Annotated in this window: 778 protein-coding genes, 9 tRNA genes, 3 rRNA genes, 1 other RNA gene, 62 pseudogenes and 3 riboswitches (1 of these 856 running past the window's edge); of the genes and pseudogenes, 466 read left to right on the top strand and 387 right to left on the bottom strand. The window is 70.7% G+C overall.

The window, feature by feature from the left end; genetic code table 11:
- A pseudogene (locus ACQEV8_RS20480) lies at positions 1–400 on the bottom strand (ABC transporter permease); it reaches 379 nt to the left of the window's first position.
- Positions 397–1,317, bottom strand: coding sequence for an ATP-binding cassette domain-containing protein (locus tag ACQEV8_RS20475; RefSeq protein WP_432962265.1), 921 nt, complete (start codon positions 1,315–1,317; stop codon positions 397–399). Before ACQEV8_RS20475 ends, ACQEV8_RS20480 begins: the two are co-directional and overlap by 4 nt.
- 94 nt (positions 1,318–1,411) lie before the next feature.
- Here ACQEV8_RS20475 and ACQEV8_RS20470 point away from each other — a divergent pair, with 94 nt between their 5' ends.
- Positions 1,412–1,954: a GNAT family N-acetyltransferase gene (locus ACQEV8_RS20470; protein WP_432962263.1), complete on the top strand. Its 543-nt coding sequence runs from the start codon at positions 1,412–1,414 to the stop codon at positions 1,952–1,954.
- Between the two features lie 7 nt (positions 1,955–1,961).
- Here ACQEV8_RS20470 and ACQEV8_RS20465 read toward each other — a convergent pair whose 3' ends face one another.
- From ACQEV8_RS20465 to ACQEV8_RS20430, 8 genes are all read right to left on the bottom strand, one after another.
- Entirely contained in the window at positions 1,962–3,326 is a 1,365-nt protein-coding gene (locus tag ACQEV8_RS20465; RefSeq protein WP_432962261.1) for a type IV secretory system conjugative DNA transfer family protein, read from the bottom strand.
- A gap of 196 nt (positions 3,327–3,522) precedes the next feature.
- Positions 3,523–4,935, bottom strand: a complete 1,413-nt coding sequence (locus ACQEV8_RS20460; RefSeq protein WP_391114941.1) for an ATP-binding protein — start codon at positions 4,933–4,935, stop codon at positions 3,523–3,525.
- Between the two features lie 6 nt (positions 4,936–4,941).
- On the bottom strand, positions 4,942–6,498 hold the full coding sequence (locus ACQEV8_RS20455) for an SCO6880 family protein (RefSeq protein WP_432962259.1): 1,557 nt from the start codon (positions 6,496–6,498) through the stop codon (positions 4,942–4,944).
- Positions 6,495–7,832, bottom strand: a complete 1,338-nt coding sequence (locus ACQEV8_RS20450) for a hypothetical protein (RefSeq protein WP_432962257.1) — start codon at positions 7,830–7,832, stop codon at positions 6,495–6,497. Before ACQEV8_RS20450 ends, ACQEV8_RS20455 begins: the two co-directional genes overlap by 4 nt.
- Positions 7,822–8,655: a hypothetical protein gene (locus ACQEV8_RS20445; protein WP_432962255.1), complete on the bottom strand. Its 834-nt coding sequence runs from the start codon at positions 8,653–8,655 to the stop codon at positions 7,822–7,824. Before ACQEV8_RS20445 ends, ACQEV8_RS20450 begins: the two co-directional genes overlap by 11 nt.
- 209 nt (positions 8,656–8,864) lie before the next feature.
- Entirely contained in the window at positions 8,865–9,173 is a 309-nt protein-coding gene (locus ACQEV8_RS20440) for a hypothetical protein (RefSeq protein ID WP_210876544.1), read from the bottom strand.
- Between the two features lie 435 nt (positions 9,174–9,608).
- Complete coding sequence (locus ACQEV8_RS20435) at positions 9,609–10,907, bottom strand: S53 family peptidase (RefSeq protein WP_432962253.1); 1,299 nt, start codon at positions 10,905–10,907, stop codon at positions 9,609–9,611.
- A gap of 261 nt (positions 10,908–11,168) precedes the next feature.
- Positions 11,169–11,771, bottom strand: coding sequence for a TetR/AcrR family transcriptional regulator (locus tag ACQEV8_RS20430; RefSeq protein WP_432962251.1), 603 nt, complete (start codon positions 11,769–11,771; stop codon positions 11,169–11,171).
- A 72-nt stretch (positions 11,772–11,843) separates the two neighbouring features.
- Between ACQEV8_RS20430 and ACQEV8_RS20425 the strand changes: the two genes are divergently transcribed.
- From ACQEV8_RS20425 to ACQEV8_RS20415, 3 genes are all read left to right on the top strand, one after another.
- Positions 11,844–12,767 (top strand): oxidoreductase, encoded by a 924-nt coding sequence (locus ACQEV8_RS20425; RefSeq protein ID WP_432962249.1) that lies wholly within the window; start codon positions 11,844–11,846, stop codon positions 12,765–12,767.
- A 187-nt stretch (positions 12,768–12,954) separates the two neighbouring features.
- Positions 12,955–13,962, top strand: coding sequence for an NlpC/P60 family protein (locus ACQEV8_RS20420; protein WP_432962247.1), 1,008 nt, complete (start codon positions 12,955–12,957; stop codon positions 13,960–13,962).
- A gap of 221 nt (positions 13,963–14,183) precedes the next feature.
- The gene (locus ACQEV8_RS20415; protein ID WP_432962245.1) at positions 14,184–14,888 is read left to right on the top strand and encodes a phosphatase PAP2 family protein; all 705 of its coding nucleotides are present in this window, start codon (positions 14,184–14,186) and stop codon (positions 14,886–14,888) included.
- A gap of 110 nt (positions 14,889–14,998) precedes the next feature.
- Here ACQEV8_RS20415 and ACQEV8_RS20410 read toward each other — a convergent pair.
- Positions 14,999–16,551: pseudogene (locus ACQEV8_RS20410) on the bottom strand (FAD-binding oxidoreductase).
- Between the two features lie 70 nt (positions 16,552–16,621).
- A complete protein-coding gene (locus tag ACQEV8_RS20405) occupies positions 16,622–16,771 on the bottom strand; it encodes a hypothetical protein (RefSeq protein ID WP_432962243.1) in 150 nt (49 codons plus the stop codon).
- A gap of 140 nt (positions 16,772–16,911) precedes the next feature.
- Between ACQEV8_RS20405 and ACQEV8_RS20400 the strand changes: the two genes are divergently transcribed.
- Positions 16,912–17,763 (top strand): hypothetical protein, encoded by an 852-nt coding sequence (locus tag ACQEV8_RS20400; RefSeq protein ID WP_432962241.1) that lies wholly within the window; start codon positions 16,912–16,914, stop codon positions 17,761–17,763.
- An 85-nt stretch (positions 17,764–17,848) separates the two neighbouring features.
- On the top strand, positions 17,849–18,031 hold the full coding sequence (locus ACQEV8_RS20395; protein WP_432962239.1) for a hypothetical protein: 183 nt from the start codon (positions 17,849–17,851) through the stop codon (positions 18,029–18,031).
- A gap of 5 nt (positions 18,032–18,036) precedes the next feature.
- Here ACQEV8_RS20395 and ACQEV8_RS20390 read toward each other — a convergent pair whose 3' ends face one another.
- Positions 18,037–18,369: a metal-sensitive transcriptional regulator gene (locus ACQEV8_RS20390; RefSeq protein WP_376393397.1), complete on the bottom strand. Its 333-nt coding sequence runs from the start codon at positions 18,367–18,369 to the stop codon at positions 18,037–18,039.
- 203 nt (positions 18,370–18,572) lie between these two features.
- On the opposite strand from ACQEV8_RS20390, the gene ACQEV8_RS20385 reads away from it, so the two are divergent.
- Positions 18,573–19,193, top strand: a complete 621-nt coding sequence (locus tag ACQEV8_RS20385; RefSeq protein WP_059418711.1) for a DUF47 domain-containing protein — start codon at positions 18,573–18,575, stop codon at positions 19,191–19,193.
- A gap of 7 nt (positions 19,194–19,200) precedes the next feature.
- Positions 19,201–20,199, top strand: coding sequence for an anion permease (locus ACQEV8_RS20380; RefSeq protein ID WP_432962236.1), 999 nt, complete (start codon positions 19,201–19,203; stop codon positions 20,197–20,199).
- Between the two features lie 126 nt (positions 20,200–20,325).
- Here the strand turns inward: ACQEV8_RS20380 and pstB are convergent, their stop codons facing one another.
- From pstB to ACQEV8_RS20345, 7 genes are all read right to left on the bottom strand, one after another.
- Entirely contained in the window at positions 20,326–21,102 is a 777-nt protein-coding gene (pstB, locus tag ACQEV8_RS20375) for a phosphate ABC transporter ATP-binding protein PstB (RefSeq protein ID WP_215120530.1), read from the bottom strand.
- A 69-nt stretch (positions 21,103–21,171) separates the two neighbouring features.
- On the bottom strand, positions 21,172–22,233 hold the full coding sequence (gene pstA, locus ACQEV8_RS20370; RefSeq protein ID WP_432962234.1) for a phosphate ABC transporter permease PstA: 1,062 nt from the start codon (positions 22,231–22,233) through the stop codon (positions 21,172–21,174).
- The gene (gene pstC, locus ACQEV8_RS20365; RefSeq protein WP_432962232.1) at positions 22,230–23,231 is read right to left on the bottom strand and encodes a phosphate ABC transporter permease subunit PstC; all 1,002 of its coding nucleotides are present in this window, start codon (positions 23,229–23,231) and stop codon (positions 22,230–22,232) included. The genes pstA and pstC overlap by 4 nt, the downstream gene beginning before the upstream one ends.
- Positions 23,232–23,364: 133 nt before the next feature.
- Positions 23,365–24,489 (bottom strand): phosphate ABC transporter substrate-binding protein PstS, encoded by a 1,125-nt coding sequence (pstS, locus tag ACQEV8_RS20360; RefSeq protein WP_432962230.1) that lies wholly within the window; start codon positions 24,487–24,489, stop codon positions 23,365–23,367.
- A 226-nt stretch (positions 24,490–24,715) separates the two neighbouring features.
- Positions 24,716–25,132: an NUDIX hydrolase gene (locus tag ACQEV8_RS20355; RefSeq protein WP_432962228.1), complete on the bottom strand. Its 417-nt coding sequence runs from the start codon at positions 25,130–25,132 to the stop codon at positions 24,716–24,718.
- Between the two features lie 28 nt (positions 25,133–25,160).
- Positions 25,161–26,318, bottom strand: a complete 1,158-nt coding sequence (locus ACQEV8_RS20350) for a CHAD domain-containing protein (RefSeq protein ID WP_432962226.1) — start codon at positions 26,316–26,318, stop codon at positions 25,161–25,163.
- Entirely contained in the window at positions 26,299–28,665 is a 2,367-nt protein-coding gene (locus tag ACQEV8_RS20345) for an RNA degradosome polyphosphate kinase (protein ID WP_432962224.1), read from the bottom strand. The genes ACQEV8_RS20350 and ACQEV8_RS20345 overlap by 20 nt, the downstream gene beginning before the upstream one ends.
- 214 nt (positions 28,666–28,879) lie before the next feature.
- On the opposite strand from ACQEV8_RS20345, the gene ACQEV8_RS20340 reads away from it, so the two are divergent.
- The 6 genes from ACQEV8_RS20340 to ACQEV8_RS20315 all read left to right on the top strand — a co-directional run bounded on the left by ACQEV8_RS20340 (position 28,880) and on the right by ACQEV8_RS20315 (position 34,564).
- A complete protein-coding gene (locus ACQEV8_RS20340) occupies positions 28,880–29,431 on the top strand; it encodes an RNA polymerase sigma factor (protein ID WP_432962222.1) in 552 nt (183 codons plus the stop codon).
- Entirely contained in the window at positions 29,428–30,264 is an 837-nt protein-coding gene (locus ACQEV8_RS20335; RefSeq protein WP_432962220.1) for a zf-HC2 domain-containing protein, read from the top strand. Before ACQEV8_RS20340 ends, ACQEV8_RS20335 begins: the two co-directional genes overlap by 4 nt.
- Positions 30,261–31,121, top strand: coding sequence for an ABC transporter ATP-binding protein (locus ACQEV8_RS20330; RefSeq protein ID WP_432962218.1), 861 nt, complete (start codon positions 30,261–30,263; stop codon positions 31,119–31,121). The genes ACQEV8_RS20335 and ACQEV8_RS20330 overlap by 4 nt, the downstream gene beginning before the upstream one ends.
- Positions 31,118–32,632 (top strand): ABC transporter permease, encoded by a 1,515-nt coding sequence (locus ACQEV8_RS20325; protein WP_432962216.1) that lies wholly within the window; start codon positions 31,118–31,120, stop codon positions 32,630–32,632. Before ACQEV8_RS20330 ends, ACQEV8_RS20325 begins: the two co-directional genes overlap by 4 nt.
- Positions 32,620–33,267: an ABC transporter gene (locus tag ACQEV8_RS20320; protein WP_432962214.1), complete on the top strand. Its 648-nt coding sequence runs from the start codon at positions 32,620–32,622 to the stop codon at positions 33,265–33,267. The genes ACQEV8_RS20325 and ACQEV8_RS20320 overlap by 13 nt, the downstream gene beginning before the upstream one ends.
- A gap of 358 nt (positions 33,268–33,625) precedes the next feature.
- Positions 33,626–34,564 (top strand): LysR family transcriptional regulator, encoded by a 939-nt coding sequence (locus tag ACQEV8_RS20315; RefSeq protein WP_432962212.1) that lies wholly within the window; start codon positions 33,626–33,628, stop codon positions 34,562–34,564.
- A 7-nt stretch (positions 34,565–34,571) separates the two neighbouring features.
- Here the strand turns inward: ACQEV8_RS20315 and ACQEV8_RS20310 are convergent, their stop codons facing one another.
- On the bottom strand, positions 34,572–35,426 hold the full coding sequence (locus ACQEV8_RS20310) for a helix-turn-helix transcriptional regulator (RefSeq protein ID WP_432962209.1): 855 nt from the start codon (positions 35,424–35,426) through the stop codon (positions 34,572–34,574).
- A gap of 165 nt (positions 35,427–35,591) precedes the next feature.
- Here ACQEV8_RS20310 and ACQEV8_RS20305 point away from each other — a divergent pair, with 165 nt between their 5' ends.
- On the top strand, positions 35,592–36,347 hold the full coding sequence (locus ACQEV8_RS20305; protein ID WP_432962206.1) for an SDR family NAD(P)-dependent oxidoreductase: 756 nt from the start codon (positions 35,592–35,594) through the stop codon (positions 36,345–36,347).
- Between the two features lie 37 nt (positions 36,348–36,384).
- On the opposite strand, the gene mshD is transcribed toward ACQEV8_RS20305, so the two are convergent.
- Positions 36,385–37,365 carry a mycothiol synthase gene (mshD, locus tag ACQEV8_RS20300; protein WP_432962204.1) on the bottom strand — a complete coding sequence of 327 codons (981 nt, stop codon included), beginning with the start codon at positions 37,363–37,365 and terminating at the stop codon, positions 36,385–36,387.
- A gap of 192 nt (positions 37,366–37,557) precedes the next feature.
- On the opposite strand from mshD, the gene ACQEV8_RS20295 reads away from it, so the two are divergent.
- From ACQEV8_RS20295 to ACQEV8_RS20280, 4 genes are all read left to right on the top strand, one after another.
- Complete coding sequence (locus tag ACQEV8_RS20295) at positions 37,558–39,381, top strand: bifunctional metallophosphatase/5'-nucleotidase (protein ID WP_432962202.1); 1,824 nt, start codon at positions 37,558–37,560, stop codon at positions 39,379–39,381.
- A 58-nt stretch (positions 39,382–39,439) separates the two neighbouring features.
- A complete protein-coding gene (locus tag ACQEV8_RS20290; RefSeq protein WP_432962199.1) occupies positions 39,440–40,675 on the top strand; it encodes an LmeA family phospholipid-binding protein in 1,236 nt (411 codons plus the stop codon).
- A 296-nt stretch (positions 40,676–40,971) separates the two neighbouring features.
- Positions 40,972–41,364, top strand: coding sequence for a hypothetical protein (locus tag ACQEV8_RS20285; RefSeq protein ID WP_432962197.1), 393 nt, complete (start codon positions 40,972–40,974; stop codon positions 41,362–41,364).
- 297 nt (positions 41,365–41,661) lie between these two features.
- Complete coding sequence (locus tag ACQEV8_RS20280; protein ID WP_432962194.1) at positions 41,662–42,696, top strand: glycoside hydrolase family 5 protein; 1,035 nt, start codon at positions 41,662–41,664, stop codon at positions 42,694–42,696.
- Between the two features lie 72 nt (positions 42,697–42,768).
- Here the strand turns inward: ACQEV8_RS20280 and ACQEV8_RS20275 are convergent, their stop codons facing one another.
- The 4 genes from ACQEV8_RS20275 to ACQEV8_RS20260 form a co-directional block, all read right to left on the bottom strand.
- Positions 42,769–44,832 carry a pectinesterase family protein gene (locus tag ACQEV8_RS20275; RefSeq protein ID WP_432962192.1) on the bottom strand — a complete coding sequence of 688 codons (2,064 nt, stop codon included), beginning with the start codon at positions 44,830–44,832 and terminating at the stop codon, positions 42,769–42,771.
- A gap of 78 nt (positions 44,833–44,910) precedes the next feature.
- Positions 44,911–45,759 (bottom strand): hypothetical protein, encoded by an 849-nt coding sequence (locus tag ACQEV8_RS20270; protein WP_432962189.1) that lies wholly within the window; start codon positions 45,757–45,759, stop codon positions 44,911–44,913.
- A gap of 124 nt (positions 45,760–45,883) precedes the next feature.
- Positions 45,884–46,147 (bottom strand): hypothetical protein, encoded by a 264-nt coding sequence (locus ACQEV8_RS20265; protein WP_432962186.1) that lies wholly within the window; start codon positions 46,145–46,147, stop codon positions 45,884–45,886.
- Positions 46,144–46,356 (bottom strand): hypothetical protein, encoded by a 213-nt coding sequence (locus ACQEV8_RS20260; protein WP_432962184.1) that lies wholly within the window; start codon positions 46,354–46,356, stop codon positions 46,144–46,146. Before ACQEV8_RS20260 ends, ACQEV8_RS20265 begins: the two co-directional genes overlap by 4 nt.
- A gap of 142 nt (positions 46,357–46,498) precedes the next feature.
- Here ACQEV8_RS20260 and ACQEV8_RS20255 point away from each other — a divergent pair, with 142 nt between their 5' ends.
- From ACQEV8_RS20255 to ACQEV8_RS20245, 3 genes are read left to right on the top strand one after another with little or no spacing between them, the layout of a single operon-like run.
- Positions 46,499–47,332, top strand: a complete 834-nt coding sequence (locus ACQEV8_RS20255; protein ID WP_432962181.1) for a helix-turn-helix domain-containing protein — start codon at positions 46,499–46,501, stop codon at positions 47,330–47,332.
- Positions 47,329–47,550 carry a DUF397 domain-containing protein gene (locus ACQEV8_RS20250; protein ID WP_432962179.1) on the top strand — a complete coding sequence of 74 codons (222 nt, stop codon included), beginning with the start codon at positions 47,329–47,331 and terminating at the stop codon, positions 47,548–47,550. The genes ACQEV8_RS20255 and ACQEV8_RS20250 overlap by 4 nt, the downstream gene beginning before the upstream one ends.
- Positions 47,551–47,601: 51 nt before the next feature.
- The gene (locus ACQEV8_RS20245) at positions 47,602–47,763 is read left to right on the top strand and encodes a hypothetical protein (RefSeq protein ID WP_432962176.1); all 162 of its coding nucleotides are present in this window, start codon (positions 47,602–47,604) and stop codon (positions 47,761–47,763) included.
- Between the two features lie 440 nt (positions 47,764–48,203).
- Here the strand turns inward: ACQEV8_RS20245 and ACQEV8_RS20240 are convergent, their stop codons facing one another.
- The 6 genes from ACQEV8_RS20240 to ACQEV8_RS20215 all read right to left on the bottom strand — a co-directional run bounded on the left by ACQEV8_RS20240 (position 48,204) and on the right by ACQEV8_RS20215 (position 54,096).
- Positions 48,204–49,997, bottom strand: coding sequence for a sensor histidine kinase (locus ACQEV8_RS20240; RefSeq protein ID WP_432962174.1), 1,794 nt, complete (start codon positions 49,995–49,997; stop codon positions 48,204–48,206).
- Positions 49,994–50,722: a response regulator transcription factor gene (locus tag ACQEV8_RS20235; RefSeq protein ID WP_432962171.1), complete on the bottom strand. Its 729-nt coding sequence runs from the start codon at positions 50,720–50,722 to the stop codon at positions 49,994–49,996. Before ACQEV8_RS20235 ends, ACQEV8_RS20240 begins: the two co-directional genes overlap by 4 nt.
- 86 nt (positions 50,723–50,808) lie before the next feature.
- Complete coding sequence (locus ACQEV8_RS20230; RefSeq protein ID WP_432962169.1) at positions 50,809–50,973, bottom strand: hypothetical protein; 165 nt, start codon at positions 50,971–50,973, stop codon at positions 50,809–50,811.
- 41 nt (positions 50,974–51,014) lie between these two features.
- Positions 51,015–52,025 (bottom strand): S1C family serine protease, encoded by a 1,011-nt coding sequence (locus ACQEV8_RS20225; RefSeq protein ID WP_432962166.1) that lies wholly within the window; start codon positions 52,023–52,025, stop codon positions 51,015–51,017.
- A gap of 122 nt (positions 52,026–52,147) precedes the next feature.
- Complete coding sequence (locus ACQEV8_RS20220) at positions 52,148–53,170, bottom strand: LacI family DNA-binding transcriptional regulator (protein WP_432962163.1); 1,023 nt, start codon at positions 53,168–53,170, stop codon at positions 52,148–52,150.
- Between the two features lie 137 nt (positions 53,171–53,307).
- Complete coding sequence (locus ACQEV8_RS20215; protein WP_432962160.1) at positions 53,308–54,096, bottom strand: response regulator transcription factor; 789 nt, start codon at positions 54,094–54,096, stop codon at positions 53,308–53,310.
- Positions 54,097–54,269: 173 nt separating this feature from the next.
- Here ACQEV8_RS20215 and ACQEV8_RS20210 point away from each other — a divergent pair, with 173 nt between their 5' ends.
- The 9 genes from ACQEV8_RS20210 (at position 54,270) to ACQEV8_RS20170 (ending at position 59,797) form a co-directional block, all read left to right on the top strand.
- Positions 54,270–55,121, top strand: coding sequence for an alpha/beta hydrolase (locus tag ACQEV8_RS20210; protein WP_432962157.1), 852 nt, complete (start codon positions 54,270–54,272; stop codon positions 55,119–55,121).
- Between the two features lie 38 nt (positions 55,122–55,159).
- Positions 55,160–55,414, top strand: a complete 255-nt coding sequence (locus tag ACQEV8_RS20205; RefSeq protein WP_234845559.1) for a MoaD/ThiS family protein — start codon at positions 55,160–55,162, stop codon at positions 55,412–55,414.
- A gap of 2 nt (positions 55,415–55,416) precedes the next feature.
- Positions 55,417–56,556 carry a hypothetical protein gene (locus ACQEV8_RS20200; RefSeq protein WP_432962153.1) on the top strand — a complete coding sequence of 380 codons (1,140 nt, stop codon included), beginning with the start codon at positions 55,417–55,419 and terminating at the stop codon, positions 56,554–56,556.
- A gap of 143 nt (positions 56,557–56,699) precedes the next feature.
- Positions 56,700–57,437 (top strand): LmeA family phospholipid-binding protein, encoded by a 738-nt coding sequence (locus ACQEV8_RS20195; RefSeq protein WP_432962150.1) that lies wholly within the window; start codon positions 56,700–56,702, stop codon positions 57,435–57,437.
- A 204-nt stretch (positions 57,438–57,641) separates the two neighbouring features.
- Positions 57,642–57,722: a putative leader peptide gene (locus tag ACQEV8_RS20190; RefSeq protein WP_350310325.1), complete on the top strand. Its 81-nt coding sequence runs from the start codon at positions 57,642–57,644 to the stop codon at positions 57,720–57,722.
- A gap of 137 nt (positions 57,723–57,859) precedes the next feature.
- Positions 57,860–58,705, top strand: a complete 846-nt coding sequence (locus tag ACQEV8_RS20185; RefSeq protein ID WP_432962148.1) for a sulfurtransferase — start codon at positions 57,860–57,862, stop codon at positions 58,703–58,705.
- A 42-nt stretch (positions 58,706–58,747) separates the two neighbouring features.
- A complete protein-coding gene (locus ACQEV8_RS20180) occupies positions 58,748–59,035 on the top strand; it encodes a DUF1416 domain-containing protein (RefSeq protein WP_003991226.1) in 288 nt (95 codons plus the stop codon).
- 85 nt (positions 59,036–59,120) lie between these two features.
- Positions 59,121–59,381, top strand: coding sequence for a DUF3099 domain-containing protein (locus ACQEV8_RS20175; protein WP_432962146.1), 261 nt, complete (start codon positions 59,121–59,123; stop codon positions 59,379–59,381).
- Positions 59,382–59,401: 20 nt separating this feature from the next.
- Complete coding sequence (locus ACQEV8_RS20170) at positions 59,402–59,797, top strand: VOC family protein (RefSeq protein ID WP_432962144.1); 396 nt, start codon at positions 59,402–59,404, stop codon at positions 59,795–59,797.
- On the opposite strand, the gene ACQEV8_RS20165 is transcribed toward ACQEV8_RS20170, so the two are convergent.
- The gene (locus ACQEV8_RS20165; RefSeq protein WP_432962142.1) at positions 59,791–60,153 is read right to left on the bottom strand and encodes a DsrE family protein; all 363 of its coding nucleotides are present in this window, start codon (positions 60,151–60,153) and stop codon (positions 59,791–59,793) included. The genes ACQEV8_RS20170 and ACQEV8_RS20165 overlap by 7 nt on opposite strands.
- Positions 60,154–60,369: 216 nt before the next feature.
- On the opposite strand from ACQEV8_RS20165, the gene ACQEV8_RS20160 reads away from it, so the two are divergent.
- The 3 genes from ACQEV8_RS20160 to ACQEV8_RS20150 are packed head-to-tail and all read left to right on the top strand — an operon-like array spanning position 60,370 to position 62,374.
- Positions 60,370–60,945, top strand: a complete 576-nt coding sequence (locus ACQEV8_RS20160; RefSeq protein ID WP_432962140.1) for an FABP family protein — start codon at positions 60,370–60,372, stop codon at positions 60,943–60,945.
- A 15-nt stretch (positions 60,946–60,960) separates the two neighbouring features.
- Positions 60,961–61,398: a Fur family transcriptional regulator gene (locus ACQEV8_RS20155; RefSeq protein WP_432962137.1), complete on the top strand. Its 438-nt coding sequence runs from the start codon at positions 60,961–60,963 to the stop codon at positions 61,396–61,398.
- A gap of 10 nt (positions 61,399–61,408) precedes the next feature.
- Positions 61,409–62,374 (top strand): YgfZ/GcvT domain-containing protein, encoded by a 966-nt coding sequence (locus ACQEV8_RS20150; protein WP_432962134.1) that lies wholly within the window; start codon positions 61,409–61,411, stop codon positions 62,372–62,374.
- 52 nt (positions 62,375–62,426) lie between these two features.
- Here the strand turns inward: ACQEV8_RS20150 and dtd are convergent, their stop codons facing one another.
- On the bottom strand, positions 62,427–62,852 hold the full coding sequence (dtd, locus tag ACQEV8_RS20145) for a D-aminoacyl-tRNA deacylase (RefSeq protein WP_030242984.1): 426 nt from the start codon (positions 62,850–62,852) through the stop codon (positions 62,427–62,429).
- A gap of 212 nt (positions 62,853–63,064) precedes the next feature.
- On the opposite strand from dtd, the gene ACQEV8_RS20140 reads away from it, so the two are divergent.
- From ACQEV8_RS20140 to ACQEV8_RS20130, 3 genes are all read left to right on the top strand, one after another.
- Positions 63,065–63,697 (top strand): RsiG family protein, encoded by a 633-nt coding sequence (locus ACQEV8_RS20140; RefSeq protein WP_432962131.1) that lies wholly within the window; start codon positions 63,065–63,067, stop codon positions 63,695–63,697.
- A 77-nt stretch (positions 63,698–63,774) separates the two neighbouring features.
- Positions 63,775–65,028, top strand: coding sequence for a GNAT family N-acetyltransferase (locus ACQEV8_RS20135; RefSeq protein ID WP_432962129.1), 1,254 nt, complete (start codon positions 63,775–63,777; stop codon positions 65,026–65,028).
- Positions 65,029–65,264: 236 nt separating this feature from the next.
- A complete protein-coding gene (locus ACQEV8_RS20130) occupies positions 65,265–66,176 on the top strand; it encodes a FadR/GntR family transcriptional regulator (protein WP_432962126.1) in 912 nt (303 codons plus the stop codon).
- Here the strand turns inward: ACQEV8_RS20130 and ACQEV8_RS20125 are convergent.
- On the bottom strand, positions 66,171–66,359 hold the full coding sequence (locus ACQEV8_RS20125; RefSeq protein WP_432962123.1) for a hypothetical protein: 189 nt from the start codon (positions 66,357–66,359) through the stop codon (positions 66,171–66,173). The genes ACQEV8_RS20130 and ACQEV8_RS20125 overlap by 6 nt on opposite strands.
- Before the next feature lie 168 nt (positions 66,360–66,527).
- Here ACQEV8_RS20125 and ACQEV8_RS20120 point away from each other — a divergent pair, with 168 nt between their 5' ends.
- The 7 genes from ACQEV8_RS20120 to ACQEV8_RS20090 all read left to right on the top strand — a co-directional run bounded on the left by ACQEV8_RS20120 (position 66,528) and on the right by ACQEV8_RS20090 (position 75,062).
- The gene (locus tag ACQEV8_RS20120; protein ID WP_432972839.1) at positions 66,528–67,409 is read left to right on the top strand and encodes a GntR family transcriptional regulator; all 882 of its coding nucleotides are present in this window, start codon (positions 66,528–66,530) and stop codon (positions 67,407–67,409) included.
- A complete protein-coding gene (locus ACQEV8_RS20115) occupies positions 67,358–68,152 on the top strand; it encodes an HAD family hydrolase (RefSeq protein ID WP_432962121.1) in 795 nt (264 codons plus the stop codon). Before ACQEV8_RS20120 ends, ACQEV8_RS20115 begins: the two co-directional genes overlap by 52 nt.
- A gap of 202 nt (positions 68,153–68,354) precedes the next feature.
- Positions 68,355–69,254, top strand: coding sequence for a winged helix-turn-helix domain-containing protein (locus ACQEV8_RS20110; protein WP_432962118.1), 900 nt, complete (start codon positions 68,355–68,357; stop codon positions 69,252–69,254).
- 232 nt (positions 69,255–69,486) lie between these two features.
- Positions 69,487–71,676, top strand: coding sequence for a phosphotransferase family protein (locus ACQEV8_RS20105; RefSeq protein WP_432962116.1), 2,190 nt, complete (start codon positions 69,487–69,489; stop codon positions 71,674–71,676).
- A 27-nt stretch (positions 71,677–71,703) separates the two neighbouring features.
- Positions 71,704–72,327: a TetR/AcrR family transcriptional regulator gene (locus ACQEV8_RS20100; protein WP_432962114.1), complete on the top strand. Its 624-nt coding sequence runs from the start codon at positions 71,704–71,706 to the stop codon at positions 72,325–72,327.
- A 41-nt stretch (positions 72,328–72,368) separates the two neighbouring features.
- Positions 72,369–74,390, top strand: a complete 2,022-nt coding sequence (locus ACQEV8_RS20095) for a HelD family protein (RefSeq protein ID WP_432962111.1) — start codon at positions 72,369–72,371, stop codon at positions 74,388–74,390.
- A 30-nt stretch (positions 74,391–74,420) separates the two neighbouring features.
- A complete protein-coding gene (locus tag ACQEV8_RS20090) occupies positions 74,421–75,062 on the top strand; it encodes an RraA family protein (protein ID WP_432962108.1) in 642 nt (213 codons plus the stop codon).
- Between the two features lie 6 nt (positions 75,063–75,068).
- Here ACQEV8_RS20090 and ACQEV8_RS20085 read toward each other — a convergent pair whose 3' ends face one another.
- The 3 genes from ACQEV8_RS20085 to ACQEV8_RS20075 form a co-directional block, all read right to left on the bottom strand.
- Positions 75,069–76,247: a GDSL-type esterase/lipase family protein gene (locus ACQEV8_RS20085; RefSeq protein WP_432962106.1), complete on the bottom strand. Its 1,179-nt coding sequence runs from the start codon at positions 76,245–76,247 to the stop codon at positions 75,069–75,071.
- Positions 76,248–76,251: 4 nt separating this feature from the next.
- Entirely contained in the window at positions 76,252–76,839 is a 588-nt protein-coding gene (locus ACQEV8_RS20080) for a TetR/AcrR family transcriptional regulator (protein WP_432962104.1), read from the bottom strand.
- Positions 76,840–76,908: 69 nt separating this feature from the next.
- Entirely contained in the window at positions 76,909–77,433 is a 525-nt protein-coding gene (locus ACQEV8_RS20075; RefSeq protein WP_432962101.1) for a DUF2269 family protein, read from the bottom strand.
- A 112-nt stretch (positions 77,434–77,545) separates the two neighbouring features.
- Between ACQEV8_RS20075 and ACQEV8_RS20070 the strand changes: the two genes are divergently transcribed.
- A complete protein-coding gene (locus ACQEV8_RS20070) occupies positions 77,546–78,193 on the top strand; it encodes a class I SAM-dependent methyltransferase (RefSeq protein WP_432962099.1) in 648 nt (215 codons plus the stop codon).
- Positions 78,194–78,210: 17 nt separating this feature from the next.
- On the opposite strand, the gene ACQEV8_RS20065 is transcribed toward ACQEV8_RS20070, so the two are convergent.
- The gene (locus ACQEV8_RS20065; RefSeq protein ID WP_432962097.1) at positions 78,211–78,498 is read right to left on the bottom strand and encodes a GntR family transcriptional regulator; all 288 of its coding nucleotides are present in this window, start codon (positions 78,496–78,498) and stop codon (positions 78,211–78,213) included.
- A 158-nt stretch (positions 78,499–78,656) separates the two neighbouring features.
- Between ACQEV8_RS20065 and ACQEV8_RS20060 the strand changes: the two genes are divergently transcribed.
- Both ACQEV8_RS20060 and ACQEV8_RS20055 read left to right on the top strand, forming a co-directional pair.
- Positions 78,657–78,953 (top strand): hypothetical protein, encoded by a 297-nt coding sequence (locus tag ACQEV8_RS20060; protein WP_432962095.1) that lies wholly within the window; start codon positions 78,657–78,659, stop codon positions 78,951–78,953.
- Positions 78,953–79,195, top strand: coding sequence for a hypothetical protein (locus tag ACQEV8_RS20055; protein ID WP_432962093.1), 243 nt, complete (start codon positions 78,953–78,955; stop codon positions 79,193–79,195). The genes ACQEV8_RS20060 and ACQEV8_RS20055 overlap by 1 nt, the downstream gene beginning before the upstream one ends.
- Before the next feature lie 203 nt (positions 79,196–79,398).
- Here the strand turns inward: ACQEV8_RS20055 and ACQEV8_RS20050 are convergent, their stop codons facing one another.
- Positions 79,399–80,046, bottom strand: coding sequence for a hypothetical protein (locus ACQEV8_RS20050; protein ID WP_432972836.1), 648 nt, complete (start codon positions 80,044–80,046; stop codon positions 79,399–79,401).
- Positions 80,047–80,223: 177 nt separating this feature from the next.
- On the opposite strand from ACQEV8_RS20050, the pseudogene ACQEV8_RS20045 reads away from it, so the two are divergent.
- A pseudogene (locus tag ACQEV8_RS20045) lies at positions 80,224–80,403 on the top strand (VOC family protein); the annotation flags it as partial.
- A gap of 28 nt (positions 80,404–80,431) precedes the next feature.
- On the opposite strand, the gene ACQEV8_RS20040 reads toward ACQEV8_RS20045, so the two are convergent.
- On the bottom strand, positions 80,432–81,379 hold the full coding sequence (locus ACQEV8_RS20040; RefSeq protein ID WP_432962090.1) for a helix-turn-helix transcriptional regulator: 948 nt from the start codon (positions 81,377–81,379) through the stop codon (positions 80,432–80,434).
- Between the two features lie 91 nt (positions 81,380–81,470).
- Between ACQEV8_RS20040 and ACQEV8_RS20035 the strand changes: the two genes are divergently transcribed.
- On the top strand, positions 81,471–81,836 hold the full coding sequence (locus tag ACQEV8_RS20035; RefSeq protein WP_432962088.1) for a VOC family protein: 366 nt from the start codon (positions 81,471–81,473) through the stop codon (positions 81,834–81,836).
- A 433-nt stretch (positions 81,837–82,269) separates the two neighbouring features.
- On the opposite strand, the gene ACQEV8_RS20030 is transcribed toward ACQEV8_RS20035, so the two are convergent.
- Positions 82,270–82,962, bottom strand: a complete 693-nt coding sequence (locus tag ACQEV8_RS20030) for a TetR/AcrR family transcriptional regulator (RefSeq protein ID WP_432962086.1) — start codon at positions 82,960–82,962, stop codon at positions 82,270–82,272.
- A 53-nt stretch (positions 82,963–83,015) separates the two neighbouring features.
- On the opposite strand from ACQEV8_RS20030, the pseudogene ACQEV8_RS20025 reads away from it, so the two are divergent.
- Together ACQEV8_RS20025 and ACQEV8_RS20020 are read left to right on the top strand one after the other, a co-directional pair.
- Positions 83,016–83,468: pseudogene (locus tag ACQEV8_RS20025) on the top strand (FAD-dependent oxidoreductase); the annotation flags it as partial.
- 664 nt (positions 83,469–84,132) lie between these two features.
- Entirely contained in the window at positions 84,133–84,750 is a 618-nt protein-coding gene (locus tag ACQEV8_RS20020; RefSeq protein WP_432962084.1) for a TetR/AcrR family transcriptional regulator, read from the top strand.
- 411 nt (positions 84,751–85,161) lie between these two features.
- On the opposite strand, the gene ACQEV8_RS20015 is transcribed toward ACQEV8_RS20020, so the two are convergent.
- Positions 85,162–85,935, bottom strand: coding sequence for a hypothetical protein (locus ACQEV8_RS20015; protein ID WP_432962082.1), 774 nt, complete (start codon positions 85,933–85,935; stop codon positions 85,162–85,164).
- A gap of 180 nt (positions 85,936–86,115) precedes the next feature.
- Positions 86,116–86,772 carry an ATP-binding protein gene (locus tag ACQEV8_RS20010; RefSeq protein ID WP_432962080.1) on the bottom strand — a complete coding sequence of 219 codons (657 nt, stop codon included), beginning with the start codon at positions 86,770–86,772 and terminating at the stop codon, positions 86,116–86,118.
- 128 nt (positions 86,773–86,900) lie between these two features.
- On the opposite strand from ACQEV8_RS20010, the gene ACQEV8_RS20005 reads away from it, so the two are divergent.
- From ACQEV8_RS20005 to ACQEV8_RS19995, 3 genes are all read left to right on the top strand, one after another.
- Positions 86,901–87,581 carry a helix-turn-helix domain-containing protein gene (locus tag ACQEV8_RS20005; protein WP_432962078.1) on the top strand — a complete coding sequence of 227 codons (681 nt, stop codon included), beginning with the start codon at positions 86,901–86,903 and terminating at the stop codon, positions 87,579–87,581.
- A gap of 88 nt (positions 87,582–87,669) precedes the next feature.
- A complete protein-coding gene (locus tag ACQEV8_RS20000) occupies positions 87,670–88,338 on the top strand; it encodes a hypothetical protein (protein WP_432962076.1) in 669 nt (222 codons plus the stop codon).
- Positions 88,339–88,442: 104 nt separating this feature from the next.
- Complete coding sequence (locus ACQEV8_RS19995) at positions 88,443–88,775, top strand: DUF2516 family protein (protein ID WP_432972833.1); 333 nt, start codon at positions 88,443–88,445, stop codon at positions 88,773–88,775.
- A 125-nt stretch (positions 88,776–88,900) separates the two neighbouring features.
- Here ACQEV8_RS19995 and ACQEV8_RS19990 read toward each other — a convergent pair whose 3' ends face one another.
- The 5 genes and pseudogenes from ACQEV8_RS19990 to ACQEV8_RS19970 all read right to left on the bottom strand — a co-directional run bounded on the left by ACQEV8_RS19990 (position 88,901) and on the right by ACQEV8_RS19970 (position 94,173).
- Positions 88,901–90,250, bottom strand: coding sequence for a PP2C family protein-serine/threonine phosphatase (locus ACQEV8_RS19990; protein ID WP_432962074.1), 1,350 nt, complete (start codon positions 90,248–90,250; stop codon positions 88,901–88,903).
- Positions 90,251–90,527: 277 nt separating this feature from the next.
- Positions 90,528–91,616: an NlpC/P60 family protein gene (locus ACQEV8_RS19985; protein ID WP_432962072.1), complete on the bottom strand. Its 1,089-nt coding sequence runs from the start codon at positions 91,614–91,616 to the stop codon at positions 90,528–90,530.
- 262 nt (positions 91,617–91,878) lie between these two features.
- Complete coding sequence (locus tag ACQEV8_RS19980) at positions 91,879–92,706, bottom strand: class I SAM-dependent methyltransferase (protein ID WP_432962070.1); 828 nt, start codon at positions 92,704–92,706, stop codon at positions 91,879–91,881.
- A gap of 44 nt (positions 92,707–92,750) precedes the next feature.
- A pseudogene (locus ACQEV8_RS19975) lies at positions 92,751–93,361 on the bottom strand (dihydrofolate reductase family protein).
- Between the two features lie 137 nt (positions 93,362–93,498).
- Positions 93,499–94,173 carry a calcium-binding protein gene (locus ACQEV8_RS19970; protein WP_432962068.1) on the bottom strand — a complete coding sequence of 225 codons (675 nt, stop codon included), beginning with the start codon at positions 94,171–94,173 and terminating at the stop codon, positions 93,499–93,501.
- 547 nt (positions 94,174–94,720) lie between these two features.
- Here ACQEV8_RS19970 and mshA point away from each other — a divergent pair.
- Positions 94,721–96,058, top strand: a complete 1,338-nt coding sequence (gene mshA, locus ACQEV8_RS19965; RefSeq protein ID WP_432962066.1) for a D-inositol-3-phosphate glycosyltransferase — start codon at positions 94,721–94,723, stop codon at positions 96,056–96,058.
- A complete protein-coding gene (locus tag ACQEV8_RS19960) occupies positions 96,051–96,560 on the top strand; it encodes a YbjN domain-containing protein (protein ID WP_432962064.1) in 510 nt (169 codons plus the stop codon). Before mshA ends, ACQEV8_RS19960 begins: the two co-directional genes overlap by 8 nt.
- 5 nt (positions 96,561–96,565) lie before the next feature.
- Here the strand turns inward: ACQEV8_RS19960 and ACQEV8_RS19955 are convergent, their stop codons facing one another.
- The gene (locus ACQEV8_RS19955; RefSeq protein ID WP_432962061.1) at positions 96,566–97,363 is read right to left on the bottom strand and encodes an AraC family transcriptional regulator; all 798 of its coding nucleotides are present in this window, start codon (positions 97,361–97,363) and stop codon (positions 96,566–96,568) included.
- A gap of 49 nt (positions 97,364–97,412) precedes the next feature.
- On the opposite strand from ACQEV8_RS19955, the gene ACQEV8_RS19950 reads away from it, so the two are divergent.
- The 3 genes from ACQEV8_RS19950 (at position 97,413) to ACQEV8_RS19940 (ending at position 99,674) form a co-directional block, all read left to right on the top strand.
- Positions 97,413–97,850, top strand: a complete 438-nt coding sequence (locus ACQEV8_RS19950; RefSeq protein ID WP_432962058.1) for a DUF2000 family protein — start codon at positions 97,413–97,415, stop codon at positions 97,848–97,850.
- A 70-nt stretch (positions 97,851–97,920) separates the two neighbouring features.
- Complete coding sequence (locus ACQEV8_RS19945) at positions 97,921–98,613, top strand: YqeB family protein (RefSeq protein WP_432962056.1); 693 nt, start codon at positions 97,921–97,923, stop codon at positions 98,611–98,613.
- Between the two features lie 56 nt (positions 98,614–98,669).
- Entirely contained in the window at positions 98,670–99,674 is a 1,005-nt protein-coding gene (locus ACQEV8_RS19940; RefSeq protein ID WP_432962054.1) for a hypothetical protein, read from the top strand.
- A 21-nt stretch (positions 99,675–99,695) separates the two neighbouring features.
- On the opposite strand, the gene ACQEV8_RS19935 is transcribed toward ACQEV8_RS19940, so the two are convergent.
- On the bottom strand, positions 99,696–100,133 hold the full coding sequence (locus tag ACQEV8_RS19935) for a nuclear transport factor 2 family protein (RefSeq protein WP_432962052.1): 438 nt from the start codon (positions 100,131–100,133) through the stop codon (positions 99,696–99,698).
- Positions 100,134–100,233: 100 nt separating this feature from the next.
- Positions 100,234–100,575, bottom strand: coding sequence for a helix-turn-helix domain-containing protein (locus ACQEV8_RS19930; protein WP_432962049.1), 342 nt, complete (start codon positions 100,573–100,575; stop codon positions 100,234–100,236).
- Positions 100,576–100,709: 134 nt separating this feature from the next.
- Between ACQEV8_RS19930 and ACQEV8_RS19925 the strand changes: the two genes are divergently transcribed.
- The 3 genes and pseudogenes from ACQEV8_RS19925 (at position 100,710) to ACQEV8_RS19915 (ending at position 101,771) form a co-directional block, all read left to right on the top strand.
- Positions 100,710–101,243, top strand: coding sequence for a hypothetical protein (locus ACQEV8_RS19925; protein ID WP_432962047.1), 534 nt, complete (start codon positions 100,710–100,712; stop codon positions 101,241–101,243).
- Positions 101,240–101,386, top strand: a pseudogene (locus ACQEV8_RS19920) (hypothetical protein); the annotation flags it as partial. The gene ACQEV8_RS19925 and the pseudogene ACQEV8_RS19920, both read left to right, overlap by 4 nt.
- A gap of 52 nt (positions 101,387–101,438) precedes the next feature.
- Positions 101,439–101,771: a DUF6415 family natural product biosynthesis protein gene (locus ACQEV8_RS19915; protein WP_432962044.1), complete on the top strand. Its 333-nt coding sequence runs from the start codon at positions 101,439–101,441 to the stop codon at positions 101,769–101,771.
- A 93-nt stretch (positions 101,772–101,864) separates the two neighbouring features.
- Here ACQEV8_RS19915 and ACQEV8_RS19910 read toward each other — a convergent pair.
- Positions 101,865–102,625, bottom strand: a pseudogene (locus ACQEV8_RS19910) (phosphoglyceromutase).
- A gap of 162 nt (positions 102,626–102,787) precedes the next feature.
- Here ACQEV8_RS19910 and ACQEV8_RS19905 point away from each other — a divergent pair.
- Both ACQEV8_RS19905 and ACQEV8_RS19900 read left to right on the top strand, forming a co-directional pair.
- Positions 102,788–104,098: an MDR family MFS transporter gene (locus ACQEV8_RS19905; protein ID WP_432962041.1), complete on the top strand. Its 1,311-nt coding sequence runs from the start codon at positions 102,788–102,790 to the stop codon at positions 104,096–104,098.
- Positions 104,099–104,155: 57 nt separating this feature from the next.
- Positions 104,156–105,445, top strand: a complete 1,290-nt coding sequence (locus tag ACQEV8_RS19900) for a serine hydrolase domain-containing protein (protein WP_432962038.1) — start codon at positions 104,156–104,158, stop codon at positions 105,443–105,445.
- 21 nt (positions 105,446–105,466) lie between these two features.
- Here ACQEV8_RS19900 and ACQEV8_RS19895 read toward each other — a convergent pair whose 3' ends face one another.
- The 3 genes from ACQEV8_RS19895 to phoU all read right to left on the bottom strand — a co-directional run bounded on the left by ACQEV8_RS19895 (position 105,467) and on the right by phoU (position 106,905).
- On the bottom strand, positions 105,467–105,718 hold the full coding sequence (locus tag ACQEV8_RS19895; RefSeq protein WP_432962035.1) for an SCO4226 family nickel-binding protein: 252 nt from the start codon (positions 105,716–105,718) through the stop codon (positions 105,467–105,469).
- A gap of 171 nt (positions 105,719–105,889) precedes the next feature.
- On the bottom strand, positions 105,890–106,045 hold the full coding sequence (locus ACQEV8_RS19890; RefSeq protein ID WP_184599362.1) for a hypothetical protein: 156 nt from the start codon (positions 106,043–106,045) through the stop codon (positions 105,890–105,892).
- 152 nt (positions 106,046–106,197) lie between these two features.
- Positions 106,198–106,905, bottom strand: coding sequence for a phosphate signaling complex protein PhoU (phoU, locus tag ACQEV8_RS19885; protein WP_432962032.1), 708 nt, complete (start codon positions 106,903–106,905; stop codon positions 106,198–106,200).
- Between the two features lie 287 nt (positions 106,906–107,192).
- On the opposite strand from phoU, the gene ACQEV8_RS19880 reads away from it, so the two are divergent.
- Both ACQEV8_RS19880 and ACQEV8_RS19875 read left to right on the top strand, forming a co-directional pair.
- Positions 107,193–108,485: a sensor histidine kinase gene (locus ACQEV8_RS19880; protein ID WP_432962029.1), complete on the top strand. Its 1,293-nt coding sequence runs from the start codon at positions 107,193–107,195 to the stop codon at positions 108,483–108,485.
- Complete coding sequence (locus ACQEV8_RS19875; protein ID WP_030243122.1) at positions 108,482–109,162, top strand: response regulator transcription factor; 681 nt, start codon at positions 108,482–108,484, stop codon at positions 109,160–109,162. Before ACQEV8_RS19880 ends, ACQEV8_RS19875 begins: the two co-directional genes overlap by 4 nt.
- A 72-nt stretch (positions 109,163–109,234) precedes the next feature.
- Here the strand turns inward: ACQEV8_RS19875 and ACQEV8_RS19870 are convergent, their stop codons facing one another.
- A complete protein-coding gene (locus ACQEV8_RS19870; RefSeq protein WP_432962027.1) occupies positions 109,235–109,939 on the bottom strand; it encodes a DUF461 domain-containing protein in 705 nt (234 codons plus the stop codon).
- A gap of 599 nt (positions 109,940–110,538) precedes the next feature.
- Between ACQEV8_RS19870 and ACQEV8_RS19865 the strand changes: the two genes are divergently transcribed.
- The 6 genes and pseudogenes from ACQEV8_RS19865 to ACQEV8_RS19840 all read left to right on the top strand — a co-directional run bounded on the left by ACQEV8_RS19865 (position 110,539) and on the right by ACQEV8_RS19840 (position 116,986).
- Positions 110,539–111,021 (top strand): CarD family transcriptional regulator, encoded by a 483-nt coding sequence (locus ACQEV8_RS19865; RefSeq protein WP_003953493.1) that lies wholly within the window; start codon positions 110,539–110,541, stop codon positions 111,019–111,021.
- 294 nt (positions 111,022–111,315) lie between these two features.
- On the top strand, positions 111,316–112,080 hold the full coding sequence (ispD, locus tag ACQEV8_RS19860) for a 2-C-methyl-D-erythritol 4-phosphate cytidylyltransferase (protein WP_432962024.1): 765 nt from the start codon (positions 111,316–111,318) through the stop codon (positions 112,078–112,080).
- Entirely contained in the window at positions 112,070–112,576 is a 507-nt protein-coding gene (gene ispF, locus ACQEV8_RS19855) for a 2-C-methyl-D-erythritol 2,4-cyclodiphosphate synthase (protein ID WP_432962022.1), read from the top strand. Before ispD ends, ispF begins: the two co-directional genes overlap by 11 nt.
- Positions 112,577–112,679: 103 nt before the next feature.
- Complete coding sequence (cysS, locus tag ACQEV8_RS19850; protein ID WP_432962019.1) at positions 112,680–114,074, top strand: cysteine--tRNA ligase; 1,395 nt, start codon at positions 112,680–112,682, stop codon at positions 114,072–114,074.
- 130 nt (positions 114,075–114,204) lie between these two features.
- Positions 114,205–115,139, top strand: a pseudogene (rlmB, locus tag ACQEV8_RS19845) (23S rRNA (guanosine(2251)-2'-O)-methyltransferase RlmB).
- Between the two features lie 128 nt (positions 115,140–115,267).
- Entirely contained in the window at positions 115,268–116,986 is a 1,719-nt protein-coding gene (locus ACQEV8_RS19840; RefSeq protein WP_432962017.1) for a DoxX family membrane protein, read from the top strand.
- Between the two features lie 82 nt (positions 116,987–117,068).
- Here ACQEV8_RS19840 and ACQEV8_RS19835 read toward each other — a convergent pair whose 3' ends face one another.
- From ACQEV8_RS19835 to ACQEV8_RS19825, 3 genes are all read right to left on the bottom strand, one after another.
- Entirely contained in the window at positions 117,069–117,800 is a 732-nt protein-coding gene (locus ACQEV8_RS19835) for a nucleotidyltransferase family protein (protein WP_432962014.1), read from the bottom strand.
- Positions 117,801–117,901: 101 nt separating this feature from the next.
- Positions 117,902–118,357 carry a hypothetical protein gene (locus ACQEV8_RS19830; protein ID WP_432962011.1) on the bottom strand — a complete coding sequence of 152 codons (456 nt, stop codon included), beginning with the start codon at positions 118,355–118,357 and terminating at the stop codon, positions 117,902–117,904.
- 226 nt (positions 118,358–118,583) lie between these two features.
- Complete coding sequence (locus ACQEV8_RS19825) at positions 118,584–119,666, bottom strand: ABC transporter ATP-binding protein (protein WP_432962009.1); 1,083 nt, start codon at positions 119,664–119,666, stop codon at positions 118,584–118,586.
- A gap of 237 nt (positions 119,667–119,903) precedes the next feature.
- Between ACQEV8_RS19825 and ACQEV8_RS19820 the strand changes: the two genes are divergently transcribed.
- A tRNA-Thr gene (locus ACQEV8_RS19820) sits at positions 119,904–119,977 on the top strand.
- 40 nt (positions 119,978–120,017) lie between these two features.
- Here ACQEV8_RS19820 and ACQEV8_RS19815 read toward each other — a convergent pair.
- The gene (locus tag ACQEV8_RS19815; RefSeq protein ID WP_432962006.1) at positions 120,018–120,917 is read right to left on the bottom strand and encodes an aminoglycoside phosphotransferase family protein; all 900 of its coding nucleotides are present in this window, start codon (positions 120,915–120,917) and stop codon (positions 120,018–120,020) included.
- A 137-nt stretch (positions 120,918–121,054) separates the two neighbouring features.
- On the opposite strand from ACQEV8_RS19815, the gene ACQEV8_RS19810 reads away from it, so the two are divergent.
- Positions 121,055–124,339: a Tat pathway signal protein gene (locus ACQEV8_RS19810; protein ID WP_432962003.1), complete on the top strand. Its 3,285-nt coding sequence runs from the start codon at positions 121,055–121,057 to the stop codon at positions 124,337–124,339.
- A gap of 75 nt (positions 124,340–124,414) precedes the next feature.
- Here the strand turns inward: ACQEV8_RS19810 and ACQEV8_RS19805 are convergent, their stop codons facing one another.
- The gene (locus ACQEV8_RS19805; RefSeq protein ID WP_432962000.1) at positions 124,415–125,398 is read right to left on the bottom strand and encodes a zinc-binding dehydrogenase; all 984 of its coding nucleotides are present in this window, start codon (positions 125,396–125,398) and stop codon (positions 124,415–124,417) included.
- 44 nt (positions 125,399–125,442) lie between these two features.
- Positions 125,443–126,603, bottom strand: coding sequence for an NAD(P)-binding protein (locus ACQEV8_RS19800; RefSeq protein ID WP_432961998.1), 1,161 nt, complete (start codon positions 126,601–126,603; stop codon positions 125,443–125,445).
- 134 nt (positions 126,604–126,737) lie between these two features.
- Here ACQEV8_RS19800 and ACQEV8_RS19795 point away from each other — a divergent pair, with 134 nt between their 5' ends.
- Positions 126,738–127,415 (top strand): pentapeptide repeat-containing protein, encoded by a 678-nt coding sequence (locus tag ACQEV8_RS19795; RefSeq protein WP_432961996.1) that lies wholly within the window; start codon positions 126,738–126,740, stop codon positions 127,413–127,415.
- A 30-nt stretch (positions 127,416–127,445) separates the two neighbouring features.
- Here the strand turns inward: ACQEV8_RS19795 and ACQEV8_RS19790 are convergent, their stop codons facing one another.
- Positions 127,446–127,946, bottom strand: a complete 501-nt coding sequence (locus ACQEV8_RS19790; RefSeq protein ID WP_432961994.1) for a hypothetical protein — start codon at positions 127,944–127,946, stop codon at positions 127,446–127,448.
- A 38-nt stretch (positions 127,947–127,984) separates the two neighbouring features.
- On the opposite strand from ACQEV8_RS19790, the gene ACQEV8_RS19785 reads away from it, so the two are divergent.
- Positions 127,985–129,376 (top strand): M1 family metallopeptidase, encoded by a 1,392-nt coding sequence (locus tag ACQEV8_RS19785; protein WP_432961992.1) that lies wholly within the window; start codon positions 127,985–127,987, stop codon positions 129,374–129,376.
- 152 nt (positions 129,377–129,528) lie between these two features.
- On the opposite strand, the gene ACQEV8_RS19780 is transcribed toward ACQEV8_RS19785, so the two are convergent.
- Positions 129,529–130,104: a TerD family protein gene (locus ACQEV8_RS19780; RefSeq protein ID WP_382495033.1), complete on the bottom strand. Its 576-nt coding sequence runs from the start codon at positions 130,102–130,104 to the stop codon at positions 129,529–129,531.
- Positions 130,105–130,280: 176 nt separating this feature from the next.
- On the opposite strand from ACQEV8_RS19780, the gene arfB reads away from it, so the two are divergent.
- The gene (gene arfB, locus ACQEV8_RS19775; RefSeq protein ID WP_432961990.1) at positions 130,281–130,709 is read left to right on the top strand and encodes an alternative ribosome rescue aminoacyl-tRNA hydrolase ArfB; all 429 of its coding nucleotides are present in this window, start codon (positions 130,281–130,283) and stop codon (positions 130,707–130,709) included.
- Here arfB and ACQEV8_RS19770 read toward each other — a convergent pair.
- The 3 genes from ACQEV8_RS19770 to ACQEV8_RS19760 form a co-directional block, all read right to left on the bottom strand.
- The gene (locus tag ACQEV8_RS19770) at positions 130,706–131,170 is read right to left on the bottom strand and encodes a GNAT family N-acetyltransferase (protein ID WP_432961989.1); all 465 of its coding nucleotides are present in this window, start codon (positions 131,168–131,170) and stop codon (positions 130,706–130,708) included. The two genes, arfB and ACQEV8_RS19770, sit on opposite strands and share 4 nt — an antisense overlap.
- Before the next feature lie 45 nt (positions 131,171–131,215).
- The gene (locus ACQEV8_RS19765; protein WP_432961987.1) at positions 131,216–131,824 is read right to left on the bottom strand and encodes a flavin reductase family protein; all 609 of its coding nucleotides are present in this window, start codon (positions 131,822–131,824) and stop codon (positions 131,216–131,218) included.
- Positions 131,825–131,920: 96 nt separating this feature from the next.
- Positions 131,921–132,382: an ester cyclase gene (locus tag ACQEV8_RS19760; protein ID WP_432961985.1), complete on the bottom strand. Its 462-nt coding sequence runs from the start codon at positions 132,380–132,382 to the stop codon at positions 131,921–131,923.
- 122 nt (positions 132,383–132,504) lie between these two features.
- On the opposite strand from ACQEV8_RS19760, the gene ACQEV8_RS19755 reads away from it, so the two are divergent.
- The 3 genes from ACQEV8_RS19755 to ACQEV8_RS19745 all read left to right on the top strand — a co-directional run bounded on the left by ACQEV8_RS19755 (position 132,505) and on the right by ACQEV8_RS19745 (position 135,912).
- Positions 132,505–132,972, top strand: a complete 468-nt coding sequence (locus ACQEV8_RS19755) for a MarR family winged helix-turn-helix transcriptional regulator (protein WP_432961983.1) — start codon at positions 132,505–132,507, stop codon at positions 132,970–132,972.
- A gap of 187 nt (positions 132,973–133,159) precedes the next feature.
- Complete coding sequence (gene cdgB, locus ACQEV8_RS19750) at positions 133,160–134,821, top strand: diguanylate cyclase CdgB (protein WP_432961981.1); 1,662 nt, start codon at positions 133,160–133,162, stop codon at positions 134,819–134,821.
- Positions 134,822–134,940: 119 nt separating this feature from the next.
- Positions 134,941–135,912: a carbohydrate-binding protein gene (locus ACQEV8_RS19745; RefSeq protein WP_432961979.1), complete on the top strand. Its 972-nt coding sequence runs from the start codon at positions 134,941–134,943 to the stop codon at positions 135,910–135,912.
- A gap of 37 nt (positions 135,913–135,949) precedes the next feature.
- Here ACQEV8_RS19745 and ACQEV8_RS19740 read toward each other — a convergent pair whose 3' ends face one another.
- From ACQEV8_RS19740 to ACQEV8_RS19730, 3 genes are all read right to left on the bottom strand, one after another.
- Positions 135,950–136,879 (bottom strand): 1-phosphofructokinase family hexose kinase, encoded by a 930-nt coding sequence (locus ACQEV8_RS19740; protein ID WP_432961977.1) that lies wholly within the window; start codon positions 136,877–136,879, stop codon positions 135,950–135,952.
- 114 nt (positions 136,880–136,993) lie between these two features.
- The gene (gene nagA, locus ACQEV8_RS19735; RefSeq protein ID WP_432961975.1) at positions 136,994–138,205 is read right to left on the bottom strand and encodes an N-acetylglucosamine-6-phosphate deacetylase; all 1,212 of its coding nucleotides are present in this window, start codon (positions 138,203–138,205) and stop codon (positions 136,994–136,996) included.
- A complete protein-coding gene (locus tag ACQEV8_RS19730; RefSeq protein ID WP_432961973.1) occupies positions 138,205–139,146 on the bottom strand; it encodes an ROK family protein in 942 nt (313 codons plus the stop codon). The genes nagA and ACQEV8_RS19730 overlap by 1 nt, the downstream gene beginning before the upstream one ends.
- A gap of 154 nt (positions 139,147–139,300) precedes the next feature.
- Here ACQEV8_RS19730 and ACQEV8_RS19725 point away from each other — a divergent pair, with 154 nt between their 5' ends.
- Together ACQEV8_RS19725 and ACQEV8_RS19720 are read left to right on the top strand one after the other, a co-directional pair.
- Positions 139,301–140,554: an ABC transporter substrate-binding protein gene (locus ACQEV8_RS19725; RefSeq protein ID WP_432961971.1), complete on the top strand. Its 1,254-nt coding sequence runs from the start codon at positions 139,301–139,303 to the stop codon at positions 140,552–140,554.
- A 35-nt stretch (positions 140,555–140,589) separates the two neighbouring features.
- Positions 140,590–140,844, top strand: a complete 255-nt coding sequence (locus ACQEV8_RS19720) for a DUF3263 domain-containing protein (protein WP_432961969.1) — start codon at positions 140,590–140,592, stop codon at positions 140,842–140,844.
- Between the two features lie 94 nt (positions 140,845–140,938).
- On the opposite strand, the gene otsB is transcribed toward ACQEV8_RS19720, so the two are convergent.
- From otsB to ACQEV8_RS19705, 3 genes are all read right to left on the bottom strand, one after another.
- The gene (gene otsB / locus ACQEV8_RS19715) at positions 140,939–141,802 is read right to left on the bottom strand and encodes a trehalose-phosphatase (RefSeq protein ID WP_432961967.1); all 864 of its coding nucleotides are present in this window, start codon (positions 141,800–141,802) and stop codon (positions 140,939–140,941) included.
- Positions 141,803–141,808: 6 nt separating this feature from the next.
- A complete protein-coding gene (locus ACQEV8_RS19710) occupies positions 141,809–143,197 on the bottom strand; it encodes an alpha,alpha-trehalose-phosphate synthase (UDP-forming) (RefSeq protein ID WP_432961965.1) in 1,389 nt (462 codons plus the stop codon).
- 85 nt (positions 143,198–143,282) lie between these two features.
- A complete protein-coding gene (locus tag ACQEV8_RS19705) occupies positions 143,283–144,227 on the bottom strand; it encodes a glucosyl-3-phosphoglycerate synthase (protein ID WP_432961963.1) in 945 nt (314 codons plus the stop codon).
- A gap of 155 nt (positions 144,228–144,382) precedes the next feature.
- Positions 144,383–144,539: riboswitch (SAM riboswitch) on the top strand.
- A gap of 18 nt (positions 144,540–144,557) precedes the next feature.
- Here ACQEV8_RS19705 and thrC point away from each other — a divergent pair.
- The 6 genes and pseudogenes from thrC (at position 144,558) to ACQEV8_RS19675 (ending at position 151,838) form a co-directional block, all read left to right on the top strand.
- The gene (gene thrC, locus ACQEV8_RS19700) at positions 144,558–145,844 is read left to right on the top strand and encodes a threonine synthase (RefSeq protein WP_432961961.1); all 1,287 of its coding nucleotides are present in this window, start codon (positions 144,558–144,560) and stop codon (positions 145,842–145,844) included.
- A gap of 119 nt (positions 145,845–145,963) precedes the next feature.
- Positions 145,964–146,239: a MoaD/ThiS family protein gene (locus ACQEV8_RS19695; RefSeq protein WP_432961959.1), complete on the top strand. Its 276-nt coding sequence runs from the start codon at positions 145,964–145,966 to the stop codon at positions 146,237–146,239.
- Positions 146,240–146,687: 448 nt separating this feature from the next.
- Positions 146,688–146,891, top strand: a complete 204-nt coding sequence (locus ACQEV8_RS19690) for a cold-shock protein (protein ID WP_003949956.1) — start codon at positions 146,688–146,690, stop codon at positions 146,889–146,891.
- Between the two features lie 333 nt (positions 146,892–147,224).
- On the top strand, positions 147,225–148,847 hold the full coding sequence (gene groL, locus ACQEV8_RS19685) for a chaperonin GroEL (RefSeq protein ID WP_382576853.1): 1,623 nt from the start codon (positions 147,225–147,227) through the stop codon (positions 148,845–148,847).
- 219 nt (positions 148,848–149,066) lie between these two features.
- Positions 149,067–150,188 (top strand): NADH:flavin oxidoreductase, encoded by a 1,122-nt coding sequence (locus ACQEV8_RS19680; protein ID WP_432961955.1) that lies wholly within the window; start codon positions 149,067–149,069, stop codon positions 150,186–150,188.
- A 100-nt stretch (positions 150,189–150,288) separates the two neighbouring features.
- Positions 150,289–151,838 (top strand): annotated as a pseudogene (locus tag ACQEV8_RS19675) (carboxylesterase/lipase family protein).
- A 4-nt stretch (positions 151,839–151,842) separates the two neighbouring features.
- On the opposite strand, the gene ACQEV8_RS19670 reads toward ACQEV8_RS19675, so the two are convergent.
- The 5 genes and pseudogenes from ACQEV8_RS19670 to ACQEV8_RS19650 form a co-directional block, all read right to left on the bottom strand.
- Positions 151,843–152,412, bottom strand: coding sequence for a hypothetical protein (locus ACQEV8_RS19670; protein ID WP_432961953.1), 570 nt, complete (start codon positions 152,410–152,412; stop codon positions 151,843–151,845).
- 13 nt (positions 152,413–152,425) lie between these two features.
- Positions 152,426–153,096: pseudogene (locus tag ACQEV8_RS19665) on the bottom strand (Uma2 family endonuclease).
- 59 nt (positions 153,097–153,155) lie between these two features.
- The gene (locus ACQEV8_RS19660) at positions 153,156–153,962 is read right to left on the bottom strand and encodes a hypothetical protein (RefSeq protein ID WP_432961951.1); all 807 of its coding nucleotides are present in this window, start codon (positions 153,960–153,962) and stop codon (positions 153,156–153,158) included.
- A 248-nt stretch (positions 153,963–154,210) separates the two neighbouring features.
- Positions 154,211–154,402 (bottom strand): DUF397 domain-containing protein, encoded by a 192-nt coding sequence (locus ACQEV8_RS19655; RefSeq protein ID WP_432961949.1) that lies wholly within the window; start codon positions 154,400–154,402, stop codon positions 154,211–154,213.
- Positions 154,386–155,225 carry a helix-turn-helix domain-containing protein gene (locus tag ACQEV8_RS19650; RefSeq protein WP_432972830.1) on the bottom strand — a complete coding sequence of 280 codons (840 nt, stop codon included), beginning with the start codon at positions 155,223–155,225 and terminating at the stop codon, positions 154,386–154,388. The genes ACQEV8_RS19655 and ACQEV8_RS19650 overlap by 17 nt, the downstream gene beginning before the upstream one ends.
- 114 nt (positions 155,226–155,339) lie before the next feature.
- On the opposite strand from ACQEV8_RS19650, the gene ACQEV8_RS19645 reads away from it, so the two are divergent.
- Positions 155,340–155,585: a hypothetical protein gene (locus ACQEV8_RS19645; protein ID WP_432973436.1), complete on the top strand. Its 246-nt coding sequence runs from the start codon at positions 155,340–155,342 to the stop codon at positions 155,583–155,585.
- A gap of 72 nt (positions 155,586–155,657) precedes the next feature.
- Here the strand turns inward: ACQEV8_RS19645 and murQ are convergent, their stop codons facing one another.
- Positions 155,658–156,590 carry an N-acetylmuramic acid 6-phosphate etherase gene (gene murQ, locus ACQEV8_RS19640; protein ID WP_432961947.1) on the bottom strand — a complete coding sequence of 311 codons (933 nt, stop codon included), beginning with the start codon at positions 156,588–156,590 and terminating at the stop codon, positions 155,658–155,660.
- Between the two features lie 53 nt (positions 156,591–156,643).
- Positions 156,644–157,591: a MurR/RpiR family transcriptional regulator gene (locus ACQEV8_RS19635; RefSeq protein WP_432961945.1), complete on the bottom strand. Its 948-nt coding sequence runs from the start codon at positions 157,589–157,591 to the stop codon at positions 156,644–156,646.
- A 56-nt stretch (positions 157,592–157,647) separates the two neighbouring features.
- Here ACQEV8_RS19635 and ACQEV8_RS19630 point away from each other — a divergent pair, with 56 nt between their 5' ends.
- Both ACQEV8_RS19630 and ACQEV8_RS19625 read left to right on the top strand, forming a co-directional pair.
- Complete coding sequence (locus ACQEV8_RS19630; RefSeq protein ID WP_432961943.1) at positions 157,648–158,028, top strand: hypothetical protein; 381 nt, start codon at positions 157,648–157,650, stop codon at positions 158,026–158,028.
- 7 nt (positions 158,029–158,035) lie between these two features.
- A complete protein-coding gene (locus ACQEV8_RS19625) occupies positions 158,036–158,323 on the top strand; it encodes a DUF4031 domain-containing protein (protein WP_215120673.1) in 288 nt (95 codons plus the stop codon).
- Position 158,324: 1 nt separating this feature from the next.
- Here the strand turns inward: ACQEV8_RS19625 and ACQEV8_RS19620 are convergent, their stop codons facing one another.
- Together ACQEV8_RS19620 and ACQEV8_RS19615 are read right to left on the bottom strand one after the other, a co-directional pair.
- Complete coding sequence (locus ACQEV8_RS19620; protein WP_432972827.1) at positions 158,325–159,383, bottom strand: GNAT family N-acetyltransferase; 1,059 nt, start codon at positions 159,381–159,383, stop codon at positions 158,325–158,327.
- Between the two features lie 54 nt (positions 159,384–159,437).
- Positions 159,438–160,079 (bottom strand): annotated as a pseudogene (locus tag ACQEV8_RS19615) (HD domain-containing protein); the annotation flags it as partial.
- A gap of 47 nt (positions 160,080–160,126) precedes the next feature.
- On the opposite strand from ACQEV8_RS19615, the gene ACQEV8_RS19610 reads away from it, so the two are divergent.
- From ACQEV8_RS19610 to ACQEV8_RS19595, 4 genes are all read left to right on the top strand, one after another.
- Positions 160,127–160,807 carry a maleylpyruvate isomerase family mycothiol-dependent enzyme gene (locus ACQEV8_RS19610; protein WP_432961941.1) on the top strand — a complete coding sequence of 227 codons (681 nt, stop codon included), beginning with the start codon at positions 160,127–160,129 and terminating at the stop codon, positions 160,805–160,807.
- Between the two features lie 118 nt (positions 160,808–160,925).
- Positions 160,926–161,624 carry a copper homeostasis protein CutC gene (locus tag ACQEV8_RS19605; RefSeq protein WP_432961939.1) on the top strand — a complete coding sequence of 233 codons (699 nt, stop codon included), beginning with the start codon at positions 160,926–160,928 and terminating at the stop codon, positions 161,622–161,624.
- Between the two features lie 96 nt (positions 161,625–161,720).
- Positions 161,721–163,307, top strand: a complete 1,587-nt coding sequence (locus ACQEV8_RS19600) for a BTAD domain-containing putative transcriptional regulator (protein ID WP_432961937.1) — start codon at positions 161,721–161,723, stop codon at positions 163,305–163,307.
- Between the two features lie 27 nt (positions 163,308–163,334).
- On the top strand, positions 163,335–164,075 hold the full coding sequence (locus ACQEV8_RS19595) for an SDR family NAD(P)-dependent oxidoreductase (protein ID WP_432961935.1): 741 nt from the start codon (positions 163,335–163,337) through the stop codon (positions 164,073–164,075).
- Positions 164,076–164,114: 39 nt separating this feature from the next.
- Here the strand turns inward: ACQEV8_RS19595 and ACQEV8_RS19590 are convergent, their stop codons facing one another.
- Positions 164,115–166,196 (bottom strand): HelD family protein, encoded by a 2,082-nt coding sequence (locus tag ACQEV8_RS19590; RefSeq protein ID WP_432961933.1) that lies wholly within the window; start codon positions 166,194–166,196, stop codon positions 164,115–164,117.
- Positions 166,197–166,478: 282 nt separating this feature from the next.
- Between ACQEV8_RS19590 and ACQEV8_RS19585 the strand changes: the two genes are divergently transcribed.
- A complete protein-coding gene (locus ACQEV8_RS19585) occupies positions 166,479–166,667 on the top strand; it encodes a hypothetical protein (protein ID WP_432961931.1) in 189 nt (62 codons plus the stop codon).
- Between the two features lie 36 nt (positions 166,668–166,703).
- Here ACQEV8_RS19585 and ACQEV8_RS19580 read toward each other — a convergent pair whose 3' ends face one another.
- Positions 166,704–168,347 (bottom strand): DNA repair helicase XPB, encoded by a 1,644-nt coding sequence (locus ACQEV8_RS19580; RefSeq protein ID WP_432961929.1) that lies wholly within the window; start codon positions 168,345–168,347, stop codon positions 166,704–166,706.
- Between the two features lie 164 nt (positions 168,348–168,511).
- Here ACQEV8_RS19580 and istB point away from each other — a divergent pair, with 164 nt between their 5' ends.
- Positions 168,512–169,756 carry an IS21-like element helper ATPase IstB gene (gene istB, locus ACQEV8_RS19575; protein WP_432961927.1) on the top strand — a complete coding sequence of 415 codons (1,245 nt, stop codon included), beginning with the start codon at positions 168,512–168,514 and terminating at the stop codon, positions 169,754–169,756.
- Here the strand turns inward: istB and ACQEV8_RS19570 are convergent.
- From ACQEV8_RS19570 to ACQEV8_RS19560, 3 genes are all read right to left on the bottom strand, one after another.
- Positions 169,734–169,931, bottom strand: a complete 198-nt coding sequence (locus ACQEV8_RS19570; protein ID WP_432961925.1) for a hypothetical protein — start codon at positions 169,929–169,931, stop codon at positions 169,734–169,736. The two genes, istB and ACQEV8_RS19570, sit on opposite strands and share 23 nt — an antisense overlap.
- A 95-nt stretch (positions 169,932–170,026) precedes the next feature.
- Positions 170,027–170,158, bottom strand: a complete 132-nt coding sequence (locus ACQEV8_RS19565) for a hypothetical protein (RefSeq protein ID WP_267944178.1) — start codon at positions 170,156–170,158, stop codon at positions 170,027–170,029.
- Between the two features lie 173 nt (positions 170,159–170,331).
- Positions 170,332–172,881, bottom strand: a complete 2,550-nt coding sequence (locus tag ACQEV8_RS19560; RefSeq protein WP_432961923.1) for a helicase-associated domain-containing protein — start codon at positions 172,879–172,881, stop codon at positions 170,332–170,334.
- Positions 172,882–173,022: 141 nt separating this feature from the next.
- On the opposite strand from ACQEV8_RS19560, the gene ACQEV8_RS19555 reads away from it, so the two are divergent.
- Complete coding sequence (locus ACQEV8_RS19555) at positions 173,023–174,018, top strand: hypothetical protein (RefSeq protein ID WP_432961921.1); 996 nt, start codon at positions 173,023–173,025, stop codon at positions 174,016–174,018.
- Positions 174,019–174,059: 41 nt separating this feature from the next.
- Positions 174,060–174,683 (top strand): HAD family hydrolase, encoded by a 624-nt coding sequence (locus tag ACQEV8_RS19550; RefSeq protein WP_432961919.1) that lies wholly within the window; start codon positions 174,060–174,062, stop codon positions 174,681–174,683.
- Here the strand turns inward: ACQEV8_RS19550 and ACQEV8_RS19545 are convergent.
- The gene (locus ACQEV8_RS19545) at positions 174,662–174,910 is read right to left on the bottom strand and encodes a hypothetical protein (RefSeq protein WP_184599437.1); all 249 of its coding nucleotides are present in this window, start codon (positions 174,908–174,910) and stop codon (positions 174,662–174,664) included. The genes ACQEV8_RS19550 and ACQEV8_RS19545 overlap by 22 nt on opposite strands.
- 164 nt (positions 174,911–175,074) lie before the next feature.
- Between ACQEV8_RS19545 and ACQEV8_RS19540 the strand changes: the two genes are divergently transcribed.
- On the top strand, positions 175,075–175,458 hold the full coding sequence (locus ACQEV8_RS19540; RefSeq protein ID WP_189729237.1) for a cold-shock protein: 384 nt from the start codon (positions 175,075–175,077) through the stop codon (positions 175,456–175,458).
- Between the two features lie 15 nt (positions 175,459–175,473).
- Here ACQEV8_RS19540 and ACQEV8_RS19535 read toward each other — a convergent pair whose 3' ends face one another.
- From ACQEV8_RS19535 to ACQEV8_RS19520, 4 genes are all read right to left on the bottom strand, one after another.
- Positions 175,474–176,322, bottom strand: a complete 849-nt coding sequence (locus ACQEV8_RS19535) for a 1,4-dihydroxy-6-naphthoate synthase (protein WP_215120688.1) — start codon at positions 176,320–176,322, stop codon at positions 175,474–175,476.
- Complete coding sequence (locus tag ACQEV8_RS19530) at positions 176,312–177,037, bottom strand: futalosine hydrolase (protein ID WP_432961916.1); 726 nt, start codon at positions 177,035–177,037, stop codon at positions 176,312–176,314. Before ACQEV8_RS19530 ends, ACQEV8_RS19535 begins: the two co-directional genes overlap by 11 nt.
- Positions 177,007–177,480 (bottom strand): DUF2771 domain-containing protein, encoded by a 474-nt coding sequence (locus ACQEV8_RS19525; RefSeq protein WP_251057882.1) that lies wholly within the window; start codon positions 177,478–177,480, stop codon positions 177,007–177,009. Before ACQEV8_RS19525 ends, ACQEV8_RS19530 begins: the two co-directional genes overlap by 31 nt.
- A gap of 62 nt (positions 177,481–177,542) precedes the next feature.
- A complete protein-coding gene (locus tag ACQEV8_RS19520; RefSeq protein ID WP_432961914.1) occupies positions 177,543–178,943 on the bottom strand; it encodes an MFS transporter in 1,401 nt (466 codons plus the stop codon).
- Between the two features lie 262 nt (positions 178,944–179,205).
- Between ACQEV8_RS19520 and ACQEV8_RS19515 the strand changes: the two genes are divergently transcribed.
- From ACQEV8_RS19515 to ACQEV8_RS19505, 3 genes are all read left to right on the top strand, one after another.
- The gene (locus ACQEV8_RS19515; RefSeq protein WP_432961912.1) at positions 179,206–180,135 is read left to right on the top strand and encodes a DUF3027 domain-containing protein; all 930 of its coding nucleotides are present in this window, start codon (positions 179,206–179,208) and stop codon (positions 180,133–180,135) included.
- Between the two features lie 269 nt (positions 180,136–180,404).
- A complete protein-coding gene (locus tag ACQEV8_RS19510; protein ID WP_432961910.1) occupies positions 180,405–183,539 on the top strand; it encodes a sacsin N-terminal ATP-binding-like domain-containing protein in 3,135 nt (1,044 codons plus the stop codon).
- Positions 183,540–183,715: 176 nt separating this feature from the next.
- Positions 183,716–184,573 (top strand): hypothetical protein, encoded by an 858-nt coding sequence (locus ACQEV8_RS19505; protein ID WP_432961908.1) that lies wholly within the window; start codon positions 183,716–183,718, stop codon positions 184,571–184,573.
- A gap of 62 nt (positions 184,574–184,635) precedes the next feature.
- Here ACQEV8_RS19505 and ACQEV8_RS19500 read toward each other — a convergent pair.
- From ACQEV8_RS19500 to ACQEV8_RS19485, 4 genes are all read right to left on the bottom strand, one after another.
- Positions 184,636–185,426, bottom strand: a protein-coding gene (locus tag ACQEV8_RS19500) for an IS5 family transposase (RefSeq protein WP_432972824.1) whose coding sequence is annotated in 2 segments (ribosomal slippage) — positions 184,636–185,096 and positions 185,096–185,426 — 792 coding nt in all. Because the reading frame shifts where the segments join, the coding sequence is not laid out codon by codon here.
- A gap of 87 nt (positions 185,427–185,513) precedes the next feature.
- Complete coding sequence (locus ACQEV8_RS19495) at positions 185,514–187,907, bottom strand: HAD-IC family P-type ATPase (protein ID WP_432961906.1); 2,394 nt, start codon at positions 187,905–187,907, stop codon at positions 185,514–185,516.
- Positions 187,908–188,051: 144 nt separating this feature from the next.
- Positions 188,052–188,897: a class I SAM-dependent methyltransferase gene (locus ACQEV8_RS19490; protein ID WP_432961904.1), complete on the bottom strand. Its 846-nt coding sequence runs from the start codon at positions 188,895–188,897 to the stop codon at positions 188,052–188,054.
- Between the two features lie 136 nt (positions 188,898–189,033).
- A complete protein-coding gene (locus tag ACQEV8_RS19485; protein WP_432961902.1) occupies positions 189,034–189,327 on the bottom strand; it encodes a DUF2530 domain-containing protein in 294 nt (97 codons plus the stop codon).
- 116 nt (positions 189,328–189,443) lie between these two features.
- Between ACQEV8_RS19485 and ACQEV8_RS19480 the strand changes: the two genes are divergently transcribed.
- The 3 genes from ACQEV8_RS19480 (at position 189,444) to ACQEV8_RS19470 (ending at position 193,116) form a co-directional block, all read left to right on the top strand.
- Positions 189,444–190,895: an NCS2 family permease gene (locus ACQEV8_RS19480; protein ID WP_432961900.1), complete on the top strand. Its 1,452-nt coding sequence runs from the start codon at positions 189,444–189,446 to the stop codon at positions 190,893–190,895.
- 376 nt (positions 190,896–191,271) lie between these two features.
- On the top strand, positions 191,272–191,709 hold the full coding sequence (locus tag ACQEV8_RS19475) for a MarR family winged helix-turn-helix transcriptional regulator (RefSeq protein ID WP_215120700.1): 438 nt from the start codon (positions 191,272–191,274) through the stop codon (positions 191,707–191,709).
- Between the two features lie 24 nt (positions 191,710–191,733).
- Positions 191,734–193,116 carry an MFS transporter gene (locus tag ACQEV8_RS19470; protein WP_432961898.1) on the top strand — a complete coding sequence of 461 codons (1,383 nt, stop codon included), beginning with the start codon at positions 191,734–191,736 and terminating at the stop codon, positions 193,114–193,116.
- A gap of 41 nt (positions 193,117–193,157) precedes the next feature.
- Here ACQEV8_RS19470 and ACQEV8_RS19465 read toward each other — a convergent pair whose 3' ends face one another.
- Positions 193,158–193,310 carry a hypothetical protein gene (locus ACQEV8_RS19465; protein WP_432961896.1) on the bottom strand — a complete coding sequence of 51 codons (153 nt, stop codon included), beginning with the start codon at positions 193,308–193,310 and terminating at the stop codon, positions 193,158–193,160.
- A gap of 275 nt (positions 193,311–193,585) precedes the next feature.
- Between ACQEV8_RS19465 and ACQEV8_RS19460 the strand changes: the two are divergent.
- Together ACQEV8_RS19460 and ACQEV8_RS19455 are read left to right on the top strand one after the other, a co-directional pair.
- A pseudogene (locus ACQEV8_RS19460) lies at positions 193,586–194,449 on the top strand (RNA-guided endonuclease InsQ/TnpB family protein); the annotation flags it as partial.
- Between the two features lie 136 nt (positions 194,450–194,585).
- Positions 194,586–194,918, top strand: coding sequence for a zinc ribbon domain-containing protein (locus ACQEV8_RS19455; protein WP_432972821.1), 333 nt, complete (start codon positions 194,586–194,588; stop codon positions 194,916–194,918).
- 14 nt (positions 194,919–194,932) lie between these two features.
- Here ACQEV8_RS19455 and ACQEV8_RS19450 read toward each other — a convergent pair.
- Both ACQEV8_RS19450 and ACQEV8_RS19445 read right to left on the bottom strand, forming a co-directional pair.
- Positions 194,933–195,370: pseudogene (locus tag ACQEV8_RS19450) on the bottom strand (Uma2 family endonuclease); the annotation flags it as partial.
- Positions 195,371–195,466: 96 nt separating this feature from the next.
- Positions 195,467–195,987: pseudogene (locus tag ACQEV8_RS19445) on the bottom strand (GNAT family N-acetyltransferase).
- A 26-nt stretch (positions 195,988–196,013) separates the two neighbouring features.
- Between ACQEV8_RS19445 and thpR the strand changes: the two are divergent.
- Positions 196,014–196,586 (top strand): RNA 2',3'-cyclic phosphodiesterase, encoded by a 573-nt coding sequence (thpR, locus tag ACQEV8_RS19440; protein WP_432961894.1) that lies wholly within the window; start codon positions 196,014–196,016, stop codon positions 196,584–196,586.
- A gap of 209 nt (positions 196,587–196,795) precedes the next feature.
- Here the strand turns inward: thpR and ACQEV8_RS19435 are convergent, their stop codons facing one another.
- Positions 196,796–197,788 (bottom strand): aldo/keto reductase, encoded by a 993-nt coding sequence (locus tag ACQEV8_RS19435; protein ID WP_432961892.1) that lies wholly within the window; start codon positions 197,786–197,788, stop codon positions 196,796–196,798.
- Between the two features lie 273 nt (positions 197,789–198,061).
- Here ACQEV8_RS19435 and ACQEV8_RS19430 point away from each other — a divergent pair, with 273 nt between their 5' ends.
- Complete coding sequence (locus tag ACQEV8_RS19430; protein ID WP_432961890.1) at positions 198,062–198,973, top strand: DUF6185 family protein; 912 nt, start codon at positions 198,062–198,064, stop codon at positions 198,971–198,973.
- Between the two features lie 145 nt (positions 198,974–199,118).
- Positions 199,119–199,868, top strand: coding sequence for an aminoglycoside adenylyltransferase family protein (locus ACQEV8_RS19425; RefSeq protein WP_432961889.1), 750 nt, complete (start codon positions 199,119–199,121; stop codon positions 199,866–199,868).
- On the opposite strand, the gene ACQEV8_RS19420 is transcribed toward ACQEV8_RS19425, so the two are convergent.
- Complete coding sequence (locus ACQEV8_RS19420) at positions 199,856–200,530, bottom strand: SGNH/GDSL hydrolase family protein (protein WP_432961887.1); 675 nt, start codon at positions 200,528–200,530, stop codon at positions 199,856–199,858. The genes ACQEV8_RS19425 and ACQEV8_RS19420 overlap by 13 nt on opposite strands.
- 145 nt (positions 200,531–200,675) lie before the next feature.
- Here ACQEV8_RS19420 and ACQEV8_RS19415 point away from each other — a divergent pair, with 145 nt between their 5' ends.
- Positions 200,676–201,656 carry a WD40 repeat domain-containing protein gene (locus ACQEV8_RS19415; protein ID WP_432961885.1) on the top strand — a complete coding sequence of 327 codons (981 nt, stop codon included), beginning with the start codon at positions 200,676–200,678 and terminating at the stop codon, positions 201,654–201,656.
- Positions 201,657–201,672: 16 nt separating this feature from the next.
- Here ACQEV8_RS19415 and ACQEV8_RS19410 read toward each other — a convergent pair whose 3' ends face one another.
- Entirely contained in the window at positions 201,673–202,455 is a 783-nt protein-coding gene (locus tag ACQEV8_RS19410) for a TetR/AcrR family transcriptional regulator (RefSeq protein WP_432961883.1), read from the bottom strand.
- 103 nt (positions 202,456–202,558) lie between these two features.
- Between ACQEV8_RS19410 and ACQEV8_RS19405 the strand changes: the two genes are divergently transcribed.
- The 7 genes and pseudogenes from ACQEV8_RS19405 (at position 202,559) to ACQEV8_RS19375 (ending at position 211,445) form a co-directional block, all read left to right on the top strand.
- Positions 202,559–203,518 carry an ATP-binding cassette domain-containing protein gene (locus ACQEV8_RS19405; protein WP_432961881.1) on the top strand — a complete coding sequence of 320 codons (960 nt, stop codon included), beginning with the start codon at positions 202,559–202,561 and terminating at the stop codon, positions 203,516–203,518.
- Positions 203,515–204,333, top strand: a complete 819-nt coding sequence (locus ACQEV8_RS19400; RefSeq protein WP_432961879.1) for an ABC transporter permease — start codon at positions 203,515–203,517, stop codon at positions 204,331–204,333. The genes ACQEV8_RS19405 and ACQEV8_RS19400 overlap by 4 nt, the downstream gene beginning before the upstream one ends.
- A 318-nt stretch (positions 204,334–204,651) precedes the next feature.
- Positions 204,652–206,172 carry a cellulase family glycosylhydrolase gene (locus ACQEV8_RS19395; RefSeq protein WP_432961877.1) on the top strand — a complete coding sequence of 507 codons (1,521 nt, stop codon included), beginning with the start codon at positions 204,652–204,654 and terminating at the stop codon, positions 206,170–206,172.
- Positions 206,173–206,345: 173 nt separating this feature from the next.
- The gene (locus tag ACQEV8_RS19390; protein WP_432961876.1) at positions 206,346–207,011 is read left to right on the top strand and encodes a hypothetical protein; all 666 of its coding nucleotides are present in this window, start codon (positions 206,346–206,348) and stop codon (positions 207,009–207,011) included.
- Positions 207,011–209,194: pseudogene (locus tag ACQEV8_RS19385) on the top strand (bifunctional polysaccharide deacetylase/glycosyltransferase family 2 protein). Before ACQEV8_RS19390 ends, ACQEV8_RS19385 begins: the two are co-directional and overlap by 1 nt.
- A 127-nt stretch (positions 209,195–209,321) precedes the next feature.
- The gene (locus ACQEV8_RS19380) at positions 209,322–209,630 is read left to right on the top strand and encodes a hypothetical protein (RefSeq protein ID WP_432961874.1); all 309 of its coding nucleotides are present in this window, start codon (positions 209,322–209,324) and stop codon (positions 209,628–209,630) included.
- Between the two features lie 216 nt (positions 209,631–209,846).
- Positions 209,847–211,445 carry an alpha/beta hydrolase gene (locus tag ACQEV8_RS19375; protein ID WP_432961871.1) on the top strand — a complete coding sequence of 533 codons (1,599 nt, stop codon included), beginning with the start codon at positions 209,847–209,849 and terminating at the stop codon, positions 211,443–211,445.
- An 83-nt stretch (positions 211,446–211,528) separates the two neighbouring features.
- Here ACQEV8_RS19375 and serC read toward each other — a convergent pair whose 3' ends face one another.
- Positions 211,529–212,647: a phosphoserine transaminase gene (gene serC, locus ACQEV8_RS19370; RefSeq protein WP_432961869.1), complete on the bottom strand. Its 1,119-nt coding sequence runs from the start codon at positions 212,645–212,647 to the stop codon at positions 211,529–211,531.
- Between the two features lie 86 nt (positions 212,648–212,733).
- Here serC and ACQEV8_RS19365 point away from each other — a divergent pair, with 86 nt between their 5' ends.
- The 3 genes from ACQEV8_RS19365 to ACQEV8_RS19355 all read left to right on the top strand — a co-directional run bounded on the left by ACQEV8_RS19365 (position 212,734) and on the right by ACQEV8_RS19355 (position 217,998).
- Complete coding sequence (locus tag ACQEV8_RS19365; protein WP_432961867.1) at positions 212,734–215,652, top strand: FAD-binding and (Fe-S)-binding domain-containing protein; 2,919 nt, start codon at positions 212,734–212,736, stop codon at positions 215,650–215,652.
- Positions 215,653–215,752: 100 nt separating this feature from the next.
- On the top strand, positions 215,753–216,889 hold the full coding sequence (locus ACQEV8_RS19360; protein ID WP_432961865.1) for a lipid II:glycine glycyltransferase FemX: 1,137 nt from the start codon (positions 215,753–215,755) through the stop codon (positions 216,887–216,889).
- Positions 216,890–217,038: 149 nt separating this feature from the next.
- On the top strand, positions 217,039–217,998 hold the full coding sequence (locus ACQEV8_RS19355; protein WP_432961863.1) for an EamA family transporter: 960 nt from the start codon (positions 217,039–217,041) through the stop codon (positions 217,996–217,998).
- A 21-nt stretch (positions 217,999–218,019) separates the two neighbouring features.
- Here ACQEV8_RS19355 and ACQEV8_RS19350 read toward each other — a convergent pair whose 3' ends face one another.
- The 3 genes and pseudogenes from ACQEV8_RS19350 to ACQEV8_RS19340 form a co-directional block, all read right to left on the bottom strand.
- Entirely contained in the window at positions 218,020–218,856 is an 837-nt protein-coding gene (locus ACQEV8_RS19350; RefSeq protein ID WP_432961861.1) for a phosphotransferase enzyme family protein, read from the bottom strand.
- Positions 218,857–218,878: 22 nt separating this feature from the next.
- Positions 218,879–219,429, bottom strand: a pseudogene (locus ACQEV8_RS19345) (GNAT family N-acetyltransferase).
- 9 nt (positions 219,430–219,438) lie between these two features.
- Positions 219,439–220,103 (bottom strand): annotated as a pseudogene (locus ACQEV8_RS19340) (formylglycine-generating enzyme family protein).
- A 135-nt stretch (positions 220,104–220,238) separates the two neighbouring features.
- Between ACQEV8_RS19340 and ACQEV8_RS19335 the strand changes: the two are divergent.
- Together ACQEV8_RS19335 and ACQEV8_RS19330 are read left to right on the top strand one after the other, a co-directional pair.
- Positions 220,239–220,826, top strand: coding sequence for a hypothetical protein (locus ACQEV8_RS19335; protein WP_432961859.1), 588 nt, complete (start codon positions 220,239–220,241; stop codon positions 220,824–220,826).
- 138 nt (positions 220,827–220,964) lie between these two features.
- Positions 220,965–221,423 carry a PPOX class F420-dependent oxidoreductase gene (locus tag ACQEV8_RS19330; protein ID WP_432961857.1) on the top strand — a complete coding sequence of 153 codons (459 nt, stop codon included), beginning with the start codon at positions 220,965–220,967 and terminating at the stop codon, positions 221,421–221,423.
- Positions 221,424–221,472: 49 nt separating this feature from the next.
- Here the strand turns inward: ACQEV8_RS19330 and ACQEV8_RS19325 are convergent, their stop codons facing one another.
- Both ACQEV8_RS19325 and ACQEV8_RS19320 read right to left on the bottom strand, forming a co-directional pair.
- Positions 221,473–222,213 carry a class I SAM-dependent methyltransferase gene (locus ACQEV8_RS19325; protein WP_432961855.1) on the bottom strand — a complete coding sequence of 247 codons (741 nt, stop codon included), beginning with the start codon at positions 222,211–222,213 and terminating at the stop codon, positions 221,473–221,475.
- Between the two features lie 131 nt (positions 222,214–222,344).
- Positions 222,345–223,127, bottom strand: a complete 783-nt coding sequence (locus ACQEV8_RS19320; protein ID WP_432961854.1) for a hypothetical protein — start codon at positions 223,125–223,127, stop codon at positions 222,345–222,347.
- A gap of 388 nt (positions 223,128–223,515) precedes the next feature.
- Here ACQEV8_RS19320 and ACQEV8_RS19315 point away from each other — a divergent pair, with 388 nt between their 5' ends.
- The 9 genes and pseudogenes from ACQEV8_RS19315 (at position 223,516) to ACQEV8_RS19275 (ending at position 234,119) form a co-directional block, all read left to right on the top strand.
- Positions 223,516–224,322 carry a TIGR03084 family metal-binding protein gene (locus ACQEV8_RS19315; RefSeq protein ID WP_432961852.1) on the top strand — a complete coding sequence of 269 codons (807 nt, stop codon included), beginning with the start codon at positions 223,516–223,518 and terminating at the stop codon, positions 224,320–224,322.
- Positions 224,319–225,986, top strand: a complete 1,668-nt coding sequence (locus ACQEV8_RS19310; protein WP_432961850.1) for an acyclic terpene utilization AtuA family protein — start codon at positions 224,319–224,321, stop codon at positions 225,984–225,986. Before ACQEV8_RS19315 ends, ACQEV8_RS19310 begins: the two co-directional genes overlap by 4 nt.
- Positions 225,983–227,581, top strand: coding sequence for an acyl-CoA carboxylase subunit beta (locus ACQEV8_RS19305; protein ID WP_432961848.1), 1,599 nt, complete (start codon positions 225,983–225,985; stop codon positions 227,579–227,581). The genes ACQEV8_RS19310 and ACQEV8_RS19305 overlap by 4 nt, the downstream gene beginning before the upstream one ends.
- 8 nt (positions 227,582–227,589) lie before the next feature.
- Positions 227,590–229,439: pseudogene (locus ACQEV8_RS19300) on the top strand (acetyl/propionyl/methylcrotonyl-CoA carboxylase subunit alpha).
- Between the two features lie 56 nt (positions 229,440–229,495).
- Positions 229,496–230,623: an acyl-CoA dehydrogenase family protein gene (locus tag ACQEV8_RS19295; protein ID WP_432961846.1), complete on the top strand. Its 1,128-nt coding sequence runs from the start codon at positions 229,496–229,498 to the stop codon at positions 230,621–230,623.
- A 35-nt stretch (positions 230,624–230,658) separates the two neighbouring features.
- A complete protein-coding gene (locus tag ACQEV8_RS19290) occupies positions 230,659–232,227 on the top strand; it encodes a 4-coumarate--CoA ligase family protein (protein WP_432961844.1) in 1,569 nt (522 codons plus the stop codon).
- Positions 232,224–232,960: pseudogene (locus tag ACQEV8_RS19285) on the top strand (enoyl-CoA hydratase family protein). Before ACQEV8_RS19290 ends, ACQEV8_RS19285 begins: the two are co-directional and overlap by 4 nt.
- On the top strand, positions 232,948–233,559 hold the full coding sequence (locus ACQEV8_RS19280; protein ID WP_432961842.1) for a TetR/AcrR family transcriptional regulator: 612 nt from the start codon (positions 232,948–232,950) through the stop codon (positions 233,557–233,559). Before ACQEV8_RS19285 ends, ACQEV8_RS19280 begins: the two are co-directional and overlap by 13 nt.
- 2 nt (positions 233,560–233,561) lie before the next feature.
- Positions 233,562–234,119 (top strand): hypothetical protein, encoded by a 558-nt coding sequence (locus ACQEV8_RS19275; RefSeq protein WP_432961840.1) that lies wholly within the window; start codon positions 233,562–233,564, stop codon positions 234,117–234,119.
- A gap of 4 nt (positions 234,120–234,123) precedes the next feature.
- Here the strand turns inward: ACQEV8_RS19275 and pdxH are convergent, their stop codons facing one another.
- On the bottom strand, positions 234,124–234,792 hold the full coding sequence (gene pdxH, locus ACQEV8_RS19270; protein ID WP_432961838.1) for a pyridoxamine 5'-phosphate oxidase: 669 nt from the start codon (positions 234,790–234,792) through the stop codon (positions 234,124–234,126).
- Between the two features lie 284 nt (positions 234,793–235,076).
- Between pdxH and ACQEV8_RS19265 the strand changes: the two genes are divergently transcribed.
- The gene (locus ACQEV8_RS19265) at positions 235,077–236,177 is read left to right on the top strand and encodes a citrate synthase 2 (protein WP_432961836.1); all 1,101 of its coding nucleotides are present in this window, start codon (positions 235,077–235,079) and stop codon (positions 236,175–236,177) included.
- An 81-nt stretch (positions 236,178–236,258) separates the two neighbouring features.
- On the opposite strand, the gene ACQEV8_RS19260 is transcribed toward ACQEV8_RS19265, so the two are convergent.
- Positions 236,259–236,732 (bottom strand): diadenosine tetraphosphate hydrolase, encoded by a 474-nt coding sequence (locus ACQEV8_RS19260; protein WP_432961834.1) that lies wholly within the window; start codon positions 236,730–236,732, stop codon positions 236,259–236,261.
- 461 nt (positions 236,733–237,193) lie between these two features.
- Here ACQEV8_RS19260 and ACQEV8_RS19255 point away from each other — a divergent pair.
- Positions 237,194–238,593: pseudogene (locus ACQEV8_RS19255) on the top strand (PAS domain-containing protein).
- Positions 238,594–238,617: 24 nt separating this feature from the next.
- On the opposite strand, the gene ACQEV8_RS19250 reads toward ACQEV8_RS19255, so the two are convergent.
- A complete protein-coding gene (locus ACQEV8_RS19250) occupies positions 238,618–239,373 on the bottom strand; it encodes an SIS domain-containing protein (protein WP_432961832.1) in 756 nt (251 codons plus the stop codon).
- Positions 239,374–239,697: 324 nt separating this feature from the next.
- On the opposite strand from ACQEV8_RS19250, the gene ACQEV8_RS19245 reads away from it, so the two are divergent.
- Both ACQEV8_RS19245 and ACQEV8_RS19240 read left to right on the top strand, forming a co-directional pair.
- Positions 239,698–240,390, top strand: a complete 693-nt coding sequence (locus ACQEV8_RS19245) for a metal-dependent transcriptional regulator (RefSeq protein WP_432961830.1) — start codon at positions 239,698–239,700, stop codon at positions 240,388–240,390.
- Between the two features lie 550 nt (positions 240,391–240,940).
- The gene (locus ACQEV8_RS19240; RefSeq protein ID WP_432961828.1) at positions 240,941–241,870 is read left to right on the top strand and encodes an alpha/beta fold hydrolase; all 930 of its coding nucleotides are present in this window, start codon (positions 240,941–240,943) and stop codon (positions 241,868–241,870) included.
- A 19-nt stretch (positions 241,871–241,889) separates the two neighbouring features.
- Here ACQEV8_RS19240 and ACQEV8_RS19235 read toward each other — a convergent pair.
- The 3 genes and pseudogenes from ACQEV8_RS19235 to ACQEV8_RS19225 form a co-directional block, all read right to left on the bottom strand.
- Positions 241,890–243,481: pseudogene (locus ACQEV8_RS19235) on the bottom strand (transporter).
- On the bottom strand, positions 243,478–244,269 hold the full coding sequence (locus tag ACQEV8_RS19230) for an ABC transporter ATP-binding protein (RefSeq protein ID WP_432961826.1): 792 nt from the start codon (positions 244,267–244,269) through the stop codon (positions 243,478–243,480). Before ACQEV8_RS19230 ends, ACQEV8_RS19235 begins: the two are co-directional and overlap by 4 nt.
- Before the next feature lie 103 nt (positions 244,270–244,372).
- The gene (locus tag ACQEV8_RS19225; RefSeq protein ID WP_432972818.1) at positions 244,373–245,035 is read right to left on the bottom strand and encodes a bifunctional DNA primase/polymerase; all 663 of its coding nucleotides are present in this window, start codon (positions 245,033–245,035) and stop codon (positions 244,373–244,375) included.
- Between the two features lie 306 nt (positions 245,036–245,341).
- Here ACQEV8_RS19225 and ACQEV8_RS19220 point away from each other — a divergent pair, with 306 nt between their 5' ends.
- Both ACQEV8_RS19220 and ACQEV8_RS19215 read left to right on the top strand, forming a co-directional pair.
- The gene (locus ACQEV8_RS19220) at positions 245,342–246,727 is read left to right on the top strand and encodes a transcriptional regulator (protein WP_432961824.1); all 1,386 of its coding nucleotides are present in this window, start codon (positions 245,342–245,344) and stop codon (positions 246,725–246,727) included.
- 671 nt (positions 246,728–247,398) lie between these two features.
- Positions 247,399–248,910 carry a hypothetical protein gene (locus ACQEV8_RS19215; RefSeq protein ID WP_432972815.1) on the top strand — a complete coding sequence of 504 codons (1,512 nt, stop codon included), beginning with the start codon at positions 247,399–247,401 and terminating at the stop codon, positions 248,908–248,910.
- Positions 248,911–248,967: 57 nt separating this feature from the next.
- Here ACQEV8_RS19215 and ACQEV8_RS19210 read toward each other — a convergent pair whose 3' ends face one another.
- Positions 248,968–250,275: an ABC transporter substrate-binding protein gene (locus ACQEV8_RS19210; protein ID WP_432961822.1), complete on the bottom strand. Its 1,308-nt coding sequence runs from the start codon at positions 250,273–250,275 to the stop codon at positions 248,968–248,970.
- Positions 250,276–250,392: 117 nt separating this feature from the next.
- Between ACQEV8_RS19210 and ACQEV8_RS19205 the strand changes: the two genes are divergently transcribed.
- Positions 250,393–250,893 (top strand): SCO4402 family protein, encoded by a 501-nt coding sequence (locus ACQEV8_RS19205; RefSeq protein WP_399017670.1) that lies wholly within the window; start codon positions 250,393–250,395, stop codon positions 250,891–250,893.
- Positions 250,894–250,939: 46 nt separating this feature from the next.
- A complete protein-coding gene (gene purU / locus ACQEV8_RS19200; protein ID WP_432961820.1) occupies positions 250,940–251,821 on the top strand; it encodes a formyltetrahydrofolate deformylase in 882 nt (293 codons plus the stop codon).
- Between the two features lie 78 nt (positions 251,822–251,899).
- On the opposite strand, the gene ACQEV8_RS19195 is transcribed toward purU, so the two are convergent.
- Together ACQEV8_RS19195 and ACQEV8_RS19190 are read right to left on the bottom strand one after the other, a co-directional pair.
- On the bottom strand, positions 251,900–253,174 hold the full coding sequence (locus ACQEV8_RS19195; RefSeq protein WP_432972812.1) for a maleylpyruvate isomerase N-terminal domain-containing protein: 1,275 nt from the start codon (positions 253,172–253,174) through the stop codon (positions 251,900–251,902).
- An 11-nt stretch (positions 253,175–253,185) separates the two neighbouring features.
- On the bottom strand, positions 253,186–253,767 hold the full coding sequence (locus ACQEV8_RS19190; RefSeq protein WP_432961818.1) for a sigma-70 family RNA polymerase sigma factor: 582 nt from the start codon (positions 253,765–253,767) through the stop codon (positions 253,186–253,188).
- A 327-nt stretch (positions 253,768–254,094) separates the two neighbouring features.
- On the opposite strand from ACQEV8_RS19190, the gene ACQEV8_RS19185 reads away from it, so the two are divergent.
- On the top strand, positions 254,095–254,475 hold the full coding sequence (locus ACQEV8_RS19185; RefSeq protein ID WP_030849533.1) for an STAS domain-containing protein: 381 nt from the start codon (positions 254,095–254,097) through the stop codon (positions 254,473–254,475).
- Positions 254,476–254,642: 167 nt separating this feature from the next.
- A complete protein-coding gene (locus ACQEV8_RS19180) occupies positions 254,643–255,155 on the top strand; it encodes an EF-hand domain-containing protein (RefSeq protein ID WP_432961815.1) in 513 nt (170 codons plus the stop codon).
- A gap of 88 nt (positions 255,156–255,243) precedes the next feature.
- Here the strand turns inward: ACQEV8_RS19180 and ACQEV8_RS19175 are convergent, their stop codons facing one another.
- Positions 255,244–256,746: a class I adenylate-forming enzyme family protein gene (locus ACQEV8_RS19175; RefSeq protein WP_432961813.1), complete on the bottom strand. Its 1,503-nt coding sequence runs from the start codon at positions 256,744–256,746 to the stop codon at positions 255,244–255,246.
- A 91-nt stretch (positions 256,747–256,837) separates the two neighbouring features.
- Between ACQEV8_RS19175 and ACQEV8_RS19170 the strand changes: the two genes are divergently transcribed.
- The 4 genes from ACQEV8_RS19170 to ACQEV8_RS19155 all read left to right on the top strand — a co-directional run bounded on the left by ACQEV8_RS19170 (position 256,838) and on the right by ACQEV8_RS19155 (position 260,993).
- The gene (locus ACQEV8_RS19170; protein WP_432961811.1) at positions 256,838–258,040 is read left to right on the top strand and encodes an amidohydrolase family protein; all 1,203 of its coding nucleotides are present in this window, start codon (positions 256,838–256,840) and stop codon (positions 258,038–258,040) included.
- A 9-nt stretch (positions 258,041–258,049) separates the two neighbouring features.
- Positions 258,050–259,183 (top strand): acyl-CoA dehydrogenase family protein, encoded by a 1,134-nt coding sequence (locus ACQEV8_RS19165; protein WP_432961810.1) that lies wholly within the window; start codon positions 258,050–258,052, stop codon positions 259,181–259,183.
- Positions 259,184–259,185: 2 nt separating this feature from the next.
- On the top strand, positions 259,186–260,067 hold the full coding sequence (locus tag ACQEV8_RS19160; RefSeq protein ID WP_432972809.1) for an acyl-CoA dehydrogenase family protein: 882 nt from the start codon (positions 259,186–259,188) through the stop codon (positions 260,065–260,067).
- Positions 260,068–260,510: 443 nt separating this feature from the next.
- Entirely contained in the window at positions 260,511–260,993 is a 483-nt protein-coding gene (locus ACQEV8_RS19155; protein WP_432972806.1) for an ATP-binding protein, read from the top strand.
- A gap of 496 nt (positions 260,994–261,489) precedes the next feature.
- On the opposite strand, the gene ACQEV8_RS19150 is transcribed toward ACQEV8_RS19155, so the two are convergent.
- Positions 261,490–262,416 (bottom strand): cyclase family protein, encoded by a 927-nt coding sequence (locus tag ACQEV8_RS19150; protein ID WP_432961808.1) that lies wholly within the window; start codon positions 262,414–262,416, stop codon positions 261,490–261,492.
- Positions 262,417–262,520: 104 nt separating this feature from the next.
- Here ACQEV8_RS19150 and ACQEV8_RS19145 point away from each other — a divergent pair, with 104 nt between their 5' ends.
- From ACQEV8_RS19145 to ACQEV8_RS19135, 3 genes and pseudogenes are all read left to right on the top strand, one after another.
- Positions 262,521–263,432, top strand: a complete 912-nt coding sequence (locus ACQEV8_RS19145) for an SDR family oxidoreductase (protein ID WP_432961806.1) — start codon at positions 262,521–262,523, stop codon at positions 263,430–263,432.
- Positions 263,433–263,547: 115 nt separating this feature from the next.
- Positions 263,548–264,695: pseudogene (locus ACQEV8_RS19140) on the top strand (acyl-CoA dehydrogenase family protein).
- Positions 264,695–265,744 carry a Zn-dependent alcohol dehydrogenase gene (locus tag ACQEV8_RS19135; protein ID WP_432961804.1) on the top strand — a complete coding sequence of 350 codons (1,050 nt, stop codon included), beginning with the start codon at positions 264,695–264,697 and terminating at the stop codon, positions 265,742–265,744. The pseudogene ACQEV8_RS19140 and the gene ACQEV8_RS19135 overlap by 1 nt, the downstream one beginning before the upstream one ends.
- Here ACQEV8_RS19135 and ACQEV8_RS19130 read toward each other — a convergent pair.
- Positions 265,734–266,777 carry a GlxA family transcriptional regulator gene (locus ACQEV8_RS19130; RefSeq protein ID WP_432961802.1) on the bottom strand — a complete coding sequence of 348 codons (1,044 nt, stop codon included), beginning with the start codon at positions 266,775–266,777 and terminating at the stop codon, positions 265,734–265,736. The two genes, ACQEV8_RS19135 and ACQEV8_RS19130, sit on opposite strands and share 11 nt — an antisense overlap.
- A 72-nt stretch (positions 266,778–266,849) precedes the next feature.
- On the opposite strand from ACQEV8_RS19130, the gene ACQEV8_RS19125 reads away from it, so the two are divergent.
- The 5 genes from ACQEV8_RS19125 (at position 266,850) to ACQEV8_RS19105 (ending at position 272,504) form a co-directional block, all read left to right on the top strand.
- Positions 266,850–268,160, top strand: a complete 1,311-nt coding sequence (locus ACQEV8_RS19125; protein ID WP_432961800.1) for an MFS transporter — start codon at positions 266,850–266,852, stop codon at positions 268,158–268,160.
- A 144-nt stretch (positions 268,161–268,304) separates the two neighbouring features.
- A complete protein-coding gene (locus ACQEV8_RS19120) occupies positions 268,305–268,712 on the top strand; it encodes a YciI family protein (protein WP_432961798.1) in 408 nt (135 codons plus the stop codon).
- Between the two features lie 17 nt (positions 268,713–268,729).
- On the top strand, positions 268,730–269,875 hold the full coding sequence (locus tag ACQEV8_RS19115; RefSeq protein WP_432972803.1) for an RNA polymerase sigma factor: 1,146 nt from the start codon (positions 268,730–268,732) through the stop codon (positions 269,873–269,875).
- A 492-nt stretch (positions 269,876–270,367) separates the two neighbouring features.
- Positions 270,368–271,222, top strand: coding sequence for an alpha/beta fold hydrolase (locus ACQEV8_RS19110; protein ID WP_432961796.1), 855 nt, complete (start codon positions 270,368–270,370; stop codon positions 271,220–271,222).
- 133 nt (positions 271,223–271,355) lie between these two features.
- Positions 271,356–272,504, top strand: coding sequence for a methyltransferase (locus tag ACQEV8_RS19105; RefSeq protein ID WP_432961794.1), 1,149 nt, complete (start codon positions 271,356–271,358; stop codon positions 272,502–272,504).
- Here the strand turns inward: ACQEV8_RS19105 and ACQEV8_RS19100 are convergent.
- From ACQEV8_RS19100 to ACQEV8_RS19085, 4 genes and pseudogenes are all read right to left on the bottom strand, one after another.
- Positions 272,501–273,121, bottom strand: coding sequence for a flavin reductase family protein (locus ACQEV8_RS19100; protein WP_432961792.1), 621 nt, complete (start codon positions 273,119–273,121; stop codon positions 272,501–272,503). The two genes, ACQEV8_RS19105 and ACQEV8_RS19100, sit on opposite strands and share 4 nt — an antisense overlap.
- Positions 273,122–273,165: 44 nt before the next feature.
- Positions 273,166–273,951, bottom strand: a complete 786-nt coding sequence (locus ACQEV8_RS19095; RefSeq protein WP_432961790.1) for an enoyl-CoA hydratase/isomerase family protein — start codon at positions 273,949–273,951, stop codon at positions 273,166–273,168.
- Positions 273,951–276,178, bottom strand: a pseudogene (locus tag ACQEV8_RS19090) (acetate--CoA ligase family protein). Before ACQEV8_RS19090 ends, ACQEV8_RS19095 begins: the two are co-directional and overlap by 1 nt.
- Positions 276,179–276,317: 139 nt before the next feature.
- Positions 276,318–277,523, bottom strand: a complete 1,206-nt coding sequence (locus ACQEV8_RS19085; protein WP_432961788.1) for a flavin-containing monooxygenase — start codon at positions 277,521–277,523, stop codon at positions 276,318–276,320.
- Between the two features lie 258 nt (positions 277,524–277,781).
- Between ACQEV8_RS19085 and ACQEV8_RS19080 the strand changes: the two genes are divergently transcribed.
- The 4 genes from ACQEV8_RS19080 (at position 277,782) to ACQEV8_RS19065 (ending at position 280,244) form a co-directional block, all read left to right on the top strand.
- A complete protein-coding gene (locus ACQEV8_RS19080) occupies positions 277,782–278,231 on the top strand; it encodes a DoxX family protein (RefSeq protein ID WP_432961786.1) in 450 nt (149 codons plus the stop codon).
- Positions 278,231–278,632, top strand: a complete 402-nt coding sequence (locus ACQEV8_RS19075; RefSeq protein ID WP_432961784.1) for a Zn-ribbon domain-containing OB-fold protein — start codon at positions 278,231–278,233, stop codon at positions 278,630–278,632. The genes ACQEV8_RS19080 and ACQEV8_RS19075 overlap by 1 nt, the downstream gene beginning before the upstream one ends.
- Before the next feature lie 93 nt (positions 278,633–278,725).
- The gene (locus ACQEV8_RS19070; RefSeq protein WP_432961782.1) at positions 278,726–279,340 is read left to right on the top strand and encodes a GNAT family N-acetyltransferase; all 615 of its coding nucleotides are present in this window, start codon (positions 278,726–278,728) and stop codon (positions 279,338–279,340) included.
- A gap of 40 nt (positions 279,341–279,380) precedes the next feature.
- On the top strand, positions 279,381–280,244 hold the full coding sequence (locus tag ACQEV8_RS19065; protein WP_432961780.1) for a GNAT family N-acetyltransferase: 864 nt from the start codon (positions 279,381–279,383) through the stop codon (positions 280,242–280,244).
- Positions 280,245–280,263: 19 nt separating this feature from the next.
- Here ACQEV8_RS19065 and ACQEV8_RS19060 read toward each other — a convergent pair whose 3' ends face one another.
- A complete protein-coding gene (locus ACQEV8_RS19060) occupies positions 280,264–280,932 on the bottom strand; it encodes a pyridoxine/pyridoxamine 5'-phosphate oxidase (RefSeq protein WP_432961778.1) in 669 nt (222 codons plus the stop codon).
- Between the two features lie 56 nt (positions 280,933–280,988).
- Here ACQEV8_RS19060 and ACQEV8_RS19055 point away from each other — a divergent pair, with 56 nt between their 5' ends.
- Complete coding sequence (locus tag ACQEV8_RS19055; protein ID WP_432972800.1) at positions 280,989–281,972, top strand: RNA-guided endonuclease InsQ/TnpB family protein; 984 nt, start codon at positions 280,989–280,991, stop codon at positions 281,970–281,972.
- Between the two features lie 34 nt (positions 281,973–282,006).
- Here the strand turns inward: ACQEV8_RS19055 and ACQEV8_RS19050 are convergent, their stop codons facing one another.
- Together ACQEV8_RS19050 and ACQEV8_RS19045 are read right to left on the bottom strand one after the other, a co-directional pair.
- A complete protein-coding gene (locus ACQEV8_RS19050; RefSeq protein WP_432961776.1) occupies positions 282,007–282,432 on the bottom strand; it encodes a pyridoxamine 5'-phosphate oxidase family protein in 426 nt (141 codons plus the stop codon).
- Positions 282,433–282,510: 78 nt separating this feature from the next.
- Positions 282,511–283,680 (bottom strand): thiolase C-terminal domain-containing protein, encoded by a 1,170-nt coding sequence (locus ACQEV8_RS19045; RefSeq protein WP_432961774.1) that lies wholly within the window; start codon positions 283,678–283,680, stop codon positions 282,511–282,513.
- A gap of 109 nt (positions 283,681–283,789) precedes the next feature.
- On the opposite strand from ACQEV8_RS19045, the gene ACQEV8_RS19040 reads away from it, so the two are divergent.
- From ACQEV8_RS19040 to ACQEV8_RS19030, 3 genes and pseudogenes are all read left to right on the top strand, one after another.
- On the top strand, positions 283,790–284,977 hold the full coding sequence (locus ACQEV8_RS19040) for an acyl-CoA dehydrogenase family protein (RefSeq protein WP_432961772.1): 1,188 nt from the start codon (positions 283,790–283,792) through the stop codon (positions 284,975–284,977).
- A complete protein-coding gene (locus tag ACQEV8_RS19035) occupies positions 284,974–285,465 on the top strand; it encodes a nitroreductase family deazaflavin-dependent oxidoreductase (protein ID WP_432961770.1) in 492 nt (163 codons plus the stop codon). The genes ACQEV8_RS19040 and ACQEV8_RS19035 overlap by 4 nt, the downstream gene beginning before the upstream one ends.
- Before the next feature lie 95 nt (positions 285,466–285,560).
- Positions 285,561–285,928: pseudogene (locus ACQEV8_RS19030) on the top strand (zinc ribbon domain-containing protein); the annotation flags it as partial.
- A 149-nt stretch (positions 285,929–286,077) separates the two neighbouring features.
- On the opposite strand, the gene ACQEV8_RS19025 reads toward ACQEV8_RS19030, so the two are convergent.
- Complete coding sequence (locus tag ACQEV8_RS19025; protein WP_376390461.1) at positions 286,078–286,725, bottom strand: TetR family transcriptional regulator; 648 nt, start codon at positions 286,723–286,725, stop codon at positions 286,078–286,080.
- Between the two features lie 122 nt (positions 286,726–286,847).
- On the opposite strand from ACQEV8_RS19025, the gene ACQEV8_RS19020 reads away from it, so the two are divergent.
- The 3 genes from ACQEV8_RS19020 (at position 286,848) to ACQEV8_RS19010 (ending at position 291,055) form a co-directional block, all read left to right on the top strand.
- Positions 286,848–287,573, top strand: coding sequence for a VOC family protein (locus ACQEV8_RS19020; RefSeq protein WP_432961768.1), 726 nt, complete (start codon positions 286,848–286,850; stop codon positions 287,571–287,573).
- A gap of 204 nt (positions 287,574–287,777) precedes the next feature.
- Positions 287,778–290,180 carry a PQQ-binding-like beta-propeller repeat protein gene (locus ACQEV8_RS19015; protein ID WP_432961766.1) on the top strand — a complete coding sequence of 801 codons (2,403 nt, stop codon included), beginning with the start codon at positions 287,778–287,780 and terminating at the stop codon, positions 290,178–290,180.
- Positions 290,181–290,455: 275 nt separating this feature from the next.
- Positions 290,456–291,055 (top strand): hypothetical protein, encoded by a 600-nt coding sequence (locus ACQEV8_RS19010; RefSeq protein ID WP_432961764.1) that lies wholly within the window; start codon positions 290,456–290,458, stop codon positions 291,053–291,055.
- 21 nt (positions 291,056–291,076) lie between these two features.
- Here the strand turns inward: ACQEV8_RS19010 and ACQEV8_RS19005 are convergent, their stop codons facing one another.
- Genes ACQEV8_RS19005 through ACQEV8_RS18990 form a run of 4 tightly spaced genes read right to left on the bottom strand, consistent with a single transcriptional unit; the run spans position 291,077 to position 294,428 of the window.
- A complete protein-coding gene (locus ACQEV8_RS19005; RefSeq protein WP_432972797.1) occupies positions 291,077–292,030 on the bottom strand; it encodes an alpha/beta fold hydrolase in 954 nt (317 codons plus the stop codon).
- Positions 292,031–292,082: 52 nt separating this feature from the next.
- Positions 292,083–292,856 carry an enoyl-CoA hydratase/isomerase family protein gene (locus ACQEV8_RS19000; RefSeq protein WP_432961762.1) on the bottom strand — a complete coding sequence of 258 codons (774 nt, stop codon included), beginning with the start codon at positions 292,854–292,856 and terminating at the stop codon, positions 292,083–292,085.
- Complete coding sequence (locus tag ACQEV8_RS18995; protein ID WP_432961760.1) at positions 292,853–293,266, bottom strand: Zn-ribbon domain-containing OB-fold protein; 414 nt, start codon at positions 293,264–293,266, stop codon at positions 292,853–292,855. Before ACQEV8_RS18995 ends, ACQEV8_RS19000 begins: the two co-directional genes overlap by 4 nt.
- 1 nt (position 293,267) lies before the next feature.
- Positions 293,268–294,428: a lipid-transfer protein gene (locus ACQEV8_RS18990; protein ID WP_432961758.1), complete on the bottom strand. Its 1,161-nt coding sequence runs from the start codon at positions 294,426–294,428 to the stop codon at positions 293,268–293,270.
- Between the two features lie 131 nt (positions 294,429–294,559).
- Between ACQEV8_RS18990 and ACQEV8_RS18985 the strand changes: the two genes are divergently transcribed.
- Complete coding sequence (locus ACQEV8_RS18985) at positions 294,560–296,209, top strand: FadD3 family acyl-CoA ligase (RefSeq protein ID WP_432961756.1); 1,650 nt, start codon at positions 294,560–294,562, stop codon at positions 296,207–296,209.
- Here ACQEV8_RS18985 and ACQEV8_RS18980 read toward each other — a convergent pair.
- Positions 296,152–297,081, bottom strand: a complete 930-nt coding sequence (locus tag ACQEV8_RS18980) for an SMP-30/gluconolactonase/LRE family protein (RefSeq protein ID WP_432961754.1) — start codon at positions 297,079–297,081, stop codon at positions 296,152–296,154. The genes ACQEV8_RS18985 and ACQEV8_RS18980 overlap by 58 nt on opposite strands.
- Positions 297,082–297,230: 149 nt before the next feature.
- Between ACQEV8_RS18980 and ACQEV8_RS18975 the strand changes: the two genes are divergently transcribed.
- Positions 297,231–297,509, top strand: coding sequence for a hypothetical protein (locus tag ACQEV8_RS18975; protein ID WP_432961752.1), 279 nt, complete (start codon positions 297,231–297,233; stop codon positions 297,507–297,509).
- Positions 297,509–297,904 carry a PIN domain-containing protein gene (locus tag ACQEV8_RS18970; protein WP_432972794.1) on the top strand — a complete coding sequence of 132 codons (396 nt, stop codon included), beginning with the start codon at positions 297,509–297,511 and terminating at the stop codon, positions 297,902–297,904. The genes ACQEV8_RS18975 and ACQEV8_RS18970 overlap by 1 nt, the downstream gene beginning before the upstream one ends.
- A 99-nt stretch (positions 297,905–298,003) precedes the next feature.
- On the opposite strand, the gene ACQEV8_RS18965 is transcribed toward ACQEV8_RS18970, so the two are convergent.
- Together ACQEV8_RS18965 and ACQEV8_RS18960 are read right to left on the bottom strand one after the other, a co-directional pair.
- On the bottom strand, positions 298,004–298,189 hold the full coding sequence (locus ACQEV8_RS18965) for a hypothetical protein (protein WP_189726957.1): 186 nt from the start codon (positions 298,187–298,189) through the stop codon (positions 298,004–298,006).
- Between the two features lie 230 nt (positions 298,190–298,419).
- Entirely contained in the window at positions 298,420–301,458 is a 3,039-nt protein-coding gene (locus ACQEV8_RS18960; protein ID WP_432961750.1) for a BTAD domain-containing putative transcriptional regulator, read from the bottom strand.
- Positions 301,459–301,684: 226 nt separating this feature from the next.
- Between ACQEV8_RS18960 and ACQEV8_RS18955 the strand changes: the two genes are divergently transcribed.
- The 6 genes from ACQEV8_RS18955 to ACQEV8_RS18930 all read left to right on the top strand — a co-directional run bounded on the left by ACQEV8_RS18955 (position 301,685) and on the right by ACQEV8_RS18930 (position 309,200).
- A complete protein-coding gene (locus tag ACQEV8_RS18955) occupies positions 301,685–302,938 on the top strand; it encodes an amidohydrolase family protein (protein WP_432961748.1) in 1,254 nt (417 codons plus the stop codon).
- Between the two features lie 14 nt (positions 302,939–302,952).
- A complete protein-coding gene (locus tag ACQEV8_RS18950) occupies positions 302,953–303,855 on the top strand; it encodes an LLM class F420-dependent oxidoreductase (protein ID WP_432961746.1) in 903 nt (300 codons plus the stop codon).
- Positions 303,856–303,863: 8 nt separating this feature from the next.
- Positions 303,864–304,634, top strand: coding sequence for an SDR family NAD(P)-dependent oxidoreductase (locus ACQEV8_RS18945; protein WP_432961744.1), 771 nt, complete (start codon positions 303,864–303,866; stop codon positions 304,632–304,634).
- A 117-nt stretch (positions 304,635–304,751) separates the two neighbouring features.
- Positions 304,752–305,870: an LLM class flavin-dependent oxidoreductase gene (locus ACQEV8_RS18940; protein ID WP_432961742.1), complete on the top strand. Its 1,119-nt coding sequence runs from the start codon at positions 304,752–304,754 to the stop codon at positions 305,868–305,870.
- Between the two features lie 115 nt (positions 305,871–305,985).
- Positions 305,986–307,716, top strand: a complete 1,731-nt coding sequence (locus ACQEV8_RS18935) for an N-acyl-D-amino-acid deacylase family protein (RefSeq protein WP_432961740.1) — start codon at positions 305,986–305,988, stop codon at positions 307,714–307,716.
- Positions 307,713–309,200 (top strand): aldehyde dehydrogenase family protein, encoded by a 1,488-nt coding sequence (locus ACQEV8_RS18930; protein ID WP_432961738.1) that lies wholly within the window; start codon positions 307,713–307,715, stop codon positions 309,198–309,200. Before ACQEV8_RS18935 ends, ACQEV8_RS18930 begins: the two co-directional genes overlap by 4 nt.
- Before the next feature lie 6 nt (positions 309,201–309,206).
- Here ACQEV8_RS18930 and ACQEV8_RS18925 read toward each other — a convergent pair whose 3' ends face one another.
- Positions 309,207–309,599: a nitroreductase/quinone reductase family protein gene (locus tag ACQEV8_RS18925; RefSeq protein WP_432961736.1), complete on the bottom strand. Its 393-nt coding sequence runs from the start codon at positions 309,597–309,599 to the stop codon at positions 309,207–309,209.
- Positions 309,600–309,647: 48 nt separating this feature from the next.
- Entirely contained in the window at positions 309,648–311,165 is a 1,518-nt protein-coding gene (locus ACQEV8_RS18920) for a CehA/McbA family metallohydrolase (RefSeq protein WP_432961734.1), read from the bottom strand.
- Between the two features lie 188 nt (positions 311,166–311,353).
- On the opposite strand from ACQEV8_RS18920, the gene ACQEV8_RS18915 reads away from it, so the two are divergent.
- The 4 genes from ACQEV8_RS18915 (at position 311,354) to ACQEV8_RS18900 (ending at position 315,744) form a co-directional block, all read left to right on the top strand.
- Positions 311,354–312,199: an LLM class F420-dependent oxidoreductase gene (locus ACQEV8_RS18915; protein WP_432961732.1), complete on the top strand. Its 846-nt coding sequence runs from the start codon at positions 311,354–311,356 to the stop codon at positions 312,197–312,199.
- Between the two features lie 126 nt (positions 312,200–312,325).
- Entirely contained in the window at positions 312,326–312,784 is a 459-nt protein-coding gene (locus tag ACQEV8_RS18910) for an RICIN domain-containing protein (RefSeq protein WP_432961730.1), read from the top strand.
- Positions 312,785–312,908: 124 nt separating this feature from the next.
- A complete protein-coding gene (locus ACQEV8_RS18905; RefSeq protein WP_432961728.1) occupies positions 312,909–313,115 on the top strand; it encodes a hypothetical protein in 207 nt (68 codons plus the stop codon).
- Between the two features lie 43 nt (positions 313,116–313,158).
- A complete protein-coding gene (locus ACQEV8_RS18900; RefSeq protein ID WP_432961726.1) occupies positions 313,159–315,744 on the top strand; it encodes a bifunctional FO biosynthesis protein CofGH in 2,586 nt (861 codons plus the stop codon).
- Between the two features lie 17 nt (positions 315,745–315,761).
- Here ACQEV8_RS18900 and ACQEV8_RS18895 read toward each other — a convergent pair whose 3' ends face one another.
- Positions 315,762–317,198, bottom strand: a complete 1,437-nt coding sequence (locus ACQEV8_RS18895) for a hypothetical protein (protein WP_432961724.1) — start codon at positions 317,196–317,198, stop codon at positions 315,762–315,764.
- A gap of 48 nt (positions 317,199–317,246) precedes the next feature.
- Entirely contained in the window at positions 317,247–317,717 is a 471-nt protein-coding gene (locus ACQEV8_RS18890) for a GtrA family protein (protein WP_432961722.1), read from the bottom strand.
- 96 nt (positions 317,718–317,813) lie between these two features.
- On the opposite strand from ACQEV8_RS18890, the gene ACQEV8_RS18885 reads away from it, so the two are divergent.
- Entirely contained in the window at positions 317,814–318,797 is a 984-nt protein-coding gene (locus ACQEV8_RS18885; RefSeq protein ID WP_432961720.1) for a glycosyltransferase family 2 protein, read from the top strand.
- An 87-nt stretch (positions 318,798–318,884) separates the two neighbouring features.
- Positions 318,885–319,445 carry a hypothetical protein gene (locus ACQEV8_RS18880; protein WP_432961718.1) on the top strand — a complete coding sequence of 187 codons (561 nt, stop codon included), beginning with the start codon at positions 318,885–318,887 and terminating at the stop codon, positions 319,443–319,445.
- On the opposite strand, the gene ACQEV8_RS18875 is transcribed toward ACQEV8_RS18880, so the two are convergent.
- On the bottom strand, positions 319,438–319,950 hold the full coding sequence (locus ACQEV8_RS18875) for a DUF2165 domain-containing protein (protein ID WP_432961716.1): 513 nt from the start codon (positions 319,948–319,950) through the stop codon (positions 319,438–319,440). The two genes, ACQEV8_RS18880 and ACQEV8_RS18875, sit on opposite strands and share 8 nt — an antisense overlap.
- Here ACQEV8_RS18875 and ACQEV8_RS18870 point away from each other — a divergent pair.
- From ACQEV8_RS18870 to ACQEV8_RS18860, 3 genes are all read left to right on the top strand, one after another.
- Positions 319,949–320,149 (top strand): hypothetical protein, encoded by a 201-nt coding sequence (locus ACQEV8_RS18870; protein WP_432961714.1) that lies wholly within the window; start codon positions 319,949–319,951, stop codon positions 320,147–320,149. The genes ACQEV8_RS18875 and ACQEV8_RS18870 overlap by 2 nt on opposite strands.
- 104 nt (positions 320,150–320,253) lie before the next feature.
- Positions 320,254–320,409: a hypothetical protein gene (locus tag ACQEV8_RS18865; protein ID WP_432961712.1), complete on the top strand. Its 156-nt coding sequence runs from the start codon at positions 320,254–320,256 to the stop codon at positions 320,407–320,409.
- A gap of 11 nt (positions 320,410–320,420) precedes the next feature.
- A complete protein-coding gene (locus ACQEV8_RS18860; RefSeq protein ID WP_432961710.1) occupies positions 320,421–321,590 on the top strand; it encodes a serine hydrolase domain-containing protein in 1,170 nt (389 codons plus the stop codon).
- Here ACQEV8_RS18860 and ACQEV8_RS18855 read toward each other — a convergent pair.
- Positions 321,565–322,455 (bottom strand): NAD(P)-dependent oxidoreductase, encoded by an 891-nt coding sequence (locus tag ACQEV8_RS18855; protein WP_432961708.1) that lies wholly within the window; start codon positions 322,453–322,455, stop codon positions 321,565–321,567. The genes ACQEV8_RS18860 and ACQEV8_RS18855 overlap by 26 nt on opposite strands.
- Before the next feature lie 177 nt (positions 322,456–322,632).
- Between ACQEV8_RS18855 and ACQEV8_RS18850 the strand changes: the two genes are divergently transcribed.
- Both ACQEV8_RS18850 and ACQEV8_RS18845 read left to right on the top strand, forming a co-directional pair.
- On the top strand, positions 322,633–322,965 hold the full coding sequence (locus ACQEV8_RS18850; protein ID WP_432961706.1) for a winged helix-turn-helix transcriptional regulator: 333 nt from the start codon (positions 322,633–322,635) through the stop codon (positions 322,963–322,965).
- 398 nt (positions 322,966–323,363) lie between these two features.
- Positions 323,364–323,651, top strand: a complete 288-nt coding sequence (locus ACQEV8_RS18845) for a hypothetical protein (protein WP_432961704.1) — start codon at positions 323,364–323,366, stop codon at positions 323,649–323,651.
- 651 nt (positions 323,652–324,302) lie between these two features.
- Here the strand turns inward: ACQEV8_RS18845 and ACQEV8_RS18840 are convergent.
- Positions 324,303–324,818, bottom strand: a complete 516-nt coding sequence (locus ACQEV8_RS18840; protein ID WP_432961702.1) for an N-acetyltransferase family protein — start codon at positions 324,816–324,818, stop codon at positions 324,303–324,305.
- Between the two features lie 160 nt (positions 324,819–324,978).
- Between ACQEV8_RS18840 and ACQEV8_RS18835 the strand changes: the two genes are divergently transcribed.
- Positions 324,979–326,094 carry an ADP-ribosylglycohydrolase family protein gene (locus ACQEV8_RS18835; protein WP_432961700.1) on the top strand — a complete coding sequence of 372 codons (1,116 nt, stop codon included), beginning with the start codon at positions 324,979–324,981 and terminating at the stop codon, positions 326,092–326,094.
- An 11-nt stretch (positions 326,095–326,105) separates the two neighbouring features.
- Here the strand turns inward: ACQEV8_RS18835 and ACQEV8_RS18830 are convergent, their stop codons facing one another.
- On the bottom strand, positions 326,106–327,671 hold the full coding sequence (locus ACQEV8_RS18830; RefSeq protein ID WP_432961698.1) for a sodium:solute symporter family protein: 1,566 nt from the start codon (positions 327,669–327,671) through the stop codon (positions 326,106–326,108).
- Positions 327,672–327,797: 126 nt separating this feature from the next.
- Positions 327,798–328,586 carry an SDR family oxidoreductase gene (locus ACQEV8_RS18825; protein WP_432961696.1) on the bottom strand — a complete coding sequence of 263 codons (789 nt, stop codon included), beginning with the start codon at positions 328,584–328,586 and terminating at the stop codon, positions 327,798–327,800.
- Positions 328,587–328,678: 92 nt separating this feature from the next.
- On the opposite strand from ACQEV8_RS18825, the gene ACQEV8_RS18820 reads away from it, so the two are divergent.
- Positions 328,679–329,518, top strand: coding sequence for a hypothetical protein (locus ACQEV8_RS18820; RefSeq protein ID WP_432961694.1), 840 nt, complete (start codon positions 328,679–328,681; stop codon positions 329,516–329,518).
- A gap of 19 nt (positions 329,519–329,537) precedes the next feature.
- Here ACQEV8_RS18820 and ACQEV8_RS18815 read toward each other — a convergent pair whose 3' ends face one another.
- On the bottom strand, positions 329,538–331,433 hold the full coding sequence (locus ACQEV8_RS18815) for an MFS transporter (RefSeq protein ID WP_432961692.1): 1,896 nt from the start codon (positions 331,431–331,433) through the stop codon (positions 329,538–329,540).
- A 196-nt stretch (positions 331,434–331,629) separates the two neighbouring features.
- A pseudogene (locus ACQEV8_RS18810) lies at positions 331,630–334,463 on the bottom strand (D-alanyl-D-alanine carboxypeptidase).
- A 237-nt stretch (positions 334,464–334,700) separates the two neighbouring features.
- Between ACQEV8_RS18810 and ACQEV8_RS18805 the strand changes: the two are divergent.
- The 3 genes from ACQEV8_RS18805 (at position 334,701) to ACQEV8_RS18795 (ending at position 336,934) form a co-directional block, all read left to right on the top strand.
- Positions 334,701–335,456: a GOLPH3/VPS74 family protein gene (locus ACQEV8_RS18805; RefSeq protein WP_432961690.1), complete on the top strand. Its 756-nt coding sequence runs from the start codon at positions 334,701–334,703 to the stop codon at positions 335,454–335,456.
- A gap of 231 nt (positions 335,457–335,687) precedes the next feature.
- Positions 335,688–336,545 (top strand): helix-turn-helix domain-containing protein, encoded by an 858-nt coding sequence (locus ACQEV8_RS18800; protein ID WP_432961688.1) that lies wholly within the window; start codon positions 335,688–335,690, stop codon positions 336,543–336,545.
- Positions 336,546–336,742: 197 nt separating this feature from the next.
- Positions 336,743–336,934, top strand: coding sequence for a DUF397 domain-containing protein (locus ACQEV8_RS18795; protein ID WP_432961687.1), 192 nt, complete (start codon positions 336,743–336,745; stop codon positions 336,932–336,934).
- 109 nt (positions 336,935–337,043) lie between these two features.
- Here the strand turns inward: ACQEV8_RS18795 and ACQEV8_RS18790 are convergent, their stop codons facing one another.
- The 3 genes from ACQEV8_RS18790 to ACQEV8_RS18780 all read right to left on the bottom strand — a co-directional run bounded on the left by ACQEV8_RS18790 (position 337,044) and on the right by ACQEV8_RS18780 (position 339,516).
- Complete coding sequence (locus tag ACQEV8_RS18790) at positions 337,044–337,922, bottom strand: MerR family transcriptional regulator (RefSeq protein WP_432961685.1); 879 nt, start codon at positions 337,920–337,922, stop codon at positions 337,044–337,046.
- Positions 337,923–338,010: 88 nt separating this feature from the next.
- Complete coding sequence (locus ACQEV8_RS18785) at positions 338,011–338,514, bottom strand: glutathione peroxidase (protein WP_432961683.1); 504 nt, start codon at positions 338,512–338,514, stop codon at positions 338,011–338,013.
- 9 nt (positions 338,515–338,523) lie between these two features.
- Positions 338,524–339,516: an ArsR family transcriptional regulator gene (locus ACQEV8_RS18780; protein WP_432961681.1), complete on the bottom strand. Its 993-nt coding sequence runs from the start codon at positions 339,514–339,516 to the stop codon at positions 338,524–338,526.
- Positions 339,517–339,586: 70 nt separating this feature from the next.
- Here ACQEV8_RS18780 and ACQEV8_RS18775 point away from each other — a divergent pair, with 70 nt between their 5' ends.
- Positions 339,587–340,777 (top strand): MFS transporter, encoded by a 1,191-nt coding sequence (locus ACQEV8_RS18775; RefSeq protein WP_432961679.1) that lies wholly within the window; start codon positions 339,587–339,589, stop codon positions 340,775–340,777.
- Positions 340,778–340,806: 29 nt separating this feature from the next.
- Here ACQEV8_RS18775 and ACQEV8_RS18770 read toward each other — a convergent pair whose 3' ends face one another.
- From ACQEV8_RS18770 to ACQEV8_RS18745, 6 genes are all read right to left on the bottom strand, one after another.
- Positions 340,807–341,280, bottom strand: a complete 474-nt coding sequence (locus tag ACQEV8_RS18770) for a MarR family winged helix-turn-helix transcriptional regulator (protein ID WP_432961677.1) — start codon at positions 341,278–341,280, stop codon at positions 340,807–340,809.
- A gap of 55 nt (positions 341,281–341,335) precedes the next feature.
- Positions 341,336–342,019 (bottom strand): nucleotidyl transferase AbiEii/AbiGii toxin family protein, encoded by a 684-nt coding sequence (locus ACQEV8_RS18765; RefSeq protein ID WP_432961675.1) that lies wholly within the window; start codon positions 342,017–342,019, stop codon positions 341,336–341,338.
- A 157-nt stretch (positions 342,020–342,176) separates the two neighbouring features.
- A complete protein-coding gene (locus ACQEV8_RS18760) occupies positions 342,177–342,977 on the bottom strand; it encodes an SAM-dependent methyltransferase (protein ID WP_432961673.1) in 801 nt (266 codons plus the stop codon).
- A gap of 130 nt (positions 342,978–343,107) precedes the next feature.
- Entirely contained in the window at positions 343,108–343,599 is a 492-nt protein-coding gene (locus ACQEV8_RS18755; protein WP_432961671.1) for a hypothetical protein, read from the bottom strand.
- A gap of 120 nt (positions 343,600–343,719) precedes the next feature.
- A complete protein-coding gene (locus ACQEV8_RS18750) occupies positions 343,720–344,388 on the bottom strand; it encodes a polysaccharide deacetylase family protein (protein ID WP_432961669.1) in 669 nt (222 codons plus the stop codon).
- Positions 344,389–344,390: 2 nt separating this feature from the next.
- Positions 344,391–345,065: a glycoside hydrolase family 11 protein gene (locus ACQEV8_RS18745; RefSeq protein ID WP_432961667.1), complete on the bottom strand. Its 675-nt coding sequence runs from the start codon at positions 345,063–345,065 to the stop codon at positions 344,391–344,393.
- 338 nt (positions 345,066–345,403) lie between these two features.
- Here ACQEV8_RS18745 and ACQEV8_RS18740 point away from each other — a divergent pair, with 338 nt between their 5' ends.
- Together ACQEV8_RS18740 and ACQEV8_RS18735 are read left to right on the top strand one after the other, a co-directional pair.
- Positions 345,404–345,988: a DUF7010 family protein gene (locus ACQEV8_RS18740; protein ID WP_432961665.1), complete on the top strand. Its 585-nt coding sequence runs from the start codon at positions 345,404–345,406 to the stop codon at positions 345,986–345,988.
- 308 nt (positions 345,989–346,296) lie between these two features.
- On the top strand, positions 346,297–347,433 hold the full coding sequence (locus ACQEV8_RS18735) for a M20 metallopeptidase family protein (RefSeq protein WP_432961663.1): 1,137 nt from the start codon (positions 346,297–346,299) through the stop codon (positions 347,431–347,433).
- Positions 347,434–347,448: 15 nt separating this feature from the next.
- Here ACQEV8_RS18735 and ACQEV8_RS18730 read toward each other — a convergent pair whose 3' ends face one another.
- Positions 347,449–348,066: a LysE family translocator gene (locus ACQEV8_RS18730; protein WP_432961661.1), complete on the bottom strand. Its 618-nt coding sequence runs from the start codon at positions 348,064–348,066 to the stop codon at positions 347,449–347,451.
- Positions 348,067–348,121: 55 nt separating this feature from the next.
- Positions 348,122–349,837 carry a CocE/NonD family hydrolase gene (locus tag ACQEV8_RS18725; protein WP_432961659.1) on the bottom strand — a complete coding sequence of 572 codons (1,716 nt, stop codon included), beginning with the start codon at positions 349,835–349,837 and terminating at the stop codon, positions 348,122–348,124.
- A gap of 99 nt (positions 349,838–349,936) precedes the next feature.
- On the opposite strand from ACQEV8_RS18725, the gene ACQEV8_RS18720 reads away from it, so the two are divergent.
- The 4 genes from ACQEV8_RS18720 (at position 349,937) to ACQEV8_RS18705 (ending at position 352,306) form a co-directional block, all read left to right on the top strand.
- Complete coding sequence (locus ACQEV8_RS18720; RefSeq protein ID WP_432961657.1) at positions 349,937–350,713, top strand: TetR/AcrR family transcriptional regulator; 777 nt, start codon at positions 349,937–349,939, stop codon at positions 350,711–350,713.
- A 184-nt stretch (positions 350,714–350,897) separates the two neighbouring features.
- Positions 350,898–351,491, top strand: a complete 594-nt coding sequence (locus ACQEV8_RS18715; RefSeq protein WP_432961655.1) for a hypothetical protein — start codon at positions 350,898–350,900, stop codon at positions 351,489–351,491.
- A 33-nt stretch (positions 351,492–351,524) separates the two neighbouring features.
- The gene (locus ACQEV8_RS18710) at positions 351,525–351,893 is read left to right on the top strand and encodes a nuclear transport factor 2 family protein (RefSeq protein ID WP_432961653.1); all 369 of its coding nucleotides are present in this window, start codon (positions 351,525–351,527) and stop codon (positions 351,891–351,893) included.
- A 77-nt stretch (positions 351,894–351,970) separates the two neighbouring features.
- Positions 351,971–352,306, top strand: coding sequence for an amphi-Trp domain-containing protein (locus tag ACQEV8_RS18705; protein WP_432961651.1), 336 nt, complete (start codon positions 351,971–351,973; stop codon positions 352,304–352,306).
- 81 nt (positions 352,307–352,387) lie between these two features.
- On the opposite strand, the gene ACQEV8_RS18700 is transcribed toward ACQEV8_RS18705, so the two are convergent.
- On the bottom strand, positions 352,388–353,440 hold the full coding sequence (locus ACQEV8_RS18700; protein WP_432961649.1) for a helix-turn-helix transcriptional regulator: 1,053 nt from the start codon (positions 353,438–353,440) through the stop codon (positions 352,388–352,390).
- Positions 353,441–353,575: 135 nt separating this feature from the next.
- On the opposite strand from ACQEV8_RS18700, the gene ACQEV8_RS18695 reads away from it, so the two are divergent.
- On the top strand, positions 353,576–353,971 hold the full coding sequence (locus tag ACQEV8_RS18695; protein WP_432972791.1) for a RidA family protein: 396 nt from the start codon (positions 353,576–353,578) through the stop codon (positions 353,969–353,971).
- A gap of 465 nt (positions 353,972–354,436) precedes the next feature.
- On the opposite strand, the gene ACQEV8_RS18690 is transcribed toward ACQEV8_RS18695, so the two are convergent.
- Positions 354,437–355,303 carry a helix-turn-helix domain-containing protein gene (locus ACQEV8_RS18690; RefSeq protein WP_432961647.1) on the bottom strand — a complete coding sequence of 289 codons (867 nt, stop codon included), beginning with the start codon at positions 355,301–355,303 and terminating at the stop codon, positions 354,437–354,439.
- Between the two features lie 76 nt (positions 355,304–355,379).
- On the opposite strand from ACQEV8_RS18690, the gene ACQEV8_RS18685 reads away from it, so the two are divergent.
- Both ACQEV8_RS18685 and ACQEV8_RS18680 read left to right on the top strand, forming a co-directional pair.
- Entirely contained in the window at positions 355,380–357,176 is a 1,797-nt protein-coding gene (locus ACQEV8_RS18685) for an ABC transporter ATP-binding protein (protein ID WP_432961645.1), read from the top strand.
- Positions 357,176–358,894, top strand: coding sequence for an ABC transporter ATP-binding protein (locus tag ACQEV8_RS18680; RefSeq protein ID WP_432961643.1), 1,719 nt, complete (start codon positions 357,176–357,178; stop codon positions 358,892–358,894). Before ACQEV8_RS18685 ends, ACQEV8_RS18680 begins: the two co-directional genes overlap by 1 nt.
- A 40-nt stretch (positions 358,895–358,934) precedes the next feature.
- Here ACQEV8_RS18680 and ACQEV8_RS18675 read toward each other — a convergent pair whose 3' ends face one another.
- The 4 genes from ACQEV8_RS18675 to ACQEV8_RS18660 all read right to left on the bottom strand — a co-directional run bounded on the left by ACQEV8_RS18675 (position 358,935) and on the right by ACQEV8_RS18660 (position 363,039).
- Positions 358,935–359,957, bottom strand: a complete 1,023-nt coding sequence (locus ACQEV8_RS18675) for a LacI family DNA-binding transcriptional regulator (protein WP_432961641.1) — start codon at positions 359,955–359,957, stop codon at positions 358,935–358,937.
- A 76-nt stretch (positions 359,958–360,033) separates the two neighbouring features.
- Complete coding sequence (locus ACQEV8_RS18670; RefSeq protein ID WP_432961639.1) at positions 360,034–360,867, bottom strand: ATP-binding cassette domain-containing protein; 834 nt, start codon at positions 360,865–360,867, stop codon at positions 360,034–360,036.
- Positions 360,864–361,877 carry an ABC transporter permease gene (locus tag ACQEV8_RS18665; protein WP_432961637.1) on the bottom strand — a complete coding sequence of 338 codons (1,014 nt, stop codon included), beginning with the start codon at positions 361,875–361,877 and terminating at the stop codon, positions 360,864–360,866. Before ACQEV8_RS18665 ends, ACQEV8_RS18670 begins: the two co-directional genes overlap by 4 nt.
- Positions 361,878–362,022: 145 nt before the next feature.
- A complete protein-coding gene (locus ACQEV8_RS18660; RefSeq protein WP_432961635.1) occupies positions 362,023–363,039 on the bottom strand; it encodes a sugar ABC transporter substrate-binding protein in 1,017 nt (338 codons plus the stop codon).
- A 273-nt stretch (positions 363,040–363,312) separates the two neighbouring features.
- Here ACQEV8_RS18660 and ACQEV8_RS18655 point away from each other — a divergent pair.
- The 5 genes and pseudogenes from ACQEV8_RS18655 (at position 363,313) to ACQEV8_RS18635 (ending at position 368,313) form a co-directional block, all read left to right on the top strand.
- Positions 363,313–364,298 (top strand): annotated as a pseudogene (locus ACQEV8_RS18655) (carbohydrate kinase family protein).
- Positions 364,299–364,323: 25 nt separating this feature from the next.
- Entirely contained in the window at positions 364,324–364,623 is a 300-nt protein-coding gene (locus ACQEV8_RS18650) for a putative quinol monooxygenase (protein ID WP_432961633.1), read from the top strand.
- A gap of 217 nt (positions 364,624–364,840) precedes the next feature.
- Positions 364,841–365,518, top strand: coding sequence for a hypothetical protein (locus tag ACQEV8_RS18645; protein WP_432961631.1), 678 nt, complete (start codon positions 364,841–364,843; stop codon positions 365,516–365,518).
- Positions 365,479–366,495, top strand: a complete 1,017-nt coding sequence (locus ACQEV8_RS18640) for a PucR family transcriptional regulator (protein ID WP_432961629.1) — start codon at positions 365,479–365,481, stop codon at positions 366,493–366,495. Before ACQEV8_RS18645 ends, ACQEV8_RS18640 begins: the two co-directional genes overlap by 40 nt.
- 357 nt (positions 366,496–366,852) lie before the next feature.
- A complete protein-coding gene (locus tag ACQEV8_RS18635; RefSeq protein WP_432961627.1) occupies positions 366,853–368,313 on the top strand; it encodes an amino acid permease in 1,461 nt (486 codons plus the stop codon).
- A 138-nt stretch (positions 368,314–368,451) separates the two neighbouring features.
- Here ACQEV8_RS18635 and ACQEV8_RS18630 read toward each other — a convergent pair whose 3' ends face one another.
- The 3 genes from ACQEV8_RS18630 to ACQEV8_RS18620 form a co-directional block, all read right to left on the bottom strand.
- On the bottom strand, positions 368,452–368,823 hold the full coding sequence (locus ACQEV8_RS18630) for a hypothetical protein (protein ID WP_432961625.1): 372 nt from the start codon (positions 368,821–368,823) through the stop codon (positions 368,452–368,454).
- Between the two features lie 236 nt (positions 368,824–369,059).
- Complete coding sequence (locus ACQEV8_RS18625; protein WP_432961623.1) at positions 369,060–369,779, bottom strand: hypothetical protein; 720 nt, start codon at positions 369,777–369,779, stop codon at positions 369,060–369,062.
- Between the two features lie 523 nt (positions 369,780–370,302).
- Positions 370,303–371,121, bottom strand: a complete 819-nt coding sequence (locus ACQEV8_RS18620) for a S1 RNA-binding domain-containing protein (RefSeq protein WP_432961621.1) — start codon at positions 371,119–371,121, stop codon at positions 370,303–370,305.
- Positions 371,122–371,650: 529 nt separating this feature from the next.
- Here ACQEV8_RS18620 and ACQEV8_RS18615 point away from each other — a divergent pair.
- Together ACQEV8_RS18615 and ACQEV8_RS18610 are read left to right on the top strand one after the other, a co-directional pair.
- Positions 371,651–372,274 (top strand): DUF6000 family protein, encoded by a 624-nt coding sequence (locus ACQEV8_RS18615; protein ID WP_432961619.1) that lies wholly within the window; start codon positions 371,651–371,653, stop codon positions 372,272–372,274.
- A gap of 359 nt (positions 372,275–372,633) precedes the next feature.
- Positions 372,634–373,005 (top strand): annotated as a pseudogene (locus ACQEV8_RS18610) (ATP-binding cassette domain-containing protein); the annotation flags it as partial.
- Between the two features lie 222 nt (positions 373,006–373,227).
- Here the strand turns inward: ACQEV8_RS18610 and ACQEV8_RS18605 are convergent.
- The 5 genes from ACQEV8_RS18605 to ACQEV8_RS18585 all read right to left on the bottom strand — a co-directional run bounded on the left by ACQEV8_RS18605 (position 373,228) and on the right by ACQEV8_RS18585 (position 376,813).
- On the bottom strand, positions 373,228–373,617 hold the full coding sequence (locus tag ACQEV8_RS18605; RefSeq protein WP_432961617.1) for a hypothetical protein: 390 nt from the start codon (positions 373,615–373,617) through the stop codon (positions 373,228–373,230).
- Positions 373,618–373,644: 27 nt separating this feature from the next.
- The gene (locus ACQEV8_RS18600) at positions 373,645–374,271 is read right to left on the bottom strand and encodes a hypothetical protein (RefSeq protein WP_432961615.1); all 627 of its coding nucleotides are present in this window, start codon (positions 374,269–374,271) and stop codon (positions 373,645–373,647) included.
- Between the two features lie 368 nt (positions 374,272–374,639).
- The gene (locus ACQEV8_RS18595) at positions 374,640–374,978 is read right to left on the bottom strand and encodes a glycoside hydrolase family 6 protein (RefSeq protein ID WP_432972788.1); all 339 of its coding nucleotides are present in this window, start codon (positions 374,976–374,978) and stop codon (positions 374,640–374,642) included.
- A gap of 129 nt (positions 374,979–375,107) precedes the next feature.
- Positions 375,108–375,650: a flavoprotein gene (locus ACQEV8_RS18590; protein WP_432961613.1), complete on the bottom strand. Its 543-nt coding sequence runs from the start codon at positions 375,648–375,650 to the stop codon at positions 375,108–375,110.
- The gene (locus ACQEV8_RS18585; protein ID WP_432961611.1) at positions 375,647–376,813 is read right to left on the bottom strand and encodes a helix-turn-helix domain-containing protein; all 1,167 of its coding nucleotides are present in this window, start codon (positions 376,811–376,813) and stop codon (positions 375,647–375,649) included. Before ACQEV8_RS18585 ends, ACQEV8_RS18590 begins: the two co-directional genes overlap by 4 nt.
- Before the next feature lie 107 nt (positions 376,814–376,920).
- On the opposite strand from ACQEV8_RS18585, the gene ACQEV8_RS18580 reads away from it, so the two are divergent.
- The 6 genes from ACQEV8_RS18580 to ACQEV8_RS18555 all read left to right on the top strand — a co-directional run bounded on the left by ACQEV8_RS18580 (position 376,921) and on the right by ACQEV8_RS18555 (position 380,160).
- The gene (locus ACQEV8_RS18580) at positions 376,921–377,502 is read left to right on the top strand and encodes a hypothetical protein (protein WP_432961610.1); all 582 of its coding nucleotides are present in this window, start codon (positions 376,921–376,923) and stop codon (positions 377,500–377,502) included.
- Positions 377,499–377,687: a hypothetical protein gene (locus ACQEV8_RS18575; protein ID WP_432961609.1), complete on the top strand. Its 189-nt coding sequence runs from the start codon at positions 377,499–377,501 to the stop codon at positions 377,685–377,687. The genes ACQEV8_RS18580 and ACQEV8_RS18575 overlap by 4 nt, the downstream gene beginning before the upstream one ends.
- 91 nt (positions 377,688–377,778) lie before the next feature.
- Positions 377,779–378,090 (top strand): putative ATP-grasp-modified RiPP, encoded by a 312-nt coding sequence (gene tgmA / locus ACQEV8_RS18570; protein WP_432961607.1) that lies wholly within the window; start codon positions 377,779–377,781, stop codon positions 378,088–378,090.
- A complete protein-coding gene (tgmB, locus tag ACQEV8_RS18565) occupies positions 378,087–379,037 on the top strand; it encodes an ATP-grasp ribosomal peptide maturase (protein WP_432961605.1) in 951 nt (316 codons plus the stop codon). The genes tgmA and tgmB overlap by 4 nt, the downstream gene beginning before the upstream one ends.
- Positions 379,034–379,876: a hypothetical protein gene (locus tag ACQEV8_RS18560; RefSeq protein WP_432961603.1), complete on the top strand. Its 843-nt coding sequence runs from the start codon at positions 379,034–379,036 to the stop codon at positions 379,874–379,876. The genes tgmB and ACQEV8_RS18560 overlap by 4 nt, the downstream gene beginning before the upstream one ends.
- Positions 379,816–380,160, top strand: coding sequence for a hypothetical protein (locus ACQEV8_RS18555; protein WP_432961601.1), 345 nt, complete (start codon positions 379,816–379,818; stop codon positions 380,158–380,160). Before ACQEV8_RS18560 ends, ACQEV8_RS18555 begins: the two co-directional genes overlap by 61 nt.
- Positions 380,161–380,527: 367 nt before the next feature.
- Here the strand turns inward: ACQEV8_RS18555 and ACQEV8_RS18550 are convergent, their stop codons facing one another.
- The 10 genes from ACQEV8_RS18550 to ACQEV8_RS18505 all read right to left on the bottom strand — a co-directional run bounded on the left by ACQEV8_RS18550 (position 380,528) and on the right by ACQEV8_RS18505 (position 390,743).
- Entirely contained in the window at positions 380,528–381,475 is a 948-nt protein-coding gene (locus ACQEV8_RS18550) for a hypothetical protein (protein ID WP_432961599.1), read from the bottom strand.
- Positions 381,476–382,328: 853 nt separating this feature from the next.
- A complete protein-coding gene (locus tag ACQEV8_RS18545; RefSeq protein ID WP_432961597.1) occupies positions 382,329–383,003 on the bottom strand; it encodes a CoA transferase subunit B in 675 nt (224 codons plus the stop codon).
- Positions 383,000–383,755 (bottom strand): CoA transferase subunit A, encoded by a 756-nt coding sequence (locus ACQEV8_RS18540; RefSeq protein WP_432961595.1) that lies wholly within the window; start codon positions 383,753–383,755, stop codon positions 383,000–383,002. Before ACQEV8_RS18540 ends, ACQEV8_RS18545 begins: the two co-directional genes overlap by 4 nt.
- 25 nt (positions 383,756–383,780) lie before the next feature.
- Positions 383,781–384,524 carry an SDR family NAD(P)-dependent oxidoreductase gene (locus ACQEV8_RS18535; RefSeq protein WP_432961593.1) on the bottom strand — a complete coding sequence of 248 codons (744 nt, stop codon included), beginning with the start codon at positions 384,522–384,524 and terminating at the stop codon, positions 383,781–383,783.
- Positions 384,521–385,492: a fumarylacetoacetate hydrolase family protein gene (locus ACQEV8_RS18530; protein ID WP_432961591.1), complete on the bottom strand. Its 972-nt coding sequence runs from the start codon at positions 385,490–385,492 to the stop codon at positions 384,521–384,523. Before ACQEV8_RS18530 ends, ACQEV8_RS18535 begins: the two co-directional genes overlap by 4 nt.
- 105 nt (positions 385,493–385,597) lie before the next feature.
- Positions 385,598–386,536: a VOC family protein gene (locus tag ACQEV8_RS18525; protein ID WP_432961590.1), complete on the bottom strand. Its 939-nt coding sequence runs from the start codon at positions 386,534–386,536 to the stop codon at positions 385,598–385,600.
- Positions 386,537–386,558: 22 nt separating this feature from the next.
- Positions 386,559–387,635: an amidohydrolase family protein gene (locus tag ACQEV8_RS18520; RefSeq protein WP_432961588.1), complete on the bottom strand. Its 1,077-nt coding sequence runs from the start codon at positions 387,633–387,635 to the stop codon at positions 386,559–386,561.
- On the bottom strand, positions 387,632–388,753 hold the full coding sequence (locus tag ACQEV8_RS18515) for an FAD-dependent oxidoreductase (RefSeq protein WP_432961586.1): 1,122 nt from the start codon (positions 388,751–388,753) through the stop codon (positions 387,632–387,634). The genes ACQEV8_RS18520 and ACQEV8_RS18515 overlap by 4 nt, the downstream gene beginning before the upstream one ends.
- 23 nt (positions 388,754–388,776) lie before the next feature.
- Positions 388,777–389,748 (bottom strand): cyclase family protein, encoded by a 972-nt coding sequence (locus ACQEV8_RS18510; RefSeq protein ID WP_432961585.1) that lies wholly within the window; start codon positions 389,746–389,748, stop codon positions 388,777–388,779.
- Positions 389,745–390,743 carry a fumarylacetoacetate hydrolase family protein gene (locus ACQEV8_RS18505; RefSeq protein ID WP_432961584.1) on the bottom strand — a complete coding sequence of 333 codons (999 nt, stop codon included), beginning with the start codon at positions 390,741–390,743 and terminating at the stop codon, positions 389,745–389,747. The genes ACQEV8_RS18510 and ACQEV8_RS18505 overlap by 4 nt, the downstream gene beginning before the upstream one ends.
- A gap of 130 nt (positions 390,744–390,873) precedes the next feature.
- Here ACQEV8_RS18505 and ACQEV8_RS18500 point away from each other — a divergent pair, with 130 nt between their 5' ends.
- The 3 genes and pseudogenes from ACQEV8_RS18500 (at position 390,874) to ACQEV8_RS18490 (ending at position 393,629) form a co-directional block, all read left to right on the top strand.
- Positions 390,874–391,815, top strand: coding sequence for a LysR family transcriptional regulator (locus ACQEV8_RS18500; RefSeq protein WP_432961576.1), 942 nt, complete (start codon positions 390,874–390,876; stop codon positions 391,813–391,815).
- Positions 391,816–392,105: 290 nt separating this feature from the next.
- Positions 392,106–393,394: pseudogene (locus ACQEV8_RS18495) on the top strand (MFS transporter).
- A gap of 106 nt (positions 393,395–393,500) precedes the next feature.
- Positions 393,501–393,629, top strand: a complete 129-nt coding sequence (locus ACQEV8_RS18490; RefSeq protein WP_432961551.1) for a hypothetical protein — start codon at positions 393,501–393,503, stop codon at positions 393,627–393,629.
- A 617-nt stretch (positions 393,630–394,246) separates the two neighbouring features.
- Here ACQEV8_RS18490 and ACQEV8_RS18485 read toward each other — a convergent pair.
- Genes ACQEV8_RS18485 through ACQEV8_RS18475 form a run of 3 tightly spaced genes read right to left on the bottom strand, consistent with a single transcriptional unit; the run spans position 394,247 to position 396,433 of the window.
- Positions 394,247–394,951, bottom strand: a complete 705-nt coding sequence (locus ACQEV8_RS18485) for a PaaI family thioesterase (RefSeq protein ID WP_432961509.1) — start codon at positions 394,949–394,951, stop codon at positions 394,247–394,249.
- A 50-nt stretch (positions 394,952–395,001) separates the two neighbouring features.
- Positions 395,002–396,009 (bottom strand): zinc-dependent alcohol dehydrogenase, encoded by a 1,008-nt coding sequence (locus tag ACQEV8_RS18480; protein WP_432961507.1) that lies wholly within the window; start codon positions 396,007–396,009, stop codon positions 395,002–395,004.
- Entirely contained in the window at positions 396,002–396,433 is a 432-nt protein-coding gene (locus ACQEV8_RS18475; protein ID WP_432961505.1) for a tautomerase family protein, read from the bottom strand. Before ACQEV8_RS18475 ends, ACQEV8_RS18480 begins: the two co-directional genes overlap by 8 nt.
- A 128-nt stretch (positions 396,434–396,561) precedes the next feature.
- Between ACQEV8_RS18475 and ACQEV8_RS18470 the strand changes: the two genes are divergently transcribed.
- Positions 396,562–397,146: a TetR/AcrR family transcriptional regulator gene (locus ACQEV8_RS18470; protein ID WP_432961503.1), complete on the top strand. Its 585-nt coding sequence runs from the start codon at positions 396,562–396,564 to the stop codon at positions 397,144–397,146.
- Positions 397,147–397,173: 27 nt separating this feature from the next.
- Here the strand turns inward: ACQEV8_RS18470 and ACQEV8_RS18465 are convergent, their stop codons facing one another.
- The 3 genes from ACQEV8_RS18465 to ACQEV8_RS18455 form a co-directional block, all read right to left on the bottom strand.
- Positions 397,174–397,650: a tautomerase family protein gene (locus ACQEV8_RS18465; protein ID WP_432961501.1), complete on the bottom strand. Its 477-nt coding sequence runs from the start codon at positions 397,648–397,650 to the stop codon at positions 397,174–397,176.
- Between the two features lie 82 nt (positions 397,651–397,732).
- Complete coding sequence (locus ACQEV8_RS18460) at positions 397,733–398,359, bottom strand: NAD(P)-dependent oxidoreductase (protein WP_432961499.1); 627 nt, start codon at positions 398,357–398,359, stop codon at positions 397,733–397,735.
- Between the two features lie 26 nt (positions 398,360–398,385).
- Positions 398,386–399,228: an aldo/keto reductase gene (locus ACQEV8_RS18455; RefSeq protein WP_432961497.1), complete on the bottom strand. Its 843-nt coding sequence runs from the start codon at positions 399,226–399,228 to the stop codon at positions 398,386–398,388.
- Positions 399,229–399,313: 85 nt separating this feature from the next.
- Between ACQEV8_RS18455 and ACQEV8_RS18450 the strand changes: the two genes are divergently transcribed.
- A complete protein-coding gene (locus ACQEV8_RS18450) occupies positions 399,314–399,967 on the top strand; it encodes a DNA-binding response regulator (RefSeq protein WP_432961495.1) in 654 nt (217 codons plus the stop codon).
- Positions 399,968–400,328: 361 nt separating this feature from the next.
- Here ACQEV8_RS18450 and ACQEV8_RS18445 read toward each other — a convergent pair whose 3' ends face one another.
- From ACQEV8_RS18445 to ACQEV8_RS18425, 5 genes are all read right to left on the bottom strand, one after another.
- On the bottom strand, positions 400,329–401,387 hold the full coding sequence (locus ACQEV8_RS18445; protein WP_432961494.1) for a hypothetical protein: 1,059 nt from the start codon (positions 401,385–401,387) through the stop codon (positions 400,329–400,331).
- A gap of 562 nt (positions 401,388–401,949) precedes the next feature.
- Positions 401,950–404,661, bottom strand: a complete 2,712-nt coding sequence (locus ACQEV8_RS18440; protein WP_432961492.1) for a caspase, EACC1-associated type — start codon at positions 404,659–404,661, stop codon at positions 401,950–401,952.
- Positions 404,662–404,710: 49 nt separating this feature from the next.
- Positions 404,711–405,067, bottom strand: a complete 357-nt coding sequence (locus ACQEV8_RS18435; RefSeq protein WP_432961490.1) for an effector-associated constant component EACC1 — start codon at positions 405,065–405,067, stop codon at positions 404,711–404,713.
- Between the two features lie 437 nt (positions 405,068–405,504).
- Positions 405,505–406,197, bottom strand: a complete 693-nt coding sequence (locus tag ACQEV8_RS18430; protein WP_432961488.1) for a hypothetical protein — start codon at positions 406,195–406,197, stop codon at positions 405,505–405,507.
- Between the two features lie 83 nt (positions 406,198–406,280).
- Positions 406,281–406,856 carry a hypothetical protein gene (locus ACQEV8_RS18425; protein ID WP_432961487.1) on the bottom strand — a complete coding sequence of 192 codons (576 nt, stop codon included), beginning with the start codon at positions 406,854–406,856 and terminating at the stop codon, positions 406,281–406,283.
- 110 nt (positions 406,857–406,966) lie between these two features.
- On the opposite strand from ACQEV8_RS18425, the gene ACQEV8_RS18420 reads away from it, so the two are divergent.
- Positions 406,967–408,147 (top strand): IS3 family transposase gene (locus ACQEV8_RS18420; RefSeq protein ID WP_432972785.1). Its coding sequence is split into 2 segments (ribosomal slippage): positions 406,967–407,251 and positions 407,254–408,147, totalling 1,179 coding nucleotides; the frame shifts between segments, so codons are not numbered across the junction.
- On the opposite strand, the gene ACQEV8_RS18415 is transcribed toward ACQEV8_RS18420, so the two are convergent.
- From ACQEV8_RS18415 to ACQEV8_RS18345, 15 genes are all read right to left on the bottom strand, one after another.
- Positions 408,116–410,101 carry a hypothetical protein gene (locus tag ACQEV8_RS18415; RefSeq protein ID WP_432961485.1) on the bottom strand — a complete coding sequence of 662 codons (1,986 nt, stop codon included), beginning with the start codon at positions 410,099–410,101 and terminating at the stop codon, positions 408,116–408,118. The genes ACQEV8_RS18420 and ACQEV8_RS18415 overlap by 32 nt on opposite strands.
- A gap of 17 nt (positions 410,102–410,118) precedes the next feature.
- The gene (locus tag ACQEV8_RS18410) at positions 410,119–410,646 is read right to left on the bottom strand and encodes a hypothetical protein (protein WP_432961483.1); all 528 of its coding nucleotides are present in this window, start codon (positions 410,644–410,646) and stop codon (positions 410,119–410,121) included.
- A gap of 391 nt (positions 410,647–411,037) precedes the next feature.
- Positions 411,038–411,400, bottom strand: coding sequence for a glutamate ligase domain-containing protein (locus ACQEV8_RS18405; protein WP_432961481.1), 363 nt, complete (start codon positions 411,398–411,400; stop codon positions 411,038–411,040).
- Positions 411,400–411,924, bottom strand: coding sequence for a C39 family peptidase (locus ACQEV8_RS18400; RefSeq protein WP_432961479.1), 525 nt, complete (start codon positions 411,922–411,924; stop codon positions 411,400–411,402). Before ACQEV8_RS18400 ends, ACQEV8_RS18405 begins: the two co-directional genes overlap by 1 nt.
- A 36-nt stretch (positions 411,925–411,960) precedes the next feature.
- The gene (locus tag ACQEV8_RS18395; protein WP_432961477.1) at positions 411,961–413,055 is read right to left on the bottom strand and encodes a D-alanine--D-alanine ligase family protein; all 1,095 of its coding nucleotides are present in this window, start codon (positions 413,053–413,055) and stop codon (positions 411,961–411,963) included.
- Positions 413,052–413,852: a diaminopimelate epimerase gene (dapF, locus tag ACQEV8_RS18390; protein WP_432961475.1), complete on the bottom strand. Its 801-nt coding sequence runs from the start codon at positions 413,850–413,852 to the stop codon at positions 413,052–413,054. Before dapF ends, ACQEV8_RS18395 begins: the two co-directional genes overlap by 4 nt.
- Before the next feature lie 389 nt (positions 413,853–414,241).
- Positions 414,242–414,784, bottom strand: coding sequence for an NUDIX domain-containing protein (locus ACQEV8_RS18385; RefSeq protein WP_402708981.1), 543 nt, complete (start codon positions 414,782–414,784; stop codon positions 414,242–414,244).
- A complete protein-coding gene (locus tag ACQEV8_RS18380) occupies positions 414,781–415,167 on the bottom strand; it encodes a hypothetical protein (protein ID WP_432961472.1) in 387 nt (128 codons plus the stop codon). Before ACQEV8_RS18380 ends, ACQEV8_RS18385 begins: the two co-directional genes overlap by 4 nt.
- A 95-nt stretch (positions 415,168–415,262) precedes the next feature.
- On the bottom strand, positions 415,263–416,108 hold the full coding sequence (locus ACQEV8_RS18375) for a helix-turn-helix domain-containing protein (RefSeq protein WP_432961470.1): 846 nt from the start codon (positions 416,106–416,108) through the stop codon (positions 415,263–415,265).
- Positions 416,109–416,135: 27 nt separating this feature from the next.
- The gene (locus tag ACQEV8_RS18370; protein WP_432961468.1) at positions 416,136–416,648 is read right to left on the bottom strand and encodes a DUF6879 family protein; all 513 of its coding nucleotides are present in this window, start codon (positions 416,646–416,648) and stop codon (positions 416,136–416,138) included.
- The gene (locus tag ACQEV8_RS18365; RefSeq protein WP_016326941.1) at positions 416,626–416,856 is read right to left on the bottom strand and encodes a hypothetical protein; all 231 of its coding nucleotides are present in this window, start codon (positions 416,854–416,856) and stop codon (positions 416,626–416,628) included. The genes ACQEV8_RS18370 and ACQEV8_RS18365 overlap by 23 nt, the downstream gene beginning before the upstream one ends.
- A 136-nt stretch (positions 416,857–416,992) precedes the next feature.
- Positions 416,993–418,714: a relaxase/mobilization nuclease domain-containing protein gene (locus ACQEV8_RS18360; RefSeq protein WP_432961466.1), complete on the bottom strand. Its 1,722-nt coding sequence runs from the start codon at positions 418,712–418,714 to the stop codon at positions 416,993–416,995.
- On the bottom strand, positions 418,711–419,229 hold the full coding sequence (gene mobC / locus ACQEV8_RS18355) for a plasmid mobilization relaxosome protein MobC (protein ID WP_432961464.1): 519 nt from the start codon (positions 419,227–419,229) through the stop codon (positions 418,711–418,713). Before mobC ends, ACQEV8_RS18360 begins: the two co-directional genes overlap by 4 nt.
- A 316-nt stretch (positions 419,230–419,545) precedes the next feature.
- A complete protein-coding gene (locus ACQEV8_RS18350; RefSeq protein WP_432972782.1) occupies positions 419,546–420,715 on the bottom strand; it encodes a DUF3631 domain-containing protein in 1,170 nt (389 codons plus the stop codon).
- Between the two features lie 678 nt (positions 420,716–421,393).
- Positions 421,394–421,615 carry a helix-turn-helix transcriptional regulator gene (locus tag ACQEV8_RS18345; protein ID WP_240103720.1) on the bottom strand — a complete coding sequence of 74 codons (222 nt, stop codon included), beginning with the start codon at positions 421,613–421,615 and terminating at the stop codon, positions 421,394–421,396.
- Between the two features lie 478 nt (positions 421,616–422,093).
- On the opposite strand from ACQEV8_RS18345, the gene ACQEV8_RS18340 reads away from it, so the two are divergent.
- The 3 genes from ACQEV8_RS18340 to ACQEV8_RS18330 all read left to right on the top strand — a co-directional run bounded on the left by ACQEV8_RS18340 (position 422,094) and on the right by ACQEV8_RS18330 (position 423,613).
- Positions 422,094–422,375 carry a helix-turn-helix domain-containing protein gene (locus tag ACQEV8_RS18340; RefSeq protein WP_432961462.1) on the top strand — a complete coding sequence of 94 codons (282 nt, stop codon included), beginning with the start codon at positions 422,094–422,096 and terminating at the stop codon, positions 422,373–422,375.
- A gap of 102 nt (positions 422,376–422,477) precedes the next feature.
- Positions 422,478–422,813, top strand: coding sequence for a hypothetical protein (locus ACQEV8_RS18335; RefSeq protein ID WP_432961460.1), 336 nt, complete (start codon positions 422,478–422,480; stop codon positions 422,811–422,813).
- A gap of 113 nt (positions 422,814–422,926) precedes the next feature.
- Positions 422,927–423,613: a tyrosine-type recombinase/integrase gene (locus ACQEV8_RS18330; protein ID WP_432961458.1), complete on the top strand. Its 687-nt coding sequence runs from the start codon at positions 422,927–422,929 to the stop codon at positions 423,611–423,613.
- A 95-nt stretch (positions 423,614–423,708) separates the two neighbouring features.
- Here the strand turns inward: ACQEV8_RS18330 and ACQEV8_RS18325 are convergent, their stop codons facing one another.
- From ACQEV8_RS18325 to ACQEV8_RS18300, 6 genes are all read right to left on the bottom strand, one after another.
- Positions 423,709–424,053, bottom strand: coding sequence for a hypothetical protein (locus ACQEV8_RS18325; protein WP_432961456.1), 345 nt, complete (start codon positions 424,051–424,053; stop codon positions 423,709–423,711).
- 113 nt (positions 424,054–424,166) lie between these two features.
- Positions 424,167–424,239 (bottom strand) — tRNA-Arg (locus ACQEV8_RS18320).
- Positions 424,240–424,598: 359 nt separating this feature from the next.
- Positions 424,599–425,267, bottom strand: coding sequence for a hypothetical protein (locus tag ACQEV8_RS18315; protein WP_432961454.1), 669 nt, complete (start codon positions 425,265–425,267; stop codon positions 424,599–424,601).
- A 325-nt stretch (positions 425,268–425,592) separates the two neighbouring features.
- The gene (gene fxsT / locus ACQEV8_RS18310; RefSeq protein WP_432961452.1) at positions 425,593–429,555 is read right to left on the bottom strand and encodes an FxSxx-COOH system tetratricopeptide repeat protein; all 3,963 of its coding nucleotides are present in this window, start codon (positions 429,553–429,555) and stop codon (positions 425,593–425,595) included.
- Between the two features lie 16 nt (positions 429,556–429,571).
- A complete protein-coding gene (gene fsxC / locus ACQEV8_RS18305) occupies positions 429,572–430,876 on the bottom strand; it encodes an FxsC protein (protein WP_432961450.1) in 1,305 nt (434 codons plus the stop codon).
- Positions 430,877–431,143: 267 nt separating this feature from the next.
- Positions 431,144–432,277: an FxsB family cyclophane-forming radical SAM/SPASM peptide maturase gene (locus tag ACQEV8_RS18300; RefSeq protein WP_432961449.1), complete on the bottom strand. Its 1,134-nt coding sequence runs from the start codon at positions 432,275–432,277 to the stop codon at positions 431,144–431,146.
- Between the two features lie 314 nt (positions 432,278–432,591).
- On the opposite strand from ACQEV8_RS18300, the gene ACQEV8_RS18295 reads away from it, so the two are divergent.
- Positions 432,592–433,695: a toll/interleukin-1 receptor domain-containing protein gene (locus ACQEV8_RS18295; RefSeq protein ID WP_432961447.1), complete on the top strand. Its 1,104-nt coding sequence runs from the start codon at positions 432,592–432,594 to the stop codon at positions 433,693–433,695.
- A gap of 34 nt (positions 433,696–433,729) precedes the next feature.
- Here ACQEV8_RS18295 and ACQEV8_RS18290 read toward each other — a convergent pair whose 3' ends face one another.
- The 4 genes and pseudogenes from ACQEV8_RS18290 to ACQEV8_RS18275 form a co-directional block, all read right to left on the bottom strand.
- Positions 433,730–434,182: a hypothetical protein gene (locus tag ACQEV8_RS18290; protein ID WP_432961445.1), complete on the bottom strand. Its 453-nt coding sequence runs from the start codon at positions 434,180–434,182 to the stop codon at positions 433,730–433,732.
- A 114-nt stretch (positions 434,183–434,296) separates the two neighbouring features.
- Positions 434,297–436,059: pseudogene (locus ACQEV8_RS18285) on the bottom strand (IclR family transcriptional regulator domain-containing protein).
- 56 nt (positions 436,060–436,115) lie between these two features.
- Complete coding sequence (locus tag ACQEV8_RS18280) at positions 436,116–437,753, bottom strand: IS200/IS605 family accessory protein TnpB-related protein (protein ID WP_432961443.1); 1,638 nt, start codon at positions 437,751–437,753, stop codon at positions 436,116–436,118.
- A gap of 182 nt (positions 437,754–437,935) precedes the next feature.
- Positions 437,936–439,183: a M6 family metalloprotease domain-containing protein gene (locus tag ACQEV8_RS18275; RefSeq protein ID WP_432961441.1), complete on the bottom strand. Its 1,248-nt coding sequence runs from the start codon at positions 439,181–439,183 to the stop codon at positions 437,936–437,938.
- Between the two features lie 505 nt (positions 439,184–439,688).
- On the opposite strand from ACQEV8_RS18275, the gene ACQEV8_RS18270 reads away from it, so the two are divergent.
- The gene (locus ACQEV8_RS18270) at positions 439,689–440,333 is read left to right on the top strand and encodes a TetR/AcrR family transcriptional regulator (protein WP_432961439.1); all 645 of its coding nucleotides are present in this window, start codon (positions 439,689–439,691) and stop codon (positions 440,331–440,333) included.
- 150 nt (positions 440,334–440,483) lie between these two features.
- Positions 440,484–442,025 (top strand): MFS transporter, encoded by a 1,542-nt coding sequence (locus ACQEV8_RS18265; protein ID WP_432961437.1) that lies wholly within the window; start codon positions 440,484–440,486, stop codon positions 442,023–442,025.
- Between the two features lie 158 nt (positions 442,026–442,183).
- Here ACQEV8_RS18265 and ACQEV8_RS18260 read toward each other — a convergent pair whose 3' ends face one another.
- Positions 442,184–442,717 carry a MarR family winged helix-turn-helix transcriptional regulator gene (locus ACQEV8_RS18260; RefSeq protein WP_432961435.1) on the bottom strand — a complete coding sequence of 178 codons (534 nt, stop codon included), beginning with the start codon at positions 442,715–442,717 and terminating at the stop codon, positions 442,184–442,186.
- 112 nt (positions 442,718–442,829) lie between these two features.
- On the opposite strand from ACQEV8_RS18260, the gene ACQEV8_RS18255 reads away from it, so the two are divergent.
- The gene (locus ACQEV8_RS18255) at positions 442,830–443,591 is read left to right on the top strand and encodes a dioxygenase family protein (protein WP_432972779.1); all 762 of its coding nucleotides are present in this window, start codon (positions 442,830–442,832) and stop codon (positions 443,589–443,591) included.
- 23 nt (positions 443,592–443,614) lie between these two features.
- On the opposite strand, the gene ACQEV8_RS18250 is transcribed toward ACQEV8_RS18255, so the two are convergent.
- A complete protein-coding gene (locus ACQEV8_RS18250; protein ID WP_432961433.1) occupies positions 443,615–444,133 on the bottom strand; it encodes an N-acetyltransferase family protein in 519 nt (172 codons plus the stop codon).
- Positions 444,134–444,326: 193 nt separating this feature from the next.
- On the opposite strand from ACQEV8_RS18250, the gene ACQEV8_RS18245 reads away from it, so the two are divergent.
- The gene (locus tag ACQEV8_RS18245) at positions 444,327–445,325 is read left to right on the top strand and encodes a sigma-70 family RNA polymerase sigma factor (RefSeq protein WP_432961431.1); all 999 of its coding nucleotides are present in this window, start codon (positions 444,327–444,329) and stop codon (positions 445,323–445,325) included.
- Positions 445,326–445,696: 371 nt separating this feature from the next.
- Positions 445,697–446,356 carry a TetR/AcrR family transcriptional regulator gene (locus ACQEV8_RS18240; protein ID WP_432961429.1) on the top strand — a complete coding sequence of 220 codons (660 nt, stop codon included), beginning with the start codon at positions 445,697–445,699 and terminating at the stop codon, positions 446,354–446,356.
- A gap of 12 nt (positions 446,357–446,368) precedes the next feature.
- Here the strand turns inward: ACQEV8_RS18240 and ACQEV8_RS18235 are convergent, their stop codons facing one another.
- Positions 446,369–447,352, bottom strand: coding sequence for a helix-turn-helix transcriptional regulator (locus tag ACQEV8_RS18235; protein ID WP_432961427.1), 984 nt, complete (start codon positions 447,350–447,352; stop codon positions 446,369–446,371).
- Positions 447,353–447,414: 62 nt separating this feature from the next.
- On the opposite strand from ACQEV8_RS18235, the gene ACQEV8_RS18230 reads away from it, so the two are divergent.
- The 5 genes from ACQEV8_RS18230 to ACQEV8_RS18210 all read left to right on the top strand — a co-directional run bounded on the left by ACQEV8_RS18230 (position 447,415) and on the right by ACQEV8_RS18210 (position 453,336).
- The gene (locus tag ACQEV8_RS18230; RefSeq protein WP_432961425.1) at positions 447,415–448,926 is read left to right on the top strand and encodes an MFS transporter; all 1,512 of its coding nucleotides are present in this window, start codon (positions 447,415–447,417) and stop codon (positions 448,924–448,926) included.
- Positions 448,927–449,118: 192 nt separating this feature from the next.
- On the top strand, positions 449,119–449,880 hold the full coding sequence (locus tag ACQEV8_RS18225; protein ID WP_432961423.1) for a DeoR/GlpR family DNA-binding transcription regulator: 762 nt from the start codon (positions 449,119–449,121) through the stop codon (positions 449,878–449,880).
- Entirely contained in the window at positions 449,877–450,824 is a 948-nt protein-coding gene (pfkB, locus tag ACQEV8_RS18220) for a 1-phosphofructokinase (RefSeq protein WP_432961421.1), read from the top strand. The genes ACQEV8_RS18225 and pfkB overlap by 4 nt, the downstream gene beginning before the upstream one ends.
- A 148-nt stretch (positions 450,825–450,972) precedes the next feature.
- A complete protein-coding gene (locus ACQEV8_RS18215) occupies positions 450,973–453,057 on the top strand; it encodes a PTS fructose transporter subunit IIABC (protein ID WP_432961419.1) in 2,085 nt (694 codons plus the stop codon).
- A 117-nt stretch (positions 453,058–453,174) separates the two neighbouring features.
- Complete coding sequence (locus ACQEV8_RS18210; protein WP_432961417.1) at positions 453,175–453,336, top strand: hypothetical protein; 162 nt, start codon at positions 453,175–453,177, stop codon at positions 453,334–453,336.
- 13 nt (positions 453,337–453,349) lie between these two features.
- Here the strand turns inward: ACQEV8_RS18210 and ACQEV8_RS18205 are convergent, their stop codons facing one another.
- From ACQEV8_RS18205 to ACQEV8_RS18190, 4 genes are all read right to left on the bottom strand, one after another.
- The gene (locus ACQEV8_RS18205) at positions 453,350–454,096 is read right to left on the bottom strand and encodes a DUF6227 family protein (protein ID WP_432961415.1); all 747 of its coding nucleotides are present in this window, start codon (positions 454,094–454,096) and stop codon (positions 453,350–453,352) included.
- A 179-nt stretch (positions 454,097–454,275) separates the two neighbouring features.
- The gene (locus ACQEV8_RS18200; RefSeq protein ID WP_432961413.1) at positions 454,276–455,493 is read right to left on the bottom strand and encodes a L,D-transpeptidase; all 1,218 of its coding nucleotides are present in this window, start codon (positions 455,491–455,493) and stop codon (positions 454,276–454,278) included.
- Positions 455,494–455,670: 177 nt separating this feature from the next.
- Positions 455,671–456,699, bottom strand: a complete 1,029-nt coding sequence (locus ACQEV8_RS18195) for a P1 family peptidase (protein ID WP_432961411.1) — start codon at positions 456,697–456,699, stop codon at positions 455,671–455,673.
- A gap of 68 nt (positions 456,700–456,767) precedes the next feature.
- The gene (locus tag ACQEV8_RS18190) at positions 456,768–457,997 is read right to left on the bottom strand and encodes a low temperature requirement protein A (protein WP_432961409.1); all 1,230 of its coding nucleotides are present in this window, start codon (positions 457,995–457,997) and stop codon (positions 456,768–456,770) included.
- A 56-nt stretch (positions 457,998–458,053) separates the two neighbouring features.
- Here ACQEV8_RS18190 and ACQEV8_RS18185 point away from each other — a divergent pair, with 56 nt between their 5' ends.
- Entirely contained in the window at positions 458,054–458,233 is a 180-nt protein-coding gene (locus ACQEV8_RS18185; RefSeq protein WP_184598063.1) for a hypothetical protein, read from the top strand.
- A 61-nt stretch (positions 458,234–458,294) separates the two neighbouring features.
- Here ACQEV8_RS18185 and mscL read toward each other — a convergent pair whose 3' ends face one another.
- The 6 genes from mscL to ACQEV8_RS18155 form a co-directional block, all read right to left on the bottom strand.
- Positions 458,295–458,759, bottom strand: coding sequence for a large conductance mechanosensitive channel protein MscL (gene mscL / locus ACQEV8_RS18180; protein ID WP_432961407.1), 465 nt, complete (start codon positions 458,757–458,759; stop codon positions 458,295–458,297).
- A 123-nt stretch (positions 458,760–458,882) separates the two neighbouring features.
- Positions 458,883–459,500 carry a hypothetical protein gene (locus ACQEV8_RS18175; RefSeq protein ID WP_432961405.1) on the bottom strand — a complete coding sequence of 206 codons (618 nt, stop codon included), beginning with the start codon at positions 459,498–459,500 and terminating at the stop codon, positions 458,883–458,885.
- A 173-nt stretch (positions 459,501–459,673) separates the two neighbouring features.
- Positions 459,674–460,513, bottom strand: coding sequence for an S-methyl-5'-thioadenosine phosphorylase (locus tag ACQEV8_RS18170; protein ID WP_432972776.1), 840 nt, complete (start codon positions 460,511–460,513; stop codon positions 459,674–459,676).
- A gap of 162 nt (positions 460,514–460,675) precedes the next feature.
- Positions 460,676–461,026, bottom strand: coding sequence for an FmdB family zinc ribbon protein (locus tag ACQEV8_RS18165; protein ID WP_432961403.1), 351 nt, complete (start codon positions 461,024–461,026; stop codon positions 460,676–460,678).
- Positions 461,027–461,093: 67 nt separating this feature from the next.
- Complete coding sequence (locus tag ACQEV8_RS18160; protein ID WP_432961401.1) at positions 461,094–462,386, bottom strand: MFS transporter; 1,293 nt, start codon at positions 462,384–462,386, stop codon at positions 461,094–461,096.
- A 305-nt stretch (positions 462,387–462,691) separates the two neighbouring features.
- A complete protein-coding gene (locus ACQEV8_RS18155) occupies positions 462,692–464,221 on the bottom strand; it encodes a potassium/proton antiporter (protein ID WP_432961399.1) in 1,530 nt (509 codons plus the stop codon).
- A gap of 238 nt (positions 464,222–464,459) precedes the next feature.
- Between ACQEV8_RS18155 and ACQEV8_RS18150 the strand changes: the two are divergent.
- A pseudogene (locus ACQEV8_RS18150) lies at positions 464,460–467,278 on the top strand (penicillin acylase family protein).
- A gap of 69 nt (positions 467,279–467,347) precedes the next feature.
- On the opposite strand, the gene ACQEV8_RS18145 reads toward ACQEV8_RS18150, so the two are convergent.
- Complete coding sequence (locus tag ACQEV8_RS18145; RefSeq protein ID WP_432961397.1) at positions 467,348–467,977, bottom strand: 5-formyltetrahydrofolate cyclo-ligase; 630 nt, start codon at positions 467,975–467,977, stop codon at positions 467,348–467,350.
- Positions 467,978–468,070: 93 nt separating this feature from the next.
- Here ACQEV8_RS18145 and galU point away from each other — a divergent pair, with 93 nt between their 5' ends.
- The 7 genes and pseudogenes from galU (at position 468,071) to ACQEV8_RS18110 (ending at position 473,548) form a co-directional block, all read left to right on the top strand.
- Positions 468,071–468,973, top strand: coding sequence for a UTP--glucose-1-phosphate uridylyltransferase GalU (gene galU, locus ACQEV8_RS18140; RefSeq protein WP_432961395.1), 903 nt, complete (start codon positions 468,071–468,073; stop codon positions 468,971–468,973).
- Between the two features lie 4 nt (positions 468,974–468,977).
- Complete coding sequence (gene glp / locus ACQEV8_RS18135; RefSeq protein ID WP_432961393.1) at positions 468,978–470,318, top strand: molybdotransferase-like divisome protein Glp; 1,341 nt, start codon at positions 468,978–468,980, stop codon at positions 470,316–470,318.
- 59 nt (positions 470,319–470,377) lie between these two features.
- Positions 470,378–470,887: a cyclic pyranopterin monophosphate synthase MoaC gene (moaC, locus tag ACQEV8_RS18130; RefSeq protein ID WP_432961391.1), complete on the top strand. Its 510-nt coding sequence runs from the start codon at positions 470,378–470,380 to the stop codon at positions 470,885–470,887.
- Positions 470,884–471,384, top strand: a complete 501-nt coding sequence (locus ACQEV8_RS18125; RefSeq protein WP_432961389.1) for a MogA/MoaB family molybdenum cofactor biosynthesis protein — start codon at positions 470,884–470,886, stop codon at positions 471,382–471,384. The genes moaC and ACQEV8_RS18125 overlap by 4 nt, the downstream gene beginning before the upstream one ends.
- Before the next feature lie 26 nt (positions 471,385–471,410).
- Positions 471,411–472,028: a GNAT family N-acetyltransferase gene (locus ACQEV8_RS18120; RefSeq protein WP_432961387.1), complete on the top strand. Its 618-nt coding sequence runs from the start codon at positions 471,411–471,413 to the stop codon at positions 472,026–472,028.
- Positions 472,029–472,200: 172 nt separating this feature from the next.
- Positions 472,201–473,393 (top strand): annotated as a pseudogene (gene sepX, locus ACQEV8_RS18115) (divisome protein SepX/GlpR).
- An 81-nt stretch (positions 473,394–473,474) separates the two neighbouring features.
- Positions 473,475–473,548: transfer RNA gene (locus ACQEV8_RS18110), tRNA-Ala, on the top strand.
- 65 nt (positions 473,549–473,613) lie between these two features.
- On the opposite strand, the gene ACQEV8_RS18105 is transcribed toward ACQEV8_RS18110, so the two are convergent.
- Positions 473,614–474,090: a GNAT family N-acetyltransferase gene (locus tag ACQEV8_RS18105; protein WP_432961385.1), complete on the bottom strand. Its 477-nt coding sequence runs from the start codon at positions 474,088–474,090 to the stop codon at positions 473,614–473,616.
- A gap of 89 nt (positions 474,091–474,179) precedes the next feature.
- On the opposite strand from ACQEV8_RS18105, the gene ACQEV8_RS18100 reads away from it, so the two are divergent.
- On the top strand, positions 474,180–474,983 hold the full coding sequence (locus ACQEV8_RS18100) for an exodeoxyribonuclease III (protein ID WP_432961383.1): 804 nt from the start codon (positions 474,180–474,182) through the stop codon (positions 474,981–474,983).
- 4 nt (positions 474,984–474,987) lie between these two features.
- Here ACQEV8_RS18100 and ACQEV8_RS18095 read toward each other — a convergent pair whose 3' ends face one another.
- On the bottom strand, positions 474,988–475,632 hold the full coding sequence (locus ACQEV8_RS18095) for a MerR family transcriptional regulator (RefSeq protein WP_432961381.1): 645 nt from the start codon (positions 475,630–475,632) through the stop codon (positions 474,988–474,990).
- 130 nt (positions 475,633–475,762) lie between these two features.
- Here ACQEV8_RS18095 and ACQEV8_RS18090 point away from each other — a divergent pair, with 130 nt between their 5' ends.
- From ACQEV8_RS18090 to ACQEV8_RS18075, 4 genes are all read left to right on the top strand, one after another.
- The gene (locus ACQEV8_RS18090) at positions 475,763–477,283 is read left to right on the top strand and encodes a flavin-containing monooxygenase (RefSeq protein ID WP_432961379.1); all 1,521 of its coding nucleotides are present in this window, start codon (positions 475,763–475,765) and stop codon (positions 477,281–477,283) included.
- On the top strand, positions 477,280–478,203 hold the full coding sequence (locus ACQEV8_RS18085; protein WP_432961377.1) for an alpha/beta fold hydrolase: 924 nt from the start codon (positions 477,280–477,282) through the stop codon (positions 478,201–478,203). The genes ACQEV8_RS18090 and ACQEV8_RS18085 overlap by 4 nt, the downstream gene beginning before the upstream one ends.
- Positions 478,200–479,084, top strand: a complete 885-nt coding sequence (locus ACQEV8_RS18080; protein ID WP_432961375.1) for an SDR family oxidoreductase — start codon at positions 478,200–478,202, stop codon at positions 479,082–479,084. Before ACQEV8_RS18085 ends, ACQEV8_RS18080 begins: the two co-directional genes overlap by 4 nt.
- A 76-nt stretch (positions 479,085–479,160) precedes the next feature.
- Positions 479,161–479,361 (top strand): hypothetical protein, encoded by a 201-nt coding sequence (locus ACQEV8_RS18075; RefSeq protein WP_432961373.1) that lies wholly within the window; start codon positions 479,161–479,163, stop codon positions 479,359–479,361.
- Between the two features lie 67 nt (positions 479,362–479,428).
- On the opposite strand, the gene ACQEV8_RS18070 is transcribed toward ACQEV8_RS18075, so the two are convergent.
- Complete coding sequence (locus ACQEV8_RS18070) at positions 479,429–482,695, bottom strand: S41 family peptidase (RefSeq protein ID WP_432961371.1); 3,267 nt, start codon at positions 482,693–482,695, stop codon at positions 479,429–479,431.
- A 165-nt stretch (positions 482,696–482,860) separates the two neighbouring features.
- On the opposite strand from ACQEV8_RS18070, the gene ACQEV8_RS18065 reads away from it, so the two are divergent.
- Entirely contained in the window at positions 482,861–483,460 is a 600-nt protein-coding gene (locus tag ACQEV8_RS18065; RefSeq protein WP_432961369.1) for a TetR/AcrR family transcriptional regulator, read from the top strand.
- Between the two features lie 124 nt (positions 483,461–483,584).
- On the top strand, positions 483,585–485,786 hold the full coding sequence (locus ACQEV8_RS18060; protein WP_432961367.1) for an MMPL family transporter: 2,202 nt from the start codon (positions 483,585–483,587) through the stop codon (positions 485,784–485,786).
- Between the two features lie 82 nt (positions 485,787–485,868).
- Here ACQEV8_RS18060 and ACQEV8_RS18055 read toward each other — a convergent pair whose 3' ends face one another.
- On the bottom strand, positions 485,869–486,540 hold the full coding sequence (locus tag ACQEV8_RS18055) for a DUF4097 family beta strand repeat-containing protein (RefSeq protein WP_432961365.1): 672 nt from the start codon (positions 486,538–486,540) through the stop codon (positions 485,869–485,871).
- Between the two features lie 223 nt (positions 486,541–486,763).
- Between ACQEV8_RS18055 and ACQEV8_RS18050 the strand changes: the two genes are divergently transcribed.
- Positions 486,764–487,474 (top strand): helix-turn-helix domain-containing protein, encoded by a 711-nt coding sequence (locus ACQEV8_RS18050; RefSeq protein WP_432961363.1) that lies wholly within the window; start codon positions 486,764–486,766, stop codon positions 487,472–487,474.
- Positions 487,475–487,530: 56 nt separating this feature from the next.
- Here ACQEV8_RS18050 and ACQEV8_RS18045 read toward each other — a convergent pair whose 3' ends face one another.
- Positions 487,531–488,670 carry a glutathione-independent formaldehyde dehydrogenase gene (locus ACQEV8_RS18045; protein ID WP_432961361.1) on the bottom strand — a complete coding sequence of 380 codons (1,140 nt, stop codon included), beginning with the start codon at positions 488,668–488,670 and terminating at the stop codon, positions 487,531–487,533.
- Between the two features lie 101 nt (positions 488,671–488,771).
- On the opposite strand from ACQEV8_RS18045, the gene ACQEV8_RS18040 reads away from it, so the two are divergent.
- From ACQEV8_RS18040 to ACQEV8_RS18025, 4 genes are all read left to right on the top strand, one after another.
- The gene (locus ACQEV8_RS18040; RefSeq protein ID WP_432961358.1) at positions 488,772–488,957 is read left to right on the top strand and encodes a hypothetical protein; all 186 of its coding nucleotides are present in this window, start codon (positions 488,772–488,774) and stop codon (positions 488,955–488,957) included.
- 44 nt (positions 488,958–489,001) lie between these two features.
- On the top strand, positions 489,002–489,517 hold the full coding sequence (locus tag ACQEV8_RS18035) for a YbaK/EbsC family protein (protein ID WP_432961356.1): 516 nt from the start codon (positions 489,002–489,004) through the stop codon (positions 489,515–489,517).
- Positions 489,514–490,359, top strand: a complete 846-nt coding sequence (locus ACQEV8_RS18030) for an EamA family transporter (protein ID WP_432961353.1) — start codon at positions 489,514–489,516, stop codon at positions 490,357–490,359. Before ACQEV8_RS18035 ends, ACQEV8_RS18030 begins: the two co-directional genes overlap by 4 nt.
- Positions 490,360–490,430: 71 nt before the next feature.
- A complete protein-coding gene (locus ACQEV8_RS18025) occupies positions 490,431–490,706 on the top strand; it encodes a DUF1876 domain-containing protein (RefSeq protein ID WP_432961350.1) in 276 nt (91 codons plus the stop codon).
- A gap of 27 nt (positions 490,707–490,733) precedes the next feature.
- On the opposite strand, the gene ACQEV8_RS18020 is transcribed toward ACQEV8_RS18025, so the two are convergent.
- The 6 genes from ACQEV8_RS18020 to ACQEV8_RS17995 form a co-directional block, all read right to left on the bottom strand.
- Positions 490,734–491,897: a serine hydrolase domain-containing protein gene (locus tag ACQEV8_RS18020; protein WP_432961348.1), complete on the bottom strand. Its 1,164-nt coding sequence runs from the start codon at positions 491,895–491,897 to the stop codon at positions 490,734–490,736.
- A 43-nt stretch (positions 491,898–491,940) separates the two neighbouring features.
- The gene (locus ACQEV8_RS18015; protein WP_432961345.1) at positions 491,941–492,387 is read right to left on the bottom strand and encodes an organic hydroperoxide resistance protein; all 447 of its coding nucleotides are present in this window, start codon (positions 492,385–492,387) and stop codon (positions 491,941–491,943) included.
- A gap of 105 nt (positions 492,388–492,492) precedes the next feature.
- Positions 492,493–492,954: a MarR family winged helix-turn-helix transcriptional regulator gene (locus ACQEV8_RS18010; RefSeq protein ID WP_432961343.1), complete on the bottom strand. Its 462-nt coding sequence runs from the start codon at positions 492,952–492,954 to the stop codon at positions 492,493–492,495.
- 10 nt (positions 492,955–492,964) lie between these two features.
- Positions 492,965–493,741 carry an energy-coupling factor ABC transporter ATP-binding protein gene (locus ACQEV8_RS18005; protein ID WP_432961341.1) on the bottom strand — a complete coding sequence of 259 codons (777 nt, stop codon included), beginning with the start codon at positions 493,739–493,741 and terminating at the stop codon, positions 492,965–492,967.
- Positions 493,729–494,490 (bottom strand): cobalt ECF transporter T component CbiQ, encoded by a 762-nt coding sequence (gene cbiQ / locus ACQEV8_RS18000; protein WP_432961339.1) that lies wholly within the window; start codon positions 494,488–494,490, stop codon positions 493,729–493,731. The genes ACQEV8_RS18005 and cbiQ overlap by 13 nt, the downstream gene beginning before the upstream one ends.
- A 1-nt stretch (position 494,491) precedes the next feature.
- On the bottom strand, positions 494,492–495,547 hold the full coding sequence (locus ACQEV8_RS17995; protein ID WP_432961336.1) for an energy-coupling factor ABC transporter permease: 1,056 nt from the start codon (positions 495,545–495,547) through the stop codon (positions 494,492–494,494).
- A 168-nt stretch (positions 495,548–495,715) separates the two neighbouring features.
- On the opposite strand from ACQEV8_RS17995, the gene ACQEV8_RS17990 reads away from it, so the two are divergent.
- Positions 495,716–496,081: an SsgA family sporulation/cell division regulator gene (locus ACQEV8_RS17990; protein ID WP_432961333.1), complete on the top strand. Its 366-nt coding sequence runs from the start codon at positions 495,716–495,718 to the stop codon at positions 496,079–496,081.
- Positions 496,082–496,090: 9 nt separating this feature from the next.
- On the opposite strand, the gene ACQEV8_RS17985 is transcribed toward ACQEV8_RS17990, so the two are convergent.
- The 3 genes from ACQEV8_RS17985 to ACQEV8_RS17975 all read right to left on the bottom strand — a co-directional run bounded on the left by ACQEV8_RS17985 (position 496,091) and on the right by ACQEV8_RS17975 (position 501,366).
- The gene (locus ACQEV8_RS17985) at positions 496,091–497,761 is read right to left on the bottom strand and encodes a penicillin-binding transpeptidase domain-containing protein (RefSeq protein WP_432961330.1); all 1,671 of its coding nucleotides are present in this window, start codon (positions 497,759–497,761) and stop codon (positions 496,091–496,093) included.
- 96 nt (positions 497,762–497,857) lie between these two features.
- On the bottom strand, positions 497,858–499,489 hold the full coding sequence (locus ACQEV8_RS17980; protein WP_432972773.1) for a penicillin-binding transpeptidase domain-containing protein: 1,632 nt from the start codon (positions 499,487–499,489) through the stop codon (positions 497,858–497,860).
- A 131-nt stretch (positions 499,490–499,620) separates the two neighbouring features.
- On the bottom strand, positions 499,621–501,366 hold the full coding sequence (locus tag ACQEV8_RS17975) for a dolichyl-phosphate-mannose--protein mannosyltransferase (protein ID WP_432961327.1): 1,746 nt from the start codon (positions 501,364–501,366) through the stop codon (positions 499,621–499,623).
- A gap of 85 nt (positions 501,367–501,451) precedes the next feature.
- On the opposite strand from ACQEV8_RS17975, the gene rsmI reads away from it, so the two are divergent.
- From rsmI to ACQEV8_RS17915, 12 genes and pseudogenes are all read left to right on the top strand, one after another.
- Positions 501,452–502,297, top strand: coding sequence for a 16S rRNA (cytidine(1402)-2'-O)-methyltransferase (rsmI, locus tag ACQEV8_RS17970; protein ID WP_432961325.1), 846 nt, complete (start codon positions 501,452–501,454; stop codon positions 502,295–502,297).
- 203 nt (positions 502,298–502,500) lie between these two features.
- Entirely contained in the window at positions 502,501–502,938 is a 438-nt protein-coding gene (locus ACQEV8_RS17965; protein ID WP_432961323.1) for a hypothetical protein, read from the top strand.
- Positions 502,939–503,018: 80 nt separating this feature from the next.
- Positions 503,019–503,900, top strand: coding sequence for a TatD family hydrolase (locus tag ACQEV8_RS17960; RefSeq protein ID WP_432961320.1), 882 nt, complete (start codon positions 503,019–503,021; stop codon positions 503,898–503,900).
- A 131-nt stretch (positions 503,901–504,031) separates the two neighbouring features.
- Positions 504,032–505,438, top strand: a complete 1,407-nt coding sequence (locus tag ACQEV8_RS17955; protein WP_432961317.1) for a ubiquitin-like domain-containing protein — start codon at positions 504,032–504,034, stop codon at positions 505,436–505,438.
- Positions 505,439–505,488: 50 nt separating this feature from the next.
- Positions 505,489–506,376 (top strand): 16S rRNA (adenine(1518)-N(6)/adenine(1519)-N(6))-dimethyltransferase RsmA, encoded by an 888-nt coding sequence (gene rsmA, locus ACQEV8_RS17950; RefSeq protein WP_432961315.1) that lies wholly within the window; start codon positions 505,489–505,491, stop codon positions 506,374–506,376.
- Complete coding sequence (locus tag ACQEV8_RS17945; RefSeq protein ID WP_432961313.1) at positions 506,373–507,272, top strand: 4-(cytidine 5'-diphospho)-2-C-methyl-D-erythritol kinase; 900 nt, start codon at positions 506,373–506,375, stop codon at positions 507,270–507,272. Before rsmA ends, ACQEV8_RS17945 begins: the two co-directional genes overlap by 4 nt.
- A gap of 183 nt (positions 507,273–507,455) precedes the next feature.
- Positions 507,456–509,264 (top strand): ABC-F family ATP-binding cassette domain-containing protein, encoded by a 1,809-nt coding sequence (locus tag ACQEV8_RS17940; protein WP_432961311.1) that lies wholly within the window; start codon positions 507,456–507,458, stop codon positions 509,262–509,264.
- Positions 509,265–509,455: 191 nt separating this feature from the next.
- Positions 509,456–511,242: pseudogene (locus ACQEV8_RS17935) on the top strand (PQQ-binding-like beta-propeller repeat protein).
- A gap of 63 nt (positions 511,243–511,305) precedes the next feature.
- Positions 511,306–513,102 (top strand): PQQ-binding-like beta-propeller repeat protein, encoded by a 1,797-nt coding sequence (locus ACQEV8_RS17930; RefSeq protein WP_432961309.1) that lies wholly within the window; start codon positions 511,306–511,308, stop codon positions 513,100–513,102.
- A 238-nt stretch (positions 513,103–513,340) separates the two neighbouring features.
- The gene (locus tag ACQEV8_RS17925; protein ID WP_432961307.1) at positions 513,341–514,051 is read left to right on the top strand and encodes a helix-turn-helix transcriptional regulator; all 711 of its coding nucleotides are present in this window, start codon (positions 513,341–513,343) and stop codon (positions 514,049–514,051) included.
- A gap of 297 nt (positions 514,052–514,348) precedes the next feature.
- Positions 514,349–518,940, top strand: a pseudogene (locus tag ACQEV8_RS17920) (RICIN domain-containing protein).
- 49 nt (positions 518,941–518,989) lie between these two features.
- Positions 518,990–519,406 (top strand): hypothetical protein, encoded by a 417-nt coding sequence (locus ACQEV8_RS17915; RefSeq protein ID WP_382576718.1) that lies wholly within the window; start codon positions 518,990–518,992, stop codon positions 519,404–519,406.
- 220 nt (positions 519,407–519,626) lie between these two features.
- Here the strand turns inward: ACQEV8_RS17915 and ACQEV8_RS17910 are convergent, their stop codons facing one another.
- Together ACQEV8_RS17910 and ACQEV8_RS17905 are read right to left on the bottom strand one after the other, a co-directional pair.
- Positions 519,627–519,947 (bottom strand): hypothetical protein, encoded by a 321-nt coding sequence (locus ACQEV8_RS17910; RefSeq protein WP_432961304.1) that lies wholly within the window; start codon positions 519,945–519,947, stop codon positions 519,627–519,629.
- A gap of 33 nt (positions 519,948–519,980) precedes the next feature.
- Positions 519,981–521,659 (bottom strand): annotated as a pseudogene (locus ACQEV8_RS17905) (sodium:solute symporter family protein).
- Between the two features lie 164 nt (positions 521,660–521,823).
- Here ACQEV8_RS17905 and galT point away from each other — a divergent pair.
- From galT to galK, 3 genes are read left to right on the top strand one after another with little or no spacing between them, the layout of a single operon-like run.
- On the top strand, positions 521,824–522,885 hold the full coding sequence (galT, locus tag ACQEV8_RS17900; RefSeq protein ID WP_432961302.1) for a galactose-1-phosphate uridylyltransferase: 1,062 nt from the start codon (positions 521,824–521,826) through the stop codon (positions 522,883–522,885).
- The gene (gene galE, locus ACQEV8_RS17895) at positions 522,882–523,844 is read left to right on the top strand and encodes a UDP-glucose 4-epimerase GalE (protein WP_432961299.1); all 963 of its coding nucleotides are present in this window, start codon (positions 522,882–522,884) and stop codon (positions 523,842–523,844) included. Before galT ends, galE (ACQEV8_RS17895) begins: the two co-directional genes overlap by 4 nt.
- A gap of 41 nt (positions 523,845–523,885) precedes the next feature.
- On the top strand, positions 523,886–525,052 hold the full coding sequence (gene galK / locus ACQEV8_RS17890; protein WP_432961297.1) for a galactokinase: 1,167 nt from the start codon (positions 523,886–523,888) through the stop codon (positions 525,050–525,052).
- A 57-nt stretch (positions 525,053–525,109) separates the two neighbouring features.
- On the opposite strand, the gene ACQEV8_RS17885 is transcribed toward galK, so the two are convergent.
- The 3 genes from ACQEV8_RS17885 to ACQEV8_RS17875 form a co-directional block, all read right to left on the bottom strand.
- Positions 525,110–526,111, bottom strand: coding sequence for a hypothetical protein (locus ACQEV8_RS17885; protein ID WP_432961295.1), 1,002 nt, complete (start codon positions 526,109–526,111; stop codon positions 525,110–525,112).
- A gap of 8 nt (positions 526,112–526,119) precedes the next feature.
- On the bottom strand, positions 526,120–526,779 hold the full coding sequence (locus tag ACQEV8_RS17880; RefSeq protein ID WP_432961293.1) for a hypothetical protein: 660 nt from the start codon (positions 526,777–526,779) through the stop codon (positions 526,120–526,122).
- An 82-nt stretch (positions 526,780–526,861) separates the two neighbouring features.
- A complete protein-coding gene (locus ACQEV8_RS17875; RefSeq protein ID WP_432961291.1) occupies positions 526,862–527,320 on the bottom strand; it encodes a GNAT family N-acetyltransferase in 459 nt (152 codons plus the stop codon).
- 300 nt (positions 527,321–527,620) lie between these two features.
- Here ACQEV8_RS17875 and ACQEV8_RS17870 point away from each other — a divergent pair, with 300 nt between their 5' ends.
- Complete coding sequence (locus ACQEV8_RS17870) at positions 527,621–528,388, top strand: LuxR C-terminal-related transcriptional regulator (protein WP_432961289.1); 768 nt, start codon at positions 527,621–527,623, stop codon at positions 528,386–528,388.
- Here the strand turns inward: ACQEV8_RS17870 and tamR are convergent.
- Positions 528,347–528,844: a MarR family transcriptional regulator TamR gene (tamR, locus tag ACQEV8_RS17865; RefSeq protein WP_432972770.1), complete on the bottom strand. Its 498-nt coding sequence runs from the start codon at positions 528,842–528,844 to the stop codon at positions 528,347–528,349. The genes ACQEV8_RS17870 and tamR overlap by 42 nt on opposite strands.
- 128 nt (positions 528,845–528,972) lie before the next feature.
- Here tamR and ACQEV8_RS17860 point away from each other — a divergent pair, with 128 nt between their 5' ends.
- A complete protein-coding gene (locus tag ACQEV8_RS17860; RefSeq protein WP_432961286.1) occupies positions 528,973–529,791 on the top strand; it encodes a trans-aconitate 2-methyltransferase in 819 nt (272 codons plus the stop codon).
- Positions 529,792–529,799: 8 nt separating this feature from the next.
- On the opposite strand, the pseudogene ACQEV8_RS17855 reads toward ACQEV8_RS17860, so the two are convergent.
- From ACQEV8_RS17855 to ACQEV8_RS17845, 3 genes and pseudogenes are all read right to left on the bottom strand, one after another.
- A pseudogene (locus ACQEV8_RS17855) lies at positions 529,800–530,018 on the bottom strand (type II toxin-antitoxin system RelE family toxin); the annotation flags it as partial.
- A gap of 13 nt (positions 530,019–530,031) precedes the next feature.
- Complete coding sequence (locus tag ACQEV8_RS17850) at positions 530,032–530,709, bottom strand: TetR/AcrR family transcriptional regulator (RefSeq protein ID WP_328339654.1); 678 nt, start codon at positions 530,707–530,709, stop codon at positions 530,032–530,034.
- Positions 530,706–531,722, bottom strand: coding sequence for an acyl-CoA desaturase (locus ACQEV8_RS17845; protein ID WP_432961283.1), 1,017 nt, complete (start codon positions 531,720–531,722; stop codon positions 530,706–530,708). Before ACQEV8_RS17845 ends, ACQEV8_RS17850 begins: the two co-directional genes overlap by 4 nt.
- A 292-nt stretch (positions 531,723–532,014) precedes the next feature.
- Here ACQEV8_RS17845 and ppc point away from each other — a divergent pair, with 292 nt between their 5' ends.
- A complete protein-coding gene (gene ppc, locus ACQEV8_RS17840; RefSeq protein ID WP_432961281.1) occupies positions 532,015–534,747 on the top strand; it encodes a phosphoenolpyruvate carboxylase in 2,733 nt (910 codons plus the stop codon).
- 81 nt (positions 534,748–534,828) lie between these two features.
- Here ppc and ACQEV8_RS17835 read toward each other — a convergent pair whose 3' ends face one another.
- From ACQEV8_RS17835 to ACQEV8_RS17805, 7 genes are all read right to left on the bottom strand, one after another.
- Positions 534,829–535,332: a hypothetical protein gene (locus ACQEV8_RS17835; RefSeq protein ID WP_432972767.1), complete on the bottom strand. Its 504-nt coding sequence runs from the start codon at positions 535,330–535,332 to the stop codon at positions 534,829–534,831.
- 42 nt (positions 535,333–535,374) lie between these two features.
- Positions 535,375–535,977, bottom strand: coding sequence for an aminoacyl-tRNA hydrolase (gene pth / locus ACQEV8_RS17830; RefSeq protein WP_432961278.1), 603 nt, complete (start codon positions 535,975–535,977; stop codon positions 535,375–535,377).
- A gap of 69 nt (positions 535,978–536,046) precedes the next feature.
- The gene (locus ACQEV8_RS17825; RefSeq protein ID WP_432961275.1) at positions 536,047–536,640 is read right to left on the bottom strand and encodes a 50S ribosomal protein L25/general stress protein Ctc; all 594 of its coding nucleotides are present in this window, start codon (positions 536,638–536,640) and stop codon (positions 536,047–536,049) included.
- A gap of 187 nt (positions 536,641–536,827) precedes the next feature.
- Complete coding sequence (locus ACQEV8_RS17820) at positions 536,828–537,808, bottom strand: ribose-phosphate diphosphokinase (protein ID WP_432961273.1); 981 nt, start codon at positions 537,806–537,808, stop codon at positions 536,828–536,830.
- A gap of 147 nt (positions 537,809–537,955) precedes the next feature.
- Positions 537,956–539,401: a bifunctional UDP-N-acetylglucosamine diphosphorylase/glucosamine-1-phosphate N-acetyltransferase GlmU gene (gene glmU / locus ACQEV8_RS17815; protein ID WP_432961271.1), complete on the bottom strand. Its 1,446-nt coding sequence runs from the start codon at positions 539,399–539,401 to the stop codon at positions 537,956–537,958.
- Positions 539,402–539,518: 117 nt separating this feature from the next.
- Positions 539,519–539,591, bottom strand: a tRNA-Gln gene (locus ACQEV8_RS17810).
- Positions 539,592–539,613: 22 nt separating this feature from the next.
- Complete coding sequence (locus tag ACQEV8_RS17805; protein WP_432961269.1) at positions 539,614–540,474, bottom strand: hypothetical protein; 861 nt, start codon at positions 540,472–540,474, stop codon at positions 539,614–539,616.
- 168 nt (positions 540,475–540,642) lie between these two features.
- On the opposite strand from ACQEV8_RS17805, the pseudogene ACQEV8_RS17800 reads away from it, so the two are divergent.
- Positions 540,643–541,940: pseudogene (locus tag ACQEV8_RS17800) on the top strand (sensor histidine kinase).
- A 29-nt stretch (positions 541,941–541,969) separates the two neighbouring features.
- Here ACQEV8_RS17800 and ACQEV8_RS17795 read toward each other — a convergent pair.
- Both ACQEV8_RS17795 and ACQEV8_RS17790 read right to left on the bottom strand, forming a co-directional pair.
- Entirely contained in the window at positions 541,970–542,464 is a 495-nt protein-coding gene (locus ACQEV8_RS17795) for an SUKH-3 domain-containing protein (protein ID WP_432961266.1), read from the bottom strand.
- A gap of 58 nt (positions 542,465–542,522) precedes the next feature.
- Positions 542,523–543,143, bottom strand: a complete 621-nt coding sequence (locus ACQEV8_RS17790; protein ID WP_432961264.1) for a YwqJ-related putative deaminase — start codon at positions 543,141–543,143, stop codon at positions 542,523–542,525.
- A 401-nt stretch (positions 543,144–543,544) separates the two neighbouring features.
- On the opposite strand from ACQEV8_RS17790, the gene ACQEV8_RS17785 reads away from it, so the two are divergent.
- The 4 genes and pseudogenes from ACQEV8_RS17785 to ACQEV8_RS17770 all read left to right on the top strand — a co-directional run bounded on the left by ACQEV8_RS17785 (position 543,545) and on the right by ACQEV8_RS17770 (position 549,004).
- Positions 543,545–544,549, top strand: a complete 1,005-nt coding sequence (locus ACQEV8_RS17785) for an SMI1/KNR4 family protein (protein WP_432961262.1) — start codon at positions 543,545–543,547, stop codon at positions 544,547–544,549.
- 8 nt (positions 544,550–544,557) lie between these two features.
- A pseudogene (locus ACQEV8_RS17780) lies at positions 544,558–547,307 on the top strand (SUKH-4 family immunity protein).
- Positions 547,308–547,453: 146 nt separating this feature from the next.
- Complete coding sequence (locus ACQEV8_RS17775) at positions 547,454–547,915, top strand: carboxymuconolactone decarboxylase family protein (RefSeq protein ID WP_432961260.1); 462 nt, start codon at positions 547,454–547,456, stop codon at positions 547,913–547,915.
- Positions 547,916–548,059: 144 nt separating this feature from the next.
- Positions 548,060–549,004: a cellulose-binding protein gene (locus ACQEV8_RS17770; RefSeq protein WP_432961257.1), complete on the top strand. Its 945-nt coding sequence runs from the start codon at positions 548,060–548,062 to the stop codon at positions 549,002–549,004.
- Positions 549,005–549,135: 131 nt separating this feature from the next.
- Here the strand turns inward: ACQEV8_RS17770 and ACQEV8_RS17765 are convergent, their stop codons facing one another.
- The 6 genes from ACQEV8_RS17765 to ACQEV8_RS17740 all read right to left on the bottom strand — a co-directional run bounded on the left by ACQEV8_RS17765 (position 549,136) and on the right by ACQEV8_RS17740 (position 555,903).
- Positions 549,136–550,716, bottom strand: a complete 1,581-nt coding sequence (locus ACQEV8_RS17765; protein WP_432972764.1) for a cation acetate symporter — start codon at positions 550,714–550,716, stop codon at positions 549,136–549,138.
- 29 nt (positions 550,717–550,745) lie between these two features.
- The gene (locus tag ACQEV8_RS17760) at positions 550,746–551,180 is read right to left on the bottom strand and encodes a DUF485 domain-containing protein (protein WP_432961255.1); all 435 of its coding nucleotides are present in this window, start codon (positions 551,178–551,180) and stop codon (positions 550,746–550,748) included.
- Between the two features lie 192 nt (positions 551,181–551,372).
- Positions 551,373–551,903: a hypothetical protein gene (locus ACQEV8_RS17755; protein ID WP_432961252.1), complete on the bottom strand. Its 531-nt coding sequence runs from the start codon at positions 551,901–551,903 to the stop codon at positions 551,373–551,375.
- Entirely contained in the window at positions 551,900–553,798 is a 1,899-nt protein-coding gene (locus ACQEV8_RS17750) for a hypothetical protein (RefSeq protein ID WP_432961249.1), read from the bottom strand. Before ACQEV8_RS17750 ends, ACQEV8_RS17755 begins: the two co-directional genes overlap by 4 nt.
- An 81-nt stretch (positions 553,799–553,879) precedes the next feature.
- The gene (locus ACQEV8_RS17745) at positions 553,880–554,389 is read right to left on the bottom strand and encodes a GNAT family N-acetyltransferase (RefSeq protein ID WP_432961247.1); all 510 of its coding nucleotides are present in this window, start codon (positions 554,387–554,389) and stop codon (positions 553,880–553,882) included.
- Between the two features lie 20 nt (positions 554,390–554,409).
- On the bottom strand, positions 554,410–555,903 hold the full coding sequence (locus ACQEV8_RS17740) for an MFS transporter (RefSeq protein ID WP_432961241.1): 1,494 nt from the start codon (positions 555,901–555,903) through the stop codon (positions 554,410–554,412).
- 400 nt (positions 555,904–556,303) lie between these two features.
- Here ACQEV8_RS17740 and ACQEV8_RS17735 point away from each other — a divergent pair, with 400 nt between their 5' ends.
- The 3 genes and pseudogenes from ACQEV8_RS17735 to mfd all read left to right on the top strand — a co-directional run bounded on the left by ACQEV8_RS17735 (position 556,304) and on the right by mfd (position 563,427).
- Positions 556,304–557,092, top strand: a complete 789-nt coding sequence (locus tag ACQEV8_RS17735; RefSeq protein ID WP_432961239.1) for an ABC transporter ATP-binding protein — start codon at positions 556,304–556,306, stop codon at positions 557,090–557,092.
- Positions 557,089–559,668, top strand: coding sequence for an ABC transporter permease (locus ACQEV8_RS17730; RefSeq protein WP_432961237.1), 2,580 nt, complete (start codon positions 557,089–557,091; stop codon positions 559,666–559,668). Before ACQEV8_RS17735 ends, ACQEV8_RS17730 begins: the two co-directional genes overlap by 4 nt.
- 226 nt (positions 559,669–559,894) lie before the next feature.
- Positions 559,895–563,427: pseudogene (mfd, locus tag ACQEV8_RS17725) on the top strand (transcription-repair coupling factor).
- Positions 563,428–563,431: 4 nt separating this feature from the next.
- Here mfd and ACQEV8_RS17720 read toward each other — a convergent pair.
- The 3 genes and pseudogenes from ACQEV8_RS17720 to ACQEV8_RS17710 form a co-directional block, all read right to left on the bottom strand.
- Positions 563,432–563,773, bottom strand: a pseudogene (locus ACQEV8_RS17720) (MerR family transcriptional regulator); the annotation flags it as partial.
- Between the two features lie 68 nt (positions 563,774–563,841).
- Positions 563,842–564,627: an SDR family NAD(P)-dependent oxidoreductase gene (locus ACQEV8_RS17715; protein WP_432961235.1), complete on the bottom strand. Its 786-nt coding sequence runs from the start codon at positions 564,625–564,627 to the stop codon at positions 563,842–563,844.
- A 175-nt stretch (positions 564,628–564,802) separates the two neighbouring features.
- Positions 564,803–564,988: an antitoxin gene (locus tag ACQEV8_RS17710; protein WP_189726778.1), complete on the bottom strand. Its 186-nt coding sequence runs from the start codon at positions 564,986–564,988 to the stop codon at positions 564,803–564,805.
- A 176-nt stretch (positions 564,989–565,164) separates the two neighbouring features.
- Between ACQEV8_RS17710 and ACQEV8_RS17705 the strand changes: the two genes are divergently transcribed.
- The 8 genes and pseudogenes from ACQEV8_RS17705 to ACQEV8_RS17670 all read left to right on the top strand — a co-directional run bounded on the left by ACQEV8_RS17705 (position 565,165) and on the right by ACQEV8_RS17670 (position 572,934).
- Positions 565,165–565,902 (top strand): HNH endonuclease family protein, encoded by a 738-nt coding sequence (locus ACQEV8_RS17705; RefSeq protein ID WP_432972761.1) that lies wholly within the window; start codon positions 565,165–565,167, stop codon positions 565,900–565,902.
- Between the two features lie 19 nt (positions 565,903–565,921).
- A complete protein-coding gene (locus ACQEV8_RS17700; RefSeq protein WP_432961233.1) occupies positions 565,922–566,626 on the top strand; it encodes a DNA alkylation repair protein in 705 nt (234 codons plus the stop codon).
- Positions 566,627–566,654: 28 nt separating this feature from the next.
- The gene (locus tag ACQEV8_RS17695; protein ID WP_432961231.1) at positions 566,655–567,836 is read left to right on the top strand and encodes an MFS transporter; all 1,182 of its coding nucleotides are present in this window, start codon (positions 566,655–566,657) and stop codon (positions 567,834–567,836) included.
- Positions 567,837–567,876: 40 nt separating this feature from the next.
- Positions 567,877–568,620 carry an N-acetyltransferase gene (locus ACQEV8_RS17690; protein WP_432961229.1) on the top strand — a complete coding sequence of 248 codons (744 nt, stop codon included), beginning with the start codon at positions 567,877–567,879 and terminating at the stop codon, positions 568,618–568,620.
- Positions 568,621–568,781: 161 nt separating this feature from the next.
- Entirely contained in the window at positions 568,782–569,456 is a 675-nt protein-coding gene (locus tag ACQEV8_RS17685; protein WP_432961227.1) for a hypothetical protein, read from the top strand.
- 38 nt (positions 569,457–569,494) lie between these two features.
- A complete protein-coding gene (locus tag ACQEV8_RS17680) occupies positions 569,495–570,991 on the top strand; it encodes a protein kinase domain-containing protein (protein WP_432972758.1) in 1,497 nt (498 codons plus the stop codon).
- Between the two features lie 149 nt (positions 570,992–571,140).
- A complete protein-coding gene (locus tag ACQEV8_RS17675) occupies positions 571,141–571,785 on the top strand; it encodes a SurA N-terminal domain-containing protein (RefSeq protein WP_432961225.1) in 645 nt (214 codons plus the stop codon).
- Positions 571,786–572,002: 217 nt separating this feature from the next.
- A pseudogene (locus ACQEV8_RS17670) lies at positions 572,003–572,934 on the top strand (nucleoside triphosphate pyrophosphohydrolase).
- Between the two features lie 31 nt (positions 572,935–572,965).
- Here ACQEV8_RS17670 and ACQEV8_RS17665 read toward each other — a convergent pair.
- Positions 572,966–573,334, bottom strand: coding sequence for a hypothetical protein (locus ACQEV8_RS17665; RefSeq protein ID WP_432961217.1), 369 nt, complete (start codon positions 573,332–573,334; stop codon positions 572,966–572,968).
- A gap of 91 nt (positions 573,335–573,425) precedes the next feature.
- On the opposite strand from ACQEV8_RS17665, the gene ACQEV8_RS17660 reads away from it, so the two are divergent.
- The 9 genes from ACQEV8_RS17660 (at position 573,426) to ACQEV8_RS17620 (ending at position 583,985) form a co-directional block, all read left to right on the top strand.
- Positions 573,426–574,712 carry a cytochrome P450 family protein gene (locus ACQEV8_RS17660; RefSeq protein ID WP_432961215.1) on the top strand — a complete coding sequence of 429 codons (1,287 nt, stop codon included), beginning with the start codon at positions 573,426–573,428 and terminating at the stop codon, positions 574,710–574,712.
- Positions 574,713–574,860: 148 nt separating this feature from the next.
- A complete protein-coding gene (locus ACQEV8_RS17655) occupies positions 574,861–575,826 on the top strand; it encodes a transglycosylase family protein (protein WP_432961213.1) in 966 nt (321 codons plus the stop codon).
- A 227-nt stretch (positions 575,827–576,053) separates the two neighbouring features.
- Positions 576,054–576,220: riboswitch (cyclic di-AMP (ydaO/yuaA leader) on the top strand.
- A gap of 4 nt (positions 576,221–576,224) precedes the next feature.
- Positions 576,225–576,926: a transglycosylase family protein gene (locus tag ACQEV8_RS17650; protein WP_432961211.1), complete on the top strand. Its 702-nt coding sequence runs from the start codon at positions 576,225–576,227 to the stop codon at positions 576,924–576,926.
- Positions 576,927–577,257: 331 nt separating this feature from the next.
- Complete coding sequence (gene eno, locus ACQEV8_RS17645) at positions 577,258–578,538, top strand: phosphopyruvate hydratase (protein WP_432961209.1); 1,281 nt, start codon at positions 577,258–577,260, stop codon at positions 578,536–578,538.
- Between the two features lie 120 nt (positions 578,539–578,658).
- Positions 578,659–579,135, top strand: coding sequence for an FtsB family cell division protein (locus ACQEV8_RS17640; protein ID WP_432961208.1), 477 nt, complete (start codon positions 578,659–578,661; stop codon positions 579,133–579,135).
- Positions 579,136–579,188: 53 nt separating this feature from the next.
- On the top strand, positions 579,189–579,728 hold the full coding sequence (locus ACQEV8_RS17635) for a DUF501 domain-containing protein (RefSeq protein ID WP_432961207.1): 540 nt from the start codon (positions 579,189–579,191) through the stop codon (positions 579,726–579,728).
- Entirely contained in the window at positions 579,725–580,666 is a 942-nt protein-coding gene (locus ACQEV8_RS17630) for an exopolyphosphatase (protein WP_432961206.1), read from the top strand. The genes ACQEV8_RS17635 and ACQEV8_RS17630 overlap by 4 nt, the downstream gene beginning before the upstream one ends.
- Before the next feature lie 420 nt (positions 580,667–581,086).
- Positions 581,087–582,475, top strand: coding sequence for an NAD(P)/FAD-dependent oxidoreductase (locus tag ACQEV8_RS17625; RefSeq protein WP_432961204.1), 1,389 nt, complete (start codon positions 581,087–581,089; stop codon positions 582,473–582,475).
- A 205-nt stretch (positions 582,476–582,680) separates the two neighbouring features.
- On the top strand, positions 582,681–583,985 hold the full coding sequence (locus tag ACQEV8_RS17620) for a class I SAM-dependent methyltransferase (protein ID WP_432961202.1): 1,305 nt from the start codon (positions 582,681–582,683) through the stop codon (positions 583,983–583,985).
- A gap of 89 nt (positions 583,986–584,074) precedes the next feature.
- Here the strand turns inward: ACQEV8_RS17620 and ACQEV8_RS17615 are convergent, their stop codons facing one another.
- Complete coding sequence (locus ACQEV8_RS17615; RefSeq protein ID WP_432961200.1) at positions 584,075–586,603, bottom strand: ABC transporter permease; 2,529 nt, start codon at positions 586,601–586,603, stop codon at positions 584,075–584,077.
- Between the two features lie 38 nt (positions 586,604–586,641).
- Positions 586,642–587,412, bottom strand: coding sequence for an ABC transporter ATP-binding protein (locus ACQEV8_RS17610; RefSeq protein WP_432961198.1), 771 nt, complete (start codon positions 587,410–587,412; stop codon positions 586,642–586,644).
- A 417-nt stretch (positions 587,413–587,829) separates the two neighbouring features.
- Here ACQEV8_RS17610 and ACQEV8_RS17605 point away from each other — a divergent pair.
- The 3 genes from ACQEV8_RS17605 (at position 587,830) to ACQEV8_RS17595 (ending at position 590,290) form a co-directional block, all read left to right on the top strand.
- Positions 587,830–587,913, top strand: a tRNA-Leu gene (locus tag ACQEV8_RS17605).
- Between the two features lie 135 nt (positions 587,914–588,048).
- Positions 588,049–589,224, top strand: coding sequence for a 4-hydroxybenzoate 3-monooxygenase (locus ACQEV8_RS17600; RefSeq protein ID WP_432961196.1), 1,176 nt, complete (start codon positions 588,049–588,051; stop codon positions 589,222–589,224).
- A gap of 157 nt (positions 589,225–589,381) precedes the next feature.
- Positions 589,382–590,290, top strand: coding sequence for a Bax inhibitor-1/YccA family protein (locus ACQEV8_RS17595; protein ID WP_432961194.1), 909 nt, complete (start codon positions 589,382–589,384; stop codon positions 590,288–590,290).
- Between the two features lie 70 nt (positions 590,291–590,360).
- Here the strand turns inward: ACQEV8_RS17595 and ACQEV8_RS17590 are convergent, their stop codons facing one another.
- Complete coding sequence (locus tag ACQEV8_RS17590) at positions 590,361–590,591, bottom strand: DUF4287 domain-containing protein (RefSeq protein WP_432961192.1); 231 nt, start codon at positions 590,589–590,591, stop codon at positions 590,361–590,363.
- A gap of 101 nt (positions 590,592–590,692) precedes the next feature.
- On the opposite strand from ACQEV8_RS17590, the gene ACQEV8_RS17585 reads away from it, so the two are divergent.
- Complete coding sequence (locus ACQEV8_RS17585; protein WP_382495777.1) at positions 590,693–591,004, top strand: hypothetical protein; 312 nt, start codon at positions 590,693–590,695, stop codon at positions 591,002–591,004.
- A 63-nt stretch (positions 591,005–591,067) separates the two neighbouring features.
- On the opposite strand, the gene ACQEV8_RS17580 is transcribed toward ACQEV8_RS17585, so the two are convergent.
- From ACQEV8_RS17580 to ACQEV8_RS17570, 3 genes are all read right to left on the bottom strand, one after another.
- Positions 591,068–591,850, bottom strand: coding sequence for a hypothetical protein (locus ACQEV8_RS17580; protein ID WP_432961190.1), 783 nt, complete (start codon positions 591,848–591,850; stop codon positions 591,068–591,070).
- Positions 591,851–592,122: 272 nt separating this feature from the next.
- Entirely contained in the window at positions 592,123–593,343 is a 1,221-nt protein-coding gene (locus tag ACQEV8_RS17575) for an acetyl-CoA C-acetyltransferase (protein ID WP_432961188.1), read from the bottom strand.
- Between the two features lie 130 nt (positions 593,344–593,473).
- Positions 593,474–594,499 carry an SGNH/GDSL hydrolase family protein gene (locus tag ACQEV8_RS17570; protein WP_432961186.1) on the bottom strand — a complete coding sequence of 342 codons (1,026 nt, stop codon included), beginning with the start codon at positions 594,497–594,499 and terminating at the stop codon, positions 593,474–593,476.
- Between the two features lie 156 nt (positions 594,500–594,655).
- On the opposite strand from ACQEV8_RS17570, the gene ACQEV8_RS17565 reads away from it, so the two are divergent.
- A complete protein-coding gene (locus tag ACQEV8_RS17565) occupies positions 594,656–596,062 on the top strand; it encodes a cystathionine beta-synthase (RefSeq protein ID WP_432961185.1) in 1,407 nt (468 codons plus the stop codon).
- A gap of 318 nt (positions 596,063–596,380) precedes the next feature.
- Here the strand turns inward: ACQEV8_RS17565 and ACQEV8_RS17560 are convergent, their stop codons facing one another.
- Positions 596,381–597,265 carry a helix-turn-helix transcriptional regulator gene (locus ACQEV8_RS17560; protein ID WP_432961184.1) on the bottom strand — a complete coding sequence of 295 codons (885 nt, stop codon included), beginning with the start codon at positions 597,263–597,265 and terminating at the stop codon, positions 596,381–596,383.
- Between the two features lie 145 nt (positions 597,266–597,410).
- Here ACQEV8_RS17560 and ACQEV8_RS17555 point away from each other — a divergent pair, with 145 nt between their 5' ends.
- Positions 597,411–598,172 (top strand): SDR family oxidoreductase, encoded by a 762-nt coding sequence (locus ACQEV8_RS17555; protein WP_432961183.1) that lies wholly within the window; start codon positions 597,411–597,413, stop codon positions 598,170–598,172.
- Positions 598,173–598,189: 17 nt separating this feature from the next.
- Here the strand turns inward: ACQEV8_RS17555 and ACQEV8_RS17550 are convergent, their stop codons facing one another.
- Positions 598,190–598,612, bottom strand: a complete 423-nt coding sequence (locus ACQEV8_RS17550) for a hypothetical protein (RefSeq protein ID WP_432972755.1) — start codon at positions 598,610–598,612, stop codon at positions 598,190–598,192.
- A gap of 155 nt (positions 598,613–598,767) precedes the next feature.
- Between ACQEV8_RS17550 and ACQEV8_RS17545 the strand changes: the two genes are divergently transcribed.
- Together ACQEV8_RS17545 and ACQEV8_RS17540 are read left to right on the top strand one after the other, a co-directional pair.
- The gene (locus ACQEV8_RS17545; protein WP_432961182.1) at positions 598,768–599,610 is read left to right on the top strand and encodes a MurR/RpiR family transcriptional regulator; all 843 of its coding nucleotides are present in this window, start codon (positions 598,768–598,770) and stop codon (positions 599,608–599,610) included.
- A gap of 82 nt (positions 599,611–599,692) precedes the next feature.
- On the top strand, positions 599,693–600,277 hold the full coding sequence (locus ACQEV8_RS17540; RefSeq protein ID WP_432961180.1) for a hypothetical protein: 585 nt from the start codon (positions 599,693–599,695) through the stop codon (positions 600,275–600,277).
- Positions 600,278–600,357: 80 nt separating this feature from the next.
- On the opposite strand, the gene ACQEV8_RS17535 is transcribed toward ACQEV8_RS17540, so the two are convergent.
- Entirely contained in the window at positions 600,358–601,857 is a 1,500-nt protein-coding gene (locus tag ACQEV8_RS17535) for a diaminopimelate decarboxylase (protein ID WP_432961178.1), read from the bottom strand.
- Between ACQEV8_RS17535 and hutU the strand changes: the two genes are divergently transcribed.
- The 5 genes from hutU (at position 601,856) to ACQEV8_RS17510 (ending at position 607,801) form a co-directional block, all read left to right on the top strand.
- The gene (hutU, locus tag ACQEV8_RS17530; protein ID WP_432961176.1) at positions 601,856–603,520 is read left to right on the top strand and encodes a urocanate hydratase; all 1,665 of its coding nucleotides are present in this window, start codon (positions 601,856–601,858) and stop codon (positions 603,518–603,520) included. The genes ACQEV8_RS17535 and hutU overlap by 2 nt on opposite strands.
- Before the next feature lie 53 nt (positions 603,521–603,573).
- Positions 603,574–604,776: an allantoate amidohydrolase gene (locus ACQEV8_RS17525; protein WP_432972752.1), complete on the top strand. Its 1,203-nt coding sequence runs from the start codon at positions 603,574–603,576 to the stop codon at positions 604,774–604,776.
- Positions 604,767–606,119 (top strand): formimidoylglutamate deiminase, encoded by a 1,353-nt coding sequence (locus ACQEV8_RS17520; protein ID WP_432961174.1) that lies wholly within the window; start codon positions 604,767–604,769, stop codon positions 606,117–606,119. Before ACQEV8_RS17525 ends, ACQEV8_RS17520 begins: the two co-directional genes overlap by 10 nt.
- The gene (gene hutI / locus ACQEV8_RS17515; protein ID WP_432961172.1) at positions 606,116–607,417 is read left to right on the top strand and encodes an imidazolonepropionase; all 1,302 of its coding nucleotides are present in this window, start codon (positions 606,116–606,118) and stop codon (positions 607,415–607,417) included. The genes ACQEV8_RS17520 and hutI overlap by 4 nt, the downstream gene beginning before the upstream one ends.
- Before the next feature lie 63 nt (positions 607,418–607,480).
- On the top strand, positions 607,481–607,801 hold the full coding sequence (locus ACQEV8_RS17510) for a hypothetical protein (protein WP_432961170.1): 321 nt from the start codon (positions 607,481–607,483) through the stop codon (positions 607,799–607,801).
- Positions 607,802–607,897: 96 nt separating this feature from the next.
- Here ACQEV8_RS17510 and ACQEV8_RS17505 read toward each other — a convergent pair whose 3' ends face one another.
- A complete protein-coding gene (locus tag ACQEV8_RS17505) occupies positions 607,898–608,824 on the bottom strand; it encodes an RNA polymerase sigma factor SigF (RefSeq protein WP_432961168.1) in 927 nt (308 codons plus the stop codon).
- Positions 608,825–609,066: 242 nt separating this feature from the next.
- Between ACQEV8_RS17505 and ACQEV8_RS17500 the strand changes: the two genes are divergently transcribed.
- From ACQEV8_RS17500 to ACQEV8_RS17485, 4 genes and pseudogenes are all read left to right on the top strand, one after another.
- Positions 609,067–609,444: an STAS domain-containing protein gene (locus ACQEV8_RS17500; RefSeq protein WP_432961166.1), complete on the top strand. Its 378-nt coding sequence runs from the start codon at positions 609,067–609,069 to the stop codon at positions 609,442–609,444.
- 243 nt (positions 609,445–609,687) lie between these two features.
- Positions 609,688–610,242, top strand: coding sequence for an ATP-binding protein (locus ACQEV8_RS17495; protein ID WP_432961164.1), 555 nt, complete (start codon positions 609,688–609,690; stop codon positions 610,240–610,242).
- A 178-nt stretch (positions 610,243–610,420) separates the two neighbouring features.
- Positions 610,421–611,122, top strand: coding sequence for an LPXTG cell wall anchor domain-containing protein (locus ACQEV8_RS17490; protein WP_432961162.1), 702 nt, complete (start codon positions 610,421–610,423; stop codon positions 611,120–611,122).
- A gap of 554 nt (positions 611,123–611,676) precedes the next feature.
- Positions 611,677–612,731, top strand: a pseudogene (locus ACQEV8_RS17485) (hypothetical protein).
- Between the two features lie 76 nt (positions 612,732–612,807).
- Here the strand turns inward: ACQEV8_RS17485 and ACQEV8_RS17480 are convergent.
- Positions 612,808–614,304, bottom strand: coding sequence for an oligopeptide:H+ symporter (locus ACQEV8_RS17480; protein ID WP_432961160.1), 1,497 nt, complete (start codon positions 614,302–614,304; stop codon positions 612,808–612,810).
- 443 nt (positions 614,305–614,747) lie between these two features.
- On the opposite strand from ACQEV8_RS17480, the gene ACQEV8_RS17475 reads away from it, so the two are divergent.
- The gene (locus ACQEV8_RS17475; RefSeq protein ID WP_432961158.1) at positions 614,748–615,425 is read left to right on the top strand and encodes a response regulator transcription factor; all 678 of its coding nucleotides are present in this window, start codon (positions 614,748–614,750) and stop codon (positions 615,423–615,425) included.
- A gap of 32 nt (positions 615,426–615,457) precedes the next feature.
- On the top strand, positions 615,458–616,735 hold the full coding sequence (locus ACQEV8_RS17470) for an ATP-binding protein (RefSeq protein WP_432961156.1): 1,278 nt from the start codon (positions 615,458–615,460) through the stop codon (positions 616,733–616,735).
- A 32-nt stretch (positions 616,736–616,767) separates the two neighbouring features.
- Here ACQEV8_RS17470 and ACQEV8_RS17465 read toward each other — a convergent pair whose 3' ends face one another.
- Complete coding sequence (locus ACQEV8_RS17465; RefSeq protein ID WP_432961154.1) at positions 616,768–617,259, bottom strand: GtrA family protein; 492 nt, start codon at positions 617,257–617,259, stop codon at positions 616,768–616,770.
- 163 nt (positions 617,260–617,422) lie between these two features.
- Here ACQEV8_RS17465 and ACQEV8_RS17460 point away from each other — a divergent pair, with 163 nt between their 5' ends.
- Genes ACQEV8_RS17460 through ACQEV8_RS17450 form a run of 3 tightly spaced genes read left to right on the top strand, consistent with a single transcriptional unit; the run spans position 617,423 to position 620,288 of the window.
- Positions 617,423–618,562 carry a 5-(carboxyamino)imidazole ribonucleotide synthase gene (locus tag ACQEV8_RS17460; RefSeq protein ID WP_432961153.1) on the top strand — a complete coding sequence of 380 codons (1,140 nt, stop codon included), beginning with the start codon at positions 617,423–617,425 and terminating at the stop codon, positions 618,560–618,562.
- Positions 618,559–619,086 carry a 5-(carboxyamino)imidazole ribonucleotide mutase gene (purE, locus tag ACQEV8_RS17455; protein WP_184598238.1) on the top strand — a complete coding sequence of 176 codons (528 nt, stop codon included), beginning with the start codon at positions 618,559–618,561 and terminating at the stop codon, positions 619,084–619,086. The genes ACQEV8_RS17460 and purE overlap by 4 nt, the downstream gene beginning before the upstream one ends.
- 5 nt (positions 619,087–619,091) lie before the next feature.
- Positions 619,092–620,288 carry a dipeptidase gene (locus ACQEV8_RS17450; protein ID WP_432961151.1) on the top strand — a complete coding sequence of 399 codons (1,197 nt, stop codon included), beginning with the start codon at positions 619,092–619,094 and terminating at the stop codon, positions 620,286–620,288.
- Here the strand turns inward: ACQEV8_RS17450 and ACQEV8_RS17445 are convergent.
- Positions 620,219–621,370: an alkene reductase gene (locus ACQEV8_RS17445; RefSeq protein WP_432961149.1), complete on the bottom strand. Its 1,152-nt coding sequence runs from the start codon at positions 621,368–621,370 to the stop codon at positions 620,219–620,221. The genes ACQEV8_RS17450 and ACQEV8_RS17445 overlap by 70 nt on opposite strands.
- A 52-nt stretch (positions 621,371–621,422) precedes the next feature.
- Here ACQEV8_RS17445 and ACQEV8_RS17440 point away from each other — a divergent pair, with 52 nt between their 5' ends.
- Together ACQEV8_RS17440 and ACQEV8_RS17435 are read left to right on the top strand one after the other, a co-directional pair.
- Positions 621,423–621,782: a MerR family transcriptional regulator gene (locus ACQEV8_RS17440; protein WP_382595044.1), complete on the top strand. Its 360-nt coding sequence runs from the start codon at positions 621,423–621,425 to the stop codon at positions 621,780–621,782.
- A 136-nt stretch (positions 621,783–621,918) separates the two neighbouring features.
- Positions 621,919–623,061, top strand: coding sequence for a dipeptidase (locus tag ACQEV8_RS17435; RefSeq protein WP_432961147.1), 1,143 nt, complete (start codon positions 621,919–621,921; stop codon positions 623,059–623,061).
- A 36-nt stretch (positions 623,062–623,097) separates the two neighbouring features.
- On the opposite strand, the gene ACQEV8_RS17430 is transcribed toward ACQEV8_RS17435, so the two are convergent.
- Together ACQEV8_RS17430 and ACQEV8_RS17425 are read right to left on the bottom strand one after the other, a co-directional pair.
- A complete protein-coding gene (locus ACQEV8_RS17430; protein ID WP_432961145.1) occupies positions 623,098–623,490 on the bottom strand; it encodes a VOC family protein in 393 nt (130 codons plus the stop codon).
- 14 nt (positions 623,491–623,504) lie between these two features.
- Positions 623,505–623,876: a VOC family protein gene (locus ACQEV8_RS17425; RefSeq protein ID WP_432961143.1), complete on the bottom strand. Its 372-nt coding sequence runs from the start codon at positions 623,874–623,876 to the stop codon at positions 623,505–623,507.
- 116 nt (positions 623,877–623,992) lie between these two features.
- Between ACQEV8_RS17425 and ACQEV8_RS17420 the strand changes: the two genes are divergently transcribed.
- Positions 623,993–624,499, top strand: a complete 507-nt coding sequence (locus tag ACQEV8_RS17420; protein ID WP_432961141.1) for a CGNR zinc finger domain-containing protein — start codon at positions 623,993–623,995, stop codon at positions 624,497–624,499.
- 98 nt (positions 624,500–624,597) lie between these two features.
- Here the strand turns inward: ACQEV8_RS17420 and ACQEV8_RS17415 are convergent, their stop codons facing one another.
- Complete coding sequence (locus ACQEV8_RS17415; RefSeq protein WP_432961139.1) at positions 624,598–625,941, bottom strand: UDP-glucose dehydrogenase family protein; 1,344 nt, start codon at positions 625,939–625,941, stop codon at positions 624,598–624,600.
- A gap of 188 nt (positions 625,942–626,129) precedes the next feature.
- Here ACQEV8_RS17415 and ACQEV8_RS17410 point away from each other — a divergent pair, with 188 nt between their 5' ends.
- Together ACQEV8_RS17410 and ACQEV8_RS17405 are read left to right on the top strand one after the other, a co-directional pair.
- Positions 626,130–627,287: an acyl-CoA dehydrogenase gene (locus ACQEV8_RS17410; protein ID WP_432961137.1), complete on the top strand. Its 1,158-nt coding sequence runs from the start codon at positions 626,130–626,132 to the stop codon at positions 627,285–627,287.
- Between the two features lie 205 nt (positions 627,288–627,492).
- Positions 627,493–627,858, top strand: coding sequence for a four-helix bundle copper-binding protein (locus tag ACQEV8_RS17405; protein ID WP_432961135.1), 366 nt, complete (start codon positions 627,493–627,495; stop codon positions 627,856–627,858).
- A gap of 63 nt (positions 627,859–627,921) precedes the next feature.
- Here the strand turns inward: ACQEV8_RS17405 and ACQEV8_RS17400 are convergent, their stop codons facing one another.
- Positions 627,922–629,226: an LCP family protein gene (locus tag ACQEV8_RS17400; protein ID WP_432961133.1), complete on the bottom strand. Its 1,305-nt coding sequence runs from the start codon at positions 629,224–629,226 to the stop codon at positions 627,922–627,924.
- 119 nt (positions 629,227–629,345) lie between these two features.
- Here ACQEV8_RS17400 and ACQEV8_RS17395 point away from each other — a divergent pair, with 119 nt between their 5' ends.
- Positions 629,346–629,903 carry an acyl-CoA thioesterase gene (locus tag ACQEV8_RS17395; RefSeq protein WP_432961131.1) on the top strand — a complete coding sequence of 186 codons (558 nt, stop codon included), beginning with the start codon at positions 629,346–629,348 and terminating at the stop codon, positions 629,901–629,903.
- A gap of 33 nt (positions 629,904–629,936) precedes the next feature.
- On the opposite strand, the gene ACQEV8_RS17390 is transcribed toward ACQEV8_RS17395, so the two are convergent.
- Positions 629,937–631,301: an LCP family protein gene (locus ACQEV8_RS17390; RefSeq protein WP_432961129.1), complete on the bottom strand. Its 1,365-nt coding sequence runs from the start codon at positions 631,299–631,301 to the stop codon at positions 629,937–629,939.
- Positions 631,302–631,545: 244 nt separating this feature from the next.
- Here ACQEV8_RS17390 and ACQEV8_RS17385 point away from each other — a divergent pair, with 244 nt between their 5' ends.
- Positions 631,546–632,583, top strand: coding sequence for a glycosyltransferase family 2 protein (locus ACQEV8_RS17385; protein ID WP_432961127.1), 1,038 nt, complete (start codon positions 631,546–631,548; stop codon positions 632,581–632,583).
- A gap of 52 nt (positions 632,584–632,635) precedes the next feature.
- On the opposite strand, the gene ACQEV8_RS17380 is transcribed toward ACQEV8_RS17385, so the two are convergent.
- The 6 genes from ACQEV8_RS17380 to ACQEV8_RS17355 form a co-directional block, all read right to left on the bottom strand.
- The gene (locus ACQEV8_RS17380; protein WP_432961125.1) at positions 632,636–634,399 is read right to left on the bottom strand and encodes an LCP family protein; all 1,764 of its coding nucleotides are present in this window, start codon (positions 634,397–634,399) and stop codon (positions 632,636–632,638) included.
- Between the two features lie 92 nt (positions 634,400–634,491).
- Positions 634,492–636,228 (bottom strand): LCP family protein, encoded by a 1,737-nt coding sequence (locus ACQEV8_RS17375; protein WP_432961123.1) that lies wholly within the window; start codon positions 636,226–636,228, stop codon positions 634,492–634,494.
- Positions 636,229–636,414: 186 nt separating this feature from the next.
- A complete protein-coding gene (locus ACQEV8_RS17370) occupies positions 636,415–638,037 on the bottom strand; it encodes an LCP family protein (protein ID WP_432961121.1) in 1,623 nt (540 codons plus the stop codon).
- Positions 638,038–638,110: 73 nt separating this feature from the next.
- Positions 638,111–639,883: an LCP family protein gene (locus ACQEV8_RS17365; RefSeq protein WP_432961119.1), complete on the bottom strand. Its 1,773-nt coding sequence runs from the start codon at positions 639,881–639,883 to the stop codon at positions 638,111–638,113.
- A 241-nt stretch (positions 639,884–640,124) separates the two neighbouring features.
- Entirely contained in the window at positions 640,125–641,360 is a 1,236-nt protein-coding gene (locus ACQEV8_RS17360; protein ID WP_432961117.1) for an LCP family protein, read from the bottom strand.
- A 256-nt stretch (positions 641,361–641,616) separates the two neighbouring features.
- The gene (locus ACQEV8_RS17355) at positions 641,617–642,372 is read right to left on the bottom strand and encodes a TIGR03089 family protein (protein WP_432961115.1); all 756 of its coding nucleotides are present in this window, start codon (positions 642,370–642,372) and stop codon (positions 641,617–641,619) included.
- Between the two features lie 132 nt (positions 642,373–642,504).
- Between ACQEV8_RS17355 and ACQEV8_RS17350 the strand changes: the two are divergent.
- Together ACQEV8_RS17350 and ACQEV8_RS17345 are read left to right on the top strand one after the other, a co-directional pair.
- Positions 642,505–643,976: pseudogene (locus ACQEV8_RS17350) on the top strand (peptidoglycan recognition protein family protein).
- Positions 643,977–644,087: 111 nt separating this feature from the next.
- Entirely contained in the window at positions 644,088–645,170 is a 1,083-nt protein-coding gene (locus ACQEV8_RS17345; protein WP_432961113.1) for a sugar phosphate nucleotidyltransferase, read from the top strand.
- A 217-nt stretch (positions 645,171–645,387) separates the two neighbouring features.
- Here ACQEV8_RS17345 and ACQEV8_RS17340 read toward each other — a convergent pair.
- The 4 genes and pseudogenes from ACQEV8_RS17340 to ACQEV8_RS17325 form a co-directional block, all read right to left on the bottom strand.
- Positions 645,388–646,388, bottom strand: a pseudogene (locus ACQEV8_RS17340) (DNA-3-methyladenine glycosylase family protein).
- 102 nt (positions 646,389–646,490) lie between these two features.
- Positions 646,491–647,804 (bottom strand): coenzyme F420-0:L-glutamate ligase, encoded by a 1,314-nt coding sequence (locus ACQEV8_RS17335; RefSeq protein ID WP_432961111.1) that lies wholly within the window; start codon positions 647,802–647,804, stop codon positions 646,491–646,493.
- Positions 647,801–648,760 (bottom strand): 2-phospho-L-lactate transferase, encoded by a 960-nt coding sequence (gene cofD / locus ACQEV8_RS17330; RefSeq protein ID WP_432961109.1) that lies wholly within the window; start codon positions 648,758–648,760, stop codon positions 647,801–647,803. The genes ACQEV8_RS17335 and cofD overlap by 4 nt, the downstream gene beginning before the upstream one ends.
- Positions 648,761–648,814: 54 nt before the next feature.
- Positions 648,815–649,324, bottom strand: coding sequence for a cysteine dioxygenase (locus tag ACQEV8_RS17325; RefSeq protein WP_432961107.1), 510 nt, complete (start codon positions 649,322–649,324; stop codon positions 648,815–648,817).
- Positions 649,325–649,984: 660 nt separating this feature from the next.
- Here ACQEV8_RS17325 and ACQEV8_RS17320 point away from each other — a divergent pair.
- The 3 genes and pseudogenes from ACQEV8_RS17320 (at position 649,985) to ACQEV8_RS17310 (ending at position 655,705) form a co-directional block, all read left to right on the top strand.
- Positions 649,985–650,248: a WhiB family transcriptional regulator gene (locus tag ACQEV8_RS17320; RefSeq protein ID WP_003990679.1), complete on the top strand. Its 264-nt coding sequence runs from the start codon at positions 649,985–649,987 to the stop codon at positions 650,246–650,248.
- 218 nt (positions 650,249–650,466) lie between these two features.
- Positions 650,467–654,159 (top strand): glycosyltransferase, encoded by a 3,693-nt coding sequence (locus ACQEV8_RS17315; protein WP_432961104.1) that lies wholly within the window; start codon positions 650,467–650,469, stop codon positions 654,157–654,159.
- Positions 654,156–655,705 (top strand): annotated as a pseudogene (locus ACQEV8_RS17310) (DUF5719 family protein). Before ACQEV8_RS17315 ends, ACQEV8_RS17310 begins: the two are co-directional and overlap by 4 nt.
- A 50-nt stretch (positions 655,706–655,755) precedes the next feature.
- Here ACQEV8_RS17310 and ACQEV8_RS17305 read toward each other — a convergent pair.
- A complete protein-coding gene (locus ACQEV8_RS17305; RefSeq protein ID WP_432961102.1) occupies positions 655,756–656,211 on the bottom strand; it encodes a metallopeptidase family protein in 456 nt (151 codons plus the stop codon).
- A gap of 293 nt (positions 656,212–656,504) precedes the next feature.
- Here ACQEV8_RS17305 and ACQEV8_RS17300 point away from each other — a divergent pair, with 293 nt between their 5' ends.
- From ACQEV8_RS17300 to ACQEV8_RS17270, 7 genes are all read left to right on the top strand, one after another.
- Positions 656,505–656,927, top strand: coding sequence for a DUF3499 domain-containing protein (locus tag ACQEV8_RS17300; RefSeq protein WP_189726709.1), 423 nt, complete (start codon positions 656,505–656,507; stop codon positions 656,925–656,927).
- Positions 656,928–657,048: 121 nt separating this feature from the next.
- Positions 657,049–658,665, top strand: a complete 1,617-nt coding sequence (locus tag ACQEV8_RS17295; RefSeq protein ID WP_432961100.1) for an L-lactate permease — start codon at positions 657,049–657,051, stop codon at positions 658,663–658,665.
- A gap of 105 nt (positions 658,666–658,770) precedes the next feature.
- Positions 658,771–660,135: a phosphomannomutase/phosphoglucomutase gene (locus ACQEV8_RS17290; RefSeq protein WP_432961098.1), complete on the top strand. Its 1,365-nt coding sequence runs from the start codon at positions 658,771–658,773 to the stop codon at positions 660,133–660,135.
- A gap of 69 nt (positions 660,136–660,204) precedes the next feature.
- Positions 660,205–660,375, top strand: a complete 171-nt coding sequence (locus ACQEV8_RS17285) for a Trm112 family protein (protein WP_328339442.1) — start codon at positions 660,205–660,207, stop codon at positions 660,373–660,375.
- A gap of 115 nt (positions 660,376–660,490) precedes the next feature.
- Entirely contained in the window at positions 660,491–661,618 is a 1,128-nt protein-coding gene (locus ACQEV8_RS17280) for an SIS domain-containing protein (RefSeq protein ID WP_432961096.1), read from the top strand.
- Positions 661,619–661,705: 87 nt separating this feature from the next.
- A complete protein-coding gene (manA, locus tag ACQEV8_RS17275) occupies positions 661,706–662,857 on the top strand; it encodes a mannose-6-phosphate isomerase, class I (protein WP_432961094.1) in 1,152 nt (383 codons plus the stop codon).
- Between the two features lie 144 nt (positions 662,858–663,001).
- Positions 663,002–663,982 carry a cation diffusion facilitator family transporter gene (locus ACQEV8_RS17270; RefSeq protein WP_432961092.1) on the top strand — a complete coding sequence of 327 codons (981 nt, stop codon included), beginning with the start codon at positions 663,002–663,004 and terminating at the stop codon, positions 663,980–663,982.
- Between the two features lie 80 nt (positions 663,983–664,062).
- Here the strand turns inward: ACQEV8_RS17270 and ACQEV8_RS17265 are convergent, their stop codons facing one another.
- On the bottom strand, positions 664,063–666,105 hold the full coding sequence (locus tag ACQEV8_RS17265; protein ID WP_432972748.1) for a fructose-specific PTS transporter subunit EIIC: 2,043 nt from the start codon (positions 666,103–666,105) through the stop codon (positions 664,063–664,065).
- Positions 666,106–666,622: 517 nt separating this feature from the next.
- On the opposite strand from ACQEV8_RS17265, the gene ahcY reads away from it, so the two are divergent.
- Positions 666,623–668,080 (top strand): adenosylhomocysteinase, encoded by a 1,458-nt coding sequence (gene ahcY / locus ACQEV8_RS17260; protein WP_432961090.1) that lies wholly within the window; start codon positions 666,623–666,625, stop codon positions 668,078–668,080.
- 116 nt (positions 668,081–668,196) lie between these two features.
- Complete coding sequence (locus ACQEV8_RS17255) at positions 668,197–668,811, top strand: hypothetical protein (RefSeq protein WP_432961088.1); 615 nt, start codon at positions 668,197–668,199, stop codon at positions 668,809–668,811.
- A 37-nt stretch (positions 668,812–668,848) separates the two neighbouring features.
- Here ACQEV8_RS17255 and ACQEV8_RS17250 read toward each other — a convergent pair whose 3' ends face one another.
- The gene (locus tag ACQEV8_RS17250) at positions 668,849–669,805 is read right to left on the bottom strand and encodes an RDD family protein (protein WP_432961086.1); all 957 of its coding nucleotides are present in this window, start codon (positions 669,803–669,805) and stop codon (positions 668,849–668,851) included.
- Positions 669,806–669,933: 128 nt separating this feature from the next.
- Here ACQEV8_RS17250 and ACQEV8_RS17245 point away from each other — a divergent pair, with 128 nt between their 5' ends.
- From ACQEV8_RS17245 to rrf, 4 genes are all read left to right on the top strand, one after another.
- On the top strand, positions 669,934–670,941 hold the full coding sequence (locus ACQEV8_RS17245; protein WP_432961084.1) for a stage II sporulation protein M: 1,008 nt from the start codon (positions 669,934–669,936) through the stop codon (positions 670,939–670,941).
- Positions 670,942–671,515: 574 nt separating this feature from the next.
- Positions 671,516–673,043 (top strand): 16S ribosomal RNA (locus ACQEV8_RS17240).
- A 308-nt stretch (positions 673,044–673,351) separates the two neighbouring features.
- A 23S ribosomal RNA gene (locus ACQEV8_RS17235) occupies positions 673,352–676,472 on the top strand.
- 92 nt (positions 676,473–676,564) lie between these two features.
- Positions 676,565–676,681 (top strand): 5S ribosomal RNA (rrf, locus tag ACQEV8_RS17230).
- Together the 16S, 23S and 5S rRNA genes form the textbook arrangement of a ribosomal RNA operon.
- Before the next feature lie 75 nt (positions 676,682–676,756).
- Here rrf and ACQEV8_RS17225 read toward each other — a convergent pair.
- The 3 genes from ACQEV8_RS17225 to ACQEV8_RS17215 are packed head-to-tail and all read right to left on the bottom strand — an operon-like array spanning position 676,757 to position 680,252.
- Positions 676,757–678,067, bottom strand: coding sequence for a DUF58 domain-containing protein (locus tag ACQEV8_RS17225; protein ID WP_432961082.1), 1,311 nt, complete (start codon positions 678,065–678,067; stop codon positions 676,757–676,759).
- Positions 678,067–679,056, bottom strand: coding sequence for an AAA family ATPase (locus ACQEV8_RS17220; protein WP_432972745.1), 990 nt, complete (start codon positions 679,054–679,056; stop codon positions 678,067–678,069). Before ACQEV8_RS17220 ends, ACQEV8_RS17225 begins: the two co-directional genes overlap by 1 nt.
- Positions 679,056–680,252, bottom strand: a complete 1,197-nt coding sequence (locus tag ACQEV8_RS17215; protein WP_432961080.1) for a DUF4350 domain-containing protein — start codon at positions 680,250–680,252, stop codon at positions 679,056–679,058. Before ACQEV8_RS17215 ends, ACQEV8_RS17220 begins: the two co-directional genes overlap by 1 nt.
- 34 nt (positions 680,253–680,286) lie before the next feature.
- Between ACQEV8_RS17215 and ACQEV8_RS17210 the strand changes: the two genes are divergently transcribed.
- The gene (locus tag ACQEV8_RS17210; RefSeq protein ID WP_432961078.1) at positions 680,287–680,985 is read left to right on the top strand and encodes a hypothetical protein; all 699 of its coding nucleotides are present in this window, start codon (positions 680,287–680,289) and stop codon (positions 680,983–680,985) included.
- Between the two features lie 37 nt (positions 680,986–681,022).
- Here the strand turns inward: ACQEV8_RS17210 and ACQEV8_RS17205 are convergent.
- Positions 681,023–682,404: pseudogene (locus ACQEV8_RS17205) on the bottom strand (glycerophosphoryl diester phosphodiesterase membrane domain-containing protein).
- A 140-nt stretch (positions 682,405–682,544) separates the two neighbouring features.
- On the opposite strand from ACQEV8_RS17205, the gene mtnA reads away from it, so the two are divergent.
- The 7 genes and pseudogenes from mtnA to ACQEV8_RS17170 all read left to right on the top strand — a co-directional run bounded on the left by mtnA (position 682,545) and on the right by ACQEV8_RS17170 (position 691,779).
- Positions 682,545–683,696: an S-methyl-5-thioribose-1-phosphate isomerase gene (gene mtnA, locus ACQEV8_RS17200; RefSeq protein WP_432961076.1), complete on the top strand. Its 1,152-nt coding sequence runs from the start codon at positions 682,545–682,547 to the stop codon at positions 683,694–683,696.
- Positions 683,697–683,896: 200 nt separating this feature from the next.
- Complete coding sequence (gene mtrA, locus ACQEV8_RS17195) at positions 683,897–684,586, top strand: two-component system response regulator MtrA (RefSeq protein WP_432961074.1); 690 nt, start codon at positions 683,897–683,899, stop codon at positions 684,584–684,586.
- Position 684,587: 1 nt separating this feature from the next.
- Positions 684,588–686,897: an MtrAB system histidine kinase MtrB gene (gene mtrB / locus ACQEV8_RS17190; protein WP_432961072.1), complete on the top strand. Its 2,310-nt coding sequence runs from the start codon at positions 684,588–684,590 to the stop codon at positions 686,895–686,897.
- A pseudogene (locus tag ACQEV8_RS17185) lies at positions 686,887–688,718 on the top strand (LpqB family beta-propeller domain-containing protein). Before mtrB ends, ACQEV8_RS17185 begins: the two are co-directional and overlap by 11 nt.
- Before the next feature lie 188 nt (positions 688,719–688,906).
- A complete protein-coding gene (locus ACQEV8_RS17180) occupies positions 688,907–689,806 on the top strand; it encodes a ComF family protein (protein ID WP_432961070.1) in 900 nt (299 codons plus the stop codon).
- A gap of 313 nt (positions 689,807–690,119) precedes the next feature.
- Positions 690,120–690,815, top strand: a complete 696-nt coding sequence (gene hpf, locus ACQEV8_RS17175) for a ribosome hibernation-promoting factor, HPF/YfiA family (protein ID WP_382584564.1) — start codon at positions 690,120–690,122, stop codon at positions 690,813–690,815.
- A 217-nt stretch (positions 690,816–691,032) separates the two neighbouring features.
- On the top strand, positions 691,033–691,779 hold the full coding sequence (locus tag ACQEV8_RS17170; protein ID WP_432961068.1) for a response regulator: 747 nt from the start codon (positions 691,033–691,035) through the stop codon (positions 691,777–691,779).
- 35 nt (positions 691,780–691,814) lie between these two features.
- Here ACQEV8_RS17170 and ACQEV8_RS17165 read toward each other — a convergent pair whose 3' ends face one another.
- Together ACQEV8_RS17165 and ACQEV8_RS17160 are read right to left on the bottom strand one after the other, a co-directional pair.
- Entirely contained in the window at positions 691,815–692,987 is a 1,173-nt protein-coding gene (locus ACQEV8_RS17165; RefSeq protein ID WP_432961066.1) for a winged helix-turn-helix domain-containing protein, read from the bottom strand.
- A gap of 112 nt (positions 692,988–693,099) precedes the next feature.
- The gene (locus ACQEV8_RS17160) at positions 693,100–693,669 is read right to left on the bottom strand and encodes a GNAT family N-acetyltransferase (protein ID WP_432961064.1); all 570 of its coding nucleotides are present in this window, start codon (positions 693,667–693,669) and stop codon (positions 693,100–693,102) included.
- Positions 693,670–693,948: 279 nt separating this feature from the next.
- Between ACQEV8_RS17160 and secA the strand changes: the two genes are divergently transcribed.
- The gene (gene secA / locus ACQEV8_RS17155) at positions 693,949–696,795 is read left to right on the top strand and encodes a preprotein translocase subunit SecA (RefSeq protein WP_432961062.1); all 2,847 of its coding nucleotides are present in this window, start codon (positions 693,949–693,951) and stop codon (positions 696,793–696,795) included.
- A gap of 114 nt (positions 696,796–696,909) precedes the next feature.
- Here secA and ACQEV8_RS17150 read toward each other — a convergent pair whose 3' ends face one another.
- A complete protein-coding gene (locus tag ACQEV8_RS17150) occupies positions 696,910–697,179 on the bottom strand; it encodes an Rv3235 family protein (RefSeq protein ID WP_432961060.1) in 270 nt (89 codons plus the stop codon).
- 953 nt (positions 697,180–698,132) lie between these two features.
- On the opposite strand from ACQEV8_RS17150, the gene ACQEV8_RS17145 reads away from it, so the two are divergent.
- The 4 genes and pseudogenes from ACQEV8_RS17145 (at position 698,133) to ACQEV8_RS17130 (ending at position 706,542) form a co-directional block, all read left to right on the top strand.
- Positions 698,133–698,648 carry a DUF6912 family protein gene (locus tag ACQEV8_RS17145; RefSeq protein WP_432961058.1) on the top strand — a complete coding sequence of 172 codons (516 nt, stop codon included), beginning with the start codon at positions 698,133–698,135 and terminating at the stop codon, positions 698,646–698,648.
- A gap of 90 nt (positions 698,649–698,738) precedes the next feature.
- Positions 698,739–699,407 carry an HAD family hydrolase gene (locus ACQEV8_RS17140; RefSeq protein ID WP_432961056.1) on the top strand — a complete coding sequence of 223 codons (669 nt, stop codon included), beginning with the start codon at positions 698,739–698,741 and terminating at the stop codon, positions 699,405–699,407.
- A gap of 556 nt (positions 699,408–699,963) precedes the next feature.
- Entirely contained in the window at positions 699,964–704,925 is a 4,962-nt protein-coding gene (locus ACQEV8_RS17135; RefSeq protein ID WP_432961054.1) for an NAD-glutamate dehydrogenase, read from the top strand.
- 150 nt (positions 704,926–705,075) lie between these two features.
- Positions 705,076–706,542 (top strand): annotated as a pseudogene (locus ACQEV8_RS17130) (hypothetical protein).
- Between the two features lie 284 nt (positions 706,543–706,826).
- Here the strand turns inward: ACQEV8_RS17130 and ACQEV8_RS17125 are convergent.
- The 4 genes and pseudogenes from ACQEV8_RS17125 to ACQEV8_RS17110 form a co-directional block, all read right to left on the bottom strand.
- A pseudogene (locus ACQEV8_RS17125) lies at positions 706,827–708,472 on the bottom strand (glycosyltransferase family 2 protein).
- Positions 708,469–710,664, bottom strand: a complete 2,196-nt coding sequence (locus ACQEV8_RS17120) for a CDP-glycerol glycerophosphotransferase family protein (protein ID WP_432961052.1) — start codon at positions 710,662–710,664, stop codon at positions 708,469–708,471. The pseudogene ACQEV8_RS17125 and the gene ACQEV8_RS17120 overlap by 4 nt, the downstream one beginning before the upstream one ends.
- Positions 710,665–710,744: 80 nt before the next feature.
- Entirely contained in the window at positions 710,745–711,581 is an 837-nt protein-coding gene (locus ACQEV8_RS17115; RefSeq protein ID WP_432961050.1) for an ABC transporter ATP-binding protein, read from the bottom strand.
- Positions 711,574–712,491, bottom strand: coding sequence for an ABC transporter permease (locus ACQEV8_RS17110; RefSeq protein WP_432961048.1), 918 nt, complete (start codon positions 712,489–712,491; stop codon positions 711,574–711,576). Before ACQEV8_RS17110 ends, ACQEV8_RS17115 begins: the two co-directional genes overlap by 8 nt.
- A 183-nt stretch (positions 712,492–712,674) precedes the next feature.
- On the opposite strand from ACQEV8_RS17110, the pseudogene ACQEV8_RS17105 reads away from it, so the two are divergent.
- A pseudogene (locus tag ACQEV8_RS17105) lies at positions 712,675–713,321 on the top strand (TetR/AcrR family transcriptional regulator).
- Positions 713,322–713,348: 27 nt separating this feature from the next.
- Here the strand turns inward: ACQEV8_RS17105 and galE (ACQEV8_RS17100) are convergent.
- The 3 genes from galE (ACQEV8_RS17100) to ACQEV8_RS17090 form a co-directional block, all read right to left on the bottom strand.
- Complete coding sequence (galE, locus tag ACQEV8_RS17100; protein ID WP_432961046.1) at positions 713,349–714,329, bottom strand: UDP-glucose 4-epimerase GalE; 981 nt, start codon at positions 714,327–714,329, stop codon at positions 713,349–713,351.
- 73 nt (positions 714,330–714,402) lie between these two features.
- The gene (locus tag ACQEV8_RS17095; protein WP_432961044.1) at positions 714,403–716,022 is read right to left on the bottom strand and encodes a glycosyltransferase; all 1,620 of its coding nucleotides are present in this window, start codon (positions 716,020–716,022) and stop codon (positions 714,403–714,405) included.
- 56 nt (positions 716,023–716,078) lie between these two features.
- Entirely contained in the window at positions 716,079–716,582 is a 504-nt protein-coding gene (locus ACQEV8_RS17090; RefSeq protein WP_432961042.1) for a MarR family winged helix-turn-helix transcriptional regulator, read from the bottom strand.
- Between the two features lie 93 nt (positions 716,583–716,675).
- On the opposite strand from ACQEV8_RS17090, the gene ACQEV8_RS17085 reads away from it, so the two are divergent.
- Positions 716,676–717,089, top strand: coding sequence for an organic hydroperoxide resistance protein (locus tag ACQEV8_RS17085; protein ID WP_391109635.1), 414 nt, complete (start codon positions 716,676–716,678; stop codon positions 717,087–717,089).
- On the opposite strand, the gene ACQEV8_RS17080 is transcribed toward ACQEV8_RS17085, so the two are convergent.
- From ACQEV8_RS17080 to ACQEV8_RS17040, 9 genes are all read right to left on the bottom strand, one after another.
- Positions 717,079–718,674, bottom strand: a complete 1,596-nt coding sequence (locus ACQEV8_RS17080; protein WP_432961040.1) for a hypothetical protein — start codon at positions 718,672–718,674, stop codon at positions 717,079–717,081. The genes ACQEV8_RS17085 and ACQEV8_RS17080 overlap by 11 nt on opposite strands.
- A 54-nt stretch (positions 718,675–718,728) precedes the next feature.
- Positions 718,729–720,534, bottom strand: a complete 1,806-nt coding sequence (locus ACQEV8_RS17075; protein WP_432961038.1) for a hypothetical protein — start codon at positions 720,532–720,534, stop codon at positions 718,729–718,731.
- Positions 720,531–722,771 carry a bifunctional glycosyltransferase/CDP-glycerol:glycerophosphate glycerophosphotransferase gene (locus ACQEV8_RS17070; protein WP_432961036.1) on the bottom strand — a complete coding sequence of 747 codons (2,241 nt, stop codon included), beginning with the start codon at positions 722,769–722,771 and terminating at the stop codon, positions 720,531–720,533. The genes ACQEV8_RS17075 and ACQEV8_RS17070 overlap by 4 nt, the downstream gene beginning before the upstream one ends.
- A gap of 8 nt (positions 722,772–722,779) precedes the next feature.
- Positions 722,780–724,990 carry a bifunctional glycosyltransferase/CDP-glycerol:glycerophosphate glycerophosphotransferase gene (locus ACQEV8_RS17065; protein ID WP_432961034.1) on the bottom strand — a complete coding sequence of 737 codons (2,211 nt, stop codon included), beginning with the start codon at positions 724,988–724,990 and terminating at the stop codon, positions 722,780–722,782.
- A gap of 43 nt (positions 724,991–725,033) precedes the next feature.
- Positions 725,034–727,292: a bifunctional glycosyltransferase/CDP-glycerol:glycerophosphate glycerophosphotransferase gene (locus tag ACQEV8_RS17060; RefSeq protein ID WP_432961032.1), complete on the bottom strand. Its 2,259-nt coding sequence runs from the start codon at positions 727,290–727,292 to the stop codon at positions 725,034–725,036.
- Between the two features lie 142 nt (positions 727,293–727,434).
- The gene (locus ACQEV8_RS17055) at positions 727,435–728,295 is read right to left on the bottom strand and encodes a carbohydrate ABC transporter permease (RefSeq protein WP_432961030.1); all 861 of its coding nucleotides are present in this window, start codon (positions 728,293–728,295) and stop codon (positions 727,435–727,437) included.
- Positions 728,292–729,638: a carbohydrate ABC transporter permease gene (locus ACQEV8_RS17050; protein WP_432961028.1), complete on the bottom strand. Its 1,347-nt coding sequence runs from the start codon at positions 729,636–729,638 to the stop codon at positions 728,292–728,294. The genes ACQEV8_RS17055 and ACQEV8_RS17050 overlap by 4 nt, the downstream gene beginning before the upstream one ends.
- A gap of 4 nt (positions 729,639–729,642) precedes the next feature.
- On the bottom strand, positions 729,643–731,055 hold the full coding sequence (locus ACQEV8_RS17045; protein ID WP_432961026.1) for an ABC transporter substrate-binding protein: 1,413 nt from the start codon (positions 731,053–731,055) through the stop codon (positions 729,643–729,645).
- 198 nt (positions 731,056–731,253) lie between these two features.
- A complete protein-coding gene (locus tag ACQEV8_RS17040) occupies positions 731,254–735,267 on the bottom strand; it encodes an FHA domain-containing protein (protein ID WP_432961024.1) in 4,014 nt (1,337 codons plus the stop codon).
- A 364-nt stretch (positions 735,268–735,631) separates the two neighbouring features.
- Between ACQEV8_RS17040 and ACQEV8_RS17035 the strand changes: the two are divergent.
- The 4 genes and pseudogenes from ACQEV8_RS17035 to ACQEV8_RS17020 all read left to right on the top strand — a co-directional run bounded on the left by ACQEV8_RS17035 (position 735,632) and on the right by ACQEV8_RS17020 (position 741,057).
- Positions 735,632–737,334, top strand: a pseudogene (locus tag ACQEV8_RS17035) (serine/threonine-protein kinase).
- A gap of 122 nt (positions 737,335–737,456) precedes the next feature.
- The gene (locus ACQEV8_RS17030) at positions 737,457–738,704 is read left to right on the top strand and encodes a serine/threonine-protein kinase (protein WP_432961022.1); all 1,248 of its coding nucleotides are present in this window, start codon (positions 737,457–737,459) and stop codon (positions 738,702–738,704) included.
- 321 nt (positions 738,705–739,025) lie between these two features.
- Positions 739,026–740,132: a peptide chain release factor 2 gene (prfB, locus tag ACQEV8_RS17025; RefSeq protein WP_432961020.1), complete on the top strand. Its 1,107-nt coding sequence runs from the start codon at positions 739,026–739,028 to the stop codon at positions 740,130–740,132.
- A gap of 292 nt (positions 740,133–740,424) precedes the next feature.
- Positions 740,425–741,057: a hypothetical protein gene (locus ACQEV8_RS17020; RefSeq protein ID WP_432961018.1), complete on the top strand. Its 633-nt coding sequence runs from the start codon at positions 740,425–740,427 to the stop codon at positions 741,055–741,057.
- Positions 741,058–741,153: 96 nt separating this feature from the next.
- Here the strand turns inward: ACQEV8_RS17020 and ACQEV8_RS17015 are convergent, their stop codons facing one another.
- Positions 741,154–741,345: a hypothetical protein gene (locus ACQEV8_RS17015; protein ID WP_261683029.1), complete on the bottom strand. Its 192-nt coding sequence runs from the start codon at positions 741,343–741,345 to the stop codon at positions 741,154–741,156.
- 238 nt (positions 741,346–741,583) lie between these two features.
- Here ACQEV8_RS17015 and ftsE point away from each other — a divergent pair, with 238 nt between their 5' ends.
- The 5 genes from ftsE (at position 741,584) to ssrA (ending at position 745,484) form a co-directional block, all read left to right on the top strand.
- Entirely contained in the window at positions 741,584–742,273 is a 690-nt protein-coding gene (gene ftsE / locus ACQEV8_RS17010) for a cell division ATP-binding protein FtsE (protein WP_432961016.1), read from the top strand.
- A gap of 39 nt (positions 742,274–742,312) precedes the next feature.
- Complete coding sequence (gene ftsX, locus ACQEV8_RS17005) at positions 742,313–743,230, top strand: permease-like cell division protein FtsX (protein WP_432961014.1); 918 nt, start codon at positions 742,313–742,315, stop codon at positions 743,228–743,230.
- 68 nt (positions 743,231–743,298) lie between these two features.
- On the top strand, positions 743,299–744,468 hold the full coding sequence (locus ACQEV8_RS17000; protein WP_432961013.1) for a S41 family peptidase: 1,170 nt from the start codon (positions 743,299–743,301) through the stop codon (positions 744,466–744,468).
- Positions 744,469–744,514: 46 nt separating this feature from the next.
- Positions 744,515–744,997, top strand: a complete 483-nt coding sequence (gene smpB / locus ACQEV8_RS16995; protein WP_432961012.1) for an SsrA-binding protein SmpB — start codon at positions 744,515–744,517, stop codon at positions 744,995–744,997.
- Positions 744,998–745,095: 98 nt separating this feature from the next.
- Positions 745,096–745,484, top strand: a transfer-messenger RNA (tmRNA) gene (ssrA, locus tag ACQEV8_RS16990).
- A gap of 63 nt (positions 745,485–745,547) precedes the next feature.
- Here ssrA and yicI read toward each other — a convergent pair.
- Together yicI and ACQEV8_RS16980 are read right to left on the bottom strand one after the other, a co-directional pair.
- Complete coding sequence (yicI, locus tag ACQEV8_RS16985) at positions 745,548–747,764, bottom strand: alpha-xylosidase (protein ID WP_432961010.1); 2,217 nt, start codon at positions 747,762–747,764, stop codon at positions 745,548–745,550.
- An 86-nt stretch (positions 747,765–747,850) separates the two neighbouring features.
- Positions 747,851–749,059 carry an MFS transporter gene (locus tag ACQEV8_RS16980; protein WP_432961008.1) on the bottom strand — a complete coding sequence of 403 codons (1,209 nt, stop codon included), beginning with the start codon at positions 749,057–749,059 and terminating at the stop codon, positions 747,851–747,853.
- 211 nt (positions 749,060–749,270) lie between these two features.
- Here ACQEV8_RS16980 and ACQEV8_RS16975 point away from each other — a divergent pair, with 211 nt between their 5' ends.
- From ACQEV8_RS16975 to ACQEV8_RS16905, 15 genes and pseudogenes are all read left to right on the top strand, one after another.
- Positions 749,271–749,516, top strand: a complete 246-nt coding sequence (locus ACQEV8_RS16975; RefSeq protein ID WP_391109576.1) for a hypothetical protein — start codon at positions 749,271–749,273, stop codon at positions 749,514–749,516.
- A 12-nt stretch (positions 749,517–749,528) separates the two neighbouring features.
- Positions 749,529–750,383: a hypothetical protein gene (locus ACQEV8_RS16970; RefSeq protein WP_432961006.1), complete on the top strand. Its 855-nt coding sequence runs from the start codon at positions 749,529–749,531 to the stop codon at positions 750,381–750,383.
- Between the two features lie 122 nt (positions 750,384–750,505).
- Positions 750,506–751,471: a LysR family transcriptional regulator gene (locus tag ACQEV8_RS16965; protein WP_432961004.1), complete on the top strand. Its 966-nt coding sequence runs from the start codon at positions 750,506–750,508 to the stop codon at positions 751,469–751,471.
- 218 nt (positions 751,472–751,689) lie between these two features.
- Positions 751,690–752,673, top strand: coding sequence for a hypothetical protein (locus tag ACQEV8_RS16960; protein WP_432961002.1), 984 nt, complete (start codon positions 751,690–751,692; stop codon positions 752,671–752,673).
- Between the two features lie 135 nt (positions 752,674–752,808).
- Positions 752,809–754,998 carry a bifunctional polysaccharide deacetylase/glycosyltransferase family 2 protein gene (locus ACQEV8_RS16955; protein ID WP_432961000.1) on the top strand — a complete coding sequence of 730 codons (2,190 nt, stop codon included), beginning with the start codon at positions 752,809–752,811 and terminating at the stop codon, positions 754,996–754,998.
- Positions 754,998–756,209 (top strand): acyltransferase family protein, encoded by a 1,212-nt coding sequence (locus tag ACQEV8_RS16950; protein ID WP_432960998.1) that lies wholly within the window; start codon positions 754,998–755,000, stop codon positions 756,207–756,209. Before ACQEV8_RS16955 ends, ACQEV8_RS16950 begins: the two co-directional genes overlap by 1 nt.
- A gap of 93 nt (positions 756,210–756,302) precedes the next feature.
- Entirely contained in the window at positions 756,303–757,286 is a 984-nt protein-coding gene (locus tag ACQEV8_RS16945; RefSeq protein WP_432960996.1) for a hypothetical protein, read from the top strand.
- 154 nt (positions 757,287–757,440) lie between these two features.
- Positions 757,441–758,826 (top strand): nitrate/nitrite transporter, encoded by a 1,386-nt coding sequence (locus ACQEV8_RS16940; protein WP_432960994.1) that lies wholly within the window; start codon positions 757,441–757,443, stop codon positions 758,824–758,826.
- A gap of 116 nt (positions 758,827–758,942) precedes the next feature.
- The gene (locus tag ACQEV8_RS16935; RefSeq protein ID WP_432972742.1) at positions 758,943–760,094 is read left to right on the top strand and encodes a uroporphyrinogen-III synthase; all 1,152 of its coding nucleotides are present in this window, start codon (positions 758,943–758,945) and stop codon (positions 760,092–760,094) included.
- Positions 760,095–761,574: 1,480 nt separating this feature from the next.
- Positions 761,575–762,167 (top strand): annotated as a pseudogene (locus tag ACQEV8_RS16930) (CGNR zinc finger domain-containing protein).
- 373 nt (positions 762,168–762,540) lie between these two features.
- Positions 762,541–763,062: a sigma-70 family RNA polymerase sigma factor gene (locus ACQEV8_RS16925; RefSeq protein ID WP_010039908.1), complete on the top strand. Its 522-nt coding sequence runs from the start codon at positions 762,541–762,543 to the stop codon at positions 763,060–763,062.
- Complete coding sequence (locus tag ACQEV8_RS16920) at positions 763,062–763,889, top strand: anti-sigma factor family protein (protein WP_432960992.1); 828 nt, start codon at positions 763,062–763,064, stop codon at positions 763,887–763,889. The genes ACQEV8_RS16925 and ACQEV8_RS16920 overlap by 1 nt, the downstream gene beginning before the upstream one ends.
- Positions 763,890–763,949: 60 nt before the next feature.
- The gene (locus ACQEV8_RS16915; RefSeq protein ID WP_432960990.1) at positions 763,950–766,238 is read left to right on the top strand and encodes a HelD family protein; all 2,289 of its coding nucleotides are present in this window, start codon (positions 763,950–763,952) and stop codon (positions 766,236–766,238) included.
- A 383-nt stretch (positions 766,239–766,621) separates the two neighbouring features.
- Positions 766,622–768,040: an NAD-dependent malic enzyme gene (locus tag ACQEV8_RS16910; protein ID WP_432960988.1), complete on the top strand. Its 1,419-nt coding sequence runs from the start codon at positions 766,622–766,624 to the stop codon at positions 768,038–768,040.
- 290 nt (positions 768,041–768,330) lie between these two features.
- The gene (locus ACQEV8_RS16905; protein ID WP_215121071.1) at positions 768,331–768,612 is read left to right on the top strand and encodes an HU family DNA-binding protein; all 282 of its coding nucleotides are present in this window, start codon (positions 768,331–768,333) and stop codon (positions 768,610–768,612) included.
- A 271-nt stretch (positions 768,613–768,883) separates the two neighbouring features.
- Here the strand turns inward: ACQEV8_RS16905 and murA are convergent, their stop codons facing one another.
- A complete protein-coding gene (gene murA, locus ACQEV8_RS16900) occupies positions 768,884–770,230 on the bottom strand; it encodes a UDP-N-acetylglucosamine 1-carboxyvinyltransferase (protein WP_432960986.1) in 1,347 nt (448 codons plus the stop codon).
- 308 nt (positions 770,231–770,538) lie between these two features.
- On the opposite strand from murA, the gene ACQEV8_RS16895 reads away from it, so the two are divergent.
- The 11 genes and pseudogenes from ACQEV8_RS16895 to ACQEV8_RS16845 all read left to right on the top strand — a co-directional run bounded on the left by ACQEV8_RS16895 (position 770,539) and on the right by ACQEV8_RS16845 (position 783,996).
- Positions 770,539–771,111, top strand: a complete 573-nt coding sequence (locus tag ACQEV8_RS16895; protein WP_432972739.1) for a YqgE/AlgH family protein — start codon at positions 770,539–770,541, stop codon at positions 771,109–771,111.
- Positions 771,112–771,140: 29 nt separating this feature from the next.
- Positions 771,141–771,419 carry a DUF3039 domain-containing protein gene (locus ACQEV8_RS16890; RefSeq protein ID WP_432960984.1) on the top strand — a complete coding sequence of 93 codons (279 nt, stop codon included), beginning with the start codon at positions 771,141–771,143 and terminating at the stop codon, positions 771,417–771,419.
- 213 nt (positions 771,420–771,632) lie between these two features.
- Positions 771,633–772,931 carry an extracellular solute-binding protein gene (locus ACQEV8_RS16885; protein WP_432960982.1) on the top strand — a complete coding sequence of 433 codons (1,299 nt, stop codon included), beginning with the start codon at positions 771,633–771,635 and terminating at the stop codon, positions 772,929–772,931.
- Positions 772,932–773,161: 230 nt separating this feature from the next.
- The gene (locus tag ACQEV8_RS16880; RefSeq protein WP_432960980.1) at positions 773,162–774,118 is read left to right on the top strand and encodes a carbohydrate ABC transporter permease; all 957 of its coding nucleotides are present in this window, start codon (positions 773,162–773,164) and stop codon (positions 774,116–774,118) included.
- Positions 774,115–774,960: a carbohydrate ABC transporter permease gene (locus ACQEV8_RS16875; protein WP_193478365.1), complete on the top strand. Its 846-nt coding sequence runs from the start codon at positions 774,115–774,117 to the stop codon at positions 774,958–774,960. Before ACQEV8_RS16880 ends, ACQEV8_RS16875 begins: the two co-directional genes overlap by 4 nt.
- Position 774,961: 1 nt before the next feature.
- Complete coding sequence (locus ACQEV8_RS16870) at positions 774,962–776,578, top strand: beta-N-acetylhexosaminidase (RefSeq protein ID WP_432960977.1); 1,617 nt, start codon at positions 774,962–774,964, stop codon at positions 776,576–776,578.
- A 273-nt stretch (positions 776,579–776,851) separates the two neighbouring features.
- Positions 776,852–777,745: an FAD binding domain-containing protein gene (locus ACQEV8_RS16865; RefSeq protein ID WP_432960975.1), complete on the top strand. Its 894-nt coding sequence runs from the start codon at positions 776,852–776,854 to the stop codon at positions 777,743–777,745.
- Positions 777,742–779,835, top strand: a complete 2,094-nt coding sequence (locus ACQEV8_RS16860) for a 2Fe-2S iron-sulfur cluster-binding protein (protein WP_432960973.1) — start codon at positions 777,742–777,744, stop codon at positions 779,833–779,835. The genes ACQEV8_RS16865 and ACQEV8_RS16860 overlap by 4 nt, the downstream gene beginning before the upstream one ends.
- Complete coding sequence (locus ACQEV8_RS16855; protein WP_432960971.1) at positions 779,832–782,141, top strand: xanthine dehydrogenase family protein molybdopterin-binding subunit; 2,310 nt, start codon at positions 779,832–779,834, stop codon at positions 782,139–782,141. The genes ACQEV8_RS16860 and ACQEV8_RS16855 overlap by 4 nt, the downstream gene beginning before the upstream one ends.
- A complete protein-coding gene (locus ACQEV8_RS16850) occupies positions 782,141–782,680 on the top strand; it encodes an AAA family ATPase (RefSeq protein ID WP_432960969.1) in 540 nt (179 codons plus the stop codon). Before ACQEV8_RS16855 ends, ACQEV8_RS16850 begins: the two co-directional genes overlap by 1 nt.
- Positions 782,681–782,830: 150 nt before the next feature.
- A pseudogene (locus ACQEV8_RS16845) lies at positions 782,831–783,996 on the top strand (SUKH-4 family immunity protein).
- Positions 783,997–784,000: 4 nt separating this feature from the next.
- Here the strand turns inward: ACQEV8_RS16845 and ACQEV8_RS16840 are convergent.
- Together ACQEV8_RS16840 and ACQEV8_RS16835 are read right to left on the bottom strand one after the other, a co-directional pair.
- Positions 784,001–784,771 (bottom strand): annotated as a pseudogene (locus ACQEV8_RS16840) (MerR family transcriptional regulator); the annotation flags it as partial.
- Complete coding sequence (locus ACQEV8_RS16835) at positions 784,765–785,577, bottom strand: alpha/beta fold hydrolase (RefSeq protein ID WP_432960967.1); 813 nt, start codon at positions 785,575–785,577, stop codon at positions 784,765–784,767. The pseudogene ACQEV8_RS16840 and the gene ACQEV8_RS16835, both read right to left, overlap by 7 nt.
- A 65-nt stretch (positions 785,578–785,642) precedes the next feature.
- Between ACQEV8_RS16835 and ACQEV8_RS16830 the strand changes: the two genes are divergently transcribed.
- The 3 genes from ACQEV8_RS16830 (at position 785,643) to ACQEV8_RS16820 (ending at position 787,006) form a co-directional block, all read left to right on the top strand.
- Positions 785,643–785,843: a hypothetical protein gene (locus tag ACQEV8_RS16830; protein ID WP_432960965.1), complete on the top strand. Its 201-nt coding sequence runs from the start codon at positions 785,643–785,645 to the stop codon at positions 785,841–785,843.
- A gap of 139 nt (positions 785,844–785,982) precedes the next feature.
- Entirely contained in the window at positions 785,983–786,471 is a 489-nt protein-coding gene (locus ACQEV8_RS16825) for a DUF6083 domain-containing protein (RefSeq protein WP_432960963.1), read from the top strand.
- Positions 786,472–786,595: 124 nt separating this feature from the next.
- Positions 786,596–787,006 (top strand): hypothetical protein, encoded by a 411-nt coding sequence (locus tag ACQEV8_RS16820; RefSeq protein WP_432960961.1) that lies wholly within the window; start codon positions 786,596–786,598, stop codon positions 787,004–787,006.
- Positions 787,007–787,012: 6 nt separating this feature from the next.
- On the opposite strand, the gene ACQEV8_RS16815 is transcribed toward ACQEV8_RS16820, so the two are convergent.
- Positions 787,013–787,110, bottom strand: a tRNA-OTHER gene (locus tag ACQEV8_RS16815).
- A 195-nt stretch (positions 787,111–787,305) separates the two neighbouring features.
- Between ACQEV8_RS16815 and ACQEV8_RS16810 the strand changes: the two genes are divergently transcribed.
- The 6 genes from ACQEV8_RS16810 to ACQEV8_RS16785 all read left to right on the top strand — a co-directional run bounded on the left by ACQEV8_RS16810 (position 787,306) and on the right by ACQEV8_RS16785 (position 793,230).
- Positions 787,306–788,754 (top strand): MFS transporter, encoded by a 1,449-nt coding sequence (locus ACQEV8_RS16810; protein WP_432960959.1) that lies wholly within the window; start codon positions 787,306–787,308, stop codon positions 788,752–788,754.
- Positions 788,755–788,841: 87 nt separating this feature from the next.
- Positions 788,842–789,042, top strand: a complete 201-nt coding sequence (locus ACQEV8_RS16805; protein WP_432960957.1) for a hypothetical protein — start codon at positions 788,842–788,844, stop codon at positions 789,040–789,042.
- Positions 789,039–789,452 carry a type II toxin-antitoxin system death-on-curing family toxin gene (locus tag ACQEV8_RS16800; protein WP_432960955.1) on the top strand — a complete coding sequence of 138 codons (414 nt, stop codon included), beginning with the start codon at positions 789,039–789,041 and terminating at the stop codon, positions 789,450–789,452. The genes ACQEV8_RS16805 and ACQEV8_RS16800 overlap by 4 nt, the downstream gene beginning before the upstream one ends.
- 138 nt (positions 789,453–789,590) lie before the next feature.
- Entirely contained in the window at positions 789,591–791,390 is a 1,800-nt protein-coding gene (locus ACQEV8_RS16795; RefSeq protein ID WP_382580335.1) for a DEAD/DEAH box helicase, read from the top strand.
- A 320-nt stretch (positions 791,391–791,710) separates the two neighbouring features.
- A complete protein-coding gene (locus tag ACQEV8_RS16790; protein WP_432960953.1) occupies positions 791,711–792,352 on the top strand; it encodes an IclR family transcriptional regulator in 642 nt (213 codons plus the stop codon).
- Between the two features lie 86 nt (positions 792,353–792,438).
- On the top strand, positions 792,439–793,230 hold the full coding sequence (locus ACQEV8_RS16785; RefSeq protein WP_432960951.1) for a S16 family serine protease: 792 nt from the start codon (positions 792,439–792,441) through the stop codon (positions 793,228–793,230).
- Here ACQEV8_RS16785 and ACQEV8_RS16780 read toward each other — a convergent pair.
- The 7 genes from ACQEV8_RS16780 to ACQEV8_RS16750 form a co-directional block, all read right to left on the bottom strand.
- Positions 793,227–793,412 (bottom strand): hypothetical protein, encoded by a 186-nt coding sequence (locus ACQEV8_RS16780; RefSeq protein ID WP_432960949.1) that lies wholly within the window; start codon positions 793,410–793,412, stop codon positions 793,227–793,229. The genes ACQEV8_RS16785 and ACQEV8_RS16780 overlap by 4 nt on opposite strands.
- Before the next feature lies 1 nt (position 793,413).
- Positions 793,414–793,998 (bottom strand): ArsR/SmtB family transcription factor, encoded by a 585-nt coding sequence (locus ACQEV8_RS16775; protein WP_432960947.1) that lies wholly within the window; start codon positions 793,996–793,998, stop codon positions 793,414–793,416.
- Positions 793,999–794,057: 59 nt separating this feature from the next.
- Complete coding sequence (locus tag ACQEV8_RS16770; protein WP_432960945.1) at positions 794,058–794,984, bottom strand: glycine betaine ABC transporter substrate-binding protein; 927 nt, start codon at positions 794,982–794,984, stop codon at positions 794,058–794,060.
- Positions 794,985–795,031: 47 nt separating this feature from the next.
- Complete coding sequence (locus ACQEV8_RS16765; protein WP_432960943.1) at positions 795,032–795,826, bottom strand: ABC transporter permease; 795 nt, start codon at positions 795,824–795,826, stop codon at positions 795,032–795,034.
- Between the two features lie 11 nt (positions 795,827–795,837).
- Positions 795,838–797,100, bottom strand: coding sequence for a betaine/proline/choline family ABC transporter ATP-binding protein (locus tag ACQEV8_RS16760; RefSeq protein WP_432960941.1), 1,263 nt, complete (start codon positions 797,098–797,100; stop codon positions 795,838–795,840).
- Positions 797,093–797,740 carry an ABC transporter permease gene (locus ACQEV8_RS16755; protein ID WP_432960939.1) on the bottom strand — a complete coding sequence of 216 codons (648 nt, stop codon included), beginning with the start codon at positions 797,738–797,740 and terminating at the stop codon, positions 797,093–797,095. The genes ACQEV8_RS16760 and ACQEV8_RS16755 overlap by 8 nt, the downstream gene beginning before the upstream one ends.
- A gap of 362 nt (positions 797,741–798,102) precedes the next feature.
- Positions 798,103–798,573: an Lrp/AsnC family transcriptional regulator gene (locus ACQEV8_RS16750; protein ID WP_432960937.1), complete on the bottom strand. Its 471-nt coding sequence runs from the start codon at positions 798,571–798,573 to the stop codon at positions 798,103–798,105.
- A gap of 123 nt (positions 798,574–798,696) precedes the next feature.
- On the opposite strand from ACQEV8_RS16750, the gene hppD reads away from it, so the two are divergent.
- Positions 798,697–799,842 (top strand): 4-hydroxyphenylpyruvate dioxygenase, encoded by a 1,146-nt coding sequence (gene hppD / locus ACQEV8_RS16745; RefSeq protein WP_432960935.1) that lies wholly within the window; start codon positions 798,697–798,699, stop codon positions 799,840–799,842.
- Positions 799,843–799,893: 51 nt separating this feature from the next.
- Here hppD and ACQEV8_RS16740 read toward each other — a convergent pair whose 3' ends face one another.
- Positions 799,894–801,354, bottom strand: a complete 1,461-nt coding sequence (locus ACQEV8_RS16740) for a tetratricopeptide repeat protein (protein WP_432960934.1) — start codon at positions 801,352–801,354, stop codon at positions 799,894–799,896.
- 92 nt (positions 801,355–801,446) lie between these two features.
- On the opposite strand from ACQEV8_RS16740, the gene ACQEV8_RS16735 reads away from it, so the two are divergent.
- Entirely contained in the window at positions 801,447–802,862 is a 1,416-nt protein-coding gene (locus tag ACQEV8_RS16735) for an FAD-binding oxidoreductase (RefSeq protein ID WP_432960932.1), read from the top strand.
- A gap of 10 nt (positions 802,863–802,872) precedes the next feature.
- On the opposite strand, the gene ACQEV8_RS16730 is transcribed toward ACQEV8_RS16735, so the two are convergent.
- Positions 802,873–803,283, bottom strand: coding sequence for an SsgA family sporulation/cell division regulator (locus ACQEV8_RS16730; protein WP_432960930.1), 411 nt, complete (start codon positions 803,281–803,283; stop codon positions 802,873–802,875).
- Between the two features lie 230 nt (positions 803,284–803,513).
- On the opposite strand from ACQEV8_RS16730, the gene ACQEV8_RS16725 reads away from it, so the two are divergent.
- Positions 803,514–805,157 (top strand): RDD family protein, encoded by a 1,644-nt coding sequence (locus tag ACQEV8_RS16725; RefSeq protein WP_432960928.1) that lies wholly within the window; start codon positions 803,514–803,516, stop codon positions 805,155–805,157.
- Positions 805,158–805,227: 70 nt separating this feature from the next.
- Positions 805,228–805,898: pseudogene (locus ACQEV8_RS16720) on the top strand (RDD family protein).
- 23 nt (positions 805,899–805,921) lie between these two features.
- Here ACQEV8_RS16720 and ACQEV8_RS16715 read toward each other — a convergent pair.
- Positions 805,922–806,194, bottom strand: coding sequence for a hypothetical protein (locus tag ACQEV8_RS16715; protein ID WP_432960926.1), 273 nt, complete (start codon positions 806,192–806,194; stop codon positions 805,922–805,924).
- A 409-nt stretch (positions 806,195–806,603) separates the two neighbouring features.
- Between ACQEV8_RS16715 and ACQEV8_RS16710 the strand changes: the two genes are divergently transcribed.
- Entirely contained in the window at positions 806,604–808,964 is a 2,361-nt protein-coding gene (locus ACQEV8_RS16710) for an immune inhibitor A domain-containing protein (RefSeq protein ID WP_432960924.1), read from the top strand.
- A gap of 134 nt (positions 808,965–809,098) precedes the next feature.
- On the top strand, positions 809,099–809,440 hold the full coding sequence (locus ACQEV8_RS16705) for a hypothetical protein (RefSeq protein ID WP_432960922.1): 342 nt from the start codon (positions 809,099–809,101) through the stop codon (positions 809,438–809,440).
- A 426-nt stretch (positions 809,441–809,866) separates the two neighbouring features.
- Here the strand turns inward: ACQEV8_RS16705 and ACQEV8_RS16700 are convergent, their stop codons facing one another.
- Both ACQEV8_RS16700 and ACQEV8_RS16695 read right to left on the bottom strand, forming a co-directional pair.
- The gene (locus ACQEV8_RS16700; protein WP_432960920.1) at positions 809,867–810,457 is read right to left on the bottom strand and encodes an isochorismatase family protein; all 591 of its coding nucleotides are present in this window, start codon (positions 810,455–810,457) and stop codon (positions 809,867–809,869) included.
- A gap of 113 nt (positions 810,458–810,570) precedes the next feature.
- Positions 810,571–811,917, bottom strand: a complete 1,347-nt coding sequence (locus ACQEV8_RS16695; RefSeq protein WP_432960918.1) for a nicotinate phosphoribosyltransferase — start codon at positions 811,915–811,917, stop codon at positions 810,571–810,573.
- A gap of 104 nt (positions 811,918–812,021) precedes the next feature.
- Between ACQEV8_RS16695 and clpS the strand changes: the two genes are divergently transcribed.
- The 7 genes from clpS (at position 812,022) to ACQEV8_RS16660 (ending at position 816,887) form a co-directional block, all read left to right on the top strand.
- On the top strand, positions 812,022–812,330 hold the full coding sequence (gene clpS / locus ACQEV8_RS16690) for an ATP-dependent Clp protease adapter ClpS (protein ID WP_184593217.1): 309 nt from the start codon (positions 812,022–812,024) through the stop codon (positions 812,328–812,330).
- Between the two features lie 32 nt (positions 812,331–812,362).
- Positions 812,363–812,971 (top strand): DUF2017 domain-containing protein, encoded by a 609-nt coding sequence (locus ACQEV8_RS16685; protein WP_432960916.1) that lies wholly within the window; start codon positions 812,363–812,365, stop codon positions 812,969–812,971.
- Positions 812,972–813,335: 364 nt separating this feature from the next.
- Positions 813,336–814,760 carry an amino acid permease gene (locus ACQEV8_RS16680; protein ID WP_432960914.1) on the top strand — a complete coding sequence of 475 codons (1,425 nt, stop codon included), beginning with the start codon at positions 813,336–813,338 and terminating at the stop codon, positions 814,758–814,760.
- A 133-nt stretch (positions 814,761–814,893) separates the two neighbouring features.
- Entirely contained in the window at positions 814,894–815,316 is a 423-nt protein-coding gene (locus ACQEV8_RS16675) for a Mov34/MPN/PAD-1 family protein (RefSeq protein ID WP_432960912.1), read from the top strand.
- 122 nt (positions 815,317–815,438) lie between these two features.
- Positions 815,439–815,534 carry a putative leader peptide gene (locus tag ACQEV8_RS16670; RefSeq protein ID WP_391097848.1) on the top strand — a complete coding sequence of 32 codons (96 nt, stop codon included), beginning with the start codon at positions 815,439–815,441 and terminating at the stop codon, positions 815,532–815,534.
- A 117-nt stretch (positions 815,535–815,651) separates the two neighbouring features.
- Positions 815,652–815,930: a MoaD/ThiS family protein gene (locus ACQEV8_RS16665; RefSeq protein ID WP_184593209.1), complete on the top strand. Its 279-nt coding sequence runs from the start codon at positions 815,652–815,654 to the stop codon at positions 815,928–815,930.
- A 6-nt stretch (positions 815,931–815,936) separates the two neighbouring features.
- Entirely contained in the window at positions 815,937–816,887 is a 951-nt protein-coding gene (locus ACQEV8_RS16660) for a PLP-dependent cysteine synthase family protein (protein WP_432960910.1), read from the top strand.
- Positions 816,888–816,963: 76 nt separating this feature from the next.
- Here the strand turns inward: ACQEV8_RS16660 and ACQEV8_RS16655 are convergent, their stop codons facing one another.
- Entirely contained in the window at positions 816,964–817,407 is a 444-nt protein-coding gene (locus ACQEV8_RS16655) for a type II toxin-antitoxin system PemK/MazF family toxin (RefSeq protein WP_432960908.1), read from the bottom strand.
- Between the two features lie 213 nt (positions 817,408–817,620).
- Here ACQEV8_RS16655 and ACQEV8_RS16650 point away from each other — a divergent pair, with 213 nt between their 5' ends.
- A complete protein-coding gene (locus ACQEV8_RS16650; protein ID WP_432960906.1) occupies positions 817,621–818,373 on the top strand; it encodes an MBL fold metallo-hydrolase in 753 nt (250 codons plus the stop codon).
- A gap of 64 nt (positions 818,374–818,437) precedes the next feature.
- Here the strand turns inward: ACQEV8_RS16650 and ACQEV8_RS16645 are convergent, their stop codons facing one another.
- Positions 818,438–819,700 (bottom strand): PTS transporter subunit EIIC, encoded by a 1,263-nt coding sequence (locus ACQEV8_RS16645; RefSeq protein ID WP_432960904.1) that lies wholly within the window; start codon positions 819,698–819,700, stop codon positions 818,438–818,440.
- 276 nt (positions 819,701–819,976) lie between these two features.
- Between ACQEV8_RS16645 and ACQEV8_RS16640 the strand changes: the two genes are divergently transcribed.
- On the top strand, positions 819,977–820,210 hold the full coding sequence (locus tag ACQEV8_RS16640; RefSeq protein WP_432960902.1) for a glucose PTS transporter subunit EIIB: 234 nt from the start codon (positions 819,977–819,979) through the stop codon (positions 820,208–820,210).
- A gap of 34 nt (positions 820,211–820,244) precedes the next feature.
- Here the strand turns inward: ACQEV8_RS16640 and ACQEV8_RS16635 are convergent.
- Positions 820,245–821,374 (bottom strand): annotated as a pseudogene (locus ACQEV8_RS16635) (RNA-guided endonuclease InsQ/TnpB family protein).
- 329 nt (positions 821,375–821,703) lie between these two features.
- Positions 821,704–822,635, bottom strand: a protein-coding gene (locus tag ACQEV8_RS16630; protein WP_432959410.1) for an IS5 family transposase whose coding sequence is annotated in 2 segments (ribosomal slippage) — positions 821,704–822,228 and positions 822,231–822,635 — 930 coding nt in all. Because the reading frame shifts where the segments join, the coding sequence is not laid out codon by codon here.
- 76 nt (positions 822,636–822,711) lie between these two features.
- On the opposite strand from ACQEV8_RS16630, the gene rph reads away from it, so the two are divergent.
- The 3 genes from rph (at position 822,712) to rdgB (ending at position 824,712) form a co-directional block, all read left to right on the top strand.
- Entirely contained in the window at positions 822,712–823,449 is a 738-nt protein-coding gene (rph, locus tag ACQEV8_RS16625) for a ribonuclease PH (protein ID WP_432960900.1), read from the top strand.
- A 142-nt stretch (positions 823,450–823,591) separates the two neighbouring features.
- The gene (locus ACQEV8_RS16620) at positions 823,592–823,990 is read left to right on the top strand and encodes a hypothetical protein (protein WP_184593195.1); all 399 of its coding nucleotides are present in this window, start codon (positions 823,592–823,594) and stop codon (positions 823,988–823,990) included.
- A gap of 119 nt (positions 823,991–824,109) precedes the next feature.
- Positions 824,110–824,712: an RdgB/HAM1 family non-canonical purine NTP pyrophosphatase gene (gene rdgB, locus ACQEV8_RS16615; RefSeq protein ID WP_432960897.1), complete on the top strand. Its 603-nt coding sequence runs from the start codon at positions 824,110–824,112 to the stop codon at positions 824,710–824,712.
- 46 nt (positions 824,713–824,758) lie between these two features.
- Here the strand turns inward: rdgB and ACQEV8_RS16610 are convergent.
- Together ACQEV8_RS16610 and bcp are read right to left on the bottom strand one after the other, a co-directional pair.
- Positions 824,759–824,843, bottom strand: a tRNA-Leu gene (locus ACQEV8_RS16610).
- A gap of 328 nt (positions 824,844–825,171) precedes the next feature.
- Positions 825,172–825,639: a thioredoxin-dependent thiol peroxidase gene (gene bcp, locus ACQEV8_RS16605; RefSeq protein ID WP_432960895.1), complete on the bottom strand. Its 468-nt coding sequence runs from the start codon at positions 825,637–825,639 to the stop codon at positions 825,172–825,174.
- Positions 825,640–825,734: 95 nt separating this feature from the next.
- Between bcp and ACQEV8_RS16600 the strand changes: the two genes are divergently transcribed.
- From ACQEV8_RS16600 to ACQEV8_RS16590, 3 genes are all read left to right on the top strand, one after another.
- Positions 825,735–826,064 (top strand): DUF3618 domain-containing protein, encoded by a 330-nt coding sequence (locus ACQEV8_RS16600; protein ID WP_215121117.1) that lies wholly within the window; start codon positions 825,735–825,737, stop codon positions 826,062–826,064.
- A 44-nt stretch (positions 826,065–826,108) separates the two neighbouring features.
- Positions 826,109–826,462 carry a GroES family chaperonin gene (locus tag ACQEV8_RS16595; RefSeq protein WP_432960893.1) on the top strand — a complete coding sequence of 118 codons (354 nt, stop codon included), beginning with the start codon at positions 826,109–826,111 and terminating at the stop codon, positions 826,460–826,462.
- Between the two features lie 51 nt (positions 826,463–826,513).
- Positions 826,514–826,583, top strand: a riboswitch (guanidine-III (ykkC-III) riboswitch).
- Between the two features lie 34 nt (positions 826,584–826,617).
- Positions 826,618–826,938 carry a DMT family transporter gene (locus tag ACQEV8_RS16590; RefSeq protein WP_432960891.1) on the top strand — a complete coding sequence of 107 codons (321 nt, stop codon included), beginning with the start codon at positions 826,618–826,620 and terminating at the stop codon, positions 826,936–826,938.
- Positions 826,939–826,958: 20 nt separating this feature from the next.
- Here ACQEV8_RS16590 and ACQEV8_RS16585 read toward each other — a convergent pair whose 3' ends face one another.
- Positions 826,959–829,946, bottom strand: coding sequence for a transglycosylase domain-containing protein (locus ACQEV8_RS16585; protein ID WP_432960889.1), 2,988 nt, complete (start codon positions 829,944–829,946; stop codon positions 826,959–826,961).
- Between the two features lie 256 nt (positions 829,947–830,202).
- Between ACQEV8_RS16585 and ACQEV8_RS16580 the strand changes: the two genes are divergently transcribed.
- The 5 genes and pseudogenes from ACQEV8_RS16580 to ACQEV8_RS16560 all read left to right on the top strand — a co-directional run.
- Positions 830,203–830,433, top strand: a complete 231-nt coding sequence (locus ACQEV8_RS16580) for a hypothetical protein (protein ID WP_432960887.1) — start codon at positions 830,203–830,205, stop codon at positions 830,431–830,433.
- A 90-nt stretch (positions 830,434–830,523) separates the two neighbouring features.
- The gene (locus tag ACQEV8_RS16575; RefSeq protein WP_432972736.1) at positions 830,524–831,324 is read left to right on the top strand and encodes an ABC transporter permease; all 801 of its coding nucleotides are present in this window, start codon (positions 830,524–830,526) and stop codon (positions 831,322–831,324) included.
- Complete coding sequence (locus ACQEV8_RS16570) at positions 831,317–832,138, top strand: ABC transporter permease (protein WP_432960885.1); 822 nt, start codon at positions 831,317–831,319, stop codon at positions 832,136–832,138. The genes ACQEV8_RS16575 and ACQEV8_RS16570 overlap by 8 nt, the downstream gene beginning before the upstream one ends.
- Before the next feature lie 10 nt (positions 832,139–832,148).
- Positions 832,149–833,126: an ABC transporter ATP-binding protein gene (locus tag ACQEV8_RS16565; protein WP_432972733.1), complete on the top strand. Its 978-nt coding sequence runs from the start codon at positions 832,149–832,151 to the stop codon at positions 833,124–833,126.
- Between the two features lie 33 nt (positions 833,127–833,159).
- A pseudogene (locus ACQEV8_RS16560) lies at positions 833,160–833,843 on the top strand (DUF1707 SHOCT-like domain-containing protein); the annotation flags it as partial.
- A 46-nt stretch (positions 833,844–833,889) separates the two neighbouring features.
- On the opposite strand, the gene ACQEV8_RS16555 reads toward ACQEV8_RS16560, so the two are convergent.
- Positions 833,890–835,224 (bottom strand): SGNH/GDSL hydrolase family protein, encoded by a 1,335-nt coding sequence (locus ACQEV8_RS16555; protein WP_432960883.1) that lies wholly within the window; start codon positions 835,222–835,224, stop codon positions 833,890–833,892.
- 201 nt (positions 835,225–835,425) lie between these two features.
- On the opposite strand from ACQEV8_RS16555, the gene ACQEV8_RS16550 reads away from it, so the two are divergent.
- Entirely contained in the window at positions 835,426–836,862 is a 1,437-nt protein-coding gene (locus ACQEV8_RS16550) for a DUF445 domain-containing protein (RefSeq protein ID WP_432960882.1), read from the top strand.
- A complete protein-coding gene (locus ACQEV8_RS16545; RefSeq protein ID WP_432960880.1) occupies positions 836,859–838,322 on the top strand; it encodes an MFS transporter in 1,464 nt (487 codons plus the stop codon). The genes ACQEV8_RS16550 and ACQEV8_RS16545 overlap by 4 nt, the downstream gene beginning before the upstream one ends.
- Before the next feature lie 114 nt (positions 838,323–838,436).
- On the opposite strand, the gene ACQEV8_RS16540 is transcribed toward ACQEV8_RS16545, so the two are convergent.
- A complete protein-coding gene (locus ACQEV8_RS16540; protein WP_432972730.1) occupies positions 838,437–839,834 on the bottom strand; it encodes an alginate lyase family protein in 1,398 nt (465 codons plus the stop codon).
- Positions 839,835–840,697: 863 nt separating this feature from the next.
- Between ACQEV8_RS16540 and ACQEV8_RS16535 the strand changes: the two genes are divergently transcribed.
- Positions 840,698–845,542: a ricin-type beta-trefoil lectin domain protein gene (locus ACQEV8_RS16535; protein ID WP_432960878.1), complete on the top strand. Its 4,845-nt coding sequence runs from the start codon at positions 840,698–840,700 to the stop codon at positions 845,540–845,542.
- Position 845,543: 1 nt separating this feature from the next.
- Complete coding sequence (locus ACQEV8_RS16530; RefSeq protein WP_432960876.1) at positions 845,544–846,209, top strand: hypothetical protein; 666 nt, start codon at positions 845,544–845,546, stop codon at positions 846,207–846,209.
- Positions 846,210–846,416: 207 nt separating this feature from the next.
- On the opposite strand, the gene ACQEV8_RS16525 is transcribed toward ACQEV8_RS16530, so the two are convergent.
- The gene (locus tag ACQEV8_RS16525) at positions 846,417–846,719 is read right to left on the bottom strand and encodes a hypothetical protein (RefSeq protein ID WP_432960874.1); all 303 of its coding nucleotides are present in this window, start codon (positions 846,717–846,719) and stop codon (positions 846,417–846,419) included.
- 188 nt (positions 846,720–846,907) lie between these two features.
- Between ACQEV8_RS16525 and ACQEV8_RS16520 the strand changes: the two genes are divergently transcribed.
- The 5 genes from ACQEV8_RS16520 (at position 846,908) to ACQEV8_RS16500 (ending at position 849,708) form a co-directional block, all read left to right on the top strand.
- Positions 846,908–847,330, top strand: coding sequence for an Hsp20/alpha crystallin family protein (locus ACQEV8_RS16520; RefSeq protein WP_432960872.1), 423 nt, complete (start codon positions 846,908–846,910; stop codon positions 847,328–847,330).
- Positions 847,331–847,425: 95 nt separating this feature from the next.
- Positions 847,426–847,854 (top strand): DUF2267 domain-containing protein, encoded by a 429-nt coding sequence (locus tag ACQEV8_RS16515; RefSeq protein WP_432960870.1) that lies wholly within the window; start codon positions 847,426–847,428, stop codon positions 847,852–847,854.
- Between the two features lie 87 nt (positions 847,855–847,941).
- Positions 847,942–848,754: an alpha/beta fold hydrolase gene (locus ACQEV8_RS16510; RefSeq protein ID WP_432960868.1), complete on the top strand. Its 813-nt coding sequence runs from the start codon at positions 847,942–847,944 to the stop codon at positions 848,752–848,754.
- Between the two features lie 17 nt (positions 848,755–848,771).
- A complete protein-coding gene (locus ACQEV8_RS16505; RefSeq protein WP_432960866.1) occupies positions 848,772–849,257 on the top strand; it encodes a MarR family transcriptional regulator in 486 nt (161 codons plus the stop codon).
- A 67-nt stretch (positions 849,258–849,324) separates the two neighbouring features.
- Complete coding sequence (locus ACQEV8_RS16500; protein ID WP_432960864.1) at positions 849,325–849,708, top strand: VOC family protein; 384 nt, start codon at positions 849,325–849,327, stop codon at positions 849,706–849,708.
- Between the two features lie 130 nt (positions 849,709–849,838).
- Here ACQEV8_RS16500 and ACQEV8_RS16495 read toward each other — a convergent pair.
- Both ACQEV8_RS16495 and ACQEV8_RS16490 read right to left on the bottom strand, forming a co-directional pair.
- A pseudogene (locus ACQEV8_RS16495) lies at positions 849,839–850,335 on the bottom strand (hypothetical protein).
- A 126-nt stretch (positions 850,336–850,461) separates the two neighbouring features.
- Positions 850,462–851,796 (bottom strand): alpha/beta fold hydrolase, encoded by a 1,335-nt coding sequence (locus ACQEV8_RS16490; RefSeq protein ID WP_432960862.1) that lies wholly within the window; start codon positions 851,794–851,796, stop codon positions 850,462–850,464.
- Positions 851,797–851,876: 80 nt separating this feature from the next.
- On the opposite strand from ACQEV8_RS16490, the gene ACQEV8_RS16485 reads away from it, so the two are divergent.
- Complete coding sequence (locus ACQEV8_RS16485) at positions 851,877–852,494, top strand: TetR-like C-terminal domain-containing protein (RefSeq protein ID WP_432960860.1); 618 nt, start codon at positions 851,877–851,879, stop codon at positions 852,492–852,494.
- Between the two features lie 265 nt (positions 852,495–852,759).
- On the opposite strand, the gene ACQEV8_RS16480 is transcribed toward ACQEV8_RS16485, so the two are convergent.
- From ACQEV8_RS16480 to ACQEV8_RS16460, 5 genes and pseudogenes are all read right to left on the bottom strand, one after another.
- Entirely contained in the window at positions 852,760–856,467 is a 3,708-nt protein-coding gene (locus ACQEV8_RS16480) for a hypothetical protein (protein WP_432972727.1), read from the bottom strand.
- A gap of 9 nt (positions 856,468–856,476) precedes the next feature.
- Positions 856,477–857,082, bottom strand: a pseudogene (locus ACQEV8_RS16475) (S1 family peptidase); the annotation flags it as partial.
- Positions 857,019–857,402: a CU044_2847 family protein gene (locus ACQEV8_RS16470; protein ID WP_432960858.1), complete on the bottom strand. Its 384-nt coding sequence runs from the start codon at positions 857,400–857,402 to the stop codon at positions 857,019–857,021. The gene ACQEV8_RS16470 and the pseudogene ACQEV8_RS16475, both read right to left, overlap by 64 nt.
- Before the next feature lie 176 nt (positions 857,403–857,578).
- Positions 857,579–857,935: a hypothetical protein gene (locus ACQEV8_RS16465; protein ID WP_432960856.1), complete on the bottom strand. Its 357-nt coding sequence runs from the start codon at positions 857,933–857,935 to the stop codon at positions 857,579–857,581.
- An 80-nt stretch (positions 857,936–858,015) separates the two neighbouring features.
- A complete protein-coding gene (locus ACQEV8_RS16460) occupies positions 858,016–858,753 on the bottom strand; it encodes a hypothetical protein (protein ID WP_432960854.1) in 738 nt (245 codons plus the stop codon).
- Positions 858,754–859,157: 404 nt separating this feature from the next.
- On the opposite strand from ACQEV8_RS16460, the gene ACQEV8_RS16455 reads away from it, so the two are divergent.
- The gene (locus tag ACQEV8_RS16455) at positions 859,158–862,778 is read left to right on the top strand and encodes a BTAD domain-containing putative transcriptional regulator (RefSeq protein ID WP_432960852.1); all 3,621 of its coding nucleotides are present in this window, start codon (positions 859,158–859,160) and stop codon (positions 862,776–862,778) included.
- A 169-nt stretch (positions 862,779–862,947) separates the two neighbouring features.
- Here ACQEV8_RS16455 and ACQEV8_RS16450 read toward each other — a convergent pair.
- From ACQEV8_RS16450 to ACQEV8_RS16440, 3 genes and pseudogenes are all read right to left on the bottom strand, one after another.
- Positions 862,948–863,140 (bottom strand): annotated as a pseudogene (locus ACQEV8_RS16450) (transposase); the annotation flags it as partial.
- Positions 863,141–863,403: 263 nt separating this feature from the next.
- Complete coding sequence (locus tag ACQEV8_RS16445; RefSeq protein WP_432960850.1) at positions 863,404–863,631, bottom strand: DUF397 domain-containing protein; 228 nt, start codon at positions 863,629–863,631, stop codon at positions 863,404–863,406.
- Positions 863,632–864,477 carry a helix-turn-helix domain-containing protein gene (locus tag ACQEV8_RS16440; protein WP_432960848.1) on the bottom strand — a complete coding sequence of 282 codons (846 nt, stop codon included), beginning with the start codon at positions 864,475–864,477 and terminating at the stop codon, positions 863,632–863,634.
- Between the two features lie 219 nt (positions 864,478–864,696).
- Here ACQEV8_RS16440 and ACQEV8_RS16435 point away from each other — a divergent pair, with 219 nt between their 5' ends.
- Positions 864,697–865,332 carry an ATP-binding protein gene (locus ACQEV8_RS16435; protein ID WP_432960846.1) on the top strand — a complete coding sequence of 212 codons (636 nt, stop codon included), beginning with the start codon at positions 864,697–864,699 and terminating at the stop codon, positions 865,330–865,332.
- A gap of 318 nt (positions 865,333–865,650) precedes the next feature.
- Here ACQEV8_RS16435 and ACQEV8_RS16430 read toward each other — a convergent pair whose 3' ends face one another.
- Positions 865,651–866,304: a hypothetical protein gene (locus ACQEV8_RS16430; RefSeq protein WP_432960844.1), complete on the bottom strand. Its 654-nt coding sequence runs from the start codon at positions 866,302–866,304 to the stop codon at positions 865,651–865,653.
- 357 nt (positions 866,305–866,661) lie between these two features.
- Here ACQEV8_RS16430 and ACQEV8_RS16425 point away from each other — a divergent pair, with 357 nt between their 5' ends.
- The 4 genes and pseudogenes from ACQEV8_RS16425 to ACQEV8_RS16410 all read left to right on the top strand — a co-directional run bounded on the left by ACQEV8_RS16425 (position 866,662) and on the right by ACQEV8_RS16410 (position 871,130).
- Entirely contained in the window at positions 866,662–867,351 is a 690-nt protein-coding gene (locus tag ACQEV8_RS16425) for a hypothetical protein (RefSeq protein WP_432960842.1), read from the top strand.
- Between the two features lie 119 nt (positions 867,352–867,470).
- Positions 867,471–868,811: a hypothetical protein gene (locus ACQEV8_RS16420; protein ID WP_432960841.1), complete on the top strand. Its 1,341-nt coding sequence runs from the start codon at positions 867,471–867,473 to the stop codon at positions 868,809–868,811.
- Positions 868,811–870,622, top strand: a pseudogene (locus ACQEV8_RS16415) (DEAD/DEAH box helicase); the annotation flags it as partial. The gene ACQEV8_RS16420 and the pseudogene ACQEV8_RS16415, both read left to right, overlap by 1 nt.
- A gap of 115 nt (positions 870,623–870,737) precedes the next feature.
- Positions 870,738–871,130: a very short patch repair endonuclease gene (locus ACQEV8_RS16410; RefSeq protein ID WP_432960840.1), complete on the top strand. Its 393-nt coding sequence runs from the start codon at positions 870,738–870,740 to the stop codon at positions 871,128–871,130.
- Here the strand turns inward: ACQEV8_RS16410 and ACQEV8_RS16405 are convergent.
- From ACQEV8_RS16405 to ACQEV8_RS16395, 3 genes are all read right to left on the bottom strand, one after another.
- Positions 871,062–872,411 (bottom strand): DNA cytosine methyltransferase, encoded by a 1,350-nt coding sequence (locus tag ACQEV8_RS16405; RefSeq protein ID WP_432960839.1) that lies wholly within the window; start codon positions 872,409–872,411, stop codon positions 871,062–871,064. The two genes, ACQEV8_RS16410 and ACQEV8_RS16405, sit on opposite strands and share 69 nt — an antisense overlap.
- 209 nt (positions 872,412–872,620) lie before the next feature.
- Positions 872,621–873,649 (bottom strand): hypothetical protein, encoded by a 1,029-nt coding sequence (locus tag ACQEV8_RS16400; RefSeq protein ID WP_432960837.1) that lies wholly within the window; start codon positions 873,647–873,649, stop codon positions 872,621–872,623.
- Positions 873,650–873,786: 137 nt separating this feature from the next.
- Complete coding sequence (locus ACQEV8_RS16395; protein WP_432960835.1) at positions 873,787–875,262, bottom strand: beta-1,6-galactanase; 1,476 nt, start codon at positions 875,260–875,262, stop codon at positions 873,787–873,789.
- A gap of 235 nt (positions 875,263–875,497) precedes the next feature.
- Between ACQEV8_RS16395 and ACQEV8_RS16390 the strand changes: the two genes are divergently transcribed.
- From ACQEV8_RS16390 to ACQEV8_RS16380, 3 genes and pseudogenes are all read left to right on the top strand, one after another.
- The gene (locus ACQEV8_RS16390; RefSeq protein WP_432960833.1) at positions 875,498–875,809 is read left to right on the top strand and encodes a DUF6412 domain-containing protein; all 312 of its coding nucleotides are present in this window, start codon (positions 875,498–875,500) and stop codon (positions 875,807–875,809) included.
- Between the two features lie 93 nt (positions 875,810–875,902).
- Positions 875,903–876,615 (top strand): annotated as a pseudogene (locus ACQEV8_RS16385) (YidC/Oxa1 family membrane protein insertase).
- A 185-nt stretch (positions 876,616–876,800) separates the two neighbouring features.
- The gene (locus ACQEV8_RS16380) at positions 876,801–877,658 is read left to right on the top strand and encodes a fumarylacetoacetate hydrolase family protein (RefSeq protein WP_432960831.1); all 858 of its coding nucleotides are present in this window, start codon (positions 876,801–876,803) and stop codon (positions 877,656–877,658) included.
- Positions 877,659–877,752: 94 nt separating this feature from the next.
- Here the strand turns inward: ACQEV8_RS16380 and ACQEV8_RS16375 are convergent, their stop codons facing one another.
- From ACQEV8_RS16375 to ACQEV8_RS16365, 3 genes are all read right to left on the bottom strand, one after another.
- The gene (locus ACQEV8_RS16375; protein ID WP_432960829.1) at positions 877,753–878,619 is read right to left on the bottom strand and encodes an LLM class F420-dependent oxidoreductase; all 867 of its coding nucleotides are present in this window, start codon (positions 878,617–878,619) and stop codon (positions 877,753–877,755) included.
- Between the two features lie 114 nt (positions 878,620–878,733).
- Positions 878,734–879,267, bottom strand: a complete 534-nt coding sequence (locus tag ACQEV8_RS16370) for a heme-degrading domain-containing protein (protein ID WP_215121148.1) — start codon at positions 879,265–879,267, stop codon at positions 878,734–878,736.
- Positions 879,264–880,331, bottom strand: coding sequence for a Gfo/Idh/MocA family oxidoreductase (locus tag ACQEV8_RS16365; protein ID WP_432960827.1), 1,068 nt, complete (start codon positions 880,329–880,331; stop codon positions 879,264–879,266). Before ACQEV8_RS16365 ends, ACQEV8_RS16370 begins: the two co-directional genes overlap by 4 nt.
- A gap of 95 nt (positions 880,332–880,426) precedes the next feature.
- On the opposite strand from ACQEV8_RS16365, the pseudogene ACQEV8_RS16360 reads away from it, so the two are divergent.
- The 7 genes and pseudogenes from ACQEV8_RS16360 (at position 880,427) to ACQEV8_RS16330 (ending at position 888,147) form a co-directional block, all read left to right on the top strand.
- A pseudogene (locus tag ACQEV8_RS16360) lies at positions 880,427–881,526 on the top strand (ROK family transcriptional regulator).
- A gap of 158 nt (positions 881,527–881,684) precedes the next feature.
- On the top strand, positions 881,685–883,364 hold the full coding sequence (locus ACQEV8_RS16355; RefSeq protein WP_432960825.1) for an eCIS core domain-containing protein: 1,680 nt from the start codon (positions 881,685–881,687) through the stop codon (positions 883,362–883,364).
- A 252-nt stretch (positions 883,365–883,616) separates the two neighbouring features.
- Positions 883,617–884,423 carry a hypothetical protein gene (locus ACQEV8_RS16350; RefSeq protein WP_432960823.1) on the top strand — a complete coding sequence of 269 codons (807 nt, stop codon included), beginning with the start codon at positions 883,617–883,619 and terminating at the stop codon, positions 884,421–884,423.
- Positions 884,424–884,559: 136 nt separating this feature from the next.
- Complete coding sequence (locus ACQEV8_RS16345; protein ID WP_311125899.1) at positions 884,560–885,339, top strand: HAD-IIA family hydrolase; 780 nt, start codon at positions 884,560–884,562, stop codon at positions 885,337–885,339.
- Positions 885,340–885,461: 122 nt separating this feature from the next.
- Complete coding sequence (locus tag ACQEV8_RS16340) at positions 885,462–886,274, top strand: hypothetical protein (RefSeq protein ID WP_432960821.1); 813 nt, start codon at positions 885,462–885,464, stop codon at positions 886,272–886,274.
- Positions 886,275–886,276: 2 nt separating this feature from the next.
- Positions 886,277–886,960 carry a class F sortase gene (locus ACQEV8_RS16335; RefSeq protein WP_432960819.1) on the top strand — a complete coding sequence of 228 codons (684 nt, stop codon included), beginning with the start codon at positions 886,277–886,279 and terminating at the stop codon, positions 886,958–886,960.
- A 149-nt stretch (positions 886,961–887,109) separates the two neighbouring features.
- Positions 887,110–888,147, top strand: coding sequence for a glycoside hydrolase family 6 protein (locus ACQEV8_RS16330; protein ID WP_432960817.1), 1,038 nt, complete (start codon positions 887,110–887,112; stop codon positions 888,145–888,147).
- A 74-nt stretch (positions 888,148–888,221) separates the two neighbouring features.
- On the opposite strand, the gene ACQEV8_RS16325 is transcribed toward ACQEV8_RS16330, so the two are convergent.
- From ACQEV8_RS16325 to ACQEV8_RS16310, 4 genes are all read right to left on the bottom strand, one after another.
- Positions 888,222–890,162: a kelch motif-containing protein gene (locus ACQEV8_RS16325; RefSeq protein WP_432960815.1), complete on the bottom strand. Its 1,941-nt coding sequence runs from the start codon at positions 890,160–890,162 to the stop codon at positions 888,222–888,224.
- Positions 890,159–892,159: a glycosyltransferase family 2 protein gene (locus ACQEV8_RS16320; protein WP_432960813.1), complete on the bottom strand. Its 2,001-nt coding sequence runs from the start codon at positions 892,157–892,159 to the stop codon at positions 890,159–890,161. The genes ACQEV8_RS16325 and ACQEV8_RS16320 overlap by 4 nt, the downstream gene beginning before the upstream one ends.
- Positions 892,160–892,484: 325 nt before the next feature.
- Positions 892,485–893,198 carry a FadR/GntR family transcriptional regulator gene (locus ACQEV8_RS16315; RefSeq protein WP_432960811.1) on the bottom strand — a complete coding sequence of 238 codons (714 nt, stop codon included), beginning with the start codon at positions 893,196–893,198 and terminating at the stop codon, positions 892,485–892,487.
- Between the two features lie 307 nt (positions 893,199–893,505).
- A tRNA-Lys gene (locus ACQEV8_RS16310) sits at positions 893,506–893,579 on the bottom strand.
- Positions 893,580–893,780: 201 nt separating this feature from the next.
- On the opposite strand from ACQEV8_RS16310, the gene ACQEV8_RS16305 reads away from it, so the two are divergent.
- From ACQEV8_RS16305 to ACQEV8_RS16290, 4 genes are all read left to right on the top strand, one after another.
- Positions 893,781–895,127: a peptidoglycan-binding protein gene (locus ACQEV8_RS16305; RefSeq protein WP_432960809.1), complete on the top strand. Its 1,347-nt coding sequence runs from the start codon at positions 893,781–893,783 to the stop codon at positions 895,125–895,127.
- Positions 895,128–895,186: 59 nt separating this feature from the next.
- Positions 895,187–896,308: an SPFH domain-containing protein gene (locus ACQEV8_RS16300; protein ID WP_432960807.1), complete on the top strand. Its 1,122-nt coding sequence runs from the start codon at positions 895,187–895,189 to the stop codon at positions 896,306–896,308.
- Between the two features lie 101 nt (positions 896,309–896,409).
- Complete coding sequence (locus ACQEV8_RS16295) at positions 896,410–897,015, top strand: lytic polysaccharide monooxygenase auxiliary activity family 9 protein (RefSeq protein WP_432960805.1); 606 nt, start codon at positions 896,410–896,412, stop codon at positions 897,013–897,015.
- Positions 897,016–897,188: 173 nt separating this feature from the next.
- Positions 897,189–898,862 (top strand): long-chain-fatty-acid--CoA ligase, encoded by a 1,674-nt coding sequence (locus tag ACQEV8_RS16290; protein ID WP_432960803.1) that lies wholly within the window; start codon positions 897,189–897,191, stop codon positions 898,860–898,862.
- Here the strand turns inward: ACQEV8_RS16290 and ACQEV8_RS16285 are convergent.
- From ACQEV8_RS16285 to ehuB, 6 genes are all read right to left on the bottom strand, one after another.
- A tRNA-Lys gene (locus ACQEV8_RS16285) sits at positions 898,828–898,901 on the bottom strand. The genes ACQEV8_RS16290 and ACQEV8_RS16285 overlap by 35 nt on opposite strands.
- Before the next feature lie 113 nt (positions 898,902–899,014).
- Entirely contained in the window at positions 899,015–899,773 is a 759-nt protein-coding gene (locus tag ACQEV8_RS16280; protein ID WP_432960801.1) for an IclR family transcriptional regulator, read from the bottom strand.
- A gap of 197 nt (positions 899,774–899,970) precedes the next feature.
- Positions 899,971–900,768, bottom strand: a complete 798-nt coding sequence (gene ehuA / locus ACQEV8_RS16275) for an ectoine/hydroxyectoine ABC transporter ATP-binding protein EhuA (RefSeq protein WP_432960799.1) — start codon at positions 900,766–900,768, stop codon at positions 899,971–899,973.
- On the bottom strand, positions 900,758–901,408 hold the full coding sequence (ehuD, locus tag ACQEV8_RS16270) for an ectoine/hydroxyectoine ABC transporter permease subunit EhuD (protein WP_432960797.1): 651 nt from the start codon (positions 901,406–901,408) through the stop codon (positions 900,758–900,760). Before ehuD ends, ehuA begins: the two co-directional genes overlap by 11 nt.
- Positions 901,405–902,106 (bottom strand): ectoine/hydroxyectoine ABC transporter permease subunit EhuC, encoded by a 702-nt coding sequence (ehuC, locus tag ACQEV8_RS16265; RefSeq protein ID WP_432960795.1) that lies wholly within the window; start codon positions 902,104–902,106, stop codon positions 901,405–901,407. Before ehuC ends, ehuD begins: the two co-directional genes overlap by 4 nt.
- Positions 902,103–903,044, bottom strand: coding sequence for an ectoine/hydroxyectoine ABC transporter substrate-binding protein EhuB (gene ehuB / locus ACQEV8_RS16260; RefSeq protein ID WP_432960793.1), 942 nt, complete (start codon positions 903,042–903,044; stop codon positions 902,103–902,105). The genes ehuC and ehuB overlap by 4 nt, the downstream gene beginning before the upstream one ends.
- Before the next feature lie 106 nt (positions 903,045–903,150).
- Between ehuB and ACQEV8_RS16255 the strand changes: the two genes are divergently transcribed.
- Positions 903,151–903,645: a DUF3830 family protein gene (locus ACQEV8_RS16255; RefSeq protein WP_432960791.1), complete on the top strand. Its 495-nt coding sequence runs from the start codon at positions 903,151–903,153 to the stop codon at positions 903,643–903,645.
- Here the strand turns inward: ACQEV8_RS16255 and ACQEV8_RS16250 are convergent.
- Positions 903,626–905,035, bottom strand: coding sequence for an amidase (locus tag ACQEV8_RS16250; RefSeq protein ID WP_432960789.1), 1,410 nt, complete (start codon positions 905,033–905,035; stop codon positions 903,626–903,628). The two genes, ACQEV8_RS16255 and ACQEV8_RS16250, sit on opposite strands and share 20 nt — an antisense overlap.
- An 18-nt stretch (positions 905,036–905,053) precedes the next feature.
- Positions 905,054–906,001 (bottom strand): D-2-hydroxyacid dehydrogenase, encoded by a 948-nt coding sequence (locus ACQEV8_RS16245; protein WP_432960787.1) that lies wholly within the window; start codon positions 905,999–906,001, stop codon positions 905,054–905,056.
- 197 nt (positions 906,002–906,198) lie between these two features.
- On the opposite strand from ACQEV8_RS16245, the gene ACQEV8_RS16240 reads away from it, so the two are divergent.
- From ACQEV8_RS16240 to ACQEV8_RS16225, 4 genes are all read left to right on the top strand, one after another.
- Positions 906,199–907,014 carry a maleate cis-trans isomerase family protein gene (locus ACQEV8_RS16240; RefSeq protein WP_432960785.1) on the top strand — a complete coding sequence of 272 codons (816 nt, stop codon included), beginning with the start codon at positions 906,199–906,201 and terminating at the stop codon, positions 907,012–907,014.
- A complete protein-coding gene (locus tag ACQEV8_RS16235; RefSeq protein WP_391097782.1) occupies positions 907,011–907,742 on the top strand; it encodes a maleate cis-trans isomerase family protein in 732 nt (243 codons plus the stop codon). Before ACQEV8_RS16240 ends, ACQEV8_RS16235 begins: the two co-directional genes overlap by 4 nt.
- A gap of 237 nt (positions 907,743–907,979) precedes the next feature.
- On the top strand, positions 907,980–908,249 hold the full coding sequence (locus tag ACQEV8_RS16230) for a hypothetical protein (RefSeq protein ID WP_432960783.1): 270 nt from the start codon (positions 907,980–907,982) through the stop codon (positions 908,247–908,249).
- A gap of 82 nt (positions 908,250–908,331) precedes the next feature.
- Complete coding sequence (locus tag ACQEV8_RS16225) at positions 908,332–909,438, top strand: LLM class flavin-dependent oxidoreductase (protein WP_432960781.1); 1,107 nt, start codon at positions 908,332–908,334, stop codon at positions 909,436–909,438.
- Here ACQEV8_RS16225 and ACQEV8_RS16220 read toward each other — a convergent pair.
- Positions 909,414–911,288 carry a putative bifunctional diguanylate cyclase/phosphodiesterase gene (locus ACQEV8_RS16220; RefSeq protein ID WP_432960779.1) on the bottom strand — a complete coding sequence of 625 codons (1,875 nt, stop codon included), beginning with the start codon at positions 911,286–911,288 and terminating at the stop codon, positions 909,414–909,416. The two genes, ACQEV8_RS16225 and ACQEV8_RS16220, sit on opposite strands and share 25 nt — an antisense overlap.
- Positions 911,289–911,463: the final 175 nt, after the last annotated feature.

Below are 911,463 nucleotides of genomic sequence, written 5' to 3'. Positions count from 1 at the left end.
TGGGCGAGGGGAAGGTGAGGAGGTTCGTCGCCAGGGTGAGGGGGAACGCCACCGCGGCCAGGACCGCGGCCTTGGAGTAGAGCACGGGCAGGCGGCGGGGTACTGCGGTCATCGTGGCGCGGATCTGGCCCGTGGAGTACTCGCCGGCGGTGGCCAGGATGCCCAGCACGCCGAGGTTGATCTGGGCGAACTGGGTGCCGAGGAGGACGAAGAGGACCGTGTCCATCTCGCCTTCGCCGGTGCCGTCGTAGGCGGCGCCCAGGCCCGCGCCCATGGCGGCCGTGAGGGCGCTGGTAGCGATGAGGGTGATCCAGGTGGAGCGCAGGGTCCAGAGCTTGTGCCACTCGGAGCGCAGGACGCGGGCCGGGGTCACGCGGTAGGGGAGGGCCGTCGTGGTCATGCTGCCGCTCCTTCCAGGGTCGCCGTGTACTCGACCGCGTCGCGGGTGAGGTCCATGAAGGCCTCTTCCAGGGAAGCGGTGCTCGGGGTCAGTTCGTAGAGGGGGATGCCGTGGGCCGCTGCCGTGCGGCCGATGGTTTCGGCGTCCGTGCCGCGGATGTGGAGGCTGCCGGGGGTGTCGGTGGTGATGTCGATGCCGGGGGCGGTGAGGAGGTCTGCGAGGGTGGCGGCCTCCGGGGTGACGACCTTGGTGGTGCCCGCGCCGGACTCGCGTACGAAGTCGGTGACCGTGGTGTCGGCGAGGAGGCGGCCGCGGCCGATGATGACCAGGTGTTCGGCCGTGAGGGCCATCTCGCTCATCAGGTGGGAGGAGACGAAGACCGTGCGGCCCTCGGCGGCGAGGGACTTGAGGAGGGTGCGGATCCACAGGACGCCCTCGGGGTCGAGGCCGTTGACCGGTTCGTCGAGGACGACGGTGGCCGGGTCGCCGAGGAGGGCGGCGGCGATGCCGAGGCGTTGGCCCATGCCGAGGGAGAAGCCCTTGACGCGGCGGTGGGCGACGTCCGTGAGGCCGGTGAGGGCGAGGACCTGGTCGACACGTGCGCGGGGGATGGCGTGGGTGTGGGCGAGGGCGCGCAGGTGGTGGTAGGCGGTGCGGCCGGGGTGGACCGAGCGGGCCTCCAGCAGGGTGCCGACCTCGGTCAGGGGCGCGGGGTGGGCGGCGTAGGGGCGTCCGCCCACGGTGGCGTGGCCGCGGGTGGGGGCGTCGAGGCCGAGGAGCATCCGCATGGTCGTGGACTTGCCGGCGCCGTTCGGGCCGAGGAAGCCGGTGACGGTGCCGGGGCGGACGGTGAAGGACAGGTCCGTAACGACCGTCCGGGCGCCGTAGCGCTTGGTCAGTTCGTGTGCGGTCAGCATGCTTCGATGCTGGCGTGTGCGGGGGCTGCGGGCGTCGGACCGGCGGCGGTAATCGGGGTGAGGGGTGTCGTACCCGGGTACTACCGTGGCCCGCATGAGCTATGTGATCCGGTCCGTCCGTGCTGATGAGTGGCCCGCGGCGAAGGAGCTGCGGCTCGCGGCGCTGCGGGACCCGGTGGCGCACCTCGCCTTCCTGGAGACGCACGAGGAGGCCGTGGCCAAGCCGGACTCCTTCTGGCAGGAGCGGACGGCGCGGGCCGCCGAAGGGGCGGACGCGGTGCAGCAGATCATCGCCGAGGGGCCGGACGGGCGGTGGGTGGGGACGCTGACCGTGCTGGTGGAGGAGCCCGGGACGACGGACTGGGCCGGGTTCGAGGTGGAGCGGAAGCAGGGGCATGTCGTCGCTGTGTTCGTACGGCCCGAGGAGCGCGGGAGCGGGCTGACCGAGGTGCTGTTCGACGCGGCCCTGGAGTGGTCGTGGGCGCAGGGCCTTGAGCGGGTGCGGCTCATCGTGCACGAGGAGAACGGGCGGGCGCAGCGGTTCTATCGCCGGGCGGGGTTCCTGCCGAGTGGGGTGACCGTGCCGTTGGGGGACGCGGGGGAGCGGGAGTTGGAGTTCGTGCTCGAGCGGGAGTGACGGGGCCCTAGACAGGTAGCTCGTCGTGCGGCCAGCGGGAGCGGCCCTGTTCGCGGGACCGGAGCAGGGCCAGGGTCGGCATGCCCCGGTCCGCTCCGGAGGCCAGCAGCTCCGGCAGCTGGGGAAGCGGAGCCACGGCCGCGACGTCGTCCAGGACGAGCGTCATTGGTGGGTCGAGGCGACCGGCCGATGACCGTTCGGCCATGTGCCGGCCACGCTCGACCACGCTGGAGACGAGGGCCGTCAGGAGGGGCATCGCGCCCGGCTGAGTCCTGGGGTCCTCGATGGATTCCCCCACCACATAAAGCGTGCCCCCTTCGTGGACGAAGGAATCCAAGGCGAGGGCATCACTTCGGTTGGGAGAGCAGGCCTCGCGGATATTGACCGTCGAGAGGGCCGCGAGGGCGCGGGTCGTCAACTGCTGGGCCATGTCCCGGCGTTCGGGGTGGGCGGTGAGAGCGCCTTCGAGTTCGCCTGCCGCGCCGGGGGCCGCCTTGGGGTTCGTACGGAGGATGCGTACGGCGTCCTGGATCTGGGTGCCCTGGGACCAGCGGTGGACGTGGCGGATGGTGCGGCCGTCGATGGCCGCGGCGTGCAGGTAGCTCCGCAGGAGTGTCTCGGCTGTGTCGCTGAGGGCTTGGTCGAGTTTGGCGGTGGGGCGGACAGGGGCGAGGAGGGCGGTGGCTCTCGCGGTCGCCGTCGCCTTGTCCTCGCAGCCGGCTGTGGGGGACCAGTGGAGGCGGGCCGGGGTGTCGCAGAGGTGGGTGGGGTCGTAGAGGTGGGTGGGGCCCAGCTTGGCTCTGGCGTCCTTTGTGTCCTGCCAGAGGGCGGGGTTCGACGTGACGATGAGGGCTGGGCCTGCCGCGTCGCGGATCGCTTGGGCGGCCGTGGCGTGGCGGGCTTCCCTTGAGGCTACGAGGATCTTTTCCCACTCGCCCAGCCGTTCCTTTGCGAACGGGGGAGCAGGGGGCGTGGGGACGGTTGCCGTCGGGGCCGGGGCCGGGGCCGGGGCCGGGGCGGGGGCGGGGGCGGGAGCCGCCGTCGGACCTGGTGTCGGTTCCAGGGGCTGGGAGCGGGGCGTCGGTACCTCGTGCCGCACCGCCGTGGCCACGTGTTCCGGTGCCGGTGCCGGCACTTCGTGCTGCGTCGGCGCCGGCCCTTCCTCCGTCGCCAGGATCCGCTCCTCCCGGCGCCTCGCCCGGACCGCCCTCCACCGGGCCAGCGTGCCCATCACGAAGACCGTCAGGACGACCAGGATCATCAACTGGCCGATGAGCAGGCCCCAGAACAGGCCGTAGCCGGAGAGCTCGCCGGGGGGTGTGTTCGGCCAGGCGCCGGGGATGTCGTGGGGCCGGGCGATGAGGCCGCGCATGGCGAGGGGGTGTGTGTGAAGGTGACGCCGGACGGCCAGGAGCCGTGGGCGAACAGTGCGGCGAGGCCGGTGGCCGTCCACACCAGCAGGGTCATGCCGAGGAGGAACGCGAGTATGCCGATCAGCAGGCCGTCGGGGATGCCTCCCTGGCTGTCCCGCTGGGTGCGGTGGTCGTCCGGTCTCACGCGTTCTCCCTCTACGCCACCGTCGATTCGGAGTCGCCCAGGTGGTGTTCCACGAAGGCCGCGGCCCGTTCCTCCGCCTCCAGTTCGGCGGCGCGCAGGGCGTCGTCGTCCGCGAGGTCTGCGGAGGACTCGGTCATCGCGCGGTCGGTGAAGACCAGCGGGCGTTCGGTCTCCGTGACCAGGTGTTTGACGACCTGGACGTTGCCGTTGACGTCCCAGACGGCGATGCCGGGGGTGAGGGTCGGGATGATCTCGACCGCCCAGCGGGGGAGGCCGAGCACTCTGCCCGTCGCCCGCGCCTCGTCCGCTTTCTGGGCGTAGATCGTCCTGGTCGAGGCCATCTTCAGGATGGCCGCCGCCTCTCTCGCCGCCGCGCCGTCGACGACGTCCGAGAGGTGGTGGACGACCGCCACGAAGGACAGGCCGAGGCGTCGGCCGAACTTCAGCAGGCGCTGGAACAGCTGCGCCACGAAGGGGCTGTTGATGATGTGCCAGGCCTCCTCGACCAGGAAGATGCGCTTCTTCCGGTCGGGGCGGATCCAGGTGTGCTCCAGCCAGACGCCGACGATCGCCATGAGGATGGGCATGGCGATGGAGTTGCGGTCGATGTGGGACAGGTCGAAGACGATGAGGGGCGCGTCGAGGTCGATGCCGACCGTCGTCGGGCCGTCGAACATGCCTCGGAGGTCACCGTCGACGAGACGGTCCAGGACCAGGGCGACGTCCAGGCCCCAGGCCCGTACGTCGTCTATGGCGACGTTCATCGCTTCCGCGGACTCCGGCTCGGGGTGGCGGAGCTGCTCGACGATGTCGGTGAGGACCGGCTGGCGTTCGACGATGGTCTCGTTGACGTAGGCGTGCGCGACCTTCAGGGCGAAGCCGGAGCGTTCGTCCAGGCCGTGGCCCATCGCGACCTCGATGATCGTGCGGAGCAACGCGAGCTGGCCCGTCGTCGTGATCGCGGGGTCGAGGGGGTTGAGGCGGATTCCCATGTCCAGGGCGGCCATCGGGTCCAGGCGGATGGGGGTTATCCCCAGCTCCTGGGCGATGAGGTTCCATTCGCCCACCCCGTCCTCGCCCTGGGCGTCGAGGACGACGACCTGGCGGTCGCGGAAGCGGAGCTGGCGCAGGACGTACGTCTTCTCCAGCGCCGACTTGCCGTTGCCGGACTCGCCGAGGACCAGCCAGTGGGGGGCGGGGAGCTGCTGGCCGTAGAGCTGGAACGGGTCGTAGATGTAGCCCTTTCCGGAGTACACCTCGCGGCCGATGATGACGCCGGAGTCGCCGAGGCCCGGGGCGGCGGTCGGCAGGTAGACCGCCTGGGCCTGGCCCGTGGACGTGCGCACCGGGAGCCTGGTCGTCTCGACCTTCCCGAAGAGGAAGGACGTGAAGGCGTCGGTGAGGACGGACAGCGGGTCCCGCATCAGGTCCTACCTCCGAATGCCGGTGGCGAAGGGAAGGGTGTTCACGAAGGCGCGGTGGTGCTCGCGGTCGCACCATTCCAGCTTCAGGTACGACTTGCCTGCCGAGGCCCGTATCGTCCGCTTGTCGCGGGCGAGGGCGTCGGGGGTGCGGGACGAGACGGTGATGTAGCCGACGAGGTTGACGCCGGCCGCGCCGCTGGCGAGGTCCTCGCCGCGCTGGTCGAGCCGGGAGTTCGCGGCGACGTCGCGCGGGTCGACGGTGCGGTTCATCTTGGCGGCGCGGGACGCCTCGGCCTCGTCGTTGGTCTTCTCGGTGAGCATGCGCTCGATGGCGACCTCGGTGGGTTCGAGGTCCATCGTGACGGCGACCGTGCGGATGACGTCCGGGGTGTGGACGAGGAGCGGGGCGAGGAAGTTGACGCCGACGGGGGTCATCGGCCACTCCTTCACCCAGGCGGTGGCGTGGCACCAGGGGGCGCGGGTGCTGGACTCCCGGGTCTTGGCCTGGAGATAGGTGGGCTCCATGGCGTCCAGCTCGGCCGGCCAGGCGTTGCGCTTCGACATCGCCTGGATGTGGTCGATCGGGTGGTCCGGGTCGTACATGGAGTGGACCAGCGAGGACAGCCGTCCCTGACCGAGTGGCTGCCGTACGCGGATGTCGGCCTCCTGAAGGCGCGAGCAGATGTCGGTCAGCTCGCGGGCCATGACGACGGCGAGTCCGGCGTCCCGGTCGACCTTGCCGCCGTGGGCGCGGGCGGCGCGGGCCATGGCGTTGGCCTCGGCGGCGAGCTCGCGCGTGTAGTGCATGCAGGCGACGAGGTAGGCGCGGTGCTGCTCACTGCTGGTCGACACCATCGACTGGAGCTGGTCGTACGACTGCTGCAGCCACGGCGGTGCCTTCTCGTCGCCGCGGATGGAGACGTCCTTGGCGTGGGCGTCCGGGTCTGCGGGGAGGGTGCGGGCGAGCATCTGCAGGCGAGTGACGAAGCCGTCGCCGTTGGCCACGTGCTTGAGCAGGGTGCCGAAGCGGTCGACCAGGGCCTCTTGGTCCTCGGAGTCGCGCAGGCCTACGCCGGGGCCCTCGATCTCGATGGCGGCGGTGACCGTCTTGCGGTCCGCGTGCAGCAGTACGGCGATCTCGTCGGGCCCGAAGGGGGCGGCCAGCCAGGTGACGCGGCCGATGCCCGGGGGCGGGCCGACCTCGACCTCACGGCCGTCCAGCCGGGTGCCGGCCTCGACGGCGGTCGAGCGGTAGGTGGTGCCCTGCTTGAGGGTCCGCTTGTAGCTGCGGTTGATCTCGAACCACTTGTAGAACGTGCGGTGCTTGAACGGCACGTACACCGCGGCCAGCGCCAGCATCGGGAACCCGGCCAGCAGCACGATGCGCAGGGACAGCACGGGGACGAGGAGTCCGCACATCATGCCGATGAACGCGCCCACGACGATCAGGGCGATCTCGCCGGACTCGCGGTTGCGGCCGATGATCGCGTTCGGCCGGGCGCGGCCGATCAGATATGTACGGCGGGGCGTGACCGGATGGGACACGTGGGACTCGGTCGTCAACGCCCTTCACCTCCCGTGCGGTTGCTGCTGCTGTTGCGGGTGTTGCTGGCGTGGGGAGTGTTGACGGGGCTGCTCGAACGGGGTGCGGGTGCGGCGGAGGGGGCAGATCCGCCGCCGCCGTTCGAGGGGCGTGAGCTGTGCGCGGCGACTCCGCCGGAGGCGGGGTTAGAGGGGCGGGGGGCGGAGGACTGGCCGCCTGAGCCGCCCTTGTTGTCCGCGCGGGAGCTGTGGGTCTTGATGCCCTGTGCGACGAGGGTCGCCGGGGAGCTGATCACGGCTGCTGCCTTGCCTTCGGCGCCCTGCATGAGGCGGTTGTTGCGGGAGCCGGCGATCTCGTCTCCGAAGCCGGGGACGAAGCGGTAGATCATCGCGCTGGCGAAGATGGCGAGCAGGATGATGGCGAGGCCGGAGACGACGGCGGAGAAGGCGTCCGGGCCGTCGTCGGCGGAGAGCGCGCCGGCGAGGCCGAGCACGATGACGATGACGGGCTTGATCAGGATCACCGCGATCATGATGCCTGCCCAGCGGCGGACGTGGCCCCACAGGTTCTTGTCGACGAGGCCGGCGTAGACGACGGTGCCGAGGAGGGCCCCGACGTAGAGGAGCGCCGCCCTGATGACGAGCTCCAGCCAGAGGACGCCGGCGGCGAGGATGCTGACCAGGGAGACGACGATCAGCATGATCGGGCCGCCGCCGATGTCCTCGCCCTTCTTGAGGGCTTCGGAGAACGTGCCGAAGAAGGCGTCGGTCTGGTCGCCGGTGGCTTTCGCGAGGACCTCGGTGATGCCGTCCGTGGCCGAGACGACGGTGTAGAGGATCAGGGGGGTGAAGGCGGAGGCCAGCACGGTCAGCCAGAGGAAGCCGATGGCTTCGCCGATGGCGGTGGCGAGGGGCACGCCGCGGACGGCTCGCTTGGCCACGGCCAGGAGCCAGAGCAGGAGCGTGAGGATCGTCGAGGCGGCGAAGACGACGGCGTACTGCTGGAGGAACTTGGGGTTGGTGAAGTCGACGTTGGCCGTCTCCTTCACGGCGTCGCTGAGCTTGTCGACGGTCCAGGAAGCGGCTTCGGCGCAGCCCTTGGCCAGGGAGGAGAGGGGGTCGAGGGTGGAGGTGGGGTCCAGGCGGGAGGTTCCGCCGCCGCCGCCTCCGCCGCTGCTGCCGGTGTCGCCTTCGCAGATCTCTCTGGCCTCGCCCTTGAGAAGGTCGCAGGCATTGTTGCTCGGTGACGGGGAGGGAGTGGGCGCGGCGAAGGCACGGGTGGCCAGCAGGACTGCGGCCGTCTGCACCGCAGTGACCGCGGCGGCCAGCTTGAGTACGTGGTGCCTAGCGGGCATAGGTGAACCCTCCGTACTCCTCGACAGCCTTGGTCATGTCTTCTGCGGTGGAGGCCCTTTGGTCGCGCCCGACCGGAACGGGGCCGTCGCTCTGGGTGGAGTCGGTGACCTTCCAGTCGCCGTCGGCCCACTTCAACTCGTAGGTCGTCGTGTACCAGCTCTCGGTCACGGGATTCTTGGAGGCCTCGCCCGACAGGCCGAAGAGGGAGGTGTACCAGAGAGCGACCGTGGCGGTGCTGTGATTGAAGGCTGTGACCTTGGTGCCTACCGGGATGACGCGCGAGATGAAGGTCTGACCGCTCGGCGCTGTGCCGTCCTTCGTCAGGCCGATCTTCTCGAGGAAGCTCTCCTTCGAGTACACCTGGTCGAACGCCGGCACCTGGGTGGCTGCGACGTCGGGTGGGTACACGGTGTTGACGATCGCGCGTCGCTTCGCGGCGTCGAACATGTCGGCCGACCCGAGGGCGATGCCGTAGTTGGTGGCTGCGGACTGGGCGCCCTGCTCGCTCTGGGGGTAGCCCGTGGGGATCTCGCCCGTCTTCGACTCCACCGGCTTCTCCCCCGAGGGCGCCGTGGCCGCCGTCTCCGGCTTGTTGCCCGACGAGTCGGTCTTGTCGGGGTCGTCACCCCCGCGGTTGGCGAAGGCGATGGCCGCGAGGAGGAGGACCACTACGCCGACCACCGTGACCAGTCTGCGGGGCGAGGAGCGGGAGGTGCGGCGGGGGGTGCCGTAGGCGTCGGGGTCGGTGTCGGGCAGGCGGGTGCGGGTCTGGCCCGTGCCGCCGTAGCCGCCGGAGGCCTCGCGCTCGTCACCGAGACTCATGCCGCGTCCGCCCCCTCGACGTCGTGCGGAAACACTTGGTACCGGTCGTACTTCTCATACTCCTCGTACGACGGTAGCCGTGCTGGTTCCCGCGCGGGCGCGGTGTGGTGACTCGACATCAGGGAAACGCAACCTCAGCCGGTGGGCACGACGGGCGGGTGGGATGGAGAGGGAGCCGGGCGTGCCCGGCTGGGCGGACGGTGCCCGGGCTACACGGCCATGCCGTACACGATGGTGAACAGCGTGCCGAGGGAGCCGATGATGAAGACTCCGGTGAGGCCGGCGACGATGAGGCCCTTGCCCTGCTCGGCGCTGAAGGTGTCCCGGAGGGCCGTCGCACCGATGCGTTGCTTCGCCGCGCCCCAGATGGCGATGCCGAGGCAGAGCAGGATGGCGACCGCCATCACGACCTCGATCATCACCTTGGCCTCGTTGCCCAGGCTGCCGAAGGGGCCCCAGTCCGGAGCGATCCCGCCGATGATCGTGTTGATGTCTCCCTTATCGGCCGCAAAGAGCATGTAAGTCACCGCCCCTGTTGGGTAGTTCCGCACCCTCTGCGGTCGTGCAGAGGTCAGGCCTCATTCTCGCCGACTATGACGCTGTCGGATGTCGACTTGGCGTCATTGATTGGCGGGTTTCGTACGAATACCTTGCCACCGACCCGCGCCGACCCCTAGGGGAGGCGACGGACGGTGCGCGAAGGATCGTATGGTCACTCTGTGTATCACGGCAGGTCACGACGGGCAATGAGGCCTGAGTGAAACCTGTCGTGAGGTTCCGTCGTTGTGCCTTTTTACGCCCCGTGTCACCTTTACGGACCGTTTTTGACGGTCGGTCGGGTGAGTGGTCGCGCCCGTGTTCTCCGGGTGAAGGCTACCGAACGCGGCGAACGGGCCGCGGCTGGGATGCCGCGGCCCGTTCCTCGGTGACGTTCTGTCACGGGATCGGAGGGGTCAGCCGGTGAAGGCGCCGAGTCCCTCGGGAGTGCCCCAGCCGGTCGGGCCGTCGTAGCCCGTCCGGGCGGTGCAGAAGTAGCTGGTGGTGCAGCTGCCGTTGGAGCCGCTGGTGACGTCGTTCAGGGCGGAGGTGTTCGCGTAGGGGAACTTCGCCGGGTAGGAGCCGCTGGAGGGGGTGCCGGCCAGGGCGTAGACGCTCGCGATGATCGGGGCGGAGGCGCTGGTGCCGCCGTAGGTGGCCCAGCCCTGGCCGTCGGCGCCGTAGGTGTCGTAGACGGAGACGCCGGTCGCCGGGTCGGCGACGGCCGAGACGTCGGCGATCGTGCGCTTGGCGCAGCCGGTGTCGGTCTGCCAGGCGGGCTTGGCGTCGTAGGCGGAGCAGCCGGAGCCGGTGCCCTCGGTGCTGCTGGTCTTCCAGACGCTCTCGGTCCAGCCGCGGGTGGTGGAGGAGGTGGTGAGCTTGGTGCCGCCGACGGCCGTCACGTACTTGGAGGCCGCCGGGTACTCGGCGCCGTAGCCCGCGTCGCCCGCGCTGACGGTGATGGCGACGCCCGGGTGGTTGAAGTACGAGGAGTCGTACGTCGCGTCGGAGGAGGACTCGCCGCCGCCGTAGCTGTTGGAGACGTACTTGGCGCCCAGGCCGACGGCCTCGTTGACGGCGGTGCCCAGGTTGGCCATGGAGGCGGACTTGGCCTCGACGAGGGTGATGTGGCAGTTCGGGCAGATCGCGCTCGCCATGTCGAGGTCGAGGGAGATCTCGCCGGCCCAGCCGCTGTCGGCGGTGGGGAGGGAGGTGGTGGAGCCGGTCTGGCTCACCTTCTTGAAGCAGCCGTTGGCGGCGGTGCAGGCGGACAGGCCGTAGTGCGAGCGGTAGGTGGCGAGGTCGGACTCGGCGTTCGGGTCGTCGTAGGCGTCGACGACGGCGATGGTCCGGCCGGAGCCGTTGCTCGCGGCGGCGGAGGTCAGGCCGTAGGCGTCCTGGAGGTCGGAGGGGCCGTAGCCGGAGGGGGCGGTGGTGTCCTCGGCCTTGGGGGTGATGCCGTGCTCCTGCTGGAAGGCGGTGCGGCCGCCCGTGACGCGCAGGGCGTTGCAGGCCATCTCGCCCTTGTGCTGGGGGAGGGCGCAGGAGCGGGTCCAGGTGACCTTGGAGGAGCCGGCCGGGGCCGTGTCCGCGTGGGCGGTGGTCGCGGTGGTGGCGAGGGCGGTGAGCAGGAGTGCGGCGGTGGCGGTGACAGCGGAGCCGATGCCGCGCCATCTGCGGCGGGTGGAGGGGGTGTTGGGCGATGTCGTGCGCAAGGTACAGCCTCCTGGCAGTGGTGGACAGAGGCCTGCGGGTGGGGGATCCGCCGGTGTGGTTCCCGGCGGGGCGGCGGCCCGCGACGACGATCGCTTGTTGAGTACGTGACAACAAGACGGCTTTCGGAATCCTGACTTCCGCGTTGCTGAAGGGGAGGCCGGGCTTACCGCTCGATGGCGGCTCGATGGCCGGGGGATGGGCGCGACTTGACCAAGGGGCCCGGGGTCAGCGGGGCTCGAGGCCGTGCAGGAGGAGGAAAATCAGCGGGGCTTGAGGCCGTGCAGGAGGAGGTGGACGAGCTCCTCGATGCCGTCCAGGGCAGCCTCGGGGGCGAGCATGCCGCCCGCCGCGAAGGAGGCGATGCCCTGGAGGGTGGCGCCGGTCAGCAGGGTGAGGTGCTGCGGGTCGCCCGTGATGATCTCGCCGCGCTCCTGGGCGTCGGCGATGACCCGCTCCAGGGAGCCCACCGTCCGGTCGACGGCCGCGGCCATCTGCTCCCAGGCGTCCGGCTCGTGCTTGCGGGCGTACATGAGCTCCAGCAGCTCGGCGTTGTCGATCGCGAAGGCGAGATAGGCCCGGGCGAGGGCGGTGAGCCGCCGCTCCAGCGGGAGGGCGGCGTCGTCGGCGTCGGCCAGGGCCTGGCCCAGCCGGTCGTAGCCCGCGAGCGCCAGGGCGTTGAGCAGGGCCTGCTTGTCCTTGAAGTGGCGGCCGGGCGCGGCATGGCTGACGCCGGCCTCGCGGGCCAGTTCGCGCAGCGAGAGCGCGCCGGCCCCCTTCTCCCGCAGGGTGCGCTCGGCACCGGCGAGCAGGGCGGAGCGCAGGTCTCCGTGGTGGTAGGGGCGACTCTCGGGCATGCGCACCATCGTATCCCGATGTTGATACCGCCATCATTGTTGTCGTTGACAGCATTGTTGTCGACGTCTACATTCGAGGGTATGGCTGAGCAGAAGACGAAGAGCAACGAGACCGGGAACGCGCGCCGCCTGCCCGACCTCACGGGCCGGACCGTCGTCGTCACCGGCGCCAACAGCGGCATCGGCCTCACCGCGACCGACGCGCTGGCCCGGGCGGGGGCGCACGTCGTCCTGGCCGTACGGGACCCGCAGCGGGGGCGGGCCGCGGCGGCCACCGTGCACGGCAGCACCGAGGTGCGGCGCCTGGATCTGGCGGATCTCTCCTCCGTGCGGGAGTTCGCCGAGGCCTGGCGGCAGCCGCTGCACATACTGATCAACAACGCCGGCGTGATGATGCTCCCCAGGCAGCACACCAAGGACGGCTTCGAGATGCAGTTCGGCACGAACCATCTCGGTCACTTCGCCCTGACGAACCTGCTGCTCCCGCACATCACCGACCGCGTCGTCACGGTCTCCTCGGGCGCCCACCGCTGGGGCGGCGCGCGGATCGGCTTCGACGACCTGGACCTGACGGCGAACTACACGCCGCAGCGCGCCTACGCCCAGTCCAAGCTGGCGAACCTCCTGTTCACCCTGGAACTCCAGCGTCGGCTGGCGGAGTCGGGCTCCCCCGTCCGCGCCCTGGCCGCCCACCCCGGCTACTCGGCCACCAACCTCCAGAGTCATGCGGCCAACCCGGCGGCGCGCGCCTTCATGCGCCTCGGCAACAGGTTCCTCGCGCAGGACGACCGGGCAGGCGCCCTCCCCACCCTCTACGCCGCCACCCAGGACCTGCCCGGTGCGAGCTACGTGGGTCCCGACGGCCTGGGCGAGATGCGTGGCGCCCCGACCCTGGTGGGTCGCACCCGCGCGGCCAGCGATCCGCTGACGGCCCGTCGGCTGTGGCGGGTGTCGGAGGAGCTGACGGGCACGCTGTTCCCGCTGACGGTGGGCGAACCGGCGTAGGAGGGGTGAGCGATCCGCTCCTGTGACGCCCCCGTGCGCCGGTTCCCCCGGGCGTGCTTCCGCCGTGCCGCCCGTGCCGCGGCCGGTTCTTCCTTCCGCCCCCGACTCTCCTCTTCGTGATCATTCCTGAGCAAGGCGGCCACCTCTACACTGACCAGGCGACGGACTCGCGTGCGGTGAGGGGCGGTTGACGGTGCGTAAGGCATGGATCGTGGCGGGTGTTGCGATCAGCTCCGCCCTGGCCTTCGTGATGCTGCTCGTCGTCGGGGTCTACATCGTCGCCGGGAACCTGGCGGGCGGCGTGGGCGGTGGGGCGAAGGCGCTGGCCAAGGGGGCGGTGCCCGCCGCGTACTCGGGCCTCGTGCAGAAGTGGGGCAATCTCTGCCCCGCCATCAGCCCGGCCCTGCTCGCCGCCCAGCTCTACCAGGAGAGCGGGTTCAATCCGAGGGCCCAGAGCCATGCCGCCGCGCAGGGGATAGCGCAGTTCATCCCCGGCACCTGGGCCTCGCACGGCATCGACGGGGACAAGGACGGGGACCGGGATGTGTGGGACCCCAAGGACGCGATTCCCTCAGCCGCGTCGTACGACTGCGAACTCGCGTCGTACGTGAAGAAGGTTGGCGGGAATCAGACCGAAAACATGCTGGCCGCTTACAACGCGGGGGCGTACGCGGTGATCAAGTACGGGGGCGTGCCGCCGTACACCGAGACCCGGAACTATGTGAAGCGGATCACGACGCTCTCGGAGAGCTTCGCGGCGCCCGTCGGGCGGGTCGACCCCTCCGAGCAGGCCGCCGGCGCGATCGAGTACGCGCAGAAGAAGCTCGGCACGCCCTATTTGTGGGGCGGCACCGGTACCGCTGAGCAGGGCGGACGCTTCGACTGCTCGGGACTGACCCAGGCCGCCTACGAGACCGTGGGCATCAAGCTCCCGCGCGTCGCCAACGACCAGTACAACGCCGGGCCGCACCCGAGCCGGGACGAACTGCTCCCCGGTGACCTCGTGTTCTTCTCGGACGACCCCACCAATTCACGGGCCATCCGGCATGTCGGTATTTATGTCGGAGGCGGGTACATGATCGACGCGCCGCGTACAGGTGCTGTGATCCGGTTCGACCCGATCGACACCCCCGATTACTTCGGAGCCACCCGAGTCACCGAAGATGGCGCGAAAGCACTGCCCACGACGGTGTGAGCCGAGCGTGAACCCACCCCCTGAGCTGCGAAGACGTATCTCTCTTCGATAACGTCTGCGTGATCATTCGGTGGAGTGTGGAACGTATCAACGGGGACCATGCGTTCCTGTTGACGTAGCCGAGCGGACGTCAGTGCGGAAGCGGATCTACAACCACGGGGGTGGCAGGAGCGGCGTACGCACAGGTGCGCCGGGAGAGACGACGAAGGGGCCGCAGCGCCATGGCTGGACTCGCCGAATCCGGGTCGAACCCTGACGTCGACCTGCTGTACGACATCAATGGCCTGGCCAAGGATGCGCCGGGGTGGTTCGACCGCGTCATGGAGTACGTGGGCGAGTACGGGCTGCTGCTCGCCATCGTCCTGCTCGTGGTCTGGTGCTGGTGGACCGTGCGGCGCCGGGGGGACGAGGACGCGGCGTCCTCCGTCGCGGCGCTGGTCTGGGCGCCGCTGGCGGCGGGGATCGCCGTGCTGGTGAACGTCCCGATACGGGGGTTCGTGGAGCGGCCGCGGCCGTTCCTCGACCATCAGGGGCTCGAGGTGCTCGTCTCGGGCAAGACCGACTACTCGTTCGTGAGCGACCACGCGACGATCGTCATGGCCATGGCGGTCGGACTGTTCGTCGCGAACCGGAAGTTCGGGCTCGTCGCGTTGGTGCTGGCGGTGTTCGGCGGGTTCATCCGTGTCTACATGGGTGTGCACTATCCGACGGATGTCGTGGGAGGGTTCGCGCTGGGTACGGCTGTGGCGCTGCTGTTGTCGCCGGTGGCCATGGCGTTGCTGACGCCGGTGGTGCGGGCGGTGGAGCGGTCGCCTCGGGTGGGGTGGCTCGTGCGGGCTCGTGGGATTGGGGCCGGTGACGGGGAGGGTGCGGTGATTCCCGGGGCGCGGCGGGAGCAGGCGTCTGAGCGGGACCTTGCCGCCTAGTACCCGGCGTCGCTGCTCAGGGCGGGTGGGTGCGCGGCCCGGCGGAGCGGAGCGGAGTGCCGCTGCGCCCACCCGTGCCGCCCCAAGCGGCGCGCATGCCCGCAGTCAAGTCAGAGTGCTTGTGGATACGTGAAGAAGCGGTTCGGGTCGTACTCGTTCTTGAGCTTTGTCAGGCGTGTGGCCGCTTCTCCGTAATACGCCTTGCGCCAGTCCGTCAGGGTCGGGTCCGTGTAGTTCTGGTAGGCCGCGCCCGAGGCGTGGGGGCGCATGGACTTGTGGGCCGAGGCCAGCCAGTCGCGGGCCGTGGTGCCCGTCGTGCCCGGGCGCCAGGCGGCGATGTACTGGGCCAGCATGCGGGAGCGGCGGTGGACGAAGGCCGTGGAGGTGGGGGAGACGCGGTTGACCGCTCCGCCGAGGGCGGTGAGGGCGATGCTGCCCGTGCCGCCGCGTACCGAGCTGATCTGGGACAGCAGCGTGCGGATGCCGGCCGCGGAGAGGGAGCGGTCGAAGAAGTCCGACGCCGCGGCGTACGTCTCGCGGCCCAGCGCGCCCTTCGGGGAACGGCCCGGGGTCGAGCCGGGCAGATGGCACTGGGCGTCCGTCGGGAACGAGGAGCAGCCGGCGTACACCTCCATCGACTCCTCGTAGGAGCGCCGCTTCAGGGAGACGCTGCTCGCCGGGGCGCCGACGCGGTCGGCGAGACGGTCGACGGCGTTCTTGAGCTCGCCGTAGGTGCCGAGGGAGAACGCCGCGACGGAGACCGTCGGCCTGCCGCCGGCGGCGCTCGCCAGATGGAGGGACGACCAGATCTCGTCCGGCTGTGACGGACCCCATTCCTGCCAGGCCTTCACCACGGCGGCGGCCTTCGACGAGGGCCAGGACAGATACGCCGAGACGCCCTGCGGTGCCGGGTGGGTCTTGAAGTGCAGTTCCGTGACGACGCCGAAGTTGCCGTTGCCGGCGCCGCGCAGGGCCCAGAAGAGGTCCTTGTTCTCGCGGGCGTTGGCGGTGAGCTGCTTGCCGTCCGCCGTGATCAGCGTGGCCTGGGTGAGGCTGTCGCAGGTCAGGCCGTAGGCGCGGGAGACCACGCCGTGTCCGCCGCCGAGGGTGAGGCCGGAGACGCCGACGGTGGGGCAGGAGCCGGCGGGGATCGTGACGCCCTTCGCGGTGAGGGCGCGGTAGACGTCGATGAGTTTGGCGCCGGCACCGACCACCGCGGTGGTGCCGGAGGCCCGGACGCGGTTGAGTTTCGAGACGTCGATGATCAGGCGGCCGTCGCCGGAGGACCAGCCGGCGTAGGAGTGGCCGCCGTTGCGGATCGCCACGCGCAAGGAGTGGGCGCGGGCGTAGGCCAGGGCCGTGCGGATGTCGTCCGGGTGGTCCACGTAGGCGACCGCGGCGGGCTTGAGGGTGTCGAAGCGGGTGTTGTAGAGCTGCCGGGCCGTGGTCCAGGCGGAGTCGCCCGGGCGGACGAGGGGCCGTCGAGGTCGCGGGCGAGGGCGGACCAGTTGGCGGCGGTGACCTTCGACTTGGTGGTGGCCGCGGTCCTGGCGGTGGCTCTGGCCCCGGCGCCGGTGTCCGACTTCGTGCACGCGGTGGTGAAGGGTGTCGCGGCTGCGGCGATGCCTGCCGTGCCGGCTGCGAGGAATGTACGCCGTTCCATGGGGCCTCCCGGTGGTTCCGTCGTGGGAGACGGGGCCGTGGAGGTGGGGGTTCCATGGTGTTCGGCCTTGTCAGCCCGCCGCGTGCTTCTCCGCGTCCGTGCGCGCCTGGCTTCTCGCTCTTCGGGCGGGGCCGCGCCAGCCGCAGGTGCAGTGGGCCATGCAGAAGCGGCCCTTCTCCGTTGTCGTCGTGAGGTGTTCCGGCCCGTCCTGCTGCGCCACGTCGACCACCGTACCCATCCCAGGTAAAGGGTTCGCATGGCGGCTGCCGCGGGCTCGCGTGACGGGGGGCACATACCCGTCGTTAGCCGGAACAACGAGGGGGCCCGTGACGGACGTACCGGCTGGGGGGTAGGCAGGCGATGACTGGGCGGCAGCGGGAACAGTGGCACAGGCGGACGGGTGCGGCGGTCGTCGCGGCCGGGATCGTGGCCGGGGCGGGGCTGGGGGCCGCCGGGTGTTCGGGCGGTGACGCGGCCGCCGGTGACTCCCGCGGCGGGGACGCGGTCGTCGTGCTGCACCGGGCCGCCGACCGGCTGGTGGACGCGGGGAGTTCGAAGGCCCGTACGTCGATGGAGATGGCGGCCGGCGGGACCCGGGTGACCATCCGGGGCGCCGGGGTCTACGACTACCGGAAGCGGATGGGGCGGCTGAAGGTGCTGCTGCCGCAGGATCCCGCGGGGGCCATGGAGCACCGGCCCATCACCGAACTGCTCGCGCCCGGGGCGTTGTTCATGAAGAACCGGGGTGCCGGTGTGCCGCCGGACAAGTGGGTGCGGGTGGACACGCGGACCCTGTCCGACGGGAACCTCGTCACCGGCGGGGCCACCGATCCGTTCGCGGCGGCCGAGGTGCTGCGCGGGACCCGGACGGCGACATACGTGGGCAGGACCGAGATCGCGGGCACCGTGGTGCGGCACTACCGGGGGACGGCCGATCTCGGTGCTGCCGCCAAGCGGGCCTCCGGCGGCAACAAGGGGGCCCTGGCCGCGGCGGCGAAAGGGTTCGCCACGGCCGAGGTGCCGTTCGACGCCTACCTCGACGACGAGGGCCGCATCCGCAAGGTCAGGCACCGGTTCAGCTTCGTGAACGGGCGGCAGAAGAGCCCCGTCGCCGTCGCCTCGACCACGCTGCTCTACGATTTCGGGGCTTCGGTGCGCGTACGGTTGCCGGACGGCGAAGACATCTACGCGGGCAAGATCGCCGAGAGGTGACCGGCGTGAACTAGCCCGTCCGTGCCATGCGCGGTGTGTAGGCCGCTCCCTACTCTAGGAAGTCGGTAACGGCAGAGACGAGGTGATGCGCGTGGCTCCGGTCGGCGGTACGGCAGTTCAGGACCACGTGGCCCTCGCCGAGATCGAGTTGTGCGGGGAGCTGATCATCGCGGCCTCGACCGCGCACGAGGAGCGGCTCAGTCTGCAGAGCATCGACGAGGTGCTGAAGGTGGCCGAGGAGCGGGACGCCTCGGCTTCCAGGAGGTAAGCGGGTCAGGTCCGCATCATGCGGGCGATCGCCTGGGTCGCCTCCTTGACCTTCGCGTCGATCTCGTCACCGCCCTTGAGGGCGGCGTCCGCGACGCAGTGGCGCAGGTGCTCCTCCAACAGCTGCAGGGCGAAGGACTGCAGGGCCTTGGTGGAGGCGGAGACCTGCGTGAGTATGTCGATGCAGTAGACGTCCTCGTCGACCATGCGCTGCAGGCCGCGGATCTGGCCCTCGATGCGGCGCAGGCGCTTGAGGTGTTCGTCCTTCTGCTTGTGGTACCCGTGAACACCGGCGTCAGTGACATTTCCGACATCGGTGGCGTCGGTCACGTCCGTCATCGGGTCCTCCTGGTGAGCAGCGAGCCGACATATACCCCTAGTGGGTATATGGTACCGAACTTTGCTGGGTATACGGCCCCTCGGACCGCCCCCGTGCTCACCACTGTGCCCGATGGGCGACACTGGGGGCGGCCCGATAGCCGTGGCCGGATGTTGCGCCTAGCATCAGCCAGACCGAAACCGAAGCACCCCGAGGACCCCACGTGCGCTTTCGTCTGACCCCCAGGGAGACGAGCTTCTACGACATGTTCGCCGCATCCGCGGACAACATCGTCACGGGCTCGAAGCTCCTGATGGAACTGCTCGGGGCGGACGCCTCCGCCCGGGCCGAGATCGCAGAGCGTATGCGGGCAGCGGAACACGCAGGTGACGATGCCACGCACGCGATCTTCCACCAGCTGAACTCCTCGTTCATCACGCCGTTCGACCGCGAGGACATCTACTCCCTCGCCTCGTCCCTCGACGACATCATGGACTTCATGGAGGAGGCCGTCGACCTGGTCGTCCTCTACAACGTCGAGGAACTGCCCAAGGGCGTCGACCAGCAGATCGAGGTACTGGCGCGCGCTGCCGAACTGACGGCCGAAGCCATGCCGCATCTGCGGACGATGGAGAACCTCACCGAGTACTGGATCGAGGTCAACCGGCTGGAGAACCAGGCCGACCAGATCCACCGCAAGCTGCTCGCGCACCTCTTCAACGGCAAGTACGACGCCATGGAGGTCCTCAAGCTGAAGCAGATCGTGGACGTGCTGGAAGAGGCGGCGGACGCGTTCGAGCACGTGGCGAACACGGTGGAGACCATCGCCGTCAAGGAGTCCTGAGCCCTACATGGACACCTTCGCTCTGGTCGTGACCATCGGGGTCGCGCTCTTCTTCACGTACACCAACGGCTTCCACGACTCGGCGAACGCGATCGCCACGTCCGTGTCCACGCGGGCGCTGACGCCGCGGGCCGCGCTGGCCATGGCCGCGGTGATGAACCTCGCCGGCGCCTTCATGGGCTCCGGGGTCGCCAAGACCGTCAGCGAAGGGCTGATCCAGACGCCCGTGGGGTCGAAGGGGATGGGGATCCTCTTCGCCGCGCTGGTGGGCGCCATCGTCTGGAACCTCATCACCTGGTACTTCGGGCTGCCCTCGTCCTCCTCGCACGCGCTGTTCGGCGGCATGGTGGGAGCGGCGCTGGCCGGCGGGACGACGGTCTACTGGAGCGGGGTGCTGGAGAAGGTCGTCATCCCGATGTTCATCTCTCCCGTGGTCGGTCTGCTGGCCGGCTACCTGGTGATGACCGCCATCATGTGGATCTTCCGCAAGGCCAACCCGCACAAGGCCAAGAGGGGTTTCCGCATAGCCCAGACCGTCTCGGCGGCGGGTATGGCGCTGGGACACGGTCTGCAGGACGCGCAGAAGACGATGGGCATCGTGGTGATGGCGCTCGTCATCGCCGATGTCGAGGACTACGGCGATCCGATCCCGGTGTGGGTGAAGATCGCCTGTGCGGTGATGCTGTCGCTGGGCACGTACGCCGGTGGCTGGCGGATCATGCGGACGCTGGGGCGGAAGATCATCGAGCTCGACCCGCCGCAGGGCTTCGCGGCGGAGACCACGGGCGCGTCGATCATGTTCACCACGGCGTTCCTGTTCAAGGCGCCGATCTCCACGACGCATGTGATCACGTCCGCGATCATGGGCGTGGGTGCGACGAAGCGCGTGAACGCCGTGCGGTGGGGTGTCGCCAAGAACATCATCCTGGGGTGGTTCATCACGATGCCGGCGGCCGCGCTGGTCGCCGCGGCGTCGTACGGGATCGTGAGTCTGGCGTTCTTGTAGACAGCTGAGTGCGTACGCGTGAGTGCGTACGCGAAAAGGCCCGCCCCTGGGAGTAGGGGCGGGCCCTTTTTCGGCCTCGCGGTGGCACCGCCATGCAGCACCGCGAGGAGTCTCGGCGGGGCCGGATCAGCCGAAGCGGCCGGAGATGTAGTCCTCCGTGGCCTGGACCGACGGGTTGGAGAAGATGCGCTCCGTCTCGTCGATCTCGATGAGCTTGCCGGGCTGGCCGACCGCCGCGAGGTTGAAGAACGCCGTGCGGTCGGAGACGCGCGCCGCCTGCTGCATGTTGTGCGTCACGATGACGATCGTGAAGCGCTCCTTCAGCTCGCCGATCAGGTCCTCGATGGCGAGGGTGGAGATCGGGTCGAGCGCCGAGCAGGGCTCGTCCATGAGCAGTACGTTCGGCTCGACCGCTATCGCCCGCGCGATGCACAGACGCTGCTGCTGGCCGCCGGAGAGGCCCGAGCCGGGCTTGTTCAGGCGGTCCTTGACCTCGTTCCAGAGGTTCGCGCCCTTGAGCGACCGCTCGACGATGTCGGAGAGCTCGCTCTTCTTATAGCTGCCGTTCAGCCGCAGCCCCGCCGCCACGTTGTCGAAGATCGACATCGTGGGGAACGGGTTCGGCCGCTGGAACACCATGCCGACCTCACGGCGCACGGACACCGGGTCGATGCCCGAGCCGTAGAGGTCCTCGTCGTCCAGCAGCACCTTGCCCTCGACGCGGCCGCCGGACGTCACCTCGTGCATACGGTTCAGGGTGCGCAGAAACGTCGACTTGCCGCAGCCGGACGGGCCGATGAACGCCGTCACCGAGCGCGGCTCGACGGTCATCGAGATGTCCTCGATCGCCTTGTGGGAGCCGTAGTAGGCGGTGAGTCCGCTTACGTCGATTCGCTTGGCCATTGCTTCTTCACTTCCAAAAGTCTGGGTTCGCTGTGTGGCCCCGAGCGGCGGTAGCCGCAAATTGATGCTTTAGCGACCGGTCTTCGGGGCCTTCCAGCGGGCGATCCCGCGGGCCACCAGGTTCAGGAGCATCACGAAGGCGATGAGGGTGAGCGACGCTGCCCAGGCACGGTCGTAGGCCGCGCCGGAGCCCGCGCTGTTCGCGTACTGCTGATAGATGTACAGCGGCAGCGACGCCTGCGCACCCTCGAAGGGGTTGGCGTTGATGAACGCGTTGCCCCACACCAGCAGCAGGACCGGGGCGGTCTCGCCGGTGATGCGGGCGATCGACAGCATGATGCCCGTGGTGATGCCGCCGATGGAGGTCGGCAGGACCACCTTCAGGATGGTGCGCCACTTGGGGATGCCCAGCGCCAGGGAGGCCTCGCGCAGCTCGTTCGGGACGAGCTTGAGCATCTCCTCCGTGGAGCGGACGACGACCGGCATCATCAGGATGGCCAGGGCCAGCGAGCCGGCGAAGCCGAAGGGCTGCATGTCGAACATCAGCATGAGGCTGAGGATGAACAGACCCGCGACGATCGACGGGATGCCGGTCATGACGTCGACGAAGAACGTGATGGCCTTCGAGAGGTTCCCGCGGCCGTACTCCACGAGGTAGACCGCGGTGAGCACGCCGATCGGCGCGGCGATCACCGTGGCGAGGCCGACCTGCTCCAGGGTGCCGAGGATGGCGTGGTAGATACCACCGCCGGGCTCGGTGTCGGCGACGACGCCCATGGAGTGCGTCAGGAAGTAGATGTCGAGGACCTTGACGCCGCGCACGACCGTCGACCAGATCAGCGAGGCCAGCGGTATCACGGCGAGCAGGAAGGCGACCCAGACGAAGGAGGTCGCGATGCGGTCCTTGGCCTGGCGCTTGCCCTCGACGGCCGTGGCGATGCCGTACGTGCCGAAGAGGTAGAGGAGCGCGGCGATCAGGCCCCACTGGACCCGGCTGTGCAGGCCGCCGGCGAGGCCGATGCCGATCGCGACGGCGACGGAGCCGGCGGCGATGCCGTACGGGGCCCACTTGGGCAGGCGGGCGCCGCGCAGGGTGCTGGGGCCCTTGGGGGCGATGGTTGCGGTGCTCATGCGTTGGCCCCCGAGTACTCCTTGCGGCGGGCGATGATCGCGCGGGCCGCGCCGTTGACCAGCAGGGTGATGACGAACAGGACCAGACCGGAGGCGATCAGCGCGTCCCGGCCGAACTCGGTGGCCTCACCGAACTTGCTGGCGATGTTCTGCGCGAACGTGCCGCCGCCCGGGTCGAGCAGGCTGGTCTCGATGAGGAAGGTCGGGGAGAGCACGGTGGCGACGGCCATGGTCTCGCCGAGGGCGCGGCCGAGGCCGAGCATCGAGGCGGAGATGACGCCGGAGCGGCCGAAGGGCAGGACCGCCATGCGGATCACTTCCCAGCGGGTGGCGCCGAGCGCCAGGGCCGCCTCCTCGTGCATCTGCGGGACCTGGCGGAAGACCTCGCGGCTCACGTTGGTGATGATCGGCAGGATCATGATCGCGAGCAGGATGCCGACCGTCAGCATGGAGCGGGGGGCGCCGCCCTCCCACGAGAAGATGCCGGTCCAGCCGAGGTAGTCGTTCAGCCAGCTGAAGAGGCCGGTCATGTTCGGCACGAGGACCAGCGCGCCCCAGAGGCCGTAGACGATGGACGGCACGGCGGCGAGCAGGTCGATCACGTAGGCGATGGGGCCGCGGAGCTTGCGCGGGGCGTAGTGCGTGAGGAACAGCGCGATGGCGACGGCGATCGGGACCGCGATGACCATGGCGACGATCGAGGAGACCACCGTGCCGAAGGCCAGGACGGCGATGCCGAAGTTCGGCGGGACGAGGTTGGTGTTCCACTCGAACGTGGTGAGGAAGTTGCCCTGATCCTTGCTGATCGCGAGGGAGGCGCGGTAGGTGAGGAAGACCGCGATCGCGGCCATGATCACCAGCAGCAGGATGCCCGAGCCGCGGGAGAGACCGAGGAAGATGCGGTCTCCGGGCCGGGTGGCCCCGCGCGCCGCGCGCTTGTCGGTGGCTGGCTGCGGAGCGGGGGGAGGTGCGTCGGTTATCTGCGTGGATGTGTCCATCAGGTTCTCCGGTCTGCGGAGCCGTACGCGGTGTGCGGTGGCTCTGCGGAGCCGTACCGGAGGTACGGCCACTGGCGGCGGTGCACCGGACGGTGCGGCCCGGTCCCGGGGAGGGGGCCGGGCCGCACTCGGATCAGCTCAGGCCATCGACGGTGGTGCGGACCTGGGAGATGATGTCGGCGGGGATCGGCGCGTAGTCGGCCTCGGCGAGGATCTTCTGGCCTTCCTCGGAGGCGATGTAGCGCAGGAACGCCTTGGTGGCGGGCAGCGTCTCGGCTTTGTTGCCCTTGTCGCAGACGATCTCGTAGGTGACGAGGACCATCGGGTAGGCGCCCTCGGCCTTGGTGCCGTAGTTCAGCTGCAGCGCGAGGTCCTTGCCCGTGCCGACGACCTTGGCCTCGGAGATGGCCTTGGTGGCGTTCTCGACGGTGGCCTTGACCGGCTGGGCGGCGCCCGTGTCGAGGTCGACGGTCTTCAGGCCGTCCTTGGCGTACGACAGCTCGAAGTAGCCGATGGCGCCGTTGGTCTGCTTCACCTGCTGGGCGACGCCGGAGGAGCCGGAGGCGGACTGGCCGCCCTTGGCCTGCCAGGTCTTGCCGCCGTCGTAGGGCCAGTCCTTCTTGGCGGTGTCGATCAGGTACTTGGTGAAGTTGTCCGTGGTGCCGGAGTCGTCCGAGCGGTGGAACGCCTGGATCTTGAGGTCCGGGAGCTTCGCGTCGGGGTTCAGCTTCTGGATCTGCGGGTCGTTCCAGTTGGTGATCTCGTTGTTGAAGATCTTCGCAAGCGTCGCCGCGTCCAGGACGAGGTTGTCGACGCCGTTGACGTTGTAACCGACCGCGATCGGACCGCCGACCATCGGCAGGTTGATGCCCTGGCCGCCGGTGCAGACCTTCTTGGAGGCCGTGACCTCGTCGGGCTTCAGCGCGGAGTCGGAACCGGCGAAGGCGACCTGGCCCTGGGTGAACGCGGTGACACCGGCGCCGGAGCCGCCGCCCTTGTAGTTGATCTGCGTGCCCTGGCAGGCAGCGGTGAACTGCTTGACCCAGGCGTCGATCGCGTTCTTCTGCGCGGACGAGCCGTCGGCCAGCAGCTGGCCCTTGGCGTCGTCGCACTTGATGCTGCCGGGCTTGGCGGCCGCGGACGAGCCGCCGCTGCTGGTGCCGGTGTCGTCGGAGCCGCACGCCGTGAGGGCCAGGGCGCCGGAGACGGCGAGAGCACCGAGAGCGAGGGCCCGCCGGTTCATGCGCTGAAGCTTCACTTGAGTTCCTTCCAGGAGCCGCCGTCCTGAATTCGGCGGCGTGCGGAGAGTCCGGGTGACGCGCGACGCTGACACGCGGCAGGCGCGGTTCGCGTCGGGTAAGGCTGAAATTAGGCAGATCAGGTGAAGCGGCCAATGGCCACGAATGAACGCGGGGTGAACCCCTGCCGAAGGTGTGGTTAGGTCACGGAATGCTTACGGGGAGCGCATGTACGGGTTCCGCTTTCTAAGCGGGTAACGCGAGCAGCGCGTCGACCAGGGGGCGGTCGTGGGGCTGTGTGAGCCGGGCGCGGGCGGCGGCGGGTGTCAGCCACAGGACCCGGTCCACCTCGTCCGTCGGGGAGAAATCGCAGGTGGTCGCCTCGGCCGCCCAGTAGCGGACCTGCTTGGGGCGGCCGTTCGCGAGGTAGTGCTGGGTGGGCAGCTCGGAGCCCGGCACGGCCTGGCAGCCCGTCTCCTCCGCCACTTCGCGCAGGGCACCGGCGAGTGCCTCCTCGTCGCGCTTGAGTTTGCCCTTGGGCCAGGACCAGTCGTCGTATTTCGGCCGGTGGACGAGGCAGACCTCGAGCTCGCCCGTGACGGGGGAGCGGCGCCACAGGACGCAGCCGGCCGCCTGAACAGTGGTGTCTTCGGGGGAGCTCACCTGACCGCCTCCTCGGTGGCGTGGCCGGTCATGACGTGCCGACGGTCTCCTTCTGCCAGCACTGCTGGAACGCGAAACGCGCCGCCTCGACCTCATGGCGCTGGTCGGCGTGGAGCACGCCGAGGGCGTACGCCGTCGCGGGGGCGATGCGCGGGGTACGGGCCGCCTGGGCCGCCGCTGCCGCCGCCTCCGAGGCGTCGCGGTGGCGGTTCAGGGCCTGCCCGGCGGAGAGCAGGCGCAGGTCGACGACGGGGGTGCCGTCGGACTCGTCGGCGGGGGCGCCGCCCGGTTCGGCGCGCAGGGCCTCGCGGGCGTAGCGGTGCAGGCGCAGGAGCAGGCGGACCTGGTGCCAGGGAGCGTCCTGCGGGTGCGGGACCGTGTCCGGGGACAGGCCGTGCACGAGGGCCGAGGCGTTGTACGGGTTTCCCGCGGTGACGAGAGGGAGGGCGGCCACGGCGTCCGTGAGGCGCCCCTCGGCCGTCGTGGCGAGGGGGCGCAGGTCGGTGGTGCCGGCGGCCTTGGTGAGGGGGACCTCGCTGGCCAGGACGGCGACCTTGTCGGCGACGGCGTGGAAGCGGCTGCTTCCCAGGGCCTGCAGCGCCGTGGAGTGGGCCCGGGTGCGGGCGAGGTTGAGCTGGCGGTCGAGAAGGGCGCCCGCTTTCGCCGCGCCCACGGTGAGATTGCCGCGTTCCGGTGCCGAGGTCGGGTGGGCCGGTGCACCGGTCTTGGCGGATGCCGTCGGGTGTTCCGGCGCCGAGGTCGCGCGACCAGGGGCACCGGCCTTGGCGGGTGGCGCCGCGCCTGCCTGCTGGGCCGGGAACGCCGTGGAGCCCGACAGGCGGTGCAGCGCGCTCAGCAGGCGCTCCAGACGGGAGGTGTACGCGTGTTCCATGGCCAGGGTCCCCGAGACCCAGGCCAGTTCCGGGCGCATGCCCTCGGACCAGTCCGTGTCGAGGAGGGACTGGAACGTGTGCAGGCTGGCGCTGATACGGCGGGCCGAGCGGCGCAGGGCGCGCGCCGCGTCGGCGGATCCCTCCGAGGCGCCCGCGCCCGACCCCGTCTCGCGGTGCAGGCGCAGCGCCCGGAGAAACTCCATGGCCTGGGCCCGCAAGTAGCCCGCGAGGGCGTCCCCGGTGGGGGCGGGGCCTGCCAGGGGGGTCGTCGGGTCAAGGTGTCGCTGTGCCACGCCGGCGCCTCCGCGCGTCTATGAGCATCTCCTGGACGTTGCGCAGGGGCTGGCCGTCCGCGTCGGTCGCATGCCGGGTCCAGTCGCCGTCCGGGCCGAGGTGCCAGGAGGCGGTGCCGTCGGACATACCGGTCTCCAGCAGCCGGTTCAGGGCCGCCCGGTGGGCCGGGTCGGTGACCCTGACCAGGGCCTCTATCCGGCGGTCGAGGTTGCGGTGCATCATGTCGGCGCTGCCGATCCACACCTCGGGCTCGCCGCCGTTGCCGAAGCCGAACACCCGGGAGTGCTCCAGGAAGCGGCCGAGGATCGAGCGGACCCGGATGTTCTCCGACAGGCCCGCGACGCCCGGGCGCAGCGCGCAGATGCCGCGCACCCACACGTCCACCGGCACGCCCGCCTGGGCGGCGCGGTAGCAGGCGTCGATGACGGCCTCGTCGACCATCGAGTTGACCTTGATGCGGACGTGCGCGGGCCGTCCCGCGCGGTGGTGCTGTATCTCCTTGGTGATCCGCGCGACCAGGCCGTCGCGCAGCGACTTGGGGGCGACCAGGAGACGGCGGTAGGTCTCCCGGCGGGAGTAGCCGGAGAGACGGTTGAAGAGGTCCGAGAGGTCCGCGCCGACCTGCGGGTCGGCCGTGAGCAGGCCGAGGTCCTCGTAGAGGCGGGCCGTCTTCGGGTGGTAGTTGCCGGTGCCGACGTGGCTGTAGCGGCGGAGCGTGTCGCCCTCCTGGCGGACCACCAGCGACAGCTTGCAGTGGGTCTTCAGGCCGACCAGGCCGTAGACCACGTGGCAGCCGGACTCCTCCAGCTTGCGCGCCCACTTGATGTTGGCGTGCTCGTCGAAGCGGGCCTTGATCTCGACCAGGACCAGGACCTGCTTGCCGGACTCGGCGGCCTCGATGAGGGCGTCGACTATGGGGGAGTCGCCCGAGGTCCGGTACAGGGTCTGCTTGATCGCGAGGACGTCCGGGTCGCCGGCCGCCTGCTCCAGGAAGGCCTGGACGGAGGTGGAGAACGAGTCGTACGGGTGGTGCAGCAGGACGTCCCGCTCCCGCAGCGCGGCGAAGATGTCCGGCGCGGACGCCGACTCGACCTCGGCGAGATCGCGGTGGGTGCCGGCGACGAACTTGCGGTACTTCAGCTCAGGCCGCTCCAGGGAGGCGATCCGGAACAGGCCCGTGAGGTCCAGCGGACCCGGCAGCGGGTACACCTCGGCCTCGCTGATCTTCAGCTCGCGCACCAGCAGGTCCAGGACCTCGCGGTCGATGGACTCCTCGACCTCCAGGCGCACCGGCGGCCCGAAGCGGCGCCGCATGAGCTCCTTCTCCAGGGCCTGGAGCAGGTTCTCCGCGTCGTCCTCCTCGACCTCCAGGTCCTCGTTCCTGGTCAGGCGGAAGGCGTGGTGCTCCAGGACCTCCATGCCCGGGAACAGCTCCTCCAGGTGGGCGGCGATGACGTCCTCGATGGGGACGTAGCGGCCCGGGGAGCTCTCCAGGAAGCGGGACAGCAGCGGCGGCACCTTCACGCGCGCGAAGTGCTTGTGGCCCGTGACCGGGTTCCGTACGACGACGGCCAGGTTCAGGGACAGGCCGGAGATGTACGGGAAGGGGTGCGCGGGGTCGACCGCCAGCGGGGTCAGCACGGGGAAGATCTGGTGCCGGAACAGGGTGAACAGGCGGGCCTGCTCCTTCTCCTGCAGCTCGTTCCAGCGGACCAGGTGGACGCCCTCCTCCGCGAGGGCGGGGGCGACGTCCTCGTGGTAGCAGGCGGCGTGCCGGGCCATGAGCTCGCGCGAGCGGGCCCAGATCATCTCCAGCACCTCGCGGGGCTGGAGGCCGGAGGCGGAGAGGGTGGCCACGCCGGTGGCGATGCGGCGCTTCAGTCCGGCCACCCGGACCATGAAGAACTCGTCCAGGTTGCTGGCGAAGATCGCGAGGAAGTTGGCCCGCTCCAGCAGGGGGGTGTTCGGGTCCTCGGCGAGTTCGAGAACGCGCTCGTTGAACGCGAGCCAGCTGCGTTCCCGGTCGAGGAACCGGCCCTGCGGCAGCTGGGGCCCGTCGTACGGCGACTCCTCGTACGCGTCGAGGTCGGCATCGATGTCGGGTTCGAGGTCGGAGACGGCCGCCGCGATGGTGTGCGGGCGGTGGGCCGCGATGGAGCCCACGGAGGGCTGCGCGTGCTGGACCTGTGCCTGGGTGTTCGGCTGGCTCATGGACCCATTCTTCCGCGCCGCGAGCATCACGGGCGCGTCGGACAGCGCGGGCGGGATCGGGGACGTCACATGAGTGTTCCCGTTCCCCGCAGGCCCCTGACGGGGTGGCGAAGGCTCTGGCACGGCGGGATTCATTGACCGACTGTCGCAAGCTCGTCTGAATCGATGGTTACGGAGACATGACGTGCGGGATAGCGGGGGGCGGCTCGCGGGGGTTTTGGAGTCCGCCCACAGGCTGTGGACGGTCCTGGGCATCCTGACGGACCGGTTTCCGCCGCCCGCCCAGGGGGGTCGGAAAGTCGTGCGTGGTTTCGTGAACCGCTCGCACCGGGTCGTCCGATGAGGAGACGTGAGCGAAACGAGAAGCGACGGGGAGCTGCTGCGGGCCATCGCCGTGGACGCCGACCGGCGTGCCTTCGAGGAGCTGTACCGGCGGTACGCGCCGTGGCTCCGGGCCCGGTTGCGGGGGCGGTGCGCCGATGCGGGGGTCGTCGACGACGTCGTCCAGGAGACGTTCCTCGCGGTGTGGCGGGGCAAGGCCCGCTATCGGGAGGACGAGTGCTCCGCGGACGCGGCCGGGTGGCTGTGGCGCATCGGGTCGCGGCGGCTGGTGGACGCGCTGCGCGGTGACGGGGCACGGGGGCGGTTGCGCCAGGCCCTGGCGCGGCTGCGGCACCGGGACGAGGCGTCGGCGGAGGAACGCGTGCTCGCGGGGGTGGAGCACGGGGACCTCGCCGGTGCCCTCGTCCGGCTGTCGCCGGAATTGCGGGCGGTGCTGCAGGCGACGGTCATCGACGGGCTCACCACCCGGGAGGCGGCCGTACTGCTCGGGATTCCGCCGGGGACGGTCAAGACGCGGGCGATGCGGGCCCGCAAGCAGTTGCGGGAGGCGTTGGCATGAGTTGGCATGTGCCGGAAGAGGACTTGCGCGCCTATGCGCGGGGGGAGTTGGCGGCGCCCGCCCTGTGGTCCGCCGATGCGCACCTGGGGGCCTGCGCCCGGTGCCGGGCGGTCCTGGGCGAGGTCGGTGACCCGGTCGCCCTCGACGCGGGGTGGGAGCGGCTCGACGCCGAGCTCGACGCGCCCCGGGTGGGGGTGCTGGAGTCGCTGCTCGTGCGGGTCGGGGTGGCCGGGCACACCGCGCGGCTGCTGGCCGCGGCGCCGGTGCTGCGGCGGTCCTGGCTGGGCGCCGTCGTCGCCGTGCTGCTGCTGAGCGTGGGGGCGGGGCATCTGGTGCGGGGCGGGGAGTCCCTCACGCTGTTCCTCGCGCTCACGCCGCTGCTGCCGCTGGCCGGGGTGGCGTTGGCGTACGGGCCCGCGCTGGATCCGACGTACGAGATGGCCGTCGTCGCGCCGATGCACGGGTTCCGGCTGCTGATGATCCGGACCGTGGCCGTGCTGGGCGTGGTGCTGGGCCTGAACGGGCTGGCGACCCTCGCGCTGCCCGCGTATGGGCTGCGTGCCCTGGCCTGGCTGCTGCCCGCGCTGGCGCTCACCGCGACCGGGCTCGCGCTGACGCCCCGGCTGGGGCCGGTGCTGGCGCCGTCGCTGGCCGGCGGGGCGTGGGTCGGGCTGCTGTTGCTGGCCGATGGCCTGCGAGCGGGGTCCGAGGTGCCGCTCGCGCCGTTCACCGCGGCCGGGCAGGGCGTGGCGGCGGCGGTCGCCGCGCTCGCCGCCGGGCTGCTCTTTGTGCTTCGTGACCGATTCGACCTCTTCCAGGGACGTGCCGTATGACCCCGACCGTGTCCGCCTCCGGGCTCAGCCTCCGCTACGGAGGCACCCGCGCCCTCGACGACGTGTCGCTGCGGCTGTCCGCAGGCGTCACCGGGCTGCTCGGGCCCAACGGCGCCGGCAAGACCACGCTGCTGCGGGTGCTCGCCACGGCCCTGCCCGCCGACCGGGGCGCCTTCACCGTGCTCGGACATGACCCGGGCACCGCGCGGGGCCGCCAGGAGGTGCGGCGCCGGCTGGGCTATCTGCCGCAGACACCGGGGTTCCACCCGGATTTCACGGCCTTCGAGTTCGTCGACTACGTGGCGATCCTGAAGGAGATGACCGGCCGGACCGCCCGGCACCGGGAGGTGCGGCGGGTGCTGGAAGAGGTGGGACTGGCCGACGTACGCGGGAAACGGATCCGGAAACTGTCCGGCGGCATGCGGCAGCGGGTGGCTCTCGGTGCCGCCCTGGTCGGCGATCCGGGGTTCCTGGTGCTCGACGAGCCCACCGTCGGGCTCGATCCCGAACAGCGCATGCGGTTCCGGGAGTTGATCGCGGGGGCCGGGGAGGGGCGCACGGTGCTGCTGTCCACCCACCAGACGGAGGACGTGGCGATGCTCTGCCACCGTGTGCTGGTCATGGCCGGTGGCCGGGTGCGGTTCGAAGGCACTCCGGCCGAGCTGACCGCGCGGGCCGCGGGACGGGTGTGGAGCAGCACGGAGCGGGACCCGGGCGCGAAGGCGGGATGGCGCACGGGAACCGGGACCTTCCGGAACGTGGGGGATCCGCCGGACGGGGCCGAGCTTCTCGAACCCACCCTGGAGGACGGCTATCTGCTCACCCTCGACGGTGACGCCGTGGAGGTGGCGGCATGACCGCGGTGCTGGAGAAGCCCGTCGCGTCCGACGAGCGGGCCGAGCCGGGCGGGCCGTGGGCCGCCGTGGCCGCCCTGACCGTGTTCGAGACGCGTCGGCTGCTGACGAGGCTTCCGTTGATCGTCGCCTTCCTCGTGTTCATCGGCTGGACCGTGTGGCGCTCCGGCAGGGACGGGGACGGCTTCCCGGCCCTCCAGGACGTCGACCGCGCCACCCAGAGCGCGCCGATGCTCGTCGGGCTCGCGGTGCTGCTGTGCGTCAATCGTGCCGTGCTGCGCTCGCGGAGGCACGGGACGGAACATCACTTCGCGGTGCTGCTCCTGCAGCCGTGGCGGCGTACGGTCGCCCACGCGCTGTCGGTCGTCGCCGCGGCCCTGCTCACGGCCCTGTGCGTGGCCGCTCAGTTCGGCCGGGAGGCGCTCCGGCCCGGCGCGATCGGGCACGGGTCGGTGAGCGAACTGCTCGTGGGGCCGCTGACCGTGCTGCTGTTCGGGATGATCGGGCTGCTCATGGCAGGGCTGGTGCGGTCCGCGCTCGCGGCGCCGCTGCTGGTCGTGTTCCTCCTGTTCCTGTTCCTCTTCTTCTCGGGCATGAGCTACGGCGGGAGCCGGTGGCTGCTGCCGGTGGTCGTCGATGCGACCCCCAACACCCTGCCGTCCGACCTGCTGGGCCGGCCCGCCGCCTGGCACGCCCTGTACCTGGCCGGGCTGGCGCTGTGCGTGGGTCTGGTGGCGGTGCTGGCCGCCGGTGGCCGCAAGCCGGCGGTGCTGGCCGGTGTCGCCGGGGCGCTGGCCATGACGCTGGTGGGCGGGGTGGCCCAGGCGGGCGGCGATTCGCCCGAGCTGGTCCGGGCCCGGGAGCGGGCCTCGGCCGACCCCGAGGTGCAGTCCTGCGTTCGGCGGGACGGGGCCACGTACTGCGTGTTCCCCGAGTGGGGGCCGCGGGTCGGGGACTGGGCCGGGGTCGTGGACCGGGTGCGGTCCCTGGCCGGAGGCGGCGCGCAGGACCAGAAGATCGTCGTACGGCAGCAGATCGAGGCACGCTACGGCCTCACCAGCGACAGTGCGCTGACGCCGCTGGAGCGTCCGCACGAGGTGACGGTGGGCACCGCGTGGGGCGGCAACCGCGTCCCCGAGTTCTCGGCCGCCGTCGCCGGGGTGCTGGTCGCGGGGAACGAGAAGGCCTCGACCTCGATGTGCGACGGCCGCATCGTCACCGTGATGTGGCTGGCCCTGGGCTGGGAGTCCGACCCGATGGCCGCGCTGCGCCGCGTCCGCCTCGACGACAGCGACACCGGCTCGGCCCTCGTGCTTCAGCCGACGGACGGGCTGTCCATGAACGCGGCCCAGACGGAGGTGCTGCGGGAGCTGCTGGCGCGACCCCGGGGCGAGGTCACGGCGAGGGTGAAGTCCCACTGGGCCGAACTGACCGCGCCGAAGGTGACGGCGGCCAGGGCCGCTGAACTGCTGGGTGTGGCCGCACCCGAGGAGGAGGACAAGTGCTCCGGCTGAGCGGGGAGTTGGTCGTCGCCGTCTGCCGGACCCTGCCGTGGGGTCTGGTCGGGGCGGCCGGCGGCACGGGGCTGCTGATGGCCGCGATGTCGCGGGCGTCCGGCGAGGCGGGCGAGTGGCTCGCGCTGCCTCTCCTGCGGGCGGCGATCCTGGCCTTCGCGGTGGGGCTGGTGTTCCTTCTGGACGACCCGGCCCGGCACACCACGGCGACCGTGCCGACCCCGCGCCCGGTCCGTGTCGCGCTGCGGGTGGCACTCGTCGTGCCGGTCGCGGCGGCCTGGTGGGCGGTGGCGCTGCTGCTGGTGCCGCGGGAGCTGCGGCCGCCGGTCGCCGACATCACGCTGGAGGCCGGGGCGGCCTTCGCCCTGGCGGTGGCCGGTGCGGTGGCCGCGGTGCGCTGCAGCGATCTCGCCCGGCCCGGACCGCGGGTCGCGGGCGGTCTGCTGACCTCGGCGGTGCTGGCTCTGCTGTTCTGGCCCGGGCGGTGGGCGCTGTTCGTGCCGGTGCAGGACGAGCGGTGGGTGGCGGCGCACGATCGGTGGGTGGTGGTGCTGGTCGGGGCGGTGCTTGTGGGGCTGCTGGGGGTGGGGGAGCCGTTGCGGCGGTGGTCGTGGGCGGTGGTGCGTGGGCGGTGACGGGTTCTGTGGGCGGTGACGGGTTCTGTGGGGGGCTGGTCCTGGGCGTTGGTGCCGGAGGCGGGGCGTTCGCAGCCCGGCGGAGCGGGGTCCCGCTGCGCCCCCCGTGCCGCCCCTCGCGGCACGCATGCCCGCAGCTCAGCGGCGCGATTGCCTGCAGCTAGGCATGCCCTGCCGTGCCACCTCGGCGAACATCGGCCTCAGCTTCTGCGCGCCGAGAGCATCGAGTACTCCGTGTGGTTGTGCAGATGGACGAAGGAGTTCGGCATCTCCGCATGAAAGCCGGTGCTGCGGCACAGGATCAAACAACGGACACGCCCGTCAGGACAACCGCAGGTTGTGCACCTAGGCTGTCGGCGTGGATCTCAAAGCCGTACGGGCCTTCGTCGCCATCGCCGACTCCGGGCAGTTCCAGAAGGCCGCGGTGGATCTGGACCTCACCCAGCAAGCCGTCTCCAAGCGGATCGCCGCGCTGGAGAAGGACCTCGGGGTGCGGCTGCTCGTGCGCACGGCCCGGGGAGCGGAGCTCACCATCGACGGGCAGGCGCTCCTGCCGCACGCCCGGGCCCTGCTCCGGGCCGAGGAGCGGGCCGTGGCCGCCGTGAGCCCCGGGGACCGTGCGCTACGGGTGGACATCGTGGGGCGCCGGGTCGCCACGGCCGGACTGGTACGGGACTTCCACCTGGCGCATCCGGGGATCACCCTGGACGTCGTCACGCTGTTCGGCGCGGACACGGCGCTGGCCGCGGTGCGGGACGGGGCCGTCGACGCCACGTTCCGTGCCGTCACCATGCCCGGGCACCGGCTCCCCGACGGCGTCGAAGCCGTCCCGGTCCTCGACGAGCCGCTGCGGCTGTGCGTCGGCCCCGGCCACGAGTTCGCCCGGGCCGCCTCGGTGACACCCGCGCGACTGGCCGGGCACCGGATCTGGATGCCGGGCAACGAACCCGGCACGGAGTGGGCCGCGTACTACGACGAACTCGCCGCGACCTTCGGCCCGACCATCGACACCATCGGCCCCAACTTCGGCATCGAGGCACTCCTGGACACCATCGCGGCCTCTCCGACCCTGTCGACGTTCCTCAGCGAACGCACCCCGCTCGTCTGGCCGACCGGCCACGACCTGCGCCTCGTCCCCGTGCGCGACCCGATGCCGGTCTACCCGCACTCACTGCTGTGGCGCACGGACAACCCACACCCCGGGCTGGCGGCCCTCCGCGATCACCTGCTGGCGACGCGCCCGCGCCCGACCGAGGGGGAGACCTGGCGGCCGTCGTGGGCGCAGCCTGTGCGGTGAGCGGAGGCTAGGACCGTCCCTGGGGGCGGGGCGCGGCCGGGCGCCGGGTGGCGTGGAGGGATCCGAGGAGTCCCAGGGCCTGGGCGCTGGGGCTGCCCGGCTCGGCGTGGTAGATGACGAGCTGCTGGCCGGGCGCGTCCCGCACGTCGAACGCCTGGTAGGTGAGAGTGAGGGCGCCGACGTCCGGGTGGAGGAGGTGCTTGGCGTCCTGGGTCTTGCCGCGCACGGTGTGGGCGTTCCACAGGTGGGTGAACTCCGCGCTCTGCTCGGTGAGGGTGCCGACCAGTGCACGCAGCCGGGGGGCGTCCGGGTCGAAGCCCGCCGCGTTGCGCAGGTTGGCGACGGTGGCCTGGGACGCCCGGTCCCAGTCCGTGTAGAAGCGCCGGCCCGCGGGGTCGAGGAACGTCATGCGCGCCAGGTTGTCCGCCGGGTCGAACGGCGCGTAGAGGGCGTCGGCCAGGGCGTTGGTGGCGAGGATGTCCAGCGTCCGGTCGAGGACGAAGGCGGGGGTGTTCGGGTAGCCGTCCAGCAGCTGGCACAGCGCGGGGCTGACCGAGTCGGCGGTGTGTACGGCGACATGGTCGCCCGGAGCGGCCCCGGCCAGCCGGTACAGGTGCGCGCGGGCATCCGCGTCGAGCCGCAGCGCGCGGCTGAGGGCGTCGAGCACCTGGGGTGAGGGATTGCGTTCGCGTCCCTGCTCCAGGCGCGTGTAGTAGTCGGCGCTCATTCCGGCAAGGACGGCGACCTCCTCACGGCGCAGTCCGGCGACCCTGCGGGTCCCGTAGCCGGCCATGCCGACGTCCTCCGGCCGCTGATCGGCACGGCGTGTGCGGAGGAAGTCGCCCAGGTGGTTGTCAGCCATGCGTCCAGGCTAGGCATGGGGTCCTGGCGCTGCCTGGGTGTGCCGCACCCAGGCAGCGTGCGGCCTGGGCGACGGACCTCGGCCTGCCCACTCTCGGTGGAGAACGACGACAGACGCGAATGAGCGCGCTGATCGAAGAACCGAGGAGAGGAGCTGAGCACCGCCATGACGGGACGACTGGCAGGAAAGACGGCGCTGATCACCGGCGCAACAGGTGGCATCGGCCGGGCCACCGCGGAGCTGTTCGCCCGCGAAGGAGCGCGTCTCATGGTCACAGACGCCGCCGCCGAAGCCGCAGCGGACCTCGCGGCACGGCTGCGGAGCTACGGCGCCGAGGCCGTGGGCATCGGCCTGGACGTGACCTCGGCACAGCACTGGGGCGAGGCCGTCGCCCGGGTCGAGCAGCACTTCACGGGGCTGGAGGTACTGGTGAACATCGCGGGCGTCGTGGACTGGCCCGGTGTCGAAGATACCGATCGTCAGGCGTGGGACCGGGTGATCGCGGTCAACCAGACAGGCACCTGGCTGGGCATGAAGACGGCCATGCCGTTGCTGCGCGCGAGCGGCAACGGCTCGGTGATCAACACCTCGTCCGTCCTGGGACTGATCGGCAGCGGGGCTGCCGCCGCATACCAGGCGTCCAAGGGAGCGGTACGCCTGCTCACCAAGACCGCCGCGGTGGAGTACGCGACTCGGGGTGTCCGCGTGAACTCCGTGCACCCGGGCGTCATCGCCACCCCGATGATCCAGGAGATCCTCGACGCGGAGGGGGATCAGCAGCCCGATATCGCGCGGACCCCGATGCGGCGGGCCGGCCGCCCCGAGGAGATCGCACCCACGATGCTGTTCCTGGCCGGCGACGAGTCCTCGTTCGTCACGGGGGCGGAGTTCGTCGTCGACGGCGGACTCACCGCGCACTGATCCGCCGGCTCACCGGTCTTGGCCTCGCCCGGCTCCGTCAGGTCTCCGTCCGGTACATCAGATCCACCTCGTGCGTCTCGAACCCCAGCCGCTCGTACACCGTCACCGCCGCCTTGTTGTCGGCGTCGACGTAGAGCATCGCCGTCGGCAGGCCCCGCCCCGCCAGGTGCCGCAGGCCGATCGTGGTCAGGGACTTGCCGAGGCCGCCGCCCTGGGCGCCGGGGCCGACGCCGAGGACGTAGACCTCGCCGAGGCCCTCCTCGGCGTGGACCTTGGTCCAGTGGAAGCCGACGAGTTCGTCGCCGCGGAAGGCGAGGAAGAAACCGGCGGGGTCGAACCACGGCTCGGACTTGCGGTCGTCGAGGTCCCGCTGCGTGAGGGAGCCCTGCTCGGGGTGGTGGGCGAAGGCGGCGGCGTTCACGGCGAGCCAGGCCGCGTCGTCCCGGCCGGGCACGAAGGCGCGGACGGTGACGCCCTCGGGGAGCACCGGATAGGAGGCGTCGAAGTCGGTCAACGGGCGGCGCATCTGACGCAGTTCACGGAACAGGGTCAGGCCCAGGACCTGCGCGAGATGCCGTGCCGCGGAGTGGCCGCCGTGCGCCCACACCCGCAGCCGCTTGCCGGAGGCGGCCAGCAGGGCGGACCCGAGCGCCCGCCCGTGCCCGTGCCCGCGATGCCCGGGATGGACGACCAGCTCGGCGGCCGGCGGCTCCACCGGGTCGGTGTCCTCCAGCTGGGCATAGCCGACGAGTTCGCCGTCGACGGTGAGCAGCAGATGCGCCACGCCCTCCCGCTCGCTGCCCGCCCGTCGCCCACCACCACCCTCAACGGAGTCGCTTCGCTCCGCCCTGAAGTGCTGCAACTGCAACCGGCCCTGTTCGGACACCGCCTGCTGCCCGTCGGTCCGGGCGGCTTCGGCGAGCAGCCCGAGCACGGCCTCGGTCTGCTCGGGGGAGAGCGCGGCAAGGGTCTCGATCGAGCGGGGGCGTCCGGGCCTTACGGTGTCGTCGCTGGTCATGCGTACGAGGGTACGGGGACCCACCGGCAAATCCGCGGCAAAGAAGCAACCAGGTCGTAACCACGAAAGCCCTGTCGCGCTACGCGCGTTGACTCTAGGCTGCGCCGGACGACATCACCGTCCGAACAGGACGACATCACCGTCCGCACAAGCAGCAGCAGACAACGCAGCAGCAGACCCACAGGGGGGCGTATGCCAGCCACTTCACCGGCACCGGCGCACCAGGAGCGCCGTAGACGTCGTACGAACCGTTTCGTCGCAATCGCCGCCGGTGTCGTCACCGTCGGCGCTCTGGCCGCCGCCGGGCTGCCGGGGTCGGCGACCGCCGGTGAGGACCACCGCAAGGGCGGTCACTGGCCCGGCCGCTACCAGGATGTCCAGCTGCTGTCGTTCAACGACCTGCACGGCAACCTGGAGCCGCCCGCCGGTTCTTCCGGCCGGGTCACCGAGCAGCAGGCGGACGGTACGACGAAGACCATCGACGCGGGTGGCGTGGAGTACCTGGCCACGCATCTGCGCGAGGCCCGCAAGGGCGAGAAGTACTCCGTCACCGCCGCCGGCGGCGACATGGTCGGTGCCTCCCCGCTGATCTCCGGGCTCTTCCACGACGAGCCGACGATCGAGGCGCTGAACAAGCTCGACCTCGACGTCACCTCCGTCGGCAACCACGAGTTCGACGAGGGCGCCAAGGAGCTGGGCCGCCTGCAGAAGGGCGGCTGCCACCCGAAGGACGGCTGCTACACGGACAAGAAGTTCAAGGGCGCCGACTTCCCCTACCTGGCCGCCAACGTCCTCGACGAGAAGACGAAGAAGCCGATCCTCAAGCCCTACTGGGTGTGGAAGAAGAAGGACGTCAAGGTCGGCTTCATCGGCGTGACCCTGGAGGGCACCCCGGACATCGTCTCCGCCGAGGGCGTCAAGGGCCTGGCCTTCAAGGACGAGGTCGAGACGATCAACAAGTACGCCAAGGAGCTGCGGAAGAAGGGCGTGAAGTCCATCGTCGCCCTCATCCACGAGGGCGGCTTCCCGGCGTCGACGTCGTACAACTACGACTGTGACTCCCCGGGCGCGGGCGACGGCATCTCCGGGCCGATCGTCGACATCGCCAAGAACGTCACGCCGCAGGTGGACGCGCTGGTCACCGGCCACACCCACAACGCGTACGTGTGCTCGATCGACGACCCGGCGGGCAAGCCCCGCATGGTCACCTCGGCCGCGTCCTTCGGCCGCCTCTACACCGACACCACGCTGACGTACGACCGGAAGACCGGCGACATCGCCCGTACGGCCGTGAAGTCGGCGAACCGCGTGGTCACCCGGGACGTCCCCAAGGCGCCCGACATGACGCGGCTGATCAGCAAGTGGAACACCCTGGCCGCGCCCATCGGCAACAAGCCGATCGGCTACATCTCCGGCGACATCGGCAACACCGGCAGCGAGTCCCCGCTCGGCGACCTGATCGCCGACGCCCAGCTCGCCCACGGCAAGAAGCTCGACCCGGAGACCGACCTGGCGCTGATGAACCCGGGCGGTATCCGGGCACCCCTGACGTATGCGGCCAAAGCCGGTGAAGGCGACGGTGTCGTGACATACGCGGAGGGCTTCACGGTCCAGCCGTTCGCGAACACCGTGAACCTTCAGAACTTCACGGGCGCGCAGCTGATCCAGGTTCTCAAGGAGCAGGTGACCGGCGCGAACGCGGCGGCGCCGAAGGTGCTCCAGGTGTCCTCCGGCCTGACCTACACGCTGGACCTCACCAAGTCGGGTGCCGACCGCGTCGTCACCGACTCGGTCAAGCTGGACGGCAAGGCCATCGACCCGGCGGCCACCTACCGTGTCGCGACGAACAGCTTCCTCGCGGGCGGCGGCGACGGATTCCCGACGCTGGGCCAGGGCACGAACGACGTCGTCGGCCTCGACGATCTGGCCGCTCTGGAGCAGTACCTGACGGCCAACTCCTCGGCGTCCCAGCCGATCGCGCCGCCGAAGGCGGACCGCATCACCATCGTGAAGTAAATCGCATAGGTGGGGTTCAGGTTGCGTGATGGGGCGGTGCGCATGGTCGGATGAGACGATGCGCACCCCCCACCGCATGGACACGCACCATTCCGACGACCGCTCCGAGCAGCCCCTCAACCCCTACGACGAACTCGGCGCCCTCGACGACGGGCCTCTGGAGGCGACCCCTCTGCAGGACTTCCTCGGCGAGGACGCGGAGCCGCGGGACGAGCGGGAACCGGAGTGGTCGCCGCCCGACCACCGCCGTGGCGGCCGACGGCGAAAGAATCGTTTCGCCGGGCTGCCGCTCGCGGTGAAGGCGGTGGTGGGCCTGGTCGTTCTCGCCTCGTTCGCCGCCCTCGGTGACCGCTGGGCGGTGCTGTACGCCGAGCACAAGGCCGCCGGCACCCTCAAGGACCGCCTGGACCTGGCTGCCGCGCCCGAGGTGGAGATCGGCGGCTTCCCCTTCCTCACCCAGCTCGCCGACAAGCGGCTGGAGTCGGTGAAGGTGACCGTCCCGGACGTCGCCGCCGACCGGGTCTCGCTGGCGAAGGTGTCGGCCACGGCCCACGATGTACGGCTGAACGCCGACGGTCTGACCTCCGTGCGCGGCGCCGATGTTCCCCGGTTCGACGGGGACGTCGTGCTCTCCTTCGAGGACCTCAACCGCGAACTCGGAGCCTCCCAGGTGACGTTCACCGGCGAGGGCCGGGACCGGGTTCGGGCGCGCGGCACCCTGCCGGTCGCCGGGCACAACCTGAAGCTGCGGGCCGAGGCCCGGATCCAGCGGCAGGGGGAGCGGGGCATCGCCACGGAGATCGGTGGCATGCGCCTGGACATCGGGGACCTGGCCACCTACCGCCCCGGCAAGCGCGCCTCGGAGGGGCTGCATCTGACGCCCAAGGCCTCCGCCGACCTGGCCCGGGAGACCGAGAAGGCCAAGGCACTGCTGTCGGTCCCGGCCATCGTGCAGCGCATGGGTGTGCCCGAGGCGACCGTGAACGAGGCCCTGGCCGACAACGGCAAGCTCGCCGAGCTGACCGGCTCCCCGCGCTTCGCCCGCCAGGCCGAACGCCTCAACCTCATCGACCTCGCCCTGAACAATCCCCAGGTGCTCAAGCGTCTGGGCCTCGACCCCGACCTCCTCGGCGAGCTGTCGAGCCTGACCCGCCCGGTCCTGGCCGACCGCCTCGCCCTGGCCTTCGAACTGCCCAAGCCGGAGCAGGGGAACGTGAAGCTGGAGGACGTGCGGGTGGAGGAGGACGGCATCCGGGTGCGGTTGTCGGGCTCGGGGCTGACGGTGGGCGGCTGACGACGCCCGCCCCCGTTCGAGCAGTGGATCGTGCCCGAGAGTCTGTCCGCGCGGTCGCTGCCCCTGCTCGGTGAACCTCCGAGAATGGCGGCGTACCGGACCGAGACGAGGATGATGCGGATGCACAGGCACGGTAGGTCCCCGGAGTCGGAGGCGGACGCGCGGGCCGGACACCCCACCGGCCCCTGCTCCGGCCGCACGAGGACGGCGCCCGGGCGGCCCGGCTGGCAGCCGGCGGACAGCTGACACCGGACGCGGCGATCTCGCTCCAGCGCACCGCGGGAAACGCCGCCTTCGTGGCCGTGCAGCGCATGCCCCAGGGCGGCAACGGCGAAGGCCCGGCCGAGGAGAAGCCCATGGACGGGTTGAACCGGCTGCGCAGGGCCAACGAGCGGGGGACGAAACGCGGCCAGGCGGCGCCCACCTACGGCCCCGGCCAGAGCCCCTTCGGCCCGTACACGGTGAACAAGGGCCGCGGCGCCGGCCCGTACATCACGTCGAACAAGAAGGTCCAGCACCCGGGGAGCGAGGACCTCGGAACCACGTACAACGAGCTGGTCCAGGCGCTGGACGCCGAGCACGAGGCCATGGTCGCGGCCGCCGCGCGCGCGAGGAACTGGACGAGGAACTCCTCGCCGGCATGGGCGCCACGCAGAAGCGGGCCGCCGCCATGCTCTACGGGGTCATGAAGGAGTCCGAGGAGCGCAGGTTCCCGGGGGCGGGCAAGGCCATGCGCAGTGCCCGGGAAGAAGCAGCTTTCGGACAAGGCGCGCAAGAACCTGGAGGACATGTCCTCGTCGTCCTCGGACGGGGAGAAGTCCCCCTGAGGCCCAGGTACGAGTCCTCCTGAGGCCCGGGGGGCTTCCTGGGTGAAACTTTGTGTGCAGAAGTGTTGACCTCTGTTCGAGTCTCCTTCTAGTTTCGTGCTCCACTGAGCGGTCCGCCTCTGGGCTACTCACTTCGCACATGCTCAGAATGGGGATGTCGTGTCTCAAAAGAACCATCGCGGGACAGCTTGCGTGGGGGCGCTGCTGGCCTGCGTCACGGCATTCGGCGGAGCGCTCGCTTCCCCCGCTGCCGCCTCGCCGGCCTACCGTCCCGCCACACCGCCGCCCGTCAGCGACTTCAAGGGCGTCAACTGGGCCGACCCGCGCGACAACTACGCCGACGACGCGGTCGTGCCCTCGGGCCTGTCCACCACCGACAGCTACGCCACCACGTACGCCAAGTCGAAGGCGATCATCACCGGCTTCTCCAAGCTCGGCGCCAACACGGTCCGTCTCCCGGTCAACCCGACCTCGGTCAACGGCCCCTTCTGGAAGTCGTACCGGGGCGCGATCGACGCCGCCACCGCCAAGGGGTTCAAGGTCATCCTGGGCTACTGGGAGGCCGACAACGCCAAGGACGGCAAGATCGACGACCAGGCCACCTGGAACCGGATGTGGGCGCGGATCACCTCCGACTACGCCCGCAACTCCAAGGTGTACTTCGAGCCGATGAACGAGCCGTTCGGCTACACCGCGCAGGAGTGGACCGACGTCGCCGCGAAGTGGGTGAGCACCTACCGCAAGGTGCCCCGCGACCGGATGGTGATCGGCGGGTACAAGTACAGCGAGGACGTCAAGCCCGTCTGCGCCGACCCTCGCCTCAAGGGCACCCGGCTCGCCCTGCACAACTACGGCTTCTGGCACACCGACTGGACCAGCGTCGACCAGTGGAAGGCGGACTTCAAGTCGCGCATCGGGGACTGCGCCTCGCGCACGATCCTCGACGAGTTCGGCGCTTCCATGACCACCGGCCTGGACTACAACGGCCCGGTGGGCACCTCCAACGAGATCGCGTACATACAGGCCGCGACCGACACCATCCGGGAGCTGGGCCTGGGCTCGGTCTACTGGCCCGGCCTGCGCAACGGTGACACCTACTCCCTCACCACGCTCCAGGGCACGGGCACGAACCTCAGCCTGACGCTGAACAACCAGAGCGGCCTGGACCGGCTGCACTACGCCTGGAAGCAGTAGTCCTCCAGGGGATCACGATGGTGACCCTTCCGGGTCCGGCGCCGCTTGTCAGCCGGACCCGGAAGGGAGCCGTCAGGACGCCGAAGGCGTCCAGCCCGCGAGCCAGTCCGCGACCTCCTGGCCGGCGGCCTGCGCGTCGCTCAGATGCGGCCGGTTGCTGTTCGCACTGCCCGCCCCGGCCCCGGAGTTCTTGTACTCGGCGAACCGGTCGTCCTTCCACGAGAAGCCGCTCATGTCGGTCCACGGCGTGGACTTCACCGCCGCACTGAGGCTGGTGTTGCGGACCGTGGTCTGCGGGTCGAGCGAGGCGTCCCCGCCCGCGTGCCAGGGCCGGCCGAGGAAGAAGCTGCCGTTCGAGACGTCGCCGCTCACCGTGGAGTTGGCGATCAGGATGCCCTTGCGGTTGGCGGCCGTGCTGGGAGCCGTGACGTAACCGGCCGAGGTGCCGTCCCAGCGCTTCTTCAGCGTGATGACGGACTTGTCGACGACGGCCGTGGCCCGCCCGAAGATGAAGTCGACGTTGCCGACGACGTAGGAGTTGCTGACGTAGACCCGCCCCAGCTTGTCCTTGGCGGCGGTGTCGAGCAGCAGCGTGTCCTGGTCGCCGTTGACGATGATCCCGTCCAGGAACACCTTGTCGGAGGCGGTCCGCAGGGCGACGGCCTGATGCCCGCTGAGGCTCTGGTTGGCCTTCTCGTCGAAGTCGTTGGAGATGGTCAGGTTCCGGGCCTGGAAGTCGTCGGCCTCGACGGCGACGGTGGCGCTGCCGCCGGTGCCGTACGTACCGCCGCCGGGCTTGGGCGTGCCGGCCGCGTTGTTGTAGACGATGGTCGTGTCCTTGCGGCTGCCGCCGGTGCCCTGGATGGTGACGTGCGGCTTGTTGGACGGCACCTTGACGAGTTCCCGGTACGTCCCCGGCTTCACGGCGATCACGACGCGCGACGGATTGTTCGCCGGTACGGCGTTCACGGCGGCCTGCACGGTCCGGTACTGACCGCTGCCGTCGGCGGCGACGGTGAGCGTGGTCGCGGCGGCGGCCTTGGTGGCGGCGGCGGTCGTACCGATGCCGGACCGGGGCCCGACACCGGACCGCAGGATGCCGGGGATGTCGGCGGCCTGGTCAAGGGTGTACGGGTAGTAGGCCTTCGGATCGAAGGCACTCCCGCCGCTCTCGTTCCTCCCACTGGTCCCGGAGAAGACGCTCCCCCGCTGCACGATCGCGGCGCCGCTGTCCTTGATGACGGGGTTCTTGATGCCCTGGAAGTAGGAGTTCTCCAGGACCATCTTCGTCGCGCCGCGCGAGTAGTTGCCGTACGACGACTTGATGGCGGTGCCCGCGGCGTCCTCGAGGAAGTTGTTGTAGAGGTGGGCGTGGGCGGCGTTGTCGGTAGAGGGGTTGCGCTGCTCGGTCTCGCGGATCCAGTTGTGGTGGATCGTGATGTCGGTCTTGACGTTCTCGGTCCAGCCGATGCCGAAGGTCTTGTTGTTGTCGCTCAGCTTGTTCCAGGAGACGGTGACGTTCGTCGAGTCCTTGCGGACGTCGATGAGCCCGTCGGCCATGTGCCGCAGATCGTTGTGATCGATCCACACATGGTGCGCACCGTCCATCTGGATGGCGTCGAAGTCATGGTCCTTGTCGTTCCAGATGCCCTGGTACGCGTCCCGGATGGTCAAGTTCCGGATGATCACGTTGTGCACGCCGGACCCGAGGAAGAACCCACCGCCGACGATGTGCCCGGAGGTCCCGGACCCGACGATGGTCTTGTCGGACTGCACCTTGATCTCTTTGCCGACCGGGTTCATGGCGATGGTCCCGGCGACGACGATCACATACGGCTCGGTGGCGGTGGCGTACTTCTCCAGCTCGGCCTGCGTCTTCACGGTGACGGTCTTGCCGTCCCGCCCGCCGTACGTCCCGTTCTGCCCGAGGGAGTTGACGGAGGCGAATCCGTCGGCGGTGTCGGCGGCCCACGCCGGGGTGGCGGCGGAGGCCTGCCGGCCGGTGCCGCCGAGGACGCCGAGGTCGCTGCCGTAGGCGAGGGTGCCGGCGGCGGTCAGGGCCAGGGGGACCCCGACCGCCAGGGCTTTGCGGGTTCTGCGGCGACGATGACGGGCCTTGCTGCGCGGCTCACTCATGCGGTGATCCGTTCCGTGTGGGGGAATGACCGCTGATCAGTCGCCGCCCCACACGGAAAGGTTGCCGGTGTGTGCGCCTTACTTGGTGCAGGACGCGGGGTCGAGCTTCTCCTCGATCTTGTCCTCGCGGCCGTCGGGCTGGCCGCTGGGCAGGAGCGTGTCGGAGATGCCGTCGATGTAGTACCCGTGCGAGTAGATGGTCTGGTACCCCCGGTCACGCCAGCTGTGCACGGTCCGCTCCCCGTCCCCCTTGTCCCACTGGTAGTCCTCGACCTGGAAGACGGGGTTCACCCGCACCACGCGCTGGTACGGCGTCCAGGTCACGGCGACCTGACGGCACGGCGGAATGGTCTTCTCGCTGCGGGTCTCGAACTTGGACTCCTTCTCCCAGCCCCACTCGTAGCCGGCGCTGCCGCCCACCGTTCCGCTGAAGATGCTCTTGGCGAGGGAGAGACTGATGGTGCCGCCGACGCTCTTCTTCGCGAACGTCTTGGTGCTGTAGCTGCTGACGAAGGTCTCCTTGTCGTCGGCGGAGCCCTTGTTGCCGATCCACCGGGACGTCCGGACGGTGTCGCCCTTGACGGACCAGGTCGAGGCCTCGGCGTACCCGCACCAGCCGCGGAACAGCTCCCACGGCCCGGCGGGCTTCCACAGCCCGAAGACGTCCCGCAGGTACTCGTCCCGGGTCTTGAACTCACCGGTGTCGACGTTGAGGGCGCCGTAGACGCCGGTCAGGCTCGTCTCCTGACCGCAGAGCCGCTCGACCATACGGTCGGTGTCCCCGGGGTCCACACCCCGGATGTTGGTCGCCCCGGCGGGCCCGGCGGCAGCGGTCCCCGCGCCGGCCAGCAGACCGGTTATGGCGAGGGCGGTGGAAGCGGCAACTGCGCCGCATTTCTTCAGAGTTGACGTGCGGATGAGACGCATGTGGGGGGCTCACTCCTGCTCGCGGTTCTGTGACGGCAGTGAAGATGTCAGAGCAGGGGCGGGTGTTTGCGCTACTGATGGGTATGACAGGACATTGACAGCTGGCGGGCGGGCTTGTCCTGCTTTATCGGGCGCCGCTGTCCCGGCCGACCGCGACGCGCAGTACGTCTCCCAGAGACTCCACGGCCCTCGTCAGCGCGAAACGAACGGCACGTTCACCGGCCTCGGCGTCTTCGAGTACGGCCCTGGCGCCCGCGAGCACCTGCTCGGCGGAGGCGAGTTGAGCGGCCTCGACGTCGTCGGCGAGCTGTGAGAGCAGGCTGTGCGGGTCGTCGGTGGAGAGGTAGCAGGGCTTGCCGTCGGTGCCGGTCCAGGGGAGGAGCCTCATGCGTAGATCTCCAGGGCGTGGAGGTAGGGGCGGACCAGCGGGGTGTCCATGAGGAGGGGCTCTACGTGGAGGGGACGTGGGGTGTGCGCGGGCGGGGGTGGTGGCCGCAGGGTCGGCGTGGCGGCTCGATGACGCCCTCGGGCGGGCAACAGGAGCCGTACGAGGGTGAGGAGCAGTGACTCGCAGAGCTCGGCGATACGCAGACGCACGAGGGCATCCCTTCTCAGGGCAGGGGGAGGCAGGGGGTGACGAGCGGCGATTACCGTTCGTGCTCTCATCGTCACTGGTTGCCCGTACGCTGCGGAAGGGGTCAGGTGTTGCCTGGCGCTCCAGGCAACAGCGAGGGGTGACGTGGGCGAAGTGGTTGACGGGGAGCGGGAGTCGGGGCGGGCAGGGCTCGGACGGACCTTGAGCTTTCTGCGCGAGCAGGCGGGTAAGTCGCTCGGACAGCTGGCCGAGGACACCGGGTACGACAAGAGCTACCTGAGTCGCTTGGAGAAGGGGGAGCGGCTCTCCAAGCGGGCGGTCATGGAGGATCTGGACAGCTACTACGGGTCCGGTGACCTGCTGGTTCGCGAGTGGCGGGAGGCGCGCCGCGAGGTCATCAAGGACAAGTACAAGGCGTTCATGGACCTTGAGGCGACGGCGCAGATCATGTGGATGTTCCAGCTGCGCGTGCCGGGCCTCTTGCAGACCGAGGACTATGCCCGCGCGGTGTTGTCAGGGTTGTCTGGCGCCCAGACAACGGCAGGCAACGGTGAGGAAGTCGAAGAACAGGTGGCTGCGCGGATGGGGCGACAGGAGTTGCTGTACCGCGAGTCGGCGCCGGACGTACGTGTGATCCTGGACGAGGTGGCTCTGCGGCGGCCTGTTCCTGACGCGAAGGTGTGGGCGGAGCAGTTGGCACACCTCCTGGACTCGGCCGAGTTGCCGAACGTCGCGATCCAGGTATTGCCCTTCACGGCCGGGGTGCACGCCCTCATGGACAGCCACCTCTGGCTCTTCTGGCAGCGCGTTGGTGATCCAGTCGCCTGGACGGAGGGCAACGGCTTCGGTGAGTTGATCGCGGAAGCGGACAAGGTTCTGCGCTTCCGTTTGTCCTACGATCGCGTCAGGGACGCGGCGCTGACTCCCTTGGAGTCGACGGCGTTCATCAAGCGCCTTCTAGAGGAGTGCAGAGAATGAACCGAGCCCCTGACCTCAGCACCGCCGCATGGCGCAAGTCGTCCTACAGCGACGGGGGCGGCACGAACTGCCTGGAGGTCGCCGACGACCACCCCGGCATAGTCCCCGTCCGCGACAGCAAGCTCCCGCACAGCCCGATACTCGTGTTCGGCGCGAGTCCCTGGGTGTCGTTCCTCGCCGGTGTCAAGGACGACAGCTCGGCGCACCTCTCCGGGTGACTCGGGTGACTGTCGACCCGGCTGAGGTTGTGGGGCGGTCATGGTGGGGCTATGACAGAGCGCGCGACCATCAAGGTGTCCCGAACAGCCCGTGACCATCTCGCCCAGGTTGCCCGGGAACGGGGCGTGACCTTGAGGCAACTCGTCGAGCAGTTGGCTGCCCAGAAACGGACTGCGGCGCAGATCGCCGAGCAGGATGAAGTTCACTGTTGACCTCAGTGCCGCTGTGTGGGGCGTCGTTCCTCACGCACGTCATCAGGTAACTGTAGGGGCCGCCCGCTTCTTTGGCAGTGTCGTGCTCCCACGGCCTGCATCAAGGGCGCTTCGCGTCGCCTTCGGCGATCGGCCTGCGACCGACCCTTGACCCAGGCCGCTCCAGCACGGGAGAGAAGCGAGCGAGCGGCCCGGAAAGGCGGGTGGCCAGGCCCGTTTGCGGTCTTCGGCCCCTTGCTTCGCTGACCGGCGTTGACGTGCGCGCTCGTGCCTCGCCTGCACGCCGGGTGCGCTCAGCGGCGAGCGGTGGGTGGTGGCGCGGTGGCAAACCAAGATAAAAGCGGCACCCCTACTGGTGATTGGAGCGGATGGGCCATGGGCGGGAGCAGGGTCGCAGGTGAGAGCTGGACAGCGTGGCCCAAGTGCTCCCATCGCCCCTCCTACGCCCGTGCGACCCCGCTGCACCTCCCATCCACCGCTCGCCCCTGAGCCCGCCCGGCGTGCAGGCGAGGCGCGAGCGCGCTGCCCCCGTTGCCGAGCGGCCAGCCAGCCGACCGAAGGGGTGTCTGCCCTGGCCACCCGCCTTTCGGGCCGTTCGCTCGCTTCTCGCTCGTGTTGGAGCGAGGCGAGCCAAGGGTGGCCCGTAGGGCCATCGCCGAAGGCGACGCGGAGCGCCCTTTACTCGGCTCGTGGAAGCACGACACTGGAAAGAAGCGGGCGGCCCCGACAGTTTCCGTTCGATGTGCTGTAGCCGACCCACTCCTGACTTCAGGGCGAGGGCAGATCCTCTGGTGGGGGTACCGCCGCCCCCGGCAGTCGTACCGTCGCCACAGTGCCGCCGCCCTCCGCGTGGGACAGGGACACCTCGCCGCCCGCCTGTTGGACCGTGCGGGCCACGATCGACAGGCCCAGGCCCGAGCCCGGTAGTGCCCGTGCGCTGGGGAGCGCCAGAAGCGGTCGAAGACGTGGGGGAGTTCGTCGGCGGGGATGCCCGGGCCGTGGTCGCGGATCGACAGCTCACCGGCCACCAGCCGGACCACGATCGTGCCGCCCTCCGGGCTGAACTTCACCGCGTTGTCGAGGATGTTGACCACCGCCCGTTCCAGGGCGGAGGGCTCCGCTCGGACGAACCAGGGCTGGATGTCCGCTGTGATCGTCAGCTCCGGTCCGCGCAGCCGGGCGCGGCGCAGGGCCGACTCGACGGTGTCCTGCCACGCGACGATCTGGGTCGGGGCCGAGTGCTGGCCGGTGTCGGGGCGGGAGAGTTCCTGGAGGTCGCCGATGAGTGCGGCCAGTTCCGTCATCTGCGCCTTCACCGAGGCGAGCAGGGCCTTGCGGTCTGCCTCGGGGATGGGGCGGCCCGTCTCCTCGCTGCGGGTGAGGAGTTCGATGTTGGTGCGGAGTGAGGTGAGGGGCGTGCGCAGCTCGTGGCCCGCGTCGGCGATGAGCTGTTGCTGGAGTTCTCGGGAGCTGGCCAGGGCCGAGGTCATCGAGTTGAAGGAGCGGGAGAGGCGGGCCACCTCGTCGTCGCTGTCGTCGTCCACCGGGATGCGGACGTCCAGGTCCTCCGTGCGGGCCACATGCTCGACGGCTTCCGTGAGTTTGTCGACCGGGCGCAGGCCCGCCCTCGCCACCGTCAGGCCGGCCGCCCCGGCGCCCATCACCCCCACGCCCGAGACCAGGAGCAGGATCAGCGCCAGTTCGTTGAGCGTGGACTCCGTTCCCTTGAGCGGGACGGCGATGACCAGCGCGTAGTCGGCGGCCACGCCCTGCTGGAACGGGCCGTCCTTCACGACCACCGCCGTGGTCAGTACGCGCACCGAGTTGCCGTCGCTGTCCTTGCCGTTGCGCAGTACGGCCGTCCTGGGATCGGGATTCTTGGCAACGGCCTTGTCGCCGCTCGTCACGTTCACCTGGGGCATGAGGCTGCTGAAGCGGCAGACCTTGCCGTCGGTCCTGACCACCTGCGCGTAGGTCTGCGGGCGTGGCGCCCCGCCGAGCGTGTTGGAAGGGTTCTGGGGGCACGTCTTGGTCAGCGCGTCGAACTCGTCCGCCTGCATGGTCCGGAACGACGACTGCAGGTCGTCGTCGACCTGGTCGTACAACTTCCCCTGCACGATGAACCAGCACGTCACCGACACCGCCGCCACCGCGAACGCCACCGCCGCCGCCACCAGCAGCGCCAGTCGGGACCGGATCGGCAGGGAGCGGTAGCGGCGTACGGCCTTGTTCACTCCGCGCCGCCCGCCCGCAGTACGTACCCGACACCGCGCACTGTGTGGACGAGGCGCGGTTCGCCGCCCGCCTCGGTCTTGCGGCGCAGGTACATGACGTAGACGTCGAGGGAGTTCGACGACGGTTCGAAGTCGAAGCCCCACACCGCCTTCAGGATCTGCTCCCGGGTGAGGACCTGGCGCGGGTGGGCCATGAACATCTCCAGGAGCGTGAACTCCGTGCGGGTCAGCTCCACCTGGCGGCCGGCCCGGGTGACCTCGCGCGTCGCGAGGTCCATGCGCAGGTCGGCGAAGGTGAGCGCGTCCTCGTCGCCCGCGCCCACGGCCGCCGCGTAGGAGCTGCGGCGCAGCAGGGCGCGGATGCGGGCGAAGAGTTCGTCCAGCTCGAAGGGCTTGACCAGGTAGTCGTCGGCGCCCGCGTCGAGGCCCGTGACCCGGTCGCCGACGGTGTCGCGGGCCGTGAGCATCAGGATGGGCGTCGTGTCGCCGGTGGCGCGGATGCGGCGCGCTGCCGTCAGGCCGTCCATACGGGGCATCTGGATGTCGAGGACGACCAGGTCGGGCCGGTACGCCGCGGCCTTCACCAGCGCGTCCGCGCCGTCGACGGCGACCTCGGTCCCGTACCCCTCGAAGGCGAGACTGCGCTGGAGTGCTTCGCGTACCGCCGGCTCGTCGTCGACGATCAGGATGCGCTGGGGGTCACGGTCGCCGTCTGCGGGGCTCATGGGTCGGGGTCCTCGGGTGTGAAGGAGGGGAGGGGCGCTCTGACGCTCTCAGCGTCGCACGCCCGCGGGCGATGCCGGGAGGAGCGTCAGGCCCGTACGGTGCGGCGTCGGGCGGTCGCGGCCCGGCCCGCCCGGCGGGCCGCCACCTCCGGCGCCCGCGTCGCCGCGTGCAGTTCGTACGCCACCGCCAGGGCCAGCCCGACCCCGGCCGGATCGCCGCCGGACTCTGTATGTGCGATCTGCTGGATCATCGCCGTACTCCTCATCGGATCAACGAGCTCGGTGAACAGGCTCAGTCGGTGGAACCGGCCCGCAGCGTGGCGAGGTCGGCCTTGACGGTGTTGATCGGGATCGCGAAGCCCAGGCCCACGCTGCCCGCCGCCGCGGAGGAGGACGCGCCCGCCGCCGAGTACATCGCGGAGTTGATCCCGATGATGTTGCCGTTCATGTCGATCAGCGCGCCGCCGGAGTTGCCCGGGTTGAGGGACGCGTCGGTCTGGAGCGCCTTGTACGTCGTCGTGTCCGAGCCGGTGTCGCCGTTGAACTCCCGGCCGCCGAACTCGAACGGCCACTCGCCGCCGCCCTGCTGTCCCTGCCCCTGTCCCTGCCCCTGGCTCTCGTCCGTGGAGACCGTGACGTCCCGGTCGAGGGCGGAGATGATGCCGCTGGTGACGGTGCCGGTCAGGCCCTCGGGGGAGCCGATGGCCACGACCTGGTCGCCGACGCCCACCCCAGCCGAGTCGCCGAGCGTCGCGGTCTTCAGGCCGGAGGCGTTCTCCAGCTTGATCAGCGCGAGGTCCTTCTTGCTGTCGGTGCCGACGACCTTGGCGGTGTAGGACTTGCCGTCGTTGGTCCTCACCTTGATCTGCGAGGCACCGGCGACGACGTGGTTGTTGGTGATGATCTCGCCGTCGCCCGTGATGATCACGCCGGAGCCGGTGGAGGATCCTGCGTTGGAGTCGGCGTTGATCTCGACGATGCTCGGGCTGACCGCCTTGGCGACCCCGGAGACCGTGCCCTTCTGGCTGGACGGCACCACGTTGGTGCTGGTGGAGCTGGAGGTGACGGTGTCGTTGCCGGTCAGCTCCTGGATGCCGTAGGCGGTGCCGCCGCCTATCGCCGCGGCGACGATCGCCACGGCGGCGAGCAGGGCGACGGGGCCACCGCGGCGCTTCTTCGGAGCGTGCGGAGCGGGAGCCGGGGCGTACGCCGGCGGGGGCGGCCACTCGGGGTTCACCGGGGCCTGCTGCTGACCCTCGTAAGGGTTCTCGTACTCGCCACTGCGGTGGAAGCTCTCGGTCATGCAAATGAGCTTGTCGCCCGACCATGAGAGCTTCCTGAGTGCTCCCTGAGAAGCCCGACAGAACCTCGTATGCCCGATATAAAGAGGCCCGGCAAAGAGGCCCGCCGCTGGGCCGCCGGAGGCTACGCGCAGCCGCAGGACCGCCGCGTGACCAACCGGGACGGGAACACCTTCAGCCGCTCCCGCCGCGCCCCCGCGACCCGCAGGCCGTCGTCGAGGACGAGGTCCACCGCGGCCCGGGCCATCGCCGGGCGGTCGGAGGCCACCGTGGTCAGGGGCGGGTCGGTCAGCGCCGCTTCCTTGATGTCGTCGAACCCGGCCACCGCCAGCTCGCCGGGGACGTCGATGCGCAGCTCGCGCGCCGCCCGCAGCAGGCCGATCGCCTGGTCGTCGGTGGAGCAGAAGATCGCGGGCGGCCGCTCGGGGCCGGAGAGGATCTTCAGGGCGGCCTGATAGGCGTCGTAGCGGTTGTAGAGCGCCTCGAAGAGACGGCCCTCCGTGGAGATCCCGGCCTCGGCCATCGCGCGGCGCCAGCCCTCGACGTGGTCGGACACCGGGTCGCCGACCACCGGGGTCTCCGCTATGCCGCCCATACAGGCGACGTACTCGTGCCCGTGGTCCAGCAGGTGCCGTACGGCGAGTTCGGCGCCGTCCAGGTCGTCCGTGACGACGGCGACGTCGTCGATGGACTCGGGCCGCTCGTGCAGCAGCACGACCCGGGCGTCCCAGGCCTCGATCTCGGCGGCTGCCAGGTCGTTGAGCGCGTGGCTGACGAGGATGAGCCCCGAGACGCGCATGCCGAGGAAGGCCCGCAGATAGTGGACCTCGCGTTCGCCGATGTAGTCGGAGTTCCCGACGAGCACCATCTTTCCGCGCTCGGACGCGGCCTGTTCGACCGCGTGCGCCATCTCCCCGAAGAAGGGCTGGCGCGCGTCCGGCACGATCAGGCCTATGAGATCCGTACGCCGGGACGCCATGGCCTGGGCCACGCGGTCGGGCCGGTACCCCAGTTCCTTGATCGCGGCGAGTACACGCTCGCGCGTGGCCGGGGCGACCGGCCGGGGTCCGTTGTTGATGACATAGCTGACCACGGCAGTGGAAGTCCCTGCCAGCCGCGCCACATCATCCCGAGTCACCTTGGCCACGCGCGGAGTCTACGCGGATATACCTGCTCTGGGCAGGGCGTAAAGGAGGTTACGTACGATATCCCGATCGCCGTCCGGGCGCCCGCGTGAACTCCGTGCGGAAAGCGATGCCCAGGTGGGCACCGCGATACGCCTCTTTATGCCTTGGTACGGGCCTCGACGCCCTCCAGGGCGGCCGACTTGTCCGTGCTGTCCTGCTTTGCCTTGGCGGCCTTGGCCTTCGCCTCCTCGGTGGCGCGCTCCATCTTCTCCGGCTTCTCCGGCGTAACGAATCGATAACCGACGTTCCGGACGGTGCCGATCAGCGACTCGTGCTCGGGGCCGAGCTTGGCGCGCAGCCGTCGTACGTGCACGTCGACCGTGCGCGTACCGCCGAAGTAGTCGTAGCCCCAGACCTCCTGCAGCAGCTGGGCGCGGGTGAAGACGCGGCCGGGGTGCTGGGCGAGGTACTTCAGGAGCTCGAACTCCTTGAAGGTGAGGTCGAGGACGCGGCCCTTGAGTTTGGCGGAGTACGTCGCCTCGTCGACCGACAGGTCGCCGTTGCGGATCTCCATCGGGGAGTCGTCGCTGACGATCTGCTGCCGTCCCATGGACAGCCGCAGCCGGGCCTCGACCTCCGCCGGGCCGGCGGTGTCGAGCAGGACGTCGTCGATGCCCCAGTCGGCGGTGACGGCGGCGAGACCGCCCTCGGTGACGACGAGGATCAGCGGACAGCCCGGGCCGGTCGACCGGAGCAGCTGGCACAGGCTGCGGACCTGCGGCAGGTCGCGCCGGCCGTCGACGAGGATGACATCGGCACCCGGGGTGTCGACGAGGGCGGGGCCCTCCGCGGGGGCCACTCGCACGTTGTGCAGGAGCAGGCCGAGGGCGGGGAGCACCTCCGTCGACGGCTGGAGGGCGTTGGTCAGGAGCAGCAGAGAACTCATATGTCTGGTTCCTCCTCGGTCCCTGCGAGGACGTTTGTTGGCAACAGCACCGCTCTGCGATCCCGAAGGCCCCGTACACCTGCGGTTTCCCGCTTCGTATACAACGCTTCCGAAAGCACAAAAGGACCCGGGGGCAACGCTGCCCGAGTCCTCTGCCCAGCAGAATAGCCCACATGAGCTCTGGTCCGGCAGGTCATGTGGCGCGTTCCACCGTTCGTCCGAACTCCGAGACGGACGCAAGAACGCCTGTGCGGACTCCGAAACGGACCTTTTTGCGCACCGCCGACGGCGTGACCATCGACGCCGTATACGACCCGGGTACCGCCGTATACGACGCCTCCGGGACGCCTTCCGCTCATCCCGTGTTCGTCGTCGCCCACGGCTTCACCGGTGCCGTGGACCGGCCGCACGTGCGGCGGGTGGCCGAGGCGTTCGCCCGGCACGGGGCCGTCGTCACCTTCTCCTTCCGGGGCCACGGGGCATCCGGCGGGCGGTCCACGGTCGGGGACCGGGAGGTGCTCGACCTGGCGGTGGCCGTCGAGTGGGCCCGGGAACTCGGGCACGCGCGCGTGGTGACGGTGGGGTTCTCCATGGGCGGGTCGGTGGTGCTGCGGCACGCGGCGCTGTACGAGGCGGGCACGGACGCGGTGGTGTCCGTCAGCGCGCCCGCACGCTGGTACTACCGGGGGACGGCACCGATGCGCCGGCTGCACTGGCTGGTGACGCGGCCCGAGGGACGGGCGGTGAGCCGGTACGGCTTCGGTACGCGCATCCACCACCGGGACTGGGACCCGGTCCCCCTCTCCCCGGTGGAGGCGGCGGCGCGGATCGCGCCCACGCCCCTGCTGATCGTGCACGGCGACGCCGACGGCTACTTCCCGCTCGACCACCCCCGCATGCTGGCCGCGGCAGCAGGTGACCAGGGCGAACTGTGGCTGGAGCCGGGCATGGGGCATGCCGAGAACGCGGCGGACGACGCGTTGCTGGCGCGCATCGGGGACTGGGCCGTCGGCCGGGCGGGCTAGCCTGACGGAGTTCACCGACGAGCGATGAGGAAGCAGAGATGCCAAAGGTCACGGTGCGCTACTGGGCCGCCGCCAAGGCCGCGGCCGGGGTGGCCGAGGAGCCGTACGAGGCGGTCACGCTCGCCGAGGCGCTCGACGGGGTGCGCGAGCGACACCCCGGCGAACTCGAGCGTGTCCTGCGGCGATGCTCGTTCCTCGTCGACGGTGACCCCGTGGGCACCCGCGGACATGAGACGGTACGGCTGGCCGACGGCGGCACGGTCGAGGTGCTCCCGCCGTTCGCAGGAGGATGACGATGAGCAACCAGCCGTATGAGGGCTACGATCCCTACGGGCAGCAGCAGCAGCAGCCGCAACAGCAGCCGCAGGCGTGGCCCGGGCAGCAGCCGTACGAGGATCCGTACGTTGCTCAGCAGCACCCGCAGCACCCGCAGCACCCGCAGCACCCGCAGCACCCGCAGCATCCGCAGCATCCCCAGCACCCCCAGCACCCGCAGTACACGCAGCAGTGGCAGGGGCACACCTGGGAGACGCAGACGCACCAGCCGGTGACCGCCGCGGCGGAGGAGACGGCGTATCTGCCGCCGCAGGCGTACGCGGCTCCGGCCCCCGAGGCGGTCCCCGACCCTCCCGCTCCCGATGCCGGGTACGGCCCCGCCACCGTCGGCGGGAACACGCGCGTCACGGACGCGCAGCGGGCGTGGGCGGAGGGGCGGTCGCCGATCATGGAGCCGGGGATGCAGCCGGCCGCGCTGACGGCGCTGCTCGGGCTGCTGCTGGCGGGCGCCGCGGCCGTCGGCACGTACGCCCTCCTGGTTCCGCTCGTCGCCCTCCAGGCCGTCACCGCGGCGGGCTGGTTCCGGCTGAACGGGATGTGGCCGGCCCGGCAGGGCATCGCGCTGGGCTTCGCGGGGGCGCTGGCCGCTGACACGGCGCTGCTGGTGTCGGACCGCTCGCCGTCGGCGATCCTGGGCACGCTCGGCGTCTGGGTCCTGCTCTCCCTCGTCCTGCAGCTGCGCTCGCACGCCGACCCGGACGAGCGGATGTACGGCCTGATGGCGACGGTCGCGGCATCGGCGCTGGCCATCGTCGCGGGCGGCTATCTCGCGGCCGACGCGGACGCGGTGACGGTGGGTGCGGTGGCGGTGGCCGTCGCGGTCCTGGCCCGGGCTCTCGTACCGCCGCCGCGCACGGTGGCGTCCGTGGTGGTGGCGCTGCTCGCGGCGTCCGGGGCGGGCAGCGCGGTCGGCACACTGACGGACCTGGGCACGCACGGCGCCCTTCTGGGAGCGGGCGCGGGCGCCTGCGCCCTGATCGGCCACCGGGTCGCCAGCTACGACTACCCGTCGCGCTTCGTCCACTTCACGGCGGGAGTGGCCCTGCCCCTGGCCGCCGCCGCCCCCGCTGTCTACGTGCTGGGCCGGGCCCTGGCCTGACGCACAGTCCGCTGAGCGCCTGTCACAGATGATCGACAAATCCCGGGCGCTCACATCTCACGGAGTTACCCTCACGCTTGGACGGCCACCCGGTCGTCAGGGACCGGACCGCCGTCCAACCGCCGAGGTGGGGGAAACACCGCATGCGCGCATTGCGAATACTGCTGATCTTCGTCGTGATCCTGGGCGGGCTCTTCGTGATCGCCGACCGTGTCGCGGTGAACTTCGCCGAGGACGAGGCCGCCGACCGCCTGAAGACGACGGAGAACCTCTCGGCGACCCCCGATGTCTCCATCAAGGGCTTCCCGTTCCTCACCCAGGTCGCCGGCGGTTCCCTGGACGACATCGAGGTCGGCATCCAGGACTACGAGGCCGCCGCGGGCAACGGCGGCCAGAAGATCCGGATCGACAACCTCCAGGCAGACATGCAGGGCGTCGAGTTCTCCGGCGACTACAGCTCCGCCACGGCCAGCAGCGCCACCGGCACCGCGACCATCGCCTACGACGAGCTGCTGAAGACGGCGAAGTCCGAGCCGACCCAGGTCGCCCCGGGCGTCACCGCCAACGTCGTCGGCCTCTCCGACGGCGGCAACGGCAAGATCAAGGTCACCGTCGAGGCCACCGTCCTCGGCACCAAGCTGCCCGAGCCGGTCTCCGTGCTCAGCTCGGTGACGGTGGTCGACGGCGAGGTGCGGGTGAAGGCCGACGGTCTGCCCAAGTTCGGCGGCGTCGACATCGCCGAGTCCCGCGTCCGGGCCATCACCGACTTCCAGCAGAAGATCGACGGCCTGCCCGGCGGCATCCAGCTGGACAAGGTCCAGGCGGCGCCGAACGGCGTGGAGATCACGGTGAAGGGTTCCAACGTCCGGCTGGCCGGGTAGGCAAGGCGCGAGGCGGCACCGACCAGGGCTGTCCGGTGGGCGAGACGGCGGAGTCCGTAGCGCAGATGTGACGGCGAATACAGGCGGCCGGAAACCGTGCGGGAGACGCACGGACAGGTCGCTGATCCCATATGGCGGATCTTTGCGTCTCAATATGCGACACACCGGTGACATGCGCACCCTGCCGTCCCTACGATCGACGGCATGAAGCGACAGGCGGATCTCACGAAGCGGCGGGCAGTAGACCTGTGCCGCGTCGCCGCCATGCTCTGTCGCACCTTCTGAGCGATCGCGTCGGCCTGCTCCGACGCGCGCATCCCCGCCGCCCTGCATCAAGGGCACACGTGCGCCGCCCTCGTCATGGGCGCGCGCCCCTGCATACCTCGCACGCCCCGCCGTAACTGCCCCGGAGGAGAAAGAGCATGAGCCGCAGCGACGTCCTGGTCGACGCCGACTGGCTCCAGGAGCACCTGGACGACCCGACCATCGCCATCGTCGAGGTGGACGAGGACACGTCCGCCTACGAGAAGAACCACATCAGGAACGCCATCCGGATCGACTGGACCAAGGACCTCCAGGACCCGGTGCGCCGTGACTTCGTGACGCAGGAGGGCTTCGAGAAGCTCCTGTCGGACAAGGGCATCGGCAACGACCACACGGTGGTCCTGTACGGCGGCAACAACAACTGGTTCGCGTCGTACGCGTACTGGTACTTCAAGCTGTACGGCCACGACAACGTCAAGCTCCTCGACGGCGGCCGCAAGAAGTGGGAGCTCGACGCCCGCGAGCTCGTCGCCGGCGACGAGGTGCCGGAGCGTCCGAAGACGGACTACAAGGCCAAGGCCCAGAACACGTCCATCCGCGCCTTCCGCGACGACGTCGTGGCGGCCATCGGTTCGCAGAACCTGGTCGACGTGCGCTCGCCCGACGAGTTCTCCGGCAAGCTGCTCGCCCCGGCCCACCTGCCGCAGGAGCAGTCCCAGCGCCCCGGCCACGTGCCGAGCGCCCGGAACATCCCGTGGTCCAAGAACGCCAACGACGACGGCACCTTCAAGTCGGACGACGAGCTCAAGGAGCTCTACGCCGAGGAGAGCGTCGACCTGGCCAAGGACACCATCGCCTACTGCCGCATCGGTGAGCGCTCCGCGCTGACCTGGTTCGTGCTGCACGAGCTGCTCGGTGTGGAGAACGTCAAGAACTACGACGGCTCCTGGACCGAGTACGGCTCCCTGGTGGGCGTGCCGATCGAGCTCGGCGCCAACAAGTAGGACCTCCGACCGACCTCTCATCACCCCCTTCAGGAGAACGACATGTGTGGAGCGAAGGCCGGCGGCCCCGACGCCTCGACGATCAAGCCCGGTGAGACCACGATCCAGGGTCAGGTGACCAAGGACGGCGAGCCCGTGGTGGGCTACGTCCGTCTGCTGGACTCGACCGGCGAGTTCACGGCCGAGGTGCCGACCTCGGCGACCGGACAGTTCCGCTTCTACGCGGCCGAGGGCACCTGGACCGTTCGTGCCCTCGTGCCCGGCGCCACCGCCGACCGCACGGTCGTCGCCCAGCAGGGCGGACTGGCGGAGGTCGCGATCGCCGTCTGACGGCGACAGGTCCTCAAGGGCCGCACCCTCTGGGTTGGACGCCTGGGGTGCGGCCCTTCGGGCTGCCCGGATCTACGCTGGATGTATGTACGCACGACGGCGGCGCACGTACTTCCTGATGATGGGCGGCTGCATCGCCCTCTTCGTCCTGGCCTGGGGCGTCGTACGCCTCTGGTCCATTCCGGTGGCGGTCGGCATGTGCGTCGTGGCCATGGTCATCCCGCCCGTCGCCGCGATGGTCGCGAACCGCCGGGGCCCCGACGACCGCTGGTGGGACGACCCGTCCGGGGATCCGAAGTCCGACGAGTGGTGGGACGAGCTGGACGGCAAGAAGCGCCGAAGCTGATTCGACCAGGGGGAGGGTCCGTGCGCCTGACGGCGGCGACACTCGACGCGCCGAACGCCCGTGAGCTGGCCGCCTTCTACCTGCGGCTGCTGCCCGGCTGGCGGGTGTGGCGCGGGGAGGACTGGCAGGACTGGGTGCACATCCGGCCGCCGGACGGCGGTACGGGACTGTCCTTCCAGACCGAGCCCGGCTACCGGCCGCCCGTCTGGCCGACCGCTCCGGACCGGCAGCAGATGATGATCCACCTCGACATCGAGGTCGACGACCTGGAGCGGGAGAGCGCGCGGGCCGTCGCCGAGGGTGCGCGGCTCGCCGGGTTCCAGCCGCAGGCCGGGGTCCGGGTGCTGCTGGACCCGGCGGGCCACCCGTTCTGCCTCCACACGGAGGCGACGGACGCCGCGGAGGCGGCTCAGTAGACGAGCGCCTGCGTCCCGTCCGCCATGGCCTCCTGGACGAAGACCTGGGCGCCCGCGATGCGGACACCCTCGATGACGTCCTTCTCCGTGATCTCGCGGCGGGCCGCGCACTGCGTGCACAGGGTGACGCGGCCGGCCGCGAGGACCGAGTCGAGCAGGTCGGGCAGCGGGGCCGCGTGCGGGAGGTCGAAGCCGGCGGCGCGGCCGGGCAGGGCGAACCAGGCGGACTCGCCGGTCAGCCACAGGGAGACCTCGACGCCGCTGGCGACGGCGACCGCCGCCACCGTGAACGCCTGCGAGCACCGCTCGGGGGCGTCGGCCCCCGCCGTCACCTTGATCACCAGCTTCTTCGCCATAGCCGGAAGCGTAGTCCGGAATCGAAGTGCCGAAGGCGCCCGCGTAAGCTGGCACCCGGCCCCGCGCACCCTTCGCACCCCGCTCAAGGAGCACCCCGTGGAGATCTTCTTCGAAATTCTGTTGGTCCTGGTCGCCGTCGGCGTCCTGGCCTTCGCCGGACTGACCGTGAAGAAGCTGTACCAGGGCCAGCGCTGACCCCCGTCTAGGAAGTTCCCATGATCGAGATCCCGTCCGACCTTCACAAGGACCTCGTCCCGCTCGCCTTCCTGCTCGGCGACTGGGCGGGTGCCGGTGTGCACGACTTCCCCGGCTCCGAGAAGTGCAACTTCGGGCAGGAGGTCACCTTCACCCACGACGGCCGGGACTTCCTGGAGTACCACTCGCACTCCTGGGTGCTGGACAACGACGGCAACAAGGTCCGTCCCCTGGAGTCCGAGCACGGCTTCTGGCGCGTCGACACCGCCCGCAAGGTCGAGGTGACGATGACCCGCGACGACGGCGTCATCGAGATCTGGTACGGCGAGCTGGCCGACCAGAAGCCCCAGATCGACCTGGTCACCGACGCCGTGGCCCGCACGGCCGCCTCCCAGCCGTACACCGGCGGCAAGCGGCTCTACGGCTACGTCAAGAGCGACCTGATGTGGGTCGGCGAGAAGCAGACCCCCGAGGTCGAGCTGCGCCCCTACATGTCCGCCCATCTGAAGAAGGTCGTCACCCCGGAAGAGGTCGAGCGCTGGGCCAAGGCCCTCCCCGACGACATGCCGGACGACGGCATCGCCTTCTTCAAGTAGTTCTAGACTCGAGGTGTGGTGAGCACCGACTGGAAGAGCGATCTGCGGCAGCGCGGCTACCGGCTGACCCCGCAGCGGCAACTCGTGCTCGAAGCCGTGGACACCCTGGAGCACGCGACCCCCGACGACATCCTCGTCGAAGTGCGGAAGACGGCGTCGGGGGTCAACGTCTCCACCGTCTACCGGACGCTGGAGCTCCTGGAGGAGCTCGGGCTGGTCAGCCACGCCCATCTGGGACACGGGGCGCCGACGTACCACCTGGCGGACCGGCACCACCACCTCCACCTGGTCTGCCGTGACTGCCAGAACGTCATCGAGGCGGATGTCTCCGTGGCTGCCGAGTTCACCGACAAGCTGCGGCAGACGTTCGGCTTCGACACCGACATGAAGCACTTCGCGATCTTCGGCCGGTGCCGGGACTGCACTCTCAGGGCTTCAACTACCGAGTCGTAGGCTTACGTATATGAAGAGCCCCCTGCTGATCCTGCCCGGCGCCGTCCCCGCCGAGGGCGCGGACGAAGGCGTCGCCGCCCACTACGGCGATCTGTTCCGCGAGCAGCGTGCCCTCGCCGACGGCACCGGTTTCGTGGACCTCTCCCACCGGGGCGTCGTCGCCGTCACCGGCGAGGACCGGCTGGCCTGGCTGCACCTGCTGCTCACCCAGCACATGAGCGACCTCCCCGTGGGCCGGGCCACCGAGGCGCTGGTCCTCTCCGCGAACGGCCACATCGAGCACGCCCTGTATCTCGTCGACGACGGCGGGACGGTCTGGGCCCATGTGGAGCCGGGCACCCAGGAGGCGCTGATCGCGTACCTGGAGTCGATGAAGTTCTTCTACCGGGTCGAGGTCGCCGACCGCACGGCCGACACCGCGGTGGTGCACCTGCCGGCCGGCTCCATCGCCGAGGTGCCGCAGGGCGCCGTCGTACGGGAGACGCCGCACGGCCGGGACCTGTTCCTGCCGCGCGCCGGCCTGGAGGCGTTCGCCGGGCAGGCCGGGCCGCCGGCCGGGATCCTGGCCTACGAGGCGCTGCGGGTGGAGCAGCACCGGCCCCGGCTCGGGTTCGAGACGGACCACCGCACCATCCCGCACGAGCTGGGCTGGATCGGCTCGGCGGTGCATCTGCAGAAGGGCTGCTACCGGGGGCAGGAGACGGTCGCCCGCGTGCAGAACCTGGGCAAGCCGCCGCGCCGGATGGTCTTCCTGCACCTGGACGGCAGCGAGGTCCATCTGCCGGTGGCCGGGACGGAGGTCCGGCTCGCGGACGACGGGCCCGACGGCCGGAAGATCGGTTTCATCACGACCTCCGCACGCCACCACGAGCTCGGGCCGGTCGCCCTCGCGCTGGTGAAGCGGAACGTGGCCGTGGACGCCCGGCTGGTGGCCGGTGACACGGCCGCGGCCCAGGAAGTCGTCGTCGAGCCGTAGGTCTTCGTGCCGTAAGTCGTCGTCGTGCCGTACGACTTGTAGACCTTTCGGGTCAGATTTCGATCTGCACGGTGAACGGGCCGTCGTTCGTCAGTGATACACGCATCGCCGCCCCGAAGCGGCCCGTCGCCACCGTCGCGCCGAGGGAGCGCAGCTGGGCCACCACCTCGTCGACGAGCGGCTCGGCGACATCGCCGGGGGCGGCGGCGTTCCAGGTGGGGCGACGGCCTTTGCGGGCGTCGCCGTACAGGGTGAACTGGCTGATCACCAGGAGCGGGGCGTCGATGTCGCTGCACGACTTCTCGTCGTGCAGCATGCGGATCGACCACAGTTTGCGGGCCAGCTGGGCCGCCTTCTCCTTGGTGTCCTCGTGCGTGACGCCGACCAGGACGCACAGCCCTTCACCCTCGATCGCGCCCACGGTCTCGCCGTCCACGACGACGCTCGCGCCGTCCACCCTCTGCACCACTGCTCGCATACGTCCATCATGCAGGGCGGTGAACGTCACGCCGCAGGTGGTGTGCGCATGGCACGAACGGGTGGTTTGCGCCGGGCGCCAACGGACCGCGCTCAACCGTATTTTGCTGCTTAACCGCCCATCTGGGGTCTATCGGGGGCACTCGTTCCCATAGCGGCCACTTGGGGTGGCACGATGCATGCACACACCGGTCGAGGGGACGGTTGAGGCACATGAGCACATCAAGCACCGGGCAGCAGTCGGGGGCTGTCTGGTCGACGTACACGGGGATCGGCGCGACGGAGTACCACCGGCCGCCCACACAGCGCACGGACAGCCCGCGGCTGCCCTCGGACGCTCCCGAGCCCGATCAGACCGCGCTGAGCCTGCCGGAGCTGCGCACAGTGCGCCGCGAGGCCCAGCGCGACGAGGCCGACCTCAGCTATGTACGGCGGCTGCTCCAGGGGCGGATCGACATCCTGCGCGCGGAGCTGGCACGGCGTGCACCGGCGGACGGGGCCGCCGTCGCCGCACCCGCGGAGGTGTCCGTCGTCGAGCGGCTGGCGGAGATCCTGCGGGACGCCCCGGCCCGGCACCGTTCCTCCGCCCGCCATGTGACGCTCTCCACCCCGCAGGGCGAGGAGTCCCGGCGGCTGGCCGCGGAGATGCTCGGCGAGGTCGAGCTGTCCGACCTGGGCGCGCGGACGGACCTGGAGCTGAACACGGCGATGGGGCGGCTCGTGCGCTACGAGCAGCAGGTCTCCCGGCGGCGCCAGCGGCTCCAGCGCGCGGCCGACGAGTGCAGCGCGGAGATCGCCCGCCGGTACCGCGAAGGAGAGGCACAGGTCGACGACCTGCTCGTCTGAGCAGCTCCCGGACAGGGGGAGGGCCGGCGCCCGGAAATCCGCGCGACAGCGACCGGCCCTCCGCCTAGCGTGAGCCCATGACCCGCGAAGCCGACATCGACATACGCCCCATCGCCGAAGCCGAACACGCCGAGTGGCTGCGTGCCGTGCACACCGGCTTCCTGCGGGGGCCTGTCGTCTCCGCGGAGGAGATCGAGGGCCGTCGCCGGAACTTCGTCCCGGGGCGCTTCCTCGGCGCCTTCGACGACGACCGGTGCGTGGCGACCTTCCGGTCCTTCGACCAGAAGCTCACGGTCGTGGGCGGCGCGAGCGTCCCGGCCGACGCCGTCACGGGTGTCACCGTCACCGCCACCCACCGCCGCCGCGGGCTGCTCAGCCGGATGATGGCGCGGGACCTGGCGGCCGCGAAGGACCGCGGGGACGTCGTCGCGACGCTGATCGCCGCCGAGTACCCGATCTACGGCCGGTACGGCTTCGGGCCGGCGACCTGGATGTCCGAGTGGACGGTCGATGTGCCGCGCGCCGGTCTCGACGCCCGCTGGGCGGGTCCGGCGGACGGCGGCCGTATCGACCTGGTGGACGGCGAAGACATCCGCAAGCTGGGCCCAGAACTGCACGAGCGGCTGCTGCGTACCCAGCCCGGTGCCATCGACCGCGACGAGCTGTGGTGGAAGCTGAACACCGGCGCCGTGCGGTTCGATCCGGCGTGGAAGACGCCCTTCTTCGCCGTGTACCGCTCGGCGTCCGGCGAGGTCGAGGGCATGGCCGCCTATGAGGTGGACGACAACTGGGGCGAGGCCAAGCAGCCGTTGAACACGGCGACCGTGAAGTGGCTGACCGGGGTGACACCGGCCGCGGAGCGCGCCCTGTGGCAGTACCTCTGCTCCATCGACTGGGTCGTGCGGGTGAAGAGCGGCTGGCGGGCGCCCGACGACCTGCTCCCGCACTTCCTGCCGGATCCGCGGGCCGCCAGGATCACGTCGCTGGCGGACTTCCTGTGGGTGCGGATCCTGGACGTCGTCCGGGCGCTGGAGGCGCGCACGTACGAGGGGGAGGGGTCGCTGGTGCTGGAGGTCGCCGGTGTGGACGGGCTGACCGGCGGACGGTACCGACTGGAGGCCTCCGCCGCGGGGGCGTCCTGCAAGCCCACCACCGAGAGCGCGGAACTCGTCCTGGAGACCGGCGAGTTGGGGGCACTGTGGCTGGGGGACGAGTCGGCGGTGCGTCTCGCGGCGCTGGGGCGGGTGCGGGAAGAACGAGCGGGCGCCGCCCGGAAGGCCGACGCCCTGCTGCGTACGTCCAGGCGGCCGTGGTGCCCGGACATGTTCTGAGCCGCTCCCTTCTGCCGACGTACAGGGACCCGCATCCGTAGCGAGCTGTTCGGTTGTGGTTGTTGTGCGGTGGTGCTCACCTGCCGGGCTCCCGGCTCCCCTCCGGAAGGGAGGCCCGTAGGTGGAGAGTGGATGGCATAAGTTGGCGACCAACTTCACTGTACTTATAGCCGCTTGGAAGCGTCTCATAACCACCCAGCGCTGAACTGCCGAAAGATGGCGAGAAGTTGTACTGTTTGGTTGTGGACCCGGAACACACCTCCGTCAATGGACGGAAGAGGTCGCAACGGCCACAGAGAACACATGAAGAGGTGGCCGACGAACTGCGCGCCCGGATCAGGTCAGGGGCGCTGCGGTCCGGTGAGCGCATGCCGACGCAGGCGCAGCTCGCCGACGAGTTCGGCGTCGAGCGCGGTGCCGTGCGCCAGGCGCTGCGCACCCTGCAGTCCGAGCAGCTGCTCACCAATGTGTCCAAGGGGAGCCCGGCGACCGTGGCCTCCGACGTCGCCAGGGCGCTGACCGGCCCGCAGGCCCCGCCCGTGCCCACGACCGTGGGCCTCGCGCCCCGGATCGCGACGGCGTTCGCGGCGGAGCACGTCGAGATCGACGCCGTGTGCCTGACCTCCATCTCCCTCACGCTGGCGATCGGCGAAGCGCTGCGGCAGATCCATGCCGGACGGCTGAATCCGGCCAAGGTCGACGTCCGGGTCCTGCTGCCCAGCCGGGACATCGACCTCGCCTTCCCGGTGCCGGTCGGGGGGCGCGGCGACGACTGGGTGCACGAGCGGTGGCTGGCGATGCGCAACGCCCAGGGGCAGGTCCTCCAGCACAATCTGCTGGCCCTGCGCGCCACGCACGGCATCGATGTGCACGTCACGTTCCGGGCGCTGCCCTTCACCCCGCCGATGAAGCTGTACCTGCTCAACGGCTCGGAGGCGTTGTTCGCGTACTACACGCTGACGCGCCGGGAGGCCGAGATCGACGATGAGCAGAGGGAGATGTTCGACGCGCGGGGCACCCAGTCGATGCTGTTCTCCTTCCGGCAGGGACCGGGCCTGCGTGACACGACCTTCGTCGAGCAGTCGCACCTGTGGTTCAACGCACTGTGGGAGACGATCAGTTCGGAGCTGGTGCTCACGGGCTCATAGGGTGGTCCGCAGGACCAGCAGCGCGATCACGACGGCTCCCGTGGAGCTGACCGCCGAGTTGTTGGCCTTGAGCCCCACGGTGAGAAGGAGCAGGCCGACGATGCCGGCCGGGCCGTACTTCCACTGGATGAACTGCTCGAAGGCGACGACTGCGATGGCGGCGAGGAGAGTGAGGGCGGGCATTGGTCTTCCCCCTTCGGAAGTTCGGAGGCAAAACTTCCGCCAACTCAGGTAAGTTGGCAACCAACTCTGATTAAGTTGTCCCCACTTGGCCCCTACTCATAAACAACTTTCAAACAACTCCCGCCAGATGGATCAGAGTTGTAGCGTTTGGTCGTGATCCAGGCGGACATGGCGGAGGACGTGGCGGAGAACGTGGCAGTGAACGGCAGCAGAAGGCTCTCGCCCCAGGAGATCGCCGACAGCCTGCGGGAACGCATCCGCACGGGTGAGCTCAAGCCTGGGGACCGCCTGCCCACCCAGGCCGACCTCGCGGAGGAGTTCGGCGTGGAACGCGGCGCCGTCCGCCAGGCCCTGCGGGCACTCCAGGAGGACGGTCTCCTCACCAACGTCAGCAAGGGCAGCCCCCCGCGGATCGCCGCGCCCGCTCCGGTCCGGGGCGAGCCCCAGCCGACGATGGTCGGTCTGGCGCCCCGCCTCACGGAGGCGTTCTCGGCACGCCGCGTCCGTGTGGACGTGGTCTGCCACACGGCGGAGACACTGATGGTCGCCATCGGCGAACCACTCCGCCTGATCCACGAGGGCCGTATCCACCCCGAGTCCATCGACGTCCGCATCCTCGTCCCCTCCCGGGACATCGAGCTGGCCTTCCCCGTCCCCGTGGAGGCCCACGGCGACGACAACCCGGTCCACCAGCGCTGGCTGTCCATGCGCAACGCCCAGGGGCAGGTCCTCCAGCACAACTTCCTGGCCCTGCGCGCCACGCACGGCATCGACGTGCACGTCACGTTCCGCGCGCTGCCCTTCACCCCGCCGGTGAAGCTGTACCTCCTCAACCAGGAGGAGGCGCTGATCGGCTACTACATGCTGACCAGGCGAGAGGAGGAGTGGGGGAGCCAGACCCTGGACATGTACGACGTCCTCGGCTCCCAGTCCCTCCTCTTCTCCTTCCTGAAACGAGCGGGCCAGCGGGACGCGGCGTTCGTCCAGGAATCCCAGAAGTGGTTCGACGCCCTCTGGGAAACCATCACGACGGACCTGACACTCTCCTAGTGACTTCTGATACGACGCAGACTGGTGCGGTGAAAGTCCAGACGGAAAGCGATTCGCACGAACTCCGGAATCTGATCAGACGCGCCCGCGTCGTGCTGTGGGACTTCGACGGGCCCATCTGCCGTCTGTTCGCCAACCACTCGGCGGAACGGGTGGCGAGTGACCTGGTGTCCTGGCTGGAGGGCCGGGGACTGCACGGGCTGCTGACGGAGAGCGAGCGGGAGTCCCTCGACCCGCATGTGGTGCTGCGCGCCGTGGACCGCCGGCACCCCGGCAGCGATCTCGTCGCCGATCTGGAGGCACGTCTCACCCAGGAGGAGCGGATGGCCGCGTCTTCGGCGATGCCGACCGCGTACGCGGATCCGCTGATCCGCACCTGGACCGCGGTGGGGGCGCGGCTGGCGATCACCACCAACAACTCCCCGCTCGTGGTCGGCGAGTACCTCACGGGTCGCGGTCTCGTCCCCTGCTTCCAGCCTCACATCTACGGCCGCACCCAGGAACTCCACCTGCTGAAGCCCGACCCGCACTGCCTCAACCGGGCGCTGAGCGCGATCGGCGCCGCTCCGTCCGACGCTCTGATGATCGGCGACACGCCCTCCGACCACGAGGCGGCGGCACGAGCCGGGGTGCCGTTCCTGGGCTTCGCGCGCAACGAACGCAAGGCCAAGCTCCTGAAGGCGGCCGGGGCCGACGCGGTCCTGACGTCCCTGGAACCGCTGCTGGCGCTGTTGCGGGCTTAGGCCGGCTCCCGGACGCGACTGGACCGTCACGGCTCGCCTCCCGTCCTGGCCTGTGGGTCAGGCAACTTGTCAGCCACTTGCCTGGTTGCCTGCTCATGTCAGGCATGCCCGGTCAACTTGATCCCTTAACCGGCAAGTTGGACGGACTGCTTGCCTGAACCAGACCTGTTTGCTTGTCGGCTGTCGGCGGTACGTACGTCGTGTGACTGCCAGGCGGAGTGGTGACGGCAAGGCGTTCCGGCATGTGGCGGAAGAACTGCGGACGCGGATGGCGGACGGGACGTATCCGCGCGGGGCTCTGCTGCCCTCTCAGCGCGAGCTGGCGGAGGAGTTCGGGGTCTCCAGGGACACCGTGCAGCGGGTCATCCAGGAACTGGGCAACGAGAGCTGGATCGAGAACCGGCAGGGGACCAGGGCCCGGGTCATCAAGAACCAGCGCATCCAGTCCGAGACGGCCAGGGCCACCCGGTCCCGGCGGCCGATGACACTGGACCCGCTGATCAGCGAGGCGTTCGAGCAGCGGGAAGTCACCCTGGACGTCTACACGTTGACGTCGGAATCGCTGGACGTCCACATCCGCCGTCAGGACGAACGGATCCGCGCCGGTGTCATCGCGCCCGAGCGCATCGCCCTGCGCATGCTCCTGCCGTCCGAGTCGCTGGAGCTGCCCTACCCCCGGGCCGTGAACGACGAGGACGCCCCCCGTCTGCGGGACCGCTTCCGCACCATCACCAGGCGGAGCACGGAGTCCCTGCACCAGGTGCTGGAGGGGCTGCGGGCGGAGAAGCTGGTGCCGTCCGTCGACCTCGAGATCCGGCACGCGCCCCTCACACCGACCTTCAAGCTCTACGTGATCAACGAAGCCGAGGTGCTGCACGGGCTGTACCGGGTCGTCGAACGGGCCCTGGTCCTGGAGAGCGGGGACCAGGTGCGGGCGCTCGACGTCCTGGGCCTCGGCGCCACGCTGACGCACCACGTGCAGGACGGTGACCCCGACTCGGCCGGGACCATCTTCGTGGACACCATGCGCAGGTGGTACGACTCCGTCTGGGACCTGCTGGCCGAGCGACCGGAGGGGACGAAAAGCGCCGGGGAGGCGTGAGGGGCCATGGGGGCCGCCGGGTGTAGCATTCCCGCACCGCGCACCGATTGAGTCAAACGCCAGTCCTCGTTCGTATCCGAAGGGCAACCGGCCACCATAGAACGAGTTCACGCCGTCTCATGCAGACGGGTGGCAAATCCACCCTCAATGGCTCACCTGCCATGCGCGGCACCGGCCGCGAACTTACCGTTTGCCATACCGTTCTCCCCTTCTCGCACTTCCGGAGCGGCCAGTGGGCGCACCTCCTCTTCCCCGTCCCTTCCTCGGGGAGCGCGCCTCGCACGACGCCGCCTACCGGGCCTTCGTCAGGCTTGCCGCCGAGCTGGGCCAGGCGAGCAGCGGCCATCACAACCAGAATTTCGTCCTGCCGTTGACGGAGGACATGGCCCGGCTGGTCGGACGTGAGGCCGGGACGTCCGTGACCGTCCGTGTCCGGCGACCGGACGCGCTGCCCGTGGTCATCCGAACCTGGCACAACGAGGCGGAGATCCTCGAGGCCGTCCGGGGGATCCTGCCGCATGCGCCGCAATGCCTGGTCAAGCGGAGCGATTTCGCGATCCACAGCTTTGTGGAGGGCGTACCGCTCTCCAGCGTCTGCGACAACGGCAAACCCGTCGACACCCTGCTCATCAAGGCGCTGGCCGGTCTGCTCGCCCAGATGGCCCAGGTGCGCCGTGGGGCACTGCCCGCCCTGCCGTCCGCCTGGCCCCGCAACGACATGGACAGCCAGGGATTCCTCCAGACGCTGGTCCAGCTGGCCGACCGGCAGATCAGGCGGCCCAACTGGTCCTCCTTCGGTGGGCTGTTCGCGGCGCTGGGCATCCCGGAGGACGCTCTCGCCGGGCTGGCCGGGCGGGTCCCCGCCATGGCCCGGCGGCCGTACAGCCTGCTCCACGCCGATCTGCACCGGGACAACGTGATCGTGTCCTACGCGGGCGACCCGCCCCTCATCTGTGTGGACTGGGAGCTGGCGACCTACGGCGACCCGCTGCACGACCTCGCCACGCACCTTGTCCGCATGCGGTACCCGGCCCACCAGTGGGCCGAGGTGGTCGACGCGTGGGCCGAGGCCATGCAGGAGGTCCGGCCGGCCGCCGTCAACGGACTGGCCAAGGATCTGCGGCACTACCTGGCGTTCGAGCGGGCCCAATCGGCCTTCCCCGACGTCATGCGAGCCGCCCGGTCCCTCGAGGAGTCGTTCACGCAGACGAGCCTGGACGAGGCGACGACCGAGGTGCGCCGGGCCCTCGACGCGGCGGCGGAGCCGCTCCGGCTCGGGAGCGTGCCGGGTGAGGGCGAGATCAGGCGGGCCCTGTTCCGCTGGCTGGTGTCGCGCATGAACGGGGACATCAGCGGCCGGGCCTGGATCGCGAAGGCGTTCGAGTGGCGGCCCGACCGGCGTGTTCCGGAGCGCCCCGACTTCCCGTCCGCCGCGGTCCGGGAGGCCTTGCTGGCAGAGGGCGCCGCCCCTGCGGGCCGGGTCTTCAAGGGGACCGCGCACCTGAACACGGTGGTCTCGGTGCCGGGCGTCGACTCCCCCGTGGTCGTACGGCGGAAGCTGCCCGAGGTGTGCCGCCGGGAACGTGGCTTCCTCAGCGAGCACACGGTGCTGCGCGCCATCGAGGAGTCGTCCATCGAGGTGGCGGCGCCGAGAGTGCTCGCGCTGGGCGAGAGCTTCCAGAGCGACACCATCGCCATCCACACCTATGTCGGACCGCGTGACGTCGACCGGCCACCCCATCACCCCGTCCACGGACTGCTGCCGCACGAGGCGGACGGCCTGGTGGACCAGCTGTGCGCCCTGACGCGGGTGCGGTACAAGCAGGTCGATCCGACCGCCGGTGAGGGCGCCTTCCACCACTGGCTGCGGGACCAGCTCATCTCCCTGGTGCGGGATCTGCCGAAGGAGTCGCAGCAGCTGGCCCGGCATCTCGGGCTGCCCGACGCGGACCGGTTGCGGCTGATCCTCTCCCGGCACGAGGTGAGCCGGCGGGAGCCCGCCCTGCTGCACGGGGACCTGAATCCCTGGAACCTCGTACGGCGCGACGACGACTTGGCGCTGACCATCATCGACTGGGAGATGGCCGTGGTCGGCGATCCCCTCTACGACCTCGTCCGGCACATGCACCTCACGCCGACCCGGCCGGAGATCCGGGACCGCATGTTCCGCCGCTGGGAGCGGCGGCTGCCCGCCGAGTACACCCGCGACTGGCGCGAGGACTGGCGGGTGTACCGCTGGCTGGAGATCGTGCGGTCCGCGTACGTCGATCTGGACCGCATCGTGACCGGCGCGAGCCTGGACGCCCCGAACGTGCGGCGGGCGGTGGACTCCTACGCGGTGACGCTGGCGGTCGCCACGGGCTCGCTCGGCCTCCCGGTCAGGTCCACGGCGAACCCGTATCTCGCCCGCGCCCTGGCCTAGCCACGGCCCCTGCGTAGGCTCCCCCCCATGAGCGATACCGGGCTGCGTGAGCGCAAGAAGCGGCGGATGTATCAGGCCGTGTCGGACATCGCGGTGGGGCTCTTCTTGGAGAAGGGGTTCGACGCGGTGTCGGTCGCCGAGGTGGCGGCGGCGGCCGAGATCTCCAAGCCGACGCTGTTCCGGTACTTCCCGGCCAAGGAGGATCTGGTGCTGTACCGGATCGCCGACCACGAGGGCGAGGCCGCGCGGGTGGTGGCCGGGGCGGAGGGGGCGCCGGTGGAGGCGTTGCGACGGCATTTCCTGGACGGGCTGGAGCGGAGTGACCCCGTGACCGGGCTCAACGACCATCCTCAGGTGCTCGCCTTCCATGCCCTGCTCTACGGGACGCCCTCCCTGGTCGCCCGTGCGCACACGCACCAGGAGCGGTCGGAGGCCGCGCTGGCCGAGGTGCTCGGGGGTGATCTGGACGCGCGGCTGGCGGCCGGGCAGATCATGGCCGTACTGCGGGTGCTCGCGCTGGAGAACTGGCGGCGGATCGCGGCGGGGGAGCGGGTCGCGGACGTGCGGGCGGACGCGGTGGCGGCGGCGGAGCGGGCGTTCCGTTGGCTGGCGGCCGGGTTGCCGGCACGGCTCCGTGGTGATTCTGAGTAATAAATTTAACTCGGTTACGTTTTTGCTCTACGCTCGGTGGAATGACGTCGACCGAACCTGCCCTTCAGCACGTACTCGACTGGGAACGCGCCCATCACGAGCGTTGCCGGGCCGCGCTCGCCGCGATGGTCGAGGGCGCCGGTGAACAGGTCGTCATCGGGGAGGACGTCTCGGCGTCCGGTGCCGACGCGGAGGTGCTCGGGTACCGGCTGCGCAGCCATGCCAAGGCCTTGCGCGAACTGCCCGAGGGGCCCTTGTTCTTCGGGGCCCTGGAGTTCGAGGGGGCCGGTGGGCGGCTGCACATCGGGCGGCTGCGCATCTCCGAGCACCCGGCCGAACCGCCCCTCGTCGTCGACTGGCGCGCACCCGTCTCGCGTGCCTTCTACCAGTCCTCCGCCCGCGATCCGCAGGGCGTCGTCGTACGCCGGCGGTTCGGGTGGGCGCCGGGCAGCCGCGGGGAGTCCGGCGACCTCACCGGACTGGAGGACGAGCACCTGGGGCAGGGCGAGATCCGCGCGAGCGCGATCGTCGCCCGGGAGATCGAACGGCCTCGTGTCGGACCCATGCGGGACATCGCGGCGACCATCCAGCCCGAGCAGGACGACCTCGTACGCGGGGACCTGGCGGTGTCGGTGTGCGTGCAGGGCGCGCCGGGCACCGGCAAGACGGCCGTCGGCCTGCACCGGGCCGCGTATCTGCTCTACACGCACCCGCAGCGCATCCGGCGCGGCGGTTTGCTGATCCTCGGGCCCAACCGCACGTTCCTGTCGTACATCGCGGAGGTGCTGCCGGCCCTCGGCGAGACGGGGGTGCGGCAGTCGACGCTCGCCGAGGAGATCGCCCGGTGGCCGGTCCGCGGTGCCGACGACGAGCCCACCGCCGTCGTCAAGCACGACGCCCGGATGGCGGAGGTGCTGCGGCGGGCTCTGTACGCGCGTGTGCGCACCGCGGGGGCGGGCCCGCTCGCCGTGCCGGACGGCTCGTACCGCTGGCGGGTGCCGGAGGCCGAGCTGGCGCGGATCGTCGCGGATGTACGGCAGGAGGAGCCGCCGTACGGGGTCGGGCGGGAGCGGGTGCGGGCGCGGATCGTGCGGTGTCTGCGCGAGCGGGTCGAGCGACGGGCCGGGCCGCCCGCGAACGCCTGGGTGCGCCAGGTCGAGCGGTCGCGGCCGGTGTCGGCGTACCTCGATGCCGTCTGGCCCCGGGTGCGGCCGGAGGAGGTCGTGGCCGAACTGCTCACCGAGCATGAGGTGTTGGCCGGGGCGGCCGACGGGCTGCTGGACGGCGCCGAGCAGCGGGCGCTGCTGTGGCGCAAGCCGCCCCGGTCGTGGAAGTCGGCGCGCTGGTCGACCGCCGATCTGGTGCTGCTCGACGAGGTGGCCGGGCTGATCGAGCACCCGGAGGGGTACGGGCATGTCGTCGTCGACGAGGCGCAGGACCTGTCCCCGATGGAGTGCCGGGCCATCGCCCGCCGGGCCCCCTTCGGCTCGCTGACGGTCCTGGGCGATCTGGCGCAGGGGACGACGCCGTGGGCGGCACGGTGTTGGCCGACGGTCCTGGAGCACCTGGGGAAACCGGACGCGGCCGTGGTCGAACTGACCACCGGCTTCCGCGTGCCGCGTGCCGTCGTCGGCCTCGCCAACAGGCTGCTGGAGCGGCTGGACGTGGACGTGCCGGCGGCCCGTTCGCTGCGCGGGGACGGAGAGTTGCGGATGCGGCAGACGGACCCGGACGGGGTGCCGGCGGCGGTCGTGGACGCCGTACGGGACGCGCTGGGGCAGGAAGGCTCGGTCGGGGTCGTCGCGGCGGACGCGGACGTGCCCCGGGTGCGGGCGGCCCTGGACGCGGCCGGTATCGAGGCGGCGGGCCCCGGGGAACTCGGCGCGCGGCTGTCCCTGGTGCCGGCGAGCGTGGTCAAGGGACTCGAGTACGACCACGTCGTGGCCGTCGAGCCGGCGGCGATCGCCGAGGCGGAGGCACGGGGGCTCCACCGGCTGTACGTGGTGCTGACGCGGGCGGTGACGAGGCTGGAGGTGGTGCGCGGAAGGCCGCTGCCGTTCTAGTGCCCGTCGTCCGTGGCTACAGTCCATGTCATGACCGACGACGAGGCGTTCACGGACATACCCACGACCACGCTGGCCGATCTGCTGGGCCGCGGGCAGGTCATGGACATCGGGATCCGGCCCCTGTGGGAGCCGGTGCCGCGGGTGGCCGGGCCGGCCTTCACCGTGCGGTGTCCTCCCGGCGACAACCTGATGCTGCACGCCGCGATCCACCGGGCCGAGCCCGGTTCGGTCGTCGTCGTGGAGTCGGGCGACCTGGACTACGCGCTGGCCGGCGGCAACGTCTGCGCCGTCGCCCAGCGCCGCGGCGTCACCGCGTTCGTCCTCGACGGGCTGATCCGCGACCTCCCCGAGGTGCGGGAGGCCCGCTTCCCCGTGTTCGCTCGCGGTGTCATCCCCATCCCGGGCGCCAAGGCGGTCGCACGGCCGCTCGGCGAGCGGGTGACCTGCGGCGGCGTGGGCGTCGACCCGGGTGACGTGGTCGTCGCCGACGAGGAGGGCGTCGTGGTGGTGCCCGGAGCCCGCCGGGAGGAGGTGCTCACCGCGGCCCGCGCCAAGCTGGCGAAGGAGGCCGCGGAGACACTGGACGAGTGGGAGTCGGCCCACCGTGCGCGCATCGACAAGCTCCTTGCGGAGCGGGGCTTCGCGGGCTTCGGGGGCTTCGAGGGCTGAGCCGGCTCAGCGTTCCGCGAAGGGGCCTTTCTCGGTGAAGGCCAGGGCGCCGAAACGCTCGCCGATGTGGCGGTGGGTCGCGGCGTCCGGGTGGACGTGGTCGGGGAGGGGCTGCTCGGCCGCGTCGGACTCGCCGTAGAGGGCGAGACCGTCGAGGTAGTGGAGGTTCGGGTCGTCGGCCGCGCGCTGCCGCACGATGCGGGCCAGTTCCTCCCGGATGACGCCGAGCGTGAGCTTCCCGGCGGCCTTCTCCGCCGGGTCGCCCATGGCGGCGAACAGCAGCCGGCCCTCGCTGATCGCGCCGAGGTCGGGGGCGGTGGGGCCGGGGGTGTCCTCGTGGATCGCGCAGTGGATGGGGGAGACGACCAGCAACGGGGTGTCGGGGTGCCCGTCGCGGATCGTGTCGAGGAAGCCGTGCACGGCCGGGCCGAAGGCGCGCAGCCGCATCACGTCCCCATTGACGATGTTGATGCCCACCTTGACGCTGATCAGGTCGGCCGGGGTGTCCCGCATGGCACGCGCGGTGAACGGGTCGAGCATCGCGCTGCCGCCGAAACCGAGGTTGACCAGTTCCACACCGCCCAGGGACGCGGCGATCGCGGGCCAGACGGCCGTGGGGCTCGCGGCGTCGGATCCGTGGCTGATCGAACTGCCGTGGTGCAGCCACACCCTGCGGCCCCGGTCCGGCAGGGGCGCCACGGGCGCGTCGGTGCGCAGGGCGACGAGCTCGGTCGTCTCGTTGTGCGGCAGCCAGATCTCGACGTCCTTCTCGCCCGCGGCCAGGCCGGTGAAACGGATGGTGCCCACCGGGCCCGGAGTGACCTCGCCGTCCCAGGTGGCCATGTCGACCGTGAGGACGTTGCCGCCGGTCCCGGAGGCCTGGCCGGCCGGACGGCCGTCGACGAGCAGGTCGTACAGGCCGTCCGGGCGGGACGGGAGGCCGACGTAGTCGCGCTTGGTGCGCAGCGTGTCGAGTTCGACGGCCGTCGCGGCGGTACGGAAGGCCAGCCGTACGCCGGAGGGCTGGGCCTCGGCCATGGCCAGCTGGGCGTTGGTGTTCTGGGCGCGGGCCCGGGCGGGCAGCCGGTGCGGGAGCAGGCCGTGCTCGGTGCGCTCCAGGTCGAGGGCGCCGCGCAGCAGGTCCGCCGTGAGAGGGGTGGTGATCCAGTCGTGCTCGGTGTGCATGGTGTCAGCCTCGGGGATCCGTAGGGGGCGCGGGCCAGTTGCGCAGCAGCGTGTCGAGCGCGTCGATGATCCGCGCCCAGGTGTCGTCGGTGTCCGGGGCGCTGTGGCTGAACCCGCCGCCCAGCTCCAGGCTGACGTACCCGTGGAAGACGCTGCCGAGCAGCCGGACCGCGTGGGTCTGGTCCGGTTCCGTCAGGTCGTAGCCGCGCAGCAGGGCCCGGGTCATCTGCGCGTGCCGGACGCCGGCGCTCGCCGCCGCAGTCTCCGGGGCGAGCCGCAGTTGGGCCGCGGCGTAGCGGCCGGGGTGTTCCCGGGCGTAGTCGCGGTACACGTCGGCCAGGGCGGCCAGGGCGTCCTTGCCGGCGCGTCCGGCCAAGGCGTCGGCGGCCCGGTCGGCCATTTCCGCGAGCGCCAGCAGGGCGATCCTGGTCCGGAGGTCCTGGGAGTTCCTGACGTGCGAGTACAGGCTCGCGACCTTGACGTCGAAGCGCCGGGCGAGCGCCGAGACGGTGACCTCGTCGAAGCCCACCTCGTCGGCGAGTTCCGCGCCCGCCTCGGTCAGCCGCTCCGGTGTGAGTCCCACGCGTGCCATACGGCTTCTCCCTTCCACCTGAAGGGATTCTGCATCTACCTAATACCTTTAGGCAAATTTTCTTCGGTCCTAGGCGTCCTGGAGGGCGCGCCGGGCGGGCGCTCGCAGCCTCTTGCCCCGCCTGGTCAGGCCCCAGGGCTTCAGGACCGAGATCACCGTCATGAAGACGTAGGCGGACAGCGAGACGACCGGCCCCATCAGGACGTCCCCGGCGTCGGGCAGCGGGCCGCCCGCGGTGACGGCGGTGACCGCGGAGTTCACCCCGGGACGCAGGGCGAACACCGTGGCGGTGGTCGTGGCGAGGGTCAGCCAGAACTTCGTGTAGACCCACCGGTGCCGCGCCAGACCCCAGGGCGTGCCCAGCGACAGCACCAGACCGCTGAGCAGCGTGAGGAACGCGACGGGTAGCAGCAGCCAGTCGGCGAAGAGCTTCATGGCCCGGGCGGACGCCTCCACGGTCACGGCGGACCCGGTGGTGGCCGCGGTGGTCCCGAGCGCGAGCAGCCCGAGCGTGAGCCCGAGCCAGCTCGCGGAGGCGATGACGTGGACGACCAGCACGGTTCGGCGGGCGGGGCGGCTGAGTTTCCGGTTCATGGGGAACACGCTGCCGGGGCGGCGGGGCGAGGTCGTCTTACGGCGGGAGTAAACCGGCGTACTGACGTCGGCGTACGGGGTGGGTGTCAGTGGCGTCGTCTAGCTTCGCGGCATGACCGAGCCCTCCCACCTCACCGCGATCCGGGAGTCCTACGACACCGTCGCCGCCGACTACGCCCGACTCGTCAAGGAACCGGCCGAGTTGGACCCGGTGTCCCGAGCGATGCTGGCCGCCTTCGCCGAACTCGCGGCGCCCCTCGGGCCGGTCGCCGACCTGGGCTGCGGTCCCGGCAAGGTGACGGCACACCTGGCGGCCCTGGGGGTGCCGGTTTTCGGCGTGGATGTGTCGCCGAGGATGATCGAGCTGGCTCGGGCGGCGTACCCGGAACTCCGTTTCACCGTCGGCTCGATGACGGATCTTGAGATCGGCACCGGCGAACTCGGCGGCATCCTGGCGTACTACACGACCCATCACACCCCGCCGCAGTGGCTGCCGACCGTGTTCGCCGAGTTCCACCGCACCCTCGCGCCCGGCGGTCGGCTGATGCTGGCGGGCCATGTGGGCAGCGGCGAGCACCTGCGCCCGACGCGTGCGTACGGCGACCATCCGGTGTCCTACGAGTCGCATCTGCTGCCGCCGGACCGGATCGCGGAACTGCTCCGGCAGGCGGGGCTGGTGGTCATGACGCGGGTGGTGCAGGAATCGGAGGGGGGAGTCAGGAGGCAGTACGGCACGTTCCTGGCGTACAAGCCTCAGTAGCGGCGCGGGCCCTGCCGCTACTCGCCGGCCTTGGGCGTGTCGTCAGCCGGCCGTTCGACGACGAAGGAACCCTTGCCTCGCACGGTGATGATCAGGCCGCGCTCACGGAGTTCCTGTGCGGCCCGCCGGGCGGTGAGTCGTGCGACGCCGTACTCGTCGGCGAGGTGGTTCTCGGAAGGGATGGGCCTGTCCGGCGCCAGCTCTCCGGATGCGATCTTCCCGGCGATGACGTCGGCCAGCTGCATGTAGAGCGGCCTCGCGCTCATCGGGTCCAGCGAGGGCTTCGACGCTTCGGTATCGCTCATACGTCCAACGTAGAGCGGTAGTGACCTGCCCGGTCGTGTGGATCCCTCTGTACTTGTATGCAGAGGGCTGTAGCCAGGTGTAGCGTCGAAGACGAAAGACCCCGGCGAGGTGGCTAGACCTCCCGGGGCACGGCCAACGCTGATCAAGGAGCGTCGACATGCACGACCTTATCCCCCGAGCCCTTCAATGGCTGCGCCTTCTCTTCGCCCCCGGCACCGGGAAACGGCGTCGGTGCCGCCCCCGCCGTCACTTCTTCCCCCACGTGCACCTCACCCTCGTAAACTGCCCCTCCGCACCCCAGCCCGCGCATCTCCCTCGCCACCGCTCCCCGTACGGCCTCCCCATCCCTCTCGACGGCAGCGCCTCCGCCCTGGTCCGCCCCTACCTCGCCGCTCACAAACAGGAAGCCGCCCTTCAGCAGTGCCGCCGCCCGGCCCTGGAGGTGGCCGTCTGATGGAACACACCAACGGCACACCCCCGCCCCGGCTCCTGCCCTGGCCGTCCCTCGACGGCAACCCTTGCTACCTGGTGACCGACGACAACGGCAGCTACCTCTCCCGGCTGGCCGACGACCTGGAGGCCGTGCAGCTCGCCACCGGCGCCGACGTGCTCGGCCTGGCCCGCAAGGTGCTGGACGACCCGGCTTCGCCCTACACCGAGGTCCGCTACGCCGGAATCCGTCTCGCCGAGTGCTGACCGACGCCCTGCGCGTGTCCTCAGATCGTCGTCGAGGAGGTCTTCTGGCAGTGAACTGAGGCCAGTCACGCGGCGGTCCGCCGGTCAGCGGCCCGCCCTATTCCACGCGTGGACGAGAACGTTGCCCTGCGGAGGCACTGGCCTGCATGCTGCTCGCGGGCTTGAACGAGACGTGGTCGACGGCTGGAGGACAGCCCGACCGGCTACCCGGCGTGTGTCCACACCCGCAACGGGCCGAGCGGCTCGAAGCCGTGCCGGAGGGCGACCACCAGATGCTGACCCTGCTCGTAGCCGACGACGGGCAGGGTGGGAAAGAGCCGGGCGAGCGCCCGCAGGACCACCGGCCAGGCTGCGTCGGGCCCGCCGTTTCGCCCGAAGACGTTGGAGACACCGACCACGTGCTCGCTGCGGCTCGCGACCGCTCCGGCGGTGATGTGGCCGTCGGCGGCCCGCCCGAGGATCACGAAGGTCTCCGGGTCGGCGAGCAGTTCGGGCCGGAACAGGTCCGCGTTCCCCGCTCCGTCGTCCCAAGCCAACGCCCAGGCACGCAGCGTGTCCGGGTCGCCCGCCACGTCCCACACGAGATCCGGTGCCTCGGGTGCCGAGCCGGCGGGCCGGTGGATCCATTGCGCCTCGAAAAGCACCCCGAACCCGGTCTCCGCAAGCTCCAGGTCGGCGAAACCGTCCTTGACCGAGGCGCCGGGTGAGCCGGTGTCGATCCGTGCCACGAGCGCATCCTCGTCGACACCCGGCTCCAGCGTCACCGCGTCGGGGTAGTAGAGCGGCGTCCGCACCGGGGAGGCCCAGGCGTCGGCCCCGAACTCGCCCGTCACCCCGTGCGCCCGGCACATCGCCGCACACCACTCGGCGTTGTTCCGGGCGGCGGCCCGGATGAGGGAGTGCTGCGAAGTCGTCGTCACGAGTGCGGATCATGACGGTGCCCACCCCGGCTCGTCGAACGATTTAGCGACCGACCGCTTCTAGGGTGTGCAGGGCCGGAGTTCCCCACCGATCGGCCCGGAGGCGCCATGACCCCGCTGATGAAGTTGAGCGCGATCACCCTGGACTGCGCGGACCCGCTCGCCCTGGCGGCGTTCTACCAGCAAGCCACCGGACTTGAGCTCCACCCCGATTCGGACGCCGGGTTCGCCGCGCTGGACGGTGAGGGCGGGTTCAACATCGGGTTTCAGCGGGTCGACGACTACCGGCCTGATCGGACTGCCAGGCGGTGCTCCTCTAGGAGTACTGCTGAAGGATCTGCCTGGCGAGTTGTCGGATATGTTCGCGGGCTTCCGCGGGGCCCGTCACGGTGACGCTGTCGCCGAACTGCAGGAGCAGGCGCACGGCTTCCACGTTCTGACCGGCGACCGCGATGCTCACGCGTCGCGCTCCCGCAGCGTCCCGCACCGTCAGCCGACGGCCGAGGATGCGCCTCGCCCTGCCCAGCTGGTCGCTGTCGAGCTCGGCATGGATCTGAAAGGTGTCCGGGCTCTCCCAGCGCGCCGTCAGCTCTGCGGCGACGCCGTCCAGGGTCGCGCCCGGCCGCAGCCGGCGGACTGCCCGCATCGGTTCCCAGTCGACGAGCCGTTCCAGCGCGTGCAGATGCGGACGACCCACGGAGTCGGCCACGAGATACCACCTGCCGGCCTTGGCCAGCAGGCCGTACGGGTCGACGATCCGCCACCTGGGCTCGGTCTCCTCGGACCGGCGGTAACGGATACGCAACCGCACCCCGCGCCTCAGGTCGCCCACCAGCGCCGCCGGAGGCAGGCCCTCGGCGTCCCGGAAGAACCAGGGACTGTTGTCGGTGGTCACGACCGCGCTCAGAGGCAGCGCACCGGTGCTCGACGGGCGCAGCGCCGATCGCACCTTCTGGTGTGCGCGCTGGGTGTCGGCCATGGCTCCCAGCTGTTCGCGCTGCGTGTCGTCGAGGCCGTAGAGCGCGAGATGGTCCCGTTCGTTCGGAGTGAGCCGTGACGTGTCGAGCAAGCCACCGGGCAGCAGAGTCACCCCGCCCCAACGGCCGCGCCGCATCAGCAGGGGGAAGCCTGCCTCTTGCAGCCATTGCACATCTCTGAGGACGGTACGGACCGACACACCGACCTGGGCCGCCAGTTCGGCGGTCGTCGTGGTCTCCCGCGATTGCAGCGCCAGCAGCAGCGAGAAGAAGCGATCCGGAGTCACGAGATCGAGAATCTCAGAAAACCTGACGGGATCCGTCATGTATGACGTGCAGGCTCCGGTCGTTCAGTGAGACCGGCCCAAGGAGCGAGCAATGTCGTCCTCGATCGTGTTCATCGTCTACGTCAACGACGCGCCCGAAGCGGCCCGCTTCTACGCGGACCTCCTCGAGATCAAGCCAGGCTTCCAGACCCCTGGTTACATCGCCTTCGACCTCGGCGAAGGCGTGGACCTCGCGCTCTGGAGCGGGCAGCTGGACGGCTTGACCCCCGCGGTGCCACGCACCAGCGAGGTCTGTCTTGCCCTGTCTGGCGGGCCCGAGGCGATCGACCGTCAGTTCGCGCGATGGGTGGGTAAGGGGGTTCGAGTGGTCAGCGAGCCGCGCGATGAGGTGTTCGGGCGCACGTTCGTCGTCGCGGACCCGGACGGCAACCTGATCCGAGTCGCTCCCGTCGACTGACCACTGGTGTCTCCGCCTCGGCGCACGCCGCTCACGGTCGAGGTACTGCGCGCGGACGTGGCGCTGTGTCGCCAGGGAGACCGAGGTCGGCTGGGACAGCTGCTGCTCAGCTGTCCCAGCCGACCTGGATGGAAGTGGCCACTTAGAAGGGGCCGGGGGGTGTGACCTCCCGTGCCCCCGCGCAGGCCGATGGCGGGCACGAGCGGCGGGCGCCGGCTGTCCGAGATCGAATGGGAGATCGGGACAGGTCGAGTTGGCCGGCGACCGGCGCGTGCGGGCGAGCCCGGCGTGTGCCGACCTGAGCTGACCGCCTTCAACAGCCGGTAGAACGTCGCCCGAGACGGCAGCGGCACCACCCCGGGTCCGTGATCGGCCTCCAGCAGGCGTTCCACCCGGCGCCGCAGCACCTCTCACATTCGGCGGGAGCTGAGCGTCACGTCGACGGCCGGGTGAGTTTGGCGGCCACAGCGTCGAGGACCCAGTCCAGACCGGTCGTGAAGGATGTCTCGGCGTCCACGTCCGTGCCGTCGTACACGGCCTTGGCGAGTGCCGGGAAGCGGCCCGTGGCCAGCATCCTTGTCACATGCGGGCCGTGGGCGCGCTGCCAGTCGTGCTTGGACAGGCCCGTGGCGCGCTCGGCCCGCAGGTTCGTGATCTCGCGCCTGATCGCGCCGGTGACGTAGGCGCTGACCGTCTCCACGGCTCGCATGACGGTGTCGATGTTGGTGAGGCCGTCGAGGGGGGCCAGCGTGGCCTCGGTCACGGCGAGGCCGTTCGGGCCCAGGGCCGGGCGGCGGCCGAGCAGGTCGGCCAGCCATTCGTGACGGAGAGCTGCCTGCCTGGTGCGGTGGGCCAGGATGCGCAGGGCCTCCCGCCAGTCAGCGGGCTGCTCCTCGGGAAGAATCTCGGCGTAGACCTCGTCCACCATGAGGTCGAACAACTCCTCCTTGGTGGAGATGTATCCGTACAGCCGCATCGGTCCGGCGTTCAGCCGGCCGGCGACCTTGCGCAACGACACCGCCTCCAACCCGCCCTCGTCGGCCAGCGCGATGGCGGCGGCCACGATCCGCTCCTGGTCGAGCGGCACGGGGCGAGTCGGCGGCTCCGGCCGGTCCCACACAGTCATGCTCACATCGTACCGTTGCGATGCAGCGTATTAGAGGAATACAGTGTATCGACATGAGACATCGTATCGCTGTGGTCGGGGGCGGTCCTGCCGGCCTCACCTTCGCCTGTGTCCTGCACCGCCATGGCCACCCTGTCACCGTCCTCGAACGTGATCCCGCCCCCGACGCCCGACCCCCGGGCGGCACGCTGGACCTGCACGAAGGGTTGGGCCAGCTCGCGCTGGACAAGGCGGGGCTGCTGGCGGAGTTCCAGGCACTGTCCCGTCCCGAGGGGCAGGCCATGCGCATCCTGGACACGGCCGGGACCGTCCTGCGCGACTGGCGACCACGTCCAGATGACCGGGCCAATCCCGAGATCGACCGCGGGCAACTCCGTGACCTGCTGCTCGGCCCTCTCGACGTCCAGTGGGGGCGGGGCGTGACGCAGGTGGTGCCGGGGGCCCGGGACGGCGTACGGGTCCATTTCGCGGACGGGCGACAGGAGACGTTCGACCTCGTGGTCGGCATGAGCTCGCTGACCGCCTCCTGCCGGCATTCCGGTGTGAGGTCGACGTTCAAGAGCGTGGCGGCGTTCCGCTGGAACTCCTGCCTGTGGGAGTAGGGCACCCCGAGCAGTTCGCCGATCACTTGTGACGGGATCGGCAGCGCGAATGCCTTGAACAGGTCGACCGGGCCCCCGGCGAGCTCCATCGCGTTCAACTGGTCATTGACGATCGCTTCGATCTCCGGCTCGAGGAGCTTTATCCGGCGCACTGTGAAGTCACCGGTGAGCAACCGCCGATAGTGGTCGTGCTCGGGCGGGTCCATGCGGAGGAAGAATCCGGGCGGCACGGGCGCCGTTGCCGGATGGGCAAGCGGTGAGCGCATGTGGTCCGGGCGGACGCTGAATCGGGGGTCTGCCAGGACCGCCCGCGCTGCGGCGTAGCCGGTCACCAACCACCCCTGACCACCGTCGGCGTAGGTCATGTGATGGATCGGGCCGAGCCCCTGCCGGCGGCGCAGTTCCTCTGGCGGATATAACGGGTTCTGGCGGGCCGTGGGCATGACCAGTGCCGGGGACGTGCTCTCCATGGGCCGCTCCTCGGTCGGTACGGACCTCCCGATAAAACAGCACTCAATGCAAAACGTCAATGAATGCAAAATTACATCGCACGCGGTAAGGTGCTGTCGTGACCAGCGACCCCGGGCTGCGCCAGCGGAAGAAGATGCGCACGAGGCAAGCGCTCGTCGAAGGCGCCCTGCGATTGTTCGCCGAGAAGGGTTACGACCAGACAACCGTGGCGGAGATCGCGGCCTCTGCAGACATCGCGACACGGACCTTCTTCAGCTACTTCGACAGCAAGGACGACATCGTCTTCTTCGACGACAGGTCGCGGCTGGAGCGCGCGGTCGAGATCATCGGAGAACGGCAGCCCGGTGAACCGGTGGCCGACTTGCTGCGGCGCGTCATCGACCAGAGTGTTTTCGCGGACGCGGACTCGGAGTTGGCGCGGAAGGTCGGCCCGGTTCGGACCCGGCTGATCGCGTCGGTCCCGGCACTTCAGGCGCGCGAACTGCACCTGCTGTTCGACATCCAGCTACAGCTGACCGAAGCGCTCCACCTCGCTTGCCCCGAACTGGACCTCGTCGAGGCCGCCGCGGCGGTGGGCTCGCTGGTCGGGGCGATCAAGGTCGTCGTCGCCGCATGCCAAAAGCGAGGCAACCGGCCGGAGCAGACCTACAAAGCCGTTCGCAGGGCCACCGACATCGCGATCGACGGCCTCAACTCGCTCCCCCGCCAGGCTTAGCGTGTTCAGCGCACGCGCACCCGGTCGTGGCGCGGATAGCGGTGAACACAGTCCCTGGCCGATTTTGAGGCTCGGACGGGTCGCCCTGAGGCTGCGCTCTGCGCCCCGGCCACACCGACTCCAACGCGGCCTTCACCGTGCGGAATCCGACGCCGTACTCACGCATCAAGGCCCCGGTACGACATCCCTGCCCGGGCATCACGGCGGATCGCCGCGTACAAGTCGACCTTGTATTTCGGTGGCGCCATCGCTGCCTCATCCCGCAGAGAACGTCAATGCTTTCCACCGCAAGCCCCCGGGCGTTGTCAGAACCCAGAGACATCGCCCTCCGGCGAAACCGGGCGTTCCCCGCTCTGAGCAACAAGTGGTGTCAGCTCCCAGGTACAAGACCAGGTGCCGAAGAAGAACCGGTCATTGGACATTCTGCGTGTGCGTCACGGGTTCGTCGTCATGTGTCAGATCTGCGACCACTTCCGCCAAGCCGACAAGGCCGTTGCGGAGCCACGGGAGCGTGATGCCTCGACGTCGGTGGTCCAGGCGGAAGGCTTGTTCGAACTCGATTTGGGTGGTGCCGGTGAGGTGCGTGACCTTGCGTTCGGTCTCCGGTCGCTGTGCCAGGGAGATGATCAGCTTCGTGAACCTGGCGACCTGGGGGTAGTTGGCGGTCCGGTGGAAGCGCTGGGACCGGATGAGGTCGAAGCGGTCCGGGAGGGTCTTGGAGTCCGGCCGGTAGATGCGCGCAAGCACGGAATCCCGGTCGCCACGGATTAACGCTCGTCGGTCCATCTCTCGCCAGAACCGCTGGCAGTGGCGGAAGGCGGTTCCCAGAGCGAACGTCCCGTGCCGACGTTCCAGCCGGTCAAGGAGGCGCTGGGCGCGGACGACTTCTGGAGCGTGGGAGAGGTCGATCTGCTCGAAGACGTTTGCGCGACCGCAGCTGAGCCGGCGCCGGTGACGGATGCAGACGTTGTCGTGAAGCCCGCGGAGGTAGACCTGGATGGGCTGGCCGTTGTTGCCGGAGCGCTCGCTGCAGAGATCGCAGGCGGCGCGCGTGTTGAAGATGAAGACGTCGGACGGAGTGACGATGTCGGGTGCGTGGGACCGCAGTTCGGGAAGTGCCCAAAGCAGGGTCGTGCGGGGCTGGCCGCTGAGTATTTCCAGCCGTTCGAGTTCGTTGAGGGGCATTGGAGCCAGCGTGAGGGGTTGCGCATGGTGCGGAACTCGGTCTGGTTCGCGGCGGCGAGACGGTTGCGGTAGGAGTCGAGGGTCTCGTTCGCGAACGGAGGACCGGATGCGGCAACGGACGCAGCATGGTCGGGACGAAGGGCAGCGAGGTGACCGGGGCGGGCCCTCGGCGTCGGCCGTTCATCCGGCTGCCCTTCCGCGCCGGGCTTCGCCGCGGAAGGCCCTTTCACCGGCGTGGCCGACGTGGATCGTGTCGAGCTGGCGGCGGGTGATGCGCTCGCTGCCGTCAAGGATCGCGGAGATGGCGGCGGCCCGGATCAGGTGGGAGAGGCTTCCGATCATGCCGCCGGTGCGCTGGTGGAGGTAGGGGTGCAGGCCGGCGAGGGTCTCGGCCTTGTGCTGGTGGAGCCGGAGCGTGGCCTCCATCGTCGCCACCAGACCTTCCCACTCGGAGTTGAGCGGGAACGGCCCGGTGTGCAGGAGCGTGCACCGGCCGGCGATCTGGTCACCTCGGATGCCGGTGAACAGCCCGGAGTGTTCGACGTCGATCCCCGCATGGATGAAGGTCGCGGGCAGGTGCTCGGTGAAGTACTTGAGACTGTCCGACAGCTCCTCGCCGGCGGTGGCGGCCAGGTTCATCAGATGGATCTCGTCGACCAGGACCAGGTCGGTGCGGGCCTCAATGAGGACCTGGCAGACGGCGCTGGTGATGTCGACGGTGTTGTGCCGGGGAGAGATCACCGGCAGGCCGAGGAACCGGGCGAACTCGATGGCGAGCTTGCGGGGCGAGCCCTTGGGCGGCGCCGTGACGTAGACGACCGGGACCCGCCTGGTCATGAAGACCGGGACAGCCTCAACTGTACGGAGACAGGACACTGCGAGTCGCACGGCGGCAACCGGGTGGCGTGGCGCACTTTTGCAAGCGGGTGCTTGCAATAGTTAGCGGGATGCGGCACCGTGGAGGCATGGCATCGCTCAACGTCGGCAATCTCGGTGACTACCTGCGCGAGCAGCGGCGCAACGCGCAGCTGTCGTTGCGGCAGCTCGCCGATGCCGCCGGGGTGTCCAATCCGTATCTGAGCCAGATCGAGCGCGGGCTGCGCAAGCCGAGCGCGGAGGTGCTGCAGCAGGTCGCCAAGGCCCTGCGGATCTCCGCCGAGACGCTGTACGTGCGGGCCGGCATCCTCGACGCCGAGCGGGACCGGGACGAGGTGGAGACGCGTGCCGTCATCCTCGCCGACCCGACGCTGAACGAGCGGCAGAAGCAGGTGCTGCTCCAGATTTACGAGTCCTTCCGCAAGGAGAACGGATTCGGGACCGGCGACGGCCCCGACGGCTCCGGCGACGGCGCCGCTGGCGTCGAGGTCGTGGTCGCTGAAGGCGCGGCGGACGCGGACGGGGACGTCCCGGACGGCGGCACCGAGATACGCAGACGGACCCGCACGGCCGACGGCAGCCGGCCCGCCGGGGACCGTACCCCCGAGGAGAACGGCGGTGCGTCGGCCGCCCGCCGCACCCGCAAGGAATCCGGCGGTACGTCCGCCACCCGCCGCACCCGCGAGAACACCGGCGGTACGCCCGCCACCCGCCGGAGCCGCAAGGCCACCGGCGGCAATGACACCGACCCGCAGCAGACGGCCGGCTAGCCGGACCAGGGCACCGGCCGCTCCGCTGCGGATCACACCACCCTCAGCCGAACCCTCAAGCGAGAAAGAATCCGGGAGGACCCTCACCATGGCCATCACCGACGACCTGCGCAAGACCCTCAGCAACCCGACCCCGCTCTACTTCGCGGCAGGCACTGCCGACCTCGCCCTCCAGCAGGCCAAGAAGGTGCCGGCACTCGTGGAGCAGCTGCGGGCCGAGGCTCCGGCGCGGATCGACGCCGTACGCAACACCGACACCAAGGCCGTCCAGGAGAAGGCGTCCGCCCGGGCCAAGGAGGCCTCCGCCCGCGTCAAGGAGACGCAGGAGACCCTGCAGACCAAGGTCACGGGGTTCATCGGCTCCCTCGACGCCGACTTCAAGAAGCTCGGCAGCAACCTCGACGCCGACCTGAAGAAGTTCGGCGAGAACGCCCAGGACTTCGCGCTGCGCGGGGTCGGCGTGGCCGCCGAGTACGCAGTCAAGGCCCGGGAGACCTACGAGAAGGTCGCCGAGCACGGCGAGCAGGCCGTGCGGACCTGGCGCGGCGAGGCCGCCGAGGGCATCGAGGACGTCGCCGAGGGCGTCGAGGAGCTGGCGGTGGCCGTCGAGCCGAAGCCCGAGCCGGTCGAGGTCAAGGAGGAGCCGGCGAAGCCCGCCGGTACCAAGGCCCAGGCCGCCCCGGCGAAGAAGGCGCCGGCCGCCAGGAAGGCTCCGGCGCGCAAGCCCGTCGCCAAGAAGACGCCGCCGGCGAAGTAGGCACGGAGGCTGACGCGGGCCGGGCACCCTGGGGTGTCCGGCCCGTTGTACGGGTACGGTGACCGCGTAGGGACGAGCCGAGTCTGGTGGTGGACGTTGTGATGATGCAGGGCTTCGCAGGGTTTATGTGGCTTCTGAGCATGGCCCTGATCATTTTCAGCGGCTTCGCTCTGTTCGACGCCGCCGTGCGACGGGAGGACGCGTACCGCGCGGCCGACAAGAAGACCAAGCCGTTCTGGCTGATCATCCTCGGTCTGGCCTTCGTGGTGAACCTGCTCTTCCCGATCCTGTCGTTCCTGCCGATCATCGGGCTCATCGCGACGATCGTGTACATGGTCGATGTCCGCCCGGCCATCCGCGCGCTCCCCGGTGGCGGCCGCAGCCGGCGCGGCTCCAGCAGCGACGGCCCGTACGGCCCCTGGAACGGCGGCCGGTAAGCCACCCCGGCAAGCCACCTTCGGCAGCGCGCTGGATCCCGGGCTACGGCGCCCTACAGCACCTGGACCAGCTACAGCACCGGGACCAGCTACAGCACCGGGACCAACTACAGCACCCGGTCCAGCTACGGCACCCGGTCCAGCAGCAGTACCGCCACGTCGTCCGTCAGTTCGCCACCATTGAGGTCGCGCACCTCGTTCACCGCCGCCCGCAGCAGCCGCTCGCCCCGCAGGCCCTCGGCGAACTGGCGGCGGATCATCTCGGTCATGCCGTCCTGGCCGAGCCGCTCCCGGCCCTGGCCGATGTGGCCCTCGATCAGGCCGTCGGTGTAGAGCATCAGGCTCCACTCGGCACCCAGCTCCACCTGCATGCGCGGCCAGCGGGCACCCGGCAGCAGCCCGAGGGCCGGGCCGTTGTTGTCGTAGGGCAGCAGACGGGCCGGTTTGCCGGGGCGGGCCAGCAGCGGCGAGGGGTGGCCCGCCAGGCACAGGCCGGCGCGGCGGCCGTCGGGCGCGATGTCCACCGTGCACAGCGTCGCGAAGATCTCGTCGTCGGCCCGCTCGTGCTCCAGCACCTGCTGCAACGTGCCCAGCAGTTGGTCGCCGCACAGGCCCGCCAGCGTCAGCGCGCGCCACGCGATCCGCAGCTCCACCCCGAGGGCGGCCTCGTCCGGGCCGTGGCCGCACACGTCACCGATCATCGCGTGCACGGTGCCGTCCGGGGTGCGGACGACGTCGTAGAAGTCACCGCCGAGCAAGGCGCGCGAGCGGCCCGGCCGGTAGCGGGCGGCGAACCTCAGCGGAGAGCCCTCCAACAGCGGGGTCGGCAGCAGACCGCGCTCCAGACGGCGGTTCTCCTGGGCCCGCAGGCGGCCCTCGGCGAGCCGTCGCTCGGCCGACTCGGAACGCTTGCGCTCCACCGCGTAGCGGATCGCACGGCTCAGCAGCCGGCCGTCCAGCTCGTCGCGGAACAGATAGTCCTGGGCGCCCACGCGCACCGCCTCCGTGCCGCGCTCGGCGTCGCCCGACGCGGTCAGCGCCAGGACGGCATGCCGGGGCGCGAGCTCCAGCACGTGCCTGAGCACGGCGAGCTCGTCCTCGGAGTCGCTGTGGCCGGGCGCCGGCAGCGCGAGGTCCAGCAGGATGCAGTGGACGTCGTCGGTCAGCAGCCGCCCGGCCTCGGTCAGATTGCGGGCCGTGCGGACGCGGATCGGCTTGCCTGCCTGGTCGAGCATGTCCGGCACGATCGGCGAACCGGCCGGGTCGTCCTCGATCAGCAGCAGGGTCAGATTGGTGTGGGCGGTGTGGTTCTCCACCTTCTCCGTGCTGTTCCCGGCGGTGTCCGGCGTGCGCGGGGCAGCGGCCGAGGTGTCCTTGACGGTGTCCTCGGCGGAGCCCCCACACGGGGACGCGGCCTGCGCCTGACCACTTTCCACGGCCGGGATCGCTCTCTGCCGCGGTATGGGTACGGGCATTTCTTGGGTTCCTTCCCTCCCCCGAGGGCATGGCGGGGGCGAGGGACCTCGACCCACCGACGGGGACCATAGCGGGTGTCGGCGCCGCATTGGAATGGTGTGAGCCACGCCGCTGCGCCATCGGCCAGTGTCATATGCCGCGATATGTACCGCAGTTGGACAGGCCGGAGATGCTGCGGAGATGACGAACGTCACGCCGACACTCCGTTTGCCGGGGGCCCGGCGTGCGGTGGGTCACGTGGGCCGGGTCACCAAAGGTCCCCGATGCCCCATATGTTCACCCGGCGTCGGTGCCGGGATCCGGCCGTACCACCCCGAGGATAGGCATGGATCCCGCTCCCGCGACGGTGATGTCCCGCCCGGGCCGCGGGGCGTGCACCATCGCCCCGTCGCCGATGTACATCGCGACATGACTGGCGTCGTCGAAGTAGATGATGAGGTCGCCGGGCCGCATGTCCTGGACGTCGATGTGCCGCAGCTGCTTCCACTGCTCCTGCGAGGTGCGCGGTATGCCCCGGCCGGCGGATATCCAGGCCTGTGAGGTCAGCCCGGAGCAGTCGTAGGTCTTCGGGCCCTCGGCGCCCCACTGGTACGGCTTGCCGATCTGGGCCGTGGCGTATTCGATGGCCTTCTTGCCCTGCTCGGTCGCCTTGCCGCTGATCTCGTCGAGGACGCCGGAGCCGAGCCAGGCGGACTGCGCCTTGGTCGCGGCCGCCTTCTCCAGCTCGGCGAGGCGCTTCTGCTCGTCCTTCCGCAGCTCGGACTCGACCTTCTCCGCCTGCTTGATCTGCTTCTCGATCTTCTTCTGCGCGGCGGCCTTGGCCTTGCGGCCCGCCTCCAGCTTCTTCCACTGCGCGGAGGCGTCCTCGGCGTACTGCTTCAGGTCCTCCTGGGTGCGCGTCAGTTCACCGATCAGACCCTTGGCCGCGTGCTGCCCCTGGCGGACCCGGACCGCTCCTTCGAGGAACTGCTGCGGGTCGTCGCTGAGCGTCAGATGTGCCTCGGGCGGCAGTCCGCCCCCGCGGTACTGCGCGGCGGCCGAGGCACCGGCGCGGTCCTTCAGCTTGGCCAGCTTCTCCTTGCCCTTGACGATCTTCTTGGCCAGTTCGGCGATCTCGGCGGACTGCTTGTCCGCCTTCTCCTCGGCGGCGTTGTACTCGTCGGTGGCACGGCCCGCGGCGCGATAGAGCCTGTCGAGCTTCTTGCGGACGGCCTCGAGGTCCTTGCTGGGGCCGGGCGTCGGGCTCGCGCTGGGAGTCGGCTCCGGGCCGGGGCTCGCGAACGCAGTGCCCGGTGCCGCCAGCACGCTGATCGCGCAGACCACGGTCACAGCCGTCGCGATCAGGCCACGCTTGCCCGTTCCCATACCTCGGCCCCCAACTGATTAACCGTCAGTAACATCCGGTTCGTCTGGGGATGCTGCCATGACGACGCCCAAAGCGACAGAGGTAGTGCTTCCCGCCGCCCCCTCACCGGTATGCCCCCGGCATCACGATCTCCCCGCCTGTGTGACGAACGACTCAAAGAGATCGTTCCCGGCGTGCCGTGCCGTGCCGTGCCGTGCCGTGCCGTGCCGTGCCGTGCCGTGCCGTGCCGTGTCGTGCCGTGCCGACGGGAGGTGCCGGAGGTCAGTGGCCCCGCGGGGCCAACGCCTCCCACCGCACCGTCACTTCGCCCTGCCGCCACCGCACCGGCCCGTCCGCCACCGGCCAGTCCGCCGTCAAGTCCCGTACCGTCCGGATCCACCGCTGGCGGGCGCCGTAGGAGGCGTAGGGCGCGGCGGCCGCCCAGGCGCGGTCGAAGTCGCGCAGGAAGGCGTGCACCGGCTCGCCCGGGACATTGCGGTGGATGAGTGCCTTCGGCAGGCGTTCCGCCAGGTCCGAGGGGCGCTCCAGGGAGCCCAGCCGGGTCGCGAAGGTGACCGTGCGCGGCCCCTCCGGGCCGAGCGCGACCCACACGTGCCGCCGCCCGATCTCGTCACAGGTCCCCTCGACGAGCAGTCCGCCGCGCGCACCGGTGGCCGGGTCGGCCGGTGCGAGCCGCCCGCACAGGCGCTCCCACACGGCCTCGACCTCGCCCTCCTCGTACTGCCGCAGCACGTTCGCCGCCCGGACGAGCAGGGGCCGCTGAGGTACCGGAATCTCGAAGCCGCCGTGCCGGAACACGAGCCCGGCCCGCTCGTACGGCAGCGCCGCCGCTACCCGGGCGGGCTCGATCTCGACGCCCACCACGCGCGCGCGTGGCGCGACCGTACGCAGGCGATGCAGCAGCTCGACGGCCGTCCAGGGGGCGGCGCCGTAGCCGAGGTCGACCGTCACGGGGTCGGCGGCACGGCGCAGCTCCGCCCCGTGGGTGGCCGCGATCCAGCGGTCCATACGGCGCAGGCGGTTGGGGTTGGTCGTCCCGCGCGTCACCGTGCCCACGATGCGGGGGCGGGACGCTGCGCGGGATGTCATGCGTACGAGGGTATGCGGCCTTCAGAAGCAGCCCCCGGGTGTCCTCAGGCGCCGGCCCCGTACGTCCCGAACTCCGGAACTCCGGTCGACTCGAAGACATGCACCGACAGACCACCCGGCGTCGTCCGATGGTCCGTGAGCCGCAGCCCGGCCGGTGCCCCGCCGTCCGGGAAGAGGCGACGGCCCTGCCCCACCACGACCGGGGCGATCGCCAGCCGCAGCGTGTCCACCAGCCCGGCGGCCAGCAGGGACTGCGCGAGCCGGGCGCTGCCGTGGATCTGGATCTCCCGGCCGGGCAGCCGCTTCAGCTCCGCCACCTGGGCGGGGACGTCGCCGGAAAGGATCGTGGTCGGGTTCCAGCCGGCCGTGGTCAGGCTGTGGGAGGCGACGTACTTCGGCAGGCCGTTCAGCACGGCGGCGGCGGGATGGTCGGTCATCGTCGGCCAGTCCCGGGCGAAGTTCTGGTAGGTGCGGCGGCCGAGCAGCAGCGCGTCCGCCTCACCGAGCCAGGTGCCGACCAGCTGTTCGAACTCCTCGTCCAGATGCGGTACGAACCAGCCGCCCCGCTCGAAGCCGTCGCTGGTGTCCTCGTCCGGGGCGCCCGGCCCTGGGAGACACCGTCGAGCGTCAGGAACTCCTGCACCACGAGCTTCATCGTGACCCTCTCCTCTCCTCAGTGCGTCAGATCGGTGCGTCAGATCGGTGCGTCAGATCAGTGAGTCAGATCAGTAAGTCAGACGCCCCGGGACACGGAAACTCATCGGCCCGGCGTCCCCTTCGAAGGAGGAGCCGTCAGTCCTGGCGGACGATGTTCCTGCCCGGCCCGCCGGAGAGCGTGTCCGCGCCGGGGCCGCCGTACAGCTCGTCGTCGCCGCTGTTGCCCCAGATCCGGTCGGCGCCGCTGTTCCCGTGCAGGATGTCGTTGCCCCTGCCGCCGTAGATCTCGTCGTCTCCGGCCCCGCCGTACACCGTGTCGTCACCGTCGTCGGCGCGCACGATCTGGTCACCGGCGCCGCCGTGCAGGATGTCGTCGCCCGCGCCACCGTCCACGATCTCGCCGTCGACGCCCGCGTAGAGGGTGTCGTCTCCGGCCCCGCCGCCGGCGTATCCCAGCGCGCCCGCCCTGATGGTGTCGGCGCCCGCGCCGCCCCGTACCGACGTGCCGTCGACGCGGCTGCCGGTGGCGCCGGTCCACCGGTCGTCGCCGTCGCCCAGCTCTACGGTGTTGAAGTAGTAGACCTGGTCGGTGGCGTTGTCGAAGGAGGCGGTGTCGGCGCCGTCGCCGAGGTCCATCTCCATGGAGTTGAGCGGGGACTGGCTCTCGGGGGCCTCGACCGTGCAGGAGATCTTGGTGAGGTCCGCGTTGTCGGGGTGGCCGCAACCGGCCCCGGCGCTGATCGGGACGACATCGTCGATCACATAGGTGAACCGGGAGCGGTCGCCGGTGTACGACTGGGTGATGGCCACCTTGTTGGCCTGCCCGGGGCGGCCGTGTAGGTGAGGTGCCAGCCGTACTCGTTCACCGAGGCGGTGGCGGCTGTCGGCTCCGCGGCCCAGGCCGGGCCCGCAAGGGCGACCGGGACGGCCAGGACCGTGCCGAGAAGGGGCGTCAGAAGCGTCGCCGCGCGTAACGTACGGCGGCCGATGAGGCGAGAGGGCATCGCATAACCTCCGTGAGGCGGTGGTCGATCCTTTCGTTGGTTGTGACCCGTGGGGCGGAAGCCCGGTTGACCGCGGAACCGGAATCGACAGCCTTTTCACGACGCGGACGACGCCCGTGACCTGCGATTTCCGATCGAGTTCACCTGCTGGTCACGCCCCCGGGCCCGGCGGACGCGGGGAGCCATTCGGCTCTCGAAAGTCTCGGACGGTTGAGCGGTGACCGGTAATGATTCGGTAAAAGTCGCGAACAACGAATCGAACGGGGAAATGGAGTGCCCCCTTCCGGTGTTACCTCCCTGCAGGGCACAGCGCGTCCTGCGTGAGGCATGCCCGGAGCGAGGAGGAACGCCACGTGAGCCAGTACATCGGCAGGCTCGGGCGGCGCTCCGCGTCCGCGCCCGCGCGCCTGAGGCTGCACCGCAGGCCCCGCCGGGTCGCCATGCTCTCCGTGCACACCTCCCCGCTCCACCAGCCGGGCACCGGTGACGCCGGCGGCATGAACGTCTACATCGTGGAGCTCGCGCAGCGCCTCGCCGCGCAGGGCGTCGAGGTCGAGATCTTCACGCGCGCGACCGCCGCCGCCCTCCCGCCGACCGTCGAGCTGGCCCCCGGCGTCCTCGTCCGGCACATCGACGCCGGCCCCTACGAGGGCCTCAACAAGGAGGACCTCCCCGCCCAGCTCTGCGCCTTCACCCACGGCGTCATGCAGGCCTGGGCAGGCCACCGCCCCGGCCACTACGACCTGGTCCACTCCCACTACTGGCTCTCCGGCCATGTGGGCTGGCTCGCCGCCCAGCGCTGGGGCGTCCCCCTGGTGCATGCCATGCACACCATGGCCAAGGTCAAGAACGCCAACCTGGCCGACGGCGACAGCCCCGAGCCGGCCGCCCGCGTCATCGGCGAGACCCAGATCGTCACCGCTGCCGACCGCCTCATCGCCAACACCACCGAAGAAGCCGACGACCTGGCCCGGCACTACGCGGCCGACCTGGACAAGCTCGCGGTGGTCCACCCCGGCGTGAACCTGACCCGCTTCTCGCCCGCCGACGGCCGCGCCGCCGCCCGCGCCCGTCTCGGCCTCCCCCAGGACGCCCTGATCCCGCTCTTCGCGGGCCGCATCCAGCCCCTGAAGGCCCCCGACGTGCTGCTGCGGGCCGTCGCAGTCCTCCTCGACGAGCGCCCCGAACTGCGCTCGCGCATCCTCGTCCCCGTCGTCGGCGGCCCCAGCGGCAGCGGCCTCGCCAAGCCCGAGGGCCTGCAGAAGCTCGCCGCCCGCCTCGGCATCGCGGACGTCGTACGGTTCCGCCCGCCGGTCGGCCAGGAGCAGCTCGCGGACTGGTTCCGCGCCGCCTCCCTCCTGGTCATGCCCTCCTACAGCGAGTCCTTCGGCCTGGTCGCCATAGAGGCCCAGGCGGCGGGCACTCCGGTGCTCGCGGCGGCGGTCGGCGGCCTGCCGGTGGCCGTGGACGACGGACACACCGGCTTCCTCGTGCGCGGCCACGACCCCGCCGACTACGCGCGCGTGCTGCGCGACTTCGCCGACGACCCGCAACTCGCGCCCCGCATGGGCGCGCAGGCCGCCCGCCACGCCCAGTCCTTCGGCTGGGACACCGCGGCCGCCGCCACGGCGGACGTCTACACGGCCGCCATGCAGGCGCACCGCCGTCGCGTACGCTCGCACCATGGGTGAAACCGGTCAGGAACAGCGTGCGGCCCAGGTCATCGAGGGTGTGCTGAAGGACGCCGACCTGGAGTGGGAGAGCCCCGAGCCCGGCACCTACGTCGCCCAGCTCCCCGGCACCCGCAAACTCAAGACCACCCTCTCCCTGATCGTCGGCCGCCACTCCCTCTCCCTGAACGCCTTCGTCATCCGCCACCCCGACGAGAACGAACCGGCCGTCCACCGCTGGCTGCTGGAACGCAACCTCAAGCTCTACGGCGTGAGTTACGCCGTCGACCAGCACGGCGACGTCTACGTCACCGGCCGCGTCTCCCTGTCCGCCGTCACCCCCGACGAGCTCGACCGCCTGCTCGGCCAGGTCCTGGAAGCATCCGACGGCAGCTTCAACACCCTGCTGGAGCTGGGCTTCGCCTCGGCGATCCGCAAGGAGTACGAGTGGCGGGTGTCCCGGGGTGAGTCGACGCGCAACCTGGACGCGTTCGCGCACCTGACGCGACGCCCGGAGCGCTAGGCCCCTCAGGGCGCCGCTCGGTACCGCCCGGGCGGTACCCCCACCAGCCTCCGGAAGTGCCGGGTGAGGTGCGACTGGTCGTAGAACCCGGTCGCCACCGCCACCTCACTCGGCGTCTGTCCCTCCAGCAGCAGTCGCCGGGCGCGGCCCACACGCAGGGACGTCAGGTACTGGTGCGGGGCGATGCCGTAGGCGGCACTGAACGCCCGTACGAGATGGGCCGGATGGGCGCCGACGAGCCCGGCCGCCTCCTTGAGCCCGATCCCCCCGGCGACCCGCTCGTCCAGCAACTCGCGCAGCCGCCGCGCGAGCACGGGATCGGCCGGCCGGGATGCGGCGAGGTCGCCCCGCAGATGACCGCGCAACCGCTCCCCGACGAACATCAGCCTGCTCTCGGCCTCCAGCTCCTCACCGGGCCGCGTCAGCGTGCCGTGCAACTGCCCGACGCGCCGCCGCAACAGAGGGTCGCGCAGGTCGGGCCGGTCGACGGCGGCCCCGATGAGCTCGTCCCCGAGATACGTCCCGTCGAGGTACAGCACCCGCTTGCGGAACCCCTCCGCGGTGACGGGGGAGCCGTTGTGCGGCACATGCGGCGGCAGCAGCGACACGGTGTCGTGCGGCGTGCCGTGCTCGTGCCGGTCGAGGTCGTACCGCACGGCACCGGTGTCGACGATCAGCAGCGTCCAGGCCTCGTGGACGTGCATCGGATACGCGTACTCGGTGAACCGCGCGTGGAAGACCTCGACGACACCCGGTACGCCGGGCCGCCAGGCGGAGACGATCCGGGCGGGCTGTGAGGCCATGCAAAGAACGTACAAGACGCGGTCGGGGTCCGGCGGGCACGTTCAGATCATGAACACCGAACCATCCCCGGAGCCGATCCGCTTCGACACGAAGATCGCCGTGCTGCTGCGCGAGGACCTGGAGCAGTGGCAGCGCCTGAACGTCACATCGTTCCTGGTCAGCGGCCTGGGAACGCAACTGGCCGAGGTGATCGGCGAACCGTACGAGGACGCGGACGGCGTGCCCTACCTCCCCATGTTCCGCCAGCCGGTCATGGTCTTCGAGGCCACGAAGGAAACCCTGACCACGGCCCACACCAGGGCCCTGTCCCGCTCCCTCCCTCGCGCGATCTTCACGTCCGACCTGTTCGCGACGGGCAACGACCGCGACAACCGCGCGGCGGTGCGAGCGGTGCCGACAGCGGACCTGGACCTGGTCGGCCTCTTGGTCCACGGCCCGAAGAACGCGGTGGACAAGGTGGTGAAGGGCGCCCGGATGCATCCGTGAGACCAAAGTCGGAGGCACATAGACCAACGGCTGATGACAGGACGGACGGCCCGTCCCGAGACTCTGTCTCATGGAGGAAGCCAAGAAGGTCCGCAGGGGAGTCGAACTCGCGGAATCGACATGGGTCATCGTGCTCTTCTGCGTCGGCTGCGGTGCCGCCGCGGGCGCCCTGCTCCCTCTCCTCGCCCGCTGGTTGCTGACGCTCCCGTGGGCACCGCTGGAGGGCCCGGCCGAACTCCTCACCTCGATCCCGGAACCCGCCCTCACCCTCGGCACGGTCGCGGTGGGCGCACTCGCCGGCCTGCTGCTGGGCTTCACCGCCGTGCATGAGTCCCTGTCGGTGAGCATCTCCGCCACACATCTGACCCTCACCATCAGGGAGAGCACGCGGGAGTTCGCCCGCGAGGAGATCGCGGTGCTGTTCAGGGACGGAAAGCACCTGGTGGCGCTGGCCCCGGACGGTATGGAACTGGCCCGGGAGCACTGCGGCCTGCCCTGGCCCCGACTGACCGGGACCCTCGCGGCACACGGCTACCCCTGGGCGGAAGAGGACCCGCACCGCGCCGACTACCGCCGCTGGGTCCCCGGCACGCCGGGCCTGCCCGAGGGTGCCGACGCCCTGCTCAGAGCACGCGCGCAGGCCCGCAAGAACTCGGAAGACGCCGACGACGCCCGGGAGCTGCGCGGTGAACTCCTCCGGCTCGGCGTGGTCGTACGGGACGAGGAGAAGCGGCAGTACTGGCGGCCGGCGCGACGGAGCTGACGCGCAGGCGCCCGGGGGCCCTAGCAGCGATAAAATCCGCCGCGGGAGGAATGCCCGTGACCCGCATACCCGGCTTACGTGTCCCGCTCGTACTCTTCGTCGCCACGGCGGCGGTTGCTGGCTGCGCGGGACGGAGCCAGGACGCGGCGCCGGACCGGGGACACTCCCCGGCCGCATCGGCACCTCGCCCGGCCATCCACGTCGGTACGGACGGCGGTCGCGCGCTGGTCCCCGGTGGCCCGCCGCTCCCCTTCCGCGTCTCTGTCGCCGGCCTCACCGAGGCGCAGGCAGCACGGCGCGTATTGGTGCTCTACATCGGCACGGTCGCCGACAGGCTCCAGATCCGCGAAGACGGAACGTGGCGCGATGTGCCGCTCCAGTGGACCAACGAGCAGGACGACGACGGGGAGTTCGCGGCCGTGCTGCCGCTCTCGCACCGCGGCGAGGCGCGGAAGCAGATCGAGTTCCGGATCTTCACCGCCGATCAGCGGCGCAGCTACGTGGACGGACAGGTCCCTGCCGTGGCCGACTCCATCGCCGCGCAGCTGGCCCTGGTCCGGAAAGGCTGGGTTCCGGATACCCACCCGGCGGCGTCCGCGTCACGTGTGCGTCTTCCGGTGGATCCCACTCACCTCGCCATCGAGGTTCCGCAACTGCTCAGGGCGACCGAAGATGGTCCACCTGTGGACTGGGAGGTGCGGGTGCGCAACGAGGCGGGCAAGCGCACACGCTCCGGCCTGCGCATCGCGATCACCCTGAGCCCCGGCGCGGCCGGCCGGTCGGTCAGCCGCCTGCATTGGTCGATCGACCAGGGGGGCCGCTGGACCGACCTGACGGGCCGGGCGCACGTCGAGACGGACGAGTTCGCCCTTGTGCCCGGCGAATCCCGCACGGTCCGCATCCGCATCGCTCTGCCGACCGGAGCCACGTCTAAGAACACCGGCGACCTCGCCGCGGCCCTGTCCGCAGCGGTCTCGGCCCCATGGTGGCCCTCCGACCCGGACAACCCCTCGGGAGTCTCCCTCGACGCGGAGTCCACGAACGTCCTGGCCCAGGGCTAGGCGTGCTGTTCGGGGCCTTGGTCACGGGGTGCAGGCCTCGGCGATCGACAGGCTGTTCTCGTAGAGGTGGTGCAGCGTGATCCGCCCGTCCTCAACGGTGAGCCGCAGCGCGAACGGCCCCTCGAAGGACTTCCCCGTCGCCCGTACGGTCCCCGACACATGCCCCGTCAGTACGGCATCGGCGCCGTCCACGAGCATCGCGTCGACAGAGGCTCGGGCATCCTCGGGCACGGTGTACTCCATCAACTCCGCGCCCTGCGAGGCACATTCGGCGGCGGTGGACCGGGGCCGTATCCACGGCACAGCGGGATTCTCGGCGAGCACCCAGTCGACTTCGTCGGCGAAGATCTCGGTCAGCCGCCCGGTGTCCCCGGCGAGCCGGGCGGCGAGGAACTCCTCGACGACGGCTCGGGTGGATTCGGCGGAAGTCGGGTTCACGGGGCTGGACTTGACGAACATGGCGCTCTCCTCACGACACCTGCGTTACGGACGTGTCCGATCCTGCCGAGGGAGAGGACAACGGTCGATTACCTGAGGGGTCATGAACCGCGCGCCGAGGTCAAGGCACCGTACGGGCCAGGAGGTCCTCGTCCGGGCCGGGGCCGGTGAGGGAGAGCGCGGGCACCGGTGCCGTCTTCGGTCGCTCCCCCGGAGTGTGCAGGAACGGTGGGATATCGAGCCCGGCCGTAATGCGCTGCCGTACTTCGAGCGAGGTCACTCGGCGTCGTCCGCGTTCGATGTCGGAGACGTCGGGCTGGACCAGGCCGACGAGTTCACCGAGCTTGGTCTGGCTCAGGCCGGTGAGCTTGCGGTAGGTGTGGAAGACCTGGCCCCAGTCATCCTCGGTGACCGCTGAGGCGAGTGCGGGATGGGACCAGAGGTCCGTGCGGAAGTCCCCCATAGCTCCAATATAGGGCGCTCCTATGGGGTTTGGGATGGGAGCAATCGGCGCTTGGCGCAAGGGTCTTCCTGCAAGGACCCCGGCGACCGTGCGACCGGTCCCGGGCGTGGCCAACGCTGTTGAGGAGCGCCGACATGACAGAGATTAGGTTTCCGGGGGTCTCCTGCCCATCCCCGGCGAGTGCGCCGGACTGCGGGACGGTCGAGCGGTGGCTGGCATCGGCCCATCCGTCACCGGACACCGCACGTGGAGAGTGGAGCGGTGCCGCGAAGCTCGCCGTGATTCCGTTGGGGCGGGTCTTCGAGGCGGTTCGTCTGCCGGAGCGGGTCGTGCATCGGGCGGTCGCGAGCGCCGATCGGGACACGGTGAGCGATCGGCTGGCCCGGTGCCTCAGTGGTGCCCCGGTCATTCACGATCCGGGCTTCCGCCGCTTCTACGCCCTCGTACCGCCCGGCACCGCACAGATGTGGTGCGCGCCGGTCGCGGAGTGCCTGGGCGAGGGCACGTACCTCGGAGTGCCGCGAGCCGACCGCACCGAACTCGATGAGCAGACGCGGGCGTCCTACTGGGCTGTGCCCCTCCTCCGGCCGGGTCGGCTGGGCATGGCAGTCGATGTGCTGGCTCTCGCGATGGCGGGCCGCCACCCGGTCGAGGAGGACGAGTCATGACCGCGCCCGCCGGCAAGGCCGCGCCCCCGCTGGACCTCGAGACCATGCGCGCCGGCGCGGACCGGTTCCTCGCGAGGGACACCGAGGCGCCGCCGCCGGACAGGCTGGAGACGCTCACGCTCCAGCTGCACGGACATCTCGTGCTCGCCGTCCGTGAGGTCGAGACGGCGGCGCTGGCCCTGCCCGGAGGACAGTGTGGCGAGGGTCTGTGCGCTCTTCTGCGTCGGCGAAGCCCGGCTGCGGTTGAGCGCCCAGCCCGGCCTCAATCCCTCCGCCCAGGCCCGGACCGCCCACGCGCAACGCCTCGCCCGTTCCGTCCGCACCCTTTGCGACCACTACGAGGACGAGGACCATCAGTGCCCGAACGCCCCCGAGCGAGCCGCATACCTGCGGATGCTGCTGCACTGCCCCGAGTGCCCGGACTGCCGGACCATGGATGACAACGGCGAGGCCCTCGGCAGCTGCGCGACCGGTGACCGGCTCTACGAGGAGTACCGGCAGGCGGCGCGGCCCTGCCCTCGGGAGTGACCTCTGACGGCCCAGGGATGGACGGATGACCACCCCCACCAGTAAGCCCCGCCCCGCGAAGAAACCGCAGGACGGGGGCTCACTGGAATCGGCTTACTTCTTCTTGCCCTGGTTCTTGACCGCCTCGATAGCCGCCGCAGCCGCCTCAGGGTCCAGGTACGTACCCCCGGCTTCACCGGCTTGAAGTCCGCGTCGAGGTCGTAGGACAGCGGGATGCCCGTCGGGATGTTGAGGCCCGCGATGTTCTCGTCGGAGATGCCGTCGAGGTGCTTGACCAGGGCGCGCAGCGAGTTTCCGTGGGCCGCGACCAGGACCGTCTCGCCCGCCAGCAGGTCAGGGACGATCGAGTCGAACCAGTACGGGAGCATGCGGTTGACGACGTCCTTGAGGCACTCCGTCTGCGGGCGCAGCTCCGGCGGGAGAGTCGCGTAGCGCGGGTCGGAGAACTGGGAGTACTCGGCGTCGACGTCCAGCGCCGGGGGCGGGGTGTCGTAGGACCGGCGCCACAGCATGAACTGCTCCTCGCCGAACTCGGCGAGCGTCTGCGCCTTGTCCTTGCCCTGCAGGGCGCCGTAGTGGCGCTCGTTCAGGCGCCAGCTGCGGTGGACCGGGATCCAGAGGCGGTCGGCGGACTCCAGGGAGAGCTGCGCCGTGCGGATGGCGCGCTTCTGGAGGGACGTGTGCACGACGTCGGGGAGCAGGCCGGCGTCCTTGAGCAGCTCGCCGCCGCGCGTCGCCTCCTTCTCGCCCTTCGCGGTGAGGTTGACGTCCACCCAGCCGGTGAACAGGTTCTTCTCGTTCCACTCGCTCTCGCCGTGGCGGAGGAGGATCAGCTTGTACGGTGCGTCGGCCATGCCCCAGAGCGTAATCCACGCATTCGCCCGTTCGCGTGGCTGCCCGGCAGGCGGACGCTTGACCGGATCCGTTAATTGAGTGGCCGCCGTCAAGCCGCCGCTCGTAATTTGTGACTCCCGCATGCGCCACTTACGCGCGGCCACATACCTCCGGGGGAGTCCATGCCGTACGCCGCCCGCGCCAGACGTGCCGTCCAGGAGACCGTCTCGGGGCTGCCCCGCGAGTTCTGGTGGCTGTGGACCAGCACCCTCGTCAACCGGCTCGGTGCCTTCGTCGCCACCTTCATGGCGCTGTATCTGACGCTCGACCGCGGCTACTCCGCCACATACGCCGGTCTGGTCGCCGCCCTGCACGGGCTCGGCGGGGTGATCTCCTCGCTGGGCGGCGGGGTGATGACCGACCGGCTGGGCCGGCGGCCGACGCTGCTCATCGCGCAGGCCTCGACCGCCGGGTCCGTGGCGCTCCTGGGGTTCGTGCGCGACCCGGTCGCGATCGCCGGTGTCGCCTTCCTCGTCGGCATGGCGAGCAACGCCTCCCGGCCGGCCGTGCAGGCGATGATGGCGGACATCGTGCGGCCCGAGGACCGGATCCGCGCCTTCTCCTTGAACTATTGGGCCATCAACCTCGGTTTCGCCGTCTCCTCCATGGCCGCGGGGTTCATCGCCGAGGTCAGCTACCGCGCCGGGTTCCTCATCGAGGCCGGTATGACGATGGCCTGCGCGATCCTCGTCTTCCTGCGGCTGCCGGAATCGAAGCCGGCCGGGACGGCGGGTGCGAATCCGGCCGGGACGGCGAGCGCGAAGGCGGTCCGGGACGAGTCCGTCAGCCTCGGCACCGTGCTGCGCGACGGGCGCTTCATGAGCGTCGTCGGGCTGTCCTTCCTCGTCGCGCTGATCTTCCAGCAGGGGGCGGTGGGGCTGCCCGTGGCGATGGGTGAGGCCGGGTTCACTCCGGTCGAGTACGGCGCGGCGATCGCCGTCAACGGCGTACTGATCGTCGTCCTCCAGATCCCCGTCACCCGGTTCATCGAGCACCGCGACCCCCGTCGGCTGCTCGTCCTCTCCTCGCTCCTCGCGGGGTACGGCTTCGCGCTCACCGCCTTCGCCGGGTCGGTCGGCGTCATCGCCCTGACGGTGTGCGTGTGGACGCTGGCCGAGATCGTCAACGCCCCGACGCAGACCGGCCTCGTAGTCAGGCTCTCCCCGCTGCACGGACGCGGCCGCTACCAGGGCATGTACACGATGTCCTGGTCCGTCGCCGGCCTCGTCGCCCCACTGCTCTCCGGCTTCGTCATCGACCGGGTCGGGGCGGAGTGGCTGTGGGGGCTGTGCGCGGTGGTCGGGACGGTGGCCGGGCTGGGGTACGGGGTGCTGATGCGGAGGCTGCCGGACGAGACGACCGAGGAGAAGCAGGCCAAGCCCGCTGCGGAGTCCCTAGGGCAGGTCCCGGAGGGTTCCGCCTCCGGCCCCTGATCCCGTTCCGGGATGTTCCCGATGGTCTGCGGCTACGGCGCTTGATGAGCTGTTCCCATGGCCCACCACGGACAGCAGAAGTCGTCGCGTCTCCTCCTCAACGCCCTCACCGCCCTCGTCGGCCTAGCCGTGCTCGCCGTCGCCGGCACCGCCCTGGCCGGTCCCTCCCACCCCCCTCCGCCCCGATTACCGGCGAAGGGCCAGGCGGCACATCACAAGACCCAGGCGGCACATCACAAGATCCAGGCCGCACATCACAGGACCCAGGCCGTCCTGAACGAGATCGTCGCCCAGGGCACCCCCGGCGTCATCGCCCAGGTGCGTGACCGGCACGGCGTGTGGGACGGCAGGGCCGGTGTCCGAAAGCTCAGTTCCGAGCGGCCGCGGAGCACGCACGAGAGGTTCCGTATCGCCAGCGTGACCAAGACCTTCACCGCCACGGTGCTCCTGAGGCTCGAAGCCGAGGGGAAGCTGTCGCTGGACGACAGCGTGGCCACGTGGCTGCCGGGGGTGGTGCACGGCAAGGGGTACCGGCCCCGGCACATCACCGTGCGGCACCTGCTCAACCACACGAGCGGGATCTTCGACTACAACATGGACGAGGGCTTCCGGGCCAAGTACGCGGGCGACGAGTTCGACCGCAACCGGCACGTCAGGTGGTCCCCAAAGGACCTGGTGGACATCGCCCTCGCCCACCCGCCGAACTTCCAGCCGGAGCAGGGCAGCAGGCCCGGCCGCCCCGGCAAGTGGGACTACTCGGACACCAACTACGTCCTCGCCGGCATGATCGTGGAGAAGGCCACCGGCCGCAGTTACGGGCACGAGGTCGAGCGCCTCGTCATACGGCCCCTCGGCCTGCGCGGCACGAGCGTGCCCGGCGCCTCGCCCCGGCTGCCCTCACCCCACGCTCGGCACTACTCCACGCTCTTCGAGGACGGACCGGAGGTGGAGGTGCGCGACGTGACCGAGTTCAGCCCGACGGTCGCCTACTCCGCGGGGCAGATGATCTCGACGGTCGGCGATGTGAACACCTTCCTGTCCAGGCTGCTCGCCGGTGAGCTGCTGCCGCCCGCCCAGCAGCGGCAACTGCTCGACGCCGTCCCCGTCGACGGGGACAAGGGACACGGTGGTCCCGAGGACGTCTACGGACTCGGCCTGCGGCACTTCAAGCTCGCGGAGGGCTGCTGGGCATGGGGCCACGGCGGCATGATCCCCGGCTCCGCGACCCGGACCCTCGCCTCGTCGGACGGCCGGCAGGTCATGACCATGAACCGCAACGGTGACTGGGGCGAGCAGCGACTGGAGGACGCCGCGGTCGAGACCGAGTTCTGCCGGAGCGCCCCGTGAGCGACCGTGCGGCCGCTCAGCTCACTGGATCGACAGCGGCACCGGGTGAATCTCGTCGGCCTTGTGCCCGGCGCGCTCGTGAACGCGCTGGATGGCTTCGGCCGAGGGCGCCTCGGAGAGGCAGTAGACCAGGCCGGACTCCGGGTCCGCCCAGGCACTCTCGAAGTGGACACGCTCCTCGCCCTCGATGGCGAGGTCCGCGTTGTGGGCCTCGCGCAGCTGCTCTTCCGTGATGCCCTTCATGCTGTGGTGGACGTCCATGAACTTCGCCATGACTCGCGCCTCCTTCCCACTACGCGGCCGGGCCGTCCTTTGACGCGACCGGCCTTCCCCCTACGTCCATGCTCCGCCCGTACGAGCACGCAGGCGACCGCGACCACAACGCCGTAGGGACCCGGAAACGCCGTAGGGCCCCGGAGGCGAACCACCGGGGCCCTACAGAATTCAGCCGCACTGGCAGGGGCTGCCCGACTGGCACCCGCAGCCGCAGCCCGAGCCGCAGCCGCACGCGGCGATCAGGGTCAGGTTCCTGATCTCGGCGGGCTGCTCGGTCTCGCGCTCCTGCGTGGGATCGGGCGTGGTGCTGGGGGAATCGGCCATGGGTTCCTCCTCGAGGCTGGTGCCTGTGCCCATTGGATGCCCGTTCCGCTGGGCGCATCAACGGCGCACTGAGGCTTCCGCGCGCCCCGGTCGCCCCTGGCCCGCCCCTCAGCCGGCCTCAGCCGGCCCGGCCCCTAGGCCACACGACCCACTCAGGCGCTCTCCGTCTCCGTGGCCACCGCCTGCTGGATCTCCGGCTGCACATCCGTCTGGAGCTCGTCGGCGTGCTCACCCGTCACCAGGTACACCACGCGCTTGGCGACCGAGACCGCGTGGTCGGCGAACCGCTCGTAGTAACGGCCCAGCAGCGTGACATCCACGGCCGTCTCGATGCCGTGCTTCCAGCGGTCGTCCATCAGGTGCTGGAAGAGGGTGCGGTGCAGCAGGTCCATCTCGTCGTCGTCCTGCTCCAGCTGGAGCGCCAGGTCGACGTCCTTGGTGACGATGACCTCGGCGGCCTTGGCCATCAGGCGCTGCGCGAGCTGGCCCATCTCCAGGATGGTGGCGTGCAGGTCGCTCGGGACCGCGCGGTTCGGATAGCGCAGGCGCGCGAGCTTCGCGACGTGCTGGGCGAGGTCGCCCGAGCGCTCCAGGTCGGCCGACATCCGCAGCGACGTGACGACGATGCGCAGGTCCGTCGCCACCGGCTGCTGGCGTGCCAGCAGGGCTATGGCCCGGGCCTCCAGGTCGTGCTGGAGCTCGTCGACCTTCTGATCGGCCTCGATGACGGCCTCGGCCAGCTTCAGGTCGGAGTCGAGCATGGCGGTGGTGGCGCGCCCGATCGCCGATCCGACCAGCCGGGCCATTTCCACCAGACTGTCGCTGATCGAGTCCAGTTCCTCGTGGTACGCGTCCCGCATCAGGCTTCCCTCTCGTGCGTCTGTGTCGGGGGTTCGAGGGCCGTGGCCCACCGAACGAGCCAGGGCCCACCCATCGAGCCAGGGCCCACCCACCGAACAACCGGCGGTACGACCGTCGTATTACCAACGGTCCGAACCCCACGCTCCCACGTTCCGGCCTCCACGCGTCCGTTTCCGTCATCCCAAATGAACCAATACTGGCTCCAAGGTGAACTCTGGGCGACGAGTGTTCGAGGTCGCAGTCCGACGGCTGTGGCCCGTGCCCGAGCCATGCCTAACCTGGGTGCATGGACGTGAACGCGGCGGTCGCCGCAGTGGCCGCGATCGCCGGGGTGCTCACCGGTGTCATCGCCGTGCTGGCGTTCCGGTGGAGCGAGCGCGAGCAGAAGCGCCCCACCCGTACCTCCCTGCACACGGACCCGGTGCTTCCGCCGGGCGTGGACACCGTCCTGTCGGTCCTCAGGTCCTCCGCCGTCGTGCTCGACGAGGCGGACGCCGTGGTCAAGGCGAGCTCGGCGGCGTACGCCCTCGGGCTGGTCCGCGGCGGCAAGCTCGCCGTCGAGCCGATGTTGCAGATGGCGCGGGACACCCGGCGCGACGGGGAGATACGCCAGGTGGAGCTGGACCTGCCGCGGCGCGGTACCGGACGCGGTGAGGCCCTGGCCGTCTCCGCGCGGGTCGCGCCGCTCGGCTCCCGGCTGGTGCTGCTGCTCGTCGAGGACCTCACCGAGGCCCGCCGCATCGAGGCGGTCCGGCGAGACTTCGTCGCCAACGTGAGCCACGAGCTGAAGACCCCGGTCGGCGCCCTCTCGCTGCTCTCCGAGGCCGTCATGGACGCCTCCGACGACCCCGAGGCCGTGGAGCGGTTCGCCGGACGCATGCAGATCGAGGCGACCCGGCTGACCAGCCTGGTGCAGGAGCTCATCGACCTCTCCCGGGTGCAGAACGACGACCCGCTGGAGGACGCCGAGCCGGTCCGCGTCGACGAACTCGTCGCCGAGGCCGTCGACCGCTGCCGGCACCAGGCCGGCAGCAAACAGATCACCATGGCCGCCGGAGGTACCGCCGACCTGCACGTATGGGGAAACCGCGGCCAGCTCGCCGCCGCGCTCGGCAACCTCGTCGAGAACGCGGTCAACTACTCTCCCGCCCGCACCCGCGTCGGCATAGCCGCTCGCAGGGTCAACGCGTCGGGCGGGGAACACATCGAGATCGCCGTCACCGACCAGGGCATCGGCATCTCCGACAAGGACAAGGAGCGCATCTTCGAGCGCTTCTACCGCGTCGACCCCGCTCGCTCCCGTGCCACCGGTGGTACGGGACTGGGGCTGGCGATCGTGAAGCACGTGGCCGCCTCGCACGGCGGGGAGGTCTCCGTGTGGAGCGCCGAGAACCAGGGCTCCACCTTCACCCTGCGGTTGCCGGAGGCCGGTGCGGCCCGCGACCGCGCACATCAGCAGCCCGCCCGAGAGATACGCGCAGGAGGCGCGGGCCTCGACGAGGAGGCCGGGCGGTCCACCCCCACATCCCCCGAATCAACCGCGTACGAAACGCTTCCCGCCCCGGAGGTCCTTCCGTGACCCGAGTGCTCGTCGTCGAGGACGAGGAGTCCTTCTCCGACGCCCTGTCGTACATGCTCCGCAAGGAGGGCTTCGAGGTCGCGGTCGCGACCACGGGCCCCGACGGACTCGACGAGTTCGAGCGCAACGGCGCCGACCTCGTCCTCCTCGACCTGATGCTGCCCGGCCTGCCGGGCACCGAGGTGTGCCGCCAGCTGCGCGGCCGCTCCAATGTCCCCGTCATCATGGTGACCGCCAAGGACAGCGAGATCGACAAGGTCGTAGGCCTGGAGATAGGAGCCGACGACTACGTCACCAAGCCCTTCTCCTCGCGCGAGCTGGTCGCCCGTATCCGGGCCGTCCTGCGCCGCCGCGGCGAGCCCGAGGAGGTGACCCCCGCCGCACTGGAGGCCGGCCCGGTCCGTATGGACGTCGACCGGCACGTGGTCACCGTCGGCGGCACCAAGATCGACCTCCCGCTGAAGGAGTTCGACCTGCTGGAGATGCTGCTGCGCAACGCCGGGCGCGTACTGACCCGGATGCAGCTCATCGACCGGGTCTGGGGCGCCGACTACGTCGGTGACACCAAGACCCTCGACGTCCACGTCAAGCGCCTGCGCGCCAAGATCGAGCCGGACCCGGGCGCCCCGCGCTACCTGGTGACGGTCCGAGGCCTTGGCTACAAGTTCGAGCCGTAGACCGGCCGCGTAAGACAGCAGCGAAAGGGCGGGGCCTCTCCTTCGAGAGGCCCCGCCCTTGTCGTACGACGATCAGTGCCCGGCGCCCGCACCGGCCGTGGCGCTCCCGGAGGCCGCGTCGGTCGGCGTCGCCGGCGACTCGTGGCCGCCCGGCGTCTCGCCACCCGCGGGGTTCTCCGTGCCGGCCGGCGAGCCGGACTCGCCCTCGGCCGGTGAACCCGACGGTGAACCGGACGGGGTGCCCGACGCGCCCGGCGCGGCCGGCACCTCGGACGGGCCCCACTCGGTGAAGTAGTGCTCGGCGGGGACGACGAACGCGCGCAGGCTCACGGCACCGGTCTTGCTGAAGGTGAAGGTGACCTTCTGGGCGTTGCCGTCCTGCACGGCCTCGCGGCTGCTCGGCAGGCTGGCCGTGGCGTTGCCCTTGCCGCCCAGGATCAGCGAGCCGCCGGCCGGGATGCTGAGGCTGCCGCCCTTGGCGGGCTTGAGCTCGGCGGTCTTGCCGGTGCCGGGGAGGGTGATGGACTCCAGCGTCTCAGCGGTCTTGCCGGAGTTGAAGAAGGTCGCGGAGATCGCGGCCGGACCGGTCGACTCCAGGTCGGGCTGGGTGATCACGATGGCGTTCTGGACCTTGATGTCGCCCACGCTGGTCGCCGCGTTGTCCGGCTTGATCTCCAGTGTCTGGGCGCTGTTGCCGGCGCCGCACGCGGCGAGCGAGGCGATCGAGAACGCGACGGCGGCAGCGGCGAGGGCGCCACGTCGAAGGCTGCTGCTCACGGCGGCGGCAACTCCTTGACTCGAGCAGGGCGGCCGATAAAGCCGCCCTAAGTGTGTGTCAGCAGGCCTCAGGTTACCGAGCCGTTCCGGCGCGGCCGCACCCGACCCCCCGGCACCTCTGATCGCACCTGTGTCACAACTGACTCCTGCATCACATGTGACTCCTGGGTCACATTGGCGGAGTGCTCGTCCGGCATTCACATAAGAGTCCCGGGCGGTACCGCAAAACTTCCGTGAAGGAATGCGCGGACCGCCCCGGAATTGATCACCGGCGGCCTGCCCGGAGGCCTCGTGATCAATTCCGGATTCGACCGGAACCCCGCTCGGGCCACCGAACGGAGTAGCGGAAGTCGATCATACGGAACGGGACATATCGGGATGTTCGGCCGTCTGGAGGGGGCTTCGGATACGTGTAACGTACGCGTTTCGCTCCCCCGGACAGCCGCTCCCACCTGCGAATACCTTCTTCCATCCCCTGGGCGAAGCACGTTCCTGTCGGACTTGTCAAGCCCCGAGATATGCCCTGACCTGCGAAAACGCCATTCAGAACCCGCAGTTTCCGTGTTACCCTGGATAGCCACGGAAGGGGTACCTGTCACATGACGTTCAAGGTTGGCGACACCGTGGTCTATCCCCATCACGGGGCCGCGCTGATCGAGGCTATCGAAACTCGCCAGATCAAAGGCGTGGACAAGACCTACTTGGTGCTGAAGGTCGCCCAGGGCGACCTGACGGTACGTGTGCCAGCGGACAATGCGGAGTTCGTCGGCGTGCGTGATGTGGTCGGTCAGGACGGGCTGGACCGGGTCTTCGAGGTGCTGCGCGCGCCGTATGCCGAGGAGCCCACGAACTGGTCCCGTCGATACAAGGCAAACCTGGAGAAGCTCGCCTCCGGCGATGTCATCAAGGTCGCGGAAGTCGTGCGTGACCTGTGGCGTCGTGAGCGCGAGCGCGGACTCTCCGCAGGCGAGAAGCGCATGCTCGCCAAGGCCCGCCAGATTCTGGTGAGCGAACTCGCCCTCGCGGAGAACACCAACGAGGACAAGGCCGAGGCCCTGCTCGACGAGGTGCTCGCCTCCTGAGGCGAAGCCCGTCGATCAGCACTCTGCTTGATGCTTGATCAACGCTGCACATCGAAATGCCGCGGTGCCCGATGACGAATTTCCTGTCGCCGGGCGCTGCGGCATGTCCGTACTCGGATGCCGGTGCACCGTCACCCCGGGATGTGTTATCACTCACGCCCCGGTTGTTTGGCGTGCCGGGCCCGGGCAGCCGGCTCGACCAGCGTCACGGAAGGGTCCGGTCGAGCGCGTCGCGCCCGGCACTCCTCCAGGCCATACCCACGCCAGGCCAGAACACAAACCTGACAGGAACCGATGTCTGACGAATCACGCCCTGCGTCGCCGGCCGCCCCCGCGGCAGCCCGTACGGCGGCCGTGATCCCGGCCGCCGGCCGCGGTGTACGGCTCGGCCCGGGCGCCCCCAAGGCGCTCCGCGCGCTGAGCGGCACTCCCATGCTCATCCACGCGGTCCGCGCGCTGGCCGCCTCCCGTGCCGTCTCCCTGGTCGTCGTCGTGGCCCCGCCCGACGGTGCCGCCGAGGTCAGGTCGCTGCTCGACGCGCACGCGTTGCCCGAGCGGACGGACTTCCTCGTCGTCCCGGGCGGGCAGACCCGCCAGGAGTCCGTGAAGCTCGGCCTGGACGCGCTGCCGTCCGGCCACGACATCGTCCTGGTGCACGACGCGGCCCGGCCGCTGGTGCCGGTGGACACCGTCGACGCCGTGATCGAAGCCGTACGGGACGGTGCCCCGGCCGTGGTCCCGGCACTGCCGCTCGCCGACACCGTCAAGCAGGTCGAGCCCGCGCGGGCCCCCGGCGAGCCGGAGCCGGTCGTCGCCACGCCCGAGCGCGCGCTGCTGCGGGCCGTGCAGACCCCGCAGGGCTTCGACCGGGCCACGCTGGTCCGGGCGCACGAGACGGTGACCGGCGAGGTCACCGATGACGCCGGCATGGTCGAGCAGCTCGGCCTCACGGTCGTGGCCGTGCCCGGCCACGAGGAGGCCTTCAAGGTCACCCGGCCCCTCGACCTGGTCCTCGCGGAGGCGGTCCTGGCCCGCAGGAGGCTCAACGATGGCTTCTGACGAGTCCCGGTACGAGCCCCCGCTCCCCCAAGTCGGCATCGGCACCGACATCCACGCCTTCGAGGAAGGCCGCGAGCTGTGGTGCGCCGGCCTGAAGTGGGAGGGCGAGGGCCCGGGCCTGGCAGGCCACTCCGACGCGGACGTCGTCGCCCACGCCGCCTGCAACGCCCTCTTCTCCGCGGCGGGCCTGGGCGACCTCGGCCGGCACTTCGGCACGGGCCGCCCGGAGTGGTCCGGCGCGTCGGGAGTCACGCTGCTGACGGAGGCCGCCCGCATCGTCCGCGAGGCCGGCTTCCGCATCGGCAACATCGCCGTACAGGTGGTGGGCCCCCGACCGAAGATCGGAAAGCGGCGGGACGAGGCGCAGAAGCTGTTGTCGGAGGCGGCGGGCGCGCCGGTGTCGGTGTCGGGGGCGACGACGGACGGCCTGGGCTTCCCTGGACGGGACGAGGGCCTCATGGCGGTGGCAACGGCGTTGGTCGTGAAGCGGGGATGAGCGGTCCGACCATCAAGGGCGCGGCGAACCGCGCGACTGGCCCCCACGCGCCCGCACCCGGGAACGGTGCCGTACATACGCCACGGCCTACTACCCTGGTGTCGTGACTATTCGCCTGTACGACACCAGCGCCCGGCAGATCCGTGACTTCACCCCGCTCCAGCCGGGTTGTGTCTCGATCTACCTGTGTGGCGCCACCGTGCAGGCCGCCCCGCACATCGGCCACATCCGCTCCGGCCTGAACTTCGACATCCTGCGCCGCTGGTTCGCCTACCGCGGCTACGACGTCACGTTCGTGCGGAACGTCACCGACATCGACGACAAGATCATCGCCAAGTCGGCCGACCAGAACCGCCCCTGGTGGGCCATCGGCTACGAGAACGAGCGCGCGTTCAACGACGGCTACGACGCCCTCGGCTGCCTGCCGCCGACCTACGAGCCGCGTGCCACCGGGCACGTCACCGAGATGATCGAGATGATGCGCGGCCTCATCGAGCGTGGGCACGCCTATGAGGCCGACGGCAGCGTCTACTTCGACGTCCGCTCCTTCCCCGAGTACCTGGCGCTGTCCAACCAGGACATCGACGACCTGCGTCAGCCCGACGAGGGCGTCTCGGGCAAGCGTGACCCGCGCGACTTCGCGATGTGGAAGGCCACCAAGCCGGGCGAGCCCGACTGGGAGACGCCCTGGGGCCGCGGCCGCCCGGGCTGGCACCTGGAGTGCTCGGCGATGGCGCACAAGTACCTCGGCACCGCCTTCGACATCCACGGCGGCGGCCTCGACCTGGTCTTCCCGCACCACGAGAACGAGATCGCCCAGGCCAAGGCCTACGGTGACGAGTTCGCGCGGTACTGGGTGCACAACGCCTGGGTCACCATGAGCGGCGAGAAGATGTCCAAGTCGCTCGGCAACTCGGTCCTGGTCAGCGAGATGGTCAAGCGCTGGCGGCCCATCGTGCTGCGCTACTACCTCGGCACCCCGCACTACCGCTCGATGATCGAGTACAGCGAGGAGGCGCTGCGCGAGGCCGAGTCGGCGTTCGCGCGGATCGAGGGCTTCGTGCAGCGCGTGGTGGAGAAGGCCGGCGCCGTCGAGCCCGCCGCCGAGGTGCCGCTCGCCTTCGCCGAGGCCATGGACGACGACCTGGGCGTGCCCCAGGCGCTCGCCGTGGTGCACACCACCGTCCGCCAGGGCAACAGCGCGCTGGCCGCCGACGACAAGGAAGCCGCCGTGGCCCGGCTCGCCGAGGTCCGCGCGATGCTCGGCGTCCTCGGCCTCGACCCGCTCGACGAGCACTGGGCCGGGGAGGGGGACCGCGGCGACGACCTGCACGGCGCGGTCGACACGCTCGTGCGCATGGTCCTCGACCAGCGCGAGGCCGCCCGGGCCCGCAAGGACTGGCCCACCGCGGACGCCATCCGCGACCAGCTCGGCCAGTCCGGCCTGGTCATCGAGGACAGTCCGCAGGGTCCGCGCTGGAGCCTCGGCCCCCGCTGAGACAAGGCCCACGGCTGATCGACTGTGCCGCCCGGGCCTCCGGGCGGCACACTGCATAGACGTAACAGGCATAGACGTAAGAGACGTACGCAGACGTACGTACGAACCACTTCACGGAGACGGGTAGCTCATGGCCGCGAACAACCGCCGCATGTCCGGCAAGAAGGGCGCGCAGGTCGGCAGTGGCGGCAAGCGGCGCCGGGGCCTGGAAGGCAAGGGGCCGACGCCGCCCGCCGAGGCGCGCAAGGGACACGCCAAGCAGCGCGCCGCACAGGCCAAGTCGCGCCGCGCCCAGAGCCGCACCAAGGGCCCGCGCGCCAAGGGCACCTCCGAACTCGTCGTCGGGCGCAACTCCGTCGTCGAGGCGCTGCGCGAGGGCGTGCCGGCCTCCACGCTGTACGTGCAGCAGTTCATCGACAGCGACGAGCGGGTGCGCGAGGCCCTGCAACTCGCCGCCGAGCGCGGGGCATCAACCTCATGGAGGCGCCGCGCCCCGAGCTCGACCGGATGACGAACGGGCTGAACCACCAGGGCCTCGTGCTCCAGGTCCCGCCGTACGAGTACGCCCACCCCGAGGACCTGGCCGCTGCCGCCGCCGACGAGGGCGTGGACCCGCTGATCGTCGCGCTCGACGGGGTGACCGACCCGCGCAACCTCGGCGCGGTCGTCCGGTCCGTCTCGGCCTTCGGCGGCCACGGCGTCGTCGTACCCGAGCGGCGCGCCGCCGGGATGACGGCCGGTGCCTGGAAGACGTCCGCCGGCGCCGCCGCCCGTACGCCCGTCGCCCGTGCCACCAACCTGACGCGTGCGCTGGAGGCGTACAAGAAGGCGGGCATCGTGGTCGTCGGCCTCGACGCCGACGGTGAGGTCGAGCTCGGCGAGCTGGAGGCACTCGGCGGGCCCGTCGCCATCGTCGTCGGGAGCGAGGGCAAGGGACTGGGCCGGTTGGTCGGCGAGACGTGCGACTACCGGGTGCGGATCCCCATGCCGGGCGGCACCGAGTCGCTCAACGCCGGTGTGGCGGCGGGGATCGTGCTCTACGAGGCGGCTCGCCGACGTCGCTGAACAGGCATCCGGCACTTCACCCGAACGGGGTAACTCGGGGAGTGCTGGGGCGACAAGGACAAGCTTGACGGGGTCCGGACAGATCCGGCCGGTCAAAGCAGTGTCCTATCGCGACGTCACTCGGTTAGATGAGTGTGGACACCAGAACACCCCGCACTCCCACGGGGGACCGCTCGTCGGGACTCGACGACGTTCCCGCGCTGAGCATGGTGAAGGTGCCGAGCGACCCGGCTCAGGTCATCGTCAATCACGCGTCTTTCCGCGTGCAGTTGGGCGTCTCGACGCGTCGCGTCCAGTCCCCACGGGTCGCACGGCACCTGACCGCCAGCGAGGACACCACCCGCATCCCCGTCGCCACCGCCGGGGGCGGGGCGGACGGGGCCACCGCCCGCCGCCGGCCCGTCGTCTGGAGCGGCAGATCCGCGCCCGACGACACCGGCGCCCACCGGCTCCTGCAGGCCGTGCGGCACGAAAGCGTCCGCCACACCGAGGAGCCCGCCGCCGACGCCGGAGCCACCCAGGTCATCGCCCGCCCGGGCACCGGCCACGGCAACACCGGCCACGGCAACACGGGCCACGGCGACACGGGTTACGGCGGCACCGGATACCAGGGCGACGGCTACGGCGCGGGATACGAGGACGAGCTCGACCAGACGGTCGAGACCCCCGTGGTCGGCCCCCAGCGCACCCACTCCGACGACACCCGGCTGCTGCCCCCCATGCGCACCGTCGGCAGCGCCTACGACGAACCCGCCTACGCGGAAGAGGACTTCGAGGGCCTCCACCCCGGCGCGGACGAGACCGGGCGGGCCTCGAGGCGGCACGCCGACGACCCGGCGCGACACGCCTACTACCCGGGCCGCCGGATGAACCTCGGCGTGGTCCTGCTCCCGCTGCGCGTGTTCCTCGGCTTCATCTCCATCTACGCCGGCATGGGCAAGCTGTGCGACCCCGTCTACTTCGACGGCGGCAAGCGCGGCTCCATGGTCACGTGGCTCAACACCCTGCACCCGTGGGAAGTCGCCGAGCCGCTGCGCCAGTTCGCCCTGCAGCACCCGGTCGGCTCCGGGCTGGTCATCGCCTTCGCCCAGGTCGTCGTCGGCGTCCTGACGGTCCTGGGCTGCTGGCAGCGTGTCGCCGCGGCCTTCGGCGCGCTGCTCTCGGCCGCGCTGCTCGTCACCGTCAGCTGGAAGAGCGTCCCCGCCTACGAGACGCCCGACATCATCTACCTCGCCGCCTGGTCCCCGCTGATCATCGCCGGCGCCCCCGTCTACTCCGTCGACGGCCGGCTGGCCGGCAGCGCCTGGCGCCGCCTCGGGCCCCGCGCCGACATCTGGGACCTGCGCAGCTACGTACTGCGCCGCGGCGTCCTCGTCACCGCCATCGCCACCGGATTCACCCTGCTCGTCGGCTCGCTGCTCGGCGGTGCCGTCCGTGACGCCGACCGGGTCGTCGTCCCCGGCCCCGGCGAGGCCCCGCGCAACGAGCTGCCGGGCTCCCCGCTTCCGGGCGAGCCCGAGCGGCGGGAGAAGAGGACCCCCTCGGCCTCCACGTCGCCCACCCAGGGCGCCACGGCCGGCTCGGCCAGCCCCAGCGCGGGCACCACGACCCGGCCGGACGCCACCCGGGGCAGCGGCACCGTCACCGGCGGTTCGCCCAGCCAGACCCAGGGCAGCGCGGGCCAGGCCCCGCCCCGGCAGTCCTCCCCGGCCGACGAGGCACCGAGCACGACCTCCGGCCCCACGTCCGGCGGCTCCACGACGGGCGGCGGCTCCGGCTCGACCGGCGGCACCGGCGACGGCTCCTCCTCGGGCCAGCCGGGCCTGGTGGGCGGCCTGCTGGGCTAGCCGGCCGACCGAGGCAGGAAACTGGAGAAGGGCCCCGCACCGTGATGGTGCGGGGCCCCTCTCCAGTCTCGTGGGCGCGTTCTCAGCGCCCCTGCGCGGCCAGCTCCTTCGCCGCCTCCGTCAGGTCCTTCGCCGTGTCGATGGCACGCCAGTAGGACCCCTGCGGGATCGTGAACCCGGCCAGGCGCTGCTCCCGGGCCAGACGGGGGAACGTCGTACGCTCATGGTCGCCGCGCTGCGGCAGCAGGCCCGCGAACTCGGGGGAGAAGACGTAGACACCCGCGTTGATCTCGAAGGTCGACGGCGGGGCCTCGATGAAGTCGGTGATGTGGCCGAAGCCGTCGGTCCGCACCGCGCCCCACGGCAGGCGGGGCCGGGCCAGAGCGAGGGTCGCGATCGCGTCGCGCTCGGTGTGGAAGTCCGCCATGTCACGCAGCGAGAACCGGGTCCAGATGTCGCCGTTCGTGGCGTACCAGGGCTGGTCCGGGTGAGGCAGGTGAGCCGCGGCGTACTTGAGGCCGCCGCCGCGGCCGAGGGGCTCCGACTCCACGACCGTGGTGACGGAGACGGGCAGATCGGCCGTGTCCAGCCAGGTCTGCAGCACCTCGGCGAGGTGGCCGCAGGAGACCACCACGTCCGTCACGCCCTCCTCGGCCAGCCAGGACAGCTGATGGCCGATGATCGGCGTCCCCGTCCCGGGGATCTCGACCATCGGCTTGGGCCGGTCGTCGGTGTACGGACGCAGCCGGGAGCCCTGGCCGCCGGCCAGAACGACGGCTTGAACGGGGCGGGACGCGGCGCTCGGATCGGTCATGAGACCGAACTGTACGGGGCGTCCCGCCCTTGAACTGCGGCGGACGAGGGGTACCCGCGTCTGCCGTTATCGACGTCCCACCCGGTGGCAGGGCGGTGTGCTCAGCTGTGTGCGGCGGCGACGCCGGTGGCGAAGGCGGTGTCGCAGACCGGGCGGGCGTAGGACTGGGCGCGCGTCGGGCCGTAGACCCGGACGGCGGCCTGGCCGAGGGCGCGGGCGAGGGAGGCGCAGTGCCGGGCCAGCGACGGGCGGTCGTCGACGGCCTGCTGGAGGTGGGTGAGGGCGACGCCCGGGTTCTCCTCCTGCAGCTCGGTCAGCAGCTTGTCGCGCAGGACGTCCTGCGGGGCTCGCTTGGCGGCACGCGAGGTGCCGGCGGACGTGGCGGTGTCCGCTGCGGTGAGCACCGGGTCGGAGGAGCCCCCCGACCAGTTGACTCGGCTGACCGCGAGGGTCCCGGAGAGCACCAGGACGACGGGCAGGACGAAAGCGAGGGTGCGGCCGATCCGGCGGGCGGGGCCCCGGCCGCGTCGCGTCTGTTGGTTAGTGGAGTGCTTCACGCGTGTGAGGGTAGCGCGGGGTAATGGAATGTAGACATTTAGTCACCGGTTCGGGGGATGGGAGGGGGCCCTTTATTGGGTAAGGGGTTGACGCACACTGCTCGAAACGTCCGGTCTGCCGGGGTATTTGTCGACAACGAGAAAGGCCCCGCAGTGCTCTGCGGGGCCTTCTTCGTCAACCTGGGTGAATTACCCGGGGTTGGGTGTTTGCGGTTGCCGTCGGTCGTCAGTCGGACAGACGCGCGCCGGTCGACGTCGAGAACACGTGGGTCTCGCCGGAGCGGGGCACGATGTGCAGCTCGCTGCCCTTCTCCGGGACGTCACGGCCGCTGACGCGGACCACGAGGTCCTTGGACTCCTCGCCGACCTTCGCGGTGCCGTAGACGTAGGCGTCGGCGCCGAGCTCCTCGACGACGTTCACGGTGACCGCGAGGCCCTGCTCGGCGTCCGAGACGTCGAAGTGCTCGGGGCGGACGCCGACGGTGACGGTCTTGTCGGTGGCGGCGGCGATCGCGTCGCGCTGCACCGGCACGACCGACTTGCCGAACTTCACGCCGCCGTCGGTGATCGGCACCTCGACCAGGTTCATCGCGGGGGAGCCGATGAAGCCGGCCACGAAGAGGTTGTTGGGCTTGTCGTACATGTTGCGCGGGGTGTCGATCTGCTGGAGCAGACCGTCCTTGAGGACCGCCACGCGGTCGCCCATCGTCATGGCCTCGACCTGGTCGTGGGTGACGTAGACGGTGGTGATGCCGAGGCGGCGCTGCAGGCTCGCGATCTGCGTACGGGTGCTGACGCGGAGCTTGGCGTCCAGGTTGGACAGCGGCTCGTCCATGAGGAACACCTGCGGCTCACGCACGATGGCGCGGCCCATGGCGACACGCTGGCGCTGACCGCCGGAGAGCGCCTTCGGCTTGCGGTCCAGGTAGTCGGTGAGGTCGAGGATCTTCGCGGCCTCCTCGACCTTCTGCCGGATCTCCGCCTTGTTGACGCCGGCGATCTTGAGCGCGAAGCCCATGTTGTCGGCGACGGTCATGTGCGGGTAGAGCGCGTAGTTCTGGAACACCATGGCGATGTCCCGGTCCTTCGGCGGCAGGTGGGTGACGTCGCGGTCGCCGATGTGGATGGTGCCGGCGTTGACGTCCTCGAGCCCCGCGAGCATGCGGAGCGAGGTGGACTTGCCGCAGCCGGACGGGCCGACGAGGACGAGGAACTCGCCGTCCTCGATGTCGATCTCCAGCGCGTCAACAGCGGGCTTGTCGGTGCCCGGGTAGATCCGGGTCGCCTTGTCGAACGAGACAGTGGCCATGATGAACTAACCCCTTCTACCGGCAGGAACGTGCCGGACGATCCGAGTAGGAAGGCGGTGCCACGACGGTGATCCGTTGTGGTGTAGTCCACGCGTGTGAACTGGCTCAGGACGGTACCTGGCGTTCACGTGGTCTGTCAGTACCTCCGCCCCTGTGAACTTCGCGGAAATTTTCGACGGGGCCCCTCGGGGACCTGGGTACACTGCTCGGGCACGTGCGGGTGCACACCCGTACGGGCCTCCTTAGCTCAGATGGCCAGAGCAACGCACTTGTAATGCGTAGGTCGTCGGTTCGAATCCGACAGGGGGCTCCGCATCGCCCAGGCCGGGTCTCTCCGGGCCTGGGCTTTTTCATGGGGTGCGTGGGGTGCGGAGGCGGCGGGCGATCTCGAGCTGGTCGTTGTCGAGGGGGCGGCCGTCCTCGATGTCCCACAGGGTGTTCTGGAGGAGGCGGGCGAGGGTCCAGGCCCGGGCTCGGGGGCGGTCGAGGGCGAGGACGTCGGTCATGGCGTCGAAGCGCCAGAGGATGTCGTCGGGGTCGTAGCGGTTGTCGAGGGCCGGCCAGAGTTCGAAGCCGGGGTCGCCGGACAGGGGCTTGGGGTCGATCGCCAGCCAGTGGGCGCGGTCGGACGCGAGGACGTTCTCGTCGTGGAGGTCCCAGTGCAGGAGGCGGTCGCCCGGTTCGTCGACGACCTCGCGTACGGCGGCCGCGCAGTCGGCGACCAGGCGGCGGGCCTCGGGGTCCGGGATGCGGCCGAGGGCCCACGGGGTCCGGTCGAGCATGGCCCGGGCGATGTCGCCGAGGCGGCGCAGGCCGGGCGGGGCGGGGAAGGAGGTGAGGTGGGCGAGGAGCTCCGCGATCGTGACGACGGCCTGGTGGGTGTCCGGCACGTGGGAGAGCATGCGGGTCTCGTCGAGGCGTTCCAGCAGCATGGTGCAGGTCGGCTCGTCGTGGTCGATGAGGCGGACCGCTCCGTCGCCGTTCCAGACGCGCAGCGCCACCGGTTCGCCCTCGCTCTCCTCGTCGAGGATCTGGAGCTTGAGGACCGCGGGGGCGCCGTCGGGGCAAAGGACCGGGAGGACCAGGGCGCAGACGCCGTGCATGAGGGGTCCGTCGGGTTTCAGTTTCCAGTGGTCGAGGAAGTGGGCCGTGCGGGCGGGCAGTTCGGTGATGAAGGCGCGGCCCGCTTCGCCGTTGAACTTCTCCTGTGACGCGGCCAGTTCCCGGGGAATCTCGATCACGTTTCGCACGGTAGTGGCGTGGGCCGGGTGAGGCACGCGAATTCGGGGCGGCCGGAGTGGGTCCGGGGAGGCCGTATCTCGGGGGCGGTATGTCGTACCTGTGTGCGAGCATCTCGCCAACGACCACTGATCCAGGGGGGATTGCCATGTCGGGTACCGACGCATGTCCGAGACCGAGACCGAGATCGCGCGCGAGACGGGGGCGGGCCGTCGCGTCCGCCGTCGCCGTCTCGCTGTTCGCCTCGCTGCTGAGCCTGACGGGGGCGGGGACCGCGGTGGGGGCCGCGGCCGGGGTCGCCCAGGACGCCGAACCGGAGTGTGCGCCGCTCGCGCTCGCCCCGTTCGGGGACCCGGGTGACGCCGTCGGCAGGGCGACCGTCCCGGCGCAGGGCAGCGCCTGCTTCACCGTGACCGCCGGCTCGGCCGGACCGCACCTGGTGACCCTGGACGACAGCGGCAACAACGCCTACGCGCAGCTGTACGACGCGGACGGCGCCCAGGTCGACTGCTACGCCGACGAGGCCCGCACCGAGGGCTGGTGCCAGGTGCCCGCGGCAGGTACGTACACCCTCAAGGTCGTCAACAGCGGCTGGGTGGACGACGAGAAGACCGAACTCACCGTCGTCCCGCTCGGCTCGGACACCCGAGGCTGTGCCGAGCCCGTCGGCACCGGCTGGGACACGCCGGCCGTGATCCGGAGCGCGGCGAGCCCGCTGGCCGTGGACTGCCAGGCCTTCGAGGCCCGGCCCGGTGAGCGGATCAGGCTGAACCTGCAGCGGAAGGTGTACGGCGAGTCGGTCGCCTGGATCACCGACGAGAGCGGTGCCCGGATCTGCGAGCGGTTCCCGGAGGACGGCGAGGACAGCTGTGTGCTGCCGGGCGACGGCCCCTACCGGGTGCTGTCGAGTGTCTCCCGCTCGGAGAACGGCTTCCCCGCCGCCTACGCGCTCCAGGTACGCCGGCTGAACGACCCGCAGGGCTGCACGACCGCCTCCGTACTGCCGTACGGGCCGCTGAAGCCGCAGGACTTCCGCACCGACCTCTGCTACACCTTCACCGCCGGGCGGGCCGGGCCGTACACCGTGCACGCCGTGGACGAGGACAGGTCGGCCGGGGCGGTCCGGGTGTACGACGCCGAGGGGCTGACCGTGTGCGACTCCGGCACCGACCCGTGCCGGATCCCTGAGGCGGGTACGTACACCGCCGTCCTGGGCAGCTACCCCTTCGAGGTCTCCCGGGACCGGCTGGTCGTGTTCGACCGGGCTTCCGACGCCGGCTGCGTGGAGATCGGCACCGGCCTGTACAAGGGCGAGCTGAGCACGGTCGGGCAGTACGACTGCCTGACGCTGCCCGTGCCGAAGGGCGCCCACCTCGCCGCGCTCACCGCCAACTCCTCGGCCGGGCTGACCCCCGAGGTGGAGGTCCTGGACCGCGCGGGCACCCCGCAGTGCGACAGCGAGGCGCTCGGCGACGGCGACTGCGCGCTGACCGGTGAGGCACCGTTCCGCGCGCTGGTGCACACCGAGGACGGCGGTGACTCGGCCACCGGCCCCTACGCGGTCGCCTTCCACCGCACCGACGCCGCCGAGGGCTGCCCCGCCCTGCCCGCGGGCAGTTTCGCCCCGGACGGTGCGAAGGCCACGCTGACCACGGGCGACGGCGTCTTCTCACACTGCCTGGGCATCCCGGCCGACGCGCACTCGAACGCGGAGCTGCTCCAGCTGACCGCGACAGCGGGCTCCGCTCCGGCCGGCTTCTCGGTGCTCGACTCCGACGGCAAGCGCGTCTGCGACCGTTACGCCACCACCGACGGCTGGACGATCTGCTCGCTGACCCCGGGCAAGGCCCACACGGTGCTGGTGACCGGCCGGGACGAGGCCGCGACGTACAGCCTGACCCGGCGTGACGTCACGGCGAGTGCCTCCACGGCCGGCTGCTCCAAGACCGCCGCGGTGAAGGTCGGCGGGGCGTCCCTGAAGAGCGCGTACGCGGCGCCGGGCACCATCAACTGCCACCAGGTGACCACCGCCGCGGCGACCGACGTCGTACACGTCGACGTGCGGGACGCGCTCGGCACCGCCAGCAGCGCGGTGGTCGCCGGGGACGGCCGCGTGGAGTGCTCCTTCCGCAACGCGTCCTGCGCGGTGAGTGGTTCGGCCACCCACCAGGTTCTCGTGCAGACGCCGGCCCATCTCGAGGCGGCGCCCGCGTACCACCTGGACCGGCTGCGGATCGCGACCGCGGACGGGCCCGCCCCGGAGTGCGTGAAGGTGCCGTCCGTCTCCTTCGGATACGGGCCGGTCACCGGCACGCTGGACGAGTCCCGCACCGCCGTGTGCGTGGCGCTGCCCACCGCCGGATTCGACCGGTTCGACACCGACATCAAGGACACGGCGGGCGCCGGCGTCAAGGCGGTACCTGCGCTGTACGACACGCACACCTGGAAGAACGGCTGCACCCGCTTCATCCCGGAGGACTACGACTGTTCCGTCCAGGGCCCGTCCTCCGCGAGTACGCCGTCGCTGTTCCTGCTCGGCCTGCCGGAGAAGGCGTCGAGCACGGCCTACAGCGCCGAACTCATCTGCTCGTCCGCGCTGTGCGGCACGGAGAAGACGGACGTCACCGCCGTCAGCCCCGACACGGGTGCCACGGGCGGCAAGGTGAAGCTCACGGTCACCGGCACCGCGCTCGGGAAGGACGTCACGGTCCGGCTGAGCCAGGCCGGCAAGACGATCGAGGCGAAGGCGGACTCGGTGGGCGCGGACAACCGGACGGTGACCGCGACCCTGGACCTCACGGGCGCGGCGACCGGCACCTGGAACGTCAGCGTGATCACGCGTGGCTGGGAGTTCCAGCGCGGCACCTTCACCGTGACGCCCCGGCCCGAGCTGGAGAACACGGCGGCACCGAAGGTGACCGGCACGCCCAAGGTGGGTGGCGAGGTCACCGCGGCGCCGGGCACCTGGTCGGGGGCGCCGACGTCGTACACGTACCAGTGGAAGGCGGACGGGGCCGCGATCGGCGGCGCCACGGGGTCGGCGTACCGGGTCCCGGCGGCCCAGGCCGGCAAGAAGATCAGCGTGACCGTGACGGCGGTCAGGAGCGGCTGGCAGAGCGGGTCGGCGTCCTCGCCGTCGGTGACCGTGGCCAAGGGTGACGCGCCCAAGGCGACGAAGCCGCCGGTGATCAGCGGGACGGCCGAGGTCGGCAGGACGCTGAAGTCGTCGGCCGGGACGTGGAGCCCGGCGGCGTCGTCCTTCTCGTACCAGTGGTACGCCAATGGCGAGGCGATCAGCGGGGCGACGAAGTCCTCGTTCGTGCTGAAGGCGGCGCAGCAGGGCAAGAAGATCACCGTGAAGGTGACGGCCCACCGCGCGGGGCACAAGGACGGGTCGGCGGTGAGCACGGCGACGAAGGCAGTCGCTCGCTGATCTGCCGGTGGCAGACCCCATTTCTCTGGAGGGCCCCGTCGCGAGCGGGGCCCTCCTCGGTGTCTTGTCAGGACGTCACGGCTCCAGGACCACCTTCCCCGTCGTCCCCCGGCTCTCCAGCGCCCTGTGCGCGGCCGCCGCCTCGCGGAGCGGGAAGCGCTGTACGGCCGGGGTGAGCCGGCCGGCGGCGGCCTCGGTGAGGGCGCGCAGTTCGAGGGTGCGCAGGGGGTCGGGGCCGCCGGCCTTGCCCAGCATCGCGGGGCCGAGGACCTGCTCGGAGACGCCGTCGACGAGGTAAGGCTCGCCGTCGAGGATGCCCTTGCCGGACCAGCCGAAGACGATGTGCTTGCCGCCGGGGCCGAGGAGGGCCACGGCCTCTCGGGCCACGTCGCCGCCGACGCCGTCGAAGACGACCGTCACGCTCCGGCCGCCGAGATGGGCGCGGACCTTCGCGGGCCAGGCCGGGTCCCGGTAGTCGACGGCAAGATCGGCACCGTTCGCCTGTACACGGGCGGTCTTGTCCGGCCCGCCCGCGAGGCCGATGACGGTCGCCCCGGCGTTCTTGGCGTACTGGACGATCAGCGTGCCGATGCCTCCGGCGGCGGCCGGGACGACAGCCACCGAGCCGGGGCCGAGGTCGGCGAACTGGAGGATCCCCATCGCCGTACGGCCCGTGCCGATCATGGCGACGGCCTCGGCGAAGTCCAGGTTCTCCGGGATCTCGTGCAGGCGTTCGGCCGCGGTGACGGACAGTTCGGCGTACCCGCCCGGGACGAAGCCGAGGTGGGCGACGACCCGCTTGCCGAGCCAGGGGCCCGCGACGCCATCGCCCAGGGACTCGACGACGCCGGCGACCTCGCGCCCCGGGATGGTGGGAAGCGGCGTCTGCTCGGCCGCGGGGCCGCCCCGCATGCCCTCGCGCAGGGCGGCGTCCAGGAGGTGGACGCCCGCCGCCCGTACGGCGATCCGGACCTGCCCGGGGCCGGGCCGGGGGTCCTCGGCCCGCTCGTGGGTGAGGTTCTCGGCCGGGCCGAAGGCGTGCAGGCGGATGGCGTGCATACGAGGCTCCTCGTGTCGCGGTGGTCTGCCGCCAGCCTTCAACCTCAAGCTTGCTCGAGGTCAAGCTCCCGCCGCCCGAGGGCCAGGGACACCGCCGTCAGGGCGCTGTTGAAGGAGACCTCCGAGAGCACGCCGGGGGCCGCGACCTGGTCGCCGGCCAGATAGACACCGTCGCCCCGGTCCACGGCGGGCCGGTCGCGCCAGCTGGTGCCGGGCAGGTCGACCGCGCCCGTACGGCCCGCCGCGACGGACTCGCGCCGCCAGGTGACGCGCTCGCGCCAGCCCGGGAACCCCAGGTCGAGCAGCTGCTCGGCGCGGGCGGTGCCGTCGGACTTGGACTCGTGCGGGGCGAGCGGGATCTGCCCCTGGATGAGCTGCTCGCCGGCCGGGGCGAGGCTGCGGTCCTGGGCGGTGAACCGTTCGAGCCAGCCGGGCGCGTCCAGGTCGGAGACCGCGAAGGCGTCCCCGCGCCGCGTGCGCACGGCCAGGTCGACGAGGGCGGTACGGCCGCTCGGCCAGGTCAGGGACGCGTCGTCGAGCAGGCGCCGGGCGGCGTCGAGGGAGGTGGCCACGACGACCGGGGTGTCGGTGGGGAGCGTGTCGACGCGGGACAGTGTCTCCATCCGGACACCCAGGTTCCAGGCCCGGGCGGCCATCCGGTCGATGAGGCCGGCCCAGCCGCCGCGCGGGTAATGGGCCTCGGGCGGCAGCTTGGTGGCCCGGCGCAGGCGCTCCAGCACGAACGCGGCCGACAGGGAGCCGGGGTCGTGATGGAAGAGGGCGACGGCGGAGTAGTGGGCCGCGGCCCGGGCGCCCTCCTCGCCCGCGATGCCCCTCGCCCAGGTCAGGAAGTCGACGTCCACGGGCGCCTGCCGGGCGGACCGGCGCAGCAGCTTCAGCATGGGGAAGGGCGGGGTGCGGCGCAGCACGCCGTGGTGGCGCAGCCGTAGCCGGGCGCCCTCCAGGGGCGGGAGCGGGGCGAGCGGGCCGATGAGGTCGCGCTGCTTGAGCCAGGCCCAGTGCGGGCCGCCGCTGTAGAGGGCGTGCGGCCCCTCGTTCGTGCGGTACGGGCCCTCGGCGGTGCGGGCCCGGCCGCCGAGGGTGTGGTGGGTTTCGTGGAGGGTGACCTTGACGCCCGCCTCGGCGGCGGTGATCGCGGCGGTCAGTCCGGCGAAGCCGCCGCCGATGACGGTGATGCGGTGCATGACTGGGATCTCCCTGAGGCCTGAGGTCGAAATCGCCTTCGGCATTACGACCGCCCGCGCGGGCCGGAATGTGACATGGCCGGTGTTCGCGCAGGTCAGGGGGTGTTGTCAGTGGTGGGGTGCAGCATGGGGACATGGCGAGGAGAGCGGCGGGCGGTACGGGTGTGAAGGGCGCGCGGCGACCGGAGGTGCGGCTGCCGGTGCTGGAGCCGTACGGGGGCGGTGAGCTGGAGCCGGACGGGGACTACGACGGGCTGGAGTTCCGGGACGCGGAGCTCACCGGGCAGGACGGGGCGGGGGCCCGTTTCATGGACTGCGCGCTGACGGGGTGCGCGCTGGACGAGACCAGGCTGCGGCACGCCCGCTTCCTGGACTCGGCCCTCACCGGCGTCCGGGGCGTCGGCACCGACCTCTCCGAGGCGACCCTGCGGGACGTGGAGCTGACCGACGCCCGCCTCGGCGGGCCGCAGTTGCACGGGGCGGTGCTGGAGCGGGTGCTGATCCGCGGCGGCAAGATCGACTATCTGAATCTGCGCACGGCCCGGCTCAGGGACGTCGTCTTCGAGGGCTGTGTCCTCGTCGAGCCGGACTTCGGGGGCGCCCGCCTGGAGCGGGTGGAGTTCGTGGACTGCGCACTGAAGGGCGTCGACCTGCACGCGGCGACCCTCACGGACGTCGACCTGCGCGGGGCCGCGTCGCTGGAGATCAGCCGGGGTTTCGACCGGCTGTCGGGGGCGGTGATCAGTACGACGCAACTGCTGGATCTGGCGCCGGTGCTGGCGATGGAGTGGGGGATCAGGGTGGAGGGCTGACGGCCAGGGCCGCGCGCGGCTCGGCCGGCGTCACGCGAGTCGGGGAAAGCGCGCCTGGAGGGTCCAGATCGCCGGGTTCTCGGCGAGGTCGTCGTGCAGATCGGTGAGGTCGGCGATCAGGTCGTGCAGGAAGTCCCGGGACTCGCGGCGCAGTTCGGAGTGGGAGACGGTGAGCGGGGGCTCCTCCGCGCGCATCCAGTCGGCCTCGATGTCCACCCACCCGAAGCGGCGCTCGAAGAGCATCCGGTCGGTCGACTCGGTGAAGTCCAGCTCCGCCCGCTGCGGCCGGGACGCCCGCGAGCCCGCCGGGTCCCGGTCGATCCGCTCCACGATGTCGCACAGCGCCCACGCGAAGTCGAGCACCGGCACCCATCCCCAGGCTGTGGACACCTCGTGATCGGTCTTGGTGTCCGCCAGATAGACGTCACCGCAGAACAGGTCGTGCCGCAGGGCGCGGACGTCCGCACGGCGGTAGTCGGTCTGCGGCGGGTCCGGGAAGCGGTTGGAGAGGGCGTAGCCGATGTCGAGCACGGGTGTGATGCTGTCACGGCCCTCATAAGATCGAGAGCGTGGCCCGGTCCGTACGTCTCGTCCCCGCCCTGCTCGTCTCCGCTCTCGCCCTCACGGCCTGCGGTGGGGTCCACGGCACCCCCGGCGGTTCCGGCGTACGCGACCCCTACTTCCCGAAGGCCGGAAACGGCGGCTACGACGTCATCCACTACGGCCTGCGCCTCGCCTACGACCCGGACGCCCACCACCTCACCGGCACGGCCACGCTCACCGCGCGGGCGACCCAGGACCTCACCGCCTTCAATCTGGACCTGGTCGGCCTGGAGGTCGGCGAGGTCACCGTCGGCGGCGAGACGGCCCGCTGGAACCGCGCCGGGCAGGAGCTCACCGTCCGGCCGCGCGAGGACCTCGGCCGGGACGAGACGTTCCGTGTGACCGTCCGCTACTCCGGGGCGCCCGAGACCGTCACCGACCCGGACGGCTCCCAGGAGGGCTGGCTGCGCACCGGCGACGGGGTGCTCGCGCTCGGGGAGCCGACGGGGTCGATGGCGTGGTTCCCCGGTAACCACCACCCGTCCGACAAGGCGTCGTACGACCTCACGGTGACCGTGCCGGGAGGGCTCCGAGCCGTCTCCAACGGGGAGTTGCGCGACGTCACGACAGCCAGGGGCGGCCGTACGACGTTCAGCTGGCACTCCGCCGAGCCCATGGCGAGCTACCTCGCCACGCTCGCGATCGGCCGCTACGACATCGCCCGCTCCACCGCCCGGGACGGTCTGCCCGTGTACACGGCCGTCGACCTGGAGGAGAAGGAGGCGAGCCGCGCGGTGCTCGCGCGCATCCCCGAGATCCTGCGCTGGGCGGAGCGGCGGTTCGGCCCCTACCCCTTCTCCTCCACCGGCGCGATCGTCGACCGCGCGGCCGAGGTCGGCTACGCCCTGGAGACCCAGACCCGCCCCGTCTTCCCCGGCGCCCCCGGCCTCACCCTCCTCGTCCACGAACTCGCCCACCAGTGGTACGGCGACTCCGTCACTCCCAAGAGCTGGCGCGACATGTGGCTCAACGAGGGCTTCGCGACATACGCGGAGTGGCTGTGGCGGGAGGACCACGGCGGACAGAGCGCGCAGGAGTCCTTCGACGCGCTGTACGAGAACGGGGAGAAGACGTACAAGGACCTCTGGGCGTTTCCGCCCGCGAAGCCGGTGGATGCCGCGAACATCTCCGGTGATCCCGTCTACCAGCGCGGCGCGATGGTCCTCCACAAGGTCCGCCAGGCCGTGGGAGATGACAGGTTCTTCGCCATCCTGCGGGGGTGGGCGACGGAGCATCGGCATGGGAACGCGGACACGGCCGAGTTCACGGCGTACGTCGAGGAACAGGCGCCCGGGGAGGACTTCGAGGGGATCTGGGAGGACTGGCTGTACGGGGAGGGGAAGCCGGAGCGGCCGTGAGGGAGCCGTAGCGCCATGGGGGCTTGGGCGCACGCGGGTCTGCGGGTGCGTTGTGGCTGGTCGCGCAGTTCCTCGCGCCCCAAGAAAGGCCGGAGCCCCCGGGCCCTCTACAAGGCCGGGGGGCTCCGCCGTCAAAGACGGCTCGGCGTCCGTCAGACGTTCACGCCGAAGTCCTGGGCGATGCCGACCAGGCCCGAGGCGTAGCCCTGGCCGACCGCGCGGAACTTCCACTCCGCGCCGTTGCGGTAGAGCTCGCCGAAGACCATGGCCGTCTCCGTGGCCGCGTCCTCCGACAGGTCGTAGCGGGCGATCTCGGCGCCGCCGGCCTGGTTGACGATGCGGATGTAGGCGTTGCGGACCTGGCCGAAGTTCTGCGAGCGGTTCTCGGCGTCGTAGATGGACACCGGGAAGACGATCTTCTCGATGTCGGCCGGGAGGCCGGCGAGGTTGACGTTGATCGCCTCGTCGTCGCCTGCGCCCTCGCCCGTGCGGTTGTCACCGGTGTGGACGATCGTGTTGTCCGGGGTCTGCTTGTTGTTGAAGAACACGAAGTGGGCGTCGGAGAAGACCTTGCCCTGCGTGTTGACCGCGATCGCGGACGCGTCGAGGTCGAAGTCCGTGCCGGTGGTGGTGCGGACGTCCCAGCCGAGGCCCACGGTGACGTCGGTCAGGCCCGGAGCCTCCTTGGTGAGCGAGACGTTGCCACCCTTGGACAGGCTTACAGCCATTGTTGGGAGTCCCTTCCCTCGTTTACGTACGGCAGTACGGCAAAGCAGCTGCGGCAAAGAAGCTACAGCTACCCCCCTGAACGTAGAGAGGGGTACGCGAGGTTCCAGCTCCTTTACTTTCTTTACTCGCGATTATTGGGATGACGTGGACCGGACAGAAGCGGGAACATGGACGCATGTCTGGTCCCCACGTCATCCGCGGCTCCGTCTCCCTGCCCGAGGCCGAGCTCATGTGGCGTTTCTCGCGGTCCTCGGGGCCCGGCGGGCAGCACGTCAACACCAGTGACTCGAAGGTCGAGCTCAGCTTCGACCTGGCGAAGACCGAGGCGCTGCCCGAGGTGTGGAAGCAGCGGGCGCTGGAGCGGCTGGCCGGGCGTCTGGTCGACGGAGTCGTCACCGTGCGGTCCTCCGAGCACCGCTCCCAGTGGCGCAACCGGGAGTCCGCCGCCGTACGCCTCGCCGCCCTCCTGGCCGAGGCCACCGCACCCCCGCCCAAGCCCCGCAGGAAGACCAGGATCCCCCGGGGTATCAACGAGCGGCGGCTGCGCGAGAAGAAGCAGCGCTCGGAGACCAAGCGCGGCCGGTCGGAGCGGGGCTGGAGCTAGTCCAGCTCCAGTACCCCCACCGTCTCGCCCCCGCTGGTCTCCCCGTTCAGGCGGAACCCGAGCCCCAGGTAGAAGCCCTCGGGGCCGTTCGACCCCGGGTGCCACGTGACGTAGAACTGTTCGGCGCCGCGCCGGCGCAGCTCGGCGGCGACGGACTCGACGGCGAACCGGCCGTACCCCTTGCCCTGCTCACCGGCCGCGATGTTCAGCCGCCACAGGCCCGAACGCAGCACGCTGCCGTCCTCGTACCAGTCGATGTCGAGGCAGGCCATGAGGAAGCCGACCGGGCGGTCACCGTCGACGATCAGGCGGGGCCAGGCGACGCCGGGATGCACATATGCCTCGGCGAGCGACTTCACGACCGGGGCGACCGCGTGTTCCTGGTCGGGGCGGACGCGGATGGCGAGGGCGGCGTCGAGGTTCGCGGAACTGATCTCTTCGAGATGCGGGCCGGTCGTCATGCGCGCACCCTAGCCAGGCGGTCCGCCGCCCGGCCAACGGTTTCCTCAGCCCAACTGCCGGTACCGCCCCCGGAAGTACGCCAGCGGCCCGCCCTCCGCGCTCGGCACGCGAGCGGTCAGCACGCGGCCGATGACAAGCGTGTGATCGCCGGCCGGTACGCGCTGCTCGGTGCGGCACTCCAGGACGGCCAGGGCGCCGCCCACCAGGGGCGCTCCGCTGTACTCGCCGCGCGTGTACGGGATGTCGGCGAACAGCAGCCGGTCGCTGACCCGGCCCTTCATGGCGAACCGGCCCGCGATGTGCCGCTGGCTCTCGGACAGGACGGACACCGCCCAGTGGGGCTGTTCGTCGAGCAGGTCGTCCATGCGGGAGCCCTCGCGCAGGCTCACCAGGACCATCGGCGGGTCCAGGGACACCGACATGAAGGCCGTGGCCGTCATGCCCACGTCCTCGCTGCCCGGTGCTGAGGGATCGTCCGGGTCGAGCGGCGGCTCCTGCGCGGTCACCAGGACCACGCCCGAGGCCAGCCGGGACATGGCGGCGCGGAACTCGTCGTTGCTCACCCCCTCAGCATGCCCGGAGGCGGGTGACGGAATGATCGGGGACGTGGCGGACCGAATGATCGGGGACGCGGCAGGGGGAGTGTTCGGCACACCGGAAACGCTAATCTCCGCCCCGCGCGTTCCGCATCGGGCCTCCGCCCGATGACGGTCCTAGGACTCCCGACGGACGCCCCGCCCCTTCGGGCTTCACTGCCGGGCGGGGCCGTTGGGGCCGGAGACGGCGCCGAGCTGGGCCAGGCCGTCGAGGATGTCGGTGCAGGTCCAGTATTCGACGAACCTGCCGTCGGCGGCGCGCAGGATGTCGTGGCCGCTGAAGGAGATCTTCGTGCCGGCGGGGGCCGTGGCGTGCGGGATGCCGCCGGTGTAGGTGGCACGCATGGTCCAGCGGGCGGCGATCAGGTCGCCGTCGACGATCGGGCCGAGGTCGACGGTGATGGCGATGTCGCCGAAGGCTGCCATGGTCTGCTCGATCTCGGGCAGCAGCCGTTCCGGGCCGGTGACCGCCTCGGAGTCGCTGCCGTCGGGGCGTGCCTGGTGGACGAGGAATCCGGGGTCGAGGATGTCCTCGGCGTGACTGAAATCGCCGCGCCACAGCTGGCTCCAGCGGTTGTAGAGGGCGCGCAGTCGATCGGGGGTGTGCGTGGTCATGCGGTCTCCCATGGGGCGTGATCGTGATCGTGGTGGTGGTTGTGGTTGTGGTGGTGGTCCGGCAGAATCATCTGCGCAACACATAATCTGCGTGACACAGGTATAAGTACAGGGGTTATCTCGTGACCGATCGAACCCGCGCGGAGGTGGTCGCGGCGGTCACCGCGGCGGCGCGGCGCCACCACGCCGCTTACACCCTGTTCAACCAGGCCCTGGCCGAACGGCTCGGCCTGCACCCCACCGATCTGCAGTGCGTGAGCCTGCTCGGTCTGGAGCCCGGCCCGCACACGACCGGGGAGATCGCGAAGCTGACGGGGCTGACGTCCGGATCGGCCACCCGTCTGGTGGACAGGCTGGAGAAGGCCGGCCTGGTCGAACGCCGCCCCGGCGTCGACGACCGGCGCAAGGTGCTCGTCTCCCTGGCCGCCCGGCGCAGTCCTGAGGTCGATGCTGCCTGGGAAATCCCCGGCAGGGCTTTCGGTGAGGCGCTGGAGGAATTCACCGACGACGAACTCGGCGTGGTCGAACGCTACCTGCGACGCCTCACCGATGTCGGCGGCGAACAGGCCGTCCGCATACAGAAGGGCTGATTGCAGAAACTCCAGGCAATTGTTCAGCTTTACCTGTGACTTGAGTCACAAGGGGCAGTAATTGTTGACCCTGTGTACCGAGTGAGCAGCGCGCTGTGATTCAGTGGCGGGGAAGCTGCCAGGACGTACGCCGATGAGAACCCTTGATTCTTGATTCGCTGCGAGGTACTCGGGGGGGAGGGCGAGCATGGAGACCGAGTCGGAGCCTTACGTCCGTCTTGCGTCCCTGCGACAACTGCACCAGGTCATGGCCGACATGAACACGGCCCGCAGCCTGGCGGACACACTGCAGACCGTCGCGGAGGGCGTCGTCGCCGCTCTCGGCTACGAAATGGCGTGCGTGAACCTCGTACGACCCGACGGCGATCTCGTCGTCGCCGCCTTCGCCGGGAACCCCGCCGCCGAGGCCCTCATCACCGGCCGCGTCGGCTCACGCGAATCCTGGGAACGCCGCCTCGGCATGGGCGAGCACTGGGGCGACCTGGTGTTCATACCCCACACCGAGGGCTGGGTCCTCGACGACGACGACGTCCCGCAGTGGTACACCGACGGCCCCGCGCCCCGCTTCGAGGACGAGTGGCATCCGGCCGACCGGCTCTTCGCGCCCATGTACGCGCCCGGGCCGCAGGGAAGCGCGGCATGCGGCGAGCTGATCGGCGTGCTCTCCGTGGACCGCCCGCGCAACGGCCGTCACCCCGGCGCCTGGGGCCGCGAGGCGCTCCAGATGTACGCCTTCCAGGCCGCCATCGCGATCAGCAACGCCCGGCTGCGCGCCAATATGCAGCGCGCGCTCGTCCGGCTGGAGCGCGAGCAGCAGGCGCTGCGGGCCAGTGAGGAAAGCTTCAGGCAGGCCTTCGAGTACGCCCCGTCCGGCATGGCCATCGCCGAGATGGGCGGCGACCAGCACGGCCGGATCCTGCGCACCAACGACGCCCTGTGCCGGCTGCTGGGCCGCCCCGCCTCCGCGATGCGCCGCTACTCCTTCTCCGACCTGGTCCACCCCGAGGACATAGGCACCCTGCTCCGGACCTCGGCGGAGGGCGGCCGTGCGGAACTACGCCTCGGCCGCCGCGACGGCACGTACGTCTGGGTCAGCCTCCGCAACTCCGTCGTCGCGGACGCCGCCGACGGCCCGCGCTTCCTCCTCACCCACGTCGAGGACATCGAGGAGCGCAAACGCCGCGAGCTGCAGCTCGCCCACCGCGCCTCCCACGACTCGCTCACCGGCCTGCCGAACTCCGCCGAGCTGCGCTCCCGCCTGTCGTCGCGGCTCTGCCAGCGCGCCGCGCCCCCGCACTCCGTCGTCGCCGAGTCCCATGACGCGGCCTACGGCCACCCCGCCTTCGACGTCGTCGGCCCCGGCTTCGACTTCCGGCAGGCCGCCGAGCCGTACGACGCCTACGACCACCATGTGCACACCGTCGCCCCGGACGGCGACCATGACGACGGCACGAAAGGCCTCGCCGTCCTCTTCTGCGACCTCGACGGCTTCAAGTCGATCAACGACCGGTTCGGGCACAACGCGGGTGACGCGGTTCTCATCGAGGTCGCCCGGCGACTGAGCAACCAGGTCCGCGACGGCGACACAGTCGCCCGGCTCGGGGGTGACGAATTCGTCATCCTCGCGGACGGACTCGGCCGGGCCGACGCGCAGGACCTCGCGGTCCGCCTCCGCAACGAGATCATCCAGCCCATCCGCGCCGAGGGGCGTGCCGTCCGGGTCGGGGCCAGCTTCGGCATCGGATGGGCACACTGTGGAATGACGGCGGACGAAGTGTTGAAATCCGCTGACGAGCGGATGTACGTCGAGAAACGATCTCGTCCCAAACAACACAGACGCGCTGGGTGAACCCGAGGTCAGCGAGTTGATGCGGTCTGAGTCACCTGTTTGGGTCACTGGGAGCGGGTAGGCTCGCTGTCTTACGACCCGTACCGCATCGCACCGCACCTGACTGAGGAGACCAAGGGATGACGCCCGGCAACAACGGCGCGAGCACGCCCGAGGACGACGACCCGTTCGGCTATCTCTACGCCGACGGGCAGGCCAACGGAGCCCAGCCGCCGTCCGGGGGCTACGGCTACCCGAACTCGGTCAACCGGGTGCGTGCGGTCGGCACCCGCTCCTACGGCCAGCAGCAGCCTCAGGCGCAGGCGGGCGCGGGCCAGACCGCGGCGTACGGCCAGGGCCCCCAGCAGCAGGGCGGCCACGGCCGGCCGAACGCGCACTACGCGGCCCCCGAGACACTGCCCGGCGGCGGAGCGGCCACCTCCCCCCAGCACCAGGTGCCCGGCGGCGGGGGCGGCCGGGGCGGCCGCGGCCCGAACACCAAGGGCCTGCTGATCGGCGCGGTCGCGGTGGTCGCGGCGGTCGTGATCGGCATCGGCATCGCCATGCTGAGCGGCGACAAGGAAGACAAGAAGCCCGAGGACCAGGCCGGCTCGGATCAGAACCAGTCCCAGAGCACCGAGCCGAGTCCGTCGGCCAGTAAGAGCGCGGCGAGCCAGGCCGACCTGCCGAAGGCCGACGCGAAGGCCCTGCGCCTCAGCCCCGGCATGTCGACCGCGTCGGAATTCAAGGGCGCGAAGGCCGACGGTGGCGTCTATGTGACGGGCTTCAACCAGGTCGGTGCCAAGATCACCTGGACGGTGGACGGTATCGAGAAGGCCGGCGCCTACACGCTCTACGTGAACTACGGCGTCCCGGGCACGGACGCCGACGCGACCCTGGTGGTCAACGGCGATGCCCTCTCCAGGCCCTTGAGCATGAAGAACTTCGGGGGCTCGCCCAAGGGCGACTGGGAACAGGGCTGGAAGAACACCTTCGCCACGGTGAATCTGAACAAGGGCACCAACACCATCGAGCTCGCCTGCAACGAGGGCAACAAGTGCGACGCGGTGCTCGACCAGTTCTATCTGAAGAAGGGCAGCCGGACGAGTTGATACGTCGGCGGCACGAGCGGAACCGACCAACCGCGCTCTACGCCGCAGACGCCTCGCCCGTCACCGTCACGCTCCCCAGCAACTCCTCGTACACACCCCTGTCGAACTCCCCGGCCACCGGCGCCCGCACCGTCGCCGCCGACAAGGCCGTCGCCCGGGCCAGGCGGTCCGGCCAGGGGAGGTGTTCCACCAGGCCCGAGAGCAGGCCCGCGACCGCCGAGTCGCCCGCGCCTGTCGGGTTGCCTCGTACCAGGGTCGGTGGGGCGGCGCGCCAGCGGCCCTCGAGGGTTACCGCCAGCAGGCCTTCCGCGCCCAGGGACGCGACCACCGCGCGCGCACCCCGGCGGCGGGCGTCCTGGGTGGCTCGCACCGGGTCGTGGGAGCCGGTCAGTTCTGCCAGTTCGTCGGTGTTGGGCTTGATGATGTCGGGGCGGGCGGCGACGCCTCGCCGCAGGGGTTCGCCGCTGGTGTCCAGGAGGACCGGGACCGAGAAGGAGCGGGCCGTGCGGACCAGGCCCGCGTACGCGCCCACCGGGACGCCCGGTGGGAGGCTGCCGCACAGGGCCACTGCCGAGGCGGACGCCAGCAGGGTCTCGTAGGTCTCCTGGAAGGCCGACCACTCGGTGGGGGTGATCGTCGGGCCCGGTTCGTTGAGTTGCGTCGTGTCGCCGGACCGGTCGTCGACCACGGCGACGGTGCGGCGGGTCGGGCCCGCGACCGGGACCAGCGCGTCCACCACGCCCGGCGCCGGGGCCAGGAGTTCCTGGACGACCCGGCCCGTCGCACCGCCCGTGAACCCCGTCACGGTCACCTCGTGCCCGAGGGCCGCGAGGACCCGGGCGACGTTGACGCCCTTGCCGCCGGGGCGTTCCGTCACCTCGGAGACGCGGTGGGAGGCGTGCGGCCTGAGGGACCGTACGCGGTAGGTGATGTCGAGAGCGGTGTTCAGCGTGACCGTGAGGATCACCGGGCCGACCTCCCCCAGACGCGCTTGTTGCCGTGAACGTTCCCTGATCATGCCAAAGAGGCGGCGGTCGGCCCAGTCCCGGACTCGGCCACCGTCTCCCGACTGCGGGACGGATCAGCTCAGTTGGGGACCGACCACCCATTCGCCCCGGCGCATCACGCCCTTCACCTCGAAATCGGCGTCCAGGAGCACCAGGTCCGCGTCCTTGCCGGGCTCCAGGGAGCCGATGCGGTCGGCCATGCCGAGCAGGCGGGCAGGGGTCGCCGAGAGTGCCCGCACCGCGTCCTCGACCGACAGGCCGTCGACCGTGACCGCCCGTTTGAAGGCGTGGTCCAGGGTGAGGGTGGAGCCCGCGATCGTGCCGTCCTCGACCAGGCGGGCCACGCCGTCGGCGACCTCCACCTCCAGCGGGCCGAGCCAGTAGCGGCCGTCGCCGAAACCGGCCGCGTCCATCGCGTCCGTGATGAACGCCACGCGCTCCGCTCCCGCGTGGTGGAACGCCAGCTGGAGCGCGGCGGGGTGCAGGTGCGTGCCGTCGTTGATCAGCTCGACCGTGATCCGGTCGTCCTCGAGGAGCGCGGTGATCGGGCCGGGGGAGCGGTGGCCGAGGGGCGGCATCGCGTTGAAGAGGTGGGTGGCCACCGTCGCGCCCGCGTCGATGGCCTCGACCGTCTGCTCGTAGGTCGCGTCCGTGTGGCCGATCGCCGCGATCACGCCCTGGTCGGCCAGGAGGCGTACGGAGTCGAGGCCGCCGGGGAGTTCGGTGGCCAGCGTGACCATCTTCGCCTGGCCCCGGGCCGCGTCGATCAGCTTGCGGACGTCCGTGGGGTGCGGGTCGCGCAGCAGGTCCTCGGCGTGGGCGCCCTTGCGGCAGGGGGAGATGAACGGGCCCTCGAAGTGGACGCCGGCGATCTCGCCCTGCTCGGCCAGCTCGCTGAGCAGGCCGGCTCGCTCGGAGAGGAAGTCCATGTCTCCGGTGACGGTCGAGGCGACCAGGGTGGTCGTGCCGTGCAGGCGGTGGGTGTGGATGCCCTTGAGGATGTCCTCGGCCGAGCCGGAGGTGAAGGAGGCTCCGCCGCCGCCGTGGTTGTGCAGGTCGACGAAGCCGGGGATGACGTAGTGGCCGGTTACGTCGATGACCTGGGCGTTTTCGGGAGTTGTGTGGGCGATGCGGGTGCCGTCGATGGGCAGTCGGCCGCCCTGGACCGTCTCTGTGGGGAGGACGACGGTCGCGCCGGACAGGACTGTGGGCTGTCCGGTCGTCGCGGGGTGCGGGGTGTGCGTGGTTGTTCGCGCAGTTCCCCGCGCCCCTGAGGGAGTTGCCATCAGGTGGTTGCCTCCGAACGGTCGGTCTGGTCGAGGAGATCCCAGGCGAGCAGGCCCGCCCCCAGACATCCGGCCGAGTCACCCAGGGCCGCCGGGACGATCGACGGCTGTTTCTGGAAGGTGATGCGGCGGTCGATGGCCTCGCGCAGGGGCGCGAACAGCGTCTCCCCCGCCTCCGCCAGTCCGCCGCCGATGATCAGGGTTCGAGGGTCGAGCAGGGTGAGGGCCGTGACCAGCCCGTCGGCGAGGGTGTCCACCGCCTCCTGCCAGACCGCCCGGGCCCGTGGGTCGCCGGATTCGACGGCCTTCGCGCAGTCGGCCGCGTCCGCGTCCGGGTCGGCGGAGGCCGCGGCCCAGGCCTCGCTGACGGCCGCCGCCGAGGCGAAGCGCTCCAGGCAGCCGCGCTGCCCGCACGGGCACGCGGCCCCGCCGGGCCGTACGACGATGTGGCCGATCTCGCCCGCGAAGCCGTGCGCCCCCGACTCGACCCGGCCCTCGACGCCGATGCCGCCCGCGATGCCGGTGCCCAGCGCCACGAACAGGAACCGGTCGGCGCCGCGGCCCGCGCCGACCCGGCCCTCGGCGAGAGCGCCGGTGCGCACGTCGTGGCCGAGGGCGACCGGGACGCCCAGCCGTTCCGCGAGGGCGTCGCGCAGCGGGACGTCGCGCCAGCCGAGGTTCGCGGCGTAGACGGCGGTGCCCCGCGCCTCGTCGACGATGCCGGGGACGGCCACACCGGCGGCGGCCGCGGGCGTGCCGAAGTGCTCGGCGCCGTAGGCGTGCAGCTCGGCGGCGAAGTCGAGGATGGCCGCGACGACGGCCTCCGGACCCTGCTCGCGTCTGGTGGCCCGGCGGGACCGGTGCAGCACCTCGCCCCCGGGCCCGGCCAGAGCGGCCTTCATTCCGGTGCCGCCCACGTCGAGGGCGATGACATGTCTCACGGAACACAGTGTGACCCGGGGACCCGCGAGAGGTCTAGTCCACTCACGTGGTGTAGACCTTATTCCGAATATCGAAAAGTTTCGGTGGCGGACCACGCCAGAGTTTGGCGAGTGACGCCAGGGTTGGGGAAGAACAGCGGTGCAGCGGCGGCGGATGGCAGGAACGATCGCGGTGGTGTCCGCGCTGGGCATGACGGCGGTCCTCGGCGGCTGCGGCGTGACGGGCGGCTCGGCCGACGTGACCCTGAAACTGGTCGCCGCCGACTACGGCGACAGCGAGGCCAACAGCTCCCAGAAATACTGGGACAAGCTCGTCGAGGAGTACGAGGCCGACCACCCCGGTGTGAAGATCGACGTCAGCGTCTACTCCTGGAACGACGTCGACCGCAAGGTCAGGGAGATGGTCGCCGCCGGTGACCCGCCGGACATGGCACAGATCGGCTCGTACGCCGGGTACGCGGCCCAGAACCAGCTCTACAAGGCCGACGACCTGCTCTCCATACCCACGCAGGCCGACTTCGTCGGGCAGCTGGCCTCCGCGGGCCAGGTGAAGGGCGTGCAGTACGGCATGCCGTTCGCCTCCTCCACGCGCGTGCTCTTCTACAACAAGGCCCTCTTCTCCGAGGCCGGCATCACCCCGCCCAAGACCTGGGACGACCTGGCCGACGACGCCGAGGCGCTCAAGGCCGAGGGCGTGACCTACCCGTACGCTCTGCCCCTCGGTCCGGAGGAGGCGCCGGCCGAGAGCATGCAGTGGATGCTCAGCGGCGGGGGCGGCTACACCGACACCGTCGACGGCTACGGCATTGACTCCCCGGAGAACATCGACACCTTCTCCTGGCTCAAGGACGACCTGGTGGGCAAGGGCCTGACCGGGCCGGTCGCGCCCGGGGAACTCAACCGGGCCGACGCGTACGCCGCCTTCGCCAAGGGCGAGGTCGGCATGGTCAACGGGCACCCGTCGCTGATGAACATCGCCGCGAAGAAGGGCGTCAAGTACGGCATGGTGCCGACGCCGGGCAAGGAAGGCACGAGCAAGTCCACGCTCGGTGTCGCCGACTGGATGACGGCCTTCCGCAAGAACGGCCACCGTGACCAGGTCGGCGACTTCCTCGACTTCGTCTACAGCGAGAAGAACGTGCTGGACTTCTCCCGCCAGTACGATCTGCTGCCGGTCACCACCTCCGCGTCCGGGGCCATGTCCGTCTCGGACCAGGACCGGCACCTCAGGCCGTTCCTGGAGGAGTTGCTGACGTCCGAGCTCTACCCGGTCGGCAAGACCTCCTGGGCCGACGTCAGCGCAGAGATCAAGCAGCGGATCGGTAAGGCCGTCGCCCCCGGCGGCAGCCCCTCTGCCGTTCTCGGGCAGCTCCAGACGGAGGCGTCCCGGGCGGAGAACGCGGAGTAGTCCGACTGTCGGTGGCGGGCGTTACGGTGCCTGGCATGGACGAGGACGACGAGGGCACGGCTGAGCAGGGGCTCGGGCGCCGGGAGCGGGACATCCTCGCGCTCGAACGCCGGAGCTTTCCCGGCCCCGGCGCGAAGGAACGGGCCGTACGGGAGGAGCTGGGGCTCGCCCCCGTGCGCTACTACCAGCTCCTCAACGCCCTGCTGGACGATGCCAGGGCGCTGGCCCACGACCCGGTCACGGTGAATCGGCTGCGGCGGATACGGGAGACGCGCCGGGCTGAACGCTGAGGTCCGTGAGGTGTTCGACCGTCGCGGGGTGCGGGTGCGTCGTGGCTGGTCGCGCCCGCGCGGCGGAGCCGCAAATCGATACAGCCCCGCGCCCCTAGGTCCGTACCCACTGGTCCCTCTGGCCGATCCGGTCCGCCAGCGCGCCCAGCAGCCGTACGACTCCCTCCGGGCCGTCCACCACCACGTCCGCCCGCTCCCTGAGCTCGGTCACCTCGTCGCTGCCGCTGCACACCAGCAGGCCCGGGGTGCCGTCCGCGCGGAGGTGGTCGACGGCGGAGTAGGCGGGCAGGTCGCCCAGGTCGTCGCCGCCGTAGAGGACGGAACCGGCGCCGATCTCCCGGGCGAACTCGGTGAGGGCGACGCCCTTGTCCATGCCGGGCGGGCGGAGTTCGAGGACCATGCGGCCGGGCTCGGCGATCAGGCCGTGGCGGCCGGCCAGGCCGGTGAGCGGCTCGCGCAGCTGGTCCAGGGTGGCCCCAGGGTCGGCGGCCCGGCGCGTGTGCACGGCCACGGCCCGGCCCTTCTCCTCGATCCAGGTCCCCTGCGACGCCCCGAGCCGTTCGAGTAGTTCGGGCAGTTCCGCGCGGACGCCCGCGACTCCGGGATGCGGGGCGGGGGCGCTGATCTCACCGGTACGGGCGTCCCACCGCTCGGCGCCGTAGTGCCCCAGGACGACGAGGTGCTCGAGGCCGGGAACGTCGGCGAAGCCTCCGTTGCGCACCGCGACCTCGGCGGGCCGGCCGGTGATCACCGCGATGGCGGCGACCTTCGGCGCGAGCGCGGCCAGCGCGGGCACTGCCTCGGGGTGGGCCCGGGCCTTCTCGGGATCGGCGACGATGGGCGCGAGCGTCCCGTCGAGGTCGAGACCGATCAGCGCCTCGCCCGGGCGGGCGAGGATCGCGTCCAGCCCCTCCTGCCCGGCCTTCGTCACGGGTGTCGGCAACGCCTTCGGGCTCATCACCGCTCAGCCCCTCAACGCGTCGAGCTGGTCCACGAACCACTGCGCGGGCGGCAGCGCGGTCGCAGCCGCCGCCAGCCGCTTGGCGCGCTCGGCGCGTTCCTCCGGGCGCATCGAGAGCGCCTCGTGCAGGGCCGCCGCCGTGCCGGTCACGTCGTACGGGTTCACCGTGATCGCGTCCTCGCCCAGCTCCTCGTACGCCCCCGCCTCCCGGGACAGCACCAGCGCGCAGCCCGCGTCGGAGACGACCGGGACCTCCTTCGCGACGAGGTTCATGCCGTCGCGGATGGGGTTGACGAGCGCCACGTCGGCCAGCCGGTACGCGGCCAGGGAGCGCGCGAAGTCGTCCTTGACGTGCAGCACGACCGGAGTCCAGCCCGGTGTCCCGTACCGCTCGTTGATCTCGTCCGCCAGCCTCTGCACCTCGGCCGTGTAGTCGCGGTACACCGCGAGGTCCTGCCGCGACGGGTACGCGAAGGCCACGTGCACCACGCGCTCGCGCCACTCGGCGTGGGAGTCGAGGAGCGTCCGGTACGCCAGCAGGCCGCGCACGATGTTCTTCGACAGCTCGGTGCGGTCGACCCGGACGATGGTGCGGCGGCCCTCGCCGATCTGCTCCCGCAGCGCGGCCATCCGCTCCTCGACGTCCTGCTCGTGCGACCGCTTCCGCAGGAAGTCCGCGTCGGCCCCCAGCCCGTGCACGCCGACCCGCGTGTCCCCGAGCCCGCCGGCGAACCGCTCGGCACACGCGACGAACGCGTCCGCCCAGCGCTGGGTGAGAAAGCCCAGCCGGTCGGCGCCCAGCATGCCGCGCAGCACCTGCCCGGCCACATCGTCCGGCAGCATCCGGAAGTACTCGGGCGGCGCCCACGGCGTGTGCGAGAAGTGCCCGATCCTCAGGTCCGGCCGCAGCTCGCGGAGCATGCCGGGCACCAGCGTCAGGTGGTAGTCCTGCACCACGACCGCCGCACCCTGCGCCGCCTCCTCGGCCAGCGCCTGGGCGAACGCCCGGTTGTACTTCTCGTACGACGTCCACTGCCGCCGGAACTCCGCGTCGAAGACCGGCTCCAGCGGGGTCTGGTACAGCATGTGGTGGACGAACCACAGCACGGAGTTGGCGACGCCGTTGTACGCGTCGGCGTGCACGTCGGCCGGGATGTCCAGCATCCGCACGCCGTCCTCGCCGACCCCGCGCCGGACCGCCTCGCGGTCGCCGTCGGACAGCGCCGAGCAGACCCACAGCGCGTCCGCGTCCGAGCCGATCGCGGAGAGCCCCGAGACCAGTCCGCCGCCGCCCCGTTTGGCGTTCAGCGAACCGTCCTCGCCCACCGCGTACGAGACCGGGCCGCGGTTGGAGGCCACCAGCACCTGTGCAGCACCGTACGTAGAAGCCATAGCCCTCAACCTAGCCCGGCCCACAAACGCTCAAACGTACGGACCTGGAAGCCCCTCGACCCGTGCGGCCGAAAAACAGCCCCGGTCAGGCTGCCTTCCGCGCCTGGTACTCGGCGATCTCCACCATCGGCGGACGCTCCTCGGTGTCCACGGAGTACGTACGCGGCTCGAAGCCGTCCCCGCCCCGTTCGAACTGCGTCAGGGACGGCCGGATCAGATGCCCGCGGGCCAGTCGCAGCTGGGCCGTGCGGTAGATCGCGGCGGCCATCCGGCCCAGTGCCTGCCCGTCCTGGTGCCGGTGCTTGCGCACCCCGACATCGACCTGGGCGAGGGCGTCCAGCCCCGCCAGGTGCAGGGCGTCCACCAGCATGCCCAGCTCGACGCCGTACCCGACGGGGAACGGCAGCTGCTCCAGCAGTGAGCGGCGGGCCGCGTACTCGCCGCCGAGCGGCTGCACGAAGCCGGCCAGCCGTGGCCAGTGCATGTTGAGCAGCGGCCTGGCCATCAGCTCGGTGACCCGGCCGCCCTGCCCGGCGGCGCCGCCGAGGGGACGGTCGTACATGGCCTTCACCAGGTCCACGTCCGGCTCGGTGAGCAGCGGCCCGACGATCCCGGAGACGAAGTCGGAGGAGAAGTCCCGCAGGTCCGCGTCGACGAAGCAGACGATGTCCCCGCGGGTGGCGAGCAGCGAGCGCCACAGCACCTCGCCCTTGCCGGGCACCGCGGGCAGCCGCGGGAGTATCGCGTCCCGGTGCACCACCGTCGCGCCCGCGGCCGCGGCCACCTCCGACGTACGGTCCGTCGAGCCGGAGTCGACGACGACGAGCTCGTCGACGAGCGGCACCTGCCGCATCAGGTCGTGGCGGATGACGGCGGCGATGTCGCCGACCGTCTCCTCCTCGTTCAGCGCGGGCAGCACCACACTGACCGTCTGGCCCGTGCGCTGCTTCGCGGCCAGTATCTGGTGGAGGGGGCGATCGGTCGCGGACCAGGAACGGGTGCTCAGCCAGCGCTCGACTTCTTCCAGCACCGTGGCGGCTCCTCTGCGTACTCTCGGCGGGACGGGCTGTGAGCCATCTCGCGGTTCGGACGACTATCTCAACTGTCCTGGTCGTCGGTTACAGTCTTGAACAACGCGGGTGACCATCGCATGTCCGGGGTCAACCCACGTCGACAACCGAATACAGCTCATCCAGAGGGACAGAGGGAAACGGCCCGTTGAAGTCCCGGCAACCCTCCAGTCGGTACTCGTAGGTCACTGTCGACCACATGCGCGAGGCTCCCGGCTCGGGAAGGTGCCAAATCCGTCTCACGGCGAGATGCGTCGTGAGGAAGATGAGGAGAAAGGGCCTCGCCTCACATGGCTGCGCAGACTGTTGCAAGCACCACCGAATCCACCGTAGACCTCGGCCCCGCCGCCGCGCTGAGCTGCCGCGAGTGCGGTCATCGCGTCCCCCTCGGCCCGGTCTTCGCGTGCGAGGAGTGTTTCGGCCCGCTGGAGATCGCCTACGACTTCTCGGCCTACGAGACCGAAGAGCTCCGTAAGCGCATCGAAGCGGGACCCGCGAACATCTGGCGTTACGCCCCGCTGCTGCCGGTCCCGGCCGACGTGGCGGACAAGCCGAACATCAACCCGGGCTGGACGGCGCTCGTCAAGGCCGACAATCTGGCGCGTGAGCTCGGTGTCGACGCCGGCAAGCTCTTCGTCAAGGACGATTCCGGCAACCCGACGCACTCCTTCAAGGACCGCGTCGTCGCCCAGGCCCTGGAGGCCGCCCGCGCCTTCGGCTTCACCACCCTGTCCTGCTCCTCCACCGGCAACCTCGCCGGTGCGGTGGGTGCCGCCGCGGCCCGCGCCGGGTTCCGCTCGTGCGTGTTCATCCCGCACGACCTGGAGCAGGGCAAGGTCGTCATGGCCGCGATCTACGGCGGCGAGCTCGTCGGCATCGAGGGCAACTACGACGACGTGAACCGCTTCTGCTCCGAGCTGATCGGCGACCCGGCCGGTGAGGGCTGGGGCTTCGTCAACGTCAACCTGCGGCCGTACTACGCCGAGGGCTCCAAGACGCTGGCGTACGAGATCTGCGAGCAGCTCGGCTGGCAGCTCCCGGACCAGCTCGTGGTGCCGATCGCCTCCGGCTCGCAGCTCACGAAGATCGACAAGGGGCTGCAGGAGCTGATCAAGCTCGGTCTGGTCGAGGACAAGCCGTACAAGATCTTCGGTGCGCAGGCCGAGGGCTGCTCGCCGGTGTCGACGGCGTTCAAGGCCGGCCACGACGTCGTACGTCCCCAGAAGCCGGACACCATCGCCAAGTCGCTGGCGATCGGGAACCCGGCGGACGGTCCGTACGTGCTCGACATCGCGCGGCGTACGGGCGGTGCGGTGGAGGACGTGAACGACGAGCAGGTCGTCGAGGCGATCAAGCTGCTCGCACGGACCGAGGGTGTGTTCGCGGAGACCGCGGGTGGGGTGACGGTGGGTGTGACGAAGAAGCTGCTCGAGAGCGGGCTGCTCGACCCTGCCAAGACCACGGTTGTCCTCAACACGGGCGATGGTCTGAAGACGCTGGACGCGGTGGCGGGCACGGGGCTGACCGCGACCATTCGTCCCAGCCTTGATTCGTTCCGTGAGGCCGGGCTCGTCTGAGCAGCGTTGTTCGCTGCGGGCCGGTGGGGGCTGGTCGCGCCCACGCGGCGGAGCCGCAAATCGATACAGCCCCGCGCCCCTAGAGCAGGTGCGATACCCCAATCGGAGGTTTGAAAGTCATGAGCGTTACCGTCCGCATCCCCACCATCCTGCGCACCTACACCGGCGGCAAGGCCGAGGTCGCCGCCGAGGGCGCGAACCTCGGTGAGGTCATCGCCGACCTGGAGAAGAACCACACCGGGATCGCCGCCCGGGTGCTGGACGACCAGGGCAAGCTGCGCCGGTTCGTCAACGTGTACGTCAATGACGACGACGTGCGGTTCGAGCAGGGTCTCGAGACGGCGACGCCGGACGGTGCCGGTGTGTCGATCATTCCGGCCGTCGCCGGTGGCTGAACCGGTCGACCGGCTTGATTATTACCATCGGTAACGGCCGTCACTGAGCGTTCATCGAATTGCCCCCTCCGTGAGAGAAGCGGAGGGGGCAATTCTGTGTGGTTGAGCGCGGTACAGTTGGGGAACGCGATCCCGATCCCCTGATCGGGCACCCTGAATTCCTGCCGCGGGCCCGACAAGATGTAGCCAAAGTGTGTGTGCCTTTCGCGGCTTTTGTTCCCTTTATGTGGCCCGACTTGCCCTGAAGTCGCACGAATTCTCCCCACATTCCGGATCCCGCGCGTCCAGAATTCTCGTCCGATTGACCTGTTGCAGAGGGCAGTTGGACAGATACATTCGGCCGCGGTCGACGCGTTCCGGCGCACGCCCCCAATCCGTGGGGGGTGAGGTCTGACCCGGATCCGCGAAGTGCGGGTCTGTGCAAGGGCCAGTAATAGGGGAGTTAGGCATGGCTCAGGGCACCGTCAAGTGGTTCAACGCGGAGAAGGGGTACGGCTTCATCGCGGTCGACGGTGGTGCGGATGTATTCGTCCACTACAGCGCGATTCAGATGGACGGCTACCGCACCCTTGAAGAGGGTCAGCGGGTCGAGTTCGAGATCTCGCAGGGCCAGAAGGGTCCACAGGCCGACATGGTTCGCGTCGCTGCCTGAACGCGCACCACGACCAACGCTTCAAGCGATCGGTCTTCTCTGAAGGGCCCGTACCCCCGGGGTACGGGCCCTTCGGCCTGTTCGAAAGCCCTGCCGGGTGCCGTTCGCGGGTGGCTGAGCGCCCCGCCCGATCCCCGAGAGGCGCTTGCACTCGCCATGCCCGAGTGCTAATCATTGCGTTAGCACTCTGAAGGTGAGAGTGACAACGTAAGGACCGGGTCGGTGAGGCCCGCAGGCCGGGTGGGGAAGGAACCACAAGGCTGGCGAGCCGTCCGTCGCGGGCGCGGGCGCGGTCCGAAGTAATCACCCCCAGTCCTGGAGGGACCACTTCACATGGCCAAGATCATCGCGTTCGACGAGGAGGCGCGGCGCGGCCTCGAGCGCGGCATGAACCAGCTCGCGGACGCCGTCAAGGTGACGCTCGGCCCCAAGGGCCGCAACGTCGTCCTCGAGAAGAAGTGGGGCGCCCCCACGATCACCAACGATGGTGTCTCCATCGCCAAGGAGATCGAGCTCGAGGACCCGTACGAGAAGATCGGCGCCGAGCTGGTCAAGGAAGTCGCCAAGAAGACGGACGACGTCGCCGGTGACGGTACGACCACCGCGACCGTTCTCGCCCAGGCCCTGGTCAAGGAGGGCCTGCGCAACGTAGCCGCCGGCGCCAACCCGATGGCCCTCAAGCGTGGCATCGAGCGCGCCGTCGAGGCCGTCTCCGCCGCCCTGCTGGAGCAGGCGAAGGACGTCGAGACCAAGGAGCAGATCGCTTCCACGGCCTCCATCTCCGCCGCCGACACCCAGATCGGCGAGCTCATCGCCGAGGCGATGGACAAGGTCGGCAAGGAAGGCGTCATCACCGTCGAGGAGTCCCAGACCTTCGGTCTGGAGCTGGAGCTCACCGAGGGTATGCGCTTCGACAAGGGCTACATCTCGGCGTACTTCGCCACCGACATGGAGCGTATGGAGGCCGTCCTCGACGACCCGTACATCCTGATCGCCAACTCGAAGATCAGCAACGTCAAGGACCTGCTGCCGCTCCTCGAGAAGGTCATGCAGTCGGGCAAGCCGCTGCTGATCATCGCCGAGGACGTCGAGGGCGAGGCCCTGTCGACCCTGGTCGTCAACAAGATCCGCGGCACCTTCAAGTCCGTCGCCGTCAAGGCCCCGGGCTTCGGCGACCGCCGCAAGGCGATGCTGCAGGACATCGGCATCCTCACGGGCGGCGAGGTGATCTCCGAGGAGGTCGGCCTCAAGCTGGAGAACGCCACGGTCGACCTGCTGGGCAAGGCCCGCAAGGTGGTCATCACCAAGGACGAGACGACCATCGTCGACGGTGCCGGCTCGACCGACCAGGTCAACGGCCGCGTCAACCAGATCCGCGCCGAGATCGAGAACAGCGACTCGGACTACGACCGCGAGAAGCTGCAGGAGCGCCTGGCGAAGCTCGCCGGCGGCGTCGCGGTCATCAAGGCCGGTGCCGCCACCGAGGTGGAGCTCAAGGAGCGCAAGCACCGCATCGAGGACGCCGTGCGCAACGCCAAGGCGGCCGTCGAGGAGGGCATCGTCGCCGGTGGTGGCGTGGCGCTGATCCAGGCCGCCTCCGTCTTCGAGAAGCTGGACCTCGAGGGTGACGAGGCGACCGGCGCCAACGCCGTGAAGCTCGCGCTGGAGGCCCCGCTCAAGCAGATCGCCGTCAACGGTGGTCTCGAGGGTGGCGTCGTCGTGGAGAAGGTCCGCAACCTCCAGGTCGGCCACGGCCTGAACGCCGCGACCGGTGAGTACGTCGACATGATCGCCGAAGGCATCATCGACCCGGCGAAGGTGACCCGTTCCGCTCTGCAGAACGCCGCCTCCATCGCCGCGCTGTTCCTCACCACCGAGGCCGTCATCGCCGACAAGCCGGAGAAGGCCGCCGCGCCCGCCGGTGGCGGTATGCCGGGCGGTGACATGGACTTCTGATCGACCTCCTGGGATTCCCCGGGTCGATCAACGGTCTTGCCGAGGGCGGCACTCCCTGTTCCGGGTTTCCGGCAGGGGGTGCCGCCCTCGGGCGTGTCCGGGCGCAGGCGGGCGTGTGCGGGGTCACAGTGCGGGCGGGATGGCACGGGCGGGCCGGGCGGTTGAAGCGTACGTCTTATGCGTATGCACATACTGTCCGGTATTCGAAGGAGCCCCTGAGTGACTGCCGCCGCCTCCCGCGCCGCCGAAATCCTGTCCCGGCCCGTATCGCTGGGCGGCCTGACCGTCCCGAACCGGATCGCGATGGCGCCGATGACCCGCATGTTCTCCCCGGGCGGCGTCCCCGGCGAGGACGTCGTCTCGTACTACTCCCGCCGTGCCGCCGCCGGAGTCGGCCTCATCGTCACCGAGGGCACCTACGTCGGGCACGACTCGGCCGGGCAGAGCGACCGCGTGCCGCGGTTCCACGGTGAGGAGCAGCTCGCGGGCTGGGCGAAGGTCGCCGAGGCGGTGCACGCCGCGGGCGGCACGATCGTGCCGCAGCTGTGGCACATCGGCATGGTCCGCAACCAGGGCGAGCCGCCGTTCGCGGACGCCCCCGCCGTCGGCCCCTCCGGACTGCGCATCGGCGCCACGGAGCCCACCGGCAAGGCCATGACCCAGACCGACATCGACGCCGTGATCGGCGCGTTCGCCGAGGCCGCGGCCGCCGCCGAGCGCATCGGCTTCGACGGCGTGGAGCTCCACGGCGCCCACGGCTACCTGCTCGACCAGTTCCTCTGGGAGGGCACCAACCGCCGCACCGACGCCTACGGCGGCGACCGCGTCGCCCGCGCCAAGCTCTCCGAGGAGATCGTCGCGGCGGTCCGCGAGACCGTGTCCGCCGACTTCCCGGTCATCTTCCGCTACTCGCAGTGGAAGCAGGAGGCCTACGACGCCCGCCTCGCCGAGACGCCCGAGGAGCTGGAGTCCATCCTGACGCCGCTCGCCGCCGCCGGTGTCGACGCCTTCCACGCCTCCACCCGCCGCTACTGGGTGCCCGAGTTCGAGGACTCCGACCTCAACCTGGCCGGCTGGACCAAGAAGCTCACCGGCAAGCCCGCCATCACCGTCGGCTCGGTCGGCCTGAACGGCGTCGACTTCCTCAAGTCCTTCCAGGGCCAGGGCGCCGAGGTCAACGACCTCGACAACCTCCTGGACCGCTTCGAGCGCGACGAGTTCGACATGGTCGCCGTCGGCCGGGCGCTGCTCCAGGACCCGCAGTGGGCGGCCAAGGTGCTGGACGGCCGCTTCGAGGACACGGCCGCGTACGACCCGGCGGCGCTGAAGACCCTCAGCTGACCCCGGTATCTGTCCCGGGACCTGAGGCTCTGGATCTGCTTGCGTCAGTCAAGGACACTGGCCGAGCGCCTGTTCACCGGCACCGTGAGGAGATCCAGAGATGACGACGACCGAGTCCCGTCCGTCGGCGGGTGGCCCTTCGGAGGAGCCCGCACCGGTGGTCCGTACGACCGCCGGTGCGGTACGCGGCCGAAGGGAGGAGGGGCTCGCCGTCTATCGCGGCATCCCGTTCGCCGCGCCTCCGGTGGGCGAGGCCCGCTTTCAGGCCCCTCGCCCGGCCGAACCATGGGACGGCATACGCGACGCCCACGCCTTCGGCCCGCCGCCCCCGCAGGACGTCGGCAGCCTGGGCGGGCCGGGCCTGCTCGACGTACCCGAGGGCGACGAGTGGCTCACGGTCAACGTCTGGACCCCCGAAGCCGACCCGGCAGCCCGCCGCCCGGTGATGGTGTGGATCTACGGCGGCGCCTACAAGCTCGGCCATTCCGGTAGCCCCGGCTACGACGCCCGGCACATCGCGACCGACGGCGACCTCGTGGTCGTGTCCCTCAACTACCGTCTGGGCATGGAGGGTTTCGCGTCCATCGAGGGCGCGCCCGCCAACCGCGGCCTGCTCGACCAGGTGGCGGCACTGGAGTGGGTCAGGGACAACATCGAGGCCTTCGGCGGCGACCCGGACCAGGTCACGGTCTTCGGCGAGTCGGCGGGTGCCGGTTCTGTGGCTTCCTTGCTCGCCATGCCGCGTGCGGCCGGACTGTTCCGGCGGGCGATCGCGCAGAGCGTGCCGGGGACGTTCTTCTCCGGCGAACTCGCCCAGGACATCGGTCTCGCCCTGGCCGCCGAGATGGGGCTGCGCCCCACGGCCGCCGACCTCTCGACGATCGCCCCGCACCGGCTGACGTCGGCCGGCGAGACGCTGGGCGCCAAGATGCTCCAGTACATCGACCGCTGGGGCCAGGCAGCCCCGACGGTCACGCCCTTCTCTCCCGTGGTCGACGGCGAGGTCCTGCCGACCACGCCGTGGCAGGCACTGGCGGCCGGTTCGGCGAAGGACATCGACCTCCTCGTCGGCCACAACCGCGACGAGTACCGCCTCTTCATCGCCATGGCGGGCCAGCAGATCACCGAAGAGAAGGCGAGCGCCGCCCTCCGCCTGTTCGCCCCGGCCCCGACGGCGAGCAGGCCTACCGCGCCGCCTTCCCCGCCGCCTCGCCGGGCGAGCTCTACGAACGCGTCCAGACGGACTGGCTGTTCAACATGCCCAGCCTGCACCTGGCCGAGGCACAGCGCGCGGGCGGCGGCAGCGCGCACCTCTACGAACTGACCTGGGCGGCCCCCGGCAACGGCGGCGCGCTCGGCGCCTGCCACGGCCTGGACATCCCCCTGCTGTTCGGCACGTACGGGGCGGATCTCGGCGCCCTGCTGTTCGCGGGCGCGGAGCCGTCCGCGGATGCCCTGGCGCTGTCGTCCCGTTTCCGCGCGTCCTGGACATCCTTCGCGCGGTCGGGGGACCCGGGCTGGCCGGCGTACGACGAGGAGCGGCGGCTGGTGCGGGTGCTGGACGCGGAGCCGGTGGTCACGGCGTACCCGGAGGAGACCTCACGGCGACTGTGGGAGGGGCACGACTTCCTGCCCTTGCCGCTGCTGTAGGGGCCTACAGATTGCCCATCGGCTCGATGTCGATCTTCACCGGCGTGCCCCACACCCGCAGCACCTCGTAGTCGGTGAACTCGTGCACCAGCCGGTACGCCATGGCGGCCCGGGGAGCCTTGCGCTGGGCGTTGATGAACATCTCGGCCTCGCGGCGGTCCCGGCGCGGGGTGCCGCACAGCTGCCAGGTCTGGCCGTTCCACAGCTCCGGCAGCCAGCGCTGCTGGGGCTGGGGGCGGTCGCCGCTCACGCCGTAGCGGGACTGGACGGGCTCGGTCTGCGGCTGCTGCGGGGCGGGCCCGTTGAACTCGTTGCGGCGGGCGGTCCTGCGGCGGGTCTCGCAGAGCAGGCACAGGTCGGGGGCGTTCTCGTCGACCGGGCCGTTCGGGTGCTCGGGGCAGCGGGTGGTGGGCTTGGCGGCCGACACGCTCTCGTCCAGCAGGTCCAGGGCGCGCTTCAGGTCGGCCTTGACCTCGTGCAGTTTGGCGTCGGGGGTGTCGGAGGTGAGGGCGTCCCCGTGCTCGCCGAGGAGGCGTAGGGCGCGGCCTAGGGCGGTGAGCTGGGCGTGGTTCATGGGTCCATTGTCGTCAGTCGGCGTAGTCCTTGAGTTCTTCGGTGTCGAGCGTGAAGCCGAGAGGCTCGGGCAGCTCGACCGGAGCGCCCAGGAGTGGGCAACCTTTTTCCGGTAGCGGCCGTTCTCGGGCTCGCTGTACACGACGACCGTGTTGTGGTCACGGTCGATGAGCAGGTAGACGGGGATGTCGACTGCCGCGTATCCGACGGGCTTGTCGATGCGGTCCCGCTGGTTGGTGTCGCGGTCGTGGGAGGTGATCTCGAGAACCATGAGGACGCCGTTGGCAGCGGACCACTCACAGTGCCCTTTGAAGTGCCCCCGTCGTACGAGAGCTCCGTCGGCCCGGGCACGGCCTTTGCGGTAGGCCTCGGTCCGGACGCCTCGCTCGTGATGGAGGCGCAGGTCGGGCCGATGCTGCAGGCACTGCTCAAGCAGCCACATGTGAATCTCGCTGTGGTTGCCGTCCGGCATGGCCTTGACCTCTAGTTTTCCGTTGATGTATTCGAGCCGCACGGTCTCCGGGGCGCGGCGTTCCAGCTCTTCGAAGTCCTCGACGCTGAGCGGGTCCTTCGTACGGACGCGACCGTCGACGTACTCGAGCCGCACGTGGGCCGGGGCCACCTCGGCCAGGTCCTCGAAGTCCTCGATGGGCATCAGCGGGCGGTCAGCGGTACCAGGGGTCATGGTGGTGCCTCCTCCCTTCCATCGTGCCCCGGGGGAGTGACGTCGCACCGTAGGAGCCGTCATGTGGGGGCCTTCTCCTGTCGTCGTTGGGACATCGCGGCCCGGATCTGGGCCGCGATGTCGTGGACCGTGGGGGCGGACAGAGGTGCAGTGGGTTGCGCGGCGGCGCGTTCGCCCCGGCAGGCGCTGCAACGACCCCCTGGCAGGGACTCCGGTCGCCCCGGAGCGCCGCAGTTCGCGCACTCCAGGACCCGCAGGGGCGGGCGTGGGGCGGGTGGGGGTGGGAGTTTGCTCTTCAGGCGGCTGCGGACCAGGGACGCGGCGTGGTGGACGGGCGTCGGCAGGCCGGCGGTGAGCGCACGCAGTACGTCGTCCTCCGAAGCGCCCCGCTCGAACCACGGCGTGACCAATGGGGCGAGTGCCGCGCAGTCTGCCTCGGAGAGGGACAGGACGGAGGCTGTACGGCCGAGGGCGGCGAGGAGGACGTGGGCCCGGGAGCGGGTGGGGCGCGCTGCCTGCTGCGGTACGTCGCCGCGCGTGAAGGCGGCCCACCAGTGGTCGTCCCGGGCGGTGCGGGTGAACCACGTTCGGGTGATCCAGCGGGAGCTGCCGCCGTCGGCCGTCACGCACTCCCGGCCTCGTCGCAGGTGGCCTGCCTGTTGGATGCGGTTGAGGGCCGTGCCGAGGGCGCACTGTCCGTAGGGGAGCTGTTTGGCCAGCGTCTTTACTGAAATGTCAGCGCCGTCGGGGAGGCGGTCCAGGTAAGCGGCGATGGCGGCTTCACGGGGTGGGAGGTGGGCGAAGTCGTGCTTTGTGCGCGGGGGTTGGTCGGGGGTCGTGCGTTTGCCGTAGCCCGGGTTGGCCATGGGGTGCGCGGAGGGGATGGCGGCACTAAAGTCGGCGTCAGCCATGGGATCGCTGTCCGATCTCGATGGTTAAGCCCCCGCAGGTGTTGGTAGCACCGGGCGGGGGCTGTTGCTTGTCCAGGAACGGTAGAGGTACGTGACTGTCCGTGGCAAGCCGGACGCATCGCGTCAACTCACGGGGTGGGAGGGTGGGTTGAGGCCCTTCACCCGTTCCTTGAAAAGAGGGCTCGAAGCTCGGATCCTGAAGCTCAGGCGGTCCCGTCCTTGAGGTTCTCGACGAACGCGGCCCAGGCTCCGGTTCGGAACACGAGCTTCGGGCCGTGGGGGGTCTTGGAGTCGCGGACGGGGATGACATCAGGGAGTGCCTGGGTGACTTCCAGGCAGTTGTCGCCGGTGCCGCCGCTGTAGCTGGACTTGTACCACTCAGGCATGTTCCTCATGGCCGTAATCCTGCGTCATCGCATCGAGGAGGGCCAGAGACTTCTCAGGCGAGAGGGCTGAAGCCGTGAGGAGTTCGAAGTAGAGCCTGTAGCGCGCGACGGTGGCGGGGTCGTCCTCCAGTCGTCCGGTGTCGACCCCTTCGAGATAGACCAACGGAGGGGCGTCGTCGAAGTCCATCAGCCTGACGCAACCCTGCATCCCCGGGTGAGCTCCTGCGTTGAAGGGCAGCACCTGAACGATGACACGGTTCTGGCGGATCAGGCCGATGAGGTGGCGTAGCGCCCCCGCCATCACCTCCGGCCCGCCCGTCACCCGACGCAGTGCGGCCTCGTCAATCACCGTCCACAACAGAGGCCTTGTTGGATCGCCGAGGATCCGCGCCCGCTCCATCCGGCCCGTCACCAGCTCCTCGATGAGCTCTGCTGCCGTCGAGGGTAGGTACGCACGGCTGACGGCTCGTGCGTATGCCGGGGTCTGGAGCAATCCGGGGATCAGCATCGATGCGTACTCCCTGATGGCCGTAGCTTGCGTCTCCGCCTCTGCGGCTTCCGCGAAGTGCTCGCGGTACTTGGACTTCGCCGCAGCCCCGCAGTTCCGCTGGAAAAAATCCTCCGTCCCCAACGCCTCGTCCAGCAACCGCGCGTACTCCCGCTGCAACCTCCGCGTACCCGCCTCCAACTGCCCGATGAACGACCCGCTCGCAAACAGCCGCTGCCCCAGTTCCTCCTGGCTCAGGCCGGCCTTCTCGCGGGCGTGGCGGAGTTCCGCGCCCAGGAGGGCCCGAGGGGAGGAGGACGGGTCGAGGTCCCTGGGGCCGGGCATGGGCAACTCCCTGTCGTACAGATCGGGTTGTTGGACCGCCGTATCTGGCCAGGCTAGAACCGCGTCGGCCACGCTGTGTGGTGAATCACCAACTCAGCGTGGAGGTAGACGAAGGTGCGCTCGACGGAAGAGATCGTGAAGTCGCTGCGGGACGCCCTCGCCGGAGTCGGGGTCGTGCTGCCGTCGCTCGGCGTCGACCCGGTGACCGGAGCGAGTGACGAGCCGTTCGCCCTGGTCGATCTGGGGCGTTGCAATGTACGGACGGCCGAGCATCTGACCGACGTACTGCGCTCGCTGCCGACGGGGGAGTCGCTGCGGGCTCGGGTGCGCCAGGTCAACCGTGAGACAAGGTCACGGTGACCGGCAGATACGCAACTATTCGCCCACCACAGCTCGGGGAGGAGCCGCGGATGGTTCTGGGGGCGTGACGGCTCAGCTCGTCGCGGCCAGGGCGGCTCGCAGATGGCCGTCCGACTGTTCCAGCAGCCGGGCCGCCGTCGGGCCGTCCACGTCGGCCAGGAGGGTGAGGATGGCGTTCTTGACCTCGCCGTCCGTGGCCTTCAGGGCCTGTTCGATCTCCTCGTCGGACGCGCCGGTCGCGAGGGCGACGATGCGGTGGGAGCGGGCGCGGAGTTTGTCGTTCGACGCGCGGACGTCGACCATCAGGTTTCCGTAGGTCTTGCCCAGCCGGATCATCGTGATCGTCGAGAGCATGTTGAGGACGAGCTTCTGTGCCGTTCCGGCCTTCAGGCGGGTGGAGCCGGTGAGCAGTTCGGGACCCACGACGATCTCGATGCCGTGGTCGGCGGCGGCCCCGAGCGGGCTGCCGGGGTTGCAGGCGAGGCCGACGGTGAGGGAGCCCCGGGTGCGGGCGTACTCGACCGCGCCGATGGCGTAGGGCGTGCGGCCGGACGCCGAGATGCCGACCACCGTGTCGTCGGGGGTGAGGTCGAGGGACTCCAGATCGGTCCGGGCCAGTTCCCGGGAATCCTCCGCGCCCTCGACCGAGGTGACCATCGCCTGCGGGCCGCCCGCGATCAGGCCGAGGACCTGGGTCGGGTCGGTGTTGAACGTGGGCGGGCACTCGGAGGCGTCCAGGATGCCCAGCCGGCCCGCGGTGCCCGCGCCCGCGTAGACCAGGCGGCCGCCCCGGGCCATCCGCTCCGCGACCGCGTCGATCGCGGCGGCGATCTGCGGCAGCCGCGCCGCGACCGCCCCCGCCACGGTGGCGTCCTCGCCGTTCATGAGCCGCGCGATGTCCAGGGTGGGCAGCCGGTCGATGTCCGCGAGCTCCGGCCGGAAGGCCTCGGTGGTCAGGGTCTCCAGCTCGGTTCTGAGGTGCCGGGGGTCGGAGGTGGAGGTCATGACGGCTCTTTCCGTGCTTCCCGCGTCTCTAGGTCTGACTTTATGGGTCTTGGTCAGGGGCGGTGCCGGTGGGCCAGCGCCTCGTACGACGCCGAGAGCGCCGGCGCCGCCGTGTCGTACGTCCGCTGCGCCACCCCTACGAACAGGCAGTCCACCACAAGGAGCTGGCCGGTCCGCGACGACATGGCCGCCGGACGCAGTTCGCTCTCCCGCGCGGTGGACGTGGTCAGGACATGGTCGGCGTACTGCGTCACCGGCCCGTCCGGGCGGCCCGTGATCGCCACGGTCGTCGCGCCGCGCTCGAAGGCGACCCGCAGCGGCTCTATGACGTCCCCGGTCGACCCGGAGTGGGTGATGGCGATCGCCACGTCACCGGCCCGCAGCTGCACCGCGTTCGTCACGGCCAGGTGCGGGTCGCTGTGGGCGTGGGCCATCAGCCCTATGCGCAGCAGCTTCTGTGTGAGGTCCTGGGCGACCAGACCGGACGCCCCGACGCCGTACACATCGGTGCGCCGGGCCGCGACCAGCGCGGTGACGGCGGCGCCCAGCTGGGCGGTGTCGAGCCCGGCGGCGGTGTCGGCGAGGGTCTGCTGTTCGTCGTAGGCGAGCTTCGCGACCACGTCGGCGATCGGGTCGTCGACCGCGATGTCCGTCGTGATGGCCGGGGCCCGGCCGGACTGCTGCTGGGCGGCGAGGCCGGCGAGGGCGAGGCGCAGGTCCCGGTAACCCGGATAGCCGAGCAGCCGGGCGGTGCGTACGACGGTCGCCTCGCTGGTGCCGGTGAGTTCGGCGAGGCCGGTGACCGTGAGGGCCGCGCAGCCGGCCGGGTCGCCCGCGACGGCCTCGGCGACGCGCTGCATGGAACGCGTCATCGACGGGCCCAGCGTGCGGACCTTGGCCGCGAGGGCGGCGGGGGCGGGCGGGGTGCCGAGCGTGCCGACCATGGCACTGGGGCGGCCGCCCGTCTCACCGGCGAAAATTTCCTTCACTCTACGGGTCACCCTTGAAAGATATTTTCGGCTCGGTGCCGGGGTCAAGAGTGCGCACAATGGGGGGCATGGAGCCCATCACACCCCTGGAGCAGACGCTGCACGCCGCGCGTGCCCTCGTACTGGCCGACCTCGTGGCGGGACGCGTCGCCGAGGCGGATGTCGTGTCCCTGGTCGAGGAGGCCGTCACGCAGCGGCGGTGGTGGGTCGAGCAGTGGCCGGAGGGCGCTCCGTACGTGGCCGGGCTGGTCGCGCAGGACGTCCAGGACGCCCTGCTGGAGCGGTACGGCCGCTGGCCGCTGTGCCCGGTGTGCGGCACCGGCGACCCGCACGCGCTGGACGTGGATCCGGTGCTGGGGGCCGACCCGCACTGGGTGTGCGGCGAGGCGGGCGTGAAGGTCGCGGCCGTCGGGTCGCTGAACGAGGCCCTCGGCGGGGCGTCCTCGTGAGGCCCTGGTGACGATCTACATCGACCCGCCGGCCTGGCCCGGGCACGGCCGCATGTGGTCCCACCTGATCAGCGACGTCTCGTACGACGAACTGCACACCTTCGCCGAACGGCTCGGCGTGCCCCGGCGGGCCTTCGAACGCGACCACTACGACATCCCCGCCCAGCGGTACGCCGACGCGGTGGGCGCCGGTGCCGTGGAGGTCAGCAGCCGCGAGGTGGTGCGGCTGCTGCACGGGGCGGGGCTGCGGCGGCCCAAGGGCCTCTACCGCTCGCCGGGTTCACCCAGCTCGTAAGTCACTCAGCTCGTAGGTCACTCAGCTCGTAGGTCACCTGCTCGGTGTCCTCCGTGACGGCCGTGAATCCGGCTCGGGTGAGGACGTTCCGCGAGGGTGTGTTGTCCCGCTCGACGTTCGCGACGACGGTCCTCACCTCGTCCTGGGCCAGGGCCCACGCCGACAGCGCGCGCAGCGCCTCGGTGGCGTAGCCGTGGCCCCGGGCAGCCTCGACCAGGTCGTAGCCGATCTCGACCCGCCCCGCCTCGTCGGGAACGGCGTGGAACCCCATGGCGCCGAGCGCCTGGTCGTCCTCACGGCGGACCAGCACGTACATGCCCCACTGCGGCCGGTGGACCCCGTCCTCGTACTGCTTGAACACCAGCCCGGCGCCCACCCGGGTGCCCTCGGCCGGGCTTTCTCCGAGCCACTCGAAGCAGCCGCCGTCACCGACCGTGGCAAGGTCGTTGGCCACCGCCGGGGTGACGCCGTCGAGGGTGAGCCGTTCGGTGTCGATCACCAGGTTGTTGTTCCACCGCCACTCGGTGAGGGGCGCCCGCCCCGGCAGCTCACCCCGGCCGGTGGCCCACAGCAGGGTCTGCCAGGGGGTCGGTCCGGGCTGGACATGCGGGAAAATCCGCCTGAGGACGAAGTCGCACAGCTCCGAGTCCGCCTCGTACGCCACCCCCAGCCCCTCGGCGATGTCGTGCGTGTGCAGCAGTACCTCGGCCGTGCCCATCGCCGCGAACCCCTCACGGTTCGCGCTGCGGAACGGATACGGATGGAAGGCCCGCACCTGCCTCGGCGTCGTCCGGATCGCCGCCGCGAGCAGAGCCCCCGTCGTCCTGATCACGTGCACCGCACCCGCGTTGTCGGCCCCCTCCTCCAGCGAGAGTTCGAACGGCGTGTACCCCTCGGTCTCCCGCCCCGCCAACTGCCCCGCGTACGCGATCAGGTCCTGGGCGATATGCACGGCTGTCTCCCGACAGCTCCACGCGAGCCGCCCGGCCGGTACTCCCTCCCAGTCCCGGTCGGTGACTTCCCCCAGCAGGCCGACGCACTCGCCGACGGCCTGCTCCACCTGTTCCGCGCCTGTTGTCCACATGGTGGGGAGGTTACGAGGGGGCATGGGGGAGGGCGACAGCATTTCCAGCTCGGCGGTGAGGTTGTAGCGGGCCGTCGCCTCCCACTCCTTCGCCCCGTGCGGGGTCCTGAACAGCCTCGGCAGGTCCAGGAGTTGGCGGAGGATCGTGGCGCGGCCGGTGCGGAAGGCGTCGTTCGGGACGAAGTGGTACTCCTCGCGGACGGCGGTGGTGTAGGCCGCGTACGCCGACGGGGGCGAGGCGAGGACCGCCAGGTCGGCGTCGCACAGGACCTGGCCGTCGGGGTCGTCGTCGGCGGGGTCGTGGGTGACGGTGAGGCGGACCAGGCGGGCCACCTCGGCGGTCTTGGCGGTGGGGACGCCGGCCTCCGCGAGGGCCCGTTCGGCGAGGCGGGCGGAGCGTTCCTCGTTCTCGGAGCGGTCGGGGAGGTAGACCGCGTCGTGGAACCAGGCGGCCAGCCGCACCACGTCCGGATCGTGCGCGTGCCGCTCCAGAGTGTCGATGTGGTCGAGGACCGCCGTGAGGTGCGCGACCGTGTGATAGCGGCGCTGGGGCTCCTGCCAGCGGGTGAGCAGGTTGTCCGCGTACGGCGCCGGGTCGGGGCCGCCGGCCGGGCCCCGGGCTCCTTCCAGGGCGCGGGCGAAGCGGGTGCGCAGGATGTCGGGATCGGCCATGGGGGCATTCTCCCGCTGAGCGGGGTGCGGGACCTAGCGTGGGGTCCATGACGACTCCTGGTGATGTGCACGACGTACGGGACCCCGAGCAGCCCGGCCGGCTGCTCACGATCGAGCGTGACGCGCTGATCCCGCTGCTGCGGGGCAGGGCCGAGGAGGACTTCGCACGGCCCGTGGCAGCGTGCCCGGGCTGGACGGTGCGGGACGTGCTGGCGCACTGCTCGGCCGCACTCACGCGGGCGGTGGAGGGCAGGTTCGAGCCGGGCGTGTTCTCGCCCGAGTCGAACGACCGCGACATCGCGGAGCGGGAGGGGTGGAGCAACGCGCAGGTCGTGGACGAGTTGGAGCGCGGGATGGGCGAGGCCGGGCCCGTGATCGCCGACGCCGGCGGGAAGCTGGACAGGCTCGCCCTGGGGGAGTGGGTGCACGCCGGGGACGTGCGCGAGGCACTCGGGGAGCCGGGGGCGTACGGCGGGGCCGGGCTGCCGGACGCGCTCGCGCTGCTCGCCCGCATCACCCGTGAGCGGGGGCATGTGTCGCTGCACGCCGACCTCGACGACCTGGACGAGCCGCTGCGGCTCGGCGAGAGCGACGGGGAGCGGCCCCCGGGGCGGTTCATCGGGGACGGGCCGACCCTCGTACGGCTGTACTCGGGGCGGCCGGTCGACGGGGCGCCCGCTTTCGAGCTGGCCGGGGTGGAGACGAAGGAGCTGAACATCTTCGGGTGAGGGCTTGCCACGGGGGCTTGGGGCCGGGCGGGAGTGGGCAGCGTAGGCTGTGATTGGACTAGACCTGTCGTAGCCGCCAGGCGTCCGAACGATGACGCCGTGCCGACGAAGGGGCCCCATGAGCAAGCGTGCAGTCCTGGAGGTGATCGCCCTCGGGGTGGAGGACGCGGTCGCCGCCCAGGCGGGAGGCGCGGACCGACTCGAGCTGGTCACCGACATGGCGGCCGACGGGCTCACCCCGTCGGCCGGGACCGTCGCCGGGATCCGCCGGGCCGTCGACCTCTCGCTGCGGGTGATGCTCCGGCTCGCCGACGGCTTCGCGGCGGGGGACGCCGACCGCCTGGTCCGGGTGGCGGGCGAGCTGCGGGAGGCCGGGGCCGAGGAGTTCGTGCTCGGTTTCCTCGACGCGGACGCCGGAGTGGACCTGGCGGCGGTGGAGCGGGTCGTCGCGGCGCTGGACGGCTGCCCCTGGACCTTCCACCGGGCGATCGACCGGGCCGCCGACCGCGACGCCCTGCGCAAGCAGCTGGACGGGATGCCCGGGCTCGACACCTACCTCACCGCCGGATCGGCCGACGGGGTCGACGACGGGCTCCCCGTGCTGCTCGCCGAGGCGGGTCGGCAGGGGGAGCCCGGGTACGAGCAGCGCCTGCTGGTGGGCGGCGGGCTCCGGCTGGAGCACGTACCGGTCCTGCGGGCCGCCGGGATCGACGGCTTCCACATCGGCGGGGCGGCCCGGCCGCAGGGCTGGGAGGCGCCGGTGTCGGCGGAGGCCGTCGCGCGGTGGCGGGCCGCCCTGGACGCCGCCCCCGCGTGACCCCGGACGTCAGACCCGTTGTCCGCCGGCTTGTTGAGGGCTCTGCCGCGGGCGATACGGGGAAGCAGGGCATGTGCCCGTGCGTTGTGCTGCTGCATGAGCCTGCGCTTCTCGCTGATGGGTCCGGTACGAGCCTGGCGCGACGAAGGGGAGGTCGAGCTGGGGCCGCGTCAGCAGCGGGCGGTGCTGGCGGCGTTGCTGCTGAACAACGGCATCCGGCTGAGCAATGACCAGTTGATCGGCATGGTCTGGGACGACCCGACCCCGAGCGCGGTGATGGCACTGCGGACGTATGTGTACAAGATCCGCAAGATGCTTCCGGAGCTGAACCTGAAGTCCAGAGACGGCGGGTACACGGTCCGCGCGGAGATCGTCGACGACTGCCGAGGCGAGCCCTTGGAGGGCCTGCGGAGTGCCTACTTCGACGCGCAACGGATGCGGCTCGGCGACCACCGCCTCAAGGTGCGGGAGGACTGCCTCGAACGCGAGCTCGACGTGCTGGAGCTGCAGAAGCACGTCGCCGCCTTCCCGTTCAGGGAACGACCGCGCGCCCTCCTGATGCGCGCGCTCTACCTGGGGGGCAGGCAGGGCGAAGCACTCGACCACTTCCACCAGGTGCGCGCACTCCTCATCGAGGAGCTCGGCCTCGAACCAGGGCCGGAGCTGCGCGAGGTCCACGCGCAGATCCTCAACGGCGACCTCACCCCGCCGCGCAGGCCGGAGCAGCTGGTGCCGGATCTGATCGACTTCACCGGCCGTGCCGAAGAGATCGCGCAGGCTCTGAGGGCGCTGCCGGGCACCGTGGGCATCACCGGTATGCGGGGCAGCGGCAAGACCGTGCTGGCCACGCGGATCGGCCACCTCGTCAAAGGACGCTTCCCGGACGGGCAGATCTTCGTCAGGGGCAGGGACGTAGCGGGCGAGCTGTTGCGCGCGGTCGGCGTGGAGAGCCCCGTCGGTGACAAGGCCGCGCTGTGGCGGGAGAAGGCGCGCGGCAAGCGGTTCCTGGTCGTGGTCGACGACGTGCAGGACGCGGCGGCCGTGCGGGATCTCGCCACACCCGGCTCGGCGATGATTCTCACGAGCGTCCGCCGGCTGCACGAGTTGCCGGGGGTGACCTGGCTGAAGATCGCCGGGCTGACCGAGCGGGAGGCGCGGGAGTTCTTGCGCAAGGCCTTGGGTCCGGCACGCGCGGACGCGGAACCCGAGCAGGCCGACGTGCTGCTGGAACGCCTGTCGCGACTGCCGCACCCGATCAGGGTGATCGGCGGCAAGCTCGGCGCGCGTCCCCACTGGACGATCGAGATGGCCTTGCGGCAGATGGAGCGGAAAAGCAGGCTCGCCGGCGTGATCCCGCCCGACTGCGCCGCGATGATGGCCCCGTTGACAGCGGCCGGGAAGCAGCTGAGCGAACCGGAACGGCACATGCTCTCGTGCTTCGCGCGCCAGGACGCCGAGGTGATCGACAGTCACAAGGCGGCGGAGATGTCCGGGGCCGACCCAGGCGAGATCGAGCTGGTGCTGGAGTCGCTCGCGGGTGTGCACCTGATCGAGCCACTCGTGCTCGGCCGCTACCGGCTGCCGCGATTCGTGCGCCTCTGCTTCGGGCTGCGCTCGGCGGCTTCCTCGCGGCCTGACCAGGCCGTACCTGACCAGGCCGTATATGCGGAAATTATGCGCTGACGATCTGGCGCGGCCAAGTTGGCAGACATGACAACCAAGGAACTTCAGGGCAAGAAGGCACTCGTCACCGGCGCCACGTCGGGCATCGGCCGCGCGATCGCGGTCAAGCTCGCGGAGGCGGGTGCCACCGTCTATGTGACCGGGCGCAGGGCCGAGCTCGGCAAGGAGACCGTCGAGCTGATCGAACAGGCGGGCGGGACGGGCCACTTCGTCGTCGCGGACGTCGCGAACCTCGACGACGTCCGGGGGCTCGCCGAGGAGGTCGGCGAGGTGGACGTGCTCGTGAACAACGCGGGCATCTTCCCGTTCTCGACGACCCTCGAGCAGCCGCTCGACAGCTACGAGCAGGTGTTCGACATCAATGTCCGTGCGACCTACTTCCTGACGGCCGCGCTCGTCCCGGCCATGGTGGCCAGGAAGAAGGGCGCGATCGTCAACGTCTCGTCGGTCGCCGGGCAGGTCGGCACCCCGGTCGGCTCCGTCTACAACGCCTCCAAGGCCGCGATGGACGCGCTGACCCGGTCGTGGGCCGTCGAGTTCGGCGCGGCGGGCGTTCGCGTCAACTCCGTGGCGCCCGGCCCGATCCGCACCGACATGGCCGTCGACACGGTGGGCGAGATGTTCGACGAGTTCAGCCGGAACACTCCGCTCACCCGCGCCGGTGAGCCCGAGGAGATCGCCGAGGCCGTGGTGTTCCTGGCCTCCGACAAGGCCAGCTACATCACCGGCGCGGTGCTCGCCGCCGACGGGGGCTACGTCGCGACCTGAGCGGTCCGGGAGATGCGGGCGGATGGGCCTCCCGGCGCTTCAGCGAGAGGGAGTTGACGCCAGTTGTGGCGGCAGCGGCGCCGCATGCGTGACGATCAGACCCGACACCGCTCGTGTCAGCGCCACGTACAGGCGCCGCAACCCCGTCCGTTCGTCCGGCTCGCCGTCGACCAGGGCCCGCGGTTCGTCCAGGACGACGTAGTCGTACTCCAGACCCTTCGCGAGCGAGGCCGGGACCAGGGTCAGCCGGGTCTCCTGGGTCGTCTCCTCGCCGGGGCCGAGGTAGGGGATCCCGGCCTCGGCCAGGGCCCTGGCCAGCTCCGGGACCCGGGCGTCCGCCGCGATCAGGCCCGTCGAGCCCTCGTTGCCCAGCAGGTCGCGGCAGGCGGTGACCACGTCGGTGGTCCCGGAGACCGGCCGGACCTCGAAGTGGCCCGGGTTCTCACGGATCGACATGACCGGGGTGAGCCCCGGGGCGATGTGCGGCAGCAGCCGGGAGGCGTAGGTGATGACGTCCGTCGGCACGCGGAAACCGGCCGTCAGCTCCTCCACCACCGCGTCCTGCTTGCCCAGGTGGGTCAGCGCCTCCTGCCAGCCGCGGGTCGCCCAGGGCGTGGTGCCCTGCGCCAGGTCGCCGAGGACGGTCGCGCTGCCGGTGGTGCAGCGCCGGCCGACCGCCCGGTACTGCATGGGGGAGAGGTCCTGCGCCTCGTCGAGGACGACATGCCCGAGGGAGTGCGTGCGCTGGATCAGGTCGGTGGCCTCGTCGATGAGGACGGCGTCGGCCGTCGCCCACTTGGCGGACTTGACGCTGCGCGCCGGCTTGGCCCAGAGGACCGCCTTCTGTTCGTCCTCGTCGAGGATCCCCTCCGCGTGTTCGGCGAGGAAGTCCGCGTCCGACAGCAGGCGCAGCACCAGTTTCGCCGGGTCGACGGCCGGCCAGACCGCCTTGACCGCCGCCTTGACCGCGCTGTTGCGGGCCACCGCGTCCTGCACCCGGTCGTCCGGCGCCTCGCCCGAGCGTTCCATCTGCACCAGCACCGTGTGCGCGATGCGCTGCGGCAGGGCCTCGCGGGCGGCGCCGTAGCGGATGTCGCGGTCCAGCAACTCGCGGACGATGTCCTCCAGTTCGTACTGTGCGACGCGCCAGCGGCGGGAGCCGCGCACGACCACGACCGGCTCGGTGGGCAGGGTGACGTGCGCGTAGAGGGCCCCGCGCAGTACCCGCGCCATCCGGGCGTCGCCCTTGACGACGGCGGCCGTCGCGTCGTCCGTGCCCTTGATCTCGACGTGCGCCACCAGGTCCTCGACGGTGGCCTGCTGGACACTCAACTCGCCCAGGGCGGGCAGGACTTGCTCGATGTAGTGCAGGAAGGACCGGTTGGGCCCGATGACCAGGGTGCCGGTACGGGCGAGGCGCTCACGGTGGGCGTAGAGCAGGTAGGCGACCCGGTGCAGGCCGACGGCGGTCTTCCCGGTGCCCGGGCCGCCCTGCACACACACCGAGCCGGAGAGCCCGGAGCGCACGATCTCGTCCTGCTCGGGCTGGATCGTCGCGACGATGTCCCGCATCGGGCCGACACGCGGACGCTCGATCTCCTGCTGGAGCAGCCGGCTGGTCTTCGCCGCCTCGGCCGGGTCCGAGAGATGCTCGTCCTCGTACGCGGTGATGTCGCCGCGCGTGTACCCGAAGCGGCGGCGCAGCGCGATGTCCAGCGGATCCTTCTTGGAGGCCCGGTAGAACGGCTGCGAGACCGGTGCGCGCCAGTCGATCACCATGGGGTCGCCGTCGGCGTCGTGCACATGCCGCCGCCCGATGTGCAGTGTCTGATAAGCAGCCTCCGGCTGCGGGCGCTCGCCCTCCGCGCCCTCGGCCTGATCGGCGCCGGGTGTGTGCAGATAGTCGAGCCTGCCGAAGAACAGCGGGGTGTCGCTGAGGTCGGCCAGGGCCTTGACGCGCTCCCCGATCTGGCGGGCCAGCACCTCCGCGTTGACCCAGTTCGCGGTGACGTCGCTGATGTCGAGGGCCTCGACGTCCTCGCGCATGGCACGCAGAGCGGAACGGGACGAGGCGAGGTGGGAGCGCTCACGGGAGAGTGGGTCGCCGACGGGCGTGGACAAGGGAGTGCCTCCGGAGGACCTGCGGAAGGGATGGCGGTGAGATACCGGCCGGTTTCCGTCCGGGCGGCGGCGCTCCATGAGGGAGGCGGGCAAGAGCGGAGATCTTAGAGGAACGGGGGACTCGACCGCCAACGGTTTTCCCGCCCCCTCTTCCTCATCCCCTAGGGGACGAGGCCCTCCTTCCTGAGGGGCAGGAGTCGGTCCGCGGGCGTACGAGCGGAGTGCGCAGGTTCAGCCCCGAGACCGACGCGGGCTTTACGGGCGAAACCGCACCATGGAGACATGAGCGCAGCAACCCTTTCCCCTGCCCCCGCACCGGGCCGGCCGCCGGGTGCCACCGCCGTGACAGGCAGCCACCGCCACCGCATCGGCGACGCCCTGCGCGCCGTCAGGGTCTTCGCGGGAGCCGCCTTCGACGTGATCGTCCTCGGACAGTACGGCGAGGAGGTCGGCGTGGTCCGCCGCAAGTGAGCCGGCGGACCCGCCGCACCGGACTGCCGACCGTTCTCAGCTGTCCGCCAGCAGCTCGTCCGCGTCCACGATCCGGTACGCGTACCCCTGCTCCGCCAGGAAGCGCTGCCGGTGGGCCGCGAAGTCCTGGTCGATGGTGTCCCGGGCGACCACGGAGTAGAAGTGGGCCTGGTGACCGTCCGACTTGGGGCGCAGTACCCGGCCGAGACGCTGGGCCTCCTCCTGGCGGGAGCCGAAGGTGCCCGACACCTGGATCGCGACCGTCGCCTCCGGCAGGTCGATCGAGAAGTTCGCGACCTTGGAGACCACCAGCACGCTGATCTCGCCCTCGCGGAAGGCGTCGAAGAGCTTCTCGCGCTGCGCGTTCGACGTCTCGCCCTTGATCACGGGCGCGCCCAGGTGCTCACCCAGCTCGTCGAGCTGGTCGATGTACTGGCCGATCACGAGGATCTGCTGCCCGGCGAAGCGGCGGACGATCGCCTCGGTGACCTTCCGCTTGGTCGCGGTCGTGGCGCAGAAGCGGTACTTCTCCTCCGTCTCGGCCGTGGCGTACGCGAGCCGCTCGGTGTCGGTCAGATTGACCCGGACCTCGACGCAGTCGGCGGGCGCGATGTAGCCCTGCGCCTCGATCTCCTTCCACGGCGCGTCGAACCGCTTGGGCCCGATCAGGGAGAACACGTCCGACTCGCGGCCGTCCTCGCGCACCAGGGTGGCCGTAAGGCCGAGCCGCCGCCGCGCCTGCAGATCCGCCGTGAACTTGAAGACCGGCGCGGGCAGCAGATGCACCTCGTCGTAGACGACCAGGCCCCAGTCCCGCGAGTCGAACAGCTCCAGATGCGGATAGACGCCCTTCCGCTTGGTCGTCAGCACCTGGTACGTGGCGATCGTGACGGGCCGGATCTCCTTGCGCGTCCCGCTGTACTCGCCGATCTCGTCCTCGGTGAGCGACGTCCGCTTCACCAGCTCGTGCTTCCACTGACGGGCGGAGACGGTGTTGGTGACGAGGATCAGCGTCGTGGACTTCGCCTGGGCCATCGCCCCGGCACCGACCAGCGTCTTCCCGGCGCCGCAGGGCAGGACGACCACGCCGGAACCGCCGTGCCAGAAGTTCTCGACCGCCTGCTTCTGATACGGCCGCAGCGCCCAGCCGTCCTCGGCCAGCTCGATCGCGTGCGCCTCGCCGTCGACGTACCCGGCGAGGTCCTCGGCCGGCCAGCCCAGCTTCAGCAGGGTCTGCTTGATCTGCCCGCGCTCGGAGGGGTGCACGGCGACGCTGTCCGGGTCGATCCGGGCGCCGACCAGCGGCGTGATCCGCTTCGAGCGCAGGATCTCCTCCAGCACCGGCCGGTCGGTGGTCGTCAGGACCAGGCCGTGCGCCGGGTGCTTGGACAGGGTGAGCCGACCGTAGCGGTCCATCGTCTCGGCGATGTCGACGAGCAGCGCGTGCGGCACCGGATAGCGGCTGTACTCCACCAGCGCGTCCACGACCTGCTCGGCGTCATGGCCAGCGGCGCGCGCGTTCCACAGGCCCAGCGGGGTCACCCGGTAGGTGTGGATGTGCTCCGGCGCCCGCTCCAGCTCCGCGAAGGGGGCGATGACGCGACGGCAGTCGTCGGCCCGCTCGTGGTCGACTTCCAGGAGCAGGGTCTTGTCGGACTGGACGATCAGCGGACCATTCACACGCGGCACCCTTTCTGCGGACAAACGTCCAGTGTGCCTGATCGACGCCCCCCGAGGGTGTGATCTGCGCTGCTGGAACGACGCCGGTCCTACAGAATGCCTTTTCATCCCAACGTGTGGTGTGAATTCAGTTTTTCCACGGCAGCCCCGAAGAATGGCGAACCGTGCAGAATACGCCGACGACCACGCTCGGATACGCCCTGTTCGCCACCCGCTGGCTCCAGGCCCCGCTGTACTTCGGGCTGGTGGCCGCGCAGGGCGTCTACGTCTACAAGTTCTTCAAGGAGCTGTGGACCTTAATCCTCATGTGCGTGAGCGGGCACGCCACCGAGACCTATGTGATGCTCGCCGTGCTCAAGCTCGTCGACGTCGTCATGATCGCCAACCTGCTGATCATGGTGATCGTCGGCGGCTACGAGACCTTCGTCTCGCGCATCGGCCTCCAGGGCCACCGCGACCAGCCTGAATGGCTCTCGCACGTCAACTCCAACGTACTGAAGGTCAAGCTCGCCACCGCCATCGTGGGCATCTCCTCCGTGCATCTGCTCCAGATGTTCGTGGACGTCCACCACACCTCCCACCACGCCCTGCTGTGGGGGACGGTGATCCACATGGCGTTCATCGCCTCGGCGGCGATCCTCGCGTACATGTCGGGCCCGATGGCGGCGCAGAGCGATCGCGGCCATGCGGATCGCGGCCATGCCGACCGCGAGCCGGCCGGGCACCCGCAGGTCGTGCGCCCGCAGCCGGGCCAGGAGACCCCGGCGGTCACGCTGCCCTCGCCGCGGCAGCCGGAGCCGGAGCCGGTGCACGTACCGGAACAGGACACCGACGCCGAGGCCCGGATCCGCGCGGCCGGCTTCCCCGCCCGCAAGCTGCTGGAGGACTTCGACCAGCAGCACCCCCGGGGCTTCGACCGGGAGACCGTGGCCCGGCTCGGCAAGGCGGACTTCGTCGCCGCCCGGCGCAACGTGGTCTTCGTCGGCCCGACCGGCACCGGCAAGACGCACCTGGCCGTCGCCCTGGGCGTGCGGGCCTGCCAGGCCGGGCACCGGGTGCTGTTCGCCACCGCAGCCGAGTGGGCCGTCCGGCTGTCCGGCGCCCGGGCCGCCGGCCGGCTCGACGCGGAGCTGGCCGCCCTCGACGAACACCCCCTCCTGATCGTCGACGAGATCGGCTACACGCCCTTCGACGCGACCACCGCGGGCCTGTTCTTCCAACTGGTCGCGCACCGCTACGAGCGTGGCTCGCTGATCGTGACCAGCGACCGCCCGCTCGGCCGCTGGGACGAGGTCTTCGGTGCCTCCGCACCCGCGATGGCGGACCGCCTCGCCCATCACGCCGAGGTGGTCCGGCTGGAAGGCGACAGTTACCGGACGCGCCGCGTCACCGCAGCGTGGACAGACTGATGGTGTTGACCAGCGGGCCCTCGACGGAGACGCCTTCGCCCACCAGGGATTCGGCGTGGGCCGCCGGGATCGGCAGTGGCAGCGCGGGCGGGGCCGCCGCGGCCGAGGGTGCGAGCACGCCCACGAGGGCGGCGGCGGAGAGTGCGAGTACGAGTGCGGGAAGCTTGTCACGCATGGCGGCAGGGCCTTTCACGGGCTGAGCGGTGGGGACACCGCACCGCGGGCCGGCCCGGAACGCGGGGCCGGCCCCGACGGGTGCGCGGAGGCGGATCAGATCTGCGGCGTCTCGATGACGAGGCCGGCGACATCGATGCCGACCGCCGCGGCCGGGGTGGCGAGACCACCGAACATCATCAGGGCGGCGGTGGCCAGGACGGCGGAGACTCGACGGACAGCGCGCATGCTGGGACTTCCTTTCGACGGTGCTCACAGGAACACCCGGTGGCTGCCCCCGGGCACAGCGCGTGATGCGGCCAGCCCCGCAAGGTCGCCCGAGGGTGGGACATCCCCGGCGTGGCGTGCATGAACGGCGGCGTGCACTCGAACGAGTGAGAAGCGCCCCTGCCCGGGCGGGGTCAGCCCGCGTCGTCGGCCAGCTCCGCGACCCCGGTGATCCGGTGCAGCGGATACGTACGGACCTCGTCCGCCGTGTGGTCGTACGCCGTGACGAAGCCGCCCTCGACGCGGACGGGCGCGATGACCCGCTGGCTGGCGGTGCCCTCGGCGTTGACGTAGCCGATCCACAGGGCCTCGCCGGTCAGTACGGCGGCCTGCATGGTGGCGAGGGTCTCGGCGGAACCGGTGCGGGGCAGCTCGCCGTTGACCGCCGGAGCGGTGCCGGGCTTGCGCGGGGTGGTGGAGGCGAGGTCGCCGGCCCGGATGGCGCGCAGCGCCGCCGCGAGGAGGACGTCGTCGGGGACCGGCGGGCCGTCCGGCACCGGCTCAGGTGCCGTACGGGGCGGAGTGCGGTGGGCGAGGGCGCGGGTGATCAGCACATCGCCCTCGGCGGACTCGGCGGCCGGCGCGAACCCCATCGACCGCAGCCCTTCGAGGAGCCCCGCGGGGTCGGCCTGCGCGGCCAGCACGGTCGGGGCGAGCCGCCGTAGGCCGAGGCCGGCGGCTCGCTTGTCGGCGAGGATCTCGCCCAGCACCGCGTCGTCGTCGCAGCGCACATACGCCGAGGCCGCGCCGACGCGCAGCTGGCCGTGCCGGCGGGCCACGTCGTCGATCAGGTAGGCGAGCGGCTGCGGCACCGGCGTACGGGAGTGCGCGGTGAGGAAGGAGTGCAGGTCGGAGGCGGCCTGCCCGGCGTCGAGCGCGCGCCGCACCGAGCCGGGCGTGAACCGGTAGACGGTGGCCCCGCCCTTGGACTCGACGTCAGCCAGCACCCCGAGCATGTCGGCGAGCGGGCGCCGCAGGGGCCCGGGCGCCACCGCCGTCAGGTCGGCCTGGAGCAGCACGTGGTCCAGCGGCTCGGGCAGCTGGGGCGTGAGGAGCCGGGCCGCGGCGGCGGAGGCGACGGCCTGTTCGGCGGGGGAGAGGGGAGCGACCGGGGTGGGGCGATGGTGGTGGTGATGGACGGGGAGCTTGTCTCCCGGACCTGCCGATCCGGCGGGCTCCGCCTCAGGGTGCTGCGCGGCCGCCGCCGGTCCCAGCAGGGCCCGGCCGTGGGCCGACAGGGCGCCCCGGCCGGTGACGCCCAGCAGCTCCGCCTCGGACAGCGCCCACTCGGCGAGACGGGCGCGCGGGTCGTCCTCGCGCCGGTCGCCGCGCAGGGGGCGCTCCCAGCGCAGCCGGGCGAGCACCGACCCGGCGTCCGGAGCGGCGCCCTCCGGCAGCCCGGCCAGCAGCGCCAGCACCCGGTGCCGTACCTCGGGCGCCGCCGAACGGTCCAGGCCCGGCCCGAGCGCCGACAACGTACGGTCCTTCGCGTCCCGCCCGCCCACCAGACCGGCCGTACGGGTCGCCGTCAGCCACGCCGTGACCAGCCGCGACCAGCGCTCGGCGGGGGGCGCCTCCAGCCACTCGTCGTAGGCCGGGGTCGCCGCGTACCGCTCGTCGGCCTCACCGTCCGAGGCGATCAGGCCCGCCGTGTACGCCAGTTCCACCCAGAACGCGGCGACCGGCTCGGGCACGTCGAGGGCGACGGCCGTCCGCTTCAGGTCCCGCACGCTCAGCCCACCGGCCCGCAGCACCGCGGGCCCGCCCTCGTCCCAGTCCTTCAGCAGCTCCTCGACGGTCGCCAGCGCGGTGTACGCCTGCCCGGCCGCCGTACTGTCCACAACCTGTGGACGGTGCACGGCGACAGCCTCGACCACCGGCGGCAGGGGCTCCGGCGTCCGGTGCGCCAGCCCCCGGCGCAGGTGCAGGGCGACCTCGCGCGGCAGGACGACCGTCCCCGGCGCCGTCGGCAGCAGCAGCCCCCGGTCCAGCAGCCGGCGCAGCCGCGCCGCCGGGTCCGCGGTGACCTGCCCGTACGGCGGCCCCCACACCAGGCGTTCCAGTACCTCCAGGGAGTCGGCCGGGATGTCGGCGAGCAGCGCGGTCATCCGGGCCCGGTCCGTGAAAAGGCCGGTGAGGGCGGTCACCGCGGAGACCGAGTCATGGGTCGAGGCCAGCCCGGCGGCCGTGACGATCTCCTGGATCCGCCCGGGGGACATCCCGGCGGTGGCCTCCTGGACCGTCGGGCCGAGACCGGTCGGCGAGGGGTGCTGCGGCGCGGGCGCCAGCAGTTCACGTGCCGTACGGACCAGCCGCAGCCGGTCGTCGCCGCCCCAGACCAGGGCCTGCTCGCGCAGGACGTCCAGGGCGTGCGGCAGGGCGGCGACGACGGCCGGGTCGGCGTCGTCCCCGGCCATGAGCCCGAGCAGTTCGTCGTACGCCGCCGGGTCCGCCGCCACGGCCAGCGCCTCCGCCGTCTGCAGCGCGAACCGGTCGAGACGCTCCAGGGCCCGCACGACCGAGGCACGGGTGCCGGCCCGGGTCGCGAGCTGGGTGAGGTCGGTCGGCACGGGCGTGATGAGGTCCGGGCGGCCGCGCAGGAGCGCGCCCAGCGCGGCGTCGCCCCGAGCGCGGAGCGCTTCCGCGAGGGAGCGGGGGGCCGGGGGCCTGTCCTCGGTGCTCATCCGGTCCACGGTAGCGGGTTGCCTCCGGGGGGCGAGCCTCGTCCTCGAACGCCGGGCGGGCCGGGTTTCGCCGACCTGTGGAAGCTCGCGGTACCGTCGTCCGACGGCGTCAGCCAACGCACACGCCCCGGAGGGGACTTCGTGGGGATTGAGAGCGACCAGGTCGTTTACGAGTATCTGAGCCGCGTCGGCGACGTGGCCCAGCAGCGGCAGTTGCCGTCGGCCACCCGGATGCGCCTGGTCGCCGACCTGCGGGGCGAGATCGACCGGCGCCGCGCGAAAGTCACCGTCGACTCGCCCGCCGCCGTCCGCCGCATCCTGACCCGCATGGGCAGCCCCGACGAGGTCGTGGCGGCGGCAGCGGAGAACACCGGCGGCGCACAGTGGAGTGCCGCCCCTGCCTCCGTCCCCGTGCAGCGTGACGCCGAGCCGGAGGAGCGGCCGAAGGGGATGTTGCGGCGCGTCGTCCCGCGGCCCCGCCCGGCACGGTCCGCCGAAGAGGCGCACCCGGCGCCCCCCGAGGGGCCGGCCCCGCCGCACCTGGCCGCCGGGTACGAGCTCGGGGACAGCGTCGTCCAGCCCGACTGGTGGCGGGTGGACAGCACCCCGTTCGGTGTGGGCGAGGAGGTGCCGGGCTTCGTGGGCGGCGTGGAACTGCCGGACCTGCTGAAGCCGCCGCAGCCGAGGAAGCCGGAGCTGGAGAAGACGGCCGCCGAGGAGGCCGAGCCGGCCGTCGAGGCCGTCGCCGAAGAGGCCGGGACCGGCACTCGCCGCCGCCTCCCCCGGCTGCCGGGCGGCAGTTGGAGCAACCCGCTGCTCCTCGCCGCCGCTGCTCTGCTCGTCGCGGGCGCCGTGCTCGGCAACTGGTTCGTGCTGCTCCTCGGCTGGCTCATCGCGTACGCCTCGCGCCGCCTGACCCAGGCCGAGACGAAGTGGGCCGTCATGGTCCTGCCCGGCCTCGCCGTCACGTCGGGCCTGGTGTGGCTCTGGGGCAGGATGAACGGCCGCTGGGGCACTCCGATCGCCGAGGGCCACATGAACGACGCGGTCTCCGAGACCTGGCCCTGGGTGGTGCGGGGCGCCGCGGTGGCGTCGGCGCTGTTCCTGGTGTGGCGTTCACAACGGCAGAGGCCGTAGGCACCGGGGGGCACGTCTGCCCGTCACCCGCCCTGGGCACAATGGCCCATATGGCACTCACCGTCGGTTTCGACCTGGACATGACCCTCATCGACTCCCGCCCCGGCATCCGCGCCTGCTACCAGGCGCTGTCCGAGCGGACGGGGACGTACATCGACGCCGATCTGACGGTCACGCGGCTCGGGCCGCCGCTGACCGATGAGCTGATCAACTGGTTCCCGGCCGAGGAGGTCGGGGACATGGCCGCTCTGTACCGGGAGATGTACCCGTCGATCGCCATCGCCGCGACCCCGGCGATGACCGGCGCCGCCGAGGCCATCGCGGCGGTACGGGAGGCCGGCGGGCGCGCGATAGTCGTCACCGCCAAGTACGAGCCCAACGCCAAGCTGCACCTCGCCCACCTCGGCATGGAGCCCGACGCGGTGATCGGCGATCTGTGGGCCGAACAGAAGGCGGAGGCGCTGCGCGAGCACGACGCGGGCGTCTATGTCGGCGACCACGTCGGAGACGTGCGCGGCGCCCGGACGGCCGGCGCGCTGTCCGTCGCGGTGGCCACCGGCCCCTGCCCCCCGGAGGAACTGCGCGCGGCGGGCGCGGACGTCGTCCTCGGCGACCTGACCGAATTCCCCGGGTGGCTTTCGGGCTACCGCCCCGCGCGCGCCTGACGCCGGCCGGCCGCCACGGAACGCAGCACTCCCGCTCCGGCCATCAGGAAACCGACCGCCATGAGCATGCTCAATCCGAACATGTACGTCGGAAAGGGCGTCGTCCCGAGGAACAGCGGGGCGACCGTGACCAGTGTGGCCACGGCGCCGATGAAGAAGACGATGGCACCGGCACGGACCAGACGGTCACCGGGCGCGGCGGAATTCGTTTGGGTTTTGTCAGGCACCGGACCAGGGTAGTTCCCAGCCCGAAGGAACAACCCGGTGACGTCTTGTCACCGGCCTGAAGAGCATTAGCCTTGGTACCGGCGGGTCCGTGCGGCCCGCCCGAGTGCTATCAAGAGCCGTTTCCCGAAGCAGTTTTCCGACGAGTACGAGGACGAGGACAGACGTGCCTACCGGCAAGGTCAAGTGGTTCAACAGCGAGAAGGGCTTCGGCTTTCTCTCCCGCGACGACGGCGGTGACGTCTTCGTCCATTCCTCGGTCCTCCCCGCCGGAGTCGAGACGCTCAAGCCCGGTCAGCGAGTGGAGTTCGGCGTGGTCGCCGGGCAGCGCGGCGACCAGGCACTGTCCCTGACGATTCTGGACCCGACCCCCTCCGTCGCCGCCGCGACGCGCAAGAAGCCGGACGAACTCGCCTCGATCGTCCAGGACCTCACGACCCTGCTGGAGAACATCACCCCGATGCTGGAGCGGGGCCGCTACCCCGAGCGGACCTCCGGCAAGAAGATCGCCGGCCTGCTGCGGGCGGTCGCCGACCAGCTGGACGTCTGAGACTCCCAGGGGTCCTCAGGGAAAACGCAGCGCGTTCGGGCCGAGGGGCGGTACGAGTCCCTCGGCCGCCGCTCGTGTCAGCAGTCCGCGTACGGCCGCGTAGCCGTCCTCGCCGAGGCCCGCCGTGAACTCGTTGACGTACAGCCCGATGTGCTGGTCGGCGACGGCCGGGTCCATCTCCTGGGCGTGCTCCATGACGTACGGGCGGGACACCTCGGGGTCGTCCCAGGCGGCGCGCACCGAAGTCCGGATGGAGTCGGCGAGCAGCCGCAGCTTCTGCTCGCCCAGCGACCGCTTGGCGATGATCGCGCCCAGCGGGATCGGCAGCCCGGTGGTGTGCTCCCAGTGCTCGCCCATGTCGGCGAGCTTGTGCAGGCCGTAGCCGCCGTAGGTGAAGCGCGCCTCGTGGATCACCAGCCCCGCGTCGACCTTCCCGTCCCGCACGGCCGGCATGATCTCGTGGAACGGCATGACGACGATCTCGCCGACCCCGTCGGCCAGCGTGTCGGCGGCCCACAGCCGGAACAGCAGATACGCGGTGGACTTCTCGCTGGGCACGGCGACCCTGCGCCCGGTGAGGTCGACGTCCGCCTCCCGCGTCAGCACCAGCGGCCCGCAGCCCCGCCCCAGGGCACCTCCGCAGGGCAGCAGCGCGTACTCGTCGAGGACGTACGGCAGCACGGCGTACGACACCTTCAGTACGTCGAACTCGCCGCGCTCGGCCATGCCGTTGGTGACGTCGATGTCGGCGAAGGTCACGTCGAGGGCGGGGGCGCCGGGGACCCGGTCGTGGGCCAGGGCGTCGAAGACGAAGGTGTCGTTCGGGCAGGGGGAGTACGCGATCTGCAACTGGTCACTGGTCATGCCGGTTCCAACTCTCCAGTACGGGCACGAGCTTCCCGAAACCCTCGGTCAAGGCCGCCAGGGCGTCCCCGATGCGCCAGGCGGCGCGGTCGCGCGGCCCGACGGGATTGGAGACCGCCCGGATCTCCAGTACGGGCACCCCGTGCGCGACGGCGGCCTCGGCGACACCGAAACCCTCCATGGCCTCGGCGAGAGCCGTGGGGTGCCGCTCGCGCAGCGCGGTGGCCCTGGCGGCCGTCCCGGTCACGGTGGACACGGTGAGCACGGCCCCGGCAGGGGCCCCGGCGGCCTCGGCGACCCGTCGTACGAGGTCCCCGGGCGGCTCGTGACGTACGGTCCCGAACCCGAGCTCCGAGACCGGCACGAACCCGTCGGGCGTCTCGGCCCCCAGATCGGCCGCGACGATCTCATCAGCGACGACGAGCGACCCCACGGGCGCCTCCGGCTGGAAGCCCCCTCCGATCCCGGCGGAGACGACGAGGTCGTAGGGGGTGCCCTGGAGGGCGGCGGCGGTGAGAGCTGAGGCGGTGGAGGCGGCGGCGAGGGCGGGCCCCACACCGGCGTCGATCACATCGACGACCACGCCGCCGCTGGTGCCGTGGGCCCCGAAGGCCTGTGCCACGGCGTCCCTCTCCACAGGAACAGCGGTGGCCACCAGTACCCGGCCGAGCCCAGCGGCAGCGATTACGCGTCCTTCTCCAGCTTGAAGTTCCACAGGCCGGAGGTGTCCTTCTCGCCCTCCTTGATGGAGACCAGCGTCGAGTCGCCCTGCGCGCCGTACTGGGCGTTGAAGAACACGCTGCCCGGGATGGTGCGGTACGTCTTGGTGCTGGCGTCGGTCAGCGGCTGACCGTTCATCAGGATCGTCCAGCCCTTGTCGGCGATCTCCGGGTCGACACCGAAGCGCACGGTCTCGTCCGGGTCGACCGAGATGGACTTGATGCCCTTGTCCTTCAGGCACTGCGTGAGGTCGGCGGGCTTCAGGGCGTCGCCCTCGCCGCCACAGGTGGCCTCGGAGTTCACCGAGTCGCTGCCCACGGTGACCGTGGCCATCGGCGTCGGCTTGTCACAGGCCGACAGGACGAGCAGTCCGGCGGATACGACACCGGCGACAGCGACGGCGCGGCGGCGTCGCACTACGGATTGCAACGTGTTCATGGGCGAAGGTTATCGGGCACACGACCGGGAGTGCCCACGCGGGGTACGGCGTGCCCGTACGGCTACGCCACGCGGGGTCGCGTCGCACTGCCGCGCCGGGCCGAGGCGATCAGCCCCCGTACGGTCGTCAGCCACCCGGTGCCGATGATCGCAGCGCCCACCGCCAGCCCGACCGGGCCGTTGAGCGGCAGCACGATGCCGACCGCCCCGCCGAGCACCCAGGCCATCTGCAGCAGGGTCTCGGACCGGGCGAAGGCCGAGGTGCGGACCAGCTCGGGCACGTCCCGCTGGATCAGCGCGTCCAGGGAGAGCTTGGCCAGGGCCTGTGCGAAGCCGGCCATCGCCGCCAGGCAGGCCACCAGGACCGCGCTGAAGAACACCGAGGCCAGCACCGCCACGCCCACCACACACGCCACCACCGTCACGATGATGATCTCCGGTGCCCGGGAGCGGAGCCACGCCCCGACCGCCGTGCCGAGCGCGTTGCCCGCGCCCGCCGAGACGCCCACGATCCCCAGGGACACGGCGGCGCTCTGGCCGGAGACCGGGTGCTCGCGGAGCAGGAAGGCCAGGAAGAAGATCAGGAAGCCGGTGAGGCAGCGGATCGAGGCGTTGGCGGCCAGCGCGTGGGTGACGGCCGGGCCGACCGTGCGCAGCCCGGGGCGCTTGACGGGCCTGCGGTGCGGGCCGTGCAGATGCTGTTCGTCCGCGGCCAGCAGCGCGGTGTCCTCGCCCTTGGCGGAGTCGACCTTGGGCGGCAGCGTGAACGACAGGATCGTCCCCGCGACGAAGAGCACGAAGGCGCCGAAGAGCGGCCAGCGCGGCCCGATCTGCTGGAGTCCGGCGCCGATCGGGGCGGCGATGCCGGTGGCGAGGAGCCCCCCGAGGGTGACCCGCGAGTTGGCCTTCACCAGGGAGAAGCGGGGTGGCAGCAGCCGGGGCACGACGGCGCTTCTGACCACGCCGTACGCCTTCGACGAGACGAGGACGCCGAGCGCGGCCGGGTACAGCTCGATACCGCCGGTGACGACGGCTCCGGACAGGACGATCGCGAGCAGCGCCCGGGCCAGCATCGCGCCGGCCATGGCCGCCCGGCGGCCGTGCGGGATGCGGTCGAGGAGGGGGCCGATCACCGGTGCGAGCAGCGTGAAGGGCGCCATGGTGATGGCGAGGTACAGCGCGACCCGGCCGCGGGCCTCGTCGGTGGGGACGGAGAAGAAGACGGTCGAGGCGAGGGCGACGGTGACCATGACATCGCCGGCGCCGTTCACGCCGTGCAGTTCGATCAGCTTGCCGAGGCCGGACTCGCCGGCGCCGTGCGCGTGGGTGGCCTTGCGGATGCCGCGGGCGGTGCCGGTCACCGGGAAGTGCAGGGCACGGCCGACCGCGCGGAGGGAGCCGCTCATCCGGCCCGGTCCGCTCAGTCGGCTGCTTCCCTTGACGGGCGTCTTCGCGGCTGCCACGACGTCATAGTGCCCCGAGAAGGCTGTGGGTAGTGCCATTACGGCTCGTATAGGGCCTGTGGGGTGACTGTCGGATGACTGCCCGGTCGTCGGGTCATGGGACCGTCGGTGTACGTGAAGTGGGGCGGAAGGGTAGCGTGCGTATCTCAGCCATCCCGCAAAATGGATGAAGGATGTCGACGCGGTCCCCCGGTCCGCTCCGTCCGCCCCCGCGCCGGGAGTGGCGCACTCGTGAGACGGCGTATGGAGAGAAGCGATACCTGTGAGCGCAGCGACAACGCGAAGCCGCACCCCTGACCGCCTGTGCGCCGAGGCCGTCGACCTCGCGCGCGCCGCAGCCGAGGAGGCCGCGGCGCCAGGGATCGTCGGCGAGCACGTAGGGACGGTCTCCGAGGGAGACCGCGTTGTCACGCACTTCTTCGAGTGCCGGGAGCTGGGGTACCGGGGCTGGCGCTGGGCCGTGACGGTGGCCCGGGCGTCCCGGGCGAAGATCGTCACGGTGGACGAGGCGGCGCTGCTGCCCGGCCCGGACGCGGTGCTCGCGCCCGAGTGGGTGCCCTGGAGCGAGCGGCTTCGCCCCGGCGACATGGGGCCGGGCGATCTGCTGCCCACGGACGCCGAGGACCTGCGTCTGGAGCCCGGCTACTCGGGCGAGGACGAGCCGGCGCCGAATTCCCCCGTGTCGCACGAGATGGCCGACCTGGTGGAGGCGGAGGACGCGGACGTCGCCGCGGGCCCCCCGTCCGGTTTCCTCCCGGTCATCCCGACCCGCGGCTCCATCACCGGAGTGGCGGAGGAGCTCGGCATGCGCCGGGCCCGCGTCCTGTCCCGCTACGGCCTGTACACCGCGGCCGACCGCTGGGAGGAGGCGTTCGGCCCCAAGACCCCCATGGCCCAGTCGGCCCCGGCGGCCTGCGTCACCTGTGGCTTCCTCGCCCCCATCGGCGGCTCCCTCGGCCAGGCCTTCGGCGTCTGCGCCAACGAGTTCTCCCCGGCCGACGGCCGCCTCGTCGCCCTCACCTACGGCTGCGGCGGCCACTCCGAGGCCGCCGTCATGCCCCGCCCCCCGCAGCCGCCCTCCCCGGTCATCGACGAGACCCGGGTCGACCCGTTCCCGCTGCGCCCGGCGCCGGACTCGGGGTCGGTGGCGGCGACGGCGGACGAGGACTCGGAGGAACTGGGGCACTCGTAGGCGTGTCCTCGCCCGGCCGTTGACCGGCTGCACGTCCTGTCCGCAGCAGGTATGAGGCGTAGTACGCCCAGCTCGCCGGCTTGTCCGGGCCTCGTCGCGCCGAAGGGCGGGCGAAGCCGACGCCGACTGCTTCCGCCGCGGGTTCCTGTGCGTGGGGGTGGGGTGCTCGCGGGACCGGGTACGGATTGAGCCCGGGGCGGGCGGCGTGCGCGGCCTGGTGTCCCAGGCGGTACCTTCTCCTCACGTCGACGAGGAGAAGGAACGGCAACGTGAGCAGCAAGTTCGTGCGGCCCGCCGCCGAGGGGGCCGATCCGTTCGGTACCGCGCGTCTGCGCCGCGGTGTCCTCGACGCCTGGGCCACCAGCCCCGCCCGGTTCCGTGAGGACGCCAACGCCGAGGAGGACCTGGTCCTCGGCGGCTACCGGGACCGGCTCGTCGTCGAGCTCGCCCAGAACGCCGCCGACGCCGCGGCCCGGACCGGAGTGCCGGGACGGCTGCGGCTCACCCTGCGGGACGGCGTTCTCGTCGCCGCCAACACCGGCGCACCCCTGGACGCGGCCGGTGTCGAGTCGCTGTCCACGCTGCGGGCGTCGGCGAAGCGGGAGAACCAGGAGCAGGCCGTCGGACGCTTCGGGGTCGGCTTCGCCGCCGTCCTGTCCGTCACCGACGAGCCGGCCGTCGTCGGCCGGCACGGCGGCGTCCGCTGGTCCCTGGCCGAGGCCCGGGAGCTGGCCGCCGAGACCGCCCGGCACAGCCCCGGACTCGGGGACGAGGTCCGTCGGCGGGACGGCCACGTACCGCTGCTGCGGCTGCCGTTCGCCGCCGAGGGCACCGCCCCCGCCCCGTACGACACCGCCGTCATCCTGCCTCTGCGCGACGACCCCGCCGCCGACCTCGCCGAGCGGCTGCTGCACGCCGTCGACGACGCGCTGCTGCTCGCCCTCCCCGGCCTCGACGAGGTCGTCGTGGAGGTCAACGGGGAGAGCCCCAGGACCATCACCCGCCGTACCGACGGGGCCTTCACCGTCGTCGACGACTCCGAGGGCGGCGTCACCCACTGGCGGACCGCGGTCGCGCACGGCCCGCTCACCCCCGACCTGCTCGCCGACCGGCCCGTCGAGGAGCGGCTGCGGCCGCGGTGGTCCGTCACCTGGGCCGTGCCCGTCGACAGCGACGGCAGCCCGGCCCGGCCCCGCACCAGCCCGGTCGTGCACGCGCCCACCCCGAGCGACGAGCCGCTCGGTGTCCCGGCGCTGCTCATCGCCTCGTTCCCGCTGGACTCCACCCGCCGGCACGCCGCCCCCGGGCCGCTGACCGACTTCCTCGTCCAGCGCGCGGCCGACGCGTACGCCGAGATCCTCGGCGACTGGCGGCCGGTGACCACCGGGATCATCGGCCTCGTGCCCGGCCCGCTCGGCAAGGGCGAGCTGGACGGCGCCCTGCGCCAGGCGATCCTGGAGCGGCTGCCCCGCACCTCCTTCCTCCCCTCCGCCGCCGAGCCCGGCGAGCACGACGGCGACGACGACCTGCCCGACTCCCTGCGCCCCCGCGACGCCGAGATCGTCGAGGGCGCGGGCGCGGACACCGTGCGGGTCCTCGCCGAGGTGCTGCCCACCCTGCTGCCCGGCGGGCTGGAGCGGCGCGCCGAGCTGCGGACCCTGGGCGTCGCCCGCGTCCCGCTGACCGACGCGATCGACCGGCTCGCCGGTCTCGAGAAGGACCCCGGCTGGTGGCGGCGGCTCTACGACAGCCTCGCCGGAGTGGACCCCGACCGGCTGTCGGGCCTTCCGGTGCCGCTCGCGGACGGCCGTACCACGATCGGCCCCCGGCAGGTCCTCCTGCCCAGCGCGGAGGCCGCCGGTATCGACCCCGAGGTGCTGGCCCGGCTCGGCCTGAAGGTCGCCCACCCGGACGCCGCCCACCCGCTCCTGGAGAAGCTCGGCGCCCTGCCCGCCACCCCGCGCGCCGTGCTCACCACCCCGCAGGTGCGGGCCGCCGTCGCCGCGTCCCTGGACGACGACGGCGGGGTGAACTGGGAAGAGGACACCCTCGACGCCGACGAACTGGCCGACACCGTGCTCGCGCTGGTGCGGGACGCCGGTCTGGAGCCCGGCGACGAGCCCTGGCTCGGCGCCCTCGCCCTGCCCGACGAGGACGGCGAACCGGCCCCCGCCTGCGAACTCGTCTTCCCCGGCGGCCCCTTCGCCCAGGTGATGCGCGAGGGCGAACTCGCCGCCGTGGACACCGAGCTGGCCGACAGGTGGGGCGAGCAGCCGCTCGCCGCCTGCGGGGTCCTGGTGAACTTCGCGCTGGTCCGCGCCACCGACGTCGTCCTCGACCCGGATGAACTGGAGCCCCGCGAGGGCGACTTCGCCGAGCCCGACGACGCGGGCCTGCTGGACGCCGTCGACGTGTGGTGCGAGGACATCCTCGACCGTTTCCCCGACAGCCCGGTCCCGCCGGTCGCCACGGAGATCATCGCCGTACGGGATCTGGACCTGGTCGACGAGGACAAGTGGGCCCAGGCACTGGCCCTGCTGTCGCAGCCGCCCTTCCGGGACGCCATCGTCGAGCCCGTGCGGATCCTGCTGCACGACGGGACCCACGAGGCCGTGCGGCCGTACGCGGCGTGGTGGCTGCGCGGGAACCCGGTGCTCGACGGCCGCCGCCCGGCCGGACTGCGCGCCGCCGGCGGCGACCCACTCCTGCGCGGGCTGTACGACGAGGCCGACGCCACCGGCTTCGAGGACGAGCAGGTGCTGCGGGCGCTGGGCGTACGGACGTCCGTCGCCGCGCTGCTGGACGAGCCCGGCGGGGCCGCCGAGCTGCTCGACCGGCTCGCCGAGCCCGAGCGCGAGGTGGCGGACGCCCAGCTGCACGCCCTCTACGGCGCCCTGGCCGAGCTGGACCCCGAGCAGGTGACCCTGCCGGACGAGCTGCGCGCGGTCGTCGACGGCCGGGTGGAGGTCGTGGACGCGGCCGACGCCGTGGTCGTCGACTCGCCCGACCTGCTGCCCTTCACCTCGGGCGTCCCGCTGCTGCCGGTCCGCCCCGCCCGGGCCGCCGAGCTCGCCGAGCTGTTCCAGGTGCGGCGGCTGAGCGAGTCCGTCACCGGGGAGGTCGGCTCCGAGGGTGTCGAGCACGACGTACCGGAGCCGGTGCGGGTGCTGCTCGGCCGGCTGACCCCGGCCTCCTACGTCGAGCACGAGGAACTCGTCGTCGACGGCGTGGAGATCGACTGGCGGCTGACGAACGACGGCGTCCTGCACGCCGCCACCCTGGAGGGCGTCGCCGCGGGGCTGGCCTGGGCGGCCGGGCAGTGGCCGCGACGGTTCGAGGTGGCGGCGCTGCTGGAGGATCCGTCCCGGACGGAGGAGCTGGCGCGGGACCGGTGGTTCGACTGAGCCGAGCCTCAGGGGGCACTTCGGCGGCTCGTGAAAACTCCCGCACAAACTTTTCACTTGTCGTACAACCATGCGCACTGTTCGCGAATCTGATCACTTGAGTCAACAGACTCCATGATCACTTGGGCCCCAGGAGCCGACGACGAGCGCCGGGGCCCTCTCCACCTGGAGAACGCATGCGCATCCGAGCCACCGTGGCCGCCGTCACCGGCGCCCTGGCCCTGTCCGCTCTCGCCGTGCCGGCCGCGCAGGCCGCCGACGTGCCGTGGTCCTCGGGCAGGACCGCCTTCGGCGCGGCCACCGCCGACGGCACCGTCGGCACCGCCGCCGAACTCGATGTCACCTTCTCGAACATGAAGGTGAACAGCGGCAAGAACATCGTCGTCGGCACCACGAACGCGGTCAAGGTCCCGGTCACCTACACCCTGACGCACCCCGCCGACCTGGACACCGGTGCCGACAACTTCGCCAACGGCCCGCTCATCTACAAGGGCAGCTCGGCGGAGACCGCGACCAACATGCTGATCAGCGACGAGCCGGCCACCTGCACCGCCGCCTCGTCGACCAAGCTCAGCTGCAAGGGCGTCATCACCATCCGCCCCGCCGACGGCGACCTGTCGAGCGACGAGGCCGGCACGTGGAACGCGGGCGGCCTCGCCCTCGCCGGCGAAGAGGACGTCAAGGTCCAGGGCGGTCTCGGCGCCGTCCGGGTCCAGCGCTACTCCAAGCTGACGGTCAACGCCACGCCCGAGCCGGTGAAGAAGGGCAAGACCATCACCGTCACCGGCAAGCTGTCCCGCGCCAACTGGGACGACAACAAGTACCACGGCTACACCAACCAGCCGGTGAAGCTGCAGTTCCGTAAGAAGGACTCCAGCACCTACACCACGGTGAAGACCATCAAGTCCAACTCCACGGGCGAGCTGAAGACCACGGTCAAGGCCTCAGTGGACGGCTACTTCCGCTACTCCTTCGCGGGCACGAACACCACCCCGGCGGTCAACGCGACGGGTGACTTCGTCGACGTGAAGTAAGAACGCGCCCCTTCAGGGGCGCGGGGAACCGCGCGGCCGGCCACACCGAGCGCTAAGGGGTCCTAACAAAGGCGTTGGACATGCCGGTGGGTGATGAGGCAGGTGGCGAGTCCGAGGAAGGCTTCGTGGATGTCGTCGCGTCGCTCCCAGCGGATCCGCAGTCGGCGGAAGCCGTGCAGCCAGGCGATCGTGCGCTCGACCACGTAGCGGAAGACGCCCAGGCCCGAGCCGTGTTCGACGCCTCGTTCGGCGATGACCGGGCGGATCCCGCGAAGCCGAAGGAGGCGGCGGTACTTGTCGTGGTCGTAGCCGCGGTCGGCGAGGAGTGCGTCTGGCCGGTGTCTGGGGCGGCCGACAAGGCCGGCCACTGCCGGAACCTTGTCCAGCAGGGGCAGCAGCTGGGTGACGTCGTTGCGGTTTCCGCCGGTCAGCGACACCGCGAGCGGGATGCCCTGGCCGTCGGTGAGGACATGGTGCTTGCTGCCCGGCCGTGCGCGGTCGACCGGGCTGGGTCCGCTTTTGGGCCGCGCCGAGCGGCCCGCACGTGGGAGGAGTCGATCACCGCCCGCGACCAGTCCAGCTTCTTCGCGGCCCGCAGCCTTTGCAGCAGCACCAGGTGCAGTTCGTCCCACACGCCGGCCTCGTTCCAGGCGGCCAGGCGCCGCCAGCACGTCATGCCGGATCCGAAGCCCAGCTCCTGGGGCAGGTACTCCCACTGGATGCCGGTGTGCAGCACGAACAGAATCCCGCACAGGGCCTGCCGGTCGGGGACCCGCGGCCTGCCCTCCACCAGCTTGGGACCCGGCTCGGGCAGCAACGGCTCAATGAGCGACCACAGTTCATCCGACACGATCCATGGCCGCGACTGTCGTTTCCCCACGAACAGCCCAACGACCACCCAAGCCGAAAGTCACATGATCAACAACTTCTGTTAGGACCTCTAAGCGGGAACGCGGCGGTCCACCCACCTCCAGGTGAGTTCCAGGGTGGCCGCCGCTGCCACCGCGATGCCGACCGCGATCCACGGCATCGTCATGCCGACCAGCTTCAGCGCGAAGAAGTGCTGGAGCCACGGCACCACCAGGACCAGCAGGAACGCCCCGGCCATCGATGCCACCAGGGCGATGCGCCACCAGGTGTAGGGGCGGGCGATGATCGCCAGGACCCACATCGAGATCAGGAAGAGCGTCAGCGTCGCGGCGCTGGTCTCCGCGTCCAGCGCGCCCCCGCCCGTGTAGTGCTCCCGGGCGATCAGATACGTCGCGAAGGTCGCCACCGCGGCCACCACCCCGCCGGGGATCGCGTACCGCATGACCCGCCGTACGAAGTTCGGCTTGGCGCGCTCCTTGTTGGGCGCGAGCGCGAGGAAGAACGCCGGGATGCCGATCGTCAGCGTCGACAGCAGGGTCAAGTGGCGCGGCAGGAACGGGTACTCGACCTGTGAGCACACCACCAGGACGGCCAGCAGCACCGAATAGACCGTCTTGACGAGGAACAGCGTCGCCACGCGCGTGATGTTGCCGATCACCCGGCGCCCCTCGGCCACCACCGACGGAAGCGTGGCGAAGCTGTTGTTCAGCAGCACGATCTGCGCCACCGCCCGGGTCGCCTCCGAGCCGGAGCCCATCGCCACGCCGATGTCGGCGTCCTTCAGGGCGAGGACGTCGTTCACCCCGTCGCCCGTCATCGCGACCGTGTGACCACGGGACTGCAGAGCCCCCACCATGGTCCGCTTCTGCTGCGGAGTGACCCGCCCGAACACCGTGTTGTCGTCGAGGGCCCGGGCCATTCCGTCCCCGTCGGCGGGCAGCCGGCGGGCGTCCACGGTGGTGCCGGACAGCCCGAGCTTGGAGGCGACCGCGCCGACCGACACCGCGTTGTCGCCGGAGATGACCTTGGCCCGGACGTTCTGGTCGGCGAAGTAGCTCAGTGTGTCCGCCGCGTCGGGCCGCAGCCGCTGCTCCAGGACGACCAGGGCGGTCGGCTTCGCCCCCTCGGTCACCTCGGCGTCGTCGAGGTCGCGTGCGACCCGGGCGAGCAGCAGCACCCGCAGGCCCTGCTCGTTCAGCCGCCCCGTTTCCGCGAGGGCGGGGTCGTCGTCGGGCAGCAGGACGTCCGGTGCCCCGAGCAGCCAGCTGCTCGTCCGGCCGTCCGGCTCGGCGAACGCGGCGCCGCTGTACTTGCGGGCCGAGGAGAAGGGCAGCGCCTGGGTGCAGCGCCACCGCTCGCCGTCCGGGTAGGCGTCGATGATCGCCTTCAGGGAGGCGTTCGGACGCGGGTCCGACTCGCCGAGGGCGCCGAGGACCTGTCGTACGTACGTCTCATCGGCGTCCTGCAGCGGCCGCAGCTCGGTGACGTCCATGCCGCCCTCGGTGAGGGTGCCGGTCTTGTCGAGGCAGACGGTGTCGACCCGGGCCAGGCCCTCGATCGCGGGCAGCTCCTGGACCAGGCACTGCTTGCGGCCGAGGCGGATCACGCCGATGGCGAAGGCGACGGAGGTGAGCAGGACCAGCCCCTCGGGGACCATGGGGACGATGCCGCCGACCGTGCGGGCGACGGAGTCGTCGAAGGCGTTCTCCTTCACGAAGAGCTGGCTGATGATCAGGCCGATCGCGGTCGGGACCATCATCCACGTGACGTACTTGAGGATCGTGGAGATGCCGGAGCGCAGCTCGGACTGGACGAGGGTGAAACGCGAGGCCTCCTCGGCCAGCTGGGCGGCGTACGCCTCCCAGCCGACCTTCGTCGCCTGGAAGGCCCCGCCGCCCGCGACCACGAAACTGCCCGACATCACCTGGTCGCCGGGGCCCTTGACCACCGGGTCGGCCTCGCCGGTGAGCAGCGACTCGTCGATCTCCAGGCCATCGGCCTCGACGCAGACGCCGTCGACCACGACCTTGTCGCCGGGGCCGATCTCGATCAGGTCGTCGAGGACGATCTCGGATGTGCTGACCTGCGAGGCATCCCCGTCCCGGCGGACGGTGGGCCGCACCTCGCCGATCAGCGCGAGGGAGTCCAGCGTCTTCTTCGCCCGCCACTCCTGGACGATCCCGATGCCGGTGTTGGCGAGGATCACGAAGCCGAACAGGCTGTCCTGGATCGGCGCGACGACCAGCATGATCAGCCACAGGATGCCGATGATCGCGTTGAAGCGGGTGAAGACGTTCGCGCGGACGATGTCGACGGTGGAGCGGCTGCTGCGCACCGGTACGTCGTTGACCTGGCCGCGCGCCACGCGTTCGGCGACCTGAGCGCCGGTCAGGCCCGTCACCGGGGAGGTGACCCGCGCCGGTCGTGCGGAGTCGAGCCGGGCACCCGCGTCGAGATGCGTCATGCATTCGACAGTACGTGCGGATTTGCCGCTTCACATGCTGAATGTGGGGAAGATCCGACCTGGGGAGGACGGGTGTCGTGCCCTGGTCGTACGGCAGTTGTACGCCGTCGGCTCGCCGTCGGACCCTGGTGCCGAGCCCCGGTTTCAGCCTGCCCGGCGTGCGGTGATCAGCAGGTACTCCCACTCCAGAACCGTCCCGCCCGCGTCCGTTCCCAGGTCGCCGTCGCGGCCGAGGTCCACCAGGGCGCGGTCCAGGGCGGCGACGCGGTCGGGGTCGTCGGCGATGTTCTTGTAGACGGCGATCGTCGGGCCGTAGCGCTCCTTGAAGTAGTCCCGGAACGCCTCGGGTGTCGCGAAGCGGTCGACCCTGGCGGTCCCGCGCTCGGCGTGGACGTCCGTGACCCGGTCGCCGAGGAGTGCGCGCACATGGTTCTCGTCTCCCCAGAGCGGGGGCGGCTGGGCGCCGGGCGGGGGCGGTGGCGCGTACGGCTTCATCGTGGCGAACATCCGGCCGATGAAACCCTGGGGTGTCCAGCTCAGCAGGCCGATGGTGCCGCCCGGCCGGCAGACGCGGACGAGTTCGTCGGCGGCCTGCTGGTGGTGCGGGGCGAACATGACGCCGACGCAGGACAGCACGGTGTCGAACCCCGCGTCGCCGAAGGGCAGGGCCTCGGCGTCGGCCTCCTGCCAGGTGAGGTGCGCGCCCTGCTTCTCGGCCGCGAGGCGGCCCGCCCCGAACAGTTCCGGGGTCAGGTCGGAGGCGATGACGTCCGCGCCGGCCAGGGCGGCCGGGATCGCGGCGTTGCCGCTGCCGGCGCCGACGTCCAGGACGCGGTGGCCGCGGCGTACCCCGCATGCCTCGACCAGGACCGCTCCCAGGCCGGGGATGACCTCGGCGGCCAGGGACGGGTAGTCGCCCTGGGCCCACATCGCCCGGTGCTTGGCCTTCAGGGCCCGGTCCGCGTCGACCGCGCTGTTCTGCGTTGTCATGGCTGCGCTCCTCACCGGTTCCGGGCGTTCGTCGCCTCCCCTTGAGCGTAGGGAGGGGGCGGGGCTGTGTCTCGCCGGAGGGCGAAGGAGGGGGCGGGTGCGTCTCGGCTCGGCGGCCGACGCGGGCCCGCCGGGCCTACTGGGCCGAGGGGGTCGAGCGGGTCGGGGGAGTGGTCGTCGGGTCCTGGGCCGCGGCTCGCTTGATCGCGGCGTCGCGCTTGCGGACGTACCAGATGCCGAACAGGCCCAGACCGCTTCCGGCCAGGCAGGTCCAGATCCACCAGGTATGGCCGTGGTCGTCGAACCAGCCATAGAAGGGGAGCTGCACCAGGAAGAGGAGGAACCACAGAATCGTGCCGCCGATGATGGTGGCGACCACGGGGCCCTCCAGGGGCTCCGGCGCCTCGTGCCTGGGGGTCCACTTCGCCATGGGGACAGCTTACGAGGCGATCAGGTCTACGCGCGGAGATGGTCGTTCGGGGTTTATATGTTCATACTGAAACGGTTTGTGTCTGACCACTTCTCTTCGTAGGAAACACCAAACACATGTCGTCCTCGGCTCCTGCCCAGGTCCCCGCCCCTGAACAGCCGGGAGCCGGGCCCACGTACGGCGCACTCGACCGCTTCTTCCGGATCTCCGAGCGGGGCAGCACCCTGTCCCGCGAGGTCCGGGGTGGTCTCGCCACCTTCTTCGCGATGGCCTACATCATCGTGCTGAACCCGATCATCCTCGGCAGCGCCAAGGACATGTACGGTCACCAGCTCGACAACGGCCAGCTCGTGACCGCGACCGCACTGACCGCCGCGCTCACCACCCTTCTCATGGGTGTCATCGGCAATGTGCCGATCGCGCTCGCCGCCGGGCTGGGTGTGAACTCCGTCGTCGCGCTGCAGCTCGCCCCGCGCATGTCCTGGCCGGACGCGATGGGCATGGTGGTTCTCGCCGGGTTCGTCGTGATGCTGCTGGTCGCCACGGGGCTGCGCGAGCGGGTCATGAACGCCGTCCCCTTCGGGCTGCGCAAGGCCATCTCCATCGGTATCGGCCTGTTCATCATGCTGATCGGGCTGGTCGACGCCGGGTTCGTCTCGCGTATCCCGGATGCCGCGCAGACGACCGTGCCGCTGCAGCTGGGTGGGGACGGTCACCTCAACGGCTGGCCGGTGCTGGTCTTCGTGCTGGGGGTGCTGCTGACGCTCGCGCTGATCGTGCGCAAGGTGTCCGGCGCGATCCTGATCTCGATCGTCGCCATGACGGTGGTGGCGGTGGTGATCGAGGCCGTGGTCGACGTGCCGAGTTGGGGGCTGACCACTCCGAAGTGGCCCGGGAACCCCGTCGCCAGTCCTGACTTCGGGCTGGTCGGACAGGTCAGTCTGTTCGGCGGATTCGAGAAGGTCGGCATGCTCACCGGCGTGCTGTTCGTCTTCACCGTGCTGCTGTCGTGCTTCTTCGACGCGATGGGCACGATCATGGGCGTCTCCGACGAGGCCAAGCTGACGGACGCGCAGGGGCAGATGCCCGGCATCAACAAGGTGCTGCTGGTGGACGGCTTCGCGGTCGCCGCCGGTGGTGCCAGCTCCTCCTCGGCCACGACCGCCTTCGTCGAGTCCACCGCCGGGGTCGGCGAGGGTGCCCGTACCGGCCTCGCGAACGTCGTCACCGGCGGGCTCTTCGCCCTCGCCCTGTTCCTGACGCCGGTCGCCACGATGGTGCCGTCCCAGGCCGCCACCCCGGCCCTGGTCGCGGTCGGCTTCCTGATCCTGTCCGGCTCGGTCAAGGAGATCGACTGGGCGGACTACACGATCGCCGTCCCGGCCTTCGTGACGATGCTGATGATGCCGTTCACGTACTCGATCACCAACGGCATCGGCATGGGCTTCATCACCTTCGTGGTGCTGCGCCTGGCGGCCGGCCGGGGCCGGGAGGTTCCGACCGCGATGTACGCGGTGGCGGCGGTGTTCGGGTTCTACTACCTGATGCCCGCGCTGGGGCTCACGTGAGCCGGGGCGGGATCGTCAGGTGAGCCGGGGCAGGGTTCTCGGGTGACTCCGTAGAACCTTTCCGTCTCCTCGACGGCGGTCTGGAACCGTTCGTCGAAGTCATCTCGAATGAGCGTCCGGACGACATAGTCCTGGACGCTCATTCCCCTTTTCGCGGCATGGTGCCGGAGCCGGTCGAGCAGGTCGTGGTCTATTCGCAGGCTGAGCACGCTGGTCCCCATGGGCATGAGGGTCGCGGCAACCTTCGGTGCAGTGGGTCGCGTTCCGCCGTCGCGTCACCCATATGAGTGATGTCACGGGTAAGTGGCCAGGGTCACGGGCATTTCTGCGTGTCCCCGGTGTTCTTTAGCGAGAGTAATGAGTTACGCTAAAGAACATGCCGGACCTCAGCCATGGCGACGACGTAGCCGCCGTGAACTCCCTCCGATCCGCCGTGATGCGGCTGTCCCGTCGCCTCAAGCACCAGCGTGTCGACGAGTCGCTCAGCCCCACCGAGATGTCGGTGCTCGGCACCCTGTCCCTCTGCGGCAGGGCCACACCGGGCGAGCTCGCCCGCAAGGAACACGTCCAGCCGCCGTCGATGACCCGCATCGTGGCGCTGCTGGAGGCGAAGGGGCTGGTCCGTCTGGAGCCGCACCCCGAGGACCGGCGCCAGAAGGTCGTGACGCGCACCGAGCAGGCGGAAACGATGCTCGAGGAGAGCCGCCGCAAGCGGAACGCTTTCCTGGCCACGCTGGTCGAGGACCTGGACGAGGACGAGTGGGCGAAACTCCGCGCCGCCGCCCCCGTGCTGGAGAAGCTCGCGCACCTGTAAGTCACAGCAAGGAGGCGAACCCTTTTGAGTACGGGACCCGGAGCAGCTTCCGTCCCCGCACCTGATCCCCACGACTCCCCGCCCACCCCCGACACCGCCGCCTCCGACGCCCGGTCCGCCCGCAGGTCCTCGATGTTCTCCTCCCTGAAGGTGAGGAACTACCGCCTGTTCTTCCTGGGACAGGTCGTCTCCAACATCGGCACCTGGATGCAGCGCATCGCCCAGGACTGGCTGGTCCTCAGCCTCACCGGTTCCTCCGCGGCCGTCGGTATAACGACCGCGCTGCAGTTCCTGCCGATGCTGCTCTTCGGCCTCTACGGCGGTGTCCTCGTCGACCGGCTGCGCAAGCGGCCCACCCTGCTCGTCACCCAGTCGTCGATGGGCCTCACCGCCCTCGCCCTCGCCGTCCTCACCCTCACGGGCCAGGTCCAGGTGTGGCACGTGTATGTCGCCGCCTTCGCGATGGGTCTGGCCACGGTCGTCGACAACCCGGCCCGGCAGTCCTTCGTCTCCGAACTGGTCGGGCCCGGACAGCTGCAGAACGCGGTCAGTCTGAACTCCGCCAACTTCCAGTCCGCCCGGCTGGTCGGCCCCGCTGTCGCGGGTCTGCTGATCACCGGCGTCGGCACCGGCTACGCCTTCCTCTTCAACGGCCTGTCCTTCGTCGCTCCGCTCACGGGCCTGCTGCTGATGCGCGCCCGCGAGCTGCACGCCGTGGAGCGCGCCCCGCGCGGCAAGGGGCAGTTGAGAGAGGGCGTCCGCTATGTCACCGGCCGCCCGGAACTGATCTGGCCGATCGTCCTGGTCGGGTTCGTCGGCACCTTCGCCTTCAACTTCCCCGTCTACCTCTCGGCCTTCGCGGACGACGTGTTCCACGCGGGCGCCGGCGCCTACAGCATGTTCAACACGCTGATGGCGGTCGGCTCGGTCGCGGGCGCGCTGCTCGCCGCGCGTCGCGGTACGGCCCGGCTGCGGCTGCTGATCGCGGCGGCCCTGGTCTTCGGAGCGCTGGAGATCGTGGCGGCGACGACGCCGACGCTGTGGCTGTTCGCGTTGCTCATGGTTCCGCTGGGCCTGTTCGGGATGACGGTCAACGTCACGACGAACACCAGCATCCAGATGTCCACCGACCCGGCCATGCGCGGCCGTGTCATGGCCCTCTACATGATGGTCTTCCTCGGTGGGTCCCCGGTCGGCGCCCCGATCGTCGGCTGGATCACCGACACGTACGGCGCTCGGGTGGGCCTCGCGGCGGGCGGTGCGGTGGCGGCGGTGGCGGCGGCCGTGATCGGCCTGATCCTGGCCCGTGTCGGCAATCTGCGGCTGTCGGTGGGCTGGCACCACGGACACCCACAGGTGCGTTTCGTACCCCGGGAGCAGCAGGAGGCGCTGGCTCCGGCGGCGTAGGACGGCGTAGTCCCGGCTTCAGTTTCGGCTTCAGTCCGGCTTCAGCCCCGGGGGAACTCGCCGGTCTTCAGGACGAGCCCGACCACCGTTCCGGTCAGGTCGATCTCGTCCTCGAAGTCCAGGCTCAGCTCGCCCCGGTACTCGCCGTCCTTCGGCTGGGTGTGCAGGTGCCAGCGGCCGGTGTACGGATCCATCTTGATTGCGGGCAGGGTGCTCGGTCCTTCAGGGCCGGGGTGAATGCCCGTTCCCGCGGAGCGGGGCAGGGAAGCCGAATCGCCGTCAGGGCGATTCGGTGTTGTTGTCCAGATGCTGGGGGCCGGCACCGGGCGGGTGGTGGTGACGGCGTTGGAGGTCCTGGGGTTGGTTGCTGGTGCCGGCCGGGTGTGGTCACTCGTGCGGGTGAGTGTGATCGATGGTGTGCGCGGCTGGGGAACGTGCGGTCTAGGTTCGCGGCGTGGCACGGTTTCGGATGTACCCGACGAGCGAGCAGGAGCAGCAGATGCTGCTGCACTGCGCGCACGCCAGGTATGTCTGGAACCTTGCCGTGGAGCAGCACGCGCACTGGCGGCGGGACAAGGCGCACCATCGGCCCGACGGCAAGCGCACCGGAGCTCCCTCGTTCGCGGAGCAGTGCCGTCAGCTCACCGAGGCCCGGGCTGCCAGTGAGTGGCTGCGCGCCGGGAACCAGACCGTCCAGACGCAGGCACTGAAGGATTTCACCAGGGCCAAGGCCGCGCGTTTCACGTCCGGGTTCGGTGAACCGACCTGGCGCAGGAAGTTCGGGCACGAGGGCTTCCGTGTCATCGGCGACGATCGTGTACCCGAGTACGAGCCGGACGGTCGGCCGCTCATCAATTCCAAGACTGGCAAGCAGGTCATGGGCCGCGCCGTCGCCGTGCAACAGCTCAACCGGCGGTGGGCGCAGGTGAAGGTGCCGGGATGTGGATGGGTCCGCTTCCGCCTCAGTGTCAAAGGCAAAGGCGCCAGGCTTCCCGCGGCGAAGACGTTCCGCGTCACCTACCGCAACGGTCAGTGGCACATCGCCTTCGCTGTCATCCCCGACCCGATCGACAAGCCGGGCACGGGCGAGGCCATCGGCATCGACCGGGGTGTGACCATCACCGCCGCCCTCTCCGACGGGCGGACGCTGAACTGCCCGCAGCTCACCACCCGCGAGCGCGCCCAGATCCGCAAGCACCAGCGCCGCGCCGCCCGTGCCCCCAAGGGCAGCGAGCGCAAGACGGCCGCGTACGCGAAGGTGGCCAGACTCAAGGCCAGGGAGGCGAACCGGCGTAAGGACTGGTGCGAGAAGACCTCGACCATGCTCGCCCGCTCCTATGACCTGGTGCGGTTCGAGAAGCTGAACATCAAGACGATGACCGCCAAGGCCAAGGCGAAGCCCGACCCAGGCCAGCCCGGCCAGTACCTCAAGAACGGCCGGGCGGCCAAGGCCGGGCTGAACCCGGGGCATCCTCGCCCAGGGGTGGGGCCTGCTGCGCCAGCGCACCGGGCACAAAGCACCCGGACGCGTCGAAGACGTCCCCGCCCCCTACACGTCCCTGCGGGGCAGTGCCTGCGGATGGATCGACAAGAACTCGCGCAAGAGCCAAGCCGAGTTCGTCTGCTCCTCCTGCGGCTTCACCTGCAACGCGGACACCAACGCCAGTATCAACGTCGCGGCAGGACAGGGCGGGATCCCCCGTCCCCGGCAGTCAGCCGGTGCCGGAGGGGTGACAACGGCCACAAGCCGTTCGAGCGCCCGTGAACTTCAACCCACATGGGTTGGAATCCCCCTCTTTTAAGAGGGGGAGGATGTCAAGATCAGGTACACCGGCACGCCGGCCGTGGCGTAGGCGTCCTTCTTGAGGCCGTAGTCATTGGCGGCGGTCTTCCTGGAGATGATCTCGGCGACGAACTCGACGTCCTGGTAGCGCCACAGGCCCTTCGCGTTCTTCGCCGCGCCCTCCGCCATCACGGTGATGTCGGAGGCGAAGCCGTTGAGATGACCCGGGTAGTCGACACGGACGTCGGACTTCACGCGCTTGCGCGGATACTTGGTGCGCAGCTGGTCGTAGACGTCCGCGATGATGTCCCAGTGGGTGTCCCGCTGAGGCGCCGTGAAGATGTTCCCCCCGACGATCTCGACCTTGTAGCCCTCGGGGACCGGCATCGTCTCCACCCACTCGAACATCGTGTCGAGGGTGAGTTCACCGCTGCTGTCGGCCATCTCGATCCTGTCTGCAAGGACGGTCATCGTGGCGCTCCTCCCCGGCCGCACCCGGGGATGGAGCCGGCCGCGCGGTACAACGATACGCACGGTGACCCGGACACGCCCGGGTCCGGCGACCGCCTAAACCCTCCGGGCCAGCAGCTGGCCGGGCCAGTCGTTCTCGCCGACCGTGAAGGCCTCGGTGCGGGTGAAGCCGTTCGCCTCGTAGTAGCGGACGAGCTTGCCGTCGTCGCCGGCGTAGCAGTCCACCCGGAGGAGACCCACCCCGGCCCGGCGGGTCTCCTCGGCGGCGTGGGTGAGGAGCGCGCTGCCCAGGCCGTGGCCCTTGAAGCGGCGGTCGGAGGCCAGCCAGTGGATGTACCGCTCGGGTTCGCCGGGCGGTGAGAGGTGGGACAGGTAGGCGCCGGGCGAGCCGGTGAGGGTGAGGGTGGCGGCCGGGACGCCGTCGGCCTCGGCCAGGAACACGCTGCCCTCGCCCATGTACCGGCCGACCGACTCCACCGTCGTCGGGCTCTGAGACAGGGGCTTCGTCCCCACTGGCCCGTGCGACCCTGCGCGACCAGCCACTCCACACAGCTGTCGAGCATCCCGAGTATCGCGGGAATGTCGTCGGGACCGCCTTCTCTGATGGTGATCTCCATGGCCTCATGGTGCCAGGCTGGGCCCCATGAGAGTCTTCGCCGCTGTACTGCCCCCCGACGAGGTGACCCGTGAACTCGGCACCGTCGTGGACGAGTTGCGGAAGCTGCCCGGAGCGGACGGGATGCGCTGGACCGGCCGCCCCGGCTGGCACTTCACGCTCGCCTTCTACGGAGAGGTCGACGACGGCCTCGTGCCGGAGCTGTCGGCCCGGCTGGAGCGGGTCGCCCGCCGCACCGACGCCTTTCCGCTGGCCGTGCGGGGCGGCGGTCAGTTCGGGCACGGGCGGGCGCTGTGGGCCGGGGCCGAGGGTGATCTGGCGACCTTGCGGCTGCTGGCCGACCGGGCCGAGGCGGCGGCGCGGAAGGCGGGGGTGCCGATGGGCGAGCACCGGCGGTACAAGGCCCATCTGACGATCGCGAGGAACCGGGAGGCGAGGGACGTGCGCGCCTACCTGGACGCCCTGGCCGGGTTCACGGGCCGGACCTGGACGGTGGGCGAGCTGGCGCTGGTGCGGAGCAATCTGCCGGCGTCGGGGGTTCCGGGTGAGCAGCCCCGGTATGAGGCGGTCGGTCGGTGGGCGCTCGGGGGTGCCGGTTAGGCTCGGTGCCGTGGACCCGAAAACCCGTAACCGGATCATGGCCGGTGTGCTCGTGCTGATGTTTCTCGTTGTCGCCCTGGCTTCCGCGCTGGGGAGGTAGCGCACGCCGGGGGAACCGCGGCCGCCTTCCGGCCGCGGGCCGGCGGGGGCTGGTCGCGCCCACGCGGCGGAGCCGCATGTCGATACCAGCCCCGCGTTCCTTCAGGGCACTACCAGGCGAAGGCCTCCGGGCTCGGGCCCGGGCCCGGGAAGATCTCGTCGAGGCCCGTCAGGAGCTCCTCGGACAGCTCCAGGTCGGCCGCTCGCAGGGCGGACTCCAGCTGTCCCGCCGTGCGCGGGCCGACGATCGGGCCGGTCACACCCGGGCGGGTGAGCAGCCAGGCCAGGGCGGCCTCGCCGGGCTCGATGCCGTGCTTGTCGAGCAGGTCCTCGTAGGCCTGGATCTGCGCGCGGGAGGCGGGGTCGGCGAGTGCGTCGGCCGCGCGGCCGGAGGCACGGCGGCCGCCCTCGACCTCCTTCTTGAGTACGCCGCCCAGCAGACCGCCGTGCAGCGGCGACCACGGGATGACGCCGAGGCCGTAGTCCCGCGCGGCCGGGACGACCTCCATCTCGGCACGTCGCTCGGCGAGGTTGTAGAGGCACTGCTCGCTGACCAGCCCGATGGTCCCGCCGCGCCGGGCGGCGATCTCGTTGGCCTGGGCGATCTTGTAGCCGGGGAAGTTCGACGACCCGACGTAGAGGATCTTGCCCTGCTGGACCAGGACGTCGATCGCCTGCCAGATCTCCTCGAAGGGGGTGTCCCGGTCGATGTGGTGGAACTGGTAGACGTCGATGTAGTCGGTCTGGAGCCGCTTGAGGCTGGCGTCCACGGCCCGCCGGATGTTGACGGCGGAGAGCTTGTCGTGGTTGGGCCAGGCCGGGCCGTCGGCGCCCATGTTGCCGTACACCTTGGTGGCGAGGACGACCTTGTCGCGCCGTCCCTCGCCCTTGGCGAACCAGTTGCCGATGATGCTCTCGGTACGGCCCTTGTTCTCGGCCCAGCCGTACACGTTGGCGGTGTCGAAGAAGTTGATGCCCGCGTCCAGCGCCGCGTCCATGATGGCGTGGCTGTCGGCCTCGTCGGTCTGCGGTCCGAAGTTCATGGTGCCGAGGACGAGCCGGCTGACCTTGAGTCCCGTGCGTCCGAGCTGCGTGTACTTCATGGACTGCACGCTAGTCGCGTGGAGTGCGCTCCAGGCAAGGGAGCCGATGAAGGTCGCCCCGGTGGAGGGGGCCGGGTCACCTGGCCGCTCGACTGGCGGTCCCGACTGACTGAGCCCTGAAGGCCGACTCCAGGCCGTCAATTGCTCGACATACGGCTCCTGGAGCGTCCCCGTCGTCGCTCAGCGCGGGTAGATGGTGTGCCACCGGCTCGCCGACCAGTCCTCCACGACCTGAATCTTCTCGACGGCCTGCGTCACCAGGCCCTGGCTCCCATGCCCGTACGTCCGGTCCCCGGAGCCCGTGTTGCCTTCCGTCGGCGCCACGCGGTCCTGGAGCAGTGCTTCGAGGTCTCCGGGCGGCCGCTCGCCGAGAGCGCGGACTCCGGAGCTCGTACGGCTCTGCTGAGCAAGTCCCGCGTCTACCGGGAGACCCATGCCGAGTTGCGTCGCCTCGACCAGGGGATGACCGGTGACAAACCGCCCGAACGAACAAAGCTGGAAAAGACGCTGGACAAACTCCACGACTGGCCGACGAGCAGACGCCTGGCGCGCACCGATCGGCTTCCCGCGCACGTCTCCGTGGTCGACGCCGCCCTCGCGCTGGGGCCCCGGGACAACTGGTGGGACAACGGGGTCCGAGGCGCGCGCTTCGCCCTGATGCCCGGGCTGCCCGCCGCGATCCTCGGCGCCTGGTCCGACTCCGTCCGGGGCGAGGCCTGGCAGGACACGCTGATGGACCTGTTCGGTCTGCCCGGAACGGTGTTGCGCGTCCTGTGGTGGGTGTCCACCTGGGTGGGAGCGGGTTTCCTCCTCGGGGCGCTGTGGCGTGTCCTGCCCGGGCGGCGCGGGGCGGTCAAGGCGCTCCCGGTCGCCTTCGCCTTCGCACTCCCGGTGGCGTTGGACGCGCTGAGCGGCTGGTTCGTGCAGGAGGGCACCGCCAATCTCGCGCTGTACGCGACGACGATGCTCTTCGTCCTCACCGTCACCGGCATCGCGCTCGACCTCGACACCTTCCGCACGGAACGCCGCTACTGGCAGAGCCGCCTGGGGCTTCTCCTGTCGGTCTACCAGATGCGCTACTACTCCCTGCAGGTCGCCTATCTCATCGGTCAGGTCATCGCCGTGATCACGATCTGGAAGTTCTTCGCCGAGCCCTCGGCGACACCACCGGCCAGTGACAAGTGACGCACGCCCTTCGTCCCGGTGGCGCTGTCGCCGTTCTCCGGATGGGCAGCGGCTTCATCGTGGCGCTCCTCCCCGGCCGCCCATGGACGTGGACACCGCGCAGTGCAACATACGCACGGTGACCACAACCCAGGGAAGCACGCGTATGCCAGAACAGCCCGACATCCGGCACCTCGTTCAGTTCCTCCACCGCACCCTCCCCGACACCCTCCTCGGCGTCTACCTGCACGGCTCCGCCACCCTCGGCGGCCTGCGCTCGCGCAGTGACATCGACGTCCTGGCCGTCGTACGGGAGTCCGTGACGCAGGCCCAGCGGCGGGAACTGGTCGAGGAGTTGCTCAGGGTGTCCGGTGTGGGCGGGCGGCGGTACGTCGAGCTGATCGTCGTCGTGCTGGACGACGTACGGCCCTGGCGCTACCCGCCCACCTGCGACTTCCTCTACGGCGACTGGCTGCGGGAGGAGTACGAGCGCGGGATGGTCCCGAGCCCGGAGCCCAGTCCCGATCTGGCGCCGCTGCTCACCATGGTGCTGCGCGCCGACGCCCCGCTCCACGGGCCGCCGCCCGCCGAGCTGATCGATCCTGTCCCGCACGCCGACCTCAGGCGGGCCATCGTCGCCGGTGTGCCGGAGCTGATGGACGAGCTGGACTCCGACACCCGCAACGTGCTGCTCACCCTCGCCCGGATCTGGACCACCCTCGCCACCGGGGCCATCCGCTCCAAGGACGCGGCGGCACAGTGGGCGCTCGACCGGATTCCAGCCGAGCACAGGCCCGTCCTCGCCCGTGCCCGGGCCGTCTACCTCGGGGAGGAGGACGAGCGCTGGGACGATCTGGCGCCCCGGGCCTGCGCGGAGTTCCTGGTCCGGGAGATCACCGGGAGTTACGCGTCGTAGGGCTTGCCCAGGTCCCACGCCTGGTACATCGCCTCCGCGAAGGCCGCCGCGATCTTGTGCTCGCCGCTCGCGCCCGGGTGCGTGCCGTCGTAGGTGTCGGTGTCCACGTCGTACGACGGTGGGGTCGAGGCCAGGAGGATGGGGGAGCCGGGCTCGTCGAGGTCCGCGGCCGCCTTCGCCAGCAGTTCGTTGAAGCGGGTGACCTCGGTGGCGAACGCCGTGTCCGTCCGGGCCCGTACGTTCGGGGTCACCGGCAGCCACACCATCCGCACCCGCCGGTTCGCCGCCCGTGCCTCGGCCGTGAAGGCCCGGACGTTCTCGGCGGTCTGCTCGGCGTTCGTGTAGAAGCCCAGGTCGATGAGGCCGAGCGAGACCAGGAGAATGTCAGCCCGGTGCCTCCGCACCGCCTCGCCGATCAGCGGGGCCATGTGCTGCCAGCCCTCGCCCCAGCCGGCCAGATGGGCGCGCGGGAAGTCCGGTTCGGCGTAGGCGCACGACGTCGGGGCCTCGTCGAGCTTGTCGTAGAGCGTCTCGCGCGGGCCGACGAGGGTGAAGGGGCCGTCGTAGGAACGGCACAGGTGCTGCCAGATCCGGTAGCGCCACGTGTGTTCGCCCGTGCTCCCGATCGTCATGGAGTCACCTACGGGCATGAACCTGAGCATCCGCTCATCATGGAGGATCAAGCCGGGGCCGAGCCGCCGGGTGGGGTGTGAGTCGGGCCACGCGGCGTTCCCGGCCACCGGCGGTGATCCGTCACGCCCGCTGAACCGCCCGGTGAACCGCGGAGCGGGATGGCAGGCTTGGGGCATGCGCAGACCGACCGTCTTCCTCGCCGCGGCTCTCCTCGTGGGCGCCTTCGCCGTGCCCGCCTCCGCCGCCGACGGTGACGAGGAGTTCACCATCAAGGATCCGCGCATCACCGAGTCCAGCGGCCTGGCGGCCTCCCGGCAGCACCCCGGGATCTACTGGACGCACAACGACAGCGACGACGGGGCGTATCTCTACGCCGTCGACAGCGCGACGGGCGAGACGGTCGCCACGGTCACCATGGCCGGGGTGGGCAGCCCGCGTGATGTCGAGGCCATCTCCATCGGGCCCGACAACCAGATCTACGTCGGCGACATCGGCGACAACCTCGGCGGCAGCTGGCCGTACGTGTGGATCTACCGGCTGCCCGAGCCGAAGAACCTGCGCGACCAGACCGTCCGGGCCACGCAGTACGTCGTGAAGTACTCCGACGGCGCGCGGGACGCCGAGTCGCTGGTCGTGCACCCGAAGACCGGCCGCGTCTACATCGTCGACAAGAACGAGAAGGGCGGGCATCTGTACGAGGGTCCGGCCGAGCTCTCTCCCACCGGGAGCAACGTCTTCCGGCCCGTCGCGGCCGTCCCCGACCTGGAGGCGACCGACGCCACGCTCTCCCCGGATGCCGAACACCTCGTCGTACGCAGCTATTTCGGGGCGATCGCGTACGACTGGAACGGCGGGAAGATCAAGAAGAGGGAGCGGCTCGGCGTGCCGTTCCTCGGGCAGGGGGAGTCCGTCACCTACACCGCCGACGGGAAGAAGCTCATGTACGGCGCCGAGGGGGCCGACAGTCCCGTGGAGCCGCAGGACGCTCCCGGGGCCGGTGGGTCCGGCTCGGCCTCCGGCAGCGGCGGTTCGGCCGCTTCGGACGGTGGCGGCGGGGGCGGGCTGGGCGGCGACCTCAAGACCGGTGCCATCGCCGTCGCCGTGGGCGGTGCCGTGCTGTTCGCGCTGCGGGGGCTGAGGCGACGGCGACGGTAGGGGAGCCCGGCAGACCCTAGGGGGCCGACCGGGCGCGCCGCTCCACCAGGACCTCGAGCCCGTCCAGGATCCGCTGCAGCCCGAACTCGAAGTGGTCGAAGTCGGACCCGAAGCTGTCCTCGGAGAGCGAGGCCATCACCGGGTAGCGGCCGGAAGCCATGGCCTTCTCCAGGACGGGCACCTGCGCCTGCCAGAACTCGGCGTCCGTCAGGCCCGTCCGGTGTTCCGCCTCCCGCTCGTACAGCTGCGTGCGCGCGGCTCCGACGACGTACCCGTCGATCATGATGACCGCGGAGACCAGCTCGGGGTCGGTCAGCCCCATCGGGCGGATCCGGGTGAGGATCTTCTCCATGCCGTCGACGGCGCTCGGGCCGAGAACCGGGCGGGCGTTGTTGACGTGGATCAGCCAGGGGTGGCGGCGGTAGAGGGCGAGGGTCGTGCGGCCCACAGCCTCCAGGGCGGCGCGCCAGCCGCCGTCGCCGAGGTCGGACGGGTTGTCGGAGCGGCGCTGCACCCGGTCCAGCATGAGGTCGAGCAGCTCGCCCTTGCCCGGGACGTACCGGTACAGCGACATGGTGCCGGTGCCGAGTTCGGCGGCGACGCGGCGCATGGACAGCCCGTCCAGTCCCTCGGCGTCCGCCACCTGGACGGCGGCTTCCACGATCCGGTCCAGGGTCAGGGTCGGCTTGGGGCCCCGGCTGGGGCGGTGGCCGGTGTCCCACAGCAGTTCGAGGGTGCGGGCGATATCGCCGCTGCCGCTGGTCTCCGTACTGCCCGCACCACTCGTACCGCTCGTCATGGGCCCAGCTTAGAGGTCCGTACAAAAACTGGGTACGTTGTACGCGTAATCGGGTACGCTGTACTCAGTTCAGAGGCGGCACGACTGGTACGGGAGGGGTGGCATGGACGGATACGCGGTACGGGCCGAGGCGCTGGAGAAGCGGTACGGCGAGAAACGCGCCCTCGACGGCTTCGACCTGGCCGTGCGCGAGGGCACGGTGCACGGCCTGCTCGGGCCGAACGGGGCGGGCAAGACCACCGCCGTGCGCATCCTGTCCACGCTGATCCGGCTGGACGGGGGCAGCGCCACGGTCGCCGGTCTCGACGTGGCCCGGCAGCCGCGCGAGGTCCGGGCCCGGATCGGGCTCACCGGGCAGTACGCGGCGGTGGACGAGGTGCTCACCGGCCGGCAGAACCTGGAGATGTTCGGCCGCCTGTTCCATCTGGGCGGCAAGCGGGCCCGGGTCCGGGCCGGTGAACTGCTGGAGCAGTTCGACCTGGCCGACGCCGCCGACAAGGGCGTGGGCAAGTACAGCGGCGGCATGCGGCGCCGCCTCGATCTCGCCGCGTCGATGATCCTCGCGCCGGCGGTCCTCTTCCTCGACGAGCCGACGACGGGCCTGGACCCCCGCAGCCGGGGCGAGGTCTGGGAGTCCGTACGGGCGCTGGTGGCGGGTGGCACGACGGTGCTGCTGACCACGCAGTACCTGGAGGAGGCCGACAAGCTGGCCTCGCACATCACCGTCATCGACCAGGGGCGGTCCATCGCCGACGACACCCCGGACGGGCTGAAGAACCTGGTCGGCGGCGACCGGATCGAGGTCGTGGTCGCCGAGCGGGCCGAGATCCCGCGGGTGGTGAAGGTGGTCGCCCGGGTCACGGACGGCGAACCCGAGGCGGACGAGACCGAGTTGCGGGTGCACGCCCCGGTCGCCGACCGGGTCGGGGCGCTCACCGAGGTGGCGCGGACCCTGCAGGACGAGGGCGTCCGCGTCGAGGACATCGGGCTGCGCAGGCCGAGCCTCGACGACGTGTTCCTGCGCCTGACCGGACACCGGACCGAGAAGGAGGCCGCGGCGTGAGCGCCATCGACCTGAGTACGCCGAGCGCCCGGAGCGGTACGTACTGGCTGCTCGCCGACTGCTGGAACATCGTCCGCCGCGGCCTGACCCACTACCAGCGTCAGCCCGTCAACATCGCCTGGCAGCTGGGCTTCCCGATCCTGTCCGTGCTGCTCTACGGCTATGTCTTCGGCAGCGCCATGAAGGTGCCGGGCGGCGGCGACTACCAGGACTTCCTGATGCCGGGCATGTTCGCGATGACCATGGCGTTCGGCTTCATCAACACGGCGACCGTCGTGGTCTACGACTCCACCAAGGGCGTCATCGACCGCTTCCGCTCCATGCCGATGTCGTCCTCGGCGGTGGTGGCCGGGCGCGGCGTCACCGATCTGATCGTCGCCTGCGCCGAGTTGGCGATCATGATGCTCACGGCGCTCGCCATGGGCTGGCGGCCGGACGGGGGCCTGGGCTTCCTGGGCGCGTTCGGGCTGCTGCTCTGGCTGCGCTTCTCGCTGATCTGGATCGGTGTGTGGCTCGGCCTGATCGTGCCCAACCCGGAGGCTGCGGGCGGCCTCTTCGCGGTCGCCTTCCCGCTGACGATGATCTCCAGCATCTTCGTCGCGCCGCAGCTGATGCCCGACTGGCTGGGCTGGGTGGCGGTCTGGAACCCGATCTCCTCCACGGCGGCGGCGACCCGCGAGCTGTTCGGCACGCCGGTCGGCGGTGACACCTGGGTCGAGCAGCACGCGCTGCTGATGGCCGGGGTGTGGCCGGTGATCCTGACGGCGATCTTCCTGCCGCTGGCGGTCCGGCGGTTCAAGAAGCTCAGCCGGTAGTGGTGCGGCGGCGGTTCGAGAAGCTCAGCCGGTAGTGGTGCGGCGGCGGTTCGAGAAGCTCAGCCGGTAGTGGTGCGGCGGCGGTTCGAGAAGCTCAGCCGGTAGGGGGCGGCGGCGGTTCGAGTAGCTCAGCGGTAGTGGTGCGGCGGCGGTTCGACAAGCTCGGGCCGCAGGCGCGGGCGACGCGCACCTCCCGAGGTCTTGACGTGTTCATGGTGCGTCAGTTTCCTGGGAGGTGCGCGGCATGATGGGAGCGCTCCCATTCGATTCCGGGGCCGCGCCTCCCCCTCCCAGAGGAACCCGAGAGGAAGCAGCCACATGTTCCGCACTCTGCGCAGAGCGCTGTGTGTTGCCGCGGCGCTCCTGTTACCGCTGGCCGGCACAGAGTCGGCCCAGGCCGGCGACGTCGATACGAAGGCCGCGGGCGCCGGCTACTGGCACACCAGCGGCCGCCAGATCCTGGACGCGGCCGGAGCGCCCGTCCGGATCGCCGGTGTCAACTGGTTCGGCTTCGAGACGGCCAACCACGTCGTCCACGGCCTGTGGGCCCGCGACTACAAGAGCATGATCGATCAGATGAGGTCGCTGGGCTACAACACCATCCGGATGCCCTACAGCGACGACATCCTCAAGTCGGGCACCATGCCCGACAGCGTCAATCACGACGGCAAGAACACCGACCTGCGGGGCCTGACCTCGCTGCAGGTCCTGGACAAGATCGTGGCGTACGCCGGACAGGCCGGACTCAAGATCGTCCTCGACCGGCACCGCCCGGACGCGGCCGGCCAGTCGGCCCTCTGGTACACGGCGTCGGTCCCCGAGTCGACCTGGATCGCCAATCTCAAGGCGCTCGCCACGCGCTACAAGGGCAACTCCACCGTCGTCGGCATCGACCTGCACAACGAGCCCCACGACCCGGCCTGCTGGGGCTGCGGCGACACCTCCCGCGACTGGCGCCTGGCCGCCCAGCGCGCGGGCAACGCCGTGCTGTCGGTCAACCCCGAGCTGCTGATCATGGTCGAGGGCGTGCAGTCGTACAACGGCACGAACGGCTGGTGGGGCGGCAACCTCATGGGCGTGGCCCAGTACCCGGTCCAGCTGGACGTGCCGAACCGGCTGGTGTACTCGGCCCACGACTACGCCACGTCGGTGGCCCAGCAGCCCTGGTTCGGCGACCCGTCCTTCCCCGCGAACATGCCGGGGATCTGGGACAAGTACTGGGGCTACATCTTCAAGCAGAACATCGCCCCGGTGTGGCTCGGCGAGTTCGGTACGACGCTCCAGTCGACGGTGGACCAGCGGTGGCTGTCCGCGCTGGTGACGTATCTGCGGTCGACATCGGGCTCCGGCGCCGACAGCTTCCACTGGACGTTCTGGTCCTGGAACCCCAACTCGGGCGACACGGGCGGCATCCTGAAGGACGACTGGCAGACCGTGGACACCGCGAAGGACGGATACCTCAAGGCGATCAAGGCGCCGGGCTTCGCGGGAGGCGGTTCCGGGCCGGACCCCGGCGGGCCCGGTGAACCCGGCGGCGGGGCCGCCTGCACCGCCGCCTACACGGTGAGCAGCGACTGGGGCGGCGGCTTCAACGCCGAGGTGAAGGTGACCAACACGGGCACCGCGCCGCTGACCTCGTGGAAGGTCGCCTGGACGTGGAGCGGCGCGCAGAAGGTCACCAGCATGTGGAACGCGTCGTACACGCAGAGCGGGGCGGGTGTGACGGCGGTGAACGCCGCGCACAACGGGAGCGTGCCGGTGGGAGGTTCGGCAAGCCTCGGTCTGGGCGGAGCGCCCGGGGGCGGAGCGGTGCCGAGTGTGAGCTGTACGGCGACCTGACGGTGGTGCGGCAGGGGCGCCCGGTGCTCGCCGGGCGCCCTCTCCTGGCCGACGGCCCGGTGGCGGTGTCGGGTGTGCTGTGTGGCTGTCTGAGGGGGGTGCGTCGGGGGTGCCCGGCGAGCATGGGGCGCCTCGTCCGACCGACGGCCCCGTAGCGGCGTACGCTGACATCTATGGCGCCTGACCGTGCCAATGGAGGGCAAACAGGGCAGGAACCGTCGAGCGATCCGAGCCTCCCGGTGTTCGTCGACTCCTCCGGCCGGCGTGCGCGCAATCTCCGGCGCGCCGGCTACGGACTGGCCGGCTGTGCGGCGGCCTACATGGCGGTGCTGGGGCTGAGCCTGATGGGCGCGACGCCCTTCGCCCCGGGGTCGCTGCTCCCCGGCGACGTGGCGGCGCCCGCCGCGCCGAAGGACCGGGCCCCGGGCGGGACGCACCTGGCACCGCCCCGTGACGCCTCGGACGCGGCCGGCCCCAGCGCCCTGCTCGTCCCGGGCCTCGCCGGGCCCGGCCCCTCCCTCGCCCCGCCCCTGGTGCCCGGCAGCCCACCGGCACCGTCCGACACCGGCACACCGGAACCGCAGGCCCCGGCGTCACCGGAGCCATCCGCGCCGGAAGAGCCCGCGGACCCCGACGACCCCGCCGCTCCGACCGCTGAACCGGACCCGGACACCACCGCGCCCTCGCCCCCGGCCGCGCCCTCGCCCGCTCCGCCCACCACCGCCCCGTCCGCCCCTCCGGCACCTGAGCCCACAGAGCCGGCGCCCAGCCCCTCGGCACCGTCCGGTGTCGCGGAGCCGCCCCCGCCCGCCGACCCCTCGGTGGCCGAGGCCCCCTGATGCGGCGGCGCCCCGACCGGTCACCCGACCGCTCAGCGACGTCGCCCGGTCCGCGCCGGACCCGAGCGCCCCTGGCACCGCGGCATCGCTTCCGTATCGTCGTCCCCTTGATCCTGCTGGCCTTCGTCGCCTCGGTCCTCCTGGTCGAGGGCTACACCACCAGGGGCTTCGCCGGTGACCAGGAAGGGCCCGGAGGGCGGCCGGCCACCGGCGTCCCCCGCTCGATCTCGGGCGGCGGCCCGGTCGTCGACACCGCCGACGACCGTCTGCGCACCTATCGCACGCCGGACAAGACGGTCGTCCTGACCTTCGACGACGGCCCCGACCCCACCTGGACACCCCGCATCCGGGCCGTCCTCGACCACTACGGCACACCCGGCACCTTCTTCGTCACCGGGCAGCAGACCGCCCGGTACCCGGACGTGCTGCGCCGGGTGGTCCGCTCCGGGCACGAGATCGGCGTGCACACCTTCTCCCACCCGGACCTGACCACCCGGTCCGCGAGCGACGTCGACCGTGAGCTGTCGCTGACCCAGCTCGCCCTCGCCGGGGCCGCGGGCATCCACACCTCGCTGATGCGGATGCCCTACTCCTCGACCCCCGCCGCCCTCGACGCCCCGGAGTGGTCCCTGGTCCGGAGCCTGGGCGAGAAGGGCTACGTCCTGGCGTTCATCGACCGGGACACCAACGACTGGCGGCGGCCGGGTGCCCGGGAGATCGCCGACGCGGCCACCCCGACCGGGGGCCGGGGCGCGGTGGTCCTCCTGCACGACGCGGGAGGGGACAGGTCGCAGACGGTCGAGGCCCTCAAGATCCTGATCCCCCGGCTGCAGGCCCAGGGCTATCGCTTCACCACGCTCGCAGAGCTGGCCGGCGCCGAGACCCTGAGCAGCCCCGTCGACACGGTGGACCGGTGGAGCGGCCGCGTCTTCGTGGCCGCCGTCACCGTGTCGTCGACGGCGGTGACGGCCGTCAGCGCGCTGCTGCTGGTGGTCGGTTCGCTCGTCCTGGCCCGGTGTGTGCTGCTGCTCGTCCTGGCTCGTCACCACGCCCGCCGCCGACGCCCCGGCCCCGGCCCCGGCGGGCAGGGGCCCGTGACCGGGCCCGTCAGTGTCGTCATCCCCGCCTGCAACGAGGAGCTGTGCATCCCCAAGACGCTCCGCTCCCTCGCCGCGAGCGAGCACCCCGTCGAGATCATCGTCGTGGACGACGGTTCCCGTGACGGCACCGCCGACCTCGCGGAGTCGCTCGCCCTGAAGAACGTCACCGTCGTCCGGCAGCCCAACAGCGGCAAGCCCGCCGCCCTCAACACCGGTGTCCTGCGGGCCTCCCACGATCTCGTCGTCATGCTGGACGCCGACACCGTCTTCGCCCCCTCGACCGTCGGCCGCCTCGTCCAGCCGTTCGCCGACCCCGCGTCGGGGCGGTCGCGGGCAACGCCAAGGTCGGCAACCGGCGGCGGCTGCTGGGCCGGTGGCAGCACATCGAGTACGTCATGGGCTTCAACCTCGACCGCCGCATGTACGACCTGCTGCACTGCATGCCCACCATCCCCGGCGCCGTCGGGCCTTCCGTGCCGAGGCCCTGCGGGACGCCGGGATGGTGAGCGCGGACACCCTCGCCGAGGACACCGACCTCACCATGGCCCTGCACCGGGCCGGGTGGGAGATCCGCTACGTTCCGGACGCACTCGGCTGGACCGAGGCACCGTCCTCGCTGCGGGAGCTGTGGCGCCAGCGCTACCGATGGAGCTACGGCACGATGCAGGCCGCGTGGAAGCACCGGCACGCGCTGGTCGAGCGCGGCACCGGGGCCGCTTCGGCCGCCGCGGTCTGCCCCTGCTGGCCGTCTTCCAGATCCTCACCCCGCTGCTCGCCCCGCTGATCGACATCCTGGCCCTCTACGGCCTGGTGTTCGGGAACCCGCTCACGACCGTGCTCGCGTGGTGCGGCGTCCTGGCGGTGCAGGCCGTCTGCGCCGCGTACGCCTTCCACCTCGACGGCGAGCGGCTCCGGCCCCTGTGGGCGCTCCCCCTGCAACAGGTCGTCTACCGCCAGGTGATGTATCTGGTCCTCACCCAGGCCTGTCTGACCGCGATCAACGGCTACCGGCTGCCCTGGCAGCGGCTCAAGCGCAGTGGTGACGTGATGCTGCCTCCGCAGCCCTCGACCCGCCGCATGTGAGCGGTCGCGGCGGCGTACGGTGCGGGCCGCCGTTCGGGTTCAGTTGCCCGGCCGAGGGGCCGTCAGCCTTCCTCCCGGGCGCTTTTCCGCTCAAGGTGTGATCATGAAAACTCCACGTTTGCACTGTATGCCCCGATCTCTGGCGCACTCGGCCGGTGCGGCCGTCATCATCCTCGCGGCGGCCCTGACCTCCGCCGCGCCCGTCGCGGCTCAGAGCGCCGCGCCGTCCGACGGGGGCAAGAATCAGAGTTCCTCGTGCCAGACGTCCAACACGCAGCGGCAGGGGCTCGAGAACATCGTCTGGTCTGTTCTGTTCGGACCCCAGAACAACACGACGCAGACCCGGTGCGACGGTGACGCCGAAGGTGACGGCGACGAGGCGAAGGAGGAGCAGGAGGGGGCCCGTGGCCTCCTTCAGCCCTTCCCGGGTTCCTGACCTGCACCTCGTGCGTCTTGGTCCGTGCGGTGAGTGGGGCGTTTGGTTAACTGAGGTCCAAATGCCCCTGTTTTAAAGGGGTTTGTTCGCATGGGATGACTCGATTCGGTCAAGTCTTGGTCGAATACGTATTTGCATGGCGTGCTCTTCCGAAACGATGCGGCACGGCCCGTGTTCACGCGGGCCTGACCCCCCTCACCGTTCTGAGAGAACTCCATGAGAAGAAGCGCAGCCGTACTGTGCGGCGCGACCGTCGTCCTGGCCGGGACCCTCACCGCCGCTCCCGCCAGCGCCGACGCGTCGCACTCCGCGACATCCGCCCAGGCCGCGAAGGTCACCTGGAAGAAGTGCGCCACGGACGACTCCCCGACGATGCAGTGCGCGTCGGTGAAGGTGCCGCTCGACTACGCGAAGCCGAAGGGGAAGCAGATCACGCTGGCGCTCTCGCGGGTGCCGCACACCGCCTCGACGTACCAGGGCCCGCTGCTGGTCAACCCCGGCGGCCCCGGCGGCAGCGGCCTGTCGCTGGCCGGTTTCGTCGCCTCCTCCCTGCCGAAGGAGGTCGCGGCCCAGTACGACGTCATCGGCTTCGACCCGCGCGGCGTGGGCAAGAGCAAGCCCGCCCTGGACTGCAAGCCGGGCCACTTCGACCCGGTGCGCCCCGACTCCGTGCCCAGCACGCCGGCCATCGAGAAGGCCAACCTCGCGCGCGCCAAGTCCTTCGCCCAGGCCTGCGGCACGAAGTACAAGGACGTCCTGCCGTACATCAACACGGTCAGCGCCGTGAAGGACATGGACTCGATCCGCAAGGCCCTCGGCGCGAAGAAGATCAACTACTTCGGCTACTCGTACGGCACCTACCTCGGCGCGGTCTACGCCAAGTTGTTCCCCGAGCGGGTGCGGCGCCTGGTGCTGGACTCGATCGTCGACCCGACCGGCGTCTGGTACGACGACAACATCCAGCAGGACTACGCCTTCGACAAGCGCCACAAGGCGCTGATGGCGTGGATCGCCAAGTACGACTCCACGTACAAGCTCGGCACCGATCCGAAGAAGATCGAGGCCAAGTGGTACGCCATGCGGGCGGCCCTCGCCAAGAAGCCGGCCGGCGGCAAGGTGGGCGCCTCCGAACTGGAGGACATCTTCATACCCGGCGGCTACAACAACGCCTACTGGCCCACCCTCGCCCAGACGTTCGCCGCGTACGTCAACAAGCACGACACCGCCGCGCTGGTCAAGGCGTACGACGACATCGCCGCCATCGACGCCTCCGGCGACAACGGCTACAGCGTCTACACCTCCGTGCAGTGCCGTGACGCCTCCTGGCCGCGTGACTGGAACCAGTGGCGCAAGGACAACTGGGCCGTGTACGAGAAGGCCCCCTTCATGGTCTGGAACAACGCCTGGTACAACGCCCCCTGCGCGTTCTGGCCGACGAAGTCGCAGAAGCCGGTGAACGTCGCCAACTCCAAGCTCCCGCCGGTCCTGCTGTTCCAGGCGACGGACGACGCGGCCACGCCATACCAGGGCGGTGTCACCATGCACCGTCTGCTGAAGGGCTCCAGCCTGGTGGTGGAACAGGGCGGCGGCAACCACGGCATCACGCTGGGCGGCAACACCTGCCTCGACAAGCACCTGGCGGCCTACCTCACCAACGGCAAGGTGCCGCACGGCAGCGGCACGGCCGACGCGGTCTGCAAGAAGCTGGCCGACCCGAAGCCGCAGGCCGCGGCGGGCAAGGCGCCGGGCGCGGCCGGGTCGGCCGTCGCGACGGTCGCCAAGACCCTGAGCGGGATCGCGGGCTTCGGCGGCTGACCATGCCCGTCCGAGCCTCGGCTCTCGTGAAAAGAAGGGCGCCCCGCGTGTGCGGGGCGCCCTCCGTCACGTACGAGAAAAGATCAAAGCTTCTCGATCACGTAGTCGACGCACTTCGTGAGCGCCTCGACGTCCGCCGGGTCGATCGCCGGGAACATCGCGACACGCAGCTGGTTGCGGCCGAGCTTGCGGTACGGCTCGGTGTCGACGATGCCGTTGGCGCGCAGGACCTTGGCGACGGCGGCCGCGTCGACCTCGTCGCTGAAGTCGATCGTGCCGATGACCGCCGAGCGCTTGGCCGGGTCGGTGACGAACGGGTTCGCGAACTTGACGTCCTCGGCCCACCCGTACAGCGTGCGCGCGGACGTGGCGGTGCGGCGGACCGACCAGTCCAGGCCGCCCTGGCCGTTGATCCACTCCAGCTGGTCGTTGAGGAGGAACAGCGTGGCGAGACCCGGGGTGTTGTACGTCTGGTTCTTGCGGGAGTTGTCGATCGCCGTGGGCAGCGAGAAGAACTCCGGGACGTGGCGGCCGGAGGCGTGGATACGCTCCGCGCGCTCGATCGCCGCCGGGGAGAAGACACCGATCCACAGACCGCCGTCGGAGGCGAAGGACTTCTGCGGGGCGAAGTAGTAGACGTCCGTCTCGGCGATGTCGACGGGCAGGCCGCCGGCGCCGGAGGTGGCGTCGACCACGACGAGGGAACCCTCGTCGGCGCCCTGCACCCGCTTGATGGGGGCGGCGACACCCGTGGAGGTCTCGTTGTGCGTGAACGCGTACACGTCGACGCCCGCCACGGCCTGCGGCTCCGGGTGCGTGCCGGGGTCCGAGGAGATGACGTCCGGCTCGGCCAGCCACGGAGCGAGCTTCGCGGCCTTGGCGAACTTGGAGGAGAACTCGCCGAAGCTGAGGTGCTGCGACTTGTTCTCGATCAGGCCGTGCGTCGCGACGTCCCAGAACGCGGTGGAGCCGCCGTTGCCGAGGATCACCTCGTAGCCGTCGGGGAGCTGGAACAGCTCGCGGACGCCCTCGCGCACCTTGCCGACCAGGTTCTTGACCGGGGCCTGCCGGTGGGAGGTGCCCATGAGGGAGGTGCCGGTCGCGGCCAGCGCGTCCAGCGCTTCCGTCCGCACCTTGGAGGGGCCCGCGCCGAAACGTCCGTCGGCGGGCTTGATGTCAGCGGGAATCTGGATCTCAGCCACGAAAGGGAGCGTAGCCGTTTCCGGAAACCTGGGCGAAACGTCGTCCGTCGGGTGAGACGGGGTGGCGGTGGGTATGGGATGGACCCATGTCGGAACTTGAGGCGGAGCTTCGCGGCGCGGTCCGCGGTGACGTGGGGTTCGGCGTGACGGACCGCGCGCTCGTCACGATGGACGCGTCCAACTACCGGCGGGTCCCCCGCGGGGTCGTCGCCCCCGTGGACGCCGACGACGTGGCCGCCGTCCTGGCCGTGTGCCGGGAGCACGGCGTTCCCGTCGTCGCTCGCGGCGGGGGCACGTCCATCGCCGGGCAGGCCACCGGCACCGGTGTCGTCCTGGACTTCACCCGGCACATGAACCGGCTCCTGTCACTCGACCCGGCGACCCGTACCGCCGTCGTGCAGCCGGGACTCGTGCTGGACCGGCTCCAGGAGGCCGCCGCACCGCACGGGCTGCGGTTCGGGCCGGACCCGTCCACACACAGCCGGTGCACGCTCGGCGGCATGATCGGCAACAACTCGTGCGGCTCCCACTCGGTGGCGTGGGGGACCACCGCGGACAGCGTGCGCGAGCTGGACGTGGTCACCGCGCGCGGGCGGCGGCTGCGGCTCGGGCAGGACTGGGCCGGGGCGCCGGACGGGCTGCGGGCCCTCGTGGACGGCGAGCTGTCCCGGTTGCGCACCGGCTTCCCGGAGCTGCCCCGGCGTATCTCCGGGTACGCGCTGGACGCCCTGCTGCCCGAGCACGGCGCTGACGTGGCCCGCTCCTTCTGCGGCTCCGAAGGCACGCTCGGGGTGCTGACGGAGGCGGTCGTACGACTGGTCGAGGCGCCTCGCGCGCGGGCGCTGGCCGTGCTGGGCTACGCCGACGAGAGCGCGGCGGCCGAGGCCGCTGCCGGGCTGCTGCCGTTCGGGCCGCTGACGGTGGAGGGGATGTCGGCGGACCTGGTGCCCTCCGCGACGGCCCTGCCCAAGGGCGCGGCCTGGCTCTTCGTGGAGACCGGCGGGGAGTCGGCGGGCGAGGCACGCGCGCGTGCGGAGGCGATCGTGCGGGCGGCCGACGTCGTGGACGCCCTCGTGGTCACGGACCCGGCGGGGCAGCGGGCACTGTGGCGGATCCGGGAGGACGCGAGCGGTACGGCGACGCGGATGCCGGACGGGAGGGAGGCCTGGCCGGGGTGGGAGGACTGCGCGGTGCCGCCCGCCCGGCTCGGGGCGTATCTGCGGGACTTCCGGGGACTGCTCACCGCGCACGGGCTGCGCGGCACGCCGTACGGGCACTTCGGGGACGGCTGCATCCACGTCCGTATCGACTTCGACCTGCTGACGGAGGCGGGTGTCGCACGGTTCCGCCGCTTCTCGGAAGAGCTGGCGGAGCTGGTGGTGGCGCACGGCGGTTCGCTGTCCGGGGAGCACGGCGACGGGCAGGCCCGGGCGGAGCTGCTGCCCCGGATGTACGGCCAGGAGATGGTGGGGCTCTTCGAGCGGGCCAAGGGCGTATGGGACCCCGACGACCTGCTCAACCCCGGCATGCTCGTCCGCCCCGCGCCCCTCGACGCCGACCTGCGCTTCTCCGTCCTGCCCCGAGGACCGGTCGACGTCGCCTTCGGCTACCCCTCCGACGCCGGTGACTTCTCGGCGGCGGTACGGCGCTGCGTGGGCGTCGCCAAATGCCGTACGACCTCGGCGTCCGGCTCCTCCGTCATGTGCCCGTCCTTCCGGGCGACCGGCGAGGAGGAGCACTCCACGCGCGGGCGTGCCCGGCTGCTGCACGAGATGCTCGCCGGTGAGGTCGTGACCGACGGCTGGCGCTCCACCGAGGTGCGGGACGCGCTGGACCTGTGCCTGTCCTGCAAGGGCTGCCGCTCGGACTGTCCGGTCGAGGTCGACATGGCCACGTACAAGGCGGAGTTCCTCCACCACCATTACGCGGGGCGCCGCCGCCCGGCCGCGCATCACTCCATGGGACGGCTTCCGGTGTGGCTCCGGGCCGTGTCCCGTACGCGCACGGCATGGCTGGTCAACGCGCTGTCGAGGGTGCGGCCCCTCGCGTGGGCGGCGAAGCGGCTGGGCGGGATCGCACCCGAGCGGGACATCCCGCGGGTGGCGAGGCGGACGTTCAGCCGGTGGTGGGAGCGGCGGCGGGAGGAGGCGACCGCCGGTTCGGGTTCGGGCGCCCTGGTCATCCTGTGGCCCGACACCTTCACCGAGCACCTCTCGCCCTCCGTCGGGCAGGCCGCCGTGCGGGTGCTGGAGGCGGCCGGGCTGCGGGTGGGGCTGCCGCCGACGCTGCGGCTGGTGGAATCGCCGGTGGGTGACGGGCGGACGGTCGCGATGGATCCGCTGTCGGTGCTGCGCGGCCGGGGCCGCGTCTGCTGCGGGCTGACGTATGTGTCGACGGGCCAGCTGGACCGCGCCCGGGCGGTCATGCGCCGCACGCTCGACCTGATGGAACCGGTGCTGGAGACCGACGCCCCGGTCGTCGTCCTGGAGCCCAGCTGCGCCGCCGCGCTGCGCACCGACGTCCCCGAGCTGCTGCACGACGACCCGCGCGCCGCCCGCCTCGCCGCGAAGGTCCTCACCTTCGCGGAGACGCTGGAACGCCACGCCCCCGACTGGACGCCGCCGCGCCTGGACCGCCCGGTGGCCGGGCAGACCCACTGCCATCAGCACGCGGTGCTGGGCGACACCGCCGACCGCCGGCTGCGTGCGGCCGCCGGGCTCTCCGGCGAACTGAGCGGCGGCTGCTGCGGCCTCGCGGGAAACTTCGGCTTCGAGAAGGGCCACTACGAGGTGTCCACGGCCTGCGCGGAGGAACAGCTCCTGCCGTCGGTACGGGACGCCCCGGACGGCACGGTGGTCCTGGCGGACGGCTTCTCCTGCCGCACACAGCTGGAGCAGCTGGCGGGGGTGCGGGGGAGTCATCTGGCGGAGGTGCTGGCGGCGGGGCTGGAGGGGGATCAGGAAGAAGGGGGAGGCGCCCCCACGGACGAACGCGGACGCGCTTGAGGCGTTCGGACCACGCGACGGGCGGACCCGAGTGTCTGAGCCGGAGTAGGGCCGGGGCCGCTCCTAGGCTCGCGGGGTCACCACTCGAAGGAGCCCGCGTATGAGCATCCGCGTCAAACCGATCACCCGTGACGAGCATCTCGCGTTCGTCGCGGCCCGCCCTTCCGCCAGCCACACCCAGGTCCCGTCCTGGGGCGAGGTGAAGCCCGACTGGCGGGCGGAGAGCCTGGGTTGGTTCGACGCGGTCGGGCGGCTCGTCGGCGCGGGGCTCGTACTGCTGCGCCCGCTGCCCGGCCCGCGGCTGCCCGGACTGCGGAGATACCTCGCGTACCTGCCCGAGGGCCCGCTCGTCGACTGGCACGAGCCCGGCCTGGAACGGCTGCTGGAGCCGATGCTCGCGCACCTGAGACGCCGGGGCGCCTTCGCGGTGCGGATGGGCCCGCCGGTCGCGGTGCGCCGCTGGAGCGCCGAGGCGGTCAAGGCCGGCATCACGGACCCGGCCGCCGGACGGCTGCGGGACGTGCGCGCGACGTCGTACGACCCGCGGGCCGGCCGGATCGCGGGGGATCTGCGCCGCATGGGCTGGCGGCAGACCGAGGCCGGCGGCGAGAGCGGCTTCGCCGCGGGGCAGCCCCGGTACGTCTTCCAGGTGCCGTTCGCCGGCCGGTCACTGGACGACATCCACAGCGGCCTGAACCAGCAGTGGCGGCGCAACATCAAGAAGGCCGAGAAGGCCGGCGTGAAGGTCGTACGCGGCGACATCGAGGATCTGCCGGCCTTCCACGAGCTGTACGGCGAGACCGCCGAGCGGGACGAGTTCATCCCGCGCCCGCTGTCCTACTTCCAGGGCATGTGGAGGGCGCTCACCGCCGAACACCCCGACCGTATGCGGCTCTACCTCGCGTACCACGACGGCGAGGTGCTCGCCGCCGCGACCATGCTGACCGTCGGCGACCACGTCTGGTACTCCTACGGCGCCTCCACCAGCCGTCGGCGCGAGGTACAGCCGAGCAGCGCCGTGCAGTGGCGCATGATGACCGACGCGCACGCACTCGGCGCCGCCGTCTACGACCTGCGCGGCATCACCGACACCCTGGACGAGTCCAGCCACCTGCTGGGCCTGCTCCGCTTCAAGGTGGGCACCGGCGGCGAGGCCGTCGAGTATCTCGGGGAGTGGGAGTACCCCCTCAACCGGCTGCTGTACAAGGCGTTCGGGCTCTACCTGTCCCGGCGCTGACGTCTCAGAGCCCGAGACAGCGGCAAAAAGGCTTCACGCACCTGACGTAGTCCATTACTGTGGACTGAGAAGTGCATCGGGATGTACGCGGAGTGCAGGCCGGTGTACGCACAGCCCGCACCCGGAGCCCGATCAGCACAGGACCGCCCGTGACCACCCCCGCCAGCGCCACCACGCCCCAGTCCGCGACGGCCGCCACGTCCTCCCCGCCCGGCGGCCCCGGCCGTCTGGGATCCCTCGGGCCCGTGGGCCTGGTGCTCGCGGGCGGCATCTCCGTGCAGTTCGGCGGCGCGCTGGCGGTGACCCTGATGCCGAGGGCGGGTGCCCTCGGGGTGGTGGCGCTGCGGCTGCTCGTGGCGGCGGTCGTCCTGCTGCTGGTCTGCCGCCCGCGGCTGCGCGGCCACTCGCGCACCGACTGGGGCACGGTCGTCGTCTTCGGCATCACCATGGCCGCGATGAACGGCCTCTTCTACCAGGCCGTCGCCCGCATCCCGCTGGGCCCCGCCGTCACGCTGGAGGTCCTCGGCCCGCTCGCCCTCTCGGTCCTCGCCTCCCGCCGCGCGATCAACCTGGTGTGGGCGGCACTCGCCCTCGCCGGTGTCTTCCTCCTCGGCGGCGGAGGCTTCAGCGGCCTCGACCCCGCGGGAGCGGCCTTCGCCCTGGCCGCCGGCGCCATGTGGGCGGCGTACATCGTCTTCAGCGCCCGTACGGGCCGCCGCTTCCCGCAGGCGGACGGGCTGGCCCTCGCGATGGCGGTCGGCGCGGTGCTGTTCCTGCCCCTGGGCATCGCCGAGTCGGGGGCGAAGCTCGCCGACCCGGTGACGCTGGGCCTGGGCGCGGCGGTGGCCCTGCTCTCCTCCGTCCTGCCCTACACGCTCGAACTCCTCGCCCTGCGCCGCCTGCCCGCCTCCACCTTCGCGATCCTGATGAGCCTGGAACCGGCGATCGCCGCCACGGCCGGCTTCCTCATCCTCGACCAGGCCCTCACCACCATGGAGGCCGCCGCGATCGCCCTCGTCGTCGCGGCGAGCATGGGGGCGGTGCGTACGCAGGTGGGCGGCGGCCGCAAGAAGGCGGCGGCGCTGGAGAGCACGGGCCTGGAGGGCTGAAACCGGGGCGAGGGCCAGAGGTCAGGGCTCTTGATCGAGTGCCGCTCGCATCTGGCCGAGCCAGTCGACACCCAGCCGGCGCCCGTTCGGGAGCTGATCGTCTCGATCCCAGCGCCACGCCGTGATCACCGCCAGCACGAGGATCCGGCACTGGCGCAGCAGGTCCTGATCGACACCCGGGTAGTGCTCGCCGACTTCCTCGGGCGCATGGGCGAGGTCGAATTCGACGGGCCCGCGGCAGCAGGTCTCGAGGTCGATGAACAGCAACCCGTTCCCCGTGGTGAGCAAGTTGCCCGGGTGCGGCTCGCCGTGCAGCAACTGCTCGGCGCCGCCGCGTTCGCCGATCACCCGTTTCAGGCCGCGCAGCGTGTCGCCGAGCAGCTCCCGGTCCGCGTCGGCGAGCTCCGGGGTGCGGTCGCGGTCCGCCACGAGTCGTCGGGCCTGCTCGACCCGGTCCGTGAAGTGCGGCGTCGGCATGTCGAGTTCGCGCATACCGGCATGCAGCCGCTGGAGCGCGTGGGCGTAATCGCCCGGTGAGACCTTTCCAAGAGCCACGGGCTCGTAGTAGGTCCACAGCGTGATGACGAAGCCGTCACGCTCATATGGGCGTGGCTCCACTCGCGGCTCGAGAGCGGCGACCGGGCATCCGGCTTCGGCGAGCCGCTGAGCCAGCTCGACCTCGAACTCGGCGATCTGATCCGCCAGATGGGCCACCCGGGCCAGGACGTCACAGGGCAGCAGACGCAGAGTGAGCTTGTTCGAGTCATGAAGGACGATCACGTCGTCGGCCCTCAGGCCAAGTGCCGAGGCGGTCGACATGGCCGCGGCCACCGCTCGCCGGATCTCTGATGCCTGCATCGTCGCCTGGCCCCTCTCCCCTTCAGTCGGACGAGGCGACCGAGGACCACACGCCGAACCACTGCTCGGCGCCGTACTCCTCGAACCGCTCCACTTCGGCGAACCCCAGCCTCTCCGCGAGGCGCATCGCACGCCCGTTGGCGGTCCGGGTGCAGAGCACCACCGGCTCGCCGGGAAGCGCGTCGCCGAACCAGCCGAGCACCGCCGCGCACGCCTCGGCGGCGTATCCGCGTCCCCACGCCTCCGGCAGGAACAGGTATCCGAGTTCGGCCTCCCCGCCCTCCGGACGGACGTGCCCCGGACGCTCCGCGTCACGCCGATCGAGCGTGATCATGCCGACCATCACTCCGTCGAGAGCTCAACGACGAAAACACCGGCCCGCCGCCCGGGCACCTCGGGCACCGCGCGTTCGAGCTCCGCACGCGGCCGAGGCCCTCCGATGTAGGTGCCCACCTCCGGCGAAGCGAACAACTCGACGAACGCCGCACGATCTCGGCCCTCGGACTCACGCAGCACGAGCCGTTCGGTCTTCATCGGGGCGGGCGGCCAGATGCCGGGTGCTGACGCGGTCATGGCGGCAACCTATCGCCCACGGCTCAACGGCACGGCCGAGCGCGCGACGCGGAACCCCACGTCGTCGATCCGGAACGTCGGATGACTGCGGCGCCGCACCGAGGCCCGGCAACTCCAGTGCTCGTCGGACCAGCCGCCGCCCCGCAGCACCCGGTACGTCCCGTAGACCTCGGCGTCGTAAAGATCCCAGCACCAGTCCCAGACGTTGCCCAGCATGTCGTACAGGCCCCACGCGTTGGCCTGCTTGCCACCCACGGCGTGGACCCGCTCGTCCGAGTTCCCCCGGTACCAGGCGACATCGTCGAGCGGGCCATGACGCGGCCCCGCACTCCCGGCCCGGCAGGCGTACTCCCACTCGGCCTCGGTCGGCAGCCGGTACCCATCGGCGCGGTCGTCCCACTCGACGGCCTCGTCCTCGCCGCGCAGCCGATACACGGGCGTCAGCCCCTCCGCCAGCGAGAGGCCGTTGCAGAAGGCGACCGCGTCCCACCACGACACACCCTCGACCGGCAGCCGCTCCCCCGAGCGGCACTGGGCCGCTCACCGGTGACCTGGGCGTACAAGCCCTGAGTGACAGGGAAGGCCGACATCCGAAAGGCCCCGACCTCGGCCGTCCAGCTCCGCTGCGTCCGCCGGTCGGACAGCGTCACCGCCCCGGCCGGGACGGCGACCATCTCGCTTTCCACGCCCACGTCAACCCCCATGCGGAGTAAGCCTATCCGTGGTCCATTCCGCGGTGCGCGGATGAGTTCCCCATGGTGGCGAAGACGCCCACCGGTGAGCTGCGGGGCGGTGGATAGTGTGCGGGCATGGCGATGACGGGGAAGCGGCGGGTCCTGTACCGGCAGGGCAGCGGATTCTGGCGGATGACGGCGAAGTGGGCTCTGGCCTTCGGGGTTCCGTTCCTGCTGGACGGCGGGCTGCTCCGGTCGTGGGGAGACGCCCTGGTCTGGCCGGTGATCGGGATCCTGCTGTGGGTGCCGTTCGGGATCGGCGTCGTCTGGTACCCGAAGAAGGACCAGCGCGTCGAGCTGACGACACGTGAACTGCGGGTACGGCGCAAGCGTCTGCCGATGGAGAACGTGAACCTGCTGCATGTGGCACGGCTGTGGCTGGAGGGGCGGTCAACCGCGGACGACCACCCGGTGTCGGAGTGGACACGGTTCGACCGGGTGGTGTGGGTACCGCTGCTGGACGGCCGGGCGTTCGGCGTGGAGTTCCGCGACCCGGCCGCGTTCGCCAAGGTCTTCGGCGCCTTCGCGGTCGAGGCGTGCGGCGGGCCCGACATCGTCCGCGCGAGGGCCGCGGCTGAGACCTACCCGGAACCGCGCCCGATGCGGCCCCGCCCCGCCGACGACGCAGGGTCCTGGCTGGACTCCCTGGACATCTTCAACTGACCGTCGTGAACGCCGGCCGGCGTTGACGACGGCACGCCCGGCCGAGATCTCTCCGGAACTGCCGGCGGCGAGTTCCCCTCTGCTCGCGACCGGGCGCCGACCATGAAATAACGGCACAGGCAACGCAGTTGCGACTACATGACTCAACGCCCCGGCCCCCGCCCCCTCTCCGACGAAGCCCTCTCCGACCTCCTCGGCAAGCAGCGGTTCGGCACGCTCGCCAGCGTCAAGCGCGACGGCCGGCCCCATCTGACGACCATGGTCTACAGCTGGGACCCCGAGGCCCGCATCGTGCGGTTCTCGACGACGGCCGAGCGCGTCAAGGTCAGGCATCTGAGACGCGACCCGCGTGCGGCGCTGCATGTGCAAGGCGGTGACATGTGGTCGTTCGCCGTCGCGGAGGGGGAGGCGGAGGTCTCCGAGGCCACGACGGTTCCCGGTGACGCGGTCGGGCGGGAGCTGCTCGGGATGATCCCGCAGGCCGCGAAACCGGGGGACGAGGACGCGTTCCTGGAGGAGCTGGTCGCCGAACGCCGGGTGGTCGTCAGGCTGAAGGTGGACCGGCTGTACGGGACGGCGCTCGACATCAACGGCTAGCCAGGCCTGCCCGGCGAGGGGACGCCTGCGCGTCTCGGCGCGGCGGAACTCAAGGTTTGTGGGTTACCCAAAGCAGTTCCGCCGGCCAGCGGTGTGCCCAGTCGGGTGGGTCGGTTTCGTTGTAGCCGTTGGGTGTTCCGGGTTCGGGCCGCGGCTCGATGAGGTCGTCGATGACGAGACCCGCGCCGCGCAGGACCTTGACCCAGTCGCCGTAGGTGAGCTGATAGCTGGTCGCGCCTTCGTCTTCGGCGATGGTGTCCAGCCCGAAGTAGTCCTGCTGCAGCGTGGTGGTCACGCGGCTGGCGGCTTCGTCGTAGCAAGCTTCGAACCATGGGCTGGCGACGTTGAACACCAGGCGCCCGCCTCGGACCAGGACGCGTGCGGCCTGCGGGACGGCCAGGTGCGGGGGCGCCCAGCTGAGCCCACCGAAGTCGCAGAACACCAGGTCGAAGCTGTCGTCGGCGAAGGGGAGTTGTTCGGCGGCGCCTTGCACCAGCGGGTAGCGGGCCGCTCCCATCGCGCGTGCCGCTGCGGCGAGTTGGGCTTCGGACAGGTCGAGCCCGACCACGGTGGCGCCCTCGGCGGCGAGCGCCCTGGACCACTGGCCGGCGCCGCAGCCGAGTTCGAGGACGCGCTTGCCGGTGACGTCGCCCAGGGCGTGCAGGTGCGCGTCGGGGATGGAGTACATGCCCCACAGCCGGGGTGTGGCGCCGATCTGCGGGTCGTGCTCGTGCTGGTAGGCGCTACTGATCCGGTTCCAGAACCGCCGGTTGGCGGGGATGCTGTCCACGAGCCGACTCCAGCACTGCCTGCCGGGGGCGGTCAACACGACCAGGGCACTCCCTCGCCTCGGTCCGGCCCTGGCTCGGCCCATGATCCGCCGGACGAGCCCGAGCCGGACCATCCGGTCCGCGAGACCTCTCAGCGCACCAGGATCCCGCCCACGGTGATCCCGTACCGCACCCGCAGCCGACGCAGCTCCCACAGCCCGACCGCCGTCACGGACACCGGGGCCCCGAGCAGGAACACCACCCGCACCGGCCCCGGCACGCCCGCGTACGCCCCCGTGGACACGTCGATCAGGGTCATCTCCCACACGAGTGTCATCGCGAGCAGCGGCGGCATGGTCTGGTGGATGTCGGCGGTGCGGAACACATGGACCAGGGCGAGGCCGATGCCCCAGGCGATGAACGGCAGCAACCACACCATCATGAACACCGTGGTCGCCCAAGTGATCACGGTCATCACCGGGTTGGTGGCGAACTTCCCCTCGACGAAGCCGGTGAGCATGGTCGCCGGGAAGACGAAGACCGCGGCCACGAGGGCGACGATCGCGCCGAAGGACCGCGCCGCCCGGCGCAGCAGGTCCCGGCGGGCCGAGGGGGCGGTCAGGGCCAGCAGGATGCCGACGGCCACCGGGAGCGTCACCGACAGCACCAGGACGCTGATCCACGACTGGTTGAAACGGTCGCTCGCGATGCCCTCCGCGGACTTGGTGACCTTGTAGGTCACCGACAGCCACACCACCGCGCCGAGTCCCACGAGCGTACGGATCTTCTGCATCCGCGCGATGAACGGGTCCTCGACGAGGTCCGGCCGGGACGGCCTGAAGACGCGACGCGCGGTGTTGATGGGGCCGATCCGCCGTCGCAACCGTGTGAAGGGGCCGGGGGGCGGCGCCTGCGGCGGCACCGGATGCGGCATGTAGGGGTGAGGGATGTGGGGGTGGGGGATGTGGGGCGGATGGCCACCCTGGGGCGGGTAACCGGCGCCCGGTGGCGGATGCCCGGGGCCCGGTGGCGGGTACCCGGCGCCCGGTGGCGGATACCCTGCGCCCGGCGGCTGCGGAGGCCTGCCGTGCGGGTCGTGAGGCGGCTGCCCGCCCGGATTCCAGGTGCTCATTCTGGTTTCTCCCCCGAAGTGCGACCAATGGAACGAGCGTGACTGGGAGTGTATTGATCGCGCCGCCAAAGAGCACGCTTTCAGCCACTCCGCCATTTCATGCAAGCATGCTTGATTGTTTCTGCCTCCACTGCCATGCTCCTCGGCACGCCGCACCACCCCGCACACCGCCGTGCCCCAGGGAGCGCCCGTGTCCGATCCGACGTCCGTGATCGACGACCTGCGCGAGGAGAGCGAGGAACTCGACCGCCTCGTGGCCGCGCTGAGCACGCCGCGCTGGGCGCTCGCGACCCCCGCCCCCGGCTGGACCGTCGCCCACCAGATCGCCCACCTCGCCTGGACCGACCGCTCGGCCCTGCTCGCCGTCACGGACGCCGACGGCTTCCGTGCCCTGGTCGAGAAGGCCCTCGCGGAGCCCAACTCCTTCGTCGACGAGGGCGCCGAGGAGAGCGCCGCGCTCCCGCCCGCCGAACTGCTCGCACGATGGCGTGAGGGCCGTACGGCGTTGGAGAAGGCGCTGCGGGCCGCCCCGCCCAAGGCGCGCTTCCCTTGGTACGGCCCACCCATGTCGGCAGCATCCATGGCAACGGCCCGTCTTATGGAGACCTGGGCCCATGGACAGGACGTGGCCGACGCCCTGGGTGTGGTGCGCCCACCCACCGAGCGATTGCGGCATGTGGCCTGGCTCGGGGTACGGACCCGGGACTTCGCCTACGGCGTGCACGGGCTGACCCCACCCGCCGATCCGTTCCGCGTCGAACTCCACGCACCCTCCGGCGGCGTGTGGGCGTACGGCCCCGAGGACGCCCCGCAGCGCGTCACCGGCGCCGCCCTCGACTTCTGCCTCCTGGTCACCCAGCGCGCCCACCGCACCGACCTCGCGCTGCGCGCCGACGGCCCCGACGCCGACCGCTGGCTGGACCTCGCCCAGGCCTTCGCAGGCCCGCCGGGCAGCGGCCGTACACCGCAGCCGAAGCCGGCGGGGGAGCCCGGATGACCCTGCGCATCGGCAACGCCTCCGGCTTCTACGGCGACCGCTTCGACGCCCTGCGCGAGATGCTCACCGGCGGCGAACTCGACGTCCTCACGGGCGACTACCTCGCCGAGCTGACGATGCTGATCCTCGGCCGCGACCGTCTGAAGGACCCGGCCGCCGGATACGCCCGCACCTTCCTGCGGCAGTTGGAGGACTGTCTCGGGACCGCCCACGAGCGGGGCGTCCGGATCGTCACCAACGCCGGCGGACTCAACCCGGCCGGACTCGCCGACGCCGTACGGCACTTGGCCGACCGGCTCGGCATCCCCGTACGCGTCGCACATGTGGAAGGCGACGACCTCACCTCCCGTCACCCCGGCGCTCTCGCCGCCCACGCCTACCTCGGCGGCTTCGGCATCGCGGCGTGTCTGCGGGAGGGCGCGGACATCGTCGTCACGGGGCGGGTGACGGACGCGGCCCTCGTCACCGGGCCCGCCGCCGCCCACTTCGGGTGGAGGGAAACGGACTACGACCGGCTCGCGGGTGCCGTCGTCGCCGGGCACGTCCTGGAGTGCGGGGCGCAGGCCACCGGCGGCAACTACGCCTTCTTCCGGGACGGCGACGTCCGCCGCCCCGGCTTCCCGCTCGCCGAGCTCCACGACGACGGCAGCTGCGTCATCACCAAGCACCCCGGCACCGGCGGCTTCGTCGACGTCGGCACGGTCACCGCCCAGTTGCTGTACGAGACGGCCGGTGCCCGGTATGCGGGGCCCGACGTCACCACCCGGCTGGACACCGTACGGCTCGGCCAGGACGGGCCCGACCGGGTCCGGATCGACGGCGTGCGGGGAGAGGCGCCCCCGCCCACCCTCAAGGTCGGCCTCAACAAGCTCGGCGGCTTCCGCAACGAGGTCGTCTTCGTGCTCACCGGCCTCGACATCGAGGCCAAGGCAGCCCTGGTGCGGGCGCAGTTGGAACCGGCTCTCGGCAAGGCCGCCGACGTGCGCTGGGAGCTGGTGCGCACGGACCGGCCCGACGCGAGCACGGAGGAGACGGCGAGCGCGCTGCTGCGGCTCGTCGTACGGGACCCGGACCAGGAGACCGTCGGGCGGGCGCTGAGCGGGGCGGCCGTGGAGCTGGCGCTCGCCAGTTACCCCGGCTTCCATGTGCTGGCCCCACCGGGGAAGGGCTCGCCCTATGGGGTCTTCGAGGATGTGTACGTCCCCCATGGGACCGTCGACCATGTGGCCGTCCTGGACGGTGGGCGCAGAGTCCATGTGCCGCCGCCCCACGACACCCTCGTACTCGACCGGCTGCCCGACCCTCCGCTCCCGGCCCCCCTGCCACCCGGTCCCACCCGGCACGCCCCCCTCGGTCTCGTCGCGGGCGCCCGCAGCGGCGACAAGGGCGGCAACGCCAACGTCGGGGTGTGGGCCCGCACGGACGACGCCTGGCGCTGGCTCGCACACGAGCTGACGGCCGAACGATTCCAGCAGCTGATCCCCGAGAGCCGCGAACTGAACGTCACCCGGCATCTCCTGCCCGGTCTCCGAGCCCTCAACTTCGTCGTGGAGGGCATCCTCGGCGCCGGCGTCGCCGACCGGCACCGCTTCGACCCGCAGGCCAAGGCCCTCGGCGAATGGCTGCGCTCCCGCCACCTGGACATACCGGAGGCCCTCCTTTGACCGTCCTGACCTCCGCGCTCGACCCGAGCAGCCCCGACCACCGGGACAACCGCGAGGCAATGCTCGCCAAGCTCACCGAACTCGGCACCGAGCACGCCAAGGCCCTCGCGGGCGGCGGCGAGAAGTACGTGGCGCGGCACCGCGAACGCGGCAAACTCCTCGCCCGCGAGCGCATCGAGCTGCTCCTCGACCCCGACACCCCGTTCCTGGAGCTGTCCCCGCTGGCCGCCTGGGGCAGTGACCACACCGTCGGCGCCTCCCTCGTCACCGGCATCGGTGTCGTCGAGGGAGTGGAGTGCCTGATCACCGCCAACGACCCGACCGTGCGCGGGGGAGCGAGCAACCCCTGGTCGCTGAAGAAGGCCCTGCGCGCGAACGACATCGCCCTCGCCAACCGGCTGCCCTGCATCAGCCTGGTGGAGTCCGGGGGAGCCGATCTGCCGTCCCAGAAGGAGATCTTCATCCCCGGGGGCGCCGTCTTCCGGGACCTGACACGGCTGTCCGCCGCCGGGATCCCGACCATCGCCGTCGTCTTCGGCAACTCCACCGCGGGTGGCGCCTACATCCCCGGCATGTCCGACCACGTGATCATGGTCAAGGAGCGGGCGAAGGTGTTCCTCGGCGGCCCGCCGCTGGTGAAGATGGCCACGGGAGAGGAGAGCGACGACGAGTCCCTGGGCGGCGCCGAGATGCACGCGCGCGTGTCCGGCCTCGCCGACCACTTCGCCGTCGACGAGCCCGACGCGCTCCGTCAGGCCCGGCGCGTGGTCGCCCGCCTCAACCACCGCAAGGCGTACGACGATCCCGGCCCGGCCGAGCCCCCCAAGTACGCCGCCGAGGAACTCCTCGGCATCGTCCCCGGCGACCTGAAGAGCCCCTTCGACCCGCGCGAGGTCATCGCCCGCATCGTCGACGCGTCCGACTTCGACGAGTTCAAGCCGCTCTACGGCACGAGCCTGACCACCGGCTGGGCCGCCCTGCACGGCTACCCGGTCGGCATCCTCGCCAACGCCCGAGGGGTCCTCTTCAGCGAGGAGTCCCAGAAAGCCGCCCAGTTCATCCAGCTCGCCAACCAGCGCGACATCCCGCTGCTCTTCCTGCACAACACCACCGGCTACATGGTCGGCAAGGAGTACGAGCAGGGCGGCATCATCAAGCACGGCGCGATGATGATCAACGCCGTCAGCAACAGCCGCGTCCCCCATCTCTCCGTCCTGCTGGGCGCCTCCTACGGCGCCGGCCACTACGGCATGTGCGGCCGGGCCTACGACCCCCGCTTCCTCTTCGCCTGGCCCAGCGCCAAGTCGGCCGTCATGGGCCCCCAGCAGCTCGCGGGCGTGTTGTCGATCGTCGCCCGACAGTCCGCCGCCGCCAAGGGGCAGCCCTACGACGAGGAGGCGGACGCGGCGCTGCGCGCCATGGTGGAGCAGCAGATCGAGTCCGAGTCGCTGCCGATGTTCCTGTCCGGGCGGCTGTACGACGACGGAGTCATCGACCCGCGCGACACCCGCACCGTCCTCGGCCTGTGCCTGTCGGCCATCCACACGGCGGCCTACGAGGGCGCCCGCGGTGGCTTCGGCGTCTTCCGGATGTGAGGCTGATGATGATCACTTCTGTACTGGTGGCGAACCGCGGTGAGATCGCCTGCCGTGTCTTCCGCACCTGCCGCGAACTGGGCATCCGCACCATCGCCGTCCACTCGGACGCCGACGAGGGCGCCCTCCACGCACGCGTGGCCGACGCGAGCGTACGACTTCCGGGGGAGGCACCCGCCGACACGTATCTGCGCGGCGACCTGATCCTGAAGGCCGCCGTCGCGGCCGGCGCGGACGCCGTGCACCCCGGATACGGCTTCCTCTCCGAGAACGCCGGCTTCGCCCGGGCCGTCCAGGACGCGGGCCTGCTCTGGATCGGCCCGCCCCCGAGGCCATCGAGGCGATGGCGTCCAAGACCCGCGCCAAGCAACTCATGGGCATCCAGCCCCTCACCCATGTCACCGAAGCCGACCTGCCCGTACTGGTGAAGGCCGCGGCGGGCGGCGGCGGACGCGGTATGCGGGTCGTACGACGGCTCGCGGACCTGGACGCCGAACTGGCCTCCGCACGCGCCGAAGCCGCGAGCGCCTTCGGCGACGGCGAGGTCTTCGTCGAGCCGTACGTGGAGAACGGCCGCCACGTCGAGGTCCAGATCCTCGCCGACACCCACGGCACGGTCCTGTCGCTCGGCACCCGCGACTGCTCCCTCCAGCGCCGCCACCAGAAGGTCGTCGAGGAGGCCCCGGCACCCGGACTCCCCGACGAACTCCGGCAGGAGCTGAGCACCCTCGCCGTACGGGCCGCCCGAGCCGTCGACTACGTGGGCGCCGGAACGGTCGAGTTCCTCGTCGCCGACGGCAGGGCGCACTTCCTGGAGATGAACACCCGCCTCCAGGTCGAACACCCCGTGACGGAAGCCGTGTTCGGCCTCGACCTGGTGGCCGAACAGCTCCGGATCGCCGAGGGCCACCCCCTCGACAGCGACCCGCCGCGCGCGCGTGGCCACGCCGTCGAGGTCCGCCTGTACGCCGAGGACCCGTCCCGCGACTGGGCCCCGCAGACCGGCCGCCTGCACCGTCTGTCCGTACCGGAGGGCGTCCGCCTGGACACCGGCTACACCGACAACGACACCATCGGCGTCCACTACGACCCCATGCTCGCCAAACTCGTGGCCCACGCCCCCACGCGCAGGGAGGCCGTCCGCAAACTCGCCTCCGCCCTGGAACGGGCCGTGATCCACGGCCCCGTCACCAACCGCGACCTGCTGGTCGGCTCCCTGCGCCACCCCGAGTTCACCGCGGCCCGCATGGACACCGGCTTCTACGACCGCCACCTGCCGGAACTGACCGCCCCCGCCACCGACCCGCACGCCCCCCTCGCCGCGGCCCTCGCCGACGCCCGCACCGGCTCCCGCTCCCGCTTCGGTGGCTGGCGCAACGTGCCCTCGCAGCCGCAGATCAAGCGCTATGCGATGGCGGGGGAGGAGTGCGAGGTCCGCTACCGCCACACCCGCACGGGCCTGGAGGCCGACGGGGTGAGCGTCGTACACGCCGACGCCGGTCTGGTCATCCTCGAAGCGGACGGCGTACGGCGAAGGTTCGAGGTGTCCCGCTACGGCGACCAGCTCTACGTCAACACCACCCCCCTCACGCCCCTGCCCCGCTTCCCCGCCCCGACGGCCCAGCACGCCCCCGGCTCCCTCCTGGCCCCCATGCCCGGCACGGTCGTCCGAGTCGCCGAGGGCCTGACGGCAGGAGCGCCGGTGAAGTCCGGAGACCCGATCCTCTGGCTGGAGGCGATGAAGATGCAGCACAAGATCACAGCCCCGGTCACAGGAACGCTGAGCGAGTTGCACGCCGTGCCCGGACAACAGGTGGAGCCGGGCATGTTGCTGGCAGTGGTGGAAGAGGGCTTCTAGGGGCGCGGGGAACTGCGCGACAAGCCACGACGCTCCCGCACCCGAAAGGACTCCTCATGGACACCGAAGACCACAAGTCCCTACGAGAAGCCGTCTCAGCCCTGGGCAAACGCCACGGCCGAGGATCAGACCCTACTCAACTCTGGTCGGAAGCGGGCAAACTGGGCTACCTGGGCGTCAACCTCCCCGAGGAGTACGGAGGCGGAGGCGGCGGCATATCCGAACTCTCCCTCGTCCTCGAGGAACTCGGTGCCGCAGGCTGTCCCCTCCTGATGATGGTGGTCTCACCAGCGATCTGCGGCACGGTGATCGCCCGCTTCGGCACAGCCGCCCAAAAACAGACCTGGCTCCCCGCCCTGGCGGACGGCTCCCGCCTCATGGCCTTCGGCATCACCGAACCCGACGCCGGCTCCAACAGCCACCGCATCACCACCACCGCCCGCCGCGACCAGGACACCGGAGACTGGATCCTCACCGGCCGCAAGGTCTTCGTCTCCGGCGTGGACATCGCGGACGCGACCCTCATCGTCGGCCGTACCGAGGACGCCCGCACCGGCAGCCTCAAGCCCTGCCTGTTCATCGTCCCGCGCGACACACCCGGCTTCGAACGCCGCCCCATCGACATGGAACTGAACGCCGCGGAGAAGCAGTTCGAGCTGACCCTCGACGACGTACGGCTGCCCGCCGACGCCCTCGTCGGCGACGAGGACGCGGGCCTGCTGCAACTCTTCGCCGGCCTCAACCCCGAGCGCGTCATGACGGCCGCCTTCGCGATCGGCATGGGCCGCTACGCGCTCGCGCGAGCCGTCGACTACGCCCGCGACCGGCAGGTCTGGAAGACCCCCATCGGCGCCCACCAGGCCATCGCCCACCCCCTGGCCCAGGCACACATCGAGCTCGAACTCGCCCGCCTGATGATGGGGAAAGCCGCCCAGCTGTACGACGCGGGCGACGACACGGGCGCCGGGGAGGCCGCCAACATGGCGAAGTACGCGGCCGGGGAGGCCTGTGTGAAGGCCGTGGACCAGGCCGTGCACACCCTCGGCGGCAACGGCCTCACCCGCGAGTACGGCCTGGCCCGGCTGATAACGGCCTCGCGCGTGGCTCGTATCGCACCGGTGAGCCGGGAGATGATTCTGAACTACGTCTCCCACCAGACCCTGGGCCTGCCCAAGTCGTACTGAGACGGCCCAAGACGGCCCGCGCGCGAGGAGGAACCATGTTCCGCAGCGAGTACGCAGACGTCCCGCCCGTCGACCTCCCCATCCATGACGCGGTCCTGGCCCGGGCCGCGGAGTTCGGCGGCACCCCGGCACTGATCGACGGCACCGACGGCACCACCCTCTCCTACGAGCAGCTGGACCGCTTCCACCGGCGCGTCGCCGCCGGGCTCGCCGAGGCCGGGGTGCGCAAGGGCGACGTCCTCGCCCTGCACAGTCCCAACACCATCGCCTTCCCGACCGCCTTCTACGCCGCCACGCGCGCGGGAGCCACCGTCACCACCGTGCACCCGCTCGCCACCGCCGACGAGTTCGCCAAGCAACTGCGGGACTCGGCGGCCCGCTGGATCGTCACCGTCTCGCCGCTGCTGGACGTCGCGCGCCGGGCCGCCGAACTCGCGGGCGGCGTACACGAGATCTTCGTGTGCGACAGCGCCACCGGCCACCGGTCCCTGATCGACATGCTGGCCTCCGCCGCCCCCGAGCCGGTGATCGACATCGACCCCGCCGACGACGTGGCGGCCCTCCCGTACTCCTCCGGGACCACCGGCACACCCAAGGGCGTGCTGCTCACCCACCGGCAGATCGCCACCAACCTCGCCCAGCTCGACGGGGCGATACCCGCCGGCCCCGGCGACCGCATCCTCGCCGTCCTGCCGTTCTTCCACATCTACGGCCTCACGGCCCTGATGAACGCGCCCCTCAGGAAGGGCGCCACCGTCGTCGTCCTGCCCCGCTTCGACCTGGAACAGTTCCTCGCGGCCATCCAGAACCACCGCATCACCGGCCTCTACGTGGCCCCGCCGATCGTCCTGGCCCTCGCCAAGCACCCGGCCGTCGAGCAGTACGACCTGTCGTCCCTGAAGTACATCCTCAGCGCCGCCGCACCTCTGGACGCCCGCCTCGCCGCCGCCTGCTCCGAGCGGCTCGGCCTGCCGCCCGTCGGCCAGGCCTACGGCATGACGGAACTGTCGCCCGGCACCCACGTCGTCCCCCTGGACGCGATGCGCGACGCGCCGCCCGGAACGGTCGGCAAGCTCATCGCCGGCACCGAGATGCGCATCGTCTCCCTGGACGACCCCGGCACGGACCTCCCCGCCGGCGAGTCCGGCGAGATCCTCATCCGCGGCCCCCAGGTCATGAAGGGCTACCTCGGCCGCCCCGACGCCACCGCCGCGATGGTCGACCCCGACGGCTGGCTGCACACCGGCGACGTCGGCCATGTCGACCCCGACGGCTGGCTGTTCGTCGTCGACCGCGTCAAGGAGCTCATCAAGTACAAGGGCTTCCAGGTGGCCCCCGCCGAGCTGGAGGCCCTCCTCCTCACCCACCCGGGCATCGCCGACGCCGCCGTCATCGGCAGATACAACGACGACGGCAACGAAGTCCCGCACGCGTACGTGGTCCGCCAGCCGTCCGCCGCCGGCCTCTCGGAGGCGGAGATCATGATGTTCGTCGCCGAACGCGTCGCGCCCTACAAGCGGATCCGGCACGTCACCTTCATCGTCGGCATCCCCCGCGCGGCCTCCGGCAAGATCCTCCGCCGACAGCTCAGGGAGCGCGCATGAGCCGCCTCATCACCCGCACGCGCGCGCGTGCGGTCGAGACCCTCACCCTCGACTCACCGCACAACCGCAACGCCCTGTCGTCGGCCCTGGTGGCCGAACTGGCCGACGCCCTCACCGACGCCGGCAAGGACACCGGCGTCCGCGCGATCGTCCTCACCCACACCGGCAACACCTTCAGCGCCGGAGCCGACCTCAAGGACCCCCGCCCCCGGACGCGCTCGTCGCCCTGCTGCGGCAGATCATCGAACTGCCCAAGCCGGTCGTCGCCCGCGTCACCGGGCACGTCCGCGCGGGCGGCCTCGGCCTGCTGGCCGCCTGCGACATGGCGGCCGCCTCCACCGAGGCCACCTTCGCCTTCACGGAGGTCCGCATCGGTGTCGCCCCCGCGGTCATCTCCCTGCCCCTGCTCCCGCGCACGGACCCGCGCGCCCTGGCCCGCTACTACCTCACGGGCGAACGCTTCGACGTGGCGGAGGCACAGCGCACAGGCCTGCTCACCACGCACGCCGAAGACGTCGACACGGCCCTCGCCCCCATCCTGGACGGCCTGCGCAAGTCCGCCCCCGACGCCCTGGCCGAGACGAAACGGCTGCTCACGGCTAGGGTGCTGGAAACCTTCGACCGGGACGCGGCCGACCTGACCGCGCTCTCGGCCCGGCTGTTCTCCTCCCCGCAGGCCCGCGAGGGGATGACGGCCTTCCTCGAACGACGGGATGCGGCATGGGTGGTGTGAGCACGGCCGACCGTGCGGAGCGGGTCCCCAAGCAGGACCGCAGCCGGGCCACCCGGCAGCGGCTCCTGGAAGCCGCCGTGGCCTGCCTGGCGGAACACGGCTGGGCCGGCTCCACCGTCTCCGTCGTCGCCGAACGCGCCGGCGTCTCCCGCGGCGCCGCCCAGCATCACTTCCCGACCCGCGAGGACCTCTTCACGGCGGCCGTCGAATACGTCGCCGAGGAACGCTCCACGGCCCTGCGGGCCCTGTTCCCCGAGGGCGCGTCCGGAGACCGTCACGCGGTCGTCGCCGCCCTGGTCGACCTCTACACCGGCCCCCTCTTCCGCGCCGCCCTCCACCTCTGGGTCGCCGCCTCCAACGAGGACCAGCTCCGCCCCCGCGTCACCGAACTCGAATCCCGCGTGGGCCGCGAGACCCACCGCATAGCGGTCGACCTCCTCGCCGCCGACGAATCCCTCCCCGGCGTCCGCGAAACGGTCCAGGGCCTCCTCGACATGGCCCGGGGCCTGGGCCTCGCCAACCTCCTCACGGACGACGCTGCCCGCCGGGAACGGGTGGTCACGCAGTGGGCGGGGCTGCTGGAGGAGACGCTGGGCTGACCATGGGGGACAGCTACCAGACGATCGTCGACCTCGACGCGAGCGCGACCGACGCCGAGCACCTGGCGCGACAGGTCCTCGCAGGGCTCGTCGAGGAGGGCGTCGTCCTCGCCGACCGGACGGACTGCGTCCTGGGACGGCCGCTCGGGCATCCGCCCGGCCCGAACTGGGAACGGGCCGTGACCGACGACTGGGACCAGGAGCCCTGGGACGGCTTGGCCGTCCACACCAGCCGTACGGGCTTCACCAGTGGCGCCGACCTGCCCGGGGCCGCGGTCTGTCCACACTGCGTGTCAGCCACGCCGCTGGACGACCGGACCTGGCCTGGCTTCCACGCCGCGATGCGGACCTGGCACGACACCGGCGCCGCGTCCGTCGACTGCCCCGGCTGCACGGCGGCCGTCGCCCTTCCGGACTGGTCCTGGGACGAGTGCCCCATGGCCTTCGGCCACCTCGGCTTCGAGTTCTGGAACTGGCCCGACCTCACCGACGACTTCCGCGCCCGCCTTTCCGAGCTGCTCGGCGGCCACCGCACGGCATACGTGTGGGGACAGATCTGAGCCCTCAGGGACTCAGCCGCTCCACCCGCCAGCTCCCATCAGCCTGCTCCACATACCGCAACCGGTCGTGCAGCCGGTTCTCGCGGCCCTGCCAGAACTCGACCGACTGCGGGGCCACCCGGAAGCCGCCCCAGTGCGGGGGCACGGGCACCTGCTCGCCCTCCGGATAGCGCGCGGCCAGTTCGGCGTACGCGTCGTCGATGTCGGCGCGGGTGGAGATCACGGAGGACTGCGCGCTGGCCCACGCGCCGAGCTGTGAGCCGTGCGGCCGGGTCCGGAAGTACGCCGCCGTCTCGTCCCGGCCGGTGCGCCGCGCGACACCGGTGACGAGGACCTGCCGGGCCATCGGATGCCAGGGGAAGAGCAGCGAGACGTACGGGTTCTCCGCCAGGTCACGGGCCTTGCGGGAGTCGTAGTTCGTGTAGAAGACGAAGCCCTGCTCGTCGAAGTGCTTGAGCAGAACGGTACGGGCGCTGATCCGTCCCTCGGCGTCGGCCGTCGAGACGACCATGGCGTTCGGCTCGAACAGCCCGCCGTCCGTCGCGGCCTGCTTGAACCAGCGCGCGAACTGCTCGACGGGCGTGGCGGCCAGCTCGGTCTCGGAGAGCCCCTCGGCCCGGTACTGCTTGCGCATCGAGGCCAGATCGAAGGGGACGGCGTCGCGGTCGGTCACCCGGTCATCTTGCCGTATGGACGGTGTCCTTCGTCACTGAGTGGCACTGAGTGCCGTGAAGTCTCCCCAACGGTGGCACTCGGGGATATCGTTCTGATGCCGATCCGGTTGGGTGACCGCCAGCCGCACGGGGCATCACAGGGGAGACCGGCCAGGACCGCGAGTCGCCGCGACGACCGTGGATCCACCGGACGGCCGCCCGCTTCGCAAGCTGACTGACACATGGTTCACACGTCTCACCCCACCAGACACCATCTGTCACTTACATCACGAGGAGCCGCCTGATGTCCGACTTCGTACCCGGGCTCGAGGGAGTAGTCGCGTTCGAGACGGAGATCGCCGAACCGGATAAGGAGGGCGGCGCACTCCGGTACCGGGGCGTCGACATCGAGGACCTCGTCGGCCATGTCTCCTTCGGCAACGTCTGGGGCCTGCTCGTCGACGGCGCCTTCAATCCCGGTCTGCCGCCCGCCGAGCCGTTCCCCATCCCCGTCCACTCCGGCGACATCCGCGTCGACGTCCAGTCGGCCCTGGCCATGCTGGCCCCGGTCTGGGGCCTCAAGCCGCTCCTCGACATCGACGAGGAGCAGGCCCGCGGCGACCTCGCCCGCGCCGCCGTCATGGCCCTCTCCTACGTCGCCCAGTCCGCCCGCGGCCAGGGCCTGCCCATGGTCCCGCAGCGTGAGATCGACAAGGCCCAGTCCGTCGTCGAACGCTTCATGATCCGCTGGCGCGGCGAGCCGGACCCCAAGCATGTGGCGGCGGTGGACGCGTACTGGACGAGCGCGGCCGAGCACGGCATGAACGCGTCCACGTTCACGGCCCGTGTGATCGCCTCGACGGGCGCGGACGTCGCGGCCGCGCTCTCCGGCGCGGTGGGCGCGATGTCCGGCCCGTTGCACGGCGGCGCCCCCTCCCGCGTCCTCGGCATGATCGAGGAGATCGAACGCACGGGCGACGCCGAGGCCTACGTGAAACAGGCCCTCGACAACGGCGAGCGCCTCATGGGCTTCGGCCACCGCGTCTACCGCGCCGAGGACCCCCGCGCCCGGGTCCTGCGCCGCACCGCCCGCGAACTGGGCGCCCCCCGCTTCGAGGTCGCCGAGGCCCTGGAGAAGGCGGCCCTCGCCGAGCTCCACGCCCGCCGCCCCGACCGTGTCCTCGCCACGAACGTCGAGTTCTGGGCGGCCATCGTCCTGGACTTCGCCGAGGTCCCGGCGCACATGTTCACGTCCATGTTCACCTGCGCCCGCACGGCCGGCTGGTCCGCCCACATCCTCGAACAGAAGCGCACGGGCCGCCTGGTCCGCCCCTCGGCCCGCTACGTCGGCCCGGGCACCCGCGACCCCCGCGAGATCGAGGGCTACGGGGACATCGCCCACTGAGCTCATCCCACCGACGGCCATCGCCCGGAGCCGACCGCTCCGCGTGATGGCCGTTCGCCGTACCGGCGCCTACGCCTGTGCCTACGCTCCCAGCCGGTCCAGCTCCTCCCCGATCGCCTTCCGCAGCGGGGCATGCCGCGGCCCGAGCGCATACCGCTCCTCGCTCCACCTCTCCCGCGGATAGAGCCACACGGGCAGCCGTACGAGATCCTCGGGCTCCCAGTCGTACCGCGGCCACACATGCGCGTGCAGAAACCCCTCGGCATTCCCCAGGATCTCCAGATTGACCCGCCGGAACCCCGACTCCACCCGCCGACAGGCCCGCTCGACCGCTTCCCCCAGCCGGTCCATGTCCCCCAGGAACGCCAGCCGCCTGCCCCTCGGCAGCTCGGACAGTCGCCGCACCGTGGGATCATCCGTCAGCAGTACCGAGTAGCCGGGCAGGAACTGCACGTCCCCGATCACCGCGAACCCGGCGTCCAGCCTCCGCAGCACGGCCGGATTCGTACCCCGCAGCGCACTGCCGACCCGGTCCTCACGCCATTCGCCCACCACGAACCACCCCGAAAACGCAGACGACCCGCGAGCCTGGTCCTCCTGAGGAGGGCCGGCCGGACGTACCGGCGGCTCGCGGGTCGGGTGACTGCTGGAGATTGGGCCGGCTGCGCGCTTCGCTCACGCGCTGGTCCGGCACCGCACTGTGTGTGGTGACGGGCCGCTAGCCCGCAGCCACCTCACGCGTCCGGTTCTCATACATCTGCCGAACCACCTCCCTTCTCGTGTACCTGGAACCCTAGGAAACCGACCGGCCTCGGATCAACCGTTTTTCTGAGACCTTGACTCCGGGCCGTGGAGGAGGCGGGTGTTCGTTCGCGGATGACGGGGGGAATGCCCTCGTACAACGATTCCTTCAATGTTGCGGGAACACGGTGTGCGCTGGGTCACGTTCCAGTTGAATGATTGCAAGTAGCGAACCGACGTGCGGTACGTGCGGACGCAGCCTGCAGGGGGTCCAGGTGAGTGCTTCCCGGCGTAGTGGGACCACCGACGAGCTGGGGCCCGACGAGCCCGAGCGGGACGGGGCGGACGGGTCCGATCTGCTTGCCGCGTTGCTGGACGGGATGGACGCGGCGCTGTGCGCCTTCGACGCCGACGGTGTCGTGACGCACTGGAACCGCGAGGCCGAGCGGATTCTCGGATGGAGCGCGGACGAGGCCGTGGGGCGGCGGGGCCTGGCCGGATGGGCCGTGCGCAGCGCGGACGCCGAGGAGGTCGAGAGCCGGCTGCTGTCGGCGATGCACGCCCCGGGCCGGCAGGTGCACGAGTTCGCGTTGCTGACGAAGGACGGCGGGCGGGTGCTCGTACGGACCCAGTCGGCGGCCGTGCGAGGGACCGACGGGAAGCCGGCGGGTGTGTACTGCGCCTTCAGCGAGGTGCACGCGCAGATCGATCTGGAGCGGTCGATCGCGCTCAGCGAGGCGCTGTTCGAGGACGCCAGCTGGGGCGTCGTGCTGGTGGATGTGGACCTGCGGCCGGCCGTGGTGAACGCGCACGCGGCCAAGGCGCTGGGCACGGGTCGTACGTCCGCGCTCGGCCGCCCGCTCGGGGACCTGCTGTCGCAGGGCGTGGAGGAGCTGGAGAGCGCGCTGCAGCATGTGCTGGCGGAGGGCGCGCCGCCCGCGCCCGCCGAGGTGTGGGTGGGTGTGCGCACGCCGGAGGGGGAGCGGCGGCGGTGCTGGCGCAGCGGCTTCGTACGGCTGGCCTCACCGCTCGCGGAGGAGCCGGTTCCGCTGGGTGTGGGGTGGCTGTTCCAGGACGTGACGGAGGCCAAGCAGAGCGAGCAGGAGGCGTCGCTGCTGCGGTTCCGGACGCAGCAGCTGCACCGGGCCTCGCGGGCCGCCGCCGAGTGTGAGGACCCGGCGGAGGCCGCGACGGTCCACCTGGACTTCGCCCTGGCCGGGTTCGCCGACCACGCGTTGATCGACCGGGTGGCGGGCGGGGCGCTGGTCGACGCGCAGACCGAGGGGCCGGTACGGCTGGTGCGGGTCGCCGCCACCCCGTCCGGGGCGCCGGGGCCGAGCAAGCTCTCCGGTCACGCGGGGCTGCCCGCGCGGTACGCGGAGGGGCATCCGGCCCTGCAGTGCGTGGAGCGGGTGGGCGCGCTGCGGGCGAGTGCGGGGTCCGCGTCGCCCGAGGAGGCCCGGCTGTGGGCCGAGGCCCGGCGGTGGCCGCCGGACGCGGTGCACGCCCTGTGCGCGGTGCTGCGCAGCCGGGGCGGACGCTGGGTGTGGTGACGTTCCTGCGGGGGGCCGGGCGTAGCGCGTTCGAGCGGTCCGACGCGATGTACGCGGAGGACGTGGCGGTACGGATCGCGGCGGCTCTGGATCTCGCGGGGTTGTCCGACGAGCCGGTGTGAACCGGCGCGCGTCTCGCCGTCGCCTCAGTGCCGGTAGAAGATCCGGTCCCGGTACCGCTCCATCACGCGGCCGTTCCAGTCGTGCCCGCCGTCGACGTTCCCGGAGCGCAGGAGCGGGGGCTCCAGGCCCCGGTCGGCGAGGGTGGCGGCCGTGGTGGCCATGACGGCCTGGAGGAGGGCCGAGGTGACGACCGTGGAGGCGGGGGCGAAGGGGGCCGGGACGTTGTCGAGGGTGAGTTCGGCGTCGCCGACCGCGATCTTCGAGTCGAGGACGAGGTCGCAGTGGTCCTTCAGATACGTCCCCGACGAGTGCCGGGACTCGGTCTCCGAGGCGTAGGCGACCGAGGTCACACCGATGACCCGGACACCCCGGGCGCGGGCGTTCATGGCCATCTCCACGGGGAGCGCGTTGCGCCCCGACAGGGAGATGATCAGCAGGGCGTCGTCCGCGCGGAGCGGGGAGCTGTCCAGGACGGCGCTCGCGAGGCCGTCGACGCGTTCCAGGGCGGAGCCGAGCGGCGCGGGCATGACGTCGACGCCGACGACGCCCGGTACGGCGAGCAGGTTCATGAGGGCGAGGCCGCCCGCGCGGTAGACGAGGTCCTGCGCGGCGAGGGAGGAGTGCCCGGCGCCGAAGGCGAAGAGGCGGCCCCCGTTCTCGACGGTGTCGGCGAGGAGCGTGCCGGCGGCCGTGACGCTGTCGGCCTCCTCGTCGCGGACCCGCCGCAGCAGGTCGATCGCGGCGTCGAGGAACTGGCCGGCCGGCGCGCGGTCGCTCATACGGGGTCCCTTCAGGATGGCCCGGGATGGCCTCGGTGGGCGCGTGTCGCGCATCACGGTGCGGTCTGGACCAGTGCGGTGTCAATACGGCGGGGCGGCCAGGGGCGCGGGTGCTGAGCGGGTGCTGAGCGGGTGCTGAGCGGGTGCTGAGCGGGGCTCCGGGGTCCGCGAAGGGGGCGTTCGTACCCTTCCCTCGTGCCGGGTAATCCCCTGCTTTCCCTCCCGGGGCACGGTTGTCGGTGGTATCCGGCAGAATTGGGTGCAGGGCCAGCGCACGCGCCGGTGAGCCGTCCAGCCTCCGGCAGATCTCATCGAGGGGCACGTATGTCCGGACTGATCGACACCACGGAGATGTATCTCCGCACCATCCTCGAGCTGGAGGAAGAGGGTGTGGTCCCCATGCGCGCCCGTATCGCCGAGCGGCTGGACCAGAGCGGGCCGACCGTCAGCCAGACCGTGGCGCGGATGGAGCGCGACGGTCTGGTGTCCGTCGCCAGCGACCGGCACCTGGAGCTCACCGAGGAGGGCCGCCGTCTCGCCACGCGCGTGATGCGCAAGCACCGGCTCGCCGAGTGTCTGCTCGTCGATGTGATCGGGCTGGAGTGGGAGCAGGTCCACGCCGAGGCGTGCCGCTGGGAGCACGTGATGAGCGAGGCCGTGGAGCGCCGCGTGCTGGAGCTGCTGCGGCACCCGACGGAGTCGCCGTACGGCAACCCGATCCCGGGTCTGGAGGAGCTCGGCGAGAAGGACGGCGCCGACCCGTTCCTGGACGAGGGCATGGTGTCGCTGGCGACCCTCGACCCGGGCGCCGAGGGCAAGACGGTCGTGGTGCGCCGGATCGGCGAGCCGATCCAGACGGACGCGCAGCTGATGTACACGCTGCGGCGGGCGGGCGTGCAGCCCGGCTCGGTGGTCAGCGTGACCGAGTCGGCGGGCGGTGTGCTGGTGGGCAGCGGCGGCGAGGCGGCCGAGCTGGAGTCGGAGGTCGCCTCCCACGTGTTCGTCGCCAAGCCCTGAGCCCGGCCGGGGCGGCCTGGTGCGGCCAGATCGGGGCGGCCGCGCCCGTCGCGTTGGCGTGATCCCGTCGTCTCCGGGATTCAGTCCGCCGAATGGCAGCGCTCGTCCGCTTCCCGTGCGACGCTGTCGCGTGAGGCATATGACCTGAGGGCTCTTGGCCGTGGCCCGACAGCGATGTCGCCCGGCCGGGGAGGGGGCGGGAGGATGTGCCGTGGAGATGTGGAGGGCCCCGGCGCCTTGTGGCGCCGGGGCCTGTCCTCCCCTGTGCTGACCTGGAGCCCCGAGCTCTCAAGGTCATCCCCCACGGACCGGTTTCCCCGAGCGGTCCGCCTCCCGCTGAAGATCTCCCCTCGGCAGCGGCGATCAATCCCCGAGGATGGTCACTCGAACGAGGGGTGTTGCCCGCGAGAACAGCATCCTCGAATGGGCATTCGATAGTGTGCGGGTGACGCACGGCACAGCAGCAAGGCGCAGCAGGCAGAACACGGTTCACAGGACCGAACGGCCGGAGACGACCACGGTCCGCGCGAAGCTTGGGGGGTGCCAGGACATGGCGCGACGCATCGACGTGACCGGGACGGGCGGCGTACGCCTCGCGGCCTGGGAGTTCGGCGACCCGCCCAAGACCGATCCGGCGCACGACCCGCAGTACCCTCTCGACCCACAGCCCACGCCGGGCGCGCGGACCGCCCCGGAGGGCTCCCCGGACGGCTCTCCGGGCGTGCTGTTACTGCACGGCCTGATGGGCCGCGCCTCGCACTGGGCGTCCACCGCCCGCTGGCTCTCCGGCCGGTACCGCGCCGTCGCTCTCGACCAGCGCGGCCACGGCCGCAGCGAGAAGCCCCCGCAGGGAGTCTTCTCCCGCGACGCCTACGTCGACGACGTCGAGGCCGCCCTGGAACAGCTGGGGCTCGACCCGGTCGTCCTCATCGGCCACGCCATGGGCGCGCTGACCGCCTGGCAGCTCGCCGCCAAGCGCCCGGACCTGGTCCGCGGGCTGATCATCTGCGACATGCGGGCCTCCGCGCTCGGCGCCGCCTCGCAGCGCGAGTGGGACCAGTGGTTCCAGTCCTGGCCGCTGCCCTTCGCCACGCTCGCCGACGTCCGCAAGTGGTTCGGCGAGGACGACCCCTGGGTGGAGCGGCCCAACCCGGCCCGAGGCGCGTTCTACGCCGAGGTGATGGCCGAGTCCCCGGACGGCTGGCGCCCCGTCTTCGAACCGGAACAGATGCTCCGCTCCCGCGAGACCTGGGTGTACGACGCGCACTGGGAGGAGCTGACCCAGGTCCGCTGCCCGGCCCTGGTGGTGCGCGGCCTCGACGGCGAGCTGGGCCGCGCCGAGGCCCAGGAGATGGTCCGCGTCCTGCCCCGCGGCCAGTACGCGGAGGTCGCCGACGCCGGCCACCTGGTGCACTACGACCAGCCGGAGGCCTGGCGCGCGGCGATCGAGCCGTTCCTGGACGCCCTCAGCTCGAACTGAGGCGCACGAGCCGGACAGGTCACCCCTTGCTGACTGCCCCCAGGATCTCCGGCAGCCGCCGGGCCGTCCGCGGAGCGGCCAGCCGCAGTCCCGCCACCGCGAGCGCGGCCCCGTAGAGCGTGCCCGCCGGAAGCAGCAGCCATGTCCAGTCGTCGCCCCCGGCGCTCACGTTCAGCCAGATCGTGAGCGCGATGACGGGCGCGCACAGCACAGCCGCGGCGATCATCCCGCCGAAGATGGAGATCCAGGCGAGCCCGGTCTGCCCGGGGGCGACGTTCTTGTAGCCCTCCTGCGGGATGGAGTAGGGGAAACGGGCGGACGTCCACGCCCCGGTCGCGAGCATCGCGCCGAGCAGCGCGAAGGACAGCCCCAGCGCCTCGGGCAGCCGCCGCCAGTCGCCGAGCATCGCGGTCGTCACCACGGTGACGAGCGTGGCGTACGGCAGGGTGATCAGCAGCAGGGCCAGGGCGCGGGCGCGCAGTTCGACGTAGGCGTCCCGGCGCGAGGAGATCGTCATCGCGACCATCCAGAACGCGGAGGTGTCCTGCCCGAACTGGTTGTACATCTGGATGCCGAGCATCCCGGCGGCGAAGCACGCGAAGTACACGGACCCGGTGCCCTGCCAGGCGTTGAACACCGGCACGATCAGCCCGATGGCCAGCGAGGTCACCCAGGCGGCCTTGGTCTTGGGGTCGCGCCACACATAGCGCAGGCTGCGCTCCATGACCGTGCCGGTGCGCCCGGCAGGCAGCAGCCGCCCGAGCCCGGTCGAGGAGCGCTCGCGGGCGGCCGACTCGGCGGTGGGCAGCGTGGATCCGTCGGGCGAGGTCATCAGCCGCGTCAGATGCCGCGACCACACCGAGATCAGCGTCACGAGCGCCCCGGCGCTCAGCGCCAGTTGGACCGCCGCGCGACCGTACGACCCTTCGCCCACCGCGTGCACGGCGCCGATCGCCGACGCCGGTGGCACCCACTGGAGCACGTCCGCGACGGGGTCCAGTTCGCCGAGACCCGCCGAACCGAGCCGCTGCGCGCCGAAGTTGACCACCTGCGCGCCGACGGCGATGACGAGCCCGCTCAGCACCGCGAGGTCACGGCCCTTGCGGCTGGTCAGCAGCCGTACGTTGGCGGCGGCGACGGCCCGCGCGAACGCCACGCACACCAGCAGCGCCAGGGCGACCGCGACGACGCCCACCGCGAACGCCGCCCCGCCCGGGCGACCGCGATCACGGAACCGACCAGCAGGCACAGCGTGAACAGCGGCCCGATGCCGACCAGCGACGCGGTGAGCAGGGCCCGCACCAGCGGCCGGGGCCGCAGCGGCAGCATCACGAGCCGCGTCGGGTCCAGTGTCTCGTCACCGCCGGGGAAGAACAGCGGCATCACCGCCCAGCCGAGCCCCAGGACCGCCACGGCCAGCACGACCAGCGACTCGACGTGCGCATGCCCGCGCAGCGCGATCAGGCCGATCAGCTGCAGCGCGGCGAAGAGCAGGGCGAAGACGGCCGACGCGATGTAGGCGGCCTTGCGCCCGCCGGACTGCCGCAGCCCGTTGCGCAGCAGCGACAGCTTCAGCCGTACGACGACGGGGGTGAGGGCGGGGGCAGTCACCGGGCCCCGCCGCCCAGCCAGTCGAGGTCGGACCCTGCGTCCCGGCTCTGCGCGCCGACGAGTTCGAGGAAGGCCCGCTGCAGCGAGGGCGCGTCACCGCGCACCTCGGCGAGGGTCCCGGTGGCCCGGATCCGCCCGGCGGCCATGACGGCCACCCAGTCGCACAGCGACTCGACGAGCTCCATGACGTGGGAAGAGAACACGACCGTGGCGCCCGAGGCGGTGTATCGCTCCAGCACGCCCCGGATGGTCTGCGCGGAGACGGGGTCGACGCCCTCGAACGGCTCGTCCAGGAACAGCACTTCGGGATTGTGGAGGAGGGCGGTGGCGAGTCCGATCTTCTTGCGCATGCCGGTCGAGTAGTCGACGACGAGCTTGTGCTGGCTGCCGGCCAGATCAAGGACGTCGAGGAGCTGTGTGGCCCGCTTGTCGACCTCGGCACCGGGCAGCCCGCGCAATCGCCCGCTGTACGCCAGCAGTTCCCGTCCCGACAGCCGCTCGAACAGCCGCAGCCCCTCCGGCAGCACCCCGATGCGGGCCTTCACCTCGACGGGGTCCCGCCACACGTCGTGCCCGACCACCTCGACGGTCCCGTGATCGGGCCTGAGCAGCCCGGTCACCATCGACAAGGTGGTGGTCTTCCCGGCCCCGTTCGGCCCGACCAGCCCGATGAACTTCCCCGCCGGCAACTCAAGATCGACCCCGGCCACAGCGACCTGCTGCCCGAACCGCTTCCAGAGCCCTCGCACCCGTACAGCGCTGGATCCCACCGCGTCTCCCTCCGTCACCCAGAACCCTACGGTGGGGCAATTCAGGGGCGCGGGGAACCGCGCGATCAGCCACGGCGACCCGCAGCCGCCACACAACGCGAGCGGGCAGACGAACGGGCGCCTAACGATCCCGGCCGCACGCGTAAGCCAACGGCGAGATCAACTCCTCCGCATCCGGCAGCCACCGATTGGCCGGAGTCGGCCGGCACGCCCACTGCACAGCCCCCCGCGACCCGAACCGCGTGGGCGGGGCGGCCACATACGCCCCCTCACCCAGCACGGTCAGATCCAGCGACGACACCGACCACCCCAGCTTGCGCACCAGGTCCGGCACCTTCACACCGGCCCCCGGCAGCACGAAGAACTCCATCCGACGGTCCGGCGTGAGCGTCACCGGCCCGAGCGTCAGCTCCATCCGCTCCATCCGCGCGAGCGCGAGGAACCCGGCCGTCTCCGGCACGGAGATCGCGTCGAAGGTCCGCCCCGTCGGCAGCAGGATCGACGCGGTCGGCTGCTTCTGCCACATCCGTCGCGCGACGGTCGCACTGCCCGTCGCCTGCGTCGCCCAGTCCGGGCGCGCCGGGTGCGATCCGGGTGCCGGACACGCGGCGTCACCGCAGGAGCACCGCTGACTTCCTTCGACCGCTTCCAGCCAGGTGCCGGGGAACACGTCCCAGTGGCGCTCCTCGGCGTAGCGGACAGCGGTGTCCAGCAGCGATTCCCCGCGCTGCTTCGGGATCTGAGCGGCTTCGGTGCCGGCGATCGTCTCTTCCACGATGAACACAACTCTGGTCGTCACCAGGGGTTACGCCCGCCCGTGTGCGCGGGGGAGAGCATCGCCCCTGTCCTCGGGGCGCATGGGTGCATGTGCGGGGGCGCGCAGGAGGATCCGTGGCCGGAGGTGGGTAACCACGAGTGGGGCCGGCGACAGCCGTTACCCCGGCAATCCTCACATGCCTCGCATTTTCGCCTGGTCGGCGGGGCATTGATCTTCACGGCCGGATCTTTTCGCTGGGACGTGAGGGGTTCGGCCGCGGAAGACACGTCAACTCGGTGCGTGGGCAGGCACCGCAGCCACAGGGGGTACGCCATGGCCGCAAGGCCGCTCGTCGCTCGGCAGCCGAACGAACGGCTCCAGGCGCTCATCCAGGAAGCCGGATGCTCCAACGCCGGCCTCGCCCGCCGGGTCAACATGTGCGGTGCCGAGCACGGCCTCGACCTGCGCTACGACAAGACGTCGGTGGCGCGCTGGCTGCGCGGGCAGCAGCCACGGGGCCGGGCCCCGGCGATCATCGCCGAGGCGCTCGGCCGCAAACTCGGCCGTACGGTCACGATCGACGAGATCGGCATGGCCAACGGCAAGAACCTCGCCTCGGGCGTGGGCCTGCAGTTCTCGCCGACGGTACTGGGGGCCATCGAGCAGGTCTGCGAGCTGTGGCGCAGCGACGTGGGGCGGCGGGACTTCCTGTCCGGCTCCTCCGTCGCCGCGTCCGCGCTGGTCGAGCCCAGCCGTGACTGGCTGATCTCCGCACCGGACGGGCAGGTGTCGCGCTCGGCCGGACCGCGCGTGGGGCAGTCCGACGTGGGGGCGGTCCTGGCCATGACGCAGGCGCTGGTGGATCTCGACCACCAGTACGGCAGCGGGCATGTGCGCCCGGTCGTCGTGCACTACCTCAACAGCGTGGTCTCGGGGCTGCTGGCGGGGTCGTACCGGGAGGCGGTGGGGCGGGACCTGTTCGCCGCGGTGGCCCGGCTGACGGAACTCGCCGGGTACATGGCCGTGGACACCGGGCAGCCCGGTCTGGCGCAGCGCTACTACATCCAGGCACTGCGGCTGGCCCAGGCGGCCGGGGACCGGGGCTACGGCGGATACGTCCTCGCCGCCTCCATGAGCCATCTCGCCGCGCAACTCGGGAACCCCCGGGAGATCGCGCAGTTGGCGAGGGCGGCGCAGGAGGGGGCGCGGGGGCGCGTTTCACCGCGCGCGGAGTCGATGTTCTACGCGGCGGAGGCGCGCGGGCATGCCCTGATGGGCGACGTGCGCGCCACCCAGTCGGCGGCCGGGCGCGCTGTGAGCGCCCTGGAGGCGGCCGACCCCGCCGCCGGGGACGACCCGGTGTGGATCGCGCACTTCGACGAGGCCTATCTCGCCGACGAGTTGGCCCACTGTCACCGGGACCTGGGGCAGGCCGACGCGGCGGCGCGGTGCGCGCAGGAGTCGCTGGCCGGGCATCCCGAGACGCGGGCGCGCCGCCGGGCCATCGGTTATGTGCTGTTGGCCACGGCGCAGGTGCAGCAGCGCGAGGTCGAAGAGGCGTGCAGCACGGGCATGAAGGCCGTGGAACTGCTGGAGGGACTGCGGTCCAACCGGGGCGCCGAGTATCTGGAGGACTTCCAGCAGCGGCTGGAGCCGTACCGGGAGGAGGCAGTGGTCAGGGAGTTCGGGGCGCGGCTGGACCTGCAGGCGGCGGCGTGAACACAGGGTCTGCGGATGCGTGAACATGCGGGAAACGGCCGCCGGGCGAGCAGGAGGTGACATGACCAGCGTGCCGTGACCCGGTTGTGTTACCGCGCTCACAGGGCTTGAGGTCAGGCCCTGTGCTGCGTGGCACGGGGCTCTGGGGACCCGGTAGCGTGACCCGACGATTCACAAGGTCCCCCATAAGTAGGAGTCCCGGTGACGCAGAGTGGACAGGGCGAGGAGCCCTCGGCGCGCCAAGCGCGCGAAGGCATCGTGCTGCCCTCCGACGGTGGCGAACCCCTGCTGCCGGGGATGACGGGCGGACCCGGTGACGCATCGGCCGGCCACCGGCCCGGACCGGCCCCGACCGGCCAGGCCCCGGCCTCCGCCCCCGCCGGGGCCAGACCTGGGGCCAGCCGTGGGGCCCGGACCAGCAGGTCCCGCCCCCGCCGCAGGACAACAGCTGGCAGTCCCCGCAGCCTCAGCAGTCCCAGCAGTGGGCCACCCCGGAGCCTCCGGCGTGGGACGCCCAGCACCCCGCGCCGGGCGCGCTCCCCCAGTCCCCCAACCCATACGCCGGCTACGGCACTCAGCCCGACCCCTCCCAACTGCCCCCGGCCCCCGGCCCGTACGGCACCCCGCTGCCCCAGACCACGGACGGCTACGGCTCCCCTGCCGGGGGCGGCCTGCCGCCTGCCTCCGACGCGTATGGTGCCGCTGCCGCGGGCGGTTCGCCTCCGCAGTCCGCCGGCGGCTATGGCTCCCCGGCTGGGGGCGGCCCGCTGCCGCAGGCGACGGACGGGTACGGCTCCCCTGCCGGGGGCGGCCTGCCGCCTGCCTCCGGTGTGTACGGTTCCGCCGCCGCGGGCGGTTCGCCGTCGGCGTCCGCCGGAGCGTACGGCGCTCCCACCGGGGGTGCCCCGCTGCCGCAGGCGACGGACGGGTACGGGTCTCCTGCCGGGGGCGGCCTGCCGCCTGCCTCCGGTGTGTACGGTTCCGCCGCCGCGGGCGGTTCGCCGTCGGCGTCCGCCGGAGCGTACGGCGCTCCCGCCGGGGGTGCCCCGCTGCCGCCCGCGACGGACGGGTACGGGTCTCCTTCCGCGTCCACGGGCGCCGGAGGCGCACCCCTGCCCGCGCCCGCCGACGAGGGCGCGACCCAGTTCCTGCCGCCCGTCGCCGCGTCCGCCGACGAAGGGGCGACGCAGTACATACCCCCGGTGGGCCCGGGCGCTCTGCCGCCCGAGACGCCCACCGGTCACGACCCCGAGGCGACCACCTTCCTGGGGACCGCGCCCCGGTCCGGAGCCGGGCCGTTGCCGCCCGCCTCGAATCCGGACGCCGAGGCGACGCAGTACATCGCGCCGGTGCCCGGCGGGGACAACCGGCCGCCCTCCGAGTTCGACAACCTCTTCCGCAGCGACCGCGGTGGCCACGGCGCCGAGAGCCCGGCCGCGTCCACCCAGCAGATGCCCCGCTTCGAACAGCCCCAGCCCCACCACCCCCAGCCCCAGTCCTACGCCCCTCCCGGCCAGTCCGGCGGCGGCCGGGGCGGGCGCGGCGGCCGCTCCGGCTCGCGCGTGCCGGTGATCGCGGCCGTCGGCATCGGCATAGCCGTCCTCGGCGTCGGCGCCGGCGCGCTGCTCGCCGCCGGCGGGCGCGGTGACGACGGCGGCGGCGACAACAACAAGACCGTGGCCGCCTCCGCGCCCGCGACGGACGACTCCGCCTCGCCCTCCGCCGACCCGGCCCGGGCCCAGGCCGTCGAGCTGGACAAGCTGCTCGCCGACAGCGGCGACAGCCGCACCACCGTGATCACCGCCGTCGCCGACGTCAAGGGCTGCGACAACCTGCCCCAGGCGGCCAAGAACCTGCGCGACGCGGCCAAGCAGCGCACCGAGCTGGTCACCCGGCTCTCCGGCATCACCGTCGACCAGCTGCCCGACCACGCCGCGCTGACCACCGCCCTCACCAAGGCGTGGCAGGCCTCGGCCTCGGCCGACAACCACTACGCGGCCTGGGCCGACCAGACCGCGGGCAAGAAGGGCTGCAAGAAGGGCCAGGCCCGTGCCACCGGCCAGACCCAGGCCGGCAACCGCGCCAGCGGCGTCGCGAGCACCGAGAAGACCAAGGCGGCCGGGCTGTGGAACGCGATAGCGAAGACGTACGGCCTGACCGAGCGCCAGCCGACGCAGCTGTGACGTGAGGTGACGTGATGTGACGCGAACGATCCGGGCGTGAACCGCTGAGCGCGGGGCTCAGTAGTTCACGTCGGCGTCCTGCAGCGTCCGCGTCGTGTCGACGAAGCCCTTCCGTGCCGACACCAGCCGCCCTTCCCGCACCACCTGAAGGGTCACGTTCGCGTTCACCAGGCGCGGGAAGCCGACGGCGGCGAGCTTGTCCTGGAACCGCCACCGCAGCGTCGGCGTGAGCCCGCCCGTGCTGATCCCGAGGCCATCGTCGAGGGCCTCCGTCACGGTGTCGGCGCTCACCTCGCCCCCGCCGAGCGACTCGACGATCTTCTTGAACACGGTGTAGGCGATCCAGGTGGTCTGCACTCCGGCGTCCGCGGCGTCGATGCGGTTGTCGCCGAAGGCCTCCTCCTTGATCACCTGCTTCATCCCGTCCCAGCGGGCATCGCTCGCCACGGGGTACCAGCCGGTGATGTACGAGCCCTCGTACGGCCCCGAGGCCCCGCCGGTCGCGTCGATCATCGTCTGGTCGACGCTGCCGAGCACGGTGGCCGTCCGAACGTCGGGATAGTCCTCGCGGGTCCGCCGGAAGGAGTCCATGAAGGTGCCGTTGCGGTCCCCGAGCGCCGGCACCACACACCCCTCGTCCGAGGAGGAGGTCGTCGTCCGCAGCGCCCGCTCGGCCTGGCCGTCGTACTCGGTGGCGTCCTCCGCCGCCCGCTGGTCCCGGGCCGCCGAGTGCCCGCCCGCCTTCAGGCCCGAGTCGAGCAGCGGGGGCAGCTGGTCACCCGCGATGGTGTCGGGCCGCACCAGCGCGACCGGCCCGCAGCCGGCGAGGGACCTGCCGAGACCGGCGAGCAGCGCGGGCTGGCCGCCGTTCACGGGGTAGGACAGGGGGCTTGTGAACTCGGCGTTGGTGATGCCGTAGCCGCCTATGTACGGGATGCCCGCGCCCTCCAGGGACGGGAAGAAGGAGTCGGCGTACTGGCTGTACGATCCTACGACCGCGACGACGTTCTCCTTGGCGGCCCGCCGGGCGCACTTGGCGGCGGCCACGCTGTCGTTGTGGTCGTTGCAGGTCAGCACGTTGAGCTTGCGGCCGTTGATCCCGCCTTTGGCGTTGATCCAGCGGGCGTAGGCGTGGGCGAAGGCGGGCATTCCGGGCTTGTTGGTGGCCTTGGTGTCCTGCGGCGCCCACGTCATGACGGTGATCGGATCGTCCCCGGCATCCCCCGTGGTGCCGGGGACGACCCCGCAGCCGGCGAGGAGCGACGCGCACGCGGCCGCCGTGCCCGCGCCGAGCACGCCTTTTCTGGCGTGACGGGTGAGGAGGCCGGGGAGGAATGTGCTGCGGGTGCGTCGCCTGCCGGTCATGGTTCCGCACGATTCCGCCACATGGCCAACCCGAGAGTGATCTAGGGTCAACGATTGGTGACGTACAGGTGAATTACGGGGGTCGGTGTGTCCGATGTGGAGGGGAACGTACGATCGATGACCGTGCAAGCTTCGGAGAACTCTTCCCGTCGTGGCCGTCGCTCATCCACCATGGGCGGCATGCCTGTCAATGACATGCCGTGGTGGCGCTGGCGCAGCAACGTGCGCTCGGCGCTGCACATGCTCTCCGATCCCGGGTTCCAGCGGGACGTCTGGCTGGCCGGTGTGGACGGCTACGGCGACGTGACCGACGCGGTGTACCGGCTGGTCGAGGACACCTGGCTGGATCACTGGTCCGCCGAGAAATACGTCGGCACGATCTTCCGTGACTCGCAGGAGGCGGCCCTCGTGGACACCGCCGTGCTGCGGGTGCTGCGGATCATGCACCAGGTCGGGCCGGACGCGCCGGTCACCGCGTACCTGGAGAACCAGGCGTGGCCCGAGGCGATCCAGGCGGCCCGGGACGCGCATGTGCGGCTCGCCACGAGCGACGGCGAGGAGCCGGACACGCCGCCGCGCAGCCTGGAGGTCCTGCGGCTCATGACCAGGTCCGCCTAGCGGGACGATTGCGGGCGGTGCCATCGCCTGTGGGACCCTGTCCTGCATGAACGAGCAGTCCACCACCGCCGCGACCCCGCCCGACCAGTACGTCCTCACCCTTTCCTGCCCGGACAGGAAGGGAATCGTGCACGCCGTGTCGAGCTATCTGTTCATGACCGGCTGCAACATCGAGGACAGCCAGCAGTTCGGCGACCACGACACGGGACTGTTCTTCATGCGCGTCCACTTCTCGGCGGACGCCCCGGTGTCCGTGGAGAAGCTGCGGGCCAGCTTCGCGGCGATCGGTGACTCCTTCCAGATGGAGTGGCAGATCAACCGGGGCGACCAGAAGATGCGCATCCTGCTCATGGTCAGCAAGTTCGGGCACTGCCTGAACGACCTGCTGTTCCGGGCGCGCACCGGTGCGCTGCCGGTGGAGATCGCCGGGGTGGTGTCCAACCACACGGACTTCGCCGAGCTGGTGGGCTCGTACGACATCCCCTTCCACCACATTCCGGTGACGAGGGACACGAAGTCCGAGGCGGAGGGGCGGCTGCTCGACATCGTGCGTGAGGACGGTGTGGAGCTGGTCGTTCTCGCCCGGTACATGCAGGTGCTGTCGGACGATCTCTGCAAGGCGCTGTCCGGGCGGATCATCAACATCCATCACTCGTTCCTGCCGAGCTTCAAGGGGGCGAAGCCGTATCACCAGGCTCACGCCCGGGGTGTGAAGCTGATCGGTGCGACCGCTCACTACGTGACCGCTGATCTCGACGAGGGGCCGATCATCGAGCAGGAGGTCGAGCGGGTCGGGCATGACGTGACGCCGGAGGGGCTTGTCGCCATCGGGCGTGACGTGGAGTGTCAGGCGTTGGCCCGGGCTGTGAAGTGGCATGCCGAGCGGCGGATTCTGCCCAATGGGCGGCGGACTGTGATTTTCGCCTGAGGGCTCGGTTCGTCCCGTTTGCGGGCGAGTGCGGGTTGTTTGTGGCTTGTCGCGCAGTTCCCCGCGCCCCTGAGTTGGTTACATCCTGCTCAGTGAAGCGGCCGCGAACAGGACGTCCCTGATCGCCTCTCTGTCTCCCACCTGGCCCGCTGCCGCCTCCTGCGGGGGAACGTGGCCCGCTGCCAGGCGGCAGAATTCGACGCCGTCCAGGGCGACGTGGGCCACCTCGTGTTCCGCGGAGCCCTTGGCCGCGGGGGAGTCGAGAGGGATCAGCCACTCGCCGCCGCCGTGGCCCTCGATCTCCAGGCGGAGGCTGCGGCCCGGTTCGCCGGCCGCCACGAGGTGGCGGTGGTGGGCGGGGGCCGCGAGGCCGGTTTGGCGGCGGTGTGCCAGGGCGGTCGGCAGCATGCGGGCCGCCAGGTCGATCATGCGGTGCAGATGGCGCGGCGAGGGCGGATCGTAGGGGTAGTCGACCGCGTCCGCGATGTCCTCGGCGTGCACCCAGCACTCGAAGGCCCGGTCGAGCATCGCGTCGTGCAGGGGCAGTGCGAAGTCGCCGTACGACACGGGCATCTTCCCGGCGCCGCCGCCCGTGAAGGACACCGTGCGGACGAGGTTGTGGCTCTGTTCCCGCCAGGGCGCCCGTACGGCCCGGGTGGGCGGGAAGTGGGAGGCACGCCAGTACGCCTCGGTGCGGGACGCCGGGGTCGGGTGCCGGGACGTGACGTCGCCCAGCGGGTCGTCCAGGCCCAGCGCGAGGGCGACAAGACCGTCGACGCTGAGCAGATGCGCGATGACCCCGGCGACGGTCGTACGGCGGCTCGTGGACGCGTCGGCCCGGAACCAGCGCAGCCGTACCGGCGCGTGCCACTCGGCGTCACCGAAGTCCTGGAGCAGGGCGTCCAGGCGCGCGGTCTCGGCGTCGTACGCGGCGGCCCAGTCCGGCACCGGGATGCGTGGCGGGCGGCGCTCCAGGCAGGTCGCCAGGACCCGGGTGCGCAGGGACGGGTCCAGGTCGAGGCTCTCGGGCCGTTGCAGCAGCCCGACCGCCTCGCGCAGCCGACGCGCCTCGTCGGCGCACTGCCCGCACTCGCCGAGGTGCTCCTCGACGGCCACGGCCTCCTCGGCCGAGCAGGCGGCCAGCGCCCAGGCGCCGAGCAGGGCCTTCAGCACGGGGTGCTCCAGCACGGGCCGTACGGGACGGGGTGCCGTGTCACCGAGATCCTCCAGTGCGGGCAGCGGCAGTCCGCCGTCCTCGACGGAGGCCCGGGGCGGGGGGATCCGCGGCGGCTTCCCGGACTCCTGCCCGGCGTCCCGTTGGGGCCCGTCCGGCTCGCCCGGGCCCGAGGGGATCTCCGACCCGCTCACACCGCACCCCCCGCTCCGGGCGGTGCGCCGGGTGGCTCGGTCTCGTGGGCGGTGGACAGGAGCTGGAGGCCCAGGCGCAGCCGCCGGCGGGCCTCGTCCTCGGTGATGCCGAGGTCGGTGGCGGTCTGGCGGTAGTCGCGGCGCTGGAAGTAGGCCCGCTCCAGGGCCGAGCGCAGCGGGACCGGCATGGACTGGACGATGTAGTCGGCGCGGGCCGCGACCGAGGCGCGCCGCACCCGGTGCTCCAGCTCCTCCGCGGTGCCGGAGCCCTCGCGGGTGAGGGCGGCGGTCTCGGTGGCGCGCAGGCGCTGCACGGCCAGGCGGTGGGTCAGCGTGGCGACCCAGGAGCGCAGAGGGCCCTGTCTGGGGTCGTAGGCGTCCGGGTGTTCCCAGACGTGGACGAAGACCTCGCGGGTGACGCCGTCGGCGGCGCGTTCGTCGCCGAGGACGCGGTGGGCGAGGCCGTGCACGAGGGAGGCGAACCGGTCGTAGAGCTCACCGAGGGCGGCGGCCTCCCCGCGGGCGAGCCGCTGCTGCATCTTGCGGTCCCAGCGGGGCGGTACATCCTTTTTCGCCATGCGGCCCCCTCACCCCCTGCTCGTGTCCCGCGCCCGTGCCCTGTCCAGCCTGTGCCCGATGTCTCCCCGAATGTAGTCGGCACGTCCGGTAGCGCACGCCCCTTTGTGGCAATGTGCGCCCCCTGAGCGGCCGCAGGTGATAGAGGCGTCTACCCCATCGACGTCTGATCAGACGTGACCGAAGGGGATCGAACAGGATCGAAGCCGACTAAAACAAGCCTGATTCGACGGGGATCCGTTTTTCGGGTTGTGTTTCAGGGAACGGCCGCTGGGCAGCCGCGCTGCAAGGAAGCGTAGGGACTGCTTCCGTTTTGGCGATCGAAGGGCGTGGTGGTGACCTTCAAAGTGACCGGCGGCGAGCAGGGCGAATGGGCCGTGCTCCAGGTGTCCGGCGAACTGGATCTGGTGACCTCGCCGGTGCTGCGTCAGCGTGTGCACGACGTAGTGGCCGAGGGGCACCACTGTCTTGTCCTCGACCTGTCCGAGGTGTTCTTCTGCGATTCCAGCGGCGTCGGCGTGCTCATCGCCGCCCGCCGTCTGATCCGCTCCTGCCAGGGCCGGCTGCGGCTGGTGCTGCCCGCCCGGGGCGCGGCCGACGGGTCCCATGTCAACCGGGTCCTCGGCGCGCTGGGCGTGCGCAGGCTGTTCGACGTGTACGGCGATGTGGACGCGGCCCTGGGTGACGAGGGCGAACCCCTGTCCGCGTGAGGGGCCGATGACGCACGGTAGGGCGAGTGTTGCCGTTCTGACACGCTGTTGTCCCGGAATTCCCCCGGTCTTGGCGCAAGTGACGTTTTCCCGCGCCCGAACGGCCCCTCCGTCGTACGCTCCGAGCGAGACGCACCCCACCTGACGTAAGGCGGCCTGAAAGAGACATGGTCAGCAGCGAGTACGAGCGCAGGATCGCCGCCCGGTTCGCCATCTTCGACCAGGACGGCAACAGCTACATCGACCGCGAGGACTTCTACGGGGCGGCCAAGGCGCTGCTCGCGGAGTTCGCCGTAGCGGCCAGGTCCGACAAGGGACAGGCGCTGTACGGCGGCGCGGAGGCGTTCTGGCAGGGCATGGCGGGCATCGCGGACCGCGACGGCGACCAGCGCATCACGCGCGAGGAGTTCGTGGGCGGCGCGGTCAAGCGCCTGCGCGACAACCCCGACCGGTTCGCCGAGATCGCCCGCCCCTTCCTGCACGCGGCCCTGGCCGTAGCCGACACGGACGGCGACGGCTCGGCGACCCTCGAGGAAGTGGCCCGCGTCCTCACCTGCCTCGGCGCCCCCGAGGACGTCGCCCGCACGGCCGCCGGCGCGCTGGACGCGGACGAGGACGGCAAGGTCGGCGAGGCCGAGGTCGTCCCGGCTTTCGCCCGGTACTTCACGGTGCCCGAGTAGAGCGACCGGCCCTGGTGACGGAGCCGGCCCGGGTGAGCGACGCCCACCCGGGCCGCGTCGCCCGGTCGTGTCGCCGGCCCCGGGCCCGTCACCCGCTCGAGTAGCGCTCACGCAGCTTGTACTTCAGTACCTTCCGCAGGGTCTCGCCCCGCGGAAGCGCGTCCACCAGCTCCAGCCTCTCCGGCAGCTTGTGCACGGAGAGTCCCTCGGCGCGGAGGAAGGCGGTCGCGGCCGGCAGCGTCAAGGGCTCGGCGTCCCGCGGCTGTTCCACCACCGCGCACACCAACTCCCCGCGCGCCGCGTCCGGCAGACCGATCACCGCCACGTCCCCGACCGCCGGATGCCGGTGCAGGAGGTCCTCGATCTCCTGGGCGGAGATGTTCTCGCCCTTGCGGATGATCACGTCCTTGAGGCGGCCGGTGAGGACCAGGTGCCCGGTCTCCGTCATGTGCCCGAGGTCGCCGGTGCGCAGGAAGCCGTCCGGGTCGAAGGCCGCCGCCGTCTGCTCGGGGTCGAGATACCCCTGGCACACCGCCTCCCCGCGCAACCGCACCTCCCCGTCCACGATCCGTATCTCCATGCCTTCCGGTGGCCGCCCCTCGGACGTCGCCAGCAGCTCCGGGGTGTCGTCCGGCGCGCCCATGGTGATCATCGGCACCTCGGTCATGCCGTACCCGTGGGTGAGCTGTACGCCCATCTCGCGGACCACGGCGTGGTACAGCTCCGGCGGCTTCGGGGCTCCGCCGCCCGCCAGGAGCCGTAGCGTCGGGACCGCAGGGGTTCCCGGCCGCTTGCGCTGTTCCGTCAGGAACATCGAGTAGAACGCCGTGGAGCCGCCCGCCATGGTCACCCCGTGCCGGCGGTAGGACTCCAGCGCGTCCGGCAGCGCGAACTGCTCGAACAGGACGGCCGGGAAGCCGTACAGCAGCAGCATCACCGTGTAGTCGGGCCCGCCGATATGGGCGTACGGGAAGGCGATCGACCCCACGTCGTCCCCCGAGGGCCGCAGGGCGTGCGCGAGGCAGGAGCCGCCCGCGATCAGGGAACGGTCCGTGTGGAGCACGCCCTTGGGGTCGGAGGTCGTGCCGGACGTCCAGTAGATCCAGCGGACCGTGGTGCCGTCAAAGGGCGGGGGAGGCAGGACGGAGGGATCGCCGTCGGGCAGGTCGCCGTACGCCTCGAAGACAGCCTTCGCGCCCAGCCGCCGGGCCATCTCCGCATGGTCGAAGCCGCGCCACACGCCCGGCACCGCGAAGAACTCCGCCCTCGACTCGCGCAGCGCGAAGCCCACCTCGCGGTCCCGGTAGAAGGGGATGACCGGCGTCTGCACGGCGCCGAGACGGGCCAGCGCGAAGGACAGCAGGGCCGTCTCGATCCGGGTGGGCAGCTGCCAGGCGACCACCGTGCCGGGGCGGACGCCCATGCCGTACAGCCCGGCCGCCACCCGTTCGGCACGCGCGCGGAGAGCGCCGAAGGTGAGCCTGCGGTCGGCTTCCAGGAAGAGCGGCCGGTCCGGGGTGAGGGCGGCGCGGCGGGTCACCAGCTCCCACAGTGTGCGGGACGAACTCAGGTCGTGCGGGGTCTCGTTCACGACTGCCCCCTACCTGCTTGGCTGACGGGTCGTCAGGTGGGATGCTATCTGACGGTGCATCAGATGAGCATCAGTCCGGCGGAGGGGACCCATGGAGCGCGCGACCGAACTGCCCCGCATCATCAGCGTCGACGACCACGTGATCGAGCCCGCCCATCTCTTCGAGACGTGGCTGCCGGCCAGGTACCGCGACCGCGGACCCCGGCCCCTGACCGCAGGCATCGGTGAACTCGCCTACGTCGCGGGCAAGTACCGGATCACGATGGACCCGGACGGCCCGCCCACCGACTGGTGGATCTACGAGGACCTGAAGTTCCCGTACAAGCGCAACATCGCCGCCGTCGGCTTCGACCGGGACGAGATGACCCTGGAGGGCATCACCAGGCAGGAGATGCGGCGCGGCTGCTGGGACCCGAAGGCCCGCCTGGAGGACATGGACCTCAACCACGTCGAGGCGTCCCTCTGCTTCCCGTCCTTCCCGCGCTTCTGCGGCCAGACCTTCGCCGAGGCGCACGACAAGGAGGTCGCCCTGGCCTGTGTGCGCGCCTACAACGACTGGATGGTCGAGGAGTGGTGCGGGGACAGCGGCGGGCGGCTCATCCCGCTCTGCCTGATCCCGCTGTGGGACGTCGGCCTGGCGGTCGCGGAGATCCGGCGCAACGCCGAGCGCGGGGTGCGTGCGGTGACCTTCTCCGAGATCCCCACCCACCTCGGGCTGCCGTCCATCCACTCCGGCTACTGGGACCCGTTCTTCGCGGTCTGCCAGGAGACCGGGACGGTCGTCAACATGCACATCGGATCCTCGTCCCAGATGCCCGCCGCATCCCCGGACGCACCGCCCGCCGTGCAGGCCTCGCTCAGCTTCAACAACGCGATGGCCTCGATGATGGACTTCCTCTTCAGCGGGGTCCTGGTGAAATTCCCGCGCCTCAAACTCGCCTACTCCGAGGGCCAGATGGGCTGGATCCCCTACGCCCTGGAACGCGCCGACGACGTCTGGGAGGAGCACCGCGCCTGGGGCGGCGTCCGCGACACCATCCCCGAGCCGCCGTCCACGTACTACTACCGGCAGATCTACTGCTGCTTCTTCCGCGACAAGCACGGAGTCGCCTCGCTCGACGTCGTCGGCCGCGACAACGCCACCTTCGAGACCGACTACCCGCACGTCGACTCGACCTTCCCGCACACCAGGGAAGTCGCCCTCGACCACGTCAAGGGCCTCGACGACGAGACGGTCTACAAGCTGATGCGCGGCAACGCGATCCGCATGCTCGACCTGGACCTGGACCGCTGAGGCCCGCAGATGGACCTGTCGTACACGCCCGAGGAGGAGGACTTCCGGGCCCGGCTGCGGGAGTGGCTCGCGCGCGTGCTCCCCGGGCTCCCGCCGGGGCCGTCGCCCGACGACTGGCCGGGGCGGCGGGCGTACGACCTCGGCTGGCAGCGCAGGCTCCACGACGCCGGATACGCCGACGTCCACTGGGACGCCTCCCCGACCACCCGGCTGATCTTCCTGGAGGAGACCGAGAAGGCCGGCGCGCCCTATGTGGGCGCCAACTTCGTGGGGCTGCTGCACGCCGGGCCGACCATCGCCGCCGAGGGGACGGACGAGCAGCGGGCGCGCTGGCTGCCGCCGATCCTGCGCGGGGAGGAGGTCTGGTGCCAGGGCTTCAGCGAACCGGAGGCCGGCTCCGACCTCGCATCCCTGCGCACGCGCGCGTGGCGGGACGGCGACCACTACGTGGTGACCGGCTCCAAGATCTGGACCTCCCACGCGGAAGTCGCCGACTGGTGCGAGCTGTTGGTCCGCACGGACCCCATGGCGCCCAAGCACCGGGGTATCACCTGGCTCGCCATGCCCATGGACGCCCCCGGCATCACCGTACGGCCGCTGCGCACGCTCGCCGGCTCCGCCGAGTTCGCGGAGGTCTTCCTCGACGAGGTGCGCGTGCCGCTCGCGCACCGGGTCGGGGACGAGAACGACGGCTGGCGCGTGACGATGGTGACCCTGTCCTTCGAACGCGGCACGGCCTTCGCCGGCGAGGTCGTCGCCTGCCGCCGCGTCCTGGGCGAACTGGCCGCCCGGGCCCGCGAGAGCGGCCGCTGGGACGACCCGGCGCTGCGGCGCCGGCTGGGCAGGCTCAACGCCGAGTTCCGGGCGCTGTGGCGGCTCACGCAGTGGAACGTGAGCGCGGCGGAGGCCTCGGGCGGGGTGCCCGGCGCCGGAGGCTCGGTCTTCAAGCTGCGGTACTCGCACGCCCGCCAGGAGCTCTACGACGCCGCCGCCGACGTCCTGGGCCCCGACCGCCTCGACCTGGACCGCCCCTGGACCCTGGACCGGCTGTCCTCCCTCTCGTACACCATCGCGGCCGGTACCTCGCAGATCCAGCACGGCATCGTCGCCGAGCGGATCCTCGGCCTGCCGAAGGGACGGTGACCGTGCGATTCCGGTTGACGGACGACCAGCGGGCGTTGCGTGACGGGGTGCGGCAGCTGCTCGCCCGGCGCTTCGACGCGGAAGCGCTGCGGACCGCTGTGCGAGGGCCGGTGCGGCTGGACCGGGTGCTGTGGCGGGCCCTGGGTGACGCCGGGTTCTTCGCGCTGCGGCTGCCGGAGGCGGACGGCGGGGTCGGACTGGGGCTCCCCGAGGCGGTGTTGGTGTTCGAGGAGGCGGGACGGGCGCTGCTGCCCGGGCCGCTGGCCGCCACCCACCTCGCGGCCGGTGCCGTACCCGGCGCGGCCACGGGGGAGACCGTCGTGACGGCCGTCGACGGCGGCCTCGCGGAGTGGCTGGCGGAGGCCGACGTGGTACGCGGCGAAACCGCCGGAGCCGTGCCGCTGCGCTCGCTCGACCCGCTGACGCCCCTGCACCGCGTGACCGTCGGGCCGGCGGCCGCCACGGATCCCGTCGCCGTCCTCCTCACCGCCGCGGAGCAGCTCGGTACGGCGGTCCGCGTCTGCGAACTGGCGGCGCAACACGCCCGGGCCCGCGAACAGTTCGGACGACCCATAGGGGCCTTCCAGGCGGTGGCGCACCTCTGCGCGGGGATGCTGGTCCGGGCGGAGACGGCCCGCGCCGCGGTGTACGCGGCCGCCGTCACCGCCGACCCGGCCGACATCGCCGCCGCCCGTCTGCTCGCCGACGAGGCCGCCGTACGCGGCGCCCGCGACTGTCTCCAGGTGCACGGCGGCATGGGCTTCACCTGGGAGTCCGAGGTCCATCTGCATCTGAAACGCGCATGGGTTCGAACCCAACGTGCGGGCGGAATCACGGAGAGTGAGGAATTGCTCGCGGCCGACCTGATGGCCGGAACGCCCTGACGGGCCCTCTGACTGCGACATTGCCGACGATGCCCGTAGAGATGTCGCGGAATGTGGCATGCCGGAATTACGGAGAGTTGATATGGGGTCGTATTCGATGCGTGACTCGTAACAGCCCGGAGTCGGCTGTTCGCTCCGGTACCTTGTGTGAGATGCGAGTGGCTCAGAGCGCAGTGCGACCCAGGGGCGCGGCCTGTTCGACTCCCCGCGGTGAGCGTCGCACAGTATCCCGCAGGGGTACTCCTTCGCGCTGGAATATGCCCGAAGCGCTTGTTGAGGTGACTGTACGTCAACCATGCTGTCCCACAAGGGATTCACGTTCCGTGAACCCTGTCCCGGCCGTTGTTCTGGCCATGCAGAAAATGGCTACGATCGTGGCCCCCGTGAGGCGCGAGCCTAAGTGTCCGCCGGTTCGGATGGTGTGAGCGGTGCAGGTGCTTCAAGTGCAGCTGGAGATCCGGCCCGACCCCGCAGAGGTGGGGCGTGCCAGGCGGTGGGCCCGCTCGCGCCTGGCCGGGTCCGGCATACAGGCCGATGAACCGCTCGCCGAGACTCTGATCCTGCTCGTCTCCGAACTCGTCACCAACGCCGTGGTGCACACCGGCTGTCCCGCGGTCCTGCTGCTGTCGCTGCCGCACGCGGTGACGGACGAGTCCACGGTCCGTCTCGAGGTCGCCGACCGCAGCGGCCGGGCCCCCGTGCCCCGGTGCGCTGACGACGACGCGACCGGCGGCCGGGGTCTCGCCCTCGTCGACGGCCTCGCCGACCGCTGGGGCTGGAGCGTCGAGAGCACCGGCAAGCGCATCTGGTGCGAGCTGGACCGGTGCGCGAAGTCCGGTGAGGTCACGGCGTCGTGCGGAGGGGGCGCGGCGGCGTACGGCGGCGGCGGGGCGTCCTTCGAGGGGCTGGCGTACGAGGCGGTGTAGGGCCTTTGGGGCGGCTTGGGTTCCTGTCCTTCGTCCTCCCCGCCCTTGCCTTCGTCCGTGCTCGTCCTTGCCTGCCGGACATGTGGGGTGCGGGCGCGGTGGCGGCGGCACATGCCGCGGGGTCTTGCGGCGAAGCCGGGGCATGGGTGCACGGCCGGCCGGCCGGATCCGTCGGGGCATGCGGCGATGCGCCGGGACGTGCTTCCGTGCGCGCCCACGGCACACACCGCATAACCGGCAAATCACCGAATCGGGTGTTGACGCGTCGTGACCGTGTGCTCACGCTGGTGGGCAGCGATTCGCCGTGAGGGGACGGCGAGGGCTTCGGTGACGGCAGCCCTCGGCGAGTGTGAGTCGTGATTCGGCGTCGGCTCCCCTCAGGGCCAGGGGAGCCGGGGCGGGAGCGCCGGAGTCGGGTGGCGGCGCGCGCTGCCGTGCTCGGGGCGAGCAGCGCGGCGCCGCCATCCTGCTGGGCGGGCCCCGGGGAGCCGACGCCCTAGAGGATGGCGACCGGCGCCACCGGAGACCCGGTCGCCCCGGCGAACGGCTCGGGCGTCGCCGTCAGCAGGAAGGCGTAGCGGCCCGCTTCTCCACAGGCTGTGGACAACTTTTCGAGATTCCAGTTCTGGCCCTGCGGCATCCCCATCTCCACGAGGTCGAGGGCGTGCACCGGCAGCCACAGGTCGTCCACCTCGGGCGGGAACACCTCGAAGGTCAGGGTGTCGTTGGCGACGGCCGCGACATCGCGCGCGTGGAACCACTCCGGTGTCCGGATCGACAGCCCCGGTGACGGGAAGGCGTACGCGTGCCGGTCCCCGGCCAGGCAGACCTGGACCTGCCCGGTCCGTACGAGCACGATGTCGCCGGCCCGTACGCGCGTCCCGGCCAGTTCCTCGGCGGCGTCCAGGTCCTCGGGGGTGACGGCGTACCCGCCGCCGAGCCGGTCCGTGCCCCGGGCCCGGGCGACGTCGAGCAGGACCCCGCGCGAGACGAGGTGCCGGACCGTGCCGATGCCGCTGAACCCGGCGCCGCCGTGCGCCGTGATGGAGCCGGCCGGGCGGCCGTTGTAGATCCGGCCGGAGTGCGAGACATGGGGCAGCGCGTCCCAGTGGGTGGCCGCCTGCAGCCCCATGGTCACGGCGTCGTCGCTGCACGCGACCGTGCCCGGGCCGAACAGCTCCTGGTTGATCTGCACCATGACGTGCAGCGGGTCGATGCGGCCCGGGATCATCCCCGTCTGTACGCCGCTGCGTTCGAGGGGCAGTGCGAGCGGGACGCGGCGGCCGGTGCGGACGGTGGCCGCGGCGTCCCGCACGACCTCGTCGGTGATCAGGTTCAGCGTGCCGAGCTCGTCGTCGGCCCCCCAACGGCCCCAGTTGTTCACGCGCTTGGCGATGTCGTGGAACGCGTCCGGCAGCGACATGAGTCCTCCCCGGGGCTTGTCTTCCCATATCTGACGGGTCGTAGAATTCGGGAAGCTGAAATCTAACGGTCCGTCAGAAATCGTGGGACGGGAAGGGGCCGGGCGTGGGGAACTTCTTGGCAGGGAAGGTCGTCGCCGTCACCGGCGCCGGGCGGGGCATCGGCCGGGCGGTCGCGCTCGCGGCGGCGTCCGAAGGGGCGAAGGTCGTGGTCAACGACTACGGCGTCTCCGTCGACGGCGCCTCGCCGACCAGTGAGGTCGCCGAGGCCGTGGTCAAGGAGATCGAGGCGGCCGGCGGGGAGGCGGTGGCGGTCGCCGACGACATCTCCACCATGGCGGGCGGACAGCGGGTCGTCGACGTGGCGCTGTCGTCGTACGGGCGGCTCGACGGGGTGGTCTGCGTGGCCGGGATCCTGCGCGAGCGGATGCTGTTCAACATGACCGAGGAGGAGTGGGACCCGGTCGTCGCGACCCATCTGAAGGGCACGTTCACGGTGTTCCGGGCGGCCTCGGCGGTGATGCGCAAGCAGCGGGCCGGGACGTTGATCGGGTTCACCAGCGGGAATCACCAGGGGTCGGTCTCGCAGGCCAACTACAGCGCGGCGAAGGGCGGGATCATCTCGCTGGTGCGGAGCGCGGCGCTGGGGCTGCACAAGTACGGGGTGACCGCGAACGCGGTGGCGCCGGTCGCGCGGACGCGGATGTCGGCGGGGGTGCCGATGGAGCTGGCGGAGATCGGGGAGCCGGAGGATGTCGCCGCGCTGGTGGTGTATCTGCTGTCCGACGCGGCGTCCCGGGAGGGGATCACGGGGCAGGTCTACACGGTCGCGGGGGCGAAGATCGCGGTGTGGGCGCAGCCGAGGGAGGTGCGGGCGGTGTTCGCCTCCGGTGGTTGGACCGTGGAGGGGATCGCGGAGGTTTTGCCGGGGTCGGTGGGGGTGGATCCGATGCCGTTGCTGGCGCGGGTGGAGGGGATGGAGAGGGCGGCTCGGGAGGGGGAGCGGCCCAACGAGTGAGGGGGCGGGGGTGCCTGTCCATATGGCGGGTGCGGGTGGGTTGTGGCTCGTCGCGCCCACGCGGCGGAGCCGCAAATCGATACAGCCCCGCGCCCCTCAGGGAGGAGCGAACCTCGTGGATTTCGGGTTCACGCGTGGAGACGAGGAGTTTCGCGGCGAGGTCCGTGAATGGCTTGCCGCGCATACCGGGGGCGCCGGCGGCCGACGCGCATGGGAACGCACCCTGGGAGCGGCCGGGTGGATCGGGCTCGGGTGGGGTGTGGGCGGGTACGGGAACCGGACGGCCGAGCTCATCCAGCAGGTCGTCTGGGCCGAGGAGTACGCGCGCTCGGGGGCGCCTCCGCGCTCCGGGCACATCGGGGAGAACCTGCTCGCGCCCACGCTCCTGGCGCACGGCACCGAGGAGCAGAAGGCCCGCTTCCTGCCTCCGATCGCCGCCGGTGACGAACTCTGGTGCCAGGGCTACAGCGAACCCGGTGCCGGTTCGGATCTGGCCGGGGTCCGTACCGCGGCCGTTCGCGAGGAGGGAGGCCGCGGGTATCGGGTCACGGGGCAGAAGATCTGGACGTCGCTCGCGCACGAGGCCGACTGGTGCTTCGTGCTCGCCCGTACCGAGGCCGGGTCCCGGAGGCACCGCGGGCTGAGCTTCCTCCTCGTCCCCATGGACCAGCCGGGCCGTATCGAGGTCCGACCCATCCGGCAGCTGACCGGCACCAGCGACTTCAACGAGGTCTACTTCGACGGCGCGCACGCGGAGCACGTCGTCGGGGGTGAGGGCGACGGCTGGCGTGTCGCCATGAGCCTGCTCGGTTTCGAGCGGGGGTGTCCACGCTGGCCCAGCAGATCGGGTTCGCCCAGGAGTTCGAGGACGTCGTGCGGGCGGCCCAGGAGTCGGGGGCGGTGCGGGATCCCGTCATACGGGAGCGGCTCGTGGGGCAGTGGGCCGAACTGCGCACCATGCGCTGGAACGCCCTGCGCACACTGGGTGGTTCGGGCGACGCGGGGGCGCCGAGCGTGGCGAAGCTGCTGTGGGCCGGCTGGCATCAGCGGCTCGGGGAGCTGGCGGTGCTGGTGCGGGGTGCGGCCGCGAGTGCGGGACCCGCCGACTGGTCGGCCTCGGCGCCGTACGAACTCGACGCGGCGCAGCACCTGTTCCTGTTCTCCCGGGCCGACACCATCTACGGCGGCTCGGACCAGATCCAGCGCACGATCATCGCCGAGCGCGTGCTCGGCCTGCCCAGGGAGCCCAAGGGAGCCGTGTGATGCGAGGCGTGATCTTCGACGGGAAGCAGGTCCGGGTCGTGACGGACCTGGAGGTGCGGGAGCCGGGGCCGGGTGAGGTGCGGGTCGATATCCGGGCGGCCGGGCTGTGCCACAGCGACCTGTCGGTGGTGGACGGGACCATCCCCTTCCCCGTTCCTGTGGTGCTGGGCCATGAGGGGGCCGGGGTCGTGGAGGCGGTGGGTGTGGGCGTCACACATGTGGCGCCCGGTGACCATGTCGCGCTGTCCACGCTGGCCAACTGCGGGACGTGCGCGGAGTGCGACCGGGGGCGGCCGACGATGTGCCGGGGGGCGATCGGACGCCCGGGACGGCCGTTCAGCCACGACGGTCTGCCGGTGTACCAGTTCGCGGCGAACTCGGCCTTCGCCGAGCGCACGGTGGTGAAGGCCGTGCAGGCCGTCCGCATCCCCGAGGACATCCCCATGGCGTCGGCGGCGCTGATCGGGTGCGGGGTGCTGACGGGGGTGGGTGCCGTACTGAACCGGGCGCGGGTGGACCGGGGCGACAGTGTGCTGGTGATCGGGACGGGCGGCATCGGGCTGAACGTGTTGCAGGGGGCGCGGCTCGCGGGCGCCCTGCGGATCGTGGCCGTCGACGCCAACCCGGAGAAGGAGGAGGTGGCGCGGCGTTTCGGCGCGACGGACTTCCTCACCTCCACCGAGGGCGTGCGCGATGTCCTGCCCACCGGCGCGGACCACGCCTTCGAGTGCGTCGGCCGTGTGGAGCTGATCCGCCAGGCGATCGACGCGCTGGACCGGCACGGCCAGGCGATCCTCCTCGGCGTGCCCCCGGCCGCCGCGGAGGCGTCGTTCCGCGTCTCGTCGATGTACCTCGACAAGTCCGTCCTGGGCTGCCGCTACGGCTCCTCCCGCCCGCAGCGCGACATCGCCCTGTATGCCGACCTGTACCGCGAGGGCCGGCTGCTGCTCGACGAACTCGTCACCCGGACCTATCCCGTGGAGGAGTTCGACAGGGCGGCGGCGGACGCGGAGGCGGGGCGGGTGGCGCGGGGGGTGCTCACGTTCTGAGGGTCTTCGTGCCCTGAGGGACTTCAGGCGCCTTTCCTTCCCCGGCCCGGAAGGTCCGCCGGTAGGCGGTGGGGGTGACGCCGAGTGCCGTCTGGAGGTGCTGGCGCATCGACTGGGCCGTGCCGAAGCCGGCGTCGTGGGCCACCTGGTCGACGGAGAGGTCGGTGGACTCCAGCAGATGCCGGGCCCGTTCCACGCGCTGCTGGGTGAGCCACTGGCCCGGGCTGACGCCGGTCTCCTCGCGGAAGCGGCGGGTGAAGGTGCGGACCGACATGGACTCCTGGGCGGCCATGTCGCGCAGCTGGATCGGCTGGTGCAGGCGGCCCAGGGCCCAGGCGCGGGCGGTGGTGGTGGACGCCTGTTGCGGATCGGGCACCGGCCGCTCGATGTACTGCGCCTGACCGCCGTCACGGTGGGGCGGTACGACTGTGCGGCGGGCCACCTCGTTGGCGACGACGGCGCCGTGGTCGGAGCGCACCATGTGCAGGCACAGGTCGATGCCGGCCGCGACGCCCGCGGAGGTCAGCACGTCGCCGTCGTCGATGAACAGCACGTCCGGGTCGACCGCGATCTGCGGGAAGAGCCGCTGGAGGCGTTCGGCGTCGGACCAGTGGGTGGTGGCGGGGCGGCCGTCGAGCCGGCCGGCGGCGGCGAGGACGTAGACGCCGGTGCAGATGGAGGCCAGCCGGGTGCCGGGCCGGACGTGGGCGAGGGCGGCGGCGAGTTCGGCGGTCAGCACACCGTCCTCGTAGACCGGGCCGAGTTCGTACGACGCCGGGACGATCACCGTGTCGGCGGTGGCCAGGGCCTCGGGGCCGTGTGCGACGTGGATGTCGAAGTCGGCGTCCGTCCCGACCGGGCCGGGCGGCCGGATCGAGCAGGTCACGACCTCGTACAGGTGCCGGCCCCGGGTGTCCTTGGGGCGGCCGAAGATGCGGTGCGGGATGCCCAGTTCGAAGGGGAGCAGTCCGTCCAGGGCGAGGACGACGACGCGGTGGGGGCGAAAGCCCGGGTGTGCTGCGATCGCTGCCATGGCCCGATCCTAACGAAGGCTGTCCTTCGGGCCACTCGATGCGTCCCGGGCGCGGATCGGAAGCTCTATGACGTGACTCAGACAGCCGACGCCGCAGCACCTGTCCGCCAGCCCGATCAGAAGCCTGCCCGCAGGCGTGTGCACCGCGCCTGGTTCGTCGCCGCCGTCACCTTTGTGACGATCATCGGTGCCGCGGCCTTCCGTTCCGTACCGGGTCTGCTCATCGACCCGCTGAACAACGAGTTCGACTGGTCGCGCGGCACGATCGGTGCCGCGGTCTCCGTCAATCTCGCGCTGTACGGCCTGACGGCCCCGTTCGCGGCGGCCCTGATGGACCGCTTCGGCATCCGCCGGGTGGTCGCGGTCGCCCTGACGGTCATCGCGCTCGGCTCGGGCCTGACGGTGTGGATGACGGCGGCCTGGCAGCTGATGCTGTGCTGGGGCCTGCTGGTCGGCCTCGGGTCCGGCTCCATGGCCCTGGCGTTCGCGGCGACCGTCACCAACCGCTGGTTCACCGAGCGGCGCGGCCTGGTCAGCGGCATCCTCACCGCCGCGTCGGCGTCGGGCCAGCTGATCTTCCTGCCCTTGCTGTCCTGGATCATCGACCGGTACGACTGGCGTCCGGCGGCCGTGACGGTCGCGCTCGCGGCGCTGGCGGTCGTGCCCTTCGTGTGGCTCTTGTTGCACGACCACCCGGCCGACGTCGGCCAGAAGCCGTACGGCGCGACCGAGTTCGTGCCGAAGCCGGCCCCGGTGACCGGCGCCGCGCGCCGCGCCGTGTCCGTCCTGCTCTCGGCCGCTCGCACCGGCCCGTTCTGGCTGCTCGCGGGTACCTTCGCGATCTGCGGCGCCTCCACAAACGGCCTGATCCAGACCCACTTCATCCCCGCTGCCCACGACCACCACATGCCCGTCCAGGCCGCAGCCTCCCTGCTCGCGGTCATCGGCGTCTTCGACGTCGTCGGCACGATCGCCTCCGGCTGGTTCACGGACCGCTTCGACGCGCGCCGGCTGCTCGCGGTGTACTACGCGCTGCGAGGCGTCTCGCTCTTGTTCCTCCCGCTGCTGCTGGCGCCCTCGGTCCACCCTCCGATGATCTTCTTCATCGTCTTCTACGGCCTTGACTGGGTCGCCACAGTCCCGCCCACCCTCGCCCTGTGCCGTGAGCAGTACGGCGAGGACAGCGCGATCGTCTTCGGCTGGGTCCTCGCCTCCCACCAGGTGGGCGCCGCCCTGGTCGCCTTCCTCGGCGGAGTCGCCCGCGACACGTTCGGGTCGTACAACGTGGTCTGGTACGCGTCGGGGGCGTTGTGCGCGGTGGCGGCGCTGATGGCGCTCGTGATCCGGCGACGGGCGGGGAGCGTGGCGGCGGCGACGGTCTGAGACGGGCGGTGGAGCCTCATCCATGAGAGCTCCGCACGGGAGCCCGAAAAAAAGTCGGGCGGCGATGTCGAGAACCCGCGTCCGGCTCCGTCCCCGGTGTGAACGCGACCACAATGGGTCGCACGAGCACCGAGGAGAACCATCATGGCCAAGTACCTGCTGCTGAAGCACTACCGCGGCGCCCCGGCCCCGGTGAACAACGTGCCGATGGACCAGTGGAGCCCCGAGGAGATCTCGGCGCACATGCAGTACATGAACGACTTCGCGGCCGGGCTGGAGAAGACCGGCGAGTTCGTCGACGGCCAGGCGCTCGCCCCCGAGGGAGCGTGGGTCCGCTACGACGGTGAGGGGCGCCCGCCGGTCACCGACGGACCGTTCGCCGAGACCAAGGACCTCATCGCCGGCTGGATGATCATCGACGTCGACAGCTACGAGCGCGCCGTCGAGCTGGCCGGTGAGCTGTCCGCCGCCCCCGGCGCGGGCGGCAAGCCGATCCACGAGTGGCTGGAGGTGCGCCCGTTCTACGGCGTGCAGCCCACCATCACGGAGTGAGGTCTCAGGTGTCCGCGATGGACGAGGCCCTGCTCAGGAGCCTCACGCCGAGCGTGCTCACCGTCCTCGTCCGCCGCGGAGCCGACTTCGCGGCGGCCGAGGACGCCGTCCAGGACGCCCTGGTCGAGGCGCTCCGCGTCTGGCCGGCCGACCCGCCGCGTGATGGCAAGGGCTGGCTGGTCACCGTGGCCTGGCGCAAGTTCCTCGACGCGACCCGCGCCGACACCGCCCGCCGCCGGCGTGAGGACCGCGTCGAGGAGGAACCGGCGCCCGGCCCGGCGCCCGCGGCGGACGACACGCTCCAGCTCTACTTCCTCTGCGCCCACCCGTCCCTGACCCCGGCCTCGGCGGTCGCGCTCACGCTGCGCGCCGTCGGCGGCCTTACCACCCGGCAGATCGCCGAGGCCTACCTCGTACCCGAGGCGACCATGGCGCAGCGCATCAGCCGGGCCAAGCGCACGGTCTCCGGTGTGCGCTTCGACCGGCCCGGGGATGTGGCCACCGTCCTGCGCGTCCTCTACCTGGTCTTCAACGAGGGCTACTCCGGCGACGTCGACCTCGCCGCGGAGGCCATCCGGCTCACCCGGCAGCTCGCGGCCGCGATCGACCACCCCGAGGTGGCCGGTCTGCTCGCCCTCATGCTGCTCCACCACGCCCGGCGGGCCGCCCGCACCGCGCCCGACGGCAGCCTCGTGCCGCTCTCCGAGCAGGACCGCGGCCGGTGGGACACCGCGTCGATCGCCGAGGGCGTCGTGATCCTCCAGACGGCCCTCGCCCGCGACCGGCTGGGCGAGTTCCAGGCCCAGGCCGCCATCGCCGCCCTCCACGCCGACGCGCCCGCCGCCGAGGAGACCGACTGGGTGCAGATCGTCGAGTGGTACGACGAGCTCGCACGCCTGACCGACAGCCCGGTCGTCCGGCTCAACCGCGCGGTCGCGGTAGGGGAGGCCGACGGACCGCGCGCCGGCCTGGCGGCGCTCGCGGCGCTGGACACCTCGCTGCCCCGCCACACCGCGGTGGCGGCATACCTCCACGAACGCGACGGCGACCTGGCGACGGCGGCTCGGCTGTACACCGAGGCGGCCCACAAGGCGCCCAACCTCGCCGAACGCGACCATCTGACGCGGCAGGCGGCGCGGCTCAATGCGGGCCGGGGGCGCTGACGGGGTGCGCGTGGACTGTGCCGGCGCCGGGGGTGAGCTCGCCGGGGCGTTCGAGCAGGCCCAGGAGCGCACGCGCGATGACACCGGCGTCGTGCAGCCGCCTGGCCAAGTCACCTGACGTCGTTGCGCTGTCGAGGAGTTCGTCCGCATGCCTCAGGACGGTTTGTGCGGTGGCCCGTATGCCGTCACCCATCCGTCGGGGGCGCGGTCGATACCTGGAGAAAGTCAGCCATACCGGGAGCGTAGGCGGCGGCCAGGGGTTCAGGAAGGGCTTCTCAGGGCCGCGTCGGGGCTGCTCGGGGAGGCGGGTGGCCAGGCAGTCCAGTTTGCGGGCTTTGGCCCGTTGGTTCGCCGAGCGGCGTCGGCGGGCGCGCTCGCGTCTCGCATGCACGCCGGGTGAGTTCAGCGGCGATCGGTGAGTGGGGGTGGGGGAGCCCGTGCGGCGTAATTCAGTGTTCGAGCGGCTGTGGGGGCGCCTACGGTGAAGCCCATATGACACTCCTACATGTTCATGACTATGGGGGCGATGGCCCGCAACTGGTTCTTCTGCACGGGTTCGGGCGGTCTCTGGCCGACTGGAGCGCCTCGGCGGCTCAGCTCACCGACGGGCATCGTGTCCTCGGCGTAGACCTTCCCGGGCACGGTCGTTCTCCCGACATTTCTCCCTGGGACCTCCCCACCGTGGTGCGGCGCATCGCGGAGACGCTCGAGGCGCACAGTGTGCCGGAGGCCGTCGTGGTGGGGCATTCGCTCGGGGGGCTGGTCGCCGTCGAGTACGCCCGGGCGTATCCGGACCGTACGCGTGCCGCCGTGAATCTCGACGGCTTCTGGTGGGGGCGCGACCGCCCCGGCGCCGAACAGGTGACTGAGGGGCTGCTGGCGTCGGTCGGGGCCGTCGCGCCGGCCGGGTACATCGAGCAGCAGATCACCAACTCCGCCCGGTTCGGGACAGCCGCCGACCGAGCCGAGGCCGCTGCCCGCGCGGCGGCGCGCCCGCTGCCCGACGGCACCTGGCAGACGCTGCCGGAACGGGCTGCGGCGCTGGAGATCGTCGACGAACTCCACCGGCTCGGCGCGCCCGGTGTCACCGCCTGGCTGGACGGCGTGGACCGCCCGCTGCTGCTGGTGCAGGCCGGGCGACGGCTGCCGCCCGCGCCGGGCATGGAGTGGTTCGACGCGTTCAGCGCTCACTTCGCCCGAGAGGTCTCCGACGAGCTGGCCGTGGTCTCCCGCACCCGGCCGACGATCAGCGTCGAGCGCATCGACGCCACCCACCCCATGATCCTGGAGACTCCTGAGGCGGTGGCGAGGCTGGTCGCCGGGTTCGTTCGCGCCCTGCCCGACTGAAAAATCCGGCACACTGAGCCCAGCTGCTTCGCCGCTTCGAGAGGTCCGTTGATGACACTCGGCATGGTCCTCGGCGACGTGGACGTCGTGACTCAGCACGCTCGTCCACGCCCGATCTTCCGAGGAGTATGCCGTGTCCACGATCCACTGGACCGAGACTCATCCCCGTTCCGCCCGCTGGCATTCTGAGTCCGGGCTGCCCCTGCCCCGCCGGGTCGTCGTCGCCGACGACCGTATGCGGGCCGCCGACGCCTACCGGCTGGCCTGTGAGGGCACCGCGTTGCTGTGGCGCGGGGATTTTCACAACGCGCGGCAGTTGCTGAGTGCCCTGGACCGTCGTGTCGGGCGTACCGCGCCCGGCGCTGCGGACACGACGGCCGAGACCTTCCGGTTGCAGCGCCGGTTCCGGGGCCATCGTGCACGCGTGCTCGGCAAGTTGGTGGTCGTGCTGGAGGCGGACCACGGACTGGACCTCCGGCGGGCCCCCGATGTGCGTCGGGCGGTCGAGGAGGCGTACGGGGCGTTCGACGGGCCCGTGGCCGTCGCCCTCTCCGAGCTGCTGGGTGTGATCAGTGCCCGGCAGTGGCGGGAGAAGGGCGTGTACGTCCCGGCGCTGGAAGCGTCGGTTCACCCGCACTACGGCGTGTTCGCGCCCACCCGGAGCGAATACGTCGATCTCGTCGCCCAGGCCCCGCTGCCGCGAGGCGGCGACGTACGCGTCGCGTTCGACCTGGGCACCGGAACCGGCGTGCTGGCCGCCGTGCTGGCCCGGCGTGGCGTCCGGCAGGTCGTGGCGACCGACGTCAGTGCGCGGGCCCGGGCGTGTGCGCGGGACAACGCGGGGCGGTTGGGGATCACGGGGGTAATCCGGGTGACCGGGCCCGAGCTCTACCCCGAGGGGCGCGCCGACCTGGTCGTGTGCAACCCGCCCTGGCTTCCCGGCCGTCCCGCCTCCGACCTCGACCTCGGCGTCTACGACGCGGGCGGCGGCATGCTCCAGAGCTTCCTGAGCGGGCTCGCCGGGCGGCTGGAACCCGGCGGCGAGGGCTGGCTCGTGCTGTCCGACCTGGCCGAAAGGCTCGGGCTGCGCAGCCGGGAGCAGCTGATGACCGCCGTGGAGAGTGCCGGGCTGCGGGTGGCCGGCCGGATGGACACCAGCCCGCGCCATGCCCGTGTGCGGGACACGGACGATCCGCTGCACGCCGTACGGGCCGCCGAGGTCACCTCGCTGTGGCGGCTGACCGTCGTCCAGCCCTCCGCCCAGTCTTCTGTCAACCGCTAGCCCTCCGTCAACCGCGCGAAGCGCCCCCGGTGGAACAGCAGCGGTCCGTCCGGATCGTCCGCGCCCGTGCCGAGGGCGTTCACCCGGCCGACCACGATCAGGTGGTCGCCGCCGGTGTGCACGGCGTGGATCGCGCAGTCGATCCAGGCGACCGCGCCGCACAGGCGGGGTGAGCCGGAGACGGGTGCCCTGTCGTATGCCACGCCTGCGAACTTGTCCGCGCCGCTCACCGCGAAGGAGCGGCACAACTCGTCCTGGCCGGCGCCCAGGACGTTCACGCAGAACACGCCGGCGCGGGCGATCCGGGGCCACGTCGTCGACGTGCGGCCGACCATGAAAGCCACCAGCGGCGGGTCCAGGGAGAGGGAGCTGAAGGACTGGCAGGCGAAACCGGCGGGGGCGGCGTCGGGGGTGGCGGGGGGTGCCGTCACGACCGTCACGCCCGTCGCGAAGCGGCCCAGGACGCGGCGGAATTCCTGCCCGTCCAGGGGTGCGCGCTCGTCTTCGCCGACGCAGCGCAACTCCGGGCGCGGCAGCGCTTCCACGGGCCGCGCGGCCGGGGCGCGGGCCGACCTGAGGTAGCGGACGGCGGCTTCCGCCATCCCTGCTTGTCCCATCACGCTTACGATTGAAGCTGACAGCGCGTCAGATAGGAAGCCTTTCAGAGGCCCCTGTACACCGCGTTCCGCCGCTCCACGAAGCTCCGTACCCCCTCCCGCGCGTCCGCCGTCGCCATGTTGATCTCCTGCGCCGCGGCCTCGGCGGCGAAGGCGCTGGCCCGGTCGGTGTCCAGAGAGGCGTTGACGAGCTGCTTGGTCAGGGCGAGGGCGCGGGTCGGGCCGGCGGCGAGGCGTTCGGCCCAGGCACGGGCCGTCTTCTCCAATTCCTCCTCCGGTACGACCCGGTTGACCAGACCGAGGCGTTCGGCCTCCGTCGCCGTGAGCGCGTCGCCTAAGAACATCAGCTCCTTCGCCCGCTGCGGGCCGATGAGGCGGGGGAGCAGGTAGGCGCCGCCGCCGTCGGGGACCAGCCCACGTCGTACGAACACCTCGATGAACCTGGCCGACTCCGCGGCCAGGACGAGATCGCAGGCGAGCGCCAGATGGGCTCCGAGACCGGCCGCCGTGCCGTTGACCGCCGCGATCACCGGCTTCTCGCAGTCGAGGACGGCGGCGATCAGGCGCTGGGCGCCGGTGCGGAGGGTGCGGGCGACATCGCCGACCGTGCGTTCGGCTGTGGTGGCGGCGCCTCGGAGGTCCGCGCCCGCGCAGAAGCCCCGGCCCGTTCCCGTGATCACCACCGCTCGGATGCCGGCCGTCGCGGACGCCTCCGACAGGAGGTGCACGACCTCGTCCCGCTGGTCCGGTGTGAGGGCGTTGAGTGTCTCGGGGCGGTTCAGGGTGATGGAGAGGACCTGGCCGGCTGTGGCGTGCAGGACGGCCGGCATCAGCGGCACACCGCCAGCGCGTCCAGCGCCACGGCGCCCTGCCCCTGCGGCAGCACCATCAGCGGGTTGATGTCCAACTCGGCCAGCTGGTCGCCGAGTTCCAGTGCCATGCGCTGCACGCGCAGGACGACCTCGACCAGGGCGTCCAGGTCGGCCGGCGGGCGGCCCCGGACTCCGTCGAGCAGGGCCCGGCCGCGCAGGCCGGCGAGCATGTCCCGGGCCTGTTCCTCGCCGAAGGGCGGTACGGCCACGGCGGTGTCGCGCAGGACCTCGACCAGCACCCCGCCGAGGCCTGCGGTCACCGTCGGGCCGAACAGGTCGTCGTGGGTGACTCCTACGACCATCTCGACGCCCTGTTCGACCATCTGGCAGACCAGCACGCCGTCCAGGGAGACGTCCTCGTAGCGGGCGATGTCGGTCAGCTCCCGGTAGGCGTCGCGGACCTGGCTCGCGGAGGTCAGGCCGATCTTCACCAGGCCGAGTTCCGTCTTGTGGGCGATGCGGGCACCGGAGGCCTTCATCACCACGGGGTAGCCGACCAGGCCGGCGGCCCGTACGGCTGCCGCCGCGCTGGTCACCAGTTGTTCACGCGGTACGCGGATGCCGTATGCCCGCAGCAGCTGCTTGGCCGCGTGCTCGCTGAGCTGCTCGCCGGGGTGCATCAGCGCCTGTGCCTTGCGGTAGGACGGCGACGGCGTGCGCGGGGCCTCGTCGAAGGGGGAGCGGTAGGCGGTCGTGAAGCGGTGGTGGGCGAGGTAGGCGCGGACGGCGGTGAGGCAGTTGCCGACCGTGCGGAAGGTGGCCACACGGGAGGAGCCGAGCAGGACCTCGCGGTAGGCCGGTTCCGTGCCGACAGGCGATCCCCACACGACGCACACCAGCTTGTCCGTGTGCTCCGCCGCGTCGACCAGGTCCCGTACGAGGCGGTCGCTGAGTGGTGGGAAGGGGCCGGTGACCGGGCAGATCAGCACGCCGACCTCGGGGTCGGCGAGTATCGCGTCGATGATCTTCCGGCCGCGTTCGTCCCCGACCGGATGCCCGCCGTTGTCGACGGGGTTGGCGACGCTCAGGTACTCGGGTATCCACTGGTGCAGCTCGGTCTGCCTCGTCTCGGACAGCACCGGGAGCCTCAGGCCCGCCTCGGTCGCCAGGTCCGCGACGTGCGCGCCCGTGCCGCCCGAGATCGAGTAGACGACGACGCCGTCCGAGCGTGGCGGCCGGGGGCTCGGGCCAACAGGGCCGCCGTGTCCTGGAGTTCGTCGAGGCCGTCGACGCGGATCACGCCGTACTGGCGCAGTGCCGCGTCCACCACCGCGTCCGCGCCGGTCAGTTTGCCGGTGTGGGTGGCGGCCGTGCGGGCGCCGGTCTCGGTGCGGCCCACCTTGACGGCGACGACCGGGACTCCGCGCCGGGCGGCCCGGTCGGCGGCGAGGAGGAAGTGGCGGCCGTCCTTCAGCCCTTCCAGGTAGCAGGCGATGGCGCCGATCCCGGGCTGTTCGGCGAAGTAGGAAAGGAAGTCCGCGGTCTCCAGGTCGGCCTCGTTGCCGGTGGGCGCCCAGTGGGAGAGGCGGATGCCGAGCTCCTGGAGGGCGAAGACGGGGCGGCCCTGGTGGCCGGACTGGGTGATCAGGGCGATCGCGGGGCCGTCGAGGTCGTCGCGGAAGTGCTCGAAGGCGTTGAGGTTGGTGTTGGGGCCCAGCAGACGCAGCCCGGAGCGTTCGGCGGCGGCGGCGAGTCGCCGCTGGGCGGCCTCGCCCTCCGGGCCGGTCTCCGCGAACCCGGACGCGAAGACGACCGCGAACCGCGCCTTGGCCTCGGCCAGTTCCTCGAACACGGGGAGGGGGTCGCCGACGAGTACCACCGCCAGGTCGACCTGCTCGGGCAGGTCGGCGACGGAAGGGGAGCAGGCCAGGCCGAAGACGGACGGGCGGCTCGGATGCACCGGGTACAGCCGGGCCCCGACGCGCTCGGCCCAGTCGGCCAGTTGGCGGGTCACGCCGGTGTTGGGGCGTCCCTCGGTGTCCGAGGCGCCGATCACGGCGACGGACCGGGGCCGGAAGAAGTGGTCGAGATCGGGGACGTCGGCGTGCAGCGGACGCCCGCTGACGTCGAAGTCGCCCTCCTGGGCCGGCCTGCCGTGCACGGCGGGCCCGGGCCGCTCGCCACAGGCGATGGCCCGGGCCCGGCGGGAGTCGGTGGTGAGGGTGCCGTGAGTCGATCCAAGCATCGTTTCCGCCCGCTCCTGTGAGACAGCCGCTAACTGACGCACTGTCAGATTACTGAACTGGTGCGGTGTCAGGAATGGCTGTGCGGGAAAGTCGGCCAGTGCGATGCCTGGGGTGGGGGTGAGTTATTTCGAATGCCACCTACACCGAACTGTCCCGCGCGACGGCCTTACTGTCCCGCGCGACGGCCTTCGCGATGCGCACCGCGTCGAGCGCCAGCTCGCGCAGATTGCCGCTGATCGGGTTGGTGAAGCCGGTGAAGTACAGGCCGGGGGCGTTCGACGGGGTGCGGGCGCCGTGGGCGACGGGCTTGCCGCGGGGGTCGAGGACGTCGAGGTGGCCGACGAGGTCCTCCAGGGCGCGGACGTATCCGGTAGCGGCGATCACCACGTCCGGGGAGAGCCGGGTGCCGTCGGCCAGCACGATCTTGCCGTCGCCCTCGAAGGACTCCACGGCGGCCACGATCTCGACCTCGCCCCTGCGCACGGCGTCGATCAGGCCGACGTCCTGCACCGGGATCGCACCCTGCTTCACCCGGGAGTACAGGCCGGTGTCGGGGCGCGGCAGGCCGTGCGCCGACAGGTCGGGGATCGCCACCTTGGCCTGTACCCGGGAGATCCGGTCGACGAGGCCGACCGGCAGCCGGCGTACCAGGACACCGCTGTACTGGGCGGCCCAGCCGGCCGTCGAACGGCGCACGATGTGCGGGACGGTGCGCACGGCCAGCCGGACCCGGGAGGCGCCGCTCTCCACCAGGTCCACGGCGATCTCGGCGCCGGTGTTCCCGATGCCGACGACGAGGACGTCCCGGCCGGCGTAGGGCGCGCCGTCGCGGTACTCCCCGGCGTGCAGCAACTCGCCCGTGAAGGCATCGCGGCCGGGCCAGTCCGGCAGGCGCGGGGTGTGGTTGTAGCCGGTCGCGATCACGACCGCCGAGCCGGTCAGTTCCCTGCCCCCGGTGGCGTGCAGCAGCCAGCCCGTGCCGTCGGGCGCGCGCTCGATCCGGGACACCTCGACGCCGGTGACGATCTCCAGGCGGTGGTGCTCGGCGTACTTCTCCAGGTACCGCACCACGTTGTCCCGGGACACCCACCGCCCGAACCGGCGCGGCATGGGCAGCCCGGGCAGGGCCGACAGGCGGCGGGTGGTGTGCAGATGCAGCCGGTCGTAGTGGCGGCGCCAGGACGCCCCGACGCGGTCGGACTTCTCCAGGACGACGGCCCGTACGCCCCGGGCGCGCAGCGCGTACGCGGCGGCGAGTCCGCCGGGGCCGCCGCCGATGACGTAGACGGGGCGGTCCGGTGTGGGGTGCGCGGAGGAGTGCGGGGAGGGCGTGGAATCGGCCATGAGCGGGAGCGTAACCACGAGCCCGCTTGATGGGTCTCGGTCAAGACCGGAATTGGTTGCGGATCGATCACGGCTGTAGGAGAAGCGCGTGGGGCTCGTGGCGTAGCGGGCCTGGTTGTGGCGGGTTCGTGATCGTTCCTGACGGGGTGCGGCCTCCGGCGCGGACGGGAAGGGATCGGAGGCCGCGATTCTGAGAGGCGGCGTCCCGGCGTTCGCGGGGTCTTGCGGATCCACATAACTGACGTACCGTCAAATCCCATGGACGCGATCTGGCTCGGCGGAGCGGAGTGGCTGGCCGTACTGCGGATCGGGCTCGGGCTGTGGTGGCTGGAGAGCTGGCGGCACAAGGACCGCAAGGCCTGGTTCGAACGGGGCACCGGCATCGAGTGGGCGGCCGGGATAGCGGCCGAGCACCGCTGGAGCGCCGTCCGTTCGGGCTTCGCCACGGTCGTCGCTCCCCACCCGCGCGTGATGGCGTACGTCGTCGTCTACGCGGAACTCGCCCTGGGCCTGGGCCTGATCGCCGGCTTCCTCACCCCGGTCGCCCTGGTCGGCGGGCTCCTCCTCAACGTCCTCTACCTCACGCTCATGATCCACGACGTGGCCGAGCAGGGGCAGAACTCGATGATGGCGCTGATGTCCGTGGTCGGGCTGTTCGGGATGTCCTGGCAGACGTGGTCGCTGGACAGCGCGCTGGGGCTGTTCTGATGACCGGGCGTTTCGACCTGCCCGAGCCCGATGCCTTCACCCGGACGTACTGGGACGCGGCAGCCGAGGGCAGGCTGCTGATCCGCCGCTGCCGGGCCTGCGCACGGGCCCACCACTACCCGCGCGAGTTCTGCCCCCGCTGCTGGAGCGAGGACGTCGTCTGGGAGGCCGCGAGCGGCCGGGCCACCCTCTACACCTGGTCCGTCGTCCACCGCAACGACCTGCCGCCCTTCGCGGAACGCACGCCGTACGTCGCTGCCGTGGTCGACCTGGCCGAGGGGCCGCGGATGATGACGGAGGTGGTGGGGGAGAGGGAGCTGTCGGCGGGGGCGGACCTGGAGGTGGCGTTCCGGGAGGGGGTCCCGGTGTTCCGGATCGTGCCCGGGACCGGGGCCGGGTGAGTCCTGGCCGAGTGAGTCCTGGATCGGGTAAGTCCGGGATCAGGACCGGATAAGTGAGCTTCCCCCTCCCGCCCCACGGGCTTGAATGGCCCCATGGCCCCCCGACGCGACCAGTTCCCGACCGCCCTCCCCGAACTCCACGGCCACGGCCTCCGTCTTCGCCCCTGGGACGCCACGTCCGGCGCCGACGTCGAGACGTGGCTGTGCGGCATGCGGGATCCGGAGTTCCGGCGCTGGAACACCCCGCTGAGGCTGGTCACGGACCGGGCGAGCGCCCGGGAGTCGCTGCTCGCGCGGGCGCAGAGTGCCGTGGAGGGCACGTCGGTGTCGTTCCGGGTCGCGGACGCGCGCAGCGATACGGCCCTGGGACACATCGGCGTCAACGAGATCAAGTACCACCTGAAGGTCGCCCGCGTCGGCTACTGGGTGCTCCCCGAGGCCCGCGGCCAGGGCGTCGCCACCCGGGCCCTGCTGCTCGCGACCCGCTGGGCCTTCGGCGGACTCGGCCTGCACCGACTGGAGCTGGACCACGCGGTCGGTCACGACGTGTCGTGCCGGATAGCCGGGAGATGCGGTTTCGCGTACGAGGGAACCCTGCGCGGGGCGATCTTCGAGGAGGACCGGCACGACGCGTTCCGGGACGCCCACCTGCACGCGCGGCTGGCGACGGATCCCGAACCGGAGGCGGGCGCAGCGACCCGGGCGTAATTCGGAGGTGCCGGCGGGGACGCGGACGGCACCATGGGGCATGCGCACCGACGACTGGCACCTCACCCAGGACCTCGACGACTTCCTCGCCCGCGCGGGCTCCTTCCTCCGCTCCCAACCGGCCTTGCACACCGTCCCGTTGGCCGTCACGGAGACGCTGCGCACCCGAGGACGGCACGTCTACGGCGAAGGGACGCCGGAGTTCGGCGTACTGGAGCGGGACGGGGCCGTCCGGGCGTCGTTCTTCCGCACCCCGCCCCACTGGCTGAACCTCACCGCCCTCACCCCCGAGGAAGCCGACTCCCTCGCGGCGCGACTGGCCGCGCTCGGGCAGCGTCTGCCCGGCGTGAACGCCGACCGGGACACCGCCGCCGCCTTCACCGAGGCCTGGCAGCGGCACACGGGCGCCACGGCCACGCTCCGTCAGCGCCAGCGGCTCTACCGGCTCGGCACCCTGACCGTGCCCGCCCCCGCACCGCCCGGCGTTCCCCGGACCGCCGTCGAGGCGGACCGCGCGCTGCTCATCCGCTGGTACGCGGAGTTCAGCGCCGCGATCGGCATGGGCACCCTCCACGGCGCCGACGAGTGGGTGGATGCCCGCATCGAACAGGGCGGCGTCACCTTCTGGGAGGCCCCGGACGGCACACCCGTCGCCATGGCCGGCAGGACCCCTCGGATCGCCGGGCAGATCCGCGTCGCCCCGGTCTACACCCCGGCCCACCTCCGCGGCCGCGGCTACGCGGGCGCGGCCACGGCCGAGATCAGCCGCACCGCCCTCGCCTCCGGCGCACGTGAAGTACTCCTCTTCACCGACCTGGCGAACCCGACCAGCAACGGGCTGTACCAGCGCATCGGGTACCGGGCGGTGACGGACTTCGCGGTGTACGACTTCGGCACGGCCTGACGGAGAACCCGGCCGCCCCTCACGGCCACAGCAGCTCCCGCACCCACCCCTCCCCGTCCCCACGCCGGTAGCGCAGCCGTACGTGGCGTCGCTCCCCGTCGCCCTGGAAGAACTCCACCTCCTCCGGCCGCAGCCGGTACAGGGTCCAGGACGGCACGGGAGCCTCCGGCTCACTGCGGGCCCGTTCCCAGGCCGCCTCGGAGGCCCGGGCCAGCTCCTCCACCGAGTCGAGGATCTCGCTCTGGCGGCCGGTCAGCGCGGCTGCCAGGGCGCCCGTCGAGCGGGCGTGCAGGTCGCCCTGGGCGTCGGCGGAGGGGGCGGCGGTCACCGGGCCGCGGACCCGGACCTGGCGGCCCAGCACCGGCCAGTAGAAGGTGAGGGCGGCATACGGGCGGGCGGTGAGGTGTCGGCCCTTGCGGCTGCCGGTGTGGGACGCGAAGGACCAGCCGGTCTCGTCCGCGCCGTGCAGCATGACGATCCGCACGTCGGGCAGGCCGGACTCGTCCGAGGTCGCCAGGGACATGGTGTGCGCCTCGGTCTGCCCGGCCGCCACCGCCGCCGCGAACCACTCCGTGAAGAGCGGCAGCGGGTCCGAGGGGGCGGCGGCCGGGTCGAAGGGGGGCAGGTGGGTGGACTGCGGGTCCCAGACGCGCAGTGACCTCAGCAGCTCGTGAAGATCGGGTGCCATGGGCCGATTGTCACCTGATTCTTGCGAGGATGCCCCGGCGTTCACGCCGGGGAGGAATCGCATCCGGGTGTTGCGAGGCGGAGCGTCGCGGTATCCCGTTCAGGGCGCGGAGCGCCTCCCGCGCCAAGGCGCACAAGGACATCACGGGGCGCCTGCCCATGGCACGCCGGGCGGGGATGCCCACGCACAGGAAGAAGCGCGAGGCGCTGCCGACCCTGAACTACACCCAGCGTGGGTTCCGGTTGAGGGACGGCCGACTGCATCTGGCGGGCGGGGTCGTGGTGAGCGTGGTGTGGTCGCGGGAGTTGCCGGCGGAGCCGTCCTCGGGGCGCGTGTACCAGGACAGCCTCGGGCACTGGTACGGCTCCTTCGTCGTACCCGCCCAGGTCCGGCCACTTCCGTCGGCCGGTCGCGTCCTCGGTGTCGACTGGGGCGTGAAGGAGACCGCGACCACCACCTCCGACACGCACGACCTCCCCCACGCCGAGCACGGCAAGAAGGCCCAGGCGAAGCTGACCGGTTACGACCGGATGATGGCCCGTCGCAAGCCGAAGAAGGGCCAGCCGGCGTCGAAGGGCTACCGCGAGGCGAGGAAGCTGCGGGCCAAGGCGCACAAGAAGGTCGCCAGGCAGCGTCAGGACACCGGCCGCAAGTGGGCGAAGAAGGTGGTCCTCGACCACGATGCCATCGCGGTCGAGGACTTCCGCCCGAAGTTCCTCGCCAGGACCACCATGGCCCGCAAGGCCGCGGACGCCGCCATCGGCGCCACCAAGGCCGCTCTGATCGAGATGGGGCGCAAGCACGGGCGGGACATCCGCCTGGTCCACCCCGCGCACACCACGATGGACTGCGCGCAGTGCGATGCGAGAGCCAAGCATCGCCTGCCGCTGGGTGAGCGCACCTACACCTGCACCGCATGCGGATACGTGTCCCCACGGGACAAGAACTCCGCACGCATCATGCTCGTCCGGGCTGGTCTCCACCCGGCTGGCGCCGATGGCACAAGACCTCCTGGAGCGCCGCTCCAGGAGGCAGTCTGAGCCAGGAATCCCCTCCCTTCAGGGAGGGGAGGATTCAAACCTGTCCCAGGTCCGACGAGACCCACCGCTCCGGCCGCATCCGCAGCACGAGCTGCTCCCCGTGGTTCTTCCAGGCGAAGTCGACATAGCCGTCGACCTTGTCGGCCGGGAGGTAACGGGCCGAGAGCTCTCGGAGCAGGTCGAGGGTCGCGGGGGCCGTGTCGACGACCGGGCCCTCGACCGACACGTACCGGATCGTGGGTTCGAGCCGGTCGATCATCAGCGAGAACCGGCCCGCCGTGCTGATCAGCTCGTTCTTGCGGGAGTCGAGGCCGGTCATGATCCAGATGTCGCCGCCGGGCTCGTACTGGTACCAGATCGGCACCGTGAGCGGGGCGCGGCCCGCCCCCGCGGCGACCGCCAGCGCGGCGACATGGGGCTCGGCCAGGAACTGTTCGCGCTCTTCGCGGGTCAGGGCCATTCCGGTCTCCTCCAGCGGCTCGCTCAGATCCTTCTTTCCCGAGCCAACACCGGCCCCGGCACCGGTGTTCCCCTCATCTCACCCCGCCCCGAGCACCATGGTGCCCGACGAGCAGAACCAGCCCCCCGTCCCTGACGCCACCGTCAGCCGCGGCAGGGAGCCGTCGGCGCGCCGCACCTGGCGGTCGCCGCACTCGCCCCGGAGCTGCCGTACCGCCTCCACCAGCAGGAACAGGCCCCGCATCCCGGGGTGCTGGGCCGAAAGACCGCCCCCGTCGGTGTTCACCGGCAGTTCGCCGCCCTCGACCCGCAGCCGGCCTTTCTCGACGAACGCCCCGCCCTCGCCCTTCGCGCAGAAACCGAGGTCCTCCAGCGTCACCAGGGTCATGTAGGTGAACGCGTCGTAGATCTCGGCGAAGTCGATCTCCGAGGGGCGTACGCCCGCCCGTTCGAAGGCCAGCCGTCCGCTCACCGCCGCCGGTGACACCGTGAAGTCCGGCCACTCGGACATCGCCGAGTGCGACACGGACTCCCCGCTCCCCAGCACCCACACCGGTGCCGTACGGCAGTCCCGTACGTACTCCGCCGCCGCCAGCAGCACCGCCGCCCCGCCGTCGGAACGGACACAGCAGTGCAGCTTGGTGAAGGGGTCCGCGATCATCGGGCCGGAGGCGATCTCGTCCGGCGTGATGGGCGCGCGGAACATCGCCTCCGGGTTCAGGGCCGCGTTGGCCCGGGCCTGGACCGCCACCTGAGCGAGCTGCTCGATCGTCGTGCCGTACTCGATCATGTGGCGGCGGGCCGCCATGGCGTACTTCGCGATCAGGGTGTGGCCGTAGGGGGCCTCGAACTGCAGGGGGCCGCAGGTGCCGAAGGACAGGGTCCCGGTGCGGCGGCCCGCCTTCACGTCCGCGCGGGCCGTCGAGCCGTAGGCGAGCAGCACCACGCGCGCGTGCCCGGCCGCGATCGCGTCCGCCGCGTGGGCCGCCATGACTTCCCAGGTGGAGCCGCCGACCGAGGTGGAGTCGACCCAGGTGGGGCGCAGTCCTAGGTACTCGGCGACCTCGACGGGGGCCAGTGTGCCGAGGCCCGCCGAGGCGAAGCCGTCGACCAGCGAACGGTCCAGGCCCGCGTCGGCCAGGGCGCGGCGGGCCGCCTGGGCGTGCAGGGCGTACGGGGTCGCGTCGTCCACGCGGCCGCAGTCCGAGAGGGCCACGCCGACGACGGCAACTTTTCTCCGGGCCACCATGAATCTGACGGTACATCAGATAAGTCGGGCGGGGGAGCGCCGGGACTCTGGGCATCCCCGCCCCACCGCCCTAATATGACGCACCGTCAGATGCGGAGGTGGTGCCCCCATGGACGCCCGCTTCACTCCCGAACAGGACGAGATCCGCCGCACCCTGCGCGAACTCCTCCACAAGCGGTGCGGACCCGTGGAACTGCGGGCCGCCCTCGACAGCCCGGCCGGACACGACCCGGCCCTGTGGACCGCCCTCGCCGAGCAGCTCGGCCTGCCCGGACTGGCCGTCCCCGAGACCTACGGCGGGGTCGGCTGCTCGGTCACCGAGCTGGCCCTCGCCTGCGAGGAGACGGGCCGTGCCCTCGCCCCCTCGCCCCTGCTCGCCACGGCCGTCCTCACGGCCCCGCTGCTCCTTGCCCTCGGCGCCGACGCCCAGCGGTCGGACCTCCTCCCGCGCATCGCCTCCGGCGCCCTCACCGCGGCCCTCGCCGTACCGGGGCCCGCCCTCCCCACCGCCCTCGCGCTCACCGGCCACGACCCGCACGGGACGTGGGCCGGCGGCGGCCGGGCCGGGGGCGTGCAGGCCCGGCACGCGGACGGCGGCTGGCGGCTGTACGGGGAGGCCGGGCAGGTCCTCGACGGGCACAGTGCGGGGCTCCTCCTGGTCGCCGCGCACACCGGAGGGTTCGCCCGTTCCCGTGTCCTGCTCTTCCTCGTACGGGCGGACGCCGCCGGTCTCACCCGCGTACGGCAGACCGCGCTGGACGCGACCCGTCCGCAGGCACGCGTCCAACTCCGGCAAGTGGAAGCTGAGTTGCTGGGGAGCGAGCACGCTGACGTCCTCGCCGCTCTCGCCCGGCTCGGCGACACCGCCGCCGTGTGTCTCGCCGCCGAGGCCGTGGGAGCGGCCGACCGGGTGCTGGAGCGGACCGTGGAGTACGTCGGGCGGCGCGAGCAGTTCGGGCGGCCGGTCGGCTCCTTCCAGGCGGTCAAGCACCGGCTGGCCGACGTGTACGTCCAGGTGCAGGCGGCCCGCTCGGCGGCGTACTACGCGGCCTGGGCCGGCGCCGCCGCCGACGGCGAGAAGGCGGGCGGGCTCGCCCTCGCCCAGGCGCTGGACGCCCTGCGCGGGGCCGCCGCCGAGGGGATCCAGCTGCACGGCGGCATCGGGTTCACCTGGGAGCACGACACACATCTGTACTTCAAGCGTGCCGCGGGCGACGAGCTGCTGTTCGGGCCGGTGCACCGGCTGCGGGCGCGGGCCGGCGACGTGGCGCATGTCTTCGAGGAGGCCCGCCGATGAGAGGCGTGCGGTTCGTGCAGAAGGTGTCCTCCACCCCGGGGTTCGCCCGGGTGGCACCCCACGTCTTCCCGGCCGTGGACCGGGCCGTGCACCGGCTCACCCGCGGAAAAGTGCTGCTCAGCGCGCAACTGCTGCCGGGTGTGGTGCTGACCTCTACGGGAGCGAGGAGCGGGCTGCCGCGCCGGACGCCGCTGGCCTGCATGCCCGAGGAGGGCGGGCGGAGCTGGATCCTCGTCGGGTCCAACTTCGGGCGCTCGGGGCACCCCGCCTGGAGCCACAATCTGCTGGCCCATCCGAGCGCCGAGATCAGCTGGAAGGGCCAGGACATCCCGGTCACGGCCCGGCTGCTGGAGGGGGAGGAGCGGGCGGCGGCCTGGAGGGCGGTGCTGGAGTTCTGGCCGCCGTACGCCGCGTACCAGGCGCGGGTGGAGCGGGAGATACGGGTCTTCAGCTTGCTCTTGCGGGGAACCCCAGGGCTTCAGTCCTAGGAGGAATCGCATCCTCGTGGTTGCGGCGCGGAGCACCGCGGTATCGCTGCTGGGTGCACGGTCGCGGAGCGGCCGGGTGTCGTCTCCGGCGGGACCGGGCCCAACGGGCCACCCACTCCAGCTGGGCCTTTGCCCAGCTGGGGCAGTTCATCGCGTACAAGGCCCGCCGGGCGGGAGTGCCGGTGGTGTACGTCGACCCGGCGTACACCTCCCGCACCTGCGCCGAGTGCGGGCACATCGACAGGGCGAACCGGGTCTCACAGGCCCGGTTCGCGTGCCGGTCCTGCGGATTCGTTGATCACGCAGACCGCAATGGCTCCCGCAACATCCGCGCTCGTGCGTGGGAGTTGTGTCGACGCGGGGCCTCGTCAACGGCCCCCGCCCCACCGAGCCAGCGGGAGGGGCTGGACGCGAACGCAGCATCACCGCCAGTGGTGCCCGTTGCGCAAGCCCGGCGCTTTAGCGCCGGGTAGTTGACGATCGTGCGGAGCCAGAAGTCGCGCTAAGACAGAGGCAGAAAGCGCGACAGGCGGCGGCCACCGGGGTGGACCGCCGCCTGCCAGACAGGACTTGGTAAGGGAAAAGAGCCGAAGGCGCAGGGGCGCCGGGCCGCTACTTCGTCGGCTTTCTGCCGGTGACACCCAGGTGCACCAACAGCGCCAGGTTCGGCTTCAGTTCGGCCTGCTTCACGCCCCAGGAGGTGAAGCCCTTCTGGTGCGAGGCCACGGCCGCGAGCATCGCGACCAGCGAGCCCGCGACGGCCGCCGGGTTCACGTCCTTGTCGACCCTGCCCTTGGCCTGGAGCTCGGCGACGGCGTCCGCGAGGGAGTTGTTCACCGAGTTGAGAATCTTCATACGGAGCTTGTAGAAGCGTTTGTCGCCCTCCGCGGCGCCGAGATCGACGACCCGGAGGATCGCGTCGTTCTTGCGCCAGAACTCCAGGAACCCGTCGACGAGTTCCTGGGCCGTCTGCCAGCCGGCTTTGCCGGCCCAGGAGCGGCCCTGAAGGAGCTCGGTCAACGCGGCGCCCTCGGTCGCCATTTGCTCGGCGATCTCCAGGACGGCGCCCTCGACGTCCGGGAAGTACTGGTAGAAGGTCGCGGGCGAAGTGCCCGCCTTCCGGGCGACATCGATGACTTTGACATCCCGGTACGGGGAGGAGCTGAGCATCTCGCTGAGGCAGTCGAGCAGCTTCTGCCGGGTCGCCTGCCCACGCCGGCCGGCCACGCGGCCGTCGACGGTACGCACTTGTCCTGTCATGACGTCAGCTTACCGAGGAGGGGTCGAGGCGCGATTCGGCCGACTGCAAATGGGGTGTGAGGGAGTGCGGAGGCCGGTGTGCCTGGTCTGCGGGCCGCGGCCGTCGCGGTTACGTTGGCGGCATGGCCGAAAACAGGGCATCGGTGTACGCAGAGGGCGTCCCCTGCTGGGTCGACGCGCAGCTTCGCGACGTCGAGGCGGGCAAGCGGTTCTACGGTGAACTTTTCGGCTGGACCTTCGAGGACGAGTGGTTCGGCTCCTTCACCGAGGCGCTGAAGGACGGGGAACCCGTGGCCGCCCTGGTCCGCAAGGTGGACGGGCGGCTGCCCACAGTCTGGACCGTGTACTTCGCGACCCCGGACGCCGCTGCGCTGGCCCGGCGCATCCGGTCGGCCGGCGGCCAGGTCGTCTCCGCGCCGGTGCCGGCCGGTGACCTGGGCGTCACCGCCCTGGTCACCGACCCGGAGGGGGCCGTCTTCGCCCTGTGGCAGCCGGACGAGCACCCCGGTTTCGGCAAGCGGCACGAGCCGGGCACCTTCGCCTGGGCCGAGCTGTACGCGCGGGACACCGAGGCGGCCAACGACTTCTACGGCGATCTCTTCCAGGAGGCCCTGTTCGGACCGGACGCCGAGCCCGACTTCGGCCGGGCCCCCGTCTCCGACCGTTTCCCGGCCGAGATGCCTCCCCACTTCCTCGTCCACTTCGCCGTCGAGGACGTACCGGCCGCGCTGGAGGACGTCACCCGGCTCGGCGGCCGTGTCCAGGTCCCGCCGTTCGAGAGCTCGTACGGCACGGTGGCCGTCGTCACGGACGATCAGGGGGCGTCCTTCGCGCTGCTGGGCCGCTGACCGGGCGCCTGACCGGGCTCCATATGGTCATCTTTTGTCCCTGTGTGTACAGAGACACCCCATTCGTCGCCGGGTTCGCCACCACGGCTTTGGCCAGGAAGAATCGGGGTGCGTGCCGCCATGGCGGTGCGGTGGTGAGACGCTGCACGGGGTCGCGTGGAACATGTGGCTTGGCGCGGCTCGTACGGGGAGGTGGCAGGCAGAGTGGTGGATCAGCTGACGCAGCACGATCCGCGGCGGATCGGGCCGTTCGAGGTGCTGGGACGGCTGGGTGCCGGCGGCATGGGGCTGGTCTATCTCGCGCGCTCGGCGTCGGGCCGGCGCGTGGCGATCAAGACCGTCCGCACGGAACTGGCCGAGGACCAGCTGTTCCGGGTCCGCTTCACGCGTGAGGTGGAGGCGGCCCGGGCGGTCTCCGGCTTCTACACGGCCGCGGTCGTGGACGCCGACCCGCGCGCCGCCGTGCCCTGGCTGGCCACCGCCTACGTCCCCGCGCCCTCCCTCGAGGAGATAGTGAACGACTGCGGGCCGATGCCGGCCCAGGCGGTGCGCTGGCTCGCGGCGGGCGTGGCCGAGGCGCTCCAGTCCATCCACGGCGCCGGGCTCGTCCACCGCGACCTCAAGCCCTCCAACGTCCTCGTCGTCGAGGACGGCCCCCGGGTGATCGACTTCGGTATCGCCTCCGGTGTATCGAACACACGTTTGACGATGACGAACGTCGCCGTCGGCACGCCCGCCTACATGTCCCCCGAGCAGGCCAAGGACTCCCGCAGCGTCACGGGCGCGTCCGACGTCTTCTCCCTCGGCTCCATGCTGGTCTTCGCCGCCACCGGACACCCGCCCTTCCACGGCGCCAACCCGGTCGAGACGGTCTTCATGCTGCTGCGCGAGGGCCCGGACCTGGAGGGCCTCCCGGAGGAGCTGCGTCCGCTCATCGAGTCCTGTATGCAGATGGAGGCGACGGGCCGACCCAACCCGGCCGACCTCCAGGCCCAGCTGGCCCCCCACCTCTTCGGCTCCGGCTCCGACGACAGCGGCACCGCCTCCGCGTGGCTGCCCGAGCGGGCCGTGGGCCTGATCGAGTCCCGCCGCAACGGCCGCCCGGCCGGCAAGCCCGCCCCCGGCGCCGGCCGCAGCGGCGGCGGACGCCCCGCCCCGGTCCCGGCCCCCGGCCCGGCGCCCGTCCCGCCCCCGCCCTCGCACGACCCCGTCGTCCCGGCGCCCGCCTCCGTGGCCGCGTCGGTGGTGGCCCCCGTGGGCCCCGACACCGGCCCCGTCCGGCTGGCCGGCGCCCAGGTGCCCATCGGCCCGGGCCCGCGCGTCGCCGACGTCCGTGCCGCCGCCGTCAAGGCACCCCCTCCGGAGACCGCCCTCACCGCCTCCTGGTCCAAGCCCCGCCCCGGCGTCAACGGCACCGGCCCCGCCGTCGGCCCCGCCGTCGCCGCGCCCCCGGCCCCCATCGCACCGCCCGAGGCGAGCGGCTGGCGGCCCTGGCGCTTCCGCATGTCGAACGACGTCTGGGGCACCCCCTCCGTCGACGGCGACCTCGTCTACGTCACCTCCTTCGAGGTGCACGCCCTGGACGTGGGCACCGGCCGCCGCCGCTTCAAGACCCGGGACGTCGCCTGGTCCATGGCGGTCGCGGACGGCCGTATCCACGCCTCCGACGGGCCCACCCTGTTCGCCCTGGACGCCCGTGAGGGCGCCGACCTGTGGCGCCTGCAGACGGACGCCTGGGTCTACGCGCTCCAGGCCGGCCGCGGCACCGTCGTCACCGGCACCCGGGGCGGCGGCGTCCAGGGCTGGGAGGCCTCGGGCGGCCAGAAGCTCTGGGAGATCACCGGCTGCCAGACCGACTTCGAGTCCCCCGAGGCCGGACCCGCCCTGCACGACGGCACGGTCTACGTGTGGCAGGACGCGCGGCTGCGCGCCCTGGACGCCCGCACCGGCGACGAGCGCTGGTCGTACCCGATCGGCGACGCGGCCTCCTGCGGCGGCGTCCCGGTCCGGGTCACCCCGGCGGCCGACGGATACGTGTACGTCTGCGCGGGCACCCGGGTCCTGGCCCTCGACGTGGCCGGCGGCCATGTGAAGTGGCACTTCGAGGCCCCGGCGGTCTTCCTCTCCCCGCCCACCTTCGTCCCCGGCCCGGCCGTCACCGGCGGCGGCATCTACCTCGCCGACTACCTCGGCACGGTCTACGCCCTCGACGCCACCGACGGCCGCGACCGCTGGCGCATCGCCACCGAGTCCCGCGCCTCCGTCGAGCCCGTCCTGGTCGCCGCCGGCCATGTCCACGTGGGCAGCGGCAAGGGCCTCTACACCCTGGACGCGGTCACCGGCACGCCCAAGTGGCGCTTCCAGGCGGGCGGCGACATCGTGGGCGCCCCCTCGGTGGCCGAGGGCCGCATCCACTTCGGCTCCACCGACCATCTCCTCTACACCCTCAAGGCCGACGACGGCCGGCTCCGCTGGAAGCTCGCCACCGGCGGCGAGATCACCGGCTCCCCGGTCGTCCAGGACGGGGTGGTGTACGCGTGCAGCAAGGACCGCTGCGTGTACGCGCTGGACGCGGAGAAGGGCACGGGCACGGCGCGCACCGCGTGACGCGCCCGGGACGGCCGTCGTACCGGTGCACGGAAGGGTTCCAGACGGCGGCCGTCGCTCAGGGGAGCGGTTCGCTTCGGGAAGCGACGGCCGTCGTACCGGTGCACGGAAGGGTTCCAGACGGCGGCCGTCGCTCAGGGGAGCGGTTCGCTTCGGGAAGCGGGCCGATCACCGCTCTCACCCGATCACCGCTCTCACCCGAGACGCTACGCCGGGTACGCGCCGGTCGCCACGCAGTGACATGACCGTGACAGGTGATCGCTAGGGTTTCGGCCATGCAGATACGGGGACGCAGGCTCAAATTCACCGCGGTGCTGGTCTTGGTGGTACTCGCACTGACCGGCTTCTCGACCGGCCGGGGCCGGGGCGGCAGCCACGGTCACGGCGGCAGCAGCGGCGGAGGCGGTTGCAGCAGTTCCAGCCAGAACCACGACAGTTCGAGGTCGTCGACGTCGGGTGGCGGCTCGTACGGCTCCAGCGGAGGGTCCTACGACTCGGACGACGACTCCTACGGGAGCAGCGGCGGCGGCAGCTCCTACACCCGCAGGCCGGACTACGGCTCCACGCCGACGTCCTCCTCCGGATCCGGCAGCCGCAAGGCGCTGCGGGACGGCACGGCGAAGCTGGTGAGCTGCGCGACCCCGGCCCGGCCGTACGCGACCGTCGAGGTCGGCAACCCCAACGGCCGCGAGGCCGACTTCTCCGTCTCGGTCACCTTCGAGGACGCCCAGGGCATCACCGTCGTCGACCGCTACGGGGACGTCACAGTCCCCGCGAACGGCAAGGCCACCGTCGACGTCCGGGTGGGCGCCGCGGGCCTGGTGGACTCGGTCGACCACTGCGAGGTCGACCGCCAGGCCCTCGTCGACGACTGACGAGCCGGTCGGCTGACGGGCTCAGCCCCGCAGTTCCGTCAGGAAGTCGATCAGTACCTCGTTCACCTCGGCGGGCCGCTCCTGTTGCGTCCAGTGACCGCAGCCCGGCAGCACGACCGGCTTGCGCCGCAGGTTCGGCATCAACTCGGGCAGCGCCTCGATCAGTTCCGGCGTCCCCGGGAAGGCCGGGACCAGGTCGCGGTCGCCGTACACGTACAGCGCGGGCGGGGACACCACCGCGCCCTGCCACGGGGCCGTCAGCTCCCAGTTGCGGTCCAGGTTGCGGTACCAGTTCAGTGCGCCCGTGAAGCCCGGCTCGAAGCTCTCGGTGAGGGTGTCGAGGTCCGCCTCGGTGAGCCAGTCGGGCAGCACCTCGGGGTTCGGGGAGTCCGCGAGCCAGCCGCGCCCCAGGTCCTCGACCAGGGCCTGCTCCGGGCGCCCGGCGTCGGGCGCGTCACCGGAGGCGGAGTACAGCAGCTTGCGCAGGGCGGTGCGGGTGTCGGCGGCGAACTCGGCGTCCGCGACGCCGGGCTGCTCGAAGTAGTTCCAGTAGAAGTGCCCACCGAACCGCTCCCGCATGGTCTTCAGCGGCGGCTGCCCACCCCGGAAGGGCGGCGGCACGCTCAGCCCCGCCACCCCGCGCACCACGTCGGGCCGCAGCAGCGCGGTGTGCCAGGCCACCGGCGCCCCCCAGTCGTGCCCGACGACGAACGCCTGCTCCTCGCCCAGCGCGTGGATCAGCCCGACCACATCGCCCACCAGATGGAAGATGCTGTACGCGGACACGTCCTCGGGGCGGTCACTGCCGCCGTACCCGCGCTGGTCGGGCGCGACCACCCGGAAGCCGGCCTCGGCCAGCGGACCGAACTGGTGCCGCCAGGAGTGCCAGGACTCCGGGAAACCGTGCAGCAGCACCACGAGCGGGCCCTCGCCCTGCTCCGCGATGTGCAGTTGTATGCCGTTCACGTCGATCATCCGATGCTCAACCACGGGACGAGCATACGCGTGTATGAGTAAACGACTTTTACTACCGCAACCGGTGTGCACGCCCCCGCCCGGCGAACAGCCGGGCCTGCCGCTCATCCGCCGCGTTCCCGAGCGCGATGAGATGCGGCGCCTGCGCGAACCCCTGCTCCCGCCCCGCCGCATGCGCGGCCCACAGCGCCCGCACCGTGCCCTGCACGGCCTCCGTCGGATGCCCGGCGATCACGGCCGCACACGCGATCGCCGCCGCCGGTGCCCCGCCCTCCGGCGCGAGTTCGGACACCAGCCCGACCTCGTACGCCCGTCGCGCCGAGATCCGCTCCGCCGTCCCCGTCAACGCCATCCGCGCGACCTCCCCGTAGGGCATGCGCTGCGCCATGAGGACGGATTCGTAGGCGCTGACCATGCCGTAGCTGGTGTGAGGGTCGAAGAAGGAGGCGGTGGTGTCGGCGACGATGAACTCCGCCTCGCCGAGCAGATAGAAGGCGCCCCCGCAGGCCATCCCGCGCACCGCGGCGACGACCGGTTTCCACAGGTCGTTCGCCTTCGGCCCGATCCCGAGCAGCGGATCGTCCTGCGCGAACGGCGAGTTCGGCTGCGGCACCACGGCGTCCCGGTCGATGCCGGTGCAGAAGGCGCGCTCCCCGGCCCCCGTGAGCACGACGGCCCGGACGGTGTCGTCGAACCGCAACTCCCGCCAGACGGAGGCGAGTCGGTCAGCCATGTCGAGGTCGATCGCGTTGAGCCGGCCGGGCCGGTTCAGGGTGACGACGGCGACCCCGCTGTCCTTGTCGGCGCTGACGAGCACACTGCTCATGACCGCTCCAGGACCCACGCGGGCAGGCCATCACCGAGAACGGCCCGCACCCGGGCACCGATGCGGAGCCGTTCGGCGGGCACGGAGTCGATCGCCGCGCCGGGCTCCGCGACCAGATTGCCGACGAGCCGGACGCGCGGCGCCTCGTCCAGCTCGACGACGACCACGTTGTACGGCGCCAGCTCCGAATAGCCGGGCAGCAGCGGCGGATGCGGAACGACGTACGACCAGACCCGGCCGCCCCCCGAGACCCGGCGCCACTCGGACGCGAAGGACTGGCAGTGCGGGCAGCACGGCCGGGGCGGGAAGCGGAGTTCGCCGCAGCCGGAGCAGGCCTGGACACGGAGCTCGCCCCGGGCGGCGTACTCCCAGAAGGGAGTGCCGTCGGGGTCGGTGACGGGACGCAGCATCTCAACTCCTCAGCAGAAGGGCGGAGGTCGGCACCCCTTCACCCGCCGTGACCAGACAGGTTGAGGCCCCCGGGACCTGCGCGGTACTGGTCCCGCGCAGCTGCTTCACCCCTTCGTTGATGAGGTTGAAGCCGTGCACATAGGCCTCGGACAGCCCGCCCCCGCCGGTGTTCACGGGCAGCAGCCCGCCGGTCTCCAGCGCGCCGCCCTCGGTGAACGCCCCGCCCTCACCGCGCCCGCAGAAGCCGTAACCCTCCAGGGAGAGCAGCACCAGGGGCGTGAAGGCGTCGTAGATCTGGGCGACGTCCACGTCCTCGGGGGCCAGGTCGGAGTGCTTCCACAGATGCCGGGCGGCATTCCAGGCGGGGCCGGTGAGGGGGTCGTCGTTCCAGTAGTTGACCATGCCGTGGTGCTGGGCGGGGAGCGACTGGGCGGCGGAGTGGACGTAGACGGGTTTCCTGCGGCAGTCCCGGGCCCGCTCGGCGGAGACGACGACACAGGCCAGCGCCCCGTCGGTCTCCAGGCAGTTGTCGAAGAGGCAGAGCGGCTCGCTGACCCAGCGGGACGTCATGTACATCTCGCGGGTGAGGGGCCGGTCGTACATGATCGCGGCGGGGTTCTGGTTGGCGCGGTTGCGGCAGGCCAGGGCGACGTTGAACAGGTGGTCGCGGGTCGCCCCGTACTCGTGCATGTAGCGCCGGGCGAGCATGGCGATCTCGTCGACGGGCCTGAGCAGCCCGTACGGCCGGGTCCACTGGGCCGGAGTCGGGAGCTGGGCAGCGGTGTTGGTCCAGGGCCGGGGCCCGCTGCCCCGCTTGCGTGACCGCCAGGCGATCCCGACGCTCGCCTGCCCGGCCGCGATCGCGGCGGCGAGATGGGCGACGGTGGCACACGAACCACCGCCTCCGAAGCCGACCTTGCTGAAGAAGGTGAGGTCCCCGAAGCCGCAGGCCTTGGCCAGCTCGACCTCGTCCGTCTCCTCCATGGTGTAGGAGGCGAGGGCGTCGACCTCGCCGGGCGCGATCCCGGCGTCGTCGAGGGCGGCCAGCACGGCCCGGCAGGCCAGGGTGCGTTCGTCCTCGGGGAGTTGCTTGGCGAAGGGGGTCTGGCCTGTCCCGACGATAGCGGTGGCGTCCTTGAGGCTCCCCGATCCTGCTGGCATGGTGCGCGCACCTCCGGGCCCGAACGACAGTCGCTGACAGGTCGTCAGATTACAGCTAATCTGACGGGCAGTCAGCTATGAGGTCAGCTATGAGGTCAGCTGTGAGGGCCGGCTACTGCTGGAGGCGTGCGGTGCGAGCGGATACGGCATGGGAGAGCGTTCCGGACCTGGTCCGGTCGGCGGCCGAGCGGTACGCGGACGTCGAGGCGGTCGTCGAGGGCCGCACCCGGATCACCTACGCGGAACTGGGCGCACGCGTGGAACGCGCCGCCGCGGCCTGCCTCGCGAACGGGGTCGGCCCGGGCGACCGGGTCGCCGTCTGGGCGCCCAACACCCTCGACTGGATCGTGGCGGCCCTGGGCGCGGTCTCGGCCGGAGGGGTCCTCGTCCCGCTCAACACCCGCTTCAAGGGCGCCGAGGCGGCGGACGTCCTGCGGCGCGCCGGGGCGCGGCTGCTGTTCGTGACGGGCACGTTCCTCGGCACCTCGTACGTGGCCTCGCTGCGCCGGGCGGCGGGGGAGGGCCCGGGCACCGGCCCGCTGCCCGGCCTGCCCGCCCTGGAGCGCGTGGTCGTACTCTCCGAGGACGCCCCCGCCGACTTCCTCACCTGGAAGGACTTCCTGGCGAGCGGGGAGGGGGTCGGGCAGGCGGACGTACGGGACCGGGCAGGGGCGATACAGGCCTCCTGGCCCTCGGACATCATCTTCACCTCGGGCACGACGGGACGCCCCAAGGGCGCGGTCATCACCCACGCGCAGACGCTGCGGGCGTACGACATCTGGAGCGAGCTGGCGGGCCTGGCCGAAGGCGACCGGTACCTCATCGTCAACCCCTTCTTCCACACCTTCGGCTACAAGGCCGGGGTCCTCGCCTGCCTGATGCGGGGCGCGACGATGATCCCCCAGCCGGTGTTCGGCGTGAACACGGTCCTGGCCAACATCGCCGCGGAACGCGTCTCCGTACTCCCCGGCCCACCGACCCTCCTCCAGTCCCTCCTGGACCACCCGGCCCGCGACGCGCACGACCTCTCCGCACTGCGCCTGGTGGTGACGGGAGCGGCGGTGGTGCCGCTGCGGCTCGTCGAGCGCCTGCGCGCCGAACTCGGCATCGGCACGGTCCTGACCGCGTACGGCCTCTCCGAAGCGAGCGGCGTCGTCACGATGTGCCGGCGCGGCGACGACCCGGCGGTGATCGCGTCGACGTCGGGCCGGGCGATCCCCGGCACGGAGGTACGGGTCGTCGGCCCCGAGGGCGGGTCGCTGGGCCCCGAAGCGCCGGGCGAGGTCCTGGTCCGCGGCTTCAACGTGATGACCGGCTACTACGAGGACGCCCCGGCCACCGCCGAGGTGCTCTCGGAGGACGGCTGGCTGCGCACGGGCGACATCGGCGTCCTGGACATCGAGGGCAACCTGCGCATCACCGACCGCCTCAAGGACATGTTCATCGTCGGCGGCTTCAACGCCTACCCCGCCGAGATAGAGCAGCTCCTCGGCCTCCACCCGGACGTGGCCGACGTGGCCGTGATCGGCGTACCCGACGCCCGGCTCGGGGAGGTCGGCAGGGCGTATGTCGTGCGGCGCCCGGGGGCGTTGGTCACGGCCGACGACCTGATCGCCTGGTCACGCCGGGAGATGGCGAACTACAAGGTCCCGCGGTCGGTGGAGTTCGTGGCGGAACTGCCGAGGAACGCGAGCGGGAAGGTGGTGAAGGGGGCGCTGCGGGCTCAGGAGCCGGCCGGCGGCAGGGCCGGGGTCCCGGTGACGGACATGACGAGGGAGTAGAGGGTGGTGTCGGCGGCGATGAACATCCGGTTCCGCCGGGCGCCGCCGAACCGGATGTTGGCGACGGTGCCGGGTACCAGGACACGGCCGAGGAGGGTGCCGTCGGGGTCGTAGCAGTGCACACCCCCGTGCATGGCGCCGGCCCAGAGCCGCCCCGCGTCGTCGAACCGGATGTTGTCGAAGCTGCCGTTCGCGCACTCGGCGAACACCTCGCCGCCGGTCAGGCCGGCCCCGTCGTCCTGGACGTCGAAGACGCGGATGTGGTTGGCGAGGCTGTCCGACACGTACAGCCGGTTCTCGCCGGGGCCGAACACGAGCCCGTTGGGGCCCTGGAACCCGTCGGCGACCAGCCGCACCTCACCGCTGCCCGGGTCGACGCGGTAGACGTTCCTGGCGCCGATCTCGCTCTCGCCCCGGTGCCCCTCGTAGTCGCTGGAGATCCCGAACTCGGGGTCGGAGAACCACACCGACCCGTCGGACTTCACGACTGCGTCATTCGGGCTGTTGAGCCGCTTCCCCCGGAACCGCTCGGCGATCACGGTGACCGAACCGTCGTGCTCGGTCCGGGTCACGCGCCGATTCCCCTGCTCACAGGTGATGAGCCGGCCCTGCCCGTCCAGGGTGTTGCCGTTCGGGTACCCGGCCGGTGAGCGGAAGACCCCGACGGCCCCGGTGGTCTCGTCCCACCGCAGCAGCCGGTCGTTGGGAATGTCGCTCCAGAGCAGATACCGCCCCGCGGGCACATACACCGGCCCCTCGGCCCACCGGCACCCCTCGTACAACACCTCCAGCCGCGAGTCCCCGGCCTGACACCGGCCCGTCCGGAACCGCTCGTCGAGGGTCTCGTAGAGGTGGGGTTGCTCGCCGGGCATGGGGCCGCCTTCACGTCTGAGCCGACTGGGGATCTGCCGGACCCACTATCGCGCGCGGCGGCGGCCCGTGTCCGCACTGACACCCGACGGCCGGAGTCGCACGGGCCTCCGCCAGGACGGGGACGCCCAGGAGCGGTATGGTAAGTGGTATGGCAACGAAGAAGTACACCGTTACGCTGCCGGAGGAGCTTGCCGAGGAGATCCGGCAGGACGTCGGGCCCGGCGGCTTCAGTGCCTACGTCACACGGGCCATAGAGCGCCAGCGTGAGCGGGACCGGCTCGGTGAGCTGGTGTCCTGGTTGGAGGGGGAACACGGCTCCGTCACCGACGACGAGCGCGCGGCGGCCGAGGCTGAGCGCAGGGAGTTCGAGCGCCACTTCGCGGAGCGGGATGCTGCGGCCGACGGACAGCGTTGGAGGGCGAGCTGATGGTGCCGTCCTGCTACGTGCTGGACTGCGAGGCGCTGTCACGAGCCGTACTGGGTGATCGGGCGATGCTCGCCCGACTCAAGGACGCCCACAGTTCCGGCATCCGCGTCGTCACCAGCTCCATGACGCTGATCGAGGCCTACCACGGCCGGGTGCAGCGTGCTGCCTGGGCGTTGGCCATGTCGCGTGTCGTGGTGGAACCCGTGACGCGGGAGATCGCCGACGCCGCTGTCACGCTGCTCCAGGACACGGGGCTGCACGGTCACAAGTACGCGATCGACGCGGCCCTGGCGGTGATCGCGGGGCGGCAGCCCGGGGGCGTGGTGCTCTTCACGTCCGATGAGGACGACATGGGAAAGCTGTGCGGGGCGAGCGTGCGGGTCGTCGCCTTGTGACGGGACCCCGTTCGCGCCACCCGCGCGTCCACCGGACATGCATCGGCCGCGACGGCTCCCCCTCCGCGCCGCCGCGGCCGAACCCCGTGTGGGAGTGGCTTACTTCGTCGGCTTGAAGGGCTCCGACGTCGCGTGCAGGTCCTTCGTCTCGAGCGGCTCGTCGGTCGCGTGCAGATCCTGCTTCTTCACGGCGCCCTCGTCCGTGGCGTGCAGGTCCTCCGTCGACACCTCGCCGGCCTTCGCGTCCGTCGCGTGCAGGTCCTGCGGCTTGAGCTCGTCGCCCATGATCGTCAACTCTCCTTGGCGTGGGTCGAGTAGTGAGGTGCGCGGGCCCGCCCGGTCACTCCCCCGAGTCCGACCGGACGGGCCCACCTGGGCCGCTCACCCTAATTCGCCGGTGCGCGGCTCAGTGCAGTGACCCGTCTGCCCCCCGACGCGACGGATCGACTACGTCCAGCTTGGCGTGCGGCGATAAACGAATGATGAACGCGGCCGGCCGGCCCCGGGAGCCGTCGTCAGGCCGCCTGCACCGGGGACAGCAGCGCGCGTACCTCGGCGGCCTCGGGAGAGCCCAGCTCCTCGTAGATCCCGGCGGCTTCCTGCCAGCAGACCTGGGCCCTGCCCGTCTGCCCGATGCCGCTGAGCGCGCGGCCGAGGACGGTGAGGACGTTGCCGCGCCGCCACTCCCCGCCGATGCCGCGCAGCACGGTGAGGGCCATCTCGGCGTTCGAGGCGGCCTGCGCGGGGCGCCGGGCGGCGAGGTCCAGCTCGGCCAGCCGGAACAGGCTCATGCCCTCCCAGAGGCGCTGCCTGCTGTCGCGGAACACCTCCAGCGCCTCCTGGAGCCGGTCGGCCGCGCTGCCCAGTTCGCCGCTCTGGGTGAGGGCGAGGCCGAGGGCGTAGCGGGCGTTGGCCCCGCGCATGGAGTTGCCCATGGCGTCGTAGATGGCGATGCCCTGCTGGGCCAGCGCGACCGCGCTCTGGGTCCGCCCGGTCGCGAGATGGATCCGGGACAGGTTGCACAGCGCGGCGGCCTCGCCCGGACTGTTCCCCAGGGCCCGGAAGTGCTCGATGGCCCGGGAGAGGTGCTGCTCACCATCTTCGTGGCGGTTCTGGTACAGCGCGATGATGCCGCGGGCGTTGCTCGCCCAGCAGACGGTGAACAAGTCGTCGGCCTCCTGCGCGAGGAGGATGGCCTGTTCCGCTTCCTGGTCGGCTCGTGCGAAACGGCCCCCCACGTGGTGGGCGTTGACGAGCGTCGTCAGGGCCCGGGCCTCCGCCCGCGCGAGGCCGAACTGCCGGGCCGCGCCCAGGAGGGCCTCGGCCGTCGTCTCGTACTCCCTGGAGTTGGCGCCCGACTCGGAGAGGTCGTGCGCGGCCCACAGCAGATCGATCGCCCGGGGAAGGGTCTCCGGCTGTCCCGCGCACTGCCGTACGCACGCGAGGAGGCAGACGGCCTCCGCATACAGCCAGTCCTGCGCGGCATGCCGGTTCTCGAAGTGCAGCCCCGGACAGGACGCCGGCTCCAGATGGTCCACCAGCCGGTCACCCGGCCGTTCGATCGCGTAGACAGCGGTGGCGGACGCCAGATAGAAGTCCAGCAGTCGCGACACCGCCGAAGCCCGCTCGCTCGGCGGGAGTTCGTCCCTTTCCGCGCAGGCACGCGCGTAGAGCCGCACCAGATCGTGGAAGCGGTAGCGGCCGGGGGCCGCCGACTCCAGCAGGGACGTGTCGACGAGGGACTCCAGGAGGTCCTCCGTGTCCTCCACGGGCAGGTCCAGGACCGCGGCCGCGGCCGGGAGGGACATGTCCGGGCCGTCGGCCAGGCCCAGCAGACGGAAGGCGCGGGCCTGGGCGGGCTCCAGCTGGCCGTATCCCAGCTCGAAGGTGGCCTTCACGGCGAGGTCGCCGGCCTGGAGTTCGTCCAGGCGGCGGCGTTCGTCGGCGAGCTTCGCCGCGAGGACCGACACCGTCCAGGTGCGGCGGGCCGCCAGGCGGGACGCCGCGATGCGGATCGCCAGCGGCAGGAACCCGCAGGCCGCCACCACGTCCAGGGCCGCCTTCCGCTCGGACGCCACCCGCTCCTCGCCGACGATCTTCGTGAAGAGCGCCAGTGCCTCGTCCGGGGACATCACGTCCAGGTCGATCAGGTGGGCGCCCGCCAGGTCCACCATCCGCACCCGGGAGGTGATCAGCGCGGCGCAGCCGTCCGTGCCGGGCAGCAGGGGGCGGATCTGTGCGGCGTCGCGGGCGTTGTCCAGCAGCACCAGCACGCGGCGGCCGGCCAGGACCGAGCGGTAGAGCGCGGCCCGCTCCTCCAGGGAGTCGGGGATCGCCGAGTCGGCCGTGCCGAGCGCGCGCAGGAACGAGCCGAGGACCGTCTCCGGCTCCGCCGACCGGGCGCCCGCGCCCTGGAGGTCGACGTACAGCTGCCCGTCCGGGAACGCCGAGCGCGCCTGGTGGGCCACGTGCACGGCGAGGGTCGTCTTGCCGACGCCGCCGATGCCGGCCAGGGCCGATACCGCCATGACTCGGCCCTCGGCGGCGGTCAGGATCTCGCCGAGATCGCGGACGAAGGCGGCGCGGCCGGTGAAGTCCGGCACCTTCGCGGGCAGTTGTGCCGGGCGGACCGGGACGGAGGCGGGTTCCGGGGACGGGGAGGAGGGCTCGGCCAGGCCCGGGTCGGCTTGCAGGATGCGCTGCTGCAGGTCGCTCAGGCCGGGGCGCGGGTCCACGCCCAGTTCGTCGGCGAGCAGGCGCCGCGTGTCGGCGTACACCGCGAGGGCCTCCGCCTGACGGCCGCTGCGGTACAGCGCCAGCATCAGCAGCTCGCGGAGCCGCTCGCGCAGGGGATGGTCGGCGGTGAGGGCCGTGAGCTCCGAGACGGCCTCCGCGTGGCAGCCCTGCTCCAGGTCCATGTCCAGCCGGGACTCGAGGAGCTGGAGCCGCCACTCCTCCAGGCGGACGCGCTGGGCCTCCGCGTGCGGGCCCGGCACACCCGCCAGCGTCTCCCCGTCCCACAGGGCGAGGGCGCGCCGCAGGGTCTCGCGGGCGTGGCAGAGGTCGCCCGCCGACCTGGCCTTCTCCGCCCCGGTCGCGAGGTCCTGGGCGACGGCCAGGTCGAGGGCGCCGTCGGCGAGGCCGCGTACCGCGTAGCCGCCGGACTCACTGACCAGGACGCCCGGGTCCAGCACCTTGCGCAGGCGGGAGGCGTACGTCCGCAGCGCCGCCAGGGCCTGCGAGGGCGGTTCCTCGCCCCACAGCGCGTCGATCAGCTCGGCCGCCGTGGCCGTGCGGCCCTCGCGCAGCAGCAGGGCGGCGAGCAGGGCGCGTTGCTGGGGGGAGCCGGTGGTGATCGGCTCGTCGCCGCGCGAGGCGCGCACCGGCCCGAGCACGCTGAAGCGCAGCGTCGTCGAGGCCACCGGTTCTGCCGACGCCGCCGCCTTTGGTGACGTCGGTGGCTTCAGTGACTCCACCGGCTTCGGTGGCTTCGACGAAGAGTCGGGACGCCGCTGCTCCGGTACGCGCGGCACACCGTCCGGTACACCGTCCATGCAGTCCCCCTAGACATCCTGAGCAACCACGCCAGTCTGCCTTGTGCACGGCGGATACGTCAGCTGTGGGGGATACCGATCACAGGGCGGCGCACGGGGGTCCACAAGGTCCGCACACTCTCTTCGCACAAGTCCGTTCTCGGCGCGCAGATCCCGCCATCAAGGCTGGAATCAACTCCTGTCCACGTAGCTGACGACCCGTCAGATCAGCGCTACCGTGAGCGCCATGGACACCCACGACAGCTCGTTTCCGCTGATCATCTCCGTGGACGACCACACCGTGGAGCCCGCGACCGTCTGGCAGGACCGGCTTCCGGAGAAGTACCGGGGTGCCGGGCCCCGAGTCGTCCGTGCGCCGCTGAAGGAGATGACCTTCCTCGGCGGGCGCTTCAAGCCCGTGATGGGGCGTCCCGGCGACGACGGTCCGGTCGGGGACTGGTGGGTCTACGAGGACCTCCATCGGCCCCTGACCCGCCTCGACACCGCCGTGGGGTACGACAGGGACGAGATACGCCTCGAAGTCATCACGTACGAGCAGATGAGGCCCGGTTCCTACGACGTCCCGGCCCGCCTCGCCGACATGGACGTCAACCACGTCCAGTCCGCCCTGTGCTTCCCGACCTTCCCGCGCTTCTGCGGCCAGACCTTCACCGAGGCCAAGGACCACGAACTGGGCCTGCTCTGCGTCCGCGCCTACAACGACTGGATGCTGGAGGAGTGGTGTGGGCCCGAGGCGCGGGGGAGGCTCATCCCGCTCCCTCTCATCCCTCTCTGGGACGCCGAGCTCGCGGCGGCCGAGGTCCGGCGCAACGCGGCCCGCGGGGCCCGCGCCGTCGCCTTCTCCGAGATACCGCCGCATCTCGGGCTGCCCTCCATCCACACCGACGCCTGGGACCCCTTCCTCGCCGCGTGCGCCGAGACCGGCACGGTCATCGCCATGCACATCGGCTCCTCCAGCCGTATGCCCTCCACTTCCGCCGACGCCCCGCCCGCCGTCGGCTCCACCATCACCTACGCCAACTGCTGCTTCTCGATGGTCGACTGGCTGATGAGCGGCAAGTTCGAGCGGTTCCCCGGCCTCAAGGTCATGTACGCCGAGGGGCAGATCGGCTGGATCCCCTACATCCTGGAACGGGCCGACGTGGTGTGGGAGGAGAACCGGGCCTGGGGCGGCGTCGCCGACAAGGTGCACCGGCCGCCGTCGGAGCTGTTCGCCGAGCACGTCTACGGCTGCTTCTTCGACGACGCCTTCGGGCTGCGCAACCTCGACTCCATCGGCGTCGGCAACGTGCTCTACGAGACCGACTACCCGCACTCCGACAGCACCTGGCCCAAGTCCCGTGAGGTCGGCGAGGCGCAGATGGGGCATCTGGAGCCGGACGTGGTGGAGCGGATCGTACGGGGGAACGCCATCGAGCTGCTCGGACTCACCGACGAGGGTCTGTGGCCGGGCCCGGGCGGCGGCGGTGGTGCGCGGTGAGCCTGCGGTACGGGATGCAGCTTCCCGTCCAGTCCCAGAGCACCCTCTACGCGGAGGGCTGGGAGGCGGAGGCCGGACCGGAGGACCTGCTGGAGATCGCCCGCGCCGCTGACGGGGCCGGCTTCGCCTACCTCGCGAGCTGCGACCACGTCGGCATCCCGCGCAGGCTCGCCGCCGCGATGAGCACCGTCTGGTACGACCCCGTCGCCACGCTCTCCTTCCTCGCCGCCGCCACCGAACGCGTCCGGCTGCTCAGCCATGTCGCGATCGTCGGACTGCGGCACCCCCTGCTCACCGCCAAGCAGTACGCCACCCTCGACCACCTCAGCGGAGGCCGGCTGGTCCTGGGGGTCGGCGCCGGACACGTCCAGGAGGAGTTCGAGGCTTTGGGCGTGGACTTCCGGCAGCGCGGGGCCGTGCTCGACGAGTGCCTGGACGCCCTGCGCGCCGCCCTCGGACCGGAGGAGTTCCCCGAGCACCACGGCAAGCTGTACGACTTCGAGGGACTCGGGCAGAGGCCCCGGCCTGCGCAGGACCGCGTCCCCCTGTGGGTCGGGGGGTCCTCGCCCGCCGCCGTACGACGGGCCGCGCTCAAGGGCGACGGCTGGCTGCCGCAGGGGGACCCGAGGGATCGCCTGCCCGGCCAGATCGCACGGATCCGGGAGCTGCGCGAACAGGCCGACGTCCAGGGCGGATTCACTGTAGGCGCCATCACCGAGCCGCTGTACGTGGGCTCGCCCCGCTGGGACGTGGGCCGCAGGACCCTCACCGGGGGCTCGGAGGAGCTCGCCGAGTCGCTGCGTGCCTACCGGGCGATGGGCGTGCACCAGATCCAGGTGCGGTTCCGCAGCCGGAGCCGCACCGAACTCACCGACCAGATCGCGGCGTTCGGCGCCGAGGTCGCCCCCCACCTGTGAGGAGAGCCATGGGCAAGCTCGACGGACGGGTCGTCATCGTCACCGGCGCCGCGCGCGGCCAGGGCGAGCAGGAGGCCCGGCTGTTCGCCGCCGAGGGAGCGCGCGTGGTCGTCGCCGATGTACTGGACGACCAGGGCGAGGCCCTCGCCAAGGAGATCGGCGCCCGGTACGTCCATCTCGACGTGGGCCGGGAGGACGACTGGCAGACCGCCGTCGCCGCCGCCAAGGACACCTACGGTCATGTCGACGGGCTCGTCAACAACGCCGGCATCCTGCGCTTCGACTCCCTCCTCGACACACCCCTCGACGAGTTCATGCAGGTCGTCCAGGTCAACCAGGTGGGCTGCTTCCTCGGCATCAGGGCGGTCGCCCCGGAGATGGCCGACGGGGGCACGATCGTCAACACCTCCTCCTACACCGGCCTGACCGGAATGGCCGGGGTGGGCGCGTACGCGGCGAGCAAGCACGCCGTGGTCGGGCTGACCCGGGTCGCCGCGCTGGAGCTTGCGGGGCGGGGGATACGGGTCAACGCCGTATGCCCGGGCGCCATCGACACGGCGATGTCCAACCCGGCCCGGCTGGACCCGGACGCCGATCTGAAGGAGACGGCGAAGGGGGTCGACCGGCTCTACCGCAAGCTCGTGCCGCTGGGGCGGGTCGGGCAGCCGGAGGAGGTGGCCAGGCTCGCTCTGTTCCTGACCTCGGAGGACTCGTCGTACATCACGGGGCAGCCGTTCGTGATCGACGGCGGCTGGCTGGCCGGGGTCACGATCATCTGACGCCACTATCTGACGCTCCATCAGCTATTGACGCTCCCGGGGCGGGTGGAACAGTCGGAGTCATTCATCTGACGGATCGTCAGATAACCGGAACCGGTACAAGGGCGGTGAACCTCCTTGGAATTCGGCATCTTCGTACAGGGATACGTCGGCAAACGGGCCGAGACCGACCCGCTCGCGGAGCACAAGGCGCTGATGGAGGAGACCGAGTACGTCATCCAGGCGGACACGTCGGGCTTCAAGTACGCCTGGGCCTCCGAGCACCACTTCCTGGAGGAGTACTCGCACCTCTCCGCCAACGACGTCTTCCTCGGATACCTGGCGCACGCGACCGAGCGCATCCATCTGGGCTCGGGGATCTTCAACCCGCTCGCGCCGGTCAACCACCCGGTGAAGGTCGCCGAGAAGGTCGCCATGCTCGACCATCTCAGCGAGGGGCGGTTCGAGTTCGGCAGCGGGCGGGGGGCCGGATCGCACGAGATCCTCGGGTTCCTGCCGGGGATCACCGACATGAACCACACCAAGGAACTCTGGGAAGAGACCATCGCCGAGTTCCCCAAGATGTGGCTCCAGGACGAGTACGCCGGCTTCCAGGGCAAGCACTGGTCGCTGCCGCCGAGGAAGATCCTGCCGAAGCCGTACGGGAAGTCCCACCCGGCCATGTGGTACGCGGCCGGGTCGCCGCCGTCGTACGCCATGGCCGCGAAGAAGGGGCTCGGCGTGCTCGGCTTCAGCGTGCAGAAGGTCTCCGACATGGAGTGGGTGCTGGAGCAGTACAAGACGGCGATCGTGGACGCGGAGCCGGTCGGGGACTTCGTCAACGACAACGTGATGGTGACGACCACGGCGATCTGCGCGCCGACCCATGCGGAGGCCGTGCGGATCGCGGCGAGTGGGGGGCTCCACTACCTGCCCTCGCTGGTGTTCCGCTACCACGACACGTTTCCCCGGCCCGAGGGGTTCCCGGTGTGGCCCGAGACGCTGCCCGAGTACACCGAGGAGCTCGTGGAGGCGCTCATCGAGGAGGAGCTGCTGATCTGCGGGGATCCCGACGAGGTGCTGCGGCAGTGTGAGCGGTGGGAGCGGGCCGGGGCGGATCAGCTGAGTTTCGGGTTGCCGGTGGGGGTGCCGAAGGAGGAGACGTTGCAGACGATCCGGCTGGTCGGGGAGTACGTGATTCCGAAGATCGATACGGATCCTGTGCATCGGACTTCGCGGTTCCGGCAGGGGGTTTGAGCGTCGTTGGCGGGTGCGGGTTCGTGGGGGCTGGTCGCGCCCCCGCGGCCGAGCCGCACATCGACACAGCCCCGCGCCCCTAAGAGGGACATTTCGCTCAGGGAGTTGAGTGCTCATGCTCGATCACGTCATCAAGGGCGCGACCGTCGTGGACGGGACCGGCGCGCCCGCCGTTACCGCCGACGTGGGCATCAAGGACGGGCGTATCGCCGTCATCGGTGAGGTCACCCAGGAAGCGCGCACCAGCGAGGACGCGCACGGCCTCGTCCTCGCGCCCGGCTTCGTCGACCCCCACACCCACTACGACGCACAGCTCTTCTGGGACCCGTACGCCACCCCCTCCCTCAACCACGGCGTCACCACCGTCGCGGGCGGCAACTGCGGATTCACGCTCGCGCCGCTGAACCCGGAGCGGCCCGAGGACGCCGACTACACGCGCCGCATGATGTCGAAGGTCGAGGGCATGGCGCTGGTGGCGCTGGAGGAGGGGGCGCCGTGGAGCTGGCATTCGTTCGGGGAGTATCTGGACGCCCTGGAGGGGCGGATCGCCGTGAACGCCGGGTTCATGGTGGGGCACTGTGCGCTGCGGCGGTATGTGATGGGGCCGGAGGCGGTGGGCGGTCAGCCGAGCGAGGGGCAGCTCGCCGACATGGTGCGGTTGCTGCGCGAGGCCATGGACGCCGGCGCCTGGGGACTGTCCACCACGCAGTCGAGCAGCCACTCGGACGGCGACGGGCAGCCGGTCGCCTCCCGGCACGCGAAACCGCGGGAACTGCTGGCACTGTCGCGGGCCGTCGGTGAGCACGAGGGGACGCAGATCGAGGCGATCGTCGCGGGCTGTCTGGATCAGTTCAGCGACGCTGAGATCGATCTGTTCGTGGAGATGAGCGCGGCGGCGGGGCGACCGCTGAACTGGAACGTGCTGACGGTCGACGCCTCCGTTCCCGAGCGTGTGCCCCGGCAGCTCCTCGCGAGCGAGCAGGCGCGGAAGGCGGGCGGCCGGGTCGTGGCACTGACCATGCCGATCCTCACGCCGATGAACATGTCGCTGGGTACGTTCTGCGCGCTCAATCTCATCCCCGGGTGGGGGCCGGTGCTCGCGCTGCCCGTGCCGGAGCGGATCGGGAAGCTGCGCGATCCGGCCGTGCGGGCGGAGTTGGTGCGCCGGGCCACGTCCAAGGAGGCGGGCGTCTTCCGGCGGCTCTCGAACTTCGGGCGGTACGTCATCGGCGACACCTACAGCGACGCGAACGACGGGCTGAGGGGGCGCGTGGTGAAGGACATCGCCGAGGAGCGCGGCCAGGAGCCCTTCGAGTGCCTGGTGGAGATCTGCGCCGCCGACGAACTGCGTACGGTGCTGTGGCCGATGCCGACCGACAACGACCCGGCGTCCTGGGCGCTGCGGGCTCAGACCTGGCAGCACGAGGACGTGCTGCTCGGCGGGTCCGACGCGGGCGCCCATCTGGACCGGATGTGCGGGGCGCCGTACACGACCCGGTTCCTCGGGGACTGTCTGCGGGGCCGGGAGCTGGTCGGTCTGGAGCAGGCCGTACGGATGCTGACCGACGACCCGGCCCGGCTCTTCGGCCTGCGGGAGCGGGGGCAGGTGCGGGAGGGCTGGCACGCTGACCTCGTCCTGTTCGACCCGGAGCGGATCGACGCGGGCCCGGCCACCCTGGTGCACGACCTGCCGGGTGACAGCCCGCGGCTGGACTCCCGGGCGCTCGGCGTACGGGCCGTGTGGGTCAACGGCGTCGAGGCGATCCGGGACGACGTGGTGACCGGTGCCGTACCGGGGCGCGTGCTGCGCTCGGGGCGGGACACGGAGACGGTGAGCACCAGGTGACGGCACGGGTGACGGCACCGGGGACGGCAGAGGCAAGGGAACGCCAGGCGCTGTTCGCCGGCGGTTCCTGGGCGGAGCCGGACGGCGGGCACTACGCGGTGATCGACCCGGCGACCGAGGAGACCGTCGGTTGGGCGCCGGAGGCCTCGCGGGACCAGGTGCTCGCGGCTTGTGCCGCGGCCCGTGAGGCCTTCGGGCCGTGGTCACGGACCTCGCCGGAGGAACGGGCGGCGGTCCTCGGCAGGGCGGCGGGGATCATCGCCGGCCGTATCGGGGAGTACGCGGAGCTGGCCCGGGCGGAGACCGGCGCGACCACGGCCACCGCACGCGCCATGCAGGTCGGGGTCGCCGCCGCCCGCTTCCGCCGCTACGCGCGCGTGGAGCCCGCCGAGTGGGCGATCCCGCCGCAGATCAACGAGGCGGGACCCATGGGCAGGGCGGCGGTCATGGGCGCGCTGGCCGTCCGGCAGCCCGTCGGAGTCGTCACCTGCGTCACCTCGTACAACAACCCCTGGGCCAACGCGGCCGGGAAGGTCGCCCCGGCCCTGGCCATGGGCAACACGGTGGTGGTGAAGCCCGCCCCGCAGGACCCGCTGTCGGTCTACCGGATGGCGGAGGCACTGGAAGCGGCGGGCGTGCCGCCGGGCGTGGTGAACGTGGTCAGTGGATCACGTACCGAGGTCGGTGAGGCGGCCGTGGAGTCGCCGGACGTCGACATGGTCAGCTTCACCGGGTCGACGGCGGTCGGGCAGCGCATCGCCGAGGTGTGCGGGCGCGGTATGAAACGGCAGTTGATGGAACTGGGCGGCAAGGGCGCGGCGGTCGTCTTCGACGACGCGGACCTCGGCTCGGCCGTGGCCGGGATCGGGACCACCTTCTCCTTCTACAGCGGCCAGATCTGCACGGCGCCGACGCGGGTGCTGGCACAGCGCGGCGTGTACGACCGCCTCGTCGGGCAACTGGCCGGGTACGCGGGCCGGTTGAAGGTCGGCGACCCGAGGGAGCGGGACACGGTGGTGGGGCCGGTGATCTCGGCGGCGCACCGGGACCGCGTCGAGTCGTACGTCGAACTGGGCCGCAAGGAAGGCGCGGTGGTCGTCACGGGCGGCGAACGCCCGGCCCTCACACCGGGCTTCTACATCGCCCCGACCGTCCTCGCCGACTGCACCAACGACATGCGCGTGGCACGCGAGGAGATCTTCGGCCCTGTCGTGACCGTCATCCCCTTCGACGACGAGGAGGAGGGTGTGGAACTGGCCAACGACACCGACTACGGCCTCATCGACTACGTCTGGTCGGGGGACGTGGCCCGCGCCTTCCGGGTGGCGCGGCGGCTGCGGGCCGGCGGTGTCGGCGTGAACACCGTCGGCCGCAACATGGAGGCCCCCTTCGGCGGGTTCAAGAAGAGCGGGGTCGGCAGGGACGTCGGCTCGTACGCCCTGCACGCCTACAGCGAGGTGCAGGCGATCGTGTGGCCGGGCTGAGGCCTCTCAGCCGTCCAGATCCACCCGCACGGTCAGCAGATCCGTCCCGAACGCCCGCACCCCCAGCCCGTTGAGTCGGGGCAGCCGCCGCAGCCGCGCCACCGGGTCGTCGTCCGGCACCAGCCGGGCGGTCCCCGTGTGCCACCGCCCCCGGATCCGCACCCGCACCCGCGGATCGGCCTTGATGTTCCGGACGTACTGCGACCGCTCACCGAACTCCGACACCAGCCAGAAGCAGTCCCCGACGCGCCGCCCGCCCACCGGCGTCTGCCGGGGCAGCCCGGACACGCGGCCCTTCGTCTCGATGACCGTCTGGAGGGGCAGACGGCGCAGGAGTGGATTGACGCGGCGCTGGAAGGCGGTGGCGGCGCGGAACCTGACGTCGGCGAGGCGGGGCATCGTCAGCGGACTCCTTCGCACATGATGGCGGGCAGGGAGTACATCTGATCACCGCCCCAGGAAAATCGGGTTCGTGAACCCCGCCAACGCCCCCGGCAGCGGCCCCGCCGCCGCCTCGTGCCGTACCTCGGCCCGTACGTACGCCGCGTAGGAGGGCGTCGTACGCCACTCCACCACCCCCGCCCCGGCCACCGGCAGTGGCGCGCTCGTGTGCAGGACGCCCTGGTCGGTGACGAAGCGGACGGTGCAGCGCGGGGCGCCGGTGACGTCCAGGCGGACGGTGACCGGGGTGTCGCGGTCCACCCGCAACCGCCCTCCGATGCCCGCGTGTTCTCCCCGCCCCCCTGACACGGTGAACGACAGCGCGAGCCTCGCGGACTCGGCGATGTACGACCGCCCGGCCCGGATGCCCTCCTGGATGGCCCGGCGGGTCAGGTCGTCGGCCAGGACGACCGTCTGGGGGCTGCCGACGGCGTCCGGGTCGCGGTGGGCGTCGCTGCTGCCCATCGCTGGAATCCAGTCACGCCCGTCCCGTACGGACGCCACGAGCATGCTGTCCCAGTCGGCCAGCGTCACCTCGTCGTCGGGCGTGTAGGGGCCGTTCCACACCTCGACCGCGTCCGCCTCGCCGAAACCGAACTTCCAGTTGCAGCCGACGCAGGTGGCGTGCGGATGGGCCGGGACGACCAGGCCGCCGGCGCGGCGGATCTGGCGGGCGAACCGGCCGAAGCGGTTGTCGCGGGCACGGTAGCGCCAGTCGACGAAGGTGCCCGGGTCGGTGCCGAGCGCCACCACGTGCCCGTTCCGGGTGGTGATCTCCTCGCCCAGCATGACCAGCAGGTCGTCCCCGGCCACGTCCGCCCAGTGCGCGTGCGCCGAGTGCGTGTTGTGCTCGGAGGAGTTGATGAAGTCCAGCCCCGCCGCCCGTGCCAGGGCCCCGATCTCGGCGGGGGTGCGGCGGCCGTCGGAGTACCAGGAGTGCAGATGGCAGTCACCCCGGTACCAGGCACGCCCCCGCCCCTTGGCCCGCTCGGGCGGATACACCGGCTCCACGGCCTCGCCCGGCTCGCCGTAGGTCAGCGTGATCGTGATCTCGTACGACAGGCCCTGCGGGGCGACCGTGTACGGGCCGAGCGCGATGTTCCAGGTGCCCTCGCGCACCGGGCCCGGGAGGTAGCCGGGAGTCGCGTCGTCCGCGCGGAGGAAGAACTCGGTGCGGGCCCCGCCCGACCAGCCCCGGAAGCCCCGGCCGCCGAGATCGGTGCCCCGGTCGTCGAAGATGCCGATGTCGAGGGCGTTGCCGGTCGTGCCGGTTGGGACGGACGGCCGGTCGTAGGTGTAGGCGACCTTGATCTCCCGGACCCCGGCCGGGACCTCGACGGGCACGTACACGAAGTCGGGCGAGCCGGGCGGCAGGGTGCCCCGTACCGTTCTGCTCTCCTGACCGCCCTCGGCGGCTGCGGCGAAGCTCACGCTTCCCAAGGTAAGCGCGGCGGCCGCTCCGGTCACGAACAGGGCGCGCCGGCCGAGCCCGCCGTGGCCGTCCTCCTGGTGGTCCTCGCACATGCTGCTGCTCCCAAGGTGTCGTCGGTGACGTGGCATGGGTGGTGCGGGGGTGATGCCGTGCAATCCTTGTATTCAGCCGTGAACTCCCGGGCACGGGAAGGGGATCGGCGGCTTTCGCCGGAACGGCACCCGATAAATGCCGACCAGTCGGTATCGACACCTGACCGTCCCTCGGGTACAGATACGTCATGCGCATCGCCGTAACGATCTTCCTCACCGACGAGACGATCACCCCGACCCGGCTCGCCCGGGAGCTGGAGGGCCGCGGTTTCGCCGGGCTGTATCTGCCCGAGCACACGCACATCCCCGTCGAGCGGACCACTCCGTACCCGGCGGGCGGCGAGCTGCCGCGCGAGTACGGCCGTACCCTCGACCCGTTCGTGGCGCTCGCCCAGGCGGCCGCCGTCACCGAGCGGCTCGGGCTCGGCACGGGCATCACGCTCGTCGCCCAGCACGATCCGATCGACCTGGCCAAGCAGGTCGCGACCCTGGACCACCTCTCCGGCGGCCGGTTCACCCTCGGGGTCGGCTTCGGCTGGAACGTCGAGGAGGCCGCCGACCACGGCGTGCGGTGGCGCACCCGGCGCGAGCTGGGCCGGGACCGGATGGCGCTGATGCGGGCGCTGTGGTCTCAGGAGCCGGTCGCGCACGAGGGGGAGTTCGGCTCTGTCCGGGCCAGTCACGCGCACCCCAAGCCCGTGCGGAAGCCGCGCGGCCCGGTCGTGGGCCCGCGCACCCTGCTCGGCGGGGCCGCCGGGCCCAAGCTGTTCTCCCACATCTGCGAGTACGCCGACGGCTGGCTGCCCATCGGCGGCCGCGGCCTCTCCGAATCCCTGCCCCGGCTGCGCACCGCCTGGACCGAAGCGGGCCGCGACCCCGAGGCCCTCCAGGTCGTCCCGTACGCCGTCCACCCCACCCCGGGCAAGCTCGCCCACTACGCCGGCCTCGGCATCGAGGAGGTCGTGGTGCAGTTGCCTCCGGAGGGGGAGGGGGAGGTGCTGAAGGCTCTGGACGCGTACCAGGAGTACCTCTGACAACTCCCCTTCCAGGGAGGCGGGTTCACCGCTTGTGGAACAGCTGTACAGGTGTGGCCGCTCCGGCCTCACCGAGGTCGCGGCTGGGTAGCCCCTGGGCGGAACTCACCGACCGGAGGGGGAATCGTGTTTCTGACCAGACTGGCCGCCGTGGGGGCGGTCGTCGGGCTCGCGTTGGGCCTGAGCAGTGCGCCGGCGAGCGCGGCACCGAGGACCAGCGCCTTCGAGAACCAGGCGCCGGCAGGGGCGTGCCTGGACTTCCGGGCCGACTACGGCCCGTACGTCTTCAACTGCAACGGCACCGACTACCAGAAGTGGCACTGGAACGACGAGATCCGGCTCACCGCGCTCCGCCAGGTCGCCACGAGGCTGTGCCTCACGCTGCGCAACGGCGAGCTGACCATGAAGCCCTGTGCCGCCGCCGACGAGGCCGCGCTGTGGTCCGTCGACACGCAGTCGCCCGGGGGTGCGCTGATCCAGAACAACGTCAACCACAAGTGCCTCGCGCGCGGGGCGAACGACCGCGTCTCCACGGCCTTGTGCACCGGCGGCCCTTCCCAGCGCTGGCTCGTCTGGGCCGCCTAGCCGCGGTCCCGGAACGATCATTAGGCTACGGGTGAGAAAACCGGGTGGAGCACCGGTGCGCGACTGACCATCGCGGCCGACAGGTGCGACCCGCCCGGTTTCGAGTCGCCCACGGGGGAGCGTCATGAGAATCGCGTGGTTAGTCTGGCTTGTCCGGCATTTCAACGCGTACGGCTACAGCCAGGGGCTGTTGCGTGCCGCGATCGGCACGGGTGCCGTACTCGTGACCGCCGCGCTGGTCTGGTTCGCGCTGCACCGCAACAGACCGCTCGCCGTGACCGCCGCGGGCCTCACGTCCGCTCTGGGCATAGGCTGGCTGGCCTTCCACTGACGGGGCTCACCCGGGTTGATCAGCGCACTCGTATGCTCGAAGGATGACGACTTCCGCGACCTCCGGAACGGGCCCCACCGAGAACTCCATGCGGCGCGCCCTGAAACGGGCCAGGGACGGCGTCTCCCTCGATGTCGCCGAGGCGGCGGTGCTGCTCCAGGCCCGGGGCGGGCAGCTGGAGGACCTGTCGGCCTCGGCCGCCCGGGTCCGGGACGCGGGCCTGGAGGCGGCCGGCCGGCCCGGTGTCATCACGTACTCGAAGAGCGTCTTCATCCCGCTGACCCGGCTGTGCCGGGACAAGTGCCACTACTGCACCTTCGTCACCGTCCCCGGCAAGCTGCGCCGGGAGGGCCACGGGATGTTCATGTCCCCGGACGAGGTCCTGGACATCGCCCGCAAGGGCGCCGCCCTCGGCTGCAAGGAAGCCCTCATCACCCTCGGCGACAAGCCCGAGGACCGCTGGCCCGAGGCGCGCGAGTGGCTCGACGCGCACGGCTACGACGACACCCTCGCCTACGTACGGGCCATCTCCATCCGGATCCTGGAGGAGACGGGCCTGCTGCCCCACCTCAACCCGGGCGTCATGAGCTGGACCGACTTCCAGCGTCTGAAGCCGGTGGCGCCCAGCATGGGCATGATGCTGGAGACGACCGCGACCCGGCTCTGGTCGGAGCCGGGCGGCCCCCACCACGGCTCTCCCGACAAGGAGCCCGCCGTGCGGCTGCGGGTGCTGGAGGACGCCGGGCGTTCCTCCGTGCCCTTCACCTCGGGCGTCCTCATAGGCATCGGGGAGAACTACGAGGAGCGCGCCGAGTCGCTGTTCGCGCTGCGCAAGGTGACCCGGGCGTACCACGGCGTCCAGGAGCTGATCATCCAGAACTTCCGCGCCAAGCCGGACACCGCGATGCGCGGCATGCCGGACGCGGAACTGGACGAACTGGTCGCCACGGTGGCCGTCGCCCGGCTGCTCATGGGCCCGTCGGGCTGCATCCAGGCCCCGCCCAACCTCGTCGACGACGAGTACGAGCGGCTGATCGGGGCCGGTATCGACGACTGGGGCGGGGTGTCCCCGCTGACCATCGACCACGTCAACCCCGAGCGCCCCTGGCCGCAGATCGAGCAGCTCGCCGAGAAGTCCCGGGCCGCCGGCTTCGAGCTGCGGGAACGGCTCTGCGTCTACCCGGAGTTCGTGCGGCGCGGCGAGCCGTGGCTGGACCCTCGGCTGCGCCCGCACGTGGCCGCGCTGGCCGACCCGGAGACCGGTCTGGCCCGCCCCGACGCCCTTCCGCGGGGCCTGCCGTGGCAGGAGCCGGAGGAGGTCTTCACGGCGTCGGGCCGCACCGACCTGCACACCACGATCGACAGCGAGGGCCGCACCTCCGACCGCCGGGACGACTTCGACGAGGTGTACGGCGACTGGGGCGCCCTGCGCGAGGCCGCCGCCCCGGGCATGACACCCGAGCGCATCGACACCGACGTACGCGGGGCCCTGCGCACCGCCGCCGACGACCCCACGAAGCTCACCGACGACGAGGCGCTGGCGCTGCTGCACGCGGACGGCCCCGCGCTGGACGCCCTCGCCCGCATCGCGGACGACGTACGCAAGTCGGCCGTCGGCGACGACGTCACCTACATCGTCACCCGCAACATCAACTTCACCAACGTCTGCTACACCGGCTGCCGCTTCTGCGCCTTCGCCCAGCGCCGCACGGACGCCGACGCCTACACCCTCTCCCTGGACCAGGTCGCCGACCGGGCCCAGCAGGCCTGGGACGTCGGCGCGGTGGAGGTGTGCATGCAGGGCGGCATCCACCCGGACCTGCCCGGTACGGCGTACTTCGACATCGCGCGGGCGGTGAAGGAACGCGTCCCGGGCATGCATGTGCACGCCTTCTCGCCGATGGAGGTCGTCAACGGCGCGACCCGCACCGGCATGTCCATCCGCGAGTGGCTGACAGCCGCCAAGGAGGCGGGCCTGGACACCATCCCCGGCACGGCCGCCGAGATCCTCGACGACGAGGTCCGCTGGATCCTGACCAAGGGCAAGCTGCCCGCCGCCGACTGGATCGAGGTCGTGTCGACGGCCCACGAGCTGGGCATCCGCTCGTCCTCGACGATGATGTACGGCCATGTCGACCAGCCCCGGCACTGGCTCGGGCACCTGCGCACCCTCGCGGGCATCCAGCAGCGCACGGGCGGCTTCACCGAGTTCGTGACGCTGCCGTTCGTGCACACCAACGCGCCGGTGTACCTGGCGGGGATCGCCCGCCCGGGCCCGACCATGCGGGACAACCGCGCGGTCACGGCCATGGCCCGGCTGCTGCTGCACCCGTACATCCCCAACATCCAGACCAGCTGGGTGAAGCTCGGTACCGAGGGCGCCGCCGAGATGCTCCGCTCCGGGGCGAACGACCTCGGCGGCACACTGATGGAGGAGACGATCTCCCGGATGGCGGGCTCGTCGTACGGCTCGTACAAGTCGGTCAAGGACCTCATCGAGGTGGCCGACGCCGCGGGCCGCCCGTCGAAGCCCCGCAACACCCTCTACGGGGACGTCTCCGAGGAGCGGCAGCGGGCGGCACAGGCATCGGACGGGCATCTGCCGGAGCTGCTGCCGGTCCTGGACTGACGGTACTGGACCGACGGTCAGCTGCCCCCGGCCGGTTCACCGGCCCCGGCGTCCGCCGGCTGCTGCGCCGTCAAGGCGCGGTCGGCCGCGGCGCCGGGGCTCTTCGGCGGCGGCGGGGGCGTCGCGCCCCGGCCCAGCCACAGCAGGGCCAGTCCCAGGGAGCAGGCGATCACCGGCCAGTAGATGTAGCGGAAGTCCGTCGCGGGCATGATCGGCAGATAGCCGAGGATGTAGGCCGCCGAGCTGATCCCCAGCGCCCGGACCGGCATCGAGAACACGCCCTTGCCCGGCCGCACGGCCAGCACCAGCGCCACGGCGAGCCAGAACCAGCCGCGGAACAGCCACGGCAGGTCCCTCGCCATGCCGCGCACGTACGTGCTGAGCATGTCCTCCAGCCGGGGGTGCGCCACCTCGACGCCCAGGTCGTTGCGGGTGATGCCCGCCTTGGAGACGTAGCCCGTGTCGAACAGCAGACTCGCGAAGAGCCGCAGCCGGTACTGGAGGTACCGCGGCACATGCCCGCTCATCTCGTCCAGCCACAGGGACGTGATCTCGCCCGAGTCCCCGCGCAGCCCGTCCGCCGGACGGGCGTAACAGGCCCAGTAGGAGTCCGACAGGGCGCCGACCCGTCGGCACTCCTCGGCGGAGGCGACCAGCCGGTCCCTGAGGTCGGGTGACACGTCCGCCGACCGGAGTTCGTCCGCCCTCAGGACGTGGACGAGGTCGTCGAGCATGATCTGCGCGCCCTGCTTCGTCTCCAGGGGCCGGGCGAAGAGGGAGATGGCGGCGGCCGGCACGACCAGGGCGGCCACGAGCGCCGCCGCGCACGTCACCCACGTACGGCGTCCGGGAGCGCGCCACAGCGCGAGGACCAGCAGGACGAAGACGGGGATCGCGGCGAAGAAGGCGTTCTTGCGCACCAGCATGGCGTAGGCGAGGAACAGCACGCCCAGTCCGAGCAGTACCCACCGCAGGGCGGGACGGCGCAGGTCCCGGTCCCGCAGCCGCAGCCCGGTGAACGCGACCGCGCACGCGGCGAGCAGCGCGAACGCGGCGTGGACGTCCTTCCACACCACCCCGACGAACGTCAGCACGAAAGGGGTCAGCCCGAGCCCGAGCACGGCGAACGGACCGGCACGGCTCCCGGTCAGAGCCCCGACGCACCAGGCCAGCACCCAGAGCGCCCCCCAGAAGAGCACGGACTGCAGGACGAGCATGGAGGCGATCGAGCCGGTCACGGCGATCAGCGCACGCCACACCAGGCTCAGCACGGGCGGATGCCAGTCCGTCAGGGGCAGCTTCCCCTCGGCCTGGCGGAGCTGGTCGAGGCTGTCGGGACTCAGGTACCCGGGGGCGAAGACGAGGATCGTGGCCAGACAGCAGACCACGGCGACGGCGGCCAGCGCCCAGAGGCGTCGCTGCTCACGCCCCCACACTCGTCCTGTTTGTCCCATAAGTCGGATGCTAACGGTTCGTCGGACGGCGGCATCTCAGGCGGCACCTCAGGGGGCGACGAAGACGTAGCGCCGATAGGCGTAGAAGCGGAACAGGGTCGCGAGCACCCAGCCGAAGATGCGGGCCGTGTTGTCGCTGAGCGCCGAGTCGAGCCCGAGCAGCTCCCGGGAGGCGAAGACCGTGCCCGCGGTGATGGCGAGCCCTACCCCGTTCGCCACCAGGAACAGGGCGAGTTCGTGGGTCACCTTCTCGCGGTGCTGTTCGCGGTAGGTCCAGTAGCGGTTCCCGACCCAGCTGAAGAGCGCGGCCGCAGTCGTCGCGATGACGGACGCCTGCACCGGGGAGGCCCGCATCGGCCCGCCCTCCGCGCCGCCGGGCAGGCCGAAGACCAGCAGGTTGTAGCCGCCGTTGTCCACGACGAAGGCCAGCGCCCCGACGACCCCGAACTTGGCGGCCTCCTGCCAGATGCCCTTGACGGCGTCACGCGCACGCAGCGCGGCAGATGCGAGGACCGGCACACGGTGAGCGTAACGACCCGGCGCGCCCTCACCACCCAGACCCGCCCATATCGCATGATTTTCGTCATATTCGGCAACGGTCCGGGAGGAGCAGCCGTGGAACCGACGATCGCGTGTGTCGTGCCGTGTCACAACGAGGAGGCGGCCATCGGCAAGGTGGTCCGCGACCTGCGGGCGGCCCTCCCCGAGGCCGTCGTCTACGTGTACGACAACGCCTCCACCGACCGCACGGTGGAGGTGGCCCGGGAGGCGGGCGCGATCGTGCGGGAGGAGACCCGCAAGGGCAAGGGCAATGTCATCCGGCGCGCCTTCGCCGACGTCGACGCCGATGCCCTGCTCATCGTCGACGGCGACGACACCTACGACGCCGCTCGCGCCCGGGACCTGGTGGACCTGCTCTTCGAGGGACCCTACGACCAGGTCGTCGGCGCCCGCCGGGTGACGGCCGACGGGGCCTACCGGGCGGGTCACGCGGTCGGCAACAAGGTGCTCACCGGGGCCGTGCGGTCCCTGTTCGGCAACGACGTGACCGACATGCTCAGCGGCTACCGGGTCTTCTCGCGGCGCTTCGTGAAGTCGTTCCCGGCGCTGGCGAGGGAGTTCGAGACGGAAACCGAGATGACGATCCACGCCCTGCACCTCCGCCTCCCCACCGCGGAGGTCGTCGTGGACTACCGGGTCCGGCCCGCCGGCGGCGAGAGCAAACTGCGCACCTACCGGGACGGCTGGCGCATCCTGCGAGTCATCCTCGACCTGGCCCGACGCGAGCGCCCATCGCTCGTCCACACCGTGATCGCGGGCGTGCTGGCCCTGGTCTCGGTCATCCTCGGTATCCCCGTCATCGCCGACTTCATCGAGACGGGCACGGTGCCCCGCGTCCCCACGGCCATCCTCGCCGCCGCCATCATGACCATCGCGGCCCTCGTCCTGCTCGTGGGCTACATCCTCGAGTCCCTCATGCACATGCGGCAGGAGCAGTCCCGCCTCGTGCACCTCTCCTACCCGGCTCCCGCACGCGCGCCGCTCCACACCGCCCATGGCGCCGGGACCGGCCCGGTACCGGTCCGCAAGACACCCTGAGGCCCCCGGGGGAGGGGCATGCGCGCAGTACGATGATCGGAACCCCGATGTCCGTGCGGGGTCCCGTGACTGAGGAGATGCGTGCCCGTGCCTGCCCGACTTCCTTCGTGGGCCTGGACGACCGGGCTGACCGTGGGAGCGATAGCCGCGGTGACGGTCCTGGCCGTGCAGGCGGACCGGGGCCCGCACCCCACCGCCACGTCGGCCAAGCCGAGCAGCACGGCGTCGGCGGGCGTGCGGCCCACTCCCTCCGCGTCCGTCCCGACCCGGGTGCCCGACGGCTCCGGCACCGGCCGGCGCGTCGTCTACTCCCTCGGCGAGAAGCGGGTGTGGCTGGTCGACGCGAGCGAGGGGAGCCGCCGTACGTTCGCCGTGTGGCCGGGCACGGTCAGCCCCGACCCCGGCTCGTACACGGTGTCGTCGCGCACTGAGGGCACGACCGGCTCGGACGGCGTCCAGATCGAGCACATCATGTACTTCGCCGCGAAGGACGGCGTCTCCGTCGCCTTCTCCAACGCGGTCGACGGCGCCTCGCCGCCGCCCGCCGCCTCCGGCGCGAAGACGGGCGGGGTCCGGATGCGGAAGGCGGACGGCACGGCACTGTGGGCGTTCGGCACGGTCGGTACGACCGTGGCCGTGGTCAAGTAGCGGGGGTCTGCGTCCCCCGGTCCGACAGCTGGTTGACGATCAGCACGACCCCGCTGAACAGGAAGACACGGGTCGCCGCGTCCAGCCCGTTCCAGTTCTCGGACTGCCACATCGAGAACCACTCGCCGCCGATCCCGATGAACCCGGCCCCGAACAGCAGCATCACCATCAGCAGTCCGTACGTCGACAGCTGCCGGGCGCGCCGCTGATCACGTCTGGCCCACAGCCAGCTCCCGGCTATGAGGACGAACGCGGCGACGGTCTCCCACGCGATGATCGCGATGTAGGCCGCGTCCTGAAGTGTTTCGCTCGTGATGGCCCGCCACATCAGGTCCTCGTCCTTGAACGTGGTGTCCATGGCCAGCACATGCCGGACGAACTGCTGGTTGGTGCCGAAGTCGGTGATGTTCCCGAAGGCGACGAGCGTCATGTAGAGGGCGATGGTGGCGGTGAGCAGCATGGCGGCAAGAGGCAGCGTGCCGCGTGAAGTTGGGGAGGTGGCCATGCCGATCATTGTCCCCGAGCGGTGGTCGCCGACGCTTCCGGGGCTGGCCGACCTCGGCCACGTCCTCGCCCTCGATCCCGCCTGCACCGTGGAGGAGGCCCGATCCGATGTGGAACAGATCCGCGAACTGGATTCCGGGGCCCTGGACCGCCTTTCGGATACCGACCGCGCGGTACTGGGGCCGTTCCTCGCAGGGTGAACAACGTGCGAATTACTTGTGTGTGGACGTAATTCGACCGTGACGTAATCGGTTGCGGTGCGGTAATTTTGCCTTCAACACCCCTGCATTCAAAGGAGGCGCCGGTGTTCGACGAGCGCAAAGAAGCGGAAATGAGGCTGTACTCGGAAAGGCTGGCGAAGGAACTCGCCCTGAAGAAGGAACGCGAAGACGGGGGTGTACCTGAGTCCACCCCTGAGACGGAGGACAGCCGGAGCGAGAATCCCCGCTCCTCTCTGTAACGTCCCGGGCCATGAAGATCCCTGTCTTACTCCTGGCCCTTCTCGCCGGTGTCGGTGTCACCGTTCCCGCGGCCGAGGCCGCCCCTCGCCCTACGGGCCAGTGGCACTGCGACGCCCCTCAGGGGCTGCGGCACGCACTGGACGACCTCACCGGAAGACACCAACTCGCCGGAGCGGCGATCGAGGTGGCGGATCCGACGTGTGGCCGTTGGACCTACGCCGCCGGCCAGGCCGACCTTCGCACCGGACGGCCGATGAACGCCGAGGACCGTCTCCGCATCGGCAGCATCACCAAGACGTTCACGGCTGCCACGGTCCTTCAGCTCGCGGACCGGGGACGCATCTCTCTCGACAAGTCCGTGGAGCACTATCTCCCCGGCCTCGTCCAGGGCAACGGCTACGACGGCCGCCGAATCACCGTGCGGGAACTTCTCCAGCAGACCAGCGGACTGCCCGACCACGGCGACTCGCTCGCCGACGCCGACATCGACTGGCTGCGCCATCACCAGTTCACACCCCGAGAACTGGTGAAACGAGCCTTGCGACTGCCGCCCCCCAAAGGCCCGTGGCACTACTCCACCACGAACTACATCCTGGCCGGCCTGGTCATCGAAAAGGTCACGGGCCGCCCGGCCGAAAAGGAGATCTCACGCCGGATCATCAAGCCGCTGAAACTGCGCGACACCTACTGGCCCGGCACCTCCGAGCACATCCGCGGCCGCCACTCCCGCAGCTACTTCACGACCGAGCGCGACGGAACGGCCGTGCGCGTGGACGGCACCGAGTGGAACACCTCGGCGGGGGGTGTGGGAGGCGCACTGATCTCCACGCCCCGGGACGTGAACAAGTTCTTCGCGGCCCTGCTGAACGGCCGTCTGCTCTCCGGTTCCCGGCTGGCCGAGATGCGGAACACGGTGCCGGGCGATCCCGACCGGCTGGGCCCGGAAGGCCGCTACGGACTCGGTCTGATCACCTCGCCCCTGTCCTGCGGAGGCCGTTGGACCGGTCACACCGGCTCCGTGCGGGGCGGCCACAACAACCTGGCAGCGGTCGGCCCCGACGGCCGCCAGGTGACCCTCGTCATCAACGAGGCCCCGACCACCGACGCGAGCACCACGGCACTCATCGCCGCGGTCGACACGGCACTTTGTTCACTCACGCCTTCCGTTCCGACTTCCTGAGTACTTCGGTCAGGGCCGAGATGCTGTGGTCGCCGTGGCCCGCCTCTGCTGCCCGCTTCACCAGGTCGTGCAGAGGAGTGAGCCAAGCCGTGTCGACATGCGTCTCTTCGGCCAGGTCTTCCTCGTGGGCCGCGCCCGCGAGGAAGAGGTTCACGGAGGAGGCGGCATCGGTGTAGTCACCGCTGTCGATCTCCTTGGCATAGATCGGGAGCAGGGACTTGATCATGTCCAGCCACTTTCCGGCGAACCGCACCATGCTGCTCGCCTCCAGCTCACGGGTCTGGACAACCGCGGCCCCTTGGAAGAACCCGACGAGCGCAGGTAGCAGCATGGCGCCCACTGCCATCTCGTACAGGGCGGCGAGATCGGTCTCGGCCCCGAGGTGGACGGTATCGCCGCCCAGTACCTTCAGCGTCGTCTCGTAATCGTCGAAGACTGTCTTGTCGCCGCCGTAGTACAGCAGTGTGTCCGGCGCTCCCACGGCCGCAGGCACGTTCTTGACCGCTCCGGCCAGAAACCGGGCGCCATGGCTGCTCGCCCAGCCGGCCATGGCGCGGGCGTCGGCGGGTGAACCGCTGTTCAACGTGACAAGCGCGCGCCCGGACAACGCCGCCGCGGCCGGCTCCAAGGCGGAGCGGGTGTCTTCGAAGGTGGTCAGGCAGGTGATGATCAGTGGGCTCGCCTCGATCGCGGCCTCCACCGTCCGGGCGTGGCCGGCGCCCTTGGCCACCAGCGGTGCGGCCTTGGCCGGAGTGCGGTTCCACACCGTCGTCCGGTGCCCGGCGTCGAGGAACGCCTCGGCCAGTGCCCGGCCCATCGAGCCCAGTCCGACGACGGTCACGGGTGTGGGGGCATCCCTGGTCATACGTCACTCCAGTCAGCAGTCGGATGGTTCGAGCAGCCACGGAATCGCCGATCAGTGCGGCCGACGCGGCTCTCGTTCCATCCTGGGAGCCCACGTACATTTGATCAAGTACCTACAATTCTGTTCGGTACTTACACTTTTGTCAGTGTCAGTTTGTCAGTGTCAGAAGGAGTGCTGATGGCCAAGCGGACCTTCATCTGCGGGCTCGATGCCGCAATCACCGTCATGGGCGGTAAGTGGAAAGGGCTGATCCTGTTTTCGCTCGGTGAGGAAGGTCCGCTGCGTTTCGGGGAATTGAAGAGGGCGGTGCCCGGTATCAGCGAGAGGATTCTGATCCTCCAGCTCCGGGAGATGGAGGCCAGTGGCCTGGTGCACCGCGAGGTCTACCACCAGGTCCCGCCCAAGGTGGAGTACACGCTGACCGAGTTCGGCAGCTCCCTCAACACCGCACTCGCGCCGCTCGGCGAGTGGGGCGAGGAGCACATGGAGCGCATCGAGGCCATTCCCTAGCCGCAAGGAGGGACGGGCCTGGGTGCGGGCGGAACTGGTGGTGCGGCAGGGCGACTTGTGGGGCCGGGTCGATCTAGGGTGATCGAATGGACGTGGGGGCGGTCTTGATAGCCGTGGCCGGTGTGGCGGGGACGCTCGGGGGCGCGCTGCTCACCCAGCAGGGAGCCGAGCGCGCCGAGCGGCGTAGCTGAAGATGACCCAGGCGCTCCAAGAAGCGCGGGAGGACCGGGAGCTGCGGCGCCGCTGCTATTCGGAACTGCACCGCGACGCACGGCAGTTCTGCACGGCACTCAGCCGCCATTTGTACGTGATGCGGGACCGCAACGCCGGGCGACGAGGAAATCCAGGCGCTGGAATCGGCCAAGGACACCTACCGCGACCGCTGGTCCGAGGCACTGATGATCGCGCCGGACGCGGTGGTCGCCCCGGCGAGTGAGGTCAACGGGGCCCTGAACGACGTCTACGGTCAGGTCAAGCGCCTGGAACAGGGAAACCCGCGACCCGGTGAAACCCTGCGCGCGGCTGCCGAGGCGCAGCACGCCGTCTGGTCCGTCATAGCCGTCACGAGAGAGACGATGCGCCGCGACCTGGGCGTGACGGGCGCTGCGGGGAGGGAGCTGCCCTCGGCCCGGGACGCCGGTGCCCGGCTCCGCGACTTCGAGGAGCCGGATCGCGGCCCCTCATGACCCGGCGGTTCGCGACGCCAAAGACCAAAGAACCGGGAAAAGAACCAACCCACCCCCACCGCCCCCGCAGCTCACCCGCAGGAGTGAACAGGCGCTGGCGGCCAAGTTCCAGGAGGGCGAGATCCGGATCGCGGCGGCCCTGCGGGAGCTGGAGGCACATGGTTACCTCGCGCGTCCCAGGGAGCGTCTTCAATCGGGGCGAGTCGTAACTCGCACGATCGCGTACAACAAGCCTCGGACGACGGCCCCTGACCGGCCCCGCCGAGATTGCCGGAAGGCGGCTTAGCCGTGCCGGGGTCGAGTCATGACGGCCCGCTGACCCCCATGCCTCAGCTGACCCCGGACGCGCTGCGTGATGCCGTCGCGCGGATCGCTCCGAGTCGGCTCCCTACGCTCACGCGGCATCTCTTCGAGGCCGCCACCAACGCACAGCAGGCCCAGACCCTCGCCCCCTGCGCGCCTTTGTGCACTCCTGGGCGGTCTTCGTCGCGATCGAACGGCACCCCGCGCGGGCCGAGCGACTGCGGGAGCTGGAGCGGATCGTGGACGCGGGCGAAGAGGACCCCTCCGATGCCATCGCCGAGATCCGCGGCATCCGGGAGTCCGAAGAGGCAGAGGCAGAGGCAGGGTGGGGACCGATTGGGCCCGTGACTACAGCCCGAGCTCCTTCTCCAGCAGTGTGAACGACTTGGGTGTCCCGCCCGGCTGCGGCTTGCCCTCCTTGTGGCCGACCACGCGGTAACCGGCGTTCCGGTAGTAGGCCGTGAGCTGGGTGTTGCCCGCCAGGCAGTCCAGGCGTACGTGGGTCCGGCCCGCCGCGGCCACGCGGTGTTCCGCCGCCTCCAGCAGCAGCCGCCCCGTCCCGGGCGCGGAGGCGCTCCGGTCCACCATGAGCCGGTGCACATAGCCGGCCACGGGCGGCTGCGGACCCCAGGCGGACTCGTCCTCCCACCACAGTTCCCAGGCCCCGGCGACCCGCCCGCCGGCCTCCGCGAGCCAGACCTCGCCCCGGGTCGTGACCCGGCGGAAGTGGGACTCGTCGAGCTCTCCCGGCTGCCACTGCCCGGTGATGCCACGGGCCAGCATCCAGCGGGCCGCGTCGTCGCGGAGGCGGACGAGGGTGGACAGGTCGGCCTCGGTGGCCGGGCGGACGCGTAGATCGTTCACCCGGGGATCCTCGCACGCCTGTCCGAGGCCTGAGGCGAGTGCTCAGAGCGACGGTTCGTATGCCCGCCGTGAAGGCGGTGTTCCGCCCGCAGAACCCACCGTCCCCGTTCGATTACAGTGCTGGGCGTCGTACGTATGGACGGTTCCCTGGGAGGTCAAGGTGGGTGCGACTGCCGGCGCCGTCTGGGGCCGTACGGAGCAGCAGGACTACCGCAGCCGGGTGCGCGGGACGCTGCTCGGCGTGGCCGTGGGGGACGCGCTGGGCACGCCCGTGGACGGGCTGGGGATCGACGGGATCAGGGAGGCGCACGGGGCCGAGGGGCTGGTCGATCTCGCCCCCGCCTACGGCAGACGCGGCGCTGTCACGCACATCACGCAGCTCACCCTGTTCTCCGTGGACGGACTGATCCGGGCCCAGGTGCGCCGCGACACCGGAGCCTGGCATCCGCCGACCGATGTGCACCGGGCGTATCTGCGCTGGGCCGCCACCCAGCGGGACTGGGGACCCGACGAGCGCCGCAAGGACGACGGCTGGCTCGCCCGGGAGGAGTGGCTGTACGCGCGGCGGGACCCCCATCAGGCCCTGCTGCTGGGGCTCGGCGACGACATCATGGGCACCCCGGACACGCCCAAGAACCCGGGTGAGGCCGGGCCCGAGGCCGCCACCCGCTCCGCCCCGTTCGGGCTGCTCGTGGGCTGGGAGCCGCAGCTCGTCGCGCAGCTCGCCGTCGAGTGCGCGGCGCAGACCCACGGGCACCCCACGGCCTCGCTCGCGGCGGGCGCGTACGCCGTGATCGTGCACGCCCTCGCCCTCGGCGAGAGCCTCGACGGTGCCGTGCAGCGCGCCTTCGCGATGCTGGCCGCGCGGCCCGGGCACCAGCCCGTGTCGGACGCTCTCCAGTACGCGCTGGGCGCCGTACGACAGGGCATGCCGGGCCCGGAGCGCGTGAGCGAGCTGTGCGGGGCCGGTACGGCGGAGAGCCTCGTCGGCGCCGCCGTGTACTGCGCCCTCGTCGCCGCCGACGTCCGGCACGGGCTGTGCCTCGCCGTCAACCACGACGGCCCGTCCGCCGCCACCGGCGCGCTGACCGGCGGTCTGCTCGGCGCCCTGCACGGGGAAACGGCCCTCCCCCCGGCCTGGCTGGCCGAGCTGGAGGGCCGTCCCACCGTCCTGGAGCTGGCCGACGACTTCGCCATGGAGATGACCCAGGGGCCCGCCCTGCACGGGCCCGGGGGGTCGTCGCCGGGGTGGCTCGCCCGCTATCCGAGGGCCTGACACCCCTGGCCTTATTCCTTGACCGTCGTCCGCACCACGTCGTCCGAGGGCCCCACCGGTACGGGTACCGCCGCCGTCCCGTCCCCGTCCGTGTTGATCTTCTCGATCAGCGCCAGCCGCTCCGGGGTGTCCTCCGGCTTGATGAAGCCGATGAGGACGTAGAGGATCAGGGAGACCGCCAGCGGGATCGAGACCTGGTACTGCAGCGGGACGCCGCCCTCGACGTTCCAGTTGATCGGGTAGTTCACCAGCCAGAACGCGAGCAGGCCCATCGACCAGCTGATGAGCGCCGCCGTCGGGCCGGAGCGGCGGAACGCCCGCAGCAGGCCCAGCATCATCGGGATGGCCATCGGGCCCATCAGACCGGCCACCCACTTGATGACGACCGTGATGATGTCCTTGAACGCGGGGGAGTTCACCTGCGTCGCCGCCGCCATGGACAGGCCGAGGAAGACGACCGTCGCGATCCGGGCGACCCGCAGTCCCTGCCCCTGGTTCCACGTCCGTGCCCTGGCCCAGATCACCGGCGCGCAGTCCCGGGTGAAGACCGCCGCGATGGCGTTGGCGTCCGAGGAGCACATGGCCATCGTGTGCGAGAAGAAGCCGACGATGACCAGGCCCAGCAGGCCGTGCGGCAGGAGCTGTTCGGTCATCAGGGCGTAGGAGTCGGAGCCGTCCGGCTTCTGCGACTCGACCAGCAGCGGCGACATCCACATCGGGAAGAACAGCACCAGCGGCCAGACCAGCCACAGGATCGCCGACAGCCGGGCCGACCGCTCGGCCTCCTTCGCGTTCGGCGTGGCCATGTAGCGCTGGGCCTGGTTGAGCATGCCGCCGTTGTACTCGAAGAGCTTGATGAAGAGGAACGCGAGCAGGAAGACCGTGCCGTACTCGCCGACCAGCGGCTTCTCGTGGCCCTGGAGTTCGGGGGAGTCCCAGACGCCGAAGAAGCCGCCGTGGTCGTCGAGTCGTACGAACACCGCCACGAACATGGCGATGCCGGCCAGCAACTGGATGATGAACTGGCCGAGTTCGGTCAGCGCGTCCGCCCAGAGGCCGCCGATCGTGCAGTAGACCGCCGTGATGCAGCCGGTGATGAGGATGCCCTGATTGAGGGAGATCCCCGTGAACACCGACAGCAGCGTCGCGATCGCCGCCCACTTCGCGCCCACGTCCACGATCTTCAGCAGCATGCCGGACCAGGCCAGCGCCTGCTGGGTCTTCAGGTCGTAACGGTTCTTCAGGTACTCCAGCGGGGAGGCCACATGGAGGCGGGAGCGTAACCGGTTGATGCGCGGCGCGAAGAGTTTGGACCCGATGGCGATGCCGAGGGCGATCGGGAAGGACCAGGTGACGAAGGAGGTGACGCCGTAGGTGTAGGCGATGCCCGCGTACCCGGTGAACATCACCGCGCTGTAGCCCGACATGTGGTGGGAGATGCCGGAGAGCCACCAGGGCATCTTGCCGCCGGCGGTGAAGAAGTCGCTGACGTTGTCCACGCGTTTGTGCGACCAGACGCCGATCGCGACCATCACGGCGAAGTAGCCGATGAGCACGGCCCAGTCGAGACCGTTCATGTGCGCCCTCCCAGGGGTCAGCCCGGCGCTCATCGTGGGCGCTGCCGCGTGAACACGACAAGTGACGGTCAGGTCAAGGAGGGGTAAAAATGTTCGGGGTGATGGCCTTGGTTCAGCTACATGAACTCATCGCATCAACTCCCCTGCGTTGACCAGCAATGACTGTCCGGTGATCGACCGGGCCCGGTCCGACGCCAGGAACACCGCCGCGTCGGCCACATCCGAGTCCGCCGCTAGTTCGGGGAGTGCCACCCGTTCCGTCAGCCGTTCCAGCACGGCCGCCTCGGGCACGCCCTCCGTCTGTGCCGTGAACCGCACGTACGCCTGCACCGGCGGACCCCACATCCAGCCCGGCAGCACGGTGTTGACCCGGATCCGGTACGGCCCCAGCTCCCGCGCCAGCGAGTACATCGCACTCGTCAGCGCCCCCTTCGAAGCCGCGTACGCCGCCTGCCGCACCTGCGACGGAGCCGCCACCGCCGACTGCGTCCCGATGAACACCACCGATCCGCCGCCGCCCTTCTTCAGTGAGGGCAGACAGGCCCGGGTCATGCGCAGCGTGCCCAGCAGGTTCACGTCCAGCACCGTGCGCCAGGTCTCGAAGTCCGCGTCCTCGACACCGCCGAAGTAGCCGTCCAGCGCGGCCACATGCACCACCGCGTCGACCCGCCCGAACCGCTCCGCCGCCAGCCCCGCCAGCGCCTCGCACTGCGCCTCGTCGGCGATGTCGGTCGCCCGGTACGCCGTGCGCGACCCGTCCGGATCGAGCTCGGCGGCCGCCTTCGCCAGGTTCGCCTCCGTCCGGGCGCCGAGCACGGCACGTCCGCCGTCCCGCACGACGGCCGCCGCGACCTGCCGCCCGAGACCGGCCCCGACCCCCGACACCACGACCGTCTTCCCCGCGAGCAGTGACATGGCAGGACCTCCTCGAAGCCGGACCCGGACCCCTGGCGCTTTATCTGACGGAGCGTCAGAGTATGGGCCTGTCACCGACGAAGGGGAAGGGCATGAGCGACGACACCCGCAGCGAGCTGTACGCCGAACTGGCCGCCGTCGGCCCCTACGGCACCCACCCCGGCCACGCCCTGATCACCATGGTCGAACCGCACCCGGGCCACGAGTACGCCTACAACCGCTGGTACGAGGACGACCACTACTACGCCGGCGCGATGGCGATGCCCTGGATGTACGCCGGCCGCCGCTGGGTCGCGACCCGGGACCTGCAACTCCTGCGCTACCCCGAGAAGTCGGCGATCGCCCAGCCCGTCACCACGGGCTGCTACCTCTCCACGTACTGGATCACCGCGGGCCGCTACGACGACCACATGCGCTGGACGGTCTCCATCAACAAGCGCCTCAACCGCGACGGCCGTGTCTACCAGGACCGCACGCACGTCCTCACCGCGTTCCAGGACCACGAGGCGACCGTCTACCGGGACGGCGCGGCGGGCCCGAGGGACCGGCACGCCCTCGACCATCCCTACGCGGGCCTGGTCCTCCAGGTCGTCGAGGCCGACACCCCCGAGCAACGCGCGGAGCTACTGGAATGGCTGCGCTCCCGCCACCTCCCGAGGCGCCTCGCGGGCTCCCCGGCGGCGATGGTGACGGCCTTCCGGCCGACCCCGCTCCCCGGAGACCGCATGACCTACGTCAAGCAGGTCGAGGGCGTCGACACCCGCCTGACCCTGCTGTGGTTCCTCCAGACGGACCCCAGGGAGTGCTGGGAGAACCACTTCACCGGTCTCGACACGGCGGTGGCGGAGTCGGGGCTCGGCAGGGTGGAACTGGTGGCACCGTTCGTACCGACCCTGCCGGGCACCGACACCTACGTGGACCGGCTCCGCTGAGGACCCGGGAGCCGGTGGGTCAGCGCAGCTCCTGCGGGCAGGGCAGCCCCCGCGGGAACTGGTACGGCGCCGCCAGCCGGTACGTCCCCGCCTTCGGCGCGAGCAGCTCCGTCCACCGGACGCCCTGCTCGTCCTCCTCCGTGTCCATCAGGCAGCCGTTGACGTTGACGTACGTCTTCGGCTCGCCCTCGGGCCGGTTCCTGGACTCCTCCGTCTCCTGCGGCGGCTTCAGGCTCTTGCCCTCGGAGTCGACGACGCTCAGCCACGGCGTGTACGGGATACGGATCAGGATCCGGCCCGGCTTCTTCACCCGGAGCACCATCTCGCCCTGCTCGGCCCGCTCGACGACGGTGTTCGGCTCGGCCAGCGGGGCGGGGTCGGTGACCTTGAACAGCTGCCAGTTGGCGTCGCCCCAGACCTGCGTCAGATACGGCAGCCCGCGCTGCACCAGCGCCCGCTCCCGCACCCCGCCGTCACCGTCCGGCTCGCCCTTCGGCAGCACGACGTAGTGCACGCCCCAGCGCCGCAGCCACTCGCGGTAGTTCGCCGAGTTGAGCGTGTCGTCGTAGAAGAGGGGGTTGCGCTCCATGTCGGCCTGGCGCATCCAGCCGCGGGCCAGGTTGACGTACGGGGCGAGCGCGGCGGCCTCCCGGTGGGAGCGGGCGGGGACGACCTCCACCCGGCCCGTCTCGGCGTCGACCTCCTGCAACTCGTTGAGCAGCGGCGCCAGCTCCCGCGACCAGGACGCCGCCGGGGCGGTGTGCACGATGTCGTCGACCGTCTTGAAGCCGATCCACCCGGCGAAGGCGGCCAACGCGACCACGGCCGTGTACCACCGGCGCCCACGCGGCACCGTGTACGGCAGCGCGGCCACCAGCGCGACCCCGGCGAACAGCATCGCGAGCCGCGTGATGTTGGACCCGATCTGGGAGCTGATCAGCCACACCAGCACCACGCCCAGCCCGTACACCGCCGCCGTCAGCCGGACCGTCTTCCAGTCCTTCGGCACCAGGACGTAGGCGAGGGCCGAGAACGCGACCGGCAGGATCACCGAGCCGAATATCATCGGCTGCGTCCCCGAGAAGGGGAACAGCAGCGCGGACACGCCCACCACCGCGCTCGGCGCCAGCCCCAGCGCCCACGCGCCCGGCCGCCGCTTCTGCAGGAACAGCGCGACTGCCACCAGGCCGACGAACAGACCCGCGACCGGCGACGCCATGGTGGCCAGCGCGGCCAGCGGCGCCGCGCACAGGGCCTTCGCCCAGCGCTTGTAACGCCACCTGTACGGCCAGCAGAACACGACCGCGACCGCGCCGAGCGCGAACATCATGCCGAGGCCGAACGTCACCCGCCCGGACACCGCGTTGCAGAACAGCCCGAACACGCCCGCCATCGACGCCCACAAGGGATTGCGGACGGACCGGCTGCGGATCAGGAGCAGCGTCAGCAGCCCGGCCGACACCGTCCCCGCGATCATCATCGTCGTCCGCACGCCGAGCACCGACATCAGATACGGCGACACGACGCTGTACGACACCGGGTGCATCCCGCCGTACCAGGCGAGGTTGTACGCCGAGTCCGGGTGCCGGCCCACGAACTCCGCCCACGCGTCCTGCGCGGCGAGGTCGCCGCCACTGTTCGCGAACGTGAAGAACCAGACGACGTGGAGCACTCCGGCGAGGCCGGTGACGGACAGGACCGGGTGGCGCAGCATGCGCTCACGCAGTGTCAGTACGGCGTTCCGCAGCCGGGTGTCGCGCTCACGGCCGGTCGTGCCGTCAGCGCCGTGTGCGTCGGCGTCCCGTGGGTCAGCGCCCCGCGCGTCGGATTCCTCGGTCGCGGGCACGCCTATTCGCGGGCCGGATACCGGGCCCGGTTCGGCGTTCTCGGTGCGTGTCGGCTCCGCAGTGGCCACTGAAAGGCACTCCCCGTGTCCCGTCTTCTGTTCTCAGCTTCTGCTTCCCGGCCGCGTACCGTTCACCCTCGGTTCGCGACCGCGCCGCCGCGGACGGCGACCTGCCCCGATTCGGGACGCTAGCACGCACCCCGCCGGACGGAGCCCGGACGGGCCGTTGCGGCGGGGTGCGGTGGTGCGGGCGGGCGTCCCCGGGTCAGCTGACGCGCGTGAGCTTGTCCGCGAAGCCCGGCTCCACGAGGTCCTCCTGGAGGGCGACCGGCACCTTGACGGCGCTGCTGCTGCCGTCACCGACGGTGAGCGTGCCCACCTTCTTGCCGGCCTTGGCCGTGTGCGGCAGCTCGTCCGGGGCGAACGTCAGCTTGACGGACAGGCCCGCCCAGCCGACGGCCGTCACGTCCTCGGTGACGGCGACCGGTGTACGGCCGCCGAGACCGTCGTCGGCGTACCCGACGATGTCGCCCTTCTTCAGGATCGTCGCCGACTCCAGCGCGCCCTGCGCGGCCCGGATCAGCTTGTCGCCCTCGTGGAGCGCGGCGCCCAGGATCGTGTTGTCCGGACCGCCGGCGGGCTGGCGCACCACGGCGCCGATGACCCGGTGGGTCTCGCCGTCGACGTCCTTCCTCGCCGAGAAGACGAGGTTGCCGAGCGCCGAGGTGGTGGTGCCGGTCTTGATGCCGGTGACGTCGTTGTAGCCGACCAGGCGGTTCCAGTTGTCGTGCTTGGTGCCCTTGTAGTCGACGTACGACATCATCGTCGCGACCTCGCGGAAGGCGGGCTGCTCCATGGCGGCCCGGGCGAGCTTCACCTGGTCCACGGCCGTGGACACGGTCGTGTTGTTCAGGCCCGAGGGGTCGGTGTACGTCGAGTTCTTCATGCCGAGGTCCTTGGCGGCGTCGTTCATCTTCTGCACGAACGCCTTCTCCGACCCCGCGTCCCAGCGGGCGAGCAGTCGCGCCACGTTGTTCGCGGACGCGATCAGGATGCTCTCCAGAGCCTCCCGCTGGCTGATCTTGTCGCCCTTCGTCACATCGACGGTGGACTCCTGGCCGGCGTCGGACTGGTCCTCGGCCGCCTGGTCGATCCCGATCTTCGGCCCGTCCTCACCGCTCTTCAGCGGGTGGTCGCGCAGGATCACATAGGCGGTCATGACCTTGGCGACACTCGCGATCGGCACGGGCTTCTGCTCGCCGGACGAGCCGAACGTACCGATGCCCTGCACGTCCAGCGCGGCCTGGCCGTCGGCCGGCCAGGGGATGTCGACCTTGCCGCCCTCGAAGGTGTAGCTGTCCTTCGCGGTGAGCTGGAGCGTGGGCGCCGGCAGCGGGCGCACGTTCTGCACGACCGCGAAGACGATCACGAGCAGCAGCGCCAGCGGCGTCCAGATCTTCACCCGCCGTACGGCCGTCCGCAGCGGGGTGTCCGGGGGCGGCGGGGTGTTCGTCAGCTCGGCCAGCATGTCCAGCGGCGGCCGCGGCGGCAGAGGCTGCTGCGTGGTCCGCTCGGGGCTGACGGTGGGGACGGGGGCGGTGGCTTCCGCGGGGGCGGGTGCGGGGGGTGCGGGTGCGGCCGACGCGGCCGGCTTCCGCGTCGCCGGGGCGTCCAGCGGCTTCAGCGCGACGAACTTGCTGGTCCGCTCGGCGTCCTTCTCGGGAGCGTCCTTGCCCTTGGCCGCGTCCCCGATCTTCAGCATGGTGGTCGGCTGATCAACGGCCGGCCGGGGGCCTTGAAGACGGCGGTGGGCTGATCGACGGGGGGCTCGGCGGGACTGTCACCGTCGCCCGACTTCTGGGCCTCGCCGTCGCTGTCGCTGTCGTCATCGCCGTCGGAGGTGCGGGGGTCCTTGGGCTCGGAAGCCTTGTCGCCGGTGTCCGCCGCGCTGTCGGCCTTCGCGGATGATCCGTCGTCGTCGGCGCGCGGGTCCTTGGGCTCGGCGGTCTCGGCGTCGGCGTCGGTGTCTGCCGTGCTGTCGGTCTCCGGCTCGGCTTCGGAGTCGTCGGAGTCGTCGGAGTCGGCGGGGTCGTCGGAGGTGCGGGGGTCCTTGGGCTCGGCGGTCTCGGCGTCGGCGTCGGTGTCCGCCGTGCCGTCGGCCTTCGCGGCGCCGGCCGCGTCACTCGCCGTGCCGTCGCCCCTGGCGGACTTCGTTCCGGTCTCGGACCCGGTGGTGCCCGGCTCGCTGTCGGCGTCGGTCTCGGAGGCGTCCGCGTCCGTGCTGTCGGCGGTGGCGGAACGGTCCGCCTCGGGTTCGTCGTCCTCGTCCTGGCTCGCCTCGGCGCCCTCGGACGCCGCCTCTACGGCGTCCTGGGCCTCACGGGAGTCCGTAGGCCCGTCCTGGCTCTCGCCCACGCTCTCGGTGGCCTCCTGGCCGTCCCGGGCGTCCGCGTCGGCCTTCTCGGCCTCCTGGTCGTCCCTGGAGTCCTTCTCGGCGCGCTCGTCCCGACCCTCGGCAGCGGCGGGCTCCTTGCCCTCGTCCTCGTCCGCGTCCGCCGACGCGACCCACGCGGCCACCGCGTCCCGCAGCCGCCCGTCACCGCCCGTGGTGTCGTCACCCCGGCCGGAGCCGGAGGACTCACTGCCCTCGGCGGAGCCGGAAGCCTCCTCGGCACCCTCCGCGGAGTCCTCCGCGGGCGCCTGAGACTCATCGGCCGCCGCTTCGCCTGCGCCCGCCTCGCCCTCGGCGTCCGCGTCGCTGCCACCCTGACCGGAGTCACCCGCCGCACCCGCGTCGCCGTCTCCGTCGCCCTGCTCGGCGTCAGGCGTCGCGTCCGTGGGTCCCTTGGAGTCGGGGACGGCATCGCGCGGCGTGTCCGTCGGCTCCTCCGGGGTGCGGACGGAGAACACGCGGGTCGCCGTATCGACGCCGCCGCGTGCGGAGGACTTCTCCGTGTCCCGGGCCACCGAGAGGCGCGGATCGCGGGGGGACTCCGCGGGCGCCTCGCTCCTGGCCTCCGGAACCGGACTCGCGCTCCCCGACGTCTCTTGTGCCGACGACTCGCGCTTCTTCGACCTGTCGGGGGACTCGCCCGCCACCGATGCCTCCTCCTCGCGCCGCACTCCCCGCGTACGCGTAACGAACCGTGAACCGCCACCGTGACACCGCTCCCCCGGCGCTGTCCGAACCATGTACCAGTGTCCTGTGTGGGGACCGAACCCATCCGGTAGACGAGAACGACATACCTACTGGTTCCACTACGAACCGGTCACGCACCCTCGACAGACCAATGTGAGAGGGGTCACCCTGTCTTTCATCCACGCGGGGAGGCATGGATGGGCAGGAGCCGCAGAACAATTCCGGAGGAGCTTCTGCTGCTGGCATTGGACCCGACCACGGGTACCACTGCACAGCCGCAGTCGCTCGACCTCGGTCTGGCCGGAGCACAGCTAGTAGAGCTGGCGCTGGCCGGACGGATAGCCCCAGACGGGGATCGTATCGCCGTGGTGGCACCACGGCCGACTGGAGATCCAACACTGGACTGCGCATTGGAGTTGCTGCGAAGGCGTGGCGCTCCCGTGCGGGCCGTCCACTGGATCGGCGGGCCGCGACTGGGGCTCCGCCAGACCTACCTCTCGCATCTGGAGCGGTGCGGCATGGTGCATGCCGTGGCCGGCCAGATGTGCGGAGTGCTGCCGACGACTCGCTACCAGGCGACGGACACCGAGATCAGCCGGGAGATCAGGGCCAGGCTGGATTCAGCGATCCGCACCGGCGTACCGCCGGACCCGCGGACCGCCGCGCTCGCCGCACTGGCACACGCGGTCGGCCTCGGCAAGCACCTGTATCCGGGGAACGAGGGACGTTCGTCCCGGTCCCGGCTGCGGGACCTGATCAGGCACGACCCCATGGGCGGTCTCGTCGCGCACGCCGTGATGGACGTCCAGAACGGCGCGGCCGCGCAGCCGCGCCGCAACCCGGCACCGCCCGGCCGCCAGGCCGCCGGCGGAGCCAGGTCCGCACCGGAACCCGCCCGCGGTGTTCCGATGCAGCCGCACCGCGCGAGCATGGCCCGCGTCCCGGCCCACTGAGCCGCGCCGCACCACGAGCACCAGGCCGCACCCACGACCCGGTCACGGGAGCCGCTGTCCGAGCGGGGCGGGGAGAGCACACACTCTCCCCGCCCCGCTCGGCGTGCCTGTCCGAACTGGCGTGTACCCGTCGCATATCCACCGTTTCCCAGCGGTAGGAAGCACCTTGGTGGCAGTCTGCTCAACAGCAGATACGCAAAGTAGAGGCACGCAGCCGGAGGTGCACGTCCCGTGGCGTCCAATGTCAATCCCACCGTCAGGCGGCGCCGGCTGGGCCAGGAGCTCCGCAGGCTCCGCGAGCTCAAGGGCATGACGGCCGAAGAAGTCGCCGAGCGGCTGCTGGTTTCACAGTCGAAGATCAGCAGACTGGAGAACGGCCGGCGCAGCATCAGCCAGCGCGACGTGCGCGATCTGTGCGGTGTCTACGAGGTGGAGGACCAGCGCATCGTCGACTCGCTGATGCAGATGGCCAAGGACTCCCGGCAGCAGGGCTGGTGGCACGCCTTCGGGGACATCCCCTACAGCGTCTACATCGGCCTGGAGACGGACGCCGAATCGCTCAGGGTCTACGAACCGCAGATCGTCACCGGCCTGTTGCAGACGCGCGCGTACGCCGAGGCCATCATCCGGGGCGGCTCGCCCGAGGCGTCCGACGCGGACAACGACAAGCGCGTCGAGGTCCGGCTGCGCCGGCAGGGACGTATCACCGCCGACACGGACCCGCTGCGGCTGTGGGTGGTCCTGGACGAGGCGTCCCTGCACCGGATCGTCGGGAGCCGCCCGGTGATGCGCGAGCAGCTGGAGCACCTCGTCGAGATGTCCCAGCTGCCCCACATCACCGTGCAGGTCCTGCCGTTCGAGGTCGGCGCGCACGCCGGCATCAACGGCCAGTACTCGATCCTGGAGTTCGCCGACGCGGCCGACTCGAGCGTGGTGTACATCGAGGGCGTCACCAGCGACCTGTACCTGGAGAAGCCGCTCGACGTGCAGAAGTACACGGTGATGTACGAGCATCTGCGCGCCCAGTCGCTGAACGTGGACCAGTCGCGGCAGCTCATCGAGCGTATGGCGAAGGATTACGCGCGCTGATCCGCCGTCGGGCGAGCGCCTTCAGACGGGCAAAGTGCGGGATGCTACACCTCTGACACGCCTGACTGGAAGTCTCCCCTGGAATATGCCATCCAGTCGAGTGAATGGCTGCTCCGAACGAGGATGTTGGCGAGTAGCGTCGATCACGCCACCCACCAGCACGGGTTGGCGTAAACGCAACTGGCTACGGAGCGAACATGGCAATTCGTCTGGGCGCCACGGAAACGTGGACGACGTCCTCCTACACCAACAACAACGGCGCGTGCGTGATGGTCAGGTCGACCGTCGACGAGGCCCTGGAGCTCGGGGACACCAAGGTCCCCGAGGGCCCCAAGCTGGCGTTCCCCGCCGACGCGTGGAGCGCGTTCGTGACCTCGGTCAAGGCCTGACCTCGCGAACGACAACAGCACAAGCACCACCGACAGAGCCCTCTCGACCAGCATCGCCGTCCTTGCCGAGAGGGCTCCGCTCGTGCCCGGAGTTCTCCGAGGGGGGCGGTCAGCTCACCGGGAACGCCACGTCACACACCGGATCCTCCGCCCCCGTCGCCTCCCAGTCGGCGAAGTACACCTCCCGGCACGGGCCCGCCTGCTCCAGGCCCTCCCGGGTGATCCACTCCTCCACCGCCTCGAAGGCCGCCATGATCTGCGGGTGGGCCACCTGCGCCTTGGTGATCCGGGTGTAGGCCAGCCGCTGGGCGGGCTGCACCCGCACCTTCGTCCCCCAGCTCCGGCCGTGCTTCTCGACCCACGCCCGGGCCGCCGCCTCGTCGGCCACGGGCACACAGGACTCGGCGGGGCCGTCGCTCTCCATCGACACCTCGGAGTGGTAGACGACGAACGGCGCCGCCGTGACGCCGCCGCACTCCCGGGCCGCCGACTCCAGCCGGCCCAGCGACGCCCCGATCCACGCGGGCAGCTCGCCCGCCAGCACATGCCGCGTCTCGGTGATCACCACCTGTGCGGGCACGTCCACCGTCTCGACCGCGAACTTCTCGTACATTTCGGAGCTCCTCCCCGACAGTCGTCCACGGAGGTACTCGGCGAGCGTCCGCTGCCCCGCGACCCGTGCCTCGACATCCGCCCAGTACGTGCCGAGCAGCGCCGCCGCCGTGGGCCCGTCGCCCGCCGCGACCACCTCGGCGATCCGGGCGAGCGGCATGTCCAGCTGCCGCAGCATCGCCACGAGCCGGGCCCGTTCGACCTGGCCGGCACGGTAGTAGCGGTAGCCGGTGGCCTCGTCGACGTGCGCCGGGGCCAGCAGCCCCAGCCGGTCGTACCGCCGCAGGGCCTTGGCCGAGAGCCGGGCGCGCGCGGCGAACGCCCCGATGGTGAGCAGTTCCTGGTCCGGTACGTCCACCACGGCATCCTCCGTCACCGGGCGGCTCTTCCGCCCGGTGACGAGGACACTCGGGCCTGCCCCAGGGGCAAGGTCAACGGGCCGGGTCCGAGGCAGGTGGCGCCCCTCAGACCAGCTGGGCCTCCACCGCCGTCACGACCTCGTCCGACTCCGGCTCGGTCTGCGGCGAGAAGCGGGCGACGACCTGGCCGTCCCGGCCGATGAGGAACTTCTCGAAGTTCCAGCGGATGTCACCGCTGTGCCCCTCGGCGTCGGCGAAGCCGGTCAGGCGGTCGTACAGCGGGTGCCGGTTGTCGCCGTTGACCTCGACCTTCTCGGTCAGCGGGAAGGACACGCCGTACGTCGCCGAGCAGAACTCGGCGATCTCCTCGGCGCTGCCGGGCTCCTGTCCGAGGAACTGGTTGCAGGGCACGCCGAGGACGGTGAAGCCGCGCTGCGCGTACTGCTCCTGGAGCTTCTCGAGGCCCGTGTACTGGGGGGTCAGGCCGCATTTGGAGGCGACGTTCACCACGAGCACGGCCTTGCCCGTGTACTGGGACAGGTCGGCGGAACCGCCCTGCAGTGCACCGATCTCGACGTCGAGGGGAGAGGAACCGTTGGTAGTCGTCATGAGCGGATGCTAGCTCCGGCGGGTGTCGGCCCGGTTGCCGGCCTCCACCGCGTCCATCAGGACCTGCCCCGCCGCCGTCCGCGAATACAGCACCGACCGGCCCGCCCGCCGCCGTTCCACCAGCCCGGCGTCCAGCAGCACCCGCAGGTGCCGCCCCACCGAGCCGAGCCCCTGCCCGGTCACGGCGACCAGCTGGCTGGTGCTCAAGGGGGAGCCGAGCCGGACCAGCACACCGGCGCGGGCGGTGCCGAGCAGCGCGCCCAGACTCGCGGGCACGGCCCTGCCGCCGGGGTCGGCGAGTGCGCCCGCGCACGCGTAGACCACCGCGTACCGGTCGGGCTCCTCCCAGGACACCCAGCCGGTCTTCGGGGTGACCGGCACGAACAGCAGCTCGGCGCCCGAGATCTCGCGGGGCGGGTACTCGTGCAGGTTCACCTGGAGCCGGTTGTCGCCCAGCCACCGGGTCCGGCCCGGTCGCAGCGTGTCCAGCGCCGCCGCCCAGCCGCCCCGGCTCACCTGCGCGGTCCGGGCGACCACGTCCGCCTCCAGCACCCGCCGGCGCCGGTCCCAGTCCGGTCGTACGGTCTCGGTCCAGACGTAGGACAGCAGGCCGGCCGCCCGCTCGGGCAGGTCGTCCCGGTCCAGGGCCGCGGGAAGCGGGCCGGCCAGGGAGATCCGCAGGTTGGCACGGGCCTCGTCAGGACGGGCCGCCCGCACCCGTGCCACTCCTTCCTCGAAGGTCTCCCCGCTCCTCGGGGTGGGCGTGAGGAAGTCGGCGATCCAGGACCGGCCCAGTCCGGCGCGGACGAGGAGCGCGGTCACGGGGTCGGCGGCCAGTCGCGCCCGGTAGCCGGGCAGATGGTCGCGCAGCCAGGCCTGTTCGCCGGGGTGCGCGGGTGCGCCCCGGTGCAGCAGCTGGACGCAGGCGAAGGTCTCGGCGAGCGGGGAGAGCACGAACCGGCTCCCGGCCAGGGTGTCGGCGTTGACCTGCCACCAGCCCATGCGCACCCCCGATGTTTCGCACCTGCGCGAAACAATAACCGCGCCGTGCGGGGCGCCGGAGACTCCGTGCATGCGCAGCTACCGCGAACTGTTCCGCACCCCGGAGTTCACTCCACTCTTCCTCGCCTCGTCGGCCAACGTCATGGCCCAGACGATCGGCGGGCTGGCCCTGGGCATCCTGGTGTTCCGGGCGACGGAGTCTCCCCTGCTGTCGGCGCTGAGCATGTTCGGGCCCTCGCTGACCCAGGTGCTCGGGGCGACGTTCCTGCTGTCGGGCGCCGACCGCCTGCCCCCGCGGTCCACCCTGACCGGAATCTCCCTCCTCTTCGCCTCCGCCACGGCCGTTCTCGCCCTGCCCGCGCTGCCTGTCTGGGCCGTCTTCGTCGTTCTCCTCGGCCAAGGCCTGGTCGCCTCGCTCGGCGGGGGAGTGCGCTGGGGGCTGGTGAACGAGATCCTCTCCAAGGACGGCTTCATGCTGGGGCGTTCCGTCTTCAACATGATGGCCGGGATCGTTCAGGTCCTCGGATACGCCACCGGAGGCGTCCTGGTGGCGGTCCTCTCACCACGGGTGAGTCTGCTGCTCTCGGCGGCGCTCTACGTCGTGGCGGCGGCCGTGATCCACCTGTGCCTGACCCCGCGCCCGCCCCGTGCGTCCGGCCGCCCCTCGGTCGCGGCGACCTGGCGCGCCAACGCGCTGCTGTGGTCGTCCGCGCCCCGCCGCCAGGTCTATCTGGCCCTCTGGATCCCCAACGGCCTGATCGTCGGCTGCGAATCCCTCTACGTCTCCTACGCCCCCGAGTCCGCGGGCACCCTGTTCGCCTGTGCCGCGCTGGGCATGCTGGCCGGGGACGTGCTGGTGGGCCGCCTGGTCCCGCCGCGGCTGCGCCCCCGCCTCGGCTTCCCGCTCCTGCTGCTCCTGGCCGTCCCGTACCTGCCGTTCCTCCTGCACCCTCGGCTCCCGCTCGCGGCCGCCGCGGTCACGCTGGCCTCCGTCGGCTTCGGCGCGAGCCTCGTGCAGCAGGGGCGTCTGATGGCCCTGACCCCCGACGACCTGACGGGCCATGCCCTGGGCCTGCACTCGGCGGGCATGCTCACGATGCAGGGCGTGGCCGCGGCGCTCGCGGGCTCCGTGGCCCAACTGACCTCTCCGGCCGTGGCGATGACGGCGATGGCCACGGTGTCGACGGGAGTGACGCTGTCCCTGGTGGCGGCGGGGAGGCGCGAGGAGCGGGCGGTGCCGGCCCTGGCCCGGGAGTCGTGACCGCCGCCGAACGGCCGTCGCGCATCCTGCTACTCGACGCCGAACTCCCGCTCCGCCTCCACGAACACCTCGGGAACCGCGTTGTCGGCCACGACCCGCGACAGCAGCACGGCCAGCCGTTCCCGCTCCACCCCGTTGAGCCCGGAGGGCAGGGCTTCCATCCGGCGTACGGTCTCGGCGTAGAACCGCCTGGCGAGCGAGGCGCCTTCCTCCGTCAGCCCCACCCGCACGGCCCGGCCGTCCCGAGGATCCGCCTCCCGCCGTACCAGGCCGCGGCGAACCGTCCGGTCCACCAGCCCGGTCAGGCTCGACTTCGCCAGCCCGAGCGTCTCCCCGAGCTCCCCCATCCCGTACGGCTGCGGCATCAGCACGCAGAGCAGTTGTCCCTGCTGGGGCGTCAGTCCGTACGCCCGGCTGGCCTCCGCGTAGACACCGTCCACCAGGAACGCCGCCCGCACCAGCGCGGCGACGACACCCACCTGCCCGCCTGCCCCGTTCCCCATCGGGTCAGGGTACCGAGCGGTAGGACCGGCCTCGGGCGGGTCGGTGGAGTACCGGTCACTCCTCGTCCGGTGCCTCGCCTTCGATGAGCCGTTCCGCGATGTCGTCGGCCCACTCCTGCGCCCAGCGGCGCAGCCCGGCGACGGCGGAGACCTCCAGACCATGGACGGTGAACGCCCGGTCGTCGATCCAGTCCGTGCCGGTCAGCCGGGCCTGGAGGTCGGTGAGGTCGAAGGTGTCGGGAGCGTGACGACGGCCGAGCTCCTCGAGTTCGGGGTGGCTCCAGCGGGCCGAGGCGGCGTGTACGTCGACCAGGTCGCGGGCGAGTCCGCGGTCGGCCAGGTCCCGCACCCGGGTGCCGACGAGGTCGTCGAGGGAGAGCGCGGGCCCGAGCTCCGTCGGCACGGGCGGGCGCCACAGCACCTCCTTGTGGACGCCGACGTCGTACTCCTCCTCGGTCGCCGCGTCCGTGACGAGGAACTGGGCGGACAGCGGCTCGGTCTCCCGCGTCTGCACGAGCCAGCCGCGCGCCACCAGCCCGGCCCGGACGGCATCGGCGATGGCCTCCATCCCGGCGGGGTCCTCGGTCGCCACGTCCACATCCGGCCCGGCCCGCTCCACCAGCCCGTGCGCCAGCACCGCGTACCCGCCCGCGAGGACGAGCGAGTACTCCTCACCGACCGCCAGAAGATCCCCGACGAGACGGCTGAGCGGCTCGGGGACGGGTGGTGGGGTGATCATTCCCTGATTATCGTCCGGGGGCTGCGGGCGGCTGAGGTGATGGGCCCGGACGGGGGAACGCCCCGTGCTTTTCAGGGGCGCGGGGCTGTGCTCGATATGCGGCTCCGCCGCGTGGTCGCGACCAGGCACAGCGGCGCGGCACTCGACCACGCACCGGCTACCGCTTGCGCCCCACGCCGCAGTACGCGTCCACGGCCGTGTCGACGTCGACCCCGCCGGACGGCTCGGGCCGCCACTCCGTCACCGGCACCACCCCCGGCCTCACCAACTCCAGCCCGTCGAAGAATCCGGCGATCTCGGCAACCGGCCGGACGTAGTACGGCACCGCCCCACTCGAGTTGTACGCCTCCGACGCCGCGATCATGCCCTCGCTCGTGGCCGTACTGTCGCTGATCACCAGGTGGCTGCCGGCCGGCAAACCGGCCATCAGCCGTCGCACCAGCTCCCGCGCCTGCCCGTAGTCGGCGACATGCCCCAGCGTGTTGAGGATCATCAGCCCGACCGGCCGCGACAGATCGAGCGTGCCCGCCGCGGCCTCCAGGACCGCCTCGGGGTCGTACAGGTCGGCGTCCAGATACGCGGTCGCGCCCTCGGGCGTGCTCGTGAGCAGCGCGTTGGCGTGGGCCAGCACGATGGGGTCGTTGTCGACGTACACGATCCGGGCGTCCGGTGCGACGCGCTGGGCGACCTCATGAGTGTTGTCGGCGGTCGGCAACCCGGTGCCTATGTCCAGGAACTGCCGGACGCCCTGCTCCTCGGCCAGATGCCGGACGGCCCGTCCCAGGAAGCGACGGCTCGTGACCGCGACGTCGACCAGTCCCGGAAAGATCGACTTGATCTGGTCGCCGATCTCGCGGTCGACCTCGTAGTTGTCCTTGCCGCCGACGAAGTAGTTCCAGAAGCGGGCGGAGTGCGGCTTGGAGGTGTCGATACGGGCACGCAGGCTGTCGTCGAGCACGGCGGGACCTCCTGAGGGTGGGGAAGGGGGACCGGTTCACCAACCTAGGCGAATCTCCTGGCCGGACAGTGAGGTTGTCCGCTCCCCGCCACTCACCACCATGCCGTTTCGGCCACCCGGCCTGGCCGGGTCACACGCCGCGCGGCGAGACCCCGCCCAGACGCCCGGCTCCGCCCTCGCCGCCCCCGTGCCCACGCGTCGCGAGCCACACGCCCCGTCCCACGGCCCACAGCAGCAGTCCGGCGGCGACCGGCGTACCGAAGATGATCAGCATCCCGGCCCCGATGTTGGCCCCGACCACCCCCGCGGTCAGAACCCTCCACCCCAGACCGGCCATGAGCCCCACGACCACGAGCGGCCCGAGCACCCCCCACCACCGCCGGTCCAGCGCCCCACCCCGCGCCGCCCGTACGAGCACCGCGGCCCCGGCCCCCGCCAGCACCAGCGCGAGCCCACCGACAACCGCCGCGACACCGTCCCCGATCCCCCACGGCTGATAGGCGTAGTCGAGCTCACTCGCCGGCAGCCCGTCATGGTCCTGCTGCCCCATCAGTCCCCAAGCGGCGACAGGCACCCCGAGAACGAGTGCGGTCCCGGCCGTGAGCATTCCCCGATTCTTCATACGCCCAGGCTCGCGGGGGCGGGGCGGGTCCGTCATGAGCACGCGTACTCAAGTACGTGGGCCTGGCTGCGGGGAGGCGCGATGGCCCGGGCCCGCCATCGCGCCGTTCCTGAAAGGCCCTCAGCCGGGGGCCACCGCTCGACCCGTCTGCGGGGAGATCATCCCCGCGCACAGGCCCCGGGCAGCCAGGCCTTGGGCGATGCGGGGGACGGCCGCGAGGGTGTTGGCGGACCAGTCGTGCATGAGGATGATCTGGCCGTTGGTGAGGCGGGCGGCGGCCTGGACGATCGCGTCGGGGCTTGCGCCGTTCCAGTCCTGGGAGTCGACCTGCCAGATGATCTCGGTCAGGCCGTGCCGGGCCGCGATCGACTTCACCGTCGCGTTGGTCTCGCCGTAGGGCGGGCGGAACAGTCTCGGGGTGCCGCCTCCCGCGGCCGCGACGGCCTGCTGGGTGCGGGAGATCTCCGAGTCGATCTGTGACTGGCTGAGCCGGGTCAGATGCGGGTGGGTGTAGCTGTGGTTGCCCACCCACATGCCGGCGGACACCTGGGCCCGGACCAGGGACGGGTTGGCGGCCGCGTACTGGCCCTGGTTGAACATCGTGGCCCGCAGTCCGTTCTGCCGGAGCGCGGCGATCAGTCTTGTCGTGTTGCCGGAGGGGCCGTCGTCGAAGGTGAGTCCGACGTAGCCGTTGCAGGCGGCGGCCTGCGCCGGGGCGGTGGTGACGGTGAACGCGGCTGCTGCCGTCAGGAGGGCGGTGAGCAGCGCGACGCGCGCTGTGGCTGCCATCGTCAGCGCACCGTGATGCTGGAGCTGCCGCTGCTCCGGTAACCCTCGGTCGCCATGATCATGTAGTACTTGAAGTTGCCCAGGGGCATCCCGGCCCGGGCCCAGGCGTCGAAGTGGTTGCCCGTGGTGATCGTGCCGCCCGTGCGCTTCGACTGGCGCACGCTCCAGTACTGGTCGAAGGTCTTGGTGCCCTCGACGGAGGGGGCGTTGTAGCGCGTGGTCTTGTAGATGTCGTACGTGCCGCCGTCGCTGGTGACGGTGCCCTTGTACGTTCCGGTGGGCCGGTACGTGCCCCAGTTGTCGACGATGTAGTACTCGATCAGCGGGTTCGCCGTCCAGCCGTAGAGGGTCAGATACGAGTTGCCGGACGGGTTGAACGTGCCGGAGTAGGTCACGCTGCGGCGGGCGCCGGTGGCCCAGCCCTTGCCGGCGACGAAGTTGCCGGTGTTCCGCCATGACGTGCTGTAACTGCCGCCGGCGGACAGGTTCATGGAGACCGTGCCCTGGCTGTCGGTCCAGAACGAGTAGTAGTAGCCGTCGTGGGTGCCGGTCTGGTTCCTCGTGACGACCGTGTCGGCGTGGGCGGTGCCCGGCAGGGCCAGGGTGGCCGCCGCGACCAGCAGCATCGTGCAGACACCGCTGATGAGCAGCCGTAAGCGGCTGGGTGCGTTGCTCATGGGCGTGCTTCCTCCATCGTCCTCGTGGGGTGGACGGGGGTGCTCTGTCATCGGGGAGTGTTGGCCGGACCCTGTCAACTGTCAATGGTTTCGGTGGTTGTTGCGAAAGATTCGTCGAAGGGCGGAGGAGGGGTGTGGTGTGTATCCGCTGTTCGAGGCCGGGTTGGGCCTGGGGTGGGTCCGAGATGGTGGGGGGTGGAGTGGTGTCCCGGCCGGAGTTGAGGATTCCGCTACTCGAATCTTTCGAACAATTTCCGGATCATCGTCCGGGCCGCCAGCCTGCGCCCCCGGTACTGCGCCCCGGTACTGAGCCCCGCCGGCCCACGTATCCTCCGCGCATGACGACCACGCCGCCGGTCCCGTCCGCCACGGACGCCGAGTGTCTCGCGCTCACCCGTACCCTGCGGCGCCGTGGCACCCTCGTACTCGCCGTGTTCGCCCTTGTGTGGGCCGTCGCGGCGGCCTCGGGGGCCGGTTCGGCGACGGACCCCGCCCCGCTGGGCATCGAGGTCGGGGGCGTGCTGCTCACCGTGGTGGCGCTCTGTCTGGGCTACCGCAAGGGTGCCGCGCCCTCGCCCCGGACGGTGAGCTTGCCGGCGAACTGGACGCGGGGCGTCGGCATCGTCAACACCATCGAGCTGGTGGCCGTGTTCGCCGTCATCGCCGTGTCCAACGCCGCCGGCCGGCCCGAGGTCATCCCGGCGGGCATCGCCCTCGTCGTGGGACTGCACTTCTTCCCGCTCGCCCGCCTGTACGACCAGTGGCAGTACCGGTGGACGGCGGCGCTGCTGAGCGCCGTCGCGGTCGCCGGCCTCGTCCTCGTCGCGGCGGGCTTCGCCGGCGAGACCGTACGGATCGTGGTCGGCCTGGGCAGCGCGGTCGTGCTGTGGGGTTCGGCGTACCACGTGGCCGTACGGGGCTGAACCCGATCCCGCCCGGCCGTCGGCTTGGGGGGGGTGTTCCCCACCCGCGAGCGGTGGCTCGCCGGATGGGCGACGGCATGCGCTTGCGGTGATCGTGTACGGACGGGTCTCCCGCTCGCGGGGCGACCACTCGACGATCACGAGGGGGAACAGTGAAGCGTCCTACGGAGCACGCTCTCGCGCGACGTACTCTGCTGGCCGGAACGGCGGCAGCGCTCGGCGCGGGAACGGCGTGGGGTACCGCGGGGACGGCCGCCGCCGGTGGGCGCGGCGGGCCTCTGGGGCAAGGACCGTCGGGGCAAGGACCGGTGGACGCCGCAGTGGCGCGCCTGGAGGACGGGCTGATCCGTCTCAGGCGGGACCTCCACCGGAATCCCGAGCTGCCGGGGGAGGAGCGTCGTACCGCCGGCGTGGTCGCCCGGGAACTGCGGGCGGCCGGGCTGGCCGTCACCACCGGAGTGGGCGGTCACGGCGTGGTCGGCGTCCTGCGCGGCGCGCGTCCCGGCCGGACGGTCGCGTACCGGGCGGACATGGACGCGGTACCGCCCAAGGACATCATCGGGGGCGGCCGGGCCGCGGCCCACCTCTGCGGGCACGACATCCACACGACCGTGGCCCTCGGCGTCGCGAAGGTCCTGGCGCGGCTGCGGCGGCACCTGAGCGGCACGGTGGTGTTCCTCTTCCAGCCCGCCGAGGAGAGCCTCTCCGGAGCCCGCGCCATGATCGAGGCGGGCGTGCTGGAGCGCACCCGCGTCGAGGAGATCCACGCGCTGCACTGCGGGCCCTTCCCCGTGGGCCGGTTCGCGGTGACCCCGGGCTTTGGAATGCCGGGTCAGGACAAGGCGGAGGTGACCCTCCAGGGCCCGGACGCACCGGACGCCGCGCGGCGACTGGCCGCCGGGATCGGCGCGCTCGCCACGGTGACGCCCCCGCAGACACCCGCGGACATCGAGCGGATGGTCGCCGACGCCCAGACCCCCGACGGCCCGCTGGCCCGCTTCGTGGCCCTCCGGGCGTCGGCACAGGAGACCAAAGTGACCGTCTCCTACCGCTGTTGGCCGCAGGAGCGGTACACGGAGGTACGCGAGGACATCCGCCGACTGGCCGAGTCCTACCCCGGGACCGAAGTCCGTTTCCCCGCCGAGCCGTTCCCCGCCCTGCTCTGCCCGGAACCCGACGCCCGCGCTCTCGCCCAGCACCTGCGCCACCGGCTGGGCCGCGACGCGGTCGCCGAACTCCATGCCGCTTTCCCGCCCTTCAGCGGCGAGGACTACGCCCTCTACCTGGACCGCGTCCCCGGCACCTACACCTTCCTCGGCGTCCACACCCCGGGCACCCCCATCACCGCCGGCTACCCCCACTTCCCCGACTTCGCCCCGGACGAGCGGGCCATCGGCACCGGGGTACGGGCGATGGCGGGGTGGCTGGCGGACCGGGCCCGTTGAGATCCGCACCGACCGTCAGGGCTGCGTCCCCGCGACCTTGACGCCGAAGCCGATCAGGACGACTCCGGTCATCCGGTCCATGGCCCGGCGCACGGCGAGCCGTTCGAAGAAGGCGCGGGCCCTGGACAGCAGCGCCACATAGCCACTGAGCCAGACGACGGTGAGCCCCGCGTGCAGCAGGACCAGAAGTGCCATACCGGCGTGGGGAGACGGACCGGTGGGAGCGAGCGTCGGCAGCAGGCCGGTGTAGAAGACGGCGATCTTGGGGTTGAAGACGTTGCTGATCAGCCCCGTCCGCCAGGGATTACCGGCCGGCGCCGCCGCTCCCCCTTGCTCACGGGCCCGCTTCTTCCGGCTGCCGAGCAGCGACTGGACCCCGAGGACGACGAGATACGCGGCCCCGACCAGCTTGACCACGGTGTAGGCCGTGGCGGACGACGCCAGGACGGCCGCCAGCCCGACCACCGTGAGCAAGCCCCAGACGAGCAGTCCGGCCGTGATACCGCCGATTGTTCGCAGCCCGTCCCGCCGGCCGCAGGCCACCGCCCGCTTCGTCACGACCGCCATGTCCGGCCCGGGAACCATCGTCAGGACGGCGAGCACGCCGACCGCCGCGAGCAGCTGTACGAACATGCCGCCCATCGTCGCACCCGCATGCGAACGGCCGATCCTGTGGCCGCCCCGGCGTTCACACGGTCCGGGACCCGCCGGGCAGCTCCAGCACGGAGCCGTCATGCAGCGTGATGCCTGTCGCCGCGAAGTCGACGGCCTCGGCTCCCGACTTGCCGGTCCCGGGATTGCGGGCGTACCGCGGATGCGCACCCCCGCTGAGCTGCCAGCGGATCCGGTGCCCGGCCGGGAAACGGTAGGCGGTGGAGCTCATCGGCACGGTGACCTCCGAGGGCTCTTCCCCCACCGCCTCCACCCGGGCCAGTCCGTCACACACGTTGGTGGAGCGGCCCTGCGCGTCCACATCGCACAGGCGGCTGAAGACATCGGCGTACCCGGTGTCAGTGGAGACGCTCAGCCGGGCGCAGACCGGACCGAGGACATCCACGGCCTCGGCCAGTGGCGGGCTGGTGAACGTCAGCACGTCCTCCCGGTTCTCCAGGGCACCGTTGTCGCGGGCACCGGCAGTCCGGGACAGCAGCTGACCTCCGATGGACGGCGTCGGACCGGCCGGGTCGTAGCGCAGGGACGCCACGGGCGCGGACCCCGTACCGCCGGTGGGAGCCGTAAAAGCTCGCCGGCCGAGACGCCCGTCCGCAGCCGGAACCCAGGAGGTGGTGACGGGGGAGGAGGAGGGCGACGGCCAGTCGTCGAGGTCCCGCCATGCCTCCTGGCCACCGACGTGCACGCGTACCCGCGTCGGACGCAGCCCGGAGGCATCCCCGCACAGGTGCGCACGCAGCCACGCGAGGCTCTCGGCGAAGACCTCGGGCCAGCCCTGCTGCATGGCGGAGGTATGGGTCCAGGGACCGACCAGCAGGGCGGTGTCGCATCCGGCCGCACGCAGCCGGGCGTACTGCTCGAAGGTCTGGTCGGCCAGGGCGTCGTGCCACCCGGAGACCAGACTCGTCGGGACGCTCAGCCTCTCGGCCGCCCGCGCCAGGGACGCGCCGTCCCAGTACGGGGCGTCGGCGTCCGGGTGCGTCATCACGTCGTCCAGCCACGGCACGTCCCCGAGAGCAGTGGTGTACGCCCCGCGCAGCGGCCGCGCGGTGACGATGTCGCGCATACGGCGCTGCAGCCGCAGCGTCGCCTTGGCGACGGGCATGATCCCCTGGTGCTGGTACGTCATGCCCAGGCCCACGAGCAGGGCGTTCTCCAGCCGCAGGGCACCGTCCGCGTAGAACAGGGCGTACGGGTCGTGCAGCCCGACCTGCACCACCATCGCCTTCAGCTCCGGCGGCGGGTCCAGGGCGAGGGCCCACTGCACATACCCCAGGTAGCTGGGGCCGATCGTCCCCAGCGTCCCGTCGAACCAGGGCTGTTCGCGCAGCCACGCCACAGTGGCCTGGCCGTCGGCGGCCTCGTTGCGCCACAGATCGAACACCCCGCCCGAGCCGCCGGTGCCGCGGCAGCTCTGCAGGACCACATGGAAGCCCTGCTCGGCGAAGAGCATGCCGTACTGCGGCGACCAGGGCAGCCCCCTGCCGTACGGCGAGCGCACCAGGAGGGTGGGGAAATCGCCGCCCGTGTCCGTACGGGGGAAGTAGTGGTCCGTGACCAGCGGACTCCCGTCGGCGGCCGGCACCTCCACCCCCGGCTCCCACCCGACGTCGTACCGCTTCTCCGGAAGCCCGCGCCAGATCGCCCTCATCATCCGCGAGGACAGCGGCAACTTCCGGGCGGACGGCGTCCAGGCCGGCTGTGCCGCGGGGTCGTGGGTGCGTGAAGCCATGGTCGGTTCCCCCTCCTCGATTTTCCGTACGTTGTACGAGAATAGAGGATGCTTGGATGACGACGACAGCGGCCCTCGGTGAACAGGAGTGCGGAGACCGTGACGCGTGAGGACGGCACCGGCAGCCCGGGCCGCGACCCGCAACAGCTGTGGCTGAACCACCAGCAGCCCCGAACCGAGGCCCAGCCCCGGCCCGAGGCCCAGCCCCGGCCCGAGGCCCAGACCAGGGCCCGCAGAGGCCGCAGGCCTGCCTTCAGCCGGGAAGCGATCACGACGGCCGCGGTGGCCCTGGCGGACGCCGAGGGCCTCGAAGCGGTCACCATGCGGCGCGTCGCCGCCCAGGTCGGCGCCGGAGTCATGTCGCTCTACAGCTACGCCCCCGACAAGGACACGCTGCTGGAGCTGATGATCGACCACGTCAGCGGCGAACTGCCCGTCTCGGCCGCCCTCACCGGCGACTGGCGCACCGACCTGAAGACCATCGCCCACCTCCAGCGGTCCAACATGCTGCGCCACCCCTGGCTGCCCGCCGCTCTCTCCACCCGCCGCAGCCTCGGCCCCAACACCCTGGCCTTCCTGGAACACGCCCTGGCCGCCCTGCGCCCCACGGGCCTGGACGGCGCGGCCAAGCTGGAGATCTTCGCCCAGCTCACGGCCTTCGTCGCCGGACACGTCACCCACGAACTCACCCAGGCGGCGGCCGCCGGCTCCCCCGACCGGGCCGCGGCCGAGGCCCGCTACCTCGCGACCGTCGCCGCGGACGGCCATCACCCGGAGCTCGCCGAAGCCCTCGCGGCCCCCGCCCGCCCCCTGACCCCCGAAGCCACCTTCACCCGCTTCCTCAACCGCTTGATCGACGGCCTCGGCACGGACTGAACCCGAATGGGGGCGGCCTCCGGCAGCCCCGACACCTCGCCGCCATCCTCTGGGCGCATGACCCATCCCCCGCACGGCGGGGGCGACTCGGCCCCCCCGGGCCGATCCTCGGCGGCCCCCGCGACTGCGACGCTCGTGACCGAAACCCGGCCGGCCACCAGCCCACCCGAACCGAGGACCGCGCATGCAGCCGCTCCCGCACGCCGAGAACCCGACAGCGCCCAGCCCGGGGCGACTCCGCGCCGCATGGCAGGCGGCCCACCAGCCCACTGCCGGAGTCCCTCGCCACATACAACTACTCGCCTACGCCGTACCGTTGACCGTCCTGCCCTCCGGCATCTGGCGTCTGCCGGCCGTACTCGACGACGGAATCGGCCCCGGCGAGCAGGCGTACATCGTCTTCCTGTCGGTCCTCTCCGAAGCCCTCGCGTTCACGGCGATCGGCCTGATCGCCCGCTGGGGCGAGGTCTTCCCACGCTGGATACCGCTCCTCGGGGGCCGCCGAGTGCCGATGAGGGCAACGGTCATCACGTCAGCCATCGCAGCCACCGTCCTCACGCTCGGTACCGCCCTGATCCTCGTCACCCAGATCCTGGGCACCACGATCCGCGGCGACGCCCTGCCCGCCAACTACCCCGGCGAGGCGGGCGGCTGGGAGACGGCCTGGTTCTACGCCTGCTACGCGCCCCTGATCCTCTGGGGCCCACTGCTGGCCGTACTGACCCTCGCGTACGGGAAGCGCCGTCTAGGGGGCGCCCCCCGATCAGCGGGCGCATGATGAAGGCATGACCGACCGCGACGACTTCCTGGCGTGGGTCAGGACCGCCCTGTACGAGGCGGAGCGCGCGCTGCACAACGGCGATGCGGCCCCCCGCCGGGCCCTCTGGTCACGCGACGAGCCCGTGAGCGTCATGGGGCATGGCATGACGCCTACGGCCGGCGGGAACTGGACAGGCTCTTCGACACCCTCGCGAAGAGCTTCTCCGACTGCACGTCGTACGAGTTCGAACTGCGGGCGTACGACGTGTCCGGAGACATGGCCTACACCGTCGGCCTCGAACACACCTCCGCCTCCGTCGACGGAGAGCCGCGCACCTACACCTTGCGCGCCACCCAGACGTACCGCCGCGAGGGCGGCGAGTGGAGGGTGGCCCACCGTCACGCAGACCGAGTCACCTGACCGCCCAGGATGTCCGATCCCGCACATGGCGCCAAAATGGGCGTTGTCGAGCCACGCATGCCGGATCGGAGACGCGCATGACGGATCTCAAGTTTGAGCAGAAGCGCTCGCTGACACGCCTCGAGGCGGCCGACCAGCTCACGGCACTGGCAGCCGCCCTGCGCGAAGGCGGCGACACCGAGCTGGACCTCAGCTCCGGAACACTGAGCCTCCGCATTCCCGACGACCTCCAGAGCGAGATGGAGGTCGAGATCGACAACGGGGAGATCGAGCTGGAAATCGAACTCAAGTGGCCCACCACCCCGAAGCGGAAGCCTCCCGCCACGGCGGCGCGGGCCACGACGGGCGCGAGCAGGACCAGGACCAAGGCCAAGGCCAAGAACACGAAGCGGTCGGCCACGAAGAAGCCCTGAGACGACGGAAGATGAGACGACGGAAGGTGAGCCGACGGGAGGTGAGCCGACGGAAGGTGAGACGGCGCCCGAGTCGGACATTCAGCCCATCCGGGGGCCCTCCCCGGGGCCGACCACTCGGGCGACCACGGGGGTGACCACAGGGGCGGCCTCCTGCCGCGGGGGCGAGTCGCCGTAGCGGGCGGCGATCGCGATGGCGCGGTTGCGCAGGGCGGTGCGCAACGACTGCGGGGCCAGGGCTTCCGCGTCCGTGCTGAACTGCCACAGCGCCCATTCGGCGTGTCGTGAATCCTGGAAGGTCACCTCCAGCCGCAGCCAGCCGTCCGTGTCGGGCTCCTCCGCGCGCACGGCCAGCGCGGTGTCCAGCAGCTCCTCCCGCCGCGCCGGGTTCACCCGGACCAGTACGGAGATGTGGTCGCCGCCGGAGAGGAACCGCGCGGAGCGTTCCCGCCAGATCCGGTCCAGATCGACCCGGTTCGGTCGCTCTGCCGTCTCAGGGAGCTCCTCGGCGGCCAGCACCCGCGACAGCCGGTAGGTGCGGTCCGTGCCGGCTCTCGTGGCCAGCAGATAACCCCGGTCGCGCACGGTGACCAGGCCGATCGGGTCCACCGTGCGCCACCGTGGTGTCTGGCCCGTGGCCACGTAGTGGATGCGCAGCTTGTGCCCGGCGAGCACCGCGCGCCGGACCTCGGCCATCGTGGTGTCGGGTACCTCATCGGTGGCCGGCCGGCGCGCGAGCAGGTCGGTCTCCGGATCGACGAGAAAGCGCTGGGCCGCGTCGCTCGCGGTGGCCCGGTGGTTCTCGGGCAGCGCGTCGACCACCTTCCGCATGGCCGAGGCGAGCGCCGAGCCGAGGCCGAATGCCTGCTCGCCGCGCGTCGATCCGGCGGCCAGCAAGGCAAGTGCCTCGTCGTGGTTCAGCCCGGTGAGCTCGGTCCGGAAGCCGGGCAGCAGCGAGAATCCGCCGTGCCGCCCACGCTCGGCGTAGACCGGGACGCCGGCCGCGGACAGCGCCTCGATGTCGCGCAGCACCGTGCGGGTGGACACCTCCAGCTCGCGGGCCAGTGTGTCCGCGGTCAGCCGCCCGCGCTGACGCAGCAGGAGCACCAGTGAGACCAACCGGTCGGCACGCATATGAGCACGCTAACGGAATACATGACCAAGGGTGTCATGATTTGTTGGGAGGCTCCTCTCACGACATCAAAGCCGGTGGCCACCGAACCGATGCGCGTACGTACTCCCCATCGATCGAATGGAGCTGACGTGGCAATGGAACGTACGGCGGTCAACCCGGTGACGTGGTCCGTGGAGATGGGATTCAACCAGGGCGAGATCGTCTCCGGGCACACCCGGACCCTGTACATCTCGGGACAGACCGCGATGAGCGCCGACGGCAAGCCCGAGCACGACGGCGACATGGCGGCGCAGTTGGCCCTGAGCATCGACAACGTGGAGGCCGTGCTCGGCGAGGCCGGCATGTCTCTCACGAACCTCGTCCGGCTCAACGTCTATACGACCGACGTCGATCTCCTCCTCCAGCACTACGGCGTGCTGGCAGCACGGCTGAGCACCGCCGCGGTGGCACCGACCACCACGATGCTCGGAGTGGCACGGCTGGCGATCCCCGGCCAGCTGATCGAACTCGAGGGAACCGCCGTCGCGTGAGCCGGGCGGCCGCGGCCCGACCTGAGCCGGACAGGTGGGGCGACCCGGTCGAGCGCGTCACGGAGGGCCAACGGACCCCTCCCGCTCGCCCCGCTCGGTCGGTCACGCGAGGAACAGGCGCTTGATCTCGACGTGTCGGCTTCAGGCTGGTGATGCTCTCACTGGGCCTTGGGCCCTCGTCCCCACGACCATGCCTGCTCGGAACCAGGCCTCCCCCTCCAAGCAGCGGCACGCGTGTGGCACGCGTGTGGCACGCGTGTGGCGCGCACCTGAAAGCCAACGAAGGGCCGGCCCGGGAGGGAACCCCTCCTGAGCCGGCCCTTCCGGCTGTGCCCCGGCAGGATTCGAACCTGCGACACCCGCTCCAGCCCGACCGCCGCCAAGACCCTCGAGCACCTCATGCCGGCGGACAGGACGCTCAAGCCGGTGCGGCCCCGCGAAACGTGAGGCCGGGGCATTGCCCCCTCATGCCCAGAGGCGCGGCACGTGGTCCACCCATGCCAGGTCGGCCGTCGCGACGAGCGACTGGCCGGCCACGGTCGCGGGGGTCACACCGGTGAACGCCACGACGTCCCGGTGCAAATGCGACTGGTCGGCATAGCCGCAGTCGGCCGCGACCCTGGCCGCTTCCTGGCCGCCGGCCAGGCGGGTGGCGGCCCAGTCGAAACGGACGAGCTTCACGGCGCGCTTGGGCGGCAGGCCGAGCTGCGCGTGGAAGCGGGACCACAGGCGCTTGCGGCTCCAGCCCAGCTCGTCGGCCAGCCCCTCGACCCGCACCTGGCCGTGCCCGGCGACGATACGGTCCCAGGCCCAGGCCAGCTCGGGCTCGATGGCGGGCCCCGCGGCGGACAGCCGGGCGAGGAACGCTTCGACGAGCGCGAAGCGTTCCTCCCACGAGGCGCCCTGGGCCAGCCGCTCGCGCAGCCGGGCTGCCCGCCGCTCTCCCCACAGGTCGTCCAGGGCCACCACGGAGCCCTCCAGCTCAGCGGGGCCCACGCCCAGCACGGAGCGCGCGATGGCGGGGGACAGGCGCACCTGCATCCACTCGACGTTCGCCGCCCGCACCCGCGCCGCACCGCCGGCGCCGAACCCGAGCCCGGTGACGAGGCTGCCGCGGTGCTGCCGCCCCGTCGACTCGTCGATGCCGAGCGCCGCCTCGCCACAGGCCAGCGCCAGCGTCAGCACGGGGTGCGGGTCGAGCCGGTGGTCTACCGGAGCCGGGCCGCAGGCGCGCAGCCCCGCCAGGACGACGCCGGGTACGCGGCCGGGCCGGGCCGGGCGCGTGACCTCCCACACCGGGGCAACGACGCGCCGGCGCATGGCAGTTGGCATGCGTCCATGCTACGGGCCCGCCCGGACGGAACATTTCTTCAATCCAGCGGGCCGCAGCCGCGGCGAAGGTGAGCGCATGACTTCCACCGGAACCACCGCGCCGCCACCACCGGGCGTGGCCCGTCTGTTGCGCCCGTACGCAGGCGGCTTCGCCGTCGTCGTCATCCTTCAGGCCATCGGCGCCGTCGCCGGCCTGGCGCCGCTGCTCGCGGTCGTCGAGCTCGGCCGTACGCTGCTGGCGCCGGGGCCGGCCGACGACGGGCACGTGCGCGACGTCGTGATCACGGGCGCGGCAGGGCTGCTCGTACGGCTGCTGTTCACGGCCGCCTCGTCCGGCGCCGGGCACCTCCTCGACACCCGGGTGCAGCTGTCGCTGCGCCGGCGACTCGCCGCGCGGCTCGGGCGGGTGCCGATCGGCCGGCTGGCACGGCGGCGCAGCGGGGAGCTGGCGAAGCTCGTGGGCGAGGACGTCAGCGCCGTGCACCCGCTCATCGCCCACACGCCGGGCGAGCTGGTCTCCGCCTTCGTGGTGCCGCTGGTCTCGCTCGGCTATCTCCTCACCGTGGACTGGCGGCTGACGCTGATCACGCTGATCCCCGTGCTGCTGGCGGTCGCGCTGGTGCCGCTGATGATGACGCCCGCGCGGCTGCGCGAGCAGCAGGAGTTCGACGCCGCGATGGGGCGGATCTCGGCGTCGGTGGTCGAGTTCGTGCAGGGCATCGCGGTGGTGAAGGCGTTCGGCGGGTCGGAGCGGGCGCACGGCACGTTCCGTACCGCGGTGGGTGACTTCACCCGGAGCTTCTACCGGATGGTGCGGGGTCTGGCCGGGGTCGCCGCCGGGATGCAGGTGGCGCTGTCGCCGCCGTTCGTGCTGCTGGCGGTGCTGGTCGGCGGCGCGTACCGGATCACCGGGGGCGGGCTCGCCCCGGCGGACCTGCTGCCCTTCCTGCTCCTCGGCCTCGGGCTGACCGCGCCCGTGGCCGCGCTCGGGCACGGCTTCGACGACCTGCAGGCCGCGCGGCGCGCCGTCGGCCGCATCCGGGACGTACTCGCCGAGCCGCCGCTGCCCGAGCCCGTACGGCCGGTGGCGCCCGAGGGACACCGGGTGGAGCTGCGGGACGTCCGCTTCGGGTACGAGGGCGCCGCGGCCGGGCGCGAGGTGCTGCGCGGTGTCGACCTGGTGCTGGAGCCGGGGACGATCACGGCCGTGGTGGGGCCGTCCGGCAGCGGCAAGTCCACGCTGGTGCAGCTGCTGCCGCGGTTCTACGACCCGACGCACGGCTCCGTGCTCCTCGGCGGCGTCGACCTGCGTGAGGTGGGCAGCCAGGAGCTGTACCGGCGGGTGTCCTTCGTCTTCCAGGACGTCCGGCTGCTGCGCGCCTCGGTCGCGGACAACATCGCCCTCGCCGTCCCGCACGCCGACCGCGACGCCGTGGTCCGCGCCGCCCGCCGGGCGAGCATCCACGACCGCATCCTCGAACTGCCCCGCGGCTACGACTCGGTGATCGGCGAGGACGCCCGCCTCTCCGGCGGCGAGGCGCAGCGCGTCTCGATCGCCCGCGCCCTGCTCGCGGACGCCCCCGTCCTGGTCCTCGACGAGGCCACCGCCTTCGCCGACCCGCAGACCGAGCGGGCGGTGCGCGAGACGCTGGCGCAGGACCGGGAGAAGCGGACGACGCTGGTCATCGCCCACCGCATGGAGACGATCGCCGACGCCGACACCGTCGTGATGCTGCGCGACGGCGAGATCGTGGAGCGGGGCACGACCGCGGAACTCACGGCTCGGAACGGCGCGTTCGCCGAATTCTGGAAGATCCACGCCGGTGCCGCCGCCGGTGCCGCCGCCGGTCCCGTGGAAGGGGAGAAGGCCTGATGATCAGCACACTGCTGCGTGTGCTCGGCCACGAGTACGCCGGGCCGGTGCGCCGCACCGTCGCCCTGATGACGGCGACCGCCCTCGCCGAGGGACTGTCGTACGCCCTGCTGGTGCCCGTGCTGCGCGCGCTCTTCGGCGGCACACCGGAGGGCGCCCGGCCCTGGCTGGCCGCCTTCGGCGCGGCGGTCGCGGTCTGTGCGGTGCTGCGGTACGTCAGCGACCGCTCCGGCTTCCGCGTGGGCACGACGCTGCTGCACGGCATGTACGAGCGCCTCGGCGAACACCTCGCCCGGCTGCCCATCGGCTGGTACCGACAACCCGGCCGCACCGGCGAGGTGTCCGTTCTCGCAAGCCAGGGCGTGCTGCGGGCGATGGCTGTGATCGCGCACCTGCTGGCGCCCTTCATCTCCGCATGTGTGACGCCCCTGACGATCGTCGCCGTGATGCTGGCCTTCAACTGGCAGCTGGGGCTGGCCGGCCTGGCCGCTGTGCCGTTGGTGGCGGCGGTCCAGCTGCGTACGGCCCGCGCGACGACGGTGACCGACGCGGAGCGCGTGGAACGCGAGCACGCGGCCACCGGCCGCGTCATCGAGTACCTCCAGGCCCAGCCGGTGCTGCGGGCCGGCGGCCGCACCGGCGAACGATTCGGTCTGCTGGACGACTCCCTGAAGGAACTGCGCCGCGCCTCGCACCGCTCCACCATCGCGGCGCTGCCGGGTGTGCTGGGTCTCGCGGTCACCGTGCAGGCGGCGTTCACCGCGCTGCTCTCACTCGGCGCGTACCTCGCCCTCGGCGGGGACATCGGCGCGGCCGACGTGCTCGCGGTCCTGGTGCTCGCCGCCCGCTGCGCCGACCCGCTGCTGTCCCTCGCCGAGATGAGTGGCGGCATCCGCGCCGCCCGGGCCGAACTCACCCGCCTCGACGACGTCCTGAACACCAAGCCGCTGCCGGAGCCTCGCGCGCCGCGCGAACCGGCCGGTCACGACATCGCGTTCGACGCGGTCACCTTCCGGCACCGCGATCGCGCGGTCGCCGACGGGGTGACGCTGTCCGTACCCGAGGGCGGGCGGCTCGCCGTCGTCGGGCCGTCGGGCGCGGGCAAGACGACGCTGCTGCGGCTGCTCGCCCGCTTCCACGACGTCGAGGCGGGCGCGGTGCGGATCGGCGGCGTGGACGTACGGGAGATGGACACCGCGGCGCTGCTGGCGCGGATCGCCATCGTCTTCCAGGACGTCTACCTCTTCGACGGCACGATCGAGGAGAACGTGCGCCTCGGCCGCCCGGACGCCACCGACGCCGAGCTACGGGCCGCGGCCGCCGCGGCCCGGCTCGACGAGGTGATCGAGCGGTTGCCCGGCGGCTGGTCGGCGGGCGTGGGCGAGGGCGGGGCGCTGCTGTCGGGCGGCGAGCGGCAGCGCGTCTCCATCGCCCGCGCGCTGCTGAAGGACGCGCCGATCGTGCTGCTCGACGAGGTCACTTCGGCCCTGGACCCGGTCAACGAGGCGGCCGTGCACGCCGGCATCGCGGAGCTGATGGCGGGCCGGACCGTGGTGCTGGTGGCGCACCGCATGAGGACCGTGCGCCAGGCCGACCGCGTCGCCTTCCTGGACGCCGGGCGGGTGGTCGAACAGGGCAGCCACGAGGAACTGCTGCGGCGCGCCGGCCGCTACGCCGCGTACTGGGACCTGTCCCTGGCCGGGACGGCGCGGGACTGAGACGAGGGGCCCCTCGTGGAGATATCGGTGGGCAAGCCGCCTACGGCATGGGCGCGGGTTGCTCCCCCGAGCCTCGGACGATCAGGCGGGTGGGAACGGTGATGGTGCGCGCCCGGGAGCGGTCGCCGCCGAGGCGGGTCAGGGCGGTGGACGCGGCGCTGCGGCCGAGTTCCTCGGGGTCCTGGGCGACGACCGTCAGGGCAGGTTCCAGTGCTTCGGCGAGTGATACGTCGTCGAAGGCCACGACGGCCACGTCCTTGCGTTTGCCGCGGGCGAGTTCGGCGACGATGCCGAGCGCCATGATGTTGTTCCCGGCGAACAGGGCCGTGGGGGGAGCGGCCAGGTCGAGCAGTTGGGAGGTCGCGGCCTCGGCGCCCCGCTGGTCGTGCGCACTGGCGACCAGCGAGCGGTCGTAAGGGATGCCGGCTTCCCGCAGGGCCGCGCGGTACCCGGCGAGGCGTTCGCGGCGGGTGTAGAGCTTGGTGGGCAGGTCGCCGACGAACCCGATGCGTCGGTGCCCGTGGGCGATCAGGTGGGCGACGCCCTCCTGGGCTCCCGCGCGGTTGGAGCTGACGATGCTGTCCGTGGACAGGCCGACCCCCGGCCGGTCGAGGAAGACGACGGGCAGCCCCGCCGTACGGTGCGACTTGAGGTCGGAGTGGTCGGCGCCGACGGACGGCACGACGATCAGGATGCTGACGCGCCGGGCGAGGAACTGGGCCGTCAGGGCGCGTTCGCGCTCCGGATCGTCCGCGGACGAGCCCATGAGCAGCGTCAGTCCACGGTCCCGGACGGTCTCCTCGATACCGCGGGCCACGGCTCCGAAGAAGGGGTTGGCCAGGTCGGGGACGACCAGCCCTACGGTCGTGTCCGGGCCGCCGACGCGGATGTTGCGGGCCATGAGGTTCGGCTGGAAGCCCAACTCGGCCACCGCGGCGAGTACCTGTTCCCGCGTCCGCGCCGAGACGGGCCCGTCCTCGTTGAGGACCCGGGAGACCGTCTTGGCGCTGACTCCTACTTCTCGGGCGACATCGGCCAAGGTGGGGCGGCGGCTCGCTGCCATGGAGGAAACCGTCTCCTGGATGCTCTCGGGTCCCGGCCGCGGCCTCGGCCGGAACATGCGGGAGCGGGTTGCGCTGTCAGGTGGCCTGTACTCCGGCGGCCTTCGCGGCCTCGGAATCCGCTACGACAGTATCTCCGGACTCGTCGACGGTGAGCGCGCCGGTCATGATGGCGACGACCTCGGCCATGGAGTAGTCGGAGGGCTTGATCACGGCGGCGCGCCGGCCCAGCCGGTGGACGTGGATCCGGTCGGCGATCTCGAAGACATGCGGCATGTTGTGGCTGATCAGCACGACCGGCATGCCCTGGTCGCGGACGCGGCGGATGAGGTCGAGGACCTGGCCGGACTCCTTGACGCCGAGGGCGGCGGTGGGTTCGTCCATGACGACGACGCTGCGGGCCCAGGCGACGGCGCGGGCGACCGCGACGGCCTGCCGCTGCCCGCCGGAGAGCGTCTCGACCGACTGGGTCAGCGAGCGAAGGCCGATCTTCAGGTCGGCCATGTGCTCGGCGGCCTCCTGACGCATGCGCTTCTTGTCGAGCATGCGGAAGGCACTGCCCAGGATGCCCGGGCGACGCAGCTCGCGGCCGAGGAACATGTTCGAGGCGATGTCCATGGACGCCGCCACGGCGAGGTCCTGGTAGACCGTCTCGATGCCGTGGGCGCGTGCGCTCTGCGGGCCGGAGAACTGGATCGGCTTCCCGCCCAGGCGTATCTCGCCCTCGTCCGGCACCACCGCGCCGGTGAGGGCCTTGATGAGGCTGGTCTTGCCTGCGCCGTTGTCGCCGATGACGGCGAGCACCTCGCCGGGCAGCAGGTCGAAGTCGGCGCCGTCGATGGCGGTGACATGGCCGTAGCGCTTGACCAGACCGCGAGCCTGCAGAACGGGGGTCTCGGTGGTGGTGGTCATCGGGCCTTCCTCCGGGAGATCTGGTCGACGGTCACCGCGAGGATCACCAGGACACCGGTGATCAGGGTCTGGTAGATCGAGGCGACGCCCATCAGCTGGAGCCCGTTACGGAAGACGCCGACGATGAGGACGCCGATGAACGTGCCCAGGACCGACCCGCGTCCGCCGAAGAGGCTGGTGCCGCCGAGCACCACGGCGGTGATGCTGTCGAGGTTGTCGGTCTGCCCGGCCTGCGGGTCACCGACTCCGGTGCGGGAGATCAGCAGCAGGGCGGCGATGCCGTACAGCACACCTGCCGTGGTGTAGACGCCGATGGTCAGCCGGGAGGTGCGGATGCCGTTCAGCCGCGCCGCTTCCGGGCTGTTGCCCAGGGCGTAGACGTGCCGGCCCCAGCTCGTGCTGCTCAGCGCGTAGGCGAGGAGGAGGAACAGGGCGATGGTGACCAGCGAGCCGTAGGTGATGTCGGTCCTGCCGAGCGGGAAGGTCTGCCCGAGGGCCGTCAGCGGCCCGGGCAGGTTGCTGACCGTCTGCTCCTCGGAGTAGATGTGCGTCAGCGCGAACGCCACGTTGAGCATGCCGAGGGTGACGATGAACGGCGGCAGCGGGATCTTCTTCACCAGGGCCCCGTTGAGCATGCCGAAGCCGCCGCAGACGACCAGGCCAAGCGCGATCGCGGCGAGGGGTGGCAGGGAGCCCTCGGCGGCCATCTTGGCGATCACGATGCTGCCGAACGCCATCACCGCTCCGCAGGACAGGTCGATGCCCGCGGTGAGGATGATCAGCGTCTGGCCGATGGCCAGCGTGCCGACGACCATGACCTGCTGCACGATCAGCGAGAAGTTCCCGCCGGTGAGGAACTGGTCGGTCGAGACGGAGAAGAAGACACAGGCCAGCAGGAGCGCGACCAGCGGACCCGTGGTCGGTTGCGTGAGCAGTCTGCGGACCGTGGTCGGCGCTTTCAGCTCCGCGTACGGCGTGGACGTAGAGGGTGGCGTGGACGTGGCAGTCATGCGAGGTCCTTGTCGGAAGACAGAAGTCCTTGTCCGTCCCGGTCGGGCGGCAGGTGGACGAGGGGGCGGCCGTCCCGCGGCGGGGAGAGGAGGCCGGCCGCCCCACTGACGAACGGCATTGGCCGCAGGGGCAGTTGGCGGCGGCTCAGCCCCAGCAGTTCTCCAGGCCGTAGGCGGTGTCCTTGGAAGCGACCCCGTCCTGCGCCTTGTCGGTGATCAGGGTGACGCCGGTGTCGCTGTAACCCGACGCCTTCTTGCCGTCCTTCGCGTACGTCACGACGGCCTTGACGCCCTCGGCGGCCATCTTCAGCGGGTACTGCTGCGAGGTCGCGGCGATCTTGCCGTCCTTGACGGCCCGGGTGCCGGTGCAGCCGCCGTCGACGGAGACGATCAGCACGTCCTTCTCCCGGCCCTTGGCCTTCAGGGCGGTGTACGCGCCCAGCGCGGCGGGCTCGTTGATGGTGTAGACGACGTTGATGCCGGGTTCCTTCTGGAGGCAGTTCTCCATCGCTGTCTGGCCCTTGGACTGGTCGCCGCCGGTGTCCTGAGCACAGGCGACGTCCTTGTCGGTGGCGCCGAAGCCCTTGAGGAAACCGTTGTGCCGCTGAACGCCGACGGACACGCCCGGCGCGAGGTCGAGGGCGGCTATCTTCGCGGCCTTGCCCTTCATGGCGGCCTTGGCGTACTCGCCGATCAGCTCGCCGGCCTTGAGGTTGTCGGTGGCGAAGAGGGCGTCGACCGCGCTCTCCGGCTCGGTCGGGGTGTCCAGGGCGATGACCAGGACTCCCTTGGCCTTGGCCTTCTCGATCGCGGGCACGATCGCCTTGGAGTCGCTCGGGGTGATCAGGATTCCCTTCACTCCGGACGCGACCATGTTCTCGATGGCGGTGACCTGCCCGGCGTTGTCGCCGTCGAACTTGCCGGCCGCCGTCATCAGCTTGACGCCTTCCGCCTTAGCGGTCTTCTCCGCGCCCTCCTTCATCTTGACGAAGAACGGGTTGGTGTCGGTCTTGGTGATGAGGCCGACCTTGACCTCGCCCGAGCCGGTGCTCGTGCTGCCCGATCCCGATCCGGATCCACAGGCGGTCAGGGCGAGCGCTGCGACACCCGTGCAGGCAGCGGCTCTGAGCAGGGAGGAGGGCAGACGAGAGGTGCGTGACATGAACGACTCCTGCGGGATGTCGGGCGGGTGGCCGGCAGCGGGGCCTGCCGTCCCGCGATGTCAACGTTGACTGATGTCATCGTTGACACTGCTTGGCGAGGATGATGGACTCCGTTCCCCGGCAACGTCAATGCCCTTCACTCGTCACAAATCGGCAACGCCCCTCGGCGGCCACCCGCCCCGAAGCCGCTCGCCGGCATGCCCGGGTCATGCCCGATTCCGCTCCGGTTCCGCCCCTTTTCCGCTCCGCGCGTTCCAAGAGAAGAGCAGCCCATGAGCTCGCGCCAGATCACCGTCCTCGGCGAATGTGTCGCCGACGCGTTCACCGAACCCGCAGCTGCCCGGAACGAACTCGCCCTGCGTGTCCTGCCGGGCGGCGGGCCGGCCAACACGGCGGTGGCCCTGGCCCGGCTCGGCACCCCGGCCCGCTTCCTCGCCCGGCTGTCCGGCGACGTGTTCGGCCGTCTCTTCCGGACCCACCTCGCGGCATCCGGCGTGGACCTCTCGTACGCCGTCGAGGCCGCCGAGCCGAGCACGCTCGCCGTCGCCGAGCTGGACGCCCGGGGCCAGGCCACGTTCTCCTTCCACGCACAGGCCACCGCCGACTGGCAGTGGACGAGTGCGGAACTGGCCGGGGTCGACCTGGCCGACACCGCCTGTGTGCACACCGGGTCGCTTGCCCTGGTCAGGGACCCCGGGGCGGCGGTGGTGGAGGACTTCCTGGCAGCGGCCGCCCCTCGGGCCACCATCAGCATCGACCCCAACGTCCGCCCGCTCCTGGTGCCCCCGAGGTCTACCGCGCCCGGCTGGCGCACTGGTGCGGCCTCGCGGACGTGTTGCGGCTGAGCGAGGACGACCTGGACCTCCTCCTGCCCGGAACGCCGCCCGAGCAGGCCTGCGACACCTGGCACGCGGCGGGGGCGCGGCTCGTCGTGATCACGCGCGGCGCCGACGGCGCCCTGGCCTCACTCGACGGAGAGCGGGTGCGGGTGCCGGCGGTGGCGACACCGGTCGTCGACACGGTCGGCGCGGGGGACTCCTTCACCGCCGGACTGCTGCACCACCTCGGCGCGCACGGATTCCTCGGCGGCAGACTGACGGACCTGAGCCTCGGCGATGTCGAGGCAGCCTGCCTGTTCGCCGTGGAAGTCGCTGCCCTGACCTGCTCGGTTGCCGGGCCCAACCCGCCCTGGCAGGACCAGTTGGTGCCGCTCACGAGGGACGCCGCCGCCGTCCGGCACCTCGACTCCACCCGCTGAATCCCACGGACAAGGACGGAAGACCATGACGAAAACGCTGCTCGCCGAATTCACCGCCCGAGAGGGGATGGAGGACGAGGTCACCCGCCTGATCCGGGCGTACGCCCTGAAGGTACGCGAAGAGGAAGGCAACTTGGCCTTCGACGTCTACACCAAAGCGGCCGCCCCCCGCGCCTACTGGATCTTCGAGGTCTACCGGGACGAAGACGCCTTCCAGGCACATCTGAACGCCTCGTACGGCGCCCCGTTCAACGCCGCCCTCGTCCCGCTGATAGAGGAGGACGCGTCGGTACTCACGTTCCTCGAGGGCATCGACCGCACATGAATCCATGACGCCGACATCCGGATCGGCGGTGGCCGGGTGCCGAGATCGGCGGTGGCCGGGCGTCGGGATCGGCGGTGGCCGGGTGCCGGAATCGGCGGTGGCCGGGTGCCGGAATCGGCGGTGGCCGGGTGCCGGAATTGGCGGTGGCCGGGCGCCGCGGTCCACACCTGCTCCAGGGCGGTGCTTGCAGCCGGACAGATAACATCAAGGCTCCGGCATGGCTCCCAGCAAAAAGGCGACGATCATGGATCCGGCCGAGGTGACTCCGCTTCCCGCGCGCATCAGCCTGCGCGAGTTGCTGATGGCTCTGGGCGATTCGCTGGTCGAGGTGCAGGCCGCTCCCGCCGGACTGGACGTCGAGATCCGCGGCGTGGCCCTGCTCGACCCCGAGGAGCCGCCGGCCACTCAGCCGGGCGAGCTGGTTCTCGTCATCGGTGCCCGTGGCCGAGCCGCCTATCCCGCGCTGCGGGCCGCCGGGCGCGACGGAGCCGCCGGCGTCGTGGTCAAACTGGATGGTCCCGGCCAGGCCGCCGCTCTCAGCGAGGCCGCCACCGAGGCCGGGGTCGCCCTGTTCTCGTTGCGCGGCGAAGCACGCTGGGAACAGGTGAACGCGCTGGCCCGCGCCGCCCTCGATGACGCGCCGCCGGGCCACCGCGGCGAAGCCGAGGAGAGCGACCTGTTCTCGCTCGCCCAGACCACCGCCATCCTCACCAGCGGCATCGTCAGCATCGAGGACACCGCCAACCGGGTGCTGGCGTACTCCCGCTCCACCGACTCCGACGAGATCGACGACCTGCGGCGGCGGTCCATCCTCGGCTGGCAGGGACCGGAGGCGTATCTGGCGAAGCTGCGCGAGTGGGGGTGTTCCAGCACCTGCACTCCAGCGACGAGGTGATCAGCATCGACAGTCACCCCGAGCTGGGGATCCGCCGTCGGCTCGCGGTGGCCATCCGGTCCGGGGACCGGCAGTTGGGGACCATCTGGGTGCAGGAGGGCTCGACACCGCTGTCCGAACGCTCGGGCCAGGCACTGCTGGGTGCCGCCCGGGTCGCCGCGCTCCATCTGGTGCGCCGCCGCCGGGAGCTCTCCGAGAACCTGACGTTCACCCGAACCCTGCTGGCCGGACTTCTGGAGGGGAACACCGGGCCACAGCCGCTGGCCACCCACCTGGGATTCGACGCGACCCGCCCGGCCGCCGTCCTGGGCTTCTCATACGGAACCGCGGAGGTCGTCGCCGCACCGGAGCTGACCCATGCCGAAGTCACCAACCTGGTCTCCGTGCACATAGCCGCCCGGCATCGCAGCGCGCTGGTCACACAGGTCGATCCCCGCATCTACGTGCTCCTGCCCCAGTTGCCGCGCAGCATCGACATCGACACGCTGCGCGGCTGGGGCCAGGAGATCACCGACGCCGCACGCCGGCACCTGGGCCTGCCGCTGCGTGGCTCGGTCGGTTGCGTGGTGTCCACGCTCGGCGACGTCACGGAGTCGCGCCGGGAGGCCGACCGCATCCTCGACGCCATGCTGGGGGCCGACGTACACACCGCGGTCGCCGCCTTGCCGGACATCCAGTCGGAAGTACTGGTCAGCGAAGTGCTGACGCTGCTCTCCGGCCATCCCGAGATACGGGATCCACGGCTGACCGCCCTTGTCGCCCACGACAGCCGGCACCAAGGCCGCCTGGCGCAGACCCTTCTGACCTACCTGAATTCCTTCGGCGACGTACGGGCCGCCGCCGCCCAGCTGCATGTGCACCCCAACACGCTGCGCTACCGCCTTCGCCGGGCCGAGGACCTGACCGGTCTCGACCTGAGCCGTCCTGACCAGCGTCTGCTCGCCATGCTCCAGCTGCGGCTGCCGCCCGGCACCTGATCCCGCTCCCCCTCCGCATTGGCGGGCCGTACAGCCATCGGCGGCGAATTCGTCGTACTGGACAAGCCCGCTGCCCCATGACTCCTCATACGCTGGCGCAAATCTCCTCCCGCAAGTGAAACGGGCCGCCTCTCATGAGGAGGCGGAGCACAGCGCGGACGTGCGGTGACGACCCCATCACCTGTACGGCATCCGGATACCGCGCCCCGCGCCCTGAACGCTTTCGGAACTTCAAGGCCATGGCCCTCCCTCTGCCATACCGGCCTGCCCGTCCCCGCCGCCGAGGCGAGCGCCCCAGCAACCACGGCGGCCCCTCCCCCCCACGGCTTCCCAACCACTCAACGGATGGATGTCGACATGACCACACGTCCCCCAGGTGCTCCGGCCCCTGACACCGCCCCACCTGCCGACGGTCAGCCCCCGGAGCAGGCAGGTCTGAAGGCCGGTCTCAAGAACCGCCATCTGTCCATGATCGCCATCGGTGGTGTGATCGGTGCCGGCCTGTTCGTGGGCTCCGCCTCCGGAATCGCCGCCGCAGGGCCCGGCATCCTGCTGTCGTACGCGCTGGTCGCGGCCCTGGTCGTGTTCGTGATGCGGATGCTCGGCGAGATGGCCGCGGCCTACCCGACCTCCGGCTCCTTCTCCGCTTACGCGGACCGGGCGCTGGGCCGCTGGGCCGGGTTCTCGATCGGCTGGCTGTACTGGTTCTTCTGGGTCGTCGTGCTCGCCGTGGAGGCCACGGCGGGTGCCGTGATCCTGGAAGGGTGGGTGCCGGCCGTACCGCAGTGGGCCTGGGCGCTGTTCGTGATGGTGGTCCTCACCGCCACCAACCTGATCTCGGTCGGTTCCTTCGGCGAGTTCGAGTTCTGGTTCGCCGGCATCAAGGTCGTCGCCATCGGAGGCTTCATCGTCCTCGGCGGACTGGCGATCTTCGGCGTGCTGCCCGGCTCCGACCACGCCGCGACGGGCTTCGGCAACCTCACCGAACACGGCGGCTTCCTGCCGAACGGCTCCGGAGCGATCCTCACCGGCATCCTGCTCGTCGTCTTCTCCTTCATGGGGAGCGAGATCGTCACCCTCGCCGCCGCCGAGTCCCCGGACGCGCGGCGGCAGGTCGCAAAGGCCACCCGGAGCGTGATCTGGCGGGTCGGCGTCTTCTACATCGGCTCGATCCTCGTCGTGGTCTCCCTGCTGCCGTGGAACGACCCCGCCGTCGAGAAGAAGGGGTCGTACGTCGCGGCCCTGGACACGATCGGCATCCCGCACGCCGGCGAGATCATGAACTTCATCGTGCTGACCGCCGTGCTGTCCTGTCTCAACTCCGGCCTCTACACCGCCTCCCGCATGGCCTTCTCCCTCGGGCAGCGTGGCGACGCCCCGCGGTCCTTCGTACGGACGAACGCGCGAGGTGTCCCGCAGCCCGCGATCCTGGCCTCCGTGGCCTTCGGCTTCGTGGCGGTCGCCTTCAACTACCTGTGGCCGGACACGGTGTTCCAGTTCCTGCTGAACTCCTCCGGCGCGGTCGCGCTCTTCGTGTGGCTGGTCATCTGCTTCTCGCAGCTGCGGATGCGGGGCATCATCCTGCGCGAGAACCCGGAGAAGCTCGTCGTCCGGATGTGGCTGTTCCCGTATCTGACGTGGGTGACGATCGCGATGATCTCGTTCGTGCTCGTCTACATGCTCACCGACGACAAGGAGGGCGGCGGACGGAGCCAGGTCCTGCTCTCCCTGCTCGTGGCCGCTCTGGTGATCGCGATCTCGCTGGTCCGTGAGCGAAGGCGCCCGGCAAGCGCCAAGGACGCGGTCGCGCCCCGGTAGCAGCGGCCGCGGACGCCGCGCTCGGCTTTGGCCGAGGTGACGTGGGGTGCCCTCTGTTTGCCGGGAGGGGGCACCCTGCGTGCTTGTTTGCCCGGGGGAGCCGGCGAGTGACCGGAGTGAGACGCCGGCGCTGTCTCGTCAGAGTTTCTCGACTCGCACGGAGTGCCCGGCGAGGAGTTGATTCATGTCGTCGGTGTCGGAGGTGAAGACGGTCGCCTGAGCCCCTGCGCGGCTTCCCGCCCGGCCACGGCTGCCAGGATGGCGGCGATGGCGTACTTGTGCCCAGTCCGAGTGTGGTCGCTGCTCGTCGTGCCAGCCGTCGATGGCGGCGACGCGGTCCAGCGCCGCTTGCTGCTCCTCGTCCGTTACTGCGCCGTGCTCAACTTCGATACGTTCGGCCAACTCGCGCAGTCGGCCCATGGCGTCCTGATGAGCGGCGGCGACGACATAGCCGGACACCCCGCGCGCGTCGACGCGCTCCTTGATCGATTCCACCAGCTCTTCCGGCACAGCGATGGTGACCTTCCGGGTTGCCGTACTTCAGGTATGCCACGGGCCGCGTCGTGTGCCCGCTCTTCTCGGAACATCCGCTTCCGCAGCAGGAGGGCGTGAGATGCGGGCGTTCGCCCATGTCGGGTCAGGCGGTGATGCCGAAGGTCCCGAGACCAGGTGAAGCTGCCTTGACGGAGGACGGACTCCATCACGGGCGTGGCCACTGTCAACTCGCACTTTCCCGCACCTGACCCTCAGCGTTCTCGAAGCTCAGCAGTCTTCCGCGGATCGTCCGCGAGAATGCGGGCCGCGAGCTGACGTGCCTGCTCCTCCACGGACTGATCGTGGGTGATGAACAATTCGTACGCGTAGGAGCACGCACGCTCTCCCGGTGCCTGGACGTACAGGAACTCGACATCGACTCCCTCGGGGCTGGTGAACTCCTCGGTGACGTCGGGCTCCTTGCGTCGTGGCCAGACACCCGTGAGAACGCAGCCCCACTGCTCGAACCAGCCGCTGCCCGTAAGGGTCTGCTCAAGCAGCCGGGCAACGGTGTCTACCGGCTCTTCCCAGCTGCAGTCCGCTGCGGCCCGTGCGAGTTCGGCTTCGTACTGGGCAGCATCGAAGCGGATGTCCGCGGGCACGGCAGTGATGTTGCTGGTGTTTTCCCAGGCGTTCCAGATCACCCGGTCGTCCTCGCGGCGCATGGTGACGTACAGGGCGCCGCAGCAGCCGACGGTGCAGGTCGGCTCAGTGACAATGACTCTGCGTGGCTCCTCGGTGACCGCCAGAGGCCAACTCTCGGCCGGGCCTCTCCAGTGTCGGCAACTGAGTGCCACTCCTTCCGGGTGGACCCCCTTCAGAAGGTCTACGCCGTCGATCAGGGGGCGCACTTCGGCCCAAGGATCCGCCGCCCAGTCGTCCGGGATTCTGTGCTGCAAAGTCAAAATGCTGATCGCCAGCTGATCGGTCATACCCACATGATCGGCTGACGCCACGAAGCCGCATACTCATTTCCTGAGCGTGATCAGCCTCGGCTGGTCGTGCCGGGGCAGCCACCGCTCGTGTTCGAGAAGCTCGCCGAACTCACCACATGAGACTCGCACTGAGTGACACCGACACCGTAGACACAGCCAAGCTGAGAGCGATGACAGCGAACGCTCCGGATGTATCGGTCATTTGAGGATGGTCTGGAGTCGGTTCGATGACGTCAGCCCAGACCAGATCGCCCCACGGGTTTCCCTCTACGCCGAGGCGTTCCGCTGAACGGCCGTGAACCGGGTTGCACAAGACGGAAACTGAGACGGATGGGCACGCGGCGCTCGGGCGCCCGACTGGCCAGATCGCTGGTCTGGCAGCTTCGGCCGTACGAGCATGCTGCCCATGCGCCGCACTGATGACGTGGCCGACCAGGGTCTTCAGCCCGGCAGCGTTGACCTCAAGGACGATCTCTCCACCTGGGTTGCGGACCTTGATGCGCGCGTCCACGCCCATTCGTTACGTTCTGTCCGCTCCGCCGGCGGCACCCAGCCGCACCCTGTGACGCTGGAGGTCGACCTCGGTGACCTTCACCGTGATCAGCTCACCTTCGTCGACGAACTGATCCGGGGTCTCGACCGGCTCGTCAGTCAGCTCTGAGAGGTGAAGGAACCCCACAACGTCGGGAGCGAGCTGCACGAACACACCAAAGGGAACGACCTTGATGACCGGCCCGGTGAGAATCCGGCCGACCTGATCCGCGAACCGAATGAGTGGATCTTCCTGCAGAGCCTTCAAGGAGAGCGTGACCTGTCCGGAGCGCGTCTCGGCAATGATCACCTCAGCGGTGATCCGCTGGCCGGCTTCGACTGCCTCGGAGGGGTGGTGGATCCAGCCCCACGTCAGGTCCGGCACCCGGATGAAGCCGGTGCACAGGCCGTCCGGTTCGCCATCGACGTGAACGAAGACTCCGAAGTTGTGAACCGCGGAGACTGTCCCAGCGACGACCTGCCCTCGCTCGAAGGCGAGGAGAAAGGATCGCAAGGCCGGAATCTCGCACGCCCTGGCGGAGAGGCGAAGCTGACCTTCGCGCCAACGCCCGATCTCTTCGGCGTTGATCTCCTGGCCGACCTCAAACAGCTCGGACGGATGCTCCATCCGACGCATCGACGCCTCGTGTCGAGGAATCCGACCGATCTCGGCCCCTCCGCCGACATCCACAAACTCCACCAGGATGTCCGCTCCGTCAAACCCGATGACCTTCACCGTTCTCACGGCCCCCGGCCAGAGCTGGTTGATCAAGGACTGCATACGGGGGTCAGGAGCCGGCTCGGACATGGCGGTGAGCCTAGTCGGCGCCGACCGCACTGGTTCCAACTCTCCCGGCCAGCTGCCGACCAGCGTGTCACGGCCCACCACTGCGTCCCGGACGAAGTGCTGCTGTCAGGCCGGTACTGAAGCTCGCTTCGTACAACAGGAGTTGGCACTGGCGATGACGGTCTCCACACCCCAAGCTGATCAGGTATCGCCGACGGGGCGCAGTACACGTCCTGCTCTCAGGCCAACACGATTTCCAACTGTGTTGGTGGGATGCGGGGCGGTGTGCAGGGGCGTTCACCTGCGTTCATGGACGGACGGCCCGTACGTCGTGTCCGGCGTGAGGTCGCCTGTGAACGGCCGTGAACCGGGCTGAATGAGACGGAAACTGAGGCGGGCGCCCCCGCCCTCCGGCACCACCGACCGGGGGTGAAGTCCCCTACTTGCCTTCTCGATGTCCTCGGCGAATCCCACGCCGGGCCGACCGGCTGCGTCGTCCGACCGGCCAGATCGATGGTCGAACAGCCTCGTCCCACGACAGGATGCCGTCATGCGCCACGCTGACGAAGAGTCCGAGCTGCTCAAGTTGACCCGCCGCTACGTCACGCCCGGCCAGCGGTACCTCAAACTCGGTGGCGGTCTTCTCTGGATGAGTGGACGTGAGCGCGCCAAATTCACGCGGAAGTTGGGAAAGGCTGCCAGTGACATCAGCCCCCGGGAACTGGGGATCCTGCTCAACGGAGGATGGCGCGAACGCACGACGGCAGCTTGGCTCATCGCCGTTGTCGACCGAGCCGAGTTCCGCGAACGCCTCGGCGAACTACTACTCGACAGCGAAGTACCCTTCGCGGGGGAGGCATACTGCGTCGCACTTGCCACCTTCGGCGCCCCTGCCGACGCCGACCTCCTGGTCGCCTACCTCGACCGCTACCTGCCCCGCCCCGACCTCGACTACGACCAGGCAGCTGCCCTCGGCGCGCTCTTGTTGCTCGACGTCAGGCTCGGCGCCAGCCAGGCGGCCCGGTTCCTCGTTTCAGACGGCCTCTGGCAGCAGTGGGTCGAAGGACCGCCGACCAAGGGCTACGACGCTCCCGATAGTTACCGCGAGTTCATCGGTCAACTTTGCGTAGTCGCTGATGCGAGCGCCAGAATCTGCACAGCAAGGAGCCGATGACCCTTGGCGCGGAGACACCTGATCCGTCCGCACCACGAGGGTGGTCACCCCCAGTACCTTCACCTCGGGAAGCTTGAGTCTCCTAGGCGAGTTGGGCGTCTGAACTGTGAGGGAGCGATCTGACGGCTCCTCGGGCGCGGATAGCTCGCTGTCCCCCGACGTTCCCTGCCCAACCTGGCACGCATCTGGCACGAGCAACTGCCGGGGTCTAGTGGGAACTGCTCAGGACGCCGGCCGTGCGCCACGGGGCTGAATGAGACGGAAACTGAGACGGCAGAGGCGATGGGCTGTCCCGGTCCGCCAGGTCGCGAATCATGAGCAGTTCAGGATCCAGGAAGCTACTTCTCTGACGCAAGCGCGAGCGGTTGCCCGGCGGCTGGTCGGCGGGCGTGGGCGAGGGCGGGGCGCTGCTGTCGGGCGGCGAGCGGCAGCGCGTCTCCATCGCCCGCGCGCTGCTGAAGGACGCGCCGATCGTGCTGCTCGACGAGGTCACTTCGGCCCTGGACCCGGTCAACGAGGCGGCCGTGCACGCCGGCATCGCGGAGCTGATGGCGGGCCGGACCGTGGTGCTGGTGGCGCACCGCATGAGGACCGTGCGCCGGGCCGACCGCGTCGCCTTCCTGGACGCCGGGCGGGTGGTGGAACAGGGCAGCCACGAGGAGTTGTTGCGGCGCGCCGGCCGGTACGCCGCGTACTGGGACCTGTCCCTGGCGGGGGCGGCGCGGGACTGAGACGGCCTTGCACGTTGTCGCCCCGGCCGCGCAGGGCCTCGGTTGAGATGGCAGAACGGGCCGCCGGGGTTCCGAAAAGGCACCCGACGACCCGTTCTCGCATATATGCCCACGTTGTAGGCCGGGCTCGTCCTTCCTGCGCGGACGCGTGGTGCGCCTTCAGGAGGGCTACCCTGCGGCGGTTTACTCGGCCTGTGAGCCATCCCCAGGAGGGGCGCAGGTTCAGCCGGCGGCGGACAACATCGCGCCCAGCAGCGCGGGTGCGATGACCAGCCCCGATGCGCGGGCCACGGTCGTGTTTCCGAGCCTCTCGGGCATCCGGCGCACCGCAAAGGCCGCGACCAGGGCGAGCGGAAAGACCACCAGGGCGGCCTCGTCGAGGCCGACACCGTGACCGGACAGGCGTCCGACACCGGTCATCGCCGCCACTCCGACGAGCAGCGCGAGCAGCACCGACCCCGCTCCGAACCACCGGCCCTCGAGGTTCTCGACGACTTTGCCGAAGCTTGCTCCGGAGAGCTTCATCCGCACCGAACTCATCAAGGCCGCGCCCAGCACGCCGAACCCGGCGACGAGGAAGGTCCACTGGAGGGACGTAGCGACGGTCTGCATGGCGCGTCTCCTTTCCTCAGAGCTGGCTTACCAGCAGTTCTTGACGACCTGGTCCACGCCCAGGATCTCCATCGCGATCGCGCCCATGCCGGTTCCGGACTCCTCGAAGACCTCCATGATCGCCTTCTTGAAGCTCTTCTTGCCGCGCTTCTTCTTGTCCCGGATCTTCTTGACGACCTTCTTGATGCCGCCGAGCTTGTCGATGGCCTTCTTGACCTTGTAGATCTTCCCGATGGCCAGGAGGTTCGAGCCCACGGCCAGCAGAATTCCCCGGGCGCAGCCGCCGGCGTTGAACTTCATTGGCTGGACGCGGCCCTCGCCCGCCGTCTCCCCGAGGCGCGTCTGAAGCCACTGCTCGGTGGCTTCCTGCCCCTGCTCAAGCACCTCTTCCGGGATCTCGCTGACGATTTGGAGTGCCTCCTCCAGACCGTTGAAGGCCGCCTCTTCCTCCAGGTTCTCCAGCGCTTCGAGGCCGGTTTCCACCTCGGCAGCCGCACTCACCGTCGACATCGCCGGGGCTTCGCGCTCGGTTGCCGTGGCACTCGCCAGCGGCGCCGCCACCCCCAGCGCCACAGCCCCTGCGGTGAGTGCGGCGATATCGCGGAGCCTCTTGTTCCACTGGCTGTTCCCTTTGGTCGAACGGGTTCCAGCCATGGATGACGTAGTCACGTCGTCGTTCCCCTGTTTCTGATGCTGTTGTTGATCAACAGTTGGTCAGATGCGTGTCACGCCGTATGAGCGAACCGTGGGTCAGACGGTCGCAGTGATCGGCTCGACATGTAGACCTTGTAGTGAACATGCCTCTCCAGCAACGGTTTTGAGGAAGTCCTGAGCAAGGGGGACAGGGGGCAGGGGAGTTCGCTTGGCTCCCTTGGCACGGGCAGGCTGCGGTTGGAGACCTACTGGCTCTGCCGGGCTCTGCGATCCGTTGAAGAGCCCTTCCGTCAGGAACGGTGAGAACGTCCCGCCGGGGTCCCCTGTCCAACCCTGCATGAGCCGCTGGGGTCTCCGGGAACCTTGAGTCAGAGGAGGTGGTCGGCGCCGCCGACCCCGATCGAGCTGGGGACGCCGAGGCGGCGGCCGGCTGGGTTGCACCACTCGACGTGCTGCCCCTCGGTGTCCATCGCGCCATTGCCGTTGCGGGAGGTATCCATGACAACGCCCGTTCCGGGAACGCCGAGACGGGTGAGTCCCGTGGTGATCTCGGTGGCGTAGGCGCAGCAGACGTCAACCGCGTCGAAGTTGGCGATGTTGACCGCGAAGCCTTGTACGTGCGCGATGCCGCCCGCTTGTCCGGTCCCGGTAGATGCTTGCCACTTCGGTCCTAGCTGATTGCCAGTGGCCGTGGTCGTCCATCGGATCGGGTATGGGCATGGAGTGCAGAGGCCGTGCAGGCTTCCATACGCTGAGAACTGCCGTCGTCAGTTCCCCTGCGAGCTTTTGCCCGCTCTCGCCTTCGGGCGGGAGCGGGCATCTCGTCGTGTCCGGGGTCAGTGAGCGCCGGTCTGTCGCCGAACGCCAGCGAGCGCCTTCCCCCAGGGATACGCCTGCGGGTTCCCCCGCTTCGGAGGGTGCGACTGGTATCCGTCCGGGCCATCGAGGACCAGAATGCCCTGCTCGCGCAGGACAGCAATTGACCGGGCCACTGCTGGCTGCGCGCCCTGAGCCTGGTTGAAGTAGGGCATCGCTACGACTGGCACGCTCATGTGCACCGCTTCCGACGGGATACCGATGGCGACGGTGTCCGAGATGCCGGCCCCCCACTTGTTCAACGTGGTGCACGACATCGGCGCGACCAGCATCGCGTCGGCCTTCGGTAGGGCGTCCTTCTCCCACGGCAGCTTGTACCGCGACCGAACAGGGTGCCCGGTCAGCTCGACGAGTTCCTCCATGCGCGGCTCCCACCAGGCCGCTGCGGACGGGGTGAGGATGAGGCACACGTCCCAGCCGTCGGCCTGCGCGGCGCGGACGCCGTCGTCAATGTGCTGGGTCGGGCCGGCGGCGCAGGCGATGAGGTAGAGCACTTGGGTCATGCCCGCAGTCCACAATGCCCGGCGAGCGTGCGCAAGGCCGGTCCGGGGTCCCGGGGCACGCGGACCACGTCCTTGACGAGGTTCACCGTCTCCGGGCGTCCGCGCACCTCCTCGGGTGCCAGCTCGTCGGCCTGGAGCAGGGCTGCTGCGGCGGCGCCCTTGCGTCGGGTCAGCAGCGAGGCGCGCGCGAGGGCGACCCGGTGTCCGGCCTGCCGCTCCCGGGTCATCCCAGCGAGCGCTTCGGGCCTTGCATTTTCTGCGGCTTCGAGCGCGGACCATCCGTCCTCGAAGCGGAGCAGCACGTCCATCCGGTGCAAGGTGACGTTCGTCGGCCCGAACTGGGTGTAGTCCTCGTCCAGGTCGGCGCCCTGCCGCGCGGCCACGTCCCCGGCCTCGGCCACGTACCCGCCCGCCGCCGCCACGCGCCCGGGGGTCCGCTCCTGGGAGGACTCGGCGAGCGCGGCGGACAGGTACAGCATTCCGAGGGTGGACAGGCCGAGCGCCCCGTCGACTGCTGCGGCCGGACGCTGTTGGTAGACGAGGCTCTTCGCGACCCGCCGGGCCGCCGCGCCCATCTGCACCGGGTCACCGGACCGCTCGGCGGCGACCAGCGCCCGGTCAGCGGCGAGCGCGGCCGGGATCGCCGTCGCCGCACCGTACTTGTGCAGGTACGAGGTGACGAGCTGGTACACGCGGGAGAGCAGCGCGTGCGCCTCACCCTGCTCGCCGACGGGCGCCGCGTGCACCGCCCGCCCGGCATCCCCGATCAGTGCGGGCAAGTCCCGGGAGAGCGCAGCGTAGTGGCAGGCCTGGAAAGCCACGCAGCAGTAGTCGAGGCGACGTTGCAGAACATCCCGCGGGGGCACGTCGTCGTCGCGGTCGGGGCCGTACAGGGCGTCGATGACGCGGAGGGCCTCAGCGGGAGGGGCGCTGTCTGCGGGCTGCTGGGGCGCAGTGTCGGTCAAGAGCTGCTCCAGGGGGACGCGGAGGATCTCGGCCGCGCGAACCAGTACCGAAAGCCGCGGGTCTTGTTGGCGCTTGCCGCCTTCGATGTCCTGCACCCAGCGTTTCGTCTGGCCCATGAGGTGGCCGAAGTCCGACTGGGTGTAGCCGCGCTCGGCTCGCCAGTAGGCGATGCGCCGGCCGATGCCTGAAGTGTCCATCCCAGCGCCCCCGTACAAGGCACGCACTTTGCGTGCCCGCCTCTGTTGTACCGCGCCCTACGGTCCCATGTGTGAGGTGGACCACATGCGACTGGGGAGGCGCGAGCATGAACAGCGATCACAGCCATCTGGCCTTTCGGCCGATCGAGGCTGCGCCCGGCGTGCTCATTCACTCCACCGCTGACCGGCGGTTGGCCTCGGAGCACTGGCTGTTGGCAACACTTCCGGCACCGAGCCGTGACCGCGCCCGGCTGGAATGGGACCAGCACCAGGTGACGCTGCTGCCGCTGGGCACCCTGTTCTCCGCTGTGCGGATCCCCGGCCGCCTCCTCGTCGCCCTCACCGGCATCACCGAAGACCCCGAGCTGGACCAGTTCCTGCGCGAGACCCTCGACGGCGGCCCGGTCATCTGCGATCCGTACTTCCGCCGGTACTACGCCCTGGTCCCCGCGAGCATGCCCAGAACCTGGCACCAGGCCCTCGACGACTGGCGGGTCATGGACGTGGACTGCCTGGGCCGCGGCAGCTACCTCGGCGTGCCGAGGGTGGACGCCGTGCAATGGACGCGTCCCCGGGCCACCTACTGGTCGGCGCCTTTGGACTCGCCCTCGACGCTGTGCTCGCCCGTCGAGGTCGCCCGCGTGATCGCTGCCGGACGGCACTGCATGCCCGCGGAGCCGGAGGCATGAGCGGCCGCGAGTATCCGTCGTCCGTCGACGCCCCCTGGGCCGCCGCGTTCGAGCGCCTGGCGGACCACTGCATGACGTGCCCGACGTGCACGGCCGCTGACGACCAGGGCGCGAACCTTCGGCTGACGTGCCCGGAAGCCGTACGGCTGAGCAGGGAATGCCGGGACGCGCGCCGCGGCGCCTGACCCAAGGAGACTCCCGCCCCCGGCCCCAACCCTGGACAGGTCGAGCGCCGGGGCGGGCTCGTCAAGCAACCGAAGAAGAGAGGAAGAACTCTTGTTTGCTCACTCCGACCGGCTCCCGACCGGGACGCCTCTGCCGTCCGGCGCCGCCACGCCGTCCCCTTGGGGCGTGCGGCGCATGGCTCCGTATCCGGCGATGACGTCGGGCTACGCCCGCGTCGAGCTCGACCGAACCACCCAGACGGCTCGCTACTTCGACGCCGACGGCCATGTGCTGGAGATGGGGAAGCACGGCACCAGCAGTGGCACGAACCCGGCGACCAACACCGGTAACCCGTCAGACGGCTCCGGCGGCGGTGGCAGCGGCGGCGGTGACCAGGACACCGGGAACGACACCGACCAGTGAGCGATCTCGGTCCGGTGCTGGTCGTCACCAATCTGGACGACCCCACGGCCGGTGTGGTGATCAGTGAGCTGCACGACCGGGGTGTCCCGGTCGTGCGGTTCGACTCGGGGGACTTCCCCCACGCCCTGTCGGTCACGGCCACGATCACCTCGAACGGCGTGGAAGGAACGCTGTCCACGCCGTCACGGACCGCCGGCCTGACACAGGTCCGGTCCCTGTACTACCGCCGGCCTTCCGGCTTCAACTTCCCGCACCTGGACGAGCAGGATGCCCGGTTCGCGGTCGCTCAGGCCCGCTACGGTCTGGGGGGAGTCCTCGCGTCGCTTCCTGCCTGCCTGTACGTCAACCACCCGCACCGCATTGGGGACGCCGAGTTCAAACCGTCCGGCCTGGCCGCCGCTGCGGCTGCGGGGTTCCATCTCCCGCCGACGGTCATCACCTCGGACCCGGATGTTGCGCGGTCGTTCATCAAGCAGCACGCATCCGTGATCTACAAGCCTCTGTCGGCGCCGCTGTACCGCATCGACGGGGCTTCCTGCACCGTGGAGGTCGCCGAGGTGGTGGCCGATGACATCGATGAGGCCGTCTCCGGCACCGCGCACCTGTTCCAACAGCGGATCGAGAAGACCGCGGACGTACGCGTGACCGTCATCGGGGACCGGGTGTTCCCTGTCCGCATCGACTCGGACCTGTTGGACTGGCGCACCGACTACAGCCGTCTGCGCTACTCCGTGGTCAGCCCGCCGCCCGGCATCGTCGACGCCCTGCCCGCATACCTGGCCCGCTTCGGCCTCGTCTTCGGCGCTTTCGACTTCGCCATCGACGGCGAGGGGCGATGGTGGTTCCTGGAGTGCAACCCGTCCGGGCAGTGGTACTGGCTGGAACCGGAGACCGGCTTGCCGATGGTCGCGGCCATGGCCGACCTGCTGGAAAGGAAGATGCGTTGACGACCGTCATGGACTCCGCAGCCCATCGCCGTGCGCTGGCCGGCCGACTCGCCGACGGCGGCTTCCTGCGCACCCTGCCATGGCGCGCGGCTGTCGAAACCGTGCCCCGCCATGAGTTCCTGCGCGGCGGTTTCTTCGATCAGGTCGAAGGCTCCGCACCGACCGCCTGGCGCCCGGTCCTGCCCGACACCGCCGGCTGGCTGGAGCGCTGCTATGCGGATGAGTCTCTGGTCACTCAGATCGCCGGGACCGTCGTGCCGGACGACATCCGCGGTGAGATCCTGCGCACCCCCACATCGTCCAGCACCATGCCGAGCCTGGTCCTGCGGATGCTGGAGGAGCTCCAGGTCGACAACGGCAACCGGGTGCTGGAGATCGGCACCGGCACCGGATACTCGACCGGGCTGCTGTGCCACCGACTCGGAGACGAGTGGGTGACGTCGGTGGAGGTGGACGCGGAGGTATCCAGCAGGGCGAGTGCTGCCCTGGGTTCCTGCGGCTACTTCCCCGAGTTGGTTGTCGGTGACGGCCTCGCCGGGCACAAGGACGGGGCCCCGTACGACCGGCTGGTCGCCACCTGCGGGGTGCTGGAGGTGCCGCACACCTGGATCGAGCAGACCGCACCGGGCGGAGTCATCCTGGCCACCCTGTGCGGGTGGCTGTATGCCTCGGAGTTGGCCCGGCTCACTGCCGACGACGACGGGGTGGCCCACGGCAGACTGCTCGGGGGCAGATCTCCTTCATGCTCGCCCGGCCGCAGCTGCCGCCCCCGCTCGGCATGCTCCCCGACCTCGACGACGGCAAGGAACGCGAGACCGTCACCGGGGCCGACGTGCTGAACAACTGGAGCGCACGCTTCGTCACGCAGCTCGCCGTGCCGGGCGCCCAACGGCTGACGATGCAGCGGGACGGGCGCACTGAGAACGTCATGGTTGACGTCGGCTCCGGTTCGTGGGCCGCGGTGTACGAGGACGGCGGCCGGTGGCTGGTCCGGCAGGGCGGGCCGGAGGCGCTGTGGGACCGCGTGGAAGAACAGCTCGGCCGCTGGCGCACCGCCGGTGCACCGGAGCTGGAGGAGTTCACCGTCACCGTTACCCCGGAGGGCCAGACGATTCGCTGGTAGCCGAAGGGAGCGGAGCTCTCGCCCGCCCCGTTGAAGTCAGAAGTGCGTGTCAAAGGCCCCGGACCAAGATCGGTCCGGGGCCTTTTGGCTGGTGCCCCCGGCAGGATTCGAACCTGCGACACCCGCTTTAGGAGTTTTCCCTGGATGAGGCTGTGACCTGCGGAGATGTCGGCTGCGGGGTGTCTGGCCTGGGAAAACACCCCTCCGTGGTTCTCGCGTGTTCACGGGACTTCCCGTCCTTATATGTGCTGAATCCGTTCTGCGCGGCACCGCCCTGTGGGCATCGACTGGTCGTGCAGACAGGGCCACTGACAGCCCGTCCGGTTCTGGTAGAAGATCGCGTTCTATACGGGAGAACCGCACGCTACTAGGCTCGGTTTTCGGCAAGCGCCGGGTTCTGGGTGGGGGTGTCGGTCGGGGCCGGGATGTCCTTCCCGGCGTTCTCCGGCGCGCCGAACCAGGCCACCGCGACCGCGCCCGAGACCGCCAGGACGAAGCCGGTCACCGCCAGCCAGGCGAAGCCGGGGCGTGAGGCGTCCCCCAGCCACCAGACGCCGATCATGCCGGGCAGCACGGTCTCGCCGACCACCAGCGCCGCCGTCGCCCCGTTCACCGAGCCGATCTGCAGCGCGACGGTGTGCAGGTACATGCCGCCGATTCCGGCGACGAGAATGGCGTACAGGGCCGGGTCGGTGAGCAGCGTGCCCAGGTCGAACGGATCGATCCCGTTCAGCACTCGCACTCCCACGCCGAGCGCGCCGAAGCCGAGACCGGAGAGCAGACCGGCCAGGATCGCGGCCCGGGCGCCGAGCAGCCGGACCAGGACCGTGCCGCCCGCCATCAGCAGCAGTGAGATCGTGAGGAGCCACCAGTGGGTGGTGATCGGCGTGTGCCCGCTGCCCTCAGGGCCCGCCGCGCTCGCGAGCAGCACCAGCGCCGAGCAGACGACTGCGATCGAGGCCCGCTCCGCCCGGGTCAGCAGGATGCCGAGCAGCTTGACGCTCAGGACGGCCGTGATGATGAGGTTGGCACTGATGACCGTCTGGGAGAGGAACAGCGGCAGCAGACGGGCGGCGAGCGCGCCGAGCCCGAAGCCGACGAAGTCCAGGACTGTGCCGACGACGAACTCCCAGGTCATCGCGGCCTGGGCGGTGGAGGAGAGGCTGGGGCCGCCATACGCGGTGACCTGCCCGGTGGTGTGCCCGGCGGCGGCCGCCTCGCGGCGGGCCGACTTGCGGGAGCCGACGGCCTGGAGGACGGAGCCCGTGCCGTAACAAATCGAGGCCGCAACGGCGGTCAGGAGTCCTATGAGCACCGAGCACTCCGTTCAGGGGGTGGTTCCTGGCTGTTCTCCCTGCCAGACGAGGCATCGGCCGCTCGCGTTGCGCGGACCGGGTCTGAGTCGAGACGGACGTGAAGAAGGCCGTCCGGCATCCCGCACAGGACGCGGCGTAACGATCAAGCGGAAACACCGAGCCGGCGGTCGAGCAAGAAGGCCACGCCGGCCTGGCAGCCGGATCTGTTGGGTGCGGACTCTCCGAACGGGCTTGAGCTTGGTGTTCGCCATGCTGTGGAACCTACTGACAGCCAAAGCCACGGCTACGACGAACAGCGCGCCCACTCTGTGGAGGTGAACGCGCTGGTCAGACACTGTGCCCCCCGGCAGGATTCGAACCTGCGACACCCGCTTTAGGAGTGGGATTGGATCTTTGCCGGGTGGTGCGTGGCCGTGCCGCGTAGCGCTGTTCTGCCTGATCAGCGCTATGCGGTACGGGGAGGAGAACCAGCATGTGACGGCTGGTCCCACGCCGTCCGCTCACGCATCGCTCACGCGTGTGGGAGGTTCTCACCTGCGACCGAGGGGCGTATCTTGGCGCGCCACGGGGGAGGGCGAAGGCGGACGAGCACGCTGTCGGCAATAGCGTCGTCGGCGAGCTGGGCGGGTTCGTCGCGGGGCGCGCTTGCTGAACGGGTCGACGAGACCCTCTCTGGCCTCGGCGTGCACCCGGCCCCGACCTCTCCCGCCGCCCAGGCGGTCCTGCGCCTCGCACTAACCCGACTGCCCGGGGAAGGGCCCCGGGCTGGAGGACCTACCGGGCTTGGCTGCGTTCGGGCAGTAGTGACGTGCCGCTGCCCGAACCTGCGAGCGGGGTCGTCGACGACCGCGTTCAGCAGGCAGCGGTGACGGCGTCGGTCCGCAGGGGCGCGGCCGTCTTCGCGGTGATCTCGTCGAGGGGGATGCCGGGTGCGGTCTCGACGATGGCGAGGCCGTCGGGTGTGATGTCGAGGACGCCGAGGTCGGTGATGATGCGGTGGACGCACCGTTCGCCGGTGAGCGGCAGGGTGCACTCGGTCAAAATCTTCGGGCTGCCGTCCTTGGCGGTGTGCTCCATCAGGACGATGACCCGGCGGGCGCCGTGGACCAGGTCCATCGCCCCGCCCATGCCCTTGACCATCTTTCCGGGGATCATCCAGTTGGCCAGGTCACCGCGTGCCGACACCTGCATGGCGCCCAGCACCGCCGTGTCGATGTGACCGCCGCGGATCATGCCGAAGGACAGGGCCGAGTCGAAGAAGGACGCGCCGGGCAGGACGGTGACGGTCTCCTTGCCCGCGTTGATGAGATCCGGGTCGACCTCGTCCTCCCTCGGATACGGGCCGGTGCCGAGGATGCCGTTCTCCGAGTGCAGCACCACATGCACGCCGGGTGGGAGGTAGCCGGGGATGAGGGTGGGCAGGCCGATGCCGAGGTTGACGTAGGAGCCGTCGGTGAGTTCGGCGGCGGCGCGGGCGGCCATCTGGTCGCGGGTCCAGCCCCGGTGCGTGTCCATCGTCGTGCTCATGCTCGTACCGTCCTCTTCTCGATCTGTTTGTCAGCGGCCTGAGCGGGGGTGAGCTCCACGATCCGCTGGACGAAGACGCCGGGGACGTGGACGGCGTCCGGGCTCAGCTCGCCCGGTTCCACGAGCTCTTCGACCTCGGCGATCGTGATCCGGCCGGCCATCGCCGCGAGCGGGTTGAAGTTGGCCGCGGCGCGGCGGAAGACCAGATTGCCGTGCCGGTCCCCCCGCCAGGCCCGGACGAGGGCGAAGTCGGTGGTGATGGCGTGCTCCAGGACGTGTGGTCGGCCGTGGAAGTCGCGGGTCTCCTTGGGCGGGGAGGCCACGGCGACCGAGCCGTCCGCCGCGTGCCTCCACGGCAGACCGCCGTTCGCGACCTGGGTGCCCACACCGGCCGGGGTGTAGAACGCGGGGATACCCGCGCCGCCGGCGCGCAGCCGTTCGGCCAGTGTGCCCTGCGGCACCAGCTCCACCTCCAGCTCGCCCGACAGGTACTGGCGGGCGAACTCCTTGTTCTCGCCCACGTAACTGCCCGTCACGCGGGCGATCCGGCCGGCGGCGAGCAGCACGCCCAGCCCGCGGCCGTCCACGCCGCAGTTGTTCGACACGACCTCCAGGCCGGTGGCGCCCTGCGTGTGGAGGGCTTGGATGAGCACCTCGGGGATGCCGCTGAGGCCGAACCCGCCGACGCCGAGTGACGCGCCGTCGGGGATGTCGGCGACCGCCTCCGTGGCGCTCGAACAGACCTTGTCCATGGGTGAGAGGGCCTTTCTGCTCCTGCTAGGTGCCTACGGCGTCCGAGATGGACTTGACGCCGCCGTGCGCGGTGAGTCCGCCGTCGACCGGGATCTCGGCGCCGGTGATGAAGGACGACTCGTCGGACAGGAGGAAGACCACGAGCGGGGCGACCTCGTCCACCGTGCCGGTGCGGCCGAGAGGTGTCTCGCAGATGTTCGCCTCGCGGAAGGCGGGCGCGGCGGAGGTGGTCATCTCGGTCTCGATGAAGCCGGGGTGGATCGTGTTGACCCGGATGCCGCGCGAGCCGAGCTCCGTGGCCGCGGTCCTCGACAGGCCGCGCAGCGCCCATTTGCTGGTCGTGTAGGCGACCGGGTAGTGGGCGGTGAGAGCGGCGGTGGAACCGACGTTGACGATGGACGAGCCGGGCGGCATCAGCGGCGTCAGGTGCTGGATGGCAAGGAGCGGGCCGGTGACGTTGACGGCGTGGACACGGGCGAAGTCGTCGGGGGTCACATCGTCCAGGCGGGCGCGCCAGGTGATGCCCGCGTTGTTGACCAGGCCGTGCACCTGGCCGTACGACTCCCTCAGTTCGGCGGCCAGCTCCGCCCAGTGCTCCTCGTCGGTGATGTCGAGGCGGCGGCAGCCGGGGGCCTCGGTCACGTCGGTGGCGATGACGCGGGCGCCCTCGCGGGTCAGAGCCTCGGCCTCGGCGGCGCCCTGGCCGCGCGCGGCGCCGGTGACGACGACCACCTTGCCGAGGAGCCTCTTGGGGCGCAGGTCGTTCACGGCCGCTCCCGGCTGCGGCGGCGGGCGGTCGGCAGTGGCTCCGGATTCCTGCCCGCGACCACGGTGTTGGAGACGGTGCCGATGCCCTCCACGGTGAGGGTGACGATGTCTCCCGGCTTCAGTGGGGGCGGGGACTGCTCGCCCCGGACGCCCCACAGCTCGGCGAGGCAGCCGCCGTTGCCGCAGGTGCCGGAGCCGAGCACGTCGCCGGGGCGGACGACGGTGCCCCGCGAGGCGTAGGCGACCATCTCCTCGAAGGTCCAGCTCATGTTGGACAGCAGGTCCTTGCCGACGACCGCGCCGTTCACCGAGGCGGTCAGCGCCAGGCGCAGAAGGCCGTCGGTGTCGCGGTACGGCTCCAGCTCGTCGGCGGTGACCAGGTACGGGCCGAGGGTGGCGGCCGTGTCCTTGCCCTTGCACGGGCCGAGGCTGACCTGCATCTCGCGGTACTGCAGGTCGCGGGCCGACCAGTCGTTGAAGACCGTGTAGCCGATGATGTGGTCCCGTGCCTGTTCTGGCGTCAGGTCCCGCCCCTCCCGGCCGATGACGGCGGCGACCTCCAGCTCGAAGTCGAGGACTTCGCTGCCCGGCGGCACTGGGACGTCGTCGTGGGCGCCGATGACGGCGTACGGGTTGGTGAAGTAGAACGTCGGGGCGTCGTACCAGGCTTCGGGCACCCCGTCGACGCCGTTCACGGACCGCCGTACCCCTTCGACGTGTTCCTCGAAGGTGACGAAGTCCCGCACGGTGGGCGGCTGAAGCGGTGGCAGCAGCCGCACCTCGGAGACATGAGGGCCCGGCGGGACGTCGAGCGTGGCGGCGCCGGCGCGCAGGAGCGCGTCGAGTCCGTCGCCGGAGCTGATCAGCTCCGTGAGCGAGCGCGCGCCGGGAACAGGGTGGAGGGTGCCGTCCTCCTCGACGACGGCGACCCGGCGCTGGTGTCGGTGTTCATAGGTGGCGAAACGCATGCATGGCTCCAGGCTCCGGCGGTCTTCGACAGCGGTGGGAACCGGGGACGCGGCAAGGGCGTCAGGGCGGTGACAGGGCCACCGCGTCCCCGGGGTTCGAGGGGGTCAGACCGGCGGGGCGACGAAACAGCCGCGGTCGACGTCGTTGAAGGACTCCTTGGCGACCAGTTCGTTCATGGGGTTGGCGGTGCCCCACTGGTCGGCGACCTCGGGCTCGGAGAGGTCATAGACATGGGGGTGCCAGGTGTCCTCGTCCAGCAGCTCCAACTCCGTCGTGTACTCGACGGTGTTGCCGTGCGGGTCCAGGAAGTACGTGAAGGTGTTGTCGCCCGCCAGGTGCCGGCCCGGGCCCCAGACCTTCTTGAACCCGGCCCGCAGCACGCGGCCGGAGCCGCGCATGTACTCGTCCAGGCCACGCATCTCGAAGGACACGTGGTGCAGGGAGGTGTGCGGGCCCTTGGCGATGGCCATGGAGTGGTGCTGGCTGGAGATCCGCATGAAGTGCATGACGTCACCGACGTACGGCGAGCTGAGCGTGTCGGAGTGGCGGAAGCCGAGGTGGGTCTCGTACCACTCACGGGTCCTGTCGAGGTCCGGCGAGTTCAGCACGACGTGCGACAGCTTGACCGGGATCGACTCCTTCTCCTCGATCTTGCGGTGCTGCCGTACGTCCACATCGGCGGACACTTCGATGGTGCGGCCGTCGACGTCGAAGAAGCGGAAGCCGTACCCGCCACCGGGTGTGTCGATCTTGCCCGGCTGGGAGATCAACTGCACGCCTCCCGCGAGGAGTTGTTCGGCGAGGGTGTCCACGTCCGCCGCGCTCGCGGCGCCGTACGAGACGAGATCGAGACGCTTCTCGTCGGCCTTGCGCAGCCGTACCACGTACTGCTCGGGGCTGCCCTCGGCGGCGAGGAAGGAGATCCCGGAGTCCTCGGCGACCTTGGTCAGGCCCCAGACACCGGCGTAGAAGTCGAGCTGCTTGTCGTAGTCGGGCACGGCGAGGTCGACGTGCCGCAGATGGGTGAGCAGGCGTGCGCTCATGGCGGGTTCTCCTGTGCGGGGGTCAGGTGAGGCGCAGCAGCGTTGTCGCGTTGCCACCGCGCACTGCGTGGAAGTCGTCGTCGGGCAGGCGTGCGGCGCGCAGCGCGTCGACCGGGTCCTCGGTGCCCATGTCGAAGGGGAAGTCGGAGCCGAGCAGCACCCGGTCGGCGCCGACCGCGCCGATCAGTGCCCGCAGTACCTGCGGGTCGTGGACCAGGGAGTCGAAGTACAGGCGTTTGAGGTAGCTGCTGGGGAGGTGGGCGCAGCCCGCGCCCGCGTCGGAGCGGGCCGACCAGGCGTGGTCGGAGCGGCCGATGTGGGTGGGCAGGTAGCCGCCCCCGTGCGCGGCGATCAGCTTCAGTTCCGGGTGCCGGTCCAGCACCCCGGAGAAGATCAAGTGCGAGAGGGCGACGGCGTTCTCGGTGGGCTGGCCGACGGTGTTGGACAGGTACCACTGGTCGAGACGCTCGTCGAGCGTGCAGCCGAAGGGGTGCAGGAAGAGGATCGCGCCCGTCTCCTCGGCCCGGGTCCAGAAGGGTTCGTACGCGGGGTCGGACAGCTCCCGGCCGGGCGCGTGTGAAGAGATCTCGACGCCCAACAGGCCCATACCCATGGCGAGTTCGAGCGCGCGCACGGCCTGCTCCGGGTGCTGCAGGGGGGCGAGGCCCAGACCGTGCAGTCGGCCGGGCGCCTGGGCGCAGTGCGCGGCCGTGGCCTCGTTGGCCACGCGGTACACCTTCTCCGCCGTCTCCTCGTCCGCCCAGTAGTGATAGTGCGAGGGCGACGGGCTGACCAGCTGGACGTCCACACCCTGCGCGTCCATCGCGGCCAGTCGTACGGCCACGTCCGTCAGCCGCGGGATGCGCTCGGCGACCATGGGGCCGCTGACGGCCTGGGCCGCGGGCCCGTTGCGGCGGGCGTCGAGGGCCTTGGCCTCCGCCAGGCCCGGCAGGCCGGCCACCAGGGCCTCGACCTCGGGGATCAGGACGTGCGCGTGTACGTCGACGGTCGGGGAACAGCGCGCGTCACCGCTCGACGAGGGACGGCGGTCGGGCTGGGGGTGCCTCCCAGCGGGATCGGAGGGAGGGAGGGACGTCACGGCAGCTCCTTGAGCGCGGTCATGGTGGCGTCCATCAGCCCGGGCACGTCACCGCGTACGCCGTCGAGTTGCCACTGCCCGATCTGCACGGACGCTTCGACGACCAACCGGACCCGATCGATTCGCCGCTCGTAGTAGCGCCTGAGCAGGTCCTCGTCCCACGCGGAACCGCTGGTCAGCAGCTGGGACAGCACCCAGGCGTCCTCCAGGGCCATCGCCGCGCCCTGAGCCAACGTGGGCGGGCAGCAGTGCGCGGCGTCGCCGACGAGGACGACCCGGCCCCGGTGCCAGGACCCCTCGACCAGCATCCGTTCGAACCAGGTGTAGTTCACCTGCGCCGGGTCGGTGATCGATTCACGGATCTCGTCCCAGGCGCCGCCGTAGCCCTCAGAGAGGCGGCGCATCTCCTCCGCGTAGGTCTCGGGTGGGATCGTGGCACGGTCGCGGCTGGGTTCCACCAGGTAGGCGTAGATCGTGTCCTCGCTGGTGGGCGTGTAGCCGGCGATGTAGCAGGGCCCGCCGTGGGAGAGGTGGCTGTGCTCCACGCCGGTCGGGCGGGGCGCCGGGACACGCCAGATGGCCATGCCGGTCGGCTCGGGTTTGGCGTCGATACCGATGGCGGCGCGGGTCGTGGAGTGCAGGCCGTCGGCGGCCACGACGAGGTCGTAGCGGCCCTCGGTGCCGTCACTGAGGCGGACGGTCGCTGACGTGTCGTCCTGGGTGAGGATCTCGGCGGTGGTGCCGAGCCGGACGTTCGCGCCGGATGCCCGGACGGCGTCGACAAGGATGCGTTGGAGCACCGGGCGCTGCATGCCCATGGTGGCGGGGAGGTCGTCTTCGCCGGTGCGGACGGTTTCGCTGACGTGGAGCACGGTGCCGTCAGGCGTCGTCAGCCCCAGGGAGTCGCAGCCGTGGCCGTGTGCGCGGACCTCGTCCCAGACGCCGGCCTCGCGCAGTACGCGCAGGGCGTTGCCCTGAAGGGTGATGCCGGAGCCACGTACGTTCCAGTCGTCCTTGACCTCGACGAGGTCGACGTTGATGCCCGCCCGCCGCAGCAGCACGGTCATGACGTTGCCGGAGGTGCCCCCTCCGATGACCAGGACTCTCTTTCCTTCCATGGTCAACTCCTTTGTTGGGAAGGTCACTTGACGGCGACGGGATTGACGGGGGAGCCGACGGCTCCGGTGATGGGCAGGGGTGCGGCGGTGAGCCAGAACGCGTACAGGCCGTCGCGGGCGCAGTCGTCCGCGAGGGCGTCGGGATCCCACATCTCGCCGATCAGCAGGCCCATGTTGGGGATGACGACCTGGTGCAGCGGCTGGAAGGCGCCGTCGAACTCGTTCGGCCGCACCTCGAAGCCCCAGGTGTCGGTGGCGATCGCGGCGATCTCGCTCGCGTGCAGCCAGCCGGCGGTGGTGAAGGACAGACCGGGAGAGTCTCCGCCCGCGTACTCGCCCCATCCCTCGCGGCGGGCGCGCGTCAGCCGCCCGGTCCGGACGACGACGATGTCCCCGCGGCCGACGGCCACGCCGTGCGCCTCGGCCGTCGCGGTCAGGTGTTCCTCGGTGATCGCGAACCCGTCCGGCAGTTCTCCGCGTCCGTCGCCGATCACGCGGCCGACATCGAGGAGGACTCCGCGCCCGGCGACGTACGGCGCCATGTGCTCGATGCCGGTGACCAGATCGCCGTCGGAGGTGACGACCTTCTCGGCCGCCCGCCCGTTCCACGCCTTGCCGTGGTCGAAGATGTGCCCGAGCCCGTCCCACTGGGTGGAGCACTGCAGGGGCATCGCGATCACGTCGTCGGCGCCGCCGATGCCGTGCGGGAAGCCCTGGTTGCCCAGCGCCGCGTCCGTGCCCGTGTCCAGCATGGTGTGGACGGGGTTGGTGCGGCGGCGCCAGCCCTTCTGCGGGCCGTTCATGTCGAACCGCTGCGACAGCGAGAAGCTGACGCCCCGGCGGACCAGTGCCGCGCCCTCGCGGCGCTTGGCCTCGTCGAGGAAGTTCAGCGTGCCGAGGACGTCGTCCTCGCCCCAACGCCCCCAGTTGGAGCACCGCTTGGCGGCCTCGGCGATCGCGCCCTCGGCGTCCGCGGGGTCGAGCAGGGCCGTCACGACGCGGTCCCCTCGGCGACGCAGCGGGTGCGCTGCACGCCCAGCCCGGTGATGGAGCCCTCCATGACGTCGCCGTCGCGCAACAGCCGTCCCCAGTGCATGCCGTTGCCGGCCGGGCTGCCGGTGAGCACCAGGTCGCCGGGCAGCAGCCGGGAGGTCTGGGAGATGTACGACACCAGCCGCGCGATGCCGAAGAGCATGTCCTCGGTGGACTCGTCCTGCATCGTCTCGCCGTTGAGCTTCAGCGTGACCCGCAGGTCACCCGGGTCGGCGATCGACTCGGCGGGCACGATCCACGGGCCGAGCGGGGTGAAACCCGGAGCGTTCTTGCAGCGCAGCCAGTCGGTGCCGATGGCCTTCATGTCCGGGCGGAAGACGGTGGCGCGGTCGGTGAGGTCGTTGGCGATGGTGTAGCCGGCCACGTACTCCAGGGCCTCCTCGACCGTCACCCGGTGGGCGGGCCTGGCGATGACTGCTGCCAACTCCAGCTCCCAGTCCGGCTGTTCGGCCCAGTCCGGAAGTACGACGTCGTCGAAGGGGCCGGTGATCGCGCTCGGCAGACCGGTGAACACGTACGGCAGGTCCTCGGCCGCCCGCTGGTCCATGACCGCGGCGACCTCCGCGCGTGCCTCCTCCACGGTGCGAGGGTCGTCGGGGGCGCGGTGGGCGACCGCCAGGTCGATCACGTGCTGCCGGTAGTTGGCGCCGGACTGGAAGACCTGGCGGGGCTCGACCGGCGCGTGCGCCCGCAGGTGCTCCAGCGGTCGCCAGTCGGCCGTCTCGTCGGCCGCGAGCTCGTGCAGGCGAGGGAGCATCTCGTCCCAGCGATCGAGGATCCCCCGGATCGTCAGGGCCGGATCTCCGAGGGCCGTGCGAAGATCCAGCACGCGCCCCCCGGGGATCACAAGACCGGGGAAAGACGCCTGGTCCGGGGCGGAGAGAACGCCAAGGGCGAAGGGTCCGGAGAAGGACGCGGAAGCGGCTGCGGGTTTCACGGGAATGTCCTCCAGATTGCGGTGGGACCAATGTGACCCCCACCGCGTAATCTGGGAAATAGATTCTTTAGATGTTGATCATCTGTGGTGTAAATGTTGCCGCCCCAAGCGGCCTCGCTCTGGAGGCGTCGTGTCCCTCTCCGGCCTCGATCTCAATCTCGTCCTGTCCCTGCGGGCCCTGCTGGAGGAACGCAACGTCACCCGCGCCGGGCAGCGCGTCGGGCTCAGTCAGCCGGCGATGAGCGCGGCCCTGGCCCGCCTGCGCCGCCACTTCGACGACGACCTGCTCTCGCGCGTCGGCAAACAGTACGAACTGACCGCCCTCGGCCGCGCCCTGCTGGACCGTACCTCGACCGCCTGCGACCTGCTGGAACGAGTCTTCAGCAGCAGGGCCGACTTCGCCCCGGGCAGCGAGGAGCACGAGTTCACCCTGCTCGCCTCCGACTACGCCGTCGTCGCGTTCGGCGCCGAACTCGCCCGGACCGTGCACGCCGAGGCCCCGGGGGTACGGCTGCGCTTCCAGCGGGCGCCCCTCGACGTCACGGAGGACACGGCACCGCTGCTCAGCACGGCTGACGGGCTTCTGATGCCGCGCGGCATCATCAGCGGCTTCCCCGCCGTCGAGCTGTTCACCGACCGCTGGGCCTTCCTGGTCGCCGAGGCCAACGACGAGGTCGGCGACCAGCTGACCATGGACGATCTGGCACGGCTGCCCTGGGTCGCCTACCAGCGCGCCTACGACGCCCCGGCCGCCCGGCAGCTGAGCATGCTCGGCGTCGATCCCCGCGTGGAGATCTTCGTCGACAGCTTCCAGGCGCTGCCCTTCCTGATCGCCGGCACCCGCCGGATCGCCCTGGTGCAGCAGCGCCTGGCCGAGCAGCTGCGTGGCGTGGCCGCCGTACGCCTCATGGAACCGCCCTACGGGGCGGTCCCTCTCCAGGAGGCACTGTGGTGGCACCCGGTGCACACCCACGACGCGGCCCACATCTGGCTGCGCGAGACCGCGGCCCGCGTGGGAACGGAGCTGGCCGCTTCCGAGCCCGGCCGTATCGCCAAGGTCGCACCGAGATAGCGGGCTCCTGCAGGCGCCAGGCATCCAAGGCCCGGATGATCCACATCTTCGATATCGATCGGATGAGGGCTAGGCAGGACCTGCCCGTTGGCCCATAGTCGTCTCCACCCGGCGCCGGAGCCACACCATCCCCCGCTGCCGGGACCGCACAGGCGCCCGGCGAGCCGACCCGCCGCGACGCCCGGCAGTCATCGGCACCCCGCTCCGAACCTGCCACGGGTTACGGGACGGCCCAACCACGACGGCCGCACCGCCCCCTCCCCTCCCGACCCGCCACGTGGAGTTCCCGCATGCCTGCATCCGTGCCCCCGCTCCCTTCCCCGCCTCCCGCAGCTGTCGCGGACGCCCCGCCCGAGCAGACCGTCGTGTCCGGCCCTGGCCACCGGCTTCGCCTCACGCTGCTGATGGCCGGTGCCTGTCTGCCCATCCTGGGCGCCGTGCTCATCGCCCCCGTCCTGCCCCAGATGCAGGACCACTTCGCCGACGTGCCGGGCGCCGACGCGCTCGTCCCCATGGCCTTGACCATCCCCGCCCTCTCCCTGGCGCTGCTGGCCCCTTTCGCCGGCGTCCTCGTCGACCGGCTCGGCCGCAAACGCCTGCTCGTCGTCTCGACCGTGCTGTACGCGATCCTCGGCACCGCCCCCTGTGGCTGGACTCCCTCGGCGCCATCGTCGCCAGCCGAGCCCTCGTCGGTGTCGCCGAAGCCGCCATCATGACCTGCTGCACCACGTTGATCGGCGACTACTACTCCGGCCGGCAACGCGACCGCTATCTCGCGATGCAGACGATGTGCGCCTCGATCTCAGCGACGGCCTTCTTCGTGCTGGGCGGCGCGGCCGGATCGGCCGGCTGGCGCGCACCGTTCTGGGCCTACGCCGTGAGCCTGCTGCTCGCCCCTGCCATGGCCGCCTTCCTGCCGCGGCCCCGATCGGCCGACCGCGCCAACGAGCCCTCCCCCACCGCCGCGGAACCGATGGCCAAGCGGCCCTTCCCCTGGCGTCCGCTGGCCGGCACCTGCGCGCTGACCCTCTTCGGCGCCATCCTCTTCTACACCGTCCAGGTGGAGATGGCATTCCTTTTGAACGACATGGGCGTCAGCAACCCCGGCGTGATCGGACTGGCCACAGCCGGCTCCAGTGCCGCGGTCGTGATCGGCGCCGTCGCCTTCGCCAAGGCCGACCGCCAGCCGCAAGCCTGGCTGCCCACCGCCTTCGGCCTGTCCGCCCTCGGCTTCGCGGTGATCTGGCTCGCCCCCAACCCCGTCGTACTGACCGCCGGCGCGGTGATCAACTGCCTCGGCAGCGGCATCATGCTGCCGAGCCTGCTCACCCTCGCCATGTCCAAGCTCCACTACGCCGACCGCGGCCGCGGCACCGGCCTGTGGACGGGCTCCTTCTTCCTCGGCCAGTTCGTCTGCCCGCTCGTGGTCCTCGCGCTCGCCTCCGCCGTCGGCACCCTGGCGAACGCCCTGGGCGTACTCGCCCTCGCCGGGGCCGTCGCCACCGCCGCACTCGGCCTCGCCGCCCGGCGCCGCCGGACGGGAGCCACCCCGGAACCGATCCAGCAGACGGCGGGCTGACCTGCCACGGCGCCGATCCAGCACGGAAGCCACACACCCGTCGAGATCGGCATCGCGGATATCCCGGCGATGCCGATCGCCACGCGTTCCACCGGAGAAACGAAAGATGCCGACGCCGACCCTGATCGCCGCCATCCGCCGCAAGCCGGGCATGACGCACCAGGCGTTCCTGCACTACCTCCAACACGTGTACGGCTCCCTGGCCGCCGCGAACCCTCTTCGGATGCGACGCTGACTCGGCTGCCCAAATTCCGTGCGGGGTGACGATGGGCGCGGAATGCTCGTCCGTGCGGCTGTTGTGCTGTCGTACGGACGTGGGGTGATGCGGGTGAGATGCGGCCGAAGGGGCTGCCGGAGGTCCCGCAAGGGAGCCTGGCAATTCGACTCTGCCCATCGACTGCACGATGCCCAGCTTGCGGCAGGCTCGCTTGAACCCGCAGTCGTTTCCATCCACTGGGTGCATGTGGAGCGGGCGTGAGGTGTCATAGCCGCATCGCTCACGGAAACGGCCCCGGACGAGGAGTCCGAGGCCGAGAGGAGCCCTCCCTGGGGAAGAAACCCCAGGTCAGAGCGGTAAGGCGTTGTGCCCCCGGCATGATTCGAACCTGCGACTTCCGCTTTAGGAGTTTTCCATGGGTGGGGCTGTGACCTGTGGAAACGTCGGCCGTGGGGTGTCTGGCCTGGGAAAACACCCCTCCGTAGTTCTCACGTGTTCACGGGTTCCCGGCCTCATGTGTGCTGAATCCGTTCTTCCGGCAGCTTCAGACGGGGGATCGGCTGCTCATGCAAGTGCTTCTGCGGGGTGGACTCGTGCCGAAACGTGGTCGAGGGATGCGCCGTATGCCCGGCTGGTCACCGTTCGGCTTGCAGCCCCGGGAACAGGGTGCGAGCCCGGTGGGGGTCGGGAGCGATGAAGACCCCGTCGGCCGTGACGAGGTTCGCGTCAGGGTCCGCCTGAGTGGTGATCGACCCGTTCACGAAGATCTTGCGGCCGTCCGTGCCGGTGACGCGGACGAGGATCCGCAGGGGTGTTTCCAGTGGGGCCGGGCGGTGGTAGCGCATCTGGAGGGAGACGGTCAGGCCCGGCATCCCGGCTGCTGCGCAGGCACGGCCCATGAGTTCGTCCAGGAGCATGGCGCTCATGCCGCCGTGGCCGTAGCCGGGCGGGCCTTCGTGGGCGATGCCGAGCGTGCAGTGACCCACCAGGCCGTCGGCGGTGGGCGTCACCCGCACGGGCGGGGCCAGTGGGCTGCCGACCCCGGTGACAGGGCTGTACATGCGTGCGCCCGAGGGAAACTCGTCCACCTCGGGGATCTCCGCCCGCGAGCGCCGGCGCCCCGTCAACTGGCCGGTGACGTGACGGACGCCGTCCGCCACGCGGTGGAGGGTGTCCGGGGAGGCGGCGGTGCGGACGGTGGCTTCCACCAGGGCGCGCAGTTCGTGGCCGAGGCGGGTGATGGCCGCCTTCTGGTGTTCCAGTTCCTCTACCTCGTCTGTCGCTCGCGTGGGGTCGGTGGCCATGCCGGTGGGCGGCGGGTCGGTGAGGGAAGTGTGCATCGGGTTTCTTGGTGCGGTGGGCTGATGGGGTGCGGGATGGGTGGGGTCAGTCATTTTGCCCGGACGAAGACCGGCTTCAGGTACTTCTCCGGCAGCGCGGTCGGCAGGTCCTCCCAGTCGATGACCTGGGAAACGACCTTCTCGGGGGCGACCTTGCCAGAGGCGGCGAGTTCGAGGGCGTCGGGGATGTGGGCGCGGACGTTGTCGCGGGCGATGCGCAGGGTGACGCCGTTGAGGTACATGTCGAGCAGGGGCAGCTCGCCGGGGCGGAAGTGGTTGCCCGCCGATTCGCAGATCCCCTCCGGACTCAGGGACTTGACGGTCAGGCCGAGCTGGTCGACGCGGCCGGTGGCCTCGACGGCGATGTCGTAGCCCTGGGGGATCGGGTCCAGGGCTTCAGCGGTGGCGGCCCCGAAGGCGCGGGCCAGGGTGCGGTGTTCGGGGTCGGGGTCGACGTAGAGCACTTCGGAGGCGCCGAGTGCGCGGGCGATGTCGCACACGTACAGACCGATGCTGCCGCGGGCGACGACCAGGACGCGTGCTCCGGGGCGGGCCTTGAGGTGGGGGGCGACCAGACGCCAGGCCAGGGACCAGTTGTCACTGGCGGAGGCCATGGCGACCGGGTCGATGCCGGCCGGTAGCGGGACGAGCATGGCGTCGGCGTAGGGCACGCGGACCAGGTCGGAGAAGAGTCCGCCCCAACTGCCGCCGATCGGTGCGCCGTACATCGCCATGTAGGGCACGGCGGTGCAGTGCGCGGTCAGCCCGGCCCGGCAGCGCTCGCAGGTGCCGCAATTGATGGACCAGGGGACGACGACCAGGTCACCGGGGACTACGGCGGTGACGGCGTCGCCGGTCTCGACGACCCGGGCGACGCACTCGTGGCCCAGGGCGAAGGGCGGATCGATGAAACCGTGACCGGCCAGGATGGAGGAGTCCACGTCGCAGGAGGTGGCGGCCACCGGGGCGACGATCGCCTCTTGGTCGGACTGGAGTTTCGGGTCGGGTGCCTCGCGCCACTCGACGGTGCGCTTCGCGACATAGGTCAGTTCACGCATCGGTGCGCTGTCCCTTCGCCAGTGCCACCAGGTCGGTGTAGCGGATGACGGAGCCGCCCGCGCCCCAGGTGCCGTCGGGCTGTTCGTGCATCAGGACCCACACACGCAGGGCGTCGTCAGAGGCGAGGCCGGCCGCGGCCAGGACGGTCTTCGTCGCCTCCTCGACCAGGCCCGCCTTGCGGCGCTCGGACAGGGCACCTTGCGGGACGGTGACCTCCACCAGGAAGCGCGGCGCGTCGTCCTCGGCGGTGACCTGGGCACGTTCCGGCAGTTCGGTGAGGTAGCTCCACGCCTGGGCGCGGAAGAACGCCGTGTCGGGTGCGCCCTCCCAGCGCAGCAAGACTGCGGCGAGGTCGCGCTGGATGCTCTGGCGGCCTTGTTCGGTCAGGGCGCCGACCGGGGCCGTGAGCCGGATCATCGGCATGGGCATACCTCTCTTCGTTTCGTTCGACTCTTCGCTCGACGCCACAGGTCTATGACAGTCGTTATAAGCGACGGTCACGCTAGACTATGACGGTCGTTATATCCAGTGGGTCGGAAGGGATCGTGTACGTGACCAAGTCCAGTCCGGCGGCGCGCGAGCGGATCGTGGCCGGTGCGGCCGACATGATCAGCCGGCGCGGTCTGAACGCGACGAGCATCCGTGAGATGGCCAAGCACGCCAGGGCGCCGCTCGGCTCGACGTACCACTACTTCCCTGAAGGCAAGCAGCAGTTGGCCACCGAGGCCGTCCGCTACACGGGTGAGTGGGTCGCGCGCCGTCTGCGCAAGGAGCTGGAGGCGGGGCCGGTCGCCGGGCTGCGGGCGTTCCTTGCCCTGTGGCGCAAGATCGTCGTCGACAGTGACTTCAGGGCGGGCTGCCCGGTTCTCGCCGTCTCCATCGAGGAGCCGTCCACGGACGAGACGCCCCCCGCCGTGGTGGCCGCCGCCGACGTCTTCACCGCATGGGAGAGCCTGCTGTCCGACTCGCTGCGCGAGCACGGCGCCGAGCGCGAGCAGGCGGCACAGCTCGCCACCCTCGTCGTCGCCGCTGTAGAGGGGACCGTGGCCATGTGCCGCGCCAAGCGCAGCATCGAACCCCTCGACCGCACCGCGGCGCAACTACAGGCGCTGATCCTCGCCACGATCAAGGACTGAGCCGGCCCGCGCTCGACGTCTTGGGTTTCAGGCGCCCAGCGCGGCGCGGACGGCCTTGATCCTCTCCTCCGTGAACACCCCGCTGTCCAGGAGCGGGAGGACGGACAGTACGCCCCCGGACGAGCCCCAGCTGCCCTCGTCGATCACGCGGAAGTTGACCCACCACGTCGGTGCCGGCTTCTGCAGTCCGCAGGCCGCCGCCAGTGCGGCCAGGACACGTTCGATGACCTGGGCTCGTACGTCCGGCTGCCAGGCGGCGTCCATGACTGCGATGTCGATCACCATCACGTCGAGTTCCTGGTCGGCGTCCGAAAGCAGCCGTCCGCCGATCGCCATCATGTCCTGCTCGCGCTCGACGAAGTGCACCTGGAACCCGACGCGGGCGGCCGGAGCCGGCTGTCCGACCTCGGGCACCAGCACCGCGTCCGTCAGCGTCTCGGCCAGCTCACGGCGCTGCTCCAGGCCCAGGCGCCCCTTCGGGGCGTTCACGGTAATGATCGTCACAACATCCTCCTATGACAGTCGTTATAGACGCTGGCAGACTACACCCGCCTATAACGACTGTCATAAACGGCGGTGTGAGCGTTCAGTCGGAGATCACGGCGGTGCGGTGGATCCACTCGCTGCCCTGTGCCGCCTTGTGCAGGAAGGCGGCCACGTCCGCGCGGCTGATCGTCGGGTTGCCTTTCATCGGCAGCCGGTCGTCCGCCCGGTAGGTGCCCTTGGCGGGGCCGTGGGTCAGCCTGGTGGGGTACACGACGGTCCAGTCCAGTCCGCTGGAGCGGATGCTCTCGTCCGCGATCGCCTTGTCGGCGTAGATCGACCGCAGCAGCGTGCCGTAGATCAGCTTCTGCGCGCTGCTCGACCAGCCGAAGGTGTGGCCGACACCGAACGAGGACAGCCACACCAGACGGGAGACACCCGCTTCTCCGGCCGCGCCGATCACCGCCGTAGAGGCGCGAGTGAAGAGGCCGTCGGCGCGTACCGAATTGCCCCTGCCGAGCGCGGAGACGATCGCGTCGTGCCCGGCTGCCGCGGAGGCGAGGTCGCGGTGCGAGGTGGCGTCGCCGGTAACCGTTGTGACCTGCTCGGCCAGGTCACCCAGGGCCGCCGGATTGCGGACGAAGGCCGTGACCGAGTCGCCGGATCGCACGGCCAGGTCGACGACATGACGACCGGTGGGACCGGTCGCACCGAGGATCAGCAGCTTCATGATGGAGGCTTCTTCCGTGGGCGATTTCAGGAGAGGTCGGCGAGGTCTTCGTCGGTGAGGGTGATCGCGGCGGCAGCCATGTTCTCCTCCATATGGGAGAGGGACCCCGTGCCCGGGATGGCCAGGGCCACCGGCGACGAGGCCAGTAGCCGGGCCAGGCCGATCTGAGGGACGGTGGCGCGGTGCCGGGCCGCCACCTTGGCCAAACGCTCGTCGTCGAGTTCCCGACCGCCACCCACCGGGAAGAAGGGCACGAAGGCGATGCCGGACTCCTCGCATGCGGCCAGGAGGTCGGCTTCGTCGCCCTGGGCGGCATGGTTCTGCACGGCAGTGACAGGTGCGATGGCGCGAGCCTCCGTGAGATGACCGGTGTCGACGTTGCTGAGGCCGAGGTGACGGATCAGGCCCTGCTCACGCAGCGCCGCGAGCGCCTCGAAGCGCTCGACGAGGGACTCACCGTGCGGGGGTTCCATGGCGCCGATGCGCAGGTAGACCAGATCGAGACAATCCACGCCCAGGCCGTCGAGGTTGGCTTCGACAAAGCCGCGCATGTCGGCCGGGGCGCCGTGGGAGAGGCCGTCGGGGCCGATGACGGGGCCCACCTTGGTGGCGATGACCAGGCCGGACGGGTAGGGGTGCAGGGCCTCACGGATCAGGGTGTTCGCTCGCACCGCACCGCCGGCGCTGAAGTAGAAGTCGGCGGTGTCGATGTGGTCGACCCCGAGTTCAACGGCGCGCCGTAGTACGGCACGGCCGGCCTCGGGGTCACGGGCGGGACCGCCCATGCCGGCCTTGGACGGCAGGCGCATGGCGCCGAAGCCGAGCCGGTTGACGTCCAGGTCGCCGCCGATGCGGAATCTGTTGCTCATGGCCTTGAGCCTGCAAGGCCCGGCACCGGCCGACGAGCCCGTGGCATTTTGCTGCCACCGGCACAATGGACGTATGCCACAGGTCATGACGCTTCGCGGTGATGTTGAGCTCTGGGCGCGGATCAAGCCCTTGACGGAGTCCCACGACGCGGAATGGGTCAACGTCGCCCGCGACCTCGACACCTGGCCCGGCGCGCGTGAGGCCGCCCGCCTGACGATGCGCCGTGACGGGGCGGTTCAGGCCCGCAAGCTGTACAGCCCCGCCGTGCTCGCCGACGAGCGCGACCGGGAAGCCCTGCACGAGATGGCCGCCCACGGTATGCGGATCAGGATCACCGGCACCCCGATGTCCCGGGGAACCTTCTTCATCGACCGGCGAACCATGATCTTCACCAGCCCCATGACGTCCGCCCCGACGGCCCGCGGACATCGCACGTACACCATGAGCGCCGCGCCGGCCCTGGTCGACGGGGCATACGCGCTGTTCGAAGCCGCTTGGGAGAGCGCGACCGACCTCGCGGCCTTCCTCAGTCCGCAACGGCCCCTGATCGACGCCCAGACCGGCAGGGTCCTGCGCGCCCTGACCTCCGGCGCCACCGACGAGACAGCCGCACGGGAACTCGGCATGTCTCTGCGCACCTACCGCCGCCGGGTCGCCGAACTGCTCGTCACCCTCAACGCGGGCTCCCGTTTCCAGGCCGGAGTACGCGCGGGCGAGTTGGGCCTGATCCGCGGGTGATCGCCGCCATCAACCGACACGCTCAGCCACAGCCGTGGGCAGCCGTAGTCGACCACCATCCCCTACAGGCGTTGTAATTGCTGTACAGCAGTGACCGCTGGCGTTTGTTCGTGCCCGTGGTGTTGTCCGTGCGGGTCAGCGCCACCTGGCACGTTCCTATCTCTCACTCGTGCAGCGATTGGGAGCGGCGGGGTGTTGACCTGGGGTTTCCAGGCGATATGTGCGCTGACCAGCGAAAACTACTCGCGGTAGTTCTCACTAATCTGCGTCATTTCCCAGGCTCATGTGCCCTGGATGTGCCCTCTCGCGGGTAGTCCACCAGCCGCAGCTGAAGCGCCGCCCACCTCGGGGGCATGGCCGGTCACTGAGGCGGCTTGACCAGGAAGGTGGTGCTGGGGTCGACGTCTGCCGCGCATGCGAGGGTCGGCAGTTCGTGGTCCGGCAAACCAGCGAGTTCCACGGCCGCTCGGCCCAGGCTATGCGCTGCCCGGACCGACTGGCCGTCGGCGACAGCGGCGTAGAACCGAGCGGCGTACGTGATCGCGTCGCCGTCGCCGATCTCGTCAGCCATGCCGATGGCGAAGGGCACAGCTTCGACCAAGTTCTTGATCTGGGCGGCGGAGTGGCAGGAGTTCAACAGGACCAGCAGCGGCGGGTCGTCGGTGGCCTTGATGGCGCTTGCGAAGGCCCGATCTGTAACGATCGCGCCCTCGTGAGGCTCGTCGAGGTCTTGCTCGAAGACGATCAGATCGGTGTCACTGTGGCCGGAGAAGTGCACCACGTGGGGGCGGAACCTGGCGAGGCCGTCGAGTAGATGCTCTGTCGTAGCGGCAGGGTGGACGTCCAACTCGACGAGGTCGCGGTGCAGGGCTCTTTCGACCGCTGTCCGAATACGCGCCTGCTCGCGGCTTACCCGCAAGTCGCCTTCCGATGCGGCACCCAGCATCAGCACGCGCAGCTTTTCCGGCTTCGGCTCCCGCAGTTGCCGCAACACGATGCCGACCTGTTCTTCGGTCGTGGCCAGGCGGCCCTGGATCTTCTTACGCTCGGCCGTTGCCCGACGCTCGGCCTCCTTCTGCTCACGCTGACGCGCCCGCTCGGCTGCCTTCTGCTCGGCCTGCTCTGCCTTCGCCAGCTTGACCTGCAGGTCTGCTGCTCCCTTTCCGTACTTCGCGGCCTTGGCGCTCCAGGAGGCAGCGTCACGAGCCGCAGTGTTCGCCTGGTCCTCGTACCTGTCCGCCTCCCGGAGCTTGCTCCGCGCCGTGCCGGCGTTCTTCGACTTCGCGGCAGAGGTGCGAGCTTTCGCAGCGGCGGCGCGCTTGTCGGCCTCCTTACGGCGATACTCGCCGGCCTTCTTCTCCGCGTCAGTGCGTGCCTTGTTCTTGCGTTCCAGCTGACTGCGGTAGTAGCTCGCATTCATGCCCGTAGCCTCCCGAGGTTCTCGTACCGCCACGCTACGGACGACCACTGACATCGCTCTCCCCAACCGCCTCTTCGATTCGCACGCGAACATGGCGCGGTCGCGATCACGAATGCGGTGGTGCCGTGCTGCCTCGGATGACGAGCTGGGTAGGTACGACGACGTCCTGGTCGGTCTCCTTGCCGCGCAGGACGTCCAGGAGTATGCGTCCGGCTAGTTCGCCCTGCTCAGGACGGGCTGGCGGACGGTGGCCTCTCCCGTCCGCCGGGCGATGGCCCCTAGTCAGGTCTTTCTCTGTGCCCGGGCAGGACCCGAACCTTCGACACCCGCTTTAGGCGTTTTCCCTGGACGGGATTTGACCTGCGAAAATAGCGACTGTAGGGCGTCTGGCATGGCACCATCCAAAAAAAACTTGGCCGCCTGTGCCGTTGGCGCAGGGAGGAGGCGACCGTCCTGATCTTGGCGTAAGGTTCGCCGAGATTGCCACGGGATCACGGAATCGTCATTCAGGCCCCGGCTTAGCTGAAGCGTCGAGCCAGGGGAGAACGAGAGGCTCTTCCCCTCACCCACCTCTGGCGAGGCGGTACACGATGTCCCAACCCTTGTGCGTGATGCGTGCATCATCGTTAGGGGTGGGGGGCCGGCCCAGGAGGTGCTCCCGGTTTAGTCTGGCGACCGCCTGGCAGGTCTTGGGGCCGTAGTGATCGCTCTCGACAACGAGCTGTTCGAGGTACCCGGCCCGCTTCAGAAGTCTCTGCAACTGTACGACGTTCGCGTGGATGCGACCGGGCGCAAGGCGCCGTGGGAACGCCGGGACCATGAAGTGCCTGCGGTCGGATTGGAGGGGGATGCTCAGGACCTGTCCCTCGCGGATGGTGTACGGGATCCGAAGGTCGTTCTCGTCGAGGATGCCCGCCTGACGCACGCCATAGCGTTTGGCAATGTCAGAGACGGTTTCGTCGCGTTTGACGACGTACATCACGTGCGTGTGCTCTGATGGCTGGTAGGCGAAGCGCTGCCGTGGCCACCACGGCCACAAGGGCTCAGCGGGCTTGGTCCGCTTCCGTGCGGTGCGCAGGGCGGCGGCGAAGTCCTTCTGACCTGAGGCCCATTGCTCCAGGTACTGGGCGCAACCGATCTGCGAACGCTCCTCCAGCTCGATAACGAGCTGTGCCTGCGCCGTCATGCTCCACTCGGTGGCGACTGCCCTGAGTACCTTGTTGGACAGGGTGTTGGCCTCAGCCTTCTCCAGGCTGTCCACCGTCGTGGCCACTTGGTGGACGGGGCGTCCGGTAACGCTGAGCAGCAGTTCCGCCTTGTGTGGAAGAGAACGCTCCAACGCCACGGCGAGCCGGGCCAGGTCACTGGGCGGGCGGGTCTGCGAGAGATCGGAAAGCTCGGAGTCGCTGAGAAATCGTGATCCCGCATGATCCAGGTGGCGGAGCATTCCGGCGGCGTGGCCTGCGGGGCGGTGGAGGCTCAACCAGAAGATTCGGTCCGCCGGTCCGTCCTGCCCTGCGGCTTCTAGCTTGGTCACCAAATAGGCGGCCTGGTTGGACGAACATGCTCGGGCCGCGTCGTCGAGCAGCTCTCCCATGGCCTGGTCGGCGATCAGTTGGGTGAGGTGCGAGGTGATGGAGGCGAACTCCTCGACCGTCCGCGCCCGCGCTGTGTCCACGGCTGCCTCCAGCGCGTGCTGATGCTGGCCCACTGCCAACAAGTGCGCGATGAACTGAGAGACCTCCTCTGTGGACCAGCGTTGTACTGCCAGGAACCGGGCAGTGGCAGCAGCTTCGAGGAGCCGTTTCGACTGCAAGGCCGCGACCAGTTCCGCCAGGTAGTCGGGGCCGCGTTGGCTCATACCGACCGCGAATATCTGCCGTGCTTCGTGTTCGTACCCTTCCCGCACGAGGGCAGAGATCATCTCGGCGGCATCGATGGCGCTGCGACTCTCCGCGACGATCTGGGAAAGGAGGGCCGAAGTGTCCTGCATGCCGTCCACGTACAGTGGCAGGAACAACGCCGTGACGTCGGAGGCCGCGCGGCGCTCGGAGACGGATCGCGCTACTTCGATGAGCAGATCGGTCAACTCGGCATGGGCCAGTTCCTGCATCAGCTGGACAGTCTCTGCCACGTCCCTTGTCAGTGCGAAACCCGTGAGGAGCACTCGGGCGTGTTCGGTGAGGTCCGCTCCGCACAGAGCCTCGGCAAACTGGACAGCCTGCTGGGTCGGCTGCAACCGCACGGAAAGCTGCAACAGACTGACCACACACTCGTCCGCGGACATTGCGTGTAGCAGGTCTACTAGATGAGCGGTTTCCTCCACGGGCCGGGTCAGGAACAGGGTCGGCAGCGCGGCCTCGGCTGGAGCACGAAGGCCGGCCTCGAAGAGAGCAGCCAGAAACGGGGCGAGTTCAGCGACTGCTCGTACCTGGAGAGCTGTACGGACGAGGTCGCCAGCGGTGGCCGTGCGTTTCTCGCTCAGGAGGCTCACCGATGTCACTAGCTGGGCGATTGTCGCAGTGCGTGGCGTCGACTCCAGGACATGCAGCATGTCGTTTTGTGCATCACTCGGGGGCTCCGTAGGCACATAGGCGCTGTTACGGATAAAGGGGGTGGCGCCCAGGCTGTTGCGGTCCAGGTCCAGCGGCGTGGGTCGGCTCCGGGCCTTCAGGCGGCCCCGTACATTTCGGAAGATTACGTTGAGGTCGAGCAGCTCGCCCGCACCCGGCACGCCCTTGCTCAAGGTCTCGATGAGTTCCGCGGTGAAGGCCGTGAAGGTCTCCCCTGGCGGGGAGAGAGCTACGGCCGTTTCTCTCGCCGCGGCCATGACATAGGTGCCGTCCACCTCCGCGAGGTCGATGACCGACTCGGATTGGACGCCGAACGCCCGTGCGCCGTAGCAGCAGTCCAGGATGACGATGCGGCGGGCCGCTCCGGTCGACTCGATGGGGCGCCTGATCCAGTCGTAGGGGACGGCCGTGTCGTAGACGGAAGCATTGTCGCTCTGAGGTACGGCCAGGTGCAGGTCACCCTTGTCGTCGAGGAGACCGTGCCCGGCGTAGTAGATGAGCAGTGTGTCGGTCGCCTCGCGTGCTGCTTTTTGCACGGCCTTCGACACCTCGACGGTGGTGGCCGGGTCAACCAGGGCAGCGCAGTTCTCCGTTCGAAACGGGGCGTCGGGCCCGCACAGCAACGCCCTCAGAGCGGGCACGTTGGCCTGCACGGCGGGCAGATCGTCCAGGTGGGAGTAGCTACTGGTGCCGACGAGCACGGCCCGTGAACGTTCAGGGCAGGGAAGATGGTCCACTACTCGGCCGCGCCTAGTCGAGCCCGAGCCGTTCGAGGAGAACGCGTGCCTCCTCTGGCGAGCCGGTGTTGATCTCGACGGTTGTTCCGTCGGGTCGGCGAACCGTCAGGATGGGCTGTTGCGGTCGTGTGGCGCGCCAGCTGATTAGGCTCAGAGTCAATGTCGCGGCGTTAAAGGCTGAACCGAGCACAAGTGAGAGGACATCGATCACCGACCCCTGTGCTCCTGGTACGGGTGGGTTCACTGCCCCTAACTGCGGGGCCGTGAGGCGCCTCGTTTGCCGGTCCGAATGAAGCCAACTGTGCAGAGATCTCAGCTCGGCTTCTCGCTCACGGTCGTTCACGCCTTCAACACCGATCTGAACCCGCATGATCCCTCCCGTTCCGCCCCCTGCGTTCATGGTCCACAGACGTCGGAGTCGACGCCCCCGGTTCCTGACGGACTGGAGCTTCGGCGTATCGAGCAGGGCATGACCTTCGGAAATGTCGACTTCGTGGCGCCTGACCTGGGAAAACGCCCTCCCTCAGTTCTCGCGCGTTCACTGGGTTTCCCGGCCTCATATGTGCTGAATCAGTTCCGGCGGGGGCTACCTGCCTCGGGCATGCCAAGAGAGACGCGAGACCGATCCCGACTACGTGTCGTCACTGCGATGCCCGTGAAGGCGGTAGCCCATCTCATCCGGATGGCGCATGACTCGGGCAAGGCGCCAGGCGGCGTCATAGGACAAACGGCCACGCTCTCGTACACGGAGCCACAGAGCCAGCGAACTCGTGACGGGATCAAGAGCCCAGCGCAGCGCAGCGCGCTTCACCGAACCTCGTCCGAGAGAAGGGCGAGACGGTGGGCCGTGTTCTCGTCGCCGAAGGCCCGGACAGCATCGGCAAGGATCGTGAGCAGCTCCTTGCGCCCTTCCTCTGTCAGGCCTGCGACAAAGCCGTGGAGTAGCTGGGCGACTGTCACCCATTGCTCCCCCGGCTGCCATTGCCGGACCTCGCGCACCAGGTCTTCGAGGTCAGTGCCCGCCGGCGGGCCCCCGAGTCGGGTCCAGTGCTTCGACGCTCCCTCCAGCAGTCCGTATAGGCGGACAGCTGCCGGGTTGGCGAGGATCTCCTCCCGGAGGAACGCTTCGCGTGCCCGGACCTGCCGTCGGGCCAGGTCGTCCAGCTCGTGGTCGCGTCGTATGCGTTCTTCCTGCCGCTGGCACTCTTGCCGCAGGTGTTCGGTGCGGAGAGCAGCCTCCCGGACGGCGTCCTCCACGGTGATGTGGACTTGGACCTCGGTGACCACGACACCCTCGGCAGCGAGAGGCAGCTGTGCCTGGATGGCAGCGGTGATGTCCTGCTCGGCGGCTCCGGGACGGAGGACGTCACAGCGTTCGGCAGCCTTCTCGATCTCCCTTCTCACAAGGCGTGGTGCTGTATGCCGATTCGCCGGCACGGTAACGCTGGCGCGGCGCCAGATCACCCGGATCTCCGTGGTGAAGCGCAGTACTGGATCCATGCTCCTGAGGCAGTCCGTGAAGACGGATGTCCAGCTGGCCTGGTCTTCTGCAGTACGGGAAGGTGCCTTGGTGGGACGGCGTCTCATGCGGCGTCGGCCTCCGCATCGGCCGGGGACGCATCACCTGGTGCACCTGGCAACGAGGGATGAGACCCGATCGGCTGATTGCGGCGGGCGATGAGGTCCTGGTCGAGCAGGGCGGACAGTTCGCGCTTGAGGTCTTCCTTCTCATTGGAGTAGGGGCGGTCCTGTCCCTGAACCCACCACTGAGCAGAGGTGCGCAGAGTTTCGCGAAGCGTCGGCCCTTCGGCCCCCGGAACGTTCACGGTCTGGCGCAGGGTTTCGAAGACAACGGACTTGAGGTCGTACCGTTCCAACGCTGCATCGAGCCACGCAAAGACGGCCTTGTCGAGGTCTCGTTCCCCTGTCGGCCCTGCGGCTTGGCGGAGCAGGGTGCGCCAGCCGATCACGAGCCCTTGCACAGTGGGGCGGAAGGCGTCCTCCTCGTCGGGGCTGTCCTCAGCCATGGCTTGGAGGAGCGGAGGAAGGCCAGATGCCTCGGGCGCGGAGTTCAGGGCTAGCGCGCTGAACGTGCGGTGCCCGACGGTCTGGCTGGTCTTCTCTGACTTGCACCAATCGACGACGTACCCGAACAGCATCTGCCGTACGGTGGCGTCCTCCCAGAGGACCCGCACCGCCTCAGGGACTGCTGCACGGATAAGTGACACCTGACCTGGCTTGCCGAGAGGCGGCCTGGAAGGATGTTGCAGTGCCCAAGCCGTATCCGAAGGAGTTCCGCGAGGACGTCGTGCGGGTCGCGCGCAACCGTGAGCCCGGCGTCACGCTGGAACAGATCGCCGCCGACTTCGGGGTCCACCCGATCACGCTGTCGAAGTGGCTGCGCCGCGCCGAAACCGACGAGGACGCCAGGCCCGCGACGGCGTCGGGCGAGTCGGCCGAGCTGCGCGAGGCCCGCAAGCGTATCCGGCTGCTGGAGCAGGAGAACGAGGTGCTGCGGAGGGCTGCGGCATATCTGTCGCAGGCGAACCTGCCGTCAAAATGATGTACCCGCTCGTCCGCGAGCTGGCCGCCGCCGCTGCCCCTCATCGGGTGCCGGTGGCGGTGACGTGCCGGGTGCTCGGGCTGGCCCGCCAGCCCTACTACCGGTGGCTGGCCCGTCCGGTCACCGATACCGAGCTCGCCGAGGCATACCGGGCCGACGCGCTGTTCGACGCGCATCGAGACGATCCCGAGTTCGGTCACCGGTTCCTGCTCGACGAGGCCCGGGCCGCCGGTGAGGCGATGGCCGAGCGGACCGCTTGGCGGATCTGCAGGGACAACGGCTGGTGGAGCGCGTTCGGCAAGCGAAGAGGCCGGGGCAAGAACGCCAAGGCCGGGCCGCCTGTCCATGATGACCGGGTCCGGCGCGACTTCACCGCAGCCGGGCCGAACCGGCTGTGGCTCACCGACATCACCGAGCACGCCACCGGCGAGGGCAAGCTGTACCTGTGCGCGGTCAAAGACGTGTACTCCGGCCGCATCGTGGGCTATTCCATCGATGCCAGCATGAAGTCCAGCCTCGCGGTGCGGGCCCTTGAATCCGCGGTGGCCCGTCGCGGTCAGGCCGCCGGATGCATTGTTCATTCCGATCGCGGATCGCAGTTCCGCTCACGGAAGTTCGTGTCCGTGCTCGCACGTCATGACCTGGTCGGCTCCATGGGCCGGGTCGGTGCGGCCGGCGACAACGCGGCCATGGAGAGCTTCTTCGCGCTGCTGCAGAAGAACGTCCTCGACCGCCGTACCTGGGCCACCCGCCAGGAGCTGCGGATCGCGATCGTCACCTGGATCGAGCGCACCTACCACCGACGCCGGAGGCAGAAACGCCTGGCCCGATTGACCCCCGTCGAGTACGAGACCATCATGACCCCACCCGCAGCCTTGGCTGCATAAACCCCGCTGTCACCCGATCATGCAGCAGTCCCTCACGTAGCGTGTCGATCACGTCAGGACGACCTTGCGCGGCCACATTTCTGAGCCGACGCAGCGCCTTGGCTGTATGCCGGCGACCGAACGCGCCTGTACAGACCTCTATAACGACGCGTTGCAGGTGGGGCTGGCTCCGACTCGACCAGGCCAGCAGCATGGAATGGATGTACGGCGCGCTGGCGGCATGGATGGCCGCGGAGTCCAGGAGGTCAACGGCGAGGGGCCACAGCTCCTTGGTCGTCCCGTGCTTGTACCACTCCTCGACGATCCGCTCCAGCGGAGTCTGGCGACGATGCCGAACGGCCCATTTCAGAGCGAACTGACCCACGCGCTCGGCCAAGGCGAGTCGGCCGTCCTTGCTGATGATCTCCAGTGCTTCCTTGCTCGCGCTTGTATCGCTGACGGGCGCATGTGCGAGCCACCCGAGGAAAGTGGTGCGAGCCAGGGGGCGATCGTTCCAGAAGTACTCGATTACGGCATCGTCCCAGTGCGGGCGAGTGAAGGTGAGGGTGCCGTCGTCTTCGCGTCGTGCTTCGACTGCCCTCGTCATGGCGATCACCCCGGGTTCCCGCTGTCCCTCCACCTCGACGGGCACGTCGTCGAGTTGTTGGGTGAGCTCCGCGGCCTTGGCATACACATGGCCGACCGGATCGCCGCGCAGAACAGCCGCAGCCAGCAGGAAGTTGCGTTCGAAACTGGTACGGGCGCGTCCCTCGGGCTCGTGCCAGAGATAGAGCGCGTCCTCCCAGTTGCTGTGAGCGGCCACCACGTTGGACACCTGTTTCTCGAACGTCAGGCGAGGAGAACTTTCTTGCTTCTGCCTGAGCGTCTGTTCCGGGGCGGCGTCAGCAGGGGCGGCTGACTGGGCTGCCCGGTGCTGTTCCAGCATGAGGTATACGAGGTTGAGCACATCGGTCGGGGCCTGGCTGCCAATGAGCGGTTTGATGTTCTTGTGATCGAGCCACGTGGCAGCTGGCAAGTCGGCTTCCTGTGCCAGAAGCCACCGTTCGCCGATGTCGCGCGGACGCACTACTCCCAGATCTGGAGCGACCCCGGGGGGCGCCCCGTGGCTGATGCGCCTCCACTGCTCGGGGCGGGTGAGGACGATCAGTCGGCAGTCACGTCGCTGGAGCCGTTCGACGAGTTTGTTGAGGTTTCCTCCGAAGGAGTCGTCGACTGCGAAGTCATCTTCGTCGGGAGGAAGTTCCAGTAGGTAGCCACAATGGCGGTCGTGCGGCAGGCGTCTGGTCGGGAAGTACTTGGAGCCGCCGAAGGATAGGGGCCGCACCTCGGTGATGACGCCGTCGTCCAGGAGATGAGCGAACAACGCGTAGGCGGTGAAGGTCCGGCTGCTGTTTGGCGGGCGGCTGATGACCAGCACGGAGCTTGCCGCACGTAGGACTTCAAGAGCCTGCTTGAAAGGACTCGGCGCCAGTCGCCCCTCACGATGATGGGGCTCGGCGTATACCTCGCGGACTACGGCTAGGTACTCGGGCGAGATCGGAGCGTGCGAATCGAGAGTCTGCTCGTACACGTACTTCGTGCCGATCTGCTCGCCATAGTTGTTGAAGGCCCGTTGCAGCACGGCGGCCTGTCCGACTGCCTCAACCGCGTCTGGCGTCGGTATTCCCGCCGATGGCCGCCGTGGGAAGCCAGCGTCAGAGGCGCTCACGGCGGCCCTGGTCTCTGCTGATATTCCGGGTGCCGGCGGTGTGGTCAAGCCAGTGATGCTGGGCGGCACGGGAGGCGGCGGCAGCAGCTCGGTCAGGCTGGCAGGCTGTCCGGGGCCCGCATTCTGCGGCGCCGGCGTGGGATATGTCCGGACTGTCGGCTGCTCGTCATCCCGGCCGTCTTTTTCCTTGGACGGAGGCACTGCCTGCTGCGGGCGCTCTCCGGTACGGCTGTCATCGAAGGTCATATTGTTGCCGTCCTGCCTCAGCCGATAGAGCCTTGTACCTCGACGCCGACCTGTTCCCCTCTCTCTTCGACGGTCCCGGCCTCCTGGATGACGCGTGCCCGCCCGCGTTCCGTGATGTCACCGCCGACGCGCATGCCGACCTGCCTGCCGTGAAGAGAGTCCGCCCGCTGCGCGACCTCCACCCCGGGCCGGTCTGCCTCTTTCTCATTGCCGAAGGGCAGGCTGCGCCCGTACACCTCCTCCAAGTCCCGGCGAAGGTGTCCAAGAAGCTCCCGCAATTCGGTGTCATCGCCCTCGAGGAAATCGGGCCGCGACAGGTAGACGCGTAGCGCACCCTGGGACCCGGTGATGCGTGCGACGCGCTCGTCGGTGAGTGCCGAGGCCCTGACCAGCAGAGGCTGCGCCTGCCCCGGAACCTGCTCCGGTTCTTCCACCGGCACTCGACCTGCCCGCCGGTCCAACACCGCACTCGCTCGGTCGAAGAGAAACCTGACCGCCTCGGTCAGCAGCGTCCCGGCCATTACGGGAAATGCCAACGGATCCATGCGTACGTCCTCCCCCTGCCCCGTGGGTCTGCGAGGCGGTCGCACCTTCCACCGGAAGATGCGACTGGCACTTACGCAGACAAAAACGGGATTCACCGTACGAGGGTGATCTTTGCCGAGGGCAGAGAGGAAACTGGTCGTGTATAGAAGTGACCGAAGAGGCGGTGTTGACACGGGGTCGATGTGTCATTGGCAGAGAGTGAGGGGCCTGTCGGCATGTGTCCCTTACCGCACTCGCGTCGGTCTGCGGCTGGAAGAGCACGATGTTCGATAGCCGTTCGCAGAGGCGCGGTGTCTCATTCCTGCCAGCGTTGCAGAAACAGCAACCGCTTTTCCGCTCTCGAGGCGCGATGGGGCCTGCTCAAGGCACGACCGTCCGTTCGGAGTCGGGTCACAGACCCGTGACGGGTTGCCCGGTGAGTGCTTGGGCGATCTGCCAGAGCTGGCCGCCGCGGGACGCCTTCACCAGGACAATGTCGCCAGGGCGGAGGATGGACTGCAGGTACGCGGCGGCGGTGCCGTTGTCACCGACCATCGCGATGTCCGGCACCCCCGCCGCTCCCGCCGTGAGGGCGAGTTGCTTGGCGAGAGCGTCGCCGACTGCCACGACGAGATCGACGCCGTACTCGGCCGCCATGCGCCCAACCTCTCGGTGGGCATCGACGGACTCGTCGCCCAGTTCCAGCATCTCTCCGAGTACGGCGATCCTCCGGCCGCCTGCGGCCTCGGTCGTGCCGCCGTCTGACTCGGTCATTAAAACTCTCCGTTGTGAGGGAGGGGCGCGAAGGTGATTGCGCGGCCGGTGTAGGAAGCGGATACGCGGCTGAGGGGGACTCGATCGTGTGTCTGGCCCCAGGCGGACGGGTCTCGGAAGTGGATCGTCGGGTCGGGGCCGTCCTCGTAGCCACGAAGGATGACGAGGTGGCCGCCTGCGCGGCCGTCGTCAGGGAACTGCTCGGTCACGGAAACGATGAGGGGGGCGTGGTCGAGCCGCCTCGTCAGATCTTCGACGGCCACGGGCTCGGCGGTCGAGGGGACTCCGAGGTCGGTCGCCAGGCTCGCGATCCCCGCGTGGAGCGCTCCACGCGGGGTCAGAACCTCCTGCTTGACCGCGAGCTTCAGGAGTTCCGTGACCGACGGTGCCTCGCACCCGTAGGCGAGCAGGATCATTCTCAGCGACGCCAGGCCGCACGCCCGGTTGGACCACTCGACCCTGTCCCCTAGCGCCCATCCCCCCTGTAGATCCCACTCGGCGGGAGCGATGAGCTGACGGCACATGGGGACATCGTGGACTCGCGGCACAGTGGCTGGCTCCTACGGCGAGACGGCAGCCTCCCGTGTCAGTGGTGTGGTGCTGGAGAACGCGGGAGTGGGCAGGGGGACATCGTATGGCTGGCGGGCCAGGGCCTCGTGGAGCATGGCCAATACGACGTCCGTATGTGTGAGTCCGACCATCGCCGCTCCTACCGCGAAGTTGCTGTCGCGGGACATGCCCGGTGTGGTGTTGACCTCCAGCACGTACGGCTCGTTGTCCTCGGCGAGGATGAAGTCGATGCGTGCCGAACCGCGCAGCCCGAGTCCGTTCCACAGCGCCCGGGCATCCTCGGCGATCGCGTCCAGCACGGCAGGGGCCAGGTTGGCGGCGCGCACGGATACAGCGCCCCTGGAGTCCACGTCGAGCTTCGTGTCGGCGTCGTAGAAGTCGGCCTCGTCGGCCTCGGTGGCCAGCGGCGGGAAGACGATGACCGAGCCACCCGGCAGCTCCAGCAGCCCCACAGTCATCGGCGTGCCGGTCACGAACTCCTCGATGAGCACCGGCGTACCCTCGTCGCCGGCGGCGTCCGCGAGAGCGCCGGGCAGGTCTGCCGGATCGCGTACGAGGCTCATGCCCACGCTGGATCCGCCGAAGGGCGGCTTGACCATGATGGGTCGCCCGTTCCAGGTCACGGGGCCGCCGGACCAGACGTGCCAGCCGGGCGTGGGGACGCCGAGAGTCAGCATCACCCGCTTGCAGAGGATCTTGTCAGCGGCCACCGCGGATGCCCCGACTCCGCTGCCGCAGTAGGGGACACGCAGGTAGTCGAGTAGGCCCTGCAACCGGCCGTCTTCGCCGTACGGGCCGTGGAGGTTGGAGAGGCACACGTCGTACTCGACCAGCTCCCTGATGAAGTCGGGCTCGCACGGGTTCAGCACCTTCCACCGGGCGCCGATCTCGTCCAGTGCCTCGGCCAGAGCGGTGACCGAGCGCTGTTCGACGGGGCACTTCGAGTGGTAGAGCCTGTCCTCGGCGGAGACGGGACCGTAGACGAGTGCGACACCGAGGCCCTGGCGGCTCTGCCCCCACGCGCGAAGGGCTTCAGCGGCCTTCTGCACAGCGAGGTCCGAGCTGGGGCTGAGGAACAGAGTCATGTGAGTACTCCTTCGAAGGTGTGGGTGACCGGGCCGCCGACCCAGTGAGTCCGGTTCGGTCGGGCGTCGTGCGGCCGAACCGTGAGCGGCTCCCCGGCCCGGTTGTGGACGGTGACGGCCCGCCGGGCCACCAGACCCCGCATCGCGGCGACGACGACGGCCGCGACTGCCCCGCTGCCGCACGACAGGGTTTCCGCCTCGACGCCGCGTTCGTAGGTGCGGAGCTTCAGCGCCTGCTGGCCGGTGGACTGGACGAAGTTGACGTTCGTCCCCAGCGGGGCGAGGTCGGTGTGGTGGCGGACGAGGCGCCCGACCATGACCGTGTCGATGGCGTCCACGTCGTCCACGATGGCTACGACGTGTTCGGTGCCGGTGTGGGCACTGTCGAACCAGGTCGCCCTGCCGTTGATGACGGCCTTTAAGCGTCGAGGGAGAACCGCACCCACTTCGGCCGTGACCCACACGGACGCGTCAGACACGACCGCTTCGTGCACCACGCCGGCCATCTGGAGATTCATCTGTTGGAATCCGTGATCACGGTGAGCGGCCCAGGCGGAGCACCGCAGGGCATTGCCGCACATGGTGGCGACCGAGCCGTCCGCGTTGAAGCAGGCGACTTCGAGGACGGCAGGGCTGTCGCTGATAAGCCTGCTGATGACCAGGCCATCCGCACCTACGCCGGTACGTCTGGCACACAGGCGTTCCGCCTCCTTGGACCAGTCGTTGTCATGGGCCGGGCCGAGGTTGGAGAGCAGGATGAAGTCGTTTCCGGCGCCATGGATCTTGCGAAAGCGCATGGCAAAGCTCCTCGTGTGGTGAGGTGAGAGTGACGGTGCGCCGCCCGAACAGGGCGGATGATCAGCGCACGCCGACGGGTCGGTACGTCGTCCGGGCTTCTCGCATGACCCAGGGGGCTCGCCGGGCAAAGATCAGTACGCGGTGGGCTGCGGTGCCGGCCGACCGCATGTCCCGGACTCGCTGGTACGTGCCGTCGAGGTAGACGAAGTCACCGATGCGGACATCGCTCGGGGGCCGGGTGCTTCCTATGGTTCCCCGAGGCGGGGGCGGTATGGAGGGCGGTGCCTCGGGCCTGCGCTCGTGCATCAGCCCCTCCGGATACCGAGCAGGAGGGAGCCGCCGAGAGCGAGGAGGCTCACCAGGTAGGCGAGTTGTTGGTGTCGGGGACTCATCCGGTTCCGATCAGGTGGCGTTCCACGCGGCTGCGGACTGACACGACGCCTATCTGCGCGAGGGGCACCCAGGCCGCCGCACCCGTCTCGATCGCTGCCGGGAACACGGCGCGCGAGTGGGACCGGAAGAGGTAGCGGATGCCGACCCGGAGGCGAGAGCCATACCTGTGCTGCCCCGGCCGGGCCACGTCGACCAGGAAGGGTCCCTCGGCGCCGGGCTGTGTCCATACGTCTCGGATGCCGACCTCTTCGGCCAGCAGGCGCAGGGCCGCCTCGCTGAGGGAGTCGTCCGCTTCCTCTGGCTCCGCCTCCGCGAGGGCATAGCCTCCCTGGTGCCGCAGACACAGGACGCGGTTGCGTTCGTCGATGACGACGGCTCCTGTGACCACGAGGGGACAGCGCCGGTCGTGGGTGCAGGCTCGGCGCTGGGAGTGGTCGCGGGCCGCGTCGTAGACCGGCAGCAGCGCCATCCTGTCGGCGGGGTGCTCGTGGAGGTAGTGGGAGAGCTCCCGGATGATCTGGTCGTCCCTTACGCTCACGGCGCATCCAGCCCGTTCCGGTCGGCGTAGACCCACAGCAGCCGCCGCGTCAGAAGGGCCACATCGCGGAGGTAGAGGTAGGTCCCGAAGGCCGGCGTCTCCGCGGTCGGTCGGTTGGTGAGGTCGACCAGCCTGTTCCCTCTGCGCTGCAGGCTGCGCACCTCGCCGTCGTCGTCCGCGCCCAGGTCCTCGCGGAGCAACCGGTTCAGGTGGTGGGCGATTGCCGGCACCTGACGGTCCATTTCCGCGCGGGTTGTGGTGCCCATTTCCTGGCCGAGAACGGTGTTCGTCTGCGAGGAGATCGCGTCCACGTCGATGGGGGTGTCGGCGCCCTCAGCGTCCTCGGCCGTCTCGCCCCTCTTGCCCGTACTTGCCAAAGTCATCACTGGCCCCTCCGGAGCACGCTTTCTGCCGTGATGACAAAGCTAAGAAGAGGGGCTGCCGGGCCTCTATGAATGTGCCCGAACTTGCCCGACGTTCACCCTAGAGAATCGATGGCCGCCGTGATGAGTTCACGCGCTGCGGGGCCATAGACGGCAAGTTCGGCCAGCTCGCTGAACGTCTTGGCATACATGGCAAGTTCGTGTCTCTGGACGACGCTGAGATGCGCCGAGATCAATTCGACGTTCACCAACTCGTCGTCATACAGGAAGAACCCCTCGACGGGCCAGAGCCTCGAACGGTCGGCGTCCTGGGGGATGATGCCGATGCTCACCGACGGGAGCGCCATGACGCTGAGGAGGTAGCCGAGTTGGCCCGCCATCACGTCGGTACCGCCGATGCGATACCGCAGAACGCTTTCTTCCAGAAGAATGGCGAACGTGTGGTTGCCGTAGACGACCTGCTGTTTCTCCACGCGCACCTTGACGGCCGCCGGCACATCGTCGATAAGCCCTCGGCGGTCACGAATTGAGGTCAGAAGTGCGGTGATGTACGAGGCCGTCTGCACGGGGCCGGGGATGAGCCAGGGCGAGTAAATGCGAAAGCGGTCGGTGCGCTCCCAGAGGGGGAGAACGGATTCCTGCGCCCACTTGAGCCCATGGCGCTCCATCTTGCGCCACTCGACATACATGCCCTCGATTCCACGGGCGGTCGAGATGAGGTCTTCTGCCTCACCCTCCGCGGCGCACGCGGAACACCACTCGCGAAGGTCGCGCTCCGAGGGCGCGCGGGCGCCGCTCTCGAAGCGCGAAGCCTTCGACTCGTGCCAACCCAGCCTCTGGGCCAGGGCCCGCTTGGTGAGTCCGGCCGCCTTTCGGATCTCGGCGAGGCGTTGTCCGAGGGCCTTGCGGGCTTCCTGGACGCTTGAGGAGGGTGAGGTCATGTCGGTGCGGGGCTGCTGATGGGACCGTCAGGCCAAGGCGAACTGCGCGTGAGGTGTCGCCCGCTGCCACACGGCCTCGAAGGCTGACTCACAGAGCTTCGCCACCTCGGGGGCATCCGTGAGCTCCACCTCCATGTTCTCGCCGTCGCCGTCGAAGTGGTTGACGAGGACCAGGCTGGAGTCGAACAGCCAGAAGTCGTTGCCCGGCAGCACGAGGTCCGTCGCGCTGCGGCGCGAGAGCCAGCGCACGGCCTCGCCGGCGGCGATGTTCAGCCCGTCGGTCACGTCGTACTCGAAGCGGATGTACTCGCTGACCGGCATCGAGACGATCCGCGCACGGCGTACTTCGACCCCTCGGGAAGTGGCGGCGGAGACGAGGCTGTGCCAGTCGGCCCACCGCTCGGCAGGGTCCAGGGCCTGGCCGGCCTTCCAGTCGATGAAGGCCGGGTCCGACTTCATGTAGGCGTCGCGCATCTCCAGGTGGACCGCGGTCCTCTGGCAGTCGCGGAACAGCTCCTCAAACGTCGGAGTCCTCGTCATCCTTCTTCACCTCCAGGAAGAACTGCACCATGCGCCGCGGGATCTCCACCACCGACTCGTGTCCGGGGATGTCCATCTGGCGGAGGCGCTCGATGTCCTCCACCTTCCACCCCTGGACGAGGTAGTTGTCCTTCTCCTCGTCGAGGTAGATGGTGGGCGAGCCGCCACTGGGACTCTCCGGGTCCTTGCCGAGCTTACGCAGGGCCATGATGTCCTCCTCGGAAGCCGGTAACGATCTCTGTGCCAGAGCTTGCCCGCGACTGAGCCGCCAAGCCAGGAACTTGCCGAAACTTGCCAGCACTTCGGGCTGCGACATCTCGGCGAGCGCATCAGCAGGGGTGAAATCAGCGGTGTCGGGGACGTGATGCCGTTGCACTGGGTTGGTGGGACGTGCCAGGCACATGTGGTTCGGCAGACCGTGTCGCTCGCGCGGTCGCGGCACTGCGTGCTTGTGCGGCCCGCGCTCGCTGGCTGGGTGCCGGCCTTGTGCCGAGGCGCTGGATGCGCCAGGTGAGGGTTTTGGCGGTGGAGCGGGCGTCATCCAGTGAGCGCTGGCGGGCGGCGAGCTCGAGGAGTTGCCGGGGTGCGTGGCCGGCTGTCTCGGCTCGGGTGAGAGCGGTGGCCAGTGCCGGCCAGGCGAGGTCGTCGAGGATTTGCTCGGCGTGGTGGGGGAGCACGGCTCGTATGTGCTGAGCGTGGCGTTCCACGGTGTGGGCAGGCGGCTTGTGCTGGGCCAGGGCGGTCAGCGGCCGATCCGCCGCCTGCTCGTAGGCCGCCTGGAGGTGGACCAGGGTCTGGTGAGTCGCGGCGACCTGTTGGTCGTTCCTGCGGGCCTGGTGCCAGCGGCCGGCTGCGATCACGACCAGGATGGTGATGTCGAGGAACATCGCCAGGCCGCTCCCGTCACCGGTGGCCGGTGCGGTTCGCAGTGCGCGTATGGCGCCGCGCAATGCGCGGGCCTGATCCTGCCTGGCGCGGATGCGGGAACGGGAGGCGCGTTCGAACGCGAGGGCAGCCTGCTGAAGCTGTGCTCGTAGGTGGTGGCCGGGGGCGATCAGAGGCAGGGCGTCGAGGGCCTCGGCGAAGGCCGCGATATGCGCTTGGGCGGCTGTGTCGTCACTCCGGTCGAGGTGGTGGGGAATGCGTTCAGCCGCAGCGGTCGCCTGGTGCCAAGGACTCGGCCTGCGTCGGCTGCCCGACTCGGTCACCGGCGGGGCTTCTATGCCGGTGAGGCGTTCTGCGATCTTGGGGAAGGACAGGTCCGGGGCGAGTTCGGAGCCGGAGAACCAGATCGGTTCGCCTGCGGCGTTGGTGTCGCCTTCGACGGCGACCTTGTAGCCGCGTACGTCCCCGGAGGGGAAGTGCTGGATGTCGACGCGGACGCCCTCGACCCCGCCAAGCACGTTGAGGAACTCTTCCGGGCTGGTGGCGATGGACACCAGTTGGCGGACGGTGATGCGCAGTCGTTCGCGGGAGGTCCTTTCCTTTCCTGCGCGACGGGCCTTTTCCTGTTCGGCTCGGGTGGGGCGCTTGGAGGCCGTGCGGTCACCGCGCACCACTTGGTGGAGGTCGTAGTCCTTCTCGATCGCAGCGAGTTCACGGTCGGCAGTGAGGTAGTCGTTCCAGTGGCGTGCGGTGCTCAGGTCGCCACGAACCTTGGTGGCGGCGATGTGGATGTGGTCGTGGGCGTGGCGGACGGCGACCCAGCGGCAGCCGTCCGGGTCGTCTTGTGGCGCGAGGCCGGTGGCGGCCACGACGCGGTGGGCTATGTCGGCCCACTCCTCGTCGCTGAGGTGGCGGTCGGTTGTGGCGGCACGGATCGAGCAGTGCCAGACGTGTCGCTCGGGAGCCCGGCCGAGTCGGCGGGCTTGCTTGACGCGCAGGTCGAGGTCGGCCACCAGGAGCTTCTTTGTGGCGGTGAAGTCGTCGGTGCGGCCGGGGTCGGGAGCGAAGCCGTCCCAGGAGGCGACGAGGTGGGGGTCGATGTGGTCTTTGGCCTTCTTGGTGTCGAACAGGTAGCGGATCAGACCGGCCGTGTCCTTGCCGCTGCTGATCTTGGCGATCATCGGGCTGCCTTGTTGGTGACGGCCTGGTTCGCCGCTGCCGCGATCTCGCTGATGGCAGTACGGACCGCGACCAGGGTGCGTTCGGTCTGGGCGAGGGTGGCGGCATCCCCAGGGTGTGGATAGCCACCGGAGTTGAGTTTCCGGGCGATTTGGTTGGCGTTGTTGCCGATCTTGGCGACCTGCTCGCGTAGGGCGGTCAGCTCGTCGATGTAGTCGTCCAGCGGGGTGCGCTGGCCCGGTAGGGCGAGGTCGCCGTGGATGTGGGCCATGACGACGGCCCCGACGTAGTGGGCGCCGGCGATGTTGAGCGACCGGGCTCTGGTGAGGATGGCGGCCTTCTCTTCGACGCTGTAGCGCACGTCGACGCGTTCCTTGCGCTGGGTGTCTTTGCGTTTGCGGCGACGGGCGATGCGGTGCAGGGCGGCGGCTTCGGCGGCGCGCGGCAGCGCGACAGCGGCGGCGTTGGCGCGGTGTTCCGGCTCGGGTGCCCCCTGGCGCCCGAGGGTCTCCGCCACCCCCGGGCGGAACTCCCGTTGGACCGACCCTTGGACGGTCCAACGGCATACCTTGCTGCGCTGTCTGGGGCTGAAGTGGTGTGCGTCTGCTGCTGAGCTGTGGGCAGTTCGTGGTGCTGTTCGTGCATGGGGGTGCTCCGGTGGCGAGGGGGCGGGAGATGTGTCACGTGCGTCGCATCCGTCCCATGCCTGGTCAGTACAGGTACGGACACTCGGGCAGGTACGGAGATGTCCGTCCAGGTGAGGACATCCGTCCCCGCGCTGACCTGCGCGGGGACGGATGTGACGCAGTGATACGGACCCAGGGGGAGGCGGGTCAGCGGGCGCGTTTGGGGCTGGCGGGTCCGCCGGGCGGGCCGATGGGCAGTTGGCCCGCCGGGGCGGCGGGCGGCTTGCCCTGGGCTGGCGAGTGCGCGGGCGTGTCGTCGTGCGCCTGGGCGGGCGCCGTCTCGGTGAGGTCGGGGCAGTGGCGGACCCAGCTGTCGAGGAACCGATTGCGGGCGTACCCCTTGGCCTGCCTGCCCTTGTCGAACCGGTAGTTGGCCGGGCGGATGTCGAAGTCCCGCAGCAGTTTCCCCAGGTGGTAGGCGTTGAGGCCGTTGATGCCGTGCTCTGCCCAGGGAGCGTCGGGGTCCTGGAGCAGGGTGGTGACCAGATCCAGGCTGGACAGGGCTTCGGGGTTGCCGTGTGCCTCGAAGACGCGGTGGATGTCTCGCAGCAACCTTGTCTTCAGGTTGGTCTGCTCGTCCTGGACGGCCTCGAACCGGGTCATCGCGATACAGGCCGCACGGGCGCTGGCTGGCCAGTGGCCGCCGGCCAGGTCGGCGATGATGACCAGCGGTTCCCAGGTGTCCGCCGCCCGGTCCTCCACTGGCATGGTCGGCGCCATGCGGCCGGCCGTGCCGCGCAGCGGTCCCAGCCAGGCGGCCAGCTTGTCCCGCAGTGCGTTCAGCTCCGGTGTGGCGTAGCGCGAGCGGAACGGGGTTACTTTCTCGCCCGGCTTGCGCTTTTGCATGCGGAGCACGACCGCCCGGTCCGTGATCGTGTCGGGCAGGTCGCCGATCGAGGCCAGTGCGGCCATGGCGAAGGTCGGATACGGGGTCGGCTTGTGCTCCGGACCGGAGATGCGCCAGGCGGGCCGGTTGCGCTGGTGTCCGGCGTTCAGCAGGCCGCGCAGTTCCTCGTTGTCGCCGGCCTTGCTGAAGATGGTGTCGGCCTCGTCCACCAGGATCGTGTGCGGGTTCTTGCCGATGATGCGGAAGAGCACCGCCGTGGACATGTTAACCGTCATGATCGGCTGGTGGACGGTCTCGTGAAGCACGTCCAGTACCCGGGACTTGCCGCAGCCCTTGGTCGGGCCTACGACCGCCAGACGCGGCGCGTGCTGCAGCGCGGTCTGGATGTGCGTGGCCGCCACCCACAGGGTGACCGCTGTCAGCGCCTCGTCACTGGGCAGCACGACGTACTTGCCGATCGCCGCCCGCAACTCATCCAGCAGTTCCTCACCTTCACCGGAACCCTGTTTCACGGGGTCTGCGGGTCCCCGAGGAGGCAGGGGGCCGACCTCGTGATCCGGTCCCCGTGTTTCGAGGGGACCGGTCCCCTCCTGCTGGGCTGTGTCCGCCGCGGGATTGTCGGTCCCCAGCGACTGGCGGGGACCGTGCTCACGGTCCCCATTGCGGTCCCCTGGTGCAACTGCAGCCTCTTGGGGACCGGTCCCCATTTTGGCGCCACTGACCTGCGGGTTTGCGTCGGATGTCGATACGGGGACCGGGACGTGCGGGGACCGAGCAGCGGGCATGTCGCGGGGACGGTCCCGAACAGCGGCATCAGCAGACGGCTGGGGACGGTCCTCGTGTGCTTCCACATCCGCTGAGTGCTCGACGGTCCCCGACGCCAGGGACCGTGTGCCCGTCTGATCCCTGCGGCGCCAGTGGACGCCTTCGCCGGGGACGGCGGGAGTGGGCCAGCCGGTGGGGGAGGTGTTCGTGGAGCTGGGGGACGTAGGGTCCTCCATAGGCGTTCCTCTCCGGTGAGGGGCAGGACGGGCAAGGTCTCGCCCCTCACCAGCTCATTCGTTCAGGGATGGGCGATCAGTTGGAAGTCTTCGGCCCTCGGCGTTGGCGCGCCGGGGGCCGCTTCGTTGTCCGCGCCAGACGCGAGGTCAGGCCGTGAGGTCGTACGACGTCTGGGCATCCAGCCACGCGTCCACCTCCCGCCAGCGGTAGCGCAGGTGACGGCCGACCTTGTGGACGCTGGGGCCGATGCCTCGGTACTTCCACTGGTAGAGGGTCTTGACCGGTACTCCGAGGTAAGCGGCCACGTCGGCGGGAGTGGCGAGCTGGTCACGCTCGGCGCCGGCAAGGCGCGGGGAGTGGTTCGGCAATGAGGTCTCCATATCGGAATCAGGGCTTTTGATGGCAGGCGTGGGCAACACAGCCACACCACCCTGGGAAGCGTCCAGAGTGAATTCTGAAACTCCCGGCTACTTCCCTCGGCGTCGCCGGGGAAGACCAAAACAGTAAGGGTGGATCGCCGGTTGCCGAAATCGCTCCCGCGGAAACCGAAGTTTTCTGCAGCGAAGTAGCCGGCCGAGGTGCCGGAATCCGGTACCTCGGCAGCTCGGAGGCGGTGTCCAGCAGTCAGGAGTGACGCGGCCAGCCCGCCGGACACTGCATCCGATAGATACTCAAATCGCCCACCTCTGCGACGCGGAGGGAAAGTAGCACAACCTCCCCGCTGAAACGGCTTGTGATGTACCGGAATTCGACGAGACGAACGCCACTTCGCCCCCGAATGACTTTTGGAGAGTTTAAGAACTAACTCTTGCCATAACGACCGGCTGCAAGTTACAGCTATCTGTCATGCCCAACCGACCTGTCGAAATAGGCCCCGCCGGCCTCCACGCCGCCCGCGCCATCGAGCGCCTACGCCTCGTGCGCGGCCTGACCCAGCAACAGCTCGCCGCCCGCTGCACCGCACTGGGCCGCCCGATGGCCAACACCGCCCTCAGCCGCACCGAACGCGCCCGCCGCCGCTGCGACATCGACGACCTCGTCGCCATCGCCACCGCGCTCGGCGTGCCTCCCACGACCCTGCTCCTGCCGCTCCCGTCGATGTCCGGTGACGACCGGAGGGGGTGCTAGTTGGCGCGGGTCTGGATTGAGGACCGCATAGGGCATGCGGCGTACGTTCGCGCTGCGGCGGAAGCCAAGCGGGCGGGCCGTACGCCACCGGGGCGCTACCGCGTGCGCTGGTACGACCCCGACGGCAAGCCGAAGATGAAGACCTTCACCCGCAAGGTCGATGCCGAGGCGGAGCGGACGAAGATGGAGTCCCGCCTTAGCGACGGCTCCTACCGTGATCCGGCCGCCGCGCGGGCGAAGTTCGCAGAGATAGCGGAGTCCTGGCTGGCTGCGCAGCTCCATCTCAAGCGTTCAACCCGAGGCCGCTATCGCGGTGTTCTCGACGTCCACGTGATCCCCAAGTGGGGCACCACGCCATTGGACCGCATCCACTTCGAGGACATCGCCGAGTGGCTCGCGGACCTGCTGTCCGGCGAGGCGACCGGGGCAGGAAGCTGAGCCCTCGGTCGGTCCGCAAGGCGTACGTCGTTCTCAGCCGCGTTCTCGGCTACGCGGTCAAGGCCCGTCGTCTGGCGGTCAACCCGGCTGTCGGCGTGCCCTTGCCGAAGGTGATGCCCGCTGACCACGTGTACCTCGACGACATGCAGGTCGACGCGCTGGCCAACGCGGCAGGCGCCTACCGGGTGTTCATCCTTCTGCTGGCCTACACGGGTCTGCGCTGGGGCGAGACATCTGCACTGAAGGTGGGTCGTGTCGACCTGGACGCCTGCCGGGCACACATCGTCGAGGCGTACGTCGAGGACAACGGCAAGCTCTACCTCGACACCCCCAAGAACCACGAGCGTCGCTCCGTACCGATCCCGCGGTTCCTGACCGAGGAGCTGAAGCCTCACGTCCAGGGGCGGGGAGATGAGGAACTGCTCTTCACCGCCCCGCAGCGCGGGCCTCTGCGGGCCCGCAACTTCCGTCAGCGGTTCTTCGCGCCGGCGGTCGCGAAGGCCGGACTGGGGCACCTCAAGGTCACCCCGCACAAGCTGAGGCACACGGCAGCCTCGCTCGCCATCGCCAGCGGCGCGGACGTCAACGTCGTCCAGACGATGCTCGGCCACAAGTCCGCGACGCTGACCCTGGACACGTACGGGCACCTCTTCCCGGACCGCCTGGACGAGGTCTCGAAGAAGATGCACAAGCGCCGCTCCAAGCAACTGGCCAAGGCGAAGGCCAAGCTGGAGAAGGCCGAGCGGAAGGCCCGCGAGGCCGCCGAGACGGTGGCCGCTCTGGCTGACGATGCCGCGTGATGTGTGCCTAATCCGTGCCGGGGAGCCGTAACCGAAGGGGCCGCCCCACCGCATGATGCGGTGGGGCGGCCCCTTGCGTCTCCCCCGGACCAGCTTCACCCGCGCGGGCGGCGGCCTTCCTGCCAGGCCCGGTCCATCGCAGCACCAGCCGCATCCCCGGCCAGCCGCTCGATCTCCTCGGGCACCTCCCGCTCGTCGAGCACGAAGAGCCGGCCACCGACGAGCTGGGTGGTCGCCTTCCAGTCGAGACGGTGCCCTGCCTCCCGAGCGGCACGCCGGACGTCCTTGAGCTCGCCCATCTCCGCAAGATCGTCGCCGCTCAGGATCAGCTGTCCGTAGTAGCCCTGGTACTCGGGCTTGAGCGCGGCCCGCATCAGCGACTCAAGGCGTTCGACCAGCTTCTCGTACCGGCGCCGGGCCAGCTCATCCCTGACGGGCATCCTGCACAGCTCCCCACCGTCCGCGTGCATGGCATGTGTGCCATATGTGTGCTGCAAGCGCAGGAGCCCTCCCGTCCGCTGGACGGAAGGGCTTCTGACCTGGTGTTTTGCTGTGCCCCCGGCAGGATTCGAACCTGCGACACCCGCTTTAGGAGAGCGGTGCTCTATCCCCTGAGCTACGAAGGCGGGGCGGCAGCCCTGGGCCGCCGCCGACAGTGTAGCGGGTCGGATGAGATCGGCGTCGGTGTCTGATCACTGGCTCCTGCGGCGGCCGACCGGGCCGCGGCTGGGGCATGGCTGGGGCGCGGGGCTCCGGCTCCCAGGCCAGGCCGTCCCCGCGCCCGGGCAAGAGCTATGCCGGCCCCGGAGACAGGGGTCCTCAGCCAGGGCCGTGGGAAACAGGTCGGGGCGCACGTGACGAGGGTGTCTCGTGGTGCGTGCGTCGCGTGACGAAGCTGCCAGGCGGCACACGCACGTGCTGGGACATCACCTCGTGCCGGGCGGAGCAGGGAGCCGGGGAACCGGGGAGCCGGGGGACACAGTGCTCACTCGCGGGCCAGGTCTGCGGCGAGTCGCCCGAGATGCCGGTCGGCCTCCGCCAGTCGGGAGTGGTCCAGGGAGACGGCGACCAGGTAGTGGCCTTCCGCGAGGTGCTGGAAGTAGACGGCTCCCTGCTCCACGTTCAGGACGATCTGATGGATCCGGCCATCCAGGAGGGCGTGCAGGGAGGTGTCCATGCGGCGGGTGACGCCGGGCAGGAGACGGCCCAGCAGGCTGTACTTGTCGCGCCGCTGCTGTGGGGTGGTGGAGGTTCCGAAGTGGGCGCTCAGGGCGCGGTGGCGGAAGATGTCGGCCGTGCAGGTGGGCACGCCGGCGGCGTAGTAGGCCACGTAGTGCAGGCCGTCGACGCCGAGGGCCGCGCGCAGAGCATCCGGGAGTTCGGTGGACGTCTCGGCCGGGGAATCCACCGTGTAGGGGTTGCCGTCGGTGGCGTCGGTGACCTGCTCGGCGTTGTGTGGCTTCGCCGTACGGGTACTCGCGGTCATGTACCTGCCGATATGCGAGTGGTGAGGAAGCAGGTTGAAGGGGACGGCGGGCCTCAGGTCGTCGATGCCCTCCGTCATACGTGCGATCAGCTCGGTGACCTGGTCCCGCGGCGTGGCGCAGCAGAGATGGAAGCCCATGGCGACGGACTGATAGAGAAGTGCGCCCATCGGAATTCGCACCACCGTGCGTATGAGTGCTCCGGTGCGCAGTTCTGCGAAATCCGGTGCCAATTCCTCGAGGATGTAGAAAAGCTGTCGTCCGGCGCGTTCCAGGCCGATTGGTGAGGGTGCGGCCGGCCGTTTCTTCGGCGGCTGCGAGTGCGGTTGCGAGTTTTCTGCGACGACCAGTCTTGCCCGGTCGCGATCGTAGAACGCGAGATGTTCCACACCGCATGACTCCAGTAACCGCCGGAGTCGTAAGTCGAGTTCGCCCATCCTTCGATTGCCTCCGTCCAGTTCGCGCGCCGGGGCGTACGCCGGTGCCGTGGAAGGGTCAGACACCTTGCACCTCCAGATCGGCGCCAATCCTCTGATAGGGCTCGGCCAGCAACGCCCGGGCGAGCTCGTGGTCCTTCGGGAGGTATTCGGAGACCTTGCGCCTGAGGCTTGCCGCTGGTTCGCCGTCGGCCGGTGGGCGGGAGGCGATCAGGTTGGCCATGGCGATCAGGGTGACCGGGTGGCTCTCGCCCCACGCCGACCGTTCCTTGCAGCCGTTGTGGACGTCCTGGTCCTCGTGCGCCAGCTCCACCGCGGGAAGGGAGCCGAGCGCCGCCTGGCAGTTGCTCTGGTTCATCCGGGCGACCAGCGTGTAGCGGTGCTTGCGATGAAAGGTGTCCTTCAACTGGAGTACTGCCTTGCCCGCATGCTCGCTCGCTTCCTCCGCGTCCCCGCCGACCAGCAGATACTGCGCGAGATTGCTGCGGCAGATGCCGGTGAAGGGGTGGTCGTCGCCGAACACGTCGATGTAGTGGACCAAGACGTCCCGGGTGTAGGCCACGGCATCGACGGTCCGGCCCTGCGCGTGCAGACCGATGGCCAGGGACAGCCGGCAGGACATCGTGCGGGGGTGCTCCTCGCCCCACCGATTGCGGTAGGCGACGTACGCGTCCTTCAGCAGCGGCAGGCCGTGGTGCACGTCGCCCTGGCGCACCATGGTCATGCCCAGACTGGCGACCGCGCCCAGCGTGTGGTGGGAGCCGGAGTCCAGCAGCCTGTTCAGGTGGTTACGGGCCTCCGTCAGATACCGCTCCGAGGTGGCCAGGTCGCCCGACTCCCGGTAGTAGGTGCCGAGGTGGGCGTACGACACCCATCGTTTGGGGTCGGGGTCCTTGTCAGGGGCGCTCTGTCCGCGCCGCTCGTGCGCCTGCTGCTCCTGGAGGATGGCGGCCGAGACCGACTCGAAGTAGAACTTGGACAGGGCGAGGTTGTGCGAGGCGGCCAGCGTTCCGTTGGCGTTCTCACCGATGGCGTCCTGCAGCCCCGAGAAGGTGGCCCGGTCCTCGTCGAAGGCCTCCTTGAACTTGCCCGTGGCACGCAGGTCGGCCGCGTAGCCGCGGCGGGCCAGCAGGATGTCGGCCTGGCTGCTCCCCTTACTGCGCAGGGTGGTCGCAGCATGGGTGGTGAGTCCGAGCGCCGTGCGGTAGTCACCGAGGAGACGGCAGGCCGCGCCGAGCTGGGACTCCATGCGCAGCACCATGAGGTGCTCCGGGTCCAGGGACTGCCGCCAGCGCTCCAGGACCCGTTCGCCCAGTTCGCGGGCGCCCACCCAGTCGTTCGACATCCAGCGGTGGTAGACCTGGCTGATCAGCCAGCGGTGGACCTCCGAGTCCGTGCTCTCGAGGGCCCCGGAGACGATGACGTGCTTGTCGAGCTCCGCGAAGGTGTCGTGATGCTTCGGCCGGTGACGTTCCAGATCGTTCGGCACCATCGAGGCGAGGACCCCCAGGGCTTCGGCGCGGGTGGTGGCCCGTTCCTCCTCGGACATCCAGCCGCGCACCAGATCCTGCACCACGCGGCAGATCATGAGGGTCTGGGAGGGGAGGTCCTGGACGGCGAGCGCCTGCTTGCCGAGGAGGTTGAGATGGCGGTACAGGGTGAAGACGGAGTCGCCGAGTTCGGGATCGAAGGGCTTCAGCAGCTCCACCATCCGGTCCGACTGGACAACGTTCATGCCGACGCCGTCCGGTGACAGGAACGCGCACAGGTCCAGGAGCCGTGCGGCGGCCGGAGACTGGTGCCGGAGGTCGTCGTAGGCCAGGCGGCAGACGTCGGTGAAGGCCCGGTACTCGGGCACGGCCGCTTCCTGGGAGGCCATCTGGCCGCTGTCGAGCAGGGCGATGTACGGGTCGATGTCCTGGGGGCAGGTCCGCAGGACGGCGGCAGCCGCCTCCTCCGCGATCGGCAGGTGCCCCAACCGTTCGGCGAGCCGAAGCAGTTCCTCCTCGGCGGAGCCGGGCAGCCGGTGGCTGAGCAGGGCCACGCTCTCCTCGGGAGTGAAGGGGGCGACGGCGTGTTTCGTGTACGGGGAGGCCCATTCCGTGTCGTTCGAGGTGATCAGGACATGGCCCGAGCCGCCCGTGGGGATGTAGTCCTCGACGGTCTGCTGGCCGGCCGCGCCGTCGAAGACGAGCAGCCACCGGCGCAGTCCCGGATGCCGCCCCTGTCGCAGGTCGTCCAGCAGTGTCTGCCGGTCCTCGCTGGTGCGCCGGCCGTCGCTCTTGGCGTTGATCGCCCTGGCCAGCTTGGTGAGGGAGTCCTGGACGCTCTCGACGGTCGCGGCCGGCACCCACCAGACCAGGTCGTATTGTGAGGCGAACCGGTGGGCGTACTCCAGGGCGATCTGCCGCTTGCCCACACCGGTCAGGCCGCACAGCACCTGAGGCGCGGAGTGGTCCGCGCCCGAGTAGTCGAAGCCCTCTCTCAGCGCGTTGAGCTGGTCGACGCGCCCGATGAACCCGGTGTTGCGCATCGACAGGTTCCACACCGCTGGCTGGAGTCCGGGGAAGCGGGGCCCGGCCCAGGCGGAACCCGTCTGGGTGTCGGTGGGCAGCCCGAAGTGGGCGAGCAGCTCCTGGCGGGCCACGTCCTCGCTCTGCCCGTCCAGGGTGATGGTGTTCTGCCGGCCGAACTCGAAGTGCGGCGCGAGCCGTGCGGTGCCCACCCGCACGCCGACGATCCGCTGGTCGCCCGGACCGCTGCCGACGGGCGCGCCGGTGGTGAGACGCGCGACGGTGTCACCCGCCGGTGTCCCCGCCAGGTGAGGGGAGAGAAGGGCGAGGACGTAGGTGGTGTCGGGTAGCGAGTCAGCGGGTTTGTCGCCCGGCGGGACGATCTGGATCCGGGTCGGCCGCAGGAGCTCCCCGATCCAGTCCGCCCACAGCTGGTCGTTGGGGGCGTGCAGCAGGGTGACCGTGCTCGGTTCGGTTTCCTGCTCGGCCTGCAGCCACTCGCGTTGGTCGAGGAGCCGACGATAGGCGAGGTAGTTCTGGGGCGACGGCGGCTGGAGGTCGCGTATCTCCCCATCGGTGATCCGGTCGACGAGGTGCACGTAGGCCGCTGCGATCCCGCCGCTGACGCGGGGGTCGTCCCGCATTACGGCGAGTTCCTCGCCCAACGTGTAGTACGGCACGTAGGGCACCCTCATCTGGCCCCAGTAGAGACCTAACGCATCCTCGTCCGTGATGCCGAGATAGGGGTCGAGGGCTTGACGCGCTTCGACGAAGCGCTGGTTCAGCCGGTCCCGTTCGTTCTGGTCGACCCGCATCTGCACGAAGTGCAGCTCGGTGGCCGGGCGGTGCTGGCGGATGAGCTCGGCGGCCTTGCGTGCGCCCTGGATGGCCCGGGGATTCATGGTGAGGGCTATGACGACCTTGTCGGGCAGGGCGAGTGTGCAGATCCTTGCCCCGTCCGAGAAGCCGGTACGGCTGTCGATCAGGATGTAGTCGTAGTCGCTGTCGTGCAGCCGCTCTCGCAGTGCCTGGAGGAACTCCTGGCCGTCGTCGCTGGTGTGGAATCCGGTCCAGTTGAAGTTGGCCAGGCGGTTGGCGTACTCCTCGTCCATACGCCCGGGGCCCATGTAGTGCAGCCGTCCGCCGTTGGGGAACGGGTGGTCGAGGTCGATCTGGTAGCGCTCGAAGTCGGTGTGCTGCGGGTGCAGGGCCCGCAGGTCGTCGTCGCCGATGCCGGCGGCGGCGCCGGCGAAGGCGGAGAACATGTCCAGCACACCGTCGGCGTAGCTGAGGTCGGAGACGCGGAGGAAGGCGCCGTAGTAGAGGTGAAGGTCGGGCGCCTCCAGGTCCCAGTCGATGACCAGCACCGACTTGCCCTGATTGGCCATGATCCAGGCGGCGTTCGCCAGGGCCATGGTGCGACCGGCTCCGCCCTTGAACGAGTAGAAGGAAATGATCTTCGCTGAACTCGGCGAACCCGACGCCTTCGCTGCCTCTGTGGTAGTCATCCCCCGCCTCATGTGCTCAGCCCGGGCCAAGCGATTCGCCGGGCGTTCTGCTCAGTACCGGAGGCCACGGGTTCGTTCCGCGCCTGAGCCAGCCGACGCGTTCCCGCTGCCTGCGGACGCGCTGTTCCGCCGGACTCTCGATCGTCAACTCCCCTGCTCTACGGCGGGTGGTGCCCGCGTCACCCTCCGAAGGTGTGCCGGAATCGGCCATCACGGCCACCACGATGTGTGCGAGCGCTTCCCGACTGCCCGCCTCGTGATGGGCCGCGTCGAGCATCCGGGCCGGCGTCCGGCAGACCGCCTCGCGCAGTCGGACCGCGTTGGCCGTGCTCTCCTCGTCCGTTCGGGCGAGTACGACGACCACGGCGGCGACTCGCGCCCGTGACCGTACGATCCGCTCCCACAGCACGCGGAACGCCGGATCGCCCGTCAGCCAGGGGTCGACCACGACGAGGACCGTCACCGACTCGTCGACGTCGTTCGGTAACGGACCGTCCGGACCGGGTGCGATGACGGCCAGGCGGTCGACCCCGCAGGCCCGCGCCGCCCAACCGACGGTGGAGGTCACGGTCTCCTCGCTGCGCGGGCGGAAGGGGCGCCAGTCCTCGGCGCGCTCCCCGTAGTAGTCGAGGTGGTCACGCAGCCGGCCCATCCGGTCGCTGTCAGCGGCCACCAGGAGAAGCATCAGGTGCCGGTCGCGGTCCGAAGCCGCCGCCGCAGCGCTGGGCGGACAGGTCGCCGGCTCCGCGATGTCGCGCCGGTTGTACGCCATCGCGCGGCTCGGCCCGAACTGTGGGGTGACCGCGCGGCTCTCCGCCTCGGACATCACGGGTGGCGGTGACTCGGCGGCGCGCATCAGGCGCGCCGCGACGCGGCGCACGATGGAGTGGTAGCGGTCCCGACTGCGCGGATCCTGCTGGAGGCAGAGCGCGCCGGGCCCCTGATACTCCTCGTTGACGATGTGTCGAACGACCGTGACGGGCCGGGGAAGCACCAGCGCGTGCGAGCGCCAGACGACGCCCACCACCGAGTCGGGTCGTTCCCCGGTGCGCCGCATGCAGCGGTCCATGCGCTCGGCGAAGACTGACCACTCCGTGGCGCACTGCGCGTCGTCCACGTACTCCGCCGAGTAGAGGATCAGCAGGGCGCGACAGTCGAGCACCGCGGGATCGGGTCCGGCGGCGGGCTCGGGGCGTTTCAGCCGGCCTTCGGCGGAGGAGGTGCGGCCCAGGACGCTGTAGATCTCGTTCTGGACATCGACATGGAACCGTTGGACCGGTCCTCTGTCGCCGGTCGAGCTGGCGTAGCTGGTAAAGAACAATGGCCCCATAACATCCCCCCAAGGGCCTGCCTCCTGTTGCAACCACGGCTCGGTCTTTGCCCATGGACCCACATCGACGTGGCGTGCGCAGGTAGCTATCGTTTGTGCGTCACCCCCACGCCAATTGACTCCATGCTATGGGGTTTTGCCCACCAGGCGCCCTGGAAAACCCGATATTGCCTATGCTCCCGCCCGAAAGGACGCGCAGAGTCGCACATATGCGCTGGTGGTCGTCGCTTTTCGGCCGCGCGTTCCGGAATATCGGAGTCATTGATCCGTCCAGGGTGCGGAGTGCCGGATGAGGGCGGAGATGTCCTTGCAGTAGACAGAGGGGTTGGCGAATCCCCGGCCGCGTCCGAAGCGGTGGGCGCGCAGTCCGCCGCCGCACACCTGCACCAGCGGACACTCACGGCACGTGCGGCACAGAGACCCCACACCGTCCTCCGGCGCACCGTCAAGATCCAGCAGGGCGTCGAAGGAGTGGCTGAATATCGTGCCGCCCGTGCCGGCCGCCCCCTCCGCGACAGCGTTGAGCGACTCCGTCCACGCGACCGTGCCGTCCGTTTCGATCGCCACGGCTGCCGTCGGCACGGTGCCCAGTACCTCGCTGCTGCTTCCGCCGCCGGACAGCGACAGTGTCTCGATCGACTCGAAGAGCCGGACCCGCATCGGCCGCCCGGTCGCCCTCCATCGGTCGTGGACGGCGCAGAGCCAAGCCCCGTACAGCGCCCCGTCACCGCCCCCGCCGGTCGGCGGGTGGTCCCAAGTGCCGTGCGGCAGAAGGAAGTCGGCGGCGGGTGGGCGGTGGACGGTGAGGGCGTCGAAGGTGCGCACCGGATCGTTCGCCGGGTCGATCGTGCACAGCAGGCCGCCGAACAGCGGTCGGTAGCGAGCACCGCCCAGCAGGGCGAGCGCGGTGGCCACCCGTGCGTGACTGCCCTTGCCGAAGCCACGCCCCGCTCGGTGCCGGTCGTGTGCCTCGGCGTAGCCGTCCAGGCTGACGCCCACCGTGACACCCAGGTCCAGCAGCAGATCGAGGAACGCCTCGGTGAGCAGCACGCCGTTGGTCTGCAGGGCGAATTCCACCTCGGTCCCGGCCCCCCGGAGGGCTCGGCGGACCGACGTGGTGAAGTCGGCGATCACCCGGGCGCCCGCGAGGAGCGGCTCCCCGCCGTGCAGGAGTACCCGGACGCGCTCCAGGTCGTGCCGTCCCGCGTGTTCCGCGATGCGTGAGACGAGTTTTTCGCGGACGGGTGCGGACATGATCCGGGGGCGTTTTCGCCATCCGGAGTCTCGCAATTCATATACGTAGCAGTAGTCGCAGCGAAGATTGCAACGGCTGGACAGCTTGGTGATGAATTGATCGAAAGCCCTGAGCCTTGTCCGGCCGTCTTCCGTCACGGATGTCCGAGGCTTTGGCCAATGATAGGGAGGCGGTGTCGAGTCGTCCCAAGTAGGTCCCTGATGCCTGTTCCCGACTACCGGCGATGACGTAGTGTCAAGGCTCGGCGAAGTTCCCTGCATCCGACCCCCCCGTTCGTTGCGCGGGGGTCGGCCAGGTGCCACGCCGGAGCGGCGGACGGCGTGGCGATATGTGTCCCCCCGCTCAGCGTACGAGGAACGACCGGTGTCCCATGAGCAGCCAACTGGCCAACGTTGGGTTCTTCTCGGCGTAACCACAGCTACCGCGGGCACAGGGAGTGGAGGGGTTGCACATGGCCAACGACTTCATCACGAGCTTTGCCGCCGAAGAGAGCCATTACTATGCGGCGCTGTTCCATCAGGACTTGGTACAGGCGGTGGAGCGGCTCAAGGGACGTACGGTCACGGCGGCCATGTGCCGCGGCGGGCAGGGCGAAACGAACCGCTCCCTCGTCGCGGAGGCGCGTGTTTTCGTCGCTCTGTGCTCGCAGGCCTACTACGCCGACGAGGGCTGCGGCGCCGACTGGGCGGTGTTCGAACACCGACTGCACCTCGAGCCACCACAGTTCCGCCCCTCCGACCCACCTGCCCGCGTCCTGGTGCGCTGGCAGCCGGCCAATCCGCCCTCCGGACTCCCCCTCGCACCGGTCCTCAGCGGCGAGATCACGGACAGCTACGCCTGCAAGGGCCTCTACGGCATCATCCGCGAGGAGTGCGGGGTGAGCTCCGAGGCGTACCGGGACGCCGTCGACCGGATCGCCGCCGCTGTCTGCGACGGGTTTGCGCACGGCCCGCTCGAGGTGTCCGTCGACGAACTGCCTGACTTGGCACTGCCGTTCCCTCCAGGTAAGAGCGAGCCACGGGTCCTGCAGCCGCCGCTTGCTCCGCAGGCCGACGTGCCACAGCCGCGAAAGGCAGCCGACGACCCGGACAGACCCCGCGTGTTCCTGTCCTACGCGCATGAGGAGGACGGCGACATCCACAAGAAGAGGGTCGCGGCCCTGGGCGAACGGCTCCGCGACCACGGCATCGGCGTCCTGCTGGACACGATCGCCCACCGCAAGGGGCCCCAGCACTGGCCACGGTGGATGCGCAAGCAGTACAAGGAGGCGGACCTCGTGCTCGTGATCGTCTCACCGGCGTACAAGCGCCGCGCCGAGCACGAGGAGGTGCCGGGTAAGGGAGACGGAGTGGGGTACGAGGCGGACTACATCCTCAACGAGCGGATGGCCGACCGCCAATGGTACGAGCGGATACTGCTGGTGTCCTTCCCTGAGCACGGTAGTGCGCACATACCCGATTTCCTGAGGGGTCCGACCCTCTACACCCTCGACCCCGAGACGGGCGAGGGGGATCTGCCGGACCTCGTCGACTACATCAAGAGCAAGGCACCCTGAGGACCGCGACGCGTCCCGGGGAGGCGGAGCCGGCTCATCGCAGGAGGACGGCGACGAGCGTCGCGTCGGCGACCAGCAAGGCGCCGTAGAAGAGTTGGAGCGTGCGGGAGAAAGTCGCCTCGAACCAGCTGATCCGCCGGAGATACGGCCGCACGTCCATGGTGAGCGTCTCCACTTCCACCCCGGGGCGCCGCACATCGTCGTACAGATGCCGGTACAGGCGCTCCTGACGGAGGAACAGGCCGTCCAGGAACCAGAAGCAAGCCAGCGGCACCAACCCGCTGGCGGCCACTTGCCAGCTCTGCTGGCTGGTGGAGACGGCGAAGAATCCGGCGGCCAGCGTCAAGGCCCACCCTTTGACCAGAAAGGAATGGTTGGACAACCGTGTGATGACGGCCTGCAGAAACTCCAGATGCTTGAGCCGTTCCTCGCCCAAGGGCGCCGATCCGTTCACGGACCCCGAACTGGCCTCACCCAGCGTGGACATCGATCCCCCCAGTGTCCCGGTGCTCTCATCCTAGGTAGTCCTCTGCCACGGCGCACCGGTGCCGTCGTTGGACCGTCCCCACGGCCGGCGCATGGTTCGTGTCGGAGGTGGGGGTCAGGTCAGGGGGACGTGGGTGAAGCGGGCGGCGGTGTGGAGGTCCGATTCGATGCGGGTGGCTGTGGTCGTGAGTTCCGGGAGGAGGTCCGTCACGCACTCCCGGAGGCTGTGGCGGCTTGCGTGCATCGCTGTGTTCAGGGCGGAGACGACCCTGCCGGAACGGTCGCGGATCGGGACCGCGATGGAGCGGAGGCCCTCTTCCAGTTCCTCGTCCACCAGGGCGTAGCCCTGGGAGCGGATCGCGGTCAGGGTGTCCGTGGTGGCCCTGTCCGACAGGAGGACTCTGCCCAGAGCTGTCTCGTAGGCCGGCAGGCGGGTGCCCAGGGTGATGTTCACGCTCATGACGCGGCCCGTCGTCACCCTCGCCGTGAACTGGATCTCCTCGCCCGAGTCCGAGAGCACCGCCAATGACGTCGACTCGTGGATGCGGGACGTCAGGTCGGCGAGGTGGGGGTGGGCGATGTCGGGCAGGGTCGTGCGGGAGAGGGGCGGGAAGCCCAGGGAGAGGACCCGGGGGGTCAGGGCGAAGGTGCGGTCGCCTGTCGGTGTCACCAGGTCCAGGTGTTCGTAGGTGATGAGTGCGCGGCGGGCCGTCGCACGGGCCAGGCCCGTTGCCTGGGCCACCTCCGTGAGCGTCAGCTCCGGCCTGCCCTCGCCGAAGGCCGTGAGCACCGTCAGGCCCCGCGCCAGGGATTCGATGAAGTCGCGGCCGAGTTGCTGTTTCGACGCACCTGTCCAGAGCGCCAGGTCCGACGGTGGTGTGCCGGGGGTGGGGGTGGGGTGCGGTCCAGTTCCCGCTCCATCTGCGTCACCGCTGCCCGCAACCTCGGCAGCAGGGTGGTGCGCAGGCTGTGTGCCGTGTGGCGGCTGGTGTGGCTGACCACGCTGGCCACGCATACCGGAGGCCGGTGGGCGGCGGTCGTGTGAGGGGAGCGGACCGGTACCGAGACCGCCACCAGGCCCGGTTCGATCAGCTGGTCGTCCAAGGCCCAGCCGTGCGCGGCCGCCTCCCGCGTGCGGCTCGAGAACGTCTCGTCGTCTCTCGCGTCCGCTCCGTACTTGCGCGGTGGTACGGCCGTGAAGGAGAGGTCCCTCGGGTCCGCGGCGCGGCGTTCGCGCCAGCGTTGCCAGTCGGCGGCCGTCCACTCCGTCGCGAACAGGGGGCCGGGGGCGGTGCGTTCGGCGGGGAGCAGGTCGCCGATACGGAAGCTCAGGGACATCGCGCGGCGGCGGGTGGCCTGGTGGATGAAACGGATGCCGTCGCGGTCGGCGACCGCCAGGGAGACCGACTCGTCCAGTTCGTCGGCCAGGGCGTCTGCCCGGGACGCGAGCAGGGCGGGGAGACGCAGGGCGGCGAGGTAGGCGTTGCCCAGTTCCATCAGGCGAGGGGAGAGGTGTACGTCCCGGCCGTCCACGCGGACGTAGCCCATGCGGGCGAGGGTGGCCGTGATGCGGTCGACCGTGGAGCGGGCGAGGCGGGTGGCCCGTTCCAGGCCGCTCAGGCTCAGTGTGCCGTCCGCCTCGGTCAGTTCCCGCAGCACCGCGATGCCGCGTATCAGTGGCGTGACCGTCTCATCCGGAGCGGTCGAACCCCTGTCTCTGTCCCTGGATGCGCCCGCCCTCAGGGCAGGTGCCCCGCTCGCCCCGGCAGCGCGCCCACTCGCCTCGGCCGGTGTCCCGCCGTCGTTCACCGGCCCCCCGTTCTCTTCGGCCGAGGCGGCAGACCCCTCGGGGTCGTCGTTCATGGGCTTCGCTGGCATCGGCTCTCCGGTACGGCGGTCGCGGCAGGCCTACGGTAATCCGGCTCCTGGCGTCGCTACCGTTCCTGTTCAGTGAGCAGGAGTGAGTCTTGGACCCATTCCTGGTCGCTGCGGACGTCCCGAACGGTTGTGGATGCCCTGGTCGCCCGCGTTCTCACCGCGTCCGGCGGCACGGATCGTGTCCGTGGTCCGGGAATGCGGGGGCGGGGTCCCTCACGCCCGGGGGTGTCCGGTCGGGCCTGGATGGTCCGATGCCCGTGCACATCGCTCTGGTGTGCACGGGGCGGTGTCGGCCGTCGCCGGATCGGATGCCCTTGGGCGCGTCTGCCGATCGCGATGCTCGCGGCATCGTGTCGGCTGGTCTTGCGGGTGGGGGTGGACAGTGGTTTCTGCCAGTGCTGGGCGCCCCATTTGCTGGTGTAGGCGGGGTCGACGGCGATGATGCTGATGCCGCTCTGGTCGGCCATCGAGGTCAGCCGGGCCCGCAGCCTGCCGGTGGGCATGCCCGAGATGAGCTGCCGGAAGCGGCGTCGGCGGCCGTGCTTCTCGCGGGTCTTGTCCGCGGTGAAGTCGAGGTCCTCGACCGCGATGGCGGCCGCGCGGCAGGACTTCGCCCAGTTCAGCAGCCGCGACAGGGCGTGGCGTACCTGGGCGTCACGATGGTCTGCGCTGCCGGACAGGTCGTAGCCGAAGCGGCGGGGCCGGCCGACCGGGTTGCCATGGGGATCGAGGCGCCATGCGGCCAGGTGGTCGGCGTTGGTGTCCACGCCGATCACGCCGTGGGCGAGGGCTGCTTCGATCGGGACGGTCTTCGTCGGTGGGATCTGCCAGGAGGCCGTCACATACCAGCGGCCACGCTGCACGTCGTGGTGGATGCGGTAGGCCACCGCCCGGTTCGCCTCCACACGGTCGGCCCACCCCTGCCCCCGGTGCGGGAAGCTCACCTTCGCGGCGAGTACATACCGGCCGTGCCCGGCGTTGGCCAGGCCGGCGAGCGGTGCCGGGAGCCTGATCGACACCTCACCGTCGGGCGTGATGCGGATCGTCTCGTTCCCGAAGCGTTTCCCGGACTCCCCGTCAGCGGCGAGGAACCAGCGCCCGGCCTCCCAGCGTGTCCGCCACTGGACCTCGGTGAGCTGCGCCTGGTCGAGGTGGTGGCGGGTGCCCAGCAGCCGTCTACCGCCCCGCACCACGTGCACAACGCCGCTGTCACGCTCAGCGCGGACTCTGTTCAGCCGGTCTTCGAGGACATGCAGGCGGCGCGACTTGCTGAACCACTCGCGGGCCGAGCGGTAGCCGCCCGGAGCGTGTTTGGTGCCCTTCTCGCCGACCGGGAGCGACAGGCGGTGCCGGATCGTGGCGATACCGGCTTCGAGAGACCGCACATGCGCTGCCTGCCCGCGCCGGGCCAGTGCCCACTGGTCGTGTGTGGCCTTCGTGATCGACCCGGCCCACCGCGAGGACGACAGGGCCGTCAGCTCCCGCTTGCGCGCCGCCCAGGTATCGGCGCAGTGTCCAAGCCCGTCCCGGCAGCGGGCCTTGAGGTCTTTCGACGCCAGCGATCCCAGATGCGCGCCCACCAGCCTGAGCACCTTCTCATCCTCGACCGTGAGGTGCTTGAGACGGTCACGCACCGCCACACCGGACGGGCCGAGCACGACGAACGGCGCCGTCACCTCCCGCAGCCCACCCACCGCCACCACCCTCCCCTCCCAGGCCCGAAGACATCCCGCCGTCACACCCAACGACCACCACCGGCAAAGGTCACCCGTTCGGAACAAGAACTCCCGTTCCCCGACGCCAGGCCCCTCCACAAGCAGCCGCACTCTCACTCATGCACACCAGAACTCACTCATGGCTGTCATCCGCCAGCAGCTCACAACCCCCTTGTCACCCGCACCCGGTACCCGCCCGCACCTCCTCCTCCCCCCTCCAGATCCACCCCCGCCACTTCGATCTCCACTCCCTTGCCCGGATCCCGGAACGTCTCCCCGGGCGTGAACGGCGCGTCCGACAGTTCCGCGTGGACGTTCGGCGCGCGGGTGCAGCCGCCGCTGTCGCGGCGGGAGTCGTGGACGGTGACCGGGCCCATGCCCGTGTCCACCCGCGCGTCGACCTTGTAGATCAGGACGCCCGGACGGCACACCGTCTCGTCGTTGCCCGCGCGGGTGCGCAGTTCCACGGCGTAGCCGGTCGCGCTGTCCAGGGGCAGGACGACCAGCTTGGAGCCGCCGGCGCTGGCCAGCGGGGTCAGGGTGTACTCCGTGGTGCCGGGGGTCGCCACGCAGTGGACCTGCGCCGAGTCGAGCCAGCCCAGCTTCCACTTGTGCCAGCCGAGGAAGTCGTTGTTGGCGCCCCAGTCCTCGCTCATGATGTCCCAGTGGCCGACCGCGCCCCCGCCCTCGGCGGTGTACAGGTCGGGCAGGCCGAAGACATGGCCGTTCTCGTGGGGGAGTACGCGGTAGCCGTTGCGGTCGTAGGAGCCGGAACCGTCGTCCTGGCGGGAGTAGACGAACGAGGCGTTGGCCACGGGAGTGCCGTCGGCCGTCGGGGCCTCGGGGTTGCCGGCGAAGGTGACGGACAGGACCGTGTCGAGGGCGGAGGGGCCGGCGTTCGGGGTGACCAGCACGTTCACCAGGTCGTACGCGCGGAAGTCCACCTTGGGGTCGGCCGCGGCCACGAGGTCCTGGACCAGCGTGCGGTAGCCGGGGTCGAAGGGGGCGCCGCGCTCTATGCCGTACTCGCGGAAGGACTTCGGCATCCGCAGCCACCCCGGGATCGGGGTCTCGGGGCGGTAGTCGAGGCGGCCGTAGGAGCTGGTGCGGAACCACTCGCGGGTCTGCGGGAAGAACTCCCGGAAGCGGTCCAGGGCGTCGCCGTCGCCGGGGGCGTCGGAGAAGTCGATCATCAGAGTGAGGGCGCGGACGGTGCCGGTGGAGCGGGAGTAGCCGTCGGAGGTGGGGATGCCCTCGGACATCTGGACCTCGCGGGCGCCGCGGATCAGGCAGGGGCCGTGCGAGGAGGTGCGGGACAGGGAGACCGGGCCGGCTCCGGCCGTCGTGGCGCCGGCGGTGAGGTGGCCCGTGCCGGCGGAGGTGCTGACCGAGAAGGTCAGGGCGGTCACGCAGGCCAGGGCGGCCACCCGGCGCCGGGGTATCCGACGGCGGGGCGGCGGCGTTCGGCCCGAGCAGGCCTGCTGCGTGGGACCCGGGCCGACCTGCTGCGTATGCCCTGGGCCAGCCTGCTGCGTACGACCCGAGCCTGCCTGTTGCGTACGGCCCGGGCCGAGCGACCCCGCCGCCCCCGGCCGCCGGGGTCGCTGAGGCTGCGGCTGCATGCAGGACCTCCCGCGCCACGGCAGCCGCCGGTCTCCGGCTGCACCCTTTCGCTCACCCTGCGTTGCGGCGGATGGGGGCGCGCGTTGGAAGAGACCGATCGTGGGTTTCCCGCCAGTAGCGCCCCCAGGGGGTGCTTGTGATCCAGGTCACAAAGAAAAAGCCCGGCTACGGGAAATACCGGGGACCCAGTCCCCGTTTAGCCATGTGTCAGAGCGAAGCGGGGACCCGCTCCCCGGATCGCGAAACATTGCAGACAGCCCACCGCATACCTCAGCCAGCCAGGAGTACGCCGTGCAGACCGCCACCCCCGAACAGCGCAAGGTGCCCCGGCCTCGCGCCGACGCCCTGCGCAACCGGGAGCGGATCGTCACCGCCGCCCGGGAGATGTTCGTCGAGCACGGCCCCGAGGTGCCGCTCGACGAGATCGCACGCCGGGCCGGCGTCGGCAACGCCACGGTGTACCGCAACTTCCCGGACCGCGACGCGCTGGTCCGCGAGGTCGTCTGCTCCGTCATGGACCGTACGGCCGCCGCGGCCGAGCTCGCGCTCGCCGAGACCGGCGACGCGTTCGAGGCGCTGGAGCGCTTCGTGCACGCCGCCGCCGACGAGCGGATCAGCGCGCTGTGCCCGATGGTCTCCAGCACGTTCGACCAGCACCACCCGGATCTGGAAGCCGCGCGCGAACGGGTCGAGAGCCAGGTCGCCGAGGTCATGGACCGTGCCCGCGCCGCCGGGCAGCTCCGCTCCGACGTGGACGTCGGAGACGTCATGATCGCCGTGGCCCAGCTCAGCCGGCCCCCGGCCGGGACGGACTGCTTCCGTGCCGACCCCTTCGTCCACCGCCATCTTCAGCTGTTCCTGGACGGGCTGCGGGCTCCCGCTCGCTCCGTACTGCCGGGCACGGCCGTGACCCTGGAGGATCTGCGCCGGCCTTGACCGATTCAGTTGACCGATTCAGTTGACCGATTAGTTCAGCGCGTCCCATCCGTCTGTAGCCAAGACGACAGTCCCTGCGGCCGTCCTCGTGGACGATCCGCCGTCCCTCGACATCTCTTTCCGTCACGAAGTCCCGAAGTGGGTACCCCCATGTCTGAAACAGCCTCAAAGGCACTCGGTAATCCGGCCGCCGCGCCGGACGCCGGCCGCTGGAAAGCGCTCGTCTTCATCGCGCTCGCCCAGCTGATGGTCGTCCTGGACGCCACCATCGTGAACATCGCCCTGCCCTCCGCCCAGCAGGACCTGGGCATCTCCGACGGCAACCGGCAGTGGGTCGTCACGGCCTACGCCCTCGCCTTCGGCGGTCTGCTGCTGTTCGGCGGCCGGATAGCCGACCTGTGGGGCCGTAAGAAGGCCTTCGTCGTCGGGCTCGGCGGCTTCGCCGCGGCCTCCGCGCTCGGCGGCGCGGCCACCAACGAGGCGATGATGTTCGGCGCCCGCGCCCTCCAGGGCGTCTTCGGTGCGCTGCTCGCGCCCGCCGCGCTGTCGCTCCTCGCCGTGATGTTCACCGACGCCAAGGAGCGCGCCAAGGCGTTCGGCATCTACGGCGCGATCGCGGGTGGCGGCGGTGCCGTGGGTCTGATCCTGGGCGGCTTCCTCACCGAGTACCTGGACTGGCGCTGGACGTTCTTCGTGAACATCCCGTTCGCCATCGTCGCCGCGGCCGGTGCGTACTTCGTCATCCGTGAGCCGGAGGGCGGCCGCAACCGTTCGTCGCTCGACATCCCCGGCGTGATCCTGTCCACTCTCGGCCTGGTCGCCCTGGTCTACGGCTTCACCCGCGCCGAGTCCGACGGCTGGAGCGACTCCGTGACCGTCGGCATGTTCGTCGCCTCCGCGGTGCTGCTGCTGGCCTTCGTGCTCGTCGAGGCCAAGGTCAAGGCCCCGCTGCTGCCGCTGCGCGTGGTCACCGAGCGCAACCGCGGCGGTGTCTACCTCTCCCTCGGGCTCGCGATCATCGCGATGTTCGGCCTGTTCCTCTTCCTGACCTACTACCTGCAGATCGTGAAGGGATACTCGCCGGTCAAGACCGGGTTCGCCTTCCTGCCGATGATCGCGGGCATGATCACGGGCTCGACCCAGATCGGCACCCGCCTGATGACCCGGGTCGCGCCGCGCCTGCTGATGGGCCCCGGCTTCCTGGTCGCCGCGCTCGGCATGCTGCTGCTGACCCAGCTGGAGATCGGCTCCTCGTACGCGGCCCTGCTGCTGCCGGCGATGCTGCTGCTCGGCCTCGGCATGGGTACGGCGTTCATGCCGGCCATGTCCCTGGCCACCCAGGGCGTCGAGCCCCGGGACTCCGGTGTCGCCTCCGCGATGGTCAACACCTCGCAGCAGGTGGGCGGCGCCATCGGTACCGCCCTGCTGAACACCATCGCCGCCTCGGCGACGACGTCGTACATCGCCGACCACATCGTGGGGGCGACCAGCCGGTCCCAGCAGCAGCTGGTCCAGCTGGAGGGCATGGTGAAGGGCTACACGAGCGCCATCTGGTTCGCCGTCGGCATCCTCGTCGTGGCCGCCGCGATCGCCCTGACCTTCGTCAACGCGGGCCGTCCGGGCAGTTCCACGGTGACCGGCTCGGACTCCGGCGTGGACGACGAGGTGCAGATCCCGGTCGTCGCCCACTGACGAGGTGCCCGGAGAAACCCCTTCGGGTACCCCGGTCGTCGCCCACTGGCGACCTGCCCGGAGAAACCCCTTCGGGCACTTGAAGAACCCCTTCGGGCCACCCGTAGGCACGAGGAAGGGGACGCCTCGTACCTATGGATTCCAGGACCTGCCCCGGCTCAGCGGAGCCAGGGCAGGTCCGCACCCGCTTCGGTCGGCTGAAGTCCCTCGGCGACGATCCTCATGATCTCGCCGAGGGACTTCTGCTGTTCCGGGGAGAGCCGGTCGAAGACCGCCTGCCGTACGGCCTCCACATGGCCCGGGGCGGTCTGCCGCAGCACCTCGAAGCCCTCTTCCGTGAGCACGGCGAACTGGCCCCGCTTGTCGTCGGGGCAGTCCTCGCGGCGCACCCAGCCGTTCTTCTCCAGACGCGCGATGGCGTGTGAGAGGCGGGAGCGGGTGATCTTCGCCAGCATGGCGAGCTCGGTCATCCGCAGTTGCCGCCGGGGCGCCTCGGCGAGCTTGACCAGAAGGCCGTAGTAGACGTGCGGCATGCCCGCGTCGCGCTGGAGCTGACGGTCGAGATGGTCGTCGAGGAGGGTGACGCCCTCCATGAACGAGCGCCAGACGCGCTGCTCCTCGTCGGTGAGCCAGCGCGTTTCGTGGGGTTCCTGGCCGGAGGCCGGTGTCGGTGCGGATGCGGGTGCCTTCATGTGTTCCACTCTACGTGGCCCCTCCTTGAAGATTAAACAAATGGCCCGTACAGTTTTGTCAGGGAACCATTCTGGAGGGAGTCGCAGTATGTCCGCCGCCACCCAGGAGCGCATGCCCGCTCTGTACCTCAGCCACGGCGCCCCGCCACTGGCCGACGACCCGCTCTGGCCCGGTGAACTGGCCGCCTGGTCCGCCGGACTGCCGCGCCCCAAGGCGATCCTGATGGTCTCCGCCCACTGGGAGGAGGCCCCGCTCGCCCTCAGCGCCACCGAGACCGTCCCCCTCGTCTACGACTTCTGGGGCTTCCCCGAGCACTACTACCGCGTGAGGTACGAGGCTCCCGGCGCACCGGAGCTCGCCGAGTCGGTACGGAAGCTGCTGCGCGCCCCCGGTATGCCCGTCCAGGACGTCCCCGACCGTGGCCTCGACCACGGCGCGTACGTCCCGCTGGTCGAGATGTACCCGGAGGCCGACATCCCGGTCCTCCAGGTCTCCATGCCGACCCTCGACCCGGTCCGGCTCATGGAGATCGGTCGCAGGCTCGCCCCGCTGCGGGACGAGGGCGTGCTGATCGTCGGCTCCGGCTTCTTCACCCACAACCTGGCCGCGCTCCGGCAGGGCGGCATCCCCGGCTGGTCGGCGGAGTTCGACGACTGGGGCCGGCGGGCGCTGGAGGCGCGGGACGTGGACGCCCTGCTCGACTTCACCCGCACATCGCCCGCGGGGCGGCTCGCCCACCCGCGCACCGAGCACTTCGCCCCGCTGTTCGTGACCATGGGCGCCGCCGACGCGGCCGGTGAGCTGGACGCGCAGAAGTCGGTGATCGACGGGTTCTGGATGGGGCTGGCCAAGCGGTCGGTGCAGTTCGGCTGAAATCAACCTCAAGGGTCCGGGGGCTACAGCGGCTTCTCGTACCAGGCCACGTCCCAGTAGCGGTCGAACTTGCGGCCGACCTCCCGGTACGTACCGACGTACTGGAAACCGAAACGCTCGTGCAGCCGCCCGGACGCCTCGTTCGGCTGGGCGATGCCGGCGTAGGCGCGGTGCAGGTCTTCGCCGGACAGGGCCTCGAAGAGGGCCTCGTACAGGAGGGTGCCGACGCCGCGGCGGCCCGCGTGCGGGGCGACGTACACGGTCGTCTCCACCGAGGTGGCATAAGCGGGCTTCTGGCGGTAAGGGCTGGATGTGGCGTAGCCCAGAATCTCCTGTGAGTTGGTGCCCGTGGCAACCATCAGGCGGTGCGGGCCGTCTACTGGGTGGGAGAGCAGCCAAGGGCGGCGCTCTTCCGGAGTGAAGATCGCGGTATCGAATGTGATCGCTGTCTCACGTACATAGTGGTTGTAGAGGGCTGTGAGAGCTTCGAGGTCGGCCTCGACTCCCGGTCTGACCTGCACCTCTGTACGTTCCGACGGCATCGTGCCTCCCCAGGTGGCCAGACAGGGTACTGCATGATCAGGAAAATCAGGGGACGGGTTGGGAATTCTGTCCTGATTCCAGTCGTTGTTTCCATCGGATGCAGGGCACCCGAGGAGAGTCCGGAGAGTCCCGGAGACGGAGTCCAGCGTCCGAAGGACCGCCCGCTGACCTCACCATCGCAAGGGAGCACGCATGGCAACCCGTGCCGTCGCCCGTCGTAAGTCCGCCACCGGCGAGACGGCCGACGCGGCAAGCAGTGTTCGCGCCCATGGCGGCGAGATCGCCGACCGCGACCTGGTCGGCATGTATCTTGACGAAATAGCGCGCACACCACTGCTCGACGCCGCCAAGGAGGTCGAGCTGTCACAGGTCATCGAGGCGGGTGTGTTCGCGCGGCAGGTCCTCGACGGGTTCGAGGACACCAAGGCCGACGCCACCCGTGACGAACTCGAGGCCCTGATGGCCGACGCGGAGCGGGCCAAGGACATCTTCATCCGCTCCAACCTCCGCCTGGTCGTCGCCGTCGCCCGCCGCTACCCCCGCAGCGGTCTGCCGCTGCTGGACCTGATCCAGGAGGGCAACGCCGGCCTGGTGCGCGCGGTCGAGAAGTTCGACTACCGCAAGGGCTTCAAGTTCTCCACGTACGCGACGTGGTGGATCCGCCAGGCCATCACCCGCTCGATAGCCGACCAGTCCCGCACGATCCGCCTGCCCGTCCACCTCGTGGAGGAGCTCGGCCGGATCCGCCGTGTGCAGCGCGAGTTCAACCGCGAGCACGGCCGGGACCCGGAGCCGACGGAGATCGCCGCCGAGCTCGGCTCCACGCCGGAGCGTGTCACCGATGTGCTCGACTGGGCCCGCGACCCGGTCTCGCTGAACATGTCGGTGGACGACGAGGGCGAGACCCAGTTTGGCGACCTCCTGGAGGACACCTCCGCGGTGTCGCCCGAGCAGTCGGTGCTCACGCTGCTGCGCAGCGAGGAGCTCGACGACCTCATCGGCCGCCTCGACCAGCGCACGGCCTCCATCATCAAGATGCGCTACGGCATCGAGGACGGCCGGGAGCGCACGCTGACCGAGGTCGGCAAGGAGCACGGCCTGACCCGTGAGCGCATCCGGCAGATCGAGAAGCACGCACTGCTGGAGCTGAAGAAGCTGGCGCGCAGCACCGGTTTCGACGCGGCGGCGTGACGCCTGGTTCGCGCCCGGCTGCGTGATGGGTGACACCGCGTACGCCGGGTGGCGAAAGACCGCGCAAACATGGCGTTGTATCGCCGCTTAACCCGAAGGACTCGGGGAACAAGACTTCCGGGTCCACCAGTTCGGGCCCGGGGCCCACACCCCTCGGCCCCCTCGAACCAAGTCCCGTCGCACTCCCCCGGCGCCGGGACTCTCCCAAGGCCGGACTTCGGCGCCCCTCCCCCGGGCGCCGGGGTCCGGCTCTTTTCGTGCCGGTGCCTCGCGCGGGCGCGGGGTGCCTGGAGGGCGGGGCACCCCGTACCTGAACCACGGGGTGGCCCGCCAGATGGCAGATTGTGTCACATGGGCATAGCCTGCCGGGCGTGAGCAGCACCACCCCGACCCAGCCCCAAGCCTCGCTGACCGAGCGGCGGAAGGCCGAGACACGGATGGAGATCGCCCGGGCGGCGGCGGGCCTCTTCGTCCGGCACGGCCTGCGCGCCACCCGCGCGGAGGACATCGCCCAGGCCGCCGGTATCGCCCCGCGCACCTTCTACCGGTACTTCGCCACCAAGGAGGAGGCCGTCGCCCCGCTCTACGCGGCCGGCGCCCAGCGCTGGGTGGCGGCGGTGCGCGCCGCCCCGGCCGACGCGAGCGTGCTCCAGGCCCTGGAGCAGGGCGCCCGCCACACCCTCACCCCGGGCATCGGCGTCTCGGCGTCCTCGTGGGAGTGGGTCCGCACACTCCTGCGCCTCGCCGAGGCGAACCCGTCCCTGCGCCGGGTGTGGGCGGAGGTCTGCCAATCGTCGGAGCGGATGCTGGGGGAGGTGCTGGCGGAACGGGCGACCGGGGCCGGGCGGGGCGACGACAACGTTGCCTCCGCACCAGGGCCGCGCTTCGCCGCCGCCGTCGCCGGTGCCGCCGTGCGCGCCGCCCTGGAGGCCTGGGCCGAAGGGGACGGCCCGGCGGAGGGCCCAGGAGGGCCGGCGGAACTCGCGTCGCGGAATCTGGCGGCGTTGCGGGACTTTCCGTGGGAGGCGTGACGCCGCCGGGGGTCATGCCCTGCCGATGTCCCCGTCCCCGGCCGCCTTGCTCAGCCGCGCCCCCAACTCTCTGACGGCCCGCACGAGTTCCGCAGGCTCCCGGACCACGAAGTCGCACTCCAGCATCGCCAGCCGGAAGGCCAACCACTGCATCTGGTCCCCTGCGGACCCCCGCAGCCGGCAGCTGCCGTCGTCCAACGGCTCGGGCGTGCCGAGCCACTTCGGTACCCGGGCGGCGATGAAGTCGGCCGGTGCGGCGAAGGTGACCTCGAAGTCGTAGGTCTGGTGCTGCCGTTGCATCGACTGCCGGAGGAATTCCGCCGCGCTGCCCGTCGGCAACTCGCGCGGTACGAACCGGGCCCCCGTGGCGAACGGTTCGCTGACCCGGTCGACGCGGAACGTGCGCCAGTCGTCGCGGTCGATGTCATACGCCACCAGGTACCAGCGGCGGCCCGTCGAGACCAGCCGGTACGGCTCTGTCAGGCGTCGCGACCCGGTGCCGTCCGCCGCCCGGTAGGCGAACCGCAGTCGCTCGTGCCCGGCGACGGTCGAGGCCATCACGGTCAGCGTCTCGGGTGCGATGCTGGGGCCGTCCCCGCTGGTCAGCGGCATGGTCGCGGCCTGCAGGGTTGTCACGCGGTGGCGCAGCCGGCCCGGCAGCACCTGCTCCAGCTTGGCCAGCGCCCGCACCGACGCCTCGTCCAGGCCCTCCACCGCGTGCCCCGCCCCGGCACGAAGCCCGACCGCGATGGCCACGGCCTCCTCGTCGTCGAGGACGAGCGGCGGCATGGCCTTGCCGGCGACCAGCCGGTAGCCGCCGTCGGCACCCTTGGTCGCCTGCACGGGATAGCCCAGTTCGCGCAGCCGGTCGATGTCCCGCCGGACCGTGCGGCGGGAGACCCGGAGCCGGTCGGCGAGCTCGCCGCCGGGCCATTCGCGGGGCGTCTGGAGGAGGGAGAGGAGCGTGAGCAGCCGGGCCGGTGTGTCCGTCGTCATACCGACGAGGATGGCGCACCACTAGGACATGATCCGACCTAATGACCCCCTAGTTTCGATGCATGACCTCCACTGACACCACCCCCGGCACCACGGGCGACGGCGGCGGGACCGACCGCCGCCGCTGGTTCGCCCTCGCGATCGTGATGACCGCGGCTTTCATGGACCTCGTCGACGTCACGATCGTCAACATCGCCATCCCGTCGATCAGGCGGGAGTCGGGCGCGTCCTTCAGCGAGATCCAGTGGATCACCGCCGGATACGCCCTCGCCTTCGCCGCCGGACTGATCACCGGCGGACGGCTCGGCGACATCCACGGCCGCAAGCGGATCTTCCTTCTCGGCATCGGCGGCTTCACCGTCGCCTCCGCGCTGTGCGGCCTCGCGGTGAACCCGGAGATGCTGGTGGCCTCGCGGTTCCTGCAGGGCGGTATGGCGGCGCTGATGGTGCCGCAGGTGCTGTCGATCGTGCACGCGACCTTCCCGGCGCACGAGCGGGGCAAGGTGTTCGGGCTGTTCGGCGCGGTCGTCGGTCTCGGGGCCGTGTCCGGTCCACTGCTGGGCGCGCTGCTGACCGAGTGGAACCTGTTCGGCTGGGAATGGCGCTCGATCTTCCTGATCAACCTGCCCGTGGGGGTCGCGGGCCTGATCCTCGGCAGCCGGTTCATCACCGAGTCCAAGGCGCCGCGGGCCCTGAAGCTGGACCTGGTGGGTGTCGCGCTCGTGACGCTGGGCCTGCTGATGCTGCTCTACCCGCTCATCCGCGGCCGTGAGCTGGGCTGGCCGCTGTGGGGATACGTCTCGATGGCCGGCTCGCTCGTCGTCCTCGCGGCGCTGGTGGCGTACGAGAAGCGGAAGGCCGCCCGGGACGGTTCCCCGCTGGTCGAGCTGTCGCTGTTCCGGGTCAAGAGCTTCGCGGCCGGGATCGCCGTGCAGACGGTCTTCGGGGTCGCGCTCGGCATCTTCTTCCTCGTGTGGACGATGTACATGCAGTTCGGGCTGGGCTGGAGCCCGCTCAAGGCCGGGCTGACCGGGGTGCCGTTCTCGATCGCCGTGTCGGCGGCCGCCGGGATGTCCGTGCAGCTGCTGGTCCCGCGCTTCGGGCGCAAGGTGCTCCAGGCGGGCGCGCTGGTGATGGCGGCCGGGGTGCTGCTCTACATCTGGGAGTCCGGGCACTACGGCCTCGCCATCACCTCCTGGCAGATGGCCCTCCCGCTGGTCGTGATGGGCGTCGGCATGGGCCTGATCGTCGCGCCGCTGACGGACGCGATCCTCTCCGAGGTGCCGCGCGAGCACTCCGGCTCGGCCTCCGGCCTGATCAACACCGTGCAGCAGATGGGCAACGCCCTCGGGCTCGGGCTGGTGTCGGTCGTGTTCTTCGGCTCGATCAGCGACCACCTGAGCCGGGACCAGGTGGGCCCGGCCTTTGCCAACGCCTTCCAGAACGCGCTCGGCTGGGTGGCCGCGGTGATGGCCGTCATCTTCCTGCTGATGTTCGCCCTGCCGAAGCGGCCGGCGCAGCACGTGGAGGGTGAGGAGCTGCCGACGGAGGAGAAGGAACCGGCGCTGGTCTGACAGCGGGGTTCTGACGGCCGGCTTCCGGCAGTGGGGACAGCGGCGTCACGGGCCCGGCACCTCATAGGGTGCCGGGCCCGTTTCTGTTTCCGATCATGCCCGATTAGGCCCGAACCTGTTTACTTCCCAGAAATCTCGGCGTAGCCTCCCGCTGAAACCACACGTTCGGGCATGAGGCGGAGGCGAACAGACATGTACGCACCGGAGCGGCAGCAGGAGATCCTCCGGCTCGCCCGTGACGGCGGCCGAGTGGATGTCGTGTCGCTGGCCGAGGAGTTCCAGGTGACGGCGGAGACGATCCGCCGGGATCTGAAGGCCCTCGACCGGGCCGGCCTGGTCCGCCGGGTGCACGGCGGAGCCATCCCGGTCGGGCGTCTCGACTTCGAGCCGGACATCGCCGAGCGCGAGACCGCGGCGGCCGACGAGAAGGACCGCATCGCCAAGGCGGCCCTCGCGGAACTGCCGAGCGAGGGCACCATGATCCTCGACGCCGGTACGACGGTGGCCAAGATGGCCGCCGCGCTCCCGCTGGAGGCCTCCCTCACCGTCGTCACGCACAGCCTGCCCATCGCCGCCCGCCTGGCCGACCACCCCGGCATCCAGCTCCACCTCATCGGAGGGCGCGTGCGGCACCGTACACGCGCCGCCGTGGACGCCTGGGCGCTCAGGGCGTACGGCGAGATCCGCGCCGACGTGCTGTTCGTGGCCGCCAACGGCTTCTCCGCCGAACACGGTCTGACCACCCCCGACCTCGCCGAGGCCGCCGTGAAGCGGGCGGCCGTGGCCGCCGCCCGCCGGGTGGTCCTGATCGCCGACTCCTCCAAGCACGGCCAGGAGCACTTCGCCCGCTTCGGCGACCTGAGCGATGTGGACCTGCTGATCACCGACAGCGGGCTGAGCCCCGAAGACGCCGTCGCCATCGAGCGCGGCGGCACGGAAGTAGTGCGCGCATGATCCTCACCGTCACCCCCAACCCGTCACTGGACCGCACCTACGAGGTGCCGTCCCTCGACCGCGGCGAGGTCATCCGCGCCACCGGCGAGCGGATGGACCCGGGCGGCAAGGGCGTGAACGTCTCGCGCGCGGTCGCCGCGGCCGGACAGCGCACCGTGGCGGTCCTGCCCCTGGGCGGCGCCCCGGGCGCGCTCGTCGCCGACCTGCTCGACAAGCAGGGCATCGAGGTCGCACCGGTCCCCGTCGCCGGGGCCACGCGCTCCAACATCGCCCTCGCCGAGGCCGACGGCGTCCTGACGAAGATCAACGCACCGGGTCCGGAACTGTCCGAGGCCGAGCGGGAACTGCTCCTGGAGACCGTACGGCAGCAGTCCGGCGACGCCGCCTGGATCGCCTGCTGCGGCAGCCTCCCGCGCGGCCTCGCCCCCTCCTGGTACGCCGAGTTGGTCGCCCGCACCCACGCCGCCGGTGCCCGGATCGCCCTGGACACCTCCGGGCCCGCGCTGCTGGAGGCGCTCCGCGAGCGGCCCGACGTGGTCAAGCCGAACGCCGAGGAACTCGGCGGAGCCGTCGGCCGCCCTCTCGCCACCGTCGGCGACGCCGTGAAGGCGGCCGAGGAACTGCGCGCCATGGGAGCCCGGGCCGTGCTCGCGAGTCTCGGCGCCGACGGGCAGCTGCTGGTCTGCGACGAGGGCGCCTGGTTCGGCAGCGCCCGTGTGGACACCGTCCGCAGCAACGTGGGCGCCGGTGACTCCTCCCTCGCCGGTTTCCTGATCGCGGGCGGCAGCGGCCCGGACGCCCTCGCCTCCGCGGTCGCCCACGGCGCGGCGGCCGTCCAGCTGCCCGGCAGCGTCATGCCGACGCCGGGTGACCTGGACACGGCGGCGGTGACGGTCACGGCGGAGGTCCCTGTGGACCGTGTGCTGAAGGAGCCGGTGTCATGACGTACCTCGAACCGCACGAATCGGCCCCTGAGCGGCGGGCCTCGCCGTTACTCCCCGCCGCCACCCTCGTCACCCCCCACCGCAGCACCCCCGTCCCTTCCCCCGCCCACCCCACCCACCGGGCGATACGCGAGCTAAGGAGCCCGCGATGAGCGACATGATCACCGCGGACCTGGTCGATCTCGACCTGTCCGCCGACACCAAGGAAGCGGCGGCGCGTGCCCTCGCCGAGCGCATGGTGGCCCTGGGCCGGGTGACCGACCTGGACGGCTTCCTCGCCGACGTGGCCGCCCGCGAGGCCCAGATGCCCACCGGCCTCGACGGCGGCATCGGCATCCCGCACTGCCGCAGCGAGCACGTCACCGAGCCGACGCTCGCCTTCGGGCGCAGCTCCGACGGCATCGACTTCGGCGCGACGGACGGCCCCGCCGACCTGATCTTCCTGATCGCCGCGCCGGCCGGCGCCGACGACGCCCATCTGACGATCCTGTCGTCGCTGGCCCGGCAGCTGATGAACACGGAGTTCACCGACGCGCTGCGCTCGGTGGGCGACGCGGCGGCCGCGGCTGCGCTGATCCGCGGCGACGAGCCCGCCGAACCCGCTGCGGCAGCAGCCGAAGACACCGTGGCGTCGGCGGGAGCGGCCTCTCCCGCCGCCGCCACGGTCACCGCCGACGCCGACGCCGTCGCCACGGTCACCGCCGACGCCGCCGCCACCGTCGATGCGCCGGACCGCCCGTTCCGCATCGTCGCCGTCACCTCCTGTCCCACCGGCATCGCCCACACCTACATGGCGGCGGAGTCGCTGGAGAACGCCGGCCATGAGGCGGGCGTCGAGGTCACCGTCGAGACACAGGGCTCGGCCGGTTTCACCCGCCTCGACCCGGAGGTCATCGCGGCGGCGGACGGCGTGATCTTCGCCCACGACGTCTCCGTACGGGAGAAGGACCGGTTCGCCGGCAAGCCGACCGTCGACGTCGGTGTGAAGGCGGGCATCAACCGCCCCGCCGAACTCATCGCCGAGGTCCGGGAGAAGGCCGCGCGCGGCGAGGTCTCTTCCGGTTCCCCGGGCACCACCCCCGTCGAGCGCACCGGCGACTCCGGCGAGGGCTACGGCACCAAGCTGCGCAAGTGGCTGATGTCCGGCGTCAGTTACATGGTCCCGTTCGTCGCGGCGGGCGGTCTGCTCATCGCCCTCGGGTTCGCGATCGGCGGCTACAAGGTCAACAAGGCCCCGTCGGTGATGGACCACTTCCTGTGGACGCAGGCCGACAGCTGGGCGGCCCTGCTCTTCCAGATCGGCGGCGTCGCCTTCGGCTTCCTCGTCCCGGTCCTGGCCGGCTACATCGCCTACGGCATGGCCGACCGGCCCGGACTCGTGCCCGGCTTCGTCGGCGGCTCGATCGCCCTGACCATCAACGCCGGGTTCCTCGGGGGCCTCGCGGCCGGTCTGATCGCCGGTGGCGTGGTCATCGCGATCCAGAAGGTGAACATCCCGGCGGCTCTGCGCGGCATCATGCCGGTGGTGGTGATCCCGCTGATCTCCTCGGCGATCGTCGGGTTCCTGATGTTCGTCGTCATCGGCAAGCCCATCGCCGAGGCGCAGAAGGGCATGACCGACTGGCTGAACAGCCTGTCCGGCGCCAACGCCATCCTGCTCGGCACCCTCCTCGGCCTGATGATGTGCTTCGACCTCGGCGGCCCGGTCAACAAGGTCGCCTACACCTTCGCCACGGCCGGTATCGCGGTCTCCGACCCCAGCGACTCCGCGATGAAGATCATGGCGGCGGTCATGGCGGCCGGTATGGTGCCCCCGCTGGCGATGGCCCTGGCCACGACCGTGCGCGGCAAGCTCTTCAACCAGACCGAGCGCGAGAACGGCAAGGCCGCCTGGGTGCTCGGCGCCTCCTTCATCTCCGAGGGCGCGATCCCGTTCGCAGCGGCGGACCCGCTGCGCGTCATCCCGGCCTCCATGGCGGGCGGCGCGATCACCGGCGCCCTGTCGATGGCCTTCGGCGCCACCCTGCGCGCTCCGCACGGCGGCATCTTCGTGGTCCCGCTGATCGGCAACCCGTTGCTCTACCTGGTCGCCATCGCCGCGGGCGTCTGCGTCACGACGGCCCTGGTGATCGTCCTGAAGGGCATGCGCAAGCAGGCCCCGGGGGCCACCGCGGCACCCGGCGAGGGAACCGCGGCCCCGGCGGCGGAGACCAAGCAGCCGGTGGCGGCGTGACACCCGTCGCGGTCCGTCCCTTTCGGGTCGTGTGAGCCGTTCACGCCACCTGCGAGATAGATCACGAAAATCACGGCCCGGGACCGAAGTCCCGGGCCGTGGTGTCTACTGGAGCGCATGCCTGAGCACCTCTCCGGGTGGCCCGACGGCCACTCCCTCCCCGCTCTCCCGCAACAGCGGCAGACAGGCCCCCGGTCGGAGTCCGTGGAGCTCACCACGGAGGAGAGAGACGCCTTCACCGAGCTGGCGCGCCAGTTGGGCGGAGGCCGGGGCGTCTAGGCGACCGAGGCGTTCAGGACAGCTGCGCCGCCCGCCGCTCCATCGCCTCACGCGCCGCGTCCTCGCTGACGTACACCTCGCACATGTGCCGCCCGTCCGGCGTCGCCGTGTGCTCGACCTCCCACAGGGAGAGCTCCTCGCCGTCACCCAGCAGGAACGCGTGCTCGTAGAGCGAGAAGCACAGCCCCGCCCGGCCGGCGCGGCAGGGACGGCCGAAGGCCTGAGTGATCCGGTGGCCGGACGCCGTGGCCAGCAGAGCCGCTGTGTCCGCGCCCGGCCGGTCCGTGTTCTCCGCCCGGCGCAGTAAACGGCGGGCGTGGTCAGCCGAGTCGTCGCCGGCGTAGGCGTGACGGGGTGCGGGAACCGGTGACAGCTGCACCGTCACCGGCAGCTCGAAGTCGGGCGTGTCCGGCGGCAGCGGCAGACGCGCGGTCGCGGCCCGCAGCTCCTCCTCGTCCACATAGACCTCGTGCTGCGGTTCGCTGCCCGGAGCGGTGTTGTGGGCGAGCTCCCAGAGGGTGAGCGCCGACCCGTCGGCGAGCAGCCAGGTGTGCCGGTACGTCTCCCGGTGCAGGCCCGCGCTGTGGTGCGCGGAGTGCAGCGAACCGTCGTGTGCCAGGGCGCAGTCCAGCCGCCTTATCGTCTCGTCCGGTAGCTCGAAGGAGTTCAGGGCGCGGCCGAGGAGTCGCGCGAGGTGCTCCTCCGGAGACTCGGGCGAGTCGTGGGGTTCGTACGCTGCCGTCTCGTACGGAACGCTCAAGGTTTCTCCCGGCGTTGCTGCATGTCACCTTGTGGGTGCATACCGTAGCCCCTCGGTCGGACATCATGTCCGGGAACCGAGAAAACGTACGTCCGGGAAAACGCGCGGGCCGCGCGAAAAGTTCCCGCGCGGCCCGGTCGGTCCGTCAAAAACCCCAGTTGGGGCGGATGTTCAGCCGATCAGGACGCGCTGCCCGCGACCCACTGGCTCCAGTCCATGTTCCAGCCGTTGAGCCCGTTGTCCGGCGACACCGTCTTGTCGGGGGAGTTCTTCACGATCACCACGTCGCCGATGAGGGAGTTGTCGTAGAACCACTTGGAGGGCGTGCTGCCTCCGGCGCCCTGGACGTCCGCGAGGCCGACGCAGCCGTGGCTGGTGCCCTGGCGTCCGAAGGGCGGATTGCCCTTGTTGTACCAGTAGTTGCCGTGGATGAACGTGCCGGACGTCGTCAGGCGCATCGCGTGCGGCACGTCCGGGATGTCGTACTCCCCGCCGAGACCGACCGTGCGGCTGTTCATCCGGGTCTGCGTGAACTTCTCCGAGATCACCATCTGCCCGTTGTACGTGGTGTGCTCCGGGCTGCCCGCCGAGATCGGGATCGTCTTGATGGTCTTGCCGTCCCGGACCACCGTCATGGTCTGCGTGTTGACGTCGACCGTGGAGACCTGCGAGCGCCCGACGGTGAAGGTGACCGTCTTCTTCTGCACGCCGTAGACGCCGTTCGCGCCCTCCACCCCGTCCAGGTCGATCTTCATCGTGACCTTGGAGCCGGCCTTCCAGTACTCCTCGGGCCGGAAGTCGAGCCGCTGCCCGTTGAACCAGTGCCCGACCACCTTCTGCCCGCTGCTGGAGGTGACCGTGATGCGCGACTGCACGGCCTTCCGCTCGGTGATGGCCTTGTCGAAGGTGAACGACACCGGCATGCCCGCGCCGACCGTGGTGCCGTCGTCCGGCGTGTACGTCCCGATGAAGCTGTTCGACGACGACACCGTCGTGAAGATCGAGTTGGCCGCGGCCGTCCGTCCGTCCGTGTCCTTCGCGGTCGCCGATATCTGGTACTTCGTGCCGCGCTCCAACTGCTCCTTCGGCTTCCACGCCTTGCCGTCGGAGGAGATCGAGCCCGACACGGCCTGGCCGTCACCCGCCACCGTCATCTTCACGTCGGTCAGCTTCCCGTCGCTGACCTTCACGCCGGTCGAGTTGATGGACGCGCCCGTCGAACCGTCCTTCGCCGAGATGGCGATCTTCGCGACGGATGTGTTGCCCGTGCCCTCGCCGCCCTTGGCGTCGTCCTTGGCGTTGGCGCTGCCACCACAGGCGGTGAGCGTCAGGGCGCCGACCATCAGGGCGGCACAGGCCCCCAGTGTGCGCCGCGCAGCAATGTCCGGCCTTGTCACGGGCTGCTCCCAGTTCGTGTGATGTGAGTGATCCGCTCCAGTACGTGAAGGAAGAGGGACCCGGGGGCCGTTCGGGTTGCGTCCGGCCGCCAGGAACGACATCACCGTTACATGGCCGCGACAATGTCCGGCATCTCTGTGGGGCCGCTGTGGGAGCCCGCCTCCTCAGCGGCCCGCTCAGCGGCCCGCGTACAACTCCCCGTACGACGGCCACGCCCCGCCAGGACCGTCGACCGGCCCGGCGGCGCGCACCGCCCGCACGATCGCCCGGGTCACCACATCGGCTCCCGCCGCGAGGACCTCGTTGAGGGCGAGAGGGTCCGCGGCGTCCAGGGCGCGGTCTCCCGTCGCCAGAGCGAACACCGTGTCGCCGTCGTTGAGGAGGTGCACCGGCCGCACCGCGCGGGCGATGCCGTCGTGAGCCGTGCCGGCCAGCTTCTGTGCCTGCGCCTTCGACAGATCCGCGTCCGTGGCGACCACCGCGAGCGTGGTGTTGAGCGGCGGAGGAGAACTCCTCTCGGCCGTCTCGGCGAGGAGCCGCTGTGCCGCCGCGTGCACCTCCGCCTCCGGGTACACCACCCGCCCCTGGAACAACTCCCCGTACAGCACCCCCGTTTCCGGATCCACCGTCGAACCCGCCGCGTTGGCCACCACCAGCGCGGCCACCGTGACACCCGAGCCGAGCACCGTGCTCGCGCTGCCGATGCCGCCCTTCACCACCCCGGTCACCGCACCGGTGCCGGCGCCCACGCAGCCCTGGGCCACCCGCGCGCCCAGCTCGCTCGCCGCCGCCGCCTCGACCGCGGCCCGGCCGGTGGCCGCGTCCGGCCGGGCCCGGAAGTCGCCGCCCCGCCCCAGATCGAAGACACAGGCGGCGGGCACCACCGGCACGACATGCGCCGGGTCCGCCCCGACCCGGATCCCGCGCCCCCGTTCCTCCAGCCAGGCCATCACCCCCGAGGCCGCGTCCAGCCCGTAGGCGCTGCCGCCGGTCAGCACGATCGCCTCGACCTTCCGCACCACGTTGCGCGGGTCGAGCGCGTCCGTCTCCTTGGTCCCGGGGCCACCGCCCCGCACATCCACGGCGGCCACGGCCCCGCCCTCCGGAGCGAGCACGACCGTGGTGCCCGTGAGCCAGCCGTCGCCGGCGCGAGTCGCGTGCCCCACGCGCAGACCGGAGACATCCGTCAGAGCTTCAACTGTCATGGCGCCCAGTGTTGTCCAGTCGTCGGCCGTCGCGGGCGTACCGGGCGCTGCCGGGCCGGTCGGCGCGGTCAGCCGGTCAGGCTCGACGAGGCATGGGTCCTCGCCGGGCGCGCTGCCAGCGCCTCTCCCGCCACCACCGACAGCGCGCAGACCACGCCCGCCGCGAGCACCGCCCAGTCACCCAGGAACGTGCAGCAGATCACCAGCAGTGCCGTCGCCGGCAGCACCAGCTGCTGGGTGATGCCCGCCTTGAAGTGACGCGAGTGCAGGGCCCACACGGTCAGCAGATACAGGGCCGTCGGCAGGGTCACGGCGGCCGACGCCGCCAGCGTGGAGATGTGCGCCTTGCCGACCGTCTGCTCCACCGCCACCTCCAGTCCGGCCCCGACCGCGGCCGCCGAGGCGAAGACCACGTAGTGGCCGTAGCCCCACACGAACGCCTGCCGGTTGGACCGCAGATGGCCGTGGATGGGCACCACGAAGTAGAGCCACCACGCGGCGAAGATGATCAGCAGCCCGCCCGACGCGATGGGGAGGAGCTCGCCCAGCGCGTCGTTCTCGTCGATGCCGGACTTCACGGCGATCGTGGCCGCGGCGATCGTCTCGCCGAGCACGATGATGGTGAACAGTCCGTAGCGCTCCGCGATATGGCGGGGGTGCCAGGCCGTGGGGTGGCCCCGCTCCGCGAAGAGCGGCACGCACATCTCCAGCAGCGCCATCACCAGGAACCACCAGGGCCGGGCGTCCTCGGGCAGGAGCAGCAGACCCAGCCAGCCGACCTGGCACAGCAGCACCCCGCCGGCGTAGCGCAGGGCCGTCGTCCGCTCCGGGCCCTCGGCGGCGCGGGCCGCCCGCAGCCACTGCGTCACCAGGGCCAGTCGCATGATCACGTAGCCCAGCCAGACCACGAAGTAGTCGTGCTCCTCGAACGCCTTCGAGACCCCCGCCGCGAGGACCAGCACACCCGCGATCTGCACCAGCGTGACGACCCGGTACAGCACGTCGTCGTTGTCGTACGCCGAGGCGAACCATGAGAAGTTCATCCACGCCCACCAGACGGCGAAGAACACCATCGCGTAGTCGAGGATCCCCTCGCCCGCATGGCCCTCGGCCACGGAGTGCACCAGCTGGATGCCCGCCTGGGCGACGGCCACGACGAAGCACAGGTCGAAGAAGAGCTCCAGCGGCGAGGCCGTCCGGTGCGCCTCGTCGCGTCCGCGGGCCCTGAGCTTGCGCAGCGGTCCCCAGTCGCCGGGCCGGCCGGAGGGGACGGGCGGGGGAATGGGGCTGGGCGTCATGATTCCCAGCACAACAGAAGGCGCGAGGTTTTTCTCCGCGACCGTACCCTGGACGCATGAGTAGCGCCCCCGATCCCGAGCCGCGCGCGCCGAAGCCCGCGTTGGTCTTCGACGACCCGCTCGACCAGCAGTCCTCCGACGACACCGACCGCGGCTGGGGCGAGCGCACGGACTCCGGAGGCGGCGCGGCCGACCTCAAGCGCTTCCTCGACGAGAAGCCGCCCCACCACATCTGAGCCGGGCGGCCCCACCACATCTGAGCCGGGCAGTCCCACCTCCTCTGCGACGCCCGTGGGGCTACCGCTCCTGTTGGTCGTGCCCCGCACCACGCTGTGCGACCAGCGCGTCCCGGATCTCCTTCAGGACCTCCAGCTCCGTCACCTCGATGACCTCCTGCGTGCCCTCCTTCGCCTTGCGGCGGGCCTCCTGGCGGGCCAGGTACTTCGCCATGGGCAGGACCATCAGGAAGTAGACGACCGCAGCCGTGATCACGAAGCTCAGGGCGGCGCCGAGGACGGAGCCCCACGCGATCTGGATTCCCTCCTCGCCCTCGCACGTCGAGCTCAGGCAGGAGCTGTAGTGGTCGAGGTTCTTGGTCCCGATGGCTCCGACGACCGGGTTGATGATCCCCTTGACCACGGCGTTGACGATGTTCGTGAACGCGGCGCCGATCACCACCGCCACAGCCAGATCGACGACGTTCCCGCGCATCAGGAAGGCCTTGAAGCCCTCCCAGAGGCTCGGTTCCTTCTTCTCGCTCACCTCGGGGCCTTTCCTCGCACGAGCAGCTCATGGAACAAAACGCTCCGCAACCTACGTCACGATTGGGCCGAACCGAGTACCTGGGTCCCTCGAACGAGGGCCTTGACGCGATCGTGCACAGCATCAACACAGAGTCACCGCCAACCGTGCCGTGGCGCTCGCTCCGGCGAGCCGCGCGGCGGTGGCACGCGGAACCGAGAGCACGACCAGTGCCCCGCCGTCGGTCGCGCCCTCCAGGGGCTCCGGCACCTTCGTCACCCTGGCCCCGCGCGCGACCACACGGGCGTCGCCGCCCGACACCGTCTCCTCGGCGGCGATGACGTCGACCCGGTCGCCGGGCCGAAGCAGCCGTACCGTCGCCGCGTCGGCGATCCGGATCGGGGCCGTCACCGGCCCCGCCGCGCCCGCTCCCGCCGCGCCCGCCTCCGCCGCTCCCGCTCCCGAGGGACCGCGCGTCCGCGCGGACCGCTCCCCGTACAGCGACTGCGTGTGCGCGGGAGACTGAGCCCGGGGCTGACCACGGGCTCCGTCACCGTCACGCGGTCCCGCCGCCACCAGCGCGGTCGCGGTGACCGCGAGCCCGACGGCCAGGGCCCGCCGCCGGTGCCGCCCGAGCCGGCCCGACCGGTACCGGCCCCCGCGTACCCGCACGGGATCGAAGCGCGGCACCTCGCGCGTCGAGGGCACCTCGGGGCCGGGCGGGAGCGCGGCGACGGGGGAGCCACCGGAAGGGGGAGACATGAGCGGAACGAGGGACACGGGAACCACCACCTGCGACGAGGACCGGCTTGCGCTCCCCACGATGAGGCTTCCCGCCGCCGCCCGCTGAGGCCTGTGGACCTGCCCCGGCCTGTGGACAACTCCCTCACCCGAACGGCAAGTTCCGCCGCCCACCACGGCTCGTCGCCGACCGCCTACGGCAGCGCGAACCCCGGATCCATCCCACCCAGCGCCCCACCACAAGGACAGTCCCGCTCGTCCACCCCCGGCAGCCCCGCCACCGCGTCGAACAGCACCCCCCGCAACCGCCCCACGTTCGCCGCGAACACCCGCAGCACCTCGTCGTGCGAGACGCCCTCCCCGCTCTCGGCACCCGCGTCGAGGTCGGTGACCAGCGTCAGGGACGTGTAGCAGAGCTCCAGCTCACGGGCGAGGGCCGCCTCGGGATGCCCGGTCATCCCCACCACCGACCAGCCCTGCGCCTGGTGCCACAACGATTCGGCACGGGTCGAGAAGCGCGGCCCCTCGACCACGACCAGCGTGCCGCCGTCCACCGGCTCCCAGTCCCGGCCGCGCGCCGCCTTCAGCGCGACGGCCCGCCCGGCGGAGCAGTACGGGTCGGCCAGCGACACGTGCACCACGTTCGGCACCGACCCGTCGGGCAGCGGCTCTCCGTCGAAGTACGTGTTCGCGCGGGACTTCGTGCGGTCGACCAGCTGGTCCGGCACCAGCAGCGTGCCCGGCCCGTACTCGGGGCGCAGGCCGCCCACGGCGCACGGGGCGAGCACCTGGCGAACGCCGACCGAGCGCAGGGCCCACAGATTGGCCCGGTAGTTGATCCGGTGCGGCGGCAGGTGGTGGCCCCGCCCGTGCCTCGGCAGGAAGGCGACCCGCCTGCCGGCGACCTCACCGATGAAGAGGGAGTCGCTGGGCGGCCCGTACGGGGTGTCGACCCGCACCTCGCTCACGTCGTCGAGGAAGGAGTAGAACCCGGAGCCGCCGATGACGCCGATCCCGGCACCCTGCCCGTCCACCGGGCCCGCCACGTCCGCCGAGCCCGCCACGTCCACCGGGCCCGCCACGTCCGCCGAGCCCGCCACGTTCGCCTTGTTCACCATGTCCGCACCCTAACCGCACGCAGAAACGCCGAGGACCCCGTCGCCCGAAGGGCGACAGGGTCCTGGAGAAATCAGGCCTTACGCGGCGGTGGTGCTGCTGGTGGAGCTGCCCGTGCCCGACGAAGAGCTCGAAGACGAGCTGGAGGAAGAACCGGAGGAAGAGCCCGAACCGGCACCCGAGCCGGAGCCCGAACCGGAGTCGGAGGACGACGAGGAGCTCGACGACTTCGCCGGGGAGCTGCTCGACGAGGAGCCGCGGCTGTCGTTCCGGTAGAAGCCGGAGCCCTTGAAGACGATGCCGACCGCCGAGAAAACCTTCTTCAGGCGGCCCTGGCAGTTCGGGCACTCGGTGAGGGCGTCGTCGGTGAACTTCTGCACCGCCTCGAGGCCCTCGCCGCACTCGGTGCACTGGTACTGGTAGGTCGGCACTGTCTTCCTCCTGGCACTCTCACTCGATGAGTGCTAACGACGGTCCATAGTGACGTATTCCAGCCGCTCAGTCCACTGCCACCGGCACGCGGTGACCCACGCCACGTGCGACCGTCCGCCCCTTGGCGCGCCCCGACAGCCGGGAACGCAGGGCCAGGAGGGTCGCCAGGGCGAGCGCGGTGCCGCCCATGGGCACCAGGAAACCGGCACCGCCCCAGAGGCGGTCCTCCAGTTGCCCGGCGACGGTGACGGCCGCCGCCTGGCCGAGTGCCACCGCGCCGGTCAGCCAGGTGAAGGCCTCGGTGCGGGCACCGGCCGGGACCAGGCCGTCGACCAGGGTGTAGCCGGTGATCAGGGCCGGCGCGATACACATGCCGACCAGCAGGCCGAGACCGGCCAGGACCGGGACCGAGTGAGCGGCCCACAGGCCCGACGCGGTGAGGGCGAGCGCCGTGTAACCGACGACCAGGCGCCGCTGCGGGGACGTCTTCCAGACGATCGCGCCGCAGACGAGGCCGGAGATCATGTTGCCCGCGGCGAAGACGCCGTAGAGGACGCCGTTCAGGCCCGGTTCGCCGATCGACTCGGTGAACGCGGCCAGCGAGACCTGCATGCCGCCGAAGACGGCGCCGATGCCCAGGAAGGTCACGATCAGCACGCGCACCCCGGGGACACGCAGTGCGGAAGCGTGCTCCACGCGCGCGTGCCCAGCGCCCTCGACGGAGGGCTGGGTGCTCTTCTGCGCGGCGAACAGCAGACCGCCGGCCAGCGTCAGCGAGGCCTCCGTGACCAGTCCGGCGGCCGGGTCGACCGCCGTGCACAGGGCGGTGGCCAGCAGTGGTCCGACGACGAAGGTCAGTTCGTCCGTGACGGACTCGAAGGCCGCCGCGGTGGTCATCAGGGGCGAGTCCTTGAGCTTCACGCCCCAGCGGGCCCGCACCATGGGCCCGACCTGCGGCACCGATGCGCCGGTCGGGACGGCGGCCACGAACACCGCCCACAGCGGGGCGTCCAGCAGCGCGAGGGCCGTCAGCGTCAGCCCGGAGACCGCGTGCAGCAGCACCCCGGGGATCAACACGGCACGCTGCCCGTAGCGGTCGGCGAGGCGGCCGCTGTAGGGCGCGAACAGGGCCATGGAGACACCGGTGACGGCCGCGGCGGCGCCCGCCGCTCCGTAGGAGCCGGTGGTGTGCTGCACCAGCAGCACGATGGAGATCGTCAGCATCGCGAACGGCTGGCGTGCCGCGAAACCGGGGAGCAGGAACGTCCAGGCGCCGCGGGTGCGCAGCAGCCGGCCGTATCCAGGGCGGGGGGAAGCCGTCGAGTTCTCCGACTGCTTCGAGGTGACCGTGGACGCCACGGCCCGTGCCTTTCTGCCGCCTGGTAGCACGGCCCGGTCAGGCGGGCGGAGCCGAGAGCTGTCCTCTTGCGCGGAACTGCGGTAGATGCCGGGGCCCGGTGAGGAGGGACGTCCCGACCGCCATACGGTCGCGCCAGCTCTGCGTCAGACAGAGTTGGTTCGATCTTGGGTCAGACGTTCATCGTACATGTATCCGCGCCCACGGATGCGCGTACAGGTATCGGCGCCCACGGATGCGCGTACAGATATCCGCGCCCCGGAAACGCCAGATATCCGCGCCCCGAATACACGTACAGGTATCCGCCTCAACGGCTCGCCCCGTCCGTCCCCAGCCACCCGGCCAGCTTGCCGCCGTGGCCCACCGCCCGCAGCCGCTTCTCCGTCGCGTCCCGCACCGGGTCCGTGGCCACGACGAGCAGCTCGTCCCCGCGTTGCAGCACCGTCGTGGGAAGCGGGGCGAACGATTCGTCCGCCCGCACGACGAGCGTCACCGCGGCGCCGGGCGGCAGCCGCAGCTCGTTGACCTCCACCCCGTGCATCTTCGACCCCTCGGGGATCGCCACCGACAGCAGATGCCCGCGCAGCCGCTCCAGCGGGGCCGACTCGATGCCGAGGTCGGCGGCCTCCGAACCGTCGCGCAGGTGCAGCTTGCGGCCCAGCCACGGCAGTGTCGGGCCCTGGACCAGGGTGTAGACGACGACCAGGATGAAGACGATGTTGAAGATCCGGCGGCTGGCGTCTACGCCCTCCACCATGGGGATGGTCGCCAGGATGATGGGCACGGCCCCGCGCAGTCCCGCCCAGGACATCAGGGCCTGCTCACGCCAGGGCACCCGGAACGGCGTCAGGCAGAACACCACGCTCAGTGGACGCGCCACCATGGTCAGCACCAGCCCGATGGCGAGGGCGGGCACGATGTCGTCGCCCAGCTCGTGCGGTGTGACCAGCAGGCCGAGCAGCACGAACATGCCGATCTGGGCCATCCAGCCGAGCCCGTCGGCGAAGCCGCGCGTGGCAGGCCAGTGCGGCAGCCGCGCGTTGCCCATCACCATCGAGGCCAGGTAGACCGCGAGGAACCCGCTGCCGTGGGCCAGCGCGCCCGCCGCGTAGGCCACCGTGGCGATCGCCATGACGGCGATCGGGTAGAGGCCGGAGGCGGGCAGCGCCACATGCCGCAGCCCCCAGGAGCCCAGCCAGCCCACCGCGAGGCCGATGGCCGCGCCGATGGCCAGCTCCAGCAGGATCACGCCCAGCAGTACGTACCAGTGCTCGACCGGGCCCGCCGCGGACAGCGAGACCACGAGGATGACCACCGGGGCGTCGTTGAAGCCGGACTCCGCCTCCAGGGTGCCCGTCACGCGCGCGGGGAGGGGCAGTCTGCGCAGCACGGAGAAGACGGCCGCCGCATCGGTCGAGGAGACGACCGCCCCGATGATGAGCGCCTGCCGCCATTCGAGGCCGATCAGGTAGTGCGCGGCCGACGCCGTGACCCCGACGCTCACCGCGACACCGGCCAGCGCCAGTGTCGTGGCGGCCGGCAGGGCCGGCTTGATCTCCTTCCACTTCGTGCCCAGACCGCCCTCGGCCAGGATCACGACCAGGGCCGCGTATCCGATGACCTGGGTCAGTTCGGCGTTGTCGAAGTGGATGTCGCCCACGCCGTCCTGACCCATGGCGACGCCTATGCCCAGGTAGACGAGCAGGCTGGGGAGCCCGCTGCGCGAGGAGATCCTTACCGCTGCGACGGCGACGAGCAGGACGAGCGAGCAGACGAGCAGGAGCTGGTTGAGGTGGTGAACAGTCAGCGGCCGAATCCTTCCCTGGCCCGCACGCACACGCGCGTGGGCTCACGTACATCGCACATGAAGCTGTGGCGCACCGCGCCAACTACTTCGTTACCTTACCTAACTCTTGACGATTTCTTGACGCTTCCGAGGGCAAGATCGAACATTCATACGTGCCGGTTCCCGACTCCGCGTCAAGGGGTGCAAGGCCCTGCGCCTATCGTTGCTCCAGCGCTCAGTTAAAAGCACAGCCGAACCTGCCGCTCGCGTTAGGACAGCAAGGACAGCGATGCCCCCCAACACCACCGCCTCCACGGGTCAGCAGCCCGGCAAGTCCGGCAGGAGAAAGGGGCGCAAAGCCCGACTGGTCCTGCTCGTCCTGGTGCTGGCCCTCATCGGGGGCGTGGCCTTCGGGGGTACTGGTCCGTCAGCACCGTCCGGGCCTCCTTCCCGCAGACCAAGGGCACCCTCACACTCAAGGGCCTCTCGGGGCCGGTCGAGGTCAAACGGGACAACTACGGCATCCCGCAGATCTATGCCTCCTCCGACGCGGACCTGTTCATGGCGCAGGGCTACGTCCAGGCGCAGGACCGGTTCTACGAGATGGACGTACGCCGCCACATGGCCTCCGGGCGGCTGTCGGAGATGTTCGGCAAGAGCCAGGTCGACAACGACGAGTTCCTGCGCACGCTCGGCTGGGACCGGGTCGCGAAGAAGGAGTACGACACCAAGCTGTCGGCCTCCACGAAGAAGTACCTCCAGGCGTACTCCAAGGGGGTCAACTCCTACCTCCAGGGCAAGGACGGCAAGGACATCTCCCTGGAGTACGCGGCGCTCGGCTTCACCAACGACTACAAGCCGCAGAACTGGTCCCCGGTCGACTCGGTCTCCTGGCTGAAGGCGATGGCCTGGGACCTGCGCGGCAACATGCAGGACGAGGTCGACCGCGCCCTGCTGACCAGCCGCCTCGGCCCGAAGCAGATCACCGACCTGTACCCGGAGTATCCGTCCGGCCGCAACAAGGCGATCGTCCAGGAGGGTCAGTACAACGAGCTGACGAGCACCTTCGAGCAGGGCGGCACGAGCGGCACGTCCGGCGGCTCCTCCGGCGCGGGCGGCTCCACAGGCACGGGCGGCTCCACCGGAACCGGTGCTTCCGTCGGCACCGGGGGCAGTGCCTCGGGCAGCTCCGCCGGCTCGGGCACGCAGGGCCTCCAGAGCCAGCTCGGCGGCCTCACCAAGGTCCTCGACGACCTCCCGCCGGCCGTCGGTGTGAACGGCGACGGCATCGGCTCCAACTCCTGGGTCGTCTCCGGGAAGCACACCATCACCGGCAAGCCGCTGCTGGCCAACGACCCGCACCTGGGTCCCTCACTGCCGTCTGTCTGGTACCAGATGGGCCTGCACTGCCGCAGCGTCTCCAGCGCGTGCCAGTACGACGTCTCCGGCTACACCTTCGCGGGCATGCCCGGCGTGATAATCGGTCACAACCAGGACATCGCCTGGGGCATGACCAACTCCGGCGTCGACGTCACGGACCTCTACCTGGAGAAGATCACCGGCAACGGCTACCAGTACGACGGCAAGATCAAGCCGTTCGAGACGCGCGAGGAGACCATCAAGGTCGCCGGCGGCGAGTCCAAGAAGATCGTCGTCCGTGAGACCAACAACGGGCCCCTGCTGTCCGACCGCGACGAAGAGCTGGTGAAGGTCGGCAAGAAGGCCGGAGTCGACACCGCCGCACCCGACAGAGGCGACGGCTACGGCGTCGCGCTGCGCTGGACCGCGCTGCAGCCGGGCACCACCATGGACGCCGTCTTCGCCATGGACAAGGCGAAGGACTGGAACGGCTTCCGCAAGGCCGCCGCGCAGTTCGAGGTGCCCTCGCAGAACCTGATCTACGCGGACACCCAGGACAACATCGGCTACACCCTCCCGGGGAAGATCCCCACGCGTTCGGAGGGCGACGACGGCTCGATCCCCGCGCCGGGCTGGGACCCCAAGTACCGCTGGACGGGCTACATCGACCAGGACGCGCTGCCGTACGAGTACAACCCGGAGCGCGGCTACATCGTCACCGCCAACCAGGCCGTGATCGACCCGGACAAGTACCCCTACACGCTCACCGAGGACTGGGGCTACGGCACGCGCAGCCAGCGGATAAGCGACCTGATCCAGTCGAAGATCAAGGACGGCGGCAAGGTCTCCACGGACGACATGCGCCAGATGCAGCTGGACAACAGCAGCGAGATCGCCCGGCTGCTGGTGCCCACGCTGCTGAAGATCGACCCCGAGAACAAGGACGTCCGCGAGGCGCAGAAGCTCCTCGAGGGCTGGGACTACACCCAGGACGCCGACTCGGCCGCAGCGGCCTACTTCAACGCGGTCTGGCGCAACATCCTCAAGCTCGCCTTCGGCAACAAGCTGCCCAAGGAGCTGCGGCCCAAGGGCCAGTGCCTGTGGGTCAAGCCGGTCAACACCACGGGGCCCGCCGACGAGGCCGAGGAGGTCCGCGAGTGCGGCCAGCGCGACCCCGACCAGGCGCAGCCGGACGGCGGCGACCGCTGGTTCGAGGTGGTCCGCAAGCTGATGGAGCAGCCCAAGAGCGACTGGTGGAAGACGCCCGAGGCGGGCACCCGTCCCGAGGCCGTCAACCGCGACCAGCTGTTCAGGCGGGCCATGATCGACGCCCGCTGGGAGCTGACCGCCAAGCTCGGCAAGGACATCGACAGCTGGAGCTGGGGCAGGCTGCACCGCCTGTTCCTGGACAACCAGACCCTCGGCACCGAGGGTCCCGAGTTCCTCCAGTACGCCCTCAACCGCGGCCCGTGGGAGCTCGGCGGCGGCGAGGCGACGGTCAACGCGACCGGCTGGAACGCCGCCGGCGGCTACAGCGTCGTCTGGGTGCCGTCGATGCGGATGGTCGTGAACCTCGGCGATCTCGACAAGTCGAAGTGGATCAACCTCTCCGGCGCGTCCGGGCACGCCTACAGCGCCCACTACGTCGACCAGACGGACAAGTGGGCCGAGGGCGAACTGCTGCCATGGTCGTACTCGGACAAGGCCGTCGAGGGCGGCACGACCGACAAGCTGGTGCTCAAGCCGTGAGCCGCTGACGCCCGCACCACGAGAACGGCCCTCCACGCACGCGTGGAGGGCCGTTCTCGTTACCGGGTTTCAGTCGGCCGGCCGGCTGAACCGCCGCACCCCCGAGGGCGTCACCACCGCGTGCACCGGCCGGTCGTGCGGCTCCTCCGGGACGTGCTCGACCACCTCGGAGTCGTACAGCAGCACCACCAGGGAAGGCCGGGCACCCGCCCCCTCCAGCCGCGCCAGGACACGGTCGTACGAGCCGCCGCCACGCCCGAGCCGCATCCCGCGCGTGTCGACCGCGAGCCCCGGCAGCAGCACGGCGTCGGCGGCGGTCACGGCGTCCGGCCCGAGGCGCTCGCCGGAGGGCTCGAAGAGCTCCATCCGGCCGCCGCCGTGCCGGACACGCGCGAGCGAGCCCGCGCCTTCGTAGACACCCCAGTCCAGGTCGTTGTCGGCCAGCAGGGCCGGAAGAAGGACGCGTACGCCCTGGGCGCGCAGCGTGTCGAGGAGCGCGAGCGTCCCCGGTTCACTCCCCACGGAGACGTACGCGGCGACCGTGCCGGCCCGCGCCAACTCCGGCAGCTCCAGCGCCCGCCCGGCCAGTGCGGCCGCGGTTTCCCGCAGGTCATCCGCCGTCAACCTGTTCCTCACCGAGAGGAACTCTCGCCGCAAACTCCGCTTGTCAGGCTCGCCCGGACGCCCGATGTGACTCAATGGTTGCTCCCGTATCGTGCTAATACGCTCATATGAGCGCCCATGAACCGGAGCCGCAGATTCCGCCCAAAGGCACCGGATATGGTGGCGGACATGACTCAGGCACACCCTCGGATCAGCAAGGCTGTCATTCCCGCAGCAGGCCTCGGCACCCGGTTCCTGCCGGCCACCAAAGCCACTCCCAAGGAGATGCTGCCGGTCGTCGACAAGCCGGCGATCCAGTACGTGGTCGAGGAGGCGGTCGGCGCGGGTCTCGACGACGTCCTCATGGTGACGGGCCGCAACAAGCGCCCCCTCGAGGACCACTTCGACCGCAACTACGAACTGGAGTCGGCGCTCCAGAAGAAGGGCGACGCCGGCCGCCTCGCCAAGGTCCAGGAGTCCAGCGACCTCGCGACCATGCACTACGTCCGCCAGGGCGACCCCAAGGGCCTCGGCCACGCCGTGCTGTGCGCCGCCCCGCACGTGGGCGAGGAGCCCTTCGCCGTCCTTCTCGGTGACGACCTCATCGACCCCCGCGACCCCCTGCTCCAGCGCATGGTCGAGGTCCAGGAGCAGCACGGCGGCAGCGTCATCGCGCTCATGGAGGTCGCCCCCGAGCAGATCCACCTCTACGGCTGCGCGGCCGTGGACACCACCGAGGACAGCGACGTCGTCAAGGTCAGCGGCCTCGTCGAGAAGCCCGACCCGTCCGACGCCCCGTCGAACTACGCGGTCATCGGCCGCTACGTCCTCGACCCGCACATCTTCGACATACTGCGCCGGACCGAGCCGGGCCGCGGCGGCGAGATCCAGCTCACGGACGCCCTCCAGCAGCTCGCGGCCGACGAGAAGATCGGCGGCCCGGTGCACGGCGTCGTCTTCAAGGGCCGCCGCTATGACACCGGCGACCGCGGTGACTACCTGCGTGCCATTGTCCGACTCGCATGCGAACGTGAAGACCTGGGCCCGGACTTCCGGACCTGGCTTCGCAGTTACGTAGCCGAGGAGATGTAACACGTTGAGCAGCGCCGCGCCCCGCACCCCGGTCCAGGACCACTCGGGCCCCGACCACCTGTGGTCGGTGGACGAGCACCTGGAGGACATCCTCACCACCGTGCGCCCCCTGGAACCCATCGAGCTGCAGCTGCTCGACGCCCAGGGCTGCGTCCTGGTCGAGGACGTCACGGTGCCGGTGTCCCTGCCGCCGTTCGACAACAGCTCCATGGACGGCTACGCGGTACGGGTCGCGGACGTGGCGGGCGCGAGCGAGGAGTTCCCGGCGGCCCTGGAGGTCGTCGGGGACGTGGCGGCGGGCCAGGCCGACCTGCTCCACGTGGGCCCCGGCCAGGCGGCCCGCATCATGACCGGCGCCCCGCTGCCGCCCGGCGCCGAGACCGTCGTGCCCGTCGAGTGGACCGACGGAGGGCTCGGCGAGGGCCCGGTGCAGGGCATGCGCGCCCGCAGCCTCGGCACCGAGGGTGCCTCCGGGCATGTACAGGTGTACCGCCCGGCCGAGGCACGCGCGCATGTGCGCGCGCAGGGCAGCGACGTGAAGGCCGGCGACCGCGCCCTGCGGGCCGGCACCGTCCTCGGCCCGCCCCAGATCTCCCTGCTCGCCGCGATCGGCCGCGGCACCGTCCGGGTACGCCCGCGCCCGCGCGTGGTGGTGCTCTCCACCGGCAGCGAACTCGTCCAGCCCGACACGGAACTGGGCACCGGTCAGATCTACGACTCCAACAGCTTCGCCCTCACCGCCGCCGCCCGCGACGCCGGCGCCATCGCCTACCGCGTGGGCGCCGTCGCCGATGACGCCGAGACCCTGCGCTCCACCATCGAGGACCAACTCGTCCGCGCCGACCTGGTGGTGACCACGGGCGGTGTCAGCGTCGGTGCGTACGACGTCGTCAAGGAAGCCCTGTCCCACGTGGGCGACGAGGACGAGGCGGGCAGCGGCATCGAGTTCCGCAAGCTCGCCATGCAGCCCGGCAAGCCCCAGGGCTTCGGCTCCATCGGCCCCGACCACACCCCGCTGCTGGCCCTGCCCGGCAACCCGGTGTCGTCGTACGTCTCCTTCGAGCTGTTCGTCCGCCCCGCGATCCGCACCCTCATGGGCCTGCGGGACGTCCACCGGCCGACGACCCGGGCCACCCTGGCCGCCGACAAGGCGCTGACCTCGCCGAAGGGCCGCCGCCAGTTCCTGCGGGCCACCTGCGCCGACGGCCGGGCGACCCCGGTCGGCGGCGCCGGATCCCATCTGGTCGCGGCCCTCGCCCACGCGGACGCGCTGATCGTCGTCCCCGAGGACACCGAATCCGTCGAGCCCGACGCCGAGGTCGAGGTGGTCCTGCTCGGCCGATAGCCGCTGGTTGGGGGTACCGTGTCGCGCACAGCAGGCCCGGACCGGGAGCGCCACACAGCATGAGCACGCAGGATCCCCCTACGCGAAACACTCCTCCGCAGGACCGACTGACGCACATCGACGACGCCGGCGCCGCCCGCATGGTCGACGTGTCGGAGAAGGACGTGACCGCGCGCACCGCCCGCGCCAGCGGACGCGTCCTCGTCTCGCCCCGCGTGATCGAACTGCTGCGCGGCGAGGGCGTCCCCAAGGGCGACGCCCTCGCGACCGCGCGGATCGCCGGGATCATGGGCGCCAAACGCACCCCCGACCTGATCCCGCTCTGTCACCCCTTGGCGGTGTCCGGTGTGAAACTGGACCTGTCGGTCGCGGACGACGCCGTGGAGATCCTGGCCACCGTGAAGACCACGGACCGTACAGGGGTCGAGATGGAGGCCCTCACCGCGGTCTCCGTCGCCGCGCTCACTGTGATCGACATGGTCAAGGCGGTCGACAAGGGAGCGGTCATCACGGACGTACGGGTGGAGGAGAAGACGGGCGGCAAGTCGGGCGACTGGAGCCGGGCATGACGTATCGCGCTCTCGTCGTCACCGCCTCCAACCGGGCCGCCGCCGGGATCTACGAGGACAAGGGCGGCCCGCTGATCTCGGCAGGCCTGAAGGGCTTCGGCTTCGAGGTCGACGGCCCTCAGGTCGTCCCCGACGGCGACCCCGTCGAGGCGGCCCTGCGCGCCGGTGTCGAGACCGGCTACGACGTCATCGTCACCACCGGCGGCACGGGCATCTCGCCCACCGACCGGACCCCCGAGGCGACCCGCCGGGTGATCGACCACGAGGTGCCGGGCATCGCCGAGGCCATCCGGGCATACGGCCGGGAGAAGGTGCCGACCGCGGCGCTGTCCCGGGGCCTGGCCGGAGTGGCCGGCCGGACGCTGATCGTCAATCTGCCCGGCTCCAGCGGCGGCGTGAAGGACGGACTGGCCGTCCTGGAACCGCTGCTGGTGCACGCCGTCGAGCAGCTCCGCGGCGGCGACCATCCCAGACCCGGCATGGGGGGTGCGAGCTGAACAGCGCATCCTGGCCCGTCGAGCTGGTGGACGGCGACATCGTCCTCCGGCCGATAAAGCTGCGCGACCAGCGGGCATGGCGCGAGGTCAACCGGCGCAACCGCGACTGGCTGCGCCCCTGGGAGGCGACCATTCCGCCGCCCGCGCCCGGCGGGCCGCTCGCGCACCGCCCGACCTTCCGTCAGATGGTGCGGCACCTGAGGTCGGAGGCGAACGCGGGCCGGATGCTGCCCTTCGTCATCGAGTACCAGGGGCGGCTGGTGGGGCAGTTGACGGTCGCCGGGATCACCTGGGGCTCGATGTGCTCGGGGCACATCGGCTACTGGGTGGACGAGTCCGTGGCGGGGCGCGGGGTGATGCCGACGGCGGTGGCGCTCGTCGTCGACCACTGTTTCCGCAGGGTCGGACTGCACCGCATCGAGGTCTGCATTCGCCCCGAGAACGGGCCCAGCCGCCGGGTCGTGGAGAAACTCGGATTCCGCGAGGAGGGGCTCAGGCCCCGTTATCTCCACATCGACGGGGGCTGGCGCGACCACCTCGTGTTCGCCCTCACCGCGGAGGAGGTGCCGGACGGGCTGCTGAGGCGGTGGCACCGGGCACGATCGCAGAGCAATCCGGGAATGCGGCACCACCCCCGAAATTGAATATGTGTTCGAAAATGATCGGCCAGTGATCGTCTGAGGGCAATGAATTCCCGGCCTGGGCGGTCTGCTGATCGCATCGGTCACAAAAAAAGTTCGAAATATCAGCCAGATCGTGCGACACACCGGCTCAATTGGCAGATGGCCTCACGCAAACCCCTCTACGGTGTGAGACGTGAGCAGCAGCGGCCTCATCTACGCAGTCATTGTCGGGGCCTGGGCCGCCTACTTGGTGCCGATGTGGCTCCGTAGGCAGGACGAGCTGAACGAGGCCCGTCCGACGGAACGCTTCAGCACCGCCATCCGGCTGCTTTCCGGCCGGGCGGGGATGGAGCGCCGGTACGCCAAGGACCTGCGGGCGCGCTCCACCGAGGAGGGGGAGCAGGGCGCCGGCGACCTGGACGCCGCCACCGACTCGGTGGACGTCCGGGCCTTCGCCGTGTCCAAAACGCGTCCTCAGACCCAGGCACCCGTACCGTCGCCCGCCCAGGAGCAGCCGGGCCGATCGGAGCAGCCGGCCCGCCCGGCACCCGCACCGAACGCGGCGTCCGCGGCCCGTGGGGAGGGCCGTGTGCCCGCCGCCCGGCGCCGCCCCTCGCCGCAGGCCCAGGCGGCCGCGGCGCGGGCCCGGCGCTCGAAGGTGCTCGCGCGCCGTCGGCGCACCACCATCATGCTGTTCCTCGCCTTCACCCTCGGCGCGATCGTCGCCGCGGTCGGAGGCCTCGCGTTCCTGTGGGCGCCCGGCGTGCCCGCGGTCATGCTCAGCGTGTACATCGCGTACCTGCGCACCCAGGAGCGCCGTCGCTTCACGTACCAGATGGACCGCCGCCGGGCCGAGCTCGCGGCCCAGCGGCTGCGGGAGCGGCACCGCCGGCCCGGTCGGCGCGCCGCCGACGAGGAGTCCGACGAACCGGAGGACGGACCCGAGCCGGTGACCGACCCCGGCCTGTCCGCTCTCGCGGCCGACCGGCGCGCACTCGTCGAGCAGACCGACCACGCCGAGTGGGTCGACCAGCAGCGCGAGCGGCAGCGGCGCCCCGGGCAGGGCGACAGCTGGGACCCGGTCCCGGTGCCCCTGCCGACCTACGTCACCGCACCGGTCGCCCCCGGGCCACCAGCGACGTCGACCTCGGGGCCCCCGACACCTGGAGCTCGGCACGCTCCAGCTCCGTCACCCCGGACCTTCAGGACGAGGCCGACACCGCGCTCCCCGGCGATCCGGATCCCCACAGCGAGGAGCGGGCGGACGGTGACGGGCGCACCGACGCCCGCCGCGCGGCCTCCGCACGGCGGGCCCGGGAGCGCGGCCGCACCCCGCTGTTCGACCAGTACGAGGACGGGGACCGGCCCCGGGCCGCCAACGAGTAGCCCCGAACCCGCAGGTGACCGCCCCTGGGGAACGGATTTCCAAGCAGGCCGATCGGGGTGCTAAAGTTTCACTCGTTGCAAGGGCCTGTGGCGCAGTCCGGTAGCGCACCTCGTTCGCATCGAGGGGGCCAGGGGTTCAAATCCCCTCAGGTCCACGCAGCTCAGAGCCCCGGTCGGGATTCCCGACCGGGGCTCTGACGTGTGTTCAGCACCCCACGCCTCAGAGGCCCTTCGCGAAGCAGCGGCTCGACTCGTGGTGGCGGTAGTAGCCGAACTTGCCGCACGGCTCGTAGCCGCTGGAGGTGTACAGGGCTATCGCCTCCGGCTGCTCGGTGCCGGTCTCCAGGACCATGCGGGTCCGGCCGGCCGCGCGGGCGTCCTCCTCCAGGGCGGCCAGGATGCGGCGGGCCAGGCCCCGGCCGCGCATGCCGTCGACCACGTACATGCGCTTGATCTCGGCGTCGCCGTCCAGGTTGCCCTCGTCGTTCGCGTCCTGGGTGCGCCAGCCGCCCGAGGCGACGGGGGAGTCGTGCTCGTCGTACGCGAGCAGGTAGGTGCCGTTCGGCGGTGCGAAGTCCGAGGCGGCCAGGACCGTGGCGTCGCCTCCGTCGCCGTAGCGGACGTGGTATTCGGCCTGGACCTGGTCGCTGAGCTTCGTGGCGTCGGGGTGGTCGAAGGAGACCCGGCGTATATGCATGCCGAATACCGTATGTCACCTCATGCTTCGTGGGGGAGTGTGTTCGATCCGGAACTGGACCTCGTCCAGTGCGCCGGTATCGTGCCGGGGTGCTGACTGTTACCTCTGTGAATGTGAACGGGCTGCGTGCCGCCGCGAAGAAGGGCTTCGTGGAGTGGCTGGCGGCGACCGACGCCGATGTGCTGTGCCTGCAGGAGGTGCGTGCCGAGCCGGGGCAGCTGCCCGAGCAGGTGCGGGCGCCCGAGGGGTGGCATGTGACACACGCGCCGGCCGCTGCCAAGGGGCGGGCCGGGGTGTCCCTGTACAGCCGCCGCGAGCCCGACCGGGTCCAGGTCGGCTTCGGGTCCGAGGAGTTCGACGGCAGCGGGCGCTATGTGGAGGCCGACCTCCCAGGGGTCACCGTCGCCTCCCTCTATCTGCCCTCGGGTGAGGTCGGCACTGAGCGGCAGGACGAGAAGATCCGCTTCATGGGCGAGTTCCTCGCCTATCTGAAGGGCCTCAGGGAGCGGGCCGCCGCCGAGGGGCGTGAGGTCCTGGTCTGCGGCGACTGGAACATCGCCCATCAGGAGGCCGACCTCAAGAACTGGCGCGGGAACAAGAAGAACTCCGGGTTCCTGCCGGAGGAGCGGGAGTGGCTCACCCAGGTCCTCGACGCGGCGGACGGGGGGTACGTCGACGTGGTGCGGGCGCTGCACCCGGACACCGAGGGGCCGTATTCGTGGTGGTCGTACCGTGGGCGGGCTTTCGACAATGATTCAGGATGGCGGATCGACTACCACGTGGCCACGCCCGGGCTCGCCGGGCGGGCCGTCAAGGGGTTCGTGGAGCGGGCCGCCACGCATGAGGAGCGGTGGTCCGATCATGCGCCCGTGACTGTCGTGTACGAGCGGTAAGGGCTCAGGGCCTGCGCATCCGCCGGTCCAGCGCCAGTGACAGTTCCGCCTCCACCACGCTCCGTGCCAGCGGCCGCAGCCGGGGGAGGTCGGTCGGGGAGGCGTGGCGCAGGACCAGGTCCGTGAAGAGTTCGGCCAGGGCGTCGGCGTGGGTGCGGACCTGTTTGGCCGCGTCGAGGACCTCGGCGAGGGGGATGCCCTCGTGGACCAGGGCCGAGGAGACATCGAGGAGGCGGCGGCTGATGTGGACGATCTCGTCGCCGTCGGTGCCGAGGTAGCCGAGTTCCATCGCGGCGGCGAGGTTCTCGGGCGTGGTCTCGCCGGCGAAGTGGTCGGCGAGTTCCTCGGGGGTGAGGTGGACCGGCTCCTCCTCGGTGGGGGCGCCTCCGACGCCGAGCAGGTCGCCGACGTCGCGGCCGTTGTCGAAGGCCTCCGCGAGTTCCGCGATGCCGCTGAGGTTGTGGCCGCGTTCCAGCAGGGCCGTGATCGTGCGCAGGCGGGCCAGGTGGTGATCGTCGTACCAGGCGATACGGCCTTCCCTGCGAGGCGGCGGGATCAGTTTGCGTTCGCGGTAGAAACGCAGAGTGCGCACCGTGATCCCGGCCAGGCGGGCCAGCTCGTCCATGCGGTATTCACGCTTCTCGGCCACCTGCGCACCTTAAGGCGTACCACGGGTAACTTCCTTGTTCTGCCCCCTACCCATGAGTACCCCGCTGCCCTACGCTCCCATTGCGCCAGTGTTCACTGGCATGGTTCTCGTGGTGTGTGGAGGTGTCGGCATGGGCGAACGCGAACACGAACGCGAGCATGTACGGGTCGCGGTGGTCGGGTCCGGGTTCGGCGGGCTGGGGGCCGCCGTGCGGCTGCGCCGCGAGGGCATCACGGACTTCGTCGTCCTGGAGCGGGCGAGCAGCGTCGGCGGCACCTGGCGGGACAACAGCTACCCGGGCTGCCGCTGTGACGTGCCCTCGCATCTGTACTCGTTCTCCTTCGCGCCCAACCCCGAGTGGCCGCGCACCTTCTCCGGGCAGGAGCACATCCGCGCCTATCTGGAGCACGTCACGGACGTGTTCCGGCTGCGGCCGCACCTCCGCTTCGACTCGGAGGTGAAGCGGATGAGCTGGAACGCCGAGCGGCTGTGCTGGGACATCGAGACCAGCAGCGGGAACCTGTCGGCGGACCTGGTGGTGTCGGCGACCGGGCCGCTGTCCGACCCGAAGGTGCCGGAGATACCGGGGCTGGAGTCCTTTCCCGGCAAGGTCTTCCACTCGGCCCGCTGGGACCACGACTACGACCTGCGCGGCAAGCGCGTCGCGATGGTGGGGACCGGGGCCTCGGCCGCCCAGATCGTGCCGGCCATTCAGCCCGACGTCTCGCGCCTGACCCTGTTCCAGCGGACCCCGCCGTGGGTCATGCCCCGCGTCGACCGGAACATCAGCGACGGCGAGCGCTGGCTGCACCGGCAGCTGCCCTTCACCTCGCAGCTCAGGCGCGGACTGCTGTGGGGCATCCGGGAGTTGCAGGTGCAGGCGTTCACCAAACACCCGGGCCAGCTCGGTCTCGTCGAGGAGCTGGCCCGGCGCAACATGGCCCGCTCCATCAAGGACCCGGCGCTGCGGGCGAAGCTCACCCCGGACTACCGCATCGGCTGCAAGCGGATCCTGCTGTCCAGTGACTACTACCCGGCGCTCGCGCAGCCCAATGTGGACGTGGTCGCGAGCGGCCTGGCCGAGGTGCGCGGATCGACCCTGGTCGCCGCGGACGGCAGTGCGACCGAGGCCGACGCGATCGTCTTCGGCACCGGGTTCCATGTCACCGACATGCCCATCGCGGACCGGGTGGTGGGCGCCGACGGGCGGACCCTCGCCGAGACCTGGAAGGGCGGCATGGAGGCCCTGCGCGGCGCCTCCGCCGCAGGTTTCCCCAACTGGATGACGATCATCGGGCCCAACACGGGCCTCGGGAACTCCTCGATGATCCTGATGATCGAGTCCCAGTTGAACTACCTGGCCGACTACGTCCGCCAGCTCGACGTCCTCGGCGGCAGGGTCGCCCTCGACGCCCGACCTGGTGCCGTACGGGCCTGGAACCACCGGGTGGGGGAGCGCATGAAGCGCACGGTGTGGAACACCGGCGGCTGCACCAGCTGGTACCTCGACGCGAGCGGCCGCAACACCACCATCTGGCCCGGCACGACGGGCGAGTTCCGGCGGGCGACGCGCCGGGTCGACCTCGCCGAGTACGACGTCCTGCGCGTTCCCGTGCGGGCGGAGGCCGAGAAGGCCGGGGCGGACGCGTGAGCCGGCTGCTGCGTGTCGAGACCGGGCCCTACGCTCCGCCCGCCCCCGCCCGGGAGCTGGCCGCCGTCTCCGCCGACGGCGCCCGGCTGCACGTGGAGATCCACGGCCCCGACGGTGCCCCGGCCGTCGTCCTGGCCCACGGCTGGACCTGCTCCACCGCCTTCTGGGCGGCGCAGATCCGTGAACTGGCCGCCGACCACCGGGTCATCGCCTACGACCAGCGCGGCCACGGGCGCAGCCCGGCGAGCCCCGCGTGCAGTGCCGAGGCGCTCGCCGACGACCTGGAGGCCGTACTCGAAGCCACCCTGGCGCCCGGCGAACAGGCCGTGATCGCCGGGCACTCCATGGGCGGCATGACCGTGATGGCGGCCTCCGCGAGGCCCGCCTTCCGGGCACACGCGGCCGCCGTCCTGCTGTGCAGCACGGGCAGTTCGCAGCTGGTCGCCGCCTCCACCGTCGTACCGATCCGGGCCGGGCGGCCGCGCACCTGGCTGACGCGGCGGATCCTCGGTTCCCGGGCGCCGCTCGGCCCGGTCACGCCGCTGGCCCGGCGGATCCTCAGGTACGGCACGATGGGCGCCGGTTCGGCCCCGCACATGGTCGAGGCGTGCGCCCGTATCGTGCACGCCTGTCCCCGCAAGGTCCGCCACGCCTGGTCGCAGGTGCTGGATCTGCTCGACCTCGACCACGGCGTGCGAGAGCTGCGGGTGCCCACGGCCGTCGTCGTCGGTACGGCGGACCGGCTGACGCCGCCGGTGCAGGCCCGGGCCCTGGCCGCCGCGCTGCCGCACTGCACCGGGATCGTCGAACTGCCGGGCATCGGCCACATGACGCCCATCGAGGCGCCCGAACTGGTCACCGGCACCATCCGGGAACTCGTCCACGCACACATCCAGGTCGTATCCGAGGAGAGCGCATGAGCAGGGTGAGCCTCGAGGGGAAGGTCGCCGTGGTGACCGGGGCGGCGCGCGGCGTCGGGGAGTTGCTGGCCCGCAAGCTCTCCGCGCGCGGGGTGAAGGTGGCCCTGGTCGGTCTGGAGCCGGACGCGCTGAAGGAGGTCTCCGGGCGGCTGCACAGTGACAGCGACCACTGGCACGCCGACGTCACCGACCACGAGGCGATGGCCCGGGTCGCGAGCGAGGTCAAGGAGCGCTTCGGGAGGGTCGACATCGTCGTCGCCAACGCCGGTGTCGCCACCGGCGGTCCCTTCACGGACTCCGACCCGGAGTCCTGGCGGCGGGTGATCGAGGTCAACCTGATCGGCTCGGCGGTGACCGGCCGCGCCTTCCTGCCGTCGCTGCTTCAGAGCCGGGGGTATCTGCTCCAGATCGCGTCCCTCGCCGCGATCACTCCGGCGCCGATGATGACGGCCTACTGCGCGTCCAAGTCCGGTGTGGAGGCGTACGCGCACAGCCTGCGCGCCGAGGTCGGGCACCGGGGCGTGAAGGTCGGCGTCGGGTATCTGTCGTGGACCGACACCGACATGGTCCGCGGGGCCGACCAGGACGACGTCATGCGGGAGTTGAGGCAGCGGCTGCCCTGGCCGTCCAACAAGACCTATCCGCTGGGCCCGGCCGTGGACCGGCTCGTGGCCGGGATAGAGAGCCGGTCGAGCCATGTGTACGGGCAGTGGTGGCTGCGCGGCATGCAGGGCGTGCGCGGCTACCTGCCCGGGGTCATCGGGACGGTGGGGCAGCGCGAGATGCGGCGGTTCGCGGACCGGCTGACGGGCATGCGCTCAGGCCTCGTCGGGGCGGGTGGAGCGGCCGATGAGCAGCAGAGGGCTACGCTCCGTGAGTGATCGACATGCGCAGGGTCACGACCCGTGTGAATCTGATCGAGCCAGATCCCCTCACCCCCAACGGGAGTGAACCCACATGGGTATGAAGGACCAGTTCCAGGAGAAGTCCGAGCAGTGGCAGAACCAGGCCCGTCAGAAGGCCGACCAGGCCCGCGAGCAGATGCAGGGCCGTGGCCGCCGGCGCGACGAGGACATGGAGTCGCCGCAGCACCCGCAGCGTGACCGTGAGCGGGAGCGCGAGCAGGAGGACCGCTTCGACCAGGACCACGACGCCTGACGACGCGATCTGAACGGAAGGGGTGCCTCGCGCGGGGCACCCCTTCCGCACGTCCACGCCACGGGCCTCATGTGCGCGGCGGCAGCTTCGGCCGGGAGCGGTCCGGTACGTCGCTGTACGTCGGAGGCACCGCAGCCGGGCTGCTCTCCAGCAGCCCGAGCGCCAGCTCCACCGCGTCGGTCAGCTGGGCGTGGCGGCCCTCCGCCCAGTCCAGTGGGGTGCGCAGGACGTCGATGTCGGGGGCGACGCCCCGGTTCTCCACCGACCAGCCGTAGGCGTCGAACCAGGCCGCGTTCATCGGCACCGTGATCACCGTGCCGTCCCCCAGCTCGTGGCGGCCGGTCATGCCGACGACACCGCCCCAGGTGCGCTGCCCCACCACCGGGCCCAGCTTCAGCAGCTTGAACGCGGCGGTGATCATGTCGCCGTCGGAGGAGGTCGCCTCGTCCGCCAGGGCCACCACCGGGCCCCTCGGCGCGTTCGAGGTGTACGACACGGGCTGGGCGTCGCGGGTCAGGTCCCAGCCCAGGATCGTGCGGCTCAGCGTCTCGATGACCAGCTCGCTGATGTGACCGCCGGCGTTGCCGCGTACATCCACGATCAGCGCCGGGCGGGACACCTCCATGCGCAGATCGCGGTTGAACTGCGCCCAGCCCGAACCGCCCATGTCCGGGATGTGTAGATAGCCGCAGCGTCCGCCGCTCAACTCCCGGACCACCGCCCGGCGTTTGGCCACCCAGTCCTGGTAGCGCAACGGCCGCTCGTCCACCAGCGGGACGACGGCGACCCGCCGGGGCGGGCCCACGGCCTCCGCCGTGCCTTCCACCGCGGCCTCCGCCGAGTCCTCGGCCGGGGTGAAGGTCAGCTCCACCGTCGTACCGCCCGCGCCCGCCAGCAGCGGACAGGGGCCCGCGTCGGGATCGACCGGGCGGCCGTCGACGTGGGTGAGGACCGCGCCCTCCCGGATGCCCGTGCCGGCCAGCGGGGAGCGGGCCTTGGAGTCGGAGGAGTCGCCGGCCAGGATCCGCAGCACCGTCCAGCCGCCGTCCCGGCGTACGAAGTTGGCGCCCAGCAGGCCCTGCCGGCGCTGGTAGTGCGGCGGGCCCTCGTTGCGCCGGGCGGCGGTGACGTACGCGTGGGAGGTGCCCAGCTCGCCCAGCACCTCGCGCAGCAGGTCCGCGAACTCGTCCGGGGAGGCGACCCGTTCGACCAGCGGACGGTACTGGTCCAGCACCCCGGCCCAGTCGATGCCGCACATGCCCGGCTCCCAGAAGTACGCCCGGATCAGCCGCCCGGCCTCCTCGTACGCCTGCCGCCACTCCGCCGCCGGGTCGACCACGTGCAGGATGCGGCGCGCGTCGATCCACACCGTCGAGTCGGCGTCGCCCGACTCGACGGCGGGCACCGCGCGCAGCTCACCCTCGTCGACCACGACCAGTCTGCTGCCGTCGCCGCTCACCGCGAACCAGTCGAGGTGGTCGACGAGTTCGGTCCTCTTGGCCTTGGTGATGCCGAAGTGCTCCAGGGTCGGACGGCCGCTGGTGTCGTCCGGGTTGGCGAACGTCTCGCCCAGCGCGCCCGAGATCGGCCAGCGCAGCCACACCAGCCCGCCGCCCGCGACCGGGTGCAGCGCCGAGTACTTGGAGGCGGCCACCGGGAAGGGCGTGACCCGGCTCTCCAGACCCTCGGCCTCGACGGTCACCGCCCCGCCGTCGCCGTTCTCGTCGTCCTCCACCGGGTCCAGGCCCCCGGCGGCCGGACGGCCCTCCGGGTTCACCGCGAACGGGGAGGGCGTCGCGGAGGACAGCGGCACGAGGTACGGGCGGCAGCCCAGCGGGAAGGACAGGTCGCCGGTGTGCACGTCGTAGACGGGGTCGAAGCCGCGCCAGGACAGGAAGGCGAGGTAGCGGCCGTCGCGTGTGAACACCGGGTTCTCGTCCTCGAAGCGGCCGTTGGTGACGTCGATGACAGCACCCCCCTGGATCCTGGCCATCTTGATCTGCCGCAGGGTCCGCCCGATGCCCGGATGCGACCAGGTCAGCCACGCCCCGTCCGGGGAGAACGCGAGGTCGCGCACGGGCCCGTTGATCGACCGGATCAGCTCGGTGACCTCGCCGTCCGAGTCCTCGGTGACGTCCACGAGCAGCAGTCGCCCGTCGTGGGAGGCGACGGCGAGCCGCTCGCCCTCCGGGTCCGAGACCAGCTCGCGCACCCGGCCCAGGGCGCCGGAGGCGAGCCGGTACGGCTCACGGGCGCCGGACGCCCTGGGCAGCGAGGCGATCTCGATCGCGTCCTCGCCCTCCGCGTCCGTCACATACGCCACCCGCCCGCTCGCGCCGAACATCTCCGGCATCCGCACGCGGACGCCCGGGGTGTCGGTGAGGGTGCGGGCGGGCCCGTCGCGGTGGGTGAGCCAGTAGAGGCTGCCACGTACGACGACGGCGCTGGCCCGCCCGGTCTCGTCGACCGAGATCCCGTCGAGGTGCTGGGCCGCCGCCACCTGGTACGGCCGCCGGCCCGCGCGCGGCCCGCCCATCCGTACGTCGAGGCGCCGGGGCGCGGAGTCCGGCGACAGGTCGTCGACCAGCCACAGGTCGCCCGCGCACTGGTACACCACGCGGGTCCCGTCGCTGGAGGCGTGCCGGGCGTAGAAGGCGTCGTGGTCGGTGTGGCGGCGCAGGTCGGAGCCGTCGTACGCGCAGGAGTAGAGGTTGCCGACGCCCTCGTGGTCGGAGAGGAAGGCGATCCGGCCGCCGACGAACATGGGGGAGTGCAGATGGCCGCCGAGTCCGGCCAGCAGCCGTTCGCCGTGCAGCCACAGCCGGCCTGTGGCCCCGCCCCGGTAGCGCTTCCAGGAGGCGGGTTCGTGCGGCGGGGTGCCGGTGAGGAGCAGGCTCTTGCGCTCGCCGTCCAGGTCCGCGACCTGGATGTCGGAGACCGGCCCCCAGGGCAGTTTGCGGCCCGGGGCGCCGTCGAGGGGGACCTTGTAACCCCAGGTGAAGAAGGAGAAGGGCTCGCCGTGCGAGGCCACGGCCAGGATCTCGCCCTCCGGGGTCCAGCCGCAGACCCGGGTGTCGGCGCTGCCCCAGTGGGTCAGCCGACGTCCCGGGCCGCCGTCCACCGGGACGAGATGGACCTCGGGCACCAGGGTGCGCCAGCTCGTGCACGCGAGGTGGCGGCCGTCGGGCGAGAAGCGGGGGTGGCCCAGTTTGGTGCGGTCGACGGTGAGCCGCCAGGCCCGCCCGGGGGCGTCGAGCGGTGCGAGCCAGAGGTCGTCCTCGGCCACGAAGCACAGCAGGTCGTCATGGAGGTGCGGCACGCGCAGATAGCTCACCTCCCCATGCTTTGCCTGGGGGCGAAGCAGAGCAAGTTATGACAAACGCCCCTCGGTGATCCAGGGTGACGCGGCACACGTACGAAACGGTTTCGTTTCTATGGGGGCTGCGCTACATTCGTCATGTACGAAACCGTGTCGTTCGGAAGCAGGAAGGTGAGAGAGATGACTGAGGTCGCCACCCCGCGTCGCAGTCGGATCACCCCCGAGCGTGAGGCCGAGCTGTACACGGCTGTGCTCGACCTGCTCCGGGAAGTCGGCTACGACGCCCTCACCATGGACGCCGTAGCGGCGCGCACGCGGTCCAGCAAGGCCACGCTCTACCGCCAGTGGGGCGGCAAGCCGGAGCTGGTGGCGAAGGCGGTCCGGCACAACAAGCCGGGCGACATCGCCGACGTCGACACCGGCTCCCTGCGCGGCGACCTCCACGCCCTCACCTCACGTGAGGACGACTGCACCATGCAGCAGAACGCCGCGCTGATGCGGGGTCTGTTCATGGCGGTGCACGCCGACCCGGATCTTCTCCAGGCGTTCAGGGAACTGCTGATCGAGCCGGAGATGGAGGAGTTCCACCGGGTGGTGCGAAGAGCGGTCGACCGCGGTGAGATCCGCGCCGACTGTCCGGCCCTGGACTACGTCGTGCACATGCTGGTGGGCGCCTTCGCCACCCGCACGCTGATCGACGAACAGCAGCCGACGCAGGCCTTCCTCATCTCGTACATCGACGCCGTGGTCCTCCCCGCCCTCGGCATCCCCACCGTCTGAACCACCGTCTGAACCACCACCTGAGCAATCCCCACCGCAGCACCTGACGCGATCGCCGCTCACGTCGTCGGGCTGATCACCCCTGCCCTGAAACACCCCACGACCTGACCGGGAGTACGCCCACGTGGCCACTTTCCTCTACAAACTCGGCCGGCTCTCGTTCCGGCGGCGGCACTTCGTCGCCCTGATATGGGTGGCCCTGCTGACCCTCGCCGGTGTCGGCGCGGCCAGCGCCCCCGCCGCGGGCAACAGCTCGTTCTCCATCCCCGGCACGGAGGCCCAGAAGGCCTTCGACCTGCTGGAAGAGCGCTTCCCCGGCGTGAGCGCCGACGGAGCCACCGCACGCGTCGTCTTCAAGGCACCGAGCGGCGAGAAGATGACCGACCCCGGCAACAAGGCGACGGTCCGGGAGGCCGTCAAGGAACTGGCCGACGGCTCCGAGGTCGCCCGCGTCACCGACCCGTACCAGGCGAAGGCCGTCAGCAAGGACGGCACGATCGCGTACGCGCAGGTGTCGTACAAGGTCTCCGGCATGGAGCTGGAGGACTCCTCGCGCGACGCCCTTCAGGACAGCGCGCAGGACGCGCGCAAGAGCGGGCTGACCGTCGAGATCGGCGGTGACGCGCTCCAGACGGTCCCGCACACCGGCAGCAGCGAGATCATCGGCATCGCGGTCGCGGCGGTCGTCCTCGTCATCACCTTCGGCTCACTGGTCGCGGCCGGTCTGCCCCTGCTGACGGCGCTCATCGGCGTGGGCATCGGCGTCTCCGCGATCACGGCCCTGGCCAGTGTGCTGGACCTGGGCTCGACCACCTCCACCCTGGCGATGATGATCGGCCTGGCGGTCGGCATCGACTACGCCCTGTTCGTCGTCTCCCGCTACCGCGCCGAACTGGCCGAGGGCCGCGACCGCGAGGAGGCGGCGGGCCGGGCCACCGGCACGGCGGGCTCGGCGGTGGTCTTCGCGGGCCTGACGGTCGTGATCGCGCTGGTGGGTCTGTCGGTCGTCAACATCCCGATGCTGACCAAGATGGGCATCGCCGCGGCGGGCACGGTGGCCATCGCGGTGCTGATCGCCCTGACCATGATCCCGGCGCTGCTCGGGTACGCGGGCCGCAGGGTGAAGCCGATGGGGGAGAAGGGCAAGCGGTTCGGCCGGGCGCCGAAGAAGCCGGAGCGCCCCAACCTGGGCACGCGCTGGGCGAGCTTCGTCGTCCGCCGTCCGATCGCGGTGCTGCTGCTCGGTGTCATCGGCCTCGGCGCGGCGGCCGTCCCGGCGTCGAGCCTGGAACTGGGCCTGCCGGACGACGGCTCCCAGCCCACCTCCACCACCCAGCGCCGCGCCTACGACCTGCTGTCCGAGGGTTTCGGCCCCGGCTTCAACGGCCCGCTGATGGTCGTGGTCGACGCGAAGAAGAGCGACGACCCGAAGGCGGTCTTCGGTGACGTCGGCGATGAGATCAAGGGCCTCAAGGATGTCGTCACGGTGATGCCGCCGGCGCCCAACAAGGCCGGAGACACGGCCACCATCACCGTGATCCCGGGCTCCCAGCCGTCCTCGGTGACGACGGAGAACCTGGTGCACGGCATCCGGGACGCGGGCACGGGCATCAAGGCCGACACCGACGCGAACGTCCTGGTCACCGGCAGCACGGCGATGAACATCGACGTCAGCGAGAAGCTCAACGACGCGCTGATCCCCTATCTGGTCCTGGTGGTCGGCCTGGCCTTCCTGCTCCTGATCGTGGTGTTCCGCTCGATCCTGGTCCCGCTGAAGGCGGCCCTCGGCTTCCTGCTGTCGGTGATGGCGGCCCTCGGCGCGGTGGTCGCGGTCTTCCAGTGGGGCTGGCTGTCGGGCCTGATGGGCGTGGAGCAGACGGGCCCGGTCATGTCGATGATGCCGATCTTCATGGTCGGCGTGGTCTTCGGCCTGGCGATGGACTACGAGGTGTTCCTCGTGACCCGGATGCGGGAGGCCTACGTCCACGGCGAGAAGCCGAGCCAGGCGATCGTGACGGGCTTCCGGCACGGCGCCCGGGTGGTGACGGCGGCGGCGGTCATCATGATGGCGGTCTTCGCCGGCTTCATCGGCTCGTCCGAGTCGATGGTCAAGATGATCGGCTTCGGCCTGGCGATCGCGGTCTTCTTCGACGCGTTCATCGTCCGGATGGCGATCGTCCCGGCCGTCCTGGCCCTCCTCGGCCGCAAGGCCTGGTGGCTGCCCAAGTGGCTGGACCGGGCGCTGCCCAACGTGGACGTCGAGGGCGAGGGCCTGCGCCCGGACTCCGGCCGCGGGGACACGGACCGGGAGCTGGTGCGCGCCTGACGTTCCACCGCTTTTGATGAACCGGCCGGTGAGGGCTCCGTGGGGACGGGTGCCCTCACCGGCTTCTCCGCGCTCATTTCCCCTACAGGCCGCGGGCGGTGATGTCGCCGTAGGAGGTGGTCGCGCGGATGTTCAGGCCGGCGGCGCCGCCGTCGGCGTTCATCAGCGTGTTGTGGATCCGGCCGAAGCCGGTGCCGGCGTCCAGTGAGGCGGAGACGCCGCGGCTCGCGCCGACCGAGATCTCGCCGTGCTCGGTACGCAGCTCGACCGAGCCGCCCGTGGCCTCGGTGACCCGGATGTCGCCCTTCTGGGTGCTGATCTCCGCGGACCCGCCCAGCCGGCCCACCGAGACATCGCCGGCGAGGAGGGTGAGGCGGGCGCCCTCGGTCTCGTCGAGCTTGACCGAGCCGTGCTGGCCCTCGAAGGCGACGTCGCCGAGCCGTCCGACGCCCCGGAACTCGGAGCTGGCCGCCTTCGCCTCGACACGGGAGCCGGCGGGCAACTGGACGGTCACCTCGACGGACCCGGAGTTGCCGAGGATCCGGTTCTTCGCCGGTGCGGCCTCGATCCGCAGCACACCGTCGCCGAACTCGACGCCGATCTGCTCAGCCGCCTTCACGTCGCGGCCGCTCGAACTGTCCGCGGGCCGGACCTCGACGGTGGTGTCGTCCCGGTCGGCGGCGATGAACCGGATACGTCCGGCGGGGATGTTGAGGACGGTGGAGATCGGGGCGGGGGTGGTGAACTTCTGCATCGTGCTCTCCTTCGACTCGCTGTTTCCGACGAGTGAAACGCTACGTTGCGTTCATGAGTATGGCAACGCACTCGTTGCGATTCAGGAGCATAAGTGCAGGTGAGAACGGCAATTTCGTTGCAATGGTTGCTTATTTAACGCAACGATGCTCGGGCTATCGTTGCAATGAAATGAAGGTGAACGCTATGCTGGAGGCCACCTGAGGAGAACGAAGGAGATCGCGATGCCGGGAGGCAGGCTCACCCAGCAGGAACGTCAGCAGATCGCACTGGGACTGGCCGACGGCCTCGCCTACGCGGAGATCGCCAGACGAGTCGACCGCCCGACCTCGACCATCACCCGCGAGGTCATGCGCAACGGCGGCCCCACCGCCTACCGCGCCGACCTCGCCCACCGGGCCACCGAACACCGTGCCCACCGGCGCCGGCAGGCCACGCCCAGGGCGGCGGAGGCGCCCCCGCAGGCCCATGGGCGCGACGCGGAGGCCGTGCGCGAGTACGAGGAGGTGTTCACCACCGTCCTGATGGCCTCGGGCATGACGACGATGCCGGCCAGAGTGATGGCCTCCCTCACCCTGACCGACAGCGGCAGCCTCACCGCGTCCGAACTCGTCCAGCGCCTCCAGGTCAGCCCGGCGTCCATCTCCAAGGCGGTCGCGTTCCTGGACAGCCAGGGTCTGGTCCGCCGGGAACGCGACGAACGCCGCCGCGAGCGCTACATCGTCGACGACGACATCTGGTACCAGTCGATGATGGCCAGCGCCCGGTCCATCGCCCAGCTCGTCGAGATCGCCCGCCAGGGCGTCGGCGTCCTGGGCCCCGGCACCCCGGTCGCCGCCCGGCTCGAGAACATCGCCCGCTTCCTCGACTTCGTCAGCGAGAGCACGGCCCGCGCGGCGGAGCAGGCCCGCGAGATCCTCCGTACGAAGGCATAGTCGGTCCACGGGCCGGCGGGGGCCGAGGCCGCCGCCGGCCCCGCGGTCGTCCTGTCTCAGGCGTGCGGATGCAGGACGACCTTGGTGTAGCCCTCGACGCGCTTGTCGAACTTGTCGTACGCCGACGGCGCTTGGTCGAGCGGCAGTTCGTGCGAGACGACGAAGCTCGGCTTCGCCCGGTCCTCGATGATCATGTCGCGCAGGTGACGGTTGTACCGCTTGACGTTGCACTGCCCGGTGCCCATGCGGAGCCCCTTCTCGAAGAGGCGCCCGATGGCGACCATCAGCATGCCCTGCTTGGCTTGCTCGTCCGGTCCGCCCGGGTCGCGCGGCACGTACAGGCCGGGCACCCCGAGAGCACCCGTCGGCCGGACCGTCTCGACGAGCGAGTTCAGTACGATCGCCGGTTCCTCACGGTCCTCGCCCTGCGCCTGGGCCTGGTAGCCGACGGCGTCGACACCCTTGTCCGTGCCCTGGCCCTCGGTCTGGTCCTTGATCTGCTGGGCCGGACTGCCCTGCGTGAAGTCGATCGGCACCGCACCGATCTCCCGCGCCTTCTGCAACCGCTCCGCCACCCGGTCGACGACGAACACCTTGCTCGCACCGCGCAGCATCGCCGAGTAGGCGGCCATCAGCCCGACCGGACCGCCGCCGTACACGGCGACGCTCTCACCGGGACGCACATCGGCCAGTTCGTTGCCGTGGTAGCCGGTCGGGAAGATGTCGGCGAGAAGGACATAGTCCGTTTCCTTCTCGGTGCCCTCGGGGAGCTTGAGGCAGTTGAAGTCGGCGTACGGAACCCGTACGTACTCCGCCTGGCCCCCTGTGTAGGGCCCCATCGCGACATAGCCGTAGGCGCCGCCGGCGAAGCCCGGGTTCACCGTCAGGCAGAAGCCCGTGAAGCCCGCCGTACAGTTCTTGCAGAAGCCGCAGGCCACGTTGAACGGCATGACCACCCGGTCGCCGCGGCTCAGCGACGTGACTCCCTCTCCTGTCTCCTCGATGACGCCGAGGTTCTCGTGTCCGAACACGATGCCCGGCTCGGCGGCGGTACGGCCCTCGTACATGTGCAGGTCCGAGCCGCAGATGGCCGTCGACGTCACCCGCACGATCACATCGTTCGGGTGCTGGATCCGGGGATCCTCCACTTTCTCTATCGCCACCTCGAAGGGGCCCTTGTATACGACAGCCCTCATCGTCAGCACCTCCATCTGTGTCCTGGCTCATATACCAGGCTGGTACATGATGGGAGGATTTGCACTCAGAGAAGATGATCGAAGAGGAAAGGTTCAAGGCCTTGTCACGTCGTATCGGATCACTGCTCGTATCGGTCTCCGGCCTGTCCGGCACGACCTACCCGGTGGGCACCCGCGTAGCCATCCAGGGCACCGGAGGCTCCGTCGACGGCTTCGTCGACGGAGACTGGCTGCCGCTCGCGTGGTGGGAGTTCGCGGACGTCGCACCGGAGGACACCGCCCGCTGAAACCCCCCTCGCGTGTCCGATACACGTACGGCTAGCGTGCCCCCATGACGACGACAGCCGCCACTGACGCCGGGAACCCCGGAGCACATCCCCTTTTCGCCCAGGCCCTGCGTGAGCTGGGGCTCGCGGATGTGCTCGGCCGGGTCCGCCGCTTCCCGGAAGCCACCCGTACCGCCGCCGAGGCCGCCGCCGCCCTCGGGTGTGAGCTGAACCAGATCTGCAAGTCGCTGATCTTCGCGGCCGACGGGGTGCCCGTGCTGGTACTCATGGACGGGGCCTCCCGGGTCGACCTCGAACTGGTGCGCAAGGAGCTCGGTGCGGACAAGGTCACCCGGGCCAAGGTCGATGTCGTACGGGAGACGACCGGCTATGCCATCGGCGGCGTGCCGCCCTTCGGGCACCGGACGAAGACCCGCGTGCTCGCCGACCGCTCCCTGTTCGACCACGGGACCGTGTGGGCGGCGGCCGGGACCCCGTACACGATGTTCCCCATGGCGCCCGGCGACCTCGTCGCCCACGCCGGCGCCGCCCTGGTGGACGTGCGCGAAAGCGACTCGTGACGCCGCTGGTCACGGCCGCGGTCCTGCTCGCCGCCGTGACCCACGCCAGCTGGAACGCCATCGCGCACAAGATCACGGACAAACTCGCCGGGTTCGCGCTGATCTCGGGCGGCGGCCTGGTCATCGGGCTGGCACTCGCGCCGTTCGTGGCGTTCCCGGCGGCCGGGGCGTGGCCGTATCTGCTCCTCTCCGCCGCCATCCACATCGCCTACTACGCGCTGCTGATGAAGTCCTTCCGGCTGGGCGACTTCGGGCAGGCCTATCCCATCGCGCGCGGCACCGCGCCCCTCGTCGTGACCCTGCTCGCCGCGCTCTTCGCCCACGAGGTGCCCGACGGGTGGGCCGCCGCCGGTGTAGCCGTGTCGTGCGCGGGGCTGACCGGCGTCGCCCTGTGGGGACTGCGCGGGCGGCGGCCCGACTGGGCGGCGATCGGGGCGGCCCTGGCGACCGGGCTGACGATCGCCGTGTACACCGTGGTGGACGGGCTGGGCGTGCGTGCGTCGGGCTCCTCACTCGGGTACATCGCCTGGCTGATGGCCGTGCAAGGGGTCGTCATCCCCGCGTACGCCGTGAGCCGCTGGCGCGGGCGGACCGTCGCCCTGCTGCGGCCGTTCGCCGTGATCGGGCTCGTCGGGGCCGCTCTCTCCGTCGCCGCCTACGCCCTCGTCCTGTGGGCCCAGACCAAGGCCGAGCTCGCGCCCATCGCCGCCCTGCGCGAGTCGTCGATCATCGTGGGCGCGGCGATCGGGGCCGTGTTCTTCAAGGAGCGGTTCGGGATTCCGCGGATCGCGGCGGCCGGGCTGCTCGTCGTCGGCATCGGGTTGATGCTGCACGCCGGATAGGCGCGTCGGGACGGGTGCGTCCCGCTGGTGCGAGGAGCACCCTGGAACTAGGTCTTCCGGAGGTGATCGTCATGATGCACACCCGAGCGGGATGGCACGTCGAGATGGAATTCATGGAGGACGAGCAGCACACGCGCGCGGTCGCGCTGGTCCGGCTGCCCGACGGCACCGAGGTACGAGCGCACGGGGCGGCCAACCGGCACCGGTCCGACGTCAATCAGCCCAGGGTCGGAGAGGAGATCGCCGGGGCTCGGGCGCTCAACGAACTCGCCATGCTTTTGCTGACCAAAGCCCATGAGGAGATCGACCAGGCGTCCGGGCGGATCTCCCACCCGATCCACGTCTAGAGGTCGAGAGGCCGGAGACCGGGAGTCTCAGAGGCCGAGCGCCTGCCGTACCGCCCGTACCAGCCCCTGCGCCCGCGGATCCGCCGTCACCGTCTTGCGGAAGCCGTTCGTGACGTAGCCGAAGGCGATGCCGGACTCCGGGTCCGCGAAGCCCAGGGCGCCGCCGCGGCCCGGGTGGCCGAAGGAGCCCGGGGACAGGAAGGGCGAGGCGCTGCCGTGCAGCATGTAGCCGAGGCCGAAGCGGGTGCCGACCACCAGGACACGGTCGGGGCCCGCCGACTCCTCGGCCCGGGCCAGTTCGACCGTCTCCGGCGTGAAGAGACGCCCGGCGCCGGCCGTGTCGCCGATCAGCGTCGCGTAGAAGCGGGCCAGTCCGTCCGCCGTCGCGATGGCGTTGGTGGCGGGCAGGGCCGCCGCGCGGTAGGCGGGGTCGTTCTGCTCCGGGAACGGGGTGATCGCCGCGAAGGCCCGGCGGGTGAGGGAGGCCGGGTCCTCGTAGGCCTCGGTGACCGAGCGCTTCGGGCGGGCACGCAGGCCCCCGGTCGGCTCGGGGCCCTCCACACGGCCCGCGCGTCCCACCCGGTGGGCCTCCGATTCGGGCAGGCCCAGCCAGAGGTCCAGGCCCAGCGGGCCGGTGATCTGTGCCGCGAGCCACTCGCCCGCGCCCTGCCCGGTCACGCGACGCACCAGTTCGTCGAGCATCCAGCCGTAGGTGAGCGCGTGGTAGCCGTGGTCGGTGCCGGGCTCCCACACGGGGGCCTGGGCGGCGACCGCCTCGGGGCCCCGCAGCGGGTCGAGGGCCTGCTCGGGGGTGAGGGGGTGGTCGAGGACCGGCAGTCCGGCCCGGTGGTTCAGGACGTGCCGGACCAGCACCCGCTCCTTGCCCCGCGCCTTGAACTCCGGCCAGTGGTGGCCCACCGGCGCGTCCAGGTCCAGCTGTCCGCGCTGGTGCAGCAGCAGGAGTACGGCGGCGGCCAGGCCCTTGGTCGCCGAGCGCACGACCTGGGCGGTGCCGGGCTCCCAGAGGGCCGTGCCGTCGACGTCCCTCGTGCCGGCCCACAGGTCGACGACCCGCTGCCCGTCCCGGTAGACGGCGACCGACGCGCCCCGCTCCCCGAGCGTCTCGAAGTTCCGTACGAACGCTTCCCTGACCGGCTCGAAGCCCTCGGCGACTGTGCCGTTGACGTCCACGTCCGTACTCCTCGTCCTGCTGCGGTGCTGTGGGGTTCCTCCCTTAGCCAAGCAGGATGGTCACGCCGATGTTCCCGCGGGTCGCGTTCGAGTACGGGCAGATCGCGTGGGCCGCGTCCACCAGCTTGGTCGCGAGGTCGGGGTCGACGACCGGCAGGGAGACGCTCAGGGCGACCGCGAGGCCGTAGCCCTGCTGGGCGTTGGGGCCGATGCCGACCTTCGCGGCGACCGTGGAGCCGGTCAGGTCGTAGCCCTCGCGGTTGCCGACCAGGATCAGGGCGTTGTGGAAGCAGGAGCTGTAGCCGGCCGCGAAGAGCTGTTCCGGGTTGGTGCCGTTTCCGTCGCCGCCGAGCTGCGGGGGCATCGCGACCTTGAGGTCGATCTGGCCGTCCTGGCTGGTGACGTAGCCCTCGCGGCCGCCGTGGGCGGTGGCCTCCGCGACGTACATGATCTTCGTCGGGCGGGTGTCGACGGCGGGGCCGTCAGTCATGCTGTCCTCCCCCGGAACCAAGTGTGCACAAACGCATCGTGCACAAGGTACTGGCCAGTAACCGACCTGCGCCACCAGGGGGTGCCAACCCCGGGCAGCCCGCGGTCAGCGGGCCCGCCCGACCGCCGCTTCCGCCTTCTCGGCCAGGTGCCACAGCTCCTCGCGGAGCCGCGCGATCTCCGTGCCGTCCAGGCCCGTCGCCGTGAGCAGCGCGCCGGGCACGCACGTCGCGCGCTCCCGGAGTTCCTCCCCGCGCCCGGTCACGGCCACGAGCACCGACCGCTCGTCCCGCGCCGACCGCTCGCGCCGCAGCAGGCCCGCCGTCTCCAGCCGCTTCAGCAGGGGCGAGACCGTGCCGTAGTCGAGGCGCAGGGCAGCGGCCAGTTCCTTGACCGTGGTCTCGCCTCGCTCCCAGAGGACCAGCAGCACGAGGTACTGGGGGTAGGTGAGGCCGAGGTCGTCGAGGAGCGGGCGGTACGCGGCCGTCACCGCGCGCTGGGCGGCGTACAGCGCGAAGCACAGCTGGTCGTCGAGCAGCAGTGATCCGGCGTCCTCTGCGTTCGTCACGCGCTCATTGTCACGGACGGGCCGGGGCGGCCGGCACGGAACGCGGATCGAAGCCGAACGGCAGCTCCAGCCGGTGGGCGCGCATCAGCTCCTCGTCGGAGAGCAGCACGCCGGTCGGGCCGTCCGCCGCGATCACGCCCTCGCTGAGGATCAGGGAACGCGGGCACAGCTCCAGGGCGTAGGGCAGGTCGTGCGTGACCATCAGGACCGTCACGTCCAGCGAGCGCAGGATGTCGGCCAGTTCACGACGGGAGGCGGGGTCGAGGTTGGAGGAGGGCTCGTCGAGGACGAGGATCTCCGGCTCCATGGCGAGGACGGTCGCGACGGCCACCCGGCGGCGCTGCCCGAAGGAGAGGTGGTGCGGGGGCCGGTCCTTGAACTCCGCCATGCCGACCCGCTCCAGGGCCCGGTCCACGCGCTCCTCCAGCTCCGGCCCCTTCAGGCCGGCCGCCGCCGGCCCGAACGCCACGTCCTCCCGGACGGTCGGCATGAAGAGCTGGTCGTCCGGGTCCTGGAAGACGATGCCGACCCGGCGCCGGATCTCGGCCATGTGCTGCTTGCCGACGGGCAGCCCGGCGACCTTCACCGTGCCGGCTCCGCCGGTCAGGATGCCGTTGAGGTGCAGCACGAGGGTCGTCTTGCCGGCGCCGTTCGGCCCGAGCAGCGCCACCCGCTCACCGCGCGCGACCGAGAAGTCGGCGCCGAACAGGGCCTGGTGCCCGTCGGGGTAGGCGAAGGCCAGTCCGGCCACTTCGAGCGAGGGGGTCACATCAGTCACAGGGCCCATCCCAGCAGACAGACGACGAGGGCGGCGCCCGGGAGGGCCAGGGCGTACGACCACTGCGTCCGGGACGCGGTCACCTCGTCGATGACCGGCATGGCGCCGGCGTAGCCCCGGCTGACCATGGCCAGATGCACACGCTCGCCGCGCTCGTAGGAGCGGATGAACAGCGCCCCGGCGGACTTGGCGAGCACGCCCCAGTGCCGGACGCCCTTCGCCTCGAAGCCGCGGGACTCCCGGGCGATCCGCATGCGCCGCATCTCGTCCGCGATGACGTCGCCGTAGCGGATCATGAAGGACGCGATCTGCACGAGGAGCGGCGGAAGCTTGAGGCGCTGCAGGCCGAGGAGCAGTTCGCGCAGGTCGGTGGTGGCGGCGAGGAGGACGGAGGCGGTGACGCCGAGCGTGCCCTTGGCGAGCACGTTCCAGGCGCCCCACAGGCCGTTGACACTCAGGGACATCCCCAGGACGTCGACCCGCTCGCCCTCCGCGACGAACGGCATGAGCACCGCGAACGCGACGAACGGCACCTCGATCAGCAGCCGCCGCAGCAGGAACCCGGCGGGCACGCGCGCGGCGTACGCGACGACGCCCAGCAGTACGGCGTACCCCCCGAACGCCCACATCGCCTCGCGCGGTGTCGCCACCACGACCAGCACGAAGGCGAACACGGCGGCGAGCTTGGTGTGCGGTGGCAGGCCGTGCACGGGCGAGTGCCCGTGCCGGTAGAGCTTGTGCGCGTGACCCGCACCCATGTCAGACGCTCGTGGTGTCGGCCGGTGAGGTGTCGTCCGAACGGCGGCGGCGCACGGCCCAGAAGACACCGGTGCCCGCGACGACCGTGACACCCACGCCGATGACGCCCGCCAGCCCCCCGGACAGGCGGGCGTCGTCGACATCCTTGACGCCGTAGTCGGCGAGCGGGGAGTCGGCCGCGTCGTGCTCCTCGGCCTTCTTGTCGATGCCGTGGTCGCCGGCGACTTTCTCCAGGCCGTCCGGGTCGGCCGAGGCGTAGAAGCTGACGAATCCGGCCAGCAGGAGGGAGGCGACCAGGCCCGCGGCCCACACCCCGCGGTGGGAGGTCCGGGCGGCCACGGGTGCGGGCCCGGGTTCGGCGCCGGGCGCGTCGACCAGTTCGCCGTTCACCCGCAGCTTGAGCTTCGGGGTGAGGCCGCGGGCGCCGTGGACCAGGTCCGGGCGCACGGCGAGGACCGCGCCGACGGTCAGCGCGGTGATCGCGGCCTCACCGATGCCGATCAGGAGGTGCACACCGATCATGGCGGTGGCGACCTTGCCGATCGACACGTCGGTGGTGCCGCCGATCGCGTACATGAGCGTGAAGGCCAGGGCGGCGGCCGGGACGGAGACGAGGGCGGCGACGAAAGAGGCCGCGGTGATCGACCGACGGGTGCGGGGGAGCACCTTCACCAGGCCGCGGAAGAGGGCGTAGGCGACGACCGTCGTCACGATCGCCATGTTGGTGATGTTCACGCCGAGCGCGGTCAGGCCGCCGTCCGCGAAGAGCAGGCCCTGCATCAGCAGGACGACGGAGACACACAGGACCCCGGTAAAGGGGCCTACCAGGATCGCGGCGAGCGCGCCCCCGAGCAGATGGCCGCTGGTCCCGGCCGCCACGGGGAAGTTGAGCATCTGCACCGCGAAGATGAACGCCGCCACGAGGCCGGCCAGCGGGGCGGTGCGCTCGTCGAGTTCGCGCCGTGCGCCACGCAGGCTCACGGCGACGGCGCCGGCGGCGATCACACCGGTGGCGGCGGAGGTGGGGACGTTGATGAATCCGTCAGGTACATGCACGTTTCGATGATGTGGCTTGATGCGAACGCTTTGCAAGAGCGTGATGCTTGTCTTATCTCACCCGTGATATGTCCGGCCCCGAGGGCGCAATCCGGAAAATATGCGACATTGGAGGGGGAGTGGACGCACGGTTTCCACTCGGATTGCGCACGGTGAAGGGGCCGTCCGATGTCCGTAGTCGAGCAGTACGCGCGAGCCCACATCGTCACGGACGCGGCCGTCCCGTTGATCGATGAGCTGGAGGCGGTTCCGGTCACTCTGCGGTACGACCCCGACCGGGATCCCCGTGTGGTGGGCATCAGGCTGCCGGGGCCCGGGGCCGGCGAGTGGACCTTCGGCCGGGATCTCCTCGAGGAGGGGCTGCGGGCCCCCGCGGGCAGCGGCGAGGTGCGGGTGTGGCCGTGCGGCCGGGTGCAGGCCGTGGTCGAGTTCCACTCCCCGGAGGGGGTGCTGGTGGTGCAGTTCGAACGGCAGGCGCTGCTGCGGTTCCTGCGGCGGACGTACATCGCCGCCGCGGAACCGGTCATCCACTGACCTTCCGGGTCAGCTCCCCGCCTTCAGCAGCGCCGCCACGATCGGCCCGGCCGTCTCGCCGCCGTGCCCGCCCTGCTGGACGACGCCCGCTGCCGCCAGATCACCCCGGTAGGCGGTGAACCAGCCGTTCGGCTTCTTCTGCCCGTCGACCTCGGCCGACCCGGTCTTCGCACCGACATCGCCGCTGACACCGGACATCGCCTCCGCGGCTGTGCCGTACGCGGCCGTGTACGACATCAGCTCACGAATCTGCGATGCCGTACCCGCCGGCATCGCGCGCGAGGCCTTGGCGAGCTTGCGCCCGTCCACGTCGGGGGAGACCAGGTACGGCTGGTGGAAGGTCCCGGTCTTGACCGTCGCCGACACCGACGCCATGTTCAGCGGGTTCATCCGGACCCCGCCCTGCCCGATCAGCGAGGCCCCCATCTGGGCCGCCGACTGCACCGGCACGGCTCCGTCGAAGGACGGCACCCCGATCGCCCAGTTGTTCATCCCCAGGCCGAAGACCTGCTGGGCCTCCTTGGTCAGGTCGTCGTCCTTGAGCTTCGGCGCCTGGCTGATGAAGGCCGTGTTGCAGGAGCGGGCGAAGCTCGCCTTGAACGTGCCGTTCTTGATCTCGAACTTGTCGTCGTTCTGGAACTTCCAGTGCCCGTACGTGAAGTACTTCGGGCACGGGTGCTTCTTGTCCGCCGAGGCGAGGCCCTTGTCCAGCAGCAGCGAGGCGGTGATGACCTTCATCGTGGAGCCGGGCGCGAGGGAGCCCTGAAAGGCGGTGTTGAAGCCGGGCGAGGCGTTGGCGGCGGCCAGGATCTCGCCGGTCGAGGCCCGCATGACGGCCACCGACGACTTGGCCTTCTTCGCGACCTGCTTCTCGGCCGCCGCCTGCAGGGCGGGGTCCAGCGTGGTCTTCACCGTGCCGGGCGTGCCCTTGCTCAGCTCCAGCAGCGTCTTGTCGGAGAGGTCGTCCGACTTGGCGGACTTCCCGCGCACGACCCGCAGCTCGATGCCGGCCTTGCCGCCCGCCTCCTTGCCGTACTTCTCGCGCAGGCCGTCCAGGACCGGGCCGAGGGAGGCGTACTTCTGCTTGGTCAGCTCGCCGCCGTCCCGGTCGAGCGCCTTCACCGGGGGCGTGCCCGCCTCACCGGTGACCAGCTTGTCGCCGTCCTTCAGATCCGGGTGGACGACCGCCGAGTGCCAGTCCACCAGCGGCTTTCCGTCGCTGGTGCGGCGGACGACGGTCAGCGCGCTCTCGTACGCCAGCGGCTTCTCGGTGTCCTTGTACGCCACGGTGCCCTTGACGGAGAACGGCACCTTGTCGCCGGTGCGCTTGCCCGGGGTGAGGGTGACGTCCTTGATCCGGGCGTCCTTGGTGTAGCCCGTGAGCAGGGCCGTCGCCGCGGCCGCTTCGTCGGTGGCCGCGGCGGCCCGCGGAACCTTCCCGGACTGCCAGGCGGTGAGGAAGGCACGGGCGGTGGTGGTGACCTCGGCCGCCGACAGCGGCCCGGTCTTCACCTCGGGCTTCTCGTCCGATGATGCCCGGGTCCCGTCGTCGGCGGCCGCGCCACCGCCGAACAGCGCGTAGGCGCCGAACCCGGCACCACCGACGACCACGGCGATCACCCCGCCGATCACGGCGGGTCTCGTCTTCCGTCGCTCGGCGACGCGCCTTCTGTTGCCCACTGCTGTCCGTTCCTCCGCGAATCCCCAGGGTCCCCGTTGCCCTCAGCTGTCCCAACGACGCCCACCACCCTAGGGTCCCGTCCTACCCGGGTGAGATCAGCCACCCGTTCGTAGCACGGCTGCGACAATCGGACCGGCCGCGTCGCCGCCGTGCCCGCCCTCCTCGGTCATGGCCGCCGCCGCGATGTCGCCCCGGAATCCGGTGAACCAGCTGTTGGACTTGGCGTTGCCGTCGACCTCGGCGGAACCGGTCTTGGCGCCGATGTCGCCGCCCAGTCCCCGCATGGCCTCCTCGGCGGTGCCCTGGGTGGCGGTGAGCCGCATCATCTGCTTCAGCTGGGCGGCGGTGCTCGCCCGCAGTCCCTCGGCACGCGCCAGCTCCCTGCCGTCCAGCTCCGGCGACACGAGGTAGGGCTGGCGGAAGCCGCCGGTGATCGCGGTCGCGGTCACCGATGCCATGTTCAGCGGGCTCATCTGGACCTGGCCCTGCCCGATCGCGCCGGCCGCCCGGTCCGGTCCGCCGACCGCGGGGACACTGCCGTCGAAGGAGACGATGCCGGTCTTCCAGTTGTCCTGCCCGAGCCCGAAGCGCTCCTCGGCCTCCTGCGTCAGCGAGGCGTCGGTCAGCGGCTTCTCGTCGATGAGCTTGATGAAGGCGGTGTTGCAGGACCGCATGAAGCTGTTGGCGAGCGTGGCGTCCTCGTTCGGCTTCATGCCGGTGAGGTTCTTGAAGGTCTGGCTCTGCCACACCGCGGTGTCCGGGCAGGGCGCCGCGCTGTTCATCGAGGTCACGCCGTTGTCGATGAGCATGGCGGCGGTGACGATCTTCATGGTGGAGCCGGGGGCCGACTGCGCCTCGAAGGCCGCGTTGAAGCCGTCCGTGCGGTTGTTGGCGACCGCCAGGACCTCGCCGGTGCTGGGCTTGACGGCCACCACCGACGACTGGGCGAACCGCTCGACCGCCTTCTCGGCCGCCGCCTGCGCGCCCGGGCTGATCGTGGTGGTCAGCTTGCCCGGCTTGCCCTTGGCGAGGGTCAGCAGCGGGGTGTCGGCGACGCCCTCGCCGGCGTGCCGGATCACCAGCTCGATACCGGGGGTACCGCCGGCCTCCTTGCCGTACTTGGCGCGCAGGGCGTCCAGGACCGGGCCGAGGGAGGGGTACTTCTCCTTCGTCAGCTCGGTGCCGTCACGGCCGACGGCCTCGATGGGCGGATTGGCCGACTTCTCCGTGACGAGCGTGTCGTCCTTCTTCAGCCCGGGGTGGACGACGGCGGGCTGCCAGTCGACCAGCGCCCGCCCGGTGGTGACCCCACGCACGACCTTCAGCTCGCTCTTGTAGCCGAGCGGCTCGGACTTCCCGTCGTAGGCCACCTTCGCCTTCACCGTGTACGGCACGGTGGTGCCGCTCGCCGTGCCGGGCGTGATCTTCACGTCGGTGATGTGCGCGTCGTCCCCGAAGGCGGTGAGCAGCCGCTCGGCGGCCGCGTCGTTGTTCGTGTACGACGCCGCGGCCGCGGCCTCGCCCTTCTCCCAGGCCGCGAAGAACTTGGCGGTGGTCGCCTCGACCTCGTCCTTGCCGGGCGGCCCCGACTTCTTCTCGGCGGACACCCCGCTCGTGCCCCCGTCGCCGCTCAGCGCGCTCACGATGTTGAAGGCGCCGTACCCGGCCCCACCCACCATCACCGCGAACACGCCGCCTATGACAGCGACCTTGACCCCCTTGGCCATCAGGCCGTCCTCTCCCCGTTGAGCCTCCACGCGTTCCTTTGAACGCGTTCAGAAAGCTCGATCCCGGGAGCACTCTAGGGGAAGCGGTTACCACAGGGACGGGTGTTTTCGATTCTTGACCGAAACGTAGGTCAGACCCAGGTATCCAGCCACATCCTGGCCCGCCAGTCGTCGATGGGGATGGCGGTGCCCGTGTACAGGGGCCAGAAGTAGATGAAGTTCCAGGCGATCAGCAGGACCAGGACGCCCGCGCCCGTGGCGCCCGCGACGCGGCGGGCGTCCGAGGAGCGGGGCGGGCCGATGATCGCGCCGAGGAGCATCGCCACCGCCAGGCACAGGAACGGCAGGAAGACGACGGCGTAGAAGAAGAAGATCGTGCGCTCCTGGTACATGAACCAGGGCAGATAGCCGGCCGCGATGCCGCAGGCGATGGCGCCCGCGCGCCAGTCACGCCGGAACAGCCAGCGCCACAGGACGTAGAGGACCGCGAGGCAGCCGACCCACCACAGCAGCGGTGTGCCGAGGGCGAGCACCTCGCTGGCGCACTTGCCGCCCGCGTCGGACGGGCAGCCGCCCTTGCCGGGCGCCGGGGACTCGTAGAAGTACGACACCGGCCGGCCGAGGACGAGCCAGCTCCACGGGTTGGACTGGTACGTGTGCGGCGAGGACAGGCCGACGTGGAACTCGTACACCTGGTGCTCGTAGTGCCACAGGCTGCGCAGCCAGTCGGGCAGGAACGTCCAGCTGCCGCCCTTGCCGGCCGTCGCGGCCCAGTTGCGGTAGTAGCCGCCGGAGCCGTCGGTGGCGGAGAGGATCCAGCCCGTCCAGGCCAGGACGTAGGTGACGACGGCGACCGGGACCGTGGCGAGGAACGCGAGGCCCGTGTCGCGCTTGAGGACCGCCGCGTACGGGTGCCGGGCGCCGGCCACCCGGCGCGAGGCGACGTCCCACAGGACCGCCATCAGGCAGAACGCGGCCAGGATGTAGAGGCCGTTCCACTTCGTGCCGATGGCCAGACCCAGCATCAGACCCGCCGCCCAGCGCCAGGGACGCCACCCCAGCCGGGCCGTCTCGGCCGTGTGCCGGTCGGGCCGGACCCGGCCGTCGGTGTCCACCGGGAGCGCGGCGGCGAGTCTCGCGCGGGCCTTGTCGCGGTCGACCAGCAGACAGCCGAACGCGGCCAGCACGAAGAACATCAGCACACCGTCGAGCAGCGCCGTGCGGCTCATCACGAAGTGCAGGCCGTCCACCGCCATCAGCGCGCCCGCCAGACAGCCCAGGAAGGTGGAGCGGAACAGCCGGCGGCCGATCCGGCACAGCATCAGCACGGACAGCGTGCCGAGCAGCGCCGTCATGAAGCGCCAGCCGAAGGGGTCGAAGCCGAACAGCAGCTCGCCGATCCCGATGACGTACTTGCCGACCGGCGGGTGCACCACGTACGCCGCGTCCGCCGGGATCGTGACGTGCCCGCCCGACAGGATCAGATCGTTGGCGTTCTTGTCCCAGTTGACCTCAAACCCGCGGTGGACCAGACCCCACGCGTCCTTGGCGTAGTACGTCTCGTCGAATATCACCGCCTTGGGATGGCCCAGGTTCCAGAACCGCAGCACGCCCGCCAGCAGCGTGACGAGCAGCGGCCCGATCCAGGCCGACCAGCGCACCAGCCGCACCGCCAGGGTGTGCGGGACGCCGAGCGTCGCCCACAGACGCGGGCTCGGCTCGGTGTACGGCGGCACCAGGCGGTCCCGGACGTCGTTGGCGTCGCTTCTGGGCTGCCCCTGGTAGCCGAAGCGGCGCAGCCGCTGCTGCCAGGACGGCCGCTGCTCGTGGGGCGCCTGGCCCTGCCGGGTGTCCGTGGAGGACGCGGTACTGGTCACCGCGCCATCGTAGGGAACCGTTCTGTGTGAGTCCCGTGCATGGCCGGTATGCGTCCGCATCCTCCGCCCCTGGGAGGATGGTGAGGTGACTGGAATCCTCGTACTCGCAGGTACCCCCATCGGCGACGTCGCGGACGCTCCGCCCCGGCTCGCCGACGAACTGGCCGGAGCCGATGTCGTCGCCGCCGAGGACACCCGGCGGCTGCGGCGGCTCACGCAGGCGCTCGGCGTCACGCCCAAGGGGCGGGTGGTGTCGTACTTCGAGGGCAACGAGGCCGCGCGGACGCCCGAGCTGGTCGAGGAGCTGGCGGGCGGGGCGCGAGTGCTGCTGGTCACGGACGCGGGGATGCCGTCGGTGTCGGACCCCGGCTACCGGCTGGTCGCCGCCGCCGTCGAGCAGGACATACGGGTCACCGCCGTGCCCGGGCCGTCCGCCGTGCTCACCGCGCTCGCGCTGTCGGGGCTGCCCGTCGACCGGTTCTGCTTCGAGGGGTTCCTGCCGCGCAAGGCGGGGGAGCGGCTGGGGCGGCTGCGGGAGGTGGCCGGGGAGCGGCGCACCCTCGTCTACTTCGAGGCTCCGCACCGGCTCGACGACACGCTGGTGGCGATGGCCGAGGTGTTCGGCGAGGAGCGGCGGGCCGCGGTGTGCCGGGAGCTGACCAAGACGTACGAGGAGGTTCGGCGGGGCGGGCTGGGGGAGCTTGCCGTGTGGGCCGCGGACGGGGTGCGCGGGGAGATCACCGTGGTGGTCGAGGGGGCGCCGGAGAAGGGGCCTGAGGAGATCGGGCCCGAGGAGCTGGTGCGGAGGGTCCGGGTGCGGGAGGAGGCGGGGGAGCGGCGCAAGGAGGCGATCGCCGCGGTCGCGGTGGAGGCCGGGGTGCCGAAGAGGGTTGTCTTTGATGCGGTGGTTGCTGCGAAGCATTCCGGATGAGGGTGGGGTAAACACCCTCTGAGCAGGGCGCATGTCGGATGAGCGTGCGCCCCATGGGTGGGCAAAGCAGGAGGGGCGCTGGGGCAAGGAACGCCCAAATCGGCGCCAATAGTCGACAGGTCTGCTGCCTTCGGTCCGGCGGAGGAGTCCACTGGGTTGCGGGGACGGAATCGTCCTCACGCCACAGCGGAACAGGAGCTGGCATGAGTGAGATCGCAGGGCAGACCGGGCTCCGCGCCGGTGCGACCGCCGTCGTCAACGAGTCGTACTCCTTCGCCTGCATGCGCTGCGGGCACGGCTGGGAGCAGTCGTACGAGATAGAGCACCACACGGACGCCACCGGGCACGAGTTCGTCCTCTACGTGGCGGACGGCAAGGTCGTGCCCTCACCCCTGTCCAAGCCCACGTGCCAGAACTGCGACGGGCACGTCGTACGGATCATGCGGCCCGGGCGTGTCGAGTCGGCGCGCAACGCCGCGCGCAGGCCCCACCGCGTGCCGCCGCCCGCCGGGCCTGTGGAGGCACCGGAGGCTTCGGAGGCGGATGCCGAGGTCGGTGGAGCGGACGGGCGGGTGGAGCCCGAGCACCACCACTGGCATCTGTCCGATCTGCTCCACCCCTTCCAGCGCAAGGCGAGCTGACCCGTCCGGCTCCCCTTGTCCGGCGCCCTCCCCGGTCCTCCCCCATCGGGGAGGGCGTACCCCTTTCGTAGGATCGGGGCATGCCTTCGAACGACTCCGGCAAGCACGCCGCGCCCCCGCTCCCGGAACCCCTCCGGGTGCCGGTCGCCGACTCCCACACTCATCTGGACATGCAGTCCGGCACGGTCGAGGAGGCCCTGGCGAAGGCGGCCTCGGTCGGAGTGACGACCCTCGTGCAGGTCGGCTGCGACCTCAAGGGGTCGCGGTGGGCCGCCGAGACGGCGGCCGCGTACGACGCCGTCCACGCGACGGTCGCCCTGCATCCGAACGAGGCCCCGCGCATCGTGCACGGCGACCCCGACGGTTGGTCGAGGCAGGGCGCGCGCGAGCCGGGCGGGCAGGCCGCACTGGACGAGGCGCTCGCCGAGATCGACCGGCTGGCCGCGCTGGAGCAGGTCAGGGGCGTAGGTGAGACGGGCCTCGACTACTTCCGCACCGGTCCCGAGGGCAAGGACGCGCAGGAGAGGTCCTTCCGCGCTCACATCGAGATCGCCAAGCGGCACGGCAAGGCCCTGGTCATCCACGACCGCGAGGCCCACGCCGACGTCCTGCGCGTCCTGAAGGAGGAGGGTGCCCCCGAGCGGACCGTCTTCCACTGCTACTCCGGCGACGCCGAGATGGCTCAGATCTGCGCCGGCGCGGGCTACTTCATGTCCTTCGCCGGGAACGTCACCTTCAAGAACGCCCAGAACCTGAGGGACGCGGTGGCGGTGGCCCCGCCGGAGCTGCTGCTGGTGGAGACGGACGCGCCCTTCCTCACACCGGCGCCCTACCGCGGGCGGCCCAACGCCCCGTACCTCGTGCCGATCACGGTGCGGGCCATGGCCGAGGTGCGCGGCGTCGACGAGGACACGCTGGCCACGGCACTCGCGGCGAACACGGCTCGCGCCTTCGGATACTGACCCACACCGCCGACCTCTCCGTACGACTGTGCGTAGTCGCGTCGCTTTGGAGAGTGACGACTGCTCCGCTAGGTTCTGGGGGCCCGATCCGGACCCCTCTGGACCCCCTCCGGCCCCTGGAGCGTGTCGGCGTGAGCAACTCGCAGTACGAGACGTACGGCCCGGCCTGTACGGGACCTGTGCACGGCGGTTTCGGCGGTGTCCACGAGGACACCTACCGGCCCGCCTACGAGGTGCCGCCGCCCCTGCCCGGGCTGCCCCGGCAGGGCGCCCCGGAGACCGGATTCGAGGCCGAGGCCGAGTCCGAGTCCGAGTCCGAGTTCGGACCGGCACCGGTACCGGCGTCCGTCGTACGGCCCACGCGCGCGGAGGTGCGCGCCGCTGCGCGCACCGGCTCGCATCGCAGGTCCGCGCGCCGACGCAAGGCGCGGAACGCCGAGCGCCCGGACAGCTCCATGCGGCGGCTGCTCCCGCAGGCCCTGGTCGTCGCCTTCCTGGCGGGCGGCACCACGGCGTTCGTCGCCAAGGACAAGGCGATCGAGCTGAACGTCGACGGCAAGGCCCGCACGCTGCACACCTTCGCCGACGACGTCACCGAGCTGCTGTCGGAGGAGGGCATCGAGGTCGGCGCCCACGACGTGGTGGCGCCCGGGCCCGGCGCACAGATCGCCAGCGGCGACGAGGTCGCCGTGCACTACGCCCGTCCCGTGCGGCTCACCCTCGACGGGCACCGGCGCGAGGTGTGGACGACGGCCCACACGGTGGCGGGGGCGCTCAGGGAGCTGGGGGTGCGGCAGGAGGGCGCGTACCTGTCGACCTCGCGCTCCCGGCAGATCGGCCGCGAGGGGCTCGCGCTGGACGTGCGGACCGAGCGCACGGTCACGATCATGGCGGACGGCCGGGCCCGCACCGTCCGCACCAACGCGGCGACCGTGCGGGAGGCCGTGGACGAGGCCGGGATCACCCTGCGCGGCCAGGACACCACGTCCGTCCCGCAGGGGAGCTTCCCGCGCGACGGGCAGACCGTCACGGTGCTGCGGATCACCGGCGGCAAGGAGGTCCGCGAGGAGCCGATCCCCTTCCAGGTGCGCCGGAGCGAGGACCCGACCCTGTTCCAGGGCACGGAGGTCGTGGAGCGCGCCGGCGAGGCGGGCCTGCGCCGGGTCACGTACTCCCTGCGCACCGTCAACGGCGTCAAGCAGAAGCCGCGCCGGATCAGGGCCGAGGTGGTGCGCGAGCCGCGCACCCAGGAGGTGAAGGTCGGCACGAAACCCCGGCCGACGTCCGTGCAGGGCGCCGACCACCTGAACTGGCAGGGCCTCGCGGCCTGCGAGTCCGGCGGCCGCCCCGACGCGGTCGACTCCTCGGGCACCTACGGCGGCCTCTACCAGTTCGACACCCACACCTGGCAGTCCCTCGGCGGCAGCGGCCGCCCCCAGGACGCCCCGGCGGCGGAACAGACGTACCGCGCGAAGAAGCTGTATGTGCGACGGGGCGCGAGCCCGTGGCCGCACTGCGGGGGGCGGCTGCACGGGTAGAGACGGCCGCCCGGCGTGGCCGCGTTCGAAGCCCCCGTACCCTTGTCCCCGTGACCAGCCCCGCCCCCGACGCCCTCCTCGGCCCCGCCGACGTCCGCGAACTCGCGACCGCCCTCGGCGTACGCCCCACCAAGCAACGCGGCCAGAACTTCGTGATCGACGCGAACACCGTCCGCCGCATCGTCCGCACCGCACAGGTCGACCCCGAGGACGTGGTCGTCGAGGTGGGCCCGGGGCTCGGGTCCCTCACCCTCGCGCTGCTGGAGGCCGCCGACCACGTCACGGCCGTCGAGATCGACGACGTCCTCGCCGCCGCGCTGCCCGCGACCATCACGGCCCGCATGCCGGAGCGCGCCGACCGGTTCGCCCTCGTCCACTCCGACGCGATGCACGTCACGGAGCTGCCGGGCCCGGCCCCGACCACGCTGGTCGCCAACCTTCCCTACAACGTGGCCGTCCCGGTCCTGCTGCACATGCTCGCCACCTTCCCGACCATCGAACGCACCCTCGTCATGGTCCAGTCGGAGGTCGCCGACCGCCTCGCCGCCGACCCCGGCTCGAAGGTGTACGGCGTCCCCTCCGTCAAGGCCAACTGGTACGCCGAGGTCAAGCGGGCCGGTGCCATCGGGCGGAACGTCTTCTGGCCCGCGCCCAACGTCGACAGTGGTCTGGTCTCCCTCGTCCGCCGGACCGAGCCGATCAAGACGACGGCCTCCAAGAAGGAGGTGTTCGCCGTCGTCGACGCGGCCTTCGCCCAGCGCCGCAAGACGCTGCGGGCCGCGCTCGCCGGCTGGGCCGGTTCCGCGGCCGCAGCCGAGGCGGCCCTCGTCGCCGCCGGGGTCTCCCCGCAGGCCCGGGGCGAGTCACTGACCGTGGAAGAGTTCGCGCGTATCGCCGAGCACAAGGCGAACCAGCACCAGGAGAAGGAGCCCGTGTGAGCGTCACGGTCCGCGTCCCCGCCAAGGTCAACGTCCAGCTGGCGGTGGGCACCGCCCGCCCCGACGGCTTCCACCCCCTGGCCAACGTCTTCCTCGCCGTCAGCCTCTACGACGAGGTCACCGTGACCCCGGCCGACGAACTCCGCGTCACCTGCGAGGGCCCGGACGCGGACCTGGTCCCCCTGGACCGTACGAACCTGGCCGCACGGGCGGCCGAAGCCCTCGCGGCCCGGTACGGCCGCAGCCCCGACGTCCACGTCCACATCGCCAAGGACATCCCCGTCGCCGGCGGCATGGCGGGCGGCAGCGCGGACGGCGCCGCCGCCCTGGTGGCCTGCGACGCGCTGTGGGAGACCGGCGCCTCCCGTGACGAACTGCTCGACATCTGCGCCGAGCTGGGCAGCGACGTGCCGTTCAGCCTGGTCGGCGGGGCGGCCCTCGGCATCGGGCGGGGTGAGCAGCTGACGTCCCTGGAGACCGGCGGCGCCTTCCACTGGGTGTTCGCCATGGCCGAGCGGGGCCTGTCCACCCCGGCCGTGTTCCGCGAGTTCGACCGGCTCGGCGAGGGCACGGACATCCCCGAGCCCGTCGCCTCCCAGGAACTCCTCGCGGCCCTCGCCAAGGGCGACCCGGACGCGCTCGCCGCCGCCGTCTCCAACGACCTCCAGCCCGCCGCCCTGTCCCTCTACCCGGACCTCGCCGGCACCCTCGCCACCGGCCGCGCCGCGGGCGCCCTCGCCGCCCTGGTCTCCGGCTCCGGCCCGACCACGGCGTTCCTCGTCCGCGACCCGGAGTCGGCGGCCGCGGTGGCGCAGGCACTGCTGTCCTCCGGCACCTGCCGGACCGTGCGGACGGCCTCGGGGCCGACGCCCGGGGCGACGGTGGCCGGGCTTTAGCCGCCGGGCGGGATCGGACCCGTCGACCCGGACGGCCCCCGGTACGACGACTGGGTGCTCGGAGCGACACGGCGGTACGACTGGCGCCGCCAGGAGGCCACAGAGCCCTCCTAAACACCCCGGCCGCAGCACCCCGCCACCCGACTACCCTGGAGGGTCGATCGTCCCCCTGTCAGGAGAGTAATGGCCGTCAACCTGGTCAATGTCGAGAACGTCAGCAAGGTGTACGGCACCCGTGCCCTGCTCGACGGTGTCTCCCTCGGCGTCTCCGAAGGGGACCGCATCGGCGTCGTCGGCCGCAACGGCGACGGCAAGACCACCCTGATCCGGATGCTCGCCAAGCAGGAGGAGGCCGACACCGGGCGCGTCACGCACTCCGGCGGACTGCGCAGCGGCGTGCTCACGCAGCACGACTCCCTCGACCCCGAGGCGACCGTCCGCCACGAGGTCATCGGGGACATGGCCGACCACGAGTGGGCGGGCGACGCCAAGGTCAGGGACGTGCTGACCGGCCTGTTCGGCGGGCTCGACCTGCCAGGGTTCCCGGCGGGCCTGGACACCGTCATCGGGCCGCTGTCCGGCGGTGAGCGGCGCCGTATCGCCCTCGCGAAGCTGCTCATCGAGGAGCAGGACCTGCTCGTCCTCGACGAGCCCACCAACCACCTCGACGTCGAAGGCATCTCCTGGCTGGCCCGGCACCTACGGGTCCGCCGCTCCGCCCTCGTCTGCGTCACCCACGACCGCTGGTTCCTCGACCAGGTCTGCACCCGCATGTGGGACGTCCAGCGCGGCGCCGTCTACGAGTACGAGGGCGGCTACTCCGACTACGTCTTCGCCCGGGCCGAGCGCGAGCGCATCGCCGCCACCGAGGAGGTCAAGCGGCAGAACCTCGTCCGCAAGGAGCTGGCCTGGCTGCGGCGCGGGGCGCCCGCCCGTACGTCCAAGCCGCGCTTCCGGGTCGAGGCCGCCAACGAGCTCATCAAGGACGTACCGCCGCCCCGGGACAGCAGCGAGCTGATGAAGTTCGCGTCCACCCGGCTGGGCAAGACCGTGTTCGACCTGGAGGACATCACCGTCCAGGCGGGCCCCAAGGTCCTCCTCAAGCACGTCACCTGGCAGCTCGGCCCCGGCGACCGGATCGGTCTCGTCGGTGTCAACGGCGCCGGGAAGACCTCCCTGCTGCGGGCCATGGCCGAGGCGTCCCGGACGGGCGGGGAGACACAGCCCGTGGGCGGGCAGGTCAAGGTCGGCAAGACCGTCAAGCTCGCCTACCTGTCCCAGGAGGTCGCCGAACTCGAGCCGAGCACGCGGGTGCTGGAGGCCGTGCAGCAGGTGCGCGAGCGGGTCGACCTCGGCAAGGGGCGCGAGATGACCGCCGGGCAGCTGTGCGAGACGTTCGGCTTCACCAAGGAGAAGCAGTGGACGCCGGTCGGCGACCTGTCCGGCGGTGAGCGCCGCAGGCTCCAGCTGCTGCGCCTGCTCATGGACGAGCCCAACGTCCTCTTCCTCGACGAGCCCACCAACGACCTCGACATCGAGACGCTCACGCAGCTCGAGGACGTGCTCGACGGCTGGCCCGGCTCGATGATCGTCATCTCCCACGACCGGTTCTTCATCGAGCGCACCACCGACCGGGTGTTCGCCCTGCTCGGCGACGGCGCACTGCGGATGCTGCCGCGCGGCATCGAAGAGTACCTGGAACGGCGGCAGCGCATGGAGGAGGCCGCGGCCTCCTCGGCACCCGCCGCGCAGCAGCAGACCGCCGCCCCGGAGAAGAGCGCCGCCGACCAGCGCGCCGCCAAGAAGGAACTCCAGAAGATCGAGCGGCAGCTCGACAAGGTCTCCGAGAAGGAGGCCAAGCTGCACACCCGAATCGCCGAAAACGCCACGAACTTCGCGAAGGTTGCGGAACTGGACGCCGAGTTGCGCGAGTTGGCGGGTCAGCGCGAGGAACTGGAGCTGCGCTGGCTGGAACTCGCCGAGGACGCGTGAAGGGTGCGTGAAGGCGCATAACGGCGGCATCACGGGCCGGTCCTCCCTTGGGAACAGGGGATGATCGGCCCGGTGCGCTGTCGGAACCTGGTGATAGAAAGAGTCGTCTTAGAACTTTATGAAACGACTCTGAGCCCATCATGTACCTCAGGGCGTGGCTAAAAATCAGTGATCGAACGGGGGAGCCGCTGATGACTCAGCCGCCCAGTCAGCCACCGCACGGTGGCTTCGGAGCACCGCAGAACCAGCCGCCGCAGGGCGGTGGCTTCGGGGCACCGCAGACCCCGCCACCACCTCAGGGCCCGCCGCAGACGCCGCCGCCCCCGCAGGGCCCGCCGTCGACGCCGCCTCCGCAGGGCCCGCCTCCGCAGCCGGGGTACGGCTATCCGCAGCAGCCCGGTCAGCCCGGGCCCTACGGGCATCCCGGCCCGTACAACTCCGGCCCCTACGGCCAGCCGCAGCAGCCGGGACCGTACGGCCAGCCCGGCTACGGCTACCCGCCCCAGCCGCAGTACCCCGGTGCGCCCGGCACCCCACCCGGGGGCGGCTCGGGCAGCCCCTTCAAGGGCAAGCCCGCCCTGATCATCGGCGCCGCGGTCGCCGCGCTGCTGGTGGTCGGCGGCACGGTGTGGGCGGTGACCGGCGGCGACGACGGCAAGGGCAAGAAGAAGCCTGTCGCCCAGCAGAGCAACGACAAGTCCGGCGCCTCCGCCCCGGTCAACCCCGGTGACGGCAACGGCGACGGCGGCGATGACCCGGAGAACCTCAACGAGGGCCGCCAGGCCGGCGAGGCCAAGGTCCTCTGGTACAAGGAGGCGCCCGACGCGCCCCGTTCCGGCGCCGACGCCGCCGGCATGTGGATCACCGACAAGTCCGCGGTGAAGGCGGCGTACAAGCAGCTCTTCGCCTACGGCGTCGGCGACGGCAAGCCGGCCTGGGACACGATCACCTTCCCCAGAAGATCTGCGCGACCACTCCGGAGAAGACGGCCGAAGACAAGATCGTCGTCGCCTACATGAGCGGCAGCAGTGACCGCGCCAAGTGCAACCAGCTCCAGGAGATCGACCTCGACACGGGCGAGAAGGGCTGGAAGGAAGAGGTCGCCGACGGCGCCCTGTTCGACTCCACGCTCTCCGTCGAACTGTCCGTCACCGGCAACACGCTGATGGTGGGCCGCTCCCAGTCGGGCACGGCGTACGACGTCACCAACGGCGACAAGCTCTTCGACAAGAAGCGCTACGGCGCGGCATGCTTCCCCGCCGCGTTCGCGGGCGGCGAGAAGCTGATCTCCGTCTCCTCCTGCGGCGCCGGCGGCGACAACGAGCACGACGAGGTGCAGCAGCTCAACCCGCGCACCGGCAGGGTCGAGTTCACCCAGAAGTTCGACAAGGGCTGGCGGGTCGCGCGCGTCTACTCCGTGAGCCCGCTGGTCGTCTACAGCACCAACGAGGAAAAGAAGTCCTGGAACATCTCCACCTTCACCTCCGGCGGCAAGTTCCGCTCGCAGGTCGGCTTCGACGAGGACTTCGCCCCCGAGTGCGGCTGGGCCATCCTCGAGCGTGACCTCCAGGGCTGCCACGGCGTCGCCGTCGACGACTCCACGCTCTACCTGCCGACCGAGGCGACCACCGGCGCCAACGAGATCGTCGCGGTCAACCTCGCCGACGGCAAGGAGAAGTGGCGCGTCAAGTCCCCGGTCGACGAGTCGATGCTGCCGATGAAGGTCGAGGGCGGCAAGCTCATCGCCTACGTCGAGCCCTCGTACGACGCGGGCGGCCAGATCGTGTCCATCCCGACCGGCGGCAGCGCCCACAAGCCGGTCAAGCTGCTGCAGAACCCGCAGGGCGCGGCGGACATCGAGAACGGTTTCTTCTCCAAGGACATCGACTGGGCCGGCGGGCGCTTCTACATCTCGACCACCCGGCTGAGCGGAAACGACGAGACGAAGGAGAAGTTGATGCTCGCCTACGGCAAGTGACTCTTCTCCCCTCTTCCGTCCCCTCCTCGTCGCCTTCCCTCCCCTCCCCGAGGTGCTCACGTCATGACCCAGCCGCCGCCCCCGCCGCCCCAACAGCCGCCATCCGGTGGAGGCTTCGGGCCGCCCCAGGACCAGCCGCCGCAGCCGGGGTACGGCTACCCGCAGGCTCCCCAGACGCCGCCGCAGCCGCCGGGGGCCGCTCCGCAGGGGCCGCCGCCGCCCGGTTACGGCTATCCCGGGCAGCAGCCGGGGGCGTACGGGCAGCCGGGGCAGCCGCCCTACGGGCAGCCGGGGCAGCCGGGGCAGCCTGGATACGGCCAGCCCGGTTACGGCTATCCGCAGGGGACCATGCCGCTCCAGCCGCAGCCCGGACACCCGGGACACCCGGGACAGGCGGGATACCCGGGACAGCCCGGCGGCGGCAAGAAGTTCAACGCGCAGCTGGCGATCATCGTCGCCGCGGTCGTGGCGATCGCCCTGATCATCGGCGGCGGCGTCTGGTACTCCTCATCCAAGGACGACGGCAAGAAGGACGACACCGCCAGCTCCGGCGGCAGCACCGGCGGCACGGACGACGACAACGGCGGCACCACCTCCGGCAAGGAGAAGGCGCCGTCCGACCCCGGCGCCAAGGTCCTCTTCCAGGTCCCGGCGCCCGAGGTGAAGAAGGACAGCACGGTCGTCGTCTCCGGCTCGTGGCTCACCGACAAGACGTACGCCAAGAGCGGCATCGCCAAGATCGTCGGCTACGACCGCGACACGGGCGGCAAGCAGTGGACGATCCCGCTGGACGGGCCCGTCTGCCAGGCCAGCCGCCATGTCACCGACGACAACAAGACGGCGATCCTCTACCAGCCCGCGATGCCGACCAAGGCCGACCCCTCGCACGGGTGCAGCCAGGTCGCCGTGATCGATCTCGACGCGGGCAAGGAGCTGTGGACCAAGACCGTCAAGACCGGTGACCAGCTGATCAGTTTCGACAACGTCACGATCAGCGGCAAGACCGTCGCCGTCGGCAGCAGCAGCGGTGGCGCCGCCTTCGACGTCTCCGGCAAGCCGCTGTGGAGCCCGAAGCCGAGCGACTCCTGCTACGACGCCGGGTACGGCGGCGGCGAGAAGCTGGTCGCCGTGCGCAAGTGCGGCTCGTACGAGCAGCGGCAGCTGCACATCCAGACCATCGACCCGAAGTCGGGGAAGGTGATCTCGGAGTACAAGATGGCCGAGGGCATCGAGTACGCCAGCGTCGTGTCGACCAGTCCGCTCGTGGTGGCGGCCGACGTCGGCGATTCCGCGGGCGACGGCAGCGGCATCTCGGACTTCTTCTCCATCGACAACAAGACCGGCAAGCTGCGGACGCGCATCTCGGCGCCGGGCGAGCAGTTCGCGGCGCGCTGCGAGGGCATCACCCGCATCGAGTACTGCAACCAGCTGGCCGTCGGCAACGACCGGCTGTACATCCCGACCGAGGAGCACGACGGCAAGGGCGAGTACAGCCAGACCAACGAGATCGTCGCCTTCGACCTCGCCACCGGCAAGCAGACCGGGCAGCGGGCCGACGCGGGCGACGGTTACACGATTTCGCCGCTGCGCATGGACGGCGGCAACCTGATCGCGTACAAGCGGCCGCCGTACGACAAGGGTGGGCAGATCGTGAGCATCGACGGGGGCAGCTTCAAGCAGACGAAGCTGCTGGAGAACCCCGCGTCGGAGCAGGTGCGTGACGTGGAGAGCAGCATGTCGCCGGACTACTCGGAGTTCCTGTACTCCGAGGGGCACCTGTACATGTCCAAGGTGTACGCGAGCAAGCGGTCCTCGTCGGGTGACAAGGAGTATCTGGCGGTCGGGTTCGGTACGGGCTGATCGTCCGATGATCATCTGGTGATCGACTGAGGTTGCCTTCGGTCCCGTCCCTGTTCAGGGGCGGGACCGTTCGCGTTTGGCTCAGTCAACCTCGAATGAGAGGAATTTCGGCGATCCGGGGCGATTCTCGCGGGTAGGGGAGCGCAACGTCGAACAAGCGTGTAGCTTCCGGGGGCATGAAGGCGGGGGAACCGGGGGGCTCCCAATGGGGGGACTGGGGTGACTGGGGGGTTGCTCGATGGGAGTGCGGCTCATGGTGGTCGACGACCACCGATTGCTGGCCGAGGCGCTGGCCTCCGCGCTGAAGCTGCGGGGGCACCGGGTGCTGGCCGCGGCGGCGCCGGCCGCGGGGGCGGCGGAGCTGGTGATCACACGGGCGCCGGAGGTGTGCCTGCTGGGGACGGCCACACCGGCGGAGCCGGGGATCTTCGACCCGGTGGTACGGATCAAGCGGGAGCGCCCGCAGGTGGCGGTGCTGGTCCTGGGCCCGGTACCCAGTCCACGCGGCATCGCGGCCGCCTTCGCGGCGGGGGCGGCCGGGTACGTCCGGCATGACGAGCGCATAGAGGGTGTCGAGCGGGCGATCATGAAGGCCCGGGCCGGGGAGGCGGCGGTGGCGCCGCAACTGCTGCAGGGCGCGTTCAGCGAACTGCTGAACCCGGCGGCCCAACCGGACGACGAGGGCCAGCGGTTGCTCCAGATGCTCACACCCCGGGAGGTGGAGGTCCTGCTCCGCGTAGCCGACGGCGAGGACACCCGCCTCATCGCGGCGGGCATGGGCATCGCACCGTCCACCGCCCGGACGCACGTCCAGCGGGTGCTGATGAAACTGGGAGTGGGTTCACGCCTGGAGGCGGCGGCACTGGCGGCGCGGACGGGATTGCTGGACCGGGCGGGGCCCGTGGCGCGGGCAGTGACGCCGGACCAGGGTGCGGGGCCGGGGGTCTAGGCGCATCACCTGAACGGTGCCGACCCGGCCGGTGAAGTCCCATGGCTTCATTCGCGCCATGCTGCTCCCGCGCGAAGAAACCCTCTGGTCTATTCGAACGCCAGTGCCTAAAGTGATCGTCGCGCCCGGCGGTGCCGACCACTCCGCCCAGCGCGCGTCAATCGGCGGCCGGGGGGACACCGTCGCCAAGGAGAGGGCTCCACCGTCATGCCGCGAAGCCGACTCTTCACGCATCTCCTCCGCCCCTTCTGAAGGGCACCCCCGGACGCCTTCCTTTGTGATGAGGGGGATGCTTCCGTGCGCCCAAGACCAGGGCCCTTCCTGCCCAGAACTCGTTTCGTGCTCAGATCCGGTGGCAGACGCCGGTTACTGACCTCGGTCGCCACGTCCGCGGCGACCCTGGCCGTAGTGGCCGGCCTGGCCGTCCAGCCCGACGTGCTGGATCGGCTCGGCGGCGCGCAGGCGGCCGCCTCGGCGAGCGATCCGGACCACTGGTCCGATGACACGGCCGCTGAGCAACTGCGCCAGGACCAGTGCCTGATGGCGGATGTCCTGCGTCTTGGCGGGCCGTCCATGGCCACGACCGCGCAGGACGGGCTCAACCAGCCGCCGGACAAGCTGCACGCCCTGGCGAATCGGGACTACTGGGAGCAGACGCCGCTGGCTGGTGCGTACCAGCGGGACAGGGACGCGGCCTGGAAGGAGCTCGATACCGCCTACGCCCTTCGGGACGAGTGGTCGAAGCCCCTCGATGGCCTGGAGACTCCCGGTGGGTTTTCCGTCACCGGCTTCCACTGGCCGCCTGGCGGGCCAGGTGATGAGGAGAAGGACTTCCACAGCCAGACCGGTCTCACTCAGTGGATCGCCGACAGGTTCTGGAAGGGTGAGAGCGACTCTACGAGGATCCGACTCCTCAGGCCGACGCGAAGACGCTCAAGGTCATGACCGATCTGGGCACCCCGCTCTACGGCGAGAAGCCCGATGACCCTGACCTTCCTAATCCGGAGTGGCAGCGGCGGTACGAGGAAGAGCGGGCGTTCGAGGGTCTGTTCGACGTCTTCGACGGCAAAGGCGCCGATGACGCCCGCCTGTTCCTGGCCTCCGGTGGTTTTCCCCGCACCGCGCCGGAGCCCGGTACAGCGGAACACCGGATCGCGGTCGAGGACCTGAAGACCAGGTACGCGTCATGCGCCTGGCGGGATCCGATCGACCCGAACAAGGTCCTGGGCGGCATGGCCGACACGGCCGCTTCGGAGTGGCAGCGGGAAATCACCTCGCAGGCCGTCCAGCGCAACCAGATCCTGAAGTCCGGCAAGGACGCCACCAACGCCCTCGCCGGTGGTGCGAAGGCGCTGGGGAACCTGCTGGGGCACTCGTGGGTCGCCGACCGGCTGGTCCGTTGGCAGGACTACTGGGCTCCCGGCGGGGTGGGCTGGATCGGCGACTCCTCGGCGGTCATCCAGGTCGAGGCGGCCAAGGGCAAGTGCCTGGACGCCGAGGGCGGCAAAACAGCCTCCGGCACCCCGGTGCAGATCTACACCTGCAACAACTCCTCGGGGCAGCAGTGGCAGCTCCGCAGCCCTTCCCCTGACAGCTACTACCTCGTCAATTTCAAGTCCGGCAAGTGCCTGGACGTCGAGAACAGCAACCCTGCCAGCGGCACGAAGATCCAGCTCTGGACGTGCAACGGCAGCGAGGCGCAGGAGTGGAAGTTCGATGTCCGCGCCGTCAGTGAGCTGCGCAACGTTGCGACGGACAAGTGCCTGGACCTGAACAAGTTCGACAACAGCCAGGATGCCTGGCTGTGGGGGTGCAACGGCACCAACCCGCAGAAGTTCCGGCTCGTTCCCAAGGGCCACAGTGGCGAGGACACCCTGGCCTATCCGGACAAGGCGCAGTTCGAGCAGGCCAAGAAGAACATCGCGACGGCGCAGACGCAGGCGAAGAAGCAGCTCGACGTTCTCAAGGCTCAGTCGGCCGCGGCGCAGAAGCACGCCACCGCCACAGACGCCACGCAGAAGGCCGCGTATGCCATCGCCGACGAGGCTGGTGCCCCGCGCGGCCGCGGTCTGCTGGTCGGTCAGCAGAAGGCCCAGGTCACCAAGGGCGCGGCAGCAGCTCTTGAGGCGATGGTGAAGGCCGGCACTACCGCAGAGGCCGCCACCCGCGCCTCCGCCGGCGACAGTGCGACCATCACACAACGCGCCCTGGCCCAGGCGGCTCAGTCGAAGGCGGAGTTCCGCAGGGCTGCCGCTGCGATGGCCGAGTCCCAGGCGAAGGCCGCGGCCGATGCGGCGAAGGTGCACCGTGACAACGCCAAGAAGGACAAGGAGACCGCGGAGGCCAAGCTCGCCGAGGCCCTGAAGGCCGAGGGCGAGGCCAAGGCGGCCGCCGCCAAGGCCCACGCCGAGCGCCTGGCTGCCGAGGCCGAGGAGAAGACGGCCGAGGCGGAGAAGAAGACGGCCGCGGCCAAGCAGGCCGAGGCCGCCCAGCACAGGAAGAACGCGGATGCCGAGGCGACGAAGGCCCAGGACGCCAAGGACAAGGCTGAAGCGGCCGAGGGCACGGCGGTCGAGAAGAAGGACGACGCGGTCAAGGCCCGCGACAACGCCAAGGCCAAGCGGGACGACGCGTGGGACGCGGAGCAGAAGGCCGACGCCGCACGCGCCAAGGCCGACGCGAAGGGCGCCTACGCCGATTCCCTGGAGTCCGGCGAAGCAGCCGACGCCGCCCGCACGGCCGCCAACGCGGCGGACAAGCACGCGGATGACGCCGAGGCAGCCGCAACGAGGGCCCGTTCCGCGGCGGACGCCGCGACGAAGGCAGCAGCGGACGCCGACGCGGCAGCCACGCGCGCGGAGGCGGCGGCCAAACGCTCCCGCGCCCACGCGGACGGCGCACAGGCCGCGAAGCTGAAGTCCGACGCCGCGGTGAAGACCGCGACCAGCGCTGCAGCCGACGCCATTGACGCCTCTGAACACGCCTCCTCCGAGGCGAAGGCGGCGGTCGCGCTGGCCGACGAGGCGGAGAAGGATGCCAAGACGGCCAAGTCCCACGCGGACGAGGCAAACAAGGAGGCCGCCAAGGCCCTGGTTGCCTCCGCGAAGGCAGCGGGCTACGCCCACGTCACCGCACAGGCGGCCGTGGACGCCGGCAACGCCGCCGCCCAGGTCGCCAAGCCCGCCAACGACGCGATCCAGCTCGGCTCGCCGTACGTCACCACCGACTCGGCCGCCGGTCTGGTCGTCCTCACCGGCCAGGCGTCCAAGACGATCGCCGAACAGCAGAAGTCCGTCGCCGACGCCCACGCCAAGAACGCGGCGGCAGAAGCATCAGCCGCCAAGAACCTGGCCGACCAGGCGAAGGGCGACGCCAAGGCCGCCTACCAGCACGCTGCCAACGCCGCCGGACACGCCTCGAACGCGCGCACCTACGCCAAGGAAGCCCTTGGCTACGCCGCCGACGCAGCCAAAGCCGCATCCAAGGCAACCGCGTCCCTGGCCCGCACCGTCGACTACAACCGCCAGGCCACCGAGGACGCCGAAGCCGCCGACAAGGCGGCCGGCCGCGCCGAAACCCACGCCGAGGACGCCCGCGACTCGGCCGACCAGGCAGCACTCGACGCCGAAGCCGCCCGCACGGCCGCCGCGGCGGCCGAAGAGGCAGCCAGGGACGCCCGGGCAGCGGCCAACCGCGCCGACGCCGCTGCGACGGAAGCAGAGAAAGCGGCCAAGGACGCGGAGAAGTACGCAGAGGAGGCTCAGGAGGCAGCCGAGCGCGCCGAGGAGGCGGGCAAGGCGCAGCAGATCACCTCGGGCACCACGGTCGACGACATCGGAGTCGCGATCGGCAGTGTCTTCTACATCGTCGACCGCATCCAACCCATCGGTGATCCCGAGGTGGTGAAGCAGGAGAACTGCAACGTCATCGTGCACGTCGGCGACTGCGTGATCACCGCGAAGATCAAGTTCAGTGCGGTCGTCGACCTGTACTTGTGCACTGCGAAAGACCTGGATCTGTCGCACTACAAGTGCCCTGCCCAGGCCACGGTGTACCTGGACACGAAGACTCTGCCGGCTCAGTCGACCACGGTCACCCACACCATCTCGATGGCCGAGTTCAACTCCGGCATCGACCCGGTGAAGATCCTGCTGGGCGACTTCATCGAATGCGGCCAGAAGATCACTCCTGGTGGCGCGAGCGGTAGCTGGTCAGGTTGCGCGTGGGCGGCAGGCTGGTTCGTCGGAGGTAAGGCCCTCAAGGTCACCGCCGATGCGGTGAAGGCTCTGGACGCCTCCCTCAAGACGGGTGTCGGCTTCGCCGATGCCTGGAGGGGCCTGCGCTCTCTCGGTCTGACCGACGACGTGATCGCCGGCATCGGGACCAAGGTGCTCAGGGAACTGGGCGAGACGTGCAAGAAGACGTCCCGCACCACGTTCGCGGCACGGTCGGCGAGCGCCGCCGATGGCTGCTGGATCGAACTCGGTGGTCCGGGGTCATGGACCCCCGAAACGGAATCGATGAAGGCCGTCGACGCCGCCTATCAGCGGGCGGTCACAGGCGGAGTTCCGGAAGGCTTCGTCTACAAGGTCCCCGACCCGTCCACGCCGAGTGGGTTCGTCAAGTTCGACGGCTACCTGAACGGCACCCTCATCGACGCCAAGAACCTGCACTACGCGGACAGCTTCATCGACGCGAGTACGGGCAAGCTCCGCTTCCCCACGAAGGAAACCGGGACGATGAAGAAGCAGGTGGCGGCGGCGAAGGGCGTGCCCGTCGTGTGGTATATGAACAACGAGAAGACCGCGATCGCCCTCCGGCACTGGGCTGACGACAACGGCATCGAAGGCATCAAGTTCGTGTTCAGGCCCGTTCCCGTAACAGGCTGAGGAAACCAGAGTCCGGCCATCTCGGTGGCCGGACGTCGAAAGGAGGGGCATGGGCTACAGCCCGTCGATCTACAAATTCGTCGACGGCGGTGACGTACCCGTTCCGCCGGACCTGGACGTGGTGCGGGCAGTTCTGGAGCCCCACGACGTCGGGGACCCGCGACTCACCGTGGCCGAGGACGGCAGCCTGCAGTTCTGGATCCGGGCATCCGACGGCAGCGAAGCCGAGATCTCGGCCGATGAAACCGGCCTTCTGGTGGAGCGCCCTCACGCCGGGGGCGTCTTCGCCATCGTCGCCGAGCTGGTTTCCCGGCTGGGAGCGGTCGTCATCGATCCGAGTACCGGCCGCATCGTGTGCCGCGAGGAGGAGCGCACTCAACTCCCTGCGGGCATGCAGGAGGATGCCGTCATCATCGAGATGACGGGCGAGGCGCTCTCGGCCGCGCTCTTGGGAGCGGCTTCCTGACGTCTCGGTGACGGTCCTCGTGCCCGTGGACTGGCCCGCCAACCCGCCCTCGCCGGCCCGTGTGCTGGTGGGGGCGGTTTGCATTCAGCCGCCCCCGGCTCTCACACGGCCTGACCGTCCGGGCCGACGTTCACACCGGTGCGTCCAGCACTGACGCCCGACCGCCGCCATCACCGCTGCACAGACGCCCGCGCCCAGTCGCGCATCCAGCCGCCCGCCCTCACTCCCTCGGGGGTTCACCCTCCGGCTCAACCCCCGAGGGCGGATGCGGAGCAACAGGCCGCAGCTTCAGCCAGACCAGGAAGAACACCCCGAGCGCGAGCATCCCCAGCCCGGTCCACAGGTTGATGTTGACCCCCTCCGCCTTGTCGATGTCGGCGTCGGACGCCGTGAACCCCGCGAGCGTCACGATCACGCCGTACACCACGAACAGCCCACCGATGATGCGCCGGATGTCGAACAGCCGCGCGGCCGTCGCCGACTTGCCCTGCAGCTCGGTGACTTCCCGCTGTACGTCCTTGTCGGAGTAGAACTCGGACATAGGTCAATCCTCCCTCGGTCGGAACGAGAACGGTCAGAACGAGAACGGGATGTAGCAGGCCGCGGCCAGCACGATCGCGCCCCAGCCGAGCAGCGCCGGCTTGCGGTACCAGGCCTCGTCCCCGGGGCCGGCGGCTCCGCCATGCCCGGCGAGGTCGTGCCGTAGACCAGCCCCTGGAGTTCCTCGGAAGGCTTGGGCGCGGTGAAGAGCGACACCGCCACCATGACGACCGCGCCCGCGACGAACCCCGCGATCGCCGAGACGAAGTTGGCGCCCTGGTCGGAGGGGATGTCGACGATGTCCTGCTTGTAGAGGACGAAGTAGTTGATCATCGCGGCGGTGGTGCCCACGAGCAGCCCCCAGAAGCCCGACTTCATCGACGCCCGCTTCCAGAACATGCCGATGATGAAGACGACGAACATCGGCACGTTGAAGAAGGAGAACAGCGTCTGGAGGTAGGCCATGATGTTGGAGAACGACCGCGCCAGGAACGCCGTGCCGATGGAGGCCAGGACCCCGACCGCGGTGATGAGGCGGCCGAAGCGCACGTAGTACTCGTCCTCGCGGCCCCGCACCACGTATTTCGCCCAGATGTCCGTCGTGAACACCGTGTTGAACGACGACACGTTCGCCGCCATGCCTGCCATGAACGCCGCCAGGAGGCCGGTGACGGCGATGCCCAGCACCCCGTTCGGCAGCAGCTGCGCCATCAGGTACGGGATCGCGTCGTTGTACTGGAGGTCCGAGCCGGACGTGCCGATCTTGGGGACCAGGACGGCGGCCACCAGACCCGGGATCATCACCAGGAACACGATGAAGATCTTCGGGAACGCGGCGATGAGCGGTGTGCGCTGGGCCGCCGAGAGGTTCTTCGCGGACAGGGCGCGCTGCACCTCGGCGAAGTTCGTCGTCCAGTAGCCGAAGGAGAGGACGAAGCCGAGGCCCAGGACGATCGTCAGCCAGTTCGCCCCCAGCGGGTTGTCGCTGCCGATGCCCGTACCGCCCCAGGACGTCATGAAGTCGGCGCCGCGGGAGGCGGTGAGGGAGTCGGACAGGCCGTCCCATCCGCCCACTTTCTTCAGGCCGAGGACCGCGATCGGGATGAGCGCGGCGAGGATCACGAAGAACTGCAGGACCTCGTTGTAGATCGCCGAGGACAGCCCGCCGAGGGTGATGTAGGCGAGGACGAAGAAGCCGGCGACGACGATCGCCACCCACTCCGGCCAGCCCAGCAGCGCCTCGACGACGATGGCCAGGGCGTAGAGATTGACACCGGCGATGAGGATCGCGGCGAAGGCGAACAGGATCGAGCTGAGCAGATGAGCCGGCCTGTCGAAGCGCAGCAGCAGGAACTCGGGGACCGAGCGGACCTTGGAGCCGTAGTAGAAGGGCATCATCACCAGGCCCAGGAAGACCATGGCCGGAATGGCGCCGATCCAGTACCAGTGCGTCGTGTACACGCCGTACTGCGCGCTGTTGGCGGCCATGCCCAGGATCTCGGTGGCGCCCAGGTTGGCGGCGATGAAGGCCAGACCGGTGACCCAGGCGGGCAGGGAACGGCCGGAGAGGAAGAAGTCGAGACTCGTCTTCACCGAGCGGCGGGCGGCGAAGCCGATGCCCAGTACGACGACGAAGTAGATGCCGAGGAGGCTGTAGTCGAGCCAGTTCGTGGGGAGTCGCAGCTCGGCCGACAGATATGTGGGGGTTTGCACTAGCCCTCGCTTCGTTGCGCGAACCGATACCTCGCGGAATCTATGCCTCCGCGTTCAGCAATTGAACACGCCCGTTGATGCCCTTTGTTGGATTGTGATGTTGACGGGTGGGGGGATCGATGTTTTTATATGTTTGGTTATGTTTGAAGGATGAGGAGTCCGGCGTGAAGAAGACCTCGACCCGGCTGGCCGACGGTCGCGAGCTCATCTACTACGACCTGCGCGACGACACCGTGCGCGACGCGGCCGACCGCCGCCCGCTGGACCGCACCGTCACGACGTCCGAGGTCCGCCGCGACCCCCTGCTCGGCGACTCCGTCGCCATCGCCTCGCACCGCCAGGGCCGCACCTACCACCCCCCGGCCGACGAATGCCCCCTGTGCCCGTCGGCGGGCGACCGCCTGAGCGAGATCCCGGACTCGTCCTACGACGTCGTCGTCTTCGAGAACCGCTTCCCCTCGCTCGCCGGGGACTCGGGCCGCTGCGAGGTCGTCTGCTTCACCTCCGACCACGACGTCTCCTTCGCCGGCCTTACCGAGGAGCAGGCGGGCCTGGTCCTGGAGGCGTGGACGGACCGTACGTCGGAGCTGTCCCATCTCCCCTCCGTCGAGCAGGTCTTCTGCTTCGAGAACCGCGGTGCCGAGATCGGCGTGACCCTCCAGCACCCGCACGGGCAGATCTACGCCTACCCCTTCACCACCCCGCGCACCGCCCTGATGCTCCGCTCCGTCGCGACCCACAAGGAGATGACGGGCGGGGAGAACCTCTTCGACGCCGTCCTGGAGCGTGAACTCGCCGACGAGCGAGTCATCCTGGAGGGTGAACACTGGGTGGCATTCGTGCCATACGCGGCGCACTGGCCGTACGAGGTGCACCTCTACCCCAAGCGCCGGGTGCCCGACCTGCTCGGACTGGACGAGGCCGCGCGCACAGAGTTCCCCAAGATTTATCTGGAACTCTTGAGGCGCTTCGACCGGATCTTCGGTGAGGGCGAGCCTCCGACGCCGTACATCGCGGCCTGGCACCAGGCACCCTTCGGCGCGCTGGAGGAGTTCGACGGGGTCGTGCGTGAGGACTTCGCACTGCACCTCGAGCTTTTCACCATTCGCCGCACTTCCGGCAAGCTGAAGTTCCTCGCGGGTTCCGAGTCCGGCATGAACGTGTTCATCAACGACGTGCCGCCGGAGCGCGCGGCCGAGCGACTGCGAGAGGTAGCGAGTTCATGAGCGGGAAGTACCTGGTGACAGGCGGCGCGGGCTACGTCGGCAGCGTGGTCGCCCAGCACCTGCTGGAGGCGGGCCACGAGGTCGTCGTCCTCGACAACCTCTCCACGGGCTTCCGTGAGGGCGTCCCGGCGGGCGCGACCTTCGTCGAGGGCGACATCCGCGACGCCGCCAAATGGCTGGACTCCTCGTACGACGGCGTGCTGCACTTCGCCGCGTTCTCCCAGGTCGGCGAGTCGGTCGTGAAGCCGGAGAAGTACTGGGACAACAACGTCGGCGGCACCATGGCCCTGCTCGCCGCGATGCGCGAGGCGGGCGTGGCCAGGCTCGTCTTCTCCTCCACGGCGGCCACGTACGGCGAGCCCGAGCAGGTCCCGATCGTCGAGTCGGCTCCCACGTCCCCGACCAACCCGTACGGCGCCTCGAAGCTCGCGGTCGACCACATGATCACCGGCGAGGCGGCGGCACACGGCCTGGGCGCGGTCTCGCTGCGCTACTTCAACGTGGCGGGCGCCTACGGCGAGCACGGCGAGCGCCACGACCCCGAGTCCCACCTGATCCCGCTCGTCCTCCAGGTCGCGCAGGGCAGGCGCGAGGCGATCTCCGTCTTCGGCGACGACTACCCGACGCCGGACGGCACCTGCGTCCGCGACTACATCCACGTGGCGGACCTGGCGGAGGCCCACCTGCTGGCCCTGAAGGCGGCCACCCCCGGCGAGCACCTCATCTGCAACCTCGGCAACGGCAACGGCTTCTCCGTCCGCGAGGTCATCGAGACGGTCCGCAGCGTGACCGGCCACCCGATCCCCGAAGTGGTCGCCCCCCGCCGGGGCGGCGACCCGGCGGTCCTGGTCGCCTCGGCCGCCACGGCCCGCGAGAAACTGGGCTGGAGCCCGTCCCGCGCGGACCTCGCGGGAATCGTCGCGGACGCGTGGGACTTCGCGCAGCGGCGCGGCAACTAGCAGGTCCAGCAGGTAAAGGTACGGAAGGTCAGGGGTCAGGCATGAGCGAGGCTGTGGCGCAGACGGTCGCCGCACGGTTCGGTGAGCTGTACGGCGCCGAACCGCACGGGGTATGGGCGGCACCGGGCCGCGTCAACCTCATCGGTGAACACACCGACTACAACGACGGCTTCGTCATGCCGTTCGCCCTGCCGCACACGGCGGTGGCGGCGGTGTCACGCCGCGAGGACGGCGTCCTGCGCCTGCACTCGGCGGACGTCGAGGGCGGGGTCGCCGAACTCCGTCTGGACGACCTGTCCCCCGAGTCGGACAAGAACTGGACGGCGTACCCGGCGGGTGTGGTCTGGGCCCTGCGCGAGGCCGGCCACGCGGTCACGGGCGCGGACATCCACCTCTCCTCCACGGTCCCCTCCGGCGCGGGCCTCTCCTCCTCGGCGGCCCTGGAGGTGGTCGTAGCACTGGCCCTGAACGACCTGTACGCACTCGGTCTACGAGGCTGGCAACTGGCCCGCCTGTGCCAGCGCGCGGAGAACGTCTACGTCGGCGCCCCGGTCGGCATCATGGACCAGACGGCATCCGCCTGCTGCGAGGACGGGCACGCCCTCTTCCTCGACACCCGCGACCTCTCCCAGAAGCAGATCCCCTTCGACCTGGCGGCCGAGGGCATGCGCCTCCTCGTGGTCGACACGCAGGTCAAGCACTCCCACAGCGAGGGCGAGTACGGCAAGCGCCGCGCGGGCTGCGAGAAGGGCGCGGCCCTGCTGGGCGTCAACGCGCTCCGGGACATCGCTCACGACGACCTGGACGCGGCCCTGACCCGCCTCGGCGACGAGGAGGAGGTCCGTCGCCTGGTCCGCCACATCGTCACGGAGAACGCGCGCGTCGAACGGGTGGTGTCCCTGCTGGAATCGGGCGACGACACGCGCGCGATCGCCCCGATCCTGGTCGAGGGCCACGCCTCCCTCCGCGACGACTTCCGCATCTCCTGCCCCGAACTCGACCTGGTCGTCGACACGGCCCTCACCTCGGGCGCCCTCGGTGCCCGCATGACCGGCGGCGGCTTCGGAGGCTCGGCGATCGTCCTCGCGGAGGAGCCGGACGTCGACGCGATCACCAAGGCGGTGACGGAGGCGTTCGCGGCGGCGGGCTTCACCGCTCCCCGGGTCTTCGAGGCGGTCCCGTCGGCGGGCGCGCGACGCCTGCGCTGACATCGCACGCCGAGGGCGGTGCCCTCACCCCGTGGTGAGGGCGCCGCTCTCGGGTTGTCAGCGGTTGACGGCCTGGTATTCCTGAACCTGCACGTCAGTCGTGGTGGCGAACGAGCCGTCGGGCAGTTCACCGCCGGTGCCGCCCGAGCCCTCCCAGGAGATCTCCCAGGTGAGCGTCGCCTCAAGGGGGTAGGAGCCGTCACCCGTCGACCGCAGGTACCGCACCCCGCACGGAGGCGTCAGCTCCGCCTTGCCCCTGGCATACGGCTCACCGATCGAACCGTCGTCGTTGATCCCGCACTCCCCGGACGCCGGCAGGCTCTCCGCGTCCTCCGTCCCCGGCTCGATGTGCAGACTCACCGGCTTGGCGGTCGTGGTCGCCCACAGCCCGGTACCGGGCAGACTCGCCGTGACCGACACCGGCTTGAACGCGCCCTTGTCCAGCCAGATCCAAGTGGGCGCGTTCACCGTCGACTTGCCTTGCGGGGCCAGAGAGACCTTGGTCGGAGGCACGACGGTCCGCTGATGCGCGAGCCCGGCGAGGGTCTCGGTGTCGATGGCCTGGGGGACGTTGGGGGGCTTGCCGTTGTCCACCCAGAAGGGGTCCCGCGTGCAGGTCGTGGCCGCCGGGGCGTCCTTCATCTCAGGGTTCTTGACGGCCACCCACCACATGCCCTCGTCGTTCTTGGCGACGTTGAAGTCCTTGTAGGGGTGGCCCTTCTTGTAACGCGCCTGGACGTCCGCCAGGCCCCCGGGCTCGCCACCGACCGACTCGTACATCGACCACTTGGCCTCGTTGAAGGTCTTGAAGTCCTTGGCCTTCCAGTACGGCTCGTACCAGCAGGCCGGCGGCTCCCAGTCCACGGCGGTGGAGGTGACCGGACCGCTGTCCTTCGCCTTGGTGCCGGGGACCTTGATGCTGACGTGGGATTCCAGGGCCGGGCCGGAGGATTTTCCGGACGTCTTGCTCTGCCGGGTACCGACGGTGTCGAACTCTCCAGCCGCCGCCGGAAGACTCCCGAGGCCGACCAGTGCGATGGTGAGCGCTGTTGCTCCCATGCACCTCGTCACGGCTGGCACTTCTGCGACCCCCGGTCCTCGGTGAGATCCCAGGTCTGCCAGACGCCGTCCTCGTTCTTCTTCAGGCCGAGGTTGTAGAAGACGTAGCTGTTGGGCGTGGTCTTGGTGCCCTGCATCTTGTTCGTCTCGCGGTTCTTGAGGTCCGCCTTGCTTTCGTCGACGCAGTACGTCAACGCCGCGGACTTCTTGTCGTCGAACACCGTTACCTTGCGGTCGAAGTACCGCAGGGTGCCGGCCCAACTGGTCTTCTTCTCGATGGCGCCCTTCACGTACTCGTAGACACCGACGAGCGCGTTGTCCGTGTAGTAGAAGGCGATGCCCGACTTCTTCATGTCGCCGGACGCCATGGCCTGCCATACCGTGCTCTCGGCCCGTTCGTTGTCCGCGAGAATCGCGTCCTTCGTGGCGTCCCCGGTCTGCCGCCCCTCAAAATCCAGCTTCATGTCCGAGGGCAGCTTGATCGCCGGCCGATCGATCCCGTCCGCCGACGCGGACCCGGACGGCGAAGCTGACGGCTTCTCAGCCGAGTCCGCTCCCGCGATCTTGTCGGAGGACGACTCGTCACCTCCCCCCGAGCCACAGGCGGTCAGCAGCAAGGCCGCGGATGCGGTGAGCGCGGCCGTCACGAGCCGAGCGGGGCGGTTCACTGTGTCTCCCGTTGATGATGTGGGGGGATAACTCAAGTGAACAACGCTATCGGTGGGTCGAACCGCGACGGCAACGAGGGCTTCAGGCCAGCCGTTTCGTCAGCGTGTACTCCGTGATCCCCGGCGGATAGTCCGGGATCACGCACACCACCTCGTACCCCTGCTTCTCGTAGAACCGCGGGGCCTGGAAGTCCCAGGTCTCCAGGCGGGACGCGAGGCAGCCGCGGTTCGTGGAGGCGAGGTGTTCCGCCTCGCGGAGCAGGGCCGCGCCGAGGCCCGTGCCGCGGTGGCGTTCGTCGACCCAGAGGTAGGTGACGTGGAGCCAGGTCGCCCAGGTGTAGCCGACGAGGCCGCCGGCCAGAGCGTCGTCCGAGTCGTTCACAGCCCACACGTGCAATGGCACGTCCCTTTCGTCCGGGGTTCCGCGCAGGGCTCGCAGGATCGGAGAGGCGTTCGTGTTCGCTTCCCGCAGGCGCGTGCGGAGCAGATCACGTCGGGCCTTGTCGACTTCTGTCTCAAGACGGAACATGCGGCACACCATAAACGCGCTGGACAGTCAGTTCTGCAAATAACCTTCCGCTCCCGGCCCCCGCCCGTACCCTGATGAACAGCACCGGTGGGGGCCGGTGCCGATCAGGGGGCGAGACAGCCGGGTACGACGCCCGGGGTGGGGGTAGCGGTTCCTGCACGGCGGCGGCCGTGCGGCTGCGGCGCCCCGGTCAGGCTGCTGCGGGACGACGGACAGACGCAGCGGCTGGGCACTCCGGCGTCGTACCCGTGCGGTGTCGTGTTCCGACGATGGGGAATCCCCTGCTCTCAGGAGCGTGGGGAAGGGGGTTACGTGGTTCGCATCCGAGTCCTGGTCGTCGACGACCATCGCATCTTCGCCGAGTCACTCGCCGCGGCCCTGGCCGCCGAGCCCGATGTCGACGTCTCCGCGGCCGGCAGCGGTCCCGCCGCGCTGCGCAGCCTGGAGCGGGCGGTCGCCGAGGGGCGGCGCTTCGACGTGCTGCTCGTGGACGCCGACCTGGGCGGCGTGGTGCCGGGCATACGGCCGGCCGTGCCGGTGCAGGAAGGCAACGAGGACGGGCTCGTCGACGGGATCTCCCTCGTCACGGGCGTGCGTTCCGCGCAGCCGAACGTACGGATCGTCGTGCTCGCCGAGAAGGACGACCCGCGGCGGGCAGCGCTGGCCCTGCAGGCCGGGGCCTCGGGGTGGGTGGCGAAGGACTGTTCGCTGTCCCGGCTGCTGACCGTCATCCGCGGGGTACTGCGCGACGAGACTCATTTGCCGCCCGCCCTGCTGACCGGCGTACTGCGGGAGCTGACCGCCGCGCGCAAGCACCGCACCGAGAGCGAGCGACTGGTCGAGTCGCTGACGCCCCGGGAGCGGGAAGTGCTGCGGTGCATGGTCGCCGGGCTGGGCAGGAAGGCCGTCGCCGAGCGGCTGTTCCTGTCGCCGCACACCGTGCGGACCCATATGCAGAACGTGCTGGGCAAACTGGGCGTGCATTCCACGCTCGCCGCGGTCGCCCTCGCCCGGCGGGCCGGGATCGACCCCGTCGACCTAGCCGGGGATGTTGTCGAACGGGGCGGTCAGCTGGCGTAGCAGCCCCGCCAGTTCGCCGCGCTGCGCTCGGGAGAGCTCCGCGAGGATCGCGCGCTCCTGGTCCAGCAGACCCGCCAGGGCCTGGTCCGCGCGGTCCCTGCCCACGTCCGTCAGCCGGACCAGGACACCTCGGCGGTCGCTGGGGTCGGGGAGGCGTTCCACCAGGCCCTTCTTCGCCAGGCGGTCGATGCGGTTCGTCATCGTGCCCGACGTGACCAGGGTCTGGGTGAGGAGCTGTCCCGGGGAGAGCTGATACGGCGTTCCCGCGCGGCGCAGGGCCGTCAGGACGTCGAACTCCCACGGCTCCAGACCGTGCTCCGAGAAGGCCAGCCGACGCGCCCGGTCCAGATGCCGGGCCAGTCTGCTCACACGGCTGAGCACCTCGAGCGGTTCCACGTCGAGGTCCGGGCGCTCCCGGCGCCATGCTGCGACCAGCCGGTCGACCTCGTCCTCCATGGCGATCAGTGTAGTGGTTGTGTCGACGTAGAGTCTCTTGACGTTCATTTTCTTGACGTCAAGATATATGGGTGTCACGGTGAGAGTGCGTCCCTGACCGGTCACCACCAGGACACCTGGAGGACTCCATGCCCGCAGCCGCCCCCACCTGGGACCCCGCCCAGTACCTCCGTCACGCCGGCCACCGTGCCCGCCCCTTCGCCGACCTCCTGGCCCGCGTCCCCGAACTGCCCGGCGGCGCACCCCGTATCGCCGACCTCGGCTGCGGCCCCGGCAATGTCACGCAGTACCTCGCCGATCGCTGGCCCACCGCCCGGATCACCGGCTACGACAACTCGCCCGAGATGCTCGACAAGGCCCACGTCGATCACCAGGGCCCCACCGAGGGCGGGGGGCGCCTCGACTTCGCCCACGCCGACGTGCGCACCTGGGCGCCGGCCGAGTCGTACGACCTGATCGTCAGCAACGCCACGCTGCAGTGGGTGCCGGGGCATGTCGAGCGGTTCGCCGACTGGGTGGCCGGGCTGAAACCGTCCGGCACCTTCGCCTTCCAGGTGCCCGGGAACTTCGACGCCCCCAGCCACCGGCTGATGCGCGAACTCGCCGGCTCCCCGCGCTGGCGCGACCGGCTCGCCGGCACCCTGCGCCACGCGGACGCCGTCCTCGCGCCCGAGGCCTACCTGGAGCGCCTCACCGCCCTCGGCTGCACGGCCGACGTCTGGGAAACCACGTACATCCACTTGCTCCAGGGCGAGGACCCGGTGCTGGACTGGGTGAAGGGGACCGGACTGCGGCCCGTACTGACCGCCCTCGCCGACGACCCCGAGGCGCTCGAGAGCTTCGTCACCGAGTACCGGGCGGCCCTGCGCGCCGCCTATCCGGCCGGGCCGCAGGGCACCCCGTTTCCGTTCCGCCGGGTTTTCGCGGTGGCCCGGAAACGGGGGTGAGGGGTGGTTCAGGTGGTGCGGCCGAGATGAGTGACGAGGATGTGGATCACCTCGTCGTCGATGGCGTAGAGGACGCGGTAGTCGCCGACGCGGAGCCGGCGGAAGTCCCAGCCATACGGGGTGGAGGCGGCGGGACGTGGAGTTTCGGCGAGCGCGTCGACGGCCTCATAGACGGCGGCGAGGCCGGTCGGATCGTCCTTGAGGAAGCGTACGGCCGCGTTCGTGGCGTGAGCGCTGAGTTCAGCTCTTGCGGCGCCCTATCAAGTGCGGCTTCGCCTCTATCCCGTCCAGGCCGTGCCAGGCCAGGTTCACCAGGTGGGCGGCCACCTCGGCCTTCTTCGGCTTGCGTACGTCCAGCCACCACTGGCCGGTCAGGGCGACCATGCCGACCAGGGCCTGGGCGTACAGCGGGGCCAGCTTGGGGTCGAAGCCGCGGCTCTTGAACTCCTTGCCGAGGATGTCCTCCACCTGGGTGGCGATGTCCGAGATCAGGGAGGCGAAGGAGCCCGTCGACTGGGGGATGGGGGAGTCCCGGACCAGGATGCGGAAGCCGTCCGTGTACTCCTCGATGTAGTCGAGGAGGGCGAAGGCCGCCTGCTCGCACAGTTCGCGAGGGTGACCGGCCGTGAGGGAACTCGTCACCATGTCCAGCAGGCACCGCATCTCGCGGTCCACGACCACCGCGTACAGTCCCTCCTTGCCGCCGAAGTGCTCGTACACCACCGGCTTGGAGACCCCGGCCTTCGCCGCGATCTCCTCCACCGACGTGCCCTCGAACCCCTTCGCCGCGAAGAGCGTGCGACCGATCTCCAGCAGCTGTTGGCGGCGCTCGGCACCGGTCATCCGCGTGCGACGCACTCGCCGCGGCTTGTCATTGCTGGGGGTGCTGCTCGAGTCGGTCGCCACAGCGACCATCATGCCGCCTCGACGGGCTCCTTCCCGCGCCGGGAGCCGCCTTCCTCGTCGTTACGGCGCGAATCGATACGCGAGCGTGACGGCCAGCGCACGTCGTACGCCCAGCCGGCCATCTCGAACCAGCGGATCAGCCGCGCGGAGGAGTCCAGCTGGCCGCGCATCACGCCGTGCCGTGCGGAGGTGGGGTCGGCGTGGTGCAGGTTGTGCCAGGACTCGCCGCAGGACAGCACCGCGAGCCACCACACGTTGCCCGAGCGGTCGCGTGACTTGAAGGGGCGCTTGCCGACCGCGTGGCAGATCGAGTTGATCGACCACGTCACATGGTGCAGCAGGGCCACCCGGACGAGCGACCCCCAGAAGAACGCCGTGAAGGCGCCCCACCAGGACATCGTGACCAGGCCGCCGATCAGCGGCGGGAGGGCCAGGGAGAGAGCTGTCCACAGGATGAACTGGCGGGAGATCGTGCGGAGCGTCTTGTCCTTGATCAGGTCCGGGGCGTACTTGTCCTGCGGCGTCTGCTCCTCATCGAACATCCATCCGATGTGTGCCCACCACAGGCCCTTCATCAGGGCCGGGACGGTCTCGCCGAAACGCCACGGCGAGTGCGGGTCGCCCTCCGCGTCGGAGAACTTGTGGTGCTTGCGGTGATCTGCCACCCAGCGCACCAGAGGACCTTCGACCGCCATCGAGCCCGCGATGGCCAGCGCGATCTTCAAAGGCCGCTTGGCCTTGAAGGAACCGTGCGTGAAATGGCGGTGGAAGCCGATCGTGATGCCGTGGCACCCCAGGTAGTAGAAGAACACCAGCAGACCGATGTCCAGCCAGCTCACCCCCCAGCCCCAGGCCAGCGGCACGGCCGCCAGCACCGCGACGAACGGGACGATGATGAAGAGGAGGAGGGTGATCTGCTCGAGGGACCGCTTCTGCTCGCCGCCCAGCGTGGCGGAGGGGGCTGCGGCGTCGGAGTGACCGGGCGCCTCGTGGGCGTCCTCGATCACGTCGGAACTACTGGTCATACGCGTCCCCTGGGGGGTATGAGGAGGGTGAGGGGGTGCCGGGTCACGGGAACCCCGCAGTGCTTCCTACGGTTCCGTAACCTACGGCATCGTAAGTATGGCAGTGCGCCGGCCGGCGGCAAGAGCCCGAAAGCCTGCGCGTTCCCGCCGACACCTATCCTGGAGTCGGTCGGACAGCGCGGTCCGCTCTGATTTCTTCCCGGATGTCCGGCCCGTAAGCGGCGCACGCCGCGCGAGACGCCGTCCGGGTTCCCCTCCCAGACGAGCTTCAACACTGCAAGGAGCCGCACCTGTGAGCAGTGCCGACGACCAGACCACGACGACGAGCAGTGAGCTGCGTGCCGACATCCGCCGGCTGGGTGACCTCCTCGGAGAGACCCTTGTCCGGCAGGAGGGACCCGAGCTCCTGGAACTCGTCGAGAAGGTCCGCCGCCTCACCCGTGAGGACGGCGAGGCCGCCGCCGAGCTGCTACGCGGCACGGAACTGCAGACCGCGGCCAAGCTGGTCCGCGCGTTCTCCACCTATTTCCACCTGGCCAACGTCACCGAGCAGGTCCACCGCGGCCGCGAGCTGCGGGCCCGGCGCGCCGCCGAGGGCGGACTGCTCGCCCGTACGGCCGACCGGCTCAAGGACGCCGACCCCGAACACCTGCGCGAGACGGTCCGGAACCTCAATATTCGTCCCGTGTTCACGGCACACCCGACCGAGGCCGCGCGCCGGTCGGTCCTGAACAAGCTCCGGCGCGTCGCCGCACTCCTCGACACCCCCGTCATCGAGTCCGACCGCCGCCGCCTGGACATCCGGCTGGCCGAGAACATCGACCTCGTCTGGCAGACCGACGAACTGCGCGTCGTCCGCCCCGAGCCCGCCGACGAGGCCCGCAACGCCATCTACTACCTGGACGAACTGCACGCCAACGCCGTCGGCGACGTCCTGGAGGACCTCACCGCCGAGCTGGAGCGCGCCGGGGTCAAGCTCCCCGACGACACCCGCCCCCTCACCTTCGGCACCTGGATCGGCGGCGACCGCGACGGCAATCCCAACGTCACCCCCCAGGTGACCTGGGACGTCCTCATCCTCCAGCATGAGCACGGCATCAACGACGCCCTCGACACCATCGACGAGCTGCGCGGCTTCCTCTCCAACTCCATCCGCTACGCCGGCGCCACCGAGGAACTGCTGACCTCTCTCCAGACCGACCTGGACAACCTCCCCGAGATCAGCCCCCGCTACAAGCGCCTCAACGCCGAGGAGCCCTACCGGCTCAAGGCCACCTGCATCCGGCAGAAGCTGGAGAACACCAAGAAGCGCCTCGCCAAGGGCACCGCACACGTCCCGGGCCGCGACTACCTCGGCACCAGCCAGCTCCTCGACGACCTGCGGATCATCCAGAGCTCCCTGCGCGAGCACCGCGGCGGCCTCTTCGCCGACGGCCGCCTCGCCCGCACCATCCGCACCCTCGCCGCCTTCGGACTCCAGCTCGCCACCATGGACGTCCGCGAGCACGCCGACGCCCACCACCACGCCCTCGGCCAGCTCTTCGACCGGCTCGGCGAGGAATCCTGGCGGTACGCGGACATGCCCCGCGACTACCGCGCCAAGCTCCTCGCCAAGGAACTGCGCTCCCGCCGCCCCCTCGCCCCCACCCCGGCACCCGTGGACGCGCCCGGCGAGAAGACCTTCGGCGTCTTCGGGACCGTGAAGCGGGCCCTGGAGGTCTTCGGACCCGAGGTCATCGAGTCGTACATCATCTCCATGTGCCAGGGCGCCGACGACGTCTTCGCCGCCGCCGTCCTCGCCCGCGAGGCCGGACTCATCGACCTGCACGCCGGCTGGGCCAAGATCGGCATCGTGCCGCTGCTGGAGACGACCGACGAGCTCAAGGCCGCCGACACCATCCTGGAGGACATGCTCTCCGACCCGTCGTACCGCAGGCTCGTGGCGCTGCGGGGCGACGTCCAGGAGGTCATGCTCGGCTACTCCGACTCCTCCAAGTTCGGCGGCATCACCACCAGCCAGTGGGAGATCCACCGCGCCCAGCGCCGCCTGCGCGACGTCGCACACCGCTACGGCGTCCGGCTCCGGCTCTTCCACGGCCGCGGCGGCACCGTCGGCCGCGGCGGCGGCCCCACCCACGACGCCATCCTCGCCCAGCCCTGGGGCACCCTGGAGGGCGAGATCAAGGTGACCGAGCAGGGCGAGGTCATCTCCGACAAGTACCTCATCCCGGCCCTGGCCAGGGAAAACCTGGAACTGAGCGTCGCGGCCACGTTGCAGGCATCCGCCCTGCACACCGCCCCCCGCCAGTCGGACGAGGCCCTGGCACGCTGGGACGCCGCGATGGACGTCGTCTCCGAGGCCGCCGAGGCCGCCTACCGCAGGCTCGTCGAAGACCCCGACCTCCCGGCGTACTTCTTCGCCTCCACCCCCGTCGACCAGCTCGCCGACCTCCACCTCGGCTCCCGCCCCTCACGCCGCCCGGACACCGGCGCCGGCCTCGACGGGCTGCGGGCCATCCCGTGGGTCTTCGGCTGGACCCAGTCACGGCAGATCGTGCCTGGCTGGTTCGGCGTCGGCTCCGGCCTCAAGGCACTGCGCGAGGCGGGCCTGGATACCGTCCTCGACGAGATGCACGGCCAGTGGCACTTCTTCCGCAACTTCATCTCCAACGTCGAGATGACCCTGGCCAAGACCGACCTGCGGATCGCCCAGCACTACGTCGACACCCTCGTGCCCGACGAGCTCAAGCACGTCTTCGACGCCATCAAGGCCGAGCACGAACTGACCGTGCGTGAGGTGCTGCGCGTGACCGGCGAAGAGGAACTCCTCGACGCCGCGCCCGTCCTCAAGCAGACCTTCTCCATCCGCGACGCCTACCTCGACCCGATCTCCTACCTCCAGGTCGCCCTGCTCAAGCGGCAGCGCGACGCCGTCGGCGCAGCCGAACAACCCGACCCGCTGCTCGCCCGCGCCCTGCTCCTCACCGTCAACGGCGTGGCAGCCGGCCTGCGCAACACCGGCTGAGCCACACACAGCGAAGGTGCCCCCGGGTTCGTATCCGTACGAACCCGGGGGCACCTCCGTATCGCCTGACGGCACCTGACCTCACACAGCGAAGAACGCCGCCGTCAGCAGCCCGAACCCCGACAGCGCCAGCACCCACGCCACCCGCGTCCGCAACAACCCGCCCGCCACCACGATCGACGCCAGCAACAGCGCACCACCCAGCGGAATCCACGCGTACAGAACCCCCGCCGGGCCCGAACGGACCGCGTCATCACTGCCCGGCTTCAGGACCACCGTGTAGGTCCGGCCCCTCTCCACCGCGACGGACTTCTCCAGCTCCACCCTCGGCCGCGGCTGCGCACCCTGCGACAACGGCGTGAACGCACCCGTGCACAGGTCCGGCCCGCACCGCGTCACATCGACCGTGCCCCGCTCCCGGCCCTTCGTCAGCATCACGTGCTGCGCCGTGCCCCACGACGCCCACACACCCGCGATCAGGATCAGCGCGGCGACCATGCCCATCGCAGCGAACCGTCCGAACCGCAGCACGGCATGAGAACTCTGGTGAGAGGCGGTGGCAGTGGGGGGCATGGCCGGGATCATTGGCCATACCCACACGGCCGGTCAACTCCCGGGGGTGACAAGTCAGGAGTTGTACGTACCTTGCGCCCGCTCCAGCCCCTCGATCACCAGACACTCCACCGCGTCCGCCGCCCGGTCCACGAAGTAGTCCAGCTCCTTGCGCTCCACCGACGAGAAGTCCTTCAGCACGAAATCCGCCACCGGCATCCGCCCCGGCGGCCGCCCGATCCCGAACCGCACCCGGTGGTAATCCGCCCCGAACGCCTTCGTCATCGACTTCAACCCGTTGTGGCCGTTGTCCCCGCCGCCCAGCTTCAGCCGCAACGTCCCGTAATCGATGTCCAACTCATCATGAATCGCCACCACATGCGCCACCGGAACCTTGTAGAAGTCCCGCAGCGCGTTCACCGGCCCACCCGACAGATTCATGTACGACATCGGCTTCGCCAGGATCACCCGACGATTCGCCGGACCGGGCGGACCGATCCGCCCCTCGATCACCTGCGCCTGCGCCTTCCCCGCCCGCTTGAACCTCCCCCCGACACGATCCGCCAGCAGATCGGCCACCATGAAACCCACGTTGTGCCGGTTGCCCGCATACTCCGGCCCCGGATTGCCCAGCCCCACGATCAGCCAGGGAGCAGCGGCATCGGTCGTCACGTCCATGTCTCCTTCATACGCGTCGGCCGCTGCTCCGCACGGGAACAGCGGCCGACGAAACGACGACGAAGAGGATCAGGCCTCAGCGGCCTCGCCCTCGGCCTCGTCACCCTCAGCGGCCTCCTCGGCCTGCGCGGCCAGGACCTGAAGGACGACGGTGTCCTCCTCGACGGCCAGCGTCGTGCCCTTCGGCAGCGTGATGTCCTTGGCCAGGATGGAGTCACCGGCGGACAGACCCTCGATGGAGACCGTCACGGACTCCGGGATGTGCGTGGCCTCGGCCTCGACCGGAAGCGCGTTCAGCACGTGCTCCAGCAGGAAGCCACCCGGGGCCAGCTCACCCTCGGTGTGGACGTAGATGTCGACGTTGACCTGCTCGCCACGCTTCACCAGCAGCAGGTCGACGTGCTCCAGGAAGCCCTTCAGCGGGTCACGCTGCACGGCCTTCGGAATCGCCAGCTCCTTGGTCTTGCCGTCGATGTCCAGCGCGATCAGGACGTTCGGCGTGCGCAGCGCCATCAGCAGGTCGTGGCCCGGCAGCGTCACGTGCAGCGGGTCCGAACCGTGCCCGTACAGGACACCCGGAACCTTCTCGTCACGACGGATACGGCGCGCGGCACCCTTGCCGAACTCGGTGCGCGTCGCGGCGGAGATCTTCACCTCGGACATAATCACTCCTCGAAATCAGGTACGGACGTGGTCACCCGGCCACGAACGGCCTGCTACGAAGAGCGCGTCGATAACGGACCACCGATCCCACAAACGGGAAACGGCCTCCCTCGCCGAGCAACTGCAGCAGTCTACTCGGCAAGGGAGGCCGCACCCAAAACGATCTACAGGAACTCCGGAAGAGCCCTCACTGCTCGTCGAACAGGCTCGTCACCGAACCGTCCTCGAACACCTCACGCACCGCACTCGCGATCGTCGGCGCGATCGACAACACCGAGATCTTGTCCAGGTCCCGGCTCAGCTCACCCGGCGTCGGCAGGGAGTCCGTGAACACGAACTCGCTCACCCGAGAGTTCTTCAGCCGGTCAGCCGCCGGACCCGACAGCACACCGTGCGTCGCCGTCACGATCACGTCCTCCGCACCGTGCGCGAACAGCGCGTCGGCAGCGGCACAGATCGTCCCACCGGTGTCGATCATGTCGTCCACCAGGACACACACGCGACCCTTCACCTCACCCACGACCTCGTGGACGGTGACCTGGTTCGCGACGTCCTTGTCCCGCCGCTTGTGCACGATCGCCAGCGGCGCGCCCAGCCGGTCGCACCAGCGGTCGGCGACCCGCACCCGCCCGGCGTCCGGCGACACGACCGTCAGCTTCTCCCGCTCCACCTTCCGGCCCACGTAGTCCGCCAGCAGCGGCAGCGCGAACAGGTGGTCCACCGGACCGTCGAAGAAGCCCTGGATCTGATCCGTGTGCAGATCGACCGTGAGAATGCGGTCCGCACCCGCCGTCTTCATCATGTCCGCGATCAGACGCGCCGAAATCGGTTCACGTCCGCGGTGCTTCTTGTCCTGCCGCGCGTAACCGTAGAACGGCACGATGACCGTGATGGACCGGGCCGACGCGCGCTTCAGCGCGTCGATCATGATCAACTGCTCCATGATCCACTTGTTGATCGGAGCCGTGTGGCTCTGGATCAGGAAGCAGTCGGCGCCACGCGCCGACTCCTGATAACGCACATAGATCTCACCGTTGGCGAAGTCGAAGGCCTTCGTCGGGACAACCCCGACACCCAGCTGTTGGGCGACCTCCTCGGCAAGCTCGGGGTGGGCGCGGCCGGAGAAGAACATCAGCTTCTTCTCGCCGGTCGTCTTGATCCCGGTCACAGCACTGTCTCCTCAGAGGTGTCGCAGCTGGGGCTTCGATCTGGGGTCGAGAGACCTCTCAGCCGGCTCGCGAAAGGGCATCTCAACTGGTGGGGATGCGGGTGTGTACTTATCACCGTACGCCGTGTTTGAGGCACCGGTTTCCGGTCAGCCCTCGCCGGCCGACTCCCGGGAAGCCGCCTCCGCCGCCTTCGCGGCAGCACTTCCCGGACGCTTTCGAGCCACCCAACCCTCGATATTCCGCTGCTGACCACGGGCCACGGCCAGCGAACCGGGCGGTACGTCCTTCGTGATCACGGACCCGGCGGCCGTGTACGCACCGTCCCCCACCGTGACGGGCGCCACAAACATGTTGTCCGAGCCCGTACGGCAGTGAGAGCCGATGGTCGTGTGGTGCTTCTCCTGGCCGTCGTAGTTCACGAACACACTCGCGGCACCGATGTTCGACTGCTCGCCGATCGTCGCGTCACCCACATAGGAGAGGTGAGGCACCTTCGTCCCCTCCCCGATCGTGGCGTTCTTCGTCTCGACATACGTCCCGATCTTGCCCCTGGCGCCCAGCCGCGTCCCCGGACGCAGATACGCGTACGGCCCCACCGACGCGCCCGGACCCACCTCGGCGCTCACCGCCACGGTGTTGTCCACGCGCGCGCCCGCCCCGACCCGGGTGTCGGTCAGCCGGGAGTTGGGCCCGACCTCTGCGCCCTCGCCGAGGTGGGACGCGCCGTGCAGCTGCGTGCCCGGGTGGACGACGGCGTCCTGCTCGAAGGTGACGGTGACATCGATCCAAGTCGTGGCCGGGTCGACGACGGTCACACCGGCGAGCATGGCCTCGGTCAGCAGCCGGTCGTTGAGGATCCGGCGGGCCTCGGAGAGCTGCACACGGTTGTTGATCCCGGCGATCTCCCGGTGGTCACCGGCCACGGAGGCCCCGACCCGGTGCCCTGCCTCGCGCAGGATCCCGAGCACGTCCGTCAGGTACTCCTCACCCTGGCTGTTGTCCGTACGCACCTTCTTCAGCGCGTCGGCGAGCAGCTGGCCGTCGAACGCGAAGACACCCGAGTTGATCTCACGGATCGACCGCTGGGCGTCGGTGGCGTCCTTGTGCTCCACGATCGCGGTCACGGCGCCGGTGTCGTCGCGGACGATCCGGCCGTAGCCGGTCGCGTCCGGCACCTCGGCGGTCAGCACGGTGACCGCGTTGCCGTCGGCGGAATGAGTGGCGGCGAGGGCGCCGAGGGTCGCGCCGGTGAGCAGCGGGGTGTCCCCGCACACGACCACGACGGTCCCGTCGACGGAGCCGCCGAGTGCTTCGAGCCCCATCCGTACGGCGTGCCCCGTGCCGTTCTGCTCCGCCTGCACGGCGGTGCGGACCTCGGGGGCGATCTCGCCGAGGTGGGCGGTGACCTTCTCACGGGCGTGGCCGACCACGACGACCAGGTTCTCGGGGTGCAGCTCGCCCGCGGCGGCGAGCACGTGCCCGACGAGACTGCGGCCGCAGAGCTCGTGCAGGACCTTGGGTGTGGCCGACTTCATACGGGTGCCCTCACCCGCTGCGAGAACGACGACGGCTGCCGGGCGGTTGGCGCTCACGGGATGCCCTTCGGCTGTGGATGGGGTTTCATCCGCAGGATACCGGGGGGTTTGTAGGCGACACGAGAGCGGGCCCTGACTTGGCTGTGCCGACCAGGGCCCGAACTTGAGCATGTGCTCCCCCGCCAGGACTCGAACCCGGACAGATGGCACCAAAAGCCACAGTGCTTACCAATTACACCACGGGGGAATAGCCCGGTTGAACCGGACATTCAGTCAGGCCGCCGGGCGGCGCCTCCTACTATGCCGTACCAGGCGCCTTCCATGCGACGGTACAAGTCGGCGCTCTTGAGTACGTAGACGACCAGGCAGCCGCGATATGCCTCCGAGGTGTTCTTGCGGCTTGTCTTCGGGTTGTGCTTCTTGAGAGTGGCCTTCTGGAGCGTGGCGGGCGCCACGCCGACAAGTCCGGCCCAGAACTCTTCGGCCTCCTGCACATCGGCCGACTCGTGGATGCTCACCCGAAAGCGCAGGCGCTCGCGTTCCACGCCGAGTACGTCCAGCCAGCGCAGGAAGAAGTCGATGACGTTCGGGTCGCTGTTGATGAAATGCAGCCTCTCGCGGCGGCTGTACGACTTGTCCTTGGCGCCCTCTGCCCAGTAGAGGGCCACTCCTGCGAGGAATACTTCCCGGTCGGTCAGGTCGCCGACTGCTTGCTGGGCGACCGCCTTCGTGTGCTGCCGTTCCTCCTCGCGCCGTTGCAGCGTGGCCTCCCAGCCTCGCCTCGCGATAGTCGAGGCTTCCTCGGTCGAGCGCTTGCGCTCCGGCTTGGGCAGGTCCCGTACCCACAACGAGATCGAACTTTTCGAGCAGCCCAGCTCCATCTGGATCTGGTCGTACGTCCAGCCCTGGAGCCGGAGCTCCCTGGCCTTCTCCTTCAGGTCGTCCTTCGCGTTCGGGCGCTTCGTCCAGGCCGGGGGTGGTTCGCCTTCCAGGAGGCGGTTGAGGATGTCGTTGTTGTCGACGTGCAGCCGGTCGCGGATCTGGCGGCGGCTCAGTCCTGCGCGGCGTAGCGTCACTGCCTGTTCCCGCAGTCCCTCGAAGTCGGTGTATTTGCCGTTGGCATGTGTCATACGCATACGGTCCGGGCGGAATGGAGGCCTCCGGGGTCGAACGATGAGCGATTCAGCAGTTCGAGGGATATCGGGCTGTATCGCGTCCGAACGGTCACGGAGTGTGGTGTAGGCCAGTCCGGGAAACTCACCGGAAAACCGGCGCCGGGCGCCTTTAGGCTGGAGGGCATGACCGCGACGGGGGAAGACCATGTGACGGCCCGGGGAGGGCCGTGGTGGTGGGCCAGACGGCGCAGTGCCGTGTTCGATGTGAGTCTGGCCGTGGCATCCGCGCTGGAGTGCGGGTTCGAGGGCATTCCGTTCGCCAGGGATGCGGGGATCCCGGTGGCGGCGGGGGTGGTGTTCGGCCTGCTGGCCGGTTCCGTGCTGCTCGTGCGGCGGCGGTGGCCGATCGCGGTGGTGCTGGTGTCGATCGCCATCACGCCCGCCGAGATGGGCTTCCTGATGGGCATCGTCGGCCTGTACACGCTGGCCGCGTGCGAGGTACCGCGGCGGATCCTCGCCTCGCTGGCGGGGATGTCGCTGCTGGGGACGCTCATCGTGACGTTCGTGAAGACGCGGCAGGACATGTCGCGGGGTGACCTGGACATCGGGGACTGGTTCGTGCCCTTCGCGGCCATCACGATGTCGGTGGGGTTCACGGCTCCTCCCGTGCTGCTCGGGCTGTATGTGGGAGCCAGGCGGCGGCTGATGGAGAGCCTGCGGGAGCGCGCCGACGATCTGGAGCGGGAGCTGCAGCTGCTCGCCGAGCGGGCGGAGGAGCGGGCCGAGTGGGCCCGGAACGAGGAGCGGACCCGGATCGCGCGGGAGATGCACGACGTGGTCGCGCACCGGGTGAGTCTGATGGTGGTGCATGCCGCCGCTTTGCAGGCGGTGGCGCGGAAGGATCCCGAGAAGGCCGTGCGGAACGCCGCGCTGGTGGGGGACATGGGGCGGCAGGCGCTGACCGAGTTGCGGGAGATGCTCGGGGTGCTGCGCAGTGGTGGGGACGAGCGGCGTGAGCGTGCGGCTTCGGTTCCGCTGGCGGCGGTGGGGGCCGCTGCCGCGGCGGCGGCTTCGCGGGCCGCCGATGACGAGGGGCCGTGTCTGGCGGAGATCGAGGAGCTGGTCGGGCAGTCGGCTGCCGCGGGGATGGTGGTGGATCTGTCGGTGGAGGGGACGAGCGGTCGTATGCGCCGGAGGTCGAGCAGACGGCGTATCGGGTGGTGCAGGAGGCGTTGACGAACGTCCACAAGCACGCGGCCGGGGCGAAGACCTATGTGCGGCTGGCGCATCGGAGGTCGGAGATCGCGATGCAGGTGGAGAACGAGCCGCCGGAGGAGGCGGCGTCGTCGGCGCGGTTGCCGTCCGGGGGGAATGGGCTGGTGGGGATGAAGGAGCGGGTGTCCGCGCTGGGCGGGGTGTTCGTGTCGGGGCCGACGGACGCGGGGGGTTTTCGGGTGTCTGCGGTGATTCCGGCGTCGTAGGGCCCGGTTGTCTTCGGTCCTGGTGGTCGTCAGCTCGCTGTGAGGCGTACGGGTTCCGTGCCGGCGATGAGGGTGGAGAGGGCCTGGTCGATGTCCTGGCCGAGGTACCAGTCGCCGGTGTGGTCGAGGGTGTAGACGCGGCCGTCGGTGTCGATGGCGACGAGGGAGCGGTTGTCGGTCTCGGCGCCCAGGGGGCAGACCTCGGTGCCGAGGGCGCGGCCGAGGTCGCCGAGGGTGCGGGCCATGTGGAGGCCGTGCAGCGGGTCGAGGTGCAGGGTGGCGGGGGCTACCTGGCGGCCGGGGCCGGTGGGGGCGATGTGGAGTCCGCCGAATTCGGCCCAGGCCTCGACGGCGGCGGGGAAGACGGTGTGCCGGTGGCCCGCGGGTGAGGCGTGGTCGCGCAGGGCGTCGGCCCAGTACTCGGCCTGCTTGATGTCCCAGCGTCCGGGTTGCCAGCCGGCGGCGCGCAGGGCGGCGTCGGCGGGTACGGCGAAGCGGGTGGAGGAGGTGCGGTCGGTGTGCATCTGCGCTTCGTCTCGTCGAGGTCGTGGGAGTGGCGGGCGCTGGGTGTCGGGGCGGGTGTCAGTCGTTCTGGGATGCGGGGTCGACTATGCGGACCCCGAAGTGGGCGCTGAGGGCGGTGCAGGCGCGGCAGGGGGTGGCGAAGGTGCCGTGGAGGGGGTCGCCGTCCTCGCGGATGTGCCGGGCGGTGAGTTTGGCCTGCTTGAGGGCTTTGCGGGCCTCGCCGTTGGTCATGGGTTTTCGTGCGGCGCGTTTGCTGCGCGCGGTGTCGGCCGCCGCGATGTGCCGGGAGATGAGGATGGTTTCGGCGCAGCGGCCGGTGAAGCGGTCGCGCTGGGCGCTGGTGAGGGTGTCCAGGAAGTCCTGGACGAGGGGGTGCAGTCCCGGGGGTGTGTCGCCGCGGGCGGCGGTGCCGGTGAGGGTGGCGCCGCGGACGGAGAGGGCGGCGGCGACGGTGGGGAGGATGCCGTCGCGGCGGTGGTGGAGGGCGGGGATGTGGGCCGCTTCGGTGGCGCTCCAGCCGATGCGGGGATCACCGTTGCGGGGGTCGCCGGCCCGCGGGTCGCCGTTGTGGGGGTCGCCGCCTCTTGGGCCGCCGTGGCGCGGGTCGCCGTGCCGGGGATCGCCGTTTCGTGGGTCGGCTGACCTGCCGGTGTGTGGTCCCGTCTGTGTCGCGTTCATGATCGTCTTCCCCTCCGTGCATCCCCCCGGGGGTCACAGACTGCCAAATGCCGTGGCTGGTGCGGAAGCTGGGGCGCGGCGACACGCCCGTTCCGGGGTGTGTCGTCACGGTGGGGTGACGGCTGGTCACGGAGGCGGAGGGGCCGCTGACCGGTGCCGGTGACCGGTGTCGTCGTACCGCATAGGCTGTCGGCACCGCGGGCGATGCGGTGATCCGTTCGGAGATCGATGCAGTGAACCGGAGGGTGATCCGCGGGGCCGGCGCATGCAGGGAAGTGCAGGGAACTGCAGAGAAGTCGAGACGGACAGTCGAGACAGACAGACGTGACAGTCGATACGGGTCGTAGTGCGCCATAGGCGGTCAATACGGTTCGTACAGAGTGCCGCAGGGGGCAACCGCCATGACGACAGGTCGGCTCGGGCAGCAAGCCGCGCCGCCGAACGCGGCCTACGCCGGGCAGGTCGTGCAATTCCCGGACCCGGTCCGGGCGGCCCGTCACCCGAGAGGGGTACGGGTCGACGAGCGTGGCTACCCCGACTTCTCGCCCTACGCGCGCGCGGTCGCGGAGATCGCGGAGCCGCCGGAGGGCTTCGGTGTCGACGAGTTGCGGCTGACGGACTACGTGTCGGCGAACAGCGCGCTGTCGGCGTCCGGGCACGAGTTGTGGGACACGGTGCCCGCGGTGGCGACGCCGCACGGCTGGACCTGGCACCACGCGGTCGCCTCGCGGCGGCTGGAACTGGTCCCGGTCGAGGTGAAGGCGCTGCTGCGGCATCACGGCGGCATCGCCACGTCGGGTGTCGACCACGGCAAGCGGGGCACGCGGCCGCTCCAGGAGACGCGTCCGGCGCACTTCGGGCTGCCGAAGTCGGGTGTGGCCGTGACGGAGTCGCAGGTGCAGGGCGCCGAGGAGGAGCTCGGCTACCGGCTGCCGGGCGCGTACCGGTCGTTCCTGAAGGCGGCGGGCGGCTGCGCGCCGGTGGGTGCCGCGCTGAACGCGGAGCTGGGGCTGCTGGTCGACCAGCCGTTCTTCACGGTGCGGGACGAGGCCGCGGTCAATGACCTGGTGTACGTCAACAAGTGTCTGCGGGACCATCTGACCAAGGACTACCTGGGCGTCTCCTTCGTCCAGGGCGGGCTGCTCGCCGTGAAGGTGAAGGGCGAGCGGATCGGCTCCGTGTGGTTCTGTTCGTACGACGACGCGCGGGACGTGGATCCCTCGACGCCGCCGGCGGAGCGGGTGGAGCGGCTGCTGCTGCCGTGCGGGGACGACTTCGACGTCTTCCTGTCGCGGCTGGCGGGCAATCCGCCGGAGTTGGAGACGGTGGCGAACCTGATGGTGGACGGCGGGTTCGCGCGTGTGGTGCCGGTGGGTGCGGTGTCGTCCTCGGCTGTGGGGGAGTGACTTCGGCGATGGTGACCTTCGCTCAGGCGCAGGAGCGCGCGGAAGAGTGGATCAACGGCGATCTGCCGTCGTACCAGCATCGTGAGGTGCGGGTGCGGGAGTTCGATCTCGGGTTCGTGGTGTGGGCCGAGGACCGCGCGGACGGGCCCCGTTCGGACGGGGGCGCGCAGCGGCTGGTGATCGCGCGGGACAGCGGCGAGGCGACGCTGTGGCCCGGGCTGCCGGTGGGTGAGGTGATCCGCCGGTACGAGGAGGAGTACGGCCGTCCGGACGCGGTGGACGAGCCGGCGCCGGCGCCTCCGGCGCGGGTGGATCTGAACCAGACGTCCTTCCTGCTGACTCCGCCGGAGTGGTTGCAGGATGCGGCGGACAAGCTGGGGATTCCGGATCGGCGGGGGGCCGGGGCGGGGGCTGCCGCTGCTGCCTCTGCTGGTGATTCCGCTGGTGATTCCGCTTCCGGGAGTGGCGCGTCGTGGCCGGCGGCCGGGGGGAGCGACTCGGACGCCTCCGGTGCTCCGGGTGCTTCCGGTGTTCCTGGTGTTCCGGCTGGTCCGGTGGCTCCGGCCGTGCCTGCCGGGGCGACGCCCTGGGCCGGTACGGACACCAACGGCGATGGCGGTGACGATCGTTCCGTTCCGCTGCCCGCGACGGTCTTCGCGCCGCCGCTGAGCGAGGCCGGCGACGACACGCCGCCGCCCGCGACGCCATCCGACGCCAAGACGGCGCTGATCGCGGGCGGGAGCCAGCTTCCGCGGACCGCGGTCACGCCGGCGGTGGACGGGGCTGTGGCGGACGGGTCTGTGGCGGACGGGCGTCCGGTGGACGGGCCGCACGCGCAGGGTGCCGCTCCCGGCATGCCGGGTACGCCGCCGCAAGGAGTGCCGGGTACGCCGCCCGCCGGTGTGCCGCAGGGCAGTACGCCTCCGCCCGCGCCGGGCGGGCAGCCGTACGGCTATCCGCAGCCGCCGGCCGGGCCGGGTGCGCCCGAGCGGCCGCTCGCGCCGAACGCCGGGGACATCGCGGACGCCGCGACCAGCAAGGCGACTCCGCCGCCGGGGCGTGGCCGGGGCACGGGTCCGACCACGCCGCCTCCGCCGGGCGCACCGGGTACGCCGGGTGCGCGCCCGGGTGATACGCCTGCGCCTCCGCCGTCGGGGCCCGGTGCGCCGGGGACTCCGGCAGGTGGGTATGTGCCGACGCAGATGGTGTCGGCGCTTGGTCCTGAGGGGCCCGGCAGTCCCGGCAGTCCCGGTGGTGCCGGTGGTGCCGGGGGTTCTTCGGGGGCCGGGATGCCGACGGGCCCGGGTGCGCCGCTGCCTCCGCAGCAGCCGCCGGGTGCGCCGCAGCCTCCTGGTGCCCCTGGTGGCACGCCCCCGGGCGGTGTCCACCATGCCGCCACGATGTTCGCCGATCCTGCTCGGCCGGGCCCGGGTGCGCCACAGCCGCCTCAGCCTCCGGGGCCTCCTGGTGCGCCGGGTGTGCCTCAGCCTCCGGGGCCGCCTGGTGTGCCTGGTGCCCCCCAGCCTCCGGGGGCTCCGAATCCGCCCGGCGCCGGACCCGTGCACCACGCCGAGACCATGCTGGCCTCGCCGCCCCGGCGGGCGGCCCCGGCGTGCCTCCGCCGCCGCAGGCTCCCGGCGCACCTCCCGCCGCGACGCCGATGCCGCCCGGTGCGATGCCGGGTGCGGTGCCGCCCGGCGCGATGCCCGGTGCGGTGCCGCCGCCCGGCCAGCCCGTCCCCGGGCCGCCGCCGGCGTACGGCTACCCGCAGCCGCCCGCCGGGCAGCCCACGGTCGGTCCCGGCTACCAGGCCGTGTTGCGCTACCGCGCGCAGGACGGTTCCGAGCAGCAGCTGATCCGGCGTTCGGCGCCGGGTACGCCGCACCCGGAGTGGCAGATCTTCCATGAGCTGCGGGCCATGAACGTGCCCCCGGACCAGGTGCTGGAGCTGCACACCGAGCTGGAGTCGTGCGAGTTGCCGGGCGCGTACTGCGCGCGGATGATCCGGGAGCAGTGGCCGCAGGCGCGGATCACGAGCATCGCGCCGTACGGCACCGACCACGCGAGCCGGCAGCAGGGCATGCAGCAGCTGCTGGCCCACCAGGGCGAGTTGCACCAGGTGGCGGACGGCCCGGCGCGTCCGGCGCCGGTGCGTGCTCCGCTGCCGCCGGTGCAGGCGGTTCCGCCGGTTCCGCCGGAGGCCATCGCGCAGGAGCTGGGGGCCGCGTTCGGGCCGGGTGTCTTCCGGTTCGAGCAGGCGGCGGTGTCCCGGCAGGGGGTGCCGCCGGTCGTGGCGCACACGCTGGTGGCTGCCGGTCTGCCGATGGACATGGGCCCGTTCTTCTGGGCGCAGGCGCAGCCGGGCCGGCCCGTTCCGACGCTGGCGGAGCTGGCGGCCGAGCGCGGTGTGCAGCCGGCCTCGGACGCGGGTTCCTATCTGGTGATGGGCAGCGACTTCGGCAAGGCGATCTGCGTGCAGTACGGCACGGCCAACATCGTCGCCGTGCCGGTGGAGGCGGGGCCGGGCGGGGCGCCGGTGCCGCCGCAGTTCGTGAACACCGGGCTGCCGGAGTTCGCGCGCTGTCTGGCGCTGCTCGGGCGGATGTGGCGGCTGCGGTTCGGGCTGAACCAGGAGCAGGCGGGCCGCTGGACCGTCGACTTCCAGGCCCAGCTGGCCGCGCTCGACCCGGCGGCGCTGGGGTCGCCGGAGAGCTGGTGGTCGGTGCTGCTGGAGCAGATGTGGGACGGACTGCTGTGACACATCGCCGCTGACGTGCGGGAAGGGGAGCCGGGTCCGGTCGGTCGTACGACCGGGCCCGGCTTCTTCGTGTCCGGCTGTCACATCTCCTCGTGCCGCTTCGTCAGAAGGGTGACAGCGACGCACCGACACAGGAGGCAGAGATCATGCAGGCACGGATGACGAACCCGGCGTACGTCCTTCCCGGCGCGATGAAGGGCATCGGCACCCTCTTCCAGGCGATCGGGGAGGGTGGTCTGGGGCAGGAACTGGCGGAGATGGTCGGGCTGCGCGCCAGTCAGATCAACGGCTGTGGCGCCTGTGTGCACGGGCACACCGTCAACCTTCGCAAGGCCGGGGTGAGCGAGGAGCGCATCAGCGCCGTCGTGGCCTGGCGTCACGCCCCGTTCTTCTCGGACGCCGAGCGGGCGGCGCTGAAGCTGACGGAGGCCGTCACGCGGCTCGCGGACCTCTCGGAGGAGTCGGTTCCTGACGCGCTGTGGGACGAGGTGGCCGATCACTTCGACGAGAAGGAGCTCTCCGGGCTGATTCTCACCGTCTCGCTCACGAACATGTTCAACCGCATCAACACGACCATCCAGGAGCCTGTCGGCGCCACTTGGGGCTGACGGCCGTACGGTCCGGTCGTGGGCCCGTGACCTCTGTGCGGAGTGTCGCGTTATGAACACTTCTGCCTGATCCACCAAGATGTGCGCGAAATCATCCCGTTTCTTGTGCGGCTTCGCGTCGGTGAGGTGGAGAGGGGTTCCAGGATGAGCAGCGCGTCAGTGTCGCCGCACGGCTTCGTGGCCGGGCGGGGGCGTGGCTACCGTCCCGAGCAGGTGGACAGATACGCGGAGGCCGTCTCCCAGAATCGGGACGCGGCCTGGGAGCGGGCCGCCCGGCTGACGGTGCTCGCCCGGCAGATGGACGCGGAGCTGGCGCTGCTGCGGGAGACCGTGGCGGGGCTCGCTCCGCAGGACTACGAGTCCCTCGGGGAGGGGGCGCGGCGGCTCTTCGCACTCGGCCAGGAGGAGGCCGCGGCCGTGCGGGACAGGGCGCGGGAGGAGGCGCGGCGGCTCGTGGAGGAGGCGCGGGCCTGCGCGGCCGAGGTGTGCGAGTCCGCGCGGGCGGATGCCGACGCCGTACGCGCCGACGCCGACGAACGGGCCCGGCAGCGGCTGCTCGTGGCGAGTGCGGAGGCCGACGAGATCCGTGTCTCGGTCCGTTGCGGGGCGAAGGAACAGCGGGGTGAGGCGCTGGCCGCGCTGCGGGAGATGCGGCAGCGCTCCTTGGGGATGCTCGCCGAGCGGGACAAGGAGCGTGCCGAGCGGTGGGCGGAGGTGGAGCGCGAGGAGGCCACCCGGGTGGAGGAGCTGGACGCGCGCCACGCCGAGGCGGTGGAGCGCGCCGAGCGGGCCTTGTCCGAGGCGGAGCAGGCCCTCGCCGACGCCGGGGAATCGGCGCGGCTCCGGCAGGAGGAGGCGCAGGAGCGTGCCGCGGAGCTGGTCGCCCAGGCCCGGGAGCACGCGGACCGCGTCGAGGAGGAGACGGAGCGGCTGCTGCGCGCCCACGAGGAACAGGGAGAGGACGTGCGGGCCCACATCGACCGCGTGCACGCCAGCCTGGCGGCGTGGGCGGGACCGGCGGGGCCGACGGGGAGTGACACCGGCCGGCGCGCGGCAGGGCAGTGGGTGGGAAGGGGGGCGGGTGGGTGACGCCCCGGCCGCCGCTCGTGTGCGAGACCAGCCGGGGCGCCGCACGGTCGCGGGCGGGTCGCGGGTGGGTGACGCCCCGGCCGCGCTCGTACGCGAGGCCGCCCGGGGCGTCGTACCCGTGCCGTCTCCGGTCAGCGGTCCCTTCGTACCGCGCCGGCGAGGATCCAGCCCTCCACCGCCTCGTACTGGTGGCGTTGTTCCTCCGACTTCCGGCGGCCGGAGGCCATCGTGCCCAGCCAGCCGCAGGCGAAGCCCAGGGGTATGGAGAGCAGGCCCGTGGTGGTGAACGGGAACCAGTTGAAGTCGGCGTCGGGGAAGGCCGACACGGGTGAGCCGGAGACCAGGTTGGTGCCCGGCATCAGCAGCAGGACGGCCAGCGAGCCGCCGATGAGGGTGCTGAGCAGGCCCGTCCGGGTGTAGCGGCGCCAGAAGAGGCTGTAGACCAGCGCGGGCGCGATGGCCGAGGCGCCCAGGCAGAACGACAGCGTCACCAGGGGCTGCAGGCTGCGGTGCTGGACGAGCGTGGCCAGCAGGATCGCCGGGATGCCCACCGCCAGCGCCGAGAGCCGGGCCAGTGTCATCTCGCGGCGCGGTGACATCTCCTGCACCCGGGCCGCGAACACGTCGTGCGCGAGGGAGTTGGCGCAGGCGAGGATCATGCCGGCGACGGAGGCGAGCAGCGTGAGGAAGACGGCCGTGGTGACGGTCGTGAAGAGGAACGTCTCCGCCGTCGACACCTCCGCGCCGAACGCCGCCTGCGAACCCAGCAGATAGGCCGTGTTGCCCTGCGGGTCGACCTGCGCGATCGCCGCCCGGCCGACCAGCGCGGTCGCGCCGAAGCCGATGACCGTGATGACGAGCACGAACAGGGCCACGCCCGACACCGCCCAGGACATCGAACGCCGCACCTGCCGGGCGCTGGAGGCCGTGTACATGCGCATGGTGACGTGCGGCAGGACACCACCGCCGAGGACCACCGTCAGATGCGCGGTGATCATGTCCAGGCCGGGGCTGGGACCGCCCGCGAACTGCAGGCCGGACGAGAGGAACGCCGAGCCCACGCCGCTGTTGTCGGCGGCCGCGCCGAACAGGGCCCCCGGATCCCAGTCGAACCGGTTCAGGATCAGCAGCGCGACCACCATGCCCGAACCGAGCAGCATCACGATCTTCAGGATCTGGATGAGGGCCGTGCCCTTCATGCCGCCGATCGCCGCGTAACTGATCATCAGCGCGCCCACGCCGATGATGCAGCCCGTCTGCATCGACTCGCCGGAGAAGCCGAGGATGAACGCCATCAGCTGCCCGGTCCCCGCCAGCTGCACCAGCATCAGCGGCACCAGCGCCGCCAGCGTCACCGCACAGGCCGCGATCCGCACGGCGCGTCCCGGCATCCGGCGGGTCAGCGCGTCGCCCATGGTGAACCGGCCCGCGTTGCGCAGCGGTTCCGCCAGCAGGAACATCAGCAGCATCAGCGACAGGGCCGTGCTCAGGGCCAGTACGGTGCCGTCGTAGCCGAAGAGGGCGATCACGCCGCCGGTGCCGAGGACGGTCGCGGCGGAGATGTAGTCGCCGGCGATCGCCAGGCCGTTGCGCATGGGCGACAGGGAGCTGTAGCCGGTGTAGAACTCGTCGAGGTCGTCCCGGTCCGGGCCCGTCATCACGCACAGCAGCAGGGTGATCGTGGCCACCGATGTGAAGCCCACCAGGGACATTGCCTGGGCGTTGCCGCTGAACTCGCTGATCACCGTGCACTCTCCCGCTTGGCGTCCAGTTCGGCCTGTTTGCGTATCCGGTCCGCGATCGGGTCGACGCGGCGCCGGGCCGTCTGCTCGTACAAGGCGATGGCCAGCCACGTCACGGGGACCTGGATGAGCGCGAGCAGCAGGCCGGTGGGCAGGCCGTCGGTGACGGTGCCCGTCATGAACGACGGTGCGAACGCCGACAGGATCAGGAACAGAGTGAAGTAGCCGAGCGCCGTGAGCGTGGCCACCCGCCGCTGCCAGCGGTAGGCGCTGCGCAGGACACGCAGGTCGCTGTGGTGTCCGAGCGCGGTGTGGCGTTGGGGGCGCCGCTCCGGCGGTTCGGGCTGCTGCTGCGGCTGCCAGGGGTAGGTGTCGTAGGAGGGCGAGGATTCGGGTGGGGGATAGGGGTGGGACGGTGACGGGTCGAAGGACATCCCGGTGCTCCTTGCGAGGGTTGGATCCGGTGCGGCGGGCCGCAGGGAGGTGGGGGGCGGGCGGCCACGCACGTTACTTCGGAGTACCGGGGCTGCGCGAGGGTTTGGCCAAACTGATTGGTCGGTATGCGCTTACCTTTTTGACCTTGGGTGTTACCCCCGTTAACTCAGGTTTCGGGTGTCCTCGGCGGGCTACTTGAGATGGATCAGCGCCACGGACGCCGGCACGTCGGTGTGATCGTCGAGCGTCGCGCCGAACGCCAGCCGCCGGTCGGTCCGGCGCGAAACCGAACGCTCCGCGCGCACCGTGAACTTGACCCCGATCCGCCCTCCGGCCGGGACGCGTATACGCGTCGCCTCCCGGCCCTGATCCGTCCGCACGGTCCATCCGTCGCCCACCGGTTGTGCCGCGACCGTCACATGGCGTGCGATGTCGCCGAAGTTGTAGACGTCGACGGTCATCCGCGTACGGCGGCCGAGACGGTAGCCGTGCGGCGGCGGCGCGTCTCCGTCGTCCTTGCCGGGGGCGGCGTCGCGGGCGGAGAAGCGCTGGGCGAGGACGATGTGCTCGGCGGGGGAGAGACGGGCCCTCGGGCGGGAGGCGGGCGGCGGTGAAGTGGCCGGGTTCGCAGGGGCGACGACGTAGAGGGGGTCGCGTGAGGCGGTCACCGGCCGGCCGGTGGGGAGGCGGCGGCCCATCATGTCGTAGGCCGTCCCCCTCACGTATCGGTCCAGGCGCACTGGCCGCCGCGCCCACACCACCGTGACCCGCTCGCCGCGTCCGGTGTCGAAGCCGAAGCCCCGCACTCCGTCCGGCAGCCGGGGGTGGGGCCGGTGAAGTGGGCCGCGCCGAGCAGCGAGGTCAGGGCCGCGAACGCGCTGTAGGCGGGCAGGGGCCGGAAGTCGCGGTCGAGCAGGCCGAAGTAGACGCCGTCGTCGTGCAGCGGCGGTCCGGCGAACCAGAACTGCCGGTCGTTCCCCGCTGCCAGGCCCTCCACCGTCGAGCGCACCACGTACCGGGCCTGCGCGATCTCCTGCCCGGGTGTCAGGTCCTGCCCCGGGCGTGCCTTCTGGAACGCGCCGCACTCGGTCATCCACAGCGGTGTGTCCGCCTGGTGCCGGCGGGCCAGCTCGTGCTGTTCGTCCGCGGCGCCCGGGAAGCTCGGTTCGCCCGGTTCGGTGGGGTCCGGGTAGCCGTGGAAGGCCCATACGTCGGCGTACCGCAGTACGTCGTTGGCGAGCATCAGGTCCTGGAAGGGGCCGGTCTGCGCGATGCCCGGCAGGACGATCAGGCAGGGCTCGGGCGCCGCGTCCCCGATGCCGAGCGCGGCGGCCTTCACGAACGCGGCGTGGGCGTCGCCGGTGCTGCGGGTGGTGTCGACGTCCGGTTCGTTCGACAACTGGAGGGCCTCGGGGGCGGCCGCGGCCAGGTGGCGGGCGTAGCGGTAGGCGTGCCTGAGGTCCGCCGGGAGAGGCAGCGAGGCGTCGGTCATGGCCCACTCGGGGGCGGGGGAGATCACGTCGAGGACGGCCAGGCCGTGGGCGCGCAGGGTGCGGGTGCGGCGGTCGTGCTGTGCCGTGTCGTAGTCGCCGGGCGCCGGTTCGGCGGCGGGCCAGGACTGGCCGTCCCGCACCCAGCCGGCTCCCATGTCCCGCAGGGCGGCGGCGAAGTCCGCGAGCCGGGCCGGCGGGACGAGGGAGGACGCCCAGACGTTCACGCCGAAGCGGCTGGCGGGGCCGGTGAGCGCGGGGCGTGCCGGCAGACGCGCGAACCGGCCCGTCACGCCGTCCGCCCTCACGAGGTAGTGGCCCGGGGGCAGATCGGGGAGCGTGACGGTGGCGCTCGTGTCGCCGGCGGCGATGGTGGCCCGGCCGGTGGTGACTTGGCGGCCGTGGTGGTCGCTGACGGCGTACCGCACGCGGTACGGGTGTGTGGTGTGCCCGTCGAGGGCCAGGCGCAGCCGGGCCGGTTCCCCCTCGCGGTGCCGGGGGACCGACAGCTCGCGCAGGGCCGGGTGCCCCCGCAGGCGGCGCAGGGTGAAGCGGTCCAGGGTGAGGACGAACGCGGTCGTGTCGTCGAGGAGGGCCGGTTCGGTGACGCGGAAGGTGAGCGTGTCGGTGCCGCCTCGCAGTTCGACCACGCCCAAATCCAGGACGGACAGGTCGCCCCAGGCCGGCGGCGACTCGTACCAGTGCGGTTGCGAGCGGGCGATCTCGGTGAACGGGCCGTCGTTCACGGACAGGTGCGGGTAGGAGGCGACGGCTTCCGTGTGCGGAGTCTCGACCGGTGCCGTGGCCACGGCCGTCAGTGCGTACACCCCGGCCCGCGGGACCCGCACGGTGTACGTCGCGTACCAGCCGGTGCGGGCCGGGGGCTTCTCTGCCGTCCGTAACCCCAGATATCGCCCTCCGGAAGCCCTGCGGTCCCGGCGGACGGGGATGTTCGTCCGCACCGCCGCCTCGGCCTGCACCGTCACTGTCACCGTCGTGGGCGTGGCCGCCGAGGCGGTGCTGCCGCCTGTCGAAGTGCTGCCGCCGTCTGCCGAGGCGGTGGCGCCGCTCGCCGCCGCCACCGCTCCGAGTCCCGCTGCCATCGCCGTGCGCCTGTTGAAGTCCATGCCACCAGCAGACACGCACCGTCCATCGCCGCGCGTCACCCGCAAGAGTGCCCGGCCCCGGAAACGGGTCGGGGTCGCGCCCTAGGGGGTCTCGGGGGCGCCGTCGAGGTGCCGGAGTACGTAGCGGACTCCCGGGCGGCCGCCGACGGTTGTCTCCTCCACCCGCGTGAATCCGTTGCGGGCCAGGACGGTCATGGAGGCCGGGTTGTCCAGTGTCGTCCTCGCGGTGAGGGACGTCAGCCCGTAGTCGGTGGCGGCCAGGCGGCACACCTGCGCGACGGCCGCCGTCGCCACGCCCCGGCCCGCGGTCTGTTCGCCGATGCGATAGCCGAGTTCGGCGCTGCCGTCCACCAGATCCATCAGGTTCACCCGGCCTATCAGGTTCCCCTCCTCCGACAGGACGACATGGAAGCGGCACACGCGCGCGTGCTGCTCCGCCAGGAGCGACCGGAGGCGTTCGGCGAACCCCGCCGGAGTGAAGAAGACGTCCCCGCGGTCCGGCACCGTGCGGGCGAAGTACGCGCGGTTCTCCCGCTCGAAGGCCAGCAGCGCGTCGGCGTGATCGGCTCGAAGCCGTTCCAAGGTCACCATGGGCGGGAGGATACGGACGCTCAGTCCTTGAGTACCGGGAATTTCCGGGGCGCGAGGAACAGCAGCACCAGGAACGCCAGTGCCGCCGCGCACGAGGCGCCCAGGTAGACGGCGTGCACCGCGTCGGCGATCGCCCGCCGGGTCGCCTCCGGCGCGCTGCCCGAGTTCAATGCCCGGGTCACCGAGTCGAGGTCGCTCGCGCCGCCGAGCCTGGCGGCCAGCACCCCGTTCGCGACCGCGCCGAAGAGAGCCGCGCCGATCGTCTGGCCGGTCTGGCGGCAGAAGAGCACGGATGCGGTCGTCGTACCGCGCTCCGCCCAGCCCACCGTCGACTGCACCCCGACGATGAGCGGCAGCTGGAAGAGGCCCAGCGCGGCGCCGAGCAGCAGCATCAGCAGCGTCGGCTGCCAGGCCTGCCCCGGGTAGGGGAGGAACGGGAAGGCGAACAGGATCAGTGCCGCCGCTCCGATACCCAGCATCGCGGTGTTGCGGAAGCCGATCCTGCGGTACACGTGCTGGCTCAGGGCCGCCGATATGGGCCAGCTCAACGTCCATACGGAGAGCACGAATCCGGCGGCCACGGGCGCCAGGCCCAGCACCCCCTGGGCGTAGGTGGGCAGGAACACCGTCGGCGCGACCATCAGCAGGCCCAGCGCGCCCAGGGCGAGATTGACCGCGGCGATCGTGCGGCGCCGCCACACCCAGCCCGGGATGATCGGCTCCGCGGCCCGCCGCTCCACCAGCACCACCACCGCGACCAGGGCGAGTCCCGCACCGAACAGGGCGAGCGAGGGCGCCGACAGCCACGGCCAGGCCACTCCGCCCTGCACCAGGGCCGCGAGCAGGACACCGCCGCAGGCGAACACCGCGAGCGCGCCCGCCCAGTCCACGCGCGCGTGGGCAACGGTTTCCCGCTCCGGCTCGTGCAGATGACGCACGATCAGCCACAGCGCGACCGCGCCGATCGGCAGATTGACCAGGAAGATCCACCGCCAGTCCGCGTACGCGGCGAGCACCCCGCCGAGGCCCGGCCCGGCGACCGCGGACACCGCCCACACCGTGGAGAGCTTCGACTGGATCTTGGGGCGGTCCTTCAGCGGGTACAGGTCGGCGGCGAGCGTCTGCACCGTGCCCTGGAGGGCGCCGCCGCCCAGGCCCTGCACGACGCGGAAGGCGATGAGCGCCTCCATGTTCCAGGCCAGAGCGCACAGCAGGGATCCGAGGAGGAAGACCACCGAGCCCACGACGAGGACCGGTTTGCGGCCGAAGGTGTCGGAGAGCTTGCCGTAGACGGGCAGGGTGACGGTCACGGCCAGCAGATAGCCGGAGAACAGCCAGGAGAAGACGGAGAATCCGCCGAGGTCCCCGACGATCTGCGGCACGGCGGTCGAGACGATGGTGGAGTCGAGCGCCGCCAGCGCCATCGAGAGCATCAGCGCGGCGACGACGGCTCCGCGCCGGTCGGTCTCGGCGGGGCGCGCTGCCTCCCGCGCCGCGGAACTGGTGCTTCCCACCCACGTGCCTCCCCTTCGCCGACCTGCCTGCCCCTTGCACCTATCTGTCGCCCGACAGCTTCCCACTTGACCCTGACGTCGCGGGAGGGTGGAGCCTGAACGGGCCGTCGGGTGGAGCGAACCCTGAGACGGTCTCCACCCTTCGGTGGACTGCCCCTAGGGGTACCTCCGTACTACGACCTGGGGAGGGTTCGTACCGGCGGAGGACGAGACGTGCGGGGGTCCGTCCTTAACCTGGCTTTACGCCGTCGGGGGGCGGTGTTCCACACCGGCGGGGTGGGGTTTTCCACAGTAGGAAGACGGCGCTCAACACCAGGGCGCGGGACCCCTCCCCGCCGAAAGACTTGAGGCACATCACCATCTGCCGACCGATATTGCTGACCGACATAGGAGATATACCGTGACATCGGCTGTAACCATTCCCAGGCACGGGGGTACTGGCGGGCGTACGGCCGTTGCCGCACGGGCGCGGCAGGTCGTGAAGGCGTACGGATCCGGGGAGACCCGGGTCGTCGCCCTCGACCATGTCGACGTGGACATCGCACGCGGCCAGTTCACCGCGATCATGGGCCCCTCGGGGTCCGGCAAGTCCACGCTCATGCACTGCCTGGCCGGGCTCGACACCGTCACCAGCGGCCAGATCTACCTCGACGAGACCGAGATCACCGGCCTGAAGGACAAGAAGCTCACGCAACTGCGCCGGGACCGGATCGGGTTCATCTTCCAGGCGTTCAACCTGCTGCCGACGCTGAACGCGATAGAGAACATCACGCTGCCCATGGACATCGCCGGCCGCAAGCCGGACAAGGAGTGGCTCGGGCGGGTCGTGGAGACCGTCGGGCTCTCCGACCGTCTCAAGCACCGGCCCACTCAGCTCTCCGGCGGCCAGCAGCAGCGCGTCGCCGTGGCACGGGCGCTGGCGGCCCGGCCCGAGATCATCTTCGGGGACGAGCCGACCGGAAACCTCGACTCGCGCGCGGGCGCCGAGGTGCTCGGCTTCCTGCGCCGCTCCGTCGACGAGCTGGGCCAGACCATTGTGATGGTCACCCACGACCCGGTCGCCGCCAGTTACGCGGACCGCGTCCTGTACCTCGCCGACGGCCGGATCGTCGACGAGATGTTCAAGCCGACCGCGGACGCCGTCCTCGACCGCATGAAGGACTTCGACGCCCGGGGGCGTACGTCATGACCGTCATGAAGACCTCGATGCGCAACTTCCTCGCGCACAAGGGCCGCATGGCACTGTCGGCGATCGCCGTCCTGCTGTCGGTGGCGTTCGTCTGCGGGACGCTCGTCTTCACGGACACCATGTCGACCACGTTCGACAAGCTCTTCGCGGCCACCTCCTCGGATGTGACGGTGAGCCCCAAGGGCGCCTCCGACAGCGGGGAGACGACCGCCGACAACGGCAAGCCGCCGGTCATGCCGGCCGCCGTGCTCGCCGAGGTACGCGAGGCAGACGGCGTGAAGTCCGCCGAGGGCGCGGTGTTCTCCACCTCGGTGACCGTCGTCGACGCCGACAAGGACAACCTGTCGCCCTCCAGCGGCGCTCCGACCATCGTCGGCGGCTGGAACGACAACGAAGCCCGCACCATGAAGATCACCTCCGGTGCGGCACCCAAGAGCGCCGACCAGATCATGGTCGACGCCGACACCGCCGACAAGCACGGCCTGAAGCTCGGCGACCCGATCGGCGTGATCAGCGCGACGGGCACCCACACCGCGAAGATCTCCGGCATCGCCGACTTCACCGTCACCAACCCCGGTGCCGCGATCTTCTACCTCGACACCAAGACCGCCCAGCAGACCCTGATCGGCGAGGGCGGCGTCTACACCAACGTCAACGTCACCGCGGCCGCCGGCGTCAGCGACGCGCAGCTGAAGAAGAACGTCGCGGCCGTGCTCGGCGGCGACTTCCAGGTGAAGACCGCCAAGGAGACCGCCGACGCCAACCAGAAGGACGTCGCGGGCTTCATGAACGTCATGAAGTACGCGATGCTCGGCTTCGCCGGGATCGCCTTCCTCGTCGGCATCTTCCTGATCATCAACACCTTCTCCATGCTGGTCGCCCAGCGCACCAGGGAGATCGGTCTGATGCGGGCGATCGGCTCCTCCCGCAAGCAGGTCAACCGCTCGGTGCTGGCCGAGGCGCTGCTGCTCGGCGTCGTCGGCTCGGTGCTCGGCGTGGCCGCGGGCGTCGGCCTCGCGATCGGCCTGATGAAGCTCATGGGCCAGATGGGCATGGAGCTGTCCACCGACGACCTGACGGTGGCCTGGACGACCCCGGTGGTCGGACTGGTCCTCGGCGTGATCGTCACCGTCCTGGCCGCCTATCTGCCGGCCCGGCGCGCCGGCAAGATCTCCCCGATGGCCGCGCTGCGCGACGCGGGCGCCCCCGCGGACGCCAAGGCCGGCTGGATCCGCGCCGCGATCGGCACCGTCCTCACCGGCGGTGGCGCCTTCGGCCTGTATCTGGCGGCGGCGGCCGACCAGGCCAAGGAGGGCTCGCTGTGGCTCGGCCTCGGCGTGGTGCTGTCGCTGATCGGCTTCGTCGTCATCGGCCCGCTGCTCGCCGGCGGAGTGGTCCGGGTCCTCGGCGCCGTCCTGCTGCGCATGTTCGGCCCCGTGGGTCGCATGGCCGAGCGCAACGCCCTGCGCAACCCGCGCCGCACCGGCGCGACCGGTGCCGCGCTGATGATCGGCCTCGCCCTGGTGGCGTGCCTGTCCGTGGTCGGCTCCTCCATGGTGGCGTCCGCCACCGACCAGCTCGACAAGACCGTCGGCACGGACTTCATCATCCAGTCCGACAACGGCCAGCTGATCACCCCGCAGGCGGTCAAGGCCGCGAAGTCCGCGTCGGACGTGGAGCGGGTCACCGAGTACAAGTGGACCCAGGCCGACTTCACCACCCCCGACGGCAAGACGCTCAAGGACACGGCGATCACGGCCGCCGACCCGTCGTACGCGACCGACCTGCGCACCGAGACGGTCGCCGGCAAGCTCCCCGACGCCTACAAGCCCGACTCGATGTCCGTCCACGAGAAGTTCGCCAAGGACCACGGCATCAGCCTCGGCTCCAAGATCTCCGTGGCCTTCAAGGACGGCCGTACGGCCGACCTGACGGTCCGGGCGATCACCAGCAGTGACGTCGTGATCGACGCGGGCGCGATGTACACGTCCATCTCGACGATGGCCAAGTACGTCCCGGCCGACAAGATGCCGCTGGACTCGCTGCTCTTCGTCAGCGCCAAGGACGGGCAGCAGGACGCCGCCTACACGTCCCTGAAGTCGTCCATGCACGACTACCCGCAGTACACCGTGCGCGACCAGACCGACTACAAGGAAGCCCTCAAGGACCAGATCGGCCAGCTGCTCAACATGATCTACGGCCTGCTGGCCCTGGCGATCATCGTCGCCATCCTGGGCGTGGTGAACACCCTGGCCCTGTCGGTGGTGGAGCGCACCAGGGAGATCGGCCTGATGCGGGCGATCGGCCTGTCCCGCCGCCAGCTGCGCCGCATGATCCGCATGGAGTCCGTCGTCATCGCCCTCTTCGGCGCCCTCCTGGGCCTCGGCCTCGGCATGGGCTGGGGTGCCACCGCGCAGCAGCTGCTCGCGCTGGAGGGCCTGATGGTCCTGGAGATCCCCTGGCCGACGATCATCGGTGTCTTCGTCAGCTCGGCGTTCGTGGGACTGTTCGCCGCACTGATCCCGGCGTTCCGGGCGGGCCGGATGAACGTCCTGAACGCGATCGCGACGGAGTAGTAGTTCGGTCTCACCGAGAACCACCGCACACGGGGGTTGCGGGGGACGGGCCCGCCCTGGAGGTTTTCCGCCTCCGGGGCGGGCCCGCGTCATTCTCCGGCCGCCGGGACGGGCGTTATCCACAGGCCCGCCGCGCGGGCGCACATCGTCGTACGCTGGAGACCCCCCGGCCCGCGGCGCGCGTCGGGCCAGTCGTGTTGCCCACCCCTGGACGGAAAAGACCCGTATGAGCCTGCACGGTCTGCTCGACGCCGTAGTCCAAGACGGCGCCCTCGCGGAAGCGATCAGCGCGGCCGCCGACGGCAACCGCATGCACGTCGACCTGGTCGGCCCCCGGCTGCCCGCCCCTTCGCGGTCGCCGCCCTGGCCCGGGACACGGGTCGCCCGGTGCTGGCGGTGACGGCGACGGGCCGCGAGGCCGAGGATCTCGCCGCGGCCCTGCGCTCCCTCCTCCCGCCGGAGGGGGTCGTGGAGTACCCCTCGTGGGAGACCCTCCCGCACGAGCGGCTCAGCCCCCGCAGCGACACCGTCGGCCGCCGCCTGGCCGTGCTGCGCCGTCTGGCCCACCCCCGCCCCGACGACCCCGAGACCGGCCCGGTCTCCGTCGTCGTCGCGCCCGTCCGGTCCGTGCTCCAGCCGCAGGTCAAGGGCCTCGGTGACCTGGAGCCGGTCGCCCTGAGGCCGGGGCAGACCGTCGACCTCGAAGAGATCGTCGACGCCCTCGCGGCCGCCGCGTACGCGCGCGTGGAGCTGGTGGAGAAGCGCGGCGAGTTCGCCGTGCGCGGCGGCATCCTCGATGTGTTCCCGCCCACCGAGGAACACCCCCTGCGCATCGAGTTCTGGGGCGACGACGTCGAGGAGATCCGCTACTTCAAGGTCGCCGACCAGCGCTCCCTCGAGGTCGCCGAGCACGGCCTGTGGGCGCCGCCGTGCCGCGAGCTGCTGCTCACCGAGGACGTCCGCGCGCGGGCGCGGGCCCTGGCCGAACAGCACCCCGAGCTCGGTGAACTGCTCGGCAAGATCGCCGAGGGGATCGCGGTCGAGGGCATGGAGTCCCTCGCCCCGGTCCTCGTCGACGACATGGAGCTGTTGCTCGACGTGCTGCCCAAGGGCGCCATGGCCGTCGTGTGCGATCCGGAGCGGGTCCGCACGCGCGCCTCGGACCTGGTGGCCACCTCGCAGGAGTTCCTGCAGGCCTCCTGGGCGGCCACCGCCGGCGGTGGCGAGGCGCCCATCGACGTCGGCGCGGCCTCGCTGTGGTCCATCGCGGACGTCCGGGACCGCGCCCGCGAGCTGGACATGATGTGGTGGTCGGTGTCGCCGTTCGCCGCCGACGAGGAGCTGGACGCAGACACCCTCAAGCTCGGCATGCACGCCCCGGAGACCTACCGCGGGGACACCGCCAAGGCCCTCGCCGACACCAAGGGCTGGCTCGCCGACGGCTGGCGCACGGTGTTCGTCACCGAGGGACACGGCCCGGCGGCCCGTACGGTCGAGGTGCTGGGCGGCGAGGGCATCGCGGCCCGCCTCGACTCCGACCTCGCGGAGATCTCCCCGTCGGTCGTGCACGTGGCGTGCGGCTCGATCGAGCACGGCTTCGTCGACACGGCCCGCGGACTCGCGGTGCTCACCGAGACCGACCTGACCGGCCAGAGGGCCGCGGGCCGCGAAGGTGCCCGGATGCCGGCCCGCCGCCGCAAGACCATCGACCCGCTCACCCTGGAGCCGGGCGACTACATCGTCCACGAGCAGCACGGCGTGGGCCGCTACATCGAGATGGTGCAGCGCACCGTGCAGGGCGCGACCCGCGAGTACCTGGTCGTCGAGTACGCGCCCGCCAAGCGCGGCCAGCCCGGTGACCGCCTCTACATCCCCACCGACCAGCTGGAGCAGATCACCAAGTACGTCGGCGGCGAGGCCCCCACGCTGCACCGCCTGGGCGGAGCGGACTGGACGAAGACGAAGGCCCGCGCCAAGAAGGCCGTCAAGGAGATCGCCGCCGACCTCATCAAGCTGTACAGCGCGCGCATGGCGGCCCCCGGGCACGCCTTCGGGACGGACACCCCCTGGCAGCGCGAGCTGGAGGACGCCTTCCCCTACGCGGAGACGCCCGACCAGCTCACCACCATCGCCGAGGTCAAGGACGACATGGAGAAGACGGTCCCGATGGACCGGCTGATCTGCGGCGACGTCGGCTACGGCAAGACCGAGATCGCGGTCCGGGCCGCCTTCAAGGCCGTCCAGGACGGCAAGCAGGTGGCGGTCCTGGTTCCCACCACCCTGCTGGTGCAGCAGCACTTCGGGACGTTCAGCGAGCGGTACGCGCAGTTCCCGGTCAGCGTGAAGGCACTCTCCCGCTTCCAGACCGACACCGAGGCCAAGGCGGTCCTGGAGGGCCTGCGCGAGGGCTCGGTGGACATCGTCATCGGCACGCACCGGCTGTTCTCGTCGGAGACGAAGTTCAAGGACCTGGGCCTGGTCATCGTCGACGAGGAGCAGCGCTTCGGCGTCGAGCACAAGGAGCAGCTGAAGAAGCTCCGGGCGAACGTCGACGTCCTGACCATGTCCGCGACCCCGATCCCCAGAACCCTGGAGATGGCGGTCACGGGCATCCGGGAGATGTCGACGATCACCACCCCGCCCGAGGAGCGGCACCCGGTGCTGACCTTCGTCGGCCCCTACGAGGAGAAGCAGATCGGCGCCGCCATCCGCCGTGAACTGCTGCGCGAGGGCCAGGTCTTCTACATCCACAACCGGGTCGAGTCGATCGACCGGGCCGCGGCCCGGCTGCGCGAGATCGTCCCCGAGGCGCGCATCGCCACCGCCCACGGCCAGATGTCCGAGCAGGCGCTGGAGCAGGTCGTCGTCGACTTCTGGGAGAAGAAGTTCGACGTGCTCGTCTCCACGACCATCGTCGAGTCCGGCATCGACATCTCCAACGCGAACACACTCATCGTGGAGCGCGGTGACAACTTCGGGCTGTCGCAGCTGCACCAGCTGCGCGGCCGGGTGGGCCGAGGCCGCGAGCGCGGCTACGCGTACTTCCTCTACCCGCCGGAGAAGCCGCTGACCGAGACCGCGCACGAGCGGCTCGCGACCATCGCGCAGCACACGGAGATGGGCGCCGGCATGTACGTGGCGATGAAGGACCTGGAGATCCGCGGAGCGGGCAACCTCCTCGGCGGCGAGCAGTCAGGACACATCGCGGGCGTCGGCTTCGACCTTTACGTACGGATGGTGGGCGAGGCCGTCGCCGACTACCGGCGTCAGCTGGAGACGGGCGAGATCGAGGAGGAGCCGCCGCTCGAGGTCAAGATCGAACTGCCGGTCGACGCGCACGTCCCGCACGACTACGCGCCGGGCGAGCGGCTCCGTCTCCAGGCATACCGCGCCATCGCCTCCGCCAACACGGAGGAGGACGTCAAGGCTGTCCGCGAGGAACTCGTCGACCGCTACGGCAAGCTGCCCGAGCCGGTGGAGAACCTGTTGCTCGTCGCCGGTCTGCGGATGCTCTCGCGCGCGTGCGGCGTCGGCGAGATCGTGCTCCAGGGCACCAACATCCGCTTCGCCCCCGTGGAGTTGCGCGAATCGCAGGAACTGCGGCTCAAGCGGCTCTATCCCGGGACGGTCATCAAGCCGGCGGTGCACCAGGTGCTGGTGCCGCGCCCGAAGACCGCGAAGGTCGGCGGAAAGCCGCTGGTCGGGCGGGAGCTGCTGGGGTGGGTCGGGGAGTTCCTGACGTCGGTGCTGGGGTCCTGACGCCCCGCGCGCGAAGGACCGCCGCCAGCCGGTCGCGCACCGCCGTCTGCGCGGCGATGCGCGCGTCCAGCACGGCGAGGCGCTCGGCGGCGGTCCGCACGGCCTTCTCGGAGGCGGGCCCGGCCATGACATCGCCGTCCAGGCACGGCAGGAACACCCGTACGTCGTCGAGCGTCAGCCCTACGTCGAGCAGTTGCCGGATGTTGCGGACGCGGACCGCCGCGGCGTCGTCGTACAGGCGATAGCCGTTGGCGGCGCGTTCGGAGGTGATGAGGCCCGCTTGTTCGTAGTGGCGCAGGGCGCGCGGGCTCGTGCCGGTCGCCTCGGCGAGTTCGCCGATCCGCATGTGGGGTTCCGCGATGCCCTGCATACGAGGTTCCGCCCTGCCCGTCAGTCTCATGTCGTGTGTCAGTCTCATGTGACGAGCGCGCCGCCGTCCACCGGAAGTACTACGCCGGTGATGAACGAGGCCTGCGGCGAGGCCAGTCGGGCGATCGCCCACGCCACCTCCGCGGGGCGGCCGATCCGGCCGAGCGGCGTGTGGCCGAGCTGCCACGCACGGATCGCGGCGCGCTGCTCGGGGGTGTGACCGGCGTGGTCGCCGATCGGGGTGTCGATCGCCCCCGGCGCCACGGCGGCGACCCGGATCCCCAGCGGGGCGAGCTCCACCGCCCAGCTGCGCGTGAGCACCTCCAGGGCCGCCTTTCCGGCCGCGTACAGGGAGTTGCCGGGCCACCCGCGCTGTCCCACCGCTGTCGTCACGTTCACGATCACCCCGCGGCTCTCCTCCAGCGCCGGGAGCGCGGCCTGGGTGAGCAGGACGGGGGCGAGGAGGTTCGTCGCGAGCTGGGGTTCGACGGCGTCGCGCGTGTACGTACGCAGGGACTGCGTGCTGACGGTGCCCGCGTTGTTCACCAGGACGTCGATACGGCCGTGCCGGTCGAGCGCCGTACGGACGATCCTCTCCGGGCCGCCGTCGGCCGTGATGTCGGCGGCGAGCGGGCTGATGAGGGAAGGGGCGTGGGCGGCGGTTTCGGCGAGGGGCGTCTCGCGGCGGCCGACGGCCACGACGTACGCGCCCTCGTCGGCGAACGCCTGGGCGGTGGCCCGGCCTATGCCGGTACCGGCACCGGTGACGAGCACGGTTCGCGGGGTCTTCGGATCGGGAGATGCCGAGGTCTTCGGATCGGGGGATGCCATGCGGGGATCGTCCGACCCTGACGCCGGTGTCAAGGTCAAGCGCCGCCTGGAAAGCCGCCTGGAGAACTTCGGAAGCCGCCCCAAGGACCTCGGAAGCCGCCCTCAGAACGTCCGAAGCCGCCCGCGGGAGGTGCGTACACGACTCCCCGGACGGCCTCTGAGGGGAGGAGAGGCCCTATTGCTGGTCGGGCCGGTCGCGGTCCCGGTCCATGCCGAGCGAGCCTTCCACCCGCTGCTGCCCGGAGTCGACCTGGTCCTCGTACTTGCCGCCGGTCCGCTCGTTGGCCTTCTGTTCCGCGGTGTCCGAGCCTTGCTTGCCCTTGTGCCGCGCCTGGCTCTTGAACTTGTCGAAGATGCCCATGCAGAACTCCTTCAGAAGGTGACTCAGAACCGACGATACGCGCGAGATGAGATGTATGCCCGTTTAGGCCTGGTGTGGTCTGGACCTCTCTCTCGCTACCGTGGGGCCAGGCACGGACAAGCAGGGAGGGGCGCACGGTGACGCGTCTGAGGGGCGGGGCGGCACTGGCTGTCGCGATGGTGTTCGCCGGTTCGACGCTGGCCGGCTGTGAGGGCCTGGCCCCGCCCGCGGACGGCGGCGGACCCTCCGGTTCCGGAGCGGCGGCCGCCGGTGACGGCCGGTCGGTGAACCCGCTGGACAACCCGGACGGCACGAAGCCGGGGCTGGCGGCGATCACCTCCACCGCCGACCGGGCGAAGGCGCGTGCCCTGATAGAGAAGGTGGCGACGAAGGGGCGCGGCCCCAGGACGGGATACGAACGGGACAAGTTCGGCTACGCCTGGATGGACTCGGCGCCGCGCGACGTTCCCTACTCGCACAACGGCTGTGACTCGCGGAACGATCTCTTGAAGCGCGACGGGCAGGATCTCCGTTTCCGGTCCGGCTCGGACTGCGTCGTCATGGCACTGACGCTGAACGACCCGTACACCGGGAAGGTCATCGAGTGGACCAAGTCCCGTGCGACGAAGGTCCAGATCGACCACGTCATGCCGCTGTCGTACGACTGGCAGATGGGCGCCGCGCGCTGGACGAAGGACAAGCGGGAGTCCATCGCCAACGACCCGCTCAATCTCGTCCCGGTGGACGGCCCGGCCAACGGCTCGAAGGGCGACTCCGGCCCGGCGTCCTGGCTGCCGCCGAACAAGACGATCCGCTGCTCCTACTCGGTGCGCTTCGCCCAGGTGTCCCTCAAGTACGACCTGCCCGTGACGGCGGCCGACAAGGAGATGATGCTGCGGCAGTGCGGGGGGTGAAGGGCTAACGTGCTGCGTCATGACGGTCGATTCGCTCGACGCATTGCGGACCGAGCTCCGGGGCAGGGCGGAGCCCGGGGTCAGAGTGCAGCAACTGCGGGTGCTCCGCCCCCCGGAGGACGATGAACTGCTCGGCGTGCGCGTGCCCGCGCTGCGCGGGCTGGCCCGGGCCCACCGTGACCTGGCGCTGGAGGACGTGGAGGTCCTGCTGCGCAGCCGTGTCCACGAGGAGCGGCTCGCCGGGCTCCTCGTCCTGGCCGAGCGGATGCGGAAGGCGCGCGGGGCGGAGCGTGCGGCGCTGGTCGACTTCTACCTGGCGCACACCGACTGTGTGGACAACTGGGACCTGGTGGACGCTTCCGCGCATGTCGTGCTCGGGCCCTGGCTGGTGGACGGTCCGGCGGACGCCCCGGAGATCCTGGACCGGCTGGCCGCGTCGGCGTGGCTGTGGGACCGCAGGATCGCCGTGGTCGCCACGCTGGCGCTGATCCGCGAAGGGCGCTTCGAGTCGACGCTGCGCCTGGTGCGCGCGCTGTGCCGGGACCCGGAACCGCTGATCCACAAGGCACTCGGCTGGATGCTGCGCGAGATCGGCCGCCGGGACGCGCCCCTGCTGGTGACGTTCCTCGATAGCCATCAGGCCGAACTGCCGCGCGTCACCGTGCGCTGTGCGACCGAACTGCTCCCGGCGGACGAGCGGGCACGATTCGTGCGCACGCGATAGTGCGTACGGCACAGAGGGGGAGCGAAGGATGCCGGCCGGACTCATAGCCCTGGCCCTCGGCGGCTTCGGCATCGGACTCACCGAGTTCCTGATCGCCGGCCTGCTGCCACAGGTGGCGTCGAGTTTCGAGGTGTCCGAGGCGGCCGCCGGGTGGCTGATCTCCGGGTATGCGCTGAGTGTCGCGGTCGGGGCGATCGCGCTGACCGCCGCGACGGCACGGCTGCCCCGCAAGCCGGTCCTGGTCGGCCTGGTCGCGCTGTTCGTCATCGGCAACCTGCTCTCCGCCGTCGCCCCGGACTATTCGGTCATGCTGCTCGGGCGGATCGTGGCGGCGCTGTGCCACGGCTCGTTCTTCGGGATCGGCTCGCTGGTCGCGCGGAGTCTGGTCGCGCCGGAGAGGAAGTCCCGGGCCGTGGCCGTCATGTTCGCCGGGCTGACGGTCGCGAACGTACTGGGCGTGCCGTTCGGCGCGCTGGTCGGTGAACGCTGGGGCTGGCGGGCGGCGTTCTGGGCGGTCACCGCGATCGGCGTGCTCGCGCTGGCGGGAATCGCCGCACTCGTCCCCGGCCGGGCGGGGGAGCAGGGGGCGGCACCGCCCAGCGGCCTGCGCGACCAGCTCCGCGCCTTCCGGTCCTCGCAGGTCTGGCTGACCCTCGCGGCCACCGCGTTGAGCTACGGCGGCATGTTCGGCGCGTTCAGCTACATCGCGTACACGTTCACCGAGGTCAGCGGCTTCGCCCCGGCGGATGTCGCCTGGCTGCTGATGGTGTACGGCGTCGGCCTGGTCGTCGGAAACCTGGTCGGCGGGCGTGCGGCCGACCGCGACCGGGACCGTGCCCTGGTCCTGGCCCTGCTCGGACTCACCCTCACCCTGGCCCTGTTCGGGCTGCTCGCCCACAGCGCCGCGGCGTCCGTCGTCCTGGCGTTCCTGATGGGCGTGACCGGGTTCGCCAGTGTGCCCGGCATGATCACCCGGGTCACCGACGTCGCCCACGGGGCCGCACTCGCCGCCAGTGCCAACGTGTCGGCGTCCAATATCGGCAACGCCCTCGGCGCCTGGCTCGGCGGCCTGGCCATCTCCGTGGGCCTCGGCTACACCGCACCGCTCTATGCCGGCGCCGGGATCGCCCTGACCTCTGTCGTCGTCATGGTCGTCGCCGCACGTCAGGACAGGTCGTCCCGGCCGGCGGATCGGGTCCCCACCAGGTAATTCGATTCCGGGTGTGCGCCCGGACGCCTAACGTGACCGCATGCAGCCGAAGATATCGAGCCTCGCCGACCGCCCGGAGATGCTGGAGCGGGTCGTCGCAATGGCGGACAGCTGGCCGGAGTTCGTGATCCAGGACCTCGTGGGTGCCGCGCACTTCCCCCGGATCGCCGCCGAACTCCCGGAGTACGTCCTGTTCGCCGAGGACGAGCGGGGCGAGGTGGTCGCGAACGCCTACAGTGTGCCCTTCGCTCTCGGAGCCGAGGGCCGTGGTGAACTGCCCCCGGGCGGCTGGGACACGGTCCTCGTCTGGGCCTTCTCCGACCTGCGCCGAGGTGTCCGCCCGGACACGGTCAGCGCGATCTCGGTCTCCATCGCCCCGTACGCACAGGGCCGGGGCCTGTCCGCGGTGATGCTCTCGGCCATGCGCGACAACGCCAGGGCCCGCGGCTTCCGTGAGGTCGTCGCCCCGGTCCGCCCGAGCGCCAAGCACCTGGAACCGCACACCCCCATCGAGGAGTACGCCCACCGCGTACGCCCCGACGGCCTGCCCCAGGACCCGTGGCTGCGCGTCCACGCCCGGGCCGGCGCCACCATCGACTCCGTGGCACCCGCGTCCATGACGGTGGCCGCCGCACTGGCGCACTGGCGCCGCTGGACGGGGCTCCCCTTCGACACCGAGGGCGACGTCGAGGTGCCCGGCGGCCTGGTGCCGGTGCGCTGCGAGCCCGCGCGCGGCTACGCGGTGTACGTCGAGCCCAACGTGTGGATGCGGCACCCATTGTGAGCGCCGGGCGGCGGCGGTGACCGGCGTGAAGTGATCAGCACGACAACGGTTCGGTACAACCCGTGACGGGTTGTCCGTGTCGGGCTATACGCTCGGACTCCCCACCGGGCTCTGTCACTCGCACACCCGTCCCCATCGGCTACACCGGTCCAGGAGCAGTCATGTACGGCCACGGCGCCGCGCCGCCTCCTCGCAGCGCGGTAACGGTCATCTCCCTGCGCGTGCTGTTCGCCGCCGCCGGCTTCCTCACCTGCGGCGTACTGGCCTGCGTACCGCTGTTCCGGGTGGCCGTCCTGCGGGGACGGGGCCTCTACTGGGCGCTGGCCTGGGTGAGTCTTCCCCTGTCCATCGCGTGCTTCGCGGTGATCGGCGTACTGCCGGAGGGCGACTACCGCACCGACATCGCGCTGGCCGTGATGCTGTTGCTCGGCCTGGGCGCCTCCATCTGGTTCCTGATCGTGGACATCGGCCACCACAGCGAGCCACGGCAGTTCACCGGCTACCCGTCGCCGCACGCCCAGCCGTCGCCGCACGCCCAGCCGTCGCCGCACGCTCAGACGGCGACGCACACCCCGTACGGCTATCCGCACCCCGCGCCGCCCTACGCCCCCACGTCCACGCCTGTTCCGCAGCAGCCGCCGCACACACCCGTCGCCGGCGACACCCCACCCCCCGGCCCGGTACCGCCGTCACCCCCCGGCTCGGTACCGCAGCAGCAGCGCCCCGCCCCCGCCCGCATCGACCAGGTACGCGCCGAACTCGACGAACTCAGCGACTACCTGCGCCGCCACGAAGGCGATGGCCACCGGGACGGCACCTCCGAGGGCGGCAGGTGAGCGCGGCGGCAGGACGTGTCGTCGCCGGCCGCTACGAGCTGTCCACGCTCCTCGGCCAGGGCGGCATGGGCCAGGTCTGGACGGGGTACGACCAGCGGCTCGACCGGCGCGTGGCGGTGAAGCTGCTGCGCCCCGACAAGGTGGCCGGGCAGGACGCGGAGGAACTGCGCCGCCGCTTCGTGCGCGAGTGCCGGGTGACCGCGCAGGTCGACCACCCGGGCCTGGTCACGGTGCACGACGCGGGCAGTGAGGGCGAGGAGCTGTTCCTCGTCATGCAGTACATCGACGGTGCCGACCTGGCCGGCCATCTCGCCGAGCACGACCCGTACCCCTGGCAGTGGGCGGTCGCGGTCGCCGCGCAACTGTGCGCCGTGCTCAGCGCCGTGCACGCCGTGCCGATCGTCCACCGCGACCTCAAGCCGCGCAACGTGATGGTGAAGCAGGACGGCACGGTCACCGTCCTCGACCTGGGCATCGCCTCCGTCATGGACACGGACACCACCCGCCTCACCCACACCGGCACCCCCATAGGCTCGCCCGCCTACATGGCCCCCGAGCAGGCCATGGGCGGCGCGGTCGGCCCGTACACCGACCTGTACGCACTCGGCGTCGTCCTGCACGAACTGCTCAGCGGCGACGTCCCCTTCTCCGGCTCCACCGCCCTCGGCGTACTGCACCGGCACCTGTACGAGCCCCCGCTGCCCGTGCGCCGCGTCCGCCCCGAGGTCCCCGAGGCCCTGGAGGCCCTCGTCCTGCGCCTCCTCGCCAAGGACCCGCAGCACCGGCCCGCCTCCGCGCAGGAGGTGTACGAGCATCTGGAGCTGCTCCTGCCCTCGCGCGGGACGCCCACCGGAGCACCCCTCGATCCCACTCGCCCGTTCCTGCGCCCGCACGCCCCCTGGCCGGACCGAGCACGCACCCCGGCGCCCCGGCCCGCGCCCGCCACGCCCGTCACCGAGACGCCCGGGAAGACGGACATCGCCCGCGCTGTCGACGAGGTCAAACGGCTCCTCGGCGAGGGCCGCATCACCCAGGCCGTCGACATCCTCGGCGCGACCCTGCCCGCCGCCGCCGAACAGCACGGCGAGCACTCCCCGGTCGTCCGCACCCTGCGCAAGCAGTACGCGGCGACTCTCCTCGACGACGGGCAGTACCGGCGCGCCCTGCCCGAGCTGCGCCGCCTCGCCGACGAGCGCGCCGCCGAGGCAGGCCAGGCCGACCCGCAGTCCCTGCGCTTCCGCTACGAGGCCGCCCAGTGCCTCGAACAGCTGGGCGAACCGGCCGCCGCGCTCGCCGAGTACCGGGCGGTGCTGCCCTACTACGAGAACCAGTACGTCGCCGCCGGCGGCCCCGAACTCGCGCACGACGTCCGCCGCCGCATCGGCCATCTCCTGCTCGCCCTCGGCGACCGCGGCGCCGCCCACGACACCCTCGCCCGGCTGCTGCACGACGTGGAACGCACCCATGGCCCCGGCCACCCGCTGGGCGCGGAGATCCGCCGGACACTGCAGTGGCTGGGGCAGGTCCGCGGCTAGGGCCCCGGAGCCCGGCCCGGGGCGGCGCGGCGGTGCCGGAAGTCCTGGTGAATCGTTGGTCGAATGGGTTGGCCAGAGCTCGCCCACTGCCTACCATCGATCAACGCAAGACCTTGTGCACCGTCGCACAATCTCCTCAGGAGGTTTCCTTGCACCGCCGTCGCACCGCGCTCGTCCTCACCGCCGCGATCGCCGCAGCGGCGCCCCTCCTCACCGCCTGCGGGAACGACGCGCATCCCGGCGCCGCGGCCGTGGTCGGCGGGCAGCGGATCACCGTCTCCCAGCTGGAGGAACGGGTCGGCGAGGTACGCGCGGCCCAGCGGGAGACCGTGCGGGACGACGCCCAGTACCAGCAGGCCATCGCCCGGACCGGCACCCTCACCCGCGACACCCTGCACACCATGATCCTCGACCGGGTGCTGCACCGCGCCGCCGAGAACGCCGGGGTGACCGTCACCCGCAAGGAGATCCAGGAGATGCGGTCCGGCCTGGAGGAGCAGGCCGGAGGCGCCAAGGCGCTGGAGACGACCTGGCTCCAGCAGTACGGCATCCCGCCGGAGCGCCTGGAGGACAACCTCCGCCTCCAGCTCGAGGCCCAGAAGCTCGCCGAGAAGCTCAACACGGACACCAGCCGCCCCGAGTTCTGGAAGGCCCTGTCCGCCGCCTCCAAGGACCTGAACGTCGACCTCAACCCGCGCTACGGCACCTGGGACGTCCAGAAGAGCAGCCGCGCCGACGCGAGGACACCGTGGGTGCGGGACGTGACGACGGCCCAGACGCAGCCGGGCATGTAGGCCCGCCCCCTCCGCGGGGCCTGTGGACACTCTGACGCCGCCGGGGCCTGTGGACACTCCGGTTCCGCAGGGCCTGTGGATAACTTCGGGGGCTGTCGGCAACGTGGGATAGCTTCGAACCGTGAACGCCAACAGCCCCGAAGCCAACCCGCGACCCGGGCAGGCCAGCCCGCGACCCGAGCAGCCCGCCTCCGCCACGGCCGCCGCCCCCGGCCGCATCCTCCTGCTCACCACCAGCCACCGCGTCGCCCCCGGCCTGCTCTCCTGGCCCGCCTGGCAGGCGCTGCACGCGGCCGACGAGGTGCTGTGCGCCGACGGCACCCATCCGCAACTGCCCTATCTGCGCGAGGCGGGGATCACCGTCGACGAGGCATCCCCAGCCGCGCAGGAGCTGGTCGACGCCTGTGCCGGGGGCCGCACGGTGGTCGTCGTGGCGACCGGCGAGGGCGAGCCGGCCCTCACCGACGGCCTGGCGCGGCTGGCCGGCACCGGCCGCGTCGACATGCCCGAGCTGGAGCTGCTCCCCGCCTCCTACGACCTGCCGGGTGCCCGCCTCCTCGACCTCGTCCAGGTCATGGACCGCATCCGCGCCGAGTGCCCCTGGTCGTCCCGCCAGACCCACAAGGGCCTGGCGAAGTACGGCATCGAGGAGGCCTACGAACTCGTCGAGGCGATCGAGGAGGGCGACCGCGACGAACTGCGCGAGGAGCTCGGTGACGTCCTCCTCCAGGTGGTCTTCCACGCCCGCATAGCCGAGGAGGACCTGGAAACACCGTTCTCCATCGACGACGTCGCCGGCGGCATCGTCGCCAAGCTGATCCACCGCCACCCGCACGTCTTCGGCGACGAGACGGCTACCACCCCCGAGGAGGTCAAGGAGCACTGGCTGCGCACCAAGGCGGTCGAGAAGCAGCGCACCTCCGTCACCGAGGGCATCCCCTCGGCCAGCCCGGCCTGGCCCTCGCCGCCAAGCTGGCCTCCCGGGCACGCACAGCGAACCTGGACATCCCCCTCCCACCCGTAGAAGGCATCGGCTACGACCTCCTCGCCCTGGCGGTCCGCGCCGAGTCGGAGGGCGTGGACCCGGAGGCGGCCCTGAGAGCGGCGGCCCGCGCCTACCGGGACGCGATCAGGGAGACCGAGGGCTGAGAGCGACAGGCGGGAGACGGTGCCCGGCGGGTCAGTCCTGCCAGTCCAGCTGCGCTTCGGGAATCCCGATGGACCGGCCGTGCTCCCGTGCCTGCCGACGCCCTTCCGTCTGACCGCGCGGGTAGCGGAAGACCCGGCCGGCGAAGACCACGAACGCTTCCCCGGCCGTGCTGTAGCTGACGTACCAGCACCCGGAGTCGTCCAGGCAGGCGGCGAGCCTCTCGCCCAGCCGCTCCGCGTCGGCCTCCTCAGCCGCGAAGTCCAGCAGGGTCCACAACCGCGGCTGCCCGGCCGCCGCTCCCTCCACCTCCACCCTGGTGATCTCCGTGACACGCAGCGGGACGCCGGACCGTTCGGCCCCGGCCCGCAGGCTCTCCGCGATCAAGACGCCGTCAGGCATCCGGCCCTCCCTGATCCCGAAGCGGTCAGAGTAGCGATGACCTCTGACAGTGGCGGCCGATGCCGCCGGAGCCGCTGCGTAGGGTCATGGCATGCGACATGAAGTGCCCGGGGTGCCGGAACTGTTCTCGTGGGAGTTCGCCACCGACCCCTACCCCGCCTACGCCTGGCTCCGCGAGCACGCCCCCGTGCACCGGACCAAGCTTCCCAGCGGTGTCGAGGCCTGGCTGGTCACGCGGTACGCCGATGCCAAGCAGACCCTCGCCGACAACCGGCTCTCCAAGAACCCGGCGCATCACCAAGAACCCGCGCACGCCAAGGGCAAGACGGGTATCCCGGGTGAGCGCAAGGCCGAGTTGATGACGCATCTGCTCAACATCGATCCGCCGGACCACACCCGGCTGCGGCGGCTCGTGTCCAAGGCGTTCACACCTCGCCGGGTCGCCGAGTTCGAGCAGCGGGTGCAGGAGCTGACCGACGGTCTCATCGACGGATTCGCGGAGCAGGGGTCAGCCGACCTGATCCACGAGTTCGCCTTCCCGCTCCCCATCTATGCCATCTGCGACCTGCTCGGCGTCCCCCGCGAGGACCAGGACGACTTCCGGGACTGGGCGGGCATGATGATCCGTCACCAGGGCGGACCCCGGGGCGGCGTGGCGCGGTCCGTGAAGAAGATGCGCGGCTACCTCGCCGACCTCATCCACCGCAAGCGGGAGGCGCTCCCCGCCGAACCCACTCCCGGCGAGGACCTCATCTCCGGTCTCATCCGGGCCTCCGACCACGGCGAGCACCTCACCGAGAACGAGGCCGCCGCCATGGCCTTCATCCTGCTGTTCGCCGGTTTCGAGACGACCGTGAACCTGATCGGCAACGGCACCTACGCCCTGCTCACCCACCCCGAGCAGCGCACCCGGCTCCAGGCGTCCCTCGTCGCGGGGGAGACCGGCCTCCTGGAGACCGGCGTCGAGGAACTCCTGCGCTTCGACGGCCCCGTCGAGCTCGCCACCTGGCGTTTCGCCACGCAGCCGCTCACCATCGGCGGACAGCGCGTCGAGGCCGGAGAGCCGGTCCTCGTCGTCCTGGCCGCCGCGGACCGGGACCCGGAGCGGTTCGCCGATCCGGACGTGCTCGACCTCTCCCGCCGCGACAACCAGCACCTCGGGTACGGCCACGGCATCCACTACTGCCTCGGCGCCCCGCTCGCCCGCCTGGAAGGCCAGACCGCCCTCGCCACGCTCCTCACCCGCCTCCCGGACCTGAGGCTCGCGGCCGACCCGGCCGAGCTGAGGTGGCGCGGCGGCCTGATCATGCGCGGGCTGCGGACACTACCGGTGGAGTTCACGCCCGCGCCGGTGAAATACACACATACCCAAAGGTGACACGCCGTCAGTCCTGTGATCTTCACGTGATCTACGCGGCATTAACTTGTGACAAGTGATCGTCTGCCTATACGTTCACCCATCATCGGTGCGGCCCGGGAAAACCCGGCTCCGCGCCGGTCACTGCTGTCTCGCGAAAGGTCTCCGTATGCTCTCCGGGAACGGTCGGCACCGTCGCCCCCGCCAGGCTCCGGCTCTCCTCGTCGCGGCCGGAGTGACCGGCTCCGCCATCGCGATCCCGCTCCTCGGAGCCACCGGCGCCAGCGCGGCCGACGGCACGACCTGGGACCGGGTCGCGGACTGCGAGACCGGTGGCGCCTGGAGCCAGAACAGCGGCAACGGATACTTCGGCGGCCTGCAGTTGTCGCAGGAGGACTGGGAGAACCACGGCGGTCTCGATTACGCCCCGAGCGCCGACCTGGCCAGCCGTTCCCAGCAGATAGCCGTGGCCGAGAGAATCCTCGCCGACCAGGGGGCCGGCGCCTGGCGCACCTGCGGGCTGCTCTCCGGTCTGGAGCAGGACAAGAAGTCGTCCGACTCGGACGGCTCATCCGAGTCATCTGATTCGTCGGATTCATCCGGATTGCTCGACTCTCTCGGGTCGTCCCCTTCGCCGTCCGACTCGCCCTCTTCTGATGAGTCGTCGACCTCGAAGGGCGAATCTTCCAAGTCCGACAATTCGCCCGACTCTGAGGAGTCCACCTCGCGGGGTCAGGAGCCCGACAGCTCCCCGTCGGCGACGCCCGGGAGCGGCGAGTCCGGCAACTCGCGGCAGGGTGACGACTCTTCGACGTCCACCGGGACCGACACCGGCTCCGGCCGTCACCGCGGTCCCAGTGCCGACGAGACCCACACGTCCGAGGACGGCCGTACGGACGAGTCGGGCCGTCACGCCTCGCGAGACGACCGCAGCGACGAGGGCTCCGGCGACTCGTCCGAGGGTGCCTACATCGTGGGCATCGGCGACAGCCTCTGGTCCATCGCCGACTCCCTTGACATCAGCGGCGGATGGCACGAGCTCTACGACGAGAACGAGAAGGCCGTCGGAACCGACCCGAACCTCATCCGCCCCGGTCAGAAGCTCGCGGTCGAGGGCGAAGCGGACGAGAAGTAGCGGTTCGGGCAGTGCGGAAACGGGGGTGGAAGTCGCCCCGAAACCGCGCGAGTTCGCATCATGTTTCGCGGCGAATGTCCCGTTTGATGCCCGTGAGAGATAGATCTCAGAAGCCCTGATCGTCTTTGAAATTCGGCGGATCGCGTGGCTACGGTCGGGACCGCTCGTCACCACGAGCCCCGGCGCCGCAACGCCGAATCCTGCCAGCGGCCGTACGGGAACAGTCGTCGCGTCAAGCGCCGTAGGCAGGAGCGGGGGACCCAAGGTAGGTGCCCGACCGGCCGGTTGTGCCGGAAGGGCTTGGGGTGAAGCCGTGTCCCGGGAGGGGCGCGGCCGGGCAACTCAACCGGCCCGAACCCGACAGCTCACCTCGCAGGCGTCGGTGAGGGGATCCTTCCATGCTGTTTTCCAGCAAGGGCAAGCACCGCCGTCCGTCCAAGGCCAGCCGTGCCATCGCCGTCGCCGGTGTCACCGGCGCCGCTGTCGCCGCCCCGCTGATGGCGGCCGGTGGCGCGTCCGCCGCCACCGCCTCCGAGTGGGACACCGTCGCTCAGTGCGAGGCCGGCGGCAACTGGTCGATCAACACCGGCAACGGCTACTACGGCGGTCTGCAGTTCTCCGCCTCCACCTGGTCCGGCTACGGCGGCACCAAGTACGCCGCCACCGCCGACCAGGCCACCAAGGCTCAGCAGATCGAGATCGGCGAGAAGGTCCTCGCGGGTCAGGGCAAGGGTGCCTGGCCGGTCTGCGGCAAGGGCCTGTCGAACGCCTCCGGCGGTGGCTCCTCCGCTTCCTCCTCGAACGACTCCGGCAGCTCCTCGCAGCAGAGCCAGCAGAGCACCGAGTCCCGCGAGACCCAGCAGCAGCCGGCCTCCCGCTCCGACGAGCGCCCGGCCGCCAAGAAGACCGTCACCACCCCGACCGGCAAGAAGGTCAAGAAGGGCGACGGCGAGTACAAGGTCGTCAAGGGTGACACCCTCAGCTCGATCGCGTCGGACAAGAAGGTCGAGGGCGGCTGGGAGAAGCTGTTCCAGCTGAACAAGGAGATCGTCGAGGACGCCAACCTCATCTACCCGGGCCAGCAGCTGCACCTGAAGTAAGCAGCGGCCCTCCGCCCCCCCCTCAAGGGGGGGGCGGCCCCCGTCCCCACGGGCTCCCCGCCCCGGTGCGTGTTCCCCCGTACGCGCCGGGGCGGGGTCATGTCTGCCGGGCGTCACTGCCGGTCTCTTCCGCGGCTCTTTTCCGCGGCTCTTTTCCGTGACCGTCTTTGTTCCGTTCGGAAACAATTTACTCTCGGTTCTGTCCATGGGGTGGGCGACCCGGTGGCCGATCGGCCCGAGCCGGTTAGGCTCATGTCGCGAGCCACCACGGCCCGCACCTCGCCGGGTCCACGCGACCCGGGTACCCGCGTCACATAAGAAGGAGATGCTCGTGCCGTCCATCGACGTCGTCGTAGCCCGGGAAATCCTGGACTCCCGAGGCAACCCCACGGTCGAGGTCGAGGTCGGCCTCGACGACGGCAGCACCGGTCGTGCCGCCGTTCCGTCCGGCGCCTCCACGGGCGCATTCGAGGCCGTCGAGCTGCGTGACGGTGACTCGAACCGCTACCTCGGCAAGGGTGTGGAGAAGGCCGTCCTCGCGGTCATCGAGCAGATCGGCCCGGAGCTCGTCGGCTACGACGCCACCGAGCAGCGCCTGATCGACCAGGCCATGTTCGACCTGGACGCCACCGACAACAAGGGCTCCCTCGGCGCCAACGCCATCCTCGGCGTCTCCCTCGCCGTCGCTCACGCCGCCTCCGAGGCCAGCGACCTGCCGCTGTTCCGCTACCTGGGCGGCCCGAACGCGCACCTGCTGCCGGTGCCGATGATGAACATCCTGAACGGCGGCTCGCACGCCGACTCCAACGTGGACATCCAGGAGTTCATGATCGCCCCGATCGGCGCGGAGTCCTTCTCCGAGGCCCTGCGCTGGGGCGCCGAGGTCTACCACACGCTGAAGAAGGTCCTGAAGAGCAAGGGCCTGGCCACCGGCCTCGGCGACGAGGGCGGCTTCGCCCCGAACCTCGGCTCCAACCGCGAGGCCCTCGACCTCATCCTCGAGGCGATCAAGGAGGCCGGCTACACCCCCGGCGAGCAGATCGCCCTCGCGCTCGACGTGGCCGCGTCCGAGTTCTACAAGGACGGCGCCTACACCTTCGAGGGCAAGACGCGCTCCGCCGCCGAGATGACCGAGTACTACGCCGAGCTCGTCGACGCGTACCCGCTCGTCTCCATCGAGGACCCGCTGTTCGAGGACGACTGGGACGGCTGGAAGACCATCACCGAGAAGCTCGGCGACAAGGTCCAGCTCGTCGGCGACGACCTGTTCGTCACCAACCCCGAGCGCCTCGCCCGCGGCATCGACGAGAACGCCGCCAACGCCCTGCTGGTCAAGGTCAACCAGATCGGCTCGCTGACCGAGACCCTGGACGCCGTCGAGCTGGCCCAGCGCAACGGCTTCAAGTGCATGATGTCCCACCGCTCCGGCGAGACCGAGGACGTCACCATCGCCGACCTGGCCGTCGCCACCAACTGCGGCCAGATCAAGACCGGCGCCCCGGCCCGCTCCGAGCGCGTCGCCAAGTACAACCAGCTGCTGCGCATCGAGGAGATCCTCGACGACGCCGCGGTCTACGCCGGCCGCAGCGCCTTCCCGCGCTTCAAGGGCTGACCCGGGCTGACCCGTTAAGGGTCAAGCCTTAGCCAGTCGTACGTACGTCCCCGTACTCGGTCCCGTACCGTGTCCGGGGACGTACGCGCGTATGACGGTGCAGCGGGAGAGCGGGGAGACATGGCCGTGAAGGACCGGGACCGTTTCTCCACCGCGACCAGGATCCGGTTGCTCGGCGAGCAGACCGCGGCCCGGGTCTACCGTTCCCAGACCCGGCGCCAGGCCCGCCGCTCCCGGCTGACCGGCCGGGCCGCGCTGCTCGCCCTGGTGATGTGCACGCTGATCGTGGCGCTCGCCTACCCGATGCGGGAGTACGTCTCCCAGGGCGCCGAGATCGACGACCTCCAGCGCGAACAGCAGCAGGCCCGCGAGCGGGTCGAACGGCTGCGCGACCAGAAGGCGCGCTGGCAGGACGACGCGTACGCGGAGCAGCAGATCCGGCAGCGGTTGCACTACGTCATGCCGGGGGAGACGGGATTCATCGTCGTCGACCCGCACGCGGCACGGCAGTCGCACGCCGTGCTCGGGACGGCCGACCGCCCCTGGTACGCCAACGTGTGGGACGGCGTCGACAAGTCCGACGCCTCCGACCGGTGAGCCCGGACGCCAGCCAGATATCTGACTCAAAGAAAGACAGCCTGAAGACAGTCATGGAAACGCCCCCGCCGATCACCCCGCGCACCGAGCCCACCGACGCGGACGTCGAGGCCTTCAAGCAGCAGCTCGGTCGGCCCCCGCGCGGTCTGCGCGCGATCGCGCACCGGTGCCCGTGCGGGCAGCCCGACGTCGTCGAGACGGCACCTCGGCTGCCGGACGGCACGCCGTTCCCCACGCTGTACTACCTGACGTGCCCGCGCGCCGCCTCGGCCATCGGCACGCTGGAGGCGAACGGCGTGATGAAGGAGATGACCGAGCGGCTGGCCTCGGACCCCGAACTGGCGGCGGCGTACCGGGCGGCGCACGAGGACTACATCCGGCGGCGCGACGAGATCGAGGAGCTGAGGAACTTCCCCAGCGCGGGCGGCATGCCCGACCGGGTGAAATGCCTGCACGTGCTCGTGGGCCACTCGCTGGCCGCGGGGCCCGGGGTGAACCCGCTCGGCGACGAGGCGATCGAGATGCTGCCGGAGTGGTGGCGCAAGGGCCCGTGCGTGACGAGCGCGACGACCGCCGAGGAGGACGCCCAGTGACCCGTGTCGCCGCCGTGGACTGCGGTACGAACTCCATCCGGCTCCTGGTCGCCGACGCCGCCCCGGCCACCGGTGAGCTGGTCGACCTGGACCGCAGGATGACCATCGTGCGGCTCGGGCAGGGCGTCGACCGCACCGGCCGGCTCGCACCCGAGGCGCTGCAGCGGACCTTCGCGGCGTGCCGGGAGTACGCCGCGATCATCAAGGAGCACGGGGCGGAGCGGCTGCGGTTCGTGGCGACCTCCGCCTCCCGGGACGCCGAGAACCGCGACGAGTTCGTGCGCGGCGTGCTGGACATCCTGGGCGTCGAGCCCGAGGTGATCTCCGGGGACCAGGAGGCCGAGTTCTCCTTCACCGGCGCCACCAAGGAACTCGCCGGGGGAGACCACCTCCCCAAGCCCTACCTCGTCGTGGACATCGGCGGCGGCTCGACCGAGTTCGTCGTCGGCGAGGACCGGGTGCGCGCGGCCCGCTCGGTGGACATCGGCTGCGTCCGCATGACCGAGCGTCACCTGGTCCGGGACGGCGTGGTGAGCGACCCGCCGTCAAAGGAGCAGATCGCGGCGATGCGGGCGGACATCGAGGCCGCCCTCGACCTCGCCGAGGAGACGGTCCCGCTGCGCGAGGCCCGCACGCTGGTGGGCCTCGCCGGCTCAGTGACGACCGTGTCGGCGATCGCCCAGGAGCTGCCCGAGTACGACTCGGCCGCCATCCACCACTCCCGTGTCTCCCACGAGAGGGTCCGCGAGATCACCGAGTGGCTGCTGCGCTCCACCCACGCCGAGCGCGCGGCCGTGCCCTCCATGCACCCGGGCCGGGTCGACGTGATCGCGGCGGGGGCCCTCGTACTGCTGTCGATCATGGAGCGGACCGGCGCCGAGGAGGTCGTCGTGAGCGAGCACGACATCCTCGACGGCATCGCGTGGTCGGTCGCGTAGGCCGCTTCTGAGCAGGCATGGATCACGTTTGAGCGCGTCCGGGGGGCTCCGGTGAACCCCCCGGCGACAGCTCCCCGGAAAAGTTCGTGAAGTTCTTCACAAGGAATTCGGCCCGCGAGAGCGACAAGAGGGCTTCCGTTGACCCATCCGGGGCCCCAAGGTCTCTTTGAACATGTTCAGAAGCATGGTATGGAGGTGTCGGGGAAGGAGCTCGGAGCGGCACCCCGGTGTGGCCTCACGGAGGCCCTTTCCGCCCAGAGGGGCAGCTCACGCGGCATTGACAACGGCCCGGGGTGCACAAAGGATCCCGGTTGTCACCATGACATGGATCACGCGGGTCGCGGAGGATAACACACACCCTGCCCGAGCTTGTGAAGGGGCGCACGAGCTACCCCCTGGGGCGGGTGGATACTCGATGGCATGAGCACCACGGAGCGTCCCAGGATCCTCGTAGTAGGCGGTGGGTACGTAGGCCTGTACGCAGCTCGGCGTATCCAGAAGAAGATGCGCTACGGCGAGGCGACCGTCACGGTCGTCGACCCCCGGTCGTACATGACCTACCAGCCCTTCCTCCCCGAAGCCGCCGCCGGCAACATCTCCCCGCGCCACGTCGTCGTCCCGTTGCGACGCGTGCTGCCCAAGGCGGAGGTCCTCACCGGCCGGGTCACCACCATCGACCAGGACCGCAAGGTCGCCACGGTCTCCCCGCTGGTCGGCGAGGCCTACGAGCTGCCCTTCGACTACCTGGTGATCGCGCTCGGCGCGGTCTCCCGCACCTTCCCGATCCCCGGCCTCGCAGAGCAGGGCATCGGCATGAAGGGCGTCGAGGAGGCCATCGGCCTGCGCAACCACGTCCTCGAGCAGCTCGACAAGGCCGACTCCACCACCGACGAGGAGATCCGCCGCAAGGCGCTCACCTTCGTCTTCGTGGGCGGCGGATTCGCCGGTGCGGAGACCATCGGCGAGGTCGAGGACATGGCCCGCGACGCCGCGAAGTACTACAAGAACGTGTCCCGCGAGGACATGCGCTTCATCCTGGTCGACGCCGCCGACAAGATCCTCCCCGAGGTCGGTCCCAAGCTCGGCAAGTACGGCAAGGAGCACCTCGAGGGCCGCGGTGTCGAGGTCTACCTGTCCACCTCCATGGACTCCTGCGTCGACGGCCACGTGGTGCTGAAGAACGGCCTCGAGGTCGACTCCAGCACCATCGTCTGGACCGCCGGCGTCAAGCCCAACCCGGCCCTGTCCCGCTACGGCCTGCCCCTCGGCCCGCGTGGTCACGTCGACTGCGAGCCGACGCTCCAGGTCAAGGGCACCGACTACATCTGGGCCGCCGGCGACAACGCGCAGGTCCCGGACCTCGTCGGCCGCAAGGCCGGCAACGAGAACGCCTGGTGCCCGCCGAACGCCCAGCACGCGCTGCGCCAGGCCCGCGTCCTCGGCGACAACGTGGTCTCCGGCATGCGGGGCTTCCCGCAGAAGGACTACGCCCACGCCAACAAGGGCGCGGTGGCCGGTCTCGGCCTCCACAAGGGCGTCGCGATGATCGTCATGGGCAAGGTGAAGATCAAGCTCAAGGGCCGTCTCGCCTGGTACATGCACCGTGGCTACCACGGTATGGCCATGCCGACCTGGAACCGCAAGATCCGCGTCTTCGCCGACTGGACCCTGGCGATGTTCCTCAAGCGCGAGGTCGTCTCCCTCGGCGCGATGGAGACGCCGCGCGAGGAGTTCTACGAGGCCGCCAAGCCGGCCCCGGTCGCCGCCGCTCCGAAGGAGAAGACCGAGGAGAAGGCCAAGGCCTCCTGACCCTTCCCCAGTCACCCGTCTGACGAAGGACCTCCCGCCATCCGTGGTGCGGGAGGTCCTTCGGCGTTGTACGGAACCCCACCGCCGGGTGGGCGAAGTGGCGGTTTTGCTCAGACATGACGCGTGCCGGGGACTGTGGTGAGGCCCCGCAGGTGTTTACGTGGTGTCGGACATTCCGGGATTCCCCGTCACGGAGGTGTACACCATGGCAGACGCCGCGCAGCGGCTGCAGGGCCTCTTCGCACAGTTGCTGGGAGCACCACCCCCGGTGCGCATCCGCGCCTGGGACGGTTCGCAGGCGGGCCCGCCGGGCGCGCCGACCCTGGTCGTACGCAACCGCCGCGCCCTTCGCCGCCTGCTGTGGAAGCCGGGCGAACTGGGTCTGGCCCGCGCCTGGGTGGCGGGCGACCTGGACATCGAGGGCGACCTCTACACCACTGTCGACCTGCTCGCCGGGGACATCTGGGAGCGCGGCGAGGACGCCCGCACCCTCGCCCAGGCCATGCGTGACCCCGAGGTCCGCTCCGCCGTACGCGGGCTCGTCAAGCTCGCCGGGACCCCGCTGCCGCCCGCCCCACCCCCAGAGGAGGCCCGGGCCCCCCGGCGCCACCTGCACACCAAGCGCAGCGACAGACGAGCCATCAGCCACCACTACGACGTCGGCAACGACTTCTACGAGATCGTCCTCGGCCCGTCCATGGTGTACTCCTGTGCCTACTACCGGGACAGCCCGGACGGCTCGGACGCCACCCTGGAAGAGGCCCAGCGCGACAAGCTCGAACTCGTCTGCCGCAAGCTCGGCCTGGGGCCCGGTCAGCGACTGCTCGACGTCGGCTGCGGCTGGGGCTCCATGGCCATTCACGCCGCCCGCGAGCACGGCGTGAGCGTCGTCGGCGTCACGCTCTCGCAGGAGCAGGCCGCCTACGCCCGCAAGCGCGTCGCCGACGAGGGCCTCACCGACCGGATCGAGATCCGCGTACAGGACTACCGCGACGTCCGCGACGGGCCGTACGACGCGATCTCCTCCATCGGCATGGCCGAACACGTCGGCGCCGACCGCTACCTGGAATACGCCGACGGTCTGTACGACCTGCTCAAGCCCGGCGGACGGCTCCTGAACCACCAGATCGCCCGCCGCCCGCAGCGGGACGAGACGACGTACGAGATCGACGCGTTCATCGACTCCTACGTCTTCCCCGGCGGCGAACTCCAGCCCATCGGCGTCACCGTCACGCAGCTGGAGCGCGCCGGGTTCGAGGTGCGCGACGTCGAGTCGATCCGCGAGCACTACGCCCTCACGCTGCGCCGGTGGGTCAGCCGTCTGGAGGCCGACTGGGAGCGTGCCGTCCAGCTCACCGGCCCCGGCCGCGCCCGTGTCTGGCGCCTGTACATGGCTGCCTGCGCGGTCGCCTTCGAGCGCAACCGCATCGGCGTCAACCAGGTCCTGGCCGTACGCGCCCTCGAATCCGGGGAGTCGGACATGCCCCTGCGCGCCCGCACCTGGAACTGACACGGCGAAGGCCCCCTTTCCCGTCGGTTTCCCGTCGGTTTCCCGTCGGTGGGAAAGGGGGCCTTCGCCGTTCTCGCCGCTCCGGGGCGCTACTCCGCCTTGATCGCTTCCAGCATGTTCAGCCGGGCCGCCCGCCGGGCCGGCCACAGCGCCGCGAGGACACCCACGGTCGCGGCCAGCAGCAGGAAGAGACCCATCCGCGCCCAGGGCAGGACCAGTTCGTACGTCGCCATCTTCGTGGCCAGCAACTCACCGGCCGCCCAGCCGAAGAACACGCCCAGACCGATGCCCAGCACCGCGCCGAACAGGGAGATCACCAGGGACTCCAGGCGGACCATCCGCTTGATGCCCTTGCGGTCCAGGCCGATCGCCCGGAGCATGCCGATCTCCTGGGAGCGTTCGAAGACCGACATGGCCAAGGTGTTGATGACGCCGAGGATCGCCACGATCACCGCCATGGCGAGCAGGCCGTAGACCATGTTCAGCATCAGCGTGAACATCTGCGCGATCTCGTTGGTGATGTCCTGCTTGTCCTGGACCTTGATGGCAGGGTTGGTGCCGAGGGCCTTCTCCAGCTTGTCCTGCGTCGCGCCGGACGGGCCGTCGGAGGTCTTCACCATGACCTTCATGTTGTACGGGTCCGACACGTGCGGGGCGAGGACCTTCTCGTCGAGCAGGATGCCGCGCAGGAACTCGTTGCTCTCGTAGGTCCCGGCGACCGTCAGCTTCTGCTTCTCGCCGTCCTCGAAGGAGGCGCTGAAGCTGGAACCGGCCTTCCAGCCGTAGATCTTGGCGGTCTCGCCGTCCACGACGACCTGGTTGCCGCCGACCTTGAAGGAACCGCTGTCGACCTTCGGTCCGGCCAGCTCGCCGATCGCGGCGCCGTTGACGCCGGTGAGGTACTCCGACTGGCCGTCGATCCGGGACTCGGCGTTGAGCATCGGGCTGGTGGCACTGACGCCGTCGGTCTGCCTCAGCTTCTGCTCGACGTCCGGCGACAGCGGGTTGCCGTTCGCCATGGACACCACGTAGTCCGCCTTGACCGACGACGACGCCATCTTCTCGATCGCCTGCTGGAGGCTGCCCGCCATCACCGTCATTCCGGTGATCAGGGTCAGGCCGATCATCAGCGCGGAGGCGGTGGCGGCCGTGCGGCGCGGGTTGCGTACCGAGTTCTGCCGGGCCAGCTTGCCGGAGACGCCGAAGACGCGGAGCAGCGGTGCCGCGGCGGCGATCAGCGGGCGGGACAGCAGCGGGGTCAGGACGAACACGCCGATGATCAGCAGCACCGCGCCGAAGCCCATGGGCATCTGGCCGTCCGAGCCGTCCATCGTCGAGGCCACAAGGACCACCGCGACACCCGCGGCCGAGAGCAGCGCGCCCAGTGTGTTGCGCAGCACCAGCGACTTGGTCGTGGCCTTCGCGTGCAGGCTGTTCATGGCCGCCACCGGCGGGATCTTCGCGGCCCGGCGGCCCGGCAGCCACGCCGCCAGCATGGTCACCAGGATGCCGACCGCGAGCGCGGCGACGATAGTGGCCGGCTTGACGACCAGCGGCCCGTCGGGCACGGTCCCGCCGAACGAACCCATCAGGGAGCGCAGTCCGGCCCCGATGCCGATGCCCGCGACCAGCCCGGTCACGGCGGCGACCGCGCCGACCACGAACGCCTCGATGAGCACCGACCGCGTCACCTGCCGGCGGGAGGCGCCGACCGCCCGCATCAGCGCCAGCTCCTTGGTGCGCTGGGCGACCAGCATGGTGAAGGTGTTGGCGATGATGAACGTGCCGACGAACAGGGCGATGCCGGCGAAGACCAGCAGGGCCGTCTGCATGCCGCTCATCGACCGGGAGATGGACTCCGCCTGGTCGTCGGCGAGCTGCCGGCCGGTGGTGGTCGCGACGGTGCCCTCGGGCATCGCCTTGTCCAGCTCAGCCTTCAGCGCGGTCTGGCTGACGCCCGGCTTCGCCTTGACGACGATCTGGTCGTACACGCCCGGCTTGCCCAGCACCTTCTGGGCGGTCGCCGTGTCGAACAGGGTGAGGCTGCCGCCGGCCGCGACGTTGCCGTCGTCGGTGGTGAAGATGCCGCTGATCTTCGGGGTCAGCACCGGCCCGTCGACCGACATGCGTACGGTGTCGCCGACCTCGTATCCGGCGCGCTTCGCCGTCTCGGAGTCGATGAGGATCTCGCCCGGGCCCTTGGGCGCGTGCCCGCTCGCCAGCGGGTAGCGCGGGTCCTGGGCGCCCCAGTAGTTGCCGCCCTGCGACTGGAAGCCCTCGCCGATCAGCTTGCCGTCCTTGTCGGCGATGGCGGTGAAGCCCTGCACGACGCCGATGGCGGACGCGGCCCCGGGAACCCGCTCGCTCTTGCCGAGGACGGCCTGGTTCAGATCATGGAGCTTGCCGACCCGGTCGCCCTCGGCGTCCTGGTAGTCCGCCGTCATGGCGACGTCGACCTGGTCGAAGCCCTTGGCGGAGCTCTTCTGGAAGGCGTCGGAGATGGTGTTGGTGAAGACCAGGGTCCCCGACACGAAGGCCACGCCGAGCATCACGGCGAGGACGGTCATCAGGAGCCGGGCCTTGTGCGCGAACACGTTGCGCAAGGCGGTACGGAACATGGGTTCTTCTTCTCAGTCCTGTCGGTCCTGACGGGGGATCAGCTGGTGCGGCCCTTGGCGTCGAACGCCTTCATGCGGTCGAGCACCGAGTCGGCCGTGGGGCCGTGCATCTCGTCCACGATCCGGCCGTCCGCGAGGAAGACGACCCGGTCCGCGTAGGCCGCGGCCACCGGGTCGTGCGTCACCATCACCACCGTCTGGCCCAGCTCCCGCACGGAGTTGCGCAGGAAGCCCAGCACCTCGGCGCCGGAGCGCGAGTCGAGGTTTCCGGTGGGCTCGTCACCGAAGATGATCTCGGGCTTGGAGGCCAGCGCCCGCGCCACGGCGACACGCTGCTGCTGACCGCCCGACAACTGCGAGGGCCGGTGGCTCAGCCGGTCCGCCAGGCCGACCATCCGGATGACGGAGTCCAGCCACTGCTTGTCCGGCTTGCGGCCCGCGATGTCCATCGGGAGGGTGATGTTCTCCAGGGCCGTCAGGGTCGGCAGCAGATTGAACGCCTGGAAGATGAAGCCGATCTTGTCTCGGCGCAGCTTGGTCAACTGCTTGTCCTTCAGGGAGCCGAGCTCGGTGTCGCCGATGCGCACCGACCCGGAGGAGAAGGAGTCGAGACCGGCCACACAGTGCATCAGGGTCGACTTGCCGGAGCCGGAAGGACCCATGATCGCGGTGAACTCGGCCTGCCGGAAGTCGGCGGAGACCCGGTCCAGGGCGACCACCTGGGTCTCACCCTGCCCATAGATCTTCGAGAGATCCGCGGCGCGCGCGGCCACGGTGGTGGCCCGGTCGGTGAGGGAAGCGGTGGTCACGGGATGGCGCTCCTGTCGGACGGCGGTGCGGTCGGGGGGACGTGATCCATCGTCCGGGTCCCCTGCCGCCGTGTAGTCACCCGCAGTTCCCGTTCTGGGGGCCGACTTCGGTCTGACCGCGAGCGTCGGTGTCATACCTGGGGATGACGAACGCCCCTGACTGGCCCCGGTGTCGGTGACCCGAGAGGGCCCGATGTCAAGAACAGGTGGAGTGCCCTCGTTCGGGCGGTGAAATTCCGTCATTCCGTATGCGGCGCCCATCGCCGCACGGAAGGCTATTGGCAAGTGCGGATGGCGCGTTCCGCGCGCTGATGCACCCTCAGGCGTCAATAAAATAAGACAACATCGGTCCGTGCTTCCGCTGTTCGGGGGATCCGTCCCGATAGTCTCGGAACCTCGACGCGGAGCCCATGGCCTGCCCGGATGGTGGAATGCAGACACGGCGAGCTTAAACCTCGCTGCCCCTTCGCGGGCGTGCCGGTTCGAGTCCGGCTCCGGGCACCTTCCGACCTCCTGCATGGTTCATTGAAGACTTCACGGCATGACCGTTGACAGCGGGCGCATGCCGTCGGAAACTCACATCGGACAGTAGTGAAAGAATTTTCACCATGCGAACAACGTGAGAGAAGGTGCCCGATGCGCACCACCGTCGGCATCATCGGAGCCGGCCCCGCCGGCCTCCTCCTCGCCCGGCTGCTCCACAACGCCGGCATCGACTCGGTCGTCCTGGAGAGCCGCGACCGTGCCTACGTCGAACGGCGGCAGCGGGCCGGGATCCTGGAGCAGGGCACGGCGGACGTGCTGCGCGCGGCCGGCGCCGGGAAGCGCATGGACCGCGAGGGCCTGCGGCACGACGGCATCGAACTGCGCTTCGACCGCCGACGGCACCGCGTCGACTTCCCCGCCCTCACCGGCGGCCGGTCCGTGATGGTCTACGCCCAGACCGAGGTCTGCAAGGACCTCATCGCCCTCCAGCTCCGGGAAGGCGGCCCGCTGCTCTTCGAGGCGGAGGCGCTGGCCGTGGAGGACGCCGCCACCGACGCCCCGCGCGTCCGCTTCCGGCACGAGGGCCGCGAGGACGTCCTGGAGTGCGAGTACGTCGTCGGCTGCGACGGCTTCTGGGGCGTGGCCCGATCGGCGATCCCGGCCGATCTGACCCAGGTCTTCGAACGGACGCACCCCTTCGGCTGGCTCGGCATCCTCGCCGACGTACCGCCCTCACACGACGAACTCGTCTACGCCCGCCACGACCGCGGCTTCGCCCTCCTCTCCATGCGCTCGCCGTCCGTCTCGCGCCTCTACCTCCAGGTGCCCGACGGCACCGATGCCGGGACGTGGAGCGACGAGGAGATCTGGGGCGAGCTGGAGCGCCGTTTCGAGACCGCCGACGACTGGCGCCTGGAGCGCGGCCCGATCACCCAGAAGTCCGTCACCCCGATGCGCTCCTACGTCCACGAGCCCATGCGGCACGGCCGCCTCTTCCTCGCGGGTGACGCGGCGCACATCGTGCCGCCGACCGGCGCCAAGGGGCTGAATCTCGCCGTCGGCGACGTCGTGACGTTCGCCCGGGCCCTGACGCACCGCGAGGAGACCGGTTCGGCGGAACTCCTGGACACCTATTCGGAGACCTGCCTGCGCCGGATCTGGCAGGCCGAGCGGTTCTCCTACGACATGACGACCCTGCTGCACCGCGCCCCCGGCGCGACCGGCTTCGAGGACCGGCTCCAGCTCGCCCGCCTGGAGCGGATCGCCTCATCCCGCGCCGCCGAGACCGACCTGGCGGAGGGGTACACGGGCTTCCTCTTCGGGTGAGCCGGGAGTGACCCCCTCCGGTGAGGGGAATCACCAAGCCACGTAGCGTGTTGCGCAGCATGACGAGGGAAAGATCCTCCCCAAGCAGTAGGGTCATTCCTTTGCCTACCTATTACTCTTGAGCCAAGGCCACGCCTGGTGGCCATGGAGGAGTGAAATGAGGAGCAGAAACCCGGTCTTCTCGCGACGGGGGTTCAGCCGCGACAACGGCTACGCGGGCTTCAACACCGCGCCGCAGGCCGGGGGTCCCGCTGTCGCCACACAGGGCAACCCGTACGCGCAGCCGACGGGCGACCAGTACGCGCAGAACCCGTACGCGCAGAACCCTTACGCCCAGCAGGACCTGCAGCACGGCGCGCCGCCGCAGGCGCCGGCCACCACCGGCCGGATGACCATCGACGACGTCGTCCTGCGCACGGCGAGCACGCTCGGTGTGCTCATCCTCACCGCGGCGCTCTCCTGGGCCCTGCTTCCGATCGACGACGCCAACATCGGCCGTAGCTACGGCATCGGTATCGGCGCCGCGCTGATCGGCATGGTCCTGGCGTTGGTGCAGTCCTTCAAGCGCAAGGCCTCGCCCGCGCTGATCCTGACGTACGCCGCGTTCGAGGGTGTCTTCCTCGGCGTCGTCTCCAACATCGTCGACAACCGCATCGCCGACGGCGCGGCCATGCAGGCTGTGATCGGCACCATGGCGGTCTTCGCCGGTGTGCTGATCGCCTACAAGGCCGGCTGGATCCGCGTCAACCGCCGCTTCTACGGCTTCGTGATGGCGGCCGCGCTCGGCTTCATCCTGCTGATGACCGTGAACCTGCTGTTCGCGGTGTTCGGCGGCGGTGACGGCCTCGGCTTCCGCAGCGGTGCCATGGGTGTCATCTTCGGCGTCATCGGCATCATCCTCGGCGCCTGCTTCCTCGCCCTGGACTTCAAGCAGGTCGAGGACGGCATCGCCTACGGCGCCCCGCGCGAGGAGGCGTGGTTCGCGGCCTTCGGTCTCACGCTGACGCTGGTGTGGATCTACCTGGAGTTCCTGAGGCTCATCTCGATCCTCAACAGCAACGACTAGTACGGCTCGTACTGACCGTCGCACGCGATAGGGCCCCGGCTTCTGCCGGGGCCCTTCTCGTTGTCCGCGCCTAGAGCAGTTTGCGCGCGGCCCTCCTCAGGTCGTACTCGTGGACGATCGCCTTGGCGTGGCCGTAGGCCAGGTTGTGTTCGTGCCGGAGCCAGCTGACCTTTTCCTCGAAGCGGAAGAGCGCCGGGCCATCTTCGACGGTGCGAAGCCAGTCGGTGATGTCACGACCGGTGCAGTGGGGGATGCGGGCTAGCAGGTTGCGATGGGTCTCTTCGGAGAAGACTTGGGACATCGGCGCCTCCGGACGCTGGGATGTAAGCCGGTCCTTCAGGTCACCGTGCCTGAGTGTTCGCCCGTTGGCAACAGTCCCGGTGCGACGCGTACGCTCGCGGCGTGGTTGATACGACGCCTCTGACCCGTGCGGTGGATCACTTCGCCGATCGTTTGAGGGCCGCGCCCCAGAGCCGGCTGCAGCGGGGCGCTGCCGCCGAGGCTCTCGGGCTGGCCCGGGAGTTGGCCCGGAGGGCGCAGGCTCTCGAGGAGCCGGGCGTGGAGCCTCGGGAGATGCCGGATGCGGGGATGTTTGCTGCCGCAGATCAGATCACCGTGGCAGGGCACGATCTGGCGGTGGTGATTCCCAGTGACGCCGACGTCGATGACGCGGTGAGGGTGGTGGAGGAGGCGCAGAAGCGGGCGGGGGTCTAGCGCCCCGCGCCCCTGAACTACGGGGGGCCGCGCCCCTGAACTACGGGGGGCCGCGCCCCTGAACTACAGGGACGAGATGACCCGGTCCGCCAGGATGTAGACGTTCTCCTCGCCGCACTCGAACGTCAGGGTGTAGGCCCCTGCGATGCCGGAGCCGCCGAGGAGGACGGGGGTCTGGCCCGCGCGCAGGGCCGTGGCGAGGTGTTCCGCGGTTTCCCGGTGGCCCGGGGTCATGCACAGGGTCGTGCCGTCGGCGAAGACGTAGACGTCGAGGGTGCCCAGCGGGCCCGGGCGGACGTCCGTCAGTTCCACGCGGGAGGAGGCCAGCTCCTCCAGGGTGGCGACCGTGCGCTCGTGGTCGTTCACCACGGGCGATTGTGCCGGTACGAAGTCCGGGTGGGAGGGGTGGCGGCGGCGGGCCGCGGCCAGCTCCGGGGACTCGCCGGCCGGTTCCTCGGTGTCCGCGCCGGGCTCGGACACCGGCTCCAGACCCGCGAAATCGGCCTGCCGGGGCAGGAACAGATCGGGGTCGGGCAGACCCAGCAGGGTCGGGGCGTCGGGGGCGTCACGGGTCTCCTGGGCGGCCCAGAACGCCCGCGCCTCGGCGAGCTCCCGCTCCCGCTCCTCGGCCAGCGCGGCCGCGACCGCGGCGCGTATCTCCTCGGCGTCGGCATTGGTGCGGGCGGCCGGCAGCAGCGCACGGGTGGTGGCGGCGCGGTTCTCGGCCAGCGCGGTGTGCAGGGCCGCGACCTGTCGCCGCAGCTGCAGAACGGTGCGCAGGACGGCAACGCCCACGGCGCCCGTGGCGGCCGTGGTGACCAGCAACGCGATCGGCATGGCGCTCACTGACGTACTCCCGGTTCAAAGTCGACCCCCGACTTCCTACATCAGCTTGAAGGGCGGACTAACCAGCTGTCAGTGCGTAAGGTCACCAAACGGACAGGGGTTCCGCCTCGGGGAGGGGGTGTGGCTGCTGTGACCTGCACTTCTCCCTGAGCGGAGGGAGATAGGTCACATCCTGGGGGAGATTGGATCACAAAACGGCCCAGAACCCTGGAGTTTTCCGGGTTCTGGGCCGTCACCTCACAGCCGGTGCTACGGCGGCTACGGTGCGGTGCTCAGCTGAGGCGCTCGATGACCATGGCCATGCCCTGGCCGCCGCCGACGCACATCGTCTCCAGGCCGAACTGCTTGTCGTGGAACTGGAGGGAGTTGATGAGCGTGGTGGTGATGCGGGCGCCGGTCATGCCGAAGGGGTGGCCGACGGCGATGGCACCGCCGTTGACGTTCAGCTTCTCCAGCGGGATGCCCAGGTCGCGGTAGGACGGGATCACCTGGGCGGCGAACGCCTCGTTGATCTCGGCCAGGTCGATGTCGTCGATGGTCAGCCCGGCCCGCTTGAGGGCCTGCTTGCTCGCCTCGACCGGGCCGAGGCCCATGATCTCGGGCGAGAGGCCGGAGACGCCGGTCGACACGATGCGGGCGAGCGGGGTGAGGCCGAGCTCGCGGGCCTTGGTGTCGGACATGATCACGAGCGCGGCGGCGCCGTCGTTCAGCGGGCAGCAGTTGGCGGCGGTGACCAGGCCGTCGGGGCGGAAGACCGGCTTGAGGCCCTGGACGCCTTCCAGGGTGACGCCGGCGCGGGGGCCGTCGTCCTTGGAGACGACCGTGCCGTCGGGAAGCGTCACCGGGGTGATCTCACGCTCCCAGAAGCCGTTCTTGATGGCCTCTTCGGCGAGGTTCTGCGAGCGGACGCCGAATTCGTCCATGTCCTGGCGGGTGACGCCCTTGGAGCGGGCCAGGTTCTCGGCGGTCTGGCCCATCGCGATGTACGGGTCGGGCAGCAGGCCGTCCTCGCGCGGGTCGTGCCAGGTCGAGCCCTCGGACTGGGCGGTGGCGACGGTGCGGGCCTCGGCGTCGGCGAAGAGCGGGTTGTGCGTGTCGGGCAGGCCGTCGGAGCTGCCCTTGGCGTACCGGGACACGGTCTCGACGCCGGCCGAGATGAAGACGTCGCCCTCGCCGGCCTTGATGGCGTGCAGGGCCATGCGGGAGGTCTGCAGGGAGGAGGAGCAGTACCGGGTGACGGTGCAGCCCGGCAGGTGGTCCATCCCCATCTGTACGGCCACGACGCGGCCGAGGTTGTGGCCCTGCTCGCCGCCGGGCAGGCCGCAGCCGAGCATCAGGTCGTCGATGTCCTTCGGGTCCAGCTCGGGGACCTTGGCCAGGGCGGCCTGGACGATCGTGGCGGTCAGGTCGTCGGGGCGGAGATCCTTGAGAGAGCCCTTGACGGCGCGGCCGATGGGGGAGCGGGCGGCTGAGACGATCACGGCTTCGGGCATCACGGCTCCATTGACGTACCGGGTGGTCTGGCTGGGCTGTCTGGCAAGTTACCCGTACGTATGGCCTGGGTCACTGGTGTCGCGGTGTGACCCTGGCCGCAGTTTACTAAGCGCTTGCTTTCCCCGCCTCTCAGGTCGAGGGCGTGGCAGGCGCAGGCTCCTGCTCGGGTACCCGCCGGCGCCGCCTCCGCTTCAGCAGGGCCCAGGGCCCCCGCGACCCGGTCGGCATCGCCGCCGCGACCTCCGTGCCGGCCTCCGAGGCGGCCTCCGCCGCCGCCCTGGCCACCGGCAGGAAGCCCTCGCGGCGGGAGGCGTCCGGGCGCTCCTCCTCGGCCGGCCACAGGCCGAGGGAGGCGCAGACGCTCGGCAGAACCGCCATCGCCGCCGTCGCATAGCCCTCGGCGGAGGGGTGGTAGCTGTCGGGGCCGAACAGCTCGCGCGGATTCTCGGCGAACTCCGGGCCCAGCAGGTCGCCCAGGGACACGGTGCGGCCGCCCTGCTCGACGACTCCGATCGTCTGGGCGGCCGCCAGCTGGCGGGAGGCCCGTCGCGCCAGCCAGCGCAGCGGCTGCCGGACCGGCTCGATCGTGCCCAGGTCGGGACAGGTGCCCACCACGACCTCCGCACCGGCCGTGCGCAGCCGCCGTACCGCCGAGGCCAGGCAGCGGACCGAGCGGGTCGGGGGCATGCGGTGGGTGACGTCGTTCGCGCCGACCATGATCACGCAGATGTCGGGCACCGGATCAGGGTCGGCCAGCACCAGGGCCACCTGGCGGTCCAGGTCGTCCGAACGGGCCCCGGGCGTCGCCACCGTGCGCAACCGCACCGGGCATTCCGCCAGTGCCGCGAGCCCCGACGCCAGCAGCGCCCCCGGTGTCTGCCCGGACCGGTGCACGCCCTGGCCCGCCGCTGTGGAGTCGCCCAGCATGGTCAGCCGCAGCGGCGACTCACCCGTGCCGGCGTACGCACGGCCGTACAGCCCGTCCGCGTTCGGCACGTGACCGGACGTGCCGTTGCCCACCCGGCGCCGCGCCAGATGCACCTCCGCCAGCACCAGACCCACGGCTGCCGCCCCCGCCAGACCGATCCCGCCGCCGCCGTACGCCGCGCCGGCCGCGATCCGCCGGGCCACCCTCGCCCTCGACATGCTCGTCATGCGTCGCCGCCACCTCCTCGAACCCGTACACCCAGTGCTTGCCCCGTACAGGCCGTCGCCCAATCTCAACGCGGAGTGAACGACCGTCACGGACCACGGGCAGCACATAGGCTGGCGGCACCACTCAGACCACTTCTGCGGCATCCGGAGACAACGGTGCAGTTCCACGACTCGATGATCAGTCTCGTCGGCAACACCCCGCTGGTGAGGCTCAACAGCGTGACCCAGGGCATCAGGGCGACCGTCCTGGCCAAGGTGGAGTACTTCAACCCCGGCGGGTCCGTGAAGGACCGCATCGCCCTGCGCATGATCGAGGCCGCCGAGGAGAGCGGCGCGCTCAAGCCGGGCGGCACGATCGTGGAGCCGACCAGCGGGAACACCGGTGTAGGGCTCGCCATCGTCGCCCAGCAGAAGGGGTACAAGTGCATCTTCGTGTGCCCCGACAAGGTGAGCACCGACAAGATCAACGTGCTGCGCGCGTACGGCGCCGAGGTCGTCGTGTGCCCGACCGCCGTGGACCCCGAGCACCCGGACTCGTACTACAACGTCTCCGACCGGCTGGTCCGTGAGACGCCGGGCGCCTGGAAGCCCGACCAGTACTCCAACCCCCACAACCCGCTCTCCCATTACCACTCCACCGGCCCCGAGCTCTGGGAGCAGACGGAGGGGCGGATCACCCACTTCGTCGCGGGCGTGGGCACCGGCGGCACCATCTCCGGGACCGGGCGCTATCTGAAGGAGATCAGCGACGGCAAGGTGCAGATCGTCGGCGCCGACCCCGAGGGCTCCGTCTACTCCGGCGGCTCCGGGCGGCCGTACCTCGTCGAGGGCGTCGGCGAGGACTTTTGGCCCACCGCCTACGACCGGACCGTCGCGGACGAGATCGTCGCCGTGTCCGACAAGGACTCCTTCCAGATGACCCGCCGCCTGGCCAAGGAGGAGGGCCTCCTGGTCGGCGGCTCCTGCGGCATGGCCGTCGTGGCCGCACTGGAGGTCGCCGCCCGGCTCGGCGAGGACGACGTCGTGGTGGTCCTGCTGCCGGACAGCGGGCGCGGCTACCTCAGCAAGATCTTCAACGACGAGTGGATGGCCGACTACGGCTTCCTCGAGGACTCGGGCCCCAGCGCCCGCGTCGGCGACGTCCTCGCCGACAAGGAAGGCGACCGCATGCCCTCCCTCGTCCACATGCACCCGGAGGAGACGGTCGGTCAGGCCATCGACGTGCTGCGCGAGTACGGCGTCTCGCAGATGCCGGTCGTCAAGCCGGGCGCGGGCCACCCCGACGTGATGGCCGCCGAGGTCGTCGGCTCGGTCGTGGAACGCGAGCTGCTGGACGCGCTGTTCAGCAAGAGCGCCTCGCTCGACGACCCGCTGGAGAAGCACATGTCCGGACCGCTGCCCCAGGTCGGCTCCGGCGAACCGGTCGAGGACCTGATGGCCGTGCTGGGCAAGGCGGACGCCGCGATCGTCCTGGTCGAGGGCAAGCCGACCGGTGTGGTCAGCCGGCAGGACCTGCTGTCCTTCCTCGCCAGGACCGGGAAAGCGGCGGCGAACGCCCGGTGAACCACTCGTGAACCGGGTGAACTCGGGGCGTCCATGATCTTCGTGGACTTCGCGGAAGTGGTACGAGCGTGTCACGTTCGCGCAGCACCCGCTTAACACGAGTCCTGCACATTGGTGGGTGTCGGCAGGGCGGGAGCGGCTCCCCGCCCCGGCCGGCACCGTAGGCGTCAAGGACCTCCGGAGCGGCTCCCGGACCTCCATGGACCCTACTGACGCGCCAGCCCGGCCCTGACCAGGCCCGCGTCCCTCGCGGGGACCGCCGTCGTCCCGCCCCCGAACACGGGGGTGCGGCGGTCCCCGCGCATTTTCTTTTCGGCCTCAGCCGACCCGGCTCGTCGCCCAACTCCCCAGCAGTGCCAGGCGCTCCGCCGTCTCCGAGCCCGCTTCCGGTGTGTAGGCGACGATCGTCTGGTCCGGAGCCCCGGGGATCGTGAGGGTCTCGTACGGGAGCGTCAGCAGGCCGGCGACCGGGTGGCGCAGCTGTTTCACTCCGTGGTCGCAGGGCTTGACCAGATGGTCGGCCCACAGGCGGCGGAAGTCCGCGCTGGCGCGCGAGAGTTCGGCGACGAGTTCCCCGGTGGCGGCGTCCCCGGGGTGGTGGCCCGCCTGCAGCCGCAGATGGGCGACCGTCTGGCCCGCGATCGCGGCCCAGTCCGGATAGATCTCGCGGGCGGCGGGGTCGAGGAAGATCCGGCGCGGGATGTTGCGCTCGTCGGAACCGGAACCGGAACCGGAACCGGAACCTGAGCCGGAGCCGCCGAAGTCGAGCAGGGCGTCGGCGAGCGCGTTCCAGCCGAGCACCTCCATGCGGTGGTCCAGGACGTACGCCGGGTTGCGGTCCATGCCGTCGAGGATCAGCTGGACACCCGGGCGCACCCGGGACGCGGCCGGAACGCTTTCCGCCCGGCGGGGCCGGGCGACCGCCCGCAGATACGCGTGCTCCGCCTCGCCCAGCCGCAGCACCCGTGCGACGGCGTCCAGCACGGCGTCCGACACGCCCCCGGATTTCGTCCGGGACGGGTCCCCGGGGCCCCTGCCCTGCTCCAGGCGGACGTAGTAGTCGACGCTCACCCCGGCCAGCTGCGCCACCTCCTCACGGCGCAGACCCGGGACACGGCGGCGGCCGTAGGAGGGCAGCCCCACCTCCTCCGGCTGGATACGGGCGCGCCGCGAGCGCAGGAAATCTCCCAGTTCTCCGTCCATGCCTTCGAGCCTAGGCGCCCCGCACGCGATGAGCCTGGTACTGGCAGACCCAGGAAAAGCGCCCCCCTGGGTACGGCGGCCGAAGACGCCGAGGGTGGGGGACGAGGCCGGGGAGACGCCCCGGCCACCACCGAGGGGATCACCCATGTCGTACGAGAACCTGGCCGGCCGCACCGCCGTCGTCACCGGAGCCGCGAGCGGGATCGGCGAGGCCATCGCCGTCCTGCTGGCCGCCCGGGGCGCACGGGTGGCCCTGCTGGCCCGGCGTGAGGAACGGCTGACGGAGCTCGCCGGGAAGATCCGGGCCGACGGCGGACAGGCCCTGGCCGTCGTCGCGGACGTCACCGACGACGCGTCCGTGGCGGCCGCCGCCGACCGGATCCACACCGAGTACGGGACCGTCGACCTGGTCGTCAACTCGGCCGGCGTCATGCTGCCGCACCCCGTCGACGCCCGGCGCACCGACGAGTGGCAGCGCATGCTCGACACCAACGTCGCCGGCGTGCTGCGGATCACCGGCGCCTTCACCGGCGACCTGGTGGGCGCGGCAGCGGACGGCCGTACGGCCGACATCGTGAACATCTCGTCCATCGCCGCGCACGTCAGCTTCCCGAACTACGCGGTGTACGGCGCGACCAAGGCGGCCGTCACCTATCTGTCGGAGTCCCTGCGCGGCGAGTTCGGGCCGAGGGACGTCCGGGTCACCAACATCGAACCCGGGTTCGTCGAGAGCGAGCTGCTCACCCACATCGGCGACACGGAACTGGCCCGGCAGGTGGAGGAGATGCGGGACCAGGTGGGCGCGCTGTCCGCCGAGGAACTGGCCGACCTGGTGGCCTACGCGACCAGCCGGCCGCGCCGGGTCAATCTGCGGCAGATCGTCGCGCTGCCCACCCGGCAGGCCTGAACGGCGTGCGCGCCCGCTCAGTCCTTCCAGTCGCTGTCCTGGGAGGACCTGCGGCGGCCGAACAGGTCCGGGTTGGTGCGGACGGCCTGGACGAGGTTGACGCCCACGATGCCGGCCCAGGCGACGAGCATGCCGGGCAGCTGGGCCACGCCCCCGCCGATCGCGGACAGCGGCACCGCGAGGACCAGGGAGACGATGCCGAAGCCGAAGCGCTCACCCCAGGAGTCCGTGGGCCGTGGCGACCGGGAGTCCCGGGCCGTCTGCATCTGCTGCTCGGCGAGCTGCCGGCGTACCCGGCGGTCCACCGCGCCGTCGATCCGCTGGTCGACCTTCTCCAGGAACGAGTCGACCAGCGCGGACTCGTACTCCTCGCCCAGCTCCCTGCGTGCGTGCAGGGTGGCGTCGAGTTCCTTCTTCAGCTCGGTGTCCCGCGCGTCCATTCCGGTCATGAGACCCACGGTAGAAAGAAGCGACGCCTGCCGCACTGGGGTTAGCCCCCGTTCCGGGGCGGGGGCGGCCCTCCACTCCCGCTTGCCGGTCTGCATATGCTCATGCAGAATCCTCAGCTACTGAATAGGCGAGGGGGGAGCACGTCATGAGCGTGACCGAGGGCCCTGCCGCGCGGCTCCAGGCGCTCTTCGAGGGCCACCGGCTGACGCCGACCCAGCGGCGCATCGCGCACAGCATGGTGCGGCGGGCCGCCGACGTGCCGTTCCTGTCGAGCGTGGAGCTCGCCGAACTGGCCGGGGTCAGCCAGCCGTCCGTGACCCGCTTCGCCGTGGCCCTGGGCTTCGACGGCTACCCGGCCCTGCGCCGCCATCTGCGCGAGGTCGCCCCGGCCGAACCCGCGGCGGACGCCGGGTCCGTCAACGAGTACCAGCAGGCCGTCGAGGCCGAGATCGAGAACCTGCGGCACCTGGCGGAGGCCCTGGCCGACACCGGGCCCGTGCAGCGGGCCGGGCGCCTCCTCGCGGCCTCCCGTCCGCTCCCCGTCCTGGGCCTTCGGGCGGCGGCCGCCCAGGCGCACGGCTTCGCCTACTTCGCCGCCAAGGTCCACCCCGACGTACGGCTGCTCAACGAGGGCGGCACGATGCTCCAGGACCGCGTCGACGCCGCCGTCCGGGCCGGTGCGACCGCACTGCTCTGTTTCGCACTGCCCCGGCACCCCCGCGAGGTCGTCGACGCCCTCGCCCACGCCAAGGAGGCCGGGCTGACCGTCGTCACGGTCGCCGACTCCGCCTTCGCACCGGTCGCCAAGGTGTCCGACCTGCTGATCCCCGCCGCGGTCGGCACCGGCCTGGCCTTCGACACCGCCTGCGCCCCGATGCTGCTCGGCCGGGTGCTGCTGGAGGCGATGTGCGACGACCTGCCCGAGGCCCAGTCCCGCCTGGAGGAGTTCGACGCCAAGGCGGCGGCGCGGGGCCTGTTCGTGGACTGACGGGACGCCTGCCGCCTTCTCAGACTGGTCTCACGTTGTGTCGCTACCGTGCGGCTCCGGTGGAGCTGGACGGAGGCTGAAGGTGACGCGCGCAGGGCAGGGGCTTGTTCGAGTGGCCGTCGTCGTGCGGGCCGGGGCGGCGCCCCTGGGGTGGCTCGGGGTGTGCGCGGCGGGCATCGGGGTGCTGGTGCCGGGGCTGACGGGGCGCCGGATCGGGGTCCTGGCCGGGGCCGCGCTCTTCATCGTCGCGGCGACCGTGGTCGCCTGCGCTCGCCGCAAGCGCTACGCCGCCCTGGCCGTCTCCGCGTCCCGCGCCGGCAAGCACGACGTACTCCAGGACCGCGCCGTGACGGTACGCGACTGGCGCCGCCACCACCGCTGGTGGCTCCTCCTCGCCTTCCTCACGGCCCTGGCCACCGCCTTCGCCGTCCCGGCCACGGGCGGCCTGCTCCTGGCCGGCTGCGGAGCGGGCCTGCGGCTGAAGGCGGCCTGGCTGGGCCGCCGGGAGCGGGCCGGTGAGGCGCTGCTGTGGGTCCGGGTGGACTGGCTGCGCGGGGGCGCGGGCAGCCCGGCCGGCAAGCCGGTCAGGGGCTACCGCAGCACGGGCATCGCGGCGGGGGACGCGGCCCCGGGCGGGGCACGCAGGAAGTCGCCGACGCTCGTGTAGCAGGGCCGGGCCGCAACGCCCTGCTTTCAAAGGGCGCGGGGAACTGCGCGACCAGCCCCAACGCACCCGCAGACCGGTGACTACGGAGCCCCCCACGGCGACTGCGTGAGCGCCTCCACATGCGCTCCACCAGACTCCGCCACGACCTCCTCCACCGTCTGCGGCTCCCGCACGACCGCGAAGGCCACACCCCCCTCCCCACCCGGACCGAACCCGTAAACCCCAGGCCGGACAAGGGAGTTGTACCCATAGTGATGCGCGAAGTAGTACGCCCCCGTATCCAGCGCGGCCGCATACTCCCCCTGCTCCAGCACCGGCATGGACCGCCCCTCCGCCAGCAGATCCCCCGAGAAACAGGCCGGCCCCGCGACGTCCTGCACCACGACGGGCCCCTCCTTCACCCGCCCCTTCGCGTCATACGCCGCGATCCTCAACGGCCAGCTGTCCGGCGCGTACACCGTCCGCGTGGCGACCTGCACACCGGCATGCGTCACCGCGACCGCCCGCCCGCCGGAGGTCTTCGCGTACTCGACCCGCGCCAGCACCGTGCCGTGCTTGGCCAGCAGCGACCGTCCGAACTCGGTGACCAGCCCGTACCGCCCGTCGAACAGACCCGGCACCTCCTCGGCCAGCGTCCGCGCGTACTGCGCGTACGTAGGCGTCGTCGCCTCCGACGCGAAGTTCACCGGCAGCCCGCCGCCGATGTCGAGCGTGTCGATCTGCCGCCGGCCGATCCGCCCGTTGATCTCCTCGGCGAGCGCGTACACCTCCGCGACCCCCCTGGCCAGCAGTGACAGCGGGATGCCCTGGGAGCCGGTGTGCGCGTGCAGCCGGGTCAGCCACGGGCGGTCCTGGTACGCCCGTACGACCCACTCCCGGGCCCCCTCGTCGCGCAGCGCCACCCCGAACTTCGATGTCGCCGTCGCCGTCGAGGTCGCCTCGATGGAACCCCCGCCGACCTGCGGATTCACCCGGATCCCGAGGGGCGGGCGACCACTGTCGGCGCCGGCGCTCATCAGGCCGTCGATGCGGTCGAGCTCCTGCGGGTTGTCCGCGTTGACGGCGATGCCCAGCGCCAGCGCCTCGCGCAGTTCGGCCGGTGTCTTGGCGGGTGAGTCCAGGACCGTCATCTCCGGGCTCAGCCCCGCCGCCCGCGCCAGCGCCAGCTCGCCCGGGCTCGCCACCTCCGCTCCGATGCCCTCCTCGCGCAGCAGCCGCAGCACCGGCACCAGCGGGGTCGCCTTCACCGCGAAGGCGTGCAGCACGGGCGTGCCCGGTGCCACGACCGCGTCGAACGCCGCCCGCAGCTCCGCCGCCGACTCCCGGATGCCGGTGACGTCCAGCAGCCCGACGACGGGACTGCCGGCCCCGACCAGACCCTGCTCCACGGCGGCCCGCACCGCCTCGTCCCGCCGAGCCGCCCGCCCGGCACCGGAATCGCCCGCCTGAATGTCGTCATCCATGGATCCAGCCAAACATCCAGGGCATCGCCGCGCCGACCCCCCGATGTATTGACTAGTTCTATTCATGAAGCGAGGATGTGAATAGACGTAACAACAGACCGCCGGGAGGCAGACCATGTCAGGACCCCGCCCTGTCCGAGCGCCGCGCGGCACGGAACCGAGCGCCCTGGGATGGCAGCAGGAAGCCGCCCTGCGGATGCTGCAGAACAACCTCGACCCGGAGGTCGCCGAGCACCCCGACAAGCTCGTCGTCTACGGCGGCACCGGCAAGGCGGCCCGCGACTGGCGCTCCTTCGACGCGATGGTCCGCACGTTGAAGACCCTCAAGCAGGACGAGACGATGCTCGTCCAGTCCGGCCGCCCCGTCGGCGTCATGCAGACCCACGAGTGGGCCCCGCGCGTCCTCATCGCGAACTCCAACCTCGTCGGCGACTGGGCCAACTGGGAGGAGTTCCGCCGCCTGGAGGCCCTCGGCCTGACCATGTACGGGCAGATGACGGCCGGCTCCTGGATCTACATCGGCACCCAGGGCATCCTCCAGGGCACCTACGAGACCTTCGCCGCCGTCGCCGCGAAGAAGTTCGGCGGCACCCTCGCCGGGACGATCACCCTCACCGCCGGTCTCGGCGGCATGGGCGGCGCCCAGCCGCTCGCCGTGACGATGAACGACGGTGTCGCGATCTGTATCGACTGCGACCCGCGCGCCATCGAGCGCCGCATCGAGCACCGCTACCTGGACGTGCAGGCCGATTCACTCGACCACGCCCTCCAGCTTGCCACCGAGGCCCGCGACGCCCGCCGCCCGCTGTCCATCGGCGTCCTCGGCAACGCCGCCGAGCTGCTGCCGCGACTGCTCGCCATGGGCGCCCCCATCGACATCGTCACCGACCAGACCTCCGCCCACGACCCGCTGGCCTATCTGCCCCTCGGCCTGGCCTTCGAGGACATGGCCGACGCCGCCGCGAAGGACCCGGCCGGCTTCACCACCCGGGCCCGCGAGTCCATGGCCACGCACGTCGAGGCCATGGTCGGTTTCATGGACGCCGGAGCCGAGGTCTTCGACTACGGCAACTCCATCCGGGGCGAGGCCCAGCTCGCCGGATACGACCGGGCCTTCGCCTTCCCCGGCTTCGTCCCCGCCTACATCCGCCCGCTGTTCTGCGAGGGCAAGGGCCCCTTCCGCTGGGCCGCCCTGTCCGGCGCGGCCTCCGACATCGCCAAGACCGACAAGGCGATCCTCGACCTCTTCCCGGAGAACGAGTCCCTGGCCCGCTGGATCAAGATGGCCGGCGAACGCGTCCGCTTCCAGGGCCTGCCCGCCCGTATCTGCTGGCTGGGCTACGGCGAGCGGGACAAGGCCGGTGAGCGGTTCAACGACATGGTCGCGAGCGGGGAGCTGGCCGCGCCGGTCGTCATCGGCCGCGACCACCTCGACTGCGGATCCGTCGCCTCGCCCTACCGGGAGACCGAGGCCATGCTCGACGGGTCCGACGCGATCGCCGACTGGCCGCTGCTCAACGCGATGGTGAACGTGGCGTCCGGGGCCTCCTGGGTCTCCCTGCACCACGGGGGCGGGGTCGGCATGGGGCGGTCGATCCACGCCGGGCAGGTGACGGTGGCCGACGGCACGAAACTGGCCGGTGAGAAGATCCGCCGGGTCCTCACGAACGACCCCGGCATGGGCGTCATCCGCCATGTCGACGCCGGATACGACATCGCCGACTCGGTGGCCCGGGACAAGGGCGTCCGTGTCCCGATGCGCGAGGGTGACGACGCGTGACGCAGGAACCCGCCGGCCCCCGGCCGGACCCCACCGGCACCTCCTTCCACCGGATGTGGCGCGAGCTGCTCCCCCTCGGCCGCCACCCCGCCTCCGGCGGCTACCGGCGCTTCGCCTGGAGCGGTGTCGACGGTGACTGCCGGGCCTGGTTCGAAGAACAAGCCCTCGCCCGTGGCCTGCGCTACGAGACCGACCGGAACGGCAACCAGTGGGCCTGGCTGGGCGACCCCGCCGCCGGGGACGCCGTCGTCACCGGGTCGCACCTCGACTCCGTGCCGGACGGCGGGGCCTTCGACGGGCCCCTCGGCGTCGTGTCCGCCTTCGCCGCGCTGGACGAACTGCGCGGCCGGGGCGCGCGGTTCACCCGCCCCCTCGGCATCGTGAACTTCGGTGACGAGGAGGGCGCCCGGTTCGGGCTCGCCTGCGTCGGATCCCGGCTCACCGCCGGGCAGCTCACCCGCGAGCAGGCGCACCGGCTCACCGACGGCGAGGGCGTGACACTGCCGCGCGCCATGGAGGCCGCCGGATACGACCCCGACGCCATCGGGCCCGACCCCGACCGGCTCGCCCGGATCGGCGCCTTCGTCGAACTCCACGTCGAGCAGGGCCGGGCCCTGGACCTGTCCGGCGACCGGGTCGGCATCGCCAGCGCGATCTGGCCGCACGGCCGGTGGCGGTTCGACTTCCGGGGCGAGGCCAACCACGCCGGCACCACCCGGCTCGCCGACCGGCGCGACCCCATGCTGTCCTACGCCGAAACCGTCCTCGCCGCCCGCCGTGAGGCCGGACTCGCCGGAGCCGTCGCCACCTTCGGCAAGATCGCCGTCGAGCCGAACGGCGTCAACGCCATCCCCTCCCTGGTGCGCGGCTGGCTCGACTCGCGCGCCGCCGACCAGGACAGCCTGGACGCCGTGGTCGCCGGCGTGGAGAAGGCCGCGGGGGAGTACGCCGCCGCCCACGGCGTGGATCTGGCCGTCGTCCGCGAGTCGTTCACCCCCGTCGTCGAGTTCGATCACGCCCTGCGCGACGAACTCGCCCGCATCCTCGGCAAGGACACCGACCTCACGGTCCCCGTCCTCGGCACCGGCGCCGGACACGACGCCGGGATCCTGTCCGGGAGCATTCCGACCGCCATGCTGTTCGTGCGCAACCCCACCGGCGTCTCCCACTCCCCGGCCGAGTCCGCGACCGAGGACGACTGCGTGGCCGGGGTACTCGCACTCGCAGACGTATGGGAGGGACTGGCGTGCAGGTGACGACAGCGGCCACACGGACGTACTGGCTGGAACACGCCTGGCTCGGCTCGCACGTCGAGCCGGGCGTCGCCCTCGACGTCCACGACGGCCGCGTCACCGCCGTCCGGACCGAGGTCACCGCCCCGCCCCCCGGCGCCGAGATCCTGCGCGGCCTCACGCTCCCCGGGCTGGCCAACGCCCACAGCCACGCCTTCCACCGGGCCCTGCGCGGCACCGCCCAGGTCGGCTCCGGGACCTTCTGGACCTGGCGTGAGGTCATGTACGCCACGGCCGCCCGGCTCACCCCGGACACCTACCACGCCCTCGCCCGCGCCGTGTACGCCGAGATGGCCCTGGCCGGCATCACGGCGGTCGGCGAGTTCCACTATGTCCACCACGCCCCCGGCGGCACCCCCTACGCCGACCCCAACGCGATGGGCGAGGCCCTGATCGCGGCCGCCGCCGAGGCCGGGATCCGCGTCACCCTCCTCGACACCGCCTATCTCTCCTCCGGCTTCGGGCAGCCGCCCTCCGCCCAGCAGCTCCGCTTCTCCGACGGCACGGCGGACGCCTGGGCCGAACGCTGTTCAGTTCTCAAGGAACGGGATCACGCACGGATCGGAGCGGCGATCCACTCCGTACGGGCCGTGCCCGCAGATCAGCTGGCGACCGTCGCGAGGTGGGCCGAGGAGCGGCGGGCCCCGCTGCATGTGCACCTGTCGGAGCAGACCGCCGAGAACGAGGCCTGCCTGGAGATCCACGGGTGCACTCCGACGCAGCTGCTCGCCCTGCACGGTGTCCTCGGGCCGCGCACGACCGGCGTCCACAACACCCACCTCACCGCCGAGGACGTCTCCCTCATCGGCGGCAGCGGGACCGGCACCTGCATGTGCCCCACCACCGAGCGGGACCTGGCCGACGGCATCGGGCCCGCGGCCGCCCTGCAGAACGAGGGCTCCCCGCTCTCCCTCGGCTCCGACAGCCACGCGATGATCGACCTGCTGGAGGAGGCACGCGCCCTGGAGCTGAACGAGCGGCTGCGCACCCGCACCCGAGGTCACTGGACGGCCGCGGCCCTGCTGCGGGCGGCCTCGGCCGACGGGCACGCGGCCCTCGGCTGGGCGGACGCCGGCGTCCTGGAGCCCGGCGCGCTCGCCGACTTCACGACGGTCGCGCTCGACTCGGTCAGAACGGCAGGGCCGCTTCCGCGGCTCGGGGCCGAGACGGCTGTATTCGCCGCGTCGGCAGCAGACGTGTCGCATACGGTCGTGGGTGGTCGGCACGTCGTACGGGACGGGGTTCACGTCCTCGTACCGGATGTGCCGAAAGCCCTCGCGGACGCCGTCGAAGCCCTGCGCGGATGACCGCGGGCCGCCCACCCGCGCGGCCCGCACCCTCGTCCGCCCCCGCCCCCGACCCCACTGCCGACCAGGCCACCAAGGACGCCATGAGCAACGCGACGACCGTCAGCCCCGCCCACTCCGCGAGCACCGCAAGCACGCTCATCACCAACATCGCCGCCCTGGTCACCAACGACCCCTCCCTAGGTGACAATTCCCCCCTCGGACTGGTCCAGGACGCGGCCGTCGTCATCGAAGGCGACCGCGTCGTGTGGACCGGTGATCAAAGCAAAGCACCCGCCACTGACAATCGGGTCGACGCAGGTGGCAGGGCGGTGATCCCGGGCTTCGTCGACTCCCACTCACACCTCGTCTTCGCGGGTGACCGGACGCGGGAGTTCAACGCCCGTATGTCGGGGCGGCCGTACAGCGCGGGTGGCATCCGCACGACCGTCGCCGCGACCCGCGCCGCGAGCGACGCGGAACTCGAGGCCAACGTCACCCGTTACCTCCGCGAGGCGCTGCACCAGGGCACCACCACCTTCGAGACCAAGTCGGGCTACGGCCTGACCGTCGAGGACGAGGCCCGTGCCCTGCGCGTCGCCGCCGCCCACACCGACGAGGTCACCTACCTCGGCGCCCACATCGTCGCCCCCGAGTTCGCCGACGACCCCGCCGGCTATGTCGCCCTCGTCACCGGCGAGATGCTCGACGCCTGCGCTCCGTACGCCCGCTGGATCGACGTCTTCTGCGAGAAGGGCGCCTTCGACGGCGACCAGGCCCGTGCGGTCCTCACCGCGGGCAGGGCCAAGGGCCTGCACCCCCGTATCCACGCCAACCAGCTCTCGTACGGCCCGGGCGTGCAGCTGGCCGTCGAACTGGACGCCGCCAGCGCCGACCACTGCACCCATCTCACGGACGCGGACGTCGACGCCCTCGCGAGCGGCGACACGGTCGCCACCCTGCTGCCCGGCGCCGAGTTCTCCACGCGGGCCGCGTGGCCGGACGCCCGCCGCCTCCTCGACGCGGGTGCCACCGTGGCCCTGTCCACCGACTGCAACCCGGGCTCGTCCTTCACCTCCTCCGTCCCGTTCTGCGTCGCGCTCGCCGTACGGGACATGGGCATGACCCCGGACGAGGCACTCTGGTCGGCCACGGCGGGCGGCGCGGCGGCCCTCCGGCGCACCGACATCGGCCGTATCGCCCCGGGCACGTACGCCGACCTCACGCTCCTCGACGCCCCGAGCCACGTCCACCTGGCCTACCGCCCGGGCGTCCCCCTGGTCACGGGAGTCTGGCGGCGCGGCGAAAGGGTGCTCTGACTTCAGGGGGACAATGCTGTCGCGCGGCAACTGAAGGCCTGTGCCGACGGAGGAGCGGGACGGATGACAAGACACTGGTCGGCACCGCTCGTAGTGAACCTGCTGCTCGGGATCCCGGCAGTGGTGCCGATCTGGTTGCTCTGGTACCTCACGGTGAACTGGCCGCTCGCCGAACTCGGGCTGACGGTGCGGGAACCGACGGAGAACGACGGCATGGCCCTCTGGCTCGTCATCGTCGTCCCGGTCGTGGCGCTGTTCGGCCTGATCTGGTGGCTGGCCAACAGCCCCCTCCGGCGCCGGACGTCGCTGGCTCCGCGTACGTACCGGCTGCTGAGCCTTCTGGCGCCGCTCCTCCCCACGGCCGTCCTGATCCTCATCTCCTGAAGATCACGGCCGCGGCCGGCCCATGACACGCGCCCGGGGGCGGACCGTTCGGTCCGCCCCCGAAGGACACGTCACCCGGCAGGGATCACATGAGGATCACTCCTCGACGGTCAGCCCCTTGCGGAGCCGTACCAGCGTCCGCGACAGCAGCCGCGACACGTGCATCTGAGAGATGCCCAGTTCCTCGCCGATCTCCGACTGCGTCAGACCCGCGACGAAGCGCAGCGACAGGATCTTCCGGTCGCGCGGCGGAAGTTCGGCGATCAGCGGCTTCAACGACTCGACGTACTCGATGCCTTCGAGTCCGTGGTCCTCGTAGCCGATGCGGTCCGCGAGCGCGCCCTCGGAGTCGTCCTCCTCCGGCTGGGCGTCCAGCGAGGAGGCGGTGTAGGCGTTCGAGGCGGCCATGCCCTCGACGACCTCTTCCTTGGACAGGCCCAGGCGCTCGGCCAGTTCCGTCACCGTCGGCGCGCGGTCCAGCTTCTGCGCCAGCTCGTCACCGGCCTTGGCCAGGTCCAGCCGGAGCTCCTGGAGCCGCCGCGGAACGCGCACGGACCACGAGGTGTCGCGGAAGAAGCGCTTGATCTCGCCGACGATGGTCGGCATGGCGAACGTGGGGAACTCGACGCCCCGGGAGAGTTCGAACCGGTCGATCGCCTTGATCAGGCCGATGGTGCCGACCTGGATGATGTCCTCCATCGGCTCACTGCGGGAGCGGAACCGGGAAGCGGCGAACTTGACCAGCGCGAGGTTCAGTTCGACCAGCGTGTTGCGGACGTACGAGTACTCGTGCGTGCCTTCCTCCAGCGCTTCGAGGCGCTCGAAGAGGGTCTTCGACAGAGCCCGTGCGTCGACCGCGTCGACCTGCTCGTACGGGGGGATGTCCGGAAGTCCGGCGAGAAGGTCGTCCTGTGTGACGAGCGTCTCGTCCTGCTCGATGGGATCCAGATGTTCCGGAGGGGGTGTCGACGTCGCTTTCTGGGTACGCGATGCGTCGAGCCGGGGTGACATGATGTCCTCCATCGTTCTCGGCATAAGGCTGCCGGAGCCAATTACGTGCACTGCGGTGTGCGGCGCCTCCAAAGCCGGCCGTGTGTCGGGTACGTGTCCTTACTAGGCCTACCCGCTTTCCCGAGCCCACCGCAAGTGCGTTCTGTGGGCATATGTCCGTTTGTGTGTAGTTGTTCGGGTGTCGAAGCGTGTCGGGAAGGCGTAGTGTTCGAGGGCGTCAACAAGCAGCCTCGACGTCAGGAGAGAGAGACGGCATGGACCGCGGGACGGTCGGCAGCGCACAGTCTGGCCGGCTTCTGGTGGAGGTGCGGGAAGAGGGCTCTAGTGCCGTCGTGACTCCGGCGGGTGAGTTGGATCACCACACCGCCGATTTGTTGCGTGAGCCACTCGAGGACTGCCTCGCCAAGGGATTCAAGCGCCTGGTCATCGACTGCGCGCGCCTGGAGTTCTGCGACTCCACGGGGCTCAACGTGCTCCTCGGCGCCCGGCTGAAGGCCGAGGCCGCCGGTGGCGGCGTGACCCTCGCCGGGATGCAGCCGGTGGTGGCGCGCGTATTCGAGATCACGGGCGCGGACGCGGTCTTCACCGTCCACGACACGCTCGAGGCGGCCCTGGCCGGCGAATCGAGCTGAGCGGCGGTGCGTCGGCGCGCCGAGCCTTGGCCCTCCCTCTGTGACCGACGTCCTATGTCCGTCACGCCGTTCGTGCCGAATCCGGGGGTGTTCCCCCGGGACGCCAGGGCAGGAGACATCCTGAACCTGTTGGCTGCCGGGGTGGCGGGGGCACCGCGAAACCGATACGCCGCGCACTGCGTGACTGACTGTGTACTGAATCTTTTGAATCGTGAACTGGTGAATCGGTGAGGTGAAGCGCTGATGAGCACCACCCGGCCTTACCCGCCGGGCGACCGCGGGCCGGAGCCCAGCGGCGCTTCCGGGGTGTCCGAGGGTGGCGTACCGGCGGCCACTGCGTCCGGCGAGGGCGTGGGCGCGCCGTCCGGAGCCGTGGCGCCGCCGGGGGGCCGGCAGGTGCGCCGGCTGAGCTTCGAAGGGGAGAGCGGTGTCGTTCCCCTGGCCCGAGACTTCACCCGCCAGGCGCTGTACGCGTGGGGCTGGCTGCCCGCCGCCTCCGCCGACCAGCGGGCCGCCGCCGAGGATGTGCTGCTCGTCGTCTCCGAGCTGGTCACCAATGCCTGCCTGCACGCCGAGGGGCCGGACCAGCTCTGGATCACCTGCGACAACAAGGTGATCCGCCTGGAGGTCGCCGACCGGGGCACCGGGCAGCCGGCTCCCCGTAATCCCCACCGGGCGGGACGCCCGGGGGGCCACGGCATGTTCATCGTCCAGCGGCTGTGCCTGGACTGGGGTGTGGTGCGCACGCCGGGGGTCGCAGGCAAGACGGTGTGGGCGGAACTGGGCGCACCTGCCTGACCGGGACCGTCCGCCGGTCCCCACGGATTCCCCGCCGTACATCCCCTCATGCGTCACTCACCACGCGCCGGATCCCCATGGATCCGGCGCGCGCTGTGTCTTCCTTCCTCAAGGCCCCGGGCGTACCTTGACGGCTCGATCTGATACGCCGTCAGGAAACAGGAAGGGGAGTGGCGCCGTGCCGTACCGGAATCGAACCGCCGCGCTCGCGACCGCCGCGGCCCTGGCCGGCTCGGCGGTGCTGATGGCCGCCCCCGTGGCCCGGGCCGAGGTCGTCGACGTCAACTACCAGTGCAAGACGCCGATCGGCGACAAGAGCGCCGTCTCGCCCATCGACATCAAGGGCGTCGAGGACGGCGACGGCTACAAGGTCACCATGTCCTGGCAGAAGGGCGTCTCCTCCAGCCCGGTCGAGCTGGGCAAGGGCGCGATGACCCCGAGCGCCACGATCGCCCTGGGCGGCGCGGACAGCGGCAGCCTGACGGTGACGGGCCCCGCCAACGACGCCGCCATCCCGGCCAACACCCCGATCAAGATCAACGACCTGAGCGGGACGTACACGCCGAAGAAGAGCGGCGAGGTCACCTTCACCGCCGGCGTGCTCACCATCAAGGCGCTCGGTACGACGACCACATGCACCCCGACCAACGACCCGGGCCCGTCCCTGACCCTCGACGTCAAGGCCGCGAGCGGCGGCGGCAGCACCGGCTCGGCCCAGGGCGGCGGCTCCGGATCGGACTCCGGCGCCGGGCTCCCGCAGACCGGGCCCGAGGACTCGGCCATAGCCCTCGGCACCCTCGGCGGAACGGTACTGCTCGCCGGTGCGGCGGGCACCCTGTGGCTGACACGCCGTCACCAGAACGCCCGCACCCGCCACTGAGCATGCCCGGGACGTTTGCGGAACCCGACGCGGTACGCCCGCCCGGGCCATCTGCCGAAACCGGCACCGCCACTCACCGACCGCCCGGGCGGCCACGGCCGTTGGCACGGGTTCGTGCCTACGCCGCTGAGCGCGGGTCGCCGCGCTCACCCGGGCGTCTGCCGGAGCCGGCCGCTCGGGCTGTCGATGCCGTGCGCACGGCCGGGCCGCGGCCGGCGTCGGCGCGCACAGACCCTGGACGTCCGCTGGAGGCGGTTTCTCGCGCGGCCGATGCCGTGCGAGAGCTGGAGGCGACGCCGTGCGCCCGGTCCGGACGCCCGGTGGAGCCGGCCGCCCGGACTGTCGGCGCCGCGCGCACGGCAGGACGCCCGCCGGCGTCGGTTGTCCGGGTCACCGATGCCGTGCGCATGCCCTCACGCCCGCTGAAGGCGACGTACGCAGGCCCCGGAAACCCGCTGGAGCCCGCCGCCCGGGCCGTAGACGCCGTGAGGATGCCCGCACACCCGCCGGAGCCGAGGCCGTTTGCCCGCCCCGGACGACCGATGGAGCCGCCGATGTCTCGTGCCGCGCGCCTTCCGTCCCTGTCGTTGTCGGTTCTGCTCGTGTTTCTGCTGGCTCTGGCGGGCGCCGGGCCCGCCGGGGCGGTGGAGCGGCCCCGGGTCGAGTTGTCCGCGGCGCAGGCGGGGGCGGGCGGGTCGGTCACTGTCAGTGGGAGCGGCTGGCGGGCGCGGGCGCTGTTGACGCTGCTGGTCTGTGGGCAGGCCGAGCCGGACCGGGGCGTGACCGGGGGGAGCAACTCCTGCGCCAACGCCGACGGCCGGGCCGTCACCACCGACGCCGAAGGGCGTTTCCGCCGCGCGCTGCCCGTCGTCGAGCCACCGGTGCCGTGCCCCTGTGTGGTGCATGTGGCTACGGTGACCGGCGCGGATGCCGAGGCCGACGCGGCGCTCCAGGTCGCCGGGCACACGGTCGAGCCGCTGCCCGCGGAACGGGCCGGGGGGCGGCTCTCCCTGCTCGCGGACACCCGGCTGCGCGGCGAGAGCGGGCTGCTGACCTGGTTCGGATCCCCGCCCGCCCGGACCCTGGAGATCACCGTCGGCAACGTCGGCACATCCCCCGTGAAGAACCCCGTCTTCCAGGTCGGCACCGCACACGGCGTGTTCGCCCCGCAGTGGCAGGACCAGCGGTGGCGGGGCACGATCCGGCCCGGCGGCGAGACCCGTATCGAGCTGCCCGTGGAACTCGCGGCCGGGGCGCACGGCGACTACACGGTGTCCCTGAAATACGGCGGCAAGGTCCTCGCCGAACACCCCTGGGGTGTGGGCCGCCCCTGGGGCGTGACCCTGTTCTGGGCCCTCGTCCTCCTGGTCGTACCGGCGGCGGTGTTCCGCGCGGGACTGGCCCTGGTGGACCACCTACGGCCTCGCCGGCCCGGCCACGCGGCCCGCCCGGCCCGTCGTCTGGGGCGGCCCGGGCTGCTGCCGCGCCCCCGAGGGCGAACACCCCCTGCGCCGCCCCGGCTCTGCCCTGGGTCACCCCCGACGCCGGCCCGGAAGACGCGGGGCGGTCCTCCGCGCCGTTCCGAAAGGACCCGACGACGAAGGCCTGACCAGCGCGAACGCACGCGAAAGGGCCGCCGCGTCCCGAGGATGCGGCGGCCCTTCGTCATGGCCCGGCGGGGCGGGTCAGCGGACGTCGCCCATGAGCTCCTTGACCTTCTTGCGGTACATCCACACCGCGCCACCGGCGAGGACGGCGAGCGTCGCCTCCAGAGCCACGATGTTCGTCTTGTTCAGGTCGACCCCGGCGATGGAGAGCAGACCGGTCGTGGCGTCACCGGCGGTGACGGCCAGGAACCAGACGCCCATCATCTGCGAGGCGTACTTCGCGGGAGCCATCTTCGTCGTCACCGACAGACCCACCGGGGAGAGCAGCAGCTCACCGACGGTCTGCGTGAAGTAGATCGCCACCAGCCACAGCGCCGCCGCCTTGTGGCCGCCCTCGGCGATCGACAGCGGGGCCAGGAACAGGAAGAAGGACGCGCCGACCAGCACCAGACCGGAGGCGAACTTCACGATCGTGCTCGGCTCCTTGCCGCGCCGGTTCAGCGCCAGCCAGAACCAGGCGAAGACCGGGGCCAGCGCCATGATCAGGACCGGGTTGACCGACTGGTACCAGGAGACCGGGAAGGCCCAGCCGAGGACGCTGTTCTCGGCGGAGGCGTCGGCGAAGATCGACAGGGTCGAGCCGCCCTGGTCGTAGATCATCCAGAACACGGCCGCGGCGACGAAGAACCAGATGTACGCGGACATCTTCGACTGCTCGGCACGGTCCAGGTCCTTGTCGCGCTTGATGCGGACCAGGACCATCGTCGGGATGATCACGCCCAGCAGGGTCAGCGGGACCAGGATCCAGTTCAGCGTGTAGTGGCCCGAGAGGCCGATGATCGCGTAGAAGACGACCGCGATACCGGCCCAGAGCGCCGCCTTGCGCAGCGTGGACGCCTTCTCCTCGGCGGACAGTGGCGTCGGGACGACGCTGGAGCGCTCGGCCAGGTTGCGCGAGCCGATCAGGAACTGGACGAGACCCAGCGCCATGCCCAGCGCGGCGAGCGCGAAGCCCAGGTGCCAGTCGACGCTCTCACCGATGGTGCCGATGATCAGCGGCGCCGCGAAGGCACCGAGGTTGATGCCCATGTAGAAGACGGTGAAGCCACCGTCTCGGCGCGGGTCGTCCGGTCCGTCGTAGAGCTGGCCGACCATCGTGGAGATGTTGGCCTTCAGCAGACCCGAACCGATCGCGACCAGGCCGAGGCCGGCGAAGAAGGTGCCGGAGGAGGGCAGGGCCAGCGTGAGGTGGCCGAGCATGATGATCCCGCCGGCGATGGCGACCGTCTTGCGCGGCCCCCAGACACGGTCGCCGAACCAGCCGCCGGGCATGGTGAGCAGGTACACCAGCGACACGTACACGGAGTAGATCGCCGTCGCCGTGGCCGCGTCGAGGTGCAGGCCACCCGGTGCCACCAGGTACAGCGGGAGCAGGGCCCTCATGCCGTAGTAGGAGAACCTCTCCCACATCTCGGTCATGAAGAGAGTGGCCAGTCCGCGGGGGTGGCCGAAGAAGGTCTTCTCGGAGCCGGGGATGCCCGGGCGGGCCGAGTCCTTCGTCAGGCTGGACGCCATGGTCGTTCCTTGCTGGTCGGGACGCGCCGCGCGACAGCGGTGGTGCGCCCGGTGGGGGCTGTCGGCACCGGTGCGTACGGCCGTCGCCCCCGACGCCTACGGGGGTCCGCTCCGGGGCACGGAGCGGTGGGCGGTCGCCGGCCCGACATAAAAGAGACCTCCAGGGCGGAGGGCCACAGAAGGTCGCCTAGGGCTACAGACGTCGATTCACCATACGGCAGGACACGGCCGGATATGGAAGGACTTGAGAGGAGGATCACAGGCGCCAGGGGAACCGTGAGCCCTGTTTCCAAGGTCCTTACCAGGATCGCACCCCATAGGCAGAGGTTCGGCAGCGGTTCGTACGCGTTCCCCCGGAACGTAAGAAGCGGGTATGCCAACGGTAAGAATCAAGGCTTCCGGTCACACCCCAGCTCACGGCCTCGCAGGTCTACCATCACCTCATGACCCGAGTACTGCTCGCCGAGGACGACGCGTCCATCTCGGAGCCGCTGGCCCGTGCTCTACGCCGGGAGGGCTACGAGGTCGAGGTGCGTGAGGACGGACCCACCGCTCTCGACGCGGGACTGCAGGGGGGCGTCGACCTGGTCGTGCTCGACCTGGGTCTGCCCGGCATGGACGGTCTGGAGGTGGCCCGGCGCCTGCGTGGCGAGGGCCACACCATCCCGATCCTCATCCTGACCGCGCGCGCCGACGAGGTGGACACCGTCGTCGGGCTCGACGCGGGCGCCGACGACTACGTCACCAAGCCCTTCCGGCTCGCCGAACTGCTCGCCCGCGTCCGGGCCCTGCTGCGGCGCGGCGCCTCCGAGCCGCAGCAGCCGCCCGCCACCCACGGCGTGCGCATCGACGTCGAGTCGCACCGCGCCTGGATGGGCGAGGAGGAGCTCCAGCTCACCGCGAAGGAGTTCGACCTGCTGCGGGTGCTGGTGCGCGACGCGGGCCGGGTCGTCACCCGCGACCAGCTGATGCGCGAGGTCTGGGACACCACCTGGTGGTCGTCGACCAAGACCCTCGACATGCACATCTCCTGGCTGCGCAAGAAGCTCGGCGACGACGCGGCCAACCCCCGCTACATCGCCACCGTGCGCGGTGTGGGCTTCCGTTTCGAGAAGAGCTGAGCCACAGGGCAGGCAGGCACGGGTAACAGGACATGCGCCGCCGACTGATCCAGTCCACGCTCGCCGTGGTGCTGGTCGTGATCGCCGTCTTCGGTGTCTCGCTCGTCATCGTCGAGACCCGGACCATCAGCAACAGCGCCGAGGAACGGGTGGAGTCCGAGGCGGTCCGCCTCGCCAGCATCGTCGACAGCCGGCTCTTCGGGGCCCAGCAGATCGACGCCGAGGTGCTGCGCAAACAGGTCACGCAGGACCGCTACTACGCGGTGATCCGCCTCCCCGGCGAGGCGCCCATCGAGGTCGGCGACAAGCCGTCCGGTGACGTCATCACCGCGACCGCGCCCGGCGAGGAGGGCGAGACGGTCACCGTCCAGGAGCCGCGCTCCTCGGTGACCCGCGAGGTCGGCCGCACACTGCTGATCATCGCGCTGGTCGCACTGCTGGCGGTGGTGGCCGCGGTGCTGCTGGCCGTCCGCCAGGCGAACCGGCTGGCGTCACCCCTGACCGACCTCGCGGAGACCGCCGAGCGGCTCGGCTCGGGCGATCCCCGCCCCCGGCACAAGCGGTACGGCGTGCCCGAGCTGGACCGGGTCGCGGACGTGCTGGACGGCTCCGCCGAGCGCATCGCGCGCATGCTCACCGCCGAACGCCGCCTGGCCGCGGACGCCTCCCACCAGCTGCGGACGCCGCTCACGGCCCTGTCCATGCGGCTGGAGGAGATCACCCTCACCGACGACCCGGCCACGGTGAAGGACGAGGCGACGATCGCGCTCACGCAGGTCGAGCGGCTGACGGACGTCGTCGAGCGGCTGCTGACCAACTCCCGCGATCCGCGCACCGGCTCCGCCGTCACCTTCGACCTCGACGAGGTCATCCAGCAGCAGCTCGCCGAGTGGCGGCCGGCGTACCGCAGCGCGGGCCGGGCCATCGTCAGCTCCGGCAAGAGGCACCTGGAGGCGGTCGGCACGCCCGGCGCGGTCGCGCAGGTGCTGGCCGCGCTGATCGAGAACTCCCTGATGCACGGTGGCGGCACGGTGGCCCTGCGTACCCGCGTCACGGGCAACCAGGCGGTCATCGAGGTCACGGACGAGGGCCCCGGCGTCCCCGCCGACCTGGGCGCACGCATCTTCGAGCGGGCGATCAGCGGCCGCAACTCCACGGGCATCGGCCTGGCGGTCGCCCGCGACCTGGCGGAAGCGGACGGCGGCCGCCTGGAAATGCTCCAGACCAAGCCCCCGGTCTTCGGCCTCTTCCTGTCCCGCACAGCCGCCCAGACGTCGATGACGGACGAGGACGAGCCGATGGTCCGCTGAAGGCCTGAGGCTGTCGTTCGGGTTCGGTACGGCTACGGCACCCGCTGCTTGTTGCGCTCCTGCTCCACCGTCGATCCGGTGTCCGACGCCGACGTCGGGGCCGGGAGCGCGCGGAAGACCCAGGTGCGGTACGACCAGAAACGGAAGAGCGTGGCGACCCCGATGCCGACGAACTTGAAGATGTTGTTCTGCAGCGGGGTGTTCCAGCCGAAGCCGTACGTGGCCGCGTAGAGCACGCCGTTCTCGATGACGAGTCCGATCACGCTGAACAGCAGGAACAGGGACATCTCCCTGGTACGGCCGCTCTTGTCGCGGTTGCGGTACGTGAAGTAGCGGTAACCGACGTAGTTGAAGCAGGTCGCGACGACGGTCGCGATGACGCTCGCGCGCACCACCTGGAGGTCGGTGACATGCCGCACCAGGTTGAACACGAGGAGGTTGACCAGCACCCCGGCCCCGCCCACCGCGCCGAATTTGGCGACCTCGCGAGCGAGCCGTCGGAGCCGAGAGGCACCATGTCCCATGGTCGTGCAGGCCCCCGTCCCTCAGTTGGCGTCAACCCAGCCATGCTAACCACCCTCCCGCGCGATCTTCCTGCGGATACCGGTGGACGGCCGGAGACGGTCCGGTCAGGCCCGGGGAGGGACAGGAAACCAGCCACCTTGGCGCGGCCGATACCCTGAGGGAGTGACGTTTCCGGTAGTCGGCATGGTCGGCGGTGGCCAGCTCGCTCGTATGACACACGAGGCGGGCATCCCGTTGGGCATCAGGTTCAAGCTTCTCAGTGACACCCCGCAGGACTCGGCGGCGCAGGTCGTGAGCGATGTCGTCATCGGCGACTATCGCGACCTCGACACGCTGCGCGAGTTCGCCCGCGGGTGCGATGTGATCACCTTCGATCACGAACATGTACCCACCGAGCACCTCCGGGCGCTGGAGGCGGACGGCATCCCCGTGCGCCCCGGCCCCGACGCGCTCGTGCACGCCCAGGACAAGGGCGTGATGCGCGCGAAGCTCGACGCGATCGGCGTGCCCTGCCCCAGACACAGGATCGTTTCCGATCCGCAGGACGTGGCGGCCTTCGCTGCGGAGGGCGAGGGCTTCCCCGTCGTTCTGAAGACCGTGCGCGGGGGCTACGACGGCAAGGGCGTGTGGGTCGTCGACTCCGTCGAGGAGGCCGCGGACCCCTTCAAGGCCGGCGTCCCCGTGCTCGCCGAGGAGAAGGTCGACTTCCTGCGCGAGCTGGCCGCCAACGTCGTACGGTCGCCGCACGGCCAGGCCGTCGCGTACCCGGTGGTGGAGTCCCGCCAGGTGGGCGGCGTCTGCGACACGGTCATCGCCCCGGCCCCCGGCCTCGACGAGGACCTCGCGGTCCGGGCCTCCGAGATGGCCCTGAACATCGCCAAGGAGCTCGGGGTCGTCGGGCACCTGGCCGTCGAGCTGTTCCAGACCCGCGACGGTCGCATCCTCGTCAACGAGCTGGCGATGCGCCCCCACAACTCCGGCCACTGGTCGATGGACGGCGCGGTCACCAGCCAGTTCGCCAACCACGTCCGGGCGGTCCTGGACCTGCCCCTCGGCGACCCGCGCCCGCGCGCCGGGTGGACGGTCATGGTCAACGTCCTCGGCGGCGACTACCCGGACATGTACTCCGCGTACCTGCACTGCATGGCCCGCGACCCCCAGCTCAAGATCCACATGTACGGCAAGGACGTGAAGCCCGGCCGCAAGGTCGGACACGTCAACACCTACGGCGACGACCTGGACGAGGTGCTGGAGCGCGCCCGTCACGCAGCCGGCTACCTGAGAGGCACCATCACCGAATGAGCCCTGTTGTTGGCATCGTCATGGGGTCGGACTCGGACTGGCCCGTCATGGAGGCCGCCGCGAAGGCCCTCGACGAGTTCGAGATCCCCTACGAGGTGGACGTCGTGTCGGCCCACCGCATGCCGCGCGAGATGGTCGCGTACGGCGAGCAGGCCGACGGCCGCGGGCTCAAGGTGATCATCGCCGGGGCGGGCGGCGCCGCCCACCTGCCCGGCATGCTCGCCTCGGTCACCCCGCTGCCGGTCATCGGCGTGCCCGTGCCGCTGAAGTACCTCGACGGCATGGACAGCCTGCTGTCGATCGTGCAGATGCCGGCCGGTGTGCCCGTCGCGACGGTCTCCGTCGCCGGTGCCCGCAACGCCGGCCTGCTGGCCGCCCGCATCCTCGCCGCGCACGACGAGGAACTGCGCGGCCGGATGCGCGACTTCCAGCAGGAGCTGAACGACCAGGCCACCGAGAAGGGCAAGCGCCTGCGCTCCAAGGTCGAGGGCTCGGGCGGCTTCGGCTTCGGCGCGGGGAAGTGACGGCGATGACCTCCCTGGAGTCAGCCCGGGAACTCCTGCGCGAGTTCCCGGTGGCCGACGGCCACAACGACCTGCCCTGGGCGCTGCGCGAACAGGTCCGCTACGACCTCGACGCCCGCGATGTCGCCGCCGACCAGAGCGCCCACCTGCACACCGACATCCCGCGGCTGCGCGCGGGCGGCGTCGGTGCGCAGTACTGGTCGGTGTACGTCCGCACGGACTCACCGGACCCGGTCGCGGCCACCCTCGAACAGATCGACTGCGTACGGCAGTTGCTGACCCGCCACCCCGAGGACCTGCGCCCCGCGCTCACCGCCGCCGACATGGAGGCCGCGCGCGGGGAGGGCCGTATCGCCTCCCTCATGGGGGCGGAGGGCGGTCACTCCATCGCCAACTCCCTGGGCACCCTGCGCGGTCTGTACGGCCTCGGTGTGCGGTATCTGACCCTCACCCACAACGACAACGTGGACTGGGCGGACTCCGCGACCGACGAACCGAAGGCCGGGGGCCTCACCGCGTTCGGCCGCGAGGTCGTCCGGGAGATGAACCGGCTCGGCATGCTCGTCGACCTCTCCCACGTGGCGGCGACGACCATGCGGGACGCGCTCGACACGAGCACCGCCCCGGTGGTCTTCTCCCACTCCTCCGCCCGGGCCGTCTGCGACCACCCGCGCAACATCCCGGACGACGTCCTGGAGCGGCTGCCCGCCAACGGTGGCATGGCGATGGTGACGTTCGTGCCGAAGTTCGTGCTCCAGGCGGCCGTGGACTGGACGGCCGAGGCCGACGGGAACATGCGCGCCCACGGCTTCCACCACCTCGACACCACCGCCGAGGCCATGAAGGTCCACCGCGCCTTCGAGGAGCGGCACCCGCGCCCGGTCGCGACGGTGGCGACGGTCGCCGACCACCTGGACCACATGCGCGAGGTCGCCGGCATCGACCACCTCGGCATCGGCGGCGACTACGACGGCACGGCCTTCACCCCCGACGGCCTCGACGACGTCTCCGGCTACCCGAACCTCCTCGCCGAGCTGCTGGAGCGCGGCTGGTCCAAGGCCGACCTGGCCAAGCTGACCTGGAAGAACGCGGTACGGGTGCTGGGCGCGGCCGAGGACGTGGCACGCGGCCTTCAGGCGACCCGGTCGCCGTCCAACGCCACGATCGAGTCACTCGACGAGCCCGACGCGCTCGGCGGCTGAGTCTCCAGGGCGGGGTAGTCGGTGTAACCGGCCGCCCCGCCTACGTACATGAAGTACCGGTCGCGCATCTCGTTGAGCGGCGCCCCGAGCCGCAGCCGGGTCACCAGGTCCGGGTTGGCGAGGAACGGCCGGCCGAGGGCGATCAGGTCCGCCCCGGCCGCCAGCAGCGCCTCGGACGCCCGCCGCACACCCTCGGTGGTGACCTCCCTCAGCACCGGGTTGGCGATGATCACCCCGGGCCATGCGGCGCGCACCTTCCGGAACACCGTGGCGCCCGGGTCGGCGTACCCCAGGTGCAGAAAGGCGAGCCCCAGCCCGCCGAGCCGCTCGGCGAGCGCCGGGTAGAGCTCCTCGGTCTCGCCCTCCGCGATGCCGTTGACGGTGTTGCCGGGGGAGACTCTGAGTCCCACGCGCTCGGCGCCGATCTCGGCGGCCACGGCCTCGGTCACCTCGGCCGTGAACCGGATCCGGGCGGCGACCGGTCCGCCGTAGCCGTCGGTGCGCAGGTTGGTGTTGGCGGCCAGGAACTGGTGCAGGAGATGGCCGTTGGCGGAGTGCACCTCCACCCCCTCGAATCCGGCGTCGATCGCGTTCCGCGCGGCCTTGGCGAAGTCGGCGACGGTGGTGCGGATGTCCTCGGCGGTCATCTCCCTCGGCACCACGGCAGGCCGGTGGCCCTCCGGGGTGAAGATCGTCTCGGGGAGCGCGACGGGCGAGGGCGCGACCGGGGTCAGTCCGCTGGTCGCCGGGTGGCCGACCCGCCCACCGTGCTGGAGCTGCAGGAACATCCGCCCGCCCGCGTCCCGTACGGCGTCCGTGACCTGCCGCCAGCCGGCCACGTGCGCCGGGCTGTGGACGGCGGTGACGTTCGGATACGTCTGCCCGACCGGGTTCGGTGTCGAGGCCTCGGCGATGATCAGCCCGGCCGAGGCGCGCTGGGCATAGTACGTGGCCATCAGCGGGGTCGGGGTGCCGTCGGCCTCGGCCCGGTTGCGGGTCAGGGGCGCCATCACCAGACGGTTGGGCAGGTCAAGCCCGGGGAGACGAGCCGGTTCGAAGAGTGCTGTCGTGTGCTGCGTCATGCCCTTACGCTAGAACCTGACACTGATGTCAGAATCAAGTGCGGGAGTGGACGTGCGGATCGGTGAACTGGCCCGGCGTACCAACGTGAGCGAGCGGTCGCTGCGCTACTACGAGAAGCAGGGCATGCTCTCCGCCGAGCGGACGCCCGGCGGGCACCGGGAGTACCCGGAGGCGGCCGTGGACCGGGTCATCCGCATCCAGGAGCTGTTCGCGGCGGGGCTGTGCAGCGAGAAGATCGTCCAGCTCCTGCCGTGCATGCGGGACGCGGACGGCGGCCCCTCGGCCCGCGCCACCCCGACCCTGGTCGCCAACCTCACCGCCGAGCGCGCCCGCATCGACCGGATGATCGCCGACCTGGTCCGCTCCCGGGACACCCTGGACGAGGTGATCGACGCGGCCCGGCTGCCCTGAGCGCCCGCCGGCCCGGGCCGGGGCCGTACGCGGAGGCCGTACGCCGGGGCCGTACTCCGAACGCCCCGCTCACCAGGAACGGCCCCTCGCTCCGTGCGACGGTGACCGTACGTCACGAGCACCGTACGGAGCCGCCATGGCAGATCTCCAGCACGACCTGCGCCCCACCGCCGCGACCGGCGAGTTCGACGATCTGGCTGAGCCGTACCCCGACGAGGGCGTCGAGGGGGTCGTCGAGGCGGAGCCCTACGAGCCCGTCTCCGATCCGGACGACGCGCCCCTGACCCGGGCTCACGCCGTCCTCGCCGCCCACCCCGTCGCCGACGGGTACAACGGACTGCCCTGGGCGCTCAAGCGGCTGTCCTACTACGACCTCGAGGACGGCGAGAGCACCGTCGACACGGACGTGCCCCGGCTGCGCAGCGGCCACGTGGGCGCGCTGTTCTGGTCGCTGCACCTGCCCGAGGGCCTCGACGGCGACCGGGCCGTCGGCGCCACCCTGGAGCAGCTCGACCTGGCGAAGTCCATCGTCCGCACCTGCGACGAGGGCCTGCGGCCCGCCTCTACGGCCGGGCAGGTCGCCGACGCCCGCAACTGCGGCCGCGTCGCCGTGCTCCTCGGTCCCGCCGGGGCCTCGGCCGTGGGCGACTCGCTGGGCACCCTGCGCCAGCTGCACCTCCTCGGCCTGCGCGCCCTGACGCTGACCGGCGTCTCCTGGGCGAGCGACGCGGGGCTGACCCGGTTCGGCGAGGAGGTCGTGCGCGAGATGAACCGGCTCGGTGTCATCGCGGACCTCTCCGGCGCCCCGGAGCAGACCGTCCGCCGTGTGCTGAGCCTCTCCCGGGCACCCGTGCTGTTCAGCCGCTCCGCGGCCCGCGCGATCCGCCCCCACCCGGTCAACCTCCCCGACGACCTGCTGGCGGAGCTGGGCGCCGCCAAGGGGCTGTGCCTGGTACCGCTGACGGCCGAGCAGACCGGCCCGACCGTCCGTGACGTCGCCGACCACCTCGACCACATCCGTGCCGTGGCCGGAGCGCAGTGCGTCGGACTGTCCGGCACCTACGACTCCGGTTCGGCCCATCCGCAGGAACTCGGCGACGTCTCCTGCTACCCGAGGCTGATCGCGGAGCTGCTGCGGCGCGGCTGGGACGAGGGTGATGTCGCCCTCCTGACCTGGGGCAACGTCCAGCGCGTCCTACGCGGGGCCGACTTCACCGCACGCGCCGCACAGCAGCGCCGCGCGCCGTCGAAGGCGACGATCTCGGAGCTGGACGGGTAGCCGTCCTGCCCTTCCGTCTCCTGCGCCTCCGCGAGGTCAGTCGTGCGCGATCCGGCAGAGGCAGAACGGGTGTCCCGCCGGGTCCGCGTAGACCCGGAAGTCCTTCTTGACGTCGTCCTCCTTGTCCAGCACCCGCGCTCCCAGCGCCAGCACCCGCTCCTCGGCCGCGTCGATCTCCTCCCAGGTCGCGCCACCGTCGAAGTCCAGGTGGAACTGCTGGGCGTTGCGGTCGGAGCGGGGCCACTCCGGCGGGGTGTACCCGGGCGAGCGCTGAAAGGCGACCCGGGGCCCGCCGGGGAGGCGCAGCACCACCCAGTCGGGGTCGTCGTCCTCGGGGGTGCCGCCGCCGACCCCCGCGTAGAAGCGGGCCAGCCCGCGCGGGTCGGGGCAGTCGAGGACCACGGAACGGAAATGTGCCACGGCGGACATGACGTCTCCCGGTGTCAGCAGGCGCAGAGGCAGAACGGGTGCCCGGCCGGGTCGGCGTAAACCCGGAAGGTCCGGGAGCGGTCCTCGGTGTCCAGCGGCTTGGCACCGAGCGCCAGCACGCCCTTCTCGGCCGCGTCCAGGTCCTCCACGTCCAGGTCGAGGTGGAACTGCTGCGAGCCGTCGGGCGACGGCCACGCCGGCGGTACGAAACCGGGAGCGGCCTGGAAGGCCAGCGGTGTACCGCCCGGCACCTTCAGGTCGACCCACTCGTCCTGCCCGTCGCTCGCGACCTCCGGCGTTCCGCCGAGCACCTCGGCGTAGAAACCGGCGAGTGCGAGCGGGTCGGGACAGTCCAGGACGACGACACCCAGCTTGGCGAGAGTCATGACTTCCTCCTCTGAGTCGCGGTTACCGTCAGAGTCGGGTAACCAGTAACCGTTACCGCATACTCCCCTATTGGCGGTAACCTCGCAAGAGAAAAGGCGAGAGGTACGGTCCAGCCATGACGGAGAGATCGCCCGCGCCCGGCGGCCTGGCCCTGGTCGAGGCCCTGGTGAACACGCTGGACATCGAGTCGGGCGCCGACAAGCTGGACTCGCCCGAGGGCCGGGCGCGCTTCGGCATCACACCGGACGAGACGGACCGGGCCCGCGCCCTGCGCGAGTCCCTGCGCGCGACCCTCCTCGCCCATGCCGGCCACCCGCCGCACCGCGAGACGCCCCCGCTCGGCGACCTCTTGGCCGAGGCCCCGCTGATCGTCACGGTCGACCCGGCGGACGGCTCGGCCGCCCTGACCCCCGCCGGCGACCACTCCCTGCACGCCCGCGTGGCCGCCGCTGTCGCCGAATCCCTGGCCGCGGGCACCTGGACCCGCCTCAAGGCCTGCGAGGCCCCCGACTGCCTCTGGGCCTACTACGACCGCAGCCCGGCGGGCCGGGGCCGCTGGTGCTCGATGCAGGTGTGCGGGGCTCGCGCGAAGATGCGCCGTTACCGGGCGAAAGGGATGTGACCCGCCCGCGCACGGGCCCGGTGGGGCAGAATGCACGGTGACGCCGGTTCGGCCGACTGAGCCTCGGCCGAACCGGCGTCACCCTTCCTCACGCATCGTCAGGCCTTGGGTCGCCCCATCGCGCGGTACGTCCAGCCGGCCTTGCGCCAGCGGGCCGGGTCGAGGGCGTTGCGCCCGTCCAGGATGAGACGGGTCGTCGCGACCTCGCCGAGGGCCTCGGCGTCCAGCTCCCGGAACTCCCGCCACTCCGTCAGATGCAGCACTATGTCGGCGCCCCGGACGGCCTCCAGCGCCGAGTCCGCATAGCCGAGGGTCGGGAAGACACTGCGGGCGTTGGCCATGCCCTTGGGGTCGTAGACCGTGACCTGGCCGCCCTGGAGGTGGATCTGCCCGGCGACGTTCAGCGCGGGGGAGTCCCGGACGTCGTCCGAGTCCGGCTTGAACGTCGCGCCCAGCACCGCCACCCGCTTGCCGAGGAACGGCCCGCCGCCCAGCGCCTGCCGTGCCAGCTCCACCATCTGCCCGCGCTGGCGCATGTTGATGGAGTCGATCTCCCGCAGGAAGGTCAGCGCCTGGTCCGCGCCCAGCTCACCGGCGCGCGCCATGAACGCCCGGATGTCCTTCGGCAGACAGCCGCCGCCGAAGCCGATCCCGGCCCGCAGGAACTTCTTGCCGATCCGGTCGTCGTAGCCGATGGCCTCCGCCAGCTTGGCCACGTCACCGCCCGCGGCCTCGCACACCTCCGCCATGGCGTTGATGAAGGAGATCTTCGTGGCGAGGAAGGAGTTCGCCGAGGTCTTCACCAGCTCGGAGGTCGGGAAGTCGGTCACCACGAACGGCGAACCCTCCGCGATCGGCGTGGCGTACACCTCCCGCAGCAGCTTCTCGGCACGCTCGCTGCGCACACCCACCACGAGCCGGTCGGGATGCAGCGTGTCGTCGACCGCGAAGCCCTCGCGCAGGAACTCCGGGTTCCAGGCCAGCTCGGCGTCCTCGCCGGCGGGCGCGTGCGCGGCCAGGTAGGCGGCGAGGCGGTCCGCGGAGCCCACGGGCACGGTCGACTTGCCCACGACCAGGGCCGGCCCGTGCAGATGCGGGGCGAGCGAAGCGATCGCGGAGTCCACGTACGACATGTCACAGGCGTACTCGCCGTGCCGCTGCGGAGTGTTCACGCAGACGAAGTGCACATCCCCGAACGCCCCGACCTCGGCCCAGTCCCGGGTGAAGCGCAGCCGCCCGCTGGAGCCCTCGATACCGGCGACGTGCTTGCGGAGCAGCTCGTCGAGACCCGGCTCGTACATCGGGGCCTCGGCGCGCTCCAGCTTCTCGATCTTCTCGGGCACCACGTCGAGGGCGAGGACCTCGAAGCCCAGCTCGGCCATGGCCGCCGCGTGTGTCGCGCCGAGATAACCGGTGCCGATCACGGTGATCTTGAGGGCCATGCGTGCTCCAGGGGTATACGGCATGCGGTGCGCGCCCGAGCATAGCCGGGGCATGGGAACGCGCTTCACCGGGCAACTTCTCCGCTGTCGTCTAGCTCACGTATCACTCCGGGGGGCGACCCCATAAACTTTTGATTACTTAACGGTAGTTAGCGTCAGCATCGCAGCGTTTTGGAGCGTGAGAGACCTTGGCCGGATCGGCTGACTTCGACCTGTACCGCCCGTCCGAGGAGCACGACATGCTCCGCGACGCCGTCCGCTCGCTGGCCGAGGCGAAGATCGCGCCGTACGCCGCCGCGGTGGACGAGGAAGCCCGCTTCCCGCAGGAGGCGCTCGACGCACTGGTCGGCAACGACCTGCACGCCGTGCACGTACCCGAGGAGTACGGCGGGTCGGGCGCGGACGCGCTGGCGACCGTCATAGTGATCGAGGAGGTCGCACGCGTCTGTGCCTCCTCCTCCCTCATCCCCGCGGTGAACAAGCTGGGCTCGCTCCCGGTGATCCTCTCTGGCTCCGAGGACCTCAAGAAGCGGTACATGACCCCGCTCGCCAAGGGCGACGGCATGTTCTCGTACTGCCTGTCCGAGCCGGACGCCGGCTCCGACGCCGCCGGCATGAAGACGAAGGCCGTCCGCGACGGCGACCACTACGTCCTCAACGGCGTGAAGCGCTGGATCACCAACGCGGGCGAGTCCGAGTACTACACGGTGATGGCCGTCACGGACCCGGCCAAGCGCTCCAAGGGCATCTCGGCCTTCGTCGTCGAGAAGTCCGACGAGGGCGTCTCCTTCGGCGCCCCCGAGAAGAAGCTCGGCATCAAGGGCTCGCCGACCCGCGAGGTCTACCTCGACAACGTCCGCATCCCCGCCGACCGCATGATCGGCGAGGAGGGCACCGGCTTCGCCACGGCGATGAAGACCCTCGACCACACCCGCATCACCATCGCCGCCCAGGCCCTCGGCATCGCGCAGGGGGCGCTGGACTACGGCAAGGGCTACGTCCAGGAGCGCAAGCAGTTCGGCAAGCCGATCGCCGACTTCCAGGGCATCCAGTTCATGCTCGCCGACATGGCCATGAAGATCTCGGCCGCCCGCGCACTGACCTACCAGGCCGCCGCCGCCTCCGAGCGCGGCGACGCCGACCTCACCTACCTGGGCGCCGCCGCCAAGTGCTTCGCCTCGGACGTGGCGATGGAGGTCACCACGGACGCCGTCCAGCTCCTCGGTGGGTACGGCTACACGCGCGACTATCCGGTGGAGCGGATGATGCGCGACGCCAAGATCACCCAGATCTACGAGGGCACGAACCAGGTCCAGCGCATCGTCATCGCCCGCAACCTGCCGTAAGGCCCTCGGCACCGCCGCTCCCCATCACCGGTCGCCCTCCGCCCGTTCCGCCGGGCCGGAGGGCGACCGTCGTTCCGGGACAGCACACCAAGACGCACGCATGGCGGATTCCTTCCCTCCGCCCCATGGCGGCCGGCGCCGCGCAGGCGTAGGACGGAAGGCACGTGGGCCGACCCCCGGCCCTCACCGCCCCCCGGAGGAAGTCATGACCCAGCAGCCCGCCACCGCGACCCCGCTGAGCAAGGAGATGCAGGACTGTGTCCAGGCGTGCATGGCCTGCCACAGCGTGTGCGAGGAGACCATGAGCTCCTGCCTGCAGATGGGCGGCCCGGCCCAGATGCAGATCATGCGCGCCGTCATGGACTGCGCCGAGATGACGCGCATGTGCGCCGACATGATGATGCGCCGCTCGCCGCTGTCGGCCGAGATGTGCGCGATGTGCGCCAAGGCCTGCGACATGTGCGCCGAGGCGTGTATGTCCATGCCGGACGACGACCAGATGATGCGCTGCGCCGAGGCGTGTCGCCGCTGCGCCGAGATGTGCCGCTCGATGTCGGCCGCCGCGATGTGAGGATCGCCTCACAGAAGAAGGGGGCACCCGCCCGGGTGCCCCCTTCTTCGCAGCTGCACGCGCTCAGTTGCTCGAGACGGTGACCGCGTCGTCGTTCTTCAGCTGGTTCACCAGCGTCTTCACCTTGGCGGTGTCCCACTGGAGGTTGCCGTTCGCGGAGTTGCCCGAGATCGGCATGTTCATCGACTTGCCCTCGCCGCCGCTGACGCCCTTCATCGCCCAGAACATGGACGCCAGGTCGAACAGGCCCATGTCCTTGTCGACCACGAGGGAGTCCAGGCCCGCGCCCATGGTCGGGTACAGCTTGAACGGGTTGAGGACCGTGCTCGGCGTGGCGACCTGGTTGGCCAGGGCCGACAGGAACTTCTGCTGGTTCTTCGTACGGTCCAGGTCGGAGCCCTTGAGGGCGTAACGGGTGCGGACGAAGGCGAGCGCCTGCTCGCCGCTCAGCGTCTGCTTGCCCTTCTTGAAGTCCGCGCCGGACTTGGTGTCCTTGATGTCCTGCGGAATGTCCATCTCGACGCCGCCGACCGCGTCCACGATGCTCGCGAAGCCGCCGAAGCCGATCTCCACGTAGTGGTCGATGTGCAGGTCCGTGTTGGCCTCGACGGTACGGACCAGCAGCTCCGGGCCGTCCTCCGCGTACGCCGCGTTCAGCTTCGTCTGGCGGCCCGTGCCGGGGTAGACCTTCCCGGAGTCGGATCCCTTGAAGGACGGGATCGTGACGTTCGAGTCACGCGGCAGCGAGATCAGGGTCGGGGCACCGCTTCCGGTGTGCAGGATCATCATCGAGTCCGTGCGCTTGCCCTCGGCGGAACCGGTGCGGAGTCTCTTCTTCTCCTCGGCCGACATGCCCGCTCGGCTGTCGGAGCCGACGATCAGATAGTTCGTGCCCTCGCCCGCCTCCGGCCGCTCGATGACCTGCGACAGGTCGACGTCGCGGTTGAGCTTGGAGTCGGCCCAGAAGTACGTGGCGACGCTCGTCACCACCAGCACCGTCACCAGCGTGATGGTCGTCACCTTGATACGGCGGCGCCAGTTCGGGGCGGGACGCGGCTCGTACATGCCGTCGTCGCCCGGTCCGCCGGGGCCTCTGCCACCGGGTGAGCCGTAGACCTGGCCGGTGTTGTAGCCGCTGTCGTAGCCGTCGCCGGAACCGCCGTAGCCGCCGTCGACGTAGGACGGCTGCTGCGGTACTCCGCCGCCGTACGGCGGCGCCCCGCCGTAGCCGGCCTGCCCGGGCGACGGCGCCGGGCCACGGCGGACCTGCCGCATGGCGCGGGCGCTCTCGGGCTGTGCGCTCGAGCTTCCGCGTCCGTAGCGGTTGCCGCGGTTGTCGTCGGACCGCCCCTCGGGCCAAGTGTTCATGCGCCCCAGTGTGCAGGTCCCTGTAGTGCGCCATACAAGAGTCGTCGGAAAATCAGAGCACGGCTGTGGCGAAGCTGACACAAAACGTCCCCATACCGCCTCGGCATAGGGTAGGGGCCATGACAGACCAGGCCCCAGCTGCGGATTCCGGCAGTACGGATATCCCGGGCAAGCCGACTTCGGCGTCCCGCACCACCCTCAGCCACATCATGACCCACAACGACACGAACCTGCTGGGGACGGTGCACGGCGGGGTGATCATGAAGCTGGTCGACGACGCGGCGGGGGCCGTGGCCGGGCGGCACTCCGGCGGGCCCGCGGTCACCGCGTCGATGGACGAGATGGCGTTTCTGGAGCCCGTCAGCGTCGGTGACCTCGTTCACGTCAAGGCGCAGGTCAACTGGACCGGCCGGACGTCCATGGAGGTCGGCGTCCGGGTCCTGGCCGAACGCTGGAACGAGTCCGCCCCGCCCACCCAGGTCGGCTCCGCCTACCTCGTCTTCGCGGGGGTCGACGCCGACGGCAAGCCCCGCCGGGTGCCACCGGTTCTCCCGGAGACCGAACGCGACAAGCGCCGCTACCAGGAAGCCCAGATCCGCCGCACCCACCGCCTGGCCCGCCGCCGAGCGATCATGGAGCTGCGGGAGAAGCGGGCGGCGGAGGGGTTCGAGGACTGAGGGGCCCGGCCTCTCCTCCTCCTGCAAGAGCTTCTACGAGCACGCCACCTCGTCGCCCCGCACCACCACGCCGGACGCGCCCTGCCCCGCCTCCTCCGCCCGCACCTTGCGTACGCGTTCGAAGTCCGTGCCCGCGATGACCTTCAGGGTCGCGCCCATGCCCGGGACCGCTCGTAGTTCGCTGCCCGGCAGCGCTGCCGCGAGGGACTTGGCGGAGCGGTCCCAGCGGGGGTCGTAGACGACGACCGTCCGCTTCACGTCGGGGGTGGCGGCGTTCACCGGGGCCCGGGTCGTACGGAAGCCGGTCGCGACCAGCGCCGCGTCGACCCGGCGGCCGAGGCCGGGCGTGGGGGTGCCGTTCTCCACCTGGACGCTGATCTGCTGCGGGGCGACCGGGACGACCCGGGCCTCGCCGCGCGACCGCCGCACGGACAGGGGCTGGTCCGCGCGCAGGGCGTGGAAGAGCCGCTCCGCCTTCACGGGGTCCCACTTCAGCGTGGAACCGACGCCCTCAACGGCGTATCCCAGCTGCTGGATCGGGACGGTCGTGAACTCGGAGGAGGAGGGGGAGAAGTTCCGCATGGCCCGGCCCAGGGCCAGCATCTCGTCCGTGCCGAAGCCCTTGTCGGCCCGCACCGAGCCGAGCACCGCCCGGGTCACGTCCCGGAACTTCATCGGGTTCAGCAGGATCCCGGAGGACATGACCCGCTCCACGAGCGCCGCCATGAACCGCTGCTGCCGTTTCATACGGCCCAGATCGGACGCCCCGTCGACATGGCGTGCGCGCACATATTGCAGCGCCTGCCCGCCCTCGAGGGTGTGGCGCCCGGCCGGCAGGTTCAGTCCCGTGTAGGTGTCACTCAGGGGAGCGGCCGTACAGATCTGCACGCCCCCGACCACGTCCACCGTCTTCATGAAGCTCGTGAAATCGACCTCCAGATAGTGGTCGATCTTCACCCGGGTCATGTTCTCGACGGTCCGCACGGTCAGCGGCGCCCCGCCCTCGGCGTACGCCGCGTTCAGCTTGATCGGGTGGCCCTCGTGCCGTCTGCCCGTCGTACGGTCGACATGCGCCGGCGTCACGGCGTACGAGTCACGCGGCAGGCTCACCACGCTCGCCCGCTCCCGGTCCTCCGAGATGTGCACGATCATCATCGTGTCGGTGCAGTGGCAGGGCGCGCCGCCGAGCCGGTACTTCTGCCGCTCGTCCCGGCTGATCTTCTCGCGGCCGTCGGTGCCGACCAGCAGGACGTTCATGCCGTGGCCCGGCTCGGGCCGGTTCTTCATGTCCTTGAAGGCGTCGACCCGGGCGATGTCAGCGTCCAGGCTCGTGACCACCGCGTGCCCGATACCGGCGGACGCGAGGACCACCACGGACAGCGTGGTGAGCGCCCGCATGCCCCAACGCGGCTTCCGGCGCCGCACGGGCCCCCGCGGATGCCGGCGGGACGAGGGCGGCTGCGGGCGGCGCTGCGGGGCGGCAGTGGTCCGGGAGGACCGCGGCGGCGTGGGCAAGAGGACACCTCCGGACGACGGCCGTACGTGGGATCCGTGACACCGTAGGCCGATACGATCTGCAGCCCGCGGTACCGCCCCGGCGGCGCGCAACGGTGTCCCCCGTTCGCGGTAACGTGATGCCCCTATGAACGCCAATCCCGACGTGCGCCCCCCTGCCGTTTCCGTGATCATGCCTGTCCTCGACGAGGAACGGCATCTGCGGGGAGCAGTCCAAGCGATCCTCGCGCAGGAGTACGCCGGCGAGATGGAGGTCGTGATCGCCCTCGGCCCGTCCACGGACCGCACGGACGAGATCGCGGCCGAGCTCGTTGCGGAAGACGCGCGTGTCCACACCGTCCCGAATCCGACCGGCCGTACGCCCGCCGCGCTCAACGCCGCGATCAACGCCTCCCGCCACCCGATCGTCGTGCGCGTCGACGGGCACGGCATCCTCTCGCCGAACTACATCGCCACCGCCGTACGGCTCCTGGAGGAGACCGGCGCGCAGAACGTCGGCGGCATCATGCACGCCGAGGGCGAGAACGACTGGGAGCACGCCGTCGCCGCCGCGATGACCTCGAAGATAGGGGTCGGCAACGCCGCCTTCCACACGGGCGGCCAGGCGCAGCAGGCCGACACCGTCTACCTCGGTGTCTTCCGACGCGAGGCGCTGGAGCAGCAGGGCGGCTACAACGTGGAGTTCATCCGCGCCCAGGACTGGGAGCTGAACTTCCGCATCCGCGAGGCCGGCGGGCTGATCTGGTTCTCGCCCGAGCTGCGGGTGTCGTACCGGCCGCGGCCGAGCGTGAAGGCCCTCGCCAAGCAGTACAAGGACTACGGCCGCTGGCGGCATGTCGTCGCCCGCTACCACGAGGGCTCCATCAACCTGCGCTACCTCGCCCCGCCGACCGCCGTCTGCGCGATCGCGGCCGGGGTCGTGGTGGGCGCGCTGCTCACCCCGTGGGGTTTCGTGGTGCCCGGCGGCTATCTCGCGGCGATCCTCGCCGGCTCGGTCCCGGCGGGCAAGGGGCTGCCGCTGAAGGCACGGCTCCAGATCCCCGTGGCGCTGGCCACCATGCACATGTCGTGGGGCTGGGGCTTCCTGACCAGCCCGCGGGCGCTGGCCCGCAAGGTGATCGCGAGCCGTCGGCCCGCCGTCCGCGCGGACGCCCCGGCGAACTGATCGGCAGCGGATTCACGGGCCCCCTCCGGGCCGGGAAGGGGCCCGTCGCCGTTCAGTCCCAGGTGAACGCCGGGTTCACGTGCATACAGGCCTTGTCGTCGGCGCCGTTGAGCGCCTCGGCCGACTTCGGGGTCTTGTCGTTCTCCTCGGGCGCCTTGTAGGACGTGCCCTCCCGCCAGTCGGCGCCCACGACGAGGGTGATGCCGGAGACGTCGGTGGACCGCTTCACCGAACTCAGCGGGATGCCCAGGGCCTTGGCGAGACGCTGGGCGTCGCCCTCCAGATCGGCGCTCGGGTAGCGGACGACGGTCCGGTCCTCGCTCCACGATCCGGTGGTGTCGGCCATGGCCTGGGTGAAGCCCTCCTCTTTCAGCAGACCGGCCACCGTGCCGGTGCGTCCGCGGGCCGGGGCCAGGGTGTCGGTGCGGGTGCCGTTGCGGACCTGGACGGGGATCTCGTCGTCGGGCGCGGCCGGGTCGGTGGAGGTCTCCTCCGCGGCCGGCTTCCTCGCCTTGTCCTCGCCGTCCAGGGCGATGTCCTCCCGCACCAGCCGGAACAGCTGCTCGGCGTCCTCGGTGGGCTCGACGCGGGCGCCGACGTAGCGGTTGGGCATCGTCGTCATGGTGATGCGCTTCGGCTCCACCTTGCGCAGCTCGTCACTGAGGTCGTAGAGCTTCTTGACGGTGTCGAGGCCCGGGTCGACCGTCATGGCCCGGGTGGCCTCCTCGGCCAGTCTGCGGAGCTTGTTCGGGCTGCTCAGGGTCATGTTGTCGCGCAGTTGGCGGACCATCGCGTTCATGTACATGTGCTGGGCCTTGGCGCGGGCGAGGTCGCTGCCGTCCTCGAAGCCGTAGCGGGTGCGCAGCCACTGCAGGGCCTGCTCGCCCTGGATGTACGAGGTGCCCTTCTCCAGTTTCAGGCCCGAGCCCTTGCCGTCGGAGGTGCGGGAGTGGATGTTGGCGTCGACGCACACGGGGACGCCCCCGACGGCGTCGGCCATCGACACCACGCCCGCGAAGTCGACCATGATGAAGTGGTCGATGTGGATGCCGGTGAGCTCCTGCCAGGTGGCCACGGCGCAGCCCGGACCGCCGTGTCCGAGGCTCTGGTTGGTCATCGTCCGCCCCTGGGTCGCCTCGTAGACCTTCCCGTCGTCCGGGTCGGTGCACTTCGGGATCTTCACCAGGGTGTCGCGGGGCATGCTGATGACCGACATGTCGGTGCGGTCGGCGGACAGGTGCAGCAGCATCTGGACGTCCGCGAGGGGCGTGGCGCCGAACGTCTCGCGGGCACCGCCGAGTTTCTGGTTCTCCTTGCTGTCCCGCGCGTCGGAGCCGATGAGCAGGATGTTCAGCGGGGTCTGCCCGGCGGCGTTGGGCGTCGGAGCGGCGACCTTGCTGTCGCCGAGGTTGAGGGTGTCCTTCTTGATGTTGCCGTTCAGATGCCGGTAGTAGAGGTAGCCGGCCCCGGCCGTCCCGAGTATCAGCACGGCCAGCACGAGAGCGGACCACTTCAGCGCTCGCCGCCTGCGCGGAGCCCGGCCTCCAGGCGGTCGGCCGCTGCCCCCACCGTCGCCGCCGGCGGCATCGTCGCGGCCGGGTGCGTCCGGGTCCGTCGTCGGCGGTGTGCCGTCGGGGCCGGGCGTACTCGCGGTCCCGGCCGGCAGGCCCTCGGTATCGGGCGTACTCGTGTCTTCCGCCGACGTGCCGTCGTCGTCGGACGGCCGACTGCCCGGCGTCGGCTTCTCCTCGCCCGGGTCCGGTTCGTGGCGGACGCTCTGCCGCTTACCGTCCTCCCGCACACCGCTCTGCGTCACTTCCCCGGTCCTCTCCGCCCCCCGGCGCATGCAGCAGGCCCGCCCTGCCTCCTGTTAGACGCACGACGGGCCTGTCAGTTGCCCTCAACGGGTCAACTAGCGCACTTCACCTTGTCCGCGGTGGACTTCTCCACGTCCGCCTTCTCGACGGGGGCGTCGAGCTTCACGCCGGCGCCCTTGAAGTCCTTGCCGAGGGTCAGGGTCATCGCGGGCAGGCCCTGGGCGTTGTTCACGCTCTCACCGGGCTTCAGCGCCGACCCGGACAGCCCCATGATGTCGGCGAGGCGGCGGGCCTGGTCGGCCTGGTCGGGGGCGTACTCGAGGGTCGTCCTCGCCAGCTCGGCGGGCGCGTTGCCGGCGTTGTCCGACTTGGTCACGCCCTCCTCGACCTGGAGGTACTGGAGGGTCTTCTGCGCGCTGCCGGCGACGGCACCGCCGTTCATGATCCGCACCCGCACCTCGGAGGCCGCGGCCTTGGTGCCCTTCAGCCGGGCGGCCTGGGCGTCCTTCTCCTTCTTCTCCTGCTGCTTGACGTCGGTGAACGAGACGTCGTTCTCGATCATGTCGAACACCTGCGGGGCCTTGGAGTCGTCGAGGACGACCGTCGCCTTCACCGTCTCCGCCGGGTTGTCCACCACCGGCACCGTCGTGAAGCTGATGTTCTTCGTCGGCACCTTCTTCAGCTCCAGGGCGACGTCCTTGAGCGTGCTGACCCTGCCGATCGCCTGGTCCACCGTCAGCGCCTTCGTCGCGGCCTCGGCCAGGTTCAGCAGCTTCGAAGGGCTCGTGAGGGTGTCGCCGGAGGACATCTTGCGCATCAGCGAGCCCAGGAACTGCTGCTGCACCTTGATCCGGTCGAGGTCGCCGCTGTTGCCGAAGCTCTTGCGCGTACGGACGAAGGCGAGGGCCTGCTCGCCCTCGACCGTCGACTCGCCTGCGGGCAGGACGAGTTTGGACTCCTTGTCGTTGACCGGCTTCTCCACACACACGTCGACCCCGTCCACCGCCGTGGTCAGTGTCTTCACCGCGTTGAAGTCGGCCATCATGAAGTGGTCGACGGTGATGCCGGTGTTCTCCTTCACCGTGCGCATCGTGCAGCCGGGGTCCCGGTCACCCTCCCCGAGGCTCCGGTTGAAGCGGGCACCCCGGATCCCCGGCACGACCTTCTCCGAGCCGTCCTCCAGTTTCGTCGGGCAGTCGGGGATGTTCACGATCAGGTCGCGCGGGATGCTCAGCGCGGTCGCGTTGGAGCGGTCCTTGGCGACGTGCAGCAGGATCGTGGTGTCGGCGTGCCCGGAGCTGCCCTTGTCGCCGTAGCCCTCGTTGCCCTCACCGGTGCGCTTGTCCGTGCCGATGATGAGGACGCTGAACGCCTCGTCCTTGCTGAAGTTGCTGGCACCCGCGCTGCCGACGTCGGTCGTCGAGACGTTGCCCTCCAGGTGCTGGAGGTAGAAGTAGCCCGCCGCACTGACGCCGACCAGCACGAACGCCATCGTGCCGCCGGTCCACAGCAGCACCTTCTTCGCCTTGTTCGGCTTCTGCTGCACCGGTCGGCGCCCACCGCGGCGCCCCGGCGGCGGCTCCTCGGGAGCACCGCGCCGCCTGCGCTGCGGCGGCACGTCGGTGCGGGTCGCGCCCTCACGGGGAGCACCCCCACGGGGAGCGGCCGAACGTGCGGTGGCCGAACGTGCGGTGGCTGTCCGGGGCGCCGTCCGCGATTGCGCTGCGGATGGATTCAGTCGCAGTTCGTATTCGCCGGTGTTCGGATTGAGTACCCACTGGTCTGCGGGGTCCATCTGTTCCCCCCGCCCACGGCGTTGCGCGTCCACGGTTGTCCGATTCCTCCGTCGGGGCACGCGGCGCCTTCTCCCCCCGGAAGGCGCGCGGGTACTTGGTCATCACAGAAGCTCTGGATCGCTCACACTATCCGCCCAGTTGAACGCCGGTGTGCGCTGAATGACAAATTCAACGTCCCTACATTTGGGCAATCCAGCCCAATTCCATTCTGTGAATCTCTACCAGCGGTAGGGCGCGTACACGTTCATGCACTTACCGGCGTCCGAGCCGTTGAGCGCGTCCGCGTCACCGGGCAGGTCTCCGGCCTTCGGTGCCGGCCGCTTCGGATACGCCGTGCCCGTACGCCAGTCGGCGCCCACGACGACCGTGACGCCGGATACGTCGGCCGACCGCTGCAGCGAACCCGCCGGGATCCCCAGCGACTTGGCGACCCGCTGGGCGTCGCCCGCCAACTCGGCGCTCGGATAGCGCACGACGGTCCGCTCCTCGGCCAGCGCGACCGAGGTGTCAGCCGCGGCCTTCGTGAAGCCCTTCCCCACGAGCGTCTGTGTGACGGCCCCCGCGCGCCCGCTCACCGGCCCGAGGGCGCTGGAGCGCGTGGCGTTCTGCACCAGGACACCGATCTCGCCGTCCGCCGCGGCCGGATCCCGGGACGCCTTCTCGTCCTTCGCCGCCTTCTCCGCGCGCGACTTCCCGCCCTTGCCGTCGAACGGCACGTCGTCGCGGACCATCTCCCACACCCGGTCGGCGTCGGTGCCGGCCGGTATCAGGTGGTTGGCGTCCTCCGGGTCCGCGGCCGTGGGCAGTGTCGTCATGGTGATGCGGTCCGTCGGCACCGTCTTCAGCTGCGCCCCCAGGTCGTACAGCTTCTTCACGGTGCCGATCTCCTCGGACACGTGCAGCGACTCGGTGGCCGCCTCGGCGAGGTCCGTCAACCGGCCGGTGTCGGTGAAGACGTTCTGCGACTTGAGCGTGCGGATCATCGAGTTCATGTACATGTGCTGTGCCCTGGCCCGCAGCGGGTCGCTGCCCCAGGCATGGCGGGTGCGCAGCCACTGCAGGGCCTGCTCGCCCTGGACCTTCGTCCGCCCGGCCTCCAGCTTCAGACCGGAGCCGCCGGGCACGCGGGGCAGCGGGCGGTCCCACACGTTCTGCTCCACGCACACCTCGACCCCGCCGATGGCGTCCGCCATCTTCACCACGCCCGCGAAGTCGATCGTCATCCAGTGGTCGATGTAGACCCCGGTGAGGTTCTGCCAGGTCGCCAGCGTGCAGCCCGCTCCGCCCCGGGCCAACGAGGCGTTGATGATCGTGTTGACCGGCGGGTACGTCCGACCGGACTTCGGGTCGGTGCACTTGGGTATGTCGACCCGGGTGTCGCGCGGAATGCTCACCACGGAGGCGCTCTCGCGGTCCGCGGCCAGGTGGATGAGCATCTGCACATCGCCCCGCGGCGGAGTGCCGCGGTCGTTCCTGGCGCCGCCCAGCTTCACGTTCTCGTCGGAGTTACGGCTGTCGGAGCCGATCAGCAGGATGTTCAGTGGCGTCTGCCCGGCCGCGTTCGGAGCGGCCCGCCTCGCCTTGGAGTCACCGCTGCTGCGCTGGCCCTTCTCGATGTTGCCGTTCAGGTGCTCGTAGTAGAGGTAGCCGGCGCCGGCGGTCCCGAGGACCAGCACGGACAGGGTCGTCGCCGACCAGCGCAGGACCCGGCGTCCGCGGCGGGCCCGACGGCCTCTGCGACCGTTCCCGCCGCCCGGCCCGGTGGATCTGCCCGGGGCCGGCTCCCGCGGGACGGCCCCCTGTTTCGTCCCCTCCCCATGCACACCACTGCTCCGCGCCATCTGCTTCCCCCACCCCCGTGTCACCGAAAAGGCCTGCCGTACGCCCAGTGAGACGTACGACAGGCCCCTCAGGTCACTCGGCGCACTCCACCTTGTCCGCCGTGGACTTGTCGACGTCCGCCGGCGCCTTGGCCGGGGCGGTCTGGGAAGCGCCCGCGCCCTTGAAGTCCTTGCCGAGGGTCAGGGTCATCGCGGGCACGCCCTGGGCGTTCTCCACGCTCTCGCCCGGCTTCATCGCGGACCCGGGCAGGCCCATGATGTCGGCGAGGCGGCGGGCCTGGTCGGCCTGGTCGGGGGCGTACTCGAGGGTCGTCTTGGCAAGTTCGGCGGGCGCGTTGCCGGCGTTCTCCGACTTGGTCACACCCTCCTCGACCTGCAGCCAGCTGAGCGTCTCCTGGGCACTGCCGGCGACGGCACCGCCGTTCATGACGCGCACCCGCACCTCGGAGGCCGCGGACTTGGTGCCCTTCAGCCGGGCGGCCACCGCGGCGGCTTCCTTCTTCTTCTTTTCCTTGACCGCGGTGAACGAGACGTCGTTCTTGATCATGTCGAAGACCTGCGGGGCCGACGAATCGTTGAGGACGACCGTGGTCGGGACCTTCTCCGCGGGGTTGTCGATCACCGGGGTCGTGGCGAACGTCAGGTTCTTGGTGTTGAGCTTGCCCAGCTCCAGACCGAGGTCCTTCAGCTTGCCGATGCTGGACAGTTGCGAGTCGACGGTCAGCGCCTTCGTGCCCGCCTCGGCCAGATCGAGCATCTTCGAGGGGCTGGTGAGCGTGTCGTTGTCCTTCAGCTTGCGCATCAGCGCGCTCAGGAACTGCTGCTGGAGCCCGATCCGGCTCAGGTCACCGCCGAAGCCGACCGCGTGCCGGGTGCGCACGAAGGCCAGCGCCTGCTCGCCCTCGATCGTGTGGTTGCCCTTGGGCAGCTTGAGGTGCGAGTCCGGGTCGTCGATGTCCTTGCCCAGACAGACCTCGACCCCGCCGACCGCGCTGGTCAGCGTCTTGACCGCGTTGAAGTCGGCGACCATGAAGTTGTCCGGCTTGACCCCGGTCAGCTCCGTCACGGTCCGCATGGTGCAGCTGGGGGTACGGCCGTCCTGGCCGAGGCTGGTGTTGAAGCGGGTCTGCGGCGTGCCCGGGATGACCTTCTGCGACCCGTCCGCCTGCGTGGTCGGGCAGTCCGGGATGTCGACGATCAGGTCACGGGGGATGCTCAGCGCGGTCGCGTTCGAACGGTCCTTGGAGACATGCAGCAGGATCGTGGTGTCGGCGTGCCCGACACTGCCCGCGTCGCCGTACTTCTCGTTGCCCGCGCCGGTGCGCTTGTCGGTGCCGATCAGCACGATGTTGATGGCCTTGTCCTTCTCGAAGCCACCGGTGCTCGCGCCGTCGTCGGAGACCGACGCGATGTTGCTGTTCAGGTGCTCGATGTAGAAGTACGCGGCGCCCGCCCCGGCGACCAGCACGAACGCCATCACGCCGCCGGTCCACAGCAGGACCTTCTTGCCCTTCGCGGCCTTCTTGGCGGGCCGCCGCCCGCGCCGTCCCGGCAGCGGTTCCTCCGGAGCCGGAGCCGGAGCCCCGCGCCGCCTGCGCGGCGGTGGCACCGCACGGCCGGGTGCCTCGGACCGCCGGCGGCCGGGCGCCTCGGTACGGCCGAGCGGCTGCGTGGTGCCGAGTGCCGACGGGTCCGTATCGGAGGCCGGTGGTTTGCGGGGCCCGGGCACACCCGACTGCGGTGCGGAAGGGGGCAGTCGCATTTCGTATTCGCCGGTGTTCGGGTTGAGCACCCACTGGTCGGCGGGATCGATGTCGTCCGCCCGCCCACGGCCTTGCGCGTCCACGGTTGTCTGATTCCTCCGTCGGGGCACGCGGCGCCTACCCCTCCAAGGCGCTCGGTCTCGGTTCACACAGTGCGCGTTCTCAGGACCGTCCTCAGAGCCGGTCGCACCGGGATCGCTCACACTAACCGCCCAGTTCAGCGTCGAGCGACGACGGTGACGAAGTCCACGTCCCTACACCTGGGCAATTCGCCCATTTCCCTGGTGAAGAGGCCGTTACCTTGAGGTGGCCTTGGTGTCCGCTTTACTCGCAGGTGTCCTCGGCTGCCGTGTTTCCACGGAACGTGGGTGGAGGAGAAACGGTGACGGCGGATTTCGTGAACGGACCCGGATGCGGATCCCCGTACGACCCGTCACGCGAATCGGCAGGCCTCCGCGGGGCGGAACTCCCCGGTGTGTCCCCCTCGACCACCACCGGAGCGTCCGTCCGCAGCCGCTCGAACAGCCTGTCCGCCTCGGGCTCCACGAGTTGGTCGCGATTGGCGTCGTATGCGTACGACTCCCGGGGGACGGTCAGAAATTGCACTTGTTCCATGGGGATGTCACGCAGTCCGCGCACGAGTTCGTACAAACCGCGGAGGCTGGCGAGATCCGGGTCCGTTGTGAGAGAGGACGTGGCGGCGTCCAGCACGGGATACAGCTTCACCGGATTCAGCAGGACGTCATTGCTGCGCACCTTGTTGACGAGTGCGCCGAGGAATCGTTGCTGCCGTTCCATCCGCTCCGTGTCGCTGCCGTCGCCCAGGGACTTGCGGGCGCGGACGTAGCCGAGGGCCTGCTCGCCGTTGAGCTTCACGCGTCCTGCGGGCAGCCTCAGCTTGGCGGCCCGGTCGTCGACCGGCTCCCGCAGGCACACCTCGACACCGTCGACCGCGTCGACCATCTCCTTGAAGCCGTGGAAGTCGACGACGACGTGGTGATCGACGCGGACGTCGGTGAGCTTCTCCACGGTCCGGATGGTGCACGCGGAACCGCCCAGCTGGAAGGCCTGGTTGAACATCGCCAACCGTGGCGCGCTGCGGGACCCGTCCGGGCGCCGGCAGCCCGGCAGCTCCACCATGAGGTCCCGGGGCAGGGAGACGGCGGTGGCGCTGCGCCGTCCCGCGGACAGGTGCAGCAGGATCGTGGTGTCCGACCGCTCGGTCCCGGAGTCCCGGCCGTAGCGGGCGTTGTCGTCGCCCTCGCGCGAGTCCGAGCCGATCAGCAGGATGTTCCGCGCGTCCTTGACCAGCGAGGTGGGCCGCTCCTGGTCGTACCGCGCGAGCTCGGCGGCCGCGGCCTCGTCGGGCGTGATGTTCCCGCTGAGCTTCGCGTAGACGGCCCACCCCGCCCCGGCGGCCGCCACGACCAGGCCGGTGATCCCGAAGGCCGTGAACCGCACCCACCGCCGCCGGCGCCGCCGCGCCAGCCCCCGCCCACTGGCCGAGGCCCCCGCACCCGGCCCGAGCCTCGGCAAGGACCCACCACCGGTGTCGGCCACGACAGGGACCACCCCTCGACGTCGTACGAACGTGCGCGCGCACTGCTCCTACGACTGTGGCGTGGATGGCCGGTGGGGGAGGGGCCGGGATGGGCCGAACGGGGGGCCTGGCTGCGGGCAATCGTCTCTCTCAGTGCCTTGAGGGCCTGGGAGGTGCCCCCATGGGCGGCACGGGTGGGCGGTGGGGGTCCCCCCCCGCTCCGCCGGGCTGCGGACCCACCCGCCCTCAGCAGAACGCCCAGCACCAGAGAACGGCCTACTGGGCAAGCGCCGTAACCCGCTCACTCTCCACCCGCTTGTCCAGCACGTCGTCCCCCGCCAGCTCCAGATTCCGGCACAGCACCACGGACCCACCCGTGGCCAACGGCCCGTACAACCCCGCGTTCAACCCTTCCCACGTGTCGTACGGCAACCCCGACAGGATCCGCGACCCGGGCCCGGTCAGCCCCAGCTCCGTAGCCCCCGCCCGAGCCCGCTCCACAACCTCGGCCCCGCTGAACTCCCGCCCCGCCACGATCAGCGCCGGCTCCTCCGGATCCACGGGCGCGTACGGCACGAACCGGTCCCCCTGCCCCGGCACCTCCACCGCGTAGTCGGCGAACCCCTCGGGGGCCTGCGGGAAGCGCCCCCCGAGCGGCCGCAGCGCCATCGCGATCCGCGCCCCGGAACACGCCCGGGCAGCCTCCAGCCCGTCCGGCCCGCTCACCACGACATCGGCGGCCCGAGCGTCCCCGGACACGTCAGCGACCACCCCGACCGACGCGCAGGCGAGCAACCACACCGCCGTCTGCCAGTGCGCCGGCAGCAGCAGCGCGACCCGGTCCCCGGGCTCGACGGACAGCTCGTCCTGGAGCAGGTTCGCGGTCTTGGCCACCCAATTGGCGAAGGTGGCCACGGAGAGTTCGACGCGTTCGCCCGTGGCGTCGTCGTAGAAGGTCACCAGGGGGCGTCCCGGATCCGCGGCGAGCGCGGAACCCAGCAGGTCGGCGGGGGTGCGATCGGTGGCGTTCACCCGCGCAAGCGTACGCGGCACACAGGCCGCCGCCCAACGGCCCGGCCATCGCCCCGCCGTGCGTTCACCACCGGTTCGGCTCAATCCGGGCCGACAGTCCGTCAAATCCCAAATGGACAGATTTATAGGCTTATGTCCAAGATCAGGGGCATGCGTGGATTCCTTGCTTCCTCGATCGGTGTCACCTGTGCGGCCGCCCTGGCCCTTCCCCTCACTCCGCCCGCCCTCGCGGCGACGGCGAGACCGGTGCCGACCACCGAGGTCGCCACGGCCGCGAGACCCGCGCCCCACGCGGGGGCGCCGGACACGGCCGTGACCGCCCGGCGCGGAGCCGAACCGTCCGCCTCCGGCAGCACCCAGTCCCTCCCCTCGAACCCCTCACCCGCAACCGCGCCACCCCCTCCGCGTCCGCCTCGGCCGCCGCCGAACAGGGCCTGTCCCGCCGTGCCGTACGCCGCTTCTCCCTCGTCGGCGTCATCTGGGACGACCCCCATGCCGAACTGCACGGCCGCGTCCATGTCCGCACCCGCGCCGCCGGCACCGGCACCTGGTCGGGCTGGCAGGACGTGGAGACGCACAACGCCGACCACGCGGCCGACCTGGACACCCCCGAGAGCACCTCGGGCCGCGTACGCGGCGCCACGGCACCGCTGTGGGTGGGCGACTCCGACGGCGTGGAACTCCGGGTCCGTTCGGAACTCCAGGGCACCGGCGGCCGCAGCATCGCGGTCGCCGCGCCCTCGCTCCCCTCCGGCCTCCGTCTGGAACTCGTCGACCCCGGCGAGGGCGACGAGGCACTCCCCGGCGGTCCCGTGGACAGCCCCCGCACCGGCGGCCTGAACACCGAGGCCTCCGCCGCCACCGACGCCTCCGCCGCCAACGCGGACCTCGCCCCCCTCGGCGCCACCGAGATCACGGCACTGGGCCGCGCGGCGACCGAGCGCGAGTTCTACACCCTCCGGGCCGGCGGGGCGGCGGACCGCCAGCGGGCGAAGCCGTACGTCGGCCCCCGCCCGCGTATCGTCACGCGCCGCGGCTGGGGTGCGAACGAGGGGCTGCGGGAGCGGAAATTCGTCTACACGAAGAAGGTCAAGGCGGCCTTCGTGCACCACACGGCCAGCGGCAACAAGTACAACTGCTCGCAGTCCCCGTCACTCATCCGCAGTATCTACCGCTACCACGTCAAGAGCATGGGCTGGCGGGACGTCGGCTACAACTTCCTCATCGACAAGTGCGGAAAGATCTACGAGGGGCGCGCGGGTGGCGTGGCGAGGCCGGTCCTCGGCGCGCACACCCTTGGTTTCAACAGCAACAGCATGGGCATCGCCGTCATCGGATCGTACGGAGCCAAGAAGCCGTCGTCCGCCGCCGTCAAGGCCATCGCCCGGGTCACGGCGTGGAAGCTGGGCCTGTACCGGATGAACCCGCGGGGCAAGACCTACCTGAAGTCGGCCGGCAGCAATCTCCACCGCAAGGGCAAGAAGGTACGACTGAACGTGATCTCCGGTCACCGGGACGGCTTCAAGACGGCCTGCCCGGGACGGAAGCTCTACGGCAAGCTCGGCTCGGCCCGCTCCAAGGCGGCCCGCTACCAGGGCCGCTGAGAACAGGGGACGGAATGCCGAACGGCCAGCGAAGGCGCCACGGAACGGTCTGCATACACTGACCGGCCGAAAGACAGTTCGGCCGGTCCCGGCAGGAAGCAGAGACGACACGTGACTGAAGCGATCCTCCTGGTCGGTGGCAAGGGCACCCGGCTGCGCCCGCTCACGGTGCACACGCCCAAGCCCATGGTCCCGGCGGCCGGGGTGCCCTTCCTCACGCACCAGCTGGCGAGAGCGAGAGCGGCGGGCGTCGAGCACATCGTCCTGGCCACGTCCTACCTGGCCGAGGTCTTCGAGCCGTACTTCGGTGACGGGTCCGCGCTGGGCCTGCACCTGGAGTACGTGACGGAGGAGGAGCCCCTGGGCACGGGCGGCGCCATCCGCAACGTCGCCTCCCGGCTGAACTCCAGCCCCGACGACCCGGTCCTGATCTTCAACGGCGACATCCTGACCGGCCTGGACATCCGCGCCCTGGTGGACACCCACGAGTCGACGGGCGCGGACGTCTCCCTGCACCTCACCAAGGTCACCGACCCGCGTGCCTACGGTCTGGTCCCCACGGACGACACGGGCAGGGTCCTGGCGTTCCTGGAGAAGCCGCAGACCCCCGAGGAGATCGTCACCGACCAGATCAACGCGGGGGCGTACGTCTTCCGCCGCTCGGTCATCGACACGATCCCGCTGGGCCGGCCGGTGTCGGTGGAACGGGAGACCTTTCCCGACCTCCTCTCCGCCGGAGCCCACCTCCAGGGCATGGTCGACTCGACGTACTGGCTGGACCTCGGCACACCGGCGGCCTTCGTCCGGGGCTCGGCGGACCTGGTCCTCGGCCGGGCCCCGTCGCCCGCCGTCCCGGGCCGCTGCGGCGACCGCCTGGTACTGCCGACGGCGACGGTCGCGGCCGACGCCAAGCTGTCGGGCGGCACGGTGGTGGGGGAGGGCGCCTTCGTGGCCGAGGGCGCACGGGTCTTCGGCAGCACGATCATGCCCGGCGCCGTCATCGAACCCGGCGCGGTCATCACCGACTCCCTCATAGGCGCCCGGGCCCGAGTCGGCCGACGCACGGTCCTCACCGGCACGGTCATAGGCGACGGCGCGACCATCGGCCCCGACAACGAACTCCTGGAGGGCACCCGCATCTGGTGCGACACCAAAATCCCAGCGGGGGCGGTCCGCTTCTCCTCGGACCAGTGACGACAGACCACCGGTGCGGGCACGCGTGCCGCCCCAGCTGCGGGCACGCGTGCCGCCTCAGCTGCGGGCATGCGTGCCGCTAGGGGCGGCACGGGTGGGCGGTGGGGGTCCCCCCCCGCTCGAGCGAAGCCGAGAGTGGGGGAGGCACCCCGCTCCGCCGGGCTGCGCATCGCCCCGCCCTCAGCACCGACGCAGGGCACCCGAAAACGGGCAGCCCTCACAGCTCCCCGATATCCCACCGCGGCATCTTCGGCGCCCTACGCGCAGGCACCCTCCCACTGAGCAAAACCAACCGAGCCGCCCGATGCCGCTGCCCCGCATACGGCTCCAACAACTCCAGCATCACGGAGTCATCCGCATCCCGATCCCCACCCAACGCCCACCCCACGATCCGAGGCAGATGCAGATCCCCCGTAGTCACCTCATCCGCCGCCCCATGACTCCGCTGCACCGTCTCCGCCGACGTCCACGGCCCCACCCCGGCACAACCTCCAACCGGGCCCGAGCAGCCCCCGGCTCCATCCCGGCCGCCTCCTCCAACCGCCCGGCGACCCGAACCGCACGCAGAATCGTCGACGCCCGCTTGTTGTCGACGCCGGCCCGATGCCACTCCCACGACGGGATCAACGCCCATGTCCGAGGCCCCGGCATCACATGCATCGGCCCGGGCACGGGCCCCGGCGCCGGCTCCCCGAACTTCCGCACCAGCAACCGCCACGCCCGATACGCCTCATCGGTCGTGACCTTCTGCTCGAGAATCGACGGAATCAGCGACTCCAGCACCAGCCCGCTCCGCGTCAGCCGCAGTCCCGGTCGCCGATGCCAGGTCATGGCCACCAGTCGGTGCCGCGGGACGAACGCGGCCGGATCATCAGCGGCCCCGAGCAGCTCGGGCAACCCCTCCAGCAGCCACTCGGCCCCGGGCCCCCAGGCCTCCCCGCGCACTCCACCGCCGGACGCGCGCACCCGTAGGGTCCCGGGCCCGGCAGGAGTGAGCGCGGCCCTCCACACCGACCCGTCCGGCGTCGTCCGGAACGTCGGATCACCCGGCCCGCGCCGCAGCGGCCCGAGCACAAGACCGAGATCCAGTGGCCCGTCCGGCACATGGTCCCGCACCCGCCCCGGCCCCGCGGCCTGCCGAGGCACGCCCCCGCCCACGGCGACATGCCCGCCGCGCACCGTCGTACGGGTGGGCCGGGGAGAGAACCGTCCTGCCATGAACAAGACCCCTGAACGAAGTCGCTGTGATGAGCCGCTGTGATGAGCCGCCGGGATGACGAAAGGAGCAGCCCTACGAGCGTAGACGCCACCCCGCTCCGGTCACCGCACCTCGATGAACGCCCCCGCGTCCCGCTCCGGCCGAGGCCGCGGGTCCTCCGCCGGATGCCCGACCGCCACCGCGCCCATCGGATCCCAGTCCGCCGGCAGCCCCAGCACCTCGCGCACCACGTCCCGGCAGAACATCGTCGACGACACCCACGCCGATCCCAGCCGCTCCCCGGCCAGCGCGACCAGGAGGTTCTGCACACCGGCGCCCGCGGCGACCACGAACATCTCCCGCTCGGCGCCGTCCCGCCGCGGATCGCCGTAGCTGTGCGAGCCGTCCATGACCAGACAGGGGACGACGAGGTACGGCGCGTTCCGCAGGACGTCCCCGCGGCGCACCCGCTTGGCGATGGACTCCTCCGTCTTGCCGTCCCGCCGCAGATCGGCGATCCAGGCGTCACGCATGGCGTCGAGCAGTCGCGTCCGCGACTCCTCGGACTCCAGCAGCATGAACCGCCACGGCGTGGTGTGGTGCGGCGCGGGCGCCGTCACGGCAGCGGCCACCGCCCGCCGTACGGCGCCGGGGTCGACGGGCTCGTCGGTGAAGGCCCGGACCGTACGCCGCTGGGTCACCGCCAGCCGTACCGCCTCCGACGTGCCGAGCCGGAACATGTCGTCGCGCCCGTCGCGCACCATGGCCCGCGCCCCGTCTCCGTCGCCGTCCCCCGCGACCAGGTCCGGGAGCCCGCGGACGACGGCTACCGGCAGCCCGGCGGCCTTGCCCTTGACCAGGTCGCCCGCTGAGGCGAGTTCGTCGGCCGTGGCGACGACGGTGGCGCTGAGCGGATTGCCGTACGCGTCCGTGCCCCCGCGCAGATCGTCGAGCACGCGCACCCCGGCCGCGCCGATCGCGACATCCGTGAGCCCCGCGCGCCAGGGCCGCCCGAACGTGTCGGTGACGACGACACCGACCTCGACGCCGAGGATGTCCCGCAGTCCGTCACGGATCTCGCGGGCGGACGCGTCCGGGTCCTCGGGCAGCAACAGCACGGTCCCGGAGGGGGTGTTGGACGCGTCGACCCCGGCCGCGGCCATGACCAGGCCCTGCCGGTTCTCGACGATCCGGAGGGCACCGCGCCGGGCCACCACCCGTACCGTCTCCGCGTCGATGGCCGCCTCCCGGTCGGCCGCCCGGACTATGCGGCCCTCCGCCTTGGACACGATCTTCGACGTGACGAGCAGTACGTCCCCGTCGGCCAGACCGGGCTCGGCGGCCGCGATCAGCTTGGCCAGATCGTCCCCGGCCGCGACCTCGGGCAGCCCGGCCAGGGCCCAGACCCGGTACCCCTCCGCACCCTCGCCGCTCATACGCCCCGCACCTCCTCCGCCAGCGTCAGCGCCTCCCGGGCCATCCGCGCGGTCGTGTCGGTGTCGGTCATCATCAGCGGCACGGCCCGGCAGCGCACCCCGGCCGCCTCGACCTGCCCCACCGCGCCCGCGTCCACCGTGTCTACGAGCCAGCCGTCCAGCAGGCCCGAGCCGTAGTGCTCGGCCACCGCCGCCGCGGTCGACTCGACGCCCACGGCGGCCAGCACCTTGTCGGCCATGCCCCGCACGGGCGCGTCACCGACGATGGGGGACAGACCGATCACCGGCACCCCGGCGTCGGCGATCGCCTCCCGGATGCCGGGCACGGCGAGGATCGTGCCGATCGACACGACCGGGTTGGACGGCGGGAAGAGGATCACGTCCGCCTCGGCGATGGCCTCCAGGACCCCCGGAGCGGGCTTCGCCTGGTCGGCGCCCACCGGCACGATCGCCTCGGCCGGCACCGAGGCACGCAGCCGCACCCAGTACTCCTGGAAGTGGACCGCCTTGCGCTCCCCGTCGACCTCGACGGCGACATGGGTCTCGACGCGGTCGTCGGACATCGGGATCAGCCGCACGCCCGGCTTCCAGCGCTCGCACAGCGCCTCGGTCACCGCGCTCAGCGGGTACCCGGCGCCGAGCATCTGGGTCCGCACGATGTGCGTGGCGAAGTCCCGGTCGCCCAGGCCGAACCACTCGGGCCCGACGCCGTACGCCGCGAGCTCCTCCTTGAGATGGAAGGTCTCGTCGGTACGACCCCAGCCCTGCTCCTCGTTGATGCCGCCGCCGAGCGTGTACATCACCGTGTCGAGGTCCGGGCAGACCTTCAGCCCGAAGAGGTGGATGTCGTCTCCGGTGTTGCCGATGACCGTGATGTCCGCGTCCGGCGCGGCCCGCTTCAGACCACGCAGGAACCGGGCACCGCCGATGCCGCCTGCCAGAACCACAATGCGCATGGGAGCCAGTCTTGCAGGCCCCTACGACAACGGGTCGGCGGCTACGACAACCGGTCAGGCGGTGAGGGCGCCCGGCTCGGTACGGGCCGCCTCGCAGTGCGGGGCCGTGTGCATCGGCATCTCCGTCAGCCCCGGGTAATAGACGTGCAAGCTCACCGCCGACTCGAGTGCGTCATTCACTACCTCGTGTACGTACCCCGGCGCGAACACGTGTTGCGCGCCCGCCCGCAACGCGCGTGTGCCCCGCTCCGTGCGCTCCGTCAGCGTGCCGTCCAGCACGGTCAGCACCCCGGAGGAGCGCCCGTGGTCGTGCAGCCCGCTGCCCTGCCCGGGCACCCAGGACAGCAGCCACACCTCGTAGCCCGGGCCGGTGCGCAGCCGGTGGTACCAGCGGCTGGCCGCGTCGTAGCGGACGAGGTGCTCCCACTGGGAGCGGTCGGCGGCGATGGAGCGGGCGAGGCCGACGAACTCGGCGACGGTGGCCGGGTGCTCGCGCTCCAGCTGGAGCAGGTGCGGGACTTCGAGGATGTCGCCGGCGATCTGGAGGTCGCTGTCGCTGTTCATGGGGTGCGTGGTTCCTCAGTGAAAGTGGGTCAGAGGGAACGAGAGCCGAGGGACTGGTGGCTCGGCCTTCAGCTGGAGCGGGTGTGGCTCAACAGCTGGAACAGCAACAGCTACAGCGAGCGCGGGCAGCACCGTGGGACCCGGCGGTGCGGGTCGAGGTGGGTGCCAAGTTCGCGAGCATGCCCACTAGGACACCGGGTCACACCTCCGGTGTCAACTCGGCACCCGGTATGTGGGACGAGGTTCACCTCATCCGGTCGTTCACTCAGATGAAAGGTTTGTTCATGGCCCGGCAGGGACACATGGGGTCCACCGGGCGCACAAACCTCGTTGCGCACTCGTGATCAGACTGTGATCAGATTCGCTTTGTCGTGGGTGTCGGAACGAGATCGAACTCCCGGGCGTCCTCCCCTGTACAGGTCTGTACGGGACCCAGGTGACGGTGGGGCCCCTCGCGGGCTCCGGCTGCGTGTCAAGGTTTATGCCGATTTGAACACTTTCCGCACGGCCTTGGTTCCGCAGAGTGAATAAGGGGCTCAATAGCAGATCTCGGCTTGACTCGCCCGGAGCAGCACACTTGTAATTTCACTCGTGTCGTTCAGCCGCAATCGGTAACGGCTACATCACGGGGACGCGGATAAGAACAGACGAGGGGCGCACATGACCGAGCTGGTGCAGCAACTGCTGGTCGACGACGCGGACGAGGAACTCGGCTGGCAGGAGCGCGCACTGTGCGCCCAGACCGACCCCGAGTCCTTCTTCCCCGAGAAGGGCGGCTCGACCCGGGAGGCCAAGAAGGTCTGTCTCTCCTGCGAGGTCCGCTCCGAGTGCCTCGAGTACGCCCTCGCCAACGACGAGCGCTTCGGCATCTGGGGCGGCCTGTCCGAGCGGGAGCGCCGCCGGCTGAAGAAGGCCGCGGTCTGACCGGACCCCTGGGTGCGTGAACGGCCCGTCGCAGGTGGGTTGTCCACAGGCGGCGGGCCGCCTTGCCCTCCCATCTCCCGGCCCCCGCCCCCTCATCGAGGCGCTGCGCGCCGCCCCTGCGGGACTGCCGATAGTGTGGGCGCTCGTCCGAGACGCCCCGCGGCCCCCGCCGGCCGCAGGCGTCCACCGCAGTCCACCGAACCGGGGCCCGTACCTCGATGTCCGTGCACAGCCACTCGGCAGCTCATCACGACACCGCTGCCACAGCCGTGTTTGACCCGGCACGCCCGCCCGAGTTCCCGCGTCATGTGGTGACCGCGGTCCTCGTCTCCCACGACGGCGCCCGCTGGCTGCCGGACGCGCTCGCCGGGCTGCTCGGCCAGGAGCGACCCGTCCAGTACGCGATGGGTGCCGACACCGGCAGCGCGGACGCCTCCGCCCAGCTGGTCACCGACGCGCTCGGCGCCGACCGGGTGCTGCACCTCGCCCGCCGTACCGGCTTCGGTCAGGCCGTCGAGGAGTGCGGCCGCAGCGCCCCGGTCCTCACCCCGGAGCACCTGCCGTACCTGAAGCGGCCCAGCGGCTGGGACCCGGTCACGCGTTCGTGGCGGGACGACGCCTACGACATGCCCGAGCTCCCGCACGGCGAGCCGGTGCAGTGGCTGTGGCTGCTGCACGACGACTGCGCCCCGGAACCCGACGCCCTGGCCCAGCTGCTGCGCGTCGTGGACAACGAGTACGAACTGGGCCGCGACGACGTGGCCGTCGTGGGCCCCAAGCTCCGCGGCTGGTACGACCGGCGGCAGCTGCTGGAGGTCGGCGTCTCCATCGCCAACTCCGGCCGCCGCTGGACCGGCCTGGACCGCCGCGAGCAGGACCAGGGCCAGCACGACCACGTCCGGACCGTACTGTCGGTGTCCACCGCCGGCATGCTCGTCCGCCGCGACGTCTTCGAACAGCTCGGCGGCTTCGACCGGCATCTGCCCCTCATGCGCGACGACCTCGACCTGTGCTGGCGCGCGCACGCCGCGGGCCACCGCGTGCTGATCGCCCCGGAAGCCGTCGTCCGGCACGCCGAGGCGGCCTCCAGGGAGCGCCGCGCCGTCGACTGCGTGGGCCGTACGTCCGCCTCCCCGCACAAGGTCGACAAGGCCGGCGCCGTCTACAGCCTGCTCGTCAACACGCGTACGGCCGTGCTGCCCTGGGTGCTGCTGCGCGTCGTGCTCGGCACCCTGCTGCGGACCGTCGCCTACCTCGTCGGCAAGGTCCCCGGACAGGCAGTCGACGAGATCCGCGGCCTCATGGGCACCCTGCTGCGGCCCGAGCGGATCCTCGCCGGGCGGCGCGTCAGAGGAACCCCCCAGGTCGACAAGGGCGAGCTGCGGCCACTGTTCCCGCCGCCCGGCGCGACGGTCCGCATGACCGTCGAGCAGGTCGCGGGCAACCTCGTCGGCAGCTCCGACCCCGAGGCCGCCGCCGGTGCCGGACGGCACGGCGGTGCCGTCGAGTCGGGCCCCGGCGGCGACGACGCGGACTTCCTGCAGATCGAGCAGTTCGCCCGGCTCAAGCGCATCGCGCGCAAGCCCGGCCCGGTGCTCTTCCTCGTCCTGCTGCTCGTCTCCCTGCTCGCCTGCCGCGAACTCCTCGGCGGCGGCGCGCTCGCGGGCGGCGCCCTGCTGCCCGCCCCGGTCGACTCCTCCGCCCTGTGGGCGCGCTACCTGGACGCCTGGCACCCGGTCGGCGCCGGCGGCACCTCCGCCGCGCCGCCGTACGTCGCGCTCGTGGCGATGCTGGCGTCCCTGCTGTTCGGCTCGACCGGCCTCGCCGTCACCGTCCTGCTCGTCTGCTCGGTGCCGCTGGCCGGTGTCGCCGCCTACTTCGCCTCCCGCCCGCTGGTCGAGTCCCGGCTGCTGCGCGCGTGGGCGTCCGTCGTGTACGCCTTCCTGCCCGCCGCCACCGGCGCCCTCGCCGGCGGCCGCCTCGGTACCGCCGTCCTGGCCGTGCTGCTGCCGCTCATCGCACGGGCGGGCATCGCGGCCAGTGGCCTGGCGAACCCGTCGGGCGCGCGGGGCAGTTGGCGCGCCACCTGGGCGTACGCACTGCTGTTGACCATCACCACCGCGTTCACCCCGATCGTGTGGCCCCTCGCCCTGATCCTCGGGGTGGGGCTGCTGGCCGTCCGCCGGACGGACATCACGGCGTACGGGCCGCGGTTCCTCGCCCAGCTCGGCACGCCCCTGCTGGTCCTGGCTCCCTGGTCGCTGTCGCTGCTCCCGTTCGGCTTCTTCCAGCAGGCCGGCCTGGAGTACGGAGCCGGCTCCGCCTCCGCCCTCGACCTGCTCGGCGCCAGCCCGGGTGGCCCCGGCACGGTCAGCGGCCTGATGCTCATCGGCATCGTGCTGGCCGCGCTCGCCGCCCTGCTGCGCTCGGAACGCCAGTCGGGCATCCGGACGGCGTGGGGGGTCGCCCTGGTGGGCTTCGTCCTCGCGGCCCTGTCCAACAGCTCCACCTGGGCCGGCCCCGCGACCCTCGTCTACGGCATCGCCCTCCTGGCGGCCGCCGTTCTCGGCGCCGACGGGGCACGCGCGCGCGTGGCCGAGCAGAGCTTCGGCTGGCGCCAGCCGGTCGCCGTGCTGATCGCCTTCGCCTCGGCCGCGGGCCCGCTGCTCGTCGCCGCCGGCTGGATGATCCGCGGCGCCGACGGGCCCCTGGAGCGACGCGACCCGACGCAGGTCCCCGCGTTCGTCGCCGAGGAGAGCGGCAGCCGCGACCAGGCCCGCACCCTCGTCCTCGACAGCGACTCCGGCGCCCACGTCGGCTACATGCTCGTGCGCGGTTCCGGCGCCCGCCTCGGCGACGGCGAGGTCGCCGCGGCTGACGGCGAGAACAGCCGGCTCGACAAGGTCGTCGCCAACCTCGTCGCCGGCTCCGGCGCCGACCAGGCCGACCAGCTCGGCGGCTTCGCCGTGCGCTATGTCCTCGTCCACCAGGGCGCGCCCCGCGAGGTCACCCGCGTCCTGGACGCCACGCCCGGCCTGACCCGGCTCAGCCAGCAGAGCGGCGGCGCGCTGTGGCGCCTCGACCGGCAGGTCGCGCGCGCCGCCATCGTCCCCGCCTCCGGATCCGGCACCCCGCAGCCCGTCGCCGCCGGGCCCGTCGACATCCACACCACGATCCCGGCCGGCACCGACGGGCGCGTGCTGCGCCTCGCCGACACCGCAGCCGACGGCTGGACCGCCACACTGGACGGCAAGCCGCTGACCCGCACCACGGTCGACGGCTGGGCCCAGGGCTTCGAACTCCCCGCCACCGGCGGCACGCTGGACGTCACCTACGACGACCCGATCGGCCACACCGTGTGGCTGTGGACGCAGGGCCTGCTCGCCGTCGTCCTCGTGGTCCTCGCCCTGCCCGGCCGGCGCCGCGACGTCGACGACGACATGCCCGAGGAGCCGGTCGTCCCGGCCCAGGCGGTCGCCGGTGAGGGCCGCCGCGCCCGCCGCCTGCGCGCCCAGGCCGAGGCCGAGACCGAGGCGGAAGGAGCGGCCGGGCCCGGGGAGTTCCCGGCCTCGCCGCCGCAACCGGAACAGCCACCCGTGGGAGTCCCGCAACAGCAGAACCACGGTCAGTGGGACGGGACGGGCTACGCGGGCTACGGCGACCAGTACCAGGCCGCCCCGTACCCGGCGGACCCGTACAACGGGCAGTACCAGGCGGACCCGTACCAGGGCGGCCAGTACGACCCGTACGCGTACGGCGGCCCGCCCCAGGCACCGCAGTACGACCCGGCGGGCTACGACCAGACCTACACCCAGGGCTACGGCACTCCGTACGACCCCGCGCAGGAGCAGCACCAGCAGCACCACCCCCACGGCACGGGCAGTGAGCGTCCCGACGGGAGCCAGCAGTGAACCGCACCACCCTGTCCCTGATCGCCGGCGTGACCGCGCTCGCCGCCGTCACGGGCTTCGCCGCGCTGTCCGCCCCGGACGCCCCGGGCGCGGACGCCGGCGCCCAGGCGGCCGCCCAACTGCCCGTGGAGCGCACGAGCCTGCTGTGCCCTGCGCCCAGCACGTCCGACCTCGCCGAGACGTCCTACACGTCCTTCACGCCCGTCACGAAGGGCACGGAGAACGGCGGCAAGGCCGAACTCCAGGCGGCGGCCGAAGCGTCGGCGGAAGGCTCTGACCAGGGCGGCGACAAGGGCGCGGACGACGGCAAGGACGACGGCAAGGACGACGGCGAGTCCGGCCAGGACAAGGCCGGGAAGTCCGTGCTGACTCCCAAGGAGCCCGGCAAGCCGGTCACCGGGGACAGCTCGGGTTCCGACGCCCCCGCACTCGTCGGGACCGCCGACGGCAGGTTCGCGCCCGGCTGGACCGTCCAGGAGACCACGGAGGTCGCCGCCGGGACCGGACGCGGCCTCCAGGGCGTCAACTGCGCGGCTCCGGACACGAGTTTCTGGTTCCCGGGCGCCAGTACGGCGGCCGACCGCACCGACTACGTCCACCTGACGAACCCCGACGACTCGGCCGCCGTGGTCGACGTCGAGCTCTACGGCAAGGACGGCACCCTGCAGTCCCCGGTGGGGGAGGGCATCACCGTCCAGCCGCACTCCAGTGAGCCGGTCCTGCTGTCCACGCTCACGGACGAGGAGCAGACCAACCTCACCGTGCACGTCAACGTCCGCAGCGGACGCGTCGGCGCTTCCGTGCAGGCCCTGGACGACAGGCTCGGCGGCGACTGGCTGGCCGCGTCCACGGACCCGTCGGGCAGCCTGGTCCTGCCCGGCATCCCCAAGGACGCCACCTCCGTGCGCCTGGTCGCCTTCACCCCGGCGACGAGGACGCGGACCTGAAGGTGCGCCTCGCCTCCCCCTCCGGGCTGATCACCCCGGCCGGGCACGAGACGGTGCACGTCAAGGGCGGCATGACGACCGCCGTCGACCTCGGCGACGTCACACGCGGCGAGGCTGGCTCCCTGGTGCTGACGCCGACGGACCGGTCCGTGCCGGTCGTGGCGGCCCTGCGGGTCGTACGGGGCAAGGGCGACAAGCAGGAGACGGCGTTCATCCCGGCCACCCGCCCCGTCGGCACACGCGCGACGTCCGCGGACAACAGGGCCAAGGGCAGCACCCTGTCCCTGACCGCCCCCGGCCGTGCCGCCACGGTCAAGGTCACCGCCTCGGCGGGCAGCGAGGGCGGCACCCCGGCGTCGAAGACGTACACGATCAAGGCCGGCACCACCCAGGACATCGAGCCCCCGGCCCCCGGCGGCCTCAAGGGCACCTACGCGCTCACGGTCGAGCCGGTCTCCGGCGGCCCGGTCTACGGCGCCCGCACTCTGACGGCCGACGAGAGCGGCGTCCCCGCCTTCACCGTCCAGACACTCCCCGACGACCGGGGCACGGTGGCGGTACCGGAGGCGGACGAGGACCTGTCGGTGCTGCAGAAGTAGGAGACGCGGGGAAGCACGGGGGAGGGGACGCAGGGTCGGCCCCGTGGGTCTCAGCCCTGCTCCTCGCCGTACCGCGGATCCACCGTCTCCGGCGTCAGCCCCAGCAGCTCGGCGACCTGCTCGACGACGACCTCGTGCACCAGCGCCGCCCGCTCGTCGCGCCCCTTGGTGCGGATCTCGACCGGCCGCCGGTAGACCACCACGCGGGCGGGGCGCCCCTCGCGGGCGCTGATCGTGCCGCCGAGCGGAACCGCCTCGTCGTTCCAGGCCTCGCCGGGCCCGTCGAGCCGCGGCACCTCCAGCACCAGGAACTCGATGTCGGCGAGCTGCGGCCACCGCCGCTCCAGACGCTCCACGGAGTCCTGCACCAGATCGGCGAACGCCTCCGCGCGGCTCGCGGCGAGCGGCACCTGCGGCGGTGCGATCGGGCCGCGCATGCCCCGGCCGTGGCGATCACGACGGCGGGGCCCGGGGGCGGCGGCACGGGGCGTTACGGGCTTCTCCATCACTGCTGAAGGGTAGTCCCCGCCACGCACGTGTGCCCGGAACAGCGCGGCGGCACGGACGGCTTCCGGCCGACGGGAACGGATGTCGTTACATGACCATTCCAGCCAAGGTTGGGCTCGATTCCGTATCCCGCCGAGACCGGTGACGTCACGGCAATTGAGGATTTTGTGACGACTCTTGACCGCGCACGGACCCGTCCGACCCCCCGGACGACGGTGTCCGGGCAGGTCAGCCGGGTGTGCCTGCAGGGGCCTGTGGGGCGTTTCACAACGCGACACGGTGGAGTGACCTCGTGGAGAGTCGTCGCGGCCCGCTCAAGAGTGCGGTACCGTCCAACATCGTGAGCCCTGTACGTCGCTGTTCGCGCACCGCCTGCGGCCGCCCCGCCGTCGCGACGCTGACGTACGTCTACGCCGACTCGACCGCGGTCCTCGGCCCGCTCGCCACCTACGCCGAACCCCACTGCTACGACCTGTGCGCCGAGCACTCCGAGCGCCTCACCGCCCCGCGCGGCTGGGAGGTCGTCCGGCTCCTCGACGGCTCGGCCCCGGCCCGCCCCAGCGGCGATGACCTGGAAGCCCTTGCCAACGCGGTGCGAGAGGCGGCCCGCCCCCAGGAGCGGGCGGCCGGGGCCGGTGGCGGAGGGCGTGCGGCCGACCCCATGGAGGTCGCGCGGCGGGGTCATCTGCGGGTCCTTCGGTCCCCCGACAACTGAGTCCCCCCGTTCGGCTGCCGTCTCGCGCACACCCATTGACGCGAGCTTGGCGCGGACATGACCATTCCGTTTGAGGATGCGAGAAATCGCTTTCACGTGACGGAAACCGGGGAGGCGCCCGTTGTACGTCCAGGAACTGGAACCCGTCGCCGGCTCACTGGGCGTGTCCGCCCTCGTGGCCGCCCTGCCCCTCGTGATCGTCCTGGTCCTGCTCGGCGGCGTCCGCCTGAAGGCGCACCTGGCAGGCCTCACCGGCCTCCTCGCCGCCGTGCTCGTCGCCCGGCTCGCGTACGGCATGCCCCTCGGCCAGACCCTCTCCAGCGCCGCCCAGGGCGCCGTCTTCGGCCTCTTCCCCATCCTGTGGATCGTCGTCAACGCCCTGTGGGTCTACCGGATGACCGTCCGCACCCGGCACTTCGACATCCTGCGCCGGTCCTTCGGGCGGCTGTCCGACGACCCGCGCATCCAGGCACTCGTCATCGCCTTCTGCTTCGGGGCGCTGCTGGAGGCACTCGCCGGCTTCGGGGCCCCCGTCGCGATCAGCGCGGTCATGCTGGTCGCCCTCGGCTTCGAACCGGTGCGCGCCGCCGTCGTCGCCCTGGTCGCCAACACCGCGCCCGTGGCCTTCGGCGCGATGGGCACCCCGGTCGTCACCCTCGCCCAGGTCACCGGACTGCCGCTGGACTCCGTGGCGTCCGTGGTGGGCCGTCAGACGCCGCTGCTGGCCCTCGTGGTGCCGCTGGTGCTGGTCTGGCTCGTGGACGGCCGGCGCGGGCTGCGCGAGACCTGGGTGCCCGCCCTGGCGTGCGGAGTCGCCTTCGCCGTCGCCCAGTTCGCCGCCTCCAACTACGTCTCCGCCCAACTCGCCGACATCGGCGCCGCCCTGGCCGGGGCGGGCGCCCTGATCGCCGTACCGCACGCGCGCGTGCCCGCCGCCGAGTCCGTACGCGCCTCCGTGCTGACCGGCGCCCGCAGCGAGGAACTCGACCAGGAGGACCCGCCCCGCGAGATCCTGCGCGCCTACGCCCCCTACGCGCTGATCGTCGCGATCTTCTCCCTCGCGCAGATACCGGCCCTCAAGGACTGGCTCGCCAGGACCACCCAGACCTACGACTGGCCCTTCCTGAACGTGGCGGGACCGGACGGCGACCCGGTCAGCGGCAACGTCTTCACCTGGCCCATCGTGTCCACCGGCGGCACGCTGGTGCTCCTCGCCGGCGTCTGCACGGCCGCCGTCATCGGGGTGCACGCGCGCGTGGCGGTCAAGGAGTGGCTCGCGACCGTCCACGAGCTGCGCTTCGCGATCCTGACGGTGACCTCCGTACTGGCGCTCGCCTACGTCATGAACCTCTCCGGCCAGGCGGGGACGATCGGCCACTTCGTCGCGGCGGCCGGAGCCGGACTGGCGTTCCTCTCACCCGTCCTCGGCTGGTTCGGAGTCGCCGTCACCGGGTCCGACACCTCGGCCAACGCCCTCTTCGGCGCCCTCCAGGTGACCGCCGCCCGCGAGTCCGGACTCTCCCCCGACCTGCTGGCCGCCGCCAACAGCTCCGGCGGCGTCCTCGGCAAGATGATCTCCCCGCAGAACCTCACCATCGCCTGCGCGGCCGTCGGACTCGCGGGCCGTGAGGGCGACCTGCTGCGCAAGGTACTGCCGTGGAGCCTGGGCCTGCTGCTGGTCATGTGCCTGATCGTGGTCGGCCAGAGCACACCGGTCCTGGGCTGGATGCTGCCCTGACGCCCGAGGCGATGTCCGGGCACCCGCACAGCGTCCGCTCAGCGCGCTGTCAGCGGGGCCGGGTAGTTTGGGCCGACCGACAGTACTTTTCCAGGAAGGTTGGCCGTGGCTGCTGATCTGTCGCAGGTCGTGAAGGCGTACGACGTACGCGGAGTCGTCCCCGACCAGTGGGACGAGTCCCTGGCCGAGCTCTTCGGGGCGGCCTTCGTACAGGTCACCGGTGCGAGCGCCATCGCGACCGGGCACGACATGCGGCCCTCCTCGCCGGGCCTGTCGCGTGCCTTCGCGCGCGGGGCCGCCGCGCAGGGCGCCGACGTCACGGAGATCGGCCTGTGCTCGACGGACCAGCTGTACTACGCCTCGGGCGCGCTGGACCTGCCGGGCGCCATGTTCACCGCCTCCCACAACCCGGCGCAGTACAACGGCATCAAGATGTGCCGCGCGGGCGCCGCCCCGGTCGGCCAGGACACCGGGCTCGCGGAGATCCGCGAACTCGTCGAGAACTGGAGCGAGTCGGGCGCCCCGGAGCCGGCCGCGAAGCCGGGAACGATCACAGGCCGCGACACGTTGTCGGACTACGCGGCGCACCTGCTCTCGCTGGTCGACCTGGCCTCAGTCCGCCCCCTGAAGGCCGTCGTCGACGCGGGCAATGGCATGGGCGGCCACACGGTCCCCGAGGTCTTCGCCGGCCTGCCGGTGACGCTGGTCCCGATGTACTTCGAGCTGGACGGGACCTTCCCCAACCACGAGGCCAACCCCCTCGACCCGGCCAACCTCGTCGACCTGCGCAAGCGGGTCCGCGAGGAGGGCGCCGACCTGGGCCTCGCCTTCGACGGCGACGCCGACCGCTGCTTCGTCGTCGACGAGCGCGGCGAGCCGGTCTCCCCGTCCGCGATCACCGCACTCGTCGCCTCCCGCGAACTGGCCAGGCACGGCGGCAAGGGCGTGATCATCCACAACCTGATCACGTCCTGGTCGGTCCCCGAGGTCGTCGAGGAGAACGGCGGCGACCCGGTCCGCACCCGCGTGGGCCACTCCTTCATCAAGGCGGAGATGGCCAGGTCGGGCGCGATCTTCGGCGGCGAGCACTCCGCGCACTACTACTTCCGCGACTTCTGGAACGCCGACACGGGCATGCTGGCCGCCCTCCACGTCCTGGCGGCCCTCGGCGGCCAGGCAGGCCCCCTCTCCGCCCTCGTCTCCCAGTACGACCGCTACGCGGGCTCCGGCGAGATCAACTCCACGGTCACCGACCAGGCGGCCCGCCTCGCCGCGATCCGCTCCGCGTACGGGACCCGCGAGGGCATCGAACTGGACGACCTCGACGGCCTCACGGTCTCCGCCGCCGACTGGTGGTTCAACGTCCGCCCCTCCAACACGGAGCCGCTGCTGCGGCTGAACGCGGAGGCCAGGGACCCGGAGACGATGGCCCGGGTGAGGGACGAGGTACTGGGGATCATCAGAGGCTGAGGCCCCACCCCCACCGGCGGTAATCTGACCAGGCACAACCCAAGCGCCCGCACCTCGGAGGAAACCCCAATGCCCCTCGAATCCGGCCTCCTGGACATCCTCGCCTGCCCGGCCTGCCACGCCCCGCTCAAGGAGCAGGACACCGAACTGATCTGCACCGACCAGGGCTGCGCCCTGGCCTACCCCGTCCGCGACGGCATCCCCGTCCTCCTGGTCGACGAGGCCCGACGCCCCGCGTAGGACCCGCGCGCGGACACACTCGCTGAGCCCCGGTGCACATGGCCCCCGGCACAACGGGCACCGCAGTAGGACGACACCCCCATAACGGACCCCGGCGATCGGAGGCTGCCGCCCCATGCTCGACGAATCGCTGCTCGACTCCCCAGAGGGCCTCGCGGAGGCCGACCACCGAGGCCTGCTCCGCGGTGCCGCGGAAGCCGGCGCGCGCGTCCGCACGGCCGCCCGCCACGCCGCCGAGGCAGGCGTCAACGACCTCAAGCCCGACGGCCGCCCCCGCGGCGTCCTCATCGCCGGCCCGGGCGCCGCCGCCACCCACGCGGCCGACCTGCTCGGCACGCTCGCCGGCGCCGGCAGCCCGGTCACCCGCCTGGCCCCCATCGGTGTCGCCCCCGCCGCGGGCGCCCTGCGCTGGGAACTGCCCGGCTGGGTCGGCTCCGTGGACCTCCTCCTGATCACCACCCCGGACGGGACCGAGCCGGGCCTGTCCCTCCTCGCCGAGCAGGCCTACCGCCGTGGCTGCACCGTCGTCGCCGTAGCCCCCAGCAGGTCCCCGCTCGCCGACGCCGTGAACGGCTCGCACGGCCTGTTCGTCCCCATGGCGACCGCCCCGTACGACCAGGACGAGCCCTTCGCCGCGTCCGCCCCCGGCGTCCTGTGGGCCCTGCTCACCCCGCTCCTGGCGCTCCTGGACCGCGCGGGCGTGCTCACCGCCCCGCCGGAGGCCCTCGGCAAGGTCGCCGACCGCCTCGACCGCATCGCCGAACGCTGCGGCCCCGCCATCGCGACGTACAGCAACGCCGCCAAGACCCTGGCCGCCGAACTCACCGACGCGCTCCCCATCGTCTGGACCGAGGGCGTCTCGGCCGGACCGGCGGGCCGCCGTTTCGCCGCCGCTCTCGCCGAACTGTCCGGCACCCCCGCGGTCGTCGCCGAACTCCCCGAGGCCCTCGCCGCACACAGCGCCCTGCTCGCGGGCCCGCTGGCCGCCAGCGCCGACCCCGACGACTTCTTCCGCGACCGCGTCGAGGAAGCCCCCGCCCTCCACGCGCGCGTGGTGCTGCTCCGCGACCGCCCCATCGGCGGCCTCACCGCCGCCCCCGGCGCCCGCGACCTGGCCCTCAGCCACGACACCCCGATCAGCGAACTGGAACCGGAGGCGGGTGACGAGCTGGAGACCCTCGCCGAACTGATCGCCATCACGGATTTCGCCGCCGTTTACCTGGCGCTCGCCTCGAGGGCCTGATCATGCCCGGGACACCCTGACGCCCACGCGGCAGCCGCCCGGGAGCAGCAGGCGTACGTACGCACTCACAGGACCAGAGAGATCCCCATGGACCGCCTCGACAACACCATCCGCCCCTACGCCTGGGGCTCCCCGACCGCGATCCCGAACCTGCTCGGCGTCGAACCGACCGGCGAACCGCAGGCGGAGATGTGGATGGGAGCCCACCCGGGCGCCCCCTCGCGCACCGGCCGGGGCACGCTCGTCGAGGTCGTCGACGCCGCCCCCGAGAAGGAACTGGGACCGGCCGCCGTCGCCAAGTTCGGCGCGCGCCTGCCCTTCCTCCTCAAGATCCTCGCCGCCGGCGCCCCGCTCTCCCTCCAGGTCCACCCCGACCTGGCGCAGGCGAAGGAGGGCTACGCGGACGAGGAGCGCCGTGGCATCCCCGTGGACGCCCCGCACCGCAACTACAAGGACGCCAACCACAAGCCCGAACTGATCTGCGCGCTCACCGAGTTCGACGGCCTGTGCGGCTTCCGCGACCCGCTCGAGGCCGCCGGCCTGCTCGACGACCTCGGTGTCGACTCCCTCAAGCCGTACGTCGACCTGCTGCACGCCCACCCCGAGGACGCGGCCCTGCGCGAGGTCCTCACGGCGATCCTCACCGCCGACCCCGACGAGATGTCCCGGACCGTCACGGAAGCGGCCGCCGCCTGCGACCGCCTCGGCGGCGCCTACGCCCCCTACGCCGACATCGCCCACCACTACCCGGGCGACCCCGGCGTCATCGCCGCGATGCTGCTCAACCACGTCCGGCTCCAGCCGGGCGAGGCCCTCTACCTCGGCGCCGGCGTCCCGCACGCCTATCTCCAGGGCCTCGGTGTGGAGATCATGGCCAACTCCGACAACGTCCTGCGCTGCGGCCTCACCCCCAAACACGTCGACGTCCCCGAACTCCTGCGCATCGTCCACTTCCGCGCCGGCGACCCCGGCGTCCTGCGCCCCGAGGCCTCCCCGGACGGCGAGGAGGTCTACGAGACCCCGATCGACGAGTTCCGCCTCTCCCGCTATGTCCTCCCCGAGGCCGGCGCGACCCACGACCTCACCCGCCCGACCCCGCAGATCCTGCTCTGCACGGCCGGCACGGTCAGGGCGGGCGAGCACGACCTGACGCCCGGCGGATCGGTCTTCGTCCCGGCCGGTGAAAAGGCCGAAGTGTCCGGAACAGGCACGCTCTTCCGGGCCACGGTCATCGCCTGACCTCCCTACGACGGTGACCTGGCGCACCGCTGCCGGAGCGGGCTGCAACAATGGCCCACCGTCAAGCACGGGCAAAGCCAAGGGCGACGCACCAAGGCGAGCGCCCGGGCCCTGGAACGGCGTACGAAGGGACAACGCGAACATATGAGCGCGTCAGGCGGCACCAAGGCGATCGTGGCGGCACTGGCCGCGAACCTCGCGATCGCGGTAGCGAAGTTCGTGGCGTTCCTCTTCAGCGGCTCGTCCTCGATGCTCGCCGAGTCCGTGCACTCGCTCGCCGACTCCGGCAACCAGGCACTCCTGCTCCTCGGCGGCAAGAAGGCGAAGCGCGAGGCCACCCCGCAACACCCCTTCGGCTATGGCCGCGAGCGCTACATCTACGCCTTCCTCGTCTCGATCGTCCTCTTCTCGGTCGGCGGCATGTTCGCCCTCTACGAGGGCTACGAGAAGATCAAGCACCCGCACGAACTGACGAACTGGTACTGGCCGGTCGGCGTCCTGGTCTTCGCGATCATCGCCGAGACCTTCTCCTTCCGCACGGCCATCAAGGAGTCCAACGTCCTGCGGGGCAAGCGCTCCTGGAAGGAGTTCGTCCGCCACGCCAAGGCCCCCGAGCTCCCGGTCGTCCTTCTGGAAGACCTCGGCGCCCTCGTCGGTCTGATCCTCGCCCTCGGCGGCGTCGGCCTCGCCCTGCTCACCGGCGACAGCGTCTGGGACGGCGTCGGCACCCTCTGCATCGGCATCCTGCTCATCCTGATCGCCCTGGTCCTCGCCGCCGAGACCAAGTCGCTGCTGCTCGGCGAGTCCGCCGGTGTCGAGGAGACGCAGAAGATCGAGACCGCCCTCGTCGACGGCGACACGGTCACCCGCATCATCCACATGCGCACGCTCCACCTCGGCCCCGAGGAACTCCTCGTCGCCGCCAAGATCGCCGTCCGCCACGAGGAGACGGCCACCGAGATCGCCGCCGCGATCAACGCCGCCGAGTCCCGCATCCGAGAGGCCGTCCCGATCGCCCGCGTGATCTACCTCGAGCCGGACATCTACAGCGAGACCGAAGCCGCCAAGGGCTCCGACCCCGAGGCGAGGCCCGGGGGACCGACGCCGAGCGACGCCGGACACTGACGTCCCGCAAGCGCAATGCCCGAACACGCGTGGGGCCCGCCGAACCATTCGGCGGGCCCCACGCGCTTCTTCCTACTCGGCTACCCGACCTCGCGCAGCACCCCGAGGAGGGCCGATTCGTCCGACGCGGCCAACAGCCGCTCCCGGAACCCGGCGTCCATCAACTTCCGCGACAACAGCGCCAGAATCCGCAAATGCTCGTCACCCGCCGCCGCCTCCGGCACGGCGATCATGAACACCAGCCGTGCCTTCGTACCGTCCAGCGAGCCCCACTCGACGCCCTGCGCGGACCGCGCGAAACCGACGACCGGCTCCGTCACCGCATCCGTCTTGGCATGCGGAATCGCGATCTCCTCACCGAGCCCGGTCGTGCCCTGCGCCTCCCGCCGCAGCGCACACGCCACGAGCTCGTCCACGTCCGCGACCTTGCCGGTACGGGCCAGCAGCTCCGCCAACTCCCGGATTGCGGCTTCCTTGTCGCCGGCTTCGAGGCTGACCTTGACGGTCCGGTCAGTGAGGTAACCGGAGAGGACCTCGGTGGAGACGCCACCGGCGTCGGACGGCTCGGGCTCCGCTGCTTCGTCTGCTACGGCCGTGGCACTGCTCGCGGCAGTAGCGGCAGCCGCCGGCCCACCTACGGTCGCCTGCGCTACGACCGCACCGCCACTGCCACCTCCACCGGTCACCCCGGCCGGCGCGGGCTCAAGCCCAGCCGCCCCCGCACCGAAGCCCGTCTCCCCGCGCCGCCTGCGCTCACCCAGGTCGACGAGGGCCACCGTCGTCAGCGCGGTGACGACCGAGCCGATCACCACGGCCACGAAGAACATCGGCACACCGCTCACCGCACCCAGCACGGCCACGATCGGCCCACCGTGCGGCACCGCGTCCTCCACCCCGGCGACCCCGGCGATCGCACCGGCGACCGCGCCACCCAGCATGTTGGCGGGAATGACCTGCGCGGGGCGCGCGGCCGCGAACGGGATCGCACCCTCCGAGATGCCGAAGCAGCCCATGAACAGCGAGGCGAGCCCCGTCTCCCGCTCCTGCTCGGTGTACAGCCGCTTCCGTATCAGCGTGGCCAGGCCCTGCCCCAGAGGCATGACCGGGATCGCGGCCGCGCACATGCCCATGACCGTCTGATTGCCGGTCGCGATGAGGCCGGCCCCGAACAGGAACGCCGTCTTGTTGACCGGCCCGCCCATGTCGAACGCGATCATGAGCCCCAGCATCGCGCCGAGCAGGATCGCGCTGGTACCGGTCATCCCGCTGAGCCAGTCGGTCAGGTGCTCGAACACCCAGGAGATCGGCTTGCCGATGACGTAGATGAAGAACAGCCCCAGAGCCGTGGTCGCCACGATCGGGATCACGATGATCGGCATGATCGGCTGCGCGAACTTCGGGACCTTGACCTTCTTGATCCACAACACCAGATACCCGGCGAGGAACCCGGTCACGATCGCCCCGATGAACCCGGCGCCCGCCTTGGAGTCGTACAGCTCACCGGTGTTGGCGATCCAGCCACCGATCATGCCGGGCACGAGGGCGGGCCGGTCCCCGATGGCGTACGCGATGTAGCCGGACAGGATCGGCACCATCAGCGTGAAGCCGATGACACCGATGTTGTTCACGTCCATCCAGAAGGAGTCCTTCGGGATGACCAGTCCGCCCGACGGGTCGGCATGCCCGCCGAGCGAGAGCGAGATCGCGATCAGCAGCCCGCCGACCACGACGAACGGGATCATGTAACTGACCCCGTTCATCAGCGCCTTGTACCCGAGGCTCCGCTCCTTGCCGCCACCGGTCGCGGGAGCTGTGGGGGAGCTCCCTTCCGTGTGCACGGGCGCCGACAGCACCCGCTCGATCAGCTGCTCGGGGTGACGAATGCCCTCCGCCACCCCGACGGTCAGGACCCGCTTCCCCGCGAAGCGGCTCAGGTCCACGTCCTTGTCCGCGGCGACGATGATGCCGTCGGCGTGCTTGACATCGTTGTCTTCGAGGACGTTTTCAGCCCCGATGGATCCCTGCGTCTCCACCTTCATCTCGATGCCGCGGCTCTCGGCGGCCTGCGCGAGCTTCTCGGCCGCCATGTACGTGTGGGCGATGCCGGTCGGGCACGCGGTCACCGCGAGCAGCTTCAACCGCTGCCGCTCACCATCGCCGCCGCCCGTGGGGGAGGGCCGGCCGGACTGGTCACATCGATCTCCTAACGCCTTTGTCATGCGGAATCGCCGTCCCGGACGCCCCGCAAGATCGATCAGTTGTTCAGATCTCCCGGGCATCCTGCACCACCCCGCCGCAGACTCAAAGGCCAAAAGATCCCTGATAGTTCCGCTTTGTCGCCTCCTGCCGACCGTTCGTTGGTGTCCTGTTATCGCGCCCACTCATCGCCTCGATGGCGCGATGAGTTCGGATGCGGACTGGGGACGGCCCACCCTCCCGGTGTAGCTTGGGACGGAGCCAGACGTCGCTGCTGATGGCGGTCGGTCGGTCCCACCGCGGACCGGCCGAGGGAGAGAGGGCCTCCGACGGACTGCGCTGCGTGTACGCGGGCATGCCAGTGTCCTCCCTGGGCACCCCTGTGTCCGCCGCCGCGCAGACCAGCCGTATACACCTCGACCCAACTCCGAGGAGCAGCTAGCAATGACGACTGTCGACAACCGACAGGACTTCAAGGTCGCCGACCTCTCCCTGGCCGACTTCGGCCGCAAGGAGATCACCCTCGCCGAGCACGAGATGCCGGGCCTGATGGCGATCCGCAAGGAATACGCCGAGGCGCAGCCCCTCGCCGGCGCCCGCGTCACCGGCTCCCTGCACATGACCGTGCAGACCGCCGTGCTCATCGAGACCCTGGTCGCCCTGGGCGCGCAGGTCCGCTGGGCCTCCTGCAACATCTTCTCCACCCAGGACCACGCCGCGGCCGCCATCGCCGTCGGCCCGAACGGCACGCCCGACAACCCGCAGGGCGTCCCGGTCTTCGCCTGGAAGGGCGAGACCCTGGAGGAGTACTGGTGGTGCACGGAGCAGGCGCTGACCTGGCCGAACAGCCCCACCGGCGGCCCGAACATGATCCTCGACGACGGCGGTGACGCCACCCTCCTCGTCCACAAGGGCGTCGAGTACGAGAAGGACGGCAAGGTCCCCGCCGTCGACACCGCCGAGAACGACGAGCACCGCGTCATCCTCGAACTCCTCAACCGCACCATCACCGACGGCTCCCAGAAGTGGACCCAGCTCGCCTCGGAGATCCGCGGTGTCACCGAGGAGACCACGACCGGCGTCCACCGCCTGTACGAGATGCAGCGCGACGGCAACCTCCTGTTCCCGGCGATCAACGTCAATGACGCCGTCACCAAGTCGAAGTTCGACAACAAGTACGGCTGCCGCCACTCGCTCATCGACGGCATCAACCGCGCCACCGACGTCCTCATCGGCGGCAAGACCGCCGTCGTCTTCGGCTACGGCGACGTGGGCAAGGGCTGCGCGGAGTCCCTGCGCGGCCAGGGCGCCCGCGTGATCATCACCGAGATCGACCCGATCTGCGCGCTCCAGGCGGCGATGGACGGCTACCAGGTCACGACGCTCGACGAGGTCGTCGACAAGGCCGACATCTTCGTCACCACGACCGGCAACAAGGACATCATCATGGCCTCGGACATGGCCAAGATGAAGCACCAGGCGATCGTCGGCAACATCGGCCACTTCGACAACGAGATCGACATGGCCGGCCTCGCCAAGATCCCCGGCATCGTCAAGGACGAGGTCAAGCCGCAGGTCCACACCTGGACGTTCCCCGACGGCAAGGTGCTCATCGTCCTCTCCGAGGGCCGCCTGCTGAACCTGGGCAACGCCACCGGCCACCCGTCGTTCGTGATGTCCAACTCCTTCGCGGACCAGACCCTGGCCCAGATCGAGCTGTTCACCAAGCCCGACGAGTACCCGACCGGCGTCTATGTGCTGCCCAAGCACCTCGACGAGAAGGTCGCCCGCCTCCACCTCGACTCGCTCGGCGTGAAGCTGACCACGCTCCGCCCCGAGCAGGCCGAGTACATCGGCGTCCAGGTCGAGGGCCCGTTCAAGCCGGACCACTACCGCTACTGAGCCGCGCCGCCCGGCAGCAGGCCCTTCGAGGCAGGCCCCCGCACCCCCGTGCCGGGGGCCTGCCCCTTTCCCGGACCAGCGACCGGACCGGCCCGTCAAGCCCCAGGACGACCCCCATGCCCCGCGGCCGCTATTCGCTCCACGATCCGCACGACCACACCCCCCTCGCAGAAGAGCACTTCCACTGCGCCACCGGCCCCTCCGGCTGGCGCTACGTCTCCCAGCTGACCACCCCCTCGGGCGATCACCACGGCTCCGTCGACCTCACCCTCGACGAGCTCGGCCGCCCCATCCGCCTCGAAATCAACGCCGCCGCCTGGCAAGTCCGCGGCGCCGCCCTCGACGGCGTCACCTGGGTCCGCACCGACCCCACCGGGATCGAGGCCACCGAAGGCAACGTGCGCGCCCACGCCTTCACCGGCACCTCCCCGGCATTCCTCGTCGCCACCGCCCGTCTCCTGCGCCTCACCCCCTCCGCAGCCGCCACCCGCGTACGCCTCGTCGCCTTCACGGACCCGGTGCTCGCCCCGCGCACCGTGGATCAGTCGTGGTCCTTGCTGAAGAGAGAAGCACACGCCACTGACAGCGCCCCCCTGACCGTGGACGAATACCAGGTCACAGACCTGGACACGGGCGAGCAGCACGCCGTGCACATCGCCGGCGACGTGGTGCTCGCGGCCCCCGGCATCGAGCTTGAAGACCTCGAATCACCGCCGTCGACATTCACCTGACCGGGCGGCCGCAGCGGAGCGGGCAGTCCCGCTCCCACTAAGCCGGCGGCACGAACCCGGTACCGGGCCGGTCACCCGCCGGCACATCCGGCGCCTTCCCAGGCCGACCCCCACCAGTCGACTCGGACGCCGCACCTGGCGCCACAACGGGCGGCAGGTCCGCAGCCGGTGGTCCGTACGCGGCGGCCGGAGCTCCGTACACGACCGAAGGCCCCTCCGCAGCCGGAGCGAGGGCCGAAGCCGAACCGCTCCCGAAGGCCCGCCGGGACTCCCGCGCCTGCCGCTCCTGCACCACCGCCGCCAGATACGCCGCCGGAGGAACACCCTGCGGCACGGGAGCCCCCGTACGCTCCGAGAGATCCGCCGCCAGCCGCTCCGCCATCGACGAGCCCACCTGCGGATCCAGCTGCTGCATACGCGTCAGGTACTGACGGACGGCGAGCCACAACCCGTCGGGCACCGCGGACAGATCGAGCCCCGAGAACCGTCCCGCCAGCCAGGGCGGAGGAGGCGGCACAAATCCGGTCCGCGTGACCGGGATCCGCTCCCGTACGACGAGGGTCCCGGCGAACACATCTCCCAGCCGCCGCCCACGCGCCGAGACGAACGAGGCGATACAGGCGACGACCCCGAAGGTCATGAGGATCTCGATGACCGCGATCAAGCCCCTCACCAGTGCATGCCGGAAGCGGATCGGACCTCCGTCGTCCCGCACCACGCGCAGCCCGCACGCCATCTTCCCGAGCGACCTCCCGTGACTGAGTGTCTCCACCGCGATCGGCGCACCCACCAGAACGAGAACGAACGTCGCGATCGACAGCGCCGTCTGCGCCGCCTCGTCCAGCGAGGCCGTGGAAGTCACCAGCACGATGGTCACCGCCACATAGGCGGCCATGGCCGCCACAAGGTCGAGCAGCACGGCCAGCGCCCTGCTGGGCAGCCTCGCGGGGCGCAGCTCCAACGCCACAGCCTCGCCCGTCACCAGCTCACTCACGCCCGCCGTCCTTCCCCTGCCCTGCCCCGGACAGGACCAGTCTGCCAAGCTGAGGGCGCATCGCGCCGCAGTACGACAAGCTGATCCACGACGAGTCTCCGACGAACAGCCGAGGAGCAGGCACACCGATGGACCTCGACGTCTTCGTCTCCGCCCACCGAGCGGAGTGGGACCGCCTCGAAGCCCTGCTGCGTCGCCAACGCCGCCTCAACGGCGCCGAAGCCGACGAACTCGTCACCCTCTACCAGCGCACCGCCACGCACCTCTCCCTGATCCAGTCCAGCGCCCCCGACCCCCAGCTGACCGGCCGGCTCAGTCAACTGGTGGCACGCGCGCGTAGTGCCGTGACAGGCACCCGACGTGCCTCCTGGCGCGACGTCACCCGCTTCCTCGCCCACGGCTTCCCCGCCGCGGTCTACAAGTCACGCCACTGGTGGGTACCCACCGCGCTCCTGTCCACGGCCGTCGCCGCGCTCCTGGGCTGGTGGATCGGCACCCACCCTCCAGTACAGGCCTCCATCGCGGCCCCCAGCGAACTACGCGAGCTCACCCGCCCCGGCGGCCAGTACGAGACCTACTACTCCAGCCATCCGGCTGCCAGCTTCGCCGCCCAGGTCTGGACGAACAACGCCTGGGCCGCTGCCCTGTGCCTGATACTCGGGGTCTTCCTGGGGATCCCGGTCATCTGGATCCTCTTCCAGAACATGCTCAACCTCGGCATCGGCTTCGGCCTGATGTCCTCCGCCGGCCGCCTCGACACCTTCCTCGGCCTGGTCCTCCCGCACGGCCTGCTCGAACTGACCGCCGTCTTCGTGGCGGCGGGCACCGGCCTGCGCCTCGGCTGGACCCTCATCGACCCGGGCCCCCGCACGCGCCGCACGGCTCTGGCGGAAGAGGGCCGAGCCGCCATCGGCATGGCCATCGGCCTCGCCCTGGTTCTCTTCGTCTCCGGTGCCATCGAAGGCTTCGTCACCCCGTCCGGCCTCCCCACCTGGGCTCGCATCACCATCGGAGTCGCCGCCGAACTGGCCTTCCTCGCCTACGTCTACGTCCTGGGCGGTCGCGCGGCCCGCGCCGGAGACACAGGTGACGTAGAGGCAGCAGAGCGCAGCGCCACCGTTCCGACAGCGGCCTGAACGTCCTCAGGGCCGCCGGATGTGCGACCACGTCCGTTCAGCTGCTAGTCTCCTCTTCGCCCCACGGGAGTCGTTGACACGGCAAGCGCGGGGAGGTAGATTTGAACAGTTGCCTAGAGATGGGTTCCACCCCAGACGGCAACGGTGAACATCTAGCTGCTTCTTGAAACGTCGATTTCATTGAAGCCACTCCCGATTAATCGGAAATGAGCGGCCGGTCAGTACGGCCCGAAACTTCTGATAAAGTCGGAACCGCCGGAAAGGGAAACGCGGAAGCGGGAACCTGGAAAGCACCGAGGAAATCGGATCGGAAAGATCTGATAGAGTCGGAAACGCAAGACCGAAGGGAAGCGCCCGGAGGAAAGCCCGAGAGGGTGAGTACAAAGGAAGCAACCGTTCCTTGAGAACTCAACAGCGTGCCAAAAGTCAACGCCAGATATGTTGATACCCCGTCTCCAGCATTCGCTGGGACGAGGTTCCTTTGAAAAAACACAGCGAGGACGCTGTGAACGGTCGGGCCTATTCCGCCTGACTGTTCCGCTCTCGTGCTGTGGCACCGGATTACCGGTACACATTCACGGAGAGTTTGATCCTGGCTCAGGACGAACGCTGGCGGCGTGCTTAACACATGCAAGTCGAACGATGAAGCCCTTCGGGGTGGATTAGTGGCGAACGGGTGAGTAACACGTGGGCAATCTGCCCTTCACTCTGGGACAAGCCCTGGAAACGGGGTCTAATACCGGATAACACTTCCACTCTCCTGAGTGGAGGTTAAAAGCTCCGGCGGTGAAGGATGAGCCCGCGGCCTATCAGCTTGTTGGTGAGGTAATGGCTCACCAAGGCGACGACGGGTAGCCGGCCTGAGAGGGCGACCGGCCACACTGGGACTGAGACACGGCCCAGACTCCTACGGGAGGCAGCAGTGGGGAATATTGCACAATGGGCGAAAGCCTGATGCAGCGACGCCGCGTGAGGGATGACGGCCTTCGGGTTGTAAACCTCTTTCAGCAGGGAAGAAGCGAAAGTGACGGTACCTGCAGAAGAAGCGCCGGCTAACTACGTGCCAGCAGCCGCGGTAATACGTAGGGCGCGAGCGTTGTCCGGAATTATTGGGCGTAAAGAGCTCGTAGGCGGCTTGTCACGTCGGTTGTGAAAGCCCGGGGCTTAACCCCGGGTCTGCAGTCGATACGGGCAGGCTAGAGTTCGGTAGGGGAGATCGGAATTCCTGGTGTAGCGGTGAAATGCGCAGATATCAGGAGGAACACCGGTGGCGAAGGCGGATCTCTGGGCCGATACTGACGCTGAGGAGCGAAAGCGTGGGGAGCGAACAGGATTAGATACCCTGGTAGTCCACGCCGTAAACGGTGGGCACTAGGTGTGGGCAACATTCCACGTTGTCCGTGCCGCAGCTAACGCATTAAGTGCCCCGCCTGGGGAGTACGGCCGCAAGGCTAAAACTCAAAGGAATTGACGGGGGCCCGCACAAGCGGCGGAGCATGTGGCTTAATTCGACGCAACGCGAAGAACCTTACCAAGGCTTGACATACACCGGAAACGTCTGGAGACAGGCGCCCCCTTGTGGTCGGTGTACAGGTGGTGCATGGCTGTCGTCAGCTCGTGTCGTGAGATGTTGGGTTAAGTCCCGCAACGAGCGCAACCCTTGTCCCGTGTTGCCAGCAAGCCCCTTCGGGGGTGTTGGGGACTCACGGGAGACCGCCGGGGTCAACTCGGAGGAAGGTGGGGACGACGTCAAGTCATCATGCCCCTTATGTCTTGGGCTGCACACGTGCTACAATGGCCGGTACAATGAGCTGCGATACCGCGAGGTGGAGCGAATCTCAAAAAGCCGGTCTCAGTTCGGATTGGGGTCTGCAACTCGACCCCATGAAGTCGGAGTCGCTAGTAATCGCAGATCAGCATTGCTGCGGTGAATACGTTCCCGGGCCTTGTACACACCGCCCGTCACGTCACGAAAGTCGGTAACACCCGAAGCCGGTGGCCCAACCCCTTGTGGGAGGGAGCTGTCGAAGGTGGGACTGGCGATTGGGACGAAGTCGTAACAAGGTAGCCGTACCGGAAGGTGCGGCTGGATCACCTCCTTTCTAAGGAGCACTTCTTACCGATCCCCTCCGGGGTGAGGTCAGAGGCCAGTACATCAGCGAATGTCTGATGCTGGTTGCTCATGGGTGGAACGTTGACTATTCGGCACACTTGATCGTCTTCTCCTTCTAGTACTGCTCTTTGAGTGTGGAACGTTGAGGGGAGCGGGGAGTGTGTCGGGCACGCTGTTGGGTGTCTGAGGGAACGAATTTTTCCTCAGTCGCCGGCCCCAGTGCACTCACCTGGTAAGGGTGGGGTGATGGGTGGCTGGTCGTTGTTTGAGAACTGCACAGTGGACGCGAGCATCTGTGGCCAAGTTTTTAAGGGCGCACGGTGGATGCCTTGGCACCAGGAACCGATGAAGGACGTGGGAGGCCACGATAGTCCCCGGGGAGTCGTCAACCAGGCTTTGATCCGGGGGTTTCCGAATGGGGAAACCCGGCAGTCGTCATGGGCTGTCACCCTTGCCTGAACACATAGGGCAAGTGGAGGGAACGCGGGGAAGTGAAACATCTCAGTACCCGCAGGAAGAGAAAACAACCGTGATTCCGGGAGTAGTGGCGAGCGAAACCGGATGAGGCCAAACCGTATGCGTGTGAGACCCGGCAGGGGTTGCGTATACGGGGTTGTGGGATCTCTCTTTTACGGTCTGCCGGCCGTGAGACGAGTCAGAAACCGTTGATGTAGGCGAAGGACATGCGAAAGGTCCGGCGTAGAGGGTAAGACCCCCGTAGTCGAAACGTCAACGGCTCGTTTGAGAGACACCCAAGTAGCACGGGGCCCGAGAAATCCCGTGTGAATCTGGCGGGACCACCCGCTAAGCCTAAATATTCCCTGGTGACCGATAGCGGATAGTACCGTGAGGGAATGGTGAAAAGTACCGCGGGAGCGGAGTGAAATAGTACCTGAAACCGTGTGCCTACAAGCCGTGGGAGCGTCGGATGGAAGCTTGCTTCCATCTCGTGACTGCGTGCCTTTTGAAGAATGAGCCTGCGAGTTTGCGGTGTGTTGCGAGGTTAACCCGGGTGGGGAAGCCGTAGCGAAAGCGAGTCCGAACAGGGCGTTTCAGTAGCACGCTCAAGACCCGAAGCGGAGTGATCTAGCCATGGGCAGGTTGAAGCGGAGGTAAGACTTCGTGGAGGACCGAACCCACCAGGGTTGAAAACCTGGGGGATGACCTGTGGTTAGGGGTGAAAGGCCAATCAAACTCCGTGATAGCTGGTTCTCCCCGAAATGCATTTAGGTGCAGCGTCGTGTGTTTCTTGCCGGAGGTAGAGCACTGGATAGGCGATGGGCCCTACCGGGTTACTGACCTTAGCCAAACTCCGAATGCCGGTAAGTGAGAGCGCGGCAGTGAGACTGTGGGGGATAAGCTCCATGGTCGAGAGGGAAACAGCCCAGAGCATCGACTAAGGCCCCTAAGCGTACGCTAAGTGGGAAAGGATGTGGAGTCGCAGAGACAACCAGGAGGTTGGCTTAGAAGCAGCCACCCTTGAAAGAGTGCGTAATAGCTCACTGGTCTAGTGATTCCGCGCCGACAATGTAGCGGGGCTCAAGCGTACCGCCGAAGTCGTGTCATTGCGATATATACCCCCAACGGGGATCGTGATGGGTAGGGGAGCGTCGTCTGCCGGGTGAAGCAGCCGCGTAAGCGAGTTGTGGACGGTTGACGAGTGAGAATGCAGGCATGAGTAGCGATTCACACGTGAGAAACGTGTGCGCCGATTGACTAAGGGTTCCTGGGTCAAGCTGATCTGCCCAGGGTAAGTCGGGACCTAAGGCGAGGCCGACAGGCGTAGTCGATGGATAACCGGTTGATATTCCGGTACCCGCTGTGAAGCGTCAAACATCGAGCATCGTGATGCTAAGGCCGTGAAGCCGTTCCGGACCCTTCGGGGAAAGGAAAGTGGTGGAGCCGCCGAACCAAGCGGTTAGTAGGTGAGTGATGGGGTGACGCAGGAAGGTAGTCCATCCCGGGCGGTGGTTGTCCCGGGGTAAGGGTGTAGGCCGTGGTCTAGGTAAATCCGGATCACTTGTGGCTGAGACCTGATGCCGAGCCGATTGTGGTGAAGTGGATGATCCTATGCTGTCGAGAAAAGCCTCTAGCGAGTTTCATGGCGGCCCGTACCCTAAACCGACTCAGGTGGTCAGGTAGAGAATACCGAGGCGTTCGGGTGAACTATGGTTAAGGAACTCGGCAAAATGCCCCCGTAACTTCGGGAGAAGGGGGGCCACGTCCGGTGATCCGATTTACTCGGTGAGCTGGGGGTGGCCGCAGAGACCAGCGAGAAGCGACTGTTTACTAAAAACACAGGTCCGTGCGAAGCCGTAAGGCGATGTATACGGACTGACGCCTGCCCGGTGCTGGAACGTTAAGGGGACCGGTTAGTCAAGATTCGTCTTGGCGAAGCTGAGAACTTAAGCGCCAGTAAACGGCGGTGGTAACTATAACCATCCTAAGGTAGCGAAATTCCTTGTCGGGTAAGTTCCGACCTGCACGAATGGCGTAACGACTTCTCGACTGTCTCAACCATAGGCCCGGTGAAATTGCACTACGAGTAAAGATGCTCGTTTCGCGCAGCAGGACGGAAAGACCCCGGGACCTTTACTACAGTTTGATATTGGTGTTCGGTTCGGCTTGTGTAGGATAGCTGGGAGACTTTGAAACTCGCACGCCAGTGTGGGTGGAGTCGTCGTTGAAATACCAGTCTGGTCGTGCTGGATGTCTAACCTGGGTCCGTGATCCGGATCAGGGACAGTGTCTGATGGGTAGTTTAACTGGGGCGGTTGCCTCCTAAAGAGTAACGGAGGCGCCCAAAGGTTCCCTCAGCCTGGTTGGCAATCAGGTGTTGAGTGTAAGTGCACAAGGGAGCTTGACTGTGAGACCGACGGGTCGAGCAGGGACGAAAGTCGGGACTAGTGATCCGGCGGTGGCTTGTGGAAGCGCCGTCGCTCAACGGATAAAAGGTACCCCGGGGATAACAGGCTGATCTTCCCCAAGAGTCCATATCGACGGGATGGTTTGGCACCTCGATGTCGGCTCGTCGCATCCTGGGGCTGGAGTCGGTCCCAAGGGTTGGGCTGTTCGCCCATTAAAGCGGTACGCGAGCTGGGTTTAGAACGTCGTGAGACAGTTCGGTCCCTATCCGCTGTGCGCGTAGGAATATTGAGAAGGGCTGTCCCTAGTACGAGAGGACCGGGACGGACGAACCTCTGGTGTGCCAGTTGTTCTGCCAAGGGCATGGCTGGTTGGCTACGTTCGGGAGGGATAACCGCTGAAAGCATCTAAGCGGGAAGCCTGCTTCGAGATGAGTATTCCCACCTCCTTGAGAGGGTAAGGCTCCCAGTAGACGACTGGGTTGATAGGCCGGATATGGAAGCACGGTAACGTGTGGAGTTGACCGGTACTAATAGGCCGAGGGCTTGTCCTCAGTTGCTCGCGTCCACTGTGTTGGTTCTGAAACCACGAACAGCCCCATGCCAGGTGATGGTGTGGTGCGGCAGTTCAACAGTTTCATAGTGTTTCGGTGGTTTTAGCGTTAGGGAAACGCCCGGTTACATTCCGAACCCGGAAGCTAAGCCTTTCAGCGCCGATGGTACTGCAGGGGGGACCCTGTGGGAGAGTAGGACGCCGCCGAACAATTTTTATAGGAAACCCCCGTATCTTCGGATACGGGGGTTTTCTGCGTTTCAGGGCCCTCACGGGCCCTGAATGTCAAAGGCGTCCGGCTGCCTTCAATGCCAAGTACGTATCCGCCAGTGCCGGCGCGAGGTCGTCCGGGGGCGCGTCCACGACCGTGACGCCGTGACGACGGAGTTGTTCTGCCGTGCGGTGGCGTTCGGACTGTGCCTGGGCTGCTGCTGCGGCCTCGTAGACGGCGTCGGTGCTTCCGCGCGCTTTGGCCATTTCGGTGATGTGCGGGTCGGCCACCGATGCCAGTAGGACCGTGTGGCGCTGGGTGAGCTGCGACAGGACCGGGAGCAGGCCTTCTTCGATGGGGGCCGTGTCCAGGGTGGTGAGCAGGACGATCAGGGAGCGGCGGGGGGACGTACGGAGGGCGGTGGCAGTGAGGCCTCGGGAGTCCGTTTCGACGATCTCTGGCTCGAGTGTGGCCATCGCGTTGACCAGGGATGGGAGGACGTCGCCTGCGGTTCGGCCCTGGACGAGGGCGCGGACCCTGCGGTCGTAGGCGAGAAGGTCGACGCGGTCGCCGGCTCGGGATGCGAGAGCCCCGAGCAGGAGGGCCGCGTCCATGGAGGCGTCGAGGCGGGGTGCGTCGCCCACGCGGCCGGCCGAGGTGCGGCCGGTGTCCAGGACAAGGAGGATGTGGCGGTCGCGTTCGGGGCGCCAGGTGCGTACGGCGACTGCGGACTGGCGGGCTGTGGCGCGCCAGTCGATGGAGCGGGTGTCGTCGCCTGGGACGTACTCGCGGAGGCTGTCGAATTCGGTTCCCTCGCCGCGGGTGAGCACGCTGGTGCGACCGTCCAGTTCGCGGAGGCGGGCCAGTTTTGAGGGCAGGTGCTTGCGGCTGGTGAACGGGGGCAGGACGCGAACCGTCCAAGGGACCTTGTGGGTGCCCTGGCGGGCGAAGAGGCCGAGGGGGCCGTACGAACGGATGGTGACCCGGTCGGCTTGGCGGTCGCCCCGGCGGGTGGGGCGGAGGCGGGTCGTCACGCGTCGGCGTTCGCCTGCGGGGACGGTGAGGCGGTGGCGGGAGGCCGTCGTTTCCGTGCCCTGCTGCCAGCTGCTGGGGGGCCAGGCGTCGCGCAGCTGGGCGCGGAGGGGGCGGTGGAACGGGTTGGTGATCGTGAGAGTCACGTCCGCGGTGTCTCCCAGGCGTACCGAGGTGTCGCCGGAGCGGGTCAGGCCCAGGCGTCGTACGGGGGCGGCGAGTGCGAAGTCGCAGGCGCAGGCCAGGGCCAGGGGGGCGTTGACCGCCAGGATGCCCGTCCAGCCGGGTTCCCAGATGCCGACGGGGACGGAGCCCAGGGCCGCGAGGAGGGCGGCGCGTCCGGTGAGTGCCATCAGCGGGGGACGGGGACGTGGGTGAGGATCGCGTTGATGACGGAGTCGGCCGTCACGCCTTCCATTTCGGCCTCCGGGCGGAGTTGTACGCGGTGGCGGAGGGTGGGGAGGGCCAGGGCCTTCACGTCGTCCGGGATGACGTAGTCGCGGCCAGTGAGCCAGGCCCAGGCGCGGGCGGTGGCCAAGAGGGCCGTGGCGCCTCGGGGGGAGACGCCGAGAGTGAGGGACGGTGACTCGCGGGTGGCGCGGCAGATGTCGACGACGTAGCCGGTGATCTCGGGGGAAATCGCCGTCTTGGCGACTGCCGCGCGGGCTGCCTCCAGGTCGGCGGGGCCCGCGACGGGGCGTACGCCGGCGGCGTGGAGGTCGCGTGGGTTGAAGCCCTCGGCGTGGCGGGTGAGGACGTCGATCTCGTCCTGGCGGGAGGGGAGGGGGATGGTGAGTTTGAGGAGGAAGCGGTCCAGCTGGGCTTCCGGGAGGGGGTAGGTGCCTTCGTATTCGACCGGGTTCTGGGTCGCTGCGACCAGGAACGGGTCGGGGAGGAGGCGGGGGGTGCCGTCGACCGTGACCTGGCGTTCCTCCATGGCTTCCAGGAGGGACGACTGGGTTTTGGGGGGCGTGCGGTTGATCTCGTCGGCGAGGAGGAGGTTGGTGAAGACCGGGCCGGGCTGGAAGGAGAACTCGGCGGAGCGGGTGTCGTAGACCAGGGAGCCCGTCACGTCGCTCGGCATGAGGTCGGGGGTGAACTGGACGCGCTTGGTGTCGAGTTCGAGGGCCGAGGCGAGGGCGCGGACCAGGAGGGTCTTGGCGACGCCGGGGACGCCTTCGAGGAGGACGTGGCCGCGGCAGAGCAGGGCGACGACGAGGCCGGTCACGGCGGGGTCCTGGCCGACCACGGCCTTGGCGATCTCGGCGCGCAGGGCCTCCAGGGCGGCTCGGGCGGTGCCCGGGTCCCCGGTCTGCCCGGCGTTGTCAGTGGTCGGGTCCATCATGGACGGCGTACCTCTCTTTCGAGGGCGTCGAGTCGGTCGGCGAGTGCGATGAGTGCTGCGTCGGTGCTGGGCGCTGGGCCGAAGAGGAGGGTGTGCAGGTCCTGGCCGTCGCCGTGGAGGTAGGCGGGCAGGGCGGGGAGCAGGGCCTCGGGCGTGTGCGCCTGGGTGACGGGGACGCCGGTGAGGGGGGCGAGGCGGGTGCGGGTCGTGGAGCGAAGAGCGTTTGCCGCGCGGTCGCGAGCGTCGGCCTTGCGGTAGAGGCGGGCGCGGCCTTCGGCGGTTTCGGAGGCGCGGATCGCGACGGGGAGGTTTTCGGGCACGAGGGGGCCTAGCCGGCGTGCCCGCCAGAGGGCGGCCAGGGCTGCGGCGATGAAGAGTTGCAGTGTGCCCCAGAGCCAGCCCGAGGGGAGCAGGTCGAAGAAGCCGCGTTCGTCGTCGGTGCCGGTGGCCGACGTGTCGGAGAGCGAGGGGAGGTACCAGACCAGATGGGTTCGGGAGCCGAGGAGTTGGAGGGCGAGCGAGGCGTTGCCCTGCTGGTCGAGGCGGTCGTTGAGGAGGATGTCGGGTGCGCCGAGGGCGACGGTGTCGCCGTTTCCGGTCGTGTCCGGGATGCGCAGCAGGGTGGCCAGGCGCTCGCTGGGGTAGCACTGGTCGGCGTCGAGGTGGGTGGTGGTGTAGCGGACGCCGCCCGTGTCGGCGGTGCCGGCGCGCTGGGCGACGGGCAGGTCGCAGTCGGGGGCGAGCGTCGAGTCGAGGCTCGTGGCGGGGTCGGCGGTGACGCCGGGGGCGAGCCGTTCGACGGAGGCGCTGCCGGAGGCGACCAGGACGGTGCGGCCGCCGGAGTCGGCGAAAGAGTCGTGCAGGCGGGACTGCTGACTTCGGGTCAGGAGGTCGGGGGTGGCGACCAGGAGGGTCGTGTCCGGGCCGGAGGCGGCGGCTGCCTCGTCCAGGGTGGTCACCACGCGGGTGTCCACGCCACGGTCGGCGAGGAGTTCGGCGACGGCACGGCTGCCGCCCGGGTCGGCGGAGCGCGGGTCGAGTTCGCCGTGCCGGGCGTCGGAGCGGATCACGGCGATGGCGATGGCTGCCACGACGAGCAGTACGAGGGCGAGCGCGATGCCGCGCGTGCGGGTCCACACCTGGCGGGCGGTGGGCGAGGCCGAGGTGGACGGGAGCGTGGCCTCGGTGGTCATTCGGCGGCTCCCTGGTGGGTGCGGGGGCCGTGCTGTGGGCGCTGCTGGTAGCGAGCTGGGGCTTGGTGCGTTCCAGGTCGCGGTCGAGTTCGGCGATGCGGTGGTACGACTGCTCGGTCGCCGAGCGGCCGCCGTACGTCACGTCGTCGAAGTCCCGGGCGGCGGCGCGCAGTCGGTCGGTGTGGGCGGGCAGGGCCCGGCCGGCTTCGGCGGCTGCCTCGTCGGCGGTGCGGCCGGGGCGGACGTCGAGGAGTGCGCGTTCCTCCAGGGCACGGACGAGGGCCCGCGTGCGTTCCTGGACGGCCTGGTTCCAGTGGCCCTGGGCGGCGTGTGCCTCGGCGGCGGCGCGGTGGTCGGCGGCGCTGCGGGGGCGGTCGTCGAACAGGGCGGCGGACGAGGTGGGCCTGCGGCGCGGGGTGCCCAGGCGCCACCACAGGGCGCCCAGGACCGCGAGGACCGCCAGGATGATGACGACCAGGCCGAGTGCGCCGCCGGGTGTCGCGGACGAGGCGGCGTTGAACAGTTTGCCGAGCCAGTCCCAGAAGGCGTCGAGGGCGCGCTGGAACAGGCTGGGGTCGTTCTCGTGGTACATCCGCTTGGACAGCTCGCGTCGGGCCGCCTCACGCGCGGGGTCGCGTGGGGTGGTGAGGGGCGGCTCGTCGGTGGAGCGCGCCGCCGACAGTACGGAGGTGTCGGCGGCGTGCAGCAGTGTTCGTATGGCGGTGCGTGGTAGTGCTGTTGTGAGAGGTTCCCCCGCCCAGCTCACCGCATCAGCTCCCCGGGGTGGCGCCGGGGACGTTGGGGCCGTAGCCCTGGACGCCTGCGGCGCGGGCCAGTTCGAGGTCGAGGGCCTCGCGGCGGATGCGCTGGTCGATGTAGAGGAGCACGGTGACACCGGCGGTGATCGGGAAGGTGATCATGGAGCCGATCACCGCGCCGATGCCGCTGACGATGAGGAATGTCCAGCCGAGACCGGCGCCGCCGCTGTTGAGCCAGCCGGTGATGCCGTCGCCGCTGAGGGCTGCGGCGAGGAAGGTGAACGGGATGACGATGATCGAGGCGACGACGTTCGCGATGATCGTGGCGAGCAACTGGATGCCGAAGATCCGCCACCAGGTGCCCTGGACCAGCTTCGCGGAGCGGCTCATGGCCTTCTTGATGCCCTGCTTCTCCAGCATCAGGGCGGGCGAGGCCAGGGAGAAGCGGATCATCAGCCAGAGGGCGACGATGCCGGCGCCGATGACGCCCAGGACGGTGAGGGCGACGCCTGGCCCGGTGCCCCCGGAGGCGGTGATGAGAATGCCGGGCAGGGTTCCCATGGTGACGATGCCGGCGGTGATGAGCAGCAACAGGCAGATGAGGCCGAACAGTTTGACGACCTGAGGGCGGGCGTCCCGCCAGGCCTCGCCGATGGTCACCGGCTTGCCGAGTACGGCGCGGCTGGTGACGGTGGTGAGCAGCGCGGTCGCGATGACAGTGCCGACCAGGGAGATCACGAAGACGACGCTGGAGTTGAGCAGGGCGTCGCTCATGGCGCGGCTCAGCTCGCTGAGGGTGGCGCTCGGGTCGTTGAGGGCATCGGTGCTGGAGTTGTCCAGGACGAGGCCCTGGAACAGGACGACGATGATCTCGGTGAGGACCGCGACGGTCAGGGAGATGCCGAGGACCGTGCGCCAGTAGGTGCGCATGGTGGAGACGGCGCCGTCGAGGATCTCGCCCACGCCGAGGGGGCGGAGCGGGATGATGCCGGGTTTGGCGGCGGGCGGGGGGCCGCCCCAGCCGCCGTAGGCGCCGGGGTTGCCGTATCCGCCGGGGCCTACGGGGCCGTATCCGCCAGGGCCGTGGCCGCCGGGAGGCTGGGTGCCCCAGCCCGGGCCGGGGGGTGGGGGCGGGGGAGCCTGGCCGGGGACGGTCGGGCCGCTGGGGGCGGACCACTGGGCGGGGGCGGCTGGTCCTTGGACCACTGCGGGCCGGGGCCCTGCAGGGCCTGGCCGGACTGGCCCGCTTGGCCGGACTGGCCCGCTTGGCCGGGCTGGTCCGCGGGCTGTGCTGGGCCGGGGCGGTCGGCGGGCTCGGCAGCGCCGGACGGGTCCGGCTGCTGTCCGTCGGACGGGGCGGATCCGGGCGAGGCCCAGCCCGGAGTGTCGTTCATCGTCGCTCCTTCACGGTGCCCGACCGCGGTCGCGGCGGCAGGTTGGCAGCCATCGTGCCATGGGGTGGTCTTGGAATGACCGGCCGCGGTATGGGCTGCGTACCTTCAATTGTCCGCTCCATAGGGGGCAGACTGACCGCATGGCTGATCAGTACGCGTACAGCGGCGATGACAAGCGGCCGACCGAGATTCCCGCGATCCGTTGGGAGGAGCCACCGGAAGGACCCGTTCTGGTCCTTCTCGACCAGACGAGGCTGCCGGCCGAGGAGGTCGAACTGGTCTGTACGGACGCGTCCACGCTGGTGGAGGCGATCCGCTCGCTCGCCGTGCGCGGGGCGCCGTTGCTCGGTATCGCGGGGGCGTACGGTGTCGCGCTCGCCGCCGTGCGGGGCTTCGACGTGGACGAGGCCGCCGCCGCGCTGGCGAGTGCCCGGCCGACCGCGGTGAACCTATCGCTCGGTGTGCGCCGGGCGCACTCGGCCCATGAGGCGGCGCTCGCCAAGGGCGGTGATGTCAGGCAGGCGGCCTCGGCTGCACTGGCCGCGGCGCGGCAGTTGCACCGGGAGGACGCCGAGGCCAGTACGCGGATGGCCGAGCACGGGCTGACGCTGCTGGACGAGCTGCTGCCCGGTGGCGGGCACCGGGTCCTCACCCACTGCAACACCGGTTCGCTGGTGTCGGGCGGGGAGGGGACGGCGTTCGCGGTGGCGCTCGCGGCGCATCGGGCGGGCCGGCTGCGGCGGCTGTGGGTGGACGAGACGCGTCCGTTGCTGCAGGGTGCCCGCCTGACGGCGTACGAGGCTGCGCGCGGCGGGATGGCGTACACGCTGCTCACCGACAATGCGGCGGGGTCGTTGTTCGCCGCCGGGGAGGTGGACGCGGTGCTGATCGGGGCGGACCGCATCACGGCGGACGGCTCGGTCGCGAACAAGGTGGGGAGCTATCCGCTGGCGGTGCTGGCGCGGTACCACCATGTGCCGTTCATCGTGGTGGCGCCGGTGACGACAGTGGATCTGGACACCGCGGAAGGGGCGTCCATCGAGGTCGAGCAGCGTCCCGGTCACGAGGTGACCGAGCTGGTGGCGCCGCATGTGCCGGTGGCCGGTGTGGCGGAGGCGGGGGGTGGCATTCCCGTGGCGCCGCTGGGGACGCAGGCCTACAACCCGGCGTTCGACGTGACTCCGGCCGAGCTGGTGACGGCGATCGTCACGGAGGAGGGTGTGGTGTCGCCGGTGACGGCTGAGGCGCTCGCCGAGGTGTGTGCGCGGTCGCGCAGGGTGGCGACGGGCTGAGTCGGACAGCTGCCGGGGTGTGTGCGGGGCGGGGCGGCTCCAGCCGTCTCGTCCCTTGGCTGTGGGCCGGGGGCCCGGTCAGCGGGCGTCGTCGAGTTCGATAACGGGTGGGCGAGGGCAGACAGTGGCGCTTGCTGCGACTATGGTCACTGGCCGGTGACCTACCTCACCACTGCCTTCGCCACTGTTATGAGAATGGGATGATGTCGTTTATGAAGGGACGAGTCCTTGTCGTCGACGACGACACCGCACTGGCCGAGATGCTCGGCATCGTGCTGCGTGGTGAGGGTTTTGAGCCGTCTTTCGTGGCTGACGGTGACAAGGCGCTGGCCGCTTTCCGTGAGGCCAAGCCCGATCTGGTGCTGCTGGATCTGATGCTGCCCGGCCGGGACGGCATCGAGGTGGCCCGCCTGATCAGGGCGGAGTCCGGGGTGCCGATCGTGATGCTCACGGCCAAGAGCGACACGGTCGACGTCGTCGTGGGCCTGGAGTCCGGCGCCGACGACTACATCGTGAAGCCGTTCAAGCCGAAGGAGCTGGTTGCCCGGATCCGGGCGCGGCTGCGGAGGTCGGAGGAGCCCGCTCCGGAGCAGCTCGCCATCGGTGACCTCGTCATCGATGTGGCCGGGCACTCCGTGAAGCGGGACGGGCAGTCGATCGCGCTGACGCCGCTGGAGTTCGACCTGCTGGTCGCGCTCGCGCGCAAGCCGTGGCAGGTGTTCACGCGCGAGGTGCTGCTGGAGCAGGTGTGGGGCTACCGGCACGCGGCGGACACGCGGCTGGTCAACGTGCATGTGCAGCGGCTGCGCTCCAAGGTCGAGAAGGACCCGGAGAAGCCGGAGATCGTGGTGACCGTCCGTGGCGTCGGGTACAAGGCAGGACCGAGCTGACATGTCCGGCGACAGTGCCGCTTCGGCGCCCGGACGGTCCGGGGCCCGCCCGGGGCGGCCTGTCGGGCGGAAGAAGGCGGGTTCCCGCTGGGGACGGTTCCTGGAGAGCGGGCTGCTGCTTCAGGGCGGAGTTCAGGGCAGCCCGGTCATCCGTCTGTTCATGCGGTGGGTGCGCCGGCCGCTGCTGCCCGTCATGCGGCTGTGGCGGCGCAACATCCAGCTCAAGGTCGTCGTCACGACGCTGCTGATGTCGCTCGGTGTGGTGCTGCTGCTGGGCTTCGTCGTCATCGGGCAGGTGCGCAACGGCCTGCTGGACGCCAAGGTGAAGGCGTCCCAGAGCCAGGCCACCGGCGGGTTCGCGGTGGCCAAGCAGCGGGCCGACGAGGCGGCGAGCGGGACCGGCGACGATGTCGCCACGGCGGACGGCCGTCCCGCGCAGAACGTCATCCAGTGGATGAGTGATCTGGTGTCCTCGCTGTCCAGTGGCGGGCAGGGCGCCTTTGACGTGGTCACGCTTCCGGCTTCCGACGCCGACGGTGCGGGCGGGCGCGGTCCGCGTGCCTCCGGTGAGGTGGACTGGAGCAGGAGCGTGCCCGCGGCGCTGCGGGAGCGGATCGGCAGCAGTACGGCGGCCGCGCAGAGCTACAGCCGGGTCATCTACAACAACGACACCAAGGACTCGCAGCCCGCCCTGGTCATCGGCAAGCAGGTCAACGACCCGAACGGCGATCCGTACCAGCTCTACTACCTCTTCCCGCTCACTCAGGAGGAGAAGTCGCTGAGCCTGGTCAAGGGGACTCTGGCGACGGCCGGGCTGTTCGTCGTCGTGCTGCTCGGGGCCATCGCCTGGCTGGTGGTGCGCCAGGTCGTGACGCCGGTGCGGATGGCGGCGGGGATCGCCGAGCGGTTGTCGGCCGGGCGGCTTCAGGAACGTATGAAGGTCACCGGCGAGGACGACATCGCACGGCTCGGCGAGGCCTTCAACAAGATGGCGCAGAACCTTCAGCTGAAGATCAGCCAGCTGGAGGACCTGTCGCGCATGCAGCGCCGGTTCGTGTCGGACGTGTCGCACGAGCTGCGTACGCCGCTGACGACCGTACGGATGGCGGCGGACGTCATCCATGAGGCGCGCGAGGACTTCGATCCGATCACCGCGCGGTCGGCTGAGCTGCTCGCCGACCAGCTGGACCGGTTCGAGTCGCTGCTCGCGGACCTGCTGGAGATCAGCCGTTTCGACGCGGGTGCCGCGGCGCTGGAGGCGGAGCCGATAGACCTCAGGGAGGTCGTGCGGCGGGTGGTCAGCGGGGCCGAGCCGCTCGCGGAGCGCAAGGGCACGCAGATCCGGGTCTCCGGCGACCAGCAGTCCGTCGTCGCCGAGGCCGATGCCCGGCGTGTGGAGCGCGTGCTGCGTAACCTCGTCGTGAACGCCGTCGAGCACGGTGAGGGCAGGGACGTCGTCGTCAAACTCGCCGCGGCCGGCGGAGCGGTCGCCGTCGCGGTGCGGGACTACGGGGTCGGGCTGAAGCCGGGCGAGGCGACCCGGGTGTTCAGCCGCTTCTGGCGGGCCGACCCGGCACGCGCGCGTACCACGGGTGGTACGGGACTGGGGCTGTCCATCGCCCTGGAGGACGCGCGGCTGCACGGCGGCTGGCTGCAGGCGTGGGGTGAGCCGGGCGGCGGCTCGCAGTTCCGGCTGACGCTGCCCAGGACCGCGGACGAGCCGCTGCGAGGATCGCCGATACCGCTGGAGCCCAAGGACTCACGGCGCAACCGGGGGCTCGACGACGCGGGTCTGCCGTGCGGCGGCGGGGACGGCGAGAAGCGGGCGACCGTGCCGGCGCAGCCGGCGGGCGGTCCGGTGCCGCCGGGTCCGGCGCGTAACCCGATACCGCCGCGGGCGGCCGCCGTGGCCCCCACGGCCGATCCGACGGCGCTGCCGGGCAACGGCGCGCGCGTGGTGCCGCGGCCCGCCTCGGGCACGCGGCGGCAGGACGGCCCGGGGGCAGGGGAGCAGTCGGCCCGCGGTGAGGGCCCGGCGGGCACGGTCGGTACCGGCGGTGTGAGTGGTTCGGCGGGGTCGGCTCGTGACGAGGGCGCGGGTGAAACGGCCGGAACGGCTCGTGACGGGGGTGCGGGTGCGGGCGATTCGGCCGGAACGACTCATGACGGGGCCGGCAGTGGCCCTGCGGGGACGTCCCGGGAACCGGTCGTGGGACGGCCGCGGGACAAGGACAACGGCTCCGCGGACTCGGGCAGGGAACCCGAGCCGGGAGACGCGGACAGGCAAGGGGAGGCATCTCGTGGCCGCTGACCGCGAGGGGCGCGGTCGGCGTACGCCCGCGCGCGTGATGGCGTACGCCGCCGGTGGCGTGCTGGTGCTGGCGGGGTGCGCCTCGATGCCGGACAGCGGGGATCTGCGGGGAGTGGAGTCCACACCGCGCCAGGACTCCCAGGTGCGGGTGTTCGCCGTGCCGCCGGGGAGGACGCGCCGCCCTCGGAGATCGTGCAGGGCTTCCTGGAGGCGCTCACCAGCGACGATCCGCACTACAAGACCGCGCGTCAGTACCTGACCGGTGAGGCCGCGAAGACCTGGCGGCCGGAGCTGTCCACCACGGTGCTCACGGACGGGCCGGGCGCCAAGGCCGAGGGCGCGGGCGGCCGGGAGGACACCGGCGAGATCTCGTACACGCTGACCGGCACCAAGGTGGCCACCGTGGACGCGCAGCAGTCGTACGCGCCCGCGACCGGGGCCTACGGCAGGACCGTGCACCTGACGCAGGACAAGAAGAGCGGGCAGTGGCGGATCGATGTGCTGCCGCAGGGCGTCCTCATGGGCCAGTCGGACTTCCAGCGCAACTACATGTCCGTCAACAAGTACTACTTCGCCTCGAACACCATGGCGGCCGGGGCGAACACGCAGCCCACGGCGGTCGCCGACCCTGTCTACGTCCGCCGCCGCGTGGACCCCATGACGCAGATGGTGCGCTCCCTGCTCAACGGGCCCACGCGGTGGCTCGGGCCCGTGGTCAGGTCGAGCGTCCCCACCGGTACGGCTCTGGCGAAGGACACCGGAGCGCTGACGCCCGACGAGCGGAACAAGCTGACGGTCCCGCTCAACGACAAGGCCGCCGGCATGGGCACCAACAGGTGCCAGGAGATCGCGGCCCAGATGCTCTTCACACTGCGCAACCTCAGCCCCGCGGTGGACGAGGTCGAGCTGCGGGCCGGCGGGGCCGAGCTGTGCTCGCTCACGCAGGAAGCAGCCGACGCGGCGGCCTTCCGGCCCTCGGCCCGCCACCCCGACTACCTGTACTTCGTCGACGCCAAGGACCGGCTCGTACGGATGCCGGCGGGCAGCAGCGACACCGAGCCGGACACGGCGCCGGGGGCGCTGGGCGAGGGCGACACGGCGCTGCGGTCGGTGGCTGTGTCGCGTGACGAGCACACCGCCGCCGGTGTCGGGCTCGACGGCAGGTCGCTGTACGTGGGGTCGCTGGTCTCGGGCGGTTCGCTGGGCGAGCCGGTGCTGCGCAGCCAGGGCCGGACCGAGGAGGACCGGCTGACGACACCCAGCTGGGACGCCGACGACGGCCTGTGGGTGGCCGACCGTGACCCGGACAATCCCCGGCTGATACTGCTCGCGGAGGGCAAGGGCGATCCGCTGGAGGTGCGCACGCCGCACCTGGACGGGCGGATCCAGTCCGTGCGGGTGGCCGCCGACGGGGTGCGGATCGCGCTCGTCGTGGAGAAGGGCGGCAAGAAGACCCTGCTCATCGGGCTGATCGAGCGGGAGGACAAGCCGGGCGAGAAGCCGGCCGTCAGGGTGGTCGAACTTCGCTCCGCGACGCCGGAGTTGGAGGAGGTCACGGCCATGTCGTGGGCCGGGGACAGCCGGCTCGTGGTGGTCGGGCGCGAGCACGGGGGCGTGGAGCAGATGCGATACGTCCAGGTCGACGGCTCCACGCCGGACGTGCCGGCGCCCGCGGCCCTGACCGGCGTCAAGGAGGTCACCGCCTCCGAGGACGACCGGCTGCCGCTGGTGGCGTACTCGGTGGACGGGATCGTCCGGCTGCCGTCGGGCGCGCAGTGGCAGAAGGTGACGGAGGGGACGGCGCCGGTCTATCCGGGGTGAGCGCCGCTTTATGGCGCCGGTTTGTTCATCGCGCCGGTTTGTCCGCCGTGAAACGTCCCGGTGGTGGGATGCGGTGGGTCCTGGCGGGCGCCGGTGGAAGCCGGCCGTCGGCTCGGGGCGACGCGTTGTCCACAGGGAGTTATCCACAGGGGTGGCCGAGGACCCTCGCTGTTGGCACAGTGGTGGTCATGCGGGGGTGGTGGCAGGACCTCACCGACCTGGTGCTGCCGGGTGAGTGCGGGGGCTGCGGGGCGCCTCGTACGGTGCTGTGCGCGAAGTGCCGTGCGGTGCTGGGCGGAGCCGTGGCGCATCGGGTGCGGCCGGTGCCGGAGCCATCGGGGCTGCCGGTGGTGCACGCGGCGGCACGGTACGCGGACGAGGTCCGGGCGACGCTGCTGGCCCACAAGGAACGGGGTGCTCTGGCGCTCGCCGGTCCGCTCGGGACCGCTCTGGCGGGAGCGGTACGGGCGGGGCTCGCGGGAGCTCGGAGTGGGCCGTGGGCCGGTGCCGGAGGGGCGCGGTCGCGGGGCCGCGGGGCGCCCGTGCTGCTCGTGCCGATTCCGTCCGGGCGGCGGGCCGTGCGGGCCCGGGGGCATGATCCGGCGCGGCGGATCGCGCTCGCGGCGGCGGGCGAGCTGCGGCGGAGCGGGGTGCCGGCCAGGGCGCTCGGCGTGCTGCGGCAGCGGCGGGCCGTGGCCGACCAGTCGGGGCTCAACTCCCGGCAGCGGCTGGACAATCTCGCGGGCGCGCTGACGCTGGTGCCCGGTGGGGCCCGGCTGCTTTCCGAGGGTCTGGTCGTCCTCGTCGACGATGTGATGACCACGGGGGCGTCCCTGACGGAAGCCGCGCGTGCCGTGCGGTCGGCGGCGGGGCTGGTTTCGAACGCTGCGGGTACTGGGGCCGTGTACAGGGGAGAGACGTGGGAAAGCAGAGAAGAACAGAACGTCGGATCAACGCGAGAGAGGACGGGCCGATGGCCCGCCCGGCAGGGAATCACGGGCGCGGGCGGCGCCGGCGGAGTCGTTGACGTGGTGTGCGCGGCTGTGGTCGCGGCATCGCCGGACTCTTTCGAAATAAACCGGAACTGACTGAGAACTTGCGTCGTTGCAGGTAGCGAGAGGGCCTATTCACCTGAACGGAGGTACGCCGCAGTAGAGGGTGACGACATCCGTCCGGGCGAGATATGTTCGGTTGAGAGGGAAAGCCGCAGGCCACACCTCTCAAAACCGAATGCCGTGCAGCGGGTTTTTCTTCATCACTCGCGACGGTGGAGTGGAGGTCTCGCTCACGGGGGAGGAGGTGGAAGTCACCGAGTGTCCGAGGTTCCGGGCCTCACCGGAACCTGGTGCAAAAGGGAGATGCTCCGCACCGAAGCGGAGTGATCCGGGAACGGAGTTCTGCGTGGACATCGTCGTCAAGGGCCGCAAGACCGAGGTGCCCGAGCGGTTCCGGAAGCACGTGGCCGAGAAGCTGAAGCTGGAGAAGATCCAGAAGCTCGATGGCAAGGTGATCAGCCTCGACGTCGAGGTGTCCAAGGAGCCCAACCCCCGGCAGGCCGACCGCTGTGACCGAGTGGAGATCACGCTCCGCTCCCGCGGTCCGGTGATCCGGGCGGAGGCAGCGGCGAGCGATCCGTACGCGGCGCTCGACCTGGCGGCGGAGAAGCTGGAAGCCCGGCTGCGCAGGCAACACGACAAGCGGTTCTCGCGCCGTGGCTCGCGCCGGATCCCGGCCGCCGAGGTCGCCGATCACGTCCCGGGCGTGGCGACGCTCAACGGCAACGGCCTGGTGCCGACTCCGGAGGAAGAGCCGGAGGCCGTGCCCACGAAGAAGATCGGCTCGCTGGAGGTACAGGGCGACGGCCCCATCGTCGTCCGCGAGAAGACCCACGTCGCAGCGCCCATGACCCTTGACCAGGCTCTCTACGAGATGGAGCTGGTCGGGCACGACTTCTACCTGTTCGTCGACTCCGAGACCAAGGAACCGAGTGTCGTCTACCGGCGGCACGCATACGACTACGGCGTGATCCACCTCAGCACGGACACGATGGTCACCCAGGTGCACGCCCCCGACGCGGGCGGTGCGCTCGGAGGCTGACCGGGTCGCGGGACCAGCCGGGTGACAGTGGAGCAGGTGCCCCTGGAGCGCGTGTGCGCCCCCAGGGGCACCCCTGTGCGACCGCTGCGCGCCCTGCTCGGTCGCCCCGGTGCCGTCCGGGCATGAAATCATGGTGGCAGCGACCCAACCGGTGGGTCGTTGCTCTGGGTTGGCGATGGCTCAGGACCTCAGGCCACAGCCTTCAGGGGGAGGAACGATGGCGGACAGCTTCGGACCGATGCGTGACGAGGGTGCCGACGACGGCGTCGTCGGCATGGGCCCGGCCACGGACTCTCCACGCAAGGAACCGATCAGAGTCCTTGTGGTGGACGACCACGCACTGTTCCGCCGTGGCCTGGAGATCGTGCTCGCGGCCGAGGAGGACATCCAGGTCATCGGGGAGGCCGGCGACGGCGCCGAGGCCGTGGAGAAGGCCGCCGACCTGCTGCCCGACATCGTTCTGATGGACGTGCGGATGCCCAAGCGGGGCGGGATCGAGGCGTGCACCTCCATCAAGGAAGTCGCACCCAGCGCCAAGATCATCATGCTGACGATCAGCGATGAGGAAGCCGATCTCTACGACGCCATCAAGGCGGGTGCGACCGGCTATCTCCTCAAGGAGATCTCGACGGACGAGGTGGCCACCGCCATTCGCGCGGTGGCCGACGGGCAGTCGCAGATCAGCCCGTCCATGGCGTCGAAGCTGCTCACCGAGTTCAAGTCGATGATCCAGCGCACGGACGAACGCCGGCTGGTGCCCGCGCCGCGGCTGACGGACCGGGAACTCGAAGTCCTCAAACTCGTCGCGACGGGGATGAACAACCGTGACATCGCCAAGGAGTTGTTCATCTCCGAGAACACCGTGAAGAACCATGTGCGCAACATCCTGGAGAAGCTGCAGCTGCACTCCAGGATGGAGGCGGTGGTGTACGCGATGCGGGAAAAGATTCTCGAGATTCGGTGAAGTGGTGAAGCGGTGAATCAGTGATCCGGTAGTGCTCAGCCGAGGATGCGGGCGATCTCCTTCGTGAGGGGCTCGCGCAGGGCCGGTGTGTCGACCCGCTCCACGCGCACGTCGGCGCAGCCCACCCAGGTCGCGGCCTCGGCCAGGGCCTGGGCGACGCCCGGGACCGCCTTCGGGCCGTCGAGCGTGACCTGCCTGGCCACCAGCGTGCCGCCCTCGCGGGCCGGGTCCACGCGGCCGACGAGCCGGCCGCCGGCCAGGACCGGCATCGCGAAGTAGCCGTGCACCCGCTTCTGCTTGGGGACGTAGGCCTCCAGGCGGTGGGTGAAGCCGAAGATCCGCTCCGTGCGCGCCCGCTCCCAGATCAGGGAGTCGAAGGGCGACAGAAGGGTGGTGCGGTGGCGGCCGCGCGGAGGTGTCTCCAGGGCCGCGGGGTCGGCCCAGGCCGGCTTGGACCAGCCCTCGACCGTGACCGGGACCAGGCCCGAGTCGGCGATCACCGCGTCGACCTGTTCGCCCTTGAGGCGGTGGTAGTCGGCGATGTCCGCGCGGGTGCCCACGCCGAGGGACTGGCCCGCCAGGCGGACCAGGCGGCGCAGGCACTCGGTGTCATCGAGTTCGTCGTGCAGCAGGGGCTGCGGGATGGCGCGCTCGGCGAGGTCGTAGAGGCGCTTCCAGCCGCGGCGCTCGACGCAGACGACCTCGCCGTACATCAGGGCGCGTTCGACGGCGACCTTCGTGCCGGACCAGTCCCACCAGTCGTTCGTCTTCTTCGCGCCGCCCAACTCCGTCGCGGTGAGGGGGCCTTCGGAGCGGAGCTGCTTGATGACCTGGTCGTAGACGCCGTCCGGGAGGTCGTGGTTCCAGTGCGGGCGGTTGCGGTAGGCGCGGCGGCGGAAGGCGAAGTGGGGCCACTCCTCGATGGGGAGGATGCAGGCCGCGTGGGACCAGTACTCGAAGGCGTGCGTGTCCTTCCAGTAGGCGTTCTCGACGTTCTTTCGGCCTACCGCGCCCAGGCGGGCGTACGGGACGAGCTCGTGGGAGCGGGCCAGGACGGAGATGGTGTCGAGCTGTATCGCGCCCAGGTGGCGGAGGATGCCGCGGACGCCGGAGCGGCGGTCTGGGGCGCCGAGGAAGCCTTGGGCGCGGAGCGCCAAGCGGCGGGCCTCGTCTGCGGATAGCTGCGCGGTGGGGGGCGGGGTGGTCATGGCCCGCACGATAGGGGGTGGGACTGACAGTGGTGGGTGAGCTGGGGGTTGTGAGCTGCTGGCGGATGACAGCACATGACGCCAGCAGCTCAGCAGCTCAGCAGCTCAGCAGCTAAGCCGGCGCCGGTAGGTACGGCGCCGTTGAGGGGAGGCCCAGGTCTGAGGGGAGGAGGGAGCCCACCCAGGAGTCTCGGCGGACTCCTTTGTTGTTGACGGCGGCGCGCAGGGTGCCCTCGATGGTGAAGCCGGAGCGTTCCGCCACGGCGCGGGAGGCGTGGTTGCCGACCTCGGCGCGCCATTCGACGCGGTCGAGCGCGGCATGGACGAAGGCCCAGCGGCAGGCGGTGAGGACGGCCTCCGTGATGTAGCCGTTGGAGCGGTGCACCTTCGTGGCCCAAAAGCCGATCTCGCCGACGCCCAGGGCGCGCATGGTGATGCCGAGCATGCCCGCGAGTTCTCCGGAGTGGAGGAAGGCGCCGAGAGTGAACATGGAGCCGTCCGCCCAGCCGTCCGGGACCATCTGCTCCGTGAAGCCCTGGGCGTGCTCGCGGAGGTAGGGCGAGGGGATCGTGGTCCAGCGCCGGATGTCCGGGTCCTGGCAGGCGTCGTACACCGCGTCGGTGTCATGGGGGCCGACCGTGCGCAGCAGGAGGCGGTCCGTGGTGAGGGTGACGGGGTCCATCGGCCGATCCTCTCGGAGGTCGTCGAAGGTGTCATCCGTTTGCGGTGGGTGAGCGCCATATCACGCTTCGCTTAATTCGGTCGGGGGATGCGGCACTATCCGCGGCGCCCGGACGTTGTCCCCTATGAAGCAGCCGTGAATCAGAATTGAAGCAGCGGACGGTCGCCGTCACGGCAGGCACTCCCGGCGCGGTGGGGTCCTCGCATACGATGGCCGTTGCTCAGTAAGTCAAGTGGTAAGCGACCGTCCCAGGCCCGACCGGCAAGGAGACCAACCCCCGTGTCCGTCCTCTCGAAGATCATGCGTGCAGGCGAAGGCAAGATCCTGCGCAAGCTGCACCGCATCGCGGACCAGGTCAACTCCATCGAAGAGGACTTCGTCGACCTCTCCGACGCCGAGCTGCGCGCCCTCACCGATGAGTACAAGCAGCGCTACGCCGACGGCGAGACCCTGGACGACCTGCTGCCCGAGGCGTTCGCCACCGTCCGCGAAGCCGCCAAGCGTGTCCTCGGCCAGCGTCACTACGACGTGCAGATGATGGGCGGCGCCGCGCTGCACATGGGTTACGTGGCCGAGATGAAGACCGGTGAGGGCAAGACCCTCGTCGGCACGCTGCCGGCGTATCTGAACGCGCTGTCCGGCAAGGGCGTCCACATCATCACGGTCAACGACTACCTGGCCGAGCGCGACTCCGAGATGATGGGCCGTGTCCACCGGTTCCTGGGCCTCGAGGTCGGCTGCATCCTCGCCAACATGACGCCGGCTCAGCGCCGCGAGCAGTACGCCTGCGACATCACGTACGGCACGAACAACGAGTTCGGATTCGACTACCTGCGCGACAACATGGCGTGGTCCCAGGACGAGCTCGTCCAGCGCGGCCACAACTTCGCCATCGTCGACGAGGTCGACTCCATCCTCATCGACGAGGCCCGTACGCCGCTGATCATCTCCGGCCCGGCCGACCAGGCCACCAAGTGGTACGGGGACTTCGCCAAGCTGGTGAAGCGCCTCAAGCGCGGCGAGGCCGGCCAGCCGCTCAAGGGTCTCGAGGAGACCGGCGACTACGACGTCGACGAGAAGAAGCGCACGGTCGCCATCCACGAGTCCGGTGTCGCCAAGGTCGAGGACTGGCTGGGCATCGACAACCTCTACGAGTCGGTGAACACGCCGCTGGTGGGCTACCTGAACAACGGCATCAAGGCCAAGGAGCTCTTCAAGAAGGACAAGGACTACGTCATCATCGACGACGAGGTCATGATCGTCGACGAGCACACTGGACGTATCCTCGCGGGCCGCCGCTACAACGAGGGCATGCACCAGGCGATCGAGGCGAAGGAAGGGGTGCCGATCAAGGACGAGAACCAGACGCTCGCCACGATCACCCTCCAGAACTTCTTCCGTCTCTACAAGCGCCACGACCACAACGAGAAGGAACAGCCCGGCCTGTGCGGCATGACCGGTACGGCCATGACCGAGGCCGCCGAGTTCCACCAGATCTACAAGCTCGGCGTGGTGCCCATCCCGACGAACCGGCCGATGGTCCGCAAGGACCAGTCGGACCTGATCTACCGGACCGAGGTCGCCAAGTTCGAGGCGGTCGTCGACGACATCGAGGAGAAGCACCGCAAGGGGCAGCCGATCCTCGTCGGCACCACCTCGGTCGAGAAGTCCGAGTACCTCTCGCAGCAGCTCAGCAAGCGCGGCATCCAGCACGAGGTGCTGAACGCCAAGCAGCACGACCGTGAGGCGACGATCGTCGCCCAGGCCGGACGCAAGGGCTCCGTCACGGTGGCCACGAACATGGCCGGCCGTGGTACGGACATCAAGCTCGGCGGCAACCCCGAGGACCTCGCCGAGGCGGAGCTGCGCCAGCGCGGTCTCGACCCCGAGGAGCACATCGAGGAGTGGGCGCACGCCCTGCCCGAGGCGCTCAAGCGGGCCGAGAAGGCCGTCCAGGCCGAGAAGGACGAGGTCGAGAGGCTCGGCGGGCTCTACGTGCTGGGCACCGAGCGCCACGAGTCGCGGCGGATCGACAACCAGCTGCGCGGTCGTTCCGGCCGTCAGGGCGACCCGGGCGAGTCCCGCTTCTACCTCTCGCTCGGCGACGACCTGATGCGGCTGTTCAAGGCCCAGATGGTCGAGCGCGTGATGTCGATGGCGAACGTCCCCGACGACGTGCCGATCGAGAACAAGATGGTCACGCGCGCGATCGCCTCCGCCCAGTCGCAGGTCGAGCAGCAGAACTTCGAGACCCGTAAGAACGTCCTCAAGTACGACGAGGTCCTCAACCGCCAGCGTGAGGTCATCTACGGCGAGCGGCGCCGCGTCCTGGAGGGCGAGGACCTGCACGAGCAGGTGCAGCACTTCATGGACGACACCATCGACGCCTACGTCCAGGCGGAGACGGCCGAGGGCTTCCCGGAGGACTGGGACCTCGACCGGCTGTGGGGTGCGTTCAAGCAGCTGTACCCGTCCAAGATCACGATCGAGGAGCTGGAGGAGGCCGCCGGTGACCGGGCGGGCCTGACCGCCGAGTTCATCGGCGACTCCATCAAGGACGACATCCACGAGCAGTACGAGGGGCGTGAGGCGCAGCTCGGCTCCGAGATCATGCGTGAGCTGGAGCGCCGGGTCGTGCTGTCGGTCCTGGACCGCAAGTGGCGCGAGCACCTCTACGAGATGGACTACCTCCAGGAGGGCATCGGCCTGCGCGCGATGGCGCAGAAGGACCCGCTGGTCGAGTACCAGCGCGAGGGCTTCGACATGTTCACCGCGATGATGGAGGGCATCAAGGAGGAGTCCGTCGGCTACCTGTTCAACCTGGAGGTCCAGGTCGAGCAGCAGGTCGAGGAGGTCCCGGTCGAGGACACCAAGCCGGTGGCCGACCTGGAGAAGCAGGACGCGGTGCCGGCGCAGGCGGGCTCGCGGCCGGAGATCCGCGCCAAGGGCCTCGACGTCCCGCAGCGGCGCAACCTCCACTTCTCCGCGCCGACGGTCGACGGTGAGGGCGGCACCATCGAGGGCGACTTCACCGAGGACGGCGAGCCGGTGCGTTCCGAGTCCGACGGCCTCACGCGCGCCGAGCGCCGGAAGCAGGCGAAGGGCCGGGGGCGCCGTAAGAAGTGACGCCGGCTGCGGCACCGTAGCGGCTTGAAGGGCCGGGCACCCGAGGGGGTGTCCGGCCCTTCGGCTTGCCTGTGGCTGTTCGTTGCTCGGCTGGGCCCTCAGGCCTTCAGCCCCTCAGCAGGCCTCTGGGCGGGGTGGGCGGGGGCCGCCCAGTTCCACCGCCGTGCAGCGCCAGCGGAGGTCCTGGCCGAGTTCCAGGCGGAAGGCCATGGCGCGGAGCCGGTCGCCGGTGCCGATGCGGGCGAAGGCCTCGATGGCGCCGGCGCGGGGCTCGTACCAGCCGATGTCCCGGACGACGGGGCGGGCGCCGCGGGTGCGCAGGGGGCCGCGTTCGGCGAGCCAGGCCAGTTCGTCGTAGGCGCGGCCCCGGGTGTGGCGGAGCATCGAGTGGACGGGGCGGTGGCCGCTGAGGACGGCGAGCAGGAGGTCGGCGAAGAGGTCGGTGGGGAGGAGCGGCTGGGGGAGCGGGTGGTGCGGGACCGGTCGGCGGGGGCTTTGGGCCGGGACGCGGGGCGTGGTGTCTGTACCTGTGGGGCTGCCGGGTGTCGGACGGGGTGCCGCGCGGGTGCCGGGCGCCGGCCGGGGCGCTGTGCGAGTGCGGGAGGGGGTCGGTGGGCGGGTGTCCGCGGGGCGGGTGCGGGCGGTCCTGGTGCGGCCGGAGGCCGGGGACGGTCCCCGGCGGCCGTGGTGCGGGCGGGGCCTCCGCCGGGGGTGCGCGGAGGGGCTGCGCCGGCGGGAGTGCGTGAGGTGGTGTTGCTGAGGGTGCGTGGGGTGGTGCCCCTGGGAGTGTGTGAGGCGGTGTGGCCGGGAGGGGGTGGCGAGGTGCTGCCGGGGGTGCGCGGGGCGGCTTGGCCAGAGGTGCGTGGGGTGGTGCCCCTGGGAGTGCGCGGGTCAGGGGCGCTGGGAGTGCGTGGTGCGGTGCCGTCAGGGGTGCGGGAGGTGGGTCCGCCGGGGCGGCCGGGGCGGGGTGGGCTGGGGGGTGGTTCGTCGGGCGGTGTTGTGCCCTGGTCATGACCTTGTTCATGAGGGTCCCCGTTTCGTGGGCCGATGGATACCGGTGAGTAACTTCGGGTTGGTGATCTTGTACGCGGCGGGCGGGGGCATGAGCAAGGGAGTGGGCCTCGGGTCGCGGGTGCCGGAATGTTCACCTATCCGGGTGATCTGAGGGCTGTGGAGCCAGTCGGTACCGGACGGTGCCGGGTGAATTCCGGGCCCGGAGTGGACGTCTACGGCGTCACGGGCCGGAACTCGAAAGGGGACCCCCGCACGTATCCTGGAGGCCCTCCGGGGCCTTCTGAGCCCTCCGGCCATGAAACCGACCACGAAAGCGGCCAGCCATGCGTGTCTACGTGCCCCTGACCCTCCCCGGCCTCGCCGAGGCGCACAAAACGGGTGAGCTGGGAGCCGGGCCGTTCGTGGCGTACGCCGTGACGCCCGCGCTGCGGGAGTGGTACGTCTCCGACGACATCGAGGAACTGGAGTACGCGGCGCTGAACCGGGCCGCGCTGGCCTCCCTGCGGCTGCTGGCGATCGAGCCGGGCGTGCCGCGGCGCCGGGTCGTGGTGGCCGTGGACGTGCCCGACCGGGTCGCGAGTGTCGATCCCGACCGGGGGCTCGATCAGGCGGCGCTCGGGGAGGTACGGGTTTCGGGTGCCGTGGCGCTGGCCAGGGCGGCGGCCGTGCATGTCGACGCGGATGACGCGGAGGCCGATGTGACGGCGGCTGCCGCGGCGCTGGGGGCGGCGGACGCCGGGGACGACGACGCGCAGTTCGTCGTGGACGGAGCCGAGGACCACGAACTGCTGTGGTTCGCCACGCAGGAGATCCCGAATCTGGTGGGGCAGGGAGACTGAGCGGCCCGGGCGCCCGGGCGCCCGGGCGCCCGGGGGCGCGTTGAGGCGCCGGTCTCTTGATTGTCAGTGGGGGCGGGTACGTTTTCGGGCATGGGGATGAAGACGGACGCGCACATCGTCTGGGACTGGAACGGGACGCTGTTCCATGACATCGACGCGATCATCGGGGCGACGAACGCGGCCTTCGCCGAGCTGGGGCTGGAGCCGCTGACGCTGGAGAAGTACCGAGAGTTGTACTGCGTGCCGGTGCCGAAGTTCTACGAGCGGCTGATGGGGCGGCTGCCGACCGAGGCCGAGTGGGAGGCCATGGATGAGATCTTCCATCGGTACTACGCCGAGCACCGGGTGGCGTGCGGGCTGACGGCGGGGGCCGTGGAGCTGCTGTCGGAGTGGCGGTCGGCGGGGCGCAGCCAGTCGATTCTGAGCATGTATGTGCACGATGAGCTCGTGCCGTTGGTGCGAGGGTTCGGGATCGAGCCGCACTTCATACGGGTGGACGGGCGGACCGGGCCGTCGGGTGGCAGCAAGGCCGAGCACATGGTGCGGCATCTCGCGTCGCTGACGGGGGTGGAGGCGGGGCGGACCGTGGTGATCGGGGACGCGGCGGATGACGCGGTGGCCGCGCTGCATGTGGGGGCTCGGGCTGTGCTGTACACCGGGGGGTCGCACAGCCGGGTGAGTCTGGAGGCGGTGGGTGTGCCTGTGGTGGATACGTTGGAAGAGGCTGTCGCGGAGGCTGAGCGGCTCGCGGCGGCCTGACCGGAACTGGGCGGGGTTCGGGGTGCCCGGGGCGTTGGTGCCGGTGCCGGGTGGGCCAGCAGCCCGGCGGAGCGGGGTGCCGCTGCGCCCACCCGTGCCGCCCTTAGCGGCACGACTGCCCGCAGCTAAATGTGCAGAACGTCAAACTTCCAGGCCTGGTTTTGTACACATACGGCTCATGACGGGGGCCCTGTGAGGAGCGATAGCCTTGGTGGCGTGATCAGCGCGATAGTTCGCGGGGACGTCGTCGTCCCTGCCCTGCGCCCGGAGAGCACGGACCACATCCGTGACCGGGCGGCGGTCGCTGGTCTTCGCGGGCGGTACGGGGCATCGATGACTCCCGGGACGCCGAGCGCCACCGGGACCGAGGCGTCGCAGAGAGCAGCGTCACACCCGTGGAGCAGCTCAAGAATGGCTCAGACACCCCCGCTCCTCTCGCCTGGCGGCATAGCGTCGGAACAGACCGGATACCCCGTGTCACGGCGTGACGTCGTCAGCGCAGAGACCGTACTTCCTTCTACGTCACGCAACGGCGCGCGACAGGAGCCAGAGGACAATGCAGACCAAGCTGGACGAAGCAAAGGCCGAGTTGCTCGAGAGGGCCGCCCGGGTAGCTGAGAACAGCCCGGTCGGGGGGCACCTACCGACCGGGTCGACGGGCGAGGAGACCCCAGACGCCCAGGAGGCCCCGGACCGCGAGTCCCTGATCTCGTTCCTCCAGCGTTACTACCTGCACACGGCCCCGGAGGACCTTGCCGACCGCGACCCGGTCGATGTCTTCGGAGCCGCCGTATCCCACTACCGGCTGGCCGAGAACCGCCCCCAGGGCACGGCCAACGTGCGGGTTCACACACCCAGCGTGGAAGAGAACGGGTGGACGTGCAGCCACACCGTCGTCGAGGTCGTCACCGACGACATGCCCTTCCTCGTCGACTCCGTCACCAACGAGCTGACGCGCCAGGGGCGCGGGATCCACGTCGTCATCCACCCGCAGTTCGTGGTGCGGCGCGATGTGACCGGCAAGCTCATCGAGGTGCTGCCCACGCCCGCGACCGGCGCCGGCGACCTCCCGCACGACGCGCACGTCGAGTCCTGGATCCACGTGGAGACCGACCGCGAGACGGACCGGTCCGATCTGAAGCAGATCACCGCCGACCTGCTGCGCGTGCTGTCCGACGCCCGTGAGGCCGTCGAGGACTGGGGCAAGATGCGGGAGGCGGCGACCCGGCTGGCGGAGGGGCTGCCGGACGAGCCCATCCCCGGTGACCTCCCCGGACCACAGGTCGAGGAGGCCCGCGAGCTGCTGCGCTGGCTGGCCGACGACCACTTCACGTTCCTCGGCTACCGCGAGTACCGGCTGCGCGACGACGACTCCCTGGCCGCCGTCCCCGGCACCGGGCTCGGCATACTGCGCGCGGACCCGCACCACGCCGCCGAGGAGAGCCACCCGGTCAGCCCGTCGTTCGAGCGGCTGCCCGCCGACGCCCGTGCCAAGGCGCGCGAGCACAAGCTGCTCGTCCTGACCAAGGCGAACAGCCGGGCGACCGTGCACCGGCCGTCGTACCTGGACTACATCGGGGTGAAGAAGTTCGACGCCGAGGGCAATGTCGTCGGCGAGCGGCGCTTCCTCGGACTGTTCTCCTCCGCCGCCTACACCGAGTCCGTGCGCCGGGTCCCCGTCATCCGTCGCAAGGTCGCGGATGTCCTGGAGCGCGCCGGGTTCTCGCCCCACAGCCACGACGGACGCGATCTGCTGCAGATCCTGGAGACGTACCCGCGCGACGAGCTCTTCCAGACCCCGGTCGACGAGCTGCGGTCCATCGTCACCTCCGTGCTCTACCTCCAGGAGCGCAGGCGGCTGAGGCTCTACCTGCGCCAGGACGAGTACGGGCGCTACTACTCCGCCCTCGTCTACCTCCCGCGCGACCGCTACACCACGGCCGTGCGCCTCAGGATCATCGAGATCCTCAAGGAGGAACTGGGCGGCATCAGCGTCGACTTCACCGCCTGGAACACCGAGTCGATCCTCTCCCGGCTGCACTTCGTGGTCCGGGTCCCGCAGGGCACCGAGCTGCCGGAGCTGTCCGACTCCGACAAGGACCGCATCGAGGCCCGGCTGGTGGAGGCGGCCCGCTCCTGGGAGGACGCCTTCGCCGAGGCACTCAACGCCGAGCTCGGCGAGGAGCGCGCGGCCGAACTGATGCGCCGGTACGCGCACGCCTTCCCCGAGGGCTACAAGGCCGACCACAACCCGCGCGCGGCGGTCGCCGACCTCGTCCACCTCGAACAGCTGAACGCCGAGGAAGGCACGGACTTCGCGCTCAGCCTGTACGAGCCGGTGGGCGCCGCCCCCGAGGAGCGTCGCTTCAAGATCTACCGCACGGGCGACGCCATCTCCCTCTCGGCGGTGCTGCCGGTCCTCAACCGGCTCGGCGTCGAGGTCGTGGACGAGCGGCCGTACGACCTGCGCTGCCCGGACCGCAGCGTGGCCTGGATCTACGACTTCGGCATGCGCATGCCGCGCTCGCAGAACGGCAGCGGGGACTACCTCGGCGACGACGCCCGCGAGCGCTTCCAGGACGCCTTCGCCGCCACCTGGACCGGCAAGGCCGAGAACGACGGCTTCAACTCCCTGGTGCTGAGCGCCGGGCTCACCTGGCGCCAGGCGATGGTGCTGCGGGCGTACGCGAAGTACCTGCGCCAGGCGGCTTCGACGTTCAGCCAGGACTACATGGAGGACACCCTCCGCAACAACGTCCACACCACCCGGCTGCTCGTCTCCCTGTTCGAGGCGCGGATGTCGCCGGACCGGCAGCGCGCGGGACACGAGATCGTGGACGCCCTGCTGGAGGAGGTCGACGCGGCCCTCGACCAGGTCGCGAGTCTGGACGAGGACCGGATCCTGCGGTCCTTCCTCACTGTCATCAAGGCGACCCTGCGCACCAACTTCTTCCAGGAGGCGGCGGGCGGCAAGCCGCACGACTACGTCTCCATGAAGTTCGACCCGCAGGCCATCCCCGACCTCCCGGCGCCGCGCCCGGCGTTCGAGATCTGGGTGTACTCGCCGCGCGTCGAGGGCGTGCACCTCAGGTTCGGCAAGGTCGCGCGCGGTGGTCTGCGCTGGTCCGACCGGCGTGAGGACTTCCGCACCGAGATCCTCGGCCTGGTCAAGGCGCAGATGGTGAAGAACACCGTCATCGTGCCGGTCGGCGCCAAGGGCGGCTTCGTCGCCAAGCAGCTGCCCGACCCGAGCGTGGACCGGGACGCGTGGCTGGCCGAGGGCGTCGCGAGCTACAAGACGTTCATCTCCGCGCTGCTCGACATCACCGACAACATGGTCGCCGGCGAGGTCGTGCCCCCGGCGGACGTCGTCCGGCACGACGAGGACGACACCTACCTCGTCGTCGCCGCCGACAAGGGCACCGCCACCTTCTCCGACATCGCCAACGGGGTCGCCGAGAACTACAACTTCTGGCTCGGCGACGCCTTCGCCTCCGGCGGCTCCGCCGGCTACGACCACAAGGGCATGGGCATCACCGCCCGCGGCGCCTGGGAGTCCGTCAAGCAGCACTTCCAGAAGCTGGGCGTCGACACCCAGACCGAGGACTTCACGGTCGTCGGCATCGGCGACATGTCCGGTGACGTGTTCGGCAACGGCATGCTGCTCTCCGAGCACATCCGGCTGGTGGCCGCCTTCGACCACCGGCACATCTTCATCGACCCGAACCCGGACGCCGCCACCTCCTACGCCGAGCGCCGCCGCCTGTTCGAGCTGCCCCGCTCCAGCTGGGCGGACTACGACAAGGAGCTGCTGTCGGCCGGCGGCGGCATCTTCCCGCGCACGGCCAAGGCGATCCCGGTCAACGCGCACATCCGCGAGGCCCTCGGCATCGAGACCAAGGTCACCAAGCTGACCCCCGCCGACCTGATGAAGGCGATCTTCCAGGCGCCGGTGGACCTGCTCTGGAACGGCGGCATCGGCACGTACGTCAAGTCCTCCGCCGAGTCGAACGCGGACGTCGGTGACAAGGCCAATGACGCCATCCGCGTCGACGGCAAGGACCTGCGCGTCAAGGTCGTCGGCGAGGGCGGCAACCTGGGTCTGACCCAGCTCGGCCGGATCGAGTTCGCGCTGCACGGCGGCCGGATCAACACCGACGCCATCGACAACAGCGCGGGCGTGGACACCTCCGACCACGAGGTGAACATCAAGATCCTGCTCAACGGCTTGGTCACCGACGGCGACATGACCGTCAAGCAGCGCAACAAGCTGCTCGCCGAGATGACCGACGAGGTCGGCCGCCTGGTGCTGCGCAACAACTACGCGCAGAACACGGCGATCGCCAACGCCCTCGCCCAGTCCGGCTCCATGCTCCACGCCCAGCAGCGCTTCCTGAAGCACCTGGTCAGGGAGGGCCACCTCAACCGGGCGCTGGAGTTCCTGCCCACCGACCGGCAGATCCGCGAGCGGCTCGCCCAGGGCCAGGGCCTGACCGGCCCGGAGACGGCGGTACTCCTGGCGTACACGAAGATCACGGTCGCCGAGGAGCTGCTGCACACCTCGCTGCCGGACGACCCGTACCTGAGCACCCTGCTGCACGCGTACTTCCCGACCGAGCTGCGCGAGCAGTTCCCCGAGCACCTCGTCAGCCACCCGCTGCGTCGCGAGATCACCACGACCGTCCTGGTCAACGACACGGTCAACACGGGCGGTACGACGTATCTGCACCGGCTGCGCGAGGAGACCGGGGCGTCGCTGGAGGAGATCGTGCGGGCGCAGACCGCGGCCCGGGCGATCTTCCGCCAGTCCCCGGTGTGGGACGGGGTCGAGGCGCTCGACAACAGGGTCGAGGCCGACGTCCAGACCCGCATCCGCCTGCACTCGCGCCGTCTGGTGGAGCGGGGCACGCGCTGGCTGCTCAACAACCGGCCGCAGCCGCTGGACCTCGCCGAGACGGTCGACTTCTTCGCCGACCGGGTCGAACAGGTCTGGGGGCAGCTGCCGAATCTGCTGCGCGGCGCCGATCTGGAGTGGTACCAGAAGATCTTCGACGAGCTGACGGGCGTCGGCGTCCCGGACGAACTCGCCACCCGGGTGGCCGGTTTCTCCTCGGCCTTCCCGACGATCGACATCGTCTCGGTCGCGGACCGCATGGACCGGGAGCCGCTGGACGTCGCCGAGGTCTACTACGACCTCGCCGACCGGCTGCGCATCACCCAGCTCATGGACCGCATCTCCGAGCTGCCCCGTGCCGACCGCTGGCAGTCCATGGCCCGCGCGGCGATCCGCGAGGACCTGTACGCGGCGCACTCGGCGCTGACCGCCGACGTCCTGGCGGTGGGCAACGGCACCTCGACGCCCGAGCAGCGGTACAAGGCGTGGGAGCAGAAGAACGCGGCGATCCTCGGCCGGGCCCGGACCACGCTGGAGGAGATCCAGGGGTCCGACGCGTTCGACCTCGCCAACCTGTCGGTGGCGATGCGCACGATGAGGACGCTGCTGCGGACGCACTCGTAGGGCGTACGGCCTCTTGGGCGCCCCGGGCCGGTTTCGGTCCGGGGCGCCGTTCTTGGCGTGCCCCAGGTTTCTTGGGTGGGCCCCAGGTTCTTGGCGTGACTCAGGGCGGTTCGAGTGGAGGACTGACCGTTTCCGGCTGAGGCTTGTGCCGTGAGACCCGCCCTCGCCGCGCGGGCCGCCGCCGTGGTGGTCGCCGCGGCTGTCGTCGTGCTGCTGCTCCTCGTGATCGTCCGGCTTCCCTGGGCCGGGGATCTCGGTGTGCACGCGGCGACCGTCCAGCGTTTGCGGCACAACCTCCTCGACCCCGGCAATCCGCTCGTCGACGCGGACACGCCGAGTCCGTACTACTCGCCCTGGATGGTGGTGCTCGGCTGCGTCGCGCGGGTGAGTGAACTGTCGGTCTTCTGGGTGCTGCGGATCGGGGCGCTGGTCGGGCTCGGGCTGCTGGTGACAGGGGTGTGGCGGTATGTGCGGACGCTGAGCGACCGTGGTGCCGCGCCCGCGCCGGCCTTGCTGTGCCTGCTGTTCCTGTGGGGACGGCGCTCTTCAACTGGAGCGGCTTCTACGGGCTCAACTCGCTCGCGCTGACAGTGTCGTACCCGAGCGTCTTCACACTGGGGCTGGCGTTTCACCTCTGGGCCTGGCTGGGGCGGGCGGTGCGGGAGGACGGGGGGTGGGGGTGTGGCTCGGGCTGGGGGTGCTGTGGGCGGTGATCCTGCTGTGCCACCAGTTCACTGGGGTGGTGGCCTCGCTGGGGGCGGTCGCGACGGTGGTCGCCGCGCGGCCGGGGCGGGCGGTGTGGGGGCGGCTGGGGTGCGGGGTGGTGCTGGGGTTCGTGGTGCTGCTGGTGTGGCCGTACTACGACTTCTTCGCGCTGGTCGGGGGTGGGGCGGGCTGGAGTCGGTGCATCGGCCGCTCTACGAGGACCTGTTCGGGCGCTACTGGCTGGTGTTGCTCGGGGTGGTGGCGCTGGGGGTGCGGTGGTGGCGGGATCGGTGGGATCCACTGGTGCTGTTCTTCGTGCTGGGGGTTGCCGTGGTGGCGGTGGGTGGGGTGAGCGGGCAGTACGCGTGGGGGCGGGTGTTGCCGGCGGTGCTGATTCCGGCGCAGGTCGCGGTGGCGGTGGAGGTGGGGGAGGCCGGGCGGCGCGCGGTGCGGGTGGGGTGGGGGTGTGTGCTGGGGGTGGCTCTGGCTGTGGGGGCGTGGACGCAGGTGGGGACGGTGGGGTACGTGGTGAGACCTGGGGATCTGCCGGCCGTCGTCGCGGAGAAGTACCGGGAGCCGTGGGTCGGGTATCAGTGGATGACGCGGTGGGTGAGGTACGGGGATGTGGTGATGGCTCGGGAGGGGCGGCCGAGTGCGCAGATTCCGGCGTATGGGGCGTACACCGTGGCGCCTGGGTATCCCGACTTCTTCCTGCCGGATGAGGGGCGGAGGGAGGAGGCGGTGCGGAGGTATTTCGGGGGTGGGGTGTCGGCGGGGGAGCGGGGGGCGATTTTGCGGGAGTACGGGGTGCGGTGGGTGATGGGTACGGCGGTGGACGGGCGGCGTGGGGTGGGGTTGCGGGAGGTGGGGCGGGGGCCTGAGGGGCAGGTGTTGTACAAGGTGCTGCGGTGAGGTTGGGGGAGTGGTTCTCATCCGGGTGGAGGTGCCCGGGGCGTGGGTGCTGAGGCCGGGTGGGTCCGCAGCCCGGCGGTGCGGGGTGCCGCTGCGCCCACCCGTGCCGCCCTTAGCGGCACACATGCCCGCAGCGCGGCGGGGTGTACCCGTGCCGCCTGTCGCGGCACACATGCCCGCAGCGCGGCGGGGTGTACCCGTGCCGCCTGTCGCGGCACACATGCCCGCAGCGCGGCGGGGTGTACCCGTGCCGCCTGTCGCGGCACGCATGCCCGCAGCGCGGCTCAGCGCAGTGCGCTTGCCACCAAGCGGGCCGCTCGCTTGACCCTGGGGCGGGCCAGGCGGCGGACTGTTGGGCGGATCAGTTTTGCTGTTGTGCCCGTCGGTTCCCAGCGGCACTGCAAGCGGCCGGGGTTGTGGCCTTCGGGTTCCAGGGTCAGTCGGTGGTGGGGGACCTGGGTGGTGAAGGCCGGGAAGGTGAGGGGGCCAGGAGGAGGCCGGTGTGGGAGACGCCCTGGTGTTGCAGCCGCAGCAAGGGGTGGCGGACTCCGGAGAAGCCGTAGAAGGGGAGCAGCGCCGCTCCGAGGTCGAGATGGGCGTGGCCCTCGAAGACGCCGGGGCCGACGGGGGAAAGGCGGAAGTGGACGTGCAGGCGGTGGCCGCCGGGGGCGATGAGGAGGGTGGCGCGCCGAGGGCCGACGGGGAGGCGCAGGGCCGGGTCGTACGTGCGGATCGCGAGGTCGACGGAGGCGCCCGGGCCTCGGGTGATCTCCGTGATCTCGTGGCGGAACTGGGCGCTCGGGAAGGGCCGGGTCTCCAGATCCAGGTCTGAGATGTCCAGTTCGCGGCGGGACTGTTCCGAGGCCGGGATCCGGTCGCCCCAGTACGTGCGGCCCTCACCGTCCGTCGTGATCCACCGCGGCCCCACGCCGTGGCCGAGGCCTCGGGCCGCCAGCCGGGCCTCCGGCAGACGGCCGTCGCGGATCAGCTGGAGGACGACGCGTTCGGCGCGCGGGAGGCGGGCGAAGGCGCCGGGGGCGAGCGTGTCGAGGTACGGCGTGACCAGGTCCGCGAAGGACGACAGCCACGCGTCGTCCCGGTAGGGCAGGTCACCGGCGTACATCCGGAAGTCGTGCTTGAGGAACTTGTGGTCCTTGTCCTCGCGCAGCGACTCGTGCCCGCTCTCGGCCAGGAACCCGTCGATGAGGTGCTGGACGTGAATCCGGTCGCGGACGTTCTCCAGCTTGTGCCGCTGGTTCGATATCGACGCGGCCTCGGATGTGGCGTAGGGCGCCACATACCAGCGGTAGACCGGTTCCGGGACGATCGTGAAGCTCTTGGCCAGGCAGTACGCCTGGGCCGAGAACAGCTGGTCCTCGTAGTGGATGCCCTCGGGGAAGCGCAGGCGGTGCCGGTCGAGGAAGGCGCGGGCGTACATCTTGCTCGTCGACAGGTGCTCGAAGAGCAGGCGCGGGTCGGTCTCGATGCCGTCGAGGGTGCGGCGCTCGGCGACCAGGTGCGGCATCCAGGTCGAGCGGCGGCCGTTGTCCACCCGGACCCGCTGCACCGCCCCCATCGCGAAGTCGATCTCGCGTTCGCGGTGCGCGGCGAGCAGCAGTGCGACGGCGTCGTCGGGGAGTTCGTCGTCGCTGTCGAGGAACATCAGGTACGGCGCCCGGGCGATGTCCAGGGCGCGGTTGCGCGGGACGCCGCAGCCGCCGCTGTTCCGCTCCAGGCGGAGGTGGCGGACGCGGGGGTCCTGGGCCGCGAGACGCCGTGCGACGTCCGCGGTTCCGTCCGTGGAGTGGTCGTCGCTGATGATGATCTCGACGTTGGCGTGGGTCTGCCGGCGGACCGAGTCGACCGCGCGCGTGAGGCGTTCGGCGTCGTTGTAGACGATGACCGTCACGGTGACGTCGGGGGTGCTCATGCGGTCGCCTCCTGCGGGGTCGGGGCCGGGGTGCGTTCCTCGAGCGGCAGCACCGGCGGCAGGGAGCGTTCGTCCTGGCCGAGGAAGACCCGGCGTACGACGCGCTCGGCGGCGCGTCCGTCGTCGTACTCGCAGAACCGGCGGCGGAAGGCGGCCCTGGTCTTCGCCGCGCCCTCGTCGCGCCAGGCATCGGTGGTGAGGATCTCCGTCAGATCCTGCTGGGTGTGGGCGACCGGGCCCGGGGCCTGGTCCATCAGGTCGAAGTAGACGCCGCGGGTGGTGCGGTACGTCTCCCAGTCGTCGGCGTGGATCACGATCGGCCGGTCGAGGTTGGCGTAGTCGAACATGATCGAGGAGTAGTCCGTGACCAGGGCGTCCGCCGCCAGGCAGAGATCCTCGACCGGGTCGTAGGAGGAGACGTCGATGATCCGGCCCGTGCGGCGCAGGTTGGTGAGCGGGGAGGCGGCACCGCCGTAGAAGTAGTGGCCGCGCACGAGCAGGACCGTGTCCTCGCCCAAGCGGTCGGCGAGGGCGGCGAGGTCGAGGCGCGGGTTCCAGCCGGCCTCGTAGTCACGGTGGGTCGGCGCGTAGAGGACGGCCCGGCGGCCCGGGTCGATGCCGAGGCGTTCGCGGACGGCACGGATGTCGTCGGCAGTGGCCGTGTAGTAGACGTCGTTGCGCGGATAGCCGTGGTCGAGGGAGACGTAGTGCGAGGGGTACGCGCGCTCCCACATACGGGTGGTGTGGCTGTTGGCGGAGACGCTGTAGTCCCACTTGTCGATGCGCTCCAGCAGCGCCTTGAAGTCCAGTCCCTGCGCGGCGGCCGGGTACGCCATCTGGTCAAGGCCCATGCGCTTCAGGGGTGTGCCGTGGTGGGTCTGGACGTGGATCGCGTCCGGGCGTTTGACCACCGCGCCCGGGAAGTTGACGTTGTTGACGAGGTACTTGGCGGTCGCCAGCACCTCCCAGTAGCGCCGGCTGCCGGGTACGACATGGTCGGTGCCGGGCGGCAGGAGCGCCTCGTTCTCCCGGGTGACCACCCACACCGGGTGGATCTGCGGGGCGAGTTCGGACAGCTCGGCGGCGATCGCGGCGGGGTTGCAGGCGACGCCGCGGTTCCAGTAGGCCGCGAACACCGCGAGGTGGGGGTTGACCGGGCGGGCGAGCGCCCTGCGGTACTGGTGGTCGCGGAGCTTGGCGCCGGCCTGGCGCTTCCGGCTCCGTACGGCCGACTGGGCGGTGCGGCGGGTGCGGTTGGCGGCCTGGAAGGCCCGGTACCTGGCGTAGGCGCCCTCCTCGAGCAGGGAGCGGCGGACGCCTTCGAGACCGGCGGGGCGGCTGTAGCCCTCGGGACGGCGGCGCAGGGCGGCCAGGGACGCCCGGCGGAAGAACTCCCGCGCCACCTCCTCCGGCATGCCGCCACGCGCGAAGACACGCAGGCAGTCGCGGACCATGACGTCGTAGAGCACGGCGTGGGCGGCGGGGCGGCCCCGGGTGAGGTCGAGGAGGGACTCGTAGCGCTCGACGAGGCCGTAGCGCTGCTCGGGAGTGACCGGCGGCAGGCTCGCGGGGCGCAGGGCGCGGTCCTCGTAGGCGACGTGCGGCAGGCAGGCGACGCGGTCGGCGAGCAGCAGGGCGGCCAGGGCGGCGTACGGCTCGTCGTCGGTGGTGAGCTGCTGTTCGTGCGCCCGCCAGAAGTCCGCGCGCAGGACGCGGGTGCCGAGCGTCGGGGTGAGGCGCAACAGGGGCGCGCAGGCGTCGAGGGCGACGTCGGCGCGCCCCGTCCGCGCCAGCAGGGCGCTGTTCGGGGAGGGCATGCCGGAGGTGTGCCAGGTGCTGCGGACATGGTCGAGGAGCAGGACGTCCACCTCGGCGGGCAGCTCGGCCACCCGCTCGGCGACCGTGCGCGGGGCGCCGGCGGGCAGGCCGTCCTTGGCGTGGACGAAGTGCAGCCAGCGGCCCGAGGCCCGTGCCGCGCCCGCCGCGCGGGCCGCCGCGTCTCCCATGCCGTCCGGCACCGGCAGCACCTGGACGTCCGGGGCGTGCCGCTCGGCCGTCTCCCGGGCCCAGTCGCCGACCGCGGCCACGATCACCTCGGCGTCGGGGAGGGGATGCGCGGCGAGGGAGTCGAGGAGTTCCGTCAGATGGTCCTGAACGTTCGCCCCGTGGACGATGAGGCTGAGCTCGGCCATCGCGAGGGCTCCTTCTCACTGATGCGTCGTATTCGGTCATGGTTTCACCAATAAGACAAAACGGCCGACCGAAGTACGCCTCACGAGCGAACAGGAACCTTGGGCTCGGGCTTGGGCTTCGGCTTAGCGGACTTGTCCCCGGTGAACGCCTCGTACTCCTTGAGGACGTCCTCCGTCGGCCCGTCCATGAGCAGCTCGCCGCGCTCCAGCCACAGCACGCGGTCGCAGGTGTCGCGGATCGACTTGTTGTTGTGGCTGACCAGGAACACCGTGCCCGCGTGCTTGCGCAGCTCGCGGATGCGCTGCTCGGAGCGCTTCTGGAAGGAGCGGTCGCCGGTGGCCAGCGCCTCGTCGATCAGCAGGACGTCGTGGTCCTTGGCGGCGGCGATGGAGAACCGCAGCCGCGCGGCCATACCGGAGGAGTACGTCCGCATCGGCAGCGTGATGAAGTCACCCTTCTCGTTGATCCCGGAGAAGTCGACGATCTCCTCGTAGCGGTCCCTGACCTGCTCGCGGGACATGCCCATGGCCAGGCCGCCGAGGTGCACGTTGCGCTCGCCGGTCAGGTCGTTCATCAGGGCCGCGTTGACGCCGAGCAGGGAGGGCTGGCCGTGGGTGTAGATGCGGCCGTTCTCCACGGGGAGGAGTCCGGCGACGGCCTTCAGCAGGGTCGACTTGCCGGAGCCGTTGGTGCCGATCAGGCCGATCGCCTCGCCCTTGTACGCGACGAAGGACACGTTCCGTACGGCGTGCACCCGGCGCACACCGGCCGCCTTCTCGGTCTTCTTGCGGCGCACGATGCGGTTGAGAGCGGCGGTCGCGGAGCCGCGTCCGGCGCCGGTGCCGTTGACGCGGTAGACGATGTCGACGCCGTCGGCGACGACGGTGGGGACCTTGTCGTTGGTGTTGTCAGCCACGGCCGTACGTCTCCTCTGCCTTCCAGAAGTAGATGAAGCCGCCGACACCGGCGACCAGGGCCCATCCGACGGCGAGCGCCCACACATGGGCCGGGAGCTGGCTCGCGTGGAAGCTGTCGATCAGGGCGAAGCGCATCAGGTCGATGTAGATCGCGGCCGGGTTGGTCTCCAGCAGGACCGTCACCACGCGCGGCAGGCTGTCCTTGTCGGCCAGCTTGTCGATGCTCCACATGACACCCGAGACATACATCCAGGTGCGCAGGACGAACGGCATCAGCTGGGCGATGTCCGGGGTCTTGGCGCCCATCCGGGCCATGACCATGGAGACGCCGGCGTTGAACGTGAACTGCAGGAACAGCGCCGGCAGCGCCAGCAGCCAGGACACGCCGACCGGCACCCCGAAGCAGAGCAGGATGACGACCAGGGCGCCCATCGAGAACAGCAGCTGCTGGAGCTGCTGGAGGCAGAACGACAGGGGCAGGGCGGCGCGCGGGAAGTGCAGGGCGCGCACCAGGCCCAGGTTGCCGGCGATGGCGCGGGTGCCCGCCATGATCGAGCTCTGGGTGAACGTCCAGATGAACACGCCCGTGACCAGGAACGGGATGTAGTCCGGCACACCGTGCTTGGTGCCGAGCAGGACGCCGAAGATGAAGTAGTAGACCGCCGCGTTCAGCAGCGGGGTCATCACCTGCCAGACCTGGCCCAGCTTCGCCTGGCTGTACTGGGCGGTGAGCTTGGCGGTGGCGAACGCGGTGATGAAGTGGCGGCGGGCCCACAGCTGCCGGACGTACGCGGGCAGGGAGGGCCGGGCGCCGCTGACCGAGAGGCCGTGGCGGGCGGCGAGGGCCGCGAGGTCGTCGGCGGGGGCCGGGGCCGGTGGCTGGGGCGGTGTGTCGAGGACCTGGCTCACATCCGCTGCTTTCGCTCGGGGGAGGGGGTGTGGGACCTGGGTCGTGAGGAGCGGAAAGTGGGTTTTTACCAGACTCTTCACGAATTCTTACGTCGGGACGGGACCGTATCGTCGCAACGTGAGCGTAGGCCTTTCGAGCGTCGGAACGCAACCGTTTCGTCGTGACGCCCCTATGCTGTCGGCATGACGACGAACGCGAACGCCGACGAGCCGCCGCAGCCGCGTCCGCAGCCACGTCCGCGCCGCCGGGCCCCCGCGGGGCGGCCGTGCTGCGGGAGGATGTGACGGACGCGATCCGGGCGGCCGTGTTCGAGGAGCTCGCGGCCGTCGGCTACGCGCGGATGTCCATCGAGGGGATCGCGCGCCGGGCGGGCGTCGGGAAGACGGCGGTGTACCGCCGCTGGCGCTCGAAGCTGCACCTCGTGCTCGACATCGTCTCGGCGCTCGCCGTGCAGGGCCTGCCGGCGCCGGACACCGGCTCACTGGAGGGCGACCTGCGGCTGCTGTACGAGGTGACGTCCCGGGCCCTGCGCCACCCCGTCGCCTCGCAGATCATCCCCGACCTCCAGGCCGAGGCGGCCCGCAACGCCGAGATCGCCGAGGCCCTCCAGAAGGCCCTGCGCGAGGGCCAGGACGGCGTCGCGACCGGCATCGTCACAGCGGCGGAACGCCGCGGCGAGCTCCGCGAGGGCCTCGACCGCGACCTGGCCCTCGACCTGATCTCGGGACCGCTGTACTGGCGGTCGGTGGTCATCCGCACCCCGAAGCTGCCGCAGGGGTATCTGGGGTCACTGGCCCGTGCCACGGCGGGGGCGTTGCGGGCGTTGTGAGGGGGCTTGCCGGTAGGTGACGGGGGTTCAGCCCCGCACGGCCTCCGGATGCAGCCGCACCCACCCCTCCCATGCCGACGCGATCATGTCCTGGACGTCGTGCCTGGCCTTCCAGCCCAGCTCCGTGGCGGCGCGCTCGGCGGAGGCGACGACGCGTGCCGGGTCGCCGGGGCGGCGGGGGGCGACCGTGGGCGGCAGGTCGTAGCCGGTGATCGCGTTGATGCGGTCGATCATCTCGCGGACGGAGACGCCCTCGCCCCGGCCGATGTTGAGCGTGAGGGCGCGGCCGGGGGAGGAGCGCAGCGCGCGGGCCGCGGCGACATGGGCCTCGGCCAGGTCGACGACGTGGATGTAGTCGCGTACGCAGGTGCCGTCCGGGGTCGCGTAGTCGTCGCCGAAGACGCGCGGCGGCGCGCCCTCCGTGAGCTTCTCGAAGACCATGGGTACGAGGTTGAAGACTCCGGTGTCCGCGAGCTCCGGGCTCGCCGCGCCCGCCACGTTGAAGTAGCGCAGGGACGCCGTCGACAGGCCGCTCGTCCGGCCCGTCGCGCGGACCAGCCACTCACCGGCCAGCTTCGTCTCGCCGTAGGGCGACAGCGGCACGCAGGGCGTCTCCTCCGTGACCAGGTCCACGTCCGGCATGCCGTACACCGCCGCCGAGGAGGAGAACACGAGGGACGGCACCTTCGCCGCCGTCACCGCGTCCAGCAGGGTCCGCAGGCCCTCGACGTTCTCCCGGTAGTAGTGCAGCGGCCGTTCGACCGACTCGCCCACCTGCTTCTTCGCCGCGAGATGGACCACACCGGTGACCGAGTGGTCCGCGAGGGTGCGCGCGAGCCGCTCGCCGTCCAGTGTCGAGCCCACCACCAGCGGCACCCCCTCGGGCACGCGCCCGGCGATGCCGGTGGACAGGTCGTCGTACACCACCGCCCCTTCTCCCGTAGCGGTCATCGCCCGTACGACGTGCGCGCCGATGTAGCCGGCGCCGCCGGTGATCAACCAGGTCATGTGCGACCGTCCCCTCGTCCGTGGCCCGTCTCGTCGGCCGGCCCGTCGTGTCCCCAGTGAATCAGGCGGCTTCTCAGTGAAGCAGTCGGCGCAGCCGACCGCGTACGACGGAGAGCACACCGCGTACGCCGGGCGCCACCCGCAGCGCCAGCGCGCCGGAGCAGGTGGCGTACGGCTGCACGAGCACCACGCCGTGCCGGGCGCTCGGGACGGCACTGCGGCGCAGCAGGCCGGCGCCCGTGAGCGCGTGCGCCGTGACCTCGCGGCTCACGCCGTCACGGAAGCGGAGGCGAAGGCGCAGGTCCCAGGTGCCCGCACCGAGGGCGGCCAGCGCGGGGAGGTCGAGCTCCGCCTCGGCCGACCAGCCGTCGGCGGCTGCCGCGAACTCCGCCACGACGACGGGGAGACCGGCGTCCCCGTCGTCCCGGTGCCGCCACTCCACCTCCACCGCCTCCGGTCCCGCCCGCGCCACCCGCCCGTACAGCTCGTGCAGGCGCAGCCGCAGCCGGGCGCCACGCGCGCGTGGCCGCAGCTCCGCGTCCACGGCGAGCGGCAGCGCACGCACCGGCCGGGCCAGCAGGGGCTCCAGGGAGACCTGCGGGAGGTCGTCCGACCAGACGGGCGTGCCGTCCTCGGTACGGGCGTACGGCGGACACAGACGGGCCGGACGGGCCGCCAGCTCCCGCAGCCGGGGCAGGTCGCGCGGCTCCGGGGAGGCCAGGACGACCCGCCCGGCCAGCCGGCCCGGAGCGGCCGGGTCGCGCGCCCAGTCGTCGGCGTCGTAATCCGCGAGATGCGCCCGCGTCAGCTCCCACCAGGTGCGCCGGTAGGCGGCGTCGCGCAACCCCAGCTCGCGCACGTACATCCGCAGCTCGTGGTCGAGGAACTTTGCGCGTGCGGCCCGCGCGAGTTCCTTCTGCCCGGCGCCCAGCAGGATCTCGTACGCCTGCCGGCACGCCTCCGTCCTGGCCCGCCAGTTGTCGACGCCGGCCCGGTCCAGGGAGATCGACAGCCGCTCGGCGGACCGGCGTACATGCCAGACGTAGACCAGGTCCGGCACCAGGGCGATGCGCGGGGCGGCGGCCAGCACGCGCGCGCAGAAGACGACGTCCTCGTACGGGAAGCGGCCCTCGGGGAAGCGGACGCGGTGCTCGCGCAGGAAGGCGGTCCGGTAGAGCTTGTTGACGCAGAGCGTGTCGTGGACCAGCCGCGGGCGCTGGGCGGGGCGCGGTACCGCGGTGTGCAGCGCGTAGAGACGCGCCTGCCAGGGCACTTCACGCCCCGACGGCAGCTCCCGGCGTACGCACAGACCGCCCACGACCTCGGCGTGCGCGCCCGTCGCGGCCCCGAGCAGCGCGTCGACCGCGCCGGGCGGCAGGACGTCGTCGCTGTCCAGGAACATCACGTACGGCGACGTCACCGCGTCGAGCCCGGTGTTGCGCGGGGTGCCGCAGCCGCCGCTGTTGACCCGGCGGCGGATCACCCTCAGGCGGGGTTCCGACGCGGCGAGCCGGTCGAGGAGGGCGGCGCTGCCGTCCGCCGAGCAGTCGTCGACGGCCACGACCTCGCGCACGGCCGGGCCCTGCGCGAGCGCCGAGCGCACGGCGTCCGTCACATGGGCGGCGTCGTCGTAGCCGATCACCACGACGGCGACCTGGGGGCGAGGCCTGTCGGCATCCGGAGCGGCATTCATTACAACGGATCGTAAGCCGGGTGAATGCCGCGAAAGCGATAAAACGCCCTATGGGGCTACGACTGCCGGTCTCCCGGCACCTCCGAGAGCGCGGCCGCGTCCAGTGCGGAGGTGAGCTCGTCGAGGCGGGCCCGCAGGGCGCGGACCTCGGTGGCGTCGAAACCGGTCGCGCCCGCGATCCGGCGCGGCACCTGGAGTGCCCGCGTCCGCAGTGCGGCGCCCTCCTCGGTCAGCCGTACCTGCACCGATCGCTCGTCGCGCGCGCTGCGCTCCCGGTGCACCAGGCCGGCCGCCTCCAGTCGCTTGAGCAGCGGCGACAGGGTGCCGGAGTCGAGGCGCAGATGCTCCCCGAGCTTCTTCACGGGCTGCTCGCCCTGCTCCCAGAGCACCAGCATCACCAGGTACTGCGGGTAGGTGAGCCCGAGGTCCTTGAGGATCACGCGGTAGACGCCGTTGAAGGCGCGGGAGGCCGCGTGCAGGGAGAAGCAGATCTGCTGGTCCAGGCGGAGCCAGTCGTCGTCCGGCGTGTTCATGCGTCCAGGGTAGCTCGGATCCACCATTCAATTGCGCACAACTTAATTGTGTGCTCTAATCATGGATGTCAGGCGGCCCGGAAGCGAGCCGCCGGAACGTGATGCGAGAGGGAGATTTCCATGGACGCGCTCTACACCGCTGTCGCCACCGCCACCCACGGCCGCGAGGGCCGCGCCGTCAGCTCCGACGGCACGCTGGACCTCGCGCTGGGCATGCCTCAGGCGCTGGGCGGCAACGGCCAGGGCACCAACCCGGAGCAGCTCTTCGCCGCCGGTTACGCCGCCTGCTTCGGCAGCGCCCTCGGTCTCGTCGGCCGCGGGGCCAAGGTCGACGTCAGCGACGCCGCCGTGACCGCCGAGGTCTCCATCGGCAAGCAGGGCGAGGGCTTCGGTCTCGCCGTCACGCTCCGCGTCGAGCTGCCCGACAGCGTGGACGAGGCGACCGGCCGCAAGCTCGTCGAGCAGGCCCACCAGGTCTGCCCGTACTCCAACGCCACCCGCGGCAACATCGAGGTCGACCTCGTCATCGAGTAGTCACCGGCACGTCACCCCCGACCCGCGCCAGTACCTCCCCCGTCTCCTCGCTCCACGCCACCACCACGGCCTCCTCGGGCACCGGGTGCCGGCGCGTCAGCAGCAGCCAGCGCACGTGGTAGCGGCGGACGACGGAGGCACGCCCGGCGCGGGTCGAACCGGGGGCCAGATAGGCCCGGACGTCGGCTGCCCGGCGCTCCCGCTCCCGCTCGTCCAGGGCCGGGTCGGGCCGGACGGGCGCGACGAGGTTCGGCCCGTACCCGGCGAGGGAGTGACCGGCCCGGTACCCGTCGGTGATCACCACCTCGCCCGGCCCGATGTGCGGAGCCGCCCAGTCGTACGACGGCCAGCGCACGGGCTGTGCGAACCCCACCGGGTCGGCCGAGCGCGGCACGACCGCCCCGGCGTGCACGATGACGAACCCGGCGCACGCCCCGGCCGCCGTCACCCCGCCCAGCACCTTCCGGGCCCGCCGCCAGGGCCGGGGCGCCGCCAGCTCCACCGCCAACGCGCACTGCGGCGGCAGCAGTACGGCCCACAGGGCACCGGCGTATGCGTAGTGCCCGCTCACCCAGCCGTACGCCACCAGCGGGCACTCCATCAGGAACATCAGCACCAGCGGATCACGCGCCACCCCGCGGGTCCGCACCCACAGCGCGGGCACGCCGAGCAGCGCCAGCCAGGAGCCGGCGAACATCTCCTCGTACAGCCGCCGGTCCCTCCTGTCCGTGCCCGTCCCGCTCACCAGATCCAGCACCTCGTAGTACGGCCACGCCACCGCGACCGCCCCGCAGACCACCCCGGCGAGCGCCCAGCGCGCCACGACCGGCCGGCGCCAGCCGCGCTGCCGGGACGCCACGACCGCCACCGCGCCGATGAGCGCCGAGGCCGCGATGACGAAATGGGTGAGCAGGATCAGCCCGTACAGGGCGCCGAGTCCCGCGTACCCCGCCCGGCCGCCGAGCCCGCTCGGACCGACGAACCGCACGGGGGCGTCCTCACGCGCACGCGTCGTCGTCCAGGCCCACGCCCAGAGCGTCAGCCCGATCGCCAGCGCGGACGGATGGCCCAGGTTCGTCGTCATCGGCAGCAGACCGAGCCGGCCGCTCCACACGATCCGGGCCGTGCCCCACAGCAGCGTCATGAACAGCAGGGCCAGCACCGGCGCCCAGGGGCGCGGGGTGAGGGCCCGGACGAAACGGCCGAGCCCCGTCAGCAGCACCAGCAGATGCACGGGCCCCGCGAGCTTCAGGACTCCCCAGCCGGGCAGCCCCGCCATCCGCGCCAGAACGCCCTGCGCGACGGCGTACGGGCCGTAGTACGGGCTGCCCTCGCCCGGCAGGTCGGCCATGGGATGGGCCGGATGGAGCAGACCGGCCCGGAGCCGCTCCACGACCGCAGCGTGCAGCCCGGCGTCGCAGCACAGCGGGACCCGCCAGTACGCCAGCGTCATCACCAGCCAGAACAGGGCGCCGAAGAGCTGGTACGGGGTGAGCCGCCCCAGTCGGCCGCCGCGCAGCGCCGTCGCACCGCGCACGGTCCGCAGGACGAGGACCGAGGCACTGGCAGAAGTAGGGGCGGGCATGCGCCAGATGTTCCCGCCCCCGCGCATGCCCTGACCCCGGGTCACCTCATCGGGTCAGTCGCAGAGCGCCCTCTCCGCCGTCGCGGGCCAGCGCGCGAACCGGAACCCCGTCCGCTCGACGGACCCCGTGAGGTTCCGCCAGAACCGCTCGGCGGTGAGCGGCGCGCGCACCGACTCCCTCAGTTCGGCCAGTTCGCCGCAGTCCAGCGCGGCCCGGGCCGCCACGACCGTCTCCAGCGAGGCCCCGGCCCGCAGCAGATCCCGCTCCGGCGGATGCCGCGCCGCCCACTCCGCGAAGACCCAGTGGTTGCGCAGGAACTTCTCGTGCCCGGGCCAGCTCCACCGCTCCAGCGCGAGATGCGCGCCGACGGGACTGGCCAGCCCCCAGGCGTCGTTGACGTAGGCGTCGAGCGGCGCCGCGGCTCCCGTGACGCCGAGATGACGGCCCACGATCACCACGTGGTACCGGGAGTCCGGCCGCATCGGCGTGGCGTGCAGCCGCCGCCCGGAGTCGAAGTACAGCAGCGTCGGACCCGGCGCCCGCACGGCTTGCGCGAGCATGCCGCGCGCCTCCGGCAGGGCGGGCCAGTTGGCCACCCAGGTGCCGGTGCGCACCGGGTTGTGGTCGCCGAGGGCCTCCACGTCGGAGCTGCGCACATTGAACGACCCGGGCGTGCTCCGCACGTCGAAGGGCGTCCGCAGCGGGCTGACCACCGCGCACAGCCACACCGCCAGCAGGGCGCTCGCCACGCCGGTGAATCGGTTCGCCGGCACGACCAGCACCGGCAGGAGCAGCAGCAGAAGGGCGGGCAGGACCATGCGCGCGTGCATGTAGTCACCGCCGACGCGGATGACGTACCCGGTGAGCAGCAGGCCCGCGGCCAGTGGAGCCAGCAGCACCGCGAGCGAGGTCCGCCCCGGGGCGCGGTACCGCCGTTCGGTGCGCGTGCGACGCACCAGCAGGACGGCCAGCGCGCCGAGCACGGGGACGACGGGCCACAGCCAGTAGGGCCCGAGCGCCTCCTGCACATAGCCGGCGCCCCGGCCCCAGTCGCTGGCGCTCGCCTCCTTGGCGATGGCGGGCAGCGGCACGAGGATCCCGTAGTACCCCGCCCGGAAGACCTCGTACGCCAGCGGCAGCGCTCCCGCCGAGGCCAGCATGGCTGCGGTGCCCCGCCGGGAGGGACGCAGCACCCACCACTGCGCCGCCAGGAAACAGACCGTGACCACCGCGAGATCGGGCCGGACCAGCGGACCCAGCCCGAACACGACGGCCGCCGTGTACACCGGCCGGGCCTCCTGCCCGCGCCGGGTACGCGTCAGCAGCCACCACGACAGGCCGGTCCAGAAGGCGCCCAGGCCGCTCTCCAGGCCCGAGGTCATGTACGACCAGAACGGCGGCACGGCCAGCAGCACGCACACACCCGCCGGGAGCAGCAGCCGGGCGCCCCGGTGCAGCCGGCACGTGGCGTACAGGGCGAGCCCGAACCCCGCGGCGCTCAGCAGCAGCCCGAGCCCGACCGCGAGGAACGCGGGGTCCTCGCCGGTGACCCAGGCGGCGAGCGCGAGCAGCCACTGCCACAGGGTGCCGGTCGAACTCTCCGCCCGCTCTCCCACGTTGAACACGGGCCCGTTGCCCGCCAGGATCTGCCGGACCGGCCGCAGATAGATCAGCCCGTCGTCGCAGATCCAGCGGCGCCGGTAGCCCAGCACGAACAGGGCCGCGGTGGGCACGGCGACCAGCGCCGCGTGCCACCAGTGCACCGGCCGCGGCCGCTCGGCGGCGGCCGGCGGACGGGCCGAGACGGCCCGCTGGCCGGGCAGGGAGGGGACGGCCTCGGGAGTGGCGGGTGTTCTCATCGCTCGACCAGCGCCTCGGACCTGGCACCGGCACCGGGGGTCCGGCGGGCAGCGGGCAGCGGCGCACCGCCCCCTTCGCCCAGCATCAGCAGGCGTACGACCCGCTCGGCGGCCCGGCCGTCCTCGAACTCGCAGTACCGCTCCCGGAAGCCCGCCCGCAGCCGCGCCGACTCCCCGTCCTGCCAGGTGCCGGACGCGAACAGCCAGGCCAGCTCCCGGTAGGAGCGCGACACATGCCCCGGCGCGTCGGCCGTGATGTCGAAGTAGGCGCCCCGGCTGGCCGCGAACGCGCCCCAGTCGTCGGCGTGGACCACGATCGGCCGGTCGAGGAGGGCGTAGTCGAACATCAGGGCCGAGTAGTCGGTGACCAGCGCGTCGGAGGCGAGCAGCACGTCCTCGACGTGCGGCTCGTCGGTCGCGTCCACCAGCACGCCCCGCCGGTGCAGCTCGGCCAGCCCCAGGCCGCGCGCCACGCCCTGGGCCAGCGAGGGGTGCAGCCGGACGACGAGGGTGTGGCCAGGACCGAGGTCCTCGGCGAACCGGGCCGGGTCGAACCGGTCGACATGGCCGCCCTTGCGGTAGTCGCGCCGTGTCGGCGCGTACAGCACGACCGTGTCACCGGCGGGGACGCCGAGCCGCTCGCGCACCTCCCGGCCCCGATCCGGGTCCGCGCCGACCAGGACGTCGTTGCGCGGACTGCCCGTCCGCAGCGAGGTGAAGTGGCACGGGTACGCCCGCTCCCACGCCCGCTCCGCGTGCAGCCCCGCGACCAGGCTGTAGTCCCACCGGTCGGCCCGGCGCAGCATCTGCGGAACGTCGAAACCGTGCCGGGCGCCCGGCTTGGTCAGCAGATCTGCGCCCATGTACTTGAGCGGGGTGCCCTGGTGGGTGTGGATGTGGACGCTGCCGGGCCGCTTGGCCAGGGTGCCGGGCCAGTTGACGTTGTTCACCCAGTACATGGCCCGCGCCATGACCTCGTGGTAGCGCCGCGAGCCCGGCGTCACATGGTCGACGCCGGGCGGCAGAGCGTCCACGGCGTCCTCCCGGACCACCCACACGCCCCGGATGTGCGGGGCGATCTCGCGCGCCTTGGCGTGGATCGCGGCCGGGTCGCCGGACACGCCCCGGTGGTGGGTCGCCGAGTAGACGGCGAGCTGCGGGTCGAGCGGGCGCTTCGACTGGGCCGCGTACCAGGTGCGCAGAGCGGTCCCCGACGCCTTCCGCGTCACCCGCCGCTGCCTGCCCAGGGCACTCGCGCGCAGGTCCCGCAGACCGCGCACCGCCGCGTACGACGCGTAGGGCGCCGACGCCAGCAGCCGCATCTCGACCCCGCGCCAGCCGTCCGGCTCCGGGAAGCCGCCCTCGGGGAGGTGACGGCGGTGGAAGGAGCGGATCTCGCGGTAGAAGTCGCCCCGGTCCGCGGGCCGCACCCGGTCCTCGCGGGCCAGCACAAACAGCATGTGGTCCAGCGCCCGCTCCAGCAGCGGCGGACGCGCCCAGTCGAGATCCGGGCGCTGCTCCAGGAACGCGAACAGCCCTTCGTACTGCGGGAAGATCTCGAAGTGCCGGCGCCCCGGCGTCCTGGTGATCGCGCCCTGCCTGCGCTGCCGGTACTCGACCCCGATCCGGCCCAGACAGGCGATGCGGTCCGCCAGCACCATCGACCGGTAGGTGACCGGCGCGTCCTCGTACAGCCCCGCCGCGTACTCCAGGCCGTGCTCCTCGAGGAAGGCGCGCCGGTACGCCTTGTTCCAGGCGACCAGGAACAGGTTCAGGTACCGCGGGCTCTCCCGGACGCGGAACGTCTCGGTGCCCGCCTCGGCCAGCAGGTCCGCCGCCTCACTGCGCCCGCCCCGGCCCCACCAGTGGGTGCGCACATGGTCGAAGACCAGGATGTCCGGGTCGCCGGTCGCCTCCAGACGCGCCGCCACGGCGGCCAGCAGCCCCGGCGTGTAGCGGTCGTCGCTGTCGAGGAACAGGACGTAGTCCCCGGCCGCCCGCTCCCGTCCGGCGTTGCGGGCCCGGCCGAGGCCCACGTTCTCGGGCAGGTGCAGCACCCGCACCCGGGCGTCGCGGGCGGCGTACTCGTCGAGGATCGCGCCGCTGCCGTCGGGCGAGCGGTCGTCCACGGCGATCACCTCGAAGTCGCCGTACGACTGGGAGAGCACCGAGTCGAGACACTCGCGCAGGAAGCCCTGCACCTTGTAGACGGGGACGATGATGCTGAAGCGGGGCACTTCTTCGGTCAGCTCCTTACGAGGGTGGCGGCGGGGGCCGGGACGCGCTCCGCGAGCGGGATCACGGGCGGGATCGACTCGGGCGGCTCTCCCAGCAGCACCCGGCGTACGACGCGCTCGGCGGCCCGCCCGTCGTCGAACTGGCAGAAGCGCTCCCGGAACGCGGCGCGCAGGGCCGTCGCGGACTCGTCCGCGTAACCGCCGTCGGTGAAGGCCGCCGCCAGCTCCTCTGGCGTACGGGCGACCCGGCCGGGCGGGAGCTCCATCAGGTCGAAGTAGACGCCCCGGGTCTCGCGGTAGACGTCCCAGTCGTCGGCGTACACGACGATCGGCCGGTCCAGGTTGGCGTAGTCGAACATGATCGACGAGTAGTCGGTGATCAGCGCGTCGGCGGCCAGGCACACGTCCTCGGAGGACCGGTGCCCCGTGACGTCGATGATCCGGCCGCCGCTCCGGCCGGGCCCCTGGTCGTAGAAGTAGTGGGCGCGCAGCAGCACCACGTACTCGTCGCCGATCGCCTCGCAGAACTCGGCCAGGTCCAGGCCGGACGCGAAGCCGGTGGCGTAGTCGCGGTGCGTGGGGGCGTAGAGGATCGCCTTCTTGTCCTCGGGGACGCCGAGTTCCTTGCGGACGCGGGCGACGTCCTCGGCGGACGCCGTGCAGTAGACGTCGTTGCGCGGATAGCCGTACTCGAGGGTCTCGTGCGCGCCGGGGAAGGCCTTCTCCCACATCTCGGTGGAGTGCCGGTTGGAGGTGAGGTTGTAGTCCCAGCGGTCCATCCGGGCCAGCAGCCTGGCGAAGCTCCCCGTCGCCGCGGCCACCACGGGATACGTCGCCTGGTCCGCGCCCATCGTCTTCAGCGGGGTCCCGTGCTGGGTCTGGAGGTGCGTGCTGCCGGGGCGTTTGACCACGGCGTCCGCGAAGTTGGCGTTGTTGACCAGGTACCGGGCGCGGGCCAGCGCCTCCCAGTACTTCCGGCTGCCGATGACCGCGTACTCCACGTCCTTCGGCAGGCCGTCCACCGCATCCGGCTCCACCAGGAACACCGAGCGCAGATGCGGGGCGAGAACGCGGGCCTTGGCGTGGATCGCGGCCGGGTTGCAGGCATAGCCGCGGCCCCAGTACGCGCAGTACACGGCGAGGTTCTCATCGAGGGGGAGGCGCAGGTGCGCCGCGTAGCGCAGGCGGGTGCGCAGCCCCCGGGGGCGCGGAAGCAGCGCGGCGGCCCTCAGCGCCCTCTGGTTGGCGGCGCGCAGGGCGCGGAACGCCGGGTACGCACCGGCCGCCAGCAGCCGGTGCTGGACGCCGAGGCTGCCGCCGGGGGCCCGGTAGCCGGCGGGGCGGTGCCGCCGGTAGAGCGCGCCCGCCCGGCGGAAGAAGGCACGGCGTCCGGCCGGCAGCCGCCGGGGGTGGGCGGCGGTCTTCAGTACGGCGGCGAAGAGCTGGGTGAACAGCGGCCGCAGCCGGTGTGCCGGCAGCCCCTGCTCTTCGGCCCGGGTCAGCACCAGCTCGGTCTGGTCGAGCAGTTCGGCGTGGTGCTCGCCCGGAAGGTTCAGCCGGTTGCCCTGCCGGCGCAGCAGATGCCGGACGACGACCGCGCGCAGGGCAGCCACCCGCTCCGCCCGCAGGGCCACCAGGGCCCCGAACCCGATGTCGGTGAAGTGGTCCCCGGGGAAGGTGACGTCCCGCTCGGTGAGGAAGGCCCGGCGGTAGACCGCGCTCCACGCCGGGAGCGTCACGCCCGTCAGCTCCGGGGCCCGGCCGGGGGAGAAGACCCCGTCCGGGGTCCTGGCCAGCAGGGGCGCGGCCGGGTTGGCCGGCTCGCCCTCCCACCAGGGGGTGCGCTCGTGTTCGAAGTACAGGACATCCACCGGCGCGTCCCCGCCGGCGACCGCGCTCAGCCGGGCGTCCAGTGCCGCCAGTGCCCCCGGGGCGAGGACGTCGTCGCCGTCGAGGAACAGCACATGGCCGCCGACCGCCGCCCGCAGCCCGGTGTTGCGCGCCCCGGCCAGACCGGCCGACGGCGGGGAGTGCACCGGCGTGACCCGGGAGTCCCGCTCGGCGTACCCGGCGACGACGTCGGCCGCCGGTGCGTCGGGTGCGTCGCACACCGGGATCAGCTCGAAGTCGCCGAACGACTGGGCGAGGACCGAGTCCAGCGCCAAGGACAGCCGGCCCGCGACCCCATGGGACGGGACGACGATGCTGAAGCGGGGCATTCTGCTCTTTCTGTCGGGGATCTTCGAGGGGCTTCGAGGCTCTTCAGAGGGGGTCGGTGACGTTCGGAGGGCCGGCCGGCCGCGGCACCGTGGCCAGCGGCTCGCGCGCCAGCGAGGCCGCCGCCGACGGCACCGGGCGCCGCTTTTCGAGCGGGACCACCGGCGGCAGCTCCGACTCCCCGAGAACGACACGGCGGACGACCCGCTCGGCGGCCCGTCCGTCGTCGTAGGTGCAGAACCGTTCGCGGAACGCCGCGCGCAACTGGGTGGAGCGGGAGCCCCGCCAGTGGCCGGTGGCGAAGATGTCGATCAGTTCGTCCTCGCCGCGCGCGAAGGCGCCCGGCGGGGAGGCCCGCAGGTCGAAGTAGGTGCCGCGGGCCGCTTCGTACGCCTCCCAGTCGTCGGCGTGGATCACGATCGGCCGGTCCAGGTTGGCGTAGTCGAACATCAGCGACGAGTAGTCCGTGACCAGGGCGTCCGAGGCCAGGCAGAGGGACTCCACGCTCGGGTGGTCGCTGACGTCGACGACCCGGCCGCGGGTGGTGGTCAGCGGGGCGCCGTAGGCGTGGTGGGCGCGGGCCAGGACGACGAAGCGCGGGCCGAGGCGGCGCACGATCCGCTGGAGGTCGAGGGCGCGGCGCTGGGAGCGGCGGTAGTCACGGTGGGTGGGCGCGTACAGGATCGCCACCGTGCCCTCCGGGATGCCGAGTGAGGCGCGCAGCCGGGCCACATCCGCCGCGGTCGCCGTCCGGAACACGTCGTTGCGCGGGTAGCCGTACTCCAGCGTGGTGTAGCGGCCGGGGTGGACGCGCTCCTGGGTCAGGGTGGTGTGGCGGTTGGCGGACAGGACGTAGTCCCACTGGTCGACGCCCTTGAGCAGCCCGGCGAAGTCCCTGCCGCGGGCGGCCGCCGGGCGTTCCTGGAGGTCCAGGCCGATGTGCCCCAGTGGGGTGCCCTGCCCGGTCTGGATCAGGACCTGGCCCCGGCGCTTGACCAGGCGGTGGTCGAAGTCGGTGTTGCTGACCAGGTACCGGGAACGGGCGAGCGCCGTCCAGTAGGCGGCGGTGCCAGGGACGAGGCAGCGCGGGCCGGGCGGGCTGGCGTGGTGGTGCTCCGGACGGGCGATCCACGCCGTGCGGATGTGCGGTGCGAGGTCGCGGACGGTGGATTCCAGCGCGCCCGGGTTGCAGCCGTGGCCGCGGCCGTCGTAGGCGGCGAAGACGGCACGGTCGCGCACGGGGAGGCAGCGCTGGACGCCGTAGTGGACTTTGAGCGCGGCGGTCCGCAGACCGTGCAGCAGAGTGCCGGTGGTCCTGGCGGCGGCGCGGTGCAGGGCCGCCGCCAGTTGCAGCGTGCGGTAGGTGCGGTGCAGGCCGAAGCGGATCAGGGTGTGGTGCACCCGGGTGCGCAGGGGGAGGGGCGGACCCGGGGTGCGATAGCGGCGGTGGTGGGCGCGTGCCCGGCGCAGGAAGTCCGCCCGTGAGCCGCGCGGCAGCCGGTCCCGCCGGGAGTACACGATCGCCAGGTGGTGGACCATGCGGCGGAACAGCGCCGGCCGCCACCGGTCCAGTTCGGGGCGCTCCTCGAGATACGCGAACGCCCGGTCGTACTGGTCGAAGACGTCGAAGTGCCGCTCGCTGGTGGTGCGCAGGATGCTGCCCATCCGCCGCTGCCGGTAGTGCACGCAGACGCGGTCGAGGGTCGCGATCGACTCGGCCGTCATCAGCACCGGGTACGTCCACGGCGTGTCCTCGTAGTAGCCGGGCGGGAAGGCGAACCCCTTCTCCTCGACGAACTCCCGCCGGTAGGCCTTGTTCCAGGCGACCATCAGCAGCTTCAGCAGGCCGGGCCGGTCCTCCAGGCAAAACGGGGCCGGTCCCTGCTCGGTCAGCTGCAGGGCCGCCTGGTTGCGGACCGCCTCGCCCGTCCAGTAGGTGCGCGCGTAGTCGAAGACCAGGACGTCCGGCTCGCCGGTCTCCTTCAGCCGGTCGGCGATGGAGCGCAGCGCGTCCGGCGTGAGGGTGTCGTCGCTGTCGAGGAACAGCAGGTAGTCGCCGCTGGCGTGCGCCATGCCGGCGTTGCGGGCGGGGCCCAGGCCGACGTTCTCGGGCAGATGGACGGGCTGTACACGCGCGTCGCGGGCGGCGAACTCGTCGATGATCGCGCCGCACGCGTCCGGCGAGCAGTCGTCGACGACGATCAGTTCCAGATCGGGACAGGACTGGGAGAGCACCGACTCCAGGCACTCGTGCAGGTACGCCTGAACCTGGTACGCGGGGACAATGACACTGAACCTGGGCAAGATGCCATCCATCGGTCGGCGCGGGCGTTCGGCCCGGGAACGGCCGGGAGGGCCACTTGGTTACGGCGGCTACGTCATCCGGGGGAATGCGGAAGGGGCGGACCGTCACCGGCCCGCCCCTCCAACTCCCTTGCGTTGACGGCTACTTGACCGCGCCGGCCATCACGCCGGACACGAACTGCCGCTGGAACGCGAAGAAGACGGCCAGCGGGATCACCATCGAGATGAACGCGCCGGGTGCCAGCACGTCGATGTTGTTGCCGAACTGCCGTACCTGCGTCTGCAGCGCGACCGTGATCGGCTGGCTCCCGGAGTCCGAGAAGATCAGCGCGACCAGCAGGTCGTTCCACACCCACAGGAACTGGAAGATGCCGAGGGCGGCGATCGCCGGGCCGCCGAGCGGCATCACTACACGGAAGAACAGGCGCAGTTCACCCGCTCCGTCCAGGCGCGCGGCCTCCAGCAGCTCCCTCGGGATCTCGGCGAAGAAGTTCCGCAGCAGGAACACGGCGAAGGGCAGGCCGAAGCCGACGTGGAAGAGCACCACGCCGAGCACCGTGCCGAAGATTCCGATGTTGCCGAAGAATTCGGCGATCGGGATCAGCGCGACCTGCACCGGCACCACCAACAGGCCGACCACGCCCAGGAACCACCAGTCCCGGCCCGGGAACTCCATCCAGGCGAAGGCGTAGCCCGCCAGCGAGCCGATGATCACGACCAGCAGGGTCGCCGGGACGGTGATCCACACCGTGTTCAGCAGGGAGCTGGTGATGTCGTCGTTCTCCAGCAGCTTCGCGTAGCTGTCGAAGGTGATCTGCGACGGCTCCGTGAACACCTTCCACCAGCCGCTCGCCGCGATGTCCTCCGGCGAGCGGAGACTGGACAGCAGCAGGCCGATCGTCGGCACCAGCCAGAACAGGCCGACCACGATGAGGAACACCCGCAGCAGCCCACCGCTCACCCCCTCGGCGAGCCGTGCCCCCAGCGACTGCTTGGCCTTCATCGCCGCACCTCCCGCCTCAGCCGCCTTACGTTGAACCACATCACCGGGATCACGAGCAGCAGCAGGAACACCGAGATGGCGCTGGCGATGCCCGGCTGGTCCTCGGAGAAGCCCTTGCGGTACAGCTCCAGGGCCAGGACGTTCGCGTCGTCCTGGGAGGAGCCGGGGGCGATGATGAAGACCAGGTCGAAGACCTTCAGCACGTTGATCATCAGGGTGACCATGACGACCGCGAGGACGGGCGCCAGCAGTGGCACCGTGACCCGTCTGAACACCTGCCACTCGGACGCGCCGTCGACCCGGGCGGCCTCCAGCAGCTCCCGGGGCACGCTCGCGAGCCCGGCCGCGATCAGCACCATCGCGAAGCCCGCCCACATCCAGATGTACGAGCCGATGATGGACGGGGTGACCAGGGACGGGCCGAGCCAGTCCAGGCCGTTGTACGGCTCCTTGAAGTTGCTCGCCGGAAGCTGGAGCCGGGCGCCGTCGGCCGAGGCCGGCAGAGTGAAGGTGCCGTCGTCGGCCGCCGTCGCCGACGCCACGACCTTGCCGTCCTTCACGGCCTCGATCTTCATGCCCGCATAACCCAGTTCGGCCGGGTCGACCCCGTTGAGCTTGCCGACGCCCTTGCCGCGCGTGAAGTCCTGCCAGGTCGTACCGGTGACCTTGTCCGGCTCGGGCTTCGGCGCCACGGCGGCCTTCGCGTCGTCGGGCATCAGATCGGGCGCCACACCCACCAGGGGCAGCGAGGCGGCCTCGCCCGCGCGGACGGGCGACTTGGTGATGAACGCGCCGCCCCCGGCCGGTTCCAGCGGCGACTCCCGGCCCGGGTGGGCCTTCGGGAACGCCGACGACGGGGCGAACGTGTCGTGCACGCCCACCCACACCGCGTTCGCCACGCCCTTGTCCGGATCCTGGTCGTACACCAGGCGGAAGATGATGCCCGCCGCCAGCATCGAGATCGCCATCGGCATGAAGACGACCAGCTTGAACGCCGTACCCCAGCGCACCCGTTCGGTCAGCACCGCGAAGATCAGGCCGAGCGCCGTCGCGACCGTCGGCGCGAACACCACCCAGATGATGTTGTTCTTCAGCGCGGTGCGGATGCCCTCGTCGGTGAAGAGGGACTTGTAGTTGTCTATTCCGGCGAAGCCGTCACCGGACTGGTCGTAGAAGCTGCGCACGACCGAGTACCCGATCGGGTACACCACGAGCGCGCCGAGCAGGACGAACGCGGGCAGCAGGAAGAGCGCCGCGACGGTCCTGCGGGTGCCGGTCACACTCTTGCGTGTCTTGGGGGCGGCAGGGGGCCCGTCGCCCCCTGCCGCCGTGGCTGACGTCATGGCATCAGTTCCCGTAGGCCGCGGCCGCTTCGGCCTCCAGCTTCGCCTGGGTACCCGCGATGTCCTTCGGGTTCTTCAGGAAGTCCTGCAGGATCTTCCACTCTCCCTTGCCGGGCGTACCGCCGAAGGCCTGCGGGGCCTGGTCGGACATGTCGAAGCGGAAGTCGTCACCGGCGTCGATGAGCGCCTTGGCGATCTTCTGCTGCACCGCGTTCGGGTACGCGGAGTTCGGCACGTTCTTGTTCGGCGAGAGGTAGCCGCCCAGCTTGGCCTGGATCTGCGCCGCGTCGGGCGAGGCGAGCCAGGTGGCCAGGGCCTGGGAGCCCTTCGAGTCCTGAAGGATCACGGCCGCGTCACCGCCCGAGACCACCGGGCCGTTGTCACCGACCGCGGGGAACGGGAACACCTTCGCGTCCGTCCCGATCTTCATGCTCGACGGGATGTTGACCTGCGCGAAGTCACCCGCGGAGACCATGGCCGCCTTGGGCTGGTCCCCGCCGGTGAAGACCTGCGTGACGGAGGCCGGGAAGTCGGTCTGCAACGCCCCGTTGGCCCCGCCCGCGATCCAGTCGGCCTTGCCCCAGACCTGCGCGAGCGTGGTCAGCGCGTCCTTCACGGACGGGTCCGTCCACTTGATCTCGTGCTTGGCCAGTTGGTCGTACTTCTCCGGCCCTGCCTGGGACAGGTAGACGTTCTCGAACCAGTCGGTCAGCGTCCAGCCCTCGGCGGCGCCGATGGAGAACGGGGTGACGCCGGAGTCGAAGACCGTCTGCGCGGTGTTGAGCAGATCGGGCCAGGTCTCGGGCTCACTCGCCCCCGCGTTCTCGAAGACCTGGTTGTTGTACCAGATCAGGGACTTGTTGGCGGCCTTGTAGTAGACGCCGTACTCCTTGCCGCTCACCTTGCCGATGTCCTGCCAGCCCTGCGAGTAGTTCTCGCGGAGCTCCTTGAGGGCGTCGGAGCCGAGAGGCTTGGCCCAGCCCTTGTCGACGGACTGCTTGATGGCGCCGGGCTGCGGCAGCATCGCGATGTCCGGCGGCTGCCCGCCGGCCACCTTCGAGCCGATGAAGTTGATGATCGGGTCCTGCGCGGGCACGAACGTGACCTTGGCGCCCGTGCGCTTCTCGAACTCCTGCAGAACCTTCTTGAAGTTGGCCTGTTCGGTGCCGCTCCAGACGGCGGCGACCTCCAGGCTCGTCCCGTCCAGTTTCGGAAGGGTGACGTTGCCGGCGGTCTGCTGGGTGTCGCCCGTGCTTCCACTGCTGTCGTTGTCGCTGCTTCCGCAGGCGGTGAGCGAGAGCGCGAGCGCTCCCGCGGCGACGGCGGCCGCTGCCCTGGTGGCTCTGCGGCTCTGAGGGGTCGCCTTGTCCCGCTGAGGCGACCAACGTGTCCGGATGGTGCTGCTCGTCATGCGCATGACTGCCCCGTTCTTCGTTTCTCGTCGAACGTCGAGCGCGCTCCCGTGCGATCTGGTCTACGCCCGGGTGTGCGGGGCGGCAAGATGGCGTCGGCTGTCAAGCGGGGGATCGTGACCCCCTCGTGACCAGGGTCTGAACCCCTGATCACCGAGAGGGGTCGGCTTCCGGCCAGCACCACGTACGCGTGCTGACGAGTGCTACAGAAGCGATGGCACCTGTGCCGCCGAGACTTCCCTCGCCGCCCTTTCCAGCGCGCTGGCCAACAGTGCCAGGTCGGTCGGGCCGTTTCCGAGTTCCCGCACCGGGCGCCGGGCCGGAGGGTCACCCATGCGGTGCCATTCCAGCGGTACGACCGTGGGGCGCAGGGTCGCCGTCCGGGGGATGCGGCCGGTGACCCGCCCGCCCTGGAGCGGTGTGACCCGCCCGTCCGCGCACGTCAGGCTGCCCCGGCCGGGCGCGGGCTCGTCCGGACCCGGTGTCGGGGCGTCGAGCGCTACGCGCAGGGTGGCCCGGCGGGCCGGTTCCGTCTCCGCCGTACGGGGGCAGGGGCCGCAGGCCGTCACCAGGTGGACGCCCAGCTGCTCGCCCTCCCGGGCCACGGCCTCCAGCGCGCGCATCACCGAGCCGGCGGCGGGCCGCCCGGTCGAGCCGAGCGCGGGGGACACCAGGGCGTCCAGGTCGTCCACGACCACGACGAGCCGGGGCAGCGGTGGCGCCGCCTCGGTCTGCCGCCGGGCCGCTCCGGGGCGCAGCCGCATGGTCGAACTGGACGGGGAGTCGAGATCCCCGGCACCGCCGGGCCCGGCCGCCGTCTCCGCCCGGGCACCGCCCCGGGCCGTGGCCGTGGTCGTGCGCTGCGTGACCATACGGCCCGACAGCTCGCGACCGCTGTGCCACTCGGCGAAGTCGGACCGGCCCAGCAGCTCGGCGCGCCGCTTCAGCTCGGCGCTCAACGACTGCGCGAACTCCCGCATCCGGACCGGGTCGTGGGCCGAGAGATGCGTGGTGACATGCGGTACGTCCGTACACACCCGCAGTCCCTCGCCATGCCCGCCGCCCGAGCCCGAGCCCGAGCCGGGGCCGGGGCCGCCCCGGCCGTCGACCAGCACGATGCCCAGGCGGTCCGGCCGCTCGGCGGCGGCCAGGGACGCGACGACCGCCCGCAGCAGCTCGGTGCGGCCGCTGCCCGGCGGGCCCTCGATCAGCAGATGCGGTCCCTGGGCCGCGAGGTCGGCGCCGACCGGGCCGCGCGGCCCGGCGCCCAGTACCGCGCGCACCCGGCCGCCCAGCGCGTCCGCGTCGTCGGCCGCGTCCGCCCAGCGCGCCATCAGCGACGCCGGGGTGGCCCGGGCCAGGCCCAGCTCGTCCAGCAGCCGGGCGGCCTGAGGCAGCGGCGCGGAGACACGTGGCTGCCGCTCGCTCGGCGCGGCGTCCGTCCGCAGGGGCGCCAGCGCCCGCGCGAACCGCTCGGCCCAGGCGGGGGAGACGGCGTCGACGGTGGCGACCGTGCCGTGACCGGCCGGCGCGGAGTCCGCTCCGGCCCGGGCCACGCGCATCAGCCGCAGCGCCGTCGCCACGTCCCCGCTGAGCAGCGCGACCGCACCGCACTGCCGGAACGTCGGCGACACCGCGCAGGCCGCCTCGTACGTCTCCGTCACCGGCGAGGCCGGGGAGGCGGCGGCCGTCTCGGCCAGGCACACCACGTGTATACCGGCGCGCGGGCCCTGTGCCGCGAGCCGCCCCACGGCATCGCGCAGATCGGCCCCGCCGGGGTCGCCGTCCACGACGAGCACGGTGAACGGACCGGGGAAGGGGGCGGAAGCGTCCGTGTCAGGGGCGTCGTCCGGAGCCGGGTGGCTGGTGACAGGGTCGGCGCTCCCCGCCCCTGCCTCCGCCAGCTGGTCCTCCAGGCGCCGGAGGAGCTCGTCGGTGCGGGCCGCGGCCTGTTCGCGGTCGTGGGCGAGGAGCAGCCGGCAGTCCTGGCCGTGCCCGGGCCGGACATGCGGCAGCCAGCCCAGCCAGGACCACTCGGCGGTGCGCTCCTCAAGAGGACGGGAGCGGTCCGCGGCGATCAGGACGATCTCCAGCATGTCGGGAGAGTGCAACGCGGTGAGCTGGGCCAGCAGGGCACGGGCCAGCCCGCCGAGCCGCGCCCGCGGCCCGGCCAGACCCAGGGCGCCCACCTCGCGCAGCCCGGCGGTCACCGGCACGGCGGGCAGCAGGCCCGAGCCGTCCGGCACCGCCCGGTCGGCCGTGCCCAGACGCACCGCGAGCGCCTCCGGGTGGCCCGGGCCGCGCTCCCACAGCCGGGGCCCCGGCCCCAGTGCCGTCAGCAGCAGGGTGGCCGGATCCGGCCAGGTCTCCGGCACCGCCGACACGACGGCGGCGCGCTCCGCCGCCCCACTCGCCGGCTCGTCCCCGTAGGCCTCCCGCGCCTCCGGCTCCCGCTCGCCACGCCCCCCGGCCAGCCGCCGCGCCCACGCGCCGATCCCGCCCCGCCTGCGGGCCCCTTGCGGTATGTCGGTTCCCCGGAGGGGAGTGCCCTTGCGGCCGCGCCCGGACGGCTCGTCCGGGGTACCGGCTGGGGTGTCCTGGCCGGGGCCGCGACCGGGGTGAGTGTTTCGTCCCGCGTCCGGGGAGCCGGCCGGGGTGCCCCGACGAGGGTCGCCACCGGAGCGACCGTCCCGTCCCGGCCCGGCCGCCGCGGAAGCCGGCATGTCGACGGCTCCGGCCCGAGGGCCGGAGCCGTAGGCCCCACCGGTGCCGTCAGCCCCGCCTCCGGAGTAGGCCCCACCGCCCGCGAGTGCCCCGCCCCCGGCGTGGTCGCCACGGCCGGTGACCGCACCGCCGTCGGCGTATGCCCCGCCCCCGGTGAACTGCCCGCCCCCGGAGTGTGTCCTGCCCCCGGCGTGTGTCCCGTCGTCGGCGTGGTCGCCACGGCCGGTGACCGCACCGCCGCCGTACGCCCCGCTGCCGTACGCACCACCGCCGTACGCCCCGCCCTCGGCGACCTGCCCGCCCGGCGCCCCCGCTCCGAACCGCCCCGCAGCATGGGTGTCGCCGTCGCCGAGGCCCGCCTGCGACGACGCATCGCGCTGCCGGGAGCCGTGGGCCGGGCCGTCGTCGGGGGAGGCCATGGGCGAGGAGCCCTCGGCGGCGCCCCGCTGCCGGGGCGGCCGGGTCGCGCCGTCCGGTGAGGCCGGGCGCGTCCCTTCACGGGCTGCCGCGCGCGTGGAGTCGTCGGGGAAACCGGCGGAAGCCGTGCTTCCCGGGGCCCGTGAGACACGCCGCCCACGCCCAGCGGTGCCCGGCCTGCCCTCCTCGCCACCCGGGTATGCCCCACGTCCAACCGGCCCGGGCCCCTCCGCGCCCCTGCTCTCCACCCGGGGCGCCCCGCCCTGCCCCGGCACCACGGCCGAGTCGTCCGGGCCCTGCCCGGTCGCGCCAGGCGTGCCCCAAGCCGCCGAGCCGTAGGCATGCCGCGTAGGACCGGAAGGCCCGGCCGGCGTCGGGCTCGTCACGCGCGGGTGGGCCGTCGTGCCACCGTCGGCAGGGCCCGGCACGCGCACGTGCCCCTCCCCGTCCGGTGTCGTGCCGACCCGGGCGCCCGGTCCTCCGGCGGGAGCCAGCCGCAGGGCCGACTCGCCTATCCGCAGCAGCGCCCCGGGCGTGAACCGGACGGCCCTGCCGCCCACCGGCCTGCCGTCCAGCGTCGTGCCGTTCGTGGAGTCCAGGTCGGCGACCGCGACGCGGCCGTCGGCGCCCACGGTCACCGCGCAGTGCAGCCGGGAGACGTCCGGGTCGTCCAGGGGGACGTCCGCGTCGGCGGAGCGGCCGATGCGGATCTCGCCGCCGTGCAGCAGATGGACACCGCCGGCGTCGGGGCCGGCGACCACCTGGAGCTGGGCCGGAGCGTCGTCCAGCTCGGGGTGCGGCTCCGGCTCGCCCGGCGCGCCCACGGACAGCACCGCGCCGTCCGTCAGCGGGGGCTCGCCGAGCGTGCAGCGCTGGGCGTCGAGCCGCTGCTCCCCGGCGTACAGCACCACCGTGCCCGAGCCGTCGCCGCCGGAGACCACCTGGGAGAGCGCCGAGGCCACCGCCGCGAGCGCCGTACCGGCGGGCGCCGTGACCAGCACGTCGCTGCGTGGGGCACGGCCCTGCGCCGGCGCCGACGGGCCCAGCGGATCTACGACGGTCAGCCGGATCTGCATCGCCGTCAGCGGTCCCTTCTGCCCGGGCGCGGAGTCCCCCACCCCGCCCCAGCACGTCGGCCAATACTGCAGGCATCCTCGCACCTGCCACTGACACCGCGCCCCTCGCTCGGGAAAAGGTGATCTTGATTGGTCGGCTCTGCCCGCAAAAGTGCCTGAGAGATGACCCACAGGCGACGTCTTGAGATCGGTCACGTTCGTTCACGGCAACCACAAGACCGAGGTGAGCGTCTTCGCTTCGAACGGATGTGACAACGGCTACGTAAGACCCACAGAAAGCCGACACCCCGGTCCCCGGCAGCACGGCACTACAGTGGGTCGGACACAGGCCAGCAGGCAAGGCAAGCAGCAGGGAGCGCATGACGTGCGGCCGGTAGGCAGCAAGTACCTGCTCGAGGAGCCGCTCGGACGCGGCGCCACGGGCACCGTCTGGCGAGCCCGCCAGCGCGAGACCGCGGGCGCCGAGGCGGCCGTGCCGGGGCAGCCCGGCGAGACCGTCGCCATCAAGGTCCTCAAGGAGGAGCTGGCGAACGACGCGGACGTCGTGATGCGGTTCCTGCGGGAGCGCTCCGTCCTGCTCCGGCTGACCCACCCGAACATCGTCCGGGTCCGTGACCTGGTCGTCGAGGGCGATCTGCTGGCGCTCGTCATGGACCTCGTCGAGGGCCCCGACCTGCACCACTACCTGCGCGACAACGGCCCCTTCAGCCCCGTCGCCGCGGCCCTGCTCACCGCGCAGATCGCCGACGCGCTCGCCGCCAGCCACGCCGACGGCGTCGTCCACCGCGACCTCAAGCCGGCCAACGTCCTGCTCCAGCAGTACGACGGCCGGATGCACCCGCTGCTGACCGACTTCGGCATCGCCCGCCTCGCCGACTCCCCGGGGCTGACCCGAACCCAGGAGTTCGTCGGCACTCCCGCGTACGTCGCGCCCGAGGGCGCCGAGGGCCGTCCGCAGACCTCCGCCGTCGACATCTACGGCGCCGGCATCCTGATGTACGAGCTGGTCACCGGCCGTCCGCCGTTCGGCGGCGGCTCCGCCCTGGAGGTGCTGCACCAGCACCTGAGCGCCGAGCCGCGCCGCCCCTCCACGGTCCCGGACCCGCTGTGGACGGTCATCGAGCGCTGTCTGCGCAAGAACCCGGACGAGCGGCCCAGCGCCGAGAACCTCGCCCGCGGCCTGCGCGTCGTCGCCGAGGGCATCGGCGTGCACGCGAACTCCGCGCAGATCGCCGCCGCCGAGAGCGTCGGCATGCTCCTGGCACCCGACCCGGCGCCCGCGCCCGTCCCGGACATGTCCGGCCAGGCCGACCCCACCCAGGTCCTCCCTCAGGGCGCGGGTTCCTACGACCCGAACGCGGCGACCAGCGTCATGCCGCACACCGGCGGCCCGGCCGGTGCCGGCGACCCCACCTCGGTCCTGCCCCATAGGGGCGCGGCCGACCCGACCGCCGTCATGCCCCGGTCCCGCCGGGATCGCCCGGCCACCCCGGCCAGCAGGGCCAGGGCGGCGGGCCCGAGGACCCGCACCCCTGGCAGAACCAGCTCCGGGCCGCCCGCGACCGCAACGAGCAGACCCAGGTCCAGAACTACCTCGACCCGGGTCAGGACCCGCTGCGCCGCCGCCCCCAGCGCCAGGTCGCCCGGCCGCAGCAGCCCCCGCAGCAGCCTCCGCAGCGAGGCCGGCAGCCCCAGCCCGGACCCGGCTACGGCCATCCGCAGCAGCAGCCCCAGCAGTACGCCCCGCAGCACCAGGCCCAGCAGCCGCAGCGCTACGCCCCGCCCCCGCCGCCTCCTCAGCCGCAGCAGCCCCAGCAGCCGCAGCGCGAGCCCCGGCAGCCGCGGCAGCGCAGCGCCAACCCGATGCGGATCCCCGGGCTCGGCTGTCTGAAGGGCTGTCTCTTCACGATCGTCATCCTGTTCGTCGCCGGCTGGCTGATCTGGGAGCTGAGCCCGCTCCAGGAGTGGATCGGCACCGGCAAGGGTTACTGGGACCAGCTCACCGACTGGTTCAGCACGGTGACCGGCTGGATCGAGAAGCTCGGCGGGAGTTCGGGCACGAACTGACCCGAACCGGCATGCGGGGTTGGTGATTTGTCGACACCTGGCGGGTGATTTCCGCCCGGGCGGTGAAGGTTGGCTCTTCCTGCGCGTAGTTTTAGCGACAACACGCGTCGGTAGGAGCAGCCTTGGCACGGAAGATCGGTAGCCGGTACACCGCCCACCAGATTCTGGGGCGGGGCAGCGCCGGCACGGTGTGGCTGGGTGAGGGGCCCGAGGGCCCGGTCGCCGTCAAGCTGCTGCGCGAGGACCTCGCGTCCGACCAGGAACTCGTCGGGCGCTTCGTGCAGGAGCGAACGGCGCTGCTCGGCCTGGAGCACCCGCACGTGGTGTCCGTGCGCGATCTGGTGGTGGACGGCAACGACCTGGCGCTGGTCATGGACCTCGTCCGCGGTACGGACCTCAGGACCCGGCTGGAGCGGGAGCGTCGGCTGCCGCCCGAGGCGGCCGTGGCGATCGCGGCCGACATCGCCGACGGGCTGGCGGCCGCGCACGCCGCGGGCGTCGTGCACCGGGACGTGAAGCCGGAGAACGTGCTCCTGGACATGCGGGGCCCGCTCGGCCCCGGCGGCTCCCATCGCGCCCTGCTGACCGACTTCGGCGTGGCGAAGCTCATCGACACCCCGCGCCGGACCAAGGCCACGAAGATCATCGGCACTCCGGACTATCTCGCCCCGGAGATCGTCGAGGGCCTGCCCCCGCGCGCGTCCGTCGACATCTACGCGCTCGCCACGGTGCTGTACGAGCTGCTCGCGGGCTTCACCCCGTTCGGCGGCGGCCATCCGGGCGCGGTGCTGCGCCGGCACGTCACGGAGACGGTCGTGCCGCTGCCCGGCATCCCCGACGAGCTGTGGCAGCTGCTGGTGCAATGCCTGGCCAAGGGACCGGCCTCGCGGCTGCGGGCCTCGGAGCTCGGGGCGCGGCTGCGGGAGCTGCTGCCGATGCTGGCGGGCATGCCGCCGCTGGAGGTCGACGAGCCGGACTCGGAGTCCGCCGAGGAGGACGACCGGGAGGAGCTGCCGGCCGGCCCGGCCCCGGCCGGGGAACGGATCCGGCGGCGCGGCGCGGTCCCCCTGGTCCCGGGCGCGAAACCGGCCGACTCCAACCGGGACACCCACACCTCGATGCGCGTGCCCGCCCCCGACGAACTGGCGGGCGGCGCCCACGGCACGGCCCGCGCTCCCCGCACCACCGGCACTCCCCGCCCCGGCTCCGCCCGCAACCGAGCCGCCGCCCGACGCCGCCGCCTGGCCCTGGGAGCGGCAGCGATCGCCCTGGCGGCCGCGATCGGCGTGGGTGCCTGGCTCTCCGCATCGGAGGGCGACACAAGCCCCCCACCCCAGGACACGAGGAACTCGGCCCCCCAGTCCCCCTGACCCGGGCCGGGCAACGACAGGGGCCGATGGCGGTGGTGGTCGCATCCCGGCACCGATGACCCGGCACCGCCGGACACCGAGCTCGGCTCTGCGGCTCCCGGACCGTGCCGGAGAACAGCGCGAGCCGATGGCACCGGCGGTGGTGTCCGGACCCGGACACCGATGCCGGGTGGCCGAGGAGGCCGTGCCGCCGGACGCCGGGCACCCGGCACCCGCGCCCCGCCCTGCCCCCCGGCCCGCACCGCGGGGCCCGGCGGGTCTTCGGTCGGTCGCTCCGCCCGCCCGGCGATGGCCGCCGGGCGGAGCCGTTACGCTGGAGGCGTGGCAGTCGTCGATGTATCCGAAGAGCTCAAGTCCCTCTCCTCGACCATGGAGTCGATCGAGGCCGTTCTGGACCTCGACAAGATGAGGGCAGACATCGCCGTGCTCGAGGAGCAGGCGGCCGCGCCGTCCCTCTGGGACAACCCCGATGAGGCGCAGAAGATCACCAGCAAGCTGTCCCACCTCCAGGCCGAGGTGCGCAAGGCCGAGGCCCTGCGCGGTCGCCTCGACGACCTGGGCGTCCTCTTCGAGATGGCCGAGGAGGAGGACGACCCGGACACCCGCGCCGAGGCCGAGTCCGAGCTCACGGCCGTGAAGAAGGCGCTGGACGAGATGGAGGTCCGCACCCTCCTCTCCGGCGAGTACGACTCCCGTGAGGCTCTGGTGAACATCCGCGCCGAGGCCGGTGGCGTCGACGCCGCCGACTTCGCCGAGAAGCTCCAGCGCATGTACCTGCGGTGGGCCGAGCAGCGCGGCTTCAAGACCGAGATCTACGAGACGTCGTACGCGGAGGAGGCCGGCATCAAGTCGACCACCTTCGCCGTCCAGGCGCCCTACGCGTACGGCACACTCTCCGTCGAGCAGGGCACGCACCGGCTCGTGCGCATCTCGCCCTTCGACAACCAGGGCCGGCGGCAGACCTCCTTCGCGGGCGTGGAGATCCTGCCCGTGGTGGAGCAGACCGACCACATCGAGATCGACGAGTCCGAACTGCGCGTCGACGTGTACCGCTCCTCCGGCCCCGGCGGCCAGGGCGTCAACACCACCGACTCCGCGGTGCGCCTCACCCACATCCCCACCGGCATCGTCGTCTCCTGCCAGAACGAGCGGTCGCAGATCCAGAACAAGGCGACGGCCATGAACGTGCTCCAGGCCAAGCTGCTGGAGCGGCGCCGCCAGGAGGAGCAGGCCAAGATGGACGCCCTCAAGGGCGACGGCGGCAACTCCTGGGGCAACCAGATGCGTTCGTACGTGCTGCACCCGTACCAGATGGTCAAGGACCTGCGCACCGAGTGCGAGGTCGGCAACCCCGAGGCCGTGTTCAACGGCGAGATCGACGGGTTCCTCGAGGCCGGAATTCGCTGGCGCAAGCAGCAAGAGAAGTAAGTTTGTCGACAAGGCAACTGCCGCCATGGACGCGGTGGTTGCCTTTTCTGTGTCTGGATGTCCAGCTTTTACATCACACTCACAGAGTTCGACTCCCCGCATAGCCCCCAGAGTTGGACATGGCGCCCGCAAACGCCCTTGACGTGTTCTTGAAAAATGGGAAGGGTAAAGCGCGGCATGCGTGTCTCTGGGGCGCATGTGAACCGGGGGGCCTCTTCATCGCAGCTTTCCCCGTCGAGCACAGCCCCGAGCGATGCCCTAATGACGATGAGCTACTGGGGGTAGCAACCTTATGACGAAGAAGACGCGGATCCGTGTGGCACGGATAGCGGCCGGCGCCGTGATCGCGGCCGGCGCCTCGCTGACCGCCGCCGGTGCCGCATCCGCCGCGGAGACCGACAACTGCCTCCTCGGCATCCTGTGCGCCGACGAGTCGCCCACTCCGACCCCGACGCCGACGGATGTCCCCACGGACATCCCCACCGACGTCCCGACGGACCTCCCGACCGACCCGCCGTCGACCGAGGAGCCCACCGACGAGCCGACCGAGCCCACGGACGAGCCCACCGAGCCGACCGAGGACCCGACCGACGCGCCGACCGACCCGGGCAACGGGAACGGCAACGGTGGCGGCAACGGCAACGGCAACGGTGGCAACAACGGCGGTGGCAACAACACCGACCCCGACGGCGGCACCTCCCCGCAGGAGGAGGGCTCCTCCTCCCTCACGGACACCGGCTCGGACTCCACCCCGGCGGCCCCGCAGGGCCAGGCCCAGGCCCAGGGCAACGGCGCGGAGCTCGCCGAGACGGGTGCCGCGCAGACCACCTTCCTGGTGATCGGCGCCGCCACGATGATCGCCGGCGGTGTCGGCTTCCGCCTCCTGCCGCGCCTCGTGGGCGGCCGCGGCGGGGCTGCCGCCTGACGGTAGCCACGTCCGTACGGACTGTGTGCGCAGCGCGAAACCGAGGGCCCGGAGCGATTCGCTCCGGGCCCTCGGCCGTGTCTGTGGCGCGCGCTGTTACGCGGTCTGGTGGGCCAGCAGGGCCACCGCGGCGATCAGGACCGTCAGCAGGGCGATCAGCGTCATCGGGTTCAGGTTCGCGAGGAAGTTCTCCTGCTGCAGGCGCTCGCGGTTCGCGCGGCAGACGGGGCAGCGCCCCTCGCTGACGGGGGCCGCGCAGTTCGCGCACACCAGCCGGTCGTACGTCATGCGCTCGCCCTCCTTGCGACGGTTCCAGGTATCCAACGTGTGCGGGGAGGAGAATGTTCCCCTCTCCACTTTGCCAGGTTCCTCGGCGGGGTGCGCGGTCGCTGCCGAAGGTGTGCGCCCCTCGGGTGGTCGGCACAAAACGGAACATCCATGGCGCAACCACAGTCGGTGACTGCGCTGCCCTCCCCGGTTCGCGTATGGTCACGCTCATCTACCCCCGGCGACCCGTGGTGCACCCGTGATCCGATTCGACAACGTCTCCAAGGTCTACCCCAAGCAGACCCGCCCCGCCCTCAGGGATGTCTCCCTGGAGGTCGACAAGGGCGAGTTCGTCTTCCTCGTGGGGTCCTCGGGCTCCGGAAAGTCCACCTTCCTGCGGCTGGTCCTCCGCGAGGAGCGGTGCAGTCACGGGCAGGTGCACGTCCTGGGCAAGGACCTCGCACGCCTCTCCAACTGGAAAGTGCCGCAGATGCGGCGCCAGCTGGGGACGGTCTTCCAGGACTTCCGCCTGCTGCCGAACAAGACGGTCGGCGAGAACGTCGCCTTCGCGCAGGAGGTCATCGGCAAGTCGCGCGGCGAGATCCGCAAGTCCGTCCCGCAGGTGCTCGACCTCGTCGGCCTCGGCGGCAAGGACGACCGGATGCCCGGCGAGTTGTCCGGTGGTGAGCAGCAGCGCGTCGCCATCGCGCGGGCCTTCGTCAACCGGCCGAAGCTCCTCATCGCCGACGAGCCCACGGGCAACCTCGACCCGCAGACCTCCGTCGGCATCATGAAGCTGCTCGACCGCATCAACCGGACGGGCACGACCGTGGTGATGGCCACGCACGACCAGAACATCGTCGACCAGATGCGCAAGCGCGTCATCGAACTGGAGAAGGGCCGCCTCGTCCGCGACCAGGCCCGCGGTGTCTACGGCTACCAGCACTGAGACCGCACCCTAGATCACGGAAAGGCATAACGAGTCGCCATGCGCGCCCAGTTCGTCCTGTCGGAGATCGGCGTCGGTCTCCGCCGCAATCTGACGATGACCTTCGCCGTCATCGTCTCCGTCGCCCTGTCGCTCGCCCTGTTCGGCGGGTCGCTCCTGATGAGCGACCAGGTCAACACCATGAAGGGCTACTGGTACGACAAGGTCAACGTCTCGGTCTTCCTCTGCAACAAGAGCGACGCCGAGTCCGACCCCAACTGCGCCAAGGGCGCGGTCACCGACGACCAGAAGAAGCAGATCAACACCGACCTCGACAAGATGGGTGTGGTCGAGAAGGTCACGTACGAGTCCCAGGACCAGGCGTACAAGCACTACAAGGAGCAGTTCGGCGACTCCCCGCTGGCCAGCTCCCTCACGCCTGACCAGATGCAGGAGTCGTACCGCATCAAGCTGAAGGATCCGCAGAAGTACCAGGTCATCGCGACCGCCTTCGACGGGCGGGACGGCGTGCAGTCCGTTCAGGATCAAAAGGGCATTCTGGATAATCTCTTCGGGCTGCTCAACGGTATGAACTGGGCGGCGCGGGCGGTGATGGCGCTGATGCTCGTCGTCGCGCTGATGCTGATCGTCAACACCGTGCGCGTCTCGGCGTTCAGCCGGCGGCGCGAGACCGGCATCATGCGCCTGGTCGGCGCCTCGGGCTTCTACATCCAGGCGCCGTTCATCATGGAGGCCGCGGTCGCCGGACTCATCGGCGGCACCCTCGCGTGCGCCTTCCTGCTGGTCGCCAGATACTTCATCATCGACCACGGTCTGGCGCTGTCCGAGAAGCTGAATCTGATCAACTTCATCGGCTGGGACGCGGTCCTGACCAAGCTGCCGCTCATCCTCGCGACGAGCCTGCTGATGCCCGCGATGGCCGCGTTCTTCGCGCTGCGCAAGTACTTGAAGGTGTGACACATGCCAAAAGGGGCCGTGCGGTCAACCGACCGTACGGCCCTTCCCCTTGTCCTAGACTCACCGGCATGTCAGGTCGTGACCCGTTCTGTCAGCCCCGTCGCATCCGCCGCGGAGCCGCCCTGACCTTGCTCTTCACGAGCGTGCTCGTCGCCGGCGCGGCCACCGGATCCCTCCCGCAGGCCGACCGGAAGTCCGCTCCGGACGAGGCCCGTTCGGCCACCCCGGCCGGGCATCACGCCGATGTCACCAGGGCCGCCGAGGAGGCCATGGCCCACGGCAAGTCCCCGATGGAGGCCGCGAAGCGCGCGGTCAGCCGCAGCGGGGACCGCTGGGGCGCCGTCTACTCCCAGGGCGAGTACGAGGAGTTCGAGGAGTCCCTCGACGGCCAGTACACCGGCGTCGGCCTGTGGGCCCGCAGTGAACGGGACGGCCGTATCGAGGTGACGAAGGTGCGCTCCGGCTCGCCCGCCGCCACCGCCGGGATCCGCCCCGGGGACCTGCTGCGCAGCGTCGACGGCGAGAAGACCGACGGGCGGCCCGTCACCGAGGTCGTCTCCTTACTGCGCGGGGACGCGACCGAAGCCACCGCCGGCACCACCGTCCGTCTCGGCCTGGAGCGCGGCACGCGCGCGTGGAGCGAGACCCTGCGCCGGGCCCGGCTGTCCACGGACTCGGTCAGCGTCCGGGAAGTCGCCGGTTCGGTCACCGTCATCAGGGTCGACACCTTCACCAAGGGCTCCGGCGACCGGATCCGCGAGGCCGTCCGGCGGGCCCCGCGGGGAGCCGGCATCGTCCTCGACCTGCGTGCCAACTCCGGCGGCCTGGTCACCGAGGCCGTCACCGCCGCCTCCGCCTTCCTCGACGGCGGCCTGGTCGCCACGTACGACGTCGACGGCGAACAGCGCGCCCTGCACGCCGAGCCCGGCGGCGACACGACTAGACCCCTGGTCGCGCTCGTCGACGGCGGGACGATGAGCGCGGCCGAGCTTCTCACCGGTGCCGTCCAGGACCGCGGACGGGCCCTCGTCGTGGGCTCCCGTACCTTCGGCAAGGGCTCGGTCCAGATGCCGAGCAGGCTGCCCGACGGCTCCGTCGCGGAGCTGACCGTCGGGCACTACCGCACCCCCTCCGGCCGGGGGGTCGACGGCCGGGGCATCACGCCCGACCTGGAAACCGACGACGGAGCCCTCCAGCGGGCCGAGGCCCTGCTGCGCGGCCTCGCGGGCCCGTCGTAATCGACTTTCCCGCGGCCCCCTCCGTAGTGCGAAAATGGACGGCACTATGGCTAAGGAAAAAGGGCGCAAGATGATCGCGCAGAACAAGAAGGCGCGGCACGACTACCTCATCATCGACACCTACGAGGCCGGTCTGGTCCTCTCCGGGACCGAGGTGAAGTCGCTGCGCCAGGGACGAGCGTCGCTGGCCGACGGCTTCGTGCAGATGGACGGCAACGAGGCGTGGCTGCACAACGTGCACGTGCCGGAGTACAGCCAGGGCACCTGGACCAACCACAGCGCCCGGCGCAAGCGGAAGCTGCTGCTGCACCGCGCCGAGATCGACAAGCTGGAGTCGAAGTCAGGGGAGACGGGCCACACCATCGTGCCCCTCGCGCTGTACTTCAAGGACGGCCGTGCCAAGGTCGAGATCGCGCTGGCGAAGGGCAAGAGGGAGTACGACAAGCGCCAGACGCTCCGTGAGAAGCAGGACCGCCGGGAGACCGACCGCGCGATCGCGGCGGTGAAGCGGAGGCAGCGCGGGGCGTAGGGAATACGCTGGCACCGACCCGCGTTGGTCACGTACGATGGTGACTGCACCCCACAGCGGGAGCGAGCCCCTCTCCGGAGGGATTGTCAACACAACATGGGGATGATCGGTTTCGACAGCGGCTGTCGAAGCAGGGGAAGCGTGTCGAGGAAGCGGCAATGATCTCGTAAACCATATGTCGCAAAAAATAATCGCCACTACCAAGCGCGATTCCCAGTCCTTCGCCCTCGCTGCCTAATAAGCAGTGAGTGAAGGACCCTAAATGGGTGTCAGCCCGGGAGCGTTCCCGACCCGGATCCTGGCATAATCTAGGGAACTAAACCATCGAGCCCGGTCACGGGGCCCGATGGGAAACCAAACAGTGACTGGGCCCGTCGGCGACTTGTTCGCGTGATCGCCGGGGCCGAGAAAATCACAGCGAACTGCACACGGAGAAGCCCTGATTCCGCACCGTTGGACGCGGGTTCGATTCCCGCCATCTCCACTCATCCCATGTGGGCACAGGCCCCGTCGCTTCCGAGCGGCGGGGCCTGTGTCATGGGCCGGACTGTCATGGCCGGACAGCGTGGCCGTCGGCGCCGGCGAGAGTCCAGGGGATCGCCGGGTCGCTGCACGACGCCCGCAGGGCGTCCCCCTCGCGTACGACCGTGAAGGTCACGTCCCCGACCGGCACCGTCACCTCGTCGCCGGGCCGCAGCCCGTACGCCCGCAGGGTCACCCCGGAGGCATGGTCGTAGTCCGGGCGGTCGTCCACCGCGCCCACCGGGATCACGGCCCCGGGCCGCACCAGCAGCGGCACGCTCAGGAACCCGAGCCGCTCGCGCACCCAGCGCGGGCCGGTCACCGTCTCGCCGGAGAGGAAGTGGGTCCAGGTGCCCTCGGGGACGTAGTAGGTGACATCGCCCTCGTCGCTGAACACCGGCGCGACCAGCAGGTCCGGGCCGAGCATGTACTGCCGTTCCAGGTGCGCGCACCCCGGGTCGTCCGGGAACTCCAGCACCATCGCCCGCATCACCGGCACGCCCTCGGTGTGGGCGGTCCGGGCCGCCTCGTACAGATAGGGCATGAGCCGCAGCTTCAGCCGGGTGAAGTGGTGCGTGACCTCCACCGACTCCTCGTCGAACAGCCAGGGCACGCGGTACGACGAGCTGCCGTGCAGCCTGCTGTGCGAGGAGAGCAGGCCGAAGGCCAGCCACCGCTTGAACAGGGCCGGAGTCGGCGTGCCCTCGAAGCCGCCGATGTCATGGCTCCAGAAGCCGAAGCCCGACAGGCCGAGGGACAGTCCGCCGCGCAGGGACTCCGCCATCGACTCGTACGTCGCCTCGCAGTCACCGCCCCAGTGCACCGGGAACCGCTGGCTGCCCGTCGTCGCCGAGCGGGCGAAGAGAACGGCCTCCTCCTCGCCGCGGTGCTTGCGCAGCACCTCGAAGACCGTGCGGTTGTAGAGGTACGTGTAGTAGTTGTGCATCCGCTCCGGGTCGGAGCCGTCGGACCAGGTGACATCGACCGGCACGCGTTCGCCGAAGTCGGTCTTGAAGCAGTCGACGCCCTGCGCGAGCAGCGCCTCCAGCTTGGCGGCGTACCACTCGCGGGCGGCCGCGCTGGTGAAGTCGACCAGGGCCATGCCGGGCTGCCACATGTCCCACTGCCAGACGCTGCCGTCCGGGCGCCTCAGCAGATGCCCGAGCGCCTTGCCCTCGGCGAACAGCGGGGAGCGCTGGGCGACGTACGGGTTGATCCAGACACTGACACGCAGGTCACGGGCCTTGAGCCGGGCCAGCATGCCTTCCGGGTCCGGGAACACCCGCGGATCCCACAGGAAGTCGCACCAGTGATACTCGCGCATCCAGAAGCAGTCGAAGTGGAAGACGGACAGGGGCAGTTCCCGCTCCCGCATGCCCTCGATGAAGGACGTCACCGTCTCCTCGTCGTACGAGGTGGTGAAGGACGTCGACAGCCACAGACCGAACGACCAGGCGGGCGGCAGCGCCGGGCGGCCGGTCAGGGCCGTGTACTTGCGCAGGATGTCCTTCGGGGTCGGGCCGTAGATGACGTAGTACGTCAGCTCCTGGGTCTCCGCGCTGAACTGCACCCGGGACACGACCTCCGAGGCGACCTCGAAGGACACCTGGCCCGGGTGGTCGACGAAGACGCCGTAGCCCGCGTCCGTGAGGTAGAAGGGCACGTTCTTGTAGGCCTGTTCGCTGCAGGTGCCGCCGTCGGCCTGCCAGATGTCGACGACCTGCCCGTTCTTCACCAGCGGGCCGAAGCGCTCACCGAGGCCGTAGACGGCGGTGCCGACCTGCAGTACCAGCTGTTCGCGCAGGTGGTGCGCGCCGGTCGCGTCCCGCATGATGCCCATGCTCTGGTGGCCGCTGCTGGTGAGCGTGCGGCCGCGCGCGGCGAACTCGACGTGCCAGGGGCCGCCGCGGGCCACCCGGACCGACAGCTCGCCCGAGGTCAGGGTCGTGTGCTCGTCCTCGTACGTGATCCGCGCGGGTGGCCGGGAGTCGGTGAGTTCGAACTCCGGGCCCCGGGGCTGCCCGCCCGTGAAGTGCGTCAGCGTCAGGCCGATGACGTCGGGCATGGGGGTGTGGGCGCGCAGCGTCAGGACGGGGCCCGTCATCAGGTCGCCGCGGGAGCGGATGGGCCGGGTCGGCGCGTGGAACTCCAGCGCGTTGTCCGACTCGGTGACGTCGAGGACCTCGGCAGGGTGGGCCGCGGTGACGCCCTCGCGCAGGAGCCAGTAGCCGTCGGTGAACTTCATGTGGGGCCCCTAACTTCCCGGCGCATGGTGTCGAAGAGCTGTCGAAGCGCTTCGACAGCTGAACGTATGCGGGGTGCGTGAGGGCGTCAATGGGGTGTCCAGCAATCGGTGAAGCGTTTCGACGAGCTGGCCAGGGATAGCACCAGAGCCAGGGCTGCCGCTGTCACCGGGATGCCGTATCCGGCCGTCGCCGACACATGCTCCACCGTCCAGCCGCCGAGCGCGCCGCCACCGGCGATGCCGCCCAGCAGGCCGGTCACCGCGAGGGTCATGCCCTCGTTCAGCCGGCCCTCGGGGGTGCGCTGCTGGACCAGCGTCATGGTGGTGACCATCGCCGGGGCCGTCGCCGTCCCGGCGACCAGCAGCGCGCCCGCGAGGCACAGGAGAGAGCCGGTGAGGCTCGCCGCGAGCAGCGGCAGGGTCAGCGAGGCGGCCATCGCGGCCACGCACCACGGCAGCCGTGCCGCCGCCGGCCCGGTGGGCTTCGCGGTGCCGTACAGCAGGCCCGCCGCGCAGGAACCGGCCGCCTGGAGCGCGAGGACGGCACCGGCCGCCGACTGGTGGCCCTGCCTGTCGGCGAACGCGAGCGTGACGACCTCCGTGGAGCCGAAGATCCAGCCCATCGCCAGACAGACCGCGAGCAGCGGGGGCATGCCGGGGGCGCGCAGCGGCGCCTTCGCGGGTATCCGCTCGCGGACCGGCGGCTCCGTCGCACGCCGGGTCGTGAAGAGGAGCATCCCCGTCAGCAGCAGCACCGCGCCGACGAGCGTGCCCGCCTCCGGGAAGAACGCCCCGCACAGGAAGGCCGCGAGCACCGGCCCCAGCATGAAGCACAGTTCGTCCGCGGCCTGCTCGAAGGAGTGGGCGGTGTGCAGGCCCTTCGGATCGCCCACCAGCAGATGCGCCCAGCGGGCCCGTGACATGCCGCCGGTGTTGGGGGTCGTGGCGGTGGCCGCGTAGGAGGCGAACAGCGTCCAGTTGGGGGCGTCGTGGCGCACGCAGAGCAGCAGTGCGAGGGAGCCGAGGACGGCGATCACCGTCGCGGGCAGGGCCACCTTGGCCTGGCCGTGCCGGTCGACGAGCCGCGCGGTCCACGGCGCGACCACCGCGGTCGCCGCGAGCCCCGTCGCCGTGACCGCACCGGCCAGGGCGTACGAGCCCCGCGTCCCGGCGATCATGACGACCGCGCTGACGCTGAACATGCCCATCGGCAGCCGGGCGATCAGGTTCCCGGCGGTGAACGCTCGGGTGCCCGGCAGGCGGAAGAGGCGGCGGTACGGGGCGAGATACGGCATGCCCCCACCGTCGCCCGGCGGTGATCAAGCGGTCCAACACCTGTTCCGTACGGACTCACGCACCTGGATTGTAGGACCGCCCCGTATTTCGTCATACAGAGATATGGAGAGTAGTGATGCTTCTATTGGCGCATGGAAAAGATGCTGAACGGGGAAATCCTTCACTCGTTTGCCGCGCATCCGCCGAAGTGGGCCGACGGTTAGTCGGTACATGACCGAGGCGACCAGGAAAAATGGTTGGGCGGTAACGCTCGGCCCGTACACCTATATTCCCGCTCCGGCGCACTCGTCGGCCACCGTCAATGGCACGCTAACCAACGGCGGTTGCCCGGTCACGCTGCAGGTGACCGAGCCGGTTCTGCGCGATTTCATCGATGCCATGAGCGTGCTGGAAAAGGATCTTGCGCGACGGTGGATCAGTGCCACGGAATGGCCCGCATTTGCGCTTGCGGAATAGTCGGGTCGCGCGATGTATGACAATAAAATCGAAGGCAGTGGCCGACACCGGGCTCCGGCCCGGGAATTCTTCACCCCCCTGACACCACCGGACCCGACCTGGGATCCGGCCGAGGAACTGGCGTTCATCCTCGAGGAGGCACTGGGGCAGCAGGCGGCGAGGGTTCCCGCCCCTCGTGACGAGGTGATCGAGGCGGACCCGGACCCGGTGGATCCGGAGCCCGTGCCGGTCCGGGTCGCTTCGGGCGCCCACATGAGGCGGCTCCAGGACATCACCGAGGAACTGCCGCCCGTGCGGGACGTCCACCGGCGCCACCGCAAGGTCCGCACCCGCAAGAGACCCGGCCTGCTCCGCACCACCAGCCTCTTCGTCGCCGCCCTGGCTGCCGTCATCGCCTCCGCGGTGAGCCTCCTGGGCGGCATGGTCGCCTACGACCCCCTGCGCCTGGTCGGCGTCTCCCCCGAGGGGAAGAGTTTCGGCAGCTGGTGGCCCCTGCTGGTGTACGGGCCGTGGCTGGTGGCCTCCCTGTCCGTGCTGCGGGCCGCGCTCCACCAGCGCCGTGCCGTGCACTCCTGGTGCGTGGTCCTGGTCTTCTCCTGCGTCGCCGTACTGCTCTGTGTCGCCCAGGCGCCGAGGACCGTCCTCGGCACCGCGGCGGCCGCCCTGCCGGGTGTGGCGGCCCTGGCGTGCTTCCAGCAGGTCGTCCGCCAGATCACCCTGACCCGCCCACCCCTGCGCACGGTGCCCCGGCACCGCCTGGGCCAGACCGGGGCGCGCGACGCGCCGGGCGCCGACGCCGGGGCGGGCGCGGGTACGGGTGCGGGGACGGGGCAGGGCGAGGTTCCCGGGCGGGGCGCCGGTTCCTGAGCCCCGCGCTGTCGGGAGGCGGCGCGGCCTGGGTCCCCGTGCGGTCGGGTAGCGGTGTCGCCTGAGTCCCGCGCTCTCGGGGAGCGGCGTCGTCCCGTCGCTCCCCGCTGTAGGTTCACCGCATGCCAGCCCACCTCGACCCCCGGCTGCTGCGTGGCTTCGTCACCGTCGCCGAGGAACTGCACTTCACGCGTGCCGCGGTGCGTCTGCACGTGGCGCAGCAGGCGCTCAGCCGGGATGTGCGGCGGCTGGAGCGGGAGCTGGGCGCCGAGCTGTTCGTGCGGACCACCCGGCAGGTGACGCTCACGCCCGAGGGGGAACGGCTGCTGCCGTACGCCCGTCGCGTGCTGCGTGCGCAGGACGAGCTGCTCGCCGCCTTCGACCAGGCCCGGCCCCTGCTGGTCGACCTCAACTCCCCGGGCCTGGTCACACCGCGCCGCGTGCTGCACCGGGCGCGCGAACTCGCCCCCGGGCAAGAGCTGATGGCCCGCTACGAGAGCGGCCTGACCGGAGCCGCCGGGGAGCTGCTCGCCGGGCGGCTGGACGCGTCGTTCGGACGGTTCGCCGGACTGGACCCGGCGCTGCGGGCCGGGCTCGACCATCAGCCCGTGCGGTACGAGCCGATGGCGGTCGTGCTGCCCGAGGACCACCGGCTGGCCGCGCTGGAGACGGTGCCGCTCGCCGAGCTGGCCGGCGAGACCGTCTACGCGGGGGCCGGCAATCCGCGCACACCGGAGTGGACCGGCCTCGCGCGGCAGCTGTTCGAGGGACGGGGCATCGAGATCGCGCCACCCGCGCCACTGGCCGTGGGCGAGGAGGAGTTCCAGCGGATCATGGCCAGAACACGCCGTCCGGTCCTGGCCGTCGTGGGGTTCCCGGCCCTGCCGTCGATGGTGTCGCGACCCCTGGTCGATCCCGTTCCGCTGTCTCCCGTGTCGCTGGTGTGGCGCAGGGGCCTGACCCACCCCGCGTTCGACGCGCTGCGACGGGCGGCGGCCCGCCTGGCGGCGGAGGAGGGGTGGCTGGGCAGGCCCGCCGGGGCCTGGATTCCGGCCGAGGACGATGTCCGCATGGCGTCTCGCGGCTGACACGATTCGGTACGCGGTCCACACGGAACCTCCGCGTGCGCTACATTCAACACCTGAGCACGGTGTGGTAATGGGGGGCGCTCGGACGGGCGAGGGGGCCCGGTCCGACGACGGGTGCTCAGGTCGCCAGCGCACCTGAACCATCCCGTGGGGGGAAGTGCGTGCGCGTGGAAAAGTGGCGAGAAGACGCCCAACCCGAGTGGCCCGAGGCCGCGTCGGTGACTGGTGAACTCCCCTCGGACGGCAGAGTCCGTGACCGGAGAGCCACGCAGGCCTTCGCCGGGAGCGACCTTCAGGGGACCGCCCACCGGCTGCCCGCCGGGACGGAGATACTGCGCGGCATTCCCCGACAGAGCGAGGGCACGGCCGACTCGTTCGCCCCGGACCCCGTATCCCGGACCGCTGTCCGCGACCCTTGGCAGGAGCCGGAGGAAGCCGTCCAGTCCGAGCACAGCCACGACCCGCACGAGGTCACCGTCCAGCTCGACGCCGTGCAGCTCGGGGACGGTTTCGTCCGGCAGGTCGAGGAAGGCCCCGGCGCGGGCTCCGAAGCCGCCGCCGACTCACCCGTGTTCGTCGACGAGTCCGGCCGCCGCAGCCGCCGCTTCCGCCGGATCGGCATGGCCGTCGCGCTGGCCTGCGGGGTCTACGCGGTCGTCATCGTGGCCACGCTGATGTCGGGTAACTCCCAGGCGCCCTGGCTGCCCGTGCCGGGCCAGAAGGAGGCCCCGCCGGCCGGGCAGGTCGACACCCCGCCGGTGCCCGAGCGCTCGGCACCGGCCGACGGCACCGGCACCATCGCCCCGGGCAGCACGCCGACGACCGACGAGGGCACGGCACCCGCGCCCGGCGCGAGCGCCGGCGACCCCGTGGCCCCGGCGGCCCCCGGCCGTTCCGGCACGACCGCCAAGCCCTCGCCGTCCGCGTCCCGGACCACACCGGCCCCGGACACCGGCACCACCGACCCGGCCCCGAGCAAGCCGGCGGACCCGCCGAGCACGCCGGTGACCGAACCGACGCCGCCCGGCGAACCCACGCCCGTGCCGACCGAGACGACCGGCACCGGCGACAACGGCGGCACCGGCACGGTCGCCGATGGCCAGGCCACGACCCAGCCGGTCGCCCAGGCACCCGTGGCCGACCAGCCCGTGGCCGACCAGCCCGCGGCCGAGCCCCCGGCGGCCGACCAGCCCGCGGCCTGAGCGCTTCGCTGAAGGTGCCGCGAGGTGCCGCGGTTTCGTCCGCGGCACCGTCGTGGCCGGTCGCGCGATTCCCCGCGCCCCTTCAGGGCGCTGCCGTACCACCCGCTCCTCGCACCACCCGGAGTACTACCACCCATGGCATCCCGTACCCGCCGTACCGGGCGCGCGTCCCGAGCCCGTGGCGGCTCCAGGCGCCGCCGTCTGCCCATGCGCCTGCTGCTGCCCCTGCTGCTCCTCGTCGCCCTGATGGCGATGCTCATGCTGCGCGGCTACGTGCACAGTGAGATCCTCGCCGACCACCGGGTCGGGCCGCCCGCGTCGAGCGACCAGGTCCCGAAACAGATCCTGGAAGGCGGGCCCGTCATAGACACCCGGGAGGAGAAGCCGACCGCGCTGAAACTCCCGGACCGCGAGCTGGTGCTGACCTTCGACGACGGGCCGGACCCCGAGTGGACGCCCAAGGTCCTCGACATGCTGAAGAAGCACGACGCCCACGCCGTCTTCTTCATCACCGGCACCATGGCCTCCCGTTACCCGGACCTCGTCCAGCGCATGGTCGACGAGGGCCATGAGATCGGGCTGCACACCTTCAACCACCCGGACCTCGCGCTGCAGAGCAAGAGCCGGGTCGACTGGGAGCTCTCGCAGAGCCAGCTCGCGCTGGCCGGGGCGGCGGGCATCCGCACCTCGCTCTTCCGCCCGCCCTACTCGTCGTACTCCCACCTCATGGACAACAAGTCCTGGCCGGTGACCGAGTACATCGGCAGCAAGGGCTACATCACCATCGTCAACGACACCGACAGCCAGGACTGGCGCAGGCCCGGTGTCGACCAGATCATCCGCAACGCCACACCGAAGAACGGCGACGGCGCCATCGTGCTGATGCACGACTCCGGCGGCGACCGCTCCCAGACCGTGGCCGCGCTCGACCGGTTCATCTCGGGGCTGCAGGACGACGGCTACCGCTTCGACACCCTGACCGCCGCCCTCGACGCCCCCAGCGCGCACACCCCGGTCGCCGGGCTCGACGCGCTGAAGGGCAACGCGTGGGTCTTCCTGGTCCAGGCCTCCGAGAAGACGACCGGCGTTCTCGTCGCCGGGCTCGCCGTCGTCGGCGTGCTGGTCTTCGCCCGCCTCGGGCTGATGCTGATCCTCTCCGTCGCGCACGCCCGCCGTGTCCGCCGCCGCGGCTTCAGCTGGGGCGACACCGTCACCGAACCGGTGTCCGTCCTCGTGCCCGCCTACAACGAGGCCAAGTGCATCGAGCAGACGGTCCGGTCCCTCGTCGCGAGCGACCACCCCATCGAGGTGCTGGTCATCGACGACGGGTCGAGTGACGGCACCGCGCGCATCGTCGAGAACCTCGGCCTGCCCGGCGTACGCGTCATCCGCCAGCTCAACGCGGGCAAGCCCGCGGCGCTCAACCGGGGCATCGCCAACGCCCGGTACGACCTCATCGTGATGATGGACGGCGACACCGTCTTCGAACCGGCCACCGTCCGCGAACTGGTGCAGCCCTTCGGCGACCCGCGCGTCGGCGCGGTCGCGGGCAACGCCAAGGTCGGCAACCGGGACTCGCTGATCGGCGCGTGGCAGCACATCGAGTACGTGATGGGCTTCAACCTCGACCGGCGCATGTACGACGTGCTGCGCTGCATGCCGACCATCCCCGGCGCGGTGGGAGCCTTCCGGCGCAGCGCGCTGGAGCGCGTCGGCGGCATGAGCGACGACACGCTCGCCGAGGACACCGACATCACCATGGCCCTGCACCGCGACGGCTGGCACGTCGTGTACGCGGAGAAGGCCCTCGCCTGGACCGAGGCCCCCGAGTCCGTCCAGCAGCTGTGGTCCCAGCGCTACCGCTGGTCGTACGGCACGATGCAGGCGATCTGGAAACACCGCCGGTCCCTCGTGGAGAGCGGGCACTCGGGCCGTTTCGGGCGTGTGGGCATGCCGCTGGTGTCGATGTTCATGGTCGTGGCGCCGCTGCTGGCCCCGCTCATCGACGTGTTCCTGCTGTACGGGCTGGTGTTCGGCCCCACCGAGAAGACCATCGGCGCCTGGCTGGGCGTCCTCGCCGTCCAGGGGGTGTGCGCGGCCTACGCGTTCCACCTCGACAAGGAACGCATGACCCATCTGATCTCCCTCCCGCTCCAGCAGCTCCTCTACCGCCAGCTCATGTACGTCGTGCTGCTCCAGTCCTGGATCACCGCCCTCACCGGCGGCCGGCTGCGCTGGCAGAAGCTGCGGCGCACGGGCGCGGTCGGACTGCCCGGGCCGGGCAGCGGTACGCCCCAGCAGCCGGTGGGCGGGAGGCAGGCCTGATGACCACGCACCCCGAAGTCGTCGCCACCGCCCCGGAGGAGGAGCGCACCGGCTCCACCGGCCCCGTCCGCGACCGGTATTTCGACCTGCTGCGCGCCCTCGCCCTGTTCCGTGTCGTGCTGTACCACCTGACCGGCTGGGCCTGGCTGCCGCTGGTGTTCCCGTCGATGGGCGTGATGTTCGCCCTCGCCGGCAACCTCATGGCCCGCTCGCTCAAGCGCCCGCCCGTGCAGGTGATCCGAGGCCGGCTGCGCCGCCTGCTGCCTCCGCTGTGGCTGCTGGGCGTCGTCGGCGTCACCGGCATGGTCCTCCAGGGCTGGGGGCCGGACGCCGACGGCCATCCCGGCTGGTGGTGGCTCCACCTCACCTTCTGGATCGTCCCGCTCAGCGACCCGCCCTACGCCGCGGGGCTGCCCGGCGTCCACGGCTTCATCGGCGAGGACTGGGCCGCCGAACTCGCCGGCCCGCTCTGGTACATCCGCGCCTACCTCTGGTTCGTCCTGCTGTCCCCGCTGCTCCTGAAGGCCCTGCGCGCCCTGCCGGTGGTCACGCTCCTCGCGCCGATCGCCCTGGCCGTCGCCTTCGAGCACAGCTACCTCGCGCTGCCCGGCGAGCGGTTCCCCTCGGCGCTCACCGACTTCTCCACCTTCGGCGCCTGCTGGATCCTCGGCATGGCCCACCAGGAGGGCATCCTCAAGCGGCTGCCGCGCTACATCGTCCCCTCGGTGGCACCCGTCATCGCCCTGGCCGGCCTCTGGTACGCGCTGCACCACGACTTCGGCACCGGCAACGACCTGGACAGCATGCCCCTGGCGCAGGCCCTGTGGTCCTTCGGCACGGTGTTCCTGCTGCTGCACATCAGCCCGTCCTGGTCCGAGTGGCCGCGCAGGCTGCGCCGCTGGGCCGGGCCGATCACCCTGCTCAACTCCCGTGCCGTGACGATCTACCTGTGGCACAACACCTGCATCCTCGTCGCCGCGACCCTGTGGGACCGGCTGTGGGCGGTCACCGTGCTGGAGCAGAACGTCCCCGGGCTGCTGGAAAGCGTATGGCCGGTGCTGGTCCTGGTCTGGCTGCTGATCGGCGGGTGTGTCCTGGCGTTCGGCTGGGTGGAGGACCTGGCGGCGAAGCGGAGGCCCCGGTTGTGGCCCAGGAGTGAGCCCCGGGTGAGGGTTCGGGGGAGCAGGAGACGAGTGGTACGCGGCGGCTGATCCCCGTTCCCCCGGCGTTTCTCCGGTGTGGAAAACTGCCCGGGTTGCGCAGGTGAACGACTGGGATCAGTGACGGGCCGGGGGAGCAGTGGGATGAGCAAGCGGCAGACACAGAAGATGCTGCGGTTGATGGCGAGCGGAGAGCCGGTCGAGCTCACCAGCCCGATGGCGTCCGTGAAGAAGCTCGCCCGGCTGGCCTTCGTCGCCCAGCAGTTCGGCTACGAGTACGCGGACGTCCGGCAGAGCAGCGGCCGCAACGGCGCGCTCACGATGCTGATCCTGCCCGACCCCAGCCCGCACGCCCGGGCCCGGGCCGCGCAGAACTGGGCGCAGTATCCGAACGCCGCCGACGGTGTCGCGCTCCCGCCGCTCGTGCCCGACTCCTTCGAGCTCCTCAAGGCGCGTATCAACTTCGACCTCACCGGCAAGAGCGCCGAGAAGCGCATGGGCTACGCGGCCCTCGGCCTCACCGTCGGCTGCGTGATCCTCGCCCTCCGCTCCGGCGGGGATGCCTTCGCCTTCATCACCGCGGGCGTGATCTGGCTGCTCTTCATGGCGATCTTCGGCATCGGCCTCCTGGTCACCCGCAAGCGCAACGCGAAGTTCGCCGCGCGGCTGCAGGCGGCCGGCTTCATGCCCGTGACGGACGAGAACGGGCGGATGCGGTACCTGCCACCGGGGGCGCAGCTGCCCGGGCACGGCAACCCCTTCGGGGGTGGGGCGTACGGCGGTGGACCTTACGGCGGTGCGCCGGGGCAGGGCGGTGGAGTGCCTGGGCAAGCTGCGCCGGGGCAGGCGCCCGCAGGTTACGGACACCAGCAGCCGGGGCCGGCACCGGCCCCGGGGCCGTACGCCCAGCCCGCACCGGGGCCGTACGCCCAGCCCGCACCGGGGCCGTACGCCCAGCCCGCACCGGGGCCTTACCCGCCTCAGCCCGGTCCCGGACCCGGTGCGTACGGGGCACAGCCCCCTGCCGCGCCGTATCCGCCGCAGCCCCCTGCCGCGCCCTATCCGCCGCAGCAGCAGCCCGGCCCCTACGCGCCGCAGAACCCCCACTGGCAGCACCCGCAACGCTGACACGAAGCCACCGAACCTCTCATCCCGCCCGGGCCCGGGGTGAGAGCAAAGTTCCCTCGGGGTCACTCGATGGCACAGTCACGAAACGCGCCCTCCCTACCTTCGGAATCAGCCACTCGTCGTACGACCGAGTCCCGGAGCAAGTGGAGGCGTCATGACAAGCCCTGGCACGGCACCCGCACCCCCGAGCAGGGGCGGACGCTGGATCCAGCACTGGGATCCGGAGAACGAGACCTTCTGGAACGAGACCGGAGAGAAGGTCGCCCGCCGGAACCTCTTCTTCTCCGTTCTGTCCGAGCACATCGGCTTCTCGATCTGGACCCTGTGGTCCGTGCTGGTGCTCTTCATGGGCCCGGAGTACGGGCTGACCCCGGCCGACAAGTTCATGCTGACCTCGATGGTCACGCTGGTCGGCGCGGTCGTCCGCGTCCCCTACACCTTCGCCGTCGCGATCTTCGGCGGCCGGAACTGGACGATCATCTCCGCGGGGCTCCTGCTGGTCCCGACCGTCGCCGCGTTCACCGTGATGGAGCCGGGCACCTCCTTCTCCACCTTCCTGCTCGTCGGCCTGCTGGCCGGCATCGGCGGCGGCAACTTCGCCTCCTCCATGACCAACATCAACGCCTTCTTCCCGCTGCGGAAGAAGGGCTGGGCCCTCGGCCTGAACGCGGGCGGCGGCAACATCGGCGTCCCCGTGGCGCAGCTGGCCGCGCTCGCGATCATCGGCGCCGGCGGCGGCCCGCGTGTGCTGCTCGGGATCTACATCCCGCTGATCGTCGTGGCCGCCGTCATGGCCGCGCTCTTCATGGACAACCTGGAGAACGTCAAGAACGACACCGGCGCCGCCAAGGACGCCGCGCGGGACGCCCACACGTGGATCATGTCCGTCCTCTACATCGGCACCTTCGGTTCCTTCATCGGCTACAGCTTCGCTTTCGGCCAGGTCCTGCAGAGCCAGTTCGGCCGCACGCCGCTGCAGGCCGCGTACGTCACCTTCCTCGGTCCGCTGCTCGGCTCGCTGATCCGGCCCGTCGGCGGCTGGCTCGCGGACCGGTACGGCGGCGCGAGGATCAGCCTGTGGAACTACGTCGGAATGGGCGTCGCGACGGCGGTCCTGATCGGCGCGTCCATGGAGAAGTCGCTGGCGCTGTTCACCGGGGCGTTCGTGGTGCTGTTCGTGCTCAGCGGGCTCGGCAACGGCTCCACGTTCAAGATGATCCCGGGCATCTTCCAGAACAAGGCCCTGGCCAAGGGACTGCGGGGCGAGGAGGCCGCGGCGTACGGGCGCAGGCTCTCCGGTGCCTCCATGGGGCTCATCGGCGCGGTGGGCGCGCTCGGCGGTGTCGGCATCAACCTCGCCTTCCGCCAGTCCTTCCTCTCCTACGGTTCCGGCACCGGCGCGTTCGTCGCCTTCCTCGCCTTCTACGTGGTCTGCTTCGGAATCACCTGGGCCGTATACCTTCGACGTACGGCTCAGCGGGTACCCGCCACGACGGCGACCTCGGAGGCGAAGCCGCAGCTCAGCTACGCCAAGGTGTGAAGTAACACCGCGGACATCAAGCCGAACCGAGCCTGTCACGAGCCGTTGACAGGCTCGTTCGGCATACACGTACGCCGAACCCATGGAGTACGACGACTCGAATGCGGGACGAGAGCATGCACGAGGAACAACAGCGACCGGAACACGGCCCACTGGCGGGATTCACCGTGGGCGTCACGGCCGCGCGCCGGGCCGAGGAGCTGGGCGCGCTGCTCCAGCGGCGCGGCGCCACCGTCCTGCATGCCCCCGCCCTGCGGATCGTGCCGCTCGCCGACGACAGCGAGCTGCTGGCCGCGACGAAGGAGATCATCCACCAGGTGCCGGACATCGTCGTGGCGACGACCGCGATCGGTTTCCGGGGCTGGATCGAGGCCGCGGACGGCTGGGGTCTGGGCGAGGATCTGCTGGCGCGGCTGGGCGGCGTACGGATCATGGCGCGCGGGCCCAAGGTCAAGGGCGCGGTCCGGGCCGCCGGGCTGACGGAGGAGTGGTCGCCGTCGTCGGAGTCCATGGCCGAGGTGCTCGACCGGCTGCTGGAGGAGGGCGTCGACGGACTGCGGATCGCCATCCAGCTGCACGGGGAGCCGCTGCCCGGGTTCGTGGAGTCGCTGCGGGCGGGTGGTGCCGAGGTCGTCGGGGTGCCCGTCTACCGGTGGATGCCGCCGGAGGACATCGGGCCGGTCGACCGCCTCCTGGACGCGATCGTGTCCCGCGGCGTCGACGCGCTGACCTTCACCAGCGCTCCCGCCGCGGCCTCCCTCCTCTCCCGGGCGGAGGAACGCGGACTGCTCCCCGAGGTGCTGGCGGCACTCGGCCACGACGTCCTGCCGGCCTGTGTCGGGCCGGTCACCGCGGTGCCGCTGCAGGGCCACGGCATCGACACGGTCCAGCCCGAACGCTTCCGGCTCGGCCCGCTCGTCCAGCTCCTCTGCCAGGAGCTGCCCACGCGGGCGCGCTCGCTGCCGATCGCCGGGCACCGGGTGGAGATCCGCGGCCACGCCGTCCTGGTCGACGGCGACCTCAAGCCCGTACCGCCCGCCGGCATGGCCCTCCTGCGCGCCCTCTCCCGCCGCCCCGGCTGGGTCGTCGCCCGCGCCGACCTGCTGCGCGCGCTGCCGGGAGCAGGCCGCGACGAACACGCCGTCGAGACGGCCATGGCCCGCCTCCGCACGGCCCTCGGCGCCCCGAAACTGATCCAGACGGTGGTCAAACGGGGCTACCGCCTGGCCCTGGACCCGGCAGCGGAGACGAAGTACGCGGACGCGTGAGCCTGCGCGGGAGTTGTCAGCTGCTCGCTCTGGAGCGTGCATAACGTCGCTTCAGCTCGATCGTGTGAAGGTCGGCTTCTGTGCTTTGCGGCGTGATGGGCCGTTCGGGCTACGGTGCCGTGCGATCTGGGACGCCGGGTACGGCGCCAGTGTGCGGGGCCCCCGCTCCACCAGCGAGATGGCTCGGGGCCTCCCCGTCACCTTTGGCCGTACCCATATGGCCAGGTCGTGAGGGAGCCGGCCTCCCGGGATCGGACCACGCACCGGATGCGTGTCGCTGCCCCGGGGTTGAGTACGCCGGTGACCAGTGCGCCCAAGACCGTTCGGGGCGTGCGGCTGAGCAGGACCCACTTCCACTCAGTCCACAGGAACGGTTGAGCGGGATGCCGCCATTGACGCACGCGGCGTGCTCTGGCCGACGTGTGCCACCCCGTCGGGCCACGCGGCGGCCCGCGGAAGCCTCGGTGACATCGACGGTGGTCTCCCTCCCGGCGACGTCGATGATCCCTGGGGCGACCGTTGACGGGTCCTCCCCGGGGCGACCGCTGACGGGCCCGGGCGACCGCCGACGGCGCCGGGCGCCGGGCGCCGGCGTGTGTGCGACAGCGGCCCCCGCCTCCGCTCAGCCCGGGCGGGCAGCCGCCGGGCGCGGCAGCGCAGCGGGTACCGGCGGATGAGGCGTGCCCTGACCGGGCCTGAGGGCGTCGCGACTGGGCCGAGGCCACCGGGCCGGAGGGAAGGACGCCGTGCGCAGAGCTGGGCTGCTGCTCGGCCCACAGTCCGTTGCGGGCTTTCGGCGGCAGTGCGTCGTGGATCGCGTGCCGATGGATCAGCGGGTGCGCGGCCCGGGGCATGCGGCACCTCACCGAGGAACGCGGCCGGCAGGCGGCTCGCCGTAGAAGTACGCCGGGTTCGAGGGAGATGGCCGGGGCCCGGCGCAGGATCCGCGGCTGTGCCGGGCTGAGCTCCGGGCGGTCGACGCGGAAGCGCCGCGCGGCCGGGCTGGAGTTACCGACGTGCGAGGCCGCTCCGCGACTGCCCGGAGGCCCCGCCGTACGAGGCCGGTGTCGCGGCCGGCTCCGCGACACCGGCCGACAGGCGTCCGCGACACCGGCCGCCAAGGCCTCTCCGCGACACCGGCCGACAGGCCTTTCCGCGACACCGGCCGACAGGCCTTTCCGCGACACCGGCCGACGAGGCCCCTTCGCCAGCCGCCCCGGCGTACCGACCAGGCGGCTGCGGCGTACGGCCCCGGACCGCCCGGTGTACCGCCCCGGCAGCCCCGGCGTACCGCCCCGGACACCGACCCTGGCCGGAACCCCCGTCCCGGCGGGTCGGCAACCGGCGTCCGGCCCGTGCGGAGGGGTTTCCGGCGGGGGAGTGGGCAGGCACTGTATGAGGGAACGGTTTCCCAGCCCTCTCACTGGCATCTCACCGGCCCTCTCGCGACCGGGGTGAACCCCTAGGCGGTGACAGGCACATGGCATTGGGTACGGCCACGGCCCCGCACGAGCTGCGGTTCGATGCCGGGCGGATCTGCCTGGATCTGCTCTCCACCACGCATCCGGAGGAGCGGCTCGACTCCGTGGCCGTGCTGCGCGCCTGGATCACCGGCTCCGGTCTCGTCCCGGCGGACACCGCCCTGGTCCACGCCGACGCCGCCTGGCTCGCCGCCTTCCGCGAACTGCGCGACCAGGTAGGGAGGTTGGTGCGCGGCTGGTCGGCGCCCCGGGCCCGGACCTACGACTTCGCGCTCGCCCGCGTCAACGATCTGGCCACTCCCGCACCCCCCGCCCCACGCGCCGTCCGCGACGGAGACGGCGAGCTCATACGGCAGTTGGACGGCCCGCCCGACTGCGCCGCCCTGCTCGCGGCCGTCGCCCGGGACGCCGTGGACCTGCTCACCGACCCCGTCGCCCGCGCCGCGCTGCGTCAGTGCGAGGGCGACAACTGCCCCATCGTGTACCTCGACACCTCCCGGGGCGCAGGAGGCGCTGGTGCTCAAGTGAGGTCTGCGGGAACCGCGAACGGGTCGCCCGCCATCGCCGCCGCGCGGCACTCGGACGGGCTTAAGTCCCTTTTGCCCACCACGGCAAAGTCGTTGCGTGGCGGCGGCACTCAATTCCCCTGTCCTAAATGACACTTCTGCGAACGCACTGTCGAAGTGATTTCGATTACACGTCGTTTACCTACGCCACCGTAGGGAAGGCCTGGCTCGATCTTGCTCATGTGGCAGAAATGTGAAGATCGCGGGGTGGGAATGTGACTCCATGTCCAGCTCGTCACGTCATCTCGAAGAAATCTGTCACCTCTCGTTGAACGCCCAACCGCTCGCTTGCGTACGGCATGTGGAGCGACCGACTGGGGGAACCCCCGGACACCGGAGGTGGGCGTGCGCAAGGATTCCGTCGTGGCCAATGAACGTGCACCGAGGGCCCGACATCGCATGTCCCAGCCCTCGGAACCCGACGAGGAGCTGATGCGTGCTCTGTACAGAGAGCACGCCGGGCCCCTGCTCGCGTATGTCCTGCGACTGGTCGCCGGAGACCGGCAGCGTGCCGAGGACGTCGTGCAGGAAACCCTCATCCGTGCCTGGAAGAACGCCGGTCAGCTCAATCGGGCGACCGGATCGGTACGCCCCTGGCTGGTGACGGTCGCCCGGCGCATCGTCATCGACGGCCACCGCAGCCGGCAGGCCCGGCCGCAGGAGGTCGACCCGTCGCCGCTGGAGGTCATCCCCGCGGAGGACGAGATCGACAAGGCGCTGTGGCTGATGACTCTGTCGGACGCACTCGACGACCTGACTCCCGCCCACCGGGAGGTGCTCGTCGAGACGTACTTCAAGGGGCGTACCGTCAACGAGGCGGCCGAGACCCTGGGGATACCCAGCGGCACCGTCCGCTCGAGGGTGTTCTACGCCCTGCGTTCGATGAAGCTGGCACTGGAGGAGCGGGGGGTGACGGCGTGATGAGTGTTTACGGGGGTAACCAAGGGTTCGGTACGGGAGGCGTGGGTATGTCTGGACCCATGCAGGAATCCCCGGTGCCGAACGAGCACGAGACCGTCGGCGCCTACGCCCTCGGCATCCTCGACGACGCCGAAGCAACCGTTTTCGAAGCCCACCTCGCGGGCTGTGAATGGTGCGCCCAGCAGCTCGACGAGCTGGCCGGCATGGAACCGATGCTCGCCGCCCTCGCCGACCTGCCCGGTTCCGGCACGCCCGCGATCGGCGAGTCGCTGTCCGCGAAGCCCCGGCCGCGGGTGGTGGAGAAGCTCGTCGACGAGGTCGCCGAGCGCCGCGCCCAGAAGCGTCGCCGCAGCTTCTACATGGTGGCCGCGTCCGCCGCGCTGATCGTCGGCGGCCCCTTCGTCGCGGTCGCGGCGAACGGCGGAGGCGACGGCTCAGGCGCGGAGAACCGCCCGCTCGCCGCGAGCCCGGCCAAGGAAGCCTTCAACGGCATCTCCGACAAGATCACGGCCACCGACCCGACCACCAAGGTCACCGCGACGGTCGCCCTCCAGAAGAAGGACTGGGGCACCGGCATGGTCCTGGAGGCGAAGAACCTCAAGGGCCCGCTGAAGTGCGCCCTCGTCGCGGTCGGGAAGAACGGCGAGCGCGAGACCCTCTCCTCCTGGTCCGTCCCGAACTGGGGCTACGGCATCCCGGACGCCACGACCGAGAAGGCCAAGGAGCCGCTGTACGTCCAGGGCGGCGCCGCCTTCCAGCCCAACGAGATCGACCACTTCGAGATCGTGACCTTCGACGGCAAGCGTCTGGTCGAGGTCGACGCGTAGCCTTTCGGGGTCCCCTTCGCGTACGGTAGACGGCTGCCATGCACGTCAGAAGGGGGCCCGGTGGCCGCTCAGGCTCAGCAGGAAACCGCGCTCGAAGACTCCCTGAGAGACCGCGAGATCAGCGTCGAACAGGAACACCTCGACCGGGTGTACCGACGCCTCGAGGAGAAGATCCACGAGGCCGAGTTCCTCATGAACGACGCGGCCCAGCGCGGCCAGGTCGGCACGCCCGGCGCACTCGCCGAGCGGGACGCGCAGGTCTTCCGGGCCGGCGTCCACCTCAACCGGCTCAACAACGAGTTCGAGGACTTCCTCTTCGGCCGTATCGACCTGCTGACCGGCAAGGACGGCAAGAAGGGCCCCGACGGCGCGTACACAGCCGTGGAGCCCGCCGAGGGCGCCGTCCGTGCGGACGACACCGCCGACATCGCCGAGACCCTGCACATCGGCCGCATCGGAGTCCTCGACCAGGACTACACCCCGCTGGTCATCGACTGGCGGGCCCCGGCCGCCGCCCCCTTCTACCGCTCCACCCCCGTCGACCCCGGCCGTGTCGTCCGGCGCCGCGTCATCCGCTCCAAGGGCCGCAAGGTGCTCGGCGTCGAGGACGACCTGATGCGTCCCGAGCTGACGGCCTTCCTCGACGGCGACGAGCTGCCCGTCATCGGAGACGGCGCCCTGATGGCCGCTCTCGGCCAGGCCCGCAGCCACACCATGCGCGACATCGTCGCCTCCATCCAGGCCGAACAGGACCTGGTCATCCGCGCCCCCGCCGCCTCCGTGACCTACGTCGAGGGCGGCCCCGGCACCGGCAAGACCGCCGTAGCACTGCACCGCGCGGCCTACCTCCTCTACCAGGACCGGCGCCGGTACGCGGGCGGCATCCTGATCGTCTCCCCGACCCCGCTGCTCGTCGCCTACACCGAAGGCGTGCTGCCCTCCCTCGGCGAGGAGGGCCAGGTCGCCATCCGCGCCATCGGCTCACTCGTCGAGGGCAGCGAGGCCACGCTCTACGACGCCCCGTCGGTGGCCCGCGCCAAGGGCTCGTACCGCATGCTCAAGGTGCTGCGGAAGGCCGCCCGCGGCGCCCTGGAGCTGAACGACACGCCGACCCGGCTGCGCGTGGTCGCCTTCGGCCGCCGACTGGAGCTGGAGGCTCGGGAGCTGGAAGGCATCCGGCGCGCCGCCCTCGGGGGCACCGCCCCCGTCAACCTGCTGCGCCCGCGCGCCCGCAAGCTGCTCCTGGACGCACTGTGGGCGCAGTCCGGCTCGGCCGGCCGCCACAGCGATCCGGAGCTGGCCGCCGAGCTGCGCTCCTCCTTCGACGAGGACATCACCTCCGAGGACGCCTTCATCGCCTTCCTCGACGCCTGGTGGCCGGAGCTGACCCCGGCGGCCGTCCTGGACGCCATGACCGACGAGCGGCGCCTCGGCCGCTGGGCCCGGCGGATCCTCAACCCCGGCGAGGTCCGCAAGGTCGCCCGCTCCCTCAAGCGCGACGGCCGCTCCGTGCACGACATCGCCCTGCTCGACGAGCTCCAGGCCGTCCTCGGCGCCCCCGCCCGCCCCCGGAAGAAGCGCGAGCTCGACCCGCTGGACCAGCTGACCGGCCTGGAGGAGCTGATGCCGGTGCGCGAGGAGTCCCAGCGCGAGCGGGCCGAGCGACTCGCCCAGGAGCGCACCGAGTACGCGCACGTCATCGTCGACGAGGCGCAGGACCTCACCCCGATGCAGTGGCGCATGGTCGGCCGCCGCGGCCGGCACGCCACCTGGACGGTCGTCGGCGACCCGGCCCAGTCCTCCTGGTCCGATCCGGACGAGGCCGCCGAGGCCCGCGACGAGGCCCTCGGTACCCGCCCGCGCCGCCGCTTCGAGCTCACCGTGAACTACCGCAACCCGGCCGAGATCGCCGAGCTGGCCTCGAAGGTGCTGGCCCTGGCCATGCCCGGCTCCGAGTCCCCGCGGGCTGTCCGCTCCACCGGCGTCGAGCCCCGCTTCACGGTCGTCGAGGACAGCCTCGGCGAATCGGTCCGCGAGGAGGCGGCCCGGCTGCTGGAGCGCGTCGACGGCACGGTCGGCGTGGTCGTCGCCATGCAGCGCCGCGCGGAGGCCCGGCGCTGGCTCGCCGGGCTCGGAGACCGGGTCGTGGCACTCGGCAGCCTGGAGGCGAAGGGCCTGGAGTACGACGCGACGATCGTCGTCTCCCCGGCGGAGATCGCCGACGAGTCCCCGGCCGGACTGCGTGTGCTCTACGTCGCGCTGACCCGGGCCACCCAGCAGCTCACGGTCGTCTCGGCGGAGCGGGACGAGCCCGACGCGGCGGGAGTCCCGGACCTGCTGAGGGACTGATCCGGGCCCCGTGCCGCGGGCCCCTTGAGGGACCGCGGCCGGATACCCACTTGTCGGTGAAATGAACTCCCGGTACGGGAATGGCCTTACGGGATCTGTTTGTTAGCCTGGATGTGGCACCGGCCCGATCCAAGCCCCCGGGCCCAACCTTCGTCGCTACGAGCGACCACTTGCCGCGAGGCGAGCATGGCGGGCCGGTGCCACTTGGCTCTCACCGAAGGAATTGCGCAGAGACCCACGTCGGACGTGACGTGGGTCTCTTTTTGCTGGCCCGTTCCGCGAACAAAAAGTTCGCAATCGGAGGCGGCTACCAGCTACCCAGCGGTAGGTGCGACTATCGGACGGCACAACTCAGCGTCAGGTGAAAGCAGAGGAAGTCGGCCATGGCAACGGCGCCCAGCGTCTCCTACTCGATGACGGTCCGGCTGGAGGTGCCCGCGAGCGGAACCGCCGTCTCGCAGCTCACCACCGCCGTGGAGTCCTCCGGAGGCTCGGTGACCGGCCTCGACGTCACCGCGTCCGGTCACGAGAAGCTCCGCATCGACGTCACCATCGCGGCCTCGTCGACCGCGCACGCGGACGAGATCGTCGAGGAACTCCGCGGCATCGAGGGCGTCACGCTGGGCAAGGTCTCGGACCGGACCTTCCTCATGCACCTCGGTGGCAAGATCGAGATGGCGTCGAAGCACCCCATCCGCAACCGCGACGACCTGTCCATGGTCTACACGCCGGGCGTGGCCCGCGTCTGCATGGCGATCGCCGAGAACCCCGAGGACGCCCGCCGCCTCACCATCAAGCGCAACTCCGTTGCGGTCGTGACGGACGGCTCCGCCGTGCTGGGCCTGGGCAACATCGGCCCGAAGGCCGCGCTGCCCGTCATGGAGGGCAAGGCGGCCCTCTTCAAGCGGTTCGCCGGCATCGACGCCTGGCCGATCTGCCTCGACACCCAGGACAGCGACGCGATCGTCGAGATCGTCAAGGCCATCGCCCCGGGCTTCGCCGGCATCAACCTCGAGGACATCTCCGCCCCCCGCTGCTTCGAGATCGAGGCCCGGCTGCGCGAGGCCCTCGACATCCCCGTCTTCCACGACGACCAGCACGGCACCGCGATCGTCGTCCTCGCCGCGCTGACCAACGCACTTCGCGTCACGGGCAAGGCGATCGAGAACATCCGCGTCGTCATGTCCGGCGCGGGCGCGGCCGGTACGGCCATTCTGAAGCTGCTGCTCGCCGCGGGCGTCAAGAACGCCGTCGTCGCCGACATCCACGGCGTGGTGCACGCGGGCCGTGAGGACCTGGTGGACGCCGCCCCGGACTCCGCGCTGCGCTGGATCGCCGACAACACCAACCCCGAGGGCCTCACCGGCACGCTCAAGGAGGCCGTGCGCGGCGCCGACGTCTTCATCGGCGTCTCGGCCCCGAACGTCCTCGACGGCGACGACGTGGCCGCCATGGCCGACGGTGCCATCGTGTTCGCTCTCGCGAACCCGGACCCCGAGGTCGACCCGGCAATCGCCCGCCAGACCGCGGCCGTTGTCGCGACCGGCCGCTCCGACTTCCCGAACCAGATCAACAACGTGCTGGTCTTCCCGGGTGTCTTCCGCGGTCTGCTGGACGCCCAGTCGCGCACGGTCAACACCGAGATGATGCTGGCCGCCGCGACCGCCCTCGCGGACGTGGTGACCGAGGACGAGATCAACCCGAACTACATCATCCCGAGCGTCTTCAACGACAAGGTCGCGGGCGCGGTCGCCGGGGCGGTCCGGGAGGCGGCCAAGGCGGCGGGGGCGTCCGCCCTCTGACTGTGAGTATCCCCACGGACGCCCGGAAAACGGCGCGTCGCAGGACCTCTGTGAGCAGCGGAGCCCTATCGTGGCGGCCAGGCTCAGGCCCTCTTTTCGTGTGACTCCCGAAGGGTGTACTCACGACTCGTGCGGGTGCCGGATTGGCTTTCCCGCCGCAGGTAGGGGCAGGATGCGTCTCTGGGCGCGAGGGTCTGACGACGGACCCGGTCCGGGGACTCACGGAGGACCCTGGCAGCATCGGCTTCGATCTGACGCCTCAACGGCAAGATGAACACGGGAGTAACAACATGAACCGCAGTGAGCTGGTGGCCGCGCTGGCCGACCGCGCCGAGGTGACCCGCAAGGACGCCGACGCCGTGCTGGCCGCGTTCGCCGAGGTCGTCGGCGACATCGTCTCCAAGGGCGACGAGAAGGTCACGATCCCCGGCTTCCTGACCTTCGAGCGCACCCACCGTGCCGCTCGCACCGCCCGCAACCCGCAGACCGGCGAGCCCATCCAGATCCCGGCCGGCTACAGCGTGAAGGTCTCCGCGGGCTCGAAGCTCAAGGAATCCGCCAAGGGTAAGTAATCCTGCTCTTCGTACGCCCCGGACGGCGTACGAGGCACAGTGACACCAAAGGGGCGGCCACTCGGTTCGGGTGGCCGCCCCTTTGGCATCAGTGCGCGTGCTGTCCGGCTGTGCTTGCCCGGGGGACGCCCCCGGACCCCGGCCGGGTGGGCGTGGTGTCCCGGGCGGGCAGCCGAGCGCTGTGTTCGCGCGTACGAGACCGACGCCCCGGGGTGATGCCCCCGGGGCGTCGGTCGGGCGGGCTTGAGGCCCGCGTGGGTTCAGCGTGGGGTCAGCCCAGTGCCTTGCCGGGGAGCTCGACCTTCGCGCCCAGCTCCATCAGCTTCTCCATGAAGTTCTCGTAGCCGCGGTTGATGAGGCCGATGCCGTGGACCCGGGACGTGCCCTGGGCGGCGAGGGCCGCGATGAGGTACGAGAAGCCGCCGCGGAGGTCAGGGATGACCAGGTCGGCGCCCTGGAGCTTGGTCGGGCCCGAGACGACGGCCGAGTGGAGGAAGTTGCGCTGGCCGAAGCGGCAGTCGGAGCCGCCCAGGCACTCGCGGTAGAGCTGGATGTGCGCGCCCATCTGGTTCAGGGCGGACGTGAAGCCGAGGCGGGACTCGTAGACCGTCTCGTGGACGATGGACAGGCCCGTGGCCTGGGTCAGGGCCACCACCAGCGGCTGCTGCCAGTCGGTCTGGAAGCCGGGGTGGACGTCCGTCTCCAGCGCGATGGACTTGAGCTGCCCGCCGGGGTGCCAGAAGCGGATGCCCTCGTCGTCGATCTCGAAGGCCCCGCCCACCTTCCGGAAGGTGTTCAGGAACGTCATCATCGAGCGCTGCTGCGCGCCCCGGACGTAGACGTTGCCCTCGGTCGCCAGCGCCGCCGACGCCCAGGACGCGGCCTCCAGCCGGTCCGACAGGGCGTGGTGGGTGTAGCCGCCGAGCTTGTCCACACCGGTGATGCGGATCGTCCGGTCGGTGTCCATCGCGATGATCGCGCCCATTTTCTGCAGAACGCAGATCAGGTCCTCGATCTCCGGCTCGACGGCCGCGTTGGACAGCTCCGTGGTGCCCTCCGCGAGGACCGCCGTCAGCAGCACCTGCTCGGTCGCGCCGACGGACGGGTACGGCAGCCGGATCTTCGTACCGCGCAGCCGCTGGGGCGCCTCCAGGTACTGCCCGTCGTCCCGCTTCTCGATGGTCGCGCCGAACTGCCGCAGCACGTCGAAGTGGAAGTCGATGGGCCGGCCGCCGATGTCGCAGCCGCCGAGGCCGGGGATGAAGGCGTGGCCGAGGCGGTGCAGCAGCGGGCCGCAGAACAGGATCGGGATGCGGCTCGAACCGGCGTGGGCATCGATGTCAGCGACGTTGGCGCTCTCCACGCGCGTCGGGTCCATCACCAGTTCGCCGGGTTCGTCCCCCGGGCGGACCGTCACACCGTGCAGCTGCAGCAGACCCCGCACGACCCGTACGTCACGGATGTCCGGAACATTGCGCAGCCGGCTCGGAGCGCTGCCCAGCAGCGCCGCCACCATGGCCTTCGGTACGAGGTTCTTCGCACCGCGGACACGGATCTCGCCCTCCAGCGGGGTTCCGCCGTGGACAAGCAGTACGTCTTCAGTGCCGTTGACGGTCATGAATCTCGCGTTCCGTGGAGTCGGGCAGGGGTCAGAAGGGAAAGGGTAATCGCCCTCCACCCCCCTTCTGTAAGCCTCAGTCAGACCCAGACACGTCATAGCTCTGTCACAACACGAACCGTTCCGTGCCGGGCACATGGGGTCACGGTCATGTTCGTGCGCGTGGAACGCATCGGTGCGCCCGCCCGTCTCCCGTCACCGCCCTCAACCGAGGCCTTACCAGGCCACATCTTTGATTCATGGCCGCATGCCCTCGCGTCCCCCCATTGCCTCCCCACACGGAGGGAAGATGCGGGATCATGTCTGCCATGACCGAGGTGTCCTCGCTCACAGGGCGGTTGCTCGTGGCCACCCCCGCCCTGGCGGACCCGAACTTCGACCGCGCGGTGGTGCTGCTCCTCGACCACGACGAGGAGGGCTCGCTCGGTGTCGTCCTCAACCGCCCCACCCCGGTGGACGTGAACGACATCCTGGAGGGCTGGGGAGACCTCGCCGGCGAGCCCGGCGTCGTCTTCCAGGGTGGTCCGGTCTCGCTGGACTCGGCCCTCGGGGTCGCGGTCGTCCCCGGCGGCGCGTCCGGGGAGGCCGGCCCGCTGGGCTGGCGCCGGGTGCGCGGCGCGATCGGCCTGGTCGACCTGGAGGCCCCGCCGCAGCTGCTGGCCTCCGCCCTCGGCTCGCTGCGGATCTTCGCCGGATACGCCGGCTGGGGCCCGGGTCAGCTGGAGGACGAGCTGGTGGACGGCGCGTGGTACGTCGTGGAGTCGGAGCCCGGCGATGTCTCGTCCCCGTGTCCCGAGCGGCTCTGGCGCGAGGTCCTGCGCCGCCAGCGGGGCGAGCTGGCGATGGTGGCGACGTACCCGGACGACCCTTCGCTCAACTGATGCGTGTGAGCTTCAGTACCCTTGGGCCTATGAGCACTCTCGAGCCCGAGCGCGGGACTGGTACGGGGACCCTCGTAGAGCCGACGCCGCAGACCTCGCACGGTGACGGTGACCACGAGCGCTTCGCCCATTACGTCCAGAAGGACAAGATCATGGCGAGCGCCCTCGACGGCACTCCCGTCGTGGCGCTGTGCGGCAAGGTGTGGGTGCCGGGCCGCGACCCGAAGAAGTACCCCGTGTGTCCCATGTGCAAGGAGATCTACGAGTCCATGGGCTCCGGCGACGACGATGGCAAGGGCGACAAGTAGCGTCCGGCCCGTGCTGACGTAAGGCCTCCAGGGTGCGTTTTGCGTGCCCTGGGGGCTTTTGTGCTGTCCGGGCGTTGCATGGGACGCGTCGGCCGGTCACAGAGTGGTTGAGACCTCTTGTGGTCGTGTTCATGAAGTCCCTAGCCTCCGATGTGTTGTGCACAGCGAAACCTTCATTGCGCATGTTGCAACACTTCCTCGGAGGAGCACTTCATGAAGCTGTCCGTCCGTTTTGCCGGGGTCACGGCGGTCGCCGCCCTGCTGGCCACCGCCTGCGCGCCCCAGACCTCCGGTAACTCCTCCTCCGACAAGGACGAGAAGACCGGCGCGCTGCGTGTCTGGCTCTTCCAGGAGGTCGGCAACACCCCCAAGGAGAAGGTCGTCGACTCGGTCGTCGCCGACTTCGAGAAGGCCCACAAGGGCACCAAGGTCAACGTCGAGTACATCCCGATCGAGACCCGCGCCCAGCGCGTCAAGGCCGCCTTCAACGACCCCGCCTCGGCTCCGGACGTCATGGAGTACGGCAACACCGACACGGCCGGCTATGTGAAGGACGGCGGACTCCTCGACGTCACGGAGGACTTCGGCGACTGGAGCGAGGCGAAGGACACCGACCCGACCGCGAAACAGTCGGTGACGGTGAACGGCAAGATGTACGGCGCCCCGTTCTACGTCGGCGTCCGCGCCCTGTACTACCGCACGGACGTCTTCGAGGAGCTGGGGCTGAAGCCCCCGAAGACGATGGACGAACTGGCCTCCACCGCCCGGGCGATCCGCGCCGCGAAGCCCGACCTCTACGGGCTCGTCGTCGGCGGTGCCTACACCTACGGCGCGATGCCGTTCGTCTGGGCCAACGACGGTGAACTCGCCAACGGCAAGGGCGGTTCGTACGCCTCCGGCCTCGACAGTCCTGAGGCCCAGAAGGGCATCAAGGCGTACACGTCCCTCTTCGGTGACGACAACTGTCCGGCCGCCAAGTGCGCGGGCATGGGCGGCAACGACACGATCTCCGCCTTCGCCGCCGGGAAGGCCGGGATGGCGATCGGCGGCGACTTCAGCCACACCGCCGTCGAGGCCGGGAAGGTCAAGGGCAAGTACGCCGTCGTCCCGCTGCCGGGTGTGAAGTCCGGCTCGATCGCGCCCGCCTTCGCCGGTGGCAACAACATCGGCGTCCTGAAGAGCACCACGCACCGCACGCTCGCCGTCGAACTGATGGAACAGCTGGCCTCGAAGAAGACGCAGACCGAACTCTTCGGCGCGATGGGCTTCCTGCCGACCTTCACGGACGTACGGCAGCAGGTCGCGACCGAAGAGCCGTTCGTGAAGCCCTTCGTGCAGACGCTCTCGGCCGGCACCAAGTTCGTCCCCGCCTCACCCGCCTGGGCCCAGATCGACTCCTCGCTCGTCCTCCCGACGATGTTCCAGGAGGTCATCGCGGGCAAGAAGGACGTCCCCGCCGCCTCCGGGGACGCCGCCAAGAAGATGAACACCGCGTTCGTCTCCGCCGGGTGAGCCGGATGAACGACCGCGGAGAATCGGCGCGGGCCGAATTGGCGGGGGCCGACTCGGCTGACGCCGGCCCGGTGGGGAGCGGCTCCGTCGGGGCTCACCCGGCCAGGGCCGGCGTGGCGGGGAGCGACTCCGGTCAGCGCGGCTCGGCAGAGGCCGGGCCGGTCGGGGCCCAGCGCGGCCCGGTGGCCCCCGCAGGCGCGTCGGCCTCGGCGAGGGAAGGCCTTCCACCCGTGCGTAAGTCATCCGACGCCCGCGTCCCTCGTGCCGAGCGGCCGGCCCCGCGCCGGGGCGGCCCGGGCAGGTCGGCGCTCCGCTCAGGCGGATGGACGCCCTGGCTGTATCTCGCGCCCGCGCTCGTCGTACTCGGCGGGCTGCTCGTCTACCCCATCTATCAACTCGGCCTGATCTCGTTCTTCGAGTACACCCAGGCCCAGGTCAGCGGCGGCGAACCGACCACGTTCCAGGGGTTCGGGAACTACGCCGAGCTGTTCGGGGACCCGCAGTTCTGGCAGGTGCTGCTCGCCACCGTGCTGTTCGCGGCGGCCTGCGTCGTCTCCACACTCGCGGTCGGCTGCGCCCTCGCCGTGCTCCTCACCCGCGTGCGGGCCCTGCCGCGGCTCGCGCTGATGCTGGCCGCGCTGGGCGCGTGGGCGACCCCGGCCGTCACCGGCTCCACGGTGTGGCTGTTCCTCTTCGACCCGGACTTCGGCCCGGTCAACCGGATGCTGGGACTCGGCGACCACTCATGGACGTACGGGCGTCTGAGCGCCTTCTTCCTCGTCCTGCTCGAAGTGGTGTGGTGCTCCTTCCCGTTCGTGATGGTGACCGTGTACGCCGGTATCCGCGCCGTACCCTCCGAGGTGCTGGAGGCAGCCGCCCTGGACGGCGCCTCGCAGTGGCGTATCTGGCGCTCCGTACTCGCCCCGATGCTCCGGCCGATCCTGGTCGTCGTCACCATCCAGTCGGTCATCTGGGACTTCAAGGTCTTCACCCAGATCTACGTCATGACGAACGGCGGCGGCATCGCGGGCCAGAACCTGGTCCTGAACGTCTACGCCTACCAGCAGGCGTTCGCGTCCTCGCAGTACAGCCTCGGCTCGGCGATCGGCGTCATGATGCTGCTGATCCTGCTCGCCGTCACGCTGGTGTACCTGCGGCTGCTGCGCCGGCAGGGAGAGGAACTGTGAATCTTCTACGCGCCCGTGTCCGTCGCCCTGGGCGGCTGGCCGCCGAGGCCTCGGCCCTGCTGATCGCGGTCGTCGTCGCCTTCCCCCTCTACTGGATGGTGCTCAGCGCTTTCAAACCGGCCGGGGAGATCGAGTCGAGCGAGCCCCGGCCATGGACTCTCGCACCCTCCCTGGATTCCTTCCGGCGCGTCTTCGGGCAGCAGGAATTCGGCCGGTACTTCCTCAACAGCCTCGTCGTCGCGAGCTGTGTCGTGATCGCCTCCGCGCTGATCGCGTTTCTCGCCGCGACCGCCGTGACACGATTCCGCTTCCGCCTGAGGACCACCCTGCTGATCATGTTTCTGGTGGCCCAGATGGTGCCCGTGGAAGCCCTCACGATCCCCCTCTTCTTCCTCATGCGGGACTTCGGCCAGCTGAACACGCTCGGTTCGCTGATCCTGCCCCACATCGCCTTCTCGCTGCCCTTCGCGATCTGGATGCTGCGGGGGTTCGTGAAAGGCGTTCCGGAGGCGCTGGAGGAGGCCGCGTACATCGACGGGGCGAGCCGGGCGCGATTCCTCTGGCAGATCCTTTTCCCCCTCGTCCTGCCGGGCCTCGTGGCCACCAGCGTGTTTTCGTTCATCTCCGCCTGGAACGACTTCCTCTTCGCCAAGTCGTTCATCATCAGTGACACTTCCCAGTCGACGCTGCCCATGGCGCTGCTGGTCTTCTACAAGCCCGACGACCCGGACTGGGGCGGCGTCATGGCCGCCTCCACGGTGATGACGATCCCGGTCCTGGTCTTCTTCGTACTCGTGCAGCGGCGGCTCGTGTCGGGGCTGGGCGGGGCGGTAAAGGACTGACGTGACCGATCTGATTCCGGCACCCCGCGGCGTCGTCACCGGCTCCGGCGCGGTGCGGCTGACAGCGCACTCCCGGCTCGACGCCGGCACCGGGACGGAGGGCGTCGGCCACTGGCTGCGCACCGCCCTGGGGCAGGCCACCGGCCTGCCCCTCCACGATGGACGCGAACCCGGCGACGACGGCATCGGGCTCCGGCTCGACTCCGGCCTCGGCCCCGAGGAGTACCGCCTCGTCAGCGACTGCGACGGCGTCCTCATCGAGGGCGGCGGCGCGGCCGGCGTCTTCTGGGGCGCCCAGACGCTGCGGCAGCTCCTCGGCCCCGACGCGTACCGCAGGGCGCCGCTCGGCCGCGACCGCGTCTGGGCCGTGCCGCACATCACCATCGAGGACGCGCCCCGGTTCCGCTGGCGGGGCCTGATGCTCGACGTCGCCCGGCACTTCATGCCCAAGGAAGGCGTCCTGCGCTACCTCGATCTGATGGCGGCGCACAAACTCAACGTCTTCCACTTCCATCTGACGGACGACCAGGGCTGGCGCATCGAGATCGAGCGGCATCCACGGCTGACGGAGATCGGCTCCTGGCGGGCCCGTACGAAAACCGGCCACCGTGCCTCACCGCTGTGGGAGGAGAAGCCGCACGGCGGCCACTACACCCGGGACGACATCCGGGAGATCGTCGCCTACGCCGCCGAGCGGCATATCACCGTCGTCCCCGAAATCGACGTACCCGGCCACTCGCAGGCCGCCATCGCCGCGTACCCGGAACTCGGCAACACCGACGTCATCGACACCACCGCCCTCTCCGTCTGGGACACCTGGGGAATCAACCCGAACGTACTCGCCCCCACTGACAACACCCTGCGCTTCTACGAGGGCGTCTTCGAGGAAGTCCTCGAGCTGTTCCCGTCGGAGTTCGTCCACATCGGCGGCGACGAATGCCCCAAGGACCAGTGGCGGCGGTCGGAAACCGCCCAGGCGCGCATCAGGGAACTCGGGCTCGCGGACGAGGACGAGCTCCAGTCCTGGTTCGTCGGGCACTTCGACGCGTGGCTCTCAGCGCGCGGGCGCCGGCTGATCGGCTGGGACGAGATCCTGGAGGGCGGGCTGGCGAAGGGCGCGGCCGTGTCCTCCTGGCGCGGCTACGCCGGAGGCATCGCCGCCGCCCGGGCCGGCCACGACGTCGTCATGTGCCCCGAGCAGCAGGTGTATCTGGACCACCGTCAGGACCCGGGCCCCGAGGAGCCGGTACCGATCGGGTGGGTGCGCACCCTGGAGGACGTCTACCGGTTCGAGCCCGTGCCGCCGGAGCTGACGCCCGAGGAGGCCCGGCACGTGCTGGGCGCCCAGGCCAACCTGTGGACCGAGGTGATGGAGGACCACGCGCGCGTGGACTACCAGGCGTTCCCGAGGCTCGCGGCCTTCGCCGAGGTCGCCTGGAGCGCCCTGCCCGCCCCGGCGGAACGGGACTTCGCCGGCTTCGAGCACCGGATGACCGCCCACTACCGGCGACTCGACGCCCTGGGCGTCGCCTACCGGCCTCCCGCCGGACCGCAGCCCTGGCAGCGGCGCCCGGGGGTGCTGGGGCGCCCGATCGACGGTCCGCCGCCCAATCGCTAGTACCTGCTCGTAGTACCTGCTCGCCGCTACCGAACAGCTCGAACAGGCCACGGAAAATGCGCACAAGGGTCACCGAAAGTGCCAATCGGCATGCACTGGTGAACCCGTGAGAAAACGGACCATCTCCCCGATGAGGTGGGCGAATGCCTCCTAGCGGACCCGTGTCTTCGGCTCTCGCCAAGATGTGCCAGAGTTGCCACGTCCGCCCTGTCAGCACGTACCGTACGGCAGCACAGGTGGGACCAGGTGGGGCAGCGGGAAGGGGCAGCCGGTTTGACCACGCACGCACCGCAGGCGGCGCAGGCCGTCACGCTGCCCACAACGTTGGACGAGGCCGTGGCGGCACTCACCGCCGTGCCCGCCGCCGTGCCCGTCGCGGGCGGCACCGACCTGATGGCCTCCGTCAACTCCGGGCAGCTCAGGCCCGCCGCTCTGGTGGGGCTCGGCCGCATCAGCGAGATCCGCGGCTGGCAGTACCAGGACGGTCACGCGCTGCTCGGCGCCGGCCTCACCCACGCGCGTATGGGACGCCCCGACTTCGCGGCCCTGATCCCGGCGCTCGCCGCCGCCGCGCGCGCCGCGGGCCCGCCGCACATCCGCAACGCGGGCACCCTGGGCGGCAACATCGCCTCCGCCGCCCCCACCGGTGACGCGCTGCCGGTCCTGGCCGCCCTGGAGGCGACACTGATCATCGCGGGCCCGGGCGGAGCCCGCCGCGAGATCCCGGTGTCGCACCTGCTGGCCGGGATGGACATGCTGCGCGCCGGCGAACTCATCGGCTACGTGCGCGTGCCGCTGCTGCACGCCCCGCAGGTCTTCCTGAAGGCGACCGGCCGCACCGGCCCCGGGCGCGCGGTGGCGTCCGTGGCCCTGGTGCTGGACCCCGCCCGCCGGGGTGTGCGCTGCGCGGTGGGCGCCATAGCGCCGATGGCGCTGCGGCCCCTCGAAGCCGAGGAGTGGGTGGGCCGGCTCATCGACTGGGACAACAACCGCGCGATCGTGCCCGAGGCGCTGAACGCCTTCGGCGAGTACGTCGCCGCGGCCTGCATCCCCGACGCGGCCCCGGCCGAGGACGGCTCCGTACCGCAGCTTCCGCCCGCCGTAATGCACCTGCGGCGCACCGTCGCCGCGCTGGCCCGACGAGCACTGGGGAGGGCGCTGTCGTGACCGACGACCAGCACGGACGGGGCACCCCCCCGGGCGGCAGTCGCTGGGACCCGCTGCCCCAGGGCGAGTACGACGACGGCGCCACCGCCTTCGTCGAGCTCCCCGAGGGCGGCATCGACGCCCTGCTGGCCGCCGACAGTCCCCTCGCCGCGCCGGGCCACGGCTACGTACCGCCGCAGATAGCGGTCGACCCCGCCACCACCGCCGGAACCGACCCGGCCGCCACGGCCGCGTGGCCGGTGCCCGGAGCGCCCGTCGACGGCGCCCAGTGGCACGACCCGCACGCGGCACACCAGCAGCAGGGCCACGAGCAGCACGGCCACGAGGTCGCGGAGCAGCCCTACGGAGCCGACACCACCTACGGCTCCGGCGCCCCGTACGGCTCCGACACTCCCTACCGCTCGGACGCGCCCTACGCCTCCGGTGCGCCGTACGGATCCGACGCCGGGGCGGGGCAGCACGGCGGGGACGACCGGTTCACGTACAACCCGGGAGCCACCGGGCAGTGGAACTTCGAGGAGGCCGCGGCGGCGGAGCCCGCGCCCGGCCATGACGTGACCGGGCAGTGGTCCATCCCCGTCGCCGGGGGCGACCTTCCGGACGAGTCGGGCGAGTTCACCACCTCCTCGCTGGTCGAGCAGTGGGGCGGCGGCAACCCGCCGGCCACGCTCCCGGGCGGCGCGCCCGCGCCGTGGGCGACACAGGCCGCCGGCGAGCCGTGGGGGCAGCAGGCCCCGCAGGACGGTCCCGGGCAGGAGCAGGCCGGGCCGGGCTACCCGCAGGACCACGAGCACGGCCACGGGCCGCAGGATCTCGCCGGAGCGCCCTCCGCGTACGCGCCGGACCGAAGCGCGCACGCCCCGGAGCAGCCCTCTCCCGGACCACTGCCGCAGGAGACGCACCCGACGTCGTCCAGCGGCCACCCGCCTCACCCCGAGGGGTTCGGCCATGCGCCGGAGCTGTCCGGCTTCGCCGATCACGGGGTCGACCACGGCGCCGATCAGGCAGCGCAGTCGTCCGACGTACCCGGCCACGCACCGGAACCGTCCGGCCCCGCCGGACACCCGGACGACCACCCCGCGCCCTCCGGCCCCTCCGATCCCGCCCAGCCCTACGAGGTACACGCCGAACCCGCGGAACCCACCCCGCCCCCGGAGGCCGTCCAGGACGCCTCACAGGCCGCTCCCGGCACCGGTGAGGCCGACGGGCCCGCCGAGGACGCCCCGGGCGCCGCAGAGGGCGCTGACAGCCCCGCCGAGGCCGTCGCCGTGCCCCTCCCCGCCATGGCGGACGCCGACCCGGACGCCGGACCGGAGGCCGCCGACGGCGAGTCCCCTGACGACGCGGCACCGGAGACCCCCTCCGGCGCCCCGGACGACGCGGCCTCCGAACCCCAGGACGCGCCCGCCCTCCCGCAGGAGGAACACCCCCTCGCCTCCTTCGTCCTGCGCGTCAACAGCACCGACCGCCCCGTCACCGACGCGTGGATCGGCGAGTCCCTGCTGTACGTGCTGCGCGAGCGGCTCGGGCTCGCCGGCGCCAAGGACGGCTGCTCGCAGGGCGAGTGCGGGGCGTGCAACGTCCAGGTCGACGGGCGGCTCGTCGCGTCCTGCCTGGTCCCCGCCGTGACCGCCGCCGGCAGCGAGGTCCGCACCGTGGAGGGCCTGGCCGAGGACGGGCAGCCCTCCGACGTGCAGCGGGCGCTCGCGCGCTGCGGCGCCGTGCAGTGCGGCTTCTGCGTACCGGGCATGGCGATGACCGTGCACGACCTCCTGGAGGGCAACCCGGCGCCCACCGAGCTGGAGACCCGCCAGGCGCTCTGCGGCAACCTGTGCCGCTGCTCCGGTTACCGGGGCGTGGTCGACGCTGTGCAGGACGTCGTCGCCGAACGCGAGACACACGCCGGGCCCGCCGCGGGCGACACCGACGAGGCCCGTATCCCGCGCCAGGCCGGCCCGGGTGCCGGCGGCGTCCACCCGTCGGCCTTCGGATCGCCCCCGGACGCGCACGGCCAGGACGCGCATGCCCCGGACCCGCATTCCCCTGACGCGCACGACCAGCCGTACGGCCAGGACGGAGGCCCCGCGTGAGCAACGAATCGGCCACCGCGCAGGCCTCCGAGGGCACCCCCGCCCCCGAGTCGCTGCCGCACGGCCTCGGCGTGTCCCTCCCGGCCGCGGACGCCCGCGCCAAGACGGAGGGCACCTTCCCCTACGCCGCCGACCTGTGGGCCGAGGGACTGCTGTGGGCGGCCGTGCTGCGCTCACCGCACCCGCACGCGCGCATCGTGTCGATCGACACCTCCCACGCGCGCGAGATGCCCGGCGTACGCGCCGTCGTCACCCACGAGGACATCCCCGGCAGCCCGTTCCACGGCCGCCGCACGGCCGACCGCCCCGTCTTCGCCTCCGAGGTCGTACGCCACCACGGCGAGCCCATCGCCGCCGTCGCCGCCGACCACCCGGACACCGCGCGCATGGCCGCCGCCGCCGTCATCGTCGAGTACGAGGTGCTCGACCCGGTGACCGACCCGGAGCAGGCCTTCGAGGCCGAGCCCCTGCACCCCGACGGCAACCTGATCCGGCACATCCCGCTGCACCACGGCGACCCGGACGCGGCCGGCGAGATCGTCGTCGAGGGCCTGTACCGCATCGGCCGCCAGGACCCCGCGCCCATCGGCGCCGAGGCGGGGCTGGCCGTACCGCGCCCGGACGGCGGCGTGGAGCTGTACCTCGCCTCCACCGACCCGCACGCCGACCGTGACGCGGCCGCCGCCGCCTTCGGTCTGGAGCCCGAGCGCGTCAAGGTCGTCGTCACCGGAGTCCCCGGCGCCACGGCCGACCGCGAGGACCAGGGCTTCCAGCTCCCGCTCGGCCTGCTGGCGCTGCGGACCGGCTGCCCGGTGAAGCTCACGGCCACGCGCGAGGAGTCGTTCCTCGGCCACGCCCACCGGCACCCCACCCTCCTGCGCTACCGCCACCACGCGGACGCCGAGGGCATGCTCGTGAAGGTCGAGGCGCAGATCCTGCTCGACGCGGGCGCCTACGCCGACAGCTCCGCCGAGGCCCTCGCCGCCGCCGTCGGCTTCGCCTGCGGCCCGTACGTCGTCCCGAACGCCTTCATCGAGGGCTGGGCCGTACGCACCAACAACCCCCCGTCGGGCCACGTACGCGGCGAAGGGGCCATGCAGGTCTGCGCCGCCTACGAGGCGCAGATGGACAAGATCGCCAAGAAGCTCGGCATCGACCCGGCCGAGGTGCGGCTGCGCAACGCCATGGCCACGGGCGACGTACTCCCGACCGGCCAGACGGTGACGTGCCCGGCCCCGGTCGCCGAACTGCTCCAGGCTGTACGGGACTTCCCGCTGCCGCCGCTGCCCAAGGACACCCCCGAGGACGAGTGGCTGCTGCCCGGCGGCCCCGAGGGCGCGGGCGAACCGGGCGCGGTGCGCCGGGGCGTGGGCTACGGCCTGGGCATGGTGCACATGCTGGGGGCGGAGGGCGCGGACGAGGTCTCCACGGCGACCGTCAAGGTCCAGGACGGTGTCGCGACGGTCCTGTGCGCGGCCGTCGAGACCGGCCAGGGCTTCACGACCCTGGCCCGGCAGATCGTCCAGGAGACCCTCGGCGTCGACGAGGTGCACGTGGCGCCGGTCGACACCGACCAGCCCACGGCGGGCGCGGCCTGTCACGGCCGGCACACCTGGGTGTCGGGCGGTGCGGTGGAGCGCGCGGCAAAGATGGTCCGTACGCAGCTCCTCCAGCCGCTCGCCCACAAGTTCGGCATGTCCACGGAGTTGCTCCAGATCAACGACGGCAAGATCACCTCATACGACGGAGTCCTCTCGACGACCGTCACCGAGGCACTGGACGGCAAGGAACTCTGGGCCACCGCCCAGTGCCGCCCGCACCCGACCGAGCCGCTGGACGAGGCCGGGCAGGGCGACGCCTTCGTGGGCATGTCCTTCTGCGCGATCCGCGCGGTGGTGGACGTCGACATCGAGATCGGTTCCGTACGGGTCGTGGAACTGGCCGTCGCCCAGGACGTCGGGCGGGTCCTGAACCCGGCCCAGCTGGCCGCCCGCATCGAGGCGGGCGTCACGCAGGGCGTGGGCATCGCGCTGACCGAGAACCTGCGCACCCCGCGCGGCCTGATCCGCCACCCCGACCTGACCGGCTACGCACTCCCGACGGCCCTCGACGCGCCGGACATCCGCATCGTCCGGCTGGTCGAGGAACGGGACGTGATCGCCCCCTTCGGCGCGAAGGCGGTCAGCGCGGTGCCGGTGGTGACGTCCCCGGCGGCCGTCGCGTCCGCCGTACGGGCCGCCACGGGCCGCCCCGTGAACCGCCTGCCGATCCGCCCGCAGGCCGCGGTGGTCACGGAACGGTCCTGATGTCGGCCCTGACGGGGGTCGTCCTCGTCACGGGTGTCATGGCGGCCGGCAAGTCGACGGTCGCGCAGGCGCTGGCGGAAGCTTTGCCGAGGGCGGCGCACGTGCGCGGTGACGCCTTCCGGCGCATGATCGTGTCCGGCCGTGAGGAGTACGTCCCCGGCGCCGGGGACGAGGCGCGGTCCCAGCTCCTCCTGCGCCACCGCCTGTCGGCGGCGACGGCGGACGCGTATGCCGAGGCCGGTTTCACGGCGGTCGTCCAGGACGTGGTGCTCGGCCCGGACCTGGAGACGTACATCGGTCTCGTCCGCACACGCCCCCTGCACGTGGTCGTTCTGGCGCCGCACCCCGAGACTGTCGCGCGGCGGGAGACGGAGCGGCCGAAGGCGGGATACGGCGCGGGCTGGACCGTCGAGTCGCTGGACGAGGCGCTGCACTCGGGGACGCCGCGGATCGGACTGTGGCTGGACACGTCGGAGCTGACGGTGGGACAGACGGTTGAGGCGATCCTGGCGGAAAGGGAACGCACGAGGGTCGCTTGAGCGTCTGGTTAGGAGAGGCCGCTGTCGTCCCGGGCGTTGTCAGTGGTGGGGCGTAGTGTTCTGGGCAGTGGGGGACGGCTGCCGGCGCCTGGCCGGGCGGTCTGCCGTGCTCCGCCTGGGGACGCTGAGCAAGCACATGCGGGGGAGCCCATGAGTACGACCGACGCCGGTTCCGCGGTGATCACCCTGACCGAGTCCGAGCTGGACCCGTGGGTGACGCACGCGTCGACGCGGCACTGGCTGACCGGCCCCGGACTGCCCTGCGAGAACGGCGTGCTGAGCTTCGCGGAGCTGAGCCGTGAGGGCCTGCGCACGGTCGCGGACTCGACGGGCGACCCGGAGGACCGGCTGTCGGCGGAGCTGCGCGAGCAGTTGGTGATAGGCGGACTGCTCGGCCCCGGGGGCCTGGAGACGGAGTCGGTCCTGCTGGACGGCGCGACGGGCGAGATCTCGACGACGTCCTTCCTTCACGACCGCCCCGACCTGATGGACCGCCGCCCCCTGGCCCCCTCGCTGCGCACCCTGGTCCGCTTCGCCGAGGCGACCGACGAACTGGCGGGCCTGCGCGGCCAGTTCGCCTCCTACGCGGGCCGCTACGGCCCGAAGGCGGTGGCGCAGGCGTCCCAGCACCTCCTCGCCGTCTTCCGGGACGGCACGGACGGCGAGCCGGCCCCCTTCTGGAGGATGGCGGCCCTCATCCGCCCCCTCTCCCTGGTCGCGGGCCGCGGCGGCGCCTCCGGCCTCTCCCTAGACCTCCCGCACCGCCTGCTGGACCAGGAGTTCGGCCCCGGCAAGACGGCCCGCTTCGAGGACGTCGACTTCCCCGCGACCCTCACCCACGAACCGACCCGCCGCTTCCTCCGCGAGGTGGGCCTGCCCGAGGACGCCCATGTCTTCTCCCTGGACACGGACGTCCCCCTGGCGACACTCGCCGAGTACTACGCCGACTGCGACGCCCCGGCACAACTCCCTCCGCACGCCCACCGGCTGATACGGCTCGGCCACCTCATCGAGGACAACAGCCTCGTCGTCGACGGCGAGACCGGAGCCGTCCTGAACTGGAGCGAGCCCGCCGCGACCCTGCACCCCCTCAACACCGACGTCTCCACCCTTGCCTTCACCCTCTGGCTCCTCCACCGCGAACGCGCCATCGACTCCCACTCGGACCACGAGCTGACGACCGACACGTACGACCAGCTGGCCATGACGATGCTCCAGGTCTTGTCGTCGGTGGACCCTACGGGGGTCATGGCGGGGGATCGGGGCGGCATTACTGGACGGAAGCGTTCCAGGACGAGGCGGGTGGGGTGTTGTAGGGGCAGGGTTCACGCGTTGGAGTGTGGTCCAGCCGGACCAGCCCCGCTGCTTCAGCAGCTCGTTGAGCCGTCGGGCGGACGGCACTGTGTCGAAGACGAACGCGTCCATCAACTCGGCGAGCGGCGGCTCGATGCCGCCCGGATCGCGGACGTACTCCTCGCCCCGTTCCTCGGCGAGCTTGGTGACGTAGGAGGCCACCCGGTCGGCCAGTTCGCCCAGTCGCGGATCGTCGTCGCTCCACCCGAGAGCCGCGCTCAAGGTCAAGTAGAAGTCGACGAACTCCTGATCGGAGATCTGCTCCCGCTTGCGTGCGATCCACTCCGGCACCCGCTCGGGAGATCGCGCGACCAGCGGGATCCAGCCGTCGCGCTCGGCTTGGACGATCCGCTCGTCGACGCCGAGCGCCCGCAGCCGGTCGAGGAACCCGACCACCTCAGAGGGCAGCGCCAGGCCGTCCCCCGAGCCGAGGCGGGCGATCCGCTCGCGATGCCGCTGCCGCTCCCGGATCTCCGCCTCCAGCCGCCCGTCGATATCCGCGACGGGCGCGGCGAACTCCTCCTCGCCGGCCCGGAGCAACTCCCGCACGCGCGCCAGCGGAACCCCGGCCTCGGCGAGAGTCCGGATCCTGATCAGCTCGACCACGGCCCCGGCGCCGTACCGCCGATAGCCGGAGTGGTCCCGCTCGGGCTCCGGCAGCAGTGCCTTGGCGTGATAGTGCCGCACGGTGCGCACGGTCACGTCGGCGTACGAGGCGAGCTCACCGATGGTCAGCATGGGTGCAGTCTGCTCCGGACGATCTCGGCGATGTCAGAGGCATGAGTGAAAGCCAGCCGATGGTCGGCGTCGAGCCAGTGTGCGGAGATGTGCGGCCGCTCGCGTATGAGCCGCTCGACGCCGTGACGCCAGAGCTGGTTGTGCCGAGGGGCACGCCCTTCGGCGCTGTTGCCGGCGATCGCGGTGGACATGATGACCTGCACGGGCAGGTCGATCGGCTGATACCGGTCGAGAATCCCGGACCGGACCGCATCCATCTCAAGGCCCAGGTCGAGGATGTCCCTGGCGGTGAGCGACATCTGACGCGCCGCCTCAGCCTCTGCCATGGCACGGAACTCCGCGAGGTCGATGTCGGTGACGAACGGCTCGGGCAGCGGATTCGCCCCGTCGATGAGCACAAGCCCGGCGACGGTGTCAGGGCACTCGGCCGCGTAATGCACCGCCAGGTCCGCGCCCAGGGAGTACCCCACGAGCAAGGGCGCCGATGGCAGCTTGAGTTCCCGCATCACGGCACGGAGATCACCCAGAAACGCCTCGAACGAGTACCGCTCGGCGGCGGAGGAGAGCCCGTGCCCCCGGAGATCGAAGGCGACGACCTCATGATCGCGCCGCAGCAGTTCGATCAGTTCATGCAGGTCGGCCTGTGTGCAGTTCAGCCCCGGGCACAGAACCAGGGGTCTCCCCCGGCCGCCACGGGACACCGGGATAGTGACGCCGTCGTGCTGAACGGTGAGGTGGTGCGTGGTGCTGTCGCTTGCAGCAGTCATGCGGATCAGGGTCGAGGGTTGCCCGTGCGTCAGGGTCAACCCCGGGACTGTCGTAGCGGACCTCGGACCCCTTTGAACTGCATCCGCCCCGCCGACGCACACGCTTGGGCCTGCCCACCAGGTGCGCGGCCCTGATCAGCGAGGGCGACGTGATCGGCTACGAGGGGGAGTGGCGCACGGTGAAGAGGGCTACGACCGCTCTGGGGCCGATGGGCGGATTGGCCGTCGTGGTCACCTGGACGGAGGGCGGCATGGCACGCTTCCCGGCCGGGGATGAATTGCTGGTGAGAGGGGCTGGCGACTGAGCGTGCGCTGAGGTCCGGCCACCGGCTCGTGACATGAGTGGCCGGACGCACTTCGTCGAGCGGCCGGCTGCCGAACTGCTCCCCTTGCGCCCTGGTCGCGCCCTCCCTCGATCCTGAACGCGCCCGCATGCTCGGTTCCATGGGGGCTTCAGAAGAGTCGAGCATCATCCTGTTACCCGACCCCGACGGACACCGGCAGGCGCCGCCGGACGCGCCGCAGCCGTGGGAGAAGACCGACCATGCCCAGGCAGCCGTGGAGGGCGCCACCGGGCCCGAGCCACCGGCTCCCCCCGTCTGCTCCGACTGCGGGCTCGCCGGAGAACGGCATGTCACCTACTACGGCATCCACGTCCTTCTCGAACCCGGCATGCCCGTGCCCGCCCATATGGTGCCCGCCTGGCACCGCTGGTACGTGGACTCGGGCGGTACCGCGTGGAACAGCCGCGAGGACGAGCCAAGTCCCGGCGCCGTGTGCCGGATCCCGCACCGGATCGCCTGCCCCGGCCTGGGGCTCGAGGAGATCGGACTGTGGCGATGGCTGGACGCGGTACGTGCGGAGAACGCGCGCCGGGCGCGACGAAAAGCGGACGGAGATTCCGACCCGACAGCACTCTCGAACGCCGGCTGACGTCACGTGGTGCTGATGTCGGTCGTCGGCCACGTCCTTGGACCCCTACTCCCGTAGCAGATCCCGGAGAGGGCCAATAAGCTGGTCAGAGGGGTCGACATGGTTTCGATCCGAGGAGCCTCCCATGAGGAAGAACAGAACCGGCGTCCGGCGTGCGACGGGAGTCGTCACCGCTCTCGCCACGGCCGCCGCGATCGCCTCCATAGCCCCCGCACAGGCTCAGACCACCGCTCAACTGTCCGCGTACGTCAGCGACGGCTGGGGCGGCGGAACCATCACCAGCCAGCCCGCCGGCATCAACTGCCACCAGGAGGCGTTTGAGGACCCCTACACCTCCAGCGACCCGCAGCCGTACCCGACAGGTACCTGCACCGCGAGCTTCGAGGTCGGAACGACGGTCACCTTCACCGCCACACCCGACACGGGGTCCAACATCAACGACGGCCCCACACCGAATCCCGTGACCGTGCGCACCGGTTACAACTACACCTGGGTCATGTTCTGCCCGATCGACGGTCTCTGCTCGGCAGGCTAGTGAAAGAGGCCGTGGCGGGATTCGAACCCACGTAGCTCCCCGCGGGCGGAGCTCGCTGATGGACGCAGCGCAGGTGAGCCCCTGAACCACTCGGGCACACGGCCGATGTCTGAACTCGGTGTAGTGACCGGAGGCCGGAGGCGGGACGGGGCTCAAGGGAATCGGGTGGGCTGCAACGCGACTGCCATACACAGTTCATGAAGGGGGTCGCCGAGAGGAGGGGTGTACGACCAAGGTCTCAGGCGGGGACCGTCTCGGGACAGGGGTCAAAGTGGGGCGTGGACCTTACGCTGGCGGGCATGACCGTCCCGAAGCCGCGTGATGCCGATGTCGTGGAGGCCGCTGATCTGCCCTCGGTCGCCGAGGCGGACACGGGTGTGCTGGGGGCGGCGTACCGGGCGTTGAGCGTCGGGATCGTCTCCGTCGTGCTGCTCATCGCCTTCGAGGCGACGGCCGTGGGGACGGCGATGCCGGTCGCGGCGCGGGAGCTGGACGGGGTGTCGCTGTACGCGTTCGCGTTCTCCGGGTACTTCACGACGAGTCTGTTCGGGATGGTGCTCGCGGGGCAGTGGTCCGACCGGCGGGGGCCGCTCGGGCCGTTGGCGGTGGGGATCTCCTCCTTCGGGGTCGGGTTGCTGCTGTCGGGGACGGCCGGGGTGATGTGGCTGTTCATCCTGGGGCGGGCCGTGCAGGGGTTCGGTGGCGGGCTGGTGATCGTCGCGCTGTACGTCGTCGTCGGGCGGGCCTATCCGGAGCGGCTGCGGCCGGCGATCATGGCGGCGTTCGCGGCGAGCTGGGTCGTACCGTCGATCGTCGGCCCGCTCGCCGCCGGCACGGTGACGGAACAGCTGGGCTGGCGCTGGGTGTTCGTCGGGATTCCGGTGCTCGTCGTCCTCCCGCTGGCGCTCGCGCTGCCGCAGATACGGCGTCGGGCCGCCGGCCCGGTCGGGGAGGCGGCCTCGACGTCCTTGGACCGTCGGCGTATTCGTCTCGCCCTGGCCATCTCCCTCGGCGCGGGGCTGCTCCAGTACGCCGCCCAGGATCTGCGCCCCCTCTCGCTCCTGCCCGGCGCTGCGGGTGTGGCCCTGCTGGTGCCCGCCGTGCTCGGGCTGTTGCCCAGGGGGACGTACCGGGCCGCTCGCGGGCTGCCGTCGGTCGTGCTGCTGCGCGGTGTCGCCGCGGGGTCCTTCATCGCCGCGGAGTCCTTCGTGCCGCTGATGCTGGTGACCCAGCGCGGGCTCAGTCCGACCCTGGCCGGGTTCTCGCTCGCCGCGGGCGGCGGGACGTGGGCGCTGGGCTCGTGGGTGCAGTCGCGCTCCCGGTTCGAGGCGTACCGGGAGCGGTTGACGACCGTCGGGATGCTGCTGGTGGCGGCGGCCATCGCCACGGCGCCGACGGTGCTGATCGATTCCGTGCCCGTCTGGACCCTGGCCGTCGCCTGGGCCTTCGGCTGCCTCGGCATGGGGCTCGTCATCTCCGCCACGAGCGTGCTCCTGCTCCAGCTCTCCGCCCCGGCGGAAGCCGGGTCCAACTCCGCCGCCCTGCAGATCTCCGACGGCCTCTCCAACGTCGTCCTTCTCTCCGCAGGCGGTGCCGCGTTCGCCGCGCTGGGCGGCGGCACGGTGAGTCACACGGCCGCGCACGCCTCCTCTGGTTCTCATCCGGCCGCCTTCGCCGCGGTGTTCCTGCCGATGGCGGGAGTGGCGTTGGTGGGGGCCTGGGTGACGACTCGGCTGCGGGAGCGGTGAGCAGCCTCTCGTTTTGTGGGCTGCTGGGGCCGGGGCGGGTCGTAAAGCGCTCGCAGGTTGCCGGGCGCGCTCCCTATCGTCACCGGCATGAGTGACTTCACCGTTCCCCTCCCGCCGCACGTCCGGCAGGAGCTCGACGACCTCGCGGACGCCACCGGCCGTCTCCCCGAGGACATCGTGCTGGACGCCGTACTGCACCGGCTGGCGCGGGAGTCGTCGCCGGTGCGGATCACGGCGGAGTCGCTCGCCGGAGCGCACGCCGATCTGCTGCGGAGGCTCGGCGAATGACCAGCCAGAGCAGCCAGACCGGGCAGGCCAGGCACCTCACCGTCGCGGAAGTCACGGCGATCGCCCGCATCGCCTTCGGTGGGCGAGGTGACGGGCCCGCCCCCGAGGTTCGGGAGGCCGGGCTGTTCGTCTCCGCCGTGCACCGCCCGCGCGCCCGGATGTTCGGTACGGCGGCCTACGAGGATCTGCACGAGCAGGCGGCCGCGCTGCTGCACGCCATCGCCACGAACCACCCCCTCGTCGACGGGAACAAGCGCACGGCCTGGCTGGCCGCCGCGACGTTCCTCGGTGTCAACGGCGCCGACCTCACCGGCTGCGACCAGGACGCCGCGTACGACCTGGTCATCGATGTGGCCTCCGGGGACGAGAGCGACATCTCCGTGATCGCGGGTCGGTTGAGGGCGCTGTGACGTGGATCCCACCCGTGGGTGGTCCGGGCTTGTCCGCGCGTTGACGGGGTCGGGCCGCCGGTAGGGTGGCCCGGTTGTCATACGTAGCCGAGCCGTTTGGCTCGCTCCGACGAGCCGCCCGACCCCCTTACGGAGACCGTGACTACCACCGCCGGCACCAGTTCTGCCTCGCACCACCTGTCCCCGGCGTTCCCCGGCCGCGCCCCCTGGGGTACCGCCAGCAAGCTGCGCGCCTGGCAGGAGGGCGCGATGGAGAAGTACATCCAGGAGCAGCCCCGGGACTTCCTGGCGGTCGCCACCCCCGGCGCCGGCAAGACGACCTTCGCGCTGACGCTGGCGTCCTGGATGCTGCACCACCACGTCGTCCAGCAGGTCACCGTGGTCGCGCCCACCGAGCATCTGAAGAAGCAGTGGGCGGAGGCGGCCGCGCGGATCGGCATCAAGCTGGATCCCGAGTACAGCGCGGGGCCGCTCGGCAAGGACTACCACGGGATCGCCGTGACGTACGCCGGTGTCGGTGTGCGGCCCATGCTGCACCGCAACCGGGTCGAGCAGCGCAAGACCCTCGTCATCCTCGACGAGATCCACCACGCCGGTGACAGCAAGTCCTGGGGCGAGGCCTGCCTGGAGGCCTTCGAGCCCGCCACCCGCCGCCTCGCCCTGACCGGTACGCCCTTCCGGTCCGACACCAACCCCATCCCCTTCGTGACGTACGAGGAGGGGAACGACGGGATCCGGCGGTCCGCCGCCGACTACACCTACGGCTACGGCAACGCCCTCGCCGACAACGTCGTGCGGCCCGTCATCTTCCTCTCCTACAGCGGCAACATGCGCTGGCGCACCAAGGCCGGTGACGAGATCGCGGCGCGGCTGGGCGAGCCGATGACCAAGGACGCCATCAGCCAGGCCTGGCGCACCGCCCTCGATCCGCGCGGCGAGTGGATGCCCTCCGTGCTGCGCGCCGCCGACCAGCGGCTGACCGAGGTGCGCAAGGCCATCCCGGACGCCGGTGCGCTCGTCATCGCCGCGGACCAGGACTCCGCCCGCGCCTACGCCAAGCTGATCCGCGAGATCACCGGCAGCAAGGCCACAGTCGTGCTCTCCGACGACACCGGCGCCTCGAAGAACATCGACGACTTCAGTGCGAGCACCGACCGGTGGATGGTCGCGGTGCGGATGGTGTCCGAGGGTGTGGACGTGCCGCGGCTCGCGGTCGGCGTGTACGCCACCACGATCTCGACGCCCCTCTTCTTCGCCCAGGCCGTCGGGCGTTTCGTGCGGTCCCGGCGACGCGGCGAGACGGCCTCCGTGTTCCTGCCGACCGTGCCCGACCTGCTCTCCTTCGCCAACGAGATGGAGCGCGAGCGCGACCACGTCCTCGACAAGCCCAAGAAGCAGGGTGAGGAGGACCCCTACGCCGAGTCCGAGAAGGAGATGGACGAGGCGAACAGGGAGCAGGACGAGGACACCGGCGAGCAGGAGCAGTTCTCCTTCGAGGCGCTGGAGTCCGAGGCCGTCTTCGACCGGGTCATGTACAACGGCGCCGAGTTCGGCATGCAGGCCCACCCGGGCAGCGAGGAGGAGCAGGACTACCTCGGGATCCCGGGGCTCCTGGAGCCCGACCAGGTCCAGCTGCTGCTCCAGAAGCGGCAGGCCCGGCAGATCGCGCACAGCCGCAAGAAGCCGGACGAGGAGGCCGACCTGCTCGAGATGCCCGCCGAGCGGCGGCCGGTGGTCTCCCACAAGGAGATGATGGAACTGCGGCGGCAGCTCAACGGACTGGTCGGCGCGTACGTCCACCAGAGCGGCAAGCCGCACGGGGTGATCCACACCGAGCTGCGGCGTGTGTGCGGGGGGCCTCCGGCGGCGGAGGCGACGGCGGGGCAGCTGCGGCAGCGGATCGCCAAGGTGCAGGAGTGGGCGACCCGGATGAAGTGACGCCGGGTGGGATCGAGGGACGGGTTCCGTGTCGCAGTTCCGGTCCCGCGTTGTACGTACCCGGGCAAACGGAGTCACTCGCCCCCGGAACGTGCCCGGATTCTGGACGGAGCCTTCCGCTCAGCGAACCCTCCCCGCTACTGTCCGGCTACGCACACGCCCCGTGGCAGCGCCGCCGCGGAGCGCAGCCGTGAAGCGACGCGGTCCGGACTGGCCGGACCGCCGGCCGATCGGCGGCCTCTGAAGCGCGTCGCCGACGGGACTCGGTGACGCACCAGCCGCCAGAGGGCCGCCGACCTCACCACTAAGGAGTGGGCGTCGTGACCGCGGAGACCTCCCAGACGCTCGACAGAGGACTGCGGGTCCTCAAGCTGCTCGCCGACACGGATCACGGGCTGACCGTGACCGAGCTCTCCGTCCGGCTGGGCGTGAACCGGACCGTGGTGTACCGGTTGCTCGCCACCCTGGAACAGCACGCCCTCATACGCCGTGACCTGGGCGGACGTGCCCGCGTCGGGCTCGGCGTGCTGGGTCTGGGACGGCAGGTCCATCCGCTGGTGCGAGAGGCCGCGATGCCGGCGCTGCGGTCGCTGGCCGAGGACATCGGCGCCACGGCGCACCTGACCCTGGTCGACGGGACGGACGCGCTCGCCGTGGCCGTGGTGGAGCCGACCTGGACCGACTATCACGTCGCCTACCGTGCCGGGTTCCGGCATGCCCTGGACCGGGGTGCCGCCGGCAAGGCGATCCTCGCGGCCCGGCAGCACCCGATGGCGGACCCGGGCTACACCCTCACGCACGGGGAGCTGGAGGCGGGTGCGTGCGGGGCGGCGGCGCCGCTGCTGGGGGTGACGGGCGTCGAGGGCAGTGTGGGAGTGGTGATGCTGGCGGACGTGGTGCCGGAGCGGGTGGGGGAGCGGGTCGTCGAGGCGGCGCGGGAGGTCGCGGAGGCGCTGCGCTGACCTCTGCCGTGTCTCCCGCGCGCCCCCGGGCAGGGTCCGGGCGACCTGATCCGGGCCGGATCCCACCCGCGAGTTAGATTGATCCCGTGTTCTCTCGTCTCACGCGCCCCCGGGCCATCGCCGTCTGTGCCCTGCCCGTCGCCGCCCTGCTCGCCACGGCGGTGTTCGCGCCGCTGCCGTTCTCGGTGGCGCAGCCGGGGATGACGGCGAACGTGCTCGGGGAGAACAAGGGCGCCGAGGTGATCACCATCTCCGGCGCACCGGCCCGGGACACCCGCGGGCAACTGCGCATGACGACCATCGAGGCGACCTCCCCGGACACCCGCGTCTCGCTCCCCGACGTCATCGACAGCTGGTTCCGCACCGACCAGGCGGTCATGCCGCGCGACGCCGTCTACCCGAACGGGGACAGCGTCAAGGAGATCGAGCGGCACAACGAGGAGCAGATGAAGGAGTCCCAGGACGCGGCGACGCAGGCCGCGCTGGGCTACCTCGGCCTCGACGCCAAGGACGTCAAGGTGAGCCTGAAGCTCGCCGATGTGGGTGGGCCCAGCGCGGGGCTGCTGTTCTCCCTGGGGGTCATCGACAAGCTCGACGGCGACGGCAGCGGCGGGGATCTCACGGGCGGCCGTGTCATCGCCGGTACGGGCACGATCGCCGCCGACGGCACGATCGGTGCGGTGGGGGGTGTCGCCCTCAAGACGCAGGCCGCGCGGCGCGACGGCGCGAGCGTGTTCCTGGTCCCGAAGGCGGAGTGCGGGGACGCGCGCGCCGAGCTGCCGAAGGGGCTGCGGCTGATTCCGGTGACGACGCTGAAGAGCACGGTGAGTTCGCTGGTGGCCCTGGAGACGGGGAAGGGCTCGGTGCCGAGTTGCTAGTGGGCGGCGGCTGCCGTCTCCGGCCGGGTGGCGAGCCTTAACCCGACCTCTACGAGGGTCCAGCCGAGGCGGGCGCGGAGGTTGTGAGGGTGTCTGGCCCCGACGGGGCCGGGGGCTCCGGCCTCGGCGCGGAGTTCGGCGGCGCGGGCGTGGTGCAGGGTGAGGTGGATGTCGGGGTGCATCTCAGTCCGTCCTGATCGGGAACGCGTGGGTGTGGAAGCGGACCTGCTCGGCGCCAGGGGCGTCCTCGGCGGGCGGGCGGTCACGGTAGGACCGGACCAGCGCGTGCATCTTCTCGACGAGCTCCCGCGTCAGTTCGGGCGTCAGTCGCAGGGTGTCACTGCTCATGTCCCAGGCGTCGCTCCACTCCTCGGGCCATGAGGCACGGTTGCCCAGCCATGTCGACAGGGACCGGGTCTGCGTGGTGGCGACCTCGTGGAGGTACAGGTCCGCCGCCCCGCGTACGGCCGGGTCCGAGTCGTTGAGCAGGGCGTCGTCGAAGCTCAGGCCGTGGTGGACTGCCTGCCACCATCGCTCGCGCCCCTTGCCCCGCTCGGGGGCGTCCTCGACGAAGCCGTACTCCGCTAGCTGGCGCAGGTGGTAGCTGGTCGCTCCGCTGGACTCGCCCAGCTTGTCGGCCAGTTGGGAGGCGGTGGCGGGGCCGCCGAAACGCAGGGCGTCCAGTAGCTGCATGCGCAGGGGGTGTGCGAGTCCGCGCAGGGAACGGGCGTCGAGTTGCCGCACTTGAGGGTTCTGGGGTTCGGGCATGATGCAAAGCTATCCTTGCAAAGAAATCCTTGCAAGGGTTTCTTTGCAACTCCCTCTGATCACCCCTCCCTGACAAACCCCTCCGCCACCATCCAGTCCAGCGCCACCTGATGCGGATCCTCCCCGTCCACATCCACCTTCGCGTTCAGCCTCCGCGCCACCGCGTTGTCCAGCTTCGCCGTGACCGGATCAAGCACCTCCGCGATCGCCGGCCACTCCTTCAACGTCTTCGTGTTGATCATCGGAGCGGCGTTGTAGTTGGGGAAGAACTTCCTGTCGTCGTCCATCACGGCGAGGTTCATCGAGTTGATGCGCCCGTCGGTGGTGTACACCTCCCCGTACGTGCAACTCCCCTTCGCCGCCTGGGTGTAGATGATCCCGGTGTCCATCTGCGTGATGTCCCGGGCCGGTACGTCCATGCCGTACGCCTGCTGCATGCCCGGCAGCCCGTCCGCCCGGTTGGCGAACTCGACCTCCACGCACAGCGACACCGCCCCGGGGCCGGACTTCGCCAGCTTCGCCACGTCCGAGAGGGTCTTCGTGCCGTACTTCCTCGCGTTCTCCTGGTTCATCGCCAGCGCGTACGTGTTGTTGAGCTCCGCGGGCCGCAGCCAGGTCACGCCGTTGCGGGCGTCGTCCCTGCGCACCGCCTCCCACTGCTCGCGCGGGTCGGGGATGGGCTTGCTGTTGCCCAGGTACGTGATCCAGGCCGTGCCCGTGTACTCGTACCCGGCGTCCGCGTCGCCCTTGCGGACGGCCTCGCGGCTGCCGATGGAGCCCTGGATGCCGGTGCGGTCGATCACCTCGGCGCCGGCCGCCTCGAAGGCGATGCCCATGATCGAGCCGAGGATCAGCTGCTCGGTGAACGACTTCGACGTCACCGTCAGCTGCGCCCCCTCAAGCGGCTCACCCCGGCCGATCGAGCCCGGCTTCACGTCGTCGGTCATGGGGGATCCGCTGGTCAGCCCGCAGCCGGAGACCGCCATCAGCAGCCCCGCCGCCCCCAGCCACCCACGCCCCCGCCCACACCCCCTCACGACTGCAACCCCCGCGGCCGCAGCAGCAACTCCGCGATCGACGCCAGCCAGTCCACCAGCAGCGCCAGCGCGACCGTCAGGATCGAGCCCAGCACCAGCACCGGCATCCGCTGGTTGGTGATCCCCGTCGTGATCAGCACGCCGAGGCCGCCGCCCCCGCCGAAGACCGCCAGGGTCGCCGTACCGACGTTCAGGACCAGGGCCGTACGGACACCCGCGAGGATCAGCGGGACGGCCAGCGGCAGCTCGACCCGGCGCAGCGCGCCCAGCGGGGACATGCCGATGCCGCGTGCCGCCTCCAGCAGGGTCGGGTCGTTCGCCTTGAGGCCGGTGATCGTGTTCGACAGCACGGGCAGGATGGCGTAGATGATCATGCCGATCAGGGCGGCCCTGCGGCCGATGCCCAGCCAGATGACGAGAAGCGCCAGCAGGCCGATCGCCGGGGTCGCCTGGCCCATGTTGGCGAACGCCATCGCCACCGGCGTGGCCTTGCTGAACGCCCGGCGGGTCAGCAGGATGCCCAGCGGGATCGCGATGATGAGCACGAAGAACGTGGAGATCACGGTGAGCTGGATGTGCTGCCACAGGGCCTTGGAGACCTGGCCGCCCGACAGGGCGTTGCGGGTGAGGGCGTCCAGGTCGGCCTGCTGGAACCAGAGATAGGTGGCGAGCAGCAGGGCCACCAGGGCGATGGGCAGGACGGTCAGCTTCTGCCGGCTGATGCGCGGGGGCCGGGGAGCCGGTGGCGTCCGGGGCGCTTCGGCCGCCGCCCCGGAAGGAACGTCTGTCACCCCGGGCGCGCTCACGCCTTCCGCTCCCCGCCGAGACCCACGCCCGTGACGCTCTCGCCGCCCTCCTGCTCCGCGTGCGTCTGCGAGGCCCGCAGCGACTCCAGCTCGTGCTGGTGCTCCAGCGCGTCCAGCCGGTCGGCCTCCAGCAGGTCGTGCACGGAGTTGATGAGGGTCTCCATGTCGACGACGCCCGTGTACTCGCCGCGTCGCCCGGTCACCGCCACCCGCCCCGCGTTGTCGGTGAGCACCGCCTCCAGCGCGTCCCGCAGGGTCGCGTCCCGGGTGACCGTGTCGTGCACCAGCGTCCCGGCCCGGGCCAGCGAGCCCCGCGCCCGCATCAGGTCGCCGCGCCGCAGCCACTTGTAGGGCCGGCCGCGCCGGTCGAGCAGCAGGACCTCGTTGGTGCCGCCGGCCCGCAGCCGGTTGAAGATCTGCTGCAACGGGTCGTCGATCGTGACGGTCGGGTAGTCGGTGACCTCGACGTCCCGTACGCGGGTGAGGTTCAGCCTCTTCAGCGCCGCCCCGGCGCCCACGAACCCGGACACGAAGTCGTCCGCCGGGTTGGTGAGGATGGCCTCCGGGGTGTCGAACTGCGCGATGTGGGACCGCTCGCGCAGCACGGCGATCCGGTCGCCGATCTTGATCGCCTCGTCGAAGTCGTGGGTGACGAAGACGATCGTCTTGTGCAGCTCGTGCTGCAGCCGGATCAGCTCGTCCTGGAGATGGTCGCGGGTGATCGGGTCCACCGCCCCGAACGGCTCGTCCATCAGCAGCACCGGGGGATCGGCGGCGAGGGCCCGCGCCACGCCCACGCGCTGCTGCTGACCGCCCGAGAGCTGGCGCGGGTAGCGGCCGTGGAACTCGCCGGGGTCGAGGCCCACCAGGTCGAGGAGTTCCTCGGTCCGTTCCTTGATCCGGTTCTTCGGCCAGCCGATCATCTTCGGCACGAGGGCGATGTTCTGCGCGACCGTCATGTGCGGGAAGAGACCGGCCGACTGGATCGCGTAGCCGACCTTGCGGCGCAGCTTGACCGGGTCCATGTCGGTGACGTCCTCACCGCCGATGCGGATCCGGCCGCCGGTCGGCTCGATCAACCTGTTGATCATCTTGAGCGTGGTCGACTTACCGCAGCCCGAAGGGCCGACGAAGATCACGACCTCGCCCGCCTTGATCTCCATGCTCACGTCGTCCACGGCCGGCCGCGCACTGCCGGGGAACCGCTTGGTCAGGCTCTCCAGCTCGATGGCGGCCCCGTGGTCGCCGGACTCAGGCACGGATCCCCCTGGGAATGGTCAGCCGTCCGATCAGGACGTACCCGGCGTCGAACAGCAGCGCCAGGACGATGATGCCGAGCGTGCCCGCGAGGACCTGGTTGAGCGCGTTCGCGCTGCCCAGCGAGGCCAGGCCCCGGAAGATGACGTTGCCGAGGCCGGGGCCGGAGGCGTACGCGGCGATGGCCGCGATGCCCATCAGCATCTGGGTGGAGACCCGGATCCCGGTCAGGATCGGCGGCCAGGCCAGCGGCAGCTCGATCCGCAGCAGCCGGGCCGACCGGGACATCCCGATGCCCGTGGCCGCGTCCACCAGCGACGGGTCGACCCCGCGCAGGCCGACGATGGCGTTGCGGACGACCGGCAGCAGCCCGTACAGCGTCAGCGCGATCACCGTGGGCGGCACGCCGAGCCCCACGATCGGGATGAGCAGACCGATCAGGGCCAGCGCCGGGACGGTCAGGACGGTGGCGGTGGTCGTGGTCGCGAGGTTCCCGGCCCACTCGCTGCTGTAGGAGACGACAGCGATCAGCACCCCGATCAGGGTCGCCACGACCATGCACTGGAAGACGACGCTCGCGTGCTGGTAGGCGTCCGTGAGCAGCTGCTCTTCCCGGTTGCCCAGATACTCCAAGAAGTTCACCTGGAACCTCCCAGGGTGCCTCGGCGTTCATGCCGGGGTGGGGGCACCTCCCGCTTGCGGGGGAGAATCGGACCTCTGTGACGCAAGGTAGGAAACGTGATTTCACCCAAACAGCGAAACACCGCCCACCCGAACGGATAAGGTGCGGAGCGTGCGTTGCGAGAGCCAAGCGCGCACACGGTGCTCGGCGAGAACCAAGCCAGCACAGCACCTCCTTTGCTTGCAGTACCGAACCGGGCAGGTTCCGTCCCGGCTGGTGTTGAGGGAGCAAGACCTTTCCGGTCGCTGACCGGGAAGGCTTCCTGAGCCAGGAATCCCTCGGTTTCAGTTGAGGGAGGGTTCAAACGCGCTCACCCCACGACTCAGGTCTCCTCCGCTGCCTGCTCCACCAGCGGGATGAACCGCAGCGGAACGGGGTTCTCCATGACGATCGCCGTGGAGGCCCGGACGATGCCATCAAAACCGACGACCCGGTCGATCACACGCTGGAGATCGGCGTTGGAGCGGGCCACGAGACGGCACATCATGTCCCCGCTGCCGGTGGTGGTGTGCAGCTCCAGCACCTCCGGCACGGTCGCCAAGTGGGCCCGTACGTCGGGCCCTTGGCCCTGCCGGATCTGGAGCGTCGCGAACGCCGTGACCGGGTAGCCGAGGGCCGCCGGGTCCACCTCCGGACCGAAGCCGCGGATGACTCCGTTCGACTGAAGCCGGTCGAGGCGGGCCTGTGCGGTGCCCCGGGCCACGCCCAGCCGCCGGGACATCTCCAGCACCCCGATCCGCGGCTCCCGGGCCAGCAGCAGGATGATCCGGCCGTCCAGATGATCGATCGCCACAGCAGCCTCCCGGGGTGGTCATCCTGTACATAGAGGCCGGTGCGACGGCCGTATTGCTGAACAGATTGCCCAGCGGAAACGCAAACTATTGCGCACCTTGCGGAGCGGGGAGACCCTGCGGCTATGACGCAGACCACACACCACACTCCCGACACCGCCCGGCAGGCCGACCCCTTCCCGGTCAAGGGAATGGACGCGGTCGTCTTCGCCGTGGGCAACGCCAAGCAGGCGGCGCACTACTACTCCACCGCCTTCGGCATGAAGCTGGTCGCCTACTCCGGACCGGAGAACGGCAACCGCGAGACCGCTGCGTACGTCCTGGAGAACGGCTCCGCCCGCTTCGTCCTCACCTCGGTCATCAAGCCCGCGAGCGACTGGGGCCGCTTCCTCGCCCGGCACGTGGCCGAGCACGGCGACGGCGTCGTCGACCTCGCCATCGAGGTGCCGGACGCCCGCGCCGCGTACGCCTACGCCCTCGAACACGGTGCCCGCTCGGTCACCGAGCCGTACGAGCGGAAGGACGAGCACGGCACGGTCGTCCTGGCCGCGATCGCCACCTACGGGGAGACCCGCCACACCCTCGTCGAGCGCTCCGGCTACGACGGCCCCTACCTGCCCGGCTATGTGGCGGCCGAGCCGATGGTCGAACCGCCCGCCCAGCGCACCTTCCAGGCGATCGACCACTGCGTCGGCAACGTCGAACTCGGCCGGATGAACGAATGGGTCGGCTTCTACAACAAGGTGATGGGCTTCACGAACATGAAGGAGTTCGTGGGCGACGACATCGCCACCGAGTACAGCGCGCTGATGTCGAAGGTCGTCGCCGACGGCACGCTCAAGGTCAAGTTCCCGATCAACGAGCCGGCCATCGCCAAGAAGAAGTCCCAGATCGACGAGTACCTGGAGTTCTACGGCGGCGCGGGCGTGCAGCACATCGCGCTCAACACCAACGACATCGTGCAGACGGTGGCCACCATGCGGGCGGCCGGAGTCGAGTTCCTGAACACGCCCGACTCCTACTACGACACGCTGGGGGAGTGGGTGGGCGAGACCCGGGTCCCGATCGACACCCTGCGCGAGCTGAAGATCCTCGCCGACCGCGACGAGGACGGCTATCTGCTGCAGATCTTCACCAAGCCGGTCCAGGACCGTCCGACCGTCTTCTTCGAGATCATCGAGCGCCACGGCTCGATGGGCTTCGGCAAGGGCAACTTCAAGGCCCTGTTCGAGGCGATCGAACGCGAGCAGGCCCGCCGCGGCAACCTGTGAGCCCGATCGCTTCTTGAGAGGGTGCGGGTGTCACGGGGCACCCGCACCGTCTCATTCCCCCTCCGGCGCCGGGCCCATCACCGGCAGCTCCGTGTCCGGCGGCTCCCCCAGTGCCTCCAGCGCCGCCCGCGCCTCGGGCACCCGCAGCGGCGAGAAGTGCGGGTTGATCCGCAGGGCCTCCGTGAGGTGCCGCCGTGCCGGGCCGTACCGCTCCAGCTCCCGTTCGATCATGCCGCGGTGGTACATGTACGCCGCGCTGCGCACCCCGCCCGAGTGCTTCTCCTCCGTCGCCCGCAGCGCGAACGCCAGCGCCTCCTCGTGCTCCCCGGCCCGGTGCAGCGCCCACCCCAGGGCATCGGCGACCGCCGTCCCCGGCTGCCGTTCCCACTCCGCCCGCAGCCGCCGTACCGCGGCCTCCGGATCGCCGTGGTCCGCCTCGAACCGCCCCAGCACCAGTTCCTCGTCGGCCCCGGCCGCGGTCGCCCCGCGCACGCCCTCCCGCAGCAGGTCGTACTGCACCCGGGCCGCCTCCGGCATCCCCAGCGACTCGTACAGCTCGCCCAGTTCCAGGGCGTACTGCGGACACGGCTGCTTGGCGAGCGCCACCCGGTAGGCGTTCAGCGCCTCCGTCGTCCGGCCCAGGGCCGCCAGCGCCCGGCCCTGCCCGGCCTGCGCGGCCCGCTGGTCCGGGTCGAGGCGCACCGCCTCCTGGAAGTGCCGCAGCGCGTCCTGAAGGTCCCCGCGCTCCCAGGCCAGCTGCCCGGCCCGCTCCAGATAGGCCGCCCGCTCGGCCGGGGCGTGCGCGCCCGCCGCCGCGTCCGCCAGCGCGGCCGCCGCGTCCTCCCGCCGGCCGCGGTCCCGGTAGACGGCGGCGGCCCGCGCCAGCACGGCGGGCCCGGAGCGCAGCTCCGTCAGCCGATCCAGCATCCGCTGGGCCGCTTCGTGCTCGCCGAGGCCGGTGTAGGCGTCGATGAGCGGCGGATACGTCGTCCAGCGCCGCGGCTGGAGCTTCAGCGCCGCCTCACCCCACTGGCGTGCGGCGGGAAAGTCCCGGCGGGCGTTGGCCAGCGCGGTGAGGCCGGCCAGGGCACGCGTGTTCCGCTTCGACCGCACCTTCATCGACGTACGCAGCGCCTTCTCGGCACGCGGGTAGTACGCCGGGTCCGCCAGCCGCCGCCCCTGCTCCACATAGGCGGTACCGAGCACCGCCCAGGACCGCGCGTCCCTCGGGTGCGTCCGCACCCGCTTCTCCCGCTCGTCGATCAGCTCCGCCAGGCCGGGCAGCGCGGCCGGCACCCCGCCCGCGACCGCGGCCATGGCCTGCGCCCCCGGCGACGGCGGAGCCGGCGGGGCGGGCCGGTCCCACGGGAGCAGCAACAGCACCCCGCCGAGCACGGCACACCCCGCGACGGAGCCGATCAGCACGTGCCGACCACGCACACGCCGACGGCGAAAGGGGCTTTTCGAACTCCTGCTCTCCTGTCGCTCCGGGCCCTCCTGATGGTTCTCCATGGCGCTCACCATGCGTCAGTACGACGACCACACCCGGGCAGGCGAAGGGTGCCGTATACGGGGTTCACACCGATGGCCCCGGGTGCGAACCTGTGATCATGAGCCGTATCGAAGCGCGCAGCCCCGAGGACACCGAGACGACCGGCGACCTGGTCGGCCTCCTGCTCGACGGCCTCCCCGCAGAGGCGGTCCTCACCGACTCCGACGTCACGGCCGCCTACGCCAACGACATGGCGAGCTTCTGCCCGGCCGGCAGCCCGGCCGTGGTCGTGCTGCCCCGCACGACCGAACAGGTCCAGCACGTGATGCGCACCGCCACCGCCCTGCGCGTCCCGGTCGTCCCGCAGGGCGCCCGCACCGGACTGTCCGGCGCCGCGAACGCCTCCGACGGCTGTGTCGTGCTCTCCCTGACGAAGATGGACCGGATCCTGGAGATCAACCCGGTCGACCGCATCGCAGTCGTCGAACCGGGCGTCATCAACGCCGCCCTGTCCCGGGCCGTCGGCGAACACGGCCTGTACTACCCGCCGGACCCCTCCAGCTGGGAGATGTGCACCATCGGCGGCAACATCGGCACCGCCTCGGGCGGGCTGTGCTGCGTCAAGTACGGCGTGACCGCCGAGTACGTCCTCGGCCTGGACGTCGTGCTGGCCGACGGGCGGCTCATGTCCACCGGCCGCCGCACCGCCAAGGGCGTCGCCGGCTACGACCTCACCCGGCTGTTCGTCGGCTCCGAGGGCTCGCTCGGCATCGTCGTACGGGCCGTCCTCGGACTGCGCCCCAAGCCGCCCGAGCAGTTGGTGCTGGCCGCCGAGTTCTCCTCGGCCGCCGCCGCCTGCGACGCGGTGTGCCGCGTCATGGAGGGCGGCCACGTCCCGTCACTCCTCGAACTCATGGACCGTACGACGGTCAAGGCCGTCAACGACCTGGCGCAGATGGGCCTCCCCGAGAGCACGGAAGCACTGCTCCTGGCCGCTTTCGACACCACCGCCCCGGCCGCCGACCTCGCCGCCGTCGGCGCGCTGTGCGAGGCCGCCGGCGCCACCCAGGTCGTACCGGCCGACGACGTGGCCGAGTCCGAACTGCTGCTCCAGGCACGGCGGCTGTCGCTCACCGCGCTGGAGGCCGTCAAGGGCGTGACGATGATCGACGATGTGTGCGTGCCCCGCTCCCGGCTCGCCGAGATGCTCGAAGGGGTCGACCGGATCGCCGAGAAGTACCGGCTCACCATCGGGGTCGTCGCCCATGCGGGCGACGGCAACACCCACCCGACCGTGTGCTTCGACGCGGCGGACCCCGACGAGTCCCGGCGTGCCCGGGAGTCCTTCGACGAGATCATGGCCCTCGGCCTGGAACTCGGCGGCACCATCACCGGCGAGCACGGCGTCGGCGTCCTGAAGAAGGAGTGGCTGGCGCGCGAGATCGGCCCCGTCGGGCTGGAGATGCAGCGGGCCGTCAAGCAGGCCTTCGACCCGCTGGGCATCCTCAACCCGGGCAAGCTGTTCTGACCGCCTGTTCTCACTGGGCGAGCAGCTGGTCCAGCTCGTCGTCGAGACCGAGCTGTTCGCCCTCCGCTCCCGGCGGGACCACGCGCAGCGTGCGCTCCAGCCAGGCCGACACCGGGGCCGCCGGTGCCTCCAGGAGGGCGTCCCCGTCGGGTGAACTGAGCGCCATGAGGACGATGCCGCGCCCGTCGGCCCGGGTCGGCCAGACCCGTACGTCCCCCTGCCCGCACGGCCGGAACACGCCCTCCACCAGCAGGTCCCGGGCGAACGTCCAGTGCACGGGGTGCTCGGAGGCGATGTGGAAGGTGACGTGGACGGCGTACGGGTCGTCGGTGCGGTACCCGAGCCGGGCGGGTACCGGGATCGAGCGCTCCGGCGACAGGACGAGCTTCAGCTCCAGTTCGCGTTCCACCACGGTGCGCATGGCGGTGTCCCTTCTCCTGATGGTGGCCCGAGGGCCGGTCACGAGGGGAGAGCGGGCGGGGGCCGGAGCATTACGCGGGTTCCGGAAGTTTTTTCGCGCGGGGCTCCCGGGGCGTAGCACATCGGTGCTCGAATGGGGTGGGTCCGGTGGGAGCGGCCGTGGGGCTTGCGCTCGTCTGATAGATGTGGAGGCCCCCAGTTGACCCCCGAGCAGATACGGGACCGACGGACATGAGCGCCCCTACCCCGGCCCCCGGTGACGACAGGCCCCGCGAAGGGTTCTACCCGGACCCGTCCATCCCCGGATATGTCCGGTACTGGAACGGTGCCTCCTGGGTGCCGGGCACCAGCCGTCCGGCGCCCAAGGAGGGCGAGACGCTCGCCCCGCCGCCCGGTGCGGGGTCCGGCTCCGCCGCCTCGGTCGAGGAGACGGGCCCGCACTTCTTCGACGAGGACCCGGCCGGGGGCCCCGTCCAGGGGCAGTCCGCCGCCGACGCCCAGCACGGCAGCCGTCCCGAACCCGCGACCGCCTGGGGCGCCGACCGCTCCCGCCAGTCCGGCTTCGGCGGCGACCAGGACCGCCGTGTCTCGTGGGGCGCCCCCCAGGGGGCACAAGGGGCCGCCGCCGCGCAGGGATCCGACCCGAGGGTGCCGCACGCCGACGCCGGGCCGCAGGCCGACCGCGGGCCGGACGCAGACCGCGGGGCGGACGGCGAGTCCGCCGGCCAGGAGGCGGACGCCGCGTCCGCCGGCGGCACCTTCGTCTTCCGCCGTCCGACGGGGAAGTCCGGGGGAGGGGCGGCGGCATCCGCCGAAGCTCCCGACGAGGGCACGATGACGTTCCGCGCGGTACCGCCGCGCCAGGGCACGGGGAGCCCGGCGGCCGGTTCCGGCGCGCAGGGCGGGCCGGCGGCCTCCGGCGGCAACGCGGGAGCCGGGGGCTTCGGGGCGGCGGCGAGCAGTGGCTCGGCGGGACCCGTCTTCGGTGCTCAGGCCGGCTCCGGTGGCAATCAGGCCGGGCCCGCCTTCGGCGCGCAGCCCGGTGCGGCGGCCGGTTCCGGGGCCAACGCCGCGGGGCCCGGCTTCGGCGCCGGCAAGGCGGCCGCCGCCCGGGCCGCCGCAGCGCAGGCGGGTGCGGGGGCGGTCGGCGCCCAAGCCGCCGCCGCGGCCCCGACGGCGCTGTCCGGACCGCAGGCTTCGCCCACCGTTCCCCCGCAGTCCGGCGGGCCCCAGCCGGGGGCCGCCGGCCCCCTCAGCGCGGGCCTTGGCGGCGGTCAGTCGTCCTGGGCGCAGCAGGTGCACCGGCTCGCCGGAGCCGGCGACGAGCAGCCCGTCGCGCCCTGGAAGCCGCCGACCGAGGATGTGTTCCAGGCGGCCGCGCGGCGCCAGGCGGCGGCCCGCCCCGCCGGGCTCGGCAAGCGCCTGGCCGCCCGGCTGCTGGACACCGTCGTCCTCTTGGGTGTCACCGCCGCGGCCGCCGTGCCGCTCGGCACCATGGCGATCGACCACGTCAACGAGAAGATCGACGCGGCCAAGCTCTCCGGCGAGACCGTCACGGTCTGGCTGCTCGACGGCACCACGTCGGTCTACCTCGGCATCATCCTGGCCGTACTGCTGCTCGTCGGCGTCGTCTCCGAGGTGCTGCCCACCGCCAAGTGGGGCCGCACCCTCGGCAAGAAGCTGATGGGTCTCGAAGTCCGGGACATCGAGGGCCACGAGGCCCCGGACTTCGGCTCCGCCCTGCGCCGCTGGCTGGTCTACAGCGTGCCCGGGCTGCTCGTCGTCGGGATCGTCGGCGTCGCCTGGTGCCTCTTCGACAAGCCCTGGCGCCAGTGCTGGCACGACAAGGCCGCCCACACCTTCGTGGCGGGCTGAGCGGCAGCCGACTACCCCGTCCGGCGGTCTGCCGGATGCGAAGGCGTGGGGTTCGCGGTCGACTCGGGCCATGAGCAGTGAACCGCCCCCGGCTCCGGGCAGCAGCCCCCGGACGACGACCCGTTCAGGAAGCAGCCCCCGAACGAGCCGCCCGGTGGGGGCGCGGGCTCGCCCTACGGCAGCGAACCCCCGCCGTACCAGGGCGGCGGCGGGCCCGCCGGTGGCCCCGGCGGCGGTCCCTACGGCGGGGACCCGTACGGCGGCGGCTCCTACCCCACCGACCCCCTCGCCGGCATGCCGCCGCTCGCCGACAGCGGCAAGCGCACCCTCGCCCGCATCCTCGACATGATCCTGGTGGGTGTCGTCGTCTGGCTGATCACCTGGGGCTTCGACGTCAACGAGTACGACGTGGACAGCGACCGCATCGAGGTCGGCAAGTCCTTCTGGCAGTCAGGGGTCGCCGCCGTCCTCTACATCGCCTACGACACCGTCCTGATCGCCAGGACCGGCCAGACCCTCGGCAAGAGGCTGCTGCGCATGCGGGTGGCCAACCTGGACAACGGCGACACGCCCTCCGTGCAGAACTCGCTGATGCGTGCCGCGGTGCTGTGGATCCCGTTCGCCTTCTGCTGCGCCTGTGTCTGGACCGCGGTCTGCGGAGGCTGGAGCTTCTTCGACCGGCCCTACAAGCAGGGCCTGCACGACAAGGCGGCCAAGACGGTCGTGGTCAGCACCGGTTGAGAGCCGGAGGGATCAGCCGGCGGTCAGGAGGCCGCCCGCTCGCGCACCGGCTCCGGGGCCGGCGCGGGGACCGAGGCCCGTAGGGGTTCCACGGGGGCGGGCTGTTCCACCGCGGCCTGGCGTTTGCCGGGCAGCGGCACCGTCATGGCGACCAGCAACCCGAGGGCGAGCGCCGCGAGGGCGATGATCGCGACCCCCACACCCGAACTCGTCTGTGACAGCAGCAGCATGGCGAGGGTCGAGAAGATCACGGTGCACGAACCGTAGGCGAGCTGTGCGGCAGTCGGACGGGGCATGGCCATCATGTCCTCGAAAGTGGGGTCCACGGGGGTGTCGGCCTGGCTTTCCGCCGCATACCCAGCGTTCCGCCAAGTGACATTCTCACGGGCAGGGTGCCCGAGCGGAACCGCCGGTAAGCGTGACCTAATCAACAGGTCCGGAGCACAGGGGGCGCACGGGGTCATGACGTCCACGGAGTGGACATATGCGCGCGCCTGCTGCCAGGTGGGCATGCGGTCGGTTGTCCGCAAAACGAACGTGGACTCCGCATAGTGCACTTGACCTGTCCAAGTCAAGGTCTGTCTTTTCTGCTTAACCTCTAGTCAAATGTCGTCACTTGACTACACGCGTTGATCACGCGCGCGCGGCCTCCTGCACATAAGAGACCCCTTCCTCCGCGCGCTCGGACGCGGGGGAGGAACTCAAGTGACCAGTAGACCCTGGACGTTCAGAGCGGCCGCCATCGGTGTGGCGCTCGCGGCGGCCACCGCCACCGTCTCCACCTATGCGGTGGCGCAGGCCGACGACGCCTCCGCTCCCCGGTCCACCACCGTGGACCGGCACGACCCGGCGGAGCACAAGCACGACGAGCACAACCTCGATGGCCCGCTGAGCAAGACCCAGGAGGCGCAGCGCCAGGAGGCCCTGAACCAGGTCATATCCGGCAAGTCCACGGTCAAGAACCGTGAGGGCTCCAAGGTCGTCCAGCTCAAGAGCAAGAAGGGCGACAGCAAGTACGTCGAGCTCGGCCGCGAGAAGACCGACAAGATCTTCACGGTCCTGGTCGAGTTCGGCGACCAGATCGACAGCAAGTACGGCGGCACCCCGGGCCCGCTGCACAACAAGATAGCCAAGCCGGACCGCAAGAAGGACAACTCCACGGCCTGGCGGGCGGACTACAACCAGAAGTACTTCGAGGACCTCTACTTCGGCACCGGCAAGAAGACGGAGTCGGTCAAGAAGTACTACGAGAAGCAGTCCTCCGGCCGCTACTCGGTCGAGGGCGAGGTGTCCGACTGGGTCAAGGTCCCCTACAACGAGGCCCGTTACGGCAACAACGCCTGCGGCGACACCAACTGCCCGAGCGTGTGGAACGTCGTCAGCGACGGTCTGACCGCGTGGGTCGCCCAGCAGAAGGCGGCCGGCAAGACCGACGCCGAGATCAAGGCGGACGTCAAGCAGTACGACCAGTGGGACCGCTACGACTTCGACGGCGACGGCGACTTCAACGAGTCCGACGGCTACATCGACCACTTCCAGGTCGTGCACGCCGGTGAGGACGAGTCCGCGGGCGGCGGCGTCCAGGGCACCGACGCGATCTGGGCCCACCGCTGGTACGCCTTCGGGACCGACGCCGGCGCCACCGGCCCCGCCGACAACAAGCTCGGCGGCGCGAAGGTCGGCGACACCGGCATCTGGGTCGGCGACTACACCGTCCAGCCGGAGAACGGCGGACTCGGGGTCTACGCCCACGAGTACGGCCACGACCTCGGCCTGCCGGACCACTACGACACCACCGGCGCCGGCGACAACTCCACCGGCTTCTGGACCCTGATGTCCTCCGGCTCCTGGCTCGGCACCGGCAAGAACGAGATCGGTGACCTGCCCGGCGACATGACCGCCTGGGACAAGCTGCAGCTGGGCTGGCTCAAGTACGACACCGCGAAGGCCGCGACGAACTCGTGGCACAAGCTGGGTGTCGCCGAGTACAACACGAAGCACAAGCAGGGCCTCGTGGTGGAGCTGCCCAAGAAGAAGGTCACCACGGAGATCGTGGAGCCCGCGCAGGGCGCCACGCAGTGGTGGAGCGGCAGCGGCGACAACCTCAAGAACTCGCTGACCCGTTCGGTCGACCTCACCGGCAAGAAGTCGGCGTCGCTGACCCTCGACGGCTGGTACGACATCGAGGCCAACTACGACTACCTCTACGCCGAGGTGTCGACCGACGGCGGCGCCAACTGGACCGCTCTCGACGGCACGGTGGACGGTCAGCCGATCCCGCGTGACGGCAGCGACAAGCCGGCGCTGACCGGCACGGTCGACGCGTACAAGAAGCTGGCGTTCCCGCTGGACGCCTACGCGGGCAAGAAGATCGACCTGCGCTTCCGCTACCAGACCGACGGCGGCGTGGCCCAGAAGGGCTTCGCGGCCGACAGCATCACCGTCACCGCCGACGGCGCGGCCGTCTTCTCCGACGACGCCGAGTCCGTGGACGCGGCCTGGAAGGCGAACGGCTTCGCCCGCATGGGCGCGTCCTTCACCAAGGACTACGCGCAGTACTACCTCGCGGAGAACCGCCAGTACGTCTCGTACGACAAGACCCTCAAGGTCGGCCCGTACAACTTCGGCTTCTCCACGACCCGTCCGGACTGGGTGGAGCACTACCCGTACCAGAACGGTCTGTTGATCTGGAAGTGGGACACCTCCCAGGCGGACAACAACACCAGTGTCCACCCGGGCACGGGTCTGCTGCTGCCGATCGACTCGCACCCGAAGGCCATGAAGTGGTCCGACGGCACGCTGATGCGCAACCGGATCCAGGCCTACGACGCGCCCTTCAGCCTCTTCGGCACGGACGGCATCAAGCTGCACAACGCGGACGTCGCGACGCGTGTCCCGTCGTCGAAGGGGGTGTCGGTCTTCAACGACCGGAAGAACACCTACTACGACGAGACGAACAAGACCGGCGGCGTCAAGATCACTGACACCAACACCAAGATCAAGATCATCAAGGAGGCGAAGGACGGCTCGACGATCGAGCTCGAGGTCGCCCCCGCAGCGAAGTAGAACGCGTCTTCGCAGCTCAGAGCATGATCGGCGGCGACCCCCTGGCGGGTCACCGCCGATCCGTGTTTAGGTGCGTCCTGTGGTTCTCTTATTGACACCGACCGGCACAACGACCGACACGGGGGTATGAACGCATGGCTGCAGGAGGATTCTGCAAGCTGCCGAACGGCACGGTGGTGGTGGCACTGAACCTGCCCAGCCCCGCCGCCGACGGCCCCGGCTCCGTCCGCGTGCTCGTCCACTCGGCCAACCGCGCCCGAGCCCTGACCAGGCTCCGCAACCTGGGCCTGCGGGCGGTCTACCTGCGCGGCAACGCCGCCCCGCCGACCCCCGACGAGATCACGGCCGTCCTCCACCACCCCGACGGCCTCATATGGCGCACGGCCCCGGACAACGGTGTCCTGCCCCCGGACCTCACCACGGAACTGTGGCGCCCGATCAGATCCCTCCTGAGACGCCCGACGGCCCAGACCTGACTCCGCGCCCCACCCACGCCCTCACGGCCTGGGAGCGGGCCCACGCCCGCCCGGACATGATCGGGCCGCTCCCACGGCCCACGGCCGGCCCCGCGAGCGCCGCGGCGCTCGCCCCGCTGTGGGGCATGGCCCCGCCCGGGGCGGCAGGGAGGCCCGGCGGCTCGCTGCCGCCAGCCGGATGGCACCTTGCCCGGTGGCACGCGGCCTCCCGCGAAGGACCCGGGCCGGGGTGGGCTCACCTAGGGCCTGTCGTTCGGATCAGGTCGCAGGAAACTGACGGTTCCTGGAAATCGCCGGTGAGCGGGGTCTGGTGCGTGCAGCTGCAAGGCGGAGGAGGGCGGCGATGCGGAGCATCGGCAACCGACGACAACGCGGCAGATGCGCGTGCCGGACCCCGCGTCTGCGGCGTGATCCAAACGACAGGCCCTAAGGGACGACCGGCTTCCCGGACAGCTCCACGCCCGCCTCGCGCAGCTCTTCCAGGGCTCGTTCCGTGGTCTCCTGGGAGACGCCCGCCGTGAGGTCGAGGAGGACCTGGGTGCGGAAGCCCTCCCGGGCCGCGTCCAGGGCTGTGGCGCGGACGCAGTGGTCCGTGGCGATGCCGACCACGTCCACCTCGGTCACGTCTCGGGAGCGGAGCCAGTCGGCCAGGTTCGTGCCGTTCTCGTCCGCTCCCTCGAAGCCGCTGTACGCCGCCGAGTACGCCCCCTTGTCGAACACGGCGTCGATCGAGCCGGAGGCGACCGCGGGGGCGAAGTTGGGGTGGAAGCCGACGCCCTCCGTGCCCGCGACGCAGTGCGCGGGCCAGGAGTGGACGTAGTCCGGGTTCGTGGAGAAGTGGCCGCCGGGAGCGATGTGGTGGTCGCGGGTGGCCACGACGTGCTGGTAGCCGGACCCGGCCGCCTGCCCGATCAGCTCAGTGACGGCGGCAGCCACATCGGCACCGCCGGCCACCGCGAGGCTGCCTCCCTCGCAGAAGTCGTTCTGCACATCGACGACGATCAAGGCGCGGCGCATGGTCGGTGTCCTTCGGCTATGAGGTCGGCAAGCCCGGCCGGTGAACTTCCGAGCCTATTGACAGAGGGGAGAGGGCGGGAGGGGGACGGGTCGGCGCATCGCGGCACACCGCATTAGCTACCCGAGGCGCCGTGCACGTACTCCGTGGGAAGGACGGGCTCCCCGCGCGAGAGCTGCGTGGCCGACATCGGGAGCCCCGCGCGCGCCGCCGTGTGCCGCTCGCGCGCCGCGTCCAGCGGCTCGCGCGCCACCACCTCACCGCCCTTGACCAGCTCCACCAGCAGCTGCCGGTCCGCGAGAGCGGCCGGCACCGGCCCCGTGCCGATCACCTCGGCCTCGGCCACCCCGTGCGCGTCCGGCCGTCGCGCGGCCCACTTGCGTCCGCCCACCGACGTCTTGCCCCCGGTCGACTTCTTCGCCACCGGCACCAGCGGTGCCTTCGGGTCGGTGGACTCGGCCCGCGCGACCAGCTTGTAGACCATCGAGGACGTCGGATGCCCGGAGCCGGTCACCAGCTGCGTACCGACGCCGTACGCGTCCACCGGCGCCGCCGCCAGCGAGGCGATCGCGTACTCGTCCAGGTCCGAGGTCACGACGATCTTCGTACCGGTCGCCCCCAGCTCGTCCAGCTGCTGCCGCACCCGGTGCGCCACCAGCAGCAGATCGCCGGAGTCGATCCGTACGGCCCCCAGGTCGGGGCCGGCGACCTCCACGGCCGTGCGGACCGCCTCGGCGACGTCGTAGGTGTCGACGAGCAGGGTCGTGCCCCGGCCCAGCGTGTTCACCTGGGCCTGGAAGGCGTCCCGCTCGCTGTCGTGCAGCAGGGTGAAGGCGTGCGCGGAGGTGCCGACGGTCGGGATGCCGTAGCGGAAACCGGCGGCGAGGTCGGAGGTGGTCGCGAAGCCGCCGACGTACGCGGCCCGGGAGGCCGCCACCGCCGCCAGCTCGTGCGTGCGCCGGGCGCCCATCTCGATCAGCGGCCGGTCACCGGCGGCCGACGACATGCGCGAGGCGGCCGCGGCGATCGCCGAGTCGTGGTTGAGGATCGACAGGATCACGGTCTCCAGCAGCACGCACTCGGCGAACGTGCCCTCCACCCGCATGATCGGCGAGCCCGGGAAGTACACCTCGCCCTCGGGGTAGCCCCAGATGTCCCCGCTGAAGCGGTAGCCGGCGAGCCAATCGAGGGTCCGCTCGTCCACGATCCCCCGCTCGCGCAGGAAACCGAGGACGGCCGGGTCGAAGCGGAAGTTCTCCACCGCGTCCAGCACCCGTCCGGTGCCGCCCACGACGCCGTAACGGCGCCCGTTCGGCAGCCGCCGGGTGAAGACCTCGAACACGCTCCGCCGCTCGGCCGTGCCCGCTTCGAGCGCGGCCCGCAGCATCGTCAGCTCGTACTGGTCCGTGAAGAGCGCCGTCGAGGGAACGTCCACCGGCAGCCCAAGGTCCGCTGTGTTCATGGCGAAATCGTACCCCCATTTCGTCAGTCTGACGATTTGCATCAAGGCTCAGTGCCCGCAAGCCCGTTTGTGCGACTACCCCCCTCGGGTGGCAGCATGGGCATGTGACGTCACCCGCACCCCTGGAGATCGAACGCACCGAGTCGGCGGAGGAGGTTTTCGCCGTCCCCGAGCCGGACCTCCCCTGGGTCACCATCGTCCACAACGACCCGGTCAACCTCATGAGCTATGTGACGTACGTCTTCCAGACGTATTTCGGCTACTCCAAGGACAAGGCCACCAAGCTCATGATGGACGTCCACCACAAGGGCCGGGCGGTCGTCTCCAGCGGCAGCCGCGAGGAGATGGAGCGCGACGTGCAGGCCATGCACGGCTATGGCCTGTGGGCCACTCTCCAGCAGGACCGCAAGTAGCCAGCAGCCCGCCCAGCAGCGAAAAGGCGTTCATGCCCGGAACCTTCGAACCGCTTCCCGGCGGCGGCGCGGCCGTCGCCCTCGACGACGTCGAGATCTCCATCATCCGGTCGCTGGCCGTCCAGCTCCTGGAGCTCATCGGCCCCGGCCCCGCCGAGGACGCCCCCGACGACCCGCTCGCCGAGCTGTTCGCGGACGGTCCGAGCGAGCCGCCGTCCGACCCGGTGCTCAAGCGGCTCTTCCCGGACGCCTACAGCGACCCGGAGCAGCCCGCCTCGCCCCGGGACGCCGAGGAGCAGCGAGCGTACTCCTCCGAGTTCCGCCGCTACACCGAGAACGACCTGCGGGCCGGCAAGCGCGACAGCGCCCTCGCGGTGATCCGCTCCCTGGACGCGCTCTCCTCGGCCTCGGCCGGTGAGGGCGGGGCCGTGCTGAAGCTGTCGCCGGGGGAGTCCCAGCAGTGGCTGGGCGCGCTGAACGATCTGCGGCTCGCGATCGGCTCGCGGCTGGAAATCACCGACGAGGAGGACAGCGACCTCCTCTATCGCCTCCCGGACGAGGACCCGCGCAAGCCGATGGTGATGGCCTATCTGTGGCTGGGTGGACTCCAGGAGACGCTGGTCGGAACGCTCATGCCCTGATCAGTGCAGGTTTTGTGACCGGCGGGTGATCGAGCGGTGTTCGCTCATAGGACACTCAAATCCGGATAACGATCACGTTACCGCGCCCGCCTTCTATGCCGTCTTCGGCAGCGCTTTGTCCGGTTCTCCCTGTGCGGTGCGTCACAAATCAGCCATGTGATCAATGTTGCGGCCGTGATAAATCTTCACGACCGCCCGGCCGACACCACCCGAATGTCCGGCCGGGTGCGCCACCGAGCCGGCAACCGTCGGCCAGGCACGAGCGGCCTTCCGAGGCCGGCTCAGCTCCATCATTCCGGGGGGATCGAGACCCGATCCGAGGCCGACGCAGGTCCGGATCGGCATGGAGAAAGGCGCACCACACATGACCTCTGCGCAGGTCGACACGGAAAACGTCCCCGAAGAGGGGTATGAGCGCGGACTCGGCAGCCGCCAGGTCCAGATGATCGCCATCGGCGGCGCCATCGGCGTCGGCCTGTTCATGGGTGCCGGAGCGAACATCGCCAAGGCCGGCCCCAGCATCATCCTCATGTACGCCCTCGCGGGCGTCGTCATCTTCTTCATCATGCGGGCCCTGGGCGAACTGCTCCTCTACCGGCCCGTCTCCGGCTCCTTCGCCGAGTACGCCCGCGAGTTCCTCGGCCCGTTCTTCGGGTTCGTCACGGGCTGGACGTACTGGCTCATGTGGGTGGTCACCGGCATGGCCGAGCTCACGGCCGCCGCGATCTACATCCACTTCTGGTTCCCGGAGATCCCGCAGTGGGTCAGCGCCCTGGCCTTCCTGGTGGTGCTCTTCGGTGTGAACCTGATCTCCGTCAAGATCTTCGGCGAGGTCGAGTTCTGGTTCTCGATGATCAAGGTCACGGCCATCATCGGCATGATCGTCATCGGCCTCGGCGTGCTCACCCTCGGCTTCTCCGACGCCGGTGACACCGCCACCGTCTCCAACCTCTGGTCGCACGACGGCTTCTTCCCGAACGGCATCGGCTCCAGCCTGATGACGCTCCAGGGCGTCATGTTCGCCTACCTCGCCGTCGAGCTCGTCGGCGTCACCGCGGGCGAGTCCGAGAACCCCGAGAAGACCCTGCCCAAGGCCATCAACACCCTGCCCTGGCGCATCATCGTCTTCTACGTCGGTGCCCTGCTGGTGATCCTCTCCGTCGTCAAGTGGACCGACTTCTCCGCCGGCGAGAGCCCGTTCGTCCACGCGTTCGGCGAGATCGGTATCCCCCTCGCCGCGGGCATCGTCAACTTCGTGGTGCTCACCGCGGCCCTGTCGTCCTGCAACTCCGGCATGTACTCCACCGGCCGGATGCTGCGCGACCTCGCCGCCAACAGCGAGGCCCCGAGCGCCTTCGGCAAGCTCAACGCCCGCAAGACCCCCGCCGTCGGCATCACCGTCTCCGTGGCGCTCATGGGCATCGGCGTCGTCCTGAACTACGTCGTCCCGGAGAAGGCGTTCCTCTACGTCACCTCCGTCGCCACCGCGGCCGGCATCTGGACCTGGATGATGATCCTCGTCAGCCACATCCGCTACCGCGCCGCGGTCGACGCGGGCCGGCTGCGCGCCTCGTCGTTCCCCGCCCCCGGCGGAGCGCTCTTCAGCTGGGTCGCGCTCGTCTTCCTCATCGGCGTGACGTTCATGATCGCGTACGACAAGGACGCGCGGATCTGCCTGTACGTCGCGGCCGGCTGGGCCGTCGCCCTCGGCATCGGCTGGGCGGTCCTCAAGAGCCGCAACCCGCAGATCGCCGAGCGCCGCGACCCGGACCTCGAAAAGGTCGGCTGACACCCGCCCCGGACGCCCAGCGGCGGGGAGTACTCGTGGCACTCCCCGCCGCTGCCGCTCAGGGCGTCCGGCATATGGGCCGTTCCGTACCAACCCTCGGTACGGAACGGCCCTTCTGCTTATCCTGACCAGCATGCTGACCCTCACCCAGGCCCTCGTCGACCAGATCGTCGCCCACGCGCGCAAGGACCACCCCGACGAGGCGTGCGGCGTGGTCGCGGGCCCGGCGGGCTCGGACCGCCCCGAGCGCTTCATCCCGATGCTGAACGCGGCGATGTCGCCCACGTTCTACGAGTTCGACTCCGGCGACCTGCTCAAGCTCTACCGCGAGATGGACGACCGCGACGAGGAGCCGGTCATCATCTACCACTCCCACACGGCGACCGAGGCCTACCCCTCCCGCACCGACATCTCCTACGCGAACGAGCCGGGCGCCCACTACGTCCTCGTCTCCACCGCCGACACCGACGGGGCCGGTGAGTTCCAGTTCCGCTCGTTCCGTATCGTCGAGGGCGCGGTCACGGAGGAAGAGGTCCAGGTCGTCGAGGCGTACTGAGCAGGCCTGAAGCAAGCCCCTGAACAAGCCCTGAGCAGCGCGGTCTCACTCCCCGGCCCGGAACCGTCCGCGATGTGGGATCACATTCCAGTACCCGGACCGGGAATCGATACGATGACCCCATGGTTTTCGATGACGTGAGCGACAAGACGCCGGGCGAGCTGCTCGTGGCGCGGCTGCACGTCGACCTGTGCAGGCTCGCCAGCGCCATCTGTTGACGCAGGTCCCTGCCGCCGTACGGCCGTGAGCCGTGGCGCTGCACACACGTACTACCCCGGCTGTTCCTGCGCTGCCGCGCGCCCCGACCGACTACTCCCGACAGGAGCCCTGAAGCCATGGCCATCGAGGTCCGCATCCCGACCATCCTCCGCACGTACACCGACGGTCAGAAGGCGGTGGAGGCCAGCGGTGACACCCTCGCCGAGCTGTTCACCGACCTCGAGACCCGGCACGCCGGCATCCAGGCCCGCATCGTCGACGGCGACCAGCTGCGCCGCTTCGTCAACGTGTACCTGAACGACGAGGACGTCCGCTTCCTCGACGGCATCAACACCAAGCTGTCGGACGGCGACAACGTCACGATCCTGCCGGCCGTGGCCGGCGGCATGGTCTGATCAACGATGCGTTACGACTCACCCCTGGCCGCGGTAGGCAACACCCCCCTGGTGCGCCTGCCGCGGCTGTCGCCGTCCCCCGACGTCCGTATCTGGGCGAAGCTGGAGGACCGCAACCCGACCGGCTCGGTCAAGGACCGCCCCGCCCTGCACATGATCGAACAGGCGGAGAAGGACGGCCGCCTCACCCCGGGCTGCACCATCCTGGAGCCCACCTCGGGCAACACCGGCATCTCCCTGGCCATGGCGGCGAAGCTCAAGGGCTACCGCATCGTCTGCGTGATGCCGGAGAACACCTCGCAGGAGCGCCGTGACCTGCTGGCCATGTGGGGCGCCGAGATCGTCTCCTCCCCGGCCGCGGGCGGCTCCAACACCGCCGTGCGCGTCGCCAAGGAAATCTCGGCCGAGCACCCGGACTGGGTGATGCTGTACCAGTACGGCAACCCGGACAACGCGGGCGCCCACTACGCGACGACGGGCCCGGAGATCCTCGCCGACCTGCCCTCCGTCACCCACTTCGTGGCGGGCCTCGGCACCACGGGCACGCTCATGGGCGTGGGCCGCTTCCTGCGCGAGAACAAGCCGGACGTCCAGATCGTCGCCGCCGAACCGCGCTACGACGACCTGGTCTACGGCCTGCGCAACCTCGACGAGGGCTTCGTCCCCGAGCTGTACGACGCCTCCGTCCTCACCAGCCGCTTCTCGGTCGGCTCGGCCGACGCGGTCACCCGTACCCGGGAGTTGCTCCAGCAGGAGGGCATCTTCGCCGGCGTCTCGACGGGTGCCGCGCTGCACGCCGCGCTCGGCATGGGCCGCAAGGCCGTGAAGGCCGGCGAGCAGGCCGACATCGTCTTCGTCGTCGCGGACGGCGGCTGGAAGTACCTGTCGACGGGCGTCTACACGGCGGCCACGACGGAAGAGGCCATCGAGACGCTCCAGGGACAGCTCTGGGCGTGAGCCGAGGGCGGATCACACGCGAGGGCCGGAGTTCTCACTCCGGCCCTTTCGGTTCTCCGGGGAAGGCCGGGACGCCTCACCCAGCCAGATACCGCACCCGGTCCCACAGCGCCGGGTCCACCACCCCGACCCGGCGCCGGAAGCCCCACACCGGGACCTCCCGCAGCTCGTCCGTCTCCAGGAAGCTCGCGCGGCCCCTGGCATCGCCGACCGTGCCCGGTGGCAGCGGGATGACCCCGCCCCGCTCGTGCCGGAACCGTGTGGTGATCTTCGCGACGGTAGCCCGCTCCCCGCGCACCGCCAGCACCAGACACGGCCGGTCCTTGGTCCGCGCCTCGTCCTCGTAGGGCACGTCGGCCCACCAGATCTCCGCCGGTTGCGGCAGACCCGCCACCGCGGTGGCCGGTGCCGCCCGCCTGCCCCGCCGCACCGACGACCGGCGCCCCCAGCCGTCGACGAGCGTGGCGACGAGCGCGAGCAGTACCACCGCGGCGAGCGCCAGCCACCAGGACGTGTCCATACTGAGACGTTACCGGCGCCATCCCTCCCATGCGCCCAACCTCACAAGGATCACGCCCCGCCCTGCCGCCCGAACCGGTGACACCACAGGTGAGTTCGCCCACAACAGCCCTTGGCGGAGGAGCTACCGGAGGTTTTGCGCCTTACGCTCGACAAACCGCACGACCCCCGACGCCCCTACACAGACTTTCCCGCCAGCGGAGGTTTCTGCTTCATGAAGCTCACCGTCGTCGGCTGCTCGGGGTCGTTCCCGTCCGCGGAATCGGCCTGCTCGAGCTACCTCGTCGAGGCCGACGGCTTCCGGCTGCTTCTCGACATGGGCAACGGTGCCCTGGGCGAGCTGCAGCGCCACTGCGGTCTCTACGACCTCGACGCGATCTTCCTCAGCCATCTGCACGCCGACCATTGCATCGACATGTGCGCGTACTTCGTCGCGCGCTACTACCGCCACGAGGGCGGCCGCTGCGACCCGCTCCCGGTCTACGGACCCGAAGGCACGGAACACCGGCTGACCACCGCCTACGCGGACACCCCCTCCGCCTCCTCCATGAGCGAGGTCTTCGACTTCCACACGGTCAAGCCGTCCACCTTCGAGATCGGCCCCTTCACGGTGCACACCGAGCGGGTGGCCCACCCCGTGGAGGCGTACGGCATCCGCATCGAACACGACGGCAAGGTACTGACGTACTCCGGCGACACGGGCATCAGCCCCGCCCTGGACGAACTCGCCCGGGGCGCCGACCTGTTCCTGTGCGAGGCCGCGTTCACGCACGGCAAGGAGAACATCCCCGACCTGCACCTCAACGGCCGCGAGGCAGGCGAGACGGCCGCCCGGGCAGGCGCCCGGCACCTGGTCCTCACCCACATCCCGCCGTGGACGGACCCCCAGGTCAACGTCGCCGACGCCCGCGCGGTGTACGACGGTCCGGTGGACCTGGCCGCCCCGCGCCAGACGTACGAGGTCTGAACCAGGTCTACGCGCGCAAAGGCCCCGGAACCAGACGGTTCCGGGGCCTTCCTCGTGCGGAGCTCTACTTCGCCTCCGCCTTCTGCAGCTCGGCGAGTTCCTCGTCGGACTCGCGGCCCGGCGTCGGCAGGTTGAACTTGGTGATCGCGAAGCGGAAGACCACGTAGTAGACCGCCGCGAAGCACAGGCCGACCAGGACCAGGCCCCACGGGTTGGTCGCGATGCCCAGGTTCAGACCGAAGTCGATCGCGCCGGCCGAGAAGCCGAAGCCGTCCTTCATCCCCAGCGCCCAGGTCAGTGCCATCGACACACCCGTCAGCACCGCGTGGATCGCGTACAGCACCGGGGCGATGAACATGAACGTGAACTCGATCGGCTCGGTGACACCGGTCACGAAAGAGGTCAGCGCGAGGGAGAGCATCATGCCGCCGACGACCTTGCGGCGCTCCGGCCGGGCGCAGTGCACGATGGCGAGGCAGGCCGCCGGAAGGGCGAACATCATGATCGGGAAGAAGCCGGTCATGAACTGTCCTGCGGTCGGGTCGCCCGCAAGGAACCGGGCTATGTCACCGCTCTTGCCCTCGTACGTGCCCGCCTGGAACCAGGGGAAGGAGTTCAGCAGGTGGTGCATGCCGATCGGGATCAGCGCACGGTTGGCGACACCGAAGATGCCCGCGCCCACGGCTCCGGAGCCGACCAGCCACTCGCCGAAGTTGTGCAGCGCCGTGCCGAGGACCGGCCAGACGTAACCGAAGACGATGCCGATGACCAGGCCCGCGAAGGCGGACAGGATCGGAACCATGCGGCGACCGCCGAAGAAGCCCGCCCAGTCCGGCAGCTTGGTGCGGTAGAAGCGCTGGTAGAGCAGGGCGACCACGAGGCCCATCACCACACCGCCGAGCACCTTGGCGTCCACCGGCGCGTCCACCATGACGACCTTGCCGTCGACGGCCGTCGCCACCTGCGGCAGGTTCGGGTCGGTGAAGGTGGCGAGCACGTTCTTGAAGACGAGGTAGCCGACCACGGCCGCCAGGGCGGTGGAGCCGTCCGACTTCTTGGCGAAGCCGATCGCGATGCCCACGGCGAACAGCAGCGCCATGTTGTCCAGGATCGCGTTGCCGCCGGCGGCCATGAAGCTCGCGATCTTGGTGATGAAGGCGGGGAACGACTCCCGTCCCAGCATGTCGGTGTTGCCGAGGCGGACCAGGAGGGCGGCGGCCGGCAGCACGGCGACGGGCAGCATGAGGCTGCGGCCGATACGCTGCAGGACCGCCATCACCGCAGTCCCCTTCTTCGGGCTCGCGGGCGCGGCTGTGTCTGTGGACATGAACTTCCTCCATGGGGCACGGCGCCGCCCAGGAAGAGTTCGACGGGGGACGGCGGCGTCTCAAAAGGGGAGCGCGGTATCCACCGCGCGACCTCCACCAGTGAGTGGTGTAGACCAGTTGTAGCACGGTAGGCCGAACGAGTGGAACCCGCCATTTTCCACTCTCTGCGACGATCAAGCCCCGGCGTCCCCCGCCCCTACCATCACCCTTTGTCGTGAGGCGTGATCCTGGTGTAGACCAGTCGTGACAAGCGGTTCGGATCAGGGAGAACAGAGATGGCCAGCAAGGCTGAGAAGATCGTTGCCGGGCTCGGCGGCATCGACAACATCGAAGAAGTCGAGGGCTGCATCACCCGCCTGCGGACCGAGGTCGTGGACCCCGGCAAGGTCGACGAGGCCGCTCTGAAGGCCGCCGGCGCCCACGGCGTCGTCAAGATGGGCACCGCGATCCAGGTCGTCATCGGCACGGACGCCGACCCGATCGCGGCGGAGATCGAAGACCTCATTTGAATCCTCCCCTCCCTGATGGGAGGGGATTCCTGGCTCAGGCTGCCTCCTGGAGCGGCGCTCCAGGAGGTCTTGCCATCGGCGCCAGCCGGGTTGAGACCAGCCCGGACGAGCATCACGTGTGCGGAGTTCTTGTCCCGTGGGGACACGTATCCGCATGCGGTGCAGGTGTAGGTGCGCTCACCCAGCGGCAGGCGATGCTTGGCTCTCGCATCGCACTGCGCGCAGTCCATCGTGGTGTGCGCGGGGTGGACCAGGCGGATGTCCCGCCCGTGCTTGCGGCTCATCTCGATCAGAGCGGCCTTGGTGGCGCCGATGGCAGCGTCCGCGGCCTTACGGGCCATCGTGGACTTGGCCAGGAACCTCGGACGGAAATCCTCCACAGCGACGGCGTCATGCTCCCGGACCACCTTCTTGGCCCACTTACGGCCGGTGTCCTCGCGCTGCCTGGCGACCTTCTTGTACGCCTTGGCCCGCAGCTTCTTCGCCTCGCGGTAGCCCTTCGACGCCGGCTGTCCCTTCTTCGGCCTGCGTCGGGCCATCATCCGGTCGTACCGGGCCAGCCTCTGCCGGGCCTTGCGGCCGTGCCCGGCGTGCGGAAGGTCGTGCGCCTCGGACGTGGTGGTCGCGGTCTCCTTCACACCCCAGTCGACACCCAGTGCGCGGCCGGTCCTGGGCAGGGGCTGCACCTCGGCAGGCACCACGAACGAGGCGTACCAGTGCCCGAGGCTGTCCTGTAGACGCGCACCGAGGACGGCTCAGCGGGCAGTTCCCGCGACCACACCACCGCAACCACGATCCCGCCCGCCAGGTGCAGCCGGCCGTCCTTCAACCGGAAACCCCGCCGTCCTTGTGCGCTTTGGCACGGGCGCGGCCGAAGTCACGGATGACCTGCTGCTGGACAACCGACGAGCCCTCACGCAACCACGGCGTCGTCCTGCGGGCTTCGGCCAGCATTTTGTCCAGCTGTGCCGGGGCGCACGTCTGCTTCCTGCCACTCGCCACGTTGTGCAGGTGCACGGCCTTGGACTTGGCGACGCATTCGTTCCACACCCAGCGGCATCGGTCCCCCTCCGCCACCAGGGCAGCGCCGGCCGTGGACGACACACGCAGCCGGTACGTGAAGCGGGCATGCCCGACCTCCGCAACCGCCCCCACCTGCACCACCTCGCCCCCTGACAGCCCCGACCGGGACAGTGCCATCCCGTTCCCCGCGAAGGACCATACGTACGACAGCCGCACACACGTGCCCAGATCCCACTGACATCACCCAGACCGGCGATCACAAGCACACGCGTTCGCATCACCCCGGGCACCCCGCGCTCAGCACCGAATGCGGCGACGCTCCGCATCGCGACACCCCGATGCAATTCCTCCCCGGCGTGAACACCGGGGCCTCCTCACAAGAAACAGGTGAAGCGCCGGCCTCATCCCCGGCCGCACACCCTGAACGGGCCCCTCGCCACCCGCGGGAGGGGCCCCTTCCACAGGTGCGGCTAGGCCGTTTCTGACGGCTCTTGGACGGTGTCTCGAAGCCAGATGACGATCGCGGTGACGGTGAGGGTGCCGTTGAAGATGTAGTCGCGTTTGTCGTACCGGGTGGCCACCGCGCGGAACTGTTTCCACTTGTTGATGCACCGCTCGACTGCGTTGCGGCTGCGGTACTGAGTTTTGTCGAAGGCTGGGGCCCGGCCACCAAAGCGTCCGCGGCGCTTCCGGTGGGCCCGCTGGTCATCGGGCTGCGCGATGGTGGCCTTGATCCCGCGCCGCCGCAGGTAGGCGCGGTTGTCGCGGCTGGAGTACGCCTTGTCGCCGCGCACCCGGTCCGGCCGGCTGCGCGGGCGGCCCATACCGCGCCGCTGGATGCGCAGGCCGTCCAGCACCGGGGCGAACATCGGGCTGTCACCCCGCTGACCGGGCGAGGTCAGCCAGTGCAGCGGGCGGGCCCGGTCGTCGGAGAGCAGATGGACCTTGCTGGTCAGCCCGCCCCGTGAGCGTCCCAACGCCTCCCGCCCATCTGCCTCCTCACGCGCCCCGCCCCCTTTTGCGGGTAGTCGGCCGGGGGCTTGCGCGGTGCCCCGGCTGCGTGCTGATGCGCCCGGCAGGAAGTCGAGTCGATGTTCACCGCCCACTCTTGTCGGGCAAGCGCCCCGTCCGGGTCGCCGGCATCCGCCTCGATCTGTAACTCGCGCAGGATCGCCCTCCAGGTGCCGTCGGCCGACCAGCGGCGATGACGCTCGTAGACGGTTTGCCAGGGACCGTACCGTTCCGGCAGGTCCGGCCAGGGCACCCCCGTCCGGGCCCGGAACAGCACCCCATTGATCACCCTGCGGTGATCCGCCCACTGCCCACCCGGCCTGCCGTTACCGGGCAGGAGAGCTTCGATCTTCCGCCACTGCGCGTCCGTGAGCTCGTGTCGCCGCACCATACGAGCGTCCTGCCCGGCTGACCACGAGATCCACCCAGCCAACAAGAGCCATCAGAAACGGCCTAGGCTCAGCGGCATGTCTCGAATCGACGGCCGCACCCCCCAGCAGCTCCGCCCGATCACCATCGAACGTGGCTGGAGCAAGCACGCCGAAGGATCCGTCCTCGTCTCCTTCGGCGACACCAAGGTCTTCTGCACCGCCTCCGTCACCGAAGGCGTCCCGCGCTGGCGCAAGGGCAGCGGCGAAGGCTGGGTCACCGCCGAATACTCCATGCTGCCCCGCTCCACCAACACCCGCGGCGACCGCGAATCCGTCAGGGGCCGCATCGGCGGCCGCACCCACGAGATCTCCCGCCTCATCGGCCGCTCGCTGCGCGCCGTCATCGACTACAAGGCACTCGGCGAGAACACCATCGTCCTCGACTGCGACGTCCTCCAGGCCGACGGCGGCACACGTACGGCGGCCATCACCGGCGCCTACGTCGCCCTGGCCGACGCCGTCGCCTGGGCCCAGCGCAAGAAGCTCATCAAGGCCGGCCGCCAGCCCCTGACCGGCACGGTCTCCGCCGTCTCCGTCGGCATCGTCGGCGGCGTCCCCCTCCTCGACCTCTGCTACGAGGAGGACGTCAAGGCCGACACCGACATGAACGTCGTCTGCACCGGCGACGGCCGCTTCGTCGAGGTCCAGGGCACCGCCGAGGCCGAGCCCTTCGCCCGCGACGAACTGGGCGCCCTCCTCGACCTCGCCGTCGGCGGCTGCACGGAACTCGCCGCCCACCAGCGCACCGCGCTTGATACCGTCCTCGAAAAGTAAAGGGCGCACCAAGACAGATGCTCGGCGCGGGCAACCGCGCCGAGCATGCTCGCGTCTGAAGAGGTACGGGCGCACGGCTCATCCCTGTGCGCTCGGCCAGCCACACGGGCCGACCGGCCCGACCGACGAGAGGGACCGTTCCATGGCCGCGAGCCGCCGACGCCGCACCGCAGCCGTCGCCGCCACCCTGGCGGCCGTCGCGCTGACCGCCGGACTCACCACCGGCTGCGCCGCCGTCGACAAGGCGCTGGACTGCGTCCAGACCGCCGACGCCATCGCCGACAGCGTCACGGAACTCCAGCAGGCCGTGGACAACGCGGCCAACGACCCGACGCAGCTCGACAAGTCCCTCGACTCCATCGACAAGAACCTCGGCGAGATCGGCGACAAGACCGACAACACCGACGTCAACAAGGCCGTGGACGACCTCAACAAGGCCGTCGACAACGTCCGTACGTCGGTCAAGAACGGCGACGAGACCCCCGACATCAGCCCGGTCACTGACGCGGCGGGCGAACTGACGAAGGTCTGCACGCCGTAGCGCCGCGCCGGCTGGGCCGGGCGGTCTCGTCTGCCGGGTTTCTGCCGGTGGCCGACCGCGGGTTCGTCGTGGTCGGCCGCGCAGTTCCCCGCGCCCCTGACGGGGTGATACTGGGGGCCATGACCCGCCTGATCCTTGCCACCCGTAACGCCGGGAAGATCACCGAACTCCGTGCGATCCTCGCCGAAGCCGGCCTGCCCCACGACCTCGTCGGCGCCGACGCCTACCCCGACATTCCCGACGTCAAGGAAACAGGCGTCACCTTCGCGGAGAACGCGCTCCTCAAGGCCCACGCCCTGGCCCAGGCCACCGGCATCCCGGCCGTCGCCGACGACTCGGGCCTGTGCGTGGACGTCCTCAACGGCGCCCCGGGCATCTTCTCCGCCCGCTGGTCCGGCACCCACGGCGACGACAAGGCCAACCTGGACCTGCTCCTCGCCCAGCTCTCGGACATCGCCGACGACCACCGCGCCGCCCACTTCGCCTGCGCGGCGGCACTGGCCCTGCCCGACGGCACGGAACGCGTCGTCGAGGGCCAACTCCGCGGCACCCTCCGCCACGCCCCGTCAGGCTCGGGCGGCTTCGGCTACGACCCGATCCTCCAGCCGGAGGGGGAGTCGCGCACCTGCGCGGAACTGACCCCCCAGGAGAAGAACGCGATCAGCCACCGGGGCAAGGCGTTTCGGGCGTTGGTGCCGGTGGTGCGGGAGCTGTTGGGCTGAGGTGCGTGAGAGGGGCCGCCCAGCCCGGGCAGCCCCTCTGCGCGTGTGCGGCCGGTGGGACTCGAACCCACACGGGTGTGAACCCACTGGGACCTAAACCCAGCATGACTGCCAAATTCCATCACGGCCGCTCAAAAACGGTCATCGCGCTCGACCGAATAGCGTTCAGTGTACGGGTAGGGCAAGTTGGGCGACGAGAGGTGCCCTCGCCTTCTGGTGGCACCACGTCTCAGTCAGCGCGTGACAGTTGGGGCAGAGGTAGATCTGTTGGTCCGTCCCGTATCCGAAGGCAGGACGATCAGCACTCGGTGAGAGATGGGCTCGGGAGCCGGGTGCTCCCGAGCCGCCCACGTTCTGCGCTTGAAATGGCTCGTGTCGAGTCCATGCGCCCGCCCGAAAACGGAGCGGCTCGTACCGGGCCTTCCCGGTACGAGCCGCTCCAGAAGAATCGGCGAAGCCTCAGATCCCCAGATCCTTGATGATCTTGGCCACGTGGCCCGTCGCGCGGACGTTGTACAGGGCGCGCTCGACCTTGCCCTCCTCGTCCACGACGATCGTGGAGCGGATGACGCCCATGTAGGTCTTGCCGTAGTTCTTCTTCTCGCCGAAGGCGCCGTAGGAATCCAGGACCTGCTTGTCCGGGTCGGCGAGGAGGGTGACCTTCAGGGACTCCTTGTCGCGGAACTTGGACAGCTTTTCCGGCTTGTCGGGGGAGATGCCGATGACGTCGTAGCCCGCGCCCGTCAGCAGCTCCAGGTTGTCCGTGAAGTCGCAGGCCTGCTTGGTGCAGCCGGGGGTGAGGGCGGCCGGGTAGAAGTACACGATGACCTTGCGGCCCTTGTGGTCCGCCAGGGACACCTCGGTGCCGTCGGCGTCGGGCAGGGTGAAGGCGGGGGCCACGTCCCCCGGCTGAAGTCGCTCGCTCATCCGGCCAGCGTAACCGGGGGTCGGGAGAGTGCTATGAGCCGTGGAGCTGACAGACTGTCCGGCACAGGCTTTATACCGACTTCGGAGGCGACACGGTGGCGGACACGGCGGACACCAGGACCCCGGCGCAGATCGAGGCGGACATCAGGCGCCGCCGCGAGACCCTGGCCGAGACCCTCGACGAGATCGGGGTGCGGGTACACCCGAAGACGATCGTCGGGGACGCCAAGGCCAAGGTCGCGTCCAATATCGATCACACCCTCGGACGGGCGTACGTGGGGGTCAACCGGGCCGTCACCGATGTGCGCGCCCGGTTCGTCGGCGAGGACGGGGCGCCGCGCCTGGAGCGCGTCGTGCCGGTCGCCCTCGTGGTGGTCGGTGTGGTCGGGCTGCTCGCCCTCGGCACGCGGCGGCGCAAGGGCTGACCCGACTGCGTACGTTCGCGGCGAAGACAGGTAGGTTTCAGGGCGTGAGCGCCAAGAGAAACGACAGCACGCACCCGGACAAGCTGCCCATCCGGATGCTGCACGACCGCGTACTCGTGCGGCAGGACACCAGCGAGGGCGAGCGGCGTTCGGGCGGCGGCATCCTGATTCCCGCCACGGCGGCGGTCGGCCGGCGCCTCGCCTGGGCCGAGGTCGTGGCGGTGGGGCAGAACGTGCGGACCGTGGAGACGGGTGACCGGGTTCTGTTCGACCCGGAGGACCGTGCCGAGGTCGAGGTGCGGGGTATCGCGTACGTGCTCATGCGCGAGCGTGATCTGCACGCCGTGGCCGCGGACCGGTTCGAGGGCTCGGAGGACTCGACGGGTCTCTACCTGTAGGTCTCAGAAGCAGACGAAGGGGCCGGTGACCGTTGTCACCGGCCCCTTCGCCATGACTTTGCTACGTTGGAGGGACCCGACGAGACGCGCCGTACCGGGACCAAGGCAAAGACGACGCACCTTCACCGTCAGCCTGTCTCCCGGAGGTGCCCGTCATGGCCTGGGTTCTGCTCGTCGTCGCCGGTCTGCTCGAAGTCGGGTGGTCGATCGGTATGAAGTACACCGACGGCTTCACCCGCCCCCTCCCCAGCCTGCTCACCGGCGCCGGAATCGTCGTCAGCATGCTGCTGCTGTCCCAGGCGGCCAAGACCCTGCCCATCGGTACCGCCTACGGCGTGTGGGTGGGGATCGGCGCGGCCGGGGCGGCGGTGGTCGGTATGGCCGTGCTGGGGGAGCCCGCCACCGCCGCCCGGATCTTCTTCGTGTGCCTGCTGCTGGTCGCCGTGGTGGGGCTGAAGGCGACCTCAGGTCACTGATCCGACCTGACCGGCCCGGCCTATTCGCGGCGCGTGCCCTGTGGGACGAAGCCCCAGCCGGGGCCCGTGGGAGCGCCGCCCGCACCGCCGTCGGCCGTGCCTCCGCCGTCCGTCGTGCCGCCGTCGGCCGCGCCGCCCTCCGTCGTGCCGCCGTCGCCGGTTCCGCCGTCCGCGGTGCCGCCGCCGGTCGGGGACTCGCCTCCTGTGCTGCCGTCGGTGGTGCCGCCGTCGGTCTGGCCCTGGGTCTGGCCCTCGGGCGTGCTCGGGGTCTGGCCGGGTGTCTCGGTGCCGGTCTCCTGGCCGTCGGGGGACGAGCTGGCGCCGTCGGTCGTGCCGCCCGTCGTCGGATCGACGGGAACCTCGGGGCTGGGGGCCTCGGTGACGTCGGAGCCCGGCTGGAGCCTGAGGTCGAAGTCGGTGACCGGCTTGCCCTCGAGGGCGTCCTGGGTGAACTGGGTCCAGATCTCCGCGGGCGGTCCGCCGCCGTTGACGCGGTCCAGGCCCATCGCCCCGTACAGCGACTTGTGGGCGGCGGTGACCGGGTCCTGGCCCATGACGGAGACGACCGTGGCGAGCTCGGGGGTGTAGCCCGCGAACCAGGCCGCCGTGTCCTCCTCGGCGGTGCCGGTCTTGCCGGCGACGGGGCGGCCCGCGGCCTGTGCGGCGGAGGCCGTGCCGTTCTGGACGACGCTCTGCAGCATGGAGGTGGTGGTGTCGGCGGCCTCGCGGCTCACGGCCTGCCGGGTGCGCCGCTCGGGCAGCTCGATGGGCGTGCCCTCCTTCATGACCTTGTCGACCATCGTGTACGTGCCGTGCCGGCCGTGGTTGGCGAGCGTGGCGTACGCCTCCGCCATCTCGAGGACGCTGGCGGTGGCCGTGCCGAGTGCGATGGCGGGGCCGTCGGCGAGGTCCGGAGTGGTCTCGGGGACGCCCAGGTCGATCGCGGTCTGCTTGACCTTCTGGGGGCCGACGTCGGCCGCCATCTGCGCGTACACCGAGTTCACGGAGCTGTCGGTGGCCTCGGTGACGGTGATGGGACCGTAGGAGTGCTGGTCCTCGTTCTCCGGGTTGTACGGGTCGCCGGCCCAGCCCTGGACGACGCGCTTGTTGGTGCCGTCGTAGATCGTGTTCGGGGTGATCACACGGCCGTCCTGGGTCCGCGAGCCGTTCTCGACGGCCGAGGTGAACACGAAGGGCTTGAAGGTGGAGCCGACCTGGAAGTCCCTGCGGGTGGCGTTCGGGGTGTACTGCTTGACGTAGTCGACGCCGTTGTACATCGCGACGACCTTGCCGGTCTTGGGGTCGACGGCGGCGCCGCCCGCGCGTACGTACGAGTCGACCTTGTTGTTCTTCTTGTCCAGCTTGGACATGAGCTTGTCGTCGACGGCCTTCACGAAGGCGTCCTGCCGGCCCTTCTGCAGGGTCGTGGTGATGCGGTAGCCGCCGGCGTCGAGCTTGTCCTCGTCGATGATGTTGTTCTGGGTGAGGTAGTCCTTGACGATCCGGACGATGTAGCCGCGCTGCCCGGACATGCCGGTGGAGAGGGTGGACTCCTTCGGCATGGGGAACTTCATGCCGGCCCGCTTCGACTCGCTGAGCCAGCCCTTCGTGACCATGCCGTCCAGGACGTAGTTCCAGCGGGACTCGGCGGCCTTGCGGTTCTCCGGGTGGGCGACGACGTCGTACTGGCTGGGGGCGTTGACGAGCGCGGCGAGGTAGGCGGCGCGGGCCGGGTCGAGGTCGGTGGCGTCCATGCCGTAGTAGGCCTGGGCGGCGGCCTGGATGCCGTAGGCGTTGCGGCCGAAGTAGCTGGTGTTGAGGTAGCCCTCGAGGATGTGGTCCTTGCTCTGCTCGCGGTCCAGCTTGATGGAGATGAAGAACTCCTTGGCCTTGCGCGTGACGGTCTGTTCCTGGCGCAGGTAGTAGTTCTTCACGTACTGCTGGGTGATCGTGGAGCCGGACTGCTTGCCCTTGCCGAGGGCGGTGTTCCAGGCGGCGCGGACCATGGCCTTGGGGTCGACGGCGGACTCGGTGTAGAAGTCGCGGTCCTCGGCGGCCAGGATCGCGTGCTGGGCGTCCTTGGAGATCTGCGCGAGGGTGACGTTCTCCCGGTTGATCTCGCCGTCGCGGGCGATCACCGAGCCGTCCGCGTAGAGGTAGACGTTGGCCTGCTTGGTGGCGAGCGCGTTGGCCGGCGGGATCTGAACCAGCGAGTATCCCAGGAAGAAGCCGCCGATCAGCAGTATGACGACGATGATGAAGCCGCTGAGCGTCATGCGCCAGGTCGGGAACGCCCGGCGCCAGCCGGTCCGCTTGCGCTTCCCGCCGGCCATGGCCTGCGGCGCGCCGCTCGCCCCGCCCGCCCCGCTGCCCGGGTCGCCGACCGCCGGCAGCTGTGCCGTACCCGGACCGTCATCGGCCTGGGGGCGCGGCGCGCCCTGGGCGCTGTTCGTCCGGGCCTGGGCCGCGCCCGGGACGCCGCCCGTCCCGGCCCCGGCCGCGCCCGCGGCGCCGACGGCGCGGATCCGCACCGTGCCCGGGTCGTTGTCGGCCGGGGGTGGTGGCGTGCCCCGGTCTCCGGCCGCCTGGGCTCGGGGCGTGCCCGGTTCGCCGTCCGTCCTGGCCGATGGTGTGCCAGGGGCGGCGTCCTTCCGGCCTCGTGCCGCGCCCGCGGCGCCGACGGCACGGATCTGTACCGTGCCCGGGTCGTTGTCGGCCGGGGGCGGTGGCGTGCCCCGGTCGTCGTCGGCCTTGGCCCGGGGCGTGCCCTGGTCGCTGTGCGTCCGGGTCGGTGGGGTGCCCTGGGTGCCGTCCCCCTTGGCCCGTGGTGTGTCCGGTTCGCCGTCCCCCTCGGCCCGTGCGGGGCCCGGCTCGCGGTCCGTCCGGGGGCGTGGCGTGCCCGGGGCGTCGCCGGCGCGGTCCCGTGGCGTGCCCGGGGCGCCGTCCGGCTGCGGCTCTCTCGGTGCGCTCCCCGGTGTCGGCTGCTGCGGCTGAGGCTCGTCACTCATGTCGTGCACGGACTCCTGTTTCGCGTCGTACGTCGTTCCCGTACGTCTCTGCTCGCTCTTGCGCCCCTGTGATGAAGACTGTCCCATCCGGCGATCAGTTCCCTGATCGAGGGCCGTGTGGCGAGCCGTGTGGCGAGGCGGGCGGCGGGCGGGCGGACACACAGGCGTACGCGAAGTGAACGGCGCTACTCTGCACGCCCGTTCGAAATCGCGATCTTGCCTGCGCGAGACTCGCCTGAAGGGGACGCGACCGAAGATGCGACTGCTCGCCCTGGCCACGGGCGCCTCTGCCCACGCGGACGGAACGGATCGTACCGTCTGGGCCGGTGCCGACTGGAACGTCACGCCCCACGCGGACTGGGGCGGCGAGCACCACATCCAGACGTACAAAGAGGTCTCCACCATCACCGACCTGGCCAAGGACGGTCACTCGACGATCGGGATCATCTGGGAGAAGTGCAGCGGCCGGGCGCGGACCGACGCTTGACCGGACTCCGCGCGAAAACTCCTGGCCCGCGTGATCCCCGCCCACTAGGCTCCTGCGCTTCGGTGTCCGGAGGCGAGGAGGGCTGTGGATGTGGGCTCGGGACGGTTGTACGCGGCCGTCGCTGCGGGCGGCTTCAGGCGGTACGCGACCTATCGGGCGGCCACGGTGGCCGGGGTATTCACCAATACGGTCTTCGGCGTCATCCTCGTGTACACGTATCTGGCGCTGTGGGACGAGAAACCGCATCTCGGAGGGTACGACCAGGCCCAGGCCGTGACGTATGTGTGGCTGGGGCAGTGTCTCTACGCGACCCTGGCGATCCAGGGCGGGGGCGCCGAGAAGGACCTGATGGAGCGCATCCGCACCGGTGAGATCGCCGTCGACCTGTACCGGCCGGCCGATCTCCAGCTGTGGTGGCTGGCCGGCGACGTGGGGCGGGCGCTGTTCCAGATGCTGGGGCGGGGCGTGATCCCGTTCGTGTTCGGCGCGGTCTTCTTCCCCATGGCGCTGCCGACGTCGGTCACCCCCTGGGCGGCCTTCGTGGTCACGCTCCTGCTGGCGACGGTGGTCAGCTTCGCGATCCGCTACCTGGCGGCCCTGAGTGTGTTCTGGCTGATGGACGGCATGGGCGTCAACCAGGTCCTGATGATCACGGGCGTCTTCTTCTCGGGCATGGTGCTGCCGCTGAACGCCTTCCCGGGTGCGCTCGGCGAGGTCGTGCGGGTGCTGCCGTGGGCGGCGCAGATCCAGATGCCGGCGGATGTGCTGATGGGGGAGACCGACCCGCTGCGGGCGTTCGCCTTCCAGGCGGCGTGGGCGGTGGCGCTGCTGGCGGCGGGGCGGCTGATGCAGTCGGCCGCTACGCGGCGGGTGGTGGTGCAGGGTGGGTGAGCGCAATGCCCTGGCCGAGGGAGTGCGGGCCTATCGGCTGATCGCCGGGATGTGGGTGCGGTCCACCATGACCTACCGCACCTCCTTCGTCGTCACGGTGTTCGGCAACCTGATGATGACCGGCCTGGACTTCGTGGGAATCCTGCTGATGTTCTCGCAGGTCGACTCCCTCGGCGGCTGGTCGCTGCCCGAGGTCGCCTTCCTCTACGGGCTGTCGGTGACGTCCTTCGGGATCGCCGACCTGCTGCTCGGCTCGATGGACGTCCTGGGCGCCCGGATGCGCGACGGCTCGTTCGACACGCTGCTGGTGCGGCCCGCGCCGGTGCTCGCCCAGGTCGGAGCCGACCGCTTCGCGCTGCGCCGCCTGGGCCGGATCACCCAGGGCGCCGTGGTGCTGTGCTGGGCGCTGCTCTCGGTGGACGTCGACTGGAGTGCGACGAAGGTGCTGCTGATCCCGGTGATGGTGGTCAGCGGCGCGGCGATCTTCTCGGCGGTGTTCGTGGCGGGCGCGGCCTTCCAGATCTTCGCGCAGGACGCCGCCGAGGTGCAGAACGCCTTCACGTACGGCGGGACCACGCTGCTGCAGTATCCGCCGAGCGTGTTCGGGAAGGACCTGGTGCGCGGCGCGACCTTCATGGTGCCGCTGGCCTTCGTCAACTGGGTTCCGGCCGCCCATGTGCTGGGGCGGCCGTACCCCATCGGCCTGCCGCCCTGGGCGGCGTTCGCCTCGCCCCTGGTGGCGGTGGCCTGCTGCGCGCTGGCGGGGGCGGCGTGGCGGGCGGGGCTTCGTTCCTACCGGAGTACAGGGAGTTGAGGTGACCGAAGTGGACAGCGGCTTCATCGAACTCGACGGTGTCGAGAAGGTCTTCGACGTACGTAAGAAGACCGGTTTCATGAAGCGGGAGCGGCGGCAGGTCCGGGCCGTCGACTCGATCTCCTTCCGCGTGGAACGCGGCGAGATGGTCGGCTACATCGGCCCGAACGGCGCCGGCAAGTCGACCACGATCAAGATGCTGACCGGCATCCTCACCCCGAGCGCCGGCCGGCTGCGGGTCGCGGGCATCGACCCCTCCCGCGAACGCACACGGCTCGCGCACCGCATCGGTGTGGTGTTCGGGCAGCGTACGACGCTGTGGTGGGACCTGCCGCTGGTCGACTCCTACCGGCTGATGCACCGCATGTACCGGATCCCGGACGCCCGTTACCGCGAGAACCTCGACCGCCTGGTCGAACTCCTCGACCTGGGCGACCTGCTGGACGTGCCGGTCCGTCAGCTCTCCCTGGGCCAGCGGATGCGCGGCGACATCGCGGCGGCCCTGCTGCACGACCCGGAGGTGCTGTATCTCGACGAGCCGACCATCGGTCTCGACGTCGTCTCCAAGTCCAAGGTGCGGGAGTTCCTGCGGGAGATGAACGCCGAGCGCGGCACGACGGTGCTGCTGACCACGCACGACCTGCAGGACATCGAGCAGTTGTGCAAGCGGGTGATGGTCATCGACCACGGACGCATGATGTACGACGGTCCGCTCGCCGGGCTGCACGAGGCGGGGGAGAGCGAGCGGACGCTGGTGGTGGACTTCGAGCGGGAACTGCCCCCGATCGACGCCCCGGCACCCGCCCGGGTCGTCCGGGTGGACGGGCCGCGGCAATGGCTGGCGTTCCCGGCCGCGGAGTCGGCGGCGCCGCTGGTGGCGCGGATCGCGGCGGAGTACCCGCTGGTCGACCTGTCGGTGCGGGAACCGGACATCGAGGCGGTGATCGCGAAAATGTACGCGGAACAGGCCGGCCGTGCGACCGCGTAGTGCCCGGGACCGGTAACTCGTAGGCTGCTGTACATGACCGACGACGCAGTCCCGGACCTCCGCGCCTCCGACGCCGACCGTGAACGGGTCGCCGGCATCCTGCGGGACGCCGTCGCCGAGGGACGCCTCGACATGGCGGAGTTCGAGGAGCGGCTGGACGCGACGTACCAGGCGCGGACTTACGGGGAACTGGTGCCGATCACCCGGGACCTGCCCGGCGCGGGTGTCGTGGTACCCGCCGTGTCGCTGAGCAAGGACCCCGCCACGGGATCGGACCCGGGTGCGAACTGGCCCGGGCGGATCGTCGGCGGCGAGGGGTCCTCGACGTGGGCCGTCGCCGTGATGTCCGGCTTCCAGCGCAAGGGGCACTGGACGATGCCCCGGCGGTTCACCTGCCTGGCCCTCTGGGGCGGCGGGGAGATCGACCTGCGCGAGGCGAGCTTCGCGGACCGCGAGGTCGAGATCAACGCGATCGCGATCATGGGCGGGGTGGATGTCATCGTGCCGCCCGGCGTCGAGGTCGTGGTGCGCGGCATCGGGATCATGGGCGGTTTCGACCACCGCGAGGAGGGTGTGCCGGGGGAGCCCGGGGCGCCACGCGTGATCGTGACCGGGTTCGCCCTCTGGGGTGGCGTCGGGGTCCAGCGGAAGCTGACCCGGGCGGAGAAGCAGCGGCTCAAGGAGGAGCGGCGGCGGGAGAAGCTGGAGCGTCGGAGCAACGGCGAGTACTGAGCGTCGTCGGTCAGTACCCGGCGTCGTCCTCCTACAGCTCGGCCGGTGCGGACCCCTTCAGGGTCTCCAGGTCGAACTCCTCGGCCATCCGCGTGTACCCCTTGTCGCTGGGGTGCAGATGATCGCCCGAGTCGTAGTCGGCGCGCAGCCGGCGCGGGTCGTAGGGGTCACGCAGCGCCTGGTCGAAGTCGGCCACCGCGTCGTAGACCCGGCCCGCCCGGATCTCGGCGTTGATCTGCTGCCGGACCTGCTCCCGCGGGTCCGTGTAGCCGCGGTGCCCGTAGAACGGCATCAGGGTCGCGCCGACGACCTTCATACCGCGTGCGTGGGCCTGGCCCACCATCGTGCGCAGGCCGGCCAGGATCGCGTTCGGGTCGGCGAGCCGCGGGTTGCGCAGGATGTCGTTGACGCCGAGGTCGATGACGACGACCTTGGCGTTCGTGCGCTCCAGCACGTCCCGCCCGAAGCGGTTGAGCCCGCTGGGGTTGTCCGCCGGGCGGCCCAGCCCGTCCGTGAGGACGCGGTTGCCGCTGATGCCCTGGTTGACCACGCTGTAGCGGGGCAGGTCCCGCCCGGCGGCGATCTCCGCGCGCAGCCGCTCGGACAGCACGTCGGTCCACCGGTTGTTGGCGCCCGCTGTGGAGGTGATGCCGTCGGTGAGGGAGTCGCCGAGGACGACGACCGTGCCGTCGGACTCGTTGCTCAGCACGTCCAGCGCCGTCAGGTAGCGCCAGGACGAGCTGCGCTCGACGTACGGCGTGCCCGTCGTGTCCTGGGCCTGGTCGCCCTCGGCGACGTAGGAGGTCTGCCGGGCGTGCCGGTGGTACGTCACCGGGCCCGAACTGCTCGGCGAGTACGTGGTGATCAGCACATCGGTGTCGCGGGGGACGACGATGCGCACGGCGTCGCTCATGACCTGGCGGCCGGGCGGGATGATCACCGTGGGGCCGCCGTTGAAGGTCAGCTGCCGCATGGTGTCCGAGAGCGCGGCGGGCGTATTGCTGGCCGCAGCCACGGCGATCGAGGCCCGGGTGATGTTCAGCGGCGACTGACCGTAGAGATTGGACAGCGTCACGCGGGCACTCGTACCCCCGACGCTGGTGTGGACGACGTTGCGTACCGAACGGTCCGCCATGCCGGTCGTCTCGGTGCCGGGCTCGGCGCCCGCCGGTGAGGTGGACCAGGTGCCGACCCAGGTGCCGGTGGAGGCGGGGGCGGCGGAGTTGTTCGGAAGACGGCCGTCTGCCCGGGTGTTCCGGGTCTGCGCGCCGTCGTCGGTCGCCACTCCGACATATATGGCGGCGGAAAGGGCCACAATCGCTGCGACGATCGCCGCGAGCAGGGCGTAACCACGACCCCGGGTCATGCTGTTCAGTTCTCCTCAGGCGATGGGAGCCCAAGGCTCCGATCTGATGTGCCCATGATGCGTCATGGGCCGGGGGAAGCTGACAGGACCCCTGGCATTACCCCTTCCGACAGACGCCGGGAACTCCTGTTCCGTTCCAGGAGTCGGTCAGGAAGGGACAATGTGTGCGGGATCACCAAGCGGGTGGAGCGGATGGAACAGATGAAAGTGGAAGAAAAGGGTGACGTCGAGGGGCAGCATGCCCGCCCCGGCGTCGCCGTGAACCGTGCGATGACGAGCTTCAGCCCGGCGGACCAGGAGAAACAGCGCGGCGTACGCCGGATGAAGCTCACCGCCACGGGTCTCCTGATCTTCGTGGCCGTCGTCTACATCCTGGCCAAATGGGCCCAGAACTCCGGCGCCGGCCCCTGGGCGGGCTATGTCGCCGCCGCCTCCGAGGCCGGCATGGTCGGCGCGCTCGCCGACTGGTTCGCCGTCACCGCCCTCTTCCGCCACCCCCTCGGCATCCCCATCCCGCACACCGCGATCATCCCCACCAAGAAGGACCAGCTCGGCGTCTCCCTCGGCGAGTTCGTCGGCGAGAACTTCCTCTCCGAGGCCGTCGTACGGCAGCGGCTGCGCGCCGTCGGCATCGGCAGCCACCTCGGCGCCTGGCTCGCGGTCCCCGAACACGCCGACCGGGTCACGGCGGAGCTCTCCACCGCCCTGCGCGGCGCCCTGACGGTCCTGCGCGACTCCGACATCCAGGCCGTCGTCGGCGAGGCCATCACGCGGCGCGCCAACGCCCAGGAGATCGGCCCCGGCATCGGCAAGATGCTGGAGAAGGTCGTCGCCGACGGTGGCCACAAACGCGTCGTCGACCTCGTCGTCACCCGCGCGCACGACTGGCTGGTGCTGCACCGCGACGAGGTGATGGACGCCGTGGAGGGCGGCGCCCCCGGATGGACGCCGAGGTTCGTCGACCGGAAGGTCGGCGAGCGGGTCTACCGGGAGCTGCTGCGCTTCGCCACCGAGATGCGCGACATGCCCGCCCACCCCGCGCGCGGCGCCCTCGACCGCTTCCTCACCGACTTCGCCTCCGACCTCCAGTCCGACACCGAGACCCGCGCCCGCGTCGAGCGGCTCAAGGGCGAGGTGCTGGGCCGCGGCGAGGTCCAGGACCTCATCGCCAGCGCCTGGACGGCCGTACGGTCCATGATCGTCGCCGCGGCGGAGGACGAGCGCAGCGAGCTGCGGCTGCGCGTACGGTCCTCGCTGCTGTCGCTGGGCTCCCGGATGGCGGCCGAGCGCAAGGTGCAGGACAAGGTCGACAAGTGGGTGGAGGACGCGGCCGTCTACGTCGTCACCACCTACCGCAAGGAGATCACCTCCCTGATCACGGACACGGTGGCGAGCTGGGACGCCGAGCACACCACACGCAAGATCGAGGCGAACATCGGCCGCGACCTCCAGTTCATCCGGATCAACGGCACGGTGGTGGGATCGCTGGCGGGGCTGCTGATCTACACGATCTCGCACGCCCTGGGGCATGACGGGTGCGGGGTGCGGCGCGCCCGGGGCCTGACGTGCTCGGGGCGTAAGAGAAGCCGGTCAGGGCACTCGTTCGCCGTTCCGCTCGACGAGGAGGGGGCCCCATGACCACCGCGCAGGCCGGCACCGGCCGGACCATCACCACCGACATCCCGGCCCGCCTCGACCGCCTCCCGTGGTCGCGCTGGCACTGGACGATCGTGTTCGGCCTCGGCACCGTGTGGATCCTCGACGGCCTCGAAGTCACCGTCGTCGGCAACATCGCCAGCCGCCTGTCGGAGCCCGACAGCGGACTGCCCATCACCTCCGGCCAGGTCACCGGCATGGCGGCCGCACTGTATGTGGCCGGAGCCTGCATCGGCGCCCTGTTCTGGGGCCGCCTCACCGACAAGTGGGGCCGCAAGAAGCTCTTCATGATCACCCTGGCGGTGTATCTGGGGGCGACTGCGCTGACCGCCATCTCCTTCGACACCTGGTGGTTCTTCCTCTTCCGCTTCCTCACCGGCTTCGGCATCGGCGGCGAGTACGCGGCCATCAACTCCGCGATCGACGAGCTGATCCCCAAGGAGTACCGGGGCCGCACCGACCTGATGATCAACGGCAGCTTCTGGCTGGGCGCGGTCGGCGGCTCCCTGCTGTCGATCGTCGCGCTGGACACCGACATCTTCGCGGCGAACGTCGGCTGGCGCCTCACCTTCGCGCTCGGCGCGGTCCTGGCCCTGGTGATCCTGCTGGTCCGCCGGCACGTCCCGGAGAGCCCCCGCTGGCTGCTGATCCACGGCCGCGACGACGAGGCGGAACGCATCGTCTCCTCCATCGAACGCACCATCGAAGAAGAACGGGGCGAGCCGCTCCCGCGCCCCGAGGGCGAGATCACCATCCACCAGCGCCGCAGCGTCTCCTTCCTGGAGATCGGCCGCACGGTCTTCTCCGACTACCGCCGCCGCGCGATCCTCGGCTTCGCCCTCTTCATCGGCCAGGCCTTCCTCTACAACGCCATCACCTTCGGCTTCGGCGCGATCCTGACGACGTTCTTCGACGTCCCGAGCGGCAACACCGGCTACTACTTCGCGGTCATCGCACTCGGCAACTTCTTCGGCCCGCTGCTGCTCGGCAAACTCTTCGACACGGTCGGCCGCCGGATCATGATCTCCGGCACCTACCTCCTCTCCGGCCTGCTCCTCTTCGGCACGGCCTGGCTCTTCGACCAGGGCTCCCTCAGTGCGACCACCATGACGGCGTGCTGGTGCGCGGTCCTCTTCTTCGCCTCGGCGGGCGCCTCCAGCGCCTACCTGACGGTGTCCGAGGTCTTCCCGATGGAGACCCGCGCCATGTCCATCGCCTTCTTCTACGCCATCGGCACGGCCGCCGGCGGCATCAGCGGCCCCCTCCTCTTCGCCGACCTCACCGAGACGGGCGTCGTCGGCGACACGGCCCTCGCCTTCCGGATCGGCGCGGCGCTGATGTGCCTGGCGGGCCTGGCGGCGGCGATCCTCGCGGTGAAGGCGGAGCGGCGGTCGCTGGAGGACATCGCGAAGCCGTTGACGGCTGCGGCGGAGAAGACGTAGCCCCCCCGCTGCGGGCATGCGTGCCTCCCCAGTGCCTCAAGGGCCTGAAAGATGCCCCCACCGCCCACCCGTGCCTCAGCAGCAACCCGCAGCACCCCCGCAACGCACCAGCAGTTACTCGGCCCCGCCCCGCCGCCGCAGCATCAGCAACCCCCCTGCGACGGCCGTGACCCCCGCCGCCGCGGCCCAGCCGACGACGTCCTCGGCACCGGTGGCGGCGAGATCACGCGCCGCGCCGGGAGAGGCGGAGGCGCCGGTCGCGGTCTGTGGCCGGACGCCCCCGGCCGCCGGACTCGGCTCCGGCGCCCCCGAGGCGTCCTCCCCGCGCGGCCGAGTGAAGGCCAGCGTGCCGAACCCCAGCTGGTCGAATCCCCCACTGTTGGGCCCGTAATCCCCACCCCCGCCTTCAGGCGAGGCCTTGGCGGCGGCACGCGTGAGGTACGAGGCCGACAACCCCCGCCGCTTGGTGTAGTGGTTGGCGATCATCGCCCAGATCGGACGCGTCATGGCCGGATCCACACCGGCTGCTTCCGTGGCGGTCTCACTCCCGGACCAGCCCCCGATCGCACCCTTCCTGCGCGTGTTGGCCGTGTACGGCACCTCCCCGCCCAGGCTCCACTTGGCCACGTACTCCGCGTCCTTCAGGAACCGGCTGTCGTCGTACCCGTACAGATCGATGCCCTGGTTCCACGCCATCTCGCACACCGTGCCCATCAGCCCCACCCCCAGCAGCGCATGCCCCTGATCGCGCCCGGCCTCGACCCACTCGGCGAGCCCGTCCTCGTGCACGACGGGAATGGCATGCCGGACCGACCCCATCCCGTCCCCGTGCTTGAAGTACTCCACGGCCCGCTCGACCTTGCCCCGGTCGTCGCAGAAGATCCCGGTGGCGAGCACACAGGCGACGGCCGTCAGGTCCCAGTTGGGCCAGTAGTTGGTGACGACGGCGTTGTTGTGATGGCTCAGGAAGTCGTCGCTGAGCGGATGGAAGACGTCCGACATCAGCTCCCGCGCCCGCCCGAGCTCGAAGTCCGGGTGCTCACGCACGAGTTCCGCGGCGTTGGCGAACTGGTAGCCGTACAGCCCCGCGGCCAGGAACCGGTCGGCGGACCCCTGGACCGAGGTCAGCCTGCCCGACCAGGCGTTCAGGATCGCCACGGCGGTGTCGGCGTGCGCCTGCTCCCCGCTGACGTGATACCGCAGGGCGTTCTGGTAGGCCGCGTGGATGTCGTTGTAGAGGGCCGCGTAGTTCTGGGGCGACCCCGACCCCCGGTACACCGTGGCCTGCGGATTGGCCCGCCAGCCGCTCTGTGCGTGCCGGTTGGCGGTGAGCTTGGCGAACCCCGCGGTGTAGGGCTTGGCGCCCGCCTTCACCTTCGCCGCCATACGGTCCAGATCGGTACGGGTGTGCAGCAGGCCGGGGTGGGCGAAGGGGGCGTCGGCGGCGGAGGCCGGGGTCGCGAGGGCGGCCGTACCGATACCGGCGCCTGCCGCGCCCGCTGCTTTCAACATGCTCCGGCGGCTGATCTGTCGTGTCACGTCGTCGTACCTCAGCGTCGTAAGTCGCGTGCCTGTGGGGGACGGTGAGGAGACGGCGGGCGGTGACGGCGATAACAAAAACTGAGGTACAGTTGATCTGCATCCGGTCGCCGGAACTCCGGCTGAAGGATCGTGCGTTGGTGGTCCAAGGAAAGACGCCCCGCTTCCTGCGGGGAAATGCAGGTGCAAGGCCTGCCCGGCGCTCCACACACAAGAACCCGGCCCTGGGTTTCAGGGCCGGGTTTTTTGCTGTCCCCGACCCTCCTGCACCGGTTGCGGGGAGCGTCGGCTGGAGGCGGCGTGCCACCTTCCCTGCGACCTGACCGACTTACCGGCGAGTAGGTAGATTCCAGTCGAAATTTGGCCGGGAGGCGTCGGTATCTGCGCAGTTTCTTCACGTATCTCTCACATGCGACTCCCGCTGTGAGCTCGGCGTTTGCAGCTGCCGCGCAGCGCAAGCGATTTCCCGCCAGGCATCCGGGCGCCAGGGGTAACGCTTGCCGTGATCGGCTGGCCTGTGGCTAAGTTGACCGCCGCGTGTACCGGACCGGGTAAGCGATTTGACCACCGCTGACGTTCGCGCGCGCATCATTCGGCGGGTCCCGCGGGGCGTCGTCACGGGGAGTGATGGTTCGTCATGCCGTGACGCCGGCTCGTTGGAACACCTACCCGCTGCTGTCCGGGGTGCCCAGCTCGTCCCACCGCCTACTGCGGTCCCGTCCGCCGCCATCCCTTTTGCTATGAAGGATGCTCCTTTGCGATTCAGACCGGGGTTGCTCGACCCCAGCTCACGAACCTCCGCCGCGTTAACGTCAGTCGTCACGTCCGTCGCCGCCTTGGCCGTCCTCGGTGGCCTGGTCGTCCAGCCCGGCGGGCTCGGCGGGGACGCCGCACAGCGCACCGCGCCTGTCGCCGCGGCGGGTGACTCGTACGACGGCTTCGATACCAAAGCGGCTGAGCAGTTGCGCGAGGATCAGTGTGTGGCCGTCGACGCCCTGCGTAAGGGCGGGCCCAGCTTGTTCGCCTTGGCGCAGAACTCCATCGGGCTGCCGCCTGATCAGCTCCACCAGAAACTCAACCGGGACCTTTACGACACCAAGACTCCCCTGCATCAGGCCTTCTACGCGGACAACGCCAGCACGGATCAGTGGCTCAAGAAGGCCAATGACCAGGAGATGGCGTTTGCCAATGCCATCACGGGGCTGAGCTCCTACCCTGGTGAACCGACCGGAGAGTTCGAGGTCTTCGAGAAGACTGGTCTGGTTCCGTGGTTGTGGCAGTCGTACAGCAAGTCGATCGACTTGTTCTCGCCGTTCTACGAGCCCTCGCCCACCGCTGACGACAAGACGAAGGCCGCCGCTCTCGCGGTCGGTGACCCGCGGTACACCACCGGAGGGACACCGCAGGAGCAGCAGGCGTGGAAGGTCTGGAAGAAGAATTCGGGGAAGATCGAGCCCAACGAGCTGTTCGTCCCCAGGGTGTTCGCCGATGACGCGCGTATCTTCCTGGGCTCCGGCGGATTCCCTCGCACGGCCCCGGCCGCGGACACCCCGGAGTACCGCGTCGCGGTCGAGGATCTGAAGGCCCGTTTCGCCTCTTGTTCGTGGCACGCCCCGATCGACCCGAACCGGGTTCTGGGCAAGGAGGTGGCGCAGGCGTCCGCCGAGTGGCAGCAGGAGATCGCTTCGCAGGCCACGCAGCGCCAGCAGATCCTTGGTGCCAACGTCACGGCGACGAAGGCGTTGCAGGAGGGCACGTTCACCCTGGGGCAGGTCCTCGGCCAGTCGTGGAAGGCGGACTATTCCGCCCGTTGGCAGGATTACTGGTCGGCCGGCGGGCTGGGCTGGATCGGCGACAGCCCTGTGGTGATCCAGGTGCCGGGCGCGGCGGGCAATTGTCTGGACGTGGCGGGCGGCAAGGAAGCCAACGGCACGCCCGTGCAGATCTACACCTGCAACGGCAGTCCGGCCCAGCAGTGGACGCTGGAGGGCAGCGAGGACAACCTGCATCTCCGCAACGTCAACTCCTTCAAATGCCTGGATGTGGCCGGGAACAAGTCGGCGAACGGCACGAAGATCCAGATCTCGGACTGTTACAAGTCCGAGGGGCAGGCGTGGAAGGGCGACGTCCGTGCCACCGCGCCTCTGAAGAGCGTGAGCACGGGCAAGTGCCTGGACCTGAGTGCGTTCACCAAGAGCACGGACGCGCGGCTGTTGGACTGCAAGAACGCCGCCTCGCAGAAGTTTCTGATCAAGCCGTCCGGTCACCAGGGCACGGACAGCCCGCTGTACCCGGACAAGGCCGAGTTCGACAAGGCGAAGAAGGTCGTCACCGACGCCCAGGCGGCGGCGAAGAAGTACCTGGCCACGCTCAAGACCCAGCTGGAGAACGCCAAGAAGGCGGCAACCGCCTCCGATACGGCCGAGCAGGCCGCGTACGGCATCGCGGATGCCGCTGGTGCGCCGCGGGGCCGTGGTCTGCTGGTGGGTCAGCAGAAGGCGCAGGTCACCAAGGGTTCGGTGGCGGCGCTGACGGCGATGGTGAAGGCCGCTGAGACCGCCGAGGCGGCGACCAGGGCGTCCGCGGGCGACAGCCAGACCATCGCGCAGCGCGCTCTCGCGCAGGCCGCTCAGTCGAAGGCGGAGTTCCGCAAGGCCGCCGCGGCGATGGCCGAGTCACAGGCGAAGGCCGCGGCCGACGCGGCGAAGGTGCACCGCGACAACGCCAAGAAGGACAAGGAGACCGCGGAGGCCAAGCTCGCCGAGGCCCTGAAGGCCGAGGGCGACGCCAAGTCGGCCGCCGCCAAGGCCCACGCCGAGCGTCTGGCCGCCGAGGCCGAGGAGAAGACGGCCAAGGCGGAGAAGGAGACCGCCGAGGCCAAGCAGGCCGAGGCGGCCCGGCACAAGCAGGACGCCCAGGCCGAGGCGGCGAACGCCAAGGACGCCAAGGACAAGGCCGAAGCCGCCGAGGCGACCGCGGTCGCGCGCAAGAACGACGCGGTCAAGGCCCGCGACAAGGCCCGCGATCTGCGTGACGACGCCTGGGACGCCGAGCAGAAGGCGGACGCCGCCCGCGCCAAGGCGGATGCCAAGGAGGCTTACGCCCAGGCCCACGAGTCCGACGGCAACGCCACGGAGTCCAGGGCCGCGGCGAACGCGGCTGCCGGGCACGCGGATGACGCCGAGGCGGCAGCCGGCCGCGCCCGGACCTCCGCGAACGCGGCCACCGAGGCGGCAGCCGAGGCGGACGCCGCAGCCACCCGCGCCGAAGCCGCGGCCAAGCGCTCCCGCTCCCACGCGGACGCCGCCCAGGCGGCGAAGCTGAAGGCCGACGCGGCGATGAGGACCGCCACCAGCGCCGCGGCGGACGCCATCAAGGCATCCGAGCACGCGTCCTCCGAGGCCAAGACGGCCGTCGAGCTGGCGGACGAGGCGGAGAAGCTGGCCAAGACCGCCAAGTCCCAGGCGGACGAGGCGAACAAGGAGGCCGCCAAGGCTTTGGTCGCCTCGGCGAAGGCCGCGGGCTTCGCCCACATCACCGCGCAGGCCGCCGTCGACGCGGGCAACGCCGCCGTCCAGGTCGCCAAGCCCGCCAACGACGCGATCGAACTCGGCTCCCCCTTCGTCACCACGGACTCGGCCGCCGGCCTGGTCGTGCTGACCGGGCAGGCGTCGAAGTCGCTCGCCGAGCAGCAGCAGGCCGTCGCCGACGCCCACGCCGAGAACGCACAGGCGGAGGCCGCCGCGGCCAAGAACCTGGCCGAGCAGGCGACCGGCGACGCCAAGGCCGCCTACCAGCACGCCGCCAATGCCGCCGGACACGCGGCCACCGCTCGCACCTACTCCAAGGAAGCACTCGGCTACGCCGCCGACGCCGCCAAGGCCGCCTCCAAGGCGACGGCGTCTCTGGCCCGCACCATCAACTACAACCAGCAGGCCACCGAGGACGCCGAAGCCGCCGACAAGGCAGCCGGCCGCGCCGAAGGCCACGCCAAGGACGCCCGGGACTCCGCCGACCAGGCAGCCCTCGACGCCGAAGCCGCCCGCACGGCCGCCTCCGAGGCCGAACAGGCCGCCAAGGACGCCCGAACAGCGGCCGACCGAGCCGACACCGCCGCAACGGAGGCCGAGGAAGCCGCCAAGGACGCTCGAAAGTACGCCGACGAGGCACAACGAGCGGCGGATTCCGCGGAACGGAAGGAGGCCAACGAACAGATCGCGAGTGGCGGCGGTACGGGGATCGGCGGCATGTTCTATGTCGTCGACGAGGACAGCGTGGAGGTCACCGACGCCAAGCAGCAGAACCCGTGCGTCATCGAGGTCGGTTTCGAGGGCTGCACTGTCACGTTCCTGGTGACCTTCAACGCCACGGTGGACTTCTTCCTCTGCACCAACCCCGATGTGCCGGCCACCGCCTCCGGCTGCCCTGCCTCGGACACGGTGCTGCTCGAGACCAAGCCCTTCAAGGGGCTGAAGAAGGAGGTCACTCAGTCGTTCAGCAAACTGGATCTCATCCAGCAGACCATCGTCTACAAGGTCCTCAAGGCCGTCTTGGTCCAGGACTTCGTCGACTGCTGGCACGGCAGCGTGAGTGGCTGCGCCTGGGCCGCGAGCAATTTCATACCCGGCAAGGCGTTCGGCACCGTCGCCGAGGCGATCCGAGCACTGGACGCCGCGATGCACACCGGAGTCGGAGTCCGCGACGCGTTCAAGGCGCTGAAGGCTCTGGATCTGGACCCCGCGTCCCTGGCCAAGATCGAAAGCGCGATCAACGGCTACGAGGACGTCATCACTGCCTGCCGCGTCAACAGCTTCCCTGGTGAGACGCGCGTCCTCATGGCAGACGGCTCACGCAAGGCGATCCGCGACGTACGCATCGGCGACCTCGTGCTCGCGGCGGACCCGAAGTCCGGCCTGTCGGCCTCTCAGAGGGTGACCGACACGTTCAGGCACGACACGCAGCGCCTGATGGACATCACCGTGGCCGACGGGCTGCTGACCAGCACGGCGGGCCATCTCTTCCACGTTGAAGGGCGTGGCTGGACCGTTGTCTCCGACCTGCGCCCGGGCGACCGGCTGCGTACACCGGAGGGCGACCTTCGGACGGTCACGGACCTCCGGGACCGGGACGGTCTGGCTCCTCGCGAGGTGTACGACCTGACAATCGACAGGTTGCACACCTTCTATGTCGGCACCGCTGGGGCGCGCCCTCAGGACCTCTTGGTCCACAACTGCACGGACATCGTGGGCGACGAGGGTCTCGACGGAGCCCACACGCTGAGGGATCACGTACAGCCTGACAACAACAAGATGGCGCTGAAGGCAGACGAATCGCGTAACGGCATCGCGACGCGATGGACCAGTGAGGAGATCGCCGCGGAGGCCGTGGACAAGGCCATCACGGCGTGGATCAAGCAGGCCGGCAAGGCCAAGGAGCTGGACGACTGGAAGATCCAGCAGGCCCAGAGGATCGGGAAGAAGATCGCCTTCGTACCGGACCGGGACCTGAAGACAATCAAATGGACAATCCGCGACATGGGCCCCTCACTCGGGCAAAAGTGGGTGAGGAACGGCCCGCAGGGAGTGGCCGCCGGTACGACAGTGATCATCAAGTTGAAGTACGTGGGCAAGCAGCACAAACCCAGCAAGTACGTCGTCTACACCGCCTACCTGGAAGGCTGACATGACGGAAGAGACAGGGCTGTCCTGGGTGGCCGCGCAGTGCGACGATCTGGAGGACCTCCCCGTGGAGGAACTCGACTGCCTCGCCGAGCGAGGACCGGTCGAGGCCATGCTCCGTATCGCGGAGAGGTCGGTGACGGCCCTGTCTCGTCCACGGGCGGTGCGGCTGGGGCAGGACGTACGGCATCTGCTGGAGTCCTCGCTGCTGGATGCGGCGATCCGCACAGTGTGGCTCGGTGCGACGGACCAGGTCTTCGACCCGGCCAAGGACGGCATCAGCGCCCGCGTCTGGCTGCGGCAGATGGAACAGTCATGGCTGGCAGCCGAGCGCCGCAGCGACCGTTTGTTCGTCCCGCCACCGGCTGCCCCTGAGACGAACGAGGGACTACGACGGGACGTTCTTCGGGCCATCGGTCAGGTCTCCAGCGACCTGACGGACACTGTCGAGAACCGGAGCTACCCCCTCCCCCTGCCGGGTCTCGCACCGGCCCTGGAGCAGGTGACGGTCCACGCTTGCGCGGACCTCGGTTACCGGTTGTTCCTGCGAGCTCTGAAGGCGAGCTACGTTGCGATCGACACCGAGACTCAGGACACGCTCGTCGCGCTCGGGAACCGGTTCGGCTACCCGCAGTCCCTGGTGGCGGAAGGCCTCAATCACCGGAGATGACCGCGACCTCGGCTACCACGAACTCGTCGTCGACGACGGAACGCTGCAGTCGGTGCCCGACCCGGACTGACGCACCGCGGCGCACTGCTCGATTTCTCGACCCGGAGAAGACCCGTACTCTCGCGAGGCCTGCCCGGCGCTCCACACACAAGAACCCGGCCCTGGGATTCAGGGCCGGGTTCTTTGCCGCACCTGCTCCTGACCGGATCAGCCGCGCCGGTCCGCCACCGCCCACGACGCCACGGCCACAGCCCCCGCCACCCCGAACACGGCGGGCCAGGCGCCCACCTTCTTGGCCAGCGGATGAGACCCGGCGAACGCGGCGACATACGCGGCCGACAACGCCCCGGCCGCCACCCCGCCGGCCTGCTCCCGCCACTGCCGCGCGGCCGCCACCCCGGCGACCGCGAGCACGGCCCCGCCGAGCGGCCGCTGCCTGGTCCAACGGGCCACGCCGTAGCCGCCGACCAGCCCGCTCGCGGCGACCACCGCGCTGGGAACCTTCACCATGCTCCTGCCTCCTGCTCTTGCGAGAACCCGAGGCTAACTCCCCGGACGGGCAGTGCACGCGCCGGGGCGCGAGAACGGCGCGACTCCGAACATGAGTCGAGGCTTGTCAAGTTTCCTCGTTCGAGCTATATAAGAAGAAGCAACACATGCGGCATCGCGCACAGTGTCCGATGAGAGGAGAGACAGTGATGCTCATGCGCACGGACCCCTTCCGTGACCTCGACCGACTCACGCAGCAGGTCCTCGGCTCCGCCGCCCGCCCGTCGGCGATGGCGATCGACGCCTACCGTTCCGGGGACGACTTCCTCGTCCACTTCGACCTCCCCGGCATCGACCCCGAGACGATCGAGCTGGACATCGAACGCAACGTCCTGAGCGTGCGAGCCGAGCGCAGGTCCCCCGCCCCCGAGGGTGCGGAGCTTCTGGTCGCCGAACGTCCCACCGGCGTTTTCACCCGTCGGCTCTTCCTCGGCGACACGCTGGACACGGAGCGCATCGACGCCTCCTACGAGGCCGGCGTCCTGACCCTGCGCATCCCCGTGGCCGAGCAGGCCAAGCCGCGCCGTATCCAGATCGCGGGTGGTGACAGCCGCAAGCAGCTCAGCGGCTGACCCCACCCGAGCACCCACGCAACTGAGGCAGCGTCCCGCGGGCGTCCCACCCGCGGGACGGTCACCCATGCACACCCCCAGAGGAAATCCCGCACATGACCGCGACAACGGTGCTCACCGAGACGCTCACCACGACCCGACTGCTGGACGCGGTGCAGGAGTCGGGCCAGTACCCCACCAGGGCCGAGGCGGAGCGCGTCACCCGTGTCGTCCTGTCCGCGCTCGGCGCCCACGTCATCGGCGACGAACGGGTCGACCTCGCCCGCGCCCTCCCCGAAGAGGCTGCCCAGATGATCGCCTCCCAGATCCCGGCCACGCAGCGGCTGACGGCCGCGGAGTTCGTCGACTCGGTCGCGGCCCGCACGGAGGGTGCCACCTCCGCCACGGCCCGCTGGGACGTCAGCTCTGTCCTGAGTGCCCTGCCGCCCCTGATCGGCGACGATTTGGTGACCCGCGTACTGACCCAACTCCCCGCGGGCTGGGCCCTCTTGTTCGGCCGGGCGGAGCTGAGCTCGGCAGCGTAGGCTCCTGACGCGCGTACGACGGCCACCCCCGCGACAAACCGGTGGTGGCCGTCGCGCGCGGCCGAGCCACCGACGCCAGGAGCCCACTTGACCCCTCCGACGTCCGCAATCCTCACCACGCCCGACGGCACGCACATCGCTTACCGGGACCACCGCCCCACCGGGCCTCCGGTGGCCACCTTCCTCCTCCTGCACGGCCTGGCCGGTCACCAGGGCGAGTGGGACGCCCTCGCCGCGCGGCTGTCGGCCGACGGCCACCGCGTGGTGACGTACGACGCCCGAGGCCACGGCGCAAGCACCCGCACACCGCCGACCACGACCCGCGCGGCCCACGTCCAGGACGCGGTAACCCTGATCGAGGAACTGGGCCTGGCCCCCGCGGCCCTCCTGGGCCAGTCCCTGGGCGGCCACACCACCATGCTGCTGGCCGCGTCCCATCCCCACCTGGTGACATCCCTGATCCTGATCGAGGCGGGCCCGGCCGGCCCGAGCCCGGGCCTCCCCGCACGGATCGCCACCTGGCTGGACAGCTGGCCGATCCCTTTCACGTCCCTCGCGGAGGCGGAGGCCTTCCTCGGCCACGAGGCCTGGACGCGAACCCTGGGGCGACGGGAAGACGGCTGGCACCCGTCCTTCGACCGCACCACCATCATCGACTCGGTCGCCGAACTGGCCACCACCGCCTACTGGGAGGAGTGGTCCCGCATCACCTGCCCGACCCTCCTCGTCCAGGGCGAACACGGCACTATGCGCCCCGACGAGCCGGCGAGGATGCTCACCCACCGCCCGGCCACCCACCTCACCCGCATCCCGGGCGCGGCCCACGACGTCCACCTGGACCAGCCGGCCCGCCTCCACGAGGCGATCAGCACCTTCCTCCTTGACCTCAACTTTGATTGAGGTCCTACGTTGACCGCATGAACACGCAGACCGAGAACCTCAAGGAGTACTCCCAGGAAGAACTGGCCGCCCAGCCGATCGGCGCCTGGACCGGCGAGGCCTACCGCAGGGTCGTGGGGTCCATACGAGCCCGACTCGCGGTGGAGAACCTCACCCAGCCCCACTGGTGGACCCTCAACCACGCGTCCGGCGCCCCCGGCAGGTGGACCCGCCCCACCCTGACCGCCCGCCTGACCACCTACGACGACCAGGCCACCGACTTCGACCAGGTCTACGACGACCTGGCCACCCGAGGCTGGCTCACGGAGGACACGACGGGCGGCATGTCCCTCACGGAGGCCGGTGAGGCGGCCCGTCTCCGCGCCCGCGAACGCAACCTCCAAGTCCACCACCGCACCCACGAGGGCATCTCTCCGGCCGACTTCATCACCACGATCAACGTCCTGCGCCGCATGGTCGCCAACCTGGGCGGCAACGGGAACCTGCCCGACGACGGAAAATAGCTCGACACCACGCGGTCTCCCCTCCCATCCTGCGGAGCGCACTCAACACACCTGAGGGAGACCGCCGTTGACGCCGTTGAACCCCACCATCCGACACATCACCTTCGACTGCACGGGCGAGCCCTACGAACTGGCCCGCTTCTGGAGCGAGTTCCTCGGCCACCCCATCTCCGACATCGACAAGCCCGGCGACGACGAGATCCTGGTCGAACTTCCGAACGGCACCCCCGGCCTGCTCTTCGTACGGGTCGAGGAAGGCAAGACGACCAACAACCGTATCCACTTCGACCTGGGCCCCACGGGCCGCACCCGCTCCGAGGAGGTCGAACGCGCCGTGTCCCTCGGCGCCCGCATTCTGACGGACCGCACCCTCCCGAACGGCAGAGGCTGGGTCGTGATGGCGGACCCGGAGGGCAACGAGTTCTGCGTCGAACGAGGCGAACTGGGCTAGTGCTGTGGCCGCGTAGGTTCACCGGGTTGGGTTGGGTCGAGCCGTCTTCAAAGATCGGACTCTGACCAGAGCCCGCTGTCAGAGCCGCCCGATAACGTGCCTGCAACCAGATCAGACCCCGGGTGGGCGGTCAGGCCACCGCTGACATCGGCCGGCCGCCCCAGCGGATGCCCTTCTCACTGCGGCTGCGGGCACGTTCCTTGCGCTGGGCCGCGAGAACATCGGGATGGCGGGCGTTGGCGTTCCGCCAGCGTAGGTAGGCGTGCGGGGCACGGGTCTGCGCGGTGTGGTTGCGGTGGTTGGAGTTGGCGACGGTGAACTGCCGCAGCGGTCCGCAGTGGGCCTCAATCGGGTTGGCCCAGGAGGCGTAGGTCGGGGTGAAGCACAGCTCGACCTTGTTCTTCTTCGCCCAGCGACGGATGTCGGCGCCTTGGATCACATCGCGGACGGTGTCCTCATCGGCCTGCACCAGCTTGCGATCACAGGCACCCGGTTGCCGCCAGCCGAGGCCGGCAGCACTATCGTGCGCCGGTAGCGCACCGAACTGGTGCTGCCCCGGCGCGCGACCTGTTGCAGCTTCTGCCCTTCCTGGTCGGTCAGTCTGCGCACACGAACAGGCTCTGCCACCACACCCCCAGCGGTCGGATCGGACGGCACGCCATATCCAACCGCTCCGACCATCAACCCTGTGAACCTTTCTGGTCACAGCACTAGCTAGCGGGCAGCCGGGGCGGGCGGGCCACCCCGGCTGACTCACTTGTGGTCGCGCAGGAAGGCGGGGATCTCGTCGCGCGTCGGGTAGTCCGGCAGGGGCGCGGGCTTGTCCTGAAGGAACGCGGTGATGACGGCGGCGGCCCGGTCGTTGTTGTCGTCGAGGCCGTTCCACATGTGGTGCCCGACGCCCGGCATGTACTGCGTGCGCTGGATGGCCGGATCACCGGCGAGGACGGCGGTCGCCCATTGGCGGACCTGGGAGGAGCACTCGGCGATCATCAGCATCGCGGGGGTCTTGGAGCGTCCCAGCCGCGGGGCCAGGGAGGGTGAGTCCCTGATCGTCTGCTGGACGCGGAGGCTGGCGGCGGGGCTGAAGGAGAAGTTCTGAGCGGTGTCCTCGGCCGGGATGCGGTGCGCGTCGCGCGCGCAGTAGGCGGAAGCGGTGTCGCTGCCGAGGTCGGCGGCGGTGAACGCGTTGACCCCTTCGGCCTGCCCGACCAGCCCGGTCTCGGGGGTGAGGAGCCCCAGCCGCATGAGGCCGAACGCGACGGCGTACCGGGGGACATGCGTCGACCGCGGTCCGGTCATCGCCGGGGCGAGGTCGCGCGCGGACGGCCGGCCCTTGTGCCCGTCGATCCGCGCGGTCGGACCGTCCATCGGGCCGGGTTCGGCGATGACCGCCCGGTGCAGGCGCGCGGCGACCCGCGGGTCCGCCAGGGCCCGGGTGAGCACGACCCCGCCTGAGGAGAACCCGAGGACGTCGACCTTGCCCTTGTCCACGCGGTCGACGAAGGCGGCGAGGTCGCGGACCGACCTGGAGATCGTGTACTGCTCCATGGGGAGCAAGTCGCTCCGCCCGCCACCGGCCTGTTCGTAGGCGTAGACGTCGTGGCCCTGTCGCGCCAGGAGCTGCAGGAACCGGTGATCCTGAACCGAGATGCCGCGAACCGGCCCGCCGTTGAGGTACACGAGCGGAACGGGGTGCCGGGCGCCGGTCTTCGCGGGCGGGTAGTGATACACCGCGACCCGGCTGCCCGTCTCCAGGGTCCAGTGTTGCGTGGCCACGAACGGCAGGGCGGGCGGGGACCGCCGCGCCGTGGGCGCGGTCGGGACACAGACGGACGCCGTCAACGCCGCCGCCACAACCACCGGCAGGAACGGCGCGAGCCGCGCCGCCCGGGTGCGGCGCCGGCCCCGCCACAGTGCGGCGGCACTCCCGATTCCAAGGGCCGACAACCACGCGGCGAGCCCCGAGCCCGCCCCGTCCGTGAGGACGATCGCAGCGAGAAAGACGACGACCAGCGTCGCGACGGCGGCCAGGGCCAGCAGTATGCGTCCGGTGATGCGGGCAAGGCGTATGGCGAACGTGGGCACGACGGACCTCCGAAGTTTCCGAACCTCGTTTCAAAACACTGTTTCAAAACGACGTTATCAAAGAAGGTAGGCTCTTCGTCATGGGTAGGCCGAGAACGAACGACGCGACCGTCAAGGCGCGACTCGTGGAGTGCGCGACCGAGCTGCTCGCCACCCGCCCGCAGGAGTCGGTCACCGTCCGCGCCGTGGCCACGGCCGCCGAGACGTCAACGGCGGCGGTGTACTCCCTGTTCGGCGACAAGAACGGCCTGATCGGAGCGGTCCGCGACAGAGCCGTCGCCAGCCTGTTCCAGGCCGTGACGGCGGTGCCGACCTCCGAGGATCCCCTCGCCGACCTCTACGCCCTGGCCACCGCCTACCGACGATGGGGACGCGAACACAGTCACCTGTACTCGGTGCTGTTCGGTGGAGTGCAGTCCTTCGAGCCGTCAGAGACGGTCGGTACCGGTGACCCCGTCCGGCCGCTCATCGCGGCGATCGACCGGGCCGTGACACAGTCCGTCCTCGACGGCGAAGCGACCTCGATCGCCGTCTCCCTCTGGGTGACTCTGCACGGGCTCGTGACACTCGAACTCGCCGGGGCCTTCGACGCCCCCACAGCAGAGGCCGCGTTCAGATCGACGATCCTGGCGACGCTGCGCGGCTGGACTACCCCCGCGGTGTTCCGCAGCCTTCGGCACGACGAACCCGCCCCCTGACAGAGAGCGCCCGACCCACCAACGCCTTACGGGCCGGGAGCTGGGCTCGGAACGGGACAAGGAACTCCGGAGCAGCGCCCGAAGAGGCTCAGTGACGTTCCACCCTTGGCCAGGGATCTCGCCGACCGGATGCCGCTCGATCCGCACCCAGGTGTCGCGATCCGTCCTGGCTCCCACGGTGCGCCGTCTACGGACCACGGTGTCCGGGAGCAAGCGCACTTGCAGGGACCGGCCGACGCGGTCGACTGCCTCGAAACGGACGGTGTCATCCGTCGTGGCAGAGGGGTTCCTCCGGAACGGAGATGCCCAGGCTCTCCCTCTCAGCGGGGGTGAATTCCCGATAACCGATCACGCGGCACAGTTGACGGCTCCACAGGTCGGCGTCGAGCCGGATGGAACGGTACGGGGTCTCCACCTCGTCACGGAACAAGAGCGTCCTGCCGTCGGCCGAGGCGCCGAGGTACGAATATCCCGAGGAAGGCTCGTCGGGGACGCCGAAGGTATAGGTGTCCTCCGACTTGCCCTCGCCGACGTCATAGACGTGCACCGAGGTGCGGGCAGCCAGCAGGAAGCGTCCGTCGCGGAGAAAGCGGGGGACGAAGGGTTGGGATTTGGCGTCGCCGGTGAAGATCGGGCCGATCCTCTTACGGGGCGGGCTGCTCTGCCAGAGTTCTACGTTTCCTCCACGACGGTTCAGAGCGAAGTACTTTCCGGACGGGTCGAACTGGATCGCCGATGTGTCCGAACCCGTATTGATCGTCTTCACCTCGCGCCACGTCGCCGTGTCGATGATATGGACCTCCGGGTCACCCCACACCACGACGGCCAGATGACCAGACTTCGGATAACCGAAGATCCCAAGGGTGCTCTTGGCGGAGACACCGGTGATCACGTGACGCAGGTCCGTCTGTGCGGATCGACGGCCGGTCCTCACGTCCCACTTCTGCACCACTGTGCCTGACCGCGTCACCAGATTGTCTCCGGTGAGGAGCGCGCTGAACTGTGAGTCCTCCGAATCGCTGTCACCGGCCGGCGGCTTGGCCGCGGTGATCGTACGGAGTGTGCGCAGGTCTGAGGCCCGGCGCAGCACAACTGCGCTCTTCCCGGCCTGGTCGAGCACCCACTTCCCGTCGGCGCTGAACCTGGGGGCCGCACCGCCTGAGCGACCGGGGTCGTCCGCCTGGCGTTTCGTACTGGCCAGCACCTTGCCGTGCCTGTCCGACGCTCGGCGTTCGATCCGCTTTCCATCCTCCGTCAGGCCCACGACGAACTTCCCGTCCGGGGAAAGGGCCGGATTCGTCAGCTGAGCCTCCGGGGCACTCCTCGGCCGTGCTGGAATGTACCTCACGTTCTTCTCTGTGGAGGCCAGGAGTACGGGTGAGCCGTGGACCGAGATCACATCGTCCACCGCTTCTCCGTGGTCTCTGAATTCCTCGCTGAGGAGCCGCTGATCATTCTTCAGGTCGAGCAGGGTGGTGCGGTACCCGGCAGTTTCGTATTGCTGGGTCACCACCCATCTGCCCCTGTCGTCAACGGCTTTCAAGCCGCAGGTTTCGTCTTCGCCCAAGCCCTGGCCCGTGTAGCGGAGCGCCGCGCCCGGGTTCCCGGTGTTCCGTACGACGAGTGCGTACTCGCCGTGCTTTTTCGACGGCTCGCAGCTGGCAACGGCGTTTCCTCCGCCGGACACATCGAGATAGGGGGCAGGCGGCACGATGACCCGTGATTGCCGGGTCCTCCGGTCGATGGCGAGCAGCGAGATCTGCTCGGTCTTCTCATTCCACATGGTGGCCAGCAGCTTGCGGTTGTCCGCCCCGATGTGCACGCCGTCGAAGCGGCTCGTCTTCGGCAGGCCGGAAGGCAGCGGGACCGTTCCCGTCGTCCCGTTTTCCAGGTCCCACAAGACGATGGTGGTGGAGTCCGCGGTGGTCTGTGCGACGATGCGCCCGTCGTTCGAGATCGCGGCGTCGTCAGTCATGTCACTCAAGCCGTCTATGGGGGCGAGCCGGGACGGCAGACGGTGCGCGGGGCCGGCCAGTTCGCCGGGGCCACCTGAGCGCCGCACGTCGAACCACACCAGGTCCCGCGCTTCCGTGAAGAATCCGGCTCGGCGCCCGTCCGAGGTAACGAAGCTCACGCCGGCCTGGTACGGCAGGTCGAGTCGCTGTCGGCTCACCGTTCCCGTGGCCGCGTGCACGTACAGAGTGGGTTTGCCGATGTCCGAGTGAACGAGCACCACTTCACCGTCTTCGCTCGTGGTGAAGCCGCGGACGGAGCCGTCAGAACCGGACAGCATGCGCAGCTCGGGTTCGTATGCGAGCCGGGCCTGCAGGAGGGCATCGCGGGCCTGCCCGGTCGGGGACGTCCGGTAGGCCGCCAGCGCCGCCATGACGGAGACCACCGGATCCGAGGTCGCGAGGTCGCTGGAGCTCTGCGCCAGCGCGCGTGAGGTGGATTCCGCCGCACGCTCGTTGCTGACGTAACGGTAATAGGCGAACAGTGAGCCCAGGAGGACTGCCAGCGCGGTGAGAGAGGCGATCGCGGTGGTAAAAACCCGCCGTTTCCGCTGTCGTGCCCGTCGGTGGGCCTGTCCGCGGCGAAGGTAGTCGTGCTCGGCGTCGGTCAGCAGTCGGCCACGGTCGGGCAGCCAGCGTCCCGCCGCGTCCAGGGCCGACCGTGACGGCAGCAGGTCGGGGGCCCTGTCGCCGTGCTCCCAGCGTTCCCTGTCGTGGCGCAGCGTTTCGCGCCACATGAGAAAGGACCGGTCTTCCTCCGCCCAGTCGGCCAAACGCCGCCACTCTTTGACGAGGGCCTCGTGCGCCACCTCAACTGTCTCCACCCCCTCGGCACTGCGCCCGGTGACGAGCAGGCGCGCATCGGCCAAGGTCTGCGCGATGTCCCAGGTCTCGTCGTCCAGTTCACTGCGCAGGGCGGTTCGCCGGGTGATCGCGCTGGTCCCGAGCGGCACGCGCACCAGCGCCGCGAACAGGCGGCGGACCGTGGGCAACGCGGACGCCGGGATGTGCGCGTTCCATATACCTTCGGCGTGCTGTCCCAGTGCGCCCGCGACGCCTCCCAGTGCCTCGTAGGACTCGTGGGTGAGGACTCCGCCGTCCTGGCTCCGCCAGAGCCGGTCCAAGGCGAAGCCGAGCAGGGGCAGTGCGCCCGGTTCCTCTCCCGCGTCGGCGAGTACGCGATCGATGAGACCGGCCTCGTAGCCGACCCCCGGTACGGCGGCCACCGGTGCGGTGACGATCTGCCGAAGCTGGTTCGGACTGGGAGCGCCAAGGGCGTAGAGCCGGTTACGGAAGGCGGCACCAACGCGTGCATGGGCCAGCGCTCTCTCCAGGAAGTCGGCGCGGAGGGTGGTGAGCACATGCAGGTCCGGTGGGAGGGCTGCTGTGTAGAGGGTGTCGGCCAGTTCGTCCACAAGGTCGGGTGCGGAGACGAGCAGTTCCTCGAACTGGTCGACGACGACCAGCAGGCCGCGCGTCCCCTGACGTTCCCGTATGGCGGTGACGGTGTCCGCGACCCCCTGCTCCTCAAGGACGCGCACCAGGGCCGGAATGCCGTCCAGCCGTTCGACAACGGACAGGTCGGGCTCGAGGAGGGGCAGCAACGCGGCCGCCAGGGCTGACAGTGGCCGACGGCCGGAGGCGGGACGGAGTATGCCCACCGAGAATCCCTCGGTGCGCAGGCGCGGCGCCACGCCGGCCAGGGCGAGCGATGACTTGCCCGACCCGGACGGGCCGACCAGGCAGACCTGGCGCTCGGCGACGATCTTGGCGGTCAGCTCCTCGCTCTCATCGTCCCTCCCGTGGAAGGAGGCGGCGTCCGTCTCCCGGAACGGGTAAAGGCCGCGGAACGGTGAGGGTGGCAGTGTCAGGGCCTGCAGCGGCTCCCAGGTGCGCAGCAGTGCGTCGGTGGGGACGAGATAGCTGGCCGCGGGCTCCCCTGACTCGGCCACGACGACCATGCCGACGACGGCGGACAGGTCCTCGTCCCACACCGGACTTCCGCTGAACCCTCCGGAGACCCGGTAGCCGTCGGATGCCAAGTCGGTCTGGATCCATCCGTCGGCCTGGCGGGAACGGAGCACTCCGGCGTGCCACACACCGGCCGGGCGGCCTTGGGGGAAACCGAAGATCCGGGCCGGATGGCCCCACACGTCCGGGGTGTCCACCATTCTCACCGGACGCCCATGCTGGATCTCGGCTTCCAGCCGCAGCACCGCGACGTCGTCGCCCGCCGCGAAGTGCACGATCCGGGCCGGCACCGGAGCCTGTTCGGGCGCGGCCGTGGGCAGCAGCGGCAGATCCACAAACACCCGCGCAGTGGATTCGGGCGGTTGCTCCTGGGGCGTTCCGAGAGCGGCGCTCACGACGTGAGCACAGGTCAGGGCGGTCTTTTCCCCGACCAGGAAGCCGACACCCCAGCAGTTTCCCTGCTGGTCCGTGATTCGAAGGACGGCCGAGTCGAGCGCAACCGGGCCACCCCGGACCGCTGTTGCGGCACTGTCCTGCACCCTCACTCCTCCGGTTGGGCAGCCAGACGGCCGGCTTCCTGAGCCTGGCTTCCGCCGCGCTCCCATTTGAGGGTCACATTGAAGTGGGCCTGAGCCGTGCTGCTGCTGATCACGATGTCCGCCGCAGCCGACAGCGACAGGCCGAACTCCACCGTGATCTCCTGCGGACCGGGCGCCGTCTCACTGAAGGTGTTCACCAGCTGCTGGGCCACGGGCCGGATCCCGGACAGCATTTCTCCCATCGAGCGAGTCGCCCTGGCCGCGACCTGTCCAGGCCGTGACACCTTGACCAGTCCGTCTTCGGGCTTCTCCTGGACCTCGACCTTGACGACCTGAGCCGCTCCGTCACCGCCCTCGTCGAGCGGCAGTTCCACCACGTAGGTCATCGTGCCCCCGTCACCTCGCTTCGCTCCGCTCCTCGTCCGGTGTGAGACGCGGCCTCATCAGCCACTTCATCGTCGCTGGTCACGGGGTGGCAACGGCCATTTCGGCCAGTCTCCGGGGATTCGTGGCCGACCTTCGGCCCGTACCGCAGAGCCGGCGGCTCGTTCCCCGTGCGCGCTCAGATGTGAGCGATGTACAGGTACCCTCGCGCCGGCGCGGTCGTCTTGACCCAGTGCGTTCCCTTGGAGCTGACGCACCGGTACCTGTAGCGCACCTGCTGACCCTTCTTGACCATCGCCTTCACGGGGGCGCGGCTCGACATGCCGGTACGGATGGGTGCCTTGCGGTCGGCGCGCGCGACCTTGTTCCCCACGTACTCGCATGTGAACGGCGGGGCCGCTTTGGTGGTCGGGGGCGCGGAGATCGCTCGCTCGAGAGGCGTGACGGTGTTGTTGCGATCCGGTGGAGTGTCGGCCATGGCAGTGGTGACAGCGGGGCCGAGGAGCAGAGCCGCCCCGGCGATGGCGACACTCACGACTTGACGGAATTTGCTCATGACAACCTCTTGTTTCAGTGACGTGGTGCGGGCCGGATGCCGATCCGCCCTAAGGGGTCCTAAGCGACGGTGAGGATCCGGTGCTGGCCGTGGGCGCCAAGGGGGCGGGCGTCGTGGATGCTGGTGACCCAGGTGACGGCGGCGTACCGGCCGGAGGAAAGGGGAGGGGTGAGCGATGCGTCCCGGCCCGGGGAGAGCGGTGGGGTGCCCAGCCATCTGGCGATGTCGAAGGGCGGGGGCCCGCCGGCGCCGTCGAAGAACGCCTGGATGTCGTCTTCGGTCACCGATCCGTCGGTAACGGGATACAGGACCAGTTCGTCGACCTGTCCCCGCATCCGGTTGACGTAGCGGAGTGAGCCGCCGGGCCTGAGCCGGCCGCGCAGGTCGAACCGGGGCCCCAGGCCGGGGACCTCCCTGGCAGTGATGACGGCGGCCGGTGGAGCGGTCCGAGTCTGGTCGCGGACCGGGCGGACGGTGAGTGTGCGGACGTACTCCTGCCCCGGCGCGGGGTTACGGCCCCGCCCCTCGCCCTCGAAGTCCAGGAACTCCAGGAGCAGGTAGCGGCCGGCTCGCAGCTCCACGGTGAAGCCGGTATCCGTGCCCACGTGTGTGAAGCCACCGCCGTACAGCTCGGCCGCGGCCATCAGGGCCCGGGACGCCTCGATGTTCTCCCGCCCCTCGGTTGCGAAGATCCGGCGCAGCCGGGTGCGGAACTCCGCCTCACTCTGGCCGCGCCGCAACCGGGCGATGCCGACGGCACCGGTCAGCGGACTGGTGGTGCGTAACCGGAACGCCACGGCTCCCTCTGTGGCCGTCGCCGGAGCGGAGAAACCGTCCTCTCCGGTGACCACATGCAGAGGCGGGAGCTGGATGTGCGGGCCGTGCCTGGTTCGCGCGTGCGCCGTTCCGCCCGCGGCCGCTGTGACGCACAGTGCGGCCAGACCTGACATGGCTCCGCGTCTGCTCAGTACGCTGTTCAACTCGCACCTTTCCGGATCGCGGTGGTGTCAGCAGCCACCCCTCTGATACTCGGGGCGCCGCCCTGCCGGCCGATCTCGGAGCAGCGCCGCTCCCCTCCGACGGCGCTGCTCCGCCCCAACGGCCCCACGAGCATGCTCAGTCAGGTTGGACGCATCACTGGGTGAAGCGCTGGGCAGGGTCCTGGTACACGGATCCGGCCTGCGTCTGAGGGGTTCTGCTGTTGGGTGGCACGCACGCCGACAAGGCTGAGGGTCCGTTACGGTTCGCTCTCCTCGGACCAGTTCGCGCCTGGCGTGGAGAGCAAGCGCTGGATCTGGGCGCTCCTCGGCAGCGGTCGGTTGCCGCGGCGCTGCTTCTGCACGCGAACAGGCCGGTGACCCGGGAGCAACTGGTCCGAGCGGTGTGGGGCGAGTCCGCGCCGGCGTACGCGGTCAATCAGCTGCAGAAGTACGTTTCCGCGCTGAGGCGCGTGCTGGAGCCCGAACGCGAGGCCAGGGCACCCTCGGGGGTGCTCAACTGGTCCGACAGCGGATACGTCATCGAAGTGGAGCCGGACGGCGTCGACCTGACCGTCTTCGAACACGCCGCAGCCCGCGGCCGCGGCGCGCTGGCCCGGGGGGACGTGAAACAGACGGCGGCAGAGCTGCGCGGAGCACTGGACCTGTGGCACGGTCCGCCCCTCGCCAACGTCTCGAGCGATGTCCTGGACGCGGAGCGCGACCGGCTGCAGGAACTGAGAGCCACCGTGCTCGAGGAGCGCATTCAGGCAGATCTCGATCTGGGCCGCCACCAGGAGCTCGTGCCCGAGCTGACCCGCCTCGCGGCCGGCCTTCCCTTTCGGGAGGGCGTCGCTGCCATGCTGATGCTCGCCCTGTACAGATCCAGTCGGCAGAGCGATGCCCTGAGCGCGTATCAGCGGATCCGCCGCAACCTGCGCGAGGAACTCGGCGTGGACCCGGGCAGGGAGCTCCAGGAGCTGCACGGGCAGATACTCGTCTCCGCCCCGTCCTTGTCATGGTCGGGCCCGACTCGGTGGCGCGGCGCAGGCTCCACCGCGGCCGAGCCGCCGACCACGGTCACGCCCGCTCCGGACACCGTCCAGGGCCTTCGCCAACTGCCCATGGACATACCGGAGTTCGTGGGGCGGGAGGCGGAACTGCGCGAGCTGTGGAGTTGTGCGGGCGACCGGGAAACCGCAGCCGATGCGGGAAACGGCGGCGTGGTCATAGCAGTCATCGAGGGGATGGCGGGCGTAGGCAAGACGCGGCTGGCCGTGCACGCGGCCCACCAGTTCGTCCGTCAGGGCCACTTCGCCGACGTGCAGTTGTGGGCCGATCTCAAGGGCTTCTCATCCAGCCGTCCTCCGGCGGATCCGGCGGATGTACTGGAGGATTTCCTCCGTCTGCTGGGAGTGCCGGGAAGCCAGATTCCCGCAGGAGCCGAGGCGCGATCGGCGCTGTATCGCGACCGGATGACCGGCAAGCGCTCCTTGGTGGTGCTGGACGACGCGGTCGACGAGGAGCACGTACGGCTGCTGCTGCCCGGGGAACCTTCCTGCATGCTGCTGGTCACAAGTCGACGGGTGCTGTCCGGGCTGGACGGCGCACACACGATCCGGCTGGGCACGTTCTCTCCCGAGGAAGCTCTGGCACTGGTCGCGCGTGTCTTGGGCCGTACGGCCGATGAGCCGGGCTCCGAAGACGCGCGGCGTGTGGTGGAGCTGAGCGGACGGCTGCCGCTGGCCGTCGCGCTGGTGGCACGGCGGCTGCGGACCCGCCCGACCTGGAACGTCTCGGAACTGGCGAAGCGGCTTGAAACCGCCGAGGAACGACTGCGGCAGTTCACCGTGGGGAGGCGAACGGTGGACGACGCCTTCGAGCCGTCCTACCGTTCTCTCCCCGCCGACCTGCGACGTGCGTTCCGGCTGCTCGCCCTCCATCCGGGCGAGGACTTCACGCCGTCCTCCGCCGGCGCCCTGCTGGGCCAGACCCGCACACAGGCGGAGCAGCAGGTGGAGTCCCTGCTGGACGAGCACCTCCTGCAGCAACACGCCGTCGGCCGCTACCGCTATCACGACCTGCTACGGCTGTACGCCCTGGAGCTCGCACGCACCGAGGACGACCAGCAGGTGCGGCGCACCGCCGTGCGACGCCTGGTGGACTGGCACTGTCGCGCCGCCGAGGCGGCCCGGCACGCCCTCGAACCCTGGCGGCGGCACCTCCCCGGGCACGGGCACGGCAGCCGACCCGGCTCCGGCACGGGTGACGCCGACCGGGCCCCGGCCGACCTTCCCGCTTCGCTGTCCCACCCCGTCTCCGCACTCCGATGGGTGGAGCAAGAACGCTCGAACCTGCTCGCTGTCTCTCGTGAGGCCGCCGGCCGTTGGCACCACGACACCTGGCGGCTGGCGACGGCGGCCCACGCGTTCCTCGCGCAGCACTCCTACGGCACCGACAGCCGTGAGGGCCTTCGGCTGGGGCTGGAGGCAGCCCGTCGGATGTCGGACTCCGTCAAGCAGGCACAGAGCATGCGGGACCTGGGCGGTATGTACGACGGCTTGGGCAGACACGAGGAGAGCGCCGCGCAACACCATGTAGCTCTGGCCTTGTCCGAAGGGGCGGGGGATGTGCGCGGTGCGGCCGAGGCACTCAGCGGGCTCGGCCGCACCTCGTACGCCCTGGGCCGCTATCCGCAGAGCGCCGAGCAGCACCGACGGGCCCTCTCGCTGTTCACGAAGATCGCGGACCGACACGGCCAGGCCCGGTCACACGGAGGACTGGGCACGGCGAACTGGTTCATCCCAGGGCGTTTTCACGAAAGCACCAAGGGACACCGGCGGGCGACGGCTTTGTTCACGGGTACCGGCGACTTCAGCGGGCAGGCCCACGAGGCCAGCAACCTCGGCCTGGCGCACTGGGTTTTCGGCAACTACACGCAGTGCGCCCGATATCACGGGCGTGCACTCGCCCTGTTCCAGCGCGGGGGCGACCTGCGTGGACAAGCGATCGCCCGCCACGGGCTCGGCCTCGCGGCCTGGCACCTCGGACATCCCGATGCCGCGCGGGATCACCACCTGTTTGCCCTCGACGTCTTCCGCAAGCTCTCCGATCGGCGCGGCACAGCCATCTCGCTGCAACGCCTCGGCTATGTGCAGTGGACCACCGGCCGGTACCACGAGGGCGAGGATCTCCTCCGCCAGGCCCTCACTCTCGGAACCAGCATCGGCAACCGTCAGACCGAGGCATGGGCGCTCGCGTCCCTGGGGTTCCTCTGTCAGCGTCTGAACCGCATCGAGGAAGGCCATGAGCACCTCCGGAAGGCGCTCGAAGTCGCCCAGACGATCGGGGACCCGCACTGCGAGTCCAGTGCCGTCCTCGGCCTGGCTCTGACCGACCTCTCCGCGGGACGGATCGACCGCTGCACGGAGACGGCAGAGCGAGCGTTGGCCCAGTCCCGGAATCTCAGCAATCCGCACGGCGAGGCTTTGGCGCTGTTCACGCTCGGTCTCGCTTCCGGCGTCCGCAGCCAACCTCACGAAGGCGCGGCATGGCACCGCGCAGCCCTCGGTCTTGCCCGGAGAACCGCCGAACCGTTCACAGAATCCACAGCTCTCACCGGCCTCGGCAGCGCCTGCACGGCTCTCGGGCACTACGCCGAAGCCGAACGGCACCTGAACACGGCCCTCACCATCCGACAGCACATCGCCGACCGGCACGGTCAGGCAGACACCCTCATGGCTCTGGCCGACCTGGAGACGGCGACGGGCAGACCCCGAGCCGCGACGTCCAGCCGGGCACACGCCCTGACCATTCTCACCGAGATCGGCGCACCGGCCGGCTGACGCGGGGGAGCGCGGTGGAATCCGCTGCCGGTGGGCCTTGGGCGCGTGCCGTAGGCAGCCCACGGTGGTCGGACGCACCCACTGCTGACTTGACCACCTGCCCATTCCTGGCGGGCAAGCGCCCCGTCCGGGTCGTCGGCGTCCACCTCGATCTGTAACTCGCGCAGGACGGCCCTCCAGGTGCCGCCGGCAGACCAGCGGCGATGACGCTCGTAAACGGTCTGCCAGGGGCCGTACCGTTCTGGCAGGTCAGGCCAGGGCACCCCGGTCCGGGCCCGAAACAGAACCCCGTTGATCACCCTGCGGTGATCCGCCCACTGCCCGCCCGGCTTGCCATTACCGGGTAGGAGAGGTTCGACCTTCTGCCACTGCGCGTCCGTGAGTTCGTGTGTCGCCGCACCATACGAGCGTCCTGCCCGGACAACCACGAGATCCACCCAGCCCACCAAGAGCCGTCAGAAACGGCCTAGTGCCACTGCCAGCTTGCGCGAGTACGCAACAGCACGGAGATGCTCTCCGGGCCTTTGGCCAGGTCGTGCAGCACCCACGCTCCGGATCATTGATGACGCCCACGTTCCAGGTTTGCGTCTGTTGGTCATAGCACGCCAGCTACCTGCACGAACGTCTACGGCGTAGCGGTGCGAGCACAAACCTGCGCATCAATCACTGCATTCACAAAGCGACGCCACGCCTGGTTTCCGACGGAAACGATTGGCGACCCTGCGGTCTTGGAGTCGCGTATGCGCGTGCCGTTGGCGGTGTAGGCACACTCCACACATTCGGTGGTGTTGCCGCCGCTGTAGGACGACTTGAACCACCTGAGGTCAGAGGCAATCTGGGGGCCAGCGGACATTCAGAGCTCCTTGCGGGCGCGATGGATCAGGGTGGAGGAAGCCTCCATGTCCAACGCTTGTGCGCGGAGGTACTCGAACGCAAGTCTGTATCGCTCCAGTTCCGCTTCCTTCTCCAGGAAGAGCGAGCCCGTGTGGATGTCGACGTACACCACGTCGAGGGCCGGTTCAGGACCGCCGATGATGACAAAGCTCCCCAGCGCTGCTGCGTGGGCGCCCTGGGAGAAGGGCAGCACTTGGAGCGTGATGTGAGGAGACTCGTTCGCTTCGAGCAGTCGATCGAGCTGCTCTCGCATAACCCCTGGTGACCCGACGACGCGGCGGATCACCGACTCGTCGAGGATCGCCCAGAGGCGCAGCGGTTTTGTACGGGTGAGGATCCCCTGCCGCTTCATGCGGATGTCGACCAGACGCTCGATTTCCGTCGGCTCCAGGGGCACCTCGTTGGCCCTCTGGAGCGCAGTGCAGTAGGCGCGCGTCTGCAGGAGGCCTGGGACGTACACGCAGGAGAAGTGGTTCTCGCTCACCGCCTCGTCCTCAAGCGTGAGCAGGAGATTCATGCTCTCGGGGATGGCGTCGGCGAAGGAGCTCCACCAGCCCTGCTGCTTGGCGTCCTTGGCGAGTTTGACGATGGCGTCGCGTTCGGTATCCGTCGCCCCGTACTCGCGGCAGAGCGCATCGACGAGGATCCACTTGACCGGTCCGGACTGGGTCTCGTACCTGCTGACTGTTGCCTTGGACACGTCGACGCGTCGGCCGACCTCCTCAAGTGTCAGCCCCTGGCGGGCACGCAACTTCCTCAGCATCGCGCCCAGTTGTCGCCGACGGGTCGTGGTCCGCTCGGACATTCAGCTCCTTCGCCAAGCGTTGGGTGGCGGGCCTGGAGATCTTCAACAGGCTAGGCAGAGGGGCGTCGCGCCACCATCAGATTCACCCGATGGATTCTCGTGAGAAGTTACATGGTGAGACTTCTCTGTGCCATGCTCGGCTGTAGATCGCTACGCAACGCAGCCGTACGGTTACGGCGGCGCAGTAGGTGCGTGGCAATGGGAGGGAGGAGTGGCCCAATGTCAGGCTGCCAAGTCACCGAACCCGGACTCCGTTGTGTCCTGCCGTTTGAGGCTGAGCCGGCGGAAGTCCGTCTGCTCCGCAGAGCCACCGTCGCGCAACTTGCCCGATGGGGCGCGTCTTCTGCGGCCGAAGAGGCGGAGCTGTTGGTGACAGAACTCGTCACGAACGTCATCAGACATGTGGGAGAGGGCGCACCCGCGACACTCATCTTGGAGTGGCGGTATGAACGCCTGCGCGTCGAGGTCCACGACAAGAGCCGGGCCCTGCCGGCCCCCGTGAGGGCTCGCTGTGACGAGGAGTGCGGGCGTGGCCTCCATTTGCTCGCAGCTCTGGCAGCGGACTGGGGGACGGTCCTGACGGCTGTGGGAAAGTCCGTGTGGTGTGAGATCGCGGCACAGCCGGCGGCTGTGTGCCGACGTGCCGAGCGGGCTCGCGGAGCGCTTGAGTGGTACCGGGAGGGCCACCCCGCCATGGCTGCGGAAGGGCGCAGTAAGTCGGTTCTCCTTGAGGAGTCTGCGGTCGAGCTGATCGCGGACTTGCTGCACTGGACCGCCGCCCAGGGCCAAGACCCGGATGACGTACTGGACCGGGCCCAGGTGCACTACGAAGCCGAGGTGACTGCCGCCGCCTGACCACCGGCACGCTTGCCCCTTGGCTTCAAAATGCCCCTTGCCGTGAAGACAGAGCCGCTCGCAAGAGTGCGGCGGCATCGTCAGGCGCTCCGTGCTGGTGAAGCTGGGCCGCTGCCCGCATCACATGAGGATCGGGATTGTCCCGTCCGTAGATGTGGATCAATGTGCCTGCCAGTTCGTCCAGTTGGCCTTCGCGCAGGACGCATACAAGGGCCGCCGTCTCTACCGGGCTGAGCACTTCTACGGAGTGGCGCAGCAGAGCCAGAGCCCCGTCTTGCCGGCCGCCGTTCTGCAGGGCTTCGGCTTGGCGGGCGACAGTCAGTGCGGCCCTCTTCTCGGGATTACTCTGCTGCCGGTCCCCCCTCCGAGGGGGACCGGCAGCAGAGCCGCATCCGCCCGCGCCGCCGGACGCGATCGCTGGCCGGCCCGAATGGCACGGCGTGCGGTGGCCTTGAGTGCGCGCCCCTCTCTCTTCTGCAGTGTCTGTACCTCCGCATTCAGTGTCCGCACCTCGTGCTTCAAGGCCGCAGCCTCCTTCCGTAGGGCTGCGGCCTCCTCCTTTACGGTGCCGAGTTCGGCCTGGATGTCGTTGAGTTCATCGGCGTTATCGCTGGCCTGCTGCCGCAACGCCGCCGCCTCACCGCGCAAGCTCACACAGTCGCCGCATTGCTGCTCTGCGGTGGCCGCGGAGTGCAACTCCTCTAGATCGGCGAGCGTGATGCCTACCTTCTCCACACCCCCCGCATCGTTGGTCGCGGCATCGTGAAGAAGCCTGACGATCGTTATGTCGGGCAGGTACTCGGCGCGGAGGAATCTGGACAGTGACGTATCGCAGGTGTGCAGCCGGTCGGCTGCCTGCTTCTGCGTGGGGGCGCTGCCGTTGGGTTCCAAGGCCAGGAGGCGGCAGAGTTTCTGCAGTTCGGCAGCGAGTGCGCGTTTCCCTGGCGGAACGTCACTGCCGAACTCCTTCACGGTCCAGCAGTAAGGAGCCTTGCTTCCTTTTGGTCGTGGCATATCACGCACTTCGCTTTCCGGTCCATATGTAGCGAACCAGTTCAAATCGGCCTGCTGTTGACCCGTGGTGTCGACCTTGCGGCCATTCGAGGCTGAGGTTTGGTCAATTGTGCATGACGGTAGGCGAGTTGTGTTCTTGCTACCTGTTGCGCAAGTGTTCCAGGGGGGACTGGTTTTCGGTTCTTGGTGGGAAACTGTGGACAGCCGCTCGTGGAGCGGGGGGTGGCTAAGACGCCTGTGTCGCTGCGTGAGTTACGCATGCGCACATACTGCGTTTTTGCCAAAATGCGCGCGATTCGACATCAGGAGTGACAAATGGCGCTGCCGTCCTGGCGGGACGCGAAGTTGGGAAGCATGGCTCGGGCCGCACTGTGGCTCGTACAGGAAGTGGGGGAGGACAAGATCTTCACGAAGGCCGAGCTGCGCGAGGCGTTCCCGGACGTCGCTCAGATCGACCGGCGCATGCGCGACCTGCGGGACCACGACTGGAAGATCTCGACGAGCCGTGAGGACCCGACGCTCCGTCAGCAGGAGCAGCGGTTCGTGGCCCAGGGGGCGGAGGTGTGGATGCCTGGCAAGTCGAAGGCGCCGAAGCACAAGGCGAGCCTTACCGCCGCCCAGCGTGCCAAGGTGCTGGACGAGGACGGTTACCTCTGCCGCACGTGCGGCATCGCAGCTGGTGAGCCGTACGAGGAGGGAATCGAGCAGGCGGTGCTCAACGTGGCCCGCCGCCAGGTGATCCAGCCTGGCGGAGACGTCACCTACGAGTTGGTCACCGAGTGCAAGCGGTGTGGTGTCGGCAGCTCCGGCCGGCAGGCCGACCTCGGGCGTGTCTTGGAGCAGGTGGCTGCCCTTTCGCCCATGGAACAGCGGGTGCTCGGCGCCTGGATCGCTGCGGACCGGCGTTCCCTGAGTCCGCTGGACAAGCTCTGGGGCCAGTACCGGACTCTTCCGGAGACCTCCCGCAAGGCTGTGGCGGATGCACTCGACGGCGCGAACGACTAGGAACAGGACACCCGGAAATGATGCGAGAACTTCCCGCTCCGCCGCAGGCGGACGAACTGAGCGAACTGATCAAGAAGAAGGTCGCGGAGGCCCAGACGGCCGGTGGTACCCGCGAGACGGTGACCGTCGACTGGAACGAGCAGAAGGCGCACGTCGACGTGATCGACCTGCCCCTCAGTAAGCTCTACTTCAACCCCAGCACGCACCGTATCCGGGCCCAGCGGAGCCACGACGCCGCGAAGGACGCGGCGCTGGACCAGAACCCGTGGAGCGCCGAGAGCCAGGATTACCTCCGCTTCCTGCTCCAGGTCTCGCCGTCCGACACCAATCTGCGTGACGTCGAGTTCGACGCCCTCAAGGACAGCCTCGAAGAGTTCGGCCAGAACGACCCCGGGCTGGTCACTCATCAGGGCATCTTGGTCAACGGCAATACCCGAGCAGCTGCCCTGAAACTGCTTGGTGTGCAGTCGATGCGCGTGGGTGTGCTGCCCGAGTGGTTCACCTGGGCGGACATCAATGCCGTGGAGCTGTCCTTGCAGCTCCGTCGGGATCACCGGCGTGACTACTCCTACATCAACCGCATCATCGCCATGGAGGAACAGGCGGCCCTGGGGCGCACGCCCGAGCAGATCGCCAAGGAGTTCCGGATCCAGGTCCGGACGTACCACCAGGAACGCTGGATCCTCGCCACGATCCACGAGCTGATCAAGCGCAGCCACGACGCCGGCGGTGACGCACTCCGGCTGGTCGACTGGGAAGGCGCTCAGGAGCGCCTCAAGGAACTTCAGCGCTTGTACGTGAAGTTGGAGACGCTCGACCGTGACCAGGCGGAGATCCTCAAGGAACTGCGTCTGGCCGCCATCCTGCTCAACTTCTCCAAGACCGACGTGCGGCACATCAACGAGGACTTTCTCAAGGAGGGGCTGGAGCAGAAGCTGCTTTCCACTGGTCCGGCGCTTGAGGACCGGTCTGAGGCCAAGCCGACGGGTGTCATGATCCCGGGGCTCGGTGTTGAGGTCCCAGCTGCTTCCTCCGCGGTGGCTGACATGAAGGCACTTAACGACCGTCTGCTGCGTGCCTCTGCTGTCGTACGCAGTAGAAGCGAGGGCCCTGACCTCGGCAACGAGGCGAAGGAGAAGGCCCAGAGTGTTCTGGACGGGGCGAAGAAGTCCTTCGACGATGCCATTGAGGCCGCTGGCCGCAGTGCCCGGCTGCGCAAGCGCAAGCAGCTCGCGCCGGCCCGGCTCGCGGAGGCATGCGCCAGCATCGACCAGTGCGTGAGTGACCTGGTGCAGGCACGCACCTCTCGCAGCCTCGACGAAGAGGCTTTCGATGATGCGGTGATGAAGCTCCGTGGCAGCCTGCTGAAGCTCGCCAAGCAGGCCGGACGGGGGCTCCACGATCCGGGTGACGGAGTGGCCTGGCTGATGGACGCCGTCGCCACGGAAGGCCGGCAGTGATGACCGAACCGAGCGGAACGTCTCTGCACCTGGGGTTTGACGAGACGCACACGCGTGTCGTGCTTCGGACCACTGAGCACCACCAGCCGGACCTGGTCCAGCTGGCCGCGCGTTTTCGGACGGGCGGCCAGCTCGGCCTGCTCAGCGCCTCTGTTGCTCTTGATGACTTCCTGGCCAACCTGCAAGTTCTTGGCGACTGGCCCGACCCCAGCGGTGTGGAGTGGTCCTCCGCCCTGAGGAAGCTGGCGACCGGCGTCCTCCAGGACGCGCGGACCGTGGAAACCAGGCTGGCGGGTACGGGATCTGCCGGCGAGATCGACGCGGACGATGTCCCGAGTCTGCTCGGCGACAACTGGAAGGGTGAGCTGAGCGCCTTCCAGCGCAGGGACATCGCGAAGCTCCTGTCTCTCCAGCACGGTGCGAACTTCAGCGTGCCCGGAGCCGGCAAGACGCGCGTCGCGCTCGCTGTGTATGCGGCTCAGAAGGCCGTCGGCCACGCGCGGCGGCTTCTGGTTGTCTGCCCGAAGTCGGCCTACGACTCGTGGCGTTTCGAGACGGCGGAGTGTCTGACGCACGCGTTGCGCGTCAACGTCCTAGACGGGTCGCTGGACCAATGGGCGGAGGTGCTCGTCGTCAACTACGAACGGCTGGACCGCTCGCTGTCGATGCTGACCACCTGGCTGGCAGCCCAGCCCTCCATGATCATCCTTGATGAGGCGCACCGGATGAAGCTCGGGGCCCGGGGCACCTACGGTGCCGCGTGCATGGCTCTCGGGCCACATGCGGACCGGCGCCTGATCCTCACAGGTACGCCGGCTCCGAACGGTTCCAAGGACCTGGAGAATCTACTGGGCTTCGTGTGGCCGGGGCACGGGCAACAGACCGTCGTGCGCGCCGTGGCCGGGGGAGACCTTCGGCAGGCAAGTACGGTGCTGCGGCCGTTGTTCACGCGGACGACCAAGCAGGAACTCGGTCTGCCTCCTGTTGATCTGGGCATCCGTTACGTGGACATGCCGCCCCTGCATGACGAGATCTACAGCTCCCTGGTCGGCGGGATGAGTAACGGGGTGGTTAGGGAGGATCTCAGCGCCCTCGGCAAGACGGCTCTGCGGCTTCTGATGGCCGCTACGAGTCCGGCTCTGCTCCTGGAAGGAGCTACCAAATACGAGCCGCTGGCTTACCAGTTGCCTCCGCTGGAGATTCCCCCAGGCGGCTCTCTGTACTCGAAGTTGCAGAACCTCCCCGACCACGAGCTGTCACCGAAGTACAAGGAGGCCGTGGCGATCATCGCCGAGAACGCGGCGGCTGGACGTAAGACACTGGTTTGGACGACGTTCGTCCGGAGCCTTACGACGCTGGAGCGCATGCTGGGGAAATTCAGTCCGGCCGTGGTCTACGGAGGGACCCCCGACCGAGAGGAACAGATCCGGCGTTTCCGCGATGATCCGGGCTGCATGGTGCTCATCTCCAACCCGGCGACCCTCGGCGAGGGCATCAGCCTGCACCACCACTGTCATGACGCTGTCTACGTGGACCGCGATTTCATGGCCGGCCGGTTTCTGCAGAGCCTGGACCGCATCCATCGCCTCGGGCTCGCGCCGGACACCGAGACGCGGGTCACGGTCCTCGCGGTTCGCAACTCCATAGACGAGGTCGTGGCTTCGCGGTTGGAACAGAAGCTGGCCTTCATGGGCCAGATCCTGGATGACCCCACAGTCCAGCAACTTGCCGACCTGGAAGAGGAGCCGTCGGTGGCGGCTGGTCTGGCGCCGAGTGACATCGAAGCGCTGCTGAGTCACCTGGGGGCCACCGGTAGCTGGCTGCCCGAGGTGGACGCAGCGCACTACGATCGGTGCTGTGTCCTCCGAAGCCGTATGGGAAGCCCCGGAAGGTTCCTGGGCTTCGTCCGCTGCCCGCCGTCGCAACATGCAGGCGATCCGCAGCCGCGATACAAAGCCGGAATGGCTGATCAGACGTCTGGTGCACGCCCAAGGGCTCCGCTACCGGGTGGCAGCACGCCCCATACCAGACCTTCGCCGGACGGCCGACTTGGTCTTCCGCCCAGCGAAGGTCGCGGTATTCATTGACGGCTGCTATTGGCATGGCTGCCCTGAACATTACGTGCCGCCTAGAACGAACTCCGGTTACTGGTCGGAGAAGGTGCTGCGTAATGTGAAGCGGGACCGGGACACGGATCAGAGGCTCAGTGACGCGGGCTGGCTCGTGCTCCGGTTCTGGGAGCACGAGCAGTCAGTGGCTTGTGCCGACAAGATTGCCGCGACGGTCCTCGCGCGCAGGCGCGGGAGTGGCTGTCGCTGAAATTGAGAGTTCCATTTGGCGTGGAATGTCATCCAGGGCAGCTGAGCCCGAGGAGTCGATGTTGTAGTTGCTAAGAAGTTCTTCCCGGTGCTCCGGTCGCAGAATAGCAGCGATTGCGCGGCCTACGGCCTCAGCGACCGGCGGAGGGAAGGCATTTCCCACTTGCCGGTACTGTGCTGTCTTTTTCCCCTGGAACCGCCAGTTTCGCGGAAATCCTTGGATGATGGCGGCTTGCTCGACGGTGAGCATAGGGCCGTTCTCCCGGAACAAGTCCCGTTCCGGGTCGCATGCTTTCGGGTCGTTGGCCACCCCCATGGCGTCAACTCCCATTGCTGCCCATGCCCTCTTCGCTCGCGTGGGTCCAAGGTCGGCGCCGCCGTGCTTCCTGGATCCACCCACCAACGTGGGGGCAACGCCGCGGCCGGCGGCCACGGACTTCCGGGCCGCGTCGAGCCAGTCGTTGTAGACGTCCTCGCCTGTCCGCTGTCCGGGCTTGGCCGGCTCGCCCCACTTGTTCTTGTCCCAGTACGGAAGACACCGTTCCCGCATTGTCCTTTTGAGGCTTTCTGCGACAGTGGCTTCGTCGCCCTTGATTCCCAGCGGCCAGCAGAATTCATTTACGCCGGGCTTTGAGAAATCCTCACGGATGGCGACTAGGATGGCTCGAGGGCGCAGTTGAGGGACGCCGAAATCCTTCGCATCGAGTCGGCGCCACACCTTTCGCATCTCGAGATCCTGGGCTTCTGGAGAAAGTGAAGCGTCAACGTTGGGGACTGTGTAGCCAGCGCGGCGCAATCGATCGAGGATCTTGCCCCTGTATTCGATGAAAACCTCGGGCGGCTCAAGGATCCCCCGGACATTTTCAATCATGACTGCTTTGGGGGTGAGTTTTTCGATGATATTCAGAGCTTCCGGGAAAAGGTCGCGCTCATCATCTTCGCCCAGTCTTTTTCCGGCCAGGGAAAAAGGAGGACAAGGGACGCCGCCCGCGAAGAGGTCGAGGGTATCGTCTTTGAGATCAAGGCCCTGGCATGCGTCTGATGTGAGAAATTCCTTGACGTCCATAGGATCCAGGGCTTGGGCCTTTTGCGGCGTCCACCCGGGCCAGCGTCCGACGTTTGCCCGCAGTGTACTGACCGCGTGCTGGTCCCACTCGACAAGTGCCAAGTGATCAAATCCGGCATTGTGCAGCCCCACGGCCTGCCCACCGGCCCCCGCGCAGATCTCGATCGAGGTCAGTGGCGTGGTGAACTGCGGACGCTTCTGGCCGCTGGGGGGCATGCCGCTCCTTCTGGGGATGAACCATCGTGCTGAGGAGGGACCGTGGCTGTAGACGGGCGCTCCGAACCAGAGTCTCGCATTTACCAGGCTCTCCCTTGGCACCAGTAGGTGACCGCCGGATACCAGGCTGGCGAGACTAGCCCTCGGTTGCGCGCAGCGCAGCGGGCAGAGGGCGATTTTAAGGGGTGTACAGAAAAACGTTGGCCGTTCTAGACGCCCTCGCCCTGGTAGCCCCCATGACACCCGCTGTATGAGTCCTCCGACCCACACCAACAACCCGCCCCCGACTGCGGCGGCCAAGCCACAGCCCTCCCCCGTGCCGCCAGCGTCGTCGCGTACTGCGGGAGCAGCGTCGCGTCGTCCGGGGACGACAGTTCCGATGCCGCGAAGGCCTCGTAGGAGGGGACCGTGCCCGTGACGATGCCCAGGTTCGGGGTGCCGGAGGAGGCCAGTTCCCGGAGGGCGGACTCTATGGTCGCGAGGTGGGACTCGTGGGTCGGGTACTCCGCCGAGAGTGACGGGTACGCCTCCAGGAGTTCGGTCAGTTCCGTCGCCGGCCAGTGGAGGATCGCCACCGGGAAGGGGCGGGAGAGGGCCTCTCTGTAGGCGCCGAGTTCTGCTCGGAGGCGGAGGATTTCCGCTTCCAGTTCTGCCGGGTTCTCCGAGCCCAGGGACCAGACGCGCTTGGGGTCGTGGAGTTCGTCCAGGGTGATCGGGAGGGAGTGGACCGTGTCCGCCAGGGCGTCCCATTCGTCGTGGGACTCGCCCAGCATGCGCCGTACGCGGTGGCGGCCGAAGAGCAGGGGGTGGGTGGCGTAGGGGGGCTCCGCCACGTCCGTCAGGAGGCGGTGCACGGCCTCCGTGAACGTCTCGTGGGCCGCTTCCAGTTCGTCGTGGTTCTCGAGGGCTTCCGCCGCGATCACCCAGGGGGCCGGGTCCTGGGGGGACGCCGAGCGGACCCCCTCGATGATCGCCCTGGCCTCGGCCTCGTGGCCGTACTCCCAGAGGTTCGAGGCCTTGAGCGCCCGGACCAGGTGGGGGTTGTCCAGGTCGGCTGCGGAGGACAGCAGACGGTCGTAGAGCGAGGACGCGGTGGGGCGGTCGCCGGAGAGTTCCAGGTGGGCCGCGGCCCGTAGCAGCAGGGCCTCGGCGTCCTCGGGATACAGGCCGGCGGTCCGCTCCAGGCGTGCCGCTTCGGCGGTGTGGTCGACGTTTTCGGCAGGCGTGTCGGGGCGCATGGGGGACACCGTACTGCCGGGAGGTGACGAGCGTGAGAGATGTGCAGGCCAGACCGCTGATCTGCCCGGATTCCCCATGCTCGCCGTCCCGGCTCTACGGATCGCCCCGAACCGCCGCCGTGTCGTCCGTCGCCGGTCTACAGTGTCACGCCGTCGATTTGGAGCGTTTGGACCGCCTTTGCCGCGAACGGGACGCTTACCGACTTTCCGTTCAGGCGGAGATCCGAGTGCGGTGTGTAGAGGTCGCCACCGCCCGTTGTCACCGTGTTCCAGCGGGGGACCACGCCTCCGGAGCCACCCGTCACCGTCGAGAAGCGTGAGAGGTCGAAGGTGAGGGTCTGGGCGGAGGTGGCCGTGTTCACCGCGACGATCACCAGGCGGCGGGATGCCGCGTCGTACGCCGCCACCGCGTAGCTGACGCCCGTGTCCAGGATCGTCATGCCGGGGCGGATGTGGCGGCTGAACTGGGCCAGTACGTAGTGCTTGGTCTGGACCGTGGTCGGCTGGAGGGTGTTCGCGTCGTAGGCGATCATCGCCCAGCCCGTCGACGGGTCCATGACCTGCCAGTAGCACCAGGCGGTGGGGTGCAGCCAGCGGAAGTCGTAGCAGAGGTTCGACGCCAGGGTCAGGCCCGTGCCGTCGCTGTCGCCCGTCTCGGAGTTCCACAGCTTCTTGCGGGACGTCGTCACGACGTCCGTGTAGAGGAGGTCGCGGCGGCCGCCCGAGCCCTGGTAGCCGTGCACGTTGACCTGGGAGACCAGGGCTTTGGTGGAGGAGTTGAAGGAGGACCAGGTCGAGCGGGCCGTGTCGATGTTCGTTTCATCCGAGGCGGCGATGCGGAGGCTCGTGAGGCCGCGCTTGTCCAGCTCGCTGCGCATGTAGGGGAGTACGGCCGCCTGGACCGCGGGGTCCATGTGGCAGCCCTCCTGGGTGCCGGTCGCGGTCCACCAGGTGGAGGCCGGCTCGTTGAAGGGGTCGACCGTCGCGAAGTTCACGCCCCAGTTGTTCTTCGCGTACAGGGCCGTCGCCGCCAGGTGGCTCGCGTGCTGGCGGTAGTTCCAGGTCTGGAGGTTGTTGCCGCCGCCCGCCGCGCCCGAGGGGTTGTGGTTGGCGCACATCCACCACATCGGGGAGTTGGCGAAGAGTTCGGTGATCGCGCCGCGCTGCGTCGCCTTCATCAGCATCGCGCGCTGGTTGGCGTCCGCCGACCACTTCCAGGCCGAGGACGTCGGGTCCTCGTTGTTCCAGTCCTGCCAGAAGCCCTCGATCTGCTTGAAGCCCGGGATGTTGGGGGACTTCGCCATCGTCTCGCCGCCGACGCTGTTCCAGCTGCACGCGCCGAGGTTGTAGCGGGCGATGTTGAGGCCCAGGCCGGGCAGGGAGCGGCCGTTGTACGTCACCGACTTGGTGGTGAAGAAGAGGTCCGCGAAGTCGTCCCGGGCGCCGAAGACGTTGGCCCACCAGGCGAGGGAGGTGCCCCAGCCCTCCCAGGTGCCGTAGGTGGTCGAGGGGGTGACGGCGATCGTGGCGTCCGCGTGCGCGGTGCCTGTCGCCAGGGCGCTGCCGAGGAACGTACCGCCTGCTGCGGACAGCAGGGTTCTGCGTCGTATCACGGCTCCTCCGTAGGGGAGTTCAGGGGAGTGTGGGGGCAGGCGCCGGTGCCCCTGGCCCGGGCGTCGCGGGACGGCCCGTCCATGGCATCGAGAAGCATCGGGTGTGACGGATGGGTTGTCGAGAGTTGTGACGAACCTTTCTCAAACCCGTGTACGAAGTCGCGGACGTACTCGGAGGGGTGATCCTGTATAACGAAGAGCAGGACATACACATGTACGAGAGGAGGGGCCGGCGATGATCCGCGGTTGGACGAGTCCGCGTCCCGCACTCGTGCTGCTCTTCCTGGTCCTGGAATTCGCGCTGCTGGACACCGCCGGCCTCACCGCCACCGTCGCGCTCGCGGCGACCGCCGCGGCCTCGGCCGCGCTCGCGGTCTGCGCCGTCATCGCCGCGCGCTGCGCGCCCGCCGTGCCACGCACCCGGGTACGTACGGCCATCCGCGACCGTGACCTGCGTACGGCCTTCCTGCCGCAACGCGACCCGGACGCCAAGGGGCGCCCCCGGCCCCGGGCACCCGGACACGCCCTCCGGGCGACCTTCGCGTAGGGGCACCACGCATCACACGTAGCTGACCCCGCGCGGGTCGTCATGCCGCCATGAACCGCTTCCGGCACGACGAGACCCCCGGAGGGCTCACGCATGTCCGTCTTCGCCAACCTGGTCGAGCACCTCGCCGACCTGCTCCAGCCGCTGTTCGGCGCCTCCGCGGCCGCCGCCGCGATCGTCCTGTTCACCGCGCTCGTACGACTGCTCGTCCACCCCTGTCCCGGGCCGCCGCGCGCGGCCAGAAGGCCCGGACCGCGCTCCAGCCGAAGATCGCCGAGCTGCGGAAGAAGCACGGGAAGAACCCCGAGAAGCTGCAGAAGGCCGTACTGGAACTGCACGCCGAGGAGAAGGTGTCGCCGCTGGCCGGCTGCCTGCCCGGGCTGCTCCAGGTGCCCGCGTTCTTCCTGCTCTACCACCTGTTCTCCAGCGACACGATCGGCGGGAAGGCCAACGAGCTGCTCGGCCATGAGCTGTTCGCCGCGCCGCTGGGGGCGCGGTGGGCGGACGCGCTCAGCGGGGGTGGTGCGCTGAGCGGCGCGGGGCTCGTCTACGCCGGGCTGTTCGTGATCGTCGCCGGTGTCGCGGCGTTCAGCTACCGCCTGAGCAAGCGGATGATGGCCGCGAGCCCGGCCCTGCCGGCCGGTGAGGGCGCCCCGGTGCCGGGTCTCGGGGCGATGACCAAGGTGATGCCGTTCATGTCGTTCTTCACGCTCGTCACCGTGGCCGTGGTGCCGCTGGCCGCCGCGCTGTACGTGGTGACCAGTACGACGTGGAGTGTGGTCGAGCGGGCCGTCCTCTACAGGTAGTCCCCAGGTAGTCCCCAGGTGGTCCCAGGTAGTCGCCAGGTCGTCCCCGGTGACGGTCCAGTACGTGAACTGGGTATTGCGGAGTGACCTCCCACCTTGGAGGATCGACCAGTCCTCCGATGGCTGCCCCGGCCGCATCCGGTCGCACGCGTCGGCGGGCGCCCGCGATCGAGGGAGACGTGATCATGAAGCTGCTGCGAGTCGGTACGGCGGGGGCGGAGCGGCCCGCGCTGCTCGACGCCGAGGGGACCCTGCGGGACCTGTCGGGCGTCGTCGCGGACGTAGACGGCGCGCTGCTCGCCGACGAGGCCGCGCTCGGCCGGGTCCGGGCCGCCGCGGACGCCGGTGAGCTGCCCGCCCTGGACGCCACCGGGCTGCGGATCGGACCGCCGCTGGCCCGGATCGGCAAGATCGTCTGCATCGGGCTGAACTACCACGACCACGCGCGTGAGACGGGTGCCGAGCCGCCCGCCGAGCCGGTCGTCTTCATGAAGGCTCCGGACACGGTCGTCGGGCCGCACGACACGGTGCTCGTGCCGCGCGGGTCCGTGAAGACCGACTGGGAGGTCGAGCTGGCCGTCGTCATCGGGCGTACGGCCAGGTATCTGGGCTCTGTGGAGGAAGGGCTCGCGCATGTCGCCGGGTATGCGGTGGCGCATGACGTGTCCGAGCGGGAGTTCCAGATCGAGCGGGGCGGGACCTGGGACAAGGGGAAGAACTGCGAGACGTTCAACCCTCTCGGGCCGTGGCTGGTGACGGCCGACGAGGTGCCGGATCCGCAGAATCTGTCCCTCAAGCTGTGGGTCAACGGGGAGTTGAAGCAGGACGGGACGACGGCTGAGCAGATCTTCGCTGTGGGGGAGGTCGTGCGGTATCTCAGTCAGGTCATGACGCTGTATCCCGGGGATGTGATCAATACCGGGACGCCGGCGGGGGTCGCGCTGGGGGAGCCTGAGCCTAAGCCGTACCTCAGGGCCGGGGATGTGGTCGAGCTGGAGATCGAGGGGCTCGGGCGGCAGCGGCAGGAGTTCAAGGACGCGTAGACGCTCCGCTGGGTGAGCCGGGGAACTGCGGTGATCTTTCGGCCGCGGGCCGTCCGTGGTTGGTCGCGCAGTTCCCCGCGCCCCTGAAAAGAGGTCAGCCCAGCAGAGCTGCCAGGTCGCGCCAGGCCTTCCTCGGGAGGGCGTCCCTCGCGGAGCCGTCGATCAGCTGGAGGGCGAGGTGGTCCGCGCCTGCCTCGAAGAACGAGTCGATCTTGGCGCGGATCGCGGTGTCGTCGCCCCAGGCGAACAGCGCGTCGACCAGGCGGTCGCTGCCGCCGTTCTGGAGGTCGTCCTCGGTGAAGCCGTGCCGCAGGAAGTTGTTGGTGTAGTTCGGCAGCGGCAGGTAGATGCCGAGGAACTCGCGGGCCAGGGCGCGGGCGCGGGCCGGGTCCGTCTCCGGGACGACGCCGAGCTCCGGGGCCAGCAGCGGGGCCTCGCCCAGGATCTCGCGGGCTTGCGCGGTGTGTTCGGGCGTGACCAGGTACGGGATCGAGCCCGCTGCCCGGTCGCGGGCCAGCCGCAGCGACTTCGGGCCCAGGGCGGCCAGGAGGCGGCGGTCCGCAGGCACTCCGGCGGTGTCCAGGCCGTCGAGGTGGGCTACCAGGGCCGAGTAGGGGCGGGCGTACTGCTCCACCCGCTTGGCGTGGCTGACGCCGAGGCCGAGAAGGAAACGCCCGGGGTGGGCCGACTCCAGGTCCGCGAAGGCCGTGCCGGCGGCGTCCGGCTCGTGTTGCCAGATGCTCTGGATGCTGGTGCCGACGGTGAGCTTCGAGGTCGCCTCGACCAGCGGGGCGGCGTTGGCGGCGGAGGAGTTGCCGCCCAGCCAGACGGCACCGTAGCCGAGTTCCTCCAGTTCGGCGGCGGCCTCGGCGAGCTCGCCGCGCCGGTCCGGGTCCTCGGAGCGCAGGCCTACGCTCCAGATGCCGTACCGGCCGATGGTCTCCTTCAGGGCAGTGGTCATCGGTTGCGATCCCTCCGGTTGGGCGCCGTGTTCGATCATGTCTACGGCGGTGCCAACCAGAGGGATGCCTCGCTCATTCCGGCTCGCTCATTCCGGCTCGTTCTTTCCCGCCCGCTAGCGGTCCTTGCTCAGGAACTCCTCCAGCGCCTCCACCACGAACCGGTGGTCCTGGAGCTGCGGAAGCCCGGACACCGTCACCGCGCCGATCACGCCCACGCCCTCGACGGTGATCGGGAAGGAGCCGCCGTGTGCCGCGTAGGTGTCGGGGTCGAGGCGCGAGGACTCCTCGAACGTCGTGCCCTTGGCGCGGAAGCGGGCGCCCACCAGGTAGGAGGCGGAGCCGTAGCGCTCGACGACCCGGCGCTTGCGGGCGATCCAGGCGTCGTTGTCCGGGGTGGAGCCGGGCAGCGCCGCGTGGAAGAGCTGCTGGCCGGCGCGGTGGATGTCGATGGCGAGCGGGGCCTGCCGCTCCCGGGCCAGTTCGACGAGGAGCGAGCCGAGCGCCCAGGCGTCGTCGTGGCTGAACTGCCGGAAGACCAGGCGGCGTTCCTGCGTCTCCAGTTCCTCCAGGCTCGGCGTGAGCTCCGGGTGGAACTTGGGGCCGAGTTCCTGGTGGTGCGAAGGGTTGTGCGAGCTCTTGTGCGTCACAGCGTCACCGTCACCTTCTCGCGGGCCGAACGACGAGCGGCCTCCAGTACGTCCAGGGCGGCGGCCGCCTCCAGCGCGGTCACCGGGTTGGGACCGCCCTCCAGCAGGGCCTTCGCCACGGCCGCATAGTAAGCGGGGTAGTCGCCGGGGAGGGTGGGTTCGGGGCTGCCGCCCCCCGTCACCGGGGACTCTCCGGAGCCCACGCGGCCCCACTCCGACTCGGGCTCGACGCCCCAGCCGGGGCCGGGGCGCAGGCCGTCACGGAGGGCCGCCTCCTGGGGGTCGAGGCCGTACTTGACGTAGCCGGCGGTGGAGCCCAGGACGCGGAAGCGGGGGCCGAGCTGGGCCGTCGTCGCGGAGACGTAGAGGTGGGAGCGGACACCGCTGGTGTGCGTGATCGCGATGAACGTGTCGTCGTCCGCCTCGGCGCCCGGGCGGCGGATGTCCGACTCGGCGTAGACGGAGGCCGCCGGGCCGAAGAGGGCCAGAGCCTGGTCGACGACGTGGCTGCCGAGGTCGTAGAGCAGACCTCCGATCTCTGCCGGGTCGCCGGACTCGCGCCAGCCGCCCTTCAGTTGCGGGCGCCAGCGCTCGAAGCGGGACTCGAAGCGCAGGACGTCGCCCAGCTCGCCCTCGTTCAGCAGCTTGCGCAGAGTGAGGAAGTCGTTGTCCCAGCGACGGTTCTGGAAGACGGAGAGGAGCAGGCCGCGCTCCTCGGCGAGGGCGGCGAGCTCGCGGGCCTCGGCCGCCGTGCCGGCGACGGGCTTGTCGACCACGACCGGCAGACCGGCCTCGATGGCGGTGGTGGCGAGTGGCACGTGCGTCTTGTTCGGGGACGCGATGACGATCAGGTCCAGCTCGGCGGCCCGGTCGAACAGCTCGTCCGGGGTGGCGGCGAGGCGTACGTCCGGGAACTCGGCACGGGCCTGCTGCTGCCGTTCGGGGTTCGAGGTGACCACCGTGTCGAGGGTGAGGCCCTCGGTGGCGGCGATCAGCGGGGCGTGGAAGACGGAGCCGGCGAGGCCGTAGCCGACGAGGCCGACGCGGAGGGGTGTGCCAGTCATGTCCCCACTTTCGCAACGCTGTTGCCAAAGTGCAAGCGCCGGGGACAATGGGGGGCGTGAACAGGGCGGACGACCGTACGGGCGGGATGGGCGGCATGCATGGCACCGGAGGTGGGGTGAACCTGCTCGCGTTGCGCAGCCACAACGCGGCGCTGGTCCTCGACCTGCTGCGGACGGCCGGAGCCGACGGCATCAGCCGGCTCGAACTCGCCGAGCGCACCGGGCTCACCCCGCAGGCGGTCAGCAAGATCACGGCCCGGCTGCGCGAGGACGGCCTCGCGGCGGAGGCCGGACGACGGGCCTCCACGGGGGGCAAGCCGCGGACCGTGCTGCGGTTGGTGCCCGAGGCGGGTCATGCCGTGGGCGTCCATCTGGACCGGGACGAGGTGCACGCCGTGCTGGTGGATCTGCGGGGGCCGTGGTGGGGGAGCGGCGGGCCCCGCTGGACCTCGGGGCCGGGGCACGGGCCGTGCTGACGGCGGTGACGGAAGCGGTGCGGGAGACGGTGGCCGGGGTGCTGCCGACCGGCCTCGACGAGGCGCTGCTGGGGGTGGGTGTGGCGCTGCCCGGGCCGCTCGACCACGCCCGCGGGGTGCTGCACCGGGTCACCGGATTCCCCGAGTGGGACGGCTTTCCGCTGCGGGAGGCGCTGGCGGAACGGCTCGGGGTGCCGGTGGTGGTCGACAAGGACACCAACGCGGCGGCGCTGGGCCTGGCCGCCGGGGGCGAGGGCGGCTCCTTCGCCTATCTGCACCTCGGCACAGGGCTGGGGGCCGGTCTGGTGATCGGCGGGACCGTGCACCGGGGGGCCAGGACCGGGGCCGGGGAGTTCGGCCACCAGGTGATCCAGCTGGACGGCCCACCCTGCACTTGCGGCGACCGCGGCTGCGTCGAGGCGCTGTGCCTCGGTGCGGTGGCTCGCGGCGACACGGAGGAGGCGGCACGCGTCCTGGGCGCCGGGGCGGCGAACCTGGTGGGCCTGCTCGACATCGACGTCGTCCTGCTGGGCGGCCGCACGGTGGCCATGGCTCCGGAGGCGTTCGTGCGGGGGGTAGGGATGGTGCTGGAGGCCAGGGCGCGGCGGACGGGCCAGGAGGCCGTGCCGGTGCGGGTCGCCGCCGGGGGTGGGCGGGTCGTGGCGGTGGGCGCGGCTCAGCTGGTGCTGGGGCCGGTGTTCGGGCGTGGGGGTGGGTGAGGGGAGCGGGCGGCTGTGGGGCGTCGCCAGGGCAGTGGTCCTTCCGGCCTCCGGGCCCTGCCCCAAGGTGTGCGCGTACGGGCATGTTCATCCCGTGGCGCTTTCGGTAGACGTAGATCGGTTGATCGGCTGTCCGGTTCTGGGGAGAAGGAGAAGACATGCGGGCCTTCCACCAAGGGCATGCCGGTGCGGCCGGCCGGGCGGCGGGCGGATCGTCCGCCAGGCCACAGGCGTCACCGCTCAGCGCGGCCTGGATCCGGCATGTGCAGCGCGTGGCCGCGGCGGGCCACGACACCCATGAGGTGGCACCCGAGGCCGAGCACGCCCAGGTGCAGCGGGCCGCCCTCGACCGGGCCCTCGGCTCCCCGGCCAGGCCCATGGAGCCGGGCCTGCGCTCCGAGATGGAGCAGCGCTTCGGCGGGACGGACTTCGGCGGCGTCCTCGTGCACGACGGGCCCGCGGCACGCGAGTCGGCGGCGGTCCTGGAGGCCAAGGCGTTCACCAGCGGTCGTCATGTCGTCGACGGCGGCGGGATGACCAAGAAGGACTGGGCGCACGAACTGGCCCACTTCGAGGACCAGCAGGCAGGACCCGTGCCGGGCACGAACAACGGCGCGGGCGTCAGCATGTCCGCCCCGGGCGACCCGGGCGAACGCCACGCGGAGACGAAGGCGGACCGGGTCATGAGCGGGCCCGTACCCGTGCAGCGCACCGCCGCCGGCACCCGGAAGGCCGCGGCCGCCGGCTGTGCGGGCGGGGACGGCTGCGGCGGCGACGGTACGGCGGTCCAGCGCCTCCATGTCATCAAGGCCGGCTCGACGGGGTACCCCAAGAAGGAGCCCGACTCCGACGACTTCTTCGTGGGCCAGGACACGAACGACCAGGGCAGCTGGTTCGACGAGCGCTCCCCTTACGCGCCGCCCAAGCCTCACCTGGTCTACGCGGGCGAGGTGGACCTCGCCGTGTCGGACGGGTTCGACCTGGCCGTGGAGCACGCGGGCGACGGCAAGGAACCGAAGAACTTCTTCGCCACCGACAAGCAGCTCAGCGCGTCCATCAAGAACCTCCCCGGCGCCGGCCAGAAGCGCGGGCTCTCGCTGTCGAAGACCGGCCGGACCCTGACCATCGAGGGATCGGGCCGCAAGGTCGTCCTCCACGAGGTGGAGCCCAAGTACCGCAAGGAGAAGGGCGGCGAGAAGACCAAGGGCCTCGACGTCCTCACGCCGCAGCGCTGCAACAGCATGCTCGGATTCGTCACCGGGAAGTCGGCCATGTACCTCGAGGCGGACAAGCGCTACTGGGACACGATCGAGAAGTTCCTCGTGCGCATGGAGCCCGAGGGCGGCTGGAAGGGGAAGTTCCAGGAGGCCATCGACGGCGGCGACACGGCCGGATACGACCGGATCGCCTTCGGCATGAGCGGCCGATTCCAGGAGCTGGTCAGGCAGTCCCCCCAGAACGCCGAACGGGTGCTGCGGGACCTGGAGGCCAACCAGCACGCCGCCATCCCCAGGGTCGGCGACGGAATGGTGACCATGGCCCGGCCCGACGCCGAGCAGCACGAGACGCGTCTGCAGGCCCGGCGCGAGGGCGCCGACAACCACATGGACTACCACTACGGCGGTGTGGTCGCCGTGAGCGGCAGCGACTACATCACCATGGAGAACTACGCGCGCGAACAGCACAACGACAGCTTGAACACCCTCGATCGCAACGACCCCCTCTGGTATTTCCGGATGTACGGCAAGGAGGCCGGCCGGACGTGGCACGAGGGCTGGACCAGCGCCGCCGGCAACGGATTCCTGGGCGCGACGCTCACGCTGACCCTGCGCCACTGAGCGGGACCGCGGATGCCGCCGGCGCGGAAACCACCCGACCCCAAGGTCGTCGAGCATCTCCGGCACGCCCAGCGGTGCGCCGGCAACGCGGCCGTCGTCCGCATGCTCCGTGCCGGAGGGGCGAGCGGAACGGCCTGAGAGCCGCTCCCGGGGGCCGGCTGTCCGCCGACCGGGCGGATCCGCGCCGCCGTTCGGGGGCCTTTCCGGGCCACGTCGCTCGCGATCGCCCACATCCGGCAATGTCACATCTCCATGCGACTCTGCACGCCCGTTCACCTCTGCCTGGCGGCGGCAGCCGCCGTCCTGCTCCCTGGTGCCCACCCGGCGTACGCGGACGATCCGGCGCCCGCCTGTGCCGCGCCCGACGACCACACCTTCCCGCTCACCACCCGCGTCCACGGCGGCCCGGACTCCTACGTGGCCGGGGGCGGCTACGGGACCTGGTACCTCGACCTGACCAACACGACCGACCGGACCTGCACCGGGATCCATCCAGTCGTCGTGCTCGTGGACGACAAGCGGGTTCTGGAGCCGTCGCAGCCCCGGCTGGAGTTCTTCGAGGGGACGCGGTCCCACACCGTGCGGTTCGAGAAGAGCGGTGAGGACGAGCTCGTCGGGGCACTGGCCGACGACGAGGACCGGTTCGCCGGGTTCACCGTCGGGCCGGGGAAGACCGTCACCGTGAAGGTGCGGCTCGCGGTCACCTCGGACGCCGTGCCCAACGACGTCACCGCCAACGCCGCCGTCGTACAGCGGCACGACGACGACGGCGACTGGGTCGGGCAGTCCAACGACTACCGGTTCGGAATCGACGGTGATGCCCCGGTCGACGGTGGTGACGGGGAGATCGACGGCGGTGACCCGGAGGCCGACGACGGCACCGACTCCCCGCTGGAGACCGAGCCGAGTCCGGACGCCTCCGTCCCGCCCCGCGAGGACCGCTTCCCGTTCGCCGAGGAACTCGCCCGCACCGGAATCGGCGTCCGGGTCGCCGCGGCCGCCGCGGCGCTGATGCTCACCGGGGGCGGGGTGCTGCTCCTGGCGCGCCGACGCCGCTGAGGCAGCCGTCCCTCGGCGCGGGGCTCTGCGCCGTCCCGCCCCTCGGGACGCCGTGACCGGCCCGTTCCACATGATCCGGCCACTGTTTAGGCTGGGGGCACGCTGGACCGGACGCGTACGGCAGGAGATCCCGCACATGGCAGACCGCAAGCCCATCGAGTCGTGGCTCACCGACATGGACGGTGTGCTCATCCACGAGGGCGTGCCGATCCCCGGCGCCGACGCCTTCCTGAAGAAGCTGCGTGAGTCCGGGAAGCCCTTCCTGGTCCTCACCAACAACTCGATGTACACCCCGCGCGACCTGCACGCCCGGCTGCGCCGCATGGGCCTGGAGGTGCCGATCGAGAGCATCTGGACCTCGGCCCTGGCCACCGCCCAGTTCCTGGACGACCAGCGGCCGGGCGGATCGGCGTACGTCATCGGCGAGGCGGGCCTGACCACCGCGCTGCACGACATCGGCTACATCCTGACCGACCACGAGCCGGACTACGTCGTCCTCGGCGAGACCCGCACGTACTCCTTCGAGGCCATGACGAAGGCTGTGCGGCTCATCCTCGGCGGCGCCCGCTTCATCTGCACGAACCCCGACGAGACCGGCCCCTCCACCGAGGGACCGCTGCCCGCGACCGGGGCGGTGGCGGCGCTGATCACCCAGGCGACCGGCAAGAAGCCGTACTTCGCGGGCAAGCCGAACCCCCTGATGATGCGGACCGGGCTGAACGCCATCGGGGCGCACTCCGAGTCCAGCGCGATGATCGGCGACCGTATGGACACCGACGTGCTGGCCGGCATGGAGGCCGGGATGCAGACGTTCCTGGTGCTCACCGGCCTGACCCGGCCCGACCAGGTCGAGGACTTCCCGTACCGGCCCTCGCAGGTACTGGACTCGATCGCGGACCTCGTCGACCGGGTCTAGCCGACCGGCCCCGCAAGGGCAGGCACCCAAACCCGTCGCCACCCGATCGGAGCAGTCGCCGCGTCCCTGAGGATGCGGCGACCCACCGTGCGGGGGAGGCTCCAGGCATCTGGAGGTTCACGATGGGTTCCCTGAGAGTCACTCTCTGTGCGAGTGTCCTGGTCGCGGCTGCCCTTGCCCCGGCGGCGTACGCGGCGGACGCGGGGGGCGTCTCGGTGACTCCGGCGACCCCCGCACCCGGCAGTGACGTCGCGCTTCGCGTGACCGGCTGCGCGGCGCGGACGGCCGTCGCCGCCTCGGCGGCGTTCGTCGCGGACGCCCCGCTCACCGTCACCGGCGGTGAACTCATCGGCGAGAGCCGTGTCCCCTCCACGCTCAGGGCGGGGACCTACACCGTGAAGATCACCTGCGGGGGCGACGAACGGACCGGCACGTTCACCGTCCGCGAGAACCAAGAGAACCAAGAGAGCCGCGAGAGCCGCGAGAGCCGCGAGAGCCGCGAGAGCCGCGAGAACCGCGAGAACCAAGAGAGCCGCGAGAGCCGCGAGACCCGGGAGGGTGAGGGCCCGCCCGCGTCCGGGGGCGCGACCGGAGCGGCCGGCCAGCCACCCGCCCCGGGGACGGGCGGTCGGCAGCCCCTGCCCGAGGGCGGCGGGCCGTCGCCCAAGCCCGAACTCGTAGACGAGGGCCTGCCGTCCGCCTCCAAGCAGCCCAGCGCACACGCCTCCCCCATCGCCCCCGTCGAGGCGGGCGGTGGCGGCGCCGCCCACCTCATCGCCGCCGAGGACCGCGGCACCGGACCCGGCACCGTGCAGAGCGTGACCGGGCTGGTCCTCGCGGGCGTGGCCGCGGTGGCCGTCGCCCTGGGCAGTGTCCGCCGGAAGCGCGAAACGGGCGGAGCAGGCGGAACGGGCGGAACGAGGGGAACGGACTGACCATGTCCGACCTCGACCTGGACCGGGTGTGCGGACGCCCCTCGGGCACCGGGCGCCTGCTGGCCGGTGTCGCCTGGGTGGTCTTGCTGCTCGGGCTGTGGCTCTGGGGCCGTGAGGTGACCGACGTACGGCACGGCATCTCCGCGCCCACCACGGGCGACATGGCAGCGGCCGGACGCCCCCCGGACGTGAAGCTGCCTCCGGCGCACCGCCCGCTGAGCGACGCGCTGCCGCAGCGCGTCGACATCCCCGGCATCGGCGTCCAGGCACCGGTGGTGGCACGCGGCCTGAACCGGCGCGGGGCGCTCGATCCGCCGCCGTACGACCAGCCGGGCGTGGTCGGCTGGTACGCGGGCGGGGTGGCACCCGGGGCGCCGGGGACCGCGCTGCTGGTCGGCCACGTCGACAGTGAGACCCGGCCCGCCGTCTTCTACAAGGTCAGTGCCCTGCGGCCGGGCCAGACGATCCGGGTGATCCGGGCCGACACCAAGGTCGCCGAGTTCACCGTCGAGTCCGTCCAGGTCCTCACCCGCGACCGCTTCGACGCCCACCAGGCCTATGGTCCCCGCCGCTCGGGCCGGGCCGAACTGCGGCTGGTCACCTGCGGCGGCAGCTTCGACCGTACGACCGGTGGCTATACGGCGAACGTGGTGGTGTCGGCGTACCTCACCGGTACGGGACTGTAGTGGAGGGTGACCTGAGTGGTGGGTGGAACTCCGGCGAGAGGCCGGATCGGGCTGTGAAGGCTGGAGAACCAAGGGGCCGTCAGGGCCCAGGTGCCGCGGGACGTATGTCAGGATTGAGACTTGGAACGGTGCACCCAAGGGGGAGTTGGATGTACGGCAGCAGGGGGGCCGGGACGACCGCCGGGAGGCGGATGTCCGCAGTGGTGCTGGGGGCGGCATTGCTGATCACGGGGTGTTCCTCCTCCGACGGAGGAGACGAATCGGACGGCGGCGCGGACGCGGGCGCCGGGATCACCCAACAGCCCAAGGAAAAGGCCCCCTACTGGGTCAACCCGGACGGTACCGCGGCCCAGCAGGTCGCCGCGCTGGAGAAGTCCGGCAAGAAGCAGGAGGCCGAGCAGATCCGCAAGATCGCCGAGCAGCCCGTCGCCGAGTGGGTCGGCCCGGACAACCCCGAGGAGCAGACCCGGGGCTTCACCGAGGCCGCAGACAAGGCCGGCCGTACGGCCCTGCTCGTGCTCTACAACATCCCGCACCGCGACTGCGGCCAGTACTCCCAGGGCGGAGCCGCCGACGGCGACGCCTACCGCGAGTGGCTCGACGGCGTGGCGGCGGGCATCGGCGACCGGTCGGCCGCGGTCATCCTGGAACCGGACGCCCTGCTGCACCTCGTCGACGGCTGCACACCGGAGCAGTTCCACGAGGAGCGCTACGACCTCCTCAAGGGTGCCGTCGCCAAGCTGAAGTCGCTGAAGAACACGAAGGTGTACCTGGACGCGGGCAACGCCGGCTGGGGGCACCCCGACCAGATCTTCGACCCCCTGAACCGGGCCGGCATCGACCAGGCCGACGGCTTCTCCGTCAACGTCTCCAACTTCTACGCCACCGACAAGTCCATCGCCTACGGCAAGCAGCTCTCAGCCAAGGTCGGGGGCAAGCACTTCGTCATCGACACCAGCCGCAACGGCAAGGGCCCCTACAGCCAGGGCAACCCGGACGAGCGCTGGTGCAACCCGCCGGGCCGCGCGCTGGGCGAGACACCCACGACGAAGACGGCCGACCCGCTGGTCGACGCCTATCTGTGGGTCAAGCGCCCCGGCGAGTCGGACGGCGAGTGCAAGGGCGGCCCGAAGGCGGGCCAGTGGTGGTCGGACTACGCCCTGAAGCTGACCAAGGCCAGCTCCTAGGCCGGCCCGGGCAGACGAAAGGGGCGCTCTCCACACCGGAGAGCGCCCCTTTCGGTTAGGAAGAGCAGGAAGAACTACGGCACCTTGACCCACTGGGCCTTGCTCGGCGTCCCCTTGGCGTCCGTGACGAACAGCATGTACCAGCCCGCCTGGACCAGGTTCCGGTTCTTCGGCACGGTCACGGTCAGCTTGTCGCCGGACGCCTTGAAGTCCAGGGCGATCGACCGCTGGTCGACGTCCGTGACGTGGGTGGCGGCGCTCGGCCGGATCAGCCGGACCTTCTTGACCAAGGACGCGCTCGACGAGGTGAACGTCCCCGTCCCACCGCGCTCGATGGTCTGCGGCCCGCCGGACAGCGAGGGCCGCTCCCCGTCGCCGTAGAGGTACGGCGGCGTGTAGATCTCGATGCGCTGCTCGAACTCGCCCGGCTTGGTGTTGGCCTTGTCGCCGTACAGCGAGTCCGAGCCGAAGAACATCAGGCGGCCGTCGGGCAGCAGGATCGACCCGGAGTGGTAGTTGCGGCCCACCAGCGGGTCGGCGACCCGCTTGAGCTCGTTCTTCTCCGAGTCGTAGAGGTGCGCCTGGAAGATGTTGGAGTCGCCGCGACCCCGGTAGTCCTCCGAGCCGCCCGAGATCAGCACGTTGTCGTCGGGCAGGATCGAGGCGTTCGGGTAGCGGGTGCCCTTCTCCAGGGACGGGCCGTCCTCGAAGCTCGGGTCCGCGTCCTTCAGGTCGACGATCCGGGTCTTCTCGCTGGACTCCTTGGACTCGCCGACGCCACCGCCGCCGACCACCATGTACTTCTCGTCCTGCGCGGGCGGCAGCAGCACCGTCCCGGACGTCTCCATGAGCTTGGGGTCGCTCAGCCCCGGGATCTTCGCGAACTTGTTGGTGTCCACGTCCCAGACGCCCGGCTCACGGCCCACGTCGTCCGGCCCGTAGCCCGCGTTGGAACCCGAGTAGAAGACCTTGCCGTTCTGCATGAGGAACAGCGCCGGGTAGGTCGGGAACTGCCGGACCTTGCCCGTGTAGGACCACTTCTTGGTCTTCGGGTCGAAGACCTCGTTCTTGCCCGGGACGAGCTGCCCGATGTCGTCGAGGCCGGAGACGCTGAGGATCTTCCCGTCGCTCAGCGTCGTGAGCGTCGGGTACCAGCGGGCCTCCTTCATCGGGTCGACCTTGATGTACTTCTCGGCGACCGGGTCGAACTCGAAGGCGTCCCGGATGCCCTGGAAGTCCTTCTTGTCGAGGGCGAGCTTCTGGGCGATGCCGTAGGTGTTCTTGGCGTCGGCGCCGCTCAGGCCGTGCACCTTGTAGTTGTCCTGCGTGCCCGTCTCGTACTTCTGGCCACGCTTCTGTGCCTCGACGTAGATACGGCCGAGACCCGGGTCGTTGCGCAGGAACCTGCCGGTCGCCTTGTCGAAGACCTTCTTCGCGCGCGGCACGAGTACCGGGTCCTTCGAGACGAAGGTCTTGCCGTTCTCCTTGCCCGTGAACCTGGTGCCCGCGGGCAGGGTGATCGGCTCGTCCGGGTTCTCGTTGTGGACGATCATCAGGCCGCCGGCCTTGGTGACGTCACCCTGGAGCTTCTCGTACCGCTTCGTGCCGCCCGCGATCAGCAGATTGCCGTTGGCGAGCTGGGTGTGGCCGGTGCAGAACAGGTCGGCGGGCGTGGGGACCTTCTTGATGGTGCCCTTGACCGGGTCCCAGATCCGGGTGTCGAACTTCTTCGCGTCGAAGTTGTCCTGGTTGTTGCCCGACCCCGCGACGAGCAGCACCTTGCCGGTGCGCAGCAGCGCCGCGTGGATCGTGTTCTGCCGGTACTCCTCGGGGAAATCGATGATCTCCCACTTGCCGTTCGCGGCCTTGTACTCCGGCTTGTTGATTGTGTACTGGTGGTATTTCTCGGTTCCGAAGCGGTAGAGCCACGGCCCGTTCATCCCGGCCAGCGCGAGTACCACCGCCGTGCCGATCGCGAGTCGACGGGCCCGGCGGCGGCCTGCACGGTCGTTCATTCCTTACGTCCCCCAAGTCCACCAAGGGCGATCTGCATGGTCTGGTCGGATCCCCCGACCTCCCCGTCGCCGCCGGGAGAGGCGGCCCAACTGGGCTTGTGCTGCGGGGCGTGCGACGTCGGCTGCTGCGGGATGGGCAGCGGCTGCGTCCGGTGCGGCCCCGCGGAGTCCTGCGGCTGCTCCGCGGCGGGTTCGGCGGGCTTCTTCGCGTCCTGCTTCAGCTGCCAGCGCCAGGCGAAGACCGGCGAGGCGGTGATCAGCAGCGCGAACGTCGCCCAGATGATCATCGCGGGGTGGGCGTGGCCGAAGACGAAGCCGGCGGCGATCGACCCACCGAAGATCGCGACGAAGTACCAGTGGTAGCGGAACGTCCCGAACCAGCGGTCGGGGCTCGCGGAGTCGCCCTTGGGCGTGACCACGAACTTGCTCTTGCGCCGCAGCACGGAGTCGATCAGCGCCTTCGCGTACAGCGGCGCCGACAGCGCGGACATCACCATGCCGGCCACACCGCCGGAGCCCTCCGGCTCGTGCGGCGAGACGTTGTGCCGGCGGTTCCAGACGTACAGGCCGATCTGCAGCGCGGAGGCGTTGCCGTAGAGCATCAGCCACACGGCCGGGTCGATGTTCACACCCGAGGCGCCCAGGCCCAGGAACAGGCAGCAGCTCAGCGCCGCCAGGATCCAGTTCAGGGCCGACATCGGGTAGAAGATGATCATCATCGTGTAGTTGAAGAGCTTGCTCGGCGGCAGCGAGTACCAGCCCTTCCAGTACTGCCCGATGATCGTCTCGTACGTCCCTCGCGACCAGCGCATCTGCTGGGTGAAGAAGTCCGTCCAGGCGCTGGGGCCCTCACCGACCGCGAGCACGTCCGGCGTGTACACCGAGCGCCACTTCTTCCCCGTCGCCGGGTTCTTGTGGCGGTGCATCTCGAAGCCGGTCGCCATGTCCTCGGTGATCGAGTCGTACAGACCGCCGATCTGCTTGAGCGCCCTGATGCGCACGGCGTTGGAGGTGCCGACGAACATCGGGGAGCCGTAGCGGTTGCCGGCGCGCTGGATCAGCGCGTGGAAGAGGAACTGCTGCGACTCGGCGGCCTTCGTGATGGCGTTGTCGTAGTTGCCGTAGACCTGCGGGCCGATGACGAAGCCGACGTCCGGGTCGCGGAAGAAGCCGAGCATCCGCTCCAGGTAGTTGGGCAGCGGCACGTGGTCGGTGTCGACCGAGGCGAAGAAGTCGTAGTCGTCGCCGTGCGCCTCGAGCCAGGCGTTGTAGTTGCCGTGCTTGGTCTTGGCGCGGTGCGGGCCCTTGGCCTGGTTCCACTTCGCGACGCCCTTGCGGGAGAAGTGGTGCACGCCGAGGCGCTGGCAGACGGCCTTCACATCGGGGTCGTCGCCCTCGTCGAGCAGCCAGACGTGCATCAGGCCCCGGTGGCGGATCTTCACGGCGGCCTCGAGGGTCTTCGTCACCATGTCCAGCGGTTCCTTGCCGGGCACGAAGGAGGTGAGGAAGGCCACTCGGGTGCCGGTCTCGGGCACCACCGGGATCGGGTCGCGGGCGACGAGCGTGGCGTGCGCGTTCGACAGCACGTTCATGCAGCGGAAGAACTCGATCAAACCGATCGAGACGAGCATGACTATGTCGAGCGCGGGCAGCCAGTCGAAGGCCGGGTAGTCGCGCTCGGTCCAGTGCTCGGGCTGGAGCAGCCAGAACAGCAGGACCAGGGACAGCACCGGGGCCGCGGCCAGCATCAGGGCGACCCTGATGCGGTGCGGCTCCTGCGAGATGAGCGAGCGGTACTGCACCTTGTACGGCTTGTTCGGATCAGGCTGGGTGAGGGGACCCGCGAGCCGGCTGTAATGCTCGTAGTCGTATCTCGGCAGATTCTTCTTGATCCGCCGGAACGTCCCCGTCGTGCTCATCCGGTGCCCCGGCACCCTGAGCTGAGTGGTCTGGGACGGGTCGTGGTCCTGCCGGGCACCCGTGGGCCTCGACGTCATGAGTCATCCCCCCACACGCGGACAGCCGCGTGTTTCGTCGCTTTCCTTCCGTCAATGAAGGTCCCCCTCGACCTTCACAGACGTACCAGTGGTGGATCGCTGTCACCACGTCATCCACACCTTATAGACATGGCAACGCGACCTTCCGGTTGCATGATGCCCCCCTCGGCATCGCTCCATGAACGGGTCCCCTACTCCCGTCCTGGCGGCAACCGGTTCTCCTGCCCCCCAACTGCCGCGAATCCGCAGCATCTTGAAAAACCAGATAACCAGGGTTCTACGGCGTTCATCATGATCGCAAGATGCGAAACGCGGTGTTTACCGGTCATACGCGTTCATTGTGACGCGTGTGGGGACTCTGTGGAGCCGTTGTGGACAGACGGGCGCGGATATTGCCGAAGTGCTCTCTTATGGCCTCCTCCGCCCGCATCGAGTCGCCGGACCGGACCGCGTCGAGGATCTCCCAGTGCTGACGGCAGGTGACCTTCGGGTCCTGCGGCTCGCCCCCGAGGTCCGTACGGACGCGGTGGAAGGCGTCCCAGAACGCCTCCAGGACCTCGCACAGCAGTGCGTTGTCCAGCCCTCGGTAGAGGGTGGCGTGGAAGGCCCGGTCGGTCTCGGCGAGGCCGGCTCCGCGCGCGGCCTCCTCTTCCATACGGTCGACGAGCGCGTCCAGTTCAACGAGGTCCGTGTCCGGTATCCGCCCCGCGAGCCGCGAGACGAGCCCCGTCTCCACCGCCTCACGCAGTTCGAGCAGCTGGAGCAGGGAGTCCTCGCCCCGGTAGTGCCCGGCGACCGTGCGGAAGGCGAGGCCCTCGATCATCGGCGCGAGCGACATCGGGCCGACGTAGGTCCCGAACCCGTGCCGGATCTCCACGATGCCCATCGCCTGGAGCGCCTTCAGCGCCTCACGCACCGAGTTCCGGCTCGCGCCGAGGTACTCCATCAGCTCCGGCTCGGTCGGCAGCGGGGCCCCGGAGGCCAGCCGGCGGTCGAGGATGAGCTTCTTGATCCGCTCTTGTAGGTCACGCGCTGCCATGGCGAGAGGGTATCCGGCCAATCGAGCGGGGCACCGGGTTCCGGCCAAGGAGGGAAGGGCCTCAGGGAGGGAAGGGCCTCAGGGATGGAAGGGCCTCCAGGAATACAAGAAAGCCCCCCGCTTCCGCGAGGAGCATTCTGGTCGGTGCGACTGTGCCCCGGCGGGCTTCTCTTCCCCGGCTCACCGCGATGCCGAGGGAAGGGGGTGTGGGTGGCGGAGCCCCCACGGCGCGCGGTGAAGCCGCGCAGAAAAGACGGTGGCGGCTTGTGTTCGCGCTTTCTGCGAACACAAGCCGCCACCGGCATCGTGCGCCGCCAGGGACTCGAACCCCGGACCCGCTGATTAAGAGTCAGCTGCTCTAACCAACTGAGCTAGCGGCGCGCGCTGACGGCGTAACTCTACAGGACGCCAGGACGTGCTCCGGACCACCGGACGGGACCCGGGGTGGCCCCGGAGAGGGCCGTCGGTTACATCATTCGGACCGTCAGCATGCGAGTCCGGAAGACAGTTGAGAAACTGACGGCGCGCGCTCGGGGCTGCACCGGCGCCGTCATTTTCCGCCGGAACTGTGAGGGGAATCGCATGAAGTCGCCGGTATTCGAGGAATTCGACCCCGGGGGCGACTGCGACTGCCCCGGCTGCGTCCACTGGCGCCGTGTCCTGCCGCGTTCCCCGGCCGGCCGCACCACCACCCATCCGGCCGCGCACCGGGCTCTCGCCCTGGCCGCAGTGGCCGCCGCCGCGCTCGGCGCGGGCCACGCCGTACCCGCCGCGGCCGCCCCGCAGGCACCCCACCGATCGGGTGTCTTCGCAGATGAAGACCCCGAGACTCCCCAGGGCGACACGGCCCCGCTGCACGGCTCGGACGGCCGTCAGGGCAAGCCCTCCGATTCCGTCGAGCCCGCCGCCATCACCCGTACGGAGATCATGGAACGGGCCAAGACCTGGGTCGCCGCCAAAGTGCCATACAACATGAACGCGTACTGGTCCGATGGTTACCGGCAGGACTGCTCGGGCTATGTATCCATGGCCTGGAAGCTGCCCGGAAACGAATGGACGGGCAGCCTCGCCCAATTCGGTGAACGGATTTCCAAGGAGGAACTCCAGCCGGGCGACATTCTGCTGTTCCACAATCCGGCCAACCCGGAGAGCGGCTCGCACGTCGTCATTTTCGGCGGCTGGACGAACGCCAGGCACACCGCCTACACGGCCTACGAACAGGCCCGCCCGCACACCCGCCGGCAGACCACCCCGTACGCCTACACGAGCGACTCCGACCGGTACGTCCCCTACCGCTACAAGGGCGTCACCGCACAGGAGGAGCCCGGCTCGGCCAAGGACCGGCAGGAGGAGCCGGCTCCGGCGAAGGACAGGGGGCTGCCGGGCGCACCCGCGGCCACGCCGTACCCGGGAGCGACGTATTTCGGCCCCGGTGCGAACAACAAGTACGTCACGCAGCTCGGCCGCATGCTCGTCGCGCGCGGGGCCGGCGCCTCGTACCCCTCGGAGCCGGGGCCGCGCTGGACGGACGACCACCGGCGGGCGACCCGGGCCTTCCAGCGGGCCCAGGGCTGGAAGGGCGCGGACGCCGACGGGCTGCCCGGCCCGCGCACCTGGGAGCTGCTGGTCTCGGGGAAGGGCAAGGACGTCACCGCGGCGGAGGCCGGGCCGCCGCCCTCCTCCCACGGTGTCCCCGGCTACCCGGGGCGGGCGATGTTCCGGCCCGGTGCGAGCAACCCGTATGTCGCCCAGTTGGGGAAGCAGCTGGTGCGGAAGGGGTTCGGCAGGTTCTACCCGGACCGGCCGGGGCCGCGCTGGGGCGAGTCGGACCGGCGCGCCGTCGAGGCCTTCCAGCGCACCCAGGGCTGGCGGGGCGGGGCGGCGGACGGCTTCCCCGGCCCGGAGACCTGGCGGCGGCTGTTCTCGTAGCACTCCCGGCACGGGGCCCATCCGTTGTGACGCATCTGGCGCGGAGGCTGGAGGCACGCATGACCACGACCACTTCCCACACGTCCGAGCCCGACGGACCGGCCGAGGGGCCGGCCAGGACCGCCCGGCTCATCCAGAACGAGTCGACCACCGAGATCCCCGTCCATCTGCTGTTCCGCGACGACCCCGGCCCGGCGCCGGTGGCGCTGAGGCCGGCGGTCGTCGGCCGTCGGCAGGGCACGGGGGAACAGCCGCGGCTCAGGCGTTCGGCCGCTCTGACGCCGCGTCCGGTGCCGGAGGCCGACCCCGACCTGGTGGAGCGGACCGCGCGGGTCCTGCCCGGTGCGGCGGGCGTGCTGGCCGGGGCGTGCGGGGCGGCCGGGTGCGTGGCCACCTCCTGGTGGGCCGGGGTGCTGCCGCCGCTCGCGGTGGAGGCGCTGCGGCTGCCCGCCCACGCCGGGGCCGGGCTCGGTCCCGCGCAGTGGGCGGCGTACGCGGGAGCCGGGGCGCTCGCACTGTTCGGGTTCGGCGGGCTGGCCCGGGGGAGGACCGGGCGGGCCTGGGTGCTGGATCTGTTCGGCCGCTACCGGGGGACCGTCCGGCGCTCCGGCCTGCTGTGGGTCAACCCGCTGCTGCTGCGCCGCCGGGTGGACGTACGGCTGCGGCACTGGCGCAGCGAGCCGGTGCCCGCGACCGACGCGCAAGGGGTCGCGCTGCGGGTGGTCGTCCTGCTGGTGTGGCGGGTGCGGGACACCGCGCGGGCCACGCTGGGCGTCGAGGATCACGAGGCGTACCTGCGCGAGTGCGTCGAGGCGGCGCTGGCCCGGGTGCCGGTGGTGATGCCGGGCGGCTCGAAGGGAGCCGGTGAGGCGGCGGCCGAGGTGCTGACCCGGCTGGTGTCGGCGGAGGTGGCCCCGGTCGGCCTGGAGGTGTTCTCGGTGCAGCCGCTCCGGGCGGAGTACGACCCCGAGGTCGCCGCCGCGCTGCACCGCCGCCGGATCGCGGCGCTGGACGCCCGGCACCGGGCGAGTGTGCTCACCTCGGTCGTGGACTCGGTGGAGGACACGGTGACCCGGCTGACCATGCGGGGGCTGGTCGAACTCGATGACTACGAGCGCAAGGCGCTGGTGAAGGACCTGACGGTGGCGTTCTGCGCGGGGCGCGGAGAAACCGGCCCGTGATTGGTATGGACATGTTCAGTTCACGTCCCTACATTCAGACTTGGTCTAGACCTACCTGCACAGCTCACTGAACATCCCCCACGTTCTCCAGGAGCGGCAGCATGCGCACAAGGACCAAGTTGTCCGCAGCCGCGGTGGGACTGGCCACGACCGGAGCCCTCGTGCTCTCCTCCGGCGGCGCCAGCGGCCACGGCTACACCGACCTCCCCATCAGCAGGCAGAAGCTCTGCCAGAACGGCACCGTGACCAACTGCGGCTCCATCCAGTGGGAGCCGCAGAGTGTCGAGGGCCCCAAGGGCTTCCCGGCGTCCGGTCCGGCCGACGGGCAGATCTGCAACGCCGGCCTCGGCCACTTCGGCCAGCTCAGCGCACCGCGCACCCCGTCCGGGGGCGCCTGGCCCGCCACGAAGGTGACGGGCGGCCAGAATTACGCGTTCCGCTGGCAGTTCACGGCCATGCACGCCACGACCGACTTCCGGTACTACGTCACCAAGCCCGGCTGGAACCAGAACCACAACCTGGCCCGGTCCGACCTCAACCTCACGCCGTTCTTCACGGTCCCGTACAACGGCCAGCGGCCACCGTCGACGCTCTCCCACAGCGGCAGGCTGCCGTCCGGGCTGAGCGGCCGTCACGTCATCGTCGCGGTATGGACGATCGCCGACACGGCCAACGCTTTCTACGCCTGCTCGGACGTCACCTTCTGAACCGTCCCGGGAGCCTTCTGAGGTTCTCTTGAGTCGCCGGTGCGGCCGGGGTGGGTGTTCCTCCCACGCCGGCCGATCGGGGGCGGCGCATCGTCCTCGTGCGGCGCCGGCTGCAGATCCGGGGCGGCCGTGACCCTCCACATCTGACTACACGTCAGCTACCGTGCCCGCCCATGGACTCCAGGGCGGCGTCGGCGGGTACGGTCGCGGAACTCATCGCCGGTGGGTGGGGAGACCACCGGCCGGGGCTGCGGTACGAGGACCGGGTACTGACCCGTCACGAGTTGGCGTCGGGTGCCGCGGCCCGGGCCGCGCTGCTGTCCGACCTCCTGCCGACCGGCGCCGAACCCCACCTCGGAGCGCTGCTCGACAACACCCCGGAGTTCCCGCTCTGGCTGGGTGCGGCGGCCCTGGCCGGGGCGGCGGTCGCCGGTGTCAACCCCACCCGCCGCGGTGCCGAACTGGCCCGCGACATCCTGCACACCGAGTGCCGCGTCCTGGTCACCGAGCGGGCTCATCTGCCGTTGCTCCGGGGCCTGGACCTGCCCGGGGTGCGCCTGCTGGTGACGGACACGGCGGACTACGCCGACCTCCTGTCCCCTTACACGGACGCCCGGCCGGACCCGTCCCGCGCGACCCCGTCCGACCGCTTCCTGCTCTACTTCACCTCCGGCTCCACCGGCGCGCCCAAGGCCGCGCTCTGCTCCCAGGGCCGCCTGGCGGCCGCCGGCCGCTCCCTGGCCGGACAGTTCTCCCTGGGCCCGGACGACGTGCACTACCTCTGCATGCCGCTGTTCCACGGCAACGCGGTGATCGCCGACTGGGCGCCGGCGCTGGTCACCGGGGCGGCCGTGGCGCTGCGCCGCCGCTTCTCGGCGTCCCGCTTCCTGCCGGACGTACGCCGCTACGGGGCGACGTACTTCACCTACGTCGGCCGGGCCATCCAGTACGTCCTGGCCACCGCCCCGCACCCCGGGGACCGTGACAACCCCCTGCGCCTCGGCTTCGGCACGGAGGCGGGCGCGGTGGACGCGGCGGCCTTCGAGCGGCGGTTCGGGGTGCGGCTGGTCGAGGGGTACGGCTCGTCGGAGGGCGGGGCGGCCGTGCAATGGTCGCCGGGCACTCCGGCGGGAGCGGTCGGCCGGGCGACGCCCGGGCTGGTGGTCCTGGACCCGGCGACGGGCCGGGAGTGCCCGCCGGCCCGCTTCGACGCGGCGGGCAGGCTGCTCAACGGGGAAGAGGCGATCGGCGAACTGGTCAACCAGGGACCCAGCCCCTTCGAGGGCTACTGGCGCAACCCGGCGGCGGAGGCGGAGCGCCGCAAGGGAGGCTGGTACTGGACGGGTGACCTCTTCTGCCGCGACACCGACGGCTACCTCCACTTCGCCGGGCGCACCGACGACCGCCTCCGCGTCGACGGCGAGAACCTGGCCGCCGCGATGATCGAGAACATCCTCGCCCGCTACGAGGGGGCGGCGGCGGTCTGTGTGTACGCGGTGCCGGACCCGGTGACCGGCGACCAGGTGATGGCGACGATCGCGGGCAGCTTCGACCCGCTGTCCTTCGCGGAGTTCCTGCTCGCCCAGCCCGACCTGGGGACGAAGATGACCCCCCGGTTCGTCCGGGTGACGGACCGCATGCCGGTCACGGCCACGAACAAGATCCACCGGGCTTCGTTACGCGGGGAGGGCTTCCGGTGCGCCGATCCGGTGTGGTGGCGACCGCCGGGGAAGGCCACGTACCGCAGGCTGACCGGGGAGGACCTCGAACACGCCGAAGGGCCTCTCGCTCCCACGAGAGGCCCTTCACCGGTGCGCCGCCAGGGACTCGAACCCCGGACCCGCTGATTAAGAGTCAGCTGCTCTAACCAACTGAGCTAGCGGCGCATGACTCGCGCCGACCGGTGGAACCGTGTTCCGCGGTGGGCGACGGGAAAATACTACCCGGTCTCCGGCGTGCTCCTGACCACCTCGTGGCTGCATGATCCGGACGACCGGGCCTAGATCGCCATGGACAGCAGGACCGGTGCCGCGTTGCGGTTGAGGGCGTCCGCGGCCTGGCGCAGGCGGTGGGCGTGCTCGACCGGGAGGGACAGGGCCAGGCAGCCGACGGAGGAGCCGGCCGTGATGGGGACGGCCGCGCAGACCGTGCCGACCGCGTACTCCTGGAGGTCCAGGACGGGCACGGTGGCGGGCTGGGCCTCCAGGCGGGAGAGCAGCAGGCGGTCGCTGGTGATGGTGCGCGAGGTGAGGCGGGCCATCTTGTGCCGGGCGAGGTGGTCGCGGCGGCCGGCGTGGTCGAGCTGGGTCAGCAGGCTCTTGCCTATCGCGGTGGCGTGGGCCGAGGAGCGGAAGTCGACCCACTCGTTGACCTTGGGCGTGGCCGGGCTGTCGGCGTACTGGGTGATGCTGATCTCGCCGTCGACGTAGCGGCTCATGTAGACGGCGGCGCCGACGGAGTCGCGCAGCCGGTCGAGGGTGTGCTGGAGCTTGTCGCGCAGGGCCTGCTCGCGATGGCGGGTGGAGCCGAGGCGGGCCAGGGCCTCGCCGGTGACGTACGCGCCGTCGGCGATCTGCTCGACGTAGCCCTCGCGGCGCAGCATGCGCAGCAGCGTGGTGAGCCGCTCCGGTCCGATGCCGGTACGCCGGGCGAGCTCGGTGTCGGTGACGCCGGAACTGTTTCGCGCCACCGTCTCCAGGACGCGCAGGGCTTCCTGGGCCGAGTGGTACGGGGTGGTCGGCTCGTGCTTCAGCGCCACGGTGGTCTCCCCCTGCGCTTGCTGTTGGGCCGTAATCCGGACAGCGAATCACCTCCACGATAACCGGCAAAGGGGTTGTGGAGGGCGGGGGTTGACAAAGATTCCGGGCCCCCGGGCCGGGGCATTGACCCGCTGGCATATGCCAGGAGCATGCCCCGGTCCGAGGGCCCGGTGTCGGCCCTGTTCACGGGCCGTAGTCAGAGAACTGCGCTGAGGAACTCCCTCGTGCGGTCCAGCTCCGGGTCGCTGAAGATCTTCTCCGGCGGACCCGACTCGATGACCCGGCCCGAGTCGAACATCAGTACCTGGTCGGAGATGTCCCGGGCGAAATTCATCTCGTGGGTCACACAGAGCATGGTGATGTCCGTGCTGCGGGCGATGTCCCGCAGCAGGTCCAGCACGCCCGCGACCAGCTCGGGGTCGAGCGCGGAGGTCACCTCGTCCAGCAGCAGCACCTGGGGCTGCATCGCCAGCGCCCGGGCGATCGCCACGCGCTGCTGCTGGCCGCCGGAGAGCTGGGCGGGGTGGGCGTCGCACTTGTCGGACAGGCCCACCATGTCCAGCAGGCCCTTGGCCCGCTCCACCGCCTCGTCCTTCGACATGCCGAGGACGGTGACCGGCGCCTCGGTGAGGTTGCGCAGCACGGTCATGTTCGGGAACAGGTTGAACTGCTGGAACACCATCCCGATCTTCTTGCGGACCTCGCGCACCTCCTTGTCGGAGGCGGGGAACAGCTTCTGCCCGTCGACCGTGATCGTGCCCTCGTCGGGCTTGAGCAGGGTCATCAGCAGCCGCAGGATCGTGGTCTTGCCGGAGCCGGACGGCCCGATCAGGGTGACGTGCTTGCCGGCGTCGACCGAGAAGTCCAGGTGGTCCAGAACGGTGTTCTGGCCGAACCGCTTGGTGACCTGTTCCAGCCGGATCAGCTCGCCGGTGCTCTTGGCGGGGTTCTCCTCGGGATTGGTCCCGGGGTTGGGGAGAGTGTCAGTGGGCAAGGCGTCGCTCCAGGGCTCGCAGGGCAAGGGAGGCCAGGTAGGAAATGACGATGAAGGCCGCGCCGATCACCGTGAGGGGCTCGGTGAACTGGAAGTGCTCCTGCGAGAACAGGCGCGCGTGGCCGAGCATCTCCAGGACTGTGATCGCCATCAGCATCGGCGTGTCCTTGAGCATCGCGATGACGTAGTTGCCGAGCGCGGGGACCACCCGGCGCACCGCCTGCGGAAGGATCACCGCGGTCCACGTCCGCCGCAGCGGCAGGTTCAGCGCCGTCGCCGCCTCCCACTGGCCGACCGGCACGGCCTCGATACCGGCCCGGTAGACCTGCATCGTGTACGTCGAGTAGTGCAGCCCGATCGCGAAGACGCCGGTGGTCAGCGCCGAGAAGGTCAGGCCCCACTCGGGCAGCACGTAGAAGAGGAAGAACAGCTGCACCAGCAGCGGGGTGTTGCGGACGAACTCCGTCACCGCCCCGACCGGCCAGGTCACCCAACGCGAGGGCGCCCGCATCAGCAGCGCCCACACCAGGCCCAGCGCGAACGAGATCAGTGAGCCGAACAGCAGGATCTGGAGGGTGACCAGCAGGCCCTTCCAGAAGTCCGGCATGAAGTCGGAGACCGCGCTCCAGTCCCAGTTCATCGGACCCCCTCCACCACGACCGGCTCAGGCGCCCGGGTCTTGCTGTCGGGCTTCTTCCCGACCCCGGCCTTGAGCTTCTTCTCCAGTCCGCGCATGACCCGGGTGAGCAGGAAGGCGATGACGAAGTAGATGAGCAGGATGTACGTGTAGATCTCCGCGCTCTCCTGCAGAGCGAGGCGCACCAGGTTCGCGCTGAACGTCAGGTCGCCCATGCCCGTGATCGACACCAGCGCGGTGCCCTTGAGCAGCTCGATCAGCAGGTTCGAGAACGGCGGGATCATCTCCGGCACCGCCTGCGGCAGCAGGATCAGCCGCATGCGCTGCCAGGGCGTGAAGCTGAGCGCGATGCCACCCTCCTGCTGCGCCGGGTCGACCGAGCTCAGCGCGCCGCGCACGATCTCCGCGCCGTACGCGCCGTAGGTCAGCCCGAGCGCGAGCGTGCCCGCCCACAGCGGCACCAGCTGCCAGCCGAAGGCGACCGGCAGCACGAAGAACACCCAGAAGATCATGACCAGGGCGGAGGTGCCGCGGAACACCTCGGTGTAGAAGCCCGCGAGGAAGCGGACGATCTTCAGTCGGTGGCTGCGCGCGACGCCGACCACGAAGGAGACGGCCGCGCCCAGCAGGGCGCTGCAGACGAGCAGCTGGAGGGTGGTCCACACACCCTTGAGTACGAGTTCCCAGAGTCCCGAGGTCATCCGCCGCACAGCTCCTTCGCGGTCAGATCCGTCATCTCGGCCTTCGTGAAACCGAAGGGCTTCAGGATCCGGAAGAGTTCGCCGCTCTTCTTGAGCTTGCGCAGCTCGACGTTGAAGGCGTCCCGCAGGTTCGTCTCGGTCGGCCGGAACGCGAAGGCGCCTCCGTCGACGTGCGGCTTGCCGCCCACGAGCGGCGCGAACGGCTTGGTCGCCTCCGCCTTGGCCGACTTCTTCACCACCTCGCGGGCGGTGAGCGCCGTACCGGCGAAGACGTCCACCCGTCCCGCCTCGACCGCGTTCATGCCCGCGACCTGGTCCGGGACGATGAGGATGTCGCTCTCCTTGTACCCCGCCTCGACGGCGTACTGGATCTCGGCGTAGCCCGTCCCGGTGGCGAACTTCGCCTTCTTCGCGACGACGTCCTTGTAGTTGTGCAGCCCCTTGGGGTTGCCCTTGCGCACGATGAACGCGTCGAGCATCTGGTAGTCCGGGTCGGAGAAGATGACCTGCTCGCAGCGCTCGGGGTTGACGTACATACCGGCCGCGACGACGTCGAACTGCTGGGAGTTCAGGCCCGGGATGAGCGAGCCGAACTCGGTCGGCACGGGCTGCACCCGGTCGACGCCGAGACGCTTGAAGATCACCTTGGCCAGCTCCGGTGCCTCACCGGTCAGCTCGCCGTTCGTGTCGATGAACCCGAACGGGATCTCACCGGCGATGCCGAGACGGACGACGCCCGCGGCCCGGAGCCGTTCGAGGAGATCACCGCCCTCGACGTCCGAGGCGGTGGCGACCCGGCTGCATCCGGAGGCGCCCAGCGCGCCGAGCGCCGCCACCCCCGCGAGCAGCGATCGGCGTGTGGGACCGGACACGGCCCCGGACCTGGTCCGGGATATGGGTTCCGGAATTCTGAGGGGGCTTCTCTGTGGTGGAGCCATGGGCGCGCGGCTACCCGACCGCACCTGAGTTATGCCGATCTTTTCAAGCCCCGCACTCCGCCGACGCGCCCTTGACCGCGGGGCCGAGGGGCACTCCCATGGAGGCATGGCTGATCGCTACATCGAACTCTCGCTGGTCAAGCGTGACGTGACCTGCACGGCCAAGCTGCTGGACGACCGCGCGCCGATCACCTGCGCGGCCGTCTGGGATGCCCTTCCACTGGCCGGGGACGTCTACCACGCAAAGTACGCACGAAATGAGATCTACGCTCTTTTCCCACCATTCGCCGAAACCGAGCCACCCCTGGAAAATCCGACTATCACTCCCATCCCCGGCGATCTGTGTTATTTCACCTTCGCCGGGGCGGAGTTGGGCACCAAGTCCTACGGCTACGACCGCGAGGTCCGCGCCGGGACCACGCTGGTCGACCTGGCCCTGTTCTACGAACGCAACAACCTGCTGCTGAACGGCGATGTCGGCTGGGTCCCCGGCATCGTCTGGGGCCAGGTCGTCGACGGCCTGGAGAACATGGCCGAGGCGTGCAACGACCTGTGGAGGTCGGGAGCGGCGGGGGAGACGCTCAGCTTCCGGAGGGCCTGACCCGGCCGGCGGACGCCACGCCGGCCTCGTACAGCGCGTGGGCCGCCCGCAGCACCAGATCGTCCCGGTGCCGGGCGGCCACGAGCTGCAGACCGATCGGCAGACCGTCCCCGTCGGCGCCGACCGGCACGCTCGCCGCGGGCTGCTGCGTCATGTTGAACGGGTACGTGAACGGCGTCCAGCCCGTCCAGCGCCGGTGGCCTGATCCCTTCGGTACCTCGGCGCCCGCCTCGAACGCCGTGATCGGCAGGGTCGGGGTGAGAAGCAGGTCGTAGGTGTCGTGGAAGCGGCCCATCCGGCGGCCCAGGTCCATCCGGACGTCCACCGCCGCCAGATAGTCCAGCGCCGAGGCGCGGGCGCCCTGCGCGCAGATCTCCCGCAGGCCAGGGTCCAGCAACTCCCGCTGGTGCGGTCCCAGATGCTCGGTGACCCGGGCCGCCCCGCTGAACCACAGGGTGTGGAAGGCCTCCACCGGGTCGGTGAGATCCGGGTCGGTCTCCGTGACGTACGCGCCGAGCTCCGCCAGCCGCTCCACCGCCCGCCGCACCGCCCTGGCGACCTCCGGACGCACCGCCACCTGCCCGCCCAGCGACGGCGAGTACGCCACGCGCAGCCCGCGCACCCCGCCCGTCAGGCCCTCCGTGTACGCACCAGGCGGCGGGGCGAGCGCCGACCAGTCGCGCGAGTCCGGATGGCCGATCACATCCATCAGCAGCGCCGAGTCCGCCGCGTCCCGGGTCATCGGCCCGACGTGCGCCAGCGTGCCGAACGCGCTCGCCGGGTAGAGCGGCACCCGCCCGTACGTCGGCTTCAGCGCGAAGATCCCGCAGAACGACGCCGGGATCCGCACACTGCCGCCGCCGTCCGTGCCCAGCGACAGCGGTCCCGCGCCGAGCGCCACGGCCGCCGCGCTGCCACCGCTCGACCCGCCCGCGGTGCGCGAGGGGTCGTACGGGTTGCGGGTCACGCCGCTGAGCGGCGAGTCCGTCACGCCCTTCCAACCGAACTCGGGGGTCGTCGTCTTGCCGATGAAGACCGCCCCGTGCTCCCGCAGCCGCGCCACGGACGGGGCGTCCTCGTCCCAGCGCCCCGCCGGATCCACCGCCTTCGACCCGCGCAGGGTCGGCGCGCCGCGCTGCAGCAGGATGTCCTTCACCGTGACGGGCACCCCGTCCAGCAGCCCCCGCGGCTCACCGCGCCGCCATCGCTCCTCCGACTCCCGGGCCCGGGCCAGCGCGTCCTCGGCGGTCAGCCGGACGAAGGCGTTCACCTCCGGCTGGATCGCCTCGGCCCGCTCCAGCGCCGCCCGGGTCGCCTCCACGGGACTCCACTCGCCCTTGCGGTACCCGGCGAGGAGCCGTACGGCGGTCAGGTCGGTGAGCTCGGTCATTCACCCTCCCAAGGAACGTCAGTGACCAGGTACGTACCCACGCTGCTTGTCGACCACGTTCCTCAGTGGCTCCCCGCTCGCCCAGAGGTCGTACAGGTCCACGAACTGGGCGCCGAGTTCGTCCCGCCAGCCGACGATGTCGCCGCTCATGTGCGGGGACACGATCAGGCCCGGCAGCTGCCACAACGGGCTGTCGGGAGTCAGGGGTTCGGCCTCGAAGACATCCAGTGCCGCGCCCGCGATCCAGTGCTTGGTGAGGGCGTCGGCGAGCGCGTCCTCGACGACCAGCTGGCCCCGGCCGATGTTGACGAACCGGGCGGACGGCTGCATCACACCGAAGCGGCGGGCGTCGAACATGCCCTGCGTCTGCTCCGTGAGCGGTGCCGCCGCGATCACCCAGTCGGCGCGCGCCAGCAGCCGGTCCAGGTCCTCCGGGCCGTGCACGCCGGTGCGCGGGGCGCGGCCCACGAGCGCGGTCGTGATGTCCAGCGCCCCGAGCGTGCGGGCGATCGCCCGGCCGATCGGCCCCGAGCCGACCACGACGGCCTTGCCCCCGGCGACCTTGTGCGACTCGCGGTGCCGCCAGGTCCGCTCCCGCTGCAACTCCAGCGTGCGCGGCAGGTCCTTGGCCATCGCCAGCACGAGCGCGGCGACGTACTCGGCGATCGGCTGGTCGAAGATGCCGCGCGCGTTCGTCACCACCGTGTCGGAGGCGGCGAGTTCCGGACACATCAGATGGTCCACACCGGCGCTCGCCGTATGCACCCAGCGTGGCCGCGGACCCTCGCCCGGCCAGGCGTCCCGCACGGCGCGCGAGGTGAAGTCCCACACCAGCAACGCGTCCGCGCGCGGCAGGCGCTCGGCGAGACCCTCCGCGTCAGTGTGTTCGATACGGGCGCGACCGGTGAGCCGGCCGAGGCGGGGCAGCGGTTCGGCGTCCAGGACGAGGAGGGTGGGAGTGGGCATGAGCAGCCGTTTCTCCAGCCGTGCGGCGGAACAGGCCGGGTTTTGAGCGCCGGCCGGTGACGACGAGTTAACCCGGTGTTGACCAAGGAGTGATCCAGGCGGATTGACCACGCTCGCACCCGAACCTACCGTCGTCAACACGGGCGTTCCCACGATCCGTTGCACACTACTTGCCCAGCGTGAGGCCGGTGCCTGCCATGGACGTCTCATTTCTCGGCGGGCCCAGCCCGCAGCGCGGGGTCGGCGTCGTCGCCCCCTTCGACTTCGCACTCGACCGCGAGCTGTGGCGCTGGGTGCCGGACGAGGTCTCCCTGCACATGACACGAACACCGTTCGTGCCGGTCGAGGTGAGCCTCGATCTCGCCCGCCTGGTCAGCGAGCACGAGACGCTGAGCGAGGCGGTCCGCACCATCAACGCGATCGCCCCCGAGGTCATCGCCTACGCCTGTACGTCGGGCAGCTTCGTCGGCGGAGTCATGGGCGAGCGCGCGATGTGCGAGGCGATGAGCCGGGCCGGTGCCGTACCGGCGATCACCACCTCGGGCGGGCTGCTGGAGGCCCTGGTGGAGCTGGACGTACGACGGGTGGCGCTGGTGACGCCGTACACGGTGTCGGTGACCCAGTCGCTGGAGGCGTACGTCGCCCAGGCCGGCGTCACCATCTCCGGGTGCGCCTTCATGGGCCTGACCCGGCACATCTGGAAGGTCCCCTACCGGGAGGTGGTGGACATGGCGCGGGAGGCCGTACGCGGCGACGCCGACGCCCTCTTCATCAGCTGTACCAACCTGCCCACGTACGACGTGATCCCCCAGCTGGAGGCCGAGCTGCGGATCCCGGTGATCTCGGCCAACCAAGTGACGATGTGGGCTGCGCTGCGCCGGCTGGGTACCCGTGCGGTGGGACCGTATCAAGCGCTGATCAATCCGGAGGCGCGTGCCGGTCTGGTATCGCCGGGGGTCGACCCCGGCCCTGTAGTGCAGGAAGAAGAGAAGCAGCAGGAAGGCTGGACATGACAGCACTGGGATTTCTCTACCCGGGACACTCCGCCGAGGACGACTATCCGCGCATCGAGCAGTTGCTGGGCAGCGACATCCGGGTGGACCTGGTGCACACCGATATCGGTGAGGACGCGCACCGGGTGGACGCGCTGCTGGAGATGGGCTCCGCGGGGCGGCTCGCGGCGGGTGTCCAGGAGCTGCGGCACGCGGGCGCGGAGGCCGTCGTGTGGGCCTGCACGAGCGGCAGCTTCGTCTACGGCTGGGACGGCGCCCAGGAGCAGGTCCGCTCCCTGGCGCAGACGGCCGGCATGCCCGCCTCCTCGACGTCGTTCGCCTTCGCGCACGCGGTCAAGGAGCTGGGGGCGCGGCGGGTCGCGATCGGCGCGACGTACCCGGACGACGTGGCCCAGCTCTTCGCCCGGTTCCTTCGGTCGGACGGTGTCGAGGTCGTGTCGGTCAACAGCTCCGGCATCATCACGGCCGCCGAGGTCGGCACCTGGGGCGAGGCGGAACTCCTCGCTCTGGCCCGGAACTCCGATCACCCCGACGCCGAGGCCCTCCTCCTCCCCGACACGGCCCTGCACACGGCCGCGCACATCCCGGCCCTGGAGAAGGAACTCGGCAAGCCGATCCTCACCGCCAACCAGGTCACGGTCTGGGAGTGCCTGCGCCTGGCGGACCGGCGGGTGAACGCGCCGGAGCTGGGCGCGCTGTTCACGAGGGAGCCGATCGTCCAGGCGTGAGAGCCGGCCCCCCCCTGTCCGGCGACCACGCCGGGCAGGGGGGCCGGAATCGGTCCCACCCCTTCGTACGGGCATATTTGGGCACAACGGAGTAAATGGGTCGCAAGAAAGTGAGGAACGTTCACCTCCGGTGTGCTGTACGCCACTTGAGTTGACCGAAAGCGCGTTCCCCTTCTGCTGTCCACCCCGTGCACACTGGCCACGTCCGCAGCCAGTCGTGCCGTGAAGGACGTCCTGATGGCCGAAACGAGCCCGCTCAGATCCCCCGTAAGCGCTGTCCAGCTCTCCGGCCGCCTGCTGTGCTGGAGCCTGGCCGTGGCCATGATCGCCGCCGCGCTGGACGCCGTACTCGATCCGCACACCCGCTGGTGGGGTGTCGTGTGGTCCCTGCCCTGGTGGCTGGCCGGTGCGGCCGGCCTCGCATGGGTGGTGCTGCGAGCCTGCGAAAAGGCCGCCCGGCGACCTCCGTGCGACGGGGTGCGGAGCGACTGGGAGCAGGCCGCCTGACGGCCGCCCGGGAATAACCGGAGACAGTCCCCTGTTAAGGCCGGAACGACAGCACACGGCCCACAGCAGGAGGCACCCCACCGTGGCGGCAGACGAGACACCCGGCGACGAGATACGCGGCGCTGCGCAGGGCGGCGCCCCCGTCCCCCTCTCCGTACTGGACCTGGTCACCGTGGGGGCCGGCCGCACCGCCTCCGACGCGCTGCGCACCAGCGTCGAGCTGGCCCGCCTCGCGGAGGCCCGCGGCTTCCACCGCTACTGGGTCGCCGAGCACCACTCCATGCCGGGCGTGGCCTCGTCGTCCCCGGCCGTGATCCTGGCCCATCTCGCCGCCCACACCGACCGCATCCGGCTCGGCTCGGGCGGTGTGATGCTGCCCAACCACGCCCCGATCGTGATCGCCGAGCAGTTCGGGACGCTGGAGGCGATGGCCCCGGGCCGGATCGACCTCGGCCTCGGCCGCGCCCCCGGCACGGACGGCGCCACGGCCGCCGCCCTGCGCCGCACGGACCGGCTGAACGAGGGCGCCGACGACTTCCCCGAGCAGCTCGCCGAGCTGACCCGCTTCCTCGACGACGACTTCCCCGACGGGCACCGCTACCGCCGTATCCACGCCGTGCCGGGCCCGGTCCAGGCCACGTCCCCCGGCGGCGTCCAGTCCCCGCACCGGCCGCCGCTCTGGCTGCTCGGCTCCTCCGGCTTCAGTGCCCGCCTCGCCGGTGTCCTCGGGCTGCCCTTCGCCTTCGCGCACCACTTCTCGGCGCAGAACACCCTCCCCGCCCTGGATCTGTACCGGGAGTCCTTCCAGCCGTCCGCCGTGCTCGACAAGCCGTACGCCCTCATCGGCGTCTCCGCCCTCGCCGCCGACGAGGAGAAGGAGGCCCGCCGGCAGGTGCTGGCCGCGGCCCTCAGCATGGTCCGGCTGCGCACCGGCCGCCCCGGCCTCGTGCCCAGCCCCGAGGAGGCGGCGGCCTACGAGTTCAGCCCCATGGAGCGCGACTTCGTCGACTCCTGGAACGCCAACGTCATTCACGGCACCCCCGACGAGGTCCGCTCCGGCCTGGACGACCTCGCCAAGCGCACCGGCGCCGACGAGCTGATGATCACGGCCAACGCGCACGGCGGTGACGTCCGCGTCCGCAGCTACGAACTCATCGCCGACGCCTACGGGTTGCCGACGCCCGCCTGAACGTCCGGCGTGCCCAGCAGCTCGGAGATACGGTCCGGCGACACCGGGCGGGAGTACAGCCAGCCCTGTCCGGTGTCGCAGCCGATGCGCCGCAGCCGGACCGCCTGGGCCGAGGTCTCCACGCACTCGGCCGTCACGGTCAGCCCGAGCCGGTGCGCGAGCTGGATCATCGCCTCGACCACGACCTCGTCGGCGGGGTTCGAACGTGCGGCCGCGTCCCGGTCGTCGTACTGGAAGCCCCGCACGAAGGAACCGTCCAGCTTCAGCACCGACACCGGCAGCCGGCTCAGATACGCGAGGTTCGAGTAGCCCGTGCCGAAGTCGTCGATGGCGATGCGCACGCCCATGTCGCTGAGCGACTTCAGGGCCTGCAGCGGCCGGCCGCCCGAGCCCATCACCGCCGACTCGGTGAGCTCCAGCTGGAGCAGGTACGGCGCGAGGCCCGTCTCGGCCAGGGTCTCCGCCACGTCCGCCACCAGGTCCGAGTCCCAGACCTGGCGGACCGCCACGTTGACGCTGACGAAGATCGGCGGCTCGTCCGGGTGCTCCCGCTGCCAGCGGCGGGCCTGCCGGCAGGCCGTACGCAGCACCCAGCGGCCCAGCGGGACGATCGATCCGTCCTCCTCGGCCAGCCCGATGAACCGATTCGGCGTCAGTACGCCGAACTGGGGATGATTCCAGCGGATGAGCGCCTCGACGCCGTGCAGCCGGTCGTCCTCCATGCCGACCAGCGGCTGGTACTCGAGCTGGAACTCGCCCCGGTCGATGGCGGGCCGGAGCGTGGAGGCGAGGGCCTGGCGGGTCATGCGGTGGGCGTTGCGCTCCGGGTCGAACAGCGTCCAGCGGGCCTTGCCGTCGGCCTTCGCCCAGTACAGCGTCGTGTCCGCCGCCTGCACCAGGGCGGTCGGGGTGGTGCCGGCCGCGTGCCGCTCCACGACCCCGATCGACGCCGACACCGACAGCCGCTGGCCACAGATGTCGAAGGGGTCCTGGATCGCCCGCAGCACGGCTTCGGCCAGCTCGGCCAGTTGTTCGGTGCCCGTGGAGTCCTCGACGAGCAGCGCGAACTCGTCACCGCCGAGCCGGGCCACCAGCGGCGTGCTGGTGCGGGCGAAGCCCGTCTCGTCCGCGCAGCGCCGCAGACGCTCGGCGACGGCGGCCAGCAGCCGGTCGCCGACGCGGTGCCCGAGGGTGTCGTTGATGGCCTTGAAGCCGTCCAGGTCCAGATAGCACAGCCCGATCCGGCCCGTGCCGCTCTGCTCGTACGACTCGGCCTCCAGTGCGGCCGACAGGCGTTCGAAGAACAGCGTGCGGTTGGGCAGCCGGGTCACCGCGTCGTGCATCTGCAAGTGCCGCAGCCGGGCCTGGAGTTCCCGGCGGGAGCTGATGTCGGCGACGGACATCAGTACGCCCCGGTCCTCGGCGGGCAGCGGGGCGACCGTCACCTGCACCCACAGCGAGTGCCCGTCTGGGTGCTTGAGACGGCGGGTGCAGCGCAGCCGGGACTGCCGGCCGCGCAGCACCTCGCGGTAGGCGTGCCAGGTGCGGGCGTCGGAGGTGAGGTCGACCAGATCGGCGGCGACGGCCCCGGCGAGTCCGTCCGGGGCGGTGCCGAGCAGCGCGGCGAGTGAGTCGTTGGCGCTGACGACCATGCCCTCGCGGTCCACGACGGCCATGGCGAGCGGGGCGGCCGTGAAGACGGAGCGATAGGGCGACTGCGACAGGTGCTCGGTACAGGGGTTCTCGGTACGGGGGGACGTATCGATCTCACTCTCTGTGACGACCGGCCGGTCGAGGTCTGCCGCGGGCGTAGGCCCTTCGGAGGTTCCGCTCACCGCTCGCTCCCGCATGTATTCGATCTCTGTCCGTGCAGGAAAGGTCAGGAAAGTGTGCCGATCATAGAGGCTGGCCCCAGGGCCTTCCAGCCGGTGTCCAGTGTTCCCGACCAACCGGCCCTTCTGCCAGATCGTTTCTGCTCGCACCTGGACGGCTTCTTCAGGCCCCCGACCAGTTGTGACATTCCGT

It is taken from the genome of Streptomyces sp. CA-179760 (assembly GCF_050937045.1).
In the GTDB taxonomy this organism is placed as follows: Bacteria; Actinomycetota; Actinomycetes; order Streptomycetales; family Streptomycetaceae; genus Streptomyces.
Note: the sequence above shows the minus strand (reverse complement) of the source record. Positions and strands in the feature narration are given on the sequence as shown.

Excerpts from the sequence above, each read along its gene's own strand:
- ACQEV8_RS20475 (WP_432962265.1), bottom strand. The coding sequence starts at position 1,317 with ATGCTGACCGCACACGAACTGACCAAGCGCTACGGCGCCCGGACGGTC.
- ACQEV8_RS20470 (WP_432962263.1), top strand. The coding sequence starts at position 1,412 with ATGAGCTATGTGATCCGGTCCGTCCGTGCTGATGAGTGGCCCGCGGCG.
- ACQEV8_RS20465 (WP_432962261.1), bottom strand. The coding sequence starts at position 3,326 with ATGCGCGGCCTCATCGCCCGGCCCCACGACATCCCCGGCGCCTGGCCG.
- ACQEV8_RS20460 (WP_391114941.1), bottom strand. The coding sequence starts at position 4,935 with ATGCGGGACCCGCTGTCCGTCCTCACCGACGCCTTCACGTCCTTCCTC.
- ACQEV8_RS20450 (WP_432962257.1), bottom strand. The coding sequence starts at position 7,832 with ATGCCCGCTAGGCACCACGTACTCAAGCTGGCCGCCGCGGTCACTGCG.
- ACQEV8_RS20445 (WP_432962255.1), bottom strand. The coding sequence starts at position 8,655 with ATGAGTCTCGGTGACGAGCGCGAGGCCTCCGGCGGCTACGGCGGCACG.
- ACQEV8_RS20440 (WP_210876544.1), bottom strand. The coding sequence starts at position 9,173 with ATGCTCTTTGCGGCCGATAAGGGAGACATCAACACGATCATCGGCGGG.
- ACQEV8_RS20430 (WP_432962251.1), bottom strand. The coding sequence starts at position 11,771 with ATGGTGCGCATGCCCGAGAGTCGCCCCTACCACCACGGAGACCTGCGC.
- ACQEV8_RS20425 (WP_432962249.1), top strand. The coding sequence starts at position 11,844 with ATGGCTGAGCAGAAGACGAAGAGCAACGAGACCGGGAACGCGCGCCGC.
- ACQEV8_RS20415 (WP_432962245.1), top strand. The coding sequence starts at position 14,184 with ATGGCTGGACTCGCCGAATCCGGGTCGAACCCTGACGTCGACCTGCTG.
- ACQEV8_RS20400 (WP_432962241.1), top strand. The coding sequence starts at position 16,912 with ATGACTGGGCGGCAGCGGGAACAGTGGCACAGGCGGACGGGTGCGGCG.
- ACQEV8_RS20395 (WP_432962239.1), top strand. The coding sequence starts at position 17,849 with ATGCGCGTGGCTCCGGTCGGCGGTACGGCAGTTCAGGACCACGTGGCC.
- ACQEV8_RS20390 (WP_376393397.1), bottom strand. The coding sequence starts at position 18,369 with ATGACGGACGTGACCGACGCCACCGATGTCGGAAATGTCACTGACGCC.
- ACQEV8_RS20380 (WP_432962236.1), top strand. The coding sequence starts at position 19,201 with ATGGACACCTTCGCTCTGGTCGTGACCATCGGGGTCGCGCTCTTCTTC.
- pstB (WP_215120530.1), bottom strand. The coding sequence starts at position 21,102 with ATGGCCAAGCGAATCGACGTAAGCGGACTCACCGCCTACTACGGCTCC.
- pstA (WP_432962234.1), bottom strand. The coding sequence starts at position 22,233 with ATGAGCACCGCAACCATCGCCCCCAAGGGCCCCAGCACCCTGCGCGGC.
- pstC (WP_432962232.1), bottom strand. The coding sequence starts at position 23,231 with ATGGACACATCCACGCAGATAACCGACGCACCTCCCCCCGCTCCGCAG.
- ACQEV8_RS20345 (WP_432962224.1), bottom strand. The coding sequence starts at position 28,665 with ATGAATCCCGCCGTGCCAGAGCCTTCGCCACCCCGTCAGGGGCCTGCG.
- ACQEV8_RS20335 (WP_432962220.1), top strand. The coding sequence starts at position 29,428 with ATGAGTTGGCATGTGCCGGAAGAGGACTTGCGCGCCTATGCGCGGGGG.
- ACQEV8_RS20330 (WP_432962218.1), top strand. The coding sequence starts at position 30,261 with ATGACCCCGACCGTGTCCGCCTCCGGGCTCAGCCTCCGCTACGGAGGC.
- ACQEV8_RS20325 (WP_432962216.1), top strand. The coding sequence starts at position 31,118 with ATGACCGCGGTGCTGGAGAAGCCCGTCGCGTCCGACGAGCGGGCCGAG.
- ACQEV8_RS20310 (WP_432962209.1), bottom strand. The coding sequence starts at position 35,426 with ATGGCTGACAACCACCTGGGCGACTTCCTCCGCACACGCCGTGCCGAT.
- ACQEV8_RS20305 (WP_432962206.1), top strand. The coding sequence starts at position 35,592 with ATGACGGGACGACTGGCAGGAAAGACGGCGCTGATCACCGGCGCAACA.
- mshD (WP_432962204.1), bottom strand. The coding sequence starts at position 37,365 with ATGACCAGCGACGACACCGTAAGGCCCGGACGCCCCCGCTCGATCGAG.
- ACQEV8_RS20295 (WP_432962202.1), top strand. The coding sequence starts at position 37,558 with ATGCCAGCCACTTCACCGGCACCGGCGCACCAGGAGCGCCGTAGACGT.
- ACQEV8_RS20290 (WP_432962199.1), top strand. The coding sequence starts at position 39,440 with ATGCGCACCCCCCACCGCATGGACACGCACCATTCCGACGACCGCTCC.
- ACQEV8_RS20275 (WP_432962192.1), bottom strand. The coding sequence starts at position 44,832 with ATGAGTGAGCCGCGCAGCAAGGCCCGTCATCGTCGCCGCAGAACCCGC.
- ACQEV8_RS20270 (WP_432962189.1), bottom strand. The coding sequence starts at position 45,759 with ATGCGTCTCATCCGCACGTCAACTCTGAAGAAATGCGGCGCAGTTGCC.
- ACQEV8_RS20265 (WP_432962186.1), bottom strand. The coding sequence starts at position 46,147 with ATGAGGCTCCTCCCCTGGACCGGCACCGACGGCAAGCCCTGCTACCTC.
- ACQEV8_RS20250 (WP_432962179.1), top strand. The coding sequence starts at position 47,329 with ATGAACCGAGCCCCTGACCTCAGCACCGCCGCATGGCGCAAGTCGTCC.
- ACQEV8_RS20245 (WP_432962176.1), top strand. The coding sequence starts at position 47,602 with ATGACAGAGCGCGCGACCATCAAGGTGTCCCGAACAGCCCGTGACCAT.
- ACQEV8_RS20235 (WP_432962171.1), bottom strand. The coding sequence starts at position 50,722 with ATGAGCCCCGCAGACGGCGACCGTGACCCCCAGCGCATCCTGATCGTC.
- ACQEV8_RS20230 (WP_432962169.1), bottom strand. The coding sequence starts at position 50,973 with ATGATCCAGCAGATCGCACATACAGAGTCCGGCGGCGATCCGGCCGGG.
- ACQEV8_RS20225 (WP_432962166.1), bottom strand. The coding sequence starts at position 52,025 with ATGACCGAGAGCTTCCACCGCAGTGGCGAGTACGAGAACCCTTACGAG.
- ACQEV8_RS20215 (WP_432962160.1), bottom strand. The coding sequence starts at position 54,096 with ATGAGTTCTCTGCTGCTCCTGACCAACGCCCTCCAGCCGTCGACGGAG.
- ACQEV8_RS20210 (WP_432962157.1), top strand. The coding sequence starts at position 54,270 with ATGAGCTCTGGTCCGGCAGGTCATGTGGCGCGTTCCACCGTTCGTCCG.
- ACQEV8_RS20205 (WP_234845559.1), top strand. The coding sequence starts at position 55,160 with ATGCCAAAGGTCACGGTGCGCTACTGGGCCGCCGCCAAGGCCGCGGCC.
- ACQEV8_RS20200 (WP_432962153.1), top strand. The coding sequence starts at position 55,417 with ATGAGCAACCAGCCGTATGAGGGCTACGATCCCTACGGGCAGCAGCAG.
- ACQEV8_RS20195 (WP_432962150.1), top strand. The coding sequence starts at position 56,700 with ATGCGCGCATTGCGAATACTGCTGATCTTCGTCGTGATCCTGGGCGGG.
- ACQEV8_RS20190 (WP_350310325.1), top strand. The coding sequence starts at position 57,642 with ATGAAGCGACAGGCGGATCTCACGAAGCGGCGGGCAGTAGACCTGTGC.
- ACQEV8_RS20185 (WP_432962148.1), top strand. The coding sequence starts at position 57,860 with ATGAGCCGCAGCGACGTCCTGGTCGACGCCGACTGGCTCCAGGAGCAC.
- ACQEV8_RS20180 (WP_003991226.1), top strand. The coding sequence starts at position 58,748 with ATGTGTGGAGCGAAGGCCGGCGGCCCCGACGCCTCGACGATCAAGCCC.
- ACQEV8_RS20175 (WP_432962146.1), top strand. The coding sequence starts at position 59,121 with ATGTACGCACGACGGCGGCGCACGTACTTCCTGATGATGGGCGGCTGC.
- ACQEV8_RS20165 (WP_432962142.1), bottom strand. The coding sequence starts at position 60,153 with ATGGCGAAGAAGCTGGTGATCAAGGTGACGGCGGGGGCCGACGCCCCC.
- ACQEV8_RS20160 (WP_432962140.1), top strand. The coding sequence starts at position 60,370 with ATGATCGAGATCCCGTCCGACCTTCACAAGGACCTCGTCCCGCTCGCC.
- ACQEV8_RS20150 (WP_432962134.1), top strand. The coding sequence starts at position 61,409 with ATGAAGAGCCCCCTGCTGATCCTGCCCGGCGCCGTCCCCGCCGAGGGC.
- dtd (WP_030242984.1), bottom strand. The coding sequence starts at position 62,852 with ATGCGAGCAGTGGTGCAGAGGGTGGACGGCGCGAGCGTCGTCGTGGAC.
- ACQEV8_RS20140 (WP_432962131.1), top strand. The coding sequence starts at position 63,065 with ATGAGCACATCAAGCACCGGGCAGCAGTCGGGGGCTGTCTGGTCGACG.
- ACQEV8_RS20135 (WP_432962129.1), top strand. The coding sequence starts at position 63,775 with ATGACCCGCGAAGCCGACATCGACATACGCCCCATCGCCGAAGCCGAA.
- ACQEV8_RS20125 (WP_432962123.1), bottom strand. The coding sequence starts at position 66,359 with ATGCCCGCCCTCACTCTCCTCGCCGCCATCGCAGTCGTCGCCTTCGAG.
- ACQEV8_RS20120 (WP_432972839.1), top strand. The coding sequence starts at position 66,528 with ATGGCGGAGGACGTGGCGGAGAACGTGGCAGTGAACGGCAGCAGAAGG.
- ACQEV8_RS20100 (WP_432962114.1), top strand. The coding sequence starts at position 71,704 with ATGAGCGATACCGGGCTGCGTGAGCGCAAGAAGCGGCGGATGTATCAG.
- ACQEV8_RS20095 (WP_432962111.1), top strand. The coding sequence starts at position 72,369 with ATGACGTCGACCGAACCTGCCCTTCAGCACGTACTCGACTGGGAACGC.
- ACQEV8_RS20090 (WP_432962108.1), top strand. The coding sequence starts at position 74,421 with ATGACCGACGACGAGGCGTTCACGGACATACCCACGACCACGCTGGCC.
- ACQEV8_RS20085 (WP_432962106.1), bottom strand. The coding sequence starts at position 76,247 with ATGCACACCGAGCACGACTGGATCACCACCCCTCTCACGGCGGACCTG.
- ACQEV8_RS20080 (WP_432962104.1), bottom strand. The coding sequence starts at position 76,839 with ATGGCACGCGTGGGACTCACACCGGAGCGGCTGACCGAGGCGGGCGCG.
- ACQEV8_RS20075 (WP_432962101.1), bottom strand. The coding sequence starts at position 77,433 with ATGAACCGGAAACTCAGCCGCCCCGCCCGCCGAACCGTGCTGGTCGTC.
- ACQEV8_RS20070 (WP_432962099.1), top strand. The coding sequence starts at position 77,546 with ATGACCGAGCCCTCCCACCTCACCGCGATCCGGGAGTCCTACGACACC.
- ACQEV8_RS20065 (WP_432962097.1), bottom strand. The coding sequence starts at position 78,498 with ATGAGCGATACCGAAGCGTCGAAGCCCTCGCTGGACCCGATGAGCGCG.
- ACQEV8_RS20060 (WP_432962095.1), top strand. The coding sequence starts at position 78,657 with ATGCACGACCTTATCCCCCGAGCCCTTCAATGGCTGCGCCTTCTCTTC.
- ACQEV8_RS20055 (WP_432962093.1), top strand. The coding sequence starts at position 78,953 with ATGGAACACACCAACGGCACACCCCCGCCCCGGCTCCTGCCCTGGCCG.
- ACQEV8_RS20050 (WP_432972836.1), bottom strand. The coding sequence starts at position 80,046 with ATGTGCCGGGCGCACGGGGTGACGGGCGAGTTCGGGGCCGACGCCTGG.
- ACQEV8_RS20035 (WP_432962088.1), top strand. The coding sequence starts at position 81,471 with ATGTCGTCCTCGATCGTGTTCATCGTCTACGTCAACGACGCGCCCGAA.
- ACQEV8_RS20030 (WP_432962086.1), bottom strand. The coding sequence starts at position 82,962 with ATGACTGTGTGGGACCGGCCGGAGCCGCCGACTCGCCCCGTGCCGCTC.
- ACQEV8_RS20015 (WP_432962082.1), bottom strand. The coding sequence starts at position 85,935 with ATGCCCCTCAACGAACTCGAACGGCTGGAAATACTCAGCGGCCAGCCC.
- ACQEV8_RS20010 (WP_432962080.1), bottom strand. The coding sequence starts at position 86,772 with ATGACCAGGCGGGTCCCGGTCGTCTACGTCACGGCGCCGCCCAAGGGC.
- ACQEV8_RS20005 (WP_432962078.1), top strand. The coding sequence starts at position 86,901 with ATGGCATCGCTCAACGTCGGCAATCTCGGTGACTACCTGCGCGAGCAG.
- ACQEV8_RS20000 (WP_432962076.1), top strand. The coding sequence starts at position 87,670 with ATGGCCATCACCGACGACCTGCGCAAGACCCTCAGCAACCCGACCCCG.
- ACQEV8_RS19995 (WP_432972833.1), top strand. The coding sequence starts at position 88,443 with ATGCAGGGCTTCGCAGGGTTTATGTGGCTTCTGAGCATGGCCCTGATC.
- ACQEV8_RS19990 (WP_432962074.1), bottom strand. The coding sequence starts at position 90,250 with ATGCCCGTACCCATACCGCGGCAGAGAGCGATCCCGGCCGTGGAAAGT.
- ACQEV8_RS19985 (WP_432962072.1), bottom strand. The coding sequence starts at position 91,616 with ATGGGAACGGGCAAGCGTGGCCTGATCGCGACGGCTGTGACCGTGGTC.
- ACQEV8_RS19980 (WP_432962070.1), bottom strand. The coding sequence starts at position 92,706 with ATGACATCCCGCGCAGCGTCCCGCCCCCGCATCGTGGGCACGGTGACG.
- ACQEV8_RS19960 (WP_432962064.1), top strand. The coding sequence starts at position 96,051 with ATGGGTGAAACCGGTCAGGAACAGCGTGCGGCCCAGGTCATCGAGGGT.
- ACQEV8_RS19955 (WP_432962061.1), bottom strand. The coding sequence starts at position 97,363 with ATGGCCTCACAGCCCGCCCGGATCGTCTCCGCCTGGCGGCCCGGCGTA.
- ACQEV8_RS19950 (WP_432962058.1), top strand. The coding sequence starts at position 97,413 with ATGAACACCGAACCATCCCCGGAGCCGATCCGCTTCGACACGAAGATC.
- ACQEV8_RS19945 (WP_432962056.1), top strand. The coding sequence starts at position 97,921 with ATGGAGGAAGCCAAGAAGGTCCGCAGGGGAGTCGAACTCGCGGAATCG.
- ACQEV8_RS19935 (WP_432962052.1), bottom strand. The coding sequence starts at position 100,133 with ATGTTCGTCAAGTCCAGCCCCGTGAACCCGACTTCCGCCGAATCCACC.
- ACQEV8_RS19930 (WP_432962049.1), bottom strand. The coding sequence starts at position 100,575 with ATGGGGGACTTCCGCACGGACCTCTGGTCCCATCCCGCACTCGCCTCA.
- ACQEV8_RS19925 (WP_432962047.1), top strand. The coding sequence starts at position 100,710 with ATGACAGAGATTAGGTTTCCGGGGGTCTCCTGCCCATCCCCGGCGAGT.
- ACQEV8_RS19905 (WP_432962041.1), top strand. The coding sequence starts at position 102,788 with ATGCCGTACGCCGCCCGCGCCAGACGTGCCGTCCAGGAGACCGTCTCG.
- ACQEV8_RS19900 (WP_432962038.1), top strand. The coding sequence starts at position 104,156 with ATGGCCCACCACGGACAGCAGAAGTCGTCGCGTCTCCTCCTCAACGCC.
- ACQEV8_RS19895 (WP_432962035.1), bottom strand. The coding sequence starts at position 105,718 with ATGGCGAAGTTCATGGACGTCCACCACAGCATGAAGGGCATCACGGAA.
- ACQEV8_RS19890 (WP_184599362.1), bottom strand. The coding sequence starts at position 106,045 with ATGGCCGATTCCCCCAGCACCACGCCCGATCCCACGCAGGAGCGCGAG.
- phoU (WP_432962032.1), bottom strand. The coding sequence starts at position 106,905 with ATGCGGGACGCGTACCACGAGGAACTGGACTCGATCAGCGACAGTCTG.
- ACQEV8_RS19880 (WP_432962029.1), top strand. The coding sequence starts at position 107,193 with ATGGACGTGAACGCGGCGGTCGCCGCAGTGGCCGCGATCGCCGGGGTG.
- ACQEV8_RS19865 (WP_003953493.1), top strand. The coding sequence starts at position 110,539 with ATGACGTTCAAGGTTGGCGACACCGTGGTCTATCCCCATCACGGGGCC.
- ispD (WP_432962024.1), top strand. The coding sequence starts at position 111,316 with ATGTCTGACGAATCACGCCCTGCGTCGCCGGCCGCCCCCGCGGCAGCC.
- ispF (WP_432962022.1), top strand. The coding sequence starts at position 112,070 with ATGGCTTCTGACGAGTCCCGGTACGAGCCCCCGCTCCCCCAAGTCGGC.
- ACQEV8_RS19840 (WP_432962017.1), top strand. The coding sequence starts at position 115,268 with ATGAGTGTGGACACCAGAACACCCCGCACTCCCACGGGGGACCGCTCG.
- ACQEV8_RS19835 (WP_432962014.1), bottom strand. The coding sequence starts at position 117,800 with ATGACCGATCCGAGCGCCGCGTCCCGCCCCGTTCAAGCCGTCGTTCTG.
- ACQEV8_RS19825 (WP_432962009.1), bottom strand. The coding sequence starts at position 119,666 with ATGGCCACTGTCTCGTTCGACAAGGCGACCCGGATCTACCCGGGCACC.
- ACQEV8_RS19810 (WP_432962003.1), top strand. The coding sequence starts at position 121,055 with ATGTCGGGTACCGACGCATGTCCGAGACCGAGACCGAGATCGCGCGCG.
- ACQEV8_RS19805 (WP_432962000.1), bottom strand. The coding sequence starts at position 125,398 with ATGCACGCCATCCGCCTGCACGCCTTCGGCCCGGCCGAGAACCTCACC.
- ACQEV8_RS19800 (WP_432961998.1), bottom strand. The coding sequence starts at position 126,603 with ATGCACCGCATCACCGTCATCGGCGGCGGCTTCGCCGGACTGACCGCC.
- ACQEV8_RS19795 (WP_432961996.1), top strand. The coding sequence starts at position 126,738 with ATGGCGAGGAGAGCGGCGGGCGGTACGGGTGTGAAGGGCGCGCGGCGA.
- ACQEV8_RS19780 (WP_382495033.1), bottom strand. The coding sequence starts at position 130,104 with ATGGCTGTAAGCCTGTCCAAGGGTGGCAACGTCTCGCTCACCAAGGAG.
- arfB (WP_432961990.1), top strand. The coding sequence starts at position 130,281 with ATGTCTGGTCCCCACGTCATCCGCGGCTCCGTCTCCCTGCCCGAGGCC.
- ACQEV8_RS19770 (WP_432961989.1), bottom strand. The coding sequence starts at position 131,170 with ATGACGACCGGCCCGCATCTCGAAGAGATCAGTTCCGCGAACCTCGAC.
- ACQEV8_RS19760 (WP_432961985.1), bottom strand. The coding sequence starts at position 132,382 with ATGACCACGCACACCCCCGATCGACTGCGCGCCCTCTACAACCGCTGG.
- cdgB (WP_432961981.1), top strand. The coding sequence starts at position 133,160 with ATGGAGACCGAGTCGGAGCCTTACGTCCGTCTTGCGTCCCTGCGACAA.
- ACQEV8_RS19745 (WP_432961979.1), top strand. The coding sequence starts at position 134,941 with ATGACGCCCGGCAACAACGGCGCGAGCACGCCCGAGGACGACGACCCG.
- nagA (WP_432961975.1), bottom strand. The coding sequence starts at position 138,205 with ATGGCAACTCCCTCAGGGGCGCGGGGAACTGCGCGAACAACCACGCAC.
- ACQEV8_RS19725 (WP_432961971.1), top strand. The coding sequence starts at position 139,301 with ATGGCAGGAACGATCGCGGTGGTGTCCGCGCTGGGCATGACGGCGGTC.
- ACQEV8_RS19720 (WP_432961969.1), top strand. The coding sequence starts at position 140,590 with ATGGACGAGGACGACGAGGGCACGGCTGAGCAGGGGCTCGGGCGCCGG.
- otsB (WP_432961967.1), bottom strand. The coding sequence starts at position 141,802 with ATGAGCCCGAAGGCGTTGCCGACACCCGTGACGAAGGCCGGGCAGGAG.
- ACQEV8_RS19710 (WP_432961965.1), bottom strand. The coding sequence starts at position 143,197 with ATGGCTTCTACGTACGGTGCTGCACAGGTGCTGGTGGCCTCCAACCGC.
- thrC (WP_432961961.1), top strand. The coding sequence starts at position 144,558 with ATGGCTGCGCAGACTGTTGCAAGCACCACCGAATCCACCGTAGACCTC.
- ACQEV8_RS19695 (WP_432961959.1), top strand. The coding sequence starts at position 145,964 with ATGAGCGTTACCGTCCGCATCCCCACCATCCTGCGCACCTACACCGGC.
- ACQEV8_RS19690 (WP_003949956.1), top strand. The coding sequence starts at position 146,688 with ATGGCTCAGGGCACCGTCAAGTGGTTCAACGCGGAGAAGGGGTACGGC.
- groL (WP_382576853.1), top strand. The coding sequence starts at position 147,225 with ATGGCCAAGATCATCGCGTTCGACGAGGAGGCGCGGCGCGGCCTCGAG.
- ACQEV8_RS19670 (WP_432961953.1), bottom strand. The coding sequence starts at position 152,412 with ATGAACCACGCCCAGCTCACCGCCCTAGGCCGCGCCCTACGCCTCCTC.
- ACQEV8_RS19660 (WP_432961951.1), bottom strand. The coding sequence starts at position 153,962 with ATGGCCAACCCGGGCTACGGCAAACGCACGACCCCCGACCAACCCCCG.
- ACQEV8_RS19655 (WP_432961949.1), bottom strand. The coding sequence starts at position 154,402 with ATGAGGAACATGCCTGAGTGGTACAAGTCCAGCTACAGCGGCGGCACC.
- ACQEV8_RS19650 (WP_432972830.1), bottom strand. The coding sequence starts at position 155,225 with ATGCCCGGCCCCAGGGACCTCGACCCGTCCTCCTCCCCTCGGGCCCTC.
- murQ (WP_432961947.1), bottom strand. The coding sequence starts at position 156,590 with ATGACCTCCACCTCCGACCCCCGGCACCTCAGAACCGAGCTGGAGACC.
- ACQEV8_RS19630 (WP_432961943.1), top strand. The coding sequence starts at position 157,648 with ATGGAGCCCATCACACCCCTGGAGCAGACGCTGCACGCCGCGCGTGCC.
- ACQEV8_RS19610 (WP_432961941.1), top strand. The coding sequence starts at position 160,127 with ATGACGACTCCTGGTGATGTGCACGACGTACGGGACCCCGAGCAGCCC.
- ACQEV8_RS19605 (WP_432961939.1), top strand. The coding sequence starts at position 160,926 with ATGAGCAAGCGTGCAGTCCTGGAGGTGATCGCCCTCGGGGTGGAGGAC.
- ACQEV8_RS19600 (WP_432961937.1), top strand. The coding sequence starts at position 161,721 with ATGAGCCTGCGCTTCTCGCTGATGGGTCCGGTACGAGCCTGGCGCGAC.
- ACQEV8_RS19595 (WP_432961935.1), top strand. The coding sequence starts at position 163,335 with ATGACAACCAAGGAACTTCAGGGCAAGAAGGCACTCGTCACCGGCGCC.
- ACQEV8_RS19585 (WP_432961931.1), top strand. The coding sequence starts at position 166,479 with ATGAGCGCAGCAACCCTTTCCCCTGCCCCCGCACCGGGCCGGCCGCCG.
- ACQEV8_RS19570 (WP_432961925.1), bottom strand. The coding sequence starts at position 169,931 with ATGCGTGACAAGCTTCCCGCACTCGTACTCGCACTCTCCGCCGCCGCC.
- ACQEV8_RS19565 (WP_267944178.1), bottom strand. The coding sequence starts at position 170,158 with ATGCGCGCTGTCCGTCGAGTCTCCGCCGTCCTGGCCACCGCCGCCCTG.
- ACQEV8_RS19560 (WP_432961923.1), bottom strand. The coding sequence starts at position 172,881 with ATGAGCACCGAGGACAGGCCCCCGGCCCCCCGCTCCCTCGCGGAAGCG.
- ACQEV8_RS19550 (WP_432961919.1), top strand. The coding sequence starts at position 174,060 with ATGGCCCATATGGCACTCACCGTCGGTTTCGACCTGGACATGACCCTC.
- ACQEV8_RS19535 (WP_215120688.1), bottom strand. The coding sequence starts at position 176,322 with ATGACCAGTGACCAGTTGCAGATCGCGTACTCCCCCTGCCCGAACGAC.
- ACQEV8_RS19525 (WP_251057882.1), bottom strand. The coding sequence starts at position 177,480 with ATGAACACGTTGCAATCCGTAGTGCGACGCCGCCGCGCCGTCGCTGTC.
- ACQEV8_RS19505 (WP_432961908.1), top strand. The coding sequence starts at position 183,716 with ATGCGCATCCGAGCCACCGTGGCCGCCGTCACCGGCGCCCTGGCCCTG.
- ACQEV8_RS19495 (WP_432961906.1), bottom strand. The coding sequence starts at position 187,907 with ATGACGCATCTCGACGCGGGTGCCCGGCTCGACTCCGCACGACCGGCG.
- ACQEV8_RS19490 (WP_432961904.1), bottom strand. The coding sequence starts at position 188,897 with ATGACAACGCAGAACAGCGCGGTCGACGCGGACCGGGCCCTGAAGGCC.
- ACQEV8_RS19485 (WP_432961902.1), bottom strand. The coding sequence starts at position 189,327 with ATGGCGAAGTGGACCCCCAGGCACGAGGCGCCGGAGCCCCTGGAGGGC.
- ACQEV8_RS19480 (WP_432961900.1), top strand. The coding sequence starts at position 189,444 with ATGTCGTCCTCGGCTCCTGCCCAGGTCCCCGCCCCTGAACAGCCGGGA.
- ACQEV8_RS19475 (WP_215120700.1), top strand. The coding sequence starts at position 191,272 with ATGCCGGACCTCAGCCATGGCGACGACGTAGCCGCCGTGAACTCCCTC.
- ACQEV8_RS19465 (WP_432961896.1), bottom strand. The coding sequence starts at position 193,310 with ATGGATCCGTACACCGGCCGCTGGCACCTGCACACCCAGCCGAAGGAC.
- thpR (WP_432961894.1), top strand. The coding sequence starts at position 196,014 with ATGAGAGTCTTCGCCGCTGTACTGCCCCCCGACGAGGTGACCCGTGAA.
- ACQEV8_RS19435 (WP_432961892.1), bottom strand. The coding sequence starts at position 197,788 with ATGAAGTACACGCAGCTCGGACGCACGGGACTCAAGGTCAGCCGGCTC.
- ACQEV8_RS19430 (WP_432961890.1), top strand. The coding sequence starts at position 198,062 with ATGCCCGTACGTCCGGTCCCCGGAGCCCGTGTTGCCTTCCGTCGGCGC.
- ACQEV8_RS19425 (WP_432961889.1), top strand. The coding sequence starts at position 199,119 with ATGCCAGAACAGCCCGACATCCGGCACCTCGTTCAGTTCCTCCACCGC.
- ACQEV8_RS19420 (WP_432961887.1), bottom strand. The coding sequence starts at position 200,530 with ATGCTCAGGTTCATGCCCGTAGGTGACTCCATGACGATCGGGAGCACG.
- ACQEV8_RS19415 (WP_432961885.1), top strand. The coding sequence starts at position 200,676 with ATGCGCAGACCGACCGTCTTCCTCGCCGCGGCTCTCCTCGTGGGCGCC.
- ACQEV8_RS19410 (WP_432961883.1), bottom strand. The coding sequence starts at position 202,455 with ATGACGAGCGGTACGAGTGGTGCGGGCAGTACGGAGACCAGCGGCAGC.
- ACQEV8_RS19405 (WP_432961881.1), top strand. The coding sequence starts at position 202,559 with ATGGACGGATACGCGGTACGGGCCGAGGCGCTGGAGAAGCGGTACGGC.
- ACQEV8_RS19395 (WP_432961877.1), top strand. The coding sequence starts at position 204,652 with ATGTTCCGCACTCTGCGCAGAGCGCTGTGTGTTGCCGCGGCGCTCCTG.
- ACQEV8_RS19390 (WP_432961876.1), top strand. The coding sequence starts at position 206,346 with ATGGCGCCTGACCGTGCCAATGGAGGGCAAACAGGGCAGGAACCGTCG.
- ACQEV8_RS19380 (WP_432961874.1), top strand. The coding sequence starts at position 209,322 with ATGCCCCGATCTCTGGCGCACTCGGCCGGTGCGGCCGTCATCATCCTC.
- ACQEV8_RS19375 (WP_432961871.1), top strand. The coding sequence starts at position 209,847 with ATGAGAAGAAGCGCAGCCGTACTGTGCGGCGCGACCGTCGTCCTGGCC.
- ACQEV8_RS19365 (WP_432961867.1), top strand. The coding sequence starts at position 212,734 with ATGTCGGAACTTGAGGCGGAGCTTCGCGGCGCGGTCCGCGGTGACGTG.
- ACQEV8_RS19360 (WP_432961865.1), top strand. The coding sequence starts at position 215,753 with ATGAGCATCCGCGTCAAACCGATCACCCGTGACGAGCATCTCGCGTTC.
- ACQEV8_RS19350 (WP_432961861.1), bottom strand. The coding sequence starts at position 218,856 with ATGCAGGCATCAGAGATCCGGCGAGCGGTGGCCGCGGCCATGTCGACC.
- ACQEV8_RS19335 (WP_432961859.1), top strand. The coding sequence starts at position 220,239 with ATGGCGATGACGGGGAAGCGGCGGGTCCTGTACCGGCAGGGCAGCGGA.
- ACQEV8_RS19330 (WP_432961857.1), top strand. The coding sequence starts at position 220,965 with ATGACTCAACGCCCCGGCCCCCGCCCCCTCTCCGACGAAGCCCTCTCC.
- ACQEV8_RS19320 (WP_432961854.1), bottom strand. The coding sequence starts at position 223,127 with ATGCCGCATCCGGTGCCGCCGCAGGCGCCGCCCCCCGGCCCCTTCACA.
- ACQEV8_RS19310 (WP_432961850.1), top strand. The coding sequence starts at position 224,319 with ATGACCCTGCGCATCGGCAACGCCTCCGGCTTCTACGGCGACCGCTTC.
- ACQEV8_RS19295 (WP_432961846.1), top strand. The coding sequence starts at position 229,496 with ATGGACACCGAAGACCACAAGTCCCTACGAGAAGCCGTCTCAGCCCTG.
- ACQEV8_RS19290 (WP_432961844.1), top strand. The coding sequence starts at position 230,659 with ATGTTCCGCAGCGAGTACGCAGACGTCCCGCCCGTCGACCTCCCCATC.
- ACQEV8_RS19280 (WP_432961842.1), top strand. The coding sequence starts at position 232,948 with ATGGGTGGTGTGAGCACGGCCGACCGTGCGGAGCGGGTCCCCAAGCAG.
- ACQEV8_RS19275 (WP_432961840.1), top strand. The coding sequence starts at position 233,562 with ATGGGGGACAGCTACCAGACGATCGTCGACCTCGACGCGAGCGCGACC.
- ACQEV8_RS19265 (WP_432961836.1), top strand. The coding sequence starts at position 235,077 with ATGTCCGACTTCGTACCCGGGCTCGAGGGAGTAGTCGCGTTCGAGACG.
- ACQEV8_RS19250 (WP_432961832.1), bottom strand. The coding sequence starts at position 239,373 with ATGAGCGACCGCGCGCCGGCCGGCCAGTTCCTCGACGCCGCGATCGAC.
- ACQEV8_RS19245 (WP_432961830.1), top strand. The coding sequence starts at position 239,698 with ATGTCCGGACTGATCGACACCACGGAGATGTATCTCCGCACCATCCTC.
- ACQEV8_RS19240 (WP_432961828.1), top strand. The coding sequence starts at position 240,941 with ATGGCGCGACGCATCGACGTGACCGGGACGGGCGGCGTACGCCTCGCG.
- ACQEV8_RS19220 (WP_432961824.1), top strand. The coding sequence starts at position 245,342 with ATGGCCGCAAGGCCGCTCGTCGCTCGGCAGCCGAACGAACGGCTCCAG.
- ACQEV8_RS19210 (WP_432961822.1), bottom strand. The coding sequence starts at position 250,275 with ATGACCGGCAGGCGACGCACCCGCAGCACATTCCTCCCCGGCCTCCTC.
- ACQEV8_RS19205 (WP_399017670.1), top strand. The coding sequence starts at position 250,393 with ATGACCGTGCAAGCTTCGGAGAACTCTTCCCGTCGTGGCCGTCGCTCA.
- purU (WP_432961820.1), top strand. The coding sequence starts at position 250,940 with ATGAACGAGCAGTCCACCACCGCCGCGACCCCGCCCGACCAGTACGTC.
- ACQEV8_RS19190 (WP_432961818.1), bottom strand. The coding sequence starts at position 253,767 with ATGGCGAAAAAGGATGTACCGCCCCGCTGGGACCGCAAGATGCAGCAG.
- ACQEV8_RS19180 (WP_432961815.1), top strand. The coding sequence starts at position 254,643 with ATGGTCAGCAGCGAGTACGAGCGCAGGATCGCCGCCCGGTTCGCCATC.
- ACQEV8_RS19170 (WP_432961811.1), top strand. The coding sequence starts at position 256,838 with ATGGAGCGCGCGACCGAACTGCCCCGCATCATCAGCGTCGACGACCAC.
- ACQEV8_RS19165 (WP_432961810.1), top strand. The coding sequence starts at position 258,050 with ATGGACCTGTCGTACACGCCCGAGGAGGAGGACTTCCGGGCCCGGCTG.
- ACQEV8_RS19150 (WP_432961808.1), bottom strand. The coding sequence starts at position 262,416 with ATGTCGCTGCCGGACGCGTTCCACGACATCGCCAAGCGCGTGAACAAC.
- ACQEV8_RS19135 (WP_432961804.1), top strand. The coding sequence starts at position 264,695 with ATGCGAGGCGTGATCTTCGACGGGAAGCAGGTCCGGGTCGTGACGGAC.
- ACQEV8_RS19130 (WP_432961802.1), bottom strand. The coding sequence starts at position 266,777 with ATGGCAGCGATCGCAGCACACCCGGGCTTTCGCCCCCACCGCGTCGTC.
- ACQEV8_RS19120 (WP_432961798.1), top strand. The coding sequence starts at position 268,305 with ATGGCCAAGTACCTGCTGCTGAAGCACTACCGCGGCGCCCCGGCCCCG.
- ACQEV8_RS19115 (WP_432972803.1), top strand. The coding sequence starts at position 268,730 with ATGGACGAGGCCCTGCTCAGGAGCCTCACGCCGAGCGTGCTCACCGTC.
- ACQEV8_RS19110 (WP_432961796.1), top strand. The coding sequence starts at position 270,368 with ATGACACTCCTACATGTTCATGACTATGGGGGCGATGGCCCGCAACTG.
- ACQEV8_RS19100 (WP_432961792.1), bottom strand. The coding sequence starts at position 273,121 with ATGGGACAAGCAGGGATGGCGGAAGCCGCCGTCCGCTACCTCAGGTCG.
- ACQEV8_RS19095 (WP_432961790.1), bottom strand. The coding sequence starts at position 273,951 with ATGCCGGCCGTCCTGCACGCCACAGCCGGCCAGGTCCTCTCCATCACC.
- ACQEV8_RS19085 (WP_432961788.1), bottom strand. The coding sequence starts at position 277,523 with ATGGCCGATTCCACGCCCTCCCCGCACTCCTCCGCGCACCCCACACCG.
- ACQEV8_RS19080 (WP_432961786.1), top strand. The coding sequence starts at position 277,782 with ATGGACGCGATCTGGCTCGGCGGAGCGGAGTGGCTGGCCGTACTGCGG.
- ACQEV8_RS19075 (WP_432961784.1), top strand. The coding sequence starts at position 278,231 with ATGACCGGGCGTTTCGACCTGCCCGAGCCCGATGCCTTCACCCGGACG.
- ACQEV8_RS19070 (WP_432961782.1), top strand. The coding sequence starts at position 278,726 with ATGGCCCCCCGACGCGACCAGTTCCCGACCGCCCTCCCCGAACTCCAC.
- ACQEV8_RS19065 (WP_432961780.1), top strand. The coding sequence starts at position 279,381 with ATGCGCACCGACGACTGGCACCTCACCCAGGACCTCGACGACTTCCTC.
- ACQEV8_RS19060 (WP_432961778.1), bottom strand. The coding sequence starts at position 280,932 with ATGGCACCCGATCTTCACGAGCTGCTGAGGTCACTGCGCGTCTGGGAC.
- ACQEV8_RS19050 (WP_432961776.1), bottom strand. The coding sequence starts at position 282,432 with ATGGCCCTGACCCGCGAAGAGCGCGAACAGTTCCTGGCCGAGCCCCAT.
- ACQEV8_RS19045 (WP_432961774.1), bottom strand. The coding sequence starts at position 283,680 with ATGGTGGCCCGGAGAAAAGTTGCCGTCGTCGGCGTGGCCCTCTCGGAC.
- ACQEV8_RS19040 (WP_432961772.1), top strand. The coding sequence starts at position 283,790 with ATGGACGCCCGCTTCACTCCCGAACAGGACGAGATCCGCCGCACCCTG.
- ACQEV8_RS19035 (WP_432961770.1), top strand. The coding sequence starts at position 284,974 with ATGAGAGGCGTGCGGTTCGTGCAGAAGGTGTCCTCCACCCCGGGGTTC.
- ACQEV8_RS19025 (WP_376390461.1), bottom strand. The coding sequence starts at position 286,725 with ATGACAGGACAAGTGCGTACCGTCGACGGCCGCGTGGCCGGCCGGCGT.
- ACQEV8_RS19020 (WP_432961768.1), top strand. The coding sequence starts at position 286,848 with ATGGCCGAAAACAGGGCATCGGTGTACGCAGAGGGCGTCCCCTGCTGG.
- ACQEV8_RS19010 (WP_432961764.1), top strand. The coding sequence starts at position 290,456 with ATGCAGATACGGGGACGCAGGCTCAAATTCACCGCGGTGCTGGTCTTG.
- ACQEV8_RS19005 (WP_432972797.1), bottom strand. The coding sequence starts at position 292,030 with ATGATCGACGTGAACGGCATACAACTGCACATCGCGGAGCAGGGCGAG.
- ACQEV8_RS19000 (WP_432961762.1), bottom strand. The coding sequence starts at position 292,856 with ATGAGCAGTGTGCTCGTCAGCGCCGACAAGGACAGCGGGGTCGCCGTC.
- ACQEV8_RS18995 (WP_432961760.1), bottom strand. The coding sequence starts at position 293,266 with ATGCTGCGTCCCGTCACCGACCCCGACGGCACTCCCTTCTGGGAGTAC.
- ACQEV8_RS18990 (WP_432961758.1), bottom strand. The coding sequence starts at position 294,428 with ATGCCAGCAGGATCGGGGAGCCTCAAGGACGCCACCGCTATCGTCGGG.
- ACQEV8_RS18980 (WP_432961754.1), bottom strand. The coding sequence starts at position 297,081 with ATGCCCGGCGAGCAACCCCACCTCTACGAGACCCTCGACGAGCGGTTC.
- ACQEV8_RS18975 (WP_432961752.1), top strand. The coding sequence starts at position 297,231 with ATGGCAACGAAGAAGTACACCGTTACGCTGCCGGAGGAGCTTGCCGAG.
- ACQEV8_RS18970 (WP_432972794.1), top strand. The coding sequence starts at position 297,509 with ATGGTGCCGTCCTGCTACGTGCTGGACTGCGAGGCGCTGTCACGAGCC.
- ACQEV8_RS18965 (WP_189726957.1), bottom strand. The coding sequence starts at position 298,189 with ATGGGCGACGAGCTCAAGCCGCAGGACCTGCACGCGACGGACGCGAAG.
- ACQEV8_RS18960 (WP_432961750.1), bottom strand. The coding sequence starts at position 301,458 with ATGGACGGTGTACCGGACGGTGTGCCGCGCGTACCGGAGCAGCGGCGT.
- ACQEV8_RS18955 (WP_432961748.1), top strand. The coding sequence starts at position 301,685 with ATGGACACCCACGACAGCTCGTTTCCGCTGATCATCTCCGTGGACGAC.
- ACQEV8_RS18950 (WP_432961746.1), top strand. The coding sequence starts at position 302,953 with ATGCAGCTTCCCGTCCAGTCCCAGAGCACCCTCTACGCGGAGGGCTGG.
- ACQEV8_RS18945 (WP_432961744.1), top strand. The coding sequence starts at position 303,864 with ATGGGCAAGCTCGACGGACGGGTCGTCATCGTCACCGGCGCCGCGCGC.
- ACQEV8_RS18935 (WP_432961740.1), top strand. The coding sequence starts at position 305,986 with ATGCTCGATCACGTCATCAAGGGCGCGACCGTCGTGGACGGGACCGGC.
- ACQEV8_RS18925 (WP_432961736.1), bottom strand. The coding sequence starts at position 309,599 with ATGCCCCGCCTCGCCGACGTCAGGTTCCGCGCCGCCACCGCCTTCCAG.
- ACQEV8_RS18920 (WP_432961734.1), bottom strand. The coding sequence starts at position 311,165 with ATGTGCGAGGACCACCAGGAGGACGGCCACGGCGGGCTCGGCCGGCGC.
- ACQEV8_RS18915 (WP_432961732.1), top strand. The coding sequence starts at position 311,354 with ATGCGCATCGCCGTAACGATCTTCCTCACCGACGAGACGATCACCCCG.
- ACQEV8_RS18905 (WP_432961728.1), top strand. The coding sequence starts at position 312,909 with ATGAGAATCGCGTGGTTAGTCTGGCTTGTCCGGCATTTCAACGCGTAC.
- ACQEV8_RS18900 (WP_432961726.1), top strand. The coding sequence starts at position 313,159 with ATGACGACTTCCGCGACCTCCGGAACGGGCCCCACCGAGAACTCCATG.
- ACQEV8_RS18895 (WP_432961724.1), bottom strand. The coding sequence starts at position 317,198 with ATGGGACAAACAGGACGAGTGTGGGGGCGTGAGCAGCGACGCCTCTGG.
- ACQEV8_RS18870 (WP_432961714.1), top strand. The coding sequence starts at position 319,949 with ATGCCGATCATTGTCCCCGAGCGGTGGTCGCCGACGCTTCCGGGGCTG.
- ACQEV8_RS18875 (WP_432961716.1), bottom strand. The coding sequence starts at position 319,950 with ATGGCCACCTCCCCAACTTCACGCGGCACGCTGCCTCTTGCCGCCATG.
- ACQEV8_RS18860 (WP_432961710.1), top strand. The coding sequence starts at position 320,421 with ATGAAGATCCCTGTCTTACTCCTGGCCCTTCTCGCCGGTGTCGGTGTC.
- ACQEV8_RS18855 (WP_432961708.1), bottom strand. The coding sequence starts at position 322,455 with ATGACCAGGGATGCCCCCACACCCGTGACCGTCGTCGGACTGGGCTCG.
- ACQEV8_RS18850 (WP_432961706.1), top strand. The coding sequence starts at position 322,633 with ATGGCCAAGCGGACCTTCATCTGCGGGCTCGATGCCGCAATCACCGTC.
- ACQEV8_RS18845 (WP_432961704.1), top strand. The coding sequence starts at position 323,364 with ATGATCGCGCCGGACGCGGTGGTCGCCCCGGCGAGTGAGGTCAACGGG.
- ACQEV8_RS18830 (WP_432961698.1), bottom strand. The coding sequence starts at position 327,671 with ATGAACGGTCTCGACTGGGCCGTGCTCATCGGCTACTTCGCCGTGATG.
- ACQEV8_RS18825 (WP_432961696.1), bottom strand. The coding sequence starts at position 328,586 with ATGTCACTGCTCGCGGGGAAGACGGTCGTGGTGTCGGGGGTCGGGGCC.
- ACQEV8_RS18820 (WP_432961694.1), top strand. The coding sequence starts at position 328,679 with ATGAGCGACGACACCCGCAGCGAGCTGTACGCCGAACTGGCCGCCGTC.
- ACQEV8_RS18805 (WP_432961690.1), top strand. The coding sequence starts at position 334,701 with ATGGGCAGGAGCCGCAGAACAATTCCGGAGGAGCTTCTGCTGCTGGCA.
- ACQEV8_RS18795 (WP_432961687.1), top strand. The coding sequence starts at position 336,743 with ATGGCAATTCGTCTGGGCGCCACGGAAACGTGGACGACGTCCTCCTAC.
- ACQEV8_RS18785 (WP_432961683.1), bottom strand. The coding sequence starts at position 338,514 with ATGACGACTACCAACGGTTCCTCTCCCCTCGACGTCGAGATCGGTGCA.
- ACQEV8_RS18780 (WP_432961681.1), bottom strand. The coding sequence starts at position 339,516 with ATGGGCTGGTGGCAGGTCAACGCCGACACCCTGGCCGGGAGCCGGTTC.
- ACQEV8_RS18775 (WP_432961679.1), top strand. The coding sequence starts at position 339,587 with ATGCGCAGCTACCGCGAACTGTTCCGCACCCCGGAGTTCACTCCACTC.
- ACQEV8_RS18770 (WP_432961677.1), bottom strand. The coding sequence starts at position 341,280 with ATGGGGAACGGGGCAGGCGGGCAGGTGGGTGTCGTCGCCGCGCTGGTG.
- ACQEV8_RS18765 (WP_432961675.1), bottom strand. The coding sequence starts at position 342,019 with ATGATCACCCCACCACCCGTCCCCGAGCCGCTCAGCCGTCTCGTCGGG.
- ACQEV8_RS18755 (WP_432961671.1), bottom strand. The coding sequence starts at position 343,599 with ATGAAGAATCGGGGAATGCTCACGGCCGGGACCGCACTCGTTCTCGGG.
- ACQEV8_RS18750 (WP_432961669.1), bottom strand. The coding sequence starts at position 344,388 with ATGGCAGCCACAGCGCGCGTCGCGCTGCTCACCGCCCTCCTGACGGCA.
- ACQEV8_RS18745 (WP_432961667.1), bottom strand. The coding sequence starts at position 345,065 with ATGAGCAACGCACCCAGCCGCTTACGGCTGCTCATCAGCGGTGTCTGC.
- ACQEV8_RS18740 (WP_432961665.1), top strand. The coding sequence starts at position 345,404 with ATGACGACCACGCCGCCGGTCCCGTCCGCCACGGACGCCGAGTGTCTC.
- ACQEV8_RS18730 (WP_432961661.1), bottom strand. The coding sequence starts at position 348,066 with ATGTTCGTACAGCTGCTCGCGGCGGTCGGCGTGCTCGCCGTCCTGACG.
- ACQEV8_RS18725 (WP_432961659.1), bottom strand. The coding sequence starts at position 349,837 with ATGGCTTCACGCACCCACGACCCCGCGGCACAGCCGGCCTGGACGCCG.
- ACQEV8_RS18715 (WP_432961655.1), top strand. The coding sequence starts at position 350,898 with ATGCAGCCGCTCCCGCACGCCGAGAACCCGACAGCGCCCAGCCCGGGG.
- ACQEV8_RS18705 (WP_432961651.1), top strand. The coding sequence starts at position 351,971 with ATGACGGATCTCAAGTTTGAGCAGAAGCGCTCGCTGACACGCCTCGAG.
- ACQEV8_RS18700 (WP_432961649.1), bottom strand. The coding sequence starts at position 353,440 with ATGCGTGCCGACCGGTTGGTCTCACTGGTGCTCCTGCTGCGTCAGCGC.
- ACQEV8_RS18695 (WP_432972791.1), top strand. The coding sequence starts at position 353,576 with ATGGAACGTACGGCGGTCAACCCGGTGACGTGGTCCGTGGAGATGGGA.
- ACQEV8_RS18690 (WP_432961647.1), bottom strand. The coding sequence starts at position 355,303 with ATGCCAACTGCCATGCGCCGGCGCGTCGTTGCCCCGGTGTGGGAGGTC.
- ACQEV8_RS18685 (WP_432961645.1), top strand. The coding sequence starts at position 355,380 with ATGACTTCCACCGGAACCACCGCGCCGCCACCACCGGGCGTGGCCCGT.
- ACQEV8_RS18680 (WP_432961643.1), top strand. The coding sequence starts at position 357,176 with ATGATCAGCACACTGCTGCGTGTGCTCGGCCACGAGTACGCCGGGCCG.
- ACQEV8_RS18675 (WP_432961641.1), bottom strand. The coding sequence starts at position 359,957 with ATGGCAGCGAGCCGCCGCCCCACCTTGGCCGATGTCGCCCGAGAAGTA.
- ACQEV8_RS18670 (WP_432961639.1), bottom strand. The coding sequence starts at position 360,867 with ATGACCACCACCACCGAGACCCCCGTTCTGCAGGCTCGCGGTCTGGTC.
- ACQEV8_RS18665 (WP_432961637.1), bottom strand. The coding sequence starts at position 361,877 with ATGACTGCCACGTCCACGCCACCCTCTACGTCCACGCCGTACGCGGAG.
- ACQEV8_RS18660 (WP_432961635.1), bottom strand. The coding sequence starts at position 363,039 with ATGTCACGCACCTCTCGTCTGCCCTCCTCCCTGCTCAGAGCCGCTGCC.
- ACQEV8_RS18650 (WP_432961633.1), top strand. The coding sequence starts at position 364,324 with ATGACGAAAACGCTGCTCGCCGAATTCACCGCCCGAGAGGGGATGGAG.
- ACQEV8_RS18645 (WP_432961631.1), top strand. The coding sequence starts at position 364,841 with ATGGCTCCCAGCAAAAAGGCGACGATCATGGATCCGGCCGAGGTGACT.
- ACQEV8_RS18635 (WP_432961627.1), top strand. The coding sequence starts at position 366,853 with ATGACCACACGTCCCCCAGGTGCTCCGGCCCCTGACACCGCCCCACCT.
- ACQEV8_RS18625 (WP_432961623.1), bottom strand. The coding sequence starts at position 369,779 with ATGACCGATCAGCTGGCGATCAGCATTTTGACTTTGCAGCACAGAATC.
- ACQEV8_RS18620 (WP_432961621.1), bottom strand. The coding sequence starts at position 371,121 with ATGTCCGAGCCGGCTCCTGACCCCCGTATGCAGTCCTTGATCAACCAG.
- ACQEV8_RS18615 (WP_432961619.1), top strand. The coding sequence starts at position 371,651 with ATGCGCCACGCTGACGAAGAGTCCGAGCTGCTCAAGTTGACCCGCCGC.
- ACQEV8_RS18605 (WP_432961617.1), bottom strand. The coding sequence starts at position 373,617 with ATGCAGACCGTCGCTACGTCCCTCCAGTGGACCTTCCTCGTCGCCGGG.
- ACQEV8_RS18600 (WP_432961615.1), bottom strand. The coding sequence starts at position 374,271 with ATGGCTGGAACCCGTTCGACCAAAGGGAACAGCCAGTGGAACAAGAGG.
- ACQEV8_RS18590 (WP_432961613.1), bottom strand. The coding sequence starts at position 375,650 with ATGACCCAAGTGCTCTACCTCATCGCCTGCGCCGCCGGCCCGACCCAG.
- ACQEV8_RS18585 (WP_432961611.1), bottom strand. The coding sequence starts at position 376,813 with ATGGACACTTCAGGCATCGGCCGGCGCATCGCCTACTGGCGAGCCGAG.
- ACQEV8_RS18580 (WP_432961610.1), top strand. The coding sequence starts at position 376,921 with ATGAACAGCGATCACAGCCATCTGGCCTTTCGGCCGATCGAGGCTGCG.
- ACQEV8_RS18575 (WP_432961609.1), top strand. The coding sequence starts at position 377,499 with ATGAGCGGCCGCGAGTATCCGTCGTCCGTCGACGCCCCCTGGGCCGCC.
- ACQEV8_RS18555 (WP_432961601.1), top strand. The coding sequence starts at position 379,816 with ATGCTCCCCGACCTCGACGACGGCAAGGAACGCGAGACCGTCACCGGG.
- ACQEV8_RS18545 (WP_432961597.1), bottom strand. The coding sequence starts at position 383,003 with ATGAGCACGACGATGGACACGCACCGGGGCTGGACCCGCGACCAGATG.
- ACQEV8_RS18540 (WP_432961595.1), bottom strand. The coding sequence starts at position 383,755 with ATGGACAAGGTCTGTTCGAGCGCCACGGAGGCGGTCGCCGACATCCCC.
- ACQEV8_RS18530 (WP_432961591.1), bottom strand. The coding sequence starts at position 385,492 with ATGCGTTTCGCCACCTATGAACACCGACACCAGCGCCGGGTCGCCGTC.
- ACQEV8_RS18525 (WP_432961590.1), bottom strand. The coding sequence starts at position 386,536 with ATGAGCGCACGCCTGCTCACCCATCTGCGGCACGTCGACCTCGCCGTG.
- ACQEV8_RS18515 (WP_432961586.1), bottom strand. The coding sequence starts at position 388,753 with ATGGAAGGAAAGAGAGTCCTGGTCATCGGAGGGGGCACCTCCGGCAAC.
- ACQEV8_RS18490 (WP_432961551.1), top strand. The coding sequence starts at position 393,501 with ATGCCGACGCCGACCCTGATCGCCGCCATCCGCCGCAAGCCGGGCATG.
- ACQEV8_RS18485 (WP_432961509.1), bottom strand. The coding sequence starts at position 394,951 with ATGCACACTTCCCTCACCGACCCGCCGCCCACCGGCATGGCCACCGAC.
- ACQEV8_RS18480 (WP_432961507.1), bottom strand. The coding sequence starts at position 396,009 with ATGCGTGAACTGACCTATGTCGCGAAGCGCACCGTCGAGTGGCGCGAG.
- ACQEV8_RS18475 (WP_432961505.1), bottom strand. The coding sequence starts at position 396,433 with ATGCCGATGATCCGGCTCACGGCCCCGGTCGGCGCCCTGACCGAACAA.
- ACQEV8_RS18460 (WP_432961499.1), bottom strand. The coding sequence starts at position 398,359 with ATGAAGCTGCTGATCCTCGGTGCGACCGGTCCCACCGGTCGTCATGTC.
- ACQEV8_RS18455 (WP_432961497.1), bottom strand. The coding sequence starts at position 399,228 with ATGAGCAACAGATTCCGCATCGGCGGCGACCTGGACGTCAACCGGCTC.
- ACQEV8_RS18450 (WP_432961495.1), top strand. The coding sequence starts at position 399,314 with ATGACGCTTCGCGGTGATGTTGAGCTCTGGGCGCGGATCAAGCCCTTG.
- ACQEV8_RS18445 (WP_432961494.1), bottom strand. The coding sequence starts at position 401,387 with ATGAATGCGAGCTACTACCGCAGTCAGCTGGAACGCAAGAACAAGGCA.
- ACQEV8_RS18435 (WP_432961490.1), bottom strand. The coding sequence starts at position 405,067 with ATGCGGGTTCAGATCGGTGTTGAAGGCGTGAACGACCGTGAGCGAGAA.
- ACQEV8_RS18430 (WP_432961488.1), bottom strand. The coding sequence starts at position 406,197 with ATGGATCCAGTACTGCGCTTCACCACGGAGATCCGGGTGATCTGGCGC.
- ACQEV8_RS18425 (WP_432961487.1), bottom strand. The coding sequence starts at position 406,856 with ATGCTGTTCGGGTACGTCGTCGATTGGTGCAAGTCAGAGAAGACCAGC.
- ACQEV8_RS18415 (WP_432961485.1), bottom strand. The coding sequence starts at position 410,101 with ATGACCTTCGATGACAGCCGTACCGGAGAGCGCCCGCAGCAGGCAGTG.
- ACQEV8_RS18410 (WP_432961483.1), bottom strand. The coding sequence starts at position 410,646 with ATGGATCCGTTGGCATTTCCCGTAATGGCCGGGACGCTGCTGACCGAG.
- ACQEV8_RS18405 (WP_432961481.1), bottom strand. The coding sequence starts at position 411,400 with ATGACCGAGTCAGACGGCGGCACGACCGAGGCCGCAGGCGGCCGGAGG.
- ACQEV8_RS18400 (WP_432961479.1), bottom strand. The coding sequence starts at position 411,924 with ATGTGCCGTCAGCTCATCGCTCCCGCCGAGTGGGATCTACAGGGGGGA.
- ACQEV8_RS18395 (WP_432961477.1), bottom strand. The coding sequence starts at position 413,055 with ATGACTCTGTTCCTCAGCCCCAGCTCGGACCTCGCTGTGCAGAAGGCC.
- dapF (WP_432961475.1), bottom strand. The coding sequence starts at position 413,852 with ATGCGCTTTCGCAAGATCCATGGCGCCGGAAACGACTTCATCCTGCTC.
- ACQEV8_RS18380 (WP_432961472.1), bottom strand. The coding sequence starts at position 415,167 with ATGACTTTGGCAAGTACGGGCAAGAGGGGCGAGACGGCCGAGGACGCT.
- ACQEV8_RS18375 (WP_432961470.1), bottom strand. The coding sequence starts at position 416,108 with ATGACCTCACCCTCCTCAAGCGTCCAGGAAGCCCGCAAGGCCCTCGGA.
- ACQEV8_RS18370 (WP_432961468.1), bottom strand. The coding sequence starts at position 416,648 with ATGACGAGGACTCCGACGTTTGAGGAGCTGTTCCGCGACTGCCAGAGG.
- ACQEV8_RS18365 (WP_016326941.1), bottom strand. The coding sequence starts at position 416,856 with ATGGCCCTGCGTAAGCTCGGCAAGGACCCGGAGAGTCCCAGTGGCGGC.
- ACQEV8_RS18360 (WP_432961466.1), bottom strand. The coding sequence starts at position 418,714 with ATGATCGCCAAGATCAGCAGCGGCAAGGACACGGCCGGTCTGATCCGC.
- ACQEV8_RS18340 (WP_432961462.1), top strand. The coding sequence starts at position 422,094 with ATGCCCAACCGACCTGTCGAAATAGGCCCCGCCGGCCTCCACGCCGCC.
- ACQEV8_RS18330 (WP_432961458.1), top strand. The coding sequence starts at position 422,927 with ATGCCCGCTGACCACGTGTACCTCGACGACATGCAGGTCGACGCGCTG.
- ACQEV8_RS18325 (WP_432961456.1), bottom strand. The coding sequence starts at position 424,053 with ATGCCCGTCAGGGATGAGCTGGCCCGGCGCCGGTACGAGAAGCTGGTC.
- ACQEV8_RS18315 (WP_432961454.1), bottom strand. The coding sequence starts at position 425,267 with ATGGGCGCACTTCTCTATCAGTCCGTCGCCATGGGCTTCCATCTCTGC.
- fxsT (WP_432961452.1), bottom strand. The coding sequence starts at position 429,555 with ATGACTACCACAGAGGCAGCGAAGGCGTCGGGTTCGCCGAGTTCAGCG.
- ACQEV8_RS18295 (WP_432961447.1), top strand. The coding sequence starts at position 432,592 with ATGGCCAACGACTTCATCACGAGCTTTGCCGCCGAAGAGAGCCATTAC.
- ACQEV8_RS18290 (WP_432961445.1), bottom strand. The coding sequence starts at position 434,182 with ATGTCCACGCTGGGTGAGGCCAGTTCGGGGTCCGTGAACGGATCGGCG.
- ACQEV8_RS18265 (WP_432961437.1), top strand. The coding sequence starts at position 440,484 with ATGTCTGAAACAGCCTCAAAGGCACTCGGTAATCCGGCCGCCGCGCCG.
- ACQEV8_RS18260 (WP_432961435.1), bottom strand. The coding sequence starts at position 442,717 with ATGAAGGCACCCGCATCCGCACCGACACCGGCCTCCGGCCAGGAACCC.
- ACQEV8_RS18255 (WP_432972779.1), top strand. The coding sequence starts at position 442,830 with ATGCCCGCTCTGTACCTCAGCCACGGCGCCCCGCCACTGGCCGACGAC.
- ACQEV8_RS18250 (WP_432961433.1), bottom strand. The coding sequence starts at position 444,133 with ATGCCGTCGGAACGTACAGAGGTGCAGGTCAGACCGGGAGTCGAGGCC.
- ACQEV8_RS18245 (WP_432961431.1), top strand. The coding sequence starts at position 444,327 with ATGGCAACCCGTGCCGTCGCCCGTCGTAAGTCCGCCACCGGCGAGACG.
- ACQEV8_RS18235 (WP_432961427.1), bottom strand. The coding sequence starts at position 447,352 with ATGACGACGGACACACCGGCCCGGCTGCTCACGCTCCTCTCCCTCCTC.
- ACQEV8_RS18230 (WP_432961425.1), top strand. The coding sequence starts at position 447,415 with ATGACCTCCACTGACACCACCCCCGGCACCACGGGCGACGGCGGCGGG.
- ACQEV8_RS18225 (WP_432961423.1), top strand. The coding sequence starts at position 449,119 with ATGTACGCACCGGAGCGGCAGCAGGAGATCCTCCGGCTCGCCCGTGAC.
- pfkB (WP_432961421.1), top strand. The coding sequence starts at position 449,877 with ATGATCCTCACCGTCACCCCCAACCCGTCACTGGACCGCACCTACGAG.
- ACQEV8_RS18215 (WP_432961419.1), top strand. The coding sequence starts at position 450,973 with ATGAGCGACATGATCACCGCGGACCTGGTCGATCTCGACCTGTCCGCC.
- ACQEV8_RS18210 (WP_432961417.1), top strand. The coding sequence starts at position 453,175 with ATGCCTGAGCACCTCTCCGGGTGGCCCGACGGCCACTCCCTCCCCGCT.
- ACQEV8_RS18195 (WP_432961411.1), bottom strand. The coding sequence starts at position 456,699 with ATGACAGTTGAAGCTCTGACGGATGTCTCCGGTCTGCGCGTGGGGCAC.
- ACQEV8_RS18190 (WP_432961409.1), bottom strand. The coding sequence starts at position 457,997 with ATGACGCCCAGCCCCATTCCCCCGCCCGTCCCCTCCGGCCGGCCCGGC.
- ACQEV8_RS18185 (WP_184598063.1), top strand. The coding sequence starts at position 458,054 with ATGAGTAGCGCCCCCGATCCCGAGCCGCGCGCGCCGAAGCCCGCGTTG.
- ACQEV8_RS18175 (WP_432961405.1), bottom strand. The coding sequence starts at position 459,500 with ATGTCTCCCCCTTCCGGTGGCTCCCCCGTCGCCGCGCTCCCGCCCGGC.
- galU (WP_432961395.1), top strand. The coding sequence starts at position 468,071 with ATGACTCAGGCACACCCTCGGATCAGCAAGGCTGTCATTCCCGCAGCA.
- moaC (WP_432961391.1), top strand. The coding sequence starts at position 470,378 with ATGAGCACGCAGGATCCCCCTACGCGAAACACTCCTCCGCAGGACCGA.
- ACQEV8_RS18125 (WP_432961389.1), top strand. The coding sequence starts at position 470,884 with ATGACGTATCGCGCTCTCGTCGTCACCGCCTCCAACCGGGCCGCCGCC.
- ACQEV8_RS18105 (WP_432961385.1), bottom strand. The coding sequence starts at position 474,090 with ATGCATATACGCCGGGTCTCCTTCGACCACCCCGACGCCACGAAGCTC.
- ACQEV8_RS18090 (WP_432961379.1), top strand. The coding sequence starts at position 475,763 with ATGGGCGAACGCGAACACGAACGCGAGCATGTACGGGTCGCGGTGGTC.
- ACQEV8_RS18080 (WP_432961375.1), top strand. The coding sequence starts at position 478,200 with ATGAGCAGGGTGAGCCTCGAGGGGAAGGTCGCCGTGGTGACCGGGGCG.
- ACQEV8_RS18075 (WP_432961373.1), top strand. The coding sequence starts at position 479,161 with ATGGGTATGAAGGACCAGTTCCAGGAGAAGTCCGAGCAGTGGCAGAAC.
- ACQEV8_RS18065 (WP_432961369.1), top strand. The coding sequence starts at position 482,861 with ATGACTGAGGTCGCCACCCCGCGTCGCAGTCGGATCACCCCCGAGCGT.
- ACQEV8_RS18055 (WP_432961365.1), bottom strand. The coding sequence starts at position 486,540 with ATGCAGAAGTTCACCACCCCCGCCCCGATCTCCACCGTCCTCAACATC.
- ACQEV8_RS18050 (WP_432961363.1), top strand. The coding sequence starts at position 486,764 with ATGCCGGGAGGCAGGCTCACCCAGCAGGAACGTCAGCAGATCGCACTG.
- ACQEV8_RS18045 (WP_432961361.1), bottom strand. The coding sequence starts at position 488,670 with ATGAGGGCTGTCGTATACAAGGGCCCCTTCGAGGTGGCGATAGAGAAA.
- ACQEV8_RS18035 (WP_432961356.1), top strand. The coding sequence starts at position 489,002 with ATGACGACGACAGCCGCCACTGACGCCGGGAACCCCGGAGCACATCCC.
- ACQEV8_RS18025 (WP_432961350.1), top strand. The coding sequence starts at position 490,431 with ATGATGCACACCCGAGCGGGATGGCACGTCGAGATGGAATTCATGGAG.
- ACQEV8_RS18015 (WP_432961345.1), bottom strand. The coding sequence starts at position 492,387 with ATGACTGACGGCCCCGCCGTCGACACCCGCCCGACGAAGATCATGTAC.
- ACQEV8_RS18005 (WP_432961341.1), bottom strand. The coding sequence starts at position 493,741 with ATGGGCCCTGTGACTGATGTGACCCCCTCGCTCGAAGTGGCCGGACTG.
- cbiQ (WP_432961339.1), bottom strand. The coding sequence starts at position 494,490 with ATGGGTGCGGGTCACGCGCACAAGCTCTACCGGCACGGGCACTCGCCC.
- ACQEV8_RS17990 (WP_432961333.1), top strand. The coding sequence starts at position 495,716 with ATGTCCGTAGTCGAGCAGTACGCGCGAGCCCACATCGTCACGGACGCG.
- ACQEV8_RS17980 (WP_432972773.1), bottom strand. The coding sequence starts at position 499,489 with ATGGCCAAGGGGGTCAAGGTCGCTGTCATAGGCGGCGTGTTCGCGGTG.
- ACQEV8_RS17965 (WP_432961323.1), top strand. The coding sequence starts at position 502,501 with ATGAGTGAGATCGCAGGGCAGACCGGGCTCCGCGCCGGTGCGACCGCC.
- ACQEV8_RS17960 (WP_432961320.1), top strand. The coding sequence starts at position 503,019 with ATGCCTTCGAACGACTCCGGCAAGCACGCCGCGCCCCCGCTCCCGGAA.
- ACQEV8_RS17940 (WP_432961311.1), top strand. The coding sequence starts at position 507,456 with ATGGCCGTCAACCTGGTCAATGTCGAGAACGTCAGCAAGGTGTACGGC.
- ACQEV8_RS17930 (WP_432961309.1), top strand. The coding sequence starts at position 511,306 with ATGACCCAGCCGCCGCCCCCGCCGCCCCAACAGCCGCCATCCGGTGGA.
- ACQEV8_RS17925 (WP_432961307.1), top strand. The coding sequence starts at position 513,341 with ATGGGAGTGCGGCTCATGGTGGTCGACGACCACCGATTGCTGGCCGAG.
- ACQEV8_RS17915 (WP_382576718.1), top strand. The coding sequence starts at position 518,990 with ATGGGCTACAGCCCGTCGATCTACAAATTCGTCGACGGCGGTGACGTA.
- ACQEV8_RS17910 (WP_432961304.1), bottom strand. The coding sequence starts at position 519,947 with ATGTCCGAGTTCTACTCCGACAAGGACGTACAGCGGGAAGTCACCGAG.
- galE (WP_432961299.1), top strand. The coding sequence starts at position 522,882 with ATGAGCGGGAAGTACCTGGTGACAGGCGGCGCGGGCTACGTCGGCAGC.
- galK (WP_432961297.1), top strand. The coding sequence starts at position 523,886 with ATGAGCGAGGCTGTGGCGCAGACGGTCGCCGCACGGTTCGGTGAGCTG.
- ACQEV8_RS17885 (WP_432961295.1), bottom strand. The coding sequence starts at position 526,111 with ATGGGAGCAACAGCGCTCACCATCGCACTGGTCGGCCTCGGGAGTCTT.
- ACQEV8_RS17875 (WP_432961291.1), bottom strand. The coding sequence starts at position 527,320 with ATGGTGTGCCGCATGTTCCGTCTTGAGACAGAAGTCGACAAGGCCCGA.
- tamR (WP_432972770.1), bottom strand. The coding sequence starts at position 528,844 with ATGGAGGACGAGGTCGACCGGCTGGTCGCAGCATGGCGCCGGGAGCGC.
- ACQEV8_RS17860 (WP_432961286.1), top strand. The coding sequence starts at position 528,973 with ATGCCCGCAGCCGCCCCCACCTGGGACCCCGCCCAGTACCTCCGTCAC.
- ACQEV8_RS17850 (WP_328339654.1), bottom strand. The coding sequence starts at position 530,709 with ATGATGGTCGCTGTGGCGACCGACTCGAGCAGCACCCCCAGCAATGAC.
- ACQEV8_RS17845 (WP_432961283.1), bottom strand. The coding sequence starts at position 531,722 with ATGACCAGTAGTTCCGACGTGATCGAGGACGCCCACGAGGCGCCCGGT.
- ACQEV8_RS17835 (WP_432972767.1), bottom strand. The coding sequence starts at position 535,332 with ATGATCCCGGCCATGCCCCCCACTGCCACCGCCTCTCACCAGAGTTCT.
- pth (WP_432961278.1), bottom strand. The coding sequence starts at position 535,977 with ATGGACGTGACGACCGATGCCGCTGCTCCCTGGCTGATCGTGGGGCTG.
- ACQEV8_RS17825 (WP_432961275.1), bottom strand. The coding sequence starts at position 536,640 with ATGTCCGAGGTGAAGATCTCCGCCGCGACGCGCACCGAGTTCGGCAAG.
- ACQEV8_RS17805 (WP_432961269.1), bottom strand. The coding sequence starts at position 540,474 with ATGACACATGCCAACGGCAAATACACCGACTTCGAGGGACTGCGGGAA.
- ACQEV8_RS17795 (WP_432961266.1), bottom strand. The coding sequence starts at position 542,464 with ATGCACACCGACCGCACCTCCTCCACCCGCTTCGCCGTACCCGCCGAC.
- ACQEV8_RS17790 (WP_432961264.1), bottom strand. The coding sequence starts at position 543,143 with ATGAACGCGACACAGACGGGACCACACACCGGCAGGTCAGCCGACCCA.
- ACQEV8_RS17785 (WP_432961262.1), top strand. The coding sequence starts at position 543,545 with ATGACGACAGGTCGGCTCGGGCAGCAAGCCGCGCCGCCGAACGCGGCC.
- ACQEV8_RS17775 (WP_432961260.1), top strand. The coding sequence starts at position 547,454 with ATGCAGGCACGGATGACGAACCCGGCGTACGTCCTTCCCGGCGCGATG.
- ACQEV8_RS17770 (WP_432961257.1), top strand. The coding sequence starts at position 548,060 with ATGAGCAGCGCGTCAGTGTCGCCGCACGGCTTCGTGGCCGGGCGGGGG.
- ACQEV8_RS17765 (WP_432972764.1), bottom strand. The coding sequence starts at position 550,716 with ATGTCCCTGGTGGGCTTCACATCGGTGGCCACGATCACCCTGCTGCTG.
- ACQEV8_RS17760 (WP_432961255.1), bottom strand. The coding sequence starts at position 551,180 with ATGTCCTTCGACCCGTCACCGTCCCACCCCTATCCCCCACCCGAATCC.
- ACQEV8_RS17750 (WP_432961249.1), bottom strand. The coding sequence starts at position 553,798 with ATGGACTTCAACAGGCGCACGGCGATGGCAGCGGGACTCGGAGCGGTG.
- ACQEV8_RS17745 (WP_432961247.1), bottom strand. The coding sequence starts at position 554,389 with ATGGTGACCTTGGAACGGCTTCGAGCCGATCACGCCGACGCGCTGCTG.
- ACQEV8_RS17730 (WP_432961237.1), top strand. The coding sequence starts at position 557,089 with ATGACCGTCATGAAGACCTCGATGCGCAACTTCCTCGCGCACAAGGGC.
- ACQEV8_RS17715 (WP_432961235.1), bottom strand. The coding sequence starts at position 564,627 with ATGGCATCCCCCGATCCGAAGACCTCGGCATCTCCCGATCCGAAGACC.
- ACQEV8_RS17710 (WP_189726778.1), bottom strand. The coding sequence starts at position 564,988 with ATGGGCATCTTCGACAAGTTCAAGAGCCAGGCGCGGCACAAGGGCAAG.
- ACQEV8_RS17705 (WP_432972761.1), top strand. The coding sequence starts at position 565,165 with ATGGTGTTCGCCGGTTCGACGCTGGCCGGCTGTGAGGGCCTGGCCCCG.
- ACQEV8_RS17700 (WP_432961233.1), top strand. The coding sequence starts at position 565,922 with ATGACGGTCGATTCGCTCGACGCATTGCGGACCGAGCTCCGGGGCAGG.
- ACQEV8_RS17695 (WP_432961231.1), top strand. The coding sequence starts at position 566,655 with ATGCCGGCCGGACTCATAGCCCTGGCCCTCGGCGGCTTCGGCATCGGA.
- ACQEV8_RS17690 (WP_432961229.1), top strand. The coding sequence starts at position 567,877 with ATGCAGCCGAAGATATCGAGCCTCGCCGACCGCCCGGAGATGCTGGAG.
- ACQEV8_RS17685 (WP_432961227.1), top strand. The coding sequence starts at position 568,782 with ATGTACGGCCACGGCGCCGCGCCGCCTCCTCGCAGCGCGGTAACGGTC.
- ACQEV8_RS17665 (WP_432961217.1), bottom strand. The coding sequence starts at position 573,334 with ATGCCTGACGGCGTCTTGATCGCGGAGAGCCTGCGGGCCGGGGCCGAA.
- ACQEV8_RS17660 (WP_432961215.1), top strand. The coding sequence starts at position 573,426 with ATGCGACATGAAGTGCCCGGGGTGCCGGAACTGTTCTCGTGGGAGTTC.
- ACQEV8_RS17655 (WP_432961213.1), top strand. The coding sequence starts at position 574,861 with ATGCTCTCCGGGAACGGTCGGCACCGTCGCCCCCGCCAGGCTCCGGCT.
- ACQEV8_RS17650 (WP_432961211.1), top strand. The coding sequence starts at position 576,225 with ATGCTGTTTTCCAGCAAGGGCAAGCACCGCCGTCCGTCCAAGGCCAGC.
- ACQEV8_RS17640 (WP_432961208.1), top strand. The coding sequence starts at position 578,659 with ATGGCCGTGAAGGACCGGGACCGTTTCTCCACCGCGACCAGGATCCGG.
- ACQEV8_RS17635 (WP_432961207.1), top strand. The coding sequence starts at position 579,189 with ATGGAAACGCCCCCGCCGATCACCCCGCGCACCGAGCCCACCGACGCG.
- ACQEV8_RS17625 (WP_432961204.1), top strand. The coding sequence starts at position 581,087 with ATGAGCACCACGGAGCGTCCCAGGATCCTCGTAGTAGGCGGTGGGTAC.
- ACQEV8_RS17620 (WP_432961202.1), top strand. The coding sequence starts at position 582,681 with ATGGCAGACGCCGCGCAGCGGCTGCAGGGCCTCTTCGCACAGTTGCTG.
- ACQEV8_RS17615 (WP_432961200.1), bottom strand. The coding sequence starts at position 586,603 with ATGTTCCGTACCGCCTTGCGCAACGTGTTCGCGCACAAGGCCCGGCTC.
- ACQEV8_RS17600 (WP_432961196.1), top strand. The coding sequence starts at position 588,049 with ATGCGCACCACCGTCGGCATCATCGGAGCCGGCCCCGCCGGCCTCCTC.
- ACQEV8_RS17595 (WP_432961194.1), top strand. The coding sequence starts at position 589,382 with ATGAGGAGCAGAAACCCGGTCTTCTCGCGACGGGGGTTCAGCCGCGAC.
- ACQEV8_RS17590 (WP_432961192.1), bottom strand. The coding sequence starts at position 590,591 with ATGTCCCAAGTCTTCTCCGAAGAGACCCATCGCAACCTGCTAGCCCGC.
- ACQEV8_RS17575 (WP_432961188.1), bottom strand. The coding sequence starts at position 593,343 with ATGCCCGAAGCCGTGATCGTCTCAGCCGCCCGCTCCCCCATCGGCCGC.
- ACQEV8_RS17570 (WP_432961186.1), bottom strand. The coding sequence starts at position 594,499 with ATGACGAGCATGTCGAGGGCGAGGGTGGCCCGGCGGATCGCGGCCGGC.
- ACQEV8_RS17560 (WP_432961184.1), bottom strand. The coding sequence starts at position 597,265 with ATGGACGGAGAACTGGGAGATTTCCTGCGCTCGCGGCGCGCCCGTATC.
- ACQEV8_RS17555 (WP_432961183.1), top strand. The coding sequence starts at position 597,411 with ATGTCGTACGAGAACCTGGCCGGCCGCACCGCCGTCGTCACCGGAGCC.
- ACQEV8_RS17550 (WP_432972755.1), bottom strand. The coding sequence starts at position 598,612 with ATGGACGCGCGGGACACCGAGCTGAAGAAGGAACTCGACGCCACCCTG.
- ACQEV8_RS17545 (WP_432961182.1), top strand. The coding sequence starts at position 598,768 with ATGAGCGTGACCGAGGGCCCTGCCGCGCGGCTCCAGGCGCTCTTCGAG.
- hutU (WP_432961176.1), top strand. The coding sequence starts at position 601,856 with ATGTCAGGACCCCGCCCTGTCCGAGCGCCGCGCGGCACGGAACCGAGC.
- ACQEV8_RS17535 (WP_432961178.1), bottom strand. The coding sequence starts at position 601,857 with ATGGTCTGCCTCCCGGCGGTCTGTTGTTACGTCTATTCACATCCTCGC.
- ACQEV8_RS17525 (WP_432972752.1), top strand. The coding sequence starts at position 603,574 with ATGTGGCGCGAGCTGCTCCCCCTCGGCCGCCACCCCGCCTCCGGCGGC.
- hutI (WP_432961172.1), top strand. The coding sequence starts at position 606,116 with ATGACCGCGGGCCGCCCACCCGCGCGGCCCGCACCCTCGTCCGCCCCC.
- ACQEV8_RS17510 (WP_432961170.1), top strand. The coding sequence starts at position 607,481 with ATGACAAGACACTGGTCGGCACCGCTCGTAGTGAACCTGCTGCTCGGG.
- ACQEV8_RS17505 (WP_432961168.1), bottom strand. The coding sequence starts at position 608,824 with ATGGAGGACATCATGTCACCCCGGCTCGACGCATCGCGTACCCAGAAA.
- ACQEV8_RS17500 (WP_432961166.1), top strand. The coding sequence starts at position 609,067 with ATGGACCGCGGGACGGTCGGCAGCGCACAGTCTGGCCGGCTTCTGGTG.
- ACQEV8_RS17495 (WP_432961164.1), top strand. The coding sequence starts at position 609,688 with ATGAGCACCACCCGGCCTTACCCGCCGGGCGACCGCGGGCCGGAGCCC.
- ACQEV8_RS17480 (WP_432961160.1), bottom strand. The coding sequence starts at position 614,304 with ATGGCGTCCAGCCTGACGAAGGACTCGGCCCGCCCGGGCATCCCCGGC.
- ACQEV8_RS17475 (WP_432961158.1), top strand. The coding sequence starts at position 614,748 with ATGACCCGAGTACTGCTCGCCGAGGACGACGCGTCCATCTCGGAGCCG.
- ACQEV8_RS17470 (WP_432961156.1), top strand. The coding sequence starts at position 615,458 with ATGCGCCGCCGACTGATCCAGTCCACGCTCGCCGTGGTGCTGGTCGTG.
- ACQEV8_RS17465 (WP_432961154.1), bottom strand. The coding sequence starts at position 617,259 with ATGGGACATGGTGCCTCTCGGCTCCGACGGCTCGCTCGCGAGGTCGCC.
- purE (WP_184598238.1), top strand. The coding sequence starts at position 618,559 with ATGAGCCCTGTTGTTGGCATCGTCATGGGGTCGGACTCGGACTGGCCC.
- ACQEV8_RS17450 (WP_432961151.1), top strand. The coding sequence starts at position 619,092 with ATGACCTCCCTGGAGTCAGCCCGGGAACTCCTGCGCGAGTTCCCGGTG.
- ACQEV8_RS17445 (WP_432961149.1), bottom strand. The coding sequence starts at position 621,370 with ATGACGCAGCACACGACAGCACTCTTCGAACCGGCTCGTCTCCCCGGG.
- ACQEV8_RS17435 (WP_432961147.1), top strand. The coding sequence starts at position 621,919 with ATGGCAGATCTCCAGCACGACCTGCGCCCCACCGCCGCGACCGGCGAG.
- ACQEV8_RS17430 (WP_432961145.1), bottom strand. The coding sequence starts at position 623,490 with ATGTCCGCCGTGGCACATTTCCGTTCCGTGGTCCTCGACTGCCCCGAC.
- ACQEV8_RS17425 (WP_432961143.1), bottom strand. The coding sequence starts at position 623,876 with ATGACTCTCGCCAAGCTGGGTGTCGTCGTCCTGGACTGTCCCGACCCG.
- ACQEV8_RS17420 (WP_432961141.1), top strand. The coding sequence starts at position 623,993 with ATGACGGAGAGATCGCCCGCGCCCGGCGGCCTGGCCCTGGTCGAGGCC.
- ACQEV8_RS17415 (WP_432961139.1), bottom strand. The coding sequence starts at position 625,941 with ATGGCCCTCAAGATCACCGTGATCGGCACCGGTTATCTCGGCGCGACA.
- ACQEV8_RS17405 (WP_432961135.1), top strand. The coding sequence starts at position 627,493 with ATGACCCAGCAGCCCGCCACCGCGACCCCGCTGAGCAAGGAGATGCAG.
- ACQEV8_RS17400 (WP_432961133.1), bottom strand. The coding sequence starts at position 629,226 with ATGAACACTTGGCCCGAGGGGCGGTCCGACGACAACCGCGGCAACCGC.
- ACQEV8_RS17395 (WP_432961131.1), top strand. The coding sequence starts at position 629,346 with ATGACAGACCAGGCCCCAGCTGCGGATTCCGGCAGTACGGATATCCCG.
- ACQEV8_RS17390 (WP_432961129.1), bottom strand. The coding sequence starts at position 631,301 with ATGCGGGCGCTCACCACGCTGTCCGTGGTGGTCCTCGCGTCCGCCGGT.
- ACQEV8_RS17385 (WP_432961127.1), top strand. The coding sequence starts at position 631,546 with ATGAACGCCAATCCCGACGTGCGCCCCCCTGCCGTTTCCGTGATCATG.
- ACQEV8_RS17370 (WP_432961121.1), bottom strand. The coding sequence starts at position 638,037 with ATGGCGCGGAGCAGTGGTGTGCATGGGGAGGGGACGAAACAGGGGGCC.
- ACQEV8_RS17335 (WP_432961111.1), bottom strand. The coding sequence starts at position 647,804 with ATGAGCGGCGAGGGTGCGGAGGGGTACCGGGTCTGGGCCCTGGCCGGG.
- cofD (WP_432961109.1), bottom strand. The coding sequence starts at position 648,760 with ATGCGCATTGTGGTTCTGGCAGGCGGCATCGGCGGTGCCCGGTTCCTG.
- ACQEV8_RS17325 (WP_432961107.1), bottom strand. The coding sequence starts at position 649,324 with ATGAACAGCGACAGCGACCTCCAGATCGCCGGCGACATCCTCGAAGTC.
- ACQEV8_RS17320 (WP_003990679.1), top strand. The coding sequence starts at position 649,985 with ATGACCGAGCTGGTGCAGCAACTGCTGGTCGACGACGCGGACGAGGAA.
- ACQEV8_RS17315 (WP_432961104.1), top strand. The coding sequence starts at position 650,467 with ATGTCCGTGCACAGCCACTCGGCAGCTCATCACGACACCGCTGCCACA.
- ACQEV8_RS17305 (WP_432961102.1), bottom strand. The coding sequence starts at position 656,211 with ATGGAGAAGCCCGTAACGCCCCGTGCCGCCGCCCCCGGGCCCCGCCGT.
- ACQEV8_RS17285 (WP_328339442.1), top strand. The coding sequence starts at position 660,205 with ATGCCCCTCGAATCCGGCCTCCTGGACATCCTCGCCTGCCCGGCCTGC.
- ACQEV8_RS17280 (WP_432961096.1), top strand. The coding sequence starts at position 660,491 with ATGCTCGACGAATCGCTGCTCGACTCCCCAGAGGGCCTCGCGGAGGCC.
- manA (WP_432961094.1), top strand. The coding sequence starts at position 661,706 with ATGGACCGCCTCGACAACACCATCCGCCCCTACGCCTGGGGCTCCCCG.
- ACQEV8_RS17270 (WP_432961092.1), top strand. The coding sequence starts at position 663,002 with ATGAGCGCGTCAGGCGGCACCAAGGCGATCGTGGCGGCACTGGCCGCG.
- ahcY (WP_432961090.1), top strand. The coding sequence starts at position 666,623 with ATGACGACTGTCGACAACCGACAGGACTTCAAGGTCGCCGACCTCTCC.
- ACQEV8_RS17255 (WP_432961088.1), top strand. The coding sequence starts at position 668,197 with ATGCCCCGCGGCCGCTATTCGCTCCACGATCCGCACGACCACACCCCC.
- ACQEV8_RS17245 (WP_432961084.1), top strand. The coding sequence starts at position 669,934 with ATGGACCTCGACGTCTTCGTCTCCGCCCACCGAGCGGAGTGGGACCGC.
- ACQEV8_RS17225 (WP_432961082.1), bottom strand. The coding sequence starts at position 678,067 with ATGGCACTCACCGGACGCGCCGCCCTCCTCGCGGCCCTGGGCTCCGTC.
- ACQEV8_RS17220 (WP_432972745.1), bottom strand. The coding sequence starts at position 679,056 with ATGGACCCGACCACTGACAACGCCGGGCAGACCGGGGACCCGGGCACC.
- ACQEV8_RS17215 (WP_432961080.1), bottom strand. The coding sequence starts at position 680,252 with ATGACCACCGAGGCCACGCTCCCGTCCACCTCGGCCTCGCCCACCGCC.
- mtnA (WP_432961076.1), top strand. The coding sequence starts at position 682,545 with ATGGCTGATCAGTACGCGTACAGCGGCGATGACAAGCGGCCGACCGAG.
- mtrA (WP_432961074.1), top strand. The coding sequence starts at position 683,897 with ATGATGTCGTTTATGAAGGGACGAGTCCTTGTCGTCGACGACGACACC.
- mtrB (WP_432961072.1), top strand. The coding sequence starts at position 684,588 with ATGTCCGGCGACAGTGCCGCTTCGGCGCCCGGACGGTCCGGGGCCCGC.
- ACQEV8_RS17180 (WP_432961070.1), top strand. The coding sequence starts at position 688,907 with ATGCGGGGGTGGTGGCAGGACCTCACCGACCTGGTGCTGCCGGGTGAG.
- ACQEV8_RS17170 (WP_432961068.1), top strand. The coding sequence starts at position 691,033 with ATGGCGGACAGCTTCGGACCGATGCGTGACGAGGGTGCCGACGACGGC.
- ACQEV8_RS17165 (WP_432961066.1), bottom strand. The coding sequence starts at position 692,987 with ATGACCACCCCGCCCCCCACCGCGCAGCTATCCGCAGACGAGGCCCGC.
- ACQEV8_RS17160 (WP_432961064.1), bottom strand. The coding sequence starts at position 693,669 with ATGGACCCCGTCACCCTCACCACGGACCGCCTCCTGCTGCGCACGGTC.
- ACQEV8_RS17150 (WP_432961060.1), bottom strand. The coding sequence starts at position 697,179 with ATGCTCCGCCACACCCGGGGCCGCGCCTACGACGAACTGGCCTGGCTC.
- ACQEV8_RS17145 (WP_432961058.1), top strand. The coding sequence starts at position 698,133 with ATGCGTGTCTACGTGCCCCTGACCCTCCCCGGCCTCGCCGAGGCGCAC.
- ACQEV8_RS17140 (WP_432961056.1), top strand. The coding sequence starts at position 698,739 with ATGGGGATGAAGACGGACGCGCACATCGTCTGGGACTGGAACGGGACG.
- ACQEV8_RS17135 (WP_432961054.1), top strand. The coding sequence starts at position 699,964 with ATGCAGACCAAGCTGGACGAAGCAAAGGCCGAGTTGCTCGAGAGGGCC.
- ACQEV8_RS17120 (WP_432961052.1), bottom strand. The coding sequence starts at position 710,664 with ATGGCCGAGCTCAGCCTCATCGTCCACGGGGCGAACGTTCAGGACCAT.
- galE (WP_432961046.1), bottom strand. The coding sequence starts at position 714,329 with ATGACCTGGTTGATCACCGGCGGCGCCGGCTACATCGGCGCGCACGTC.
- ACQEV8_RS17095 (WP_432961044.1), bottom strand. The coding sequence starts at position 716,022 with ATGAATGCCGCTCCGGATGCCGACAGGCCTCGCCCCCAGGTCGCCGTC.
- ACQEV8_RS17090 (WP_432961042.1), bottom strand. The coding sequence starts at position 716,582 with ATGGTGGATCCGAGCTACCCTGGACGCATGAACACGCCGGACGACGAC.
- ACQEV8_RS17085 (WP_391109635.1), top strand. The coding sequence starts at position 716,676 with ATGGACGCGCTCTACACCGCTGTCGCCACCGCCACCCACGGCCGCGAG.
- ACQEV8_RS17080 (WP_432961040.1), bottom strand. The coding sequence starts at position 718,674 with ATGCCCGCCCCTACTTCTGCCAGTGCCTCGGTCCTCGTCCTGCGGACC.
- ACQEV8_RS17075 (WP_432961038.1), bottom strand. The coding sequence starts at position 720,534 with ATGAGAACACCCGCCACTCCCGAGGCCGTCCCCTCCCTGCCCGGCCAG.
- ACQEV8_RS17065 (WP_432961034.1), bottom strand. The coding sequence starts at position 724,990 with ATGCCCCGCTTCAGCATCGTCGTCCCGTCCCATGGGGTCGCGGGCCGG.
- ACQEV8_RS17055 (WP_432961030.1), bottom strand. The coding sequence starts at position 728,295 with ATGAAGGCCAAGCAGTCGCTGGGGGCACGGCTCGCCGAGGGGGTGAGC.
- ACQEV8_RS17050 (WP_432961028.1), bottom strand. The coding sequence starts at position 729,638 with ATGACGTCAGCCACGGCGGCAGGGGGCGACGGGCCCCCTGCCGCCCCC.
- ACQEV8_RS17045 (WP_432961026.1), bottom strand. The coding sequence starts at position 731,055 with ATGCGCATGACGAGCAGCACCATCCGGACACGTTGGTCGCCTCAGCGG.
- ACQEV8_RS17040 (WP_432961024.1), bottom strand. The coding sequence starts at position 735,267 with ATGCAGATCCGGCTGACCGTCGTAGATCCGCTGGGCCCGTCGGCGCCG.
- ACQEV8_RS17020 (WP_432961018.1), top strand. The coding sequence starts at position 740,425 with ATGACGAAGAAGACGCGGATCCGTGTGGCACGGATAGCGGCCGGCGCC.
- ACQEV8_RS17015 (WP_261683029.1), bottom strand. The coding sequence starts at position 741,345 with ATGACGTACGACCGGCTGGTGTGCGCGAACTGCGCGGCCCCCGTCAGC.
- ftsX (WP_432961014.1), top strand. The coding sequence starts at position 742,313 with ATGCGCGCCCAGTTCGTCCTGTCGGAGATCGGCGTCGGTCTCCGCCGC.
- ACQEV8_RS17000 (WP_432961013.1), top strand. The coding sequence starts at position 743,299 with ATGTCAGGTCGTGACCCGTTCTGTCAGCCCCGTCGCATCCGCCGCGGA.
- smpB (WP_432961012.1), top strand. The coding sequence starts at position 744,515 with ATGGCTAAGGAAAAAGGGCGCAAGATGATCGCGCAGAACAAGAAGGCG.
- yicI (WP_432961010.1), bottom strand. The coding sequence starts at position 747,764 with ATGAAGTTCACCGACGGCTACTGGCTCCTGCGCGAGGGCGTCACCGCG.
- ACQEV8_RS16980 (WP_432961008.1), bottom strand. The coding sequence starts at position 749,059 with ATGCCGTATCTCGCCCCGTACCGCCGCCTCTTCCGCCTGCCGGGCACC.
- ACQEV8_RS16975 (WP_391109576.1), top strand. The coding sequence starts at position 749,271 with ATGACCGAGGCGACCAGGAAAAATGGTTGGGCGGTAACGCTCGGCCCG.
- ACQEV8_RS16970 (WP_432961006.1), top strand. The coding sequence starts at position 749,529 with ATGTATGACAATAAAATCGAAGGCAGTGGCCGACACCGGGCTCCGGCC.
- ACQEV8_RS16965 (WP_432961004.1), top strand. The coding sequence starts at position 750,506 with ATGCCAGCCCACCTCGACCCCCGGCTGCTGCGTGGCTTCGTCACCGTC.
- ACQEV8_RS16955 (WP_432961000.1), top strand. The coding sequence starts at position 752,809 with ATGGCATCCCGTACCCGCCGTACCGGGCGCGCGTCCCGAGCCCGTGGC.
- ACQEV8_RS16950 (WP_432960998.1), top strand. The coding sequence starts at position 754,998 with ATGACCACGCACCCCGAAGTCGTCGCCACCGCCCCGGAGGAGGAGCGC.
- ACQEV8_RS16945 (WP_432960996.1), top strand. The coding sequence starts at position 756,303 with ATGAGCAAGCGGCAGACACAGAAGATGCTGCGGTTGATGGCGAGCGGA.
- ACQEV8_RS16940 (WP_432960994.1), top strand. The coding sequence starts at position 757,441 with ATGACAAGCCCTGGCACGGCACCCGCACCCCCGAGCAGGGGCGGACGC.
- ACQEV8_RS16935 (WP_432972742.1), top strand. The coding sequence starts at position 758,943 with ATGCACGAGGAACAACAGCGACCGGAACACGGCCCACTGGCGGGATTC.
- ACQEV8_RS16925 (WP_010039908.1), top strand. The coding sequence starts at position 762,541 with ATGTCCCAGCCCTCGGAACCCGACGAGGAGCTGATGCGTGCTCTGTAC.
- ACQEV8_RS16920 (WP_432960992.1), top strand. The coding sequence starts at position 763,062 with ATGAGTGTTTACGGGGGTAACCAAGGGTTCGGTACGGGAGGCGTGGGT.
- ACQEV8_RS16910 (WP_432960988.1), top strand. The coding sequence starts at position 766,622 with ATGGCAACGGCGCCCAGCGTCTCCTACTCGATGACGGTCCGGCTGGAG.
- ACQEV8_RS16905 (WP_215121071.1), top strand. The coding sequence starts at position 768,331 with ATGAACCGCAGTGAGCTGGTGGCCGCGCTGGCCGACCGCGCCGAGGTG.
- murA (WP_432960986.1), bottom strand. The coding sequence starts at position 770,230 with ATGACCGTCAACGGCACTGAAGACGTACTGCTTGTCCACGGCGGAACC.
- ACQEV8_RS16895 (WP_432972739.1), top strand. The coding sequence starts at position 770,539 with ATGACCGAGGTGTCCTCGCTCACAGGGCGGTTGCTCGTGGCCACCCCC.
- ACQEV8_RS16890 (WP_432960984.1), top strand. The coding sequence starts at position 771,141 with ATGAGCACTCTCGAGCCCGAGCGCGGGACTGGTACGGGGACCCTCGTA.
- ACQEV8_RS16885 (WP_432960982.1), top strand. The coding sequence starts at position 771,633 with ATGAAGCTGTCCGTCCGTTTTGCCGGGGTCACGGCGGTCGCCGCCCTG.
- ACQEV8_RS16850 (WP_432960969.1), top strand. The coding sequence starts at position 782,141 with ATGTCGGCCCTGACGGGGGTCGTCCTCGTCACGGGTGTCATGGCGGCC.
- ACQEV8_RS16825 (WP_432960963.1), top strand. The coding sequence starts at position 785,983 with ATGGGGGCTTCAGAAGAGTCGAGCATCATCCTGTTACCCGACCCCGAC.
- ACQEV8_RS16820 (WP_432960961.1), top strand. The coding sequence starts at position 786,596 with ATGAGGAAGAACAGAACCGGCGTCCGGCGTGCGACGGGAGTCGTCACC.
- ACQEV8_RS16810 (WP_432960959.1), top strand. The coding sequence starts at position 787,306 with ATGACCGTCCCGAAGCCGCGTGATGCCGATGTCGTGGAGGCCGCTGAT.
- ACQEV8_RS16805 (WP_432960957.1), top strand. The coding sequence starts at position 788,842 with ATGAGTGACTTCACCGTTCCCCTCCCGCCGCACGTCCGGCAGGAGCTC.
- ACQEV8_RS16800 (WP_432960955.1), top strand. The coding sequence starts at position 789,039 with ATGACCAGCCAGAGCAGCCAGACCGGGCAGGCCAGGCACCTCACCGTC.
- ACQEV8_RS16780 (WP_432960949.1), bottom strand. The coding sequence starts at position 793,412 with ATGCACCCCGACATCCACCTCACCCTGCACCACGCCCGCGCCGCCGAA.
- ACQEV8_RS16775 (WP_432960947.1), bottom strand. The coding sequence starts at position 793,998 with ATGCCCGAACCCCAGAACCCTCAAGTGCGGCAACTCGACGCCCGTTCC.
- ACQEV8_RS16770 (WP_432960945.1), bottom strand. The coding sequence starts at position 794,984 with ATGGCGGTCTCCGGCTGCGGGCTGACCAGCGGATCCCCCATGACCGAC.
- hppD (WP_432960935.1), top strand. The coding sequence starts at position 798,697 with ATGACGCAGACCACACACCACACTCCCGACACCGCCCGGCAGGCCGAC.
- ACQEV8_RS16740 (WP_432960934.1), bottom strand. The coding sequence starts at position 801,354 with ATGGAGAACCATCAGGAGGGCCCGGAGCGACAGGAGAGCAGGAGTTCG.
- ACQEV8_RS16730 (WP_432960930.1), bottom strand. The coding sequence starts at position 803,283 with ATGCGCACCGTGGTGGAACGCGAACTGGAGCTGAAGCTCGTCCTGTCG.
- ACQEV8_RS16725 (WP_432960928.1), top strand. The coding sequence starts at position 803,514 with ATGAGCGCCCCTACCCCGGCCCCCGGTGACGACAGGCCCCGCGAAGGG.
- ACQEV8_RS16715 (WP_432960926.1), bottom strand. The coding sequence starts at position 806,194 with ATGCCCCGTCCGACTGCCGCACAGCTCGCCTACGGTTCGTGCACCGTG.
- ACQEV8_RS16705 (WP_432960922.1), top strand. The coding sequence starts at position 809,099 with ATGGCTGCAGGAGGATTCTGCAAGCTGCCGAACGGCACGGTGGTGGTG.
- ACQEV8_RS16700 (WP_432960920.1), bottom strand. The coding sequence starts at position 810,457 with ATGCGCCGCGCCTTGATCGTCGTCGATGTGCAGAACGACTTCTGCGAG.
- ACQEV8_RS16695 (WP_432960918.1), bottom strand. The coding sequence starts at position 811,917 with ATGAACACAGCGGACCTTGGGCTGCCGGTGGACGTTCCCTCGACGGCG.
- ACQEV8_RS16685 (WP_432960916.1), top strand. The coding sequence starts at position 812,363 with ATGCCCGGAACCTTCGAACCGCTTCCCGGCGGCGGCGCGGCCGTCGCC.
- ACQEV8_RS16680 (WP_432960914.1), top strand. The coding sequence starts at position 813,336 with ATGACCTCTGCGCAGGTCGACACGGAAAACGTCCCCGAAGAGGGGTAT.
- ACQEV8_RS16675 (WP_432960912.1), top strand. The coding sequence starts at position 814,894 with ATGCTGACCCTCACCCAGGCCCTCGTCGACCAGATCGTCGCCCACGCG.
- ACQEV8_RS16670 (WP_391097848.1), top strand. The coding sequence starts at position 815,439 with ATGGTTTTCGATGACGTGAGCGACAAGACGCCGGGCGAGCTGCTCGTG.
- ACQEV8_RS16665 (WP_184593209.1), top strand. The coding sequence starts at position 815,652 with ATGGCCATCGAGGTCCGCATCCCGACCATCCTCCGCACGTACACCGAC.
- ACQEV8_RS16660 (WP_432960910.1), top strand. The coding sequence starts at position 815,937 with ATGCGTTACGACTCACCCCTGGCCGCGGTAGGCAACACCCCCCTGGTG.
- ACQEV8_RS16655 (WP_432960908.1), bottom strand. The coding sequence starts at position 817,407 with ATGGACACGTCCTGGTGGCTGGCGCTCGCCGCGGTGGTACTGCTCGCG.
- ACQEV8_RS16650 (WP_432960906.1), top strand. The coding sequence starts at position 817,621 with ATGAAGCTCACCGTCGTCGGCTGCTCGGGGTCGTTCCCGTCCGCGGAA.
- ACQEV8_RS16645 (WP_432960904.1), bottom strand. The coding sequence starts at position 819,700 with ATGTCCACAGACACAGCCGCGCCCGCGAGCCCGAAGAAGGGGACTGCG.
- ACQEV8_RS16640 (WP_432960902.1), top strand. The coding sequence starts at position 819,977 with ATGGCCAGCAAGGCTGAGAAGATCGTTGCCGGGCTCGGCGGCATCGAC.
- rph (WP_432960900.1), top strand. The coding sequence starts at position 822,712 with ATGTCTCGAATCGACGGCCGCACCCCCCAGCAGCTCCGCCCGATCACC.
- ACQEV8_RS16620 (WP_184593195.1), top strand. The coding sequence starts at position 823,592 with ATGGCCGCGAGCCGCCGACGCCGCACCGCAGCCGTCGCCGCCACCCTG.
- rdgB (WP_432960897.1), top strand. The coding sequence starts at position 824,110 with ATGACCCGCCTGATCCTTGCCACCCGTAACGCCGGGAAGATCACCGAA.
- bcp (WP_432960895.1), bottom strand. The coding sequence starts at position 825,639 with ATGAGCGAGCGACTTCAGCCGGGGGACGTGGCCCCCGCCTTCACCCTG.
- ACQEV8_RS16590 (WP_432960891.1), top strand. The coding sequence starts at position 826,618 with ATGGCCTGGGTTCTGCTCGTCGTCGCCGGTCTGCTCGAAGTCGGGTGG.
- ACQEV8_RS16585 (WP_432960889.1), bottom strand. The coding sequence starts at position 829,946 with ATGAGTGACGAGCCTCAGCCGCAGCAGCCGACACCGGGGAGCGCACCG.
- ACQEV8_RS16580 (WP_432960887.1), top strand. The coding sequence starts at position 830,203 with ATGCGACTGCTCGCCCTGGCCACGGGCGCCTCTGCCCACGCGGACGGA.
- ACQEV8_RS16555 (WP_432960883.1), bottom strand. The coding sequence starts at position 835,224 with ATGACCCGGGGTCGTGGTTACGCCCTGCTCGCGGCGATCGTCGCAGCG.
- ACQEV8_RS16550 (WP_432960882.1), top strand. The coding sequence starts at position 835,426 with ATGAAAGTGGAAGAAAAGGGTGACGTCGAGGGGCAGCATGCCCGCCCC.
- ACQEV8_RS16545 (WP_432960880.1), top strand. The coding sequence starts at position 836,859 with ATGACCACCGCGCAGGCCGGCACCGGCCGGACCATCACCACCGACATC.
- ACQEV8_RS16540 (WP_432972730.1), bottom strand. The coding sequence starts at position 839,834 with ATGTTGAAAGCAGCGGGCGCGGCAGGCGCCGGTATCGGTACGGCCGCC.
- ACQEV8_RS16530 (WP_432960876.1), top strand. The coding sequence starts at position 845,544 with ATGACGGAAGAGACAGGGCTGTCCTGGGTGGCCGCGCAGTGCGACGAT.
- ACQEV8_RS16525 (WP_432960874.1), bottom strand. The coding sequence starts at position 846,719 with ATGGTGAAGGTTCCCAGCGCGGTGGTCGCCGCGAGCGGGCTGGTCGGC.
- ACQEV8_RS16520 (WP_432960872.1), top strand. The coding sequence starts at position 846,908 with ATGCTCATGCGCACGGACCCCTTCCGTGACCTCGACCGACTCACGCAG.
- ACQEV8_RS16515 (WP_432960870.1), top strand. The coding sequence starts at position 847,426 with ATGACCGCGACAACGGTGCTCACCGAGACGCTCACCACGACCCGACTG.
- ACQEV8_RS16505 (WP_432960866.1), top strand. The coding sequence starts at position 848,772 with ATGAACACGCAGACCGAGAACCTCAAGGAGTACTCCCAGGAAGAACTG.
- ACQEV8_RS16485 (WP_432960860.1), top strand. The coding sequence starts at position 851,877 with ATGGGTAGGCCGAGAACGAACGACGCGACCGTCAAGGCGCGACTCGTG.
- ACQEV8_RS16480 (WP_432972727.1), bottom strand. The coding sequence starts at position 856,467 with ATGGTCGTCGTGGCCGAGTCAGGGGAGCCCGCGGCCAGCTATCTCGTC.
- ACQEV8_RS16470 (WP_432960858.1), bottom strand. The coding sequence starts at position 857,402 with ATGACCTACGTGGTGGAACTGCCGCTCGACGAGGGCGGTGACGGAGCG.
- ACQEV8_RS16445 (WP_432960850.1), bottom strand. The coding sequence starts at position 863,631 with ATGTCCGCTGGCCCCCAGATTGCCTCTGACCTCAGGTGGTTCAAGTCG.
- ACQEV8_RS16440 (WP_432960848.1), bottom strand. The coding sequence starts at position 864,477 with ATGTCCGAGCGGACCACGACCCGTCGGCGACAACTGGGCGCGATGCTG.
- ACQEV8_RS16435 (WP_432960846.1), top strand. The coding sequence starts at position 864,697 with ATGTCAGGCTGCCAAGTCACCGAACCCGGACTCCGTTGTGTCCTGCCG.
- ACQEV8_RS16425 (WP_432960842.1), top strand. The coding sequence starts at position 866,662 with ATGGCGCTGCCGTCCTGGCGGGACGCGAAGTTGGGAAGCATGGCTCGG.
- ACQEV8_RS16410 (WP_432960840.1), top strand. The coding sequence starts at position 870,738 with ATGCAGGCGATCCGCAGCCGCGATACAAAGCCGGAATGGCTGATCAGA.
- ACQEV8_RS16405 (WP_432960839.1), bottom strand. The coding sequence starts at position 872,411 with ATGCCCCCCAGCGGCCAGAAGCGTCCGCAGTTCACCACGCCACTGACC.
- ACQEV8_RS16400 (WP_432960837.1), bottom strand. The coding sequence starts at position 873,649 with ATGCGCCCCGACACGCCTGCCGAAAACGTCGACCACACCGCCGAAGCG.
- ACQEV8_RS16390 (WP_432960833.1), top strand. The coding sequence starts at position 875,498 with ATGATCCGCGGTTGGACGAGTCCGCGTCCCGCACTCGTGCTGCTCTTC.
- ACQEV8_RS16380 (WP_432960831.1), top strand. The coding sequence starts at position 876,801 with ATGAAGCTGCTGCGAGTCGGTACGGCGGGGGCGGAGCGGCCCGCGCTG.
- ACQEV8_RS16375 (WP_432960829.1), bottom strand. The coding sequence starts at position 878,619 with ATGACCACTGCCCTGAAGGAGACCATCGGCCGGTACGGCATCTGGAGC.
- ACQEV8_RS16365 (WP_432960827.1), bottom strand. The coding sequence starts at position 880,331 with ATGACTGGCACACCCCTCCGCGTCGGCCTCGTCGGCTACGGCCTCGCC.
- ACQEV8_RS16355 (WP_432960825.1), top strand. The coding sequence starts at position 881,685 with ATGCGGGCCTTCCACCAAGGGCATGCCGGTGCGGCCGGCCGGGCGGCG.
- ACQEV8_RS16350 (WP_432960823.1), top strand. The coding sequence starts at position 883,617 with ATGCGACTCTGCACGCCCGTTCACCTCTGCCTGGCGGCGGCAGCCGCC.
- ACQEV8_RS16345 (WP_311125899.1), top strand. The coding sequence starts at position 884,560 with ATGGCAGACCGCAAGCCCATCGAGTCGTGGCTCACCGACATGGACGGT.
- ACQEV8_RS16340 (WP_432960821.1), top strand. The coding sequence starts at position 885,462 with ATGGGTTCCCTGAGAGTCACTCTCTGTGCGAGTGTCCTGGTCGCGGCT.
- ACQEV8_RS16335 (WP_432960819.1), top strand. The coding sequence starts at position 886,277 with ATGTCCGACCTCGACCTGGACCGGGTGTGCGGACGCCCCTCGGGCACC.
- ACQEV8_RS16330 (WP_432960817.1), top strand. The coding sequence starts at position 887,110 with ATGTACGGCAGCAGGGGGGCCGGGACGACCGCCGGGAGGCGGATGTCC.
- ACQEV8_RS16325 (WP_432960815.1), bottom strand. The coding sequence starts at position 890,162 with ATGAACGACCGTGCAGGCCGCCGCCGGGCCCGTCGACTCGCGATCGGC.
- ACQEV8_RS16320 (WP_432960813.1), bottom strand. The coding sequence starts at position 892,159 with ATGACGTCGAGGCCCACGGGTGCCCGGCAGGACCACGACCCGTCCCAG.
- ACQEV8_RS16315 (WP_432960811.1), bottom strand. The coding sequence starts at position 893,198 with ATGGCAGCGCGTGACCTACAAGAGCGGATCAAGAAGCTCATCCTCGAC.
- ACQEV8_RS16305 (WP_432960809.1), top strand. The coding sequence starts at position 893,781 with ATGAAGTCGCCGGTATTCGAGGAATTCGACCCCGGGGGCGACTGCGAC.
- ACQEV8_RS16300 (WP_432960807.1), top strand. The coding sequence starts at position 895,187 with ATGACCACGACCACTTCCCACACGTCCGAGCCCGACGGACCGGCCGAG.
- ACQEV8_RS16295 (WP_432960805.1), top strand. The coding sequence starts at position 896,410 with ATGCGCACAAGGACCAAGTTGTCCGCAGCCGCGGTGGGACTGGCCACG.
- ACQEV8_RS16290 (WP_432960803.1), top strand. The coding sequence starts at position 897,189 with ATGGACTCCAGGGCGGCGTCGGCGGGTACGGTCGCGGAACTCATCGCC.
- ehuD (WP_432960797.1), bottom strand. The coding sequence starts at position 901,408 with ATGAACTGGGACTGGAGCGCGGTCTCCGACTTCATGCCGGACTTCTGG.
- ehuC (WP_432960795.1), bottom strand. The coding sequence starts at position 902,106 with ATGACCTCGGGACTCTGGGAACTCGTACTCAAGGGTGTGTGGACCACC.
- ehuB (WP_432960793.1), bottom strand. The coding sequence starts at position 903,044 with ATGGCTCCACCACAGAGAAGCCCCCTCAGAATTCCGGAACCCATATCC.
- ACQEV8_RS16255 (WP_432960791.1), top strand. The coding sequence starts at position 903,151 with ATGGCTGATCGCTACATCGAACTCTCGCTGGTCAAGCGTGACGTGACC.
- ACQEV8_RS16250 (WP_432960789.1), bottom strand. The coding sequence starts at position 905,035 with ATGACCGAGCTCACCGACCTGACCGCCGTACGGCTCCTCGCCGGGTAC.
- ACQEV8_RS16245 (WP_432960787.1), bottom strand. The coding sequence starts at position 906,001 with ATGCCCACTCCCACCCTCCTCGTCCTGGACGCCGAACCGCTGCCCCGC.
- ACQEV8_RS16240 (WP_432960785.1), top strand. The coding sequence starts at position 906,199 with ATGGACGTCTCATTTCTCGGCGGGCCCAGCCCGCAGCGCGGGGTCGGC.
- ACQEV8_RS16235 (WP_391097782.1), top strand. The coding sequence starts at position 907,011 with ATGACAGCACTGGGATTTCTCTACCCGGGACACTCCGCCGAGGACGAC.
- ACQEV8_RS16230 (WP_432960783.1), top strand. The coding sequence starts at position 907,980 with ATGGCCGAAACGAGCCCGCTCAGATCCCCCGTAAGCGCTGTCCAGCTC.
- ACQEV8_RS16220 (WP_432960779.1), bottom strand. The coding sequence starts at position 911,288 with ATGCGGGAGCGAGCGGTGAGCGGAACCTCCGAAGGGCCTACGCCCGCG.